This window comes from Clostridium sp. 'deep sea' (assembly GCF_014931565.1).
In the GTDB taxonomy this organism is placed as follows: domain Bacteria; phylum Bacillota; class UBA994; order PWPR01; family PWPR01.
Genome location: NZ_CP063353.1, coordinates 461,370 through 1,384,115, shown reverse-complemented (window position 1 = coordinate 1,384,115; position 922,746 = coordinate 461,370). Strand labels below are relative to the sequence as shown.

Annotated in this window: 843 protein-coding genes, 17 tRNA genes, 8 pseudogenes, 2 riboswitches and 4 other annotated features (1 of these 874 cut by a window edge); of the genes and pseudogenes, 675 read left to right on the top strand and 193 right to left on the bottom strand. The window is 32.1% G+C overall.

Going from position 1 to position 922,746, the window contains the following annotated elements:
- Window positions 1-369: 369 nt before the first annotated feature.
- The 3 genes from IMX26_RS06485 to IMX26_RS06475 are packed head-to-tail and all read left to right on the top strand — an operon-like array spanning window position 370 to window position 4,433.
- The gene (locus tag IMX26_RS06485) at window positions 370-834 is read left to right on the top strand and encodes a MarR family transcriptional regulator (RefSeq protein ID WP_195160862.1); all 465 of its coding nucleotides are present in this window, start codon (window positions 370-372) and stop codon (window positions 832-834) included.
- A gap of 58 nt (window positions 835-892) precedes the next feature.
- Window positions 893-2,650, top strand: coding sequence for an ABC transporter ATP-binding protein (locus IMX26_RS06480; protein WP_195160861.1), 1,758 nt, complete (start codon window positions 893-895; stop codon window positions 2,648-2,650).
- A 1-nt stretch (window position 2,651) separates the two neighbouring features.
- Window positions 2,652-4,433 (top strand): ABC transporter ATP-binding protein, encoded by a 1,782-nt coding sequence (locus IMX26_RS06475; RefSeq protein WP_195160860.1) that lies wholly within the window; start codon window positions 2,652-2,654, stop codon window positions 4,431-4,433.
- A 230-nt stretch (window positions 4,434-4,663) separates the two neighbouring features.
- Here IMX26_RS06475 and yhbY read toward each other — a convergent pair whose 3' ends face one another.
- Window positions 4,664-4,960, bottom strand: coding sequence for a ribosome assembly RNA-binding protein YhbY (gene yhbY, locus IMX26_RS06470; RefSeq protein ID WP_195160859.1), 297 nt, complete (start codon window positions 4,958-4,960; stop codon window positions 4,664-4,666).
- A 486-nt stretch (window positions 4,961-5,446) separates the two neighbouring features.
- Between yhbY and IMX26_RS06465 the strand changes: the two genes are divergently transcribed.
- The 7 genes from IMX26_RS06465 to IMX26_RS06435 all read left to right on the top strand — a co-directional run bounded on the left by IMX26_RS06465 (window position 5,447) and on the right by IMX26_RS06435 (window position 12,470).
- On the top strand, window positions 5,447-6,046 hold the full coding sequence (locus tag IMX26_RS06465) for an RNA polymerase sigma factor (RefSeq protein WP_195160858.1): 600 nt from the start codon (window positions 5,447-5,449) through the stop codon (window positions 6,044-6,046).
- A 13-nt stretch (window positions 6,047-6,059) separates the two neighbouring features.
- Window positions 6,060-6,908 (top strand): zf-HC2 domain-containing protein, encoded by an 849-nt coding sequence (locus tag IMX26_RS06460; protein ID WP_195160857.1) that lies wholly within the window; start codon window positions 6,060-6,062, stop codon window positions 6,906-6,908.
- Between the two features lie 21 nt (window positions 6,909-6,929).
- Window positions 6,930-7,664: an SIMPL domain-containing protein gene (locus IMX26_RS06455; RefSeq protein WP_195160856.1), complete on the top strand. Its 735-nt coding sequence runs from the start codon at window positions 6,930-6,932 to the stop codon at window positions 7,662-7,664.
- A gap of 211 nt (window positions 7,665-7,875) precedes the next feature.
- Window positions 7,876-10,476 carry a DNA polymerase I gene (gene polA, locus IMX26_RS06450; RefSeq protein WP_195160855.1) on the top strand — a complete coding sequence of 867 codons (2,601 nt, stop codon included), beginning with the start codon at window positions 7,876-7,878 and terminating at the stop codon, window positions 10,474-10,476.
- Window positions 10,455-11,291 (top strand): DNA-formamidopyrimidine glycosylase, encoded by an 837-nt coding sequence (gene mutM / locus IMX26_RS06445; RefSeq protein ID WP_195160854.1) that lies wholly within the window; start codon window positions 10,455-10,457, stop codon window positions 11,289-11,291. Before polA ends, mutM begins: the two co-directional genes overlap by 22 nt.
- Before the next feature lie 10 nt (window positions 11,292-11,301).
- Window positions 11,302-11,904, top strand: coding sequence for a dephospho-CoA kinase (gene coaE, locus IMX26_RS06440; protein WP_195160853.1), 603 nt, complete (start codon window positions 11,302-11,304; stop codon window positions 11,902-11,904).
- On the top strand, window positions 11,901-12,470 hold the full coding sequence (locus IMX26_RS06435; protein ID WP_195160852.1) for a lytic transglycosylase domain-containing protein: 570 nt from the start codon (window positions 11,901-11,903) through the stop codon (window positions 12,468-12,470). The genes coaE and IMX26_RS06435 overlap by 4 nt, the downstream gene beginning before the upstream one ends.
- 83 nt (window positions 12,471-12,553) lie before the next feature.
- On the opposite strand, the gene IMX26_RS06430 is transcribed toward IMX26_RS06435, so the two are convergent.
- Window positions 12,554-13,099, bottom strand: a complete 546-nt coding sequence (locus tag IMX26_RS06430; RefSeq protein ID WP_195160851.1) for a GNAT family N-acetyltransferase — start codon at window positions 13,097-13,099, stop codon at window positions 12,554-12,556.
- 159 nt (window positions 13,100-13,258) lie between these two features.
- On the opposite strand from IMX26_RS06430, the gene IMX26_RS06425 reads away from it, so the two are divergent.
- The 8 genes from IMX26_RS06425 (at window position 13,259) to IMX26_RS06390 (ending at window position 20,403) form a co-directional block, all read left to right on the top strand.
- Window positions 13,259-13,345: transfer RNA gene (locus IMX26_RS06425), tRNA-Leu, on the top strand.
- A gap of 162 nt (window positions 13,346-13,507) precedes the next feature.
- On the top strand, window positions 13,508-13,981 hold the full coding sequence (locus IMX26_RS06420) for an RNA polymerase sigma factor (RefSeq protein ID WP_195160850.1): 474 nt from the start codon (window positions 13,508-13,510) through the stop codon (window positions 13,979-13,981).
- A gap of 5 nt (window positions 13,982-13,986) precedes the next feature.
- A complete protein-coding gene (locus IMX26_RS06415) occupies window positions 13,987-15,237 on the top strand; it encodes a hypothetical protein (RefSeq protein ID WP_195160849.1) in 1,251 nt (416 codons plus the stop codon).
- A 165-nt stretch (window positions 15,238-15,402) separates the two neighbouring features.
- A riboswitch (cobalamin riboswitch) is annotated at window positions 15,403-15,581 on the top strand.
- A gap of 113 nt (window positions 15,582-15,694) precedes the next feature.
- Window positions 15,695-16,786: an ABC transporter substrate-binding protein gene (locus IMX26_RS06410; protein WP_195160848.1), complete on the top strand. Its 1,092-nt coding sequence runs from the start codon at window positions 15,695-15,697 to the stop codon at window positions 16,784-16,786.
- A gap of 184 nt (window positions 16,787-16,970) precedes the next feature.
- The gene (locus tag IMX26_RS06405; RefSeq protein WP_195160847.1) at window positions 16,971-17,978 is read left to right on the top strand and encodes a class I SAM-dependent methyltransferase; all 1,008 of its coding nucleotides are present in this window, start codon (window positions 16,971-16,973) and stop codon (window positions 17,976-17,978) included.
- Window positions 17,975-18,994: an iron ABC transporter permease gene (locus tag IMX26_RS06400; protein WP_195160846.1), complete on the top strand. Its 1,020-nt coding sequence runs from the start codon at window positions 17,975-17,977 to the stop codon at window positions 18,992-18,994. The genes IMX26_RS06405 and IMX26_RS06400 overlap by 4 nt, the downstream gene beginning before the upstream one ends.
- Complete coding sequence (locus IMX26_RS06395; protein ID WP_195160845.1) at window positions 18,991-19,770, top strand: ABC transporter ATP-binding protein; 780 nt, start codon at window positions 18,991-18,993, stop codon at window positions 19,768-19,770. Before IMX26_RS06400 ends, IMX26_RS06395 begins: the two co-directional genes overlap by 4 nt.
- A gap of 396 nt (window positions 19,771-20,166) precedes the next feature.
- Entirely contained in the window at window positions 20,167-20,403 is a 237-nt protein-coding gene (locus IMX26_RS06390; RefSeq protein ID WP_195160844.1) for a hypothetical protein, read from the top strand.
- A gap of 794 nt (window positions 20,404-21,197) precedes the next feature.
- Here the strand turns inward: IMX26_RS06390 and IMX26_RS06385 are convergent.
- From IMX26_RS06385 to IMX26_RS06375, 3 genes are all read right to left on the bottom strand, one after another.
- Window positions 21,198-21,536 (bottom strand): YddF family protein, encoded by a 339-nt coding sequence (locus IMX26_RS06385; RefSeq protein WP_195160843.1) that lies wholly within the window; start codon window positions 21,534-21,536, stop codon window positions 21,198-21,200.
- A 54-nt stretch (window positions 21,537-21,590) separates the two neighbouring features.
- Complete coding sequence (locus IMX26_RS06380; protein ID WP_195160842.1) at window positions 21,591-21,959, bottom strand: MazG nucleotide pyrophosphohydrolase domain-containing protein; 369 nt, start codon at window positions 21,957-21,959, stop codon at window positions 21,591-21,593.
- 195 nt (window positions 21,960-22,154) lie between these two features.
- Window positions 22,155-23,261 (bottom strand): hypothetical protein, encoded by a 1,107-nt coding sequence (locus IMX26_RS06375; protein WP_195160841.1) that lies wholly within the window; start codon window positions 23,259-23,261, stop codon window positions 22,155-22,157.
- Window positions 23,262-23,838: 577 nt separating this feature from the next.
- On the opposite strand from IMX26_RS06375, the gene IMX26_RS06370 reads away from it, so the two are divergent.
- The 8 genes from IMX26_RS06370 (at window position 23,839) to IMX26_RS06335 (ending at window position 30,381) form a co-directional block, all read left to right on the top strand.
- Window positions 23,839-25,473 carry a hypothetical protein gene (locus IMX26_RS06370; protein ID WP_195160840.1) on the top strand — a complete coding sequence of 545 codons (1,635 nt, stop codon included), beginning with the start codon at window positions 23,839-23,841 and terminating at the stop codon, window positions 25,471-25,473.
- 166 nt (window positions 25,474-25,639) lie between these two features.
- A complete protein-coding gene (locus IMX26_RS06365) occupies window positions 25,640-26,002 on the top strand; it encodes a GntR family transcriptional regulator (protein ID WP_195160839.1) in 363 nt (120 codons plus the stop codon).
- 1 nt (window position 26,003) lies between these two features.
- Entirely contained in the window at window positions 26,004-26,147 is a 144-nt protein-coding gene (locus IMX26_RS06360) for a hypothetical protein (RefSeq protein ID WP_195160838.1), read from the top strand.
- A gap of 1 nt (window position 26,148) precedes the next feature.
- On the top strand, window positions 26,149-27,009 hold the full coding sequence (locus tag IMX26_RS06355) for an ABC transporter ATP-binding protein (protein WP_195160837.1): 861 nt from the start codon (window positions 26,149-26,151) through the stop codon (window positions 27,007-27,009).
- Between the two features lie 2 nt (window positions 27,010-27,011).
- A complete protein-coding gene (locus IMX26_RS06350) occupies window positions 27,012-27,737 on the top strand; it encodes a hypothetical protein (protein WP_195160836.1) in 726 nt (241 codons plus the stop codon).
- A gap of 457 nt (window positions 27,738-28,194) precedes the next feature.
- Entirely contained in the window at window positions 28,195-28,536 is a 342-nt protein-coding gene (locus IMX26_RS06345) for a hypothetical protein (protein WP_195160835.1), read from the top strand.
- A 146-nt stretch (window positions 28,537-28,682) separates the two neighbouring features.
- Complete coding sequence (locus IMX26_RS06340; protein WP_195160834.1) at window positions 28,683-29,519, top strand: GNAT family N-acetyltransferase; 837 nt, start codon at window positions 28,683-28,685, stop codon at window positions 29,517-29,519.
- 4 nt (window positions 29,520-29,523) lie between these two features.
- On the top strand, window positions 29,524-30,381 hold the full coding sequence (locus IMX26_RS06335) for a DUF5700 domain-containing putative Zn-dependent protease (protein ID WP_195160833.1): 858 nt from the start codon (window positions 29,524-29,526) through the stop codon (window positions 30,379-30,381).
- Window positions 30,382-30,443: 62 nt separating this feature from the next.
- Here the strand turns inward: IMX26_RS06335 and trpB are convergent, their stop codons facing one another.
- The gene (gene trpB, locus IMX26_RS06330) at window positions 30,444-31,616 is read right to left on the bottom strand and encodes a tryptophan synthase subunit beta (RefSeq protein WP_195160832.1); all 1,173 of its coding nucleotides are present in this window, start codon (window positions 31,614-31,616) and stop codon (window positions 30,444-30,446) included.
- Window positions 31,617-31,748: 132 nt separating this feature from the next.
- Window positions 31,749-31,990: a binding site (T-box leader), on the bottom strand.
- 338 nt (window positions 31,991-32,328) lie between these two features.
- On the opposite strand from trpB, the gene IMX26_RS06325 reads away from it, so the two are divergent.
- The 19 genes from IMX26_RS06325 (at window position 32,329) to IMX26_RS06235 (ending at window position 62,787) form a co-directional block, all read left to right on the top strand.
- Entirely contained in the window at window positions 32,329-33,195 is an 867-nt protein-coding gene (locus IMX26_RS06325; RefSeq protein ID WP_195160831.1) for a DUF6385 domain-containing protein, read from the top strand.
- 32 nt (window positions 33,196-33,227) lie between these two features.
- Window positions 33,228-36,746, top strand: a complete 3,519-nt coding sequence (locus IMX26_RS06320; protein ID WP_195160830.1) for a DUF6385 domain-containing protein — start codon at window positions 33,228-33,230, stop codon at window positions 36,744-36,746.
- Window positions 36,747-36,805: 59 nt separating this feature from the next.
- Window positions 36,806-38,698: a glycosyltransferase family 2 protein gene (locus tag IMX26_RS06315; protein ID WP_195160829.1), complete on the top strand. Its 1,893-nt coding sequence runs from the start codon at window positions 36,806-36,808 to the stop codon at window positions 38,696-38,698.
- Window positions 38,691-40,664, top strand: a complete 1,974-nt coding sequence (locus IMX26_RS06310) for a glycosyltransferase (RefSeq protein WP_195160828.1) — start codon at window positions 38,691-38,693, stop codon at window positions 40,662-40,664. The genes IMX26_RS06315 and IMX26_RS06310 overlap by 8 nt, the downstream gene beginning before the upstream one ends.
- The gene (locus IMX26_RS06305) at window positions 40,665-41,750 is read left to right on the top strand and encodes a DegT/DnrJ/EryC1/StrS family aminotransferase (protein WP_195160827.1); all 1,086 of its coding nucleotides are present in this window, start codon (window positions 40,665-40,667) and stop codon (window positions 41,748-41,750) included. It abuts the gene before it with no gap.
- Window positions 41,751-41,756: 6 nt separating this feature from the next.
- Window positions 41,757-43,178 carry a Gfo/Idh/MocA family oxidoreductase gene (locus tag IMX26_RS06300; RefSeq protein WP_195160826.1) on the top strand — a complete coding sequence of 474 codons (1,422 nt, stop codon included), beginning with the start codon at window positions 41,757-41,759 and terminating at the stop codon, window positions 43,176-43,178.
- 10 nt (window positions 43,179-43,188) lie between these two features.
- Window positions 43,189-44,115 carry a radical SAM/SPASM domain-containing protein gene (locus IMX26_RS06295; protein WP_195160825.1) on the top strand — a complete coding sequence of 309 codons (927 nt, stop codon included), beginning with the start codon at window positions 43,189-43,191 and terminating at the stop codon, window positions 44,113-44,115.
- A 575-nt stretch (window positions 44,116-44,690) separates the two neighbouring features.
- Window positions 44,691-46,115, top strand: a complete 1,425-nt coding sequence (locus tag IMX26_RS06290) for a radical SAM protein (RefSeq protein WP_195160824.1) — start codon at window positions 44,691-44,693, stop codon at window positions 46,113-46,115.
- A gap of 421 nt (window positions 46,116-46,536) precedes the next feature.
- The gene (locus IMX26_RS06285) at window positions 46,537-48,222 is read left to right on the top strand and encodes an ABC transporter ATP-binding protein (protein ID WP_195160823.1); all 1,686 of its coding nucleotides are present in this window, start codon (window positions 46,537-46,539) and stop codon (window positions 48,220-48,222) included.
- Window positions 48,223-48,224: 2 nt separating this feature from the next.
- Window positions 48,225-48,674 (top strand): ABC transporter ATP-binding protein, encoded by a 450-nt coding sequence (locus tag IMX26_RS06280; RefSeq protein ID WP_195160822.1) that lies wholly within the window; start codon window positions 48,225-48,227, stop codon window positions 48,672-48,674.
- A gap of 20 nt (window positions 48,675-48,694) precedes the next feature.
- Complete coding sequence (locus tag IMX26_RS06275; protein ID WP_195160821.1) at window positions 48,695-49,963, top strand: ABC transporter ATP-binding protein; 1,269 nt, start codon at window positions 48,695-48,697, stop codon at window positions 49,961-49,963.
- Between the two features lie 621 nt (window positions 49,964-50,584).
- Window positions 50,585-52,591, top strand: coding sequence for a S9 family peptidase (locus IMX26_RS06270; protein ID WP_195160820.1), 2,007 nt, complete (start codon window positions 50,585-50,587; stop codon window positions 52,589-52,591).
- A 119-nt stretch (window positions 52,592-52,710) separates the two neighbouring features.
- On the top strand, window positions 52,711-53,562 hold the full coding sequence (locus tag IMX26_RS06265) for an AraC family transcriptional regulator (RefSeq protein ID WP_195160819.1): 852 nt from the start codon (window positions 52,711-52,713) through the stop codon (window positions 53,560-53,562).
- A 30-nt stretch (window positions 53,563-53,592) separates the two neighbouring features.
- Complete coding sequence (locus IMX26_RS06260) at window positions 53,593-54,069, top strand: hypothetical protein (protein WP_195160818.1); 477 nt, start codon at window positions 53,593-53,595, stop codon at window positions 54,067-54,069.
- A gap of 244 nt (window positions 54,070-54,313) precedes the next feature.
- Window positions 54,314-56,350, top strand: coding sequence for a S9 family peptidase (locus tag IMX26_RS06255; protein WP_195160817.1), 2,037 nt, complete (start codon window positions 54,314-54,316; stop codon window positions 56,348-56,350).
- Window positions 56,351-56,691: 341 nt separating this feature from the next.
- On the top strand, window positions 56,692-58,749 hold the full coding sequence (locus IMX26_RS06250) for a S9 family peptidase (protein ID WP_195160816.1): 2,058 nt from the start codon (window positions 56,692-56,694) through the stop codon (window positions 58,747-58,749).
- 733 nt (window positions 58,750-59,482) lie between these two features.
- A complete protein-coding gene (locus IMX26_RS06245; protein WP_195160815.1) occupies window positions 59,483-60,382 on the top strand; it encodes an AraC family transcriptional regulator in 900 nt (299 codons plus the stop codon).
- 47 nt (window positions 60,383-60,429) lie between these two features.
- On the top strand, window positions 60,430-61,455 hold the full coding sequence (locus IMX26_RS06240; protein WP_195160814.1) for a C45 family peptidase: 1,026 nt from the start codon (window positions 60,430-60,432) through the stop codon (window positions 61,453-61,455).
- Window positions 61,456-62,217: 762 nt separating this feature from the next.
- Complete coding sequence (locus IMX26_RS06235; protein ID WP_195160813.1) at window positions 62,218-62,787, top strand: hypothetical protein; 570 nt, start codon at window positions 62,218-62,220, stop codon at window positions 62,785-62,787.
- 417 nt (window positions 62,788-63,204) lie between these two features.
- Here the strand turns inward: IMX26_RS06235 and IMX26_RS06230 are convergent, their stop codons facing one another.
- On the bottom strand, window positions 63,205-63,915 hold the full coding sequence (locus tag IMX26_RS06230; RefSeq protein WP_195160812.1) for an NAD(P)H-dependent oxidoreductase: 711 nt from the start codon (window positions 63,913-63,915) through the stop codon (window positions 63,205-63,207).
- Between the two features lie 208 nt (window positions 63,916-64,123).
- Between IMX26_RS06230 and IMX26_RS06225 the strand changes: the two genes are divergently transcribed.
- The 33 genes from IMX26_RS06225 (at window position 64,124) to IMX26_RS06075 (ending at window position 104,404) form a co-directional block, all read left to right on the top strand.
- Window positions 64,124-64,903, top strand: a complete 780-nt coding sequence (locus IMX26_RS06225; RefSeq protein WP_195160811.1) for a single-stranded DNA-binding protein — start codon at window positions 64,124-64,126, stop codon at window positions 64,901-64,903.
- Window positions 64,904-64,968: 65 nt separating this feature from the next.
- Window positions 64,969-65,139 carry a 4Fe-4S binding protein gene (locus tag IMX26_RS06220; RefSeq protein WP_195160810.1) on the top strand — a complete coding sequence of 57 codons (171 nt, stop codon included), beginning with the start codon at window positions 64,969-64,971 and terminating at the stop codon, window positions 65,137-65,139.
- 319 nt (window positions 65,140-65,458) lie between these two features.
- Window positions 65,459-65,971: a copper amine oxidase N-terminal domain-containing protein gene (locus tag IMX26_RS06215; protein ID WP_195160809.1), complete on the top strand. Its 513-nt coding sequence runs from the start codon at window positions 65,459-65,461 to the stop codon at window positions 65,969-65,971.
- 125 nt (window positions 65,972-66,096) lie between these two features.
- Entirely contained in the window at window positions 66,097-67,716 is a 1,620-nt protein-coding gene (locus IMX26_RS06210; RefSeq protein WP_195160808.1) for an N-acetylmuramoyl-L-alanine amidase, read from the top strand.
- 294 nt (window positions 67,717-68,010) lie between these two features.
- Window positions 68,011-70,365: an N-acetylmuramoyl-L-alanine amidase gene (locus tag IMX26_RS06205; RefSeq protein ID WP_195160807.1), complete on the top strand. Its 2,355-nt coding sequence runs from the start codon at window positions 68,011-68,013 to the stop codon at window positions 70,363-70,365.
- Between the two features lie 70 nt (window positions 70,366-70,435).
- The gene (locus IMX26_RS06200; RefSeq protein WP_243259315.1) at window positions 70,436-70,897 is read left to right on the top strand and encodes a MarR family transcriptional regulator; all 462 of its coding nucleotides are present in this window, start codon (window positions 70,436-70,438) and stop codon (window positions 70,895-70,897) included.
- Window positions 70,898-71,003: 106 nt separating this feature from the next.
- Window positions 71,004-72,008 carry a nucleoid-associated protein gene (locus IMX26_RS06195; protein WP_195160806.1) on the top strand — a complete coding sequence of 335 codons (1,005 nt, stop codon included), beginning with the start codon at window positions 71,004-71,006 and terminating at the stop codon, window positions 72,006-72,008.
- Between the two features lie 287 nt (window positions 72,009-72,295).
- The gene (locus IMX26_RS06190) at window positions 72,296-72,856 is read left to right on the top strand and encodes a GerMN domain-containing protein (RefSeq protein ID WP_195160805.1); all 561 of its coding nucleotides are present in this window, start codon (window positions 72,296-72,298) and stop codon (window positions 72,854-72,856) included.
- A gap of 430 nt (window positions 72,857-73,286) precedes the next feature.
- Window positions 73,287-73,994: a ribonuclease PH gene (rph, locus tag IMX26_RS06185; RefSeq protein WP_195161356.1), complete on the top strand. Its 708-nt coding sequence runs from the start codon at window positions 73,287-73,289 to the stop codon at window positions 73,992-73,994.
- A 7-nt stretch (window positions 73,995-74,001) separates the two neighbouring features.
- Window positions 74,002-74,598: an XTP/dITP diphosphatase gene (locus tag IMX26_RS06180; RefSeq protein ID WP_195160804.1), complete on the top strand. Its 597-nt coding sequence runs from the start codon at window positions 74,002-74,004 to the stop codon at window positions 74,596-74,598.
- Window positions 74,599-74,647: 49 nt separating this feature from the next.
- Window positions 74,648-74,724, top strand: a tRNA-Arg gene (locus tag IMX26_RS06175).
- A 20-nt stretch (window positions 74,725-74,744) separates the two neighbouring features.
- Window positions 74,745-74,821, top strand: a tRNA-His gene (locus IMX26_RS06170).
- 13 nt (window positions 74,822-74,834) lie between these two features.
- A tRNA-Gln gene (locus IMX26_RS06165) sits at window positions 74,835-74,910 on the top strand.
- A 4-nt stretch (window positions 74,911-74,914) separates the two neighbouring features.
- A tRNA-Gly gene (locus tag IMX26_RS06160) sits at window positions 74,915-74,989 on the top strand.
- Window positions 74,990-75,112: 123 nt separating this feature from the next.
- Window positions 75,113-76,426, top strand: coding sequence for a trigger factor (gene tig, locus IMX26_RS06155; protein ID WP_195160803.1), 1,314 nt, complete (start codon window positions 75,113-75,115; stop codon window positions 76,424-76,426).
- An 84-nt stretch (window positions 76,427-76,510) separates the two neighbouring features.
- Window positions 76,511-77,095, top strand: coding sequence for an ATP-dependent Clp endopeptidase proteolytic subunit ClpP (gene clpP, locus IMX26_RS06150; protein WP_195160802.1), 585 nt, complete (start codon window positions 76,511-76,513; stop codon window positions 77,093-77,095).
- Window positions 77,096-77,116: 21 nt separating this feature from the next.
- Window positions 77,117-78,370: an ATP-dependent Clp protease ATP-binding subunit ClpX gene (gene clpX, locus IMX26_RS06145; protein WP_195160801.1), complete on the top strand. Its 1,254-nt coding sequence runs from the start codon at window positions 77,117-77,119 to the stop codon at window positions 78,368-78,370.
- Between the two features lie 319 nt (window positions 78,371-78,689).
- A complete protein-coding gene (locus IMX26_RS06140) occupies window positions 78,690-79,115 on the top strand; it encodes a MarR family winged helix-turn-helix transcriptional regulator (RefSeq protein WP_195160800.1) in 426 nt (141 codons plus the stop codon).
- Window positions 79,116-79,553: 438 nt separating this feature from the next.
- Entirely contained in the window at window positions 79,554-86,081 is a 6,528-nt protein-coding gene (locus IMX26_RS06135) for a LamG-like jellyroll fold domain-containing protein (protein ID WP_195160799.1), read from the top strand.
- 244 nt (window positions 86,082-86,325) lie between these two features.
- Window positions 86,326-87,984, top strand: a complete 1,659-nt coding sequence (lonB, locus tag IMX26_RS06130; RefSeq protein WP_195160798.1) for an ATP-dependent protease LonB — start codon at window positions 86,326-86,328, stop codon at window positions 87,982-87,984.
- A 276-nt stretch (window positions 87,985-88,260) separates the two neighbouring features.
- Window positions 88,261-90,570 carry an endopeptidase La gene (gene lon, locus IMX26_RS06125; protein ID WP_195160797.1) on the top strand — a complete coding sequence of 770 codons (2,310 nt, stop codon included), beginning with the start codon at window positions 88,261-88,263 and terminating at the stop codon, window positions 90,568-90,570.
- Between the two features lie 2 nt (window positions 90,571-90,572).
- Complete coding sequence (yihA, locus tag IMX26_RS06120) at window positions 90,573-91,154, top strand: ribosome biogenesis GTP-binding protein YihA/YsxC (protein WP_195160796.1); 582 nt, start codon at window positions 90,573-90,575, stop codon at window positions 91,152-91,154.
- A 62-nt stretch (window positions 91,155-91,216) separates the two neighbouring features.
- Window positions 91,217-92,617, top strand: a complete 1,401-nt coding sequence (locus tag IMX26_RS06115; protein WP_195160795.1) for an oxaloacetate decarboxylase subunit alpha — start codon at window positions 91,217-91,219, stop codon at window positions 92,615-92,617.
- Window positions 92,618-92,904: 287 nt separating this feature from the next.
- Window positions 92,905-94,221 (top strand): hypothetical protein, encoded by a 1,317-nt coding sequence (locus IMX26_RS06110; protein ID WP_195160794.1) that lies wholly within the window; start codon window positions 92,905-92,907, stop codon window positions 94,219-94,221.
- Between the two features lie 129 nt (window positions 94,222-94,350).
- Window positions 94,351-94,561 (top strand) — a binding site (T-box leader).
- 219 nt (window positions 94,562-94,780) lie between these two features.
- Window positions 94,781-97,432 carry a valine--tRNA ligase gene (locus IMX26_RS06105; RefSeq protein ID WP_195160793.1) on the top strand — a complete coding sequence of 884 codons (2,652 nt, stop codon included), beginning with the start codon at window positions 94,781-94,783 and terminating at the stop codon, window positions 97,430-97,432.
- A gap of 12 nt (window positions 97,433-97,444) precedes the next feature.
- On the top strand, window positions 97,445-98,740 hold the full coding sequence (locus IMX26_RS06100) for a folylpolyglutamate synthase/dihydrofolate synthase family protein (RefSeq protein WP_195160792.1): 1,296 nt from the start codon (window positions 97,445-97,447) through the stop codon (window positions 98,738-98,740).
- A gap of 160 nt (window positions 98,741-98,900) precedes the next feature.
- The gene (locus IMX26_RS18285; RefSeq protein WP_347707883.1) at window positions 98,901-99,242 is read left to right on the top strand and encodes a transposase; all 342 of its coding nucleotides are present in this window, start codon (window positions 98,901-98,903) and stop codon (window positions 99,240-99,242) included.
- Complete coding sequence (locus IMX26_RS18280) at window positions 99,239-100,057, top strand: hypothetical protein (protein WP_347707898.1); 819 nt, start codon at window positions 99,239-99,241, stop codon at window positions 100,055-100,057. The genes IMX26_RS18285 and IMX26_RS18280 overlap by 4 nt, the downstream gene beginning before the upstream one ends.
- Before the next feature lie 56 nt (window positions 100,058-100,113).
- Window positions 100,114-100,647 (top strand): transposase, encoded by a 534-nt coding sequence (locus IMX26_RS18275; protein WP_347707897.1) that lies wholly within the window; start codon window positions 100,114-100,116, stop codon window positions 100,645-100,647.
- 421 nt (window positions 100,648-101,068) lie between these two features.
- Complete coding sequence (locus IMX26_RS06090; protein ID WP_195160791.1) at window positions 101,069-101,977, top strand: ABC transporter ATP-binding protein; 909 nt, start codon at window positions 101,069-101,071, stop codon at window positions 101,975-101,977.
- A 3-nt stretch (window positions 101,978-101,980) separates the two neighbouring features.
- Window positions 101,981-102,724, top strand: a complete 744-nt coding sequence (locus tag IMX26_RS06085; RefSeq protein WP_195160790.1) for an ABC transporter permease — start codon at window positions 101,981-101,983, stop codon at window positions 102,722-102,724.
- A 448-nt stretch (window positions 102,725-103,172) separates the two neighbouring features.
- Complete coding sequence (locus tag IMX26_RS06080; RefSeq protein ID WP_195160789.1) at window positions 103,173-103,529, top strand: hypothetical protein; 357 nt, start codon at window positions 103,173-103,175, stop codon at window positions 103,527-103,529.
- Window positions 103,530-103,714: 185 nt separating this feature from the next.
- A complete protein-coding gene (locus tag IMX26_RS06075) occupies window positions 103,715-104,404 on the top strand; it encodes a hypothetical protein (RefSeq protein WP_195160788.1) in 690 nt (229 codons plus the stop codon).
- 46 nt (window positions 104,405-104,450) lie between these two features.
- On the opposite strand, the gene IMX26_RS06070 is transcribed toward IMX26_RS06075, so the two are convergent.
- From IMX26_RS06070 to IMX26_RS06060, 3 genes are read right to left on the bottom strand one after another with little or no spacing between them, the layout of a single operon-like run.
- Window positions 104,451-106,424, bottom strand: a complete 1,974-nt coding sequence (locus IMX26_RS06070) for an ABC transporter permease (protein WP_195160787.1) — start codon at window positions 106,422-106,424, stop codon at window positions 104,451-104,453.
- Window positions 106,414-107,184 (bottom strand): ABC transporter ATP-binding protein, encoded by a 771-nt coding sequence (locus IMX26_RS06065; protein ID WP_195160786.1) that lies wholly within the window; start codon window positions 107,182-107,184, stop codon window positions 106,414-106,416. Before IMX26_RS06065 ends, IMX26_RS06070 begins: the two co-directional genes overlap by 11 nt.
- Entirely contained in the window at window positions 107,177-108,163 is a 987-nt protein-coding gene (locus IMX26_RS06060; protein ID WP_195160785.1) for a radical SAM/SPASM domain-containing protein, read from the bottom strand. The genes IMX26_RS06065 and IMX26_RS06060 overlap by 8 nt, the downstream gene beginning before the upstream one ends.
- Before the next feature lie 200 nt (window positions 108,164-108,363).
- Here IMX26_RS06060 and IMX26_RS06055 point away from each other — a divergent pair, with 200 nt between their 5' ends.
- A complete protein-coding gene (locus tag IMX26_RS06055) occupies window positions 108,364-109,227 on the top strand; it encodes an AraC family transcriptional regulator (protein WP_195160784.1) in 864 nt (287 codons plus the stop codon).
- A 193-nt stretch (window positions 109,228-109,420) separates the two neighbouring features.
- On the opposite strand, the gene IMX26_RS06050 is transcribed toward IMX26_RS06055, so the two are convergent.
- Complete coding sequence (locus IMX26_RS06050; RefSeq protein WP_195160783.1) at window positions 109,421-110,419, bottom strand: sensor histidine kinase; 999 nt, start codon at window positions 110,417-110,419, stop codon at window positions 109,421-109,423.
- Complete coding sequence (locus IMX26_RS06045; RefSeq protein ID WP_195160782.1) at window positions 110,416-111,084, bottom strand: response regulator transcription factor; 669 nt, start codon at window positions 111,082-111,084, stop codon at window positions 110,416-110,418. Before IMX26_RS06045 ends, IMX26_RS06050 begins: the two co-directional genes overlap by 4 nt.
- A 289-nt stretch (window positions 111,085-111,373) precedes the next feature.
- Here IMX26_RS06045 and IMX26_RS06040 point away from each other — a divergent pair, with 289 nt between their 5' ends.
- Genes IMX26_RS06040 through IMX26_RS05995 form a run of 10 tightly spaced genes read left to right on the top strand, consistent with a single transcriptional unit; the run spans window position 111,374 to window position 119,645 of the window.
- Window positions 111,374-111,721, top strand: coding sequence for a DRTGG domain-containing protein (locus tag IMX26_RS06040; protein WP_195160781.1), 348 nt, complete (start codon window positions 111,374-111,376; stop codon window positions 111,719-111,721).
- Between the two features lie 23 nt (window positions 111,722-111,744).
- Complete coding sequence (locus tag IMX26_RS06035; protein WP_195160780.1) at window positions 111,745-112,170, top strand: ATP-binding protein; 426 nt, start codon at window positions 111,745-111,747, stop codon at window positions 112,168-112,170.
- Between the two features lie 2 nt (window positions 112,171-112,172).
- Window positions 112,173-113,534, top strand: a complete 1,362-nt coding sequence (locus tag IMX26_RS06030) for a [Fe-Fe] hydrogenase large subunit C-terminal domain-containing protein (RefSeq protein WP_195160779.1) — start codon at window positions 112,173-112,175, stop codon at window positions 113,532-113,534.
- Window positions 113,521-113,856, top strand: a complete 336-nt coding sequence (locus tag IMX26_RS06025) for a DRTGG domain-containing protein (protein ID WP_195160778.1) — start codon at window positions 113,521-113,523, stop codon at window positions 113,854-113,856. Before IMX26_RS06030 ends, IMX26_RS06025 begins: the two co-directional genes overlap by 14 nt.
- On the top strand, window positions 113,856-114,608 hold the full coding sequence (locus IMX26_RS06020) for a PHP domain-containing protein (protein WP_195160777.1): 753 nt from the start codon (window positions 113,856-113,858) through the stop codon (window positions 114,606-114,608). The genes IMX26_RS06025 and IMX26_RS06020 overlap by 1 nt, the downstream gene beginning before the upstream one ends.
- A gap of 47 nt (window positions 114,609-114,655) precedes the next feature.
- Entirely contained in the window at window positions 114,656-115,126 is a 471-nt protein-coding gene (nuoE, locus tag IMX26_RS06015) for an NADH-quinone oxidoreductase subunit NuoE (protein WP_195160776.1), read from the top strand.
- A gap of 3 nt (window positions 115,127-115,129) precedes the next feature.
- Entirely contained in the window at window positions 115,130-115,687 is a 558-nt protein-coding gene (locus tag IMX26_RS06010) for an ATP-binding protein (RefSeq protein ID WP_195160775.1), read from the top strand.
- Window positions 115,687-116,064, top strand: coding sequence for a (2Fe-2S) ferredoxin domain-containing protein (locus tag IMX26_RS06005; protein WP_195160774.1), 378 nt, complete (start codon window positions 115,687-115,689; stop codon window positions 116,062-116,064). The genes IMX26_RS06010 and IMX26_RS06005 overlap by 1 nt, the downstream gene beginning before the upstream one ends.
- A gap of 28 nt (window positions 116,065-116,092) precedes the next feature.
- Window positions 116,093-117,892 carry an NADH-quinone oxidoreductase subunit NuoF gene (gene nuoF / locus IMX26_RS06000; RefSeq protein ID WP_195160773.1) on the top strand — a complete coding sequence of 600 codons (1,800 nt, stop codon included), beginning with the start codon at window positions 116,093-116,095 and terminating at the stop codon, window positions 117,890-117,892.
- A 28-nt stretch (window positions 117,893-117,920) separates the two neighbouring features.
- Complete coding sequence (locus IMX26_RS05995; protein WP_195160772.1) at window positions 117,921-119,645, top strand: NADH-dependent [FeFe] hydrogenase, group A6; 1,725 nt, start codon at window positions 117,921-117,923, stop codon at window positions 119,643-119,645.
- A 654-nt stretch (window positions 119,646-120,299) separates the two neighbouring features.
- On the opposite strand, the gene IMX26_RS05990 is transcribed toward IMX26_RS05995, so the two are convergent.
- Entirely contained in the window at window positions 120,300-121,553 is a 1,254-nt protein-coding gene (locus IMX26_RS05990) for an IS4 family transposase (RefSeq protein WP_279324895.1), read from the bottom strand.
- Window positions 121,554-121,965: 412 nt separating this feature from the next.
- On the opposite strand from IMX26_RS05990, the gene IMX26_RS05985 reads away from it, so the two are divergent.
- The 15 genes and pseudogenes from IMX26_RS05985 (at window position 121,966) to IMX26_RS05925 (ending at window position 135,758) form a co-directional block, all read left to right on the top strand.
- Entirely contained in the window at window positions 121,966-122,151 is a 186-nt protein-coding gene (locus IMX26_RS05985) for a hypothetical protein (RefSeq protein ID WP_195160770.1), read from the top strand.
- A 254-nt stretch (window positions 122,152-122,405) separates the two neighbouring features.
- Window positions 122,406-123,857: a class I SAM-dependent DNA methyltransferase gene (locus IMX26_RS05980; RefSeq protein WP_195160769.1), complete on the top strand. Its 1,452-nt coding sequence runs from the start codon at window positions 122,406-122,408 to the stop codon at window positions 123,855-123,857.
- 2 nt (window positions 123,858-123,859) lie between these two features.
- Window positions 123,860-125,026, top strand: coding sequence for a restriction endonuclease subunit S (locus IMX26_RS05975; RefSeq protein WP_195160768.1), 1,167 nt, complete (start codon window positions 123,860-123,862; stop codon window positions 125,024-125,026).
- A complete protein-coding gene (locus IMX26_RS05970; RefSeq protein WP_195160767.1) occupies window positions 125,013-125,678 on the top strand; it encodes a DUF6602 domain-containing protein in 666 nt (221 codons plus the stop codon). The genes IMX26_RS05975 and IMX26_RS05970 overlap by 14 nt, the downstream gene beginning before the upstream one ends.
- Window positions 125,679-125,882: 204 nt before the next feature.
- Complete coding sequence (locus IMX26_RS05965; RefSeq protein WP_195160766.1) at window positions 125,883-126,740, top strand: DNA-binding protein; 858 nt, start codon at window positions 125,883-125,885, stop codon at window positions 126,738-126,740.
- Window positions 126,715-126,882, top strand: a complete 168-nt coding sequence (locus IMX26_RS05960; protein WP_195160765.1) for a hypothetical protein — start codon at window positions 126,715-126,717, stop codon at window positions 126,880-126,882. Before IMX26_RS05965 ends, IMX26_RS05960 begins: the two co-directional genes overlap by 26 nt.
- Before the next feature lie 12 nt (window positions 126,883-126,894).
- Complete coding sequence (locus IMX26_RS18270) at window positions 126,895-128,226, top strand: DEAD/DEAH box helicase family protein (RefSeq protein ID WP_347707896.1); 1,332 nt, start codon at window positions 126,895-126,897, stop codon at window positions 128,224-128,226.
- Window positions 128,181-128,468 (top strand): annotated as a pseudogene (locus tag IMX26_RS18265) (DEAD/DEAH box helicase family protein); the annotation flags it as partial. The gene IMX26_RS18270 and the pseudogene IMX26_RS18265, both read left to right, overlap by 46 nt.
- Before the next feature lie 213 nt (window positions 128,469-128,681).
- The gene (locus IMX26_RS18260; RefSeq protein WP_243259348.1) at window positions 128,682-130,217 is read left to right on the top strand and encodes a type I restriction-modification enzyme R subunit C-terminal domain-containing protein; all 1,536 of its coding nucleotides are present in this window, start codon (window positions 128,682-128,684) and stop codon (window positions 130,215-130,217) included.
- Window positions 130,218-130,361: 144 nt separating this feature from the next.
- Window positions 130,362-131,090: a Fic family protein gene (locus IMX26_RS05950; RefSeq protein ID WP_195160764.1), complete on the top strand. Its 729-nt coding sequence runs from the start codon at window positions 130,362-130,364 to the stop codon at window positions 131,088-131,090.
- A 189-nt stretch (window positions 131,091-131,279) separates the two neighbouring features.
- Window positions 131,280-131,459: a ribbon-helix-helix protein, CopG family gene (locus IMX26_RS05945; protein WP_195160763.1), complete on the top strand. Its 180-nt coding sequence runs from the start codon at window positions 131,280-131,282 to the stop codon at window positions 131,457-131,459.
- A gap of 148 nt (window positions 131,460-131,607) precedes the next feature.
- Window positions 131,608-131,898 (top strand): hypothetical protein, encoded by a 291-nt coding sequence (locus IMX26_RS05940; RefSeq protein ID WP_195160762.1) that lies wholly within the window; start codon window positions 131,608-131,610, stop codon window positions 131,896-131,898.
- A gap of 136 nt (window positions 131,899-132,034) precedes the next feature.
- Complete coding sequence (locus IMX26_RS05935) at window positions 132,035-134,380, top strand: leucine-rich repeat domain-containing protein (protein WP_195160761.1); 2,346 nt, start codon at window positions 132,035-132,037, stop codon at window positions 134,378-134,380.
- A 202-nt stretch (window positions 134,381-134,582) separates the two neighbouring features.
- Complete coding sequence (locus IMX26_RS05930) at window positions 134,583-134,939, top strand: MerR family transcriptional regulator (protein ID WP_195160760.1); 357 nt, start codon at window positions 134,583-134,585, stop codon at window positions 134,937-134,939.
- A 36-nt stretch (window positions 134,940-134,975) separates the two neighbouring features.
- Window positions 134,976-135,758, top strand: coding sequence for an alpha/beta hydrolase (locus tag IMX26_RS05925; RefSeq protein ID WP_195160759.1), 783 nt, complete (start codon window positions 134,976-134,978; stop codon window positions 135,756-135,758).
- Between the two features lie 129 nt (window positions 135,759-135,887).
- Here the strand turns inward: IMX26_RS05925 and IMX26_RS05920 are convergent, their stop codons facing one another.
- A complete protein-coding gene (locus tag IMX26_RS05920) occupies window positions 135,888-136,643 on the bottom strand; it encodes a CPBP family intramembrane glutamic endopeptidase (protein ID WP_195160758.1) in 756 nt (251 codons plus the stop codon).
- Between the two features lie 308 nt (window positions 136,644-136,951).
- Here IMX26_RS05920 and IMX26_RS05915 point away from each other — a divergent pair, with 308 nt between their 5' ends.
- On the top strand, window positions 136,952-137,422 hold the full coding sequence (locus IMX26_RS05915) for a hypothetical protein (protein ID WP_195160757.1): 471 nt from the start codon (window positions 136,952-136,954) through the stop codon (window positions 137,420-137,422).
- Window positions 137,423-137,617: 195 nt separating this feature from the next.
- Here the strand turns inward: IMX26_RS05915 and IMX26_RS05910 are convergent, their stop codons facing one another.
- The 3 genes from IMX26_RS05910 to IMX26_RS05900 all read right to left on the bottom strand — a co-directional run bounded on the left by IMX26_RS05910 (window position 137,618) and on the right by IMX26_RS05900 (window position 140,989).
- Window positions 137,618-138,988 (bottom strand): hypothetical protein, encoded by a 1,371-nt coding sequence (locus IMX26_RS05910; protein ID WP_195160756.1) that lies wholly within the window; start codon window positions 138,986-138,988, stop codon window positions 137,618-137,620.
- Window positions 138,989-139,250: 262 nt separating this feature from the next.
- Window positions 139,251-139,868: a TetR/AcrR family transcriptional regulator gene (locus tag IMX26_RS05905; protein WP_195160755.1), complete on the bottom strand. Its 618-nt coding sequence runs from the start codon at window positions 139,866-139,868 to the stop codon at window positions 139,251-139,253.
- Between the two features lie 83 nt (window positions 139,869-139,951).
- Window positions 139,952-140,989 carry an alcohol dehydrogenase catalytic domain-containing protein gene (locus tag IMX26_RS05900; protein WP_195160754.1) on the bottom strand — a complete coding sequence of 346 codons (1,038 nt, stop codon included), beginning with the start codon at window positions 140,987-140,989 and terminating at the stop codon, window positions 139,952-139,954.
- A gap of 300 nt (window positions 140,990-141,289) precedes the next feature.
- On the opposite strand from IMX26_RS05900, the gene IMX26_RS05895 reads away from it, so the two are divergent.
- The 26 genes from IMX26_RS05895 to IMX26_RS05770 all read left to right on the top strand — a co-directional run bounded on the left by IMX26_RS05895 (window position 141,290) and on the right by IMX26_RS05770 (window position 165,434).
- Complete coding sequence (locus IMX26_RS05895; protein ID WP_195160753.1) at window positions 141,290-141,892, top strand: Maf family protein; 603 nt, start codon at window positions 141,290-141,292, stop codon at window positions 141,890-141,892.
- Complete coding sequence (gene radC, locus IMX26_RS05890; protein WP_195160752.1) at window positions 141,874-142,590, top strand: DNA repair protein RadC; 717 nt, start codon at window positions 141,874-141,876, stop codon at window positions 142,588-142,590. The genes IMX26_RS05895 and radC overlap by 19 nt, the downstream gene beginning before the upstream one ends.
- A gap of 31 nt (window positions 142,591-142,621) precedes the next feature.
- Window positions 142,622-143,641 (top strand): rod shape-determining protein, encoded by a 1,020-nt coding sequence (locus tag IMX26_RS05885; protein WP_195160751.1) that lies wholly within the window; start codon window positions 142,622-142,624, stop codon window positions 143,639-143,641.
- Window positions 143,642-143,656: 15 nt separating this feature from the next.
- On the top strand, window positions 143,657-144,604 hold the full coding sequence (gene mreC / locus IMX26_RS05880; RefSeq protein ID WP_195160750.1) for a rod shape-determining protein MreC: 948 nt from the start codon (window positions 143,657-143,659) through the stop codon (window positions 144,602-144,604).
- A 2-nt stretch (window positions 144,605-144,606) separates the two neighbouring features.
- Entirely contained in the window at window positions 144,607-145,095 is a 489-nt protein-coding gene (gene mreD, locus IMX26_RS05875; protein ID WP_195160749.1) for a rod shape-determining protein MreD, read from the top strand.
- A complete protein-coding gene (locus IMX26_RS05870; protein WP_195160748.1) occupies window positions 145,082-147,169 on the top strand; it encodes a penicillin-binding transpeptidase domain-containing protein in 2,088 nt (695 codons plus the stop codon). The genes mreD and IMX26_RS05870 overlap by 14 nt, the downstream gene beginning before the upstream one ends.
- 39 nt (window positions 147,170-147,208) lie before the next feature.
- Window positions 147,209-147,850, top strand: coding sequence for a septum site-determining protein MinC (locus IMX26_RS05865; RefSeq protein ID WP_195160747.1), 642 nt, complete (start codon window positions 147,209-147,211; stop codon window positions 147,848-147,850).
- A gap of 23 nt (window positions 147,851-147,873) precedes the next feature.
- Window positions 147,874-148,671, top strand: a complete 798-nt coding sequence (minD, locus tag IMX26_RS05860; RefSeq protein ID WP_195160746.1) for a septum site-determining protein MinD — start codon at window positions 147,874-147,876, stop codon at window positions 148,669-148,671.
- A 31-nt stretch (window positions 148,672-148,702) separates the two neighbouring features.
- A complete protein-coding gene (gene minE / locus IMX26_RS05855) occupies window positions 148,703-148,942 on the top strand; it encodes a cell division topological specificity factor MinE (RefSeq protein ID WP_207729327.1) in 240 nt (79 codons plus the stop codon).
- 5 nt (window positions 148,943-148,947) lie between these two features.
- Window positions 148,948-150,099, top strand: coding sequence for a rod shape-determining protein RodA (gene rodA / locus IMX26_RS05850; RefSeq protein ID WP_195160744.1), 1,152 nt, complete (start codon window positions 148,948-148,950; stop codon window positions 150,097-150,099).
- Between the two features lie 614 nt (window positions 150,100-150,713).
- Entirely contained in the window at window positions 150,714-151,376 is a 663-nt protein-coding gene (locus IMX26_RS05845) for a M23 family metallopeptidase (protein WP_195160743.1), read from the top strand.
- A gap of 1 nt (window position 151,377) precedes the next feature.
- Complete coding sequence (locus IMX26_RS05840; protein ID WP_195160742.1) at window positions 151,378-152,244, top strand: site-2 protease family protein; 867 nt, start codon at window positions 151,378-151,380, stop codon at window positions 152,242-152,244.
- A 383-nt stretch (window positions 152,245-152,627) separates the two neighbouring features.
- Window positions 152,628-154,469 (top strand): TIGR03960 family B12-binding radical SAM protein, encoded by a 1,842-nt coding sequence (locus tag IMX26_RS05835; RefSeq protein WP_195160741.1) that lies wholly within the window; start codon window positions 152,628-152,630, stop codon window positions 154,467-154,469.
- A gap of 1 nt (window position 154,470) precedes the next feature.
- Window positions 154,471-155,151 carry a TIGR03936 family radical SAM-associated protein gene (locus tag IMX26_RS05830; protein WP_195160740.1) on the top strand — a complete coding sequence of 227 codons (681 nt, stop codon included), beginning with the start codon at window positions 154,471-154,473 and terminating at the stop codon, window positions 155,149-155,151.
- A 13-nt stretch (window positions 155,152-155,164) separates the two neighbouring features.
- On the top strand, window positions 155,165-156,856 hold the full coding sequence (locus IMX26_RS05825; RefSeq protein ID WP_195160739.1) for an Rne/Rng family ribonuclease: 1,692 nt from the start codon (window positions 155,165-155,167) through the stop codon (window positions 156,854-156,856).
- Between the two features lie 132 nt (window positions 156,857-156,988).
- Window positions 156,989-157,300 (top strand): 50S ribosomal protein L21, encoded by a 312-nt coding sequence (gene rplU, locus IMX26_RS05820; protein WP_195160738.1) that lies wholly within the window; start codon window positions 156,989-156,991, stop codon window positions 157,298-157,300.
- Window positions 157,301-157,304: 4 nt separating this feature from the next.
- A complete protein-coding gene (locus tag IMX26_RS05815; protein ID WP_195160737.1) occupies window positions 157,305-157,691 on the top strand; it encodes a ribosomal-processing cysteine protease Prp in 387 nt (128 codons plus the stop codon).
- Window positions 157,657-157,950 (top strand): 50S ribosomal protein L27, encoded by a 294-nt coding sequence (gene rpmA / locus IMX26_RS05810; RefSeq protein ID WP_195160736.1) that lies wholly within the window; start codon window positions 157,657-157,659, stop codon window positions 157,948-157,950. Before IMX26_RS05815 ends, rpmA begins: the two co-directional genes overlap by 35 nt.
- A 200-nt stretch (window positions 157,951-158,150) precedes the next feature.
- Complete coding sequence (locus tag IMX26_RS05805; protein ID WP_195160735.1) at window positions 158,151-158,678, top strand: hypothetical protein; 528 nt, start codon at window positions 158,151-158,153, stop codon at window positions 158,676-158,678.
- 24 nt (window positions 158,679-158,702) lie between these two features.
- The gene (gene obgE, locus IMX26_RS05800; RefSeq protein ID WP_195160734.1) at window positions 158,703-159,998 is read left to right on the top strand and encodes a GTPase ObgE; all 1,296 of its coding nucleotides are present in this window, start codon (window positions 158,703-158,705) and stop codon (window positions 159,996-159,998) included.
- Window positions 159,999-160,011: 13 nt separating this feature from the next.
- Window positions 160,012-160,620 (top strand): nicotinate-nucleotide adenylyltransferase, encoded by a 609-nt coding sequence (gene nadD / locus IMX26_RS05795; RefSeq protein WP_195160733.1) that lies wholly within the window; start codon window positions 160,012-160,014, stop codon window positions 160,618-160,620.
- 17 nt (window positions 160,621-160,637) lie between these two features.
- Window positions 160,638-161,228 (top strand): bis(5'-nucleosyl)-tetraphosphatase (symmetrical) YqeK, encoded by a 591-nt coding sequence (gene yqeK / locus IMX26_RS05790; RefSeq protein WP_195160732.1) that lies wholly within the window; start codon window positions 160,638-160,640, stop codon window positions 161,226-161,228.
- A gap of 1 nt (window position 161,229) precedes the next feature.
- On the top strand, window positions 161,230-162,471 hold the full coding sequence (locus IMX26_RS05785; protein WP_195160731.1) for an LCP family protein: 1,242 nt from the start codon (window positions 161,230-161,232) through the stop codon (window positions 162,469-162,471).
- A gap of 148 nt (window positions 162,472-162,619) precedes the next feature.
- Window positions 162,620-163,849 (top strand): LCP family protein, encoded by a 1,230-nt coding sequence (locus tag IMX26_RS05780; RefSeq protein ID WP_195160730.1) that lies wholly within the window; start codon window positions 162,620-162,622, stop codon window positions 163,847-163,849.
- 373 nt (window positions 163,850-164,222) lie between these two features.
- Window positions 164,223-164,567: a ribosome silencing factor gene (gene rsfS, locus IMX26_RS05775; protein WP_207729326.1), complete on the top strand. Its 345-nt coding sequence runs from the start codon at window positions 164,223-164,225 to the stop codon at window positions 164,565-164,567.
- 48 nt (window positions 164,568-164,615) lie between these two features.
- On the top strand, window positions 164,616-165,434 hold the full coding sequence (locus IMX26_RS05770; protein ID WP_195160729.1) for a class I SAM-dependent methyltransferase: 819 nt from the start codon (window positions 164,616-164,618) through the stop codon (window positions 165,432-165,434).
- 215 nt (window positions 165,435-165,649) lie between these two features.
- Here IMX26_RS05770 and IMX26_RS05765 read toward each other — a convergent pair whose 3' ends face one another.
- Window positions 165,650-165,835: a hypothetical protein gene (locus tag IMX26_RS05765; protein WP_195160728.1), complete on the bottom strand. Its 186-nt coding sequence runs from the start codon at window positions 165,833-165,835 to the stop codon at window positions 165,650-165,652.
- A gap of 183 nt (window positions 165,836-166,018) precedes the next feature.
- Between IMX26_RS05765 and IMX26_RS05760 the strand changes: the two genes are divergently transcribed.
- Window positions 166,019-166,555, top strand: coding sequence for a flavodoxin family protein (locus IMX26_RS05760; RefSeq protein ID WP_195160727.1), 537 nt, complete (start codon window positions 166,019-166,021; stop codon window positions 166,553-166,555).
- A gap of 199 nt (window positions 166,556-166,754) precedes the next feature.
- Here IMX26_RS05760 and IMX26_RS05755 read toward each other — a convergent pair whose 3' ends face one another.
- Both IMX26_RS05755 and IMX26_RS05750 read right to left on the bottom strand, forming a co-directional pair.
- The gene (locus tag IMX26_RS05755) at window positions 166,755-168,149 is read right to left on the bottom strand and encodes an MATE family efflux transporter (RefSeq protein WP_195160726.1); all 1,395 of its coding nucleotides are present in this window, start codon (window positions 168,147-168,149) and stop codon (window positions 166,755-166,757) included.
- Window positions 168,150-168,187: 38 nt separating this feature from the next.
- On the bottom strand, window positions 168,188-168,850 hold the full coding sequence (locus tag IMX26_RS05750; RefSeq protein WP_195160725.1) for a TetR/AcrR family transcriptional regulator: 663 nt from the start codon (window positions 168,848-168,850) through the stop codon (window positions 168,188-168,190).
- A gap of 615 nt (window positions 168,851-169,465) precedes the next feature.
- Here IMX26_RS05750 and IMX26_RS05745 point away from each other — a divergent pair.
- Window positions 169,466-170,548 (top strand): pentapeptide repeat-containing protein, encoded by a 1,083-nt coding sequence (locus IMX26_RS05745; protein ID WP_195160724.1) that lies wholly within the window; start codon window positions 169,466-169,468, stop codon window positions 170,546-170,548.
- Between the two features lie 196 nt (window positions 170,549-170,744).
- Here IMX26_RS05745 and IMX26_RS05740 read toward each other — a convergent pair whose 3' ends face one another.
- From IMX26_RS05740 to IMX26_RS05725, 4 genes are all read right to left on the bottom strand, one after another.
- On the bottom strand, window positions 170,745-171,152 hold the full coding sequence (locus IMX26_RS05740) for an IS3 family transposase (RefSeq protein WP_195158755.1): 408 nt from the start codon (window positions 171,150-171,152) through the stop codon (window positions 170,745-170,747).
- An 8-nt stretch (window positions 171,153-171,160) separates the two neighbouring features.
- Window positions 171,161-171,718, bottom strand: coding sequence for an IS3 family transposase (locus IMX26_RS05735; RefSeq protein ID WP_195160723.1), 558 nt, complete (start codon window positions 171,716-171,718; stop codon window positions 171,161-171,163).
- A gap of 45 nt (window positions 171,719-171,763) precedes the next feature.
- On the bottom strand, window positions 171,764-172,318 hold the full coding sequence (locus tag IMX26_RS05730; protein ID WP_195160722.1) for a transposase: 555 nt from the start codon (window positions 172,316-172,318) through the stop codon (window positions 171,764-171,766).
- A gap of 448 nt (window positions 172,319-172,766) precedes the next feature.
- Window positions 172,767-172,842: transfer RNA gene (locus IMX26_RS05725), tRNA-Ala, on the bottom strand.
- 326 nt (window positions 172,843-173,168) lie between these two features.
- On the opposite strand from IMX26_RS05725, the gene IMX26_RS05720 reads away from it, so the two are divergent.
- From IMX26_RS05720 to IMX26_RS05710, 3 genes are all read left to right on the top strand, one after another.
- Window positions 173,169-174,344, top strand: a complete 1,176-nt coding sequence (locus IMX26_RS05720) for a cation:proton antiporter (protein ID WP_195160721.1) — start codon at window positions 173,169-173,171, stop codon at window positions 174,342-174,344.
- Window positions 174,345-174,364: 20 nt separating this feature from the next.
- Entirely contained in the window at window positions 174,365-174,718 is a 354-nt protein-coding gene (locus tag IMX26_RS05715; protein ID WP_195160720.1) for a hypothetical protein, read from the top strand.
- 360 nt (window positions 174,719-175,078) lie between these two features.
- Window positions 175,079-175,723, top strand: a complete 645-nt coding sequence (locus tag IMX26_RS05710) for a DUF998 domain-containing protein (RefSeq protein WP_195160719.1) — start codon at window positions 175,079-175,081, stop codon at window positions 175,721-175,723.
- 302 nt (window positions 175,724-176,025) lie between these two features.
- Here the strand turns inward: IMX26_RS05710 and IMX26_RS05705 are convergent, their stop codons facing one another.
- Complete coding sequence (locus IMX26_RS05705; protein ID WP_195160718.1) at window positions 176,026-176,172, bottom strand: hypothetical protein; 147 nt, start codon at window positions 176,170-176,172, stop codon at window positions 176,026-176,028.
- On the opposite strand from IMX26_RS05705, the gene IMX26_RS05700 reads away from it, so the two are divergent.
- The 3 genes from IMX26_RS05700 to gltS all read left to right on the top strand — a co-directional run bounded on the left by IMX26_RS05700 (window position 176,144) and on the right by gltS (window position 179,425).
- On the top strand, window positions 176,144-177,202 hold the full coding sequence (locus IMX26_RS05700; RefSeq protein WP_195160717.1) for an ATP-binding protein: 1,059 nt from the start codon (window positions 176,144-176,146) through the stop codon (window positions 177,200-177,202). The genes IMX26_RS05705 and IMX26_RS05700 overlap by 29 nt on opposite strands.
- Window positions 177,202-178,086 carry a DNA-binding domain-containing protein gene (locus IMX26_RS05695; protein ID WP_195160716.1) on the top strand — a complete coding sequence of 295 codons (885 nt, stop codon included), beginning with the start codon at window positions 177,202-177,204 and terminating at the stop codon, window positions 178,084-178,086. The genes IMX26_RS05700 and IMX26_RS05695 overlap by 1 nt, the downstream gene beginning before the upstream one ends.
- A gap of 151 nt (window positions 178,087-178,237) precedes the next feature.
- Complete coding sequence (gene gltS / locus IMX26_RS05690; RefSeq protein WP_195160715.1) at window positions 178,238-179,425, top strand: sodium/glutamate symporter; 1,188 nt, start codon at window positions 178,238-178,240, stop codon at window positions 179,423-179,425.
- An 84-nt stretch (window positions 179,426-179,509) separates the two neighbouring features.
- On the opposite strand, the gene IMX26_RS05685 is transcribed toward gltS, so the two are convergent.
- The gene (locus IMX26_RS05685) at window positions 179,510-180,658 is read right to left on the bottom strand and encodes a GNAT family N-acetyltransferase (protein WP_195160714.1); all 1,149 of its coding nucleotides are present in this window, start codon (window positions 180,656-180,658) and stop codon (window positions 179,510-179,512) included.
- 503 nt (window positions 180,659-181,161) lie between these two features.
- On the opposite strand from IMX26_RS05685, the gene IMX26_RS05680 reads away from it, so the two are divergent.
- The 10 genes from IMX26_RS05680 to IMX26_RS05635 all read left to right on the top strand — a co-directional run bounded on the left by IMX26_RS05680 (window position 181,162) and on the right by IMX26_RS05635 (window position 192,761).
- Window positions 181,162-181,479 (top strand): hypothetical protein, encoded by a 318-nt coding sequence (locus IMX26_RS05680; protein WP_195160713.1) that lies wholly within the window; start codon window positions 181,162-181,164, stop codon window positions 181,477-181,479.
- Between the two features lie 424 nt (window positions 181,480-181,903).
- Window positions 181,904-182,830, top strand: coding sequence for an ABC transporter permease (locus tag IMX26_RS05675; RefSeq protein ID WP_195160712.1), 927 nt, complete (start codon window positions 181,904-181,906; stop codon window positions 182,828-182,830).
- Window positions 182,831-182,832: 2 nt separating this feature from the next.
- On the top strand, window positions 182,833-183,648 hold the full coding sequence (locus tag IMX26_RS05670; RefSeq protein ID WP_243259314.1) for an ABC transporter permease subunit: 816 nt from the start codon (window positions 182,833-182,835) through the stop codon (window positions 183,646-183,648).
- 1 nt (window position 183,649) lies between these two features.
- The gene (locus tag IMX26_RS05665; protein ID WP_195160711.1) at window positions 183,650-184,429 is read left to right on the top strand and encodes an ABC transporter ATP-binding protein; all 780 of its coding nucleotides are present in this window, start codon (window positions 183,650-183,652) and stop codon (window positions 184,427-184,429) included.
- Window positions 184,430-185,188: a dipeptide/oligopeptide/nickel ABC transporter ATP-binding protein gene (locus tag IMX26_RS05660; protein ID WP_195160710.1), complete on the top strand. Its 759-nt coding sequence runs from the start codon at window positions 184,430-184,432 to the stop codon at window positions 185,186-185,188.
- A 67-nt stretch (window positions 185,189-185,255) separates the two neighbouring features.
- Entirely contained in the window at window positions 185,256-186,881 is a 1,626-nt protein-coding gene (locus tag IMX26_RS05655; RefSeq protein WP_195160709.1) for an ABC transporter substrate-binding protein, read from the top strand.
- Window positions 186,882-186,920: 39 nt separating this feature from the next.
- A complete protein-coding gene (locus tag IMX26_RS05650) occupies window positions 186,921-188,645 on the top strand; it encodes an ABC transporter ATP-binding protein (protein ID WP_195160708.1) in 1,725 nt (574 codons plus the stop codon).
- A 1-nt stretch (window position 188,646) separates the two neighbouring features.
- A complete protein-coding gene (locus IMX26_RS05645; RefSeq protein ID WP_195160707.1) occupies window positions 188,647-190,371 on the top strand; it encodes an ABC transporter ATP-binding protein in 1,725 nt (574 codons plus the stop codon).
- Between the two features lie 11 nt (window positions 190,372-190,382).
- Window positions 190,383-191,759 carry an MATE family efflux transporter gene (locus IMX26_RS05640; RefSeq protein ID WP_195160706.1) on the top strand — a complete coding sequence of 459 codons (1,377 nt, stop codon included), beginning with the start codon at window positions 190,383-190,385 and terminating at the stop codon, window positions 191,757-191,759.
- 21 nt (window positions 191,760-191,780) lie between these two features.
- A complete protein-coding gene (locus IMX26_RS05635; protein WP_195160705.1) occupies window positions 191,781-192,761 on the top strand; it encodes an AraC family transcriptional regulator in 981 nt (326 codons plus the stop codon).
- Between the two features lie 111 nt (window positions 192,762-192,872).
- Here the strand turns inward: IMX26_RS05635 and IMX26_RS05630 are convergent, their stop codons facing one another.
- Window positions 192,873-193,229, bottom strand: coding sequence for a helix-turn-helix transcriptional regulator (locus IMX26_RS05630; protein WP_195160704.1), 357 nt, complete (start codon window positions 193,227-193,229; stop codon window positions 192,873-192,875).
- Window positions 193,230-193,564: 335 nt separating this feature from the next.
- On the bottom strand, window positions 193,565-193,936 hold the full coding sequence (locus tag IMX26_RS05625) for a helix-turn-helix transcriptional regulator (RefSeq protein ID WP_195160703.1): 372 nt from the start codon (window positions 193,934-193,936) through the stop codon (window positions 193,565-193,567).
- Window positions 193,937-194,280: 344 nt separating this feature from the next.
- Here IMX26_RS05625 and IMX26_RS05620 point away from each other — a divergent pair, with 344 nt between their 5' ends.
- From IMX26_RS05620 to IMX26_RS05600, 5 genes are all read left to right on the top strand, one after another.
- Window positions 194,281-194,475 (top strand): helix-turn-helix domain-containing protein, encoded by a 195-nt coding sequence (locus IMX26_RS05620; RefSeq protein ID WP_195160702.1) that lies wholly within the window; start codon window positions 194,281-194,283, stop codon window positions 194,473-194,475.
- Window positions 194,476-194,536: 61 nt separating this feature from the next.
- Window positions 194,537-194,953 carry a hypothetical protein gene (locus IMX26_RS05615; RefSeq protein ID WP_195160701.1) on the top strand — a complete coding sequence of 139 codons (417 nt, stop codon included), beginning with the start codon at window positions 194,537-194,539 and terminating at the stop codon, window positions 194,951-194,953.
- A 526-nt stretch (window positions 194,954-195,479) separates the two neighbouring features.
- The gene (locus IMX26_RS05610) at window positions 195,480-195,797 is read left to right on the top strand and encodes a hypothetical protein (protein WP_195160700.1); all 318 of its coding nucleotides are present in this window, start codon (window positions 195,480-195,482) and stop codon (window positions 195,795-195,797) included.
- Between the two features lie 165 nt (window positions 195,798-195,962).
- Window positions 195,963-196,466, top strand: coding sequence for a hypothetical protein (locus tag IMX26_RS05605; RefSeq protein ID WP_195160699.1), 504 nt, complete (start codon window positions 195,963-195,965; stop codon window positions 196,464-196,466).
- A 59-nt stretch (window positions 196,467-196,525) separates the two neighbouring features.
- Window positions 196,526-197,206, top strand: coding sequence for a hypothetical protein (locus IMX26_RS05600; protein WP_195160698.1), 681 nt, complete (start codon window positions 196,526-196,528; stop codon window positions 197,204-197,206).
- On the opposite strand, the gene IMX26_RS05595 is transcribed toward IMX26_RS05600, so the two are convergent.
- Both IMX26_RS05595 and IMX26_RS05590 read right to left on the bottom strand, forming a co-directional pair.
- The gene (locus IMX26_RS05595) at window positions 197,150-198,418 is read right to left on the bottom strand and encodes an IS256 family transposase (RefSeq protein ID WP_195160697.1); all 1,269 of its coding nucleotides are present in this window, start codon (window positions 198,416-198,418) and stop codon (window positions 197,150-197,152) included. The two genes, IMX26_RS05600 and IMX26_RS05595, sit on opposite strands and share 57 nt — an antisense overlap.
- A 213-nt stretch (window positions 198,419-198,631) precedes the next feature.
- Window positions 198,632-199,180 (bottom strand): hypothetical protein, encoded by a 549-nt coding sequence (locus IMX26_RS05590; RefSeq protein ID WP_195160696.1) that lies wholly within the window; start codon window positions 199,178-199,180, stop codon window positions 198,632-198,634.
- A 558-nt stretch (window positions 199,181-199,738) separates the two neighbouring features.
- Between IMX26_RS05590 and IMX26_RS05585 the strand changes: the two genes are divergently transcribed.
- From IMX26_RS05585 to IMX26_RS05545, 10 genes are all read left to right on the top strand, one after another.
- Window positions 199,739-200,407, top strand: coding sequence for an ImmA/IrrE family metallo-endopeptidase (locus tag IMX26_RS05585; RefSeq protein WP_195160695.1), 669 nt, complete (start codon window positions 199,739-199,741; stop codon window positions 200,405-200,407).
- The gene (locus IMX26_RS05580; protein ID WP_195160694.1) at window positions 200,400-200,879 is read left to right on the top strand and encodes a hypothetical protein; all 480 of its coding nucleotides are present in this window, start codon (window positions 200,400-200,402) and stop codon (window positions 200,877-200,879) included. The genes IMX26_RS05585 and IMX26_RS05580 overlap by 8 nt, the downstream gene beginning before the upstream one ends.
- Before the next feature lie 314 nt (window positions 200,880-201,193).
- Window positions 201,194-202,255, top strand: coding sequence for a Rho termination factor N-terminal domain-containing protein (locus tag IMX26_RS05575; RefSeq protein WP_195160693.1), 1,062 nt, complete (start codon window positions 201,194-201,196; stop codon window positions 202,253-202,255).
- Window positions 202,256-202,685: 430 nt separating this feature from the next.
- Complete coding sequence (locus IMX26_RS05570) at window positions 202,686-203,750, top strand: SEC-C metal-binding domain-containing protein (protein WP_195160692.1); 1,065 nt, start codon at window positions 202,686-202,688, stop codon at window positions 203,748-203,750.
- A 417-nt stretch (window positions 203,751-204,167) separates the two neighbouring features.
- Window positions 204,168-204,377 (top strand): hypothetical protein, encoded by a 210-nt coding sequence (locus IMX26_RS17695; protein WP_207729325.1) that lies wholly within the window; start codon window positions 204,168-204,170, stop codon window positions 204,375-204,377.
- 37 nt (window positions 204,378-204,414) lie between these two features.
- Window positions 204,415-205,203: a hypothetical protein gene (locus tag IMX26_RS05565; RefSeq protein ID WP_195160691.1), complete on the top strand. Its 789-nt coding sequence runs from the start codon at window positions 204,415-204,417 to the stop codon at window positions 205,201-205,203.
- A gap of 66 nt (window positions 205,204-205,269) precedes the next feature.
- A complete protein-coding gene (locus IMX26_RS05560; RefSeq protein WP_243259347.1) occupies window positions 205,270-205,545 on the top strand; it encodes a YciI family protein in 276 nt (91 codons plus the stop codon).
- A 176-nt stretch (window positions 205,546-205,721) separates the two neighbouring features.
- Window positions 205,722-205,922 carry a hypothetical protein gene (locus tag IMX26_RS05555; RefSeq protein WP_195160689.1) on the top strand — a complete coding sequence of 67 codons (201 nt, stop codon included), beginning with the start codon at window positions 205,722-205,724 and terminating at the stop codon, window positions 205,920-205,922.
- A 78-nt stretch (window positions 205,923-206,000) separates the two neighbouring features.
- Window positions 206,001-206,213, top strand: a complete 213-nt coding sequence (locus IMX26_RS05550; protein ID WP_195160688.1) for a hypothetical protein — start codon at window positions 206,001-206,003, stop codon at window positions 206,211-206,213.
- Window positions 206,214-206,222: 9 nt separating this feature from the next.
- Window positions 206,223-206,972 (top strand): hypothetical protein, encoded by a 750-nt coding sequence (locus IMX26_RS05545; RefSeq protein WP_195160687.1) that lies wholly within the window; start codon window positions 206,223-206,225, stop codon window positions 206,970-206,972.
- Window positions 206,973-207,066: 94 nt separating this feature from the next.
- On the opposite strand, the gene IMX26_RS05540 is transcribed toward IMX26_RS05545, so the two are convergent.
- Window positions 207,067-207,636, bottom strand: coding sequence for a hypothetical protein (locus IMX26_RS05540; protein ID WP_195160686.1), 570 nt, complete (start codon window positions 207,634-207,636; stop codon window positions 207,067-207,069).
- Between the two features lie 207 nt (window positions 207,637-207,843).
- On the opposite strand from IMX26_RS05540, the gene IMX26_RS05535 reads away from it, so the two are divergent.
- Window positions 207,844-209,169: an amino acid permease gene (locus IMX26_RS05535; protein ID WP_195160685.1), complete on the top strand. Its 1,326-nt coding sequence runs from the start codon at window positions 207,844-207,846 to the stop codon at window positions 209,167-209,169.
- Between the two features lie 314 nt (window positions 209,170-209,483).
- Here IMX26_RS05535 and IMX26_RS05530 read toward each other — a convergent pair whose 3' ends face one another.
- The gene (locus tag IMX26_RS05530; RefSeq protein WP_195160684.1) at window positions 209,484-210,035 is read right to left on the bottom strand and encodes a uracil-DNA glycosylase; all 552 of its coding nucleotides are present in this window, start codon (window positions 210,033-210,035) and stop codon (window positions 209,484-209,486) included.
- A 352-nt stretch (window positions 210,036-210,387) separates the two neighbouring features.
- Between IMX26_RS05530 and IMX26_RS05525 the strand changes: the two genes are divergently transcribed.
- A complete protein-coding gene (locus IMX26_RS05525; protein WP_195160683.1) occupies window positions 210,388-210,846 on the top strand; it encodes a hypothetical protein in 459 nt (152 codons plus the stop codon).
- 46 nt (window positions 210,847-210,892) lie between these two features.
- Here IMX26_RS05525 and IMX26_RS05520 read toward each other — a convergent pair whose 3' ends face one another.
- Window positions 210,893-211,273 (bottom strand): helix-turn-helix transcriptional regulator, encoded by a 381-nt coding sequence (locus tag IMX26_RS05520; protein WP_195160682.1) that lies wholly within the window; start codon window positions 211,271-211,273, stop codon window positions 210,893-210,895.
- Window positions 211,274-211,566: 293 nt separating this feature from the next.
- On the opposite strand from IMX26_RS05520, the gene IMX26_RS05515 reads away from it, so the two are divergent.
- The gene (locus IMX26_RS05515) at window positions 211,567-211,782 is read left to right on the top strand and encodes a hypothetical protein (RefSeq protein ID WP_207729324.1); all 216 of its coding nucleotides are present in this window, start codon (window positions 211,567-211,569) and stop codon (window positions 211,780-211,782) included.
- Between the two features lie 263 nt (window positions 211,783-212,045).
- Here the strand turns inward: IMX26_RS05515 and IMX26_RS05510 are convergent, their stop codons facing one another.
- Window positions 212,046-213,425, bottom strand: coding sequence for a tryptophanase (locus IMX26_RS05510; RefSeq protein ID WP_195160680.1), 1,380 nt, complete (start codon window positions 213,423-213,425; stop codon window positions 212,046-212,048).
- 130 nt (window positions 213,426-213,555) lie between these two features.
- On the opposite strand from IMX26_RS05510, the gene IMX26_RS05505 reads away from it, so the two are divergent.
- The 8 genes from IMX26_RS05505 to IMX26_RS05470 all read left to right on the top strand — a co-directional run bounded on the left by IMX26_RS05505 (window position 213,556) and on the right by IMX26_RS05470 (window position 222,115).
- The gene (locus IMX26_RS05505) at window positions 213,556-214,878 is read left to right on the top strand and encodes an HTH domain-containing protein (RefSeq protein ID WP_195160679.1); all 1,323 of its coding nucleotides are present in this window, start codon (window positions 213,556-213,558) and stop codon (window positions 214,876-214,878) included.
- 224 nt (window positions 214,879-215,102) lie between these two features.
- Entirely contained in the window at window positions 215,103-215,666 is a 564-nt protein-coding gene (locus tag IMX26_RS05500) for a PadR family transcriptional regulator (RefSeq protein WP_195160678.1), read from the top strand.
- A 25-nt stretch (window positions 215,667-215,691) separates the two neighbouring features.
- A complete protein-coding gene (locus IMX26_RS05495; protein ID WP_195160677.1) occupies window positions 215,692-216,582 on the top strand; it encodes a CPBP family intramembrane glutamic endopeptidase in 891 nt (296 codons plus the stop codon).
- A gap of 165 nt (window positions 216,583-216,747) precedes the next feature.
- Complete coding sequence (locus IMX26_RS05490; RefSeq protein WP_195160676.1) at window positions 216,748-217,977, top strand: aminopeptidase; 1,230 nt, start codon at window positions 216,748-216,750, stop codon at window positions 217,975-217,977.
- A gap of 317 nt (window positions 217,978-218,294) precedes the next feature.
- A complete protein-coding gene (locus IMX26_RS05485; protein WP_195160675.1) occupies window positions 218,295-219,365 on the top strand; it encodes a membrane dipeptidase in 1,071 nt (356 codons plus the stop codon).
- A 15-nt stretch (window positions 219,366-219,380) separates the two neighbouring features.
- Window positions 219,381-220,265, top strand: coding sequence for a nitroreductase family protein (locus IMX26_RS05480; RefSeq protein ID WP_195160674.1), 885 nt, complete (start codon window positions 219,381-219,383; stop codon window positions 220,263-220,265).
- 92 nt (window positions 220,266-220,357) lie between these two features.
- Window positions 220,358-220,822 (top strand): ribonuclease H, encoded by a 465-nt coding sequence (locus tag IMX26_RS05475; RefSeq protein ID WP_195160673.1) that lies wholly within the window; start codon window positions 220,358-220,360, stop codon window positions 220,820-220,822.
- 354 nt (window positions 220,823-221,176) lie between these two features.
- Complete coding sequence (locus tag IMX26_RS05470; protein ID WP_195160672.1) at window positions 221,177-222,115, top strand: type II secretion system protein; 939 nt, start codon at window positions 221,177-221,179, stop codon at window positions 222,113-222,115.
- Window positions 222,116-222,278: 163 nt separating this feature from the next.
- Here the strand turns inward: IMX26_RS05470 and IMX26_RS18255 are convergent.
- Window positions 222,279-223,615 (bottom strand): annotated as a pseudogene (locus IMX26_RS18255) (amino acid permease).
- Between the two features lie 114 nt (window positions 223,616-223,729).
- Window positions 223,730-223,907: riboswitch (Lysine riboswitch) on the bottom strand.
- A gap of 285 nt (window positions 223,908-224,192) precedes the next feature.
- Here IMX26_RS18255 and IMX26_RS05455 point away from each other — a divergent pair.
- The 6 genes from IMX26_RS05455 (at window position 224,193) to IMX26_RS05430 (ending at window position 231,388) form a co-directional block, all read left to right on the top strand.
- Entirely contained in the window at window positions 224,193-225,824 is a 1,632-nt protein-coding gene (locus tag IMX26_RS05455; protein WP_195160670.1) for a spore germination protein, read from the top strand.
- Between the two features lie 11 nt (window positions 225,825-225,835).
- Window positions 225,836-226,927 carry an endospore germination permease gene (locus IMX26_RS05450; RefSeq protein ID WP_195160669.1) on the top strand — a complete coding sequence of 364 codons (1,092 nt, stop codon included), beginning with the start codon at window positions 225,836-225,838 and terminating at the stop codon, window positions 226,925-226,927.
- A gap of 11 nt (window positions 226,928-226,938) precedes the next feature.
- Window positions 226,939-228,138, top strand: coding sequence for a Ger(x)C family spore germination protein (locus IMX26_RS05445; RefSeq protein WP_195160668.1), 1,200 nt, complete (start codon window positions 226,939-226,941; stop codon window positions 228,136-228,138).
- A 186-nt stretch (window positions 228,139-228,324) separates the two neighbouring features.
- A complete protein-coding gene (locus IMX26_RS05440) occupies window positions 228,325-228,966 on the top strand; it encodes a hemolysin III family protein (protein ID WP_195160667.1) in 642 nt (213 codons plus the stop codon).
- A 139-nt stretch (window positions 228,967-229,105) separates the two neighbouring features.
- Entirely contained in the window at window positions 229,106-230,116 is a 1,011-nt protein-coding gene (gene splB / locus IMX26_RS05435; RefSeq protein ID WP_195160666.1) for a spore photoproduct lyase, read from the top strand.
- Window positions 230,117-230,323: 207 nt separating this feature from the next.
- The gene (locus IMX26_RS05430; RefSeq protein WP_195160665.1) at window positions 230,324-231,388 is read left to right on the top strand and encodes a reductive dehalogenase domain-containing protein; all 1,065 of its coding nucleotides are present in this window, start codon (window positions 230,324-230,326) and stop codon (window positions 231,386-231,388) included.
- A gap of 1,508 nt (window positions 231,389-232,896) precedes the next feature.
- On the opposite strand, the gene IMX26_RS05425 is transcribed toward IMX26_RS05430, so the two are convergent.
- The gene (locus IMX26_RS05425; RefSeq protein WP_195160664.1) at window positions 232,897-233,199 is read right to left on the bottom strand and encodes a hypothetical protein; all 303 of its coding nucleotides are present in this window, start codon (window positions 233,197-233,199) and stop codon (window positions 232,897-232,899) included.
- A 117-nt stretch (window positions 233,200-233,316) separates the two neighbouring features.
- Here IMX26_RS05425 and IMX26_RS05420 point away from each other — a divergent pair, with 117 nt between their 5' ends.
- Window positions 233,317-233,721 (top strand): CBS domain-containing protein, encoded by a 405-nt coding sequence (locus IMX26_RS05420; protein ID WP_195160663.1) that lies wholly within the window; start codon window positions 233,317-233,319, stop codon window positions 233,719-233,721.
- A 186-nt stretch (window positions 233,722-233,907) separates the two neighbouring features.
- Here the strand turns inward: IMX26_RS05420 and IMX26_RS05415 are convergent, their stop codons facing one another.
- Window positions 233,908-236,697: a UPF0182 family protein gene (locus tag IMX26_RS05415; protein ID WP_195160662.1), complete on the bottom strand. Its 2,790-nt coding sequence runs from the start codon at window positions 236,695-236,697 to the stop codon at window positions 233,908-233,910.
- A gap of 401 nt (window positions 236,698-237,098) precedes the next feature.
- On the opposite strand from IMX26_RS05415, the gene IMX26_RS05410 reads away from it, so the two are divergent.
- The 8 genes from IMX26_RS05410 (at window position 237,099) to IMX26_RS05375 (ending at window position 247,324) form a co-directional block, all read left to right on the top strand.
- Complete coding sequence (locus tag IMX26_RS05410) at window positions 237,099-237,770, top strand: HD domain-containing protein (protein WP_195160661.1); 672 nt, start codon at window positions 237,099-237,101, stop codon at window positions 237,768-237,770.
- A 102-nt stretch (window positions 237,771-237,872) separates the two neighbouring features.
- A complete protein-coding gene (gene secD, locus IMX26_RS05405; RefSeq protein ID WP_195160660.1) occupies window positions 237,873-239,123 on the top strand; it encodes a protein translocase subunit SecD in 1,251 nt (416 codons plus the stop codon).
- Complete coding sequence (gene secF, locus IMX26_RS05400) at window positions 239,123-239,983, top strand: protein translocase subunit SecF (RefSeq protein WP_195160659.1); 861 nt, start codon at window positions 239,123-239,125, stop codon at window positions 239,981-239,983. Before secD ends, secF begins: the two co-directional genes overlap by 1 nt.
- Window positions 239,984-241,155: 1,172 nt before the next feature.
- Window positions 241,156-242,295 carry a PucR family transcriptional regulator gene (locus IMX26_RS05395; protein ID WP_195160658.1) on the top strand — a complete coding sequence of 380 codons (1,140 nt, stop codon included), beginning with the start codon at window positions 241,156-241,158 and terminating at the stop codon, window positions 242,293-242,295.
- Between the two features lie 100 nt (window positions 242,296-242,395).
- The gene (locus IMX26_RS05390) at window positions 242,396-243,289 is read left to right on the top strand and encodes a DMT family transporter (RefSeq protein ID WP_195160657.1); all 894 of its coding nucleotides are present in this window, start codon (window positions 242,396-242,398) and stop codon (window positions 243,287-243,289) included.
- A 333-nt stretch (window positions 243,290-243,622) separates the two neighbouring features.
- Entirely contained in the window at window positions 243,623-244,420 is a 798-nt protein-coding gene (locus IMX26_RS05385; RefSeq protein ID WP_195160656.1) for a DUF2785 domain-containing protein, read from the top strand.
- A 194-nt stretch (window positions 244,421-244,614) separates the two neighbouring features.
- A complete protein-coding gene (locus IMX26_RS05380) occupies window positions 244,615-245,763 on the top strand; it encodes a PucR family transcriptional regulator (RefSeq protein ID WP_195160655.1) in 1,149 nt (382 codons plus the stop codon).
- A gap of 370 nt (window positions 245,764-246,133) precedes the next feature.
- Window positions 246,134-247,324 (top strand): ornithine--oxo-acid transaminase, encoded by a 1,191-nt coding sequence (locus IMX26_RS05375; RefSeq protein WP_195160654.1) that lies wholly within the window; start codon window positions 246,134-246,136, stop codon window positions 247,322-247,324.
- A gap of 115 nt (window positions 247,325-247,439) precedes the next feature.
- On the opposite strand, the gene IMX26_RS05370 is transcribed toward IMX26_RS05375, so the two are convergent.
- Both IMX26_RS05370 and IMX26_RS05365 read right to left on the bottom strand, forming a co-directional pair.
- A complete protein-coding gene (locus IMX26_RS05370; RefSeq protein WP_195160653.1) occupies window positions 247,440-248,039 on the bottom strand; it encodes a TetR/AcrR family transcriptional regulator in 600 nt (199 codons plus the stop codon).
- Between the two features lie 198 nt (window positions 248,040-248,237).
- Window positions 248,238-249,365, bottom strand: a complete 1,128-nt coding sequence (locus tag IMX26_RS05365) for a threonine synthase (RefSeq protein WP_195160652.1) — start codon at window positions 249,363-249,365, stop codon at window positions 248,238-248,240.
- 179 nt (window positions 249,366-249,544) lie between these two features.
- Here IMX26_RS05365 and IMX26_RS05360 point away from each other — a divergent pair, with 179 nt between their 5' ends.
- From IMX26_RS05360 to IMX26_RS05335, 6 genes are all read left to right on the top strand, one after another.
- The gene (locus IMX26_RS05360) at window positions 249,545-250,819 is read left to right on the top strand and encodes an MFS transporter (RefSeq protein ID WP_195160651.1); all 1,275 of its coding nucleotides are present in this window, start codon (window positions 249,545-249,547) and stop codon (window positions 250,817-250,819) included.
- Window positions 250,809-252,149: a hypothetical protein gene (locus IMX26_RS05355; protein WP_195160650.1), complete on the top strand. Its 1,341-nt coding sequence runs from the start codon at window positions 250,809-250,811 to the stop codon at window positions 252,147-252,149. The genes IMX26_RS05360 and IMX26_RS05355 overlap by 11 nt, the downstream gene beginning before the upstream one ends.
- A 14-nt stretch (window positions 252,150-252,163) precedes the next feature.
- Window positions 252,164-253,492 carry a hypothetical protein gene (locus IMX26_RS05350; protein WP_195160649.1) on the top strand — a complete coding sequence of 443 codons (1,329 nt, stop codon included), beginning with the start codon at window positions 252,164-252,166 and terminating at the stop codon, window positions 253,490-253,492.
- Between the two features lie 63 nt (window positions 253,493-253,555).
- Window positions 253,556-254,740, top strand: a complete 1,185-nt coding sequence (locus IMX26_RS05345; protein ID WP_195161352.1) for a flavodoxin domain-containing protein — start codon at window positions 253,556-253,558, stop codon at window positions 254,738-254,740.
- Window positions 254,740-254,952: a hypothetical protein gene (locus IMX26_RS05340; protein ID WP_195160648.1), complete on the top strand. Its 213-nt coding sequence runs from the start codon at window positions 254,740-254,742 to the stop codon at window positions 254,950-254,952. The genes IMX26_RS05345 and IMX26_RS05340 overlap by 1 nt, the downstream gene beginning before the upstream one ends.
- 190 nt (window positions 254,953-255,142) lie before the next feature.
- A complete protein-coding gene (locus tag IMX26_RS05335) occupies window positions 255,143-256,069 on the top strand; it encodes a DUF4300 family protein (RefSeq protein ID WP_195160647.1) in 927 nt (308 codons plus the stop codon).
- A gap of 237 nt (window positions 256,070-256,306) precedes the next feature.
- Here IMX26_RS05335 and IMX26_RS05330 read toward each other — a convergent pair whose 3' ends face one another.
- The 3 genes from IMX26_RS05330 to IMX26_RS05320 form a co-directional block, all read right to left on the bottom strand.
- Complete coding sequence (locus tag IMX26_RS05330; protein WP_195160646.1) at window positions 256,307-257,503, bottom strand: pyridoxal phosphate-dependent aminotransferase; 1,197 nt, start codon at window positions 257,501-257,503, stop codon at window positions 256,307-256,309.
- Window positions 257,504-257,574: 71 nt separating this feature from the next.
- Complete coding sequence (locus IMX26_RS05325) at window positions 257,575-258,159, bottom strand: flavodoxin family protein (RefSeq protein ID WP_195160645.1); 585 nt, start codon at window positions 258,157-258,159, stop codon at window positions 257,575-257,577.
- Between the two features lie 10 nt (window positions 258,160-258,169).
- Complete coding sequence (locus IMX26_RS05320; protein WP_195160644.1) at window positions 258,170-258,619, bottom strand: DMT family transporter; 450 nt, start codon at window positions 258,617-258,619, stop codon at window positions 258,170-258,172.
- Between the two features lie 172 nt (window positions 258,620-258,791).
- Here IMX26_RS05320 and nth point away from each other — a divergent pair, with 172 nt between their 5' ends.
- Complete coding sequence (nth, locus tag IMX26_RS05315) at window positions 258,792-259,424, top strand: endonuclease III (RefSeq protein WP_195160643.1); 633 nt, start codon at window positions 258,792-258,794, stop codon at window positions 259,422-259,424.
- Between the two features lie 27 nt (window positions 259,425-259,451).
- The gene (locus IMX26_RS05310; protein WP_195160642.1) at window positions 259,452-260,819 is read left to right on the top strand and encodes an MATE family efflux transporter; all 1,368 of its coding nucleotides are present in this window, start codon (window positions 259,452-259,454) and stop codon (window positions 260,817-260,819) included.
- A 287-nt stretch (window positions 260,820-261,106) separates the two neighbouring features.
- Here IMX26_RS05310 and IMX26_RS18250 read toward each other — a convergent pair whose 3' ends face one another.
- Window positions 261,107-261,622: an alpha/beta-type small acid-soluble spore protein gene (locus IMX26_RS18250; protein ID WP_195160641.1), complete on the bottom strand. Its 516-nt coding sequence runs from the start codon at window positions 261,620-261,622 to the stop codon at window positions 261,107-261,109.
- 300 nt (window positions 261,623-261,922) lie between these two features.
- Between IMX26_RS18250 and IMX26_RS05300 the strand changes: the two genes are divergently transcribed.
- Window positions 261,923-262,903: an AIR synthase family protein gene (locus IMX26_RS05300; protein WP_195160640.1), complete on the top strand. Its 981-nt coding sequence runs from the start codon at window positions 261,923-261,925 to the stop codon at window positions 262,901-262,903.
- A gap of 162 nt (window positions 262,904-263,065) precedes the next feature.
- On the opposite strand, the gene IMX26_RS05295 is transcribed toward IMX26_RS05300, so the two are convergent.
- Window positions 263,066-263,245 (bottom strand): small, acid-soluble spore protein, alpha/beta type, encoded by a 180-nt coding sequence (locus IMX26_RS05295; RefSeq protein ID WP_195160639.1) that lies wholly within the window; start codon window positions 263,243-263,245, stop codon window positions 263,066-263,068.
- A gap of 120 nt (window positions 263,246-263,365) precedes the next feature.
- Here IMX26_RS05295 and hslO point away from each other — a divergent pair, with 120 nt between their 5' ends.
- The 30 genes from hslO to IMX26_RS05145 all read left to right on the top strand — a co-directional run bounded on the left by hslO (window position 263,366) and on the right by IMX26_RS05145 (window position 291,454).
- Window positions 263,366-264,244, top strand: coding sequence for an Hsp33 family molecular chaperone HslO (hslO, locus tag IMX26_RS05290; RefSeq protein WP_195160638.1), 879 nt, complete (start codon window positions 263,366-263,368; stop codon window positions 264,242-264,244).
- Between the two features lie 13 nt (window positions 264,245-264,257).
- Window positions 264,258-265,097, top strand: a complete 840-nt coding sequence (locus IMX26_RS05285; protein WP_195160637.1) for a fumarate hydratase — start codon at window positions 264,258-264,260, stop codon at window positions 265,095-265,097.
- 9 nt (window positions 265,098-265,106) lie between these two features.
- The gene (locus IMX26_RS05280; RefSeq protein ID WP_195160636.1) at window positions 265,107-265,625 is read left to right on the top strand and encodes a FumA C-terminus/TtdB family hydratase beta subunit; all 519 of its coding nucleotides are present in this window, start codon (window positions 265,107-265,109) and stop codon (window positions 265,623-265,625) included.
- A 209-nt stretch (window positions 265,626-265,834) separates the two neighbouring features.
- Window positions 265,835-266,266 (top strand): division/cell wall cluster transcriptional repressor MraZ, encoded by a 432-nt coding sequence (gene mraZ, locus IMX26_RS05275; protein WP_195161351.1) that lies wholly within the window; start codon window positions 265,835-265,837, stop codon window positions 266,264-266,266.
- An 11-nt stretch (window positions 266,267-266,277) separates the two neighbouring features.
- A complete protein-coding gene (gene rsmH / locus IMX26_RS05270; protein WP_195160635.1) occupies window positions 266,278-267,198 on the top strand; it encodes a 16S rRNA (cytosine(1402)-N(4))-methyltransferase RsmH in 921 nt (306 codons plus the stop codon).
- A 30-nt stretch (window positions 267,199-267,228) separates the two neighbouring features.
- A complete protein-coding gene (locus IMX26_RS05265; protein WP_207729323.1) occupies window positions 267,229-267,573 on the top strand; it encodes a hypothetical protein in 345 nt (114 codons plus the stop codon).
- Window positions 267,574-267,588: 15 nt separating this feature from the next.
- Window positions 267,589-269,679, top strand: coding sequence for a penicillin-binding transpeptidase domain-containing protein (locus IMX26_RS05260; RefSeq protein ID WP_195160633.1), 2,091 nt, complete (start codon window positions 267,589-267,591; stop codon window positions 269,677-269,679).
- 17 nt (window positions 269,680-269,696) lie between these two features.
- The gene (locus tag IMX26_RS05255; protein ID WP_195160632.1) at window positions 269,697-271,181 is read left to right on the top strand and encodes a UDP-N-acetylmuramoyl-L-alanyl-D-glutamate--2,6-diaminopimelate ligase; all 1,485 of its coding nucleotides are present in this window, start codon (window positions 269,697-269,699) and stop codon (window positions 271,179-271,181) included.
- A complete protein-coding gene (gene murF, locus IMX26_RS05250; protein WP_195160631.1) occupies window positions 271,154-272,524 on the top strand; it encodes a UDP-N-acetylmuramoyl-tripeptide--D-alanyl-D-alanine ligase in 1,371 nt (456 codons plus the stop codon). Before IMX26_RS05255 ends, murF begins: the two co-directional genes overlap by 28 nt.
- A gap of 2 nt (window positions 272,525-272,526) precedes the next feature.
- The gene (gene mraY, locus IMX26_RS05245; RefSeq protein WP_195160630.1) at window positions 272,527-273,504 is read left to right on the top strand and encodes a phospho-N-acetylmuramoyl-pentapeptide-transferase; all 978 of its coding nucleotides are present in this window, start codon (window positions 272,527-272,529) and stop codon (window positions 273,502-273,504) included.
- Window positions 273,505-273,526: 22 nt separating this feature from the next.
- Window positions 273,527-274,627: a putative lipid II flippase FtsW gene (ftsW, locus tag IMX26_RS05240; protein ID WP_195160629.1), complete on the top strand. Its 1,101-nt coding sequence runs from the start codon at window positions 273,527-273,529 to the stop codon at window positions 274,625-274,627.
- A 61-nt stretch (window positions 274,628-274,688) separates the two neighbouring features.
- Window positions 274,689-275,939, top strand: coding sequence for a UDP-N-acetylglucosamine 1-carboxyvinyltransferase (gene murA, locus IMX26_RS05235; protein WP_195160628.1), 1,251 nt, complete (start codon window positions 274,689-274,691; stop codon window positions 275,937-275,939).
- A gap of 12 nt (window positions 275,940-275,951) precedes the next feature.
- Window positions 275,952-276,674: an FtsQ-type POTRA domain-containing protein gene (locus IMX26_RS05230; RefSeq protein ID WP_195160627.1), complete on the top strand. Its 723-nt coding sequence runs from the start codon at window positions 275,952-275,954 to the stop codon at window positions 276,672-276,674.
- Window positions 276,675-276,779: 105 nt separating this feature from the next.
- Window positions 276,780-278,003, top strand: a complete 1,224-nt coding sequence (gene ftsA, locus IMX26_RS05225) for a cell division protein FtsA (RefSeq protein ID WP_195160626.1) — start codon at window positions 276,780-276,782, stop codon at window positions 278,001-278,003.
- Window positions 278,004-278,031: 28 nt separating this feature from the next.
- Window positions 278,032-279,228 carry a cell division protein FtsZ gene (gene ftsZ, locus IMX26_RS05220; protein ID WP_207729341.1) on the top strand — a complete coding sequence of 399 codons (1,197 nt, stop codon included), beginning with the start codon at window positions 278,032-278,034 and terminating at the stop codon, window positions 279,226-279,228.
- A gap of 126 nt (window positions 279,229-279,354) precedes the next feature.
- A complete protein-coding gene (locus IMX26_RS05215; protein ID WP_195160624.1) occupies window positions 279,355-280,299 on the top strand; it encodes an alpha/beta fold hydrolase in 945 nt (314 codons plus the stop codon).
- Between the two features lie 118 nt (window positions 280,300-280,417).
- Entirely contained in the window at window positions 280,418-281,326 is a 909-nt protein-coding gene (locus IMX26_RS05210; RefSeq protein ID WP_195160623.1) for a sigma-E processing peptidase SpoIIGA, read from the top strand.
- Window positions 281,327-281,330: 4 nt separating this feature from the next.
- Window positions 281,331-282,065, top strand: a complete 735-nt coding sequence (gene sigE, locus IMX26_RS05205) for an RNA polymerase sporulation sigma factor SigE (protein WP_195160622.1) — start codon at window positions 281,331-281,333, stop codon at window positions 282,063-282,065.
- 358 nt (window positions 282,066-282,423) lie between these two features.
- Complete coding sequence (gene sigG, locus IMX26_RS05200) at window positions 282,424-283,203, top strand: RNA polymerase sporulation sigma factor SigG (RefSeq protein ID WP_195160621.1); 780 nt, start codon at window positions 282,424-282,426, stop codon at window positions 283,201-283,203.
- Between the two features lie 7 nt (window positions 283,204-283,210).
- Window positions 283,211-283,816: a stage II sporulation protein R gene (locus IMX26_RS05195; protein WP_195160620.1), complete on the top strand. Its 606-nt coding sequence runs from the start codon at window positions 283,211-283,213 to the stop codon at window positions 283,814-283,816.
- Window positions 283,817-284,011: 195 nt separating this feature from the next.
- Entirely contained in the window at window positions 284,012-284,875 is an 864-nt protein-coding gene (locus tag IMX26_RS05190) for a hypothetical protein (protein WP_195160619.1), read from the top strand.
- 171 nt (window positions 284,876-285,046) lie between these two features.
- Complete coding sequence (locus IMX26_RS05185; protein ID WP_195160618.1) at window positions 285,047-285,283, top strand: YlmC/YmxH family sporulation protein; 237 nt, start codon at window positions 285,047-285,049, stop codon at window positions 285,281-285,283.
- Window positions 285,284-285,353: 70 nt separating this feature from the next.
- Entirely contained in the window at window positions 285,354-285,824 is a 471-nt protein-coding gene (nrdR, locus tag IMX26_RS05180; protein WP_195160617.1) for a transcriptional regulator NrdR, read from the top strand.
- A gap of 79 nt (window positions 285,825-285,903) precedes the next feature.
- Entirely contained in the window at window positions 285,904-287,145 is a 1,242-nt protein-coding gene (locus IMX26_RS05175) for an HlyD family efflux transporter periplasmic adaptor subunit (protein WP_195160616.1), read from the top strand.
- A gap of 4 nt (window positions 287,146-287,149) precedes the next feature.
- Window positions 287,150-287,839 carry a YggS family pyridoxal phosphate-dependent enzyme gene (locus IMX26_RS05170; protein ID WP_195160615.1) on the top strand — a complete coding sequence of 230 codons (690 nt, stop codon included), beginning with the start codon at window positions 287,150-287,152 and terminating at the stop codon, window positions 287,837-287,839.
- Between the two features lies 1 nt (window position 287,840).
- A complete protein-coding gene (locus IMX26_RS05165) occupies window positions 287,841-288,104 on the top strand; it encodes a YggT family protein (RefSeq protein ID WP_195160614.1) in 264 nt (87 codons plus the stop codon).
- Between the two features lie 14 nt (window positions 288,105-288,118).
- Entirely contained in the window at window positions 288,119-288,559 is a 441-nt protein-coding gene (gene lspA, locus IMX26_RS05160; RefSeq protein ID WP_195160613.1) for a signal peptidase II, read from the top strand.
- Window positions 288,560-289,522, top strand: coding sequence for an RluA family pseudouridine synthase (locus IMX26_RS05155; RefSeq protein ID WP_195160612.1), 963 nt, complete (start codon window positions 288,560-288,562; stop codon window positions 289,520-289,522).
- 143 nt (window positions 289,523-289,665) lie between these two features.
- Window positions 289,666-290,199 (top strand): bifunctional pyr operon transcriptional regulator/uracil phosphoribosyltransferase PyrR, encoded by a 534-nt coding sequence (pyrR, locus tag IMX26_RS05150; RefSeq protein WP_195160611.1) that lies wholly within the window; start codon window positions 289,666-289,668, stop codon window positions 290,197-290,199.
- Window positions 290,200-290,218: 19 nt separating this feature from the next.
- Window positions 290,219-291,454 carry a solute carrier family 23 protein gene (locus tag IMX26_RS05145; protein ID WP_195160610.1) on the top strand — a complete coding sequence of 412 codons (1,236 nt, stop codon included), beginning with the start codon at window positions 290,219-290,221 and terminating at the stop codon, window positions 291,452-291,454.
- Window positions 291,455-291,618: 164 nt separating this feature from the next.
- On the opposite strand, the gene IMX26_RS05140 is transcribed toward IMX26_RS05145, so the two are convergent.
- Both IMX26_RS05140 and IMX26_RS05135 read right to left on the bottom strand, forming a co-directional pair.
- Window positions 291,619-292,272, bottom strand: a complete 654-nt coding sequence (locus IMX26_RS05140; protein ID WP_195160609.1) for a DUF6033 family protein — start codon at window positions 292,270-292,272, stop codon at window positions 291,619-291,621.
- 187 nt (window positions 292,273-292,459) lie between these two features.
- Complete coding sequence (locus IMX26_RS05135) at window positions 292,460-294,154, bottom strand: NFACT RNA binding domain-containing protein (protein WP_195160608.1); 1,695 nt, start codon at window positions 294,152-294,154, stop codon at window positions 292,460-292,462.
- Between the two features lie 483 nt (window positions 294,155-294,637).
- Here IMX26_RS05135 and IMX26_RS05130 point away from each other — a divergent pair, with 483 nt between their 5' ends.
- The 14 genes from IMX26_RS05130 to rpe all read left to right on the top strand — a co-directional run bounded on the left by IMX26_RS05130 (window position 294,638) and on the right by rpe (window position 307,268).
- Window positions 294,638-295,519, top strand: a complete 882-nt coding sequence (locus tag IMX26_RS05130; protein ID WP_195160607.1) for a YicC/YloC family endoribonuclease — start codon at window positions 294,638-294,640, stop codon at window positions 295,517-295,519.
- Window positions 295,520-295,541: 22 nt separating this feature from the next.
- Window positions 295,542-296,141, top strand: a complete 600-nt coding sequence (gmk, locus tag IMX26_RS05125; protein WP_195160606.1) for a guanylate kinase — start codon at window positions 295,542-295,544, stop codon at window positions 296,139-296,141.
- Window positions 296,131-296,460, top strand: a complete 330-nt coding sequence (gene rpoZ, locus IMX26_RS05120) for a DNA-directed RNA polymerase subunit omega (RefSeq protein ID WP_207729322.1) — start codon at window positions 296,131-296,133, stop codon at window positions 296,458-296,460. Before gmk ends, rpoZ begins: the two co-directional genes overlap by 11 nt.
- 104 nt (window positions 296,461-296,564) lie before the next feature.
- Window positions 296,565-296,888 carry a hypothetical protein gene (locus IMX26_RS05115; protein ID WP_243259346.1) on the top strand — a complete coding sequence of 108 codons (324 nt, stop codon included), beginning with the start codon at window positions 296,565-296,567 and terminating at the stop codon, window positions 296,886-296,888.
- A gap of 41 nt (window positions 296,889-296,929) precedes the next feature.
- Window positions 296,930-298,810 carry a primosomal protein N' gene (gene priA / locus IMX26_RS05110; RefSeq protein ID WP_195160603.1) on the top strand — a complete coding sequence of 627 codons (1,881 nt, stop codon included), beginning with the start codon at window positions 296,930-296,932 and terminating at the stop codon, window positions 298,808-298,810.
- 11 nt (window positions 298,811-298,821) lie between these two features.
- On the top strand, window positions 298,822-299,316 hold the full coding sequence (gene def / locus IMX26_RS05105; protein WP_195160602.1) for a peptide deformylase: 495 nt from the start codon (window positions 298,822-298,824) through the stop codon (window positions 299,314-299,316).
- A complete protein-coding gene (fmt, locus tag IMX26_RS05100) occupies window positions 299,316-300,254 on the top strand; it encodes a methionyl-tRNA formyltransferase (protein ID WP_195160601.1) in 939 nt (312 codons plus the stop codon). Before def ends, fmt begins: the two co-directional genes overlap by 1 nt.
- Window positions 300,255-300,257: 3 nt before the next feature.
- Window positions 300,258-300,941: a zinc metallopeptidase gene (locus IMX26_RS05095; RefSeq protein WP_195160600.1), complete on the top strand. Its 684-nt coding sequence runs from the start codon at window positions 300,258-300,260 to the stop codon at window positions 300,939-300,941.
- Window positions 300,938-302,233, top strand: coding sequence for a 16S rRNA (cytosine(967)-C(5))-methyltransferase RsmB (rsmB, locus tag IMX26_RS05090; RefSeq protein ID WP_195160599.1), 1,296 nt, complete (start codon window positions 300,938-300,940; stop codon window positions 302,231-302,233). The genes IMX26_RS05095 and rsmB overlap by 4 nt, the downstream gene beginning before the upstream one ends.
- A 21-nt stretch (window positions 302,234-302,254) precedes the next feature.
- Window positions 302,255-303,292 (top strand): 23S rRNA (adenine(2503)-C(2))-methyltransferase RlmN, encoded by a 1,038-nt coding sequence (gene rlmN / locus IMX26_RS05085; RefSeq protein ID WP_195160598.1) that lies wholly within the window; start codon window positions 302,255-302,257, stop codon window positions 303,290-303,292.
- A gap of 7 nt (window positions 303,293-303,299) precedes the next feature.
- Complete coding sequence (locus tag IMX26_RS05080) at window positions 303,300-304,043, top strand: Stp1/IreP family PP2C-type Ser/Thr phosphatase (protein ID WP_195160597.1); 744 nt, start codon at window positions 303,300-303,302, stop codon at window positions 304,041-304,043.
- A gap of 5 nt (window positions 304,044-304,048) precedes the next feature.
- A complete protein-coding gene (pknB, locus tag IMX26_RS05075) occupies window positions 304,049-305,698 on the top strand; it encodes a Stk1 family PASTA domain-containing Ser/Thr kinase (RefSeq protein WP_195160596.1) in 1,650 nt (549 codons plus the stop codon).
- A 2-nt stretch (window positions 305,699-305,700) separates the two neighbouring features.
- Window positions 305,701-306,591: a ribosome small subunit-dependent GTPase A gene (gene rsgA / locus IMX26_RS05070; RefSeq protein ID WP_195160595.1), complete on the top strand. Its 891-nt coding sequence runs from the start codon at window positions 305,701-305,703 to the stop codon at window positions 306,589-306,591.
- Window positions 306,588-307,268, top strand: coding sequence for a ribulose-phosphate 3-epimerase (gene rpe, locus IMX26_RS05065; RefSeq protein ID WP_195160594.1), 681 nt, complete (start codon window positions 306,588-306,590; stop codon window positions 307,266-307,268). The genes rsgA and rpe overlap by 4 nt, the downstream gene beginning before the upstream one ends.
- Window positions 307,269-308,013: 745 nt before the next feature.
- Here rpe and rpmB read toward each other — a convergent pair.
- A complete protein-coding gene (gene rpmB / locus IMX26_RS05060) occupies window positions 308,014-308,205 on the bottom strand; it encodes a 50S ribosomal protein L28 (protein ID WP_195160593.1) in 192 nt (63 codons plus the stop codon).
- 136 nt (window positions 308,206-308,341) lie between these two features.
- Between rpmB and IMX26_RS05055 the strand changes: the two genes are divergently transcribed.
- From IMX26_RS05055 to coaD, 6 genes are all read left to right on the top strand, one after another.
- Window positions 308,342-308,701: an Asp23/Gls24 family envelope stress response protein gene (locus tag IMX26_RS05055; protein WP_207729321.1), complete on the top strand. Its 360-nt coding sequence runs from the start codon at window positions 308,342-308,344 to the stop codon at window positions 308,699-308,701.
- Between the two features lie 15 nt (window positions 308,702-308,716).
- Window positions 308,717-310,342 carry a DAK2 domain-containing protein gene (locus IMX26_RS05050; RefSeq protein ID WP_195160592.1) on the top strand — a complete coding sequence of 542 codons (1,626 nt, stop codon included), beginning with the start codon at window positions 308,717-308,719 and terminating at the stop codon, window positions 310,340-310,342.
- Window positions 310,343-310,493: 151 nt separating this feature from the next.
- Window positions 310,494-310,721 (top strand): alpha/beta-type small acid-soluble spore protein, encoded by a 228-nt coding sequence (locus IMX26_RS05045; protein WP_195160591.1) that lies wholly within the window; start codon window positions 310,494-310,496, stop codon window positions 310,719-310,721.
- 417 nt (window positions 310,722-311,138) lie between these two features.
- Window positions 311,139-311,540, top strand: coding sequence for a hypothetical protein (locus IMX26_RS05040; RefSeq protein WP_195160590.1), 402 nt, complete (start codon window positions 311,139-311,141; stop codon window positions 311,538-311,540).
- Window positions 311,541-311,608: 68 nt separating this feature from the next.
- Window positions 311,609-312,154 carry a 16S rRNA (guanine(966)-N(2))-methyltransferase RsmD gene (gene rsmD, locus IMX26_RS05035; RefSeq protein WP_195160589.1) on the top strand — a complete coding sequence of 182 codons (546 nt, stop codon included), beginning with the start codon at window positions 311,609-311,611 and terminating at the stop codon, window positions 312,152-312,154.
- The gene (coaD, locus tag IMX26_RS05030; RefSeq protein ID WP_195160588.1) at window positions 312,151-312,633 is read left to right on the top strand and encodes a pantetheine-phosphate adenylyltransferase; all 483 of its coding nucleotides are present in this window, start codon (window positions 312,151-312,153) and stop codon (window positions 312,631-312,633) included. Before rsmD ends, coaD begins: the two co-directional genes overlap by 4 nt.
- A gap of 451 nt (window positions 312,634-313,084) precedes the next feature.
- Here the strand turns inward: coaD and IMX26_RS18080 are convergent, their stop codons facing one another.
- The 4 genes from IMX26_RS18080 to ylbJ form a co-directional block, all read right to left on the bottom strand.
- Window positions 313,085-313,207, bottom strand: coding sequence for a hypothetical protein (locus tag IMX26_RS18080; protein WP_279324888.1), 123 nt, complete (start codon window positions 313,205-313,207; stop codon window positions 313,085-313,087).
- Entirely contained in the window at window positions 313,204-314,217 is a 1,014-nt protein-coding gene (locus IMX26_RS05025) for a DNA alkylation repair protein (RefSeq protein WP_195160587.1), read from the bottom strand. The genes IMX26_RS18080 and IMX26_RS05025 overlap by 4 nt, the downstream gene beginning before the upstream one ends.
- A gap of 71 nt (window positions 314,218-314,288) precedes the next feature.
- Window positions 314,289-314,903, bottom strand: a complete 615-nt coding sequence (locus IMX26_RS05020) for a hypothetical protein (RefSeq protein ID WP_195160586.1) — start codon at window positions 314,901-314,903, stop codon at window positions 314,289-314,291.
- A 164-nt stretch (window positions 314,904-315,067) separates the two neighbouring features.
- Window positions 315,068-316,285, bottom strand: a complete 1,218-nt coding sequence (gene ylbJ / locus IMX26_RS05015; protein ID WP_195160585.1) for a sporulation integral membrane protein YlbJ — start codon at window positions 316,283-316,285, stop codon at window positions 315,068-315,070.
- Between the two features lie 318 nt (window positions 316,286-316,603).
- Here ylbJ and IMX26_RS05010 point away from each other — a divergent pair, with 318 nt between their 5' ends.
- Window positions 316,604-317,734, top strand: coding sequence for a hypothetical protein (locus IMX26_RS05010; protein ID WP_195160584.1), 1,131 nt, complete (start codon window positions 316,604-316,606; stop codon window positions 317,732-317,734).
- Window positions 317,735-317,828: 94 nt separating this feature from the next.
- Window positions 317,829-318,332, top strand: coding sequence for a GNAT family N-acetyltransferase (locus IMX26_RS05005; RefSeq protein WP_195160583.1), 504 nt, complete (start codon window positions 317,829-317,831; stop codon window positions 318,330-318,332).
- 45 nt (window positions 318,333-318,377) lie between these two features.
- Here the strand turns inward: IMX26_RS05005 and IMX26_RS05000 are convergent, their stop codons facing one another.
- The 3 genes from IMX26_RS05000 to IMX26_RS04990 all read right to left on the bottom strand — a co-directional run bounded on the left by IMX26_RS05000 (window position 318,378) and on the right by IMX26_RS04990 (window position 321,048).
- Window positions 318,378-318,698 (bottom strand): transcriptional regulator, encoded by a 321-nt coding sequence (locus IMX26_RS05000; RefSeq protein WP_195160582.1) that lies wholly within the window; start codon window positions 318,696-318,698, stop codon window positions 318,378-318,380.
- Between the two features lie 193 nt (window positions 318,699-318,891).
- Complete coding sequence (locus IMX26_RS04995) at window positions 318,892-319,386, bottom strand: arsinothricin resistance N-acetyltransferase ArsN1 family A (RefSeq protein ID WP_195160581.1); 495 nt, start codon at window positions 319,384-319,386, stop codon at window positions 318,892-318,894.
- Window positions 319,387-319,779: 393 nt separating this feature from the next.
- The gene (locus IMX26_RS04990) at window positions 319,780-321,048 is read right to left on the bottom strand and encodes a S41 family peptidase (RefSeq protein WP_195160580.1); all 1,269 of its coding nucleotides are present in this window, start codon (window positions 321,046-321,048) and stop codon (window positions 319,780-319,782) included.
- Window positions 321,049-321,391: 343 nt separating this feature from the next.
- On the opposite strand from IMX26_RS04990, the gene IMX26_RS04985 reads away from it, so the two are divergent.
- Entirely contained in the window at window positions 321,392-322,540 is a 1,149-nt protein-coding gene (locus IMX26_RS04985) for a methyltransferase domain-containing protein (protein WP_195160579.1), read from the top strand.
- A 27-nt stretch (window positions 322,541-322,567) separates the two neighbouring features.
- On the opposite strand, the pseudogene IMX26_RS04980 reads toward IMX26_RS04985, so the two are convergent.
- A pseudogene (locus IMX26_RS04980) lies at window positions 322,568-322,710 on the bottom strand (helix-turn-helix domain-containing protein).
- Between the two features lie 308 nt (window positions 322,711-323,018).
- Here IMX26_RS04980 and IMX26_RS04975 point away from each other — a divergent pair.
- The 11 genes from IMX26_RS04975 to IMX26_RS04925 all read left to right on the top strand — a co-directional run bounded on the left by IMX26_RS04975 (window position 323,019) and on the right by IMX26_RS04925 (window position 336,924).
- The gene (locus tag IMX26_RS04975; RefSeq protein ID WP_195160578.1) at window positions 323,019-323,990 is read left to right on the top strand and encodes an AraC family transcriptional regulator; all 972 of its coding nucleotides are present in this window, start codon (window positions 323,019-323,021) and stop codon (window positions 323,988-323,990) included.
- Between the two features lie 200 nt (window positions 323,991-324,190).
- Window positions 324,191-325,132: an ABC transporter permease gene (locus IMX26_RS04970; RefSeq protein ID WP_195160577.1), complete on the top strand. Its 942-nt coding sequence runs from the start codon at window positions 324,191-324,193 to the stop codon at window positions 325,130-325,132.
- Window positions 325,132-325,950: an ABC transporter permease subunit gene (locus IMX26_RS04965; RefSeq protein WP_195160576.1), complete on the top strand. Its 819-nt coding sequence runs from the start codon at window positions 325,132-325,134 to the stop codon at window positions 325,948-325,950. The genes IMX26_RS04970 and IMX26_RS04965 overlap by 1 nt, the downstream gene beginning before the upstream one ends.
- Window positions 325,951-326,007: 57 nt before the next feature.
- Complete coding sequence (locus IMX26_RS04960; protein ID WP_195161349.1) at window positions 326,008-326,760, top strand: ABC transporter ATP-binding protein; 753 nt, start codon at window positions 326,008-326,010, stop codon at window positions 326,758-326,760.
- Window positions 326,735-327,520: a dipeptide/oligopeptide/nickel ABC transporter ATP-binding protein gene (locus IMX26_RS04955; RefSeq protein ID WP_195160575.1), complete on the top strand. Its 786-nt coding sequence runs from the start codon at window positions 326,735-326,737 to the stop codon at window positions 327,518-327,520. The genes IMX26_RS04960 and IMX26_RS04955 overlap by 26 nt, the downstream gene beginning before the upstream one ends.
- Before the next feature lie 23 nt (window positions 327,521-327,543).
- Window positions 327,544-329,169: an ABC transporter substrate-binding protein gene (locus IMX26_RS04950; protein ID WP_195160574.1), complete on the top strand. Its 1,626-nt coding sequence runs from the start codon at window positions 327,544-327,546 to the stop codon at window positions 329,167-329,169.
- A 70-nt stretch (window positions 329,170-329,239) separates the two neighbouring features.
- Window positions 329,240-330,607 (top strand): MATE family efflux transporter, encoded by a 1,368-nt coding sequence (locus IMX26_RS04945; protein ID WP_195160573.1) that lies wholly within the window; start codon window positions 329,240-329,242, stop codon window positions 330,605-330,607.
- A 19-nt stretch (window positions 330,608-330,626) separates the two neighbouring features.
- Window positions 330,627-331,625 carry an AraC family transcriptional regulator gene (locus IMX26_RS04940; protein ID WP_195160572.1) on the top strand — a complete coding sequence of 333 codons (999 nt, stop codon included), beginning with the start codon at window positions 330,627-330,629 and terminating at the stop codon, window positions 331,623-331,625.
- A gap of 205 nt (window positions 331,626-331,830) precedes the next feature.
- The gene (locus tag IMX26_RS04935) at window positions 331,831-333,426 is read left to right on the top strand and encodes an ABC transporter substrate-binding protein (protein WP_195160571.1); all 1,596 of its coding nucleotides are present in this window, start codon (window positions 331,831-331,833) and stop codon (window positions 333,424-333,426) included.
- A gap of 12 nt (window positions 333,427-333,438) precedes the next feature.
- Window positions 333,439-335,187 carry an ABC transporter ATP-binding protein gene (locus IMX26_RS04930; RefSeq protein WP_195160570.1) on the top strand — a complete coding sequence of 583 codons (1,749 nt, stop codon included), beginning with the start codon at window positions 333,439-333,441 and terminating at the stop codon, window positions 335,185-335,187.
- Window positions 335,188-336,924: an ABC transporter ATP-binding protein gene (locus IMX26_RS04925; RefSeq protein WP_195160569.1), complete on the top strand. Its 1,737-nt coding sequence runs from the start codon at window positions 335,188-335,190 to the stop codon at window positions 336,922-336,924.
- Between the two features lie 129 nt (window positions 336,925-337,053).
- Here IMX26_RS04925 and IMX26_RS04920 read toward each other — a convergent pair whose 3' ends face one another.
- A complete protein-coding gene (locus tag IMX26_RS04920; protein WP_195160568.1) occupies window positions 337,054-338,157 on the bottom strand; it encodes a radical SAM protein in 1,104 nt (367 codons plus the stop codon).
- Window positions 338,158-338,364: 207 nt separating this feature from the next.
- On the opposite strand from IMX26_RS04920, the gene IMX26_RS04915 reads away from it, so the two are divergent.
- The 7 genes from IMX26_RS04915 to scfA all read left to right on the top strand — a co-directional run bounded on the left by IMX26_RS04915 (window position 338,365) and on the right by scfA (window position 345,324).
- Complete coding sequence (locus IMX26_RS04915) at window positions 338,365-339,375, top strand: hypothetical protein (RefSeq protein ID WP_195160567.1); 1,011 nt, start codon at window positions 338,365-338,367, stop codon at window positions 339,373-339,375.
- 308 nt (window positions 339,376-339,683) lie between these two features.
- Complete coding sequence (locus IMX26_RS04910) at window positions 339,684-341,012, top strand: trypsin-like peptidase domain-containing protein (RefSeq protein WP_195160566.1); 1,329 nt, start codon at window positions 339,684-339,686, stop codon at window positions 341,010-341,012.
- A 2-nt stretch (window positions 341,013-341,014) separates the two neighbouring features.
- On the top strand, window positions 341,015-342,352 hold the full coding sequence (locus tag IMX26_RS04905) for a trypsin-like peptidase domain-containing protein (RefSeq protein ID WP_195160565.1): 1,338 nt from the start codon (window positions 341,015-341,017) through the stop codon (window positions 342,350-342,352).
- Window positions 342,353-342,722: 370 nt separating this feature from the next.
- Window positions 342,723-343,484: a nucleotide-binding protein gene (locus IMX26_RS04900; protein WP_195160564.1), complete on the top strand. Its 762-nt coding sequence runs from the start codon at window positions 342,723-342,725 to the stop codon at window positions 343,482-343,484.
- A gap of 394 nt (window positions 343,485-343,878) precedes the next feature.
- A complete protein-coding gene (locus tag IMX26_RS04895) occupies window positions 343,879-344,622 on the top strand; it encodes a hypothetical protein (RefSeq protein ID WP_195160563.1) in 744 nt (247 codons plus the stop codon).
- 136 nt (window positions 344,623-344,758) lie between these two features.
- The gene (locus tag IMX26_RS04890; RefSeq protein WP_195160562.1) at window positions 344,759-345,001 is read left to right on the top strand and encodes a hypothetical protein; all 243 of its coding nucleotides are present in this window, start codon (window positions 344,759-344,761) and stop codon (window positions 344,999-345,001) included.
- A 188-nt stretch (window positions 345,002-345,189) separates the two neighbouring features.
- On the top strand, window positions 345,190-345,324 hold the full coding sequence (gene scfA, locus IMX26_RS04885) for a six-cysteine ranthipeptide SCIFF (RefSeq protein ID WP_195161348.1): 135 nt from the start codon (window positions 345,190-345,192) through the stop codon (window positions 345,322-345,324).
- Window positions 345,325-345,753: 429 nt separating this feature from the next.
- Here the strand turns inward: scfA and IMX26_RS04880 are convergent, their stop codons facing one another.
- Together IMX26_RS04880 and IMX26_RS04875 are read right to left on the bottom strand one after the other, a co-directional pair.
- The gene (locus IMX26_RS04880; RefSeq protein WP_195160561.1) at window positions 345,754-346,695 is read right to left on the bottom strand and encodes an AraC family transcriptional regulator; all 942 of its coding nucleotides are present in this window, start codon (window positions 346,693-346,695) and stop codon (window positions 345,754-345,756) included.
- A gap of 167 nt (window positions 346,696-346,862) precedes the next feature.
- Window positions 346,863-347,324, bottom strand: coding sequence for an NUDIX domain-containing protein (locus tag IMX26_RS04875; protein WP_195160560.1), 462 nt, complete (start codon window positions 347,322-347,324; stop codon window positions 346,863-346,865).
- A 339-nt stretch (window positions 347,325-347,663) separates the two neighbouring features.
- On the opposite strand from IMX26_RS04875, the gene scfB reads away from it, so the two are divergent.
- The 15 genes from scfB (at window position 347,664) to aspS (IMX26_RS04800) (ending at window position 365,249) form a co-directional block, all read left to right on the top strand.
- Window positions 347,664-349,019, top strand: coding sequence for a thioether cross-link-forming SCIFF peptide maturase (scfB, locus tag IMX26_RS04870; protein WP_195160559.1), 1,356 nt, complete (start codon window positions 347,664-347,666; stop codon window positions 349,017-349,019).
- Window positions 349,020-349,436, top strand: a complete 417-nt coding sequence (locus tag IMX26_RS04865) for a GIY-YIG nuclease family protein (protein WP_195160558.1) — start codon at window positions 349,020-349,022, stop codon at window positions 349,434-349,436.
- Window positions 349,437-349,438: 2 nt separating this feature from the next.
- The gene (locus tag IMX26_RS04860; protein WP_195160557.1) at window positions 349,439-349,864 is read left to right on the top strand and encodes an SMI1/KNR4 family protein; all 426 of its coding nucleotides are present in this window, start codon (window positions 349,439-349,441) and stop codon (window positions 349,862-349,864) included.
- 108 nt (window positions 349,865-349,972) lie between these two features.
- On the top strand, window positions 349,973-350,761 hold the full coding sequence (locus IMX26_RS04855) for a TIGR02206 family membrane protein (protein ID WP_195160556.1): 789 nt from the start codon (window positions 349,973-349,975) through the stop codon (window positions 350,759-350,761).
- 168 nt (window positions 350,762-350,929) lie between these two features.
- Window positions 350,930-352,030, top strand: a complete 1,101-nt coding sequence (locus IMX26_RS04850) for a hypothetical protein (RefSeq protein WP_195160555.1) — start codon at window positions 350,930-350,932, stop codon at window positions 352,028-352,030.
- A gap of 220 nt (window positions 352,031-352,250) precedes the next feature.
- Window positions 352,251-353,759 (top strand): histidine ammonia-lyase, encoded by a 1,509-nt coding sequence (gene hutH, locus IMX26_RS04845; RefSeq protein WP_195160554.1) that lies wholly within the window; start codon window positions 352,251-352,253, stop codon window positions 353,757-353,759.
- Window positions 353,759-355,738 carry a urocanate hydratase gene (locus IMX26_RS04840; RefSeq protein ID WP_195160553.1) on the top strand — a complete coding sequence of 660 codons (1,980 nt, stop codon included), beginning with the start codon at window positions 353,759-353,761 and terminating at the stop codon, window positions 355,736-355,738. The genes hutH and IMX26_RS04840 overlap by 1 nt, the downstream gene beginning before the upstream one ends.
- 435 nt (window positions 355,739-356,173) lie before the next feature.
- Window positions 356,174-357,076, top strand: a complete 903-nt coding sequence (ftcD, locus tag IMX26_RS04835; RefSeq protein ID WP_195160552.1) for a glutamate formimidoyltransferase — start codon at window positions 356,174-356,176, stop codon at window positions 357,074-357,076.
- Window positions 357,077-357,078: 2 nt separating this feature from the next.
- Window positions 357,079-358,341 (top strand): imidazolonepropionase, encoded by a 1,263-nt coding sequence (hutI, locus tag IMX26_RS04830; protein ID WP_195160551.1) that lies wholly within the window; start codon window positions 357,079-357,081, stop codon window positions 358,339-358,341.
- Window positions 358,331-358,963 carry a cyclodeaminase/cyclohydrolase family protein gene (locus tag IMX26_RS04825; protein ID WP_195160550.1) on the top strand — a complete coding sequence of 211 codons (633 nt, stop codon included), beginning with the start codon at window positions 358,331-358,333 and terminating at the stop codon, window positions 358,961-358,963. The genes hutI and IMX26_RS04825 overlap by 11 nt, the downstream gene beginning before the upstream one ends.
- Window positions 358,964-359,163: 200 nt before the next feature.
- The gene (locus IMX26_RS04820; RefSeq protein ID WP_195160549.1) at window positions 359,164-360,963 is read left to right on the top strand and encodes a glutamate mutase L; all 1,800 of its coding nucleotides are present in this window, start codon (window positions 359,164-359,166) and stop codon (window positions 360,961-360,963) included.
- Window positions 360,963-362,264 (top strand): hypothetical protein, encoded by a 1,302-nt coding sequence (locus IMX26_RS04815; RefSeq protein ID WP_195160548.1) that lies wholly within the window; start codon window positions 360,963-360,965, stop codon window positions 362,262-362,264. The genes IMX26_RS04820 and IMX26_RS04815 overlap by 1 nt, the downstream gene beginning before the upstream one ends.
- Window positions 362,264-363,262, top strand: a complete 999-nt coding sequence (locus IMX26_RS04810; protein WP_195160547.1) for a hypothetical protein — start codon at window positions 362,264-362,266, stop codon at window positions 363,260-363,262. The genes IMX26_RS04815 and IMX26_RS04810 overlap by 1 nt, the downstream gene beginning before the upstream one ends.
- Window positions 363,263-363,271: 9 nt before the next feature.
- Window positions 363,272-363,415, top strand: a complete 144-nt coding sequence (locus IMX26_RS04805; protein ID WP_195160546.1) for a hypothetical protein — start codon at window positions 363,272-363,274, stop codon at window positions 363,413-363,415.
- 550 nt (window positions 363,416-363,965) lie between these two features.
- Window positions 363,966-365,249 carry an aspartate--tRNA(Asn) ligase gene (gene aspS, locus IMX26_RS04800; RefSeq protein WP_279324887.1) on the top strand — a complete coding sequence of 428 codons (1,284 nt, stop codon included), beginning with the start codon at window positions 363,966-363,968 and terminating at the stop codon, window positions 365,247-365,249.
- Between the two features lie 441 nt (window positions 365,250-365,690).
- Here aspS (IMX26_RS04800) and proC read toward each other — a convergent pair whose 3' ends face one another.
- Window positions 365,691-366,497, bottom strand: coding sequence for a pyrroline-5-carboxylate reductase (gene proC, locus IMX26_RS04795; RefSeq protein ID WP_195160545.1), 807 nt, complete (start codon window positions 366,495-366,497; stop codon window positions 365,691-365,693).
- A 66-nt stretch (window positions 366,498-366,563) separates the two neighbouring features.
- Window positions 366,564-366,735, bottom strand: a binding site (T-box leader).
- 554 nt (window positions 366,736-367,289) lie between these two features.
- On the opposite strand from proC, the gene IMX26_RS04790 reads away from it, so the two are divergent.
- The gene (locus tag IMX26_RS04790) at window positions 367,290-368,228 is read left to right on the top strand and encodes a DMT family transporter (RefSeq protein WP_195160544.1); all 939 of its coding nucleotides are present in this window, start codon (window positions 367,290-367,292) and stop codon (window positions 368,226-368,228) included.
- Between the two features lie 416 nt (window positions 368,229-368,644).
- Here IMX26_RS04790 and vanT read toward each other — a convergent pair whose 3' ends face one another.
- From vanT to IMX26_RS04750, 8 genes and pseudogenes are all read right to left on the bottom strand, one after another.
- On the bottom strand, window positions 368,645-370,027 hold the full coding sequence (gene vanT / locus IMX26_RS04785; RefSeq protein ID WP_207729320.1) for a serine racemase VanT catalytic subunit: 1,383 nt from the start codon (window positions 370,025-370,027) through the stop codon (window positions 368,645-368,647).
- Window positions 370,028-370,060: 33 nt separating this feature from the next.
- Entirely contained in the window at window positions 370,061-370,750 is a 690-nt protein-coding gene (locus IMX26_RS04780) for an acyltransferase (RefSeq protein ID WP_195160543.1), read from the bottom strand.
- The gene (locus tag IMX26_RS04775) at window positions 370,741-371,493 is read right to left on the bottom strand and encodes a D-alanyl-D-alanine carboxypeptidase family protein (RefSeq protein WP_195160542.1); all 753 of its coding nucleotides are present in this window, start codon (window positions 371,491-371,493) and stop codon (window positions 370,741-370,743) included. Before IMX26_RS04775 ends, IMX26_RS04780 begins: the two co-directional genes overlap by 10 nt.
- Window positions 371,490-372,539: a D-alanine--D-serine ligase VanG gene (gene vanG, locus IMX26_RS04770; RefSeq protein ID WP_195160541.1), complete on the bottom strand. Its 1,050-nt coding sequence runs from the start codon at window positions 372,537-372,539 to the stop codon at window positions 371,490-371,492. Before vanG ends, IMX26_RS04775 begins: the two co-directional genes overlap by 4 nt.
- A gap of 115 nt (window positions 372,540-372,654) precedes the next feature.
- Window positions 372,655-373,356, bottom strand: a pseudogene (locus tag IMX26_RS04765) (HAMP domain-containing sensor histidine kinase); the annotation flags it as partial.
- A 406-nt stretch (window positions 373,357-373,762) separates the two neighbouring features.
- On the bottom strand, window positions 373,763-374,479 hold the full coding sequence (vanR, locus tag IMX26_RS04760; protein ID WP_195160540.1) for a VanR-ABDEGLN family response regulator transcription factor: 717 nt from the start codon (window positions 374,477-374,479) through the stop codon (window positions 373,763-373,765).
- Window positions 374,480-374,504: 25 nt separating this feature from the next.
- Window positions 374,505-375,278 carry a YdcF family protein gene (locus tag IMX26_RS04755; protein ID WP_195160539.1) on the bottom strand — a complete coding sequence of 258 codons (774 nt, stop codon included), beginning with the start codon at window positions 375,276-375,278 and terminating at the stop codon, window positions 374,505-374,507.
- Window positions 375,279-375,318: 40 nt separating this feature from the next.
- A complete protein-coding gene (locus tag IMX26_RS04750; protein ID WP_195160538.1) occupies window positions 375,319-375,924 on the bottom strand; it encodes a LysE family transporter in 606 nt (201 codons plus the stop codon).
- Window positions 375,925-376,220: 296 nt separating this feature from the next.
- Here IMX26_RS04750 and IMX26_RS04745 point away from each other — a divergent pair, with 296 nt between their 5' ends.
- Together IMX26_RS04745 and IMX26_RS04740 are read left to right on the top strand one after the other, a co-directional pair.
- On the top strand, window positions 376,221-377,360 hold the full coding sequence (locus IMX26_RS04745; RefSeq protein ID WP_195160537.1) for an aminotransferase class V-fold PLP-dependent enzyme: 1,140 nt from the start codon (window positions 376,221-376,223) through the stop codon (window positions 377,358-377,360).
- Window positions 377,361-377,767: 407 nt separating this feature from the next.
- Window positions 377,768-380,425 carry a S41 family peptidase gene (locus tag IMX26_RS04740; RefSeq protein WP_195160536.1) on the top strand — a complete coding sequence of 886 codons (2,658 nt, stop codon included), beginning with the start codon at window positions 377,768-377,770 and terminating at the stop codon, window positions 380,423-380,425.
- A gap of 148 nt (window positions 380,426-380,573) precedes the next feature.
- Here IMX26_RS04740 and IMX26_RS04735 read toward each other — a convergent pair whose 3' ends face one another.
- Together IMX26_RS04735 and IMX26_RS04730 are read right to left on the bottom strand one after the other, a co-directional pair.
- A complete protein-coding gene (locus tag IMX26_RS04735) occupies window positions 380,574-381,152 on the bottom strand; it encodes a helix-turn-helix domain-containing protein (protein ID WP_195160535.1) in 579 nt (192 codons plus the stop codon).
- Window positions 381,153-381,187: 35 nt separating this feature from the next.
- Entirely contained in the window at window positions 381,188-382,468 is a 1,281-nt protein-coding gene (locus tag IMX26_RS04730) for an MFS transporter (RefSeq protein WP_195160534.1), read from the bottom strand.
- Window positions 382,469-382,836: 368 nt separating this feature from the next.
- On the opposite strand from IMX26_RS04730, the gene IMX26_RS04725 reads away from it, so the two are divergent.
- The 3 genes from IMX26_RS04725 (at window position 382,837) to IMX26_RS04715 (ending at window position 386,621) form a co-directional block, all read left to right on the top strand.
- A complete protein-coding gene (locus tag IMX26_RS04725; RefSeq protein ID WP_243259313.1) occupies window positions 382,837-384,030 on the top strand; it encodes a S8 family serine peptidase in 1,194 nt (397 codons plus the stop codon).
- A 96-nt stretch (window positions 384,031-384,126) separates the two neighbouring features.
- The gene (locus tag IMX26_RS04720; RefSeq protein WP_195160533.1) at window positions 384,127-385,323 is read left to right on the top strand and encodes a S8 family serine peptidase; all 1,197 of its coding nucleotides are present in this window, start codon (window positions 384,127-384,129) and stop codon (window positions 385,321-385,323) included.
- A 95-nt stretch (window positions 385,324-385,418) separates the two neighbouring features.
- Window positions 385,419-386,621 carry a S8 family serine peptidase gene (locus IMX26_RS04715; RefSeq protein WP_195160532.1) on the top strand — a complete coding sequence of 401 codons (1,203 nt, stop codon included), beginning with the start codon at window positions 385,419-385,421 and terminating at the stop codon, window positions 386,619-386,621.
- 226 nt (window positions 386,622-386,847) lie between these two features.
- Here the strand turns inward: IMX26_RS04715 and IMX26_RS04710 are convergent, their stop codons facing one another.
- The 10 genes from IMX26_RS04710 to IMX26_RS04665 all read right to left on the bottom strand — a co-directional run bounded on the left by IMX26_RS04710 (window position 386,848) and on the right by IMX26_RS04665 (window position 399,324).
- Window positions 386,848-387,990 carry an amidohydrolase gene (locus tag IMX26_RS04710; protein WP_195160531.1) on the bottom strand — a complete coding sequence of 381 codons (1,143 nt, stop codon included), beginning with the start codon at window positions 387,988-387,990 and terminating at the stop codon, window positions 386,848-386,850.
- Window positions 387,990-389,144, bottom strand: coding sequence for an amidohydrolase (locus IMX26_RS04705; RefSeq protein WP_195160530.1), 1,155 nt, complete (start codon window positions 389,142-389,144; stop codon window positions 387,990-387,992). The genes IMX26_RS04710 and IMX26_RS04705 overlap by 1 nt, the downstream gene beginning before the upstream one ends.
- Window positions 389,145-389,291: 147 nt before the next feature.
- Window positions 389,292-390,851 (bottom strand): hypothetical protein, encoded by a 1,560-nt coding sequence (locus IMX26_RS04700; protein WP_195160529.1) that lies wholly within the window; start codon window positions 390,849-390,851, stop codon window positions 389,292-389,294.
- A 138-nt stretch (window positions 390,852-390,989) separates the two neighbouring features.
- Window positions 390,990-392,510 carry a M3 family metallopeptidase gene (locus tag IMX26_RS04695; RefSeq protein ID WP_195160528.1) on the bottom strand — a complete coding sequence of 507 codons (1,521 nt, stop codon included), beginning with the start codon at window positions 392,508-392,510 and terminating at the stop codon, window positions 390,990-390,992.
- Window positions 392,511-392,574: 64 nt separating this feature from the next.
- Entirely contained in the window at window positions 392,575-393,777 is a 1,203-nt protein-coding gene (locus IMX26_RS04690) for a MalY/PatB family protein (protein WP_195160527.1), read from the bottom strand.
- A 363-nt stretch (window positions 393,778-394,140) separates the two neighbouring features.
- Window positions 394,141-394,830, bottom strand: a complete 690-nt coding sequence (locus IMX26_RS04685) for a TrkA family potassium uptake protein (protein ID WP_195160526.1) — start codon at window positions 394,828-394,830, stop codon at window positions 394,141-394,143.
- Between the two features lie 259 nt (window positions 394,831-395,089).
- Complete coding sequence (locus IMX26_RS04680; RefSeq protein ID WP_195160525.1) at window positions 395,090-395,419, bottom strand: hypothetical protein; 330 nt, start codon at window positions 395,417-395,419, stop codon at window positions 395,090-395,092.
- Window positions 395,420-395,789: 370 nt separating this feature from the next.
- Window positions 395,790-396,959 carry an amidohydrolase gene (locus IMX26_RS04675; protein WP_195160524.1) on the bottom strand — a complete coding sequence of 390 codons (1,170 nt, stop codon included), beginning with the start codon at window positions 396,957-396,959 and terminating at the stop codon, window positions 395,790-395,792.
- Between the two features lie 20 nt (window positions 396,960-396,979).
- The gene (locus tag IMX26_RS04670; protein ID WP_195160523.1) at window positions 396,980-398,146 is read right to left on the bottom strand and encodes an amidohydrolase; all 1,167 of its coding nucleotides are present in this window, start codon (window positions 398,144-398,146) and stop codon (window positions 396,980-396,982) included.
- Between the two features lie 14 nt (window positions 398,147-398,160).
- Complete coding sequence (locus tag IMX26_RS04665) at window positions 398,161-399,324, bottom strand: amidohydrolase (protein WP_195160522.1); 1,164 nt, start codon at window positions 399,322-399,324, stop codon at window positions 398,161-398,163.
- Between the two features lie 148 nt (window positions 399,325-399,472).
- Here IMX26_RS04665 and IMX26_RS04660 point away from each other — a divergent pair, with 148 nt between their 5' ends.
- From IMX26_RS04660 to IMX26_RS04615, 10 genes are all read left to right on the top strand, one after another.
- A complete protein-coding gene (locus IMX26_RS04660) occupies window positions 399,473-400,327 on the top strand; it encodes a PHP domain-containing protein (protein ID WP_195160521.1) in 855 nt (284 codons plus the stop codon).
- 26 nt (window positions 400,328-400,353) lie between these two features.
- A complete protein-coding gene (locus IMX26_RS04655) occupies window positions 400,354-400,602 on the top strand; it encodes a hypothetical protein (protein ID WP_195160520.1) in 249 nt (82 codons plus the stop codon).
- Window positions 400,603-400,920: 318 nt separating this feature from the next.
- Window positions 400,921-402,201, top strand: a complete 1,281-nt coding sequence (locus IMX26_RS04650; protein ID WP_195160519.1) for a M24 family metallopeptidase — start codon at window positions 400,921-400,923, stop codon at window positions 402,199-402,201.
- Window positions 402,202-402,214: 13 nt separating this feature from the next.
- Window positions 402,215-403,465 carry a GNAT family N-acetyltransferase gene (locus IMX26_RS04645; RefSeq protein WP_195160518.1) on the top strand — a complete coding sequence of 417 codons (1,251 nt, stop codon included), beginning with the start codon at window positions 402,215-402,217 and terminating at the stop codon, window positions 403,463-403,465.
- Between the two features lie 130 nt (window positions 403,466-403,595).
- Window positions 403,596-404,405 carry a hypothetical protein gene (locus IMX26_RS04640; RefSeq protein WP_195160517.1) on the top strand — a complete coding sequence of 270 codons (810 nt, stop codon included), beginning with the start codon at window positions 403,596-403,598 and terminating at the stop codon, window positions 404,403-404,405.
- 73 nt (window positions 404,406-404,478) lie between these two features.
- Window positions 404,479-405,027, top strand: a complete 549-nt coding sequence (locus IMX26_RS04635; RefSeq protein ID WP_195160516.1) for a GNAT family protein — start codon at window positions 404,479-404,481, stop codon at window positions 405,025-405,027.
- 150 nt (window positions 405,028-405,177) lie between these two features.
- Window positions 405,178-406,014: a GNAT family N-acetyltransferase gene (locus tag IMX26_RS04630; RefSeq protein ID WP_207729319.1), complete on the top strand. Its 837-nt coding sequence runs from the start codon at window positions 405,178-405,180 to the stop codon at window positions 406,012-406,014.
- Window positions 406,015-406,030: 16 nt separating this feature from the next.
- The gene (locus tag IMX26_RS04625) at window positions 406,031-406,498 is read left to right on the top strand and encodes an NADH-ubiquinone oxidoreductase-F iron-sulfur binding region domain-containing protein (RefSeq protein WP_195160514.1); all 468 of its coding nucleotides are present in this window, start codon (window positions 406,031-406,033) and stop codon (window positions 406,496-406,498) included.
- A 117-nt stretch (window positions 406,499-406,615) separates the two neighbouring features.
- Window positions 406,616-407,137 (top strand): hypothetical protein, encoded by a 522-nt coding sequence (locus IMX26_RS04620; RefSeq protein ID WP_195160513.1) that lies wholly within the window; start codon window positions 406,616-406,618, stop codon window positions 407,135-407,137.
- A gap of 155 nt (window positions 407,138-407,292) precedes the next feature.
- Entirely contained in the window at window positions 407,293-407,682 is a 390-nt protein-coding gene (locus IMX26_RS04615; protein WP_195160512.1) for a VOC family protein, read from the top strand.
- A gap of 233 nt (window positions 407,683-407,915) precedes the next feature.
- Here the strand turns inward: IMX26_RS04615 and IMX26_RS04610 are convergent, their stop codons facing one another.
- A complete protein-coding gene (locus tag IMX26_RS04610) occupies window positions 407,916-409,022 on the bottom strand; it encodes a lysylphosphatidylglycerol synthase transmembrane domain-containing protein (protein WP_195160511.1) in 1,107 nt (368 codons plus the stop codon).
- Between the two features lie 15 nt (window positions 409,023-409,037).
- Window positions 409,038-410,120 (bottom strand): glycosyltransferase, encoded by a 1,083-nt coding sequence (locus IMX26_RS04605; protein WP_195160510.1) that lies wholly within the window; start codon window positions 410,118-410,120, stop codon window positions 409,038-409,040.
- A gap of 200 nt (window positions 410,121-410,320) precedes the next feature.
- Here IMX26_RS04605 and IMX26_RS04600 point away from each other — a divergent pair, with 200 nt between their 5' ends.
- Window positions 410,321-411,904, top strand: a complete 1,584-nt coding sequence (locus tag IMX26_RS04600) for an amidase family protein (protein WP_195160509.1) — start codon at window positions 410,321-410,323, stop codon at window positions 411,902-411,904.
- Window positions 411,905-412,045: 141 nt separating this feature from the next.
- On the opposite strand, the gene IMX26_RS04595 is transcribed toward IMX26_RS04600, so the two are convergent.
- Window positions 412,046-412,756, bottom strand: coding sequence for a YjjG family noncanonical pyrimidine nucleotidase (locus tag IMX26_RS04595; protein WP_195160508.1), 711 nt, complete (start codon window positions 412,754-412,756; stop codon window positions 412,046-412,048).
- Window positions 412,757-412,876: 120 nt separating this feature from the next.
- Here IMX26_RS04595 and IMX26_RS04590 point away from each other — a divergent pair, with 120 nt between their 5' ends.
- The 11 genes from IMX26_RS04590 to IMX26_RS04540 all read left to right on the top strand — a co-directional run bounded on the left by IMX26_RS04590 (window position 412,877) and on the right by IMX26_RS04540 (window position 426,815).
- Window positions 412,877-414,829 (top strand): S9 family peptidase, encoded by a 1,953-nt coding sequence (locus IMX26_RS04590; RefSeq protein ID WP_195160507.1) that lies wholly within the window; start codon window positions 412,877-412,879, stop codon window positions 414,827-414,829.
- A 341-nt stretch (window positions 414,830-415,170) separates the two neighbouring features.
- Entirely contained in the window at window positions 415,171-415,566 is a 396-nt protein-coding gene (locus IMX26_RS04585) for an NUDIX hydrolase (RefSeq protein WP_195160506.1), read from the top strand.
- Between the two features lie 543 nt (window positions 415,567-416,109).
- Complete coding sequence (locus IMX26_RS04580; protein ID WP_195160505.1) at window positions 416,110-416,775, top strand: GntR family transcriptional regulator; 666 nt, start codon at window positions 416,110-416,112, stop codon at window positions 416,773-416,775.
- 559 nt (window positions 416,776-417,334) lie between these two features.
- On the top strand, window positions 417,335-418,990 hold the full coding sequence (locus IMX26_RS04575) for a peptide ABC transporter substrate-binding protein (protein ID WP_195160504.1): 1,656 nt from the start codon (window positions 417,335-417,337) through the stop codon (window positions 418,988-418,990).
- Between the two features lie 80 nt (window positions 418,991-419,070).
- Window positions 419,071-420,009, top strand: coding sequence for an ABC transporter permease (locus IMX26_RS04570; RefSeq protein WP_195160503.1), 939 nt, complete (start codon window positions 419,071-419,073; stop codon window positions 420,007-420,009).
- 6 nt (window positions 420,010-420,015) lie between these two features.
- Window positions 420,016-420,945, top strand: a complete 930-nt coding sequence (locus tag IMX26_RS04565) for an ABC transporter permease (protein ID WP_195160502.1) — start codon at window positions 420,016-420,018, stop codon at window positions 420,943-420,945.
- Between the two features lie 8 nt (window positions 420,946-420,953).
- Window positions 420,954-421,967 carry an ABC transporter ATP-binding protein gene (locus IMX26_RS04560; RefSeq protein WP_195160501.1) on the top strand — a complete coding sequence of 338 codons (1,014 nt, stop codon included), beginning with the start codon at window positions 420,954-420,956 and terminating at the stop codon, window positions 421,965-421,967.
- A 1-nt stretch (window position 421,968) separates the two neighbouring features.
- Window positions 421,969-422,934 carry an oligopeptide/dipeptide ABC transporter ATP-binding protein gene (locus IMX26_RS04555; RefSeq protein ID WP_195160500.1) on the top strand — a complete coding sequence of 322 codons (966 nt, stop codon included), beginning with the start codon at window positions 421,969-421,971 and terminating at the stop codon, window positions 422,932-422,934.
- A gap of 36 nt (window positions 422,935-422,970) precedes the next feature.
- A complete protein-coding gene (locus IMX26_RS04550) occupies window positions 422,971-424,080 on the top strand; it encodes a serine hydrolase domain-containing protein (RefSeq protein ID WP_195160499.1) in 1,110 nt (369 codons plus the stop codon).
- 30 nt (window positions 424,081-424,110) lie between these two features.
- On the top strand, window positions 424,111-425,490 hold the full coding sequence (locus IMX26_RS04545) for a TldD/PmbA family protein (RefSeq protein WP_195160498.1): 1,380 nt from the start codon (window positions 424,111-424,113) through the stop codon (window positions 425,488-425,490).
- Entirely contained in the window at window positions 425,490-426,815 is a 1,326-nt protein-coding gene (locus tag IMX26_RS04540; protein ID WP_195160497.1) for a metallopeptidase TldD-related protein, read from the top strand. The genes IMX26_RS04545 and IMX26_RS04540 overlap by 1 nt, the downstream gene beginning before the upstream one ends.
- Before the next feature lie 171 nt (window positions 426,816-426,986).
- On the opposite strand, the gene IMX26_RS04535 is transcribed toward IMX26_RS04540, so the two are convergent.
- The 3 genes from IMX26_RS04535 to IMX26_RS04525 form a co-directional block, all read right to left on the bottom strand.
- Window positions 426,987-428,153, bottom strand: coding sequence for a GNAT family N-acetyltransferase (locus tag IMX26_RS04535; RefSeq protein ID WP_195160496.1), 1,167 nt, complete (start codon window positions 428,151-428,153; stop codon window positions 426,987-426,989).
- 2 nt (window positions 428,154-428,155) lie between these two features.
- Entirely contained in the window at window positions 428,156-429,028 is an 873-nt protein-coding gene (locus IMX26_RS04530) for a phosphatidylglycerol lysyltransferase domain-containing protein (protein WP_279324893.1), read from the bottom strand.
- A gap of 731 nt (window positions 429,029-429,759) precedes the next feature.
- Window positions 429,760-431,445: a M14 family metallopeptidase gene (locus IMX26_RS04525; RefSeq protein ID WP_195160494.1), complete on the bottom strand. Its 1,686-nt coding sequence runs from the start codon at window positions 431,443-431,445 to the stop codon at window positions 429,760-429,762.
- Between the two features lie 192 nt (window positions 431,446-431,637).
- Between IMX26_RS04525 and IMX26_RS04520 the strand changes: the two genes are divergently transcribed.
- Window positions 431,638-432,663, top strand: a complete 1,026-nt coding sequence (locus IMX26_RS04520; RefSeq protein WP_195160493.1) for a PDZ domain-containing protein — start codon at window positions 431,638-431,640, stop codon at window positions 432,661-432,663.
- Here IMX26_RS04520 and IMX26_RS04515 read toward each other — a convergent pair.
- Complete coding sequence (locus tag IMX26_RS04515) at window positions 432,616-433,827, bottom strand: nucleotidyltransferase (RefSeq protein WP_195160492.1); 1,212 nt, start codon at window positions 433,825-433,827, stop codon at window positions 432,616-432,618. The two genes, IMX26_RS04520 and IMX26_RS04515, sit on opposite strands and share 48 nt — an antisense overlap.
- 111 nt (window positions 433,828-433,938) lie before the next feature.
- Here IMX26_RS04515 and IMX26_RS04510 point away from each other — a divergent pair, with 111 nt between their 5' ends.
- From IMX26_RS04510 to IMX26_RS04310, 41 genes are all read left to right on the top strand, one after another.
- Complete coding sequence (locus tag IMX26_RS04510) at window positions 433,939-435,138, top strand: acetate kinase (protein ID WP_195160491.1); 1,200 nt, start codon at window positions 433,939-433,941, stop codon at window positions 435,136-435,138.
- Between the two features lie 54 nt (window positions 435,139-435,192).
- On the top strand, window positions 435,193-435,702 hold the full coding sequence (locus IMX26_RS04505; RefSeq protein WP_195160490.1) for a DUF177 domain-containing protein: 510 nt from the start codon (window positions 435,193-435,195) through the stop codon (window positions 435,700-435,702).
- 2 nt (window positions 435,703-435,704) lie between these two features.
- A complete protein-coding gene (gene rpmF / locus IMX26_RS04500) occupies window positions 435,705-435,884 on the top strand; it encodes a 50S ribosomal protein L32 (protein WP_195160489.1) in 180 nt (59 codons plus the stop codon).
- 137 nt (window positions 435,885-436,021) lie between these two features.
- A complete protein-coding gene (gene plsX / locus IMX26_RS04495) occupies window positions 436,022-437,032 on the top strand; it encodes a phosphate acyltransferase PlsX (RefSeq protein WP_195160488.1) in 1,011 nt (336 codons plus the stop codon).
- 9 nt (window positions 437,033-437,041) lie between these two features.
- Window positions 437,042-437,281, top strand: a complete 240-nt coding sequence (acpP, locus tag IMX26_RS04490) for an acyl carrier protein (protein ID WP_195160487.1) — start codon at window positions 437,042-437,044, stop codon at window positions 437,279-437,281.
- Window positions 437,281-437,994 (top strand): ribonuclease III, encoded by a 714-nt coding sequence (gene rnc, locus IMX26_RS04485; protein ID WP_195160486.1) that lies wholly within the window; start codon window positions 437,281-437,283, stop codon window positions 437,992-437,994. The genes acpP and rnc overlap by 1 nt, the downstream gene beginning before the upstream one ends.
- Window positions 437,995-438,133: 139 nt before the next feature.
- The gene (smc, locus tag IMX26_RS04480; RefSeq protein ID WP_195160485.1) at window positions 438,134-441,670 is read left to right on the top strand and encodes a chromosome segregation protein SMC; all 3,537 of its coding nucleotides are present in this window, start codon (window positions 438,134-438,136) and stop codon (window positions 441,668-441,670) included.
- A 16-nt stretch (window positions 441,671-441,686) separates the two neighbouring features.
- Window positions 441,687-442,604, top strand: a complete 918-nt coding sequence (ftsY, locus tag IMX26_RS04475) for a signal recognition particle-docking protein FtsY (protein ID WP_195160484.1) — start codon at window positions 441,687-441,689, stop codon at window positions 442,602-442,604.
- A gap of 940 nt (window positions 442,605-443,544) precedes the next feature.
- Window positions 443,545-443,865 (top strand): putative DNA-binding protein, encoded by a 321-nt coding sequence (locus tag IMX26_RS04470; RefSeq protein WP_195160483.1) that lies wholly within the window; start codon window positions 443,545-443,547, stop codon window positions 443,863-443,865.
- Between the two features lie 11 nt (window positions 443,866-443,876).
- Window positions 443,877-445,217, top strand: coding sequence for a signal recognition particle protein (ffh, locus tag IMX26_RS04465; RefSeq protein ID WP_195161343.1), 1,341 nt, complete (start codon window positions 443,877-443,879; stop codon window positions 445,215-445,217).
- A gap of 15 nt (window positions 445,218-445,232) precedes the next feature.
- Window positions 445,233-445,487 carry a 30S ribosomal protein S16 gene (gene rpsP / locus IMX26_RS04460; RefSeq protein WP_195160482.1) on the top strand — a complete coding sequence of 85 codons (255 nt, stop codon included), beginning with the start codon at window positions 445,233-445,235 and terminating at the stop codon, window positions 445,485-445,487.
- A gap of 2 nt (window positions 445,488-445,489) precedes the next feature.
- Window positions 445,490-445,726 carry a KH domain-containing protein gene (locus tag IMX26_RS04455; RefSeq protein WP_195160481.1) on the top strand — a complete coding sequence of 79 codons (237 nt, stop codon included), beginning with the start codon at window positions 445,490-445,492 and terminating at the stop codon, window positions 445,724-445,726.
- 8 nt (window positions 445,727-445,734) lie between these two features.
- Entirely contained in the window at window positions 445,735-446,166 is a 432-nt protein-coding gene (locus IMX26_RS04450; RefSeq protein ID WP_195160480.1) for a YlqD family protein, read from the top strand.
- Complete coding sequence (rimM, locus tag IMX26_RS04445) at window positions 446,159-446,677, top strand: ribosome maturation factor RimM (RefSeq protein WP_195160479.1); 519 nt, start codon at window positions 446,159-446,161, stop codon at window positions 446,675-446,677. The genes IMX26_RS04450 and rimM overlap by 8 nt, the downstream gene beginning before the upstream one ends.
- 2 nt (window positions 446,678-446,679) lie before the next feature.
- Window positions 446,680-447,366 (top strand): tRNA (guanosine(37)-N1)-methyltransferase TrmD, encoded by a 687-nt coding sequence (gene trmD, locus IMX26_RS04440; RefSeq protein WP_195160478.1) that lies wholly within the window; start codon window positions 446,680-446,682, stop codon window positions 447,364-447,366.
- 27 nt (window positions 447,367-447,393) lie between these two features.
- Window positions 447,394-447,735, top strand: coding sequence for a 50S ribosomal protein L19 (rplS, locus tag IMX26_RS04435; protein WP_195160477.1), 342 nt, complete (start codon window positions 447,394-447,396; stop codon window positions 447,733-447,735).
- 296 nt (window positions 447,736-448,031) lie between these two features.
- Entirely contained in the window at window positions 448,032-448,559 is a 528-nt protein-coding gene (lepB, locus tag IMX26_RS04430; protein WP_195160476.1) for a signal peptidase I, read from the top strand.
- Between the two features lie 3 nt (window positions 448,560-448,562).
- The gene (gene ylqF / locus IMX26_RS04425) at window positions 448,563-449,396 is read left to right on the top strand and encodes a ribosome biogenesis GTPase YlqF (protein WP_195160475.1); all 834 of its coding nucleotides are present in this window, start codon (window positions 448,563-448,565) and stop codon (window positions 449,394-449,396) included.
- Window positions 449,386-450,174: a ribonuclease HII gene (locus tag IMX26_RS04420; protein ID WP_195160474.1), complete on the top strand. Its 789-nt coding sequence runs from the start codon at window positions 449,386-449,388 to the stop codon at window positions 450,172-450,174. Before ylqF ends, IMX26_RS04420 begins: the two co-directional genes overlap by 11 nt.
- Complete coding sequence (locus IMX26_RS04415) at window positions 450,164-450,535, top strand: YraN family protein (protein ID WP_195160473.1); 372 nt, start codon at window positions 450,164-450,166, stop codon at window positions 450,533-450,535. Before IMX26_RS04420 ends, IMX26_RS04415 begins: the two co-directional genes overlap by 11 nt.
- An 11-nt stretch (window positions 450,536-450,546) precedes the next feature.
- Window positions 450,547-451,866: an electron transport complex subunit RsxC gene (gene rsxC, locus IMX26_RS04410; protein WP_195160472.1), complete on the top strand. Its 1,320-nt coding sequence runs from the start codon at window positions 450,547-450,549 to the stop codon at window positions 451,864-451,866.
- Between the two features lie 14 nt (window positions 451,867-451,880).
- On the top strand, window positions 451,881-452,804 hold the full coding sequence (locus tag IMX26_RS04405; protein WP_195160471.1) for an RnfABCDGE type electron transport complex subunit D: 924 nt from the start codon (window positions 451,881-451,883) through the stop codon (window positions 452,802-452,804).
- Window positions 452,797-453,351, top strand: a complete 555-nt coding sequence (locus IMX26_RS04400) for an FMN-binding protein (RefSeq protein ID WP_195160470.1) — start codon at window positions 452,797-452,799, stop codon at window positions 453,349-453,351. Before IMX26_RS04405 ends, IMX26_RS04400 begins: the two co-directional genes overlap by 8 nt.
- Complete coding sequence (locus tag IMX26_RS04395; RefSeq protein ID WP_195160469.1) at window positions 453,351-453,959, top strand: electron transport complex subunit E; 609 nt, start codon at window positions 453,351-453,353, stop codon at window positions 453,957-453,959. The genes IMX26_RS04400 and IMX26_RS04395 overlap by 1 nt, the downstream gene beginning before the upstream one ends.
- Entirely contained in the window at window positions 453,959-454,534 is a 576-nt protein-coding gene (locus IMX26_RS04390; RefSeq protein WP_279324892.1) for an electron transport complex protein RnfA, read from the top strand. The genes IMX26_RS04395 and IMX26_RS04390 overlap by 1 nt, the downstream gene beginning before the upstream one ends.
- An 18-nt stretch (window positions 454,535-454,552) precedes the next feature.
- The gene (locus tag IMX26_RS04385) at window positions 454,553-455,383 is read left to right on the top strand and encodes an RnfABCDGE type electron transport complex subunit B (RefSeq protein ID WP_195160467.1); all 831 of its coding nucleotides are present in this window, start codon (window positions 454,553-454,555) and stop codon (window positions 455,381-455,383) included.
- 1,060 nt (window positions 455,384-456,443) lie between these two features.
- On the top strand, window positions 456,444-458,147 hold the full coding sequence (locus IMX26_RS04380; RefSeq protein WP_195160466.1) for a S8 family serine peptidase: 1,704 nt from the start codon (window positions 456,444-456,446) through the stop codon (window positions 458,145-458,147).
- Window positions 458,148-458,461: 314 nt separating this feature from the next.
- Window positions 458,462-459,481, top strand: a complete 1,020-nt coding sequence (locus IMX26_RS04375; protein ID WP_195160465.1) for an FAD:protein FMN transferase — start codon at window positions 458,462-458,464, stop codon at window positions 459,479-459,481.
- Window positions 459,468-459,842, top strand: a complete 375-nt coding sequence (locus tag IMX26_RS04370; protein ID WP_195160464.1) for a NusG domain II-containing protein — start codon at window positions 459,468-459,470, stop codon at window positions 459,840-459,842. The genes IMX26_RS04375 and IMX26_RS04370 overlap by 14 nt, the downstream gene beginning before the upstream one ends.
- Before the next feature lie 10 nt (window positions 459,843-459,852).
- The gene (locus tag IMX26_RS04365) at window positions 459,853-460,389 is read left to right on the top strand and encodes a Gx transporter family protein (protein ID WP_195160463.1); all 537 of its coding nucleotides are present in this window, start codon (window positions 459,853-459,855) and stop codon (window positions 460,387-460,389) included.
- Window positions 460,390-460,416: 27 nt separating this feature from the next.
- A complete protein-coding gene (locus IMX26_RS04360) occupies window positions 460,417-461,352 on the top strand; it encodes a site-specific DNA-methyltransferase (protein ID WP_195160462.1) in 936 nt (311 codons plus the stop codon).
- 18 nt (window positions 461,353-461,370) lie between these two features.
- Window positions 461,371-462,885 (top strand): YifB family Mg chelatase-like AAA ATPase, encoded by a 1,515-nt coding sequence (locus IMX26_RS04355; protein WP_195160461.1) that lies wholly within the window; start codon window positions 461,371-461,373, stop codon window positions 462,883-462,885.
- Window positions 462,886-463,142: 257 nt separating this feature from the next.
- Window positions 463,143-463,805, top strand: a complete 663-nt coding sequence (locus tag IMX26_RS04350) for a response regulator transcription factor (protein WP_347707892.1) — start codon at window positions 463,143-463,145, stop codon at window positions 463,803-463,805.
- Window positions 463,802-465,271: a HAMP domain-containing sensor histidine kinase gene (locus IMX26_RS17795; RefSeq protein WP_243259312.1), complete on the top strand. Its 1,470-nt coding sequence runs from the start codon at window positions 463,802-463,804 to the stop codon at window positions 465,269-465,271. Before IMX26_RS04350 ends, IMX26_RS17795 begins: the two co-directional genes overlap by 4 nt.
- Window positions 465,272-465,357: 86 nt before the next feature.
- Complete coding sequence (locus IMX26_RS04340) at window positions 465,358-466,089, top strand: ATP-binding cassette domain-containing protein (protein WP_195160460.1); 732 nt, start codon at window positions 465,358-465,360, stop codon at window positions 466,087-466,089.
- The gene (locus tag IMX26_RS04335) at window positions 466,086-468,290 is read left to right on the top strand and encodes a M1 family aminopeptidase (protein WP_195160459.1); all 2,205 of its coding nucleotides are present in this window, start codon (window positions 466,086-466,088) and stop codon (window positions 468,288-468,290) included. The genes IMX26_RS04340 and IMX26_RS04335 overlap by 4 nt, the downstream gene beginning before the upstream one ends.
- Window positions 468,283-469,011: a hypothetical protein gene (locus tag IMX26_RS04330; RefSeq protein ID WP_195160458.1), complete on the top strand. Its 729-nt coding sequence runs from the start codon at window positions 468,283-468,285 to the stop codon at window positions 469,009-469,011. The genes IMX26_RS04335 and IMX26_RS04330 overlap by 8 nt, the downstream gene beginning before the upstream one ends.
- Before the next feature lie 359 nt (window positions 469,012-469,370).
- Entirely contained in the window at window positions 469,371-469,547 is a 177-nt protein-coding gene (locus tag IMX26_RS04325; RefSeq protein ID WP_195160457.1) for a hypothetical protein, read from the top strand.
- A 113-nt stretch (window positions 469,548-469,660) separates the two neighbouring features.
- A complete protein-coding gene (locus IMX26_RS04320) occupies window positions 469,661-470,497 on the top strand; it encodes a helix-turn-helix domain-containing protein (protein WP_195160456.1) in 837 nt (278 codons plus the stop codon).
- Window positions 470,498-470,969: 472 nt separating this feature from the next.
- The gene (locus tag IMX26_RS04315; RefSeq protein ID WP_195160455.1) at window positions 470,970-472,289 is read left to right on the top strand and encodes a PP2C family serine/threonine-protein phosphatase; all 1,320 of its coding nucleotides are present in this window, start codon (window positions 470,970-470,972) and stop codon (window positions 472,287-472,289) included.
- Window positions 472,290-472,291: 2 nt separating this feature from the next.
- Complete coding sequence (locus IMX26_RS04310; protein WP_195160454.1) at window positions 472,292-473,494, top strand: hypothetical protein; 1,203 nt, start codon at window positions 472,292-472,294, stop codon at window positions 473,492-473,494.
- 149 nt (window positions 473,495-473,643) lie between these two features.
- On the opposite strand, the gene IMX26_RS04305 is transcribed toward IMX26_RS04310, so the two are convergent.
- Entirely contained in the window at window positions 473,644-474,804 is a 1,161-nt protein-coding gene (locus IMX26_RS04305; protein WP_195160453.1) for a M1 family aminopeptidase, read from the bottom strand.
- 246 nt (window positions 474,805-475,050) lie between these two features.
- Here IMX26_RS04305 and IMX26_RS04300 point away from each other — a divergent pair, with 246 nt between their 5' ends.
- From IMX26_RS04300 to IMX26_RS04280, 5 genes are all read left to right on the top strand, one after another.
- Window positions 475,051-475,485: a DUF3788 domain-containing protein gene (locus IMX26_RS04300; RefSeq protein ID WP_195160452.1), complete on the top strand. Its 435-nt coding sequence runs from the start codon at window positions 475,051-475,053 to the stop codon at window positions 475,483-475,485.
- 158 nt (window positions 475,486-475,643) lie between these two features.
- Window positions 475,644-475,991, top strand: a complete 348-nt coding sequence (locus IMX26_RS04295) for a PadR family transcriptional regulator (RefSeq protein WP_195160451.1) — start codon at window positions 475,644-475,646, stop codon at window positions 475,989-475,991.
- Window positions 475,992-475,993: 2 nt separating this feature from the next.
- Complete coding sequence (locus IMX26_RS04290; protein ID WP_195160450.1) at window positions 475,994-476,665, top strand: permease prefix domain 1-containing protein; 672 nt, start codon at window positions 475,994-475,996, stop codon at window positions 476,663-476,665.
- Window positions 476,655-477,218: a DUF4825 domain-containing protein gene (locus IMX26_RS04285; RefSeq protein ID WP_195160449.1), complete on the top strand. Its 564-nt coding sequence runs from the start codon at window positions 476,655-476,657 to the stop codon at window positions 477,216-477,218. Before IMX26_RS04290 ends, IMX26_RS04285 begins: the two co-directional genes overlap by 11 nt.
- Window positions 477,219-477,220: 2 nt before the next feature.
- Window positions 477,221-477,460, top strand: coding sequence for a hypothetical protein (locus IMX26_RS04280; RefSeq protein WP_195161452.1), 240 nt, complete (start codon window positions 477,221-477,223; stop codon window positions 477,458-477,460).
- Window positions 477,461-477,542: 82 nt separating this feature from the next.
- Here IMX26_RS04280 and IMX26_RS04275 read toward each other — a convergent pair whose 3' ends face one another.
- Window positions 477,543-478,586: a M42 family metallopeptidase gene (locus tag IMX26_RS04275; RefSeq protein ID WP_195160448.1), complete on the bottom strand. Its 1,044-nt coding sequence runs from the start codon at window positions 478,584-478,586 to the stop codon at window positions 477,543-477,545.
- 88 nt (window positions 478,587-478,674) lie between these two features.
- Between IMX26_RS04275 and dprA the strand changes: the two genes are divergently transcribed.
- The 35 genes and pseudogenes from dprA to IMX26_RS04100 all read left to right on the top strand — a co-directional run.
- Window positions 478,675-479,763: a DNA-processing protein DprA gene (gene dprA, locus IMX26_RS04270; RefSeq protein ID WP_207729318.1), complete on the top strand. Its 1,089-nt coding sequence runs from the start codon at window positions 478,675-478,677 to the stop codon at window positions 479,761-479,763.
- 44 nt (window positions 479,764-479,807) lie between these two features.
- Window positions 479,808-481,888, top strand: a pseudogene (gene topA / locus IMX26_RS04265) (type I DNA topoisomerase).
- Entirely contained in the window at window positions 481,881-483,179 is a 1,299-nt protein-coding gene (gene trmFO, locus IMX26_RS04260; RefSeq protein WP_195160446.1) for a methylenetetrahydrofolate--tRNA-(uracil(54)-C(5))-methyltransferase (FADH(2)-oxidizing) TrmFO, read from the top strand. The pseudogene topA and the gene trmFO overlap by 8 nt, the downstream one beginning before the upstream one ends.
- A 155-nt stretch (window positions 483,180-483,334) precedes the next feature.
- Window positions 483,335-483,883, top strand: a complete 549-nt coding sequence (gene hslV, locus IMX26_RS04255) for an ATP-dependent protease subunit HslV (protein ID WP_195160445.1) — start codon at window positions 483,335-483,337, stop codon at window positions 483,881-483,883.
- On the top strand, window positions 483,876-485,267 hold the full coding sequence (gene hslU, locus IMX26_RS04250; RefSeq protein ID WP_195160444.1) for an ATP-dependent protease ATPase subunit HslU: 1,392 nt from the start codon (window positions 483,876-483,878) through the stop codon (window positions 485,265-485,267). Before hslV ends, hslU begins: the two co-directional genes overlap by 8 nt.
- 10 nt (window positions 485,268-485,277) lie before the next feature.
- The gene (locus IMX26_RS04245; protein ID WP_195160443.1) at window positions 485,278-486,048 is read left to right on the top strand and encodes a GTP-sensing pleiotropic transcriptional regulator CodY; all 771 of its coding nucleotides are present in this window, start codon (window positions 485,278-485,280) and stop codon (window positions 486,046-486,048) included.
- A gap of 553 nt (window positions 486,049-486,601) precedes the next feature.
- A complete protein-coding gene (gene rpsB, locus IMX26_RS04240) occupies window positions 486,602-487,336 on the top strand; it encodes a 30S ribosomal protein S2 (protein WP_195160442.1) in 735 nt (244 codons plus the stop codon).
- A 34-nt stretch (window positions 487,337-487,370) separates the two neighbouring features.
- Window positions 487,371-488,021 carry a translation elongation factor Ts gene (tsf, locus tag IMX26_RS04235; RefSeq protein WP_279324886.1) on the top strand — a complete coding sequence of 217 codons (651 nt, stop codon included), beginning with the start codon at window positions 487,371-487,373 and terminating at the stop codon, window positions 488,019-488,021.
- An 87-nt stretch (window positions 488,022-488,108) separates the two neighbouring features.
- The gene (gene pyrH, locus IMX26_RS04230; protein ID WP_195160440.1) at window positions 488,109-488,831 is read left to right on the top strand and encodes a UMP kinase; all 723 of its coding nucleotides are present in this window, start codon (window positions 488,109-488,111) and stop codon (window positions 488,829-488,831) included.
- 4 nt (window positions 488,832-488,835) lie between these two features.
- Window positions 488,836-489,393: a ribosome recycling factor gene (gene frr, locus IMX26_RS04225; RefSeq protein ID WP_195160439.1), complete on the top strand. Its 558-nt coding sequence runs from the start codon at window positions 488,836-488,838 to the stop codon at window positions 489,391-489,393.
- Between the two features lie 396 nt (window positions 489,394-489,789).
- Window positions 489,790-490,485 (top strand): polyprenyl diphosphate synthase, encoded by a 696-nt coding sequence (gene uppS, locus IMX26_RS04220; RefSeq protein ID WP_195160438.1) that lies wholly within the window; start codon window positions 489,790-489,792, stop codon window positions 490,483-490,485.
- Window positions 490,482-491,258 carry a phosphatidate cytidylyltransferase gene (locus IMX26_RS04215; protein ID WP_195160437.1) on the top strand — a complete coding sequence of 259 codons (777 nt, stop codon included), beginning with the start codon at window positions 490,482-490,484 and terminating at the stop codon, window positions 491,256-491,258. The genes uppS and IMX26_RS04215 overlap by 4 nt, the downstream gene beginning before the upstream one ends.
- A gap of 8 nt (window positions 491,259-491,266) precedes the next feature.
- Entirely contained in the window at window positions 491,267-492,409 is a 1,143-nt protein-coding gene (dxr, locus tag IMX26_RS04210; protein WP_195160436.1) for a 1-deoxy-D-xylulose-5-phosphate reductoisomerase, read from the top strand.
- Between the two features lie 14 nt (window positions 492,410-492,423).
- Complete coding sequence (rseP, locus tag IMX26_RS04205; protein ID WP_195160435.1) at window positions 492,424-493,440, top strand: RIP metalloprotease RseP; 1,017 nt, start codon at window positions 492,424-492,426, stop codon at window positions 493,438-493,440.
- Between the two features lie 15 nt (window positions 493,441-493,455).
- Window positions 493,456-494,520: a flavodoxin-dependent (E)-4-hydroxy-3-methylbut-2-enyl-diphosphate synthase gene (gene ispG, locus IMX26_RS04200; RefSeq protein WP_207729317.1), complete on the top strand. Its 1,065-nt coding sequence runs from the start codon at window positions 493,456-493,458 to the stop codon at window positions 494,518-494,520.
- Between the two features lie 286 nt (window positions 494,521-494,806).
- Window positions 494,807-495,271 (top strand): ribosome maturation factor RimP, encoded by a 465-nt coding sequence (locus IMX26_RS04195; protein WP_195160434.1) that lies wholly within the window; start codon window positions 494,807-494,809, stop codon window positions 495,269-495,271.
- A gap of 12 nt (window positions 495,272-495,283) precedes the next feature.
- The gene (nusA, locus tag IMX26_RS04190; protein WP_195160433.1) at window positions 495,284-496,345 is read left to right on the top strand and encodes a transcription termination factor NusA; all 1,062 of its coding nucleotides are present in this window, start codon (window positions 495,284-495,286) and stop codon (window positions 496,343-496,345) included.
- 4 nt (window positions 496,346-496,349) lie between these two features.
- Window positions 496,350-496,622, top strand: coding sequence for a YlxR family protein (locus tag IMX26_RS04185; protein WP_195160432.1), 273 nt, complete (start codon window positions 496,350-496,352; stop codon window positions 496,620-496,622).
- Window positions 496,603-496,944, top strand: coding sequence for a ribosomal L7Ae/L30e/S12e/Gadd45 family protein (locus IMX26_RS04180; protein ID WP_195160431.1), 342 nt, complete (start codon window positions 496,603-496,605; stop codon window positions 496,942-496,944). The genes IMX26_RS04185 and IMX26_RS04180 overlap by 20 nt, the downstream gene beginning before the upstream one ends.
- The gene (gene infB, locus IMX26_RS04175; protein ID WP_195160430.1) at window positions 496,931-499,273 is read left to right on the top strand and encodes a translation initiation factor IF-2; all 2,343 of its coding nucleotides are present in this window, start codon (window positions 496,931-496,933) and stop codon (window positions 499,271-499,273) included. Before IMX26_RS04180 ends, infB begins: the two co-directional genes overlap by 14 nt.
- Window positions 499,274-499,275: 2 nt before the next feature.
- Entirely contained in the window at window positions 499,276-499,545 is a 270-nt protein-coding gene (locus IMX26_RS04170; protein ID WP_195160429.1) for a DUF503 domain-containing protein, read from the top strand.
- Between the two features lie 15 nt (window positions 499,546-499,560).
- On the top strand, window positions 499,561-499,911 hold the full coding sequence (rbfA, locus tag IMX26_RS04165) for a 30S ribosome-binding factor RbfA (protein WP_195160428.1): 351 nt from the start codon (window positions 499,561-499,563) through the stop codon (window positions 499,909-499,911).
- Window positions 499,901-500,881, top strand: a complete 981-nt coding sequence (locus IMX26_RS04160; protein ID WP_195160427.1) for a bifunctional oligoribonuclease/PAP phosphatase NrnA — start codon at window positions 499,901-499,903, stop codon at window positions 500,879-500,881. Before rbfA ends, IMX26_RS04160 begins: the two co-directional genes overlap by 11 nt.
- On the top strand, window positions 500,881-501,735 hold the full coding sequence (gene truB / locus IMX26_RS04155) for a tRNA pseudouridine(55) synthase TruB (RefSeq protein ID WP_195160426.1): 855 nt from the start codon (window positions 500,881-500,883) through the stop codon (window positions 501,733-501,735). The genes IMX26_RS04160 and truB overlap by 1 nt, the downstream gene beginning before the upstream one ends.
- A 24-nt stretch (window positions 501,736-501,759) precedes the next feature.
- A complete protein-coding gene (locus IMX26_RS04150) occupies window positions 501,760-502,665 on the top strand; it encodes a bifunctional riboflavin kinase/FAD synthetase (RefSeq protein ID WP_195160425.1) in 906 nt (301 codons plus the stop codon).
- 502 nt (window positions 502,666-503,167) lie between these two features.
- Window positions 503,168-503,437: a 30S ribosomal protein S15 gene (rpsO, locus tag IMX26_RS04145; RefSeq protein ID WP_195160424.1), complete on the top strand. Its 270-nt coding sequence runs from the start codon at window positions 503,168-503,170 to the stop codon at window positions 503,435-503,437.
- 75 nt (window positions 503,438-503,512) lie between these two features.
- Window positions 503,513-505,615: a polyribonucleotide nucleotidyltransferase gene (locus IMX26_RS04140; protein ID WP_195160423.1), complete on the top strand. Its 2,103-nt coding sequence runs from the start codon at window positions 503,513-503,515 to the stop codon at window positions 505,613-505,615.
- A gap of 222 nt (window positions 505,616-505,837) precedes the next feature.
- A complete protein-coding gene (locus tag IMX26_RS04135) occupies window positions 505,838-506,848 on the top strand; it encodes a polysaccharide deacetylase family protein (RefSeq protein ID WP_195160422.1) in 1,011 nt (336 codons plus the stop codon).
- A complete protein-coding gene (locus tag IMX26_RS04130; protein WP_195160421.1) occupies window positions 506,839-507,075 on the top strand; it encodes a YlmC/YmxH family sporulation protein in 237 nt (78 codons plus the stop codon). Before IMX26_RS04135 ends, IMX26_RS04130 begins: the two co-directional genes overlap by 10 nt.
- A 152-nt stretch (window positions 507,076-507,227) precedes the next feature.
- Complete coding sequence (locus tag IMX26_RS04125; protein WP_195158753.1) at window positions 507,228-507,938, top strand: helix-turn-helix domain-containing protein; 711 nt, start codon at window positions 507,228-507,230, stop codon at window positions 507,936-507,938.
- Window positions 507,877-508,779, top strand: a complete 903-nt coding sequence (locus IMX26_RS04120) for an IS3 family transposase (protein ID WP_195160420.1) — start codon at window positions 507,877-507,879, stop codon at window positions 508,777-508,779. Before IMX26_RS04125 ends, IMX26_RS04120 begins: the two co-directional genes overlap by 62 nt.
- Window positions 508,780-508,851: 72 nt before the next feature.
- On the top strand, window positions 508,852-510,075 hold the full coding sequence (locus IMX26_RS04115; protein WP_195159639.1) for an IS256 family transposase: 1,224 nt from the start codon (window positions 508,852-508,854) through the stop codon (window positions 510,073-510,075).
- A 74-nt stretch (window positions 510,076-510,149) separates the two neighbouring features.
- Entirely contained in the window at window positions 510,150-510,290 is a 141-nt protein-coding gene (locus IMX26_RS04110; protein WP_195159638.1) for a hypothetical protein, read from the top strand.
- 784 nt (window positions 510,291-511,074) lie between these two features.
- Window positions 511,075-511,245 carry a hypothetical protein gene (locus tag IMX26_RS04105; protein WP_195160419.1) on the top strand — a complete coding sequence of 57 codons (171 nt, stop codon included), beginning with the start codon at window positions 511,075-511,077 and terminating at the stop codon, window positions 511,243-511,245.
- A gap of 247 nt (window positions 511,246-511,492) precedes the next feature.
- Window positions 511,493-512,380 (top strand): annotated as a pseudogene (locus IMX26_RS04100) (IS4 family transposase); the annotation flags it as partial.
- A 369-nt stretch (window positions 512,381-512,749) separates the two neighbouring features.
- Here the strand turns inward: IMX26_RS04100 and IMX26_RS04095 are convergent.
- On the bottom strand, window positions 512,750-513,235 hold the full coding sequence (locus IMX26_RS04095; protein ID WP_195160417.1) for a hypothetical protein: 486 nt from the start codon (window positions 513,233-513,235) through the stop codon (window positions 512,750-512,752).
- Between the two features lie 359 nt (window positions 513,236-513,594).
- Here IMX26_RS04095 and IMX26_RS04090 point away from each other — a divergent pair.
- The 8 genes from IMX26_RS04090 to IMX26_RS04055 all read left to right on the top strand — a co-directional run bounded on the left by IMX26_RS04090 (window position 513,595) and on the right by IMX26_RS04055 (window position 521,732).
- Window positions 513,595-513,671 (top strand) — tRNA-Pro (locus IMX26_RS04090).
- A 475-nt stretch (window positions 513,672-514,146) separates the two neighbouring features.
- Complete coding sequence (locus IMX26_RS04085) at window positions 514,147-515,787, top strand: restriction endonuclease (RefSeq protein WP_195160416.1); 1,641 nt, start codon at window positions 514,147-514,149, stop codon at window positions 515,785-515,787.
- A gap of 236 nt (window positions 515,788-516,023) precedes the next feature.
- A complete protein-coding gene (locus IMX26_RS04080; protein ID WP_195160415.1) occupies window positions 516,024-516,785 on the top strand; it encodes a class I SAM-dependent methyltransferase in 762 nt (253 codons plus the stop codon).
- A gap of 553 nt (window positions 516,786-517,338) precedes the next feature.
- Window positions 517,339-517,818, top strand: coding sequence for a hypothetical protein (locus IMX26_RS04075; RefSeq protein WP_195160414.1), 480 nt, complete (start codon window positions 517,339-517,341; stop codon window positions 517,816-517,818).
- Complete coding sequence (locus IMX26_RS04070; RefSeq protein ID WP_195160413.1) at window positions 517,811-518,266, top strand: hypothetical protein; 456 nt, start codon at window positions 517,811-517,813, stop codon at window positions 518,264-518,266. The genes IMX26_RS04075 and IMX26_RS04070 overlap by 8 nt, the downstream gene beginning before the upstream one ends.
- On the top strand, window positions 518,259-518,831 hold the full coding sequence (locus IMX26_RS04065; RefSeq protein ID WP_195160412.1) for a hypothetical protein: 573 nt from the start codon (window positions 518,259-518,261) through the stop codon (window positions 518,829-518,831). The genes IMX26_RS04070 and IMX26_RS04065 overlap by 8 nt, the downstream gene beginning before the upstream one ends.
- Before the next feature lie 82 nt (window positions 518,832-518,913).
- Window positions 518,914-519,777: a 4-hydroxy-tetrahydrodipicolinate synthase gene (dapA, locus tag IMX26_RS04060; RefSeq protein WP_195160411.1), complete on the top strand. Its 864-nt coding sequence runs from the start codon at window positions 518,914-518,916 to the stop codon at window positions 519,775-519,777.
- A 167-nt stretch (window positions 519,778-519,944) separates the two neighbouring features.
- Window positions 519,945-521,732 carry a MutS family DNA mismatch repair protein gene (locus tag IMX26_RS04055; RefSeq protein WP_195160410.1) on the top strand — a complete coding sequence of 596 codons (1,788 nt, stop codon included), beginning with the start codon at window positions 519,945-519,947 and terminating at the stop codon, window positions 521,730-521,732.
- Window positions 521,733-521,859: 127 nt separating this feature from the next.
- On the opposite strand, the gene IMX26_RS04050 is transcribed toward IMX26_RS04055, so the two are convergent.
- Together IMX26_RS04050 and IMX26_RS04045 are read right to left on the bottom strand one after the other, a co-directional pair.
- The gene (locus tag IMX26_RS04050; RefSeq protein ID WP_195160409.1) at window positions 521,860-522,168 is read right to left on the bottom strand and encodes a zinc-ribbon domain containing protein; all 309 of its coding nucleotides are present in this window, start codon (window positions 522,166-522,168) and stop codon (window positions 521,860-521,862) included.
- 264 nt (window positions 522,169-522,432) lie between these two features.
- Window positions 522,433-523,182, bottom strand: a complete 750-nt coding sequence (locus tag IMX26_RS04045) for a phosphatase (protein WP_195160408.1) — start codon at window positions 523,180-523,182, stop codon at window positions 522,433-522,435.
- A gap of 216 nt (window positions 523,183-523,398) precedes the next feature.
- Here IMX26_RS04045 and IMX26_RS04040 point away from each other — a divergent pair.
- The 6 genes from IMX26_RS04040 (at window position 523,399) to IMX26_RS04015 (ending at window position 531,129) form a co-directional block, all read left to right on the top strand.
- Window positions 523,399-523,475, top strand: a tRNA-Pro gene (locus IMX26_RS04040).
- Window positions 523,476-523,495: 20 nt separating this feature from the next.
- Window positions 523,496-523,571, top strand: a tRNA-Thr gene (locus tag IMX26_RS04035).
- A gap of 249 nt (window positions 523,572-523,820) precedes the next feature.
- Complete coding sequence (locus IMX26_RS04030; RefSeq protein ID WP_195160407.1) at window positions 523,821-524,279, top strand: MarR family transcriptional regulator; 459 nt, start codon at window positions 523,821-523,823, stop codon at window positions 524,277-524,279.
- A gap of 8 nt (window positions 524,280-524,287) precedes the next feature.
- On the top strand, window positions 524,288-526,039 hold the full coding sequence (locus IMX26_RS04025; protein ID WP_195160406.1) for an ABC transporter ATP-binding protein: 1,752 nt from the start codon (window positions 524,288-524,290) through the stop codon (window positions 526,037-526,039).
- A gap of 162 nt (window positions 526,040-526,201) precedes the next feature.
- The gene (locus tag IMX26_RS04020) at window positions 526,202-526,999 is read left to right on the top strand and encodes a transposase (RefSeq protein WP_195160405.1); all 798 of its coding nucleotides are present in this window, start codon (window positions 526,202-526,204) and stop codon (window positions 526,997-526,999) included.
- Window positions 527,000-527,109: 110 nt separating this feature from the next.
- Window positions 527,110-531,129: an AAA domain-containing protein gene (locus IMX26_RS04015; protein ID WP_195160404.1), complete on the top strand. Its 4,020-nt coding sequence runs from the start codon at window positions 527,110-527,112 to the stop codon at window positions 531,127-531,129.
- A 47-nt stretch (window positions 531,130-531,176) separates the two neighbouring features.
- On the opposite strand, the gene IMX26_RS04010 is transcribed toward IMX26_RS04015, so the two are convergent.
- From IMX26_RS04010 to IMX26_RS04000, 4 genes are all read right to left on the bottom strand, one after another.
- The gene (locus tag IMX26_RS04010; RefSeq protein ID WP_195160403.1) at window positions 531,177-532,064 is read right to left on the bottom strand and encodes a CHAP domain-containing protein; all 888 of its coding nucleotides are present in this window, start codon (window positions 532,062-532,064) and stop codon (window positions 531,177-531,179) included.
- Between the two features lie 159 nt (window positions 532,065-532,223).
- Window positions 532,224-532,562 (bottom strand): hypothetical protein, encoded by a 339-nt coding sequence (locus tag IMX26_RS17790; RefSeq protein ID WP_243259311.1) that lies wholly within the window; start codon window positions 532,560-532,562, stop codon window positions 532,224-532,226.
- 9 nt (window positions 532,563-532,571) lie between these two features.
- Window positions 532,572-533,558 (bottom strand): PLP-dependent aminotransferase family protein, encoded by a 987-nt coding sequence (locus IMX26_RS04005; protein WP_243259310.1) that lies wholly within the window; start codon window positions 533,556-533,558, stop codon window positions 532,572-532,574.
- 468 nt (window positions 533,559-534,026) lie between these two features.
- Complete coding sequence (locus IMX26_RS04000; RefSeq protein ID WP_195160402.1) at window positions 534,027-535,427, bottom strand: PLP-dependent aminotransferase family protein; 1,401 nt, start codon at window positions 535,425-535,427, stop codon at window positions 534,027-534,029.
- A gap of 234 nt (window positions 535,428-535,661) precedes the next feature.
- Here IMX26_RS04000 and IMX26_RS03995 point away from each other — a divergent pair, with 234 nt between their 5' ends.
- The 6 genes from IMX26_RS03995 to IMX26_RS03970 all read left to right on the top strand — a co-directional run bounded on the left by IMX26_RS03995 (window position 535,662) and on the right by IMX26_RS03970 (window position 541,225).
- A complete protein-coding gene (locus IMX26_RS03995) occupies window positions 535,662-536,201 on the top strand; it encodes an ECF transporter S component (protein WP_195160401.1) in 540 nt (179 codons plus the stop codon).
- Window positions 536,202-536,216: 15 nt separating this feature from the next.
- Window positions 536,217-537,041, top strand: coding sequence for a carbon-nitrogen hydrolase family protein (locus IMX26_RS03990; RefSeq protein ID WP_195160400.1), 825 nt, complete (start codon window positions 536,217-536,219; stop codon window positions 537,039-537,041).
- A 176-nt stretch (window positions 537,042-537,217) separates the two neighbouring features.
- Window positions 537,218-537,850 (top strand): MgtC/SapB family protein, encoded by a 633-nt coding sequence (locus tag IMX26_RS03985; protein ID WP_195160399.1) that lies wholly within the window; start codon window positions 537,218-537,220, stop codon window positions 537,848-537,850.
- A 28-nt stretch (window positions 537,851-537,878) separates the two neighbouring features.
- Entirely contained in the window at window positions 537,879-539,012 is a 1,134-nt protein-coding gene (locus IMX26_RS03980) for an alanine--glyoxylate aminotransferase family protein (RefSeq protein WP_243259309.1), read from the top strand.
- 229 nt (window positions 539,013-539,241) lie between these two features.
- Window positions 539,242-539,643: a TIGR04086 family membrane protein gene (locus tag IMX26_RS03975; protein ID WP_195160398.1), complete on the top strand. Its 402-nt coding sequence runs from the start codon at window positions 539,242-539,244 to the stop codon at window positions 539,641-539,643.
- A 61-nt stretch (window positions 539,644-539,704) separates the two neighbouring features.
- Entirely contained in the window at window positions 539,705-541,225 is a 1,521-nt protein-coding gene (locus IMX26_RS03970) for a carboxypeptidase M32 (RefSeq protein WP_195160397.1), read from the top strand.
- A gap of 234 nt (window positions 541,226-541,459) precedes the next feature.
- On the opposite strand, the gene IMX26_RS03965 is transcribed toward IMX26_RS03970, so the two are convergent.
- On the bottom strand, window positions 541,460-541,675 hold the full coding sequence (locus tag IMX26_RS03965) for a hypothetical protein (RefSeq protein WP_195160396.1): 216 nt from the start codon (window positions 541,673-541,675) through the stop codon (window positions 541,460-541,462).
- A gap of 62 nt (window positions 541,676-541,737) precedes the next feature.
- Window positions 541,738-542,931 (bottom strand): DHHA1 domain-containing protein, encoded by a 1,194-nt coding sequence (locus IMX26_RS03960; RefSeq protein WP_195160395.1) that lies wholly within the window; start codon window positions 542,929-542,931, stop codon window positions 541,738-541,740.
- Between the two features lie 215 nt (window positions 542,932-543,146).
- Here IMX26_RS03960 and IMX26_RS03955 point away from each other — a divergent pair, with 215 nt between their 5' ends.
- Together IMX26_RS03955 and IMX26_RS03950 are read left to right on the top strand one after the other, a co-directional pair.
- The gene (locus tag IMX26_RS03955) at window positions 543,147-544,310 is read left to right on the top strand and encodes an amidohydrolase (protein WP_195160394.1); all 1,164 of its coding nucleotides are present in this window, start codon (window positions 543,147-543,149) and stop codon (window positions 544,308-544,310) included.
- 3 nt (window positions 544,311-544,313) lie between these two features.
- A complete protein-coding gene (locus tag IMX26_RS03950; RefSeq protein WP_195160393.1) occupies window positions 544,314-545,198 on the top strand; it encodes a succinylglutamate desuccinylase/aspartoacylase family protein in 885 nt (294 codons plus the stop codon).
- A 351-nt stretch (window positions 545,199-545,549) separates the two neighbouring features.
- Here IMX26_RS03950 and IMX26_RS03945 read toward each other — a convergent pair whose 3' ends face one another.
- Window positions 545,550-545,717 (bottom strand): SDR family oxidoreductase, encoded by a 168-nt coding sequence (locus IMX26_RS03945; RefSeq protein WP_207729316.1) that lies wholly within the window; start codon window positions 545,715-545,717, stop codon window positions 545,550-545,552.
- Window positions 545,718-545,780: 63 nt separating this feature from the next.
- Between IMX26_RS03945 and IMX26_RS03940 the strand changes: the two genes are divergently transcribed.
- The 10 genes and pseudogenes from IMX26_RS03940 to IMX26_RS03895 all read left to right on the top strand — a co-directional run bounded on the left by IMX26_RS03940 (window position 545,781) and on the right by IMX26_RS03895 (window position 556,582).
- Entirely contained in the window at window positions 545,781-545,945 is a 165-nt protein-coding gene (locus IMX26_RS03940; protein WP_195160391.1) for a hypothetical protein, read from the top strand.
- A 23-nt stretch (window positions 545,946-545,968) separates the two neighbouring features.
- A complete protein-coding gene (locus tag IMX26_RS18075) occupies window positions 545,969-546,487 on the top strand; it encodes a LuxR C-terminal-related transcriptional regulator (protein WP_279324885.1) in 519 nt (172 codons plus the stop codon).
- A gap of 171 nt (window positions 546,488-546,658) precedes the next feature.
- Window positions 546,659-547,681: a glycoside hydrolase family 25 protein gene (locus tag IMX26_RS03930; protein WP_195160390.1), complete on the top strand. Its 1,023-nt coding sequence runs from the start codon at window positions 546,659-546,661 to the stop codon at window positions 547,679-547,681.
- A 251-nt stretch (window positions 547,682-547,932) separates the two neighbouring features.
- A complete protein-coding gene (locus tag IMX26_RS03925; RefSeq protein ID WP_195160389.1) occupies window positions 547,933-549,924 on the top strand; it encodes a S9 family peptidase in 1,992 nt (663 codons plus the stop codon).
- Window positions 549,925-551,015: 1,091 nt separating this feature from the next.
- Window positions 551,016-551,195: pseudogene (locus IMX26_RS17780) on the top strand (spore coat protein); the annotation flags it as partial.
- 225 nt (window positions 551,196-551,420) lie between these two features.
- Window positions 551,421-551,921 carry a GAF domain-containing protein gene (locus IMX26_RS03915; RefSeq protein WP_195160388.1) on the top strand — a complete coding sequence of 167 codons (501 nt, stop codon included), beginning with the start codon at window positions 551,421-551,423 and terminating at the stop codon, window positions 551,919-551,921.
- Between the two features lie 149 nt (window positions 551,922-552,070).
- Entirely contained in the window at window positions 552,071-553,588 is a 1,518-nt protein-coding gene (locus tag IMX26_RS03910; RefSeq protein WP_195160387.1) for a spore germination protein, read from the top strand.
- A complete protein-coding gene (locus IMX26_RS03905; RefSeq protein ID WP_195160386.1) occupies window positions 553,575-554,660 on the top strand; it encodes a GerAB/ArcD/ProY family transporter in 1,086 nt (361 codons plus the stop codon). Before IMX26_RS03910 ends, IMX26_RS03905 begins: the two co-directional genes overlap by 14 nt.
- Complete coding sequence (locus tag IMX26_RS03900) at window positions 554,642-555,757, top strand: Ger(x)C family spore germination protein (RefSeq protein ID WP_195161337.1); 1,116 nt, start codon at window positions 554,642-554,644, stop codon at window positions 555,755-555,757. The genes IMX26_RS03905 and IMX26_RS03900 overlap by 19 nt, the downstream gene beginning before the upstream one ends.
- A gap of 87 nt (window positions 555,758-555,844) precedes the next feature.
- Window positions 555,845-556,582 (top strand): hypothetical protein, encoded by a 738-nt coding sequence (locus IMX26_RS03895; RefSeq protein ID WP_195160385.1) that lies wholly within the window; start codon window positions 555,845-555,847, stop codon window positions 556,580-556,582.
- A 72-nt stretch (window positions 556,583-556,654) separates the two neighbouring features.
- Here IMX26_RS03895 and IMX26_RS03890 read toward each other — a convergent pair whose 3' ends face one another.
- A complete protein-coding gene (locus IMX26_RS03890; protein ID WP_195160384.1) occupies window positions 556,655-558,274 on the bottom strand; it encodes a DUF885 domain-containing protein in 1,620 nt (539 codons plus the stop codon).
- A gap of 104 nt (window positions 558,275-558,378) precedes the next feature.
- On the opposite strand from IMX26_RS03890, the gene IMX26_RS03885 reads away from it, so the two are divergent.
- Window positions 558,379-559,080, top strand: a complete 702-nt coding sequence (locus IMX26_RS03885; protein WP_195160383.1) for a YhfC family glutamic-type intramembrane protease — start codon at window positions 558,379-558,381, stop codon at window positions 559,078-559,080.
- A 52-nt stretch (window positions 559,081-559,132) separates the two neighbouring features.
- Here IMX26_RS03885 and IMX26_RS03880 read toward each other — a convergent pair whose 3' ends face one another.
- Window positions 559,133-560,416 (bottom strand): MFS transporter, encoded by a 1,284-nt coding sequence (locus IMX26_RS03880; RefSeq protein ID WP_207729315.1) that lies wholly within the window; start codon window positions 560,414-560,416, stop codon window positions 559,133-559,135.
- Between the two features lie 211 nt (window positions 560,417-560,627).
- Here IMX26_RS03880 and IMX26_RS03875 point away from each other — a divergent pair, with 211 nt between their 5' ends.
- The 5 genes from IMX26_RS03875 to IMX26_RS03855 all read left to right on the top strand — a co-directional run bounded on the left by IMX26_RS03875 (window position 560,628) and on the right by IMX26_RS03855 (window position 568,128).
- Complete coding sequence (locus IMX26_RS03875; RefSeq protein ID WP_195160382.1) at window positions 560,628-562,022, top strand: MATE family efflux transporter; 1,395 nt, start codon at window positions 560,628-560,630, stop codon at window positions 562,020-562,022.
- Between the two features lie 10 nt (window positions 562,023-562,032).
- Window positions 562,033-562,845, top strand: coding sequence for a GNAT family N-acetyltransferase (locus tag IMX26_RS03870; RefSeq protein WP_195160381.1), 813 nt, complete (start codon window positions 562,033-562,035; stop codon window positions 562,843-562,845).
- A 231-nt stretch (window positions 562,846-563,076) separates the two neighbouring features.
- Window positions 563,077-565,479, top strand: a complete 2,403-nt coding sequence (locus IMX26_RS03865; protein ID WP_195160380.1) for a UvrD-helicase domain-containing protein — start codon at window positions 563,077-563,079, stop codon at window positions 565,477-565,479.
- A complete protein-coding gene (ligA, locus tag IMX26_RS03860) occupies window positions 565,472-567,481 on the top strand; it encodes an NAD-dependent DNA ligase LigA (protein ID WP_207729314.1) in 2,010 nt (669 codons plus the stop codon). The genes IMX26_RS03865 and ligA overlap by 8 nt, the downstream gene beginning before the upstream one ends.
- Window positions 567,478-568,128, top strand: a complete 651-nt coding sequence (locus IMX26_RS03855) for a hypothetical protein (RefSeq protein WP_195160379.1) — start codon at window positions 567,478-567,480, stop codon at window positions 568,126-568,128. The genes ligA and IMX26_RS03855 overlap by 4 nt, the downstream gene beginning before the upstream one ends.
- Window positions 568,129-568,248: 120 nt before the next feature.
- Here IMX26_RS03855 and IMX26_RS03850 read toward each other — a convergent pair whose 3' ends face one another.
- Window positions 568,249-570,393: a Tex family protein gene (locus IMX26_RS03850; protein ID WP_195160378.1), complete on the bottom strand. Its 2,145-nt coding sequence runs from the start codon at window positions 570,391-570,393 to the stop codon at window positions 568,249-568,251.
- A gap of 126 nt (window positions 570,394-570,519) precedes the next feature.
- On the opposite strand from IMX26_RS03850, the gene IMX26_RS03845 reads away from it, so the two are divergent.
- The 3 genes from IMX26_RS03845 (at window position 570,520) to IMX26_RS03835 (ending at window position 573,489) form a co-directional block, all read left to right on the top strand.
- Window positions 570,520-570,984, top strand: coding sequence for a GNAT family N-acetyltransferase (locus IMX26_RS03845; RefSeq protein WP_195160377.1), 465 nt, complete (start codon window positions 570,520-570,522; stop codon window positions 570,982-570,984).
- A 13-nt stretch (window positions 570,985-570,997) separates the two neighbouring features.
- Window positions 570,998-571,522, top strand: a complete 525-nt coding sequence (locus IMX26_RS03840) for a hypothetical protein (protein WP_195160376.1) — start codon at window positions 570,998-571,000, stop codon at window positions 571,520-571,522.
- A 173-nt stretch (window positions 571,523-571,695) separates the two neighbouring features.
- Window positions 571,696-573,489, top strand: a complete 1,794-nt coding sequence (locus tag IMX26_RS03835) for a DNA polymerase (protein ID WP_195160375.1) — start codon at window positions 571,696-571,698, stop codon at window positions 573,487-573,489.
- Window positions 573,490-574,232: 743 nt separating this feature from the next.
- Here the strand turns inward: IMX26_RS03835 and IMX26_RS03830 are convergent.
- Window positions 574,233-575,060, bottom strand: coding sequence for a hypothetical protein (locus tag IMX26_RS03830; RefSeq protein WP_195160374.1), 828 nt, complete (start codon window positions 575,058-575,060; stop codon window positions 574,233-574,235).
- 113 nt (window positions 575,061-575,173) lie between these two features.
- Here IMX26_RS03830 and thpR point away from each other — a divergent pair, with 113 nt between their 5' ends.
- From thpR to IMX26_RS03805, 5 genes are all read left to right on the top strand, one after another.
- A complete protein-coding gene (gene thpR / locus IMX26_RS03825; RefSeq protein ID WP_195160373.1) occupies window positions 575,174-575,710 on the top strand; it encodes an RNA 2',3'-cyclic phosphodiesterase in 537 nt (178 codons plus the stop codon).
- 97 nt (window positions 575,711-575,807) lie between these two features.
- On the top strand, window positions 575,808-576,524 hold the full coding sequence (locus IMX26_RS03820; RefSeq protein ID WP_195160372.1) for a hypothetical protein: 717 nt from the start codon (window positions 575,808-575,810) through the stop codon (window positions 576,522-576,524).
- 346 nt (window positions 576,525-576,870) lie between these two features.
- Window positions 576,871-577,578, top strand: coding sequence for a FadR/GntR family transcriptional regulator (locus IMX26_RS03815; RefSeq protein WP_195160371.1), 708 nt, complete (start codon window positions 576,871-576,873; stop codon window positions 577,576-577,578).
- 117 nt (window positions 577,579-577,695) lie between these two features.
- Window positions 577,696-578,970: an L-serine ammonia-lyase, iron-sulfur-dependent, subunit alpha gene (locus tag IMX26_RS03810; protein WP_195160370.1), complete on the top strand. Its 1,275-nt coding sequence runs from the start codon at window positions 577,696-577,698 to the stop codon at window positions 578,968-578,970.
- Window positions 578,971-579,019: 49 nt separating this feature from the next.
- Window positions 579,020-580,369 (top strand): M20/M25/M40 family metallo-hydrolase, encoded by a 1,350-nt coding sequence (locus IMX26_RS03805; RefSeq protein ID WP_195160369.1) that lies wholly within the window; start codon window positions 579,020-579,022, stop codon window positions 580,367-580,369.
- Window positions 580,370-580,494: 125 nt separating this feature from the next.
- On the opposite strand, the gene IMX26_RS03800 is transcribed toward IMX26_RS03805, so the two are convergent.
- Together IMX26_RS03800 and IMX26_RS03795 are read right to left on the bottom strand one after the other, a co-directional pair.
- Complete coding sequence (locus IMX26_RS03800; protein WP_195160368.1) at window positions 580,495-581,460, bottom strand: hypothetical protein; 966 nt, start codon at window positions 581,458-581,460, stop codon at window positions 580,495-580,497.
- 249 nt (window positions 581,461-581,709) lie between these two features.
- On the bottom strand, window positions 581,710-582,681 hold the full coding sequence (locus tag IMX26_RS03795; protein ID WP_195160367.1) for a hypothetical protein: 972 nt from the start codon (window positions 582,679-582,681) through the stop codon (window positions 581,710-581,712).
- A gap of 397 nt (window positions 582,682-583,078) precedes the next feature.
- Between IMX26_RS03795 and IMX26_RS03790 the strand changes: the two genes are divergently transcribed.
- Both IMX26_RS03790 and IMX26_RS03785 read left to right on the top strand, forming a co-directional pair.
- Window positions 583,079-583,957 carry a dihydrodipicolinate synthase family protein gene (locus IMX26_RS03790; RefSeq protein WP_195160366.1) on the top strand — a complete coding sequence of 293 codons (879 nt, stop codon included), beginning with the start codon at window positions 583,079-583,081 and terminating at the stop codon, window positions 583,955-583,957.
- A 12-nt stretch (window positions 583,958-583,969) separates the two neighbouring features.
- A complete protein-coding gene (locus IMX26_RS03785; RefSeq protein ID WP_195160365.1) occupies window positions 583,970-585,121 on the top strand; it encodes an alanine--glyoxylate aminotransferase family protein in 1,152 nt (383 codons plus the stop codon).
- Between the two features lie 234 nt (window positions 585,122-585,355).
- Here IMX26_RS03785 and IMX26_RS03780 read toward each other — a convergent pair whose 3' ends face one another.
- The gene (locus IMX26_RS03780) at window positions 585,356-586,561 is read right to left on the bottom strand and encodes a CAP-associated domain-containing protein (protein ID WP_195160364.1); all 1,206 of its coding nucleotides are present in this window, start codon (window positions 586,559-586,561) and stop codon (window positions 585,356-585,358) included.
- A gap of 306 nt (window positions 586,562-586,867) precedes the next feature.
- Between IMX26_RS03780 and IMX26_RS03775 the strand changes: the two genes are divergently transcribed.
- The 11 genes from IMX26_RS03775 to IMX26_RS03725 all read left to right on the top strand — a co-directional run bounded on the left by IMX26_RS03775 (window position 586,868) and on the right by IMX26_RS03725 (window position 600,409).
- Window positions 586,868-587,665 (top strand): GNAT family N-acetyltransferase, encoded by a 798-nt coding sequence (locus tag IMX26_RS03775; RefSeq protein WP_195160363.1) that lies wholly within the window; start codon window positions 586,868-586,870, stop codon window positions 587,663-587,665.
- A gap of 41 nt (window positions 587,666-587,706) precedes the next feature.
- Window positions 587,707-588,579, top strand: coding sequence for a GNAT family N-acetyltransferase (locus IMX26_RS03770; RefSeq protein ID WP_195160362.1), 873 nt, complete (start codon window positions 587,707-587,709; stop codon window positions 588,577-588,579).
- 98 nt (window positions 588,580-588,677) lie between these two features.
- Window positions 588,678-590,396 carry a M3 family oligoendopeptidase gene (locus IMX26_RS03765; RefSeq protein ID WP_195160361.1) on the top strand — a complete coding sequence of 573 codons (1,719 nt, stop codon included), beginning with the start codon at window positions 588,678-588,680 and terminating at the stop codon, window positions 590,394-590,396.
- Window positions 590,397-590,591: 195 nt separating this feature from the next.
- The gene (gene cysS / locus IMX26_RS03760; protein ID WP_195160360.1) at window positions 590,592-591,983 is read left to right on the top strand and encodes a cysteine--tRNA ligase; all 1,392 of its coding nucleotides are present in this window, start codon (window positions 590,592-590,594) and stop codon (window positions 591,981-591,983) included.
- 29 nt (window positions 591,984-592,012) lie between these two features.
- Window positions 592,013-593,752, top strand: coding sequence for a proline--tRNA ligase (locus IMX26_RS03755; protein WP_195160359.1), 1,740 nt, complete (start codon window positions 592,013-592,015; stop codon window positions 593,750-593,752).
- Window positions 593,753-593,847: 95 nt separating this feature from the next.
- Window positions 593,848-594,216, top strand: a complete 369-nt coding sequence (locus tag IMX26_RS03750; protein ID WP_195160358.1) for a hypothetical protein — start codon at window positions 593,848-593,850, stop codon at window positions 594,214-594,216.
- A 418-nt stretch (window positions 594,217-594,634) separates the two neighbouring features.
- Entirely contained in the window at window positions 594,635-595,969 is a 1,335-nt protein-coding gene (locus IMX26_RS03745; protein ID WP_195160357.1) for a CapA family protein, read from the top strand.
- A 259-nt stretch (window positions 595,970-596,228) separates the two neighbouring features.
- Window positions 596,229-596,972 carry a SagB/ThcOx family dehydrogenase gene (locus IMX26_RS03740; protein WP_195160356.1) on the top strand — a complete coding sequence of 248 codons (744 nt, stop codon included), beginning with the start codon at window positions 596,229-596,231 and terminating at the stop codon, window positions 596,970-596,972.
- 3 nt (window positions 596,973-596,975) lie between these two features.
- Window positions 596,976-597,863, top strand: coding sequence for a nitroreductase family protein (locus IMX26_RS03735; RefSeq protein ID WP_195160355.1), 888 nt, complete (start codon window positions 596,976-596,978; stop codon window positions 597,861-597,863).
- Between the two features lie 4 nt (window positions 597,864-597,867).
- Window positions 597,868-599,091, top strand: coding sequence for an NAD(P)/FAD-dependent oxidoreductase (locus IMX26_RS03730; protein WP_195160354.1), 1,224 nt, complete (start codon window positions 597,868-597,870; stop codon window positions 599,089-599,091).
- 16 nt (window positions 599,092-599,107) lie between these two features.
- Window positions 599,108-600,409, top strand: a complete 1,302-nt coding sequence (locus tag IMX26_RS03725; RefSeq protein WP_195160353.1) for an amidohydrolase — start codon at window positions 599,108-599,110, stop codon at window positions 600,407-600,409.
- Between the two features lie 396 nt (window positions 600,410-600,805).
- On the opposite strand, the gene IMX26_RS03720 is transcribed toward IMX26_RS03725, so the two are convergent.
- A complete protein-coding gene (locus IMX26_RS03720; protein ID WP_195160352.1) occupies window positions 600,806-601,978 on the bottom strand; it encodes an amidohydrolase in 1,173 nt (390 codons plus the stop codon).
- Window positions 601,979-602,278: 300 nt separating this feature from the next.
- On the opposite strand from IMX26_RS03720, the gene IMX26_RS03715 reads away from it, so the two are divergent.
- Together IMX26_RS03715 and IMX26_RS03710 are read left to right on the top strand one after the other, a co-directional pair.
- The gene (locus IMX26_RS03715) at window positions 602,279-603,556 is read left to right on the top strand and encodes an adenylosuccinate synthase (protein WP_195160351.1); all 1,278 of its coding nucleotides are present in this window, start codon (window positions 602,279-602,281) and stop codon (window positions 603,554-603,556) included.
- 526 nt (window positions 603,557-604,082) lie between these two features.
- On the top strand, window positions 604,083-604,691 hold the full coding sequence (locus IMX26_RS03710; RefSeq protein WP_195160350.1) for a hypothetical protein: 609 nt from the start codon (window positions 604,083-604,085) through the stop codon (window positions 604,689-604,691).
- A gap of 83 nt (window positions 604,692-604,774) precedes the next feature.
- Here IMX26_RS03710 and IMX26_RS18070 read toward each other — a convergent pair whose 3' ends face one another.
- The 3 genes from IMX26_RS18070 to IMX26_RS03700 all read right to left on the bottom strand — a co-directional run bounded on the left by IMX26_RS18070 (window position 604,775) and on the right by IMX26_RS03700 (window position 606,928).
- A complete protein-coding gene (locus IMX26_RS18070; protein ID WP_279324884.1) occupies window positions 604,775-604,906 on the bottom strand; it encodes a hypothetical protein in 132 nt (43 codons plus the stop codon).
- Between the two features lie 355 nt (window positions 604,907-605,261).
- The gene (locus tag IMX26_RS03705) at window positions 605,262-606,140 is read right to left on the bottom strand and encodes a DUF4392 domain-containing protein (protein WP_195160349.1); all 879 of its coding nucleotides are present in this window, start codon (window positions 606,138-606,140) and stop codon (window positions 605,262-605,264) included.
- Window positions 606,141-606,151: 11 nt separating this feature from the next.
- Window positions 606,152-606,928 carry a putative hydro-lyase gene (locus IMX26_RS03700; RefSeq protein WP_243259308.1) on the bottom strand — a complete coding sequence of 259 codons (777 nt, stop codon included), beginning with the start codon at window positions 606,926-606,928 and terminating at the stop codon, window positions 606,152-606,154.
- A 165-nt stretch (window positions 606,929-607,093) separates the two neighbouring features.
- Here IMX26_RS03700 and IMX26_RS03695 point away from each other — a divergent pair, with 165 nt between their 5' ends.
- Window positions 607,094-607,744 carry a YetF domain-containing protein gene (locus IMX26_RS03695; protein WP_195160347.1) on the top strand — a complete coding sequence of 217 codons (651 nt, stop codon included), beginning with the start codon at window positions 607,094-607,096 and terminating at the stop codon, window positions 607,742-607,744.
- Window positions 607,745-607,764: 20 nt separating this feature from the next.
- Window positions 607,765-608,145, top strand: a complete 381-nt coding sequence (locus IMX26_RS03690; RefSeq protein WP_195160346.1) for a DUF4363 family protein — start codon at window positions 607,765-607,767, stop codon at window positions 608,143-608,145.
- A gap of 740 nt (window positions 608,146-608,885) precedes the next feature.
- Here the strand turns inward: IMX26_RS03690 and IMX26_RS03685 are convergent.
- On the bottom strand, window positions 608,886-610,460 hold the full coding sequence (locus IMX26_RS03685; RefSeq protein ID WP_195160345.1) for a D-aminoacylase: 1,575 nt from the start codon (window positions 610,458-610,460) through the stop codon (window positions 608,886-608,888).
- Window positions 610,461-610,596: 136 nt separating this feature from the next.
- On the opposite strand from IMX26_RS03685, the gene IMX26_RS03680 reads away from it, so the two are divergent.
- The 6 genes from IMX26_RS03680 (at window position 610,597) to IMX26_RS03655 (ending at window position 617,111) form a co-directional block, all read left to right on the top strand.
- Window positions 610,597-611,214, top strand: coding sequence for a methyltransferase (locus IMX26_RS03680; RefSeq protein WP_195160344.1), 618 nt, complete (start codon window positions 610,597-610,599; stop codon window positions 611,212-611,214).
- A gap of 79 nt (window positions 611,215-611,293) precedes the next feature.
- Complete coding sequence (locus tag IMX26_RS03675) at window positions 611,294-612,253, top strand: RHS repeat-associated core domain-containing protein (protein ID WP_195160343.1); 960 nt, start codon at window positions 611,294-611,296, stop codon at window positions 612,251-612,253.
- Between the two features lie 15 nt (window positions 612,254-612,268).
- Window positions 612,269-612,799, top strand: a complete 531-nt coding sequence (locus IMX26_RS03670; RefSeq protein ID WP_195160342.1) for a hypothetical protein — start codon at window positions 612,269-612,271, stop codon at window positions 612,797-612,799.
- Between the two features lie 523 nt (window positions 612,800-613,322).
- Window positions 613,323-615,113, top strand: coding sequence for an RHS repeat-associated core domain-containing protein (locus IMX26_RS03665; protein ID WP_195160341.1), 1,791 nt, complete (start codon window positions 613,323-613,325; stop codon window positions 615,111-615,113).
- Between the two features lie 31 nt (window positions 615,114-615,144).
- Window positions 615,145-615,543 (top strand): phosphoribosylaminoimidazole synthetase, encoded by a 399-nt coding sequence (locus IMX26_RS03660; protein WP_195160340.1) that lies wholly within the window; start codon window positions 615,145-615,147, stop codon window positions 615,541-615,543.
- A gap of 728 nt (window positions 615,544-616,271) precedes the next feature.
- Window positions 616,272-617,111, top strand: coding sequence for a hypothetical protein (locus tag IMX26_RS03655; RefSeq protein ID WP_195160339.1), 840 nt, complete (start codon window positions 616,272-616,274; stop codon window positions 617,109-617,111).
- Window positions 617,112-617,151: 40 nt separating this feature from the next.
- Here the strand turns inward: IMX26_RS03655 and IMX26_RS03650 are convergent, their stop codons facing one another.
- On the bottom strand, window positions 617,152-617,361 hold the full coding sequence (locus tag IMX26_RS03650; protein WP_195160338.1) for a helix-turn-helix transcriptional regulator: 210 nt from the start codon (window positions 617,359-617,361) through the stop codon (window positions 617,152-617,154).
- Window positions 617,362-617,545: 184 nt separating this feature from the next.
- Between IMX26_RS03650 and IMX26_RS03645 the strand changes: the two genes are divergently transcribed.
- The 6 genes from IMX26_RS03645 (at window position 617,546) to IMX26_RS03620 (ending at window position 621,705) form a co-directional block, all read left to right on the top strand.
- Entirely contained in the window at window positions 617,546-618,325 is a 780-nt protein-coding gene (locus IMX26_RS03645) for a recombinase family protein (RefSeq protein ID WP_195160337.1), read from the top strand.
- 133 nt (window positions 618,326-618,458) lie between these two features.
- Entirely contained in the window at window positions 618,459-619,709 is a 1,251-nt protein-coding gene (locus IMX26_RS03640; protein WP_195160336.1) for an IS110 family transposase, read from the top strand.
- Window positions 619,710-619,898: 189 nt separating this feature from the next.
- Window positions 619,899-620,153 (top strand): hypothetical protein, encoded by a 255-nt coding sequence (locus tag IMX26_RS03635; protein ID WP_195160335.1) that lies wholly within the window; start codon window positions 619,899-619,901, stop codon window positions 620,151-620,153.
- Between the two features lie 13 nt (window positions 620,154-620,166).
- Window positions 620,167-620,397, top strand: a complete 231-nt coding sequence (locus IMX26_RS03630) for a hypothetical protein (RefSeq protein ID WP_195160334.1) — start codon at window positions 620,167-620,169, stop codon at window positions 620,395-620,397.
- Window positions 620,398-620,641: 244 nt separating this feature from the next.
- Window positions 620,642-620,791, top strand: a complete 150-nt coding sequence (locus IMX26_RS03625; RefSeq protein WP_195160333.1) for a hypothetical protein — start codon at window positions 620,642-620,644, stop codon at window positions 620,789-620,791.
- Window positions 620,792-621,165: 374 nt separating this feature from the next.
- The gene (locus IMX26_RS03620; protein ID WP_195160332.1) at window positions 621,166-621,705 is read left to right on the top strand and encodes a hypothetical protein; all 540 of its coding nucleotides are present in this window, start codon (window positions 621,166-621,168) and stop codon (window positions 621,703-621,705) included.
- Window positions 621,706-621,839: 134 nt separating this feature from the next.
- Here the strand turns inward: IMX26_RS03620 and trpS are convergent, their stop codons facing one another.
- Window positions 621,840-622,844 (bottom strand): tryptophan--tRNA ligase, encoded by a 1,005-nt coding sequence (gene trpS / locus IMX26_RS03615; protein ID WP_195160331.1) that lies wholly within the window; start codon window positions 622,842-622,844, stop codon window positions 621,840-621,842.
- A 35-nt stretch (window positions 622,845-622,879) separates the two neighbouring features.
- Window positions 622,880-623,077 (bottom strand) — a binding site (T-box leader).
- Between the two features lie 103 nt (window positions 623,078-623,180).
- Between trpS and IMX26_RS03610 the strand changes: the two genes are divergently transcribed.
- The 36 genes from IMX26_RS03610 (at window position 623,181) to IMX26_RS03430 (ending at window position 672,963) form a co-directional block, all read left to right on the top strand.
- Window positions 623,181-624,059 carry a diacylglycerol kinase family protein gene (locus IMX26_RS03610; RefSeq protein WP_195160330.1) on the top strand — a complete coding sequence of 293 codons (879 nt, stop codon included), beginning with the start codon at window positions 623,181-623,183 and terminating at the stop codon, window positions 624,057-624,059.
- Window positions 624,060-624,179: 120 nt separating this feature from the next.
- Window positions 624,180-625,817 carry a M14 family metallopeptidase gene (locus tag IMX26_RS03605; protein WP_195160329.1) on the top strand — a complete coding sequence of 546 codons (1,638 nt, stop codon included), beginning with the start codon at window positions 624,180-624,182 and terminating at the stop codon, window positions 625,815-625,817.
- Between the two features lie 11 nt (window positions 625,818-625,828).
- A complete protein-coding gene (locus IMX26_RS03600; protein ID WP_195160328.1) occupies window positions 625,829-627,463 on the top strand; it encodes a M14 family metallopeptidase in 1,635 nt (544 codons plus the stop codon).
- 377 nt (window positions 627,464-627,840) lie between these two features.
- Window positions 627,841-628,236, top strand: coding sequence for a type II secretion system protein (locus IMX26_RS03595; protein WP_195160327.1), 396 nt, complete (start codon window positions 627,841-627,843; stop codon window positions 628,234-628,236).
- Window positions 628,229-628,738, top strand: a complete 510-nt coding sequence (locus tag IMX26_RS03590) for a prepilin-type N-terminal cleavage/methylation domain-containing protein (RefSeq protein ID WP_195160326.1) — start codon at window positions 628,229-628,231, stop codon at window positions 628,736-628,738. The genes IMX26_RS03595 and IMX26_RS03590 overlap by 8 nt, the downstream gene beginning before the upstream one ends.
- Before the next feature lie 13 nt (window positions 628,739-628,751).
- Window positions 628,752-629,201 (top strand): hypothetical protein, encoded by a 450-nt coding sequence (locus IMX26_RS03585; protein WP_195160325.1) that lies wholly within the window; start codon window positions 628,752-628,754, stop codon window positions 629,199-629,201.
- A gap of 17 nt (window positions 629,202-629,218) precedes the next feature.
- Window positions 629,219-630,340 (top strand): pilus assembly protein PilM, encoded by a 1,122-nt coding sequence (pilM, locus tag IMX26_RS03580; RefSeq protein ID WP_195160324.1) that lies wholly within the window; start codon window positions 629,219-629,221, stop codon window positions 630,338-630,340.
- Window position 630,341: 1 nt separating this feature from the next.
- Window positions 630,342-630,977: a hypothetical protein gene (locus tag IMX26_RS03575; RefSeq protein WP_195160323.1), complete on the top strand. Its 636-nt coding sequence runs from the start codon at window positions 630,342-630,344 to the stop codon at window positions 630,975-630,977.
- A gap of 20 nt (window positions 630,978-630,997) precedes the next feature.
- The gene (locus tag IMX26_RS03570) at window positions 630,998-631,636 is read left to right on the top strand and encodes a hypothetical protein (protein WP_195160322.1); all 639 of its coding nucleotides are present in this window, start codon (window positions 630,998-631,000) and stop codon (window positions 631,634-631,636) included.
- Window positions 631,633-632,103 carry a hypothetical protein gene (locus tag IMX26_RS03565; protein ID WP_195160321.1) on the top strand — a complete coding sequence of 157 codons (471 nt, stop codon included), beginning with the start codon at window positions 631,633-631,635 and terminating at the stop codon, window positions 632,101-632,103. Before IMX26_RS03570 ends, IMX26_RS03565 begins: the two co-directional genes overlap by 4 nt.
- Window positions 632,104-632,167: 64 nt before the next feature.
- Complete coding sequence (gene aroA / locus IMX26_RS03560; RefSeq protein WP_195160320.1) at window positions 632,168-633,487, top strand: 3-phosphoshikimate 1-carboxyvinyltransferase; 1,320 nt, start codon at window positions 632,168-632,170, stop codon at window positions 633,485-633,487.
- A 1-nt stretch (window position 633,488) separates the two neighbouring features.
- The gene (locus IMX26_RS03555; RefSeq protein WP_195160319.1) at window positions 633,489-633,971 is read left to right on the top strand and encodes a hypothetical protein; all 483 of its coding nucleotides are present in this window, start codon (window positions 633,489-633,491) and stop codon (window positions 633,969-633,971) included.
- A 288-nt stretch (window positions 633,972-634,259) separates the two neighbouring features.
- Complete coding sequence (locus tag IMX26_RS03550) at window positions 634,260-634,760, top strand: shikimate kinase (protein WP_195160318.1); 501 nt, start codon at window positions 634,260-634,262, stop codon at window positions 634,758-634,760.
- The gene (gene aroB, locus IMX26_RS03545; protein WP_195160317.1) at window positions 634,735-635,796 is read left to right on the top strand and encodes a 3-dehydroquinate synthase; all 1,062 of its coding nucleotides are present in this window, start codon (window positions 634,735-634,737) and stop codon (window positions 635,794-635,796) included. The genes IMX26_RS03550 and aroB overlap by 26 nt, the downstream gene beginning before the upstream one ends.
- On the top strand, window positions 635,789-636,247 hold the full coding sequence (gene aroQ, locus IMX26_RS03540) for a type II 3-dehydroquinate dehydratase (RefSeq protein WP_195160316.1): 459 nt from the start codon (window positions 635,789-635,791) through the stop codon (window positions 636,245-636,247). Before aroB ends, aroQ begins: the two co-directional genes overlap by 8 nt.
- An 11-nt stretch (window positions 636,248-636,258) precedes the next feature.
- Window positions 636,259-637,326, top strand: a complete 1,068-nt coding sequence (locus IMX26_RS03535; RefSeq protein WP_195161334.1) for a Xaa-Pro peptidase family protein — start codon at window positions 636,259-636,261, stop codon at window positions 637,324-637,326.
- A gap of 16 nt (window positions 637,327-637,342) precedes the next feature.
- Window positions 637,343-637,900 (top strand): elongation factor P, encoded by a 558-nt coding sequence (efp, locus tag IMX26_RS03530; RefSeq protein WP_195160315.1) that lies wholly within the window; start codon window positions 637,343-637,345, stop codon window positions 637,898-637,900.
- 9 nt (window positions 637,901-637,909) lie between these two features.
- Entirely contained in the window at window positions 637,910-638,431 is a 522-nt protein-coding gene (cobO, locus tag IMX26_RS03525; RefSeq protein ID WP_195160314.1) for a cob(I)yrinic acid a,c-diamide adenosyltransferase, read from the top strand.
- Window positions 638,432-638,442: 11 nt separating this feature from the next.
- Window positions 638,443-639,525, top strand: a complete 1,083-nt coding sequence (locus tag IMX26_RS03520) for a M42 family metallopeptidase (protein ID WP_195160313.1) — start codon at window positions 638,443-638,445, stop codon at window positions 639,523-639,525.
- Window positions 639,526-640,258: 733 nt separating this feature from the next.
- The gene (locus IMX26_RS03515) at window positions 640,259-649,246 is read left to right on the top strand and encodes an Ig-like domain-containing protein (RefSeq protein ID WP_195160312.1); all 8,988 of its coding nucleotides are present in this window, start codon (window positions 640,259-640,261) and stop codon (window positions 649,244-649,246) included.
- 124 nt (window positions 649,247-649,370) lie between these two features.
- A complete protein-coding gene (locus IMX26_RS03510) occupies window positions 649,371-652,679 on the top strand; it encodes a fibronectin type III domain-containing protein (RefSeq protein WP_195160311.1) in 3,309 nt (1,102 codons plus the stop codon).
- 12 nt (window positions 652,680-652,691) lie between these two features.
- Window positions 652,692-653,591 carry a hypothetical protein gene (locus tag IMX26_RS03505; protein WP_195160310.1) on the top strand — a complete coding sequence of 300 codons (900 nt, stop codon included), beginning with the start codon at window positions 652,692-652,694 and terminating at the stop codon, window positions 653,589-653,591.
- Between the two features lie 2 nt (window positions 653,592-653,593).
- Window positions 653,594-654,352, top strand: a complete 759-nt coding sequence (locus IMX26_RS03500; protein ID WP_195160309.1) for an OST-HTH/LOTUS domain-containing protein — start codon at window positions 653,594-653,596, stop codon at window positions 654,350-654,352.
- Between the two features lie 31 nt (window positions 654,353-654,383).
- A complete protein-coding gene (locus IMX26_RS03495) occupies window positions 654,384-664,010 on the top strand; it encodes an RHS repeat-associated core domain-containing protein (RefSeq protein ID WP_195160308.1) in 9,627 nt (3,208 codons plus the stop codon).
- An 11-nt stretch (window positions 664,011-664,021) separates the two neighbouring features.
- Window positions 664,022-664,312 carry a hypothetical protein gene (locus tag IMX26_RS03490; protein WP_195160307.1) on the top strand — a complete coding sequence of 97 codons (291 nt, stop codon included), beginning with the start codon at window positions 664,022-664,024 and terminating at the stop codon, window positions 664,310-664,312.
- A gap of 72 nt (window positions 664,313-664,384) precedes the next feature.
- Window positions 664,385-666,913: an RHS repeat-associated core domain-containing protein gene (locus IMX26_RS03485; RefSeq protein ID WP_195160306.1), complete on the top strand. Its 2,529-nt coding sequence runs from the start codon at window positions 664,385-664,387 to the stop codon at window positions 666,911-666,913.
- Between the two features lie 12 nt (window positions 666,914-666,925).
- On the top strand, window positions 666,926-667,105 hold the full coding sequence (locus tag IMX26_RS03480; RefSeq protein WP_195160305.1) for a hypothetical protein: 180 nt from the start codon (window positions 666,926-666,928) through the stop codon (window positions 667,103-667,105).
- 16 nt (window positions 667,106-667,121) lie between these two features.
- Window positions 667,122-667,301: a hypothetical protein gene (locus tag IMX26_RS03475; RefSeq protein ID WP_195160304.1), complete on the top strand. Its 180-nt coding sequence runs from the start codon at window positions 667,122-667,124 to the stop codon at window positions 667,299-667,301.
- An 89-nt stretch (window positions 667,302-667,390) separates the two neighbouring features.
- Complete coding sequence (locus IMX26_RS03470) at window positions 667,391-667,528, top strand: hypothetical protein (RefSeq protein WP_195160303.1); 138 nt, start codon at window positions 667,391-667,393, stop codon at window positions 667,526-667,528.
- A 425-nt stretch (window positions 667,529-667,953) separates the two neighbouring features.
- On the top strand, window positions 667,954-669,147 hold the full coding sequence (locus IMX26_RS03465) for a PQQ-binding-like beta-propeller repeat protein (protein ID WP_195160302.1): 1,194 nt from the start codon (window positions 667,954-667,956) through the stop codon (window positions 669,145-669,147).
- Window positions 669,148-669,397: 250 nt separating this feature from the next.
- On the top strand, window positions 669,398-669,847 hold the full coding sequence (locus tag IMX26_RS03460; protein WP_195160301.1) for a hypothetical protein: 450 nt from the start codon (window positions 669,398-669,400) through the stop codon (window positions 669,845-669,847).
- Between the two features lie 965 nt (window positions 669,848-670,812).
- On the top strand, window positions 670,813-671,301 hold the full coding sequence (locus IMX26_RS03450; protein ID WP_195160300.1) for a hypothetical protein: 489 nt from the start codon (window positions 670,813-670,815) through the stop codon (window positions 671,299-671,301).
- 21 nt (window positions 671,302-671,322) lie between these two features.
- Window positions 671,323-671,604 carry a hypothetical protein gene (locus tag IMX26_RS03445; RefSeq protein ID WP_195160299.1) on the top strand — a complete coding sequence of 94 codons (282 nt, stop codon included), beginning with the start codon at window positions 671,323-671,325 and terminating at the stop codon, window positions 671,602-671,604.
- Between the two features lie 183 nt (window positions 671,605-671,787).
- On the top strand, window positions 671,788-672,045 hold the full coding sequence (locus tag IMX26_RS03440; RefSeq protein ID WP_195160298.1) for a hypothetical protein: 258 nt from the start codon (window positions 671,788-671,790) through the stop codon (window positions 672,043-672,045).
- Between the two features lie 156 nt (window positions 672,046-672,201).
- The gene (locus tag IMX26_RS03435; protein ID WP_195160297.1) at window positions 672,202-672,438 is read left to right on the top strand and encodes an HNH endonuclease; all 237 of its coding nucleotides are present in this window, start codon (window positions 672,202-672,204) and stop codon (window positions 672,436-672,438) included.
- Window positions 672,439-672,456: 18 nt separating this feature from the next.
- Entirely contained in the window at window positions 672,457-672,963 is a 507-nt protein-coding gene (locus tag IMX26_RS03430) for a hypothetical protein (RefSeq protein WP_195160296.1), read from the top strand.
- Window positions 672,964-673,018: 55 nt separating this feature from the next.
- Here IMX26_RS03430 and IMX26_RS03425 read toward each other — a convergent pair whose 3' ends face one another.
- A complete protein-coding gene (locus IMX26_RS03425) occupies window positions 673,019-673,342 on the bottom strand; it encodes a transposase (protein ID WP_195160295.1) in 324 nt (107 codons plus the stop codon).
- A gap of 497 nt (window positions 673,343-673,839) precedes the next feature.
- On the opposite strand from IMX26_RS03425, the gene IMX26_RS03420 reads away from it, so the two are divergent.
- Both IMX26_RS03420 and proS read left to right on the top strand, forming a co-directional pair.
- Entirely contained in the window at window positions 673,840-675,084 is a 1,245-nt protein-coding gene (locus IMX26_RS03420) for an IS256 family transposase (RefSeq protein ID WP_195161332.1), read from the top strand.
- Between the two features lie 619 nt (window positions 675,085-675,703).
- Complete coding sequence (gene proS / locus IMX26_RS03415) at window positions 675,704-677,149, top strand: proline--tRNA ligase (protein ID WP_195160294.1); 1,446 nt, start codon at window positions 675,704-675,706, stop codon at window positions 677,147-677,149.
- Window positions 677,150-677,193: 44 nt separating this feature from the next.
- On the opposite strand, the gene IMX26_RS18065 is transcribed toward proS, so the two are convergent.
- The 3 genes from IMX26_RS18065 to IMX26_RS03400 form a co-directional block, all read right to left on the bottom strand.
- Window positions 677,194-677,319: an ATP-binding protein gene (locus tag IMX26_RS18065; RefSeq protein WP_195161331.1), complete on the bottom strand. Its 126-nt coding sequence runs from the start codon at window positions 677,317-677,319 to the stop codon at window positions 677,194-677,196.
- Between the two features lie 189 nt (window positions 677,320-677,508).
- Window positions 677,509-677,994: an aromatic acid exporter family protein gene (locus IMX26_RS03405; RefSeq protein ID WP_195160293.1), complete on the bottom strand. Its 486-nt coding sequence runs from the start codon at window positions 677,992-677,994 to the stop codon at window positions 677,509-677,511.
- Between the two features lie 395 nt (window positions 677,995-678,389).
- A complete protein-coding gene (locus IMX26_RS03400) occupies window positions 678,390-679,358 on the bottom strand; it encodes an AraC family transcriptional regulator (RefSeq protein WP_195160292.1) in 969 nt (322 codons plus the stop codon).
- Window positions 679,359-679,506: 148 nt separating this feature from the next.
- Here IMX26_RS03400 and IMX26_RS03395 point away from each other — a divergent pair, with 148 nt between their 5' ends.
- From IMX26_RS03395 to IMX26_RS02970, 86 genes are all read left to right on the top strand, one after another.
- Window positions 679,507-680,115, top strand: a complete 609-nt coding sequence (locus tag IMX26_RS03395) for an MptD family putative ECF transporter S component (RefSeq protein ID WP_195160291.1) — start codon at window positions 679,507-679,509, stop codon at window positions 680,113-680,115.
- Window positions 680,112-680,831: an energy-coupling factor transporter transmembrane component T gene (locus IMX26_RS03390; protein ID WP_195160290.1), complete on the top strand. Its 720-nt coding sequence runs from the start codon at window positions 680,112-680,114 to the stop codon at window positions 680,829-680,831. Before IMX26_RS03395 ends, IMX26_RS03390 begins: the two co-directional genes overlap by 4 nt.
- Window positions 680,832-680,833: 2 nt before the next feature.
- A complete protein-coding gene (locus tag IMX26_RS03385) occupies window positions 680,834-682,297 on the top strand; it encodes an ABC transporter ATP-binding protein (RefSeq protein WP_195160289.1) in 1,464 nt (487 codons plus the stop codon).
- Window position 682,298: 1 nt separating this feature from the next.
- On the top strand, window positions 682,299-684,074 hold the full coding sequence (locus tag IMX26_RS03380; protein WP_347707891.1) for an ABC transporter ATP-binding protein: 1,776 nt from the start codon (window positions 682,299-682,301) through the stop codon (window positions 684,072-684,074).
- An 8-nt stretch (window positions 684,075-684,082) separates the two neighbouring features.
- Window positions 684,083-685,765: an ABC transporter ATP-binding protein gene (locus IMX26_RS03375; RefSeq protein WP_195161330.1), complete on the top strand. Its 1,683-nt coding sequence runs from the start codon at window positions 684,083-684,085 to the stop codon at window positions 685,763-685,765.
- Window positions 685,766-686,187: 422 nt separating this feature from the next.
- Window positions 686,188-686,808 carry a TetR/AcrR family transcriptional regulator gene (locus IMX26_RS03370; protein ID WP_195160287.1) on the top strand — a complete coding sequence of 207 codons (621 nt, stop codon included), beginning with the start codon at window positions 686,188-686,190 and terminating at the stop codon, window positions 686,806-686,808.
- Window positions 686,789-687,559 carry an alpha/beta hydrolase gene (locus tag IMX26_RS03365; RefSeq protein ID WP_195160286.1) on the top strand — a complete coding sequence of 257 codons (771 nt, stop codon included), beginning with the start codon at window positions 686,789-686,791 and terminating at the stop codon, window positions 687,557-687,559. The genes IMX26_RS03370 and IMX26_RS03365 overlap by 20 nt, the downstream gene beginning before the upstream one ends.
- An 87-nt stretch (window positions 687,560-687,646) precedes the next feature.
- Window positions 687,647-688,687: a TatD family hydrolase gene (locus IMX26_RS03360; protein ID WP_195160285.1), complete on the top strand. Its 1,041-nt coding sequence runs from the start codon at window positions 687,647-687,649 to the stop codon at window positions 688,685-688,687.
- Between the two features lie 128 nt (window positions 688,688-688,815).
- Entirely contained in the window at window positions 688,816-689,553 is a 738-nt protein-coding gene (locus tag IMX26_RS03355; RefSeq protein WP_195160284.1) for an ABC transporter ATP-binding protein, read from the top strand.
- Window positions 689,554-689,612: 59 nt separating this feature from the next.
- Window positions 689,613-691,523 (top strand): FtsX-like permease family protein, encoded by a 1,911-nt coding sequence (locus IMX26_RS03350; RefSeq protein WP_195160283.1) that lies wholly within the window; start codon window positions 689,613-689,615, stop codon window positions 691,521-691,523.
- 101 nt (window positions 691,524-691,624) lie between these two features.
- Window positions 691,625-692,332, top strand: a complete 708-nt coding sequence (locus tag IMX26_RS03345) for a hypothetical protein (protein WP_195160282.1) — start codon at window positions 691,625-691,627, stop codon at window positions 692,330-692,332.
- A gap of 13 nt (window positions 692,333-692,345) precedes the next feature.
- On the top strand, window positions 692,346-692,894 hold the full coding sequence (locus IMX26_RS03340; RefSeq protein ID WP_195160281.1) for a hypothetical protein: 549 nt from the start codon (window positions 692,346-692,348) through the stop codon (window positions 692,892-692,894).
- 71 nt (window positions 692,895-692,965) lie between these two features.
- Window positions 692,966-693,427: a hypothetical protein gene (locus IMX26_RS03335; protein WP_195160280.1), complete on the top strand. Its 462-nt coding sequence runs from the start codon at window positions 692,966-692,968 to the stop codon at window positions 693,425-693,427.
- Between the two features lie 8 nt (window positions 693,428-693,435).
- The gene (locus IMX26_RS03330) at window positions 693,436-693,963 is read left to right on the top strand and encodes a hypothetical protein (protein WP_195160279.1); all 528 of its coding nucleotides are present in this window, start codon (window positions 693,436-693,438) and stop codon (window positions 693,961-693,963) included.
- Between the two features lie 147 nt (window positions 693,964-694,110).
- Window positions 694,111-694,503: an Imm50 family immunity protein gene (locus IMX26_RS03325; RefSeq protein WP_195160278.1), complete on the top strand. Its 393-nt coding sequence runs from the start codon at window positions 694,111-694,113 to the stop codon at window positions 694,501-694,503.
- Between the two features lie 45 nt (window positions 694,504-694,548).
- A complete protein-coding gene (locus IMX26_RS03320; RefSeq protein WP_195160277.1) occupies window positions 694,549-695,121 on the top strand; it encodes a hypothetical protein in 573 nt (190 codons plus the stop codon).
- A gap of 112 nt (window positions 695,122-695,233) precedes the next feature.
- Window positions 695,234-695,803, top strand: coding sequence for a hypothetical protein (locus IMX26_RS03315; RefSeq protein WP_195160276.1), 570 nt, complete (start codon window positions 695,234-695,236; stop codon window positions 695,801-695,803).
- Between the two features lie 11 nt (window positions 695,804-695,814).
- Window positions 695,815-696,189 carry a DUF2809 domain-containing protein gene (locus tag IMX26_RS03310; RefSeq protein WP_195160275.1) on the top strand — a complete coding sequence of 125 codons (375 nt, stop codon included), beginning with the start codon at window positions 695,815-695,817 and terminating at the stop codon, window positions 696,187-696,189.
- A gap of 77 nt (window positions 696,190-696,266) precedes the next feature.
- Window positions 696,267-696,830 (top strand): PadR family transcriptional regulator, encoded by a 564-nt coding sequence (locus IMX26_RS03305; protein WP_279324883.1) that lies wholly within the window; start codon window positions 696,267-696,269, stop codon window positions 696,828-696,830.
- A complete protein-coding gene (locus IMX26_RS03300) occupies window positions 696,820-697,560 on the top strand; it encodes a CPBP family glutamic-type intramembrane protease (protein ID WP_195160273.1) in 741 nt (246 codons plus the stop codon). The genes IMX26_RS03305 and IMX26_RS03300 overlap by 11 nt, the downstream gene beginning before the upstream one ends.
- Before the next feature lie 211 nt (window positions 697,561-697,771).
- Entirely contained in the window at window positions 697,772-698,761 is a 990-nt protein-coding gene (gene spoIIIAA / locus IMX26_RS03295) for a stage III sporulation protein AA (RefSeq protein ID WP_195160272.1), read from the top strand.
- On the top strand, window positions 698,691-699,134 hold the full coding sequence (locus IMX26_RS03290; RefSeq protein ID WP_195160271.1) for a stage III sporulation protein AB: 444 nt from the start codon (window positions 698,691-698,693) through the stop codon (window positions 699,132-699,134). Before spoIIIAA ends, IMX26_RS03290 begins: the two co-directional genes overlap by 71 nt.
- 88 nt (window positions 699,135-699,222) lie before the next feature.
- Window positions 699,223-699,417 carry a stage III sporulation protein AC gene (gene spoIIIAC / locus IMX26_RS03285; RefSeq protein ID WP_195160270.1) on the top strand — a complete coding sequence of 65 codons (195 nt, stop codon included), beginning with the start codon at window positions 699,223-699,225 and terminating at the stop codon, window positions 699,415-699,417.
- Window positions 699,418-699,429: 12 nt separating this feature from the next.
- Window positions 699,430-699,819: a stage III sporulation protein AD gene (spoIIIAD, locus tag IMX26_RS03280; RefSeq protein ID WP_195160269.1), complete on the top strand. Its 390-nt coding sequence runs from the start codon at window positions 699,430-699,432 to the stop codon at window positions 699,817-699,819.
- Window positions 699,820-699,831: 12 nt separating this feature from the next.
- Complete coding sequence (gene spoIIIAE, locus IMX26_RS03275; RefSeq protein ID WP_195160268.1) at window positions 699,832-700,995, top strand: stage III sporulation protein AE; 1,164 nt, start codon at window positions 699,832-699,834, stop codon at window positions 700,993-700,995.
- A gap of 13 nt (window positions 700,996-701,008) precedes the next feature.
- Window positions 701,009-701,578 (top strand): stage III sporulation protein AF, encoded by a 570-nt coding sequence (locus IMX26_RS03270; RefSeq protein ID WP_195160267.1) that lies wholly within the window; start codon window positions 701,009-701,011, stop codon window positions 701,576-701,578.
- Window positions 701,579-701,580: 2 nt separating this feature from the next.
- Window positions 701,581-702,174: a hypothetical protein gene (locus IMX26_RS03265; protein ID WP_195160266.1), complete on the top strand. Its 594-nt coding sequence runs from the start codon at window positions 701,581-701,583 to the stop codon at window positions 702,172-702,174.
- A gap of 1 nt (window position 702,175) precedes the next feature.
- Window positions 702,176-702,709: a SpoIIIAH-like family protein gene (locus tag IMX26_RS03260; protein WP_195160265.1), complete on the top strand. Its 534-nt coding sequence runs from the start codon at window positions 702,176-702,178 to the stop codon at window positions 702,707-702,709.
- 142 nt (window positions 702,710-702,851) lie between these two features.
- On the top strand, window positions 702,852-703,229 hold the full coding sequence (locus IMX26_RS03255) for an Asp23/Gls24 family envelope stress response protein (RefSeq protein WP_195160264.1): 378 nt from the start codon (window positions 702,852-702,854) through the stop codon (window positions 703,227-703,229).
- A 278-nt stretch (window positions 703,230-703,507) separates the two neighbouring features.
- On the top strand, window positions 703,508-703,912 hold the full coding sequence (nusB, locus tag IMX26_RS03250) for a transcription antitermination factor NusB (protein ID WP_195160263.1): 405 nt from the start codon (window positions 703,508-703,510) through the stop codon (window positions 703,910-703,912).
- A complete protein-coding gene (locus IMX26_RS03245; protein WP_195161329.1) occupies window positions 703,912-704,853 on the top strand; it encodes an O-sialoglycoprotein endopeptidase in 942 nt (313 codons plus the stop codon). The genes nusB and IMX26_RS03245 overlap by 1 nt, the downstream gene beginning before the upstream one ends.
- Window positions 704,850-705,704, top strand: a complete 855-nt coding sequence (gene folD, locus IMX26_RS03240) for a bifunctional methylenetetrahydrofolate dehydrogenase/methenyltetrahydrofolate cyclohydrolase FolD (protein ID WP_207729339.1) — start codon at window positions 704,850-704,852, stop codon at window positions 705,702-705,704. The genes IMX26_RS03245 and folD overlap by 4 nt, the downstream gene beginning before the upstream one ends.
- Window positions 705,691-706,920 (top strand): exodeoxyribonuclease VII large subunit, encoded by a 1,230-nt coding sequence (xseA, locus tag IMX26_RS03235; RefSeq protein WP_195160261.1) that lies wholly within the window; start codon window positions 705,691-705,693, stop codon window positions 706,918-706,920. Before folD ends, xseA begins: the two co-directional genes overlap by 14 nt.
- Window positions 706,904-707,128, top strand: a complete 225-nt coding sequence (xseB, locus tag IMX26_RS03230; RefSeq protein ID WP_195160260.1) for an exodeoxyribonuclease VII small subunit — start codon at window positions 706,904-706,906, stop codon at window positions 707,126-707,128. Before xseA ends, xseB begins: the two co-directional genes overlap by 17 nt.
- On the top strand, window positions 707,128-708,024 hold the full coding sequence (locus tag IMX26_RS03225) for a polyprenyl synthetase family protein (protein WP_195160259.1): 897 nt from the start codon (window positions 707,128-707,130) through the stop codon (window positions 708,022-708,024). The genes xseB and IMX26_RS03225 overlap by 1 nt, the downstream gene beginning before the upstream one ends.
- 13 nt (window positions 708,025-708,037) lie before the next feature.
- A complete protein-coding gene (gene dxs, locus IMX26_RS03220; protein ID WP_195160258.1) occupies window positions 708,038-709,912 on the top strand; it encodes a 1-deoxy-D-xylulose-5-phosphate synthase in 1,875 nt (624 codons plus the stop codon).
- A complete protein-coding gene (locus IMX26_RS03215) occupies window positions 709,913-710,698 on the top strand; it encodes a TlyA family RNA methyltransferase (protein ID WP_195160257.1) in 786 nt (261 codons plus the stop codon).
- Window positions 710,699-710,818: 120 nt separating this feature from the next.
- Window positions 710,819-711,361, top strand: coding sequence for a hypothetical protein (locus tag IMX26_RS03210; RefSeq protein WP_195160256.1), 543 nt, complete (start codon window positions 710,819-710,821; stop codon window positions 711,359-711,361).
- On the top strand, window positions 711,361-712,182 hold the full coding sequence (locus IMX26_RS03205) for an NAD(+)/NADH kinase (RefSeq protein WP_195160255.1): 822 nt from the start codon (window positions 711,361-711,363) through the stop codon (window positions 712,180-712,182). Before IMX26_RS03210 ends, IMX26_RS03205 begins: the two co-directional genes overlap by 1 nt.
- Window positions 712,183-713,856, top strand: a complete 1,674-nt coding sequence (gene recN / locus IMX26_RS03200) for a DNA repair protein RecN (protein WP_195160254.1) — start codon at window positions 712,183-712,185, stop codon at window positions 713,854-713,856.
- 266 nt (window positions 713,857-714,122) lie between these two features.
- Window positions 714,123-715,469, top strand: a complete 1,347-nt coding sequence (spoIVB, locus tag IMX26_RS03195) for a SpoIVB peptidase (RefSeq protein WP_195160253.1) — start codon at window positions 714,123-714,125, stop codon at window positions 715,467-715,469.
- Between the two features lie 86 nt (window positions 715,470-715,555).
- The gene (gene spo0A, locus IMX26_RS03190) at window positions 715,556-716,302 is read left to right on the top strand and encodes a sporulation transcription factor Spo0A (RefSeq protein ID WP_195160252.1); all 747 of its coding nucleotides are present in this window, start codon (window positions 715,556-715,558) and stop codon (window positions 716,300-716,302) included.
- 471 nt (window positions 716,303-716,773) lie between these two features.
- The gene (gene buk, locus IMX26_RS03185) at window positions 716,774-717,847 is read left to right on the top strand and encodes a butyrate kinase (RefSeq protein ID WP_207729313.1); all 1,074 of its coding nucleotides are present in this window, start codon (window positions 716,774-716,776) and stop codon (window positions 717,845-717,847) included.
- Window positions 717,848-717,858: 11 nt separating this feature from the next.
- Window positions 717,859-718,758 carry a phosphate butyryltransferase gene (locus tag IMX26_RS03180; RefSeq protein ID WP_195160251.1) on the top strand — a complete coding sequence of 300 codons (900 nt, stop codon included), beginning with the start codon at window positions 717,859-717,861 and terminating at the stop codon, window positions 718,756-718,758.
- Between the two features lie 12 nt (window positions 718,759-718,770).
- Window positions 718,771-719,835 (top strand): butyrate kinase, encoded by a 1,065-nt coding sequence (buk, locus tag IMX26_RS03175; protein WP_195160250.1) that lies wholly within the window; start codon window positions 718,771-718,773, stop codon window positions 719,833-719,835.
- On the top strand, window positions 719,825-720,523 hold the full coding sequence (locus tag IMX26_RS03170; RefSeq protein ID WP_195160249.1) for a hypothetical protein: 699 nt from the start codon (window positions 719,825-719,827) through the stop codon (window positions 720,521-720,523). The genes buk (IMX26_RS03175) and IMX26_RS03170 overlap by 11 nt, the downstream gene beginning before the upstream one ends.
- Window positions 720,524-720,534: 11 nt before the next feature.
- Entirely contained in the window at window positions 720,535-720,768 is a 234-nt protein-coding gene (locus IMX26_RS03165) for a ferredoxin family protein (RefSeq protein WP_195160248.1), read from the top strand.
- The gene (locus IMX26_RS03160; protein ID WP_195161327.1) at window positions 720,769-721,833 is read left to right on the top strand and encodes a 3-methyl-2-oxobutanoate dehydrogenase subunit VorB; all 1,065 of its coding nucleotides are present in this window, start codon (window positions 720,769-720,771) and stop codon (window positions 721,831-721,833) included.
- A complete protein-coding gene (locus tag IMX26_RS03155; protein ID WP_195160247.1) occupies window positions 721,833-722,579 on the top strand; it encodes a thiamine pyrophosphate-dependent enzyme in 747 nt (248 codons plus the stop codon). Before IMX26_RS03160 ends, IMX26_RS03155 begins: the two co-directional genes overlap by 1 nt.
- 1 nt (window position 722,580) lies before the next feature.
- Window positions 722,581-723,117 (top strand): 2-oxoacid:acceptor oxidoreductase family protein, encoded by a 537-nt coding sequence (locus IMX26_RS03150; RefSeq protein WP_195160246.1) that lies wholly within the window; start codon window positions 722,581-722,583, stop codon window positions 723,115-723,117.
- A 578-nt stretch (window positions 723,118-723,695) separates the two neighbouring features.
- Window positions 723,696-724,313 carry a stage II sporulation protein M gene (locus tag IMX26_RS03145; RefSeq protein WP_195160245.1) on the top strand — a complete coding sequence of 206 codons (618 nt, stop codon included), beginning with the start codon at window positions 723,696-723,698 and terminating at the stop codon, window positions 724,311-724,313.
- A 10-nt stretch (window positions 724,314-724,323) separates the two neighbouring features.
- On the top strand, window positions 724,324-726,069 hold the full coding sequence (pyk, locus tag IMX26_RS03140; protein WP_195160244.1) for a pyruvate kinase: 1,746 nt from the start codon (window positions 724,324-724,326) through the stop codon (window positions 726,067-726,069).
- 40 nt (window positions 726,070-726,109) lie between these two features.
- Window positions 726,110-727,153: a D-alanine--D-alanine ligase family protein gene (locus IMX26_RS03135; protein ID WP_195160243.1), complete on the top strand. Its 1,044-nt coding sequence runs from the start codon at window positions 726,110-726,112 to the stop codon at window positions 727,151-727,153.
- 12 nt (window positions 727,154-727,165) lie between these two features.
- Window positions 727,166-728,320 carry a phosphopentomutase gene (locus IMX26_RS03130; RefSeq protein ID WP_195160242.1) on the top strand — a complete coding sequence of 385 codons (1,155 nt, stop codon included), beginning with the start codon at window positions 727,166-727,168 and terminating at the stop codon, window positions 728,318-728,320.
- Entirely contained in the window at window positions 728,321-729,625 is a 1,305-nt protein-coding gene (locus IMX26_RS03125) for a thymidine phosphorylase (RefSeq protein ID WP_195160241.1), read from the top strand.
- Between the two features lie 98 nt (window positions 729,626-729,723).
- Window positions 729,724-730,944, top strand: a complete 1,221-nt coding sequence (locus tag IMX26_RS03120; RefSeq protein WP_195160240.1) for a D-alanyl-D-alanine carboxypeptidase family protein — start codon at window positions 729,724-729,726, stop codon at window positions 730,942-730,944.
- A 99-nt stretch (window positions 730,945-731,043) separates the two neighbouring features.
- Window positions 731,044-731,379, top strand: a complete 336-nt coding sequence (spoIIAA, locus tag IMX26_RS03115; RefSeq protein WP_195160239.1) for an anti-sigma F factor antagonist — start codon at window positions 731,044-731,046, stop codon at window positions 731,377-731,379.
- Between the two features lie 14 nt (window positions 731,380-731,393).
- Entirely contained in the window at window positions 731,394-731,831 is a 438-nt protein-coding gene (spoIIAB, locus tag IMX26_RS03110; protein WP_195160238.1) for an anti-sigma F factor, read from the top strand.
- 11 nt (window positions 731,832-731,842) lie between these two features.
- Complete coding sequence (gene sigF / locus IMX26_RS03105; RefSeq protein ID WP_195160237.1) at window positions 731,843-732,607, top strand: RNA polymerase sporulation sigma factor SigF; 765 nt, start codon at window positions 731,843-731,845, stop codon at window positions 732,605-732,607.
- A gap of 464 nt (window positions 732,608-733,071) precedes the next feature.
- Window positions 733,072-733,515, top strand: a complete 444-nt coding sequence (gene spoVAC / locus IMX26_RS03100; protein ID WP_195160236.1) for a stage V sporulation protein AC — start codon at window positions 733,072-733,074, stop codon at window positions 733,513-733,515.
- A gap of 2 nt (window positions 733,516-733,517) precedes the next feature.
- A complete protein-coding gene (gene spoVAD, locus IMX26_RS03095; RefSeq protein WP_195160235.1) occupies window positions 733,518-734,534 on the top strand; it encodes a stage V sporulation protein AD in 1,017 nt (338 codons plus the stop codon).
- On the top strand, window positions 734,531-734,884 hold the full coding sequence (spoVAE, locus tag IMX26_RS03090; protein ID WP_195160234.1) for a stage V sporulation protein AE: 354 nt from the start codon (window positions 734,531-734,533) through the stop codon (window positions 734,882-734,884). The genes spoVAD and spoVAE overlap by 4 nt, the downstream gene beginning before the upstream one ends.
- Window positions 734,885-735,220: 336 nt before the next feature.
- On the top strand, window positions 735,221-735,859 hold the full coding sequence (locus tag IMX26_RS03085; protein WP_195160233.1) for a site-2 protease family protein: 639 nt from the start codon (window positions 735,221-735,223) through the stop codon (window positions 735,857-735,859).
- A 10-nt stretch (window positions 735,860-735,869) separates the two neighbouring features.
- The gene (locus tag IMX26_RS03080; protein WP_195160232.1) at window positions 735,870-736,595 is read left to right on the top strand and encodes a segregation/condensation protein A; all 726 of its coding nucleotides are present in this window, start codon (window positions 735,870-735,872) and stop codon (window positions 736,593-736,595) included.
- Complete coding sequence (gene scpB, locus IMX26_RS03075) at window positions 736,585-737,103, top strand: SMC-Scp complex subunit ScpB (protein ID WP_195160231.1); 519 nt, start codon at window positions 736,585-736,587, stop codon at window positions 737,101-737,103. Before IMX26_RS03080 ends, scpB begins: the two co-directional genes overlap by 11 nt.
- Before the next feature lie 77 nt (window positions 737,104-737,180).
- Window positions 737,181-737,636, top strand: a complete 456-nt coding sequence (locus IMX26_RS03070; RefSeq protein WP_195160230.1) for a RidA family protein — start codon at window positions 737,181-737,183, stop codon at window positions 737,634-737,636.
- A gap of 261 nt (window positions 737,637-737,897) precedes the next feature.
- On the top strand, window positions 737,898-738,833 hold the full coding sequence (locus IMX26_RS03065; RefSeq protein ID WP_195160229.1) for a calcium/sodium antiporter: 936 nt from the start codon (window positions 737,898-737,900) through the stop codon (window positions 738,831-738,833).
- Between the two features lie 16 nt (window positions 738,834-738,849).
- Window positions 738,850-739,563 carry a pseudouridine synthase gene (locus IMX26_RS03060; RefSeq protein WP_195160228.1) on the top strand — a complete coding sequence of 238 codons (714 nt, stop codon included), beginning with the start codon at window positions 738,850-738,852 and terminating at the stop codon, window positions 739,561-739,563.
- A 1,120-nt stretch (window positions 739,564-740,683) separates the two neighbouring features.
- Window positions 740,684-741,361 (top strand): spore cortex-lytic enzyme, encoded by a 678-nt coding sequence (gene sleB, locus IMX26_RS03055; protein ID WP_195160227.1) that lies wholly within the window; start codon window positions 740,684-740,686, stop codon window positions 741,359-741,361.
- Between the two features lie 13 nt (window positions 741,362-741,374).
- Window positions 741,375-742,700, top strand: a complete 1,326-nt coding sequence (locus IMX26_RS03050; RefSeq protein ID WP_195160226.1) for a PepSY1/2 domain-containing protein — start codon at window positions 741,375-741,377, stop codon at window positions 742,698-742,700.
- Between the two features lie 453 nt (window positions 742,701-743,153).
- Window positions 743,154-743,516: a chorismate mutase gene (gene aroH / locus IMX26_RS03045; RefSeq protein WP_195160225.1), complete on the top strand. Its 363-nt coding sequence runs from the start codon at window positions 743,154-743,156 to the stop codon at window positions 743,514-743,516.
- 137 nt (window positions 743,517-743,653) lie between these two features.
- Window positions 743,654-744,328: a (d)CMP kinase gene (gene cmk, locus IMX26_RS03040; protein ID WP_195160224.1), complete on the top strand. Its 675-nt coding sequence runs from the start codon at window positions 743,654-743,656 to the stop codon at window positions 744,326-744,328.
- 1 nt (window position 744,329) lies between these two features.
- The gene (locus IMX26_RS03035; RefSeq protein WP_195160223.1) at window positions 744,330-744,902 is read left to right on the top strand and encodes a lysophospholipid acyltransferase family protein; all 573 of its coding nucleotides are present in this window, start codon (window positions 744,330-744,332) and stop codon (window positions 744,900-744,902) included.
- Window positions 744,903-744,910: 8 nt separating this feature from the next.
- On the top strand, window positions 744,911-747,052 hold the full coding sequence (locus tag IMX26_RS03030; protein ID WP_195160222.1) for a bifunctional 4-hydroxy-3-methylbut-2-enyl diphosphate reductase/30S ribosomal protein S1: 2,142 nt from the start codon (window positions 744,911-744,913) through the stop codon (window positions 747,050-747,052).
- Window positions 747,053-747,098: 46 nt separating this feature from the next.
- The gene (gene fni / locus IMX26_RS03025) at window positions 747,099-748,148 is read left to right on the top strand and encodes a type 2 isopentenyl-diphosphate Delta-isomerase (protein WP_195160221.1); all 1,050 of its coding nucleotides are present in this window, start codon (window positions 747,099-747,101) and stop codon (window positions 748,146-748,148) included.
- Between the two features lie 66 nt (window positions 748,149-748,214).
- A complete protein-coding gene (locus IMX26_RS03020) occupies window positions 748,215-748,904 on the top strand; it encodes a DUF1614 domain-containing protein (RefSeq protein ID WP_195161326.1) in 690 nt (229 codons plus the stop codon).
- A complete protein-coding gene (spoIIP, locus tag IMX26_RS03015) occupies window positions 748,888-749,949 on the top strand; it encodes a stage II sporulation protein P (RefSeq protein ID WP_195160220.1) in 1,062 nt (353 codons plus the stop codon). The genes IMX26_RS03020 and spoIIP overlap by 17 nt, the downstream gene beginning before the upstream one ends.
- Window positions 749,950-750,125: 176 nt before the next feature.
- A complete protein-coding gene (locus IMX26_RS03010; RefSeq protein ID WP_195161325.1) occupies window positions 750,126-751,448 on the top strand; it encodes a DUF512 domain-containing protein in 1,323 nt (440 codons plus the stop codon).
- Window positions 751,449-752,774, top strand: coding sequence for a ribosome biogenesis GTPase Der (gene der, locus IMX26_RS03005; RefSeq protein ID WP_195160219.1), 1,326 nt, complete (start codon window positions 751,449-751,451; stop codon window positions 752,772-752,774).
- Window positions 752,774-753,784, top strand: a complete 1,011-nt coding sequence (locus tag IMX26_RS03000) for an NAD(P)H-dependent glycerol-3-phosphate dehydrogenase (protein ID WP_195160218.1) — start codon at window positions 752,774-752,776, stop codon at window positions 753,782-753,784. The genes der and IMX26_RS03000 overlap by 1 nt, the downstream gene beginning before the upstream one ends.
- Window positions 753,785-753,959: 175 nt before the next feature.
- The gene (gene spoIVA / locus IMX26_RS02995; RefSeq protein WP_195160217.1) at window positions 753,960-755,432 is read left to right on the top strand and encodes a stage IV sporulation protein A; all 1,473 of its coding nucleotides are present in this window, start codon (window positions 753,960-753,962) and stop codon (window positions 755,430-755,432) included.
- Window positions 755,433-755,672: 240 nt separating this feature from the next.
- The gene (locus tag IMX26_RS17770) at window positions 755,673-756,527 is read left to right on the top strand and encodes a dipicolinate synthase subunit DpsA (protein ID WP_347707908.1); all 855 of its coding nucleotides are present in this window, start codon (window positions 755,673-755,675) and stop codon (window positions 756,525-756,527) included.
- Entirely contained in the window at window positions 756,528-757,100 is a 573-nt protein-coding gene (locus tag IMX26_RS02985; protein ID WP_243259305.1) for a dipicolinate synthase subunit B, read from the top strand. It abuts the gene before it with no gap.
- An 11-nt stretch (window positions 757,101-757,111) separates the two neighbouring features.
- Entirely contained in the window at window positions 757,112-758,326 is a 1,215-nt protein-coding gene (gene dapG / locus IMX26_RS02980) for an aspartate kinase (protein WP_195160215.1), read from the top strand.
- Window positions 758,327-758,482: 156 nt separating this feature from the next.
- The gene (locus IMX26_RS02975) at window positions 758,483-759,169 is read left to right on the top strand and encodes an ATP-dependent Clp protease proteolytic subunit (protein WP_195160214.1); all 687 of its coding nucleotides are present in this window, start codon (window positions 758,483-758,485) and stop codon (window positions 759,167-759,169) included.
- Entirely contained in the window at window positions 759,169-759,390 is a 222-nt protein-coding gene (locus IMX26_RS02970; protein ID WP_195160213.1) for a YlzJ-like family protein, read from the top strand. The genes IMX26_RS02975 and IMX26_RS02970 overlap by 1 nt, the downstream gene beginning before the upstream one ends.
- An 80-nt stretch (window positions 759,391-759,470) precedes the next feature.
- Here the strand turns inward: IMX26_RS02970 and IMX26_RS02965 are convergent, their stop codons facing one another.
- Window positions 759,471-759,818, bottom strand: coding sequence for a hypothetical protein (locus IMX26_RS02965; protein WP_195160212.1), 348 nt, complete (start codon window positions 759,816-759,818; stop codon window positions 759,471-759,473).
- Window positions 759,819-760,346: 528 nt separating this feature from the next.
- On the opposite strand from IMX26_RS02965, the gene IMX26_RS02960 reads away from it, so the two are divergent.
- The 24 genes from IMX26_RS02960 (at window position 760,347) to IMX26_RS18060 (ending at window position 781,335) form a co-directional block, all read left to right on the top strand.
- Window positions 760,347-760,916, top strand: coding sequence for an undecaprenyl-diphosphate phosphatase (locus tag IMX26_RS02960; RefSeq protein ID WP_195160211.1), 570 nt, complete (start codon window positions 760,347-760,349; stop codon window positions 760,914-760,916).
- Window positions 760,917-760,930: 14 nt separating this feature from the next.
- A complete protein-coding gene (locus tag IMX26_RS02955; protein ID WP_195160210.1) occupies window positions 760,931-761,158 on the top strand; it encodes an undecaprenyl-diphosphate phosphatase in 228 nt (75 codons plus the stop codon).
- Between the two features lie 136 nt (window positions 761,159-761,294).
- Window positions 761,295-763,505, top strand: coding sequence for a DNA translocase FtsK (locus IMX26_RS02950; RefSeq protein ID WP_243259304.1), 2,211 nt, complete (start codon window positions 761,295-761,297; stop codon window positions 763,503-763,505).
- An 11-nt stretch (window positions 763,506-763,516) separates the two neighbouring features.
- Complete coding sequence (locus IMX26_RS02945) at window positions 763,517-763,924, top strand: helix-turn-helix domain-containing protein (protein WP_195160209.1); 408 nt, start codon at window positions 763,517-763,519, stop codon at window positions 763,922-763,924.
- 19 nt (window positions 763,925-763,943) lie between these two features.
- Window positions 763,944-764,987 carry a magnesium transporter CorA family protein gene (locus IMX26_RS02940; RefSeq protein ID WP_195160208.1) on the top strand — a complete coding sequence of 348 codons (1,044 nt, stop codon included), beginning with the start codon at window positions 763,944-763,946 and terminating at the stop codon, window positions 764,985-764,987.
- Window positions 764,968-766,326 carry a 30S ribosomal protein S12 methylthiotransferase RimO gene (gene rimO / locus IMX26_RS02935; RefSeq protein WP_195160207.1) on the top strand — a complete coding sequence of 453 codons (1,359 nt, stop codon included), beginning with the start codon at window positions 764,968-764,970 and terminating at the stop codon, window positions 766,324-766,326. Before IMX26_RS02940 ends, rimO begins: the two co-directional genes overlap by 20 nt.
- Window positions 766,319-766,846, top strand: coding sequence for a CDP-diacylglycerol--glycerol-3-phosphate 3-phosphatidyltransferase (pgsA, locus tag IMX26_RS02930; RefSeq protein WP_243259338.1), 528 nt, complete (start codon window positions 766,319-766,321; stop codon window positions 766,844-766,846). Before rimO ends, pgsA begins: the two co-directional genes overlap by 8 nt.
- A gap of 291 nt (window positions 766,847-767,137) precedes the next feature.
- Window positions 767,138-768,109 carry a GntR family transcriptional regulator gene (locus IMX26_RS02925; protein ID WP_195160205.1) on the top strand — a complete coding sequence of 324 codons (972 nt, stop codon included), beginning with the start codon at window positions 767,138-767,140 and terminating at the stop codon, window positions 768,107-768,109.
- Complete coding sequence (locus tag IMX26_RS02920; protein ID WP_195160204.1) at window positions 768,106-768,312, top strand: 4Fe-4S binding protein; 207 nt, start codon at window positions 768,106-768,108, stop codon at window positions 768,310-768,312. The genes IMX26_RS02925 and IMX26_RS02920 overlap by 4 nt, the downstream gene beginning before the upstream one ends.
- Window positions 768,312-769,454 carry a 2-oxoacid:acceptor oxidoreductase subunit alpha gene (locus tag IMX26_RS02915; RefSeq protein ID WP_195160203.1) on the top strand — a complete coding sequence of 381 codons (1,143 nt, stop codon included), beginning with the start codon at window positions 768,312-768,314 and terminating at the stop codon, window positions 769,452-769,454. Before IMX26_RS02920 ends, IMX26_RS02915 begins: the two co-directional genes overlap by 1 nt.
- The gene (locus IMX26_RS02910) at window positions 769,447-770,268 is read left to right on the top strand and encodes a 2-oxoacid:ferredoxin oxidoreductase subunit beta (protein WP_195160202.1); all 822 of its coding nucleotides are present in this window, start codon (window positions 769,447-769,449) and stop codon (window positions 770,266-770,268) included. The genes IMX26_RS02915 and IMX26_RS02910 overlap by 8 nt, the downstream gene beginning before the upstream one ends.
- A gap of 1 nt (window position 770,269) precedes the next feature.
- Window positions 770,270-770,797, top strand: coding sequence for a 2-oxoacid:acceptor oxidoreductase family protein (locus tag IMX26_RS02905; RefSeq protein ID WP_195160201.1), 528 nt, complete (start codon window positions 770,270-770,272; stop codon window positions 770,795-770,797).
- A 248-nt stretch (window positions 770,798-771,045) separates the two neighbouring features.
- Window positions 771,046-772,722 (top strand): methylmalonyl-CoA mutase family protein, encoded by a 1,677-nt coding sequence (locus IMX26_RS02900; protein WP_195160200.1) that lies wholly within the window; start codon window positions 771,046-771,048, stop codon window positions 772,720-772,722.
- A gap of 12 nt (window positions 772,723-772,734) precedes the next feature.
- Complete coding sequence (locus tag IMX26_RS02895) at window positions 772,735-773,139, top strand: cobalamin B12-binding domain-containing protein (RefSeq protein ID WP_195160199.1); 405 nt, start codon at window positions 772,735-772,737, stop codon at window positions 773,137-773,139.
- Window positions 773,126-774,112, top strand: a complete 987-nt coding sequence (meaB, locus tag IMX26_RS02890; RefSeq protein ID WP_195160198.1) for a methylmalonyl Co-A mutase-associated GTPase MeaB — start codon at window positions 773,126-773,128, stop codon at window positions 774,110-774,112. Before IMX26_RS02895 ends, meaB begins: the two co-directional genes overlap by 14 nt.
- A gap of 280 nt (window positions 774,113-774,392) precedes the next feature.
- Complete coding sequence (gene mce, locus IMX26_RS02885) at window positions 774,393-774,800, top strand: methylmalonyl-CoA epimerase (RefSeq protein WP_195160197.1); 408 nt, start codon at window positions 774,393-774,395, stop codon at window positions 774,798-774,800.
- A 21-nt stretch (window positions 774,801-774,821) separates the two neighbouring features.
- Window positions 774,822-776,366: a carboxyl transferase domain-containing protein gene (locus IMX26_RS02880; protein WP_207729311.1), complete on the top strand. Its 1,545-nt coding sequence runs from the start codon at window positions 774,822-774,824 to the stop codon at window positions 776,364-776,366.
- A 14-nt stretch (window positions 776,367-776,380) separates the two neighbouring features.
- A complete protein-coding gene (locus IMX26_RS02875; protein WP_195160196.1) occupies window positions 776,381-776,725 on the top strand; it encodes an OadG family protein in 345 nt (114 codons plus the stop codon).
- Window positions 776,726-776,746: 21 nt separating this feature from the next.
- Window positions 776,747-777,148, top strand: coding sequence for a biotin/lipoyl-containing protein (locus tag IMX26_RS02870; protein ID WP_195160195.1), 402 nt, complete (start codon window positions 776,747-776,749; stop codon window positions 777,146-777,148).
- 28 nt (window positions 777,149-777,176) lie between these two features.
- Window positions 777,177-778,310: a sodium ion-translocating decarboxylase subunit beta gene (locus IMX26_RS02865; RefSeq protein WP_347707890.1), complete on the top strand. Its 1,134-nt coding sequence runs from the start codon at window positions 777,177-777,179 to the stop codon at window positions 778,308-778,310.
- 18 nt (window positions 778,311-778,328) lie between these two features.
- On the top strand, window positions 778,329-778,901 hold the full coding sequence (locus IMX26_RS02860) for a phosphate propanoyltransferase (RefSeq protein WP_195160194.1): 573 nt from the start codon (window positions 778,329-778,331) through the stop codon (window positions 778,899-778,901).
- A 139-nt stretch (window positions 778,902-779,040) separates the two neighbouring features.
- Window positions 779,041-779,880, top strand: a complete 840-nt coding sequence (locus tag IMX26_RS02855) for a GyrI-like domain-containing protein (RefSeq protein ID WP_195160193.1) — start codon at window positions 779,041-779,043, stop codon at window positions 779,878-779,880.
- A gap of 452 nt (window positions 779,881-780,332) precedes the next feature.
- Window positions 780,333-781,073, top strand: coding sequence for an aminoglycoside phosphotransferase family protein (locus IMX26_RS02850; protein ID WP_195160192.1), 741 nt, complete (start codon window positions 780,333-780,335; stop codon window positions 781,071-781,073).
- Window positions 781,074-781,209: 136 nt separating this feature from the next.
- Window positions 781,210-781,335, top strand: a complete 126-nt coding sequence (locus tag IMX26_RS18060; protein WP_279324882.1) for a hypothetical protein — start codon at window positions 781,210-781,212, stop codon at window positions 781,333-781,335.
- 185 nt (window positions 781,336-781,520) lie between these two features.
- Here the strand turns inward: IMX26_RS18060 and IMX26_RS02845 are convergent, their stop codons facing one another.
- The gene (locus tag IMX26_RS02845) at window positions 781,521-782,372 is read right to left on the bottom strand and encodes a YitT family protein (protein ID WP_195160191.1); all 852 of its coding nucleotides are present in this window, start codon (window positions 782,370-782,372) and stop codon (window positions 781,521-781,523) included.
- Between the two features lie 90 nt (window positions 782,373-782,462).
- Between IMX26_RS02845 and IMX26_RS02840 the strand changes: the two genes are divergently transcribed.
- The 16 genes from IMX26_RS02840 (at window position 782,463) to IMX26_RS02765 (ending at window position 803,821) form a co-directional block, all read left to right on the top strand.
- Entirely contained in the window at window positions 782,463-783,536 is a 1,074-nt protein-coding gene (locus tag IMX26_RS02840) for a P1 family peptidase (protein ID WP_195160190.1), read from the top strand.
- A gap of 21 nt (window positions 783,537-783,557) precedes the next feature.
- Window positions 783,558-784,877, top strand: coding sequence for a tRNA (N6-isopentenyl adenosine(37)-C2)-methylthiotransferase MiaB (gene miaB, locus IMX26_RS02835; RefSeq protein WP_195160189.1), 1,320 nt, complete (start codon window positions 783,558-783,560; stop codon window positions 784,875-784,877).
- A gap of 17 nt (window positions 784,878-784,894) precedes the next feature.
- On the top strand, window positions 784,895-787,477 hold the full coding sequence (mutS, locus tag IMX26_RS02830; RefSeq protein WP_195160188.1) for a DNA mismatch repair protein MutS: 2,583 nt from the start codon (window positions 784,895-784,897) through the stop codon (window positions 787,475-787,477).
- Window positions 787,464-789,311 carry a DNA mismatch repair endonuclease MutL gene (mutL, locus tag IMX26_RS02825; protein ID WP_195160187.1) on the top strand — a complete coding sequence of 616 codons (1,848 nt, stop codon included), beginning with the start codon at window positions 787,464-787,466 and terminating at the stop codon, window positions 789,309-789,311. The genes mutS and mutL overlap by 14 nt, the downstream gene beginning before the upstream one ends.
- Window positions 789,312-789,319: 8 nt before the next feature.
- Window positions 789,320-790,249, top strand: a complete 930-nt coding sequence (miaA, locus tag IMX26_RS02820) for a tRNA (adenosine(37)-N6)-dimethylallyltransferase MiaA (protein ID WP_207729310.1) — start codon at window positions 789,320-789,322, stop codon at window positions 790,247-790,249.
- A 38-nt stretch (window positions 790,250-790,287) separates the two neighbouring features.
- On the top strand, window positions 790,288-790,542 hold the full coding sequence (gene hfq, locus IMX26_RS02815; RefSeq protein ID WP_195160185.1) for an RNA chaperone Hfq: 255 nt from the start codon (window positions 790,288-790,290) through the stop codon (window positions 790,540-790,542).
- A gap of 652 nt (window positions 790,543-791,194) precedes the next feature.
- The gene (locus IMX26_RS02810) at window positions 791,195-792,385 is read left to right on the top strand and encodes an AAA family ATPase (protein ID WP_195160184.1); all 1,191 of its coding nucleotides are present in this window, start codon (window positions 791,195-791,197) and stop codon (window positions 792,383-792,385) included.
- 11 nt (window positions 792,386-792,396) lie between these two features.
- Window positions 792,397-792,999 (top strand): GTPase, encoded by a 603-nt coding sequence (locus IMX26_RS02805; RefSeq protein ID WP_195160183.1) that lies wholly within the window; start codon window positions 792,397-792,399, stop codon window positions 792,997-792,999.
- A 201-nt stretch (window positions 793,000-793,200) separates the two neighbouring features.
- Window positions 793,201-793,767 carry a hypothetical protein gene (locus tag IMX26_RS02800; protein WP_195160182.1) on the top strand — a complete coding sequence of 189 codons (567 nt, stop codon included), beginning with the start codon at window positions 793,201-793,203 and terminating at the stop codon, window positions 793,765-793,767.
- A 71-nt stretch (window positions 793,768-793,838) separates the two neighbouring features.
- Entirely contained in the window at window positions 793,839-794,678 is an 840-nt protein-coding gene (locus IMX26_RS02795) for an AraC family transcriptional regulator (RefSeq protein WP_195160181.1), read from the top strand.
- Window positions 794,679-794,753: 75 nt separating this feature from the next.
- Window positions 794,754-796,088, top strand: coding sequence for an MATE family efflux transporter (locus IMX26_RS02790; RefSeq protein ID WP_195160180.1), 1,335 nt, complete (start codon window positions 794,754-794,756; stop codon window positions 796,086-796,088).
- Between the two features lie 970 nt (window positions 796,089-797,058).
- Window positions 797,059-797,991 (top strand): AraC family transcriptional regulator, encoded by a 933-nt coding sequence (locus IMX26_RS02785; protein WP_195160179.1) that lies wholly within the window; start codon window positions 797,059-797,061, stop codon window positions 797,989-797,991.
- A 32-nt stretch (window positions 797,992-798,023) separates the two neighbouring features.
- Entirely contained in the window at window positions 798,024-800,384 is a 2,361-nt protein-coding gene (locus IMX26_RS02780; protein WP_195160178.1) for an excinuclease ABC subunit UvrA, read from the top strand.
- Window positions 800,377-801,381 (top strand): serine hydrolase, encoded by a 1,005-nt coding sequence (locus IMX26_RS02775; protein ID WP_195160177.1) that lies wholly within the window; start codon window positions 800,377-800,379, stop codon window positions 801,379-801,381. Before IMX26_RS02780 ends, IMX26_RS02775 begins: the two co-directional genes overlap by 8 nt.
- 323 nt (window positions 801,382-801,704) lie before the next feature.
- Entirely contained in the window at window positions 801,705-802,304 is a 600-nt protein-coding gene (locus IMX26_RS02770; protein WP_195160176.1) for a hypothetical protein, read from the top strand.
- Window positions 802,305-802,537: 233 nt separating this feature from the next.
- Window positions 802,538-803,821, top strand: a complete 1,284-nt coding sequence (locus tag IMX26_RS02765; protein WP_195160175.1) for a methionine gamma-lyase family protein — start codon at window positions 802,538-802,540, stop codon at window positions 803,819-803,821.
- Window positions 803,822-803,992: 171 nt separating this feature from the next.
- Here the strand turns inward: IMX26_RS02765 and IMX26_RS02760 are convergent, their stop codons facing one another.
- Window positions 803,993-804,367, bottom strand: a complete 375-nt coding sequence (locus IMX26_RS02760; protein ID WP_195160174.1) for a hypothetical protein — start codon at window positions 804,365-804,367, stop codon at window positions 803,993-803,995.
- Window positions 804,368-804,714: 347 nt separating this feature from the next.
- The gene (gene lexA, locus IMX26_RS02755) at window positions 804,715-805,326 is read right to left on the bottom strand and encodes a transcriptional repressor LexA (RefSeq protein ID WP_195160173.1); all 612 of its coding nucleotides are present in this window, start codon (window positions 805,324-805,326) and stop codon (window positions 804,715-804,717) included.
- Window positions 805,327-805,412: 86 nt separating this feature from the next.
- On the opposite strand from lexA, the gene trmL reads away from it, so the two are divergent.
- From trmL to IMX26_RS02730, 5 genes are all read left to right on the top strand, one after another.
- Entirely contained in the window at window positions 805,413-805,865 is a 453-nt protein-coding gene (gene trmL / locus IMX26_RS02750; RefSeq protein ID WP_195160172.1) for a tRNA (uridine(34)/cytosine(34)/5-carboxymethylaminomethyluridine(34)-2'-O)-methyltransferase TrmL, read from the top strand.
- 610 nt (window positions 805,866-806,475) lie between these two features.
- A complete protein-coding gene (locus IMX26_RS02745) occupies window positions 806,476-808,563 on the top strand; it encodes a class I SAM-dependent DNA methyltransferase (protein ID WP_195160171.1) in 2,088 nt (695 codons plus the stop codon).
- Window positions 808,563-809,915 carry a restriction endonuclease subunit S gene (locus tag IMX26_RS02740; RefSeq protein WP_207729309.1) on the top strand — a complete coding sequence of 451 codons (1,353 nt, stop codon included), beginning with the start codon at window positions 808,563-808,565 and terminating at the stop codon, window positions 809,913-809,915. Before IMX26_RS02745 ends, IMX26_RS02740 begins: the two co-directional genes overlap by 1 nt.
- Window positions 809,912-812,890 (top strand): type I restriction endonuclease, encoded by a 2,979-nt coding sequence (locus tag IMX26_RS02735; protein WP_195160170.1) that lies wholly within the window; start codon window positions 809,912-809,914, stop codon window positions 812,888-812,890. The genes IMX26_RS02740 and IMX26_RS02735 overlap by 4 nt, the downstream gene beginning before the upstream one ends.
- Window positions 812,891-812,905: 15 nt before the next feature.
- On the top strand, window positions 812,906-813,832 hold the full coding sequence (locus IMX26_RS02730) for a DUF5655 domain-containing protein (RefSeq protein WP_195160169.1): 927 nt from the start codon (window positions 812,906-812,908) through the stop codon (window positions 813,830-813,832).
- Window positions 813,833-814,039: 207 nt separating this feature from the next.
- On the opposite strand, the gene ilvE is transcribed toward IMX26_RS02730, so the two are convergent.
- Complete coding sequence (gene ilvE, locus IMX26_RS02725) at window positions 814,040-814,915, bottom strand: branched-chain-amino-acid transaminase (protein WP_195160168.1); 876 nt, start codon at window positions 814,913-814,915, stop codon at window positions 814,040-814,042.
- Between the two features lie 201 nt (window positions 814,916-815,116).
- Here ilvE and IMX26_RS02720 point away from each other — a divergent pair, with 201 nt between their 5' ends.
- The 13 genes from IMX26_RS02720 to IMX26_RS02660 all read left to right on the top strand — a co-directional run bounded on the left by IMX26_RS02720 (window position 815,117) and on the right by IMX26_RS02660 (window position 828,720).
- Window positions 815,117-816,076, top strand: a complete 960-nt coding sequence (locus IMX26_RS02720) for an NAD(P)-dependent oxidoreductase (protein ID WP_195160167.1) — start codon at window positions 815,117-815,119, stop codon at window positions 816,074-816,076.
- Window positions 816,077-816,104: 28 nt separating this feature from the next.
- Window positions 816,105-816,794 carry a response regulator transcription factor gene (locus IMX26_RS02715; RefSeq protein ID WP_195160166.1) on the top strand — a complete coding sequence of 230 codons (690 nt, stop codon included), beginning with the start codon at window positions 816,105-816,107 and terminating at the stop codon, window positions 816,792-816,794.
- A 6-nt stretch (window positions 816,795-816,800) separates the two neighbouring features.
- Window positions 816,801-818,573: an ATP-binding protein gene (locus IMX26_RS02710; RefSeq protein ID WP_195160165.1), complete on the top strand. Its 1,773-nt coding sequence runs from the start codon at window positions 816,801-816,803 to the stop codon at window positions 818,571-818,573.
- 113 nt (window positions 818,574-818,686) lie between these two features.
- Window positions 818,687-820,270, top strand: a complete 1,584-nt coding sequence (locus tag IMX26_RS02705; RefSeq protein ID WP_195160164.1) for a phosphate ABC transporter substrate-binding protein — start codon at window positions 818,687-818,689, stop codon at window positions 820,268-820,270.
- Between the two features lie 132 nt (window positions 820,271-820,402).
- On the top strand, window positions 820,403-821,272 hold the full coding sequence (gene pstC / locus IMX26_RS02700; protein WP_195160163.1) for a phosphate ABC transporter permease subunit PstC: 870 nt from the start codon (window positions 820,403-820,405) through the stop codon (window positions 821,270-821,272).
- Window positions 821,265-822,083 (top strand): phosphate ABC transporter permease PstA, encoded by an 819-nt coding sequence (pstA, locus tag IMX26_RS02695; RefSeq protein ID WP_195160162.1) that lies wholly within the window; start codon window positions 821,265-821,267, stop codon window positions 822,081-822,083. Before pstC ends, pstA begins: the two co-directional genes overlap by 8 nt.
- Window positions 822,084-822,085: 2 nt before the next feature.
- Window positions 822,086-822,844 (top strand): phosphate ABC transporter ATP-binding protein PstB, encoded by a 759-nt coding sequence (gene pstB, locus IMX26_RS02690; RefSeq protein WP_243259303.1) that lies wholly within the window; start codon window positions 822,086-822,088, stop codon window positions 822,842-822,844.
- 15 nt (window positions 822,845-822,859) lie between these two features.
- Window positions 822,860-823,516, top strand: a complete 657-nt coding sequence (gene phoU, locus IMX26_RS02685) for a phosphate signaling complex protein PhoU (RefSeq protein ID WP_195160161.1) — start codon at window positions 822,860-822,862, stop codon at window positions 823,514-823,516.
- Between the two features lie 562 nt (window positions 823,517-824,078).
- Complete coding sequence (locus IMX26_RS02680; protein ID WP_195160160.1) at window positions 824,079-824,519, top strand: NfeD family protein; 441 nt, start codon at window positions 824,079-824,081, stop codon at window positions 824,517-824,519.
- Window positions 824,520-824,608: 89 nt separating this feature from the next.
- Complete coding sequence (locus tag IMX26_RS02675; RefSeq protein WP_243259302.1) at window positions 824,609-825,613, top strand: SPFH domain-containing protein; 1,005 nt, start codon at window positions 824,609-824,611, stop codon at window positions 825,611-825,613.
- A 174-nt stretch (window positions 825,614-825,787) separates the two neighbouring features.
- On the top strand, window positions 825,788-826,519 hold the full coding sequence (locus IMX26_RS02670) for an AAA family ATPase (protein WP_195160159.1): 732 nt from the start codon (window positions 825,788-825,790) through the stop codon (window positions 826,517-826,519).
- Between the two features lie 18 nt (window positions 826,520-826,537).
- A complete protein-coding gene (locus tag IMX26_RS02665) occupies window positions 826,538-827,260 on the top strand; it encodes a hypothetical protein (protein WP_195160158.1) in 723 nt (240 codons plus the stop codon).
- 572 nt (window positions 827,261-827,832) lie between these two features.
- Window positions 827,833-828,720, top strand: coding sequence for a tyrosine-type recombinase/integrase (locus IMX26_RS02660; RefSeq protein ID WP_195160157.1), 888 nt, complete (start codon window positions 827,833-827,835; stop codon window positions 828,718-828,720).
- Window positions 828,721-829,008: 288 nt separating this feature from the next.
- Here the strand turns inward: IMX26_RS02660 and IMX26_RS02655 are convergent, their stop codons facing one another.
- From IMX26_RS02655 to IMX26_RS02650, 3 genes are all read right to left on the bottom strand, one after another.
- The gene (locus IMX26_RS02655) at window positions 829,009-830,316 is read right to left on the bottom strand and encodes a radical SAM protein (RefSeq protein ID WP_195160156.1); all 1,308 of its coding nucleotides are present in this window, start codon (window positions 830,314-830,316) and stop codon (window positions 829,009-829,011) included.
- An 86-nt stretch (window positions 830,317-830,402) separates the two neighbouring features.
- Complete coding sequence (locus tag IMX26_RS18055; protein ID WP_279324881.1) at window positions 830,403-830,534, bottom strand: hypothetical protein; 132 nt, start codon at window positions 830,532-830,534, stop codon at window positions 830,403-830,405.
- A 194-nt stretch (window positions 830,535-830,728) separates the two neighbouring features.
- Window positions 830,729-832,066, bottom strand: a complete 1,338-nt coding sequence (locus tag IMX26_RS02650) for a radical SAM protein (protein WP_195160155.1) — start codon at window positions 832,064-832,066, stop codon at window positions 830,729-830,731.
- 567 nt (window positions 832,067-832,633) lie between these two features.
- Here IMX26_RS02650 and IMX26_RS02645 point away from each other — a divergent pair.
- Window positions 832,634-833,362: an ATP-binding protein gene (locus IMX26_RS02645; protein WP_195160154.1), complete on the top strand. Its 729-nt coding sequence runs from the start codon at window positions 832,634-832,636 to the stop codon at window positions 833,360-833,362.
- An 80-nt stretch (window positions 833,363-833,442) separates the two neighbouring features.
- Here the strand turns inward: IMX26_RS02645 and IMX26_RS02640 are convergent, their stop codons facing one another.
- The 5 genes from IMX26_RS02640 to pfkA form a co-directional block, all read right to left on the bottom strand.
- The gene (locus IMX26_RS02640; RefSeq protein WP_195160153.1) at window positions 833,443-835,110 is read right to left on the bottom strand and encodes an ABC transporter ATP-binding protein; all 1,668 of its coding nucleotides are present in this window, start codon (window positions 835,108-835,110) and stop codon (window positions 833,443-833,445) included.
- A 154-nt stretch (window positions 835,111-835,264) separates the two neighbouring features.
- Complete coding sequence (locus IMX26_RS02635; protein ID WP_195160152.1) at window positions 835,265-836,554, bottom strand: radical SAM protein; 1,290 nt, start codon at window positions 836,552-836,554, stop codon at window positions 835,265-835,267.
- A 536-nt stretch (window positions 836,555-837,090) separates the two neighbouring features.
- Complete coding sequence (locus tag IMX26_RS02630) at window positions 837,091-838,059, bottom strand: hypothetical protein (RefSeq protein ID WP_195160151.1); 969 nt, start codon at window positions 838,057-838,059, stop codon at window positions 837,091-837,093.
- 18 nt (window positions 838,060-838,077) lie between these two features.
- Window positions 838,078-839,160: a hypothetical protein gene (locus IMX26_RS02625; protein WP_195160150.1), complete on the bottom strand. Its 1,083-nt coding sequence runs from the start codon at window positions 839,158-839,160 to the stop codon at window positions 838,078-838,080.
- A 242-nt stretch (window positions 839,161-839,402) separates the two neighbouring features.
- Window positions 839,403-840,371 (bottom strand): 6-phosphofructokinase, encoded by a 969-nt coding sequence (pfkA, locus tag IMX26_RS02620; RefSeq protein WP_243259301.1) that lies wholly within the window; start codon window positions 840,369-840,371, stop codon window positions 839,403-839,405.
- 72 nt (window positions 840,372-840,443) lie between these two features.
- Between pfkA and IMX26_RS02615 the strand changes: the two genes are divergently transcribed.
- Window positions 840,444-840,519: transfer RNA gene (locus tag IMX26_RS02615), tRNA-Trp, on the top strand.
- A 53-nt stretch (window positions 840,520-840,572) separates the two neighbouring features.
- On the opposite strand, the gene IMX26_RS02610 is transcribed toward IMX26_RS02615, so the two are convergent.
- From IMX26_RS02610 to sigH, 9 genes and pseudogenes are all read right to left on the bottom strand, one after another.
- Window positions 840,573-841,721, bottom strand: a complete 1,149-nt coding sequence (locus IMX26_RS02610; RefSeq protein WP_195160149.1) for a glycerate kinase — start codon at window positions 841,719-841,721, stop codon at window positions 840,573-840,575.
- Window positions 841,714-842,919 (bottom strand): S41 family peptidase, encoded by a 1,206-nt coding sequence (locus IMX26_RS02605; RefSeq protein WP_195160148.1) that lies wholly within the window; start codon window positions 842,917-842,919, stop codon window positions 841,714-841,716. Before IMX26_RS02605 ends, IMX26_RS02610 begins: the two co-directional genes overlap by 8 nt.
- A 14-nt stretch (window positions 842,920-842,933) precedes the next feature.
- Window positions 842,934-844,073 (bottom strand): beta-aspartyl-peptidase, encoded by a 1,140-nt coding sequence (iadA, locus tag IMX26_RS02600; RefSeq protein ID WP_195160147.1) that lies wholly within the window; start codon window positions 844,071-844,073, stop codon window positions 842,934-842,936.
- A gap of 173 nt (window positions 844,074-844,246) precedes the next feature.
- Window positions 844,247-845,116, bottom strand: coding sequence for a DUF4438 domain-containing protein (locus tag IMX26_RS02595; RefSeq protein WP_195160146.1), 870 nt, complete (start codon window positions 845,114-845,116; stop codon window positions 844,247-844,249).
- A 63-nt stretch (window positions 845,117-845,179) separates the two neighbouring features.
- Window positions 845,180-847,288, bottom strand: a complete 2,109-nt coding sequence (locus IMX26_RS02590) for a sugar-binding domain-containing protein (RefSeq protein ID WP_195160145.1) — start codon at window positions 847,286-847,288, stop codon at window positions 845,180-845,182.
- A 3-nt stretch (window positions 847,289-847,291) separates the two neighbouring features.
- On the bottom strand, window positions 847,292-848,719 hold the full coding sequence (locus IMX26_RS02585; RefSeq protein ID WP_195160144.1) for a Na+/H+ antiporter NhaC family protein: 1,428 nt from the start codon (window positions 848,717-848,719) through the stop codon (window positions 847,292-847,294).
- Window positions 848,655-849,464 (bottom strand): hypothetical protein, encoded by an 810-nt coding sequence (locus IMX26_RS02580; protein ID WP_195160143.1) that lies wholly within the window; start codon window positions 849,462-849,464, stop codon window positions 848,655-848,657. Before IMX26_RS02580 ends, IMX26_RS02585 begins: the two co-directional genes overlap by 65 nt.
- 10 nt (window positions 849,465-849,474) lie before the next feature.
- Window positions 849,475-850,092, bottom strand: coding sequence for a histidine phosphatase family protein (locus IMX26_RS02575; protein WP_195160142.1), 618 nt, complete (start codon window positions 850,090-850,092; stop codon window positions 849,475-849,477).
- Window positions 850,093-850,252: 160 nt separating this feature from the next.
- Window positions 850,253-850,924 (bottom strand): annotated as a pseudogene (sigH, locus tag IMX26_RS02570) (RNA polymerase sporulation sigma factor SigH).
- Window positions 850,925-851,112: 188 nt separating this feature from the next.
- On the opposite strand from sigH, the gene IMX26_RS02565 reads away from it, so the two are divergent.
- From IMX26_RS02565 to IMX26_RS02535, 7 genes are all read left to right on the top strand, one after another.
- A tRNA-Pro gene (locus IMX26_RS02565) sits at window positions 851,113-851,189 on the top strand.
- A gap of 11 nt (window positions 851,190-851,200) precedes the next feature.
- Window positions 851,201-851,275 (top strand) — tRNA-Glu (locus IMX26_RS02560).
- 3 nt (window positions 851,276-851,278) lie between these two features.
- Window positions 851,279-851,353: transfer RNA gene (locus IMX26_RS02555), tRNA-Ile, on the top strand.
- Between the two features lie 15 nt (window positions 851,354-851,368).
- Window positions 851,369-851,444: transfer RNA gene (locus tag IMX26_RS02550), tRNA-Thr, on the top strand.
- A 3-nt stretch (window positions 851,445-851,447) separates the two neighbouring features.
- Window positions 851,448-851,532 (top strand) — tRNA-Tyr (locus tag IMX26_RS02545).
- A 9-nt stretch (window positions 851,533-851,541) separates the two neighbouring features.
- Window positions 851,542-851,617: transfer RNA gene (locus IMX26_RS02540), tRNA-Gln, on the top strand.
- A gap of 8 nt (window positions 851,618-851,625) precedes the next feature.
- Window positions 851,626-851,710: transfer RNA gene (locus tag IMX26_RS02535), tRNA-Leu, on the top strand.
- A gap of 354 nt (window positions 851,711-852,064) precedes the next feature.
- Here the strand turns inward: IMX26_RS02535 and IMX26_RS02530 are convergent.
- Window positions 852,065-853,444, bottom strand: a complete 1,380-nt coding sequence (locus IMX26_RS02530) for a HAMP domain-containing sensor histidine kinase (protein ID WP_195160141.1) — start codon at window positions 853,442-853,444, stop codon at window positions 852,065-852,067.
- Window positions 853,445-853,459: 15 nt separating this feature from the next.
- Window positions 853,460-854,158, bottom strand: a complete 699-nt coding sequence (locus IMX26_RS02525; RefSeq protein WP_195160140.1) for a response regulator transcription factor — start codon at window positions 854,156-854,158, stop codon at window positions 853,460-853,462.
- 149 nt (window positions 854,159-854,307) lie between these two features.
- On the opposite strand from IMX26_RS02525, the gene IMX26_RS02520 reads away from it, so the two are divergent.
- Entirely contained in the window at window positions 854,308-855,756 is a 1,449-nt protein-coding gene (locus IMX26_RS02520) for an isoform II (RefSeq protein WP_195160139.1), read from the top strand.
- Window positions 855,757-855,853: 97 nt separating this feature from the next.
- On the opposite strand, the gene rny is transcribed toward IMX26_RS02520, so the two are convergent.
- The 3 genes from rny to IMX26_RS02500 form a co-directional block, all read right to left on the bottom strand.
- Window positions 855,854-857,395, bottom strand: coding sequence for a ribonuclease Y (gene rny / locus IMX26_RS02515; RefSeq protein WP_195160138.1), 1,542 nt, complete (start codon window positions 857,393-857,395; stop codon window positions 855,854-855,856).
- 486 nt (window positions 857,396-857,881) lie between these two features.
- A complete protein-coding gene (gene recA / locus IMX26_RS02505) occupies window positions 857,882-858,898 on the bottom strand; it encodes a recombinase RecA (protein WP_195160137.1) in 1,017 nt (338 codons plus the stop codon).
- A 182-nt stretch (window positions 858,899-859,080) separates the two neighbouring features.
- The gene (locus IMX26_RS02500) at window positions 859,081-859,851 is read right to left on the bottom strand and encodes a glycosyltransferase family 2 protein (protein WP_195160136.1); all 771 of its coding nucleotides are present in this window, start codon (window positions 859,849-859,851) and stop codon (window positions 859,081-859,083) included.
- Between the two features lie 75 nt (window positions 859,852-859,926).
- On the opposite strand from IMX26_RS02500, the gene IMX26_RS02495 reads away from it, so the two are divergent.
- From IMX26_RS02495 to IMX26_RS02480, 4 genes are read left to right on the top strand one after another with little or no spacing between them, the layout of a single operon-like run.
- A complete protein-coding gene (locus IMX26_RS02495) occupies window positions 859,927-861,219 on the top strand; it encodes a nucleotide sugar dehydrogenase (RefSeq protein ID WP_195160135.1) in 1,293 nt (430 codons plus the stop codon).
- Window positions 861,216-862,169: a glycosyltransferase gene (locus tag IMX26_RS02490; protein WP_195160134.1), complete on the top strand. Its 954-nt coding sequence runs from the start codon at window positions 861,216-861,218 to the stop codon at window positions 862,167-862,169. The genes IMX26_RS02495 and IMX26_RS02490 overlap by 4 nt, the downstream gene beginning before the upstream one ends.
- A complete protein-coding gene (locus tag IMX26_RS02485) occupies window positions 862,162-862,935 on the top strand; it encodes a hypothetical protein (RefSeq protein WP_195160133.1) in 774 nt (257 codons plus the stop codon). Before IMX26_RS02490 ends, IMX26_RS02485 begins: the two co-directional genes overlap by 8 nt.
- Window positions 862,936-862,953: 18 nt before the next feature.
- On the top strand, window positions 862,954-863,808 hold the full coding sequence (locus IMX26_RS02480; protein WP_195160132.1) for a GT-D fold domain-containing glycosyltransferase: 855 nt from the start codon (window positions 862,954-862,956) through the stop codon (window positions 863,806-863,808).
- A 79-nt stretch (window positions 863,809-863,887) separates the two neighbouring features.
- Here IMX26_RS02480 and IMX26_RS02475 read toward each other — a convergent pair whose 3' ends face one another.
- The 10 genes from IMX26_RS02475 to IMX26_RS02430 form a co-directional block, all read right to left on the bottom strand.
- The gene (locus IMX26_RS02475) at window positions 863,888-864,133 is read right to left on the bottom strand and encodes a hypothetical protein (protein WP_195160131.1); all 246 of its coding nucleotides are present in this window, start codon (window positions 864,131-864,133) and stop codon (window positions 863,888-863,890) included.
- A 141-nt stretch (window positions 864,134-864,274) separates the two neighbouring features.
- Complete coding sequence (locus IMX26_RS02470) at window positions 864,275-864,655, bottom strand: hypothetical protein (RefSeq protein WP_195160130.1); 381 nt, start codon at window positions 864,653-864,655, stop codon at window positions 864,275-864,277.
- Between the two features lie 224 nt (window positions 864,656-864,879).
- On the bottom strand, window positions 864,880-865,995 hold the full coding sequence (tgt, locus tag IMX26_RS02465; RefSeq protein ID WP_243259300.1) for a tRNA guanosine(34) transglycosylase Tgt: 1,116 nt from the start codon (window positions 865,993-865,995) through the stop codon (window positions 864,880-864,882).
- A 14-nt stretch (window positions 865,996-866,009) separates the two neighbouring features.
- Window positions 866,010-867,047, bottom strand: coding sequence for a tRNA preQ1(34) S-adenosylmethionine ribosyltransferase-isomerase QueA (queA, locus tag IMX26_RS02460; protein WP_195160128.1), 1,038 nt, complete (start codon window positions 867,045-867,047; stop codon window positions 866,010-866,012).
- Between the two features lie 17 nt (window positions 867,048-867,064).
- A complete protein-coding gene (locus tag IMX26_RS02455) occupies window positions 867,065-867,604 on the bottom strand; it encodes an epoxyqueuosine reductase QueH (RefSeq protein WP_195160127.1) in 540 nt (179 codons plus the stop codon).
- A 1-nt stretch (window position 867,605) separates the two neighbouring features.
- Window positions 867,606-868,649 (bottom strand): Holliday junction branch migration DNA helicase RuvB, encoded by a 1,044-nt coding sequence (gene ruvB / locus IMX26_RS02450; RefSeq protein ID WP_195160126.1) that lies wholly within the window; start codon window positions 868,647-868,649, stop codon window positions 867,606-867,608.
- An 11-nt stretch (window positions 868,650-868,660) separates the two neighbouring features.
- Entirely contained in the window at window positions 868,661-869,266 is a 606-nt protein-coding gene (gene ruvA, locus IMX26_RS02445; RefSeq protein ID WP_195160125.1) for a Holliday junction branch migration protein RuvA, read from the bottom strand.
- A 2-nt stretch (window positions 869,267-869,268) separates the two neighbouring features.
- Window positions 869,269-869,763, bottom strand: a complete 495-nt coding sequence (gene ruvC, locus IMX26_RS02440; RefSeq protein WP_195160124.1) for a crossover junction endodeoxyribonuclease RuvC — start codon at window positions 869,761-869,763, stop codon at window positions 869,269-869,271.
- Window positions 869,764-869,941: 178 nt separating this feature from the next.
- Window positions 869,942-870,160, bottom strand: coding sequence for a hypothetical protein (locus IMX26_RS02435; protein WP_195160123.1), 219 nt, complete (start codon window positions 870,158-870,160; stop codon window positions 869,942-869,944).
- Window positions 870,161-870,216: 56 nt separating this feature from the next.
- Complete coding sequence (locus IMX26_RS02430) at window positions 870,217-870,720, bottom strand: YqeG family HAD IIIA-type phosphatase (RefSeq protein WP_195160122.1); 504 nt, start codon at window positions 870,718-870,720, stop codon at window positions 870,217-870,219.
- A gap of 95 nt (window positions 870,721-870,815) precedes the next feature.
- On the opposite strand from IMX26_RS02430, the gene sigK reads away from it, so the two are divergent.
- Complete coding sequence (gene sigK, locus IMX26_RS02425) at window positions 870,816-871,538, top strand: RNA polymerase sporulation sigma factor SigK (protein ID WP_195160121.1); 723 nt, start codon at window positions 870,816-870,818, stop codon at window positions 871,536-871,538.
- A gap of 58 nt (window positions 871,539-871,596) precedes the next feature.
- On the opposite strand, the gene udk is transcribed toward sigK, so the two are convergent.
- The 27 genes from udk to IMX26_RS02290 form a co-directional block, all read right to left on the bottom strand.
- Window positions 871,597-872,220, bottom strand: a complete 624-nt coding sequence (udk, locus tag IMX26_RS02420; protein WP_195160120.1) for a uridine kinase — start codon at window positions 872,218-872,220, stop codon at window positions 871,597-871,599.
- Complete coding sequence (locus IMX26_RS02415; protein ID WP_195160119.1) at window positions 872,217-873,449, bottom strand: U32 family peptidase; 1,233 nt, start codon at window positions 873,447-873,449, stop codon at window positions 872,217-872,219. Before IMX26_RS02415 ends, udk begins: the two co-directional genes overlap by 4 nt.
- An 8-nt stretch (window positions 873,450-873,457) precedes the next feature.
- Entirely contained in the window at window positions 873,458-874,498 is a 1,041-nt protein-coding gene (gene mltG / locus IMX26_RS02410; protein ID WP_195160118.1) for an endolytic transglycosylase MltG, read from the bottom strand.
- A gap of 79 nt (window positions 874,499-874,577) precedes the next feature.
- Window positions 874,578-874,877 (bottom strand): DUF1292 domain-containing protein, encoded by a 300-nt coding sequence (locus IMX26_RS02405; RefSeq protein WP_195160117.1) that lies wholly within the window; start codon window positions 874,875-874,877, stop codon window positions 874,578-874,580.
- A 64-nt stretch (window positions 874,878-874,941) separates the two neighbouring features.
- Entirely contained in the window at window positions 874,942-875,355 is a 414-nt protein-coding gene (ruvX, locus tag IMX26_RS02400) for a Holliday junction resolvase RuvX (protein WP_195160116.1), read from the bottom strand.
- A gap of 51 nt (window positions 875,356-875,406) precedes the next feature.
- The gene (locus IMX26_RS02395; RefSeq protein WP_195160115.1) at window positions 875,407-876,354 is read right to left on the bottom strand and encodes an aldo/keto reductase; all 948 of its coding nucleotides are present in this window, start codon (window positions 876,352-876,354) and stop codon (window positions 875,407-875,409) included.
- Between the two features lie 78 nt (window positions 876,355-876,432).
- Window positions 876,433-876,699, bottom strand: a complete 267-nt coding sequence (locus tag IMX26_RS02390) for an IreB family regulatory phosphoprotein (protein ID WP_195160114.1) — start codon at window positions 876,697-876,699, stop codon at window positions 876,433-876,435.
- A gap of 168 nt (window positions 876,700-876,867) precedes the next feature.
- On the bottom strand, window positions 876,868-879,468 hold the full coding sequence (gene alaS / locus IMX26_RS02385; RefSeq protein WP_195160113.1) for an alanine--tRNA ligase: 2,601 nt from the start codon (window positions 879,466-879,468) through the stop codon (window positions 876,868-876,870).
- Window positions 879,465-880,541 (bottom strand): AI-2E family transporter, encoded by a 1,077-nt coding sequence (locus IMX26_RS02380; protein WP_195160112.1) that lies wholly within the window; start codon window positions 880,539-880,541, stop codon window positions 879,465-879,467. Before IMX26_RS02380 ends, alaS begins: the two co-directional genes overlap by 4 nt.
- Before the next feature lie 223 nt (window positions 880,542-880,764).
- The gene (locus IMX26_RS02375) at window positions 880,765-880,977 is read right to left on the bottom strand and encodes a hypothetical protein (RefSeq protein WP_195160111.1); all 213 of its coding nucleotides are present in this window, start codon (window positions 880,975-880,977) and stop codon (window positions 880,765-880,767) included.
- Window positions 880,940-881,458, bottom strand: a complete 519-nt coding sequence (locus tag IMX26_RS02370; RefSeq protein WP_195160110.1) for a PRC-barrel domain-containing protein — start codon at window positions 881,456-881,458, stop codon at window positions 880,940-880,942. Before IMX26_RS02370 ends, IMX26_RS02375 begins: the two co-directional genes overlap by 38 nt.
- Window positions 881,459-881,830: 372 nt before the next feature.
- Window positions 881,831-882,883: a tRNA 2-thiouridine(34) synthase MnmA gene (gene mnmA, locus IMX26_RS02365; protein WP_195160109.1), complete on the bottom strand. Its 1,053-nt coding sequence runs from the start codon at window positions 882,881-882,883 to the stop codon at window positions 881,831-881,833.
- Complete coding sequence (locus IMX26_RS02360) at window positions 882,865-883,500, bottom strand: YigZ family protein (protein WP_195160108.1); 636 nt, start codon at window positions 883,498-883,500, stop codon at window positions 882,865-882,867. Before IMX26_RS02360 ends, mnmA begins: the two co-directional genes overlap by 19 nt.
- Window positions 883,497-884,837, bottom strand: coding sequence for a replication-associated recombination protein A (locus IMX26_RS02355; RefSeq protein ID WP_195160107.1), 1,341 nt, complete (start codon window positions 884,835-884,837; stop codon window positions 883,497-883,499). Before IMX26_RS02355 ends, IMX26_RS02360 begins: the two co-directional genes overlap by 4 nt.
- On the bottom strand, window positions 884,837-885,877 hold the full coding sequence (gene ltaE / locus IMX26_RS02350) for a low-specificity L-threonine aldolase (protein WP_195160106.1): 1,041 nt from the start codon (window positions 885,875-885,877) through the stop codon (window positions 884,837-884,839). Before ltaE ends, IMX26_RS02355 begins: the two co-directional genes overlap by 1 nt.
- A complete protein-coding gene (locus tag IMX26_RS02345; RefSeq protein WP_195160105.1) occupies window positions 885,877-886,311 on the bottom strand; it encodes a SoxR reducing system RseC family protein in 435 nt (144 codons plus the stop codon). The genes ltaE and IMX26_RS02345 overlap by 1 nt, the downstream gene beginning before the upstream one ends.
- A gap of 9 nt (window positions 886,312-886,320) precedes the next feature.
- The gene (gene aspS / locus IMX26_RS02340; protein WP_243259299.1) at window positions 886,321-888,081 is read right to left on the bottom strand and encodes an aspartate--tRNA ligase; all 1,761 of its coding nucleotides are present in this window, start codon (window positions 888,079-888,081) and stop codon (window positions 886,321-886,323) included.
- Window positions 888,082-888,085: 4 nt separating this feature from the next.
- Window positions 888,086-889,249: a coproporphyrinogen dehydrogenase HemZ gene (hemZ, locus tag IMX26_RS02335; protein ID WP_195160103.1), complete on the bottom strand. Its 1,164-nt coding sequence runs from the start codon at window positions 889,247-889,249 to the stop codon at window positions 888,086-888,088.
- Window positions 889,225-889,869 carry an MBL fold metallo-hydrolase gene (locus IMX26_RS02330; RefSeq protein WP_195160102.1) on the bottom strand — a complete coding sequence of 215 codons (645 nt, stop codon included), beginning with the start codon at window positions 889,867-889,869 and terminating at the stop codon, window positions 889,225-889,227. Before IMX26_RS02330 ends, hemZ begins: the two co-directional genes overlap by 25 nt.
- Before the next feature lie 23 nt (window positions 889,870-889,892).
- Complete coding sequence (dtd, locus tag IMX26_RS02325) at window positions 889,893-890,333, bottom strand: D-aminoacyl-tRNA deacylase (protein WP_195160101.1); 441 nt, start codon at window positions 890,331-890,333, stop codon at window positions 889,893-889,895.
- Between the two features lie 11 nt (window positions 890,334-890,344).
- Entirely contained in the window at window positions 890,345-892,489 is a 2,145-nt protein-coding gene (locus IMX26_RS02320) for a bifunctional (p)ppGpp synthetase/guanosine-3',5'-bis(diphosphate) 3'-pyrophosphohydrolase (RefSeq protein ID WP_195160100.1), read from the bottom strand.
- A gap of 11 nt (window positions 892,490-892,500) precedes the next feature.
- On the bottom strand, window positions 892,501-893,022 hold the full coding sequence (locus tag IMX26_RS02315) for an adenine phosphoribosyltransferase (RefSeq protein WP_195160099.1): 522 nt from the start codon (window positions 893,020-893,022) through the stop codon (window positions 892,501-892,503).
- Window positions 893,022-895,412, bottom strand: a complete 2,391-nt coding sequence (gene recJ, locus IMX26_RS02310) for a single-stranded-DNA-specific exonuclease RecJ (protein ID WP_195160098.1) — start codon at window positions 895,410-895,412, stop codon at window positions 893,022-893,024. Before recJ ends, IMX26_RS02315 begins: the two co-directional genes overlap by 1 nt.
- Window positions 895,413-895,542: 130 nt before the next feature.
- Complete coding sequence (locus IMX26_RS02305; RefSeq protein ID WP_195160097.1) at window positions 895,543-897,204, bottom strand: VWA domain-containing protein; 1,662 nt, start codon at window positions 897,202-897,204, stop codon at window positions 895,543-895,545.
- Window positions 897,205-897,206: 2 nt separating this feature from the next.
- On the bottom strand, window positions 897,207-898,505 hold the full coding sequence (locus IMX26_RS02300; RefSeq protein WP_195160096.1) for a magnesium chelatase: 1,299 nt from the start codon (window positions 898,503-898,505) through the stop codon (window positions 897,207-897,209).
- Window positions 898,506-898,801: 296 nt separating this feature from the next.
- Window positions 898,802-899,419: a DUF1847 domain-containing protein gene (locus IMX26_RS02295; protein WP_195160095.1), complete on the bottom strand. Its 618-nt coding sequence runs from the start codon at window positions 899,417-899,419 to the stop codon at window positions 898,802-898,804.
- Window positions 899,420-899,631: 212 nt separating this feature from the next.
- Window positions 899,632-899,907, bottom strand: coding sequence for a hypothetical protein (locus IMX26_RS02290; RefSeq protein ID WP_195160094.1), 276 nt, complete (start codon window positions 899,905-899,907; stop codon window positions 899,632-899,634).
- A 322-nt stretch (window positions 899,908-900,229) separates the two neighbouring features.
- On the opposite strand from IMX26_RS02290, the gene IMX26_RS02285 reads away from it, so the two are divergent.
- From IMX26_RS02285 to IMX26_RS02255, 7 genes are read left to right on the top strand one after another with little or no spacing between them, the layout of a single operon-like run.
- Window positions 900,230-901,156, top strand: coding sequence for an aspartate carbamoyltransferase catalytic subunit (locus IMX26_RS02285; RefSeq protein ID WP_195160093.1), 927 nt, complete (start codon window positions 900,230-900,232; stop codon window positions 901,154-901,156).
- Window positions 901,156-902,451: a dihydroorotase gene (locus tag IMX26_RS02280; RefSeq protein ID WP_195160092.1), complete on the top strand. Its 1,296-nt coding sequence runs from the start codon at window positions 901,156-901,158 to the stop codon at window positions 902,449-902,451. Before IMX26_RS02285 ends, IMX26_RS02280 begins: the two co-directional genes overlap by 1 nt.
- On the top strand, window positions 902,444-903,214 hold the full coding sequence (locus tag IMX26_RS02275) for a dihydroorotate dehydrogenase electron transfer subunit (protein ID WP_195160091.1): 771 nt from the start codon (window positions 902,444-902,446) through the stop codon (window positions 903,212-903,214). The genes IMX26_RS02280 and IMX26_RS02275 overlap by 8 nt, the downstream gene beginning before the upstream one ends.
- Window positions 903,204-904,124 (top strand): dihydroorotate dehydrogenase, encoded by a 921-nt coding sequence (locus IMX26_RS02270; RefSeq protein WP_195160090.1) that lies wholly within the window; start codon window positions 903,204-903,206, stop codon window positions 904,122-904,124. The genes IMX26_RS02275 and IMX26_RS02270 overlap by 11 nt, the downstream gene beginning before the upstream one ends.
- A gap of 4 nt (window positions 904,125-904,128) precedes the next feature.
- A complete protein-coding gene (gene pyrF / locus IMX26_RS02265) occupies window positions 904,129-904,860 on the top strand; it encodes an orotidine-5'-phosphate decarboxylase (protein WP_195160089.1) in 732 nt (243 codons plus the stop codon).
- Window positions 904,861-904,902: 42 nt separating this feature from the next.
- Window positions 904,903-905,478, top strand: coding sequence for an orotate phosphoribosyltransferase (pyrE, locus tag IMX26_RS02260; protein ID WP_195160088.1), 576 nt, complete (start codon window positions 904,903-904,905; stop codon window positions 905,476-905,478).
- A gap of 56 nt (window positions 905,479-905,534) precedes the next feature.
- The gene (locus tag IMX26_RS02255) at window positions 905,535-906,476 is read left to right on the top strand and encodes an alpha/beta fold hydrolase (protein ID WP_195160087.1); all 942 of its coding nucleotides are present in this window, start codon (window positions 905,535-905,537) and stop codon (window positions 906,474-906,476) included.
- Window positions 906,477-906,606: 130 nt separating this feature from the next.
- Here the strand turns inward: IMX26_RS02255 and IMX26_RS02250 are convergent, their stop codons facing one another.
- From IMX26_RS02250 to IMX26_RS02215, 8 genes are all read right to left on the bottom strand, one after another.
- Window positions 906,607-907,320 (bottom strand): phosphatase PAP2 family protein, encoded by a 714-nt coding sequence (locus tag IMX26_RS02250; RefSeq protein ID WP_195160086.1) that lies wholly within the window; start codon window positions 907,318-907,320, stop codon window positions 906,607-906,609.
- Between the two features lie 540 nt (window positions 907,321-907,860).
- Entirely contained in the window at window positions 907,861-909,078 is a 1,218-nt protein-coding gene (locus IMX26_RS02245) for a type II secretion system F family protein (RefSeq protein WP_195160085.1), read from the bottom strand.
- A gap of 47 nt (window positions 909,079-909,125) precedes the next feature.
- Window positions 909,126-910,808, bottom strand: coding sequence for a GspE/PulE family protein (locus IMX26_RS02240; protein WP_195160084.1), 1,683 nt, complete (start codon window positions 910,806-910,808; stop codon window positions 909,126-909,128).
- A 374-nt stretch (window positions 910,809-911,182) separates the two neighbouring features.
- Entirely contained in the window at window positions 911,183-911,779 is a 597-nt protein-coding gene (locus IMX26_RS02235) for a BofC C-terminal domain-containing protein (RefSeq protein WP_195160083.1), read from the bottom strand.
- A gap of 85 nt (window positions 911,780-911,864) precedes the next feature.
- A complete protein-coding gene (locus tag IMX26_RS02230; RefSeq protein ID WP_195160082.1) occupies window positions 911,865-912,590 on the bottom strand; it encodes a YebC/PmpR family DNA-binding transcriptional regulator in 726 nt (241 codons plus the stop codon).
- Window positions 912,590-913,318, bottom strand: coding sequence for an NAD(+) synthase (gene nadE, locus IMX26_RS02225; RefSeq protein ID WP_195160081.1), 729 nt, complete (start codon window positions 913,316-913,318; stop codon window positions 912,590-912,592). Before nadE ends, IMX26_RS02230 begins: the two co-directional genes overlap by 1 nt.
- A gap of 10 nt (window positions 913,319-913,328) precedes the next feature.
- Complete coding sequence (gene ychF, locus IMX26_RS02220) at window positions 913,329-914,420, bottom strand: redox-regulated ATPase YchF (RefSeq protein ID WP_195160080.1); 1,092 nt, start codon at window positions 914,418-914,420, stop codon at window positions 913,329-913,331.
- A 55-nt stretch (window positions 914,421-914,475) separates the two neighbouring features.
- Complete coding sequence (locus IMX26_RS02215) at window positions 914,476-914,805, bottom strand: YlbF family regulator (RefSeq protein WP_195160079.1); 330 nt, start codon at window positions 914,803-914,805, stop codon at window positions 914,476-914,478.
- Between the two features lie 268 nt (window positions 914,806-915,073).
- Here IMX26_RS02215 and IMX26_RS02210 point away from each other — a divergent pair, with 268 nt between their 5' ends.
- Complete coding sequence (locus IMX26_RS02210) at window positions 915,074-916,735, top strand: M14 family metallopeptidase (protein ID WP_195160078.1); 1,662 nt, start codon at window positions 915,074-915,076, stop codon at window positions 916,733-916,735.
- A gap of 79 nt (window positions 916,736-916,814) precedes the next feature.
- Here IMX26_RS02210 and IMX26_RS02205 read toward each other — a convergent pair whose 3' ends face one another.
- The 5 genes from IMX26_RS02205 to IMX26_RS02185 form a co-directional block, all read right to left on the bottom strand.
- Entirely contained in the window at window positions 916,815-918,092 is a 1,278-nt protein-coding gene (locus IMX26_RS02205; protein WP_195160077.1) for a pitrilysin family protein, read from the bottom strand.
- Between the two features lies 1 nt (window position 918,093).
- Window positions 918,094-919,371 (bottom strand): pitrilysin family protein, encoded by a 1,278-nt coding sequence (locus tag IMX26_RS02200; RefSeq protein WP_195160076.1) that lies wholly within the window; start codon window positions 919,369-919,371, stop codon window positions 918,094-918,096.
- A gap of 102 nt (window positions 919,372-919,473) precedes the next feature.
- Window positions 919,474-920,661, bottom strand: a complete 1,188-nt coding sequence (locus IMX26_RS02195; RefSeq protein ID WP_195160075.1) for a glycine C-acetyltransferase — start codon at window positions 920,659-920,661, stop codon at window positions 919,474-919,476.
- 131 nt (window positions 920,662-920,792) lie between these two features.
- Window positions 920,793-921,821, bottom strand: a complete 1,029-nt coding sequence (locus IMX26_RS02190; protein ID WP_195160074.1) for an aspartate-semialdehyde dehydrogenase — start codon at window positions 921,819-921,821, stop codon at window positions 920,793-920,795.
- A gap of 80 nt (window positions 921,822-921,901) precedes the next feature.
- Window positions 921,902-922,746: the 3' portion of an aldo/keto reductase gene (locus tag IMX26_RS02185; RefSeq protein ID WP_195160073.1), read on the bottom strand. 172 nt of this gene lie beyond the right edge of the window; the window shows 845 of its 1,017 coding nt (coding positions 173-1,017); its start codon lies beyond the right edge, outside the window — the gene reads right to left on this strand; it ends in the stop codon at window positions 921,902-921,904.

Below are 922,746 nucleotides of genomic sequence, written 5' to 3'. Positions count from 1 at the left end.
GAGATTTGCTTAACAGCAAATCTTTTTTTTTGGTGAGGACTCGTTCTTTGAACATCGTGGGGTGGGAATATGACATGTCATATTCGGGATGGGTTTGAGCTTTTGCTCTGCACGGTTTGGGCTCACCTTTGGTTCGCGGGTTATATGCTCACTTTAATACTACTCACGTAAGCTAAGCGATGTCTGTCTACCATTTGCAAAGCAAATCCACCCCACGAGCTTTAGTGAGTCCACCCCGTATTCCTAGAGGATACCCACCACGCAAGTTCCAAAGGAACAAGCCCACCCCTGTGCGAAGCATACTCTATTGACATAGTTTTCCACTAACAGTAAAATAGTAGACGACTAAGTTATTTAAGGAGTGATGGTATGGGGTTTAATTTAAATGAGGCACCTACAAGTTTAGATGAGCTGTTTGTTTACGTTGTTCATTTATACCGATATAGATCTACAACATTGTTAAGAGAGCTAGGTTTACATCATGGTCAGCCTCGTATTTTAGCTTTATTGTGGGATAATGATGGTTTAAAGCAAAAAGAAATAGCCGAAGCACTACATTTTCAGCCAGCTACCATTACTCGCATGATTCAGCGAATGGAAAAGGCAGGTTTTGTTTTTCGTAAACAAGATACAGCTGATTTAAGGGTTACACGAATTTATTTAACCGACTGTGGTAGAGATGTTAAAGAGGAAATTGAAGTGCGTGTAAAGCAGTTAGAAAATGAAACATTTGCAGACTTTAGTGATGTTGAAATTGCTTTAATAAAAAGGTTTTTTAAACAAATGTATAATAACTTAGTTGATTTTTATGAAGAGGACTGTAATAACTGTTAAAGACTGTAGAGATAAATACAACATAAAAAGATATAAATAATATGGAGAGGTTAATAATATGAAAACAATTAAAAGGGTGCTAATGTATTTTCGCCCTTACTTAGGCATGTTTATATTATCAGTTATATCTTTAACATTATTAACTTTATTGGGTTTAATGAGACCAAAACTAACCCAAATATTCATAGATAAAGTTGTGTATGGTAAAGATGCTAGCTTAATTCCTAAAATTGCAACTGCCCTAATTTTTATTGCAGTGTTTAGGGGAATTTTTAGATATGTTCAAGGGGTTTTGTCCGAAAAGGTAGCTATGAATTCTATAGCAGACATTAGAAAAGACCTTTTTAATCATCTAATGGGGTTACCCTACGAGTATTATGATAAAGCCAGAACTGGAGAGCTCATGTCCCGAATAAGCGGTGATGTAAGATCTGTAAAACACCTTTTAGGTGAAGGTTTATTAGAATTTTATGATGCTATATTAACATTTGTAGTTGTTTTTTTTCTATTACTGAGATTAAACTGGCAACTTACATTAGTTTCTTTGGCATCTATGCCCTTTTTATTTTTAACAACCACTAGTTTTGCCTCCAAAATAAGACCTGCGTATACTAAAATAAGAGAACAAATGGCAGATATGTCTACTACAATTCAAGAGAATGTAACAGGAGTAAGAGTAGTTAAAGCCTTTAATAATCAGGAAATAGAAAAAACGAAATTTGATAAAGATAATAAAGGAAACTTTATAAAAAGACTATTTGCAGTAAATATAAGAGCAAAATACATACCTATTATCCATTTTTTTGGTGGTTTAAGTACAGTTGTAATAATTTGGTATGGTGGTTATCAGGTTATTATAGACAATCTAACTCCAGGCGAGTTAGTGCAATGTTATTCATACATATTTTCATTAATTTGGCCTATAAGAAGGTTAGCTTTATTAATAAACTTTTTCGAAAGAGCAGATGCAGCTGCGCAACGTGTTTTTGAAATTTTAGATGTAAGCCCAAACATTATAAATAGTCATAATGCTCACAATTTAAAAGCTGTTAAAGAGAGTATTTCTTTTAACAATGTTAGCTTTAGTTATGATGAAAACTATGTATTAAGTAACATAAACATTCACGTTAATGCTGGCCAAACTATTGGTATCTTAGGTGAAACTGGTAGCGGAAAGTCCTCTTTAGTTAGCTTAATTTGCCGATTTTATGATGTAAATGAGGGTTCAATTACTATTGATGGCATTAATGTAAAAGAATTAAATATCAACAGCTTACGTCAGCAAATAGGCATTGTAAATCAAGATATATTTTTGTTTTCGGCTTCAATTAAAGAAAATATTGCTTTTGGCAACTGTAATGCAAGTGATGAAGACATTGTAGAGGCAGCAAAAATTGCTCAAGCGCATGACTTTATAATGGCAATGGAAAATGGCTATGATACCTTAGTAGGAGAGCGTGGAATAGGTTTATCGGGTGGACAAAAACAACGCATTGCAATAGCCCGTTCTTTGGTTCGTAAGCCAAATATTTTAATACTTGATGACGCTACATCAAGTGTAGATATGGAAACAGAGTTTGCCATTCAACGTGATATAGCTAAGGTATTACATAACAAAACAACATTTATAATAGCCCACAGAATATCATCTATTAAAGATGCAGATATGATTTATGTGTTTAAACAGGGTGAAATTATTGAGCAAGGTACTCATAATGATTTACTTACTGAAAATGGTTATTACAACTCAATTTTTAGAGACCAGTTTAAAGAGCGAGAAATATTAGCCAACTTTATAAAAGAGGGGGCAGAGTAAGATGAGAGATTTTGATAAAAGAGATGTTTATAAACAAGAGTTTGATTTAGATAATTTTAAACGCCTTGTTAAATACCTAAAACCATTTATAAAATATCTCATAATAACCCTTGTTATTATGGTGGGGGTTTCTTTAGTGGAGATGTCTGGACCTATCTTAATAAAAGAGGTAATAGACAAGGCTTTACCTCAAAAAAATCTTCAATACTTAAATATGTTGGGCATCACATTTTTAGCTTTAAGAGTGCTCTTAGCTGTAGGCGCTCACTTTAGAACCAAGCTACTTAATAAAACGGGTCAATCAGTTATTTATAATATTCGTCAAGAGTTATTTAATCATATTCAGAAGTTATCATTAAGATTTTATGATAGCAGACCAGCTGGAAAACTAATGACTCGATTAACATCTGATGTTGAAAACCTAAATGAGCTTTTAACATCTGGCATAGTTCAGTTTATAAATGATATTATAACGCTCGCGATGATTATGGGTATAATGTTATACATGCATTGGCAACTGGCTTTGTATACTTTTGTAATACTACCACTGCTCTTTTATATTGGCTTTAAACTACGAAGCCATGTTAGAGATAATTGGCGAGTTGCCCGCAGCAAAAGATCTAGTATGAATGCTTTTTTACAAGAATCAATAAGTGGTATGAGGACTATACAGGCTTTTACTCAAGAAGATAGTAGTTCTTCATCTTTTGATGAAGTTAATAACGATTATACCTCTGCTCAAATTAAGGCCACCAGAACAAGCCTTTTATTAAGACCTGCGGTAGAGATTTGTAGTGCTATTGGTTCTTGTATTATTTATATAGCAGGTGCAACATTTATTTTTAAAGCAGATATATCACCAGGGGTTTTGGTAGCATTTATTTCTTATGTAAAATGGTTTTGGGAACCTATTAGAAATTTAAGTAATTTTTATAATGTTTTATTAGTTGCTATGGCTTCAGCTGAGAGAGTATTTTCCATACTTGACCAAGAACCTGAAATTAAAAATAAAATAACAGCACAAAATATGCCAAAAATAAAAGGTGATGTTGAATTTAAAAATGTTAAGTTTGGTTACGATGCTAATATTGAGGTCTTAAAGGGGGTTAGTTTTAAGGTAAAACAGGGACAAACGATAGCCCTAGTTGGAGCTACGGGTGCAGGAAAAAGCACCATAATTAATTTAATCCCAAGGTTTTATGATATTTTAGATGGCAGTATTTTAATAGATGGGTTAGACATAAAAAATGTAACAATGAACTCCCTGAGATATCAAATGAGTATTGTATTACAAGATCCCTTGATTTTTTCAGGCACAATAAAAGATAATATTGCATATGGAAAGCCTAATGCTACCGAGGAAGAGATAATTGAGGCCGCAAAATTAGCCAATGCCCATGAATTTATTATAGAATTTGATAAAGGATATGAAACTGAGGTGCATGAACGAGGGTCTCGTTTAAGTGTTGGACAACGACAGTTAGTTAGTTTTGCTAGAGCGATTCTGGCTGATCCCCGTATAATTATTTTAGATGAGGCAACCTCGAGTATTGATACTAAAACTGAGAAGTTAATACAGGATGCCATACAAAAAGTACTAATAGGCAGAACATCGTTTGTTATAGCTCACAGATTATCTACTATTAGAAATGCAGATTTAATTATGGTTATTGAAAATGGTTTAATAGCAGAGTCAGGAACCCATGAGTCATTAATGAGTAAAAAAGGCATGTATTATGATTTAAACCTAGTTCAGTATAAAAGCTTAGAGAAAGCAATATAAGTTAAGTAAAATAAAAAAGCAGAATTAGTAGCAATTAATTTTGCTTTTTTTTATTGTATTTGTGGTAAAATAAAGAGTAATTAAAGTATTACATAAATATAAGCTATTTTGACCTTGAAAAAAACATATAAGCTACTCTATTAGTTGAATATTACACACTTTAAGAAGAAAAAGTAACAATAAACAAACAATCCAAAATCATATAGATTATGGATTGTTAATAATAAACATTACTTACTAGGCAAGTTGATTATTGGATCTTCATTATTTCTTCTAAAAATAACAAACTTTCTACCAATTACTTGAGCTATTTCAGCGTTTACAGAATTGGCTAATTCAAGTGCAATTTCTTTAGTATCAGCTTCAATATTTTGTTGAACTGAACACTTCATTAATTCGTTTTTAGTTAAATAATCATCGGCTTGTTTAATTAGATTGTCATTAATAAAGTTTTTTCCAATATATAATTTAGGCTCTAAATGATGAGCTAATGAGCGTAAATAAGCTCGTTGTTTACTTGTTAACATTAAAAATCTCCTTTTTATAATGCGACGATAATACGACAATTGTAACATGTTTAAGACCAAAATGACAATACTTTGATAATGACCAGATATGCTACATTGATATATGAAGTAGTTTATACCTAAATAATGCAACATATTATAGCTTTATTGTTATAAAATAACATTATTAAGATTAATTTTCGTAATGAATTTATAAGCTTAATAAAAATTAAGGTTAGCAGAGTAAAAAAGAGTATTAAAAAATTAAACTATGCTAATAAAATGGCAAAAATTATTATATAATAGAGATTGATTACAAATTAACGACTGTGTTATGATTTTTAACTAGTTTGAATAAGTACTTATATTAATTTTAGTATTTAAAAATAGATTTAATAGGCTATATTCTACCACCAGCAAACTTATATTATATATTTTAATAAAACTTTACGATAATTTAAACAATATTAACCTTTATGTTAGAGATGGTAGAAGGGGGAGGGTAGCATGCAAGAAGATAGTTTTTTAATTAAGCAAGTATTAAATGGAGACAATGAAGCTTACGATATTTTAATGAAACGATACGAAAAAAAAGTTTTTAATTTATCTTTACGCATTTTAGGAAATTATGAGGATGCAGCAGATGCAACTCAAGAGGCATTTATTAGGGCCTATAAATCATTAAAAACCTTTAGAAATGATTCAAAATTTAGTACATGGGTATGTAGAATAGTTACTAATGTAAGCTATGATTTTTTGAGAAAAAGGAAAAAAGTAACTATCGTTTCAATACATACTGATAATGATGATAATAGAAGAGATATTGACATTCCAGATACCGATGTTAGTAGCAACCCAGCTGATTCAGTTACAAGAGATGAGTTGAGAAAAGCTATTGTAGAGGCAATTGCTTCACTAGAACCAGCTCACAGAGATATAATAGTTTTAAGAGACATAAAAGGTTTTAGTTACAAAGAAATTGGAGACCAATTAAATATAGCTGAAGGCACAGTAAAGTCCCGATTAAATCGCGCGAGAATCAAAGTTTCAAAAATTCTTAAAAATAGTGGGGAACTTTTGCCACCCCTATTGCGTCAGACCAAGTAAAGGAGGGATAGAGATGACTTGTGATAAAGTACAAGAATTACTTACATCATATTTAGATAAAGAACTCAGTGAAGAAGAGTATAATCAAGTCTCTATTCACCTTGCGCAGTGTTCAGAGTGTAGTTCATTACTGCATTATATTCAAGAAGTACAAATAACATTCAACGATATCCCAGAAGTGGATCCGCCTGAGAGAATACGTAAGAATGTTATGCAGTCAATTGTCAAAAGTGAAACTACTAAGGCTAAGCAGATTGGTTGGCAGTGGAAGCGTGCTGTTGCAGCACTTATCTTGTTTACAGTTTCAATAGCCACGGGTTTACAGCCGTTATTTGCAGCAAATAATACCTCTGACGCAGCACCTATGAACTTTATTGAAAGTGTAAATAATAATGAACCGAGTACGTTTTCTATTTTAAGTGATGCAAAAAGTGAGCCACCAACCACTTACACTATAATAGATGAGAGTGGTCCAAAAGTGGACTCTAACAATGGTGGTGATATTAACAGTAAAGCAGTTAATCCAGCCAAAGATAGAGAAATTAAGCAACAATCAGAACTTACAGCCCCAAGGAATCAAGATATAGAAAAAGCTATTAATGAAGATATGCTTCCTAAAGACAACGGAGACAACAGATTAAAGAGTTCAAAAGCTATTTTTACACCATCAAAAGAAATTATAAAAACTAAAACTAACTATAATGGTGTGGATACAGCAAAAATCTGTTCAAGCTCAGCTAATACAAAAGAAATAGTGAATAATTGGTATGAAAAAATACCAAAAGACAGGATAGCAATTTCTGTTAGTGGGATTATGTTTTCTTTAATTTTGCTTTGGTACTCGCGCCCAAAAAAAGCTTAAACTATTTGGAGGTCTACAATAATGAAAAAAACTAGTGTTTTAATTGCTACAATCGCTATGTGTGCAGTATTAGTAACTGTTTTTAGTTTTAATACACCAACTACTTCAGCTGCTGAAAATAGATACGAACGTCAAGTATCAGTTACTGGTGAAGCTGAGTTAAAAATAGAGCCTAACTTAGCAATTTTATCTGTTGCTGTTGAAACAGAGAATAAATCTGCTCAGTTAGCATCATCTAAAAATGCCTTAGCAATGAATAAGGTTATAAAAGCTTTAAAAGATGCTGGTATTGATGAAGATACAATTTCAACAAACGGATATGGTTTATATCCAATTAGCCATTGGGAAGATAACAAACGCGTAAACGATGGATATAGAGTAACAAACAATATAAAATTTGAAACAAAAGATATTAAAGATGTAGGCAACTTACTTGATATAGCTGTAAAAGCTGGTGCTACTAGAGTTAGCTCTCCTAGATTTACAGTTGCTGACCAAGATGAAATTAAAATGCAACTTTTAGAGATGGCAGTAAAAAATGCTACTGAAAAAGCTGATGTATTAGTAAAAGCAGCTGGTGCTACACGCGGTGTGGTCATTTCAATTAATGAAAATAGTATTGGTGGTAACTGGTATAGAACTGTTGACTATAATGTAGAAATGGTAAAAAGCGTTGCCAATGATGTATCTACTCCAATAGAGGCTGGCGATGTAGAATTAACAGCTAGAGTATCTGTATCTTTTGCTATTCAGTAAGAGCACATGCTATAATTAAAGTTACCAAACGGTAGCTTAAAAGTCGAGTGTAATAAGATTATAATCAGCAATAGTTAATTGTAATGCTACTTATATATTATATTTTAATCGACACTGGTATTTATTGATTTTGTCAATTTCTTAAAGCTGCCTGTTAAGGTGGCTTTTTTGATATTTAAAACTTTTCCTAAGAAGATGGGGGTAAATATATATGAAAAAATTAGTATTAATTGATGGACACAGCTTAGCATTTAGAGCCTTTTATGCTTTGCCTTTATCTATGCAAACAGCATCTGGCATATTTACAAATGCAAGCTATGGATTTACAAGTATGCTCAAAAAAATATATAAAGATATACAGCCAGATTATATTATTGTAGCTTTTGATAAAAGTAAAACAACGTTTAGAAACGAAATTTTTGCAGATTACAAAGGAACACGTGGCAAAATGCCAGATGAGTTACATGAGCAAATTGAATACATTGAGCAATTACTAGATGCCCATAACATTAAACAAATTAAACTAGAGGGTTATGAAGCAGACGATATAATTGGTACTATTTCGAAGGTGGCTGAGCAAAAAGGAGATATTCAAACAATTATTATTACTGGTGATCGAGATTTATACCAGTTGGTAGACAAAAACACAGCTGTATACTATACCAAAAAAGGCATAAGCGATATTGACGAAATGAACCTTAATGCTATTAAAACTAAATATGGTATAACGCCTCAGCAGTTAATAGATGTAAAGGCGTTAATGGGAGATAAGTCAGATAACATACCAGGGGTACCTGGTGTGGGTGAAAAAACTGCTTTAAAACTAATAACTGAATATCACAACATAGAAGAGGTTTACAACAATATAGATAAAGTTAAAGGCAAGGCATTACCTAAAAAACTAGCCGATAATAAAGAGTTGGCCTTTATGAGTTATAAATTAGCTAAAATTGACAGAAAAGCTCCTGTGGATTTTGAATGGTTAGACATTGAGGTGAACGAAGTTAATACAAATGAACTTTATAAATTATATACAAAACTAGAGTTTAATAAATTTCTGCAAGACTTAAACCAAAATGAGCAACTTAATGAAAAAATAGAAGACTTAAAAGAGTTGCAAGTTATAATTGTTAATAAAGAAAATGAAATTGAGCTCTTAAATAATATAAATTGTTTAAGCTTTTTTCTAAACCCTGATACCGACCAACTTTATGTAATTGATAACAATAAATTATACCAGTTCAATACTGATATTTGGCAGTCAAAACAGTGGGTTGATGTGTTAACTAATGTAAATATTAAAAAAGTCACCCATGGATTAAAGCAAGCTGTACATTATTTTAATAAAGTAAATATTGAAATTAAGGGTATTATTTTTGATACAGAGTTAGCTGGCTACGTACTTGACCCAACCTCTGCCAAATACAGTTTACCACTCTTAATTTCAAAGTACTTACCAGAGAAAAATATAAGTATTCAGGCATTAAACCAATCGCTATTACAAGCAGTAAGTTATATACCTGACTTGTACATGGTAATGAGTAAAAAAATTGAAGAATTATTTTTAAACGAGCTATACTGTGAGGTGGAGTTACCTTTAGCAACTGTTTTAGCTCAAGTAGAAGAGAATGGAATTTCAGTAGACAGTAATGTATTAAAAGATATGGCTACCGAACTTAATATACGCATAAATCAGCTAACAACCAAAATATATGATTTAGCTGGAGAAGAGTTTAATATTAACTCACCCAAACAATTGGGATTAATATTATTTGATAAACTAGGCTTACCCGTTATTAAAAAAACAAAAACTGGGTACTCTACCTCACAAGAGGTGCTTGAAACATTAGCTTTAGAGCATGAGCTACCAGCTTTAATAATCCATTATCGTCAATTAGCTAAGTTAAAATCAACTTATGTAGATGGTTTAATTACCTTAATTACTGAACAAGGAAAAATTCATACTACCTTTAATCAAACTGTTACAGCAACAGGTAGATTAAGCAGTACAGAACCAAATCTTCAAAATATTCCTATAAGATTAGAAGAAGGTCGTAGAATAAGAAGAGCTTTTGTTCCAAGCACTGATTATGATTTTTTATTAGCAGCCGATTACTCTCAAATTGAGCTAAGAATACTTGCCCATATGTCAGGAGACCCTATTTTAACGGATTCCTTTACTAAGAATGAGGATATTCATACTCGTACTGCATCCGAAGTATTTAATGTAACTACAGATAAAGTAGATAGAGAAATGCGTGCTAGAGCTAAGGCAGTAAATTTTGGCATTGTATATGGTATGAGCGACTATGGTTTGGCAAGAGATATTAAGGTATCACGTAAAGAAGCTGCAGTGTATATAAATAACTATTTCGAAAGATATAAAGCAGTAAGAGCTTATTTAGATCAAACAGTAGTAGATGCAAAAAGCAATGGCTATGTAGAAACCATTTTAAACAGAAGAAGGTATTTACCTAATATTAATAGTCGTAATTATCATCAGCGATCGTTTGCTGAGCGTATTGCAACAAATACTCCTATTCAAGGTAGTGCTGCTGACTTAATAAAACTAGCTATGGTTAGGTTACAGCACGCATTATTAAAAGGCAAATATAAAAGTAGAATGTTACTACAAGTACATGATGAATTAATATTAGAGGTTACAAAAGAAGAGTTACCGGAGATAGCAGATCTTTTAGAAAAAACTATGAAAAATGCAATGCAGTTAAGTGTGCCAATTAAAGTAGATGTTAAGGTTGGCGTTAATTGGTATCAAATGGAGGAATATAAATGCCAGAATTACCAGAAGTAGAAACGATCAGAAGATCATTATTGCCTTTATTAAAAGGTAAAAAAATAAAATCAGCAAAACTCACTCATGCTAAATTACTAAAAAATGCAGAGGCACATCTTTTTAGTGAATTATTACAAGATAGAATATTTGAGTCAATTAATCGCCGTGGAAAATATTTAATGTTTCACCTCGATAAAGATTTAAGGCTATTAGTACACCTACGCATGACTGGTCAACTAAGATTTGAAGACCCCGAAACAGAGCTTAAAAAGCATAATCATTTTATTATAGATTTAGACAATGGTAAACAACTTAGATTTGTAGACGTAAGAAAGTTTGGCATGCTTTACATTGGAGATGAAGATGAAGTAAGCAAAAGCTCAGGTTGGCATCGACTTGGCCCAGAACCTTTAGCTGAGCAGTTTACATTTGAGTGCTTTAATGAAATCCTCAATAAACAAAGAAAACGAAATATTAAAGCTCTTTTACTCGATCAACACATGATAGCAGGATTAGGTAACATTTATACTGATGAAGCCTTATTTAGAGCCAGTATACACCCCTTAAGTACAGCAGGTAAAATACCAGAGCAAAAAAGAAGAGCTTTGCATCAATCCATCAAAGATGTATTAAATGATGGAATAGAGCATAGAGGAACAACTCTAAATGACTATGTTGATGGGTTTGGCAAAACAGGTAGTTTTCAATTTTTGTTACAAGTGTATGGTCGAAAAAATGAACTATGTTTAACCTGTGGACATCCTATAGATAGAATAAAAGTCGCGGGCAGAAGTACTCATTTTTGTGAGATATGTCAAGAGAGATATAACTAGAGGAAAAGCAATGATTAAAATAGGTTTAACTGGTGGAATAGCAACTGGTAAATCAACAGTTGTAAATTTTCTCAAGCAAAAAAAAATAGCAATAATTGATTGTGATATACTAGCAAAACAAGCCGTAGCTTTAAACAAACCAGCTTACTACCAAGTAGTAGCTTATTTTGGTACAGATATTTTACAACAAAATAAAGAAATAAATAGAGGCAAATTAGGAAGTATTGTATTTAATGACAAACAAAAAAGAAAAGCGTTAGAGCAAATTATTCATAAACAGGTACTTAGAGACGTAAATGAGCTACTTCTATCATATAATAGTGAACAGATAGTAGTTATAGACATACCTTTATTGTTTGAGGCTAAGCTTGAGTACTTGGTTGACGAAATATGGGTAGTGTATTGCGCTTTTGATCAGCAGTTAACAAGGCTTATGCAGCGTAATAATTATAGCAAGGCTGAGGCAAAAGCAAGAATTAACGCTCAAATGCCCATAGACTTTAAAAAACAGCATGCAGACATAGTATTAGATAATAGTAGTACTATTTCAAAATTGCTTTTACAGGTTGAAATTAGACTTAATGAATTAACTAAAAATGGAGAAAAATCTTGATAAAAACTTTTTACTCAAAAATTAGAATAGCATTAGCATTGATAATACTGCTTGTAATAATAGCAGTATTAGTTACATCACAATTTTTTTGGAAAGTTCTATACCCTATACCGTATAAAGATATTATTTGGCAGCATGCAACAGAGACTGGACTTGATCCATATTTTATTGCCTCTATAATAAGAACAGAGAGTAATTTTGTACCTAGAGCATTATCTAAAAGTGGAGCGATAGGGCTTATGCAACTAATGCCTAATACCGCTAAATGGGTGGCAGATAAAGTAGAATTAAAAATAGCAAAAAACGAAGATTTATATGATCCAAATACTAATATAAAACTAGGAACTTTCTATATAAAACATCTCTTAAACAAATATAATAACAATACTGCAATGGCTTTGGCTGCTTATAATTCAGGTATGGGTAGGGTGAAAGAGTGGATCAATGAAGGAATTTGGAATGGTTCTATATCAACAGCCAATGAAATACCGTATGATGAAACCCGCCACTTTGTAAGAAAAGTATTAAGGTCTTACGAAGTTTACACTAGTTTGTATGGGCGTTAAAATTATTTAAAGAGTTTTATATAAAAACAAAAAGGAGCAGTCAATAAATTATAAAATAATTATTGGTATGCTCCCGTTATTTTTTATAGCGTTTTTTCTAATTGAATATCTAAAGGTTCTTTTTTTAATATTTTTTTGTTTATTTCAGTAGCATATACACAGCCATGTCTTTTATAAAATTTTTGACTTTTTACTGATGGATGTGCCCCTATATATAGTTTGTTTGCTCCCATAAATTTTGCTTTAACACAGCATAAATTAAATAACTCAGAGCCTATTCCATATCCTCGTAAATCCTTAGTGGTATGCAGGAAGCTTAACTCTATATAAGTATTCTTTTCACCAAAAAAAACACCCTCAACCGCTGCAAATCCTGCTAAAGTATTGTTGCTGTACGCCCCAATAACAAAGCCACCATGTTCAATACATTTTTTTAACTCTCTAACTATTTTTGATTTTTTTTTATTATCCCAATCATCGGTAAAGCTTATGTCATTAATTATATGAATATCATTAGTTTTATACCAAGCCCTAGTGGTTACTTGAAACCGATCAAAATTTTTTAATAAATCGCTAGTTAGATCTGCCATAGCTAGCTCTCTACATTCAAATACAATCTCATTTTCCATAAAATCACCTTATTTTTAATCATTTATATCATAATTATACTCCTAATTATAAGATATTACTAACAATATCTTAAATCATTAAGTTCACTTTATTTAATATTAATATTTTCATTGAAAAATTTTGAAAAGCGTAATATAATTATTTACATAAATTTATATGCCGAAGTGGTGAAATTGGCAGACACGCTGTGTTCAGGGCGCAGTGAGCGTAGGCTCGTGTGGGTTCGAGTCCCATCTTCGGCACCACAAAGATAATCCGAATCATTTACCAATGTATATTGCTGGTGAGTGATTCGGATTTTATAATTATGTAGATAAAATACGTATTAAATTATATATAAAAAAATGAACCAAATGCGGGTTTAGATTGTATTGTTAGTGAAAGACTTTCAAATACATATAAAGGAGATGACGAAAATAGATTTGTCATGTAATGAAATTATAGAGAATTATTCAGATATGGTTTACCGGATAGCCATATCTCAAGTTGGAAATAAAAATGATGCTGACGATATATACCAAGAAGTGTTTTTACAGCTTATTCGTCATATCAGCTCATTAAAAAGTGAGAAACATGTGAAGTATTGGCTAATAAGAACAACAATAAATAAATGTAAAAATCACCTTAGCTCGTTTTGGAGAAATAACATAACTGAAACTGATTTAAACAGTTTTACTAATAATAATACTGAGGTTGATGATGTTTATTATTTGGTATTAGCCCTAAAACCTAAGTTTAAAAGTGTTGTATACCTGCATTATTATGAGGGATATAAAATTGATGAAATTGCTTTAATACTAAAATCAAGACCTGGAACAATTAAATCTAGATTATATAAAGCAAGAAATATCTTGAAAAAACAAATTGCAAAAGGAGATTAATAACTATGAATTTTGAAAAATATAATAAACTAATATCAAAAATTACAGCACCAGAAGAGCTGAAGAAAAAAACACTTATTCTCATGAATAAGGAAAAAAAACACCATGTAAAACCTGTTTTTATGAAACTTAAATATGCCTCAATTATAACCTGTATACTTGTATTATCAATAACTACCGCAGTTTTTGCTGCAAGTATTTTTTCACCACTCGATGGTGATGAGTTAAGGTTAAGTAGCGAATATAAAGGTAATGGAATTATTACTGTAAATATAGATAATCTTTCTGAAAAAACGCTAGCTTTAGAGAAAAATCTTAAATTAATGCTTTATAGTACTGGTAAAGAGGTAGAACGAGATTATGATGGTAAAATATTAGTGACTAATACTAAAGTAGATCCTAAATCATCTACAAAAATGAAAATTGATATTTCTAATGTCTATAATATAGAGAAACTTGAACAACCCCTAACAGATGATGCCTACTATTTAATCCTTACCAATAATAGATTTATTTTTGGTCATGATTGGCAATGCACTGTGAAATTTTCTAAAACAATTGTCAGTGACAAAAATCATCCTGGACCAATGGTGGTTGATAGCGACATAATAAAAAATATTAATAAAGAACTGCAATATTATTTTGAGAGTAATGAGGTAGAAACACCTGAGTTAGAGATAACTAAAGAGTATGTAAACACTTACGAAAAAATCTTTAAAAACATTGAAAAGCCCATAGTATCATCTTCAAGTGGTAAGTTATATTTACAAGAAGAGGATGATGTTATTTTTGATAAAAATCTTTCACAAGATGAACAAAAAGAACTTATTGGAATGAATTATTTCTGTAGGGATGCAGGTAGAAAATTGATAGCAACAATGGAGGAATCTGCGTTGGTTGTGTCAGCGATGGTTCCTCAAAAAAAATATCCAGGCAGCTATAGTGCTTTACCCTTGTTATATATTATGACATATGATAAAGAAGATATTTCTTCTAATGATGACTATGTATTTATCTATGGAAATCTATATACATTTAATGAACTTGAAGATTTAAAAGTATATGAAGACAAATTATCCATCTGTTATGACATAAGTTCGTTAATTTACACTGACTTAGATGAGTATATTGAGTCATATGTGCAAGCAACACCTACAGCTAGTTATAACGACGAGATTGATGAAACAGTAAAAAATATTTATAATTATTTTAAAGATAACATGAGTAATTTATTTAAATACCATGAGAGTAATTAGTTAATTAAAATTAGTGTGGCTTATGCTGCACTATTTTTTTATTTACGTATAGGGTAAAAAGTAATAATACTATTATCGAATATGTTAAATTATTATGATTTGTAGTTAAAAATTACCAAAAAAGTACATGATAGTACTTGAATATTGAGAGTAATTGCCATATACTAACTTTGGCATAGAAAAGGTGCTCGTAATTGAGGTAATAGGGAAAATAGTGTAAATCTATTGCAGCCCCCGCTACTGTAAGCAGCAATGAAATCTTGTAACCACTGGAGTAATCTGGGAAGGAAAGAGAGTAAATTAAGCTGTAAGTCAGGAAACCTGCCTTTTCTTATTTCAATAAAAACTTCGGTGGGAGGTTCATTTATTAACGGTGTTATTAAATGTACACGTTTTTACTCTTGCCTCTTGGGCAGGAGTTTTTTTATTTCCTCAAAACAAATTTAAGGAGAGAAAAATGAAAAGAAAACTCTTAATAGTAATGATTATTGCTCTTATTTCTTGTATGGCATTGGCGGGTTGTAATAAAGTAGCCCATGAAAAAGGAGCTAGTGTACCAGAGCACAACAATACTAGAACAATCACTGATTTATCAGGGCAAGAAGTAGTATTGCCTGCTGCCAGTGAACTTAATAAAGTTATTATAATAGCTCCACCATTGTTAGCAACGTATGCAAATGTTGTTAAAGATACCGAAAAACTCGTTGGTGTACATCCCCGCTGTATAAGCGATGCAAATCAAGAACTGCTAAAACTTGTTGTTCCTAATTATAAATCAATAAATACAAGTTTTTTAAAGGGCTTTACTTCAAATGCAGAAGAGATATTAAAAATGGCTCCAGATGTAATACTTGTTTATGGGGATTTTCAGAAAAAAGGCTTAGAAAATATTGATATTCCGATAGTAGACTTTTTTATAAAAAATCCCAAAAATGAGGATTGGTCAGTTCAAATAGATAGCCTAATGAGAGAAGTTTTTGAAATTACAGAGCAAAATACATTACAAAAAGAATGGGATAAGGCAAATGAAATAGTTAATGAGGCCTTAAAAAATATCAAAGATGAAGATAAAAAATTAGCAATAATGGTACGAAGCAATAGTGAAGAAATGTTTACTGTAAGAGGTGGAAACTATTATGGTGACGATTGGCTAGTAAAAACAGGTCTTATAAACGCTGCCAAAGATTTAAAAGAAGATGGTGCTCAAATTTCTATGGAGCAATTATATGAATGGAATCCAGAGGTAGTTTATGATTTTCTTGGTGCTGATGCAGATAAGTATTTAGCAAACGAAATCAAAGGACAAGATTGGGATAGTGTAAAAGCATATGAAAATAAGCAAATATACCATATGCCAGAAGGAATGTTTAATTGGGGATCTCCTAATGTTGATTCACCACTCACTTTAATATGGATGACTATGAAGAACTATCCTGATTTGATTGAAGAAGAGTTTTTTAATAATTATATGAAACAGTATTATAAAAGGCAGTACAATATTGATTTAACAGATGAGTTGATGAAGTCAATACTTAATCCTCAAAAATAGCAATAAATACTAAAAGTATATCTATAGTAAGATGTAAAAACCTATATAAACAGGCAGGTAAATGTATTGCTGCTTCCCTGCTTGTTTATAAAATATTATTTGAATAGATAATTAATTTATCTTTACTATTAATAATTGATATAAATATATATATATTTTAAAGATTAAATAAGGAGATATGATATTGAAAAGTGCAATTAAAATGCCACAATATAGTGCTGAGATGTTTTTACGCAAATCATACGAACTACTTGAAACAGAATTAATGTATGCTAGTATTGACTTGGATATATATAAATATTTAAAATCGCCCATTTCTTTAGATAAGCTAGAATTACAAACGGGATATCACAAAAGAAACCTAGAATTAATGCTTAACGCATTAACTTCAATGAATTTTTTAATAAAGAAGGATGGTAAATATTCGAGTACGCCAGAAACCAATTATTATCTTAACTCTAATAGTGAAATGTTTTTAGGAGATCATATTTTATACTGGAGAGATATGACCAATCTCGGAGACCTTGTCTCTTTAGTAAAACATGGTCCAAAAGAGAAAAAGTTTAATGATGATAATGGCTCTGATTTTTTTGATTTTAGATCTATGGGACAAGGTGCAAGAAACACCATGTACTTAGGCAGAGTACAAAACTTTATCTCAATTATAAAGCGATTGTTTAAGGTAAATGATGAATTTAGTGTTTTTGATATGGGCGGTGGCTCAGGATTACTGTCTATTGAAATAGCCAGAAATTTTCCAAACTCAAAAGCGGTTATTTTTGATCAACCCCAAGTAATTGAATTAACAACTGAAATTATTAAAGAGTATAAAATGGAAGATAGAGTAAAAACTCAATCAGGCAATTTTGTTAAAGATTCTTTTAACAGTAAATATAATTTAATCATAGCTTCTGGAGTATTAGATTTTGTTGGTGATATAGATGTAATGATAAAAAAACTTAAAGATAGCCTTACAGATGATGGATATATTTTTATTAGCACTCATGGCATTAATGAAGAATTTACCGGACCTAAAACTTACATTTTAGGTTGGTTAGCTAGTCATTTAAACGGTCTTAATATTTTAAAACCAGATTCAACAGTTAAAAAAGCAATAAAAAATGCAAAATTAGAGATTGTTCTTAAAGATGAAAGCGGCTTACGTTATGTGGTAAGGAAAAAAAGAGAATGATTGTTAGAGAAGAAAAAAGAGCATTAACTATAATTTTTATAAGTATCATATTATTAGTTTTGGTAAGTTTTATTTCTCTTTTTTTAGGCAGATATTCACTTTCACCTTTGCAAGTTATTAAAATAATTAATGAGAAAATGACAGGGGTAATTACAAATAAAACAGCCTATAAAGTTGTTTGGGATATAAGACTACCAAGAGTATTTTTGAATATTTTAGTAGGTGCAGGACTAGCAGCCTCTGGGGCTGCTTTTCAAGGCATATTTCAAAATAGATTGGTGAGCCCTGATATTTTAGGTGTTAGTAATGGAGCTGGATTTGGCGTAGCACTAGCTATGCTTTTGGGCTCTACATTACCCTTTGGGGTAGCTCCTATGGCTTTTGTGGGAGGTATTGTTAGTGTATTAATCACATACTCAATATCAAAAATAAAAAAGGACCAATCAACTTTGGCGTTAGTGTTATCGGGAATAGTTGTAGCCTCTTTTTTCAGCGCCCTAATTTCATTAATAAAACTAGTTGCTGATACAGAATCAGTATTGCCTTCAATTACCTATTGGCTGATGGGTAGTTTTGCAAATGTTGGTTATGATAAAGTAGTTTTTGCTTTATTATTTATAGGTATTGGATTATTGGTGTTAGTATTAATGCGCTGGAAAATCAATGTTTTATCAATGGGAGATGAAGAGGCCTATACCTTAGGTATAAATCCACAAAAAAATAGAATTATTATTATTATTGCCTGTACAATTATTAGTGCTACCTGTGTAACTGTATCAGGCATAATAGGATGGATAGGAATGATAATGCCAAATATCTGTAGAGAATGTGTTACTGCAAATAATAAACACCTGTTACCAGCTTCTATTGTGTTGGGTTCCTTATTTATGGTTACTGTAGATTTAATTGCTCGTTGTGCTACAGCAGCTGAGATACCTATAGGTATATTAACTGCAATTATTGGTGCTCCAATCTTTGTATTTGTCTTTTTCAAAAGGGAAGGAGAAAAAATATGAGATTGTCTGTAAACAATGGTTGTTTTAGCTATATAAAAAATAAACCAATATTACAAAATCTATCTTTAACTTTACAAGAGGGAAAACTTTTATGTGTTTTGGGTGAAAATGGAGTTGGAAAAACAACTTTTCTAAACTGTCTAACAGGAGTACTAAAATGGAAATCGGGGTATGTGTCGATAAACGGCAAAAAAATTGAAGGTATCTCAAAAGAGAAAGATATAGCTTATGTACCTCAAGCACATGCCGTAAAATTCCCCTATACTGCACTTGATATGGTCTGCATGGGTAGAACAAAACATATGGGTTTTTTTGCAACACCTTCAAAAACAGATAAAGAAATAGCATTGCAAAGTATTAATAATATGGGAATTACGCATCTTGCAGCAAGACAGTGTTCTAAAATGAGTGGTGGTCAACTTCAATTGGTTTATATTGCTAGAGCTTTGGCAGGGGATCCCAAGTTAATAATATTAGATGAGCCTGAAGCACATCTGGATTTTAAAAATCAAGAGCTTATTATCCAAAGAATAAGAAAACTGGTAGATGATAAAAAAATATCATGCATTATGAACACCCACAGTCCTGTACATGCCTTAAAAGTATCGGACAATACTTTGCTGCTTGGTCGTAATTGTATATATGACTACGGAAAAACAGGTGATGTTCTTACAGAAAAAAACATTAATAGGTTTTTTAATGTAAAAACAAAAATTGTTGATCTAGACCCTTTAGGAATTAAAACTAAGGCTTTTGTATTATTATCAGATAAGTAAAAGAGAAAATAGATTTTATTGTACGCATAAACTGAAGTGAATAACTAACTGTATAATAAACAAAGAAAACGTGAGTTGTTCAAGTACAATGAGTAGTTCACGTTTTCTCTGCTATTGCTACTATACTATTACCTTATAACAATAATTAACAAATAGACACTCACAAAATAAGATATCTAGCCATAATTAAAGTTGTGCGAGTATAAGGCATTGCACTTAGCAAAATGGATGTTTTCTGCTAATACAAATATAGAGCTATTTATCTGAAACAAATAAAAATAATTGTAATAGGGTAATATTATATATTTTTTAAAATTTTGATTGCTAATATGGTATGATTAAAAAGTGATAGACTGGTTTTTAGAAAGTAGAAAATTAAAGAGATAGAGGTTAACTATGATTAAGTTTTTAAACAAACCAATTATAAAAAAAAGTAATGTAACTTATATGCGAATAATTATTGCAATTGTTTTGACACTAATTGTTACAAACTTACTATATCCAAATATATATAAAGAGAATAGTATTTTAATGGTGTTGCAACTTATTGTTACAGTCATTTTAGCTTCAATTTTAACTGCCCTTCTTCAAATTTTAAAAAAACACCTAATAAATAAAAAGCTCAATAAATAAAAGCAAAGGGGCTGTTGCATTAGCAGGGATAAAAAGAAGCTAATGTAGCAGTTTTATTTATAAAAAATATATGTTATGTTTTAGAAACCAACAAGTCACAAAGTGAAAAGCAATATGTTATACGTAATGAAATGAAGAATAATATATGATATTTCTTACTCCTCAGCACCTTCATCTGTAGTCTTTTATATGTTTACTGTTGAGTTAGTTCGACAGCCCTCACTTTAAATTTCTGAAATCATCCCTAAGAAACACTATTGGACCCAATTAAGTTAATTATTCAGACCATACTGTAATTGTCCGACAAATACCAGATACCATATTACAAATATTAACTGTAAATATGGGTTTGGGGTGTTTACAATAAAGCAATTTATCAACATCTAAACATAAATATTAAATTATATTGTTAAACTTAACTTAAAGAGATAGTTTTACTTTGTTAATAATTTAGCATTATAATTAGTATTTTTGCTATAAAAGAGAGAAAATTTATTTTACCTAAAGACATACGCTAAAATAGAGAATTTAACTAAATAATATAATAACAAAGTTTTTTAAACATTGACCATTTCACACAGCAACTAATCAAATTGGTCAAAAATACCAATATATTTTTACAATAAAAGTCTAAGCAAAATAAGTAAAAATATTACATTTAAAATTCTTTAGTTTAGTATAACTTAGGGCTTCTTAGTAGCTGTTTTTAGCTATTATAAGTTAAAAGCCCTAGCTTTAAAATAAAAGAGAGTTAACCTAAAACTAATAGATTTAACTCTCTTATCTTAATATTACTATTTTAATCTTTTCATTATCTTAAAATTAAAACCTATATCCTCAATTTCTTTTCTGTTTAAAATAATTCCCTCTGGTGGACGTTGCTTTAACTTAAAAACGATAGCCACTTGACCAATCTGTTGTTTATATTGAATTCTATTCATTTTTATATCTTTATTAAACACATCTGCCATAAGCTCTGCAGTAGCTAAATGACCAATAGCAGATTCAAATCCATTGTGGTTTAGATATTTTTTAGCTTCAGTTATGCTTATATCCTCAATTGAGTATAAGCCATTTGTAGTAGCAACTGTACCATTAAATAGTGCTACTGGATACTCACTTTTATAGCTCATAAATATGTCTCCTTATAAAAGAGTCTTTACTTTATATACCCTAAATTAAGTTTGCTATGCATTACCAGCTAAAAAGTCCTCATAGTTTTTTTTGTAATCTCTTTTTAAGTTATTATTATGTTTTTTTGTGTATACTCTAGCTAATTCTTCTGCACTAATATTAAATCTGTTTAAAGTATCATTATAATACATTAGTATATCAGCTAACTCTTCTATTAAATGCTCTCTAATTTGTCCATTAGCCATAACATCATGTAGGGACTTTTTCTTTACAATGGCAATAACTTCTCCTATTTCTTCAACCATATAAAGTATAAAGTTTTTAGCATATTCTGGCTCCATTGGAGACCATTCATCTTTATGAAGATTCCACAGTTCTTTCGACATACTTAATGTATCTGAAAAACATAAATCTTTAGGCATAATATTCTCACTTTCTATTTTGTTACTTTAATAAATTATAATTAAACAATTAAATTAAAACAACATTCCTGTTAAACCTAAATTTATGTTAAGAGATGAATTTGCTAGAAATAAGCGTTAACACACAACGTATTTACAAAATATTTTTTATTACGCATACAACGCGAAGTTATTTCACCACAGCCTAAGTTTAGCTTACAAAAACTTATCAGCTATTTTCACCGTAATAGTATTACTGCTTTTTACATCTGTTTTAAACTCATATATAGTTTTTTTACTTGTACATTTGGCAGATATTAACTCAAGCTTTTTCTTGCCATTATATATTTTTAATACGTTATCTACAGAATCACAAATGCTTAATAATGATCCATCTATTATTATTCTGGTGGTGATATTACCAATTCTAAATTCTTTTACTTTAAATAGCTTGCCATTTATATCTATTGCTTTATCTACTTTAATTACATGAGATATACCGTTATAACCTTTTTTTAAATCGTAAGCAAAGCTTATATTACATTTTGCAATGTCTATACTTGCACTATAGTAGTAAAAGAAATAGTTATTTAGGTTATTTATTTTAATAGTAGATAAATCATAAATACATTTATATTTATTACTATTATTAATTCTATTGTACTCTATTAAACAAGGTTTGCTGCTTTTTGCAGACATTATACCCAACAAAGGTTTAAGATTATTACTTAATGATATTAACATATTGTAATTAAACTCATTTTTACTGGGAGTTACGGTAAATTCGTAACTTAACATACCTGAATTTAAATCACAGCTATTAATATCTACTGCTATACAAGCGTTTTCTGTTATAGGCATTTTATAGTTATTGTTAATTTCTGTAATTGGTTTAGCTGATTTAATTAGAGCTTTTCTATTTCTTCTTACTTCTGTAAGGTTAATAGTGCAATTAGATAATTCAAGTGGTTCTTTAATATCTATTACACTTAGAGTATATATTGTGTTATTGATTTTAATCTCTTTGCATAAGTTCTCACTATTATTACCTACAATTATATCTTCTTTGTTTAGCAAGTTTAATGAAAAACGCAAGTTTTCAACACAGGTGTTTTCACTAATGTTTTCAACAGCTGAAAGCAAATATACTGAGTTTATATCTGAGCAAACTGCTAAAAAAGTAATATTTAACTCTTCTATAAGATGCTGGTCATTGATTAAAGTATAGTTGTTTTCTGTAAAGCAATTATTTAAAAAATCACAATTAAGATCATTAAGAATCGAGATTAAACTTAATTCACTATGTTGACTAACGATGTTCATTTTGCAAGCACTCCAACATAAATTTTTAGTAAAAAAAATGCCTTAGCATAACTTAACATAATTAAGACTAAGTCATTGTTTACAACTCAACAGTCTGCTTTTACCTTTATAAAAAAACACAACGTTAATATTCTACTTCTATTATTAAGATTGTCAAGTTTCAGCTTATTTATTTATGGTAAAAGGTGCAAAATAATTTAAAACAGAGCTAAGTTTTGCCAACGTTACTAATTTACATTCTAATTACTATTAGAAAGTATAAATTATTATTATCATTATAAATTTGCAGGAGAGATGTATAATGAAAAAAGCATAACAATAATATTGTAGCAGCTGTATTTATTGGAGATACAAGTATTGGTTTTAAAATAAAGGCATTAATTGATAAAAAAATTGAAGTAAAAGATAATATAAATTACCAGCAGTTAATTCAGTTTATAAGCGAATATAAATAAGTAATAACACGAATCATGTCATTTAAGCGGTCCTTTACCAGATGTTAGTAGAGGACTTTTTTTTATTTTAGACAAGTAGTAATAAAGGACTAAAAATTACAGCTAAATGGGGTTATAATCATATGAAAATAAAACAGGTAATAATGTTATTATTTTTAGTTACAATTTTATTATGCTGTTGTGGTGTGAAAAGTAAAACACATGTTAAAGTGACTAACATTTTATCAGTACAAGAAATAAGTAATCTACAGCAAACACTAGAAAGTGAACTATTAACTGAAACAATAAAGTTTTCGAGTAATGATTTTTATCTTAAAATGGATTTCTCTAAAGATCTTACTTTGCATCAAGTTAAAGAGGTAGTAAATTTAAATACAAGATTAAAATACTTAATATATAATCCTAAACAACTTAAAAAGAGCAAACAATGGTATGTAAAACCGATAAACTGGCAGGTTAATGATAAAGCTTTAGTTACACTTAACTCGTTAAACAACAAGAGTAGTTTTTGGATTACTAAAGTTAATGAAGTTTACATAATGAACAAAATAATAATTTCTCCTTTGAATCGTTATGAAAAAATACATAATAATGATAATCAGCATGTATTTTTACTAAACGACTCTAAAATAAGGTATGTTTTTAGTAAAGCAATGCATAAAAGCTCTGTAACAGCTTTAATTAGTAAAGCAGTGATAAAGAGTAATTATGCTGTAAGTTGTGAGTGGGAGAGTGCAACTAGCTTAGTAATTCAGTTTTTAAAACAAACAGAAGATGAAGTAACACCTATAAAGTTAAATTTAACAGGGGCAAAAGATCTTGATGGCACCTATTTAATAGATAACGAGGGTTTAGTATTAAAGCTTGTAAAAGGAAATTCTTTGGCTAAGTATAATGAAGAGAGTGATATGGTTCATTCGGTGTCTGGTAACCTAAATATTGATCAAGCTTTAGTTTCATATCAAGGAGATAAATTAATCTATACCGATGTTTTAGCACAATTACAAAAGGACAATAAGATGATGAACATATCCTTAAACCTGTTAAACAGCGAAGATTACCAAGTAATAATGCAAAATAATAAGTACAGCTTGTTAAAATCGCAAAGCAATTTAATTTGCTCTGCTTCCCAGTATTTTTTTTATAAAGACACTATTTATAATAAAAAAGGTGAGATAATATCTTGTTATGAGGAGGATATTTTGGCTGCTGATTTTTCAAGTGATGAAAAAAACATTGTTTTTATTTTTGATAAAAATAACTGTACGTACGTAAAGGTATATGATATTTTAAGCAAAAGCCAAAAATACGAATTTCAACTTAAAACAAACTATTTAAAAGAACATAAACCTAAAATATTTTTTTTAGATAACGAAAATATCTTATTTGAAGAAGATCAAAAATTAATTAAGCTAAATATTATTAATAATAGTAAAAAAACAGTGCTCTATGGAAGTTTTTTAGACTTTAACTTTAATAATTTATTATCGCCAACTAAAACCTATTTATTATATAAAAATTTATATAATAAAGAATGTATATTTTCATTTTTAAAAAACAAGAATGTATATAGTTTTAAAAAAAAGGTAAAGGCAGTTAGTTGGTTAGCTACAAATGAGAGAGTTGCTTTTAGTAATAAGATAAATGAGAGTATTAAGGTACTTAATATTAATACAAAAAAAATAAAGCAGCTTTCAGTAAACGGATTACCCGTAGGCTGGGATAAAGAAGGGAACCTTTTAATTGTAACTGAATAACAATATTAATTATAATAATATCTAAAAGCAGATACCCTGTTTACCAAACAGCTTTATCTGTTTTTTAATTTTAAATAAATAAATTGAAATAGTGTTGACAATTATTTAGCTATGTTATATAGTTAGTTACACAAGTAGTTAACCGTTTAACAGAGGAGGCGGTAAGATGCTAATAAATTTTGAAAGTGATAAGCCTATTTATATGCAGTTAGCTGAGGGATTAGAAGATGCAATTTTATCTGGTATATATACTGAAGAGAATAAAATACCGTCTACAACAGAGATATCAGTTAGGTATAAGATTAACCCAGCAACAGCTTTAAAAGGTGTAAATATGTTGGTTAATAATGATATTGTATATAAAAAGCGGGGAATAGGCATGTTTGTTAGGCAAGGGGCAACAAAAAAAATTAGAGATAAAAGAAAGGTAATCTTTTTTGAGAATTATGTGAAATCATTACTACATGAGGCCAAGAAAATTGGTGTTACTAAAAAAGAAATAATACAAATGCTGGAAAGGGCAGAGTAACATGAGCATTGTAGAGTTAAATGTTTCAAAAACATATAAGAAGATTACTTTTTTTGAGAGTTATGTTAAACCATTGTTACAAGAAGCAGGAAAAATTGGTGTATCTAAAAAAGAAATAATTCAAATGGTAGAAAGGGCTGAGTAATATGAGCTTTATAGAATTTAAAAATGTTACCAAAACATATAAAAATGTAGTTGCGCTTAATAATATAAATCTTAAATTAGAGAAAGGCAAGATATACGGTTTGTTAGGTCGAAATGGAGCTGGCAAAACAACACTCTTAAATATTTTAACTAATAAAATATTTTGCAATAGTGGAGATGTATTATTAGAGGGAGAATCAGTAGTAGAAAATGATAAAGCTCAAGGCAGAATTTATTGTATGGTTGAGCAATGTTATTACCCAGAAGGAAGCAAAATTAAAAGCTTATTTGAATGGAGCAAAGCTTTTTATCCTAAGTTTGATAACAATTATGCTTTAGAGTTAGCACATAAATTTAATCTTAACATAAATAAAAAAGTTAAAGAGTTATCTACTGGTTATTCTTCAATATATAAAATCATTATTTCTTTGGCTTGTAATGCAGACATTATAATTTTAGATGAACCTGTTTTAGGGTTAGATGCAAACCATCGAGATTTATTTTATAAAGAGTTAATAAATAAGTACTCAAAAGATATGCAAACAATTATATTGTCTACTCATTTAGTTCAGGAGGCTGCCAACATAATAGAGGAAGTTATAATAATTGATGAGGGCAAAGTAATGTTAACCGATACAGTGGAGAATCTCTTATCACAAGGCTTTACTATAACAGGTCCAGCTCAGCAGGTAGATAGTTTTACAAAGAATTTAAATACTTTAGGTGAAGATGTACTAGGTGGATTAAAATCTGTGTATGTACTAGAGAATATCTCTAAAGAATCTATTCCCCAGGGTTTAGAATTATCTAAAATTGATTTGCAAAAATTATTTGTGCACTTAACAAATAAGGATGGTGAATAACAATGAAAATAAAAACATATATAAAGTATCAGGTTGCTGATAGTAGAAACTCTATTTCAATATATTACTTAATAATCTTTACCGTTTTAGTTCTTGCGTTTTTATCTAAAGCTTTAAATTTTGGTGGAATACAAGTAAACGGTTTGGAATTATCTACAGCAATATTTATGTTTGTTGGAGGTATTGCAACGTTTAAAGATGGATTTAAATTTGGTTTAGTTAATGGATTAACTCGTAAAACTATCTTTACTGGTTTGGTATTAGCAGTGTTTCCAATAGCGGCGATTATGGCTTTTGTTGATAGCATAATTAGAGTAGTGGGTAGCTTAATCTCTGGTTATGAGTCTATTTTTAGCTCAATGTATCTTAGTAGATATACAGGAAATTCTTTATTATCATATTTAGAAGGGTTTTTATGGATGGTATTTTTATACGCCTTAATAAACCTATTGGGTATGCTTATATCTATGATATATTATAGGAGTAACAAAAGGCTTAAACAGCTTATTTCATTTGGTGTTCCATTACTATTTTTAATTTCAATACCTATTCTTGATAAATCAGTACCTGGTGGAGTTATAAACAGAATTTATAAAGCTTTTGCTATATTTTTTGGCAAATACAATACTAGTAATCCACTATTATTTGTTTTTTGGAGTTCTATAGCGATTATTGTTATAGCATTGTTTCAATATTTGCTGATACGAAAAGCCACTGTAAAAAAATAATTATAAATAATATTAACAAAGGGGCAAGCTTTTTTAAGCTTGTCCTTTAAGTATTTTAAAGTTAAGTAAAATCGTTATATTTTCTAATATTATTATTTTCTAAAGTTATTATAGGCTAAATTGTTCAGTATGGAGAAAAGTGCAAAAAACTTGTCGTATACAATATATTTTATTGCCGATTAGCTAAAAAAAACGACCAGTTTTTAAATAATTAAAAAAAATAACTTTTTTTGTAGTAATATAAATAAAAGAGTAGATGATTAATTTTTGATAATAATATATCTAAAAAGTGCATGATTATACATAAATACTTTTAAATATAAGGTGGTGTTGTTATATATGACTTTATAAAATAGATTTACTACATCAAGATATTAACTTACAAAAATAGTAGGTATAAGATATTAAATATTACAAGTGCATATAAGTATAAGTATTTTTTTTGGAGGTGGCTTAAATGTATAAAAAAGTCTTTCTCTATATGTCTATGGTCTTTATTATAATGTATGGCTTTGTGCAAGATAGGTATGATTATTTTATTTTTGGATTTATAACTCTATCATGGATAGCCATAGACCTTGAATTAATAGAAAGAATGGACTCATTTTTTATGTTGAAAGTGAGAAGCAATGCATCGAGGTTAATCTTAGCATTTCTTTTATTAATAGCAGTTTTGGGTGTATTTAACATACCTCAAATGTTTAATGTAACTCTTCAAAGTATGGGTTTGGTGTTGTATGGATTATCTATAACTATATATGTATCATCTGTGCTTTGTTTTTATATAACATATAAATAACCTCAATCAAACTGAGCTAGTAAATTGCTTAATTTACTAGCTCAGTTTGTATTATTAAAAAGTAAATACGCTAAAAACAAAGTTTAAAGCAGGATACTAAAGTTTTATCTTTAATTTTATAGTAATTAAATATTAGGAGCGTATTTATGAAAATTAATGTAAGACCAGCTACAGAAAAAGATAAACAGCAAGCTATATATGTAGAAAGTAAAGCTACACCTAATTTAAGGTATGTAGAGCGGATGTGGACTGATTTTACTAGTAATTTAAAAGAGCCATTATATGTTGCTGAAATAAATGGTAAAATTGTTGGCATAGGAAAATTTACAGTGTTACCAGATAACTCAGCTTGGCTTGAAACCTTGAGGGTGGATAAAGATTATCAAGGTTTAGGTGTAGGAAAGGCAATTTATAACCAATACTTACATCAAGCTCAAATACTTAAGGTAAATGCAATAAGGATGTATACAGGGGTAAATAATGCTGCTAGTGCAGGTCTAGCTAAAATTAATGGTTTTACTTTGGCAGGAGAATTTGCTGGGGCAGATTACGTACTTACAGGCACAGAAATTAATAATAATGTATTTTTTCAAAAGGCAAATTATCAAAAAACAGTTGAGCTACTTAGTCCACTTGAAAAAAAGTGGAATAGTTTTATGATTTTAAACAGAACATTTTATAAAATGAATAAGGACCTATACAGATATTTAAGTAAGATGGGTTTTGTTTATTTTAATAATTCGGATTTGCTTGTAGTGGGAGCTAGATTTATGCCCGAACGAGCCTTGCAGTTTGCTTTATATGAAGGCAATGCAACTAATTGTTTTAACTTTGCAGTAAATAAAGCTAAAGAGACAGGTGTTAATAAAATCAATATTATGTTACCGCCCAATCTTAATAAAGAGCTAAATGAGTTACACAGATACGGGTTTATGCCGATAAGCAGTAACTGTATTGTAATGGAAAGGGTTTTAAATAGGTAAAATAATGAAATTTGATTTTTCTTATGTAGACATTGTTTTAAAGGCGGCCGCCAATGAAGGTGATATCAATGAAATAACCAGTACAATTGCTTATGATACTATTCAAAAACATGTTAAAATGACTGGTTCTAAATTTAATGTAAACATGCTTATAGATGCCCTTAATGGTGCCACTAACGCTGGCTATGGCTTACGTAATTTAAGCCAAAACTTAAACGATATAAAAAAAATTGTAGCTCAATTAAAAACAAAAACTAATGAGTGGCAAACAATAATCAGCAAAGAAGTTACCAATATATTTAAAAATTGTAATTTATCACAAACAATAATTTGCCCAGTAATTGGTTACGACATAGGCATAGGTATAGATAATGTTGTTTGTATTAATTTAAACGTTGCTATCTGTAAAGATATTAAAGAGATTTTTTCGATAGCCATTCATGAAACTGCCCATACTGTTTCTGAACAGTTAGAAAAGTACTTTGATTTCACTAGTAAAAATAGCTTTTTACAAACTATAAGCTATTTAATACAGTATGAAGGAATAGGTATTTTTTCTGCATATAATTATAGAACAGTAAATGATTTACCCTACTATGGATATCCAGCGCTTGAAGATTATATAATTTCGGATATAAAGTATGAGAATTTAAAAAATTTATATAATACATTAACTGAAATGAACAACAACAGTTTGGTAAGTCTTGAGGAAATGAAAAACAAGACGTATTCGGGAAAACGGTTAACCCATAGATTGGGTTACGAAATTGTATTTAGAGCTTATAAACAGCATGGTATACAAGAGGTTAGAAGTATAGCACAAATGAGTAACGATGAGTTTAAAAGTAAATACTTATTATAAATCTTTATTTATTATCAATAAATAAACAATATAAAGGAGAGCAATTTTGCTCTCCTGATGTTTTATTTTAACTGAATTATTTGATTAATGTCTTTATCTCCTCTACCAGATAAATTTACAACTATAATATCATCTGCGTTTAAAGTAGGGGCTAGTTTGCAGGCATAACTTACTGCATGAGAACTTTCAAGTGCAGGAATTATGCCCTCTGTTTTACTTAGTAAATAAAATGCATTTAATGCTTCAGTGTCTGTAATAGATACATAAGTTGCCCTATTGCAATCTTTATAAAAACAATGCTCTGGGCCAACACCTGGGTAGTCTAGTCCAGCAGCAATAGAGTGTCCTACAGAGTTTTCTCCATTACTATCTTTAAGGGTATAACATTTAAAGCCATGTATAATACCAACTTCACCTTTACTTAAGGAGGCAGAGTGTAATTTTGTATTAAGACCTTTGCCGGCTGGTTCAACTCCAACTAAATTAACATTATTTTCATTGTTAAATGCATGAAAAATTCCTATGGCATTACTACCCCCACCCACACAAGCAATAACATAATTAGGTAATTTATTTTCTATAGCTATAATCTGCTGTTTACACTCAAATCCAATAACACTTTGGAATTCCCTTACTATTTGGGGGTATGGATGAGGTCCAACAGCAGATCCAATTAAATAGTAAGTAGCTTTACTATTATTTGCGAAGTCAGCTAAGGCAGCATCCACAGCTTCTTTTAAAGTTGCCTTACCAGATTTTACAGCAACTACATTGGCACCTAACAGCTTCATTTTAAACACATTAAGTGATTGACGTTTTACATCTGTTTCTCCCATATAAATAGTGCAATCAATATCAAACATAGCACATACTGTAGCAGTAGCAACTCCATGTTGTCCAGCGCCGGTTTCGGCTATAATTCTTTTTTTACCCATTCTTTTTGCCAGCAAAACCTGACCAATTGCATTGTTAATTTTGTGAGAACCAGTGTGATTTAAATCCTCTCTTTTTAAATAAATTTTTGCACCACCCAATCTTTTAGATAAGTTTTCTGCAAAGTATAAAGGACTTTTTCTTCCAATATAATGTTTATAGTAGTATTGAAGTTCATTAATAAAATTTACATCTTTAATACACCTGTTAAAGGCAGATTCAACCTCAAGTAAACATTTTTTTAAATTATCATCTACATACATGCCACCAAAATCACCATAATAACCAATATTTTTTTTCATTTTATATCCTCCTATATAAAGACTTATTTATCAGCTGAGCAACTTTTCACCAGTGGTACAACATAATAAGCCCCCCTTTATAGAATAAATTAGCTATTTATATACAAAAAAGCCCTCTGTATAACAAAGTATACAGAGGGCGTATATACGCGGTGCCACCTCTAATTTGAGATATTAATCTCCTTATATTCAAGTACAGGAAAATTAAAAATCCGATACCCTATCTCTATAACGGGAGAAACCCGTGTTGCTTACTAAAATTCAGCTTCAACTCATGAGTCCATTCACTAAAAAAATTATTATCAAACTCCCACCCTTGTTTGACTCTCTGTTAATAATTGTTAATAGTTACTAATCTCAATCAACGATTTAATCAATATATTAAACGGTAGTATACATTACAAATTATAAATAGTCAAATGGAAAAGAGTAGAACAAGCTATGATTGTATTACATATAATATAAAGATTTATAAACAAGCTATATAAGTAAATATAATAAGCAAAATAACCTTTTATAAACTTAAATTTTTTATAAAATTATTTATCTTATAAATAGTTCTAAGATTATTCGCTTATTGTTGTTATTATACAAGCTTTTTTCACAAAAAGCTTGTTAAATTTATGTAACACTTAATTACTATGTTCATATTTTATAGTAAGGCTTGTATTGATTTTACTTGCCTTAGATAATTCTGAAAGGAGAGATTAATTTGACTATTAAATATGTTGTGCCAATAGATACTTTTGCAATTAACAACTTAGATCCTGCAGATTGCCAGCAGAATTCTAGCACAATTCAATTGGGACGTAAAATACTTCAAATTTCTCAAGGTATTTTACTATTTGACATTGACCCATTTTTAACAATAGCTGATATCAGTTCTGCAATATTGAGTATGCAGGTTCATTCCCATGATTCAGGAATAACAAAAACATTTGGTATTTATAAAATAATTGAAAATTGGATACCAACACCAACGTGTCCTGGTAGTCCACCTAATTTTGATGCAGCACCGTTTGCTGTTTTTGATGTAGGTCCAGGAATAGTAGATATTGATGTAAATATTAAAGCACTACTTGAGGAATGGATTGTAGATCCTCAACGTAATTTTGGTTTGTTAATTAAAGCAGTAGATGAATCAATATTTTCAACTGCAATCAAAATCTACGGTATTGGTTATAGCAATAGTACCCGTTGGCCATCAATATTACTAGATTTTGAGTATGAACCAATAGAAATTACTGGATCTTTAGAGCCCGTTACGGAGTTTAAAGCAGACCCACCAGTAATAACAGGTGATGTTTATGCGTTTTCTACACCGCGACAGTTTTCTAAAGCTTTCTTCTCAACATTCTTTATAAAAAATGATGGGCCAGAAGATGCTGTAATAAAACTGCAAATAAGTAGTGATGATATAACCTATGTTGATGATGGATTGGAAGTTACTGTTGCAACTGGTGAAGAGGTAACTTTAATACCACAAATATTTGGCAACTATATAAGAGTTGCTTACAAATCAGCTACTATAGGACTTCCTACAATTTTAACAATTAATTATATTGCTAAATTACAGTAAGTTAAGTATGTAGTAAAAAGGAGGGTATATAAATGCCAAATTATAATGTATTTCAAAACTGGCCTAAACAACTTTTGACCAGAATATATGGTTTAGACGGCGCAACTGATGTAGCTGTAAAGGTTGATTCAGATGGTGCAGTTTTTGTTACAACAACAGATATAGATATAAGAGATTTAACCGCAACCTCAGATAGTGTACAAATCTATGGCTCTAATGGCGGAACCTTAACAGCGATAGAGACTGATGCCACAGGTGCACTAAAGATAGCAGGTACAGTAAGCGCTACTATGATCTCAACAGACATAGATATAAGAGACTTAACAGCAACCTCAGATAGCGTACAAATCTACGGCTCTAACGGTGGAACATTAACCGCAGTAGAGACAGATGCTAACGGTGCTGTGAATGTAGTAGGAACAGTAAGTGCTTCTATTACCTCAACAGATATAGATATAAGAGATTTAACTGCAACATCAGATAGCGTACAAATCTACGGCTCTAACGGCGGAACATTAACCGCTGTAGAGACAGATGCTAACGGTGCTGTGAATGTAGTGGGAACAGTAAGTGCTACAGTGACCGCAACAGATTTAGATATAAGAGACTTAACTGCAACTTCAGATAGTGTTCAGATCTATGGATCTAACGGTGGAACATTAACCGCAGTAGAGACAGATGCTAACGGTGCTGTGAATGTAGTGGGAACAGTAAGTGCTACAGTGACCGCAACAGATTTAGATATTAGGGATTTAACTGCAACATCAGATAACGTACAAATCTATGGATCTAACGGTGGAACATTAACAGCAGTAGAAACAGATGCTAACGGTGCTGTGAATGTAGTGGGAACAGTAAGTGCTTCTATTACCTCAACAGATATAGATATAAGAGACTTAACAGCAACCTCAGATAGCGTACAAATCTACGGCTCTAACGGTGGAACATTAACCGCAGTAGAGACAGATGCTAACGGTGCTGTGAATGTAGTAGGAACAGTAAGTGCTTCTATTACCTCAACAGATATAGATATAAGAGATTTAACTGCAACATCAGATAGCGTACAAATCTACGGCTCTAACGGCGGAACATTAACCGCTGTAGAGACAGATGCTAACGGTGCTGTGAATGTAGTGGGAACAGTAAGTGCTACAGTGACCGCAACAGATTTAGATATAAGAGACTTAACTGCAACTTCAGATAGTGTTCAGATCTATGGATCTAACGGTGGAACATTAACCGCAGTAGAGACAGATGCTAACGGTGCTGTGAATGTAGTGGGAACAGTAAGTGCTACAGTGACCGCAACAGATTTAGATATTAGGGATTTAACTGCAACATCAGATAACGTACAAATCTATGGATCTAACGGTGGAACATTAACAGCAGTAGAAACAGATGCTAACGGCGCTGTGAATGTAGTGGGAACAGTAAGTGCTTCTATTACCTCAACAGATATAGATATAAGAGACTTAACCGCAACATCAGATAACGTACAAATCTATGGTTCAAATGGAGGAACATTAACAGCAGTAGAAACAGATGCTAACGGTGCTGTGAATGTAGTAGGAACAGTAAGTGCTTCTATAACCTCAACAGATATAGATATAAGAGACTTAACCGCAACATCAGATAACGTACAAATCTATGGTTCAAATGGAGGAACATTAACAGCAGTAGAAACAGATGCTAACGGTGCTGTGAATGTAGTAGGAACAGTAAGTGCTACAGTGACCGCAACAGACCTAGACATTAGAGACTTAACAGCAACCTCAGATAGCGTACAAATCTACGGCTCTAACGGCGGAACATTAACCGCTGTAGAGACAGATGCTAACGGTGCTGTGAATGTAGTAGGAACAGTAAGTGCTACAGTGACCGCAACAGACCTAGACATTAGAGACTTAACAGCAACCTCAGATAGCGTACAAATCTACGGCTCTAACGGCGGAACATTAACCGCTGTAGAGACAGATGCTAACGGCGCTGTGAATGTAGTAGGAACAGTAAGTGCTACAGTGACCGCAACAGACCTAGACATTAGAGACTTAACAGCAACCTCAGATAACGTACAAATCTACGGCTCTAACGGCGGAACATTAACCGCTGTAGAGACAGATGCTAACGGTGCTGTGAATGTAGTAGGAACAGTAAGTGCTACAGTGACCGCAACAGACCTAGACATTAGAGACTTAACAGCAACCTCAGATAGCGTACAAATCTACGGCTCTAACGGCGGAACATTAACCGCTGTAGAGACAGATGCTAACGGCGCTGTGAATGTAGTGGGAACAGTAAGTGCTACAGTGACCGCAACAGACCTAGACATTAGAGACTTAACAGCAACCTCAGATAGCGTACAAATCTACGGCTCTAACGGCGGAACATTAACCGCAGTTGAAACAGATGCTAACGGTGCGGTAAATGTAGTAGGAACAGTAAGTGCTTCTATTACCTCAACAGATATAGATATAAGAGATTTAACTGCAACATCAGATAACGTACAAATCTATGGATCTAACGGTGGAACATTAACCGCAGTTGAAACAGATGCTAATGGTGCGGTAAATGTAGTAGGAACAGTAAGTGCTACAGTGACCGCAACAGATTTAGATATTAGGGATTTAACTGCAACATCAGATAACGTACAAATCTATGGATCTAACGGTGGAACATTAACAGCCGTAGAGACAGATGCTAACGGTGCTGTGAATGTAGTGGGAACAGTAAGTGCTACAGTGACCGCAACAGATTTAGATATTAGAGATTTAACCGCAACATCAGATAACGTACAAATCTATGGATCTAACGGTGGAACATTAACCGCAGTAGAGACAGATGCTAATGGTGCTGTGAATGTAGTGGGAACAGTAAGTGCTACAGTGACCGCAACAGATTTAGACATTAGAGATTTAACTGCAATTTCAGATAGTGTTCAGATCTATGGTTCAAATGGAGGAACATTAACAGCAGTAGAAACAGATGCTAACGGTGCTGTGAATGTAGTAGGAACAGTAAGTGCTACAGTGACCGCAACAGACCTAGACATTAGAGATTTAACTGCAACTTCAGATAGTGTTCAGATCTATGGTTCAAATGGAGGAACATTAACCGCAGTAGAGACAGATGCTAACGGTGCTGTGAATGTAGTAGGAACAGTAAGCTCATCTATAACCTCAACAGATATAGATATAAGAGACTTAACAGCTAATTCTGATAGTGTAACTATCTTTAGAGATTTTACAACAGCAACTGAAACAGTAACATCAGCCACGCTCTTTGCTGGTTCAACTGCTAGAGATGTATCAGAACGACAAATATATTCTTTCTGGATTGAGAACTCAGGATTATCAAACTCAGCAGATATACGTTTAGAATTAAGCCCTGATAATATTAGTTGGATTACTGATGCTGCTACAATTACGCTGGCTTCAACACAAGCAACAATACTATCTTCAACAACATTTTTACAGTATGCTCGTATTGCATACGCCAGTACAACAGCAGGATCAGATACTAATCTAGAAATTATTTGGCAAGCTAGAACTTAATTCAAAATATAAAAAATTAATGGGAGTGGGTTTCTCACTCCCTTAAGTTGGTGAAATATATGAGCATTAGCCTATGTATGATTGTTAAAAATGAAGAGCTTAATTTACCCAGCAATCTTCAGCAAGCTACAAAATATGTAGATGAAATAGTAATAATTGATACAGGCTCATCTGATAATACTATTGCTATTGCTAAAAAATATGGAGCTATTGTTAAAGAAATTAGTTGGAAGAATGATTTTGCTAAAGCGCGAAATGAAGCAATAAAACATGCAAGTAAAGATTGGATTTTAGTACTAGACGCTGATGAAATACTTTATGCTAAAGAAGGTTTAAAACTAAAAGATTTTTTAAAGCAAGAATATGTAAAAAAAATAGATGGCTTTATTGTAACTGTATGTAACTATATTGAGCCTAATAATACAGTTTCTGCCGAAAAAAATAAAAGCTTAAGGCTGTTTCGCAACAATAATATTATCAAATATGAGGGAAAGGTACATGAGCAAGTTAAAGGATATTCAAAAATCAGTGAAATTCCATTAATTATCTATCACTCTGGCTATCTTAAAACAGAGATTATACGAAAAAATAAGCAAAAAAGAAATAGAGAGTTATTGCAAAACTCCCTAGTCAAGGATCCCAATAATCTTTACTACAAATATCATTTAGCTATTAATAGTTATTCAGATACTAAGTATCAAGAAGCAATAGATCTTTTAGAGAGCATTATACCATTTTTTGGGGGCAATGAATCTTATGCTCCAAGAGCCTATAAATGTCTCATCATTTCTTATAAACAGTTAAAAAATTTTAATAAGATGGTAAATATAGCTAATACTGCACTTAAACAGTGGCCAGATTATACTGACCTACATTATCTAAAAGCTGTTGCACTCTATAACATTGGAAACTATGGGCAAGCACTAAGTGAGTTAACTAAATGTTTAGAATTAGGAGAGGCTGTAGTTTATGATAGCCATAGCGGAGTTGGGTCTACTAAACCTCTTTTGTTAATGGCAAATATTTATTATGAGCTGGGAAACATAAATAGTGCAATAGAAAAGTTAGATAAACTTGTAAAGATATTACCAGATAGCCCAAGTGTATATGCTTACTATTGTGATTTGTTAATGAAATCTAATAAGAATGAGTTAGTAAAAAAACTTTTGCTTAACTATTGTAATAAGTATAGGCAGCTAGTTGATGACCTTATTAATGAGCTATATTTAAAAAAATTATATAGCCTTATTGATTATTTAATCAACAATATTAAAGAGATTAGTTATAAGTCAGCCTTAAAGTACTCCTTGGCTTGTGTGCATTTAAAAAATTATGATACTGCAGTCAAAAACTTTAGGATTTTGCTAAACAAAGTTAGCGAGGTCGAAAAACGTAAACTAACAATTAATATTTTTTTGTGTTTGTGGAGTTTAGGTAGAATTGACGAAGCTAAAAGCTTTATAAATGATTTATTAAATAAAGAAACCAATGATTCAAATATTCAGGTATTTTTAATGTTTGCAAACTCGTTAATTTTGAATGATAAACAGGAGCTGAAAAAAAATAATTTATCAGAGAAGCAAATTAAAGAAGCAGTATTATTACTTGTTAGAGAGTTAGAGCCCTATCAAAACAATAAAATAATGAATTATCTTAAAGTAAGATTCTTTACTGATAATTTACAGGCCAGCGATTTAATAGAGATTTTTGATGAAAGGCCAATACCAGATTGTTTTGTAGACATTTATCTAAAAGATACTAACTTATCATTGCTTTTTAAATATAAAAGATTTATGAGTTTATCAAATAGATCAGAGACTTTATATAATTTCTTAATAGCAGAGGGCTGTGGTTTATTGAGTAGCGGAGCAACTTTAGTAAAAGTTTATTCTAAACTTTCTTTATGCTATCAAATAAAAGCTAATAAAGTTAGGAGAAATTATCTTGAATAAACCTTCAGTAGCACTATGTATGATTGTAAAAAATGAAGAAGATTATTTAGCTGAATGTTTAAACAGTGTAAAGAACTATGTAGATGAAGTAGTTATTGTTGATACAGGATCAACTGATAAAACAATAGAAATAGCAAAGCACTATAAAGTTAAGTTAATTGAGTCTATTTGGCAAGGCAACTTTAGTAAAGCACGTAATTTGGCCATAAATAATGCTAAATGCGACTGGATATTAATTCTTGATGCAGATGAAAGATTAGAACAAGTAGCCATAAAAAAATGGCAAGCTTTATTAAATAATAATTATGTAGATGGTTACAATTTTAAAGTTATAGATTATTTGGGTGACAAACAGGGTCAATCTTATGTTAGTGGAACAAGTTTAAGATTATTTAGAAATAAACCTCAGTATCGTTACCAAAGAAGAATACATGAGCAAATTGAAAAAAGTATTATAACTAATAGTAAAAAAACTACGCCATGTGTATTTTCAGAAGTAATAATATATCACTATGGCTATTTAGCGGAGACCATAAAAAAGAAAAATAAAACAGAGAGAAATATATCTTTGTTACAAGCAGAGGTAGAACTTAATGGTGACGCTTATAGCCACTATAATTTAGGAGCTGAATATTTAAGAATTGCCGACTATCAAAAGGCTGTTACTAACTTTAATATGTGTTTGCAATCACCTAATTATAAATTGGGTTATATGGCAGAGTGTCATAAAAAAATGGCCTTATCGTTATATTTAATGGGTACCTATAAACAATCACTTTTATTTTTACAAGATTCGATTAAGATATATCCTGATTATACAGATTTATACTTCTTAGCATCTGAGGTACTTTACACCTTAGGTGAGTTTGAGCTTGCTTCTAACTATTTAAAAAAATGTTTGCAATTAGGGGATGTATATAAACATACCTACACATCATTAAAAGGAGTAGGTTCATTTAGAGCTTTTTATAGACTTGGTTTAATCGCAGAAGAGCAAAATAAAACCGAGTTAGCCTTAGGATATTATCACGATTCATTAAAGATAAATCCATCTTTCATTTATGTTATTAAAGCACTTATAAACTTAGTAGCTAATACTGTTCCAGAAGCTGAGTTTGTTAATAAACTGCTTGTCTATATAAACTTTATGAATGAAGTAGATAAGTATAATATTGCTTTTTTAGCTTGTACTCAAATAGGATATTATACCGAAGCTCTTAAAATGTTTAACTATGCAACTAAAGCTGGTCTTGTTCTTAACGGAAAAATTGCCTTAAACGTTTCACTAGCTTCTTTATTAGCACGTGATTATAGTACAGTTCAACAATATCTAAATATTGCTCTCAAATCTAATAATGCAGATACATTAATGATAATTAGAATTATGTTAGTTTTAGGTTTTTTTAAGCAAGATCAAAACATGATTAAAAACATTATAACTTTGCAAAATAAAAGTGTAAAAGAGTATATAGAGTTATACAGAGCCCTAAATGAACTATTTTTCAATAATGTAAATACCGAGATAGATTTAACAGATAACTATATAGCAGAATGTCTTGAAATATTTAATATGTTTATTTGCTCAAATCAAATAGCTTATCTTAAACTTCTTCTGCCTATATTTTCAAGTCTAAGGAATATGGATGTTTGGGTTAAACTCAGTAGATTTTATATAAATAATAAGCAGTATAAACTTGCTGTTCTGGAGCTACTAGACTGCCACAAACGTGGACATAAAACTGCTGAATCATTTTATTTACTCGGGTTAGCATATAGCAGTTTAGGGTTATTACATGAAGCCATGTGTAATACTCAGCAGTCTATAAAGCTTTGTCGCGATTTAAAGACTATAAAGTTGTTAAGTGAAATATACAATAAAATGTCTGATGCTGTACTTTTTGAAGGGTTAAAAAGATTTCCAGAGTCACAAGAATTACACAACAAAATCAGCGGGAGGAGACTTTAATTGATACCAATTGCAAAACCATTAATAGGTGATAATGAAAAAAAAGCAGTTTTAGAAGTATTAGAGTCGGGTATGTTAGCACATGGTAAAAAAGCTAAGGAGCTTGAAAAGAAATTTGCCGAATTTATTGGTAGCAAACATGCTGTATTAACAACATCTGGCACAACAGCCTTACAACTTATGTTATTAGCAGGTGGTATAAAACCAGGAGATAAAATAATAACAACAGCGTTTACTTTTTCAGCTACAGCAGACACAATAGCAATGTGTGGTGCAGTTCCAGTATTTGTAGATATAGATGAAAATAGCTTCAATATAAGTCCCGAGGCAATAGAACATGCTTTAATAACCGTAAAAAACATTAAAGCAATAGTTGTAGTTCATTTATATGGATTACCAGCAAACATGAACGAAATAATGGAGATTGCCCAAAAATATAATGTACAGGTTTATGAAGATGCTGCTCAGGCACATGGAGCCAGTATTAATGGCACTAAAGTTGGTAGTATTGGTTTAGCTGGTGCTTTTAGCTTTTATCCTACTAAAAACATGACTTGTGGTGGAGGTGGCATTATTACCACCAATGATAGTAATTTAGCAAATCAGGCTGCTTTACTTGCTAATCACGGCCAAACAGGACCATATAAACACAATATATTAGGTTTTAATTATAGAAGTAATGATATACAGGCAGCTATCGGTATTGTTCAACTAAAAAATTTACCAAGTTTTAATAGAGATCGACAACTTAATGCTTCTTATTATTCTGGTAATATCAAAAATCCCTTAATAACACTTCCTACAACTAAGAAAAAATGTCGCCATGTATATAATCTTTATACAATAAAATGTAATCAAAGAGATAAGCTTCTTAGCTTTTTACAAGCTCGAGGAATAGGTGCTAAGATTTATTACCCAACATTATTACAAAATCAAAATAGTATACAGAGTTATGGCTATATTGACTGTGGTTGCAAAGTGGCAAACATAGTAAGTAATCAAGTTTTATCTTTACCCGTTCACCCATCATTAACAACCCAAGAATTAAAGCATATAGTTGATACGGTGAATGATTTTAAGGGGTGATTGTAAATGAAAAGTTATTTTGCCCACCCAACGGCTATTATTGACGAACCCTCTGAAATTGGAGAAGGAACAAAAATATGGCACTATAGTCATGTGCGAGAGGGATGCGTAGTTGGCAAGAACTGCAATATAGGGCAAAACTGTTATATAGATAATGGAGTAATTATAGGAGATAATGTAAAAATTCAAAATGGAGTTTCTGTTTATAAAGGAGTAGTTATTGAGGACAATGTATTTATTGGTCCAAATGCAACATTTACAAATGATAAACACCCTAGTGCGGTAGGTAAATGGCATATTACTGAAACCTTAGTGTGCCAAGGTGCTTCTATTGGAGCAAATGCTACTATAGTATGCGGGGTATGTATTGGTGAAAAAGCATTAATAGGAGCTGGAGCAGTGGTTTGCAAAAATGTTATTGCTAATACTGTTGTTGTAGGAAACCCAGCAAGGGTTCTTAAAACTGAAAATAAAGCTGTCATTAACAAGCTCAAAATAGGTGTTATTGGTGCAGGAAAAATGGGGCAGTTTCACATATTAAAAGCAGTCTCTAATAAAGAGATAGAGTTAATTGGCTTTTATGATGTAAATGAAAAAACAGTTTCAACAGTGCAAAAAAAACACCCAAATATTAAGTATTTTAGTACCACAAAAGAGCTTTTAAAGGCAGTAGATGCTGTAATAATAGCCTCACCTAGCCCATATCATTATGAACATGCTACAGAAGCTTTGTTAAGTGATGTACATGTACTATGCGAAAAGCCTTTAACCACAGACTATGAAACTAGCAAAAGAATTATTGAAATAGCCAAAAAACGCAATTTAATACTACAGCCTGGGCAAGTAGAAAGATACAATCCATCATATAAAGCACTAAAGCAACAATTACCTCAAACTAATATTATTTCTATTGAAACAGCTAGAACAGGGGGATACTCTAACAAACATTCTAAAACATCTATTGTATACGATTTATTAGTACATGATATTGATTTAATATCTTACTTGTTACAAGAGGATTTTACTGTGCAAAGTGTTTGGGGTAAAACAATTCACTCTCAAAAAACAGATATTGTTTATGTTACCCTAAAAAGTGAAAGGGGAATTTTAGTTAGCTTGTTAGCATCAAGAGTAACTGAACAAAGAAACAGAGTATGTAAAATACATGCTGTTGGCCAGTTTGTTGAGGCTGACTTCATGAATAAAACTATAATTACAACACTACCATGTGAAAATAATGAACTAAATAAAGATCAATACTTTAAACTCGAACAGCAAACAAAAACCTGGGTAGCAGGTAAAGATCAACTGCAAAATCAACTAGAAAGCTTTGTTAATGCAGTTACAGCAAAAAAACTATTAATATCGTATAAAGAGATGGATATTGTTGCTAGAGTATTAAGTGAAATAGAAAAAAAGCTAAATTAGGGGTGAAAATGTGGTAATAGAGTCCCTAGAAAAAAGACCCCAAACTGTTCAATTCGAGACCCACTCTTATTGTAATGCTAGCTGTGAGTTTTGCTGTCATTCAATAATGACAAGAGAAAAAGGTAAAATGAGCAATGAGCTTATTGAAAATATTCTCAAACAATGTAATGAAGTGAATACGTTAATACCATTTTTAATGGGTGAACCATTTATGGATAAACGTATTATTAACATTATAAAAAAATGTAAAGAGCTGCAACCTCAAAGCTCTGTAATATTGCATAGCAATATGAGTTTATGTACAAATGAACACATTAAAGAGATTTTAGATAATAATTTAGTAGACGAAATTCATATTAGCTTTTATGGTATTAACGAGCAACAATATAAACAGCTACAAGGGCTAGATTACTACCAGGTGGTTGAGAGAATAATTCATTTTGTTAATGAGCGTAATAAACGTGGTTTAACTAAACCTTTAATTGTATGCGATTATATTTTGATGCATGAACTTATGCCTCTTTTACAACAGTTTGAAAAGTTTTGGAGAGTAATAGTTGATGATGTAAGAACTGTTTCTTATGATGATTGGCACGGCAATCAGCCCGATAGAGGAAATGAATATCATCCGATAAGATTACAAAGAATACCTTGTTATAAGCTATGGCAAATCTTAAATGTACATTGGAATGGAGAAGTTCCTTTATGCTGTATGGATTACAACGCAAACATTGTTTTGGGAGATTTAACAAAACAAAGTTTGCAAGAGGTTTGGCAAGGTGAAAAATTAAAGCAAATAAGAGAAATTCATATAAATCAAGAATACAGTAAACTGCCAATGTGTAAACATTGTAATTCTTGGAAATGTAATAACCCAAGCTGGTGGAACGCTATGTGGACTATTATCTATAGCGATTCAGTAGATGAATCATTGTAATGGAAATTAATTGAATTAAGGCGAAGCTTGTCTTCGCCTAATACAAGTACCTTAACATCACCCATAATAGTAAGTCTTCAAATCGTAAATTTGGTAACATAAAAGTGTAAAAAGCATATTTTAGTGTAAGATATTGAAAATATAATTACATACCATAAATAAAGAGGGCTATACATGATAAGAAAACTATGGGTTGTATTTTGTTATTTTAAACTAAACGTGAAGCGCTTAAATATAAAGAATTAAGAAACTTTTATAGATTTACAAGTTATTAAAATATTAATAGCTAAGAGACGAGCCTAAAGCTAGTCTCTTTTAATTTTAAATAAAAATTGCCAGCTATTTAAATAATATTAGTAAATAAAAGGAATTAAATAGAAATAAACCTTTACAACTTTAAATTATTGTAGTAATGTAAAATATAGTTAAATAATATTATAACTAGACTATATTGACAAATTTTTAATGCTATTTTTCTTATAAGGTTAACAAATTATAGATTGATTTTAAGTAATATATATTTTTTATATTGCTTTAAAATATTTTTACTAAGTTTTATAAGGGGGTTATAAAGCGTGTACGATGTTAAAAAATTTAGAATACTTTTGCCAGAAATCACTTTTGATTTTTGCTATTTCAAAACTCAATTTGGAGATTATGTTTTATATCAGCCGTCAACACAGAGCATGTATGCTGTAGAAGATGATTTTATTAATTATGTTGAAGAAAATAACACTATAGATTTATCGGTAGCTGCTCCCACGAATATGGAAGAAAAAATTGCTAAATATTTTAATGAAATATGTGATGATGTTAAGAAAAGGATGAATGAGAGTTTTGAAGATAGCAAAAAGCCTGATAATTACTTTAGGCAAGTAGTCATTAACGTTTCTCATGATTGCAATTTAAGATGTAAGTATTGTTATGCATCGCAAGGGTCATATGGTAGAGATATAGCGCTGTTAAGCAAGCATGTAGCTAGTCAAATATTAGAATTTTTTAAAGGCAAAAACCTTAGTAGTATATTATTTTTTGGTGGAGAGCCATTACTTAACACAGATATGATTACATATTTAGCTGAAGGTTTTATTGCTCAGCAAAAAACAACACCAAACTTTTCGGTAATAACAAATGGCACAATTGTTAATGATCATATTATTAATATTCTTAAAAAGTATGACATGCAAATTACAGTTAGCATTGATGGACCTAAAAATATTCACGATAAAATGAGGCCCTTTGAAGATGGATGTGGCTCTTATGACTTAGTGAAAAGTAATATTAGCAAGTTACGTAAACATATTAAAGACACTAATATTTCTATAGAAACAGTTTATACTAAACACCACCTGCAAGCTGGTTATAACATGAAACAGTTAAGAAAATATATTATAAATGATTTAGATTTAAACGGCAAAAATATGGTGTTATGTCATAGTTGTATGGGAGAAGATATGTCTATGTCATTTGAGCTCAAAGAAGAATTAAAGAATGTAAATGAGTTATTTAATAGTTTTTATGAAGACATATTATTAGAAAAATCCCCTGTTATGGACTGGGAATGGGTAGATTCGTTGTTTAGGTTAGGTAAAAAACAGGTGTATGATGCTTTATGTCCATTAGGTGAAGGAGTAATATGTATTACCCCTGATGGTGACATTTACCCATGCCATAATTTAGCTATGATAAATGAATTAAAAATTGGTAACGTTTTTAATAATAATCTTGATGAGACAATTCAAAAGGCAAAAGAAAAAGTTAGTATTGCATATAAAGAGAATAGCCCACAATGTCAAGAGTGTTGGTTTGTAGATGAATGCAAAGGATGTCCAGCTAAAATATATTTAGTAGAAAAAAATATTAACAAAATTCCAGACTGGTTTTGCAAAACAAGAATAGATTTTTTCAAGCAAAAAGCTGGTTGGATTGTTAAGTTAGTTAAGGAAAACAACTTCGAACTATTTAAAGAAAATTTATCAAAGGTAGGACAGCCACTTTAACTTATTTCGTATCTTTATAGGCATTAGCCTAAAGATAAAAATTATACGAAAGGGGGGTAAAACATGATTAATTTAACTGATAAAGTTAGAGGACTAGCTCTTCAAGAAATTTCTAAACCTGGTGACGGATCTTGTAACGAAGGATGCTGCAATAAATAAAACTTTGGTCAATTTATATTTAGTTTATAGCAGTAAATTATTAAGTTTGTAAAAGATTTTATAAACTAGATAATCATTAAATAAACCAGCTATATTGCTTTTAAATTATGTAATGGTTTATCTTGATTATCTAGTTTGTATTTTTTAACTAATAATATTGTATACACTAGATGTTACAATTGTATTTTGATATACTAAATATATACTTATATTTACAATATTTATACTATTCATATCTAATTAAAATATTAGGGGCTACAATATGAGCAAAGAAATAAGTTTGTTTGGGTTTATTAAGAAATTATTAAACAAAAAATTATTATTGATAGGTATCTTTTTTGCGATATTTTCAACTTTTGCAAAAGTTATGCAAACCATTTTTATGGGTAAAACTATGGACTATGCCTTTGCTCAAAATAGAGCTAACTTTAGTAATTCCTTATTTACTTTAATGTCAATAATGATTTCATTAGCAGTTATGCGCTATATTCGTGAAAAAAGCATGGGCTACTTTACTGAAAGAAATATGCATAATCTGCGTACAACAGCAACCCAAAATATTCTAAAAGCAGATTATGCAAGTGTTACTGTGTCAAGCTCTGGTGATTATTTAACAAAGTTAAGCAGTGATTTAGAGCAAATTGAATCATTAATACATATAACTTTAATTAACATATTTTTAAATCCAATAAGAGCTATTATTGCTTTAACTTATATGATTATTAGTAACTGGCAATTAACGCTGGTTTCTTTAATAACTATACCTTTTTTTTACTTTTTAGCGATAAAACTAACAGATATTATTGGAAAACGTAGCTTAAGCATGCAAAAGCAATTATCACTTATTAATAATGAAGCCCAAGAAATAGTATTAGGTGTAGAAACAATTCATAGTTATAATCTACAACAACAGTTTTCTAATAGTATTTCAAAGAAAATTAAAAAAACAATAATATATGGTAAATCAATTTTATTAAACAGAGTAATATTAAATATACTAGGTAATATGATAGGAATAATGCCATATGCTATTAGTTTAGTGTTTGGTGGTTATTTTGTTATTAAAGGTGATTTAAGTATTGGACAATTAACTGCATTTACATTTTTAATTGATGATATTCGTTGGCCAATAAGTGGCATACCAACTCTTTTAGGAAACATTAAACGTGGTATGGTTTCTGTAAAAAGAGTTTATAGCATTATAGTTTTAAAGCAAGAAAAGCAACTACCCAAGGTAGAGTTAGTTAAGTGCAACCCTGTTATTTGCTTTAATAATGTTTCTTTTAAGTATAAATCTGCCCCAGATCAGACCTTGCAAAATATTAGTTTTATAGTACAGGCAGGTGAAAAGCTAGCTTTAGTTGGTAGCAGTGGTTCAGGAAAAAGCACAATTATAAAGCTATTACTTGGGTTATATCCAAATTATACAGGTAGTATTTGTGTATATGGTAAAGAAATTCGAGAATGGAATAAACATCAACTAAGAGAACAGCTTGGCTTGGTTTTTCAAGAGTCTTATTTGTTTCCCCAATCTATAGCTAATAACATAGCTGATGGCAATAAAAATGCTACTCAACAAGATATAAGAATAGCTGCGCAACAAGCGCAAGCAAATGAGTTTATAGAAGATAATGAGAACGGATATGAAACAATTGTAAAGGAATCAGCAAGTAATTTTTCAGGGGGTCAAAATCAACGTATAGCAGTTGCTCGCACTATCATTAAAAATGCTCCAATTTGGCTTCTTGATGAACCCACCTCAGCCTTAGATCTACATACTGCCTCTAAACTTTGGCAAACAATAACAGATAACACAAAAGATAAAACCTGTTTGATAGTTACCCATAAACAAGAGTCTTTAGCTTTAGCGAATAGAGTAATAGCTATTTTAGATGGAAAATTAATTGACTATCCTAAATATCTTATTTTACAACAAGGAGGTAACTAAGAGTGAAGAAATATTTGCATGTTTTAAATTCTATTCATAATAAGAAAAAGTACTACTTTTTTATTATCCTAGGTTGTTTATCTTGGATGGCTTTAGAATTTGTATTTACATCTATGATTGGTAGCAGTTATAAGTCGATGTTAGCGGGCAATTTTCGAGATTTAATATTTACTGTAGTTATATTGTTTTCTATTATGCAATTATTAAATGTATTGCAAAATATTTTTGATTACTTATACGGTATACTAAGTTTAAAATCAGTAGCAATTTTACGACAAAAGTTAGTTCAAACAGTTTTGCAGGAAGACTATAAGTTTGTAGATAGAATTGATTCAGGAAAAATAGTAACTCTGTTAAATAGTGATATGGAGCATATTGAAGCTTACTATAGAATAACAATACCTAGTTTTGTTTCCAGTATTTTCCTTTTTTTAGGGGGCTTATATGGCTAACCTATGTAAGCCGGCAGTTAATGATTACCTGTGTTTTCATTAGCATATTAGGTGCATTAGGTAACAAGCATTTATCTAGTAGTTTTAAAACACTAAGTAAAAAAAGACAGGCACAAATTGAAAAACTAGTACTAAAAGTAAGCTCAATTATAAATGGTTTAGTGGTACTAAAAAGCTTTAATTTAGAGCACAAATATGCAAACTGCTATACTAAAGAAAGCCAAGTATTAGAGCAAAATAATATAAAAAGAGTTAATGTTGAGGCAGTATTAGGCACCTTTAATCAATTAATTAGTATGATAGTAATTCTGTCTGTGATAATGCTGGGTAGTTATCTGGTATTACTTGGTTTAAATACAATACCCGAAGTATTAATTGCCAATCAATTAAGAAGACATGTTTCTTCTTTATTTCAAAGATTACCTTATTATTTAAAGCAGTCTGAACAAGCATGTGTATCCTTAACGAGAATCCAAAAACAAATTAAAGAAATAGCAAATATTAAACCTAAAATTAAACTAGATAGGGAACCTATTATTAAAGAGTACCACACCTTACCAGCAATAGAATTTAACAATGTTACATACTCTTATCATGAAAATATACCAATATTAAATAAAGTATCAGTACAAATTCCTAAAGCAAAGTATACAGCTATTGTAGGACACAGCGGTAGTGGTAAAAGCACTTTATTAAAACTTATTGTTGGAATATGCTTTCCAGAGCAAGGTAGTATAAACATTAATGGAACAGGAGTTAATGAGCTAAATCTATCACAAATTAGAAACTCGTTAGCCTATGTGCCTCAAAATGCTTATTTGTTTACTAGTTCAGTAATGGATAATATTAAAATTGGCAATTTACAAGCTACTAACAAAGAAGTTAGCCAGTCGGCAAAATTAGCTCAAGCACATGACTTTATTTTGCAATTAAATAATAAATATGAAACCGTAATCGGTGAAAAAGGTATTGAGTTATCGGGTGGGCAAAAACAAAGAGTAGCATTAGCTAGAGCCTTGGTGCGTCAAGCACCTGTTATTTTACTTGATGAACCAACATCAGCGTTAGATAACCATACTAGTGAACTGGTTTTTAATACCCTAAAACAACAGCTAAGCACACTAGTAATAGCAACTCATGATATAGACTTAGCATTAAAAGCAGATTATATAATAACATTAGAGAATGGCATAGTAATGGAACAAGGTACTCCAGATCAATTGTTATTTAAAAATGGAGTATTCTGTAGTTTATATAATCAAAAATATAATAATAGAGTAATATTATAAAATAACAGTAAATAACTTAATATATGTTATGTATTGTAATATAAATTAAAATATTACTTTAGATAAACCAAGCAAAACACAAAATATTTTTAAAAAAAAGTTTTGTAGTTGTAAATATTTTAGTTTATTTAAATAGATAATTTATGTTAAATTTAATTTACAAATATTTAAATAAAAGCAGTGGTTTATTTGTCACTTTCTTTACAAACTCTTAACAATTAGGCAGTTTTTAATCTATATAATGAAAAAGAATTTAAGAATAAATATCTATAAATTAGCAATGCATCCCCTTTTACATTCTCATTTTGTATTGCAGTAGATATTGTGAGTTTAATTATATTACTTATTGAACTCATTCCTGAATTAAACTCCATCCTTTGGGCAGCTAAAAAGCTGCCTAGCTTTTTTTTAAAAGCAAAAACTAATATAAGGTTTGTTTTTGGTTTTAAACTCTAAAAATCCTATATAAATCTGGAGATATATTATAAAGTATAGTTTTTAATAAGCCTATTATATACCCTAAATTTACAGTAAAACTCAATAAATAATAATTAATTTGGAAGGATATAACAATGAATTGTAGAAATATTAATTTATTATAAATTTTGAGGAGGGCTTAATGTGAACAAACGACCGTTTAATGTAAATGACTTTATGCAGTTTAACTTTGTATATGATCCCCAAATTGCGCCAAATTCAAAAAAAATATTATATGTTAAAAGTAGTATGGAAGAAAAAAAATACCTTTCTAATATTTGTTTATATGATATCGCTTCCAATAACAATTGTCAGTTTACCTACGGAAACTCAGATTCAAATCCTAGATGGTCACCAAATGGTGACAAAATTGCCTTCAACTCAAGCCGTAAAGATCGTAAAAAAATATATGTGATGACTGTCAATGGTGGAGAAGCAGAGCCAGTTGTAGACTTTAGATATGGTGTTGGCGAACCCGTATGGTCACCATGTGGCACAAAAATAGCGTTTTTAGCAGAGATGTATGAAAAACAAACAGTTGATGATTTATTAAAGTGTGCCGAAGATGAAAATGATAAAAAAATTAAAGATCAAAAAGAAATATCTCAAAGAGTTACTAAGCTACTTTATAAATATAATGGTTTGCCTCAAGCTGGTTTAATAGACAATAAGGTGCAGCATATCTTTATACTAGATTTAAAAACATACAAAATAGAACAGCTAACAAGTGGTAGTTATAGCATAAATGAATTTACATGGTCACCTAATAGCCAAAATATAGCGTTTAGCTGCAATATGGCTGAAGATATAGGTTATAATATTATGGATTCAGATCTTTATATAATTGATCTAAAAAGCAAAGAGCAAAAAAGATTAACCAAGTGTAAAGGATTAGTTGCTAGTCCTACTTTTAGTACCGATGGCAAAAAAATAGCCTTTTATGGTCACGAATTACAACACCATACAGCTACTAACATTAGTATTTATATAGTAGATATCAATAGCCTTAATAAAACAGATATTTTAGCAGATTTTGATTACAATGTTGGTTCAATGCATATTGCGGATATGACCTTAAAAACCTCAATTCCTGCTCCTATCTATAGCAAATGTGGTACATATATATATTTCACTTACTCTAAACATGGCAATACCCAGTTAGCAAAGTGTAATATTAAGTCAGCTGAAATAACAACAATAACTAAACAAAACATTCAAATTAATGGCTACAGCATAAATGCAGAGCATAATAAGGCCGTTATTCAGTTTGCCAATAGTACTACTGCCGGAGATATAGCAATACTAGATTTGCAAAACAACAAGTTTGAGCAAATTACTATGGTAAATAAAGATTTATTAAATGAGTGTTATGTAGCTGAGCCAGAAGAAATATGGTTTAAAGGCAAAGATAATTGGGATATTCAAGGTTGGCTATTAAAGCCTTATAACTTTAATGAAAGTGAAAAGTATCCCCTAGTGTTAGAGGTACATGGTGGACCCCATGTAATGTATGCCCCATTATTCTTTTTTGAGTTTCAATTATTAGCCTCAGCTGGTTATTGTGTACTGTTTACTAACCCCAGAGGAAGCAATGGTTATGGTCAAGAATTTACCTGTGCTAATTTCAACGATTTTGGTGGAGGAGATTATGGCGACTTAATGAAAGTAATAGATGAGGTTGAAAAACTTTCATATGTAGATAACAAACGACTAGGGGTAACAGGTGGTAGCTTTGGTGGCTTTATGACTGCTTGGATTATAGGTCATAGCAATAGATTTAAAGCAGCGGTTGCTCAGCGAGGTGTATATAACTGGCTTAGCTTTAGCGGTATGAGTGATTGTGGCTGCTATTTTAGTGAGGCTGAGTTTGGTTACCTACCATGGCATAACTTTGATAAACTATGGGATATGTCTCCTCTTAAATATGTAGAAAATATAAAGACACCTTTATTAATCATCCATGCAGAGTCAGATATTAGGTCGTGTATGGAACAGGCTGATCAATTATATACATTTTTAAAGAGATTAAAACAAAAAGTAGAATTACTACGTTTCCCTAATGAAAATCATGACCTCTCTAGGTCTGGTCAACCAAAGCGTAGAGTAGAACGTTTACAAGCTATTGTTGACTGGTTTAACAAGTATCTATAATACAATAGATTATAATAATAATACGATTGTGTCGTATGTAGTGTTGCTCGTTAATTAAGGCATAAAAAGAGAGGACAAGCTATTACAAAGCAATTAAAATAACAAAGGAGTTAGTAGTTATGGAATGGATTGATAGACTAAATAAAGCAATTAACTATATTGAAGAACACATCACAGAGAAAATTCATTACGAACAGCTTGCTAAAATAGCTTGTTGCTCTACTTATCATTTTCAGAGAATGTTTTCTTATATGGCGAATATACCACTCTCTGAGTACATACGTCGTAGGCGTATGTCACTAGCAGCAGTTGAGTTACAGAATGGTAATAAGAAAATTATTGATGTAGCATTAAAATTCGGTTATACTTCACCTACAGCATTTAATAGGGCTTTCCAAAAAATTCATGGGGTAGCTCCATCACTTGTTAAAGAGTCAGTTATTGCTTTAAAAGCCTATCCACCTATTAGCTTCAAAATAACCATTAAGGGAGCTTGTGGAATGAATTACAGAATTGAAAAAAAAGAAGCCTTTCGTATAATTGGAGTAGTAGAACCCTTACACAAAGAAATAGAAAAGAACTATGAACTTGTGCCTCAAATGTGGCAAAAGGCAGCTATGCAAGGAACCATAGCAAAACTGGCTAAAATGATGAACAGTCAACCAGCAGGTTTATTAGGGGTGAGTGCTTGTAATGATGAGCAGGAATGGAAATACTTTATTGCTGTGGCTAGTGACCATGCCATAGACAACACCTTATCAGAATATATTGTTCCAGCCGCAACTTGGGCCATATTCTCCGGTGGTGGAGCGAAGCAATCTATCAATGAATTAGAGCAACGTATAGTTACCGAATGGTTGCCTAGCTCTGGCTATGAGTATGCTAATGCTCCAGATATTGAAGTATACCTTAATGATGATCCCCAAAATGCTAAGTACGAAGTGTGGATACCTGTAGTGCAAAAACCCTAAAGTTTATGTCAATAAGAAAGAGTGAAGAAAGTGAGTGCACAATTTAACGAGTTTTTAAACACGGTTGACAGTCGTTATCAATTATTTGTTACTAAAATAAATGATTTACTTATGTTAAATAAATGTAAATGTAATATAAAGCCTGCTAAAAATGGCTTTTTAGTTTCTTACCTTTTAAATAAAAAAACAGTAGCCTCTTTTGTAGCTAGAAAGTCGGGTATGAAACTACGCATTTATCCTAAGAGTATTGTAAAACATGAAGATTTTCTTAATAGCTTACCAGCTAAAATGAAAAAAGAAATAAAAAAAGCCTCTGTATGCAAACGATTAATAGACCCTGAGGCCTGTAATCCAAAGTGTGTAATGGGATACGATTTTATGATGGATAATGAGCATTTTCAAAAATGCCGTTACATGGCATTTACATTTACTTTAAGTGAAGAAAGTAACCCATATATTATAACGTTTTTAGAGCAAGTTATTAGTTCAATCACAGTACAAGATTAAGTAAAGAAATTATTAGGTTGATTAATTAAAAAAAATACAATTTGCAGTGGCGGACTTTGTTGTCCGCCACTGTGTTTTTATAAATATACCAATACCAGTAGCTATTAATTCCATATTTTTATAATTAATCTTTATTTTATTGCACATGCTACAAAAGGATATAAATTTTGTTTAGGTAATGGAAGGGTTAACGTGCTGGGTAGAGAAGTATACATAGTGAAAAATATAAGCAGGAGGGATTTAAATGAAAAAGCGTCAATTTAAAGTTGAGGACTTTATGAAATTTAAGTTTGCATATGATCCACAACTATCTCCAGATGGAAGCAAAATATTATATGTTTTAAGTACAACAGAAGATGAAAAGTATCTTCCTAATGTTTGGATTTACGACATTGCCAATAAAACAAATAGACAATTTACTTTTAGCAATGTAGATGAACGTCCAAAATGGTCACCATGTGGCAGCCAAATTGCCTTTATCTCTAAAAGAAACGGTAAAAAACAACTATTTGTTATGCCAGCTTTTGGTGGAGAGGCTCGTCCTTTAGTGGAGCTTCGTTATGGAGTTAATGACCCAGTATGGTCACCATGTGGTAAAAAGATTGCCTTTACAGCTAACATGTTTGAAGGGCAAACCCTTACAGAACTAAAAAACTTAGCTGAAGACGATAGAGATAAAAATGAAAAGAAACAACACAAAGTTGTTCGCCAAATAGATAAATTAAAGTTTAAGCTTAATGGTTTACCAGGAGTAGGTTTATTAGGCACAAAAGTTAAACACATTTTTGTAGCAGATGTAGCTACAGGAGAAATTGAGCAAGTTACAAGTGGTCAGTATAGTGAAAATACCCCAGTATGGGCTCCTAATAGTAAATCATTAGTATTTCAAAGTCATCGCTGTGAAGATGCTGACTATACTATAAGAGTACAGGATTTATGGCAGATTTGTTTACAAGATAAAAAAATTACTAAGCTAACAAATACCGATGGTCAATACCGCTTGCCTGTATTTAATGCAGATGGTCGTTACTTAGCATTTTATGGTCATAAACTTGAGTTCGAAAGCGCTACTAATAGCCGTTTATTTGTAAGAGACAACAATAACGGAGAAATTAGAGAGCTTACAGCTAATTTTGATAATAACCTAGGTATTAATCATGGCTCTGATATGAAACTTGGAGCTCCGTTTACAGGTGCAGTATGGAGTAAGTGTGGTCAGTTTTTATATGTGACCTCAAGTATTCATGGCAGTACCCATATTCACAAAGTAGACTTTGCTAGTGGAGATGTAACTCAATTAACTAGTGGTAGTATGCAAATTACTGGCTATAGTTTTAACCTTAAAACCAATAAAGCGGCTGTGGTTTACTCTAATGCGTTACAGCCAGGAGATATTGCTTTAGTAGATTTAACAACAGGTGAACTGGAACGACTAACTAAAGTTAATGATGAAATATTAAATGAGTGTTATATTGCAGAGCCAGAAGAGTTTTGGTACCGTGGTGTAGATAACTGGGAAATACAGGGTTGGATTTTAAAGCCTTATGGTTTTAAAGAAGGCGTTAAGTATCCATTTGTATTAGAGGTACATGGTGGCCCACATAGCTTATATGCCCCTAGCTTCTTTTACGAGTTTCAGCTTTTAGCTGCTGCTGGTTATGTAGTAATGTTTACTAACCCCCGTGGTAGTCAAGGTTATGGACAAAAATTTGCTGATGCCGTTCGTGGAGACTACGGTGGAAACGACTACGGTGATTTAATGAAGGCTGTAGACTACGCTGAAACCCTACCTTATGTAGATAAAGACAGAATGGGTGTAACTGGTGGAAGTTACGGTGGCTTTATGACTAACTGGATTATTGGTCATACCAATAGATTTAAAGCAGCAGTTACCCAGCGTTCTATTAGTAACTGGCTAAGCTTCTTTGGTGTTAGTGATATTGGCTATTTCTTTGGAGAGAGTGAAATTGGTTGCACACCTTGGGGTAATGTAACAAAAATGTGGGATAGCTCTCCACTTAAATATGTAGAAAAAGTAAATACACCTTTATTAATGATTCATGGTGAAGAAGATATTCGTTGCCCAATCGAGCAAGCTGACCAGTTTTATGTATACCTAAAGGCCTTAAAACGTAAGGTATCTTTCTTAAGATTCCCACAAGAAAATCACGAATTATCTCGCTCAGGTCAACCAAACCGACGTATTGCCCGCCTAAAAGCAATTGTAGATTGGTTTAATGACCATATAGAAAGAAATAAATCAGAATACAACAATTTTTAACACTTTTTTGTAGTGAAACGAAAAAAATAGTGTACATTAAAAAGTAAAATTACAATATCGTAACGAAGTGTAGAAAATATTGTACCGAAAAAAAAGAAGCAAGAAATATGATTTTTGACATTTTTTTGTAGTGAAACGAAAAAAATAGTGTACATTAAAAAGAAAAATTACAATTTCGTAACGAAGTGTAGAAAATATTGTACCTCTAAAAAAAGAAGTTAGATAACAATTTTTCGTAACGCAGTGTAGAAAATATTGTACTGAATAAATTAATACTATATCATCAAAACATAGTATGAAAGCATCACTAATTGTAGTGGAGGGCTTTATGTCCTCCATATATGTTTAGTAAACTGGCAGGCACAATACCTGCCACTGCAATGTACCATATAGATAGAGAGGAATATAAAATGACAAAACGTAGAGTAGTAGTAGAAGACATTTGTAAAATAAAATACGTTAGTGACCCTCGTTTTTCAGCTTGTGGTAAATTATTAGCCTATACACTTACCGAAGCAGATGTAGAAAACAACGGTTATGAGAGTTCTATATATGTTGTTGATGAACATAAAAATACCACAAGAGTAACCTATAGTGCTAAGAAAAAAGGCAATTTAGTTAAAGATACATCTCCACGCTGGTCTCCAGATAGTAAATACCTAGCATTTACATCTAACCGTAATGGCAAAAAACAAATCTTTGTTATGCCCCAAAGTGGAGAGGCTCGCCCTGTAGCTGAAATGGGTGGCTCAAGCATTACTTGGTCTGCTGATAGCAAAAAAATTGCTTTTGTAGCAAAAGACCCAGCCGAAAAACAAGAGCGTAAAAATCCAGACAAAATGCATTTTACCAAGCTTCGTTATAAATTTAACGGACAAGGTTACTTTTTAGATAATCGTGTTAGCTACCTTTGGATTGCAGATGTAGAAACTGGTGAAGTTAAAAAAGTTACAAACACTAAATTTAATGACTCTATGCCAACATGGTCTCCATGTGGTAAGTTTTTAGCATTTGTTTCAACTCGGCATGAAGATGAAACAAATTTATGGTCAGATATCTTTGTAGTAAACATTGAATCTGGCGATACCACCAAAATTACCAGCAATAATGGTCCTGCAAGCATGCCAGCTTGGTCTCCTTGTGGTGAATATATTTCTTTTGTTGGTCATAACAAAGGTGAAAAACACTCAGCTAACCAAAACATTATGGTAGTACCTGCTAAAGGTGGCGAGGCTAAAAACCTAAGCCTAAACTACGACCGTTCAATTAACGCAGGTCCTGGTTCAGATGTCCGTTATGGTGCAGGCAATAACACCCCAATGTGGGCAAAAGATGGCAGTGGTTTGTACTTTAGAACAGGTGACCAGGGCTTAAGCAAAATCTGTTTTGTTAACCTAAAGGGTGAAGTAACTGAAATAGTTACCGAAAAACAAGGCTTTACTCATTTTGATGTAAATGAAAACAATGGTCAGGTTAAAATAGCTTTTAACGCTGAAAACCCAAATCATCCAGGTGAAATATATGTTTACGCTAATGGTAAACAATCAAAAATGACTGGTCATAATGATACATTAATGGCTGAATTAGAGCTAACATATCCAGAGAACTTTACCTATAACAGTGCTAAAGATTGGGATATTGAGGGCTGGATTATGAAGCCTGTTGGTTATAAAGAGGGTGAAAAATTCCCAGTAGTAGTTCAAATTCATGGCGGACCTGCTTCTGCATATGGCTGGACCTTCTACCACGAGTTCCATTTATTATGTGCTATGGGTTATGGTATTGTATATACAAACCCACGTGGAAGCCGTACCTATGGTGAAGACTTTACTCATGGCGTAATTGGCGACTGGGGCGGACATGACTATGATGACGTTATGAACGCTGTTGAATATGTAACAGCTAATTATGAGTGGGTAGATAGCGAGCGCATAGGTGTTACCGGTGGTAGTTACGGTGGTTACTTATGTAACTGGATTGCCACCCAAACAGATCGCTTTAAGGCTATTGTATCATTACGTAGTATTAGTAATATTTATACAAAATACGGTGTAAGTGATATTGGCTGGTATGGTAACCGCAGAGGTATGGATGGAGCAGACTTATGGGATGGTCAAGAAAAAGGTATTGGTGAAGACTTTATTATGTCTCGCTCAGCTATTCGCTTTGCCGATAAAGCTACAACACCTATTCTACTAATTCACAGCGAAGAAGACTACCGTTGCCCATTCGAGCAAGCCGAGCAGTTTTATGTAGCTCTAAAACGTTTAGGCAAAGCCCCTGTAGAATTATTAGTATTTAAACGTGAGAACCACGAGCTCTCTCGCTCAGGTCGCCCCTGGAACCGTTTTGACCGTTTGCGTGGCATAACTGATTGGTTTGAGAGATATTTGAAGTAAAAATAATTTAATATAAATGTTAAGAAGCTGTCATATTAGCAGAATTAAAAAATGCTAATGTGGCAGCTTTTTTACTGCAAAAAAACTGTGTAATAGTATTTGAATAGTAGAGATTATTTACACCCTTGTGTTATTAATAATAAATTATACCTACAGTTACTACGCCTACTTCGTAGTGGCTGGTCTTGTGCCAGCCAAAAGTTTTGCTAAAACTACCAAGTTATCTTTCCCTAGAGGAAGAAGCGGCATTTAAAAAGAATGGAGTCAAATTGCTTGCTAGATAATTTTGAAGTTTATGATTAGCTTATTGAAAAATGTTTATACACTTATGGTAACATAGATGTAATATTAGAGTTGCTTGCAAAATCACATTATCCAATTAGTATGCAATATGCTTATAATGATGAAAATTTTTGGATGACGGTTGTATAGGCACCTAAGAACCAAGATAATTGATTATCTCATAAAAAATGGTAGTGGACATGACGGATTTAGTGAACTATAAAGATTTATGGGTTTTTAGATAATAAAGAAATTTACATAAGTGCTTTTCATACAATAGAATTATTGCTATATTAAAAAATTACTATAAGAACTTAACATTGTAATATACTTAAATATTATCCACATATAGACATGTATTTAGTCAATTAACTAGGTTTATAGTGGGACAAAAATGCCTATCTTTATAAGGATTTTTAGTTTTGTAAGATTTAAAATAAAGGATGATTAGATGAATTATATCGACATTATACTTAGAGCAATTGATTATATTGAAGATCACATATTTCAAGAAAATTTATATGAGAAAGTATTCCAACATGTTAAGGTTTCTAAATATCATTTCCATCGAATATTTTTGGCAGGAACCCATGAAACGATAGCAAATTATATTAAAAAACGGAGGTTTACTATAATAGCCGATCGATTACGTCAAACAGATGATAAGGTGATTGAAGTGGCATATGATTGTCAATATACGAGTCATGAAGGATTTACAAGAGCTTTCAAAAACTATTTTTCTATATCACCAAGTCGATACCGTGTAAGTAGTAAAGAGAATCCCTTCTTAAAAATAAATAGAATTAATAGAGAATTTTTAGAATTTACTCATAGTGGATTGAACCTTATACCTATTGTTAAAATATGTGAAGAATTAACCCTAGTGGGTAAAAGAGCAACTACAAATCTAAAGAATATTCAACTAGATAAAGTCTGGAATGAATTTCTGACTGATTGCACAAAGAATGATATAAGGGTAAGTGGACAATATGCATATACAATATGGCTAGAGTCGGAACAAGAGGCTAGAACAGTTGATGAACAGCATAACTATAATTTATTTGTTGGATTTCCAAAAGCGTGTACTAATGTAAGAGGAAATAATCTTGAAACTTTAGATATTGATAAAGGTTTATATGCAATTTTTAGCTTTAAAGATGATTTTAGCCATATATATCGAATATATAGCTATATATACTTTGTATGGTTAGAGAAATCGGGATATAGACTTGGTGATGGTTATGTTATTGAGACATATAGTAAGGATTTTTCTATTACTAATCATACAGGGGAGATGTCTATATTGATACCAATAAAAAAGAGCAATGATTATCAAGAATTTAATAGGTAGGAGTGTTAATATTTACTTATAAATAAACCTATTGAGGAGCTGATAATATGTATAAACCAAGATTTAAGGGATCGCATTATGACATGGGATTTCAATATGGTTTCATGCTAAAAAAAAATGGAGTTGATTTATCACCTTTACTAAAGTTTGATAAAAAGAAGCTAAATTTAGGACAGGAATGTTTAAAGATATGTAAAGAAATTTATCCAGAGATTATTGATGAGATTAAAGGCATGGCTGATGGACTTGAACTACAATTTTTAGCATTTGGAACATTTTTGATAACAGTAGGTGCGTTCTCTTTTGATGTGGGTTGTTCCACTTTTTGTTATAAAGAGAATGGTTCTGTTTACTTTGTAAGAAACCATGATATGTTCGTGCAATTAAAGAAAACTACTGAAAGTGCTGTATATAGACCTAAAAGGGGATACTATTTTTTGGGTCAAGGGGATAGCTTTATTGGTAAAGAAGATGGAATAAATGAGTATGGACTAGCTGTGGGCATAACCTTTGTTGCTCCTAAGACAATTAAACCAGGTTTGAACTTTTTGATGATTGTGCGTATGGTTCTTGAAAAATGCAAGGACGTCAAAGAAGCAATAGCTTTACTTAATAAGATTCCCACACTTACTAGCCAATGTATTGTTCTAGCAGACCCATCTGGTGAACTAGCTGTAGTAGAGATGTGTCCAGAAAAAATGACTGTAAGAAGACCTAGTGATGGGCAAAAGTTTATAGTTGCAACAAATCATTTTAATGATCGGGATATGATAAAATATGATAATAGACCAGCAGAAAATTGGTATAGAACAAAAGAACGTTATGAGACCGTGATAAAGAATCTTAGTGATGCAGAAAATCTTAATAGCGCATTAGGTATAGAAATTGCTTCAGGCAAAAAGGGATTCCTCTGTCAGTATGATAAAAAAACGAATTTTGATACACTTTGGTCAGTTCTCTATGATTTAAAAAATCTAGATATCTACCGAGCAGAGGGTAACCCAAGAAGAGCAAAATTTAAAAAAGATACGAGACTTGCATGGGCATTAAGTAAAAAAGCTAAGAAAAAATAAAAATAACGAAGAGATTGGATGTTCTTGAGTTCATCTTAAGGATAGCCTGCATAGTGCTATCTCTATTAGTTTGCTTCGGTTTAACACCAATGTTCAACAAAGCAGCAGCAAACAAAGTAAAAGTAGTAAGGGTAACAAAGGACATTACCATAGGATATGAAATAATATCAAATATGCTAGAAACCGTTGTCAGTAACTCTAAGAACCTTTGCCAGCGGACTATTAGGCCAAACTAAAAAAAAGTATCTGAACAACAAGCAAGCAATAATGCTTGCAGACCTTGAAGTCAATGGGAAAATACATCTAGCCTTTGTATTTTGTGAAAATTGCGAGAATACAAAGGCTTTTTTAATGGAGTAAAGATGAGATTATTAAAGAGTAGAAGATGAAAGTGTCAATGCGAAGTAGCAAATGAAATACAAGAAAACCAGTCGGAGGTGAAGACATTTGAGTAAGATTATTTCTATATGGGGTAGCCCTAACAGTGGTAAACAGCTCTATCTATAAAATTAGCAAAACAACTATTAAAAAATAGTAATGTCATTATATTTATCTACAGCTATTCTAGGATGCAAAGATGCTGGATATAGAATTGCATTTATAAGGCAAAATAATAACTATATTTGTAAAATAAATATTATTCAATAGCTCATAAGCAGTGAATTTGTCATTAAATGTACTGAAAATACACTTGCAATAGAGTTTTTATAGTAATTGTTATGATAAAATAATATCTATATAATAATAATTAAGGAGAAAAAAATGATTTACTATGGCAGATTAAAAAAAGAGTTTGAAGCCATCGCTAAGAAAAAAAGTAATATAGTTGATGGACAAGAAGTCAACTATCAAGGTCAATACAAGTTTAGTGTTAGTAATATAGCAAGTTCAAGGTACAAAAAAAGTTTAAATATTGTAATTATAATTTTAACAATATGTGTTTTATTCGCATTATTAGCTTATTTTAATAATCCTCAAGAGAATAATCCTTTTTTAATATGGTCTGTAATAATAATGTTTGGTTTAATAGATTTATTGTTAATATTTAGTGGCCAAAAAATTAAAAAGCGAATGGCTGAAAGTTATTTTAAATATAACAATGGCTATTTTGAGTATTGTAATGGTCGCAAAACATATAATTTTACAGGCAAAGATCTTGAGAGAATAGATTTTTATACAGTAGGCAGAACATCTCAATGGCAATTATATATTACCCTTAGTAACTATCAAAATAACGGCAGGTTTTTATTCAATATTTTAATGTACAATAAGCCTAAGATAATTTTTGCCTTGTTATTAGGAGCCCAAAGAAATACTCATGTACTGTTTTAGTGAGAGTTATTAACGTAAAATATACGCAAAAAAAAGGCAGCCACATTAGCAGAAAAAAAAGAAGCTAATGTGGTAGCCTATTTACAGCAAAAATAACTGTGTTCATTATTGTAAATGATTAATGATTTTAATAAAAATATATTTATATAATAAATAATTTATTATTATAATTATAATGTAAAGTTTCATTTTTAAATCACTAATTGTGTAGATCCAGATACCTCTTCGTGTTCTTTGTGCCCTTAGTGGTTAAAAAAAATTTTTAATTAATTAGAAAGTATGATTTTTAAAGCTTAATGTCAGCAATATAGATATAATATTAAGCTTAAGGTAAATATTTAATATTTGTAGAAACCACTAAGTAAACGCAACAGACCCTTTAATTATATAATTTAAAGCAGAAATCCTTGTATTATTTTAAAACGGGTTTTTACCGTTTAACCAACCTTTTTCCTGCCAGTATTGTTTATCTAAGTTATTCTCATCATATGAACTAATTAAATTTTTAATAAACTTATAAACAATAAATCTTTTAACTGGTCCTCTTAGTTTAAATCTTTTTTTGGTATCTTTATGAAAATATACTGCCTTTAGTTTTATAGTTCGCTCAAACCTAAGTCGTTTAACGTTTTTTATAGCATCCCAGTTAATGGCGTGCATATTAAACCTTAAACTATCTATTTTTTTTATGCCCCAGTAAGAGAGGCTAGCTGAAATTGTTTTTACAACCCCTTTAGTGCCTGAGCCAGCTGTTGTAGAGATTATCATAGCAGTTTTATTAAACATTTCTGGCATAGGTCGATGTACTATAAATAAATAGCCTAAATGATCAAGTAAGGCTTTCATTTGAGCTGTTGCACTTAAAACATAAACGGGTGAGGTAAATATTAATCCATCTGCTTCTTTCATGGCTTTAACAATTGGCTCAATATACTGGAAATGAGGGCATTTATCTTCACCTTTTAAAAAACAATTATAACAGCCTAAACAAAAATTAGGCATATCCTGAGGTAAAAAAAATTCTGTATAAGTATTATTTTCAAAGGTATCTAGCTCTTGTTTAAAAAGATTAGTTACATGATACGTATTGCCTTTGCGTGGACTACCATGTATTACACAATATTTCATTTAAGAAACCCCCGTAATATTCAATAGTAAAACTATAATAACATATAAATGTACCTATAATATAAATCTAACCGAATTTTAATATTTTATGTACAGTTAATTGTCAGGATTAATAAATAAAGAGCTTGTTCTATGGGATAATTTTCGCTCAACTCCAATATACATTTAAAAAGTGAAATGTATGATACATGGTTTGAGGAGGATATTGATGAAAGTAAGTATTTATGATCGAGGGTTTAATGTGCCTATTATAGTTAAAAATGAGCGAAGTTTAACACACAATAATATTGCAGAACTATCTGGGCAATTAATAAGTGATGTTGTAGAAAACCATGAATGTTATGATATAAAATACTACAAATTTTTTGTTAGAACCTTAGGGAAAACCCCTTATACATTACCAGTTATTATCAGCCACTATTTAAGACATAAAAGTGAAGTTATGTCGGGCTTTAAGTTGCAAAAAGGAGCCTGCGTATCTATTAGTAATGGAGCTTGGCGATCTTATAATGAACAAGAAAATGGTAGAACTCGTTTGGCTCAATCATTGTTTGTGAAAAAAATGATTATACACGAAGATTGTTCTCTGTGTATGTTTATGAATAAAGTAATTTTAGATGGTTATATTTGTAGGGGAGGCCATCCAAATAATCCTCACTCAGTTTTTGTAAGAAAAACACCCCATACAGGCAGAAAAATTGTAGATGTATTAATTGCTGTAAACAGACCCAGAGGCACTGTTAATCATAAAGGATTTACACCCACAAAAACAGACTATTTACCATTGCTTTTTTGGGATGAGTTATCCGAAGAAGCCTGTAAACTACAAATAGGAGACCGTATACAAGTAGAAGCCATAATGCAGAGCCGTAACTATGAAAAGATTTGTGGTTATAATGCAGATAATTTACCTATATATTGTCAGCATATTGCCTATGAATTATCTACAACAAGGTTTGACCTCATTGATGAGATACTAAACAGCTAAAAATACTTGCAAGTTGTGTAAATGACAAGTATACTATGTTTAGATTCAATAAAGGAGGTTCTGCAATGACCCACAAAATTAATACTGATTGCATTTCTTGTGGTGCATGTCAACCTGAATGTCCGGTTGATGCCATATCTGAGGGTAGTAATAAGTTTGAAATCGACCCAGAGAAATGTATTGATTGCGGCGCTTGCGCTGGCGTATGTCCAGTTGAAGCTATTAAACCTGAATAAGCTTACATTTTAAGGAGTCTCCATGGGAGACTCCTTTTTAATAACTGTAAGTTTTAACAGCTATATGTTTTAGTAACTTATTTAATTAGTATAATTAACCTAAGTCTAGATAAATTTTTTAAAGCATATTTTGAACATTTTAGAGAGTTAGTAAGTCTAATTATTCATTAGAAACAATTTATGCTTTAATTTAATATTAATAAAGTAAATATATTCCTAAATTAAGTGAGCTTAACTCTAACTCTTTTTAGTATATTTATGTATAATTAATAGAGATAAATAATTAATCTTCAACAATATACTCAATGGAGGACGAGAGATGAAACATAATAAAAGAGTTTGGGTATTAGTTTTAGTAACATCTTTAATTATTAATTTGTTTAATGTAGCGCTAGCAAATACGGATATTAGTTTATACATAAATGGAGAAAAGATTAACAAATACACACCAATTATGATCAACAATACTTCACTTGCTCCTGCACGTATTTTACAAGAATATTTAGGATTAGATATTAAATGGAGTGAAGCGTATAGAACTGTAACTATAACAAAAGATTTAACTGAAATAGTTTTAACAATAGACAAAAAAACAGTTTTTAAAAATGGACAAGCCTTTAACTTTACGGTAGCTCCTCAAATTATAAATAACATTACTTATATACCAATAAAAATTTTACGTGAATTATTAAACTATGAAGTTCAGTGGAATGGTAAAACTAATAGCATAAACATTAGTTCACCTTCAGCAAAGGTTAATGAAATTATAGTTGCCCGAGTAGAAGATCATAAACAAGCAAAAATAATACTAAGACTGAAAAAATTCCCGTAACAAGTGAATATTTCACGCAGGTTCGTGTTATTCAAGCAAAACCTAACCTTACTCAAATAGTACTTGACTGTACAGTCAAAGAATCAAACATAGTTATAAAAGAGATATCAGGCTACTTAGCAATTATGTTAGAAGAGAAGATAGTGGATACAAAGCCAACTCCAGAAGAGCCACCTAAGCCAGATGAACCAAAGCCTAATAATAATGTAGATAAAAGTAGGTTGCAAATAAGTGTGCCTAATTTAAAAGATTACAAATTAAAAAGCCTGTTTCAAGAACCTCAAGCCCCAGTGTATGGAGTTATTAGCTCTGCCCGAGTTAACCTACGTACTGAGCCCAGCACCGCAGACTCAAAAACAGTTAGGGTAACTGTTGATGGAGGAACAAAACTACAAGTCATAGGACAGTCTTTTGGTTGGTATAACGTTATATACAAAAATGAAGAATTATGGGTTGCCGACTGGCTTTTAAGCCTTGACCTAAAAATGAAACGAAATAACGTAAATGTTCGGCAAGGACCAGGAACAACTTATGCAGTTGTAGATATGGTAATGCGTGACGAGCATTTTAAGGTTTTAGAACGCAAACCAGATTGGGTTAAGGTAAAAACCAAAAATGGCAAAGAGGGATTTATTGCTGAGTGGCTTGTGGCTATAAATGATAGACTGATTGAGGTAGAGAATGATTCTCAGGATGTAGCTAAAGAGCTAACCTTTTCCCTAAAAAATACTAACATAAATGAGGTAAGCTTTAGCGATAGAACTAATATTATTAAAAGTGTAACTAAAAAAGCAGTTGGTAATGATGTTGAAGTAAAAATAAATATGGCTGAAGCAATTGCTTACAATATAAGTGAAAATAATGAAGGTTTAGAGATTGAGTTTGGGGCAGCTTTAACTGACTTACAGGTCAGTGAGAATGAGGGAAGAGTTACTCTTAATTTAAGTTTTGATAAACCTACTAAGTTTACAGTTTTTCAAAATTTATTAGAAAAAAAACTAGTACTAGATTTTCCTAATAGCATAGCTGTTAAAGAGCAAACTAAGCAGCTAAATAATAAAATTGCATCAGCAGTTAAGCTAAATAACAAGCCAGATAGTGCTGTACTAGAAGTGTCGCTAAATAACCTTGGAAGTTACAAAGTTAATACAGCTGGTTTTAGTAAAAATGTGCAGCTGGTATTACTAAACTCTAGTTTAAGTGGTAAAGTAATAGCTCTTGATGCAGGACATGGTGGTAGCAGACCAGGTGCTTATAGAGGTGGTATTTATGAAAAAGAGATTACCTTACCAGTTGCTTTAAAGGTGCAAAAAATTCTAACAGATAAAGGTATAACTGTGTTTATGACTAGGGTGAATGATAAAACAGTTTTATTAGATGAACGAGTAGATCTTGTAAATGGCTGTAAGGCAGATTTAGCTGTTAGTATTCATGTTAACGACACTAGATATGGCACAGGAAAAGCCTCTGGAGTAGAGACATGGTACTATCCTAAACCAGAGAATGAGAGACTAGCTCAGTGTTTACAAACTGGTCTTTTATCTGCCACAGGTTTTAGAAATAGAGGCATTAAACCCTCTACTAGATTAAGAGTAACAAAAAATTGGAAAATGCCCTCAGCCTTAATGGAAATTGGTTTTATGGATAATGACTATGAGCGTAATCAGCTTTTAAACGACAAAGTTCAACAAAAAATTGCTGAAAATATTGTGTTTTCAATTGAGAACTTTTTAAGAAATGAATAAACTAATTATAACTTAATATGATTAGGGCTTATATAATAAATCTTATTAATATAAGCCCTTTAATCATTTTTATAACGAAAACTAGTCTAAACCACATCGCATAATGTATATAAAGCCTAGCAAAATGAAAAATTTCCTATAAAGAGTACTGTTAAATTTCAATTAAATGCACCCATTTATGCTGTAATTATGTATAATAAAAATAGTATGATTTTAGCTTAAGTTAATTAAAATTTTTATTTATTATTTTTTAGTTTAATTATAGATTAATGATATACTCACGGAGGACGAAAGATGAACCACTACAAAAGAGTTTGGGCATTAGTTTTAATAGCGGCATTGATTTTAAATATGTTTAATATTGCATTTGCAGTTAATGATATTAGTTTGTACATAGATGGCGAAAAATTGGGCAATGAATTTAAGCCAGTGCTTGTTAATAATAAGTCTATAGCACCCATACGTATAATTACTGAAAAATTAGGTTCTCAAATAAAGTGGAACGGAGAAAATAGAACAGTAACTATATTTAATGGCTCAAGTAAAATAGTATTAACAATAGATAAGAATACTGTTACCAGAGATAGCCAAACATTTACTCTCGATGTAGCTCCTCAAATTATTAATAACCGAACCTATGTACCGTTAAGATTTGTGAGCGAAATTTTAGGTTATGAAGTAAAATGGACAGGAAGTGCAAGACGTATTGATATTAATTCACCATCATCAAGTATAACTGAGGTTATAGCAGCTAGAGCTGAAGATAAACAAGCTATATTAGTGAAGATTGATGGAGAATACAGCTATAATACATTTAGCTTATCTGACCCTAATAGACAGGTAATAGACTTTAATGGGGCAAAATTGAATGCAGGAACTAAAACAATTTCAGTAACTAGTGATTATTACACCCAGGCACGCACTAGTCAGTTAAGCTATAATCCGTTGGTTTCACGCATAGTTTTAGACTGTACAACTAAAGAGTCGAAACTGGAAATAAAACCAGTAACTGGTGGTTATTTGGCAATCTTTTTATTGCCCAGTGATGGTAGCCCAGTGGAGCCAACAGAGCCAACAGACCCTATAGATCCAAGCGAGCCAGACCCGCCTATTACTGTGGAAAAGAGTAAAATTCAAATAAACGCTGCAAACTTAGTAGACTACAAGTTAGAAAGCTTATTTGAGGAGCCTCATAAGCCAGTATTTGGGGTTATCAGCTCAGCAAAAGTAAACTTACGTACCGAACCAAGTACAGCAGATTCAAATACAATTAGAGCAACAGTAGATGGTGGCACTAAACTACAAGTAGTTGGTCAAACCATTGGTTGGTATAATGTAATGTATAAGAATGAAAAGTTATGGGTTGCTGACTGGTTATTAACTTTAGACTTAGAAATGTTGCGAAATAACGTTAATGTAAGAACTGGCCCTGGAACTACGTTTCCTGTTATAGATACCGTTCTACGAGGAGAGCCTTTAAAGGTTTTAGAGCGTAAGCCAGATTGGGTAAAGGTACAAACTCAAAATGGTAAAGAAGGATTTATAGCAGAATGGTTAGTTGGCATAAATAATAGATTAGTAGAGGGAGATCACGATTCTCAAGATGTGGCCAAGGAGCTTACTTTTACCCTCAACAACATGAATATCAATAATATTAGCTTTGGTGAAAAGCCAAGTATGATTTCTAGTATTACTAAAGCTACAGTAGGAAGTGATGTAGAAGTTAAAATCGTGTTGGCCGAGCCAATCTCGTATAGTGTAATAAAAAATAATGAAGGTTTACAAGTTGAGTTAGGCTCTGCTTTAACGGATATGAAAATTACTGAAGCGGATGGAAGATTAACAATTGATTTATCATTTGATAAACCAGCCAACTTTACAGTTTTTCAAAACTTGTTAGATGATAACTTGTTATTAGACTTTCCGTATAGTAAAGCAGTTAAAGAAGAAACAAAAGAAATAAATAGTAAAATTGCTAAAACGATTAAGTTAAGTAATACTGCTGAGAGCTCTCAATTACTTGTTAACTTAAGCAATTTAGGTACGTACAAAGTTAATACAACTGGTTTTAGTAAAAATATTCAGTTAGTGTTATTGAGTTCATCACTAAGTGGAAAAGTTATTGCCCTTGATCCAGGACATGGAGGATCTGATTCGGGAGCTGCTAGAGCAGGTGTATTAGAAAAAACACTAAACTTAGAGGTAGCTAAAAAGGTAAGAGATATATTAGTTAGTAAAGGCGTTACTGTTGTGATGACTAGAGAAAATAACGATACTAGGGTATCATTAGAGGAACGTGTTGAGTATGTAAATAGTTTAAATGTAGATATTGCCATAAGTATTCACGCTAATTCTGTAGATGTAGGACAAGGTTCAGGTGTTGAAACCTATTACTACTCTAAACAAGAGAGTGAAAGATTGGCTCGTTGTCTTCAAGATGGTTTGGTTACAGCAACAGGATTTAGAAGTAGAGGGATCATTCCAAAAGGTTTCTATGTAATAAAACATTGGAAAATGCCTTCGGCTTTAATTGAAATGGGCTTTATATCAAACCCCACAGAAAGACAGTTCTTAAATAGTACAAATGGACAAAATGCCATTGCAGAGAACATTGTATCAGCAATTGAGAGGTTTTTTATGTATAAATAACCACTTATCCTTGACTGTTAATTCATGCTTTGCTAAATTTAAACAAGATAGTTATGCGGAGGTTTTAGGTTTGGATAATACTAATAAGATTAATACTCTACAAGTTGAAGAATTAGAGCGAGTCTTGAGAAAAGTAAGCTCTATTATCAAAAGACGAGGTAGAGACATTTTAACAGACTTTAAAATCACTCCACCCCAATTTAGTGCTCTATTAGTTTTACGAAAAAATGGAGAAATGACAATTGGTGAGTTGGGTGAACAGATGTACTTAGCATGTAGTACAGCAACTGATTTAGTTGATAGAATGGAACGAAACGAACTGGTAACTCGAGCACGAGATACAAAAGATAGAAGGGTTATTAGAATTAAGGTACTTGAAAAAGGTAATCAAGTGTTTAAAGAAGTGATGTCTTCGAGAATTAATTACTTAAATGGTGTTTTACAAAAAGTAAACATAGATGACTGTACTGAAATGATTAAATACATGTCGATGTTACTTACTCTAATGAAAGAAGACAGTCATACAAATTAAAACCATTAAACTGTTGGACTATAATCCAACAGTTTAATTTTTGTTTATGGTGAATTATGAGGTAGCAATTTGTTTTTGCAGGTTGTTTAATTAAGGAGGGAAAAACATGATTAAAATAAAAAACGCAGTTTTACACATTTTTGACTTCAGCTCAGATCTCTTTATATATTCACAAGAGGAGTTAGATATTCAGGATAATAAAACATTTGAGTTTGTGAGCAAACATATTGAAAAATCTTCTATAGATACTTCACTAATGACAGGATCCTTTAATACAGATAGTGACTTAAAACAGGAGGTTTTAGCTTATAATAACAGTGAGGTTAATTTTTTAACTTTTGCTAAGCAATTAGCAGAAAGAATTTATAAAGCAATTGCCCAGTCGGATACAGATAAATCACTAGATATAATAATCTGTGACTATGAAGATGAGTTTAATAATAACTATATAGCAATATTGGAGTGTAATAATGCGGTAGCCTATACTCACTATGTTTCTCAAGAAGAAGATACAGTTAAAAATGAAATAATAAATCACTATGCAATACTACCAAATACAAGTCAAAAACTTAATTCTTATGTGCAAATTAATAAAAAAACGAATGACATAAAGTTTTTTGATAAAAAAAGATATGTTAATGGGAAAAATATTTACCTTTATCCTAATCTTGTTTTACAAGCAAGTTACCAAATTTCTAGCAAAGATGCAGTAAAAATAGTAAAAAAATTAGTAAATAAGGTAGCAGATAATCATGGCAGTAATAGTGCTATAGCAGTCTCTAAAGCAAAAACCTATATTTTAGAAAATGCCGAAACACATGATGAAGTTCGCCCTGTAGATATTGGTAATGAGGTATTTAAAGACTGCTCATCGATGAGAGAAGAATTTACCAATGAAGTTCAAAAAGCAGGTGTGCCAGTTGCTGTTGCTATAGATAAGCAGTTTGCTGAAAAAACAGCTAAAAGTCATAAAATTAAAACCGACACAGGCATTGAATTGTCGGTACCAGCAGATTACTTTAATAATAGTGACTTTATTGAGTTTATTAATAACCCCGATGGTACTATTTCGATTGAGCTGAAGAATATTAATAAAATACAAAATAAGTAAACAAGTGAGGCTTTGCCTCACTTGTTGTTTAAATTAAGAAAATCTATGTAGGGAACGTCATTGCATACATCCCGATTTTTGGCCTTGCGCTAACTCTCCTAAAAACTTCAAAAACAAGCAATAGTAACTCAAAAATACCACCCCTAACCCCAACATGATAATTGCCAAACGTTTACAAAACTTTTTGTAATGTTTTACCCAAACTCTGCGTATACATTAATAATAAGGTCTTTCGAGAGGGGGAAATCATTATTTTTAATAAAAAAGTACTGCTGCTATTTCTATTAATGTTTGTGATTCTTAGTGGATGTCAGTTTTCATTACCATGGCTAAATGATAATAAAAACCCAGATAACGAAGTTGCCGAATATCAACCTAGTAATGAGGGTAATGAGGGTACGGCTGCACCTTCTCAAAACAACAATATTCCTGGAATAGAATTACGACCAACAGTATTGTATTTAGCTGATGAAAATAATCAAGGAATAGTTGAATTAAAAACCGAAATTCCTAAGGTTGTTGGTATAGCAAAGTCTGCGATTAGTCATTTAGTAAATGACGTTGCAAATACTCACTTAATAACTGATTCCGAAATGAAGCTTCCTTTACCATCTAATACTAGGGTTATAGGAGCTACTGTTAAAGAAGATGGTTTATGTAAAATTGATTTTTCAAAAGAGTTATTAAACTGTACAGATAAAAACCATGAGCAAGTAGCTGTAGATTCAATAGTATATACCTTAACTGAATTCGAAACTATAACTAGTGTTCAATTCATGATTGAGGGTGAAATAAAAGCGACCATGACACATGGTACAGATATTAGTCAGCCTTTAAAAAGAAAGTAATAAATAAACTTGTTAAGAACTGATTTATCAGTTCTTTTTTTATAACTAAAATTAGGATTTAGGTAAATAAAATAATGATTTTTGAGTAAAAATAATATCGGCAGTACTCAATGTAGCTTGTAAATAAATCTGTACTGTAGGTATAACTGATATATCTATACTGCAAGGTCTGTATACAAGTGAATACAACAAGATTAAAGAAATTGGCTACTTGCATTTTATGCCCAATGTGTTTATAATATCATTGTTTTATTGTAAGTAAGTAAAATTTAATGAACAATTAATGTACTTGGCGGTCAATTGACTTGCCTTTTTTAAACTGTGACTGTAGAATAAATTGAGTGATTTGCTACAGCAAAACTAAGGTTTCTACCAAAAATCGTTATCTTAAAAGCTTAAATAACAAAATTTAGGGAAATGAGTGAGTCAATTGCGCCATGATGGAAGACAAAAAAATCAACTTCGAGAAATAGCAATTAATACAGATTTTTTGAGCAATGTTCCTAGTGTACTAATAAGTATGGGCAATACAAGAGTTCTATGTGCTGCTACTGTGGTGGAATCTGTGCCTCCTTTTTTAGTAGGATCAGGTAAAGGTTGGCTTACAGCAGAATATTCAATGCTCCCTGCCGCTACACCTTCAAGAAATAGGCGTGAGAGATTCAAAATTAGTGGTAGAACTCAAGAAATCCAAAGATTAATAGGTAGATCATTGCGTGCAATAATAGATCTACATAAACTAGGAGAAAGAACTATTACAATAGATTGCGATGTTATTGAGGCAGATGGTGGCACAAGAACAGCATCAATAACAGGTGGTTATATAGCATTAGCTTTAGCAATACAAAAGTTTATGAAAAATGGTATACTAAAAGCGAACCCTTTAAAAGGTAAATGTGCTGCTATAAGTGTAGGTATTGTTAATGGCAAACCAATTTTAGATTTATGCTATCGAGAAGATGTTAAAGCAGATGTGGACATGAACGTAGTAATGATGGATAACAATAAGTTTATTGAGATTCAAGGAACAGGTGAAGAGTCTGTATTTTCATATAACCAATTACAGGAAATGTTATCGCTGGCCCAAAAGGGTATCAATGAGCTTTTTGAAAATCAAGAAAAAACTTTAACTAAGTAGGGACATTATGAATAAAATAGTTTTAGCAACAACTAACAAAGGCAAAATAAAAGAACTACAAAGTTTACTGTCATCTCTAAATCTCCAAATCATTTCCATAGATGATTTAGACAAAACACTAGAGGTAATAGAAGATCAAGATACCTTTGCTGGAAACGCATTAAAAAAAGCAACCGCTTATATGGAGTATACAGGGTTACCTGCAATAGCTGACGACTCAGGTTTATGTGTAGACTATTTAAACGGTGAGCCAGGGGTTTATTCAGCTCGCTTTGCTGGAGAAAATTCTACAGATCAAGATAACAACAATAAACTACTAATATTACTAGACGATGTACCAGTTAATAGTAGAACTGCTCATTTTACCTCAGCTATAGCTCTTGTAATGCCCAACGGGGAAAAACATGTAGTAGAAGGCGAATGTAAGGGAATAATAACAAGAGAATCTGTTGGTGATAATGGTTTTGGCTATGATCCTTTATTCTTTGTGCCGGAAGCCAATAAAACATTTGCTCAAATGGATGACGATCAAAAGAACAAAGTGAGTCATAGAGGAAAAGCATTTACAAAACTTTATGATTTAATGTCAACTATTTGGCAATAAAATGCTTGACGTGATCGCATAATTGCGATATAATGCCTTTTGTCAGCAAGCGCCTGTAGCTCAGCTGGATAGAGCAACGGACTTCTAATCCGTAGGTCACAGGTTCGAATCCTGTCAGGCGTGCCACATGACACTTTCTTTATATGGTGGATGTAGCTCAGTCGGTTAGAGCGCTAGGTTGTGGCCCTAGAGGCCGTGGGTTCAATTCCCATCATTCACCCCATAAAACAATAAGTTGGGGCTTGGCCAAGTGGTTAAGGCACCGGACTTTGACTCCGGCATTCATAGGTTCAAATCCTATAGCCCCAGCCATTATGCGGAAGTAGCTCAGTGGTAGAGCATCGCCTTGCCAAGGCGAGGGTCGCGAGTTCGAATCTCGTCTTCCGCTCCATTTTAAGGCACCAGTTTGTTGGCAGGTGTCTTTTTATCATGTATAATACATTTATTGTATTCAAAATCACAAAAATCTTGCAGCTGTAAATTTTTTAATGCAAGCATATTTGGAGGCCAAAAGATGAACGTTACAAGTACCAAAGTTGAAACCAATGTTATAGAACTAAAAGTTGAAGTTTCGGCTGAAAGAGTAGATAAAGCTTTAGTAAAAGCTTATAAAAAGGTGTCACGTGACATTACATTACCAGGTTTTCGTAAGGGAAAAGCTCCTAGACGTTTATTAGAGTCACGTTTTGGTGTAGAGATATTTTATGATGACGCTATTGACTTCTTATTAAATGAAACATATCCAGAGGCTGTTAAAGAGAGTGGAATTAATCCAGTTGACCAGCCAGAGATAACAGAAGCCAATATTGAGCAAGGAAAACCTTTTACTTATACAGCAAAAGTTGTAGTTAAACCAGAAGTTGTCTTAGGGCAATATACTGGTATAGAAGCTTCAAAAGAAGTAGAAGTTGTAACAGAGGAAAAAGTTGAAGATGAACTTAAAACAATGCGTGAAAAACATTCTCGTTTAGAGAGCGTTGAAGATGCTGCTTTAGATGGAGATAGTGTTGTAATAGATTATGAAGGATTTGTTGACGGAGAAGCTTTTGCTGGTGGTGCTGCTGAAAACTATATGTTAGAACTAGGTTCAAATAGTTTTATACCTGGTTATGAAGAACAATTAGTTGGTAGTAAAGCAGGAGATGATGTAGAAGTTAAAGTTACATTCCCAGATCCTTACCAAAGCGAAGAATTGGCTGGTAAAGAGGCAATTTTTAAGGTTCATGTTCATGAAGTTAAACGTAAAATTGTACCAGAATTAAATACTGACTTTGTTTTAGAAGTAAGTGAATTTGAGACTGTTGAAGATTTACGTGTAGATACCATGAAAAAAATGGAAGAAAATGCCAAATACCAAGCAGACATGAAATTCCGTAATGAAGTATTAGCTAAAGTAGTAGATGCATCTGAAGTAGAAATTCCTGAGCCTATGATTGAGCAGGAGATAGATGCAATTATTAATGAAAGTACTCGTAATTTACAAAATTATGGTATCTCTGTAGAGCAGTACATGCAAATGATTGGCAAAACTATGGAAGATTATCGACAAGAAATGCGCAGTGAAGCAGAGCGCAGAGTTAAAACAGATTTAGTTTTAGAAAAAATTGTCAATACAGAGAATATAGATCTTAATGAAGATGAGTTTGAGTCTCGAATTGAAGATATGGCAAAAGCTTATAATCAAAAGGTTAAGGATATTAAAAAAATGTTTAAAGCTCAACCAAATTCTATGCAGCAATTACAGGACGGTTGGAAAAAAGATCGTGCAATAGAATTAATTACTGAAAAAGCAGTTGTAATTGAGGCTGAGCAAGGGAACAATGAGTAAGAGCAAAAAAAATTAGCTAATATTTAAAAGTTGCAGGAGTTATTAACGGTAATATCATATTATTAAGTATGGGAGGTTGAATTAATGAACTTAGTTCCAATGGTAGTAGAGCAAACTAATCGCGGTGAAAGAAGCTATGATATCTATTCACGACTACTTAAAGAACGTATTGTTTTTTTAGGTAGCCCCATTGATGATAATGTTGCAAACACTATAATTGCTCAGCTTTTATTTCTAGAGAGTGAAAGCCCAGATAAAGACATTCATCTTTACATAAATAGCCCTGGAGGTGTAGTTAACGCAGGATTAGCTATTTATGATACTATGCAACATATAAAAGCCGATGTATCAACAATTTGTGTTGGTTTAGCAGCCAGTATGGCATCTGTTTTATTAGCTGGTGGTGCTGATGGTAAAAGATTTATTTTGCCAAATGCTGAGGTTATGATTCATCAGCCACATGGTGGTGCACAGGGTCAGGCTTCTGATATTGAAATTAGCGCCCGTCAAATATTAAAAACACGTGAGCGTCTTAATAAAATATTAGCTCATCATACTGGTACTGATATAAAAAAGGTTGCCCGTGATGTTGATAGAGATTATTGGCTAACTGCTGAGGATGCAGTTTCATATGGAATAGTCGATAAAATTATGGGAAGAAAGAATTAAAGGCTAGAAGGTAGGTGTACAATGTTCAAATTTGATGATAAGGGACTTGTTAAATGCTCCTTCTGCGGTAAGACCCAAGATAAAGTTCGTAAAATTGTTGCTGGTCCAGGTGTTTACATTTGTGACGAGTGCATAGAGCTTTGTATGGCTATTATTGAAGAAGAAGTTGAGCAAAGCCAAAATCTAGAACTCAAGAATGTACCTAGACCAGTTGAAATAAAAAAACATCTGGACGAATACATTATAGGTCAGGATAGGGCTAAAAAGACACTTGCTGTAGCTGTTTATAATCACTATAAACGAATTAACTCAGCTGTAGAAAAAGACGATGTAGAACTTGGTAAAAGTAACATTGTTTTAATAGGACCGACTGGTGTTGGTAAGACATTTTTAGCTCAAACGTTGGCAAAGTTTTTAAATGTACCTTTTGCTATTGCAGATGCAACATCCTTAACTGAGGCTGGTTATGTAGGTGAAGATGTAGAGAATATTCTATTGAAACTTATTCAGTCTGCAGATTACGATGTAGAGCGTGCAGAGAGAGGTATTATATATATCGATGAGATAGATAAAATTGCCCGTAAATCTGATAATCCATCTATAACAAGAGATGTATCAGGTGAAGGTGTACAGCAAGCTTTACTTAAAATTCTTGAAGGTACAGTGGCTAGTGTTCCACCCCAAGGTGGAAGAAAACACCCCCATCAAGAGTTTATTCAGATTGATACAACAAATGTACTATTTATTTGTGGTGGAGCATTTGGTGGTCTTGATGATGTTATTAAAAAGCGTATCAACAAAAAGTCAATGGGTTTTGGTGCAGATATTCAGAGCAAAGAGGAAAAACAAATTGGTGAAATTCTTAAAGAAGTAGTTCCACAAGATTTACTTCGATATGGATTAATACCAGAGTTTGCTGGTCGTGTACCGGTTATAGCTACCCTTGATGCTTTAGATGAAGAGGCTTTAATGCAGATTTTAGATGAACCTAAAAACTCATTAACCAAGCAGTATCAAAAACTATTATCTTTTGATAATGTAGAGCTTGAGTTTACAGAAGAGGCATTACGTTCGGTAGCTAAAAAAGCCATTAAGCTAGAAACTGGTGCACGTGGATTAAGATCTGTATTAGAAAAACTAATGTTAGAGCTTATGTATGAGTTGCCTTCTAAAGATGATATCTCAAAATGTATTATTACTGATGGCGTAATTAATGATGACGAAGAACCAATTATAGTTCGATCATCTAAAGATAAAAAGAATCATAGTGCTTAAATAAAACCGACTCGTATGAGTCGGTTTTTTGCTCATCAATTTATGTCACCAAATAATTGAATTTTTTAAACTTATTTTGTTGGCTATATTCTTGATAAAAATAAAAAATGTTTAAACCTTACCTAAACATAACAAGGAACTGACCTTAGTTTGGTAATTTGCAGTTTTATATATAACATTTTTAATAAATGTTACATTTAGAGTTTAAAATATATTAGGATAAAGTTTCAAAACTAATATTATACCTTTACTATTGATATTAGAAAATGAAAAAGATAATATAATTATTAGATAAGTATATCATTTAAGGGGTGTAAAAATGAAAGACTACAAAGAACTATTAGATTTAATTTTATATAAGTTTTTAAATAAGACAATAGAAAACCTTTATTTCAATATTACTATCCCAATCTCTATTTCAATGCTTTATTATATGGATAAAATATATTTATTTAAAAAAATAACCCCCTCGCAATTAGCTGATGAAGTGAAAGTTTCTCGCCCTGCTTCAACAAAGATGGTTAAAAAGCTGTTAAAACTTGGCTATATTGAAAAAAATACCTCTGAGATAAAGGGAAATACTTATACCGTTTCCCTAACAAAAGAAGGGCATGAAATTTATAAAATAAGTAATAAAATAAATGAAGAGTTTATTGACCTATTATATAAGCATTTAGAGCTTGATAAAATCAATGATTTAACACTTAAACTAAATGGCTTGCTTGATGAATATAATTCCCTATAATAAGCTTTTTATGGTAACCAAATTGGATGATATAATAGTAAAAATTATTTATATAAATCATTAACAAACACATGCCTAGGTATTGTGTTTGTTTTTTAGTAAATAGCTAAGTTTGCTAAATCTAGGCATAATAACCTAACAACTCTGCTTTCATTAATATATTTAGTAATAAAACTGCCACTTGTCTATTGAAAAATATGTCGTATAAATATATTATAGATAGTGAGTTAACTATGGTTAACTTACTATAGCGAAAGGTAATATGAATGATAGCTTTTAATAACAAAATTATATTACATAGATTAAATATATTTTTAATCAAAATAACCGCCTTAAAATTAGCTGATGAAATGGTAGTATCTCCATCTTCTAAGAAGATGAGGGAAGACTTTAACATGAAATAGCTTTAGCAAAAAAACAAAGCTTAGGAGTGGAGTTATGATTTTACTCAAAAATGGTGTTAGTAGGGGTGTAGTTGTATCTTTAATATTGATTCTTATTAGTTCAATATTTTTTGCAGTTGAAGCAAGTGACTCAGAATTATTAGTAGATGTAGCAGCTAGTATTAATTACAACTATGGCGGTGGAGAACAGGTTATAGATGCAAACCTAAGTGTTCAAGCTAGTGATCCAGCGAGTAACTTATGTGGAGCAAAAGTATATATATCTGGCAACTTCAATAAACATGAAGATTCATTGACATTTAATAATATTACTGGGCTTACTGCTACGTATAATAGCAATAATGGGGTATTAGAGGTAACTGGTATTGCTGATGTAGCTACATATCAAGATTTTTTAAGGGGAATAAAACTAAACACTACAGCTACAACAGGTACAAAAAAAATTGAATATATTGTAAACAGATTACAGGATGGAAAAGAGTTTAACTTAATGTACTTTAACGGCCATTTCTACGAGTTTGTTAATGCTACAAACATTTCGTGGAGTGATGCTAGAGATGCTGCAAGTCAAAGATCAATTTGTGGTATTAATGGATATTTAGCAGTAATTACTTCACAAGAAGAAAATGAGTTTGTTGCTAGTAAATGTGAAGCTAATGGCTGGCTAGGAGCTGAAGACAATAATCAAGAAGGCGAATGGAAGTGGGTTACTAGCCCAATTACAAGTGAAAATACTCAGTTTTGGAGTGGATTAGGCTCAAAAGTAGGAGGAATTACAGTAAATAATATGTACAATAACTGGAATGCTGGAGTTGAGCCTAATAACCATGGTAATAATGAAGATTATCTTCATATGCATTCAGGATATTGGGATGGCATCTTTCATGAAGAAATGAAGGGTACATGGAATGATTTTCCACATCAGCAAATAGGCAATATGGGTGGTTATATAGTTGAATATGGCGATAGTTTTTTAAATATTATTGATGTTGATTGGATTGATTCAGTAGATGTAAATATTACTGGCTATCCTAATCCACCTATAATAACATATAGCAATAGTCATAAAATACTTAAGTTTGATGGAGATGATTACATAGATATTGGTTCTATGACCTTAAGTAATTCATTTACCATAGAGATGTGGACCAAATGGAGTGCCAGAGATAATTGGAGGAGATTCTTTGATTTTGGTATTGGCACTGAAAATAATAATATTCTAGCTTCAGTTAGTGGTAATACTACTAAAAATTTATTTCAAATACGCAAAGATAATGAAATAAAAGATATAACCACAACACAATTTATTCCAGACAATGAATGGATACATACTGCATTCATATATGATGACAATACAAAAAAAATGTTAATTTATTGGAATGGCCAATTGATGATTGAAGGGGAAGGTCATATAAAACCAAATATTGAACGTACTACAAACTATCTAGGTAGAAGTAACTGGAGCACAGATTCATTATTTAATGGATATATGAAAGATGTTAGAGTTTGGAACTATGCCAAAAGTGCCAAACAGATAGTTAATGAGATGCATAATAACCTTACAGGTGCAGAACAAGGATTATTGGCTTACTATCCCTTAAATGAAGAAAGTGGAAATACTGCTAATAACCTAGTATGTAATAGTTCTGCAGGCTTTAGTTCAACAGCAAGTATTAGTGGATGTGCTAGTTGGCAGGATTATAATAAAGCTGATTTTCCAGTTAGTACTTTAAAAAATACCCCAATAAGTATAGATATAGATATTTTTGATTGTGATACTAATATGGAAAACATCCAAGTGGCTGTTACATCAGATAATGAGAGTTTAATATCTAATAAAAATATACTAGTAAGTGGAACTGGTTCAGCAAAAAAAATAGCTCTTACACCCAATACAGATGAAGTGGGATCAGCTAATATAACAATTGAAGTACAAGATGATGTTAATACTGTAACTGAGATATTTAGATTTAATGTTTTTGGTGATCAAGATGGAGTTGTAAGTTTAAGTAGTAATACATTTAGTGTAAATGAAAATAACTCAATTAATGTAATAGTGAATAAAACAGGTGGAATGAATAAAACAACAAAAGTTATCTGTGAGGTAGCTGGAATTACAGCAGATAGTGATGACTTTAGTGTTACTGGTAATGAACTAATATTTAATGTAGGAGAATCAACAAAGAATTTCATTGTAAATATTAACGATGATAGTATTATTGAATGTAATGAAACCATTTCTATTAACCTAAAAAATATCTATGGTGGTGCGGTATGTGGCATAAAATCAGCTACACTTACAATAGTTGATGATGAGATAGATAATGGTCCACCTGTAGTTTTAAAATCTACCCCAGAGCTTCTTTATACAAAAAAAGAAGACTTTAGTGATAGAGATGGATTACTAATATCTGAGATAGTTAAGGATAGAATTGACTATCCAAATGGCACTAAAGGTGTTGCAATTACCTCTGTAAATAATAACGGATTAGTTCAATATTTAAAAGACGGATACTGGTATTCTATTACTGATGTTAGTGAAAACAATGCGTTTTTATTACCAGATAACGTTAAGCTTATTTTCATACCTAATGATAATTGGAATGGTGATGCTTATCTTAAAATGCGGGGCTGGGACCTTAGAAGTGGAACAGCATTTAAAAAAGCAGATACAACAATTAATGGGATAAATACAGGATTTAGCGTAAATGAACTTCAATTGTATGCTGAAATAACCCCAGTTAATGATGCACCTCTCTTAAATGATTTATCTCAAACAAAGTTATTATATTTTGATGGAAATAAGTTCAATGAAGACGGTGAGGATTATGCTCAAATAGATGCAATAATTATGCCTGATTCATTTACAATTGAAATTTCCTCAAAATGGCTTGCCCATCAAAATTGGAGTAGACTTTTTGACTTTGGTAATGGTGAACCCGGACTGAATATTTGGGCAGGAATGGAAGGTCTTAATAAAAGGTTAATATTCGAATCATATATTGATTCGAATAATAGTAAAGTAGTATCAGAAATTATGCCTTTAAATGAATGGACTAGGACAGCTTTTGTATATAATCATTTAAAAAATACTGGTTATATTTACGTTAATGGTGTTTTAAAACAAAGTGGTGCATTAGCAATAAAACTAAATGAAGTGCGAAACAATAATTACTTTGGTAAAAGTAATTGGGCAGTTGATGATTTATTTAAAGGGTATTTAAAAGATATTAGAATTTGGGATAGAGCACTAAATGAAAAACAGATTAATGAAAACTTAAATAAAGAGCTGAGTGGAAATGAGTTAGGCTTAATTGCTTATTATAAAGTTGATGAAGGAGTTGCTAATAAATTATTTAACAGCGTTAGTGCAAGTAGCTTTAGCAATGCAACAGTCCATGGTGCTAATTGGGTTAAGTCTAGTGGTATTAATACTTCAATCAGTACACTTAAAAATACTCCTGTTGAATTTAAAGTTAAGGTTGAAGATGTAGATACACCTTTAAATAATCTAATGCTGTCTGCAATATCCAATGATGAGAGCTTAATAGCGAATAGTAATATAAGCTGTACCTTAACAGGAGATAATGGCACCCTGATATTAAATCCAAACAACAATAAAACTGGCAGCTGTACTATTTGTGTTAAAGTGAGCGATGGAGAAATTGAACATACTGAAAAACTTATATTAACAGTATATGATAATGAAAATGGTGTTATTGGCTTTGTTTCAAGTGATTACACGATTAATGAAAATGTAAACGAACTACCTATCCCTATAGAAAGAACTGTAGGTAACAATGGAGTTGTAACTGTTAATTATTCTGTTACAGGTGGTAGTGCAGTAGTTGGCTCAGATTACGAAGCTTTAACTGGTTCTATAAACTTTACTGATGGAGAATCTGGAGCAAAAAACATAGTATTAAAACTAATAAATGATAATATTCATGAAAAAAATGAAACAGTAAAAATAAAGCTCAGTCAAGCTACAGGTGGAGCAACATTGTTACTAGATGAAACTACTGTAACAATACAGGATGATGATTCCGTAAATAACACACCAGTAGCCAATAATCAAACAGTAACTATAACTAAGAATACAACCTATAATGGTACACTAACAGGAATTGATGCCGATAACGATAGTTTAACCTTTATAAAGGTAAGTGACCCAACTAACGGAGTTGTAACAGTAAATAGCGATGGAGGATTTATTTACACTGCAAATGCAAATTATATAGGTGCAGATAGCTTTAAATTTAAGGTTAATGATAGTAACGAAGATTCAGCAGATGCTACTGTAATTATTACTGTAAATGATACAGCGCCACCCGTAAACAATGGAATTATCTCACTTAAGCAAGCAACTTACAAAGTAACGGAGGGTACAGCTTATATAGAGGTGCAGATAACTCGTACAGTTGGTAGTGATGGAGCAGTAAGTGTAGATTATACAACTGTAGATGAAAGTGCCATAGCAGGCACAGATTACACAACTAAGAGTGGCACAATCAGCTTTAGTAATGGAGATAGTGCTGAGAAAATAATAACTATCCCAATCACTAATGATAGTGTGGTTGAGGGTAGTCAGGTATTTAAATTGCAAATTTGTAACGCAACAGGCGGAGCAAGTATAGGCACAAGTGAAACCCTGATAACTATTATAGATAATGATACCTTGCCTGATGATGACGATGAAGACGAGATAAAGCCAAAAGTAAAAGGCAGTGTTAGAGACAATAGTACTGGTAAAGTTAAAAAAGGTACTAAAGTAATTATCTCCAAAGATTTTGATGGGGATGGAATTGTAGATTATTCCTATGAAACGACCACTGATGAAAATGGAAATTATGAAATGAATGTACCTAATGCGAATGAGCATTATAATATAACAATAATTGAAATTATTGAGATAGATGGTAAAATATTAGAAATACCATTTACTCAACAGGTTAATGTAGGTAAAATATCTAAAGAAAATAGTGAGGTATATGCTAATAAAACCGCTGCTGGGATAGTTTATGCTCCTAAGAGCAGTAATGGAGCTAGTATTTTAGAGCATAATGAGCTTAGCCTGATTGTTACTGATGACTCAGGCAATATTATCAATGGTAGCCTCAATCGCAATACAGGTATCTTTATAGCCGATCAACTGGAAGAAGGTAAAAATTATAAGTTTAGTGTTGTATATCAATTGCCTAATGGACAACAAGTTAACTTAGGTAATACTACTATCTCTCCTAATAATGATGGTGAGATTTGCATCGGTCAAATACTGATTGATCCATTTGTCATAATTACTGATAGTGTTACTGAAGAGGTTATTACAGGTGTTTATGTTAAGCTTTATTATGCAGATACAAATAGAAATTCTGCCAAAGGAAATATTGCAGGAGCTTTAGTGAATTTATATAAGGTAGATGACTTGCCACCAGCAAATAATAAAAACCCACAGTTCTCTAATAGTGAAGGTAAATATGCCTTTATGGTATTTCCAGAGGCAGATTATTATATTGAGGCATTTAAAGAAGGATATGTACCCTTTACTAGCGATGTAATATCAGTAGAACAAGATTTAGTAGAATACAACTTTAGTATGGTAAAAAAAGACCTAGACTTTACTAAGAACTTTTATAGTAAAATAACTATAAATGATAATAGCTCTAATAATAATGAGGTTAAAGGTACAGTGCAGTATCAAAATAACTCAACACAAACCTATCAAGATGTAGTTATCACAGTACCAATACCAGATGGTATGGAGGTAGTTGAAGTTATTGAGGGAGAAGTTGTTGATGGTCAACTGGTTTGGAAAATTGGTAATGTTGAACCAAATGAGTCTGGTAATGTTCACTTCAAAATTAAATATAATGGCCAAAATGACTATAAAATAATAAAACTAATATCTGTAATTAGCAGTGAGAATAATGGAAAAGTAGTTAATACTAATGGAGCTGGACAGCCTTTTATAGCGTTCTCAAGTGATTATCTTTTTCTTACCCAAAGCTACTTGATGGGTTATGAAGATAAAACAGTTCGGCCAGATCAATACATAACTAGAGCAGAGATGATCTCATTATTTGCCAGGCTACTAGGTAGTGAGGTTAGAACAAGTAAAGAAAATTACTATACTGATGTTACACCAGAGAACTGGTATTACAATAATATTGTAATAGCTTATGAAAACGGTTTACTAGAGATTTATAATGATGATCTTTTACAACCCCAGAGCAATGTAACAAAAGCAGAGCTAGCCTTTGTTATTGCAAAATTCTTGGGTTTAAAAAAGCAGAACTCAAACGAGCAATATTTTACAGATATTAAGGGGCATATTGCTGAGCAATACATAAATCAGCTTTATAGACTTAATATATTTATCAATGGAAGTACATTGTTTAACCCACATAAAGCTATAACAAGAGCAGAAGCAATTGTAGAAATAAATAGAATGCTTCATAGAACACCTATCACAGATTGTGATAGTTCGTTTATAGATATAACAAAAGAACATTGGGCCTTTGGAGATATTGAAGCAGCAGCAAGAAGCCTAGCATTACGCTAGGCTTTTTGTAGTTTACGAACCTTCTTATATAGCTTTCTACTTCACCAGCTAAAGCGAATGGTTAACTTTATATGTATAAACACATTCATGTTAATAGATTCATTATTTTTCTAGAAAAATTAAATTTTTCATTATAACCTACTGCTATATAGGAAATAATAAAACAGGTATCCTAACTCTCCTAAAAGAGTTATTTTAGTTTTTAGGGTTTTATAGGGTATTTACTAATTGCGGGGGTGCAGGAATGAACGGTTATACTGGTGTTATTACAATCTTAAATTTTTTATTTGCAGCTATTATAGGTATTTACTTTTTGCGATTATTATTAACTCAAAACAATTCTCAACAGGCAATAGTTAAAGAATCACGTTCAGAGCTAGAAAAACTAAGACAAAAAAGAGCTATAAAACTAAGTGAGCCTTTGTCAGAAAAAACACGGCCTAAAAGTTTTGATGAAATAATAGGACAAGAGGATGCTATTAGAATGTTAAGGGCTGCCTTATGTGGTCCTAATCCACAGCATATATTAATATATGGACCTCCTGGAGTAGGTAAAACTGCTGCTGCCCGTTTAGTACTTGAAGAAGCCAAAAGAAATATTGTTTCACCTTTTAGAGCTAATGCTGTATTTATAGAACTAGATGCAGCAACCGCAAGGTTTGATGAGAGAGGTATAGCAGATCCTTTAATAGGCTCTGTGCATGACCCAATTTATCAAGGCGCAGGTTCTATGGGGGTTGCTGGTATACCGCAGCCTAAACCCGGAGCGGTAAGTAAAGCCCATGGTGGGATTTTATTTATTGATGAAATTGGCGAATTACATAATATTCAAATAAATAAACTACTAAAAGTTTTAGAGGATAGAAAAGTTTTATTAGAAAGTGCATATTATAGTAAAGAAAACAGTAAAATACCCGAACATATACATAGTATTTTTCAAAAGGGCCTACCCGCTGATTTTAGGCTTATAGGGGCAACAACTAGGTCTCCTAATGAAATAATACCTGCGATACGTTCAAGATGCCTGGAAATATATTTTAGACCTTTAACTGCTTCAGATATCATGGTTATAGCTAAAAATGCTAGCCAAAGAATATCCATGGAACTTAATCAAAAAGCCTTATCTACAATTGGCAGATATGCTCAAAATGGTCGTGAGGCAGTAAACTTGGTTCAAATTGCTGCAGGCTTAGCAATGGTTGAAAAGCGTAAAGAAATAAAATCAAGTGACGTAGACTGGTTAATAAACTGTAGTAGATTACAACCACGCCACTCATTACAAATTGCAGATAATCCTCAGGTTGGTTTAGCGTATGGTATGGCTGTTTTTAATAATCATACGGGTGCATTAATTGAGGTAGAGGCTGTGGTTAAAGCTGTAGCAAGTGGTAAAGGCTCTATTAGAGTAAGCGGTATTGTTAGTGAAGAAGAGTTTGGTGGAAATGGGCATAAAGTAAAAAGAAGAAGTATGGCGCATGACTCAGTAGAAAACGCTTTAACTATGTTAGCAAAAGAGTATGATATTGCTATAGATTCATATGATATACATATTAACTTTGCTGGTGGAGCACCCGTTGATGGTCCCTCAGCAGGTATAACTATATCTAGTGCTCTATATAGTGCCTTTACTGGAATTCCAATAGCCAATAACGTAGTTATGACAGGTGAGGTATCATTAAGGGCGCAAATAAAGCCTATTGGTGGAGTCATTGATAAATTAAGAGCTGCTTCACGAAATAATGAGGTAGATATCGCCATAATCCCTCAAGAGAACTGGCAAGATGCATTTTGTGACTATCCCGGCGTAAAAGTTATACCTGTAAGCAGTTTTAGTGAAGTTTTACCACACATATTAATAGATGTAGAGCGAGTTAAATATACTACAGAAGCTGTAGGGCAGTAATTTAAAACTAAAAACAATAATAACTTTTGTTATTTTGCTAACGAGTGAATGTTTGAATTGCAAGCTAAACATTTTACTAATGTGATATTTCGCGTTGCAGTAGCCAGTATTTAAACGTATACCTAAGGTATACACATTACGCGAAAGCACACCACGTAATCAACTTGTTAATTACAAACCACACGAAGCTACAAGCGAATACACTAAGGGGCTGTCGCTTTAGCGTTCATTTTGCTAATGCGTGAGCCCTATTATTATATTTTCGGAGGTGCCTCAATGTCAAAAAGGAATATTCCTGTTATACCATTGAGAGGAACAGCTGTTTTTCCATATACTATGATAACCCTCGATGTAGGGCGTAAATCATCGCTTATTGCGATTGAAAAGAGTGTTAATAACGATGATTTAGTGTGTTTAGTACAGCAAGTTAACGCTTCGCAAGAATATCCACAAGCCGAAGACTTGTATGAGATTGGTGTTGTTGCAGCAATAAGACAAATAATTAAAGTGCCAGGAGGGTTAGCAAGAGTACTTGTAGAGGGTATGGAAAGAGTTGTTGTAATTTCATTTAAAGCAAGCAATCCCTACCTACAGGCAGAGGTAGCAGACTTTAACACAGTTGATGAAGCTAATGATAATATACTCATTGTTTTAAGGGCAGTTAAAGAGGCATTTGTCAAGTTTTTATCATTAAATCATAACATCCAATTTGAGGATATTACAGCATTAACAGATATCGACAGTGCTGAACAATTAGGTGATTTAATAGGTGGTAATATGCCATTTTCAGTAGAAAAAAAACAAGAACTCTTAGAGACAAAATCACTCTACAATCGCTTAGAAAAACTTTTAGCATACTTACATGAAGAAATTGCTCTTTTAAAAATAGACCAAAATATTCAAAAACAGGTACAGGAAAAGCTAGAAGATACTCAGCGTGAGTACTATTTGCGAGAGCAATTAAGAACCATAAAAACAGAGCTCGGTTTAAGAGAAAAGAGTACCCCCGAGTTTGCTAAGTACACCAATAAACTCAGTGATTTTGATTTAAATAAAGACGTAGAAGAAAAACTTTTACAAGAAATAGAGCGTTTAAGTAAGGCACCTAAAGGTTCACCAGAGCGCTCAATAATTGAGAACTACTTAAACCTATGTTTAAGCCTACCTTGGAATAACCTAGATAATGAGGATATGGAAATTGCTGAGGCTGAAAGAATTTTAAATGAAGACCATTATGGTTTAAAAAAAGTTAAAGAACGAATAATAGAGTATATGGCAGTTTTAAAGTTAACTAATAACTTAAAAGGGCCTATTTTATGTTTTGTGGGACCACCTGGCGTTGGTAAAACTTCCTTAGCCAAGTCTATAGCAAGGGCTTTAGGAAGAAAGTTTATTAGCAGTTCTTTGGGTGGAATAAAAGATGAAGCTGCTATTCGAGGACATAGACGTACTTATGTTGGCGCAATGCCTGGAAGAGTGATAAAATCATTAAAACGCGTTAAAACAAGAAATCCTTTATTTTTATTCGATGAAATAGATAAAATGAGTAGCGACTATAGGGGTGACCCATCTTCTGCAATGTTAGAGGTACTAGACCCCGAGCAAAACTATCAGTTTACAGATCACTACCTAGATTTGCCGTTTGATTTAAGTAAAGTAATATTTGTAACAACAGCTAATACAACACATAATATACCTAAACCATTACTAGATAGAATGGAGTTAATAACCTTACCAGGATATACTGAAGAAGAAAAAGCCGAAATAGCATTACTACACCTGTTCCCTAAACAGTTAATAGCTCATGGCTTAAAGAAAACACAGCTAAAAATAGATGATAAGGCGATAAAAGTAATTATTAATGAGTACACTCGTGAAGCAGGAGTTAGGGAATTAGAGCGAAAAATTGCCTCTATATGTCGTAAGGTTGCTAAAAAAATAGTTGCTAAAGAACGCACGCGCTTTACAATATCACAAAAAAATGTTAGAGATTTATTAGGCAAACCTATTTTTAGAGTAGACTTATTATCTGATGGCAATCAAGTTGGAATTGCAACTGCTTTAGCCTATACAGAGGTTGGTGGTGAAACAATGCCTGTAGAGGTTGTTATCTCTAGTGGTGAGGGTAAACTGAAGTTAACAGGTAAACTAGGTAATGTAATGAAAGAATCAGCTCAAACTGCCTTAAGCTATTTACATTCACAGGCAGGAAAGTACCTAATTCCAGATGAGGTATTTAGCAAAAACGATATTCATGTTCATGTACCACAGGGGGCAGTTCCTAAAGATGGCCCTTCAGCTGGCATAACCATTGCAGTTGCATTATTATCTGCACTAGTTAAAAAACCTGTGCAAAATAGATTTGGATTTACTGGTGAAATAACACTTAGTGGCAGGGTGTTGCCAATAGGGGGGTTAAAGGAAAAATTACTAGCAGCTAAGCGCGTTGGGGTAAAAACTGTTATAATACCAAAGGCGAATGTAAATGATTTAATTGACATACCAAAGTCAGTTGAGAGGGCCTTAAAAATAATTGCAGTAGAAAATGTAGATCAAGTATTAAAAGTAGCGTTAAAAGGTGATTAAAAATGAAAATAAAACAATCGGAGTTTATAAAATCGGCTCCTACATTAGAACATTGTCCAACTACGGGTTTTGCGGAATTTGCTTTTGCAGGTCGTTCTAATGTAGGTAAATCTTCACTACTTAACTATTTAGTTAACAAAAAAAAACTAGCAAGAACTAGCTCATCACCCGGTAGAACCCAGACCTTTAATTATTACTTAATTAATAATTCTTTTTACTTTGTAGACTTGCCAGGTTATGGCTATGCTAAGGTTAGTATAGACATGCGTAAAAAATGGCGCCATGAAATGGAACGTTATATGGAAAATCGTGACCAACTTAAAGGTGTAATTCAGGTTACAGATATCAGACATGATGCCACAGCCTTAGATAAAGAAATGGCTAATTATCTACAACATTTAAATATTCCGTGGCTTTTAGTAATAACTAAAGCAGATAAAATTGGTAAAACAAAGCAAAAACAACAAGCTCTGAAAATTGCTAGAGAATTAGGAATGAAAGACCCTAACAGAATGTTTGTTATTTCAAGTGAAAAAAAATTTGGTGGAGATTCATTGATAAATGAGTTGGCAAATTTGATTTAATAGGGTACAATAGAAATACTGTATACAATAAACTATATATCAAAGAGGCGGGAAGTGAAGTAATGGATAAAAGATTAAAAATAACCGATACCACTTTGCGAGATGGCCATCAGTCATTATGGGCTACAAGAATGAAAACTGAGGATATGTTACCTATTCTCGAAAAGATGGATTCAGTTGGCTTTTACTCAATGGAAGTTTGGGGCGGCGCAACATTTGACTCTTGTTTAAGGTATTTAAATGAAGATCCATGGGATCGCCTTGATGAAATTCGCAAACGTGTTAAAAATACTAAGTTACAGATGTTGTTAAGAGGTCAAAATATCTTAGGATATAAACATTATCCTGATGATATTTTACAGAAATTTGTTGAAAAAACTGTTGAACATGGCATAGATATTTTACGTATTTTTGATGCTTTAAATGATGTACGTAATATGCAAAAAGCTATCGAATTTACTAAAAAAGCTGGCGGTATTGCTGAGGGTACAGTTGTATATACAATAAGCCCAGTACATGATATAAAACACTACATTAAAACAGCCAAAGAATTAGTTCAAATTGGTTGCGATCAAATTTGTCTTAAGGATATGGCAGGTATTTTAAAGCCATATTTAGCTCGTGATTTAATCAAACAAATGAAAAAGGAACTCAACGTACCTATTCATCTTCATACTCATATGACAAGTGGTATGGGTAATATGATGTACATGCAAGCAATTGAATCTGGTGTAGATATTATAGACCTAGCATTTGCTCCTCTAGCTATGGGAACATCACAGCCTGCTACTGGACCTATGGTTGCTACTCTACAGGGTACACCTTATGATACAGGTTTAGATTCAGAGTTATTGTCTGAAATAGCTGAGTATTTCGAAGGCATTAAAAAGAAATACCCCGAGTCTAAATTAGTGGACAAGTCTGTAGATATTAATGTATTAAAGTATCAGGTACCTGGTGGAATGTTATCTAACTTTAGAAAACAGTTAGAGGGTCAATTAGACAAAATACCTGCTGTATTAGCAGAGGTTCCACGTGTTCGTAAAGACTTAGGTTATCCACCATTGGTTACACCATCAAGTCAAATGGTAGGTGCGCAATCAGTTATGAATGTTTTAGCTGGTGAGAGATATAAAATGGTTACTAATGAGGTTAAAAATTATCTCAAAGGTTACTATGGAAGACCACCAGGAACAATTGACGAAGAATTTCGTAGAAGCATAATTGGTGATGCTGAGGTTATTACCTGTAGACCTGCTGAAACACTAAAGCCTGGTTATGAAGATGCTAAAAAAGCCATTGCTGAATATATGGAGAAAGACGAAGACGTATTGTCTTACGCTGCTTTCCCACAGGTTGCAGAAAAATATTTAAAACTCCGCCAAACAAAAAAGTATAAAGTAGACTATGAGACTTTAAATGAACATGAAGAAGCCGGAGATAAAGGCGTTCACCCAATTTAAACTAATATAACATATTAAATATAAAAATATATTAGGAAAAAATTATATTACGAGTTATAATAACTAATAGTATATGTTACTTCTTAGTATTAAAAAAAAGTAGAAGCGAACATTTTATGTGTTCGCTTCATTTTGTTAACAGAGTTAACAAAATGATAGCCTGTTGATAGTGTTTGTTATTAAGGTGTGCAACATACACAGGTAATAAAAGAAAGGGCATTTTATCAACAGTATATCTAGAGCATATTACATGTTCATTATATATTTAGTAAACAGGAGGATATTGTATGGTTAAGGGCATTGTGCTTTCAGTATTAGCAGTGGCGGTTGTTATCTTTTTCATTACAAAATTTGTTAAGAAATTTAAACTAACAAAAAAATACATAACAACTTTGTTTCAAAAGGTCTTTCCTAAAATAGCTTTTAATGATGAAAGTATTATTATAGAAAGCTTTGAACCTCAACAAATGAAGACTGAAAATTACATCAATGATAAATATTATTACCAAATCAATGCTAAAGATAACAGTGGTAAACAGTACCTTTTTGAGGGATGTATATATGATCCATCTGCTGACTACGCTGAAGAGCAATTCGAAGCAGAGCAAAAAAAATCTCGCCCAAAAGATGAGTCAATGAACTCAACTGGTGCTGGATTAGCTACATCTACTCATTCAGCTGGGATAGAAATGGCGCAAGGAATGCTTAGAGATCAAGCAAAACTTGAAAAAGAGGGAAGAGTAATTGAGGTTAGAACCAAAAAGTTTGCTATAGATGTTGAAATAACTAAAAAGATTAATGAATACAGTAATATTGTACCTAAAATATATTTTTTTGATGAAAAGAAAAATTTTGTATTAACTGAATTTTGTGGTTTAACATTGCTCAAAGATGTGTTGGTAAACATAGAGGATACTCAAAAATTAGATTTAATAAAAACAATTACAATTCAATTAGCCCATGCCCATAATGCATTTAAAAATGTTTCATTATTGGTACCATCACGTAGAGCAATGCAAGCAGAAGATTTTCGTAAAATGTTACATTCTGGTTTAAAACAGCTTGTTAAGGCTAAGCTATTATCAGAGGCTCAAATAAATGACTTATTAAACGAATACTATAGTACAGCAGTTTGGTTAGGAGACAACTTTGAACGTAATATTAGATTTAAATCATTAACTCCTTATGAAATGTTTGTAAATGACAATAATCCAGTAATTAGAAATTGGAGCGACTATGATACTAGCTCAGATATGACTAATTTAATAGATTTACTAAAAGACCCCATAGTTGATTTATCTATAGAGCAAGAAGAAGAGTTTGTGAAACTATATAGACAAACCCGTTTTGGTGATAAAAACTATGAGCAAATAATAAAGCAGTATCACTTAAATAGTTGTCATATCTTAACCGTTCAACTATGTTATATGATTTTATATATAAAAAGTAAACTGCAATCAAATGTAGATACAGATGTATTAGTAAACTGGGATCAAGAACATTTTGATAGACTATTTAGCAATGCACTAAATACTTGGTCTTTATATGAAGAGAGTAGAGATTATGCAGCTAAACTAAAAGAAGTATTTGATAGTATTGCTTAGCTTGCTTAAAATTATATGCAGTAGCCTTAAACAATGAGCTAAAGATAATTAAGTCAAGAAAGTGAAGTTGAGATTTAAGCTTTAAATACATTGACATTAACGCAAATTTTATGATATATTACAAAAAAATCATAACCTAAGATTGGGAAGAGTAATTAGAATAAGCAAGTAGAGATAATGGGTCCTAGGCTGAAAACCTGTTTTTGAAAGATCTAATGAACGTAGCCCATGAGGTGTTGTTGCGAACTTAAGTAGTAACAACCGGTAATTCCGTTATAATTATAAAGTGTTGCTAGATAGCAAAATTAAGGTGGTACCGCGGAGCTCTTTCGTCCTTTATTAAAGATGAAAGGGTTTTTTTTATTGTAGTGGATTAAGCAGTTGACAGAGCAATGGACGTAGTAGATGTAGCTATTGTAGTGGAGGGCTTCATGTCCTCCAATAGGGAGTTGAGTTACAAGCAACCGTAACTTTAAACCCAATCGCTATAACCATTGTTAAAACAAGGTTAGAACCATTGCTAAATCTATGTATAAACAATCGTAATAGGAGGATTATTATGTCACAACAAATACCAAAGAATTATAATCATACAGACACCGAAAAAAAATGGTATAAATTATGGGAAGAAAAGGGCTATTTTAAACCAGTAAAAAGAGACCCTTCTAAGGGTAAGTTTTCAATAATGATGCCTCCCCCTAATGTAACAGGTCAATTGCATATAGGTCATGCTTTAGACATGACTTTACAAGATATATTAGTTCGTTATAAACGCCAACAAGGTTACGAAGCATGTTGGATTCCTGGTACAGATCATGCGGGAATTGCCACCCAACGTAAGGTACGAGATGCCCTACGTAAAGAGGGAATAGACATGCAGGACCTAGGTAGGGAGAAGTTTATAGAGAGAGTATGGCAATGGAAAGATAAATACGGTAGTACAATTACAAATCAATTACGTGCTTTAGGTAGCTCTTGTGATTGGGATCGAGAATCCTTTACTATGGATGAAAGGTGCTCTAAGGCCGTTAAAGAAGCCTTTGTAAGCCTTTATGAAAAGGGTTTAATATATAAAGGTAGTTATATAATTAACTGGTGTCCAGAGTGTGGTACAACACTTTCCGACATAGAAGTAGAACACCACGAGAGTGCTGGTAAACTATATCATGTAGCTTACCCTTTAGCTGAGGGTGAGGGAGAGATTATTATAGCGACTACCAGACCCGAAACAATACTAGGTGATGTTGCGGTAGCAGTGCATCCGGATGATGAGCGTTACAAACATTTAGTTGGCAAACATTGTATTCTACCAATTGCCAACCGTAAAATACCAATTGTTGCTGACTACTATGTAGAAAAAGAGTTTGGTTCTGGTGCTGTTAAAATAACACCTGCACATGACCCAAATGACTTTGCTATTGGGCAACGACATAACTTACCAGAAATAAATATAATGAATGAAGACGCTACCATCAATGAAAATGGAGCTCCTTACACTGGTATGAGCCGATACGATTGTCGTAAAGCGTTAATTAGAGACTTAGAGGGAATTGGTTTACTACGAAACATAGAAGACCACCAACATAACGTTGGCCACTGTACCCGCTGTGAAACTACAGTTGAGCCACTAATTAAAAATCAGTGGTTTGTAAAAATGAAACCTTTAGCTGAAAGAGCCATTGAGGCTGCCCGTAAAAAAGACGTAAAATTTGTACCTGATAGATTTGAAAAAATATATTTACAGTGGTTAGAAAAAATTAGAGACTGGTGTATTAGTCGTCAATTATGGTGGGGACATCAAATTCCTGCATGGTATTGTACCTGTGGTGAAATAATAGTAAGCAAAGAGACTCCAAGCACTTGCCCTAAATGTGGTGGTAAAAACCTAATACAAGATGAAGATGTGTTAGACACATGGTTTAGTTCAGCATTATGGCCATTCTCTACCCAAGGCTGGCCTGACCTAAAGCCAGAACAACTAGATTTTTATCCTACTTCTACTTTAGTAACTGGTTACGATATAATCTTCTTTTGGGTTGTGAGAATGATAACTATGGGTTTAGAGTGTACAGATCAAGTGCCATTCGATACTGTTTTATTACATGGTTTAGTTCGAGATAGCCAGGGTCGAAAAATGAGTAAAAGTTTAGGCAATGGGGTAGACCCACTAGAGGCTATTGCTGATTTTGGAGCAGATGTATTACGCTTTACCCTAGTAACTGGCAATACTCCGGGTAACGATATGCGTTTTCATATGGAAAGACTAGAGTCTAACCGCAACTTTACCAACAAAATGTGGAATGCTGCTCGTTTTGTACAGCTTAACTTAGCTGAATTTAAATGGAGTGATATAAACTTAACAGAAAACTTGTCTTTGGCAGATAAGTGGATATTAAGTAGATTTAGTACCCTTATAACAGAAATTAATAGAGTTGTTAATCGTTATGAATTTGGTGAAGCAGCACGTATGTTATATGACTTTTTGTGGAGTGAATACTGCGATTGGTATATTGAAATGGCTAAACCTCGCTTATATAGTGATAATGAAGCAGATAAGTTAACTACACGTTCAGTGTTAATAACTGTGCTTAGTGGTACTTTACAGCTTCTACATCCATTTATGCCATTTATCACAGAAGAACTTTGGCAGTCATTGCCTCACAAAGGTGAGTCGATTGTAATTACTGCACTACCAGAAGCAAACTATTACAACGAAGACACTGAAAAAGTAATGGCGGTATTAATGGACGCAGTTCGTTCAATTAGAAACATTCGTCAAGAATCAGATGTTAAACCTAGTCAAAGAATAAAAGCCATAATAATGGCAGATAACATAGAGACTCAGCAGATGTTTATTAAAAATGAAATATATCTAAAGACTCTAGCTGGTTTAGGTGAGCTTGAGGTTAAACTGTTGCAAAAAGATCAAGCACCTACTGAAGAGGCGTTAACAGCTATCGTAAGTGGGGCAACAATTTACTTGCCACTAGCAGGGTTAATAGACTTAGCTAAAGAGACTGAACGTTTACAGAAGGAGTTAAAACGATTACAAGGTGAGGTTAAAAGGGCTAACGGCAAAATAAATAATGAAAAATTTGTTAGTAAAGCTCCAGCCCATATTGTTGATGCTGAACGCCAAAAACTAGAGGATTACAAAGCACAGCTTCAGGCAGTAAAAGATAGAATTGCTAGTTTAGCAAAATTAAAATAGTGAGGGTTATAATTGAATTATCAACAAGCAATAGATTATATACATGGAATAGAGAGATTTGGAAGTAAACCAGGTTTAGCAAGAACTAAAGAGCTTTTAAAGCATCTTGGTTCTCCCGAAAAATCATTGAAGTTTGTTCATGTAGCAGGTACTAATGGTAAAGGATCAACCTCTGCTTTTATTACTGGCATGTTACAAGAAGCTGGTTATAGAGTAGGTTTATATATATCTCCATTTTTAGAGAGATTTAATGAACGTATTCAAATAAACCGTTGTGAAATACCCAACAATGAGTTAGCTATATTAGTAACGCAAATTAAATTAATCTGCGAAGAGATAAGTAAAACACCAGTTGGTCATCCAACTCAGTTCGAAATAACAACAGCACTTGCTTTAAAGTATTATGCTGAGCAAAAGGTTGATATTGTAGTGCTTGAGGTTGGCTTAGGTGGTAGGTTTGATGCTACCAATGTAATACCAGCTCCAGAAGTAGCGGTAATAACCACAATTGGTTTTGATCATCAGGCAATACTTGGTGATACTCTTGCCAAAATAGCTTATGAAAAGGCTGGGATAATTAAAAAGAATAGCATAGTTATTACAGGTGTAAAGGATAACGAATCGCTAGCTGTAATTACTAAAAGAGTAAACGAAGAAGAGGCAACATTGTATGCCATTAATAAAAACTTTGCCAGTAAAAATAGAGAGTTTAAGTTGCAAAGTCAGCAGTTTACTTACGAAAGCCTAAATAGTGACTTATATGATATTAGTATTTCACTAAACGGTATTCATCAAGTAGATAATGCCTGTGTGGCAATTGCTGCTGTAGAGGTACTTCAAAGCAAGGGGTATAAAATATCTTGGCAGGCTATAACTGAGGGCATAAAAAAAGTGAAATGGCCAGGTAGAATGGAAGTAGTAGCTAAAAAACCAACTATAATACTAGATGGTGCCCATAATACCCATGGTACAAAAGCCTTAGCAAAATCTATGAGGGAGCTAAAGCAAAATAAAAGAATTATAACTGTAATAGGTATCTTAAAAGATAAAGACTTTGCTGAAATGATAGAGCATATTGCTGATTTAACAGACTATGCTATTATTACAGCTCCAGATTATTACAGAGCATTAAATATAAATGTTTTAGCAGAAGAGGCTAAGAAACTAATAAAAAATGTTAGAGCAATTGTACCTGTAACAAAGGCAATTGAGCAAGCTAAAAAAATAGCTAATGAAGACGACATAATATTAGTGACAGGCTCCTTATACACTATAGGTGAGGCTCGTTCATTTTTAACTAAAGAGTAAATCTTACTAAATATATGTTATCTTAAGGGGTTGTCGGGAAATACAATCCTAAAAAGCAACAATACTCGAAAGAGTAGAGTTGCTTATTTTAATATGAAAAGAAAAAAGATGGTCAAAAAAGACCATCTCGTTCCCGCTACATTGTATAATGTAACTACACATGAAACAAGAATATTATAATCAATTTTTCAAAAAAGGACAACTAAAAATAAACTTCAAACTATCAGAAATAGGATTGCCAGCCAATGACCCAGTCTATACCTTAATAAAAATATTGGAGGAATTAAACTATACTAGCCTGTTAGCTAGATATAAAAATAGAGGAAGAAAAGGCTATAATCCAATAATGATGTATGCAGTTATGGTGTATGCGAACATGCAAGGAGTAAGTTCGGTAGATAAAATAGTAGAATTATGTGAACGAGATATAGTATATATATCGCTAACTAAGGGGAGACTCCAAAGCGAGATGCTTTTTATCAGTTCTTCAATAATAAATTGACAGTTGAAATATTAGAAGACTTACATTATCAATTTATAAGAACATTGCAAAAAGAAAACTATGTTACTCTAAAGCAATTGTATATAGATGGAACTAAAATAGAGGCAAATGCTAATCGTTATACATTTGTTTGGCGAGGTAGTATTAACTATCACTTAGCAGGGCTATTAGATAACATAGATAACTTATATACAAGATATAACATCTTTATTAAAAATGGTGGCTATGACCAAAAATACAAATTGGCAGATACCATTATGTTTAGTATTCAGGGAATAGACAAAGTAAAAAAAATAATTGCCCAAAATCGTAAACGCAAGAATAAAGGGCAAAAGAAAAGATCAAATAACACTATCATAGAAATTGACAATACCTCACCGATCAAGCTATTAAAATTACAAGCTAATCTTATAAAAATAGCTAAGGGAGAAGGAATTACCTTCACAAGTGGTAAAGGTAAACCAAAAAATGAGCTTCAAAAGCTATATGAGCAACTAGAAACCTATAGTAAGCAATTACTAAAATACAAAACACATTTTAAGATTATGGGAACTGACCGTAATAGCTACTCTAAAACAGATATTGAAGCAACCTTTATGAGAATGAAAGATGACCACATGAAAAATGGGCAATTAAAACCAGCATATAATGTTCAGATAGCTGTAGAAAATTACTTTATTATTCATAGTTACATCAGTAATGACCGAACAGACTATAATACCCTTATCCCATTACTTAATAAACATAAAACACATTTTGGATATTATCCAGATGGGACAACTACAGATAGTGGCTATTGTAGTGAAAAAACCTAATTTACTTACATGAACGTAAAATACAAAGTTTTATAAAACTACAAGAACATGAGAAGATGAAAACAAGAGCCTATTTTCAAAATATCGGAAAACACTATAACATGAAAAAAGTAGATTGTGAAAAACCTTATTATATTTGTCATAATAACCGCAAGCTTTTACATAGTCATAGTGAAAAACATAAAGAAAATGGATACACAAAAACCTTTGAGGTTTATGCCTGTGATGATTGTAATGGCTGTCATCTCAAACCACAGTGTTTATATAAATATAATGAAGAAAAACATGCTCATAAAAATAAAATTATGAAAGTTAATGAACTATGGGAGACCTTAAAAAAGAACTCATATACTAATATACAAAGTGAGAAAGGTATCTTAAATAGACAAATACGCTCAATCCAAACGGAAGGTCACTTTGGAGATATAAAAGGCAATCAGAAATTTAGACGCTTTAATTACCGCTCTTCAGAAAAAGTGTATAAACAGTTTCTATTATATGTTTTCTCTAGAAATATTAATAAATACCATCGTTTTCAAAATGGTAAATTACATAAATATGAAGGTAAAACAGTAGGTAATGTTGCTTAATTGAAAAAGCTTCTCTTTAGCCACTGTACCTTTATTTGTTATACCCAAAATTCAATATTAGACCATAAAATAAGAAACCTACTAGGTCATGTACACTGTTCTTTAGTGTTATACCTAGCAGGTTTTTATTACTTCTTGTTTTTAGGGGCTAAAATTCCTATTTCACGACAACCCCTTTGTTTATTTAAGACAATAACTAGCTTGCTATAATATTTAATTTAGGTACTAATTTTAATATAATAAAAGGAAGATTATTAACATAAATTAAAGGGTTTCGCCATAATAAATAAGAAGTAAACCTAAAGTATTACTTAATTAAACCCCCAATAATACATAATCAAGTACTGGTATGTTCAAAAACTAGAGCTGTAATGTTAAGCTTTTTCTAGATTTTATACTTTAGAAGTAGGAGGCAAGTATTATGAGTATTATAAAAGTTGAAAACCTAACTAAAACATATGGACAACTCAAAGCTGTAGATGATATATCTTTTAACATAAAAAAAGGAGAAATATTTGGTGTGTTAGGGCCAAATGGGGCAGGCAAAACTACAACGCTCGAATGTATTGTAGGTCTTAAAGATGTAACAGCAGGTAAAATAAAAGTATTATCATTCGACCCTAAAAAGGACAGACATACCTTATTTAAGGAAATAGGAGTACAGTTACAAGAAACAAGTTATCAAGATAAAATAAAAGTATATGAACTATGTGAGTTGTTTGAGAACTTTTATGATGAGCCATACTCTTATGTTGAGTTACTAAAACGCTTTGATTTATTGGATAAACGCAAGTCATATATAAACAAACTATCGGGCGGGCAAAAACAAAAACTCTCAATAATATTAGCACTTATCTCTAATCCTAAAATAATATTTTTAGATGAATTAACAACGGGGTTAGACCCAGCAGCTCGTAGAGATATGTGGAGGTACTTAAAAGACCTCAAAGATGAAGGTAGAACCATAATAATGACCACCCATTACATGGAAGAGGCAGAGTATTTATGTGATCGCTTAGCTATAATGTATGAGGGGAAAATTAAAGCTATTGGCACAGTAGCTGAAGTTATTGCTAGCTCCAACATAGATATTGAAATAACCTTTACCACCACCGATGAAGTTGAACAAGCCTTAGAACATAAACTAAGTAATGCCTGTATAGAACAACACAATGGTTTTGTTAAAATAACTACCCAAAAAGAAGAGACCATAAAAGCTTTAATAAGAGTTTTAGTAGAGCTAGGAATAGACTATAACAAACTAAACATAAAACGACCAAATCTAGAGAATAGCTTTATTAAAATGACTGGGAAGAGAATGGGGGAATAACAAATGTCTAATTTTATAAAAGTCACAAAAATCGAGTTTAAATTATATTTTAGAGAGTTTATGAATGTATTCTTTGCAATTGTCTTTCCAATTATGATGTTATTAATATTTGGATCTATCTATGGTAATGACCCCTCAACATTTTTTGATGGACATGGGGCAGTAGATGTATTGGTTCCATCTTATATTTGTATGATTATTGCCGTAAATGGCTTAATGAGCTTACCCTTAGTAATAGCAGATTATCGCAATAAAAAAATACTAAAAAGATTTAAAGCAACCCCGCTAAACCCAAGAGACATTCTACTATCTCAATATGTAGTAATGTTTGTAATGACAATAATAGGAACAATATTTATGATATTATTCGGTAAAATAGTTTTTAATCTACATTTTTTAGGTAGCCTGTTGCCAACATTGATAGCCTTTGTTTTAATATCAGTAAGCATGTTTTCGATAGGCTTGTTAATAGCAGGAGTTTCACCCAATAGTAAAGCAGCAAATATTATCGCTTATATAATCTATTTTCCGATGTTATTTTTATCTGGAGCTACGCTTCCTTTAGAAATGATGCCAGCTGGTGTGCTAAGAGTGTCAAATGTATTACCTCTAACCTACGCCGTAAAATTACTGCAAGGTGTATGGCTAGGAGAAAGCTTAGGCTCACATTTAGCTAATATAGCAATATTAGGATCAGTGTTTGTGCTGTTAACCGGGTTAGCAATAGCCCTCTTTAAATGGGAGTAATTTTAGCGAGAATCAACGCTCTCGAAATTTTGCAGAATTTTTTAAGGTAAGATATTTTGTAAGCAAAAATCTTTGTTGTACGAAAAAAATAAGCAGAGGGAGTACCACATGTACACCCTCTGCTTATTTTTATCTAGTGCCTTGATAGTGAACATTTTCGAAAACGTTATTGCAACAATTCTTAATCCTTAAATCGTAATTAACAGAAACGCTTGACCAGTAGGGGAGGGGTTCTCCCTCCTAAAAGCAACACCTATCACTCTCATATACAAAATACCAACCCCAAAACATAGTAACAACATAGGTGCATTATAAACTCATGGTCAAATAAATAACCCTCTGTTCCTAATTAAATCGTTTAACTATAAACAACTCTGGGTATATATCCATATAACATTAGTGCCATAAATAGAATTTTAATATAATAAATTAATCTAGGAGAAATACAATGCGTAAATTAATAATAGCAGTTATCTTGTTAATAACCTTGGCCTTAGGCATATTTTTATATCTAAACGAACCAAAAAATACTGAACTAAACTCTATTAAGCCACTAAAATATACAAAGCAACAAACTGAGTTGCTTGAGACTTTAAATCTTAAAGACAAAGTGAAAGTTTTTAAATTTAATTATGATAAAAGCGTTGAGGTGGTTAATGTTTCTGTAAGCCTCTATTGCAAAGGTTCTTTAGTTCACGAGAATAACGGTTTAACTTACATATACGACGATAATATTACTGATGTTAACAATCAACTAAAAAATGGGGAGATAGTGTTAAATTATAGTACAGATAAAAGGATATAGTAATAATATTATAGAACAATGTTCGCAAGATTTATCTTATTTAAAAGAACTGAACTGGGCTATTGTCACAAAAGTAAGAGTAAAATAATAAAACATATTGTAGTAAACTTATTCCTTTTTAGTTACTTTACAATATAATTTGCTTATCATAAAATTACTACTACAATTATTAAAGAGGTATTATTATGTCTAGTAATTCAATAGAATATAAACCTAGCAAATTCATAAAATTATTAAATAGAATTAAATACGCCGCTAAAATTAAAAAAAATAGCCTTAAGCTATTTTGTATTAATGGCTATCAAAACATAAACATAAATGATATTAGATTTATTAAATTAGTAAAATCTAATACTAAAAAAAATGCTTATGCTTTTTGTATTGTCTTAAAAAATGAACAACTTTATTACTTTGTTAATACCCTATTTAATAAAAAGACCTTTGTAAAATTCATTAACAGACTATTAAAATTAAACACTAATATAGAAATAGATATTAGTATTAAAGATATTCTAGCTGGTAAAGAAAAACTAGAGTTAGGATTTAAATTTAAAATAGATAAAACAAAAACTATTTCTGAAATTGACAAAGAGTTTTCTAAAAAACACCCGGTTTTAGACTTAGTAATAGCTTTAACAGGATTATTATTTTTAATACTAGGTGTATTTGTGGGTGGTGCTATAGGTATTGAAACATCAACCTTAGCGAACCCTATCTTAAAACCATTATTTTACGCTGTAGGATTTGGTAGCTTGGCGTTTCCGTTCACAAATATAGTTGCAGCTTATTTTGGTGCTTATTTAGGGCATAAAGTAACCTATTACCCTTTGTTATTTTCATTAGTCACATTAGCCATTGGAATTTTTTGTCCATAATAAAAAGTAAGGTTAATTCATATCAACCTTACTTTAGAGTGTTTAATTATGATAAGTTCAAGATCATACGACAGCTACAGTAGGTTAGCATTATAAACAAAACGTAAATAGCTAAAATAACACCAAAAGTTGTTAAGAAAGCTACAGATACGGAAAACGAACCAGCTATCCCAAACCAGGTGGCTATAACCTTCATAGCTACAATAAAATTAGGTATAGCTATAGCTAGTGGTATTAAAAAATAGAAGCAAATTTGTTTTAGTAGCGACATTTTAAGAGCCATGTTCGAAACTCCCAAATGACTTAAAATACTGTAGTTTTTTCGGCTCTCTATGGAATCTGTCATTTGGTGTAGTGATAAAATACTTAAGCCAATCACCATTAAAATCATACCTAAAAACAAACTAGCTACAATTTTATAGGTAGCATTTTTTAATTTATATTCCATTTGCTCAGACTGAGATGACATAGTAAAACCACCAGTTTTGCTAAACATATAATCTCTAAATTCTTTAACATCCTTAATACTTAAATCTGTATTAGTATTTATAATAAAAGACTTTAAAACTTTAGGTTGCTTATTTGGCACAAAATTATCTGGCACAATAAGGTTTATATTACTACCTGTAACATAAAAAGCATCACTAATTTTATAATCATAAACACGATTTATACTAGTATTAACAATTGTATTATTTAAGTTTAAACTTTTATGTTTTTTAAAGTAACTTTTAACTGCGTTATAAAAAGTACTACTGCTATTAATAGCTACCTCATTATTTTTTAGTACTATGTTTTTTTTACCAATGATATCTAAAATTTTATTATAATCACTTAGCTTAATATAACTAAGATTTGATTTTAAGTCGTATTTATCTATATCTCTAATAATTAAAAAATTATCCACAACTTCATTCTGCTGAATATCAGTTACATAAACTTTAAATTCTAAGGCATTTTTCACCTCATAACCTTTGTTATTAAAATACGGTAAAAAATCACCAATCTTTTGGTCTGTTGTTAGAGAACTTACAGAGATAGAGTAGGGAGCTTCAGCCAGTAAGCTTTCATTAAGCCAGCTTTTATATGAAAAACCCATGCCAACAGCTACTAGTGTTATAGACATTATTAAAGCTATAGTGCCAATTACCAAACTATTATTAACAATATTATCAGTCATTTTTTTAAAGGTAAAAATATTTATATTTTTATAAACCATGTTTTTATTACGGTCTGCAATAAAAGATAAAATATATGTTCCGCTAGCAATAAAAGCAACAAAACCTATAGCTAAAAAATAAACAGAGTTTAAGATAAAAGATTGACCAAAGTCTATACCATAGTTAATAAAGGTATTGTAGCTATATAGCATAACACAAACACTAAGAATAAAAACAATAACAGATATTACAAAGATTGCTTTGTGAGTTTTTTGAATCTTTTTTTGTTTGCCAAAAGAGTTTAGCAAATTTACAACCTTAAGTCGAACAATTCTAAAATAATTCAATAATGCAGAACCAATAAAAATACAAATAAATACCTTAGCAGTATTAATAATAGAGCTAGATTCTAAAACAAAGGGACTAGCAATGTGATTTAAACCTAACATTTTAACTATTAACAAACCAATTAAAGTAGTTAAAGAAATGCCAAAGGCTACCCCTATAAATATTGCAATTACACCAATAAATATAGCTTCTAAAAATAACATAATGTTAATTTTTATAGGGCTAATTCCAATAGTCATATATACTCCTAGTTCTTTACCACGTCTTTTCAATAAAAAATTATTGGCATAAAACACAAATCCTGTTACAACAGCAATTAAAACAAGATTTACCCTGCCTAACAGACTAATGATTTCTTTAACTGCTTCAGGAGACAGGCTCTGAATAAATGGCTGATAAGAAATTGAAGCAAATACATAGTATAAAGATATAACAAATACTAAGGTTAAAAAGTAAACCATATAATCCTTAAAGCTTCTTATGGCATTTCGGAAGCTTAGCTTAAACATCATAATCATTATACCCCTCAAGCACCGCAACAACCTCTAATATGTTATCAAAAAACTGCCTTCTGGTAGTGTTGCCTTTACAGAGCTCATTAAAAATCTTACCGTCTTTTAAAAACAAAACCTTTTTACAGTAGCTTGCTGCATGGGCATCGTGGGTTACTAATAAAATAGTTGCCTGTAGTTGTTTGTTAATATTTCGTAAAGCACTTAATAAATTTTGCGAAGATTTTGAATCTAAGGCACCTGTAGGTTCATCAGCAAAAATAATATTAGGAGAGTTTACAATGGCTCTTGCTGCCGCAGCTCTTTGTTTTTGTCCACCCGAAACTTGATGAGGGTATTTATTTAATTGATTCTCTATTCCTAATAAACTAGCTACTTCTTGCACTCTCTGTAATATTGTATTTTTGTCCACTTTATTAATAGCTAACGCAAGTGAAATATTTTCACCCAAAGTTAAGTTATCTAACAAATTAAAGTCCTGAAAAATAAATCCCAATTGCTCTCTGCGAAACTTAGCTAGCTTACCACTGCATAGCTTAGTTATATCTTTACTTTCAATAACAATTTTTCCGTTTGTTACAGTGTCAATAGTAGATAAAACATTAAGTAAGGTAGTTTTACCGCTGCCAGAGGCACCCATAATGCCTATAAAATCACCTTTAGTTATATTTAGATTAATGCCATCAATAGCTTTAGTCATATTGCCTCTGTTGCCGTAGTATTTTTTAATGTCTTCTGCTTTTAAAACTAAATCACTCATTTATATCACCTACTTCACCAGTTTTAAAAAGCTTTTTAAGATAATTTTTGGGTAGTGGGTTACTGCCCACAACGTTAGGTACTATTGTATCGCAATTAGCACACAGACTTACATTTTGCCTGCCGCCTGACATTGCACTTCTTATTTTAGCAAATTTTTCATTGTTCCAAACATTAATAACACTAGTTTGGGTGAGGTCCCCTAGGGTCATTTGACCTAGTGAGTCATTACAGCATAAACTTACCTTACCATCGGGACGCACTACCATTTGCTGAAAAGGATACATACAGCATGAAGATACTTTTCTTGAAGTTATTTCTCTGTTTTCAGTGCTACCAGCTCTGTTACACAATAATTCATTTTGTTTTCTTAATAGTATTATTACCCTATTGCTATATTTTCTACTTTTAATTAAATTATAAATATCGTTAACTGGTTTAATAAGCTGTAGGTTGTCGTTATAATTGTCTATAATTAAAAAATCTAAATACTTCATTAAACTAATAAATTTCTCCCTAGTTAATAATGTGCCATTTGTGTACAAATAGTGAGTGGCATTAGGTAACCTCTTTGTAGCTAGTTCTAAAAAATTATAAATTCTCTTATCAAGTAAGGGCTCATTATTAGAATACAAGGCAATTTCGCCAGTATAGTTTATCAAAGCTAATTGCTCAATAATACTACTGAATAAACTCTCCTCCATTAGCCTAAAGGGGCGGGGGTCTACCATAGCATTAACATTACAAAATGAGCACTTGCCATTACAGCGGTTAATAGTTTCAATTTCAATATTCCTAAAAATGGGAAACTGCTTTTTACATAAATATTGCTTGCTCTTTTTTCTACTAGCCTTTTTATAAACAGTATCTATTATAGCCATACTAGATGGCATAACATATCTATTAGTAAAGTTTGGAAATTTTTTTTCTAAAATCCCTTTAACCTTACCTGCAAAAGATTTATATGGATTAACAATCATAATTAACTACTCCTTTTTTTAATCTTGAGTTAATCATAAAACTTTGCCAGCTTATTAAACATTGATTAAGCTTACTGTTTTATATGTAGACTTACAGTTTTGTAAGGATACAATATATACAATGTTAGGTTACTATTATTAACAAGAATGATGAAGAAAACAAAAGCAGATTTTGATAGTATGGAATTGGAGGTATTCAGATGAAAACTAATTATGACAGAGTTCTATATATTGTTGACTTAATTGAAGAAGATTTAAGCAGAAACTATTCTATGGAAATGTTAGCAAAAGAAATAGGTTACTCAAAATATCATATGCATAAGATGTTTACTAACATAGTTGGTATGCCACTATATCAATACATCAAAAAAAGAAGACTAAGTGAAGCTGCTAAAAAACTATTATGTACAGACCATAGTATTATAGACATAGCATTAAACTCAGGCTATGAATCACAACAAGCGTTTACCGATGCCTTTAAAAAAACATTTCATACAAGTCCTAAAATATTTAGGTTTAAGATTAAAAAGTTTTCATTGACTGCTAAATATCAAAAATCTTGTAGCTTAAAGGGTGAAAGTATTATGGATGTTAGACTAGAAGACTGTGGTGAAATAACATTAGTTGGTTATAGCTCATGTATTCTAAAGGGGTTATTTGTTATACCTAGACTGTGGAAAAAATTACACAAATCAAAAAATAAAATAAGTAATCGGGTTTCTAGGGCATGGCTATTTGCTTTTAACGATTACGAAAACGCTGAGCAAAAAGAAGATAAAGGCTTAAGCTTTGATTATTATGCTTGTATTGAAGTTGAAGATAAAAATAGAGTTAAAGAAAATATGGTAGTAAAAGAATTACCAAAAAGTCGTTATGTTGTATTTTCTATAAGAGCTAAACCACAAGATTCAATTGAGTTAACTATAGACTATATCTATAAAGAATGGTTTCCTTCTTCAACATATCAACTTAATCATCAGGCAAAATATGATTTTGTAAAGTATGGTGAAGAAGTTAATGAGCAGGGTATAGCAGATATTGAGGTGTGGGTGCCTATTTTGTAGCCTCATAAAGTGCAGTATGTTTAGACGGGTTTATGCTAAAAAACAGCCACCAAAAACTTTTGGCTTACTTTATAGTGTTACAATTAAGGTTTATGGCAATACCTACAGTTAATTAAAATTTTTCTAGGTGAGGTAGTGTATAAAAGTTAAACCGCAAGCCCACGGCTTGCGGTTTTTATATCAGTATTCTAACTTAAAACTGATTAAACTCCGAAAACACCATTTTAAACTCCGTAATTCCATTTTTAGAGTTCACTGTAATATCATGACCTAGTTTCTGACATAAATTCTTAACTAGGTACAAACCCATTCCTGTGCTGCGTTGATTTTTGCGTCCGTTTTTACCTATAAATCCTTTATTAAAAACATATTTAATATCCTCTAAAGGAATAGTATCACCATTATTAGTAATAGATAAAACTAGGGGATTGTCCTGTTTGGATACCTTTATTGCTATTTTTTTATTTTGGTGTTCACTATACTTAACAGCATTAGTGAGTAATTGAGCTAATATAAAAGCCAGCCATTTACTATCACTTAAAACATAAGCCTCCTGTAAATTAATACTAAGATTAACATTACTACTTATAAACAGTCTTTTATGCTTTTTTAAGGCTGATTTAACTTCATCAGCAATATTGATACGTTTAATAATGTAGTCCTTTTCAACATATTCACTTTTTGCATAAAACAAAACCTGCTCCACATAGTATTCAATATTGTCTAATTCCTCTAAAATACTCTCATCTATCTCATCTTGGGTATTATCGGTTATTAAATTAATGGTGGCAATAGGTAGTTTTATTTCGTGAACCCACTGTTCAATATACTCTTTATAGCTCTGCTCTTTTATCCTCAACTTCGAAATATCATTATTGTAAGTATCAATGTTTTGCCTTAAAACTTGTTCAAATAAATAAGTCTCTAGGTTATATGCTGTAGGAATAAAATCTGAAATATAGCCTTCATCTAGGCTATTAATATTTTCAGTTAGCTCTTTAAAATAACTATTAGCCTTTAAATATTCATAAATATGCAATATCAAAAAACAAAATAGAATTGTAACAGATATGCCTACGGTATTATTGGCACTTACTTTAGCTGCTGTTAAAAACAAATTAAGTACAAATACACCTACTATACTTAAAGCTAACTTCCACCTTTTCCAGTATAAATACTCTTTTAATCTCATTTTATATAATAACCTAGTCCGCGTTTTGTTAAAATGCAATTATTTAGTCCGAGCTCGGTTAGCTTTTTTCTCAGCCTATTAATATTTACAGTTAAAGTATTATCATCAACAAATAAATCCGAGTCCCAAAGTTTTTCAATTATCCTATTTCTACTAACTATACTGCCAGCATTAAGAATTAAAGTATGTAAAATTCTAAGCTCATTTTTAGTTAGGTCTACTTTTTTGTCTTTGTAAACAAGGGTAGAAGCAGCAATATTAAGGCTTATGTTATGGTGTTTAACTATTTCTTGTAATTTATTAGATCCATAGCTTCTTTTTAATACAGCATTTATTCTGGCAAGTAAAACCTCACTATTATAAGGCTTAGTAATAAAATCATCGCCACCAATTGTAATAGCCATTGCTTCATCCATATTACTATTTCTGCTTGTTAAAAAAATAATTGGTATACTTGAAAAATGCCTAATTTCTCTGCAAAAATGAAAACCATCAAAGTATGGTAGATTAATATCAAGCAATATTAAATGGGGTTTTTCAGTTTTTACAAAGGCTATAATATTTTCATAATCAGTGGCAACAATTGCTTTGTAACTATATCTATGTAAAAGCTTTGCTAATTCTAAAGCTAGCTTTTTATTATCTTCTATAATTAATATTTTCATTTATTACTCCTATAAAGTTTATTATTAATAACTTCACCTATTTATTATAGTATAACCAATCACCAAATCAAATTGTATTGGCATATATCAGTCGCATAAACAATAATATTGAATACATTATTTAGTATGGTGTGTATTTGAGATAGTACAATTGCTTAGAATTGACAAATTTAATTTGTAATAATTCGTGAAAAAAAGGATTTTATATGTTATTATATCTTAGTGTAATATATAAAATTATAAAAGTTTGAATAATTAAAATAATCCAAAGAGTTCTGGAGGGGTAGCTATGATATTAGTCCAGATAATTGAAGAGGTACAGGCTCAGATTATATGCGGTAATCATTTAATTAATCGTGAAATAGATGTGACATGTGCTGCTGATTTAATGAGTGATGTTTTAGCATGCGATATAGAACCTAATACTCTTTTAGTAACTAGTTTAGCAAATAGCCAAGTTATTCGAACTGCAGAAATGGTAGAATTGTCTGCAATTATTTTTGTAAGAGGCAAAAAACCTAATCAACAAATGGTAGAGATGGCAGAAGACTTTGGTGTGCCCTTACTATGCACAAAAGAAAATATGTTTAATACCTGCGGTAAGCTTTATAAATTAGGCTTAAACGGTTGCTGGTAATTAAATGAGGTAGGAGGAGAATTATGAAAATTACTTTTCCTGTCGCCAGTGATGACTTTGTACAAGCTGGTGAGGCTTCAAGTAAGATAAAAAGAGTTTTAAAACAAATAGGAATACCTTCACATATAATTCGCAAGGTAGCTATTGCTACTTACGAGTCAGAAATGAATATTGTTATTCACGCGTATGAAGGTGAGTTAACTTTATGTGTTAACGCTGATGAAATTAAAGTTGTAGCGGAGGATAAAGGGCCTGGAATTGCTGACTTAGATTTAGCTATGCAAGAGGGTTTTTCTACCGCAAGTGAAGAAGTGCGCCGTCAAGGTTTCGGTGCTGGAATGGGACTTCCAAACATCAAGAAAAGCTGCGGAGAATTACATATCAATACAAAAGTTGGTACGGGAACAACTGTTTCGATGCACTTTAACCTTACTGAAAGTGAGGGTTAGCTATGGGTGAGTATTTCCATTCTGTTCGTTTAGATAAGGATAAATGTAAAGGTTGCACCAATTGTATAAAAAGGTGTCCAACAGAAGCTATACGTGTTAGAGATGGAAAAGCACACATAATTGAAGAGAGATGTATTGATTGTGGAGAGTGCATTAGAGTCTGTCCTGAGCACGCTAAATTTGCTATAACCGATACCTTTAAAATGTTATGTGATTTTAAATACAGGCTTGCAATTCCTGCACCTTCGTTATTTGGTCAGTTTGCTGGAAAACTAAGTGATATTGAGATTATTGCAACCCTCAAAATGTTAGGTTTTGATGATGTAGTTGAGGTAGCATTGGGGGCAGATTTTGTTTCTATGGCTTATCGCAAATATTTTGAACAACCAGATGTCCTACGCCCTGCTATAAGCTCAGCATGTCCGGCATTAGTACGACTTATTCAAGTAAGATTTCCTACATTATTACCCCATATTATTCCAATCGAGTCGCCAATGGAGGTAGCAGCGTATATTGCTAAACAAGAACTCCTTAAGAAAAAAAATATAAACCCAAAAGACGTTGGTGTATTTTTTATTAGTCCATGTCCAGCAAAAGTTACTGCTGTAAGACAACCTGTGGCAAATGCCACAAATGTTGACGGAATAATATCTTTTTCTGAAATATATGGTCTTATTATTCGAAATTATAGTAAACTACGTCATTTCCCAGAACTTCTTAAAACATCACATCCAAGAGCCTCTAGCGGAGGTTTACGCTGGGCTAGACCTGGTGGAGAGTCTATAGGTTTTCATGACAAAATTTCACATGTACAAGTGCAAGGCATAGACCATATTATAAAAGTTTTAGAGCAAGTTGAAATGGGCAAATTACGAAAAGTAGATTTTTTAGAGCTACAAGCATGTCCTGGAGGCTGTTTGGGAGGGCCCCTAACTGTAGAGAATCCCTTTGTGGCTCGTGTATATATAAATCAAATGGCAAATAATAGAACAAACACACCTGAGATAGATGAAGCCTGGTACCAAGAACTAAATGAAGCAGGAGTACTGCATTTTAGTAACGATATAAAAGCTCGTCAAATAATGAAATTAGATGATGATATTCATAAAGCACTAAAAAAAGTAGAAGATGTTGAAAGAATAACAGATAGTTTGCCAGGGTTAGATTGTGGTGCCTGTGGTTCTCCTACTTGTAGAGCACTAGCTGAGGATATAGTACAGGGTTTAGCAACTAGAACTTATTGTACTATTGAGTTAAGGAACGATGTAAGAAAATTAGCCGAGCGTATGTTAGATTTTGCTGAAAATTTACCTCCAACTATGGAGGAGAACTCAAATGAGGAGGACAACAATGAAACTAAGTAAAATAGTTGCAGAGTTAAAGCTGGAATCATTGACTACTTTTAATAGTGAAGCAGAAGTAAGTGGAGCTTATTCTTCGGACTTATTAAGTGATGTAATTGCTAATGCTGAAGAAAACGAAATTTGGGTTACTTTACAAGGGCATGAAAATATTGTTGCAGTAGCTATCTTAAAAGATTTAGCTGCAGTTATTGTAACTGGTGATTATATGCCAAACGAAACAACAATTACTAAAGCACAAGAAAAAGAAGTTGCACTTTTTTCATCTAAACTAACAAGTTATCAGGTATGCGGTAAGCTATACCAGCTATTACAGCAAAGATAATGAGTGAAGAGAGTTATATTGCTGTTGACTTACACATTCATACTGCCTTATCACCGTGTGCAAGTGCTGAATTAACTCCTTTAAATGTAGTTAAACATGCTAAAAAGAGCGGCTTAAATGCAATTGCAATAACTGATCACAATAGCTCATTAAATGTTTTAGCTGCCATAGAAGCCGGAAAAAAGTATAATTTAACTGTTATACCTGGCATGGAAGTAGAAACAATTGAAGGGGTGCATGTTTTAACCCTTTTTGAAAACATGAATTTACTCAGCCAATTTAATAAAATTATAGAAGCTTTATTGCCCAACATTTCTAATAACACTGAGGTGTTTGGTTACCAAACAATATTCTCAAAAAATAATAGAGTAATGGGCGAGTACCCAAAATTACTAGCACAATCAGCCCAAATAACACTTGAAAAAGTAGTTAATATAGTGTTATCGTTAGGGGGTGTGCCAATTCCTTCACATATATATAGAAAGGCTAATGGCATAATATCGGTTTTAGGATTTATTCCCCCAAATTTGTGTGTAAGTACATTAGAGGTACATAAAGCTAATTACAATTTAGCAAATATTGAAGAATCATTAATTTCACATTATAATATTGTTGTAAACTCTGATGCACATTGCATACAGGATTTATATACTGAACCTTTTACAGCCTTAAAGGTTACAGATTGTAGCCCTAAATGTATATTAAGCAAACTCAAAAGTAAGCAAAATTTTGATGAGGTGGTAGTAGTCTAAAAATCGTTTAGCGAGAACACAATCATTTAAACAAGGAGGTTTGAATAATGTCTAAACTATCAGCAGATCATGTAAAACAGATAGACAAGATTATTGAAGAGTTTAAGGATCAAAAGGGTTCTTTAATTCCTGTTTTACAAAAAGTACAGAACATTTTTGGTTATTTGCCAGAAGAGGCCCAAAAACATGTTGCCTATGGACTTAATGTTCCTGTAGCAGATGTTTACGGTGTAATTACTTTCTACTCATTATTTCATACTGAGCCAACTGGCAAGTACATTATTGAGTTATGCATGGGTACTGCCTGTTATGTAAAAGGTGCAGTAGATGTTCAGCATGAAATTGAGAACTTATTGAGTATTAAAGTTAACGAAACAACAGAAGATGGTAAGTTCACATTGCGCTTTAGTCGCTGTGTAGGAGCTTGCAGCTTAGCACCATTCATGACAATTGGGGAAGATGTTTATGGTCGTGTTAAGCAAGAAGATGTTCAACGCATATTATCTAAATATTTTTAATGTATGATGCGTGAACTCTCTTTACACATTTTAGATATCGCCGAAAACTCATTAAGAGCTAATTCAAGTTTAATTGAAATACTAGTAGAGGAAGATTTAATTAATAATAAATTAATTGTAAAAGTTACTGATAATGGCTGTGGTATGAGTGAAGAATACGCCAGAAAAGTACTTGATCCTTTTACAACAGAGAGAACTACTAGATCAGTTGGACTTGGTTTGCCCATGTTTGCAGCAACAGCCAAGCGCTGTGCGGGTCATTTAGTGCTAAAATCGGAACCCAATTTGGGAACTGAAATCATAGTTGACATGGAGAGAGATAACATTGATCGACCTCCATTAGGGGATATGGCTGACACCATAGTCACGTTATTATGTTATGGTAGTGGATTTGATATTAAATATACTCGTGTTATTGGTAGCAACACTTTTGTATTTAACTCAAAAGACATTAAAACTGAATTAGATGGTGTGTCTATAACGACACCTTCAGTTTTAAATTGGATACGTGACTACATCCTTGAAAACGAAGAACAACTAAAACAGAAAGGAGCTTTTTAATGAAATCTATCGCTGATCTAAAAAAAATTCGTGACAAAGCTCGTCACAATATTTCTTTAAGAGAATCTGGCGAACGCACCCAAGTTCGTGTTTATATGGGTACCTGTGGTATAGCTGCTGGAGCACGTAAAGTTATGACTGCAATACTCGATGAATTAGGAAAAAATGATATTAGTGATGTAGAAGTATTACAAAAAGGTTGTATTGGCCTTTGTGAGCATGAGCCATTAGTTGAGGTAGAAATTAAAGGTGAAGGCTCAGTAATGTATGGACATATTGATGAAGAAAAAGCCCGTCGTATTGTTAACAAGCATGTTATTAACAATGTTGTACTTGACGAATGGGTCGTTAACTGCGGTTGCAGTATTGGTAAGTGATGCATTATAGGAACTGGAGGGGAGAATAATGCAATTATACCGAGCTCATGTACTCGTTTGTGGGGGTACAGGTTGTGTAACTTCTGGCTGTCAAGATGTTAAAGCAGAACTTGAAAAGCAGATTGATAACTACGACCTAGCTAATGAAATAAATGTAATAGTTACTGGATGTGTTGGTACCTGTGATATAGGTCCTATTATTATGGTTTACCCTGAGGCAATCTTCTATCAAAAAGTTCAAGTTGAAGATGTTGCTGAAATTGTTGAAGAACATCTATTAAAAGGTCGTCCTGTTAATCGTTTAATGTATCAGGATAAAACCTCTGAAATAGCTAATTTTATTGAAAAATATTATGATATAGAATTTTTTAACCGTCAAACACGTGTTGTATTAAGAAACACTGGTATTATTGATCCAACAATAATTGATGAGTATATTGCTCGTGACGGTTACCAAGCAGCAGCTAAGGCTTTAACAGAAATGAAGGCTATAGATGTTGTTGAAGAAGTAAAAAAATCAGGTTTACGTGGACGTGGTGGTGGAGGATTCCCTACTGGTCTAAAACTTGAGTTAGGACATAAATCTCCTGGCGACGAAAAGTACATGATTTGTAATGCTGATGAAGGAGATCCAGGTGCATTTATGGATCGTAGCCTTTTAGAGGGTGATCCTCATGCCGTTATTGAAGGTATGATTTTAGCTGGTTATGCTATTGGAGCAAGCCAGGGTTATGTATATGTTCGTGCTGAGTATCCCTTAGCTGTTGAGCGTTTAACTCACGCTATTAAACAAGCTAAAGAGTATGGTTTATTAGGAAAAGATATCTTTGGATCTGGTTTTGATTTTGAATTAGACTTACGCGTAGGTGCTGGTGCATTTGTATGTGGTGAAGAAACTGCTTTAATGCATTCAATAGAAGGTTTACGTGGCGAGCCTACTCCAAAACCACCATTCCCAACAGATGCTGGTGTATTTGGTAAACCAACTGCTATTAACAATGTAGAATCAATAGCTAACCTACCTCAAATTGTATTAAAGGGTTCTGATTGGTTTAATAAATTTGGAGTAGAAAAGAATAAAGGAACTAAAGTATTTGCAGTAGCTGGTAACATTGTAAATACAGGTTTAGTAGAAGTAGAATTAGGAACAACTTTACGTACAGTTATCTTTGATATTTGTGGTGGTGTTCCTAATGGTAAGAAATTTAAAGCTGTTCAAATTGGTGGACCTGCTGGTGGATGTATTCCAGCCGAATATCTTGATACACCAATTACCTATGACAGTTTAATTAGTTTAGGAGCCATGATGGGTTCTGGTGGGCTAATTGTAATGGATGAAGATACTTGTATGGTAGACCTAGCCCGTTTCTTCCTTGACTTTACTCAAGAAGAGAGCTGTGGTAAGTGTACACCTTGTCGTATAGGTACAAAACGTATGCTTGAAATCCTTGAGAGAATAACAGAAGGTCATGGCCAACCTGGTGATATCGAAAAGTTAGAAGAGTTAGCACTTGCTATTAAAGATTCAGCTTTTTGTGGCTTAGGTAAGGCTGCACCAAACCCAGTGTTAAGTACATTAAGATTCTTCCGTGATGAATATGAAAACCATATTTATAATAAAAAGTGTACAGCTGGTATTTGTAAAGGATTATTAAACGTAGAAATCGATCAAGACAAATGCCGTAGTTGTGGTATCTGTGCTCGTATTTGCCCAGTTAATGCTATTACTGGCGAAAGAGGCGTGCCATACTCTGTTGATAACGAAAAATGTACACGTTGCGGTTTATGTATTGAAAGCTGCCCATTTGATGCAATTAGCAAGCATTAATTGGAACTTTGAAGCGGAGGTGTAAAGAATGCAAAACGTAACCTTAACCATTGATGGTCGACAAGTTACTGTACCTGCTGGCACTACTGTTCTTGAGGCAGCTAAACAGTTAGGTATAGATATTCCAACACTTTGTTATCTTCCGAAGATAAACGAAATTGGTGCTTGCCGAGTATGTGTTGTAGAAATAGAAGGCGCTCGCAATTTAGAGCCATCTTGTATATATAAAGTTAGAGAAGGTATGGTAGTTAAAACCAACTCACCTAGAGCTAGAGCAGCTCGCAAAATAAACACCGAGTTAATTTTATCTGACCATGCTCATGATTGTTTAGTATGTGATCGCAATAATAATTGTGAATTGCAATCTTTAGCCGCTCGTTTAGGTATTAGAGAATACCGATTTGAGGGTGCTAAAAATAATATTCCTATAGATAATTCAAGTGAATCAATTTTCCGTGATCCAAGCAAATGCATTAACTGCCGTAGATGTATTGCAGTTTGTGCTCAAATTCAAGGTGTACATGCACTTGGAGCTGCTGATCGTGGTTTTGAATCTGCAATTGTTCCTGCACAACATAAACCTTTAGCTGATATTAGTTGTGTAAATTGTGGTCAATGTACCTTAGTATGTCCTACTGGTGCTTTAACAGAAGTTAACCATGTTACCAGAGTATCTCGTGCTTTAGCTAATCCTAACAAACATGTAGTTGTACAAACTGCTCCAGCTACCCGTGTAGCTTTAGGTGAAGAGTTTGGTTTCGAGCCAGGTGCAAATGTAAAAGGTAGAATGGTTGCTGCTTTACGTCAGTTAGGATTTGATGCTGTATTTGATACAGACTTTACTGCTGACTTAACAATTATGGAAGAAGGAACTGAGTTAATCGATCGTTTAACAAACGGTGGAGTATTACCAATGATTACATCTTGTAGTCCTGGTTGGATTAAGTTTATTGAGCATAACTTCCCAACTATGCTTCCTAACTTATCTACTTGCAAATCACCACAACAAATGTTTGGTGCATTAGCTAAAACTTATTATCCAGAATCACAAGGTATTGATCCAAAAGAAATTTACTCAGTATCTATTATGCCATGTACTGCTAAAAAGTTTGAAATCACTCGTCCAGGTATGGATAGTAGCGGATATCAAGACGTTGATGCAGTATTAACAACTAGAGAATTAGCTAAATTAATTAAATCTGCAGGTATAGATTTAGCAACCTTAGCTGATGAAGAGTATGATGCTCCATTAGGAATCTCTACAGGTGCTGGACTTATCTTTGGTGCAACTGGTGGTGTTATGGAAGCTGCTTTACGTACAGCTTACGAAATCATTACTGGCGAAACCTTAGCTAAATTAGACTTCGAGATGCTTCGTGGTGTAGAAGGCGTTAAGAGAGCATCAATTCAAATTGGTGACTTAACAGTTAATGTAGCTGTTGCTCACAGCTTAGCAAAAGCTCGCGAGTTAATGGAAAAAATTCAGAGTGGCGAAATCGATGATCTTCACTTTATAGAAATTATGGCTTGCCCAGGTGGATGTATTGGTGGAGGCGGACAACCTCGCTCTAAAGATCCAGATGTAATAGAAAAGAGAATCGCAGGTATTTACACTGGTGATAAAGAAATGAAACTACGTAAATCTCACGAGAACCCAGCAGTTCAAGAGCTTTATGAAAAGTGGTTAGGTAAACCTAACGGACATAAGTCTCACGAGTTGTTGCATACTCATTATGTTGAGAGAGAAAGATAGTATTAATAAAACTGTCACACGAATGTGTGGCAGTTTTTTGTTTGGGGTTAAATTTCTTTCCACGGTTGCTCCCATAATTAATTGTAATAACTGATGTTTTAGGTATGATATTTTGTTACCAAAAATCATGCCTAGCTCTGCGTTGCATAGAAAAATCATTAATCTAGGCTAAATTCTGTGAGCCACGTAATGCATGACTGGTAGTTGGTTATAGTTTTTGAAACTGAAACAACAACAATATTAGGATAAGACTACAACTGTAGTGAACGACCTCTGTGTCGTTCAATTGCTGGGCATTACAAATACTTATAGTACAATCTCAACCCAAAAGCGTATCAACAGCCTGTAACAAGGGGCATTTCTTAACTCAATATTTTAAAATAAATTTACAGCATAAACTTTCTCTTACTTTGCACCGTGGTGGGAGCCTACCTAATACTAAGTCAAACAACCAACACCCCTGTAGTTCCACGCATAAAGAATACGTTACGATAACAACGTAGGGGAGAGGTTATCTCAATGTCATTAAGTTTGTAAAAAGGTTAGGTAAAGATGCGAAAAGAATAATGAATGATAGTGTCGATTAAATAATTAAAGGTATGCTAATGAGACAGATTTAAAATCTGTCTAAAATATTTTGACCATTTACAATAATTAAGCTATCCTATAAATGAAACTTATAAAAGATTTTTTCTTAACATTACGAGAAAACTTGCGGTCTAAACGTATTGGTTGAACATATCTTTTTATAAGTGTTTCAACATCAGGTGGATTCTCATCTTTCCAAGAGAAAAAGCGCTTGCAAATGTATATAGCTTGAGTAAAATTGATTTGATAATAGTGTTTATTGCTAAGCTTCTGTTTTATTATTGTGTGGAGAGTAATGATAGCACAGAAATTATACATAGTAAGTCTAGCAAAAATTTCTTGGATGATGGAATCCATCTTTTTAGCATGGAAAGCAGTTAATCCAATAGAATATTTTAGTTCACGAAAAGAAGTTTCAATACCCCAACGCATATGATAAAGCATTTTAATCTTAGACTTGGGAAACTCATCGGTCGGAAGATTGGTAATGAAACTATGATACACATCTTTTTCAATTTGCACTCGAACAACCCTAAAGGAAAAAGGATAGAAGTGACATTTATCTTCATCAAAGTAGCTAAAGCTAGAGGTGTGATGTATATATTTATATAGCTTTGAATTGGCTCTAACTTTTGATAATTTTCTAGTTAGTATTAAATTAAACTCAACGTCAAATTCATCAGAAGATGGTAATTTTAAGCCCTTGAGTATGCCATTACTTGTAGGACCTTTGACTCTGGCAAGGTATTTCCACCCTTTTCTATCCATATGGGCGATATTATTATAACTTTCTAATCCACGATCAACGATGCATAAGACCCTTTTTATTTGTGAGCGGTCAATCATGCTAATTAAAGCCTTATGCTCATCATATATACCAATAGGTTGTATAATTGCATCTAAATACATCTTATTTTTAAGATCATACATAGTATTAAGATGCAACAAATTATAGCCTCTAGAAGTTACTTTTGTCTGACAATATGTTAAAGGATTTTTTGGGTTATGATGAATATGCAAATCTGAGCCATCGAAGGCCAATAAACGATATCCATCATAGGTTTTTAAGTTATTGAAAGATTGTGTAAATACATTAAAAATATGTTCCAAAGCTTTTGGTAATACCTTATTACGTTGTTGAACAAAGGCAGAAGAAGTGGGAGTATTAGTGTTAAAGGAATAGTAGTTTAATAACTCTGAATTTAAATTACTTCCCCCCATAGATATTAGCAGGTTTAATACTGTTTCAAAAGAAATCTTTCTTTTACGAGTAAAATCCGATTTAGGATTTCTGACATACTGGTCTTTATTTAGTGACATTCCATTAATAATTGATGTTAGTTTGCTCTTAATAAAACAAGGGTAGTTAGACATAGGGCGCCTCCTTAAAAATATTTCATCTAAAGGGCTGCGCCACATTTTTTGAACTATTTGTCAAGGATTCTTGCAAAAAAAAAGAAGTTTTTATTAAAACCTCTCTCATAATCTATTAGTATTTTAATTTATTTCTTAACTTAATGACATTGGAGGTTATCTCTCCCGCAATACTACTATCAAAGCTGGTTATAATTCTAGAACTGACAATTATGTTATGAGTTTATGAGAACGCTGGGGACGGGATAATCGTTCGGAAAACGAACAAAATCACCCGTCCCCAGCGTTCGCCTCATTAAATATAATAAACGTAATAACTAATACCTTTGGCTGTTATAGTGGTAAAGTTCTCGAAGCAATGACTCATAGTGAAAGATCGTGGCAAATAACTAGAGTGGGTCTTAATGATAGTGAACCATCTAATAGAATTATTGAAAAAACATTAATAAAAGAATACTATAATAAAATATATGAAAAATATAATATGATAAATGAGACTGATATAAAAGATTATTGTGTGGATTTGTTTCAAAAAGTTTGTTAGTGTGTGATTATACTGCAATGGGAGAGGTTCTCTCTCCCAAAAAATCTCCTCTTTAAGCTACTTACTTCCCTTATCGCATATACCATTTCACATCGCAACCCAGTTCAACACATACAACCTAAAATCTAATAAAATCCTATAAAAAAATGTAAAATTACCTACTTAAAATATGTTAAAATAATAAAGTATTAATTAATTGTTTTCTTTATAATTTATATAAATATATATACTTAAAAACAACGGGAGGAAACAGCATGATTACTGGGGAGTTAAGAAGCAAAGTAGATAAAATTTGGGAGATATTCTGGACAGGGGGCATAACTAATCCTCTTTCAGTTATTGAGCAATTTACATATTTATTATTCATTAAAGGACTCGATGATAAACAGACTGACCTCGAAAAAAATGCAGAAATATTAGGCATTAAACCTCAAAAAATCTTTAATAATAAGCAACAAGATATTCGTTGGAGCAATTTTAAACAGCTAAGTGCTATTGCTATGTACGATGTGGTATCTCGCAAGGCATTTCCATTTATTAAAAACATGCACGGAGATAAAGACTCTGCCTTTACTAAGTACATGGATGACGCTATTTTTATGATACCTACCCCTCAATTATTAGAAAAAATAATTACCAATATCGATAACCTACCGTTAAAGGGTGGTGACACTAAGGGTGATTTATATGAGTATTTACTCTCTAAGGTTGCTTCATCGGGCACTAATGGGCAGTTTCGTACGCCTCGTCACATCATAAAAATGATGGTAAAGCTAATGAAACCCACTGTATCCGATTTAATAATTGACCCAGCTGCCGGTTCAGCAGGTTTTTTAGTAGCAGCAGGTGAGTATTTACAAAACCATAATGAAGATTTATTTAACGTAAATGAGCTAAAACAGCACTACCACAATACCATGTTTTATGGCTACGATATGGATCGAACCATGTTACGTATTGGTGCCATGAATATGATGTTACATGGAGTAGATAAACCCAATATAGAATACAAAGATTCCTTATCGGAACAAAACAAAGATAACGAAAAATACACTTTAGTACTAGCCAACCCTCCATTTAAAGGTTCACTCGATTACGATAGTGTATCAGCAGATTTACTAAAAGTAACTAAAACTAAAAAAACCGAGCTATTATTCTTAGCTTTATTTTTGCGTTCCTTAAAAATTGGCGGTCGCTGTGCTTCAATAGTGCCCGATGGTGTTTTATTTGGTAGCTCAAAAGCCCATAAATCAATTCGTAAAGAGATAATCGAAAACCATCATTTACATGCTATTATCTCAATGCCAAGTGGTGTATTTAAGCCCTATGCAGGGGTATCTACAGCCATAATGATTTTTACCAAAACAGGGGTAGGTGGTACAGATAAAGTCTGGTTTTACGATATGCAGGCAGATGGTTTTTCACTCGATGATAAACGCCAACCTACCGAGCAAAATGATATACCCGATATTATTGCTAGGTATCACAACTTAAAAGACGAAGAGAACAGGGAGTGTACCGAGCAGTCTTTCCTAGTTAATAAAAAAGAAATTGTAGATAATGACTACGACTTATCTATTAACCGATATAAAGAAATAGTTTATGAAGAAGTAGAGTATGAAAAGCCAAAAGTAATAATTGAAAAAATAAAAAAACTTGAAAAACAAATCCTTGAGGGTTTAGATGAACTTGAGAGGATGGTGTAGTAATGAAATGTGTAAAGTTAAAAGATATTGCAGAATTAATAATGGGTCAATCTCCACCATCTTCAACATATAATAAAGCTAGTAAAGGGTATAGATTTCTACAGGGAAAAGCTGATTTTGGTAAAGTAAATCCAAAAGCTAGGACATACTGTAGTTCTCCAAAAAAATTATCGATTAAGAATGACCTATTGATATCTGTGAGGGCACCAGTAGGTGATGTTAACATATCAGATCAAGAATATTGTATAGGTAGAGGTCTAGCAGCCATACGATGCGAAGATGAAAAGCTATATTTCAAATATTTATTTTATTTTCTATTAAAAAATAAGGATAAAATAATAAGCTTAGGTACTGGAAGCACATTTAAGTCTATTAATAAGTCGATATTGAGTGATATAAAAATCCCACTACCACCACTACCAACCCAAAAGAAAATTGTTGAAGTTTTAGATAAAGCCCAAAGCCTAATCGATGCCCGAAAAGAGCAAATAAGGCTACTCGATGAGCTAACTCAATCAATCTTCTATGATATGTTTGGTGACCCTGTGACTAATCCTAAGGGGTGGGAGATTAGAAAACTAAGTGATGTAACAAATAGAATTACTGATGGAGTTCATCAAAAGCCCAACTACACACAGGATGGTATACCATTTATATCTGTTAAAAATATTAGTAATGGAACTCTTGTTTTTGATGATTGTAAATATATCTCAATTAATTCACATACAAAGTATACATCTAGATGTAAGCCAGAAAGAGGTGATATTTTATATACCAAAGTAGGAGCAAGATATGGAGTTCCTGCAATAGTAGATAACAATATAGAGTTTAGTATATATGTTAGTGTTGCATTATTAAAGCCAAAAAAAGAGTATTTAAATAGTGTTTTTCTCAAAGAAATGATGAAAACTCCCTATGTATTTAGGCAAGCTATAAAATCAATTAAGGGAATTGGGGTTCCAGATTTACATTTAAAAGAAATTAAAAACTTTAATGTTATTGTACCTGCAATGGCAGTTCAAGATAATTATGAAATACAGGTAAGAAGAATACATCTACTAAAAGAGCAAGTGCAAAAATCTCTAACAGAATGTAGAAATTACTATAACTGCATACTCAAGAAAGCTTTTAGTGGTGATTATTTGTGGTTAGAAAATGAAATTTTTTGATAAATACAACGATTATATTGAAAGATTATTACTTGTTCAATATAATGCATCTGAAATAATAAATCATAAATTAACTAGAGGCGAAATAAGAGAAGAGTTTTTAAAAGATCAAGTTATCAAAAGATTCAAGGCTCTTGATTTTAGAAAGGGTGTAATTATTGATGACGATAAAGGCTATCAATCAAGCCAATTAGATATAATCGTTACTAAAGAAAATGCTCCAAATGAAGTTTTTGGCTCTCACTCAATTGTTGATATTAAATATGCTGAAATTGTCTTAGAAGTAAAAAGCTGTGCAGATACATGCGACCTAAAGAAGCTTAATCAAATTGCAAATGAGATGAAAAAGTTAAATAATAGTTTCGGTTTAAAAGTAGGTTTGTTCTGTTATAGCTATAAAATTCAAAAGAGGAATATGTTAAAAAAGTTTGGCTATAGGTATGATGACTATTTAGATTCATATATTTTAGATAAATCATTACCACAACATTATCCTAATATAGATTTTGTTTTAGCTTTAGATGTTAAAAAGATAGATAGATACAGTAATAATGATTTTTTCATTATAAAGGACATACCAAGTGATAAATTCATTTTATTTGAAGATGAGCCTGTTTCTAAGCATTTTTTTAATATGTTTAAAAATATTTAGCATTAAACAACAGGAGAAAAAACATGAAGAACAACTTCACATTCCTAAAAAAAGAAGATAAATATATTTCATTCACCAATGCCTGTATTGAAAGCAGAAAAGAGTTTGGTTCTATCATATAGTTATATGAGATGATGTTATCTTTATTTAAACCGTGAACTAATAATTTATTAAATAAATATATAAAGGAAGAGAGGTGTAAACATGAATAAAAACCTAACTAACTCTCAACTAGATAGGCAAAATATTTTAAATAATGAAATTGCCCTAACTGAAATACGAAAGTCAGCCAGTATAAAAGGTGTTATTTTTGAACAGGAGCTTACTTTTACAAAAGAGATGGTAGCAGATTTTTTTGAGGTAGATATAAGAACAATAGAAAGATATATCTCAAAAAATTCTGATGAATTAAATAGCAATGGATATCAATTATTAAAGGGTAAGAGACTTAAACTGTTTTTAGTTGAGTTGAAAAAATTTTTTGGTAGCGACATCAATGTCGGTACCAAAACTACTGTATTAGCAGTACTTAATTTTAAGTGTTTTTTAAACATAGGAATGCTCTTAGTAGAAAGCGATAACTCCAGAGTTTTACGTAAGATGATATTAGATATTGTCATAGATACAATTAACCAAAAAACTGGTGGAGCTACAAAGTATATAAATCAAAGAGACCGAAGTTTCTTGGGAGCATTTTTACAAGAAGAAAACTATAGAAGAGAATTTACTGATGTTTTAAGAGATTATGTAGATATGGATAAATTTAAGTACGCACGTTATACCGATAAAATTTATCAGAGCATTTTTAAAGAAAAGGCTAAAGAATACCGAGCTATTTTAAACCTAAAGAGTAAAGATAGAGTGAGAGATACGTTTTATTCAGAAATTTTAGATTTAGTTGCTTCATACGAATGTGGCTTAGCTGAGCTACTCAAAACTGAATCAGAAAAGCTCAACAGAAAACTTAATAACTGGGAAGTAGATAAGATTTTTAAGAATTTTGAAGAGTTGCCTCATTGGAAACCTTTAATTACGAGTGGTAGAAACAAAATTTATACATAAGTTAGAGAATATTAGTTATCATGTAGCTGCTGGAAAGATAAATAAGAAACTTTTACATAAAATAATGACATCAATTTTTAATGGAGACTATGACCATAATGACGAATTAGCCCTGGAAATATATAATGCTATAAAAGATTAGGAGTTAAAACATATGCACAACAACTTCACCTTCCTAAAAAAAGAAGAAAAATATAATTCATTCACCAATGCCTGTATTGAAGCAGAAAAGAGTATGGTTGTGTCGTATGCTACTACAGCCATACTTACTAGGCGTGCTTTGGAGCTAACTATAAAATGGGTTTATAGTTTCGATGAAGATTTAATTGTACCTTATCAAGATAATTTAGCTACTTTAATCCATGACCATACCTTTAAAAATATTATAGATATTAACTTATTTCCTAAGTTAAGGTATATTCAACAGCTTGGCAATAAAGCTGTTCATTCAGCGTCTCCTATAAATAAAGAGCAGGCTGTTTTGGCTTTGCATAATTTATATGAGTTTGTATCGTGGATAGATTACTGTTACTCTACTGAGTTACATAATATTGATTTTAATGAAAATCTCTTAGCTAATAATGAGCAAGAAAAGAAAACTCGTAAAGAGCTACAGGATTTATACGAGCGACTAGGCTCTAAAGACCGTAAACTCGAAGAAGTAATTAAAGAGAATGAAGAGCTTCGTAAGCTAAATGCAGAAAAACGAGTTAAGAATAAACAGAGTAGAGCATTTGAGGTTAAAGAGATTTCGGAGTTTAAAACTCGTAAGCTATACATAGATTTAGAGCTCGAGCTTAATAACTGGGTAAGAGGAGATAATTGTCTTGAAGAAGTAGAAGTAACAGGCATGCCTAATAGCTCTGGTGTAGGTTTTGTTGACTATGTACTTTATGCTGATAATGGCAAACCACTGGCTTTAGTAGAGGCTAAAAAAACAAGTGTCAGCCCCCGTATAGGTCAGGTACAGGCTTTAAGATATGCCGATTGTTTAGAGCAACAGTATGGTGTAAGACCAATTATTTTTTACACTAATGGTTTTGAGTATTATTTATGGGATGATAATAATTACCCCGAGCGTAAAGTATCGGGCATTTACACCAAAGAAGAGCTTGAATGGCTGTTATATAAAAGAACTAATAAACAGCCACTGCATAACCCTACTATAAAAGACCATATTACCGACCGACCCTATCAAAAGATGGCTATTAATGCTGTATGTGAAACATTTATGGACAAAAGCCGAAAGGCATTGTTAGTAATGGCAACTGGCTCTGGCAAAACACGTACTGCTATATCATTGGTTGATGTTTTAATTAGCAGAGGCTGGGTAAAAAATATTTTATTTTTAGCTGATAGAACCGCTTTAGTAAAACAGGCAAAAAGAATTTTAAAAACCTATTACCAAACTTATCTCTTTGCAATTTACTCGATAGTAAAGATAGTCCTGAGAGTAGAATGGTGTTTTCGACTTACCCAACCATGATGAATGCTATAGATAATATCAAAAATAAACACAATGAAAAGCTCTTTACCAGTGGGCATTTCGATTTAATTATTATAGATGAAAGTCACCGAAGTATCTATAAAAAGTATCAGGCTATTTTTAACTACTTTGATGCTATGTTACTTGGTTTAACAGCTACCCCCAAAAGCGATATCGATAAAAACACCTATGAGGTATTTGAGCTTGAGAACAATGTGCCAACCTTTGCCTATGAGCTTAGTGAGGCGATTGAAGATAAATACCTTGTGCCTTATCATACCTATGAGGTTAAAACCAAGTTTTTAGAAGAGGGTATACACTACGATGATTTATCACCCGAAGAACAAGAAGAGTTCGAGAATACCTTTGATGAGGGTGTAACTGACATAAGTAGCGAGGCTTTAAACGAGTTTTTATTTAATAAAGATACAATAGATAAAGTAATTCAAAACCTAATGAACCATGGTATTAAAGTAGAGGGTGGAGATAAAATTGGTAAAACAATCATTTTTGCCAAAAATAAGCGCCATGCTGAGTTTATAATAGATAGGTTTAATATTCTTTACCCTAAATATAAAGGTCAGTTAGCTAAACCTGTTTACACAGGAATTAAGTACGTAGAAAGCACTATGAGTGACTTTGAGGTAAAAGAAAAACTACCTCAAATTGCAGTATCGGTAGATATGCTCGATACAGGTATTGATATACCCGAGGTTGTTAACCTTGTATTCTTTAAAAAAATTCGCTCTAAAACAAAGTTTTGGCAAATGGTTGGTAGAGGTACACGGCTTTGCCTTGATCTTTTTGGAGTAGGTTTGCATAAAGAAGGCTTTAGAATCTTCGATTACTGTGGTAACTTCGAGTTTTTTAGAGCCAATAAAAACGGCAAAGAAGTTAAAATTAGTAAAACCCTAACTGAAAAGCTGTTTAATGTAAAGCTTAATATAGTTAAAGAACTACAGCACTTAAACTATCAAAACGATTATTATATTAGCTATAGTAATGAGCTAATAACAGGTCTAAGTCAAGCAATAAAAGTTATAGATGAATCAAAATTTTATGCCCGATTAAAAATCGAGTATATCCATAAATACAATAAAAAAGAGTCACTTTACACTCTGCAAGATAGCCAAGTAAAAGAGCTAGAGGATCATGTTGCACCCTTAGTTCCACCTATTCAAGGTGATGAAATGGCAAAGAGATTCGATTATCTAATGTACACCATTGAGTATGCCGACCTTAAAGGTTTAAACTACTCAATGCCAAAACAAAAGGTAATTATAACAGCAGAAAACCTAGCTAAAAAAGGTAGGGTTGAGCAAATACAGGCTCACGCAGAGCTAATAAAAGCCGTTCAAACTGAAGAGTTTTGGCAAAATGCTACTGTAAAAGAATACGAGCAAGTAAGAGAGGCATTTCGTGATTTAATAAAAACAATAGAGAAAGAGAAAAAAAATATTTACTACACTAATTTTCAAGATGAAATAATAGAGATAAAAGATGGTGAAGCAATATACACTGTTAACGAAATGCAAAGCTACCGAAAAAAAGTTAACCAATACCTTAAACAACATAGTGAAGATTTAGCTGTATATAAACTACGTAACAATAAAGAGTTACAGCAAAAAGACTTAAAACATCTTGAAACATTGCTCTGGCAAGAGCTAGGTACTAAAGAAGACTACCAAAGAGAGTATGGCGATGAGCCACTGCTGAAAATGGTTAGTAGAATAGTAGGACTAGAACCTCAAACAGCCAATGAAATATTCTCAGAATTTTTAACAGATGAAAACCTAAATGTTAAGCAAATGGAGTTTGTAAAGCTAATAGTAAATTATATTATTAAAAACGGTAGTATCGAAAAAGAAATAATTAACGAACACCCATTTAACAAACGAGGTAACATAGTTAATTTATTTACTGGCAAATTAGATGTTGCCAGAGAAATAATTAAAGTTGTTGATAAGCTAAATGAAAGGTTGATTGTTTAGATTAGGTTAACTCAATATAAATATGAGTGTGATCATGGTATAAAAGTTTGAGCATATACTTTAGTATGTTAGCGTTGTTAATTCTTGGTTTAATATGATACACTACAAATGGAGTATATAAATCTAGGGTAAGGTGGTGTAAGTATGTTTGATAAAGCTTCAAAAATGAAAGAAGAATTAGACTCTTTAAGACCACTTCCTTCTTATACAGTTCAGAGCATAAGAGATAAGCTAATGTTAGATTGGACCTATAATTCAAATGCTATAGAAGGAAACACCCTAACGTTAATTGAAACTAAAGTAGTATTAGAAGGAATAACTATAGGTGGAAAAAGATTAAGAGAACACCTTGAAGTTATAAATCATCAAGATGCTATACTTTATGTAGAAGAAATTGTGAGCAATAAAGAAGAGCTAACAGAGTTGCAGATAAAAAATATTCATCGTTTGGTTTTAAAAGGAATAGATGATGAGAACGCTGGGCGATATAGAAAGCAAAATGTTATCATTTCCGGAGCAAAACATATACCGCCAAATCAGTTCATTTTAATTGATGAAATGCATAAATTTATAGGGTGGTACAGATCACAAGACGCCGGAAATATGCACCCTATTGAGAGGGCAGCAAAAGTGCATGGTGAATTTGTTAAGATTCATCCGTTTAGCCATGGAAATGGTCGTACAGCAAGGCTATTATTAAACTTAGAATTAATGAAGAGCGGTTATCCTCCTATAGTTATTAAGAATGATGAAAGAGTTAATTACTATGAATCATTAGATAAAGCACATACATTGGGTGATTATACTGATTTTATAGTTATGGTTGAACAAGAAGTAGAGAATAGTTTAAGAATATATTTAAATTTAATGTAATAGAAGACCTTAAAGCGTTAAGACATGGCATTAAAAAGCTTGAAGAATATTTATAACTCAAAATACCTCGTAAACTAGGTATTTTTTTTATTACAATTATAGAAAATCTAACACTTATATATTGATTTTTGTAATGACAAATATTATAATAATATATGTAATGGCATAAATAAGAGAGGTGAAGCTTAAATGCCGAAAAAAGTTGGTCGTCCACCTGTTGAAAATCCTAAAAATATTAAGCTGCAAATAAGAGTAAGTCAAGATACTATGAATACACTTGATGAATGTGCTGAAAAGCTTAATAGCACTCGTTCTGATATTGTTCGTAAGGGAATAGAAAGAATTGCGAGTGAGTTAAAGGTGAAGTAAACAGTGGAGACTAAAAAATTTTATGAAAAGAAGCGGCCTTCTCCAAACAAGAAAACAAACCGCCTCTTCATAACCACCACTATCTTAAACAGTGGTAAATTTATTATACCTTGTTCAAGATAGTAAAACAATAAAGAGAGGTTTTACCATGAACAATTTTACATATGATTTTAAAAATTTTACAGCTTTAATGGTTCAAAAGGTATATCAAGAGTTAAAGAAACAAAATCGGGAAACTCTAGAATTAGAGAACTACTTAACTGTTTATGAACATAAGTTTAATGAAGTTATTGAGAGCCTAAACGATCATGACAGAGCTTTTACAGATAACTATATAGAAAAAAAGCTCTTAGTTGAAGTAAACCAAAATGAAGATATTTACCTACAGGGCTATAAAGACTGTATTGCATTATTAAAAGAAATAGGTGTGTTAAATTAAGTAATAATTTTGTGAGAAAGGCAAGTGCAAAAGTACTTGTCTGCTCCTAATATTAAGCTAAAGTATATTATAAACGAGCCGTTTAAATAGTTAGTTAAATATTAAACAAGATAACTAAAAAAAGGGAGATAATTTTATGATAAAAGCTAATAAATTTAAAACACTAATAATTTTAATTGTTATGTTTTTAGTGGCTGGCTGTAACAATAGTGATAACAACCTAAAAAAGCTAGCAGATATTAATGATATTATTGATAGTAATATGTTTTATGAGAATGATGAATATGCTTTTGATAAACCTAGTAATACAATTTTATACTATAATGCAGAAAAAACAGAAATTTTAGTACCTAGTGTTATAGATGGGGTAGCTGTTTTAAAAACAGGAGAGCGATCTTTTTTTGATAGAACTTTTATTAAAAGTGTCAGCTTTAAGGAAGGTATAACAACTATTGGTAGAGAAACTTTTTTAGGAGATTCATCACTAGCAACTGTAATTCTGCCTAATAGTTTAGTAAGTATAGAGAACTATGCATTTGCTTGTTGTACATCACTAAAAACAATTGATATACCTAAAAATGTGAGCAATATTAATCTTGATGCATTTATAGATTGTAAAAATCTTCAGTCAATAGCAGTTGACTCTCAAAATACTTATTATACTTCAATAGATGGCATTCTTTTTAATGATGATATAACCACACTAATAAAATATCCACCTGCTAAAAAATTAAAAAAGTATGTTATACCAAAAAGCGTTAATAAAATAGAGGAAGATGCTTTTTCACAATGTACTCAATTACAAGAGGTAGTTGTTCCAGATACTGTTACAGAAATAGGTAGAGCAGCATTTAGTGATGCAACATCAATCACCAGTATTTCTTTACCAGAGGGTTTGCAAATAATTGAAAATTCAAGTTTTTATAATTGTATTTCTCTAGTTAATATAAATATACCTAGTACAGTAACTACAATTAAAGACCAAGCTTTTGAGTATTGTGAGTCTTTAACAAGTATTACATTACCTAAGGGTTTAACTAAAATTACAAGACAGTTATTTAGTAATTGCAAATCATTAAAAAAAATAATAATACCAAATGCAGTTACTGAAATAGGTGAAGATGCTTTTAGTTACTGTAGCTATCTTGAGAACATAGAAATTCCAGATGGTTTACAGAAGATTGAGCGTGGAAGTTTTATAAATTGTGAAAAGTTAAAAAGCATTTACTTACCTAATAGTATTAACTATGTAGGAGGAGCAGTCTTTAATGGTTGTAGCTCACTTACTAGCATAGTTTTACCTAGTAACTTAACAGAACTTTATAATTATTTGTTCGAAGATTGTATAAACCTTACATCAGTACAGTTACCTAAAAGCTTAACAACTATTGGTGAGTATGTATTTTATAAATGTTCTTCTTTAACAAATATTACAATACCTAATGAAGTAACACATATTAAACAATCTGCTTTTACAGGTTGTAAAAATCTTATAAATATATTTATTCCTAAAAATGTTGAACGTATAGAAGATTATGTATTTAAAGGTTGTTTAATGCTCGAAAGCATAGATGTAGACAAAAATAATAAACACTATAGCTCAAGTGATGGGGTATTGCTAAATAAAGATGCAACAGTATTGATGAAATATCCACCAAATAAAGCAGATGAAATTTATAATGTAGGTGACCATGTAAAACACTTAAATTCTTACTCATTTAATGATTGTAAGAATTTAAAAGAGATATTTATAGCTGCAAATGTTAGCAAAATATACGATAATGTATTTGAAAACAGCAAAAGTTTATTTAAGATAACTGTTGATAACAATAATGAAAACTATGAATCAGATTATGGTGTTTTATTTACTAAGAATAAAGCTGATTTAATAAAGTATCCCGAGGGTAAAGAAGATAAAAGCTATAATATTCCTCAACAAACCAAAACAATTTTAGAATATGGTTTTAAGAATAGTTTATTTATTGAAAATATTATTTTAGCAGATAATATTAAAGTAATAAACAAAGATACTTTTGAGAACTGTAGAGCATTAAAGAGTATGGTATTTCCTCAAGAACTACAAGAAATTGGTGAGCATGCTTTTATGAATTGTATTAGTTTAAAAGAATTAAAGCTACCAGAATCAATAAAAGTAATTAATACAGGCTCTTTTGAAAACTGTTTTGGCTTAGTAAATGTTGAGTTAAAAGCAGTTAAGAAAATAGGTTATGATGCATTTAAATCATGTGTTTTGTTAGAGACCATAAAAATACCAGCTAGCTTAACTGATATTTTACAACAAGCATTTGCTGACTGTGTTAACTTAAAGCAGGCAATATTTTTAGGAGACGCACCAAACGGAATAACATATAACATTTTTGAAAACTGTGATGCAGATTTTACAATATGCTATTCACACAATACAACAGGCTGGGATAATGAATATATAAAATATAAAACTAAACTGTTAAAAATACAGTAATTACGAACGCTGGGGACGGGTACATTTGTTCGTTTTCCGAACAAAATCACCCGTCCCCAGCGTTCGCAAATTTTTTTAAATGATTACTTTTAGGGTTGTGTTTGTAAAGAGCTATTTAGATATCACATTATAGTAAAAAAATAATAATTATTTGACCTCAACCATGGTTTAGGTATTATCATTTATTTGGGAGGTATTAATAATGAAAATTGGAGACATAGCAAAAAGAGCTGGGCTAACTATTTCTGCATTAAGATACTATGAAAAGCAAAATTTAATTAGAAACGTTCATAGAAATAAACAGGGTTTAAGGGATTATACTGAAGACGACTATAAGTGGATTAAGTTTTTAGTAGCTATGAAAAATGCCAGACTTTCATTAGCAGAAATTAGCCAATACGCTGATTTATATTACTCTCAAAATGAAGACTTTAAGTTACGCTTAGCTGTTACAAAAAAATGCCGTGCAAAACTAATAGCAGATTTTAATGAATTACAGCAGGCTATTAAGTTTTTAGATAAAAAAATAACTTTTTATGAACATAAATTACAGAACTAAAGTAAGATTCGTTAAATAATAAAGGAGGACAGTAAAATGAACCTAAGAAAATATGGAACTGCTCCCTATAAAGTAGCTGTAGTTCATGGTGGGCCAGGTGGGGCAGGATCTATGAAGCCTGTTGCCTTAGAATTAAGCAAGTATTTTGGGGTATTAGAGCCTTTACAAACAGCTATGTCTGTAGAGGGTCAAATAACAGAATTAATGCAAGTACTAGAAGAAAACTGTAAAGAGCCTATTACTCTTATTGGCCACTCTTGGGGTGCAATGCTAATTTATATGTTTGCAGCTAAACATAAACATTTAGTAAAGAAAATTATTATGGTAAGTAGTGGAGCTGTTGAGGAAAAGTATTATCCAGATCTATGCCAAAATAGAGAAGATCGTTTAACAGAGGCGGAGCGAGAAGAGCTTAGTTGTTTAAAAAAGAAATTTAGTAATCCAACTAGTAATAAAAACATGAATGAAATCTTTGCTCGGTTTGGTAAACTAATGGGCAAACTCGATACTTATGATTCTGTAGAAACAGAAAAAAATACTAGCATGATCAGTTATGAAATATTTAATAAAGTTTGGCCACAGGCTCATGCTATGCGCAAAAGTGGAGAAATGGCAAAAATGGGCAAGCAAATAAATTGCCCTGTGATAGCTATTCATGGAGATTATGATTCACACCCAATAGAAGGAATACGTGATTCACTAAAAAATATAGTTAAAGATTTTACCTTTTATGAATTAAAAAAATGTGGTCATACACCTTGGGTTGAGAGATGGGCCAAAGAGCAATTCTATAAAATTATATTATCTTGTATAAATTAACACTTGCATAATTAAAGTTTGTCTCTAATAACTAAAACTATAGCTAGGCAGCGACTTTTGGTTGTTTTGTGGTGGACTTAAAGTAAAAATGGGTAGGTAGCATGAAAACCTACCCCTAAACGTAGTCTATTAAGCTGCATATACTGCAACAATAAAGCTAATTACTGAAAATATATTACTTAAGCTATGAAAAACAATTGAAATATAAATGTTTTTCTTTTTCCATGCTAAATAAGCCGCAGGCAAAAACACCACAATTCTAAATATGTTATTAAACGGAAGCCAAAAATGGTACAAGGAAAATAGTACTGTTATAATGATTGGTGCATACTTACCGTATCTGCTTATTTTTGATGTGAGGTAACCTCTAAAAAACATCTCTTCAATAACTGGTCCAATAAAACCATTAAAAATAAAATATACAATACAGGTTATAAGCACTATACTATTTGAGTATTGTTTTAAATATTCTATATTGCTCCAGTGAAAGTATGTTGGAATAACACGCGTAAGTTGACTTGAAATTGGTGAAAATAATGTGTTTTCTAGGGGAGCTATTATTGCGGACATAATACCAGCAAAAGCAAATAGTAACGACCCATATAACAATATAATCCACCACCGTAGTTTTTGGTGATTAGTAAAGGCACTTTTTAAGCCATACTTTCCATATTCTTTTTTACTTGCTCGTAATATAATCCATAACTGGATTGGCATTAGTATACACATGGCTAAAATGCAAAACATTAAAAGTGATGGTATCGTTTTGTTTAAATAACCTGCTAAAATATAGAGTAGTGTTAAGATTGATGTTGGTAAAAAAACAAGAAGAAGTACCTTTAATAGGCTTAGATTACTATGTATTTTTTTACTTAATGCATTCATGTGTTACCTCCAGCTGTAATATATTAAACTAAAAAATAGGCATGTAAAATTAAATATAATAAAAATCTTAAAGATGACAGAGCGAGATTATGTATAGCTAATAAATTTCATGTAATGATTACTAATATTATCATATTATTTATTTTATGTACATTTAATATGTTGATTAACGAACGCTGGGGACGGGTGCATTCGTTCGTTTTCCGAACAAAATCACCCGTCCCCAGCGTTCGTAAGCACTGCTTAAGGGCTATCCATTATAAAGATGATGTTTTATATTGTTGATAAGATTTATGAGAGGTGAAAGAATGCAATTGTCTAGAAGAGGAAAAAAACTTTTATTTAATTCTATAGTTATTATATCTCTAATTTTATTAACTGTTATCCATATATGCCAAAAAGAAAATGAAAAAAAACTTCTAAGTATTTATGAGTTTTTTGTAAACACTGATAAAATTGAATCTATTGTTGTATATAATCATATTAATAATGAAGAAATTGTATATAATAATAAAGATGAAATACAGTATATAATCAATACATATAAGCATGATAATGTAGTTTTCTCTAATACTAGGCAGATTATGAAACGCAAAACAGAGATGATGTATAGTGTGAAAATATTCTTATCTGATGCATGGATAGAAGAGATGACTGTTTATTCTGTAGATAAGAAAATTTATTATGGTGATATGAAAGCATCATTTAATCTAAATGGTAAAAACTATATACTGCTTTTTAGAGGTAAAGTTTGTTCTATTGAAGTGAGTAAAGAGTAGTGAATTGTTATTTAACGAACGCTGGGGACGGGTGTATTCGTTCGTTTTCCGAACAAAATCACCCGTCCCCAGCGTTCGTCATATAGGTAATAGGATTAGTATAGGCAGAGTTATCTTAACCAACTACAAGTTAGGGTATAAAATTATAAAGTTAATTGTGTGAGCTTAGTGAGTAAACTCACATTATTTAAAAACCTATAATATAAATATTGCAACAATAGTAGTAACCAGTAATCCAATTACAACCGGTATAAAATTTCGTTTAGCCAACTCTATAGGAGAAACTCGGCAAATGGCAGCAGCAGGAATTAAACCCCAAGGAACAATTGTTCCTCCCCCAACCCATATGGCAGAAATTTGACCTAAAGCAGCTAATACAGATGCCTTAACATGGATAGCCTCAGCAAATACTTTGGCTAAACCTCCAGCAAGTGAAATGCCTGAGAATCCTGAGCCATCTAAGCCTGTAATAGCACCAACAGTACTCTGTAGCGAGCAAGCAATAATCTTATTCATAGGTATAGCTTGAGATAAAGCAATTCCTATATCAGATAAAATTCCATGAGAAGTGGCTGGTAAAAAAGATGCTCCAATTGTAGCACTAAATGGACCTAACTGACCTAAGTAAAAAAAAGCGGCAATAGGTATTATTGGGCTAAATATTTCTATGCCAAACTTAAAACCACTTTGCAAAAATTGAGTTACTTTTTCAAGTGATTTTTGTTTAAAGTTTATAAATGAAATAATAACTAACAGTAATACAGCTGTTCCGCCTATTAAGGCCGTTGCTTCTCCACCTTTAAGATTAAAAGCATACATACAAACAATGTCTGTTAAAAATGCAAAAGGTACTAAAAATGCTGATATTACGGTCTGTTTATTGCTTTTAATGTTTTTATTAAGCTTAACCTGTTGTGTAGCCTGTAGTTTACCTTTTTTCATGTCTCTGTTTAACATAAAAAAAGCAATAGCAATAGACACAATTGCCATTACCCAGTACAAAATCATGCCATCTACCATTATATCAAAAACGCTTACCCCAGCAGCGGCAGCAGTAATAGTAGGGGCTCCTTGGATAACAAAGTCAGAGGATAAAGCCAAACCATGGCCAAACAAGTTAATAGCCATAGCTACTCCAATTGCCGGTAATCCAGCTTTTAAGGCTATTGGTAAAAATATAGCACCAACTAGTGCGGTAGCAGGAGATGGCCAAAAAAACCAAGATAAAATTAGCATTACAAAACCAACAGCAAAAAATGCACTTGTTCTATTTTTAATTACTTTTATAAAGGGAGATACCATAACTTGGGTTGCATTTATTTCTTCAAGAGCTTTAGATAAAGCAACAATGAGTGAGATTACTAAAATAATAGTTATGAGCTCTTTAGTAGCAACCAAAAATGAAGTGAAAATGGCTGCAATAGAGAAAATAATGTTACCACTAGCACATAAGCTAATGAAAAAAATGCCTAATATACATGGTATTAAGGTGTCTCTTTTTAAAGCCATAGTTACTAAAGTTATTACAATAAAAGCTATGTAAATGAAATGAACACTCGTTAACATTTTAAACCTCCTTCCTCTTAATTTTTATAGTATGTAAATTACGCTTAATTTGTGAGCTTTGAAATAGCTAAAAAAATACAAATAATTTATTTACTTTGTTGTATTAGCTAATACTAATTAAATTATGTTTATGGAAAGAGATTCTTGAGTATGGTTAATTATTATAAATTACATAAAAGTAAAAAAAATACATATATAATTAAATGAAAAAACTAGGCAGTATTAAATATACCCCTAGTTAAAGATTATATATGTAGTAATTTTATTTACTAATTATAGACTCGAATAATAAGGTAGTCATTTGCTTAACTTGTTTTTCAATAAATTCGTCACTAAAAACATCTGTATTTAATGATTTAAAAAAGGTATTTTGAGTAATAATAGGTAACCAAGCCATGGCCATAGCATCAAGCCACACTATAAAGGTATCTAAATCTGGCCTTATAATTCCAACTTCCTGAGCTTTTACTAAATATTGATGACTCCAGGATACTGTACCTGGAACATATTCATAAATCCAATCATGAGGGTTTTTAGACATGGATTCGCGCACAAGTATTTTAGCTAAGTTGGGATTTTTGTAGGTGTAAAAAATGTGTCTAAATAACAAATCTTTTAATATTGGTATACTAACTTCATCATCGTAATTCAAAGTTTCAACAAATCGTTGTTCATCTGCTATTAATGCTTGCACTGCACTTTTGTACAATAATTCTTTATTTTTAAAAAAATAAGATGGTGTTGTACGCGATAAACCGCTATGTTCGCCGATTTCGGTTAAGGTAGTAGCCTTAAACCCCTTTTCAGCAAATAAATTTTGGGCTGCTTCTATAATTTTTTTTATAGAAACCTCTGCATTTCGCTTCTTCTCTATAGTCATTATGTTCCCCTTTACACAAATTAACAATCTACTATATGTATTATAGCAGATTGTTAATCATGTTATAGGTATATATAGACATTTTAAGGTTTTATTATAATCTTAACAACCTCATCAGGATTATTCATAAACATATCTAGGGCTTTTTCAATCTCTGTAAGCTTCATTGTATGAGTAATAAGGGGCGTTAAATCAAGTTTACCTTCAATAACTTTATTTAATAATGTTTCTATAATGGTTAAGTTACCAAGACCCATAGCAAAGGTAATATTCTTAAAGAAGTGTTTAGGATCAATCGCTACTGGCTTTGCTGGTATACCAACCATATATAGATTACCATTAATACCTAAACACTCTAACCCTTGGTTTATTGTAACCTCTAGGCCTACAGCATCAATTACTAAATCAGCTCCAAAATTATTGGTGTATTCAGCTATTTTGGCCAAAACATTGTCTTCTCCAACAACAACGCCATGTGTAGCGCCCATTTCAAACGCTTTTTTTAACCTATTTTTTGATTTTTCAACAGCAATTATGGTTTTAGGATTGTGCAACTTTGTTGTAGCTATTGCAGATAAACCTACTGGTCCGCAACCAAAAACAACAACATTATCTGTGTTTTTTACCCCAAAATGAACGGCCGCTGAGTAACCTGTTGCAGCAATATCTGATACAAAAATAGCCTGTTCGTCAGTAATATTAGCTGGTAGCTTTAACAAACAGTTGTCTGCATGTGGAACACTCATATATTCAGCATGTGTACCATCGAGGCCACCCATAGCCTCTCCACTGCCATGTATACCGCCATTTAAACAATGAGCAACGTTGCCTCTTTTACAATTTATACACTCACCACAATAAGGGGCAGGGGGACCAGTAACTCTATCACCAATCTTAAACTTTTTAACCTCTGAACCAACTTCTTCTATAACACCAACATACTCATGGCCTAATACAAAGCCTGGTTTAGTAGGTATAACACCCTCAATTATATGTACATCACTACCGCAAATAGTTGTTGAGGTAATTTTAACTAATACATCCTTTTCGCTTTTTAGAACAGGCTTTTCAACATCTTTAAGTACAGCTTTATGAACTGCCTCTTGGTATAGTGCTTTCATTTTTTTTCTCCTTTTTTGAATCTATCTCGTAATATATTTTAACTAGCTGAATGTTTATTTAGTTAATTCTAACAAATTAAATTTATAAAATCAATAGTTTTTTTTGACTCAATATAGCTAAGGTTTAAGAGCATAATAATTATCTCTTAATATAATTTGGAATTTTACCAAAATTTAACTATTATTAAATTTAAATAAATTTAATATTCATACAAAAATTACTGTTTTATTTGTTGAATTATTGGTAAAATAAATAGTAGATTGTACATTATTTTATTTCTGAGCTTAGGTGGATTTAATATGAAAAAAATATATTTAGCTTCAGCGTCACCACGAAGATTACAACTATTAAAACAAATAGGTATCGAACCAGAGGTTGTGGTTGCAGATTTTAATGAAAATATGGGTGGTAAATTAACGCCGAAGCAAATTGTTATAGATAACGCTGTAGGTAAAGCAAAAGCAGCATCACAGAATATATCTACTAAGAATTCGCTTATTATTGCAGCTGATACAATTGTGGTTTATCAAAATAGAATATTAGGTAAACCTACTTGTAGAAAAAATGCTTATGAAACTTTAAAAGTGTTAAGTGGTAAACAGCATTCTGTTTTAACGGGGGTGTGTGTTATAGATAAAAGTACATCACAGCACCTAGCAGCTGCTGTTGAAACTTTAGTTGAAATGAGAGAGATAAATCACAATGAAATAGAGGCTTATTTAAATACTGATGAGCCATACGATAAAGCTGGTGCATATGGCATACAGTGTTTAGCGGGTGTTTTTGTTAAAAGTATAACTGGGTCATATAGTAATGTTGTTGGATTACCAGTTGAGACTGTTGGGGAGATGTTAAAAAAATTTAATTTCGAGGTATTTTCACAATGGCATCAAAAGAAATAGCACAAAATATGCATTATACAATTAAAGACATGGTGCCTGATGAAAGACCACGAGAACGTATGGTTAAGTTAGGTGAACAGTATTTAAAAGACTCTGAGTTAATTGCCCTAGTACTAACTGCTGGGTCAAGACACAATAATGAGCGTGTAACTGCTTTAGATTTAGCTAATCATATATTAGCAAAATATAGTTTATCTGATCTTATAAATGTTACAGTGCCTGAACTTTTAGAAATACATGGTGTAGGTGTAGCTAAAGCTACTCGTTTAAAAGCAGCTTTAGAGATTTCTCGCCGAATTGCAATCAAAACAGAAGCAGACCAATATGCAATAACAAGTCCTGAATCAGCAGCAAATTTTTTGATACCACGTTTGAGGTACAGAGCTAAAGAGTACTTTTTAGCAGTTTTATTAGACTCAAAAAATAAGGTTATAAAATGTTGTGAGGTTCATGTTGGAACAGTAAATGCCTCGTTAGTACATCCTCGAGAGGTGTTTAGAGAGGCTATTCGTCATAGCGCTGTATCCTGTATTTTGGCACACAATCACCCTAGTGGAGATACCACTCCAAGCGGTGAAGATTTAGGTATTACAAGAAGATTAGTACAAGTTGGCGAAATAATAGGAATAAACATAATAGATCATTTAATAATTGGGCATAACTCCTTTTTAAGTTTTAAAAGGGAGGGCATACTATAGTATATCAGTCACAGAAAGGAGCCCAACCATAATGAGTTTTTTAAACAGTTTTTCGAAAGATATTAGTATAGATTTAGGAACTGCCAATACTCTAGTGTATGTACATGGTAAGGGTATTGTCTTACAAGAGCCTTCAGTTATAGCAATAAGAAAAAACACCGGAGAGATAATGGCTGTAGGAAACGATGCCAAAAAAATGATTGGTAGAACTCCTGGTAACATAACAGCAATAAGACCTTTGGTAGATGGTGTAATAGCAGACTTTGATGTTACCCAAAAAATGATTGCTGACTTTATAAAAAAAGTTTATAAAAATAGAGGATTTGTAAAACCACGAGTAGTGGTGTGTGTACCATGTGGAATCACAGAGGTAGAAGAGCGTGCCGTGAAAGAGGCTGTTGTTCAAGCCGGTGCACGAGAGGCCTTAACAATAGAAGAACCTATGGCTGCAGCAATTGGAGCTAATTTGCCAGTTATGGAAGCAGAAGGTAATTTGGTAATAGATATAGGCGGTGGAACAACTGAGGTTGCCTTAATATCACTTGGAGGCATTGTTAAGTTTCGTTCTGTACGTGTTGGCGGAGATAAGATGGACGAAGCCATAATTAGTTATATTAAACGTAACTTTAACTTAGCCATAGGTGCCAGAACTGCAGAAAATATTAAGATAAGTATTGGTTCAGCAATACCCGTAGAAAACGAAGAGAATATTGAAATGAATGTAAGGGGTAGAGATTTACTTACAGGATTACCTAAAACAATACAGGTCACTTCAAAAGATATTAGAGAAGCCCTTGACTGGTGTATAGAGTCAATAATTGATGCTGTAAAATTTACTCTTGAACGTACCCCACCTGAATTAGCCGCGGATTTAATGGATAGAGGTTTACTACTAAGTGGTGGTGGATCATTACTAAAAGGTTTAGACATACGCATAAGTGAGACTACTCATATGCCTGTGTTTTTAGCCGAAAACCCTTTAACTGCAGTAGCTATTGGAGCTGGTAAATATTTAGATTATGTTTCAAAGGGTAAAAAATCTGAAAAATAAAATTTGGAGTATACTATGTGGGAGAAGTGGAAAAAACATATAACAATTATTATTAGTATTTCTATACTTTTGGTGTTAATGGTGCTTACTATAGGCAGTAATTATCACAGAGGTATAGCTAGTGTTGCCGATAGAGCTTTTTATCCTATTCAAGTGATATTTAAAAGCATTAGTAACTTTGGAACTAAAACTATGCAAAATATTAAAGACTTTAAAAATGTTCAAAATCAGCGAGATGAATTGCTTTTTGAAATAGCACAGTTAAAGAAGTTTCAGAGCGAAAATCAAGAGCTTAAAAGGGAAAACAAAAGCCTGTTAGAGGCCTTAAATTATAAGCAAAAAAATACAGAGTTAACTATGGCCTTCTCTCGCGTAGTTATGCGTGATCCCTCAGATTGGTATAAAGGTGTAACCGTAGATATAGGAAGCTCCTCAGGCATAACTAAAGGTATGACTGTAGTTTCTATACAAGATAAACAAATTGGATTAGTAGGTATTGTAGAAGAGGTGTATAAGTACACCTCTAAAGTACATTTATTAGTTGACCCAGCTAAAAACATTGCGGCTGCCGCACATGTGTCCAATAAAGTTTTACCAACTAAAATAGCTGATAAGCCAAATCCTTCTATGGTAACAGATGAAGAAGCAGTGCCAGATGTACCAAAAGAAGAGCCCATATTGTGGTACCAAGGAGTAATTGAAGGTAGTACAAAAAACCCAGGTATGATGGAGATGATTTATCTTACTCACGAGGCTCAAATTGAGCTTGGCTCTACGGTAGTGACTACAGGCTTAGGAGGCTATTACATACCAGATATACCAGTAGGTGTGGTTAAAGAACTAAAAAAGGATGCCTACGGATTGCTTCAGAGGGCTATTATTAAACCCCATATAGATTTAGGCAGATTACAAGAAGTTATCATAATTACCAACCCTAAACCCCAAAAAGTAGTAGGACAATAGTAATGAAGCAAAGATATTATGTATTAATAGGCTTTTTTATTGCCGTAGTTCAAACCTATTTGGGTCAGCTTTTTGAAATTAATGGAGTTGTCCCAGACTTAGTTTTAGTTTACATAGTATGTTTAGCACTACAACAAGGAAATAAGCCGGCCTTAATAACAGGTTTAGTTGTAGGATTAATGTACGACATACTTTTTGCCGATTACATTGGTTTATATAGTATATTTTATGTAACTGTAGGTTATGTAATTGGTTATTTTAGACATAATTTTTTTTATTCAAACGTGCAAATAGCACTAGTATTTACAATTGTATCAACTACACTTAAATATTTATTTATAAAAATTTTTCAAATATTTATAAGTGTTAATTTTAATATGATAAATATAAAAGTTATATTTTTTACAATTTTATATAATGTTTTAATTTGTATTCTTATTCATTTTGTTTTAACTAAAGTAAAGATGTGGTCAGAAGATGAAAGAAAATAATATAGAAAAACAAAGATGGAGAGTTTTAATCCTCATAATTTTTTTTGTAGGCGCCTATTTAATTGGGGGCCTTATTTGGCTTCAACTAATTAATGGTAAAGCGAATGCAGATAAAGCTAGAAATAGGAGTGTTCGTCAATTAACTATACCTGCAAGTCGTGGGGTAATATATGATGCCAAGGGCGAAGTAATAGTTAATAGTAAAAGTGGATATGTAATTTCTATGACCTATGTAAACGCCGAAGAAAACCTAAAATCAATTGAGCAAATAGCTAAAATACTATTGCCTCAAAAAATAACTGAGGAATTCGAAAAACAATACAAGGAAGATCCAGCAAGCAATATTAATAAGGAACAAAGCTTAAGTGCTTATAAACTAGCTAATGAGCAACGCCTTTTACAAGAGTTAATAGACACTATGGTTGAAATAGCCGAGGCTCGTAGATTATTTAGACAATTTGAGCCAATTAGGCTAGCACCCATTAATCGTAAAACAGTTAATCATATTTCGCTTGAAATAGTTGCCTCAATTGAGGGTATGCGTGCAGATCTACCTAATATTATGGTAGAGGTATACCCTGAACGACAGTATAAATTAGGCAACTATGGCTTTCATATTTTAGGAGGCATAAATGAAATAGATAGAGTTGGTAGAGAGGGTTTAGAAAAATCCTATGATGAGTATTTAAAGGGTAAAGATGGCAAGCGTTTAGTAGAGGTAAATAGATACAACAGGCCAACCAATGAACTTGAGGTAATTCCTCCTGAGCAAGGAGATAATTTACATTTAACCTTAGATAAAGATCTGCAAAAGGTTGCCGAAGATGCTTTGCTAGATGCTATGCAAGAAACCCGTGATCGTATACTAAGAGAGGCTAAATATAAACGTTACTCCACTGCCGAAAAAGATTTGCCTTATTCGGGAGCAGTTGTAGTTATGGATGTGAATACCGGAGCAATTAAGGCTATAGCTTCTTTTCCACAGGTAGATAGAGATAACTATGCAGATATTTGGAATGAGGACGACCCCTTCGTTAAAAGATTTAAGCCAGGTACAAACAGAGCTACTGGTGCTTCAAGGCCACCTGGATCAATCTTAAAACCTTTAATCGGTATAGCTGGAATTGAAACGGGAGTTATCGATGAAAATACCACTATATACTGTAATGCTGTTTATCGAGGTTTATATAATAACTGGCGTGGTTCAAGACTTTTTTGCTGGGATAAATCTGGTCATGGAGGGCCTATTGACTTAACTGCTGGACTAAAAAACTCATGCAATCTCTACTTCTACCCACTGGGTGAAAAGTTAGGAATAGAGAATATTGGAACATATTATAGTAAATTTGGTTTTGGAGTATCACCTGAGTTTACAGATTTAACATATAAAACAGTCAATAGTGATGGTGAGGAGAGTATAGCTAATGCTACTAGTTTAAGCAAAGGCTTAGTAGTAGATTTAGAGAAGTTTATAGATATTCATAAAAGCAAACCTACTGGAGGGCAACTTGCTCAGGCTGGAATTGGCCAAGGTGACTATCGAGTAACACCTTTGCAAATTGCCACTTATACATCTATGTTGGCAAATGGTACGTTGCAAGAAGATGGAACCTACACAGTATTTAGAAATAAACCATACATTGTTGATAAAGTTACAAATACTAACGGTGAAATAATTTACCAAGCAGAACCTGAAGTATTAGACAAACAAACAATAGAAAAAAAAGCCCTAGATTTAGTTAGAGAGGGTATGCGTAAAGTAACCCAAGAAAAGGGTGGTGCTGATGGACATACAGGATCTGGTTTTTGGGCATTTCATAAATATGATTATAGGCTAGGTTATAAGCAGATATTGCCATTTGAAGTTGCTGGAAAAACAGGAACAGCCCAAGATTATGGTTGGGAAAACCACGGTTGGTTTATCTCATATGCTCCCTATGAAAAACCAGAGATTGCGGTAGTTGTTTTAATGGAGCAGGGTTTATCTGGAGGTAGAACAGTTGCCCCTGTAGCCCGCCAAATTTATGAGGAATACTTTAAAGAAGAGATTGCAGCATATATTGCATCAAAATAAAATTAAGAACAATGTATATTAAATGGAAGGTGAGTAAATTTGGCAACACAGGCTTTAACTATTAAAGGTGGAAAATGCGGAATTATAATCTTAATTAACGCTACATTTACATTTAATGAAATTTTACAAGACTTAGAGAAGAAATTTATTCAAAATACTAAGTTTTTTAAGGGTGCAGCTATAAAGTTAGAGAGCAATACACTCGAAATAATAAATGAAGGGCAGTTTAAAATCATAGCTAGTGCAATGGCTAATAACACATCAATAGCAAGTATTAACAATTATCAACAGTACCTTAATAGTGTACCAAAATTAACTAATGAAGTAAAAGAAAAATATATAGTACTGCCAACTCAATTTCACATGGGAAACATACGCTCTGGGCAATACCTAAAACATAAAGGTAATGTAGTGGTAATGGGTGATTTAAATAGTGGTGCTCAAGTTGAAGCAGACGGTAATATTTGTGTTATGGGTGTAATTAGGGGTACAGTTCATGCTGGGATTAATGGAGATAAGGAGACTTTTATTAGCTGTAAAAAGTTTGATGCCCCACAAGCTCAAATACGCATAGCTGACTTAATTGTAAGGGCAGAAAAAGAAAGCAATATTAAAAATACGGCAGGATTAGAGATTGCCCGCATAGAAGATGATAATATAGTAGTACTGACTAAAGAATAAAGGTAACGCTGAGGGGGATAACCATGGGACAAATAATTACCATTACTTCGGGTAAAGGAGGAGTTGGTAAAACAACAACCACTGCGAATTTAGGTGCTGGATTGGCTCAAATGGGTAAATCAGTAGTATTAATAGATGCAGATATAGGATTAAGAAACCTAGACGTAGTATTAGGGCTTGAGAATAGAATAGTATTTGACATAGTTGATTATGTAGAAGGCAAATGCAAGCTACGATCAGCCTTAATTAGAGATAAACGCTTTGAGGGATTATACCTCTTGCCAGCGGCCCAAACAAGAGAAAAGGATGCGGTGTCTCCACAGCAAATGATAGATCTTTGTGAGGAACTTAAAAAAGACCATGATTATGTAATAATTGATTGCCCCGCTGGCATAGAGCAAGGATTTAAAAATGCTGTAGCTGGTGCAAATAAAGTACTAATTGTTACTACTCCAGAGGTATCAGCTGTACGTGATGCTGACCGGGTTATTGGTTTAGTTGAGTCTAAAGGAATTAATGATGTTGGTTTAATTCTTAATCGTGTAAGACCAGAGCTTATTGAACAGGGAAATATGTTATCTGTAGAAGATGTTTGTGATATCTTGGCAATAAAGCTTGTGGGAGTAATACCTAATGATGATTATATAGTAATATCTACAAACCGTGGCGAACCTGTAATAAATGAAAAAGATTCGCTAGCAGGACAAGCAATGAGCAACATTACCAGAAGAGTGTTAGGAGAAAACGTACCTTTCCTTAGTCTAAAAATAAAACCTAAGGGGTTCTTTGCCTCAATCCGAGAGCTTTTCGGTGGTAAGTAGAATGGGGGCTAGGTAAATGCTGTTTAATTTCATGAAAAGTAATCAGAAAAGCAGTAGTAACTTGGCTAAAGCTAGGTTGCGTAATATTTTAATAACTGATCGACTAAAGGTTTCGCCAGAAATTGCTGATCAAATTAAGGTTAAAATACTAGAATCTTTAAATCAGTATGTTGAGATTGACGATGAAGGAGTTATTTTAGAACTTAATAATAATTCTGGTACAGTAACGTTATCTACTACAGTGCCTATAAAACAATTGAAAAAAAGGTAAAAAAAGTGTTTGATTTTGAAAAAAGATTATTAAAAAATGTAGACTGGGGAATTGTTGTAATATTTATTATATTAACAATAGTAGGGCTCTTGGCTATATCAGCAACTACATCTGGAGGACAAGGTTTACAATTCACCTCCTCTGTTAAAAGACAAGTTATGTGGATTGCTATAAGCCTAGTAGCTCTAATTGTTATCTTATGTATTGACTATCATTTTTTCAATAACGCCGCTTATCTTATATATGCTGTAACAATATTAGTGTTAATAGCTGTATTTGTGATTGGGGTTAGCAGAAATGGTGCTCGTAGATGGATAATAATAGCTGGTATTCAAATACAGCCCTCGGAATTTGCCAAAATAGCCATTGTATTAAGCTTAGCGAGACTTTTGTCTCAAAAAAGAGATAGACTGCATGATATAGTAGGTTTAGGTATGTTTTTAGGGTTTGCATTAGTGCCAATAGTACTTATATTAAAAGAACCAGATTTAGGTACAAGCTTGGTGGTATTGTTTATTGTAGCTGTTATGTTTTTTGTAGCAGGCTTGCCTTGGAAGTATATAACTATAGCAGGTATAGGTAGCGTAGTAGCTGCCCCAATAGCCTGGATATTTATGAGAGACTATCAGAAAAATAGAATACTAACGTTTTTGAATCCCGAAAGAGATAAATTTGGCTCAGCCTATAATGTTATTCAATCCCGAATTGCCATAGGCTCAGGCAACTGGCAACGCCTAACAGAAACAGGAACCTATGTATACAATGTAACAGGAAAGGGTTTGTTTTCTCCTGATAGTATGACAGGATTAAAATTTATACCTTTTCAATATACAGACTTTATTTTCTCTGCCTTAGGTGAGGGGTTTGGATTTTTAGGTTCAGCCTTAATAGTAATTCTATTTTTAACACTAGTATATAAATCTGTTAAAATAGCAATGAAGGCTAAAGACCTATATGGTGCTTTAGTGGTATCTGGTTTATCAGCAATGTTTTTATTTCACATACTAGAGAATATCGGTATGAACCTAGGTTTAATGCCTGTAACAGGTCTTCCTCTACCGTTTATAAGTTTAGGAGGTTCCTCATTTTTAGCCAATACCATTGCGTTAGGCATAATATTGAATATAGGTATGAGACATAAAAAAATTCAATTTTAGCGTTAGCTAAAATTGTTTTTTTTGTAGTACAATACCAACCTTCTGTTGTTGGGAAGGTATTACATGCGTTCTGATGGATCATTACGCTAGTTCATAAAAAGACTCTTCTTAAAAACTCCCTTACAGCACTTTTTTGGTACATAACTAAACGCCAACCATCAAAGAAACTTTGGATATATATCTAAAATTATTCCTGTAACTTATAGTGATTGTGCACATGTAGGGGATGCATTTTATGCATCCCGGTGTGGCATTACGTAGTTACCATAACAACTACAACATTAACTGACAATCTCTTAGGTAAATTCTGAACAGGGGTCAGGCCTCTTGCTTATGTCAAATCTACCTATGTAAATTGATTTGTAAATATTAACTAAGTCAAGGTAGAGTAAAAGAGGCCAGACCCCACCGTAAGCATAGCCTGATGTTTTTAGGTTTACTTCTCAGCAAACTCCTAATTTAAAGACATAACTTAGATACAAGCATAATATATATAATCAAGGACTAGTTAAGAGCTATTAAGTCAGCTGTTTACTGGTTTTAGGTTGTTAAATATATTTTGAATTAGGTTTATTTTAAACCTAACTGCATACAGTTAAGTAGGGGGTGAAATTGTGTATCAAAGAAAAAAGCCAAAGTATTACGAAAAGTATAAATCATACCGGGGAAGGCAAAACAATAAAGGCCATAATACACTCAATTTTAAGCTAAGCCATAAGCTTATAGCCTGTTCTTTAATACTATTATTAGTTATTTTACCTGTTATTTTAAAAGATACTTGGGTTGGCAAAAACAAAGCTTTTTTAGAGAAAGTATTTTTAACCCATATCACATTCGATGATGTTAAAGAAGTAGCCGGCAAAATATTTACAAAATCCGAAATTACTCCAGTGGTTTCGGGTGAAGATAACTATACCCTAGACACCTTACCAGCAATTAGTTTGCCAGTTATTGGGCAGTTAGCAGAGGAAACAACAGCAGATAAGGGTGTAATTATAACAGCCCCCGAAGGTTACCCAGTTGTAGCAGTGCTGGAAGGCAAGGTTTTAGCAGTTAGACAGGCTAATCAAAGCATGGAGGTTGAAATCGATCACGGCAAAGGTCTTACAACTATTTATACATATTTACAAGCGGTTGCAATCAAGCCTAATGAAGAGATACAACAGGGAACTATAATAGGTTATACTGGTAAATTTAACAATACAAGTGGCGTTAGTTTTACAATAAGACTTAATGGTAAAGTTATAGATACTAAAAATATACTAGCGGGGAAATAACATGACATTAGGCCAATTGGCGGGGGTAAAAATAAAAATAAGCCCTCTTTTTTTTATTTTACTAACGTTTGCTGCAGTTAATGCTCAATTAATGGCTATTTCGATTTTTTTTGTATTGGTTTTAGCCCATGAAATAGGGCACATAATAATGGCATTATACCTTAAACTAAACGTGTATGAGATTAATTTGCTACCCTTGGGGGGCAGAGTACGTATAGCTAGTGGTAATGAAATAGAGCCTAATAAAGAAATTAAACTTGCAATGGCAGGACCCATTGTCAACATATTAATGTTAGCATTTGCTATTCTAGGCAACAGTATTATTCCTTTACATTGGCAATCTGTGACCCAAATATTTGTTAAGGGCAATGTCCTTTTAGTACTATTTAATCTACTACCTATATTACCCCTAGACGGTGGCAGAGTTTACAGAGCTATGTTAGTAAAAAGCCGCGGTTACATTAACGCTACTAAATATATTTTGTTAATAAGTATAGTAATAATAGTGATTTTAATAATAGGTTCAGTAATTGGCATAATATTTAAATTGGTAAACATAACCCTATTAATTATGGGATTATTTTTGTTGCTAAACTTTTTTTTAGAGTACAGAACCTACCGCCTGCAATTTATTAAACACTATCTTATAAAAGAAAACCCAGTACAAAAAAAAGTATGGAATACCAATACCCTAACCGCCTCAGAGAATACAGTAGCTAAAAAAGTTATTAATCAATTTATACCCGGTAAATTTAATATAGTGGTGCTAATAGGCTTTAGTGGTAACGTAGTAGGAAGATTATCCGAAACCCAAATAATGCGAGCGGTTCGTAAGTTTGGACCAACTGTTCGGTTAAAAGATATATAGGGGTGGACTCGCCTACAGCATCGTGGGGTGGGTATTTGATAAATCAAATACGGGGTGGACTCGGCTGACGCCTGCGTGGGGTGGGTTTTGACAAGTCAAAACGGAGTGGGCTCACTTCGTTCGCGGTATAGATTTGCTACGCAAATAGGAGTTATACGTTTTGCTTCGCTTACGTGATTTACCACGAAGCCAAAGGCGAGTATACCCCATAACCCGCAGGGTTATCAACTCCATGTAGAGCGAAGCTCAAATCCACCCCGCAACCTAAAGGGTTGCCCACCCCTGATTGCCTAGTAGGCAATCACCACCCCATTTTCACAGAAAATCCCCGACTATCTTTTCCCCTTACGATAAGGTATAATTAATATCTGGGGTGAAAATAGATGATTTATAGAGATAAAATAGAGAAATTATTACCTTTTGTGCAACGTCCTGCACGTTATATAGGAAACGAAGTAAATAGTGTGCATAAAGATTTTAATAAAGTTGATACCACCATGGCATTGGCTTTTCCAGATATATATGATATAGCCATGTCCCACCCTGGCTTTCAAATTTTATATAATATAGTTAACAGCCAAGATAATGCTTTGGCAGCAAGGGTATTTGAGCCTTATGTTGATATGGAAAAGTTAATGAAAGAGAACAATATACCGTTATTTACATTAGAAGAGCATAGGGCTGTAAATGAGTATGACTTTTTAGGTTTTACTTTGCAGTATGAGCTTAGCTATTCTGGTGTTTTAAATATGATTAAGCTTGCTAATATACCGCTTTTAAGCAAAGACCGTTGTGTGAAAGATCCTTTTGTTATTACCGGAGGACCATGTGCTTACAATCCAGAGCCTATAGCTGATTTTTTAGATATAGTGGTATTAGGTGAAGGTGAAGAGGTTTTAGTTGAGATTTTGAACGCTCACAGTGAGTGGAAAAAGCAAGGGGCTAGCCGTGTAGAGTTTCTACAGACTATTGCCTCTTTTAAGGGTGTTTATATACCAGCATTTTATGAGTTTAGCTATCACAATGATGGCACCATAAAAGAAGTAAAGGTTTTAAATAAAGCTGCTCCTGAGGTTGTTGAGAAAAGAATAATAAGCGATATGGACAAGATTGCTTATCCTTTAAAGCCAATTGTTCCTTTTATTGAGGTACCCCATGAGCGAGTAGTACTAGAATTATTTAGAGGCTGTTTGCGTGGCTGTAGGTTTTGTCAAGCTGGCTTTGTATATAGACCTGTTCGGGAACGCAGTGTAGAAACACTTAAACAGCAAGTAAAACAGCTAATAAAAAACACAGGATATGATGAGGTATCATTAATGTCACTAAGCAGTAGTGACTACACATGCATACACGAATTAATAAAGGATCTTAATGAAATATTAATACCCGAAAAAGTGAGTATATCTTTGCCATCCTTACGGGTAGATAATTACGATATAGAGCTAGCTAAAGAGGTGCAAAGAGTACGGCGTAGTGGGTTAACTTTAGCACCCGAGGCAGGTACTCAACGATTACGTGATGTAATAAATAAGCAGGTAACAGAAAACGATCTCTACACTACTGTTGCTAAGGCAATTGAAGCAGGATGGAAGAGAGCAAAACTTTACTTTATGATTGGTTTGCCGACGGAACAAGAAGAAGACCTTAATGGTATATATAATATGGCGTTAAATACTGCTAAGTTAGGTAAACATGGCCCTATTAATGTTACCGTAAGTGCAGCAGGTTTTGTACCAAAACCTTACACCCCATTTCAATGGGTGGCCCAAAATACTGTAGAGCAGTTACAAGAAAAACAGCAACATATTTTAAGCTCATTTAAGCGTCACCGTTATATTAAGTTTAATTATCATGATGCCATTACCAGCTTTTTAGAGGCTGTGTTAGCTCGTGGTGATCGCCGTGTTGGTAAGGTTATTGCTACTGCTATCAACAATGGTGCTAAACTAGATAGCTGGGATGAACATTTTGATTGGAACATTTGGCTTAATGCATTTAATGAATGTAATGTGGATCCAGCGTTTTATGCAAATAGAGAACGTGAATTTAGTGAGATTTTACCATGGGATCACCTAAGTTGTGGTGTAAATAAAGAACATCTGTGGAGTGAGTATCAACAGGCCTTAAAGGCTACAGTTACTCCAGATTGTCGTCACGATGTTTGTACTGACTGTGGGGTTTGCCCAAACTTAAAAACAAGTGTTATGTTAACAAAAGGAGAATAACATGCGGTACTGGATAAGATTTACCAAAGAGAATTTACAGCAATTTATTTCACACCGTGATATGTTAAAAGTTATGACTCGAACCACAAAAAGGGCAGACGTTCCAGTTGGTTATTCCCAAGGTTTTAATCCACATGCGTTGATATCTTTTTCTTCTCCATTAGAGTTAGGGGTAGCCAGTAAATCAGAGTATATGGATATACATTTAACAGAAGATTTAACTGAAAGCGAATTAATAAAAGCTTTTCAAACTCATTTACCACCAGGCTTTAATGTTATTAGCTGTAACAAGGTAATTAAAAAAGTGCCTAAATTAATGGCCTGGCTGGAGCGTGGCATTTACCAAATACAGTCATCTTGCTTTAATGAAGGGTTATTATTGCAAATTATTGGCGATATTAATAAGCAGGATGAAATTATTATTACCAAACGTAGTAAAAGAACTACTAAGCAAATTAATGCTAAAGACCTATTTAGTGACCTTAACCTTATAGATGATAATACTCTACAAGTTAGTTTGCAAACAGGTCAAAAAGGAAACCTAAAAGTAAGCCAGTTTATTGAAGTTATGGAGCTAGCTTCAAATATAAAGCTTGCAGATAGTAAAGCAATTAGAGTTGAACTTTTAGGTGACTATAATGGTGAGTTAATTTCACCAGAACAATTATTAAAAATTTTGTAAAGGAGGGATGTTATTGGGAAATGAAATAGTAGTAAATGTTAATGCTCGGGAAATAAGGCTAGCCTTAATGGAGAACGGCAATCTTCAAGAAATATATGTTGAAAAGCCTGAGCAGCAGCGAATAGCAGGTAACATTTATAAAGGTAAAGTAATAAATGTTTTACCTGGAATGCAAGCAGCATTTATAGATATAGGGCTTGAAAAAAATGCCTACTTATATGTATCAAACGCATTACCCATAGAAACTGTGCTGACCGGAAATGGAAAACGAAAAAAGAAAAGAAAAAGAATAAATGAGATTTTACACCCAAATCAAAGTGTTATAGTTCAAATAACTAAAGAGCCAATTGGCACTAAGGGTGCACGAATTACCTCCAAAATATCTTTACCCGGACGCTACATGGTATTAACTCCAATGGATAGTCACATAGGTATATCTCATAGAGTTGATGGTGAAAAAGAGCGTAAACGGCTTCGTAAATTGGCAAATGAAGTCTGTCAAAATGGGGAAGGATTAATTGTTAGAACTGCTGCAAATGGGGTAAGCAATAGAGAATTAAAACGGGACTATAGATTTTTAAAACTATTATGGGAAAGTATTAAAGAAAAATCTCGCAAATTAAAGGCCCCAGCATTACTACATCACGACGCAGATTTAATTTTTAGATCTGTAAGAGACTTTTTTGGCATTGATATAGATCAGTTTATAATTGATGATAGCAAGGTTTATAAAAGGGTATTATCTATAGCAAGTGATTTAGCTCCAGATTGTATAGACAGAGTTTTTCATTACACTCAAAAAAGAGATATTTTTGATACATTTGGCGTAGAAACAGAAATAAACAAAGCCTTAAAAAGAAAAGTTTGGCTAAAATGTGGCGGATATTTAATTATAGATAGAACAGAAGCCATGACCGTAATTGATGTTAATACTGGCAAATTTGTTGGTAAAAAGAATTTAGCTGATACTATTCTTAAAACAAATCTCGAAGCAGCTACAGAGATAGCACGCCAATTACGTTTAAGAGATATTGGCGGAATAATAATAATTGACTTTATAGATATGGAAACAGAAGTAAATCAAATGAAGGTTTTAACAGCTCTTGATGAGGCAATTATCGATGATAGAGCTCAGCCTACGGTACTGGGCATAACCAGTTTAGGCTTGGTTGAAATGACACGTAAAAAAGTTAGCTCTGGTTTAAGTGAAATAATGCAAAAAAACTGTCCTTATTGCGAAGGTTCAGGAAGGGTTATTTCAGAAGAAGCTATGTGCAGCTATTTAGAAAACGAAATAAAAAAATACTTTTCATCATATAGTACTGAAGCTATATTAATAGAAGTTAACCCTTTAGTTGCCGCCGTTTTAATAGGTTCTGGGGGTTCTAACCTAAATAGACTGGAAAAAGAATGTAGAGGCACAATTTTTATAAGAGGTGCGGAAAACAGACACGTTAGTGACTGGACTATTATCAGTGCTGGTACTTCTGAAAATGTGCAAATGCAAGCTTTGCCAGTTAGTGAAGGTGATCGTTTATCTGTATTTATAGAGGAACAACATCAAAATAATCCATCTATGGGTATAGCACGTGTGAATGGCTATGTGCTTCAAGTACCAGAGGGTGGAAACTTTGTAGGCAAAAGAGTACGTTTAGAGGTTGTAAAAACTAATAGAACCTATGGAATTTCACAAATTGTTCATTAACCCTTGAAATAATATGCAAAAACTGCTATTATATTTATTCGAGGTGCTTCGTCAAAACCGCACGTAACAGGTTCCATAAATGTCGTAACGACTACCTGCATATCGGCGAGTCTCAGACAGGGAGGTGCAGGAATGTACGCAATTATAGAAGCAGGCGGAAGACAACATCGTGTAGCAGTTGGTGATAAGATTAAAGTTGAATTATTAGCAGCTGAAGCTGGTAGCCAAGTTAGTTTTGATAAAGTGTTAATGGTTAACAATGGTTCAGATCTAAAAGTTGGTCATCCTTTTGTTGAAGGAGCTACAGTAAACGCTAATGTTGTAGAACACGGCAAGAATAAAAAGGTTGTTATCTTAAGATATCGTCCTAAAAAAGATTCACGTCGTAAACAAGGTCACCGTCAGCCATATACATTGATTGAAATTACATCAATAGAAGGTTAGTTAAATGATTAGAGCAGTTTTCTGGCAAAATCCACAGAAGCACATCTTTAAGTTCAGTGTTAATGGGCACTCGGGTTTAAGTGAAGCTGGTAGCGATATAGTATGTGCTGCCGCATCAGCAATGGCTTTGAGTACAGTTAACGGTTTAACTGAAGTTATAGGAATTCCAGTTGATTGCATCATAGAAGATGGTGATATGTTAATTGAATTACCAATCAATATATCAAGTGAAAACAAAAAACTGACGCAAGTTTTATTAAAAACACTACATTTGGGTTTCAAAGCTTTACATGATGAATACCCTGATAACATAAAATTAAAATTAATAACCTTATCCAATTCGGGAGGTGAACACGATGCTAAGAATGAACATACAACTATTCGCACATAAAAAAGGTGTAGGTAGTTCTCGTAACGGTCGAGATAGTGAAGCAAAACGTTTAGGCGTTAAAAGACACGATGGTCAATTTGTTCAAGCAGGTACTATTTTAGTGCGCCAAAGAGGCACTAAAATTCACCCTGGTAAAAATGTTGGTCGTGGCGGAGATGATACATTATTCGCATTAATGGATGGTGTAGTTGCTTATCAACATATGGGTAAAAGACGCAAAAAAGTTTGCATTCAACCTTTAGAGCAAATTGCTGACTAAATTTAATCACAAAAGACTTGCTTAAATGCAAGTCTTTTTTTGTATAACACTAAGAAAAATGGTTTTATTAAGCTATTTTAATATTATTTGCACATGAATTTTCGTTAATGGCTTTACAATTGTCTTACAATTATATTATATTTGCTTAACCCCTGTTTTCATTATAAAATAAGTTATGTATGATATATAGGAGGTACTTTATGAGTAGTTACGAATATAGTTCTGAATTAGAACGTGAAGTTAATAAATGTTGGCGCTCTTTAGGTCATGAGTATATAAACTATTTGCACGATATTTCATTAAGAATTCAGCTTGGTAAAAATCCAAACGAAATAATTTCCTATATCGAAGAATTATCATCTAGTTTAAAGCATGTAAGAAGATTAGCCAGCACGTTTAGTATTATTTATAACCTTAAAGTACAATCTATGTTTTTAAGACTTATTTCAGCAGGGTTTAGAATGTCCTATAATGACGAGAATAGTAAAGAAGATTTTTTACCTAAAAATATTGATAGAGTAGAAGAAATTGTAGAGTTACTGATTGAAAACAGTACCTTAATAGCTTGTGATGATAAATTTATAGATTTAGAGCAAGGAGAAAATGGCACATTAAAACTCTGTTTTCTTTATGCTCCTAAAGATTCACTACTTAATATATTCAAGAATCAAAATAACATTATTATTAACGAAGATGAGGTTTCTCAGCAAATTACATTAATAATATAACAGGATTGAAAGGAGCTATGCCCAATGTTTTATGATAAAGCAAAAATATATGTAGCAGGCGGTGCAGGGGGCAATGGCATTGTAGCATATCGACGAGAAAAATATGTACCACTAGGTGGCCCTGCAGGGGGTAACGGTGGTAATGGTGGAAGTGTAATCCTTGAAGTAGATAAAGGATTACGTACACTTATAGATTTAAGATATCAAAGAAAGTATGTAGCTGATCGTGGTAAACACGGTGAGGGCTCTAAAAAACACGGTAAAAATGGTTTAGATATTACTGTAAAAGTTCCACCCGGAACAGTTGTATATGACGATGATAGTAATACCATGTTAGCAGACTTACTTATTGAAGGACAAAAATTCATTGCTGCCAATGGTGGCAGAGGGGGTAGGGGTAATGCTAGCTTTGTTACCTCGGTTCACAGAGCCCCTGCACTTTCGGAGAATGGTTTGCCTGGAGAAGAGCGAACCCTTCGTTTAGAGATGAAGCTTTTAGCTGATGTTGGTTTAGTAGGCTACCCTAATGTTGGAAAATCTACCCTACTATCAACTGTATCAGCAGCTAAGCCTAAAATAGCAGGGTATCATTTTACAACCCTAAAGCCTAAGCTCGGAACCATATATTTAGAGCAGGGTCAAAGCTTTGTAATGGCAGATATTCCTGGCTTAATAAAAGGGGCAGCACAAGGCCAAGGTTTAGGCCATGAATTTTTACGACATGTAGAGCGAACAAAGCTTTTTATTCATGTAATAGATGTATCTGGTTATGAAGGTAGAGATCCTATAGAGGATTTTCAAGCTATCAATAAAGAACTAAAAGAGTACGATAAAAGCCTTTCTCTAAGGCCTCAAATTATAGCTCTAAACAAATTTGATTTAATAAATGAACAAGAACTAGTACAAGATGTTATTGACTATTTTACAGAGCAGGGTTATAAAGTGTTTTTAATATCGGCAGTAACTGGTAAAGGTGTACCAGCATTAATGCGTGAGGCCTATATTCAGTTAAAGGAAATAGAGGAAAACAACCCAAGTGACAGTGAAGAGGATATTCCACTAATAATTACTGTACCAGTGAAAGAAGAAGAACCTTTTACCGTTAAGATAGAAGAGGAAGTATTTGTAGTAAGTGGACCAACAGCTAAACGATTAGCCGCTATTACAGACTTTGAAAACAGAGTAGCGGTTCAAAGATTTCAAAGATTACTAAAGAAAACAGGAATCATAAAAGCCTTAAAAGATGCAGGTATACAAGAAGGAGATTCCGTAAAATTTGAGAATCTCTTATTCGATTATTATGACGATGATGGAGAGTAAAGGAAGTACCATTATGAAGTCAAAAACAAAAATAGGTATTTTCGGAGGAACCTTTGACCCAATTCACAACGGGCATTTATATATAGCAGAAAATGCTAGGTTAAAACATAAATTATCTAAAGTGATATTTATGCCTTCTGCTATCCCCCCCCATAAACAAACAAAACACATTTCTGAGGCTAGTCATAGATTAGAAATGTGTAATTTAGCTACCCAAGAAAATGAATATTTTGAGGTCTCAGACCTTGAAATTAAACGTAAAGGTTTATCTTACACAGTAGAAACACTAAAGCAATTAAAGGATTTGTATGGAGAGGATTTTCAAATTTACTTTATTTGTGGGGCAGATATGTTAGCGGATATGCCTAATTGGTATAAGGCAAGTGATTTGCTTGCTAATAACAACTTTATTGCGGTAGCCAGACCTAGTTACAGCTTAAAAGAAATCGTTAAGAATAGTACTTTATTACAGAAAAATATTGCCAATTTATCTTTAATAAATTTAATGCCTATTAAAATTTCTTCTACTGGTATAAGAAATAACATTAAAGATGGTAAGAGTATAAAGTACTTATTACCAAATAAAGTAGAAATATATATAGAAAAAAATAACCTCTATTAAAATATTAGGTGATGTTAATGAATATTAAAGAAATAACAAAATTAATGGAACAAAATTTGTCTGCACAACGTTTTAAACATAGCATTGCAGTTGCAAATACAGCCGTAAAATTGGCAACGATTTATAATGTAAATACAAAAAGTGCAGAAATTGCTGGGCTTTTGCATGACTGTGCTAAGAATCTTAAAAATGAAGAATTGTTGCTTAAAGCAGAAAAATTTGATATTATAATAAATGATATATGGCGAATAGAGCCTCAATTACTGCATGGGCCTGTTGGGGCTCATTTAGCTTTAGAATATTATCCTGAGCTAAATAAAAATATTATAAATGCCATATATTATCACACAACAGGTAGAGAAAATATGAGTAAGCTCGAAAAAATTATATATATTGCCGATATTATAGAGCCCAGTAGAAGTTTTTATGGAGTAACAGAGTTAAGGAATTTGGTAGGAGAGCCTCTTAACAGCTTAACAGTTAAGGTAATGGATAGTGTATTAAAGTACTTGATAAATAATAATCTTATTATTGATACCCACACAATAAAAGCCCGTAACCAAATATATACTAAAATAAAGAAACAAGTGGGGAAGATGGAGAGATAAAATGAATAATGAGCGTAGTAAAAGCCGTAAACCCAAAAAACGCTGGAGAAGAATATTACTAATAATATTATTATCAGTAATATTGGCTGTAAGTTATACAGGATACCGCGCTTGGGCCTTTTTACAGGGGCTAAATGATGGCTTAGACTTAGAACTTATAGATAAACCAGCAGATAATGAAACCATAAATCTATTAATAATGGGTGTAGATCATTTACCTGGCAGGTCAGATACCTTAATTTTTGTAAGCTATAACCCTAATACAGAAAAAGTGTTAGCAATGTCGATACCTCGTGATACAAAAACATTTGTACCAGGATATTGGAAAAGCAGTGGTAAACCATATGGCTTACAAAAAATTAATGCAGCGCACTCTTTTGGGGGAATACCCCTAGCGGTTGATACAGTTAAAAGATTTTTAGGGGTAGATATCCACTATTATGCTCGTTTAGACTATTCTGCATTGCATAAGCTAGTTGATGCAGTTGGTGGGGTACCAGTAGATATAAAATTTAGAATGAAATATGATGACAATGCTGGTAATTTGCATATTGATTTTAAGCCTGGAAAAGTTACCCTTGACGGTCAAAAGGCCGAAGAGTTTTTAAGGTGGCGTAAAAATACTGATGGAACAGGTGATGGATTAGGTGATTTGGGAAGAGTTCAGCGTCAACAAGAATTCTTGAAATCTGCCTTAAACCAGTTTTTAAAAGTAAGTAACCTAATGAATTTAGGAAAAATGGAAGAAATAGTATCAGATAGCATAGATACAAATATGACTGCATCATTTATGATAAAAATGTTAAAAGATGTTGTATGGGGTTTTGACTTTGATAATGATTTAACCTTTACAACAGTTCCTGGTGAATTTTCGGAAGGCGGAGCCTCATATTGGATTGTAAACGATGAAAACAGAGCTAAGTTAGGCACCATGTTACAAAATCATTTGGCTCCAGATATAAAAGAAACAGTGAATGTAAGAGTACTTAATGGTACTTCTAAAACCGGTTTAGCTAGTAAGGTTGCTGAGAATTTAAACAAATACCCTCATGTTAAAGCTACAGCTGGTGATTATAAAACTAAAGATGTAACAGTAACTGAGGTTATAAGTTATACAGAAGATACCATTGCAAAATATGTAGCTGGTATGGTAGATGGTGAATATAACATTTACCGTGGTACAGATGAAAATACCACTGATGATATTGTAATTATTATTGGTGAAGACTTTAAAACCAAATAAACTAAAGGCTCTCCAAAAACTAGGGAGAGCCTTTGTTAAATAATTGTAGATAGTACTTACAACTAAAAAGGTGGAATTTTGACGCAATAACATTTTAAGTATAAAATAGTTAGCATAAATAAAAAAAGTACATAAGTGGAGAGAATAAATGAGTTCCCAAATAATAAATACAAAACAGCCTAAAAAACTGTGGCTAAAGATTCTGTTTGTAGTTTTACTAATACTTGCAGTGTCTGCGGGTTATGCAGGATACCGAGTATGGTCATTTTTAAATAAATTAAATAATTCAGACTTTAGCATTATTGAAAAACCAGTAGACAATGAAAACATAAATGCTTTAATTATTGGTATAGATAAATTTGGGTCAAGAGCAGATACCAATATATTTGCTAGCTATAATCCAACAACTGGTAAGGTTTTAGTAATGTTTATTCCAAGAGATACACAGGCTTTTATACCAGGCCATTTTAAATATACAGGCAAACCCTATGGAATAAACAAAATAAATGCTGCCCATGCCTATAGAGGTTTACCATTAGCTATTGAAACAGTAGAACGTTTATTAAACACCAATATTCATTATTATGCTAGAATTAACTATACAGTATTGCATAAACTAGTTGATGCTATTGGTGGAGTACCTATTAAGATAGAGAGATACATGGATTGGGATGATAAGGTAGGGAACCTTCATATTCATTTTACCCCGGGAGATTATGTGCTTAATGGACAGCAATCTGAAGAGTACTTAAGATGGCGCAAAAATAATGACCATACCTGTGATCCACTGGGGGATATAGGTAGAATACAGCGGCAAAAAAAATACATGAATTCTGCTATAAATCAAGCCTTAAAACTCAATACTATCTTAAACATAGGGCAAATAGAGGATATCTTAGCAGAGGGTGTAACTACCAATATGACAGCATCGTTTATGTTTAAAATGTTTACAGAAGTTGTCATGGGGTTTGATCTAGAAAATGATATAAATATTATTACCCTGCCAGGCGAAACTGTAGGTAATAATTATGAAGTATCGGAGCAGAACAGAGCAGAACTTGATACAATATTGCAGAAACACTATGCTCCAGATATAACTAAAACACTTAACATAAGGGTGCTTAATGGTACTACTGTAAATAATTTAGCTACTGATGTTGCAAAAAAATTGAATAACTATCCTAATATAAGTGCAACAGCAGGAGATAATGCTCAAAAGAATATTGCAGTAAGCCAAGTCATTAGCTATACCGAAGATAACATAGCTAAATATATAGCATCTTTAGTAAACGCAGAATATAATATATATAGTGGTAAAGAGGAAAGCGTAACAGATGATATTGTAATAGTTTTAGGAAAAGATTATATAAAAAAATAAACTGTGTTTGGCAGTTTATTTTTTATATTAAGTAATAAAGTGCTATTATAAAAAAGGTCAGTTTTTATTAGCTGTCTATTTTAAATGAATGGTTGCTTTTTACGTGTTTATTATTAAAATATTGTCACACAATACAGGCTAACATAATATAATAGAATACTACAATAAAAATAAACAACTCTTAATTTGCTACAATTTAAATTCCTAAACTACTCACTTTACTATTTAAAAAAGCCAGAGAATAAAGTAAAATGTTAAAAAGCTAGCCTAAATAAGCTGTTTAATAAGAAAAATGCAAAAATAACTGCTTTGAACTGGATAGAACACAAAAATAAAGCTACAATAATAATAACAGATAATAGGAGGCTAAATTTTGCAAATTAAAGAGAGAGCATTAAAAGCTATTGAATACGCACAAGAAAAAAAAGCAAATAGACCTGTACTAATGGATTTACGTAAACTAACTGCCATGACGGACTATTTTGTAATTTTAAGTGCAACAAATACTAAACAAGTAGAGGCGATAGCGGAGCATATATCTAAGTCGTTTAAAGATAATGATGAGTTATTGGCTACTACCATAGAGAGAGATAAAGAATGTAATTGGATTCTTCTTGATTACGCTGATTTCATTGTTCATGTATTTAATGATAAAGCAAGAGATTATTATGATTTAGAAAGACTTTGGTCAGATGCAGAAATAACTGAGGTGTTATAAATGACTACAACCGCTTACCAACATTTAGCGGTATGCTACGACACACTTATGAATGTTGACTATAATAATTGGAGTAGCTACCTTATAGAGCTGATTAATAAAAACCCAAAGGGCATTAAATTACTGGATGCAGGCTGTGGTACAGGCACTATAAGCAATTTAATGGCTAAGCAAGGGTTTACAGTTACAGGTGTAGATTCATCTACTGCAATGCTAAATATGGCATGGAAACATGTAAAACCCCAACTTCAATTTGTACATCAAAACATTCAGCAATTAAATTTGTCACGGGAGTATGATGTAATAATTAGTACATGTGACGTATTTAATTACATAACAACTGAAAAAGAGTTATTAAAAACACTAACTAGAATTTACGATCATTTAGATTATGATGGAGTGTTTTTATTCGACATAAGCAGTTATAATAAACTAAAAAATTTCCTAGGAAATAATAATTTTTCGGATATAACCAATGATGTAGGTTATATTTGGGATAATTTTTTTGATGATGAGTCTAATATATTAAATATGCAAATAACTTTTTTTATGCCATATGAAGAAACAGGTTTGTACTATCGTTGTGATGAAGAGCATTATCAGCGAGCATGGTCTATAACCGAAATAGTAGCAGCTTTAGTGGAGACAGGGTTTAAAAGCATAAAAGCATATGATGCTTTTACGTTTGATCCACCAACAGAAAGCAGTGATAGAATTCAATTCGTTGCTTATAAAAAGGATCAAAAAGATATTAAATATTTACCTGCTGATATAAATAAAGAGCAAAGCTTAAAGCAGGTATTACAGCTACCAAACATTACTACGGTAGAGCAGTTAATAGAGGAACTTAAAAAGGCAACTAAATAAAAACTAAAAAAGGGCAATCGGTGAATTTTTTAAACCGATTGCCCATTTGTTATTTATATAGTTTAAAACTTTTAAAGTGTTGCTTAAGTATCCATAACGGAATTATACGTATGTGACTACCTACAGCATAATTTTTTAACTAACGTTTTGTTAAAAATCGTAGTAAACGTGTTTCCGTGCCGTTCAACTTATTTGTTGTTTTGTTTTGAAGTTTACTAAACAACCAACAAGTAAAAATCATTTACAAAAATAGCTGTTTGAGGTATATTAAAATGAGGAATTGATTTAAGCGATACTACAGTTAAAGGTGATATTAATTGCCTAAAATCATTAAAAAGTTTACGTTTTTTATGGCTAAACAATACTGAAGTATCTGGTAATATTACAAATGAATTAGACATGATAGATTTAATGATTTTGCAAATAAAAAATACTAAAATAATCGGGCAGCTTACTTTAAGTGATGGAACAGTAGCTAAAGCCAAATAAGAGATTGTTTAGCCTCTTATTTTTTAAAATTATATTATGAGTTTGATTATTTGTTATAATATAAACGTAAAAAGATAAATAGAGGTGTAGCATTAATGAAAGTAATAGCATTTGCTGGTAGCCCACGTATAAATGGTAACTCAGATTTATTATTAAATGAATGCCTTAAAGCAGCTCGTGAAAAGGGTGCAGAGGTAGAAAAAATCTATTTAGACCTAAAAGTAATCTCTCCTTGTAAAGCCTGTGACTTTTGCCGCAGCAATGGCCATAAATGTATCATAAATGATGATATGCAGCTAATCTACCGTAAACTACAAGAAGCAGATGTGTGGATTATAGCAACCCCTATTTATTGGTGGGGACCATCAGCCCAATTAAAACTAATGGTTGATCGTTGGTATAGCTTTTATAAAGCCATGGATTGTAGTAATAAAAAAGTAGCTTTACTAATAACCATGGGTGATACTAAAATGAAAGTCGCTCAACCTACTATAGATATGTTCGATATGGCATTTACTGCTTTAGGAATAAAACAGCTTAAACCACTAGTGATTAGCGCCCATAAAAAGGGTGAAATACTGCAAAATAAAGAAGCCTTAAAACAGGCTTATGAAATTGGTTTAAGTTTTTAATTTGCTAAGTGGTAAATTTTTATATTTCAAATTCACTCTCAGTTAATTTCAAACAACGGGGCGGTTTGGAAATCGCCCCCTACTCTCATAATATATTCTTTTATTTTTCACTATAATATTTATTTATCTCCCATTTTTGGAGATTGGTGTTTATGTATTATCAAATTATAGTCTTTTGGGTTGTGATCATATAATAAACTTAACTACTTGCAGCCAAACTAGAAACATTATGTTCAATTGTATTTCTCCATTTACCACTTCTATAATAATATAAGGTAACTAATCCCTCACCAATTGCATATACAATGAAGCTTGCTGCTATATAGGTAAATGGTAAATGTAATACTCGAGACACCAAGTATAGGAAGGGAACCTGAATTAACCATTGACCAACTATGCCACCTATAAAGAATGGTAGCGTATAACCTGTACCAATAAACAGAGTAGCTATACCTTGAGAAAAACCCAAGATTGGCAGGCATAGAAAAGCAATTCTAAAGGCTGGAATACCAATTGCTAATACCTCAATCTCATTAGAGAATAGTCCCATTATTTGTGGTGCGAATACAAAACCAAGTGCACTCACAACTATCATAATGCCTCCACCTAGCTTTCCAGCAATAAGTGCAGTTTTCTCAGCACGTTCAATTTTTCCACAACCTACGTTTTGCCCAACCACTGCGCCTCCACCCTGCACAAGACCATTACTTGGCATAACCATAAGACCCATAATTCTACCCAAAATACCGAATGCTGCTACAGCCATAGTCCCATATAAAGTTACGAATCCTAGAATAATAACATTAGCCATATTTCTAAGTAAATTTGCTAAAGCCTGCGGACCACCAATACGAGTAATTTTCATTGCTACAGTCCAATCAATTTTAAAGAGGTCACTTATACGCAGGCTAAGCTTACTCTTAGGACCGAAGAGAATCCAAAAGCCAATCAAGAATGATACAGTTGTGGAGATTACTGTTGCCAGTGCAGCACCAAATATACCGAGACCTAACCCTTTTATTCCTAAAATGGGTATTCTACTAAAAATAAAAATGGGGTCTAATACTATATTTAATACCGAAGCGAGTATTGCTATATACATAGGGCTCTTAGAGTCTCCACTACATCTTAGTGCTGTGCTAACAGTATAAGATGAAAACATAATAGGTAAGAAAATAGTTCTAATGCGTCCGTACTCTAGTGCTCCATTTAGCATATTTACGTCTTTTGTAAAGAGACTAATAGTGGGTTTTAAAATTAGGTAGAGTAATAGTGCTCCAACAAGTCCAACTATTAGCTTAAATGCAAAAGTGTTGGCAACTGCCTTGCGAGACTTCTCTAGATCAGCAGAACCAAAACTTTGAGCCAAAACAGGAACTGAACCATTACCTATGATACTATTTAGAACAGAAATTAGCCCTAGAATAGTACAAAACACCGTTACAGAGGCCACTGCAGTTGCAGATATTCTACCAATCCACATCATGTCTACAATGTCATATAGTGTATTGGTGAACAAGCCAAGCATTGCAGGTAAAGCCATGAATAACAGATTATTTATTACGCTTCCTTTTGTTAAATCACGCTTACGCATACACCCTTCCTCCTAATGAATTAATTAATTTATATCTCTTAATCATGTTCCTCATCTTTTGTACTTATTATGTTCTTAGCACCTAAGTACAACATATCAAGGTTTTTCTTATATAGAGAATGTACATCTGTAATACCGTACATATGAGCTGATAATACTGTTCCAAATAGTACAGAGTTTAACATGATGGCTGTCTCTGCAGGGTTAGTTCTAGGATCTAGTTCACCATCAGTAATTGCTTCTGAAATGTGTTTTCTAAAGATTTCATCTAACCCAAGAATCCTTATATCGAACACATACTGTTTATTTGGGTACATTAGAGCCTTTTCGGCATCGCTCAGCTTATTATAATTCTCATATGCTCCATTAGCCAAAAATCTCATTATAGTCAGTATTAGCACTTTAGGAGTCTCTACGACTTCTTCAAAAAAACACAAAAGTGCATGTTTACCTCTTTTAGGATTAATAAACAGGTTCACAGCAAGTTTAAAACACCATACTGTTACATAATATCCTAATAAATCCTCCTTTTTTGGAAAATAGCTGTAAAAAGTAACCCTAGATACAGCTGCACGTTCACATATGTCACTGACTTTTAGCTCCTCAAATGAGCAATCCTCAAGTAGTAACAACATACTGTCTAACACATTCAACTTAATTCGAGCTTTGTTTTTTTGTCTTAATGAAATTTCTTTACACATGTAAATATATTAACACTTGTAAATAATTATTGCAAGTCTTGTTAAGTAAGAAATTAAGAATAGGCTGAGTTGATGTAATTAAAAAGTATTGTAGGGCTTACATGAGTATTTATTGAATTTCTTGGCTTGTAATGAAGTTTACATAGCAATATGTAAGAGATATTATGTAATATATTGACATTAAATATACTCTCATATAAAGTGTATTTAATAGGATATTTATTAAAATTGTTTATTATTAATAGTATTAAGAATTTGTAAGAAAAAAGCACGCTTTTCATAGTAATAGTACAAATAACAGAAGAGTTCTACATAATGTTTAATAAAAAAAGTACTAAATTTCAATGTATACTTTTTGTAATTAAATCTTTAAGTCATGGTCAGTTTTGTGATGTACACTAGTTTATGATTTATTCAAGCTTAAGGTTTACTCCATTCTATGACGAATAAAATTATAGTAAATGCCATTGATACAGGAGGATTGTTTAATAGAATAGATGGATTACATACAGATGGATAAATTAAGTATCTCATTTAACAAAGATTTCTGTTGTACTTTTAAAATTATGTAATAGAAATTAGTTTAGCAATTTAAATATAGGGTTGGTGTATATAGTGAAGAATCAGAAGAACTTTAAAGTGTTCAGAGAAGGTAAAGTTAAATGGAATAAATGGAGAACTGAGAATCCAGCAATAAAACCTAATTTGAGAAACTACAATTTCTATAATGAAAAGGAACACATTGAGAAATATGAAATGTTTCATTTAGAAGGATACAATTTTGATGAGACCAATTTTAGTGAAGCAACTATGAGAGATGGAACATTTCTTGATTGTACATTTGGATATGCATCAATGAACTTTATTGATGTATGTTATGCAAATTTTATAAACTGTAAGTTTAAAAATGTAAGAATGAGGGTATCCAAATTAGGCTCAACTACATTTGAGAACTGTTCTTTTGAATCAGTTGATTTTTCATATTGCTCTGCAAAAGAGACAAAATTTCTCAACTGTAAATTAGTGAATTGTAACATGAGTTATATTAATTTTGTAAAAACTGACTTTAGTAATTCTAGTTTATTAAACTGTAGAGTATATGGCATATCTTCATGGGATTTGGTGCTAAAGAATACAATCCAGAGAGACTTAATAATAACTGATAATGAGGATGAAAACCCTATCACAGTTGATAACATTGAAATGGCTCAATTCTTATATTTAATTATTAATAATGCAAATTTAAGGTTTGTACTTGAGACTTTAACAACAAAGACAGTCTTAATTTTGGGACGTTTCACACAAAAGAGAATAACTATTCTTCGTAAGATAAAAAGCGAATTAAGAAAGTATAATTATGTACCAATATTATATGATTTTAATGGTCCAAGTACAATTGATATAACTGAAACAGTGCAAGTTTTAGCAAGTATGTCTAAATACATTATTGCAGATTTAACAGATGCTAAAAGTATAGGACATGAGTTAAAGACAATAGTTCCAAATAATCCATCAGTAATTGTACAACCGTTAATCCTAGAGGGAGAGAGAGAATACTCAATGTTTGAGCATTTTACAAAATTTCCATGGGTTCTTGGAATTAAAAAATATAAAGATGAATCAATAATAAAGGTAATCGAAATTGCTGTGGAAGATTGTAATAGAAAACGACAAGAACTCCAAACTGAATATAGTTAAATAGCTTATTATTGAAATAAAGAATATTTACAAAAATTGTAGTAAAGTAACTAATAAAAGTAAGCTAAAAAGAAATTAATCTACTTAAACTCATTCTGCTGAACCTCGAGAATGCTCCCTCTCTGCGTTGTACGCTTAATTTTATATTTAGGTATACTGCTTGAACTGACCCATTGAAAGTAGACAATAAATAAAATCAAATAGGTGCTTGTCTTCTAAACTCTAAAGGAGCTAAGCACCTTAGCTTTTTTTGAAACCTTTTCTCATTGTAAAACTTAATATAGCTAATAATCTTAGATTTTAACTCTTCTAATGAATTAAACTTTTTACCATAGAACATCTCTGTTTTAAGTATGCCAAAGAAGCATTCCATTGGACCATTGTCAATACACTTACCAACACGTGACATACTTTGAATCATCTCAGAATCCTTAATTCTTTTCTTAAAAAGACTTGTAGTGTATTGAAAACCTCTATCGCTATGAAATATTGGTTTAGCATTAGGATATTTTTTTATCGCATTATCAAACATGCTAAACACTAGTTGGTTATTATTCCTAAAGGATAACTTATATTCAATAATGCTATTATCATATAGATCCATTATAGGACTCAAAAGAGTTTACGACTGTCATTAGGAATACTAAACTCTGTTACATCAGTGAGCCATTTTTCATTTGGTTTTTCTGCTTTAAAATTCCTAGCTAACACATTATCCTTAGTGTAATTGGGTTCAACTATTTTGCGACTTACTTTCTTCAACCTAATTCTAGCTTTGATGCCTAGAAATTTCATTAAGCGATGAATATATCCCTTTGAATAAGACTTATGGTTAAGCCTATTTATAAACATGGTCATTCTTCTATAGCCCAGAATACCGTCAAAGGTTGAATGGTACTCTTTTATTAAAGTACATACTAATTCATCGTTCTTTTCTTTTATAGATTTTTCTCTATTCCTATGTTTGTAATATGCACTTCGTGAGATTCCTAAGACATTACAGATTATGCTTACTTTATAACCCTTTTCACTGTAATATTTTACTGTTTTGTAACTAGATTCATTTCTTACTTTTGAGAGAGTATATTTTTTTGAAACTCCTCTTTTTTTTGAGTACTTCAATCTCAAATTCTCGTCTTTTTCTAAGCTCTCTCTCCATTTTAAGCTCAAGCTTTAATCTCTCTACCTCACTTAGTTTAGATAAATCTATGTCTTCTAATTTTTTTGGACCACGCTTCTGATGTCTAAGTCCATCTGCACCATTTTTAAATAAGACTGAGTCCAATTGTATATATTATGGTAGGCATTATTAAACTTCTTTGTAGCCTCTTTATAGTTCATTCCATTCTCAATAACCCACTTAACTATTTCTAACCGTTCATCAAAGGTAGTTTTATGAGATTTCATGGTACAGATTTCTCCTTTAGTCTTATAATTTCTTAAATCTATACCATTATAATACTTACTGATCCACTTAGAAATAGTTGTAGATGTTATATCGTATTTTGCACTTAAATCCTGCAGCCCATATTCTCCTGTTTGATATTCTTTAATTACTGATTCTTTGAATCCTTTTGTATACTGTCTATTCTTTTCTTTAGGATCGAATGCTTTTTCTCCATGAATCTTATACGTCAAACACCACTGTCTTAGCATCATATGGTTACAACCATACTCCTTGGCTACCCCTCTGTATCCCATGTTTCCTTCAATGTATTTTTTACATGCTGCTATTTTTTCTTCTTTACTATATTTATATTTTCTTGTCATTTTATAAACCTCCCATTGTAGTCTTGTAATTTTAATTAATTACGTGTCTACTTTGGGAGGATCAGTTCAGCTCGTATTACCAAAATATAAAATTAAGCTAGCGCCGCAGGAAACATTCTCGAACTTCAGCTTTATCGAGGTCAATCGGTCTATTGTAAATAAAAAAGTCCTAAGTAACTTTCGTTGTACTTAGAACCTTTATCTATGGTGGAGATGGTAAACGGAATCGAACCGTTGACCTCTGATGATTTCCGAGAATGACCTCACTCTTCGTTATACGCCATATTTTAGAATTAGGTATACTGTTGTATTGCCTAATTCTAAAATATGACTAGTGCCTTGATTGAGGAACATTCTCGAAAATCATCTATTTTAACCGAGGTCAATCGGTTCTATTATAAATAAAAAAGTCCTAAGTAATTTTCGTTGTACTTAGAACCTTTATCTATGGTGGAGATAAACGGGATCGAACCGTTGACCTCTTGACTGCCAGTCAAGCGCTCTCCCAGCTGAGCTATACCCCCATATTATGTTGTTTTTTTGTAACGCAAAATGAATTATAACACTCTCATAATAATTATGTCAATAGGATTTAAACAGTTTAAAATTTTAATGGATAAGGATAGATTAAATCATTGTATTACTTATAAGTAGTCCTAAAATTAATTTTATAATTAGGCAATAAAATCCAAGTAACTTAGAGGAGATTAATTATCAATTGTAGAATATAGCAGATTGTAATTATTATATATAATTTTATAAAGCATATCATACTTCAAAAAATAAGTATATTTATGACATGAATGTATATGCTTAGTGTAATATGTCTATTAAGAGAGAAGGCTGACTTATGTTTTACATCGGGCTCTTAATTGTGGCTGGAATGTTGGGAGGGAAACTGGCAAGAGTGCTTAAGGCACCATCGGTTACGGGGTATTTGCTGGCTGGTATTCTTGTAGGACCTGCGGTATTAAATATTGTTAATCAGTCCGTATTAGGTAATATGGCTGTTGTTAGTGAAATGGCGTTAGCATTAATAGCTTTCACCATAGGATCAGAGTTTAATTTTAAAAGGTTAAAAACACTGGGTAAAAATATTTTTATAATTACAGTAACCCAAGCATTATTAACCTTTGCTTTTGTATTTAGTATCTGCTTTTTTTTATTTAGTAAGAGCTTAGCTTTTAGTTTATTACTGGGTGCAATTTCATGTGCTACAGCACCTGCAGCAACAATAATGGTAATAAAACAGTATAAAGCAGATGGGCCACTAGTAAGAACTTTGCTGCCAGTGGTAGCCATAGATGATGCAATTTGTATTATTGTTTTTGGCATTTCATTGTCTTTATCTAAAACCTCAGTTAGTAATGAAGTTTTATCTGTAAGTCATATGATATGGCAACCATTTATTGAGATTTCTGCATCGTTATTACTTGGCTTAATTGCAGGGTTTATATTTACAATTAGTCACAAATACTTTAGGAGTGATGAAGAGACCTTAATTGCCATATTAGGTTTAGTTATAATGACTTCTGGCATTGCAATTATCTTTAATTTATCTGCCTTATTAGCTTGTATGATGATTGGAGCAACTGTTGCTAACTTACTAGGAGATAGAAAACGCATATTTCATTTAGCAAACTGTTTTTGCCCACCGCTCTACTTATTATTTTTTACGGTAGCAGGAGCAACACTACATCTTAGAGAATTATCACATATAGGTTATTTAGGTATTGCTTATCTTGTTGCCAGAACTCTTGGCAAAGTTTTAGGAGCAGCTCTAGGGGCTAAATCTACAGCAGCGCCAAAAACCATTGTAAAATACTTAGGTTTAGGCTTATTGCCTCAAGCAGGTGTAGCTATAGGACTAGGGACTTTAGCTAATAGTGCATTTCCAAATATAGGATCACAGTTGATGACAATAGTATTAGGTGGGGTTGTTTTTTTTGAAATAATTGGTCCATTTTGTGCCAAGTATGCTATTACCAAAGCCGGAGAAGTTAATCAGCAAAGTTCGTCTTATTAAAACAAATTGGGGGTCATATTATGAAGTTGTTGGTATTAATACTGAATAAGACATCATACTTAGAAGACGTACTCCATAAATTTAATTCAATTGGTATTAAAGGTGCAACAGTACTTGATAGTATGGGGGTAGGGCGTACTATGGCTTATCATCATTCAACCGCTAGTTTTGCATTAATGCACTCCTTGCGTAGGGTGATAGATGGAGGTCGACCCTATAACAAAACTATACTATCTGTAATAGATGATAGCTTAGTAGAGCCAGCATTTAAAGGTGCTGAAGATATTTTAGGAGATTTACATCAACCAGGCATGGGTATTATGTTTACTATACCTATTGATAATGTTGCTGGATTACCAAAAACTTATTATTAGTGATAGTGTAACTATATTTTTTATAAAGTGCTAAAGTTCTAAACGCCTATTGGGTATTTAGAACTTTTTTATGTTAGTTTTGGTGTTATTTTATGTAAGTGATTTAATAAATAGTTTTATATTTTTTTATGGGTTTTATAAAAAAATAGATAAGCTAACTTCCTTAAATCATTGCAAATATGTTATACTTGACTTGTGAAAGTTAATATTAATAAAATTAATTTTTTTACAAATACTTATTTAATAATTAATATATATAATTAAATATAATTATTTGTTATTGAATATTGTGTAATAATAGCTGTCTCAAGGTATATTAAATTAGTATGGAGTAATGGGACATCAAGAAGGAGAAAGTTTATGAATTTATGGGGCTCTAAATTGAGTTGGATATTGTTAACAATAGCAATAGTTGGAGATTTTGTGGCAGCATATGCTTTAGCTTTGTTTTATCCTAGCTATAGTCATAGCAAACAAGTTATGAGCGTTTTAGGAAACCCTAAAAGTCCAGTAGCATTTTTTTATAATCTTTGGTTAATTATTTTAGGTATATTAATATGTTTTTCAGCAGTAAACTTCTATATTGTTTATTCAGGAGTTTCAAAAGCATATGCTTGTGCAGGAGCTATAATATTATTAATGTTTGGAATAGGTGCAGGAATATTAGCTGGATTATTTAGTGTAAATGAAGTTAAAGAGATAGAAACAGTGGCTTCAAAAATTCATGGAATAGGTGCAGGCTTAGGTTTTATGGCTTTAACCTTTATTCCTTTAGTAGTTGGGGCAGTATTCTTTAAAGAAGGCAATAGTTTATTTGGAATAATTTCAGTTGTTTTCTTTTTACTAAGTGTAGTACTTTTTGTATTATTTATTATGTCTGAAAGAGAGACCTTTCAGAACTCTATAATTGGTTTAAGTGGATTGTGGCAACGGTTATTATTGGCAAGTATGTATATGCCCTTATTATTGTTAGCCTTAAAACAAGCTTTAAAATATCGAACATAAACCTATAGTTATATAAAACCTTTGTAGTTTTAGCTATCTTGGTGGTTTATAAAGAACACACATTAATAATAGATTTATTAACATATTTCATAGAATATTTTGCTCAGCATGAGTGAAATCTATCAATTAAAAGTTCTCAATATAATAAATTTTTATTGCCAGCTTGCCCCCTAGCTAATTGCAATTTATAATAGTTATTAACCTACTTTAATTAGAACATACTAGCTATAGGGGGTTATTAAAATTAAAAAAAGATATTTACTAGTAACTATTGCTGTTACGTTATTAAGTGAACTATATTTTTATCCTTTTGCTAGCCCTTTAAGGTTTTCGGCAGGAGTAGTTGCCTTAGGCTTTTTTATTTTACTAGTAGATGATTTTTCAATACCTGTTGTTACGGTTTTATGTGGAATTTCGGTATTGGCTTTTAGAAGTATTGTTGCAGTCACCTTTAAATCTTATGGATTCATAGCAGCAATTCAGCTAAACTACCCAGCTATGTTGTACTACTTGGTTTATGGAATAATCGCCTATTTAATTAATTTTCGCAAGCATAAAGATAATTTTTTAGCAACTCTTACTCTTTTAACCTTTGTAGATTCTATAAGCAATATTATTGAGGCTTTAATAAGAAATAATCTTACTGTACCACATATTAAGGTTATTTTAGTAGTTGGCTTTGCTCGTAGTTTTTTTGCTTACATATTATACTGGTTTTATCGTAAACAGGCTATTTATGTTCAAGCAGTGGAGCATCAAAAACGTTATACTCAGCTTAATAAGCTCGTTTCGGATATTCAGGCAGAAATGTTTTACTTAAAAAAATCTATGAATGATATAGAGCAGGTAATGAGTAAAAGTTATAATTTATATGAAAACACTAAGAGTAAGCCAAAACTCAAAGAATTAACTCTCGATATCTCCAGAGAGGTCCATGAAATTAAAAAAGACTATTACCGAGTAATAAAAGGATTTGAAAGCTTTTTAAATAACTTTGAAAAAGATGATAGCATGAAAATCTCGGATATTTTTACAATAATAAAAGATAACACCCTAAGATATATTAAAGAAAACAAGTTAAATATTAAGTTAACCTTTTTTAGTGAAAGTGATATGACTTTATCAACCTATTACTCTTTATTTTCTATACTTAATAATTTAATAATTAATAGCATTCAATCCTGTAAAGAAAATGATAGTATAAACGTTTATCAATATGTAATAAAAGATATTGTTTATTTTCAGGTTACAGACACTGGTGAGGGCATAGATAACGATATCTTACCGTATATTATTAATCCTGGTTTTACAACAAAATTTGATAGTGTTACAGGCAAAGCCTCTACTGGTATTGGATTGTCGCATGTTAAAAATATCTTGGATGAGTTGCAAGGCGAAATGAACATTGAATCTGAGCTTAATAAAGGTACTAGTGTAACAATTAAAATACCCAAAAAGTTAATAACAGGTGATAAATAATGGCAAATAAAAAATTTTTAATTGTAGACGATGATATAAACATATGCAAAATGCTTGCCTATTTAATAAAAAAGAATAGCTTAGGAAGGGTAGTTGAGGAGCTGCACTCAGGACAATATGCTGTTGATGAAATACTATTATTTAACCCCGATATAGTTTTAATAGATCTACTATTGCCTTATAAAGATGGAATAGAAATAATAAACCTAGCCAGAGGTAGAGGCTTTAAAGGTAAGTTCATTATGATATCTCAGGTAGAGGATGAAAAGATGATATCTAAGGCTTACGAAAGTGGCATAATATTTTTTATTAACAAACCAATTAACAATATTGAGGCTTTTAATGTTATTAAAGGCGTCTGTAAAAACATAGATTTAGAGCAATCTGTTGCCTTAATTAAAAATGCAGTATTAGATATTAAAGTTTCTAGTGATGTAATTCCATCACTAGAAGAGAGTTTAAATACTCAAATTACTAAAATATTTAAAGACCTTGGTATTACAGGTGAAACGGGTAGTAATGAGCTTAAAAAGCTGTTGTTTAAAATCATTAAATTAAAGAAAATTTCACCAAATCAAAAGTACCAATTACAAAGTCTCTATGAGAGCATTGCTGAGGAGGCTAGTTTTAATAACAATATCAATATAAGTAAACGTTCTATAGAAAAACGGATACGTAGAGTTATTCAAAAGGCCTTGAGAAACCTAGCTGCTCATGGTTATGATGACTACTATAGCCTTAAATTTACAGAGTATAGTTCACTTTTATTTAATTATAAACAGGTAAAACAAGAAATAAGATATATTGATAATCCTAATCTCGAGCATGGCAAAATATCTATTAAAAAGTTTTTAGAAGGCTTTATAGCTAAGCTAAAATATTAATAAATAAAAAATAATATAAAAAACACCTTGGTTATTAAAAAATTTAAATAATAACTGGGTGTTTTTGTCGTAACATGGGGGATATTGTCGTACGTCCATATAATAAAAGAGAGTTTATTTACTTGAAATATTATTATATGGGGGGATATTTATGGTATTAAACTTAGATATTGTGCAAACGCTTGCACTTGCTGTTGTAGTTTTACTTATTGGTATGGGTATTAAAAAGAGAGTTAAATTTCTTGAAAACTTTTGCATACCAGCACCGGTAATTGGTGGAATTTTATTTGCAATTTTTATACTTATCGCAAAGCAAACAGATTTTTTAGTAATTAATATGGATATGACTTTAAAAAATGTATTTATGAATGCCTTTTTTACTACAGTAGGTTTTACAGCTAGTTTTAAACTACTAAAAAAAGGAGGAGTACAGGTTATAGTATTTTTAGTAATTGCAGTAGTTTTAGTAGCCTTGCAAAATGTAGTGGGGGTAGGTTTAGCTAAGGTATTTAATATTAACCCACTTATTGGTTTAAGTACTGGTTCGGTGCCTATGACTGGTGGACACGGAACATCGGGTTCGTTTGCTCCGTTGTTTGAGCAAGCGGGTGCTGTTGGAGCTACGACTGTGGCTTTGGCATCTGCAACATTTGGATTAATTATAGGGTCGATGATAGGTGGACCATTGGGTAAAAGACTAATCGAAAAAAATAATTTACAACAAGATCAACAATATGTTAAAAAACAAGTCACAGAAGAATTTAAGAGTAAAACCTTAGATAGCAAGTCTTTTATGTTAGCGACATGTCAAATAGTTATTGCTATGGGCATAGGTACAATAGTATCTTATCTGCTCGAAAAAACAGGCATGAAGTTTCCATCATATCTTGGCTCGATGTTTGTAGCAGCAATTTTGAGAAATATTTCAGATTTTACAAAAAAATTAAATGTACTTAATAAAGAAATAGATATTATTGGTCATACCTCATTGTTTTTGTTTTTAGCAATGGCTTTAATGGGTTTAAAGTTATGGCAATTAGCAGACTTAGCTGTTCCTCTAATTGTAATGTTACTGGCTCAAGCATTATTAATGGGGCTATTTGCTTACTTTGTAACCTTTAATATTATGGGTAAAGACTACGACGCTGCTGTTATGGCCTGTGGACACTGTGGATTTGGTATGGGTGCTACTCCTAATGCCATGGCAAACATGAATGCTCTTTCTGGCAAATATGGGATATCTCAAAAGGCATTCTTTGTAATACCGTTAATCGGTAGCTTATTTATAGACTTTTTTAACTCAGGAACTATTTTAATATTTATGAATTTCTTTAAATAGTGTAATACTGTAACTCTAAAAACTACTCTCTAAAAGTAAAACACTACCTCTTAAGGTAGTGTTTTACTTTTACAAAATTATATACTAATTATATTCATTAAGAAGTTTAGTTAACTCTTTGTGATTATTAAGTACTTTAAACGATTTTTCTTTAATAAACATATTTTTAGATAAACCCATTTTAAATGATAGTTTTAATTTACTTACTGATGCCTCAATATTACCAAGCTGGGCATAAACTCGTGCTGCATTGAAGTAAAACCAAAATTTATTTTTACTGTTACAAATCTGAGATATATGTACTTCTTCTTTATTTAAGGCCATTAATTCAAATGCTTTTTCATATAATAAAGATGCCTGTAAATAATTTTGTTTACAATAATAACTATATGCATGAACTAAGTAATTATCAAAACGATTATACCAACCAAATATAACACTGTAATTCTTTGCCAACCTAAAACCAACTTTTTCGGCTGTTTTTTGAGAGCCTATATTAGATTCTAAACAGCGCCACCCGATATAGTTTATGCCAATAGATAAGCAATATTTCACACAGGCCAAAAGTGTTTTAGTAGCAAATCCTTTTTGTCTATAATCTTTATCGGTTTCAATTCCAATTTCACATTTGTTTTTAATAACGAAATCAGCTAGACACCAACTTACTATACAATTATCATTAATAATACAAAAACCAAAACCATTTAGCAAAAAGTCTTGTTGATTTAACCATGTCTCTGATAACCATGTATTAATTTTATTTATATTTTTTAAATCTGCTTGCTTTAATAATTCAGCATCAATTTTCTTTAAAATATAGCCACTAGGTAATTCAATATTTAAATCAGTTTTCATTTTATTATATACATAATATCTCCAATTAATTTTGTTAACATGATGTTTTTTTAGTATATTTTCTAATAATTCTGACCATGCATTCAGGTCGCCATAATGTATATAAAAGTCTAAACAATTGCTTTTACGCATAGTAGGAGATATAGAATTTAACAAATGATTAGAAAAATCATTGTTGAAACTTGAGTTATTTGTTTTTCCGGCTATATAAAAATTATGATAGTTGTTAAAAATGCAGGCTGTTTGGGGATTTAGTTCATTATCAACAAATATTTGGCCACATTTTTTTTTAATAATTGATGCTATTTCTAAACTAAAGTTTATTTTGAATAGTTTCGCTACTTTATAGTAATCATTACTTTTTAATTCAATAAACATTATATAATTTTTCACCTTTCAAAATTAGTAGGTGGAAATTGTATTTTGTTTAAACAAGAACCACCTTTTTGATTCTAAATGTTTTTTTCATTATCTAAACAGCTCCTTTCAAAAAGTTACTTTTTAAACCTTTATTGTTTATTTTGATGATATTAAGTATATATAAGACTTTTAAAGATTATTCTATACGTTTAAATTAAACCTCTAAAATCTAGTAAAAGTATTCATATACACCCCAATATTTTACTAAATAATACTAATAATATCAACTTTTAATAATTAATAATAAGTAAAATAGTCTCTTATTATTAATTATAAACTTACTGCTACGGCAAAATATATTTAACTCTAAACGCACCTGTTTCTTTTATGTGTAGTTAAATAGATTTATAGTAAGTTAAACCACCAACCTATTATTATTAAATATAAGCGGTTTAATCAGAGTATACATATTTCTACATAACTACCTAGCTTACCAAAATATACTCGTTGACTACAAACGTATGTTCGCATACAATGAAATAGATATTAGTATACTATTAATGGGGGTGGTTATTGTGAAGGTTTGTGCTATGCCTGTAAAAGTCTTGGCTCACTATAGCAAAGATGGTGTTCCTAAGCCCTTACGTTTTTTAGTGCAGAATAATGAGCAAGAAGAGATTGTTATAAAAAACATAAAAGTAAATAGTATAGAAGAAATTAAAATTAGGGGAGAACGGGTCTATAAATATGTATGTCAAAGCATTATTAGAAATCAGCTAAAGCTTTTTGAAATGCGTTTTTATGTTAATCAGTGTGTGTGGCATTTGTTTAAAATATAATAACTTAACTTTATTAAGTAGTAGATAAAATTACTCTCCTATATGTCAGCAAGTCCGTTTAACTACTACTTATATCAAATTATTGATATTGTAAGTTATGCTTAGTTTAAAATTAATATTTACACCTAAAAAGATAATTCACTTGTATTTATATCTCAAGCTAACAATCAGTTTTATTTTTAGCTTAGTTAATTAAATACAGTGACTTTTTTATTTTAAAAATTGTCTCAAATCATATCACTATATTTTATTTTTATATCACAATATTGTTGATATTTTTTTTATTATACTTAAAAAACTCTATTATAATAACAAAAAAAGATAGGATGATTGTAAATATTGCTGTATTGATAATAGTTATCAACAAATATATACTAGCAGTCGAACAATGATAAAGATAAAGACATTGGGAGAGCACTAAATAATGATTAAAAAAATTGTAAGTTTACTAACGCTAATTATTGGGGTTACTATAATTACTTTTGTGTTACTTAGCTTAACAGAAGCAGACCCTGCAGAGGTATATGCTCGCAGAATTTATATAAATCCAACTCAAGAAGAGATTAATAGTATTAGGCTGGAGCTTGGTTATGATCAACCACTTTATCAACAATACTTTAACTATTTAGTTAAGCTAGGTAAAGGCGATTTAGGTAAATCTTTGGTAACTAATAATAGGGTAATTAAAGATATATGTTTAACGCTTAAAGAAACCTTAAAACTAATAGGTTGTAGTTGTGTTTGGATTATTACTTTAACAATATTTTTAGCCTGCCTGGCAGTTAAGTTTAGAAATAGATTTGTAGATCATCTTGTAAGATTATTTGTTATTTTGGGTATATCAGTGCCAAGTTTTTGGTTGGGTTTTATCTTTTTATATGTATTTGCAGTAAATCTTAAAATATTTAATGTTATGGATTTTGGAACCTTAAAAGGACTTATTTTACCATCACTAACTTTAGCTATACCAACAACAGCAACATTAGTTAGGCTCTTAAGGAGCAATATGTTAAGTGAAATTAATAAAGATTACTTTATTTTTGCTAGGGCAAGTGGAAAATCGGAGAGCAAAATAATATTTAGTAGTGTGTTAAAAAACTCTTTGCCACCTGTTATAACTCTCTTTTTTCAAAACATTGGTTTAATGATAGGTGGTAGTGCTATTGTAGAAAGCGTTTTTTCTTGGCCTGGGCTAGGTATGTATTTACTTAATGCCATTATGCAATTAGATTTACCAGCAATCTCAGGTTGTGTATTGATTATTTCTTTAATATTTATTGCTTGTAATAGCTTGGCTAGTATTATAAATAAACTTCTTATGCCAAAACTTAGCATGCAAGGGGTTAAATAATTATGAGAAATATTCTTAAGAATAAACAGGGTTTAATTGGTTTAGTAATGATATTAACAGTAATAATAGTGGCAGTTTTGGCACCCTATATAGCACCTAATAATCCTAATGAGGTTGATATAAGTCACAAATTTTTAGAGGGCAATGATAAATTTCCATTAGGAACAGATCAATTAGGTAGATGTATAATTTCAAGATTAATGTATGGGGCAAGGTTTTCACTATTTATAGCACTTACAGTTTTAATAATTTTAATAATAATTAGCGTTACTTTAGGAATAACAACTGCTTACTTTGGAGGCATAGTAGATTATATTTTTCAAAGCATTTGTAATATATTTATTTGTTTTCCACCACTAGTAGTGGTATTAGCTTTATCAGGTTTTTTAGGCAGCAGTATCAAAAGCCTAATAATCTCCTTTGTTTTATCTATGTGGGTGTGGTTTGTAAAGGTGATTAGAAGCTATGTTTTAATAGAAAAAAATAAAGATTATATTATCTCCTCTAGGCTAGCTGGTTGCAGTGATAAACAAATTATCTTTAATCACATTTTACCTAATATAGCCCCATCATTAGTTGTTTATTTTAGCACCAGTATTGGAGCATTAATTTTAATGTTATCGGGCTACGCCTTTTTAGGAGTTGGTTTAGACACAAATACACCCGAGTGGGGTTCTATGCTAAGTAATGGCAAAACATACTTATATGCAAGTAAAGCATTAATAGTTTATCCGGGTTTATGTATTTTATATACAGCAACAGGTTTTAACTTATTAGGAGAAGCCTTAAAAGATATTTTTGCACCGAGAGGTAACTAAAATGAAACTATTACAAGTAAAAAACTTAACAATAAGTTTGCAAAATAAAAGAATAATAGTTAATAACATTTCATTTGAGGTTAATTCTGGAGATGTTGTAGGCATTATTGGTCAAAGTGGAAGTGGTAAAAGTATTTTAACTATGGGTATTTTAGGTTTATTAAATAAAAATGAATTTACGGTAACTGGCAGTGTGTTTTACAAGGGTGAAGATATTACTGCATTATCACCTCAAAAAAGGTCACTTTTATTGGGTAAAGAGATGTCTTTAATCACTCAAAACCCTATGACAGCCTTTGACCCTTCAACTAAAATATTAAAGCAATTGTCATCAATAATACGCTCAAATTACCCTTATTCAAAGCAAGATATTAAGGACAAGTGTATAAAGCAACTAGAAAATTTGGGGTTAATAAATGCCACTAAAATTATGGAGAGTTATCCTTATGAACTTAGTGGAGGCATGTTGCAGCGAGTTATGATTGCCTTAATTACTTTGCTTGAAAGTAGGCTAATTATAGCAGATGAAATTACTACTGCTATTGATGCTGAAAATAAAAATGTGGCTCTAAATCTTCTAAAGTCTCTAAATGCACAAGGAGTAAGCCTAATATTTATAAGCCACGATTTTCAGGCACTAAAACAAATTGCGAACAAAGTAATTGTTTTAGAGCAAGGTGTATTAGTAGAGAGTGGTAGCTTGAAAAAAATTATGTTTAATCCTCAAAAGCAATACACTAAAAGACTGTTAAGAGCCAGTATTTTAAACGGGGAGAGTTAAATGATTAAGATAAAAAAGCTTACAAAAAACTATTATGTTAATGGTGAAAAATTCACAGCAGTAAATAATGTAGATTTTATCCTACAAAAAAATAAAATTTACTCTTTAGTAGGGGAAAGTGGTAGCGGTAAAAGCACATTAGCCAGAATGATTAGCTTAATTGAAAAACCGAGTAGTGGCGATATCCTTTATAAAAATAAGAGTATTATTGGTCTTACAAAAAAACAAATTCTAAAAAAAAGAAAAGATATTCAGTTAGTGTTACAAGATGGTAAAAGTGCTCTTGATCCTTGTAAAAGTGTAAAACAATTAATAATGGAGCCCTTAAAAAATATTATTAATATAACTAATGCCAACAGTTACAACTATGTAACTAAGCTAATGAATCAGGTAGAACTGCCGTTAACTTATTTAACTAAAAAACCCTATCAACTAAGTGGAGGTGAGCAAAAAAGAGTAAACATTGCTAGAGCAATAGGGGTAAGCCCTCAGCTAATTATTTTTGATGAAGCTTTGGGTAGCCAAGATGTAATAGTAAGAAAAAGGCTTTTAGATTTATTAAAAAACATTCAACAAGAGGCTAAATGTACCTTTTTATTTATTACTCATGACCTTGATGTAGCTTTATATATTTCAGAAAGAATTGTTTTTATGAAGAATGGAATTATTGTTGAAGATGCAAGTGTTAATGACGACAACGAGTTTAAACATAGTTATAGTAAAAAGCTTATTGCTCAGCAATATTGCCAAAGCTGTTAAGAAAAAAACTAAAGCTGGTAAGGTTCATTTTTAAACTACAGGAAGATAAAAGACTAAGGAGATTAAAATGAAAAGCAATAAAACAAAGTTATTGGTATTGTTTTTGATAAGTATTTTATTAGTAAGTGGTTGCCAAAATAGTAGCCAATATAGTAATAATCCAAGCAGTAAAAAAGTTATAAGACTTTGTGAGAGTTGGAATTTTGAAAGTGGTTTTCATAGTGTTTTTGCACCAAATATAAGCAAAAATTTTGGCTTATATCGATTTTTACCGAACTTTTATGAAGCCCTAGTTAAATATGAAAACGGTGTAATTGTGCCAAGTTTAGCTGAAAAATGGCTTATCTCAGAGGATGGAAAAAGCTATACTTTTACCTTGAAAAAAAATGTTAAATTTAGCGATGGTAGTGACTTAACTTCTGCAGCTGTTAAAAAATCGGTGGAAAATGTACCTAAATTATTAGGGCGTTATAATGGCTCATATGGACTAACTAGTACTTTGCTTAGCGATATTGAAACACCAGATGATTATACCGTAATTATTAATTTAAAAACTCCCTATTATGGAGCATTACATGATTTTGCAACACTTAATACCTTTGGAATAATGAGCTTAGCTGCCTATAACGAAGACGGTAGTTTAAATGACAATAGCAAACAAGCGACATATGGAACTGGTCCTTATATGTATCAGGGAGAAAAAGCTAACTTAACTTATACCTTTGTTCGAAATCCTTATTATAGTGGAGAAAAACCAGAAGTCGATAAATTTATAGTTAAAGTTATTGAAAATAATGATGCTAAATTACTAGCCTTAAAAAACAATGAAATAGATATCATCGTGGGTTCAACTAATATATTGTATGATAGCTTTAAAAGTCTAGAAAATAGTGAGCAGATTAAAGGTGAAGTAGCAGAGCGCAGTAATGTAACAAGGCTATTAGGTATAAATGCTGCTAAAGATGCTTTTAATGATAAAAATGTAAGAATTGCTATAGCACATGCTCTAGATAAAAAATCTATTTGTAATAATCTGTTTTACAATATTGAATCAGTAGCTAATTCAGTATTAAGCCAGCACTTACCTTATTGTAATGTAGATTTGCAGCCTTATGAGTTTAATATAGAAAAAGCTAAAGAAATACTTAATAACAATGGTTGGATTATAAATAGTAATGGCATTTTAGAAAAAGATGGTCAAACCTTAGAGGGAGATCTTTTATATTTTGGTGGCATAGCAGATTTAGATAGCTTAGCAATTAAAATTGCCACTGATTTAGCGCAAATAGGAATAAAAATTACAGCAAAACGTATGGAGGGTCATAGCCACTATAGTGCTATAGCCAATGGTGAGTATGATTTAGCATTGCAAGAAACCTATGGATTACCTTATGATCCGTATTTATTTATAAGTATTTTAGGTAGCCAGCCTATTAGGGACAACTTTATGGCCCAGGGACTTGCAGGTGTTAAAGAAGCAAATAAATTAATTGCTGATTTAAACTGCATGATTGAAGATAATAACATTCAAAATCAGTTTAAAATAATCTTAAATGAATTGCATAATACAGCTTCTTTGCTACCTATTACAAATAAAAAAGAGCTTGTTTTGTTCTCAACAGCAAAAATAGCTAAATATGAGTTTTACAGTTTACCTATGTCTATAAATGTAGCCTCAATAAAGCTCAATTAAGTATATTATTTGGAGTAGATTTGAGAGAGAAGGATAGAGATGAAAAATAAAAAACTTTTTAAACTTATTAAAGATACTGGTAGATTTAAAATTATATTAGGAATATTATTAACAATTTTAAACTCAGCATTATCCTATATTCCTTATTTTGCAGTTTATAAAGTCATTGTTCAGTTAATGAACAAAACGCTAACATATCAGCAACTAATGATGTGGGCAAGTATTACTTTAATTACTGTTGTATTTAGAACACTAAGTATTACAATGGCAAGTTTTTTAACCCATACAGTTGCCTTTAATGCCATGCATAGGTTGAGATTACAGGTAATTGAGCATATGAGTAAGCTTAACTTAGGTTTTTTTAATAATAAAAATAAGGGTAGCCTAAAAACTACCCTTTTTGATGATATTGGTAGGCTCGAGAATTTTATTGCCCATAATATTATTCAATTAACTCAGGCTTTGGTAGTTCCTATTGGTTTAATTATTGTTTTATTTGTAATGCAACCTATTTTAACAATATGTGTATTGATTCCAGGCATTTTAGGTGTAGTTTTGCCTATGCGCAAAATGAAAAAATACCCCCAATTAACAAACCAGTTTACAAAATCAATTGAAGAACTAAATGCCTCAAGCAATGAAATGGTTAATTGCATAAAAACCTTAAAAATGTTTAACATAACGGCTACTAAATTTAAGCGATATACATCTGCTGTAAAAACATATGTTAATACACTAATTACAATGGCAAAAATGTCTTGTAAGCCCATTGCTATTACTGTAGTTGTCTTAGATTCATCTTTGCTTTTTACTATTCCAATTGGAGGATTGCTCTACTTAAATGGACAAATTGAAGCCGCTACCTTATTATTGTTTGGGCTTTTATCTATGTGTTTATATAGTAATTTGCAAAGCCTTATGACTATTAGAATGGGTATGATGGAGCTAAATAGTGGACTGGCTAACATAGATGAAATATTGGCTCTAAAACCTATAGTTAGTGGCAATAAAACTGTTAGTAAAAATGAGGTTGAAGTACTAGAGTTTAAAAAACTTTGCTTTAAGTATGATGAAGATGAGGTTCTTAATAATATTAATCTTATTTGTAAACCCAATACGGTTACAGCTTTTGTGGGGGCCTCTGGAGCAGGTAAAACTACTGCAGCCCAACTCATAGGAAAATACTGGGTAGCTACTAAGGGAGCCATTAAAATTAACGGCATTAATATAAATGAACTTAAAGAAGAGTCTTTAATGGATTTAACATCCTTTGTATTTCAAGAGCAATTTATGTTGCAGGCTTCAATCTACGAAAATATAACAATGGGTTGTTCATACAGTAAACAGCTAGTTATAAAGGCGGCTAAAGAGGCCCAAATACATGACTTTATAGTAAGCTTACCTGATGGTTATCAAACTAAGGTAACAGGAATAAAGCTATCGGGCGGACAAATGCAAAGAATTTCAATAGCTAGAGCTATTTTAAAAGACTCTGCAATTGTTGTATTAGATGAAGCTACCTCTTTTTCGGATATTGAAAACGAGCGAAAAATACAATTAGCACTGCAAAATTTACTAAAAAATAAAATTGTAATAATGATAGCACATAGATTAAATACCATTCAAAATGCTGATAACATTGTTGTTTTTGATAAAGGAAAAATAGTTGAACACGGAAAACATAGCGAACTATTATCTAAAAATGCAGTATACCACAGTATGTGGCAAATCTTTATAAGTTCATATCGAGAGGGGGTAGAATAATATGCTTAAGAACTTAAAAATTTTAATCCAAAATAGCTATAAAGATTTATATAAACCCATAATATTAACATCTCTTGATGCTATAGGTTCTATGGCAGTATATTATATTCTTTTTCTTTTTATAATGGATTTATATAATCAAACTTTAACAGCTAAGAGTTTAGCAATTTATTCAGTAGTTTGTTTTATTAGCATAATATTTAGAGTTGTTATTTATCGAGTTGGCTATTTATCTTGTTTTACTATTGGCTTTCAAATAGCAGAAGAGGTGCGAGCTGAAATAGGTGAACAGATAACTAAACTCAATTTAGGCTATTTTAATAAAAATAGTAGAGGTTATTTGTTAAGTACCTTAACCAATGATTTAGCAAGTTTTGAAGGTGTGTTATCACATGCATTGCCTTTTTGCATTAAAACTCTAGTAGTAAGTGTCTTAATTCTACTAGGTATGCTGTTTATTAGTTTAAAACTAGCCATAATACAAATTGTTGTAATCTGTTTTGCTTTACCAATTTTAAAATGGAGCGGTAAACAAGTAACATCTTGTAGTAATAATAAACGATTAGCTATGAATAATATGGTAAGTACGGTTATGGAGTATTTGTCAGGAATTAAGGTATTTAAATCTCATAATTTAATTGGAAAACAGTTTTCTAGGCTTTTAGACTCTATGGAGAGTGAAAGAAAAACAAGTATAAAGGCTGAAAAAAAATTGGCTTTTCCTAATTCTATGTACAAAATAGTAGTTAGCTTTTGTACCCCCTTGGTGTTAGCAGCGGGAGGTTTTTTACTATATCAACAGAGTATAGATGCTGAGCAATTTATAGCAGTTTTAATAATGAGTTTAGCTTTAACAACCTTGCTAATGGCATTTGAAGGTTACTACTTAATGTTACAGCAATTAAAGCTAGCTGTTAAAAACTTAAATAGTGTTAAAGAGTTAAAAGCTTTGCCCTTTACACAGAGTACTTTTAGTCCCACTAATTATAATATTAGTTTCCAAAATGTATCTTTTAGTTATGAAAAAAATAAGCAGGTTTTACATAACGTAAGTTTTAAGGCACCACAAGGCAGTAAAACTGCTTTAATAGGACCTTCGGGATCTGGAAAAACAACTATAGTAAACCTGATTGCTAGGTTCTGGGATGTTAACAGAGGTCAGATTAAGATTGGTGAAATCAACATTAAGCAAGTCAATCCAAATGAGGTATTAAAATATATTAGTGAGGTGTTCCAAGATAATATTTTGTTGAATGATTCAATCTACAACAATATAAAAATTGGCAGAGCTAATGCCTCAAAAAATGAGGTAATAGAGGCCGCAAAGATAGCATATGCTCATGACTTTATAATACAGCTACCTGATGGTTATGACACGGTAATATCTGAATTAGGAGCCTCTTTATCAGGGGGAGAGAGGCAACGTATAGCCATAGCTAGAGCTATATTAAAAGATGCCCCTATCCTATTACTTGACGAATCGACTGCTTCTTTAGATCCAGATAATGAGCAGAATATAAACTCAGCATTAGATTTACTAATGAAAAACAAAACAGTATTTGTAATAGCCCATAGATTAAGCACTATAAAAAATGCAGATAATATCATTGTTTTAAACGATGGTGTTATAGCAGAAATGGGTAATCATAATAATCTAATTAATAAACAAGGTTATTATTATAAAATGATAAAACAACAAGAACAAGCTTTAGCTTGGCAGGTATAGAGGGCCTAAAAATGAACAAACAAAATGAAAAAATTATGCTCATAAAACAGGGCAATGTAACAAAATCACTTTTTAAACTTGGTATTCCTATGATAATAACTATGTTAGTTACAGCATTATATAATGTTGTAGATACCTATTTTGTATCTAGTTTAGGATTACAACAATCGGGAGCAGTTTCGGTAGCATTCCCTTTAAGCCTTTATTTTTCTGGTTTAGGATTAACCTTTGGAGTGGGAGCTGGTTCATATATATCCAGACTTTTAGGCTCTAAACAGCATAAAAAGGCTAATCAAGTTGGTGCCACAGCTTTTTACACTGTAATAATATTATCAGCACTAATGGCGATAGTATCATTGCTGAACTTAAAAGGCATATTAAAATTTATGGGTGCAACTAGTACTATCATGCCTTATTCATTGCAGTATGCTAAAGTATTTGTTATTAGCACTTTATTTAGTGCTATTAATATTGCTATTGGTAATATTGCTATAGCTCAAGGGGCTAGTAATATAACTCTAAAAGCCATGATTAGTGGAGCAGTTTTAAATATGATTTTAGACCCCTTGCTAATATATGGATTACATATGGGCATTCAAGGAGCAGCTATAGCTACCCTAATATCTCAAATTGTAACCTTAATAATTTACCTAACATTCTTTTTTTTAGCTCAAAACTATCTAGATTTAGGGCTTAAAATGTTTAAACCTCAAGTTAGCATATATGCTCAAATAATTAAAATTGGTTTATCGATGTTATTGTTACAGGTACTTGCTGGTGTTTCTATGAGCTTAATCATTCAAAAAGCAAGTATTTATGGTGATGCTGCTGTTGCCGCATTAGGAATAGTTTTAAGAGTAGTAACTCTTGGTACCAATGTGGTATTTGGATTTATGAAGGGATATCAGCCTATAGTTGGCTATAATTATGGTGCCAAGAACTATCAGCGCATCATAGATACAACTAAAGTTGCTATTAAGTGGTCTACGGTTTATTGTATGTTATGGACAATTATAGTTATGATATTCTCTGAGCAGATAATAGGCTTATTAATTAATGACTCAGAGGTAATTAAAATTGGAGCAAGGGCCTTAAAAGTTAATAGTTTAATGTTTGTAAGCTTTGGTTTTCAGTTTACCTATGCAACCCTATATTTATCTATTGGTAAGGCTTTAGCAGGAGGGTTTTTAAACATTGGTAGGCAAGGTTTTATCTTAATTCCTGTTATCTTAATAATGTCTAACATGTACAAGCTTAATGGAGTAATATTTGCCCAATCAGTAACAGATGTTATACTTACTTTAATAACAGTTTATTTTGCAGCTAAAATAAATAGAATATTAAAAAGCAAACAAGATGATATAAAAACAAGCAGTGTAAGCTGTTAATAACATAAAAGGGATAATAAGATGATTTATGACACAGTATATCAATACTACTTAAACTCAATAGAGGATATGAATTTTATACTAGTGCCTGAGCTATCTCATCCCAATGATTATTACTATAAAGTAGCAGAAAAGTATGGCAAGGGTAGTATGAGGTTTATTGTTTGTGAAAATAAATTCTTAATTATTATTGCAGACTATACTCCTTATATTGACTTTGAAAAAACATCAATTATTAATGAAAACTATCTGGAAATGTGCCAGTTTAGTACCGCTTCAAGTTCATTTAAACTAGGAAAAACCAAAACACGCAAAGTAAATACTGGTATATTTTCATACATTAATAATAGCAAAAAAATAATAGTATATTGCAAAAAAGATCAACCCGTAAAATTTACTAAAATTATAGTTACTGAAGACTATTATAAACACTACTTATCAAATAGCTTTAGCACCGAGGTTAATGAAGTAAAAAAAATAATTAAATACCTAGCTATGAGTCCCAATATTCCAGAGTTAAGCTTTGCATTTCAGCAGATTGAAAGCTGTAGTGCGGTGGGTAAATTTCTATTTATTTACTTAGAAGGAAAGGTTATGGAGGTATTGGGTTTAGCAGCAGAGAGCTATAACAAAACATTAGCAAGTACCCAAAATGTTAAGTTAAATAAAAAAGATATTAATGCTTTAAAACGAGTAATTAAATATCTTAAAGACAACTACGCAGCATATCCATCTATATCAAAGTTAGCTAAGGTTGCAAATATGAGTGAGACTAGATTTCAATTGGCTTTTAAACAACAATATAAAACTACACTTTACGAATATTTTAAAAACTTGCGAATGAATTATGCTCTACAATTATTAAATGAAACCAATTATAGTATAAAAGAAATTGCTTTAAAAGTTGGTTATCGTAATTCGGGACACTTTGCAGGTATATTTAAAAAAAGGTATGGCATAACACCTAAGCGGTATAGAGATACACAACAGAGGTTATTGTAATGTTTTAATTTGTAATAAAATAGATACTGTTAACATAACAAGAGAGCAGCAACTAGTGTTGTTCTCTTGTTATATAATTATCAACTTATTTTTATAGGTATTATTTTAGGTCTATTCTTTTAGTTTTTGTAAAGCAGGAATAATACTCTCAACTGCCTTGGGATCAATATTATTATCTTGGAGCTTTTTGGCTAGCTGTAAGTATTGTTCTTTTATATCTATGTAATAATAATTTTTTTGCTCATCTCGCACATAAAAATTTTTAGGCAAATTAGATAAACCTAATAAATAGTCAGTAGTTACATTAAAATAGTTAGCCATTTTAATAACTAGCCCTAAATCTGGCTGTCTTATTCCGGTTTCATAACGAGAAATATTACCCTTATAAAATAACAGCTTTTCAGCTAAGTATTTTTGGGTTATATTACGTTCTTTACGTAGGCTTTTTAACCTATCTCCTTTAAACATAAACTCAACTCCTTAGCTATATTTTATTATCCATTATGGAGAATCGCAACAGTTTCTCCAAAAAGGATATGATAAATTTGAAAAATATTTACAATCTCCTTTATGGATATTTAATGCAAAATTAATAGGATATACTAACTAAATATTAATATATTATTGTTAATAATCTAATTAAAAGCTGGCTTAAGGTATATAGTGTTTGTAGCTAAAAAATTAATAATCTTATGTATAAATATAGTGAGGTATAAATTATCTATGAGAGGGCAAAATATGGAGCTAATAAGGATAATTAAAACAAAAATCTCTATTAATTAATAGAGATGATCTAAAAAAAATTAGCTTTGTTTTATTAATGCTGGTATTATAGTTTCAATAGCTTTAGGGTCAATTTTCTCATCTTGTAGTTTTTTTGCTAATAACAAATACTCTTCACTAATATCGTTTAAATTAATACTATATTCATTATTTTTATCATTAATATAAAACTCATTTACAGAACAGTTTTTAATGTTAGTTAATCCTAGTAAATAATCGGTAGTTACCTTAAAAAAATCAGCAATTTTAATTAACAAATCTAAATCTGGCTCTCTAATGCCTGTTTCGTAGCGTGATATATTGCCTTTAGAAATTTTTAATATTTTAGCTAAGTCTTTTTGAGTTATGCTAATATTTTTACGTAAATTTCTTAGTCGGTCTCCTTTAAACATATTCTCACTCCTTAGCTTAATTCTATTATCCACAATGGAGAATTGCAAATTAATCTCCAAAAAGGTTATAAAATAACCTTAGCGGAGTTAGAGAGTATCCAAACTGGCATTTGTTATAGTATAGAGGTATAATAGTAAGAGTTATACCTGTAGTTTATTAAAAAAATTAAACAGCTAATATTTTATTAAAAATTATATCATTTTTCATTAACTAAGCTTTTTATTTTATGGATAATAATAAAAATATCTCCAAAAAGGTTATAAAATTTAAAAAATATCTTGACAGTCTCCCTCATGGCTATTATTATGTATATAAGCACAAAAATTGAAAGTAGTGGGGTGAAATGTTTCATAAATTAAGGAATTTACGTAAATTACATAATGTAGAGGTAAGCCAACTAGCAAAGCTCATAGGAGTAAAAACCATTGGAGCATACTATAAAAAAGAGGCTGGTGAAAGAGGTTTTACGCTAGTAGAGGCAAAAGCAATTGCAGACTACTTTAATACATCTATTGAGGATATTTTTTTTAAACTTTAAACCTCCATGAGGGAGATGTGAAAGTATATAATGCAAAAAAAGTATAGTAAAGGAGATTAAATTGACAAAAAGCAATAACAAAATATTTATAACAGGGCAGTTAAATAACTTTACATACCAAGAGGCAGAAAATATAATAAGCAAATCTAACAACACATTTGTAAAAGATATAAATAAAGCTAATATAGTTGTTGTAGGGCATAATTTTAATGAACAGATTATAATGCAAGTACAAGATTTATTCCAAAAGCAACAAGCTCCATTATTGGTTGCGGAGGATTTTTTAGACAGCTTGTGTGCAAATGTAAAGTTAAATGTAAATCTAGCAGAGCATAAAACTACAGAATCTACAGTAGATTTAAGAATACAAAAATTACTGAGCTTAAGTCACACTACCTTATTGCAAACTTTACATATTTTAAATGTTATTAAGGCAGAAATAGCTGCAAATAAACTAATAGATGAGGTTCTTACTTAAAATTGTTTTATATACATAATTCTGTAGATAGTCGAGTTCTCATTAAAAAACTTAAAAATATAGATATCCCTAAAAATAAAGTTTATAGCCAAATATGTAAGCTTAAATGTAGCAATAAATCAGCAAGCTGTTTAATCTGTGGTGTAAATAAAGACTTATATCGATTAACCATTTCGAAATTAGGAGGGGAATCTACATTTTTTATGATACTTTGTAATGAGTGTGCTCAAGAAATAGCACATAGCATATTAGCTATTAGAAATACTACATAAGTTCTTATACAAGGCCAGCCTATATAGGGGTTCGCTCAAATTATAATCTCAAAAACAGCGAGGTAAGATTACATTTTGAGCGAATCTCTTTTTTTATTAAAAAAGTTTTATAACAGTAGATTAAAACGTATTTAATGATTTATGTAAAAATATAATTATTAAATTTAAACTAAACTTTAATTTATTTTAAGAAAATTTATGGAGGAATTAAAGCATAATAAATCGAATAAAATAGTTGCGAAAGGAGCTATTTTATGTATGCACATAAACATGAAATTTATAATAGTATGGTGTTTTATGGGCCTGGAAATAAAATAATGCATTATAAAGGAAAAACATTTGTAAATATTCATCGTAAAGAAAAAACAGGGACTGGATACCATAAGTTAATTATAAAAGATGTTGAGGATGACTTTTTTAAGTATTCACAGCCTCATATAGTAAGAATAGAAGCTGTTAGTTTATCTACTGGTCAGTTAAATATTATTTTTCCGCATTATATAAAGTATGAGAATCCTTATGTAGCAATATTAACCTCTAACATAAACATAAAAAAAGATGATGTAATCTAGCAGTAAATTAATATTTCTATTTAAAAGTCATAATTACAAGGGTAATTGTAGTGACTTTTTTTATTTTTTATAGCACATAGCAGGTAAATTTAACAGTTTAGTTGTAGTAGGTGTGAAATATGTTGTATTATGTATAAAAATATCACAGATTTTGTGGGGTAGATTATGAAGTTCAAAAAAATAGTATTGATTATTTTGTGTTTTATATTTATAATTTTTTTGCTTATTAATAAACCTATTTATAACATAACAAGTAAATATATATCTGAGGATCAAAATCATAAAAATTGCTTAAGAATAGAAAACCTAAATGAAGCAATTAAAAGCAATGCACAATTAGCTTTAAACTATGCAGGTTATTTAATTGATGATAAAGGAATATTACATGTTTATATGGTGGGCGAAAACAATTGTCAGCAACTAAAGAAAATCTTAGATAATGAACAAATTAAATGTTATAGTGTAAAGTTTACATACAAACAACTACAAAATACTCTTTATACTCTTAGTAACAATTTAACAAGGTATAATATAAAAAAAGCACAGTTAAATATTGCTAAAAATACAGTAGAGGTGTATTTAGCAATAAACAACAAGCAAGTAAAAGAAGATATTCTTAAACTGTTAACAGACTCTGCAGTGACCTTTTATAATGCAAAAGGTTATTAAGCAATTAAGCAAAAAATTAAGTGTAAACACAAATTAAATTTTTAAAAATGGGTGTAATTATGAATAAAAAACTAAAAAAACTAATGTTAATAATAATAGTTGTAGCAGTAGCCATATTTACTTATATGATTAAAATGGATCTTAAACAACAGGCAAAAGCTAAAAAATACAGTATAGCTTACCATAAAAGCTTATCTCGTGAAGATCAATTACGATCTATTTTAAAAAATAATGCCGATTTAGCTGAGCATTATGGTGGTTCTTACATAGATAAAGACAATAATCTGAATGTGAATATAGTTGGTGAAGAAAATCTACAAAAACTTATTAAGTTATTAGATAATGAAAATATAATATGCCATAATGTAAAATTTTCCTACAACGAGTTAATAAAATCTATTGAGCTACTTAAAGATAATTTAGAAAATTACAACATAAAATTTATTGGGTTTAATAGCAAAGAAAATTGTTTAGATATCTATTTAACTGAGTTAAATGATGTCTATAAAGAAAAGATAAATAACCTTGTAAATAAAGATATGATTAAATACTATAAAAATAATGATAATTTTAAGTTATATGTAGATGCATTAAGAGAATATAGTGAAAATGTATTACCTAAAACAAAATCAGAGGGCTTGTCAAGTTTTTTGTGTAAATATTTATTAAATTTATCTGGCGAATTAGAGGTATATCTCAATTCGCCTTTTGAAATCTTCAACCATCATAAATTCATTTAGTATTTTTTCCCAATTAGCAATTGGTCTATTATTCCATTTGTTTTTAATATCTTGAATACGTAGATATATAAGTTTGATGACTGCCTGATCATTCGGAAATGCCCCTTTATTTTTAGTAACCTTTCTAAATGAGGAGTGTATCGATTCTATGGCATTAGTAGTATAAATCACCTTTCTAATATATTTCGAAAACTGGAAGAGCTGCTCAACATGTATCCAATTGCGCTCCCACACACTTATTGCTCCATTATACCTAGACCACTTTTCCTTAAACTTATCAAATTGTGCTACTGAAGCTTGTAAACTTACAGCATTATATATTGTTTTCAGATCTTTAGTATATTCTTTAAAATCTTTACTTGGTACAAACTTGAGTGAATTACGAATTAAGTGTACCAAGCAACGCTGCACTAGTGTTTGTGGGTAAACATTCTTTACGCCATCTTCTAGTCCAGTTAAACCGTCCATAGATATTATAAATATATCTTCTACACCACGTTCTTTTATCTCTTGAAAGATATTTAACCAATAATGTGCACTTTCACTTTCTTCACCTATCCATACACCTAAAATATCCTTCTTACCACTTAAATCGTATCCTAGAATGGTATATAAAGCTCTTTTAGATGTTTTAATGCCATCTTTAACTTTAAGATACATACAATCTACAAATACAAATGGATAGCAAGGGTTAAGGTCTCTATTTTGCCATTCTATTACTCGATCCATTATTTTATCAGTAATATTACTAATTGTATCGTGCGACATTGTAACCCCATACATATCATTTATTGTATCTGAGATATCTCGTGTACTTGTTCCCTTTGCATACATATTAATAATTTTCTGCTCAATTTGAGAAATATCTTTCTTCCCTTTAGGAACTATCTCAGGCTCAAATGTGGCATCTCTATCTCTAGGTACATTAATATCAAATTCTCCATAAGATGATTTTAAGCTTTTTTTGTGCACTCCATTCCTTCTGTTGCTATTTTCCTTTTCCTCATGAGAGTATCTGTCATATCCCAAATGTTCATTCATTTCTTCTTCTAGCATATCTTCCATAATTGGACCAAGTAAGTCTTTTAGTGCGTTTGCTACATCATCCGTTGTCTTAGGTTTATATAATTGGATTAGTTGCTTTGCAAATTCTATTTTTTGGGGATCTCTTTTTTTCGTGCCATAATGTTCTCTCCTCTTGTCTAGTTGCATTATAAAAAATAGACTGTGTTATTACAAGTGAGAATCGGCGCCTCTTATCTCTACTTATAATTTACACAATCTATTTTACACTGCCAAATCAGACTAAACTGACTTAATAGCCGCTCTTTAAAAGAGCGGCTATTATTTATCTTTATTTCTACAATTATTTATAAAATTTTTTAAGTGCATTTAAAAGTTATCTAATTTTTAGTAGGCTGTTTGTTAAACTCTAAAGCTAGCTACAGTTTCTTTTACTTTGTTTTCTCTCATTAATCTCTCATTTACTAATTGACCTATATTTTTATCTAGCCAGTTATTAAATAAACTAACTTCAGTGTTGATTTTGTTAACATAGTTATTTAACAATGAAATTGTATCTCTAAATCTTTTTGCATTGCTCTCGTGAGTATCATTAATATTAGCAGTAAAAGTTAGTCGGATAGTATCTTTTCTTAATATACCTTGTATAGGTTTCATGTCATTGAACTCGGGTGCAAATAAATGAAACAAATCTTTGTTACCTGAAACAGGAATGTCTGCAAAAACAACAATAATATCTGGATTGTTTGAGCCAGTGGTGTATTCCTTAGTGATGTTTTGTGTGTTGATCTTAAGGGGAGAGATTTTGTATTTACTAGTGGTATCGCTTGAGTATGTTATTGCATCAATATTGGGTACAACTTTTTCGCGTTTAATAGTATTTACTATTTGCGATTTTTTTTGGTCAAAATACTCATCTAAATGGTCGCCAGAAAATAAATTAAAATTCATATTTGTGCTCTCCTTTATAATAATTTGTGAAGTAAAATAAATAATGATACTAACAATATAAAAATAACATATATAAGACTAATTTGTGCATTTTTTTAAAAACTGGACAAAAATAAGCGCTAATCGGTATTATTTGACGAAATGATTGTGAATATAGCATTATTTAGAGTTAAATTTTAAACAAAGGGTCTTGAATTTTGGGTTTTAAATTAAAAGTCATATGAACATAAATACGCCATAGCATAAGTTAAGTTTTAAGCAAGTTACTAATAGATTAAGTAACATGTATCTTAAAGATACATATCATTAATTGGGGTAGTGCAGTATTTATATATAAAACAGTTATTACTTATTTACTAAAAGAAATCAATACTAATTATTTATAGCTTTGGCTAACTAAGTTGCTTAGTACCATACATAAAACCCTAATATCGATGTTTTTATGTGTAACATACCTATGCTTTTTTTAATAAAATATACTGTCAAGGTACGAATTATTATTGTGACAACACAATATATTATTAAAGAAGTATGAAATAATTTAATGAGGGGGTTAGTATGAGCGCAAAGGCTGTAAACAGTAATGATAAATGTTTTAAGTCCTCCAAGGTTGTACCCAGTACTCAGATAACGACAGATATAAAAAGTCAAAATTATAGTCCGCGAAGTCGATTAGAAATAGAAAAAATGGTCAAAAAGATTCGTGATCAATATAATATTAGCAATGAATACCCTTTACAAGTGGTTAAGTTCGCTAATAAACTAGGGTTTAGAGTATTTACAGCTGAGTTTAATGACCCAAATATCTATGGAGCAATATCCATAAAAGAAAACCAAAAAATAATTTACGTTAATATTAAAGATAGTTTAATAGCCCAACGTTATATTGTTGCACACGAGTTAGCTCACTATTTTTTGCATATGCAAGCTGAAAATGATAATAAAGATAAAATAAATGAAATTATAGATATGTATTATAGCTTAGAATACAACGATTATGAAGCTGAAGCAGATATGTTTGCTGAGGCTTTACTAATGGATAAGGATAAAATAACCACAAAATACAAAGATATTAGCAAAAGTCAAGAATTTAAACTCAATAAAAAGATCTATAGTAAAAGTATCTATAAACAATCTTTATTATTAAAGTTATCACAATACTTTGGGGTAGGAACAAAAAAAATAGGCTCTCGATTAAATACTTTAGGGCTCCTGGATAATGCCTAAGTTTATTAGAGAAGAAGACTGTTGTTCAGGTGGAATAGAGACACTAACAAAACACAAGGAAGAAGTAAAAAGCACTGCCCAAAGTGTTTTAGAGGGTAAACAAACTATAGCAGGTCTTTTAACTCCAGAGTCAGTAAATTTAGCTTTTCAAAAAGCTTTAGAGGAGTCAGCTAAGGAGCTTAATCTAAAAAGAATAATTGCTAATTTTACAATGGCAATACTCTTTTTTGAGTTAGCATTTTTTGGCTTTGTATTGATTAAATTTGGACTTAAACAATTAGTGTTTTCCGATGAAATAGTGAAGGTATATATTGTAAGCATAGTGGGTCAAATAATAACAACATTTTATGTAATGGTTAAATTTTTATTTGACCCCAACAGACCAAGTACTATGAAAATTGTAGATACCATGGTAAAGGCTAATATTGAAGAAGTAAATAATTCAACTAAGGACTCTAATAGCTTATTATAATTTTAGGTTTACTGTTTAAGCTATTTAGCATACTTAGTTCATACAGTAACTTTAATTAAAGTAACTAGGGGTTGGTTTTTAGTCCAACCCTATTACGTTTTAAAATTAATACATACTAACACAGAAATTCTTTATATACTTTTACCAAGTAAATATGATTTAAACTACTTATTAGTTAAATCTGTTATCGGTTCACCTAAAATACAACTAATATGTTATTTTAAGAGCACTTTTTCAGCCATCTTAGAGTATTTAATAGACAAGATTAACATTTTACTTTATTATAGGTATATCAATTTTATGGAGATAGAGTTATGAATGAAAATTGTAATGTGAAAATTATTAACGTAAACCTAAGTGAAATTTTAACAAATCTAAAGCTGAGTGAGCTAAAATCATTAGCCCAATCACATAAGCTAAAAAACAGAAGTAAAATGAAAAAACAAGAATTAATTACTGCCCTAGAAGTTCAACTTAAAAATCCTAACATACTTAGTTCCTTAAATGAACAAGCTAGTGAGCAAAATCTAGTAACATTTAGTGAGCTTTTAGTTAGTGAAGTTTGCCAAAATACGGTTGATTTTTGGCAAAATAAAGGTTATTTATTTTATCAAGATAAAAGCTTAATTGTTCCGGCAGACTTAGCTTTAGATCAAAACGAAATAGTAAGTGATAAAGCCCTTAATAGCCTTGTTAAAGACTATTGCCTCGCTGCAATAAACTTATATGGAATAGTCTCTATTAAAAAGTTTATTGAAATATACAATAGTCAAAACGATAATAAGTTAACTAAAGAAGATTTTGTAGCAATTTTTAATAGCCAAGAAATCGAGTATATTAAGCTAACAGATAACTATATTGTTGCCGAATACATATTAGTAAGTGATAACCTTAGTATAGAGCAGGTATTAGAAACTCAAGGTGATAAACCTTATTACATACCAGCTCAAGATTTATACCTTAAATATGCAGACGACTTTTACTACGATGATAGCCCTCATTTAGAAGAACTAAGAAATTATATTGTTAAAAACTATACAAATGACGAAGAAGTAGTAACTAGTTTAGTGAATGATATTCAAGGATTAATCAGTGTTAAAGCTAGTTTAGATGTAATTTTAGAATCATTCTATAAATATAAAATCCAGTTTAAATCAGCTAAACAACTTAAAAAAATTGTGCCTTATATTACTAATGTGCAAAACAATACTAGGATATATACCAACAGAGGTTTTAGTGATAATGAATTAAGAATTATGAGAGGTCAAAAACCTCAAAATATCAATACCAAACCAATTAAAAGCAAAAAAATAGGTAGAAATGAACCTTGCCCCTGCGGTAGTGGTAAAAAGTATAAAAAGTGCTGCGGACGATAGAGCTTGCCTTTGAATGTCGTGTAGTGGGTAATTGCTGTTGGCAATTACGTAGTGCTGCTTGCTTTAACTGCGCGGTTTGAGATAACTCCGTAATGGGATATCGGGGAATATTGTTGGTTAGTTAATGTAACGATTTTATTCCACTGCGTTCCATAAAACGTATTACCGGTGTAGTTGTTTACCATACTGTGTGTAAAAAAATAATTACACTATTAAAGAAACGAGGGGTTGACCCTATTTAAATCGCATTTAATAAAGTCTATTTCATAATAATAAATGTTTAAGTTAGTTTGTAGAGGTCGGTTTCCATGTCGACCTTGTTTTATTTACAATGTATAAATTACTATGACTGGAAGTATAAATACTTCAGCTCTTTACATTAAGCCTAATATTATATATTATTTAATTATTAAGTATGGAGAATATTATTATGACAAAAAAAATTGAAGTTAAGACTCTTCAACATGACAATCTTATAATTGCTCTTAAACAACAGAGTGTTAAAGAGTTACGTAAAATGGCAAAAGTACTTAGAATTCCTAAAAGAAGCTATATGAATAAAATTGATTTAATTATTTCAATTATTTTAATATGGACTGAAAGGTACTTAGAGAGTTTAATAGAGGTAGAGCAAACAGAAATACTAAGTCTAGAAGAATTATTAGAGGTATCTAAAACATCTGAATCAATTTGTGAGCATTCATTTAATTTTTGGTTAGATAGAGGTCTTATTTTAAACATAGACTCTAACTATGTAATTCCAATAGAAATGTTAGATACATTTAAAGAGGTACTTTTAGATCAAGTTATCTCAGATTATTTTTTTGCTGCAGTAAATTTATATGGTGTTATTCCATTGGAGAAATTAGCCTATATTATAAACACTCAAAACGACTGTTCACTAAATAGAGAAGATTTAGTAAATGTTTATCATCAAAATCCCGAAGAATTCGTAGATTTATATATTGAAGATAATCATTTATTCTCTGCATATGTTAATGATTTGTATGGAGATTATAAAAATCTCCTGAAAGCTCAAGCAGATAAACCTTATTATATTCCCGAAAAAGAAGAATTCTTACAATACACAACATCTGACTATATTAGTAATGCAAAATTTCTTACTGAATTAGAAAATTTCTTTAAAAAAAATAAGCTTATAAGGAATGAAGAGAGTTTAAAGGAATTAATTAATGATGTAAAAATAATTTCTTCTACTGAAGGTACGTTATCAGAGATAATGAAATATATTGATGATTATGGAGTAGTATTTAATAGTGAAAAACAATTTGATAAAACTGTACGTATGGTTGTAAGAGTTGTTAATAATTCAAGAATTTGTAGTAACAGAGGACATACACCTAATGAAACACGTAATTTGGCTTTAAATCAAACAGGAGCACCCTTTAGTGGAATCAAAAGCAAAAAAATTGGCAGAAATGAACCCTGCCCCTGTGGTAGTGGTAAAAAGTATAAAAAGTGCTGCGGAAGATAGTGCTGGCCTTTAGACATTGCGTGGTGGGTAATTGCTGTTGGCAATTACGTAGTGCTGCTTGCTTTAGCTACGCGGTTTGAGATAGCTCTCTGCAATGGGCTATCGGGGAATATTGTTAGTTAGTTAATGTAACGATTTTATTCCACTGCGTTCCATAACGTATTACTGGCGAGATTGTTTGCGTAACTTGTTTATTCATAGAATAATTTAGCTATTTTAAGAGATGAGGGGTTGGTTTAGCCAACCCTTTAGAATACTTAATTAAGTTTTAACTCAATTATTTTATTTGAAACATTATCTATAAATTTTAAAACCATACTTTTTGGGAAAACAAGTTTATGTTGAGATTCAAATCCATCGTATATGTTGCCAATAAGTGAAAAAGTATGTGAATAAGTTGTGGATATTTGCAAAACTATGTTAATAACTTTATTTAAGAGCAGACAATACTTAGGTAAAGCATCTGTAGATGCGCGTCTTAAAGACTATATAGTATCGTGTTCACAACGTAGTGTCAATAAGTCACTAAGGTTTGTAAAGAAAATTATTTTATGTGCTACATTAAAGAAAATTATTTTTTACACTTTTAAAAAAGGTTTTAGCTATGTTACCACTAATTTATTATAAAGGTGATTTAAGCACTTTATATACATGGGGTGGTAACATGTTATTTTACAAAAAAGAAAAATTGTGTAACAGTAAAATATATTATAAAGATAAAAACATAAAAACCTTAAATCTAGTAAAACAGAGTTTTAAGAATGTAACAAGAGAACTGAAAATAAGCTATAATTTAGTTCCTCCGCAAAATCTTAAAATTTTTATAATGAATAGTTGGCAAGGATTTGTTTATGTGTCTACGCCCTTGTTTTTATGGCCTTTTGTGGGTTTTCATTTAATGTTACTGAATCGCAAAATGAAAAAGTTGTGGCCAGCTATAGGTGGTTGGAGTAAAAGCTATAATGATAAATATATAATAGGTATTAAAGACCTTACACTTATGAAGCATAAAAATAATTATTATTCTAAAGATAAAGAGAGTGCCATTTTTTACAAAAAAAATGGCGATAACGAGGTTATAACCCACTTAGTAATCCATGAACTAATTACCCATTCTTTAAACAAGTACCAATATCCTCAATGGTTAATAGAAGGCCTAACCTTAAATACTTTAGAAACTATTCTAAACATACAAAAAGTAAAACATAGTACCCTAGAGACTTTAAAAAATTATAATGAGCAAAGTTTACAAACTGAGCCATTATCAAATTATATTATAGGCTATTGGTTTGTAAAATACCTAAACGAAAGCAATAGCCAGCATATTAAAGAGCAATTAGCTGGTGATAGCTTATCTATTAATGGTATGCTGAACTATTTATCTTTTGCTGGGTTTAAAGCAAAGGTTTTAGAAAAATATGATAATTATAGGCTTGGTTATGAAATATTTTAAGACAAAAAGGTCTTATTATATAACTGTAATAAAAAAAATACAATAAAGGGATGAGTAGTATTGAAAATGGGAAAAAAATACTTTGTGAGAACTGATTATAAAGTAGAAGGCAAAAAAGTAACTAGTGAAGATTTTAATGATCATCTTAACTACCTTAAAAATATAGCAGAACAAACTGAGTTTTACGGAGGTGGTTTTATAAATAACCCTGGTGGCATGATAATTTTTATTGCCAAAGATTTATTAGAGGCAAAAAAAGTTGCCGAAGGTGACCCTCTAATAGTACGAGGTTTGTATAAATATGAATTAGTAGAGTGGGAGATTGTATTATCTTCTCACTAAAAGTAAGAGAATTGAAAGGAGTTGTTACTCAAATTCTGAGAGACAGCTCCTTTTTGTAACAATAATATCTAAAAATATGATATATTATTAGTGTAAAAAACCAAACAATACTATAATTACATAAAATTCATATAAATCTTCTCAAACTAGCATGTAAAAAAAGGGGTGTAGATTAATTGAGCGGAATAACCATATTGCTAATAAGAGCAGCTTGTTACTTATTAGTATCTATAATACTGTGGGAGATGTTACCTAAAGAAGTAAAAAATAAAACCTACTCCGAAATGAGTTTTATGATGTTTATAGGCTTAATTATATTTATAAACATCTTTGGTTTGTTATTATCTAATTATATTATTAGGTTGTTAAGTAATTAAATAGATATTAATTGGTTATTAAAGGGATTTTAGTTTTTATATAGAAATTAATAATTAAAATTTTATGGAGGTATTAATATGTTAACACCTTTACTAAAGTCAATAAAGAATGATATTTCTAATAAAGCTAATCCGTTAAAGGTAGAAATTGCATTGCTTAAAGAGTTATGTTTAATCGAAGAAAATTTAGTATTATCTAGTGAAGATTTATGTTCTCTTAATGCTCAAAAAGTTGTTGCAAAAAGAACCCTTGCTGCACCAATTAAGAGATGTCCTTGTTGTGGGAAGTAGGGTGAACCTATGAGCTATTTTAAGGTTTACGAAAACCCTAATGAAAAGTATGATATTATATTTAGTTTAAATGAAAATAAAGAAATTCCAGAGGTTTATTCAGATTTAATAAAAGAAGTTCAGCTAATAAATTCAGTTATAAACAAAGTTTATGAAAGAAATGAAGCCAATAAAAATAGGTATTTTAAAAGACTACTAAGAACAGCACAAGCGGGTGCTGTTGGTGAATTTGCTAAGCCTGAACTAGCTGTAATATCTTTAGAGGGATTAAAAAAAGAGATTTTAGAAAGAGAAGGAGGAAACATAAAAAATAATTATATGATTAAGTTAGGATTAAATGCCTTAGCTTTATCCATTGTATTCTTAATTTTGGCTTTTATTTTTTCTAATACCAATAAAAATTTGTTAGCATACTGTTTTGTTTGGATTGGAGCAATGGTTGGAACTTGGATGTCTTTTGCAATTAGAAAAATGGAATTAAAATTTGAAGACTTATTTAGCTTAGAAAATGATAAAATGAGCCCCCTAATTCGTTTAATATTCACTAGTATAACCGCAACATTTGTATTGCTATTAATGAAGAATGGAGTAATAAATATATCATCAGGAAGTTTTAGTGCTAATTCGCCTAATAGCAATGAGTTTGCCTTTATCATTGGTGCCTTTTCAGGATTAGCTGAGAAAAAACTAGCTACAGATTTATATAATAAATCTGTTAGTGTGTTAAGTATAAAGAATAGCGGTAAAGATGTATTATGATTAAAGCAAATTATTGTTATAGATTATAATAAAACAAAAACACAAAGAAGTAATATAAACTCCTTGTGTTTTTTTGGTCTTATTATTACTATACTTACTGTACATCATAACCTAATCCCAAGCTATCTAAGGCCTTTTGCACAGTTACAACATACTCGTATCTTTCCTTAATTAATAATGGTACCTCTGTATCTAACCATTTATTAAAGATGTGTACCTGTTTATTTACTTCATAAATATAACTATTAATTTGCTTAATTATCGTTTGTAAGCCTTTTCGGTATTTTTCTTTGTCTAGTGATATATTTAAGCTTAAGGTAATAATTATGTGGTTATCCGCAATTTGAGCTGCTGGAGCATTGTTGGTTGGTGTCTCCTCAGTAATACAAGTGAATAGTAATGAATCACCCACATAGGGAATTTTAAGCCTAACTGGTATATAGGGGCTTGTGCCCTTAAAGTCATCTGCTTTAGATATAAGTTTTATGTGGCTCTCTTGCAATAGCAAGGGAGCTATTTTTTTTGAGTGAACAAACTCTGCAGCAAGGCTGTAATAATCATTAAAATTTGAGATTCTCATAGCTTTTATAGAGTTGAGAATATCTTGTTTTCTCCTTACCAAGTACTCTTTAAAATTAATTTCGTTAAATAGTTGATTTGTCATTATTAGCTCCTAAATTGATTAATGTAATTATATTTAATAATATCATAATATTTAGGTCATTTCTTATAAATATATCATAAATAACTAAAAATAATTCTTTAATCTGTTAAAGAAATTTAATAAAAAAGGTTGCAATTCGAAACATCGATGATATAATATACAGAATTATTAATATTTATGCATTGAAATATAGGTGGAGTGAGAGACATGAATAAGAAGTATGGGATATGGACAGCTATAGCAATGGTTGTTGGTATTGTAATTGGTTCTGGAGTTTTCTTTAAAGCCGATAATGTTTTAATTGCAGCTGGTGGTAGTGTTAAGGTAGCATTATTAGCGTGGTTAGTTGGTGCAGTATCAATGATTTTTGGTGCTCTAGTATTTGCGGAATGTTCTAATAGATTTGAGAAATCTAATGGTATTGTTGATTATGCTGAAAGTATGGTTTCTAAAAAATTTGCTTACTTAGTAGGCTGGTTTAATTCTATTCTTTACTACCCTGCTTTAGCTGCTGTGTTAGCCTGGGTTTCAGCTAATTATACAGCTGTGTTGGTTGGAAAAAAAGGTAATTTTGTATGGATTTTAGCTGCTATTTATATGATGGCAGCATTTTTACTAAATTATTTGTCACCAATACTATCTGGCAAGTTTCAAATAGGGGCTACTACTGTTAAAATTATACCTTTAATTTTAATAGCTGTAGTAGGTATAATTATGGGCTTAAAGAATGGAGTTATGTTAAATAACTTTGCAAGTACTACTAAAGCTTTAGCTGGTGGTAATGGTTTTGCGGCTGCAGTATTGGCAACTGCATTTGCTTATGAAGGCTGGATTATTGCTACAACTATCAACCAAGAAATTAAAGACTCTAAACGTACTTTACCTAAGGCTTTAACTTTTGGCACAATAGCAATTGTAGTTATTTATGTATCTTACTTTTTAGGAATAGTAGGGGTAATACCTGCTGATACTATTTTAAGCGAAGGTGATACTGCAATTAATGCAGCAGCAAATGTTGTATTTGGCAGTTTTGGAGCTACACTCTTAACAGCATTTATTGTTGTTTCTTGTTTAGGTACTCTTAATGGTTTAGTTTTAGGTGGTTCTCGTTCTTTTTACTCGTTATCTATTAGAGGACAAGGCATTAAACCTGAACTGTTCTCTAAAATTGCTAAAAAAACCAATGTACCAACCTATTCATCTATAGCTAATATAGTATTAGTAGCTTTTTACTTATTGGTTTGGTATTTTAATTTTGCTAAGCTATTTCCTAAAGCTGTGTTTGTAGATATTTCGGAGTTGCCAATTGCTACAATTTACGGTTTATACATTTTTATTTATATCGCTTATATGGCAAAAATGAAAGACTTATCTTTTATTAAGCGTTTCATTATTCCTATCTTTGCTTTAATTGGAGCAGCAATTGTAGTATATGGCGGTTTATCTAAACCCTCAGTACTGATAGATGTAGGCATATCCCTTATAGTATTTTTATCTGGCTTATTGTTTTATAAAAAGCAAGCTGTTAATTAAAAGATAGTCGGAGACTGAAAAATCAGAACTCCGACTTTCTTAATACTTATTTTATAACAGACAAGGTGAGCCACTACATATGTTAAGCCCCACGTCAGCACACTGATACTAATTTTAAGAATAGCGTTTAATAAAACCCGCGCTAGCACACACCGTATGCCTAAGTTTATTTATGGAGTTATATGAAAAATAATCAAAAAAGTATCTCAAATAAAGAGGCATACCCACCACGCGAGTGTAACGAGCTCACCACGTTGTAAAATATTAATAAAAATTTTTACAACTCACCACGCTGAGAGCTAAATGCTCTGAGCTTAAAGGCTATCATACTTTTTTTTAATCTCTTTAAAATCTTCCCAAGTAGGTCTTTTTTTATGAGGGTCTCTTAGCAATGCAGACGGGTGGTAAACGGCTGTTAAGTAGTATCCCTTACGTTCTACCCATTTGCCATGTTGTTGAGTTATTTTAAAGCTTGGGTTAATTATTGTTTGTGCTGCAACTCTACCTAAACATACAATAATTTTAGGCTTTATTAAATAAACCTGATTACGTAAGTAGTTAATGCACATATTTTTTTCCTCTTTTAAGGGATCTCTATTATTAGGAGGTCGGCATTTTAATATGTTAGCAATATATACATCTTGTCGGCTTAAATCTACTGCCTTTAGTATTTTATCTAATAGTTGGCCTGATCTTCCTACAAAAGGTATGCCCTGTAAATCTTCTTGTTCTCCTGGTGCTTCTCCAATAAACATTAGCTTGGCATTTTCATTGCCTTCTCCAAAAACTAGATTTTTTCTGCTATTTGCTAGTTTACATTTTGTACAAGAACTACAAACCTGTTTTAGTTCATTCCATTGCAACATAATTGTTTCTCCTTAATTAATTATCTGCTTATATTATACACCCAATTAAAATTTTATTACAATTATAACAATAGCATTAAGCTTTTTTATACATAGGTATAATCTAAACTTTTATCTAAAATGAATAAAGTTATTATGCTAAAAATATAAATATTTACAATTTATGTTTACATATGTTATAAAATTATATAAAATGATACTTAATTGCTTTGAAGAGTATTTAAAAAGATTATAATGTAAATGTTAGTATAACTTCTAAAGTTTCTATTCTTTATAAACAGAGTAATTATGATTATAGAATAGGTAGTTTTTGATAAATAGAATAGTGTTCAAAGCTAAAATGGAGGGTTATATGAATAATTTAAAATATTTTAAGATGCCAGAGGACAAAGTTGTTGTTATCATAACTGTTGTAACCGCTGTTTTTAGTGTATTGGTGACAGGAGATTTGTGGCAATATGATACCGCATTAAAGCTGATTGCTATTTCCTTCTTAATGCTTAATATTGTTGCTATGGGAGTAATAACAATAATTTATGTATTGCTTTACACAAACATAGATTTTAATTATATTGCACCTCATTTTGATATTAAAATGGTTGACATAAAAATAAAAAACTACTTTGCTATACCAATAGCTATAGCATTTTCAGCAATAGTTATTAGTTGTTTTATTTTTAAAGATTATAATACCAGTAATGTTATTGTTGCAATGTTTGTAACTTGTATTGCATATGTTATAACATCTACATATAGAGTTGTTAAACTTTATACAAAATTACATGATTATCAAAAAAAACATGTAGACTAAAAAGGGCTCGCAATACGACCCCTATTTGCTATGTAAATATGTATTTTTATCTATGATTCTTTTTTATTATGCCAGCTATAGTTCTTATATCATCAGGATCTATATTCATTTCTTGCAGTTCATAAGCTAATTTTAAATAGTTAGCAGAAACTTTATCAGTATCAATATCATAACAACATTTTTTATCCTTGTAATGGTTTGTTAGTTCATTAATGCTTTGACTAGCAGTTTTTTTTAATGCAGTTTTTTCAAGTAAATAATCTATAGAAACATCATAAAAAGTTGCTAATTTTATTAACATGGTGTTATCCGGGTTTCTTTTACCTAACTCATATCTATTGTAAGCTTGCCTAGATATACCCAATATATTAGCAACTTCTTTTTGGCTTAATTTTATACTCATTCTTAATTCTCTTAGTCTCTTCAATCAAAAACACCTCATTTAAAAAATTGTACTGTACCCTAGTATCTCAATCAACATTAAGCACCGAAACGGGGCGATTAATAAATATTCGTTAAATTACCTATGTCGTATAGTATTGACAGCACCATAAAGGTGCTATACAATTAATTTCAGAAATGTATATAATTTAGTGTTTAATTTGGTTTTATTTTTAAGAATAAACAAGCTATTATTTTTAACTAAATGATAGCTATTATAAGAAAACAAGTAATAGATAGCTGTTTATTATTTGCAATATTCAGAGTTGAGGTGGCATGTTGTTAAAAGAGTTAAAAGAGGCTAAGTCAGTTGAAGAAGCTAATAAGCTTTTAAGTTCTGGAGAGTGGGTATGTATAAGCCAACATGTAATAAATGATAATATTACGTATATTTTTGGTAAATATGATTTCTCAAGTTTAAGTAAAATAGAAAACATGAATAATAGAGGTAAAAAGTATAAAGTAGTTACCGATTTACCACGTAAACATATTTAAGAAGTAGAGTTGTGGTATTAGTCAATCTTTATTTTTAAAATATTAGTAGAGAGTAATTAAAAATTATTTTTATCTACAATAATAATAACAAAAACTACAGTAAATTTATGACAAAATAGAGTAAATTATGAATATGTAAAGCATATTTTGGTGAGATAATAATTATGTTAAGTTATTTTAGTTTAATTATACTTACTAAAACTAGTAAAAAAATATACACCAAATAAAAAACACCCCTATTTAGCAAAAGGGGTGTTTTGGTATTATTCAACTGGTTTAAGTTTAGAAGTAAAGTGGCGTAGTATTTTTGGTTGCCACACTATTTCATAACCTTTTACTTTATTAGCTCTTTTTTTAATTGACTTTAATGCCTCAGCAACTACATCAAAGTGAGCTTGTGTATATACTCTGCGAGGAATAGCCAAGCGAGTAAATTCCATTTCTGATTGTAATTGTTCACCTGTATCTGGATCAACACCTAATAAATACGAACCAATGTCGCAAGAGCGAATACCTGCTTCAAGGTATAACTCACAAGCTAAAGCATGACCTGGAAATTGGTAATATGGAATATGAGGTAACAATTCTTTAGCATCTAAAAATACGGCATGACCACCAACTGGGTATTGAAATGGTACCTTATATTCTTGTAAACATGCGCCTAAGTATTCAACTTGACCAATACGGTATTTTAAGAAGTCATACTCAATACCTTCTTTTAAACCAATAGCTAGGGCTTCTAAATCTCTACCTGCTAAACCACCATAGGTTACAAATCCCTCGTATGGTATAGTTAAACCTTTTACTGCATTAAATAATTCTTCATCATCTTTAACTGCAATTAAACCACCCATGTTAACAATAGCATCTTTTTTGGCACTCATTGTTAAAGCATCTGCATAGCTATATACTTCACGTACAATATCAATAATCTCTTTATCTGCATAGCCTTCTTCACGCTCTTTTATAAAGTAAGCGTTTTCAGCGTAACGAGCTGAGTCTACAACAACTTTTAAACCATATTTGTTGGCAACTTCTCTTACTTCACGCATATTAGCAACAGATACAGGCTGACCTCCAGCACTATTATTGGTGATAGTCATAATAATGCATGCAATGTTCTCTTTTTTATGTTCAATAATAAACTGTTCCATTTTTTCTACATCCATATTTCCTTTAAATGGAGCATAATTAATAGTATCCTTGGCTTCTTTAACCACCAAATCAACAGCCCTACCACCAGCTAACTCAACGTGAGCTCTAGTTGTATCAAAGTGCATATTAGATAAAACATATTGACCTTTTTTTATCAAAAGAGGTAATAATACTTTCTCAGCGGCTCTACCTTGATGTACAGGTTGCACATACTGGTAACCAAAAATTTCTTGTACAGTTTTTTCTACTCTAAAGTAGCCACGGGCTCCAGCATATGATTCATCACCACGCATTATTCCAGCCCACTGAGAGTCACTCATAGCACCTGTTCCACTATCTGTCATTAAATCTATATAAATATCATCAGATTTAATTGCAAATAAGTTATAGTTTGCTTGTTTAAGTATTTCTTCACGTTCTTCACGGGTAGTCATTTTAATAGGTTCAACCATTTTAATTTTAAAAGGTTCAGCAACGTATTTTTTCATAATTACCTCCTAATATTTAACTTAGTAATTTAATACTAGCATTAAGACATTTGTCTGTATATTGTCTTTAATTTGTCTTTAATTAAGGTTATACTAATATATAGATACCTAAATACATGAGGTGAAGTATATGAAACTTGGTTTAGTTGGTCATAATAAAAGCATTCAAAAAATAAAAAACGTTATTGATAAATTCTTTAGTAATATAGATACCATAGATATAGATTTTGTAGACGTAGATCAAATACCTTCGCTAGTAGCTTATTTAAAATCGTTAGAGCGTAATTTAGATGGCATTATGTTTACCGGTAATATACCTTACGAATACATGAATAAAGCTATGATATCTAAAATTCCTTGGAGTTATATTGAAAGAAAGCATAGTCAGTTAACCAGAGCATTGTTAAAAGCTAGCTATGTTTACGGTTACGATATTTTAAATGTTAGCATAGATTCCTATGATACTAAGTTAGTAAATTCTGTTTACCACGACATTGGCATTCTAAATAATTTGAGCCATGTTTATAGTCTAGAGAGTATAGAAATTGACTCAGATTTACTCAATAGATTAAAGTCTTTTCATGTAGAAAACTATGTTCTTAACAATGTTACATTTTGTATGACAGCTATAACGAGTATTTATGAATTCTTAGTAGATAAAAAAATACCATGTATTTTAATAGAAGCTACAGATAGTTTAATAAAGGAAACTGTACAAACCATAATCTATAAACATAAAACAAAAATAAGCCAAGAACGTCATATTGTTGCACTGTCTGTTGAAATAGATAATGAAAATGAGTTTTCAATAATTAATGAAAATGAGTATCAGGTTATGTTAAATAAAATGAAGGTAACAGCAGAAATTTATAAATTTGCTCAAAAAATTCAAGCTGCTGTTGTAGAGTTAGGGTTTAAGGGTTATTTATTATTTAGTACCAAGAATATATTAGAAAATGAAACTAATGAACTTAAAAATATTGATTTATTAAAAGATGTAGGAAAAAATACTAACTATACTATTAGTTTAGGCATAGGTTATGGAGTAACAGCTCGAGAGGCTAAGTATAATGCTAATTTGGGTATGATTAGAGCGTTTAAAACTGGAGGCAATAAAGCTTATGTAGTTGAAAATGGTAAGTACATAGGGCCTATATATTATGAAAAAAATACAAACAAGCAGCATCAATTAATAGACAGTAAGTATAGTAAAATAGCTGACTTAACTGGCTTAAGTATCAATAGAATTTTTAGTTTATGCTGTATAATAGAGCAGCAAAAAAAAGATTACTTTACATCGAGTGAATTGGCCGATTATTTAAACCTATCGATTCGATCAGTAAATAGAATAATAAATAAATTAGAAGAAAAAAATTACGCAAAAATAATAGGAAAAAGAGTGGTCTCCAAATCAGGAAGACCAAGCAGGATTATTAAGTTGGTTTTAAAGTAAAGTATAAAGATGGTTAAAATGTTTACTTATAAAGCTTAAGTAAAAATATATCTCTCTAAAAAAGAGGTGTATTTTTTTATTTTAAGGCTCTGTGGTTAATTATTTAATAAATCTTAGGTTAATAATTATCAAGTAAGTACTTGATTATTTATATCAAACTGATATAATACCTTATATATCAGTTTGATATAAATAATCTTGTAGCGTAAAGGGTGGGTGATTAAATGGCTAGAGCTAGGAAAACTCAATATGCCATATTAGGACTACTAAATGTTAAACCAATGACGGGGTACGATATTAAGAAATATATTGAGCAGAGCATAGGTTACTTTTGGAGTGAAAACTATGGTTCGATTTATCCTACTTTAAAAAAACTATGTGAAGATGGCTTAATAACAAAAAAGGAAGTCAATAATGTATCTACGCCAAATAGTAAAATATATACAATTACAAAACAAGGTCATAATACATTTATAAATTGGCTAAAAAAGAAAGTAGATAATGAGAAAATAAGAGATGAGCTTTCTCTAAAACTGTTTTTTGGCAGTAATTTATCTATAGAAGAGAATATGAGTAGGATTTTAGTAGAAAAAAAAGAAAAAGAAAACCTGTTAAAAAGCTTAGAACAAATTGAATCTGTCATAAATGAATTAATGGTAAATAATCAAAACAAATCTCAGCAATTGAGTTATCAGTTGATGACTGTTTTAAGAGGAAAGCTTGAGATTAACGCAAACATAGAATGGTGTACACATTGTTTAAGAATATTAAAAGACATAAAAAAATAAAATAATGAACAGAGGAGATTTGGTTATGGAGAAGCTTAAAAACAGAGATAAAATATTCTTAACTATTACTTGGATTTTTACAATAGTAATCTCAGAACTACCGGTTATTATCCTAAAAGAAGTGTTTAAGGTGAAAGAAGTATTATGGTTTAATAAAGTAGTTTTAGTTGTATCTATAATTATGTTAATTGCTTGTTTAGTATGCAGTAAGCTAAAAGCACTCTTTTCTTACTGTATGTTTATAGTGTTATTAAAAGCACTTATTTTGTTTGAAAAAAGTTTTTTCTTTAATCTATTTAGTGATAGTAATAATTTTATTAATAAATATGCTTATATGATTTTACCTCGTTTAGCAATTGCGGCTGTAATTATCTTGTTTTTATTTATAATTAAGAAAGATAGGCATAAATTTTTCTTATGTAAAGGTGATATTAATGCAACTGCACTACCAGCAAAATTTGTAGTAGATAAACCAACTCCTTGGAAAAAAGTAGGAACAACTATGTCGGTGTACATATGTGGCATAACCCTTATCTTTTTACTCTTATCCGGCATACCGTCTATCAACGAAATTGCAAATGTAATTCCATTATTGCCGTATGTAATTATTTTTGCAGTTATTAATTCTTTCAGTGAAAATATTATCTATAGAATATCATTTTTAGCAACCCTAAAAGATTTTTTAGGTAATAAACAGGCCTTATATTTAACAACATTTGTTTTTGCCATGGGACATTACTATGGTGCTCCTTACGGAGTTTCAGGGGTGTTAATGGCAGGATTCCTAGGGTGGTTTTTGAGTAAGAGCATTCTTGAAACTAAAGGTATGTTTTGGTCATGGACTATTCATTTCTTGCAAGATTTTTTAATTATGACTTTTATAGCACTTGGCTCAGTAGTCCTTGGAGGGGCATAGAACAAAGGTACTTTACATTAATTTAGATGCTTAGTATTTATTTTATAGATACAATAGTGATATAATAGCACTAATATTATTATTCCTTTATCGGAATTATTTGTATTTAGTGAGGTTACTAAACTATAAGACGCTTTAACAAAAATATGGTTGAGGAGAATTTTAATGAATCAAAAAGTTATTCACAATTATGCTAAGCTTATTGTTGATTTTGCAGTTAAAGTAGATAAGGGTCATACAGTAGTGATTGACAGCCCTGTACAATGTGTAGATTTTGCTAGAGAAATAACCAAATTAGCTTATGAAAATGGAGCTAGGGAGGTTGAAGTAAGATATAGCGATGGAAAAAATGCTAGGATGCGACTAGATAATATGGACTTAGAGGTATTAAAAGATATTCCTCAGTGGAAAATTAATTCTCGAGAATACTATGCTAATAAACAAGCTACTTTTATAAATATTGCTTATGTAGATCCAGACTTGTATAAAGGTTCTGACTCTAAAAAAATGGGTGAAGCTCAAAAAGCAAGCAGTATCGCTTTTAAAAACTATATGGAAATTTTTATGCAAGGACATAATCCGTGGGTTGTAGTAGCATATCCTTCATTATCTTGGGCTAAAAAGGTTTTTCCAAATTTACCAGAAGATAAAGCCCTAGAAGAGCTGTGGAACAAAGTTCTTAAGGCAATTCGCTTAGACCAACAAAACCCCGTAGCCGCTTGGCAAGAACACAAAGAAAATATAGATAAAAGAAAAGAATTTTTAAATGAAAAGAAATTTATAGAGTTTAAATATACTAATAGTTTAGGTACAGACCTAACAGTTGGTATGCCAGAAGGTCATATTTGGGAAGGTGTAACCAGCAAAACCCCTGCAGGATTAGAGTATTTGCCAAATATACCTACAGAAGAGATATTTAGTTTACCACACAAATACAAAGTTAATGGTACCTTAGTAAGTTCAATGCCATTAAACCGTGGCGGACAACTAGTTGAAGATTTTAGATTTGAGTTTAAAGATGGTAAGGTAGTAGATTACTCTGCAAAATCAGGCAAACAGGTTTTAGATAATATTTTTGCGATTGACGAAGGTGCAAAATACTTAGGTGAGATTGCCTTGGTTTCCTATAACTCTCCAATTTCAGAAATGGGTGTTATGTTTTATAGTACCCTTTTTGATGAAAATGCTAGTTGTCACTTTGCCTTAGGTAGAGCTTATCCTTCTTGCATAAAAGATGGTGTTAAGTTAACTGCAGAAGAAAAAGAAGCAAAAGGTGTAAACCATTCCTTAACTCATGTAGATTTTATGGTAGGGACAAAAGACCTTAGCATTATTGGTGTTGACAAAGATGGTAAAGAGATAGATATCTTTAAAAATGGGCACTGGACATTTTAGTGATAACAGTTAAATATTAATAATAATAAAGCTTGCTCAAAATAGATAATCAAAATCTATTTTAAGTGGGCTTTTTTGTATAAATAAAATCAATTATTAACTTCTTAAGTAATCTTAAAAAATTAATTGCATTACTATTTAAACAAAAACTTTCATTTTACTTGTTAATATATTTTTTATGTGATAGTTTAAAATTAATTAGATAGTAAAAAATTACTAAATAGGGGGTTTTACCAATAGAGAATTTTCAATTTAATTTAAGCTTAGAGCATGAAAAAAGGGCAAAAAAAGTTCATAATGAGGCTGTAATAGTTGACATGTTATTTCAAGGACCAATTGGTACTTATGCAATTCCTCAAACGTTAAGCGACGAGTTAGCTAAAATTGTTAATGCAAAATACCCTCATGATGAAGTAGCACAAATACGGGAGGCAGCTAGCTTAATACATAAGTGGTCATTAAATGGTAGTATGACAAAGCTTTATTTTGATTGCTGGTATGAAAGTGGGATTACTGCTGGCAACAGACAACTGGCAGTAGATAGTTTAGAGAGCATTTTACATTCTATGTGTAATGTTCAAGTTCAGTTCGATAATTTTGACTGGTTAATAAAAGCTAAAACTGTTAATGACATCATTAAAGCAAAAAAAGAGAATAAAAAAGCAGGAATTGTTACTTGCCAAAGCACCATTGGCTTTGGTAAAAATCTTAATTTATTAGATACTGTTTATGACTTTGGCTTACGAGTTGTTCAATTAACCTATAATAATCAAAACTTAGTTGGCTCTGGTTGTATGGAGCCACACGCTGGTGGCATTTCAGTTTTTGGTCAAAAATTTATTAAAAAATTAAACGAGTTAGGCATAGTAGTTGACACAGGCCATTGTAATAAACAAACCACTTTAGATGCCTGTAAATACTCGAACGCACCTGTTATAGCTAGCCATACAGCTGTAGAAAAAGTATATAAACATAACAGAGCTAAAAGTGATGATGAAATAAAAGCAATAGCCGATACGGGAGGAGTTATTGGTGTATTTGCTGTTCCGTGGTTTATAGCAGAAGACCCTCAAAATACAAGTCTAAACGATTTTATAAATCACCTCGAATATATTATTAATTTAGTTGGGGTAGACCACGTAGCAATAGGTACAGATTGGCCAATGCCCCAAACTACGTGGATGGCTACAAAGTTTAAAAAACATATTACTCATACCATAGGCTTTGCAAAAGGAGATGGACCATCTACTGAATATGTAAAAGGATTTAAGGATTATAGGCAGTTTAAAAATATAACTAGAGGCTTAGTAGCAAAAGGATATAGTGATACCAATATTAAAAAAATCCTAGGTGAAAACTGGTTAAGAGTATTTAAAGAAGTATGGTAATAAGGAGGAGTAAAAATGTATAATGAAACTAATGAGACTTTAAATTTACTGTATGAACGTGGCAGTGTGAGAGCATTTACAGACAAGCCAGTAAGTAATGAAGTATTGAAACAAATATTGCTTACTGCTAAACATGCTGCTTCTGGTGGAAATCTCCAACCAGTTAGTATAATTGTTATTACAGATAAAGCAAAAAAAGAAGAGCTAGCTAAACTACCATATTTTAAATTTGCTACTAAAGTTCCTGTACTTATGCTCTTTTGCCTTGATTTATATAGAACTAAACGCTGGGCTGAGTTAGAGCATATGGCTTATACTGCTCATAAAAGCTTTAGACATTTCTGGATAGCTTTTCAAGATGTTATGTGTCACATGCAATCTGTATGTACAGCAGCAGACTCAGTTGGCTTGGGCAGTTGTATTTACGGCACCGTGTTAGAGTGTTTTTATGAGTTAAAAGAATTATTTAATTTACCTAATCAAGTAATGCCAATTAACCTTGTAAGTTTTGGTTATCCTAAACAAAAGCCCAGCATTAAACACAAATTAGAGCTAGATATGTTATGCCATATGAACGAGTATGAATATAAATCAGATAAAGATTTCTTAAATAAGATATATCAAAAGTTTGATAAGGACTTAGAGCTTAAACAGGAGTATTTATCTGAAATACACCGTGTTTGTAATAATGTAGAGGGCAAACAGTTTGCTGATGAAGCTGTTAGTTATTTAAAGCAACGAGGTAGTATTCCTCAAGTATGTAGATATTATGGTTATAAAAAATATAATGCAGATATTATGGCAAATCACAATTTACATTACACTCAAGTATTAAAGAATTTTGGCTTTGATATACTTGAGAAACATGATTTCTCAGGTAAATCAGCACCTAACTCTTAATAATTAATAAGTCAATTATTATAACTAGTTAAGCAATTATTTTTAAGATATAATGTAATTAGAAATAATTATTAATGAAAATGAGGCATATTATGAATAAAATAGAGGCCTATTGTGATGGTGGCTGTAGAAATAATCAGGCTAACAGTAATGTTGGTGGTTGGGGAGTATTATTGCAGTATCAAGGGCACGTAAAAGAATTGCGTGGTGGTGCTGTAAATACAACTAATAATATTATGGAGCTAACATCGTGTATTAAGGCTTTAGAGGCAATTAAAAAAAAATCAATACCCGTAAGTATTTTTTCTGATAGTGCCTATGTAGTTAATGCCTTTAAGCAAGGCTGGATAACTAATTGGAAAAAAAATGGTTGGATTAATTCTAAAAAAGAGCCCGTAAAAAATAAAGAATATTGGTTTAAACTACTTGAGTTAATAGAAAAATTTGAGAGAGTAGAGTTTATTAAAGTTAAGGGTCATTCTACAAATGTTGGTAATAATAGAGCAGATGAATTAGCCAATATTGCCATGGATGAGGTTCTAACCAATAATAATTAAAACTTAAAATAATAGCAATAATTGTAGTGGCAGGCCTTGGTGTCTGCCTTAATTATTGGTAAAAAAGTTTCAACTCTACAAAGGTACAGTAATAAATTAGATAATCTTTTAGTTTAAAATAATCTAAATACCGATATTTTTAACCAGCTACATTTTAAACTGTAAATATTTAAATTAGCAAAGTGTTTAGAATATAAAGTGATTTTTTATTATGTTTATTAAGATTATATAAAATATTTAATAAAGAAAAAAATATTTTAAAAAGTGTTGTAATTATAAATAAAATTATTATAATTCTAGTAGATACTTTTTTAATTTCATAATTGTAATTATTTACTTAGGGGATAATGTAGCATGAAAAAAGATAAAGGATTTACCTTGTGTGAGTTAATAGCTGTACTTGCTATCTTAACAGTAGTGGTTAGTATAGTAGCACCTAAAATATTTAAGACTATTAGTAACAATAAAAGGATTGTATGTCTATTAAATCGAGATCAAATAGTAAAAAATTATAGATTGCAAAAGATTTTAACACCAAATCTTAGCTTTGAAACCTATTATAAAAATATAAATGACTATTTTACAAAAGAAGTTAGTTGTCCACATGGATATGATTTTACATTTTCAGATAATAAACTTATATGTCCTGTGCATGGTGCTGTTTATTTAAGTGTAACTAACGAAGAATATATTTACTACAATTTTTTTGATAGCAGTTTTAATCAATCACTCATTGAGAATATAATATTTCATGAGTTAGATGACTGGGATTTTACACATCATAATGGAAATGTTTTTTATACTAATAATTCAGTAGGTCAGAATAGATTTTTTTTAGAAAATAGCTTAGAGAGCTATAAAATAACTAGCAATGTTATTTTAAGTGGTGAAAATGGTTATGGAATATTTTTTGATTCGGTAACAGATAATGATGCTAAAGATGACGGCTATATTTTTCAGTTTGACTATGGTTATGATAATGGTATGTTTATTTTTAGAAAAAGAACAAATGGACATGAACACGCTCCCTTTATAAAAATAGATCCCCTTGATGTTTATGAGAGTTTTGATGAAAATAGTTATTGGAACACGGAGCATAAAGTTGAAGTTGAGGTTTTAAAAATTAGCGATACCGAAAAAAGGGTTAAGGTATATATAGATAACAAGGAAATAACCGAAAATAAAGTTGTAGTAATAAATACCCTAAACAGTAATGTAAAATACTTTGGTTTTAGAACATGGGGAAGTAGTAGAGTGTATATAAGGGATATACGTATTGACAGACTATATTAAAAGAAATTAAAAAGTGATCGGCTAAATGCGACCACTTTTTGCTATAGTAAGGTCCATAAACCTGATGTTAAAAAAAAAGGGTCGTGGAGGGCTATTGTACACTTTTAGGAGGTACTTTGAAAAGGAAATATCCACAACCCTAAAAATCAAAGACACTTGTTCGTTAATCTGCAATCTTAAACTCTACGTTTGTAACACACTCACTCTTACGTTGAAACCACAAATACACTGGTATGCCTAACACTGGCACAACTAAACCCAATAATGAAGATTTAAAATCGTTTATTAGGGTGTTTAGTAACAGTGCTACATTAATCATAAGTACTAATATTGGAACTAGAGGATATCCCCAAACTTTATAGGGGCGTTTTAAATTAGGTTGTTTCCTTCTTAAAATAAATAGTCCTGCAATAACCATAGTCGAAAATACCATGCCTGTAAAAATAACTAAGGTTGTTAATTGCGAAAAAGTTCCACTTAAAATTAAAACTATTGATAAAACTGCTGAAATAATTAATGAGGTTACTGGTGTACCAAATTTAGGGTGTATGGTGGCTAGTTGTTTAAAAAATAAGCCATCTCGTGACATAGCATAATACGAACGAGGAAAAGCCAAAACACAGCCATTGGTTGAGCCTAAAATAGATATTAAAGCTCCCCCTGTAATAACGATACCCCCAATACCACCAAATAGAGTTTTTGCTGCATCGCTGCTGGCGTATTAGAATTTATAATACTAGCTACAGGCAATACCCTTAGTAAGGCAATATTAAATAACGCATATAAAAGAGTAACACCACCTATCCCAATAACCATAGATAGTGGTAAATTACGCTCTGGATTTTTAATTTCTTCTGCTATGGTAGTAACGTTTGCCCAACCATCAAATGCCCATAAAGCAGCAATTAAAGCCAGACCAAAAGCACTTGCAGTTGACCCTAAAGAGCCTTGAGGTAAAAGTGGACTAAACTCAGCCGAGGTACCAAACATTAAACCAAAAGCAATTATGGCTACAATAGGAATTACCTTGGCAACTGTAAATACTTTTTGAACCCAGGCACCTTGTTTAACACCAATTATATTTATAGCAGTTAAAAAAATTACAGCAAAAATACTTAATAATTTAACACCTAAAGCAGATATATTTAAAAAGAAATTAGCATAGCTTGCAAAGGCTACTGCTAAAGCAGCTATAGAGCCTGGACCACCAACTAAAAATCCTGTCCACGTACTTAAAAATCCCCATATGGGTCCAAAGGCTTCTTTTAAATAAACATAACTTCCTCCACACTTAGGCATTGCAGCACCTAGCTCAGCATAACAAAGACCAGAAACAAGAGAAATAATACCAGCAACAAGCCATACCATTAACGCCATACCAGGAGCTCCAGCTCTATTAAAAACAAAAGTTGGAATAAAAAATATTCCTGAACCTATCATAATTCCTATAATAATAGTTATTGCATCAAATAAACCTAATTCTCTGCGTAATTTATTCATAGCTACCTCCAAATGATTTTGTTTTAAAAATGGAAACAAAAAAGACGTATAACAAGAGATACACTTGTTATACGTCTACAAAAAACCTTTGTAAAGACTGTCACAGTCAATCTCCCCCTCAATAGCGCTCCGTAACTAAAAAAATAATTACGACAGTGTTAAGTCTCTTAAACTTAACCCCAGTAAACAAACTTTGGCAGCTTTTTTACTTCGGCAAAAGACCCTTTTTTATTACCTCAACGATGCCTTTCTAAGTAATAATACTAATGACTTTTGCTCCTCTAGACGGGATAGCGCGATATTTAATTTAAACATACTGTAATTTAGTTAAGGTACTACTTAACTCTAATATTTTCAGTACATTGAAAGCTAATTTAGCATATATTCTTTAATGTGTCAACATAAATCAGTGAAATGAAACTACATAAAAGATTGTAGGAGATTAACAAAATAATATATTTTAATAGATTTTCTTACTTAATGCTTTATTAAAATTGCTGTAATAATAATATTTTGATCTATATTTGGAAACCTTATTATAGATACATATTAAAATTAGAATTAGGAGAAATTACCCATGTTAAAGTGGATTAAAAATAAATATAAACAGCAAATAGAGAGTATGCCAAGTCATGATAAATCAAAAACTGACCCAAGATTAGAGCGGCAAATTGCTAAAAGCTTATTTGTTAATCAAAAACGACTAGAACATATTTTAGGTGATAGTGATGACATTATTTATAGAAATTTAACCATTAACATAGATCAGCCGATAGCTGCAATGTTAATTTACATTAGGGGACTCATAAAAAAAGATACTATTAATGAAAACATCTTAAAACCACTAATGTATGAATATACTCAAAGCACAGATGATAAATTGTCTAATTCAAATGAGGAGAGTATTTTTGAATTTTTACAAAATAATATGTTGACTGTAGGCTGCCTTACTCCTGTAACTACTTATCAAGATATATTAAGCTCAATATTTAGTGGTAATACAGTATTGATAATTAACGGAGAACATGAAGCAATTTCTATGTATAGTAAAGGCTGGGATAAAAGAGGTGTTACTGAACCCCAAAACGACATTAGTATAAGGGGTTCACACGAGGGGTTTACTGAGAGTATAAGAACAAATACCGCCATGATTAGGCGTAGAATAAAAAACCATAATTTACGATTTGAATCATTTACCTTAGGTAGGTACTCAAAAACTAAAGTCTGTTTAGCATATATCAAGGGAATTGCTAACGAAGAAATAATTAATGAGGCACGCAAAAGAATTAACAAGATAGATATAGATGGAATATTAGAGTCTGGATACATAGAGCAGTATATTAATGACTCATCTTTTTCAATTTTCCCAACATTAGGTCATACTGAAAAACCAGATATTGTGTCATCTAAACTGCTAGAGGGTAGAATTGCAATTGTAACAGATAGTACCCCTACTGTTTTAACAGCCCCTTTTTTATTTGCAGAGGTTTTTCAGAGCCCTGGAGACTATTACTCCAATTTTATAGTTAGTAGTGTTTTTAGAATAATAAGATGGATCACTTATTTTTTAGCTGTGGCATTACCTGGTTTTTATGTTGCTGCTCAAGCCTTTCATTACGAAATGATACCTACCAAGTTAATGTTTACAATTGCTGCAGCACAAGAGGGTGTACCTTTTTCAGGTGTTATAGAAATATTATTGATGAGCACTTTTTTTGTAATTTTGAGAGAGGCAGGTATAAGGATGCCTCGCTCTATTGGTACAGCAACTAGTATTGTAGGAGCATTGGTGTTAGGAGATGCTGCAATTACAGCAGGACTAGTAGGAGCTCCTGCAGTAATGGTTACAGCAGTTTCAGGTTTATCTACCTTTGTAGTACCAATCTTGGCAGGTCCAATAACCATATTAAGGGTTTTTTTCATTCTGCTAGGGGGCTGTGCTGGTATATATGGGATAAGCTTAGGACTAATATTTTTACTTGCCCATATGTCAGCACTAACCTCATTTGGCATACCTTATATGGCTCCTATAGCTCCTTTTAACTTAAAAGATCAGCGTGATGAATTACTTAAAGCACCAATTTGGGCTGACCTAGAGCGACCAAATGAGTTTGCTGAAAATAATATTGTTAAACAAAATCCAAAATCTGCCTTAAAACCTTTGAGTGATGGTGAATTTATTATTGAAAATGAAGATGATAAATCTTAAGGAGGTATGTTATGGATAAAAGAATAAAACTTGAGTGTCGTCAGGTGGTTTATATACTTCTAATAGTAATATATTCAACAGCTGAATTTATCCTATCTAAAGACTCCTTTGAGAGTGCAAAACATGATAACTGGATGATTTCTATAATTTTAGGTATTTTTGGAGTAATTGTTGGGTATATCATAGTAAAATTGGCCTTAAAATTTAAAGATAAAACAATTGTAGAATATAGTAAAGAGATAGTTGGGAATAAAATAGGAACTATTATTGGTTTATTGTACTGTGTATTCTTTCTTCAACTTACTAGTATTATTATAGGTGAGTTTGTAGAGCTTTTAGCAGGTCCCTTTTATCCAAGTACTCCACTATGGTTTTTTGCTATTACCATTGTTATGGTAGCTAGTTATGTAGCTTATAAAGGTTTAGGTATTATAGGCAGGGTAGCTGATGTTATTATGCCCCTATATTTAATCGCAATTGTTATATTTCCATTGCTTAATATACCAAATATGGATTTATCTAATATTAAACCAGTTTTAGCTAAAGGCATAATGCCTGTAATTGAGGGCAGTAAAATAGGTACAATTTGGTATGGAGAGTTATCAGTTTTATTAATCATTTTTCCATTTTTAAAAAAACCTAAAAACGGATATAAAATAACCATTATAACAATAATTTCAATATCTCTGATCCTAACTATTTCAGCAATTACCTTAGTAGCTGTATTTGGAGATGAAATAGAATCTTTAACCAATCCTTATTTAGAACTAGTTAGGTATATAAAGATCTCAAACTCATTTGAAAGACCAGAGTCATTTTTGCTTTTTATTTGGACAAGTAGTTTAGTAATAAAAATAGCTGTGTTTTTCTATTGTGCTGTCACCTGTTTATCACAAGTGTTTAAAGTAAAAGAAAAGATAAATGTAGTAATTCCTACTGCAGCATTTTTAGTTATTTTGTCATTGATAACAATGCGTAGTTCGGCATTTTTACATTTTCTTATTGCAGAAATTTTGTTTATTCCTTACTTTATTATGCAGTGTGTTATTCCATTAATTTTACTAATAATTACTAAAATTAAAAAAGTTGGTGAAACATCATAAAAATAGCTAAATTGTTGATTATACTTATATTGTTATTTTTTTTATCAGGATGTTGGGATAGCCAAGAGTTGTCCCAAAGGGCTCTTGTTGAAGGCATAGGGGTAGATATAGAGGGTGATAAGTTTAAGGTTACTTGTCAAATAGTTCCTTCTGAGGCTGCTAAAGCTGTACTAGGAGGTACCACGGGTGGGGATCCTAACTTAATTTGGGATATTACAACTAAAGGAAAAACAGTTGCAGATGCTTTGTTAGAAACAAAAGTAATAACTGGACGAGACCCTTCTTTTTCCCATACACGAGTATTAATGTTTAGTAAAAATGCAGCAGAAAGAGGCATAAGAGAGGCTTTAGATTATTTTAAACGTAATGAAGAGATAAGAAGACGAGCTTGGATAATAATAGCAGATGATAAAATTGAGGACATTTTAAAAACCCAAAATAAACTTAATGTAATACCATCAACAGGCATATCTGTAATTATGGAAACATCCTCAGCCCATACAGATGTAGCTGCTATAGATTTACATTGTTTTAGTAAAAAAGCTGCTTGCTCTTCAAGCTGTGCGTTTGCTCCATTAGTAAGTTTAAGAGAAACTATTGGTAGAAGTGATGAAGAAGAAGTAAAATCAGGTAGTTCAAAAAAAGATAGTGGTGGATACTCAGAAGAGAGTAGCAAGTTGGTTGATTTTCATGAAACAGCAATTTTTGATGATTTTAAAATGATTGGTGTTTTAAATAAAAAAGAAACTAGAGGTTTACTATTACTTCAAAATAGAATAAAAGTAACAGCAGTAGACATACCAAGTCCTCGTAACCCTAGCTTGTTGTTAAATGTAAATGTAAGCACTATCAAAACATCGATAAAACCACAACTAAACAATGGTAATCTTATAATAGATATAAAAGTAAAATCAAGGGGTTATATTAATGAAAAACATGATTTTAATTTAGATATATCTAAACCAGAGATTATGAGTAAAATAGGCAAACAACTTGATAAAACATTAAAAGAAGAATTAACTATGGCCCTAAAAAAAGCGCAATCAGTTAAGGCAGATATATTTGATTTTGGTGACTTTATATATAAAAAGCACCCTAAACATTGGGAATTAATTAAGGATAATTGGCCGCAAGAATTCCAAAATATCGATTTTAAAATTGAGGTAAATTCTCAAATAAATTGGACCGGTAGAATAGACAACAAAGATTAGTTTATGTTGTAAATATAATAATTATCGTAATATAAAAGAAATAGACTTGATATCTTACATTACTTAGAGTTTATTTAACTATAATTGCTAGCTATATCTTTTAGTAGTATAATATATTAAACAATATTTATAGCACATATGATTGTGTTTTATATATGGCATAATAAAAAATAATGAGGTGATTATGTGAAAAAACTGAGAGATCCTGTAAGCTCAATAACTCATATGATTGGAGCAATTGCTGCTATTCCAGGACTAGTATTTTTAATACTTTATGCCTTAAAGTATGGTACAACAGTTCATTTAGTTAGCTATATTGTTTTTGGGATTAGCTTAATATTGCTTTATTCAGCGAGTGCTACTTATCACGGTGTAACGGTTAAGGATTCAATTATTAAGGTTTTTAGAAAAATTGATCACATGATGATTTTTGTATTAATAGCTGGAACATACACACCTATATGTTTGGTTGCTTTAAAAGGCACCTTAGGTTACGCCTTACTTATCACAATCTGGGCATTAGCAATTATAGGTATTGTACTAAAAGCCTTATGGATGAATATGCCCCGCTGGGTGTGTTCAGTGATTTATATTGCTATGGGTTGGTTTGCATTAGTTGCCATAGTACAGTTAGTATCTAACTTATCAACAGTAGCATTAATACTACTTTTAGCTGGTGGACTTTGTTATACTATAGGTGGAATAATATATGGTACCAAGTTTACTTTTATCAACTTCAAACACTTTGGTTTTCATGAGTTATTTCATATTTTTGTAATGTTTGGTAGTGCATTGCATTACTTCATGGTTATTAAGTTAATTAAATAAATTTATATAAAACTGAATATAACTTAAGATTAAATAAGCTGTCTACTATAGACAGTTTATTTTTTTAAATAGCCGAGAATTGTATAACATTTATATTTAGTGGATAAACCAAACATAAGTATAAGAAATGAGGTGCTTTATGTTTAAACCTAAATATGTGTACATAGAAAAAGATGCATTAGACTACTCGCTTGGCAAGAAAATACATGAATACTTTAAAAACACAAATAGTGAAATAATATTACTGAAAGGTAATAGAGTAACTGGTTTACCTACCGATTCAATGCAAAATAGGCATCAACATGGAAAAAATAGCTTAGTAGTGGCAGTTAGGAAATCCTTAAAATTTCAAACCTGTAAACCTTCAGCTCACTATCAGTTGCCTTTAGTTACCGGTTGTATGGGTAACTGTGAATACTGTTATTTGCAGACTAGGTTTAGTAAATCTCCTTTTACAAAACTTTATGTTAACATACCAGAAATATTAGCTAAGGCTGAAGACTATATCAAGGAACGAGAGGATATTACAATCTTTGAGGGAGCAGCAGTTTCTGATCCTGTTCCTGTAGAGCCTTACACGGGAGCTTTAGCTAAAAGCATCGAATTTTTTGCTAACAATAAAAAAGCTAGATTTACCTTTGTTACTAAATACAATAGTGTTGATTCACTCTTAAAGCTTAACCATAATAACCATACCACAATAAGGTTTAGTCTTAATATAGATAGTGTTATAAAAAAATTTGAACACCGTACGCCTAACCTTAGGCTTAGGTTAGAAGCAGCCCATAAAATAGCCAAATCTGGCTATGCTTTAGGTTTTATTATTGCCCCAGTTATGTTAGAAGGAAACTGGCAAGATGACTATTTAGGGCTGTTAAATAATATAAATAATCAGTTTAAAAACATTAAAAAGCCTATTGTTATAGAGGTGATATCTCATAGGTTTACAGCTAAAGCCAAAGAGACTATTTTAAGCCTGCACCCCAATAGTGAGTTGCCAATGAGTGAAGAAGACCGTAAGTTTAAGTTTGGACAGTTTGGTTATGGTAAATATATTTATCCTAAAGAAAAAATGCAGGAAATGAAACAATTTTTTGAAAACCATATTAAAAACATGGGAGATAAGTGGAGAATAAAATATATTATTTAGCAATGGGTGTTTTTTAACACGGGGTAGACTCATCTTCGATTTCGTGGGGTGGGTAGTTGATAAATCAACTACGGTGTGGGTAACCCTGCGTGTTACGGTTTGGGCTGGTGCGGGGTTTAAAAAATAAAAGCTAGTAGAGCCACTTGACAGATTGTTTCGAGTAACTTAATGTTTTAGATATAAACAAATCTTGGGAGGGTACTAAAAATGAGTAGAGACGAACGAGATACAATTTTTGCCCGTATGGCTTGGTCCAAAAATTCAGAGGCTTATAAAGATTATTATTCTAAAAATCCTAGTTTAAAAGATGAGGACGATGAGCTAAGGGCTTTACCCCCAATTTGTGGAGAGGGAACAGCTACCTATGACCCTATAAATGCGCCAATAGCTGATGCTGTTTTTCAGTTTTTAGGTGATATTAGGCATTTAGCTAGCGGTGCAGCTAATACTCAAAAAACAGTAGTAGATAGCAAACTAATAACCAAACGCCTTAAGGGATTAGCAAAAAAATATGGAGCATTGTCGGTTGGTATTATTTCTATGAAACCTGAGTATTATTATAGCTTTCGTGGCAGATGGTCAGAAAACTATGGTGATGTGGTTGATGAGAAAGATAAACCATACGGAATAGTATTTACAGTAGAAATGGACAAAGACATGATTAATCGTGGCCCCCAACTAGCTGAGGTGATTGAAACATCACATGGCTATGTAAAAGCAGCAATAATAGGCATGGTTTTAGCCTATTATATAAGAGCTTTAGGTTATGAAGCCCGTAATCATATGGACTCCAACTATCTTTTAGGTGTAAAAAGTCCAGCCGAACTAGCAGGATTAGGTGAAATAGGGCGTAGTGGCTTACTAATTACCCCTGAGAACGGTTCTGCGGTACGAATAGGTGTTGTTACTACATCACTGCCTTTAGAAGTAGACAAACCCCAAAATTTTGGTATAAAAGAATTCTGCGAAATCTGCAATAGGTGTGCTCGTAACTGTCCAGCACAGGCCATAAGCAGAGAACACAGTAGACAAACAGAGCAAGGAGCAAAATGGGACTTTAGTCAAACCTCGTGTTACAGACTTTGGCGACATGTTGGTACAGACTGTGGAATATGTATAAGTAGTTGCCCATTTGTAAACGGTTTAAAAGTAGATAAGGTGAAAGAGTCTGTTGGTGATGAGGATAAAATGAAGGCATTGCTAAAAGAATATGAGCAACAGTTTGGGGTGCAGCGGCCGTATATTAAAACCCCACCCGAATGGCTCCTTTAAAATCTCGAGAGAATGCACACTAACTGCGTTGTACGAAATTTAAAAATCACACGTATACTAAAGTATTACGTGTGCCTTTTAAATTTCTAGCGTCTTGATCTTGAAACATTTCTGAAATCCTAAGATTATTAAGGTAAATAACTTGTAGGGTACGCATTGCATGCGTACCGCTGTTTGGCATTACGTTAACTTTGTTATCTAAATATATTACGTGTGCCTTTTAAATTTCTAGCGCCTTGATCTTGAAACATTTTTGAAATCCTAAGATTATTAAGGTAAATAACTTGTAGGGTACGCATTGTATGCGTACCGCTGTTTGGCATTACGTTAACTTTGTTATCTAAATATATTACGTGTGCCTTTTAAATTTCTAGTGCCTTGATCTTGAAACATTTTTGAAATCCTAAGACTATTAAGGTAAATAACTTGTAGGGTACGCATTGCATGCGTACCGCTGTTTGGCATTACGTTAACTTTAATATCAAAATATAGTATGTGTGTCTTTTAAATTTCTAGCGCCTTGGTATTGAGACATTCTCGAGATTTTAAAAAGTAAGTGTATAAATGCCCAATCTCTGCGTTGTTCAACAAATCTCTAACCTCAGCATACTATATGTATAGCTTCGCCTAGAGATTTGTTGGCGCCTTGATCTTGAAACATTTCTGAAACCCTAAGATTATTAAGGTAAATAACTTGTAGGGTACGCATTGCATGCGTACCGCTGTTTGGCATTACGTTAACTTTAATATCAAAATATAGTATGTGTGCCTTTTAAATTTCTAGCGCCTTGATCTCGAAACATTTCTGAAATCCTAAGATTATTAAGGTAAATAACTTGTAGGGTACGCATTGCATGCGTACCGCTGTTTGGCATTACGTTAACTTTGTTATCTAAATATATTACGTGTGCCTTTTAAATTTCTAGCGCCTTGATCTTGAAACATTTCTGAAATCCTAAGATGATTAAGGTAAATAACTTGTAGGGTACGCATTGCATGCGTACCGCTGTTGCATTACGTTAACTTTATAGTACGTGTGCCTTTTAATTTAGCATGACGTTTGCCAAACAACTGTTTTGAAACGTTTCTCAATGCCTTATGTTTTAATTATAACAGGGGTCAGACCTCTTGCTTATTAAGATATATAGCCTTTTTAAATACAGAAAAACTAAACAAGTTAATCTAAGCTTATGTAAAAGAGGTCAGACCCCACCATGAGGATAGCCAGACGTTTGGGGGAGTTTTTTATAATAGGTTTCCTAGTAACCAAAACAGGCGAACAATCGCATTTTTTATATAGGTTTTCTTAATACAAAAAGGACGCCAATTGAGCGCCCTTACATTTCATGTTTGTCTATGCTTTAAAGTAAATCGAAAAAATACAGTTTGAATTAACCAATAACATGATGAATTCCGCGACAGCCCAAACCGTATGCCGTTAGGCATACCCACTCCGCAGTAATGAATTTACAGCTCACCCCATGAAGTCTAAGGGACCAGTCCAAAATTCATTTATTCTTTTCATCTTCATCAACAAATTCGCCCTCAGCATCAATGTCATATTTTTTACGGTTTTTAAATATATCAAATATATTGTTGTTTTTTTTAACACCTGCTTCTTTATTAGCTATATTTACAAATATCTTACTCCCTATCCAAATTACTACTAAATCGTCGAATGGTAAAAATGGTAATAGGTCAGGAGCCAAGGTATATGTTCCAACTAATAGCAGGTATATTAATTTTGTTGTAAATTTAACACTTTTATTACGTAATAGATTCCAAACCTGTGCAAATAATCTAACAATCATAGTATCACCTAAGGATATTATAACACTATTTAGCTGATAAAATCTAAATTTACCTCTTAACAATTCATCAAATGCCTTTTATAATAGAATTGTAAATAGAAAAAAGGAGTTACCATATTGAATATCGCATTTTTTCTCAAGCCAAAGAGTGAAACTATTTACATTTCAACTGAATCGTCTGTAAGACAAACGCTTGAAAAAATGGAGCATCATAGTTATACAGCAGTACCTATAATTGATGAAGGCGGAAAATACGTTGGTACTATAACAGAAGGAGATTTATTATGGTACCTAAAACAAAAAGACTTTCCCGATTTATTTATGTTAGAAGATGCTTCAATAATGGCAGTTGTAAGAAGAGTACAGAACAAATCAGTTCCTGTGCACGCAGAGATAGAAGAGTTACTTGAGTTAGCAACTAATCAAAACTTTGTACCTGTGGTTGATGACCAGGGTACATATATAGGTATAGTAACAAGAAAAACAATATTACAATTCTTCTATGAAAAGTTTAAAAAGTAATTTACTCACAACAAATTAAAAACGAAGAAGCTGTATTTTAGTAAGTTATTGCTAAAATACAGCTTTTTTTATTTGTTAGATTATCATGCCTTATTTTAATAAACCTAAAATATATTAATAATTTAGCTATTAAACTTTTAACTGAAACAAAAAAAGGGGTTACCCCCTTTTTAGTTTTATTAATTTTTATTCCGTAGGTTGATCTGGAGTATCTGGTAAAACAGGTGCAGTTGGGGCAATTTCGTTAGCTTTGCTTTCTAATTGTGCCAATACCTTACTTAGTTCTTCTAAGTGCTTACCATATTCAGCCCAATTACCTGCTTGAGAGGCACTATTCATTTTTGCGTAGAGCTGTTTTGCATATGTTGCTAGCTCTTTAATGGTGTCATAACCCTCAATTGGTGGTTCAGGAATATCGGGTTTTTTGCCTTCCCCAAATATTCTAAGTAATGCTTCATCTAAGGTTTTTTCCATAACCAATACATCACCATAAGCTACAACTATTCGTTTAAGCTCTGGCAAACCCTGAGCGCTAGCTTTAAGATAAATAGGTTCAACATAAAGTAAAGATTGTTCTATTGGTATAACCAACATATTACCTCTTATTACCCCCGAGCCTTGCTGTGACCAAAGAGTTAATTGCTGAGATATTTCAGTATCTTGGTCAATACGATTCTCTATGTTTAGAGTACCATTTATAAACTCTTGTCGGGGTAACTGATAGAGAACTAACTCTCCATAATGCTCATTATCCATACGTGCTGCCATAAGTGCAACTAAGTTATTGCGTTCAGCTGGAGTAAAAGGAAGCATTAAAATAAATTCTTCTTTATCTTCGTCTGGCAAACGCATTAACAAGTAGGTAGGATCAACTTGAACCTGACCACTCTGTGAATAAACCTCGTTGGCTACTTTCCAGGCATCATCTTTATAAAAGAAGGTATTAACATCAGTCATATGATAATGCAGTAACATTTGAGACTGCACCTTAAATAAAGTTTCCGGATACCTAACATGTTGTTTAAGTCCAGCTGGCATATTACTTATATCTGTAAATAAGCCAGGGAATATTTTATTATATGTTTCAACTAATGGATCTTTGTTTTTATACATATAAAAATTGGTTGTTCCATTATAGGCATCTATAACAACTTTAACTGAGTTATTAATATAGTTTAAACCATCTTGATATGGTTGTGAATATGGATAATACTTAGTATAAGTATAAGCATCTATCATCCAGTATAGCTTTTTATCATTAATAACTAGATAAGGATCAGAATCATAAAGTAAAAATGGAGCAATTTTTGAAACTCTATCCTTAATATTACGGTTTATTAAAAGTTTACTTTCACTATTAATGTCTTGATTGAGAACAAGTTTAAGAGTATTAAGTCTTGCACTATATAGTAGTTTATTTAAGAAATTAAGCTTAATACCATCACTGCCGGTATAGTAAGTTGTTATAGGACCGTCAGCACTAGTAAAATCAATTTCAGGTGTGTCCGTATTTGTAATAATGTAATGATCTGTTTGCTCACCAAAATAAATATCGGGTTGTTCAATTTCAATGTCTTCCGAGTAAGACTTTGGTGGTATCTGGTGTACCATAAATGTTGGCAAACCTTGAGCAGAAGCCTCATTTACAGGTGAAACAACAGCACCTTGTCCATGGGTATATTTTAAGTGAGTATTAATCCATGTTTTTGCTGAACCCTCAAGCTTTTCAATATTAAGCTCACGAGGACTAAGCATTAACTGACGTAACTCCCCATTAATCATATAGCGATCTATATCTACATCAAGAAAGTCGTAGTAAGGACGAATCGCTTCAATCTGATTATAGGTATCAATTAATGGTCTAAGGTCGTGTAAACGAATATTGTCAATAGTATTTAGATTATTGTCTAAGTCCTTTTTAGTTAAGTTTGTGGTAGCAGGAAAATACTTTTCAGCCATATTAGATAAACCATAAGCCTGTCGAGTAAAGGTTATATTGTTTTCAATATAAGGTGACTCTTTTTCGAGTTCGTTTGGTTTAACCACAAAAGATTGTATTATAGATGGATATATACTACCTACAATGGTACTAAAGGCAATTAAAACTACGGGTACAATAACAAGTAAACGTACACGTTTAAGTTTAATATTAGCTAAAAATATAACTGCACCAATAATTGCCATGAAAATAAGTAAAAAATAAATTGGCCTAGAAGCATATAAGTCTGTATAACTTGCACCAAAGGCAACCCCTCGAGGAGAATACATTAACTGATCTGCACTAAGTTTGTAACCAAGTCCTTTTAATAAAAGTGCAAATGCGCCAATAATAGATAAATGGCTTATAGCACTATTAAAAGTACGCTCTGAGCCAGGGTGTGATTGAAACTTTTGAAAAAGGCCTACAAAGTAGTAGATTGCAGCCACACCGATAGCAGCAATAAATGAGATACTTACAAGTGTTTTATTTATTGTTAAAAAGAAAGGCAATTTAAATATGTAGTATCCAATATCGGTTCCAAAGATTGGATCTGCTATTCCAAATGGTGTCGCATTTAAAAACTGGGCAAATTGCATCCAGCTTTGACTACCAGATATACCTGCTGCAATGCCAAAGAAAAGTGATGCTAACAAGATAATGATTTTGGCATATTTTCCTTTAACAAATTCTGTTATATAATCTGCAGTTGTAAGTCTTTTTTTAAGAAACTCAATGTTATCTTCTGAAAAATCGTTATGTGATGGTGTTTTGGCTAAGAGTTTTCTTGCTATCGACAAATTTATGTAGATAATAATAAAGACTATTAGGCCAATAGTAGCCCCAGATAACACTTTTAAGAACAGAGTTCTGGTAAAAATGCTACCGAAGTTGATTGAATGAAACCATACCCAATCAGTATATAAGGCTAAAAATTGAAACAGCACAGCGATTATAATGAAAACTGTCGCAATTATTGCTATTAATCGTTTTCGCATTGCCATTTACCTCCAATATAAATGTATTATAATTATACCACAGTAGCTAACATATAAAACATGAAGCCTGTAATAATTTATTTTAAGTAAATATAATGTAGGCTTTTTTTTAAGAATGCAAATCAAATAAGTTAAAAATAACTTATTTAAATTACCTACTAAAGTACTTTAGAGTATTTTTAATTTTTTAATGTAAGATTTAAAAGAGCATGGTATAATGTTAAATGCTGTAATTTTTTAATATCGATATTAATTAAAAGTTAGATATTTAGGAACATTTTGTGGTTATTAGAGACTATAGTAAACGGGTATTAATGATAATATAGGTAAGTGTTTAATAACTAATATAGTTTAAATAAGCTAATTTTAAATTAGTTAAATCATATATTGGAGGTTTAAAGTTGAATCAATATGTATTAGAAGACATAAAAAACCTTGATCAAGTAAAGGTTTACTTAGAAAAAGGAAATGAGTTTTTGGGTGTAAAAGGCTATACCGATCATGGTTTACGCCATGCTGGTGTTGTTAGTAAAATTGCCTATAATATTTTGCACGAGCTAAAGTACCCTAAACGAACCTGTGAACTGGCAGAAATAGCAGGTTACTTACATGATATTGGTAACTTTGTTAGTAGAGATGAACATGGACAAACAGGAGCTATTATAGCTATGAGAATCCTTGAGGATTTAAAAATGCCTTACGATGAAGTAGCCACAATTGTATCAGCTATCGGCAACCATGAAGAAACAAATGGCCAAATTATAAGTGAAGTATCTGCCGCTTTAATTTTAGCTGATAAATCAGATGTACATCGTTCACGAGTACGTAATAGAGATAAGTCGACATTTGATATTCATGATAGGGTAAACTTTGCATCTCAAAAGTCCGCATTAATAGTAAAAAATGATAAAGACGGAAACCACATTGTTTTAGATATTAATATAGACACGTCAATATCACAGGTAATGGAATACTTTGAGATTTTTTTAACCCGTATGGTAATGTGTAGAAGGGCTGCTGAGTTTCTAAATGCAAGGTTTAATTTAGTTATAAACAAATACCAGCTATTATAAGTTTGTTATAAGTATGTGATAAGTAGTAATCATTCATTGACACCATAAAATGGGTCAGGTTATAATGTTAAGGATGTGTATGTACGGAGAGGAGAAGATGAAATGCGCTCATCTAAAAGCATAATAGCTCTAATTTTGCTAATTGTCATAATTGGCGGTGCAGGAGCTTATGTTTATTATGAAATTTTTAACAAAGATGCATTAGCTTTGGGACTCGACCTAGAAGGTGGAGTATACGTGTTGTTAGAGGCCGATGTAGCAGATGGTGTTACAGTGACCAAAGATGATTTAGAAAAAGCTAAGGCTATCATACAAAACCGTGTTGATCAACTGGGTACCAAAGAGCCTGAGATAACAATTGAGGGTGGTAATAGAATTCGTATTGCAATACCTGGAGTACAAGATCAAGAACAGGTTTTAGATTTAGTAGGAAAAACTGCTTTGCTTGAGTTTAAATCGGCCAAAGTAGTTGATGGACAAGTTGAATATACTCAAATTGTTTCTGGTAAAGATTTAAAAGAGGCTGTAGTTAAGTTTGACCAATACGGCAAACCTTATGTAGCTTTAACTTTTAATGATGAAGCTGGTGCAAAAATGAAAGAGTTTACAGGCAAAAATGTAGGAGAACTACTCTACATTACTCTTGATGATGTTGCTATTTCAACACCTCGAATAGAACAAGAGGTTGGTAAAGATGCTAGTATTTCTGGCTCGTTTACAGATGAGCAAGCTGGTAAGTTAGCACTATTACTTCGCTCTGGTTCATTGCCTATTCCATTAGTAGCTCGTGAAACGCGCGCGATAGGTCCAAAATTAGGACAAGACTCCTTGAGTACAAGTATGAAAGCTGGAATTATTGGTGCTATTTTAGTTCTATGTTTTATGATATTTTTCTATAGAGCTTTTGGTTTAGTAGCAGATATTGCTTTAGCAAGTTATATGACAATAGTTATGGCAGGTTTAATAGTAACTAATTCTACTATCACCCTACCAGGTTTAGCAGGTTTAATACTTGGTATAGGTATGGCAGTAGATGCAAATATAATTATATTTGAAAGAGTAAAGGACGAGATTAGAAACGGTCACTCAATTCGCTCTGGTATTGAAACTGGTTTTTCTCGGGCTATAGTTACAATTTTAGACTCAAATATTACCACACTTATAGCCGCAGCAGTTTTATACTGGTTTGGTAGTGGTCCAATTAGAGGTTTTGCAGTTACTTTAACAATGAGTATCTTAGGAAGTATGATAACAGCTGTGTTTATAACCAGATGGTTATTAAGGCTTTCAGTTAATAGCGGACTCATTAAAACTAAAAAAGCAATTGGTGGAGTAAAGGAGGCAGTTAAATAATGAAACTACAAATTATTAAAAATCGTAAAAAGTTTTATTTGCTTTCTGCCATTATTTTAATTATTGGTATTGGATCACTATTTGTAAGAGGTCTAAACCTAGGTATAGACTTTACAAGTGGTACAATTTTAGAGATTGATTTAAAACAAGATGTACCAACAGGTGATGTAAGAGCAATAGTTAATGAAATGGATTTAACTCAAGAGCCTGTTGTTAGAAAACTTGGTGAGTCTAATGTAGTTCAAATAAAGACCGAAACTTTATCTGATGATCACCGTCAATCTTTATTAACTAAACTAAGAGAGACTTATCCTGAGTCTACTTTAGAAAAAGCGGATTTAGTTGATCCTATTTTTGGTAAGGAATTGGCACGTCAGGCCTTTTTCGCTTTATTAATTGCCAACTTTTTAATGGTAATTTATATTACTTGGCGTTTTGAATTTAAGTTTGCAATTGCAGCTATTTTAGCTTTATTACATGATGTTATTGTGGTATTAACAGTATTTTCAATTGCACAAATTGAACTTAATAGTAGTTTTGTTGCTGCTATTCTTTTAATTGTTGGTTACTCAATAAATGATACTATTGTAATATTTGACCGTATCAGAGAAAACTTAAAACGTCGTAAACGTGGTGAGCCAATTGAAGAAACAGTTAATTATAGCTTACAACAAACAATGAGACGCTCAATCAACACCTCAATAACAACACTATTAGCAGTTGGTTCATTATTGTTCTTAGGTGGAGCAACATTAAGACCATTCGCTTTAGCGTTATTTGTGGGTATTATTAGCGGAACATATTCTTCTATTTTCTTTGCCAGTCCTATATGGGTTGACTGGAAAAAAAGATCAGCCTAGTGCTTCATAAATGCACAAGCTCGTCGTTGCCTAAAAATTTCTGAGTTCAGCATACTGCATGTATAGCTTCACCCAAAAATTTTTATGCACCTTGATCTTGAAACATTTCTGAATCCCTAGATCTAATCTTTAAGTTAATAGTTATAAAGGCACTTCCATGTTGGGAGTGCTTTTTTGATAATAAAATATGGCGTTGCTCAAAAAAATACTAACCTCAGCATACGACATGTATAGCTTCGCCTAGTATTTTTGTGGCACCTTGATTGCAAAACATTTCTGAAATTCTAAACTAGATTTCACAGATTAGGTTTTAAGAGCACTTCTTTAGGGAGTGCTTTTTAGTCAACTTCCGTAAATGTTTTATGAAAATTTCTGAGTTCAGCATACTGCATGTATAGCTTCACCCAAAAATTTTTATGCACCTTGATCTTGAAACATTTCTGAATCCCTAGATCTAATCTTTAAGTTAATAGTTATAAAGGCACTTCCATGTTGGGAGTGCTTTTTTGATAATAAAATATGGCGTTGCTCAAAAAAATACTAACCTCCAGCATACGACATGTATAGCTTCGCCTAGTATTTTTGTGGCACCTTGATTGCAAAACATTTCTGAAATTCTAAACTAGATTTCGCAGATTAGGTTTTAAGAGCACTTCTTTAGGGGAGTGCTTTTTAGTCAAATTCCGTAAATGTTTTATGAAAATTTCTGAGTTCAGCATACTGCATGTATAGCTTCACCCAAAAATTTTTATGCGCCTTGATCTTGAAACATTTCTGAATCCCTAGATCTAATCTTTAAGTTAATAGTTATAAAGGCACTTCCATGTTGGGAGTGCTTTTTTGATAATAAAATATGGCGTTGCTCAAAAAAATACTAACCTCAGCATACCTTATGTATAGTTTTGCATAGTAGTATTTTTTAGCGCTTTGATTGTAAAACATTCTGCGTACAGAATTGAAGCTAGATTAAGAAATAGCATAAATCTTCCTAAACATAATATGGCTAACATATTTTGGGAAGATTTTTGTGTATAACGCTGAGATAGTAGTGTTTTTTGTTATGCAAATTATCATACAATAACACCATCAATTATACTATAATTATTGAAGCAACACTTGATAGAAAGTAAAACCATCTATCAATATGCTACAATACATACGAGGTGATTAATATGCAAATTACAATAAATGAAATGCTCAATTTACCAACGTTTAGTAGTTTTAAACTAGTGGCTGGCAAAGAGGGTTTACATAATTATGTTAAAAAGGTTGGTATTATTGATCACGAGACCCAAGATATGATTATTAACAGTTTTGAGGTAAATGAGTTTGTATTAAGTACCTTCTTAGGTATTAAAGAAAATCCCGAGCAGTTACTTATTTATGTGCAAGAGTTAATTAAGGCTAGAGTAAGTGGTCTTGCAATTAAAGATATCTTTTTTAGGCAGTTGCCTCAAAATATTATAAACTATGCAAATAAACATGCTTTTCCAATTTTTATTTACAGTAAGGTTTATTACGAAGACATAATAATGAGTGTTTTAAATGCTAATAAGGAAAAACAATGCATTATATCATTGCAACATAAACTAAACGATATAAAGTGCGGAAAGTTAAAAAAAAATGATATTAAGCAGCAGGCACTATCTATAAATAAAGGATTTAAAAATAATCACTATGTAGCGTTTTGTAAACCACATAAAAATCTCTCATTAACAGGTCAAGCAGTATCAACTTCACTAGTTAAATATCATAATACTCACTCTATTATTCCATATAAAGAGGGAGTACTGGCTATATTTACTGCAAACAGAGCTTTTAAAGTAGAGTATCTTATAAATTCATTAGCTAACATAGGAATAACAACTAACAGCTACGTAATAGGTGTTAGTAACAATTACAGCCAATTATATGATTTAACTAAATCTATAAATGAAAGTTTATATGCCTGTGAGTATGCATTTAAATTTAACTTAGAAATAATCTCCTATAATGATTTAGGTATAAATAGAGCATTGTTACCTTTGCAAAATAATGAATGGCTTACCAGTTATGCCAAAAAAGTTATTACCCCGTTACTAACATATGACTTGCAAAATGATTTTACACTACTTAAAACAGCTATCTGTTATGTGAAAAATAACGGAGACATAAAATTAACAGCTAAAGAGTTAATTCAACACAGTAATACTGTAAGATACCGTATTAATAAAATAAAGCAACTAATAACATGTGAAGCTGGGGTAAACGACTTTTACTTAGAGCTTAGTTTAGCTATAAGTACCTATCTATTAAAACCTTTTTCTTTATAAAAATTACAAAATACTTTAATGCTTTTTTATATTTTTACAATGCTTTTTTCTCTTCAATAGGTTAAGATAGGTAAGGCAATGAATGAGAGGAGTGCAGTTGATGACTAAAAAAATAAAAGCAGATTTAGCATTATTTATAGTAACTATGGGGTGGGGAGCATCGTTTTTTTTAACAAAGAGTTCTCTAGCTCATTTAAATACTTTTAACTTCTTAGCTATAAGATTTTTTGTTGCATTTATAATTTCTTCTTTGATATTTATAAAACAAATGTTATGCATAGATAAAGCTACTCTAAAATATGGTTTATTAATAGGCCTAGTATTATATGCTACATTTGCCTTGCAGACTTTGGGTTTAAACTATACTACAGCCTCAAAATCAGCATTTATTACAGGGATTAATGTAATGTTGGTTCCTTTACTCTCTACTATTTTATTAAAAAAAGCTCCTAATAAAAAAACAATATTAAGTGTTATTATTGCTTTTATAGGATTAGGATTGTTAACAATAAATAAAAATATCCAGGGAATAAACATTGGTGATTTTTATACCTTTATTTGTGCTATTGCCTGTGCATTTCATATTTTACTAACTGGTAAATATACTAAAAAAACTAATTCTATAGCTTTTGCTGTGGTGCAAATAGGGGTATGCGCGGTATTAAGCCTAATAACCTCTTTAGTATATGAACAGCCTGTACTACCAACTGACTTTAATATTTGGAGAAATATATTTATACTTAGTGTGGTATGTACTTCGGGTGCTTATATTGTGCAAAGTGTTGCTCAAAGGTATACTAGCGCAACACATACAGCTTTAATATATACTACTGAGCCAGTGTTTGCTGCTGTGTTTGCTTATATATTTTTACATGAAGTATTGAGCATAAAAGGTTATGTTGGTGCTTTGTTAATAGTTAGTGGAATGTTATTTACCGAAATAAATTTTAAAAAAATTTTTAATAATAAAAAAAATGTTAGCGTAGCTGATTAATTAAAACTTAATTGCAAGTTAAGTATATCACTTGTTAACTATAGTTAAATAACTTTAAAGCATTTTATAAAAATAAAAAAATGGGCTGCCTCATTAGCAAAAAAAGAGCTAATGTAGCAGCTTTTTTGCATATCACTAAGTTGGTAAACGAGTATCTAGTTTGACTAGTTAATTAATATATTTTAATAAGATATGCTTAATTACATCTTTTTTTACTCAATGAACTCAAATAATGCTAATTATTATGTAATTATCTTGTGTAATATCCTAAGATTATCTTAAAATAAGCTATAATTAAGTTAGTTTACATAAAAAAGAATTAAGGAGTAAATTATGAACCGACAGGAACTGAAGACTTTATTATTAAAAATGAAAAAAACAAATTTTGAAATTCCTAAATCAGTTGATGCAAACGATTTAACTAACAATATGGTTAAATGTATTGGTGATATTGATCCAGTGTTTAGAGATGAGTTAATTCTCTCGTGTTTATGGACACTTATAGAGAGAGATGATGTTTCAATAAAACAGCAAAACGTTATTTTAAAAGATTTATTATCTAATGAACATCTTTTTTTAGGGCTAGGTGAGATTGAGCATGATACGGTATTTAACCGTACATTTTCAAATCTCATAATAGGTGTTTTAGTAGCAAAGCTAGAAAACATAAATTATACTTTAATTGTAGATAGAGTACTAGATTATGGACATAAAGAGTTAGATTTAAGGGGTTATGTAGAATGTAAAGGATGGGCTCACTCTACAGCTCATTTAGCCGACGTTTTAGTAAGTCTGGCAGCTCATAATAAAGCAACAGCCCAAAGCCTAAAAATGATGCTTGAACTTATTCACAAAAAAACAACGGATAATTCTTTTACTTATATTTATGGTGAAGATGAGCGTATGGCAAGAGCAACAGAAGTTATATTTAATAACAAGAATTTAAAAGAACATGAAATAGCAAGTTATATTAAAAAGTTTAAGAAAATAGAAGGTGAATACCTAGATTGTTGCCAAGGTAATTTTAATGCTAAAAATTACTTAAGAAGTTTATATTTTAGACTACGTAAGATAAATTATGATCCCCAGATAGTTAAGGTTATTTACTTAGTATTAACAGAAGAATTCTAAAACTTTATTGAGAAAAATAATAATTAAATAATACTTTATTTAATTATTGCCAGTATGTATTTAGTGTACAGCAAGTCTAATAAAGCTATTTGGCTGTTTTTATTTATATTGTTAAATTAAGACTACAATTATCATGAATTTTGAGTTAAGATATGAATAGTCTGTTTTGTAGCAAGGTAAGGAGGTGTATAGATATGTCTGTTATGATTAAGGATATTCTTCAGCTAGAGGTGTTTAAAAATCATAAATTATTAGCCGGTAAAGATGGTTTAACTAATTTAGTAGATAAAGTAGGAATAATAGACCATGAGACTGAGGATATGATAATTGGTAGTTATGAGAAAGGTGAGTTTGTAATAAGTACCTTTTTTATTATTAAAAATAATGCAAGCAAATTATTTGACTATGTACGAAATCTTGTACAAGCTAATACGAGTGGTTTAGCCATAAAAGATATTTATTTTAGTAATATACCTCAAAATGTAATTGATTTTGCTGACGAAAATAATTTTCCAATATTTATTTTTCAGGAAGTATTCTACGAAGATATTATAACTAGTATAGTCAATGCCATAAAAGACAAACAATGTATTGAAACAGTAAGTCTAAAAATAGACAATATTTTAACTGGTAATTTGAATACAACTGCAATAAAAAAATTAGCCTTAAAAATTAATAGAAATTTCGCAGAAAAACACGCAGTGGTTTTTTGCAAAGCAAAAAATACTAATAAAGCACTTAGCATTTGGCAGTTCTTACAAAAGTTTAAACCATTTAATAGGTATAATTCAATAATTCCTTATAATAATGGTTATTTAATTATATATACATTTCAACAATTAAAAGAGGCAGATTATGAAACTATTATTATTAATAGATTAAGTGACATAGGATTTAATTGTAAAGATTATAATATAGGAGTTAGTAGCCTTTATTACAAACTAGATCAATTGTATCTTTCCATTAATGAAAGCATGTTTGCATATACCCATACCTTAACTACTGATAATAATATTTCTTATTTTTATAGAATAGGAACAAGTAAAATTTTAATACCTGTGCTAGATAACTTGTGGGTTAAAAAATACCTAAATGAAATGATAACTCCTTTACTAGAATATGATAAACATAATGATGTTAACTTAGTTAAAACAGCCCTAATCTATGTTGAAAATAATGGAGACATTAAATTAACTGCCCAGCGTATGTTTCAACATACAAATACAATTAGGTACCGTATAAATAAAATAAAAAAGGTTTTAGATGAAAATAATTATGTTCAAGATTTTTATCATGAGTTGAGCATTGCCGTAAAACTCTATAAACTATTTTCATTGAAATAAAAATATAAATATATGTAGTTTATATTATAATAGTATAGAGCTAAAAAATGATTTAAATATAGCTTACATACTGAGTTAATTACCTGTAATTGTTACAATTAATATACTCTTTTTTTTTAACATATTACAATACTTAATTATGAAGTTTTAAGCTAAAATAATAATAGATATTATGTTATGAGAGTGTTTAGATTTTTGCATAGAAACTAAGACTTTATCTTAACACAATAATTATGTTTTAACTGTTCTATGTTAATATCTAAACAGCTAGTATAATTAATTTATTTGCTTTTTGCTTACAAATTGGTTACGCTATTATTTGATTTTAAGTAATTTTCTTATAACATAAAATAATGCGGAGGTAAATTATATGTCTAATTCACAACAAGTTATTGATCTGGCTAATAAATTTGGAGCCAAAAACTATAAACCGCTTAATATAGTTATTTCTAAGGCAGAGGGTATTTGGGTAGAAGATCCAGAGGGTAACAAGTATATGGATATGCTGAGTGCTTATTCAGCAGTTAATCAAGGCCATCGTCATCCTAAAATTATAGAGGCGTTACTAGAGCAAGCTCAAAGAGTAACTTTAACTTCTAGGGCTTTTCATAACGATAAATTAGGTTCTTTTTATGAAAAGGTTGTTAAGGTTACTGGTAAAGACTTAGTTTTACCAATGAATACTGGTGCTGAAGCAGTAGAAACCGCTATAAAAGCTGCTCGCAGATGGGGTTATTTTGTAAAAGGAATAGCTGATAATCAAGCTGAAATTATAGCTTGTACAGGTAACTTTCACGGGCGTACAATGGCTGCAGTATCATTGTCCTCTGAGCCAGCTTATAAACGTGGTTTTGGTCCTATGTTGCCAGGCATTAAGTTAGTGCCCTATGGTGATGCTGAAGCATTAGCCGCAGCTATTACACCAAATACAGCTGCATTTTTATTTGAGCCTATTCAGGGTGAAGCTGGAATAAATATTCCTGCACAGGGTTATGTGGCAAAAGTAAGAGAAATTTGTAGCAAAAATAATGTTTTAATGATTGCTGATGAAATTCAAACTGGTTTAGGTAGAACTGGTAGAATGTTTGCCTGTGATTGGGAGAATGTTGTTCCAGATATTTATATTATTGGTAAGGCACTAAGTGGCGGTATTTTACCGGCTTCATGTGTTGCTGCCAATAAAGAAATTTTGGAAGTTTTTGAACCAGGCTCTCATGGCTCTACCTTTGGTGGTAATCCACTAGCTTGTGCTGTATCAATAGCAGCAATAGATGTACTACTTAATGAAAAATTAGCTGAAAGATCTAATGAATTAGGTAGCTATTTGCTTAATAAGTTAAAAGAAATTAAGAGCGATAAAATAACTCACTTGCGTGGTAGAGGATTATTTATTGGTATTGAGTTAAATCAATCTGCCAGACCCTATTGTGAGCAACTAAAAGAGTTAGGTTTATTATGTAAAGAAACCCATGATAACGTGATAAGATTAGCCCCTCCACTTATTATTAATAAAGAAGAGTTAGACTGGGCTATTGATAGAATTAAAAAGGTACTAGAGTAATATAATAGATAAATTCTCTTATTACCTTTAATAACTGCTATTATAAACTTAGTAGCATTAACAGAGTTATCTTGAATAACAAAAGAGCATTTGATATAACTAAACAAATGCTCTTTTATGCTTCTTTTTTAAGAATACCATGCAAAAACACGTCTATGTAAAAGTTGTTTTTTATTTCTGTCTTTACCTCTTCATCAGTGATATTATTCTCTCTAAAGTACATTATCATGTTAAACATAGAGGTTACATAATGATAAAAAACTAGTTCAACATCCACAAAATCTTTTAGCTTACCTTTATTTTTATATTCTTGTAGCTCTATATAAATAGAGTGATTTAGCTTTCTGCTAAACTTTCCAAAGTAAAATTTCATCATAACTTCAATAGGTGCATTGTACCAAGTATTGTCAAAAGCTAACTCTTTAGGTGAAAGAATCTTTTCTAAAATTAAATCATCTTTTTCAGTAAAAATAGTTCCATGCAGTTCTTTAAACTTCATGAATACCTTTTCTTCTATAGCTATTATTAAGTATAAATACATGTCATCTTTATCTTCAAAGTATTGATAAAAACTGCCGATAGAGATATTGGCATTTTTAGCAATAGCCCTTATTGTTATATCCTTATAATCATTATTAATAAACAAATCATATGTATTATTAATAATTAAGTTTCTTTTAAAATAGGGCAGATTAAAAAACGTTTGCTTTGGCAATTATAAACACCTCATCTTACGCCAACTATTATTCTCTTTATTTATAATGAAATATAATACTAGTTAGTATGACTTTATAATATTTATTAATATATCTATTTACTATCAAATATTATAGCAAATAAAAAGAATAAATACAAAATATTGTAAATACAGCTATTAACTTTACTAAATATTTTATTTTAAAAATGAGTTAAATTATTTTTTGCTTTGTAGTTTTAATATTTTATCAGTAGCTTTTAATCCATTTCCAGTGAGTTCTACAACTATTGAATCGTTTTTCTTAAAATAACCCTGTGCATTAAGCTTTTTAAGGGCAGCAGGAGCAGTTGCGCTTGTAGGTTCAATTAATATTCCTTGTTTAGCAAGTTCTAAAAGTGCCTGCCATACCTCAGAATCACTTACTGTAACAAAACAGCCATTTGTATTAACTACAGCTTCAAGTATGTCTCTATCTTTGAGTGGCTCTGCACTGCTAATACCTTCAGCAATTGTCTCTTTTTTTATAATGCTTACACGTTTATGTTTGCCTTGTTGCCATGCCAATGCTAGGGGAGCACAGTTTTCAGTTTGTACAGCCACTATTTTAGGTCTTTTTGATGCCAAACCTGCGTTTAGTAATTCATTTATAGCAATATAGGCAGAAGTAATTAAACTACCATTGCCACAAGGAGCAACAATAATATCTGGTAACTGCCTATTCAGTTGCTCCCATATTTCGTACACATATGTTTTTACACCATGTTCAAAGAATGGGCTCCAATTATGGCTAGCATAAAAGCTCTTTTCTCCTGCTGCAACAGCACTGTTTCTAGTATCTTCTCTAGTGCCAGCTACCTTAACTAAATTTGCTCCATACATTTCAATTTGCGCTGCTTTGCCTTGTGAGGTGTAGTCTGGAATATATACATCACATTTTATGTTCGCTTTACTACAATAGGCAGCCACACTGGAACCAGCATTTCCCGAGGAGTCTTCAACTACAAAATCTAAATTCCATTGTTTTAGTTGACTCACCATAGTAGCTACACCTCGGTCTTTGTAAGAACCTGTAGGTAAGAGATAGTCGAGTTTCATAAAATAATCTCTATTATCGAAACAAACTTTACTTAGAGGGGTAATGCCTTCGCCAATGCTAATATTATGACTTATAAAAGGCATAACATTCTTGTAACGCCAAAATCCCACTTCACTATTATTAATTAAAGATTGCTTCAATCCATTGGCATTTATATCAATGAGCTTTAAATAATTTCCACAATCACATCTCCAAATGGCTTTTTCCAAAGAATAGTCTTTTTTACAACAAAAACAGTGTAATTTCATAGTTTTTACCTCCACATACAATTCTCTTTTTTCACTTTTATGAAAAATTTACTAGCTAATGAATAATACGGAATATGTTACTTAAAAATATTACGACAAACGAAACTTTTGTGTATAAAAGGTATTTACCTTACTGTCATAGATAAGTATAATATATTACGTTGCCGGAGGTAAGAGCTATGAAAATAATTAGAGAATATTTGTATCAATGGAAGTCGTTTAACAAAAATATTAGATCATTTTTGATATTTGACTTATGCAATCAGTTATCTATTTCAGTTTATGTTCTATACTTTCCAAGATATCTATTGGAGTTAGGGCATCAAGAGGATTTATATGGTTCTTTGATGGGAACGGCTACTATTATGACTGCTATTTTTGCTATTTTTGCTGGAATTATATCAGATAGAATTGGTAGAAGAAATAGCTTAATAGCTGGTATTGGTGTTTCTAAAATTACCTTTATAACCAGAGCCTTTATAGTTTTTATTCCTGTTTTATATGGATCACATGTAATACATGGAATTTTTATTGCTTTATATATGTCAACTGTTAGCCCATTTATATATGAGAATGCAACACCAGAAAATCGAATTCATGCTTATAGTATAAGAGGCATTTTTATGCGAGTTTCCAATATCTTTGGTAATCTGTTAGGAGGCTTACTGCCACTTGCAATTTTACAATTTGCTCCCAATATAAGCACTATTGTAGTATATAGAATTATATTTACTTTTTCATTGGTAATTGCTTTATTTGGATTTTTACAATTATTTGCTATGAAACCCTCTGAGGCTGAATCTCAATTATCGAAAAAAGAGAAAAAAGGATTTATTGCGGAGATTAAATCTTTACCTAAAGATGACTTGGCTTTTATTTTTAAATTTGTTTTAGTACGAGGTTCAATAATGTTTGGGGCAGGTATGTTTTTACCATTTATGAACACATTCTTTTTAAAAAGATTTGGGGCAGGGCCAGAAACCACTGGCTTAATATTTTCAATATCAAATTTTGCTGTAATACTTGGTATTACATTAGCACCTAGTATTTGTGACAAATTAGGTATGGAGAAGGCAATTGTAATAACCAGAATCTTCTCTTTCCCGATGTTTATTATAATGGGTTTTGTGCCCTCATTATGGGCAGTTGCTATTGCCTATATGGCACGAAATACCTTTCAACAAATGTCTGGTCCACTACAAGATACTTTTATAATGAGTGGCCTAAATAAACAAACTAGAGCTACGGCAAATGGTATATTAAATGCCGCTGGTAATGGAGCAAGGTCAATAGCTATGTTCGTTGCTGGTTATATTATTGTTACAGTAGGATACTCGTATTTATTTGTTATTGCGTTAGTTTTCTATATTATTTCAACCATCTTCTTCTATAAATTTTTCATATATGACCCTAAGAGAAAAAAAAGGATGGGAGTGGCAGGTAGTGAGCTCTAAGAATTTTAATAGTAATATTGTCAGTTATAGCGAGTTAATTGCCTTTTTCTTACCTATCGCTTTAAGTTTAATGATAATGATGTCTACCCACTCTGTAGTTAGTTCTGCCTTAGCACGTACTACTGATGCGGCTATAGCAATAGCTTCTTATTCTGTTGCAAAGTCAGTATCTAATATGTTTCAATCACCCTGTATAACCCTAAGACGGCTTTGTGTTGCTAGATTTAAAAGTAAAGAATCATTTGATAAGGTATTAAAGCTAACTGGTATTACTTTAATAATATCTTTAATAGCTATGGGCGTTATTGTTTTTACTCCTCTAAGTAAATTTGTTTTTTTAAAGCTAATTGGTGTAAGTGAAGAGTTATTACCACACACCATAAGAGCTATGACAATACTTTTTTTTATGCCTTTATTAGCAGCTGTTCGCTCTATTTATCAAGGGGTAATCACAGTATGCCGTAAAACCTATCTACTTACTATCGCAACCGCAGTTAGAGCAGTTGTTATGTTTTCACTAGCTGCTATTATTACTAATACTCAGTTTATTACCGGTAGTATTATAGGCTCTGTATTAATGATATCAGGTATACTCACAGAGGCAGTGTTTGCTTTTATTTTTGGTAAAAAATATCTTAAACAGTTGCCGCAAACAAGCCCCGACAAAGATGAACTAGATTTTGGTGGTTTGTGGCTGTTTTTTATACCCTTAGTTGTAGCTCAGTTTGCCATGACCTGGGGCCAGCCTTCTGTAAATGCTGGATTAGCACGTGCAGTTAACCCCGAGGTATCTTTAGCGGCTTATCAGGTGGGCAGGAGTTTTGCCTGGATTTTTATAGGCATGTTTGGTAGGGTTCATCAGTTAATTTTAGTATTTGCTAAAAATAAAGAGAGCTGGCTTAAGGTAAGAAGGTTTGCTTTAGTTTTAGGTATTTCCCAAGCAATAATTTTAATGATTATAGCTGTAACACCAATCGGCGAGTGGATATTAACAAATATTATTGGTGTAGATCAAGAGCTAATGGTGATGTCTATGAGTACAATTTTCTCTTTAAGTTTTGTACCCTTCATTTTATCTCAAACCGAAATCTATGCAGGTTTACTAATTAAAAATAATAAAACACCGGTAATAACTCTAGGCAAATTTTGCAATGTTGCTACACTTATTACCACAGTTTTTATTCTTCAATCTATGGTTCCTAACATGGGTGCTGCCATTGGTGGATGGGCATCAGTAGTGGGTTATGCTGTAGAGCTAATAATCCTATTTGGTTTCTCACGAAATGTTGAAAAGCAGTTTATTTCAGATCCCAAAAAACAAGTTGTTTAAACGGAGGAAGTTTTATGGTAAATGATACTACACTACAAAAGTCTCAAGTAAAATCACAAGTAAGTTATGGTCAGTTAATTGCCTTTTTTTTACCACTAGCTTTAAGCGCTATGTTAATGATGTCTTCTCACTCTATTATAAGCTCAGCAATGGCAAGAACAGCAGAGGCTGAAATTGCCATTGCGGCTTTTGCAGTAGCAAGTAGTATTTCAATGATGTTTGAATCACCTTGTTACCATGTTAGAAGAATGGCTACGGCATTATTTGATGACCAAACTTCTCTTAAAAGTATTTTTGTGGTTGGTGCTGGTGTTATAGCCACAAGTATTAGCATCATGGCAGTAATTGCGTTTACTGGTTTAGGAAAAATTGTTTTCATCAATATGGTGGGTATTAACCCCGAGCTTTTTCCCGAGGTTATAAAGGCATTTAAACTGTTTATGCTTTTGCCACTAATCTCTGGTATTAGAGGATATTTTCAGGGAATGTTGATTGTACGTAAAAAGACTTTTTGGCTAACAATTAATGTGTCAATACGATTAGTTGTTATGATTTTACTAACTAACTTATTGTTAGGTATAGAGTCTTTATCGGGTGGAATGGTTGGCTCTATTTTACTGGTATGTGGAATAGGTACAGAGGCTTTACTTGCCTTGATAACGGCTTTGTTTTACAAAAAAGATTTTCCAAATAAACCTACCCGTGATTGTTCAATTACTATAAGAGATGCCTTAATTTTTTATATACCTTTAATAGGTGCAATATTTGTGCAAACTTTTTCAAGACCTGGTATCAATGCTGGCTTAGCAAGAGTATCAAACCCTGAGGCGGCATTAGCAAGCTATCAGGTAGCACACAGTTTTGCCATGATTTTCATAGTTTTACTATATAGTGTTCACCAAATTGTTTTAGTATTTGTCAAAGATAAAAAAAGTCTTAAAAAGGTTGCTTTATTTTCTTCATTGTTGAGTATAGTAATGGCCTTTATACTGTTTTTGTGTGGGGTAACCCCTTTAGGAAAATGGGCCTTACACTCAATAATTGGGGTAGAGCAGTCTATGGCAATTATGGCAGCAAGGGTTGTAGGTTGGTACTCAATAATGCCATTAGTATTATGCGGAGTAGAGATATTTACTGGTTTATTGATGTTAAATAAGCGTACTCCTACTATCACAGTCGCAAAAATCGGTAGTATTATTGGAATTGTAGGAACTGCAACTGTTTTAAGTATGATTGCTCCAAATTTTGGCGGAAGCATTGGTGCTTTAGCTATGACTTCTGGGGCATTTATAGAATTGTTAATAGTATTTTTCCGCAGCAGGAGCCTAATTAGTTTATTTTAAGTTGCTTTAAAGCCTTAATTATAGGGTATAATATAGATGAAGTATATATTCAACGGAGGATAAATTATGTTCCAAATAAAAGATGAACTATATTGGGTTGGTATAAAAGATTGGGGACTAAAATCTTTTCACGGTAATCACTTTTTAACACCAAGAGGTGCAACCTATAATAGTTATTTAATAAAAGATGAGAAAATTGCCTTAGTAGATGCAGTTTTTGAGCCATTTGCAGATGAGTTTGTAGAAAAATTAGAGCGTGAAGTTGGTCTCGAAAACATTGATTATATTGTTTGTAATCATTCAGAAACAGACCACAGTGGTTCCTTATATCGGTTAATGGAGCGCATACCTGATACCCCTATTTATTGTACAGCAAAGGGTGTAAATATAATTAAAGCACAGCACCACAAAGACTGGGATTTTGTTACTGTTAAAACAGGGGACACCTTAAATTTGGGTAAAAATACACTTACGTTTATAGAAGCACCTATGTTGCACTGGCCAGATACAATGATGACCTACATTAGCGGTGTTAATGTGTTGTTATCTAACGATGCCTTTGGCCAGCACTATGCTACATCTGAGTTCTTTAATGATGAGGTAGATCAGTGTGCATTGTATGATGAAACTCTCAAATACTATGCCAATATATTAACCCCATTTGGTAGGTTAATTCCTCCTAAAATTAAGCAACTCTTAGACTTAAACGTACCAATAGATATGATTGCTCCAAGCCATGGTTTAATTTGGAGAGATAATCCTATGCAAATTGTTGACCAGTACTTGGAATGGGCAAAGGGTTATAACGATGGCAGCGTATTGATATTATTTGATACTATGTGGGGCAATACTGAAAAAATGGCCCAAGCGATCGCGGAAGGTGTAGCAAAAACTGGGCTATCTTATAAAGTGGTAGCCGCAGATAAACTCCCCCATAGTGATATAGTTACAGAGGCATTTAAAGCTAAAGGTATTTTGATGGGTAGCTCTACCATAAATAATACCATGCTTGGTGAAATAATTTCTCTAATTAATGAGTTTAAGGGCATGCGTTTTACAGGCAAACACGCTGCTGCATTTGGTAGCTACGGCTGGAGTGGAGAAGCTCCAAAGTTAGCAGACCAAATGCTTAAAGATGCTAAATTTAAGGTAGATTTTGAGCCTTTGAAAGTGTTATTTACTCCAAATGAAGAGCAATTAGAGCAGTGTCGTAAGTTTGGTTATGACTTTGCTATGAGTATAAAATAGTGATTAAAGCGATAAAAAAATTTAACAAGCTGGTTAGAGTAGGGGTTTTAATATTTGTAGCAATTAAATTGTTGATCAAATTTGTAGATTATAATACTTTAAAGCATGGTCTTACATGTGGCTTAAAACAAAAATTTGAGTTATTAGGATTAACAAGTAACAAGGTTAACTGTGTTAAGCATGAAATTGAGTCTAAACAGTTTGAAAAATAGCTTAATTTTTTTGGTGGTGTATGCCAAAAATAATAAATAAACTTTAGGAGGAAAAAATTCCTCCTATTTTTTTTGCGTTAAGCTTAAGAGTAAAGGTCTATGGTATACTAGGTATGGAAAATAATTTCCTGTATTTGTAACATGTGTGCAGGATGAGTGAATTTTACATTTTATTTAGGGAGACATTTGCATGAAGAAACTCGTTACATTACTAATGGTAGTTTTAACAATATCCACATTTACTAGTTGTAGTTTGAAAAAAGATACTGTAACTTCTGGTGCAGACGATAAACTTGTATATTCAAATTTAATTGATGAAGAATCAAAGGTTATGTTAGGCAGTGTTTTGAAAAAAGCAGAAATTGACCAAAATCATATTGATGGCGCATTAAGCTTGATTAACGATTACAATAAACATATGACCGTATTCAATGAAGCTGATAAAGACTACATGGAGGAAAGTGATCTTTTTGCATTTCAAAGCGGCTTTACAACCACGGAGGACAGTTATATCAATTATGGAGATTACTATTTCCAGATGAAAAAATGGTATAACGGTCGTGACTATAATGATGCCTATTGTCGTACGCTGGCATTCTTGTTGATGCAGGACGCAATACAGGTAGAGTCTCCCCTTAAAAAGGAGCATTGGGGTGTTTCGAATGAAGATGATTTTTTATATGGTGACTATGCCACATTAACAGACTATGAATTGGTTGACATTAAGGAGGACAAATATCCTGCATATTTCACTCTGTTTCACCCTGTGTTTGACACAGACAAAAAGGAAGGTTTTGTAAAGCAAATACAGGATCAATGGAAAAAATTTGCAGTGTCCTTTGATAACAGTGCTGCTTCTCTTATTACCATTTGGTCTGTAATTGAAAAAGAGAGTGGTGTGAAGATTGAGCACTCCCACGTAGGTGTTTTAATTGAGAATGATGATGGATTGTTATTTATTGAAAAAACAAATCCATTGGCACCTTATCAGATGACAAAGTTTTCAACCACAGAACAGCTAAAGCAATATTTGGTTGATACGTCAACTGCCTGTTATGAAAAATATGATTTGCCTGTTCCAGAGATGATTGTACTTAGAAACGACAATGAAATATAATGTGCTAAAGAAAGCGAATGGATAATTTGATTATGGTCAGGCCATTTATCGCAACTTAGTTAGATGGTAACGAGATAAACTTTATAGAATGGAAAAATCCCCAATCACTTTTTATAGTGATTGGGGATTGTCTGCATCACAGAGTTGCTTAAGATAATAAACTCTCAACCGATTCAGCCTTGAATTTACTTGTTATCTGTAGCTTCCCTATGAAGATCATTCTTTTATAGTACTTTTTTATACATTAAATGTTTCTTTATAGACCCTAATTCCTTCGGCTAAAATATCCATTGCTTTTACTAAATCTGCATTATTTAGTACATAAGCAATGCGTACTTCATCTTTGCCACTGCCTTTGGTTCCATAAAAACCAGTAGCAGGAGCAACCATAGTTGTCTTCCCATCTACATTAAAGTCTGTTAACATCCACTTTGCAAATTTTTCACAATCATCTATTGGTAGTTTTGCAATGCAGTAAAATGCGCCTTTTGGCTGTTTACAAATTACTCCATCAACTTTATTTATTTTATCTAGTACAGTATCTCTGCGTGAGCGATATTCTGTTAGGATTTCTTCGTAATAGCTATGTGGAACGTTTAAAGCACCTATAGCACCAATTTGCTCCAAAGTAGGTGGGCATAAACGAGCCTGTGCATACTTCATAGCAGCATCTAAAACCTCTTTATTTTTTGTAACAAAACAACCAATTCTGGCACCGCAAGCACTATAACGTTTAGAAATACTATCTGCAATTATAGTAATTTGCTCAGCCTCTGGTATGCTTAATAAACTTGTAAATTCTCCCTCATAAACAAACTCACGGTAAACTTCATCTGCTATAAGCATTAGATTGTGCTTTTTAGCAATTTTAATTAACATGTTAAGTTCATCTTTTGTGTAAACAACGCCAGTTGGATTTCCGGGGTTACTAAAAAGAATAGCCTTTGTTCTAGGTGTAATACCTTTTTCTATTTCTTGTATTGTTGGTAAGTGGAATCCATTTTCTGCGTAAGTTGTAATAGGTTTAACATTGACTTGGGTTAGGTTACCAAAGCCATTATAGTTTGCGTAGTAAGGTTCAGGAATTAATACTTCGTCATCTGGGTTACAGATAACTAACATAGCAAACATTAACGCTTCACTACCACCAGTTGTTACTATCATTTCTGCGGGTGAAACGTTTACCGAGAATTTAGCGTAGTACTCAGATAACTTTTCTCTAAATTCTAATAAACCATTAGATGGACCATAAGCTAACACTTTGTTTTCAACTTTTTTAATGTTGTCCCACATTAAAGAAGGCGTTACTATATCCGGTTGACCAATGTTTAAATGATACACTTTTGTGCCTTTGGATTTAGCTTCATTAGCAAAAGGAATTAGTTTACGAATCGGTGATGCTGGGATACTTATAGCTCTTTTAGAAATTTTCATTTATTATCCTCCCCTAAACAAGTATCGACCCTCTAATTTTAGTCGTGTTGGTCTAATGTGTCAATTAATTACTACATTATTTTACTAATAATTTTGAACATTTGCTCACTTTTGTTTACTAGATTTAGTTGTTCAGTATTATTTTTGTTAAGAGCAAGATTATCTGTATTATATATTATTATTTCATCAGTATATTTTGCATTAATTGCTTTAAAATACATATTTATTACAGCTCTAGCCCCTAAATTTGCATTACTTGCTAAATCTGATCCAGCAGTGGCAATAAATACAGCAAATCGCTTTTTATTTTTATCAATAATAGATTTGTTGAGTTTGTATTTACTTGACCAAATAGCTTGGGTACGGTCTATAACTGCTTTAAGTTGGGAGCTTACAGATAAAAAATAGATAGGAGTAGCTACTATTACAATATCTGCAATATCATAATCATGGTATAACTCTGTAATATCATCTTTAAAAATACACTCACCAGTTTTGTAGCAACTTTTACAATCTATACATCCGCTATAATTTAAATTTCGTAGGTCATAATGCTTAATATTAGCTTTGTTCTTAAACACTTTTAAATATGTTTTTACGGCAACATCGGTATGCCCATTTGTTGCTGAACTAGCATTAATTACTATAATATTCATGAAAATCTCCTTAAGATGGTTTAATGGTTAAATATGTTCCTAACCCAAGAAATATGATACCAAGTATTTTCCATAAAGTTAAGGGGCATTTATCTATTCCAAACCATCCAAAAGAATCAATTAAAACAGCAGTTGTAATTTGTCCACCAATTATAGCCGTAGTTGCCGAAACCATGCCGCTCTTACTAATTGAGCTTGCCACAAGATATATTATTGCAACCGAAATAATGCCTCCTAAATAGGCATATTTGGGAGCCTCAAACACATGTTTTAAACCGTCCCAACTATTTTTGAAAAAAAACAAGAGAGGAATTATAGTAATTAAACCAATAACGTGTACTACTAAAGTAGCTCCTAATAAGCCAGCAGTTTTACTCAATGTTGAGTTCATTGAACCCTGAAATGCCATCAGCCCACCTGCAATGGCAGCAATAATAATTGCATAGATTAATTGTCCCATAAAAATACTCCTTTAGTATGTAGTAAAAAAGTTCTTCTTATGTTAGTATGGTGTGCAGTGAACAAGATTATTAGTATAAAGCTTTCATAATGTAACAATTTAAAAGAGAGCTTTTTTTGTTTACTTAAATTTAAATAAATATTATGTAAAAGGAATTATTGGGAGGGAGAATATGATAACAGAGAATCAAAAAAAGATTTTGCAAAAACTAGAGCAAAAGTATGGATCTCCTGGCACTGAACTTAATTATAATACACCCCTAGAACTCTTAATTGCCACCATATTGTCTGCACAGTGTACCGATGTAAGGGTTAATAAAACCACAGAAATTTTATTTAAAAAATATAAAAACGTTTATGAGTATGCAAACGCCATTGTAGATGAACTATCGCAGATTATTAAGCCCTGTGGTTTATATAAAAATAAAACTAAATTTATTATAAATAGTTGTAAAACAATTATAGAAAACTTTGCTGGTGAGGTGCCAAAAACACGCAACGAGTTACAGACTCTGCCTGGTGTAGGACGTAAAACAGCAAATGTTGTTATTGCTAATGCCTTTAATCAAGACGCGATAGCGGTTGATACACACGTATTTAGAGTGTCTAAACGATTAGGACTTGCTATCAGCGAGCAGGTTCTTAAGGTAGAGCAAGAGCTAATGCAGGTGATTCCCAAACAAAAATGGTCGGATGCTCATCATTGGTTAATTTATCATGGTAGAGAAACATGTAAAGCTCGTAAACCTCTTTGTAAAGAATGTTTACTAGTAGAGTTATGTCCATATACAGATAAGCAAATTTAACAACTTTCATAATGCGGAGGATACATCATGAAAGACATAAAACAGAATGAGGCCATTAGTCAACAGCAACTTCGTAAAAATATTTTCAGCATGATTTGGCCTGCTACTATGGAATCAGTTTTACAGATGATGGTTGGTATTGTTGCAACTGCAATGGTAGGCAGATTAGGCGCAACTGCTATTGGGGCAGTAGGTTTAGGTAGCAGAATAGGTGGCATTGTATGGGTTATATTTTCTGCAATAGGTACTGGTGCTACTGTGTTTGTAGCAAGATCAATAGGTGCTAAAGACTACAACATGGCTAAAAAAATTGCCCTACAAGCATTGATAATTGGAGTATTTTTAGTATTAACATTTACCATTCTTATTTTTGTGTTTGCACGCCCAATTTTAGAGTGGTTTGGTACGGATGGTGATTTACTAAATGTAGCATTGCGGTTCTTAAAGCTAAACGTTTGGGGTATGCCGTTTATGGCAATTATGCAAATAGTTGGCGCCTCTTTAAGGGGTGCAGGAAATACCAGAACTCCTATGTTAATAGCTTTTATTATGAATATAATTAATATAGTAGTAAGTTATTGCTTTATATTTGGTAACTTTGGTTTCCCCGAAATTGGCGTGAATGGTGCTGCAATAGGTGCCATAGTAGCTCAAGCTACTGGTGCTGTAATTGCCATATATGTATTGTACAGACCAAATGCAGTAATTTCTTTGAGACATTTAAAAAAATATGAGATTTCCTTTTTTGATATAAAAAGAATTTTAAACATTGGAGTACCAGTAGCTGCTCAATCACTTTTTTGGCAGTTTGCTACAATAATTATAATGAGATGGATTGTTAAATTTGGAACAATCTCTTTGGCAGCACATCAACTTGGATTAACAGCAGAATCACTATCATTTATGCCCGGCGTTGGCTTTAGTATTGCTGCTACAGCCTTTGTGGGCCAAAGCTTGGGCAATAAAGATATTAAGTTAGCAGAACGTTATGTAAAAGAACTGCGTAGATGGTGTTTAATAATGGTGACTATAACTGCCTCATGTTTATTCTTTTTGCCAAAACTTATACTAGGCTTATTTACAGATGAAATTGCCGTAATAGAACTAGCAAAATACTATTTAATGATGATGGCATTAATACAGTTTCCTCAACAGGTAGCGGATGTAATGATAGGAGCCTTAAGAGGTGCTGGTATGACCAAACGCCCTATGTTATATGCTGGTTTAGGCTTATGGCTAATAAGAGTACCTTTCTCTTACCTTTTTGGAGTAGTATTGGGCTATGGAGTTATAGGGGTATGGTCTGCTATGTTAATAGATATAGTTACAAGATTTTTCTTAAACTTACATTTGTTTAATAAAGGAACTTGGAAGAATGCGGAGTTAATTAAGTAGGTCGATTTGTTACATAAATCAACGAGGTGGACTTGCCTTTGGCTTAGTGGGGTGGGTTTGCATTCTGCTCACGGGGTTATATGCTCGCTATGGCATCGCTTTATCACGTTAGCGAAGCGCTACGTATAGTATACCGTTTGCATAGCAAACTCACCCCATGCAGAGCGAAGCTCAAATCCACCCCATATTTCACAAGGTGAAATATCCACCCCGCGAGTTTTTAAAAAACGAGCCAACCCCAAAAAAATACCCTGCTCTTGCGAGCAGGGTATTTTTAAGAAGATATATTAGTAAGAGCTTCCGTTTCCAGAGCTACCTGATGTTGAATTTTGACTACCGCTTGTTGTTGAGCCCTTCATTTGGCTTTGCTGGCCTTGTTGAGTTTGTTGACCTTGTTGACCAGTTGTATTTGTGTTTGATCCGTATTGGGTTCCATAAATGCCATATGTTCCAGATGTTTGACTTGCTGTATTTGTATAAGTATTTTGCATAGTTGAGCCAGTTGTATTCATTGCTGAACTAGTTGAATTCATTGATGATGAACCAGTTGTATTCATAGAGCTATTTCCCATAGTAGTGGCTCCACCAGCCATTTGTTGCTGAGCCATGGCTATCATTCTACGAACCATGCTTCCACCAACTGAACCACATTCTCTCGATGTTAAGTTACCCCAATAGTCTTCACCCATACTATTATTAACAGGTAAACCTAATTCCCCAGCTATCTCATACTTAAAATTATCCATAGCTTGATGTGCTTGTGGTACAATATGTTTTCTTTTATTCCAACTTCCTTTTGCCATTAACAAATACCTCCTTTTATGTTTACTTATATTTTGAGAATAATTAGAATTAATATCCTATAAAAAATACGGATAATCGAGAAATCAAAGGGTGTAATTGTATTATTTAGCAATTAACTAAAATGATATACCAACTTTTCAACTAAAAAAAGGTTTTGGATTAGTTTAGCTGGATGTATTAAAAGCTTTTAAACACTTTTATAAAGCATAAAAAACATTGCTATTAACAAAATAGTTGTTATAATAAGATACGAAAACTTTATATAAAAAAAGCTTCTTAGTTTTTATGAGGAGGGTATTATGGAGATAGGAAAATTGCCTCCAGAATTATTGGAGCAGCTTATACTAAATAAATTAACAAATAGAAGAGAAGAAGTTCTTGTACGATCTTCTACTGGTCAAGATAGCACAATATTAACTACTAATAATAAGCCAATAGTATTATCTACTGACCCAATTACAGGTGAGGTTGCTAACATAGGGTGGTTTGCAATTCACGTTGCCTGTAACGATGTAGCTGCTAATGGTGCAGAACCAGTTGGAGTATTGCTTACCTTGTTGTTACCAAAGGGTTGCAACAATAAAACAATAGCTACTATCATGAATGATGCCAGCCAAGCAGCCAGTGAACTTAATATAGATATTTTGGGTGGTCATACAGAGCTTACTGATGCAGTTAATCGCCCAGTTATTTCAACTACAGCACTTGGTATACCGCTAACTGAAACGCTAGTTATATCTGCTAAAGTTACAGGTGATTTAGATATAGTTTTAACTAAAGGTGCTGGTATAGAAGGCACAGCAATATTAGCAAATTCAGGGCTTAAAGAACTGAATGATATAGATGGAAAATTATTACAAAAAGCAAAAAATCATTTTAAAAACTTAAGTGTAGTACCAGAGAGCAGAATTGCTGTTGAAATTGGAGTTATTGCTATGCATGATGTTACAGAAGGTGGAGTATTAGGTGCATTATATGAGGTCGCTCAAGCTGGAAAATGTGGCTTTATAATAGACTATAACAAGATACCAGTGCTTCCAGAAACTAAAGCCTTATGTGATGTATTTAACCTAGATGTATTGAGGTTAATTTCTAGTGGCTCTATGTTAATTTTTACTAAATATGGTGATAAACTAGTGAAAAAACTTAATGAAAATAATATTTTTGCTGCTATTATAGGTAAAACTACAGACAAGCAAGAGTATTTAATAGATATAGATGACAAAAAACAGGTGGTTGAACCACCCGAAAGCGATGAAATTTGGAAGGTCAAATTATAACTCGTAGGGAACGTGCCTCCGTGCCGTTCCAGTGTGGGGAATAACTAAAAATATAGCCTAAACAAATACGGAAAAATACGAAGATTTCCTACAAGGTATATATGTGCGTATTGCCTTAATTAAAATAAATAAAAGGGACAATATTAATATTGCCCCCTACAATCACTTATTTCGTTCAGCCAGTGTTCTTTCGGCACGTTGTAGTGCTAATTTAACTAAATTACCACAGTCGCGTGATGATACAGCGCCCCATCCTTGTTTGCTGACAGTTTCAGCTACACCAAGCTCTTCTGCTAACTCGTATTTAAGCTTGTCAGACATTATTGAGCGGCGACGACTCATATGAACCAACTCCTGTATTGAATTTTTAAAGTGATTGCAGAAGTATTTTATGTTATTTATGAGAAACTTAAACTTATATAATTATCCTTAATAACATTAATTTTAAAGGAGAGTAATTTTATGAAAGATTATTTAGTAAGAGCAATGGCCTATAACAATATGGTACGAGCTGTTGCTATAAACTTAACAAATACAGTTAAAGAGGCACAGAAAAGGCATCAAAGCAATCCTACAGCATCAGCTGCTATGGGTCGCCTAATGGTTGCTTCAGCAGTGATGAGTAGTACTTTAAAAGACAATCAAAAGCTGTCAATACAAGTAAAAGGTAATGGTCCTTTAGGAACTATAAGTGCTGATTGTGACTATAACGGAAATGTGCGTGGACATGTTAAAAATCCACATGTAATAATTCCACCTAAGTCACCCGAAAAATTAAATGTTGCTGGTGGTGTAGGTAAGATAGGAATGTTACACGTTACCAAAGATTTAGGCTTTGGAGATCCATATAGTGGCTCTTGTGAGCTATTATCTGGTGAAATAGCCGATGACATAGCTAAATATTTTGTAGTGTCCGAGCAAATCCCCACTATTTTTGCTGCTGGGGTTTTAGTTGGTAAAGAAGGAACTGTATTACAAGCAGGTGGTTATTTAATTCAATTGTTACCTGGAGCAACTGAGGATATCATAGATTCGTTAGAGTCTACAATAGGTAAAGCTAAGCCAGTTTCTACTTTATTAAAAGAGGGAAATAGTCCCGAGACAATACTGGAATATTTGCTAGCTGAGCATGAATTAAAGATACTAAAAGGTAAAAATGAGTTTAGGTTTAAATGTTTTTGTAGTAAAGACTATTTAAAAGCTGTTTTAACAACGCTAGGTAAAGAGGATTTAGAGTCACTGCTAGATAAAAATGAAACCGAAGTAAAATGCCAGTTCTGTAATGAGTCTTACATTTTTTTAAAAGAAGATATTCAAGAATTAGTTAATAAATTAAATTAATATGGAGATAACTATGAGACAAATTGATGTTAATTTGGTAGGAGAAAACATAAAATCATTACTGATAGAGGCAAATACTGTTCTGCCTCAGCAGGTATTAGCTAAGCTTAATCAAGCTAGTGTTACAGAAAATAATGATATTGCAAAATTTATGCTTAGTCAAATAATTGAAAACGCTGAAATAGCTAAACAAAAATCATGGCCACTTTGTCAAGACACTGGTATGGCTGTAATTTTTATAGATATTGGCCAAGAGGTAAACTTAATTAATGGTGATATTAATGATATCATTAATACAAAAGTAGCTGAGGCCTATGAACAAGGTAAATTTAGAAACTCAGTTGCGTCACCTATAACAAGAATTAATACCAATAATAATACCCCTGCTATCATCCATTACAATATTGTACCTGGAGACAAAGTTCAGGTTTATGTGGCGCCAAAAGGTTTTGGTAGTGAAAATATGAGTAGATTATATATGCTTAATCCAACAGCAGGTGAAGAGGGAATAATAGAGAGTGTTGTAGATGCGGTTAAAATTGCAGGAGGAAAACCATGTCCACCAATTGTTATAGGAGTTGGTATAGGTGGCACAGTAGAAAAAGCAGCGCTAATTGCCAAGCGATGTTTACTAAGGCCATTAGGAGACCCTGCTAAAGATCCTAAAATTGCTGCTTTAGAGCAGCAAATTTTAACAGAAGTAAATAAGTTAAATATTGGTGTTCAAGGTGTAGGAGGAAACACAACTGCCCTTGCTGTGCATGTAGCAACATTTCCTACCCATATTGCTGGTTTGCCAGTGGCTATAAATATTCAGTGTCATGCTGCTCGCCATGCAAAAGCAGTTATCTAAGGAGATAAAATGAAAATAAAATTACCACTTACAATAGAAAAGGTTAAAGAGCTGAAAGTAGGTCAGTTGGTTTACTTAACAGGAACTGTTTTAACGGGTAGAGATGCGGCACATAAAAGATTGGTTGGCTCTATTAATAACAAAGAGCAGCTTCCCATAGATTTAAAAAACCAAACTATCTATTATGTGGGACCCTGTCCAGCACCCAATGATCACATAATTGGAGCCGCGGGACCAACTACATCAGCCCGTATGGATAAATTTACAATACCTTTATTACAACAAGGTCTTATTGCTATGATAGGTAAAGGTCCTAGATCAAAAGATATAAAGAATGCTGTCAAACAATACGGTTGTGTGTACTTTATTGCATGTGGAGGAGCTGGTGCCCTTTTGGCTCGAAAAATAGAAGATATTGAGGTTTTAGCTTACCATGATTTAGGCACAGAATCTGTGAAACAGCTTACTGTTAAAGATTTTCCAGTTATTGTAGCTATAGATAGTAATGGCGATAGTCTGTTTGTATAAAAAAAATCTTTTATTGTGTCGAGATTAATCTAATTATGTTAATACGAACACGTGTTTCTTTGTAAAAATGTGTCATTATAAATGGCGCATTTTTTTTGTATTTACATTAATTTTAAGCAATAAAAGCATTGATTATTTGAAATTATAGTGGTAAAGTGGTGGAAAGTGGTGGAAAGTGGTGTAATTGTGGAGGAGGAGGTTGGTTCGGCATGTTTATGGGTGAATATCAGCATACTATAGACAGTAAAGGTCGTGTCATTATTCCTGCACGTTTTCGCGAACAATTAGGAGAGAGATTCGTTATCGCTTTGTGGCTAGATAAATGTTTGATGATGGTGTCACAAGATGAGTGGCAACGTATCTGTCTTAACTTACAACAACTTTCGTCTACCAAAAAAGATAGTAGAGCTTTTACTCGTATGTTATTCTCGAGTGCTAGTGAGTGCGAGTGTGATAAACAGGGTAGGGTGTTAATAACAAGTAAACTACGATCATACGCCATACTTGAGAAAAACGTTAGTTTTATTGGAGTATCAAATAGAGTTGAAATTTGGTCATCTGAAATCTGGCAGGGTTATAGCGAACAAGCAGAAGCTGATTTTGTGAACAGTGCAGAAAAACTGGGTGACATAGTATTTTAGGTGGTGAGTTTATGTCAGAACATATCAGTGTATTGCTGTATGAGTCAATTGAAAAACTTAATATAAAGGCAGATGGCATTTATGTTGATGCAACACTAGGTCGAGGCGGACATAGTAAGCTAATATTAGAGAAATTATCTACAGATGGTAGATTAATTTGTTTCGATCAGGATCAAGCGGCCATAGATATAGCAGAAGAATTATGGCATGAAGACCCTAGAGTTACGGTAGTTCACAGTAATTTTGCTAATTTAGAGCAAGAACTTTTATTAATAGGTGTATCAAAAATTGATGGAATATTATTTGATTTAGGGGTTTCTTCACCCCAATTAGACCAAGCTGAAAGAGGTTTTAGCTACCTGCACAGTGGTGTGTTAGATATGCGCATGGATCAACGTCAAAAACTCACAGCTTATGATGTTGTAAATTCATACCCCGAAAAAGATATTAGAGACTGTTTATATAAGTATGGCGAAGAAAAAAAAGCAGCCAAAATAGCCAAACTAATATGTATAACACGCGAACAACAGCCTATCGAAACAACCTATCAATTAGCTGAATTAATTAAAAGAGCTTTTTCACCTAAAGAAAGACAAGCTGGGCATCCCGCAAGACGTAGTTTTCAGGCTTTAAGAATATTAGTAAATCATGAGTTAGAAGTGCTTGAACAGGTTTTACCTCAGGCTATTAACTTATTAAAGAAGAATGGCGTAATTTGTGTGATAACATTTCATTCTTTGGAAGATAGAATTGTTAAAAATATATTTAAGAACTTTAGTGGTAAATGCACTTGTCCTCCTGGATTACCTATATGTACTTGTGGTAATACAGCAACTATTGAGGTTAAAAAACCACTAATTCCCAAAAATAACGAAGTAAATGCAAATTTAAGAGCAAGAAGTGCTCGATTAAGATATGCAAGAAAATTATAAGAGTTCTACGATTAAGGAGAGGTGAATAAATTGGTAGTAGTTAAGAATCCAGCAATGAAAAGATACGCAACTAGTGCACCAGGATTAGCAGTTAAAGAACAGAGTAAGGTATCAGTCAAAAGTAAAACACTATTTATTTCGGGTATTATAGCTATTATATTATTTATTTTTTTAATACAAACAACCCAAATATACTTAACTCAAAACCGTATATTCCGACTTGAGAAACAGCTAAGCCTTGTTAAAGAAGATAATAGTTCTATACAACTTAAGGTTTCCGAGTTAAAGAGTCCAGATCGTATTATACCTATGGCAAAGTCATATGGCTTAATAGTTCCCGAGGAGGATCAATTTATAGCGGTTCATTATCAATAAAGATGGAGGATTGTTATGTCTAGCGGTATGACCAGTAGTAAACATCGAAAAAGAATTTTATTTTTAATGGTAGTATTTTTACTTTTAACAATAGTTATGATAAGTAGACTTGCCTATTGGCAAATATATAAAAGTAGTTGGTTAGAGGAGAGGGCATCAAGTCAATGGGTCTTAAGTGTTCCTGTAAGCCCTCGTAGAGGCAACATTATAGATGCAAAACAGCGAACACTGGCAATGAATAAAAACGCAGATACTATTGCCGCTATTCCTAAACAAATAGTTAATGCACAAGCAGCAGCTAAGGTATTAGCCCCTATTTTAAGCATAGATGAAGAGACACTTTATTCAAAGTTATCTGTTAATAAGTCTCAAATATATTTAAAAAGATTAGTGGACCCTGAGGTCTCTGCTAAAGTAAGAGAGCAGAACCTACAGGGTATAATCATAGTTAAAGAGAGTAAACGCTTTTACCCTAACGTAAGCTTGGCCTCACATGTGCTAGGCTTTTCTGGTATAGATAAAGGTTGGTCAGGTTTAGAACTAAAGTACGACGAATTACTACAAGGTAATAAGGGTGCCATGCGATTTGGTACGGATGATGAAGGTCAAAAGACCAATGGTGTTGAATATATTCGTCCGGAAGATGGAAACACCATAGAGCTTACTATTGATATAGCAATACAAAGCATAATGGAGCTGGCGTTAGAAAAGACCTATGCTACGCATAATGCCGATGGAGTTATGGCTATAGCTATGGATGTAAAAACAGGTGGTATTTTAGCAATGGCAGGAAAACCAGATTTTGACCCTAATAGTTATGGTGAATATGATGAAAAACTATGGCGTAACCCTGTTGTTTCAGATGTTTTTGAGCCGGGTTCTACGTTTAAAATTATAACTATGGCTGCAGCTTTAGAAGAGGGCATTGTAAGTAAAAATGATCGCTTTTATGACCCCGGATATATAAAGGTGTCAGGTGTTACACTACACTGCTGGAAAAGTGGAGGTCATGGATCTCAAAATTATGAAGAGATTATTCAAAACTCTTGCAATCCAGGCTTTGTGCTGTTGGGGCAAAGGCTAGGGGCAGAGCGGTTACACAAGTATATAACTGATTTTGGTTTTACCCAAAAAACGAAAGTAGATCTACCGGGTGAGGGTTCTGGTATTATGTTTGAGCTTGAAAAAATGGGACCAGTTGAACTGGCAACAACAGCCTTTGGTCAGGGGCCAGCTGTTACTCCTTTACAGCAGATTAGGGCTATATCAGCAATTGCCAATAAAGGCTTAATGACCACTCCTCATGTTGTAAATAAAGTTATAGATAAAGACAATAATGTAATATATGAGTTTAAAGATGAAAATAAAACACAGGTAGTTAGTACAAATACAGCAGAGGAAGTCTGTAGATTACTTGAATCAGTGGTAGTAAAAGGTACTGGAAAACTTGCTTTTATAGAGGGTTATAGAATTGGTGGTAAAACAGGTACAGCTCAGGTAGCTAAGCCTGGTGGAGGATATTATAGCGATAATTTTGTTGCATCTTTCATTGGCATGGCTCCTGCAGATGATCCTCAAATAGCACTTTTTGTTGCCATAAGAAACCCTAAGGGTTCAAGTCACCAAGGCGGTAGAATTGCTGCTCCTTTATTTGGTGAAATGATGAGGGATATTTTAAGGTATATGGATGTGCCAACCCAGTTAACAACCGAAAAACCAAGCTTTGATAACTATGTAGCTGTGCCCGATTTATTAGGGCTAACAGCCGAAAAAGCAGCTGCACAGCTATGGGCAAAGGGTTTCATTACTGAGCGAGATGGCATTGCCAATGGCGTTGTAGTGTCTCAAACACCAGCCCCAGGGGTTAAGCTAGAGATTGGTCAAAAGGTTGTTATAAAAACAACTAGCCAGTCTGGTAATTCGGAGAGTTTTGATGTTACTGTACCCGATGTAAAGGGATTAAGCCTTAAACAAGCTAGTATGAAACTTGGAGAAGCAGGCTTAAGAATAGAGATAGATGGCTCAGGAGTAGCGGTCTCCCAAGACCCAAAACCAGGCGAAGTAGTTAGGAAGTTGAGTATAGTTACGGTTAAGTTTAAAAAGTAAAGAAAGGGATAAATATTATGAAGAGTCTAGAGATATTATTAGGGGCTTTAAATAAGTACGAATTGCATAATATCAAGCCAAGTATCTTAATAAATAAAATTGAAGTAGACTCACGCAAGATAGAAAAAGGCGATATTTTTGTTTGTATAAAAGGTCAAAAAGTTGATGGGCATAATTTTGCCACAAATGCAATAAATAATGGAGCGGTTGTTATAGTAACTGAAAAGTTCATAAATACAAACGTAGCTCAAATAGTAGTGCCATGTACCAAAACAGCTATCTCCAATTTAGCAGCAGCTTATTATGATTATCCAAGCAAAAAGTTAAAGGTAATTGGAGTGACTGGTACAAATGGTAAATCTTCTACTACCTTTATAGTAAGACATATATTTAATTATTTAGGAAAAAAATGTGGCTTAGTAGGTACAGTAGAGGTAGATGACGGTGAAACAGTAAAACAAGCAAAATTAACTACTCCACAACCCCTTGAGTTACAGCGTTATTTTTATGACATGGTTAATAATAATTGTGAGTTTGTGGTAATGGAAGTATCTTCACATGCACTAGATTTACACCGAGTAGATAATGTTGAGTTTAACATAGCTGGTTTTACTAACTTAACTCAAGACCATTTAGATTACCATGAAACAATGCAAGCGTATCGTGATGTGAAAGCACGGTTGTTTGAAAAGGCTTTAGAGGCTGTTATTGTAAATGCAGACGATAAAGAGGGCGAATATATGGCATCTAGGGCTAAATCACCTGCTGTTTACTATAGTTGTAATAGATTTATAAGTAAAGGGATATTTATTACTGACGTGAAACTAGGTGGTAAAGGAACTGAATTTATTTTGCATTGTAAGGGTAAAGAGTACCCAGTTAAAACAAAATTAGTGGGTAAATTTAATATCTACAACATCCTATTATCATTTGCCATAGCTAATCATTTTGCTATGGATCCACAACAAATAATACAGGCAATTGAAACCTTTTCTGCTATACCTGGACGATTTGAGTCTATAGAGAGTAAAGGTATAACAGTAATTATTGACTTTGCACATTCGCCTGATGGTTTAGCTAATGTGCTGAAAACTTCTAGGTCTATGTGTAAAAATAAATTGATAATAGTTTTTGGTTGTGGAGGAGATAGAGACAAAACAAAACGACCAATTATGGGTGAGATGGCTGCAGAATATGCAGATAACATAATTGTTACATCAGATAACCCTAGAACTGAAGACCCTAAGCAAATAATAGAAGATATTTGTTTAGGTATAAGGAAGCATAATACAGAATTTATGGTAGAAGTTAACAGAGATAAAGCCATTGAATATGCAATTAATAAAGCCCAAAAAGGTGATATAATTTTAATAGCAGGCAAAGGACATGAAACTTATCAAATTATTGGCGATAAAGTTTTACCTTTTGATGATAAGCTTGTGGCAGAACAAAAGCTTAGAGAGGTGAATGAAAAGTGCGAAAGTGGAGCGCTAAAAGAATAGCACATATTGTTAATGGAGAAGTACAAGGCAATGAAGATGCCATAGTAGAGAGAGTTATTCTCGATTCTCGAAAATCACAAACAGGTGATTTATTTGTTCCTCTTTGTGGAGAAAACTTTGATGGACATAGGTTTCTTAATAACGCTTTTGAAAATGGAGCCTCTGTAGCTTTTTCTAAACCAAAAATGGAAATCAGCAATTTAGGAACTACAATAATAGTAGATAATCCATTATTAGCATTGCAACAGCTTGGTACAGCAGCCTTAAACGAGGTTAAGCCACAGGTAGTTGCCGTTACGGGTAGTACAGGAAAAACAAGTACCAAAGAGATGATTTACGCGATTTTATCTCAGAGATTCAATACCTTTAAAACTAAAGGTAATTTAAATAGCGAACAAGGATTACCTATGGCTCTTTACTCCCTACAAGAGCAAGATGAAATTGCTGTTTTAGAAATGGGAATGAGAGGCAGAGGGCAAATTACTGAATTGGTAAACATTGCTAAGCCAGATATTGCTGTAATCACTAACATTGGAACAGTTCATTTAGAGCTATTGGGAAGCCAAGAGAACCTAGCCTTAGCTAAAGGAGAAATTCTTGAAGGAATCAACAAAAATGGCTTAGCAGTTCTTAATGGTGATGATAAATGGTGTAGATGGTTGAGTGAAAATCACACTGGTAAAATGGTGTTTTATGGTTTATCAGAAAAATGCGATATAAGAGCCGTAAATTTACAAATAGACAGTTTAGGTAGGTACAGCTATAATATACATTCTGGTAGTAGTGAAGTAACTATAAAACTTCCTATCCCTGGTAAACACCATGTATATAACTCACTAGCAGCAATTGCCATTGCTTTACATTTAGGAATGAGTTGGGATGAAATAATAGCTGGTGTGAGCAGTTATAAAACTATTAGTGGAAGACAGCTAACTAAAGTATGTGCAGGAGTAACAGTTATTGATGATAGTTATAACTCAAACCCACAATCTATAAGAGCTGGTTTAGAGTTATTAAAACTACACCCAACAACAGGTAAAAGAATAGCTGTTTTAGGTGATATGAGAGAGCTGGGAGATCAAGCTATTCAATCCCATTTATTTGTAGGAGAACAGCTTTTTCAGTATAAAGTTGATATTTTAATATGCAATGGTGCTTTAGGTGCATATATTGGACAAGGGGCACAAAAATATACTGATATTAAAATATATTATACTGATAACAACCAACAAGCTGTAAAACAATTAAAAAACATAACACAAGCAGGCGATGTGGTCTTAATAAAAGGATCTCGTGGACTGCAAATGGAACACATAGTAAGTGATTTTTGTAAAGGACTATAATAATGATAAGAGAGTTTTTGTTATATGGAGGAGCAGCATTATTAATAGCTTTAATAACTGGTCCATTTATTATTAAGGCATTAAAGCGATTAAAAGCTGGAGCAACAATCCAAGAAGAGTTATCAAAAGAACACCAAGTAAAGGTGGGCACTCCTTTAATGGGAGGCATAATCTTTGTGATACCCGTGACTGTAATGAGTTTAATTTTATGGTATAAAGGTTTAATTGACTGGAGGTCAGTTTTAGCCTTTTTAGTGTTCTTTTTAGGCTATGGTTTTATAGGTTTTATGGATGATTATTTAAAGGTGGTCAAGAAACATTCAGACGGCCTTAATATAAAGCAAAAGCTAGTTGGTCAATGTGCTATCTTTTTAGTATATTTACTAATATTTTATGGCCAACAAATTGATACTAGTTTAGCTATACCATTTACCCATTGGAAACTATCAATTGGTTATGCTTATATACCATTTTTACTATTATTTGTAGTAGGATTTTCTAATGCTGTTAACTTTACAGATGGCATGGATGGATTATTATCTGGTTGTATGATAGCCTCATGTTGGAGTTATGTGTTTATTAGTATCATTGCTGGAAATACTGGTTTGGCAATTATAGCGGCTATTATTATTGGTAGTTTATTAGGCTACTTACGTTATAATTACCACCCCGCAAGAGTATTTATGGGTGATACAGGTTCACTGGCTTTAGGTGGTGCATTAACTGCATTAGCAATATTAACAAAAACAGAATTATTACTAGTTGTAGTAGGTGCAGTTTATGTAATTGAAATGTTGTCTGTTGTAATGCAAATATCTTATTTTAAGATTACAAAAGGTAAACGAATATTTAAAATGGCACCTATCCATCATCACTTTAGCTTATTAAAGTGGGAAGAGCTGAAAGTGGTTTGGTCTTTTTGGCTGGCTAGTGCTTTATTTGGATTATTGGGACTATTAGGATATATTAATACGATTTAAGCTAACGTAAAGGAGACTGAAAATGAAACAATCAAAACAGACTCCAGATAAAACAATAATTATAATAACCATGGTGTTAGTTATTTTTGGCGTAATAATGGTGTATAGCTCGAGCTCATTTTTTGCAGACATAACCTATGGAGATCAATTTCATTTCTTTAAAAGGCAATTGGTTTGGGCTATTTTAGGCTTTGTGGCAATGAATATTACTATGCGTATTAAGTACTGGAAATATAAAGAGTTAGTTCCGCTTATTGCAACAGTTTGTTTTGCTACTTTAATTCTGGTACTAATACCAGGTATAGGAATTGATGTAAAGGGATCTAGACGTTGGATTAACCTTGGAGTTACTCGCATGCAGCCCAGTGAATTAGCCAAGATTTGTTTAGTAATACTTTTAGCTTGGCTACTTGAACGTAAGGGTAAAAAAATAGTAGATTTTAAAAAGGGTGTATTGCCAGCTTTAGTTATTATTGGCTTAATCTGCGGGTTAATTTTAATTGAGCCAGATTTAGGAACAGCGGCTGTAATTGGTTTTACAGGTGTTGGTATGTTGTTTATTGCTGGATTAAAGTGGTCTCATTTATTTGGGTTATTTATAGCTGGGGTTATGGGAATTGGTGTAGCAATTATTGCAGCTCCTTATAGAATGAGACGATTCATTACGTTTTTAAACCCTTGGGAGGACCCATCTGGAGCGGGTTATCAAATAATACAGGCCTTATATGCCTTGGGGCCAGGTGGTTTAATTGGGTTAGGATTAGGAAATAGTCGTCAAAAACTACTATTTTTACCAGAGAGACACACCGATTTTATTTTTAGTATTATTGGCGAAGAGCTGGGTTTTTTAGCAACGTCGCTGGTTGTTATTGCATTTATTATTTTAGCAATAAGAGGGTTTAGAATAGCAATGCGAGCTCCAGATACCTTTGGCATGTTATTAGCATCTGGCATTACTCTAATGATTGTAATTCAAGCAACACTTAATATTATGGTAGTAACTGCCTTAATACCTGTTACTGGAATGACCTTGCCTTTAATAAGTAGTGGTGGAGCCTCATTGTTTATTACCATGGCATCGTTAGGAATTTTACTCAACATTTCAAGATATATTCGTGTGTAGATTCACACCTCTAATTACTAGTGCATAAAATATAGAGCACATGATAAGCGGGGGTGTAGCCATGGAGCGTTTCTTTGTTGCCGGGGGTTACCCGATAAGGGGGGCACTGCATATAGACGGCGCAAAAAATGCAATACTGCCTATTTTAGGGGCTAGTTTGTTAGTTAATGGACCTGTAATATTACACAAGGTACCTGAGTTATCCGATGTACATACTATGTGTAATATACTTCGATCTCTTGGAGTAGAAATAATTGCGGATAATAAAAGTTATATATTAGATACTAGTAGTTTGCATAGCCATGCTGTACCAGATAACTTGATGAGTGAAATGAGATCATCAATTTTCTTAATGGGTGCATTGCTTGGCTGTTGTGGTGCTGCAAAAGTATCGTATCCAGGAGGCTGCAACATAGGATCTCGTCCTATTGATTTGCATTTAATGGGGCTAAGGGCTTTAGGTGCTGAAATTGAAGAAAAACACGGGTATATAGAAGCCCGTGCAGCTAGGCTAGTTGGAACAGAAATATTTCTTGATTTTCCGAGCGTAGGAGCAACGGAGAATATAATGCTGGCAGCTGTAAAGGCTCAGGGAGAGACAGTAATACATAATGCCGCTAAAGAGCCCGAGATAGTTGATCTGCAAAAATTCCTAAACGCTGCTGGCGCACAGGTAAAAGGTGCTGGTACTGATACACTAATAATAGAGGGTGTTAAATCCCTACATCAGGTTGAACATAATGTTGTATCTGACCGTATAGCTACAGGAACTTTTATGTTGGCAGCTGCTATTACAGCAGGTGAGATTGACTTGATTGACACAAACCCATCACATTTAATACCGTTGTTGTTTAAAGGTAAACAGATGGGGCTGAACATAAAATATGGAAATGATTTCATTTCCGTTAAAGCTCCTAAGCGATTAAAACAGGCAAGCCAGATACGTACTTCACCGTACCCAGGGTTTCCAACTGACTTGCAATCACCAATGATGGTAGCAATGACTCAGGCGTATGGTACTGGTATTGTGATAGAAGGAATCTTCGATGGAAGATATAACCATGTTAATGAGTTAAACAAAATGGGCGCAAACATTAAAGTAAATAGAAGAACTGCCGTTATAAGTGGTAAAACCCTTTTAAGTAGTACTCTAGTAAAAGCAACAGACTTAAGAGCAGGGGCAGCCCTAATATTAGCAGGGCTGGTCGCAGATGGCACAACAATAGTGGATGATATACATCATATTGACAGAGGGTACAGTTCGATTGAAAAACAACTTAGTTCTTTAGGTGCGCATATCGAAAGAAAATAAGGGGAACTAAAGATGAAAGTCTCTTATAGGGAAAAATCAAAAATTAAACTATGGATGGTAATATCAGTATTACTAGTTGTATTTGTATTTCAAATAATTTTTACACCGCTTTTTTTTAAGGTGAAACACGTAAACATAAGTGGACAAGCATATTTGACAAAAAACGAAATTTTACAAATTTCTCAAATTGAGTTAGGGAAACCTCTAGTTACTTTATCAACATCTAAAGCTGTAAAAAACTTATTAGCAAATTCGTGGATAAAAGATGTTAAAGTAGAAAAAGCATGGCCAAATGAAGTTAATATATCAGTAACAGAGAGAGTACCAAGTCTTGCAATACCCTATAAAAACCAGTTTTTAATGATTAGTAAAGATGGTTATGTTATTGAAATAAAGAACGATTATTCAACAGTAAACCTACCAATCTTGAATGGGTATGTTGTAGACGAAATTGAAGTTAATCAACAAGTAATGAGTAAAGAGCAGTGGGAACTTGTTGACAAGATATATACTAACTTACCAAACAATGTATTGAGTATTTTATCAGAGATTTATTGGTACCGTGATTTAGTAGAGCTATTTACAGACGATGGACTTAAAATTAGCTTAGGTGACATAAAAGACTTTGATTATGTTAGACTTAAAATGTTACCAGAAATCTTAAAGAATATTTCAAAAGAGGACAAAGGTTATTTAGATTTGAGTGGAATTTATGCAGTTTTCAGAAAATTGTAACTAAAATATTGATTTAGATTATTTTCAAGAAGGAAAATATAATATTTTAGTTGAAATTTATAGACAGTATTACCAGAAGAGGTATTGCTATCAGGAGGGACTTGGATGAGCAGAAGAGAAATTATTGCCGGCCTAGATATAGGAACATCTGAGGTCAAGGTTGTAATTGGAGAGTTTGACTCAGAAAATGAGAGGGTAAATATAATTGGGTATTCCCAAGTAGCTAGCTCAGGAATTGATAAAAGCGATATTATTGATATAGATGATGTTGCTCACTCTATTAGAGAAGCTACTGAGTATGCTGAAAGAATGGCAGGCGTAGAAGTTGAAGGTTTTTATGCTGGTTTGCCAGTTCAGCACGTAACCCTTATTTATAATAGCGGAGCTGTTGCCGTAAGTGGTAACGAAAGAATTGTTCAAGAAGAAGATGTTGAACGAGTTTTACATGCCGCAAAGGTAGTGGCTATACCACCCGAGAATAAAATAATTGATATTATTCCTTGTCAATTTAAAATCGATAACAAAACAGGTGTACAGCGACCAGTTGGTATGGCTGGTGTTAGACTTGAAGTAGATGCCTTGCTTATTTCATTAAACCGCAGTGTTGAGCAAAATATTACACGCTGTATTGAAGAGGCTGGCTATGAACTATTTCAATTTGTCTTAAATCCGCTTGCATGCTCTTATCAAGTGTTAAGAGAAGATGAAAAAGAGGTTGGAGTTATCCTTTTAGATATTGGTGGTGGAACTACTGAGTTAAGCTATTTCAATAAAGGAGTTTTACTCGATACTGTGAGTATTCCGATTGGTGGAAACTTAATTACTCAGGATTTAGCTAATGTACTTAAAATCCCTCAGCGCCAAGCCGAGGCCTTAAAAATAAGATTTGGCGACTTAATGAGTGAGGAAGATCAAGATATTGATTTAGAACTTGAAACAGGTTCGCTAGGTTTTGACGGACAAGAAACACTAAGTTCTAAGTTAGTTAGAGATGTAATTAGTTATCGATTAGCAGAAATATTTGACATGGTAATCGATGAGATAATAAGAATGGGATTCAAAGAGCCACCTCCAGCAGGTATTAAAGTTTTAGGTGGAGTAACAAAAATGCCAGGGTTTACAGATTTTGCAGCTGAGTGTTTATACACTAAGGTTCGGGCAGCAAACAGTGGTAGAGATGACTTAACTTATATTATTGCAAAAGGTATTATTAACTACGTTCATCAATACAGCTATGGCTATATTGAGTACGATGATAGAGATAGGTCGAGCTCACGTAAAAGAACAGGCTTTATAAGCTGGCTTAAAGAATTTTTTGAAGCGGAATAGCAGTTGAGGAGGCGTAATATTGTTAGAAATGGATTTCAGTACAAGTGGAGTAGCTTGTATAAAAGTAATTGGTGTTGGTGGCGGTGGCGGTAATGCCGTTAATCGTATGATAGAATCTGGTGTTAGGAATGTAGAATTTATTGCAGTAAACACTGATTCACAGGCACTGTTGGCAAACAAAGCTCCTCTTAAGCTGCAGATAGGTGAAAAGCTTACAAGAGGTTTAGGTGCAGGCGCCAGACCAGAGGTTGGTGAGGAAGCTGCAAAGGAAAGCATTGATTCTATAAAAAAAGAGCTTGCAGGCGCCGATATGGTGTTTATAACAGCAGGAATGGGTGGAGGCACTGGTACAGGTGCAGCCCCAGTAATTGCAGCAGCAGCAAAAGAAATTGGAGCTTTAACTGTAGCAGTAGTAACCAAACCTTTTACTTTTGAAGGCAGACAGAGAATGAAACTAGCAGAGAGTGGTATTGAAAAGTTAAAGGATGCTGTAGACACTATCATCACTATTCCTAATAATAGACTACTCGACTTTGTTGGACCTGGTGCATCATTTTTAGAGGCATTTAAAAATGCCGATGATGTATTACATAAAGGTGTGCAAGGTATTTCTGATTTAATTGCTGTGCCAGGATTAATAAACCTTGACTTTGCAGATGTAAAGACAATTATGCAAGGTAAAGGCACTGCTATGATGGGTATTGGTCAGTGTAGTGGAGATGGCAGAGCTAGTGACGCTGCCAAGAGAGCTATTTCTAGTCCAATTTTAGAAATCTCCATAGATGGAGCTACAGATGTGCTTGTTAGTATTACTGGTAGTGCAGATCTTACATTGTTTGAAATAAATGACGCCATGGAAATTATTTATACTTCAGTTGACCCAAATGCAAATGTAATTTTTGGGGCAACAATTGACGATAATCTTGGTGATGAGGTTCGCATAACTGCTATTGCAACTGGATTTGATTTTTCAAGTTCTGCTAAAAAAGGATCTAGCAATAATAGTAGTAGCAGTAGTAGAAGTAATAAAAGCCCTTGGTCTGTAAAACCATATCCTCAAGCAGAGGAAAAAGATCGTGAGGTTGCAGCATCATACACCAAAAAAAGTAATCATAGTGGGGATATAAACATACCTACGTATAACCGTAGAGAATTGAGCAATATGCGTAGAAACCCATATGAAAACAATTCTAAACGAAACGATAACATGGATAACCAAAATTAACATAACCCTACTCAATTGAGTAGGGTTTTTTAGTTCTATTAATTTATAGCAATTTTTACCAATATTATTTGTTTTAATGATATAATTTATTTATAGTTAAAACACTTAAAAAAATGGGGGATTACAGTGAATCAAGATAAAAAGATTATTGGTTTTGAAAACTATATTAAAATTGGTGGAGTTAATCAGTATATACAGGCTAAAGGTTGTTATGATAACGAGATACTTTTTTACCTACATGGTGGACCAGCAATTCCAGCAAGCCCTGTAGCAGATATTTTTCAAAAGCAATTGCAAAAGCACTTTATAGTAGTTAACTGGGATCAAAGAGGCTGTGGAAACTCATATAGTAAAAACATTAAAGAAGAAAACTTTACCATTCAGCAATTATTACAAGATGCAAATGAAGTTATTAATTACGTTTTAAGCAAGTTTAATAAGCAAAAAATATTTTTAGTTGCTCAATCATTTGGTAGTGTATTAGGGCTTAAATTAGCTAAGCTTTATCCTCAAAAAATATATGCTTATATTAGTACTAGTCAAGTTGTTAATATAATGAAAAACGAAGCAGTAACATATCAAAAATCGCTTAGTGAGGCCTTAAAACAAAACAATAAAGAGGCCATAGCGGAGTTAACATCAATAGGTGAACCACCATATAAAAATATGATTAATGATATAAGTGTACAACGAAAATGGCTTCATAAATTTGGTTTCATTGAGCGTAAACATTGTATACTTGAAACCATATCTCAAAATACACCACCGGAGTTGTTTCAAAACATTATAAAATCAGCTGAGTTAGTCGGAAAACAAATTTTTAAGGATTTAATAACCCAAAATATTAATTTTACAAAAGAAATAAAGAGCCTAGATGTTCCTGTAATATTTTGTGTTGGGAAATACGATTATGCTACTCCTGGATGTATAACTAAAGAATTTTATCAACAACTTAAGGCACCACAAAAGCAACTCATATACTTCAATGAATCAGCTCATTTTCCAGATTATGATGAACCTCGTAAATTTGCTAATATCTTAATTAAATTATTAAATAATCTAAAATGCTAATTTGCTATTCTGTTAGCACCTTATATAATTTACAATAAAAAAACTCATATCATAGCCATGTTAAGACAAATATTGCATAACAAACATTATATACTTAAATAAAAAGGTGGGAGACTCGTTGTGGCTTTATGTTGATATTTTTTTAATACAAAATATTGTCTTTAATATTGTTGCCATTTATTTTGCATTACATATAACAGGGGTTAAGCGAGTTTTTTGGAGAATATTATTAGCTAGTTTCATAGGTGCAGTATATGCCATTATTGTTGTGATTACAAATGTTAATTTAGCTAGCAATATACTATCAAAAATTATAGTAGTTCTAATTATGCTTAAAATAGCAGTTCCAACAAAAAACCTACCACTTTATTTTCAATCTGTAATTGGATTTTTTATAGTCACAGCAGTTGTTGCGGGTTTAATAAGCTTTATTAGCCCTAATGTTACTCAACGCTTTATTGTTAATGATTATTTTGTTGTTACCAATAGATCTCAATGGACTCTATTTTTTTTATGGCCTTTTTTATTATTATTAAAGTGGGTTTATAAGAACTATATAACATTTAAAGAATGGTACAGCAATACTTTAATAGCAGTTGAGATTAGATTAAACTGCCAAAATATAGTACTAAATACAGTTTTGGATACAGGAAATCAACTGAGCGGTATGTTTAGTAAAACACCTGTAATTGTGGTAAATAGAAATTCTGTGTTAGCACAAGGTGGTAACATAATTTATGATATTGCTAATAAAATTCAAAATGGAGAAAGCTTAAGTTTTGAAGAAGAGAAGATATGGAAAAAATGTGGTAAAATCATACCATTTCAAGTAGTAGGTAGTGATGTAAGTATATTGCCAGCATTTAAGCCAGAGCAAATAAGCTATAAATATAAAAAAAATACCTACCTAGGAAGTAAGGCGTTAATCGCACTAGCACCTAATAAATTCTTTAATAATCCAGATATTCAGGGCTTAATGCATCCTGTTATTTATAAATCAATTATTACTGAATCAAGAGAGGGATAACTAAATGAATCTATTAAAATGGTTACAAAAACAAATTAAAAACATTAAATACCAGCTTACAACTTATTTAGCTAAATATTTTCCTAGGTTTATTGGCTATATTAGTGGCGCAGAAACACTTCCTCCTCCACTTACTTTAGAAGAAGAAAAAGAACTACTAGATCGGTTAGAGCAGGGAGATAAATCTGTAAAAAGAACTTTAATTGAGCGAAACCTAAGGCTGGTAGTATATATAGCTCGTAAATTTGATAATACAGGTATCCCTATTGATGATTTGGTTTCCATTGGTTCTATAGGACTAATAAAAGCTGTTAATACATTTGATGTAAAAAAACGGATTAAATTAGCTACCTATGCTTCACGTTGTATAGAAAATGAAATACTAATGTTATTACGACGTAATAATAAACGTCGTTTTGAAATATCACTAGATGAGCCCCTTAATGTTGATTGGGATGGTAATGAATTACTGCTTTCCGATGTACTAGTTGGCACTGAGGGAGATTTAGTTTATAAAAATCTTGAGAATGAAGTTGATTTAAGGCTTTTAGAACAAGCATTAACCTCACTTAAACAACGAGAGAGGGTAATAATTGAATTGCGATATGGTATAAATCGTATTAATTGTGCCACCCAAAAAGAAGTAGCAGACCAGCTTGGCATATCTCAGTCTTATGTATCACGATTAGAAAAGCGTATTATAAAACGCTTAAAACAAGAAATGGAAAAGATAAGTTAGTAATAACTAAGTATTAAGGTAGCCATAAGGTTGCTTTTTTATTCCCTTTAGGGGAGGCTAATAAATAATGTCAGTTAATTAACTGTAAATATAATATTGGCTATTAAAGATACCAAATGTAATATATTGGTATTGAATTTATTCTTCTTGTTTTTATAATTTAGAGTCTCGCTAAATAGTTACTAAAAGCATTGTAGTACCAATATAAATTAATAAGTATAAAAATTGTAAATTGAAAATTTGCAAAAATAAACATCACATATTTAGAAAGCAACCGAAAAGGTTGCTTTTTTTTTGGTATATCTCTAAATATTTACGCCAATACTTATAACAATTGTTGAGAGAGAGAGGATTGCCAATGCAACTTAATAAAGTTGAAATTACTAGTGTAAACACATCAGAACTGCCTGTTCTACGCAATAAAGAAATGAAAAAATTATTCGTAGACCTCCAAAATGGTAAAGAAGAAAACCGCGAGAGACTAGTAACATGCAACTTGAGACTCGTATTAAGCGTTATACAGAGATTTGGCAATAGAGGAGAAAACCCAGATGACTTGTTTCAAGTTGGATGTATCGGGTTAATCAAAGCAATTGACAATTTTGACTTATCACAAAACGTAAGGTTTTCTACTTATGCTGTACCAATGATTATTGGTGAAATTCGGAGATATCTTCGCGACAACAACGTTATTAGAGTTAGTAGATCTTTAAGAGATATAGCCTATAAGGCTTTGCAAATTAGAGACAAGCTTGTAACCAAAAATCGACGAGAACCAACTATAGATGAAATCTCCGAGGTATTAGAAGTCCCAGCTGAGCAAATAAACCTAGCACTAGATGCTATTCAAGAGCCTGTATCATTATTTGATCCCATTTATCAGGATGGGGGAGATCCTATCTTTATAATGGATCAAATAGGAGACGAAAAATCCAAAGATGTAACATGGATAGAAGGAATAGCAATTAGAGAAGCATTACAAAAACTAAACGATAGAGAAAAAAAGATTCTAAAAATGCGCTTTTTCTCTGGAAAAACCCAAATGGAGGTTGCCAAAGAGATAGGTATTAGTCAGGCTCAGGTGTCACGGCTTGAAAAAAATGCCTTAAATAGAATGAAAAAATTTATAAGCGTGTGAGGAGATTATGAAAAAGAAGTATTTTAAGTATTTAGCATATATTGTTGTAATTGCTATAGTTATAACATTATCTTTTGAACGTATAACAAACAATAGTAAATATAATGATATTATAAGGTTACATATCATATCTAGTGATTTAAGTAATGAAGCGAAAACAACCAAACTCTTAGTTAGAGATGAAGTGTTAAACTGGCTTAAAGAGCAAAAAATAAATTTACTATCACCAACCGAGGCAGCAACATTTATTTCAACAAAACTTAACCAAATTAAAGAAGTTGCTAACGATACCTTAAAGGCATTAGGATTAAGTCAAAATGTATCAATTCAATTTGGTAAAACCAATCTTCCTGCTAAAATGTATTTGGAAAAAGGGTTTATTTTACCTAGTGGACTATATAATTCGCTTAATGTCCGAATAGGAGACGCAAAGGGACAAAATTGGTGGTGTGTAGCTTATCCCACCCAGTGTTTAAACGAAAATACAGTATTAAAAATAAATGATAGTAAAAAAATAGTTTTTAAACTAAAAATCTTAGAGTGGTTAAAACAACAAGACTTAAATGCATATGAAGTATGTAAAAATGCTTTAATGTTTTACCAATTGCCATAAAGCAAAATGAGGGCTAATTATAGCTCTCATTTTTATTATAAAAGACTAACTAAGACATTAATATTTAAATAAGTAAGTCTTTATTGTAACAGTAAAATACCTTATACTAGTTTTAAAGACAATAGTGCCTAAATTTTAAGTAAGCAGTCTAAAATTAAGCACTAATACTAAAAGATAACTATGAGGTAATTAAATATGAAGAAAAGCATTATTATTTTATCAATTTTAATTATACTACTTACCATAATAACAACTTCCTTTGGTTTATTTTACACCGATGAAGGCAAATCATTTTACGTAGAAAATGTTAATGGAGATACTGTTAAAATTTTTGGCAATGGTATTTATGCTAATGAGAGTTATTTTAAAGCTGCAATAGATAAAGGAACAGATGCTATAATGTTACTTATTGTATTACCTCTGTTTACTCTTACAGTTTTACTATCCAAGAAGAATTCACTTAAAATAAAACTTCTTCATTTGGGTTTATTATCATGTATCCTTTATTATTCGGCATCAATCTCCTTTGCTGTAGCATACAATAGATTGTTTATTGTTTATTTACTGCTTTTTTCTGCAAGTTTATTTACATTTATAATTGAGATAAATAATATTGACCTAAAAAGAATGCAAGATAGTATTATATTAAATATACCCCATAAAAGTGTAATAATATTTTTAATGTTGGCTGGTTTATCTGTATTTGTATGGTTAATTGAAATAATTGGATCCTTAAAAACTGGTAATCCACCAGGTGTAATAGGCATAAATACCACTGAACCAACGTTTATATTAGACATTGGAATCATAGCTCCATGTGCATTTTATACGGCATTTTTAGTTTACAAAAAGAAACCAGTTGGTTATTTATTTGCAACAACGTTATTAACCTTAAATGCAATAGTGGGGTTAATTGTTATTTCCCAATCAATATTTCAACACTCATATGGAATATTAATTAGCTTAGAAGAGTTTATTCCATATGTAATGGTTTTTGTAGTTATGAGTTTAGCTGCCATAGTTATAAATACTAAAATAATTAAAAGTATTAAGAATTAACTCATGAATCTTTAATTTATATTAAATGAGTTAGCAACTCTCTACTACTCCTAACTAGTGTTTAATAATTGCATGTAAACAACTATAGCAGTATTGTCATAGCCTCTTCACTATCCGAATATTAATTATTAAGAATTAATAATGAGCTTAATGAATGGGATGTGTTTAACATTGAAATTATCTTCTTTAAGATCACAAGTTGTTATTGATATACAAAGTGGTGAACGCTTAGGTAATGTTATAGATTTAGATGTTGATTTTAGTACTGGTTTTATAACTGGTTTAGTAGTGGGTACTGACAATTCTTTTATGTCATTTTTTGCTAAAGATGACGAAAGGGTAGTGCCTTGGAATAGCATTATTAAGATCGGAAAAGACGCAGTACTTATTAATAGAGAGCAACACTAATACAAACCATGGACAATACCCATTAAAAACTTTATAATATTTAATAAAGAGTATGAAATGAGGAAGTTTTATGCGTTGTCCATTTTGTTTGTGTGAAGAAACAAAAGTAATAGATAGCAGAACAACAGAAGATAAACAATCTGTACGTAGAAGAAGAGAGTGTTTAGACTGTACAAAAAGGTTTACTACATATGAGAGAATTTATGAACTTCCAATCATGATAATAAAAAGTGATGGACGTAGAGAGGCCTTTAACAGAAACAAAATTGTTCATGGATTAATTAAAGCCTGTGAAAAACGCCCAATTTCTGTTTCAAAAATAGAAGAAATAGCTACAAAAATAGAGCAAAATTTACGTAATATAATGTCTGAAGAAATTCCTTCGGATCTTGTTGGTGAGGCTGTAATGGACGAGCTTCGAACTGTAGATGAAATTGCTTATGTTAGATTTGCTAGTGTATATCGTAAATTTGCAGATTTGGAACGTTTTAAAGAAGAGTTAGACCAATTACTGAGGAAAAAAAAAGATAACAACGAATAAAATAATTATCCTACCTTTTATATTTTTGGTGGGATTTTAAATTATGCATTATTATATTACTAAAAAAAGAGGAAATAATATGAGGAGATCCACTAAAACAGTTTCATATAGACCCCGTAGACCAGTTTCAAGAAGAAAAAAAAAGAAAAAGAAAATAAAAATAAAATTAATAGCATTTATTGTTGTATTAATCTTGGCTATAGTATTAATATTTTCTGCAGTTAAATCTTTATTTAGTAATTCTTTAATAACCCTAAATAAAATAACTTGGGGTAGTGAGTTAACCGTAGACTGTGCTTTTGTTTATAACAGCCATATAATAACTAGTACTAATGATGGTATTCTCCATTTAGTTGCTGAAGAATCACAAAACGTAACAAGTGGACAAGCAATTGCTAATGTAGTTAACGAAGAAAAAGAAGCAGAGCTTAAGCAAAAAATAGATGATCTTAATAATAAGCTTAAAGACTATGACTCTTCAAAATATACAACAACAACTGAAGTTACAGATGTAGAGACAATGCATAACACTGTGAGAAGCTTAATAAAAAGCTATAGATATTACCGTAGCTATAAAAGTACTGCTGGTACGACTAAAATTATGGACGAGATTCAAAAGGTTATGAATAGCTTTTACAAAGATAAAAATCAAACTGATAGTGAAAAGCAAAAATATTTAGAGCTAAAAGAAGAGCTTAACATTGCTCAAACCGATTACGACCACCTAAAAGATGAATTAATTGCCAAGAGTTCTGGTATTGTTAGTTATACACTAGATAATCTTGAAGAAAAGTTCGCTACCGATAGTTTTCCTTTAAGCGATCATGAATGGTTTTTACAAAAACAAAGTTTTAGTACAGCAAAGGATGGTGACACTGTAGTTAAAGAACAAAAAATAGCTAAAGTTATAGCCAATGATAAGTGGTTCATAATTGCTAGAGTGCCCCAAAAAGAATGTGAGAATTTTCTAAATGCTAATAACTTTACAGTTAAAGTAAATGAAGAAAATACTCAAGTAGTATTTCTTAACTCTGTGGCTGAGAAAAAGTATGTTTATTTTTATTTTCAAGTAAATGAAAAGCCTACTATTACAACTAGATATAACCAAGTTTTATTAGCAACAGAGCAAGTGGAGGGTATGGAAATACCCAAAAATGCACTCGAAAAAATAGATGATAAGACCTATGTATATCAAAAAAATGGTAAAGTATATGAAAAGGTAGAGGTTGAAATACTTAAGGAACTTACAGATAAAATACTAATTAAGAGCCTAAAAGATGGTATAAAAATCCTAAAAGATACATCTTATGTAAGGAGGTAATTAGGTGCGTACAAATGTTTTGCAAGTTAGGGAAAAAATAGAGAAAGCTGCGAGAGCTAGTGGTAGAAACCCTAATGATATAACCTTAATTGCTGTATCTAAAACCAGGGCCATTGCTGATATTCAAAGAGCTATAGATTGTGGTATTTTAGATTTTGGTGAAAATAAAGTACAAGAGCTACAGCAAAAAGTGCCCGAGTTACCTAACGTAAATTGGCATATGATTGGTAGTTTGCAAACAAATAAAGTAAAATATATTGTCGATAAAATTAGTTTGTTGCATAGTTTAGATCGGTTATCCTTAGCAAAAGAAGTAGATAAACGTGCTAAACAAAAAAATATAATAGTAAAATCATTAATACAAGTAAATGTAAGTGGTGAGTTAAGCAAACATGGACTAAATCCCACAGAAGTGCTAGATTTTTGTGATATAATCAGTGATTATAGCAACATAAAAGTACTTGGTTTAATGACAATAGCTCCTCAAACTAATAACCCAAGTGAAGTAAGGGAGGTTTTTAGAGCATTAAGAGAGCTTAGAGATTCGCTTTTTAATAAAGTACCTAAATCCATATCTCTTAAAGACTTATCTATGGGTATGAGTGGTGATTATGAGCAGGCTATTATGGAGGGTGCAACGTATGTAAGAGTTGGTACAAAAATTTTTGGAGACAGAATTTATAAGGAGAGGTAAAATGTTAAAAAATATTTTAAGCTTAATACTAGATTTATACTCAGTATTACTTTTGATTCGAATTTTATTTTCGTTTGCCACAATTAATGTTGCAAACGTAAGGCAAAACAATTTTATAATGACTATTAAAAAACTAACTGATCCACCACTAAAGCCGTTTCAGCGTATGATTGGTCCAGTACAGGTGGGTTCTATGTATTTAGATTTTGCACCATTAATTGTTTTGTTGATTATTAACTTATTACAAAACTATTTTATAAAATAGTATTAGGAGACACCATGGTTTATATAATAGCAATAATAGTATGGGGCTTAGACAGGTTAACTAAGTTTTTAATTGTAACAAACTTTAGTCTACGTGAATCAAGATCTGTACTTGGAAATTTAATATCTTTTACCTATGTACATAATGAGGGTGCTGCCTTTAGCATTTTACAGGGTAAAAGAATATTTTTTATCTTAACAACAATAATTTTAATAGCAATAATACTATATATGTACTACACCGTACTGCCCAAAACCCTTATAACAACCATAATTATTGGTACAGTATTAGGTGGAGCACTGGGCAATTTTTATGACCGTTTACGTTTTGGTTATGTTATAGACTTTATTGATTTTCACTTTTTCCCAATCTTTAATGTTGCTGATATAGCTGTAGTATGTGGTACGTTATTATTGGCTTGGCAGCTATGGATAATACCAGAAGGTGGAAAATAAATGTCGCAGAATACAATAAAACTGGTAGTAACAGCAGACCAAAATAAAACAAGGCTTGATACTTTTATAGCTAGTAATAGTGAGTTGAGTCGTTCGCGAGTACAACAGCTTATCAACGAGCAGTGTATTTTAGTAAATGAAAAATTAGTAAATAAGGCAAGCTTAAAGTTAAAAGAGAGTCAGTTGGTACTAATAAAAATACCAGAGGCAGTTGAAATGACTATAGACGCAGAGGATTTAAATCTCAAAGTGGTATATGAAGATAAGGATGTAATTGTTATTAATAAACCTAGTAACATGGTTGTACATCCTGCCCCAGGTCATTATGCAGGAACATTAGTAAATGGCCTGTTGTTTCACTGCAACGATTTATCAGGAATTAACGGGGTTATGCGACCAGGAATTGTTCATAGATTAGATAAGGATACTACAGGCTTAATTATAGTTGCTAAAAATGATTTTGCCCACGCCTCTTTAAGTGCCCAACTAAAACATAGGTTAGTATCAAGAACCTATTGGGCATTGGTACATGGGCATATTACACAAAGAAGAGGTATCATTAAAACATATATTGGTCGTAAACCAAACAATCGCATAAAAATGGCTGTTTTGAGAGATAAGGGTAAAGAGGCTATAACTAGATTTAAAGTAATAAAAGAGTTTAGTAAGTACTCTTTAGTAAAGCTAAAACTAGAAACAGGAAGAACTCACCAAATAAGAGTTCATATGAATTATATTGGACATCATATTGTAGGTGATGAGCTTTACGGATTATTAAAAGATAAAAGTTTTTTTACTGATGGACAGTGGCTTCATGCAGCCAAGTTAAAATTTATTCATCCCAGAAGTCAAAAAGAAATAGAAGTTAGTTGTTTGCCACCTCAAAATCGAGTTGACTTATTAAATCAACTAAGTGCAGAAGATAGTATTGACATAGATGTTGAAAGTCTGATAAAATCTTGATGACCATCCTTTAATTTTGTCCTGTGAGGCAGAAAGGGTAGCGCAGTAAGATAAACGAAAGTTCTTAGACTGCCCTTTTTAGGGGCAGTCTATTTGTTTATATGTATTGAGTCTATAGTTAAATTATAGGAGGCAAATTTATAATGAATATTAAAACTCAAATTATGGACGAGCGAGCAATGCAACGTGCCTTAGTGAGAATTTCTCATGAGATTATTGAGCGCAATAAAGGCGTAGATAGTATTGCTATTGTAGGTATTCGTCGTAGAGGTGTTACCTTAGCTCAAAGAATAGCTGCCAACATAAAAAGAATTGAAGGTGTACAAGTACCCGTAGGAGACCTAGATATAACCCTGTATCGTGATGACCTAAGTAGCGATAAGGAGCAAGCTCAAGTTAACGGAACAGCCGTAAACTTTATTATTGAAAACAAAACTATAGTATTAGTGGATGATGTACTATATACAGGTAGAACAATAAGAGCTGCCCTCGATGCCTTAATTGATATTGGCAGACCTAAATCTATTCAATTAGCTGTCTTAGTAGATAGAGGTCACCGAGAGCTTCCTATAAGAGCTGATTATGTTGGCAAGAATGTACCAACATCAAGTCATGAAATAATATCAGTTCAAGTTCAGGAATATGATGATTGCGAGCAGGTTGTTATCCTAAAATAATTTGTATAGGAGAAAAACCATGAGAGAGAAAGTTAGTATTGGTCGTTTACTGCCTTTAGGGTTACAGCATGTTTTTGCTATGTTTGGGGCAACAGTTTTTGTTCCTTTAACAACTGGATTAAACCCTTCTGTTGCGTTATTTACCTCTGCAATAGGAACATTGCTATTTCACCTAATAACAGGTGGGAAAGTGCCTGCTTATTTAGGTTCATCGTTTGCTTTTATTGCTCCTATTATGGCTGCTAAATCAGAGTATGGTATATCAGCTGCCTTAGGAGGCTGTATAGCAGCAGGTATAATTTATATAATTGTTGGTTACATCATAAAAGTTGTGGGTACAGAGGTCATTCATAAGCTTGTTCCGCCAGTAGTGATTGGACCAATGATAATGGTAATTGGCTTAAAATTAGCAGGAACTGCTAAAATATTTTCTGAGGTTCATTATTTAACAGCTTTCTTCACCTTAGCAGTAGTTATTATTGTCAGTATGTATGCTAAAGGTATAGTTAAAGTTTTGCCCGTATTAATTGGTATAGTAGCTGGTTATATATTTGCTTATATTATGTATAGAACAGGTGTTGCGCCTCAACTATTTGATTTTAAGGATTTAGCAGCGGCATCATGGGCACCTGCATTGCCCGAGTTTGTTTCCCCAACTTTTAATATAAATGCAATTCTAATTGTTGCTCCCGTAGCGTTAGTAACAATGATAGAGCACTTGGGTGATATGATGGCCATAAGTAGAACAGTAGATCATGATTTTATTGAAGATCCAGGTATTCACAGAACTCTTTGGGGAGACGGAATAGCAACAGCTTTTGCTGGACTTATAGGGGGTCCCCCAAACACTACTTATGGTGAAAATGTTGGGGTTTTAGCTCTAACTAAAATATATAACCCAATTGTAGTAGAAGCAGCTGCTATAATAGTATTAATATTAAGTTTGTTGCCTAAGTTTGGTGAATTTATTAGAACAATTCCTAAACCTGTTATGGGTGGCATAATGATTATGGTATTTGGTATGATTGCTAGCGTAGGATTAAGAACCTTAATAGAAAAACAAGTTGACCTAATGAAAACCAGAAACCTAATCATTGTATCAGTAGTATTAGTTATTGGTTTAAGTGAGATAAAAGTTTTGAGTTTAGATGGTATGGGATTAGCAGCTTTAGTAGGAATATTATTAAACCTAGTATTACCAAAAGAAGATAAAGATAAGAAAACAAAAAGTGGTTTAGATTACGTGGCTGACTAAATTAATTATAACAAAACAGATTTAATATAGATTTATTTAGCTTTATAAAGCTCCCAATAGGTAGATAAGTGCTACTATAGCTGTCTACCTAAGGGAGCTTATTATCTATATTAATTTAAGTGAAACCTACATTAACAGATAGTTTTCTTACAAGTTGGTAAATATTAATGGAGGTTCTTATAAAGTTGCTCTATATTTACTGCACCAGTAACAATATTATATTTCACAAGTTCATTAATTTTTCTATAAGTATTTTCACTTATAGTTTTATTAAGATTGGAAAAATCATGTAGACTATTATGTAAAGCTAATGGTTGATTTAATAGTTTGGCACGTTCATCTTTTTCTTTTTGCTCTTTTTCAATTTGTTTTTCTAGACGCTCCTTTTCTTCGGGAGTGTAATCACCTATACACCAGTGAGTCACAGTTCCATCTTCGTGTACAATAGTTCCGGTAGCTATTAACCTACGGCCATGTGCTGCTAAAAAACGTTTGCCTGCAGGTATAGAATCCTGATGTAGTTTTATACAATCAGTAATATATTTTTTTAGTTTGTCATTATTAACCATATCTTCAAGTACATTTTTAGCTATTGTAACATTACAATTTGAGTTATTAGCAATATAATTTTCAACCGCCTTTTTATTGTTAGCAATTGATTGAATATTAATTTTTCCAAACTGTTTTTCGAGACTGGCTAAGAGCTGTTGACTTTGAATATCATGAATTTCTGTCTTAAAAGAGCTAGTATTTTTTTTAGTACTAGTTGAGTTATAATTTACTATTTTACTATTATTGTTTAATAAAATCTTTTGCATTTTTATCTCCTTGAATTAAAAAGTTCAGAAAGCCATATAATCTATTATACACAATAATGATTTCATTGTAGGTTAAGATTTACAAAAAAATAATAATTTTTACACATTATTAAGGAAATTATTTATCATAAACTAAAAACATTCACCTTAAGGTGAATGTTTTTAGATATAAGCTCACTAACAAAGATTACTTTACAACTTCTTCTGGTATTAGTTTTTCATTTGGGGTTACATACAATGTTCGCTGATGTGTATATAATACCTGGCCAGGATGCGCACCACGTTGTTTGAACACCCTTTTTACAGTAGTATAGTCTACAGGTACATTGGCAGAGGATTTTGCTTTACTAAAAAATGCAGCCAAGTTGGCGGCTAGTAACAAAGTGTTTTCGCTTACCTCAGCGCCTTTGCTTCTTATCACTACATGTGAACCTGGGATATCTTTGGTGTGGAACCAAATATCTTCTTTATGAGCTTTTTTTAAAGATAGGTGGTCGTTTTGACGATTGTTTCTACCTACCTCAATTATAAATCCATCAGCACTAAGATATTGGCGTGGTTGACTTACTTTAACCTCTTGTTTTTTAGGTTTTTTACCCTTTTTTTGCTTGGGTGGCTCTATATAACCCTCTTCAATAAGTTCTAGCTTAATCTGCTCTAAATCAGTCAAAACTAAAGAGGTATTGATAAGAGTAATAATGCTCTCTAAATAATCTATTTCTAACCTGTTTTTAGTTACTCTACTAGTTAAGTTTTCTTTTGTTCTTATTGCCTTTTCATATTTTTTATATAAACTAGTTAGATTTTTATTGGGAGATTTATGGGGATCTAACTTAATAATTATTGGTTTAAGTTCAGGATCAAAATAATCGATAACCTCAACCCTTTCTAGACCCCCTTTAATTTGATATAGATTAGCTTTAATTAGGTCAGCAGTGTGTTTATATTTTTCTGCCTTTTCAGCCCCTTTAAGATCCTTGAGTTGCTTCTCTAAAGTACGTTTGTTTTTGCTGAGACTTTTATTACATACTTTAAGTAGATCTTGTTTATAGCTATTAAATTGTTTGGTTGTAGTTTTAATATAATAAAACTCATCCATGGCATTATTCATATTACTATAGCTCTCAAAATCACTTGCTAAATGAGTATAAGGTAAAACACCACACCACATTTTACCTAGCTTGCTTTTAGTAATACTAGGCTCATAATTCTTTTCAGCAATAATATCCTTAATAAAAGCAATAGCTTCATAGTAATCATTATATCTATGTGCTAATTCCCTAGCGATTAGGGGGCTTATTCCTGTAAAGCTATCTACAAGTGAACTAGCAAAATTACTACTGCTAAGTTCTACCATATCATTGAGAATAGACTTTTTAGTTGTTGGAGGTTTAGTGTAACTAAATCCAGGTAATATTTGACGAACTCTACTCACACCAAAAGGTACCCTTTTTACAGCATCAATAATTTTATGGGTTTCGGCATTGGCTAAAATTAAATTACTATGTTTACCCATTAGTTCGCAAATTAAAACCTTTTCAACAGGATTGCCAAGCTCATCTCTACTACTAATAAATATCTTAACAACTCGCTCTAAACCGGGCTGTTCAATTTTAGTAATTTTTCCACTATCTATATGTTTGCGAAGCAACATGCAAAAAAGTGGTGCCTGCTTAGGATTTTCATAACTATGTTTTGTTAAATTAATTCTATAATTTTCAGCATTGCTATTTATAAGTAATTTATAATTATTTTTGTTATTATAGATGTTTAAAATTATCTCATCTTTTTTTGGTTGCTGTGACTTTTGAACTTTACCACCAACTAAAGCTGTTTGAAGCTCATCAACAATAGCGCGTAAGGTTAAACCATCCATAGCCATTTTCTCATCTCCCGTCTGTGTATAACTAACATTATATAGCAGGTGGGTTTGCTGCGCAAACGTAGTGGGCTCGCTATTCGCGTCGCGGGGTGGACTCGCCTTTGGCATCGTGGGGTGGGTATTTCACCTTGTGAAATACGGGGTGGGTTTCATTTCATTTTGCGGAGTGGGATACCTGCGGTATCTGATGTCTACGTTACGCTCGCTAACGTGATAATGCGCTGCTTCTAAGCGAGCATTATTTTCCGTGAGCGAAGCGAAACCCATCCCAATAGCCAAAGGCTATTCCACCCCGTATTTGAATTCTCAAATACCCACCCCGCGATATCCAAAGGGTGAGCCCACCCCCGTTTGTAAAGCAAACATTTGGTCAATAATGACTAATGTCTTTAAGTTTTATTGCAATTGTGTCATAATGGCTAGTAAATAACTTAAAATAAGTGTTATAATACTGGACAAATATAATTATTAGGGAGTTATGATATGTTACAGAGTATGACCGGTTACGGTAATAGTACGGTTGAAATAGGAAATAGGAATTATACAATTGAATTAAAGGGTGTAAATCATCGTTATTTAGATATAAAGATAAGGCTTCCGCGTGAGTATTTTCAGTTGGAGGAAGTTATCCGTAAAGAGATTTCTAAGGATATTTCTAGAGGTCGGGTAGATGTATATATTCATTATGATAAAAATGTAGATGAAGACAAAGAAATAATTGTAGATAAAAACCTAGCAAAAGTTTATTATGAACAGTTAACTGCTTTAGTAAAAGAATTTAAAATGAAAGATAGTCCTTCAATTGAGTTTATTGCCAGCAGGCCAGATGTTGTCATTATGAAAGAGCCAGAGCAAGATATGGAAGAGGTAACTAAGATTTTGCTTAAAGCCGTAAATGAGGCCTCTTCTAAGTTTAAAAGTATGCGTATAGTTGAGGCAAAAGCTTTATCAAAAACAATGATAAATCAATTAAATGAGCTGGAGAGTTATCGTCAACTTGTTGCTAAAAGATCTCCAGAGGTTGTTAAAGAATACAAAGATAAACTGCAGGATCGTATAAAACAATTGTTAGATAAAAATGTTGAAATAAATCAAGATAGACTATGTAATGAAGTTGTATATTTTGCAGATAGATCTAGCATAGATGAAGAAGTCGTTAGGTTAAAAAGTCATGTTAATCAGTTTAAAAGCATAATTGAAAAGGGTGGACCCGTTGGTCGTAAACTGGATTTTTTAGTACAAGAAATGAATAGAGAAGTTAACACTACTGGAGCGAAATCATCAGATTTAGAGATTAGTAGCTCGGTTGTTGAAATGAAGTCTATTATTGAAAAAATAAGAGAACAAGTGCAGAATATAGAATAAACATAGAATTATGGAGGTCAAAATGTCTGAGGGGATATTATTGGTTCTTTGTGGACCATCGGGAGTAGGTAAAGGAACAATTAAAACTACACTCCTAAATAACTTTGAGAACCTCAAAGAATCTATTTCAATAACATCAAGAAAATCACGAGTTGGAGAAGTAGAGGGAGAGCAGTATTACTTTACAACCGCAGAAAAATTTAATCAGCTTATTGAGAATGAGGAACTATTAGAGTGGGCTATGGTACATGATAATTATTATGGTACTCCTAAAAAGCCAATTGAAGAGGCTTTAAATAAGGGATATGATGTTTTACTCGAAATAGATGTTCAAGGTGCCCTGCAAATAAAAGAGAATTTTGAACGTGCTGTGTTAGTCTTTTTGTTACCTCCTAGCATGCAAGAACTCGAAAAAAGACTAAGAGAACGAGGAACAGAGAGTGAAGAGCAAATAAAAAGACGATTAATAACAGCAGAATGGGAACTAACTATGGTCAAAAGCTTTGATTATGTTATAATAAATACAGTTTTAGAATCTGCTATACAAGATGTAGAATCTATATTAAGGGCAGTTAAATTGCAAAACAAAGATGATAAGGGAGTGTGTTCTATTGCTCATTAAACCATCAATAGACAATTTATTGGAAAAAGTAGAGAATAAATACGCGTTAGTAATTTTGGCTTCTCAAAGAGGAAGACAAATAAGACTTAAAGAAAACGATAAAAAGAATGATGAAAAATTTGGGTCAAAAAACGCTATAAATAAATTAAAAGAGGTTTCTGTGGCTTTAAAAGAAATTGATGAAGATTTAGTAGAAAGCTACTACAAGAATAACGAAGAGCAAATAGAAGATATTCTTAACGATAAAATTAATGAAGAAATCGCTATGTTATATCAATCTGATTTACCTCAAACAGAAAAAACAGAGCAACCAGAGTAGATTTTTTAACTAGCATAAACAGCATATAATGGCGAGCAAACGTCTCTACGTTTGGTCGCCTTAAGTTTGTATTCCGTTTAGCTATTAAGGGAGGGTAATTGAATGTGAACATTGCTGAGATTGTCGTAGATGTTATACATAGCGACGTAGACCGTATATTTGATTATAAAATCCCTAATAATCTAAACAATATCCAAATAGGTATGGAGGTATTAGTGCCTTTTGGAGGTAGAATGATAACAGGTTTTATTGTAGGATTAAAAAGTACAAGCCTAATTCAAAAAAATAAACTGCGCAATATTAAAGCAGTTTTACATGAAGGAACAGTATTAATTAATGAGGATCTAGTTGATTTAGCTAAGAAAATGGCTAATTATTATATGGTTCCATTGGCAATGGCTCTTGAGTGTATTGTGCCTGGGGGCTAAGGGGTTTAGGTAAACAAGTAAGTATTCGTAGAATAAAGGTTGTGCGTTTAACTCCTAATTATCAAGACCATTTGCATGAGGTGCTAGCCAGGTCAAAAAAGCAGCTTCAGATTATAAATGAGCTGAAAAAAGCAACAAAACAGGAGTATCATTTAATAGCATTAAAAAATAAACTAGCCATTAAATCAAATGCCTCAATAAACGCTTTAATAGATAAAAAAATATTAGTTAAAAGTGAGATTGAGGTGTATAGGAGTCCTTTAATTAAAGAACATATTAACATGGAGTATAATACTCTAAAGCTAAATCGAGCTCAGAAAAATGCGGTATTAAAAATATTTCGAAGCATAACCCAAAATGAATTTAAACCATATCTATTACATGGAGTGACTGGTAGTGGTAAAACAGAGGTTTATTTAAGATCGATACAGCATTGTTTAAACCTAGGCAAACAAGCTATATTATTAGTACCAGAAATAACCCTTACTCCTCAAACTATCGAACGCCTTACCATTAGATTTGGAAGTGATATAGCTGTTTTACATAGCTCATTATCTAAAGGAGAGCGTTATGATGAGTGGCGTAGAATCGCTACAGGCAAAGCGACTGTAGTTGTTGGTGCTAGGAGTGCAGTATTTGCTCCATTAGCAAAGTTAGGTGTTATAATAATTGATGAAGAACACGAATCAACTTATAAACAGCAGGATAATTTAAGGTATGATGCTAGGCAAATAGCTCTTTGGAGAGCTAAAAAGCATAGTGCTGCAGTTATATATGGTAGTGCAACACCTGCGATAACGAGCTATTACAAAGCACAAAAGGAAATTTATGAACTCTTAGAAATGCCGGAGAGAATCACGAAAAATAAACTACCTCAGGTTAATATAGTTGATATGCGAACTGAAATTAAGCAGGGTAATAGATCAATATTAAGTAGGGTTCTGCAAAAACAGCTATTAGCTACCATTGATAAGGGTGAAAAAGCCTTAATATTACTTAACAGAAGGGGATATTCCAGCTTTTTACGGTGTAGTGAATGCGGTGATATACCTATCTGTGAAAACTGTGATATCACACTTACTTATCATTCATATGATAATAAACTAAAATGCCATTACTGTGATACCCAAATACCCGCAAGTAGGGTATGTAGCAAGTGTAAACAAAGTAGTATGAAATTAGTTGGAACAGGAACTCAAAAAGTAGAAAAACTTTTAGAAAAAATACTGCCAGAAACTGATATAATAAGAATGGATTCAGATACAACAAGACAAAAGAACTCCCATTTTTATTTATTAGAGAAATTTAAAAAGTCTAAATCGGCGGTTTTGGTCGGTACTCAAATGATAGCTAAGGGTTTAGATATAAAAGAAATTACCCTTGTTGGAGTAATAGATGCTGATATAGCCCTTAATTTACCAGACTATCGTGCAGATGAACGAACATTTCAACTGCTAACCCAAGTTGCAGGACGTTCTGGTAGAGGTGAAATTGAAGGTAAAGTTATTATTCAAACTTTTTCACCAAAGCATTTTAGTATAACAGAGGCTTGTAAACATAACTATAAGGGATTTTATGAGCAAGAAATTAAATTTAGATCCAAGTTTATGTATCCACCGTTTAAACAGCTTATAAGAATAATTTGTGTGCACGAAGAGCAGCGTATAGCTAGGCGAGGTTTAGTATTTATTTATAAACAGCTTGCTACTGAAAATAGTAGTTATACAGTATTAAATCCAACCCCTGCACCATTAAACAAAATAAACAATAAATATAGATGGCATTTAATAATTAAATATGACTCTAAAGTGAAGCTGCATGAAAGCATTAAAAATGCAGTGGCAGAGCTACGTAAAAGAAGCTCTAAAATAGAAAAACCTTTAAGAGTTATTATAGATATAAATCCAGAGAATATATTATAAGGAGTGTTATTATGGCTTACCGTGAAATAAGAACAAGAAAAGATCCAATTTTAAGACAAATAGCAAAACCAGTTACCAATTACGGAAAATGGTTAAAAAAGTTACTTGATGATATGGAAGAAACAATGTTGTTGTCTGATGGAGCTGGTTTAGCAGCGCCTCAGGTTGGTATTAGTAAAAGAATAATTACAGTTTTGGCTGAAGAGGGTGTCTTGAGACTTGTTAATCCAGTTATTGTTGAAGCAGAGGGCGAAAAGTATGATTTAGAGGGCTGTTTAAGCGTTCCTGAGTTTATAGGTAAAGTTAAAAGAGCAGAGAGAGTAGTTGTTAAAGCCAATGATGAAAATGGTAATGAAATAACTGTTAAGGGTGATGGATTAATAGCAGTAGCTCTTCAGCATGAAACAGATCACTTAGACGGCATACTATTTATAGACAAAGCCAAAGAAATTTACAATAATGACCCTGTTCCATCAGTTGAACCAATGGAATTTGAGGAAATGTAATGAAAATTATATTTATGGGTACCCCAGATTTTGCTGTCCCTTGTTTACAAGAAATAGCCCAAGATCATGAGGTTGTTGCTGTAATAACGCAGCCAGATAAAGCCCAAGGCAGGGGTAGAAAAATAATAGCTACTCCAGTAAAAACATGTGCATTAGAGTTAGGATTAACTATTAATCAACCTCAAAATATTAATGATATAAATTTTGTTGAGTATTTAAAAAACCTAAATGCCGATATTATGATAGTGGTGGCATATGGGCAAATACTAAAGAAAAGGGTGCTTAACATCACAGAATATGGGGTAATAAATGTACATGCTTCACTGCTACCAAAATGGAGAGGGGGCGCTCCTATACATCGCTCCTTATTAAGTGGTGATAGTAAAACAGGAATATCTATAATGAAGGTAGAACGAAAGCTTGATAGTGGACCTGTATATAGCCAGGCTGAGGTTAAAATAACTGAGGACATGAATGTGGGCATACTTCACGATATTTTGGCTCAAAAGGGTGCTAAAATGTTAGCTGAAGTATTAAAAAGCATTCAAACCCTTCAACCTGTTACTCAAAACCACCAAGAATCAACCTATGCTAAGCTTATTGTTAAAGAAGATCGCATAATTAATTTTAATGATGATGTAAATACTATTTTTAATCAGGTAAGGGGTTTAAATCCTTGGCCAATAGCTTATACCTATTATAAAGGAAAGCAGGTTCAGGTATGGCAGTGCCAAAAAATAAACTCAAATAAGTTAAACACCCAAAAAAATGGGCAAATAGTAGATATAGCCTCAAACGGTCCCGTTGTAAAATGTTTAAATGGGGCAATTGTATTAACCAAATTAAAGCCCGCAGGCAAAAAACTAATGACTGGGAGCGAGTTTTGTAGAGGTTATAGATGTGTAGTAGCAGATTATTTCGGAGAAAGTGAGGAATAAAATATGCCTTTTTATAGTTCATATTTTGTATATATACTGCCTGCAATGATATTGGCAATGTTCGCTCAAGCCCGTATAAGGTCAGCATATGAAAACTATTCTAAAATTAGATCAATGTCAGGTATGACTGGAGCAGAGGTTGCTCAAAAAATAATGTGGAATGCTGGTATTACAAACGTAAAAGTTGAAATGAGTAAAGGAAGACTTTCCGATCACTATGACCCTAGGGCCGATGTTGTAAGACTATCTCCCCAAGTCTATAGTGGTAGCTCAATTGCTTCTTATGGTATAGCAGCCCATGAGGTTGGTCACGTGTTACAACACCATAAGGGATATGCCCCAATAAAGCTAAGAAATGGCATTTTGCCTGTAGTTCAAATAAGTTCAACTGCTGCAATGCCCCTATTTATTGCTGGATTTTTTTTTAGGACTGGATTTTTACTTAATTTAGGTATAATATTATTTAGTGCTGTTGTAGTATTTCACTTAGTAACTTTACCTGTGGAGTTTAATGCTAGCAGCAGAGCCATAGCAATACTAGAAGGAGAAGGATATTTACACTCAGAAGAGATGTATGGCGTGAAAAAAGTATTAAGAGCAGCTGCGTTAACTTATGTAGCATCTGCAATTATGGCAATCGCCCAACTCTTAAGATTGTTAGCAATGTCCTCAAATCGTAGAAGATGATAAAAAAAATTAACGTTAGAGATATAGTACTAGATGTGCTGTTGCAACATGAGCAACGGCACATCTTTGTGAATTTAACCCTAAAAAATGACCAGAAGTTTAATAGCCTAAAAGCCATAGACAAAGGCTTTGGCTATAGATTAATTTACGGAGTAATTCAAAATAAAAGCCTGCTAGATTATCAAATAAACAATTATCTCAAAAACGATAGTCAAAAAGTTAAGCCTGTAGTTCGTAGTATATTAAGAATTGCAGCGTATCAAATAATATTTATGGACAAAGTTCCAGCTCGTGCAGCCTGTAATGAGGCTGTTGAGCAGACCCGGAGAAGAGGTTTACCGAGGCTTGCAAGTTTTGTAAATGCTATAGTACGTAAGCTCAGTAAACTAACCTACGAAACGGTTAACCTACCAGAAAGAAGCAAAGATGTAGAGAAATATTTATCAGTTAAATACTCTCACCCTATTTGGATAGTAAAAAAATGGATAAACGACTGGGGCTTAATTACTACTGAAAAAATGTTAGCCGCTAATAATAATGTTTCTCCTATGTCTATTCGTATTAATCCTACAAAAACAAACATAGATGACGTAATTAACAATTATAAAGATAAAAATATTGAGGTAAGTAAAGGTGAAATAGAACCAAACTTAGCCTTAAAGGTTACAGGCGGTAAAGATATATCTAGTTCTGAACTATTTAAAAATGGATTAATAACTATTCAAGATGAGGGTGCAGTACATGCTGTTACTCAAATGCAACTTGAAGATAATATAAGAGTACTAGATATGTGTAGTGCGCCCGGTGGCAAAACAGCTCTTATTAGTAATTTAATGAATAACACTGGTGAAGTGGTTGCTGTAGACATATTTAAACACCGCTTAAAGCTACTAAAGGAAACCTGTGACCGTCTAGGAGTAACAAATGTAACAACCCATTTAAGTGATGCTACAAAACTTAAATACAGAGATATTGGAACCTTTGACAGAATTTTATTAGATGCTCCTTGTACGGGGCTTGGTACTTTAAGAACAAAACCAGAGATACGTTGGTATAGGGAAAAAAGAGATATTTACACTGCTGCTAGGTTACAGGAACAATTGTTATTCACAGCAGTCTCATTAATAAAGCCAAATGGTATAATTGTATATAGTACGTGTTCAATTGAGAAAGAAGAAACGTCGCATATAACCAGAAAATGTGCTAAACTTAATTTAATAAGTGAAAAACACTTATTGCCACATAAATATTCAACTGAAGGTTTCTACGTAGCAGTTTTACAGAAAAAATAGTAGTAATTAAGGGTGAAAACTTTGAGTAAAAACATGCTTGATTATAGTCAAGATCAGCTAAAAAAAATACTTATAAATTTAGAGCAACCCCAGTTTAGGGCTAAACAAATAAGAGAGTGGTTGGTAAAAAAATATTGCAGTGATTTTTCTAAAATGTTAAATTTACCTCAAAAGCTTAGAGAGCAACTCTCAAGGGATTATGTGGAATATCCTCTTAAAATTAAAACAGTTCAGCGTTCAAGTGATAATAACACTATAAAATTTACAGCCCAAACAGTAGACAATGAGTTTATTGAAGTAGTGTTGTTAAAATATAGCTACGGATACAGCGTTTGTTTATCAACTCAAATTGGGTGTGCAATGGGTTGTGCCTTTTGTGCTTCAACCAAAGGGGGATTGGTGCGTAATTGTACTAGTACCGAAATCTTAGCTCAGCTCTTATTAGCTGAGCAAATAGTTATGGAACGTGTTGGCAGAATTGTGCTGATGGGTATGGGGGAGCCTCTTCATAACTACAAAGAGGTATTAAAATTTTTAAACATCTGTAAAGACCAACAATGGGGTCCGGGTATTGGTTTAAGACATGTAACCATATCTACTTGTGGTATTGTTTCTAAAATACGAGAATTAGCAGATCAAAAGCTACCGGTTACTTTAGCTTTATCACTACATGCCCCAAATGATGAAATAAGAAAAAAAATAATACCAACAGCTCATAAATATAGTATAAAAGAAATAATTTCTGCTTGTAGATACTATTTTGAGCAAACAGATCGAAGGGTTAGTTGTGAGTACACCCTAATTAAAGGTATAAATGATTCTATTACATGTGCTAATAAATTAGTAGGACTACTAAAAAACGAGCATATGCATATAAATTTAATTCCATATAATACTGTTGACTTCTTAAACTGGCAAGCACCAACTGCTAAACATGTTAACGATTTTGCTAATGTGCTTAAAAAAGCAAATTTAACGGTTACTACTAGAAGGCGTTTGGGTAGTGATATTGATGCAGCTTGTGGTCAGTTGAGAAGACGTGAGCAGAGAGTGAGGTGATTATGTTATGGCGTTACAAATACATAAATTAACGGATACTGGCTTGGTTAGAGAAAATAATGAAGACAGTATTAAAACATTTAGTTTTGCCTATCAAGATAGATCAATACTATGTTTAGCCGTTGCCGATGGAGTGGGTGGACATCAAGCTGGCGATGTAGCTAGTAGTTTAGCAGTTTCAATGCTAGAGAAAAAGCTAACCAATAGTAATTCTAATATGCCCCTAGAACAAATATTGACAGAGGCAATTGTAGATATAAATTCCTCTGTTTATAAACAGTCTCTAGCAAATAAAAACTATGGTGGTATGGGTACAACTCTTACTGTTACTTTAATTGATGGCAAACAGCTTTTAGTTGGACATGTAGGTGATAGCAGGGCGTATCTTGTAAGTAAAAATCAGTTAAAATGTATTACCAGTGACCATTCGTTAGTAGGAGAAATGGTTAAAAACGGACAAATTAGCAGAGAAGAAGCACGGAAACACCCTCGGAGAAATATAATTTTGCAGGCTATTGGGCTTGATGAAACAGTTGAAGTAGATATTTATAAAGAACATTTTGAAGAGCTAGATAGTATACTTCTATGTACAGATGGCTTAAGTGATTTAGTGAGTGAAATAGAACTTTTAGATATCTTTAATAAAAAAGAGTGCCAAAATGAAGTGCTCACTACACTAAGAAATCTGGCTGTAGCACGAGGAGCACATGATAATTTCAGTATTATTACTGCACATTGGGCTAAGGAGTGAAAACTATGATTGGTAAATTATTAAATAATAGATATCTGATAGAGGAAAAAATCGGCTGTGGTGGTATGGCAACAGTTTATAAAGCTAAAGATCAACTATTAGAAAGAGATGTAGCTGTAAAGGTATTAAACCAAGCAGATTTACAAGATGAAGACTCTATTAGAAAATTTAGAAGAGAAGCCCGAGCCGCAGGCAGCTTATCTCATTATAATATAGTTGGGGTATATGATGTTGGAGAACAAGACAACATCCATTATATGGTTATGGAGCTTGTAGAGGGTCAAACCCTTAAAGAGTATATAAAAGAGCGAGGATCTTTAGGTATAAGTGAAACAGTTTCTATTGCGATGCAAATATGTGATGCCTTAAACCATGCTCATATGAACGGAGTTATTCATCGAGATATTAAACCACAGAATATCATAATAACTCAGGATCGTAATATAAAAGTTGCAGATTTTGGCATTGCAAGGGCAGTGAGCTCAGATACCCTTACTCATAGCAAAGATATATTTGGCTCAGTACGTTATTTTTCACCTGAGCAAGCTAGTGGTGAGGTAGCAGGTGTAAAATCAGATATGTATAGCTTAGGTATAGTAATGTATGAAATGTTAAGTGGCAAACTACCTTTTAACGGAGATACCCCAATTGCATGGGCTATGAAACATATAAATGATGACCCTGTTGAATTAGTTAATGTAGATCACAATGTACCTAAAGTTTTATCAGATATTGTTAATAAAACAATGCAAAAAGATCCCGACTATAGATTCGAAGATATTTCAGAGCTAAAAGAAGCTTTAATTAAATTTAAGGAAGGGTTACCGGTAAAGATAGAAATGGTAAAGAAGAAACAACCAACTGTTAGCAAGAAAAAAGCTAAACAGGTTAAAAAAACGCCTAAGAAAAAGAGTGGTAAAAAAAGTAATACCAAAGCAATTGTTATAAGTGTTATATTACTTGCCTTAGTTGCTGGTACTTATTTTGGCTATGTTTGGATAAAGGACTTTTTAGAAGTGCCAGAGGTTGCGGTACCAAATGTTGTGGGAGATCACTTACAGATAGCTAAAGCAAAGATTTTAGAGCAAGGCTTAGAAATTGACATTTCAGCAACCCGTAAAGATCCAGAAATAGCAGCAAATCATGTGATTATTCAAAGCCCAGTGAGTGGCACCAAGGTTAAAAAAGGTAGAGTTATTGAGCTGATTATAAGTGATGGCCCCCAGTTTGATGAAGTACCTAGTGTTGAAGGAATGACAAAAAATGACGCCGATGTAGCCTTATCTAATGCTGGTTATGAGGTTGGCGATGTGTATGAAGATTATAGTGACACTGTAGAAGTGGGTATCGTAATTAAGCAGGGAGTAAAAGCAGGTACAGAATTAATTTTAGGTACTAAAATTGATTTAGTTGTAAGTAAAGGTGTAAAGGCTACCAAAGGACCTATGCCAAAGTTAGTAGGAATGACAAATCAATCTGCTATGGAAGCCATTATTAATAACCAGTTTACAATAGGTGAAATATCTGAAGAAAACTCTGATAAACCAGCAGGAATTGTGTTGTCACAAGATTACCCAGAAGGCACAGAATTAGAATTTGGTACAGTTATTAATTTCACAATAAGTAATGGTAGAAAACCAGTTAGTACACCATAATAATGAAAGGTAAGTGTTTAATGACCAATGGTAGAATAATAAACTCAATTGCAGGAACCTATACTGTATTAATAGATAATAACACTATAGTGTGTAAGCCAAGGGGGAGACTGCGTTTAAAAGGAAGTTCACCAGTAACAGGTGACTTGGTCGAAATAACAATTGAGTCAGATGGTTCGGGGGTTATTGAACGAATATTACCACGCACTAATTTGTTAATTAGGCCAACCATTGCTAATACGGATCAAATAATAGTAGTGGTTGCCCCAAATCCAAAACCTAACTTTCTGCTTATAGATAAAATACTTACAGCAGCAGAAAACCATGAGTTAAAGTGTATAGTTGTTGTAAACAAAACAGATTTAGCTGATGATGCAAAAGAGTATTTAAGATATTACAAAAACACTAAATACCCAACTTTTGCAGTATCAGTGCATAATAGTGAAGGCTTAAATGAGCTAGAAGAAGTGTGTAAAGGTCATATAAGTGTATTAGCAGGTCAATCGGGTGTTGGTAAATCATCAATTATAAATTACTTTTGTCCTAACCTAAATTTAATCACTCAAGAAATAAATAGCAAAAAGGGTTTTGGCAGGCATACAACAAGAACAGTAAGTCTATTAACTCTACCCGGGGGGGGTTTATTAGCAGATACCCCAGGGTTTAATAGATTTGATATGAGTGATATAGCTAGTAATAGATTAGCAGCTCATTTTCCAGAAATGATAGATTTTTTAGGACAATGCAAGTATAAAGGTTGTTTGCATGAAAAAGAACCTGGCTGTGCTGTGAAACAAGCCTTACAAGATGAGATAATACATCCACAACGCTACAATAATTACCTTACAATACTTGCTGAGCTTAAAGAAAATGAAAAGGGGAAGTACTCATGACTTTAATATCACCATCTTTATTGGCTGCAAACTTTGCAGATTTAAAGAGCGACCTAACTAAAATAGAAGAACACGCTGATTGGTTGCATCTTGATATAATGGATGGCTGTTTTGTGCCAAATATAAGCTATGGATTACCAGTGGTAAAGGCTGTAAAGAAAATTACAAAGTTACCATTAGATGCCCACTTAATGATTCAAAACCCCGATATCTATCTTCAAGAATTTGCAAACGCAGGGGTAGATTTAATAACAGTACATGCAGAGGTTTGTAATCATTTACACAGAACAGTAAGCCAAATAAAAAAGTTAGGTTGTAAGGCAGGAGTAGCACTAAATCCTCATACTGACCCTAGCTGTTTAAACTACTTGCTAGATGATTTAGATATGGTTTTAGTAATGAGTGTTAATCCTGGGTTTGGAGGGCAAACATTTATTGAAAGCTCAATTAATAAAATTAAAGCTATAAAAAAAATGATAGATATTAATAATGCCTCTAATAAGCCCATAATTGCTGTTGACGGAGGAATAAATCAAAATAACATAGCAAAAGTTGCAAAAGCTGGTGTGGACTATTTTGTAGCTGGTTCAGCAGTTTTTAAAGCTAAAAATCCTGCCCAAGCCATAATTGAGTTAAAGGATAAATGCAATAACACAAGAAGTACAATTAGCATATAGATTTAGCCTAAGTTCAAACATAATTAAAAATAAGAACGCAATAATGGCGTTCTTATTTTTATCTAAACAGTAATTAGGTTTCCTTATTACACAATGAAGATAATTTTAGTAGTTATTTAGATAGATAACGGAATATTTTAGATTATTATAAACAAAATTTCTTTATAGGTTTATCATATTAGTTTACATGGTATAATAATAATATAAAAAAATAATAGAGACCACGGCCTCTATTATTTAGTCAGTATGTAAATGTTGGTAATACGTTAGCTGGTTGTTAAACTCTTAATGCTAAACTACTTATTAGGCTTATAAAAGATTCTAACAATTTTACTAAGTATTGAAGGTAATTTTATGGCTACAATACGCATAATCATACTCCTTTAATATCTAATTAACACAAGTCCACAGAATATCAAAATTATGCCGATGAGAAAAAACCAGGCCCACGCTGGCACGTTAAAGAATATTAAACAACCGCCAACTACAACCATGACAATACCTAAAAATGTAGGAGGCCTATAGCGGTAATTCCATTTAAAATCAAAAAATTTGAACGTAATTACACCTCCTAAATATGTACTGCTGTATTATATGAAGTAGGAGATTGTCTTGTGTAAATTATTTAGGAAAATTATGTAGCAATTTTTTGCTAACGAATAAGTTCTGTTTTTAGGCTGCTTTGATTTTAAAAATTTAAAATTAAAAAGAGCGCTAAACGCTCTTGTTTAAAGACTATATTTAATTATATAGCACGTGTAACCTTACCAGATTTAATACACTTTGTGCAAACATTCTTGCGAACTCTGCTACCATTTTCAACAACACGAATGTTTTGAATGTTAGCATTCCAAACTCTTCTGGTGTGTCGATTAGAATGGCTCACATTATTACCAGTAGTAGGACCTTTACCACATATATCACAACGTCTGGACATGTAAAATGTACCTCCTTTTTTGAGTCAAAGTTAATCTTTATAATGAACGCACACCATTATACATTAAAAGCTATTGTTTTGCAACGTTAAATAGTATAATATAGTACATACGTACCTATATTTAGGGGGTAATAATGTGTCAAAAATAATTGTACAAAATGATTTGGGAAATATTGTAGTTAGTGACGAAGTAATAGCACAACTTAGTGGCAATGCTGCGGTTGAAAGCTATGGTATTGTAGGCATGTGTTCACGCAGTAAACTAAAAGACAGCATAGTAGAGCTGTTAGGAAGTGATAACATCTCTAGAGGAGTAGAAGTACACTCACAAGGTGATGCAGTAGATATTGACTTATACGTAATTGTTGCGTATGGTATTAGAGTATCTGAAGTTGCTCATAACATAATGAGTAAAGTTAAATACATCATCGAAAGCATAGTTGGAATTGAAGTTAATAGTGTCAATATCAACGTTGAAGGTGTTCGTGATAAGTAGCGGGGAGTGGAAACTATGATTGACTTAAAAAGAGTGGACTGTACCCAATTTATTAATATGTGGGTTACAGCATGCCAAAACTTAAAAGATAACATCGAAATTGTTAATAGCTTGAATGTATTTCCTGTACCAGATGGAGATACTGGAACAAACATGTACTTAACCTTACAGTCAGCTGTAGGTTATATGAGCCATGAAGATAAGAAGCTGGGTGATGTTGCCATGAAGGTTTCAAAAGGATCTTTAATGGGTGCTAGAGGAAACTCAGGCGTAATTTTATCTCAAATATTACGTGGTATTGGCGAGTCACTAGCAAATAATCATGAAATGGATGCAGATGCTTTAGCAGCAGCACTTAATAATGGTGTTAAAACTGCTTATAAAGCTGTTATGCGTCCGGTAGAAGGTACTATACTTACTGTTATAAAAGACGCTGCTAAACAAGCAGATATTTCAGCAGCAGAAAACAAGAATGTTATAGCCGTACTAGAAGCAGTAATTAATGCTGCTACAGAATCCTTAAAAAGAACACCAGATTTACTACCAGTACTTAAAAAAGCAGGTGTAGTAGATGCTGGAGGTAAAGGATTGCTAGTTATTTTAGAAGGCTGGTACCAAGCCTTAACAGGAACTACCATAGATATTTCTGATGTACTAGATAAGCCAGCTCAACCTGTTCAAATTAGCTGGGAAAGCGATGAAGAGAGCAGTTTTGGTTATTGCACAGAGTTTTTTATTAAAACTAATGAGAATAACGTACCTGCATTAATTGCTAGATTTGAAAAATATGGTGACTCTTTAGTTGTAGTTGGTAGTGATGATATAGTTAAAATTCATATACATACTATGCATCCTGGTACAATACTAGAGATTGCTTTGCGTTACGGTGCTTTAACAAAAATTAAAATTGAAAATATGACAGAGCAACACACTCATATTTTAGTTAAAGAAGAAGAAATTGAAGCAGTAAAACATCCTAAAAAGAATGTTGCTGTAATTGCTGTTAGTGTTGGTGAAGGTTTATCTGAGATCTTTACAAGTATGGGCGTTGATCACATTATACATGGTGGTCAAACAATGAACCCTAGTACAGAAGATTTAGTTAAAGCAATAGAGTCACTTAATGCACATAATGTAATTGTTTTACCAAATAATTCCAATATAATTTTAACAGCAATGCAAACAAAAGATATAGTAGATTGTAATGTTTTTGTTGTACCAAGTAAATCTATACCACAAGGATTTGCTTCACTAATGGCCTATGATCAAGATACTACTGATGTTGAATTAACAACTGAAAATATGATTGATAATATGCAGTATGTAGACAGTGGTGAAGTTACTTATGCCACCAGAGAATTTGAAGCAGAGTGTGGCGAAATAACAAAAGGTGATATTATTGGTATTACAAATGGTAACATAATAGCTGTAAACAATAGTCCAAGATCAGTGCTATTTCAAATGTTAACAGCTATGGTTACTGATGATTCAGAAGTAATATCTATTTTTACGGGGGAAGATATAGCCTCAGAAGAAATAGAAACATTAACAGATGATATTAGTTCTAAATACCCAGATATAGAAGTAGAAGTGCATTTTGGTGGTCAGCCATTGTACTACTATTTTTTATCAGTTGAATAATTGAAAAATTAACCTAATTAACATAAATATATAAACTGTGGAATACTGCTAATAATATAGGTAACTGTCTTTTATACTTGGTTTAATTACCAGCATAAGCACCCCAAAATCGTCTAATAATAATGACACCAAACAAAAGGAGGTGCTTAGTATGGCAAAAGGAAGTAATAGTCATGTAGTACCTGGCGCATACAAAGCAATGGAACAATTCAAGTATGAGATCGCTAATGAATTAGGTATTCAAGGTGGTATCCAAAACGGTTATTGGGGTAATTTATCATCTCGCGATTGTGGTTCTGTAGGCGGAGAAATGGTTCGTAGAATGATTGAAATCGCTGAACAACAATTGTCTGGAACAAAAGGTGGAAGCACTTACTAAGAATTAAATAATACATGATCAGTACAAGGACGAGCGAAAGCTCGTCCTTATAATATTTAAAGATGAATTAAAATTCCAACAATAAATTGTAGATTGATACTTTTAATCTATAGCCAGTCCTTTTTTTTAAATAAAATAATTTTTATTTAAAAAAAAGAACTGGCGCTATGTATTAACCATTCGCCAGTTAAATTGGGAGAGGAGAAACCGGAGGAAGAGTAATGGGGAAAATTATTAACGTAATACTAATATGTACAAAAGCAAACTGTTTTATACCCTATAACAGGTACAGATAGTTACATTCAAAGTAAAATAATAACCAGCTAACAAAACATATTGATGTAATTAGCTGATTGTGATAGTATTCTCATATATTGTAATTATGAAAGATAAGGTAATAACATGGTAATGATATTTATGTGTATAGGTTGGTTTTTTAGAAAAATTTTTATGAACTTTATTGACTATGGTGAGCATGGAGCTTTTCCCCTTGTAGGCTCAAAAAAACTTGAACATTATCAAGAGAATAAAGAAAATTTAATAGGAGCTTCTCTGCTAGTGGTTAGCACATACAATTTTCATGATTTAAGTTTAATAGAAAAACAACTTTTAGCTACTATAATTATAATTGTGTTTTCAATATTAATAATTTTAATTAATATTAAAGTATATAAAAACTCTAATAAAGATAAAAAAGCAATAATTTTTAAAGACACGTGTTTATATATAGCTTTATTTACATTTGCGGTACTGATTGTAGTGCAGAGTATGATTACAAGTTTAAACAATGTGCATTTACTGAATGTTATGGTACAATAAATTTTAAATAAAAAACTAATACTATCATGGCAATAGTTTTTTACTAAATAAGTAAGTGAGTGAACAGCATGAGAATAATTGGTGGCAAAGCCAAAGGGCATGGCTTAGCTATGGTAAAAAGTAAAGGAACAAGACCAACTTCGGATAGAGTTAAAGAATCTATGTTTAATATCTTACATAATGATTTAACTGGCTTTAAAGTTCTAGATTTATTTGCAGGTGTTGGTAATATTGGTTTAGAGTCCTTAAGCCGAGGAGCAGCGAGTGTAACTTTTGTAGACATGAGTCAAGAATGTATTAAAATTATAAAACGAAATTTAGAACATACTAAACTTAATAATGGAAAGATAAAAATAATTAAAAGTGACTTCAAAAAGGTACTTAAAAATAGTACAGAGCAATATGATTTTATCTTTTTAGATCCACCCTATGCTACAAATTATGCAGGTATTGCACTGGAGCTAATTCGGAGTTATAATTTATTGGCAAACGAAGGTATAGTGGTTGTAGAACACGATAAACACACTACCTTTAATAACTGGGAACCATATAGACAAAAAAAATATGGTCAAACATATTTATCTTTTTTTTGCAATGAAGGAGAACAAAAATGAGAATCGCAGTGTATCCTGGAAGCTTCGACCCATTAACTAATGGACATTTAGATGTAATAATAAGAGCTTCTAAACAATTCGATAAACTTATTGTATCGGTTGTAAGAAACCCATCAAAAAACCCTCTATTTAGTGAGGAAGAGCGTGCTGAAATAATTGAACATGCTACGAAAGATTTACCTAATGTAGAAGTAGATTATTTTGATGGTTTATTAACAGATTATGTTGAGAGTAAAGGTGCTAATACCATAATAAAAGGTTTACGTGCCATGGCAGATTTTGAGTATGAGTTTCAAATGGCTTTAATGAATCGACAGCTAAATCCGGACATAGAAACCATGTTTTTAATGACTCATAGTAAGTATGCCTATTTAAGTTCAAGTATGGTTAAAGAGGTATTTATGCTTGGTGGAGACATATCCGAATTAGTTATTCCATATGTTAAAAATAAACTAAAAGAGAAGTTCCAAAATGCCTAATAAAAGTTTTGTTAGAAATTAAAAATGTATAACAAAGCGAAATGTGAAAAGATATCTAAATACTCAAGATACTGATAGAGGTTCAGAAGTATTTAAGCTTATTGATAAAATTTTATTTTCTTACCATAGTTGGTGGTATAATATGGACTATCTATGAGAATAAAGATTTCACTTTGTTATTGTTTTTCATAAATACAATAGTTAATGTTACTGTTAACACTTATATAGTTAAAAATAAAGTTGAATTATAATTATAATAAAAACTATCTTAGTGATGTATAGCATATGTCACTAAGATAGTGTAATAATTGAGTAAAATTGCAAAATAGTTAACAATAAAAAGCCTGTATAAGTTTTAAAAATAAATGTAGTGACTGTGTTTTTGTGCCATTTAATATTTATAATTAACAACACATACTTGTTATAAAACTAAATTTCATAACCTATATCATTAAATCAGTTGACCTTTTTCATCAGTCATACCATTAATACAAAACTCACCATTACAATAACCTTTACCATTTATCTGTATTTCTATTTTATAAACCCCTGCATATAGCCTTTTAGTAGTCATTTTTTTAAACAAATGCCTTTTACTAATTTTAAGTGTTTCATTGTGTTTAAGATTTGCATTTTAATTTTAAAAACCTTTTGAGAGCTTTTGGTAGTTGGTGTAGGGTAGGTGATTTTATAATCAATAATTAAGTTTTCGTTATTATTAGCCTTAATATCAAACTTAAACTCTAAATAATCTCCTAGTTTTAAGTTAGTATTATTAATTTTTATAGGGCTGACCTCTATATGAGCGTTAGGTGAATAACCCAAAAACTTAAGTGTATTTAAATGACCTTTTTTAACACACGTTCTTAAAGAATGATTAATAATATACTGCATTTCTTTATCATTTTGTTTACCAGAGTTTTGCCACCTTTTTAAAGTCTGTAACACAAAATCTGGGTCTAGTTTACTTATATCATTTAAATGATTGGCTACCGAGCGGGTTACATAACGTTTGTTGTCATAAAATAAGTTATCTAGCACTGTAGCACCCTTTTTATAATCAAAATTAATGGCCATTGCCCAAGGTAATTTAGGTCTTAAACCTTCGCTAGCTAATCTACGTTGGTGATAACTATCACTTAAAGACCATTGTTTCATGCTATTAAATGCTGTATCAGGAAACTCATTTATAAATCTACGTATGGCAAACTCACTCGAAAAATACGGAGTGAATTCACCCAAAGCATGTAGTGATTTTTTTAAGTGTTGCTTAGTGCAGCCATTAACTCTAACATAATTAGTATAAGCTGAATAAGTAAAGTTAGTTGCTTCAGTAATATGGTTTAAAGAGTTTAATAAGATAGTAAGGGCTTCATTATAATCACTGGGTAAATATCGCTCTAAGGCCTCACGCATATAAATCATACGATCCTTCAATTCTCTACTACTAAACCCTTGTAAACATTCCACTAAAAACTGTTTTCCTTGAAAGCTTGGGTACACACTAGTAATGCTATCTATAACTAAACCTACAGTTCTTTCATTAAAATAATTGTCTTTAAGTAAAACCTGTTTCTCTGCCATAAGAAGTACCTCATCATAAATTGCTTTGTATTTAGTATATATTACAAAGTAAAACAAAACAAGTGTTTGTACTAGGAATGGTCAGAAATATACATTACCATTAAAGCGAAAAGTAACAGGCCAAAATATATAATAATTGTATCTTGATTACGCTCTATAAAACTTGCTCTATGTTTTCGATAAATATTATAAATATTGCTACTAATTTTTAATGAAACACTACGGTTAATTAAAAATGCACTTGTTAAAACTAAGCAATTATAAATAGCTAAAAAAAGAAAAATAGATAACTGATCTGGTATTCCTAAAATAAAGAACTTTAAGATAATAGCGATACAAATAACTGAGTTTAAAACAGTAAAGAGGGTTCTAAATCTTTTATTATTATGTTTTAAAATTGTTTCAATTTTTGTATATGCTTGTCTTGCATCTTCACTATTCTCATTGCAAGTTAAAATAAGCCTGCCTTTTAATAACTCTAAGTCAATATTTATTTGTAATGATGAAATTTTAAATTTTCTTATGTAGTCTATGTTACTTGATTTAAAATCCTGTAGAGATTTTAGGGGCGCTTCGTTAACTGATATAGAAACATTTCCATAAGATTCTAGTATTTTATAGATAGTTTCTATGCTGTGGTAATATAAATCACAGTAAAATACTTTTTGATTTTTATCTATTTTCATTGTTTTCTCCCCAAATAAACTTTAGATTTAAATATACCATAAATAAAGTCTTTAAATTATCTATTTTATTAATATTTGTAAATTATGCTATAAATAAAAAGCCGAATATTGAAAAGCGTAATCAAAAAAGGTTTCCTCATAAGAGAAAACCTAATATTTTATTCTTAATCTAGCTTTTTTTTGAGAATATAGCTAATAGGTATTCTAAATAGCTGAGTAATAAACCCAATTACCAACAAAGCAAAACACATTATAGACCAAACCTTAACCCCAAATATTAAGGTGTTACCCACGCTAAAGTTTGCTGGTAGTTTAAAGAACCCTGCACCTGTTTCCATAATGGGGTTTCGTAGTAACAAAAACCAAGTAAATATACCAGCTAAAAATGCCTGCCATATTCTTGCTATTATATAGGGTTTTATATTAATATCTGTATCATGAATAATTGCCGCCACCTGAGCATGAACGCTAAAACCACTCCAGGCAACAATAACACCAGTAATAATTAACTGTTGAGTGATTGGAGCAATTGCCGTACTACATAGCTTAGTTCCCAAAGATATTTCAAAAATACCACTTGCAGTTGCTTGAGATAAATTAGTAGATATTCCAAAGGTGGCTAGCATAGTGCTTAACACGTGTTTTATCGGATTTAACATGCCTGAAACAGTGGCAATTTTAATAATTACAGAAAAAAATATCATAAAGCCACCAATCATAAGCAGAGAGTTAACAGAACCCTTTACAGCATCTCCTAGTAACTCACCAATTGGTCTGCCATCTTTAGCTCTGGCTTTAGTTAATGACTGCACGGCTCTTGTTAAAAAGAACTTATTAGTATTTGCTTTACGTTGTGTTTTTGGGGCCTTGGGTTTATAAAAACGCATAGTAAAACCAACAGCTAAAGCCGAGCAATAATGAGTCAAAGCAATTAAAGCACCCAGCTTTACATCATGAAAAAAACCCACTGCAACAGCCCCAAACATGAATAAGGGGTCAGCTGTATTTGCCATACTTATCAATCTCTCTGCCTCTGTTTTATTAATAATGTTTTTACGCCTTAATTTTGCTGTTAAAATAGCACCAATAGGGTAACCAGAGGCTAAACCCATTGCTAATACAAAAGAGCCTTCACCAGGTACATTAAAGAGAGGACGCATTAAAGGCTCTAATAAGCTTCCCATAAAGTTTACTACTCCCAAACCCATTAATAGCTCTGAACCAATAAAAAAAGGCAGCAAAGCAGGAAAAACAACATTCCACCAAATAGCAAGCCCGTCTTGGGCTGCCTCAAAGGCAGATTCAGGGAACAAAATCATTGAAATTGTTAGTGTAATACCTGCAAGAGCTAGGAGATAAGTATTAAACTTAGATCGTTTCATGTAATCTTCAATCCTTTCCCAAGACGGTCATGCTATATCTATACGTAAGTTATAGAGTGAAAAATGACTAAAAAAAGAAAATAAATGACGTCTAGAAGTAAATTATAAAAATTTCAAAAATTAAAGAAGCCTCACGAACATTAGTACTAAGAGTATTAATGGGCTTCTTTTATGAATATTCTTTCTTGGTAGCTTTTATGACGTATAACGGTGTTCTAAATAAGTTGGTATATACAAAAAAGTATATAAATGGTATAGTGCAAAAGATAGAGGAGATAAATTTAGTATTTATCTAGTATTTTTTTGGGAGGGATATATGTGAAAAGATCATTATTTATTATTTCATTAATTCTAGTAATATTTTCTGTTTTAGGATTAAAGAATTATCGAATAAAAGATGATGACATGGTATTTTATGAAAGCCATATAGTTAAAAAGATATGTGTTCAGAATTGTAATTTTTCCAAAAAATCATATAATAAATACTCATTAATAACAGTACCTATAGAAGAAGACTTAGGAGACTTTATTTTAAATGGAGAACATTTATATTATTTCACCCATAAAGCTATAGCAATGAGTAATGATTTAGAATCTTCTTCTTTAGTAAGATATACGTTTGCAAATAATAAAACAGAAAAAATATTAAGTATTAATAAAGATAGACCTTTTTATATAAATGAATTGGTTTCAACAAGAGATAATTTAGTTTGTCAAGTTCTTTATCATAATGATAAAAGAGAATTTGTAAAGTTGGATATAGCTAAAAACTGTTTAACATCATTATATTCACCTTCTCATATAAATATTGCACCTTCGTTTTCACTAGATGCTTATGATAACTATTTAACATGGTATGAAGGAAAAGCTGTTAATGACAAAGAGGTTTGGAATTATAAAATATACAGCCTTAGTACTGATTCAATTAAAACAATAAAAAATGTATCAGTAAGTTCACCATACATGAATCCTAATATAAGAGACGGTAACATAGTTTATTTATTTAAAGAAAAAGAAAAATTTAAAGTATTAAAATACAACCTTAGAAATGACCAAACAATGACCATTTATATGCCTAAAGAAATAAAAAATATTCAAAATATCTGTGCTAATGACCATTATATAGCCTGGCATGATAAATTTCATGATTGTAATATTCATGTGTATGATATAAAGAAGAAAAAGCTAAATAAATTATCAATTAAACCTTTTCTATTTTCAATGGATCTAGTGAATAATCACTTAATTGTTAATGACGATAAAGATTTAGGTTTATTAGCAGTAAATTTAAAAAACTATGAGATAAAAAGAGTTGGCGATAAAGATTTAAATGAGGGAAACTTTGTCATGGGAGAAGTATGTGATAATAAATATATATCACTTTACACAAAATATGATGAAAATGAAATACCAGTTATGCAGGGATTTTTTGTGACTGAGTTTAAATAGGCAATACTGGTCTAAAATAACTGTCTCTTAATTTCTTTACATTGTTTGTTTATAAAAGTAGTATTAAAGCAGGAAGATAAGGAGGCGAGACTTAATGGAGTTTTCTTTAAAAAAGCTTAGTGCTAATGATGGCATTAAGATATACAACATGCTTCAAGACATAGCAAAAAACGAAAATGGTTTTATGAACACCATTAATGGTGTTTCTTATGATGTATATAAGAACTGGTTAATAAAAAAAGAACAAGAAGCATTATTAACAGAGTTAAAAAAGGGTTGGAAAGTACCATCAACTATATACTGGCTTTATATAAATGATATACCTGTTGGCATGGGTAAGTTACGTCATTTTTTAACCCCTAAACTCGAAGAAGAGGGCGGGCATATTGGTTATGCCATAAGAAAAAGCGAGCGTAATAAAGGTTATGGAACCGTTTTACTTAAACATTTGCTTAAAGAAGCTAAAAACATGAATATAGAGAAAGTACTAATTACTGTACAAAACCATAACAAACATTCTATTAAAATAGGGTTAAACAACAACGGCAAAATAGTAAAACAAAATGATATAAGAACCTATATTAGTATAGAAAGTTAACTAAAAAAACGCTCATAAACTCAATGAGTGTTTTTTGTATTTTAATTATGTAACTATTTTGAGCAATTTTAACATACATTTGCGGTAAATTTCATACTCATATCTACCACTAGGGGTAATACCAATAATAGTACGAGGAATTTTATTTACATAATCCTTATTTACTCTTACATAATTAGCTAGCTCTAGCTTAGCAATATGTGATGACATATTTCCTTTAGTTAAACCAGTTTCCTGCAATAAATAATTAAACTCAGCATTTTCAACTACATAAAGAATAGTCATAATTTTTAACCGAGCAGGCTCATTTATAATTTTATTAATATTAACATTTAATTTGCTAAAAAACTGATAATTTTTATCCATGATAATCTCCACAATTTAGTTTTGTAAGCAAACAAGTTTGCAGTACAGACCATAATTATTATATAGAAAATAAAAAAAAGAATCAAGATTAGTTCAGTAGTAAGGTGAGGGTTAATTTATAATGAGTACATTATATCGTAATTCATCGACTCATTTTTTGGTATAAAAAAGCTCGTTACAAACGAGCTATATGCTAAATTAACTTTTCCATGATAGTAACATCAACCCACTTGCCATCTAATTTACCTTGTTTTTCATAAGTTCCTACTTTTCTAAAACCAATAGCTTGGTATAATCCCTGTGCAAGCTCATTAAATTCAAAGGTACTTAATACAATTTTATGAAAATCATAAGCACGAGCTATGTCAATTATTCTATTTAATAAAATTTTACCTAAACCTTTACCTCTCATGGTGCGTTCAACATATACAGATAAGTCTGCTACACCATCATAACATTTTCTAGGATTAAAAATATTTAATGATGCCCATCCAACTACGGTATTATTTTCTGCAGTTACAACAATAACCTTGTGCTGTTCCTTTTTATTACGAAACCATTTTTTCATTTCTTCTGTAGTTCTATGGTGTGTTTCAAGCGTAGCTATTCGGTCATCAATGCCTTGATTATAAATAGTTTTAATTGCATGTATATCTTCACGTGTTGCTAATCGGGTTGTGTATCTCATTCTCAATCTCCTATTTTTGGCTATTGGTGAAGCAGTATTTTTATAACAACAAAATGTATATGTTTGTAATCAACAGTTATTTAATTACTGTTATTTTAATAGAATTTATTATTAAAATACCTACAAAATACAATTATACTCTGTCTGTAGTTTTAAGTATAAATATGAAACACACTTATTGCAATATTTCTAATAATTATTTTTAGTAAAGATAATGTTGTTATCATGATATAAAGTGAAAGCACTATTTGTGTATCATTTTACAAATGTTATGTTTCACGTATGAGAACTACATTATATATAGGGTTAAGTCTCCATAATTATTTGCTATTTATGTAGCCGACTCTATAATGTAAATAGTAATATACTTATTCAGCGGTTATCCTAAACCAATTAACTTTTTTTTATTAGTTGTTCGCAAACAGTAAGGGCGTCTTCTCCTTGTTTAATTAAGTAATCGGGAGATGTTCCAAACTCTTCATTACATGAGCCATCACTATTTAAGCCGTATAAAGCACTATAGGTAACTAAAACATGTGATTTTGGCATTTTAATAAGAACAGGGTCCATTAACCCTCCATCACCATTGGTTACTTCACCCACTAAAGTTGCAAATCCTGTATTTTTACAAAACATAACAAAGTTCTCTGAGGCAGAATAGTTTTTGGAGCTAGTTAAAACCCATATTTTACCTTTAAATGTATTTTTATTAGGCCTTGCCTCAACTGTTGAGGTTGTTTTAATGAAGTGAGTCATTTCTTTAACATCATCTTTATTTAACTCTGACATATTAGGTAGTTCACTAATTGGCTTAATTTTATCTGTGGTAAATCTGGTTTCTATAAATGGCTTTATAGTATCATTCATTTTAACTAAGGCATATCTATTAAAGGATAATTGCTTACTTATGTTTGGAGCTACTATTAACCGTTCCCAGTATAAATCACTACCCCCAGAATTATCTCTAATATCTATTATTAAATTATCATAGTCAACTATATCTTTATAAAATAATTCTAGTTTTTCACGGTCTAGTTTCTCATTAACAGATAAAAAACTATTAATTTTTAAATAGGCAGTTTTAGTCTCATTAGTATAGCCTATTGTAAGGTTTTCACGTTCTTGATTATTGTTACTTTTAGGTTTGTTTTCATTACTAGTGTATTTTTTCTTTAAATTTTTTGTGGTTCTAAATCTTTTTGAGTTTATGTCAAACATGCTATAGCTTTTAACAACATCATTGTCATAAAAGGTATTAATCCAAGGCTTCATAATCTTACTTAGCTCAGGATCATTTTTTGCTATTTGGTAGGCAGGTTTATATATTTTTTCGTGATATATTGGAGCAATAATAGCTAAATGACCAGTACCGCCAAAGTCTCTAATAGCATTTGTAAGATTTTTAAGGTAATCTATATCTGATTTACTTTTGATAACTTCAGTTTTGTTAAACTCATAAACCTCTTTAATATTTATTCCAGATCTTTCTGCAAAGCTCATAAAAGGGTAACTTTCGTTTAACTCATTCCATAAATACTCAAACTCTATAGCTTTGTCATCTTTAGTTAAGCCAATATAAGTGTTAGATGATGACTGTAAATAAAGTAAACCTCCGGCTACAAGGGTTACTACTAATGCTATAATTATTAATATTCTTTTCATGTTCTACCTCTCTAAATTGATTTAATCTATTCTAACATATACTTTTCTAATGCAATAGAAAGAATTAAAACCATTGCTATTTGTTGTTATAATGTATATAGCTATGTAAGATCTATTCTACATAAAAATTAATAAATTTTAGGGCAGTTATATAAGTAATATAATAAAGATACCTAAACTAAATAAGTGTAAAATAAAAGGTTAGACAAAGATTTTTAGTTCACATTAGTGGTACTCTTACAAAACTCAAGGTGAATTTTTAAGGGTGTTTTGCCTGTAACAATAAAACTCAACTAGCAGGTGAGTTAATTAAAAAAAGAAGTTATAGCTTAAAATGTTATTTATGTCTACAATAAAAACAGCAGATAAAGGAGTAGAATATATGAGTGATATAGAACTAGCTATAGCCAAACTACGTAAACAGAAAAACATAACTCAAGCTCAACTAGCAGAGCATTTAGGGGTTAGTTTTCAGGCAGTAAGTAAGTGGGAAAACGGTATGACTATGCCTGATATTACACTGTTACCTCACATTGCTAACTACTTTGAGGTATCAGTAGATCAGTTGCTTGGTCTACACCCCTTAAGCAACAACAAATATATTAGCCGTGATACCAACAAGGCAATACACTGGAATAATAAGCTGAAATATTTGCAACAAACAAGAGCCTTAATGTGGAACGATGATTATTTTGAGTTTTTAGTAACTAAAGTATGGCAATTAAACACACCTCTTAACGTAGTAGATTTTGGCTGTGGTTATGGCTTTTTAGCCGAAAAACTAATGCCTATACTACCTAAAGGAAGTACCTATACTGGTATAGATATAAGTGAGCAATTAATAAAGGTTGCAAAAAAACACTTTAGTAATAAATCCTACAAAACTAAGTTCATTCACAGCGATTTAAATCATTATAAATCCAAATTTAGATATGATTTAGCCATTTGTCAGGCAGTGTTACGACACCAGCCAAATGCCAAACAAATACTCCATAAAATGATTAATAGTGTAGTTAAGGGTGGTAGAGTTGTAACGATAGAAATAAACAGAAAACTCGAAGAGCTTGGTTTATACATTAATAATAATAGTTATGAAAAGAATGATTATTTAAATATAATGCAAAAAATATGGAACTATGAGTTAAATAATGATTATCGAGATTATTCAATAGGGTTTAAAATACCATTTTACATGCATGAGTTGGGATTAAAAAAAATAGATACAAGAGTAAATGATAAAGTTAACTTATTTAATAATGAAAATTTAAATTCTATAGAGATATTTACTGAGTCTTATGGTTGGCATAAAAAGATTAATAGTGAGCAAAAAAGTAAGTTAATAAAAATGCTTATGAGCAGAGGACTAACTAGGGCGGATATAGATAACTATATAACATACAATGATAAAAAAATAAACTATTTGAGAACTAACAATATACAGGTAGCTAGAGCAATGTGTTTATTAATTAGTACAGGCATTAAACCCAATTAATGAAAACTAGGGTAATAACCCTAGTTTTCAGTTTTTGCTAAACTCAAATAACTCTTCTACAGTAACCTTAAATACCTTAGCTATGTCCATAGCCAATTTAAGATAGGGGTTATACTTAGTGTTTTCTAAATTGCCAATGGTTTCACGATGTACCCCACCAGTCTGGCCAAGTCTCTTTGTTTTAAATTATGTTTTGCAAGATATACTTATAGTTTTGTTTTTAGTTCCATATTTACTCCAAAATTTGTTTTTCTTTATAATCTAAATATTTTAAGTTAATTGTAAAGGTTAAAATGAAAGCTACTGTAATAGCTGAAGTAACTTCTAACTGAGAAAGGTTGTTTGTATGAACAGAGATACTAGAGGTTGTGAAAAACGACCAATGTTAGTTTGTATTATGTAATAATGATAATCATTATTGAAAAATACTATAAAGAAGCTTATAATAGTATTAACTACACTTGTAGGAGTTGTTAAAATGCCTAGTATAATAAAAGACTCTTTTTACATTAATAAAATTGCAGAACTAGTTTTTGAAAATGAACACTATCAAACTTATAAAATATTGCCTCAATATGGTAGAGGTATTTTTACTATTCATAAAATAATACCTGGTTTAAACCTTGCTTATAATAATTTTTTTTTGAAAAACAAACTCGTTAATCAAGCAAAAGACTATCAGTGGTTTTCAGATTCTTTGCTTAAAATAAACTATTGTATAAAAGGAAAAATGTTTGCCTATAACAAGGCCGGTAGGGTGTGTATTTCTAATGGTGGTACCTCATCCTATTATTACGGAACAGAGAATATTTATGCTGTAGATCATTTTGAAAAGCATTATGAGAGCATCACTATTTTTGGGTACATGTCACAAATAATAAATACATTTACAGCTATTTTTAATATAAAAGAACAGGTTTTTATCGATTTCATTAATGAAATCAATGTGGGTAAGGAGTTTATGGTAATTAAAAGTAACTCTATTGTTATGAAATTAGTTAACGAAATTTATGAGTGTTGTAACAAAAATAACCCAGAAAATATCAAGCTTAAAACTATAGAGTTACTTTTTTACGAAATTAAAAATATTCAACGTAACAAAAATACAGTTGAGCAGTACTATAATAGAACTACTATAGACAAGGTTATGGGTATAGAGCAGTATTTAATAAACAATGTAGATAAAAAAATCACAGTAAACGATTTATGTAAAAAATTTAATATCACTTTAGATACCTTAAAGCGCTGTTTTAAACAAATGTATAATCAAAGTATTTATGCATATTTAAAAATGAAAAGAATGACTAAAGGTAAAGAATTACTTGAGCATAGTAACTTAAGTATAACCGAAATAGCCTTAAACTGTGGTTATAGTAATCACCATAGTTTTGGGAAAGCATTTAAACAAACCTATAAGATTCCCCCAAGAGAAATACGTAAAAAGGCATAGCTTTTTGCGTATTTTATTTTTTTATTAGGTATTTTTACTTAATGATTACTATTAAAATAAGCTTTTACTTAGCTACCGAATAACTTAATCACAAAATGGAACCCTATTGCACTTTTTGAGAACGAATATCAATTAGAAATATGCTAGTATTAAATAGTTAGGTGTGACTAACACTATGTATATGTACGGAGGATTAAGAGGTGTCAATATATATAAAGAAACGACTCCTTGGCTTAATAGTTGTGCTAATAGGAGTAACAATATTAACATTTATCTTTTCTAATATTTCTGAGGTTGATCCAGCTGAGGCCTATGCTATACGTAATATTTTAAATCCAACTGAAAGTCAAATAGCAGAAATACGTGAAGAAATGGGACTTAACTTACCAATTTATAAACAATACTTTAACTGGGTTTCACAGTGTTTAAAAGGCAATTTAGGGGTATCTTTAATAACTAAAAATGCAGTATCCAAAGACATAGCAGCTAAACTTCCTGCAACCTTAAAAATTGTGTTTATGGCGTTTGTTTGGATACTTGTGTTAACAATACCCGTTAGTATATTAGCTGCTGTTCATAAAAATAGCATATTCGACTTAATATCAAAGGCTTTTACCATTATAGGAATATCTGTTCCTAACTATTGGTTGGGGTTTATTTTTTTAATGACTTTTGCTGTTACTATACCATTATTTAAAATTGTAGACTATGGTAATTTCAAAAGTCTTATTCTTCCATCATTGACCCTAGCCATACCAATAGCTTCATCTTCTATTAGGCTATTTAGAGCAACTATTTTAGCTAATATAAATAAGGACTATGTAACATATGCCAAAGCACGAGGTGTTTCAAGGCAAAAAATAATTTGGAACCACATAGTAAAAAATTCTCTTCCACCTATGATAACAGTTTTTTGTCAGTATTTTGGCTATATGATTGCAGGCAGTGCAATCGTTGAAAGTGTATTTTCTTGGCCAGGTATAGGCACTCATTTAGTTAATGCCATTATGGGTAGGGATTTACCCACAATTAACGGATGTGTATTAGTTATAGCTGTTATATTTACTTTACTGAATCTTTTCGCTGATCTACTAAATATTACACTTAATCCAAAAATGATTAATGAGCAGGGAGATATTTAATGTTTACTAAAGTTCTTAAAAATAAACAAGCTGTTTTAGGCTTATTGATGATAATAACAGTTTTAATAATAGCTATTTTTGCTCCTTTAATAGCAGTTAATGATCCATTAGATATACAACCAGAACTTAAGTTTAAAAAAAGTCAGTCTCAGTTTCCATTGGGAACAGACCAACTAGGAAGATGTGTTTTCTCACGATTAGTTTATGGTGCTAGATACTCATTAGGTATAGCTATTCCAACCATTATAATAGTAGCTTGTTTAAGCTTAGTGTTAGCTACTTTTTCGGCTTATTATGGGGGTTTTATTGATAGGGTATTTTCTATAATTTCTGATATTTTTATGTCTTTTCCTCCTTTGCTTGTGGTTTTATCTTTAGTAGGTTCTTTAGGTCAAGGTGTTAAAAATATTGTAATTGCAGTAGTTTTTTCTATGTGGGTATGGTATGCAAAGGTGGTAAGAAGTTATGTGATTTTAGAAAAAAATAAGGGTTACGTAACTGCTGCTATAGTATCGGGTTGCAGTGATTTACAGGTGATAGTTAAGCATATTATTCCTAATATATTGCCATCACTAATTGTTTATTATAGTACCGGTATTGCTGGCATGATATTAATGGTTTCGGGGTTTTCATATTTAGGTCTAGGACTTGAAGCAGGAGTGCCAGAGTGGGGTGCAATGCTTAGCAAGGGAAAGTCTTATCTATATTCTTATCATAAATTAATACTGTATCCTGGATTATTTATCTTATTTACAGCAGGTGGTTTTAATATATTTGGTGAGGCCTTTAGAGATATAGTTTCACCTAAGGAGAGTTAACATGAACAATATTTTAGCTGTAAAAAACTTAAATGTAAGTTTAAAAAGCAAAAAAAAATAGTAAAAAACATTAGCTTTGCAGTTGAAAAAGGCAAAGTATTAGCTATTATTGGTGAAAGTGGTAGTGGCAAAACTCTTACCTGTAAAGCAATAATGCAAATACTGAATAAAAAAACCTTTTTAGTTACGGGTGGTATTCTTTTTAACAATATCAATTTACTGAACATCAGCCATAAGCAGCAACAGCAAATTATTGGTAAAGACATATCCATGATAATGCAAAACCCTATGACAGCTTTTGACCCTATGATGAAAATAGGTGCTCATATTATTGAAACACTGAAGGCGCATAGCAATTTAAATAAAAAACAAGCGTATAGCCTAGGTGTAGCTAGTCTAAACAAAATGAATTTACCAAGAGTGCAGGAATTAATGAATAGCTACCCCCATCAGTTAAGTGGAGGTATGTTGCAGAGGGTTATGATTGCCATTTCTTTAATGTTAAAACCCAGTATCATTATTGCAGATGAGGCAACAACAGCTCTAGATGTTAAGAATCAATCAATTATTCTTGAGGAGTTCAAAAAAATACGCAATGACGGAGTTGGATTAATTATAGTAACTCACGATTTTGGGGTAGTAGCTAAAATAGCTGATGAAGTAATTGTAATGAAAAATGGTGAAATCATTGAAAGTGGCTCCGTTTATAGAATATTTCATCATGCCCAAAATAACTATACAAAAGAACTATTAAAAGCCAGATTTTTAGTAGATGAGGTGGACAATGCATATTGTAAAGAATCTATCTAAACACTATACAACTAAAAATATTAAAGGAAAAAAAACACAAGTAATATCTGTGAAAAATATATCTTTTACTATTGAGGATAATCAAAGTTATTCCTTAGTGGGTGAAAGTGGTAGTGGAAAAAGTACTTTGGCACGTTTGATAACTGGAATTGAAAAACCTACAAGAGGTGAAATACTTTTAAACAATGAAAATATAGCAGATATGAGCAAAAAAAACATGCGTAAGTTTAGGTCTCAATTTCAATTAGTTATGCAAGATGGTCAAGGATCTTTAAACCCAAGAATGAAAGTGTATGACATAATTGCTGAGCCCTTAAAAAATTTTTTAAAACTATCAAAAACTCAAGAGCAACAAAGAATAAACCAGCTTTTAAAACAAGTTGAGTTGCCTATAGAATTTGCTAACCGATATCCCCATGAACTTAGTGGAGGACAGCAAAAACGAGTTTGTATTGCAAGGGCCATAAGTATTAAACCACAGTTAATAGTTTTTGATGAGGTTGTAAGTGGTTTAGATACCACAATAAAAAAGAAAATTTTAGATTTATTAATAAATTTAAGGCAACAAACATCATGTTCCTATTTGTTTATAACCCATGATATTGATGTTGCTATATATATGTCTAAAAATATTTTAGTGATGAAAGACGGTGAAGTTGTTGAGTATATAAAAAATATAAAGTCTTTTGCAGATTTTAAACACGAATACTCAAAAATGCTTATTCAATTTTTACCACCTAAAACACCAGAAATACGGTAATAAATTATGAAAGGAAATGTAAAATGTTAAAAAAAATATTAATAATTATAAATATAGCTGTATTAGTAATGGCATTAGTAACCGGCTGCTCAAGTAATGCTGTAACAAAAGATATAACAGAGGTAAATGAAATAACTATTTGTGAAAGTTGGGATTTTGAAAACGGGTTTAGTTCTGTTATTACACCTAGTAACAACAGCAACTATGGTATAAATTATTATTTATGTAATTTTTACGAGACATTAGTTAATTATGAAAATGGAAAAATAGTACCTGGACTCGCAGAATCTTGGTTGGTTTCTGACGATGGTCTTGTCTATACATTTAACTTAAAACAAGGTATTAAGTTTTCAGATGGAGCTGATTTTAATGCTGAGGTTGTTAAAAAAAACCTAGAAATGATTCCTAAACTATCTGGTATTTATGTAACATCATTTGCGAGTGTACCAACACTTATAAAGGATATTAAGGTAGCTAATAATTATAAAATAGAAGTTCATTTAACTACCCCATATTATGGTACACTTCAGGATTTTACAAAGCTTAATCCCTTTGGAATAATGTCACCTAATGCATTTACTGAAGATGATGAGTTATCTGACAAAATTATAGCAACCACCTTAGGTACTGGTCCATATATGTTCGACAGTAAGCTTGATACAGGTAACTATGTTTTTGTTTACAACCCAAATTACCATGGACAAAAGCCTGATATAGAAAAGTTTTACGTTAAAGTTATTCCAGATAATGAGGCTAAGGCTTTAGCATTACGTAATGGAGAAATAGATTTAATTTTTGGATCGAGTAAAATATCTTACGATGGATTTAAGGAGTTTACAGATAACAAAGATTTTAATACTAAAGTTTCTGATACTAGCATCAAATCTAGATTTTTATGTTTTAACTTAAATCAAGATCCTTTTAATGATAAAAATATAAGATTAGCAGTTAATCATGCAATTAACAAACAAAGTATTATTGATAACCTTTTATACGGGCTAGAAAAAAAATCAGATAGCTTTTTTAATAAAAAACTACCATACTGTAATGTAAATATAACACCCTATGAACATGATTTTGATAAAGCTAACCAGCTATTAACAGAGGCTGGTTGGATTGACCAAAATGGTGATGGAATACGTGAAAAAAATGGTAAAAAACTTATTGCAGAGTTTTTGTATCCAAGTGGTAAGGGTAATGTAGAGCAATTAGTTTTAACTTTTGCCTCAGTTTTTAAAAAAATAGGTATAGATATTAAACTAACAGGCTTAGACTTTATGGCTTGGTATGCAAAGTTGCAAGAAGGGGCTTATTCAATTGCCTATAAAGAGACTTATGATATACCTTTTGATCCTTATACAACTATAACTAATATGAATTCATCCATAATGGTAGATAATGCAATAATTCAAGCCTTAAGCCATTTGCCAAATGGAAATGACCGTATTATAGAGCTTAATTCCTTAACAGATGAAGATGTTATTCAAGAAAAATATAACTATCTTCTTAATGAAATTCACAAAAATGTTACCTTTGTACCTATTTCACATATGAATGAACTAGTTGTTTTTAATTCAAACAAGATATTAGATTATGAGTTTTTTGGTCAGCCATCTATTGTTAATTTAGCAGGTGTAAAGACTAAATAACTTAGCTATTAATAAAAGATATTTGGTAAATAATTAAAGTTGCAGATTACTAAAAATAGAGGGTGATATAATGAACAGCAATCGTAAAAATTTATTAGAAATGAATATGAGTAAACTATTTGTAAAGCTTGCTGTACCAGGCATAATAGGTATGTTAGCTGTTGGTTTATATAATATGGTTGATGCAATATTTGTAGGCCAATTTGTGGGAGCTGATGGTGTAGGTGCAATAACTATGGGATACAATATTGTATTGTTAAATCAAGCTATTTTATCGTTATTTGCAACTGGCGCTATGTCTTTATTATCGAGAGCTATGGGTGAAAAGGATCAAAAAACAATAGATAAATTGTTTGGCAATGTACTAATTAGTGTTGCGGTTTTATCCGTAATTTTAACTTTTTTTGTGTATGTTTTTGCTAGTCCATTATTACAGTTTCTTGGTGCTAAGGGTGAAATATTGGAATTAGGCATAAAATATATTCGAATTATTTCCTTAGGATTTTTATTTAGTAGTGTAGGACCAGCCTTAAACATGTTAATAAGAGGTGAGGGTAAAATGAAGTCAGCTATGACTATCATTTGTGTTGGAACAGTATTAAATATTGTACTTGACCCAATCTTTATTAAAGTACTAGGCTTTGGTATAGAGGGAGCTGCTATAGCAACTGTAATAAGTCAATTTGTTTATTTGATTGGTGATTTTATATACTTTAAATCAGGAAAAAGCATTATTAATCTTACCAAAAAAAGTTTTAAAATTTCGTTTGAGTTAATGCCAAAAATACTCTCTGTAGGGGTTTCAGGTATGCTAATGCAAATAATGAGTGCTTTGCAATTAGCAGTTTTACTAAAATCATTTTCACATTATGGTGGTAATAGTAGTGTTATAATTATGGGTGCTGCCTATCGTATTATGATGTTTGCATTTATACCAATGTGGGGTATTAGTCAGGGTTTACAGCCCGTATTAGGTGCTAACTATGGTGCGAAAAAATTTGATAGAGTTAAAAAGGCGTACGGCTCATTTACTAAAATAGCATCAATCATGGCTAGTATTGTTTGGCTCTGCTTTATGTTATTTCCTAAAACCATACTTAGTTGGTTTATTACAGATAAAGCTATGGTGTTATCTGGTATAACTAATTTTAGAATTTTTTTGGGAGTCTTTTTACTGTATGGATTTTTTGTTACCACAATTACCCTATTCCAAGCTTTAGGTCGGGGTGGTAAAGCAGCGTTTATGGTAATGGGAAGACAAATTATATTCTTTATCCCAACTGCTTTAATTTTACCAATATTTATTAAAGAGTTAGGTGTATGGTTAGCATTGCCACTAGCAGATATAGTAACCATAACTATTGCTATTATTATGGTTATAGGAGAGTTTAAAACCCTAAAAACGCTTAATACTAATAATGTAAATTTAATGGCGTAAAAGTTATGGGAGCCTAAAAATGAACACTCTCCAAAGTGATATTGCCTTTATGAGTAAATTGAAGCTACAAAATGTAATAACATCGGATATCACCTGCTTTAATATTCTTCCTAATTATGGATCAGGCAGGTTACAAATAACTAAAATTATACCAGGTTTGTTTTTAGTATATAATGATTTTAGAGTTAATAACAGAGTGTTATCTAGTGATACTCCAAAAACTAAAAAAACTTATATTAAAATAGACTACTGTTTAAATGGTTATTATAAATTTGAGCTTAACAATGAACTTGTAGGCATGGTAAAAAAAGGTAATAGTATTTTTTATACTGGAGTAAACAATTTTACAGAGGTGCAATACAGTGACGAGGTCTATAATAGTTTTTGCTTAATGTGTTATTTAAATGATTTAGATAGTAGCATTAGTAATATATTAGGGATTACTCTAGATGAGGTTTGGCAGTTTTATTATAATTTAGATGCAAGAAAAGATTACTTAATAATAAATACAAACTTGCAAAATTTAAAAATACTTAATTTTCTTGGAGAACTAAAAAAAAATGGTTTAGTAAATAATTTAGGATTGTTAAAGCTACGAGCACTAGAGTTATTTTTGTTTGAGATATACAATTATAAAAGCTATAATAATGCACCAGATAGATATTACCAAAAAACAACTATTAAAAAAATGGGGTTGATAAAAGATTTTATAGAGCAGAATATAACAGATCACTATAAAATTGAAGACTTAGCACATAGGTTTTGTTTAAGTAAAACAAAGCTAAAAGAGTGTTTTAAACATGTATATGGGGTAGGCCCATATTCGTACTTAAAAAATTATCGTATGAAGATAGCCAAAGACCTGCTAGAAAATAGCGATTTTAATATACTGGAAATAGCAAATAGAGTAGGGTATACTTCACCCAGTAAATTTGGAGTTGCGTTTAAAAATACGTATGAGGTAAATCCTTTAAAATATAGAAAAGCATTAAATCACAATATAAGAACTCAAGATTAAATTGAGTTCTTATTTTTTACTTATTAATAGTTAAAAGGCTAAACGGTATATATTTATGTACTTTTAGGGGAGAAAATAGAAGCCTAATATTGCAAAATTATAAGATAGTAGCATTCTTTGAATAGAATGCTACTTTTAATTTAGGCATTAAATGATAATGATAATTGTTATTATTAATGTAAATAAATTTGGTAAAGGGGTAAAAATGAGTAAAAAATTTTTAACAGTATTGCTTATTGTAGTATTAAGTATTTCAATTATTGGCTGTAACAATACTAAAGCTACTACCACAGTAGCTAAAGAGATAAACATCTGTGAGAGCTGGGGTTTTGATACAGGCTTTTCAACTGTAGTAGTGGGTGAGTCTTTGGGTATATTTTATTACCTAAGTAACTTTTATGATACCTTAGTTATTTATGAAGATGGCAAAATAAAACCAGGGTTAGCAAAAAGCTGGGAAATACAAGGAAATGACATAACCTTTAAGCTAAGAGATAATGTAAAATTTTCGGATGGAGAAGAGTTTAATGCTAATGTTGTTAAACTAAATTTTGAAAATATTCCTAAGTTATTAGGTGAAAGATACTTAGGTGCTTATGGTAAAGTTTTAACCTTACTTAAAGAAGTTGAGGTAGTTGATAATTTAACTGTAAAACTTAGGTTTACAAAGCCTTATTACGGACTATTATACGATTTAACAATGTTGCGTCCTATGGCTATGATGTCACCTAATGCCTTTACTAAAGAGGGATGTTCTCCTAAGTTATTAAGCTCAACCATGGGAACTGGTCCATATATGTTACAAAGTTTTGAAGAAAATATCTCCTATACCTTTGTAAAGAATCCATACTATTGGGGTGAACAACCCGACGTTGAGAAATTTACAATTAAGGTTATCCCCGATAACGAAGCTAAAGCTTTAGCACTGCGTTTAGGTGAGGTCGACATAATTATTGGCGACGATAAAACCTCTTACAATAGCTTTGTTGATTTTAGAGAACAACCTAATTTTGAAACAAAAATATCTAACGCAGATATAAAAACTAGATACTTTATTTTAAATTCAGAAACTGAATATTTTAGAGATATTAGGGTTCGACAGGCTGTATCTTTAGCAATAGATAAAAGTAAAATATGTACTTATATATTAAATAATATAGAAGAACAAACAGACAACTTTCTTAGTAAAAAACTACCTTACTGCAATGTAGATTTAGAGCCTAAAAAGCTTAATATTAATCTGGCAAAAAAACTCTTAACAGAGGCTAATTGGGTGGATAAAGATGGCGATGGTATACGAGAGCAAAATGGTAAAAAACTAGCCATAAAAATAGTACACCGTAGTGGTATGGGTGCAGAAGAAGATATGGTTTTAGCTGTAGCAAATAGCTTACATGAAATTGGATTTGAAGTAAAAACAGAGGGTTTAGAGATGTTAACTTGGTATACCTCTTTAGCAAAAGGTAATTTCGATATTGGCTATAATGAAACCTATGGTTTTCCGTATGACCCATATACAACAATAAATAATTTAGGTAGTAACAGTGCAGATCCAGCTACCATGAGAATTATGGCTTCAAGTAAAAATATAGATAATATGCTAAAAGAACTACTTAGTTGCACAAATAAAGACAGAATTACTGAAATATATAACATTGTACTTAAAGATATATATGATAATTATACCTCAGTACCTATTTCATTTATGAAACAGTTAGCAATCTACAATGATAAGATTAGTGACTATGTTTTTTTTGGGCAACCTTTTTATATTGATATTGCAGGTGTAAAGCTAAAATAAGGAGGTTGAGCTGTGCAAGAAATTAAAAAAGTATTTTCTTATGCTAAAGAGCATAAACGTAAAATTTATTACGCAATTATACTCGCTACTTTAAGTGTTTTAATTGGTATTATGCCTTATTATTTTGTTTACCGAATGGTAATAGAGTTTTTGCAACCTCAGCTAGTTACTAGTAGTTTTATATTACAAAATGTGCTACTAATTTTTGGCTGCTTTTTACTAAAGTCATTGCTATTTTTTAATGCAATGCGTTTTTCTCACCATGCTGCTTTTGATACTTTGTTAGGAATGCGAAGCAATATGGCAGAAAAACTGATAAAAATGCCTATGGGAGAAATAAGTAAAAAGGGCTCAGGTGAATATAAACAGATATTTGTGGATTTAATTGAAGATACGGAATCTATTATAGCGCACTTAATTCCAGAGGGAATCTCAAATACGGTAGTACCTATAGCTGTAGTAATTTTTTTGTTTGCAGTTAGCTGGAGAATGGCTTTATTAACTTTAGCTGTAATTCCAATTGCTTTAATATTCTTTAAAATTATGATGAGAGGAAGACTAAAAAAACTCCAGGGATTTTTAGCATCTTCTCAAAAAATGAATAATAATATTGTTGAGTTTATTGGAGGCATGGAGGTTATTAAAATATTTAACCAAACGACCTCTTCGTTTAAGAAATACACCAGTTCAGTACAGGATTATAAAGACTTTACTCTTGGTTGGTCGAGAGATTCTTGGCCATCTTTAACAGCCTTTTATGTTATTTTACCTTGTACTGTATTGCTTTCCTTACCTTTAGGAGCCTTATTTATTTTACAAGGCACCTTAAGCATTCAGGCTTATATTCTTTGTATGTTGTTATCTTTAAGCTTAGGAACACCACTTTTGAGATTAACAGAGTTTGGTACTAATTTTCAGTTAGTCACCCAAAAAAGTCGTATTATAGATGAAATCTTAACTAAAAAAGAGCTACTAACAACCACTAATCCTATTAAGCCTAATAACTACAATGTTAAGTTTAGCAACGTAAGCTTTGCCTATGATCAACAAGAAGTTATTAAAGGTATATCATTTGAGGCTAAAGAAAATACGGTCACAGCCCTAGTAGGCAAATCTGGTAGTGGTAAATCAACATTAGCAAAGCTATTAGTTAGATTTTGGGATGTTAAAGATGGGGAGATAAGTATTGGTTCAGTAAGTATTAAAGATATGTCTTTTAAAATGCTAATGGATTGTGTTAGTTATGTATCACAAGACATTCATCTTTTTAACACCTCTATTATAGAGAATATTAGAATGGGTAAACCAAGTGCTAGTGATGCAGAAGTAGTAAAAGTTGCTAAGCTAGCTGAGTGCCATAACTTTATTATGCAAATGGAGCAGGGATATAACAGTAATATTGGTGATAGTGGAGCAAAGCTTTCAGGTGGACAGCGCCAGCGTATTTCTATTGCTAGAGCATTATTAAAGGACTCTCCCATAATAGTACTAGATGAAGCAACAGCCTTTACTGACCCTGAAAATGAAGACAAAATACAGCGTGCCTTAAATGGCTTAATAAATGGTAAAACACTAATAGTTATTGCTCATAAGTTATCTACTATTGTAGAAGCAGATAATATAATTTTAGTAAATGAAGGCACAATAGCTAAACAGGGTACTCATAAAGAACTACTTAAAGACTCAGAGCTTTATCAATTAATGTGGAGTTCTCATTGCGAGTCACTTAACTGGGATATAAGAGTTAAGGAGGAGGCATAAATGATAGGTATAATAAAAAGGTTATTAAGACTTGCAGATAACTTTGCAGCACGAATTAAAGCTTCCTTGATTTTTGGCTTTTTTGAAGGCATATTTATTAATTTTACTATTTTTGCAATGCTATTAGTGCTTTCAAGGGCTATAAACAATGATCTAACCTTGCGCACAGTGAAGATAAGTGCTGTACTTGTTGCAATAGGATTACTGGGTCAATATGTATTTAAGAGACTTATTTACAAATATCAAGACGAAACTGGCTATATGATATTTGAGCGTGAAAGACTTAAAATTGGTGATCATTTAAAAAGATTGCCTATGGGATATTTTAGTGAAGGAAACCTAGGTAATCTTACTGCAGTAGTGACCTCAGATATAACATTTGTTGAAATGTTTGCTATGAACTCTATCTATAAAGTGGCTAATGGCTTTATATCAATTATTATCGGAAGTATATTTTTATTTTTTTTAGACTATCGAATTGCCTTAATCTCTTTAACTGTGTATGTTTTGGCAATGATTTTATTAAGCTATATTCAAAAGATTGGTAAAAAACAGTCTTTTAAAAAGCAAAAAATTCAAGCAAAGCTAAGCGGAGCTGTATTAGAGTATATTCAGGGTATATCTGTAATAAAGGCCTTTAATATGACTGGTGGTAAAAGTAAGGATTTACTAAATTCATTTAAATTAACAAGAGATCATTCAATTGAGTTTGAAGAAAGTTTTATTCCACCAAATTTCTTGTATGATATGTGTTTTTACATTGGTATAACGTTAACTGTTTATTTTTCTTCTGAATTTTGGTTAAGTGGAACGTTAAGCTTAAACGTATTATTAATGCTTTTAGTCTTTATTTTTGAGTTTTACATGCCAACAAAAGCACTGGGTATACTTACAGCCAAGATGAGGGTGATGGACGCTGCTCTTGATAGATATGAGGCTGTAAAGCAGGTTAAAATTATAGATGAAAATTCCCAAAATATTGAGTTAAATAACTATGAAGTAGAGTTTAGTAATGTAACCTTTGCCTATGATTCTAAGGATGTTTTGCATGATATTAATTTTAAAATACCACAACAAAGCATGACAGCCTTAGTAGGCCCATCGGGTTGTGGTAAAACAACAATAGCCAATTTAATAGCTCGTTTTTGGGATGTACAATGTGGTGAAATTAAAGTCGGTGGAGTTAATGTTAAAGAAATTTCCTGTGATAGCTTACTAAAAAATATTAGTATGGTATTTCAAAAGGTATACTTATTTAACGATACAATACTAAACAATATAAAGTTTGGTAAACCTAACGCTAGCATGCAAGAGGTTATTGATGTTTGCAAAAAAGCAAGGTGTTATGACTTTATAATGCAGCTAGAACATGGCTATGACACAATGGTAGGAGAGAGTGGTTCTAACTTATCGGGAGGAGAAAAGCAACGAATTTCTATAGCCCGTGCTATGCTTAAGGATGCTCCTATAATATTATTAGATGAAGCCACTGCGAGTGTAGATCCAGATAACGAAAAACATATTCAAATGGCTATTAATGAATTAGTAAAAGATAAAACTTTAATTGTGATAGCTCATAGGTTGTCTACCATTAAGGCAGCAGACCAAATTATAGTACTTAATAATGGTAGAATAATTGAAAAAGGCATACATCAAGAGCTACTACAAAACAAAGGTCAATATTATGATTTTTGGCTTAGAAGACAACAAGCAAGTAGCTGGAAAGTAAAAAAATAAGTTAGTGGTGGCTTACCACTAATAACTAAGTTACCCAAGTTAGGAGAGTCTATTTAATATATTAGGTAGTAAAATACGCAAAAAGACATAGTCTAATTGCGTATTTTGTACTTATCTTGATAATAAATATTATCTACTTTTAAATAAAATTCTCTCAATCAACTCTTTATTCTCAAATAAAGAGCAACCACCATTATGTTCCTCTAATAGGGCATGGGTATCACGTATATTTGCTAACATTCTTGAGTTTAGGGCCTCTTTAAGACTAACATTCTTTAAATTAATATCGGAGTAGGGAGCAAATGGACAAGCCTCTACGTCGCCCATTGCATTAAGGTGCATAAATCCTCTACCAGCTGCTAAACAACCGCCAAAATCTGCTTCATCTCCCGGAAAAGCAATAAAAATAGCATTAAACTTTTCTCGTAAATAATTAAGCCTATTATTTAAATTTATTCGCTGACTTTCATTGATAACTAAGTTTTCAGTTGTTGGGTCAAATGGTATATACTCTATATACATAAATACTCTACAGCCTTTATTAATAAACTGCTGAATATATTCTTCACTTAAAACTTTAATATAGTTTTCAGTAGTAAGAGTTAATGATATACCATAAAAAATTCTTTTCTTTTTTAATAAGTCTAAATTAGCAATTACTACTTCATAAACACCCTTACCTCTCCTATTATTGGTAAGAGTTTTATCTCCCTCAATACTTACAATAGGCACAATATTTCTACTTAAGGCAAAGTAATTAACCCACTCATCATTAATTAGTAAGCCATTAGTGAACATCGGAAAAATTATTTCTGGATAGTTAATACAGTCTTTTAATAACTGCTTTTTTAGTAAAGGTTCACCACCAGCCAATAAAATAAATGATATTCCTAAATCTCTAGCTTGCACAAAAATATTACTCCAGTCATTAGCGGTTAATTCAATACCACTTGCTGTAGGTTTCTGTTGGTCATAACAGCCTTTACACTTTAAGTTACAGCTTTTTGTAATAGAGGCAATTAAAAAGGGTGGTACATGTATGTTTTGCTCTTCATAATAGTTGCGTTTTTTTTCACTATTCTTTTGTTTTAAGGTGATTTTAATAATATTTTTGACTGATGAAAAATCTGCTAAAGCTATTTTAGTAAATTCTTTTATTAAAATACTTATATTATTATTAAGCTTTTTGGTCAGCTCTTTGTTTTCTACTGCAGGTATTAAAGTTTCTTTCATAAATAAGTTCTCCTAGTAAGCTATAATATTAGCTTTAATATAGTTATTACCTATTTTATTTTAATACAATATCTTTAAGTAATGGTTAATGTTTGGTAAGAATGTGTGGTTTATAACTCTTATACCCATAATAAATTTATTTTTAATAAATATAACAGTACATAATTATGCTATTATATACACATAAAAATAAATATGGAGAGTTTTATGAAAAAGATAATAAGAATAGTGAGCTTTTGTTTACTTATAATTATAATGTATTCATATAAAGAAGTAGCTAATTATGAACCAGCGCAATTAAATTTAATGGCAAATATTACAGAATACCATACAGCAACAAGTAATGAGTTTGAAGTAGAAATAAACTTTAGATGGAACAAAACTCCTTTAAACAGTACGGATGATTTTATAGTTGTTTTTTTTGAAGATGACCCTTTTCTTAATATTAACAAGTCACAAATACTCTGTGAATATTTTAATGACTATAGTAAAGTTAGAACAACAGTACCCTTAAACGAAAACGGCGAAGCAAAAATTCCACACACTTATACAAAAAACAATAGAATATACTACTTATATAGTGGTAAAGGAAAGTTATATTTTAATAACTTACATAGAGATGAATTAAATATTAGAGTTAGGTATTTACACAATACGTTTAGTAAAAGTAAACAATTTCACAGCAGTAGATATTTATTAGATCCAGTACATCTACCAGTTTTAGCTGAGGTAGATTTAAATAATATCTATTTTGATAAGCCATATAACCCAAAGGATTTTTCTACTCCTAAACGTGTTGTAGTTTATGATGAAGTACCTTGGTATTACACAGTTCTAAACTTTATAAAAAACAAGCTTATATTAATTAACATTTTAGTTTTAGCTTGTATTGCTCCTGTGGTTGATCAAATATTAATAGGCTATAAAAATAATGAATTTGTTAATGATATTATATTGGTACTAACAATACTAATTTTATTAGCAATGTTATTTACTATTACAGTAATTTTATTTAATAATGTGCCAATAAACTATGGACTATTAAATGTTATTATTAGTTCTTTAAATATTACTATTATATTAGGTACAATCTTCTTAATTATATTTTTGCCTTTAGTTATAAAAAAGCATAGCTTACATAGTCGTTTATGTAGACTATATACTTCAGTAATAGCAATAGCTTTATATGCTGTACTTTACAAAAGCATGTTGAGCTAAAAAGAAGCAATGAACTAAAATTTTAAGTTAAAGAAAACTTTAAGGTTACTTTGATTCTTATAATTATTTTTTAGTTAATTTATATAATGATAAATTTGTTTAATTAACAACAAATTATCTAAATAGTAATAGCTATTAGTGCTCATAAAAAGCACTATATTAGAAATTAACGTAAGTATTTATGTAATAATATGTTAATTGTGGAATTATATAAGTTGGTGTATCAAATTACATTTGTTATTATAGTAATAATTTGTATAGAATAAATTGTAAGTATTACATATTTGTTTATAAAGAAATGAGGAAAAATGAAAAAGATACTTGTAGTAATAACAATGTTATTAACAATGTTCTCTGGAGTAGCTTATGCTGAAGGTAATGGTAATTTTGGTGGATTACCAACTGTAAATGTAAACATCGATGGTGAGCAATACGCTGGAGATATACCTGCTATAAAGTTTAGAGATAGTACAATGGTGCCAGCTGAGTATTTTGCTGAGTATATGGCAGCTTCTGTAGAGTGGAATAGAGACAATAATAGCATACATATAAGTACTGAAGATGAAGATAAATTTAAAATCTTTGAGCCACTCAAAGACAAAAAACAACTAACTACAGTACAGTTATCTGAATTAACAAAATACACCGTATTAATAGAGTGTTTTGATGGTGAAGGTGAATTTATATCAAGAGGTTCTGGAATTATTATTGGTGATGGTACAATTGTAACTAATTATCATGTATTAAAAGACGCCTATACGTTTCAAATTACAGATAATGATGAAAATATAATTGAATTTAAGGATTGCCAAATATTAGGATGGAGTTTTTATTGGGACTTAGCCCTTATAAAGATTCCTAATGCTAAAGAGGGTTTAACTATAGCAACTTCAAAAACAAAGTTAGGTGAAGATGTAATAACTATAGGATGTCCCTTAGGTTTAAACTCTGTATCTACAGGTATTATTAGTGGTTACCCTGAAGTTGACGGTCAATCATATATTCAAACCAGTGCCCCAATTTCTCCAGGCAGTTCAGGCGGAGCACTTTTAAATACCTACGGAGAAATTATAGGAATAACAAGTGCCTCAATGGTTATGGGACAAAACATAAACCTAGCAATTCCAAGTGATAAATTGCTTAAATACTTAAATAGAGAGCGTAATAATCCATCAAGAGTATTATCTTATGAGAATGAAGACGGTAGTACTTATTTTGGAGAGGTCGATATTTATGGATACCCTCATGGTAAAGGTAAGTTAACATACCCTAACGGAGAATTTATGGAAGGAACATTTCAACACGGAGATATAAATGGTAATGTATCTATTAATCTGAATGAAAATACATCCTATGTAGGATATATGAAAAATGATAAACAAGATGGTTATGGTATTATAATCGCCAAAGATGAAGGCTTATTATCTGGCAACATAACGGAGACAGGATTTCAAGGTGTGGTTTTAGCTGTCTCTGAGGAAATACCATTTGCCTATGGCACGATGAAAGATGGCAAAAAAAATGGCATATTTTTTGAAATTTATTCTCCAAGGGAGATGTATATTGTTGAGTACAAAATGGGTAAAGAAATATTCAGAAAGCAAATAGATTATCTTGAACTTGGAAAAGAGGATTAAAAATGAAAAAGTTCTTAAGTATTTTATGTTTAGCAGTATTATTAACAGCCAATATAGCTTATGCTGAATCAAATAAAACCATAGATGGCTACTCTACTGGTAGTCTATATATAAATAACCAAGAGTATAAAGGTGAAGTGCCTGTAATTATAGTAGAGAACACACCCATGATACCAATAAAATCACTAAAAGAATTTGGTGATGTCAGCATATCTTGGGATAACGAAAGCCAATCGGTTTTAGTAAAAAAATATAGCAAAAAACCAATAACTATTAACCAAATAGTTAAAGAAAAGCAGGAACTTTCTAAAGAGGAACTATGGAAAGTAGCAGCTAAAACAATAGTAGTTAATTCCTTTGATCATAAGGGTCAGTTCTTAACAAAAAGTACTGCAATAAAAATTACTAATAAGATAATACTTACCAGTTACCTAACCCTACATGATGCATTTACATTTAATATAGAAGATAAAAATAAAGCAATACAAGATTTTGAAAATTTAGATCTTAAAAGGGTAGATAAAGAACTTGATTTTGCACTTATTAATGTGCCAGAGTATACTGATACAATTGCTTTATCAAATATTGAGGTAACTAAAAGTGATGTATTATATCTTTTAGGTAGCCCGCTTAGTGAGACACCCGCTGTAAAAGAAGTGAAAGTAACTGATATAGTGGAGCTAAATGAAAAATCTTATTTAAAAATAAACTATAAGCTCTCTAAAGAACATTTAGGCAGTGCAATTATTGATAAATATGGAGAGCTTGTAGGTATGGTAGTAGAACAACTTATAGATGGTGAAAAAATCTATTTAATTAGTACTAGTAAAAATATTAAAGATTATCTAACTAAAGTACAAAATACGACAGATGATGTAATAGCTATTGTTTATGAAAGTGGTGCAACCTATGTTGGTGAAATAAATGAACTAGGTGAGAGGCATGGTTATGGCAAAATAATCTATTGCGATGGTGGAGCATATAAAGGTATCTTTAGATATAATCAAGAAGAAGGTTTAGGTGAAATATATTATGACTCTGGAAATACTTATGTAGGTTTATTTAAAGACAGAATACCCTATGGTTATGGTATTTACACCTGGGCTAATGGAGATCGCTACAAAGGTTTGTTTGAGAAGGGGAAATTTAGCGGTATAGGTTGTTTTGAAAAAAAAGATGGATCAATACAATATGGAACAATGAAAAAAGATTCAAAAAATGGTGTTTTTATAGAAGTAGATAAAATGGGTAGAGTTTATTACGTGATTTATAGAAATGATAAAGAGGTTAGTAAAAAATTTGTAAAAGTAACTCAGGCCTATAAAAAAACTAAAAAATAAATATAACCTATAAAATAGGCTATTAAGTGGCCTATTTTTGCTTTAAACAAAATAAAACATATAATTAGGTATTTAGTGTAGTAACAATATTGAACTTAATAGTTATTATATAAACACATTTTATTTTAGGTAAGCTTGTCACATAACCTTATTATCTTAATAAAATATTAGTAGAAAAGCTATTATGCAAATTATAAAATGATTATAATATTTTAAGTATAATTACTTTTTGATACTCGCCATTTTTCGTAAAATTTAGCTTAAAACTTGACAAACCAAAACTCGTAAAACTATAAATAAACTTTTAACGTGAAAAATATTAGCTCATTTAGCTGTTGATTAAAAAAGTTTATTAAAGGGGATTGGATAAATGAATTATAGTGTTATATTAAATAATTTAAAGCAAAGCGTAATAACAGAACTTAAGTATAAAGATGAGTTGAAAAAAAATGAGATTATTAAAAAGCTAGAACTTTATATTAATAAAATCTTTGGTAAAAATAGCGAGTATTTAGTTATCCTTAGTGAAATACAGTTTGGTTGCTGGAATACGTGTAATGAAGATTTACAACGTTACTCTTGGCAAAAAGCAACTAATAAACTGTGTAATCTCATAACAATAATACTTGAAGATTTATCTTTAACTACAGATGATATTAAGTGTTATAAAAAAAAACTAGCGAATGATAAAGTATTTATCATTCATGGTCACGACGGAGAGTTAAAACAAGAAGTAGCTAGATTTATAGAAAAATTAGGGCTAAAAGCAGTGATTCTTCATGAACAAATAAAAACAGGTGAAACAATAATGGAAAGAATAGAGGGTTACTCAAATATAGGCTTTGCGATAGCTTTACTGAGCCCAGATGACAAAGTTCTTTCAAGCAACCTAAGTGGTAAAAGCAGCGAAACCTATCGTGCTAGACAAAATGTAATATTTGAGATGGGTTTTTTTATTGGCAGAATAGGTCGTAACAGAGTTTTTACAATTGTTAAAGGAGAAAACCTAGAGATACTTTCCGATTTTGGAGGGGTAGTATACTATAGCTACGATAACGACTGCTGGAAGTTAAGCTTAATTAAGGCTTTAAACAATGTAGAATATAAAGTTGATGCTAATAGTCTTCTTTAGTGAGTAAGAATAAATAAGTATAAAATCAGAGATAAATAGCTAACTTATCTCTGATTTTAATTTAAAATGGTAATTTTAAATTAAAAACTAAAATAATTGTTTGTAACTATGAAGATTGTGGTAAAACAAAATGTAATAATTCTTAGCTATATACATTTTAAATTTAATCTACATTAAAGGTAATTTAAATAAAATATTTATAAAAAGAACATAAAATTTATAATCTTATATAGAAATTTAGTTTATTGTAGAGTATAATTTTCATAAGGAATTATAATTACATAAATAAATACAAAATTACATAATACACCTATATATAAATATTGTTTTCAGTATCACTAAATTTGCTTTCATTTGAATTTTTATAAAAGTATAAGTATAAGAGGTGGTAGGTATGAGACCTGAGAACGGAAGTGCTATTGGAAGGCTTGTAGATGAATTATCTTGGGCTAATAATGGCATGAGAGATTTTGGAGGAGGTGGTTTTGGCTACGATAATGTACTAACAACAGAAGTACTACAAGCTCTTGACTATTTACCAAGAGAGAATTATCTTGGTAAAATTTTTTGTAGTGCACATGGTAACGAACTAACAAAAAAGTCTTTATGTAAAGATGCAGAACAACTGAACTTAACAATTTTACCGGGAAATTACTATTTAAAACCTAATCCCAAAACACATGAGGAAGGTTTTGCGGTGCAACCAGATGCAATTTTAGAATCGAATAAACATTTTATAATAGTTGAAGCGAAAAGACCTAAAAGAGGATCATTTCACATTAAACAACTAGCTCGAGATTTTGTTTTGCTCACTAAAAATAGTAGTATTAAAAAGCCAGCACTATTTCTTATATTAGGTGAAAAACCACCAATAATTCTTAATAGAGCCGGTAAATTCCCAATAGAAGAAGCAATTCAAATTTACTTAAAAGATGCTATTAAAGAAGCTGGAGAGTACCCATATTATTACGAAGAAGCATTAAGGAAAATTGAACCCATAGTATTGTGGACTACTTGGGCTGAAATAAACACCATAGCACAAGAACAACTTGCCCATGAATTACAGCAATCATCAATGTACAATTGTATTGAAAGATTAGTAAATTCTATATCATATTCTATTAACACATATATATAGGCAATTATTTTGGAGTATACATATTATATTTATAACCAATAAATGAGTAATACATTAAAGTATTATTCTTTTTTTGTTTAAAACCAAAAAGAAATGGGTAAATACTTATGTATATTAAAAAATGGAGACAAATAAAATGAATATAATATTTAACATACTAAATTGGTTAGTTTCGCCCCAACGTAAAGGTTACCCACTAACTAAACCAATTTATACAATACTACAAATACCTTTATTTTTACTAATACTAAATTTAATAAAAAAACATCCAATACAACTAAAAGAAGTAATCTTTTTTAGCTGTGTTAGTGTTGTTTTAATGATAATTTATGCCATAGCCAATTGGGACGATCAACGAAAAAACAAGTATAAAAGCTAAAGAATAGCTAATTAACAATTTATGAATGATTATCATTAATAGTGGTTACAGCTGTATATGGAACGCATTGCATGGGTTTCGCTTTTCATTTTGCTTCGTTAGATGATTATCTATCTTCTTTTAACATATTGCCCCATACCAAAAAATATACTATAATAAATACAGCAATTTGGAGAGGAGTACATACAATGAAACATTTTAAAACAATTAATAAGCCAACATTAGCTACTTATAAAAAAGCTTGTAAAGAGTGCAAAACTAGCTGTCAGTCTGCCTGTAAGACTAGTTGTACTGTCAGTAGCCAAAACTGCGAAAGTAAGTAAAATTCCTATATTGCTCTGCTCTCATTATATAATGATTTTTAAGGTAGGAGACTTTGTCAATCAAAACTCCTTTTGTACGAAAATTTTTAATTTAGCATACTCGTTCGAATAGCTTCAGTGAAAATTTTCTAGCGCCTTGACAGCAAGCGATCACTAAATTTTACCCTAAAAATGTAACGCTTCTTTAATTTCGTTACTATTACAAACATAAAATGCATACTAAAGGTATGCTTTTTTATTATGGGTTTTGGCTAGTTGAGATTGCGAAACTGAGAAAGAATAAACCATGCGCTATACGGGTGTGGAAGCAAAGTTATACAAAAGAATAGAGCTTTATCCCTAAGTGTAGAAGGAAAAAAGATGCAGTTAAAATAAATAGAATAATCTGTGGATAGCAAAAAAGTCACCAACTGGCGACTTTATTAAGTATTACTTCTTTTTCACAAGAGCTATAATATCCATCTCTGGTGGGTTTTTAATTATTTCATCTGGTGCTGTTAAAACCTGTTGTGGTAAGGGGTGGTCTTTTAGACAACGGTAGTCATAATGTTCTGCAGCAAAGGTGCTTATCATTTCGTAATTACTATTGGGTAGCCATGTTTGTAAAAAGTAATTAAAAGCCTTGTCAAGAGCATCGTTAGTTAGATTATGAAAAGTTTCTGCTGAAAACGTACAAACAGCATATAATCCTGCTGGTATAGTATATTGATATAAATCATGGTGACTCTCGGTTAACTGCTCAACCTGAGCAGCGGCTAAATAGTTAAATTTTCCTTTGTTTTTAGATGGAAAAGAAATACCAAATTGTACACCTGGTCTTATATTTGATATGCTGTTTTTAACAGTAAAGAATTTGTTCCAAGCTACACCTGGATTATCTTGACCAGCAGGTGCCATTGAACACTCTTGTATAACACCAGCTATTTTAATCTCTTCTGTTATTTCTTTAATACTCATCTCTAACACAATTCCAGCTGCTATTAAAGGAACTGCTATATCTGCAATACGATACTTTAGTGATAAATCTGGTTTATAAAAGTGAGCAAGAGGTATATTACTTTTTCTGTACTGAGTAGGTGTCATTTCGTAGATAGATTTAAAGGCCCTTATAAAAGTCTCTAAACTATTAAAGCCATAACTAAAGGCAATGTCAGTAATCTTTTCACCATTCTTAATGTTCTCGGCTGCCTTTGCCACACGCCTTAACTTTACATATTCCATAACAGTTACTCCCACAAGCTTATAGAATAGTCGTTGAAAATAAAATTTTGATAACATTGCTTTCTCAGATAACTTATCAATGTTTAGTTCTGTATGTAGGTGTTTCTCAATGTATTCAATTATGTTTTGCATATCTATGTGACTGTTCATATGTATCTCCTCATTTTCATATTTTATAGTTTTATAGTAGCATTGCAACTTTTAAATTTCTTGATGGAAAATGCTTTTTAAGTCATTTTTTGCTCTCTATTATGTAAAATGAAAATATGAACAGCTAAAAGGAACTTACAATAGTATTTTTTTGGTGGTATTTTATTTTATAATCTACTCACAATATGCTCAATTTCTGTAAACCCATTGAGTAATTTTGTTTTGAAAAAAGTAGGATATAGATGAGTGTTAGGTAAATCATTAAGAGCAATCCAGTGAAGGCTTTCTTTTTTGTTACCATTATAAAAAGTAATGTTACTATTTTGTTTCATTAAATAATAAAAAGCTATTTCATGTAGTGGTATTTGTTTAGTTGGATGGTTATATAGGTATTCATGTACAAATGCTAGTTTCTCTATCTCAAAAATTTCATTAGTTTCTTCGTAGGTTTCTCTAATTACTGCTTGCTCTGTGGTTTCATTAAGCTTTACCTTACCTCCAACAGAGTAGTAACCGTTTATATCTACATGCTTTATCATCAGTAATCTGCCCTTGTTGATAATAATTGCACCCACTCTAAAAGTAAAATTACCTAGTTCATTATTATATGTTATGTCATTGTTTTGCAAATCAAACACCTCCTAGTATACGTAATTTTAATATATCATTTTTAGTTAGCATATTGCTATAAGTGTATAGTAAGCTTTAATAATACACACAATCTAGCCTAAAAAAAGTTTTATAATCACATAAGTAATTATATAAAAGGCTACACAATATAAGTTGGTGTTAAACATACCCGCTTATTATAATTAAAACTCTATATTAAATGGTTGTACATAAAACATAGAGATGTTATTATAAGTTGTTATATAATGCTTAGGTTTTAAGCATATAAAAGCAAAATTCAAGCTTATAATTAAGATATACAGAATGGTAAATAACTAATAGAGGGGATTTTTATAACTATGCAAGTTCATGTTTTTAACCTTAAAGACGAATATTTTGTACTAGACGTAGGCAGTGGGGTTTTGCATCAAATAGATAAGTTAGCTGCTGAAGTGATTAAAGGCATACAAGAAAATAAGCCAAATACTCAAATTATAAATGAGTTAAATCAGTTTAATAGTGAAGATGTACTAGATGTTATTAATGAAGTTAACTCTTTACGCGAAAATAATTTGTTATTTTCTAAAGATGCTTTATCTGAGTATCATCCAGAGCTAAGCGATACGGTTGTAAAAGCTTTATGTTTACACATTGCTCATGATTGCAATATGAGATGTAAATATTGCTTTGCTGAAACAGGAGAATATAAAGTTGGTAAACGAGAGTTTATGAGCTTTGAGGTTGGTAAAAATGCTGTTGATTTATTGGTTCGCCAGTCATTTTCACGCACTAATTTAGAGATTGATTTTTTTGGTGGAGAACCATTAATGTCCTTTGAAATTATTAAACAAGTCTTTGAGTATGCTCAAGAGCAAGCCAAATTATTCAATAAAAATATTCGTTATACCATAACTACAAATGGTATTTTATTAAATGATAATGTAATAGACTTTGTTAATGAAAATAATATTCAGCTTATTATGAGCCATGATGGACGTAAAGAGGTACATGATAAAATGCGACCATTAATAGGTGGCAAATCCTCATATGATTTAGTAACCAAAAAGTTTAAAAATGCTTTAGAGAAAGGTGTTAAAGATTATCATGCAAGGGGTACCTTTACAACCTATAACACCGATTTTACCACCGATGTAAAACACTTATTAGATATTGGTTTTAAATATATCTCCTTTGAGCCAGTAGTTACAGATCCTGCTGATGATTATGCCTTAGGATTTGATAAATTACAGCAAATTAAAAATGAATATGAAAAGTTAGCCGAATTCTATTATGAGCAATATAAAAAAGGCAAGCCTTTTACCTTTTTTCATTACGAAGTAGATTTAAACCAAGGCCCTTGTTTGGCTAAAAGGTTAACTGGCTGTGGTGCTGGTTTTGATTATATGGCAATAGCTCCTAATGGAGACATTTATCCGTGTCATCAGTTTGTAGGTTTACCTGAATTTAAAGTGGGTACAGTTTTTGAAAAGAAATTAAATAAAGAGATTTCACAACAGTTTTTAGATGCACATATTTTTAATAAGCCAGAGTGTAAAGAGTGTTGGGCAAGGTACTACTGTAGCGGTGGATGTCATGCAGATGCCTTTTACAGAAATAATGATCTGTATAAACCCGTTAAGTTTAGTTGTGAGCTAACAAAAAAAAGGTTAGAGTGTGCTTTAGCAATTAAAGCTTTAATTGCGAGTAATAAATAAATGAAAGATAGTGGTTTATATCAGCTTTTATTATATTTGCCCGAGAATAAAAGAATAATAGTAGGTAGTAAGGGCGTTTTTAATTTTAATACCGGCTACTATATTTATACTGGTAGTGCTAAACGTAATTTAAATGCCCGTGTAAGTAGGCATATAAAACATAAAAAGAAATTACGATGGCATATTGATTATTTAACTAGCAGAGCTTTATGTATCGCTCATAGGTGTTATTTAACACCAAGCTTTAGTGAGTGCGAGTTGCATAATGCTACTTTAAAATTACGCAATGCTAGTATGCCAGTTAAGGGATTTGGGGCAAGTGATTGTCGATGTTATAGCCACTTAACATATTTTAGATTACGTGACGATGCGTGGCAAATTTTCAACCTAGATTTTACAGTGAAAAAAGGAGTTTAAAGATGTGGAAAGAAGTTATTTCTGCTTTAGAAAGCGATAGTAAATATATTAAGTTTGGTGAACCAGCAACACAAAATGAGTTGGCTGAAATTAGTAAAACCCTAAAGGTAGATTTGCCAAAGGATTTAACAGAAATGCTACAGGAGATCAATGGAGATGGTGACTTTTTATTATCTGCTACTGAAATCTTAGAGGCTAATTTAAACTTAAGAGAGGTATATCAAGACTACTTTATGACACTTGATTGTTTACTATTTGTAGCACGTAATGGTGCTGGAGATTTTTACGGCTATCCTATTTTTGCTAATGGTGAATTAGATCCAGATAAAATTTATTACTGGAGTCATGAAACAGATGACAGAATATGGGTAGCAGATAGTTTGGCAGATTTAGTAAAAGGTTGGTATCAAGAAACGCTAGCTTATTAGTAAATAAATAGCAGGGTGTATGAAAGATATAAAAATTAAAACTTAAATTTAAAAGTTAATTTAAATACACCCTTTAGATAAAAAGATATAAAGAACAGGGGGAAAATAATGAGCAGAGTTGGCTTTGCTGGTGAAGATTTTTTTGAGAAATTTTGGTTATCTACAGATAGAAGTGCAGTATTTAAATTGTTTTCTACAGAGCATTTAATAGGTTTAGCAATTATATTTTCAATTATAATTTTGTTGGTATTATTTAATGATTTTTTTACTAAACACCGTAAAGGCATAGCTAATTTTTTGGCTTTTATTATGTTTAGTCATAGTTTTTTAGTGCAGTTTTGGTACTATGAACGAGGTCAGTATACTTTAAAAGAATCATTGCCTTTGTACTTATGTAGAATAGCTATGATTTTATGTGTTGTTATGTTAATAGCAAAAAAATATAAAGTATTTGAAGTAGTTTATTTTTGGACTATGAGTGGAGCCTTAATAGGGCTGTTCAATTGTGATATTGGAGGATATGCTTTTCCTCACTGGATGTATTTTCAGTTCTTTATAGGGCATGGAGGTATGTTAATATCTACTGTATTTATGATGACTGCCTTTAAGTATAAACCCTGTGGAAGTTCATTAAAAAAGACCTATATTTACAGTTTTGTATATTTGGTATTTACAGTGATAATTAATATTTTAGTAAAAGGCAATTATTCTTATTTAATGGCCAAACCCCAAGGTAAAACTATTTTGGATATATTTCCTAAATACCCTTACTACATACCTTTAATGCTGTTAGCTATGTTTGTAATTTACTATTTGCTGTACTTTCCGTTTAAAGTATTAGAGTTAAGAAAACCGAAACCCCTTAGGTTTGAGTCACGCACTTTATTTAGAGATTAAGGTATTTCTCAGGAAATAATATAAAAAATAAAGGTTTAAATGATTTTAACCTTTATTTTTTTTGCTTAATTCTATAGAGTGCATTAGTAAATTAATAATATACAAGTAAGTAGTAGACATGTTAAAATTAACTAAAAGATTATTTAAAATTAACATGAAGCAGGGAGAGTGATTATTATCAATAAGTTAGTTATTAGAGTGGTTGTTTGTGCATTAATGTTTACATTACTAAGTGGCTGTTCATCTATGTATGCTAAGCAGGCTCTCAAGCATAATAATACGGAGTTAATAGATAAATACATAAGGTATATAGATAATTACTTAACTAATGAAAACGAGTTTGTGTTTAATAATGCTAGTGAGCTTAATGTTGAAACTCTTTATGAATTTATTCATTTTATAGACTATAAAGATAAGCTTAATATTGTTAAATATGACGATGGCAAGTATTACTTAACCCAACATGGAGCTAAGTGGCTGTTAGAAAGGTATTTTAAGACTTATAGATTTAATGAAAAAGACATGATATCTTACGATCACGCTCAAAAGGTGTTTATAGGTCCTAAACGTAAATATGATTTTATAAAAAAAGAGCTTGAGTGTATTTATTTAAGTAATAAGCAAGTTACAGGTGGTAATTTAATTTTAGTTGCAGACTACTATGACCCTTTTGATATTAATAAGCTTAATAAACTTTATAGCAAAACCTACACTATAAAACTAACAAAAGAAGCTTATAAATATATCTCTGTTACTAAAACATTAAATGAAAACTTGCAACAAAGTATAAAGCAAAAAGATGAATCATTTTATATCAATTACTATATTAAACCTTTTGTTAATGCTGGCTTGGCCAAATATTCCTGGAATAAAGCAGAGCAAATAGATGCAAATGATTTACTTGCCTATGCTAGCATACCTTTTTTAAATGCCAACATAAACTATGATGATTATTTAAAAGAAGATAATTTTTTACATATACCAGCAGAGCTAATTGAAAAACAACTTAATAAAAAATTTGATTTACCAGAGAATTTTTTAAAGCTTACCAACGCCTATAATGCCTTAGAAAATTGTTTTGTGGGTAACTTTACGATAGATACCAGTTATAATCCAGTAATAGAGCTAAGAGATTTTACTCTAGCAGGTGAAAATATGCAAATTGTATTTACTGTAAAAGAAACTAGTGGTAATAACTCAAAAAATGTTACATTAAATATAGTAGAGCATGATAAAGGTTTTAAATATATTTCGTGTGAGATGAAGTAAAGCAGTATTTAATTTTATTAAATAAATAAATTTTTATAAGCAAAAAAAAGGATTTCAAAAAGTAAAATAGAATAAAGTTAATAACAAATTTTAGGTGTGATTATATGTTAAGGTTTAAACATAAACATAATCATAATAATGTTATTTTAATTGCTAACAATAAAGGCAAGGGATAATTCCCTTGCCTTTTATACTTTAGCAGAGTAAAGGAGATGTAGAGATGGGAAAGGTATTAATTAATGGTAATGACCTTACTATTGCCGACGTAGTTAATGTAGCCAGAAATAATTATCAAGTAGAGTTAACTGCTGAAGCTATTAAAGGCATTAACAGAGCGCGTAAGTTAGTAGATTTGTATTTAGAGGAAGAGCGGGTAATGTATGGTATTACCACTGGCTTTGGTAAGTTTAGTGATGTGGTAATTAATAAGGATCAAGTAGGAGATTTACAGCATAATTTAATCACTAGTCATGCCTGTGCAGTTGGTAAACCCTTACCTACAGAGGTTGTAAGAGCAATAATGCTTTTAAGAGCCAATGCATTATCTAAGGGTAATTCAGGTATAAGATTAAGTACAGTAGAATTATTAGTTAATTTATTAAATGCAGGTGTGCATCCTCAAGTACCAGAGCAGGGTTCTTTAGGGGCAAGTGGAGATTTAGCACCTTTAGCTCATATTGTATTACCAATGTTAGGCTTAGGCAAAGCCGAATATCAAGGTGAAGTTTTAGACGGTGCTGAGGCCTTAAAAAAAGCTGGCTTTAAACCAATTTCACTACATGCTAAAGAGGGTTTAGCTTTAATAAATGGTACTCAAGCTATGACTGCTATTGGCACCCTATTAATAGCAGATGCTGAAAAATTAATAAATACAGCAACTAGTGCTGCTGCTTTAACTGTTGAAGCTTTAAGAGGAATACCTTTTGCTTATGACGAAAAGGTACATGAGGTTCGTCAACAGCCAGGTCAATTAATTGTGGCAAAGCAGCTTTTAGATTTGCTAAAAAATAGTAAGATGGTAACAGAGCAGGGTGAAATAAGGGTACAAGATGCCTATTCATTACGTTGCACACCTCAGGTACATGGTGCTTCTTATGATGCCATTCAGTATGTAAAAAGCGTAGTCAGTCGTGAAATAAATGCGGCAACAGATAATCCATTAATTTTTCCAGAGCAGGATCAAGTTATTTCTGCTGGTAATTTTCATGGCCAACCAATAGCTATAGTTATGGACTTTTTAAAGATTGCCTTAGCTGAGCTGGCTAATATTTCCGAGCGTAGAATTGAGAGATTAGTTAATCCTCAATTAAGTGGTGGTTTACCAGCATTTTTAACAGCTCAAGGTGGATTAAACTCAGGTTTAATGATTGCCCAGTATACAGCTGCTTCACTTGTTAGTGAAAACAAAGTACTGGCACACCCAGCGTCTGTAGATTCTATTCCTTCTTCTGCTAACCAAGAAGATCACGTTAGTATGGGCACAACTGCAGCTCGCCAAGCGAGACAAATTTATCATAACGTTTGTTATGTAGTGGCTATTGAGTTAATTTCTGCTGCTCAAGCCCTAGAGTTTTATGACGATGTACAGCTTGGTAAAGGAACCGAGGTTATATATAAAACTATAAGAGATGTTGTTGAACCTATTGTTAAAGATAGAGTTATGAATGTTGACTTTGAGAACCTAGCTAAAGAAATTCGTGAGTGGAAATTTAACAGGGAGGTAGAATAATGTTAAACAATTTTGTAAGCGAAAGTATGACAGTAAAACTTGATAGTATCTTTAAGCAGCTACCAGCGTATCCTGAATTTTTAAAAGACAAACGTAGAGCCCCTAAACGTGAGTTTACCCTTAATGAAAGAGAAACAGAGTTGGCCTTACGTAATGCTCTTCGTTATGTGCCAGAAGAGTGGCATGAGGTAATGGCTCCTGAATTTTTAGAGGAGTTATTAACCCGAGGAAGAATTTATGGCTATCGTTTTCGTCCTCACGGTGGTTTAAAAGGTAAGCCAATTAATGAATACAAAGGAAATTGTCTAGATGCCAAGGCATTTCAAGTAATGATAGACAATAATCTTGATTTTGATATTGCTTTATACCCTTATGAGCTGGTCACTTATGGTGAAACAGGACAGGTATGCCAAAACTGGATGCAGTACCAACTAATTAAGAGATACTTAGAGTTAATGACAAATGAGCAAACTTTGGTAGTAGCCTCTGGGCATCCTGTAGGATTGTTTAAATCACATGCAGGAGCTCCACGTGTTATTATTACCAACGCTTTAATGATAGGCATGTATGATAACCATGAAGACTGGCATAGAGCTATGCAACTTGGTGTTGCAAACTATGGTCAAATGACAGCTGGTGGTTGGATGTATATTGGTCCACAGGGTATTGTACACGGTACTTATAGTACTTTACTTAATGCAGGCCGCTCTAAGTTAGGTATTGCTGCCGACAAAGACCTTAAAGGCAATAAAGGTTGGGTAGATTGCATTATCGATGCTGAGGTAGACTATAGTCGTATTGTTACCCGTCATGAACAAGGTTGGGCAGTATGCATTATCGATAACCCTGCAGAGGCATTTAAACAAGCCAAACAAAGGATGAATAAAGGTGAGGCTTTTGCGATAGCTTTTTATGGTAATGTAGTAGATTTACTAAAGTATGCGGTTGATAATAACATTAAAATAGATTTATTATCCGACCAAACCTCTTGCCATGCAGTATATGAGGGTGGGTATTGCCCACAAGGTATTAGCTTTGAGCAGCGTACTAGTTTACTAGAAAATAACAAAGCCGAGTTTAAAAAACTAGTAGATAATACTCTACAAAGCCATTACCAAGTTATTAAGTCTTTAGTAGAGCAAGGAACATATTTCTTTGACTATGGTAATTCATTCTTAAAGGCTGTTTACGATACTGGTATTAAAGAAATAGCTAAAAATGGTTACGATACAACAGAAGGATTTATTTTCCCATCATATGTAGAGGATATAATGGGACCAGAGTTATTTGACTATGGTTATGGACCATTTCGTTGGGTATGTTTAAGTGGTAAACACGAGGATTTAATTAAAACAGATAAAGCTGCCATGGATTGTATTGATCCTAACCGTAGATTCCAAGATAGAGATAACTGGGCTTGGATACGTGATGCAGAAAAAAATCAATTAGTAGTTGGTACTCAGGCTCGTATTTTATACCAAGACGCCTATGGCAGAATGAATATTGCTCTTAAATTTAATGAAATGGTTCGTAAAGGTGAAGTAGGAGCTATTATGCTTGGTAGAGATCACCATGATACTGGTGGAACAGACTCTCCATTTAGAGAAACCTCTAACATAAAAGATGGAAGTAACATTATGGCTGATATGGCTACTCACTGCTTTGCTGGTAATGCTGCTCGTGGTATGAGCTTAATTGCTTTGCACAATGGTGGAGGAGTAGGAATTGGTAAATCTATTAATGGTGGTTTTGGTTTAGTACTAGATGGCAGTGAAAGAATAGATGAAATAATTAAGTCAGCCATGTTATGGGATGTAATGGGTGGTGTAGCTCGCAGAGGCTGGGCTCGCAACAAAAACGCCATGCAAACAGCTGCTGATTATAACAATGTTTGTAAGGGTACAGATCATATTACTTTGCCTTACATTGCCAATGATGATTTAATTAAGGCAACAATGAGTAAAATGATGAAGAGCTAAAAGACCCGGTAGTGCACTCGATTTTATCATCGTGTGGTGTATATTTCACAGGTGACTTACCTACGTTTACGCGTTATGCATATTGTAAGGTGGTTTCCGTAGTGAACAACCTCTGTGTTGTTCATAAGTTTTAAGCAAAGATAGCAGTATTAAAAGCAAAAGCTCAAATAACTACTAATTATCACCTTTGTGTCTAGTGTGTTCTTGGTGGTTATGCAAAAAAGAGCTTCAAAAAGCTTTAAACTAAATTTTTAAACCTAAACCTATAGGAATAATTAATAAAACCACAAGGTGTTAACAGTACTTTGTGGTTAACGAAAATATCACTAATTAAAACGAATAAATTAGGCAAAGCATTTAATACTTATGTCTCTGTGTGGATGACAAACTAATAAATGCTTTGCTACAAACGAAAAACGTATAAGGAGAACAATTATGTCAGCAAAAATTGTAGAGTGCGTACCGAATTTTAGTGAGGGACGTCGACCCGAAATTATAGAACAAGTTGTAGATCAAGTAAGAGAAACTGCTGGTGCAATCTTATTAGATTATTCTTCTGATGCCGACCATAACCGTACAGTTGTAACCTATATTGGTACTCCTGAGGCCTGTGCTGAGGCTGCTTTTAAGCTTACTGCTAAGGCAGCTGAACTTATTGATATGAATGTACACGAGGGTGGACATCCACGTATGGGTGCCACAGATGTTGTTCCATTTATTCCTATCTCGGGTGTAAAATTAAAAGACTGCATTGAAATCGCCAATGAGGTTGGTGAGCGTATTGCTAAAGAGCTAAACATACCTATCTATTTATATGAAAGAGCAGCAAAAACTGATAAAAGAAAAAATTTATCTGTAGTACGTAAAGGCGAATACGAAGGATTTAAAAATAAAATTAATGATCCTGAGTGGGCTCCTGATTTTGGTGAGTCTAAATTACATCCTACAGCTGGTGCTACTGTAGTTGGTGCTCGTCCAGCTTTGGTTGCTTTTAATGTTAACCTCGATACTAGTGATGTTGAAATTGCTAATAAAATAGCCAAAAAAGTACGTGAAAGCAATGGTGGTTTAAAAAATGTTAAAGGCATGGGAGTAATGCTTGAAGACCGTAACATTGCTCAGGTTAGTATGAACATGACTAACTACAAAAAAACTGCCCTATATCGTTCTTTTGAAATGATTAAAATGGAAGCTAAGCGTTATGGTGTTAATGTTGTTGGCAGTGAAATTGTTGGTTTAGTGCCAATGGACGCTTTAATTGATTGTGCTGGATATTATCTACAACTAGAGGGTTTCTCTAAGAAAAATCAAATTTTAGAGCGTAGATTACAGGGTTAATTATGGCTTTTGTATATAAGGCAATAATAAATGCCAATTTAGTTACTGCTATTGATATAGGTGTACCACTAGCTGGTGAACAGCAAGGCAGTGTAATGACTATTAATAATACTGCCCTATTAATAAAAGATGGTTATATTGAAGACATTGATGTAGATATAAATAATTTGCCGGCTGTTACAGAAGTAATAGATGCCAAAGGCTGTTTATTAACACCAGGTTTTGTTGATCCTCATACTCATTTAGTGCACGGTGGTTCACGCGAGCACGAAATAGAGTTAAAGCTTAAAGGTGCCTCCTATATGGAGATCCACAAAGCTGGTGGTGGCATAAATAGTACCGTACAAGCTACTCGTAAAGCAAGCAAAGATCAGTTAGTTAACAAGGCAACAAAAGACCTTAACCATATGTTATCTTTAGGTGTTACAGCAGTTGATAGTAAGAGCGGCTATGGTTTAGCTCTTAATGAAGAGTTAAAACAACTAGAGGTAGCGCACGAATTAGCTCGGATTCATCCTATGGACTTAGCGCATACTTTTATGGGTGCTCACTCTGTGCCACCAGAGTATAAAGCAAACAGAGAGGCATATATTGAACACATTATTAATGATATGATTCCAGCTGTTGCTAAAAGTGGTTTAGCGCAGTTTTGTGATGTGTTCTGTGAAAAAGGTGTATTTGAAGTGCCTGAAAGTGAAAAAATATTAGTAGCCGCTAAAAAGCATGGTTTTAAATTAAAAATGCATGCAGATGAAATTGTATCTATTGGTGGGGCAGAGTTAGCTGCTAAGCTACAAGTAACCTCGGCTGATCACTTAATGGCTATTTCGGATAAAGGCATAGAAGATATGGCAAAAAGTAAAACAATTGCAGTTATTTTGCCAGGTACATCATTTTATTTACGTAAAGACTATGCTCCTGCTCGTAAAATGATAACACAGGGGGTTCCCGTAGCAGTTGCTACAGATTTTAATCCTGGTAGCTGTCCTAGTGATAATATGCAGTTTGTTTTTAACTTAGCATACTTATACTTACGAATGACCCCGGCAGAAATTTTAAACGCTTGTACTTTAAACTCTGCTTATGCCATAAATATGGCGGATAAATTGGGTAGCTTAGAGAAGGGTAAACAGGCAGATTTTATTATATGGGATACCGATAATTTAGATTATTTAGCCTATAGATTTGGAAAAAATCATGCCAAACAGGTTTATAAAAAAGGTGTGAAAGTTGCAGAGGAAGGAAGAGTTATTTATGACAACTAAATTAGTAAACTTAACAGTAAAAGGTTTTTGTGAGGAGTTAGCCTCATCATCTCCAGCTCCGGGTGGTGGAAGTGCCTCTGCAGTGGCTGGTGCTTTAGGTGCAGCATTAGCATCAATGGTAGGCAATTTAACAGTAGGCAAAAAGAAGTATGCCGAAGTAGAGCTAGATATGAAGGTTTTAAGAGAAAAAGCAAACTTATTAAAAGACCGTTATTTACAACTTATTGATGAAGATACCGAGGCCTTTAATGAAGTTATGGCTGCATTTAAAATGCCCAAAGCAACACAAGAGGAAAAATCAGTCCGCCGAAAGGCGATTCAAGAGGGCACTAAAAAAGCAACTGCTACACCCTTTGAAATGGCTAAAATAAGTGTTGACGTCCTAAAGTTATGTAAAGAAGCTGCCTTAAAAGGCAATAAAAATGCCCTAAGCGATGCTGGTGTTGGTGCAGGAATGGCAGAAGCAGCATTTAGAGGTGCTGTTTATAATGTAAAAATTAACTTAGGTTCATTAAAAGATGAAGAGTTTGTTGCTAAAATGGAGAACGATTTAACTAACTTAAAAACTGAAGTAAGTGAGTTAAGCCAACAAATTTATAAGGCCATGGATGAGTCTTTATAGAGATTTAACAATAAAAAATATAAATCTACAATTGCCAATTAGCTATTATGGTGATTGTAGATTTTTTTAACTATTAAAAAATGTATTTAATATTTCTACTAATAAATTAATAACAATTGGCTAGCCTAAATAATATAATGATTTTAATTTTATTTTGTTGTAAAATAGTAATACTAAATAAAAAAACTGAGGTGTTTATTATGTCGTCATTTTTAATCACTGATGTTGGCAGTACAACTACTAAAGCTATTTTAATAGAAAAAAAAGGTGATGGATACCGCTTAGTAAGTAGAGCTGAGTCACCAACAACAGTTGAAGAGCCTTTTGAAGATGTTACCATTGGCGTGAAAAGCGCTATTGCAAAATTAGGAAAAATTATAGATAGAGATATTAAATCCAATAGTGACCCTAAAGTAACAGCAGAAGGAATAGAGTATTATACCTCAAGCAGTGCAGGGGGAGGATTACAGGTGCTAGTTATTGGCTTATACAGTAAGGTTACTGGTGCTAGCGCAAGTAGAGCTGCCCTTGGTGCTGGAGCTATTTTATTAGATGTAATTTCAGCCGATGATGAAAGACCTATTTATGAAATTATCGAATCTGTTCGTAATAGTAGACCAGATATGATATTACTAACAGGTGGAATAGATGGAGGAAGTGTTGAGTTTGCCCTAGAGTTTGCAGACATAATCAATGCCTCTAATCCTAAACCTCGTTTTGGTAAAGATATAAAGCTGCCAGTAATTTTTGCTGGTAATAAAGATGCTACCGATTTAGTAAAAGATACATTAGCAGATGATTTTGACTTGCATATTGTTCCTAATTTAAGGCCAACCCTAAGTACAGAAAATTTAGCCCCAGCCAGAGATGAAATACATGAGTTGTTTTTAAGTCATGTAATGCAACAAGCACCCGGATACAGTAAATTAAGTGCTGCAACGTCGGCTAAAATTTTACCAACGCCTAAAGCAGTGGGTGCCATAATGACTATTTTAGCAGAGCGTCAAAATTTAAATATTTTAGGTATGGATATAGGTGGAGCAACAACAGATGTTTTCTCTGTGTTAAACAATGAGTTCTACCGTACTGTAAGTGCCAATATGGGTATGTCTTATAGTATTGGCAATGTGTTAGAGAATGCTGGAATAAGTAATGTAAAGCGGTGGTTACCATTTGTAATTAGCGATGAAGAGCTTAGCGATATGATAGCTACAAAAATGTTATACCCTACAACGCTACCAGTATCATTAAAAGAATTAATGGTAGAACAGGCTGTGGCACGTGAGGCATTGAGAATATCTATTAATCACCATGAGCAGCTAATAACTGCTTTGCCAGAAGAACAGTCAGTAATGGATAATTTCTTTAAATCTCAAGAGGCTCGCATAGCAAGTACCAAAGAAGATAAAAGCCTACTTAACATGAATAGTGTTGGTTTAGTAATAGGTAGTGGTGGAGTGTTATCTCATGCCCCTCGTAGAGTTCAAGCTGCCTTAATGATAATGGATTCAAGTGAGTTAAAAGGTGTAACTAATCTTGCAGTAGATAGTATATTTATGATGCCTCATTTAGGGGTGTTATCGCAACACTACCCAGATATTGCTTTAAACGTTTTAATTAAAGACTGCTTTATTCCTTTAGGCACAGTTGTTACTGGTTATGGTGAAAGCGAAAAACATGAAATGGCATTACAGATTAGTGGAACTATAGGTTCAAAAAAAGTAAAGGACACTATAAATGCTGGTGAGCTTAAATTTTATGAATTAGGTGAAAATGAACTAGCTAAGCTTAATTTAGTGCCAGCTAAGTCTATAGATATAGGTGAAGGAACAGGTAAGAGTAAATCAATAAATGTTGCTGGAGGAAAAGCTGGCTTTATTGTTGATATGCGAAAAGCAGTTGTAAACCATGAAGTAACCATTAGTGATATTAGCAAGTGGTTAATAGATAGTGGTTCATTTACTCAGCAAGAAATAGAATTGGTTAGGAGGGGTAATTAATGAAAAAAGTGTTATTGCATAAAGAAAGATCATTACCTTATCCTGGTAAAATTACTGTTAAACTTGGTCAAGAGGTTTGTAATAATGATATTATTGCTGTATTAGACTATGTTCCCGGTAATGTAGTAAAAGTACCTGTGGCTAAGATTTTGTCATTGCCTAAAGAAAAGCTAGAGCAAATTACTGTTGTTAAAGTAGGTGACCATGTTGAAGAAGGTCAAGTTTTAGCTATTAATAATGTATTTTATCAACCCTTTGTTTGTAAATCTCCTAAAAAGGGAGTAGTTGGCATTATTTCAAGGCATATGGGTCAAATGTATATAAGAGATTATATTCCGCTAGATAATAATATTAAAGACGATGTTGTGTTCGATTTAAATGAGCTTTTTCCTGATGTAAAAAAAGATATACTTCAGCGAAAAATTATAGTAAGGCCTGGCAAAAAGGTAAGCCCTAATCAACTTTTAGCCCAGATTTCTCTTAAAAAAACTGTAATATGTAATGTTTACGGACAAGTTATGTCAACTGATAATAATAAAATTGTTATTTCTGCTTACAAAATTAATAGCCAACTTAGGGCCTATATACCCGGAAAAATAACTAATATTCTAGGAAGAGATTCTATTAAGGTTGCAGGAGAGGTTTATCAGTTACAGGGAGTATATGGTTTAGGTGGCGAAAGGCAAGGTCATTTAAGAGTTGTAAAAGGAGTATTAAAGTCCCAACACATTTTAGCTACTGATACAGACAAAATTATTTTTGCTCCAGATGGTATAGAATTGCAGGCTTTACAACAAGCTAACTCAATTGGAGTACAGGCAGTTATTACATCATATATGCCATTTTTACAGGTGAAAAAATATGCTGGAATAGACTTTGTTCCTGGAATAACTGGGGGAGAAAACATTACCACAGCATTGTTATTAGTAAATGGATTTGTTAATCAGTCTATCGAAAAAGACATAGTAGATTTTATTAGTAACTATAATAATGAATGGGTATCAATGATTGGTACTACTCATATAAGAGCAGGTGCTTTAAGACCTGAATTAATTCTACCAATAAAAAAAGAATTTAGCTATAATGTAGATGAGTTTGAGGGTCCTGTTACAGAAGGTAGCTTTGTAGAGATTAAAAGAACAGGTAAACTACACGGTAAAAAGGGTGTAGTTAAGTCTATCTTAGCTAAACCTGTATTACTGCCTTCTTTAATAAAGGTATTAGTTGCTGAGGTTGAGGTGAATGGAGAAATTTATGTAGTTCCACTAACCAATTTACAAACAGTTGGGAGGTTAAGCTAATGCAGAATATGAGATTATTTTATAGAAGTCTTAACGCTCAAAGAGCTATTACCCAGTTTAATGGCTTTTTGCCTAGTGTAATTGACCACCAGGTAGCAATAGAGTTGTGTAATTTACAGTCTGGTCAACCAGTAGATAATGAGATTTTACAAAAGCTTATTAAGCATAATATAGTTGTAAAAAAGAATAACGGCTATTATTCAAAAATTGCTATGTTAAGCTGTAATTTAAGTAAGGAAATTGAGCTTAATATAAAACAAGAGTTAAAAGATATAGATTTTTCAGGCAGCAAAATAGTAGCCAGTATGGCTAAAAAGCTTGAAGCTGATTGGCAACACATAGGTCATGCAACAATAACTCAGTTGGTATTAGGAATTATGTGGTTTAATATGAACCTAAAGCTAGGCAATGAGGCTAATAATAGCGTAGCTATATTATTGCCAGATATGGACCTAAACCATATATTTTATAATGAAATATACCCGTTATTTGGCAATAGCTCGGTTGTGTATTGGCAGAGTGAGTTACTATGTCATCCAGATATTGTTTATGATATACTAAATAATATAAACGTAGTTAAAAGCATGCGCTCTTTAGATGATAACTATGAATTTATTCCTATTGGCAATGGTTTAGTTTTATTAGCTAAACTAAAAATGTATAAAAATAAAAAAGGTAATGCAGGAATGACTACAACCCATGTTTCATTACCTGAGGTTAATAAATATCATGTGAATAAAATTAAGTCTGAATTAAAGAAATTTGCAGAGCTATTTTACAGTATTTATCCTAAACTAGCCAGCATTTCAAACAAACTTTATAAAAATCGTAAAGATAGCCAAGTTGAAATTAGTGAATTTAGCTTTAACCAAATGGTTTACTTAGTTTTTAGCTATTGTGTAGTAGAGAATTGGTTAAAATCTGGAAATTTACCTCAGTATGTACCAGTTAAAGACAAAAAGAAGAAGCAAAACTCACCTACATTTAGTTTACAATAGGGGGATACTATGAAAATTTTTGATAAAATTAAAAAAGCAATAAGTGGTCAGCCTGTTAGTGGAGTTGTGTTAATTTCTGATGTAGAAGAAGTGCAAGAAATGTTAGAGGAAATTGTTGATGAGGTCATCGCGGAAGAAGAGAAAGAAAGTTAAATGATGTAAAATTAATTTTTATTGTAACATATATTATATAGGCTAGTTGTTAATGACAGTTAATTATATATAGTAGTTTGATTAAAAGTAATTAACGTATAGCAAAAATACTAAACTATTAACAGCTATTGACAAAGCTTTTATCATAATTTAAAATAATTATATTTATAAAAGCAATGATACAAAAAAATTATTGTTTTGTTTAACAGAGAGCCAGAATATGCTGAAAACTGGTATTCTAAAACAATAAGGGACAATTGTGGAGCTGTTTGTTAAAAACAAATCGGGTTAATCTACGTTATAAGATTAGTGAGTCGTGTAATAATTCCTTACCTAAAATATATCAGTTAAATTGCTGATAATGTTTGCTGTTTAGGCGCTAAAATTTTAGCAGCTTTATGCAGTATAACTATACGCAGGAAATTGATAAAATTTTAGTGACAAAGAGAGCGATCTTTTTTAGGAATTTTAACGAAAACTAGGGTGGCACCGCGAAATGCATCTCTTCGTCCTTAGGAGGGAGATGTAATATATTTTGGAGGTGTCTTTTTTGTTATTACGAAAAGAAATTAAGAACTTAGAATGTTGTATTGGTAAAACTGTAAAGCTTATGGGTTTTGTAAAGCGTATACGCAAAGTAGGTAGTAAGCTTATGTTTATTGTGCTAAGTGACTATAGTGGAACTGTGCAGTTGGTAGTTAGCAATAATCTACCTAAAAGTCTAACACAAGAGAGCTCAATAGAGGTATTGGGTCAAGTAGTAGAAGGTAAGTATGACCTTGAAATTCATGTAGAGCAGTTAAATATCTTGTCTTTAGCAAGCAGTGAGCTACCATTTGAAGTAAACTGTGCTGATATACAGGCTAATCTAGCTAAAATTTTAAACTATAGAGCATTCAGTTTACGAAATGAGCATATAGCAGCTATTTTTAAGGTGCAAAGTACTATTACAGCTGGCTTTAGCGAGTATTTAATAAGTAAGGGTTTCACAAGTATTAAGTCGCCTAAGCTTGTTGCTGGTGCTACAGAAACTGGGGCATCTGTTTTTAGTATGAACTATTTTGGTAAAACTGCTTGTTTAGCACAAAGCCCTCAGTTTTATAAACAAATGATGGTAGGTTCAGGTTTAGAAAGAGTTTTTGAAGTAGGACCTGTGTTTAGAGCAGAGTCGCATAATACCTCACGACATATTAATGAATATACTAGCCTAGACCTTGAAATAGGCTTTATAACAAGTATTAAGCAGTTAATGAGTTTAGAACAAGAGTTATTAAATTACATTGTAAACAAACTAAATAAAGAACGAGAATATGAGTTAAAGTTATTAAGTGTTTACCCCCTAAGGTTAGGTGAAATACCAAATTTAACGCTAAGTGAAGCAAGAAAAATACTGAAAAAAGAATATAATTATGAAATTATGGCCATAGATATAGACCCCAAAGGTGAAAAATTAATCTGTAACTATGTTAAAGAAAAATACAATAGCAATGCCATATTTTTAACAGAGTACCCCACAGAGGCACGACCATTTTATACAATGCCCCATAATGCAAATAATACACTAACCCAAAGCTTCGACTTAATTTATAATGGGGTAGAGATAACCACTGGGGGTTTAAGAATTCATAACTATGAGCAGTTATTAAAAAGTGCAACTAAAGCAGGACTAAATGCAACTGAAATAGAACATTATTTAACAATGTTTAACTTAGGAATGCCACCTCATGGTGGATTTGCTATCGGCTTAGAGCGCTTAACAGCTCAGTTATTAGGTATTGAAAATATTAAACAGGCCACCTTATTTCCTAGAGATCAACAACGGTTAGTGCCTTAGTGGGGTCTGAGATTGACCACTCTATGTGTTGTGCTAGTTTTTTCAAGCAAACGCATACCAATTTTATTACCTTTGCCTGCTTAATATTTTAGTACCTTGGCAATAAACAATCTCAAAACTCTTCATGCTCTTACTCGTATTGATTAAGGGATTATGAAGTTAAAGTCTTTATAGCAATATTTAGTCATTGTTCAGTTTAGTATATGATTAATTAAGTATTATTAAAAAAAATATATAAGAATATACAGACATTTGACTTTTGTTGTTAAATCAATTCATTTATACAGTACTTAAGGCTAATCAAAAATCTGATAGTGAGTAAGAATTAACTATATCAACTTTATATATATCATTCAATAACAATGAATCTTTTTTAAAATATGTGGTAAAAATGAGCTATCTTAAAAATGATAGCTCATTTTTAGGTTAACAGAATATATTTTAATCACAGGCCATTTTTTGAGTTTTTTTAGTGCAAATATTCATTGCCTCAATTATGGAGCCTCTAAAGCCGCTTTTTTCTAGTGAATATACAGCCTCTATTGTAGTGCCAGCAGGAGAGCAGACCATATCCTTTAATTCTCCTGGGTGTTTATGCGCCTCTAAAACCATTTGGGCGGCACCTAGTACGGCTTGAGCAGCATATTTATAGGCCTTTTTTCTGCCCATGCCTTGTAGTACTGCTCCGTCTGCTAAGGCCTCTATAAACATATAAACAAAGGCGGGGCTACTACTGCTAACTGCAGGTATCATGTTCATTAGGCTTTCATCTATAATGTCTACCTCTCCTAAGCTACAAAATATGTTTAAAACAGCTATTTTCTCTTCTTCAGTAACGTTTTCATTAGTTGTAACTGCTATCATACCTTGACCAACAGATACAGGCATATTAGGCATTACTCTTAAAATTTTAAGCGCAATATCACTATAGTTTTCAATCTGGTTAATGGTTATGCCAGCACCAAGTGAGACTATTATTTGTTCTTTGTTTAAATAGCTTTTAATTTCAGTTAATACAGTGTTATAAATATTAGGTTTTACAGCTAAAACAATAATATCGCATTGTTTAGCTATTTCTGTATTACAGGGTAATTGATTTACTGAAAATTCATTGATTAAATCAGCAGTTTTTTTACCATCGGTATCGTAAACATATAACTCACTATTTTGCATGTCATTTTGGCTTAAGCCTTTTATTATGGCTTTTGCCATATTACCAGCTCCTATAAAACCTATTGATTTGTTCATTATGTTCATCCTTATCTTTTATTATTTAATTAAAGTTGTTTAAAAACAAAAAACTCACATCCCACAACAAGGGACGAGAGTTAACCCGCGGTACCACCCTAATTAGCCATTAAAGGCTCACTTAGTTATGTTATATAGCGTAAGAGTAGGTTCAATAGGCTAGTTGGTAAGAATTTCAGCATTTTCTTACTCTCTGTACAACATTACGTTATTTACTATTCTCTATCATTGCTTGTGTATATGAATTTTTATAGATTATATCTCCATTAGTAAGGTATGTCAATTGAAATATTATTACAATATATGTTAAATATCTTTATAAAGCACACTTATAACATGTATTTTCATTACTTTGCTTATTCGTTTAACTGCTTTAGCTGGTTCTTATTTTAAGTATAGATCTTTTATTTTTTTGCATACGATATTAAGTTAATAGGACGTGATTTGCTTTGTTGCAATTATATCAGCTAATGAAGAATTACTAATTCATTTAATATCTGTAGAGCCTAATAAAAATGTAAAAGGTATTTTATTTAATAAAAATGGTAAGTAGTATCAGGTAATTATTTAGTTTATAAAAATATATTTAAAAACTATTGCTTTACATAAGTATTAACAGGTATAGTATATTAGCGTGAGGATGAGTAGAGAGAGCAGTCTCTTATCGTATATAAATAGAATTCATCTGCAAGGTAATCTTCAAAAACTACTATTTATAATTAAGATATAGATTATAATTCAAGCAGTAGTTTAAAGAGATACAATTAAAGATAAAGAATAGGGGACAGGGTTATGAGGAATAGAGTGAACATTTTGCCGTATGTAGCTGGAGTAGCTTATGCTACAATTTTTGGTTTTTCATTTTTAGCTACAAAAAATGCCTTAGATCACATTGATCCGTTTCATTTTTTGGGTTTAAGGTATATGTTAGCAACATTAGCTTTAACGGTATTAATTTTAACAAGAATTGTTAAGGTTAATTTTAAAGGAAAAAACATTAGGTTAGCAATATATTTAGGTATTTTAGAGCCTTTTCTTTATATGATTTGTGAAACGTTTAGTATAAAAATGATATCCTCATCTCAGGTAGGAATGATGATAGCTGTTATTCCAATTTTCGTTACTATTTTTAGTGCGATATTTTTAAAAGAGTATGTTACTCCCAAACAATTATTTTTTATTATTTTATCGGTGGCTGGGGTTATTTTTATTGTTATGATGCAAAGTGGATTTAGCGGTGACGGTAATATATGGGGTTATGTGGTAGCTATGGGCGCTGTAATAGCTGCTGCAGGTTATACAGTATACTCTCGTAAGTTATCTACCCAGTTTACACCCTTTGAACTAACCTATGTAATAGTTGCTGTTGCAGCTGTTAATTTTAGTATTATTGGCTTTTTAAGATATAAACATGTGGGGGCATATACTAACTATTTTGCTCCTTTAAAAGATATGAGTATCTTAATACCTTTATTGTATTTGGCTGTATTCTCTTCTGTCATTGCCTTTGCGTTAATGAATTTTACGTTATCTAAAATAACTGCAACTCAAACTGCCGTGTTTTCTAACTTGGTTACTGTAGTTTCAATTATTGCAGGGGTTACCTTTAGACACGAAGCCTTTGAATGGTATCACTTTATTGGTGGAGCCATGATTTTATTAGGGGTATGGGGTGTAAATAGGTATCTAAAACAGCAAATTAGTGAAAAAAGCACTAGCTTATCACAATAATATTGCTTAATGTTTGTTACATTCTTACTGTAAAATACGAAAAGATCGCTTGAGTATTAAGCGATCTTTTCTGCTGCTGTTTTATTGGGTGCTGTTGTATATATAGAACAATCGTATTATAAGAATTATTGTGTAAGAAAATATCTTACCTTAAAAAAACAAATAATATAATTTATTGTTAACTTCTTGCAGTTTTGTAGATAAGGGTTAGGGTTAAGGTTAAGATAAATGCAAATAAAACTTTCAGCTTCTTGCTAATAATAAACGCCCTCTTTCCTTGTTGTCTTTTTGTTATTTTGGTTGCTGTCTATATTTATATTTTACTACAAATGATTCAGTTAGTTATTATTATTTAGTTAATTAAGTTTTAAGAAATTCAAAAACAAATCATACAATTTTCTTACAAAAGCTATTAGTTAGACGTAAATCCTGTTTAAACGTTCCCCTAGTCTGCTATATAATTCATTTGTTATAATATTTGCGCTAGTAGCTAATTGTAAAGCGCTTATTTCCTTATTTATATCTACCCCCAGTATAGTAACTATGTCTCCTTGGTTTACATTATTTATATTTGATATATCAACAGTCATTTGATCCATGCAAATTAGCCCAATAATTGGGGCTTTTTGATCTTTAACAAGCACGTAGGCATTGTTAAGATTGCGTGGTATGCCATCAGCATATCCTATAGTTAAGGTGGCTATTGTGCTATCCTTTATAGGTATATGTTTTCTGCCATAACCTATAGGTTGATGAGCTGGTATTTTTTTTATTGCAGAAATACGGGCTTTAACTGATAATAATGGTTTTAGATTTAACTCTATTTTAACTTCATCTTTTACTTGGCTTTTACTACCATATAAAAAAATACCTACTCTAGCGTAATCACATTTTAGTTCAGGATAGTTAACAACCCCATAACTACTTTGAATATGGTGTTTAGGAATTTTTAAGCCAAGTGATTTTAGTTTTTGAAGTACCTGATAAAAATTTTCTATTTGGAATTCACTGTACTTGATATTATAAACAGACAAACTGTCTGCCACGCATAAGTGGGTGTAAATTCCTTCTACTATTATATTCGGCAATTTAAGCATATTTTCAATAGTTTTTATGTGTTTATAATCTTCTCCTAATCTATGCATGCCAGTATCTAGTTTAAGATGAGTTCTAATGTTATTGTTAAAACTGTTAAGTTGCTTAGCGTAATTATAATCTACAGCTGTTTGAATTAAGTTATATTTATTAAGCTTATATAAGTCATTAATACTAGTATAGCCGAGTATTAATATGTCTCCCTTAATACGCGCTTTTCGTAGCTCTATTGCTTCATTAATAGAGGCTACAGCATAGCTGTTACATCCTAATTTTTGTAGTGTTTTGGCAACCTTTATTGACCCATGTCCATAAGCATTGGCTTTTACCACAGCCATGAATTCACATGAGTTGGGTAAGATATTTTTTATTTCTTGATAATTATGCTGTAGATTTTTAAGGTTTATTTCAGCCCAAGCCCTGCTTTTTAGGTTTTGAGGTTGTTTATCTTCTGTAATTTTGCAAAAAATATAAGAGATAAAAATAGATAAAATTGTTACTAAAACAAAAAAAACTAAGTTATTATCAACTAAATATTCATTGTTAATTATTTTTGCAAAAGCCCTTATTAATACAATAACTAGAGGATGTATTAGGTAAATAATTAGGGACATTCTTCTTAATATTTTTGGTATTGTGATGTGTACTGTTAAAATAAGCTGGTACAAAAAGAATTGTTGTATTAAAGCAAAACATACTATCATGTAATGGTAGAGTTAATTGTGCAGAATTAGCCCTCAACTATAGAGTTTAAAGGATAATGTTAAACCCAACTTACATGTTTTTTTAACATGTTTATTTTTTTTACTTAAAGTTACGCCCATAAAAATAAAAAGTGGAGCAAATAAAATACCATTACGTGTATAATTAAATACTATAAATACCCTAGTAAATATTGCATGTAAAAAGTATGAATTTTGCATTAGTATAGAGTAGCTATCTCCAAGCAAAGCAAAAAAATATAAGATTGTAACTACTATGAATGTTTTATAATAACTATATTTTTTAAGTAGATAATGCACTATACAGATACCAGTCATAAGAGCTGGCATAAACCACAAATGATATAATGTGCCATTTAAAAGAATATCTTTTACTATTTTTAGTAACAAATTATTATGATAAAAATAGCCCATATAAACATTTATAGGCAGGTAAAGTATTATTGCTAATACATATACTTTGCCTATTTTTATTAAATGTCTTTTGATATTAAAATCTTTAACAGAGGTTTTTTGATACATAAAATAACCTGTAGTCATAAAGAAGAATGGTACTGCAACTCTGGCAATGATTCTTGTTAATAATAAATTAGCATAACCACTAATGTTTAACAATGGAGATGTGTGTACGGCAATTACTAGTATGGCTGCTATTAAGCGAAAGCAGTCTATGCCACCGTAACTGTATTTGTTTTCTAAGTCCATTGTGTATATATAATCCCATCTGTGTTGGTTCCTGAGATTTGAAAAGGTTTATCTAGTACATTAAGAAACATTGCAGAGTCATATATTTTAATAAAACTTATTTCAATTTTATTTTGTTTATTTGTATAAACAAAAGGATTCCTAACGTTATACTGCATAATAAAGTCTAAGTACTCTTCAAGTGTAAAACCATTTTCGTACATAATTTTAGAGTGCGGAAAACCTACATATCTAAAATGCCAAGGCTCAGCAGCAATACCTGTTATATGCTCTTTGTTACTGGGATATCGCTCTATAAATCCATACTCAGCCGCCTCTACTCTAAATTGCTGACAAAAACCAGTATAAGGGAAGTTAGGACAAATAAAATCTATATTATTACTGTTTTTTGCTACATCTATTGCCAAGCCAGTTTGATGTTCACTACAGTTTGGTTTAGCTACATACTTGTTTGTAAATTCAGCGCCATTTTCGGATAAACAATCATTTAATATTTTAATTTGCTCATATAAAGATCTGTAACCACTAATAGGTATAATTTTATTAACACCATTACAAGCATGCAGCAATTTTAGTAATTGTTGGCTGGCCTGTGTTGTAAGTGATATATTTTCTATTATGCTATGCAAGGGCATTAAATCGTGCACAATACTGTAATATTGATCATTAATAGGGTTATTAGCATTTACAAGAATAAGGTTGCCTAAGAATATATTCTTTTGGGTTAGTTGAATTGTTTTCATTGTTGTAATGCCAAATCTATTAAGTTATCAATTATTTCAGTAAAACCCAAACCAATGCCCTTTAGCATATTAGGAAACCTACTATGAGTGGTAAATCCAGGAATAGTGTTTATTTCATTAAATACTATTTCTCCAGTAGGTGTAACAAACATATCTACTCTAGCAAATCCTTTACATTGTAATGCCTTATAGAGTTTTAAAGCTGTGTTTTTAACTTTATTAGTAATATTTTTATTTAGTCTTGCTGGTAAATGAATTTTAGAAGTTTGCAAGCTATATTTTTCTGTATAATTAAAGAATCCTTTACTTAACTCTATTTCATCAACCTCACCAATAGTTAATTTATCATTACCAAAAATGGCACAACCTACTTCAAATCCTTTTATAAACTCTTCAATCACAATTTTTTTGTCGTGTATTGAGGCTGTTTTAATGGCTAAAGATAATTCTTTTTCATTATCGACTTTAGTAATCCCGAATGAAGAACCAGCTTTAGCGGGTTTAACAATAAGAGGGTATTCTAAAGATTTTATTTTGTGGATTACTTCCACTATTGAAGTGTTTTTATTAATGACAATATAGTTTGGTATTTTAACACCAGCAACTTTAGCAATTATGTGAGCTAAATCTTTATCCATGCATAGAGCAGAGGAGAGTGTATCACAACCCACATAAGGTATGCCACTAAGTTCAAGTAAGCCCTGCAAAGTACCGTCTTCACCAAATTTGCCATGTAAAATAGGAAATACAACATCTACCTTATGTCGAATAACGGCTTTACTATTTAATTCAATTATTTCAGAAGATCCGCGGTTTGGAGATATAAGCGCAGGAACACAATCTATAGGATTATACCAACTATCATTTAAGATATTTGCAATGTTACCATTATATTTATACCAATTACCATATTTAGTAATGCCAATAAGTAATGTTTCATATTTTTCTTGATTAATATTTTGAATTACTGCTGAAGCAGACTGTAATGAAACAGAGTATTCGCTTGAGTGACCTCCAAAGATTACTGCTATTCTCTTTTTTTTCATTTTTTACACCTTACCTTTTTAAAAAAAGCCTTATTTATCTTAGTAAACTAATTGTACTAAGATAAATAAGGCTTTTTATTTGTTTTAAATATATATAAGCTATATATTTTCTATACTAATTCTTAAGATTTTCTGATGTGTATAAAGGTAAATATATTTCAAATTCAATAACTTCGTTTTCACTTGTGGCCTTTATAGTTCCGTTATGAAGCTCTACTATTTGTTTAGCAATAGCTAAACCTAAACCAGAACCACCTGTGTGAGAGCCACGAGAAGAATCTAAACGGTAAAACTGCTCAAAAATATGTCTAAGTTTATGCTGTGGTATTGAGTCTCCACTATTTGCAAACTTTACTATTACACCGTCTTCGTTTTCAATAGCTATAATTTGTATTTCACTATTTTTAAAACTATAATTTATAGCATTTCGTATTAAATTGTCAAAAACTCGCTCTAATTTACCTACATCACCTTTAATAAAAAGTTCATCCGGCACGTCAACTTTACAGGTAAGATTTTTATCTGCAAACAATGGGTTAAACTCGTAGGCAATCTGCTGTAGCATAAATGCCAAGTTAAAGGTTGTTGTTTCTAGTGATAAACCCATTAAGTTAAAGCGTGTTATATCAAAAAACTCGTTTATTAAAATCTCTAACCGAGCAGCTTTATCGGTGGCAATTTCTAAATACTTTTGTTTTAAGCTTGGTGATATATTTTCTTCATCCCGTAATAGTGTTAAATAACCTAACACCGATGTTAATGGTGTTTTTAAGTCATGTGCTAAGTATACCACCAAATCATTTTTACGCTGTTCAGCCTCTTTAGCAAGTTTTTGGTTTTGGCTTCTATCATATTTAATTTCATTTAGCCTTAGTTCGATATCCTCTAAATCATCTGGTAATTTTATAGGGTTAGAATCATCAGTAAATACTTTATCTATAGCTAAGGTCATTGTATCTACATAAGAAATTGTTTTTCTTACATAATAAGAAATAATTATTAATAAACAAAATATCCAGGAGACTATAAAGAAAAAAAGTCTATTATTATCTAGTAGTTTACCTATTATATAAAATATAGAGTTAGTATTATACCATACAATAAGATCATGTCCTAAAATAAAAAAAGCTAAAAAAATACCACCTAAAACAAAAGTCATTATGGCTATTGATACTAATAATTTTAGGTAAATTTTTATATATATTTTTGATTTATTTTTGAACCTACTGCTCACTTTCAATTTTGTAACCTACTCCCCATACAGTTTTTATGAATTTTGGCTTACGAGGTTTCTCGTGCATTTTCTCTCTTAATCTCCCAATGTGTGCCATAACAGTATTGTTATTATCTAAAAACTTTTCGCCCCAAACGGCCTCAAATAATGCCTCTGATGAAACTACTTTACCTTTATTTTCACAAAGATACCATAGTATAGAAAACTCAATAGGAGTAAGTGATAATACCTCACCAAATAAAGAGCAGGTATGTTTATCTTTGTTTATTATTAGCCCTGCAAAATCGTATTCATTTTGATTTGTACTTGCCGATATTGCTGTTGATTTAAACATATTATAACGTTTATATCTTCGTAATTGGGCTTTCACTCTAGCTATCATTTCTAGGGGGTTAAAGGGTTTAGTTATATAGTCATCAGCACCAATTGTTAAGCCAGTAATTTTATCAATATCTTCTACCTTGGCAGTTAACATAATAACGGGGTAGTGATGGTTTTCACGTATTTTTTGGCAAATAGAAAAACCACTTATATCAGGAAGCATAACATCTAAAACTGCTAAGTCTAGTCTATTATTCTTTATACATTGCAGAGCATCAGCACCATTATAATATTTGAATATTTTATAACCCTCGTTTTTTAAATAAAGTTCTACTAAATCTGCTATCTCTTTTTCGTCGTCAACAACTAAAATATTAATACTCACTTTTAATTCACCTCAGTTTTAAGATTTATTTATCTAGTAAAAATGATTTAATAAACGCAATAGATTCTCTTAAATAACTGCTTATATAGCTTTGCCAATAAGTTGAGCAGGGAATACCTACAGGATCAAAATTATTACGGCTTGCCAACATTTTTGATCTAAACATATGGTAGTCATTGGTAACAATGCATATTGTCTTTTTTTCAGTATTATCTATTTTGTCGATTATTTCTCTTGTGAACTTAATGTTCTCAAAAGTACTTGTAGATTTATCTTCCATAATAATTCTTTTTTCATTTATTCCTTTAGCTTCTAAGTACCTTTTCATAGCTAGGGCTTCTGTGATATCTTCTCCAGGGCCTTGACCACCAGAAACTATTACCTTTGTATTAGGATACTGAGTTAAATAGTCATAACCTTTATCTAATCGTAATTTAAGAGGTAAACTAATTTTTTCTCCACGAACCCTGGCACCTAAAATTAGTAAATACTCTGTATCAACATAGCTTTTGGCTATTCCATTATATACCATAGGTACTAAAAGAGCAGAATAACAGATAGTACCTATTATTATTATAACAAATATAAACTTTCTAACCTTACAGTATTTGGGTGTTAATAATGCCTTTTTGCGGACTGAAGGAAGTATAACTAAAAAAACTCCAAGTGTTCCCTGCATGAAAACTCCAATGTTTTCGACATCAAATAAGTATAAGGCAAAGAAGTTAATTATAAAGATAATACCTACAATAAAAAAAGAAAAGTCTAATATTTTATGCTCTCTGGGTTGTGTATTCATGTTTTTCTCCTGTAAATTCAAATTCTATGATATGCTCTAATTAAATTATAAATTTTAAAAATAATCTAATACTAAATAACACTAAAATTAATGCACATATTTTATTTAATAATAATTGAAAATTTGGGGTGAATGACTTTTTTGTTAAGGTAACTATAATTGTAATAGTAGTAAACCACATAATTGAGGCACTAGAAAACCCCAATATAAAAAACCAATCTCCATTTAAAGGTAGTGATGACCGAATACCTCCAAATAATATGGTTCCATCTATTATAGCCTGAGGATTAAACCAAGTAACAGCAAAACAGGTGGCTAATATTGAAGTTACTTTTAAAGGTAATTTTTTTGTAGTTTTAAAACTCTCAATATCTTTATTCCACAAACTAAAGGCAATATATAACATAACAAATAACCCGCCTATAATCAAAGGTAACTGAATGCGAGGAAATTTCAATAATAGATTACCTACCCCAAAATAGCAGGCAAACGCCAATGATATATCATTTAAAATTATAAAAAAAGTTGTAAAAAAAGTTTGTTTTTTTAGCCCTTGCAAGGCGCTTTGAATAACATATAAATTTTGCATACCAATTGGTGCAACATAAGCTAATCCTAATAATAAACCCTGAATATAAATTTTCATAAAAACCTCACTATAATGTTTGGATTATAGCAAATATTTACTTATCTATAAAGTCTTATTATTATTTTTAACTAAAATCTAAAATAATTATATCGTTTTGCTTAAGGCAAATTTATATTAAATTATTGTTAAAAAACATACAAAATACCTTTTAAACAATTACATAATAGTAACACTGTTGTAACAGAGGTAGAAAAAAAGGTAAAATAATTATAGTATCGAAATAATAAAGCAGTTATATTGATTTATTACATTCAGATAGCCAAATTATGAGTAAAGCTAGGTTAGGTGATTAAATGTTTACACTAAATAATGTAAGAGAAATGACACCGGTTGCTAAAGATAACATATACTTAGAGACCCCTGCCCGTGGATTAGTTCCAAGGTATGTAAGCCAACAAGCTATAAATGCAATATTGGGATGGCAAAACTTTACAGAAGGTATCGAAAACAAATATCTAAAACCAGAAGTAATCAATAAATTAGCTCAATTACTACAGGTGAGTAGTGATGAAATAATTTTATCTACTTGTACTTCTCATGGTTTTAACTTACTTGCCAATTCAATACAATGGAAGGGTACAGAAAACATTGTGATGCCAGCTTGTGAGCATCCTAGTAATTATTACCCTTGGATGCATTTACGTAGGTATGGAGTAGAGGTTAGAACTGTACCATGTAAAAATGGAATAACATATGCTGATGACTTAATAAAATATGTAGATGATAATACTAAAATTATCGCAGTATCCTTAGTTAGTTTTTATCCAGGTGCATACTTAGAGGTTGAAAAATACGCTGAAATAGCAAAAAAGCATAATGCTCTTTTAGTAGTAGATGCAATTCAAGCAATTGGATTTAGACCAGTAAACCCTAAAAAACTAGGTATTTCTGCATTAGCATCTGCTGCTTATAAGGGTTTAATGTCACCTTACGGTAGTGGATTTTTGTATATAGATAAAAAAGTTTTAGAAGATTTAATTCCAATAGAAATAAATAAGAGAAATGTTATTGCTCCAAAGGCTAAAACTCGTCAAGGAGATGCAGATTATTATTATAAAACAGGAGCAGCTAAGATGATGGCTATGCCAACTCATTTGGCTGGTTTAGCATCAATGAATGGTGCTCTAGATATTTTACTTGAGATAGGTGTAGATAATATCTATAAACATATACATCAGTTAGCTAAAGCGTTAAACCAAAAGCTCAAAGTATTGGGTATTAAAACAGCATTGAGTGATCAAAATCCTTTATTTAGTCATATTGTTTGTGCTAATAGAGAAGACGGAGATGATTTGGTACGTTTTGCACGCAAACAGAAGTTGTTTTTAAGTAATAGAAGAGAAGGTATAAGACTAGGGCTACATTTATACAATAATATGGATGATATTGATAATGCTACTTTAATAATTGGAGATTATTTGAAACAAATTTAATATACATGTATATAAAATAAAAAAAATGGTAATAATGGATAACGTGAGGGTGAGTTGTGGGGAGTTACCTTCATTAGTGGTTCAGAAACTTTTTAGGCTGAGCCACTTTTGTCTTTTAAAGCCATTTATTAATTTCTAAATAGGTACATGTTTAAAAGCAGATATAACAGGTAGTGAGCTAATTTATTTCTCCTGTTTAAATAGAATAATATCTTTGATTGTGATAGAATTTAATAAGAGCGTTATTTTATTATCATTATTTTGATAATAGACAGTTAGTGCATAGTATTTGTAGGGAATAATAGTAATATATAGATTATTGTAGGGATGATTTTTTTTAACCTATACAATAACCGAAGTGTGAAAAAAACATTACTTGCACGCTGACTTAAACAGGAGGATTTTTAATGAAGAAGGTAAAGCTAATATTGGTTTTAGTAGTTTCATTATGTGTAGTTGCTACTATGTTTGCAATGTCTACTAAAGCTACTATTAAAAGTAGAGATGAAATACCATATATTTTAAAAACGAGCGATATGGAGAGAGATTTGTGTTGCTTAACCGAGAAAATTGAAAAGTATCATCCAATTTTTGCTGTTAATAAAGAAATGCCAAAATCATATGTAAACTCATTAAGTGTTGCAAAACAAGAAATAAAGCAACCTAAAACAAAACAGTCTTTTTTCTTTATTTTAAATAAAGTGGCTGCTTCACTTGGTGACGCCCATACTCGTCTTGCTTTTCCTGATAATGAAGATATGGGTATTAATTTACCAATTGTATGGCTCAAAGATGGAGTTTTTGCATGCAATAAAACTCAAGAGTTTGAGATCGGTGACCAAATAACTGGAATTGGTGGCAAATCAATGAGTGAAATCTTTGATTATGCTAAGTCTGTTTTTTCTTATGAAAATAGTTACTATCTTGAAGCATTGTGTGAAAGGCACATAAATAAAGAGTATTTTTTAAGTAATTTTGATTTAATAAATACTGATAGGGTTCATATTGAGTTTTTAAGAAATGGTGAAGTTAAACAATGTGAGCTAAAAATTGAAAAAATGAATTTAAGAAATGATGATAAAAATGAAATTACTTGGAATGTTAGTGTAGATAAAAATATGGGTTATTTTAAGTATAATAGTTGTAAATTCGATGATAACTACAAAAAGCAACTAAATAGTTTTTTTACTGATGTTGCTAATAAAGAAGTGAAAAATATCGTTTTTGATTTAAGAGAAAATGGTGGTGGTAGTGTAGCTACTACAACTCATATGTTCGAATATTTAAGGGGTGTTAAGAGGTATGCTTGGTATGGATATATATCAGTAAAGCATGATCCATATAAGGTACATGATTGTAATAGCTTTCTTATGGATACTAAGGAAAATATAGCTGAAAGTTTAAAGTTTAATGGAAAAATTTACATATTAATATCAAATAATACTTTTAGTGCTAGTAATACTGGAGCTTTTATGGCTAAGGACAATGGTTTTGCAATTTTAGTTGGAGAGCCATCTGGAAATAAGCCTACTAGCTACACAGCGATAAAAAAAATTAACTTGCCTGTTACTGATTATTTGCTGAAAGTCTCTACTGGTTTTGTAAAACGTATAGATGAAACTAAAAATGAAGATATTGCATTGTATCCAGATTATGAAGTGTACACTACAGTAGAGGATTTAAAACAAGGTAGAGATCCTCAAATGGAGAAGGTTTATGAATTAATTAATACAAAAGAAAAGTCAAGAGGAGTTATTATGAAAAATATAATATCTAAGTCGGTAACACTAGTGTTGTTATCGATGCTACTTTTAACAGCCTGTACCACGGAAACTGTTGTAGTTCCAGAGGGCTATTTATCACCAAAGCAAATGAACAAAGATGTTAATTTTGTTGTTAAAAACGTAAAAAAATATCACCCTTTATTTAAAAAAGAAGTACCCGAGTGTTTCGTTAATGCTTTAGCTAAAGCTGAAGAGGATATAAAACAGCCAAAAACAAAAGAGCAATTTTATTATATAGTAAATAGTATTGTCACTCCTTTAAACGATGGACATACTGCAATTTATTATAGAGATGAAAATAGGGAAAAAATTAACTTACCATTAAAATGGCTTCACGATGGTTTATATTTATATAAGGATTCAAACCAATTTAAATTAGGTGACGAGATTACAAAAATTGGTGGAAAAACTACAGCAGAACTATTTGATTATTTAAAGTCAATAATTTCAAGTGAAAACGACTACTATGTAAAGCACTTGGGTCAATACTATATAAGATATAAACATGTATTAAATCATTTTAAGCTAATTAATGATAAAAATGAGGTTGAGGTTGAATATTTAAGAGATGGTAAGCTTAGTACCTGCTATTTAACTTTTGAAAAAATAAAAAGCAGTAGTGCTACTTTAAATAAAGATTGGATATCTTGGAATATCGATGAAGAGCATAATCTTGGTTATATAAAAATTAATAATAGTATATATGATGATCATTTTATATCTGAAATAACTAAATTCTTTACTGAGGTTGCTAACAAAAAGGTTAAGAATGTTGTTTATGATTTAAGACTTTGTGGAGGTGGAAGCTGGTTTGGTATGAAACATGCAATAGGCTTTCTCAAAGGTGTCCATAAATATATGGAATTTGGTTATATAACAAAATACAATCATAAAGATCCATATGAGACAGAGTTATATAAAAAGGTAGATGAAAAAATTAAGTTTGATGGCAATACATATATGTTAATATCAAAAGTAAACTTTAGTGCTAGTAATATTTCTGCTTTTATTTGGCAAGATAATAAGTTAGCTACCTTAATAGGAGAACCAACTGGAAATAAGCCAGACAGTTATACTCAAAATGAATTCTTTAATTTGCCTGTTTCTGAATTTGGTTTTATAGTTCCTAATATTTATACTCTAAGACCTGATCGTTCAAAAAAAGACGATGTAGCTGTATTTCCTGATATTGAAGTATACACCACAGTAGAAGATTTAAAACAAGGTAGAGATCCTCAAATGGAAAAGGTGTATGAGTTAATAAAAGAAAGCGGTAATTAGGGCACAGCGTTACACTCAGTTATTTTTGAATAGATCTTTTAAAAAATTATAAACATATAAATTATTCTTTTTGAATTAAAAAAAATGGTTATTAATAAGTATTAAAAAAAAGGTAGCTAATATAGCTGCCTTTTTTTTATAGTAGTAATTATTGGTCTTCTGTAATAGATATAGTAGAGGTATTGTTTCTAAACTTATTTCCTATTATGCTAAAAAAAACAGGGTGTTTTTTGATATTGGCTTTATCTCTTTTTGTGTTGTGGCTGTCTATAAAACTTTCAACCATAACCGTAAATTCTTCAAGCTCATCATCAGTTAAATACAGATTTTGATAACAAATACGTACATATTTATCTTTTATAATGTCAAATATTTTCTTTTTATAAGTATCCATTACATTTTCAACCATCTGCTGAGCTTCACTTAAAAATAATTCAGGGTCGTTATCGTCTTTTTTTTTGGTTTCATAAGACTTTGCTGTTGGTAAATAGTATTTTGCAATTATACCCTTAATTTCTTCGGTATGATGAAGTTTTAAGATATTAACTTTTTCAAGTTTTTTTACATGGTAATGAATTTTTGAAGGAACCTCATTCATTTCATCTGCAATTTGTTTAACAGTAGCTGGTTTGCCTAAATTGTAATAAGTTCGTAAAATATCTAATCTAAAAGGATCTACAAAAGCCCGAATTTCTTCTACTGTTGTTAAGGATTGTACTTCTTTCATCAACTCACCTCCATGTACACTATTATATAGCTGTTTTACTCTTTAGTAAAATTTTTATTTAGCATTAAAAATACTGCAGCTATAAGGATAAGGTAACTCATTATTCTAAAATACTGAGGTATCGGTATAAAATCTGCCACAACACCAGAGATACTTGCTGATAATGGACCTGCGCTTAGGGTTATGAGGCTTGCTACGGAACTAACTCTACCTAGCAGTTCTTTAGGAGTTTTTTCAGCAAATAAGGCAGATACCGGACTACTCAATAAAGGTATAGATAAACCAAATGGTATGCCCAAAGCAAAAACATAAATTATAGGATTCATAAATGACATATTGGCTAACATAGGAAATCCAAACATTGCATAAACTGCCCCAAGTATTAATACTCCTAAAATTGTTAAGGTACTCTTTTTAAATTTAGAACCAATTTGCGCTATTATTATACCACCCAAAAAGGTGCCAATTAAAAAAGCAATAGATATATAGCTTAAACCCTCAGGTCCCATACCTAATATATCTTGTAAATAAGGTACTCTTAAAACATTAAAGGGCATAATACTAAAATTAATTAAAGCAAATAAGAATAGTACAGTTAAAATAATTTTATTACTAAATACAAACTTTAATCCTCCTTTAATTTCTCTGATATAGTCATTAAATTTAAGGTCTATTTTTTTATTTTTATTTTTTTCATTATATTTAATAAAACAAATAAATAAGGCTGAAACAAAAAAGGTTAAGGCATCAATTGCTATAGCGCCGGATATTCCAATGGTTGCAATAAAAAAAGCTACTGAGGCTACCCCTACTAATTGAGCTAAAGATGATGCTGACTGAGTAATAGATTCTGCTGTTAAAAAGAGCTCTTTAGGTAGTAAAAAAGGCCTGAGAGCTTTTTTGGCAGGATTAGAAAATGCCTCAAAAGTAGAGATTAAAAATGTGGTAACAAATAAATGCCAAGGCTGTAACAGCTTAAAATAATATAAAATAGCTACTAGAGTAACCATAACTCCTCGGCCAATATCGCTAATTATTATCATTTTCTTTTTAGAATAATTGTCGGCAATAACTCCTGTAAAAGGTGTAAATAATAAGCTAGGAATAAAGTTTACTGCTAGTATAACTCCTAACATGGTTTTAGAGCCTGTAAGTTGGTAAACCATGTAGCTAAAAGCGAGAGAATCTAAAGAGTCTCCAAAGCGAGAGATAGTGGTTGCTACTAAAACAGCCAAATACGACTTATAGGGTAATAGATCTCTTATGCCAATTTTTTTTGACTGTTGATTAGTGGGTTGTACAGTTGATGTGCTCATGTTTTCCTCCGTTTTATAAAAATTTTAACATTAAAATAATTTTATCGATAAAATAATTCTAATAGCAATACTATCCTTTGTCAATATTTTTTACAAATAGATATTAAATATATTTATAATAATTTTATTTAAATAGAAGGATTAATACGATGATGATAGAATATTATTATGCAAATTAATAATTGAGGGTGATATGAAGGTTAATTTATAAACGTTGTAGTTGATGTATGTTACTTAAATTTTTGTGGTATTTAATTATTAATAATAGTTTATAGATTTCTTATAAGGAAAAAATAAGGTAGTAAGCTATTAAAAATCTATTTAGGATAAAAAATTACATTATGATAAACTAAAGGAGGATAAATTAGTTGAAAAAATTTTTATGTTGTTTATTAGCTTTAATCTTTGTAATTACAGGCTGTAAAGCTTCAGAGTTAGATTCAGAAGAATTATACGATACTATTTTAAAGAATAATAATATTGGTATTATGAAAGAACCACCTGCAGCAGACTATTCTAGGTTTCATCCTGGCATATTAAAAGAGTTGCCAAGCCCTAATCAAAATATGGAAGTAGATTTAAGAAGTAGTAATTTAACTATGTTAGATTTAACAAACAATCTAAATGATTTACTTTACTCTAGTTTTGATAGTAATACTAAATGGCCAGCTAAAATGCCAGCAGAGTTTGATCCAGAAGCTGTAATGGAATTAGGAAAAAACCCAGGTTTAAATGTAAAAAAGCTACATAAAGATGGGTTTACGGGAAAGGGAGTTGGCTTAGCAATAATAGATCAAGCTTTATTAGTTGATCATGTTGAGTATAAAGACCAACTAAAAATGTATGAAGAAGTTCATTGTAGTGATAAAATGGCACAAATGCACGGCCCTGCTGTAGCATCTATTGCTGTTGGTAAAACAGTTGGAGTTGCACCAGAAGCAGACCTTTATTATATTGCAGAAACACATGGGGTATATAAAAAATCAGGTCAATTTGAGTATAATCTTACTTGGTTGGCACAATCAATAGATCGAATTGTTGAAGTTAATAAATTGTTACCTAAAGATAAAAAGATTAGAGTTATTTCTATTTCATTAGGTATAAATAGTAAAACAAAGGGTTATGAACAAGTAATGAAGTCAATTGCTAGCGCAGAACAAGAAGGTATTTATACTGTATATGTGGGATCTGATAATTTTTGGGGGCTTGGTCGTGAACCACTTCTTAGTGCAGATGAGATTACATCATATACTAAGGGATTGACTTGGAGGTATAATGCCCCAGATAATATGCTTTTGATTCCTATGGATTCTAGGTGTACGGCAAGCCCTACGGGAGATACTGATTATGTTTTTTATCGTGATGGTGGTATGAGTTGGTCAGTGCCTTATATTGCTGGATTATACGCCGTGGCTTGTCAAGTAAACCCTAATATTACACCTGAATTGTTTTGGCAAGAAGCTTTAAAAACAAGTGATGCTTTACTTGACAATGAAGAAGTTAAGATTGGTAAAATTGTAAATCCAGTTAAGTTGATTGAAAATATCAGTAAATTAAAATAGACGGTAACATATACATTTAAAATAATTTTAATAAGAAGGTGCTATTTATTATTAATACATTATAAGTCATTTATTAAATAAAAGGAGAGTAGTTTAATGAAAAAAGTTTTATGTTGTTTATTAGCTTTAATGTTTGTAATGACTGGCTGTAAAGCTTCAGAGTCAGATTCAGAAGAATTGTACAATACTATTTTAAAGAATAATAATATTGGTATTGTAAAAGAACCACCTGCAGCAGACTATTCTTTTATTAATCCTGGTATATTAACAGAATTACCAAAACCTAAACAATATTTAGGAATAGATCTTAGAAGCAGTGATTTAACGAGGTTAGATTTAAGGAGTAGTTTAGATGACTTACTATATTCTACTTTTGATAGTAAAACTAAATGGCCATTTAAAATGCCAGCAGAGTTTAATTCAGAAGCTGTAATGGAATTAGGAAAAAACCCAGGTTTAAATGTGAAAAAACTACATAAAGATGGGTTTACGGGAAAGGGAGTTGGCTTAGCAATAATAGATCAAGCTTTATTAGTTGATCATATTGAGTATAAAGACCAACTAAAAATGTATGTAGAATTTCATTGTAGGGATAACGAGGCACAAATGCACGGTCCTGGGGTAGCATCTATTGCTGTTGGCAAAACAGTTGGAGTTGCACCAGATGCAGACCTTTATTATATTGCTGAAACACATTCGTCCTATAATGAATCAGGTCAACTTGAAAATGATTTTTATTATCGAGCACAAGCAATAGACCGAATTGTTGAAGTAAATAAATTACTACCTAAAGATAGAAAGATTAGAGTTATTTCTATTTCAGTAGGTTTCAATAGTAAAGAGAAGGGTTATGAAGAAGTAATGAAGTCAATTGCGAATGCAGAACAGGAAGGTATTTATACTGTATATGTAGGATCTGATGATTTTTGGGGGCTTGGTCGTGAGCCACTTCTTAGTGCAGATGAGATTACATCATATACTAAGGGAGTAGCTTGGAGGAATTGTGATGCCCCAGATAATATTCTTTTAATTCCTATGGATTCTAGGTGTACGGCAAGCCCTACGGGAGATACTGATTATGTTTTTTATCGTAGTGGTGGTATGAGTTGGTCAGTGCCTTATGTCGCTGGATTATATGCTGTGGCTTGTCAAGCTAATCCTAATATTACACCTGAATTGTTTTGGCAAGAAGCTTTAAAAACGAGTGATACTTTACTTGATAATGAAGAAATTGAGATTGGTAAAATTGTAAATCCAGTTAAGTTGATTGAGAATATCAGTAAATTACAATAAAAGTAAAAATGCATAAGAAATAGTTTGAATAGTAAGGTGCTATTTATTATTAATACATTATAAGTCATTTTTAAATTAAAAGGAGAGTAGGTTAAATGAAAAAATTTTTATGTTGTTTATTGGCTTTAATGTTTGTAATGACTGGCTGTAAAGACTCAGCGTCTTCAAAAAAGTTATACGATACTATTTTAGAGAATAATAATATTGGTATTGTGAGAGAACCATCTGCAGCAGACTATTCTTTGATGAATCCTGGTATATTAACAGAATTACCATGTCCTAAACAAGATATGGGAATAGAGCTTAGAAGCAGTGATTTAACAATGTTAGATTTAAGGAATAGCTTAGATGATTTATTTCACTCTACTTTTGATAGTAAAACTAAATGGCCAGTCAAGTTGCCAGCAGAGTTTGATCCAAAAGCAGTTATGGAACTAGGAAAAAACCCAGGTTTAAATGTAAAAAAGCTACACGAAATTGGGATTACAGGAAAGGGCGTTGGCATAGCAATAATAGATAGTTGCTTGTTAGTTAATCATATTGAGTATAAAGACCAGCTAAAAATGTATGAAGAGATTCAGTGTAGAGATATAGAGGCAGAAATGCACGGCCCCGCTGTGGCATCTATTGCAGTTGGTGAAACTGTTGGAGTAGCACCAGAAGCAGATCTTTATTATATTGCATGTAAATTTGGTGAAAGAATTGAAAACAACCAATTTGAACATAATCTTACTTGGGTGGCTCAATCAATAGATCGAATTGTTGAAGTTAATAAATTGTTGCCTAAAGATAAAAAAATTAGAGTAATTTCTATTTCGTTAGGTATAAATAGTAAAATGAAGGGTTATCAACAAGTTGTGAAGTCAATTGCTGATGCTAAACATGAAAAAATTTATACTGTACATGTGGAATCTAATAAATTTTTAGGGCTTGGTCGTGAACCACTTCTTAGTGCAGATGAAATTGCCTCATATACTAAGGCCGAACATTGGAAGCATGATGAATTTTCTAAAAATACTCTTTGGATTCCAATGGACTCCCGTTGCACAGCAAGCCCAACTGGAGATAAAGATTATGTTTTTTATTCTAAGGGAGGTTTAAGTTGGTCAGTTCCTTATGTTGCTGGATTATACGCCTTGGCTTGTCAAGTTAAGCCTGATATTATACCTGAATTGTTTTGGCTAGAAGCTTTTGAAACAAGTGATTCTCTGTTAAACAAGGAGGGTGTTTTAACTGCTAAGATTGTAAACCCCGGTAAGTTGATTGATAATGTAAGTAAATTACAATTGGGGAAGTAATACATAAGATAGTAGTTTAAATTATAAGGTGCTATTCATGATTAACTACATTTTATTATAAGTAACATCTTAATTTTAAAGGAAGATAAGTTAGTTGAAAAAATTTTTATGTTGTTAACTTCAACAATTCTGAATAAAAAGAGAGAGGCAATCTCAAATTGAGAAGCCTCTCTTAAAATTAATAGCACTAGTTTAAACAATTTACTGTTAACAATACAAAACTAATTTATTGCTCAAAGACTATTTTACCATCACAATAAGTAAACCTAATTTTACTATAGATAGAATATGGATCTGCATCCCAAATTGTGAAGTCAGCATCTTTACCTGACTCTAAACTACCAACTCTATCAGCCACTCCAATATTTTCAGCAGCCCATAGGGTATAGGCTTTTAAAGCACCTTCTTTTGTCATTCCTTCAGCATGTGCTAATGCTACTGACATCGATACATATTGAATAGGGAAGAAGGGGTGATCAGAGATTAAAGAGAATTTTACTCCTGCTTTTTCCAGTACCCCAGCAGTAGCAAATGAAACACTTTGGGTCTCTATTTTTGCTCTATTCCAAAAAGATGGACCTAGATTAATAACAATATCTTTTGTTGCCAAGTAATCAGCAATAATTGCACTATCGGTGCCATGTTCAATTTGAATTTTAATATCAAACTCTTCACCAATTCTTATAGCTGTAACAATGTCATCAGCTCTATGGGCATGAACTCTTAAAGGAACTTCTTTATTTAAAAGAGCTACTAAAGGCTCTAATTTTAGGTCTATAGCAATATCCTCAGTATATCGTTTAATTTGGTACTCTTGAGCATCAAATAAAGCTTTACGTATAGCAGCAGCTGTACCCATACGGGTTGAAGGAAAAACCTTTTTCTCAGTTCCATAGAATCTCTTAGGGTTTTCACCTAAGGCTGCTTTTACACCGTTAAATTCACTTAAAACCATTTGATCAATTCTGGTACCACCTGTTTTTAACACACACATTTGGCCACCAATGGCATTTCCAGATCCTGGAGTAATTTCTACTGTTGTTACTCCACCCATGCGAGCATCAGCAAAGCTACTGTGAAATGGGTTAATTGCATCAAAGGCTCTAACATGAGGGGTTACTGGGTTGGTTCCTTCGTTACCATCGTAACTTGCAGCACCTTCGCCTTCACCCCAAATTCCTACATGAGTATGGCTATCTACAAAGCCAGGTAAAATAAAAGCTCCTTTGCAGTCAACAACTTCACAATTCTCAGGCAAGTCAATATTTTTACCTACAGCTTTAATTTTATTATTATCTATAAGCAAGGTACCGTTTTCAATTTTAGGGCTAGAGGCTGGATAGATAGTTGCATTAATAAAAGCCTTCATTATTTTACCTCCTCACGTGTGTAAACAATTTTGCCATTTATAACTGTATATAAACAATGGGTAAGAGGCTCAAATGGATCACCACTCCAAATAGCTATGTCGGCATCTTTATTAAGCTCAAGGCTACCAACTCTATCTTCTATTCCTATAACCTTTGCAGGGTTTATGGTTACAGCTTTCCAGGCTTCATCTTTGGCTAATCCCTCACGAGTTGCTAAGCCAGCTGCTAACCTATAGTAGTGCTGTGGAATTATATTATGGTCTGTTATTAAAGTTACTTTACCACCAGCAGCAACAATTACCGCAGGTGTTTTAGGGGAAATATCCTTTGTTTCTACCTTAGCACGTTGCCAAATAGATGGACCAACATTAGCCCAAATATCACTCTCTGCAATTACATCGGCTACTTTATGACCCTCTGTGCAGTGCTCTAGGGTTACATTTATCTTAAACTCTTTGCCTATTCTAATGGCTGTTAAAATATCATCAGCTCTATGGCAATGAACTCTTAAAGGAATCTCTTTACGGATTACCATTGCTAAGGCATCCATTTCATAGTTAAAATCTTGTTTTTCTTCATTCATTAACTTTTCATTATATAAACTAGCTTTATGCAGGGTTTCTCGTAATAGAGCTGCTGAACCCATTCTGGTAGAGGGCATTTTGCCTTTTGTTCCATAAAAGCGTTTTGGATTTTCTCCTAAGGCAGATTTCATACCAGTAGGGGCTTTAATAACCATTTCATCAACAACCTTACCAGCTGTTTTCATGGCTATCATTAATCCACCAATAACATTACCAGAGCCAGGTAGTGTTTGCACGCTAGTTACCCCACCTCTACGAGCATCCCAAAAGCCAATATCCATAGGGTTAACTGCATCAATTATTCTCATACCAGGAGTTATAGGGTTAGTCATTTCATTAATATCATAACCTTCCCAACCTAAGCCTTCTTCCCAAGCACCAACATGACTATGGGCATCAACTAATCCGGGTGTTACTATTAAATTACTGGCATCAATTACAGTAGCATCTTTAGGAATATCTATGTTTTGTCCTATGGCTACAATTTTTTTGTTTTCACATAAAATTGTACAGTTTTTTATGTCACCATTAGTTATGGTTTTTACATAACCGTTTTTTATTGCTAACAAAATCTCATCCTCCTTTGCATATTGTATACCTCTATGTATTCTAGCTTATTATGCTCAATCCTTTTTACTTTATTTGCTTATTGTAAAAAAATAAGAGACAGCCCTTGCCTTTAAGGTAGGGTATCTCTTATTTAATAGTTATTAAGTTTAATGTTTTACAATTGTTAGTTCATCACGATCACTTACTGTGTCAATAGTAACACTAACTTCTTTATACTCAGTACCACTAGTGTAAATTTTTCCTTCTATACTTACATAAGCCATATCACTTGTATAAGGCGCTCTTATTGATAAATTGACATTGCTTAATTCTTTATAATAATGTGATGTACCAGGGTCATCTAGGTAGTCTTTGTAGAATATAGTAACATCATGAAGTGTACCAATAACAGCACAATTAACACTAGCATTTTGGTTCTCTAAAAAATATACTTTTTGATAATCGAGTTTATCGGCATTGATAGTAGTAAACTCTGGTATTAATACGCACCTATATTGAGAATAATCTATCTCTGTTTCATTAATAGTTTCATTTTTAAAACCCTCTAAAGTTGGGATTTCCACTTTTTTTATTGATGATTCATTTGTTATTTTTAAATCCAGTATTTCAACACTTTCTCCGCCTTCTGATTCATAATAAACTGAAACTTTTGGGTCTTTTATATGAGCATAAACCTCAATGGTTTTGCCTTGTTCTAGGTGTTTAAAATGGGCTAGGTTAAAATACTTTTTTAATACTTCTGTTTCGTTTAGTATACAAGCACCTCTAGGTCTATCATAGGTGGTATGATAATTAGCATAATCAGAGCCAAAGGTAATAGCTTTATCAATAATTGGTTCTTTTACAGCAAAATAATAACCTTCATATCCCTCAGCTTCATAGGTGAGAGATGCATTGACCCATTTATCACCACTAAGAGTAAAGCTGGTACTACGTTTAGGATCATGATATATATCTGTAATCGTAAACTCCTCAACTTTATCTCCATTTTTAAAATCTGTTAGCAGTACAGATGAGTCATTAGGATTATTATCATCAATATCAAAGTTTTCTCCATTCTCAGACTCTATGTATTTAAGATTTTCTTGGTCAAAGCTATAACTCATGTTAATTCTTTTTATTAGTGTTTTATTGTTGTTACTAATATCTTCTTCATACTGCTCATAAGAGTATTCAAGCTGTTTGTAGCCATCTGCTAACTTTAGTTGACCAACACCATTCCAAGTTAGGGGTAAGGTAGAGGCTTGATCTTTGGTGATAAAAGAGTGTAAAAAGGTAATGTTATTGTCATTTAAATAGTTGATTTCACAGCTAACTTCATTATATCCATTAGAGATGTTTTCTCCATTTATAACTATAAAGTTGTTAAGTACGGTAATATCATTGATTTTATGTATTTCATTTTTTTTTGCTGTAAGTTGTATGTAACCGTTTTCTGTTGCCAAAACATATATTAGCTCTCCATACCACTCTTTAGTATTATAAATAACATCCATAGTTCCGTCTTTGTTTAGGTCTACATAAAAAGGAATGTATTCTTTAAACGTTTTTTCAGTTAAATCTGAAAAATTTTGCTTTAAGTATGTGTAAACTAAAGACTCATCTTTAACATCTGCTGTAGTATTATTAGCAGTATTTTTGGCATTATTACATCCAGTAACCAGTATAAGAACTAAACTTAATAAAATAATCAACTTTTTTTTCATGGCCAGTACCTCTTTCCCTCTGCTCATTATTTACAAGCGTAATCTTATACATTATATTACATAAGTAGTCAATGTTCAATAGCTAATATAATATAAAAAAACTATCTCTAAAAAAGATAGTTTTTTTGGTTATTATAATTAAATATTTGTTAAATCAGCAATAATAGCATCTGCATTTAAATTTTTGTTGGTTCCTTTTTTAACTTTTTCTAACCATGGCACTAATGCACCTTGTTCAATATAGTTTTTAACTACATAATCAAAAGCCTCTTTAGCTGTTGTTAATGAACCAATATGTTCGTTTAAATGGTGATGTATTTGGCTAGCTATAAAGTCTGCAATAACGTAGTTTTGCCAGTATACAGGGTAGCTTACATACCAACCATTTGAAGCCCAGCGTGGGGTAGGGTCATAAGTACAATGTAATATATTAGCCTCAGTTTTTGCCATTAACTCATTCATATCTTGATCTAAATCCTTATATGCTTCGTATTCAAATAAACAATAAGCTGTTCTTTGGCGAATATAATGGTATTTAGGACCAATACTACTTCTTAGCGCTTGTTTAGCTATATCATCACTTAGGTTATGAAACTTTTTTAGCCACTCAAGGTCATGGGTTATATAACCAAATACTTCGGCCATACCTTCGTTATAAATTGATGATTCTCTGTTTAGAATATAGGCATCAACAGTTTTTAAAGCACCATGTAAGGCATGTCCTAGCTCATGAAAATGGGTGCCATAATAAGTGAAGCCATCATCTGGGTTAGCTAAAATTTTAATATTATTTCTACTTAAGCCCATAGTAAGACCATTATAAGGTATATCAATAAATACCGGTTCAATTCCATAGTCACTCATACTAAAACCCATGTGATTGCACCATTCTTCTAAAGAGGTGTTTAACTTGTCTTTAGGAAAATACTGCTTTGGTACACCACCTTGTTGCTCTAATATATATTGAATATCCCAAGGATCAATAGTGTTTATACCTAATTTTTGTGCCCCTTCTTCAATTAAATCCTCATAATAGCTTTGGGTAGCTTCAGTTAACTCTTTTAATAAGTCTTCAACACGTTGGCGAGTGAGCATCCCGTTCTTTTCTAGTCTTAAATCTACATAAGTATTATACCCTAATTGCTTAGCGGCCTCATTACGTAAGCTAAATAGCCTTAGCATATCATCTGCTACTAAATTATTTAGTTCTGTATGTGATCTCCAAGCCTCTTCACGTTCTTTTTTGTTAGGATTAGCTCTAATTATTGATCTAATCTCACCCAAAGAAAGCCTTTTATCTCCAACTTTATAACCATGGCTCATTACTGTGTAAGCAATTTGTTGTTGTAATTCTACAATCTCTGGCTTAGCCTCAACTCGTGCTAATAATAATGTATCCGACCATACATCTACTCTGCGTGCTAAAGTAGGATCTTTTACATGCCCTTGCCATTTGGCAATATGGCTGTGTAAATCGGGGTCTAACATTAGCTCAGATCGCTCCTTAGATAATTCAATTATTTCAGGATTATTTTTTTTATCAATGAATCTTTTAAAATTAAGTTCACCTAAACGATTGCCTAGCTTCTCCAGTTTTTTTTCTGTTTCATTTAAATAGATTTGTAAATCATGTTCTGTTTTTATAAAACTAGATGCCACGTTAATAACCTCCTTAATTTTTACTATTGTAGGATTATAAGGTACTAAAGCCTTCAGGTAGTTTTTATTTACGCCACTTTGTTATAGCGTTATCTAAACGTTTTAAACACTCTTTAACTGTATCTAAAGTGCAACCTAAGTTAAAGCGCTGAAAAGTTTCTCCACCAGGACCAAATACAAATCCAAAGTCTGTTGCAACTTTAACCTCTTTAACCATAAATTCAGCTAGCTGTTTTTCATCCATACCTAATTTAACCATATCTACCCATACTAGATAAGTTCCTTCTGGCTCTATGACAGTTAATTCTGGAATGTTCTTGTTGATATAGTTTGTAAAGTATTCAAGATTACTTTCTAAATGATTATTTAACTCATTAATGTAATTATCACCATATTTATAAGCGGCTTTAAGAGCCTCCATGCCTAATAAGTTTGGTGTTCCGTAACCAGCCTCTTGTGTAAGCATAAAACGCTGTCTTAACTCATCATTAGCTATGATACAAACAGAGGATTTCAGACCTGCTACATTAAAGGTTTTGCTTGGAGCAATAAAGGTAATGCTATTTTGCTCAAAATCTTTAGAGAGGGCAGGGAACATAGTATGTTTATTGCCATTTAATAATAAATCACTATGAATATCATCGGAAATTACTATGGCATTATTCTTTAAACAAATATTACCAAATTTGAGTAATTCTTCTCTGGTCCATACTCTTCCTACAGGATTATGAGGGTTACATAAAATTGCTGTACGAATTCTAGGGATATTACCTCCAAAACCTGCTGTTGTTTTAAACAAATTTTCTAAATGGTCAAAATCCATGTAATATTTATTATCTTTACGTTTTAATTGATTTTCAGCAACAGTACAACCGTTGGCTAAAGCAACCTTTTTAAATGGGTAGTATACAGGTGTTTGAATTAATACTTGGTCTCCAATATTAGTAATAGTTCTTACTGCAATATGACAGCCTGTAACTATTCCAGGAGTAAAGAGAATCCACTCTTTTTTTACATCCCAATCGTATAAGTCTTTCATACGTTTAATGACAACTTCATACACTTCTGCATCTGGACGAGAGTAGCCAAATATAGGGTGTTCAATTCTCTTTTTTAGTGCATCAATAACTTCATGGGGTACTCGTAAATCAGTGTCAGCAACCCACATAGGTAATAGGTCTTTTTCACCGAAGTAGGTTTCTGCCATATCCCACTTTGCACAGCTTGTTCCATAACGGCTAATATGCTCATTAAAATCGTATCTCATTTCTTTTCCTCCGTAATAAATAGTTATGCACAAAGTTATATTCTTTGCTTATATAGTATTACCTGCAATTAATCTAAAAATATGTGAGATTCAATTTTTTTGAGAGAGCTTCTTAATTTTAATAGCAAATTTGCTACAATTTAATTTATAAAAAGTAAGATATAGTTAATTATATATTTGCTTATAGACGTTTAGTAAAGCACAACTTTAAATGTTTTGTTAGGAGGTTTTAATCGAAGTTAAATATAAGCGTTTGAAATGAATTTTTGAAGATAAGATAAGATTTTAAGATGCAATTTAGTAGTTATTAGTACAGTAAAGGACCATTATAAAAAGATAATAGTCCTTTATTTTTAATTATTATTAATTTTTCTCTCTTATATACTTCGTTAAATTTTCGAGAGAAGGGGTATCACCAATTACATACAGATGGTCGTGTTCTTTAAATTTAAAACTGCCGCCTGGAGCAATTATTCGTTCCCCATTTCTACCTACAGCAACAATTGTTGCTTTATAGTTATTACGAAACTGAGAATTTTTAATTTCAATACCAACTAAATCTGGTGGTATAACTATTTCTACCATTGAGAAATCAGGAGCTAACTCTAAAAAATCCATAATAGTAGAGGCATTTAAGTTATGGGCTAAGCGAATAGCCATGTCACGCTCTGGAAAAACAATATTAGAAGCACCCATCATAGTTAAAATTTCAGCATGTAAACCATGTAGAGCTCTGCCAATTATTCTTTCAGCCCCAAGTTTTTTCAACTTAAAGGTTGTTAAAATATTAGGCTCTAAGGAGCCTATCGCTACTATGGCAGCATCAAAGTTTTTGAGGTCTAAACCCCTTAACACTAACTCGTCAGTTGCATCAGCTACAAATGCGTGGGTAACACCAGCAGCAGCTTGATTTACAACTGCTTCATCTAAGTCTACTGCCACAACCTCGTGACCTAACTCACTTAATCTATTAGCCAAAGTTAAACCAAAGCGACCTAAACCAAATATAGCAAATTGTTTTATAGTTCTTTTATCATTTTTTCTTGCACACATTTTTATCACCTAATTTACGAAATATAAATATATAATATCAGATTTTTACCTTTATGAATAGTGTACACGTTATTTGTAACACTAAATACTTATGCCCATACTTTATATAGTGTCTAACTTAGTTGTTATTACAATAAATATTGTGTTAATCTCCTTAAGCTGGTGAGCAAAAGTAACCAAACCTACTTAAAATGAACATTGCAACATTGCTACCACCTATAGTTTAACACCTATTGATTGACATTTATATAGATAAAGTTTAATTTACTATTCTTAATATTAGCTTGCCTAAAAAAAATAATAGTGCTATCACAATGCCACTAAAACCAAGCATAATAATAATTTGTTTAGTTTCGTAGCTTTTATAGTTTTTTGCATTGAGCCAGTATTTATCACCACTTTTATTTATTACCTTTGCCTTTAAATAGCTATTAAATTGAGGCTCTAAATAATGATAAGTTTTAAACTCAAAACCCAGTGTTTTGAGTGAAACAGCATTTTCCTCACTTAAAGCTTGGTGGTTTTTAAATGTGGTATAAATATAGTTTCTTACTGCACTTACACCAGTGTTATTTTGTTTATTTGTCATATAAAATTCTCCTATACTACAATAATTATATAGATAATAAGACCAATAATAAACATGTTGTTTATAAATAGTTTATACCCTCCAAAATACAAGAATAAACACTTATTTAAATACATAGGAGTGGACTCGCCTTTGGCTTCGTGGGGTGGAAATTTGCTTTAGCAAATTTGGGTTGGGTTCGCGTTGCTCACGGTTTTATCTGCTCGCTTCGCAAAGCATAGAATATGTGTTTTTAAATCCGCGCTAGCCCACTCCATGAGCAAAGCGAGTCCAACCCGTAATTCATACATTGAATTACCCACCCCGCGATGTCAAAGACGAGCCCAAACCAAAAAAAACAGCTCGCATTGTCGCGAGCTGTTTTTTAAAATTATCTTGTAAACACTTCTTCACCATTAACAAAGACTTTTTGGGCTTTAGATGTAATATCGAATGGGTGACCACTATAAATCACTAAGTCAGCATCCTTACCTTTTTCTATGCTTCCTACAACATCATCAACGCCTAATATTTCAGCAGCATTAATGGTTATAGCTTTTAAGGCTTCCATTTCATCCATACCAGCTTCATTAGCTAAGCTTGCCATCATGGGTAGAGAGTCTAGTGGAACAACAGGTGAATCTGTTGTTATAGCAACTTTAATACCTGCTTTAGCTAAAATGCCAGGGGTATTAAATGTTTTTTCTTGTAATTCAAATTTTGATCTATGGCCAAAACTTGGTCCTACTATACAAACTACATTTTCTTCTGCTAACTCTTCAGCAATTAAATGACCCTCGGTAGCATGATCTAGGGTATAACGTACGTTGAATTCATTAGCAATTCTAATTGCTGTAAACATATCATCTGCACGGTGTGCATGAACTTTTAAAGGAATTTCACGTTTAATTACAGGCAATAAAGCCTCACAATTAGCATCATAAGCAGGGTACTTACTATAATCATCACCCGCAGCCTCAATTTTTTCGAGGTATTGTTTTGTTTTTGCTAAAGCCTCACGCATAATAGCTGCTGTCCCCATGCGGGTAGTAGGCATTCTTTTTTTGGCATTATAAACGCGTTTTGGATTTTCACCAAAGGCGCATTTCATAGCAACTGGGTCACGATAAACCATGTCATCAACACGTTTTCCATGGGTTTTAATAACCATAAATGTACCACCAATTACATTACCGCTACCTGGTCCAGTTGCTGCAGAGGTTACACCGGCCTCTAAAGCCTCTTTAACAGTAACATCCATTGGATTCATACCATCTACTGCTCTTACTTGGGCTGTTACTGGGTTTGTCATTTCGTTTACATCATTTCCCTCAAAACCAATGCCACTCTCCATCATTCCTAAGTGGCAGTGAGCTTCAACAAAGCCAGGTAATAATAATTGACCTTTAGCATCAATTTTTACACAAGTACAGGTGTTTTCACAATTAAAGGTACTCATTTCACCTACATCTAAAATTTTACCGTCTTCTATAGTTACATAACCGTTCTCTATTACAGGACCAGCCATGGTATAAACTTTTGCATTATAAATACAAATCATAATTGTTCTCCTTTGTTTTATTATTCAGCAGAGTATACTTCGTTACCATTAATAAATACTTTCCAAGAGCTGCCTGATGTCTCAAATGGATGTCCATTATAAATTACAATATCTGCATCTTTTCCTGCCTCAATACTGCCAATACGGTCAGCTAAACCAATTATTTCAGCAGGGTAAATAGTGATTGCTTTTAAAGCCTCCATTTCATCTAAACCAGCTTTAACAGCTAGGCCAGCCATTAGTGGTAAATAATGAAGTGGGGTAACACTTGAGTCTGTTGTAATAGCTATTTTAATTCCAGCTTTGTTTAAAATTCCAGGAGTAGCAAAGCCTTTATTTTTAAGCTCAAATTTACCACGATGTCCAAAGCTAGGGCCAACTATACATGGCAAGCCGGCCTTTACTAGGTCATCAACTATTAAACTACCATCTGTTGTATGATCTATGGTAGCCAAAACATCAAACTCTTTGGCAATTCTAATAATAGTATATATATCATCAGCTCTATGGGCATGAGCTTTTAAAGGAATTTCTTTTTTTAAAACAGGAATTAATGCTTCAGATTTCATATCAAAAGCTGGTAATTTACTACAGTCATCACCAGCAGCCTCTTTTTTAGCCATATACTGTTTAGCTTTATTTAAGGCATTACGTAGTACAGCTGCTGTACCCATACGAGTAGAAGGCATTTTCTTTTTAGCATCATAAACACGCTTTGGATTTTCGCCAAAGGCACATTTCATAGCTAAAGGAGCCTTAACAATCATATTATCTATTCTGTTACCAAATGTTTTAATAGCGCAAAACTGACCACCAATAACATTGGCACTACCAGGTCCAGAAGCCGCTGTAGTTACTCCTGCCATACGAGCTTCTTCAAAGGTGATGTCCATAGGGTTAATAGCATCAATAGCTCTTAAATGAGGAGTGCAAGGGTCAGTTGCCTCGTTAGTGTCTCTGCCTTCAAAACCAATAGCACTTTCAGTCATGCCTAAATGACAGTGGGATTCAACAAATCCAGGAAATACATTGCGACCTTCAGCATCAATAGTTCTTTCAACAGAGCCTTGATAATTACCAGTAGCTACTTCCTTTATTTTGTTATTTTCAAGTAAAATATATCCATTGTCTATAACATTTTGTTTTTCTGAACTTGTATAGATTTTGGCATTTTTAATTAGAATCATGGTTTAATATCTCCTTATTTTTTATATACAACTTTACCATTAATAATGGTCATATAAACTTTACTGTTGGTATTAAAAGGTTTGTTATTAAAGATAACTAAATCCGCATCTTTACCAACTTCTAAACTACCAACTCGGTCTTCAATGCCAACAGCCTCTGCAGCATTTATTGTAATAGCTTTTAAAGCTTGATCTTCATTTAAACCATGCTCTACTGCAATACCGGCCATAAGTGGCAAGCGAGCCAGTGGAATTACTGGAGCGTCTGTAGTAATAGCGATTTTTATACCAGCTTTATGTAAAATTGCTGGGGTATCAAAGGTTAAATTTTGCAACTCAAATTTTGATTTATGGCCAAAGCTTGGTCCAACAATGCAATATACATTTTCTTTAGCCAACTCATCTGCTATTAAATGACCTTCAGTAGCATGCTCTAAAGTAATTTTTAAATTAAACTCTTTAGCAATACGTAGGGCTGTAAACATATCATCAGCACGGTGGGCATGGGCTTTAAGAGGAATCTCTCGCTTTAGTACAGGAATTAATGCCTCTAATTTTGCATCATACTTAGGCTTTTTAGAAGCCTCTTTAGCATTCTCTAACTTATACAAATATTGTTTAGCTTTAAAAAGAGTTTCTCTAAACAAGCCAGCTGTAGCCATGCGTGTAGAGGGAGTTTTGCCTTGTGTGCCATAAAATCTTTTTGGGTTTTCACCAAAAGCACATTTCATAGCAACTGGGTCTTTAATAACTAATTCATCAGCTCTTTTTGCTGGGAATGTTTTTATTGCCACAAATGTGCCGCCAATAACGTTAGCACTACCTGGGCCTGCAGCCACAGCAGTAACACCCGCATTTCGAGCCTCTTCAAATGTTATATCAAAAGGATTAATTGCATCTAAACCACGCATATGTGGTGTTATAGGATGAGTTGCTTCGTTTCCATCCGAACCCTCAAAACCAATTGAGCTTTCCCATAAAGATAAATGAGAGTGGGCATCAATAAAACCAGGGGTGATTATTTTACCTTCAGCATTAATTACCTCAGTACAAGCTGTTTCATTAATAGTGATATTTTCACCAATTTCTTTAATCTTTCCATTTTCAATTACTATTGAGCCGTTTTCTATAACAGGACCTGCAACTGTATAGATACGTGCATTTTTAATTAGTAACATTAATAGACCTCCTTTATCTATTTAGTATAGAATTTAACTTCAACGCTAAAAAGCGTTTTCCTGCTTAGGTAGTCGAAATGTTTTTATTAAAGGTTTATGCTATTATAAATAAAAGACACAATTTTTATACCTAGAAATGAGGAGTGTTATGGAATTATGTACTGATCTTCATATTCATACAACTGAGTCGGATGGCACTGCAACTCCTACAGAGGTTGTTATAGAGTCAAAAAAAGCAGGGTTAAAGGCTATAGCAATAACAGATCATGATTGTGTAAATGGTGTTACAGAGGCTTTAATTGCTGCAAAAGAACATAATATAGAGTTAATCTCAGGTATTGAATTTTCAACTTTATATAATGAGCAAGAGTTACATATATTAGGTTATTATATTGATGTAGCTAATAAAAATCTTAGGCAAGAGGCAAACTACATTGCAGAGGCACGTAGAGTAAGGGCTGAAAAAATAGTAAAAAAACTAAATAGTTTAGGAATCAATATTTGTTTTGATAGAGTAAAATCTATTGCATCGGGTGAGGTAATTGGTAGGCCACATATTGCCCAAGCTATGATAGAAAAAAAATATATTGATACTATTCAGCAAGCCTTTTCTAAAATGTATATTGATAAAGGTGGAAGAGCCTATGTTGATCGTTACAAATTAGCTCCAGAGTCAGCAATTAAACTTATTCATAATGCTGGCGGTCTTGCAATAGTAGCTCACCCTGGACTATGTTACCAAAGCAAAGGTTTAGTTGCAGAGAATATTCATGATCTTATAAAGTTAGGATTAGATGGTATTGAGGTTTTCCATAGTGCACATAATAAAGAACAGCAAGAGTACTATAAAAGCCTTGCACTTAAAAATTCGCTACTGATTACAGGAGGTTCCGATTACCACGGTAAAACTAAGAAAGAGGGTTCGGAAATTGGCAGTGTTTGTTTGCCTTACAAATATGTTAAAGACATGAAACACAAGGTAATGATGTATAAATTGAAATAACATTTGCTGAAAAAAGGAGTGATTATATGTTTGGTGCTGTAATGTGTATTTTAGTTAAAAATAGAACAAAAGATGCCCCTCAATTACAATCAATTCTTACAAACCATGGTTGTATTATTAAAACTAGAGTAGGAATGCATGAGGTAGCTAACTGTGCTGAAGATGGCTTAATAATGTTACATCTAAGTGGTAAAAAAGAAGCAATTGATGATTTAGAAAAATCTATAAATTCTTTATCAGAGATTAGAGCCCGAACAATGTTGTTAGATTACTAAGAATGTGGTAATAATTGGGGAAATGCTAATTTAGTAATTTCCTCATTTTATTTTTAAATATTATTAAAGTATAGCTGTTTATTTGTAATAATAATTCAGGTAAAATTTAAAATATTCCACTCTTTATTAGGTTAAAAATAAGTAATTGGCACAAGAAGAGTATAAACATGTTATTATTAACAATAACTATATAACTGTCAGTATATATTATTATATTCCTGTAGCAAAAAAAACAAATATATATTCAAAATTAAACACCACATTAACAGGATAAATATGAGTTTTTGTTGAATAAGTTGTAGAAGGAGGGATGATATTTTGACAAGTGAAATAAAGAGTTTACGAGAACAAGCCAATAAACATAATGAATGGCTAAAGCAAAAAATTAAAAATGTTTTGCCTCAGTTAATGAAAGAACAGAATGTAGATACATGGTTAATTATATCTAGAGAATATAACGATGATCCAGCATTAAAAAGTTTGTTGCCCTTGCCTATGGTAAATGGTGATGAAGGATTAATAATGCCAACTACAAAAGGTTTTATGTTTTTAGTATTTCATTTAAACAAGGAAAACAAGTTATCTGCTGTAATGATTGGTGGACCAAGCTTTACAACGATAGAGCCATACAAAAATGGAGATTACAAAGGCTGTAACGAATGGCAGAGCTTAGTTAAATATTTAAGTAAAAAAAATATCCATAGATTAGCACTAAATTATTCACAACATTTCTCCCATACCGATTCGCTTAAGTTAACAGAATATAATCTCTTAAAAAAACATCTACCCAAAAGTACTTTTAATAAAATAGTGAGCTCAGAACAGTTGTGTTTGCGCTGGTTAGAGTATAGAAACAAAAATGAAATAGAGATTTATCCGGAGCTAGTTAAAATATCTCATAATATTATTGCCGACTGCTTTTCAGCTAAGGTTGTTAAGCCAGGATTCACAAGTGCAGAAGATATCTCTTGGCACATGCGTCAAAGCATTAATGATTTAGGACTAAGTGCTTGGTTTATGCCTATGGTTAGCTTTATAAGAGAAGGTTATGAGTTCAAAAGTTATAAAGGTGTTGTTAATAAAGGTGATATTTTACATTGTGATATGGGTATTCGTTATTATGGATTATTAGCTGATACTCAGCAGCTAGGCTATATTTTAAAAGATAGCGAAAGTAAACCTCCTTTAGGTTTATTAAAAGGTATGCAGCTTGCAAATCAACTTCAAAATATTCATATGAGTTGCTTTAAAGAAGGCAAGACTGGCAATGAAATATTAGCAGATATTCATAATCAAATGATGAAAAACAACATCAACGGTAAAGTATGGACTCATCCTATTGGTTATCATGGTCACGGTGCAGGGCCACTAATAGGTACATATATTAATCAGCAAAATGTTGCCTATAGAGGTGATATTAGCTTAAAAGCAAATACTTGTTATGCCATGGAATTATGTATTTTTTATGAGGTCCCAGAGTGGAATAACCAACAGGTGTCTTTTAACTTAGAGGAGACTATTGGGTTTATAAGTTTAGGCTGTGGTAAAAGTGAAGCTGTGTATTTTAGTAATAAGCAAACTGAGTATTATTTAATTTAGGGGGGAGTAAAATATGAGAGAGATAAAACCAATAATTTGCGCTGTGGACATGAAAGAATTTGCCAGGATTTCATTTTATGCGTATCCTGGTATGAGTTCAAGCTATGATAAACTACTTGAGAGACTTCAAGAAATAAATAGTAAAGACAAAAATTCCATGTTTTATGTTGTAAAAGATGAGCAAAAAGCTGTTGGTGGAATGCGATTAATTGATTATAAAATGAACTACCGAAACGAGTTCATTAATGTTTGTGGTGTTGGTGTTGTTGCAGTAGATTTAGCCCATAAAAAAATGGGAATTGCCAAGGATTTAATAAAATTCTATTTAAACAAGTGTCGTAACGACAAACAACCTATAGCAATTTTATATCCTTTTAGACCTGATTTTTATTACAATATGGGTTTTGGTTATGGAACACCTTATTTAACATATTCATTTAAACCCCATAGCTTAACAAATACTAAAGATAGAACTGGTTGGTGTTATTTAGCTAAAGAAGATATGCCTTTAATTGCTGATTGTTATAAACGGGTCGCTCAAAAACAACACGGTTTTTGTTTAAGAAGCTCATTTGAGTTAGAGAGATATAAAAAGCGTTTTGAGGGTAATGGAGTTACTATTGGCTACAAAGAAAACGGTAGAGTAGCAGGTTATTTGTATTTTACTAGCAAAAAAAGCTCTGACACCAACTTCTTAACAAACTATATTAAAATTCATGAGTTTGTGTATACTACTCCTAAAGCAATGCAGGCTCTGTGCAATTTTTTATATATTCAATCCGACCAGTATGACCGTATAGAGTATGAAACTCAGCAACACGATTTTCATTATGCTTTAAGTGATGTCCGTTATACAGATCAAGATATATCACCGCGTATTGCTCATAAAGCATATATTGGTGGTTTAGGAATGATGTATAGAATAGTAGATGTAAAAATGTGGTTTGAGCTACTTGCAGCTAAGTATATATTTAATTGTGCAGATATGAGTTTAGCCATCACAGTAGAAGACTCATTTATGCCTACTAATAATGGCACCTATTACCTCAACATCACCAATAAAAAATTAAAACTAGTAGATAAGGCAGATAATCAAATCGCTTTAACAGTTAATATTGCAGAACTATCTTCTTTAATGATGGGAAGTGTCCGTTTTGAGAATCTCTATAGAGTTGGTAAAGCAAGATGTAAAGAGCAAAATGTTGAAATCTTAAGTGATTTCTTTAACATACCTAGTGCCCCTCAGTGTTTAACTTCGTTTTAAGTAATGCTTAGTTAAAAAATACAAGCTGAAGCTCAAAGTTAACAGAGCTTTAGCTTTTTATTTATTGCTTTATACAAACATATGTTTGTTATATTGTGATATAATTAAGTTATAGTAAGGAGGTTTTTTTATGGTTCAAGATTTACATAAAAGCAAAAAATTAATTTACTACTATTATGGAGCCCAGTGTTACGGATATAAATATATGGCATGTGAAGCAGAAAAGGCTGCTAAAGTACTTAACTATCAATATGAAAAAATTGACATTAGTATAGAAAATGCTTCAATTAATACGCCACTTTATTTTCCTGGAAATATTGTTGTTGATGATTTGGTAATTACTTATCCAGGTAGTGCTAAAGAAATAGTACAAGCAATAAGACATAAAGGTGTTATTGCAGGACAGTTAGAATACAATCAACTGAAACGTGAGTCAGCACATTACTTTAAACCTCTATTAGGGTGTTTAAAAGCTTGCTCAAAAATATGTTTAAAAAAACAAGCAAATGATGTATCTGAAAAATATAACTGGATTAACAAGCAGGCAAAATATACTAACGAAAAAGCTGGTCTTGTAGCTTTTTACAACAATAAACCAGTAGCGGCTGTTGAGTTTGTAAGAGAAGATAGAGTTCCTTACTCTATACCTAATCATAGAAAGCAATTTTTATTTATAACCTGTTTATATAATGATTACTACACCAACAAAGATTTTAGAGATTCTTTATTAACGGAGTTAAAAAACGTTGTAATAAAAGATAAATTAGCTGGTATATCTGTTATATGCGGCAAAGATACGCCTTATCCAAATGGTCCAGTCCAAATCTTATTAGATAATGGTTTTGTTGTAAATAAAAAGCTAGATAGAGTATTACTAAAAAATAAATGGGAGCAAATATTTTATATGCAATGGTTTAATAAGGCACTCTATAGTATTTAGGTTTTAATCTATGATAAAATAAGAGAGGTTGCTGATTGATATTGGTAACCTTATTATTTTATGGGGAGAAATTATGATTAATATTACAACAGATAGACTCATAATAAGAGATCACATAGTAGATGACTTAAAGGATCTACATAAACTTATTTCGGACAATGAAGTAATGTATTTTTTGCCAGAGACTAAAACAACAAGCCTAGCTGAGTCTAAAAAAAACTTAACAACTGCAATTGAAGAAATCAATAAAGCAAATAGAACTAAGTTCTTTTTTGCCATAATAAACAAAAAAAATAACTCTTATATTGGTGAAATCGGGGTAACTAAAACTGCTGAATGTAGTGAAGGTAATATAATGAATTTAGGTTACTTTATTATAAAAGATTATTGGGGCCGAGGTATAATTCCCGAGGCTTCTAAGGCCGTTATAAGCTATGCTTTTGATTTTTTGGGTACAGTAAAAATAGAGACTGGTTGTGCTAAGCTTAATAATAAATCCGAGAGAGTTATGAATAAAATAGGTTTAATTAAAGAAGCTGAACTTAAACAGCACTCAGTTATAAATAATAAGTTTTACGACAGGGTTGAGTACAGAGTATTAAAAGAAGAATGGAATAATTAAAAAAAGGAGTATTATATTATAAAAATAAAAGAGTTTAAACCAAAACATTTAATTGAAGCAGCAGAAATTTTTATTGAAAACTATAAAATAAGCAATAGTGTTTATCAAGTATTGCCTCAAAAGTATTGTAATAAGCAAATAATTAAAAAGATGTTAAGTGATTTAGTTAGTAAAAATCCCTGCTACGTAGCAATAGAAAAAGATAAGGTTATAGGATATATTAGTGGTATATCTAATATTAAAGAGCTAAAGGCTAGCTTAACAGGTGTATATGTGCCAGAATGGGCACACAGCGTAAAAGTAAATGTAGATAGAGAAAAAGTTTATAATGCACTATACAAAACTATTGCAAAAGAATGGGTAAGGTTAGGAAATTTCACTCATATAATTAGTTTCTATGGAAATGAGCATAAATTACATAATTTATTTGTAGAATTTGGCTTTGGAATGTTAACCATAGATGGAATTAAGCAGGTAAATAAAAATAATGATATTATTAGTGTAGATAATTTGATGATTAGAGAAATGTGCGAACAAGATATTTACGAAGTTGGGCTATTACATAATGAACTAATCAATCATTTATTAAGTTCACCTATTTATTTGTATCTTAATAATCCTAAACTCTCAAGTGATGAGCTTAAAAACAAGTTTATGAGTAAAAACATTAAAACATTTGTAGCATTAAAAAATAAAGAAATCATATCTGCAATAAGGGTAATGCTCAATAATGGGCCTGGATGTAAAACAGTTATTGACAAAGGAACATTAGGAATTAATTTTGCTTATACAAAAAATAAATATAGGGGCTGTGGTGTTACCCCATGTTTATTAAGGGAGGTCTTAAAATGGGGCAGTAAACATGATATGATTAGATGTGTAGTAGATTTTGAGTCCCAAAATAGACCAGCAACAAAATTTTGGCTAAAACACTTTAAACCTGTATGTAAAACTTTTATGAGAAAAGTGGATGATAGAGTTCAATAAGTTAGGAGATATTTAAATGCAAGATAAATGGCTAGATATTACCCTTAATAAACTAGACAAAGCATGTAGCAAACAAAATGATAAAACACTTTTAAAATTTAAAACAAAGTCATTCCGTAAAGTTATAAAAAGAGTTGCCCAATTTTCGGAGCAATCTTGTAAAAAATGTACTGCCTGTAGAGCCGGTATTTATGACTGTATAGAAATAATAAGTAAGTATAAAGGTGATCGTAAAGAATTTAAGCATTATAATACCATAATAAAAAACATTGTAATTCATTTAAAAAAAGTACATGGCTTAATCGAAGAAGGATATTATATGGTAATGTTTTTCCCTTTGGGCATGTGTTTAGGTGTAATTGTTAATGTACTTTATCCAGACAGAGTGGGATATACCTTAGCATTAGCAGTTGGTACGGGCTTCGGTTTATCTATAGGCACATTATTAGATCAAGTAGCTAAAAAGAAAGGCCGTGTAATTTAACTATATAGTTAATACATACCTGCAACAAATAAGTAATTTGTTGATATAAATTGGTTTGAATATTTAATTACTAATTTTTAATTGGGTAAATATATTTTAAGTAGAGTGGTGACGTTTATGAGTTTAAGTTTACTGAGTTTAGTTTACTTTGGTTATATTATTATAAAAAAACTAATTAATAGAGTTTTTGTTACCACTATAATATTCCAGTATATGTTTTTATCATTTTTGATTTACATAGCAGCTATTTTTTATTTTGATACAGATTTATTGGTAGTTTTAGGTGGGGGAGTTTTGTTCTTATTTATTGCAAGGGCAATACGTAGTATCTTTAGAAGCAGGTATCTTATAGTAAATACTTCTTATGAGGAGCTAGTAAAGATAATTGAAGGCTTTGGAATAAAGTGTAAAGGTGCTATTTGTAGTTTTAATAATGGTAATCAGTTTAGAATAAGACGTAACTTTGAAGGAATAATAGTAGATTTTTTTGAGTACTCCGCTGACAATAGAGTTAATAGAGATAATCTTTTTAATGCTATTAGGCAGAGTAGGGTAGTTAGAAGTAAATCATGGTACGTAGATATGGCTTTAAGCTTAACAATTTGCGTTTTCATTATTATATATTTATTTACAAGGTAGGAGTTTACTATGGTTAGCTTAAGAGTTATTACGGAAAGAAGCCAGCTAGTTGAAAATTTATTGAGTTATTGTATATTCAATATGAAAAATAGTAAATAAGTGATACATAAAATTACAAGTTATGTCAAAAAAAATATATTGGAGGTGAAATTTATATGAAATTAGGAGCAATGGGTTTTTTTGTAAAAAATTTGGACGTTATGGTTAAATTCTATAGAGATATTATGAATATGAAGCTAAACATTGATATGGAAGGTTTTGCTGGATTTGTAACAGAAGATGGTTTTTTCTTTAACTTATGCACAAGAAGTGAACGAGTAAACATTTCGTCAATACCAATTTCATATCCAAAAGGATTAAATGGTAGTATGCAGATATCTTTTAATGTTCAAAAATATGAAGATGTAGACAAAGAATATGAACGGTTAGTAAAAGCAGGTGCAACACCTGTTAGTAAACCTATTAGTATGCCATATGGTTTGCGAGAGGCTTATGTTGCTGATCCTGAAGGTAATTTAGTTGAAATAGTTGCATCTAAAGAGTAATTTTAGTCATTTTTATAATGTCATAAGTAAAAAATTTTATGTTACATAAGAAAAGAATTAGGTGATGGCAGTTTAACTGCCATCTTTCGTTTAACTGATCTCATATTTAAGAGCTCAAATATTATAATTATATATATTTAGGTAATATTAATTGTCTTAATCTATAAAGAAGCTATATACAAGTTATGCATTATAGCTTCTATTAATTTATCTAACATGCGGGGTCAATTAGTTTAAGAGGCATCTCTATTAGTTTTTTTTTGTACTGGTTTAAGATTTATTGCTTTACTTCTTTTTAACTGCTTACGACTTATACATACATGGGTAATTAGAGTGACAAAACAGCTAATTATTAAAAATGAATAAAAGCTGATTCCTCTGCTAACTAACATAGCTGAGGTAAGCTGTTGTTCTGGGAAAAAAGCTTTATATAATAGCAAAAAACTACCTTCAGCAATACCCACTGCACCCGGTAGTGGTATTGTTGAAATAGATGTTCTCAAGATTGCTTGCAGAGAAATAATGCTAAATATTGAATAGCTGTTTAAGCTAAAAGCTTTATAAACAAAATAAGGCACACTGTATAGAGAAACTACTTGAATAAAAGTAACTGCTGCTACCTGTATTAAAAGTTTAGGTTTTTTAAATATATATTTAGCATTAATAGCAAACTCATTTACTTGTGTTTTAATTTTTAACTGCCATTTTTTTTTGTCTTTAATAAAATTTAGCTTATAGAGAAGATTTGTAATGCTAAAAAATAGCTTTGTAACTTTATCCTTGTAAAAGATAGACATTAACAGAATTACTACTGTAAGAATATGCACTGTTATGCCTATGATAAACAAAATCCAAATTTTATTTATGTGTTGCATAACATTAAAATAATTAAATATTAGTATAAATGCACACAATAATAAAAGCACAATTTTATAGATTACTAGATTTGTTACCATAGCTAAAGAGGATTTTGTGATTTTTATGCCATCTTTTTTCATGTAATAAACCTGCATAGGCTGTCCTCCAGATGAAGATGGGGTAATAGCACAAAAATAAAATCCAATAAAAGCATATTTTAAGGCTTGAATAAAGCCAATTTTTGTATTTAAAGAGGCTAAAATAATAAGTAAATTGATAGCCTCACTACAGATATAAATAAAAACTGCCAATAAGCCTAGTGATATAAAAAAAGGATTCATTTCTTTTATGGTGTTCAGTAAGTTAAATAAGTTTTCATTTTTTAATAATATATAAAAGGTGCAGCCTAGTAGTATTATAAAAAATAAAGAACTTAATACAAGCTTTTTTTTACTATAGCTGTTAACTGTTGTTTTATTCATGTTTTTATTCCTTACTTAAATTGATTCTTTTAAATTATTGAGTAAACATGGTATCTGTTCAATACTAAATTGATTTTTAACTCTTTTTAAGTTATTTTTATAGTACTTAAGCTTAAGGTTAGACTTAAGTGTTTTTATAACAATATTAATTAAATCATCTTTAGAACTCCAAACTACTTTTCCAATTCCTTCGTTTTCAATGAAAAAAGCATTATGTTTTTCTTGATTTAAATAAGGTTTTAAACATATTATAGGTAGCTCTGAATGGATAGCCTCAAACATAGATACGCCACCTGGCTTTGTAACAATTAAATCAGCGTATTTCATGTATTCAGCAACCTTATTAGTATAGCCTATTATATTTAGATTGGGATATCTACCCTTCATTTCACTATATAACTCTTCATTATTGCCTAAAATAATTGTAGTTTTTACATCTAAGTTATTATTAAGTTTTCTATAAAAATCATTAGCTTTTGGAATTAGGCCTAAACCTCCACCCATAATAAGCAAGTTATTATTAACAGCTTTCTCTGTTACTTTAGTATTGTTAATAAAATTTTGGGTAACAGGTATGCCTGTAACGAATATATTTTCACAGTTAAAACCCTTTGATACTAAAGCATTTTTAATTTGGAATGTTGGAGCAAAGTAATAATCTGTGTAAGTATTGTACCACTCATTGTGTTTGCTTATATCTGTAATACAAGTAATAAGTGGTATATTTTTATTTACTCTTCTTTTGTATACAGAGGCACATATAGTACAAAGTGGAAGGGTAGAAATGATAATATCTGGCTGTTTTTCATTTATTAATTCACTTATTTTAAGTAGTATATAATTCTCTAAAAAAACATTTCCATTAAAATTAAAGTTTTTTGTTAACTTATGATAAATATTATAATAACCTTTGCAATGTTTAACTAAAAAATTAAAGCTATTGTAAATAGTTTTATATGATTTTGGGGCTATTAATTTAATTATATCTTGTATGTAAACTTTACTATGGGGATATGTTTTAAAAATTTTCTGTTTTATAGCCTTTGAAACAGAGTTATGGCCCATGCCAAAGCTACCAGATAAAATAAGTACATTCATGTTTAATCCTCCTAACTCTACTGACTTGACTACTAAAAGGTTACTCTATAAAGATTAAAAATTAGCTAAATAATTGTTAAGCTTTTTAGAATAAATTCTTAAGATTTTATGTATATCTGAAAATTTCAATAAATGCAAGTTATTGCTTGTGGGATTAATGTGGTTATGATAATGTTTTATTAAGTGAGGAGGTGTCTTGCATGAGCATACAAGACAGATATAAGAGTTACATACAATTACAAATAAAAAAACAATATGATAACATGCAAAAAACAACCTGTAGAAGGAAATTAAATACTGGTCATTTAACACAGCAATTACAGACGATGAGTAATGAAAGATATTTAGAGCTCCATAGTTTAATAATAGAAGCGGATATTAAGAGCTTACATAAACATATTTTTGAGCATGCGTTTTCTATAAAAGAACTGGTGATATTTTACTTAAAAAGAATATTACAATTCAATGCAGCAATAAACTCTGTTTTAGAGCTTAATCCAGATGTTATAGAAATTGCAGAAACTATGGATTTAAAATTAGCTAAAGGGGACTTCAAAGGCAAGTTGTTTGGCATACCTGTATTATTAAAAGACAATATTGGTACAGGAGATAAGCTCCATAATACCGCAGGGGCAAAGGCCTTAGAGTATTCTCAATGTGATGATGATGCCTATATTGTTAAAAGGTTAAGAGAATCTGGAGCAATTATTTTAGGTAAGACTAATTTAACAGAATGGGCAAACTGTATGAGTAGTAATCCAGCTAATGGCTATTCAGCCTTGGGTGGTCAAACTAAAAATGCCTATGGCAAATATGATGTAGGTGGTTCAAGTGCAGGCTCAGCTGTTGCCACATCGTTATGCTTAGCTGCCTTTTCAATTGGTACTGAAACAGAGGGCTCTATTCTTTATCCTGCAAATCAAAATGCAATAGTAGGCTTTAAACTAAGCACTGGTCTTTGGAGCAAAAACCGAATAATCCCAATTTCAAGTAGAATGGATACAGCTGGTCCTATGACTCGAACCGTATACGATGCAGCTATAGTAATAGGAGAGTTAGTAGGAGTAGATGTTAATGATAGTGACACCTTATTAGTTAAACATTCTTCAAAAGATTTTACCCAGTATTTAGTTAAAGATGGTTTAAAAGGCATAAAAATAGGTTTAGTAATTAATGAAAATCTTTATAATTTACGATATGGTGATAAGGAAATACTAAATAGAGTGGTTAGTGAGTTAACTATGTTAGGCGCTATAGTTAAACTAGTTACATTGCCATCAGATATTAAAGTACCAGAGTATTTTAACTTTTTAATGCATGATTTTAAACACGGTGTTAATAAGTATCTAAAGGAAAACACCAGAGAAAACAGTGATTTAACACTTAGTAAAATTATTGATTATAATAACATTGATTTAGCTAATCGAGCTGTATATGGACAAGATGTTTTAGAGAGTGCCAATAAAGCAGAGTTTAGTAACTCTAATATGGAAACACTAGCTAAGCAAGTGCAAAATAATAGCAGGGCTATATTAGATAAATGTTTGGCTGAAAATAACGTAGATATGTTACTTAGTTTATCTGTAGCTTTAAGTAGCTATTATGCTACTGCAGGTTATCCTGCGATAACTGTACCAGCAGGCTTTAGAGATAATGGCGAACCAGTGGGTATAACTTTAGTAGCTAAACTATTTAATGAGGATCTTTTGTTAAAGGCTGCTTATTCCTATGAGCAAGGCACAAAACATAGAACTAAACCATGTGTTAATAAGTTACAAGTATAATATTTTTATATTAATTCAAAGGTAATAATTAATAGTATTTTAATAAATAGCTAATAAGCTTATTCAAAATCCTTTAAGAGTTATTTGTAATATTTTAATTAAACTGCTACAGAGAGTGTTTTAAACTCAAGTAGCAGTTTATTAATACCTAAAGATTGATTTAAGCTCAACTAGTGACTTAATTACGTAATTTGGTTGAATTTGAAAACCAGAATAATCAAAATTATGTAAATCAAGATAAATAGCATCTAATCCGGCATTTTTAGCACCTAACACATCACCTTCATAATTATCACCAACATAAATGAATTCATGAGGTTTGCCTTTTAGCTTTTCTACTGCATGTAAAAAAATACCTGTGTCTGGTTTAGGTTTGCCATATATTTCAGAGCAAATAACTGAGTCAAAAAAATGCTCTATTTTACATGATTCAAGACGAGATAAGCCATTAGCAAAACCATTTGTTATTAATCCTATTTTATACTTTTGCTTTAAATACTCTAAAACGCTTAGGGCATGAGGCATTAAAATTTGACCTCTGTACAGCAGTTTCAAAAATAAATTAGCTATTTCTATTTGTTGTTTGTTACTAAGTTTTACTCCCATTTCTTTTGCTGTGAGAGTAAAACGGTCTTTATTAATATTTTTGGAGTCACGCAGACCTTTACGGTATTCACTCCATAAATTCACATTTATAATATGATATATCTTTAAAAAATCATTATAAGATTTTGATTTAAGATTGCCAATTTTACTAATTTGACTCCACACACCTTTTAGTGCTACTTGAGAATTTGCCTGAAAATCCCATACAGTATCATCTAAGTCGAATATAATACCTTTATATTTCATATTAAATCCTCACTCTCTTTAATAATGCTATAACAAAACAAATATATTTTATTCTTAGGCAGGTTAAAATAATTTATTAACGAATATTTATATACATTCATTATAACAGGAGGTGCAACAATGATAAACAAGCCTTTTACCAGTAACGATCTCTTTGCTATGAGTTTCACAGGTAACCCAAAATTATCTCCTGATGGAAGCAAAGCATTATACGAAGTTACTGAGGTATCAGAAAAAAGTAATACTTACTTAACTAATATTTGGCTTTGGAATGGTGAAAGAAACATACCTTTTACAACAGGCAGTGGAGATCATAAAACAAAGAACCTGAATGCAAAATGGTCACCTAATGGTGAATCAATAGCCTTTGTATCAAACAGAAGTGATAATAATCAAATTTGGATTAATAACGCTAATAATGGTGAATCATTTAAGGTAACTAATACCCCCGTTGGTGTAAGTGACTATTGTTGGACACCAGATAGCAGTGGTATTTACTATTTGGCCAAAGAACGTAAAAAAGAAAGCAAGTTTAATGAAAATGCTACAGTTACTCATATAACAAAGCTTCGTTATAAGTTTAATGGCAAGGGATTATTAGATAATATTCCAGAGCAATTATACTACGTAGATATTGCAACTTTACAAGTAAAACAACTTAGCTTTGATAAACTAGGAGCAGCTGCTCCAGTTGTGTCACCAGATAATAAGTATTTAGCCTTTAGCTTAAACCGCAATGAGGATGAGTTAGATTTAAAAACAGATATTTATGTGCTAAATATAGCTGAAGGAACTATTGAAAGAGTAACACCTCATAATGGCAGATATAGTGCTCCAATATTTATGCCAAACGGAGATATTTTATGCACAGGAATAGAAAAATACCCTTATCCAGGTGGTTATAATAAAATATGGCAGATTAATATTGCTACTAAAAGCATTAAACAAATAGGTAAAAACTACAATCAATACATTGGTAAGAGCGTAGGCAGTGACATTGCTTCTGAGCGTGGAAATTCTGGTTTAACTGTTTCTAAAGATGGCCAGTATGTGTATTTTGTAATAACTGAAAAAGGAAACTGCTTTTTAGAGCGAATAAACCTGCAAACAGAAGAATCTGAGCGTGTAATTGGTGATGGGTCTGTAGTAGTTAGCTCTTATGATGTCTCAGGTGACAAAATTATTGCCAACTTAGCTGATCCTGAATCACCATGTGATATTTGGTATGGCGATTCAACTGAGTTAGAGCGAATTACCTATTTAAACGAAGAATTATTTAAAGATAAATATATAGCATTACCAGAGCAAATACTTTTTGAAAGCCCTGAGGGTGTAACCTTAGAAGGATGGATATTAAAGCCAATAGATTTTAAAGAGGGTGAAAAACACCCATTAGTTATGCAAATTCATGGAGGTCCACATAGTTCATACGGAAATATTTTTTTCCATGAGTTTCAGATACTAGCTGGTAATGGTTATGCTGTATTTTACGCTAACCCCAGAGGTAGCTTAGGATATAGTGAAGACTTTAGTAGAGCTATAATTGGTGATTGGTGTGGTTGTGATACTAGAGATCTTGAGTTTATGGCCAGAGAGGTTAGTAAATTAAATTGGGTGGATGAAAAACATATGGCAGTTACTGGTGGTAGCCAAGGTGGATACTTTACTAACTGGTTAATAAGCCACTGTGATTTATTCTCTGCAGCGGTTACCCAACGCTCAATGAGTAATTTATATACCAAATATGGTATAGCTGATAACGGCTGGAATGGTGATCGTTATGGTATGGGTGGAGCAGATTTATGGGATAAAGAAGACTTTGTATTAGAGCGTTCACCTATTAGATATGCACCTAATGTAAATACCCCTTTATTAATAATACACAGTGATAAAGACTATCGTTGCCCACTAGAGCAAGCTGAACAGTGGTATGTAGCACTAAAGCGATTAGGCAATATAACAGAGATGCTAATTTTTCATGATGAACACCATGGTTTATCGAGAGTAGGTAAACCTGCCAATAGGATTGTGAGACTGGATGCTATAGTGGATTGGTTTGGTAAGTATTGTTAGGTTTGTGATTGCTTTCAATCCATTGACGCTTCCATAATTAAACCTAGCTCTGCGTCATACGTAAAAATAGTCAAAAACATATACTGGGCTCGTATTATGTTTTTAACGATTTTTACTATTCCTTAATCTAGGCTCAATTCTGTAAGCCACGGCATAATGGGGCATTGAGTTGGTTATCTATTGCTTTTTACGGTTGTTTAATAAAAAAAAGCTAGCATTTAAGGTTCTGCGGATTAAAGTAAGTTAAAACACAAACAATCAAACAATTAAACATGATAGCTTAGGGTACGCATTCCATGTGTACCCCTGTTTGACTCTAATAAAATGTTGAGGAGAAAACAATGTGGCAATTTTCAGCAGCAGTCTGTATAAATGATCAAAACGAAATACTAATGGTTTTGCAGCAGGGTTATGAAAATAAAGATAAAAAGTGGTCAGTTCCATCAGGCCGAAAAAAGCCTAATGAAAGCTTTAAGGAATGTTGTATAAGAGAAACCTACGAAGAAACTGGCTACTTAGTAAAGGTCGAAAAACAACTATTCCAAAAAGACATAATAGCCTTTAATAAACCTGCTCCAGTAAAATATTATAAGGTGAGAATAGTAGGAGGAGAAGCCACTATTCAAGACCCCGATCACTTAATTTACGATATTAAGTGGATTACAAAAAAGCAACTTAAAACCCTAAAACTATCATTTCCAGAAGATAGAGAAACCTTGCTTAAAATCATGGGGTAATATATGTAGTTTGTTTTAAATCCGCGCGAAGCCCACGAAACGAAGTGAAGTCCAAACCGTATTTTTGTTTTAAGCAGCGAAGCGAATTAAAGCATAAAATACCTACCCCATAAATCTTATACAACAAGATTCACCCATGCCAAAAAAGGACCATTGGTCCTTTTTTTTATACATTTTCATTAATATAATCATTGCTCTTATAAAACAAACCACAAAAATATTAAAATCATTTCATAAAAACATTAGATTATGCATAGCTACAAAAAATTTAAAATAGCTCTAGGTGAGGGTTAATAGTTTAATAATAACCTAGGTTATTTATAACTAGTTTTAAAAAAATCTTTATATGATGTACTACTTTAAGCAGCTACTTTACTGAATAAATTAAATACAAAAAACAATAAATTGTTGACAATATACAAAAGTAGTTTTATTATTGACTTAGAAATGAAATAAACTATCTCAATATTGAATTATTTTTTTTGTTTGATTCTTAATTAATGATATTATTTTTAGTAGATTAGTAATATTGGGGGATAACATATGTTTAAAACAATAAGAGAAGAAGTAGTACTAGTTATTAGAGATAAAATCCTAAAAGGAGAAATCAAACAAGGAGAACGAATAAAGGAAGCAGATTTATCTAAAGAATTAGGAGTAAGTAGAGGCCCCATAAGAGAAGCATTTAGACAATTAGAGCAAGAAGGGCTTATTTCATATTCATCACGTAAAGGTTGTACAGTTAAGATTATATCTGCTAAAGATTCAGTGGAACTATATATTTTAAGAGCTACACTTGAGAACTTATCTGTAAAGTTGTGTAATGGAAAGTTTAAAGAAACAACTATTAACAAGATGGATGCTATTGTAAAGGAAATGGAAAAATATACAAAAGTAGAAGACTTGGTAAACATTATAGAATGTGATCAGCAGTTTCATGAGTTAATTATTCATGAATCACAAATGAAAAAACTATATGAAATGTGGAGTACCTTAAATAGTGCTAATGCAATTATATTTTATGCTTTATATCATACAAGATATTCTCCAAGTGATAAATTATCTGGTAATCATAATATTCTAGTTAACGCTATAAAAGAAAGTAATTGTGAAGAAATTTGCAAATGTATTCAAGAGCATTATCTCATTGTTTCAGAAAACTTATATAAAACCGAAAATGTCGAAATAAATTTTGATATTAAACTTTAGCCATAGTTTATAAGAGTACTTAGTTTTAAAAATTGATTTAATCAAACCTAATAGAAGGGTTACTAGTTTATTAAGTGATTAATCTCTATTAGGCTAGATTGACTAGTGTAAATATTTAATTTGCACTCAATTAAGACACTAGAGATGATGGTGCAATAATTCTATTATTAATAAATTTTGCACCGTTAGAGTAGTGACTTACTTACATACTGTTTTCTTTATTAATTAAAATTGAATAAAACTATGTAGACAATAATTTCAATAAAATAATTAAATATTAATTTTTTGCACAGTACATTAAGGCTACCTTGCTTAAAGTTAGTAGTTTTTCTTTATTACAGTAAATTAGCAATAAATAATAACATAATATACTAATTATACTATTGCAGTACGCGTTTTTATTATCTCTTTAATAATGAATTAATAAATAATTAAAAAATTTTTACTACTATATTTCTACATTAATTTAATAAAAAAACTTAAGAAATGGAGGTTAAAAGAAATATAGCTGAGTAATGTGTTTTTAAAATTAGGAATCTATATAATTATGGAGGTTAAAATGAAGATAAAACAAGCAATAGCAATGTTACTGGTAGTAGTTGTATGTTTTAGTTTTACAGCATGTAAAAAAGAAGAAGCAGGTAACATAAACACTGAACAATATTTAAATAATTATTTATCAGCAGATCCAAATTCATTAGATGTTTCTTTACGCTCCGATACGTATTCATCAAGTATTGTGACAAATGTAATGGAAGGTCTTGTGCGTCTTGTTGATAGAGAAGGCGAGTATTTTATGGCTCCTGGTGATGCTCAATCCTGGGAATCCAGTAAAGATGGTACAGTTTGGACATTCCATTTAGGAGATAATAAATGGTCCGATGGTCAGCCTGTAACAGCAGAACAGTATGTATATTCATTAAAACGAAGTGCTAATCCCAAAACTGGTTGTCCAAACAGTTGGTTTTTGACACCAATTTTAAACTACAATCAAATTAGTAAAGGTGAAATGGATATATCTGAATTGGGAGTTAAAGCTATTGATGCAAAAACTTTAGAAATAACTCTTGCTAATACTACACCTGCCTTTTTAGAAATGTGTAATGCCACTATTTATTATCCTCAGAGAGAAGATAAAGTAAAAGAGTGGGGTGAAAAGTATGGTACAGAAGCTAAGTATACTATATATAATGGACCCTTTGTTTTAGATAGTTGGGTACATAACAGTTCACTAGTGTTAAAAAAGAATCCTAATTACTGGGATGTTGACTCTGTAAAACTAGATACTGTGAATATTAGCATTGTATCTGATATAACAACAGTTATTAATAGTTATAAAAGTGGTACTTTAGATTATGTTAATGTTAATACCAAAGAATGGCTAGATGAGTTTAAAAAAGATGAGAACTCTAAATATGAGCATAATACAACTCAAAGACTTGTTTTTAATTTTTATAACACTAAAAATGATTTGTTTAAAAATGAAAAGATAAGAAGAGCTTTTAATTTATGTATTGATCATGAAGATATCAATGAAATGTGTTTTGGAGGTTTAAGAGTACCAACCTATGGCTGGGTTGTTCCTACAATTTCTGTGGGAGAGAGAAATTTCCGAGAGGCTGCAGGTGATTCATTAAAAGAGATGAAAGCAGAATTAACTGCTTTAGGAAAAACACCTAAAGACTTATTAATTGAGGGTATGAAAGAGCTTGGTCTTGGTGATGATGCCTCAAAATTAGATTTAACATTATCATTAGCAGGAACAAATGATTGGTATAGAACATATGGAGAATACCTACAGCAAGTATACAGTACAGAATTAGGAGTAGAGCTTAAAATTGATTTTGCTGATTGGGGCATATTCAGTGAAAATGTTAAAAAGGGAAATTATCAATTAGCTTTTATGAGTTGGGGTGCTTACTACAATGACCCTTATGATGTATTAAGTATTTTTTATTCAGAGTGGGATCAAGTTGGAACTGGTTGGAGTAATAGTGAATATGATGCTTTAATCAATAAGGGTGCAATAGAAATGAATGAAGAGACAAGACTTCAGTATTATATGGATGCTGAGAAAATTTTAATGAATGATAACGTTGTATGCCCATTGGCTACCAATACAACACACATTTTTTATAGGAATTATGTGTATGGATATTCAACATTAGGATTTGCTAGCCAGGGATATAAATATATGTATACAGAAGGAAGATAGAAAAATAAAAACCAATAAATGGGTAACTTTTGTTACCCATTTATAGTATCTGTTACTGTTTGTTGAAAGGAAGAATAAAAGTGAAAAAGTATATCTTAAAAAGATGTATATATATGGTGTTTACACTGTTTATAATTGTAACTATAACATTTTTCTTAATGAGAAGTATACCTGGAGATCCACTTGCTTCTATGGCGCAAGCCTTGCCAGAGCAAACTAGAGCAAATTTTTATGCTAAATATGGTTTGGATCAGCCATTAATTAGTCAGTATTTTTCATACATGAAAGGCTTATTGCGTCTTGATTTAGGCGAAAGTGTTGTTTATGCAGGCAGATCTATTAGTGAAACTATTGCCAGTACTTCACCTGTATCGGGACTAGTGGGGGGCATAGCATTAATTATTGGTGTAACAATTGGGGTTGCTCTTGGGATAATAGCTGCTTTATACAAAAATAAATGGCCTGATTATATTGTTATGTTTATAGCTATTTTGGGCGTTACAATTCCAGTTTTTGTATTGGCTTCATTGATGCAATATGTGTTTGCGGTAAAGTTAGGCTGGCTTCCTCCTTCGGGCTGGGGTAAACCTAAGTATTTAGTATTACCTATCTTAGTACTCTGTTTTGGCCCTATTGCAACCTATGCTAGATATATAAAATCTAGTATGCTTGATACACTTGAGCAAGATTATGTACTTACAGCAAGAGCAAAAGGTTTGTCTGAAAGTAAGGTAATTATTAGACATGTTTTAAGAAACTCCATGTTACCAGCTGTTACTATGTTTGCTGGTAGTGTTGTCGGAATCTTTACCGGTTCATTTGTAACAGAAAAAATGTTTTCTATTCCTGGAATAGGTTTTTACTATATAAGTTCAATTAATAATAATGATTATACTATGATTCTTGGTACTACTATTTTTTATGCTGCTTTATTTGTATTAATGCAATTAATAGTTGATTTAGTATATGTATTGATAGATCCAAGAATTAGGATATCAAATGATAGTGTTACGGAGTAAAAAATTATGCAAACTAAAAAAAATATAGACCCATCTTCTTTTGAAATTATTGGAATATCAGATAATCATGGAGATACAATCTCTCGTCCACGAGTAGGTTATTTTAAAGATGCATGGAGGCGATTTAAAGAAAATAAGGTAGCATTAGTCTCTATGGTTATATTGCTTATTATTATAACAATGGTAATAATTGGACCTTATTTAAGTGGTTATAATTATGAAGAAGTAAACAAACTTGAAAGAAAGCAATCACCAAGTGCAAAACATTGGTTTGGAACAGATAAACTAGGTCGTGATTTATTTGCAAGAGTTTGTGTAGGTGGACGTGTATCAATAATTATTGGACTTGCAGGTGCTTTTATATCTTCGGTAATTGGTTGTATATATGGTGGAATCGCAGCTTATTTTGGTGGTAAAGTTGATACCATAATGATGAGAATAGTGGAAGTAATCATTAGTATACCATACTTAATAGTGGTTATTTTAATGTCTATTTTATTTAATAGTAAAAGTTTAGGTACTTTGATTTTAGCCATGACAATAACAGGCTGGTGTGGTATGGCAAGAATGGTACGGGCTCAAATGTTACAAATTAAAAGTGAAGACTATATTCTTGCTGCGCAAGCAATGGGAGTTAGCCCTTTAAAAATCGTTATGAAACATATGATACCCAACACTATTAGTGTTGTAATAGTATCTATTACTTTTAGAATACCGGGGTATATTTTTTCTGAGGCATTTTTAAGCTATATAGGGCTTGGAATACAACCCCCTGGAACTAGTTGGGGTGCATTAGCCTCATCTGCTCAAGGAGTATTTACGCACTATCCGTATCAACTCTTTTTTCCAGCGTTTATGATTGCTTTAACAATGTTATCCTTCACTCTTATGGGTGATGGTTTACGTGATGCACTTGATCCACGTTTACGAAAGTAGGTATTTTTATGAATAAAATCTTAGAAGTTAAAGACCTTAGAATTTCTTTTAACACTTATGCAGGTGAAATAAGAGCAGTAAGAGGAGTTGGCTTTGATTTAAAAAAACGTGAGACACTTGCTTTTGTGGGTGAATCGGGATGCGGAAAAACAGTGACAGCAAAGTCAATTATGAGGTTACTAAAAGAATCTGTAGCTGAAATAAAAGATGGTTCCAAAATACTCTATAATGGTGAAAATGTGTTGGAGATGAATAAAAAAAGACTGCAAGAGTATAGAGGTAATGAAGTTAGTATGATTTTTCAAGACCCAATGAGTTCGCTTAATCCTACAATGACTTGTGGAAAGCAAGTTATGGAGAGTTTAATACTTCACAGGAATTTAAATAAGGATGAGGCCAGAAAAGAAGCTCTCAAGATGTTTCATTTAGTACGTATTCCCGATGCTGAAAAAAGACTGGATTCTTATCCTCATCAGCTATCAGGAGGTATGCGCCAAAGAGTTATGATAGCTATAGCGTTAGCCTGTAATCCAAGTGTTTTAATAGCTGATGAACCAACTACTGCACTTGATGTTACAATTCAAGCTCAAATTATGGATTTATTAAGTGAGTTAAAAGAAGAGCTTAATATGTCAATTATTCTAGTATCTCATGACTTAGGAGTAGTAGCTAATTTTGCTGACAAAATTCAAGTTATGTATGCAGGACAAGTTGTTGAGCGAGGCAATGCCAAAGAAATATTTTACAATCCAAAACATCCATATACTTGGGCATTATTAAGTTCAATTCCTAAATTGGCTAAAAGTAGACAAGAGCTATATGCTTTAAAAGGAACACCGCCTGATTTAATATTACCTTTAAATCATTGTCCTTTTGCAGATAGATGTCAATACTGTATGAAAATTTGTCGTGAGCAAATGCCAATAGAAACCGTATTAACAGATAACCATAGATTATCATGTTGGTTAATGCATCCCTCTGCTCCTAATGTAGAACCTTTATATAAAAAGGAGAATATTTAACATGAGTGATAATATTTTAGAGGTTCAAAACCTTTGTAAGTATTTTAATGTAGGTAAAAATACTACCTTAAAAGCCGTTGATGATGTTAGTTTTGTAATAAAAAAAGGAGAGACTCTAGGGTTAGTTGGTGAGTCTGGATGTGGTAAAACAACATGTGGTAGAACTGTATTAAAACTATACGAGCAAACTGCTGGTCAGGTAACCTTTAATGGAGAAGATATAAGTAAATTTAATAAAAACGAAACGCTATCTTTTAAAAAAAATGCACAGATGATTTTTCAAGACCCTTATTCATCTCTTAATCCTAGAATGACAATTTTTGAGATTATTGCAGAGGGGCTTAATGTACATTTTAAATTATCAAAAAAAGAAAAAAGTAAAAAAGTAGATGAGATACTATACTCTGTAGGACTCACTAAAAGCTTTGGCAATCGCTTTGCCCATGAACTTTCTGGGGGGCAATGTCAACGCATAGGAATAGCTCGTGCATTAATAGTAGAACCAAAATTAATTGTTTGTGATGAGCCAATTTCAGCTTTAGATGTGTCTATACAAGCACAGATTGTTAACCTACTGATTAAGTTGCAAAAAGAACGAGATTTAACCTATTTATTTATTTCTCATGATCTATCAATGGTTAGACATATATCACACAGGATTGGAGTAATGTATCTAGGCAGTTTGGTTGAACTTTGTGATAGCGAAAAATTATTTGAACACACTTTACATCCTTATACTCAAATACTTTTGTCAGCTATACCTGATGCAGAGCCTGATCCTGCAAAACAAAGAAAACGTTTAATAATTGAAGGAGAAGTGCCAAGTCCTATAAATCCACCTAAAGCATGTAAGTTTTCAACTAGGTGTAGTTTTGCAACTGATATATGTAGAAAAGAACGTCCGGCTCTTAAAGAGGTTGAAAAAAATCATTTTGTTGCATGTCATCATTATAAACAGTTTTTATAAATGGTATAAACAAGTAATTAAAAATGGAGAATATTTATGAGAGTTTTAAACAAAACCATATTATTAACTTTAATAGTTATATGTGTATTAGGATTATGTGTTGGATGTAGTGACGAAAGTGAATTAGGTAAACTAAAAGATAAAGAGATTCTTAAAGCTATTAATAGTACTTGTGATAAATACTTTAATGAAAAAGAGTTTGTAGGAATGTCAGTCGCAATAATTAAGGATGGTAATGTTGCTTACTTGAATTATGGCAAGACTAGCGTAGATGTAGAAAAGGTAACAAAAAATACTATCTATGAAATAGCCTCCTTATCTAAACCTTTTGCAGGTTCATTATTAGCTTTTGAGTCTTTACAAGGAAAAGTTTCATTAGATGATTCAGTAAACAAGTATGCAGATTATCTAAAATCATATGAGTATAAGGACTCAGTTATGACGCTAAAACATTTAGCAACCCATTCATCTGGGTTACCTAGAATGCCTAGAAATTGGAGTTCAGGGCCAAATCCATATAAGAACTATACTAAAGAAAAATTAATAACATTTCTATCAAAAAATACATTGCATCGCAAACCTGGAACTTTATACGAGTATTCTAACCTTGGTTTTGGATTATTGGGGTGCATTTTGGAGGATGTTGAAGGTTGCACATATGAAGATTTGCTGAAAAAGAATATTTTTGATCCACTAAATATGAAAAGTACAGCAATCTATTTAAGCGAGCAATTACAAGCTCGAAAAGCTTTGCCATATTTAACTGGTAGTACAAAGGGATACGAGTGGGATTTTGATGCGCTGAAAGCATGCGCAGGTATAAAAAGTAGTACACGTGACTTAGCGCGCTTTATTGCAGCAAATCTTGGACAAATTGAGTGTGATGAAGAATTACAGAAGGCTTTTGATTTAGCAAAAGAAGTTCATTTTAGTGGTAAACAAACCATTGGTCTTGGATGGCGTTTAGCTAAAGTAAAAAACAAAACAATTCATGAACACGATGGTTTGGCTAGTGGTTATACCAGTTACTATGCCCTAGACATAGAGAATGGATTTGGTGTTGTGGTTCTATGTAATAGTGCTGATGGAGTTATTGACTTAGGTACTTCTTTAATGGAAATGCTTATGTCTGAATATGGCAAATAGCAAATCAGTTAGTAATTTTGGAGAATACAAATGATAAATCAAAACATAATAAATAAGATTTTACAAACTGCACTATCTTATGGAGGAGATTTTGCAGAAGTCTTTGTAGAAGATAAATTTAACACAGTTATAACAGTTAACAATAATATTGTTGAGAATGGTCTAGTAGCCAAAGATTATGGAATTGGAATTAGAGTTTTTTTTAACGATAAGTTTGTATATACCTATACAAGTGACGATTCGGAAAATAACCTTATAGAAATAACCAAAAATATTTGTAAAGTATTTAATAAAACTAGCATAAACCCAATGTCGCCACTATCAAATCTTAAAGCTTGTAAAATAGATGCAGAGAAATACTTTAGCAAAATTTCATATAAACAAAAGCTAAATGTTATAAATCAAGCTATATCTGCTGGATTGTCATCAAATAATGCAGTAAAGAGAATGATTGTAAGATATCTGGATCAAGAGCAGCATGTATTGATTGCTAATACAGAGGGTGTTTATAAAGAAGATAACAGACTAAAAACAAGGCTTTTTATTAATGCTTATGCTGAAAAAAATAACATAATTAATAAAAGCTATATGGGGCCAGGAGCCTCAATGGGTTTTGAGTTTTATGATACATTAGATATTGAGTGGTTTGCAAGAGAAGCAGCACGTTCAGCTTTAACCATAGCTGGTGCTAATTATTGCAAAGCTGGACAGATGAGTGTGGTAGTAGATAATGGTTTTTGTGGTCTGATGTTTCATGAGGCCTGTGGCCATAGTTTAGAAGCAAGTAGTGTAGCAAGAGGTAATTCTGAATTTTCAGGCAGACTATCCCAAAAGGTAGCCTCAGATGTTGTAACACTTATTGATGATGGCAGTATAGATAAAGCTTGGGGTTCATTAAATATTGATGACGAGGGAATGAAAACGAAAAAAAATGTATTAATAAAAAATGGTATTTTACAAGGATACATGATTGATAAACTCAATAGTAGAATAATGAACATGCAGCCTACTGGTTCTGCAAGAAGAGAATCATACAAATTTGCCCCTACTTCACGAATGACAAATACTTATATAGAGGCAGGTAAACACTCAAAAGATCAGATTATTTCTAATACTGATAAAGGATTATTTGTTAAATCAATAGATGCTGGTTCAGTTAACCCAGTTACTGGGGAGTTTAATTTTTCTGTATTAGAGTCATATTTAATTGAAAATGGAAAAATTACAACTCCTGTAAAGGGAGCTACATTAATTGGTAAGGGTGGGGAAATACTGAAGCTTGTTGATATGGTAGGAGATAATTTATGTATTGGTCAAGGATATTGTTTTGCGTCCAGTGGAGCATTATTTATTGGTGCAGGTCAACCTACAGTTAGAATCTCAAATATGACAGTAGGGGGAATGAGATAATGGTAAGTGAGTATTTTATTAGAAAAATAATAAAACGATGTAATACAGAGAATATCACTGATGTGGAGGTCTATTATCACAGTTCGCAGTCTGCTTCTATAAATGTTTTAGATGGTGAAGTCCAAAAATATGAGTTAGCTAATAATGAAGGCATAAATATTAGAGGTAATTATCAGGATAGATATAGTGAGACCTATATCGAGCAATTTCATGACAAAGCTATTACAGAGGCTATAAAAAACATTAAAAGTACTGCAGTGTTTAATAATAAAAAGGCTAAAAAAAGCTATTTGCAACAGCAAAATATTAATGATAGAAATATTAAGATTAGTGATACAAATATTGATTTAGTTATTCAAAAATTAAAAGAAACTCAAGACAAAGCCTACACTCTAAATGCAAAGATAAGCTCTGTACCTGTATGCTCATACTATGAGAACAAAGTTTCAATTGTAATCTTTAATGAAAAAGGTATAGAGTTAAAGAATGAATACAAGTATACAGTTGGATCTATAACTGTGGTAGCTAGTGAGTTAGATAATAAAAAGAGTGGATGTGCTAAGTCAATAAAAGAAGATTTTACTGATATTGATTATGATGCATTATTAGAAGATGCTATATATGAGGCAACAAGTATGTTAAGTGCTTCACCAATAAAAACAGGTAAATATAAAGTAATATTAAAGAATAGTGTTGTGGCTGATATCTTTTCATGTTTTTTAGATGTCTTTAAAATTGATTCAATAGAAAAGGGCAGTAGTAATTTAAAAGGTCAAGAAAATAAAAAAATAGCTGTGACAGAATTGAATTTATTTGAAGATCCAGATAGTGGGATATTTAAAAGAACATTTGATGATGAGGGAACAGAAACATTTAAGAAATATTTAATACACAATGGTGAGTTAAAAAATATTTTAACCAATGCATCACATAAACCTAAAAGACTAACAGGAAATGCTTTTAGAAACTCATATAAAAGTAATATAGCTATCTCAGCACTTAATTGCTATATTGAAAAAGGCAGTAAAACTACTGAAGAGATTATTTTAAGTATTGATAATGGAGTAATGATTACTAACATTGATGGACTGCATGCAGGCATAAATACTGTTACAGGAGATTTTTCGTTGATTTCAAATGGTTACTATATAAAGAATGGAAAATTAGTTCAGGCTATTAATCAAGTAACAACTAGCGGAAATTTCTATGATTTGCTATATAATATTTTAGATATCTCCTGTGATGTTAAATCCTCAATTATTAACGGAAGTTATTTTGAATCTCCTTCATTGCTTATTCAAAACTTAATGATTGGTGGTCTATAACTCTAGCTATTAATTAAAAATAATTAACAATTTGTAGAGCTGTTAAATCTCAAAAAATCAAAATAAAAACACTTTAAGTGCAAGAAAATACCTTGCACTTAAAGTGTTTATAAAAAAAACAGTAGTTAAAATGATGTTTAATTGTAATGTTTTCTAATTTGGCTATTGTATTTATACATATTCATTTAAATAATTATTACTTTTATTAAATAATCCAGTAAAATTCATAAAAGCAACCTCATCAAAAACTGTAATTAAACCCATTTCCCGAGAAATAATTGCTGATAAATATCCACAGCTAACTTGAGTTAGAGTTTCAATACCCATTTCTAGTTGAGGTTTATTAGTTGTTTGTAATGTAGTAAGCTGATTATTCTTAAGTTTTAGTAAATAACAGTTATTGTTTTCTGCAAGGTAATTATCAATTACCTTTATTGTTATTTCACATTTTTTTGCATTAGGTAAATTAAAATTTAAAAATTTTGCTACATTAATAATTCTGCCCATAATAAATGGAAAAATATTAATCTCGGTATGTTTGTTAATAGGTGTTATCTGCTTTAAAAAATCATTACTACATGTAATAATTTCTGCTGTGTCAGCCTGCATACTATGTTGATAAACAAAATTTAAAATGCCATGCAAAGTATTTAAATTTAAGTAACATAACTCTCTTATATAAAATGTATTTTCTTCAATTAAATAAGTAAAATAACCTGTATATTCGGTTAGGTCATTATCTTTTATTAAAAAAAGATTAATATTTTCACTAGCTAACTCCTTAATGAGCTCCTTAAAAAATTCTTCATCTCTCAGTAGCTTTATAAAAGTATTTCTATATTTCCTATTATAGATTTCCATTAAAATTCTGCTGTCTTCATGGCTAGCTTTTTTATAACTAACATTAATATGTTGTTTTTTACAGTTAGCAGTTTGGTAGTTAAAGCAAAGTTGTTCACAGATATAAGCAAACTGATATTTCAAATACAAACGAGAGTCAATTGCCATCATTAAAGCAAAGCTCTGACCTTTACTCTTAATAGCTTGCAGAGCAGCAGGTAATATTCTTTTCATTAATCCTATGCCCCGTTTATCTGGAAGGGTCGAAATACCTACAATATAGCTTGTATTTATAGTTTTATTTGCAACATGTAATTGGTATTGATTCATCTGTAATGAGGTAATAATTCTACTGTTCTCTTCAATTACTAAAGTGTTTTCAGGAATATACCTATTTTTAAAGTAGTAGTTAACGAACTGTTCACTATCATCAAAACAATACTGCCATAACTCTTTTATTTCTAAAAGGTCACTATTGTTAGCTAGTCTTAAATTCATCATTAATCACCTGTAATTTCGCTTATAATATACTTAGATACTAAATGTATTGGGTGATAAGAGAGTTTGGCTTTTCTCAACCCTTCTACCCCAACATCGTCTTCTCGATTAACATATTTTACATTAGGAAAGTTTTCGTTTAAAAAGACTTTATTTAGTACCTGATACAAACCTCTTATATGAGGGTTAGCTTTTTCGACATGTATTTGGGCCGTATCTTCGTTGAGAATACTTCCAATAGAAAATGCCTCAAGAACATTATCTATATAAATACCCCCAATTTTATAATTAAGTTTTTGATAGTTCTCTAAGAGGTTTTCAATGCCATCTTCTAAAGAATGACTTTTAAAATAAGAGTGTTTACCTGCTTCAGTTGTAGTTTTATCAAATTGCCATAGCTGTATTAGTTTACGACAATTTTCAAAATCTGCTTCTGTTAAGGCTCTATACTCGAAACGTTTCTCAAATGTTCTATAAAATTTATTTACATGATTACGTTTTTTTACGTATTTTCTACCTTTTAATGTTCTTAACTCTTCAGCATCATATACGTAATCAAAAAGATTGCGAACAGGCTCCTTGATAAACTGATTAGGAAATGTTTTAAGTAAGTAATTGGCATATTCTTCAGACGAATAGGCAATTATTAAAGGTATATTTTTGCTTTTAAAACACTCAATAAGTTTCTTAGAGCTCTCAAACCAGTTTTCTTGTTGGGTAACTGGCATAAACATATGTTTATATTGCTCACTAAACAAGTACAGTGTTTGATCATCTGTTATATATGAATATTTTTCTACAGGATCCCATAACATGAGTGTATTAAAATTATATTCACAAAGCTCATAATTGGCTTTATTTAAGTATTTTTCTATAATATTTCTATTATCTAAGTTGAGTTTTTTAAAAATAATAAAACCTCCCTGAAGTAACTAACTCTTTTATCTTATTACAAAAAAACACTATTTGTCAAAACAAACGTACGTGTTTGTAAAAGAGATTTTAACTAAATTTTAAATTGGTGAACATATGACCAGATCGGGTGTGGGTAGTTGACATTATTATAATTTAGATGTAACGATTTTATTCCACGATGTTCCATAAAACGTACTGTCAACTACGTGGAGGACTCGCCTAAAGGCATTGTGGAGTGGGTTTTGACTAGTCAAAACGGAGTGGGTTTGCTATGCAAACGGTGATTATACATATCGCTCTGCTCATGTGATTTAGCAGTACGATAGCAAGTATCTTTCCGTGTGAATATTGTAGTTTAAAATTGAGCAAAAAACATAATAAAAGAAATTTTAAGTAATTATTATAATAAAGTAACTTTTTATTTATCAATCACTAATTTTTAGCTATAGGTAAATGGTCTGTTAAGTTCAAATGATGAGTCCATTATATCTGACGAAGTGACCCAGTTATGCTGAGGAATTATTTTCTGACTCTTTTTGGGCTTTCAGCTACGGAAGTATCCGCGAAGTCCACCCCGTATCCCCTAGGGATACCCACCCCACGAAGCCGATAGGCGAGTCCACCCCATAACCCGCGGGTTATCCACACCAAAACAGAGGGCTAGCTTATAAGCTAACCCCCATTATAATTACTATTCAATTACAACTTCTTTTTCCTTAATTCCACCACGCTCTGAAACCACAGTAATTCTAACTTTCTTTTCACATTCGTCAGTGAACTTAACCAGCCATTTTAGGCGTTTAGCACAATGGGCAGGTTTGCCAAAGTAATAAGACCTTTTTTGCTGACCAGCAGAAAAACCTTGTAGATAACCAATGTTTGTTTGTAAGGTCCCACTTAGTAGTTTCGCTGTATCAGTCAGAGAAATTCTAACTAAATCTTCTCGAACAGCCTTTTGCTTTTGAGCTTGCTCACTAATACTAGTACCCATATAACCGTGATTAGAAACTAAAGCTTCTATTTCATATACATTGTTTTCTATTTTGGTAACTTCAGTTTCATCAATATGAACCTGCGGTAGTGATAAAGCATAAGACAATGAAAACTGGGTCATTTTATAACACTCTTGCTCTAGGAACTTTAGTGGTGGATTTTGACGACAGTCTTTAATTTTCCAGCCACCAACTTCAACTTTACCAAGTTGGGGGTGATCTACAGTGTGCCAGTTAATAAAGCCTTTGCCCATAAGTTCTTTATCATTCCACTGTAATAGCTTTAACTCGAGTTGTTGCTCTTCTTCTTTGCTCATTTTTTTCATGAACTTCTTTTTGAGTTCTGGAGCTGCTCGGCCAACAGCATCCCATAATTCTGGAGTAAAGGCGTATAGCCCTTTAGCCTCAAAGCACCAATCATCAAGTACTCCTGACCAAATATCTCCATAACAACAGATTACAGGGTAGCCAGTTACTTGGGTACCTATATCACCTAATACCTCATACATTGCTAGGTCAGACTTGGCAAAATTTTTATCTGCTATGGTACTATGGGGTCTAAATAAAACGCCCCCTGTTGTGTGATAAAGCAAAACTCCTGCAATATTATTATGTCTATCAATAAACTCAACTTGATTACGTGTTTCGGGCTCAGATAATGGAAATGGTCCTGACCCAGGTGTATGAGGGCTATAACCAGCTGGGAAGTTACGGTTTAAATCAAGCCCATACTTAGTGTCTATACTCTCAAAAGGATATTTAACTTCATTAGCTAACTCACCTTTATCATTCTTTAATACCCCTTCTGTATACACATGATAAAATGGACCATTAAAATCAAAAGGTGATCTTTTTATCATCATGCGATTATCTTGATGGCTTATTTTCCATGCTCCATGTTTGTCATCTCTTATTCGCATTAATAGTATTCTGCCATCTCCATTAATATCCTCTGCATGTAAACCAGCAGGGTCTTCATCTTTTCTATAAGTGGGATATGGTCTTACACTACTACGCAATTTAGTAGCAGTAGTTAAGTACAGCTCAGCTCCATCAGGATTTATTCTGGGTAATATATAAAATGTTTTTGTATCAAGTAGAGTTTTTATCTTTTCTTCACTTGAGGTTAATAATGTATTTATTAAATGTAAAGCAGCCATAGAGCCTGTAACTTCACCAGCATGAATATTACCATCTATATACATAGCAGGTTTAGTTTCTGGGGCACCAGTTTCAATATTGGTAATAGTCATAGCCCATACATTTCTACCTTCATAGCTTTTGCCTATACTATTTAAAGAGGCGTACTGGGGATATGTTTTAGCCCATGTTTGCAACAGATTAGTTATCTCATCATAAAGTAAGTATTTTTCAAAATTCAACATTTCTATCCCTCCTAAAATGCTAATTCTAGATATTAATACTTAATCCTGCTTAACCCTAACTAAATTAAAAGGGTGAGGGCTTTTATTGGTATTTGGCTTGTTAGTTTTTGAAATTGATGTATAATATGACATACTAACTCCATAAATTTAAAGACATAAACTTTTAGAATAAGTTTATCAGGAGGGACATTCATGAAAAAAAGAAGTTGGATTAAATATTTAATTATTATAGCGGTTGTTTTGGTAATTGCATGGTACCCAACTGGCTACTACTGTATGTTTCCAGGTGAAGCGCTTAATTTAAATGAGGTTATTACTGGTGGAAAATATGAGCCTGAAACATCGTTTCATATGACTACTGTGACAATGGTTAGAGCCAATTTGCCAATATTGATTTATGGCAAATTAAATTCTAGTGCTAGGGTATTGCCCGAAAAAAGTGTGATACCACAAGGTTGGGATGTTGAGGAGTATAATCAGTATAATAGATACCAAATGCAAAATAGCCATAATAACGCTAAACAGGCATCAGCTAATTGGCTTAATGTTCCTTATTCTATACAAGAGGGGCATGTTAAGGCAATAAGGGTTATCGAAAACTCTCCTGCAAACAATGTTTTGCAGTCACAGGACATTATACTCTCAATAAATGGGGTGAGTTTTAATAGTGTTAGTAAAGCCATTGAAACACTTACAACACATAAACCTAATGATAAGGTTTCTATGATAATTGAAAGAAACAGTGAGCAAAAGGAGCTTGAAATAGTTTTAGGGAAACATCCCGATGATGAATCTCGAGCATTTTTAGGGGTTACCCTTATTAATGAAGACCGTAAAATAGATTTTACTGGTGACAATAAAATTACAATTGAAACAGGTAATATCTCTGGTCCGTCAGCAGGATTAATGATGACTATGGAGATTATTAACAAAATGATTGAGACGGATATAACAAGTGGTAAACAGATTGCAGGTACTGGTACCATAGATGGATCTGGTAAGGTTGGTAAAATTGGTGGCATTAATCAAAAGCTTATTGCTGCACATAAAAAAGGTATAGAGATTTTCTTTGTTCCAAAGGATAATGTAGAGGAAATCACTTTACCTGAGAGTAAATATGAGGGCATGGCTTTAGTTACCGTAGAAACCTTACAAGACGCCTTAGATTATTTAATGAACAACGAACGGGTAGCTCATATCCTGCCTATTGTGGCTTAAATTACTTTTTAGCATTAAATTATATAAATCAGTAGCCCTTAAATCAAGGCTCCAAAGCTGTTTGCTAAACCTAGTGTTTGGCAAGTAATGAGCGGGTCGTTGAATTACATCACAAGAGAGACGAGAGCGCCATTTTTTTATAATGGTGCTTTTTGCTTTTTTCATTCCTAATATACGTAAATAAGGCAGTTTCTCTACGGCTAATGCTTCATTATAAATATCCTTTGTTATATTTAAAAGTAGCCTAATCAAAACTCTTTTTATGCGTGAGCTTTGATATCTTTTTGAGGTGCAGGCTTCTATAAAATCATTTATGTTAGAGTGTTTACGGGCATTATTTATTAGTAACTCTGGCATACCAGTTTCAATCTCTGGATAACTACAGAAATCATTTATCTCAGCACGTCTTAGTAAAGCTAGCAGTACATCACTGTAATTATGCAAACTAATGGCAGGCTGTTCTGTACTAAAGCTACGGGTTAGTATGTCAAAAGAAAAACTGGGCATTAGTGGTTTTACTAGCTCTAAATTAGGCAATACTTTTCTTATAGCAGTAGCACTTGCTAAGCTGCTATTAACATTTGTGCTATTGTAGTTTTCACCTATTCTTTGTACCAAGTAAGGTTTAATGTCGCTATTCAGTTTTAACAGTGCTTTTAAATAATTTACAGCTAAAATGTTGTTAGAGCCCAATAGGATATCTGTTGCTTTTGGTATTAGCGATATAATAGCACTAGTATGTGCTTTAGCAAAAGCCAGCCCTTGTGCTAAATTTTTATGAAGTAATTGTTTATATTCGCTAGGTTCATTAATAGACATTTGGGCAATGTTATGTAAGGTAGTTAAATCAGTGTTTTCAGCTCCACAAACAAAGCAGTTTGCTTTAGCAGTTTTAAGGGTTAAAACAGATCCATAGGCAAACCCATAGGCACTGCTGCATGAATATACGGTAGGTAGCTCAATAACAAGGTCTGCACCAGCCTCTAAGGCCATTTTTGTTCTTGCCCATTTGTTTATAACTGCTGGTTCACCTCGTTGAACAAATGAACCGCTCATTACAACAATAATTAGGTCCGCAGAGGTTAATTCTTGGGTTTTTTGCAAATGATATAAGTGCCCATTATGAAATGGGTTATATTCAGCTATTATACCTGCTATATACATGTTGACTCACCTTCATAGATTCGTTATACTTATTCTGTTGTAATCATGGCATAAAACTTTATTAATTACAAACATAAGTTAGGTAATTACATACACTAAGGGGGAAAAGTTGTGAAGATATTAGTTATAAATTGCGGTAGCTCATCGCTCAAATACCAAGTATTCAATATGGATCAAGAGCAAGCTTTGGCTGCTGGTAATGTAGAGAAAATAGGTAGTGAAGGTTCTTTTATTAAATATAAGTCTCATACAGGATATAAATCTCAAACTGAGCATGAAATTAAAGACCATAGTGATGCTATTAAATTAGTATTTGAGGTATTAACAGATAAAGAAAATGGTGTTATTGCAGATGTATCAGAAATAGATGCTGTAGGACACAGAGTAGTTCATGCAGGTGAGAAATATGCAAGTTCAGTATTAATTACTGACGAAGTTAAAAAAGCATTACGTGAGTGTATTGAGTTAGCACCACTTCACAATCCACCAAATATCACTGGTATTGAAGCCTGTGAAAAGTTAATGCCAAACGCTAAACATATTGGTGTATTCGATACAGCATTCCATCAAACTATGCCAGAAATGACTTATTTATACGGTGTTCCATATGAGTATTACGAAAAGTATGGTGTTCGTCGTTATGGTTTCCACGGAACATCTCATAAATATGTTACTCAACGTGCCGCTGCGATGTTAGGTAAAGATATTAAAGATGTTAACATTATTACTTGTCATTTAGGCAATGGTGCAAGTGTTACAGCAGTTAAAAATGGTCAATCTTATGACACAAGCATGGGCTTTACTCCATTAGAGGGTTTAATCATGGGTACTCGCTGTGGTGACATGGATCCAGCTATTGTTCCGTTTTTAATGGACAAAGAAGGATTAAATACAGATGAAATCAATAAAGTGATTAACAAAAAATCAGGGGTTTTAGGCGTATCTGGTGTAAGTAATGACTTTAGGGTTCTAGAAGAGGCTGCAAATGAAGGTAATGAAAAAGCAAAAGTTGCGCTAGATATGTTTGCATATCGTGTACGTAAGTATGTAGGATCTTATGCTGCAGCAATTAATGGAGCAGAAGCTATTGTATTTACAGCAGGTATCGGTGAAAATAGTGCAACTATTCGTAAAATGGTTTGTGATGGTTTAACATATTTAGGTGTGGACATTGACCCTCAACTTAATGGTAAAAGAGGCGAAGAGTTAGACATTAGTACAGCAACTGCTAAAGTAAAAGTTTTAGTTATTCCTACTAATGAAGAGCTAATGATTGCTCGTGATACTAAAGAAATAATTGAAAACTTATAGACTTTTCCTTGACGATATAAGAATTAGTAAGTATAATAGCCGGAGTGTGATATTGTGACAACAATTGTAAGTTTACGACTTGAATCAGGTCAGTCCGAAACACATAATATGCATATTGTGTTAGCTGAGGATGGAGTAAAAGCTAAAGCTGATACAATTGTACATGTAGCATTAGAAGAGTTTGGTATTATGATTAGCGTATCTATTGATGCAGATATAGAGTTGGTTTGCTCAAGATGTGTTGAAACTTATACTAAAAACTTAAAACTTGAGCATAGTATTATTCTATCTCAATCTGAAAAAGGTTGGGAGATGGATGATGATACTTTAGCGATGGGCGTTGTCAATTTAGCAGAGAATAACATTGACATAAAAGAACTTGTAAGACAGCTATTAGTTGAAAGCCAAGATATGCGTCCCCTATGCTCAGAAGAATGTAAAGGTTTGTGCCCAGTGTGTGGTATTAATCTTAACAATGGAAGTTGCAATTGTGATGATAAATTTCAAGATCCACGCTGGTCGAAATTAAGAAATATAAGCTTTACAAGTAAAGGGGAGGTGTAGAAATGGCTGTACCTAAGCAGAGGAAATCACGTGCTAACAGTCGCATGGGACGTTCTCATTGGAAATTAAATGCAAAACAATTAGCTGAGTGCCCAGAGTGCCACGAGGCAAAATTACCTCATAGAATTTGCCCATCATGTGGTTACTACAAAGGCAAACAAGTTAAAGAGGTTAAAGAATAAACAGATATAGTATTTTATACTACTTATTTGTACCCAAAAAAAATATATCAAAAACCGACTGCAAAGCAGTCGGTTTTTTGATAAAATAAGTAAGTAAAATTGAAAGCTAGCTTTAAGCTTAGCAAAGGGGAGATATTATGGTCCGTATTGCTATAGATTGCATGGGTGGTGACGGTGGTCCCCAAACAATGATAAAGGGAGCTCTGCAAGGAAATATTCACCTTAAAGATACCCATTTAATTTTTGTAGGGCCCAAAGATCAACTGAACTCTATTATAAGTAATACAGAAAAACAGAATCAACTTACATACGAAGTAGTTGATGCTCAAGATGTTATTACCAATGAAGACTCGCCAGGTTTAGCTGTACGTAGAAAAAAAGATTCATCTTTAGTAAAAGCTGCAAATTTAGTTAAAACTAAAGAAGCTGACGCTTTTATTACTACTGGCAGTACTGGGGCCTATTTGTCGGCTGGGTTATTAATTGTTGGTAGAATAAAAGGCATAAGAAGACCAGCTTTAGCTGCTGTTTTACCAAATCTAGAGGGTGGTGGTAAAGGCTCACTATTTTTAGACTGTGGTGCTAATATGGATGCTACTGCAAACGATTTGGTAAATTATGCAACTATGGGTGATGTGTATGTAAAACGTATGTTAAAAAAACCTAATCCAACAGTAGCTTTATTAAATGTTGGAACAGAAGATAAAAAGGGTAATGAAGTAATTAAAAAAGCCTTTTTAGAACTTAAAGACACAAAATTAAACTTTATTGGTAATATTGAAGCACGTGATATGATTAACTGCCCTGCAGACATAGTTGTTTGTGACGGGTTTGCAGGAAATGTCGCATTAAAGACTTTTGAGGGTGCTGCTAAATCATTATTAAAAGAATTAAAAGGTATTTTAACTACTGGTTTAGTAAATAAATTATGTGGAGCAGTTTTAAAGCCTTCTTTATTGCGATTGAAGGAGAAGTTAGATTACAATAAGCAGGGTGGAGGATTTCTACTAGGCTTAAAAGGCTTATGTATTAAATGTCATGGTAGCTCTACTCCAGATGCTATTCAAGTTGCAGTAGAACAGGTTTACCATTCTATAAATAACGACATAATAAATAAAATTACAGCAGAACTAAAAAGTAATATTTAGGAGACAATTATGACAGAAAAAATATTTAGTAAACTACAGAGTATTTTAGTTGAAAATTTATCAGTGTCAACCGAAGAAGTAAATATAGATGCTAACTTTAGAAATGACTTAGGTGCAGATTCACTAGATTTAGTAGAAATCATTATGGCAGTAGAAACAGAATTTGATGTAGAGATTAATGATGAAGAGATTATGAAAATTGAAACAGTAAGAAATGCTGTAGATATTTTAAGTTCTAAGATAAAATAATGAATAGAAGTAAACAGCTAACAAAACTTGTTGAAAATAACTTAGGTATTAAGTTTAACAACACCCAGCTGTTACAAGAGGCCTTAACCCACAAATCGTATGCATTTGAACATGATTTAGACTTTAGTTATGAAAGATTAGAGTTTTTGGGAGATGCAGTATTAGAACTAGTTATAAGTGAAGAACTATATAAAAGATATCACAGTTTTACAGAGGGACAATTAACTCGGTTAAGAGCAAATATCGTTCGTCAAAAAAGCCTTGTGAAAATTGCACGTCAATTAAACCTTAGCACTCTTGTTTTATTGGGTAAGGGTGAAAAGTTAGCTGGTGGAGAAGAACGTAAATCTTTACTAGCAGATATTTTAGAGGCTATTATAGGAGCTCTATATTTAGACCAAGGCTTTATAACTGCTAAATCTTTTATATTAAAAAACTTTGTTGATGCTATTGAGGTAACCAATAAAGGGATGTTAGATGATTATAAAACACGGCTACAAGAGCTACTGCAAAGTAAATCTACTAGTGTGAAGATTGCCTATAAATTGCTAAGTAGTGAGGGGCCAGATCATAACAAAAAATTTACTGTTGGTTTATATATTAATGGCATTTTTAAAACTAGTGGTGAAGGCAAAAGTAAAAAGGCAGCTGAGCAGCAGGCAGCTGGGGTAATGTTAAATAGAATTAAGTCTGGTGAAGAAATTGGTTTATAATTAACAATTAGGTAATGGGAGCTATCGAGAAGATTTACAAGCAAAAGAATTTATAATGCTAAAGTGAATTTTGCCGATAGCTTTAAACCTTACTGTTTATCAGATTGTGGCTAGAGAATTGCATGGGTGGGGAGATTAGATGTATTTATCAAAATGCATTATAAATGGATTTAAGTCATTCGCAGACAAAACGGAAATAGATTTTAGTAAAGGTCTTTCAGCTATTGTTGGGCCCAATGGAAGTGGTAAAAGTAATATTTACGAGTCAATAATGTGGGTACTAGGCGAGCAGAGAGCTAAGAGTTTACGTAGTAATAAAATGGAAGATGTAATATTTGCAGGTTCATCAGCACGATCTGAAGTTGGTATGGCTGAAGTAGAGCTAGTTATTGCTGATCCAGAGTGTGAATTAATGGGTATTGCAGAGGTAAGAATTACTCGTAGATTATTTAGAAATGGTCAGAGTGAATATTACATAAATGGCAAGCCTTGTCGTTTAAAAGATATCGCAAAAATTCTTGCTAATACTGGTATTGGTAAGAACTCATATTCTTTTATAGGTCAAGGTAAAATTGAGGAAATCCTCAAATCTCGTCCCCATGAGTTAAGGTTATTATTTGAAGAAGCCGCAGGTATAGCCCACTATAAAGAGCAAAAGTTTTCAACTCAAGCTCAGCTTAATAAAACACAAGATAGTATTCAGAGAATAGATGATTTAATTGATGAATTGCAGATTGATGTTGAAAACCTAAGGGTAAGAGCTGAAAAAGCAATAAAACATCAAGACTTAACAAGTGAATTAAGTGAGGTTAGTAAAGAGTTAATAATTAGCGAATTTAATATTTCTTTTAATAAGCTTAATAATATAAAGCAAAAACTAAAAACTCTAAAATATGATTTATCTACTAATGAAATTGAACAAGAAAGTTTAAATAATATACTGTTATTAGGTGAAACTAAATTAACTGAATTAAGCGAAGTGAAAAACGAATACGAAAAAGATATTATTAGATTAGATAATACCGTTGAAAACTACAAAAATAAACTTGCAGAGTTATCTGAAAACCTTTCCGAAATTAACAACTCATTCGATAATAAAAGCAATGAGAAAACCGAACTAACTCAAACACAAAGCAGTACTGCTGCTCAAATAGAAAACACTAAGCGCGATATTAAGGTGCTTAGTTATAGTTTAAATAATAATAATCAGCAGGTAGTAGATTTAACAGAGCAAATTAAGCTTTTAAAAGAGCAAATAACTGAATTAGATATAATTAGTCTTGAGCAAGAAAAAAGTAGTTCTGAGCAAAAAATAGGCTCTTTGTTGCAAAAAGCAGATAATATTAGTGAAAGAATAAACTTAGAAAATGAGCAACTTAACACTAACTTGGTACGCTACGATGAACTTGTAAATAAATACAAAATTGATTCAAATTTATTAAATGAGTTAAAAGAAAAACTTAATCACAGTAAAGATACTTATGCTAAAAGTAGTAAGCAGGATTTAGAATTAACAAAAATAATTAAGCAAAACCAACAGCAGCTTAATGAACTTTCACAAAGGTTAGTTAATTTAAGAGAGCAAAAAAGAAACTTGTTTTCGGAGTTAACTCTAAATCAAAAACTTAAGAGTGAATATACTGGCTATTATGCTGGTGTAAAATCAGTTTTACTGGCAAAAAAGAATAACCCTAGTAACTACCAAGGTTTAGTTGGGGTAGTAGCGGAGTTAATTAATGTGCCCGAAAATTTACAAGTAGCAATTAGTGCTGTGTTAGGTGGACAATCTCAATACTTGGTAAGTGAGACTGCCCGTGATGCAACTAAAGCTATCAACATGCTTAAAGAAAAACGGGCCGGTAAAGCAACGTTTTTACCCCTAGACCGAGTTGTTCCTCGTATTAACACTATACCTAATCCAGTTCAAAATAATCCCAACTTTATGGGACGAGCAATTGACTTAATTGATTATGAAAATAAGGCAGAAATAGCCATTAAATATCTCTTAAATAATGTACTAGTGTTTAATTCTGTAGAGTCAGCATTGCAGGCTTCTAAGCTTAAACTAACCCAGTTTTTAATAGTAACAACATCGGGAGAAGTTTTTTCAGGAAAGGGTTTAATTTCTGGAGGCCGTAATAAAAAAGATCATAATGCAGAACTAATTGCTAGAAATAAAAAAATAGCTAAACTGCAAGCAGGTTTACAGCAAAACCAACAGCAGTTAGCTAACTGTGAAAATAGTGGTATGGCTTTAAAAAATCAGCTTAAAAAGCAAGTTACAGAGCTAGAGAACTTAAAAAAGCAACTCATAGAGCTTAGTAAAAGTATAACCCACCTCGAGAAACAAGAGTTTTTTACTCAGACTTTAATCAATAAAATGAATGAAGAAATGGTGTCATTAAAAAACAAAGAAGCCAAGCTTGGTGAGAGCATAAGATTGCTAAATTTAGAACTTATTAGTACGAATGATTTAATTAAAAGTAGTAGTGGCAACCTACAAGCAAGCAATGATGAACTAAGCAAAGCTAGAGCGTTAATGCTTGAATATAACCAAAAACAAAGTAAAGAAGCTGAGCTTAGGGCAGAAATAAGATTGCTTGAGAATAAAATATATAACTCTAAGGAAAACATTAAAACCTTAGAGCAAAACAAAGAAACTATCGATAAACAACTTAGTAAACTAACTGTAGAGCTTAATGCACAGCAACAAAAAATAAATGAAATTCAAGAAACCTATAATCATAACCTATTTGAGTTTGATGAGTGGCAGCAAAAGCTCTTTACCAAAACCGAGAACCTAAAAGAAGTTACTAGTAATTTTATTAAGGCATCAGAACAACAAGTAACCAATGGAGACAAGCTCAAAACTTTACAAATAAATAAAGAGCAAATTAATAGAAGTTTGCAAAGGTATGATCGTAGGTTAGTAGAGCAAGAAACAATTCACAAATTTATTGAGGCAGAACTATATCAAGCTAACATTAATAAAGATGAGTGTTTAGTAGATAACAATATTACCACAAAAATTGTTGAGCAGCTTAAACTCAAAGTGAACAAATTAAAAAATATGATTAATAATTTAGGTGACGTTGACTATGGCGCAATAGCTGATTTAAAAAGAAGAGAAGAGCGGATTTCATTCTTAAATCAGCAAAAAAGTGATTTAGAAGACTCTAAACAAAAGTTAGCTGAGGTTATTAACGAAGTTGATAAAATTTGTTATGATAAGCTAGCCGAAACCATTGAGGTAGTAAGAGCTAATTTTAAAGAGATTTATATTGAGCTATTCCAAGGGGGATATGCCGATATTTATTGGGATAATGAAGAGGATATATTTAGTAGTGGTATAATCTTAAAGGTATCACCACCAGGTAAAAAAGTTCAAAATATGGATCAACTGTCTGGTGGAGAGAAGTCATTAACAGCAATAGCATTACTTATGTCATTTACAAAAATGAAAACCTCCTCGTTCTGCATATTTGATGAGGTTGATGCTGCTCTTGATGAAACCAATAATATAAGACTTGCAAGCTACTGGCAAACTATATCTAAAACAACACAGGTTTTAGCAGTAACTCACTCACGCCATACTATGGTACATGCAGATAACTTATATGGTGTTGTAATGCAAGAAAAAGGTGTGTCAAAAATTATAAGTGTAACACTCGATTAAAGAAAGGGATTTACAAATGGGACTTTTTGATTCGTTAAAAAAGGGTTTAACCAAAGCGCGTAGTAATTTCACAACCAAAATACTAAAAACCTTTATGCAACATAAATTTGTTACTGAGGAGCTGTATGAAGAGCTCGAAGAGGCTCTAATTACTGCCGATGTAAGTGCAGAATTAGCTATGGATATATTAGATAAGCTCAAAGATAAAGCAATTGAAAAACGAATTACTGATACCTTAGAGCTATATGAGTTATTACAAGAAGAAATGTCGGAGCTTATTCCTCAGTCTTCGCCATTACAAATAAATCAAAAGAAGATGAACATAGTTTTAGTTGTAGGGGTTAATGGAGTAGGAAAAACAACCTCAATCGGCAAAATTAGTGGCAAGCTGGTCCAAGAAGGTAAAAAAGTTATGTTAGTAGCAGCGGATACCTTTAGAGCAGCTGCGGCAGACCAATTAAGTATATGGGCAGAGCGAAGCGGTAGCTTAATTGTAAGACACGGCGAAGGGGGAGACCCTGCTGCAGTAATATATGATGCTATCCACTCAGCCCGAGCAAAAGACATAGATGTACTTTTAGTAGACACAGCTGGACGTCTACACAATAAAAAGAACCTCATGAATGAATTGTCTAAAATTCATAAGGTACTTAATAGAGAAGTACCAGGTGCTCCACATGAAACTTTATTAGTTATTGATGCTACGACCGGTCAAAATGGACTAATGCAGGCTGAGGCATTTAATGAGGCAGCAAATATAAGTGGATTAGTACTAACAAAAATGGATGGCACCGCAAAAGGTGGTATTATCTTTAATATCTCTAAAGAGTACAATATACCAGTTAAATATGTATGTATAGGTGAAAAAATAGAAGATATGATTCCGTTTGATCGTGAAGAATTTATTAGAGCTCTCTTCAGCAAAGAAGAATAGGGGCCTACTTTTCTTTCCACGGAGGCTTCCATAATCACATCTATCTCTTCGTTGCACAAAAAAATCTTCACCAAGATATATTAGTCATATTATCTTGGCAAAGATTTTTTTTTACGCCTTGATGTAGAAGCAATTCTGTAAGCCACGGCTTAATGAGGTGTTCATTTAGCTAGACTCTAGGACTCGGTGTGCTTCGCACATCGTGGAGTGGGTATGTGCTTTGCATATGGTTGGTATACGTTGCGCTATGTTTACAGGTTGTAAAAATGATACTCAAAATCGTTACCTTAATAAACCTGTCTAGTTAGTAACAGAATTGTAGGGTCGGGGTTATCCCGACTGCTGCTGTTGTTAAGCTCGATTTATAAACCTGCAATTATCGTAATAACGATAACTAACCTTTATATTCTTGGTGTCTTCGTGGTTTTGAAAGTTATTTCATTCCTCCTTTTTTTAATGCGCTGCGCAAGCGAGCATGAATCCCGTGAGCTATACGTTTTACGGAACGAAGTGGAGTAAAATCGTTACCTTAAACTCAATAATATTAAGCGAACCCCGTAACTGCTTAGGCAGTTACCCACCCCACGAGCCTTTAGGCGAGTCCACCCCATATTCTGTTCCACAGAATATCCACCCCAAAATTGAATAAATAGCTCCATGAAGAGCTATTTGTAAACAATTTTCCTATGTCAAGTAAATATACATTGACATTTGATAATGTTTTTGAGAAGTAGTTGCTCTCTACGTTGTACGGATATTTATTTACTCCAACGTACGCCTGTACTATTTCCATAAATAAATATCCTAGCGCCTTGACAGCAACTATTCTCAAAAGCTTTCAAATTGCTGATAAATCAACAATTTAAAATGTCAAGTGAAAATACTTGACATTTGATTTTTTACTGTTAAAATATATAGTTGTGCAAGGAGGCAAATAAAAATGCTTGAACGTCTTACAGAATTGAACTTATTACTTGATTTCTATAATTCGTTGCTTACTTCAAAGCAAAAGTTTGCTCTTGAAATGCATTATTCTGAGGATTTATCTTTAGGAGAAATCGCTGAGAATCTTAATATTAGCAGGCAAGCCGTTCACGACCTTATACGGCGTGGAGAAAAATTACTTAAAGAATATGAGAATAAATTAGGCTTAGTGCAAAAATATTTAAAACGCCAAAAAATAGTTAAAGAGATAAAGCAATTAATCAGCAATAAAAATAACGAACATATATGTACTCTACTTAATCAAATTGTAGATTAGGAGGTGAAATGATGGCATTTGAAGGTCTGGCTGCAAAGTTACAAGATACATTTAAAAAATTACGCGGAAAAGGCAAACTTACTGAAAAAGATGTTAAAGAAGCTTTACGAGAAGTTAGAATGGCTTTATTACAAGCCGATGTTAACTACAAAATAGTTAAGAATTTTATTAAAAACATTCAGGAAGTTGCTGTAGGTGAAGGGGTCTTAAAGAGTATAACCCCAGGTCAGCAAGTTATTAAAATTGTACACGATGAATTAGTAAAACTACTTGGTTCTAAAGTTAGTAAATTAGAACTTAATGGACCAAAACCTCATGTCATTATGATGGCTGGTTTACAGGGTGCTGGTAAAACAACACACAGTGGAAAACTGGCTGCTCATTTACGCAAAAATGGTAGAAATCCCATGTTAGTAGCTTGTGACGTTTATCGTCCTGCTGCCATTGAGCAGCTAAGGGTTGTAGGCAAACAAATTGATATACCTGTTTTTGGTAAGGATAATGAAAAATCAGTAGTTAAAATAGCTAAAGAGGCTCGTGAATATGCCATTGAGCAGGCTCACGATATTATAATTGTAGATACCGCAGGGCGTCTGCATGTTGATGAAAACATGATGACGGAGCTGCAAGACTTAAAAAAGCTATTAAACCCCGATGAAGTATTATTGGTAGTAGATTCAATGACTGGTCAGGATGCTGTTACTGTAGCAGACACCTTTAATAAAGAGATAGGTATTACAGGTGTAATGATGACTAAGCTCGATGGAGATACCCGTGGTGGTGCGGCGTTATCTATACGTGAGGTAACAGGTTGTCCAATTAAGTTTGCTGGTATGGGGGAAAAGATGAACACCCTAGAGGTTTTTTACCCAGAACGTATGGCCTCAAGAATTTTAGGAATGGGTGATGTCTTAACCCTTATAGAAAAGGCTCAAAATTCATTTGATATTGAAGAAATGCAGAAAATGGAAGAGCGCATTAGAAAAGAACAGTTTACTTTCGATGATTTTTTAATTCAGCTCAAACAAATGAAAAATATGGGTCCACTTGATCAAATGATTGGTATGATACCAGGAATGAGCAAGGTTAAACAACTAAAGAATTTACAGGTTGACGAAAAAGATTTAAAACACATTGAGGCAATTGTAACATCAATGACTTCTGAAGAGAGAGTCAAACCTGAAATTATTAATGGCAGTAGACGTAAGCGTATAGCCAAAGGAAGCGGAACATCTGTTCCCGAAGTTAATCGCTTACTAAAACAGTTTTCCCAAACTCGCCGCATGCTTAAGCAAGTTAATCAACTTGGGCGCGGTGGGAAAAACAATAAATTTAAATTTCCATTTATGTAGGAAGGAGGTGTCGTGATGGCAACAAGAATTAGACTAAAGAGAATGGGTGCAAAGAAAGCTCCTTTTTATAGAATCGTAGTAGCTGATTCAAGAGCACCTCGCGATGGTCGTTTTATTGAAGAGATTGGTTTCTATAACCCAACACGTGAGCCTGTAGAGTTAAATGTTAAAGTTGAGAGAGCACAACATTGGTTGAGTACAGGTGCACAGCCTTCTCAAACAGTAAGAACTTTATTGAAAAACGCTGGTGTATATGGCGAGGAGGCTTAGTAATGAAAGGTATAGTAGAATTAATTGCTAAAGCTTTAGTTGATAATCCTGATGAAGTTAAAATTGAAGAAAAAAAAGACGACCGTGGTCTGTTAGTTGAACTTCGTGTTTTAGAAGAAGACATGGGGAGAGTAATTGGCAAACAGGGTCGTACAGCTAAGGCTATTAGAACAATAGTTAAAGCTGCTGGCTTAAAACAAGGTAAACATGTCTGGGTTGACATAGACATGAAAAACTAGGATTAAACATGCAACTTAATTCGATCACTGTAATTACCAATACTGCTGTTAAAGCTGTTGTTACAGATAAACTTAAAGAAGTTACCCATAAAACATTTGTTAAAAAGCTGAAAGAGCTTGAGCATCAAAAAGAGCAAGTAATGTTTCAAAAACAAATGTTTACTAAAAAGTTAGAAGCTGATCAAAATCAGTTAAATACTTATTTAGTAAAGATAAATAAAGTTGAAGCAGAGCTTAATGCAAAAATTTCTCAATATAATGAACGCATACAGCAAATATTTAAATGGGTTAATGGGCAAGAGATTTTACAATCACAAGTTCAAACTTTAGTAAATATACAAGAAGGTGAAGTTTTTAATAAAGCTGTTTCTAAAGAGATAATTATTAAAGACGGAGTAGTAGTTGAAATTCGTAGTTCTGGAGGATTAAATATTGAGTAGTAAGTATGTTAATATCGCAAAAATTACATCGACTCATGGGTTAAATGGAGACATGCGTATTTTTCCGGTAATCAGTCCGCCACAGCTCTTAAATCAATTAGACCATATGTATATAAAAGATAACAATGGTGAAATGGTTAAGATTAGTATAGAAAAAGTGAGACCTTATAAAAAGTCAATATGGCTACTTAAAATAAAAGAATGGCAAACAATTGAACAAGTAGAATTGTTTAAAGGTCATAGTCTCTTTTTACCAAAAGAAGAGTTGCCAAAACTTCCCCAAAATAGCTATTATATTGGTGACCTTTTAGGTAGCCAAGTAATTAGTGAAAATGGAGAGCCAGTTGGTGAATTAATAGATGTTCTTGAACGTGGTAGCAGTGATTTATATGTTATAAAAACAGACAGTAAAGAGCTACTTTTACCAGTTGTTAAAGAGTTTGTGCTAAGTGTTAATATCGATGATAAAATCATCACTGTAAACATCCCTGAGGGTCTTTGGGACTTGTAGGTATGAAAATTACGGTATTAACTCTTTTTCCAGAGATTATTAATGAGCCACTTAAACACAGTATTATTGCCAAGGCTTTAGATAAAGATATTTTTAAGATAGAAATTATCAATATCCGTGACTTTGCAACAGATAAACATCGTACTGCAGATGATTATCCTTATGGGGGTGGTGCTGGAATGGTTATGAAGCCAGACCCTATATTTAAAGCTTTTGATTATGTTAAAGAAAGAAATGAGTCTTTTAAAACTATTTTTATGACACCTCAAGGAAATGTTTTAACCCAAAAAAAAGTTAAAACACTGGCCACCCAAGAAAACATTGTAATTTTGTGCGGTCATTATGAGGGAGTAGATGAAAGAGTTAGACAAACACTTGTTGATGAAGAAATATCAATAGGTGATTATGTTTTAACCGGTGGAGAATTACCTGCATTGGTGTTAATAGACGCAGTAGCAAGGTACTTACCAGGGGTACTGGGTAACGCAGATAGCTTAGTTGAGGAGTCTTTCTCACAAAATAGCTTAGATTACCCTCAGTATACAAGACCTAGTGAGTATCGTGGAATGAAAGTTCCGGAGGTGCTTCTTTCTGGTCATCATCAAAATATTGCAAAGTGGCGAACAGAACAAGCTAAAATTAGAACAAAATCAAGACGTCCTGATTTATTAGGATTTAGTAACCTTTAAAAACTATAACAGAAAGGGTGAAAAAAAATGGATTTAATTCGCTCTATTGAACAGGCACAATTAAAGAAGGATATTCCTTCATTTAAACCTGGCGATACAGTAAGAGTTTTTGTAAAAGTAGTAGAGGGAAATCGTGAAAGGCTACAGGCTTTTGAAGGCATAGTTATTCAGCGCGTAGGCGGTGGAGTTCGCGAAACATTTACAGTACGTCGTGTTTCATACGGCATTGGTACTGAGCGTGTATTCCCATTACATTCTCCTCGTATTGACAGAATTGAAGTTATTAGACGCGGTCGTGTTAGAAGATCAAAATTATTCTATTTACGTGAGCGTACTGGTAAAGCAGCTAGAATTAGAGAGCTTAAGTAATTAATTAGCTTTGTTATTTAATCTTAAGCAAACACTAAAGATAGTATATAAGGAGTTCGCTCAGCATTATAGGAAATATTGAGCGGCTCCTTTAATAATTTAATAAGTCTGTAAAGTATAACAAATTAGTAAAAATCTATATTTTAACTTTGCTGAGGAAAAAGAATAGGATTAAGAAGCTTGCGATAAAAAATTATAGCTAGCTTCATTACTGCATTTTACTAATTTTATATGCTTTTTAGACTGGATAGTTTATAATCTTGAGGGTAGTATTAAATAAAGGATAGGTTAAACATATGAAAGCGAAGGCAAAGATAAAAGAATGGATTTTTATAATTGCAGTTGCAATTGTATTGTCATTTTTAGTAAGAAATTATATTTTTGAAATATTTATTGTTGAAGGAAAATCGATGGAGCCAACCTTATTAAGCAAAGAAAGAATTTTAGTTACTAAGTTTAATAAGGATATAACTGATTATAGTCGTGGAGATATTGTTGTTTTAGACTTTAAACAAGATTACGGTAAAGATATAGTAAAACGCATAATTGCCATAGAAGGAGATACTGTTGAAGTTAGGGATTCACAAGTAAGAGTTAATGGTAAAATAATACAAGAAGGCTATATAAGTGAAAATACACAGGGTAGATATGATGAAGTTACTGTTCCTAAAGGCAATGTTTTTGTTTTAGGAGATAATAGAAATCATAGCCTAGATAGTAGAGATTCACGTATAGGTTTTGTTGATTTAGCAAGAATAAAAGGTAAGGCAAGATATATAATTTGGCCTGTAACTAATTGGAGATCCTTAAAATTTAGGGGGTAAAATATGAGCGTACAATGGTATCCGGGTCATATGACCAAAGCTAAAAGACAAATACAAAAACTAATAAACAACGTTGATGCAGTACTTGAACTAAGAGATGCTCGTATACCAATATCTAGCTCAAACCCTGATATAGCAGATATTCTTGGTGGAAAGCCTAGAATTATTGTATTAAATAAAATAGATTTAGCTGACAATGAGATTAATAAAGAGTGGTTAGAGTATTTTGAAAAACAAGGTATATTATCTCTACTAATAAATTGTGGTAAAGGGCAAGTTTCTAATAAAACAAAAAATCGTATTCAGCAATATGCTAGTAAGTTTGTACGAAAAAGCAAAATTACCGGAAAACCAATGCGTGTACCAAGATTACTGGTAGTAGGTATACCTAACGTTGGTAAGTCTTCTCTTATTAATGCTTTAGCAGGTAGAAAGGCAGTAAGAATTGGAGCAAAACCGGGTTTAACTAGAGGACAGCAACTAATTAATATCAGCGGCAAATTTCAAATTTTAGATACCCCTGGCGTATTGTGGCCCAAAATAAATGATCAAGTTGCTGGCATAAAACTAGCTGCAACAGGTGCTATCAGTGATGTGGGTTTTGCACTAGACGATTTAGTGTTATATGTATATAACTTTTTACATTCTCAAGGAAAAGTAAACTTAGAGTTACAGGATTATCTACATGAGTATGCTACAAAAAGAGGTTATTTAATGAGTGGTAATAAATTAGATATTGAGAGAGCCAAAAAAAATATAACAGTGGAGTTTAAAAGCGGAAAATATGGCAGGTATTCACTAGAAACTCCCCCTACTATAAATCAAAATGAACAATAGAGAGTCTGTTAAATTAATATCTATCAAGCTTAAAGAATCTCGTAATAATAAGCAAAAACACCAAGAGCTAATAAAAATCTATAGTAAAGATGAGAGAAAAGGTGTTATGCAGTTTGTAGCTAGAGAAAATAAATACCTAGAGAAACAAACTAAGTTATATATAAGAGCAGAAAAAATGTTAGAGATAGAGAGATACTATCTAAATCAAGGATTACAGTATATTGCTGGAGTAGATGAGGCAGGTAGAGGACCATTAGCAGGTCCAGTTGTGGCAGCTGCAGTAATTCTGCCACTTGAGTACGAGCACAATTATTTACTTAATGATTCAAAAAAAATAAACGAGAGTACTCGTAATTTTTTATATAATTCTATAATATACAACGCTGTAGATGTGCAGGTTGCTTTTGTAACACCAACAGAAATAGATGAAATAAATATCTTAAATGCATCGCTATTAGCTATGGCTAATTCAGTTATAAAGCTAAAACCTAAAGCTCAATTAGTACTTGTTGATGGTCATAAAAAAATACCATCGCTTAAAACACCACAACGTGTTATAATCAAGGGCGATGCAAAGGTAAGAGCAATTGCAGCTGCATCAATTATAGCTAAAGTTTATAGAGACAAGTTAATGGATAGAATGGCTTTATTTTATCCACATTACAACTTTAAAACTCATAAAGGTTATCCAACAGAGTTGCATAGGCAAAAAATAAGTGAATTTGGACATTCTCCAATACACAGAAAGACTTTTAAGTGGAGTAAAGATGAGTTATAACATAGTTTTGGGTGCCAGAGGAGAAAAGCTAGCCTGTAAATATTTAAAACATAAAGGCTATAAAATTATTGAAACTAATTTTCGATGTAAATTAGGTGAAATAGATATTATTGCAGAGCATAGAGATACTTTAGTTTTTGTAGAGGTAAAAACTCGTACTGGGGACAAGTATGGATTGCCTCAAGAAGCAATTACAAATCACAAAAAGCTAAAAATAAAAAGAACCGCACAATTCTATATGGCTTCTAAACATATAGATATGCAACTTTTTTTATTTAGGTTTGATTGCATTGCCTTAGTCTTAAAAAAAGGCAGTAATCGACCTGAGTATTTCCGCCATATAAAAAATATATATTTATAGGAGGTAAAACGGTGTCATCAGTAACTTTTAAGGGGGGTATACATCCTCCAGAATTCAAGGAGTTTACAGAACATCTTGAAATAAAGGACATGCCATTGCCAAACACAGTGTTTATTCCTTTATCTCAACATATTGGTGCTCCTGCTAAACCTTTAGTAAAAGTTGGGGATCATGTTTTAACTGGGCAAAAAATAGGTGAGTTGGGTGGTTTTGTATCATCTTCAGTTCACGCTTCTCTATCAGGTAAGGTTAAAAAGATATCTGAGAGAGATGTAGTAAATGGCAACACTGCTGTCTGTATCGAAATTGAAAGTGATGGAGAAGACCAGTGGATTGACAGTAGTAAACTTAACAGAAATTTGGAGGACCTAACATCAGCAGAAATTATTGATGTAATTAAAGAAGCTGGTATTGTAGGTTTAGGTGGTGCTGGATTTCCTAGTTATGTAAAATTACTTCCTCCAGATGATGTTAAGATTGATTCTGTTATTTTAAATGGAGCAGAATGTGAACCTTTTTTAACCTGCGATCATCGTTTAATGGTTGAAGAGAGTCAAAAAGTTGTAGATGGTTTAAGAGCATTAATGAAAGCTGTTAATGTTGAAAATGGCTATATTGCTATTGAAGAGAATAAGCCTGATGCCATAAAAGAAATGACAAAAGTTTGTGAAAAATACACTAATATTAAAGTGGTTACTTTAGTAACCAAGTACCCACAAGGTGGCGAAAAACAAATTATTACTGCTGTATTAGGTAGAAAAGTTCCATCTGGAAAACTGCCTATGCATATTGGCGTTATTGTAAATAATATTCATACAGCTGTTGCAGTTGATGAAGCAGTAAAAACAGGAAAACCTATAATAGATAGGGTAATGACAGTTAGTGGTAAAGGTGCAAATAAACCTGCGAATTTAAGGGTAAGAATTGGCACTTTAATGACTGAGGTTATTGAGTTTACCGGTGGCTTATCTGAAGACACAGGTAAAATTGTAGCCAGTGCTCCAATGACTGGTTTTGCTCAATATCATTTAGATTTTCCAACAGAAAAACGCGTTAGTGGTTTGGTTGCTTTTTTAGAGTCAGAGGTAGATTTATTACCCGAGAGCCCTTGTATTCGTTGTGGTCGCTGTGTTGATGTTTGTCCTATTAATTTAGAGCCAACTAGGCTAGATAGATTATCTAGACTGAAGAAATATGATGAGGCAGCGAAAAACAATGTACTAGACTGTATTTCATGCAGTGCATGTACCTATATATGCCCATCAAGAAGGCACTTAGTTCAATCGATTAACTTAGCAAAAAATGAAGTTAGAGCAAACATGCGTAAGTAGGGAGGCAGTTTAGAATGAAATTAGTAGTAACACATAGTCCACATATTAAAACATCTGAAACTACTAAACGGATTATGACAGATGTATTAATAGCCTTAATTCCTGTTACTGTCTCTGCTGTTTTTAACTTTGGTGTAAGGGCAATTTTGCTAATGCTTGTTTCGGTTTTAACAGCAATGGTAACAGAGAGTTTATTGCGAAACTACAAAAAGGGTATAGGATATGCCTTAAACCCTATTAACTTATATAGTGATGGTAGTGCTGCTGTGACTGGATTAATTTTTGCGCATATCTTAACCCCATTGTTACCTTTATGGATGGCTGCCATAGGAACATTTTTAGCTATTTTTATTGGTAAATATGTGTTTGGTGGTTTGGGTCAAAATTGCTTTAATCCAGCACTAGTAGGAAGAGCTGCCTTGTTAATGGCGTTTCCAGCTTTTATGTCAAAAGAATGGATTTTACCTGTAGATAAAGTTGTAGGGGCTACCCCACTAGTAACAGGTGAAGGCGATTATTTAATGTTGTTTTTAGGTAGAGTTGGGGGCTGTATTGGAGAGACATCAGTAATAGCTATATTACTTGGTGGACTATATCTATTATACCGTGGTCATATAACATGGCATACTCCAGTGGCTTTTTTAGGAAGTACAGCTATACTCTCATATATATTTGGTGTTGATCCGTTATTCGCTGTTTTAGCGGGTGGCGTAGCTTATGGAGCTATTTTTATGGCTACAGACATGGTTACTACACCAATGACTCGCAGGGGGCAATTTATATTTGGGTTAGGCTGTGGCTTAGTTACAGTTGTAATAAGAATATTTGGTGGTCTGCCAGAAGGTGTAATGTATTCAATTTTAATTATGAATGCTTTTACACCATTAATTGATAAAATTGTAAAACCTCGTTTGTTTGGGGGTGGCGTTAATGCCTAAGTCACTAAAGTTAATAGTAGTTCTAACAACTATTTGTGTTATTTCAGCTGCATCATTATCTTATGTTTATAATAATATTGCAGGACCAATAATTGATGAAAGAGCGAAAGAAGCTGCCCTTAAAATACTAAATGAAAATTTAGCTGGTGCAGATGACTACAAGTTTATTAAAGATGAAAGCACTGGAAAAACAAAATACTATGCTGCTGTTAAAAATGGCAAAGCCTTCGGTTATGCTATTCCTACAAGTGGCGCAGGATTTGCAGATGCCATTAAGCTTATGGTAGTTACAGATGGTGCTGGAGTTATCTCTAAAGTGATAGTTTTAGGTCATGTTGAAACCCCTGGTTACGGTGATAAAATAGATACTCAACCGGAGTTTTTACAGCAATTTGTGAACATGAGTTTAGCTAAAGATGAATTTGTTATAAACAAAACTATTGATAAAATTGCTGGTGCAACATATACCTCTAAAGGAGCAGTTAAAGGTGTAGAAAAAGCATCTATATTCTATAAAGACAATATAGCGAATGGAGGGAATAAATAATGAAGTCGTTTATTGAAGATCTTCGTTTCGGTATTTTTGCAGGTAACCCTGTTTTCGTGATGCTTTTAGGTATGTGCCCTACTTTAGGTGTAACAACAAAGGCTGTTAATGCTATAGGTATGGGGTTAGCTACCACATTTGTGTTACTTGGTTCTAACTTAGTAGTTTCGTTACTGCGTAAAGTTATTCCTGGTGAAATTAGAATACCGGCATTTATAGTAATTATTGCTACATTCGTAACCTTGGTAGATTTACTAATGTTATCTTATTTACCAGATTTACATGCTGTTTTAGGTATCTTTATTCCCCTAATTGTAGTTAACTGTTTAATTTTACAAAGAGCTGAGGCTTTGGCTTCTAAAAACTCTCCTGGCAAGGCGCTTACAGATGCCTTTGGTATGGGTATTGGATTTACAATTGCTTTAACTCTATTAGCTTGTATAAGAGAGTTTTTAGGTAGTGGAACACTATTTAATATGGTAATAATTAAAAACTATATTCCGTTTAGCATAATGAAAGAATCAACTGGCGGTTTTATTACACTGGGTTTATTACTAGCTTTATTCAGATATTTGAGTATGCGTAAGCAAGGAGGGAAAAAAGCATGATAAAATCAATTTTAATTATAGTTGCAAGTGCTGCAATCGTTAATAACTTTGTCTTTAAACAGGTGCTTGGTATTTGTCCTTTCTTAGGTATTTCTGATAAAGTTGAAACCTCATTAGGAATGGGTGCCGCTGTAACCTTTGTAATGGCTATGGCATCTGCTGTAACATGGGCTTTGCAAAAGTTTGTGTTAAATAGATTTGGTTTGCAATATTTACAAACAATTATGTTTATATTAGTTATTGCAACTTTGGTACAGTTAGTTGAAATGTTTATTAAAAAGAGTAGCCCAACATTGTATCAAGCATTGGGTGTATTTTTGCCATTAATTACAACAAACTGTGCTGTATTAGGTGTTGCTTTAATAAATATTAAAAGTGAATACACTTTGATAGAGTCAGTATTTAACGGTGTTGGAGCCGCTCTAGGATTTACTTTAGCTATTGTATTATTAGCTGGTATAAGAGAGCGCCTCGATGAAAGTGATGTTTCACCTGTATACAAGGGCTTGCCTATCGCCTTAGTAGTAGCTGGTATTTTAGCTATGGCCTTTAGCGGTTTTCAAGGCGTATTATAGAAAGGTGAGGTGTTAGATATGACTGAAGCTATAATTGGATTAGGTGCATTAGGAGTATTGTTTGGTGCCTTGCTTGCTTATGCCTCTAAGGTACTTGCTATTGAAGTAGATGAAAGAGAAGAGGCTATTTTAAACATACTACCAGGAGCAAACTGTGGTGGTTGTGGTTATCCTGGTTGTGGAGGATACGCTGCAGCTGTTGCTAAAGGCGAAGCTGGAGTAGACTCTTGTCCAGTAGGTGGTATGGGCTTAGCTAACCAAATTGGCGTTATTATGGGTCTAGAAGCTGAAAGCGGAGTTAAAAGAATTGCTGTTGTTAAGTGTAGAGGTGATAAAAATATTGCCCCAGCACGTTTTAGATATGAAGGCATAAAAACTTGTCAGGCCGCTAATGATGTAGGAAATGGATTTAAAGGTTGTACCTATGGTTGTTTGGGGCTTGGTGATTGTATGGCAGCTTGTCCATTTGATGCAATTGAAATGGGAGAAAATAATCTTCCAATTATTAATGCAGAAAAATGCGTTAGCTGTGGTAAATGTGTAATTGCTTGTCCGCGTAATATAATAGAACTTATACCCGAAGATAAAAAAGTTCATGTATTATGTAATTCCTATGCAAAGGGTGCTACAGTTCGTAAGGTTTGTCAAGAGGGATGTATTGCATGCCGAATATGTATGAAAAATTGTCCTGTAGATGCCATTGTTATAGAAAACAATATTGCAGTTATTGATTACGATAAATGTATAAACTGTGGTATTTGTGCTAGCAAATGTCCAATGAATACAATAGAGAATACTAAAAAGAAAAAGCCAAAAGCTGAGATTAAGACTGAGGCAAAGGCCCAATAAATAAAATTAGCTGTCGCACAAAAGTGCGACAGCTTTTTAATAAATTAAAAAATCGCAATTAATAAATTATAATAAAACCTTAACGTGATTACGAACCTTGTGTTCGACTGCAATAATATCTTAAATAATCTTAAAAAAAAGAGAATACCAGCATCGCCTCTGCTATTGGGATCTTTATAAAGTCACTCAAATCTACAACAACAGTTGCATACATAAAAGCAGTATGAGGTTACACCATTTCATCAAAGTATTCTTACGTAGGGACGAACCTCATGTTCGCCAGGCTTCACCTACAAAGTAATATTGAGATGAACACATAAAGTATATTTAACTAAAATTAAAACATAATTAAATGTAAATAAATGACATTTAAATACATAATTAAACTTTAAATACAAAATTATTGACAAATTACAAAAATAATAGTACAATAATATATAATCAGCTAATAATAAAGTTATATATTGATTATATGTTCATTATAAACACAAAGTAATTTTACCTTAAATAATTAGTTATAATATCTAATAATTAATTGACCTACATACAATATCTTCATTCTTTAAACCTAATATTTTATCTCACTCAAAAAGCATTTCAGCAGTTGTTTAGAGCTAACTTTAATAAAACAATGAATATATTATATTTATTGCTTATATACATATTTACTATTAATAGGCAACTAAATTGTAAAATAATGTAAAATATATAAAAAATAAACTTTAAATACAAAAAATTATTGACAAGCCAATTTATAAAATGTAAAATAAAGTTAAATAAACATATCACTACAACATATTTTATATATTTTTATAATAGTAAAAATAAGTTATTAATCTCTTCAGTAAAAACAATCAAAAATTACTTCTGAACTCTCACATTAATAAGCTCATACACACAAAAACAACTTAACAATCTCCTATAGATATGGTACGAATTTAAACGTTATTTACAGTTATAGAGGTTTAACTGTTAATAAAAAAGACTTTGGAGGTGATTCCAATGTACAAGTACCCAGAGTAGCTATCAACCTGATGTATAAAATTTAGGAGGTTAAAAGATGAAAAAACAATTATTAAATAAGAGATTGTTGTTTGTTGTTTTAAGTGTTGCATTAATAACAATGTTGTCGTTAACAGCTTTTGCAAATGTGGATAAAGTTAAAAAAGCTCAATCTATGGTTTCACAAGCTGAGTTACCAAAAATGTATGATACTAATGGGGACAAAGTGTTTGAAAACCTACAAGTTCAAATGGATCTAGCTAAAGAAGGAGTTAAAATTCCTGTAATGGTTATGTTCAACAAACAGGTTAATACTAAGTCAGAATTAAATACGTTTATGCAAGGCTATGAAGTAAAATATCAGTTTCAAAATATTCCAGCAGCTGTAATGGAATTAACTAAAACTGAAATTGAAGTACTAGCTAAAATGGATTTTATTTCTCACATAGAATATGATCAGCCTGTACATATTTGTATGGAAACAGCTAACCAATGGTATGGTGCTACCAAGGCTCGTACAGACTTTGGTGTTAATGGTGATAAAGATGGTAATCTTACATCATACACTAAAAATGACGTAGTTATCGCAATTATAGATACTGGTATAGACGGTACCCATGTAGACCTAGATGGCGGAAAGATTATTGGTTGGAAAGACTATGTAAATAATCAAACAACTCCATACGATGACCATTATCATGGAACACATGTAGCTGGTATAGCTGCAGGTTCAGGTGATGGAAATTCTCAATACGTAGGTGTAGCTAAAGGTGCTGCTTTAGTTGGATTAAAGGTTCTTGATAGTAATGGATCTGGTTCAATGAGTAATGTTGCAGCTTCTGTAGACTGGTGTGTTACTAACAAAAGTACATACGGAATTGATGTAATTAATATGAGTCTAGGAACAAGTGGTAGTTCTGATGGAACTGATATAACATCTGTGGCTTGTAATAACGCTGTAGATGCAGGAATTTCAGTAGTAGTAGCAGCTGGAAACTCTGGTCCTAATAAAAAAACAATTGGATCACCAGGTGCAGCTGCAAAGGTTATTACAGTTGCTAGTATGTATGATGTAGGTGAAAATGGTTATGTATTAGCTAAATATTCTAGTAGAGGTCCTACAGCAGATGAAAGAATGAAGCCTGATATTGCTGCTCCAGGTACCAATATTACTGCTGCTAATGCTAATACAACTAATGGTTACAGAACTATATCTGGAACAAGTATGGCGTCTCCATTTACAGCTGGTACTGTAGCACTTATGTTGGATGCTAATCCATCATTAACCCCAGCTCAAGTAAAAACTACTCTTGCTAACACTGCCCTTGATTGGGGTACCACTGGTCAAGACGTTGATTTTGGTCATGGCAGACTAGATGCTTATGAAGCAATTAAAGATGCTGGTAACTATACAGGAACAAATATTGTTGTACCTAATCACTTTGTGAAACATGAGGATTTAGCTGCTACTGGCAAAACAGATGTTTGGAGCTTTAATGTTACTAATACTAGTTATCCTATAGCTATTTCTATGATAACTAAAAACTTTACTAGTAGTATTGACTTCGATATCAATCTAATAGATCCAAGTGGTACTAGAGTTACATATTCTTGGTACGGTGGACGCCAAGAAACAATTAGATTCGCACCAACTGTAACTGGTACATACAAATTAGAGGTAGATTCTTATAGAGGTTCAGGATCTTATTTCTTTGATATAAGTGCTGGTACTTCAAGTGTTACATTAACTCAAGACGAGTAATTTATTGGTAAAAAAAAGGAATAACAAAGTTATTCCAAATTAGCTGTTTTTATTAATGTATGTATAAAACTAAGCAATATACATTATAAAACAAAATCCCCTATATGTTAAGAGTCATTTTTATTGATTTTTATTTTTTTCAATATTAATGACGAACAACAAAACATAATATTTAGTGCATATGTGCTAAATATTATGTTTTTTTAAATATTATTTAATTACATGTATCAATAAGTTGTCAGAGGTACCCTACTTGTTATAAAATTATAAAAACTATAAACAATAACTTACCTATTTTGCAAAGGGGCTAAAATATGAAAAAAACCTATTTAATTGTTATTTTGCTTTTTATTTTATGCGGCTGTAGTATTGGTAAGCCCCAAACTCAAAATAAACAATTTTTTGCTATGAATACTATAATTGATGTAACTGTGTTCACTAAAGATAAACACGTACTAAATGATATTCAACAAAAAATTATTGAAATTGAGAAACTGATGAGTGTTAATATTACTACTAGTGACGTTAACAAGATTAATAGCAATGCTGGTATTAAACCTATAGTAGTTAATGAGTTAACTTATGAAGTAATAAAAACAGCTCTTAAATATCAAGAACTATCAAATAACTCGTTCCAAATAACCATTTATCCATTGGTGAAGTTATGGAATATCAGTTCAGATACAGAAACCATACCTACACAAGATCAAATAGCTGAAGTTAGGCAATACAGTAATACCAAGTATTTACAAATAAACGATGAGCAAAAAACTATTTATTTAACAAATAAAAATGCTGGTATAGACTTAGGAGCAATTGCTAAAGGATATGCCGCAGATAAAATTATAGATATCCTTAATGATAAGGGCATTGAACATGCTTTAATTAGCCTAGGAGGGGGAATTCAAGCTATAGGCGGCAAACAAAACAATGAGCCTTGGGTTTTAGGTCTTGAAAATCCTATTGAGGCAGATAAAGGCTATTTTGCAACCTGTGAGATTTATAGTGGTGCCTTAGTGACCTCGGGTGACTATCAGAGATTTAAAGTAGTTGATGGTGTAAAATATCATCATATTATAGACAGTGAAACAGGTTATCCAGTAAATAACAAATTGGCATCAGTTAGTATTTTTGCAAATAGCTCTATAAATGCCGATGCTATATCTACCGCCACATATGCTTTAGGCCTTAAAGAAGGCTATAGTTTTATAAATAAATTAGAGAATGTTGAGGCAATGTTTGTTACCCATGATAAACAGGTATATATTACAGAAGGTTTAAAAGATAAAATTAATATAGTTGATAAGGGGTTTATTATTAATGAAATTAGGTGACAAAGTTCTTATCGGTATAATAATATTAGCTATATTTAGTTACTTTATTTATAACTATTTTGCTAATACTACCAGTGATGAATTAATTATTATAATTAAGCAAAATGGTGAGGTAATTAAACAATTTAAAATAACAGACACTATGGAGTATCAGGAAACATTTAAGTGGCAAGGGCATAGCAATACCATAAAAATAAAAAATAATACGGTCAGAATAATAGCTGCTGATTGCAAAGACAAACTCTGTATTAATCAAGGTGAAATTAGTAGACAAGGAGAGAGTATTGTTTGTTTGCCAAATAGGTTTGTTGTAGAGATTAAGTCAGCTAAAGATTTAGGAGTAGATTATATTATAAAATGAGGTTAAGTTTATGGGTAAAACCAAAAAAATATCTTTAATAGCAGTATATTTAGCGTTAGCAATTGCTTTAGGTTTTATAGAAAGGTTAATTACTTTACCAACCACAATACCAGGTGTTAAGCTAGGTTTGTCTAATATAATTACAATAATATCAATTTTTACTCTTCCATTTTTACAAGTTATATTTTTGGTTGTTTTAAGAGTACTAATTACAAGCTTTTTATTTACAGGATTTAGTGCTATTTGGTTTAGTTTAGCAGGTGCTTTAACAAGCATGCTAATCATGATAATTTTAATATTTTTGGCAAATAAGATTTTTAGCTTAGCATCAATAAGTGTAATTGGAGCTATTAGTCACAATATTGGGCAGCTTATGGTGGCTTCAATTGTAGTTAATACAACTGGTATTTTTTATTACTTACCAGTACTTTTAGTTTCAGCTATTGTAACAGGATATCTTGTAGGGATAACCTCTAAGAGGGTCTTAATATTCCTATTAAAAAGAGGGTATATAAGGTATATAAGCGAATTAAAAGCATTAATGTAGAATCGACAAATATATGGAGTGTGAGGAATGACCAAGCAAAATAGTAGAAACAAAACAATAACACTTGAAGAGAAAGAGATTAAAAAGTTAAAAAAGAACCTTTTGTACTTAAAAAGAAAAAGAGATTTGACCAAAATTACTAATAAAATAATTAATCAAGATTTACTACAAGCTAGCAAATATTTACCCAAGAAAAGCGTAGACTTAATGGTGTTGGATCCGCCATATAACCTAACTAAAAAGTTTAACTCAAGTGTTTTTCATTCTAGGTCATACAGTGAGTATCAGCAGGTCTTTGAAAATTGGTTAAAAACATTAATGCCTTTATTAAAAGATACAGCTTCAGTATACATATGTAGTGAGTGGAATACCTCAATACCAATATTCGAAATAGCAAATAAATACTTAAAAATTCAAAATAGAATAGTTTGGCAACGTGAAAAGGGTAGAGGAGCAAAACGTAATTGGAAAAACAATAGTGAAGATATTTGGTTTTGTACTGTATCCGATGACTACTATTTTGATGTGGATGCTGTAAAGGTGCGTAAAAAAGTTATAGCACCATATCGTAATAATGAGGGTAAACCAAAAGATTGGAAACAAGAAGGTAGTGACCGTTACCGAATGACCTTCCCATCAAATATTTGGACTGACTTAACGGTTCCTTTTTGGTCTATGAAAGAAAATACGCCTCACCCAACCCAAAAACCCGAAAAGATGTTAGCTAAAATTATCCTTGCGAGTAGCAAAGAGGGCGATATAGTGTTAGACCCGTTTTTAGGTTCAGGCACAACAGCTGTAGTTGCAAAAAAATTAAATAGGAATTACATAGGCATAGAATTAGATGAGTACTTTTCATGTTTAGCTCTTGAGCGACTAAATAGAGCAGATAAAGATAAAAGAATACAAGGTTATACAGATGGCCAATTTTGGGAGAGAAATACCTTTGCTTACCAAAAGTAAGTATATAGGAGGAAGAGAATGTTAGCTATAGTAAATGGATGTACGGTTTTGGGTATTGATGGCTTTACAGTAAAAGTAGAGGTAGATGTAGCGAATGGACTACCCGGTTTTGATATAGTTGGACTACCTGATACCGCTGTAAAAGAGGCCCGAGAAAGAGTAAAATCTGCCATAAAAAACTCTGGATTTAATTTTCCAGATAATAAAATAACAGTAAATTTAGCACCTGCAGATATTAAAAAAGAAGGACCATTATTTGATTTGCCCATTGCCATAGGGATACTGGTTGCAACCTCCCAATGTCCTTTAGAAGGTTTAAAACAAAGTATGATAATAGGTGAGTTATCTTTAAATGGAGAAGTGCGAGCTATTAAAGGAATGTTATCTGCGGCAATAGCCTCACATAAACAAAAGTTTAAATACCTTTATGCTCCCATAAAGTCAGCTCCAGAGGCTGCTTTAATTCGAGATTTAAAAGTTTATCCAGTTGAAAATTTACGACATTTAGTGGAATTTTTACATAACAAAGTAGTAATTGAGCCTGTAATTCCTAACGAAAATATGGAACAAAGCAATTTAGCGGGGGTAGATTTTAGTAATATTCAGGGGCAAAAACATGTTAAAAGAGCCCTTGAAATTGCTGCTGCTGGGGGGCATAATATTTTAATGATAGGTCCGCCTGGTTCAGGTAAAACATTGCTAGCCAGATCCATGCCAGGAATATTGCCCCAAATGAGCTTTGATGAAGCCCTAGAAGTAACCAGAATACATAGTGTAACTGAGTATAGTAGCCTCGATAATGGCCTAGTACGAACTAGACCTTTTAGAGCACCGCATCATTCTATCTCTTTTGCTGGATTAATAGGGGGAGGCCATGTTCCTAGACCCGGTGAGGTAAGTATGGCTCACCACGGGGTGTTATTTTTAGACGAACTACCAGAGTTCTCTAGGCATACCCTAGAGCATTTAAGGCAACCCCTAGAAGACGGTTTTGTTACAATAAGTAGAGCTCGGTACTCTTGTATTTTTCCGGCTCAATTTATGTTAGTTGCATCTATGAACCCTTGTCCATGTGGTTATTATGGAGACAATGAAAAAGAGTGTACTTGTAGTGCCTCCCAAATAAGAAAGTATTTACAGAAGCTTTCGGGTCCATTGCTTGATAGAATAGATATACATATTAATGTTCCTAGGGTTACTTATCAACAGCTCACAGCCAAAGCAAAATCCGAAAATAGCTCTACAATAAGAGAGCGAGTAGAAGCGGCAAGGGCTATTCAATTAAAGCGGTTTAATAGCAAAAAAATATACTGTAATAGTGCCATGAATAGAACATTAGTAAAGAATCACTGTAAACTGAGTAATTTAGCTCAGACCCTATTACAACAGGCATTTGAAAAACTAAAGTTTAGTGCAAGAGCCTATGATAGAATCCTTAAGGTTGCTAGAACAATTGCCGACTTAGATAACTCAGATCAAATTACAGAGAAGCATATAGGTGAGGCTATTCAGTATCGTCAGGGAGTACTTTAAGATATTTCTTAATTGATGAGTTGTTTCTTTCTACCAATACAGCACGATTAAGCAAAGCCTCTCAAAACTCATTTTGAGAGGCTTAAACTTTTAGTTGCAGCAAAAAAAATGAAAAAATGATGATTTACTTAGTAGCAATACTAAAAAAAACATATTGATGAGGAGGTAAAAAAACGTTTTTTTACATATTTCATAACTCCTACATATGTTTGTGATAATATCTATATGCGTTATTATTTTGAAAAGGAGACCTCCTGATGAAGCTTCTTGTTGTTGAAGATGATTTAGATACAAGTGAAGGAATATGTGAATATTTCAGAGAAAGTGGTTATGAGGTTACCCCTGCATATGACGGTGAGAAGGCCTTAAAAATGGCAGGAAAAGATGTCTATGACCTGATTTTGTTGGATGTGATGCTTCCAAAGCTAACAGGACTTGCAGTACTGTATGAACTGAGAAAAACAAGTAACGTGCCAGTAATCATGCTTACCGCCATAGGAGATGAATATACTCAAATCACAAGCTTTGACGGAATGGCTGACGATTATGTTACCAAGCCGTTTTCCATTGTGTTGCTCGAAAAGCGGGTAGAGGCTCTGTTACGGAGGAGAAGGTCAAGCGACATGCCGTATATATGGAGGCACAAAGATGTTATTGTGAATTTCGACGGTTACACTGCCCAAGGTAAAAGCGGAGCTATAGAGATCACTCCAAAAGAAATTAAGATTCTACGTTTACTGGTAGAGCGCAAAGGAAAGGTACTTTCAAGAAAGAGTATTCTAAACGAGCTTTGGGGGGAAGATCGACCGGTTTTTGACAGGACTGTGGATTCCCATATTAAGAATTTACGTAAAAAGCTTGGACTTGACTGTATTGTTACTGTAACAGGTGTAGGCTACAAGTTGGAGGATGAAAGATGAAGATATTTACCAAGACTTTCTTCTATACACTGGCTCTTTTGGTGCTGGTTGCACTTATAGCCAATGGGTTGATCTATACCCTTATGCCCGGTGCTTACATAAAGCAAAAACAACATGAACTTACTGAGCGGGCAGATGAATTGATCAAGCAGTTGAAAGCTTCGGATTGCGAGGATATTGTAAGCCTAATGAAGAGTTTTGCCCTTGCTTCGCAGTCAAACATCGAGATAACAGTTGGTGACCACCGATACTTTCTGTACATGTGGGACGATAAGTCGAAGTTGAAAGACACTGTTTATAAATCCTTCATCATTAATGATGTAGACGAGTTAAACCCAAACAGAACAAATAGCGACTCTATCAACGCACAAATTGGAATAGCCAGTGCTTACGTAATGACTGATAACAATGTCTCGGGGGAGCATAGTACCAAATCAGTCTCCTCTCAGACAATAAAAACTGAGCACAATTTTATAATTGCGGGCGAAGAAGGTGAGCTGACGGCTTCAATGGCTCTTGCACCCGTTGACGAAGCTGTGAGTGTCATTGTTTCTTTGCTTCCCTTATCCTTATTAATTTGTATCATTGTAGCCATCGTATTTTCACTGCTTTATGCTCGTGCAATCACGCGACCAATTAAAGCTATCTCTGAAGAGACACGCCGCATGACGGCGCTAGATCACAATGCCAAATGCAGTGTGCGCACAAAAGATGAGATTGGTGCTCTGGCCTCCAATGTCAACAATCTTTACATAAATCTCTTGAATACTATAAATTCTTTAGAAACAGAACTGGAAAAAACCGGTGCTGCAGAACGGGCAAAAACCAATTTCTTGAGAGCTGCCTCTCATGAGCTAAAAACGCCGGTCACCGCTTTGAGCATTATTTTGGACAACATAATACTGGGTGTTGGCAAGTATAAAAACCACGAGAAATGGCTTCCAAAATGCAGGGAGCTTGTAGACAGTCTTTCGAATATGCTTCGGGAAATCTTGTCTACCTCACGCCTTGAGGATGTGACGGAAGAGCACGTTAACCAAAGCATAAAGAGCGTTTGCATGGGCATCATTGAGCCATATATCATGATTGCCCGTGCCAAGGGTTTGTTTTTATACATCGATTGGAGTGCCTCGTTTACTGTTACAGCCCCTCCAAAATTACTTGGTAAAGCGCTCTCGAATATACTTTCAAATGCTGTCAGGTATACTAATCCGGGCGGAAGGCTAGCGGTCTACTGCAGAGACCGAAGCCTTTTTGTGGAAAATGAGTGTGAACCGATTCCCCAGAATCAAACAGGTCGGCTGTATGAACCGTTTTTCAGACCGGATGAATCTAGAAGTCGTGAAACAGGTGGGAATGGGCTAGGTCTGTACATAACGGATACTGTTTTACGTCTGCTCGGGTTGCATTACCTCTTTGAACCGATGATATCTCCAGAGGGCATGCGTTTTACCATAAACTTTTAAATTACACATCCACTACACATGTCTTCCATAATCACTCCATTCGCTGGTGTTAAAGTATTTATAGATCAAAGAATGGAGGAATTTAATTGAAAATTGAATTGAACAACATCAGCAAGATTTATAAGGGTGGAAAGACTGCTCTTAAAAATGTTAACCTTACGTTTGCAAGTCCCAGTTTGGTTGGTCTAGTAGGGCCGAACGGAGCCGGAAAAAGTACATTGATGAAGCTGCTTACCACCAATCTTCTACAAAGTTCAGGAGAGATTTTCCTTGATGGCCTTCTTCTTGGCAAACAGGAAAATAAGCTTAAATCAAGCCTTGGCTACCTGCCACAGGAGTTTGGTTTATTTGAAGACCTAACGGTCGTCCAGTTTCTAGACTATATGGCGGCACTCAAAAATTTTGACACAAAGACAGCAAAGGCAGAAATCGACAGGGTTATTACTCTTACCAATATGCAGGACAAGTGCAGGGCAAAGATCCGGACCTTGTCAGGTGGACAAAAACAGAGGGTAGGCATAGCCCAGTCACTACTAGGTGACCCAAAGCTACTGATTTTTGACGAACCTACTGTTGGCCTCGACCCTGCCGAACGCGTTGCTTTTCGCAACCTCTTTGCAGCTGCCGCCAAAAGCAGGCTGGTCATCCTATCAACACATATCATTGAAGACGTTCAATCGGCATGCGATCAGCTTATTGTGTTAAACAAAGGCGAATTACTCTATTTAGGGACACCAGAAGAACTAATGACAGCAAGAAGAGCTTTCTCTCTGGAATCGGCATATATGGCGTTACTTAACGGGAGGGAATGTGCATGAAACCTTTTTTAATTTTTTTTCGGGAAGTGAAACGGATCTTTCGTGAGCGCTTTACCTTACTATTTATAGCCCTCACAACAGCAGGGGTCGTGTGGTACTGCCTGAATTCCAGCGGTTTCACTGCCTCGGATGCTTTTATTCTTAATCCGTCCAAAAATAGTGCAAAATTAGGCGCACTACTCTTTACGTTGCTGACACTAATACAGCTTCACAGAGACTATAAGAATAAAACTGACAGCATAGTCTTTACATACACAAACCCAATTTTTTACCAAATACGGCGCACCCTAGCGCTTATCTGCGTCGCTGTTGTCACAGCACTTATTGTATCAGTATTTGTACTACCTTATGCGCTTATTAAGGCAGGAGCATATTTTCAAGCGGATGTCTTTGCCGCTTCATGGTATCTGATTTTTCTGGGATCACTGGTGCTTTCCGTCTTGCTGTCATCAGGAATGTATATGCTCTTTAAACGGGTGTCGGTAGCTTTTATCGCCATGGTTGCCCTAATCATGCTTTCAATAAAGCTTGAATATCAGTATAACTTTGACCCCAGTTACCTGATTTTTTGGGTTCAGACAAAAACTAGATTATTTTCCGATTTAATAAGCAACCAGTTTCAGATTGATTTAATCTTATATAACCGCCTTTTCTGTATGCTGACGGCTATGGGCGTGTGGTTTCTGGGGCTGTGTTCTCTCAGGCGGTATGGCCTGGGGCTTATCGGCTCCTTTGTTAGCAATGCACGGTGTGTTTGGTTGCCTGGTTTTTTGATAATCACAGTTGCTTTTTCGGGAGTAAGCTATGCGGCAGAGCCGATATTCGATAAGAGTATTCCCAGAGACATGAAACCAGTATATGATTCTGGAACTGGCATCAGCGTAGTATTTTCAAGCAACGATGAGGATGAAAAAACAAATACAGATCTACTGCAGTTTAAAAGGTATGCTGAAGTAGAGATCGATACCGACAAACGTAGGGTATCTGGAAAAGTAAAATATACCCTTCAAAACCTCACTAGTGAGGAACAGATCCTCCCCGTACTTGTCAATCCTGGCTATAGGATTGAGGATGTGCTGGTAAACGGTCAGCCAGTTGATGCCAATCGTGGTGATATTGAAGAATGTAACCACGCAACATGGTATATCAACCTTCCTTCCGATACGAAAATTGTACTGGAATTAAGTTACTGTGGCAGACCTAAGAATAACGGTTCCTTAAAACGAGTTGATACTGGTATCTGTAGTGAATATGTTGATCTCCCTAGCTTGGGCGTATGCCCAAAAGTAGACACGGAGGTTTCAGAGAATTGTATTTACTCAGGTATTATAACCCTGGATGAGTACCTTACGCCGGTATTTTATAATGGAAAAGCCAAAAAATTTGGTACAGAAAACGGAAAAATACAGTGGAATTATACAAGAGGCGGTTTTATGGCAGCAGAGTACTGCACCAGAACCTTTGAAGCGGGCGGTCTTGAGATAGATTTTGTCTACTTTAAAAAACATGATAAAGATATAGCCGACATGGACGCCGTCAATGTCATGAAAGCAGCTATCAATTATTTTACTGAAGTCTACGGGGCATTGACCTATCAAAATAATCTAATTATGCTGGAGCTACCAGCCAGTTCTTCAGGTGGATTCGCAATGGGTAATATAAGTGCGATGGATGAAACCTGTTTTTACATGGCGGGATATCTTCCAAATGAGTCAGACAATCCCCACTACCAAGGTGGTATTGAGACTATTGTACATGAAATAGCCCATCAGTGGTGGGGACTTGCTACCTATCCCATGCATGACGGGGAGTCCTACTGGTCTGCAGAGGGAGTAACCTGCTACAGCACCTACCGTTTCATGGAACATTACTTCGGAGAAGATTATGCTAAGAAAAATTTTGTAGATATATGGAAAAAAAGCTGGAATAAATATAAAAAAGCCTTTTGTGTACAGAATCCCGAATACTTGGAGAAGCTTTCAAACAAAGACGCGTCAAGTATTAAGTGTACCCTAAATAATATCGGGTTATATGATATTATGCCGCTCCAGTTGTTGAAGGCGGAAGAAGCCCTTGGTGGTACGAAGGCTCTTCAGTATAAATTGTCACAGCTCTACCAGGCGTATTTAAATAACACTATCACTTATGAAGACTTTTTGTCCTTAACTGGACTAAGTAGGGAGGAATTAGACATTGCGTAAAAAAACGATATTTTATTATGAATTAAAGCGACTTGTTTGTTCATGGTCTTACCTGCTGCTACTAGCAGTGGTGCTCTTCTACTGTCAAAGGTTACTACATAGTGCTGTTATTTTTGGAACGATGTTTACCGCACCGTTTTCCCAATGGACATTTTGTAATTACATATCCTCTGTGATGTCTTTACTACTTATCCTGTTGCTGGCCCTGTGTGCCCAGCAGTTTACGCCGTCGGAGAGGGGGGCGATGTCCATAATTAATGCCACGCCCATGCCTGTCCGGATGTTTAAGGTGATCCGTTACAGTGCGATTGCTTGTGCTTTTATGATGGTAGCAGTTTTACCAATAATAATTTGCTTCGCATTTTACTGGTTTACCTTTGACTATACCGCTTTTGGTAGCTTGATCGTTTCGGCCTTGACGTTGCTCTTGCCGTCCACTATCCTGGTATTTGGTATCGCTATGTTGCTGGGTAACAAAAAAACAGTACTGCTACATATTATGCTGATTGTAGTACTGATAATTGGTGTTTTTGGGGTATCGCTTCCAGCTCATATCGATATTATAGGAAGTTCAGTAACTCAGCCGCTTTATGCTGGTACGTATGATTTCTCGTTTACCTTAGCCTTTGTAGTCGCACGAATTGCTTTTTCCTTAGCTGGAATCGCTTGCATTATTATGTCGCTGTGGTTACCTGACAAGAGAAAAACACGGTGTTGTTAGCTTGTCACTAAATAGGAATAAACTTATATCCCTCCAAACTTTCGGGTTTGGAGGTTTTTTAGTGGCCTGCATGGGTATAGTCTCTAGGGTTGTATGTGGTGTTAACCAAGAGGTGAGCTTCAATGGTAAGTTCTCTTTGTGTATTTAATTTAGTAAAAATATAAAGCAAACAATATCAATAACACTGAGAGTACTTTTTTGCCATTGTAACAGCTAATTTTCTGATTAGTTTATGCGATTTTTTACTCAACTATTTTACAAAAGTAGCAAGATTAACAGTTAATAACCTAAGACAAAAACTAAAAAAAATGCTACAATAATAGACCAGAGAAACTGTCAAGAAGTTTAAATACTGTAAAATGAATAACCTTGCCCAAAATCTTTTACAAGAAGCCTTTGAGAAGCTAAAATTTAGTGCCAGAGCCTATGATAGAATTTTAAAAGTTGCTAGAACAATAGCAGATTTAGAAAAAGAAGATCAAATTACAGAGAAGCATATAGGTGAGGCTATTCAGTATCGTGAGGGAGTACTTTAACCCTTTTATTTGCTAATGAAATTAATACACATATCACCTGTGCTTAATTATGCAGTATATGCACAGCAGCCATATATTTAAGCTAGTACAATTGATGTAAAGGAGGTGGAGTTGTGGAGTGGATTACAAAAATGAAAGTAGCTATCAATTATATTGAGAATAATATTTTAGATAATATTAACTTATCTGAGCTCTCTAAAATACTATGTTGTTCAGAGTACGAGTTTCAACGCTTTTTCTCTTTTATTATTGGTATATCTTTGTATGAGTATATTATGAAAAGGAGACTGTCTTTAGCAGGCTATGATGTGCAAAATAGTAATGAAAAGATTATTGACATAGCTACAAAATATTGTTATAAATCACATTCATCATTTACACGTGCGTTTAAAGAATTTCATGGTGTAACACCGTCATACGTAAGAAACAGTGAAAAGATAAAACTGAATGTATATCCACACTTCACCTTTTTATTATCATTTGGAGGATTGAATACAATGGAACATCGCATTATTGAATTACCTGCAACTAAAATGGCTAGATCAGGAGATAAGGATATTTGGGAGTTTGGAAAGTGGTGGCCTACTATTGCTGCTCAAGAAAAAGGTTTGTTGTTTCCTAAGGACTTTTGGTGGAACAACGAAAAAACTGGACGTCCAGAATGGCTATATGCAATTCCAGAAGGTTTAACAGATACAAATGGTTATGAAGTGTTTGATTTTCCTGGAGGTTTATATGCTGTAACTACAACCTATGATGAAGATGAAGAGAAAACTAAAGCATATCATTCGTTAAAGAAATGGATTGAACAAAGTGATTGCTTTGAACTAGCCAATGAAAATAATGATCCTACCTACCATAATCGCTATGGAATGGGTCATGTTTCATCACCAAAAGGATTCATAAGGCATCAATTTACTATCTTTATTCCAATTATTAATAAGATGTAAAAGTGTTATATATTATAGTTATCTCTTTATTTTAATTGAACATTAGCTATCCAGTAGCCTCTCAAATTAATATTTGAGAGGCTTAATTCTATAGTTATACTGAGTCTTGATAATTAGCAAAAACATAAATTAAAGATATCAATATTACTAAATATTTTTAGTTAATGTAAACATTTTACTTTGATAATATGGTATAAGATTTTTTACGCTATTATACTAAAAAAATCACATATCAACATTTAACAACCCAAGACAAAAACCAAAAAAAATGCTACAATAAAAGACCAGAGAGAAACTACTTGAGATATTCAATTAATGCGTTTTTATAAACCAATTATGATATGAGAGCGCTATGAATAGTACCATAATAGAAAAATATTATAGAACTGAATAGTTTAAGCCCCAACCCTATAGTAGAATTCTTGGGGTTAAATATTATAGAGGCTATTCAGTATCTGAGGGAGTACTTTAGATGCATCAAAAGCAAAAAAAATACCTATTAATATTTATAATTTTAATTTTAAGCTTACCAATATTTGATTATAGTAGTCCATCTTTATTTCAGTTTATTGTAAAGAATATAACAAATGCATTTTATGTAACTTTATTTATCTTTTCAATATCTGTCTACTATGCTCGAAATAAGAAGGCTTACTTTGCATTAGCAATAACTTGTATTGCTGGTTATGCAACTATATTAGTTTTTGACCATAATGGACAAGTTGTTTATGGACTATTGGGGGCAGCATTAATGCAGGTTATTATTTGGCCATTTTATTATTTTACAACATATAAATATCATAGTTATGATTTAAGAGCACTATCAATTATAGGGGTAGGATTTCATGGATTATCAATTATTTCATATTTAATATCTAAAGGATTTTATGAGCAATATGGTTTGTATTTTGATTTGTATTATTTTATTTCTTTAACCTATGTTTTGTATATAGCTAACTGGAATAGGCTTGTTCAAAGACTGCAAAAAGAATTAGTAGAGGTCAGAGAAATAAAAGAGAAACGTGAGGTAGAGTTAGAACATCAGTTACAAATAGCTCGCCAAGTACAAGCTCGTACTTTACCAAAAGGAAACGAAATAAAAGATGTTAATATTGCTTTAAGATACGAGCCACTATGGCAGGTTGGAGGAGATTTTTGCAGTATTATATTACCTGGTACAACATTCTTTGAAAAACAGCTTAGAGAATCACGAGAACTCAGTCATTGTGGTTTGTTGGTGGGAGATGTAATAGGTAAAGGCCCTGCAGCTGCTTTAATAATGAGTGACATAATAGCGAGTACTCAAATGATGGGTTACGGAAGAATAAAACCCTCTGAAACACTGCAAAAGCTAAATGAAAGGTTGTATGTAAAAGAGGGTACCAATTTACCTTATTTAGCAACAGCATGTTATTTAGCCATAGATATAGATTTAAAAGAATTTACAGTTGCGAGTGCAGGTCATGAACCACCATTAATGTATCGAGTTGAAACAGGTGAATTAGAAATAATAAAAACACATGGAGTAATGTTAGGGGTAGATATAGACGTAGGTGAATATGAAGAAAAAAAGATAAAATATAAAAAAGGAGATAAACTTATACTCTACACAGATGGTTTGGTTGATATGATGCCATCAAGTATTAGTATGAAGAATTTAATTAAGCAGTTTGGTAATTTATCTGCTAACGAAATGATGAGTAGCTTATCACCTTATTTACCAAATAAGGAGAATGTTACAGAACATTATGATGACTACTTAATTATAATACTTGAATTTGAAGGAGAATAATGATGATAATCCGTTTTAATACACTTTTATCTAAAATCCATAATAGTGACTCTATTAATAAAGCTCTACATGATTTTAATTGTAGCCTAGAAGCTGAGGCTCATAAAAGAGGAATTAAATTTGTTGGAGAAGAGTATAAGGGTCCAATAGACTTAGAGGTTTGGTATGTAAAATCAGGTGGGGTAGAGAACTATTTTGAAGAAAAGTTTGATAGTAGTAATAAACACTATATCTTACTAACAACAGATAAACACAATTCCTTACCAGCATCATTAGAGATACACTCGTTTATTACTCAACAAGGATGTACAGCTGAAATACTACACGGTTCACCGAGTAAAATTGTTGAGAGAATATCTAAGATAGCTAAAGTTAAAAAGACTATAAAAGAGTTAAAGAATACTCGTATTGGTGTTATTGGTAAACCTAGTGATTGGCTAATAGCCTCTGATGTAAATTACATAAGTATTAAAGAGCAATTGGGTATAGAGCTTATTGATATTAATCTTGATGAATTTTATAGCATTTGGAAAGATATTGACGAAGGTTTTGTAAGAACAGAATACAGTTCGCACCAAGCAATACTAAACTATAACCAGCAGGAAGTTTCTCGAGCCAATACGGCCTATAAAGTACTAAAAATATTAATCAATAAATATAATTTGCAAGCCTTAACTATAAGATGTTTTGACTTAGTTGAAAAGGATTACGGTACGGGTTGTTTAGCTTTATCATTCTTAAATTCTGAGAATATTATCTCAGGATGTGAAGGAGATATTACTGGTGTAATCTCTATGGTAATACTTAATAAGTTATCTGGTCAGCCTGTATTTATGGCTAACCCATCTAGAATTAATCAAGAGAGCAATGAGGTGCTAATGGCTCATTGTACGTTGCCATGGAATATGGCAACAGATATTAAACTAGATACTCATTTTGAAACTGGTCAGGGTATTGGGGTAAAGGGTGAAATCCCTATAGGTGATGCTACCGTTTTTAGAATGAGTAATGCCGCAGAAAATTATTTTGTATCATCAGCTCAAATATTAGCAAATAATAATGATGAAAGCTTGTGCCGTACTCAAATTACCATGAAACTGAATGAAAGTGTAAACTATTTTTTAAACCACCCATATGGAAATCATCATTTAATTTGTAATGGTGATTATACCGATTTAGTTAATCTCTTTTTTGAATTAAAATAGCTGTTAACTTATAAATTATATATACCATAAAATATCTTAGGCAGATTTTATATCTGCCTTTTATAGATTTTTTATTAATTTACACTACTTTAGTAAAACAGTAAGAGTAAGTAAAAAAATAAAGCAAAGTAGTTAGTTAATGACCCCTTTTATTTAATGCCAGATGTTATGAAACTGGCAACCTTATTGTTATAGTAATTAAGTTTTTTAATTAAGTTATCAGTAGTTTTAGTTGGTAATTTAATTAAAATATTAAATACATCTTTAATAACATCAATACCAAATTGTTTTCGTAAATTATGTAATAAAAGTGTACCTTTATATCTTATTTTTGCACCCTCTTTACTATGTCGATTAGAACCTTTTATTGCTGCACAATCTTTTGTTATTTCAATATAATTATCAATCTTAAAATTATAGTATTTTTTCCCATATTTCTGTTCAATATAAAGTAAAGATATATATTCTGCAAAACTTTCATTAAGCCAATCTTCCCAACTATTTGTATTTGCACCAGTAAACCATAAATGAGAGACTTCATGTAGTAAAAACATATCAAATTTCCATTCATTATTTTGATAATTATCTTCAGGAGAGACAATTAAATTTCTACGGCAATAACCTCCACCATTAGTTCTTGGCACTACAGCAATATCAAGAATTGCATCACTGATAGAGCTCTTAAGAGTATTATTACAATAATTTAGTACCTCGCCAATCATATTTTTTGATAACATTAAAATATTGCTGTTTTTAGCTGCAACAATATTTACTGTGCAAAATTTAGTATTAACTGTTTTAATAATAGGGTTGTTATATCCTATTATATAGCTATCAAAATCATTAATAGCTATATTCCATACATCATTTTTTTTGTTACCTTTTATAATAAAATAATCTTGTAATCCTTTTACTGTAATTGTAGTTTTTGATTGATTAAAATCTTTAATTACTGGATACCATGGAGAATACAAATTAAGTTCAATAAAGCTATTACTTATTCTGTTTAAGTCATACTCAGTTAGAGAAATATGACCTTCAAAGTCAAATTCAACAGTATTTAGGCTTTTATTAATAAGATTAGGGTTAATATTTAAAGTTAAAGTTTTACCTTCTGGCATATAAGAAATAGTTGAATTGCTATATTGCCAGGTTACAGCAATATTGTTCACAAGTAGCTTTTTTATTGTAATATTTTTATGTATTATAAAGCTATCCATATCAATAATATGTTTACAGTGTAATATCTTCATATTGGCGGTATAGGATTTTTTTTGGACATTAAAATTTACATTAATAAGGGTTTCCATGTTTTCTCCTCTTCATTAATATTAAAATAATTAATTAATATATTGTAATAATTAAAATATAACCTTAATAATATCAAGTGTCAAGGTATGCTAAAGAGTATATAGTAATCTTGTATTTTTGATAATATATCAAATAATAGCTAATCATTTTAGGTTATAGATATCTTAAATTAAAGAATAAAAAATACATTGCTATAATTATCCAGTAAATATATAATGTTGATATAATGATTTGGAGGAGAAAAAATGTATGAAAGATTTTATAACAAAAATGAAAAACCAACATTAGAAAAAATTCTTGAAACAATAGGGGAATGTAAAGCAGTGCTTTTTAATGAACTGTTATCCTTTTTAAATGATTTTTATGACCTATCAACTGATATTAAATACCCTTTTGGAAATAAATATGGTTGGGGTATAAAATGTAGCCATAAAACTAAGCATTTATGTTATATATTTCCTGAAAAACATTCTTTTACTATAACTATCCAAATAGGCACAAATGAGGTTGAGAAACTGCAAAATGTTTTTGCAACGTTTTTACCTAAAACCCAAGAATTATGGCAAAATCGCTACCCTTGTGGTAGTGGTGGTTGGCTTCATTATAGAGTTTTTACTCATAATGAATTACAAGATGTTAAAAAGCTAATAACAATAAAGAAAAATCCACCCAAAAAGTAAAATTAACTTGAGGTTTAATCAAAGAGGAAAGTAAATACAATAGACTACAAAGAGCGATATTATCGCTTTTTTTTTAACCCATAATACTAAATTACATATATTACTTTGACACACATAGTAATATATGATACAATGCAATTGCTAAAGGAGTTGATTTAGTGAAAGAAAGCATTATTAATAGTAATTTAATAAGAGGCAATATTGACACTATTATACTAAGGGTTTTAATTACAGCAGATAGTTATGGTTATCAAATAATTAAAACTATTTATAATGATAGTGAAAAAATTTATCAGCTAAAAGAACCTTCTTTATATACCAGCTTACGTAGGCTAGAAAAACAAAGGTATATTAAATCATACTGGGGTAATGAAAGCCAAGGCGGAAGAAGAAAATATTATAGCATTACTGCTAGTGGTAAGCTTGCCTATCATAATAACCTAAGTGAATGGAAGCAGGCCCAAAAGTTAATAAATAAATTAATTGAGAGTCAAAAGGAGGGCTAGTATTGAATAATTTGCATAGAGAAGTAAATAAATTATTTAAACATTATCCCCATACCCCAAAAGTTATGGAGTTTAAAGAAGAGTTGTTTTCTAATTTACAAGAAAAAGTGCAAGACTTAATAAAAGAGGGTTATTCACAGCAACAAGCTATTAAAATTGCCATTGAAGATGTTAAAGATTTTACAATAGATGGAGTAATAACAGTTAATAAAATGCAGTATAAAACTGAGCTAGCACAACTAGCTTTTATTTATAGCTTAATTGGCTTAATATTAAGCATACCTTTAATGTTATATAGCTTTGGTAGAGTATTTAATTTTTGCACCTTAATCATAACATTAGGTTTAGGTATAAGATATGTAGGATTTAAATCAAGCGCTAAGGTGATTGATGATGAAATTGTTGTAGATATAAATAAAATAAAAAGCATGAAAAAACTTATTTGGATACTTTGGGGCACTTTGTTTACTGTTATTATTATAACAGCAACAGCAGTACAGTTTGGTAGTAATGTATGGTTTGGAACTGCAATAAAAGTAGATGGACCCTATGCTTTAGGAGAATTGTTGTCTAGGTATTATATGCCTCTAATTACGATACTAATTCCTTTTTACTTTAATCACACTACTAATTTTATACTCAATTATAAAGGAGATGAGCTAAATGAGTTCTAAAAATAAAGTTATCATAGTACTGGTTTCAATAGCCTTAATAGCAACTTTAATTATGCAGTTTATTGTACTACCCCGTATTGAACAGAACAAAAAAGAGTATCTTAAAAGTCAGCAGGATCCAATGAAACATAGCCTAAAGAGCATTCTAAAGTATCAAAATAAGTATATGGGCAACGCTTCAAATATATCTCAGCTATATAACAACTTGCCACTAAGTACTATTAGTAATAGTCTTAAGCTTAACAGTAATGAGTTAACTGCCGAGGTTTATTATAAGGAAAATACAGGGGCTATAGATAAAACTCTCTTAAAACAAGCTCTTATATATAATGCTACTGCTAGCTTTGCGTTAATAGATAACTTACAAAAAGTTAATTATGTTTTTACGGGCAATACTTATTCTATTACCAGAGAAATAGTAGAGTTTTGGTATGATACTGATAATTTAAATTCATTATTAACAGAAGAGAAATGGAAAAACGAAGTTCAAAAAGATCTTAATGATAATGATATTGTAGGAACTATGTTTTTAGATTTTACAGAGGGAGAGTAGCTATGTCAGCCATAGTAGCAGCAGTATTGTTTTGGGTTGTATTAGGATTTGGAGTTTTTTTTATAGTGCCAAAGCTAAAGAATAATTTTTCAGGAATAAAAGTTATCTTAATTGGAATAAGCATAATCTTAGTGGGTGGAATTATTGCAGTTGATACACGTTCTGATCTTGGAGGATATGAGTATTTAGTAGTTTTTTTAGGTTTAATAATAGCTGCTATAGGTTTTGGTAAAAAAGACTAGTTAAGCATTTTTACTTTAAAACATAGGGGCGTATAAATACGCCCCTTTTAGTTGTTAACAAATAAAATATTAAATTAGCAATTTATTTACTAACTAAGTAATGAAACAATAATTTTGCTGTATTTACTACTCCATCAGTATGGGTTCTTTCCATTGAATGTGAAGCATGAACACCAGGTCCAATTAAGGCATGTTTAATATTTGCACCAGCTCTTAAAGCTGCACTAGCGTCTGACCCATAAAATGGAAAAATATCTACGCAGTAATCAACACCATTATCTTTGGCAATGTTCTGAAGCTTTTTACGAAGCTCATAATCATAAGGTCCACTAGAGTCTTTGGCACAGATAGAAACCTCATACTCACTACCGTTTAGGTCTTCTCCAACACATCCCATGTCAATTGCTAAAAACTCAACAGTTTTTTGTGGTGTACCATAACTAGCACCATGGCCAACCTCTTCATAGTTGGTGATAAACATATTTAAGGTGTATGGTAATTTAATATTGTTTTCAACAATATACTTAGCAACGCCCAGTATAGTAGCAACATTTACTTTGTCATCTAAATGGCGAGACTTAATAAAGCCAGATTCAGTAACAACACAGCGTGGGTCAAAGCAAACAAAGTTACCAGCGTTAATGCCAAGTTTTTTAACATCATCGGCATTTTTAACTTTTTCGTCTAAACGAACCTCCATAGTATGTTCTTCACGTTTTTCGGTACGACCTGCACGTGAAACATGGGTGCTTGGTTTGTGGAACAGAATTGTTCCTGTATATTTTTTTCCTTCATCAGTAATTATTGTACAGTATTCACCTTCTATAGCATTCCACATGTAACCACCAACAGGTGTTAAACGCAAAGTCCCACCAGCTTTAATTGATCTTACCATAGCGCCTAAAGTATCTACATGGCCAGAAATGGTGCGTTGCTGCTCATCATTTTCACCTTTAATTGTAGCTATTAAGCCACCCTTATTTGTAAGATAAGAGTCAATACCTAAAGTCTTAAATTCGTTTTTTACTAATTCAATAGCATCCTTGGTGTAGCCAGATGCACTAGGTGTATTTAATAACTTTTGCATAAAGTTAATAGTATAAGTGGGGTTAAATTCAAATTTCATATAATAATCTCCTTTACTAAATTCTGTCTGTATTTTATTATAAGCTTGTATTTAAAACAAGAATATTTTGAAAAAAAGGAAAACTACTATGAGTAATGTAGAAAAATATGCACTATGGGGGTTATCATCTATAGGTATTTTAACACCCAGAAGAATCCATACATTAATAGCTAGGTATGGATCAGCATCTGAGCTTTGGCAAACACCAGTTAAAGAATGGAATATTCCTAGAATGAGCAATATAGTAAAGTCAGCAATTTCAAAAGCTCAGCAAGAGTTCGACCCTGTTTCTTTTGAGAATAACTTACAAAAAAAAGCAATAAAAATAATAACCATAGAAGACCAAGGTTATCCTAAAAGACTAAGTCACTTGCATGACCCTCCATTAGCTTTATATGTAAAAGGAGAGCTTAAAATAGATGAACAAGATTGCTATTTAGGAGTTGTGGGCAGTAGAAGTCGAAAACTATACGGTCAAAGAGTTATAAAAGACCTACTGCCTAGTTTAATTCGTCAAGGGCTTACAATAGTAAGTGGAATGGCTTATGGCATTGATTCTGATTCACACCAATGTGCAATAGACAATAATGGCTATACAATTGCGGTAATTGGATCGGGACTAGATGATAAGTTTATATCAGGTAATTTTTCATTAGTAGACAAAATTCTTAAGAATGGGGCGTTGATTAGTGAGTATCCACCAAATTTTGAAGCAAGAAAATGGACATTTCCAGCAAGAAACCGTATTATAGCAGGTGTGAGTGATGCTGTATTAGTAGTTGAAGCTGGTAAAAAAAGTGGATCATTAATAACTGCGGACTTTGCAAGCCAGCTTGGTAAAGAAGTTTTAGCTGTTCCAGGCAGTATTTTGAGCACAACTAGCATAGGAACTAATACCTTAATAAAAAATGGAGCAAAGCCGATATTAGCTAGTGAAGATATAGCTGAAGAATTTTTAACACTTAGTGTTGAAATAAATAAAAAAACTAAGCCAAAACTAAACAATGAATTAGAGAAAAAAATATATAGCTTACTAAATAGTGAACCAATATCAGTTGATGAAATTGTTTTAAAGCTTGATGAAAAAGCTTCAAATATTCAATCTACTTTAACAATACTATCAATACGTGGAATTATAGAAGAATCGGCTGGTAGACTTTTCTCAATTAAAAAATAATGTATAATAGTTTAGGTGTACGCTAAAAAGCGGGAGGAATAAACGTGGCGAAAACATTAGTAATTGTAGAATCACCTACAAAGGCAAGAACAATAAAAAGTATATTGAGTAGCAGTAAATATATTATTAAGGCATCAAAGGGTCATATTCGTGACTTACCTAAAAGTAAAATTGGTGTTGATATAGAAAACAATTTTGAACCAAACTATATAACTATTAGAGGTAAAGGCGACGTTATTTCGGGTTTAAGAGAGTCTGTGAAAAAAGCAGATAACGTAATTTTAGCAACTGACCCAGACCGAGAGGGAGAAGCTATATCTTGGCATTTAGCAGAGTTACTAAAGCTAAATAAAGAAGAGCCATTAAGAGTTGAGTTTCATGAGATAACAACAGAAGCTATCAAAAAGGCGTTTAAAAATCCTCGTCATATAGATATAAACTTAGTTAATGCACAACAAGCACGCAGAATACTGGATAGAATTGTAGGATATAAACTTAGTCCATTATTATGGAAAAAAGTTATGAGAGGACTAAGTGCAGGTAGAGTACAGTCGGTTGCAGTTAAGCTTATTGTAGACCGTGAAAAAGAGCGTGACGCGTTCAAATCAGAAGAATACTGGACTCTTGAGGCAAAGTTTGCAGACTGTTTGAATAAAGAGTTTTTAGCTTCTTTAACCAAAATTAATGGTAAAAAGTTTGATAAATTATCTGGAACAGATGTTAAAGAAGTGATTACAAATATTAAAGGTGAAAAAGGCACAGTTGTAGGTATTTCTGAGTCAGAACGAAAACGTAATCCACTACCACCTTTTATAACAAGTACTTTACAGCAAGATGCAGCTCGAAGATTTAAGTTTTCCGCACGCAAAACTATGTCTGTTGCGCAACAGCTATACGAAGGTATTAAGATCGGCAAAAACAGTACTGGTTTAATTACCTATATGAGAACTGACTCTGTGCAGTTAAGTAATGAGGCAATGCAAAGTGCAGAGAGCTTTATTAAAACAGAGTATGGTGACAATTATTTTCAAAAGAGAGTATTTAAAAGCAAAAAGAATGCTCAGGCAGCTCATGAAGCAATTAGACCTACAAATATTAGTTTAACTCCAGAGTCAATTAAAGATAATTTAACTGCAGATCAACTAAAGGTATATGCCCTTATTTGGAATAGATTTGTTTCTTCTCAAATGACTCCAGCCATATATGCTCTAAAAAACTCAGAAATAGCTATCAAAGACTATTTATTTAAGGTTACTGGTTCTAAACTTATTTTTAATGGCTTTTTAAAGGTTTACGGTGATGATAAATTAAGGGATGATAATAAAGAATTTCCTGAGTTAAAAAAGGATGCTAAGCTACCCCTAATAGATACGCTGGGTAAACAACATTTTACGGAACCACCAGCCCGATTCACTGAGGCTTCATTAATAAAAGAATTAGAAGAACAAGGTATAGGTAGACCAAGTACTTATGCTCCTATATTGGATACAATAATGAAACGAAGATATGTAGAAAAGGAAAAAGGTAAACTATTGCCCACAGCTTTAGCTAAAGGGGTTAATGGTTTGCTAGAGAATTACTTCACCTCAATTATGAATATTGAGTTTACAGTAAACATGGAAGAAGATCTCGATAAAGTAGCCAGTGGTAAAATAGATTGGCATAAAGCCATTAGCGATTTCTATGCTACGTTTGAAGAGCAACTTGAAGTTGCTGAAGAAAAAGCCGAGAGAATTAAAATTGAAAGAAAAGTTGAAATAACAGATATAGAGTGCGAAAAATGTGGCAAACCTATGGTAATAAGAGAGGGTAGATATGGAAAGTTTTTAGCATGTTCAGGTTTCCCAGAATGCAAAAATACTCAACCTATTCTTGACAAAGTAGGTGTTAAATGCTCAAAGTGTAATGGTGATTTAGTAAAAAGAAGAGTAAAAAAGGCAGGGTTTTTTACGGATGTAGTAATTATCCAGAGTGCAAATTTGTTTCATGGGATAAACCTATTGATAAGTTATGTCCAGAGTGTAAAGCTAACTTAGTTGAAAAGACTAAAAAAGATGGCACAACATTGATTAAATGCAGCAGTGATACTTGTAGTTATCAGGAGGTTATTGAAAAAAATGAATAAGCTTGTACATGTTATAGGAGCTGGCTTAGCGGGTTCTGAGGCAGCTTGGCAGTTAGCTAGTAGAGGAATAGCAGTTAACCTATATGAGATGCGTCCTCAAAAAAACACCCCTGCTCATAAAACAGCTGACTTTGCAGAGTTGGTATGTAGTAATTCTTTAAGGGCTAAAGGTTTATCAAATGCTGTTGGTCTACTAAAAGAAGAGCTTAGATTACAAAACTCACTCATAATGGAAGCAGCAGATAAGTTCAGTTTGCCTGCTGGAGGAGCATTAGCTGTCGATAGAAAGGGTTTCGCGAAGTATATTACCAATAAAATTAAAGAACATGATTTAATAACTGTCATTAATCAAGAAATTAAACATATAAATACAGATGAACTTTGTATTGTTGCGGCTGGACCGTTATGTTCTGATGACCTCGCAGAAGATATATCAAAACTTATTAAGGAAGAACATTTACACTTTTTTGATGCCGCAGCACCCATAGTCAATAAAGAGTCTATTAATTTTAATGTAGCTTTTTGGGGTTCTCGATATGACAAGGGGGGTAAGGACTATATAAATTGCCCAATGAATAAAGATCAGTATGAAGAATTTTATAAGGAACTCATTAATGCTGAGGTGCAACCCTTACACGAGTTTGAGGATAAAAGCTATTTTGAAGGGTGTATGCCAGTGGAAGTAATGGCAAGCAGAGGTGAGCAAACACTTTTATTTGGTCCGCTAAAACCAGTTGGATTAACTGATTTGAATGGTGAACAGCCACATGCTGTTGTACAGCTAAGGCAAGATAATATTGAAGGTACATTGTATAATATGGTTGGCTTTCAAACTCGTTTGAAATGGCCAGAGCAAAAAAGAGTTTTTAGAAAAATACCTGGTTTAGAAAGTGCGGAATTTGAACGTTTAGGAGTTATGCATCGCAACACCTTTGTTAACTCCCCCAAAACACTTTTACCAACAGGTCAATTAAAGCATTATAAGAATGTATTAATAGCTGGTCAACTGTCTGGTGTTGAGGGATATGTTGAATCTACAGCAAGTGGTTTGATTTGTGGTATTAATGCAGCCAAAATAGCAATGGGTAATGAACCAATTATTTGGCCAGCAGAAACAGCTCACGGATCACTTATGAACTATATTACGACTGCCCCCACTAAGGGCTTTCAACCAATGAATATTACATTTGGCATAATACCTCCTTTAGGAAGAAAAGTTCGTAAGCGTAGAGAACGTAAAGAAGCTGTAAGCTCTAGAGCCTTAGAAATACTAAAAGAATTTTTAGAATAATATAAAATATTAGTAACAACCTAAAATAGTTAAAGTAATACCAAAAATTTAAGGTAGTAAAATATTTAGATAATCGTATTTTATTTATTTTACCTCAAGATTATTTGAAGAATCTAAAATATTTTGATATATTAATTCTGAGCGGGAGTGGTTATATGTACAGAGGCACTACAATTGTTGCAGTAAAAAAAGACAAAGAAATTGCAATCGCAGGTGATGGACAAGTAACTTTTGGCGAAAAAACTGTTATTAAACATACAGCCAGAAAGGTTCGACGTATTTACGATGATAGAGTAATAGTTGGTTTTGCTGGTGCTGTAGCTGATGCCTTCGCCTTAGAAGAGAGATTTGAGGCAACTCTTAATAAGTTTTCAGGTAACTTAATAAGGGCTTCAGTTGAACTAGCAAAGGAATGGAGAACTGACCGTGCTTTAAGGCAGCTAGAGGCTTTACTTTTGGTGGCAGATAAAGACTGTTTACTATTAATCTCAGGAAATGGAGATGTTATAGAGCCAGAGGATGGAGTTATGGCAATAGGATCAGGAGGTAACTATGCTTTATCAGCAGCTAGAGCTTTATATAGACATACAGAGTTAAATGCAGCAGAGATTGCAAAAGCAGCATTAAAAATTGCAGCTGAAATTTGTGTTTATACAAATGATAGTATTATTTGTGAAACTGTAGGAGGTAAATGTAATGAATAATTTAACCCCTAAACAAATAGTGGCAAAGCTTGATGAATATATTGTTGGTCAGCATGAAGCCAAAAAAGCTGTTGCAATCGCTTTAAGAAATAGATATAGACGTAAATTATTAATGCCTGATTTGCAAGAAGAAATAATGCCTAAAAATATTATTATGATAGGGCCTACTGGTGTAGGAAAAACTGAGATAGCGCGTAGGTTAGCTAAGCTAGTGGAGGCCCCTCTAATTAAGGTTGAAGCAACTAAGTTCACAGAGGTTGGCTATGTAGGTAGAGATGCAGAATCTATGATTCGAGAGCTTTTAGAGATATGTATAAGAATGGAAAAAACTAAAAGAATGAAAAATGCTGAAATTGAAGCTGAGAAATTAGCAAATGAGCGAATTTTAGAAGTTTTAGTTGATCCTCAGCCTAAACAACAAAATAGCAACCCATTAGGCATGATATTCTCTAACAGCTTTGGCAGTACCTCACAAACCCAATCAATAGAAACAGAAGAGCAAAAAAAGAGAAGAGAGAGTTTACGTGAACGACTATTAAGTGGTGAACTTGAAAATATGGTAATTGAAATTGAAGTAACAGAAAAATCATCTTCAATTCAATTTATTGGTGGTGGCTCTGGTCTAGAAGAAATGGGCGTTAATATGGGCGATATATTTGGTAATTTATTACCTAGCAAAAAGAAAAATAGAAGGGTAACAGTTGCTGAAGCTCGTCGCGTATTTGTCCAAGAAGAATCAGAGAATTTAGTAGATATGGATGATGTAATTAAAGTATCAATTGAAAAAACGGAGCAAAGTGGTATTGTATTTTTAGATGAAATCGACAAAATAGCTGTAAAATCTGGTGGTGGACGTGGTCCTGATGTATCAAGAGAAGGCGTTCAGCGCGATATTTTACCTATAGTTGAGGGAACAACTGTAAATACTAAGTATGGACCAGTAAAAACAGATTATATTCTGTTTATAGCTGCTGGTGCTTTTCACATAGCAAGTCCATCCGACTTAATACCAGAATTGCAAGGTCGTTTTCCAATAAGAGTAGAGCTACAGAGTTTAAGTACAGACGATATGAAGCGCGTACTTATTGAGCCAAAACACTCGTTAATAAAACAGTACATAGCTTTGCTTGGCACAGAGCATATACAAGTAGTTTTTACTGACGAGGCAATATCGGAGATAGCAAAAATAGCTTGTCAAGTTAATAATACAAGTGAAGATATCGGTGCAAGAAGATTACACACGATTATGGAGAGATTATTAGAACATATATCATACAATGCAACAGAGCTTGATGATAATAAAATAGTTATCGATTCAAAATACGTATATGATCAACTTGGCTCAATTATGGATAATGACAATCTTCATAAATATATAATTTAAGGAGACAATAATGGGGCTTCTAGAACGAGTTCAAATGATAACTAGTTATTTAAGAGATAATACGGGGAAGGTCAAGTTATCTGAACTAACATCTATTTTAACAGGATTAACTAATGCTAATATTATAGCTGTTAATGATGACAACGAGGTCTTAGCCAAAGCTTACTTAAATGACTTACAAGGTGAAATATTAGAGAAAACAGTTAAAAACAACATTTTTAGTTTTGGGCAAAGCTACTTTACTAACGCAACACCAAACGTTGTTATTAAAGATTTGTCACAAGAAGAATGTTTATTGGGTACAGAAGATGACTGTGCTTATGACAATATAAGTGTAATGACTATTCCTTTACTAAATAAAAAAAGACATATTATTAAAATTGTTGCAATAAAATTCAACGATAAATATGATGATGTTGATCATATTTTTGGAGAAATAATTTGTAGTTTGCTTACAATGGAACGAGTATATCGAGAGGTAGAGTTTAAACAAAAAGAATATCGTAAAAATGTTATGGTAGAAATTGCTTTAGATGCTTTATCGTATTCGGAAATTGAGGCAGCAAAAAGTATCTTCCAAGAACTTGGCAACACAGAAGGATTTTTAGTTGCTAGCAAGGTTGCTGATAAAGTGGGTATAACACGTTCAGTAATTGTTAATGCTCTAAGAAAACTCGAGAGTGCCGGCGTAATTGAATCACGCTCTTTAGGAATGAAAGGCACATATATTAAAGTATTAAACGAAAGATTATTAGATCAACTTAATATTTCTTTAGAATAAGTGCATTGTATAAAAGACTTTAAGTGATAACAACCACTCACAATAAACAAAAGAGTTGCCGTTTGGCAACTCTTTTGTTTTGGGGTGGGTAACTGCTAGGCAGTTACGGTTTGGGTATTTGACTAGTCAAATACGGGGAGGACTCGCCTATCGGCTTCGTGGGGTGGGTTTTGACAATTCAAAACGGAGTGGGCTCACTTCGCTCGCGGATTGAGTTTGCTTTCAGCAAAAGGTGTGATACGTAGCTCTTCATTGACGTGATATAGCGATGCTTTAGCGAGCATAACTTTCCGTGAGCCAAAGGCGAACCCACCCCATATTTCACAAGGTGAAAAATCCACCCCACGAGGTTTGCTAAAAACGAGTTTACCCCGGAGTTGCTTGCAACTACCCAAACCTCTTGCATATAAAGCCCCCGTATGGTATACTTGTTCGGGTATAAATTACACACGTCATGTGATAGTTTTACAGGTGCTTATAGCTTAATTATAAAGTTTATAAGTCGTAAAACTAAGTGATCAGGCGGAGGTTCAAACCTAGGAGGAAATAATATATGTCAGTTGTTGCAATGAAACAGTTACTCGAATCTGGTGTTCACTTTGGTCACCAAACACGTCGTTGGAACCCAAAAATGGCTCCATACATTTTTACAGAGCGTAATGGTATTTACATCATTGATTTACAAAAAACAGTTCGCAAAATTGAAGAATCTTATGATTTTATAAGAGATATCGCTGCCGCTGGTGGATCAGTATTGTTTGTAGGAACTAAAAAGCAAGCATCTGAGAGCATAGCAGAAGAAGCAGTTCGTTGTGGTATGCCTTATGTTAATAAAAGATGGTTAGGTGGAACTTTAACTAACTTCCAAACAATCAATAAGCGAATTAAAAGATTATTATTGCTCGAAGAAATGGAAGTAGACGGTAGTTTCGATGTATTACTTAAAAAAGAAGTAGTTGCATTAAGAAAAGAAAAAGATCGTTTAGAGAAGTTTTTAGGCGGAATTAAACAAATGAAAAAAATGCCTAGTGCTTTATTTATTGTTGATCCTCGCAAAGAGAAGATTGCTGTTGCAGAGGCTAAAAAACTAAATATTCCTATTGTTTCTGTGGTTGATACAAACTGTGACCCAGATCTTATAGATTATGTTATTCCTGGTAATGATGATGCAATCAGAGCTGTTAAGTTGCTGTCATCGGTTATTGCTGACGCTATTTTAGAAGGCAACCAAGGAGCTGTTGCTGAGTTAGCAGAAGAAGCTGCAGAAGAAGTAAAAGAGAATAACTAGTCTTTAACCAATAAAGGATATGGAGGTATTTAATGTGATTACTACTGATATGATTAAAGAAGTGAGAGTTCGTTCAGGTGCTGGTGTTTTAGATTGCCGTAATGCCTTAAAAGAAAACAATGGTGATGTTGATAAGGCTATTGATCATTTAAGGAAAAAAGGACTTGCATCTGCTTCAAAAAAAGCAGGTCGTTTAGCATCAGAAGGTCTTGTTAGTTCATATATTCACGGAAATGGTAAAGTTGGCGTTTTAGTTGAAATTAACTGTGAAACAGACTTTGTAGCTAAAACTGATAACTTTAAGGCTCTAGCTAGAGATATTGCAATGCAAATCGCAGCTTCAAAGCCAGAATATGTTTGCAGAGAAGAAGTTCCTGCTGAGCTTATTCAAAAAGAAAAAGATATTTTAATGGCTCAAATCGAAAACGAAGGTAAAAAGAAACCTGCTAATATCGTTGAAAAGATTGTAGAAGGCCGTATTAATAAATTCTTTAAGAGTGTTTGTTTATTAGAGCAACCATTCATCAAAGATGATGAAAAAACTGTAGAGCAATTATTAAAAGAAAGTATAGCTACTACAGGTGAAAACATTAAAATTCGTCGATTTGTACGTTTTGAAATGGGCGAAGGTTTAGCAAAAAAAGCAAATGACTTCGCTGATGAAGTTGCTCAAATGGTAAAATAAAAAAACGGAACACGTAAGTGTTCCTTTTTTTCAGCAAGCAGGAATTATTTTATCGTTGTCGAATGACATATGGCAGGAGGTACAATAATGGGTAAGCCAGTATACAAGAGAATTGTGTTAAAATTAAGCGGTGAAGCTTTAGCCGGTAAAAGTAATGGTGGTATTGACCATACAGTAGTTGCCGATATAGCAAACCAAGTTAAAGAAGTAGTAGAATTAGGAGTTGAAGTTGCCGTTGTAGTGGGTGCTGGAAACATATGGAGAGGTGCTACAGGTAGTGCCCGTGGTATGGATAGAGCAACAGCAGATTATATGGGAATGTTAGCTACATGTATTAATTCATTGGCATTACAAGACGCATTTGAAAACGTTGGAGTTCAAACTAGAGTGCAAACTGCAATAGAAATGCGTGAAATAGCAGAACCATATATTAGAAGACGTGCAATTCGACATTTAGAAAAAGGCAGAGTTGTTATATTTGCTGCAGGAACAGGCAATCCTTACTTTACAACAGATACTACAGCCTCATTACGAGCTGCAGAAATTGAAGCAGATGCTATTTTATTAGCAAAAGGTAAAGTAGATGGAGTATATGACTCTGATCCATTATTAAACCCAGAGGCTGTATTATTTACTGAATTAACCTATATTGAAGTGTTAAGACGGGGTTTAGGGGTTATGGATTCTACTGCAACATCACTATGTATGGATAATAACATACCTATTATTGTCTTTGGTTTAATGGAATCTGGAAATATTAAAAAAGTACTTCTGGGTGATAAGATTGGAACAGTAATTAAGGGGGACTAAATTAATGATAAAAGAAGTTTTAGCAGATTGCGAAAGTAGGATGCAAAAAACGATTAAAGTCTTTGAAGGAGATTTAAAATCTGTACGTGCAGGCAGAGCTACACCATCTCTACTAGATAAAATTACAGTTGAATACTATGGTAGTAGTGTTCCTATTAAACAAGTAGGTAATGTAACAGCCCCAGAGCCAAGGCTCTTAGTTATTCAACCATGGGATAAAACAGTTATTCCTTTAGTTGAAAAAGCTATTTTGCAATCAGATTTAGGTCTAAACCCAAATAATGATGGCACAGTAATAAGACTAAATATTCCTCAGTTAACATCTGAAAGAAGACAAAAACTTCTTAAGGTTATCAGAAAAATGGCTGAAGAATGTAAAATTGCAGTAAGAAATATTCGCAGAGATGCTAATGATGAAGTTAAAATGCTTGAGAATGAAAAAGAGATTACTGAAGATGATTCTCGTCGTGGTCTTGAGCAAGTTCAGGATTTAACAAATAAGTATGTTAAAGAGACGGATGTTGTCTTAAAGAAAAAGGAAGAAGAATTATTAGAAGTCTAAAAAAGTATGATGACTATCTTGCTAGGCCTTTTAGCGATTTAAAAGTTATACTTGATAAAGAAAGTATACCTTATAAACTCTTAAATTATCAGCCAGATCGATGCAGATTTGAGCTTAGTAATAATTTAAGAGTTCTTAAAATAATCTTAAAAGATGACGTTTTAGAAATACTAGTAAACCCTGAACAACAACCATACATAGAATAATGGTTGAATATTGAAAGTATTGCTTAAGTACCCCCTTCTTCTAAAATGTAAGGGGGTATCAAAATTAAATATAGTATTTTGGATATTTTATAAAGTGTTTTATAATACTTGTATAATGATTTATTAAATATGACTTTTAGGCGTTATAGCTTTATAATAAGGTATATTTTGATATAGGGAGAATTGAACTATGAATATCCCCAAGCACATTGCAATGGTTATGGATGGTAACGGAAGGTGGGCAGTTAAACGAGGTAAACCTCGTACTTATGGTCATCAAGTTGGTGGTGAACACATATTTAAAATAGCAGAAAAGTGTCATGAGTTAGGTGTAAAATATATTACATTATATGCCTTTTCAACAGAGAACTGGAGTAGACCAACAGCTGAGGTGCACTTTATTACAAGAGAACTGCCATTTTTAATATACAACAAGTTTAAATCAAGACTAAAGAGCAATAATATGAAATTTCTACTTTCTGGAAGGCTAGAGGGTATACCTAAAAAATCTCTTGAGCTATTTCGAGAACTAGAGCAAACATCAAAAGATAACGAAGGACTTACTATTGTATTTGCCTTTAATTATGGAGGTAGAGCTGAAATTATTGATGTTTGTAAAAATCTATTAGATATCAATATAAAAAGCTCAGAATTAACCGAAGATATATTTAGAAGTAATCTCTATTTACCTAACGTGCCAGATGTAGACTTAGTAATTAGAGCAGGAAATGAGCACCGAATATCCAACTTTTTACTTTGGCAAATAGCCTATGCTGAATTATATATGTCTGAAAAACTTTGGCCAGATTTTACAGCAAAAGATTTAACAAAAGCCATAGAGTTTTATAGTAATAGAAATAGAAAGTTTGGAAAGATATCAGTATGAAAAAAAGAATTATGAGTGCTATTGTTGCTGTTCCAATATTACTTTATATAGTTTTAAAAGGCGGTATTATATTCGACATAGCTTGGTTTTTAGTATTGTCTATTTTGCTTTTTGAGTTAAATAGAATGGTAGCAGGTAAATTAGACATAATATTATACTTGCCATCTTTGCTTTACTTAGTAACTTCTTACGCCAATTACTATTATAATTGGGGTAATGCAAATCTTATTGCGTCCTTTTTTATAATAATAATGCTGATAATAAACATTATAGTAGTTAGAAAACATAATTTAAGTAAAATTAGTTTAGCTATTATAGGTTCTTTATATATTATATTTTTAGGTATGTACTTATTTATGTTAGCAGACATAAGTCAGGCACTACTAATAATTAGTTTTATAACCGCTTGGGCCTATGATTCTTGTGCCTATTTTACAGGAGTAAAATGGGGGCGTAGACGGCCATGGCCAGAGTTAAGTCCTAAAAAATCAATTGAAGGGGTAATGGGTGGTGCGGTAGGAACAGTATTAGTTGTATTATTATTTGCCTCTATCAATAATTGGAACTTAGTTAATATGGCAATATACGCTTTGTTTGCAGTGTTTTTAGCTCAATGCGGAGATCTGATTGAGTCATCTATTAAAAGATTTTGCAGTGTTAAAGATTCAGGTAAGATATTGCCTGGACATGGAGGGTTTTTAGATAGGTTTGATAGTGTTTTACCAATATTACCATTAACCTATTTAATATTTGTTGTATTAAAGCTTCAGTGAGGATTAACATGAAAAAGAGAATTGCAATATTAGGAAGTACGGGATCTGTAGGAACCCAAACTGTTAAGATAATAAAAGAGTATCAAGATGATTTTGAACTCTGTGGTATAAGTGCTAGGAGTAACTTTAACTTATTAAGCCAACAGGCAAACGAGTTTAAGCCTGTAATTGTAGCAATTTCTAAAAAGGAATTTGCTGAAAAACTAGAGTTAAACTACAACTGTAAGAAGATATATGGCGATAGCCATATAAAAGAGTTTATAAGTAGTTGTGACTGTGATATATTTGTAAATGCTATTAGTGGAATTAATGGACTCGAAGCATCATATCAAGTTTTAAGTTTAGGTAAAGATTTAGCTTTAGCAAATAAAGAATCTATTGTAAGCGCTGGACCACTGCTAATGGAATTGGCAAAAAAAACAGGCAGTAAAATTCTGCCGCTAGATAGTGAACATTCAGCTATATGGCAGTGTTTACAAGGAGAAAAGTATAATAGTGTAAGTAAAATAATTTTAACAGCATCTGGTGGGCCGTTTTTTAACTTTAGTAAAAATCAGCTTTCAAAAATAACACCAGCACAAGCCCTTAAACACCCTACGTGGAATATGGGAAACAAAATATCTATTGATTCAGCTACCTTAATGAATAAAGGTTTAGAGGTGATTGAGGCTTCAGTATTATTTAATATGCCTCTTAATAAGATTGATGTTTTAGTGCATCCTCAAAGCATAATTCATTCTTTAGTAGAGTATGATGATGGTGCCCTTATTGCTCAGTTGGGTATTACTGATATGGGGCAACCTATTCAGTATGCCTTATTTAATAAAAGTCGGGTAAAAACCACTAGGCCATGTTTAAGCTTAGCAGACATTCAAAAATTAACATTTTTTGAGCCGGATTTAGAGTTGTTTAAGTGTTTGGGTTTAGCGTATCAAGCCTTAAAGATGGGTGAAGCTATGCCAGCTGTGTTAAATGCTGCCAATCAGGTTGCAGTAAATAAATTTTTAGCAAAAGAAATAACATTTTTACAAATACCTGAACTAATATCGATAGTAATGTCGAAACAATATAATACTAAAATTAATAGTGTAGAAGATGTACTTTATGTTCAGAGTATGGCAATAAAGACAGCGCTTAGTATTACGCTGTAGTTTGGAGGTTTATAGTGGTTACTACTGTAATTATAACTATATTAATTTTAGGTGTCATGATTCTTTTTCACGAATTAGGACACTTTATGGCTGCTAAAGCGGCAGATGTACATGTGTATGAATTTGCACTGGGTATGGGTCCAAAGCTTTTTTCATTTAAAAAAGGTGAAACGGAGTATACATTAAGGGCTATACCTATGGGTGGATTTGTGCGTATGGCTGGTGAAGATCCAGAAGAAGATGATGATCCTAGAGGTCTTAATAAAAAAAGTTACTTAGCAAGAATTATTATTTCTGTAGCTGGAGCTTTTATGAATTTTGTACTAGCTGTTTTAATTTATACAATTGTAGTTTTTGCTCAAGGAACTCCAGATGGCACAGCATATATAGGAGAGGTACTGCCAGACTCCCCTGCTGCAGAGGTAGGATTGCAGGCTGGAGATAAGCTAACTTCTATAGAAGGTGTTTCTATTAATAGCTGGGAAGATTTAACCAAAGAAATTAAACAAAGACCCGATCAAAACCTAGTAATAAAGATTGAACGTGGAACCGAAATAATTGAATACACCTTAAAAACTAAAATAGATGAGTTAAGTGAAGAAGGCTATATTGGTATTGCTCCAAGATTTAAAAGGGCATCATTTATGTACGCTATAGTTACTGGTTTTAAACAAACTATATTGCTATTTAAATTAATATTTACAGCTTTGCTTGCAATAATTACTGGAAAAGCTGGTGCCCAAGGGGCTGGGCCACTTGGTATAGCTCAAATGGTTGGGCAGGTTTCACAAACTGGTTTGGTAAATACCTTGTCGTTTACAGCTATGTTGAGTATTAATGTAGGGATTTTTAACCTACTTCCAATACCGCCTCTTGATGGCAGTAGAATACTGCTCATTGTAATAGAAGCCATTAGAGGAAAGCCAATGGATCCTAAAAAGGAAAATCTTATTTTCTTTATTGGATTTGCATTGCTTATAATTTTTGCTGTATTTGTAACATACCAAGATATATTAAGGTTAGGGAATTAGCTATAGGAGAAAAAAATGTATAAACAAATGTATAAACTGCCAAGAGAGGTAACCATAGGCTCAGTAAAAATCGGTGGCAATAATAACATAGCTATTCAATCTATGACCAATACAAAAACAACTGATGTGGAGGCTACTGTAAAGCAAATTAAACAGCTTTATACAGCCGGAGCTGATTTAGTTAGGGTAGCTATTCTCGATAAAAAAGCACTTGAGGCTTTTAAACAGATTAGAGAGCAAATTACCAAGCCATTAATAGCAGATATCCATTTCGATTATCGCTTAGCTGTTAGTGCATTTGAGGCAGGAGCGGAGAAAGTAAGGATAAACCCTGGTAATATTGGTGATTGGAGCAAGGTGCTTAAGGTTGTTGATGTAGCAAAAGAACACAATGCCTGTATTAGAGTTGGTGTTAATAGCGGTTCGCTTGATAAAAAGCTATTGCAAAAATACGGCTCTCCTACAAGTGAAGCCTTAGCCCAGTCTGCTCTTGAGTACGATAAAAAATTGCTAGACTATGGTTTCAGTAACTTTGTTATGGCTATAAAGTCTTCTAACGTTAAACGTAATATCGAGGCAAATCGCATCTTTGCTAAAGAGAGTGATACCCCTTTGCACTTGGGTGTAACTGAAGCAGGCACACCAGATATCGGCAATATCAAGTCTGCCATTGGAATTGGCTCACTTTTATGTGATGGCATCGGCTCAACCTTTAGGGTAACTCTAACTGCCGATCCAGTAGTAGAAATAGGAACTGCCTTAAATATCTTAAAGTCAACCGGTTTACGTAAAACAGGTCTCGAAATAATTTCTTGCCCCACCTGTGGTAGAACTCAATCTGACTTAATAAGTATAGTAAATGAGGTAAAAGCCAAAACTAAACATATTACAACACCACTAACCATAGCTATCATGGGCTGTGTTGTAAATGGCCCAGGTGAGGCAAGGGAAGTAGATTTAGGCTTGGCATTAGGAAAAGGAAAAGCTGCGTTATTTAAACATGGTAAAGTAGTGAAAACAATCTTAGAGCAAGACTATGTAACATGTTTACTACAAGAAATTGAAGACTTATGTAAGTAATATTTTGCTAATAGCAAAATAATTATAAAAATAAGATATTTGTAGTTTCATAGTTTTTAACAAAGCTAATATACTATCACAATTAATATACTACTTGCATAGCAAGTGATTATTTGATAATATATTGCTAGTTGATTATAGGTTCTTAGAAAGAGTGGGTGGTGCCCACTCTTTTACTATTATTATGCATTTAGAGTAAGAACTACAATTATATAAATATAAAAACAAACATTAAAAACTGTAGCTTGATGAATCAAAATACATATTTTTTTAAGGTGGGTTAACTGTGAAAAAGAAAGAAGTCAAAGATTTATTAATTGCTGAAGCAGATATTTTAGCACAAAAATATGGCTTACAATTGTTTGATGTAAACATTGAGACTAAAGGTGGAAGTATGATATTGAGTGTAAAGCTTACTAGTGATAATGGTGTAAGCCTTGACGACTGTCATAAAGTGCATGTTGAACTAAGCAAATATTTAGACGAAGTTGACCCAATAGAAGATAGCTATTTTTTAGAGGTTAGTTCACCTGGTTTAGATGCTAGTTTAAAATCAGAGTTAGCAATATCTAAAAGCATCGGCAAAGAAGTATTTGTTAAAACATTTGTAGCTACAGATAATTGGCCAAAAACTCTAGTAGGAATTTTAAAATCATATGACGAAAAAGAAGTAGAGATACAAAACGAAGATCAAACATACAAGATTGAAAGAAAAATGATATCAACAATAAGATTACATTTTAGCTTTTAGGAGGATTATAAATTGAACAGGGAGTTTATAAAAGCAATTAAAGATCTGGGTTTAGAAAAAGGAATTGATCAAGAAATACTGTATGATGCAGTGGAAACAGCTCTTAAAACTAGCTATAAAAATCAGCTTGGCAGTACAGCAGATATTAAAGTAGTAATTAACAGATTAACTGGTGATGTAAAGGTATATAGATTATACGAGGTAGTGGAAGAAGTGAACCATAAGAGCACTGAACTACTACTAGAAGATGCCATTATATTTAATCGTAAGGCAAAAACTGGTGAGATAGTAGAGGTTGAGATTACAACTAAAGAGTTTGGTCGTAAAGCAGCTCAAAATGCTAAACAAATGGTAGTACAGCGTATAAGAGAGGCCGAACGAAATGTAGTTTATGACAGATATATTGATAAAACAGATGACATAATTACAGCTTTATTGCATAGAAGTGATGGTAAAAATTTTTATGTTGACCTAAATAATACTGAGGCAATACTTCCACCTACAGAGCAAGTAGCTGGAGAGACTTATCAGGTTGGAGAGAGAATAAAAGTATATGTGACTGAGGTTCGTAAAACAAGTAAAGGTCCACAAATTGTAGTATCACGTACTCACCCTGGATTAATTAAGCGATTATTTGAGCTTGAAGTTCCAGAAATATATAATGGTACAGTAGAAATAAAATCAATAGCCCGTGAAGCAGGTAGTAGAACAAAAATTGCTGTACATGCAGCAGATAAAAATGTTGATCCAGTTGGTGCTTGTGTAGGACCAAAGGGTACCAGAGTACAGTCAATAGTAGCTGAAATTAATGGCGAAAAAATAGATATAGTCGAGTGGAGTGATGACCCAAGAGTTTATGTAAAAAATGCACTTTGCCCTTCTAAGGTATTAGATGTTGGGGTAGAAAGTGAAGATGAGCATAAAGTAAAGGCTGTTGTACCAGACCATCAATTATCATTAGCAATTGGTAGAGAAGGCCAAAATGCTAGATTAGCAGCCAGATTAACATCTTGGAAGATTGATATAAAGAGTGCAAGTCAAGCAGGCTTTGAAACAGAGAACGATTTGGGGTGATAGCTTGAAAAAAAGAAAAATACCAAAACGTATGTGTATAGCATGCCGAGAAATGAAAGAAAAAAAACAGTTATTAAGAGTTGTAAAAACACCTGAAGGAGATGTAAAGGTTGATACAACAGGTAAAGTAAATGGCAGAGGCTCGTACTTATGCAAAAATAGTGAATGCATAAATCAAGCTATAAAAAAGAAGCAAATTAGTAGAGCGCTGGAAGTTAATATACCTGCAGATGTATATGAAGAACTAAAAAAGCTAGGTGAGCAGAATCAAGGATAAGTACTATAGCTTTTTAGGTATTATAAAGAAAACTGGTAAAATAATTGCAGGATATGACACAGTAAAAGATAACTTTAATAAAGCAAAGCTCATAATTTTAGCAGAAGATGCCTCAGATAAAATGAAGCAAAAAATGCTAAGAAGGTGTAAAGAACATAATAAAGAGTTAGTTTGTTATGGGGTTAGCAAACAGTATGGTAGAGCATTGGGAATTAAAGATTCAGTGATACTAGCCATTATAGATAAGAACTTTAGTGAAGTTTTAAAGAGTAAGTTTGGTTTTGAAGTATTAATCGGAGGTGAAAAGTTTGGAAAAAGTTAGAGTGTATGAGATTGCTAAGGAGCTTAATATTTCCAGTAAAAAATTAGTTTTGGCTTTAAAACAAGTTGGTATTGAAGTGAGTAGTCACATGAGCACTTTAGAGCCTGAGGTATCAAATCAAATCAGAGCAATGTTAGTAGGTAGTAAAAGCATTGCTGTTAGTGATAATAAAGCAGCAAATACAAAACAAACTAATGAAGGAAATAATCATTCACCGCAAAAACATAATAAAACCCCAAAGATTGAAAACAATAAAAATAATAATGAATTAAATAAAAATAAACAACAACAGCAGGAAAAAATAAATAAAAATAAACAACAAAACAAAACAGAAGAGGAAGAGAAGAAAATTAAAGAGAAAAGCATTAAAAGATTAAAGCAGGATGATGTCATCTACGAAGATATTCCAAACGATTTACAAAGTGATTATACAATCATTAAACACAGTAAAAGCGTTGAGGAAGTATGGGAAGAGGAAATTGCCAAAGAAAAATTTGTTTCTACGGGTAAAAGAAAGAAAAAATCTCGTAAAAAACAAAAAAAAGGTAAAAGAGAGCAGCAACAAACTATCACTAAAAGCATAGAAATTCCACCATTAATTACTGTAGGAGAATTAGCAAAGTTAACTAAAGTTAGTCCTACACAAATAATATCTAATCTAATGCAATTAGGTATGATGGCTTCGCTTAATCAAACCATTGAATCAGATATAGCTATATTAGTTGGCGAAGAAATGGGATTTAAAATTGTTTTACAGCAAGATAAAACTGACTTTACAATTGATATTGAGGATGACCCTGTAACAATGACAGAGCGTCCACCAATTGTAACAGTAATGGGTCACGTAGATCATGGTAAAACTTCTTTACTCGATAGAGTTAGAAACTCAAGAGTTTTAGAGACTGAATCTGGTGGAATTACTCAGCACATTGGTGCTTATCAAACAGAAATAAATAATAAAAAAATAACATTTTTAGATACTCCTGGTCATGCAGCTTTTACAGCAATGCGTGCTAGGGGTGCTCAAGTAACTGATATTGTTATACTTGTTGTAGCAGCAGATGATGGAATAATGCCACAAACAATAGAGGCTATAAATCACTCTAAAGCAGCAAAAGTGCCAATTATTGTTGCTATTAATAAATGTGATAAAGTTGATGCTAACCCAGATAGAATAAAACAAGAACTAACTAAGTATGAATTAGTACCTGAGGATTGGGGTGGAAACACAATATGTGTTAATATCTCTGCCTTAACAGGAGAAGGTATACCAGACCTACTTGAGTCTGTACTATTAGTTGCTGAAATGTCTGAGTTTAAAGCAAACGAAGATCGGCTAGCCAGAGGCACAGTAATTGAGTCACGTATTGAAAAAGGGCAAGGTAGAGTTGCAACAGTTATTGTTCAAGCAGGAACACTTCATAGAGGTGATGCTTTTGTTGTAGGTAATTTCTATGGTAAGGTAAAGACCTTGTTAAATGACAAAGGTAAACGCATTGAAGAAGCTGGGCCATCATCTCCTATATTAGTTTCTGGTTTGGATGGACTGCCAGAGCCAGGTGATATCTTTGTAGGCTTTAACACAGAAAAAGAAGCCCACAGTATAGCTGAAGTTAGGTCAGAATCTGCTAGACGTGAAGAGCTAAAACTAAAAAATAGTAAACGTATGTCATTTGAAGAGTTATTTGCAAAAATGAAAGACGATAACGAGACACATACCTTAAATGTAATTGTAAAAGGTGATGTACAAGGTTCTGTAGAAGCACTTAAATCTTCAATTATTAAATTAAATGAAAAAGACACTAGATTTAAGTTTGAAGTAATACACTCTGGTGTAGGTGCAGTTAATGAATCAGATATAATGTTAGCTTCTGCATCACAAGCCTTTATATTTGGCTTTAATGTAAATGCGGCTACTGAAGCGCGCAAATTTGCAGATGAAAAACAAGTTGAAATAAGATTCTACTCTATTATTTACAACCTACTTGAAGACCTAGAGCAATTAGGTAAAGGTATGTTAGAGCCAGAATACGAAGAAATAGTAGTAGGTAGTGCCACTGTGAGGGCAACATTTAAAGTACCTAAAATTGGTTTAATAGCTGGTTGTTATGTAACAGATGGTGTAATAAAACGTAACGCTATTGCAAAGTTATTTAGACAAGGTGTTAAAATATATGAAGGTAATATTTCATCTCTAAAGCGCTTTAAAGATGATGCCAAAGAAGTAGCTACAGGTTACGAATGTGGTATTGGCTTAGAGAATTACAATGACGTTAAAGAACAAGACGTTATTGAAGTATATGAAATGAAAGAAATGCCAGTTGTTTAATAATGATAAAAGCAGTTAGCTTAAAGCTTTATTTAGGAGAATGTTCTTCACTTAAAGCTAAGCGTAGAATAATTCAAAGCTTAATAGAAAAAAGCAAAAAATATAACGTATCTATTGCTGAAACTGGTGAGTTAGATACTTGGAATTTATCTGAGATTACCTTTGCAGTTGTCAGCAATAGTGAAAGTTATAATCAAAATATAGTAGATAAAATAATAAATCTATTTGACAATGATTTTCGATTATCTATTGTGGAGATAATTTTACAATAGTAAGGAGGATTAAATGTGTCTGGATATCGTATAAATCAACAACAAGCACGTGTTAAACTTGTATTAAGCCATTTAATTCAAAATGAGGTTAAAGACCCTCGTTTAGGATTTGTATCAGTAACAGATGTACGCTTAACAAAAGATTTAGCTCAGTGTAAAGTGTTTATTAGTGTTTTTGGGTCAAATGACAAAGTAGAAGAATCATTAAAGGCTTTAAAATCTGCTCGTGGTTATTTAAGAAAAGAGATGAGTAAAAGGGCTAATTTACGTAGGGCTCCCGAATTGATTTTTGAGCATGATGATTCACTAAACTACGGCTCACATATAAATAAATTGCTTAAAGAGGTAGAAGAAGATGTCAAGTAAAGGCATCTTCAGAAGTTTTTTAAATACCTATAAATCGTTTATAATTACAGCACATGCTAATCCTGATCCAGATGCATTGGGCTCTGCTGTGGCAGTATATAGGTATTTAGAACTCCTAGGTAAAAAAGCATTACTTGTTCTCGATGCCAAAATACCTGCTAATTTGAAATTTTTGTTAAATGACATAGATATAACTAGCTATTTATCTTTTGCTAATAATAATAAGCATTTTGAAGCTACAATCGCCTTGGATTGTAGTAATAAAGCAAGAACATATACTGCTGAAGATCATATCATCTGGTCTATGCCTGTAATGAATATTGATCATCATCCAGACAACACCATGTTTGGAGACATTAATATAGTTAATAAACAAGCATCAGCCACAGGTGAAATACTTTTTGATCTATTTTATGAAAATGAACAAAGCCTAAATCATAATATTGCCCAGGCAATTTATGTTGCTTTAATTGGTGACACTGGTGGCTTTAGGTACGGTAACACCTCAGCTAAGGTGCTCAATATAGCTGCTAAACTGCTCGACTATCAACTTGATGTTGCTTTTTTGAACATGCAGGTTTTAGAAAAGCAAAGTAGAAAGGCCTTTAACCTAATTAGTGATTGTTTATCTACAGTAGAGTTTTATGATAATGTAGCAACAATGTATGTTCCTTATAATATGTTACAAAAACATAACATTGATGCTAGTCAATTACCAGAGTTAGTTAACTATATTCGCTCTATTGAAGCTGTAGAAATAGCCATTCTCTTTTTAGAAGTTGAAAAAGACTTTACTAAGATTAGCTTTAGAAGTCAACCCCATATAGATATTAGCAAGGTTGCAAAAATATTTAATGGTGGAGGGCACAAAAACGCAGCGGGTTGTAAACTAGCTGGTAATTTGGATAAAACAATTAAAACAGTGATTAAGGCTGTAAAAAACTATTTAAATAGAACTGAGGCAAAGTAATGGATGGCATACTTTCAATAATAAAGCCTTCTGGAATAAGCTCACATGATGTTGTTAACTGGGCACGGCGTGTTTACAATACCCGCAAAATAGGACATGCAGGTACTTTAGACCCTGGGGCTGCGGGAATTTTAGTATTAGCGATAGGTAAAGCAACTCGTTTAATACCTTATATACAGGGTAAAGTTAAAACCTATAGAGCAGAACTGAGTTTAGGATTTACAACAGATAGCCTAGACCTTTTTAGCCCTATAAGCCTTAAAAAGCAAATTGCTATTCTAACAGATAATGAATGGCAAAATATCTTATCTTCATTTGTGGGCGAAACAGAACAGATTCCACCAATGACCTCAGCAATTAAAATCAATGGTAAGGCGTTATATAAATTAGCAAGAGAGGGTAAAACAGTTGAAAGACCAAGTCGTAAAATTACCATATACTCTTGCAAATTAATTAGTTATAATAGAATAACACAAAAACTTCTGTTTGATGTTTCCTGTTCTGCTGGTACTTATATTAGAACATTATGTGCAGATATAGCTTTAAAAGCAGGTACAGTCGGTTGTATGTCATACCTATTACGAACAGCAGTAGGTAAATTTAACCTCAATAATAGTAGAATAATGACAAACGAGCAAACAGAGTTACTGCCTTTATTATATGCCGTAGCAGACTGGCCTTATGAGGTATGTAATGAGGAAACCTTACAGAATATAAAAACAGGGAAAGTTATAACCTTAAAAACTAATAACAATACACAGCACATAGCTTTTTTAAATGAACAAAAAGAGCTTGTAGCGTTAGGTAAAAGAGTTTTAAGTACTAAGTATCATCCTTTTAGAGTATTTATATAGAATTTAGTTTTGGTGGTGTAGAGAATGAAAATCATCACAAAGTGGGAAGAGTTAGAATTAGTAAAAGAGCCTATTACCCTTATAATAGGTAATTTCGATGGTGTACATTTAGGACACCAACAGTTAATAAAAACTGCAAAACAAATAAGTGTTAACAATGAACAAACTGTATTGTTAACTTTTAACCCGCATCCAGTGGAGTTCTTTTCAAAAAAAACATTTAGTAGGCTAACCTTAAACAGTGAGCTAAAAAACATCCTTAAAGACCTTAACTTGAGTTATTGGTTTAACTTGAATTTTAATGAAGATGTAGCTAATATGAGTCCAGCTGATTTTGTGAAAACTATTAGTAAACATTGTAATCTTCAAAATATAGTTGTAGGCTTTAACTTTAAATTTGGTAAAGGCAAACAGGGTAGTGTAAACTTATTAGCTAGTTTAGAGGAAAAATACAATTACACTTTACATGTAGTGGATGCTGTTCAATTTAGTAGTAGCAATAAAAATATAAGTAGTACCCTAATAAAAAACATGTTGCTAAGAGGTGATTTAGCATTAGCAACAGAGGCCTTAGGAAGATATTATAGCTTAACAGGTAAAGTGATACATGGTAAAAAGGTTGGTAGAAAGTTAGGTTTTCCTACAGCTAATTTAAAGGTAGCTAATGAAAAACTAATACCAGCAAACGGAGTGTACGCAGGTTTAGTGAATAAAAAAAGCCTAGCAGCCATAAGTATAGGGATTAACCCCTCTTTTAAGAATCGCGAGAGATCTATAGAGGTTTTTATATTGGAACATAATGGTGATTTATATGATCAAGAGTTAAAAATAGAGCTAACCGAATACTTAAGACCTCAAATAAAATTTGATGACAAGAATGAGTTAATACAACAGATACAGCATGATATTAATAGGATTGTAGGAGAGTAGTTTTAACCAAAACTATCGAAAATCCTGTGGCGAAGGGGTTCTCCCTCTTGATTTTGACAGAATACTTGATTTGCAAATGCAAACTTTATACCCTACAGGGGGGTTTATAAACAAAGAGGAGCAAAAAAAATGAAAACACTGTCTGTTATTCCACATGTGGGGATTGATCCACTGAGATTGGGTATGTTTCCAAATCAAATTTTTGTTGAAAATGTATCGATATCTCTACTTTGAAATAATAGCCGTTAAGTAGCGAGTTCAATTGTGGTGATTACAAATTGCAACAACCTTAGTAGTCGTCTTGCTCTGTGACATATTCATAAATAACTACAACCCAAAACATAAAAACACAATATATTTACAATGTTTTTTATGCAGGTTTTGTTTACAAATGGTAAAGTTAATGGTACAATAAATCTCGTGACCAAAATCTAGGCTACACGACTATACTCCAACGTTAGCGTGGATTTTAGGCAAATCATATAAACAGGAGGATTTTAAAATGGCTTTAACAAATGAACGAAAAAATGAAATCATTGCGGAATATCGCACACATGAAAGTGATACTGGTTCTCCAGAAGTTCAAGTTGCAATTTTATCAACACAAATAAAAGAGCTAACAGAACATTTGCGCGCACATCACAATGATAAACATTCTCGTAGAGGAATGTACAAAATGATTGGTCAACGTCGTCGTTTATTAAACTATTTACGTAAAAAAGATGTTGAACGTTATCGTAGCTTGATTAAAAGACTAGGTATACGTCGATAATAATAAAGCGGGGAAAACCCCGCTTTTTGCATACAAAAGTAAGAAAGGGTACAATGTGTATTAGGAGGGATAAGATTGAGAAAAGAATTTGTAACAAATTTAAGTGGTAGAAGACTATGTGTGGAAATTGGAGAAGTAGCTAAACAAGCAAACGGAGCTGCTTTAGTAAGATTCGATGATACAGTTGTACTAATAACAGCTACCTCATCTAATGAACCACGCGAAGGAATTGACTTTTTCCCTTTAACAGTTGATTTAGAAGAACGTTTATATGCAATAGGTAAAATTCCTGGCGGGTGGTTAAGAAGAGAAGGTCGTCCAAGTGAGCAATCAATACTTAATTCAAGGATCATTGATAGAAGTATTAGACCATTATTTCCAAAAGATTATAGAAACGATGTTCAAATAGTAGGAACTATTCTTTCTGTAGATCAAGATAATACTCCAGAGGTAGTAACTCTAATTGGTACTTCAATTGCCTTAGGTATTTCGGATATACCATTTAAAGAGATTGTTGGTGCAGTTATTATTGGTAGAGTAAATGGCGACTACATAATTAACCCAACTATTGCTCAAGATGAAGCAAGTGATTTGCACGTATTTGTAGCAGCTACTAAAGATTCAGTTTTAATGGTTGAAACAAATGCTGAAGAAGTGAGTGAAGAAGATATAGTTACAGCTATTAAGATTGCTCATGAGCAAATTGTTGAAATTATTGAGTTCCAAGAAAAAATCATTAATGAGATTGGTACTATTAAAAAAGAATTCATTGCTCCAACTATTGATGAAGCTTTAGTAGCTAGAGTTAATGAATTAGCAACAGATAAGCTGGATACTGCTTTACGTAATGTAGACAAGCTTACTCGACAGAACGCTGTAGATGCTGTTAAAACAGAAATTAAAGAAGCTTTAGCAGAAGAGTTTCCAGAAATGGAGAAAACAATCTCTAAGTTATTGGGTAAGTTAAACAAAAAGCTAATAAGATCGATGATTATTAATGAAGGTCGCCGAGTAGATGGTAGAACTATAACAGAGATTCGCCCACTAAGTACTCGCATTAGCATGTTACCTCGTACCCATGGTAGTGGACTATTTACCCGTGGACAAACCCAGGTATTATCTGTTACAACCTTAGGTACTGTAGGTGACAGTCAAAAGCTAGATGATATTGGTGCAGTTGAGAAAAAACGCTATATGCATCACTATAACTTCCCACCTTATAGTACAGGTGAAGCAAGACCAATGCGTGGACCTAAACGTCGTGAAATTGGTCATGGTGCTTTAGCAGAAAAAGCAATAGTTCCAGTATTACCAACAGAAGAGGAGTTTCCATACTCTATTCGAGTTGTGTCAGAGGTATTAGAATCTAATGGCTCTAGTTCTATGGCAAGTGTTTGTGGTAGCTCATTATCATTAATGGATGCTGGTGTACCAATTAAAAGACCAGTAGCTGGTATTGCTTTAGGATTAGTTCAAGAAGATGATAAACATGTAATTTTATCAGATATTCAAGGACTAGAAGACTTTAATGGTGATATGGACTTTAAAGTGGCAGGTACTGAAAACGGAATTACTGCTATTCAGTTAGACATTAAAATTACGGGTTTAAGTTTAGATAAATTCGCAGAAGCTCTTGAACGTGCTCGTTTAGGTAGACTTCATATATTAGGTGTTATGAATAAGGAAATCAGTGAACCAAAATCAGACTTATCTAAGTACGCACCAAGAATGTTTGTAACAAATATTCCTGTTGATAAAATAAAAGTACTTATAGGATCTGGTGGAAAAACAATCAACAAAATCATTGATGAAACAGGGGTTCAAATTGATATCCAAGAAGACGGTACAGTATACGTATCTGCTGAATCAACTGAGGCTGGTCATAGCGCATTAGAGTTAATTTCTCAAATCACAAAAGATGTAGAAGTTGGCGAGATCTATGATGGTAAAGTTAATCGTATTGAAAAATATGGTGCATTTATTGAACTACTACCTGGTAAAGATGGTTTACTTCATATCTCTGAAATGGATGTTAAACGCGTTAATAAAACCGAAGATATTGTATCTTTAGGTGATATTATTCAAGTTAAAGTAATTAACATTGATGATAGTGGTAAAATTAAATTATCTCGCAAACAGCTTTTATTAGAGCAGCAAAAAAAAGAAAGCAACGAGTAAAACTGATGACAAGTCTCGCTATTCGAGCTACAACAAAGCTCGATAGCGAACAGTTTCACCAGTATCATAAAATAAACAAGCAGACTGACTCATAAATATGAGTGCAGTCTTATGTTTTTTTAAAGCCAAAAAATAATACTTTTAGCTATTACAATAATAAATCCCAAAACTAAAACATAAATATGTATAAGAAAACTTAAACCAAAAAAATGAGGGATAGCTATGAGTAAAAAACTACTAATATTCTCCTTTATAATAACGCTGTTGCTAACAACTATTATATTTAGCTGGTGGCAAACAGCTAAAATACTATTTAATAGAGTAGAGGCGGAGGTTTTTATTGAAAACATAAATGTTGAAAAATGCACTAGGCCACAGTTAGAGCAAATAGTTGCAGAATTGGCTAAGGCTCACGAAACAAAGGCTGTGGATGCTGTTTACAATAAAAAAGAAAACACCATTGTACCCGAAATATGTGGTAGTACTGTTGATCAAATAAAAACCATAAACAACGCTTTAAAAGCAAAAAAAGGAGAAAAACTAAAGTTAGTAAAAATCTATACAAATCCAAAAATCACCTTAAAAAATTATCCTAAAGCAATAGTTCGCCAAGGAAATCCTCAAAAAAAACAAGTAACTCTTATGATAAACGTAGATTGGGGTATACCCGATCCTCTTAGCTATTTTTTATCAGTACTAAAAAGCTTTAATGTAACTACAACCTTTTGCGTAACAGGAAGAATAATAGATAAGTTTCCTGAAACAGTTGCGCAAATAGTGCTTGAGGGTCACGAGATTGCCTCACACGGCTATTACCATCACGGTAGCACTCATAACTATCACAGCATGACAAAACAAGAATTTATAGAGGATTTTACCAAAACTCAAAGTGCCTTAAAAAAAGCAGTAGATACAAAAATGATATACTATAGTCCGCCTTCTGGTATCATAAACGATAATATCCTAGATGCCGCCCTAGAGCTGAATTATAGAACAGTACTTTGGACCCACGGTTTAGATACCGTAGATTGGCGTGAACCCCCTAGTGAAAAAATAGTAAAAAAAATAACTAAAAATGCAGTAAACGGGGGAATTGTCCTAATGCACCCCAAACAGTGTACGTTAGATGCCTTACCACAGCTTTTAGAATGGTTTAAAAATAACAACTACGAGGTTGTTCCATTAAGAGAGTTATTATCACCATACAATAAAGAGGTGAAAACATGCGACTAAGTGAAATGAAAAACAAAGAAATAATAAACCTAAATGATGGCTCAAGAATAGGAATCCTAGGAGAAATGGACGTATCATTTAACCAAAAAACAGGAAAAGTAATTGCCCTAGAAATAAGCAAAGGCTCAACCCTAGGGCTACGCGACCCCTCAACGTATATAGTTCCTTGGAGTGCAATAAAAACATTTGGGGTTGATATGATATTGATAGAAATGGAGAGTACTTAGGATATCTTTTTTTCCACGGTCGCTTCCATAATCAAGCTTAGCTATGCGTTATACATAAAAAACCTGCAAACCATATACTAGTTTGAACTGATCCTCCCAAAGTAGACACGTAATTAATTAAAATTACAAGACTACAATGGGAGGTTTATAAAATGACAAGAAAATATAAATATAGTAAAGAAGAAAAAATAGCAGCATGTAAAAAATACATTGAAGGGAACATGGGATACAGAGGGGTAGCCAAGGAGTATGGTTGTAACCATATGATGCTAAGACAGTGGTGTTTGACGTATAAGATTCATGGAGAAAAAGCATTCGATCCTAAAGAAAAGAATAGACAGTATACAAAAGGATTCAAAGAATCAGTAATTAAAGAATATCAAACAGGAGAATATGGGCTGCAGGATTTAAGTGCAAAATACGATATAACATCTACAACTATTTCTAAGTGGATCAGTAAGTATTATAATGGTATAGATTTAAGAAATTATAAGACTAAAGGAGAAATCTGTACCATGAAATCTCATAAAACAACCTTTGATGAACGGTTAGAAATAGTTAAGTGGGTTATTGAGAATGGAATGAACTATAAAGAGGCTACAAAGAAGTTTAATAATGCCTACCATAATATATACAATTGGACTCAGTCTTATTTAAAAAATGGTGCAGATGGACTTAGACATCAGAAGCGTGGTCCAAAAAAATTAGAAGACATAGATTTATCTAAACTAAGTGAGGTAGAGAGATTAAAGCTTGAGCTTAAAATGGAGAGAGAGCTTAGAAAAAGACGAGAATTTGAGATTGAAGTACTCAAAAAAAAGAGGAGTTTCAAAAAAATATACTCTCTCAAAAGTAAGAAATGAATCTAGTTACAAAACAGTAAAATATTACAGTGAAAAGGGTTATAAAGTAAGCATAATCTGTAATGTCTTAGGAATCTCACGAAGTGCATATTACAAACATAGGAATAGAGAAAAATCTATAAAAGAAAAGAACGATGAATTAGTATGTACTTTAATAAAAGAGTACCATTCAACCTTTGACGGTATTCTGGGCTATAGAAGAATGACCATGTTTATAAATAGGCTTAACCATAAGTCTTATTCAAAGGGATATATTCATCGCTTAATGAAATTTCTAGGCATCAAAGCTAGAATTAGGTTGAAGAAAGTAAGTCGCAAAATAGTTGAACCCAATTACACTAAGGATAATGTGTTAGCTAGGAATTTTAAAGCAGAAAAACCAAATGAAAAATGGCTCACTGATGTAACAGAGTTTAGTATTCCTAATGACAGTCGTAAACTCTTTTTGAGTCCTATAATGGATCTATATGATAATAGCATTATTGAATATAAGTTATCCTTTAGGAATAATAACCAACTAGTGTTTAGCATGTTTGATAATGCGATAAAAAAATATCCTAATGCTAAACCAATATTTCATAGCGATAGAGGTTTTCAATACACTACAAGTCTTTTTAAGAAAAGAATTAAGGATTCTGAGATGATTCAAAGTATGTCACGTGTTGGTAAGTGTATTGACAATGGTCCAATGGAATGCTTCTTTGGCATACTTAAAACAGAGATGTTCTATGGTAAAAAGTTTAATTCATTAGAAGAGTTAAAATCTAAGATTATTAGCTATATTAAGTTTTACAATGAGAAAAGGTTTCAAAAAAAGCTAAGGTGCTTAGCGGGTATGTAAAAAATTTTGTGTCTAAAGAAACTCTAATCTGGCAATACTTAGCAAAGAGAAGCCAGAAAAGGAGTTTTTTTAATGAAAACAGCACGTCAGCAATTGCTAAGAGAGATAATTAGTGAAGGTAAACTACAAACATCAGAAGATGTGCATAACTATTTAAGAGACCTATTCAAAGATACCCTACAGGAAATGCTTGAAGTAGAGTTAGAGACAAGCTTAGGATATGAAAAAAGAGAGCGTAAGGATAAACAAACAAAGAACAAACGTAATGGCTATACCTCAAAAAAAGTAAAAACAAAATATGGGGAACTAGCAATTGAAGTACCTAGGGATCGAGATGGAGAATTTGAACCTAAGGTAGTACCTAAGCATAAACGAGATATTTCAGGTATAGAAGAAAATGTAATATCACTATATGCTAGAGGTATGTCAACAAGAGATATACATGACCAACTAAAAGACATATATGGTATAAAATTATCAGCAGAAATGGTTAGTAAAATAACAGATAAAATTATTCCTAAAATAAATGAATGGCAAAATAGACCTTTAGACGACATCTATCCATTTGTATTTATGGATGCAATTCACTATAAAGTGAGAGAAGATGGTCAAATTAAGAGTAAAGCAGCTTATGTAGTATTAGGAGTAACAATTGATGGTAAAAAAGACATATTAGGTATCTGGATAGGTGAAAATGAATCTTCAAAGTTCTGGCTAACAATACTTAATTCACTCAAGAACCGAGGAGTCAAAGATGTGCTAATATTTAGTATAGACGGGTTAAAAGGTCTAAAAGAAGCCATACAAGCCTCATATCCAAACGCTGAAGTACAAAGATGTATTATACATCAGTTAAGATACACCTTTAAATTTGTTAATTATAAGGATAGAAAAGAGTTTGCTAGAGATTTCAAACAAGTATATAGAGCAGTCAATGAAGAAGTTGCTTTTGAAACTCTTACTGAGCTAGGTGAAAAGTGGAGCAAGAAATACCCATACGCTATAACTAGTTGGGAGTCAAATTGGGATATACTATCTCCATTTTTCAAGTTTCCTTTAGCAATTAGAAGAATTATGTATACTACCAATATTATTGAGGGTGTTCATAGACAGTTTAGAAAAGTAACTAAAACTAAGTCAGTCTTTCCAACTAATAAATCACTTGAAAAAATGCTTTATTTGGCTAGTCAAAATATTATGGAAAAATGGACTACCAGATATAGGGATTGGGATAATGTCCTTAATCAGCTGATGATTTTCTATGGCGAAAGGCTTGCTGCTTTTGCTTTAAGATGAGCTTATGTCGCTTACTAAAGAATATCTTAAAAGTTACTTAGAGGTCATTTTATCTTTATCCTAAGTATATTGAAGTGAAGTTACTATTTGACCTTGGTTCTCATGCAATTGTTGATGACCAGATTTATGAGTACACAGAACAGGATATTGTTATGCATATGAGAATAACTATAGATAAGTATTTATATAATAATTCAAAAAATATTACATTCTAGCATAAATTAAATTGCCAAAATCATTTATTTTTATACATAAAATCTTTGATTTTGGCAATTCTATATTTAAATTAGTTTCTTCTTTGTTTTTGTTGTCAGATTTTAAGCAAACTTATTTAGACACAGAAATATTTACAGTCTCTGCTTAGCTCCTTTAGAGTTTAGAAGACAAGCACCTATTTGATTTTATTTATTGTCTACTTTCAATGGGTCAGTTCAGTTCGTATTATGATTTGCAGGTTTTTTACTATGCCTTTATCTAAACTCAATTCTGAAAGCCACGTAATGCCTAACGTTCAGTTGGTTAAGGTAGTTTTTTTCTACGGATGCTTCCATAATAGCTTTATCTCTACGTTTACAAAATAAAACTGTTCAAAGGCATACAACTTGGATTACCTTTATCACAGTTTTTTTCATGCCTTGATATAAAGCAATTCTGAAAGCCACGTAATGCCTAACGTTCAGATGGTTATTAACGTTTTTTTTACGGAGACTTCCATAATCATTTACTGCTATTAGAATTTTTTCTATTCCTTGAGCTGACATAATTCTGAAAGCCACGTCATAATGGCACGGTCAGTTGGTTATTTTAATTACCTCTATTATGCTTTGCTGTAGGGAATGTGCCTCTGCAATGTCATTAAGTTAAGAAATAAATTAAAATACTAATAGATTATGAGAGAGGTTTTAATAAAAACTTCTTTTTTTTTGCAAGAATCCTTGACAAATAGTTCAAAAAATGTGGCGCAGCCCTTTAGATGAAATATTTTTAAGGAGGCGCCCTATGTCTAACTACCCTTGTTTTATTAAGAGCAAACTAACATCAATTATTAATGGAATGTCACTAAATAAAGACCAGTATGTCAGAAATCCTAAATCGGATTTTACTCGTAAAAGAAAGATTTCTTTTGAAACAGTATTAAACCTGCTAATATCTATGGGGGAAGTAATTTAAATTCAGAGTTATTAAACTACTATTCCTTTAACACTAATACTCCCACTTCTTCTGCCTTTGTTCAACAACGTAATAAGGTATTACCAAAAGCTTTGGAACATATTTTTAATGTATTTACACAATCTTTCAATAACTTAAAAACCTATGATGGATATCGTTTATTGGCCTTCGATGGCTCAGATTTGCATATTCATCATAACCCAAAAACCCTTTAACATATTGTCAGACAAAAGTAACTTCTAGAGGCTATAATTTGTTGCATCTTAATACTATGTATGATCTTAAAAATAAGATGTATTTAGATGCAATTATACAACCTATTGGTATATATGATGAGCATAAGGCTTTAATTAGCATGATTGACCGCTCACAAATAAAAAGGGTCTTATGCATCGTTGATCGTGGCTTAGAAAGTTATAATAATATCGCCCATATGGATAGAAAAGGGTGGAAATACCTTGCCAGAGTCAAAGGTCCTACAAGTAATGGCATACTCAAGGGCTTAAAATTACCATCTTCTGATGAATTTGACGTTGAGTTTAATTTAATACTAACTAGAAAATTATCAAAAGTTAGAGCCAATTCAAAGCTATATAAATATATACATCACACCTCTAGCTTTAGCTACTTTGATGAAGATAAATGTCACTTCTATCCTTTTTCCTTTAGGGTTGTTCGAGTGCAAATTGAAAAAGATGTGTATCATAGTTTCATTACCAATCTTCCGACCGATGAGTTTCCCAAGTCTAAGATTAAAATGCTTTATCATATGCGTTGGGGTATTGAAACTTCTTTTCGTGAACTAAAATATTCTATTGGATTAACTGCTTTCCATGCTAAAAAGATGGATTCCATCTTCCAAGAAATTTTTGCTAGACTTACTATGTATAATTTCTGTGCTATCATTACTCTCCACACAATAATAAAACAGAAGCTTAGCAATAAACACTATTATCAAATCAATTTTACTCAAGCTATATACATTTGCAAGCGCTTTTTCTCTTGGAAAGATGAGAATCCACCTGATGTTGAAACACTTATAAAAAGATATGTTCAACCAATACGTTTAGACCGCAAGTTTTCTCGTAATGTTAAGAAAAAATCTTTTATAAGTTTCATTTATAGGATAGCTTAATTATTGTAAATGGTCAAAATATTTTAGACAGATTTTAAATCTGTCTCATTAGCATACCTTTAATTATTTAATCGACACTATCATTCATTATTCTTTTCGCATCTTTACCTAACCTTTTTACAAACTTAATGACATTGTGTGCCTCTGTGCCATTCCCAATCTCTTATTTAGAGCAACAGTAAATTAGAAGGGGTTCTCCCTCCTGAATGAGCCAAGCACACTTCATTTGCCAAAGGCAAGCTTCATACCCCCACATACACACCTATTATAGGAAAAACTACAACAAGGGTCAGTTTTAAAACTACAAATTTAATGATAATTTTGAAACTGACCCTTAGCTATCAACATATGGACTTTTAGAGCCATACTTTACTTCTCGGACTGAGAGTCTATTACCTTAAAAATTCTATCATAGAATTCATCTCCGAATAATACGTATGCTCTTTTGTCTTCAGCTAAATAATATTTTCCATTATGCTGGTACTTTTTTTTAATAATAGCGAGTGTATCAATATCAGATGGCGAACAATAAGGTACTTCAGTAAAGGAACTAATATATAGCTTTCGTATGTTTCCCTTCTTCATTTTAAAAAAGAGTTCATACTCTTTATGTAATTTTATATCACATAGTATTTCAGATTTTCTAAAAACACATAAACTACCAATAATTGGTTCATTAATATTAAAACTATTATTTGATATTGTATCTACTATTTCAATTTCATTTACGTCAATATTCAATTTAGCATAATCTATCAAATAACGGCTACGATTAAATAATAAAATACTTAATATACTTAGAATAATAATTATGCTGTAAATAATATATTTTGTACCTTTTTTTATTTTAAACATTAAGTAAGACCCTTCTGTTAATTGTTTACATTATAGTAGTTATAAAATGCTTTATCCATAATAGCGTTATTATTAATAAAAATCAGAATATACTTCTCCAATTATTATAGTAGATTAAATATTATACAATATTTATATACACTCTTGATTTAATATTTGTTTTCTATTTAAATATAGGCTAATTTTTATATTAAAATATATTATATAAATTAGTGTAAAATATGTCAAATAAGTTTATTATTATATATATACTTATGGAACATATGTAACAAAGTTATTAATATACAACCTCCAAAAACTATAAATTCATATTGAAAAACCTACCATTCTGTGTTATCATACCTATACAAAATTAATAACGGGATGTGGCGCAGCTTGGTAGCGCGTTTGACTGGGGGTCAAAAGGTCGTAGGTTCAAATCCTGTCATCCCGACCAAAAAAACAAGTAATCAAATTTTGATTACTTGTTTTTTTAATGTGCTTTAGCACGCTTCATATACCATAGGTATACTTCATGTTACAAAGTAACACTTCATGCCGAAGGCACTTCATTTTGTAAAGCAATACCCTATAGTATTTAGAGTTAATTACCAATAATGTACAATAAGAATAAGCAAGTATAAGGATTTTTATTTAATAACTGTTCAAATATTTAATAACAAGAGAGAATTGTAATTAATACTATTTTATAGCTTGTATTTCTATTTTATTTTTGATAGTAGGAAAAAAGTAAAAACGATTGAGGATACTAGTATTACAATTGAGGATATACCTCAAAAAGTAATGTAGAATATTCGTGAATTTTTGTTAAAAAAGAGTAATATGGTAGTATGGAAGATTTTAAAGATGGTATGATATAGATATTAATAAAACCATATAAAATTTTCAATAATTATAAGGAGGTACTTATTTTGAGTAATTTTATTAGAGTTGAAAACTCAAAAGAATTTTATAAGAATAACTCAATTAAAGCCTATAAATCTTTAATCCACCATACTGAATTAGATAAAACATTAGAAGTTAGACACAGAGATTATAAAATATATATTCAAAAATTTAATAAAGCAGTTGAACAACTAAATAATGAGTGGTTTGTTGAAGTAAAAAATTATAAAAATAAAACATTTTATGAAAACGCAAAAATTGTACATACACTAATAAGTAATGAAAAGCCCTTTTATTACAATCTATTTGCTGTAAAAAAAATAATATGCGAAATAGGGCATACTCCAAAAAAACCAAACTATTTTATTTTACCTAAACTCCTACAAAAGCCATTAAAAAGTAATCAAAAGTATATATTTGAAGCAAAATGGCATCATAAATTATTAGGAGTCTCAAAAGAAAGACAAAAAAAATTAGATAAATTGTTTGAAGAAGATACACAAAGATATAATGAAAAATTAAATTATTATAAAGAAATTTCCGAAGCAAATAATGAAATTAATAGAAGTTATATAGAGATACTTGAGTCATATATAAAGAGTCGAAAATTGCTAGCAAAGAAATATGACAAAATACACTCAAAGTATATAGAGCAACACTCAAAAGAGGCTATCAAAGATTACTTTATGTTAACACTTAACAATTCATCTACTTTAAATAAATTGTTTAATAAAATCGAATTTGATATAGATATTGATACTGACGATAAGGTAGCTATTGTAAGTTTTGAATTTCCTCAAGAAAATACCTTTCCTATAGAAAGGGAATATAAGTATATTAAAACTAAGAAAGAAATACGTAAGGTATGTTTTAAAGATAAAGAATTATACTCAATGATTAAAGACATATACTACAGCTTGTATATTGCAATTGCTCTTGAAATTTTACGCATAGATACACAGTTTTATATTAAAGATTTGGTCCTAAATGGTTATTATAATGGAGTTGATAAAAGAAAAGGAACAAAATTTAATGTTTGCATTATGACTTCAAAAATTAGGATAAGCGAATTTAAGGAAATAAACTTTGAGTATATTAATCCTAGAGAGACTTTTAAACACTTTTCAGGAAAAGGAATACCTGATATTAATAACATAACTAGAGTTGAACCATTACGATTTACTAATAAATCCCAATTTAAATTAATTGATTCAGATCCTATTCTCGCTCATTTATCTGCAGATACAAATCTTGCAGCAATGGACTGGAGAGATTTTGAAGTACTAATAAGAGATGTTTTTGAGCTTGAATTTAAAGAGCAAAATATTGAAATTAATAATACACAGTGCTCAAATGATGGAGGAGTTGATGTTGTAGCATTTAATAGTAATCCATACTCAGGTGGAACAATACTACTTCAAGCTAAAAGGTACACAAATATAGTAACACCTGAACCAGTACGTGCTCTTAAAGGATCAATGGACGATCATAATGCAATAAGAGGTATATTGATAACTACTTCTAAATTTGGAGAAAGTTCAAGGGAATATGCCTCTAAACACAATATTACTTTGATTGATGGAAATAAACTATTAGACTTGTTACATAAACATGGATATAGTTATCACATAGACCTTAAGCAAGCTAAATTACTTAATGCTAAGTAAACAGATAATTCAAATATCCTTATGAAAGCAATAAGCAAACATGTATTTAACACAAATAATTCTGTGTGCAACACCTATTTAAAATAATGAATTTCACTTGTATATAAATTATGTAATACTATATAGAAAAAGTAATAAATGGTTTAATTTAAACAGAGACAACGCCATAAAGTACTGTGAGAAATTACGGTAGAGTTTAACCGACTTCTAAAAGATAGAAAAGTGAGGAAAAGACTATGAAATGGCATAAATACGAAAATCAAAAAAGATATAATGATATGATTAAAAAAGGCTTAACTAACAGATATGAAGCACATGGTGGAGACTCATTTATAGTTCAGTATACTAACAATGATTTTATACATAACCTTTTCGAAAAAGTAAATAATGTATCGCCTGCAAATGTACTTGTTATAGGAACAGGCACAGGAGCAGATGCTTGTATTCTAGATAATATGGGATATAACGTAACTGCAATAGATATTATAGATGAAGCGATTAATCAAGCAAAAGCTAATGCCAAAAGCATTAACTGTAACGCTAAATTTATGCAAGATGATATTCTAAAACCAAAACATAAATACAAGAAGTATGATATTATTTTTTCAAGTTCTTGTTTACAGAGTATTGTAACTGATAAAGATAGAGCTGCCTATTATGACTTTGTAATAAAACACTTAAAGGAAAAGGGAAAACACATAATAACATCAGCTGGATATTCACCAAACAAAAACTATACAAATGATATAAGAGATAACGATACTGGTATAGTCTATTCACCAGTACCTGAGAATGTAGAACTCGCTGATATGAAAATAATAGATGGTAAACCCTATGCACCTAGTCGAAGGCATTATACTATGGTTCAGTTTCATGAAGAGTTGTTGCGGTATGGGTTTGAGGTTGAGTTTGATGGTAGTGAGGGGGTTGATGAGTGGGGGAGTTTAGTAGTTATTTGTTTGATTAATAGGTGGTTATTTCCACGGACGCTTTCATAATTGCTCCAGCTCTGCGTCTTACGCAAAAATCATCAAAATCATATATTAGTTTAAATTATGATTTTGATGATTTTTGTTATTCCTTAATCTGAAACAATTCTGTAAGCCACGGAATAATGAAGCGTTTAGTTGGTTATTCTTATTAGAATGTCATATGATATTCAAAAATTAAGAGAGATACCTTTAGGTGGCTCTTTTTTTTGTTTTAAAGGCAGGAATTGGAATGACAGTGTGTAATAGATATGTTATGAAAATATTAGAAAGGGGATAGTATCCTGTAATAGGAAAATTACAAAAATGTATATGAATCTTCTAAAGATAATTATACATGAAGATTTAACTAAAACGGTAAAAAATTTAATCAACTTTAATACCTATATGTAAGATAAGTTAAGTTTAATGTTTTTTTATACAATATTTATGTAGAGTAATCAACATACCTGATTTAAAAAAATTATAAAGATAAAAGGCATTAAAGTAGAATCTAGTCAATATAAAGTGAATGCTTAAATAAGAATTTGTTAACAAAAAATATGTGGAAATGGACTTTAGTATGAATAAAAAAATATATACTTTCATAGGAATAGTATTATCTTCAATAATACTATATCTTATAGTAAGTTATTTAAATTTTGAAGATAAATTTGTAGTGATTTCTACTTATTTAAGTTTATTAATTTCAATTGTAGTTTTGTTTAATAGTATAAGTATTAAAGAGTATACTATTAAACAGAAGAAAATAGATTTATTAAACTCCAATAAAAAAATCAAGTCAATAAAAGTTAAACTAGCTGCAATAAATGATTTACTTGGTGAGGGCAGTAAAGTTTACAAAGAAAAAGATATACTCAAAACCCAGATAAATAGTTGTATGGGGAGTTTAAACAATTTTAAAAAATTGTTTAATAAAGAAGCAAAAAATGCTATGCAAAATTTATGTTCAGATGATTTATACAGCAATGGTGATAGTTCAAAAATATGTTATTATATAGGCTTAATCTTAGCTGAAATTGAGGTGATTTGCAATGGATAAAAGCTTAATACTAGAATTAATTGATGCTATAAAAGTTAAAACAGTAGATAAAAAAATCAAATGGAAAACTATATCAACTAACTTGGATATATATTCTTCATCAAATAGAAAACTTCGAAATTATATTATAGAAAATAGTGATTATGGTAATCTATACAATAATAAAAAGGATATAGATCTTGATCTTGATAAATCATACTTTGCTGCATACAAAGATGGATATATCTATTTATTTAGTTGCAAATCTTATGAATATGGAGATTTTGTTTCTCTAGTTTTACAAAGTGAAGATAGTGATGATCTTCACCAAATAAATGAGATTGATATAAATAATGACTATAATTATGATATTTTGGTTAAACTTTCTGCACTTATGATATGTATATCACATGAAGTCAAAAATATAGAAAATTATGTAAATACAATTATAAATTCTTCTGATGAGTAATAGAATAGAAATTGATAGAGTTTATTGTTTACTGAAATCGAAGTATATAAAGCGACATCATTTAAAAAAAAGAACCAAAAAAATTAATGAAGCTGCAGATAACTATAATATTGACCCAAGTATACTTATGTCTTTGTATATTATCGAAACTTATTATAGACCATTTTATGCACGTATCTTTGAGTATATTATTCTATTTTTAGAGTGGATATTTTGTAATATATTAAACAAACCTATAAGAAATTACACTATAGGCCCTTTTCAATTAGGTATATCTAAAATATTGTTTTTTGGGAATATAAAAAAATGTGACATACATATAAGTAGTATAGATAGCCTATCATTATTTCAAGTATTTAAAATTTACAAATATTGTATACTTGAAAATAACCTAGATTTATGCTGTAAGAACATATCAATCATTCAACATAATAATAAGAGAAAATGGAGTAATAGTATAAGTAATGTAGGAAGAATAGGACAGATATATAACGGTAAAATTAGTTACGGAATTCTGCTTATGAAGTTAAGTAGTTTTATAAAAGAATATAATTTAATTCTATAGGTATTTTGCATATGCTACTATATGTGATCAGATTTTCACCCCAAGAATAAACTATACCATAAGCCAAAACAGGAGGTATAACATGAAGCTACAAGGCGTTTTTGTCCCATTAGTGACACCTTTTTTAAATGATAAAGTAGATTTTGTTTCGTACCAAAAAATGATTGACTACTACATAAATAAAGGCATAAGTGGTTTAGTTCCATTGGGGACTACGGGTGAGAGCCCTACTATTAGTGAGTATGAGTATGAAGAAATTATTGTTAACACAATGCAGTATAACAATAATCGTGTTCCTGTTTATGTAGGTATTGGTGGTAATAATACTTATAAGGTTATTAAACAAGTAGCTTTAGCTGAAAAGTATAAATTAAACGGTATTTTATCTGTTTGTCCTTATTATAATAGACCCAGCCAGGAAGGAATATATCAGCACTTTTTAAAGGTTTCCGAGTCTACCGATAGCAATATTATTGTATATAATATTCCTTATAGAACTGGTAAAAATATTGAGAATGAAACTATATATAAACTAGCAGAATTAAAGAACATAGTAGCACTTAAAGACTCTTGTGGAGACATAAAACAAACAACACAATTATTATTAAGTCCACCTAAAGATTTTTCGATTTTGACAGGTGAAGATGCTTTATTTTATACCACGCTTAATCTTGGTGGTGATGGAGGTATATTAGCTTCTTCACACATGAAAACTGAAGTATTTATACAAGTTTTTAACGCTATTAAAGATAACAATCATCAGCTAGCACTTAAAAAGTGGAAATCGATTGCTAATTTTATACCATTATTATTTGGTGAGCCTAACCCAGCACCTATTAAATACTGTTTAAATAAAATGGGTGTTATAGAGTCGAGTGAAGTAAGATTACCATTAACTGAAATATCAAATGAATTAAAGAGTAAACTAGAGCAAACGATAATATAAATAATACCAATAAAGCACCTCAAGAGGTGGCAAAAATAATTAAATCTAAATTTAACCTATAGCAACCCTGCTATTCATTATTATGTGAGTAGCAGTTTTTATTTAAGTATCTATTATAAAACAGTTATGATAAAATATAACCATAATAAAACTGCAAGGAGCAAACTATGCACCCCACAAATAAATATAAAAAAAGAATTGAAAAGTATGAAACTTTATTAAAAAAACTCAACCAAAACATAAGCTTATTAAGTCGTTTAAGATTACTAACTATTATAGCCTTAATAGCTACAGCAGCAATAACTACTGAATATAAAATGTATGATATAGCTTGGTTAACTACTGCTGGCTTTATACTAGTTTTTGCTTTTTTTGTGTTTAGACATAAAAAACTAAGAGATAGCCATAAATATCTTACTAATCTTAACGAGATAAGTAAACAGTCAATAATGAGAATTAATGGCGAGTGGACAAGCTTTAAGAATAACGGAGAAGGGTACCTTAATGAAGAACATAATTACTCTTATGACTTAGATTTATTTGGAGTTGGCTCTCTTTTTCAGCTTATAAATACTGCCAACACCTATATAGGTAAAGCTAAGCTGGCTAGTATGTTAACGAAGTATAACTTTAATAAAGAAACAATTATTAAAAAACAGCAAGCAATAAAAGAGCTGGCCTCTAAAAAATGGTGGCGTCAAAGGCTACAAGTTGAGGGTAAAATGTTTACTGAAGAGAATGTAGATACCGATTATTTAACAAACTGGGCAAATTCAAAACAAAGCTTATACACAAAACCAAGTGTTATTATTACCCTTAAGACATTACCTATTGTTACAGCAGTTACTTTAGTGTTGGCGTATTTTAGTATATGCCCAAGCTTTATTCCAGCTATTTTAGTGTCATTACAGTTTGTATTATTGATAGTTAGCATAACTAAGCGTAATAAAGAATTTACATTAATATATAAGTATCAAAAAAGCATAAAGGCGTACAGACATATATTAACCCAAATAGATAAGTGTAAATTTAAATCAAGTTACTTAAAAGAGTTAAAGGCAAAGTTAAGTAATAATAAAAATATTTCAGCTCCAAATCAGCTTAAAAAGTTGGAGCGTTTAGTTACTAGAATAGGCAACAGAAATAACCAAGCCTTTTTTCCTATTAATGGCTTAACTCTATGGGATTACCAGTGTTTAATACAGCTAGAGAAGTTTAAAAGTGAGAGTGGCTCTATGCTTAAAGATTGGTTAGTTACTATAGGTGAAATAGAGGCCTTATGTAGCTTTGCAAACATTGCTTATGAGTTTCCACAATGGCAATTCCCTGAAATAACAGATCAAGACTCAGTAATTGAGGCTAAAAATATTGCACACCCCTTATTAACCAATAAGCAGGTAGCTAATGATATTACTATGCAAAGTCCTAATGCTATATTGTTAATTACAGGATCTAATATGTCGGGTAAGAGCACCTTTTTACGTACTATAGGTATTAACTTAGTGCTGGCTTATGCTGGTGCTCCAGTGTGTGCTAGTTATTTAAAGTGTTCTGTCTTTAATATTAATACCTGTATGAGAATAAGTGATAATTTAAACAAGGGATTGTCTTCTTTTTATGCTGAGTTACTAAGAATAAAAGAGATAGTTGAGGAAACTAAAAAAGATAAACAAGTGTTCTTTTTGCTAGATGAAATATTTAAAGGAACTAATTCTTATGATAGGCATATTGGGGCAAAACGTTTAATAAAAAAACTTAAAGAGAGTGGGGCAGTGGGCTTAGTTTCTACTCACGACCTTGAGCTCGGTGATCTTCAAGAAAACCAGGTAATAAAAAATTATCATTTTCAAGAGTATTATGAGAATGATGAAATAAAATTTGATTATAAGCTCAAAAATGGAATCTCTAAAACCAGAAATGCCCTTCAATTAATGAAAATAATAGGCATAGATTAATTACAAACAGTTAACATAAAGTGTGTAAGCTTATATTATTATTTTATTCTTAATAATATAAAACCAAGATATCTTTATATAGAAATCTTGGTTTTATGTTTTTATAAACTATATTAAGACAGTATTATTACCACTGGCTTCTTTTCTTTGATTGAAAACAGTCATTACAATATACAGGTTTATCTCCAGAAGGTTTAAAAGGTACTTGAGTTTCTTTTCCACACTCAGAACAAGTTGCAGGATACATTTGGCGTTGACCACCATGACGTCCGCGGTTATTGCTCCCTCGAGATTGTCTTTTTCTTGCAGCACGACACTCAGGACATCTGCCTGGTTCGTTTGTAAAACCTTTTTCGGCATAGAACTCTTGTTCAGAAGCAGTAAACTCAAAATCTTTGCCACAGTCACGACAGGTGATAGTTTTGTCTTTATACATATTGTATCCTCCAAATTTAACAGACCATAAGGTCAAATTTGCTACAAGTATAACAAGCTTAGCAATATGAGGTAAAAGCAACTATTTATTCAATTATTATTATATCAAAAGTATTGTAAACTGCAAACAAATAAGTGATACGATTCATTTATTTTTATTAAAAACAGTTTTTTTTTGCTTACTTTATAGTTCTAACTTTAATAATACATAATACCTTATACAAGTTAGTTAAAACCAGTAAAGTTAATAGGCAATTTTATTACATTAATTAGTAGGAAATATCTTTTGTTTAGGAACCTGCCCGTTAGCTTTACGCGATAAATATTGATTTATAGAACTAACAGAGGTATTTAAGACATTTTTTTTAGTAAGTCCAACATTTTTAATAACCTCTAAGGCATTAACAAAGTTACCCACGTCTAAAAAAATATGAGCATCGCTGCCTACTGATATCATAGCATTATGTTTTTTTACCATTTTAGCTATTTCACAACAGTTTTTTTCACTGCCTCGTCGAGATACCGAAAAGGAGCTATTATTTATTTCAATAAAAACCTGTAACTCTTTAGCTGCTATTACAACTTGTTCTATGTGAATTTTATAATCGGGATTACCAGGGTGAACAATAATATCTACATAAGGATGTTTCATGGCATTAATCATTGCTCTAGTGTTTTCTTCAATACTGCCACCTGGATAACAATAATTATGAAAGCCAGCTAAAACTATGTCTAACTTTTTTAAATAGCGCTCAGGCATATCTATATTACCATCATGATCAATTATGTTACTTTCTACACCCTTTAATACCTGTACTCCAAACATTTGCTTAGGTATAACTGCAGAATTGCCAAAGTGATATAAATGAGGACCTCCAGGCATACTTGGACCATGATCAGTGATGGCAATAAGCTCTAATCCTTTATCGGCAGCTCCCTGTACCATTTCTTTAACAGTGCTGTAAGCATGACCACTAGCAACAGTATGACAATGTAAATCGGCTACTAACTTCATATGTTACCTCCTTACAATATTTATCTACTATTCTTAGTATAACTATAATGATTTAAGATTAAAATAGTCGATTAAAATATTTACATTCTTTTAACATAGGTATTGAAGTATAGGTTTAACGGGTAACAAACACAAGTTTATTATAAAAAAATAAATTAATTTTAAAAAAACTATTGACCAACACCTATATGTGATATATAATAATTCTCGCTGGTACGGGGTATAGCGCAGCTTGGTAGCGCGCCTGCCTTGGGAGCAGGAGGCCCCAGGTTCAAATCCTGGTGCCCCGACCAAAAGAAATTTCACTTAATAGGCCAATGTAGCTCAATTGGAAGAGCAGCCGACTTGTAATCGGCAGGTTGCGGGTTCGAGTCCCATCATTGGCTCCATAAAAACTACTACGTAATGTAGTAGTTTTTTTACTCTCCATATTAATCAAAAAATCCCTACTGCTTACTTACTAATTTAAATTACTTGCTAATGGTTATTTTAATAAAGATAACAAGTAAATGTTTGTTATGAATTTAGTACAAAATATTGACATAAAATAAAAAATATAATAATATATCGTATGAACGATATTGTTTCTAGTCTATATAATCGTATGAGCGATAAAAGTTTTAAAGGAGGTTAAATAATTGAGTAAGCTTGATAGCTCATCAAGAATAATCCAATTACTAGATGAAATTCATCATGAGATGTACCACAAAAAAAAATATAAAGACGTTGCAACACAGTTTAACATGTCTAAAGAGCAAGTATGGATATTGTGGAAACTGCGAAGAGCTAAAAAAAGGCATAAAAAAGAGTATAGTGTAGGGCAACTAGCAAAAATGTGTAATGTTGCTCAAAATACTATGTCGGAGAGAATTACTCGTTTAGCAGAAAGAGGTTTTGTTACAAGAATTCAAAACCCAAATGATAGAAGAAAATATATTGTAGAGTTAAATAAATCGGGTGAGGACTTATTAAATTATATAGATGAAGAACATAAAAGATTGTTTGCATTAGAGATAGAAGAGAGTTTAAGTACTGAAAAAAGAGAGATGCTAACAAACTTACTAAGTGAGCTTGTTAGTAATATTAGGGAGGAGTAATTCATAATATGCTTCTAAAACGTTTTATTAGTTATTATAAAAATCATATGCCTTTATTTATTTTTGATATGTTAGCGGCATTAATAATTGCTTTGGTAGACTTAACTTTTCCAGAGTTTACTAGGTATGCCTTAGACAATGTTATTCCAGCAAAAGATACTAACAAACTATTTACTTTAGCAGCAATAATGATAGCATTATATTTATTAAGGGCAGTTTGCAACTACATAGTAAATTATTGGGGGCACGTTGTAGGTACACGTATGGAGTATGATATGCGTAAAGATATATTTGGTCATATTCAAACGTTATCCTTTAGCTATTTTGATAAAATACGTACTGGTAAAATAATGTCTAGGATAGTTAATGATTTAAGAAACATAACAGAATTAGCACATCATGGACCCGAGGACTTGTTCTTATCTATAATTACATTAGTAGGATCTTTTATATTAATGATAAGAAAAGACATTAGATTAACACTAATAGTATTTGCATTTGTACCTATCATGTTGTTATATGGTATAAGTAAACGTAAAAAAATGTCTAAAGCATTTAGACAGGTTGCTGTTGAAATTGCTGATGTAAACGCCCGTTTAGAGAGCAGTATATCAGGAATTAGAGTTGTTCAGTCTTACACAAATGAAGAACACGAAATGAATAAATTTGATGAAGGTAATGTAAAGTTTAAAAATGCCCGTGGTAAATCGTTTAAGGCTATGGGTGAAATGATTAGTGGAATTACCTTTATGTCAAACTTTTTAAAGGTTGTAGTTATAGCAGTTGGTGGCTATTTTTATGCCAAAGATCAAATGTCGGCAGGTGTACTGGTTTCATTTTTACTTTACATCAATCTATTTTTCCAACCAGTAAGAAGGCTTATGTCATTTACCCAACAACTTGAGCAAGGTATGGCTGGTTTTTCTAGATTTGTTGATGTACTAGAGATAGAGCCAGAAATCAAAAATAACATCAATAGCGTAGATTTAGTTGACGTTAAAGGTGATATATATTTAGATAATATATCCTTTGCCTATAACGATGAAGAAGAAAACAAAAACGTATTAACAAATATAAATCTTCATGTTAAAAAGGGTAGTACAACAGCATTAGTAGGGCCATCTGGGGGCGGTAAAACAACCATATGTCACCTAATACCTAGGTTTTATGATGTTACAGGTGGTGCCATAAAACTAGATGGCATTAATATAAAAGATATTAATTTAAGGTCTTTAAGGCAACATATAGGTATAGTACAGCAAGACGTATTTTTGTTTGCTGATACAATAGCTGAAAACATTGCCTATGGTAAGCCAGATGCAACTCAAGAACAAATAATTGATGCTGCAAAAAGAGCTAAAATACATGAATTTATAATGACATTAGAAAATGGCTATGATACCTATGTAGGTGAACGTGGAGTAAAACTCTCGGGTGGACAAAAACAAAGAATCTCAATTGCCAGAGTATTTTTAAAAAACCCAGAAGTACTTATTTTAGATGAAGCTACAAGCGCTCTAGATAACGAAACAGAAATAGCCATACAGCAATCTTTAGAGGAATTATCTAAAGGAAGAACAACAATTGTAATTGCTCATAGATTATCTACGATAAGAAACGCAGATCAAATAGCTGTTATAGACTCATCTGGCCACGTAGCTGAAATAGGTACTCATGAAATCCTTCTTGAGAGAAAAGGACAGTATGCAAACTTATATAAAGTTCAATTTAGTGTATTAAATGGAGCTGCTGGTCAGTAGCTCTAGAGAACGCAGTTAAAAATAAAAGTGAAACAGGCAGGTAGCTACAAAGCTAGCTGTCTGTTATTTTATCAAGTAGTTGCAATATGCACCATAAAAGAATATAATTATCACATGGGGACGGTTCTCTTTGTGCTAAATTCAAGTTTTGGAGGTGCTCTAATGCCAAGATGTGCACGTAAAGTAAGCTCTACTGACTTTTATCATTTAATGATAAGAGGAATTAATAAAGAGGCAGTTTTTAATACAGATCAGCACAAATATGTTTTACTTAAATACATAAATGAACAAGTAGAATTAAATTATATAGGGTTATTAGCTTGGTGCATTATGGGCAACCACGCTCATTTAGTAGTTAAAGCTGAGTTAAGTAATATCTCTAGATTTATTAAAATTGTTCTTCTTAAATATGCTAAATACTATAATAATGCAAATGATAGAGTAGGACCTGTATTTGGAGATAGATTTAGAAGTGAGGTTATACAGGATGATAATTCACTTAAACAAGTTGTTAGATATGTTCACAGAAATCCTACTAAAGCCTGTCTTGTAGAGAAAATAGAAGAATATAAGTTTAGTAGCTATTTTGAATTTATTTATAAAGAGAAATATATAAGTAAATCTTTAAAAGAATTTTACATGGATTATTTTAGAAACAACAAAAAAAGATATATTAACTTTCATCAAGAAGAAGAGATTGCAGATTATTTTATAGATACAAAAGAACAAATTGCTAAAAATATACAAGAATTGTTTTGGCAGACTTTAAATGATTTTAATCGAGAACATAATGTAGATATCTTAAATGAGTATAAAACTAATAAGTGTTTGTTTAATGAACTAATATATATTTTATATGAGCAAACGGGATACTCGTATAGCAAAATTGCTAAACTATTAGGTATGAGTGTAGCTAAGGTTAGATATGCGCTAAAAAAGTATAGTGAAACTATTTTTTAGCATAAGGAGAACCGTCCCTATGTGCTAAAACTTATTTACTGAACACTATTAAAATTATATAATTAATTAAGAGATAAAATAGATATAGCCAGTGTTATATGGGGGAAAGTATGGAGAGTTTATTAAAAAAATATCAGTCCAGAATTATTAATATAAGTAAAAGAAACAGGAGTTTAGTTTTAAATAAAATTTATAAAAAACGGGCTTTTGATCTTGTTGACTTAGATAATATTTATTTACATAAAGCAACTGAAATTTTTGAGGCTTTGGTGTTTAATAAAAAGAGTGGTATAGAAATTTTACCATCTGCTCAAAGTTTCAGTAAAAAGTATTATAGGTACATAAAAAAAATTGAAAATGAGCTGAATAATGTACCTGAGTTTAATTATGATACTGTAAAAAGGGTTGTAGAAGAGTATTTTTTTGATATTTCTTATGTTTTACAAGATGCTTATGCTAATATTAATGAGCTGATTTTAGATTTAAGAGATCAAATTGTTTTTAAAACAGAGTTAATAGAGCAATATGACTATGCTTTGCAAACTCTTTTTTATGAGGTTGATTTTGAGCGTAAAGAAACTGGTATTCATAATTTAAAGTTAGCAGTAAATTTTGTAGAAGGTAAGTTTAATCCAAAAGATAGTTTTTGTAGGGCTCCACTCGGTTATATTTCTGTTTCTATTAATAAAAAGAATAAAAGATGGTTTATACATACACTTGATGAAAGTAATATTGTTGCCAATGATGTCTTTTTGTTTTCTGCCCGCTTAAATAATAATCTTGATAATAAAGAGGATAATATTTTTGAGCTAAAAAGTAGACAAGCTGTTATTAGTGAGTTAATTGAGTACTATAAAATTAATGATATAGATATTTTAAATTTTGATAAGATTAAGTTGAAAAAACTTAATAATTATACAGCAAAGGACTATAAAAAATATCAAGAAGGTGAGCTATTTTATAAGGGATACTTTGTTATTGGACAGTTTCCTACAGCAAACGCTATTTACCATGATTATAATGATTTATTAGAGTTATGTGAGCAAGGAGAACTAGCTAATAATTCTCTGCAAATTTTGCTTGGTGATAAAGAGGCAAATATGCCACAAAACGGAGATTCAGATTCATTGATTTCATCTGAGTTTGTAGATAAAAAGTATTATTATATTAATAGGTTAGATTATTCTCAAGAGCTGACTCTTAAAAAATGTAATGACTATGGTAGCTTAGTGGTGTTTGGACCACCTGGTACTGGCAAGTCTCAAACAATCACAAATATTGTTGCTGATTGTATGGCAAAGGGAAAAAAGGTATTAGTGGTATCTCAAAAAAAGGCTGCTCTCGATGTTATTTATAATAGGTTAAGCAGTATACAGGATAAAATATGTTTAATTCATGACAGTCACAATGATAGATCACAGTTCTACAAAAAAACTACTGCCACCCTAGAGCGTTTTGAGGCAAGATATCCTAAAGACTTTCATTACAAAAATAAACGAGAGCATTATTGTGATGAAAATGAAGAACGACTAAGAAATAAGTTGTTTAGTACCTCAAAAAGTATAGATGAAACTGTTAATGATATTAGCAGTATAAATAAATTTTTGTTTACCTCAAAATACTCAGGTTTTACAGGTAAAGAAATGTATGCCAATGCTTTTTCAAACTTTGATTTGGATAATAATAAAAAAGAGTTATTTAATAACTTTTTACTATTAATAGAGAGCATACCAGCTGAGTGTTTTTCTAAAGCAAATATTGGTGAGTTACACAATGAGTTAAATGCAGATAATTATATGCAAACTAAATATGAGTTAGAGAGTTTGTTACAGCAACATACATTAGTTAATAATTTAAACAAAAAATCTGTGCCTCGTTTAGTGCAAAGTAAAATCATGATTTTTAATAAAATTAATGATTTATTAGGCCAATATAGTAGTTTAATTGCAAGTAATAATGAGTGTAAAATAGTTTCTGGCTTTATCAATACTAATAATATTTATGATGATTTGAACACTAGTTTAAATGATAATATAAAACAATATCTTGCAAAACAATACCCCCAGTTGTTGCAGCCTGTAGCTACTGGTGCAAATAAATTTTTCAGGTCTATTTTTGCAGGAAAAAAACTTAAACAAGAGCAGCAGGACAGACACAGTCAGTACCAAACTATATTTAACAGCTTTATGAAAGCTAAAGATCAATTATTAGGTTGTTTAAATCAATTAAAACACTACGTGACTGATGTATTGCAGCTCTTTACAACTGAATTTGGCAATAATTTATTAGGCAAATTAGTGTTTAGCAAGATTAGTATTAAAGCAGATAATTTGCAGTTAGCAGTTAATCAATTACCTAACTATAATAAGTATATCTATAAGTTAAATAGCTTAAGTAACTATGCTAAGGGTATTGTTACTGCTTGTTATCAAAAGCTCAATGATTTTAATAAGTCAGTTATGGTTATTAAAAATTTAAAAAGATTAATGACAACTTTTGTACTTGAGAGTTTACAACATACAGATTTTTTTACACAAATTAATAGTCATATTGAAAAATATAATAGTTACTTAGGTGATGTAAATACAAAAATAACCGAAAAACACTTATATTCACAATACTATATTAATGTGTATTGGAATAATGTGTTTTTAAAAACTGCTCACGATTATGACTATCGAGAGTTTAGAAGGTTAGCAGCATTAAAGCGTAGAGTAAGACCTTTACGAGTTTATTTTAGTGAATTTAAAGAGCTAGTTATTTCTTTGTATCCTTGTATGTTAATGGGTCCAAAAACTGTTTCGGAGGTGCTGCCATTAGCTGCACATTTATTTGATACAATTATTTTTGATGAGGCATCTCAAATGTTTATTGAAGATGCTATACCCACAATTTTTAGAGGTGAACATGTTGTTATTGCAGGTGATGATAAACAGTTAAAGCCAACAATGACCTTTAGAAAAAAATATGATGACGAAAATACAACACTTAGTAAAGAGTTTGCAGCGGCAAGTGAAGAGGAGAGTTTGCTCGATTTAGCTAAGCATAAATTTATTCCATCTCAGCTTCAGTTTCATTACCGCTCTCGTTATTCTCAGTTAATTAACTTTTCTAATCATGCGTTTTATGAAGGAAACCTACAAATATCACCAAATAGGATAGAGGATTATAATAACCCACCAATAGAGCGTATAAAAGTAGAAAATGGTTTATGGAAAGATCGTGAAAATATTGAAGAAGCCAAAGTAGTTGTTAATAAAGTTAAGCAAATTCTTATATCTAGAAAAAATCAGGAAACAATAGGTATTATTACTTTTAATATTACTCAACGTAACTGCATACTCGATTTATTAAGTATTGAGGCAAATAAAAACGATAATTTTGAGCAACTTTTTAATGAAGAGATTATTCGTAAAAAAGGCGACGAAGATGTTAGTTTATTTGTAAAGAATATTGAGAATGTACAAGGTGATGAGCGAGATATAATTATTTTTAGTACTGGTTATGCTAAAGATACTAATGGCAAATTCCGTCATCAGTTTGGTGATTTATCTAAAGATAGTGGTGAAAATCGCTTAAATGTTGCTATAACCCGTGCAAAACAAAAGGTATATATTATTACCTCTTTTGAGCCAGAGCAGCTTAATATTGATAATAGTAAAAACTTAGGACCAAAGCGATTTAAACAATATTTACAGTATGCCAAGTTGGTTTCACTAGGTAAATATAAGCTTGCTGAAGAATATCTTAAAGTAACTTTCTCTAGAGAACATAATACAGATGAATTGCATTTTGATAGCCCTTTTGAGGAAGAGGTTTATGATGAGCTACTTAAGTTGGGCTATAATGTAAAATCTCAGGTAGGGGTAAATGGATACCGAATAGATTTAGCTATTTATGATGCAAATATTGCTAGTTATATATTAGGAATAGAGTGTGATGGGGTATCATTTCATGGCACCATCAATGCCCGTCAGCGGGACATACATCGCCAAAAATTCTTAGAGTCACGTGGCTGGTGTATCCATAGAATATGGTCAAATCGCTGGTGGTATAATCGTGAAGAAGAGCTTAAAAAAGTTGTAGAGGCAGTTAATAATTGTTATGCTAATAAATCTATAGAGGAATAAAGATAACATGGTTAAAGAGGGGTTGCTTGCTAAAGCTACCCCCAGAGTTACAATAAAATATATCCTTGAAGTTTTTTACCTAAGTGGTTTTTAAATTCATCTACAGTTTTAACTTTTAGTATACCATCTGTTGAGTCCACAATACTGTTATTATTAGCATTTGCTTCTGTAAAATAAACCAAGTTATTTTCAACTTCTTCAACAAAAACTACATGACCATAGTTTCCACCCTTAAAACAGGCAATAGAATTTTTCACTGGTGCAGCAGACTCAAGAAGTTTACGGCTAAATCCTTTTGTACTATTTTCAAACCAGTTATGGGCATTATTTGGATATTTAAGCATTAATCTTTTTTTGCATTTTTCTTTTGCTCTACCCCAGCAGTACCAAGTACATTGACCTCTTAGAGAGGCCCTTCTATAAAAACTCCCTGATCCATAACAGGATTCATTGCTAAAGTCAGCCAACTTAGTTCCAACAAGTGGTATTAAATCACTTTTTGCATCATAATCTATGGCTTTATTATGAATAAACCCTCTTTTTTTTAGATTGTTTTTAATTGTGTATTCTACAAAAGTATAGTCTCCCAAGGTTACATTGTAAACAGTTAGTGGCTCATACTCAAAAACAGTGCCAGCTATAGCATATATATTTGGAATTGGACCCAAGTAACTTGTTACCCTATCTTTAGATAGTTTTACCTCTGCTAAAAGAGGTACTGATATTATTTTACCAATAATATAACTTACAAATAAGTCCTGAACATATCCTCTTTTTTTTTGGTTTATATCATAAAATTCTATATAAAGCCATTCATCTTCTCTCCATAAAATTCTTATTTTTTCTTTAGCCTTTAGTGTACCTAGTTTTGGATAATAAATAGGGTTTGGGCCATAGTACACTATGTTTTCAAAAACAGAAATGCCAATTGCCATCTTAACAACCCCTTGAGTTATTTTTATTACAACTTGTCTCTTATTTATAATATGCAAAAATTGGACAAACGGTTGTATATAACTAAAAAAGTATTCAACATAGCTGTTAATGAAATCAAAAAGGCTTAATGCAATTTTACATTAAGCCTATAATTATAGTTATTTAAAGTTATTATGAATAGTAGATATTACAATAGGTACTCCTTTAGATATCATAGCTTTATTAGCCCTACTAACACTTAGTGCAAAGTGATTATTTTGCTGATGACTAGCTAAAAATGATTTACGAGTATCTAACATTATAATATCTTGCTTTTTTAGTGAGTCAATAATTTTATTATAATAGATATCTCTTTTTACAAACAAGCTTAAAAAATAGCCACTTTTAGGTCGAGTATATTCAATAAAGCTGGTGTTTAAATTATCTAGTGTTTGCAGTAAAAAGCTTAGTCGTTTTGAATACAAGCCTTTCATGCTAGATTTATGTTTTTCAAACATACCATATTTTTAAAATATTTCTAAAGCTCCTTGAGCAAGTATGGGACTATTACGATCTGTCCACCGCTTAAATTCCAAAAAATTATCAGTAAGAACTTTAGGTAAAATTGTAGCTGAAACTCTTAAACCTGGCAGTAAAATCTTGGAAAAGCTTTTTAAATAGATAACTTTTTCTGAAATATCATAGTAATATAAAGGCATAGATCTACTGTTTCTTTCAAAATCTAGCATAATATCATCTTCAACTATGTAAACATTATATTTATTAGCTAGCTCTATAATTTTTTCTTTTTCTTTTTTAGTGTACGAGGTGCCTGTTAAGGTGTGGTTGCGTGCCATTGTAAAAAAGAACTTCACATTGCTATTTTTAAAGTGGTTTTCAAGATTTTTTAAGTTAATTCCATTATGGTCACGAGTAATTCCAATAGCTTTAACATTGTTAAGTTCAAGCGATTTTATTACCCCGTAATAGCTAGGTTGCTCTAATAAAACATTTGTTTTGTTATTAGGAAAAGGCATTCTAACTAAAATATCTATGGCTTGCTGTGAGCCTGTAGTAATATAAATATTTTCTTCTTTAGTGTAAATATCACTCTTTTTAAATGTATCATTAATAGCGGCTATTAAAGTATGTAGACCTTTAGGGTTACTATAAGAAAACAAGCTCTCTTTGTAAATGTTAATTGCTTGATTTAAACAATGTTGAAAATCTCGATAATGAAATGTAGTTAATCCGGGAAATCCCGAAGAAAAATCAATAATATCGGTTTTCTCTTCTTTAGAGGTTGAATTGCTTAATAAATAGTAGCCACTTTGTGGTTTAGCGTAAATTATATGATTAATTTCAAGCTCTTTGTAGGCTCTTAAAACAGTACCTACACTACAGTTAAACTTATTAGCCAAGGATCTAACTGCAGGTAGTCTTTTACCTACTGTTAGTTCACCATTTATAATTTGATTTTTAATATGTTTTATTATTTCTTTGTACTTATTCATGGTATCTCCTTTTGTACTAATACAGTGCTGAAAATAGCATATTGATGTTTCTTGTTACCTAATTTACACTAGGCATGCAGATTAATTAGTGTTTATTGTTTCCATTACTATATTAGGCGTATTAAGTTGCTTTACTTATAACTTAGTTTAAACAGTATTAATTATCTTATTTATGCAAAGCCAATAAATGATACTATAATTATAGTTTTACACAAATTATATTCTTTAATTAACATAATATAGATATATTTAAAATTAAAACAATGTGTCAATATAATATTGTAAGTTAATATTACACAAATATAAAGACCAAATGCAATATAAATTCTAATTTTTATGCCAGATTTAATCTCCATAGAAAGTTATGCACAATTACTAGCTACGAGAGAAAGACCTTTCATTCTTTGAAAGGTCTTAAATTTATTGTAAATATATAAAACAATGATTATTTTAGCATATTATTTTAGTTTAAATAATTATATTTTCACTGCATTTAAAATTATCTAATATGTTTTTAATGATTATTAAGCCACATTTTAACTGATGAATAGTTTTAGGCCCACTAATTGAAATACGAACAGAATTTTCACTATGCAACTTATCTACCGAAAATCTATCTAGGCTAAACACCTGAACACCTTTTTTAAAACACTCTAATTCAAAGTTTCTTCCTCCTAGGCCTTGTGGTAATTTTAAATATCTAAAAAACGAAAAATCATTAGGTAGTATTTCATAATCTTTTAAAATTTCATCTACAAGCTTATTTCGTTTTACTATAGCTATCCTCTTAGCTTTAATTATTTCGTCATAAAACTTAAAGCGTATCATTTGAGATATTATTTCAGCATTAATTGGTGAAGCCATCCATGTTAAGTTATTGATACCGGCTATCAGTTTTTTGGTGTATAAATTAGCACAAACCAAATAAGATATTCTAAAACTAGGGTTTATTGATTTAGAAAAGCTAGCTATATAAAAACTATTATTCGGTGCAAAAAAACTAATGGGTTTAAAAAGATTCTCACTAGCAAATGCATAGTAGCTATCTTCAATAAGTAGTAAGTTATAGTTTATAACAATTTCAGCAATAATTTTACGCTGATGTTCTGTTAAAGATATAGATGTTGGGTTGTGGCAATCTGGTATTAAATAAATACCTTTTACGTTCTCTTTTTCACAAATCTCTTTAAGCTGTATGGTGTTAATACCATTTTCATTAATTTCAACTGGTACAAGTACAATACCTAGCAGTGTAGCCAATGACTTAAAGCCAGTATAGGTGTATTGATCTACAACAATTTTATCTCCCTTATTAAAAAGAGTGGTTAATATTACAGATAAAGCATTTTGAGTTCCTGCTGTAATAATCACATTACTGTTATCAGCTTTTATATTGAATTTTTGCAACCATTTAACAGCAATATAGCGGTGTTTCGCAGATCCCTCTGGTGGAACATACCTTAATACATCATTGTAGTTTATATTATTTTGAATTTGTCTCAAACATGATTCAATAAGGGGGTTAACCTCATACAAAGGTAAGACCAGACCCATTTCAATTATATTAGATTCATGTTCTTTTAACAAATACCTAGGAATACCTGCATCTGCACTTACAAAAGTGCCTTTACCAGTTACTCCTAAAATTAAACCCTTAGCTTCACATAGCCTAAACGCTCTAGTAACAGTGCTGTGGTTAACATTTAAAAAATTAGCTAGTACGCGTTGCGAAGGCAGTCTAAAACCAGATTTTAATTTTCCACTTAAAATATCGTCTTCAAGTAATTGAGCTATCTCTTTGGTCACTGATCTAGTATTATTTTTTAACTTAGGGTACCACGTTATTTCGTTGCCATATTCATCTATCATACTATAACCTCTTTATTATAGTTTTGCTTTGTAAAGGTATATTTTACAGGCTAGTTGTAACAGTTATAAAAGCACAGCATAATATTGTATTGCATACAATTACAATATTGATTTCATTATGGTGTAATGCTATATTACAATTGTATCATTAATATATTGTATGGTAAACAAACTCTGTTTTAATGTTACTTGTTAAACTATAAAAATAAACTAGAATAGGTTGAGGAGAGTATTATGGTGAGCAAAACACACAATAAAATATTAGAAATGGTTATAACTAGTACACTTATTGCCGTAGTTATTATTAGTACACGTTTAGGTGTTAATTTTACTGGCTCACCAGGAGGATATTCTCACTTTGGCAATATTCCCTTAATTGCAGTGGCAATACTTTTAGGGAGAAGAAAAGGTGCCATAGTTGGTGGGTTAGGCATGGCTATTTTTGATTTGTTTTCAGAATTTGCAGCGTGGGCACCATATACTTTTATTATAAGGTTTGCAATGGGTTATACTATAGGATATTTCTCTTGGATAAACGGAAAACAAGGCAAATCTATAACCCTAAACAGCATAGGAATATTTTTTGGTGCAATTATTATGATGGGTGGCTACTTTTTAGCAGAGTATTTTATTTACGGTAACTGGGTAGGACCTATTCAAGCTATACCTGGTAATATACTTCAGTTAGCAGTGGGGATATTTGGTGGTGTTCCATTGGCTGCTGCCTTAAGAAAAAATAAGCTTATCAGACGCTATTTAAATATAACAGAATAAAAGTGGTGAGGTAATATGAAAGTGAAAATTGGCATATGCCAAATGAATGTTGTAGATAATAAAAACACTAACCTCAATAATGCAAAAAAGTTAATTATTAAGGCAGTAAAATTAGGTGCTAAAATAGTATGTTTGCCAGAAATGTTTAACTGTTTATATGAAAATAATAGCTTTATAAATAACGCAGAAGAGCAAGGTGGTAAAACGTATCAGTATTTAAGCAATACTGCGAAAGAGTTGGCAGTTTATTTAGTTGGAGGTTCCATTTCTGAAAAATGTGACAACCACCTCTACAATACAAGCTATGTGTTTAATCCAAAGGGAGAGCTTATAGCTAAACATCGTAAGGTACATCTTTTTGATATTGAGGTAAAAGATAAAATACACTTTAAGGAATCGGATACATTTACAGCAGGTAATAAATTTACTATTTTTAATACGGAGTATGGCACCTTTGGTTTAGCCATTTGTTTTGATATAAGATTTGTTGAGCAGTTTAGAGTTATGGCATTGCAAGGTGCAAAAGCAATATTTGTACCAGGTGCATTTAATATGACTACCGGACCAGCTCATTGGCATTTATCCTTTAGGGCTAGAGCTGTAGATAATCAGTTATATATGATTGGCTGTGCCCCTGCACGTAATACTAAAAGTACGTATGTATCGTTTGGTAATTCCTTAGTTACTAATCCTTGGGGAGAGGTAGAAGTAGCTTTAGATGAAAAACAGAATGTAGTAGTCACGGAAATTGATTTTAGCAACGTTGATGAAATACGTAAACAACTACCTATACTTAAAAATAGGCGTACCGATTTATATGACATTAAAATACACAGTTAAAAATATAAAACAAGCCTTAATTAGATAAGCTAGTTTTAATTATGTGATAAAATTTTATTACTATTATATCGATTACAATAATTATGTAAAAATTTACATCACTACAATAGTAATATATACTTAGAGAATATTAATAAGCTATTAGAGATACTATATCACATAAAAGAGGTGGAGTAATGGAGGAGCTAATTATAAAGCTTGTTGTTGCAGTATTACTTGGTGGAATTATTGGATGGGAGCGTGAGCATACAGCTCGACCAGCTGGTTTACGTACCCATATTTTAGTTTGTGTTGGTTCAGCCTTAATGACAATTCTCTCTATGGAGGCTTTTTCAGGAGCAGACCCTAGTCGAGTTGCTGCCCAAATTGTTAGTGGTATTGGTTTTTTAGGTGCAGGAACAATTATGAGAGAAGGGTTATCGGTTAAAGGATTAACTACGGCTGCCAGCTTGTGGGCTACTGCGGGTATTGGTATGGCTGTAGGAACAGGTTATTTTTCGGCAGCAATTATTACAACAGTATTAGTGTTTTTAACTTTAACAGCAATGCTTTTAAGAGAAAAAGGTGTAATTAGTTCTACATATCGTAAAAAAGTAATTATAGAAGGAAGAAATAAACCTGGTTTATTAGGGCAAGTAGGCACAATATTAGGTGAATACGATATAGATATTGACTCAGTGCAGCTAAAAACAGAAGATAATGATATCTTTATTGAGCTCACTGTTAGGTTGCCTGGTAAGGCAGATATTGGGGCTGTAGTAGAAACACTACGCAAAGTGGACGTAGTAAGGAGTATTGAAATAGAATAAAAATCCATAACAGATAAGGGGAATTACAGTGAAAAACTTAATAATGACACCAGGGCCAACCTATGTACATGAAGATGTAAGAAAGGCAATGGCTAAGCCAATAACAAATCCAGATATTGATTTAAGTTTTTACGAATTTTATAAAGCAACAACTAGTCAACTTCAAAAGCTATTAAAAACCCAAAACGATGTTTTAATTTTAAGTGGCGAAGGTATTTTAGGTTTAGAGGCAGCGTGTGCTTCTTTAATAGAGGCTGGCGACAGAGTACTCTGTATAGATAATGGAATCTTTGGTAATGGATTTGGAGATTTTGCAAAAATATATGGTGCGAAAGTTGTGTATTATAAGAGTGATTATGAAAAGGGTTTAGATGCCCAAAAGCTAAAAGAGTTTTTAAATAATGACCATAATTTTAAACTGGCTACCTTTGTACATTGTGAAACACCATCTGGCATAACTAATAATATTAAAGATATATCTTTATTGCTGAAAGACCACAATATTTTAACAGTAGTAGACTCAGTAGCAGCAATTGGAGGAGAAGAACTCCAAACCGATAAATGGCATATAGATGTAATATTGGGTGGCTCTCAAAAGTGTTTATCGGCACCTCCTGGTTTAACATTTTTAGCTGTAAGTAATGAATCATGGCATGTCATGCAAAATCGTAAACAGGATATAACATCATTTTATGCCAACTTATTGATTTGGAAAGATTGGTATGAAAAAAAATGGTTCCCATATACCCAGCCTATAAGTGAAATTTATGCTTTAAGAGAAGCTTGTGAAAGGTTATTGGCAGATAATTATTTAGAAAGACACTATCTTATAGCAGATGCTGTACGAAAAAGTCTACAAAAATGTGGTTTGCAACTTTATGCTAAAAATAGTTTTTCTAATACAGTTACTGCAGTAATGCTACCTCAAGAGATTTCATTTACTGAGTTATACAACGATATGTTAAATAATTATAAGATAATGATTGGAGGAGCCTTTGGCTACCTAAAAGATAAAATATTTAGAATAGGCCATATGGGAGAAAACTGTTATGAAGAAAAACTCTATTTAACTCTTAAAGCCCTAAATAATAGCCTAAAAAAACATAATGTTGTTCTAAATGGTCAGTTACACTTAGAGTTTGTTAAGAACATAAATAGTTAATAACTATTTTACTGCAGTTAGGCAAGCTATAATTAAATAAATAATTAATGCGATAGTTGATTTTAAAGGTCATTATCGCATTTTGTATTCAAAAGAATAAGTAAATATAATAATTGCTTTATTGTTATAGATGGTTTTTTAAATAAAGTAAGCTTATTGGGTAACTTTACTTCTTAGTGCTATGTTTATTGAATAATAATTAATATACAAGTATTAAGGAGGATTATTGATGGTAAAAATAGCGAAACTAAAGAAAAAGATGAAGCAGTCTGCAGCTAAACCAAAAGCACCCTGGAAAATAATATTATTGGGATCAATTAAAGCACTATTTATAACCTTACTTATATTGTTGCTACTATCATTTTTAATAACTTACTCAAGATTGCCTGAAAAGATTGTTCCAATGTTTACAACAGTATTAAGTATTGTAGCAGTATTATTAGCAAGTAAAAGAGTGTGTAAAAAAATAGGTAAAAAAGGCTGGATAAATGGAGCATTAACAGGCTTAAGCTATATGTTTATGATGGCTATATTAGGAACAGTATTTACAGCGATGTCACCTCTTACCTTTTTTATTTCATACTGGCCTCTTTTAGTTAGTGGAGTGGTAGGTGGAATTTGGGGAGTTTAACACTCATAAAAGGAAAATAAAGGGTTAAACTCGAATAGATAAAGATGAGAGGGGTGTATTAATGAGTAAAACAGTTAAGGAAAATATCACTGAGTTAAAAAACTACTGGGCTGAAATAGATGACTTAAAATCTATTAGTATGGTTTTGTATTGGGATAAACAAACAAAAATGCCTAGCAGTGGTTCTGTAGCACGTGGCGAGCATTTAAGCACAATTAATAGTTTAATGCATAAAAAAATCACCTCACCTGTGTTAGCAAAAATATTGCATGACCTCGAAAAACATGAGAGTGAGTTAGATTATCACTCAGATGAAGCTGGTATGTTAAGAGCCGCCAGAAGAGAGTTTGAAGAGGCAACTAAATTGCCTGAAAGCTTGGTTAAAGAAAAAGCAGTAACATCCTCGGAGGTATATCTAGCTTGGTTGAAAGCCCGTGAGGAAAATAACTTTAAAATGTTTATTCCACAGCTTAAAAAGAGTGTAGATTTAGCAAAAAGAACTGCTGAGGCATTAGGTTACACAGAACATCCACTAGATGCATTAATAAATCAAAATGAGCCAGGTTTCAAAACTGCGGAACTAGATGTTCTTTTTAAGGAGATAAAAGAGTTTTTAGTTCCCTTAGTGCAAAAGATAAACCAAAATGAACATTTGGTTAGTGATAAAGTTTTACAACAATACTATAAACCTGATTTACAATGGAAACTAGGTAAAGCAGCAGTTAGAGCTATTAACTTTAAACTTGATGAAGGCAGGTGTGATACATCTGTACATCCGTTTTCTATTTATTTTTCACCAAATGATGTACGTATTACGTCTCGTGTTAATGAAAACGATTTTAGACCCTGTTTCTTTGGATTTTTACATGAAGCGGGGCATGGTCAGTATATGCAAGGCTTGCCTTTAGAATATCGCAGAACACCATTAATGGGAGGCATATCTGCGGGTATTCATGAGTCATCATCAAGATTATGGGAAAACATTGTTGGTAGGTCATGGTTCTTTACTAAGAATTTTTATTCTGTTATTAAAGCCTTTTTCCCATTACAAACCCAAGGAGTATCTGCAAAAGATTGGTACAAAGCAGTAAATAAGGTAAAAGCAAGCTACATAAGAGTTGAGGCAGATGAAGTAACCTATAATCTTCATATAATGTTAAGATTCGAAATCGAAAAGGGTATTATGGAAGGAAAGTATAGGGTAGAAGACTTAGAAGATATTTGGAATGAAAAATTTAAACAGTACTTAGGTGTAATTCCTCCTAATTCAAAACTCGGAATATTACAGGATATTCACTGGACTAACAACTTTGGTGGGGGTTTCCAAGGTTATACAATAGGTAATTTAGCTTCCTCACAACTATATGCCCAAGCTCTAAAAGATCAACCCCAAATGTTAAAGGAGTTTGAGTATGGTGATTACAGTAGTCTGTTAGAGTGGACTAGACATAACCTTCATTACTATGGTTTAAAATATACTCCACAAGAGATACTACAGAAGTCAACAGGTGATAAATTAAATACTAAAGCATATTTTGAATATTTAAGTAATAAATACAGTGATATTTATCAGTTAAAATAGTGCAATTACCTTGTTAATAAAAATAGAGTAGGTATGGCATTAACTTACTAACAAGCTACCCCTATAAAAAGAGGTAGCTTTGTTTTATTAGTTTAAGTTAAAATAATAATTTTTGTTATCTATCATAAATATTAATGAATAAACCTAGAAATTTTATTTATTTATCTTATGGAAATATTCACATCACAATTTAACTCAAAAGTATAAGTTGTGTTAAATTTATTGAATATAAAGTTAACTAATTAATGCTGTAATTGCTAAAACTGCAATTGTTAGGAAAAAAGTAAAAACCAAAGTAATAAGTATTTGAGCTAATCTAGTTAAAGCCTTATTACGGTGTTTGTATTTTAGTTCTGCTGCAATTGGTAAAGCAAAACAAAATGATAAAAAACAAACTAACATTAATAATCCATATGTTAACAAAAAGTTCTTTAAGTTTTCAATCATCATAAAAATACCCCCATTTAACGCCTACTTAAAAAATATGCATTATTATATGGAGGTATGATTAATTACTTAGTAAATTCGCTAATTAATTCATTAATAATACATTTAGCGTCTTGATAGTTATTACAGCCACCTTGGGCGGCTGTTTTACTTCCGCCACCTCTACCATTATATTTGTTTAAAGTATTTTTAAATACCTTGCCAACACTAAAATTAGTATTATTAAAATACACTGCAATTCTGGGTTTATTATCTTGTAAACTAGCCATCAAAATTAATGAGTTAGGGGCTGATTTAGATAAAATATTTTGTAATTTTTTTAGTTCATTAGCAGTTAATTCTTCACTAAGGTATTTTATAACATTAATATTATTAATGTTTTCACTATTTTTAATTAGATCTAATGCTTGATAAGTCAGTAATTTTTCTTTTAGGGCATTTATTTCTTTATTTTTATTTTTTTCTTGCTTATAGGTCTTTTCAATAGATTCATATAAATTGCTTTCATTTGCAGAGGTTAGTTCAATTAAATAACTTACTAGGTCATTTTTAAAACGATAGTTTTTTAATGCCCTGTTACCGCTTACAATGTATAGCCTGATATCACTTCGTATTTTCTCAGTTTTAAGTATTTTGAATAGTCCTACCTCACCAGTTCTTTGAGGGTGAGTGCCACAACAGGGGCTTTGATCAAAACCTTCTATTTCTACTATTCTAATGTCCTCATTTACTGGTGGCTGTTTTCTAAGTGTAAGCTGCTTCAGTTTTTTAGCATCCGCAAAAAAGCAATTTATATTGAGATTTTGGTAAATAATATTATTAACTTCGTCTTCAATTTTTATTAATTGCTCTTTTGTGAGGTTATTATTAAGTCTTAAGTCTACAGTAGTATAACTATCGCTTAAGTGAAAACCCACTGTTTGAGCTCCATATAAATGGTAAGCAACTCCTGACATAATATGTTGGCCTCCATGTTGCTGCATATGATCAAACCTACGAAGCCAGTCTACCTCGCAATTAACAACTGTAGCTGAAATATCACTATTAACTAAATGCCAAATTTCATTGTCTTTTTCTTGTACATCAATTATTTTTATACTATTAATCGTGCCAAGGTCACAAGGCTGACCGCCACCCTCGGGATAAAAAATAGTTTTGTCAAGTGTAATCCAACAACCCTCAGGGGTTATCTTCTTTGCTGTAACGTTAGCTGTAGTATGTGTTTGATAGGGATGTGTATAAAATAATTTTTCTGTCATTTTTACTCCTCCACTTTTACCTAAGTACTATAATATAACATTTTTTAATAAAAACAAAATATCATATCTATTTAGCAAAAAGTTATGATAAAATGAAGATATTCTATAAGCAAATAATTAAAAATCATTGTTAATACATGAATTGTTATATTAGTTTACTTATAGTTATATTTGTAAATGGTAGCATATAAAGAGCGTAAAGGGGAGAAAAGATAATGTTAGCAATTGTGAATGGAAAATTATTAACTATTACAAATGGCATAATTGAAAACGGCACTTTAATTTTAGAAGATGGTAAAATTAAAGAGGTAGGAGATAATTCTCTTAGTGTTCCTAGTAATGCAAAAATAATAGATGCAAAAGGTAATTGGGTAACTCCTGGTTTTATTGATGCCCATGCTCATATTGGCATATTTGGTGAGCCATATATACCAGCAACAGCAGATGGAAACGAAAAAACTGGGCCTATTCAAGCTGAAATTAGGGGAATAGACTCCTTAAATCCTAACGATATTGCATTCCCACAGGTTTTGCAGGCAGGAGTAACTACTGTTTACACAGGACCAGGAAGCTCAAATATTATTGGTGGAACTGGATTTGCCATGAAAACTGTAGGAAATACCGTATACGATATGGTTATTCCTGGTACAGAGGCTATGAAATTTGCTTTAGGCGAAAATCCAAAACGTAACTATAAAGAGCGTAAACAGTTACCATCTACACGTATGGGCAATGCTGCTTGTTTACGTATGGCATTTATTAAAGCTCAAAACTATATGAATAAAATTGAGCAAGCTAAAAAAGATAACAAACCCTTGCCTGAGCGTGATTTGAGTCTGGAGGCAATAGCTAAGGTGCTTAAAAGAGAGTTAAAGGCGCGTATTCATTGCCATAGGGCAGATGATATTGTAACAGCTATAAGAATTGCTGAGGAGTTTAAAATAGATTTTACTTTGGAGCATTGTACAGAGGGTTATCATGTGGCTGATCTTATTGCTAAAAAGCAAATTCCATGTGTTATTGGTCCACTATTAATGGGTCCTGCTAAACAGGAGTTATGGGATGTTAGAATGACTACTCCAGCAGTTATGCATAAAGCCGGTGTTAAAATTGCTATAATGGTTGATGCATCATCAACAACTAAATACTTGCCAATTCAAACAGGTTTAGCTGTAAGATATGGACTACCAGAAGAAGAGGCATTTAAAGCAATTACAATTAATGCAGCTGAAATTATTGGCTTGCAGGATAAACTTGGTAGCTTAGATAAAGGCAAAGAAGCAGATGTAGTTATTTGGGATGGCCATCCACTAAGTAATTTTACCAGCACTAAAAAGGTAATTGTTGCAGGTAAAGTAGTTTTCTCAAGAGATAATTAGTAGGTGTTAACAGTGAGAAAATATCACTTAAATATTAAAGATTGTGTTAACTCTAATTTGGATGTTACTGTGTTTGGTGAAGGAAAGCCCGAGGTAGTTATTACTGGAGGTATTCATGGTGGTGAAACAACAGGTATTTATGCTGCTAGAGAGATTATTAAGTATTTAGAGAAAAATAATTTACTTAATGGCAGTGTTAAGATAATTAGCTTGTGTAACCCAACAGCATTTAGAAGACTAGAAAGAACTTCACCTTACGATAATTTAGATTTAAACCGTATTTTTCCTGGATCAAAACAAGGCACAATTACACAGAGAGTAGCTAACGCTATTTGGAATGAAACACAAACTGCAGATTATATTGTAGACTTACATTGCTGTGGCATTCATGGCTCTAGCTACACTTTAGCAGTATGGCAAGAGCATGAAAAAGCAAAAGAATTAGCGGCTATGTTAAATATACCAATTATTGTTCAGTCCGGAGGGGCTAGGGGTCAGCTATTTGTGGAAACCTGTGAAACTGGTCGGCCTGCTGTAATAATTGAACTGCCAGGCGGAGGACAAGGTGGCGTTATAGATCAAACCGCCGGTATGCAGGCGTACCAAGCATTGCTTAATATGTTGAGAGGTTTAAAAATGCTTAGTGGAGAATACCAAAAGCCAAACCCAATTTGGTGTAATAAGCTAATTCCTTATAGAGCTGATAATGAGGGTTTATTTATCCCACATGTTATTAGTGGCGAGGTTGTAAAAGAGGGGCAAGTATTAGCTACCCTCAATGGTAAAAAAATATTAGCTCCAGCAAAAGCTACTGTAACAGGAATACGAGCAATGAGTTATGTTTTTATTGGTTCTTATTTAGGAAATTTAGCTCCACATATTATGTAAAACATTGGTAAAAATAATGCATTAATATGTTAATATTTTTAGTTGCAAAGATAATACCGGTGTGTTATATTAGCTTTATATTCTTTTAGAATAAATATGAAGGTAAAATACCTGTCATTATATTTAGATATCCATAAGAAAGGCGGATACAGATGGCACGTAGTAATGATTTTGCAAAAATCATGTCAATATCCTTGCTAATTGCAGGTATTATAATTACAGTAAAAATAGTAACATCAATTTTAATATAAAAAGACATCTATTAAGATGTCTTTTTTTCTTTAATTAGTTATTTAATGTAGTTTTGTTATTTTGCACAAACACTCATCATTAATCGATCCATGCCTGATTCTAGTATATAACCTCCATTAACAGGAAAATTGCGCCAGCAATAAAGCTAGATTCTTCTTTACATAAAAATGTTACTAAGTTTGCTACATCGCTAGTTTTACCTACCCTACGAATGGGGGTTTCAGTAGCAAATTGATTTTCCATTATAGCTAAAGATGATTTGGTCATAGCACAGATTTTTTTGCTTACCCTCATAATTTAACTAAAGACATACTTACTATTTCGGATTTAATGAGTTATAAAGACTATGAAAATATTGAGTATTATAATAATATTTTTAAAAAAGACGATTTATATTATCAAGTTGCCATACCTTTAAAGTCTAAAACTAAGCTTTCAGGTGGAATAGGTATTTTTAGAGAAAAAAATATGGAAAATTTTCTGAAAAAAAATTGATATTAAACTATATAAGTAAAATTGTGAGTTCTGATTTAAATAATGTTTTACTGCGTAATGATTTAGTTCTAGAAAACGATTTTTTAAAAAATATATTATTTAATCTACAGATAGCATATATCACACTAGATAACTCTTTTAAAATTAAAAATTATAGTAAAGCAACTATAACTATTTGTAATAAAATATTCAAAAAGAAAACTAATGAAGAAAATTTACAAAGCCTTATAAGCTATATAAAACCCTATGTTAATAACATAAGTTTAAATAATAATAATAATATTAAAATTAATCTACAAGACTATATTGTAAATGTTAAAGCAATGTTTAATTTTGATGATAATAAACCCATAGAGATATATTTTAATGTGTTTATTACTGAAAATAATATTTGTAATAGCAATAGAATTAGTCAATTAAAAGAAAAATATAGGTTAACTAATAGAGAAGAGGAGGTTTTAGAACTACTAATAAACGGCTTAACCAATAAGCAAGTTGCTAAGCAGTTATTTATTAGCGAACATACGGTAAAACACATGTAGAAAAACTATATAAAAAGCTTAATATAAAAAAAAGAAATCAGCTAATAAACATAAATTAATATTTATTGTTAAATTAACAGTATTTAGAAATATGAAGAATTGATGCGATTAGTAGAATAAAATATTGTTGTATTATAGAATATTATTAAAGTAATAAAAAAGAGGTACAACATGGGCATCTATAGAAAGGCTTTATTGAGCTGTGTTATAATTTTAGCTTGTTTTATATTAGTTTTTGCAACTATTCATGCAGTAAGTAATAAGCATGAATATGATGTTAAGATACAAAAAGGCAGTATATTAGTGGATAATGTTAAGGTAAAACTTAGAGTAAAAGAAGAGGCTATAAAAATAGTAGCTAAAAAAACTGAGACCCTACAACAACTTAAGGTGCCAGATACAATATCAAAAAGTAATCAACCAACTCCAACTTCAAAACCACAAACTCCAATAAATCCTGTAAAGCCAATTGTTAAGGTAGAAAAACTTAATAGAATAATTTCAGATAGAGGTAATTTTCAACGCATAATTGATAATACAAGCTCTGAAGAAATTTTAGGTATAGATATATCTCATCACCAAAGTGATAGAGGAGAAATTGAGTGGAAAAAGGTAGCAGAGAGCAAGGTAGGGTTTGCGTTTATTAAGGTTAGTGAAGGTAATACCTATAAAGATCCTTATGCAAAAAGGCATTTTGAAGGTGCAAGAGAACAAGGAATTTCAGCCGGTGGTTATCACTATGCCAGACCACAACTACCAATCGCTGAAGATGCAAAAGCTGAAGTAGCACACTTTATTAACAGACTAAAATTATCGAGTAATGACTATGGTGATTTACCTGCAGTACTTGATTTAGAAGATCCATTATACCCTGGTACAAATGGATTAAATACTGAAGACTTATTAAATTGGGCTACAATATTTTGTGAGGAATTTGAAAAATACACAGGTCATAAAATAATAGTTTATACTGGTAACTGGTTTATTAATAGTTGGAATAACTTTAATAGTCCTAATAATGTTTTACTAAAGTATCCAGTATGGATAGCAGACTATTATGCAAATAGAGTGCCAAGTGGTGGCTGGAGCTCCTGGTTTGTTTGGCAGTTTAGTGATAAAGGCAGTATAGATGGCATTACTGGTAATGTAGATTTAAATATATCATCTAAAAAACTGCTAACTTACTGTAAGTAGGTTTTAGCTAATAAGCTGATTTATATTAAAGAAGTGCTAAAGGTAAATAGCTAGTGGATAGGTTTTTAGAAATAATGCAAAAAGAGTGTGTAAACGCTCTTTTTTAGTTTTAAAACTATTCTACAAAATGTATAGGTACATATAAGTAATAGTGTAGTTATTATAATAGTAAATATCTACCAATAAGTTAGTGGATAAGAGTATTTCTATAAATGATTAAAATAAGCATTATTAAACGTAGGAGGTTTATTATGAAAAAGAAGTTAAAAGCGCAAAATTTTTATTGTTTTAAATCGTTAGCAGAACCTCAGTTAAGTCCTAATAAACAAAGCTTTATCTATTTACAGCGTAAAGTAGCTGCGGATAAACAGCGTTATACAACGGCAATATTTTTAAAATCAAAAAATAATATTAACAGTACACAGCTTACAGAGTTTAAAATGAATGCTTTAAATGCTCGGTTTTCTTTATGTAGCAAGTACATATCATTTACCTATAATGATAAAAAAGAAAATTATATATCAATATATAATATACTAGCTAAATCATACAATAACTTTAAAACAAGTCTCTTTATTAGTAATGCTCCTATATGGAGTAATAACAGTGATAGCTTAGTATTTACAGCAATTGATAAAGGTCATGAAACACTCAATAGCTATCAAGGTGCACCATGTTTAACAGAAAGCAATTTGCTTAATAAGAATATTAATGTGGTAACTGATATAGACTATAAGAATGATGGTATTGGTTATAATACCTCTGCTAAAAATAAAATTTATCTAGCAAAGCTCAAAAATAACGAAATTAAGGATTTAAAAGAAATAACTCTCGGCAATTTTAACTATTATAATCCTATATTTTCAAAAAATAATAACTATGTATATGCTGTTAAACAGGTTAAGGATAAGGACAATTTATTTTTAGAGTACTTGCTAGTAAAAATAAATTTAAAAACAAAAGAAGAACACGTATTAGTTAAAAATACGGGATTAATGTCTCAACTGCAATTATCTCCTGATAGTTTAGAGATATCTTTTGTTGCAATAAGCAGTGACGAGCAATACTACAATAGCAGACTATATATGTGTAGTATAAACGAGCAAAATGCTACACTAGATCAACTTACAGATTTAACTAAAGGTTTGGATCGTAATATTGGTGAACTGCCAGCTAGCGAAATAAGATTTTATTCAAAAACCCTTAAATATAAGTGGCTTAGTAATGGTAACGCATTTACAATTTTATTTGCAAATAAAGGAGCAAGTGTATTAGCTGAAATCAATAAAGTTACTAATCAAGTGAAAATTTTGTACTATAATAACAATCAAAGTATAAGTGCTTTTAGTAGAGTAGACAACGATATTTTATTACTTTTAGGTGATTCTGAAAAACCCGAGTGTATTTATGAGTATAAAAATAATGACCTTATCGAATTAATAAATGCAAATGAGTGGCTTAATGACTATAACATTGGTAAAACGACAAAGTTTATTTATAGTGGAGCAGATGATGAGCAAATTGATGGCTGGTATGTAGTTCCCAGGTATTATACTCAAAAAATGATGCCTACCATACTATTAATACATGGTGGTCCTCAAGGAATGTATGGAAGTGCTTTTATGTTTTTAGCGCAATTATATGTTGCTAATGGCTTTGCAGTTATTTTTACTAATCCCAGAGGTAGCTTATCTTATGGCTTAGATTTTGCTCAAAAGGTTTTAAATGATTGGGCAAATAATGATTATATAGACATTATGAAAGGTGTACAATACTTAATTAATATAGGTATTGCAGATGCCAAAAAACTAGGTGTGACTGGTTTAAGCTATGGTGGCTATATGACAAATATGATAACTACTAAAACAAACAGATTTAAAGCAGCAGTATCGGGAGCTAGTGTTACTAATTTGCACAGTATGTATGGAACATGTGATAAAGGTCATAATTTTTTAGAGCATCAATTAAATGCTAACCCATGGAGTAATGGCTTAAAGTTGCTGTATTATTCACCTTTAAACTATGTAGATAAAATAAATACTCCTATTTTATTATTACATGGTGAAAGCGATTTAAGGTGTCCAATCGCGCAAAGTGAGCAACTGTTTGTAGCTTTAAAACGTCAAAACAAAAAAACAGTATTTGTAAGGTATAAAAACCAGTATCATCTTTTTACTAACCCAAGCTTGGTAGTTGATTACTTTTTAAGATCAGTAGCTTGGATGAAAGAATATATTATTTAATGTATAAACATAATTTACCATAAAAACCAATGGTAATTTTGGATAAAGGCCTACCAATATAGAAAAACTATATATGTAATTTGGGAGGTGTTATGTTGAACAACAGTAGTCAATCAAATGGTATAGGATTAACTTCAAAAGTTCAAACGTTACTGCAAGATCAACTAGAGCACGAGAAGTTATGTGTAGATAAATACACAGAGTATGCTGCTAAAGCAAAAGATCCACAATTATCTCAATTATTAACTGAAATAGGTAATTGTGAACAACAACACTACAATACTATTCAAACTATGTTAAATGGTACAATCCCTAATGTAGGCAATAGTGGTTCAAGTGGAAGTAATTCAGGTATGAATAGCTCAACTAATAGTAGTAGTTCTAACAGTACTATGGGTACAGGAAGTACTATGAGTGCAGCTAACTATACCAATAGTACATCAGGAAGTGGCATTAACTCTTCAACAAGCTCTAAGTCAACTGGTACTACAAGCTACACAAATAGCGCATCATCAAAAACCACAGGTGGATCAACAACTAGTAAAACAAGTGGTTCGTCATCAATGACAAGTGGTAGCAAAAATAGCAATAACAATAACAAATCTACTACTAACAACAAAAGTAAGTCACAGCAATATAATTATCCACCACAATCTACTTTATCTGCTAGTACTAAGGATTTCAACGAGAAACAGTCAGCAACAGCTCAAAATCCTGTAATGTCAGCTGATAGTATATTTAGTGGTTATACAGGTGGCGGTGGTTTAGGTAGCTATGTAAATCAAAATGATGGTAACAGTATGATGAGAAGTTATGAAAATACCATTGACGCTGAAGACCTAGTAGTGGGTAGCGGTGGTATCTCATATGGCTCTTATGGAGCAACAGCAGGAGGTCCATCTACAAGTAATTCCACTTCATCAATGACATCGTCAAGTGGTTCTTACAGTTCTGGTTCTCAAACTACAAATAACTCAACAAGCAATGCAATAGGTACAACCTCAAGTAGTAATACAACAGGAACATCATCAAGTTCAACTTCGGGCACTACTTCTGGTGGTATGAGTAACTCAAATGGTGTAACAGACTGCGATAAAAAAATGTGTCAGGACTTATTAATGACTGAAAAACACATTTCTAAGAACTACGACACTACAATTTTTGAATGCCCAGATAAACAAATGAGAAGTGTACTAAATCACATTCAAAAAGAAGAACAAGAACACGGCGAAAAACTATATAACTATATGCATCAAAAAGGCTGGTATTAGAGTATAGACCAGTAAAAATCTCCCTTAGGGGAGATTTTTTTTGTTAAGAAATAATTATTGTGCAAAAACAGTGTGCAAGGTTATTAAAAAGTATGTTTAATACACAAATAAAAATAATAAAAAAATAAATAGGTAGTAATATTTGTTAAAAAAATTGTTACTGCCTATATGTTTTTAGTTGTTAAAACTATATAATATTATTAGAACCAGTAAAGGAGTGAAAATATGGAACAGATTAAAAAGGTCAAAACTAAAAGCAAAAATGAGTTATATAATAATATCAATAATATCTTAAAAGGTATGATTGAGAATGAATCAGATTGGTTAGCAAGTTTAAGTAATGCTGCAGCATTATTAGGCATGATGTTAAACGAAATAAATTGGGCTGGATTATATTTATATAAGAACAGTGAATTAATATTAGGTCCATTTTGGGGAAAACCAGCCTGTACTCATATCAAGATTGGAGATGGGGTATGTGGAACCGCTGCTAATAATAGGAAGACTTTAATAGTAAAAAATGTATTAGAGTTTGAAGACCATATTGCCTGTGATGTAGATACTTTATCTGAGATAGTTGTGCCTATCATTAAAGATGGTGAACTAAAGGGTGTTTTAGATATTGATAGTCCAATCTTGGAACGATTTAATGAAGAAGATTTAATTGGTTTAGAGAACTTTGTAAGTTTACTAGTGAAATATGTTGATTGGTCTGCAATTGTTTAGTTAAAATTTAATTTAATATATTGAAAACTCGTTATTTTTAATAGCGAGTTTTTTATTATAATAATAAACTTTCCTTTATAATGTATAAACCAAAATACTAAGGTAAAACTAAAATCTAAAGCAAGGCTTAATAAGTTAGGAGAGAAAGTATGCATGCCAAATTTTTAACGAACAATATAAGTGAAAATATAGAACTAATAAAAGCAGCTTTTCCTGTTAATTATAGCTTTGTAATAAGAAATATTATCCTAAAAGGAAACATAAAATGTGCTCTATTGTATATGAGTAATATTTCCAACAAAGAGACAATTGAGGCAAGAATAATAGATCCTTTATTATTTCAATTCGATAATGAAATAAACTTAGATGGCTGTGTAGTAGATTTTATAGCTCAAAGGTATATCTCTATTAGTGACACAAGTATCTCAAATGACATAAATATGATTTTAAGTAGAATTCAGTCTGGAGACACAGTTGTATTTATAAATAATGAAAATAAGGCAATTATTTGCAGTACCTCAAAGAGTAATTTAAAAAATGTTTCAGAAATAAAAATCGAAGAGACTCTACGAGGTGAAAAAAGTGCTTTTGTAGATGTTCTTAATTCGAATATTGGTCTAATACAAGAAAAATTAAAAAATAAACAACTAAAGGTAGATAAATACACATTAGGAGAAAATAATAATGCTGAAACAGCTTTAGTATATATTGAGAACCTCATAGATGAAAATATCTTGAAGCAATTAAAGAAAAAATTATCAGATATTAAATGCCCCTATATCCCAGATACAGGGTACTTAGCAAAGTATATTGATGAAAGTAAATTTAGTATCTTCCCTCAGTCTAAAACATCTGAAAAACCAGATAAAGTAATTTCAGATTTATTACAAGGTAAAGCAGCCATCTTTGTTAATGGTTGTGCTTATGCTGTAATTTTGCCTGTTGTATTTATAGAATTTTTTCAAGCCTTTGAAGACTATTCAAATAGAATAATTTTGGCTAACTTTGATAGATTCTTAAGACTTTTATCAGTTATAGTTGTAGTTTCTCTTGCTCCAATTTATTTAGTACTACTAAAATATAATGTGGAACTTTTACCATTAAATTTTATAAAAGTAATTATTGTATCTCGAAAAGATATCCCATTGCCTCCCTTCATGGAAATAATGCTAATGGAAATCATAATAGAGTTTTTAAGAGAGGGAGGATTACGATTACCCTCAATTGTAGGGCAAACATTAAGTATAGTAGGCGGTATAATTTTAGGCCAAGCTGCGATTCAAGCAAGTGTAGTAAGTCCTGCTACTCTTATAGTTGTAACTGTTGGAGCAATTGCAACATTTGTTATACCAAACTACGAAATGAGCATTTCAATAAGGCTAATAAGATTTTTTTTACTTGTTATTGCAGAAATGTTAGGTTTTTATGGTGTTATTATTGGTCTGTTTTTTATTATAGCTCACTTAGTAAATTTAGAGAGTTTAGGAGTACCTTATTTTGCGCCTTTTACCCCCATGTATGTTAAAGACCTCAGGGACAGCATAGTAAGAATGCCTATAAATGAAATACAAAGTACTACAGAAACATTTACTAACAGTGCTAATAGTAGTAATGGTGACAAAAGTAGTAAAAGTGATGAAGGAAGTAAAAGTGATGAGCAAAAATGAAATTACTCATAATCAGTATATGTACATAATATTTAGTTCTATGTTAGGAGTAGGTGTATTGTCACTAGCCTCTAACTTATGTAAGTATGGAAAACAAACTGGTTGGTTAACAATTATTATTGCATTTTTATATCCAACTGCTATAATTTGCTTTTCCTCATATATTCATAAAAAAACAAAAACAAATTTTTATACTATGTGTAGTAATATCTACGGAAAGTTCTTAACCGTAGTTTTTGCCTTAATATTTTTTTTATTTATTCTAACAATTTATGTGGGCGTTTTATCTGGATTTACAAATGTGCTAAAAATAACTATAGCAGATGCAATAAGTCCATTTTTAATAATACTGCCTGCTCTTATATTGACATCTTTTGTGGCAATGAACGGGGTATATATGATTGCTAGAATTTGTGAGTTTTACTTCTTTGTAACAATTCCTTTGTTATTTATTCCCCTTTTTATTCTTCCAAAAGGTACAATGCTTAATATAATGCCGTTAAAAATGTCTATAGAGCAAATGATTAAAACTATACCTGAAAGTTTGTATGCCTTTACTGGCTGTGAAATCAGTTACTTTATAATAAATAAAGTATCTAATAAGGAAAAAAGCTTTAGGTCGGGAATAATTGCTGTTTTAAGTATTACTTTTGTATATTTGTTTACTACTTTTGTAGCTACCTATTATTTTGGGTGGCAGGTTGCTTCAAAACTAGAATACCCGTTATTATACATGATGCGAGATGTAAACTTACCAATAGTCTCTAACTTTTTAGCTATTGTTATATTTTTATGGAGTGCTATTATTCTACGTATTTTAGTTGTACACAGTTATATTTGTACTTCTATAATTACCAAAGTTACAAAGCTTAAACAAAACTATGCTAGCTGGTGTTTTTCTATTATTGCCTTTGTTTGTATTTTATTTTTTATACCAGAGTTTAATCGAAAAACTATGTTAGACACTGTAATCCCTTATTTTGTATTGTTTTCACTAGTGTGGGGAAGTATCACAGCGATTATTGTAAAAATAAAGTATAGGGGGAATAAAGAATTAAAAGAAAAACCCTAGTATTTATTCTTTTATTTTGCTTAGTTATACTTGGTGGTTGCCATGGCCGAGCGGCAATTGAAGACTTAGCTGTAGTATTTGGTTTTGGTTATGATATAGATAAAATTGCTAGCCCTCAACCTGAGTATATAAGTGTAATTGAATTTATCTCTATACAGTCTGAAGAAGAGCCTGGTTCAGATTTTTATGTGGGTAAAGGAAATACACTTTATCAGTCAATTGAAAACTATAAGGTAAAACAAGGTAAACCATTTGGTTATGGCTCAGAGTTAATTTATTTAATTAGTGAGGACAGAGCTAAGTTTGGCATAGATGATATTATTTTAGATTTATTCAGAAGCTTTAACGTTAATATTCATGCCTCAGTAGCAGTAGTAAAAGGTAGTTGTGAAGAATATTTTAACTTAAAATCAAAAACTGAAAGTGCCTCAGAATTATTATCTAATTTAATTCAGTATGCCAGTGATGAGTATTTTTACTCAAGCAACAACACAGTTAATGATCTTATATTTAAGCATTTTCAGCAAGGTAGACAAATTTGTTTACCCTATATAGAAATAATTAACGAGATACCTGAATTGAGTGGTATAGCAGTATTTAATGAAGATAAGATGATAAAAAAACTTGACATTGAAGAAACTAAGTTAATAAATATATTAAGTACAACGGGTAGTAAGGGTATAGTTTCTATTGAGTCAAATGATGCTCATGATTACCTTGAGATAGAAGCTAAAAGTAAACGTAAAGTTAAAGTAACTAAAGCAGACAACAAGCTTAACTATGATATCCAAATTAAAGTTGTAGGAACACTAGTTATGGATACACTCCTACAAGAAGAGCTAGATAAAGAGCAAGTTAGTAAGATAGAAAAAATTCTTGCTGCAGATTTACAAAAAGATTTAGAGCAAGAAATAATTAAGGTGCAAAAGATACATAAGCAGGATTTGTTAGATGTTTCTAAATATGCTATAGCAAAATATGGAGCAGATAGTAAACTAGATAGTACAACTAACTTTATAAATTCGCAAATAACAGTAGACGTTAAGGTGAAAATAGAGTCGATTGGTAGAATATATGGTAATACTAAAACAAAGTAAACTACGGTTTTAAATAAATAAAGGTAATAATTTATTTACCCAGAATTAAACCTTATAAAGAAAAAATATAAAAATAAGGTGGTTACTATGTTAAAAAAAACATTGTGTATTTTAAGCAGCTTAATATTAATACTTTTTTTATGCTCATGTCAAAAACAGCAGACCAAAGCTATAGAGTGGAAAGATTTTAACACTGTACAAGGAGAACTGGGGGAGTATATTTATAGTATTTATAATATAAGTGATAATAAAAAAATAGGTACTTCAACCATGACAGTTAAAAATAATACAGATACAATAGATTTTTATGCTACAGAGGATTTAAAAGTAATAGATGAAAACAATAATTCCTTTAACATTGTGCAAGATATAAAAGTAACAACTAATGAAAAATATGAGCCAATTACTAGTGAGTTAACTTTAGATAATAATGGGTCAGTAGTGAGTTTAAAAGCAAACTATGATTACGAAGAAAATAAAGTAAACATAGAGGCAAAAGTGAGTAATGAAGACAAAAAGGCATCAGCAAAAATAGTTAAGCCAGTAATAGATAATAACCAACTACTGCAAATAATTAGGTTTATGCCATTACAGGTTGGTTATGAACAACTAATAAATAATATGGTAGTATCCTCAGCCACAAGTTCACCATGCAAAGTAGTAGTTACAAGTGAAGATAACCTTATGGTTAATGATAAGGAAATTAAGTGTTATAAAGTTGAGCTCAGATTTACAGGCATAATACAACAATGCTGGTATTCAATTGACGATTTAGAGCTAGTTAAATACCAGAACAATAAGGTTTATTATATGATTGATAAATAGAAGATATAAAATATTTATGTAAGATACTAGTACTATAAAAGGATAAACCCTATTATAGTACTATATCTGGTATTACTTTAGTAACTCTAATCTAACTAATTTAGGTGGTATTGCCCCTAGTTGTAGTAGCTCATTGTGAAACTCTTTTAAACAATAGCTTTCACCTTTTAGTTCTTTGTAGTCTTTTGCTATCTCTAGTAACTCGAGTTTTCCCATTAAATAGCTCATTGGTCGTAGTGGGTTTTTAATATATCTGCTTACTTCAGCAACCGCATTCATTTTCTCAAGATGAGCTTCATTTATAAGCAAATCAACAGCTTCATTAAAACTCATACGCTCTGAGTGTAAGCTAGCATCAATAATTATCCGTGAAGCTCTCCAGAGCTGATCTTTTAATCTAGATAATCTGGTTTTAGGATGACTAATATAACCCAGGTTTTCTAGTAATTCTTCGCAATAAAATGCCCATCCTTCACAAAATAAATTATTATGCATTATTTTACGGATGTTTTCGGGTAAATTGTGTTGAGTAGATATTTGCAAATGGTGACCAGGATAACCCTCATGTAAAACAAATACTGGAATTTTATAAAACATGTGTTCTCGTAGCTTTTGCTCTTTTTTATCAGTGCTCCACTCTGGTTCAACTGGAGTAACCCAAAATCTACCGCTTTGAAACTTGTCAAAAACTGCAGGTCCACTATATCCTGCATAAGGGAATAAACTGCGCATATGTAAAGGGGTATTTATTAATATTAGTTCTTCATTCTTAGGAAAATCTGCAATATTGTTAGAAACAACAAATTGTTTTACTTTTTGAGACTCCTGCTTATACACCTCAAGTATTTCGTGTTCAGCAGGATGATAATTCTTCATGTCGTTTATAATCTCTTGCCATGTTAAGTTTGGGTTTATTTCTTGTGCTAAACTAGTCATTTGCTGTTTAGTTTCATTTAATAATTGTTTGCCTTTTTTAATTAGGCTTTCTGCTGTGTAATCCATAAGGTAGTCTTGTTGTAACATATTATTAAAGTTCTCTTCGCCAATAGCGAATTTACCTTTAGAAATTGGTAATATTGACTCTAGCCAAGTAACATGTTTTGTGAATTGTTTGATTGTGTTATTTAATACAAACTTAAATTTAGTTGATATAGTGCCATTTTGGGCAGTTATTATTTCGGGTACAGTAACTGTCAAAAATTTAATACCGTGTTTACACTGAGCAATTGCTTGATTAGTGTATTGAACTGGTGGATTTTTAACTAAATCTCTACCACTTTCAAGCATACTTTGGGTAAGTTTAAGCCGACACTCTAAGGCATTTAGCCTATCTTGAATAGGGGCATATTCTCTACTAAGCATTACATAAATTATGCTTATAAGTTGACTTGAAACAAAGCCAGGATCTTTTTCATAATATTTAATTACTGTTAGTTGTCTTAATTGTTGACGGATAGTTATGTCAACTAAATGCCAGTTCACTTGCTCATGGGTAGAGAGTTCTTGTTTTTTGATAGCAAACAACTTATTTTGAAAATCCTTTAAATCATTAACTTGTTTTTTGAAAGACTTTGCTGTATATGTAGGTACTTTAGTTTGGTTATAGTATTTACCTCGTTGGGTTGCAATAAAAGGATTAGTTTCATGTTGCCATTCAATTAATTTATCAGCTAGGCTATTCACCAAAGACATATAAACACCTCCAATATAGTACAATATCTTTCTACATAAGATGTTTTATTCCTGCTAGTTTAGATTATTTGCTTCATCACTATTTACTGTAAGGAGTTGATTTTTTGAAACAGTGGTTGTTAATATATTCAGCTATATTTATCTTAATAGCTGTAGTGTTTTTATTGATTTTAGGTAAACTAAAATTTAAAAACATAAGTTGGTGGATCTTTGTGGCATGGGGAGTAGCTTCATTTGAACTTACATTAATACTACAACCCCCTTTGCAAAGATGGTGGGCACAAACATTTAGCTCATTGGTTAATAACCAAGCTGCTACTTGTTTATTATTGTTATTGCCATTAGCATTAATCTCTGGATTTGTTCAAGAAATATTAAAGGCTGTACCTTTTATTTCAAGAAAATTTTTATGGGTAAATCAATTGTTAAATGATAAAAATGATTGGTTAAATTATTCTTTAGCCATTGGTTTTGGCTTTGCTATATGGGAGGCAATAAGGCTAGTTGCCTACCCTATATCTTATTTAACAACATTAATGTGGTTGCCAATTATTGAACGAGTAATGGCAATAATGTTTCATGTTGCCTCTACCACTTGTTTTGTTTATGGTGTGAAAAATAAAAAGAGCATAAAGTTTTACTTACTTGTGTCTATAACTCATGGTTTAATTAACTACCCTGTTTTTTTGAGTACTGCAGGTTATATATCACATAATATGATTTATTATTTAGGTTTTACGATAGCAATTTTATTTTATATATTTACATATAGGTTATGGAAGAAGAGATATGTTTTAAATATTTAATTACAATATCAATATTCTGTTAATAAAAAAACCACCATTGGTGGTTTTTTTATTATTGGGCTAATTCGCGGGCTTTTTCGACATCAACCCGAGATAAAACTATAAATCCTAATATAAAGAATACAATTAAAGATATAATACCATTACGACTTGATCCTGTAGCTTGACCTACAATTGCAAATACTAAAGGTCCTATTACCGCAGCAAACTTACTAGATATACCTAAGAAGCTAAAGAACTCTGCAGATTTATCTTTGGGCACCATAGATGCATAAAGAGATCTACTTAATGCTTGGGCTCCACCTTGAACAGTTCCTACTAAAACAGCTAAAACATAAAAATCTAATGATGTCTTTAAAAAATAACCATAACAAACTATAAAAGTATAAATAATAAGAGTAACATAAATTGCTTTTTTAATATTAATTTTTTTAGCAATAAAGTTAAATAGTAAAGAGAATGGAAATGCAACAAATTGAGTTAATAATAAAGCGCCAATTAAGGCATTTGCACCTATCCCTATTTCACTACCATAAATAGTAGCCATTCTCATTATTGTACCAATTCCATCATTATAGAGCCAAAAAGCAATAATAAATTTAAACAACTCTTTGTACTTACGAGCGTCTTTAAATGTTGCTTTAAGTCTACTAAAGCCAACAGATAAAGGCGGAAAATTTTTCTTAGTTTTATCATGCGGTTCTTTAACATATTTAAAGAGAGGTAATGAAAAGATAAACCACCAAACACCTACAGACACAAAAGCCAGTCGAGATGCCCACATGCTGTTAGCTATACCTAGTTTCTGTGGAAACAAAATCATTACAAGGTTAATAACTAATAACAATCCTCCTCCAAGGTATCCTAAGGCAAAGCCCCATGATGATACCGAATCCATCTCATGAGGTTTGGCAACATTAATAATTAAACTATCATAAAAAACATTACCACATGAAAAACCGATATTTCCAACTATAAATAAAATGGAACATAGTAAATAATCACCTGTTCCTACTAATACTAATAGTATAGTTGCCATACAGCCTAAGTAAGAAAAAACTCTTAGAAAACTTTTTTTAGATTTTATGTGGTCTGAAATTGCTCCCATTAAAGGGGTGGATATTGCAACAATTAACATTGCAATTGAGGTTGTATAACCCCAATAAGAAGTTCTTACGGTGTGATTCAGGTTTGCAGCAGCTACATCTGCATAATAAACAGGCAATACAGCAGCCATAATGGTCGTGGCAAAAGCCGAATTAGCCCAATCGTACATTACCCAGCCAAAAATATCTTTTCTGCTGAGCATTGTTGAAAATATACCCTTTTTTGACATTATGTTCCTCCTACAAAACAACATATATATACAGATTAATTGTAACAAAATTATTACCAAAATAACATAAACATTTATTAAGAATATTTCATAAAAAATTTACTAGCTATTAAAAACACTTCATAATTGCTCTTTTACTTGACAATATTTAAATAATAAGATAAGTTTTATAAAGAAACTTCTATAAGCGAAATATATGGGAGCGGTAGGTATGAATGATAATAATGATTCAAAAACTTATGATATTGAAGCAAAACCTAAGAAAGTTAAACTAAGAGACTCTAAACTTACTAAAACAGTTTGGTTATTGGCTTGGCCCGTAATAGTGGAAATGATGTTACTTACTTTTGTTGGCATTGTAGATATGGCTATGGTAGGTAGGCTAGGACCATCATCAATAGCAGCAGTTGGTTTAGGTACACAAATTGTTATGATAGCAACCAGTGCATTTGCTGCAATTAGAACAGGAACAACGGCCTTAGTTGCCAGACATATTGGTGCAAAAGATGAAGATGGAGCAAATGTAATAGCGCGTCAATCAGTAACAATGACCATTATTTTAACAGTTACTACCTTTGTAATTTTCTACATATTTGCAGAGGGTTCTTTAAAGCTACTAGGTGCTAAACCAGATGTAGTTGCTGTAGGTATAGGTTATATAAGGTGGAGATCATTTGGTTTAGTATTTAGTTTAATTACAATGATTTTTACCAGTATGTTAAGGGGTTGTGGCGATACAAAAACACCCATGTATGTAAATATAGTAATTAATATTTTAAATCCAATATTCAATTACATTTTTATTTTTGGTAATTTTGGAGCCCCTAAAATGGGGGTGGCTGGTGCCGCTTTAGGTACGGTATTATCTCAAGTAGTTGGTTGTATTTTAATTATTAAAGTAGTTATGAAAGGTGATAAACAAATAAAGCTGACCTTAAATGATGATTATAGATTAAAAAAGACCCCTGTAAAAAGAATTTTAAATATTGGTATTCCTGCTATGGTAGAGGCTATATTTATGAGATTTGCCCAAATAGTTTTTACGATGATACTTACTAGTATTGGTACAGCTACTTATGCTGCCCACCAAATAGCTATAAGAGCAGAGTCATTATCTTTTATGCCAGGCTGGGGTTTTGGGGTTGCCGCTACAACTTTAATAGGTCAAAACTTAGGAGCTAAAGAACCAGAGTTGGCTGAAGAGAGTGGTTATGTAGCTCGCAATATGGCAATCTTAGTATCAAGCTTAATGGGTATTCTGTTTTTCATTTTTCCTGTTCAATTTGTGAAGTTTTTTACTGATGACCAGGAGGTAATTAAACAGGCAGCTAAGGCATTACGATTAGTAGCAATAGCACAGCCTGCAATGGCAATAAACTTAGTTATAGCTGGTGGACTAAGAGGAGCAGGAGATACAAAATGGGTTACTATAATAACTGCTAGTAGTGTGTGGCTAGTAAGGTTATCTATTGCTGCAGTAGGCGTATTTTACTTTAAGCTTGGGTTAATAGGTGCTTGGTTAGGAATGGTATCTGATTTATTTATAAGAGCCATTATGTTTAGCATAAGGTATGCTAGAGGTAAGTGGAAATTGCTTAAAGTTTAAGGTGTTTAAAATGAAGATTAATTTACAACAAGTGAGTAAAAACAAATACGTAGCTAAGGATGTTGAAAATAACATTATTGGCGAGGGTTATATAATTGAATCTATGGCATCAAAGATATATAAACAAGACCGTGTAAATTATTTTCTAAAAGCAAAGGCAGATAACCTATGCAATAAGAAAGAGATTGTTAAACAGTTAATTAAATTAGCTGAAAAACATAAAGCAAAAAATCACCCTAAGCTTAAAGCTAGAATATATAGTTGTTTATTAGTAGAACAAAAGAATGAAATTGAGTTTTATAATAGTATTGAAGAGTTTGACAGCCATGAGCAAATGTTAGTTTTAAATGCAGAGTTACAGGAGATTAAAGAATTAATAGCTTTACCTAAAGGTTATAGTGCGAGAGTTAATAGTTTAAACACAGACACTGAGATAAATAGTTTTATTAAGCAGCATGCAAAAGTGTTTACTAGTCTGACATATAGCCTTGCCAAAATAAAAGAACTACAAGAGCTTGAAGGTTTTAGAAATATAGCAATATATTATAAGAATGTTTTAGTTGCTAATATCCTACTAAATTATGAGTATGAAGAGGATTATAAATACGGGGTTATAGAGGATATTTTTGTTTTACAAGAATACCGTAAACAAGGATTAGCAGACTATTTAATTTCAAAATGTTTTAGTTATTTTAAGAATAACAGTATAAATGAAGTAAGGCTCGAGGTTTGGAGTGAAAATAATAGAGCCAATAATCTTTATAAAAAACATGGATTTAATAAGTTTAAGATTACAGAAGTTTCAATTGGATTTAATTTATAGGAGCACGATCAAAAACATATATAGAACCAATTAATCGTTAGGCTAGTTCATTTGTATTTCATTTTTGCAAATGTGATAGCCTCATTTTATTTTCTAATTAAATTATAGCTTAATCTTATCAATCAAATACACAAACACATGTACTTATGTTATTATTAATGTTCTAAGATTAATTATAAACTATGTCTTTATGGTACAATTTAAGTATACTAGGTCGTGGAGGATAAAATAGTGAATTTAGAGGCTTTAAATCCAAAACAACGTGAAGCGGCTTTACATATAAATGGCCCTTTACTAATACTGGCAGGTGCTGGTAGTGGCAAAACAAGAACCCTAACTTATAGAGTAGCAAATTTAATTAAAAACGGTGTATCTCCGTATAGTATTTTGGTTATGACCTTTACAAATAAAGCTGCCAAAGAAATGAAATTCAGAATAAATGAACTGGTGGGAGAGCGATATCCTTTTATGTGGGTAGGAACTTTTCATAGTATTTGTTTAAGAATTTTACAAAAAGAAGCTATTCATTTAGGCTATAAGTTACCATTTACAATTTATAGCAGTAGTAATCAAAATACCTTAATAAAACAATGTTTAGCAGAGCTTAATTACGACAAAAAAAAGTATGAGCCTAAAGCTTTATTAGCTGCAATAAGCAAGGCAAAAAATAAAACCCAAAAGCCTAGTGAATATAACACTCAATATGGAACAAATTTCACAAAAGTTGCTGGTGAAATTTATGAGCTATATCAGCGTAAACTTAAAGAAAATAATGCAATGGATTTTGGCGATTTAATAATGAATGTTGTACTGCTGTTTAAGCAGTATCCTAAAGTACTAGAGCAATACCAAGACAGATTTCCGTATTTACTAGTGGATGAATATCAGGATACCAATAATGCACAATACCAGCTTATTAAAATGTTATCTAAGCGGAGTCGTAATCTTTGTGTTGTTGGTGATGATGACCAAAGTATATATGGATGGCGTGGTGCTGACTTAGCAAATATTCTTGAATTTGAAAAAGATTATCCCGAGGCTTTAACTATAAGGTTAGAGCAAAACTATAGATCAACAGGTCATATTTTAAATGCGGCAAACTCAGTTATAAAAAACAATAGTTATCGAAAACACAAAAAGCTTTGGACAGATAAAGGTGAGGGTGAAACGATTAAACTTTACCAAGCAGATAATGCTGAAGACGAAGCCTATTTTGTTTTACGTAACATTAAAGAGATTCATGATAATGAGAATTTAAATTGGAATGACTTTGCCATACTTTATCGAACACATGCGCAATCTCGAGCTTTAGAGGATATTTTTATATATCACAATGTGCCATATCAAATTTATGGTGGCTTAAGGTTCTACGATCGCAAAGAAATTCAAGACATTTTAGCATATGCTAACTTAATTAGCAATGTTGACGACGATACTAGATTTACTAGGATTATAAATACTCCAAAAAGAGGTATAGGTAAAAAGAGTGTTGAGTACTTAGCTAATTTTGCTAAAGAAAAAAATATAAGCCTGTATAAAGCTGCTTTACGAATAGATGAAATTATGGACTTTACTGCTAAAACAAGATTAAAGTTTAAGTCTTTTATAACCATAATTTCAGAGTTACAGCAATTTAGTAATCAACATAACGTAGCAGAAATAATTAAAGAGATTAATATTAAAAGTGGTTACCAACGTGATTTAAATGCCCTTAAACTAAAAAATCCTGTGGATGCTGAAACAAGAATAGAGAATATAGATGAGTTAGAAAATGTTGGGGCAAAATTTATGAAACTTAACCCCAACGCAAACCTTCAAGATTTTCTAGATAGCATTGCCTTAGAGTCAGATGTAGATAATTATGAAGAAGCTGAAGAAAATGTAACACTAATGACTCTTCATGCTGCAAAGGGACTAGAGTTTAAGGTAGTATTTTTAATTGGATTAGAGGATGGGCTATTTCCACATAGTAGAGCCTTATTTGAAGAAGATGAAATGGAAGAAGAACGTAGATTATGTTATGTAGGTGTAACAAGAGCACAAGAAAAGCTCTTTTTAACCCATGCCCTATCACGATATCAGTATGGTGAAACTAAATATAATGTTGCTTCAAGATTTTTACGTGAAATACCAGATGAATCAATTGAAAAGCTAAATAATCCTAATGACGATATGCAAAGACCGAATAGTAAACAAGGTAATTACCTTAGCTTTAATTCAAAGAACACAGGTTTTACAAAAAGTAATACTAATTTACATGTTGGTGATAAAGTTGAGCATAAACACTTTGGGGTTGGTTTGGTTACCGACATTGGAGAATCCTTAATAACAATAAACTTTAATAGTTGTGGCGAAAAGAGCCTGCATAAGGGCTTTGTAAACCTTAAAAAGGTTACATCTAAAAAATCTGTCAATACTACAAAACAAACAGTTATTTTTAAGCCAAAAATGGATAGTCGATCTTCAAATAGTTTAGATTTTAAACTTGGTGAAGCTGTTGAACATAAAAAGTTTGGTATAGGTTTAATTGAAAACATTGAAGGTGATTTTATTACTATCCTATTTACAAAAGTAGGTAGAAAAAAACTTTCATTAACATTTGCTAGTTTAAAAAAGGTGGATAAAGGTGAGTAAAATTATTGAGGTAAAACAAAAACTTAAAAAAATAAAAGAAACAATTAACCGACACGCTTATAACTACTATGTTTTAGATAATCCAACAATAAGTGATGGGGCATATGATAGTTTAATAAATGAATTAAAGCAGTTAGAGTCTTTGTATCCCGAGCTAGTTACTACAGACTCTCCAACCCAAAGAGTGGGAGATAGTCCAGCCTTAGGATTTAGTAAAATAAAGCATGATGTGCCAATGCTTAGCCTAGATAATGTATTTAATGAAGAGGGCATTAAAAGTTTTTACAGAAAGGCTGAAGAGTTAGCGGGAGAGCAAAACCCCCAAATTGTTGTAGAACCTAAAATAGATGGTTTAGCTATAAGCATAAAATATGAGAATGGTGTTTTAGTTCAGGCAGCAACTAGAGGCAATGGTGTGGTAGGTGAGGACGTAACAGCAAATATAAAAACTATTAAATCAATACCTTTATTATTACAAAGACCCCTAACAATTGAGGTAAGGGGAGAGGTATTTATGCCCTGGCAATCGTTTAATGAAATAAATAAAAAAAGAGAAGCTAACGATGAAAAGTTGTTAGCAAATCCACGCAATGCCGCAGCAGGAACAATAAGACAATTAGATCCCCGAATTGTAGCTAATAGAAACCTAGATGCTTTTTTTTACGAGATAGCAAGCTTAAATGAAAAAATGCCAGCAAGTCAATATGAGATATTGCAGTTATTAAAAAACTCTGGTTTAAAGGTAAACAATAAGATAAAACTCTGTAGTGATGTGGAAGAAATATTTGAGGTAATAAGTGAGTGGGAAAAAGAACGTTTTAATTTAGGATATCTTATTGATGGATTGGTACTTAAAGTGAATAATAAAGATTTACATGAAAAAATAGGGTATACATCTCATCATCCACGTTGGGCAACAGCTTTTAAGTTTCCAGCTGAAGAGGCTGTAACTAAATTACTAAATATAGAGATAAATGTAGGCAGAACAGGAGTATTAACACCAACAGCTATTTTAGAACCTGTTCAAATTTCTGGTACTACAGTAAGCAGAGCAACTTTGCATAATGATGATTATATAAAACTTAAAGATATCCGCATAGGTGATCAAGTAATTGTGCATAAAGCAGGAGAGATTATCCCTAAAATAGAGGCTGCCTTAGTAGAAATGAGAGATGGTACAGAGCAGGTTTATGAGTTTCCAAATCAATGTCCATTTTGTAAACATGAGGTAGTTAAAAGCAATGAAGAGGTAGCTATTCGCTGTGTGAACTTACATTGCCCTTCACGTATTAGAGAGCAGTTAATTCACTTTGTATCAAAATCTGCTATGGATATTGTGGGTTTAGGAGCCTCTCAAGTAACAACATTAATAAGAAAAGGCTTAATAAAATCTCCAGCAGATATTTACAGATTAAAGCGAGAGGATTTAATAGATTTAGATCGTTTTGGAGAAAAATCTGTTAGCAACTTACTTAAAGCAATAGAGCAAAGCAAACAAAACTCACTAGAAAAGCTGCTTATGGCTTTGGGCATAAGACACGTAGGAGCAAGAATATCTAGTGATTTAGCTAAACACTTTAAAACACTACAAAACTTAAAAGAGGCTTCGGTAGAAAAATTATTAGAGATAAATGATATTGGCGAAAGAGTTGCTGATTCAATTAGTTTATATTTTAAAGATGAAGGAAATCTTGAACTTCTTAGTGAACTACAGAGTGTGGGTGTTAATACCAAATATATTGGTGAGGAACTAGCTAACAAGGAGCAGTTATTAACTGGTAAACAATTTGTTTTAACAGGAAAACTTATAAAATACTCTCGTAATGAGGCAAAAGCAATAATTGAAAAACTAGGTGGAGTTGTTAACAGTGCTGTAAGTAAAAACACAAGTTTTTTATTGGCTGGAGAAAAAGCTGGTTCTAAACTAAAAAAAGCACAATCTTTAGGTATTAAAATAATAAGTGAAGATGAATTTCAAGAATTAATAGGTGATAACAAATGAATTTACAAGAAAAATGGAACCAGGTAATTAATAAACGAGAACGTAAAAAAGAATTAGAAAAATTACTAACTAGTTTAAAAGAAGATATTACTTTTGCAGAACTTAACAAGGTAAAAGAAGACGAACATGCAGAATCACGTGTAGATGTTTTACTAAAAGACCTTAGTGAAATAGAGAGTGAGCTTAACTCTTTAGACAATATTGAAGATGAGTACCAAGCAGTATTAAAAGAGCGCATTGAGTTTATATGTGCAAATGATAATGAAGCAAAACAGTTTATAATGGGTGTAGAAAAAGCTATAGCTGGTTTAGAAACAGAGTTAGCGGAGTTAAATAAAAAAGCTTCTTTACTTAGTAACTTAAAGAAAAAAGCCGAGATAACCCTAAAGCAAGTGAAAACTGAAGGTTTAAAACTTTGTTACGCTAAAGAGTTAATAAATGAATGTAACAGAGTGTTAAAAGATGCCTTTAATGTTAAATCTGCAAGTACAAAAATGCCTGAGGTAAATGAGCTGTATTTATGGAAGTTGTATCAAACTATTGATGAACTAGATATTGATCTTAAAGAAAAAATACAAACCCTAATTCCTCAAATAATTGAATTAAACATGCGCAGAGAAGAGCATTTAGATAATTATGATGGCTAACTAAATTTAAGTTATGTAATCCAATACAATTATTGCAGTAATGAGGGCTTATAGCCCTCATTTTTTATGTAAAAAAGGCTGGCACAAGACCAGCCATAGGTTACAAACTATTCACAAAACTTACAACTTCATGCTCAATGAAATTCGTTTACGCTTTAAATCTAAATCTATTATTTTAACCTTAACTATGTCTCCCACCTTTACTATATCGCTTGGGTGGCGAACATAAGAGTGACTTAATTGACTAATATGAATCAAACCATCTTGTTTAACTCCAATGTCTACAAAGGCTCCAAAATCAATAACATTACGAACTGTGCCGGTCATAATCATACCTTCACGCAACATTTCCATAGAAATAACATCAGTACTAAAGATTGGTTTTGGTAACTCATCGCGTGGATCATGACCAGGTTTTCTGAGGTCATCTATAATATCTTTAATAGTAGGTATGCCTGCATCTAAGGTTTTAGCAAGTTCTACAGTGTTAGTATCTTTAAGAAGCTCTTGTAAGTCTACAGATTTTTTTTCTAATTGTTTTTTTCCTATACCTAGTTCACTTAAAAGAGAGTAGGTTAATTTATAAGACTCAGGGTGAATTCCTGTGTTATCTAAATACTCATTGCTACCTCTAATACGTAAAAATCCTGCGCATTGCTCAAAGGTTTTTTTACCTAATTTAGCAACCTTATTAAGCTCTTTACGAGAAGTAAATACCCCATTTTCATCTCTATATGCAACTATATTTGTAGCTATAGTTTTATTTATACCTGAAATATAGCTTAGTAGTGAGGCAGAGGCAGTATTTAAATCAATACCAACTTGGTTTACACAAGAGGTAACTGTTTGCTCTAAAGCCTTAGATAAATTCTTTTGATTTACATCATGTTGATACATACCAACGCCAATAGACTTAGGGTCAATTTTAACTAACTCAGCAAGTGGATCTAATATTCTTCGGGCGATAGATACAGAACCCCTCATTGCAACATCAAGCTCTGGAAATTCTTTACGTGCCAAAGGAGATGCTGAATACACTGAAGCACCTGCTTCATCTACTATTACATATGATGTTTCTTTTAGCTCTGTAGAGGTTAATTCAGCCACTAATTTTTCGGTTTCTCTACTTGCTGTACCGTTACCTATTACAATAAGTGTTACCTCAAACTCTTTAACGTACTTTTTAATAGAGTCTTGTGACTGTTGCCACCTATTTTGTGGTTGATGAGGATAAATTGTATCAAATTTAAGTAACTTACCTGTATTATCAATTACACAAAGTTTACATCCTGTTCTATAGGCTGGGTCTAAACCCATAATAGTGATTCCTTTAACAGGAGGCTGCATTAATAATTGTCTTAAATTAGTTTGAAACGATAAAGTAGCTTGTTTTTCAGCTAACTCTGTTAACTGACGACTAATTTCTCGTTCAATAGCTGGAGCTAAGTATTTTTTATAGGACATCGCAATAACTTCTTGTAAATATACCTTAATTGGCTCGTAATTTGTTTTAATAATATCTCTCTCGAGTCTCTTTAAAATAGATTCTGTAGGCGCTGCTATTTTTGACTTAATAATCTTTTCTTTTACGCCTCTATTAATAGCTAAAATACGATGAGGCGGTAAATCAGATATGCTTTGTTCAAAGTCTGTGTACATATCATAAACACCAGCATCTATTTTCTTTGGTATATTTGTAACTAGAGAGCCATAACCTCTGGTTAGTGATCTAACAACTTGTCTATATACAGCTGTTTCATTGATTATTTCACCAATTATATTAGTGGCACCCTCTAAAGCTTGTTCAGCTGATTCAATTTCATGCTCAGCATTTATGTACTGTGTGGCCAATGTTAGTGGTGCAGTATTAGTCTCTTGACTCCAAATAGTTATAGCTAATGGCTCTAAGCCTTTTTCTTTAGCAATTGTAGCTAAAGTTCTTCGTTTTTCTTTATAAGGTAAATATAAATCCTCAAGCATTTGAAGAGTATCAGCTTTAGTAAGTTTCTCCTTTAATTCTGGAGTTAACTTTCCTCTCTCCTCAATAATTCTTAAAATTTCTTCACGTCTTTTGTTAAGTTGGCGTAAGTACTGTAAATCTTCCTGAATACTAAAGATTTGCTCGTCTGTTAATCCTCCAGTTGCCTCTTTTCGATAACGAGCTATGAATGGTACTGTATTGCCTGAGTCGAGCAACTCTATAGTTTTCTCAACCTGTTGCTCTTTAACTTGGTGTTTGCCAGCAATAAATTTAATAATATTCATGTCTCAACTCCATTACTTGTTTTACATTAGTATTTTATCATATCTAGCAAACTTGTACAGTTTATTCCTAAATAGATGGCTTTTGTTCTTAATTATGTGCTAATATATGGGGGGAGGAAAAGGTATATGAATATTGAATTTAAACGTTATACTTCAGGTGATTTTAAGTCAGTAAAAAATCTTATAGAAGAAGTATTAGCCGAGCATAATTTTAAGATATCCGTTGGCGGATTACAAAAAGATTTAGAGCTCTTAAATAGTGGAAGTAGTTATGATAATGAAAAATCATCTTTTTGGGTAGCTGTAGATAATAAAAATGTAATTGGTACTGTAGCTATAAGAAACAAAGACAATAATATAGCTGAATTAAAACGACTTTATGTACACAAAGACTACAGAGGTTTAGGTATAGGTAAAAAACTATACATGTTAGCTGAGAGCTTTGCAAAAGATAAAGGATACCAATATTTGTGGCTGGATTCTTCTAGAAGATTTAAAGATGCTGCTAAATTATATAAAAAAAATGGATTTAAACTTTTAGCAGAGTTAGATAACGATTGGGAAGATAATATTTATCAAAAACAACTTTAAAGAGGTGCGTAATATGAAGGCAAATGTAACACTTGATTTAAATGTGTTAGAGAGTATGATTTATTTTTGGGAAGCCAGTAAAGATGGTGAAAAAGTAGGCGAGCAGTATATAATGACCATAGCTGAAGACGCCAACATGAAATCAGTATATACAGAAGATTTTAATGATGAGTCAGTAAGAAGAGCATTAAGCGCTATCTCTAATCGAGAAATCTTTGATGGTTCTAAAATTGAACGTAAGTTTTGGAATAACAATATGTGGATGATGGACGATTTAGATTTTATGCGTGAAATGATAAAACCAGTTAAAACTCTAAATATTTCTAGCTTAATTGAAAATATTGATAGTAATGTTGAAGAGCTAGAAGTAGTTGTATTACCTCTACACACTGAGACTCATTATATTGTGGATAATAAATTAATATTAAACTTCTTTAGCATAAGATTAGATTTTATGGATTACAGTATTGTTACCTTTGATAACATGCCACTAGCAGACTTTATTCAAAAAGCATTACAAGAGGTAGCATCAAAATAAAATTACAGGAAACTTGGCGTGCTTTTTGCACGCCTTTTGATAATATAAACTTAATAGAAAAAATAAAATGAAGCCTAACTAAATATATGGTAATATTTAATTAGATATTTAGATTGACTTCTTTTTGTTACGTAAAACTATAAAATTATTTTCTGCTATAAGGGGGTACTATAATGGACAAATCAATTAATATTACCGAAACTGGGCAACTTGGCTTTGCTGATATTAATATTGTAAGTAAAATAGATTTGCCACCCTATAAATGCCCAAATTACAAACTGTTAAGAACTGAACAGGAAGTAAAACAAGTATTGCCCAGTTTGTTAACAACTAAAGCCATTGGGTTAGATATAGAAACAAGTGGCTTAGACCCCCATAGTGATAGCATTAGACTCATTCAATTGGCTGCTGATAGTATGCCTGTATATATAATAGATGTAGAACATGTACCTAACATAGCAATTTTAACGGAGCTATTTGCTGCCAAAAAACCTGTTAAAATAATTCATAATGCAGTGTTTGAGCTGAAATTTTTAAGTGAAAAATATCATATTCCTTTTGGTACAATCTTTGATACCATGTTGGCCAGTAAACTTGTTTACAATGGTTATGGTTACCGACACAACTTGGCAGCAGTTACTGAAAGAGAGTTAGGCTGTTATTTAAGTAAGACAATGCAAACCAGTAACTGGAGCTCTGATTTATTAAGCTCACTTCAACTAGATTATGCTGCAAAAGATGCTGCAGTTTTATTGGATCTTAGGCAAAAGCTAATAAAAAAAATAGTAGAGCAAAAGCTAGTTTATGTTGCTGATTTAGAGTTTAAATGCACTAAAGCCATGGCATCTATGATGTATAATGGTATAAAAGTTGATAAACTAGCATTAAAGCAAAAATATAGTGATTTGTTAAATGAAAAACAGCAAATTAAGTTACAAATTAAAAATTTTTTTGGAGAAATAAATCTACAGTCACCACAACAAATAGAAAAAGCTCTCTCCAAAAAGGGAATACAAGTTACCAGTACTCGAGAGGCTGCCTTAAAAGAATATGCTTTAAAGTATCCCGAAATTGAACTTTTGCAACGTCATAAAAGCATAGTAAGAATAATTAGTAGTGCGTTAAGGCCTTTACAAGAGCGAACTAATCTTGTAACAGGTAGGGTGCATGCCAACTTTTCTCAAATAGGTGCCTCAAGCGGGCGAATGAGCTGTGGAGGACCTAATGTACAAAACATACCCCGAGGTGACTTTAGAAAAATAATAGTAGCGCCACCCCATAAAAAACTAATTATTGCCGATTACAGCCAAGTAGAGTTGCGGATCATTAGTGAGATAAGTCAAGATCAACAAATGATTAAGGCATTTGTGGAAGGTAAAGATATTCATAGAATTACGGCCTCAATAGTATCTAATAAACAAGAAAAAGATGTCACAAAAATAGATCGCCAAAAGGCAAAAGCTGTAAACTTTGGTTTGGTATTTGGCATGGGTTCACGAGGTTTGGTGAAGTATGCTAAATCAAGTTATGGTGTAGACATGAACCTTGCAGAAGCCGAGTATATAAGGGCATCTTTTTTTAAAACCTATAAAGGTATAGCAAGTTGGCATAAAAAAGTAGCTAATAATGGCGATAATATGCAGTACAACGAAACACTAAGTGGCAGAAAAAGATACTATAAAACAGATCAAAGATTTGTATCTGAGCTATACAATACGCCAGTTCAAGGCACCGGTGCCGATATTTTAAAAATGGCATTAATAAGATTGTTTGATAGGTTAAAAGGTACCTCTGGTAAACTCACTAATTGTGTACACGATGAAATAGTAGTTGAATGCAACGAGAATGATGCGAATATATTAGCAAAGATTGTAAGACAAGAGATGGTGGCTGCTGGTGAGGTGTATATTAAGAGTGTACCGATTGAGGTGGAGGTGTTAGTAGCACAAGACTGGTCCGAAAAATAATTCCACAATTAATCGCTCTCGGCGTTGCCACAAATTTTCGCAAGCAAATGCATACTACTCGTATTACATTCGCCTGCAAAAATTTGGTCGCCTTGACAGCAATCAATTCTGAAATTATTTTAAGCTCGAGTTCCACAATTGGTTGCTCTCGGCGTTGCAGTAAATTTTGTGACCAAACATATACTATTCGTATTATGTTCGTCCACAAAATTTACTGCGCCTTGACAGCGAGCAATTCTGAAACTCTCACAAGTTTAAGGTCAATAAGTTCTCGGTGTTGCCACAAATTTTCGCAAGCAAATGCATACTACTCGTATTACATTCGCCTGCAAAAATTTGGTCGCCTTGACAGCAATCAATTCTGAAATTATTTTAAGCTCGAGTTCCACAATTGGTTGCTCTCGGTGTTACAGTAAATTTTGTGACAGAACATAAACTACTCGTATTATGTTCGTCCACAAAATTTACTGCGCCTTGACAGCGAGCAATTATGAAACTCTCACAAGTTTAAGGTCAATATAGTCTCAGCGTTGCCACAAAATTTCGCAAGTAAACCCTAATGTGGGTAGGGGAAGATTTATTTGGTCAAAATTGTTTGTCAGTAGGGAATCACCTCTGTGTGATTCCGTTGTGGAGATTTAGATAACGTATGTAAATTAATGTTTAACGAAAATGCTCTATATAGCAAAAAAGGACAGCCAGCAAATAAAAAAATTATTCCCAACTATCCCTTTAGTAATTGATTAATGAGGATCAATAACTCCACTCATGCGTATTACTTCAATACCTTTATCTTCTAACACTTTTAAGAAAGCGTTAATTCCAACTGAGTCACTGCTCATGTGGCCAGCAACTAATACGTTGCCAATATTTTGCTCTTTAACAGCTTTAATATCTTCTTCAGGAATATGCATAGCTACTATAGTGCCAACTCCTGCTTCAAAATAAGCCTTTAATACATCTGGACCACCACCAGTACCACCAGCCATTGTAACAAATGGTCTGCCACTGTAGTTTTCTTTACTGCCTACACGTACCACAGGTTTATTTAAATCTCTTTGGTATTCTGGCATTTCATTTAAGGCATGTATTAGGTCAGAGATTTTACAGTTATTATTTTTAGCATAAACTTTGTCCATAACTTCTTGAACAATGTTTTCGGCTAAAATATCTGCGGGTGTGTGAATACTAAGTAAAGGCATACCTAATAATTTAGCTGCAGAATGTACTGTATCATAGTTACGTACATGGGTACCTCTTTCAACTTTTCCTCTTTTTTTGGCTAAAGCCTTTTCAGCTTTATTAATAGGAACACCTGCTTTAACCATACGATCTATTTGAGAGTCCATCACTTCTGTAAAGTTAGCTCGTGCTGTTCCGCCAACAGGGTGATGACCAATAACACAGTCTACCCCTAACTCTTTTGCTAAAAGAAGCTCTGCCGTGCCCATATCTACTCCAACGAGAACCTTTTTAATATTTTCACCAGGTACCAATATAGCTGAATCTGCTGGAATTTCGGTTAAACCTGCAAGTTCTAATGCAATATCCATAATTTCTTTGGTATTCATAGATATCCTCCTTATTCTAAATAGGTTATAATTCAATACATGCTATATTATACCTTTAATAAGCTTAAAATTTAAGCACTAAAAGTAAAATAACATTATGAAAGGAAATGATTATGAGAACATTTATTGCTCTTGATTTATCAAAGGGTGCGAAAAGGGAGATAGAGTTAAATCATCAAGTTATTAAAAATAATTGTAGTCGACATAGAATAACTAATACTGCAAACTTACATATTACCCTTAAGTTTTTGGGTGAAATTAGCAGTGATAAGCTTGTACAAATAAAGAAAATTATGGATAATGTAGGCAGTAGCAATGCAATATTTAACTTATGTCTCTCAACATGGGGTTCTTTTAAATCTACAAAAGGTAATATTATTTGGGTAGGATTAGCAGGTGATTTAGTAAAACTTAATGCTTTAGCAAAACAATGCCATAATAGTTTATCTGAAATAGTTAATGATAAAAAAGACTTTAACTTTAAGCCGCATATCACTTTAGTACGAGACGCCATCATTAATAAAGAGTTAAAAGAATGGCCTAATTTAAATAAAGTACAGTTTACAGTAAAGCATCTTAATCTATATGAATCAGTGTTTAAAAACCGAAAGGTTAGTTATGTAAGTAGATATAAAGTTGATTTAGTTTAAAGTGATTAAATGCTATTACATAAACTAAAAATACTGGTATTAAGGTAAGAATTTATCACTATGTGCTTGGATATACTAATTATAGGTGGTGATAAATTTGATTAATAAAAATAAAGCAATTATAGTTATTTTAGTGTTAGCAGTAGCTTTAGTTGGCTGTAATAACAGTGCTCCAACAGAACCTACGCCAACTGATACAAATACGGTAGAGATTAATTATAAATTTAATGAGAATGATGAAGGCTGGAAGGGCGAGTTTGCTAATGTACCAGTTGTTACAGTTGGTACTGAGTATAACTTAAAATTTGCTCATGAAGATATTCCTGTACCAGGTCAAGAGAGCAAAGGTCTAATGTTACAGGGCAAAAATATAAACAATATGATTTTTTTGTATACCTATGTAAAGTTAAATGATCAGGATAAACTAATAAAAAATACCAATTATAAAGTGGATTTATCACTAGTATTAGCCAGTAATGTACCTAGTAAAAATAGTGAGGCAGTAGATAATGTGTTTGTTAAAGCAGGGGTAGTTATGGATATGCCTAAGTTAAATGCTGAAAATGAGCTTAACAAACTAAATTTAGACATAGGACAAAAAGGAGTAGATAGCAAAGACTTTAAAACACTAGGTAATATAGGTAAATTAAATAGTGATGATGAATCATATCAATATAAAATGTTAGAATCTAGTTTTGATGTAACTACAACAGATAAAACTGATTTATATTTATTAGTGGGTATTGAGATAAACACTAAAATTGAAATAAAGGCCTATATAGATGATGTAAAAATTAAACTAACAAAGAAATAAATTAGCAAAAAAAATAAATAATAATATTAAATACGTTTTAAAATACTTAGTATACTGTTTAACGTTATGTTATTTCAGTAATTGCTTTATTGCTAATGGTTAAGTTTAGCATACTAGTAGGAGTGTATTTTTGTATAATAAAAAAAACTAGCTAGTTCAATAGGTAGTTTTTTTTGATATACATATAAAGTGTTATTGGGCTTTTGAGCTGATAAGCAAATTTATAATATAACTATTGACATAAAGTTTTATAGTGATAAAATTTCAAATGTAGGATAATCATATATTACTATAGGTATTAAAAATATCTATTTTTATAAGAATAAAAAACATAGGATGGTAAAATTTGAAAAAGATAAAAAGAGTATCATTAAGTGAACAGGTTATAGATGAAATTTTAAATCTGTTGAGAAGTGGTGATTATAAAAAGGGTGATAAGTTACCTTCAGAAGCAGAAATATCACGTTTGCTCGGTGTAGGGCGCAATAGTGTTAGGGAAGCTACCAAATCATTAGAGCTTGCAGGCATTATTGAATCAACGGCTGGAAAAGGCACATTTCTTACAGTAAAAGTTGCAGAAGTTATAATGAATAAAAATATTATGCTAGAGGCTATTCAAAGTGTTTCAATTAAAGAGCTCATGGAAGTACGAACTATTTTAGAGGTTGAAATAGCAGGGTTTGCAGCAGCAAGGGCTTCTGATGAAGCCTTAAATAGTTTTAAAGAAAAATGGATAAAGTTAGAAAGTGCTTTAGTGAATAAAAAAGATACGGTTAACCCAGGTATAAATTTTCATCACGAGATTTTAAAACTAAGTGGTAATGTTTTATTAGAAAATATGATGAAGTCTATATTTAAAGAATTAAAAGCTGTGAGAACGTTTTTACTTAATAATCAAGAATTCTATTGGAAAGATTACTGGCAACAAGAGCAAAAAGAACATAAACAAATATATGAGGCTATTATTAATCATGATGTTGAGTCAGCAAAACAAAGCATGCGAGATCATTTGCAAGAAGTTCAAAGGCAATTAAAAAAACAATTAAACTATTGAGCTAGAGATTTAAGGCAATGTATATAGCCAAGAGGTTAATTTAAAGAACTTAAACCAGAGCAATCAGTATCAAATGTTAGATGTTAATAAAATATTATAGGATTGGAGATTTTGAAAATGGAGATATTAGATATATTAAAAAAGGAAGTAAAACCTGCCTTAGGATGTACGGGTCCAATATCTGTTGCTTTTGCCACAAGCGCAGCTAAAGATATTGTGGGTGGAACACCTAAAAAAATAAGAGTCATTATGGATAAAGATACCTATAAAAACTCAATTGCGGTTGTTACTCCAGGTACGGTTTTTAGAGGCGTTTTAGAGCCAGCAGTTTTAGGTGCTTTTTATGGACAATCCAAATTAGGTTTAGAAGTCTTGAAGAATATGAAAAACCCAGACGAAGACTTTGTAAGAGCATTTGCGCAGGAGCATGCCAACATCGAAATAAAGTGGGACTATAAAGGTATGGGGGTGTATATTGAAGTTTATATAGAAACTGAAAATGGCAAAGGCCATGTTATTGTTGCAAAGGCGCATGATTATGTGGTGTTAGCAGAAAAAAATGGTAAAGTTGTACATAAAGAAGAGGGTTATGATATTAATGATTTAAGTTTTGAGAGCCAAGAACCTATAAGGCAGTTTGGTATTAAAGACTTTTATGAGTTTTCTAAAAATGTTGACATAGAAAAGATATTCTTTTTAAGAGAGGCATTAGAGTTAAATCAAAAGTTATCTGATGCAGGTTTGAAAGAAAAGATGGGTGCTAGGTTTGGATTGGCTTTTGATAAGCTTAATGGAAATGGTACATATTTAAAAGCAAAAATGCTAGCAGCAGCAGCCTCAGATGCTCGAATGTCAGGAAAAAATCTATCTGCTATGAGTTGTGCTAAAAGTGGCAATGTGGGAATTACTGCATCGCTTCCTTTAAGAGTGGTAGCAGAAGATTATCACAAGAGTGAGCAAGAACTATTACGAGCTGTTAGTTTAAGTTATCTTTTAACTATCTATATTAAAAGCCATATCGGTAGATTATCAGCAATGTGTGCCTGTGCCATGGCAGCTGGTGTAGGTGTAGCTGCTGGCACCTCTTTCTTAATTGATAATGACTATAACAAGATTGAAATGTCCATTAATAATGTGTTAGGAAGTATTGGTGGGGTGTTATGCGATGGTGCTAAATTTGGCTGTGCGTTAAAATTGTCATCAGCTGTAGGTATTGCGCTTGAATCTGCTTGGTTAGCAAGTATGAAAACAAGTATACCTAAAGGAGATGGTATTGTTTGTGATAGTGCAGATGAAACAATTGCTATGCTTGGTAGAATTGCAAGTAAAGGAATGCTGGAAACAGATGTTACAATGTGCAGAGAGATTATTACTAGAGAGAACAACCGTTAATAACCTTTAGTTTATATAAAAGATAAATTGCATAAGAGAGGTATTTAAAATGGAGAAAGTTTATCAATATATCGAAGAACATCAACAAGAGTATCTTCAATTACTTATAGATTTTTGTAATCAACCCAGTGTATCCACTAAGAACATTGGTATGAAGGACATGGCAGAATTAGTTAAGAAGACATTAAGCTCATTAGGAACAGAAATTGAGCACCTCGAAACCTCTGGCTATCCGATTATTTATGGTGAAATCAAGCAAGGCAAAGAAAGAACATTAACATTTTATAATCACTACGATGTTCAACCAGTAGATCCATTAGATGAATGGGAAACCGATCCATTTGAATCAACCATTAAAGATGGAAAGTTTTTTGCTAGAGGTAGTGCAGACAACAAGGGGAGCATGCTGTCAAGAATTTGTGCTGTACATGCTTATCAACAGATTTATGGAGAATTGCCTTTAAATATTAAATTTATTATTGAGGGTGAAGAAGAAGTTGGTAGCCCTCACCTAAAAGAATTTCATGATAAATACCCCGATAAACTTAAGACCGATGGCTTAATTTGGGAGGGTGGCAGTAAAAATATTGATGGACCTTTACAGGTAGGGTTAGGTGTGAAAGGCATGTGTTATGTTGAGCTGCGTGCCAAAGTAGCCAAACATGATTTACATTCTTTAAATGCAGCTATAGTAGAAAATCCTGCCTGGAGACTAGTGCAAGCTTTAAGCACCCTTAAAAATAATCATGATGAAATATTAATTGATGGATTTTACGATTCTATTAGAAAACCAACCGCTGAAGATATGGATTTCTTAAAGAATATGATATATGAAGAAGATGTTATGAAAGAAAGCATGGGTATTAAGCATTTTATTAATAACTTAACTGGTATTGAGTTAAAGAAAAAGTTGTTATATGAGCCAACCTGTAATATTTGTGGCATAGAATCTGGATACATAGAGGAGGGCTCAAAAACTGTATTACCTTCATCAGCAAAAGTGAAAATGGACTTGCGTTTAGTTTATAATCAAAAGCCAGATGAAATTGTAGCGCTTCTTCGCAAACATTTAGATAAACGTGGATTTAATGATATTGAAGTTGTTTATATGTCGGGTAAAGAGCCATATTGGACCGATGCAAATAGTTTACTAGCTAAAACAGTTATTGAGAATGTAGAACGGGTTTACAATATGCCTCCTGTAATTTATCGCAATATTGCTGGCACTACATCTATCAGTGATTTATGTCAAAGTACCAATATTCCAGCCGTTTTATATGGCGTTTATCACGATGAATCTCAAATACATGCACCTAATGAGAATATATTTATAAAAGACTTTATTGATGGCATTAAGTTAACTGCCACCGTAATTCACGAGTTTGCAAAAGCCAAATAACAACACAATTAATACAAAATGGTGTTTAATGAGGTAAGCTGCTTTAGATGGATTATATGTAAAAATAAAGTAAGCAAAAAGGGTAGAGTATAAACTCTACCCTTTTATAATTTAAAAATATATATTTAAACTCCTGTAAAACGCTTTACAAACTCTATAAAATATTCATCAAAATTTATATTATTACTTTTAGGGTTATTTAACAAGTAGTTAAAAAAGTGAGGAGATAACACATGGGAGCCTTCATCATGTTTTTCAAAATATTCATATGGTTCTTTTTCAATATTTAACATATAACAAACATAAACACCTAATGCTTCAACAATATTTTCTTCAATAAAGTCATCAAGGGTGTAGTATCCTGAGTTTGGGTTTTGGTTTTTAAATGCCTCAACTATTAAATCGTTTTTAGCTAATATATCTACATAATCCTTTACATGTTCATAGTTATAGGGTGGGTGGAACATTTCATGGGCTGCAATGCTTATAGTTGATTCTTTTTTATAAGAATAATCTGATATAAAACTAGGTCCACAGAGTTTAATTCCATGTGGTCTAGCAAAACTACACAAATATACTGTGCAAATATCTTCTTTAAACTCAACAAAGCTAGATATTAATTCTCCTAAATCAAAGTTAAGTAAATAACTATTTAGTTCTGTTTTTTTGGCTTTAATTAAAGGTAATCTATTTGTGAGCCAATATTCTTTAAAATTTACTCGCTCTAGATCTTTTATAATTGGTAAAGTGGCTTTTATAAATGTGTAGTTATCTTGCCATTCATTAGCGTCATAGTAGATATGTTTTCTAAAACTGCTTTTCATCTCCTGCTCATTGTTGATAAGCTCTTCTAAGTCTCTCTTATTAAAATCTTTCATTGAAGATATATAAAGAGTGACAAGAGGAGAAATCGTAGTTTTTCCACACATTTCCATACCTTTTGTAAACAGGGTTTTGCTTTTTTTGTCTAGTAGTGGATAAAAAATATCATACTCTTTTTTATAGTATTTTAAATAATATTCGTTGCCAGTTAAGCAATTTAAAAAGCAAATTTTATCAAAATTATAACTTGTTTTAATTTCAAATTTCATTTATGTTCTCCCATATTATCTATTTTATAACAAAATAATTATAGATAATATAAAATATAAAGTCAAATAAGGAGAATATATGAAAAATTATTAATATATAAAGTTAATTATAATAAATATAAAATAGGAAAATAATAGCAACACAAGATGATACCTATATACCAAAAAAGGATAATCAGCAAAATTAAAATATCTTCTACAGACTATCCCTTTTAGTTATGTTTACTTAGCAAATATGTATTTAAAACTCTAACTTAGTTTTTGTTTATACTCTTTTACAAATTCAGAGAAGTAGACTTCAAAATCCTGTTCTTTAGTTTTAGGGTTATCTAATAAATATTGAAAAAAATCAGGTGAAATAACATGTGAACCTTCATCATGCTCTTTAAAATATGTAAATGGCTCAGTCTCAACGCCTAGTTTATAACAAACAAAAATACCTAAAGCTTCTACAATATTTTCTTCAATAAAATCCTCAATTGGGCTATATCTTGAATTGGGATTTTGGTTGTTATAAGCTTTTTTTACATTTTCTAAATTTGACAATATTTTAACCTCTTTTGATACATTATTTATATTGTATGGGGGATGAAACATTTCATGTACAGAAATCGATAAAGTTGTTTTATTTGTATATGAATAATCAGAGATAAAGGATGGACCACATAGTTTAATTCCGTGTGGTCGGGTGTAACTACAGAGATATAAACTACAATCTTCATCCTTAATGTTTGTTAAATCACCTAGCATATCACCAATATTATATTCACTTAGGTATAAGTTTAGTTCGTTTATTTTATTCATTATTAATGGTAGTCTGTTGTTTTTCCAATGATTTTTAAAGCCTAAGCTTTCTAGCTCACTAATAATAGGAATAACTTGTTTAAATATAGGGTATTCTAGGTTCCATTTCTCCTCGTTATAGTAAACGTACTTACTATAACTATTTTTCATTTCTTCTTCGTTGCTAAGTAGTTCAACAACATTTCGGTCATTAAAATCTAACATGGCTGAAATGGCAGAAGTCAAACTAGTAGAAAGTAATGTGTTGCCATGTTGCTTTACAACTTGCTTTATTGCATTTTTAGCTTTAGTACTTAGTTTAGGATAGAATTTGTTATAGTCTTCACTATGGTGTTTTAAATAAAATGGGTCCGAAGTTAGGGAATTGAAAAAACATAATACATCTAAATTATAACTGGGTAATACCTTAAATTTCATTATTTATTCTCCTCAATAGATATTTTAATATTATCAAAGTATTAGTTTGATAATGTTATTATATATTATAATATATACAAAGTAAACAATTAATTAAATTAATATTATCAATAATTATTGTAATGAATAGTAATAAAAGAATAAAACATTAATAAATGCTGTTAACATAGTTAAAGATAAACTGACTAATTAAGTGGTGGATGGTTTATGGCTGAAGTTAGGTCAAATGTTTGTTTTGGCAGTGCAAAGCTTAATTACCTAAATGTTAGTAGCAAATAAAATCTATGGTAATGAGACTCGGAGAATTATTTAGTTTATCGTAATTTATTTTAAAAAAGAGAAGGAGTTTATTACTATAACGAGAAGTAAATGAAACGTACTAAAAGGAGTTGATAATGTGATTAGAGGTATATATGCACCTATTCCAACACCATTTAAAAATGATTTAATTGATTATGAATCATTAAAGAGTAACTTAGCTTTATGGGCTAAAACACCTCTTACAGGTTTAGTTGTGTTAGGATCTAATGGTGAATTTGCATATCTTTCATACGAGGAAAAAGTTGAGTTAATAAGATTTGTTCGTAATAATCTGCCAGCTGAAAAACACGTTATTGCAGGTACAGGCTGTGAATCAACAATAGAAACCATAAAACTTACAAATAAAGCAGCTGAACTAGGATGTTTGGCAGGTTTAATACTTACACCTCATTACTATAAAGCTGCCATGAGTAATAAAGCTCTCTATAATTATTATAAAGAGGTAGCAGATGCAAGTAATATGCCTATAATGTTATATAATATGCCCCGTAATGCAGGTATTAATATGAGTAGTGACTTAGTTTTATCTTTGGCTAATCATGCAAACATTGTTGGTATAAAAGATAGTTCAGGAAATATTGTGCAAATAGCTGAGGTTTGTGCAAAAGCACCAGGAGATTTTGCTGTATTTGCAGGATCGGGTAGCTTTTTATTGCCAGCTTTAGCTGTAGGTGCAGTTGGTGGTACATTAGCTGTTGCTAATATAATGCCAAGTGAATGTGTAGAATTACTAAATAAATTAAAAAGTGGAGATTTAAAGGGTGCTAAGGAACTTCAATATTTATTGTTAGCACCAAATAAAGCTGTAACAGCTAAATATGGAATAGCAGGCTTAAAAACTGCCCTAGATTTAATTGGTTACAAAGGTGGAGAAGTTCGCAAGCCCATGTTGTCAGTTAGCAATGAAGTAATAAAAGATATAAGAAATATATTGATCGAAGCAAAAGCATTATAAAGGAGAAAAAAAATGAATAATGAGCTATTATTAATACCAGGTCCAACACCAGTGCTGCCAGAAATATTAGAGATTATGTCCAAAACTACCGTAAGTCACGTAGATCCTAGAATGGTACAGTCGTATAAAAATTCTTTAAAATTCACTAGGGATTTATTCTCATGTGATGGTGAGGTTTTTGTCATTGCTGGTTCTGGAACACTTATGATGGAAATGGCTTTGGTCAATACTGTGGCTGCTAACGAAAATATCTTAGTGTTAAGTCAGGGTTATTTTGGAGATCGCTTTTTACAATTAGCAGCTAGTTTTAATATTAATGCCGACGTTATAGCTGCTAATTGGGGAGAAAGAGTCAGTGTAGAGCTAGTTAAAGAGCAGTTAAAAGCAAAAAAATATAAAGCAGTTACAATTACTCATGTAGATACTTCAACTGGAGTTGAGGCAGATTTAGAGACTTTAGTTCCAATTATAAAAGAGAGTGGTGCGTTAGCAATACTAGATGGAGTTTGTGCTACGGCTGGTATAGAAGAAAACATGAGTAAAGATTACGGTAATGGAGCTAAAATTGATGTAGTTTTAACAGGTAGTCAAAAAGCTATAGGTGTACCGCCAGGGCTTGGAATTATTGCATTTTCGAGTGAGGCCTTAAAAGTAAGAGAAAAATTAGGAAATATCAATGCTTACTATGCCGATATTAAACGCTGGATACCTATTATGCATGACCCAACTAAATACTATGCTACCCCGTCAGTAAATATGGTATGGGCATATGAAAAAGCAATGGAAATAATATTTAACGAGGGCTTACAGGCACGTTATGAACGTCATCGTAAATTTGGTAGGGCTGTTAGGGCTGCCTTAAAAACCTTTGATATGCATGCTGTAGCTTGTGAAGAGTGTGCGGCTGCTACAATGTCTTGTATTAAATATCCCCAAGGAATAGTAGATGCAGATTTTAGAAAAGCTTGTTATGCAAACGGCTTGGTTTTAGCAGGTGGTTTAGGTGAGTTTAAAGGTAAGGCATTTAGAATAGGCCACATGGGCAACACTACTACAGATCAATTAATTAGGGCATTTGAGATAATTGCTAATAATTTAACTAAATTAGGTCATGAAGTAGATGCCACAATAGCCATACAAAAATTTAAAGATGTATTAAATTAATTACTAAAAAAATTGTACAACAACTATCAATATATTTTTACCTTTTAACATAACAAGCCTAATTTTGTATTAAACAAAATTAGGCTTGTATAATAATAGATTAAGTTAAAGGTAAACCTAAATTATATTATATGAAAAAACTAAGCATTATGAAAACTAAAGTTAAGAACCCTAAGTATTTCACAGATAATATACACAGTGAGCATTACACGACTGTATCAGCTACCTTATTGTTTAGTTATAGGGTGTGTAAAAATTTTGAGTATAGTAGGCTTGATTTCTACTAGTATTAAAATGTACTCCTGTGCCTAGTCTGGAATAGTTACCTAATAAGTTTTTTCGATGTCCCTCAGAATTCATTAACCCATGGTTGGCAAAAATTGCATTTCGTTGACCATAAGCAATGTTTTCAGCGGCTCTTGAGTATTTAATGCCTTGATCCTTCATTCTATCAAAGGGGCTTTGTCCATTTAAATTAGTATGACTAAAGTAATTGTTTGTAGACATGTCATAACTGTGAAGGTATGCTGATTTATTAACTTTGTCATCTGTAGTAAAGGCCTTTAATCCCATACGTATTCTAAAGGTATTTGAGGTATCAAAGAGCTGTTTCTCCATAGCATCGGCCCAAGCTTTAGTATCAATGTTATTATAATTACCATAAAACATATCTCTAAATGGAATAGATTTACTCCAAATCATAACACCAGTTACAGTGTAACTATTATGTTTATCATAAAAAACATAAATATATTTATTGTTGTCAAAGCTATAAACTACGTTTTCACTGTTGCTAGATAAATTATAACGGTAGTTTCCCTCTGTAATGGAGTTTAGGCTATTGCCAAATGTTTTTTCCACTGTTGACTTTGGGGTTCCAATTTTAACTTTGTTATTTAGTTGCCAACTGCCGATATTACTGTAAACAGCAACTACTTTATTGTCTTTAACACCAACTTGTACATATTTATTATAATCTTTATTGTATATATACCATGTAAAACCATAAGCAGAAGGATCTTTTCTATTGGGTGATCCTAAAGAACTTACTAGCTCTTGAGCTGTCATACCAATTTCAGCACCATTTATAGCTGAACTGCTAACAACTGGCTCAGTAGGTTTTGTTGGCTCAGGGTCATTAGGTTCTGGCTCTGGAGGTTCTGTAGGTGTTATATTTTTATCTGTAATATATACTGTTTTAGTATTATTATCATAGTCTACTTGTTTACCTAAAATTTCAGAAACTTCTCGTAAAGGTATATAGGTTGTTCCGTTGTATATAAAGTTATCCGATTGAGTTTTTTCACCGTTAACTTGAATACTTACATTATTAAAGTATACTGAAATGGATTTAGATACACTATCAGCTGCACCTGGTATTGCTAATAACATCATACCAATGATTATACCAATACCTACCGCTCTAAAAAATTTTCGCATTTATTACACTCCCAATTCTTGATGTTTTTAATCCAGCAAGTATTCATTTTATTTAAAAATGATACTGCTAGTATGTATATATTAAAATATTGTTTTAAATATTTCTATAAAAACGTTATAACTTAATAGAATTGTAAAGTTGTGGTATTTTACTTATAGTAGTAAACCCTAATTAGGTTTATGCTAATGAAAGGGCTATTGTCGAACTATGACGCAAATGCTATAATTATATTAATAGTAAAATCGTGGAATTATTGTCTACGATTATTTTATTTAACGTACAGCAAGATATGGAGTTGAGTACTAGTGCAATTAATAGCTAAAAAAGATTATAATAAGGTTAAGCCGCTATTTAAAAATATTAAACATAGTATACCTATTGTGTTTTCTTTATTAGAAGGTAACTCAAAGGGTGTGATTTATGTAGACAATATTAATAAACCCCAAACTGCCTTTATATATTTAACAGACTGTTTTTGTTATATAGTTGGAAATCACCTTAACACAAAGTTTAACGAACAGTTGAAAGACTTTATACATAATACTTATTTACCACATCTTAATAACAATGAGTTAATTATATTTACTTTTAATAAAGCATGGGATTTACAACTTAGTTGTGTTTTAAGTGATTTAAAATCTATTAAAATTAAGAGAGTAGTTTATGATTTTGATGTTTCGTTATTTAGTAAGTCAACAATAGATTGTCAGCTACCAAGTGATTTTTGCGTTAAAAAATATAATGGTGATAATATAAAAAATCTAAAGCTTCCAGTGTTAAGTTCATGGCTATCAACGGAGAAGTTTTTACAAAATGGTCTTGCAGTATTTATATCTTATAAAACCGAAATTATAGCATATTGTTATTCAGTTTATGCAGGCAATAATAATGTTGAAATAGATATTTTTACAAAGGAGCAACATAGGGGAAAAGGTTACGCTACCTATTTAGCTAAATACTTTATTAATGAATGTTTGAAAAAAGGATTAAGACCAAACTGGTCATGTTGGCCTGAAAAAAAATCGTCTATGAAAATTGCAGTAAAACTTGGTTTTACTAATAAACAAGAGCTACCTGTACACTTATGGGCTAGTGATTTGTAGTTTTTAGTTTTTATAAAGATTAAAGGGTAGGTGAGAATTGAATGCATTATAGAATCTGTAATAAGTATACCGTAACTGAGGCTGACCCCCAAGAATTTGCAACGTACTATGTTATTTATGGACATGGCAATAAAAATATTTGGTTTCCTACTAAAGTAGAAAATGCAATTGAGGTATTTTCTAAAATTAAAAAACACTACTTTATTAGTTATGATGGTACTCGAGTGGGTGGCTTTATAAAGAAAAAAAATTGGTTTGGTTTTGTGTTTTTAATTCCACCTTTCAATAAAGAAATAAGTGTTGTTAAAGGAATAGTTGAGCTTATTAAAGAAACAGCAAAAAGCAGTACAATTACTGTCTCTGGTATTTATCCAGCCAGTTATCACAATTATCAACGACTCGGTTTTCAAAGAACCGAAACAGAGCGAATTATGATTAAACCAACATCTCAATACTATATTAAATGGTCTAATGATTTAATAATTGAAGCACCTAACGAAAGTAATAGGGATCAATTAACTAAGCTATATTATGAGGTTTATAAAAACAGTCCAGTTAAGTGTATAGCAGACCAGCAATTAAATTTTTACGATGATTTACTTAAAGAACATGTGAAAATTGTAGAACCTAAGTATTCTACAGTATTACGAGATAAAAACACAAATGATATTATAGCATGTTGTCTAGTATTTATTTGGCAGAATCTACCTTATATCGCTGATTTAGTTGTTAAAGAAGATTACCAGCAAAAAGGGCTTGGTAGCATGATGATTAAAAAAGCCTTAAACAATGCCTATGGCAAATATTTAGCAATTAGACTAGCTGTAAAAGCAGGAAATAGAGCTGAAGGACTTTATTATAAGTTAGGGTTCACTAGTGGTATTGAAAGCAGTGAGTTTGTTTTAAACATATAGTACGCAGTTTACCAAGAGTTGAATAAAATATTTATATAATATATTAAAATATATGTTATATTCATAATTAACATTTAAAAGATAAAGGGGTAATAAAAATGACAATAACCAATGAAAAAATAAATAAAAAGGAACGCAAATTTTACTCAAGTAATTTAAAAGCAGATTCAGTAGAATTGGTAACAAAAGAGCTAGAACTTTTAAACGAAGTTACGATAAACTCAAAACAAGACCTAGAGACTTTTATACATAAAGTAAGTGAGTTTGTGTTTATTATATACGAAACATATGCTTGGAAATATATTAAGATGACTTGTAATGCAGATAAACCTGAGAATGCAAAAGCGTTTAATGATTTTTTTGCCAATATAATGACAAAGTTACAAGCTTATAGCTTTAAGTTTAATAAAAAGATTTATGAAAGTGCATATAAAAGTGAGTTGCCTACTGAAGAATATGCTCACCTTATGAAAATAGTAGCAAATGAAATTGAACTATTTAGAGAAGAGAATATTCCTTTAAACGTTAAAGAAAATGAGTTAGCTAATAAATATGGAGAAATGTTTTCTAAGCTCACAGTAAACTTTGATGGAGAAGATAAAACTCTTATTCAAATGCGTCAATACCAAAAGAGTAATGATCGCAAGGTTAGAGAAAAAGCCTGGCGTTTGGTTGCAGAACGTATTATGAAAGAATCCGATGAGTTTAATGAATTATTTGATGAATTAAAAAAGTTACGTATTCAAATTACCAAAAACGTTGGTTTCGAAAACTACAGAGATTATATGCATCAAGAAAAGGGTCGCTTTGATTACACTCCACAAGATATTATAGAATTTCACAAATCAGTAGAACAAGTTGTAGTTCCTTTTTTAAAAGAGCTAAGTGAGGATCGTAAAGAAAAGCTTAAAGTTAACTCTTTAAGACCGTGGGATGTTAGTGTAGATTTAGATGGTAAAATTCTAAAACCCTTTAGCAGTGAAAATGAATTTGTAGATAAAGCAGTAAAAATACTTAGTAAAGTTAAACCTGAGTTTGGTAAAAACTTAAATATGATGAAGAACTCAGGATTTTTAGATTTAGAAAATAGAAAAGGTAAAGCCCCTGGTGGTTATAATTTTCCTTTAGCAGAATATGGTGCTGCCTTTATTTTTATGAATGCTATTGGTTTGCAAAGTGATGTATCAACACTGTTGCATGAATCTGGTCACGCAATGCACTCTTTTGCAACAGCTGATATGAAAATTGCTCAGTATGGTAATACTCCAAGTGAAATAGCAGAATTAGCTTCGATGTCGATGGAGTTGTTAACTCTAGATTATTTAGATGAATATTATGATAATAAAGAAGACTTAATTAAAGCTAAAAAAGAGCAACTAGAAGGTACTCTTAAATTTTTACCATGGTGCATGATTGTGGATGCCTTCCAACAGTGGATTTACACTGAACCAAATCATACAGCAGCAGAACGTACACAGTATTTTAAATCATTAATGGATAGGTTTAATGTTGGTATAGATTGGAGTGGTTTGTTATCCGAAAAGGGATCTCAATGGCTTCGTCAGTTACACATATTTGAAGTTCCCTTTTATTATATTGAGTATGGTATAAGTCAGCTTGGCGCAATAGCTGTGTATAAGAATTATAAAGAGAATGGTAAAGTAGCCATAAAGCAATACGAAGATTTTTTGAAACTAGGTTATTCAAAATCTGTAAAAGAGCTGTACAAGGCGGCAGGAATTAAGTTTGATTTTTCAGTAGATTACATTAAGGGAATTGTTGAATTTATAAAAGAAGAATTAGCTTTACTTAAATAAAATTAAAAGATTAAGGGGCTTACACATGTAAGCCCCTTAATACATTCACAAAGCTAAAAAGTACATATCCTTTATTTAACTCTATTAAAATTGGTTATGACTAACTAAATGACTATTTTTACTTGTTTTCTATTGTTATAGCAAGTAAAATAGTAGGTATTATTAAATGATGATAAAAATAAGAAGGTGAAGTTAATGGATATTTATTTTAGTAATACTTTAACTCGTAAAAAAGATAAATTTACTCCGCTAAAGGCTGGCAAGGTAGGTATTTATACATGTGGACCAACCGTATATGGTAGAGCTCATATTGGCAATTTAAGAGCCTATCTTTTTGCTGATTCTTTATGTAGAGTTTTACGATTTAATAACTATAAAGTAAAACAAGTAATGAACATCACTGATGTTGGACACTTGGTGTCGGATGCAGATGATGGTGAAGATAAAATGGCTGTAGCTGCTAGAGAACAGCAAAAATCACCTTTAGAGATTGCTAAAATATATACAGATTTGTTTGTTTCAGATTGTAATAAATTAAACATAACACCTCCTACTCTAAAAATTAAAGCAACAGACTGCATAAATGATATGATAAATTATGTAGAAGTTTTAGTAGATAAGGGCTATGCATATGAAATTACCGATGGGGTATATTTTGATATAAGTAAATTTGCTAACTATGGATGCCTTAGCGGATTAGACCTTAATAATCAGCAGGCGGGTGCTCGTATAGAAGTTAATCAAGAAAAAATAAGCCCTTGTGATTTTGCAGTATGGAAACAAGCCCCACCAGAGCATATTATGCAATGGCCGAGCCCGTGGGGAATGGGTTATCCGGGCTGGCATATAGAGTGTTCTACAATCTCAAATAAATATTTAGGTGAAAAATTTGATATTCATACAGGTGGTATAGATCATATTCCAATCCACCACGAGAATGAAATAGCGCAAAGTTATGGCTTTAGTGGTAAAATACCAGCAAATGTATGGATGCATTCGGAGTTTATTCAAATAGATAAAGGTAAAATGTCTAAGAGTTTAGGAAATACCTATAGCTTAGATGATTTAATTGAAAAGGGTTTTGAGCCGGCAGCATATCGGTATATGTGTTTTAATGCCCATTATAGTAAACAATTAAATTTTACTTGGGATGGAATTAAAGCTGCCCAAACAGCTATGAATAGACTACGTATGTCAATAAATAAATTGAGTGGTTTAAAAAATGTTATGAGTGATGAAATAGCGCAAAAATATTTAACAGAGTTTAATGAGGCTATTAATGATGACCTAAATATGCCTAAGGCTATGGCAATTTTATGGGATATAGCGCGAGGAAATGCTGGTGGTGAAAATGCTATTAGACTTATAAGCAAGTTCGAAACAGTATTGGCTTTGGATTTATTTAATTACGAAGAAGAAAAACAGTATCTTGATTTAAATGAGAATCAGCAAAAGCTTATTAAAGAAAGAGCTGCGGCTCGTAAAAGTAAAAACTGGGCTCGTGCTGATGAAATACGAGACTTGTTTACTGCGCAAGGAATTGAATTAGTAGACACTAAAGATGGTGTAAAAGCACTTAAGAAATAAGTGTAGTGTTTAAATAGTGGGGGATTACAATGATTAAAAAGTATAAAGCAAAACATATGTCGCAAATGTTAATTAAAACGTTACGAGATGCACCAGCTGATGCTGAATTAGCTAGTCATGCTCTCTTGGTAAGAGCTGGAATGATGAAGCAGTTAGCTTCAGGAATTTATAGTTACATGCCAATGTTATATAGAACTTTACGTAAGGTAGAGCAAATTTTGCGTGAGGAAATGGATAATATTAATGGTCAAGAATTAAATATGCCAGTAACTCATTCGGCTGATTTATGGAAAGAAAGCGGTAGGTATCAAGCCAATATATCTGAAATGCTTAAGTTTAAAGATAGAAATAACCGTGATATGGTGCTCGCAATGACCCATGAAGAGGTAGTTACTGATATTGTTCGTAGCATGGTTGATAGTTATAAACAATTGCCTTTTATGTTATATCACATTCAAACAAAATTTAGAGATGAGCCAAGGGCTCGTGGCGGATTAATTAGGGTACGTGAGTTTGTAATGAAGGATGCTTACAGCTTTCATACAAATAAAGCAGATTTAGACCAATATTATGAGCAAGTAGCACAAGCATACTTTAATATTTATAACAGGTCTGGTTTAGATGATGTTGTAAAGGTTGCTGGTGACTCGGGTATGATGGGCGGAAATGAGTCACATGAGTATATGTATGTTACAGAAAGTGGTGAAGACCGCTTAGTAATTTGTCGTAACTGTGGTTATGCTGCCAATATGGAAGTAGCTACCCAAGAAAAACAGCTAGTTAATGCTAATGATGAGTTAGCAGAAATGCAAGAAGTGCACACTCCTAAGGCTAAAGAAATAGCTCAAGTAGCAGAGTTTTTAGGTGTTAATGCTAACCAAACACTAAAAACTTTAATTTATAAAATTGAAGATGAAATTGTATTAATAGCATTAAGAGGCGATATGCATCTTAATGATAAAAAACTGGCCTTTGTATTAAAAACAGATAAGTTTAGACCAGCAAAATTAAATGAAGTGGAAGAGGCTGGTTTAATAGCAGGATTTGTTTCACCTGTTGGCATTAAAGGCTTTAAAGTAATTGCTGATGATGTATTGGTAAAAGAAATGAATTTAGTAGCAGGAGCAAACAAAGTAGATTATCACCTTAAAAATGTAAACCTAGGTAGAGACTTTACTGCAGACATTATTGCAGATATTGTAGAAGTTAAAGAAGGGGCTCGGTGTCCTGAGTGTGGCAAAATAGTAGAACACTCTAGGGGAGTTGAAGTTGGTAATATATTTAAACTTGGAACAAAGTACACTGAGGCATTTAATGCTACATTTGCTGAAGCAGATGGCAATAAATTACCAATAATAATGGGTTGTTATGGCATTGGTGTTGGCAGATTAGTTGCTAGTGTTGTTGAAGAGTTCCATGATGATAATGGTATAATGTGGCCAGTCAATATAGCTCCTTATCATGTGGTAGTAGTGCCAATTGGTAAAGAGGGTGACGAAGCGTTCACAATAGCTGAAAACTTAGCTAATGACTTAGCAGACGCTGGAATTGAGACCTTATTTGACGACAGAAAGTTGCGTAATGGTGTTAAGTTTAAAGACATAGACTTAATTGGCATACCACTACGTATTGTTATAGGTAAAAAAAGCCTAGCTAATAATGAAGTTGAGGTAAAGTGGCGTAAGAGTGAAGACAAAACCATGATAGCAGTCGATAAGATAAAAGATTGGGTTATAGATGAATTAAAGTTTGATGTAACATTGGCTTAGTAAATATTCAATGTACACATAATCTAAAAGTTTACTGGAGAGCTTTATGTTCTCCAGTATTTTAATAAAATGAAAATTTTGTGGAGAAAAGTTAAATGAAAATACTTAGAAAATGTAATAAATATGTAGGAGTGTTTTTTTTAATAGTAACGTTTGGATTACCCTTAATGTTAAATACAGATATGACTGATTTATTTCCAACACATTTTATATACTTTTATGTAATATTAGCTTTAGTTACTGGAGCAATGTTTATAGTAACTATTGTATTTGAGATAAAATCACTGCAAGGTTCAAAAATTAATCTATTAAAAGTTATAGCTAAAAATACGTCTATTTCTTTTGTGGCCTTTATTGTTATGGACTTAGTAGTGAGGGGTCATGTTCGGTTTATATATTCTATTATTTCGGCATTAATTACAGGTACCTGTATTGCAGTTTATATAAATGGGAAAGAATACTAACATTTAGCAATATAGGTAATATCATTTTTTAATTGAGGTAAATTGTAAAATGAAGTGCGACATAAAAAGAGAAATAAAAAGCTCATATATAGATAACTCAAATAATACTTAGGCATCTATAATATAAGTATTTTAAATTGCTGAATAATTCTTATAAAAGTGTTTTGTCACATATCAAAATCAAAATAGAACAAACTAGTAGAGTGTTAATAAACATAAAAAAACTGGAGAGCTTAAAGCTATCCAGTTTTTTTATAGAAAAATAATAAAATAATAAGGAAAAATTACTAATATATCTCTAATATGATATTTACATTTGTTTAATTATAAATTACCATATTTACAGAAAATGAGTACAGTAGGATAAATAGTCATCTATGTCATTTACTTATTAAAAAATAAAGGTACAGGTAGGCTTATGAAAAAAACATCATTAGTAGCTATATTTATTTTATTAGTTTTTTTACTTATTATTATATCGTTTGATTTTTGGCAAAAGTCAGAGATTGCAGTAATTTCATATCAACCAATAAGTGATAGTATTGCTGTAAATGATAAGCTTGTTTTGCAGTTTAACACTGACGTAAATCCCAATAATGTTCTTCAAAAAATACATATTGAACCTATTTTAGAGTATGATTGGAACTATGATAAAGAAAATGAAAGACTTATTTTAAAACCAAAAAAGGGCCTAGAATATAATACCACTTATACAGTAACTTTAAATAAAGGAATAAAAAATGGTATTAAAAAGGCTAGCTCTCAAAATACAACATGGAGTTTTACTACTAAAAAACGTATGCCTATAAAAATAACACTTTTGGGGGATATTTTGTTATATCAACTCGAAGCAGAATTAGCCAAGGGTAATCCTGAGTATGCTTATAGTAAGTTAAATAAAGAAATTATAAATCCTAATAATTATATTATTGGTAATTTAGAAAACCCAATCTCCGCTAGAGGTACTGAAATGAAACAAAAAAACTATAGGTTTCGTGCTAAGCCTGATACGGTGAAGATTTTAACTACAGGTAATATTAAGGCTGTATCTTTAGCAAATAATCATGCCTTAGACTATGGACCACAAGCTTTACTAGATACGGTTAATATTTGTGAAAATGCAGGTATTACTTGTTTTGGACATAAACATAATCAAATTAATAACGACAGTAAACATGTTATAGTAGAATATAAAAACTATAAAATAGGTTTACTATCATATGTAGATATAAACACAATACCAACAGTATATAAGGATTTGTGGCAAGGTAAGAATAATAACATAGCAGTTAATTATATAAGTGATAACATTATTGATGATGTAAAGGCTGTAAAAAAAGAGTGTGATATTTTGATAGTTGCCTTACATTGGGGCATAGAGAGGAGTAAACAAGCAAGCAACAAACAAGTAGAATTAGCCCATAAATTAATTGAAAATGGAGTAGACATTATTACAGGGCACCATCCTCATTCAATTCAAGGAATAGAGAAATATAAAAATGGTATTATTTGTTACAGCTTAGGTAATTTTATATTTCCGCCATACAATCGTAGAAGAACTTTTGTTCCAGTTATTGAAATATCTAAAGATGGAATTTTAAACACCACAATCTATCCGTTAAAGCCCATAAATGGAGTGCCATGTTCAATGAACGAGCAACAAACAAGTATGTTTTATAATGAAATAAAGAAACTAAGTTCCACATTTAATACGGAATTTATTCTTAAAAAAGAGATTATTACTATTAAATAAATTTTTAAATGCTGACAAAGGCTACTTCTAATGTCAGTATTTTTTTATCTAATAAATCAATAAACATCTTTATTTTATGCTTTTTTTAATGCTTTCACTATTCCAAAGAAGTATTACCTTATGTTTTCTTATTTAGATAGTAGTTAAAATACTTCGATATATGAAATATTTTATTATAAAAATTATAGTTTAGCTGAAAATTAAGCAGGAGATTAAGCATAAATGGTTAAATATACTGTATACAAGGAGGTTGTTTAATATGAAAAATCAAGGTAAGAATTTTGTAGAGAATACCAAATACCGATATTTAGACGAGTCTGATCAAAACAAAGGTTTACCTCAGCCACCATTAGTATTACCTATGGATGATGAATCACATTTAGTGTTTGAGTTGCCATCACCCCAAGAACTTAAAATAGCCAAAGTAGATTTAACTGAAGCTATAAATAATAGAGTTAGTGTAAGATTATACAAACAAGAAGCACTTAGCTTAGAGGAATTATCTTACTTATTATGGGTTACTCAAGGCATTAAAGAAGTTACTAAAAGACCAGCTACTTTAAGAACAGTGCCTTCAGCAGGGTGTAGACACCCCTTCGAAACCTATTTATTAATTAACAATGTAACTAGTTTACAACAGGGTTTATATAGGTATTTACCATTAAATCATACTTTAGAACTTGTAAATAGCGATGTTGATATGGCAGATAAAATAACAGCAGCCTGTGTTGGTCAAGCTATGGTTAAAAATTCTGCCGTAACATTTATATGGACAGCTGTACAATACCGTACGTATTGGCGTTATGGAGAGCGTGGATATCGTTATTTTTATTTAGATGCAGGACATGTATGCCAAAACCTCTATTTAGCTTGTGAAGCTATAAATAGTGGATGTTGTGCTATTGCTGCTTACAAAGATGATGAACTAGATTCACTACTAGGATTAGATGGAGAGCAGCAGTTTGCTGTTTATGTAGCGACTGTTGGAAAAAAGAAGGTGTAAAGTATGATTAATGAGCATACTAAGCAGGCACTAAATGCCTTAAAAAACAGATACAGCTGTAGACAGTTTAGTAATAAAGTTATAGAAGATAATGTTTTAAATGAAATATTAGACGTAGGTGTAAGAGCCGCTAGCGGTGGTAATTTACAGCCTGTTAGTGTGATAATGGTTCGAGATAAAGAGCGAAAACACAAAATAAGAGAGTTGTGTGGACAGGGTTTTATAGAAGATGCTGATACCTTGTTAGTATATATTCTTGATTACCATAGACTTCATTCATGGGCAGAATTGCAAAATGCTCCGTTTGGGAAACAAAATTCCTTTGTAGATTTTATTATCACTATGGAAGATGTAATGTGTGTTGCTCAAAGTGTAGAATGTGCTGCAACCTTATTAGGTGTAGATAGTATTTATATTGGAACAGTTAACTATAACTACGAGGCCTTAAAAGAGCTACTTAACTTACCAGCCCTTACAATTCCGGTAGTAATGAGTTGTTTGGGTTATGCAAAAGAGGGAAAAAAGGGTCATTTACAAGGTCATTTACGTAAAAAATTAAGTAAAGAGGTTATAATACACAATGAAAGCTATCACTCAATGAGTGAAGAAGAAATTCAAGAGGAAATGGTTAATAAAAAATACCAAAATTGGTTACAGAAAATGACGGGAGAGGTTTTAGAAAAATATAAAGCTGAGTTATATGAAATAAGCAAAGAAGTACATGATGAAGAGTATGCAGATACCGTTGTTAACAGAATTGAACAACAACAGGGTATAAATAGAGCTCAGTATAGATTAGGACATCACTACAACCCTATAAAGCTCAGAGCCCATAATAAGCGTGTTTTTGAATACTATAAAAAGCAAGGATTTAATTTTTGGACGGAATGATTAAATGAAAACTGATGTTGTTGTAATAGGAGCTGGTCCCTCTGGTATGATGGCTGCAATTACTGCTGCAGAACAGGGTAAGAGGGTAGTATTATTAGAAAAAAACAGTAGAGCAGGAAAAAAGCTATTATTAACTGGCAATGGTAGATGTAATGTTTGTAATGCAGTAGAGAATAGTGAAGTTATTAAAGCGTTTTATAAAAAAGGAAAATTTTTATACAAAGCATTACATCACTTTTCTAGCACAAATCTTATGAACTGGTTGCAAAAAAATGGTTTAAGTTTAATACAAGAGGCTAACAATAGGGTTTTCCCAAAGTCTCAACACTCTATTGATGTTTTAAATGTTTTTTTAGACAATCTTAATAAAAACAAAGTAGCTATAATATATAGCTGTGAAGTGAAAAACATTATCACTAATAGTAATAAAGTAATAGGTGTATTAACAAATAAAGAAACAATTAACTGCTCTGCAGTTATTGTAGCTACTGGTGGTAAATCTTATGTAAATACAGGCAGTGATGGAGCAGGCTATAAGTTTGCAGAGCAAACAGGTCATAAAATTATTAATATTAAGCCTGGACTTACAGGACTAAACTCGCTAAGTTCAAATATCCATGTACTAAAGGGTTTAAGCCTCAGTAATGTTTTAGTAAAAGTTTATGTTAAAAACAAGTTAGTTGCTAGTGAGCAAGGAGATTTCATCTTTACCCATTATGGGGTAAGTGGTCCTGCAATTATTAATTTAAGTAGGTTTGTGGCAATAAATGAAAAAAAAGAAGTTCACTTGTTGATTGACCTATTGCCTACTACAACAAATGAAGACTTATGTGCTAAATTAAATAAAATGCTTAGTAATAATAATAAAAAACTGTTAAAAAATATTTTAACTAGTCTAGTATCTGAAAGATTTATGTACTATTTACTTAGCAGTTGTGAAATTGATGGTAATAAACAGGCCAGTCATGTTAAGAAAAAAGAAATAAATCAAATAATTCACAAATTAAAACAGTTTAAAATAGCCATAAAGTCATGTAGAGGTTTTGATGAAGCGATGATAACTGTTGGGGGTGTGCACTTAAAGCAAATTAATCCTAGTACAATGCAGTCTAACCTATGTAAAGGTTTATATTTTGTAGGTGAAGTGTTAGACTTAGATGGTAAAACAGGTGGTTTTAATTTACAAGCTGCATTTGCAACAGGATATGTTGCAGGTTTAAACGCTTAAAGAAGGGGAGATAAAAATGAAAAATAAGATTGAGGCAATTGTTAAAAGAATTGAAAACAGGGTAGTTGAATGGCGCAGAGATATTCATAAACATGCAGAATCTGCATGGACCGAGTTTAGAACAACAACAATTATAGCAAAACATTTAACAGATTTAGGTTATGAAGTTCATTTAGGTAAAGAAATACTTAAGGCAGAAGATAGAATGGGTCTACCTTCTGAAAAAGAACTTGAAATGCATTACGAAAGAGCAAAACAACAGGGTGCAATCGAGCAGTTTTTACCTCAAACAAAGGGTGGTTTTACTGGTGTTGTAGGAATTTTACGTTGTGGTGAAGGCCCTACCGTAGGTATGCGTTTTGATATTGACGCTGTAGACATGAAAGAAACAGATGCAGAAAACCATCGGCCAGTTATTGAGGGTTTTGCTTCAGTAAATGATAAAGCTATGCACTCTTGTGGTCACGACGGACATGCTTCAATTGGTATGGGTGTTGCGGTAGTCTTAGCTGAGTTAAAAGACTCTTTAAAAGGTACAGTAAAACTAGTGTTTCAACCAGCAGAAGAGGGTGTTAGAGGTGCTAAAGCTATGGTGAATGCTGGAGTAGTTGATGATGTTGATTACATGTTAGCTAGCCATTTAGGAAGCGGTACACCTACTGGTAATTTAGCCTGTGGTAGAGGAAACTTTTTAGCCACAGATAAATTCGATGTATTCTTTAAGGGTGCACCTGCTCATGCTGGTGGAGCTCCCCAAAAAGGTGATAATGCTTTATTAGCAGCAGCTACAGCTGTAGTTAACCTTTATGCAATTCCACGTAATAGCGGTGGAGCTACTCGCATTAATATTGGTAGATTTAACGCTGGTTCTGGTAGAAATGTTATAGCCCCATCGGCTCACTTGGCAGTTGAAACCCGTGGCCAAACAACCGAGTTAAGTCAATATATGTATAACTATGCTATAAGAGTTTTAGAGAACGCTGCAGCTATGCATGGCTGTACTATAGAAGTTAAAGCCATGGGTGGTGCACAAAGTGGACAAAGTGATGAAAAATTAGCAAATAGAGTAATGAAAGTTGCTCAAAGAACTGATTTATTTTCTAATATTTCAGCCTTACCAGGAAAAGGTGGCGGAAGCGAAGACTTTACCTATATGATGTCACGTGTACAACAAAATGGTGGCATGGCAACATTTATGGGTATAGGTGCTGATTTAGGTGGCTGGGCACACCATACAGCAGATTTTGATTTTGATGAGTCAGCTTTACCAAAAGCAATAAGTATTTTTTCATTAATGGCATTTGATATATTGAAATAAGGTTGGACTCGCTTTTATTTTTATTTTGAGGTAATGATTTTATTACGCTTCAGTCCATAAAACATATTGCATCGTGTTGTGGGTTTTGACAAGTCAAAACGGGGTGGACTAGCCCCTTTAGGGCTTCGTGGCGATGGTGTTCTTTGAACACGGTTTGGGTTTGCTTAGCAAACGGAATTTTACGTTTCGTTTCACTTACGTGATATGCGATGCGGTTTTTAGCGAGCATATTACCGTGAGCAAAGCGAACCACCCCATATCCCAAAGGGATATCCACTCCGTGAAACGCAAAGCGTGAGCCCACCCCCGTATTTTGCTGTAATCAAAATACCCAAACCGCAATGCGAAACAAGTCTATAAATAATAAAAATACGACTCGTAAGAGTCGTATTTTTATTATTTATTAGCTTCAAAAACGATATTTAACATCATTTCCATACCTGTTTTTAAGGCTTCTTCTTTTACAAAGAATTTAGGATTATGACCTGGGTATGGCTCACCATCTGGCTTAGCTCCAATATTATAAAAAGCGCCAGGTACTTCCATAGCAAAGAAAGAGAAATCTTCTCCGCCCATAGACGGTGTACTATTAATAATAGTGTTTTCTTCACCAACAACATTTAAAGCAACTGCTTTAACAATATCAGCAGCATTATCGTCATTAGGTGTAGAAGAGTAGCCATATTGATAATCTACGGTTGCAGTTGCACCCATAGCATCACAAATACCTTTAGTCACTGATTTAATACGATCTTCTAATAACTCGCGTACTTCAGGGGTAAGGCTACGACAAGTTATTTGCAATTTAGCAGTTTCTGAAATAATATTGTTAACAGTTCCAGAATGAATACTACCAACTGAAATAACACCATTTTCTAGTGGAGCAACGTTTCTACTTACAATAGTTTGCAGAGCAACTACAACGTGTGAGGCCACTACTACTGCATCTACTGTACCTTGTGGATAAGCGCCGTGTCCACCCTTACCTTTAATGGTAATATTGCATCTATCAGAATTAGCTGAGCTATATTTATAGTTAACTTTTACTTTTCCAACTTCATCACGGGTTGTTACATGTAAACCAAACACCATATCTACATCTGGATTTTTTAGAGCACCAGCTTCAATCATAGGTTTAGCTCCACCTGGAGGGCATTCCTCGGCAGGCTGAAAAAGAAACTTAACAGTACCAGGAACGTCTTCTTTATGTTGACCTAAGATACTGGCAACACCCATTAAAATTGCAGTATGCATATCGTGTCCACAAGCATGCATAACTCCATCAACCTGGGATTTGCCTTCCCATTCAACCTCTTCGTTAAGGGGTAGGGCGTCCATGTCTGCTCGTAAAGCAATTGTTTTACCTGGTTTTCCGCCTCGTAATATACCTATTACTGCTGTTGAATTAGCCTGCTTTTCTACTTCTATACCAGCATCAACTAAAACCTTTTCAGCTAATGCAGAGGTTTTAAACTCTTTAAAAGCTATCTCAGGATTCATGTGAATTTGACGACGTAATTCTTTTACCTTTGGATATAATTCATTTACATCATTTTTAATGTTAAACATATAATCACACTCCTTATTTGTAATACATTTATTTATTCTAAGTAACATTAAAATATCCTTCAATTATCGAAATAAAATTTAATTTATTTATACATAATATTTTATACAATGTATATGCAAATTTCATAAAAAACGAATTATAAATATGCTATATAATAATAATGTTCGTGATTTACTAATTATATTTAATTAAAAAGCCAAAAAAATGTAAAATCTAAAAATAATATTTGCATTGAAACGAATGATGTAGTAGTATTGTTTTGTAATTAAGTTCTTTCATTTAAATGGGAGGTGCTGCTCATGCCAGCAGTTGTAGTACTTGGAACACAATGGGGAGACGAAGGAAAAGGGAAGATAACGGATTTTTTAGCAAAAAATTCAGATATCATTGCGAGATACCAAGGAGGAAATAATGCAGGACATACTATTGTTATTGGCAATAAAAGACATGCATTAAGACTTATTCCTTCTGGCATATTTAATAGTAATAAAATATGTGTGATGGGTAACGGAATGGTGATAGACCCCCGTGTATTAAAAGAAGAAATAGAGTATCTTCATAATGAAGGATATTCAACAGATAACTTAAAAATTAGCAATAGAGCTCATGTAATATTGCCCTATCATAATGTGCTAGATGAGTTGCAAGAAAAAGCAAGAGGTAGCAGAGCAATAGGAACAACTAAAAAGGGTATTGGACCTGCTTATACCGATAAAGCAATACGTTCAGGTATAAGAGTATGTGACTTAATTGAGCCAGATACATTTGCCCAAAAATTAGAGCAACAAGTAATAGAAAAAAATCTGTGGATTACTAAAGTTTACAATGGAACCCCTGTAGATTATAATGAAATACTTACAGAATACCTAGAATTAGCAGAATTAATGAGACCGTTTGTTGTAGATACATCGGCTCTTTTAAACGATAGCTTATGTGAAAATCAAAATATTTTATTTGAGGGTGCACAAGGAACAATGCTCGACTATGATCATGGCACTTATCCTTTTGTTACATCATCTAATCCAATTGGTTTTTGTGTTGGATCAGGTGTTGGTCCTACCCATATAAAAGAGGTAATTGGTGTAGTTAAAGCCTATACATCTCGAGTAGGTGAGGGAGTATTTCCTACTGAGCTAAATGATAACACTGGAGACAGAATAAGAGAAATAGGTAGAGAATATGGTACAGTAACAGGTAGACCACGCAGAGTGGGTTGGTTTGATGCTGTTGTAGTAAAACATTCATGCAGGGTTGCAGGTGTAACTGGATTAACTGTTAACTCACTCGATGTTCTATCTGGTTTACCAGAAGTTAAAGTTTGTATTGGTTACAAATATAATGGTGAGATTATTAATGAGTACCCTGCAAGTGAAAAAATATTATTAGCAAGTGAGCCAGTATTTGAAACCTTAGCAGGTTGGGATGAAGACATTACAGGCGTAAAGAGATACAATGATTTGCCAGATAATGTTAAGAAATACTTAAGCTTTATTGAGAAAAAAGTAGGCACAGAAATAAAAATGTTTTCAGTAGGTCCAGAGAGACAACAAACTGTTATTCTTAAAAAAGTATGGTAATGTTAAGACTCTAAAAGTTAACATTTCACGCTATTAAAAAACCTATACTCTAACAAGAGTGTAGGTTTTTTGGCTTTTAATAGCTAGCTGTCTGTAATGTACCTAATTCTTTAACGTAAAAGTGAAAGAAAGGGAAATTATTTTATGATACCTGAAATTATGTAAATTAATTATTATTCATATTAATAGGGATAAAGTGGATCTCCATCACCGCCGCCACCACTTAATGCATAACATGGTGTGTAACCTTCACAGCAAGGAGTAACAACGTTGTTAGGAAGAACTAAAAATTTCATAATATACCTCCAGTAAATTTTACATACTAATAGTGATAATTATAACATTAATGTAGTAAATTGCAATAAAAAATTCAATAAATATATTTATAACTAAAAAAAGGTATAAAATATAAATTAATAGAAACTATAATAGCAAAAACTAGTGGTGTCAATCTTAAAATAAGTTATTTACATTAAAACTAAACATAATTTTTGATTAGCTCTCATAAAAATATAATGGTGATAATATGAAATTAAGATTTTTAAAAGATTTATCTAAAACAACAAAGGTCGCTTTTTGGTTTTCAAGTATTATATTTGTAGTAGTTATTCTTAATTTGCTTTACGCATATTTGCTACATGTACCAAAGTTAGCTGGCGTAGTACCAGCCTCCTCAGCCAAATTTATTGAAACCTTAAATAGTGAAGGAGAAAGTGTTGAATTACTTATTGCAACTGTAAATACACATATAGAAGATATAGATAGATACATAAGTAATTTAAAAGCCAGTGGAAATATTTTTCACAGTACTACCTTAGGTGTGTTTATTGTAGATAAGAAAATGGCAGATTATATCTTTTCACACCAGCAGTTCAGTGATAAAACTATTGCTGTAAATGCTAATGAAGATATTGCAACTTTAAGAGTCGGTAATATTATTAAACACGATATTACAACAGCTAATAATATGTTTAAAGATGCCTTAGTATCACGTAACCCAATACGATGGCGAAGAATGATTCAAGCTAAACTTTTATTACAAGAAGTGAAGGGTATCTTGAGCAATAATGTAGGGGAGCAGGTTTACGGAAGAAGTTTAACTTATAAAATATTAAAAGAAACACAAATAAAATGAGTGAGGTAGCTATTGCTAACCTCACTCATTTTAGTTACATTGTTTGTTAATTGTGTTCGTTATAATATCTCTATGTAAACTGATTACTGTGGATGTTCTTCTGAACCACGTCTAGGACAGCCACCACCTAAATTTGTGCACAGTTGGGTACAGGGGGGATCATAAATATTACAAGACATTGTTACAATACTGTTTGGATTAACTAAAAAAATCATAATGTACCTCCCATAAATAATTGAGAATATTGATTATAAATATAATCATATCCCTAAATACATATTACCATAACTATATGGAAAATTGTAGAAAAATATAATAATATAAAAGTTTAAATTAATAAAATGGATAATTATTATAAATAAATTAATAAATACCAATTATATATTAAAGATATTACTTCATATTAGTTATTACAAAACACAGCAATAAGGTATTTAAAAGGGGGGTGTATTTATATAAGAAAACATAAGAATTTTAATTATAAATAGGCTGTTATATTAGCATTTTTTGATTCTGCTAATGTGACAGCCTTAATAATATTAACATTATTTACTTGTAAAAAAATTCTTGTTACTTTGCAGAAGCAACTTCCATATATGCAGTTGCTGTATCAGTAAGTGATTGCAAAATCCCAGTCTCCCACTTTTGCTCTAAACCATCAACAGTAGGTTCCTGTTTGCCACTTATTCCATCAACAGCTCCAGCTTCAGCAATTGCATTAAGCAGTAAAACTAACTCACTTTTAGTGGGTAACAAAATTGTATTGGCAAATGACGATAATAAAGCAACTATAGCATAAGCAGCCCAGTTGCTAACACCAGCACATATGCATAAATTTGCTGAGGTAGTAGAGCCAATAAGGTTGCCTGCCTTTACGTAACGAGAAATTGCTCGTGCCATACTTCCCATGCCCATTTCGTTACCACCATCACCAATTCCAATAGTTACAATTCCTTCACTTGTCGCATTTTTAAAAGCTGGATCTAAAATTGCATGATATTCGCTAATAGATAAACCTCTGTGATTATAATAGTTTCCATTAACAGACTGGCCAGGTCTTTCAATTGAAATAAAGTGAGTAGTTTCTTTATTTACTAAGCAGCTTAAACTAGGCGTTGTCTGTGGTTCTAAACACTTTAGGGTAATATTAAAATTTAAGCTTTTAGCGCCTTGTATCATGATATCTTTAGAGTGATTATCTACTACTACAGTTACCTTTTTTCCTATGTTCTCTAGAGCTTTTGCTAAGATAATTGCTCCAGGAGGTCCATCTGTTTCTATAGTATTTGATCCTAGTATATAAAACCCAGTTGTTAATAAAATATGTTTAGCATTATATAAGGACTTTACTGTATTATATAAATCTCCTTTATGAGCCCAGTTACGGAGTTTTCTATTACCTGGATCTTGAAAAATAATATTTTCAAGCTTTTGGGCTAGTTCTTTCATGTTATTCTCCTTTATTTTAACTCTGATTCCTTAACATCGCTAACAAACATATACCCTGGTGCATGAGTAATCATGATTGGCGGTTTACTAGTTATTGCAGCCAATTGGGGAGTTACTCCACATGCCCAAAACACAGGCATTTCACCAGCTTTTATAGTTACAGTAGAGCCAAAATCGGGTTTGTTTATATCCTTAATGCCAATTATGCTAGGGTCACCTAAGTGAATAGGGCTACCATGTACATGAGGAAACTGGCTTGTTATTTCAACTGCTTTAATAACATCAAGCGCCTTAAATGGACGCATACTAACTACTGTAGGGCTGGGTTTAAATTTTCCAGCAGGTTTACATAACTTGTTAGTTATATACATAGGTACATTTACGTTTTCAGTAATATTTCTTATTTCTAATGAGGCATTAATTAAAGCTTGTTCAAAAGAAAAACTACAGCCAATTAGAAAGAAAACAAAATTATCTTGCCAAATATTATCAATGTCATAAACTTCGTTAGTTAACTGACCGTGTTTATAGATACGGTATTTAGGTATATCTTTTCTTATGTCAGCATTCTTGGCTAATTTAGTTGTAAAGGGTGAGCCAGCATCGCCAACCTCAAGCACAGGGCAGGGTTTTGGATTTCTTTGAGCAAACAAAAGAAAATCCCAAGCCCAATCTTTTTCTAAAATAACTAAGTTTGCTTGTACATATCCTGGAGCTTGTCCAGAAGTAGACAGTTTAAAACAACCATTGCGTACAGATTCTCGTAATTGTTTACCTGTTTTGAACATAGTATTCATTCCCCTTTAAAAATTACGCTTTAATTTTATACTGGTATAAGCTGCGTAGCAAGTGTTTATTATAAAATTTATTATTTATATAAGGTTTATGTTAGCAAAGTAAATAAAAAATGAATAAATGTGCAAACTAAAAAAAACTTTGTCAGGAGAAGTAAAGTGCTAATATCAGGAATTAGAGCAGTTATATTATACATTGCAATGATAAGCGTTATGCGTTTAATGGGTAAATCTGTAATTGGCCAACTAGAGCCTTTTGAGTTTGTTTTAGTTATCCTAATAGCTGACCTTATTTCTGTACCTATGGGCGACATATCAGTACCTTTGTATTCAGGTATTTTGCCTTTATTTACTTTAATGTTTGTTCAAATATTATTTTCATTTTTTGCTATGAAATTTCAAAGATTTAGAGCCATGATATCAGGAGAACCAAGTGTGATAATCAATAACGGAAGGTTCGAGGAAGATGAGATTAGAAGAAATAGAGTTAGCATAGATGATATTATTGAGCAAATAAGAATGCAAGGACACGCCAATTTATCAGAAATTGCCTATGCTATTATGGAGGTCTCTGGTAACATAAGTGTTATTTTACGAAACCCAGCACCTACTAATAAGCCCCAAAAGGTATTGCCTGCAGTATTAATTAATGATGGCTATTTAATAAGGAAAAAATTAGCTAGACTGAAAATTGAAGAGAAGGAAATAGATGAGGCGTTAAAGGCCGAAAATATAAATAGTTATAAAGATTGTTTAATTATGTATAGAGAGACTGACGGTACATACTTTATTCAGGCTACAGCAAATTAAATACGTTAGGATGATATTTAGTGAAATCTCTGTATATTGGTTTAGTGTTAATAATAATAGTCTACGGCTTAGGTATTTATATGTCTCATATTTTAAATACTTACTTAAATGAAGCATATGACATAGTAATTGAAATTGAAAACGCAACAGACGCTGAAGATTGGACTACTGTAAAACAGAAAATTGCTGAGTTAACTGCTATGTGGCCAGACAAACATACAAGATTAGCATACTTTATAGACCATGATGAGCTAGATAAAATTGAAATTGCCATAGCTAAAATTGATGGGGAAAATATTTTAAACGATAAATACTTGCTATTTCCTGAGCTTGTTAGTTTAAGGAAAATACTTGAACAGGTAAGGGGTAAATATGAATTTAGATTGAGCAATATTGTATAAATAATGTTACTAGAGATAAATCACCAGCGTGAACACAATCAAAATTGAACTGGTAGGGAATCACCTCAGTGTGATTCCGTATAAGTTATAAGAAAAATATCTTCAATTTCATTAAAGTATAAGGCAATAATAAACAATTGAACAACACAGAGGTTGTTCACTACGGTGTATACAATTAAAAATTGAACTGGTAGGGAATCACCTCAGTGTGATTCCGTATAAGTTATAAGAAAAATATCTTCAATTTCATTAAAGTATAAGGCAATAATAAACAATTGAACAACACAGAGGTTGTTCACTACGGTGAATCCAATTAAAAATTGAACTTGTAGGGAATCACCTCAGTGTGATTCCGTTGTAAGTTATAAGAAAATTATTTTCAATTTCATTAAAGTATAAGGCAATAATAAACAATTGAACAACACAGAGGTTGTTCACTACGGTGTATACAATCAAAAGTGAACTGGTAGGGAATCACCTCAGTGTGATTCCATTGTAAGTTATAAGAAAAATATCTTCAATTTCATTAAAGTATAGGCAATAATAAACAATTGAACAACACAGAATTGTTCACTACGGTGAATCCAATTAAAAGTGAACTGGTAGGGAATCACCTCAGTGTGATTCCGTAGTGGATGATTAGGTAAAGACTATTACACAGTAAAATGTAAACGCCCTATATAGCAAAAAAAGAATAGCCAGTAAACATAAATTCATTTACCAACTATCCTTTCATTATTTTACTTTCTTCTTAATACTTTCCCAGGAAATACTTCATGCTGAACATCTTTGTCTAATACAAGTTGACCATTTACAATAACAGCATCTATTCCAGTTGGAAACTGATGTGGATCTTTAAAGGTAGCTGTATCCATAATGTTTTCTGGGTTAAATATAGTTACATCTGCATAAAAACCCTCTTTTAATAGGCCTCGGTCACTTAAGTTAAAACGAGTTGCAGGTAGCCCTGTCATTTTAAATACAGCATTTTCTATAGGTAAAACATTATTCTGCAAACTATATCTTCCTAAAACTCTAGCAAAAGTACCATAACTACGAGGGTGTGGTTTTCCTGTAGATAAGATACCTTTAGTTGCCATACAGCAGGCATCTGAACCTATCATAACTAGGGGATGTTTCATTACATGTTCTACGTCTTCTTCACACATTGAAAAACGTACCATTCCTGTGTTAAAGTCTTCATCTAATAGTAAATCTAAACATGCATTTACTGGGTCACAGTCCATAATCTCACTAATTTCAGTTAAATTAAGACCCTCATATTTTTTATTATGCTCGTTTGTGCAACTCGATACCATTACCCAATCACACCTTGGTATTCCTGTGGTGGGTTGAGACATCTGCTTATAAATCTTTGCCCTTATTTCGGGATTTTCTAATCGCTCACGTAGTTCACTAATACCACCATCATGAGCCCATTGTGGAACAAGGGTTTTTAAGCTAGTACTAGAGGCTATATAAGGGTATTGATCAAGTGTTACATCTATGCCTTCGGCACGCGCGTTCTCTATTATTTTAAAGCCATCTTTAACCAGCCCCCAATTAATCTCATCACAGGCTTTGTAGTGCGAGATATGAATTGGTATATTAGCGGCTCTGCCAATAGCAATTGCCTCTTCAATAGACTCTAGCAACTTACTTTTTTCATTACGCATGTGGGTTGCATAAATGGCATTATATTTGTTTAAAGTATGTCCGAGTGCTATTAACTCGTCTGTCTCACTATAACAGCCAGGGGGGTAAATTAAGCCAGTAGTCATACCATGCGCACCCTCTTTTAATGATTGGGCTAACATATCTTGCATTTCGCGTAACTGCTCTGTAGTTGGGGCACATTTATCTTCACCAACCACCTGTTTTCTAATATTTCCATGTCCTACTAAAGGTATAATATTAACTGCAATTTTATTTTCTTCAAGAGCCTCTAAATACTCAGCAAAACTAGTAAAAGTTAATCCTACATTTTTTAAATTAAAACCAAAAAAATCCCTATGATCATCAGACCTTGGAGCAGCTGATACTCCACACTGCCCAATAACCTCGGTGGTAACACCCATTCTAATTTTGCTTTCAGCCTTGGGGTTAATGAACAAAGGAAAATCTGAGTGTGAATGGGAATCTATAAAGCCAGGACATACAAAGCGATTTTTTGCATCAATAATAGTAGTAGCATTTTCACTAATATACTTGGCAATTTTAACAACTTTTTTATCCTTTATGGCAACGTCTGCATAAAACCAGGGCGAACCTGTTCCATCAATAACTTTTCCATTTTTAATTAAAATATCGTACATAATAACGTCCTTTCATTAGTATGAACCTGAATTATCATAGGGTAATTCTGTTTTAAATATATTTATCCTTCAAAAAGTTGACATTTATTTTAAGAGTTTTTATTATAGTTCTAGTTATTCTATACAAGAACATGAAATGAGTGATAACGTGAGTGAACACTATTTTACTGAAAATCCGCAAAGTGAACATGATATTCAAACAATAACTTACAATATACCAAACACTAACGAAACACTAACTCTCAATACAGACTCAGGTGTATTTTCAAGAGATAGAGTAGATTTTGGTAGCAATCTGTTAATAAAAACCTGCGTACCAAAAGCAAATAGTAAGGTGTTAGATATTGGCTGTGGTTATGGAGTAATAGGTATTAGCCTAGCTAAAAGAGATAATAGTTTAAACATATTAATGGCAGATGTAAACAATAGGGCGGTTAAGCTCGCTAATGAAAACGCTCAAATAAACAAAGTAAAAGCGCAAGCTATTCAGTCGGATAGCTTTACAAATATAAGCGAAAATTTCGATTATATTCTTATCAATCCTCCCATAAGGGCTGGCAAAAAAGTAATTAATGCAATTTTAACTGAAACCTATACTCACTTAAGTAATATGGGCGAGCTATATATAGTAGTAAGAAAACGACAGGGAGGACCATCAATGCAAACCTTCTGTCAAGAACTTTTTGGTAACTGTGAAAAGGTTAATAAAAGTGGTGGTTATTGGATTTTGAAGTCGGTAAAGACTGACAACTAGAAACATCTATGGCAGTTCATTAATAGCCAGAGAAGACAACCAAGATAAAGCCTATTACTCATATAATGGTCATGGTGATGTGGTTGGACTATATGTAAATACTGTACAAAGAGCCGAGTACAGCTATAATCCATTTGGTATAATAAAAGAAGAAAAATACTATGACAGTAATGGAAATGAAGTAAATAAATCACTAATAAACACACCCTATAGGTACAACAGTTATAGATATGATGAAGAAACAGGAAACTATTACTTAAACGCTAGGTACTATAACCCATCAATTGGAAGATTTATTAGTGAAGATAGCTGTAGAGGAAAAACTGAATTTGTAATGAGCTTAAATCTCTATACTTATTGCATTAATAACCCAGTTAAGTATATTGATCCATCAGGTAATGTTCCAATTTTGCCACTATTATTTTATCTATACTGTGAAGCTGTACTAACATCTCCAGATGTCCATATGGATATGCAACTAATAGCTGATGATATAGCTAGAGGTAGTTATGGTGAAGCTGCTTTGGATAGTCTGGGCTTTGTGATACCAGGAGTAACTGGCTTAGGTAGAGTAGCAAAAAGTAAAATTGTCCCTAAAGCTCTATCTAAGGCAGATGATGCAATAAAGTTTTTTACTAAGGGCCCTGGCGATGAAGCAGTTGAGACAGCTGGTAAGGTAGCTGGTGATGTTGTTGAGGTGACAAATAAATTTAATTGGAGTTCTATTAAAGCTACACAAGAAGTGATAGAAGGAACCAATGTGCCAAGGTCATTTGTGATAAAAGACTTAATGGTTAATGGAAAAGAAGTATGGGTTGGAGGTAATGCTACCAAGCATATGGGGGAGTTTATAAACTCAGCCAATAAAGCTGGTGGTGGGCTACTATCGGAAAATCAAATAATGGAAAGCTTCATGAATGCCGCAAAATTAGCATCTGAGCAAATGTTAAAGCATGGTGATAATAGGCTGTTTGTAGGTGGATGGGAAATTGGTATTAATGGAGAAACAGGTGTGATTTATCATGCATTAATGAAATAATTAGGAGGAATATAAATGAACTTTCACTTTCTATTCAAGAAGACTTATGATTACGAAACTCGTATAATTAAGCAAGTTGATAAAGTTAGTGATAACTTGACTTTATTCAATATTGCTTTAGATAGCGATTCACTAAATTTGGATTCACGACCTATTCATAAGAGATATGAGTTTGGTGACTTTCCACCTTTAGACATATCATTTGATTCTGAAACGGGGATGCTTAAGGAGTTTACAATATTTATTAGAAAGGCTGAAGTATCAAATATTGAGAGTTCAATAAGTACTGATTTAGTTAGTTTGTCAGGATATCCTTGCTTTGAATTTTTTAACTTAGAAAAGCATGAGTACTATTATGATGAAGAGTGTCAAATTGAGATTTCAATTCATAAATCTGCTTTGCAAATAAATCTGCTTACTGAGAAAATTGAAAAAGTAGTACAAATAAATGAATCGCTAAGTCTTTTTCTTAATGTTGGTGATGAGTTTGTTGGGTTTTTATGTAGCAATCTTACGGAACAGGATCTTATAGACTTACGTAACTAGTATATACCAAGGGAATCTAGCTATAGAATGTATTAATAAAGTGGTGGAATTGACATAATGTGTTCTTCCATCACTTTTTTATGGGCGAGAGATATGACTATTATGATATTAATCAAACGATTTATGAGCTAGGATTTAAGTAACAGTTACACCTTTGAGTCTAGATGGAACATACATGTACATTACTTTTAGATTAACACATGAGACAAAATTCAAGCACTATTGACTTTGAATAGAGACCTACCCAGTTATCTCGAAAGATTTACGATATTTGAAATCTATAGACTGGTCTGTTTTACCAGAGAGAAATCAAAAGATACTGAGGAAGGTTTGATAATCGATAGAGAAAGTTTACAACAACTTCTTTATGACCTTAGTCAAAACAGTATCATCTCCTTAATCGTCTTCAACACCTCCCGCAATCTGGCGTTTAAATATGTTTTAAGTGTTGACTGCTCGAGGTTTAAAAGCATAGAGATTAGCTGAAAATATTTACATACCGAATGGTACCTTATAGCCAAAATTGATAGAAACAAATCAACTCAATTTAAGGACGTCGATATGCAGGGGAAAAAGTGATACAACAACTACAGAATACACCTTTGATACTGTCAACAATAGAATAAAGCGAATAGTTAGCAAAGAAGATAAAGAATTAATAACAGAATACGATTATGACAATCAAAATAGGATTAAAAAAGAAAAAACCAAAGACTCTACTGGAAACATCAAAAGCACAGTATATAAATACGATTATAATGGAAATATAATCTTCCAAAGTGATGAAGTACTTGAACTAATTACTCCAGAACTAGTAGATGCCTCTTTTGCCATGTTTATAATTGGACAAGGCAGTAGTAAAGAGCTAGAGTATGGCATAAGGCTATACCATTATGATAGTTTGAACAGACTAGTTGAGGCAACAGCTAATGGAGATAAAACAACCTATCTCTATGATGGAATGGATAGACGTGTTAAAAAAACCGTTAACGGAGCCTATACTAACTACCTATATAATGGTGATAAAATAATACTAGAAAAGGCTGGCAATAAAACAACAACTAGAAATATCTATGGTAGTTCATTAATAGCCAGAGAAGACAACCAAGATAAAGCCTATTACTCATATAATGGTCATGGTGACGTAGTTGGACTATTTGTAAATACAGTACAAAGAGCCGAGTACAAATATAATCCATTTGGTATCATAAAAGAAGAAAAATACTACGATAGTGATGGAACTGAAGTAAATAAATCACTAATAAACACACCCTATAGGTATAACAGTTATAGATATGATGAAGAAACAGGAAACTATTTCTTAAAATCAAGATACTATAACCCATCAATTGGAAGGTTTATTAGCGAGGACAGTTATAGGGGCAATATAGAGTTCGTAATGAGCTTAAACCTCTATACCTACTGTTGTAACGAACCAATAATGTATATCGACCCAACAGGCCATTTTATGGAACATGATTCCAGTGATATGGCTGATGATCTTGATCTTGGAGGTTCATCTAGTGTAAGAATAGGTAACACTACGAATGATGGTTCAGTTACAGCAGAAGAAGTAGTTGAGCAGGTTGTTAAAGAGGCTGAAAAGAAGTCTACTACAACAATTGAAGATAAAGCAGAACTAAAAATAAGTACGCAAGAAAGAATAGATCACGGAGTTTCTGGCGGAATGCGAATCGGTATCGGCACAACTGCAATGATAGCTGCATTCACAGTTATTACAGGAGGCACTGGAGGTATCATCGTAATGCTAGCTGCTGGTGCAACAATGGTAGCTGGAGCTACAACTACAACTATTGGTGTCGCTGAAGTTGAAGAAGGTATAACAGGTGGTCATAACTTTGTTAGGGATGAGATACTACAAGGTAATGAAGAGCTATATAATAATGTAGATCAAGGTGCTATGCTTGTTGCTACTGCTGGAACAGTTTATTGTAATGGCGTTAATTATAATAACAATTTGAAGGAGACTCTCGGGGTTGAGGGGACGGGTAAGCTTGATGACCTAATAAGTGCTAAATCACTTGGTAAAGGTTCAACAGGTAGAACTGTTGCCAATTCACTGGACGAGCAATTAGCTATGAAAGAAGTTTTATCTAACCCATTAGATGGTGCCGAACATCTAAGAAAGTTCAAAATGGGAGACACAAGATGGTCAGGCAATGATGGGTGGCAAAAAATGCAAAGAATCATCCAGACATCGGATGGAACAAAGATTAACATTCACTATAATTATAATAAATTAACAGGTGCATTTGATGACTTCAAGTTTAAGCAAACTATATTACCGAAGTAATGCACTGTAAATAGAAAATGAGGGATTTGAAATGAAGATAAAATGTAAAGAAGTAGAGGGGTATCAATTCTCAAGAAAAGATGTTAGAGAAGGAATCACAAACAGGGTCACACATAGAGCTATAACCCAAGAAAAGAGTTATATAGTATATGGAATGGCAATATGTCAAGAAGGACTGGACTACCTGATTTATGATGATTATGAAATGCCAATGTGGTACTCAGCAGATTTATTTGAAATAGAAGATTCCTCACTCCCAAATTATTGGCATCATAGTTTTTGGGGATATGAAGAGTTTGGGATTACAGCAGTATGGGGGTATCCTGAACTTGCTAATTCTCAAAAACATTTTGATGGATTATCTGAACAAAATGAGGAAGATGTTGCGTTGTTCAAAAAACGCAAAAAAGATATTGATGAGGCAATTTAAGTTTTAATAAGTAAAGAGTAATTTTGAATTAGCGGTGGAGAGATAAGTCTTTCCATCGCGTCTCTTTTGGGCGGGGTACCCAGTGCCTAGCGAAACCAATACCACAATTACTATATAGGTTACCCCCACCAGCTCTACGTGATATTTTACTGAATATCCTTGTACGCACAATGATATTGCTGATTAAAGGTACTATAAACCACAAAAAATAAAATAATGAAAATCATTGATATTCCCAGTTGCCACCGTGTATCTGGGATTTTTCTTTACCTATTATTATCTAGTCTATTCGATGTTCTAAGCAGGCGGGGCAGAACCATGATGAACACACAAGATAGAACCACTATTAGTAGGAGTGCCACTTATCATAGTGCTTTATTCTCTAACATCCCCACCCTTAAAGCCAACCATGCTTTACACAAGAAACCTCAGATACCATCGTCAATCTAAAAAACTTCTTAGACTCACTCTCTCCCAGCCTATTGAAATAACTTAGTTTCAATAGGTTATTCAGAAAAATGAGCAAAAAAATAAAAATATTTAGGTACTACCTCGCAACAAAACCATTCCCTACCACGGCATAGAAGGTGTAAGCGATAAGAAACCTGAAATTGACGGATTCTCTTTAATAGTTAAGAGCCAAATTCCTCAAATTTTCAAAGGTTTCAGCGTAAAGCGTCCAGCCAGCCCTGCTTTAGCGGGGCGGGAGACTATACGAGGTGGGTAGCATGGAAGTCAGTGTATCAGTAGATAAGATAATCATAGCGTATATAGGTATCAGTCTGGAACTCTTTAATACCTATATAGCCAAGAAACTGTGTGACTTCTATCATACAAGAGTGAAGCCCAATGACAGCAAAGCGTTCCACTATACAGTATATCTTCCTGAGAACGATGGGCATTATCTGCATCTATCATACAAGCTACTGAGTGAACCAAAGTCTTTACGGTATACTCTGTGGGCGGAGACCCACCCAGATAGCATGGAAACCTTTATGCAAGTATTTGAGGTACTAAGCCAGAACGCTAGAGAAATCCACTTTGTAAAGTGTGATGTGGCATTTGATATCCCCCACCATAAGAGTAATATTCTACTGGTTCATAGGAAGGGTAAAGCCTCAAATGATAATAGGAATACAACCTATTTCGGTAAGAAAAGTGAAAGACGCAAACATGGGTATTGCCGTTTTTATGATAAGAGACTGCAACTTGAAGAAAAGAAGAACATTATCATAGATGGGGAACTATCTCGTATTGAAGTGGTTTACCGCCCAGAAGCACGTGACCGCTTTAGTATGAGTGATTTGCTGGATACCCCACCAGCCTTTATAAATAGCCGTTATCAGTGTCATATCCTCACGGATATAGACCAACTGCCCCATAAGAAAAGGACTCTTGTACAGGCTCTTATGAGCCGTGAAAAACGGTACAAGGATATCAGCTATTACATGAGGGGAGAACTAAGGAAAGCCCTTGATAGTACACAGCTACGGGTGGACTTTGACACGATAGCCGCTGAACAGTGGAAAGCAGTCATAAATCCATATGTAAGCCTTGCTTGTGGTTAGCATTTGAGCCAAAAGAAAAAAGATGCCCTGAAAGACATCTTTAGTCATCATCCTCCATCACGATAAGCTCATGCAGGTCAATTTCAAGTGCTTTACAGACTTGTTCCAGTGTATCGAAGTACACAGCATTGACCCCTTTAGAGCATAGATGACTGATGGTGTTAGGGCGGGTGTCCATAATACGTGCTAGTTCACGCTGAGACATTCCACGCTCTTCAAGTATTTCTTTAAGTCGGAGTCTTATAGGCATAAGTCCCTCCTTTCGTATAACGCAATACAGATATTTAATCTGTAACGGTGCTACGATAATTATATTCGATATTCTACTTGAATGCAACGGATATCCGATATATAATGGTAGTACCTAAATGTAACGCTAAGACGATATAACGTTACACAAATTAGAATTGTTGTAACGGAGGGGGCGAAAAACGATGAAAAAGGTCTTTGGATATATCCGAGTTTCCACCCAGAACCAAGTAAGAGAGGGCTATAGTCTCTCATATCAGAGGGAGGAAATCATAAAATACTGCAAAGCTAACAACCTTGAGTTGATTCAGATATATGAGGATGCTGGTATCAGTGGGGCGAAGGTTGATGAGGACGGTATGACTGTAGATAGAGAAGGGCTACAAGAGCTTTTATGTGACCTGTCACAGTCAGACGTAACTTCTTTAGTCGTTCTTAACACCTCCCGCATCTGGCGTTCAGATATGGTAAAGGTACTCATACAGCGAGAACTGAAAAAACATAAGGTAGACATAGATTCCATTGAACAGCCCAGTTATAGTATTTACGCCCATGACCCCAATGATTTTCTGGTCAATGGCATGCTGGAACTGTTAGACCAATATCAAAGATTAGAAATTGCATTAAAGTTAGGCAGAGGTCGCAACAAAAAGGCAATGCAGGGCGGCTATGCTGGTGGGGGTGTCATTTTCGGATACACCACCAAGAGAGGTAGCAAGACTATTAAGGTCAATGAGACTCAAGCTGAGACAGTCAGACGAGTCTTTGAGATAAAGAAGAATCATCCTGCATGGAGCTTGTCACGTATAGCGGACAGACTCAATGCAGAGGGCTATAAAACAGCCCAAGATAAGAGTTTTACAAAGGTACAAGTCAAACGTATTCTGGACAAAAAAGCCTTTTATAGCGGCATATACAGCTACAATGGTATAGAAGCTAAAGGCGTTCATAAAGCTATCATATAGCAGAAAGAAGATGGATAAGCTGTCGTCCCTGTGCGGGTCTTTAGAAGTTTTAGAGACTAACGCTTGAGTTGAGGTTGCTGGCATTTTCTTTCTAACAGGTAGCCTTCCAGTCCAAAGAAAGGAGTCATGTCAAATGCAAGATAACTACAGATTAAAGCACATGTTTGTGGGGGTAGACCTTCACAAGGCAACACACACAGCAGTCATGGTCAACTGTTGGGGAGATAAAATCGAGGAAATCACTATCGAGAACCGACCAGCAGACTTTGAAAAACTACTAAAGTTCGCTAAAAAGCATACGCCCAAAGGTATGACCCCTGTCTTTGGTTTGGAAGATGTGGGCGGACATGGCAGGTCACTAGCTGTTTACCTACTGGAAAAGAATCAGATAGTCAAGGAAGTCAATGCTTCATTGGCACATGACAGAAGAAAGAGTAACCCCATGTATCGTAAAAATGACAGTTGGGATGCCCAGTGTGTAGCGGATGTTTTAAAGGACAAAATGCTAGAGCTTCCAGATGCCAACCCACAAGATATCTACTGGACGATAAGTCAGTTGGTCAATAGAAGGGATGCTATAGTAAAGGCTCAGACTGCCCTCAAAAACCAGCTTCACGGTCAGCTAGAGCATAACTACCCCAGCTATAAAAAGTTCTTCTCAGACATTACAGGCAAATCAGCTTTAGCCCTTTGGGAAGGGTATCCGTCACCTAAGTCACTGGTGGGGGTAGAAGTTGAAGAACTGGCACAGTATCTAAGAGAAGCAAGCCGTAACGCATGTTCGACCAAGAAAGCAAAAGCCATACTGGAACTGGTTAAGGCAGATGGTGACACTACTAGAGATTATCAGGAAACAAGAGATTTTCTGATTCAGAGCCATGTGAGAGATATCCGCTTTAAACTAGAAGAACTGAGACTGATAGAAGCAGAACTGGCAAAACTCATGGCAACGCTGGAATATCAACTAGAGACCATGCCGGGCATTAGTACAGTGACAGCTTCACAGCTAGTATCACAAATTGGTGATATCAAACGCTTCTCTAACCATAACAAGCTGGCAAGATATGCGGGTATTGCTCCTGTGAATTTTAGTTCGGCGGGCAAGGGGAAAGACAGTAAGTCTAAGCTGGGCAACAGAGAGCTTCACGGCATTTTTTATAATATAGCTAAAGGGCAGATACAGATATCTAAAGGCAGTGGAAAAAAGAGAAATGAAATCTTTAGAGAGTATTATGAGCGTAAGATGGCGGAGGGCAAAACCTCTGGTCAAGCTATGGTCTGTGTTATGAGAAGGCTAGTCAACATCATATATGGCATGATGAAGAATAAGACAGCATATAGGCATCCAGTTATAAGTGAACCTATTCCAGCAAAAGCGGCATAGTGATATAATGGTGGTAACTGTAAAAAGTTACCGCTTTTCTTTTTAGTAGATTTTAAGATTACAGTTTAGGGGACGAGTAAAGCTAAGAATCTGTGGGGTAAATGGAGTGACTATGATAAAGTAACTATTGAGGGTCGTCAGTATGCTAAAATTGGAGATAAATACTACACTCGCCATGCAGTAGATAGAATGCAACCAAGTGGGATGAGATATACAGCTAAAGCGTCTGCAGATGGAGGAAAAGTAGGTGCATCACGTATAATTGATGTAGAGTCAGTAGATTACGGACGAAGCATTTCTCCTAACTATGTAGAAGATGCAATAACAAATGGTAAGCTAATAGATACACAAGTAGTAAATGGTGTTGAAAGGCAAATATGGCAATCAGGAACTGTAGAAGTAGTTACAGAGGGAGATATAATAATTACGATAATGACAAAATAATTGGAGGAATACAATGGAAGAACTTAAAATAGCCTGTACCAAATTTTTAAATAAGCAATATGGTGTAGAAGAACTGTCACGAACATTTGCGTGGATAGCAGTACCCACAGAGATTCAAGAATTAGTCTCTGATGCAGAAAGTAGGCTGGAACGCATTAGATTCTGTATTTCAGATGATAAACAGTATGAGGAAGGGTTAAAAATTGTGGAAGAAATATTGGCGAAGGTAAGTGAGTTAGAATAAAAGGTTTTGTATAAAGACTAACTACATAATTTACAGAGACTAACTACAAAACAATAATTAACCAAGGTGATGGAGAGACAATCAAGTCTTTTCATCACCTTTTAGTATTTTTAGGGACAAAATACTCACTGCATAAACTAAATACTGTAGTGAGTACAAAGAAAACTAAATCAAAAGGAATAGACCAGCATGTGAGAAATCTTGTTCTGGTCTTTCTTTTTGCCCATAAGGAAGGAGAATAAAAATGATTGAGATACTAAATGAATTTGAGAGACACCTCATAAGAGATGGTAAAAGACATAAGACCGTAGATAACTATGTTGGTGATGAACATCTAAGCAATTATACATCTCTCCAACTACACAACTGTTCGCATAACTACAGACTATTTTAGTGAGGTGATAATTGAAGGGCCAATACTTTAATTATAGATGGCTTTATTATACTTCAAAGTTTACAAATAACATAGAACTTGATAGTCGTAGTATTAATGATTATTATAAAATAAATATGATGTCGTTGAGGATGTTGAAAAGTGAGTATTTAAGGTAGTACAGCTGGTAAGATTATTCCCTTACTCACGACAAGGATTAAGTGGTAACAAAGATTAACCTAAATAGATATTTCAATAGACTAAGAATGCATACCTAAAATCCACATCACTAAGCTAATAGGGCAGGCTTTTTTTACTTTAAACCAAAAAATTAATTCTAAAATGATAAGGAGGTGAATAGACTATTCTGAATAAATGTTTAAAGGATGATAATAATGAAAAACATAGTAACATCAATTTACCAAAGCCAACAAAGGTCTATTGAAAGCATTTTAACCAGTAAAGCCTCAATTGTACAAAATAACAGAGGGTCATTGTTGCAAATACCAGGTATTTTATGTGATAAAAAAAATAACAATTGCCAAATGTATAAACTAAATTTTATGCCCAAAGCTAGCTTTGCTCGTACAACAACCTGTAGTGCTTTACAACTCCTAACCGATGTTCCTTATAGCTATAAAGGTGGGGAGCAGTTAATAACTTCGTTACTATGGACTAGTTCATTTAAAGATCACTTTATAGATGCTTTTGTTACTATAGTTTATAAAGAAAACGATTTGTTTACACTAAACAAAACCACTAATGCTTCGTTATTAATACCTGTACATAAAAAAGTTGAGCAATTTGATGTAGAGTTAACTTTGTTTAATTTTGGAGTATTACATGCCTATGCTAATGCTATAACAGATTTGTTAACTCAGCCTAATTTAGAACTTTGGGATGAGAGGTTTGCGGGGGTTATAACAATTAAGTAGCAAACGATTGTAGGCAATAATGATTTCTATATTATCTTAGTTAAATAAAATAAACAAAATATTAATAAAACACACGCTAAACTTGAAGGGTGTGTTTTATTAATAAATAGAAATATAACATTGTTAGTACAGTTTTATTGCACTAATCCTATAGCCTTTTGATATCTTGTTAAAGTTTGCTTTGCAACCTTACTAGCATTTTCAGCCCCTTGCTTTAAATACTTCATTAAATCACTGCTTTCTCTTAATGCATAAAAGCGTTTTTGAATGGGCTCTAGTAAGGCAATTACAGATTCAGCTGTGCTAATTTTTAACCTGCCATAACCTTCATCAGCTAACTCTTCCACAATTTGCTCTATACTTTTACCAGAGCAAATTGACTGAATTTCTAATAAATTGCTTACTCCTGCTTTATTTTCAGGGTCATAGCTAATTATATTATCTGAATCAGTTTTAGCCTTTTTAAACTTCTTTATGATAACATCAGGGCTATCTAGCAATAATATTTTAGCGGCCTCTATTGGGTCAGATTTACTCATTTTTTTAGTTGGCTCACGTAGAGACATTATTTTTCCACCGACTTTAGGTATAACAGGTTCAGGAACAACAAAAACTCCCTCTTGAATAATGTTATTAGCTCTAATGGCAATATTACGAGCTAGTTCCACGTGTTGTTTTTGGTCTTGACCTACCGGTACAATATCGGTATCGTAAAGTAAAATATCCGCAGCCATTAAAGCTGGGTAGGTAAATAAACCCGCAGTAACTGAGTTATTGCCTTTTTTCTTGTTTTCTATTTGTTGCTTTTTATCTTTAAATTGAGTCATTCTACTTAACTCTCCGTAGTAGCTCAAACACTGCAATAACCAAGCTAATTCGCTGTGTTCAGTTACATGAGACTGAATAAATAAATTAGCTTTATTAGGATCTACGCCAGCAGCTAAAAAAATAGCAGCTGCATCTAGTGTTCCTTTATGGAGCAACGAGGGCTCAGGCATTACTGTAAGGGCATGTAAATCAACTATGCAATAATAACAATCATGTTCGTTTTGGATATCTACAAATCTTTTAAGTGCTCCTAAATAGTTACCAAGTGTAAGATTACCAGTTGGTTGAATTCCAGAAAAAACTCTTTTCATAATATTACCTCCTTTAAAATAAAAAACTACCCAAATATCGGAACGGTTATACCCGCGTTGCCACCCGATTTTTGAGTACTACTTATAACTCAACTGCTCATATTAATAACGGTTTTACCGAGTCAACTTTTAATTGACTTACTCACAGGTCCAATTCACTTTGAGTTACTGTCTTTTCACCACTAACAGCTCGCTTTATATACTCAGCTACTTATCCTGATCATTGTATTAGTATATTAATTTATCTTATTTTGCCACAAAAAATATATTTAATCAAGAGCAGGAATTTAAAGTGTTTCATTGAATTAACACAAGACGACATTTGGGAGATAGAATATGAAATTTGTTATAGTAAACATGAATGCCGGTAGAGGGCGTTGTAAAGAGATTATGCCTAAAATAAAGCAGTACTATAAAAATAAAAATGAACAGCATATCATTGTTACAACAGAATACCCAGGGCATGCAACAGAATTAGCTGCTGATGCAGTAAAAAAAGGGGTCACTCATATAATTTCAGTTGGTGGTGATGGTACTCTTTTAGAGGTTATTCAGGATATATATGAAGAAGATGTTATAATAGGCGCTATTCCTGGTGGTACGGGAAATGACTTTGTCAGATCTTTAGGTTTTTCATTAGATATAGACGAATTTTTAGAGCAATTCGATAAAGCAGTAGAAAAGCCAGTTGATTTATGTATAGGAAGAGATATGGCATTTTTAACTCTAAGTGCTGTAGGTTTTGTTACAGATGTTTTAGTGCATGTAGAGAATAGTCGGAAAAGTTTTTTAAAAGGGTCTTTGGCTTTTGCAAACGCTGTATTCCAATCAATTAGAAAACTAAAAGCAAAAGAGTTAGAGCTCTATATTGATGGAAAATGGATAACGCGAAAAGCCGTTTTAGTAGGAGTAGTAAATGGACCATTTACTGGTGGAGGAATGAGGTTTGTTCCAGACGCAAAAATAGATGATGGCTTTTTTGATGTATTTATGGTTAAAGATATTGGCAAAATTGAACTTTTAAGAGTATTTCCAAAGGTTTATAAAGGAACCCATACTGATCACCCCGCTGTAGAGATTATAAGATGCAAAGAGGTGAAAATTAAAAGCAAAGAACCACTAACCATAAATTACGATGGAACAGTTGCTGGACAAACCCCTATGGATATTAAAATAGCAGAGCATAAATTACGAGTTTTAGCACCATTAAAGTAAAATAGTATAAGAGCATAAGTAGGTTAGCAAAACATAATAGCTAACCTTTTATTGCAATTATAAATACTTCGATTATAGTATTTTATGTTATGCTAAATAAATAAATAAGGAGGTTATTTAGTGAAAGAGTTAAATTATAGCTCAAACAAGTATTACAAGTACAATGAAATTATGTTACTGTTGCAGATGTGGCAAAATAAGTTTCCAAATGAATTTAGTTACGAAGTTATTGGTAAGAGTTATGAAAAGCGAGATATTTTTGCAGTAACAATTACAGCAAAAACAAATCAACAAGCCTGTGAGAAACCAGCCTATTATATTGATGCTAATCATCATGCTGGTGAGGTAACAGGAAGCTCAGTGGCACTATACACTATAAATTACCTACTTAATAATTACCAAAAAGATGAACGAGTATCAAGGCTACTTGAAAAGTACACATTTTATATTATTCCTCGTATTGCTGTAGATGGTTCAGAGCAATATTTAACAACGGCTCAGCTTTTAAGAAGCAGTGTTAAAGAATATAGTCCACGTGCTAATAAGGGAACAATTCTAAAAGACATGAACAACGATGGCTTAATTCTACAAATGCGCTTTAAGGCAAGCGATGGTTTGTATAAAAAAAGTGAAAAAGATGATAGGGTTATGATTCGTAGAGAGCCAGATGATATTTATGGAGAGTTTTATCATGTGCTACCTGAGGGTGAAATAGAAGACTACGATGGAGTTGAGTTAAGGAAAGTAAGGTCAAAAAATGCCTTAGACTTTAACAGGAACTATCCAATGAACTGGAAACCAGAGCATATTCAAGCTGGTGCAGGAGATTACCCTTTAAGTGAGCCCGAAACAAGATCTGTAGCTGATTTTATTTTAAATCACAAAAATATTGCTGGAATAATGTCTTATCATACAACTGGTGGCATGATATTAAGGCCATTTTGTACAGTACAAGACAAAAAAATGAATAAAGAAGATTTACAGGCATTTGAGATTATTGGAGATATAGGTGAACGATTAACAAGCTACCCATGTTGGTCAATATTTGAAAAATTCACCTTTAATAAAGATAATCCTTCTGTAGGTAGTTTTATGGATTTCACTTATGATTATTTAGGAATTACTACCTTTGCTACCGAGCTGTGGAATTTAAGAGCAAGGGCAGGCCTAGAGCCCTTTAGTCCAGAAAAATACAAAAAGCAGACAGCAAAAGAATTCGAGAAAGAGCAGTTGGCTTTACTAAAATATAGTGACGAAAAACATAATGGAGAATTATTTGTTGATTGGCAAGATTTTACACACCCTCAATTAGGGTTAGTTGAAATAGGAGGATTAAGGCCAAAGTTTGCGAGACAAAATCCACCAATAAGCTTGTTAACAGAAGAATGTCATAAAAATATGTTATTCACATTGTCTCATGCTGAGTCTATTGCAAGACTAGTTATAATAAATAGCCAAGTTATAAAAATTAGCGAAAACGTGTTTAAGGTAATAGTTGACTTTGCTAACGCGGGTTATTTGCCAACTAGTGGTAGTAAATTGGCTAGCAAAAATAATATTGCCAATAAAGTAGAGGCAATTCTTAGCGATAATGTAGACGTTGTAAAAGGTAAAAGAAAATGTGAGTTTAAACCGCTAAATGGCTTTAGTAAAAAGCGAGCTGAGTGGTTAATAAATTCAAAAGCAGGAACTGAAATAACTGTAACTATAAAGTCTCAAAGGGCTGGCGTTGTAACTAAAAAAATAGAACTAAAATAGGAGGTTTAGCAATGACAAAACTAGTATTTGATCCATCAAAGTATTATAAATATGATGAAATGGTAACCTTACTCAATCAATGGCACGAGCAGTATCCTAATTTAACTAAACTGTACTCTATAGGCAAAACCTATGAGCAACGTGAGATGTATATGTTAGAAATCACCAATAAAGCAACCGGTGAAGGTGATAATAAACCAGGTTACTATATTGATGGTAACTTCCATGCAGGTGAAGTTACAGGCTGTGCAGTTGCTATGTATACAATTAATCACATGCTTAATAACTACGGTAAAGAGCAAGATATGACTTATATTATAGATAATTTTGTAACATATATTTTACCTAGAGTAAGCTGTGATGGTGCTGAGATGTATTTAACTACGGCAATGATGTTAAGAAGTAGTACTAGACCATATCCGTTTAATGATAAAAAGCCTGGTTTGCACATAGAAGACCTAAATGGCGATGGTTATATAACTCAAATGAGAATTAAAGACCCTAATGGTTCATGGAAAATTAGTACTAAAGATGAACGTTTAATGATACCCCGTAAGCCCGATGATATAGTTGGAGATTTTTATAATCTATATAATGAGGGGTTAATTGAAAAGTTTGATGGTATAGAAATAAAACAAGCTACCTATTACGGCTTAGATATTAATCGCAATAGCCCTGTAAACTGGAAACCTGAGTTTGACCAAAAGGGTGCAGGACCCTATCCATTTAGTGAGCCAGAAACCAGAAATGTAGGAGAATTTATTTTAGCTCATAAAAACATTGCTGGCTTAATGTCTTACCACACCACATCTGGTGTTCATTTAAGACCAAGTGCTCAAGTACCAGATAGCAAAATGAACAAACAAGATGTTAAAATGTTTAATGATATAGGTGAAAGAGGTAAAGAATTTAGTGGTTACCCTCATGTAAACACTGTTGAGGGATTTGTGTCTTCGGCTCAAACTGGTATATTTATGGACTGGGCCTATGAAGTTGAGGGAATCTTATCTTGGTCAACTGAACTTTGGAACTTATTACAACGTGCAGGGGTAGAAATAAAAAGCTTTAGAGAGTATTTTAAAAATAGTGCTAAAAAGTTTATTGAAGAAGACGCCCTAAAAGTAATGCAGTGGAATGATAAAGAACTAAATGGGGAGGCATTTGTGCCATGGACTAAGTTTAATCATTCACAACTGGGTGAGGTTGAAATAGGTGGTTATAAAATGAAGTATTTCCGCCAAAACCCTCCTTGTAAGTTTTTAGAGCAAGAGTGTGACAAGAACATGAAATTTACTTTTGTGCATGTAAAGGCTTTACCTTTATTAGCTATTAGTAAAGTTGAGGCTACCTGTGTAAGTGATAATGTGTATAAAATAACAGCAGTAATAGAGAATAAAGGATATCAACCTACATCTGGTACCGGCATTGCCCAAAAAATGACTAAAATAGCAACTGTAAAAGCCAAATTAGAGTTACCAAAAGCTGCTTCTTTAGCTGGTGGAAAAAATGAATTAGATCTTGGTCATATGGATGGCTGGAGCAAGAAAAAAGCTGAATGGGTTGTATGTGCCAAAAAAGGCGATAAGATAATTGTATGTGCCAACTCAGATAGAGCAGGAAAAACAACGGTTGAAATTATGCTTTAACTTATCAAGTTAATTTGCTCTAATTGTATAAGATAACTATTATATTATTAAAACTGTAGATAGTCAGGAATTGAGTTTTTCAATTCTTGACTGTTTTTTGTTCTCTAGGATACCATCAAACACCTTATCCATGTATCCACAACGGAATCACTTCGTGATGATTATTACTTTGCTGTTAACTTAAACCATGAAATGCATTAACTTGCTATTTAAAAATGATTTTTTTATTTACCAACTGAGCCTATTGCTTTTTACTAATTTATTACCTATATTTAACATTTGCAAACTACAAAGCATAGAAAAAAAAGCATATCTATAAACTTAAATTTTTGTTATAATTATATGTATTAATAATTAATTATAAGGATAAAACTATTATGATTATAAGAAAAAAACTAAGTAATAAGGCTTATACATATATAGAATTATTAGGTGTTCTTGCAATTGTAATATTGGTAGTAACTCCATTATTATATATGATTAATAGTGTGTATGATAAATCCTTAAAATCGCATGCCCTAACTCAAGCCAATAATGTTATAGCTAGTATTATGGATAGAGCAACATTTGATGTAAAACATAATGGATATTTGGCTACCAGATTAGGTGAAATTAAAGAACAAGAATATACATACTATAATATCCCTCAGGGATATTTAGTTAGCTTAAACATATCTCAAAATAATAATCACTCAAACTTGTTTGAGATAAATATAGAATTAACCTTTAAAGATATAAATATTGAGTCTAAATCGTTGGTGTTATATGAATAAAAAGGGATTTACATATGTAGAAATGTTGGCGGTGCTTGCTATTTTGGTATTAGTAGTAACCTTAGTTAATGATAACTTTGTGTCGGGCTTAAAAACTTGGGTCACGGGTACAAAATTAACTGAAATTAAGCAATTTTTACGTTACGATATGCAAACATTATGTAATAATATAAGATTTGCTGTAGAGGTTAATTACCAAGAAAATGGCGTTACAAATGCAGTTATTGATGAAGTTAAGCTAACTAACTCACCAAATACCTATATAGAAGTAATCTTAGCTAGTGGTTATACTGCAAGATACTCTATTACATCAAGCAATGAACTATTACTCAATAATAATTCGCTAGCAGAACCTTTTACTGAAATAACTATTAGACGAGTTAATATTTTTAGCTACGGATCATTATATGAAATAACTATGAAAACAAGTAAACTTAATTATGAAAATATTCCTTCACTAAATTTAAAACAATTGGTGTTTGCACCCAATATTAAATCTTAAAGGGGGAGTATAAATGATAAAAAGAAATAAAGGCAGCATAATGATATGGGTAATAGTTGTGTTATTTACTATATCTTTATTATTAACTGCTTATGCCAAAATAGTATTTAACGATTATAATATTTCTTTAAGCATTTTTAGACAACATAGAGCATTACAAAACACTTATTCGGGCTTAGAAGTCGCAAAAGATTATTTTACAGTAAATGCTAATCAATTGTTAAATTATTATTTTACGTTTAATGAAAGTGAGTCAATAGAATTATACCCAGTTGGTGAATTGATTTCTTATACGAGTTTATTAAGTAACTATAATATAGATAAAATCTACTTAATTAAAAATAACAATGGAGAATTATTTATTTGCTGTAAAGCCCATTTTGCTAAAGCTACTGAGGAACTTAAACTAAAGGTAACTTACATTAATAATAATATATTTGGATATATAGAACAGATTAAATAGTATAAGTAGGGGAAAACATGAAACTTAAAAGACTAATAAAACAAATTAGTTTTAACAAGAAAAAAAGAGCAAAAAAGCAAAAGTTAGAACGAGTGGTAGCTATAGATATTGGAACCTTTGCTTTAAAATTGGTTGAAGTACAATTAAAACCAAAAACTATAGTAAAAAAACTGGTGTATTATCCGTGGCAAATTCAGTTTCCCCAAAAAGATGTTACTGAGATAATCTGTAGTGCAAACTTTCATAGAGAGATAATTGGTATTTTAGAATCTAATAATATTAAGTGTAAAAACATATTAGTTTTAGCTGCTAACAATAAGCTAGTTATGAGGCCAATGAGGTTTCCTCCTAATCTTAGTGATTCTGAAATTAAACAGCTTTTAAAATTACAGGTTGAAGAACATATTCCTTATAAACAAAACGAAGTGTATTATGATTACAGTGTAATGAGAAACAAAGATGAAACTCTAATTCACTTATATGCCTCTGAGAAAAACTATATTAATGAACTCATAAGTATTTTTAAAGGGCTAAAGAGAAGCATTAAATGTATTAATGTATCACCAATTGTTATGTATAACATTGCAAACAATAGTCGTGACCTACAGTTAAAAGAATTAGAGATCATTGTAACAGTTAATTTAGGAGCAAATTTAACTGAGCTATGTGTTTTTAAAAAAAATGAGCTTTTATTATATAGAACAATTCCCATAGCTGGTAATAAATTTACCAATGCCTTTGCTACTGATGAAACTACAGTTATGAATAAAGCTGAATACAGTAAGTGTGAAATAGGTTTGAGTAAAGCTATGCAAATGCAATCTGTTTTAGCAGTTCAAAATGAGTTATTTGATCAGCTTTGGAAATCAATACAGTATGTAATAGCTCGTAATAAACATTATAGTCTTAAAAAAGTATATTTAACTGGTGGTTCTGCAAACCTAAAAGGTTTAGTAGATAAATTTAGAAGATATATTGAAATTAAATATCAAGAGCCAGGTGAAACTAGGGTATTTGATGTTCAATTACTTAATCCATTTAATACAGTAGCTGTTGATGAAAATATTAATATTAAAGAGTTTAGCGGAATAACTTCTAGTTTTGCCTCTGTATTAGGACTAATTTGTGGAGATTTTTAGAATGAATAACATAAATTTATTGCCATCTAAATACAAAAATAAAAATATGTTTAAAAACATTGTGTATGTTTTAGTTGTTTTATTTTTAATAATAACTGGTATATTATTTAGCTTAATATATCAAGAGGGTCTTAAGCAGGAGTTACTTAATAGCAATTTAGCTATTATTAAAAATGAAATAAACTCTTTAAATGATTTAGTGGTACTAGCTGAAAGATTGCAAAAAATAAAAAAAGATACAAGTAGTTTAAAAAGTGCTTATCAACAAGGTAAGCTTTATGAGAGCAAAATACTTAACATTGTTGAAACAGTAATGCCTCAAAATATGAAGGTAAAAGCAATAAATATTAATAATGATGGTCAAGTTGAAATGTTAGGATGCATTGCTACTAGTTATGAAATGGTAGTTGAACTTCTTAAAAATATAAAAGACGTATCATTAATTCAAAACCTAAAAATATCATCCATTGTTAAGTCTAAAACAGCAGAGAGTGTTGAGGTAAAAGATTCTTTTCCTAAAAGAGGCTCAGAATATATTTCTATTGGAGATATCACAACAACTGATTTTTTTAAAGATAATTATGCTTTTTCAATTACTTTTTTAGTTAGAGTTGAAGCCCAACAGGTTACAAAGTAAGCAATGAAAGGTAATTAATAATGAAAATAAAGCTTAACAAATATATAGTATTAATACTTATTATTTTAGTTACCAGTGTTGCTCTAATTAGTGTTTATTTAAAGGTGTATTTACTTCTAAAAGATAAAAACAATGATTTAAATAAACAAATTCAAAATAGTACAGCTTACTTAGCTCAGCTAAGAACAATTGAAGGTAGTAAAAATCAATTTGAGGCAGAGTTGCATGAATACAAAAAATTAATGGAAAGATACCATTTGTATTATGAAGAGTATGGTACTTATACTAAGTTAATTGAGTTGTTTACAGATATTGAAAGGCGTTTGAGCTCAGAGATACTGAGCATATCAAAGGGTGAAAATGACATTAAATTAATTATGAATATTAAATATAGCTCTTTAAAAGATTTACTTACTGAGCTTGAAAGCATAGAGTTTTTTTATAAATGTAATAACCTAAAAATGAGCAAAACAGATACAACAGAATTTTCACTATCAGAGATTAATAATATACAAGAAAATAATTCAATTAATGATTTAACTGTTGAGATATCAGCAGTATTTTCAAAAGATTTAAACTACAGTATAGTATCAATAGACAGTGAAATAGAGCAACTTTTACTTGATTTAGGTTTTAAAGATGCTGTGGTATCACCATGAGAAATAAGGGATTTACTTTTTTTGAGTTGTTATTGGTTTTAGGATTAATAATAATAGTATCATCTATTGTCACAATTAACTCAGCTTGGTTAGTAAGCGAGAAAAACACTAGTGTAATTGCCAAACAATTGCAGTCTCACCTTAATTATATACAGCAAAAAGCAATAGCTGAAAATAAAACGTGGGTTATTGAGTTTATTCATACTAATGAAAAAGATGAGTATCACATTTACCCTGATGGGCAACAGCATAATCCAGTAGAGATTATTGTTATTACAAATAAACTGGTATTTTGGGGAAATAATAATGGTGAATATCTACCTCCAAACACGATAAAGTTCAACTATTTAGGTGCTCCACTAGCAGAAAAACTAGTTTTTGCTTTATGTAATAAAGATAATAAACAACTCTATTTATCAATAACACCTGTAACCGGTAGAGTGAAAATAACCAAAACAATCAACTAGCTAACCTGTTAGTTATTATATAAGAGCTTTCACCGTTTTTCTTTGTTTATAAAGGAGTATTAAAATGCAAGTTAAGTTTAAAGGTCAACAACTTTTAGTCAACAAAATAATATTTGTATCGCCAGATAAATCTATAACACACAGAGCAATAATATTAGGCAGTATAGCTAATGGGGTGAGCTTTGTACATAACTATTTAAACTCACAAGACTGTTTAGCAACCCTACAAGTTATGAGACAATTAGGCGTTGTTGTTGAGAAAACAGCCACAACATTAACTATTAATGGAAAAGGTTTAAATAGTTTAACTGAGCCTAATGATGTATTAAACAGTAAAAATTCGGGAACCACCATGCGTTTAGTATCAGGAATACTGGCAGCCCAACAATTTATGTCTGTTATAACAGGAGATTTTTCGTTAAATAATCGACCAATGAACAGAATTATTAGGCCATTAAATGAGATGGGTGCTAGAGTTCATGGTAAAGATAAAAATAAAAAGGCACCCCTATGTATTTTACCAACAAAAGGCTTAAAGGCAGGGGAGTTTAGTCCTAGTGTGGCTAGTGCACAAGTGAAATCATGTTTATTATTAGCAGGACTATATGCTAATGGTACAACAAAAATAAATGAAAAGGCCATTACCAGAAACCATACTGAAAACATGTTAAGAGCTATGGGTGCAACACTAAGTATTAGTGGAAAAACTATTAGTTTAAAAGGAAAACAAGAACTTAAGGCCATAAATATTAGTGTGCCAGGAGATTTTTCAACGGCCTCTTATTTTATAGCATTAGCATTATGCTCTAATAATTCTGAACTAACTATCAAAAACGTAGGCATAAATGATACTAGAATTGGTTTACTAAATGTATTGATACGAATGGGTGCTAAAATAGAAGTTTTTAATGAACATCTTAGTAATAATGAAAAAATTGCTGATCTTAAAATTTATAGCAGTAAATTACAACCTATAACAGTATTAAATACAGAAATAGCTACTTTAATTGATGAGGTTCCTTTATTAGCTGTTATAGCTTCACATATAGAAGGTATAACAGTAATAAAAGCAGTAGAGGAGTTAAAGAACAAAGAGAGTAATAGATTAATAGCTATTATAACTGAACTAAGTAAAATAGGAGTAAATATATATACAGAAAACAATGACCTTTATATAAATGGTAACGAATCATTAATAAATCAAAATAATATGTATACTTTTGAACATTACCATGACCACAGAATTGCAATGAGTATGGCTATATGTGCCTTAACTCATAGGCTTAAGGCACATATTAATAATGCTGAAATAGTGAATATATCCAGCCCAAGTTTTTGGCAGGCTTTACGTGATTTAGCTAGTATAACTATGGAGGTATATTAATATGAAAATACAAACCGCTACTTCTATGCCAAATATTTATGTTTTATTTGGGTATCCTATAAACTTTACCTTATCACCTATTATTCATAATGCCATATTTAGTAAAAGCAATGAAAACTGCATTTACTTTGCTCAACCAATAAAGGCAAATAAAATTAAGAGTGCTTTGCAGTCTATGAAGGACTTTAATTGGAAAGGTGCTAATGTAACTATACCCTATAAACAAAGTGTAATAGAGTTTTTAGATGTAATAGATGTTAGTGCAAAAAATATAGGTGCAGTTAATACTATTGTAAATGATAATAATAAATTAATCGGCTATAATACAGATTTTTTAGGATTTAAACATACCATACCTCAAGAATTAAACAAAGAAAAACCAATTATTTGTTTGGGTGCTGGCGGAGCCGCTTTGGCTATAGTAAGTGCCTTAGTGAATAATTTTAACCAAAATGTAAGTATAGAACAGAAACATTTTATTTAATAATGTTACTGAGCAGCATTTAAATAATAAAGAGCTTATTATAAACTGTACCCCAGTAGATTTTCCTTTACCTGAGCTAAACTACAATAACATATTAAAAAATGTTAATTGTGTATATGATTTAAGATATGGAATTAAAAATAATAAGTTTATACAGTTAGCAAAAAACAATGGCTCAAAATATATTTTTGATGGGTTACAAATGTTAATTTGGCAGGCTTTATATGCCCAAAAAATTTGGAAAGGTAGTTTGCCTAGTTATAATATAGTAGAAGAGGTCTTAAAAGAATGGCTATAGCACTTATTGGCTTTATGGGTAGTGGAAAAACTACAATAGCACAAGCTCTTGCTAGTGAATTGGGATATCAGTATATAGATACAGATAAAGAGATAGTTAAAAATCATGGAGAGATAACAAAAATATTTAATCAACATGGTGAAGAGTATTTTAGAGACCTAGAATCACAACAACTATACAGTATTAACTATCATAATAATATTGTTTTAGCTACTGGTGGAGGTATAGTGATAAAAGATTGTAATATGCAGTATTTAAAACAGAAGTTTAAAATTGTATGGCTTAAAGTAACATTAAATGATATTATTAAGCGGTTAAAAAATGACAAAACACGGCCATTATTTAATAGCAATGTACAGCAATTAAAAGAATTATTTAATAATCGTGAAATACTCTATGAGTTATATGCCGATTATATTGTAGAAAATAATGAACTAAGCAAAACAATAAGTATGGTGAAAAACTATGTGTGTAATACACTATCAAAATAATTGTTTAAACGATTTAGCAAATGTATTAAAAAACTATATTACAGAAAAACAAAGCATTTACATATTAAGTGATAATAATGTTAGTGCCTTGTATTTAAGTAAAATACTTAAAACACTTAAAAAGAGCTATAAAAGAGTTTATGTTTTTACTATTAAAGCTGGTGAACAAAGCAAAAGCCTAACTCAGTTTGAGGCTTTTACACGTTATTTAATTACCCATAATGCTCAGAGAAACTCAATAATAATTAATTTAGGTGGTGGAGTGGTAAGTGATTTAGGTGGTTTTGTGGCAGCGAGTTATATGCGTGGTATCAATTATATTAATATACCAACTACAATATTAGCCCAAATCGATGCATCTATAGGTGGTAAAACTGCAATTAATTTTCACAACACAAAAAATATAGTGGGGGCTTTTCACAAACCTCTGGCTGTTATTATAGATACTAGTTTTATTCAAACTTTACCTCAAAAAGAGCAACTTAGTGGCTGGGGTGAGCTTTTTAAGTACTTTGTGCTTACAGGCGATTTTGGAATTTCAGGGTCTATGCCTAAGATTAACTCTGATGATTATATAACAATAACACAACACTGTATTAATTATAAACAAAAGTTAGTTAAAGAGGACCTACATGATAAAGGTTTAAGACAAATACTTAACCTAGGCCACACAGCTGGACATGGCTTAGAAATCACTTATAAATTACCTCATGGAATAGCAGTAGCTGTTGGCATACTAGTGGCCACCGAAATATCCCGTAGTTTAAACCTTTGTACTAAAGAATTAAAACAAAATATATACTCGGTTTATAATAATATTTTTAGTAACATTCATTTGCCTGTAGCGGGTGAAATAAATAAACTATTTAATATAATTAAAAGCGATAAAAAGAAAACCAGCCATAATAGTTTAAACTTTATTTTACCAATTGCTTTAGGCAAGGTTATAATTAAAGAAGTTAAAGATGATATTTGGCAAAAACAAGTAGAACTTATGGTAAATAAATTACAGCCTAAGGAGATTAGTAATGAATAAAATACTAATAATAAATGGTCCAAATTTAAACCTACTAGGTAAAAGAGAACCACAAATATATGGCAGCTTAACATGGCATGATATCATGCAAAGTTTAAATGAGTTTGCCAATCAATATGATATAGAACTGGTAGATAAACAGTCTAACCATGAGGGTGTTATTATAGATGAACTACAAAATGCTGTAAAAGAGTTTAAATGTGTAATACTAAATGCAGGAGCATTTACTCACTACAGCTACGCTATTAGAGATGCTATAGCTATGATTAATATACCTGTAATAGAGGTGCATATGAGTAACATTCATGCTCGAGAAGAGTTTAGGCAAAAATCAGTAATAGCCCCTGTTTGTTATGGTCAAGTAGCTGGATTTAAGTCTCAAAGCTATTTATTAGCACTACAAGCAGGAATCAGTTTAATAAAGTCTAATAATAATAAAATGGGGGTGTAAATTTGAATAATATAGGAAATCGTATTAACAAACTACGTGATTTAATGAAAACACAAAATTTACAGTCAGTATTAGTTGTAAAGCCAGAAAATCGTTATTATATGAGCGGCTTTACTGGATCTAATGGATTTTTAGTTATTACCCAAAAATCTGCTAAGTTAATTACTGATTTTAGATATACAGAGCAAGCCACTGCTCAATGTCCAAATTACGAAGTAGTATTATATAAAAGAACAGATTTACATGAAATTATAAATCAGGCATTAGCAGATGAATCTTTAACTCAGCTAGGATTCGATAAAACATTTACTACATATGCAAGCTATTTAGCATATAAAGAAAAAATTGAGGCAGAGATAGTGCCTTATGAAAAGATAATTGAGAATATAAGACTAATTAAAGATGAAACTGAAATAAGAAATATGCAACAGGCTCAAACTATAGCAGAAGATGCCTTTAGCAAAGTGTTAAAAATGATTAAGTCCGGTATAACAGAGCTAGATGTAGCAGTAGAGCTCGAGTACAACATGAAAAAGCTGGGTGCAGAAAAAATATCATTTGCAACTATTGCTGCTTCTGGTAAACGATCTTCTTTACCACATGGTAGAGCTTCTCAAAAAGTAATAGAGCATGGTGATTTCATAACTTTTGATTTTGGGGCATACTACAATGGATATTGTAGTGATATGACTAGAACTATAGTTGTAGGAGAAGCAAGTGACAAACAACGTGAGATTTATGGTATAGTATTAAAGGCTCAATTAGCAGCTTTAAAAATGTGTAAACCAGGAGTTAATGGTAAAGACGTTGATAAAGTTGCCAGAGATATAATTACCCAAGCTGGCTATGGTGAAAACTTTGGTCATGGTTTAGGTCATGGAGTAGGAAAAATGGTACATGAAGGACCATCTCTAAGCCCACTTAGCCAAGACATTTTGCAACCAGGTCATGTTGTAACAGTAGAACCTGGTATTTATATTCCGGGCTGGGGTGGTGTTCGCATAGAGGATATGGTAATAATAACCGAAGACGGACACTTTAATTTTAACAAATTAAGCAAAGAACTAATCATCATTTAACTTAGGAGGACAACGTATGATTTCAACAAGTGATTTTAAAACTGGTTTAACAATTAGATTAGATAACTATGCTTATCAAATTATTGATTTTCAACATGTTAAACCCGGTAAAGGTGCTGCATTTGTAAGGGCTAAAATTAAAAATGTTAAAACAGGACAGGTTATAGAGAAAACATTTAGAGCTGGTGAAAAAATGCCTAAAGCTCATATTGAAAGAAAAAGAATGGAATATCTTTATAACGATGGGGATTTCTATAACTTTATGGATTCAGAAACATTTGAGCAAATCTCAATTAGCAAAGAAAACCTTGAGTCAGCTATTCCATACATGAAAGAAAACACGGAAATTCAAATTAAATTCTATGAAGGCGAAGTTATTGGTGTTGATTTACCATTAACAGTAGATTTAGAAATTATTGATACAGCCCCAGATGCTCGTGGAGATACAGCGAGTGGTGGTGGAAAGCCCGCAGTCTTAGAGACTGGTGCAGCAATTAATGTTCCTTTCTTTGTAAAAATTGGTGATGTTGTTAGAGTAAATACTAGTACTGGTGAGTATCAAACTCGCGTATAGGTGTTTAAAATGAGTAAAGGACTAGTGTTAGTTTATACTGGCAACGGCAAGGGTAAAACTACAGCTTCTTTAGGCCTTGGCTTTAGAGCTGCTGGTCAGGGTTTTAACGTATTCATGATTCAGTTTATGAAGGGACAAGGTAAAACAGGAGAGCTTAATTCAGTAGAGAAGTTTAACAACTTTACTATTGAGCAGGCTGGCAGACCTAACTTTGTTAACCAAGTTGCTCCCGACCCTATGGATGTAAATGCTGCTCGTGAAGGCTTTAAAAGAGCAACTGAAAAAGCTATGAGCGGCGAAATTGATGTATTAATTATGGATGAGATTAACGTTGCCATGAACTATGACTTAGTAGACATAGAGGATGTATTGCATTTCCTTAAAACCAAACCAGAGAAATTACATATTGTAATGACTGGCAGAGGTTTCCCTGAAGAATTGATAGACTATGTAGATATGGTAAGTGAAGTTAAAGAGATAAAACACCACTATAATAATGGTGTTCCAGCTACTAAAGGAATAGAATTTTAGGGAGATAAATAATGATTAAAAAAAATCTACTTGAAAAATTGCAAATTTTACAGAAGTTGAACGCAATATCTGGTCAAGAACAACCTGTTGTTAAGTTGCTAAAAGATGAAGTGAAGCCACTTGTAGATGATTTGAGAGTAGATAACCTGGGTAATCTAATTGCTGTTAAAAAAGGTTTAAGTACTGGGCCTTCATTAATGATAGCTGCCCATACCGATGAAATAGGATTAATAGTAAAAAGCATAGATAACTTAGGATTTATTCGTTTTAATAAAATTGGCGGCATGATAGATGCCTTAATGCCAGGACGTAAAGTAACTGTAAATGGTAACTTAGGTATTATTGGTGTTAAAGCTGGTCATGTTCAATTGCCAGAGGAAAAAAACAAAGTAGTAAGCTATAAAAAAATGTACATTGATGTTGGTGCTAACTCAAAACAAGAGGTTTTAGATATGGGCATTAACGTTGGTGATCCTATAACTCAAAAAAGCCAAATAGACTTTTTTGCCAATACCGATAAACTCTGTGGCAAGGCTTTAGATAACCGTTTAGGCTGTGCTATTTTATGGCAAATGTTAGAGGACTTAAAAGATGATCAACTAGCGGGTGATTTTTACGCCGTATTCTCTTCTCAAGAAGAGGTTGGTTTAAGAGGCGCTAAGGTTGCTACCTTTGGCATTAATCCAGATATAGCAATTGCTTTAGATACCGTACCAGCAGGGGATACTCCCGAGATAAATACCGAGGTCGAGTTAAATATTTACCTAGGTAAAGGGCCTGTAATACCCCTAACCAGTGGTGGTGGAGTAAGAGGTAATCTCTTACATCCAGGCATGAAAAAAATGCTTTTAGACACAGCTAAAGCACATAACTTGCCTGTACAAGCAGCCTTATTTTTAGGAGGAACTTCTGATATATCCTCAATGCATCTCGAGCGAGATGGAATACTAGCTGGGGCAGTAACAATCCCTCGCAGGTACTCTCATTCACCAGTAGAAATGATGGATATTAACGATGCAATTAATGGATATAAGCTGTTAATGGCAGTAGCTAGAGAGTTAGATAAACATGGAGATATAGGTTTTTTAGATTAGATGGTTAATACAGAACCACCCGAAAAGCGGGTGGTTTTTCTATAAGTAAAGCTGTATTACCTTTATTACTTTTAACTTTGTTTTTGTTTTGAATGTGTTTTTTAATGTTTCCAGATTGAAGTCCTACTGTATTTGATAAGTTCTCTCTTTCTATTACAAACTAAATGGTAGTAACTTGCTTTATCATTTCTAATATAACATGAATAGCTACTTTGTGTTTATTAATAAGTAAGAGATGTTCTTCTATTATTCCTATTCATTAATGTAACATTATTTAAACTATTTCTTAGGTTTTTTTCAAAAATACATAATTTTCATATTAGCATATTATTCAACTCATAAATAATTACTTGACCATTTTCTATTTAAAGAAATGGTTATTTTTTGATACTACACAAACTAGCAACCATAAAGAAGTGTATTATCAAAAAACTAAAAATAACACCCATCAATATAGATAAATATCAATAATAACATAAATAATACAATTGGCATAATAAAAGTATGTATATTAAAAATAAAGTTAAATGTAATATAATGAATAAATTCATTTTTATTTTAAAATTTAACATAAACACAACGACAAGGTAATAAAATAACAATGTAAATATAAATTAATTTAGAATAATTTTATAAAAAAAGAGAACCTTTACATTTTAAGTAATATAGATATAATGTTAGTTATTGTTAAACAAAAATTTAAGTATATAAAATTAACATTAAGGAGATAGGTATGGGCTGGTTAAAAAGCAGTAAACTAACAAAAGCTTTTTTGATTGTTACATTAGTTGTACAGATGATAACCTTAGCATACGCAAATGCTGATATTCAAACTTATGAGAGTAGTTTGAGTATTCCTCAAGGAATTGTTATTAATGCTAATCAAAAAAGTATTACTATTGAATGGCAGGCTGTAGAGAATGCTACAAGTTATGAAATATTTTTAGATGGAGAAATAATAAATAATGGAGACGAGTGTAGCTTTAATATTAATTTATTAGAGAATTTAGATAAAAAGCAACTTATTCTAAAAGTAAGGGCTCAAAATGATATTAATATAAGTGAGTGGACAGATGAACAACATATAGTTGTCTCAGATTATATAAAAATAGCAGAAAAAACAGATGAGATAGATGAAATAATAAATGAAGAAATAGAACAGGATGAAGATAATTTAGAAAGTGAAATAGAAAATACTGAGGAAAATAATCAAGAAGAAGACATCAAGAATGAACAAGAAATTGATAGTAATGTTAACGAAAACAATGAGGTAGTAGAAAAAAATAATGTAACACCGGCAAGTATTAGTGAGTTGAGTCAACCACAAAATTTACAAGTAATAAACCAAGAAGATGGTCTAAAAATAACATGGCAAGCAGTGGAGAATGCCCAATTATATGTGCTTACAATTAATGGAGCAGAGTATGAAACCACAGAGCCACAATACATATATAGCACAAATAAAGAATCTAATTACACAGTCACAGTAAAAGCAGTAGCAGGAGAATTAGAAAGTGAATTGAGTGATGAAGTTTCATATGTTACTAAACAACTAAGTAAGCCACAAAATTTACATGTAGAAGATCAAGATGATAGTTTAAAAATAACATGGCAAGCAGTGGAGAATGCCCAATCATATATGCTTACAATTAATGGAGCAGACTATGAAACAACTGAACCACAATACATATATAACTCAAATAATGAATCAAGTTACACAATCACAGTAAAAGCAGTAGCAGGGGAATTAGAAAGTGAATTGAGTGATGAAGTTTCATATGTTACTAAACAACTAAGTAAGCCACAAAATTTACAAGTAGAAAATCAAGAAGAGAGTTTAAAAATAACATGGCAAGCAGTGGTGAATGCCCAATCATATGTGCTTACAATTAATGGAGCAGAGTATGAAACCACAGAGCCACAATACATATATAGCACAAATAACGAATCGAATTACACAATCACAGTAAAAGCAGTAGCAGGAGAATTAGTAAGTGAATTGAGTGATGAGTTTAGTTATGTTACTAAGCAATTAAGCAAACCACAAAATTTACAAGTAGAAGATCAAGAAGGTAGTTTAAAAATAACGTGGCAAGCAGTGGAGGATGCTCAATCATATCTGCTTACAATTAATGGAGAAGAGTATGAAACCACAGAGCCACAATATATATATACCAAAAATAACGAATCTAATTACACAGTCACAGTAAAAGCAGTAGCAGGAGAATTAGAAAGTGAATTGAGTGATGAAGTTTCATATGTTACTAAACAACTAAGTAAGCCACAAAATTTACAAGTAGAAAATCAAGAAGATAGTTTAAAAATAACATGGCAAGCAGTGGTGAATGCCCAATCATATGTGCTTAGAATTAATGGAGCAGAGTATGAAACCACAGAGCCACAATACATATATAACTCAAATAATGAATCGAATTACACAATCACAGTAAAAGCAGTAGTAGGAGAATTAGAAAGTGATTTAAGTGATGAAGTTTCATATGTTACTAAACAACTAAGTAAGCCACAAAATTTACAAGTAGAAAATCAAGAAGATAGTTTAAAAATAACATGGCAAGCAGTGGTGAATGCCCAATCATATGTGCTTACAATTAATGGAGCAGAGTATGAAACCACAGAGCCACAATACATATATAACTCAAATAATGAATCGAATTACACAATCACAGTAAAAGCAGTAGCAGGAGAATTAGAAAGTGATTTAAGTGATGAACTTGTATATACACCTAAACAGAAAACCTTATATGAAGGAGAAGGTACTGCGGATAATCCTTACATTGTAGATAGTGTTGAAAAACTAACTGGAATTAGAAATGAACTTAGTGCTTGTTATCTCTTGGTTAGAGATATTGATTTGCATAGTATTACAAATTGGCAAGCAATTGGTTCACTAGAAAAGCCTTTTACAGGTCAATTTAAAGGTAATTATTTTAAAATTACAAACCTAAGTATTAATAGTGAACAAGATAATCAAGGCTTTTTTGGTTGTGTAGCTGAAAATGCTGTTATTAAAAATCTAGACATAGAAGTTAGCAGTAATAATATTCATGGAAATGACAGAGTAGGTGCTCTAGTAGGTTTTGTAAATCTTAATGAGGGGAAAATAGAAAATTGTAATGTAATTGGCAATGGTTTAGTTAGTGGTAATAACTATGTAGGTGCTTTATTTGGAGAGGTTAATAACACTAATGCCAATGCCTATATTGCTAATTGTTATGTAAGTGTTAAGGTAAATGCTAATCAATATGTGGGAGGATTAGCTGGTAGCTTTAAAAATGGTAGGATTAAGAATTGTGTAAGTACCTCAAGTGTAAGCGGAAGTGATTATGTTGGTGGATTACTAGGAGCATTTTTCCCTACTGACTCTATTCTAAGTGATATCTCTTATAACATTGTATTAGGAAGTTTAAATATTACAAATAGTCAAAGCCAAAATATCGGTTCACTAATAGGTTATGTTGAGGATAGTAGTAATTCTAAAAAAGCAATACGCTCTAACTATAGTACTATAGGTGTTCCGAGAAATTTAGCTAATGATGTACCGAGCTTTGATTATGGTAATAGCAGTATAAGTAATTTAGATATCTTTAACTGGGATTTTAGTTTAAAAGATTTTTTTAATAATTATAGTATTGAGATAGATCCATATTTAGCCCAACTATTGGGACTCGGTGATTCTAGTTTAGCTGAAATGATGGCTGGGGGTAGTGGAACGGTTAATGATCCCTACTTAATAAGCACCCCTAAACAATTGGCAAATATTAAATTTGATTTAAACGCTAACTATAAGTTATTAAATGATATAAATATGATTGATTACGGAGTATGGAAACCACTTGGATCATTATTGTCTCCTTTTACAGGCTCTCTTAATGGTAACCATTATACAATTAAAAACTTCACAGTTAAGAATGTTATGGCTATTCGGGCTGGCTTATTTTCATCTTTAGGTACAGGATGTAAAATAAAAGATTTAAGAATTGAGCTAAGTAATGAAGGTGTAAATGGCTTAAACGAGGTAGGAGCCTTAGCTGGTGCTATAACTGCTTCTACAGCTACAATAAGAAATGTATCAATTATAGGTGGCTCTATTACAGGAATTAGCGATGTTGGGGGGCTATTTGGTAAAGCTGAGTTTAATAATAGTGAAAATTGCTTAATAGAAAACTGTTATAGTACCGCAACTATTAACTCTAATTACGATTTAAAGCTATACAACATTGGAGGCTTAATAGGTAGCCTAAAGAATGGTACTGTTAGCAAGTGTTATGCCAATAGTACCGTACAAGGTAAAAGATGTGTAGGAGGGCTTATAGGTACGGCTTCAAGTACTTACAATAATTCTTTTACTGTTATAAACTGTTTTGCAACAGGTGATTTGTTAGCTGCCGATTCATTTTTTGGTGCTTATGCTGGAGGACTAATTGGTAAAGTAAATAGTAAAAATAGCTCAAAAATTCAAAACTCATACGCATCTGTAAGTATTAATAGCTCTAAAAAACAAGCTAATGGTTTAGTAGGTTGTATAGAAAAAAACAACTTATCTGTTTTAGATAGTTATTTTAATTCAACCATTAACTCAAATTTTGAGACAAATTCCTATAACAAAGGGCTAACAGAAACAGAAATGATGGAGATTAATTCTTATAGTAATTGGAGCATGAGTGAAAATAATAATGCAGATACTGTTTGGCTTATTAACCAAAATAACTCTTTGCCATGGCTAAGCACTATGGTAAATCCATATAATTCTGTTGGCGACATACCTGTTACTGGTATAAATATTATTAATAAAAATATTACTCTGCAATTAAAACAAGGTACTGAAGTTTATGAATATTTAAATGTTGAAATAGTACCTCACAATGCCTCAAATAAGCAGCTAAAATATATATCAAGTGACTCAAGTGTGGTTACCGTAGATGAAAATGGAAAAGTAGTGGCAGTATCATTAGGAACAGCTACCATAACAGCTACTTCTAACGATGGTACTTTTAAAGACACCTGTCAGGTAACAATACTTAAAGACTCTTCCATGTACGCTGGTGAAGGTACTAAAGAGAATCCTTATCTTATAGATTCTGTAGAAAAACTGATAAGGGTTAAAGATAACCTTCAGGCTAGTTATAAAGTAATAAATGATCTCGATTTAAGCGGCTATAAATGGTTAGCTTTAGGAGACGTGAAGGAACCATTTACAGGAACCTTTAATGGTGGAAATTTTACTATCTCAAATTTAACTATTAATAGTTTGCGCAACAATCAAGGTCTTTTTGGTTGTATTGCAGACAATGCAGAGGTAATAAATACTAAAATTTCAATAAGTGAAACAGGTGTAAAAGCTTTAGATAGAGTTGGAGCTTTAGCAGGTTATGTTTCATTAAATCAAGGTAGTATTAATAACTGTTGTGTTACAGGAAAAGGTAAGATTAGAGGTAGCTCTTATGTAGGGGGACTGATTGGGCAGATAAACAATAAAAGTCAAAATGCTACAATCTCTAATTGTTATGCAGAGATAAATGTAAATGCGATATTAAACCATGCAGGTGGTTTTACAGGTAGTTTTAATAACGGTGTAATAAAAAATTCATATAGTAATGGTTTTGTTGAGGCTTATGACTATGTTGGGGGCTTTATTGGTTCTAGCTTTGTTAAAGGTAGTATTGAAAGTACCATATATAACATATCTGTTTATGGTAGTGTTAATGCTCGCAATTTGTTAGCTAGCACCTTTATAGGAACTGTAGTTGGCTATATTGATGAAGTAGATAACGCAAAGTTTAATATAACAAAAGCTATTTGTGCAGTTCAATTACCTAATGAAGATTACAATTATTTAAAATCAGGTTTAGTATGTGGTAATAGCAATTCAGAAAAATACATAAATATGCAAGATTTATATATAGATGGTATTGTAGCAGGTGTTGAAGCACAAAACAGTGTAGAGGTACAAGTTTCTAAACTAACCATAGAAATGGTAAAACAAGAGAACTTAAAAGGGTTAGACTTCGAAAATACTTGGGCTATAGATGAAGGTTTGTCATATCCATATTTGCAGAGCTTAAAAAAGCCAAATGTTAAGCCAAATATAAATAACATTATGGCAGGAGGATTAGGCACTTTGCAAGACCCCTATCTTATTAGTAATGCTAAACATCTATCTAATATAAGGTACAGCTTGAAGGCAAACTATGCCTTACAAAAAGATATTGATTTGCCGGATAATCACTGGTGGGCAATCGCAACCCAAAATGCCCCATTTACAGGTAGTTTAAATGGAAATAATTATACAGTTAGTAACCTTTCAATCTCTGCAAACTTTAATAGTAATATAGGACTATTTGCAGCATTGGGAGATAATTGTAATATTTATAATTTAAAAATTAACATAGGTGGTAACGGTGTCACAGGACTAAATCAAGTTGGTGGATTAGCGGGTTATGTAAAAGCAGCTAATGCTAAGATAATAAATGTTTCAATTTCGGGTGGAAATATTGCTGGACTTGACAATGTTGGAGGGTTATTTGGTTATGTTAACTTTACTAATAATAATTGCCTTATAAAAAACTGTTTCAATAAAGCAAATATTAACTTCAACAAAATCTTTTTAGGCAGTAGGGTTGGTGGCTTAATTGGCTATTTAAAAAATGGCAAAATTGAAAACTGTTATGCCTCGGGTATTGTAAGGGCGAGTAATCAAGTCGGTGGACTTATAGGTAAAGTAACAGCCTCTAGTGGCTCAAGTTTTGCTATTAAAAATTCTTTTGCAGTTGGCGAGGTAGTTGCTTTTAACTTTATGTTTAAAGACTATGCTGGAGGTTTTATTGGCATGGTTTGTAATGAAAGTTCAAGTGATTGTAGCATAAGTAATTCTTATGCTTCCAGTGATGTTATTTATGCTAACAATGAAGCAAATGGTTTTATTGGTTATGTAGATAGAGCGATAAATGTTGATGATTGTTATTTTAATACCGATATCAATAAGCATTTTTATGAGAACAAGTATAATAAGCCAATAAGTGCTGAAAATCTTAAACAGCTAAGTACATTTAATAATTGGGATATAGCTGAAAACCATAGTTATGCTCATACTTGGAATATTATAAGTGGCTTTACCTACCCCTGGTTAAGTAGCCTAGATAAACCTAGTTGGTTAGGTAGTAGTGAATATATTATGGTTAAATCTGTAAGCTTTAACTGTGATTCATATACCTTAAAACTACAAGACGGACAAACTGTTAAGCAACAACTTGAGCTGAATATTAATCCTAACGATGCAACTAATAAATTAGTAGAATATACCAGTTCGAATGAACAGGTAGCAACTGTAGATAAACATGGCAACATAACTGCTGTAGGATTAGGTGAGGCCATAATAACTGTTAAAACAGCAGATGGTGACTTTACAGATACTTGTAGTGTAATTGTAATAAATAGTGATATACCACAAATACCTCAGGGTGTAAAAGCAATTAATAAACACAATAGTATAGAACTTAATTGGAACCTAGTACTAGGTGCAACAAGTTATGAAATTAAAATAAATGATAATTTGGTTGAAGTAGACGACTCAAAATATATTTTTAACAATCCACAGCTAAATAATAAGTATTCATTTAAAGTTAGAGCGATAAATGAATGTGGTACAAGTGAATGGAGTGAACCAATAACAAAGGTTTTTGCTGAAGTTGTTGAATTAACACCACCTCAAAATATTGTATTAACACCGTATAGAACAAAAATACAATTAGCTTGGTGTGCTGTAGAAAATGCCACAATGTATGAAGTAGAGAACTATGGTACGGTTGTTTATTGTGGTTGTAATACTGATTTTGTAATGAATGATTTAACCCCAAATACCCAGTATGCTTTTAAAATTAGAGCAAAAAATGAGGACACAGAGAGTTTTTGGAGTAATGTTTATGCCCAAAAAACATTAACAGATATTCCTAAAAATATTAATGTAACAGCAACGGATAATCAACTAAAAATAAACTGGGATACTGTTTCAGGTGCTTCAGCATATGATCTTGAAGTAGATGGTGTAATACAAGAAGTAATTGCAAATGAGTTTGTACATAACTCAGTGACTCCAGGCTCAGTGCATAGCTATAGAGTAAGGTCAAAAAGTAATTTAGGAGCAAGCGATTGGAGCAGTCTTATTTCAAACAGTGCAATGTTATCAAAACCAACTAACTTTAAAGCTACTGCTAAAGCAAACTATATAAACTTAAGCTGGGATAAGGTAGCAGAAGCAACTCAGTACGAAATAGAAATTGATGGAGAAATAATTAAAACAGCTGAACTAACTTATAAACATGAAAATTTGGTTGCAAACAGTGTTCATAGTTACTGTGTAAGGGCTGTAAATATAAACTGCACTGGTATATGGAGTGATAAAATCCACACTACTGCCTTAGTGCAAGGAGAACTTGTGTTAGAAGCATTTAGAACAACAAACTATATACAGGTATCATGGAATAAATTAACTGGCGCTACTCACTACGAAATAGAAGTAGATGGACAAGTTATTAATGTGGGTGATAGTGACTACTATGACCATAAACACTTAGCAGCAAACACCTCACATACATATCGAGTTAGGGCCTGCAATGCAGGTGGAAGTACAGCTTGGAGTGGTTACTTAACAGCTAAAACTAAGAGAGATATAAATCTTGTTCTTAGTTCTAAAGCAACAAGTACTACAGTAGACTTAAGCTGGAGCGAAGTAAATGGGGCAAGTTACAAAGTACTAATAGATGGTAAGTGGAAATCTGTAGGTACAAAAACCTCCTATACAGATAAAAACTTAGAGCCAAATAACCTTTATATATATAGAGTTAAAGCCATAGTAAATGGCGACAGTACTACCGAAACAATTAAACAATTTACAATGGTAGATATCCCTAAGAATATTGTAAATAAACCTACAGTTAATGAAATATTAATTAGTTTTAACCCTGTAGAAGATGCCTTAGGATATGAAATTGAAGTAGATGGAAACATTATAAATATTAATAATGAAGTAAAGTATAAACATGAAAGATTATTACCTAATACTTGGCATGAGTATAGAGTAAGGGCTTACAACAGTAGAGGAAAAGGTGACTGGTCGGAGCTTATAAAGGTTATGACAGTACCAAGTATAGATGTTAATTTAGTGTTCACTGAAGTAACTACCAGTTCAATATCCCTAGAATGGGATAAAAAAGAAGAGATAAAAGCCTTTGATATTGAGGTAGATGGTAAAATTTTTGAGAATCTTACCGAAGCTAAGTATTTACATGAAGGGCTAGATTCAAATACTATTCATCAGTATAGAGTAAGAGTGAAAAATGAAACTGCTATTAGTGAGTGGACTGAAATATACGAAAAGGCAACTATTCCTGAACTTACCCTTAATGTAGGTGAAGGCAAACAAATTAACTTTGTAATGGTTATACCTTATTTAAAAGATACAAATGAACGTAAAATAACATTTACCTATGATGTAAAAGAGATTGAAATAGTTGATTTATGTGCCATAACACCAGAGATTGAAACAGAGGTTGGAGATATTAAGGGCACAAATCTTAGTGTTGTTTCATACAAGCCGGGTGAAATAGTGTTTTTAGCAAAAAATGTTACTAAAACATTAGTAAATAGTATTAAGTTATTAGCTAATAGTAGTAATGATAGCAAAGTAACTTATTGTGTAGAGTAAATATATAATAGTTTCCATAATATTTAGAGAGGATAAAGAATAGAACTACAGCCTTAAAAGCTTAACATAGTTAATAAGGCTGGATGTTCTTATCTTTCATTGTAAAGTTATTAGGAGAAATTAAATGAAAAACATAAAAAAAATAATAGGCTTCTTTTTAATTGCTTTTTTATTAATTAGTACTATCCAACTACAGCCAGCTTATGCAAAAAGTCGTATAGAAATAGTATTTATTATCGACCAATCAGGAAGTATGGGTGATGATATTAATAATGTTAAACGTAATATTGGTAATTTTGTAGATTTAATGGTAGCTCAAGGTATTGATTATAGACTGGGCTTAATAACTTATGAGACACATTGCAAAAAATATAATTTAACTAGTAGTGTAAATACATTTAGAAACAATTTAAGTAATGTTAATACATTTGGTGGCACAGAGAATGGCCTAGATGCAATAATGACAGCAATTAATAGCTATACCTTTTATGAGAATGCAGCCAAATATTTTATTATCATTGGAGACGAGCCTATAACTAGTAGACATGGCTATAGTCACAAATCAGTTAGTAATATCTTAAATAATAAAGATATAACTTTAACAGGTATAGGACATAGTACTTTTAATTATTTAGTAAATGCAACAGATGGTTTAAAACTAGATTTAGGTGGATCATTCTCAAATCAACTAACAACAATTTTTGAAGACATACAGAAAATACCGATAATTGACATTCTTAAACCACTAAATAACCAATGGGTACCAGGAACAAAAGGTTTTAATCCCAGAATTAAAGTAACTGACCCCGATAGTGATACATTAACAATTAAGTGCTTTATAGATAATGCTACAACACCTCATTATGAGGTAGATGTGCCTAATACTAAAACTGCAATTGTTGTAGATATCCAGCAAATTGATTTAGCACAACTCAGCGAAGGTAACCATAAATTAAAGTTTACAGTTTATGACCAATGCGATACAGTGCAAGATATTGTGAATTTTAAAATAGATAAAACAGGACCCCAAATTAATATTAGCCAAACAAATACTACTGAAAATAGCATAAACTTAACCATGACAGCCCAAGATAATGGCTCTGGTTTGGCAGCTAAACCCTATAAAATAAATATAGATGATAACGCAGCAGTATTTACAAATAACAATCAAGCCACAAAAACTAACTTACTGCCCAACACAGGCTATAACGTGGTGTTAGAGGCGATAGATAATGCCTCTAATATTAGCACCTTACAGAAAACAATATATACAGCAGCAGAAAAACCAGTTTTAGATATTGATACAGTTAGCAAAGATACTTTAAGTATAGTTGTTAAAGATAATAATCCATCTGTTACAGAGTACCTTGTTAAAGTTAATAATCAGTATTTAGCTAATGATGGTAGCTTAACAAACAATGAATCGTGGATTACCTTTATCAATAAGAGCAAAACCATAAAAGGATTGCAGCAAAATAAAGCCTATACTATTGTTGCCAAAGCAAAAAACCATAATGGTGAAATAACACCATTAAGTAGGGCTATAAACATAACAACATTAGCTGAACCACCAGCTTTTACAGACCACGAAAAAACTCAAGAGAGCATTACATTGTATTGGAATAAAATAACTGGGGCTCAATTTTATGAAATTAAAGATGCTAATGGTATTACAAACATTAACCCAAATAATAACACACATACTTTTAGTGGTCTTGAGGCAAACACACCCTATAGCTTTTGGATAAGAACAGTTAACTCAAGTGGAGCAGGCAATTGGAGTGAGGTTATAAATATCTCAACATTACCATACCCACCAACTAAGGTCGAGAACATAACAGTAACTGACTATAGTCAAACTAGTATGCAGTTAACTTGGAGCTCTGCCACTAGGGCAACATATTATGAGGTTAAAATAGATGAACAAGAGCCTATTGTTTGTAATGATACAAGTATAACTATAAACGACTTAGTTCCAGAAACAGAGTATCAGGTTACTGTAAGAGCTATAAACATAGGAGGTAAAGGTGAATACAGTGATGTTTTAATTCAATCAACATTACCTAATCCACCAGCAGTACCTCAAAACTTAACTACCCAAATAACCAAAAATAGTGTTTTCCTTACTTGGACACCAGTAGAAAAAGCAGAAGGATATTATATAAAAATAGATGGTAGTACTAAAATTGATGTTGGCACAGAAACATCTTACCTGCATGAGGGTTTAGAACCCATTAGTGGACACAGTTATCAGGTAAAAGCTACTAGAGCAAACGGAAAAGTAGAGGGAGACTGGAGTGAGCAAGTAGATGTAACTACTCATCCCGAAAAACCCATTGCTCCCAAAAACATATTAACAACATCAGATACAGAGTCCATTACTGTAACGTGGTATGATGTACCTTATGCCGAAAAATACTATGTATGTATTGATGATAATGTTATCAAAGAAATAAAAGGAACAATGTTTATTCATAAAAATATAAAGCCAGATGAAGAACATAGCTACAAACTACAGGCCGAAAATATAACTGGCAAAAGTGAGTGGTCGAATCCAGTTAGCAGTAGAACGCTGCCTGTAGAAGATGAAAACGAAACAATTTCTTTAACAAATGTAATGGCTGTGGTAACAAATGACTCTATAAATATATCTTGGGATACAGTTGCCTATAAAGCTGAATACGAAATAGAGGTAGATGGAGTTTTACAAGACATAGGAACAGATACCTCATTTGAGCATTTAGCACTAACTCAAAATGAATATCATACCTATAAAATAAGGGTTAAGTCACTTAATAATAGCTCTAAATGGTGTGGTGTACTTTCATTGTCAACATTACCTGATCCACCAGAAACACCAAAAAACGTAGAGGCAATAGCTACTTATAATAGTATAGAGCTTAAATGGGATAAAGTTAATAGTGCAGAAGCTTATGAAATTGAAATCGATGGTAATTCAATTATAGCTACTGAGCTAAATAAATATATACATACTCCTTTAGAACCAGGAACATCACATATTTACCGAGTAAGGTCTAAGGGACAAGCTGGTATCACAGCTTGGAGCAGTGCTGTCATAATAAGCACCGAGAATCCTAATTACCTAATAAATTGTGAACAAGGTGAAACATTTGAGCTGTCTATTATTGTAGATAATGTACAAGACTTTGGTGATATAACATTTAATATGGAGTACGATACTGCAGAGCTTGAAATTGTAGATTTATGTGGTTTTACACCTCAAAAAGATACAGAATCAGGCCCAATTAAAAATACTAACTTAATTGTAACTAAACAAGATTCACAAGTGTCCATAAAAGTAAATAAAAATATAATTCCGGGTAAATCATGGTCTGGTGAAATAACTACAATAGTATTTAAACCAAAAATAACAGGACAGGCCACCATAAACTTAAATATAAAAGAGAAGTAAGAGGAGAAAATAATGGCTAAAGAAAAACGAAGTATTTTACCTAAAATTTTAGCTTTAATTATTGTTTTTACAATGGTCTTTTCTGCTGTAGCTATGTCTTTAGGTACTAAACATAGCTTAACTAAACGCAAGCTTACAGAAGAAGATATAAAAATAGCAGCAGAAATAGCTAATATGACAGGTGCAGATATAGAAGACATTAAAAAATTAAGAGAATATGGTCAAGATTTTAATACAATTCTCAAAACTTTTAAAGGTGACGAACAAGCTGAAAGTTTATTGTATGCTAATAAAAACTATTTGGCTATGGGGTTTAAACAAGATGAAATCTCTGAGGTAAAGTTATTAGTTAACAGAGCAGTATATCAGCTCGAAGAATTAACCTCGGACTTGGATAATACAATAATACCTGAGCCAAATCCTGTTGTAGATATTTTTAATAAAGAAGAAGACCTAACGCCTTTTAAAGAATTACTAAGTGAATTTAAAATAGATAGTGCCATAGAACTAATCTTAAAGCTTAAACAAGATTTTAACAACATAGAAGAAGCCTTAAATGAATACCTGTATTCATTACAGCTTAATATAGATTTAAAACTATACTTAAAAGATAAAGAAAAATATCAAGAGCAAAAAAGCGAAAAACAACTATTATTTGTAGGCAAAGAGCGCATTACTTTAGCTTTAATTGAGGAAAAATTATTAATAAAACTACAAGAGCAAAACGAAAAGCAGTTTAGTAATGCAACAGAAAAAGAAAATATTAATAGTGATAAACAAACAGAAAATAATAATCCTGAGGTACCACTTGTTACTGTGCCTACACCAAATAGTGTGAAACCTCTAAATCCAAAAGATGAATTAAATAAAGAGATATCAACAATTAACCCCATGAATGAGAAAGGCAGATAAACATGAACAAAAAAATAAAATTTATAACTAGTGTATTGTTACTTTGCATAGCGATGCAAGGGGTTGTATATGCATTACCTTCGGATAACATTGTAAACTTAGTAAAAGAAAAAACTACAATTGAGAAAAAAAGCATAGACTTAAAAACTTTTATAGCTACTTACAGTATTCAAGATAAATTTGTTACTGAAATTAATAGATTAATAGAAGAGGGTTATCAACTTTGCAATATTCAAATTGTTTATAGCTTTTTAAACGATAAATATGGCAAAATGGCTAGCCTAGAGCAATTACTTAAAAGCCATAAAGAAGAGTCATCATGGTCAAAGATTTTTCAAGAATACACAAAAAATAATCCTGAATTTACTCCAAGAACATTCGACTTTAAAAAGCTACACCAATTAATGAGTAGTTCACTTATAACTACAGATGACATAATGATTGCTGACAGAATATCATTTGTAACAGAAGAAGATTTTTTTACTATACTAATGAGAAAAGTTGAAGGGGAGAGTTTTAAAACAATTAATGAAGAGTATGAAATCCTAAATAGTCAAGAGACTCTACTCAAAATTCAAATAACAAATGAGCAAATAGCTTATTACATAAAAAAGTATAGTATTAATCAAGACCAAGTTATTGAGGCATTTGTGTTAGCTAATAAGTTTAATGTAAAACCTTTAGAAGTAATAAAAATGATTTGTAATGGAGATACCCACGAGAAAATATACGCTAATATCTTACAAAAACTATATAACTAAATACATTAACATAGCATTAGGGGAGAAAAAGATGATTAAATTAAAGAAAATATCATTTGGACTAATAGTCCTTTTAATGATATTAACAATAAATACTACATTTGCTAAAGCAGAATCACCACAAGAGTCACTTGAGGGTTATTTAAACAATTTAGTAGGCCCTAGTAAACTGTATAATACTAGTTTATCACCTGTATTTTTAAGAAACAACTATACAGATGAATACATTAACCCCAGAAGTGGAGATTTAACTATTACTCAAACAGACTATTATTTACCCGGTAGAAATGGCTTAGATGTAGAAATAAAAAGAATTTATAAAAGTGGAACATCTAACGTTCAAAACATGAATGTTAAGTATGTTAATGGTGCTTGGGTAGACTATGTTGAGTATGATGCTAAAACAGTTTCTTTTTATGAAAAACGTTATAACTTAGGTATAGGTACCAGATTTTCTTTTCCGACAATGGAAATAAAAGAAACGAATCAAGGTTATAAACACATGTATCTACATACCGAGGCTGGCGATGTATATAGCCTTAATCCAGTTTTAAGAGATGCAGTACTTACTTATGTGCCAGCTGCTCAAACAGTTAAAGATGTATACTTACGTGAATCTACCCATTTTAATAATGGACAGAGTGATGGTATATCTAAATATGTAATGACAAATAAAGCCGGCAAAAATACCTACTTTGCTAAAGATGGGAGAATATTAGGTATTGTAGATAGATACGGTAATACAATTCAGTTTAAATATACTACCCTAACTTACAAAGTAGATAATACTAAAATTACCAAAAGACTAATTTCAGAAATAATTGATACAGTTGGTCGCAAAATTAAAATTGAGTATTCAGATGATGCAAACTATAAGGTAGGGGCTAAAGAAAACCCTACTTATAATCTGCACAATAGCTATACCGCTTATCAAAATCCAAATAACATTGACTCTGGTAATTTAAAAAATAAATTTAAAGTTACAATTACTTTACCTAATAATAAACATATTATTTACCATAAATCAGCGGTATTAGTGAGTAATAGCAAACATGTAATAAGAACAAGGTTACAAAGCGTAATAGATATGGATAATCAACCAAAATACCATTTTTGGTATGAGCAACCCGATTTAGGCTTTACCTTTACCAATGCTAATAACTATTCAGCCTACAATAAGTATGAAAACCTAGTACAAATAGATTACTGTAAACAGAACAGAATTAAAAGATATACCTACAACTCTTATACAAAAGAGCTTAGTCAGGGTAGTATGCAGTACCGTAAAATATATAGAGCAGAAGAGTTAATAAAAAAAGATTTTAACTATAATAACACTGACTTTTTAAATAGCTTTATTACAGAGGTTAAAGATAAAACTCAGTATAGCTATAATAATGAGCCAGACGGTTATGGTACAGAAGGATACAATAATAATGACTATACTTACTTAAAAGATAGCTTTAAATATTCTACAGAAGTAAAAGATATTAATGGTAGTACAAATACCTATACTTATGATGGGCTTCATCAGCTAATAAACTCTGTAAAAGAGGGAGACAATCACAAACAAGTTGCCACCTCTGAGTATGATGAAATGAAGCTGGTTAAGAAAAAGCAAAATACCATTTACAACAAAAAAAATGGCGTTATAACTGGTGAGCCAGCAAATAAAGTAGAGAATTATAGATACGATACTTATGGTAACTTACTTAACTACACAGGTCCATTAGCAGATAGAGATGAGCAGGGTTATCCAGTAGATGATAAACATACAATTACTTACGCTTATGACTATAAAAAATATCATGTATTAAAATTAAAAACATTTAATCAAAACGAAAATAGTATTTGCCAAACAGTTTTTAACATTGATTCAAACGGTAATATAATATCTAAAAAACAAATTAATAACACAAATAATAATAAAAATATAGTCACTGAGTACCAGTATGATACTTACGGTAATTTAGTAAATAGCACTGTTAAAAACACAACTGAAAATAGTATCAAAAAATATGTTTACTCAACAGACATAAATGGTGTAGACCATAAAGGAGCTTATTTAACAAAAGAAATTGCCACTGTTAATGGCGCTGAAATAGAGAAAAACTTTGCCTATAACTTTAAAACAGGAAACCTAATTAAAGAGATAGATGGCAATGGTAACTATACAGCTTATGAATATGATGATGTAGAAAGGCTTATTAAAACAAAACAAACAAATAACACACAATTACAATATAATTATATAGATAATAAAACTGAAAATAGAAAAATTGAAGTAATCAATGAAAAAGGTGTTAAAGCTTTAGCAGAATATGATACCTTGGGTTGTAGAGTTAAATATAGCATTAATAAAAACAATAATTGGATTGTTACCAATACAATAGAATACGATGCCAAAGGCAATAAAATTAAAGAAACAGATAGCAATAAAAATAGTGTTGCTTTTACATATGATAGTGCCTATAGGCTTGTAAAAAAATCATTCTATGATAAAGAGAATGGATCTGTGCCAAAAGAGAGTGTGAGTTTAAGTTATACCATAAACCCAGGCTCAAATACAAAGCTTTTATTAACTTTAACAGACGATAAAGGTTATAAAAAACAAATGCACTATGATATAGCTAACAGACTAATAAAGTATAGTGTCACCCAAGATAAAATAAATTTTCATAATAACATTTTTAGTTATGACTACACAGGAAAACAACTAACTTCAGTAGACCCCAAGGGTAATGCTCATAAAAAAGAGTATGATGATTTGGGGAGACTAAAGGCAGTTAGTGACCCCTTAAATAACAGAGTACAATATAACTATGATAGCCTAAACAATGTAACTGAAATTATAGAACCCGCAGATAAAATAACCAAAAATATCTATGACACTTTAGGAAGATTAATAGAAAGCAGGGTATTTAAAAAGGGCGAAAGTAACTATATATACAATAAATATAGCTATGATAATAATGACAACACCCTTAAACACTTAAAAGGTGAAGTGAAAAATGATATCAATACTATAACAACAGATATAACTTTTGTTTACGATAAAATGAATAACATAACTGATCAATACCAAAAAGTAGATGAAGAGCGACAAGCACATATAAATTACAAATATGATAAAGTAGGTAATTTAATAGAGAAGATAACCTATATAACAGCCGATGAAAAGAGCTATATTAAAGAAAACTCAGTTTATGATTATGCAAACAGGGTAATAGAAAACAGTACTAGCTATCAAGCAAAACAAGACGATAGTACTATTAGTGAGCAAGGTCGCACATTAGTAAAGTATAGTTATGATGAAGAAGGTAATATGCTCTCTAAAATTGAATACAATGGAGAAGATAACCAAACGTCAAGCTTTAGTTATGATTACCGCAACAGAGTGTTAAACAAGTTAGAGACCATTAATGAAAGCTTAAACAAAAAAACTAAATATACTTATGACCAAGTAGGAAACCTAAAATCAGAAAGCGTATTTGTTAATGGCAAAGAACATAAAACTAGCTATAGCTACGATGGTTTGGGCAATATAGTTACAAAAACAGATGCCTTAAACAATAACACAGGCTATTTGTATGATTGTAATAACAATCTTATAAAACAAATTGATGCCAGATATGCGCAGCAAAATAAAAATACAGCTCCAGGACTTATTTATGTATATGATAGTCTTAACAGATTAATAAGAACAGAAACCTTTAGCAATAATCAAACAAAGGTACTAACTTTTAAAGCTTACGATGCTAGAGGCAATATTATTAAAGAAGGATCTGGAGAGGGATACAACTCTTTAGCTGTTCAAAACTCAGTAGGTAATTACTATGAGTATGATGTACATGACAGACCCATTACTTATATTTCAGCACAAACAGTTAAAGACAATGGTTATAATGGCTTTTTCACCAAAAAATATGAGTACGATGCCAATGACAATGTTATTAAAGAAATAGATGGCAATGGCAATGTAACTGAGTATTCATACTACATGAATAATCAAGTAAAACAAAAAACATTTCCAGACCATAAAAGCATTAGTTATGTTTATGACTTATTAGGAATGTTTTATATAGCAGAAACAGATAGGGCTAACCGAAAAATAAAAACCTATAAAAACCTATTTGGTAAACCCTATAAAATTATTCACCCAGATGGATTAGAGGAAAACTTTATTTATGATAATAAAGGTAACTTACTAGAAAGCATAGATAGAGAAGGAAACTCTAAATATTTTAAATATGATAAAGCCTCTAACCTTATAGAGAGCCTAGAATACATTGCTGAAGACAATACCTATATACAATATAAACTAACTAAATTCAGCTATAACGAGTTAGGTAATATGTTAACAACTGAAACCTTTGAAGTAACTGAAAATAAAACTAAAAGCAGTCGTGTAGAGAAAAGCATGGGTGATAAAGTAAGCTATACTTATAACGAAAACAATCAATTAGTAGCTACTGAAGGGCCTAATGATAAACAAACCATAATAGGTTATGATGCTGCTGGTAATGTAAACATTAAAAAAGTAAAAGTAAATAACACAGATTATGACATAGAAAAATATAGCTATGATGTAGTGGGTAACTTAATTGAAAGTAGCGTGTTGCTAAATACTTGCGATATAGAGTCTAAGCTATTAGCTAATTCCGAGTTTGATAACGACTACCCAGCATTAATAAAAGCAACAACAAAATATAGCTATTATAGCACCGGATCAGTAAAAACAACTATAGATGCTAATGGAAATAAACAAAGTTATAGCTACGACCTAGATAATCGTTTAGTAGCCAAAACAGATGCCTTAAAGAACATAACAAGCTATAAATATGACTTAAATGGCAATATAATCGAAGAGCGAAATGCCCAAAACATTTCTACTTTCTTTGAGTACGATAATTTAAATAGACTTATTCGTACCAAACAGCCTTTTGGCAAAGGTGACCATGTAATAACAAGATATGTTTATGATACTTTAGGTAATATTATCAAAGAAATAGCACCAAACCAATATAATGCAGCTAAAGATAACGAAGCAGAAATACATGAACTAAAAGGGCTAACCTATAGCTATGACATAATGAATCGCAAAACGCAGGTAATAAACCCCGAGGGTGAAATACTGCAAAAAATAGAATATAGCCCAAATGGTAATGTGCAAAAAACAATCGATGGTTTAAGATTAGAGGCCAACGAAGGAACAGTGTATGAATATGATGCCTTAGGTAGGGTAGTTAAAGAAAGCGATGTATTTGGTAATAGTAAACACTATAGCTATGATGTTTTAGGAAATATTACTAAACAAACTGACCAAAAAGGAAATATTACTAGATTTGAGTATAATCCAGATAAAACCGTATCACGAGTAACCTATGTCGATGGCGCACAGGTCTTATACGTATACGATAAAAAAGGCCGTATAATAACTCAAACTGACCAAAGAGGTAATGCTACTTTATTTGAGTATAATAAACTTGGTAAAATAAAAAAAGTTACAAATCCCTTAGGTGACAGTAAAACAATAAAAAGTGACTTGATAGGTAACCAAGTAGTACTAACAGATGAAGCAGGGGCGAAAACCTATATTAGCTATGATGCCTTAAACCGAGTAGTGGAAAAGAAAATACCAATCGAAAAACAAGGCAGTACATTATATAGCTTAGAAAAATACAGCTACGATAACCTTAGTAGAGTAACCAAAAAAACTCTAACTGGTACTAAAAACATAAACAATAAACGTGAAACCTATTATGCTTACTTAGATAACAATAAACTAGAATCAGTAACCTATAATAGTGGAGCAAATATCAACTATAGCTATGATAAAAACAGCAATATCATAAAAACAATAAGCCTACGTGAAGAAGGTCAATACAACATTGAAAAATTTGTTTATGATAGCTCAAACAGACTTATATCTAATATAAAACTAGTAGATAAAATAGCTATAAAAAGTGAGAATAATATAAGTTCTTTAACAGATAATGAGTATCCAGCAAAAGTTCAGCTAAAAACAAGCTATGAATATGACATCTTAGGCAACAAAACAAAAGAAGTAGCACCCAAGGGGCAGCTATACTCAAAAGAAGATATTAGAAGAAAAGAATATACCACAGCATATTCTTATGATAAAGCCAATAGACCTAAAAAAGTAGTAATGTTTTACAATGGTGAACAGGCCACTATAGAATATTACTACGATGAAAATGGCAATAAAATAAAAGAAAAAGACCCTAAAGGTAATATAGCAACATATAGTTATGATGAACTAAATCGAGTTAAAAAAATAACTGACCCACGGGGCAGTAGCTTAACATATGACTATGACCTAGCAGGTAACAAAATAAAAGAAACCAACAACCTAGGCAATAGTATGCAGTATGACTATGATGAGCTAAATAGAGTAACAAAAACAATCGACCCTTATAACAAAGTAATTAAACAAAATAGTTACGATAAAAAGGGTAGAATAAAAACCATTACAGATGCTAAAGGCAATACTATTAGCTACCAATACAACCTAGCTAACCAAGTAACAGCAATAACCGATGCCGAAGGCAATACCATAACAATGCAGTACAACCAATATGGTGAAAAAACAAAACAAACAAATGGTTTAGCAGAGTCAACAAGATATGAGTACGATAATATTGGTAGACTAATAAAAGTAATAGATGCTTTAGGTGTAACAACAAGCTATGGCTATAACAAAGTTAATAACAAAACTTTTAAACGTAATGGCAAAGGAAAAATAACCAGCTATAACTATGGAGACTTTGGTTTGTTACTAACAGTAATTAATCCAGAGCAAAAAACTATAAAATATAGTTATGATATACATCTAAATATCTCACAGCAAATAGATAAAAAGGGTAATCATCATAACTACAAATACAATAGTCGTAATAAACTAACAGAAAAAACAGTAACTGAAACTAACGACAGCATAACCTATGACTATGATATCTTAGGCAACAGAACCAAAATGCAAGACGAAAGTGGTACTAGTGAGTATAGCTACAATGAAATAAACAAACTATTACAAGTAACAAAAAATGGTGAGCTTGAAATAAGCTACAGCTACGATAAACTTGGTAATATAGCTAGCGTTACAGATACAAAGAACAATGTAACAGAATACAGCTATGACAAAGCCAACAGGATGAAAACAGTAAAGCGAGCTGGTTTAACAACAACCTATAGTTACGATGTGAATGGTAACAGAGAATCCATAGAATACCCTGGAGGAGTAAAAGAAGAATATAGCTACAACAAAAACAACCAAATAACTAGCCTAGCTAACAAAAAAGGCTTTAACACAATATCTAGCTATAACTATACCTATGACCAAGCAGGCCGACAAGAAACAAAAACAGACAGTTATGGCACAACAACCTATAGCTACGATACCGCAGGCAGAATAAAACAAGTAGAAGCCCCAGGTTATACAACAAGCTATGGCTACGATAAAGCAGGTAACAGACAAAATAGTGAGCAAATATATAAAACACAGCAACCAACTAAATATATAATTAAAAGTACCGAAGAAGAAGTTAAATACCTTAAAAAAACAAGCAACTACAGCTATTCATCAGCAAACCTACTACTACAACATGTAGAAAAAATGTATGATGAAGAGGGTAACGAGTTATTACGTAAAACAGTAAACTACCTCTATGACAATAACGGTAATCAGCTAAGCCAATACACTAGCTACGAACACCCCCATACAATTGTTTTAAGACAAATGACCAAAGGTAGTGTAGTAAACAAAGAGTCAACTGAAATAGATAAACTTATTGAAAGAACCAAAAACACTTTTGATGGTTTTAACAGACTCAAAAAAGTAGAGCGAATTGCCAATGGCGACCGCCATATAGTAACGTACACATATAACGGTGATGGATTACGTACCCAAAAAACAAGTAGTAGCCTAAGTAAACTAAACATTAAAAAAACAACCAACTACTACTATGATCGTCAGCATGTCATATTAGAAACCGATGAAAACGGTAATGAAAGTACAAGTTATGTAAGAGGAATTAACTATATTTCAAGCAAAAACAGCACAAATATTACCTATTTCCTATACAACGGTCATGGTGATGTAGTACAAACTGTTAGTAAAAATGGACAAGTTATTAACCAATACAATTACGATATATTTGGTAACTTAACACTTACCATTGAAACCGAAACAAATAACATAAAATACTCAGGTGAGTTTTATGATTATGAAACAGGACTTTATTATTTACGTGCTAGATACTACAACCCATATATAGGTAGATTCATAAGTGAAGATAGCTATTGGGGTGAGGATGTAAATCCTCTAAGTTTAAATCTATATACCTATTGTGAGAATGACCCAATAAACTATATTGACCCTAGTGGGCATTTAGCTATAACAGTAGGTGAAAGAGAAGTAGGGAATGCTAAGTATACTGGAAAAAGTACTACAGGTAATTTACGAGATGTAATTGAAGGTCTAGGTGGAAAAGTTGACTACGATGGCAAGACCAATACTGTTACAACAAGAATAGGCACAAAAACAGTTACTTATGATCTAAATAAAGTTAAAAACGGTGGCACTGCCAAAGCAGACGATGGAACAGAATTCTTTAGAACTACAGATGGAAGAGTACAAGTAAGAATTCGTGAAACTGCCCAAAATGCAGGGGCTGAAGTTCACTATAATAAAAAAGATGATTCAGTTTATGTACCTAAAAAAGGTGGTAGTAAACCAAGTAAACCTGTTTTTAGTGATAAGGAGATACTAGATAAGTACAATGTAGGAAATGAATACTCAAAAGAGTTCCAGAAAAAGGTTATTGAACATCATAATAAAACAGGCGAGTCTCCTGAAACCTTATTTAAGAATATAGCTAATCCTGAAGTACAAGATCAAACGGTATTAACAAAGGAAGACCATATGTCTGTATTAGCACTTAAACAGAGTTATCTTACAAATATAAAAAATAAAGATACAGATAAGGCATATGCTAGTTTACGAGCTATTGATACAATAAGGCAGAAAGAAGAATACAAAGGTAAATATGATTTCAGTGATGATGATGGTAATTGTATAAGTACTTATACTTACCATAATAAGAAGATAGAGTCTAAAATATCTATTAGTTTTGATCTTGATCCATCTAAAAGTGCTGCATTAATTGGTTCAGGTCTTACAGCATTAAGCGTAGCTCCATTATATAATATATTGGCATATTTATTATCTGTTGGAGCTAGAGACGAATTATCAGAACCTAATATTGATTTTACAGCATCAAATGCAGTTGATGGAGCATTGTTAGGGTTGTCACATATTAAATTCATAAAAGACAATATATCTGAATATACTCCTCACTTTTTTACTGGATTAGGGATAATTAAAAGTATTTATGATACTGTAGGAGATGTAAAAAAATGGAATGGATTTAAAGATATGTCTATAAGCATAGAAAAAGATGGGATATACGATACTCAAAGATTCAGATTTGATCCTTTAGGCAAATTATTTAGTAAAACAGATATTTCTGTTTATGACTATGGAATACCACCAGCACCCATTAGTGCTGGAAGTGATCTTATTAATCCAAATATTATGTTAGCTACTGGAGAAAATATTTATTTTAACAATAAGTAGAGGAGATTTATATGAAAAAATTGTTTAAATGCCCTGTATGTGAGAATAGTACTATTACATTTAAAGATAAGTTCAAAACTAACTATAGACTGAGAACTACTATCATTTGTAAGAAATGTGGTAGTGAATTAATAGAATCTAATTTGGCAGGAGTCGGAATTCTTATACATTGCTTGTTATGTATGACAGTGTTTTTTTTAGGTATGAAGCTATATATAGCTATAATACTTTATGTAATAACATTTTTACCAGCAATATATATTAATAAGTATTATGTACCTTTAATTAAATATAGAAAATAAGGACTTGTAGTTATACAAGAAACAATATTATTACAAATATTAAGAAATAGTAGAGACCAGCATGGCAAATTTGTGCAGGTCTTTTCTTTTAGTTGCTATAACTATACCTATGACCAAGCAGGCAGACAAAAAAACAAAACAGACAGTTATGGTACAACTACTTATAGCTACGATGCCGCAGGCAGAATAAAACAAGTAGAGGCTCCAGGCTATACAACAAGCTATGGCTACGATAAAGCAGGTAACAGACAAAATAGTGAGCAAATATATAAAACACAGCAACCAACTAAATATATAATTAAAAGTACCGAAGAAGAAGTTAAATACCTTAAAAAAACAAGCAACTACAGCTATTCATCAGCAAACCTACTACTACAACATGTAGAAAAAATGTATGATGAAGAGGGTAACGAGTTATTACGTAAAACAGTAAACTACCTCTATGACAATAACGGTAATCAGCTAAGCCAATACACTAGCTACGAACACCCCCATACAATTGTTTTAAGACAAATGACCAAAGGTAGTGTAGTAAACAAAGAGTCAACTGAAATAGATAAACTTATTGAAAGAACCAAAAACACTTTTGATGGTTTTAACAGACTCAAAAAAGTAGAGCGAATTGCCAATGGCGACCGCCATATAGTAACGTACACATATAACGGTGATGGATTACGTACCCAAAAAACAAGTAGTAGCCTAAGTAAACTAAACATTAAAAAAACAACCAACTACTACTATGATCGTCAGCATGTCATATTAGAAACCGATGAAAACGGTAATGAAAGTACAAGTTATGTAAGAGGAATTAACTATATTTCAAGCAAAAACAGCACAAATATTACCTATTTCCTATACAACGGTCATGGTGATGTAGTACAAACTGTTAGTAAAAATGGACAAGTTATTAACCAATACAATTACGATATATTTGGTAACTTAACACTTACCATTGAAACCGAAACAAATAACATAAAATACTCAGGTGAGTTTTATGATTATGAAACAGGACTTTATTATTTACGTGCTAGATACTACAACCCATATATAGGTAGATTCATAAGTGAAGATAGCTATTGGGGTGAGGATGTTAATCCATTAAGCCTTAACCTATATACCTATTGTGAAAATGACCCAATAAACTATATTGACCCTAGTGGGCATATAAAAGTAAAATCTGGTGATAGAGAAGTAGGAAATGCGAAAGTAGAAAATGGAGTATCTACTGGTAACCTAAGAGATGTAATAGAGGGTTTAGGTGGAAAAGTTGACTACGATGGAAGAACAAATACTGTTACAACCAAAATAAAAGGCAAAACTGTTACTTATGATCTCAATAAGATTAAAAATGGTGGTACTGCTAAAGCAGACGATGGAACAGAATTCTTTAGAACTATAGATGGAAGAGTACAAGTAAGAATTCGTGAAACTGCCCAAAATGCTGGGGCTGAAGTTCACTATAATAAAAAAGATGATTCAGTTTATGTACCTAAAAAAGGTGGTAGTAGTAGAAGAACTAGTAGTTCAGGTAGTTCGTCACATTCAAGTAGTCATGGATCATCATCATATACGGGTAGTCATTCAAAAACTAACAATGCTGTAGTTAAAGAAACAAATAGAATACTACAAAGGCAAGAAAAACCAGCTTACGATGCATCAGTTCAGGATATGCAGCGCAGACTGAATGAGTTAGGATATACAGATAATAATGGTAATGCATTATCTGAAAATGGATTATTTGATGAAACTACAGAGTATGCAGTAAATGCATTTAAAAATACAAACAAATTATGGAACCATAATCAGTATGCTGGTAAAGTGGGTAATACAACTCGTAATTTGCTGTACTCAAATAAAGCTGTTAAGAATGATATTAATAATACAGGTTCAAAGATAATAATCAAACTTGATGAAAAACAACTCCTTGAGGAGATGAAAAAAGCAGGGCTATATAAAGATCCAACATTAGAGTTTATTAAAAATATGGAGTTCTCTGAAGAAGCAAGAGAGAAAGATGCAGCAGTAAAGGCTATAATGGAACACTGGGATAATAATATCCCTGTGTATCAGCAAAAGGGATATGATTTTACAGACAAAGTAGTTGGAATTGAGATAAATGGTACAATTGTATTAGGAAACTATCGTTTTGATGCGGGAATTGGTCTATATATAGAACTAGACTTTCTTGATGTTTATGGTAGAGACAGAAAAATTGGAGAGTCTGTTGCAGTTGGTATACATTATGACAATGGAGTTACCATAAGTAGTTCAGGTAAACTTGTAAGTTTAGGAGGCGGTATTGGAGGAACCTTTGTATCTCAAGCTAAGAATGTTGAGGATTTGAATGGTATATCTAGTAAGACTACAGGCTATTTTTCTACGGGTACTAGTAGCTATGAGTTTAGCAGATCTTATGACAAGCGTAATCCAGAAAATGGACCTATAGCTAATAGTTTTGCTTTTAAGGGTGGACTTATCCCAGCTGAGTTTAGTGCAAGCGTGCAAAATTCTTACTATCATGTAAGTAGTGTTGATAATCTAGTGAAAAATGGTGAAGAGAATATTAGACATTATGGTGGTAGTGATATTAATAATGAATAAAGGAGCGTTTATATGAGTAATGAAGATAAAAAATTCTTTTTATTTATAATACCTGCCAGTTTATTGGGATTTATACTTGATGATAAAGTTTTCTCATTATATAAGCCATATGATAAAATTTTATTTATTGCTTACATTATTGTGGTAGGTATAATATTATTTAAGTATATTATAAGAAAAAATCCATGGTAATTGGAGGAAATAGATAATGTTCAAAAAAATAATAAGCATAGTAGTTGCAATCACTATAATGGTATATTTTTACCTATCTTCATCAGGAAAAATAAATCCAGAACAGTCAACCTCTTTTATTAATTATGCTGCTATTGGATTTACAGCTTTAACATTAATAGCACATGTAATTGATAAGAAAATTTCTAAGAAATAAAGTGTAAAAGACTAACATAAAAATATTGTGTTGGTCTTTTTTATCTTTCAATATTTATTAAATAACAGCAGTATAAACCGAAAAATAAAATGAGTTACCAAACAGACCATATAACAGAATTCTTTAGAACTACAGATGGAAGAGTACAAGTAAGAATTCGTGAGACTGCTCAAAATGCAGGGGCTGAAGTTCACTATAATAAAAAAGATGAATGGTTTTTCATGTAGTAAGCCTTAAAACTTTAGGTACACATAATAATGACAATTTCGGTAATAAATATTCTAGTAATAACGGATACTACAATTTAAATTAGGGAGGAAAACAATGAAAAACAATGATAAATTTTTTCACTATATGATACCTATGGGTGTTAGTCTTTTTTTATCTTTCAATATTTATTAAATAACAGTAATATAAACCGAAAAATAAAATGAGTTAGCAAACAGACCATATAATAGAATTATTTAGAAACAAAGATGGGTAAGAATACGAGAGACACAGAAATATTGGGGCTAATGTTAACTATAATAGTGTTTTACATTCCGTTATTGTTAAAAATGATAGTAGTAGTTTATTGATAATAAAGACTTAGATAATAAAATAGTAAGCAAAAACAGCAATAATAAAAGTGATTATGGCAATGAGGTGAACTATGAGTAAAATGAATCGCAATAAATTGATGATAGGGGGCTTTATAGTATTAACAGCTATTATTGTAGTAGTAATAATAGCTGTTACAAGTACCATGAAGCAAGACACTTTTAAAAATGTAATTAATCTTAATGAGATAAGTAATGTAAAAGTTAATGGAAATGTAAATAAAAAGTGGCTAATAACTAAAGAAGGTGTATTATATTGTGCTACTACAAAGGAAATAAACATAATTGATATTAATACTAAAAAAACGTTAAAGACAATAGGGTTACAGAATAAAATCAGTAACTTTAATGTAGTAAATAACAATGAGTATGTATACTTTGTAATAAATGATAATGAATTAGTAAAAATATATTTCAAAACATTAGAGCATAATTTGTTTGAATATGAAAGAGATTCTTTAATTAATCAAAATGTATTTTTATATAAAGACAAATTAGTTATGACAGGATATAAAATGTATCTTAAAGTTTTAGATTTAACTAAAAACGAAATAACATCAAATAAAGTAGATTTTTTCAGAGTTTCTAAAATCTATAACGATATATTATATTGCTGGGGAGAAGGAAATAGCATATATGCCTATGATATAAAAACGTTGAAATTAACTTGGAAATATGTTGAATCAACTAGTAGAACTAGCCCAGGAATTGGCTTTGGAAATAATAGTGTCTACTTTAATAATACTTATACTACACATATTCTTAATTCAAAAACAGGTAAGAAAATAAAGAGCTATAATCTACATGCCCAAGATATAGATTTAGTAGATGACAAAATGTTTACTGTAATATGGGGAGAAAGTATGTCAAGGGTAAGCCAGAATAATGGTGAAAAAATATGGACGAAAGCCATAAATAGATATGGATATTTTATTGATAATGACTATTTAATCGCTAATGACTATGATGATTATAGATTGAGACAGTTTGATATTAATAGTGGAGAATTAATATGGGAGAAAGCTTTTATTAATAGACTAATAGATAGCTTTAATAGGTATAAAAACTACTATGTTGGTAAAACATTTAGAGGTGGTATTCATGTTATAAACTCAGAAACAGGTCAAGAATTATGGCGTTATAAAACATATACTAGTGATGATGTTTCAAACTATCAGATATATCAAGACAAACTAATAATAACTGATGGTACTGATGAAATAAAGATTTTTCAGTTACCAGAATAAAAAGGTTATGTTGTGCAAAAGGCTAACATTGTTAAAATGTTAGTCTTTTATATTGTAATATTACACCTAAAAATATAATTAAAAGTACCGAAGAAGAAGTTAAATACCTAAAAAAACAAGCAACTACGGCTATTCATAAAAGGGTAACGAGGTATTACGTAAAACAGTAAACTACCTCTATGACAATAACGGTAATCAGCTAAGCCAATACACCAGCTACGAACACCCCCATACAATTGTTTTAAGACAAATGACCAAGGGTAGTGTAGTAAACAAAGAGTCAACTGAAATAGATAATCTTATTGAAAGAACCAAAAACACTTTTGATGGTTTTAACAGACTCAAAAAAGTAGAGCGAATTGCCAAGGGCGACCGCCATATAGTAACGTACACATATAACGGTGATGGATTACGTACTCAAAAAACAAGTAGTAGTCTAAGTAAACTAAACATTAAAAAAACAACCAACTACTACTATGATCGTCAGCATGTCATACTAGAAACCGATGAAAACGGTAATAAGAGTACAAGTTATGTAAGAGGAATTAACTATATTTCACGCAAAAACAGCACAAATATTACCTATTTCCTATACAACGGTCATGGTGATGTAGTACAAACTGTAAGTAAAGATGGACAAGTTATTAACCAATATAATTATGACATATTTGGTAACTTAACTTTAACCATTGAAACCTAAACAAATAACATAAAATACTCAGGTGAGTTTTATGATTATGAAACAGGACTTTATTACTTACGTGCTAGATACTACAACCCTTATATAGGTAGATTCATAAGTGAAGATAGCTATTGGGGTGAGGATGTTAATCCATTAAGCCTTAACTTATATACCTATTGTGAAAATGACCCAATTAACTATATTGACCCTAGTAGGCATTTAGCTATAACAGTAGGTGAAAGAGAAGTAGGGAATGCTAAGTATACTGGAAAAAGTACTACAGGTAATTTACGAGATGTAATTGAAGGTCTAGGTGGAAAAGTTGACTACGATGGCAAGACCAATACTGTTACAACAAGAATTGGCACAAAAACAGTTACTTATGATCTAAATAAAGTTAAAAATGGTGGTACTGCAAAAGCAGACGATGGAACAGAATTCTTTAGAACTACAGATGGAAGAGTACAAGTAAGAATTCGTGAGACTACCCAAAATGCTGGAGCTGAAGTTCACTATAATAAAAAAGATGATACAGTTTATGTACCTAAAAAAGGTGGTAGTAAACAAAGTAAATCTGTTCTTAGTGATAAGGAGATATTAGATAAGTACAATGTAGGAAATGAATACTCAAAAGAGTTCCAGAAAAAGGTTATTGAACATCATAATAAAACAGGAGAGTCTCCTGAAACCTTATTTAAGAATATAGCTAATCCTGAAGTACAAGGATCAAACGGTATTAACAAAGGAAGACCATATGTCTGTATTAGCATAAACAGAGTTATCTTACAAATATAAAAAATAAAGATACAGATAAGGCATATGCTAGATTACGAGCTATTGATACAATAAGGCAGAAAGAAGAATACAAAGGTAAATATGATTTCAGTGATGATGATGGTAATTGTGTAAGTACGTATACTTACCATAATAAGAAGATAGAGTCTAAAATATCTATTAGTAAAAATATAAAGCCATCTACGGGTATGGCATTGGTTGGAGCATTTATTACAATATTTAGTTCAGCTCCCCCTCCATATAATATCTTGGGCTATATGTTGTCAGTTGGGGTGAAAGATGATTTAGCTGAACCAAATACTGATTTTTCAGTATCTAATGCAATAGATGGTGCGCTCTTGGGTTTATCTCAGATTAAATTTAAAGACAAAAATTTTACAAAGGTTTTTACTAGAAAATTTTCAAGATTAGGGTTCATTAAAAGTACTTATGAATCTATTAGTAGATCTAAAGAGTTAGTCGATTATGAAGATATGGCTATAACCATAGAAAAAGACGGTATATATGATACACAAAGATATAGATTTGATCCTACAGGAAAGTTATTTAGTAAGACAGATATATCAGTTTATAGTTTAGGTATACCACCTAATCCTATAAGTAGAGGTCAAGATGTTCCTATACCTGATATTACGTTAGCTACGGGTGAAAAGTATTATTTTAATAATAAAAATTAGAGGAGGTTTTATATAAATAAAATGTTTAAATGCCCTGTATGTGGTAAGAACACTATATCATTTAGTGATAAGTTTAAGACTGATTACAAAGTTAAAACAACAATAACATGTAGAAATTGTAATAGTGAACTAATAGAATCAAGTTTGGGTATGATACAAGTAATTATTGATGGATTGGTAGGTTTAGGTATATTTTTAAGCAACATGAATATTCTTATAAAAATTATGTTATTTGGTATAAGCTTTATAATAATTTTGCTTATTGGAACATATGTCACTCCTATAGTTAAATACAAAAAATGATATTATTTATGTCTGAATATGGATTTAAATAATAGCTAAAAGTTAAAAATTTTTAAGACCATATTACAAGAATATTGATCTTTAAATATAAATTTAGATTAAAAGTTTAAATGAATTTTGTAATGAGGTGTTATTAAGTCTAAACCCAGTTACAGATGTAGTAAGTGATATATATTACATTGCTTGAGGGGTGTTAAGGATGATACTGAGAAAGTAGTAATGGGTGTATGGATGTTGGTTACACCTGGCTTAGCAGAAACTGGAATAAAGTATTACTCAGGTAAAATAAAACAATTTTTAGAATCACCTGCTGGTAAAGACCTAATTAAAAAGGGTGAAAACTTAGTAGATGGCATAAAGAAATTCCTAAAAGAAGAAACAGGGTCAATAAAGCTTGGTAAAGAAGTAGTAGATGAAACAGTTGAAAAATTGAGGCAATAACTAAGCACATAGTTGATGATGCTGGTAACGTTGTTGAGGAGACGAGTAATGGTCTCGATGGTGTGAGAATTATCAACAAGAAATATGCTGATGATGTCTTCGAGTTATCTGGTGACCTTGCGAAGAAGTATCCCGATGGTGTAAAGTTTAATAGTGATGGATTCCCTGATTTTAGCCCTTACAAAGACAATAAAAGTTGATGTAATGCAAGGTGATGCATATTATGATTTCATTAAAGCAAATCAAGCGGCTGGATATAAGTCAACACCAAAAGGATATACGTGGCATCATGTTGAAGATGGAACTACAATGATGTTAGTACCAACAGACTTGCATAAAACCGTTAGACATACTGGCGGGGCATCATTAATAAGAAAAGGTATAAGACCTTAGAAAGGATGGGGAAATTATATGATACCAAATATAGTTCATAGAGATATCTTTTGGGAAGGAAAGCTTCTCCTAGATAATTGGAATGACTTTTATAGAGAAGAAATACAGTTAACGTTAAATATTGGTGGCGACAGCATTATTGATGAAGTTACAGAAATTCATGAGTTAGGCTATAGTTATCTGATTTCTGAGCAAAAAGAAATACTAGAGATTATTTTAAATGCTGTATTTGAGCAGTATTCATCATGGCAGGATGAGTATGATTATGACGAGGATGAGAAGGTTACTTTTATGCCTGATATCTCGAATGCCACAGATTTAAAACCTTTAATATATCCAGAGAAAGTATTGATCATGGATGTCGAAGTTGAAAAGATGCCATACATTGGAGTTCAATTTAGATGTAAATGGGACGAAGAACATGGTCTTGGCATAATGCTGTATAAAGATAGAGTTGTAGAAGTTGGTGGTGCAGATACAGCTTTCATGACGTGGATAGCAGAAGAAGATAAAGAAAAAATGTAATAACAAGAGAGCTGACAGATTATTCAATAGTTTGTCAGCTTTTCTAGGATATCCGTCAAATAGTGTGGGTCAGAAAATAATAGAGTAATTGCAAGGCTGTTTTACTGAAAAGTAAGGCAGCCTTAAATATTAGAATAAAGCATTTTTTGAGTAATAAAAATTCTAGTTTTGAACCAAAAGAAACTTTTGTGCCAAAAGCAATGCGTTTAATAACCTTAATTTTACCAATTAAACCTTCTAATTTACCATTTGAAAGAGGATGAGCAAAAGAGTTTTTAATAAAGGATAGGTACCTTTTATAAGAATTAATAGATGTAATCAAATATTTAGAGATATTATCATCAAGATTACTTATATAGTATTCACATCTCAATATCATTGGTAGAGATTGCATAATGTAAGTTATGATACAAATAGTAATTAGCTTTAAGCTCCTTAGACTTATCTAAATAAAGGGAGTGTAAGATAAAGTGTGTAAATCAGAATTAAATCTGATATCACACTTTTTTTTAGTAAAGACTACAAAGCATTTACTTCTAAGTATATGGAGCAGCTAGTTTAAAGACTGCTGAGGCTGAATTTGAGAAGTTTAAACAAGCTTGGAGTAGCTGACGGGTGGTCCTGATTACAATAATTACTCAATTCTATTTTACAATTTACAATAAGCAACATTTCACAGTTAAACATTTTTACGCTACAGTGAAAACGGTGTTATGAATCAAATTTATTTAACTATAAAAAAATTAAAGACTGAGCTTTGTTTCGGGAGTGTAAGATAAAGTGTGTAAATCAGAATTAAATCTGATGGCACACTTTTTTTTTATCTGCTAAGTGTGCTACACTCATGAAAGGATACAAAGGATGGTAAAAAAAATAATGGCATCAAGAAAACAAAGAAACAGAAAGTCAAATGCAATTGTAGAAGCAATCATGAAAGAGTATGCACCTAAAACTCAAGAAGATATCCAAGAAGCTATTAAGGATGTATTTGCTCCAATATTTGAATCAATGCTGCAAGGAGAAATGGATAGTCATCTAGGATATAAATCGAATGAGAGAAGTAGTAAAGATATTAAAAATCGCAGGAATGGCTATGGTAAGAAGAATGTAAAAACAACTCATGGAGAAATATCTATTGAAGTTCCACGTGACAGAGAATCAAGCTTCGACCCACAAATTATTCCTAAGCGAACAAGAGACGTCAGTGGTATTGAAGATAAAGTACTAGCTATGTATGCAAGAGGTATGAGTCAGCGTGATATTTCCGCAACAATCAATGATATTTATGGTTTCGAAATATCTCACGAAAAAATCTCTACAATTACGGATCGTGTCTTAGAAGAAGTTTCAGAATGGCAGAATAGACCGTTAAAGAAATTTTATACATTCTTGTTCGTTGATTGTATGTATGTCTCTGTTAAAAAAGAATATGAAACTAAGAGTTATGCTGTTTATACAATTCTTGGATATGATGTAGATGGTAAAAAAGGCCTGTTAGGATTGTGGCTCAACGAAACAGAGAGTAAGCATGTTTGGATGCAAATATTCGATGAAATTAAAACGAGAGGAGTTAAAGACATATTATTTATTTCTATGGATGGTGTATCGGGATTAGAAGCTGGAGCTAAGGCGATCTTTAAAGATGTTGTAGTACAACGATGTATTGTTCATTTAATCAGAAATTCTATTAAATATGTCCCAAGTAAAGACTACAAAGCATTTACTGCTCATTTGAAGAAAGTATATGGAGCAGCCAGTTTAAAGACTGCTGAGGCTGAATTTGAGAAGTTTAAACAAGCTTGGAGTAGCTACCCAGGTGCTGTTGATGTATGGATTCGAAACTGGAGTCATGTGGAACAATTATTTAATTACGGTGGTGCAGTAAGAAAAGTTATGTACACTACCAATGCAGTTGAAAGTATAAATGCAAGTTTTAGAAAGGTAACAAAGAAAGGTTCATTTCCAAGTGAAAATGCATTGTTAAAAGTCCTATACCTTAGGGTTACTGAGCTCTATAAAAAATGGAATGATCGACCGGTAAATAATTGGGCAATGGTTAGAAATCAACTGTCTATAAATGAAAATATGCAAGCACGAATAATGAAATACGAACGCAGATAGAAGAAACACCATTGAGTTTGATAAGCTTGTTCTTAAGATTTTCGTAGATGGATAAAAGATTAATAGTTTAACATCAATGGCATTACCAGGAATAAACTACTATATTATTTATAATATACTATTTAATTAATCTTAAAAAATTGGATCAATAAATTATACTTATAAAAAATCAGTGGTCAAATAAATGATCACTGATCCAAAATTAAATAAATTTACACACTTTATTTGACAAACCCGCTGTTTCTGACATAAATAGAAGTAATCTAAATATAGTTTTTGCACTATACAAAGGAGCCTTGCTTCGCGTTTCTTTTTTATATTTTTTTAGATAAAATCACAACCCATAATATGTAACAATTGCTTATATAATAATAAGTATGTATAAATACAGGTGACTATCTGGAGCATATTCTTTTTATGCAACACTAGTAACTTATTTACATCTTCTTATGCAACGCTAGTATATCTTTTTTATTTTATATGATTATATGCAATGCAAGTAAATTATAACAAATTAATTAATTATAAAATTAGCAGGAAATAATTAATATTTATCGAATTGATATTCACAATTAAGCTTTTAGTGAATGATTTAGTTATTATAGACAGGAGAATGAAAATGACTACATCTAGTAAAAAATTTGTAAACGAAATAACCGATAGGGAGAAAAATTTTGCCCAATGGTATACTGATGTGATAAGAAAAACAAAATTAGTAGATTATTCACCAGTAAAAGGGTTCATGGTTATAAGACCTTATGGATATGAGATATGGGAGGGGATACAGCTCTATGTTAATGAAAAATTAAAAAAGACGGGGCATAAGAACTGTTATTTTCCACTGCTAATTCCAGAGAGTTTGCTGAATAAAGAAAAAGAACACGTAAATGGCTTTTCACCTGAGGTAGCTTGGGTAACTCATGGTGGAGATAATGAGTTAAGTGAAAGGTTGTGTATAAGACCAACATCTGAAGCTATCGTATGTTCAATGTACGCTAAATGGCTCTCTTCTTACAGGGATTTACCATATCTCTATAATCAATGGTGCTCAGTAGTGAGATGGGAGAAGACCACGAGACCATTTCTAAGAACATCAGAATTCTTATGGCAAGAAGGGCATACTTTACATCAAACAGAGGAAGAAGCCTGTGAAGAAGCTTTACTTATTTTAGATATTTACAAAAAAATGGCAGCGGATCTCTTAGCTATACCCATGGTAGTTGGTGAAAAATCTGAGAGAGAAAAATTTGCTGGAGCTAAATCTACATATACAATGGAAGCCCTAATGTATGACGGAAAAGCATTACAGTCTGGAACTACACATCATTTAGCTCAGAACTTTTCCAACGCATTTAATATAACTTATCAAGCTAAGAGTGGTGAACTTAAAAATCCTTATCAAACTTCTTGGGGGATTTCCACAAGATTAATCGGAGCTTTAATAATGGTGCACGGTGATAACAGAGGTCTTGTTTTACCGCCTAAAGTAGCTCCAATTCAAGTAGTTATAGTACCTATTGCCCAGAAAAAACCCAAAGTCTTAACAAAGGCTACCTATGTTTATAATAAGATTAAAGAAAAAGGTAATAGAGTAAAACTTGATAGCGATATCAATACATCTTCTGGCTGGAAGTTTAATGAATATGAAATGAAAGGTATTCCATTAAGAGTTGAAGTTGGTCCAAGAGATATTGAAAAAAATGTCGTACAAGTAGTTAGAAGAGACAATTTAGAAAAAATAACTGTTTCAATAGATAGTATTGAAGACAGAATACCATTACTATTACAAGAAGTACAGGAATCAATGTTTAATAAGGCTCAAGATAATCTACATCATAAAACATTTACATTTAATAACTATCAAGATTTTAAAAGCAAAATAGATAGTTCTGGTGGATTTGGCAAAGGCATGTGGTGTGGAGACAAATCTTGTGAAGAGAAAATTAAAGAAAATACCAGCGCTACAATACGCTGTATTCCTTTTGAACAAGAAGATTTAGGTAAATATTGTCATTTTTGTGGCAAAAAAGCAAAATGTATGGTTTACTTAGCTAAGTCATATTAGTTTTATATTACTTATATTAGCTAGTGATTTAAGCATTAATTATTTCATTTATAAGCAAGGAAAATGGCAAGATGAGTCTTGCCAACTCCCAAAGATCTAAAGAACAAAATATTCTCAGTTTCCTCAATAAACCTTAGAGTCGCTAGATCATAGATCTGTTTTTTGTTTATAGATGGTTGAAATTAAAAGTTAAAATCAGATAACTCTTTCTCAAAAGGAAAAGCTGAAACTCTTATTTGGATTCTAGAAGCACGTTTATTTCGAAAGGCTAACTCGCTATTTCTAGCTCATTTTTAAGAATATTAATAATATCAGAAATCTAATGTACTTTTAGAAAATTATTTACAATATCTTTTTCATTAATCAGTTTTACTACGTTTAAATATCTTTGAAAAATTTATCTTTTCAATCCTAAAATATTTATTTACTAATATTGAAACAATTATCCCAATAATAGTATCTATTACTCTAAGAACTGCATATTCAAATGCTGTAACATTTTTTAGGTTTACCATAATTGCGATTAATACTATACATGATATCACTACAGATCCTTTTTTATCTAACAAATTACAAATGTATATTACTAAAACAATTCCCAAAGCACATATTGCTGGGGTATTGCCAAATAATACTGATAACAAATATCCAACTATACCACCTACTATAGTTCCTATTACTCTATTTTTGCCTATAATAAATGAGTTTTCAACTGAATTTTGCATACATATTACTGCTGCTATACACGCATAAAAGGGATATGGTTGTTTTAAAATATCACATAAAATTATACAAATAAAAACTGAGATTGCTGTCTTTAGATTTCTAGCACCTATTTTTAACATTAGATATTTATCCTATCATTTAATTTTTATTATTCTATTATAATTATTTTTGTTTACTATTTCAAAGTATTTAGTGATAATTTTTTTATATTTAATAAATACTTAAAAGTATAAATTGTAAAACTACTATTATTTAAAACAAAGTAAATTATTTAAATGGTAAAAATTTTGAGTAAGAAAAATAGTATATCTTTATTTAGGTAATTTTCTTTGGCAGTTTTATTGGAGAACTAGATGAAATAGGTCAGCATATAAAAGTAAACACTTTTTGCAAGGCATGCAAGCGGTGTTTTTTCTTTTAAATATTCATTATAAAAATTTTGATTTTTCGCCTCATTTTCAATCTCCATTTATTATAAATAAATAGAGTGTTTACTGCTTATTTTTACTTGCTGTTATTTCTTGCCTGCGATTTTTTTAAACTCACCAGGAAGAATACCTTTTGCTTTTCTAAAAAGATCCGCAAAGCGTCCAGCGTTGCGGTAACCAACTGCGTCTGCTACCTGACAAATAGACAAGTTTGTATATGTTAAAAGATGTTCAGCCTGACCGATACGGCAGTTCTGGATATACTCGGTTATGGTACAGTTATTGTATGCTTTGAAGCAGCTTTTTAATTTAGTTGTTCCCATACGCGCTATTTTAGCTAGTAGCTCAAGCGATAGTTTATCTGCATAATGATTGTTTATATAAGCACAAACGCTTTTAATCATCTCTTTGTCTTGTTTCGATATCTTAATTTTTTTTACAGAATTCAGCTTCATATGCCTCTCAAATACTAGTGAAAGAGCTTCTGCCGCCTTTGCTTCAAAAAAAAGCTCTGCAGAAATACCTTTTCCTCTATAGTTTTTTACTTGATTTAATAGCAATACCATTTCGTGAAAATCCGAAGTCTCATCAATACACCTAAAAGCATCCTGAGGGCTTTGATACTGATTACTGTAATTTGCCTTTAGGTATTTTTCATAATACTCTGGTTCATATTCAATGCCGATTGATTTAATTGGTATTTTTTTATGTATTAGTGCGTTGAATGGTTTGTATCCTCCCAGAAAGCTTTTAACTACATTACAGTTCAACCTTTTGTATGGGTTGAGTTCTTCACCTAAAACAGACTCATAATAGGTGGTACTAAGGCATTCAGGCACACTCATATCAATCAAAGAATCCTTGTGCATGTAAAAATCATGTATTTTTATATTAAAGTGCTTTCCTGAATCAAAAATCCAAAAATAACCTTTTCCGATGGAGCTATGTAGTTTCCAGCATTTACCATTGTTTGGAAGCTGACTTGGAGTGTCGCAGGGGATAAATTTTTCTTTTGTAAGTTTTGGCTCGTAATATTCGTAAACAATTCCTTTCATTAGCTCCTCCAATATACAAATTAGACGTTTATTTATCACAAATAGACGATAAATGTGTGAAGTAATTGTAACATATTTATTTTTGTAATACAATGCTTTTGCTAGTTCACGATAACTAAAATATAGATTGTAGAGAGGAGTAATTATTATGCAAACAATCAATAATCAAAGCAAAAAGCTTACTGTTAGAGACCTTGTAACAACAGGCATTTTTAGTGCAGTATTCTTTGTATTTACAATGATCGGAGGAATGTTTTTTGTACCGAATCCTGTACTAACATTTGTTATGCCATGTGCAGTAGCACTTCTTACTGGGCCTGCATATCTTTTGCTTGTAGCAAAGGTGCCTAAACACGGTCCAATTATTATACTTGGGGTACTCATGGGCTTTTTAACATTTTTAACAGGTATGTATTGGATGTGGAGTATTTTCTATATAGTATTGAGTGTTATTGCTAATTTTATTGCAGGCACTAAAAGTTTTAAGAGCATGAAACTCAATATTTTAAGCTTTTTGGTGTTTTCTATGAACCCCATGGGATCCTATATGATGCTTTGGATTAACAAGAAAAATTACTTTAAGTATATGGTCAGCAAGGGAGCTGAGCAGGTATATGTTAACACAATGGGTACAGCCGCCCAGGGATGGATGTTACCTGCTATGATTATTTCAATTATTATTGCAGGACTTATTAGTGCTTTTATTGGAAAAGCAATGTTAAAAAAACACTTTGAGAAAGCAGGAATGACAGCATGAGTTTTTTTCAGTTAAAAACTGATAAAAAGAGGATAGGTCTTATTAAACTTAATTCTCGTACACTGCTTTTTTTGCTTTTAATTGTAAATATAGCAGTGTTTCTGATGCCATCGGTGATAGGTGAAATTATGCTGATGGCAATGATTATTACCCTTGCTTTGCTTTGTGGTGTTTTTGGCTTTTCACTTAAGTTAGGAGCTATTTACTTTCTCCTACTTGGGTTGGATTATTTAATAACAATATGTTTAGGTGATACTTATTTAATATACATAGCCTTAACATTTCGCTTTATGCGAAAAGTGTTTCCTGCTGCAATGATTAGTGCAATTCTTATTATGACAACAAGTGTTGGGGAGTTTATGGCATGCCTTACAAAAATGAAAGTACCAAAATCCATTATGATTCCGCTCACTGTTTTGCTTAGATATTTTCCAGCGGTAGCAGAGGATCGTCAGGCAATTAAAAAGGCAATGGCATTGCGGGGACTTAATGGCTGTTTTACTAAACACCCTATAAGAAGTGTGGAATGTTTGTATGTTCCACTAATGATGTCGGCGTCACGACGTGCTGATGAGCTTTCAAGCGCGGCAGTAACGAGAGGAATAGAAAATCCCAAGCCACGAACAAGTATTGAAGACGTACGTTTTCATTTTGTAGACTTGTTTTGTACACTTTTTGCAACCTGTTTTGTTATGTTTTGCGTTTGGGGGATTTAGTTATGATTGAAATAAGTAATTTGTCGTTCAGATATAAAAACTCCAAGGAGATTAATCTTAAAAAGATTAACCTGCAAATTAAAAGTGGGGAATGTGTTTTACTTTCGGGTAGAAGTGGTTGTGGCAAAACAAGTATTTTACGACTAATCAATGGGTTAATTCCTCATTTTTTTGAGGGAGAAATTGAGGGTACTGATACAGTAAATAATATGAATATAATGGAAACACAAATGTATAAGATTGCAGAAATGATTGGCACTGTGTATCAAAATCCTCGTTCTCAATTTTTCAACATCGATACAGACGGTGAAATTGCCTTTGGCATTGAAAACCTGAGTTATCCACGGAAAGAGTTAATTCGCAGAATGAATACTGCTATTGCTCAAACTGGTGTGGAAAGTCTTATGGGAAAAAGTATTTATGAACTTTCTGGTGGTGAAAAGCAAAAAATTGCTTTTGCTTCAATTTACGCAATGGAAACTCAAATAATATTACTTGACGAGCCATCAGCAAACCTTGATGCAGAAGCAACTCAAAGTTTACGAAAGCGGATTACAGAGTTGAAAGAAGCAGGTAAAACTGTAATTATTACAGAACACCGTCTTTATTACCTTAATGGTATTGTTGATAGAGTAATTTATATGAACAGAGGAAAAATTACAGCTGATATGCCGTCTAATCAGTTTTTTACAATGAATGAAAGCAAACGGCTTGAAATGGGGCTTAGAACCGTGGATATTTCTACAGTTTTTCCAGAAAACAAACCATATTTTAAAAAGCCGATATTGCAAATAAGTAATGTTTCTGCGGGATACAAAAAAAGTGCTGTTATCAAGAATATATCTTTCACGGCGTGTGCTGGAGAGGTTATAGCAATTGTGGGAAGTAATGGAGCAGGTAAATCTACACTAGCAGAGACTCTCTGTGGATTAAATAAAGTACTTAGTGGAGATTTTCGCTACAAAGGAGAACTCATATCTACAAAGCAACGTATAACTTTAGGTTATATGGTTTTTCAGGATGTAGACTATCAGCTTTTTGCAGATAGTGTAAAGAACGAGTGTCTTTATGGTCTTAATAGTATAAAAGAAAAAGATGCAGAAGAAATGCTCCAAAGTTTGTACCTTACAGATTTTACAGAAAAACACCCTGCAACGCTTTCTTGTGGGCAGAAACAAAGACTTGCAGTGGCTGTAGCAATGCTGTGCAACAAAGAATTACTTATATTCGATGAGCCAACAAGTGGGCTTGATCTTGAAAGCATGATTAAGGTAACGGAGCTAATAAAAATGTTACCTAAATCAGGCAGAATGATTTTAATAGTCACACACGATTATGAGTTTATCTGCCGTGTTTGCAACCGAGTACTTGTAATGAATGGCGGACAACTGATAGACGATTTCACTATCAACGTTAAAAATAATACTAAGTTAAATAATATATTTGTGAAAAGGGAGGATGAGTAAATTGAGTAAAGAAAAGAAGGGATTAGCCTTGCTTTTACAATGGGCAGGAAGAGATAGGTATTATTTATATACTTCAATTGCATGTGCTCTAATTACGAGCCTCTTGTCAATTATACCTTATTATTGTTTTTATAAAATAATCGATGCAGTATATTTAAAAATTTGTACCAAAGAACTTATTATAAAGTATGTGGTCTTAATTATCACAAGCCTTGTTGTAAGGTATCTACTTTCTGCGTTATCGGGTATTCTTTCACATAAAGGTGCATATCACACGTTATTTAAAGTGCGTTGCAGAGTGACAGAGCATATGGCAAAGATGCCTCTAGGCAGTCTAAATGAACGTAGCACCGGAGAAATAAAAACAATTATGAACGAAAACATAGAAAAATTAGAACTATTTTTGGCTCACAATATGCCAGAGCTTGTCATGTATATGACTGGTCCAATCGTAATGTTTATTTATCTTTGTACCATAAATATTCCTCTTGCGCTTATCAGCCTTATACCACTTCCGCTCGCACTAAGTGTTATGATGGTTATGTTTGCACGGAACTCAAAGCTAATGGAAAGAGCAAATAAATCAACTGCTGCTCTAAACAATGCAATTATTGAGTATATTAGGGGTATGCGATTAATTAAAGCTTACAATATGGGATCAAAGTCTTTTAAAAAGTATTCCTATGCAATTGATTCATTTCATTCACTGTGGCTAGAAATGTCAAGAAAACTTGGGCCGATGTATGCCTCATATACTGTTGTTCTCGAAAGCGCATTGTTGCTCCTTGTTCCGCTTGGAGGTTACTGGTTTATGAAGGGATCAATATCAGCAAGTGTTTTATTGTTATTTGCTTTTGTTGGAACTCAGTATCTTACAGATATCCGTCCTCTGCAGGAATTAGGTTCAAACCTTGCATATGTAATGAATGCTGTAACACAAGTTAAAAAAATTCTCGATACACCAGTTTATGAAGGGGGATGTGATTTTCCCGAGAACCATTATATTGAGCTACATAATGTTATGTTCTCCTATAATAAAGAAAAAGAAGTACTAAAAAACTGTAATATCCAGATACAACATGGTGAAAAAATAGCTTTTGTAGGAGAATCTGGAGCGGGTAAAACAACGGTTGTACAGCTTATTTCTCGTTTTTATGATGTAACAAGTGGTGAAATCCTGATTGGTGAAAAAAATGTTAAGGAAATTGACTATGAAAAACTGCTTAACAATGTATCAATCGTATTTCAAAAGAGTTTTCTTACTCGTGGAAGTGTGTTTGAGAATATTGCAATGGGAAACAGCTCAGCAACAATAGATAGTGTTCGTAATGCTGCAAAAGAAGCCCAGATTGATGATTTTATTATGGGATTACCTAACGGCTATGAAACACTTGTGGGCAGTTATGGAACACGATTTTCTGGTGGTCAAAAACAAAGAATCTGTATTGCGAGAGCAATATTGAAAAATGCTCCAATTCTAATTCTCGACGAAGCAACAAGTGCTGCTGATCCAGAGAATCAGGTCGATATTGATAAAGCAATAGAGAACTTGTGTAAAGAAAAAACAGTTATAGTAGTTGCACATCGTCTTGGTATTGTACAGAGCTGTGATAGGATTGCCGTTGTTGAAAACGGTACAATTAGTAGAGTAGGAACATGGGAAGATATGCTTAAAAACAATACTTATTTTTCAAAAGCATGGAAGGATTACAATGAAGCAAGAGATATTTGTTATGTTTTGAAAGAGGGTGCTGTGCAATGCAAAATAGTAAGTTAATTTTTGCAATGAACAGAAAGTTGAAGAAATCTATTGTTATTATAGTTTTTGAAGGACTACTAGGCGGATGTAATTTTATTGTGTTACATCAAGTACTTCAGCTTGTATTTGGGAATGGAGTTACCTTAAATAAACTAATGACGCTAACTGGGATTGTGGCATTAATACTTACATTACGAATTATACTTTATTCTTTTGGATTTATAGGAAGTCAAATTGGTGGAGCTGATGTAAGTCGTAATATTAGAATTGCACTAGGTGATAAGTTAAAAAATATACCACTAGGGCTTTTTACTAAAAGACATACTGGTTTTTATATTAATGTAGCAACTAGTGGGGTTAGTAATTATGAGAAGATGTTAACTCATAAAACTGCTGATATTATAAAGTATATTGTTCTTGTAATAATGGTTGCTTTATTTGCTTGCACAATTTATCTGCCAGTAGGCATTACATTAATGATATCATCAATTCTCTTGATTCCAACAATAATTTTTACTGCACGTATAGTAAAATTTTATGGAAATAAAAAAAATAGTGCCAATTCAGAGAGTATTAGTAGTATTGCAGAGTATATTAGCGGAATACAGACACTTCGTGCCTATGGTATGAGTGGCAAAAAAAATAAAACAGTTACAGATGCAATGAAAGATTACTCAAATATTAGCTATCTTTACGAACGGTCTGTTATACCCATTGGCTCAATTTACATGACACTAAACTGGTTGGCATTTCCAGTTTCAGTATTTTTAGCTGGAGATATGTGGGTTAACAATGCACTGCCAGTACCAGACCTTATTTTACTGCTGATGTTTCCATTGTTTATATGTAAAATTAATATTGCATTATTTATTGATCTTTTGGCTTATAAAGATTTGACCATTTCAAAGAACAACATTACAAAAATCATTAATGAGCAAGAAGAAAATATTAGTAATGAAGAGTTTACCCCAAAAAGCACAGAAATTGAGTTTAACAATGTAGATTTTTCATATATTGAGGGAGAACCGGTTTTGCAAAATACCAGTTTTATTATTCCAGAACACAGCCTAACCGCTATTGTGGGTGACTCAGGCTCAGGTAAATCTACAATACTGAACTTAATTTCAAAATACTATCTGCCTCAAAAAGGATGTATTAAAATTGGTGGTTACGATATTGAAAAGGTGCCATCAGAAAAGGTTTTTTCCTATATATCTACTGTTGATCAAGATGTATTTCTATTCAATGATACTATACGAAATAATATCCGCTATGCTCGACCTAGTGCAACAAATGAAGAGGTTGAGCATGCTTGTTGTCTTGCTAACTGTGATAGTTTTATTTGTAAAATGAAGAACGGTTATGATACTGAAACTGGCGAAAACGGTAATCAACTTTCGGGTGGGGAGCGACAACGTATCTCAGTGGCTCGCGCAATTCTTAAAAATAGCCCTATTGTACTTCTCGACGAAGCAACTGCATCTCTAGATATTGAAAATGAACTTCTTGTAAAGCAAGCAGTTACAAATTTATTGAATGCTGATAGAACTGTAATTATGATAGCACATACTTTGTCTATTGTTAAAAACGCTGATAAAATTCTTGTTTTAGATGAAGGCAGAATTGCAGAAAGTGGAAACCACAGAGAGCTTATCAATCTTGGAGGTAAATATGCCGCTATGTGGAAAGCGTCGAAGATGCTTATATAAAGATAACATATTATAAGGTTAAAACATAATAAATTATTTTAATCAAAATCAGTAGCCTACTGCTACTGATTTTGTATTTTACTTATCTATAAGTAAGTTTGTAAATTTAATTTAGATTAATTTAAACCTTTTAGTTTTATGTTTTAATAACGAATACATTTACATGCAATTCCATTTTATAAGGCTCACAATAATAAGTAGTTAAGTGTGTTATAAATGATCAATTAACTTAAGTGTTTAACTTTATAATAAAGGATATTGTTGTTTACATAAGATAGTTATTATTAGTTTTATCGTTTAACTATAACAATTTAAGGTAATGTTGTTTTAATGATGTGGTCTATAATTTTAAAAAAGTTATTTAGCCCGTCTTTACAAAATCGGTCAGCCAAAATAGAATTGAATAAAGAGGAGGTAGTATTATGAATAATAGTTTTTATACACTGCCTAAAGAAAAACAACTAAATTTATTTTACGCTGGATGTAAGGTATTTGCTAATAATACCTATAAAAAGGCATCTATGTCTAAGGTTGCTGATGAAGCAAGAATATCTAAATCATTATTGTTTTACTACTTTAAAAATAAAAAAGAATACTATTTTTATGTATTAAACGAGGTTGCGAAACATTGGAATGAGAGACTGTTATCTGCAATTAAAGAGATTAATAGCAATGATTTATTTGAGATGGTTACAGCTATAATTAAGGTAAAACAATCTTATGTTAAAGATTTACAGCTTTATTATACTTTAATTAAAAGAATTTACTATGAAAAAGATGAAAGCCTTAAAGACGACTTAGAAAAAATAAAGGTAATCTTAAATAAACCCTATGAAGATTTGTTTAAACGAATAGATAAAAGTAAGTTTAAAGATGAAACTGAAATTAATAACTGCGTAAAAATACTGCTCTATTTCGCTCAAGGTCAGTTATTTAATACAGAAATAGACTGTATTGATGAACAGTTTTTAATAAAAGAGCTGGAGACAATAGTTAATTCTCTTAAGCGTAACTATTATAAGGATGAGTATCTTGCAATTTAAAGAGTTTGGAGATAGGCATAATAAAAAGGCTCTGCTAATTCATGGAGGTTATGTTACATGGAGAACATTACAGATTCAAACAGAGTTATTAGCTAAAGAATACTATGTTATAGTACCTTTACTTAATGGTCATAACCTTAATGATAATTCACAGCTCCTATCAATAGAGCAAGAAGCTGAACAAATAATTAAATACCTTAATAACAAAAACATTAGTAAAGTAGAGATTCTATATGGTGCATCATTAGGGGCAGATATTGCTTTAGAGATACTAAGCCAAAGTTTCGACCTTGTTAAATATGCAGTAATTGAATCGGGTTCATTAGGGATTAATAGAGTTACGGCATATTTTCTAACTAAAGCAACAGTAAAGACAATGTATTATGGGGTAAGGGGTAACCGATTTTATAGACTAATTTTAAACAGATTTTTAGCAAATTTAGGAATGCCCAAAGAGTTGTATAAAAATACAAAAGATTTACTAAGCCATATGACAAAACTAACTTTAAACAATGTTCAGAGCTTAGTTTGTAATTATAGCTTAAAAGATAATATTAAATACACTACTGCTAAAATATTAGTAATTTATAGTACAAAGGAAAAATATTTAGTTAAACCTTATAACGATATGAAAAAGCTTGTAGCTAACATGAAAATCTTATGTTTGCAAAACTATTCACATGGTGAGTTATGCATTGGCAATCCAAATAAAGTTGTACAAATAATAAAAAGGTTTGTAGAAAGCATTTAATATAAGATTGACATATTATACATGTTATTAGTAAAAATATGAGTATTTATGCTTATGGATTAATTTTTATAAAAGGAGCTAATTACAATGTTAAGTAAACAAGAATGGGTCAAACAGCAAAAGTACTTAAAACTTAATGATGATGATGAGTTTGTTATTGACTACACAGATGACGTAGCAATAATTGACTTTCATACTCATATGTCTAATGTATTACCTTTAAAAGTTAATAATCCAAATAATACAGGGCGAAAAATAAGCTATCCAACACTACCCGCTATAGATAAATTAGATTTAAATGTGCCTTACTGGCATAAAGTTGACCCACATAAAAAACATAAAAGTTTACTCTCAATGATAAAGTTCTCCTATAATGGCTATAAAATATTCCAGAAAATGATTATGTGTGGTACCTACGATAACTGTTTAAAATCACAGCAAGATAATAAGATAAAAATGAATATAGTTTTACCTATTAGTTCACAAAAGAATGACCGGTCACTCGAGGCGCTTAAGTTAGCTAAGCAATATCCTACAAAATTTATAGCTTTTTGTTCTGTACATCCTTATGATTATAATCTTAAGGAAAAAATATTAAAATACAAAAAATTAGGAGCTAAAGGTCTAAAACTGAAGATATCCGATATGGAATTAAAGTATAATTATGAGCCACTTATTAAACTATTTAAAATATGTTACGAAGAAGACTTACCTGTTATTTTACACACTGGTTCTTTAACCTATTTAAAGCAAAAAAACTGCTCTAAGCTTATGTGGAAACTGTTTCAATCTTCTAGGGTTAGTATTTTTGGGGAGCTACTAAAAAAGATGCCCCAAGATTTTAAGTTTATATTTGGTCATAGTGGTATACAAGATTATAAACAAGTTGCAGAATATCTTAAGATATTTCCTGCTTCATATGCAGAGCTATCTTGCCAATCGGCAGATAGCATTAAATACTTAATCAATGAAGTAGGAGATAAAAGGTTATTGTTTGGCTCTGATTGGCCAGCTTTACCTCAAGCATTTACCCTCTCAAGAGTATTACTTGCTACCGAAAAGGATTATAATGCACGAGAAAATATTTTAATAAATAACGCATGTAATCTTCTTAATATTCCAAGATAAAAATATTAATACTATGATAAAGGACTGTACTAAATTAAGTATTAGTCCTTTTGTTGTGTTTTATTGATTACTAAAATGGTATAATAAATTTTACATAGGCTAGATAAATATGGGTTAGGAATAGAAATATGAAGATATTAGAGATACATAATGTAACAAAAAAGTATAGCAGAAATAAGCCCTGCATATTAAATAATGTTAATTTAACACTAAAAGATGGGGAGTTTGTAGCAATTATGGGTCCATCAGGTAGTGGTAAAACTACCTTGTTAAATATAGCATCAGGCATAGATAAGTGTAACTCTGGTGATGTATACCTACTAAATAATAATATTTGTAAAATGAAAAAAAACGAACTGTCTTTATTAAGAAGAAGAAATATAGGCATGGTTTTTCAAGATTTTAACTTATTAAGTAGTTTAACACTAAAAGAAAATATATTAGTTCCCTTAATTTTAGATAAAAAAATTGATATTATTGAGAGCAATAAAGTTGAGGAGTTGGCTAATTTATTAGGCATAACAGATATCTTAAATAGTTATCCTTATGAAATTTCTGGTGGTCAACAACAACGTGCAGCTATTTGTCGTGCTATTATAAACACGCCTAAGATATTATTTGCAGATGAACCAACCGGAAATCTTGATTCAAAATCATCAATGAATGTAATGTCTTCCTTTGATTTGGTTCGCAAGGATAGTAACGCAAGCATACTAATGGTAACTCATGATGCATATACCGCTAGTTATTCTGATAGAGTCGTGTTTTTTAAAGATGGCTTAACTGTGCAGCAAATAGTAAAGCAAAAAAACAGCTCCAATTTTTATAATGAAATAATTGATATTATTCAAAATATTAATAATTAATACTACAAGATTCATAAGGTAAGAAAGGAAAACATGAATTTTATCATGTAAAACATAAAATGACTTTAGGTTCAATTACATTAAAAATGTTTAAAACTGATGCAAAAAAATATAAGCTATTTATTTTATGTAATTTATGCGCTATTGCAATTCTGTATAGTTTTACTTCTATCTATGTAAATAAACAGTTTATGAATTCTTCTATAGTAAACCCCATGATATCAAGTAATATATATGCGCCAACTATGTTAGTTTTTTTCTTTACTGGCATATTTATTACTTATTCACAAAGTGTATTTATAAAATCTAGACAAAAAGACTATGGAATTTTATTGTCTATAGGAATGACTGAAAATGAGGTTTTAAAAAGTGTATTATTAGAGAACATAACTATGATTTTACTAGCTTTAGGTAGTGGTTTGATATTAGGTACAGGTTTGTCACTATTGTTTTTTAGTTTTATTAAATATCTATTGGGATTTAGTGTTATTAATATCACTATTTCTATAGTATCATATAAAATAATAATTATTTATGTTTTGTCAGTATTTATATTTTCAATAATACTTAATGTTATTTTTATGTGCAAAAGAACCATTTTAGATAAAATAAAATACACTGAAAAGGCTGAAAAATCTAGTTGTAATAGTATTATCTTAGCAGTTTTGGGGTTATTATTTACGGTGGCTTCCATTGTAATAATGATTGTTTTGTATCAAAAAGACAGTAACTATTGGTTTTTAAGTTTATTAACATGTGTGTTAGGTTCAGTACTTATATTTTATAATGGTGAGGCCATAATTAAAAAATTTCAAAAGAAGAATAATAAAAAATACCTAAAAAACATTTTTTTATTTTCTGATTTAAAATATTATTATGGTAAAAATAAAAAGATATATTTAACTACTACTTGGTTATTTTTTGTTATCTTATTTTTGTTCTCATTTAGTTTATATTCATATCCTAGTTTAACAAGTAACGCAATTACTTATCACCCATATCATATGACTTATGCTGGTATAGATAATGATATGCAGGCTTTAGCAAAAAATGAAATCGAGAACATTGCTTTACACTATGGCAATAAAATAACTGCTTATGATAGTGTTAAATTTATGAGAAATAATACCTTTACTATATTTGATGTTAATGATATAAACACAATTTTCAACGAGAGTTATTGCATTGATTCTAATACCTGTTTATTTGTTTTTCCATATGATATTAATGATGGTTATGATCACAACACCAATCAATCAATGTCTACATTAAGAATTAAAACTAACACTACTAAAAAAGAATTTAATATAACAAATACAATTGTTAAACCATTTTTTGGTCATGTTAACTGCATATCTAGTTACATTATATTAGTTAACAGCGAAGACTATAATTGGATTAGTAAAAATGGTGTAGATTATTATATTAAAGGAAGGTTGCAATTATATAATTTTGAATACTGGCGTAACTCCCAAAATATCATAAATGATGTATGGAATAAGCTACTAATTAAAAATAATATCAATGAAGATGATAATTTCTTTAAAATAAGTTCGTTAATAAATGCATACAAGATTGCTTTAAAAAGCTCCAACTTTTTATTATTTATTGTGATTTATGTTTGTTTGTTAATATATTTATCAACAGTTATAATGATTTATTTTAAGGTAGAAATGGAATATGAGGATGATAAAAAGAAATACTTTAGTTTATATAGGCTAGGTATAACAAATAAAGAAATTAATAAGATGGTATCTCAAAAAATAAAAACTATTTTTTCAATATCCTTTATTTATGCAATAATTATCAATATTGGGTATAGCTATTTAATGAGCAGTTTAAGAAGTTTGTTTTATGCTCTCTTAACAACATTAGCTTTTGCTTCAATCCATTTTATAGTTTATAGACTTTGTATAAACAATTATTATAAAAGATTAGAGATAGATTTAGGTTACAAAAATAATTATTAATTAAGCACAAGTAGGGTAAATTAATGTAAACATTACTGATAGTTTAATAAAATAAAGGGGTATGAATAATTAAGTAGCAATTTTAATATAAGGAGAGTTATATGTTAAGTGCTGGTAAGAAAAAGTTTGGAATCAAAAGTATTTTAGTTATTTTATTATTAGTGATTATTGTGTTTTATTTTACTGAATTTTTTACCAGAGGAGTGTTTTTTAAAAATATATTTTTAAAAAAGCAGGTGTACAATAATCAAAGTTATTACCGAGGAAATAGTGATGAAGGTCACATTGAGATTATTGTAAATGGTTTATTAAACAGTGGCAAAGAAGTTGAGCTGGACTATAAGTTTGAAAATCAATCTCAAGAAAAGTACATAGTTGAATTTAAAGATGCAAATAACTGGGAAAAAGGAGTTGCAAAAGTTTTAGATTCTAAGAGAGACGTTTTATTTGAAGGATCCTATAGTAGAGATCGTAGAGTATTATATGATAGAGATGGTATGCCTGTTTTTAGCTACAAGACAGGCAATAATCAATCATACTATAAAATATCTTTATATAATATAGTTAAAATGGCGAGTTATCACAATGATACTTACAGAGGTGATTTTAGCTTTTTAACTGGAGCATTATTAGTCTCATTATTACTTTTTATTGAAATTAAGTATCCTCAGTTTTTATTTAATTTGCGTCATTCTCGCTTTGTAAAAAATGCAGAGCCAAGTAGTTATTATAGAGAAAGTCAGGTATTTAGTAATATTGTTTTAGCAATAGCAGCTACTGTAATGTATTTTTTAGCATTGAATTATTAAGGAGAGATGAATAGTGAAAAATTTTTTAGTAAAATTAATTGCTTTAATTAGCTTAATTAGTGGAGGATCAGCTCTTGTAAAATTTGTTAAATATTTATATACGTGCAATATAGCTTCATTACTTAATAATTCCAATGAAATTATTATGGCAATAGCATTTATGGTGTATGTATTATTAGTCATTGGTGGGCTAATGATTTTAGCCAATAAAAAAATTGGATTTATCATGGTAATCACTGCATATCTCTTTCAAGTACCATATATCTATACTAAAGAACTTTTATATGATTTAACTGCAGGCTTTAGTTCATGGATATATGTCGTAAATTCATCATTAGTGGAATTTAAAAATATATACGGATCATATTTTACTTATAATACAAGCATTAATGCATATGAAGACATAGTAGGATTTAATATTTTTGCCATTGTTGTTATTATAATTTTATTTGCAGGACTTAAATCAACAAAAATCAAAACGTTTGTTGATAAAAAACGGAACTATAAAGATAAGAATGATCGTAAACAGGTTATTTATGGTAGTCGTGAATTTATAAAATAAATGTTAATGCAATGAAAAAATAATATTCATTGCATTTTTTGTAATGAAATAGTTTAAATAAAAGGTGTATTATGAAAGATATATTAACTAAAGAACATATTATTAAATACGGAGTTAAATATGATTTGCTTTATATTGAGCATAGTAGTAATAGAGTATTAAGTAAACCACCTGATGAAGGTGGAGTAGCCTTTACGGGCTTAGTTTATGATTTAAATGATAGTGATGATATTAGCTTTTATAGCTATTTTGAAAATGGACTACAACACGGTTTACATGTAAAATTTTATGATAACGGAAGCTTAGCATTAATAGAAACACGTAAATTTGGATTACTAACAGGAGTTAAACAAGTTCGTTATAAAAATGGTAAAGTTAAGTCTATTGGTGAATATAAATATAGTATATGTTTACATGAAATGTTGTGGGATCAACGTGGAATATTATTAAAGCAAAAACTTGAACCAACAGAACCAGAGTTACTTGTAATTAAAAAAGCGTATCTATATTTTAAAAAAATTGGGAGGGAATAATTATAAAGTTGAGAATAAAGTTGATTGCCTTATTAAGTTTTTTGGGTGGAATTTTAGGTTTGAAGTATTGGCATACTGTGGTTTTTAAAATTGGAATCATATGTTTGTTAAATCCAATGTCTATTGCTATTGTAACATTTGTGTTTACTGTGTATTTATTGAGTTTAATGGGTGGCATTTTACTTTTTAAAAATAAAAGATTAGGTTATGTTTTTGTAATGGTTTCATATGTTTGCCAAATTCCTGTTATAATAACTAGTGCTCTTAATTATCACATAACATCTGGAGCTAAGCTTTGGCTAACTTTTATTCATATGCCTTTTTTAACAAAGATAGATATGCATTTTAAGTTGGGCAGTAAATTTGCTTTTAGTTTTTATAATGCATTTGAGGGTTATATTATTGGTGTTAATGTTTTAGCAATAATAATTGTGAGTTACTTAATTAAGAATTTTAGCATCATAAAAACAGCTAACAATTATGGTAATGAAAGTGTAGTTAAAAGAGCTTACAGTAGCAGGGAATTTATAAAATAGCAGACTATAAACATAATAGTCATAGAGGATTAGATAGGCCTCTTTTTTTTGTGTAAAATTAATAGTATGTTCATATAAAATTGTAAGAACATGAGTTATAATTATAAGTACTACTTTATTAGTAGTTAATTTAAATGGAGGTTTAGTATGTGGTATAAAAATTTAGAAAAATATTATTTAATAAAAAGTATATATAGTGAAGTGCCTAAATTAAGCAATGTAAATATTCATGAAATAAAAGTTTATGAAAATGGTAAAAGGGCCTCCATTACATTTGATATGCCCGAGTTTGCAGAGTATCCGCCGACCAGTTGGATACGAGAGGGTTATAACGCAACAAAAGTTACCTGTGAATTTCTTAATGTTAGTGAGTTTAAGTTTTGCTCAAATAATGAAGAAAACATAGTTGGTAATATTGTATTTGAAAAAAACCAATCTGTTAAATTAATAATTAGCGGAAATATCAATGGAATTATAAAGTCAGAAATTGGATTGATTAAAGAGGTAGAAGGGTATATAAATAAAGAACTATTTATTTAGAAAAATAGATAAATATATATTGTATGAAAGAGAGGATTAATAACGATGAAGAAATGGGCAGTAATTATTTTATTTGCTGTAATGTTAATTAATGTAGGTTGTAGTAAAACAGAAAAATACTCAGAACAGCAAAAGGTAGCTCAGAGCTTTATAAGTGCTGTTAAAGAAACTAACATAAAGGATTTTAAAAAGTTAATAAATATTGAGTTAGTAGTTATTCGTAATTTTATCTCAGGCAATGAAGAGCGAGGCAAAGATATTAGATTTACATATCAAAAACAAGATATTCCATTAAACTTAGAATTCAAAGTAGAAAATGAGTTACCAGTTAATCTAAAGAAAATGTTTGAAAATATAGCTGACTTTAGAGTTATTAAACCTAAAGATCTAGATAAAAGTTTTTTTGATAATAATTCACTAATAGCTTCAAACGACACTAGAACTATTTATAATGAAATCAAAGATCATGTAAAAGATTTAAAAGATAATGAATCATGTCTATTAATTTTAAACGATAGTGAGTTTATTTTTTTTGAATCATTAAATAATGGGAGTTTTGCTGTGTTTAATAAAGGCAATGAAACCTTTAATTTGGCTGCAATTATTGATTTGAGATAGCATTGTAGTTTTGTAGATTTAATAAAATAGTAATTAGACTTAGTTAGTAAAAATAGTTATGTTGTTTGTTTAAATGTATTAGTTAATAATATAATAGTTTAAGGAGTTCAAAATGATAATTACTACTGTATTAGCTATATTGTTTTTTATTGTTGGCATATCTAATGCAATGGCAGCAGACATGTTTGGCTTTTATTCTTGTTTATTTGTTGCTTTTGTGTTAGTTGCTTTAGTTTTTTACATAAATAATGAAAAAAAGAAAATAAAGAGCTTTATAGAATGGGTTACAAGCAATAAATACTATATAGAGCAAGGTGTTGCTGAGTATAATGGAAATCAAATTAATTTAAACACAAAAATTTCTTCTTATGTGTTCTGTGTTTCAGCATTGTTCTTTACGCAAGTTATGCGTTCACGAATAGTTATTAAAGGAACCTTTGAAGCAGTTATAATGAAAATAGTTAATATTTTGCTTACCATATTATTTGGATTGTGGGCATTTCCTAGAGGACCCATTTATGTAGTTATTCTAACTATTAAAAATATATCTGGTGGTACTAAAATGACTATAAAAGATTTAATAGAGCAAATTGAAGATGATGATCATGAAATTGAGTTTACTAGTACAGCAGAATACCAAAAAATTAAAGAGCAACGATATCGAGATAGTATGAATTATTAGAGGAGCTAAAGGTGAGATTTAATAAAAAGTATTTTGCATTTTTTCTAGTTTTATTTTTAACCGAACTTTTTATCGCACTATATATTAAAGATAACTTTATAAGACCATATGTTGGAGATGTTTTAGTTATTTTATTAATGTATAGCTTTGTAAGATGTTTTGTTAAAAGCTTTCAATGCCTGCCTATCTTACTATTTGTAGTTGCATTTTTAGTTGAAATAAGCCAGTATTTTAATTTTATTGCATATTTGGGATTGCAAAATTGTAGAATAGCAAACATTATTTTAGGACTAACCTTTGATGTAAAAGATATCTTTTGTTACTTTATAGGAATGTTGTTATGTATGGCTCTTCAAAAATTTACTAAAAACTATCAAAATATTTAAAATAAAATCAATAAAAAACTATAAAAAAGTTTTTTATTGATTTTATTTTAATATTAATATACAATGTTGTATATTAAATGTTGTATAAGGAAGGGATTAAGTTGGAGCTCGTTATATTAGGTGTTTTAATGGAGAAACCGATGTATGGTTATAACATAAAAAAGGTCTTAGAAGAGAGAATGGGACATTTTACAGACTATAAATTTGGGTCCATTTATTTTGCTTTAAATAAACTATGTAAAAATGGCTTTATTAATCAAAAATCTATTGAGGTTAAAGGTAATAGACCACAAAGAAAATTATATGAAATTACTGATTCGGGTAAGAGCCGTTTTGTAGATTTAATTTACCGGAGATTACAAGAGCAAAAAAGGCCGTTTTATGCAATTGATGAGGCTGTATTTTTCTCTAATTTTGTAGATAAAACTGACTATAAAAAATATATAATGAAGCGTATTACACATACTGAAAATGCCATAAAGTATTTAGAGAGTCATATTAAAGAAATAGCTGAAAAAGCTAATCAATATCATGCCAAAATTATTATATTACATTCGCTTGAACATCTTAGAGCTGAAAATAAGTGGCTATTGAGTTTAAAGCAGTATATTGAAAACGGAGATATAAGTTATGCTAAATAGTATGCTAAAATTTAAATCCAATAAGGAAAGTAAGATTGCATTCCTTGCTGGTTTGGTTGCTATAGCTTTATCTCTTTTGTTAAAAAATGGCTTTATTAACAAACAGCCTTTTTTATTTATTATAATAAGAGATTGGTTAATGATTTTTATACTAGGTATTTGTTTTGTTATTAATAGAATCAGCAATAATAATACATTTGCTGAGTTTGGAATTAGCTCTAAACATCTTTTTAAAAATATTACAATAAATATTGTCTTAGCTATTTTACTCTTTTTTGTAATGTATATTAAATTAGATAGTCCAATAATTAACATATCTATTGAGAGTATTTCTACTATAGTTTATATAATGTTAGCTGGCGTTTTTGAGGCTCTATTTTATTATTCTTATCAGCGAGTTGTATTTGCAAAATGTTTTGGAAAAATACCAGCTATTATAATGGTATCACTATTTTATTCTTTACATCATGTTGGTTTTCAGCCTGAGTTTATTAAACTGTTTTTTGTTGGTCTACTCTATGCAATAGTTGTAAGTCTTACAAATAACATATTTTCAATATACCCATTCTATTGGGGGGTTGGTGCTACATTTGATGTATTATTACAATCTAAGGTGGTTACAACTGTTCAATATCCTTTTTTGAGGTCAATAATATTGCTTTTATTAATATTCGTATATTCAATATACAAATACAAAGAGAAGCAAAAAACTATAAAACATTGTTTATAATTAAAAAACTGAGATCTTTTGAGTCTCAGTTTTTTTATACCCTAAAAGAGACTTATATTTCCCAATTATTTTCCTAAATAAATTAAAAAATGTGGTTATATTTTGATACAAGCCTTAATAGATATGTATAAATAAAGGTAAGGAAAAAGCGTAGCCTATACCTTATTACTATAGAAAAAAACAGTAATAAAGATAAGTTGAGATGATTAAAATGATAAGACATATACCAGCAGAGATTCTAAATATACTACCAAAAGAGTGGATTAATACCTTAAAAGGTGTTGTGTTTAAGTGTTATGAAATACGACTAAGGGTAGGACAACCAGTTTCTTTAAAGGGTGAAACAGCCTACAAAGAAATGAAAAGAATAATAGTGACAAAAGAGTCAATTAATATAATTGTTCAAAATATCTGCCAGTCATCGTACTATGCATATCAAAATGAATTAAAGCTTGGTTATTTCACTATTCAAGGTGGACATCGCATTGGCTTAGCTGGTCAAGTAATTATTGATAAGGGTGAAGTTAATAGAATTAAGAACTATAGCAGTTTAAATATAAGAATAGCAAGAGAAATAAAGGGTGTAGCAAAAGCAATTATTGATAAATGTTATCTGCAAAATGAAAATATTTTGGTAAGTACATTAATAATCGCACCCCCTGGAGGAGGCAAAACAACACTGTTAAGAGATTTAGCTCGCATCAGTAGCAATGGCATTAAAGAATTAAAAATTAAACCTCATCAGGTATCAATCATTGATGAACGAAGTGAAATAGCAAGTTGCTATTTAGGAGAACCTCAGCTAGACATTGGTTTAAACTCGGATGTTTTAGATTCATGCCCTAAAACAGTGGGTGCCATGATGATGTTACGCTCTATGGGGCCCCAGATACTTGTTGTAGATGAATTAGGTAGCACAGGAGATGTTGAGATAGTTGAAGAGTGTTTAAATGCTGGAGTAGTTTTATTTGCAACAGCTCATGCTAGTTCCATCAAACAACTCAAAAAAAGACCAACTCTTAAAAGAATACTAGATAGAAAGCTGTTTAAACGAATTGTTTTGGTTAAAAATCAAGGGCAGGTTAATGGTATTTATGATGAAAATGGTGATGAAATAGGAGGAATCAAAAATGATTTTATTTGCCAAGATTCTGTTAGCTATCTTAGTAGAATACGCAGTGGTGATGTTATGCAGAACTAAAGTAAAATTTTATCGAAATAGACCCAAAACACTTCAGCAAATAACCTATTCACTTCAAAATATCAGCAATGAAATGGTTTTTTCTAACGAGTTACTGCCTTCAATAGTACACAAAATGGCACGTGAAACAATATATCCAGTAAAACACTTGTGGCAGGGTGTTAGTAAAGAAATTCTATTAGGTAATGCCTTTGAACAGTCTTTTGAGAGAGAGTTAATAAATAATCAAAAATTGCTTTCATTATCTAATGAAGATATAGATTGTTTAAGGCTTTTAGCAAGTCAGTTAGGGCAATCTAATTTAGATAATCAGCTAAAAATATTAAATATAACCCAAAATAAAATAGTAGAAAACGAAAAAAATCAAATTTAGAAAAAAAACAACAAGTTAAGCTCTGGAACATGTTAGGTATTCTTGGTGGTTTAACAATAGTAATTTTACTTTGGTAAGGAGTAAACACATGCAAATAACATTACTTTTTCAAATTGCAGTAATCGGAATAATTACATCTGTACTTAACACAATTCTTAAACAAGCTGGTAAAGATGAGTTTGGTCAGGCTATTACTTTAATTGGGGTAACTATTATTATGGCAAGAGTTTTAGTTGAAATTGGCAATTTATTTCAAACAATTAAAACTATGTTTCAATTTTAATGGGCGAGTATTATGGACTTAATATCTGTTATTGCAGTATGTATATGTGCAGTTCTTTTGTCTATTGTTCTTAAACAGTATAAACCAGAGTATGCATTTCTATTAAGCTTAACAACCGGAGTAATAGTTTTAATTGTAATAGTAAGTAAGCTTACAGTTGTTATTGATGCTTTTTACTCTGTAACAGCAAGAGCTGATACTGAGCTTTTACACCTAGATGTAATTCTGAAAATAATAGCATTAGGTTTAATTGCAGAGTTTGCCGTTAAATTATGTAATGATGCTGGTGAGTCTGCTATTGCTGGCCAAATTGAATTAAGCGCTAAAGTTATTATTTTAGTTTTGGCTGTACCTTTAATAATTATGGTGCTAGATACAGTACTTGAACTGGTACCAAAGTAAATGGTGATGACTATGAAGAATAAAATTTTCACCTTATTTTTGTTTGTAATTGTATTAATAAATATAAACATAGTTTATGCAGAAGAGGACTTTAATGCAGAAGATGTGATTAGAAGTCAGTTTGAAAAAATTGATTTTTCTGACATAAATGTTGAGATGCAAAAAATCAATGAAAAATATAAGTTGCCAGAGCTTAGCCCTCAAAGTATTTGGGAGATGTTTAAAGGGGGTAATGAGGCTTCTTTCAATAGTGTTATAGAGACTATTAAGAATTACTTCTTTAAAGAAATTAAACAACAATTGCTAGTTTTTACTCGTATTTTCATACTTACTCTGTTAGCTGTGTTAATAATAAAAATTCAAGAGGCTTTTAATAGTAAGGTTTCTGATATCGTTTTTAAAATTATTTATCTAACACTAATGGCTTTTATCATTCAAAGCCTATCTATAGGTTTGAAAACAGCAGCTGATGCTATTAACTATATGATTAACTTTATGTTAGTTTTATGGCCGGTATTGATAACCCTAATGGTTAGCTTAGGACATGTTGTAAGCTCCACTTTGTTTGATCCTTTATTAGTTGGAGGCAGTCAGTTTGTCAGCCAAGCTATTAACTTTACAGTTTTACCACTGTTTTTTACTTCTGGAATTCTACAAGTTGTAGACTACCTAAGTGAAGAAATAAGCATCTCAAAGTTAGCGAAGCTAGTTAGAAATTTTGGAGCGTTTATTTTAGGTATCTGTTTTACTGTTTTTTCCGGAATAACTATCTTAAGAGGAACTGCGGGAAGTGTAGCTGATGGTGTAGCTTTAAGAACAGGAAAGTTCTTAACAAAGGGTTTTTTGCCTGTTATAGGTTCTATGCTATCTGATGCTTTTGATACAATTCTTGGTTGTACTTTAGTTGTAAAAAATGCCGTTGGTATATTTGGACTGTTAACATTATTTTTTATTTGCACATTGCCAGCTTTAAAGCTAATAGTAATGATTTTTATGTATAAAATTGCCGGAGCATTTTTACAGCCAATAGATAATAATCGGATATCACCTTTAATGTTTTCAGTTTCGGGAGTTTTAACTTATATAATGGCTGCAATTTTAGCAGTTGGAGTAATGCTGTTTATTACTTTAACAATAATTTTAATATCCGGTAATGCCACTGTAATGTTTAGATAAAGGAGACATAAGAATGCTGAGTTTTATTGAGTCATGGCTAAGTAACCTAATTGTAGTTATTTTTTTAATAACCATGGTCAAGTTAATTATGCCTTCAGGTAAAATAAAAAGCTACATTAGATTTGTTTTAAGCTTAGTTGTAATGCTGTTAATTGTTCAGCCTGTGGTAGAGGCCGTTAAGGGTTCAGATTTTTTAGTAAACTCTTGGATGCAACATCAAAAGAACTTTGAGTTTCAAGAAAATAGAGTTTATGCTATGTCACAAACCCTAAACAATAATGAAGATGCTGTAAATTTATATAAACAAAAAATAATAGAGCGACTTGAAAATGACTTAAGTATTTTAACTAATAATACTGTTACGGTAACTAATTTAGTCATAAATGAAGATAGTAATAGTAAAGAGTTTGGTTATATTCAAAATGTAAGTATTAAAGTTATGCAGAGTTCTAGTGAAGACACCGCTGAAGTAATGGCTGTAAATGAGAATACTAATACAATGCATAGTGAAATAAAAAAGTGGTTAACAACAAACTTTGGAAAAGAAGTGAATCTTAAAATCTCGCTAGAGAGTGAGGGGTAAATATGCTAGGTGGTTTTAAAGAGGAATTAACTAAAATAATCAAAGATAATAAAGTGATATTTTCATTATTGTTAGTAGCTGTTGTAGCATTAGTTGCAATTAAAATGATAACACCATCATCTGAGCCAGTTAAAGCTCCTTTAGTTATAAATGAAGAAATAACACCTACAATGTCTACAGTAAAAGGTACTGTTTGGAGAGAGATGGAGCAGCAACTAGAAAAGGATTTATCTAAGTTTTTAAGTGATATAAAAAACTGCGGTAGAGTACAAGTAATGATTAGAATAAGCAAAGATGAGTCTAAAATTAGGGCAATAGATGAAGATAAAACAGAAAAAACTATAGAAGAAATTGATTCTACTGGCATTACAAGAACTACTAAAGAAGTAAGAATTATTCAAAAAACAGTTCAAGAGAGCTCAAGTAGTGGTTATAAAACAGTTTTTTTAGAGGTTGAGTCTCCAGAAATTGAGGGAGTAATAGTAATAGCTTCGGGAGCTACTAACCTTAAAGTTAAGGCAATGTTAATAGAAGCTATTTGCACTTATTTTAATATTCCTGCTTACAAAATATCAGTTATGCCTGGAGGTAAATAAAATGTATATCAGAAAAAAAGAACTTATCTTTTACATTGTTGTATTAATTGTTGTAATTGTAGCTGCCCATTTTATTATGATAATGAATAGAACAAAGGTTTTAGAGAGAGAAAAACAGGCTGCTGTAAGTAAAGCTTTGCGCGATTATCAGGTAAATAATCCAGTTATAGAGGCTACAGCACCAACAGAAAATTCAGATGACTTTTTTGTTAATTATCGAATAGAAAGAAATAGTGTAAGGTCAAAACATATTGATATACTTAAGGACTTATTAGATAATGAAGATAGCACAGTAAAGCAAAAAGCCCAATCAGATTTGCAAAAGTTATTAAACTTAGGAGAGTTAGAGAATCAGGTAGAAAATTTATTGAAGGTTAGAGGTTTAAGTGATGTTGTTTTATTTGTAAGTGGAAATGAAGTATCGGTTATAGTATTAGCAAATGAGTTTGACCAAACCAAAGCTAGTCAAATACTAGATACTGTTTCAAGAATGCTGAAAATTAAATACAGTAATATTAATATTGTTCAAAAGTAATAATAAACATAAGTAATATAAAAGGCTATTTGTAATTATTAAATAAAATTCAAGTAATGTTAAAATAAATTTCAATAGCCTTTGTTGCGCACTAATTTTTATATATGATATAATTAATGAGTCGTATAAGGAGGCGTTTTACGTGAACGAAAAACAACAAATTGGAAATATAAGAATAGCTGATGATGTAGTAACTGTAATTGCAAAAATAGCAGCTGCCGAAATTGATGGAGTTTCTGGATTAACTGCAAGCTTTGCAGGTGGCATTAGAGATATGATGAGTGGCAAAGGTCATTCAAAGGGCGTAAAAGCACAAATCAATGATAATGTTGTTGATGTAGATGTTCATGTTAATGTAAAATATGGTGTACATATTCCTGAGGCTGCAAAAAAAGTGCAATCCAATATTAAGCGCTCTATTGAAACAATGACAGGATTATCTGTTCAAACAGTTAATGTATTTGTTCAAGGTATAGCATTTACATCATCAAAATCAGATAAAAATAATTTAACCGAATAATATCAATTATTACCTCAGTTAATTTATTAAGTATATGGTGGGTATTTTAATTTATTTAATAAAGTATCTGCTACCTAAACAAGTAAAACTGGGCGGGTAAATGTTGCACTTTAGGTGTGCGTTTGTTCGTCCATATTTATGTGTGCAAATAATAATGTATACTAATAACAAAAGATTTGGTATAGTAATAAAAGTTTCAATAATAAAGAGATTGTTAATAATAAACAATGAAAGCAACATTCTAAATATCTTTTATTTAGAATAATTGAGGTGTTATAATGGGCAGAAGGCAAGCACGTGAGGGCGCACTGCAAATGCTGTACGCGTGGGATATTGGCAATAATCAGTATGAATTAACAGTAGAAACCATTAAAGAGTTAATGGATTTAAATGAAAAAGATAATGAATTTATGATGATTTTAGTAAATGAGGTCATTGATAATACAGCAGTGTATGATAAAGCTATTGCTCGATGTTTAAAAGGCTGGGAGCTTAATCGCTTAAGTTATTTAGATAGAAATATTTTAAGAATTGCTTTGGTTGAAATGGTGAAACAAGGCACACCAAAACAGGTGGTGGCCAACGAGGCGGTGGAGATTGCCAAATCGTATAGTGAAGATAAATCTTTTAAATACATTAATGGAGTATTGGGTAATAGCGAATTACTAAAGGATTTTGAGTGATGTTTTTAGGTATAGATACAAGTGCTTACACCACATCATTAGCCATTGTACAAAGTAATGATCATAATGAAGTAAAACTAGACCTAAGAAAAGTTTTAGATGTTAAGTTAGGAAAAAGAGGATTACGGCAATCTGAGGCTGTTTTTCAGCATGTTAAAAACCTGAATGAACTAGCCAATGATTATCGTGCATATCCTTTAAAAGCAGTTGCAGTTTCTGTAAAACCTAAACCACATTTAAACTCTTATATGCCAGTTTTTAAAGTAGGACAAACTGTTGCTAACCTAATGGCGAAAAGCCTCAATATACCTTTATATGAGTTTTCACATCAAGAGGGACATATTGCAGCTGGGTTATGGTCTACTAAAGGCTTAAATAATAAATCAAAAATATTAGTAATTCATATCTCTGGTGGCACTAGTGATATATTAGAGGTAAGTGGAGCTGTTAATAACATGAAGATAACAGATTTAGGCTGTTCAACTGATTTACATGCTGGCCAATTTGTTGATAGAGTAGGTGTAATGTTAGGAGCAGAGTTTCCGGCTGGTAAAACTATGGATTTATGGTCAAAACAAAGTAGCAACTTTGATGAAAGATTACCATCTCATGTAAACAAGTATAATATGAGCTTTTCGGGGCCAGAGTCTGCTGCAAAGAGATTGTTTGATAATGGGGTAAGTAAAGAAAGCTTAAGTAAAATGGTATTTATGTCTATTTCACGGACACTAGAAAAAGTTATAAGGTACGCTTATAGCAAAACAAAGTATAATAAAGTTTTAATTGTTGGTGGGGTTGCAGCTAATTCATTTATCAGAAATGATTTGGTAAAAAGAATGCCCTATAATATTTGCTTTTGTAACACTAGTTATAGTAGTGATAATGCTGTTGGAACAGCACTTTTAGCATTAAAAAAATACGAAAAGCAGGAGGAAGTATAATGGCTACATTAATTGATGGAAAAGGTATAGCAAAAACCATAGAGAATGAGTTAAAACAGCAGGTTGTAGAACTAAAAGAACAAGGTATAATGCCAGGCTTAGCTGTTGTTTTAGTAGGTGAGGATCCAGCCTCTAAAACCTATGTAAGATCAAAAGAGAGAGCCTGTAAGAGAATAGGTATTTACTCTAAAAAAGTTAAGTATGATACTGATATTACTCAAGAAGAGCTTTTAAAAACTATTTATGAACTAAATAATGATGATTCTATTCATGGTATCTTAGTTCAATTGCCCTTACCTGCACACATCGATAGTGAAGCAGTGATTAATGCCATAGACTATAAAAAAGATGTAGATGGATTTCACCCTATAAATATCGGAAAAATGTTTTTAAACGAAGATAGTTATTGGTCTTGTACTCCACACGGAGTAATAGAGTTACTTGACAGATCAAATATTGAGATAGCTGGTAAAGATGCAGTCATTGTAGGAGCTAGTAACATAGTTGGAAAACCTATGGCAACCATGTTACTAAACAGAGAGGCTACTGCTACTGTATGTCATATTAAAACAAAAGACTTAGCTTTTCATACAAAACAAGCTGATATTTTAGTAGTGGCTGTAGGTAAACCAAATTTAATTACAGCTGATATGGTAAAAGACGGCGTAGCTGTTATTGATGTAGGCATTAATAGACTTGATGATGGAAGATTAGTTGGTGACGTAGATTTTGAAGCGGTTTCTAAAAAGGCTTCAGCTATTACTCCAGTTCCTGGTGGTGTTGGTCCTATGACAATCATTATGTTAATGAAAAACACTATTAAGTCAGCTATTAATCATGCAAAGGCGTAATAGAGTATACACAGTAACCGAAGTAAATAAGTTATTAAAGCAATTTATAGAAGAACAAAACATATTCAACTTTATGTTGATTTCTGGTGAGATAGTAAATTTTAAAAGACATACATCAGGACATCTTTACTTTTCTTTAAAGGATAACAGCGACAGAGTAAAGTGTGTAATGTTTAATAGACAAAGCAGAATGTTAACTTTCCGACCTAAAGACGGTATGCAAGTACTGGTTCAAGGTCGGCTTTCTGTATATCCAAAAAGTGGAGAGTATCAAATTTATGTAGATAGCTTACATCCTATGGGGGTAGGTGATTTGCATTTTAGGTTCTTAGAACTTAAGGAAAAACTTGAAACACTAGGTTACTTTAATAAAGAATTTAAAAGAAATATCGTTAAAATACCTAAAAAGATTGGCGTTGTAACTTCTGCTACAGGGGCAGCAGTTCACGATATAATTAGAACTATAAAGAATAAATATCCACCAGTACAAATAATTTTAGCACCTGCTAAAGTCCAGGGTATGGACTCTGCAGCTGAAATTGTAAAAGCAATTAAACTACTAAATGAAGTTACTGATATAGATACTATTATAGTTGGCAGAGGCGGTGGAGCAACAGAGGAGCTTTGGTCTTTTAACGAAGAGTGTGTCATTAAGGCAATAAGAGAATCTGCAATACCAGTAGTTTCGGCCGTTGGGCACGAAATTGATACAACACTTGCAGACCTAGCCGCTGATAAAACAGCAGCTACCCCAACAGCCGCTGGAGAATTAGTAGTTCCAGATATTTTTGAGTTACAAAGAGATTGTGACTATTTGTTAGATAAACTTGTAAATAGTTATATGCATAGTTTAAATAAAAAACGTAGTAATTTAAGCTTAATATCTAAAAAATTATTATTGGCTCAACCAACTAATAAAATTACTCAAAAGAAAGAAAAAATTAAGTTTTTATATAAGAATTTGCAGCTACAGTTTGCACTTAAATATAATCAAAAAGTAACTAAACTTGAGTATTTAAAAAAACGCCTATATGAGCTTAAACCTCAATTAAAATTAGCAAAAGGATATACACTGGTTTATAATATAAAAGGTGAAGTAATAAAATCAGTTGCAGATGTTAAACAAGATGAAAATATAAAGGTAGTATTTAATGACGGCAGTATAAAAGCCCAAGTTTTAGATAAAGAGGTTAATAAAAATGAGCAAAACAGATAACCTAACTTTAGAAAATGCAATGAGTAAAGTAGAAGAAATAGTAAAATTATTAGAAAATGAAGAGCTAACTTTACCAATACTCATGGAGAAATTTAATGAAGGAGTAGAGCTTGTTAATTTCTGCCAAAAAGAACTAGATAAAGCTGAAGAAAAAGTACAAATAATTAAAAAGAAAGAAAACGCAATAGTTTTTGAGGAATTTAAATAATGAGCTTTAATCTTAAGCAATATTTAAAAACTAACAAAGAGTTAATAGATATTGAACTAAACAGATACTTACCAAATCTTAACGAGAAACCAAGTAAATTGCATGAGGCAATGAGGTATAGTGTATTAAGTAATGGTAAACGAATTAGACCTATCTTAATGTTAGAGACCTATAAAGCATTTGCAGGAACTAAAAATGTTTATCCTGCAGCTTTATCATTAGAGTTAGTTCATTGTTTTTCACTTATACATGATGACTTGCCAACTTTAGATAATGATGATTTTAGGAGAGGTATTCCTACCTGTCATAAAAAATTTGGTAATGCCATGGCTTTATTGGCTGGCGATGCCTTGTTAGCACATAGCTTTTACCTTATTTCTACTGAACAAAGTAAATATACACATAGCGATAAAATTGTGAAATTAATACAAGAGTTATCAACTGGGGCTTCAACTTATGGAATTACTGGTGGTCAGGTTTACGATATAATGGCTGAAAAAGGTTTAATAGAACATAATGAAGAGAACTTAAAGTATATTCATAAATATAAAACTGGTTCCTTAATTAAAGCAGCTATTAGAATGGGAGCAATTTTGGCTGATGCAAGTGAACAAGAGTTGATAAAAGTAAGCAAAGCTGCTGAAAATGTAGGATTAGCATTTCAAATTAAAGATGATGTACTAGACGTAGTTGGAGATCAACAAACTCTTGGTAAAACCATAGGTAGAGATAAAGAATTAGGTAAACTAACCTATGTATCAATATTTGGCATGGAAAATGCTATAAGTAAGTACCAAGAGTTATTAAAGGAAGCTTTGCAGCTAATCAGCTTTTTAGGAGCAAAAGCAGAAACAATTAATAACCTATTTAGTTTTATTGTAAATAGACAGTATTGAGAGAGTGAGATTTATGTCATTATTATCTTCTATAAAAGAACCCCAAGACTTAAAAAAATATACTACTAAAGAGCTTTACTTTGTAGCCGAAGATATCAGAAAAATAATTATTGAAACTGTAGCTGTTAATGGTGGACATTTAGCCTCTAATTTTGGTGTAGTTGAGCTTACTTTAGCATTACACAGTGTGTTTAATAGTCCTACAGACAAAATAATATGGGATGTAGGCCATCAGGCTTACGCTCACAAACTATTAACAGGTAGACAGCAACAGTTTTCTACCATTAGAACATATCAGGGATTAAGCGGTTATCCTGTAATAACTGAAAATAAACACGATATTTTTGGGGCAGGACATAGCACTACATCTTTATCTGCTGCTTTAGGATTTGCTATAGAGAGAGATCTTAATAACAGAGATGAACATATAGTTGCTGTTATTGGTGATGGTTCACTAACTGGAGGCATGGCCTGGGAGGCTCTTAATAATATAGGCCACTTACAAAAAAAAGTTATTATTATTATTAATGATAATCAAATGTCTATATCTCCTAATACAGGGGCTATACCTCGTTATTTAAATGGCTTAAGAACTCATCCTAAATACGAAAAACTAAAAAGAAATACTGAATCGTTTTTACAGAAAATACCTTTAGTGGGTAAAGGCGTTTCTAATACTATTGAAAGAGTAAAAAATAGCTTAAAATATTTTATGTTAAATGGCGTTATTTTTGAAGAATTAGGCTTAACCTATATAGGTCCAATAGATGGACATAATATTGAGGAAATGAAAATAGCCCTTGATCAGGCTGCTAGCTCAGAGGTTCCAGTAATAGTACATTGCGTTACTAAAAAAGGTAATGGTTATGCCCCTGCAATGCAGTACCCTGATAAATATCATGGGGTATCTCCTTTTAATATAGAAACAGGTCAGCCACTCAAATTAAAAAAGAAAAAAACGTTTAGTAAAGCCTTTGGTGATAGTATTGTTAGGCTAGCTAAAAATAATAATAAAATTACAGCCATCACAGCTGCAATGAGTTCGGGAGTAGGACTTGATAAGTTTGCTAAACAGTATCCAAAAAGATTTTTTGACGTTGCTATTGCAGAACAACATGCTGTTACGCTAGCTGCGGGCATGGCCGCAGCTGGGCTAAGACCAATTGTAGCCATATATTCAACCTTTATGCAAAGAGCGTATGATCAAATAATACATGATGTTGCATTGCAAAAATTACCAGTAGTATTTGCTTTAGATAGAGCAGGTTTAGTAGGAGCCGATGGAGCAACACACCACGGTGCTTTTGATTTATCTTTCTTAAAAACAGTACCAAGTTTAACTGTAATGGCAGCAAGTAATGGTATAGAGTTGGATGAAATGTTAGAGTTTGCAGTTAATCAACAGAGTCCTGTTGCAATTAGATACCCAAGAGGAGATAGTGAGCTGTATAATAAGCCTAAAGACTCACAGCTACTTCAGCTAGGTAAAGCAGAAATAATTTGTGAGGGTGAAGATGTTGTAATTTGGGCCGTAGGTAATATGGTTGCAACTGCTTTTGAGTGTGTTACATGTTTAAAAGAAAAGGGTATAAGTGCAACGGTGATTAATAGTAGATTTATTAAGCCATTTGACGAACAACTCTTAATAAAGCTTTGTAATAATAACAAACTCTTAGTTTCACTGGAGGATAATGTTCTTAACGGAGGTATGGCAGAAACAATTGCTTTACTGTTAACACAAAACAACATAAACATTAATTATGTGGCATTGGGTATTCCTAACAGATTTATTTCTCATGGTAACGTAACACTATTAAAAAAAGAGCTGGGATTAGATAAAGAGTCTGTGTGTAACACAATTATAAAGGAATTAAAAATTGGTGATTAAATGCGATTAGATAACTATTTAGTAGCTAAAGGGCTTGCTGAAAGTAGGTCTAAGGCTCAGTACTATATAAAATCTGGGGTCATAAAGGTAAATGATTTTGTGGTTAAAAAAAACAGCCATAAAGTTAGTGTTAGTGATGAAGTTATTGTAATTAGTAACCCCTGTATTTATGTAAGCAAAGGTGGTTTAAAGTTAGAGCATGCTATAAAGGAGTTTAAACTAGATTTCACGAATAAAGAAGTGCTAGATATAGGAGCATCTACAGGTGGCTTTACAGACTGTGCTTTAAAACATGGAGCAAAAAAAGTTTATGCCGTAGATGTAGGGCATGATCAACTACACAAAAGTTTATGCAATAATGTTAATATTATTAACTATGAGGGTATTAACCTTAAAGATCTCACTAGAGATATGTTTGAGAAAATAGATATAGCAATAGCAGATGTATCGTTTATATCTTTGGTCCATGTTTTTAAAATTTTAACAAAGCTATTAGCTAGCAATAGTCCATTTATTGCCCTAATAAAGCCCCAATTTGAAGCAGGTAAACGAAGGGCAAATAAAGGTGTGATAAAACATGCCAAAGAGCATATTAGAATACTTCAAAATGTAATTAATGAGGCTGGATTTTTAGGTTTTAAGCTAATAAACCTAACCTCATCACCAAATAAAGGTCAGTCTGGAAATATAGAGTTTTTAGCGCATTTTATTTATAATAAAGAAGAATGTTTTAACAGTATTGATGTAAAAGAAATAGTAAGCTGCGCACATAAACTGCATAAATAATAGAACACTATTTAGTTATAAAGGTATAAAAAGAGATTTTTGTCAGCAAATAAAATAAGTATTTAGGTAAAAAAACTCTAGTAATTAAGCTGCTAAAACAGCAATAAAGTGAGTGATAAAATGTTATTAACTGTGCAAGATTTAGCAATAATGGCTTTAATTATTACTATCATAATTGTGGTCATTTTATATAAGCTACTCTATAACAAAAATAATAATATAGTAATTGATAGTGAAAGTAAAAAGAAAACTAAGAACTCAAGAATAATTAGGTATCTTGAGGAACACGATTTTACGTTTATAAACAACATAGATGAATTACATTTAAACTTTTGGGTTGACGATAAAGAGGCGCATATTATTTCAGGTAGAAATATTGCGTTACTAAAAAAAGACCATAAGAAATATCTATTAAAAATTAAAACAGCAAATATGGAAGGTAAGAGATATAATTCACCAGATATAAGAACCCCTATTTTAGAGATACAAAGTAGTATGGATGTAGATGGTGTTGTGTTATTTGATAAAGACAAGGATAAGTATCAAGTTTATACTTTTAAAAGAGCTACAAAACTTAAATACTTGTATCTTTTATTGTTCTTTATGACTATTATGATAGTAGTTATGTTTGTCATTATTTTAAAAAAGAGTGGAGTATTATAATGAAAAATATTGCTATATTACCCAACAATAAGAAGCAAAATATCCTGAATGTTGCTAAACAAATATCAATGTGGCTCGAAAAACATAATATAAATTCCTATATTAATCCTAATAACAACTACCACAATATAGATTTAGCTATAGTGTTAGGAGGAGATGGAACACTATTACATTTTGCTCGTAAAAAACAATTTAGTGATATTCCCATATTAGGGGTAAACTTTGGTAGATTGGGTTTTATGAGTGAGGTTGAAGCAAAAGACTTATGGCGGTCTTTAAAACTTATTATAAAAAACCAATATCAGATAGATAAACGTATGACTTTAAACATAGAAGTAATAAGAAACAATGAAACAGTATTTGACTCGCATGTTTTAAACGAGGCTGTGGTAGCTAAAGGAATATTATCTCGCATGAGTAGAATAGAGGTACAAGTAGATGGTGCATGGGTAGATACATATCCAGCAGATGGACTAATTGTAGCTACACCAACCGGATCTACTGCCTATTCGTTATCGGCAGGTGGCCCTTTAGTAAATCCCAATATGGAGTTAATGTTAATTACCCCCATTGCAGCTCATGCACTTTATGCAAGACCATTAGTTATACCGCCAGAGTCTGAGTTGCAAATAATTACCCACGGAGATGAATTAATATATTTAACAGTTGATGGTCAGGAAAATTTTAATATTAAACAAAATGATATAGTAATAATAAAAAAGTCGCCCACTTATGTAAATTTAGTAAGAATAAAACCTTTAAATTTTTATAACGTTATGAGAAAAAAATTAAGAAGAACAGAGGCTCAAGGAGGATACTAAATGTTAATTGGTTTAAGTTTAAAAAATTTCGCCCTTGTAGAGAATGCAAATATCGACTTTTTTAATAACTTAAATATTTTAACCGGAGAAACTGGTGCTGGTAAATCAATATTGATTGATGCCGTCGGCTTAGCGCTTGGTGGCAGAAGTTCAGTTACTTTTATAAGATCAGGGGCTAATAAGTGCAAAATTACAGCCACTTTTAAAATTGAAAACATTAAAGCTTTAGAAGAAAAGCTTGAGTTATTTGGTATAGATTATGAAGATAATATTTTAATAGTAGATAGAGAGATATCTCGAAATGGTAGAAATAAAAACTTAATAAATGGTATACCTGTTACTTTAAACATGTTAAAGCAAATAGGAAATTACTTAATTAATATTTATGGCCAACATGAACACACTAAGCTATTACAGGAACAGTATCAGCGTTTATTAATAGACACTTGGGGTTTCGATAAGATCTCTAAAATAAAAAATGATATAAGTAAAATACTACAAAAAATAGCTGTTGAGAACAATAAATTACAAGAGTTTGGAGCAGATGATACAATTGTTGCACGAGAGTTAGATATCCTTAGATATCAATATGAAGAAATAGAGAATGCTAATTTAGAGATAAATGAAGATATCGACTTGGAGAGAGAAAGCACCTTACTAAGAAGTGTAGAAAAAATAAACAGTGTTTTAGGTGAAGTAGAGAGTGTTTTTTTTAATGACAGTTCTCAGATATCATTGATAGATAATATAGGAAATTGTGCCTCAAAATTAGCCCAGTTTTCAAGTATTGATGACTCTATAAAAAATATATATGAAATGATAAGTTCAATCTATTACAATACCCAAGAGCTAAGTGGAGAAATAAGTTCCTACCTTAATCAACTAGATTTTAACCCACAACGACTAGATTTTATTGAAGAGCGCTTAAATGATATAAATAATCTTAAAAGAAAATATGGCGATAGTATAAACAAAATATTAGAGTATGCAACTAAAGTTGATGACAAAATTTATAAGTTAGAAAACAGTACAGAAGAACGAAATATAATAATAAAAAATATACATAAATTGAAAACAGACTATTTTGTGTTAGCAAAAAAGTTATCTAATGTTAGAACACGTGTGGCAAATGACTTTTGCAAAAAAATACAAAAAGATATAAGCGATTTAGGTATGCAATATGCAAAAATAGCCTGCCAAGTTAACTATAATGATAACCTTATAACAAAAGAAGGTAGTGATCAGGTAAAACTTTTATTTTCTGCTAATAAAGGAGAGCCTTTAAATGAATTGAGTGAGGTTATATCTGGTGGTGAGCTGTCACGTTTAATGTTGGTAATAAAGGCTCTTATAACAAATGAAAACGATGTTTCAGCTATTATTTTTGATGAAATCGATGTAGGTATTGGAGGACAAGTGGCAAAGGCTGTTGCAGATAAACTTTATGACTTAGCAAATAATTTACAAGTTTTATGTGTTACACATTTACCGGTAATTGCGGCTAAAGGTAATCATCATTTTAAAATTGAAAAAAACATAAAAAATAACAGAACTATAACTAAAATTGAAAAAATAGAAGATAAAGCTAGGGTAATTGAGATTATGAGAATGTTAGGATCAGATGAAACAGATAAAGTAACAAGAGAACATGCGTTTAAACTATTAAACAATTAAAAGGTTCAAAAAATAACTTGTTAAACAATGTAGAGATACAATTTAGCTATTTAAACTAGTTTGAGCAATCAAACTAAGTTAAAATATTCAATAAATATTTTGGCAAGCTACCAGTAATTAAAGTAGCTTGTCATTTTTAATTTTTAAACCTTTAATTTATGAAATGAAGCATACATTTCCAAGTGCTAATAACACATATTAAACAACATAAAGGGTTAATTTATTAGAACAAGACGAAAGAATACTTAACGTAAGGAGTTCTAATAATGACAACCAAAAAAGCAAATATCAAAAAAATTTGTGGATGGATTTTAGCTTTAACACTAATATTTATTTGTCAAACACAGCCTGTGAAAACAATTTTAACTCTGCCAAGCCATGTAAACATTATTGATGGTAATCCACATTATTTACCTTTTGCGTATCCTAATATTTTAAACATTGGTTTAACTTCAAAAGATATAGTAAATGTAGCAACCTTTGATGAAAAAGAAATTAACAATAAAATAAAAAGTGGATTTAGCTTTGAACCAATAACAACTGGTGAGGCTAAGTTGCAAGTTAAGTTATTAGGTATTATTCCCATACAAACAATAAATATTAACGTTTTACCTCAACTAAACTTTATTGCTGGTGGTCATACATTAGGTGTATATTTGCATACAGATGGTATTCTTGTAACAGGTTTAATGAAAATGAATAATGGAGGTAGCAGTATTTCACCAGCAGAAAAAGCTGGAATAAGAACTGGTGATTATATCTTAAAAGTAAATGGTTATGAGATAATTAATTTTGAAGATTTAGAAGTCATTATTAATAGAGAAGCAATAAAGAATACTCTGTTAACATTAACTATTAGAAAAAATGAGAGTGTTCAAACAGTAAATGTTAAAGCAATAAAGTCTAAGATAGACGGCAAATACAAAATTGGGGTATACGGAAAAAATAGCATATCTGGTATTGGTGTATTAACATATATTGATCCTGTAACTAAAACATTTGGTGCTTTAGGACACCCTGTTTCCGATCCTGATAGCAATTCAAATTTTAAGTTTAGAGCAGGTAGCATAACCAGGGCTTCTGTTACATCAATAGAAAAATCTTTGCCAGGTATACCTGGACAAAAAAATGCTGTAGCAGTAAATAGACATAACTTAGCTGGCAGCATTAATAAAAATGGTCAATATGGTATTTATGGTGATATTTTAGATAATGCCTTTTTAACAGAAAAAACCTACCCTGTTGCTTTAAGCAGTTCAATTCAAGAAGGTAAAGCAACAATTTTAACAGTTATAGATGACATGAAAATTGAAGAATTTGAAATAAAAATTGTGAGAACAACTAGAAATTATAGTGGAGATACTAGAGGAATGGTAATAGAAATCACAGACAAAAGACTATTAGAATATACAGGTGGTATTGTACAAGGTATGTCAGGAAGTCCAATTATTCAAAATGGAAATATAATTGGTGCTGTAACCCATGTATTTTTAAATAATCCTAAAAGAGGATATGGCTGCTATATAGAGAATATGGTATATGAATCTGAGCTTTTAAATATTCAACTGCGACAGATATCGACAAATATATGGCAAAAAAGGCGTAGTCGGTAGAACACGCAGTTATTTTATCAAATTATGGGAAGGGAAATTTTTGCCTCTGAAGAAAAAGTAACTTAGATATATTGAGAGGTGATAGCATGATCCGTGTGGCAGTTGTTGATGACAACGAAAAATTTTGCGCAATGATGTGTGACTATATGAAGTCACAAAATGACTTTGAAGTTGTTGGCGTGGGGCATAATGGACTCGAAGCTTTGGAGATAATAAAAGGTAAAAATCCAGATGTTATAGTTCTAGATATTATTATGCCTCACTTAGATGGTATCGGTGTTTTAGAGAAGTTGCGCAAAGACTCATCATGTAAAACTCGAGTTATTATGTTAACAGCATTTGGACAAGAGCAGATGACAAAAAGAATAGCTGATTTAGGAGCAGCTTACTATATTCTTAAACCATTTAATCTTGATGTATTAGCTAGTAGAATACGACAAATGTATAGCGGAATCACTAGTACAGGTACACCGCTAAGAGGTGAAGGTGGTATTAAAGCGGAAATTTCTAGTTATTTACATATGTTTGGTATACCAGCTAATATAAAAGGATACTTGTATTTACGTGATTCAATAAGAATGGTTATAGATGACACATCTTTGTTAGGTGGTATAACTAAGGTTCTGTATCCTGAAATAGCTATAATGCATAATACAACAGCTAGTAGAGTTGAAAGAGCCATTAGGCACGCTATAGAAGTAGCGTGGAGAAGAGGTAATGTTGACTCATTAAATGAGTTTTTTGGTTACTCTATAGATAGTGATAGAGGTAAACCTACAAACTCAGAATTTATTGCTTTAGTAGCAGATAATATAAGACTTAAGTATGTGTAGCAATTATTTTTTTATTTTATTTTTTATTACGTTATAAAAGTCATATTTCAGAGGGAAAATTTTTATTAGTAATGTACATAAAGGTAGAATACCTAAAAGGCTAAGCCTAGTGGGTATTTTATTTTTAAAAACATAAACTATAATATAAAAAAATTAGAATTAAAATGTACTATTTATATAGAGCAAATATAATATTTTATGTATAATTTATAACTAATTACATGTATTATGAAAACTCATTATCATTTAAAAAAAAATTGTTATGTAACAGTTGGTGTTATAACATTACAGCTTGTTCACTTATTACATAAAATAATATTGCAACCTTTTTTTATTAAATATATAATTGATATATCAACAAAATATCAGGTAACTTTTAATAAATATATGAATATGTAATGCCTGTTATCTAAAATAATTTTAAAATGAAAAGCGTTTAAAAACACTTTTTAACGAAAGGAGATATGTTTTTTGTTAATATTAACTATTAATCCTGGTTCAACGTCTACAAAAGTTGCATTATTTGATAATTCAAAAGAACTTCTTAGAGAAGTATTACGATATAGCAATGAGCAAATAGAGCAATATAATTGCATAACTGATCAGCTAAGCTTTAGAATTGAATCTATTTATGAGTTTATTAAGCAAAATAATGTTGACACAAGTAAAATAGAGGCTGTAGTTGGTAGGGGTGGTTTGTTAAATCCTATGCCAAGTGGAACCTATAACATTAATGACTTAATGAAAGAACATTTGAAAATTGGGGTTCAAGGTGAACATGCCTCTAACTTAGGTGGCTTAATGGCAAGTAGTTTAGCAGAGCAGTGGCAAACAAAGGCCTATATTGTAGATCCTGTAGCTGTTGATGAAATGATAGATGAGGCACGTATCTCTGGAATCCCACAGTTAAAAAGAAAGTGTTTATCTCATGCCTTAAATATAAAAGCTGTAAGCCATAGATTCGCAAATGATGTGAACGCAAAGCTTGCAAACATTAACTTAGTAATTGCCCATTTAGGTGGAGGCATATCAGTTGTTCCTTTAAAACAAGGAAAAATAATAGATGTTAATAATGCTAATGATATGGGACCTTTTTCACCTGAAAGAGCTGGCACAGTTCCTGCTGGAGATTTAGTTAAACTCTGTTTTAGTGGAGAATATAATAATGCTAAAGAAATAACAAAAGAGTTAAACAAAAAGTCGGGCTTAATTGGTTACTTAGGTACAAATGATTTACGTGAAGTTGAAAAAATGATTAAAAATGGTAATGAGAACGCCAACAAAGTTTGGCACTCTATGTGTTATCAAATTGTAAAAGAAATTGGTAGAATGTTAACAGTTTTACATGGAGAAGCAAAAGCCATAATACTAACAGGTGGACTAGCTTATTCAAAGCAGTTAACAAATGAAATAGCAGAATACTTAAATAGTTTTGCTATACCAATACGGATATATCCGGGAGAAGATGAATTAATAGCCTTAGCTGAGGGCGCTTATAGAGTATTAAGCGGTCAAGAGCAAGCTAAAGAATATACTTTTAAATAAGGAGGTTTAAAATGATTAAAAATTTTAATGAACTAAGAGACGCTGCTGTAAAGTGTGAGCAAAAAAGAATTGCTGTAGCCGTGGCAGCAGATATTGATGTTTTAATGGCTGTTAAAGAAGCCAAAGAGTTGGGTATTGCAGAGTTCACATTAGTTGGTGATAAATTAAAAATACAACAAATTGCCAAGCAGTTGAACTTTGATTTAAACGATATAAGTATAATACATGAAACAGACGAGAAAAAAGCCTCATTAATAGCTGTAAAAGAGGTTAGCCAAAATAGAGCCCAGTTGGTAATGAAAGGTTTAGTTAGTACATCTGTAATTTTAAAAGCAGTATTAAACAAAGAGTTTGGATTACGTACAGGTAAACTATTAAGTCATATAGCAATTTTAGAGGCTCAAAGATTTAATAAATTAGTATTAATGACAGATGGTGGAATGAATATTACACCAGACATTAAACAAAAAGTTGAGTTAATAAATAACTCGGTAGTTGTTGCTCAAAAGGTGTTAAATATAGAGACACCAAAGGTAGCGCCTATATGTGCAGTAGAAAAAGTTAATCCTGCTATGCCTGCTACTATTGATGCAGCAATGTTAAAGTCGATGAATGATAGAGGTCAAATTAAAAACTGTATAGTAGATGGTCCCATTAATTTAAATGGAGCGATTTCTAAAGAAGCAGCGCAACATATAGGATTAAAGAGCCCAGTTGCTGGTGATGCAGATATACTTTTAGTGCCTTATATTGAGGTTGGAAATGTACTATATAAGAGCATGGTTTACTTTGCTGGTGCAAGATGTGCTGGTCTTGTAGTTGGAGCAAAAACTCCTATAATTTTAACTTCACGTGCTGACAGCCATGATGCAAAAGTTAACTCGATTGCCGCTGCAGTACTAATGGCGTAAGGAGGAGCAAAATTGTTAATACTAGCAATTAATCCAGGTTCAACATCAACTAAGTTTAGTGTTTATAATGGTGAAAATGAAATTTTAGAAGAAGTTTTAAGACATTCATCAGAAGAGATATCAAAGTATTCTAATATTATAGAGCAATTAGAGTTTAGAAAAAAAGTAATCTTAGATTCATTAAAAGAAAATAAAATTAACTTAAATAACTTATCAGCTATTGTTGGTAGAGGTGGTTTATTGCGACCTTTAACAGGTGGAACATACGAAGTAAATGATAATATGTTAACTGACTTAAAATCTGGTAAGTATGGCGAACATGCCTCCAACTTAGGAGCCATAATCGCTTATGAAATAGCTAAAGAGTACAATATTCCATCATATATTGTAGACCCAGTAGTTGTAGATGAAATGACTGATATTGCACGCTTAAGTGGTCATCCTAAGCTAGTTAGAAAGAGTATTTTTCATGCCTTAAATCAAAAAGCAGTTGCCCGTAAAGTCGCAAAAGAAATGGGTAAAAAATATGAAGAGCTTAATATGATTGTTGTACACTTAGGTGGAGGTATATCGGTTGGGCTACATCAAAATGGCAGGGTTGTTGATGTAAATAATGCCCTTGATGGTGATGGACCATTTACCCCAGAGCGTGCTGGTAGTTTGCCTGCTGGTGGTTTAGCAAAGCTTTGTTTTTCTGGTGAGTATAACCTGGGCCAAGTAAAAAAACTGCTAAAGGGTAAGGGTGGCTTAGTTGCTTATTTAGATAGCAATGATGGTCGTGAAGTTTGTAAACGTATAAATGAAGGTGATGAAAAAGCCTTGTTAGTTTATAAAGCGATGGCTTACCAAATTGCTAAAGAAATTGGTGGTTTAGCGGCAGGTTGTAAGGGAGAAACTGATGCAATAGTTATTACCGGCGGTTTAGCCTATGATAAAGAATACCTAATGCCATGGGTTACAAAAGCAGTGGAGTTTATAGCACCCGTTAAAATTGTACCAGGCGAAATGGAAATGGAAGCATTAGCATTAGGAGCCCTTAGGGTATTAAATAAAGAGGAAGATGTTAATGTTTACTAAATATGATTTATCTAACAACCTAGCTAAAGCAACAATTTTTTGTGGTGGTTATGGTAGTGGTAAATCTGAGATAGCAGTTAATTATGCAATTGCTATGAAACAGCTAAAAGATAAAGTAGCAATTGCAGATTTAGATATAGTTAACCCCTACTTTAGATCAAGAGAGGCTAAAGAGTTTCTTGAAAAACAAAATGTTGAGGTAGTTATTCCTAAAGGAAAGCTAAATACCGCAGATTTACCAGCTTTACCAGCTGATATATATAGGATACTGAAAAATCCAGAAATCTATGCTATTATAGATGTTGGTGGAGACGATGTAGGGGCAAGAGTAATGGGGAGATTTTCAGATAGAATTCCTGAAGATACCAAGATGTTTCTAGTGGTTAATCCAGCAAGACCATTTCAAAGTAGCGGTGAAAAAATTAAGATTTTAGCTGAAGGAATTATGAAAACTTCTAAGGTTAAAATAAATGGCATTATTAACAATACTAACTTACTTTATGAAACATCTAATGAGCATATAGAAGAATGTTTTAGTATTGTGGAAGATGCTGCTAAACTAATGCAAGTGCCAATAGTATTTACAGCGATTGATAAGAACAGAGTAAAGGATAATGTTTATCCAAATATTGATACTAAGTTCTTTTCATTAGATTTGCAATTATCACCAGAATGGCGTAAGAAGTAAGGAGGTTCATTATGGCAAAAACATTTTCTTATCCAGTATTTCAAGAAGATAGATGTAAGGGTTGTGCGTTGTGTACACAGGTATGTCCTAAAGACATCGTAAAGATGAGCGATAGGATTAACAAAAAAGGTTATTTTGTTGCAACAGTAACAGATAAATCTAAATGTATTGGCTGTTCTTTTTGTGCAAAAATGTGTCCAGATGTAGTAATTGAAATTCACCGTGAAGTGAAAGAGGAGGAATAAATTGTGGCTAAGAAGTTAATGAAAGGTAATGAAGCTATTGGTGAAGCCGCAATTAAGGCTGGATGTAAACACTTTTTTGGCTATCCTATAACACCACAAAATGAAATACCTGAATATATGTCTCGCAGATTACCACAAGTAGATGGGGTATTTGTACAAGCTGAAAGTGAAGTATCAGCAATAAATATGGTATATGGTGCAGCAGGCGCAGGAATTAGAGTAATGACATCATCCTCAAGTCCTGGAATCAGCTTAAAACAAGAGGGAATTTCTTATATAGCTGGTGCTAAATTACCATGTGTAATTGTTAACATAGTTCGTGGTGGCCCTGGTTTAGGTGGTATACAGCCTGCTCAGTCAGACTACTTTCAAGCTACTAAAGGTGGAGGACATGGCGACTATCGTTTAATTGTTTTAGCTCCTGCTACTGTACAAGAAATGGTTGACTTAATTCAAGATGCTTTTGATTTAGCAGATATATACCGTAATCCAGTTATGGTTATTGGTGATGGTATGTTGGGTCAAATGATGGAGCCTGTTGAGTTTAAAGAGCGCGCTAAAATAAACTTGCCAGAAAAAGACTGGGCTACTACAGGTATGCGTGGTCGTAGAGAAAAGAACATTGTTAATTCATTGTTCTTAGATCCCCAAGATTGTGAAGATCATAACATTGAGTTATTTAATAAATATAAAGAAATTGAAAACAAAGAAGTTAGATGTGAAACATATAATTGCGAAAATGCTGAATTAATTTTAGTAGCTTATGGAACAACAGCTCGCATAGTTAAGAGCGTTATTGAAATGGCTAAAGAAGAAGGAATTAATTTAGGTATTATTCGCCCAATTACATTATGGCCTTTCCCAAAAGAAGTATTTAACCAGTATGTTGATAAAACAAAGGCTTTCTTATCTGTAGAAATGAGTACTGGTCAAATGGTAGAAGATGTAATGTTAGCTGTTAATGGTAGAAAACCTGTGTTCTTCTATGGTAGAACAGGTGGTATGATTCCTACACCAGAAGGAATATTAGGAAAAGTACGAGAAATTTTAGGAGGGCTTAAATAATGACTGTTGTATTTAAAAAACCAGAATCTTTATCTTCAAACGTAACACATTATTGCCCTGGCTGTACTCATGGTATTATTCACAGATTAGTTGCAGAGGCAATAGATGAACTAGGCTTACAAGATAAAGCCGTTGGCATTGCACCTGTAGGCTGTTCTGTATTAGCTTATAACTATTTTAATTGTGATATGCAACAGGCCTCTCATGGTAGAGCTCCAGCTGTTGCCACAGGAATTAAAAGAGCTGTACCAGATAGTATTGTATTTTCTTACCAAGGCGATGGAGATTTAGCTTCTATTGGTACTGCTGAAATAATTCACGCAGCTGCACGTGGTGAAAACATAACAGTAATTTTTGTTAACAATGCTATTTATGGTATGACTGGTGGACAAATGGCTCCAACAACCTTACCAGGACAAAAAACAACAACATCTCCATATGGAAGACAAATTGAAACCGCTGGTTTTCCATTAAAGGTTAGTGAAATGTTAGGAACAATGAATGGTCCTGCGTATATAGAAAGAACATCAGTACACAATGTAAAAGAAATTAATAAAACCAAAAAAGCAATTAAAAAGGCTTTCCAAAACCAAGTTGAAGGCAAAGGCTTTAGCCTTGTTGAGGTATTATCAACATGCCCAACAAACTGGGGAAAGACTCCTATAGACTCACTTAAGTGGTTAGAAGAAAATCTATTACCATATTATCCTTTAGGTGTTTATAAAAATATTGAGGAGGATAAATAATATGAATCATAAAGTAATTATGGCTGGTTTTGGTGGTCAAGGCGTAATGCTAATGGGTCAATTATTGGCTTACTCAGCTATGCTAGAAGACAAAAACGTATCATGGTTACCATCTTATGGTCCTGAAATGCGTGGTGGTACAGCAAACTGTATGGTTATAGTATCAGATCAAGCAGTTGCTTCGCCTTTAGTAACATCTGCTTCTGCGCTAGTAGCAATGAATTTACCATCATTAACAAAATTCGAAAGCTCAGTTAAACCAGGCGGATTAATCATTTATAATAGCTCCTTAATAGATGAAAAACCAAGCCGCGACGACGTTACCGTATTAGCTATTAATTGTAATGACTTAGCAAAAGAATTAGGTAACCCTCGTGTTGCAAATATTATTGCTTTAGGAGCATTAGTAGAGTATAGCAAGGCTTGTAAACACGACTCTGTACTAGAATCATTAAAGAAAGCTTTACCAGAAAGACATCATCATCTATTACCATTAAATGAAAAAGCCTTGGCAAAAGGTGCTTCACTTATAAAATAAAATAAAATACGCCACCCTTCAGGGGGTGGCTATTTTATTTTGGGGTGGGTTCGCCCGTTGGGCTTCACGGGGTGGTTAATTTGCTTTGCAAATTAAGGAGGGGACTCGCCTTTGGCATCGTGGAGTGGGTGTTCCTTATAGGAACACGGGATAGGTTTTGACAGGTCAAAACGTATTTTCTTCACTTCGTTCACTGGTTTGGATTTAAATAGTGTAGTCTGATATTCGATAAATATTATAGAGTATCCATTATGGATACATATACTATGACATAATTTAATTTTTTGTTGTATTTATAGTAATAATAATGACTCCATTTAGGATGCCTATACTCCACCCAAAGAAGATATGTTTAGTCAACAATCACGTAAGCAAAGCGTAACGTATAGCTACCATATGCAAAGCATATCCACCCCGCAACCCAAAGGGTTGTCTACCCCACGCTGGCGTCAGCCAAGTCCACCCCGTGTTCCTAACAGGAACACCCACCCCATGTTTTATAAAATAAAACATCTAAACGAATAACTTGGACTACCTTTGCATAAAAATTATCGAAGTGCAAAAGGAGGCTGTAACGGATGGAGAAGCTTTATAAATATCATATTAAAACTAATAAAAAACTATATATTTTTTTATTAGTTACTTTTTTTATAGGCCTAATAGCTGGTTCATTGTCCGCTACTTATTTAAATAGTGCTCACAGTAGTGAGTTGGCTAATTCTATGTTGCACTATATTAATACAATACAGCAGGGTAAGTATGAAGTGAATTCTGGATCTATTAATTTAAGCAATATTTACTTAGGTGTTATTATGGCAATTAGTGGACTTTTTTCAATAGGAATATTAATTATTTTCTTTGCAATGGGGGCAAAAGGCTTTTTACTGGGTTTTACAATTAACTATGCTTTAATGAACTTGGGTGGCAGAGGTTGGTTATTGGTTATATTTAGCTTAATACCACCTACTATAATTGTAATTCCAACACTTCTTTTCCAAGCAGTTGTGGCTGGTCGTGTTATAATACAAAGACATAGTGGAACGCTAATTAATAAGCGCAGTTTTGGAAAGAATAAAATTTACAAAGAATATACAATTTTAAGCCTTTGTGCTTTGGCTTTATTGCTTTTTTCTGGTATAGTTGAGGTATATATTAGCCCATTATTATTGCAGTTTTTCTTAAATATTTTCTATTGAGGTGAAGCAAATGCGGAAAACAAAAATAATTTGTACTTTAGGACCAGCAACCGACTCCCAAGATATACTTATTAATTTAATAGCTAATGGAATGGATGTAGCTCGCTTTAACTTTAGTCATGGTACACATGAGGAACAGTTAAAAAGACTTACCCTCTTACGATCAGTTGCTAGCAATAATAAAACTAGAGTTGCTACCATGCTAGATACAAAGGGTCCTGAAATTAGGTTAGGTTTGTTTAAGAATGGCAAACAAGAGCTTAAAACTGGTAAAAAAGTTACATTAACAACCCAAGACTTTGAAGGCACAAGTGAAAAATCGCATGTTAACTATATAGACTTACCGAACTATGTTAACGTAGATGATACTATATTTTTAGATGATGGCAACATAACTTTAAAAGTTATAAATAAAAATGAAACAGAGATAGAGTGTTACATAGTTGATGGTGGAGTAGTAAGTAATAGAAAAAAAGTTAGTATACCAGATGCTGTTTTAGGATTGCCAGCTGTTACAGATAAAGACATTTTAGATATTAAGTTTGCTATTAAACATCACTACGATTATATAGCAGCTTCATTTGTTAGGTCTGCAAATCATGTAATTGAAATTAGAAAAATACTAGAAGAGTATCATTCTAGTATTAAAATTATTGCTAAGATTGAGAACCGTGAGGGTTTGAATAATATTCAAGAAATAATTAAGGTTTCGGATGGTATTATGGTTGCTCGTGGTGATTTAGGAGTAGAAATACCAGCAGAAGAGGTTCCTTTAAGACAAAAAGAAATGATAAAGCTTTGTCGTAAAGCTGGTAAACCAGTAATTATTGCTACCCAAATGCTCGATTCCATGATTAGAAATCCGAGACCTACACGAGCTGAAGCAAGTGATGTGGCTAATGCTATTTTTGAGGGCACAGATGCAATTATGTTATCTGGCGAAACAGCGGCTGGTCAATACCCAGTTGAGGCTGTTAAAATGATGAGAAAAATCTCTGAAACAACAGAGCATGGAATACATTACCCGTTACCTTTTGTAAAAGATGAATCTAATAAAACAGGTATAACAGATGCCATTGGTCAAACAGTATGTGAAATGGCACAAATGTTAGGTGTTAAAGCAATTATTACACCAACTCAGTCGGGATATACAGCTAGAATGATAGCAAAGTATAGACCTGCTGCTGACATTATTGCAGTAACACCAGTGTCTCAAATTGAGGGTGAACTTAACTTAATTTGGGGTGTTAATGCATTGGCTTCTGCTCCACTTGAGAACACAGACGATGTTCTAGAGGAATCTATAGCTGTGGCATTACGTAATAAACTTATTGATGAAGGAGATTTAGTTATTATTACTGCTGGTGTGCCAGCGGCAATGCCAGGAGGAACAAATTTGATTAAAATTCATACAGTAGGAAAGGTGCTAACACAGGGTGTTGGTATTGGCAAACAATCTATAACAGCCAAAGCTGTAGTTATAAGAGATAGGAATGATTTAGCAAGAGTTAATCCAGATAACATTATTGTTTGTGTTCATACCGATGCTTCTTATGTGCCAATTATGGCAAGAGCTGCGGGTATTGTAACTGAAATAGGTGGTTTAACATCACATGCAGCAATTGTTGGATTAAACTTTGGTAAACCAGTAGTAGTTAATGCTAAAGATATAATGAAGCTTGTTAAAGATGGCGAGCTTATAACTATTGATTGTGAGAGAGGATTAATTTACTCGGGAAGAGCAACTATCTTATAAAAAAATACATTATAAAAACATACATCCGAGGTGTACAGAAATGAATAAACAAAAAGTACTTATTATGTTTGGTGGTAAATCAGAAGAGCATGAGGTATCGGTTAGTTCAGCATATTCTATCTTAAATGCTATAGATAAAACTAAATATATTCCTGCAACTATAGGAATAACAAAAAAAGGGGACTTCGTTGCAAACGTAGACCCCGGTTTGCTTATTAATAACCGAGATGAGGTAAACATCAACTCTAAAACATGGCAAAATACTCAGGATATTTGGGTTGGAGATAACTGGTTTAATATGATAAATGAGTGTGATATAATTTTTCCAATATTACACGGACCAGGTGGAGAAGATGGTACAATTCAGGGTTTGTTTGATACCCTAAATAAAAAATATGTTGGTAGTGGCGTTACTGGTTCTGCTATCTGTATGGATAAATCAATTACCAAAGATGTTTTGGTTCAAGCAGGTATTCCTGTAATACCCTATATTTATTTTGATAAACAAGAGTATGAGCAGAATTCAAATCAATACCTAACAGAGTGTGAGCAGTTTCCTTATCCGTTATTTGTTAAACCAACCTGCTTAGGTTCTAGTGTAGGTATTAGCAAAGTAAAAAACAAACAGCAGTTGCAAAAGGCCATAAAACTTGCATTTCAATTTGGTAATAGAGTTATAGTTGAACAAGGCATTATTGGTAGAGAAATTGAATGCAGTGTATTAGGCAACTATAACCCTAAAGCTAGTTTACCTGGTGAAATAATAGCCAATGCAGATTTTTATGACTATGATACAAAGTATATTAATGATAATGCTGAGTATGAAATACCAGCAAATTTAACTGCGCAAACAGTTGAGCAAATAAAAAAGATTAGTGTTGAATCTTTTAAAGTATTGCAGTGTTTAGGATTGGCAAGAGTAGATTTTTTTGTTGAAGAAGACACTAATAGGGTATTGTTAAATGAAATAAACACCTTGCCTGGTTTTACTCCCATTAGTATGTATCCAAAGCTATGGCTACAAATGGGTTTATCTTATACAGATTTAATTACTGAGCTACTAAAACTAGCATTAGAGAAATAAGGTGAAGGAAAAATGTTTAAAAGAGTATTTTTAGTAATATTAGATAGTGTAGGTTTAAGAGCTTCTGATGATGCTGCTTTGTTTGGTGATGAGGGAGCTTCTACTTTGGGTCATATCTATGAAACTACAGGCATAAGATTGCCTAATTTGGAGAGCCTCGGTTTAGGTAAACTACTAGGTTTAAACACGGAAGTTAATAAAAAAGCTGCCTATGCTGAAATGGTTCCGGAGAGTGCTGGTAAGGATACCATAGCAGGTCATTGGGAAATGATGGGCATAAATATAGAAGAACCATTACCAACATATCCAAATGGTTTTCCAGCAGACTTGATTAATAAATTTGAATCTAAAATTGGTAGAGGTATTTTAGGAAATAAGCCTGCCTCTGGAACAGTTATAATTAAAGAGTTAGGTGAAGAACACCTTAAAACTGGTAAACCAATTGTATATACTTCTGCAGATAGCGTTATGCAGATTGCTGCTCATGAAGAAATAATACCTGTTAATGAGCTATATAAAATGTGTGAAATAGCTAGAGAATTATTAACTGGAAAACATACAGTAGGTAGAGTGATAGCGCGTCCTTTTATCGGTGAAAATTCTAATTTTACCAGAACTAAAAACAGAAAGGACTATGCCTTAAGTCCTCCTAAAGCAACAGTTTTAGATAAATTAGTAAAAGAAAATATTGGGGTTTATGCTATTGGAAAAATAGAGGACATATTTGCAGGTAAAGGTATTAGCTTTAGTGTTCATACAGCAGATAATAATGATGGCATGAAGCAAATCTTAAAAGTCGCTAACGAAGAAATGAAACAGGGATTTTTGTTTGCGAATTTAGTAGATTTTGACTCAAAATATGGGCATAGAAGAGATGTTAAGGGTTATGCCAATGCTTTAATTGAGTTTGATGCTTGGTTGCCTAAATTTATTAAGCAATTAGATAATGATGACTTGTTATTAATAACTGCCGATCATGGCAACGACCCAACATATAAAGGAACTGACCATACTAGAGAAAATACACCTTTATTAGTTTATGGTGTACCTATACAGCAAAATATGGGCAGAGTTCACTTTGCTGATGTAGGTGCAACTATTATGAAAAACTTTAATTTAGATCCTATTAAAGGAGAGCCTCTTCCTATTTTTAAGGAGAGTATGTAAATGAACGTAGTTAATATTATTATAAAAAAAAAGAATGGCCAAGAGCTAAGTGATCAAGAAATTAACTACTTGGTTAAGGGCTATAATAATGGAGATATTCCAGACTATCAAATGTCGGCATTTTTAATGGCTGTTTGTTTTAAGGGTATGACTAAACAAGAGACAGCTAGCTTAACCTCTGCCATGATTAACACTGGAGAGGTCCTAAATATTACAGATGAATTTAAATATACTGTAGATAAACACTCAACTGGTGGAGTTGGCGATACAACATCCTTAATTGTTGGTCCTATTGTAGCAGCAGCTGGTTGTACAGTAGCTAAAATGAGTGGAAGAGGTTTAGGTCATACAGGTGGTACCTTAGATAAGTTAGAAAGTTTTCCAGGTTTTTCGATTGAAGTATCTAAAGAACAATTTATTAAACAATTACATGAAAGTAACATTGCAATTATAGGGCAAACAGCTGAATTAGCACCTGTAGATAAAAAAATGTATGCCCTTAGAGATGTTACTGCAACAGTTGATTCAATTCCGCTTATAGCTAGTTCTATAATGAGCAAAAAGATTGCCTCTGGTGCTCCTAAAATTGTTTTAGATGTAAAAGTAGGATCTGGAGCTTTTATGAAGGACCTAGTTCAAGCTAAACAACTAGCTTTAACCATGGTTAATATCGGTAAATCACTTAATAGAGAAGTTGTAGCAGTTATTAGCCAAATGCAACACCCTTTAGGTGTTGCTGTAGGTAATATTTTAGAAATAAAAGAAGCCATAGACTTTTTAAACGGTAAATATGCCAGTGACTTATACCAGCTATGTATAGAGTTGAGTATGCAAATACTGTTATTAGCTGGTAAATGCCAAACAAAACAAGAGGCTTTGGCTATTGTGAAACAAGTAATAGACTCAAAACAAGCACTGCATAAACTAGCTGAAATGGTAAAACTACAGGGTGGAGATGCAAGCTATGTATATGACCCTAGTAGGTTTAAAAAAGCCCCTTATATAGCACAAGTTAGGGCACCAAAAGATGGTTATCTTTGCAATATAGATGCCTTAAAAATTGGCAAAATTGCTATGGATTTAGGCGCTGGTAGACTAACAAAAAAAGATAAAATTGATTTAACTGCTGGGGTTAAATTAAACAAACAAGTAGGAGATTACATTAATAAAGGTGATGTACTAGCTTACTTACATACCAGTAAAGAGCATAAGCTTGCACCTTGTAGCGAAATGTTTATGGAAGCAATAAAATTAACAAATGAAAAAGTAGAGCCAATTAAAGCAATACTTGATGTTGTTTGTTAGTTTAGCAAACAATTTACGAGCGTAAAGTTACTAAAAAACAAATAATAAACCTCCCTTTAGGAAAGGCTAAATAATAGCAATTAAGGGAGGTGTTTTTTTTGAGAAAAATACTTATTATTTTTGTAGCAATTTTAATACTTATAATGCCAATCTATGTTTCGGCATATAGTGGCCCCGTTCTTCCTCAAAATAGCACTGAATTTGTCGGTAGTATGGATGCTAAAAGTGCGGTACTATTTGATATGAAAACAGGAAGCATTCTCTATGATAAAGACGGTGAAGAAAAAAGGCCAATAGCTAGTGTAACTAAAGTTATGACGATTTTGCTTATTGCTGAGGCAATTGAACAAGAAATTATCTCATACGATGATGTCTTAACAACAAGTCGAACTGCTTACAAAGCAGGGCAAGAGGGTACAAGTATTTTTTTAGAGGTTGGTGAAGAGGCTACAGTACGAGAGCTATTTGCTGCTGTGGTTATAGCATCTGCTAATGATGCAGCTAATGTTTTAGCTGAGGCCATATCTGGCACAGTTGAGTTGTTTGTGGCTAAAATGAATACTAGAGCTATAGAGCTTGGAATGAAAAATACTTCATTTTTAGACCCATGTGGTTTAAATGATAAAGCCTATAGTACTGCCTATGATATAGCATTAATGTCACGTGAATTAATTAATAGTCACTATGATAAAATAGCAGAGTATTTAAATACCTATTTAGCTTATTTTAAAGATGATAGTAATGATAGAGCAGAAATGCTTAATACCAACCGTAAATTTATGCGTGGATACTCTTATGCTACTGGCTTAAAGACCGGATGGACAACGTTAGCTGGTTTTTGCTTAACTGCAACAGCACAAAAAGAAGATATGCACTTAAATGCAGTTGTTTTGGGCTGTAAAAACAGCAGCAGTCGTTATCAGGATGTTAAAAACCTCTTAAACTATGGTTTTGCCCAGTATAAGATGAACTTGGTTTATCAAGCTAATGCAATCGTAAAAGATATGAAAGTTTTAAAAGGTAACAAAGTAAACGTTAACGTAATAACTGAAAAACCAATTGCTGTTTTGTTAAATCAGAGTCAAAGTTCTAAAGATATAGAAGTAATAATTAATCTCCCAGATAGCCTAATAGCTCCTTTAAAAGTAGGTCAAAAAGTAGGCTCTGTTGTTGTTAAAAGAAATGGAATTGAGGTAGTTAATCAGCCTGTAATTTGTAGCGAAAATATTAAAAAAGCTAGCTTCTTGGATATCTGGAAACGAATCTTTAATAAGTGGATTTTACACATTAAAAAACAAGAAGCTATATTGCGACAATAAATGCACTTAATAATAAGTGCATTTTTTTTTGACTCTAAAAAATAAAGGAAAATCTTACCTTAGAATAGAAAAAGCAAGTAAATAGGAGGAGGCGTTTTTATGCACTTAAAATTTAAGCAAAAACAAAACACTCTAATAGTAAGCTTAATTGGTGAACTAGATCATCATGCGGCTAATAGTATTCGGGTTAAAATTGATGAGGAAATGAAAAAAAGTTACATAAATAACTTCATATTAGATTGTAAAGGACTAAAGTTTATGGATAGCTCAGGTATTGGTATGATAATAGGTCGGTACAAAAAAATAAAATCTCTACATGGTAGATTTTATGCAACTAACCTAAATCCACAAGTAAAACGAATTTTTAATGTATCTGGGCTAAATAGAATAATTGATACTTATTCAGATAATAAAACGGCTCTTAAACACATGTAGGGGGGACAAAACCAATGATTATTAATAAAATGACTTTAACAGTGCCTGCTTTATCAATAAATGAGGCATTTGCTAGATCTGTTGTATCGGCTTTTATACTACCAGTTGACCCTACTATTCAGGAATTAGCTGATGTAAAAACAGCCGTTTCTGAGGCTGTTACAAATGCCGTAATTCATGGATATGGGGATAACAATGGGCTCATCACAATTAGAGCTCAGTTAACTAACGATGCAGTATTTCAAATAGAAATAGAAGATAAAGGTAAAGGAATAAGTGATATACCTCAAGCATTAACTCCATTATATACCTCCGCTCCTCATCTTGAAAGATCTGGAATGGGCTTTACTATTATGGAGCAATTTACTGATAATTTAGTAGTGGATTCTAAGCCAGGAGAAGGCACAAAAGTAAGAATGGTAAAAAAGTTTAATGCCCGTAATATTAAGTAGAGGGTAGTAATATGAACTATAATAGCCCTACAGATAGTAGTGAATATGCTCTACTAAGTGATAGTGAAGTAAAATTCTTGCTTGCTGAATCACATAAAGGTGATAAAAATGCCAGAGATAGACTAGTAAAATGTAATTTAAAATTAGTACATTCAATAGTTAATAGATTTAGTAACAGAGGATATGAACTAGAAGACTTATTTCAATTTGGTGTTATAGGCTTAGTAAAGGCTATAGATAAATTTGATTTATCTTATGATGTAAAATTCTCAACATATGCTGTTCCTTTAATAATTGGTGAGATAAAAAGATTTTTAAGAGATGATTCTATTATTAAAGTCAGTAGATCACTAAAAAGAACAGCATACTTAGCTAAAAGAACAAGAGAAAAATTAAGAAATAAACTAGGTAGAGAAATTAAAATTAGTGAAATAGCAAAAGAAATAGATATATGTGAAGAGGATATTATTATTGCCCTTGATGCCGTAAAAGAGGTTGGTTCATTATACGAAGAAGTATATAGAGACGATAGCCATGCCCTAACAGTATTAGATCAATTAAAGGACGATAAAACATCAGAACAAGAATGGGTGGATAAACTAAACCTAAAAGAAGCCCTAGAAAAACTAAACTCACGCGAAAGATTAATAATATTTTTACGCTATTTTCAAGATAAAACCCAAGCTGAAATTGCCGCAGTAATAGGTGTATCACAAGTTCAGGTCTCAAGGCTGGAGAAAAAGACGTTGCAGAAAATTAAATCATTTATGGGTTAAAAAATCGCTCGATGAGCGATTTTTTGGTTTGGGCTTGTTATTTTATATCGCTATGCTTTATAAAATAACTTCGCGGGGTGGGTGTTCCTAGAGGGAACACGGTTTGGGTAACCCTTTGGGTTACGGAGTGGATATGCTTCGCATATGGTGGTATACGTTGCGCTTTGCTTACGTGATTTTAAGATATCCTAAATGGAGAAATTGATTGAGTGTATCGAAAAGAAAGTTGCTGTGAGTTGAAATATTTTCCGCGCCAGCCCACCCCGCGAACTATATGTTTTATGGAGCAAAGTGGAATAAAACATTTACCTTAAAATTTTAAAAAAGTGAGCCCAAGCCGTTTTGTCTTGACAAAACCCACCCCGCGAAGCCCTAAGGCGAGCCCAAATCATTTGCAAAGCAAATAAAATAAATGCATTAATTCCCTAATTTTTAAGCACAATAACTAAGAAAGGAGAGTTTTTATGAATCAAAAAAATAATGAAAAGAAATTTCAGAAAAAAGTGAAAGAAAAATCTCCCAAAATACCAGTTATTAGAAATTCCATTGTAGCGTTTATTGTGGGTGGTGGTATTTGTGTTATTGGTCAATTTATTAAGGAGTTTTACATACAATTAGGATTTGACCCAGAGAAAGCTGGTGACCCTACCACGGCGACAATTATTTTAATAGCAGCAGTTTTAACTGGCTTAGGGGTTTTTGATAAAATTGCACAGTTTTGTGGGGCTGGTACTGCTGTTCCGGTAACGGGATTTGCTAACTCAATGGTATCTGCTGCGCTAGAGTTTAGAAGTGAAGGTTTAGTTTTAGGAGTTGGCTGTAAAATGTTTAGCTTAGCGGGTACAGTTATTGTATATGGTACTGTAACTGCCTTTTTTGCTGGCATAATTCATGCCTTGTTTATGTAGTTATGGGTAGGTATGTAAAGCTAAAAACCCCAATAGCTATTATAAATGGGGCTACTGTTGCTGGACCTTTTGAGGGCAATGGACCTTTAGCAGAGTATATTGATGTTATTTACGACGACAACTCTCTTGGAGAGCCAAGCTGGGAAAAAGCCGAAAGAATGATGATGGAATCGGCTGCAAATAATGTATTGATAAAAAGCAATGTAAAACCTGAGAGTGTAGATTTGTTTTTTGCTGGGGATTTACTTAACCAAATAATTACATCTACATTTACAGCAAGAACCTTACAAATACCCTTTATAGGTCTATATGGTGCATGTTCAACCTTTGTACAAGGATTAGTTACAGCCTCTTTAATATTGCAAAACCAAGATTTAAACATGGCACTTACAGCAACCTCAAGCCATAACTCAACATCAGAGAGGCAGTTTAGATATCCAACTGAGTATGGAGTGCAACTTCCACCAACAGCACAGTATACCGTATCTGGTTCTGGGGCCACCTTGGTATCTAATAAATATAATGACGGTGAGATTTATATAACAGCGGTAACCGTAGGCAATATTGTAGACTTAGGTATTAAAAATCCCTATGAAATGGGTGCAGCTATGGCACCTGCTGCAAAAGAAACAATTAAAACACACTTGCAGAACGATGAAAGTGGCATAGAATCTTATGATGGAATATTCACAGGTGATTTAGGTAAAATAGGCAAAGCCTTAGTAAACGATATGCTAAAAGAAGATGGTATTAATATAGAGAGCATATATAATGACTGTGGCACAATGATATTTGATTTTGAAAAACAAGATGTAAATAGTGGTGGTAGTGGTTGTGCTTGTTCAGCTATTGTTACTTTAGGATATATTTTAAACCAGTTTAAAGATAAAGTTTTTAATAAAGTTTTAATAGTATCTACAGGATCATTGCATAGCCCAACATCTTATCAACAAAAAGAAACAATACCTGGTATAGCACATGCCATTTGTATAGAGAGAATAAGGGGGTTAACAAGATGAATATATTCTTGGCTGCTTTTTTAGTTGGTGGAGCTATATGTTTGTTTGGTCAGTTATTAATTGATTTAACCCCGTTAACGCCAGCACATGTATTAACGGTATTGGTTGTATTAGGAGGCATATTTGGAGCTATTGGTTTATATGAGCCTTTAGTAAAGTTTGCTGGTGCTGGTGCAACAGTTCCTATTACTAGTTTTGGCTACTCTTTAGTTAAGGGAGCCATAGCTGAGGCAGAAGCAAATGGTCTTATTGGTGCTTTAACAGGGGTATTTAAGCTAACTAGTGCTGGTATTACAGCTGCTATCATCTTTGCCTTTTTAGTAGCTTTAATATTTAAACCAAAAGGTTAATTATATAAATGCAATAATATGTAACTAAAATTATATTAGGAGCAGTTAGAAATTGAACTTCTTTTCAATTTACTGACTGCTTTTGTTGTTATATAGTGAAAACCTTATTTAGCACTATTTAAACTATAGATTACTTACAACTGTAATGAATGTTCTTCTGTGCTATACACAGCCATTTTGTATTACAGTTAAATTGTGTTAGTTACATATTATTGAATAATTCGACACTATCTTATTACCAGAGCTGAATTTAGTGTTTTTTATAAAGGTGTTTACATTGTCATATAATAATGTTTATAATAAACCCTAGGAATTTTTAAATACTTATAAATAGAGGTGACTTCTTTGAACATATTAAACAGATTAATGGACCCCAATTTAATTTTTTTAATACCCGCAATTTTAATAGGTTTAACAGTGCACGAATTTTCTCATGCATATGTATCATATAGGTTAGGAGACCCTACTCCTAAGTATCAAAATAGATTAACTTTAAACCCTATAGATCATATTGATCCTATTGGTTTAATATCATTAATTTTATTTAGATTTGGGTGGGGCAAACCAGTACAGATTAATCCCAGGAATTATAAAAACCCTCGGGTTGGAGAAATTTTAGTAAGTATAGCTGGACCAGCATCTAACTTATTAATGGTTATTGTTTTTTCTTTTATACTAAAATTCACCGCTAATATTGCTTTTCAGTATACTTGGTATTATAAGTTGATGATAAAAATTATTCAGCTTAATGCTGTACTATGTGTATTTAATTTATTGCCATTGCCACCATTAGATGGCTCTAAAATTTTACTAAACCTATTGCCACTAAAAAATAAGTATACCCTATATCAGCAATTGCAAAGATATTCTATGCCTATTTTTTTATTATTAGTTTTTAGTGATATATTGGGCACTATCTTAACTCCGTTAATAAATTTAGTACTTCAATTACACTACTTTATTTTAATGCTGTAATGGTGATGCTATGGATTTTACAATTGCAACTAACAATTTTGATGGTCCTTTAGATTTATTATTACACTTAGTGCAAAAGAAAAAGCTAGACATTACTTTAATATCTATAGCTAAAATAGTAGATGACTATATAAGTTATATAAATGAAAATGAATTTCTTGATTTAGCTCAAGCTACTGCTTTTTTAGATATTGCAACTATATTACTTAAAATTAAAGTTAGATCTATTTTTCCTCGAGATAAAGTAGAAGCAGATACAGATGATTCGAATGATTTAATGATTAAGCTTATTGATAAACACTATTATTCGGTACTTGCTGATATGATGGTAAAGTGGGAAGATGATGACAGTGGTTATTTTAAAAAAGGTAAAGTAGACTATGACTATAAAGGTGAAGTAAATACAACAGAATATTTAGATGACGTAACTTTACTTAATTTAGCCATTACGTTTGAAGCAATACTAAGTAAATTTAATGAAAAAGATCCAGAGATAAAGCTGGAATCTTATACTTTAACGGTATCTGACCAAATTAATTGGCTAAAAAGTATGTGTCGTAAAAAAACATGGCAACTTAAAGAGCTGTTTTACCAGCTAGACGATAAATTTAGTGTTGTAGTAACTTTTTTAGCTCTATTAGAATGTATAAAAGACCATAATGTTATAGTTGTATATGAGTCGCCTAGTTCTTGCTTAGTTATGATTAATAAGGAGGAAACACTTTGTGAAGAATAAGACAGAATTCCTAGCAAATGCCTTAGAAGCAGTGCTTTTTGCTAGCGATGAGCCCCTTGAGATTAGTCAGTTAGCCAGCTGTATGGAATTAGAATTAGAAACAATAAACGAATTGTTAGAAATTCTTACTAAAAGGCATGAAGATATGGGGGGTTTAGAGCTAAAGCAAATTGGCAACGGCTTTATTCTAGTAGCCAAATCACTTTATAACGATTACATAAAGCGTATTAAGCCCTTCCGTAGCAATAAATTATCTCGTGCTGCCATGGAAACATTGGCAATTGTGGCTTTTAAACAACCTATTACTAAAATAGAAATTGCTAATTTACGTGGAGTTAAATGTGATAGTGTGATGTCTATGTTAATAGAAAAAGGACTAGTTATTGCTGTTGGTCGTAAAGAAACAATTGGTAGACCTATTGTATATGGCACAACTGATACATTTATACAGTATTTTGGTTTATCTAGTATAGATGACCTGCCAAAACCTGAAAATTTAAAACTTTAACTATAAATTAGGTGACGGACAGAGTAAAAAAGGGTATAATATCCCTGTTTAAGAGTATCTGAAAGGGGTTAAAAAATATGAAAATTGAACAAAAGTTAAAAGATATGGGCATTGAGCTGACAGCTCCAGGAAAACCAGTGGCTGCCTATGTGCCAGGAGTAAGAACAGGAAACCTAATCTTTGTTTCAGGTCAAATACCAAAAAAAGATGGACAAATCATTAAGGGTAGAGTTGGCGAAAGTATTAGCATAGAAGACGCTTATGAGGCTGCTAAACTTTGCTGTATTAGTTGTTTAGCTGTAGTTAAATCAATGATTGGTGACCTAGATAAAGTTAAACAAATTGTTAAAGTTACAGGCTTTGTAAACAGTGTACCCGAAAGTGGCGACCAGCCAAAGGTGGTAAACGGAGCCAGTGAATTACTTAAAGAGGTTTTTGGAGAAAAAGGAAATCATGCTAGAGCCGCTATAGGACACAGTGGATTGCCACTAAATGTTCCTGTAGAGGTAGAAATGATTGTTGAAGTAGAATAAAAAAATTAAGACTCTCCGTAAAGGAGAGTCTTTTGAGTTAGTAATTATTCAATCTTATTTGTATATTAACTAAGTTCTATCCATAAATAATAATATAAATTGTTCTACTATTTTTAAGTATAAAATATAAATATAGAATTAAATTAGAAAAATTCAGTTAATCCTAATCAATCATTATTTTAGGAGTTAACTGTTATAAATATAACATAGCTTAAAATACTAAGATGTTTTTGCGTATTTAGCATAGCGGAGGGTAATATTATGGTTCCATGGTGGAGTTTTGTAGGTTTAATAATTGGTTTAGTGATGATAATAAAGGGTGCAGATATATTTACCGATGCAGCGGTGTGGATTGCCAAAAAAACTGGGCTTCCTAAAGTTATTATTGGTGTTACTATTGTAAGTTTAGCAACTACTTTGCCAGAATTCGCCGTATCTGTGTTTGCCTCTTATTCTGGTCATGCCTCAATGGCTGTTGGAAATGCAGTAGGTTCATGTATATGTAATATTGGTTTAATTTTAGGCTTGGTATTAATTATAAAGCAATTTAAGGTTGAAAGATCGGGCTTTGTAACAAGAGGCATATTTATGATTATTGTGGGTGTAGTTTTTTTTGCTTTATCTTACGACCTAACTGTTAGTAGAATGAATGGCTTTGTTTTATTTGGATTTTTAGCTTTATTTATTGTTGTTATATACCGTGAGTTAAAAAATATGAAGATAGTTGAGAAAAAAGAAGAAAAAGTTGAGGGAACATGGGGCCCCAAACTACTGATTTTTTTAGTTGGCTCAATCATAGTGGTTATTGGAAGTAGATTGGTAGTTAATTCGGGTGTTACAATTGCTCATTTCTTTAATGTTCCTGAAATAGTTATATCAATTACCCTAATTGCCTTAGGCACATCATTGCCAGAGCTTGTTACTGCTTTAACAGCAACATTTAAGGGGCATCAGGATTTATCTCTTGGAAATATTATTGGTGCGGATATATTGAACCTTACTTGGGTTATAGGTGGTGCATCTATGGCTAATCCTTTAACTATGACAAAGGATAACTTGTATACAGACATACCTGTAATGTTAGGTTTTATGGTATTGCTTTTCATTTTTGGTTTAACAAAAAAACGTTTAGGACGCCTGGAGGGTGTAGTGCTTTTTGCATCCTATATAGCGTTTATGGCTTTTACAATATTTTAATAAAGTTGGTTGGTAAATGAAAGAGATTAGACTGCAAAAATTTATGGCACTGTGTGGAGTAGCATCACGCAGAGCTAGTGAAAAACTAATAGCTGAGGGTCGGGTTAAAGTTAATGGAATCATAGTTGCTGAAATGGGTGTAAAAATAGACCCTGAAAAAGATATTATTTTAGTAAATAATAAAAAAATTAGGTTAGAACAAAAAAAAGTCTATTTACTTTTAAATAAACCCCTAGGTGTAATTACTAGTGTTTCAGATGATTTACATAGAACAACCGTTGTAGACCTTGTTAATATACCTGAGCGCATTTATCCGGTAGGGCGACTAGATTATAATACAACAGGTGCTATTATTTTAACTAATGATGGAGATGTTGCCTATAAACTAACTCATCCTTCAAGAGGTGTTTGGAAAAAATACCTTGTTGATATTGAGGGTTACATTAGTGATGAGCAAATTAGTAAGTTAAAAAAAGGAGTAGTTTTGGAGGAAGGTAAAACAGCTCCTGCTAGATTAAAACTTATTTTTAGAACCAAACAAAAAAGCAAAGTTGAATTGAGTATACATGAAGGCAAAAACCGCCAAATTCGTAGAATGTTTGAGACCCTGAATCGCAAAATTTTAAAGCTAAAAAGACTTGAAGTGGGGTCTATTAAATTAGGTGATTTACGTGAGGGTGAATGGCGGTATTTAAGTGATAAAGAAGTTAGTAGTATTGCAGAGCAATAGGTTTGGGCTCGTCCTGCGGACTTTGCGGGGTGGGCAGTAACCTTGTTACTGTGGTGGGGGTAACCCTGTGGGTTACGGTTTGGGCTGGCGCGGGATTAAAGAAAGGCTTTTGGATTAAATATAATTGTTATTTTTCGATTTACTATAACGAATTTGTACGGGCGTCTTTTATTGTTAACTGCGTAGGGGATGACCTTGTGTCATCCTGTGTTTGGTATAACGTTAAATTCCTAAAAAAACTCCATATCCAAATCTGGTTTGGGCTCGTCCTGCGGACTTCGCGGGGTGGGTAGTAACTTTGTTACTGCGGTGGGGATAACCCTGTGGGTTATGGTTTGGGCTGGCGCGGGATTAAAGAAAGGCTTTTGGATTAATATAATTGTTATTTTTCGATTTACTATAACGAATTTGTACGGACGCCAATTGGGCGTCTTTTATTGTTAACTGCGTAGGGGATGACCTTGTGTCATCCTGTGTTTGGTATAACGTTAAATTCCTAAAAAAACTCCAAACCCAAATCTGGTTTGGGCTCGTCCTGCGGACTTCGCGGGGTGGGTAGTAACTTTGTTACTGCGGTGGGGATAACCCTGTGGGTTATGGTTTGGGCTGGCGCGGGATTTAAGAAGGTTTTTGGATTAATATAATTGTTATTTTTCGATTTACTATAACGAATTTGTACGAACGCCAATTGGGCGTCTTTTATTGTTAACTGCGTAGGGGATGACCTTGTGTCATCCTGTGTTTGGTATAACGTTAAATTTCTAAAAAAACTCCAAACCCAAATCTGGTTTGGGCTCGTCCTGCGGACTTCGCGGGGTGGGTAGTAACTTTGTTACTGCGGTGGGGATAACCCTGTGGGTTATGGTTTGGGCTGGCGCGGGATTAAAGAAAGGCTTTTGCATTAATATAATTGTTATTTTTCGATTTACTATAACGAATTTGTACGGACGCCTTTTAGGCGTCTTTTAACGCGGCTATCCACTCCATTCAGAGCAAAGCTCAAATCCACCCCATTCATACTTTAGGTATGTTTTTTTATTTTGTTGTAATTCATCTTTTTTTAATTTATATGGATAAAAATGCTTTCACCAATAAAAACTAATAGCGAGGTGAAAGTAGAATGAATAAAAAATCAATTATTGTTATTTTAATTATTATTATGTCATCAGTTTTCTTAGCTGATGCTGCCCTTGGAGAAAAGAATTTATATTGGGGTTCAAAGGGTAGTGATGTTACAGAACTACAAAGAAAATTAAAAAACTGGGGTTATTATAAAGGTACTGTTGATGGTGTATATGGCGCTGATACATTTAATGCAGTTAAGTTTTTTCAGCGTCGCAATGGTTTAACAGAAGATGGTATTGTGGGCCCTGCAGTTTTTGAAAAGCTGGGTGTTAGTGTTGTTAGTAGTAACCAAAATTTAGCTAATGCTGGCAGTCAGGTTACAAATAATGATGTAGGTCTGCTTGCTAAAGCCATTTATGGAGAGGCAAGAGGTGAGCCATATATTGGTCAGGTAGCAATTGCCGCAGTAATTCTCAATAGAGTCGAGTCATCTGCTTTCCCCAATACAGTATCAGGGGTAATTTTTGAGCCCTTAGCGTTTACAGCAGTTAGTGATGGTCAGTTTTACATGACTCCAGATCAGCAATCATTTAAAGCAGCAAGAGATGCCTTAAATGGTTGGGATCCTACTAGTGGTTGTTTATACTACTTTAATCCTGTTACGGCTACATCATCGTGGATATGGACAAGACCACATGTTATGACAATTGGAAAACATAGGTTTTTAAAGTAGTGGGGGTAAAAAAATGAAAAAATACAGATGGCTTATAGCCTTAGTAATTCTTAACGTAATTGTCTTTGGTGTTGGTGGATATTTTTATATTCAAAATAATAACTCTTTAAGCTACTTAAAAACACGTACAGAGAGTATGTATCAACAGTCTTTTCATAGTTTAGTAAGCCATATAAAAACCATTGAAGATAACTTAGCCAAAAGTCTTGTTGCCAAAGATTTAATAAACCAACAAGAGATAATGTCTACCTTAACTAGGCAAGTATATACTTCTCAGGAGGAGTTAGGCAAACTGCCTTTAATACTGGTTGATTTAATTAGTACTGAAACAACGCTTCAAAAAATAGGGGATTTTGCTTGGCAGGTTAACACCAAAAACCTTGAGCAAGAAAACAGCCTCTCGGATGCTGAATGGAAAACGTTAGTTGACTTAAAAAAGTGCACTAGTGACATTCTAAAAAATCTGCAGAGTGTACAAAGCAATATTATAGAAAACAATTTAAGCTGGGTAGATATTGAATTAATGTACAATAAAAACGAAGTAGCGGATAATACAGTAATTGATGGACTACATTTGGTAGATAAAGATGTTAAAGCCTATAGTGAAACGCAGGCAGGGATAATGCCCCATGTTAAGGAGCCCAAAATATACTACGTGAGCAACGGTGTTATTGATGAGACTAAAGCTAAGCAGAAGGCAGCAGAGTATCTTAGAAAGCTAAATTTAGAGGTAGGAGAGCCGATTCAAGTAACAATTAGTGAAGGAGATATTCCATGTTATGTAGTTTTCTTTAATAATGGTGTTAATCAATATACCTGTGCTGTAACAAGAGCAGAGGGTAGGCTTGTTTGGTTAATGGGTGATAGCATTTTAAAAGGTCGTCCTATAAATGATGAAGAGTCAATAGCACTTGTTAAGCAGTATTTAACAAAAATAGAGTTTGGTTCAACTGCTGTAGTCGGTCATAATGCTAATGAAAATGCCATGATGATAATGTTAGCAGGATTAAAAGACGATATACTTTTATACCCTGAAATTGTTAGATTTAATGTGAATCTTAACAGTGGTATAATAGCTGGTATTGATTTTACAGAATACATTAAATTTCATCATGAGAGAAATATAACAGACGATATATTAACTCAACAACAGGTATATGATTATCTGCCTAAAAACTCTGTAATAAATAATGTACGTAAGGCAATTATTTTTAACCAGCAGGGACTTGAGGTGCTAACATATGAGGCGGCAGTATCTTTAGCTGGTGAAAATTATTTAATTTATATTAATGCTACTAATGGCAATGAGGAAAATATTATTCGGTTGGAGAGTAAGTGATGATTTAGTAATTAAAATTACTGGAGTGGGCTCGTCCTGTGGACTTCGCGGGGTGGGTAGTTGACAAGTCAACTACGGTGTGGCAATGCCTGTTGGCATTGGGTTTGGGCTGGCGCGGGATTAAAGATAGTTTTAAGTATCGTATAAAAGTATCTATTTCGACCAGTTTGATGAGTGGTGATATTATTATACCTTTATTCTGGCATGAAACTGGAGTGGGCTCGTCCTGTGGACTTCGCGGGGTGGGTAGTTGACAAGTCAACTACGGTGTGGCAATGCCTGTTGGCATTGAGTTTGGGCTGGCGCGGGATTAAAGATAGATTAGTCCTAAGCTCACGATGCTTCAAGGAGATTCTTTTACCATAGTTACTTTAGTAACTTCCGAATACATAAAACTTATGCTTGAGCCTATTCAATATTAATATTATAATTAAGTTGTTTGGGGTGAGAGAGATGAAAACATTTGCCATACGTGGGGCAACTACTGCGGTAGCTAATAGTGAGCAAGCTATTTTAATTGCCACAAAAGAGATGATTACAGAGTTAATCAATACAAATGGCATTAATAATGAAGACTTAATTAGCATGTTTTTTACTACTACTAGAGATCTAAACGCAGCTTTTCCAGCACGGGCAGTACGAGAGTTGGGGATTACAAATGTGGCTTTAATGTGTGCCCATGAAATGAATGTGGTAGGATCCTTACCTAAATGTATACGAGTAATGGTTCATGTTAACAAACAAAATGATTTTATACCTAACTATGTATATTTAGGAGAGGCTAAAACGCTACGACCAGATCTTTTTAGTGAATAAGAATGTTAATTTTAACCTATAGTAAACATAAATGAATAGAACTATAAAATAAAATAATTTTGTGAGAGAATTAGTTGAATAATATTCTGTTATTTCGTTGATAAACAGACTATTAATCGCTAAACGGGAGTGAGAATGTGAGAAAGCTTGCTATTACTATTGATGGCCCTGCAGGGGCTGGTAAAAGTACAATAGCTAAACTTGTTGCTAATAAACTAAACTATACATTAATTGATACTGGGGCTATGTATCGCTCAGTAACCTGTGCAGCTATACTATATGAGGTTGATGTTAATGATAGTTATAGACTCTTAAAACTTGCAACTCAATTAGAGCCAAGGTTTATAAACAGTAGTATACATTATTATATTAATGGTCTATACATAACACCATTTATTAGGGATTTAGCTGTAAGTGGCAGTGTATCCGAGGTATCAACCCATGAGTCAGTGCGCAATGCTATGGTAAATCTGCAAAGAAAAATAGCTAATAACAGTCCAAATGGCTCTGTAATGGAAGGTAGAGATGCTGGTAGTACAGTTTTACCAAACGCAAATATCAAAATATATTTAACAGCAAGTGTAGATACTAGAGCCTTAAGAAGGTTTAATCAATTACAAAAGCAAGGTTTAACTGTTCCTATAGAGGAAATAAAAAGAGATATTGAAAAGAGAGATAAAATAGATAGTGAACGAGAGATATCACCTCTAACTATACCTAAAAACGCTCAAATTATAGACTCTTCTAACATGAGTATTAATGAAGTTGTTGAACAAATTCTTAAAGCTGTTAAGGTAGAAATGGAGAACTAATATGGTATATAAATTAGGAGTGTTTGTGTCTCGGCCTTTTTTACATCTATACAATAAAATAAATGTTCATAATTTACCAAAACCGTTTCCCCAAGGTAAACTTGTGATAAGTGGTAATCATACTTGTTGGATAGACCCATTTTGGTTATCTTCGGTAGTGCCACGCCATGTAAAATACTTAGCAAAAGAGGAGCTTTTTAAAAATCCATTGCTAAAAGCATTATTTCTAAAAGCTGGTGCATTTCCAGTTAAAAGGGGAACAGCAGACCGCAAAGCTATTAAGTTTATGATTGATACCCTTAATAACGATGGTGTAATTGGCATATTCCCAGAGGGCACTCGCAATAAAGAGGGTGTTGGAGAAGCACATAATGGTGCAGCTTATGTTGCACTCAAAACAGGTAGCTCAGTACTTCCGGTTACTATCAATATAAGTGAACATAAGTTTAGAAGTGAGGTTGATATTACCTTTCATGATTTAATAAAAGTTGAGTCAGAGAAAAAGATTGCTAAAGAAAAATTAAACGATTTAACTCAAAATATTATGAAGGTAATAGCAAGTCGCTTAAACTAGGTGTTAAAATGGGTAAAATAATATTAGCGAAACATGCAGGATTTTGTATGGGAGTTAGAGAAGCTATAAAGTTAGCAGAAAGCATATTGGATTCTGGTAATGTAACAGTAGATGGTGCTTTAGTTCATAACGAGGATGTTATGAGTGATTTAATGTCTAAAGGTTTAGCATTGTGGGATGGTAAAGCTAAAGTTAGTAATGGCAAAATCCTTATCAAAGCACATGGCGCTCCAATTGATAAAATTAAGAACATGATAGGTGACAACTGTGACATTTTTGATGCTACATGCCCTCATGTTAAAAGAATTCATAAAATTGCTGAAGAAGCTGTACAGAAAAATGCTCTATTAATTATTTATGGTGATTTTAAACATCCTGAAGTAAAAGGCATTGTTAGTAGAGCAGGTAGCAAGTGTATTGTTACTAAAGATGTAAATGATTTAGCAGATATTTTAGGCTCGAATGAGTTTTTGTATGTAGTTGCTCAAACTACTTCAAATAACCTTAAATGGACAAAATTTACATCTAAAATCAAAAAAAAGCACGCTAAACTAAATATTTTTCAAACTATTTGCCCTGCAACAGCAATTAGACAGCGTGCAAGTGTTGACTTGGCTCGTCAAGTTGATATAATGCTAATTGTGGGTGGATATCACAGTTCTAACACCAGAAGATTATACGAGCTGTGTAGCCAAACTGGTGTAAGTGCTTATCATATAGCTAATGCTAATGATATTGATTCAAGCTGGTTTAAAAGTAAGGATCTTATTATAGGTGTTACTGCGGGAGCATCAACGCCGGAATGGGTTATCAAGGAGGTCATTGTGCGAATGGAGAAGAATCTCGAAAAAGAAGCTATGGTAACTGAGGAGACAATGGAAACTGCTGAAGCAGCTGTTGTTGAGAATAAAGAAGTTGCCGAGAACGACGTAGTAGAAGAAAAAGTATCAGAAGTTGAGCAGGAAGCTGCACAACCATCTAACATGGAAGAAATTCTAAGCAACGATGTTGCACCTATTAAACGTAATAGTGTTGTAACTGGTAAAGTTGTTAAAGTTAATGATGATGAAGTGTTAGTTGATATTGGTTACAAATCAGAAGGAATTATTAAACTTCGCGAACTAACAAACGACACATCTCTAACTCCAGCTGATGTAGTTAAAGAAGGTGATGATGTAGAGGTATATGTAGTACGAGTTAGCGACGATAATGGTAATCCTGTATTATCTCTAAAGCGTGCTCAAGCTATTACTGCCTGGAATACAGTACGCGAAGCTTTTGAAAATAAAGAAATTGTTTCTGGTAAAGTACTAGAGGCAGTTAAAGGCGGCTTACTTGTTGATATCTTTGGAATGAGAGCTTTCTTACCTGCTTCATTAGTAGACAGAAGCTATGTTCCTGAGTTAGAAGTTTTTGTTGGACAAGAAATTTCAGCAAAAATTATCGAGATTGACAGACATAAGCGTCGTGTTGTATTATCTCGTCAAATTGTTCTCGAAGATCAATTTAAGAAAGAACAAGAAAAAACTTGGGATGAATTACAAGTAGGTCAAGTTCTTGAAGGTACAGTTCAAAGAATTACTAACTTTGGCGTATTCGTTGATATTGGAGCCGTAGACGGATTAGTTCATATCTCTGAGTTATCTTGGGGTCGTGTTGAGCATCCATCTGAGGTTGTTAAAGAAGGCGACAGCGTAAAGGTTAAAGTATTAGGCGTTGATCGTGAAAACGAGCGAGTTTCTTTAAGTGTTCGTCAAGTATTACCTGATCCTTGGACAACTGTAGAAGAAAACTACAAGTCTGGTGATGTTAAAGAAGGTAAAGTTGTTCGTACAGTTAGCTTTGGTGCATTTGTTGAGTTAGAGCCTGGAGTTGAAGGTTTAGTTCACATTTCTCAATTAGCTTGGAACCATGTAGAGAAAGCTGAGGATGTTGTTAATCCTGGCGATACTGTTACAGTTAAAGTTTTAAGTGTTAGCAAAGAAGAAAAGCGTATTAGTTTAAGCGTTAAAGAAACAACAGAGCGTCCAGCACGCAAAGAGAGACCAAAAAGAGAGCCAAGACGTTCAGTAGAACATACAGAGGCCTCTAGTGTTACATTAGGTGACATGTTTGGTGACTTATTATCAAAAGCTAAAAAAAGAAGCTAATATATTAGTTTATATAGCATAGATAAAATACAAGGGAGTGTTTTAAATGCGAGGCGAAAGAAAGCTTGAGCATGTTAATCACTCTCTTTTGTTATTTAAACAAAAACAGAGTAGTGATGAACATAAAAATATTAGATTTATACCCCAAGAGCTGCCAGAAAAAGATTTATCTGAGATTAGTTTAAATACAAAAATTGCTGGTATTGAGTTAAGGAACTATCTTTTCTTAAATGCTTCTACAGGCGGAACCCAAAATACAACAGAAATGTTAAATAATTTAGCAAAAATTGCAAGTGACCATGAGTTGGCTTTTGCGGTTGGTTCTCAAACAGCAATGATAGCGGAAAATACAGATAATTATTATAAAGCAATTCGTAAAAACAACCCTAAACTCAAAATAATAGCCAATGTGCCAGCACATTTAAGTACAGAAAATGTAAAACGATGTGTAGAAGTATTAGAGGCAGATTTATTACAAGTGCACTTAAACCTAGCACAGGAAGCAGTGATGCCCGAGGGAGATAAGAACTTTGTTGGTTACCTTAAAAACATAAATAATTATGTACAAGCCTTAAATGTGCCTGTAATAATTAAAGGTGTTGGTTATGGCATCTCTAAAGAAACGCTTAAAAAAATTATGGATATAGCCTTTCATGCTGTGGATATAGCTGGTAATAATGGAGTTAACTTTGTTGCTGTTGAAAATAGTAGAAGAAGAAATAGCATAAAAGACCTTGATAATTGGGGTTTAAGTACCTTTGAGTCATTACTTGAGACTAAAGATTTTTTAAATAACAAAAGAGATATTCTTGCAAGCGGTGGTGTTTATTCAGCAGTACAAGCTGTTAAATGTTTAGCTATTGGAGCGAAAGCTATAGGTATAATAACACCTATTTTAAACTATTTAGAGCAAAAAAAATATAAAGAGATTAATCAATTTATAATAAACTATTTAGAAAATACTAAAGTAATAATGAGAATGTTAGCGTGTAAAAATATTAATCAGTTAAGCGGCATTCCATTGCTTATTACTGGTAGATTATATGAATATAGCCAATTAAGGAATATAGATATTAAAAAATATGCTAATAGGTAAGGATAATTAATCTATGTCAGGCAAAAATATAGAAAAGGTTAAAAGGAGTGTGATTTTTTGGCTGGCATGCCTATTGGCTTAATTGCACTTGTTGTATTATCTATATTAATATTCTTTGGTATAGGACAACGAGCTTTAGATAGACTGTATCTAAATGATAAAATGGCATTATTAGTTATTGCCCTCATGTTTGTTGGTACATTTATACCTAATATACCCATAACCGCTGGAATAGCTGTCAACATTGGCGGAGCTCTTATTCCCTTATTACTTGGTATTTATATTTTATATAGAATAGATACAACAAAAGAAAGATGGCGAGCTTTAATAGCGATTGTAGTTACTTCTTTAGCAGTTTATTTAGCAAGTAGATATTTACCTGCAGAAACTGAAACTATGATAATAGAACCAAATTACTTATATGCACTAATTGCTGGTGTAGTTGCTTATATTACTGGTAGAAGTAGAAGAAGTGCCTTTGTAGCAGGTGTGTTTTCTATCATAATAAATGATATAATATACGCTTTTGAAATATATCGACAAGGTCTTGAATCTAAAGTGGTATTGGGTGGAGCTGGTGTATTTGATGCAACTGTTTTAGCGGGTATCTTAGGTGTTTTACTAGCAGAACTTATAGGTGAAACACGAGAGCGTATGAGAGTTAATAAAGAGCATAAAATTGAAAAGGCACATTCAGCTAGTACTCTTGCTTCTCTTGATAATGTGAAGGAGGATGAAAATGAAGAGACTAACTAGTTTATTTATGATTTTGCTTCTTTTATTTACTCCATTAGTTGCATTAGCAACCAGTGATAATGTTTCAGAAAACTACTATATAGTTTACGATAATGAAAACCGAGAGATTTTTGCTAGAGGTAGTAAGGTATATGTAGGTGATATGTACCAATCGAGTGAAGATTTTTTATATAAAATTGTAAGAGTTGATGAAGCCCAAATGAAAGCATGGGCTGAGTTTGTAAGTAAGGTTGAGTTTGGCGATACAACAAAAAACTCTTCAAATGATACTGTGTTCTCAAATAACAAAGACTTTACTGTTGGTATTTATCAAACACATACGGATGAAAGTTATATACCTGGTGATGGTACAGAAAGTAGTAAGTCTAAGGGTGGAATTGTAGATGTAGGTAAGTCTTTAGCCTCTGAGTTAGAAAAGAATGGTTTTAAGGTTATTTTTTCAGAAGATAGCCATGTTCCCCATGACTCAGGTGCTTATCAACGTTCCAGAAGAACCGCTATGGAGATGATAAAAAAAGGAGCAGATGTAGTTGTTGATGTACATCGAGATGCTATCCCTGCCAAGTATTATAAGGCAAACATAAATGGTAAAGAGGTATCAAAAGTAAGGTTTGTGGTGGGTAGACAAAACCCTAATCAACAGGCGAATAAACAGTTTGCTCAAAAGCTTAAGCAAATAGCCGATAAAAAATACCCTGGCTTAGTAAAGGATATTTACTTTGCCAGAGGTGGATATAATCAGGATTTAGGTCCTAGAGTAATTTTAGTAGAGATTGGCTCACATAAAATAAGTAAAAAGGATGCTACTGAGGGAGCCTCACTTTTTGCTGGTGTATTATCTGATTATTTAGGTGGAGGTAATGCCGTAGGTAATGCTGGCTCAACAAGCTCTATCATGTATTTAGTAATTGGAGCAATTGTAGTATTTGGTATTTTTTTGTTTATTAACTATGGTTCTTGGGGTAGCTTTAAAAAGAATGTTATAGATGAAACTAAAAAACGCTATGCTTCAGCACTAGCTAAGTATCGAAAAAAGGATAAGTAAGTTAAGGCATTTAGTTACTGAGTTAACTAAATGCTTACCAGTAAATGAAGAATCTATGTTTGAAGAATTGCTTTAATTGTAAGTTCTTCTTTATAGATTCTTTTTTCTATGATATTATTTAATACGCTTGTTTATAAAAAGTATATTATAATTACTTTGAGGTGAAGGTGAAAATTATGGCTTATGCGTTGATAGATAGTATAAAAGAAAATAGTATTGCAAAAGAGTTGGGTTTAAAGCAAGGAGATAAGTTAGTTACCATTAATGGTCAAGAGGTTGGTGATATTCTTGACTATATGATACATATAGCTGATGACTATCTTGAATTACTAGTTTTACATGAAGATAATACAGAAACTGAATTTGCAATAGAAAAAGATTTTGATGAAGACTTAGGCATAGTTTTTACTCCTCCAACTATTACGCCTATTACAAAATGCCATAATAATTGTAAGTTTTGTTTTGTTTCACAAATGCCTAAAGGTATGCGTGAAACTCTATATATAAAAGATGATGATTATAGACTGTCTTTTTTATCGGGCAGTTATATGACTGGTACAAATTTAAAACAAACAGATATTGAACGTATCAAGAGACTAAATTTAAGCCCTTTATATATTTCTGTTCATCAAACTAGAGATAGAAATAGTTTAATACGGTATAAAAAAGATTTTGATATATTAAGTTTTTTACGGGATTTTAAAGAAAGTGGTATTTGTTTTCATGCTCAAATAGTATTGTGTCCTGGACTTAATGATGGTCAAGTTCTAAAACAAACCTTAGATGATTTAAACACGTTAATGCCTAACTTGTTGTCATTAGCAGTTGTTCCAGTAGGATTAACAAAGTTTAGAGAAAATTTGTTTGACCTAAGACCCTTAACTAAAAATGAAGCAAGGGATATAATAGATTTATGTAATGGTTATGGAGATAAACATAAAGCGGATTATGGCAAAAGAGTTATCTATTTATCTGATGAAATTTACTTAAAAGCCCAAAAACAAGTGCCTAAGGCAGGTTATTATGAAGATTATTCGCAGTTAGAGAATGGAATAGGCATGATTAGACTATTAATTGACCAATTTAATGATTCATTTAAAGAAAACTATGTTAAAATATGTGGGTTAGAGTTTAAAAGAAAAATTACAATAGCAACAGGTAAATTAGCATTTAGCTATATAAATGATTTGTTAAATGAGATTAAAAAAATAAATAGTACATTTAAGTATGAAGTATTACAGGTTGAGAACGAGTTTTTTGGTCCATTGATTACAGTGGCAGGATTAATAGTTGGACAAGATTTGATTACTACCTTAAAAAAAGCAGATGTAAACTCAGCAATAATAATACCTAAAAATATGCTACAGTATAACTCTACCAAGTTTTTAGATGATATCACTATATCAGATATAGAAAAAAAATTGAAAATGTGCATTTCCCCTGTAGAGGTAAGTGGAAAGGCATTATTAGATGTAATAATGGAAAAAGGTGTGATGTAAATGTTACCGGTAGTTGCATTAGTTGGTCGACCGAACGTAGGAAAATCAACATTGTTTAATAGGTTTGTTGGTTATCGAAAAGCAATAGTAGAAGATACACCAGGTGTAACAAGAGACCGCTTATATGCTGATTGTGAATGGCAAAATAAGCAGTTTACGGTTATTGATACTGGAGGAATAAATTTTAGTGATGATGATCCATTTGTAGTAGATATAAGGTATCAAGTGGACATTGCAGCCCAAGAAGCTGATGTAATTGTATTTGTAGTAGATGGTAGAGAGGGCATAAATCCCTTAGATCAAGAGATAGCTGGGTACCTAAGAGGTAAAGATAGACCAGTTATTATTGCTTGTAATAAAATAGATACAGTAAATTTAAACGATGAAATGTATGAGTTTTATAACTTAGGTTATGAAGTTATTTTACCAATCTCAGCTTCTAATGGACAAGGAACTGGTGATTTATTAGATTCTATAGTAGATAACTTTCCTTTTGAGGTTAAAGAAAATGACTTAGAAGATAACCTTAAAGTAGCGATAGTTGGCAAACCAAATGTAGGTAAGTCTTCTTTAACTAATAAGCTTTTAGGTGAAGAAAGAACTATTGTAAGTAATATCCCTGGAACTACTAGAGATTCTATAGACTCTAAATTTAAATATAATAAAAGAGATATTGTTTTAATAGATACTGCTGGTTTAAGAAGAAAAGGAAAAATTAAAGAGGATATTGAACGCTTTAGCGTTAGCAGAACACTAAGTGCAGTGGATCGCTGTGATATAGCTTTAATCTTAATAGATGCCGTTGAAGGAATCTCTGAGCAAGACAAAAAAATTGCTGGCTATGCTTACGAAAAAGGTAGAGGTTGCATTATTGTAGTTAACAAATGGGATTTACCAGAAAAAGATGAACATACTCTTGAGCAATTCAAGAAAAAAGTTTATAGTGAAATTCCATTTTTAAAATTTGCTCCTATGGTATTTATATCTGCAAAAACTGGGCAAAGATTACATGCTTTATTAGAATTAATAGAATTTGTATCAGAACAACAGAATATTCGTATACCTACAGGAACATTAAATACAGTAATAGAAGAAGCAACTTTTATGACACCGCCACCAAGCAGTAAAGGCAAGCAATTACGTATTTTATATTGTACTCAAACGGGTGTTAAACCACCTATGTTTGTGCTGTTTGTTAATAATAAAAAACTCATGCATTTTTCATATCAACGTCATTTAGAGAATGTTATAAGAGAAATTTATGGCTTTGTAGGAACACCTATTAAGTGGAAAATTAATGAACGTTCAAGGAGTGGAGATAAGTAATGTTTAAAAATGTTGCAGTTATTGGTGCTGGAGGATGGGGAACCGCATTAAGTGTAGTATTAGCTGATAATTTTAGTAAAGTAACTCTCTGGGCAAGAGAAAAAGAGGTTATGCAGTCTATAAACAATGAACATGTTAATAAGACTTTTTTACCTAATGTAACTTTGGCTAAAAATATTTTTGCAGTTAATGATATTTTTGAGGCAGTAAATAATAAAGATTTAGTTGTATTTGCTGTTCCATCTGCTTATGTAAGCCAAACCTTACAGCTAGTTAAAAATAATATATCAAAAGAAGCAGTAATTATAAATGTTGGCAAAGGCTTTGATCCAACAACTAAAAAAAGACTGAGTGTAATTATCAAAGAAAATTTACCTAATAATAAATTTGCAGTTTTATCAGGACCAAATCATGCAGAAGAAACTGGTAAAAAAATTCCTTCTGCAACTGTTATTGCTGCCGAAGAAAAAGAAACAGCAGAATTATTACAAGATGCTTTTATGACATCTTATTTTAGAGTATATACTAGCTCAGATATAGTTGGTGTTGAACTAGGTGGTGCTCTTAAAAATATCATTGCTTTAGCAACTGGGATACTTGATGGCTTAAGTTATGGGGATAACACAAGAGCAGCTTTAATGACTAGGGGTATCTCTGAAATAACTAGATTAGGAAAAGCTATGGGAGCAACATCAATGACTTTTGCGGGCCTGTCGGGGATAGGAGATTTAATTGTAACATGCACATCAATGCATAGTAGAAATAGAAGGTGTGGTATAGCCCTAGGTAAAGGTGTATCTTTAAAAGAATACTTAAGTCAAACAAAAATGGAAGTAGAGGGTGTAGGAGCTTGTAGATCAGCTTATCATTTAGCCCAAAAACATAATGTTAGAATGCCAATTACATCTACACTGTATAGAATACTCTATGAAGGTTTATCTGGTAAAGATGCTGTAAAAGAGCTAATGACAGGTGATAAAAGGCATGAAATAGAAGACATAGCATTTTAATAATGTAATCTTTAAATAAATAGATAGCAAGATAATTACAAAAATAACAAGAAATCCGGTGAAAACCGGATTTTTTTTTATACAAGCCGAATTATCGTAGGACAATTTGCATATTAGTTAACAGGCTCAATAATAATATGATTTAATTAGTAAGATTCAGGGAGGGGACGTATTAATGGATCAGCTGTATAAAGATTTAATTCAACGCACAGGCGGTGATATTTACTTAGGAGTTGTAGGCCCTGTTAGAACAGGCAAGTCTACATTTATTAAAAAATTTATGGAGCTCTTTGTTATTCCTGAAATTAAAGATGACTTAGAGCTTGAAAGAGCTACAGATCAATTACCACAGAGTGGTACAGGAAAAATGGTAATGACTACTGAGCCTAAATTCATTCCAGAAGATGCGATTGAGATTGATCTAACAGACAATACTAGTATGAGGGTTAGGTTAGTAGATTGCGTTGGATACATGATAAATGGAGCCCAGGGTTACGAAGATGAAGAGGGGCCACGTATGGTTATGACACCCTGGTTTGAAGAACCTGTTCCATTTGCTGAGGCTGCTGAAATTGGTACTGAAAAAGTAATGCGTGAGCACTCAACTATTGGGGTAGTAATAACAACAGATGGTAGTATAGTTGACATTGAACGTGAAAACTATATTGCTGCCGAAGAAAAAATTATTAACGAAATGCAACGCATTCAAAAGCCTTTTGTGGTAATCTTAAACACCCAAAATCCTAACTCCGAAGAAACAGAAGTACTTCAACAAGAACTAGCTGAAAAATATGCAGTATCAATAATTCCTGTTGATGTTAGTAATATGGGTAACGAAGAAATGTATAAAATACTTCAAGAGGTGCTTTATGAGTTCCCATTACAAGAAATTAACATCACCATGCCAGATTGGCTAGAAAAATTGCCAAAAAAACATTGGCTATCTAAAAAAATACACGAACATGTGAGTACATCTAGTTATGGTGCTAATACAGTAAGAGATATTTTAAGTCTTACAGAGAAGCTGCTATCTATAGACTATATCTCCGAAGTTATTTTAGAGAAATTACAACTAGGTGAAGGTATAGCAGATATTAAAATTGTAATGCCTCAAGAGCTCTTTATGCAAATATTAAAAGAAATAACTGGTTTAGACTTAACAACAATTGATGATTTAATTCCTCATTTATATGGTTATGTAGAAGCTAAGAATGAATATGACATGATAAAAGAAGCGCTTATGTCAGCCAGAAAAATGGGATATGGTGTTGTGCCTCCAAAAATGTTAGAAATGATTTTAGAAGAACCTGAGATTATAAGGCAAGGTAATAGGTTTGGGGTAAGGCTAAAAGCTAGTGCTCCCTCATATCATATTGTTAAAGTAGATGTAGAATCTGAGGTAGCTCCTATAATCGGTTCTGAACGACAGAGTGAGGAGCTAATTAAATACTTACTAGATGAGTTTGAAGCAAGCCCAGAGCGTCTTTGGGAATCTAATATATTTGGTAAATCACTACAAACACTTGTTGAAGAAGGTATTCAGAAAAAGCTCTTTAATATGCCGGAAAATGCTCGTGACAAATTAAGAGAAGCACTAGAAAAGATAATTAATGAAGGAAATGGTGGACTAATAGCTATTATCCTTTAGTCTATGTAATAATACTTATCAAGCTTCCACTTAGTGGTGGCTTTTTATTTTATAATTTATGAAGTAACGATTTGCTTTGGCAGATCGTTAAATTTTTTAAATAGAAATTTAGATTAATGGTGAAAGCAATTTTTATCTGTACTATTACTTAGATATTTAACTTTTTATGATATGTCAGTACCTATATTTTAACTGAGGCATAACATATAGTATGAGAAATTAGAGAAAGGTGGGTTAGTTATTAGTAAAAACATTAGTGTTATTTATGATGATGAAAGATACAAATATTTAGTTTATGAACTATCCAAATTAGATTATAAGGTTTACGTATTAAATGCACCCGTACTTAAAACATATGCAAATATTAAGCTGATAAATAATCCAGAAGAAATGCCTGCAAATATGCAAGCAATTATTCTGCCTGTTAGGGGTTTAGAAAGCGATTATTCAGCAATATCAAAATGGAATAAAAAGGCTTGCTATTTTGGTAAACAGTTTTTTACAAACCTACAAAAAGGCTCAAAAATAATAGGAGTTGTGCAAAAAAACAAAATTGAAATAAGTGATATTATTTTATTAAACAACGATGATAATTTTGCACTAAAAAATGCCTTACTAACAGCAGAGGGTTCACTTTATGCCTTAATGCAATTAAGTAAAAAAGCTGTAAGAGATACTAATAGTTATGTTTTAGGTTATGGAAAATGTGGTAAAGCATTAGCTCGTTTGTTAAAAGCAGTTGATATAAATACTACAGTTGTTGCAAGAAGAGAGGTGTCCAGATCAGAGGCTTGGAGAGATGGTTTTAGAGGCATAGGCTATAGTCAGTTTGTACAAGAAATAAAAAAAGCAGATTCAATATTTAACACTGTACCAGCATATATATTGTGTGAATGTGTATTGCGTAAAATGAGTCAAAATACAGTTATAATAGATATTGCTTCTAGTCCAGGTGGTACAGATTTTGAAGTAGCTGAACAGTTGGGTATAAAAGCTGTGTTAAAACCCGGTATTCCTGGAAAATATTCACCCTCATCTGCTGGAGAAATAATGGCAAATTGCATTAATAAAAAATTAATAGAGGGAGGAGTATAAGTGATTATTGGATTTGCTTTAACAGGTTCTTTTTGTACTTTTCATAAAACAATGCCTGTTTTAAGTAAGCTAAAAGATAAAGGTTATGATATAATACCGATAATGAGTAGTAATGTTTATACAATAAATACGAGATTTGGAGAGGCTCAATATTGGAAAGATGAAGTAGAGCGGATAACGGGTAATAAGATACTATATACGCTGCCAGATGTTGAACCAATTGGTCCAAAAAATCTTTTAGATATGATAGTTGTAGCACCATGTACAGGAAATACCTTAGCAAAGCTTGCAAATGGTATTAGTGATACTTCGGTAACAATGGCCTGTAAATCTCAATGGAGAAACCAAAAGCCTGTAGTATTAGCGATTTCAACTAATGATGGATTAGGAATAAATATGCAAAATATTGCCAAACTAATGGTAAATAAAAATGTATATTTTGTGCCATTTGGTCAAGATAATCCCACTGCAAAACCAAAATCTTTGGTTTCTGATATGACTTTAGTTCCAGATGCAATAAATGCTGCACTTAAATATCAACAATTACAACCAGTAATTATAACATACAGATAAGGATGCTTAATATGAGAATACTAGTGCAAAAATATGGAGGTACTTCTGTTGCCACAGAAGAAGCAAGACAATTGCTTGCCGACAGTGTCAAAAATGCAGAAAAAAAAGACTATAAACTGGTTATTGTAGTGTCTGCTATGGGTAGACTTGGGCAGCCGTATGCAACCGATACTTTACTTAGCTTAATAGATAATAAAAAAGAAGTAGTACCGAGCAGAGAAAAAGATCTACTAATGTCTTGTGGAGAAATTATATCTGCAGTAGTAGTTGCTGCTAAAATTCAGCAAGAGGGTTTAAAAGCTAAGGTATTAACAGGTTTTCAGGCTGGTATAAAAACTACATCTAACTTTAATAATGCCAGAATAATAAATATTGATACAAAAAGAATAATAGCGGCTCTTGAAAATAATAAAGTAGTAATTGTTGCTGGTTTTCAAGGTATGGATAAAAATAATGACATTACTACACTTGGAAGAGGCGGTAGTGATACTACAGCCATAGCTTTAGGTATTGCATTAGAGGCAGAAAGGGTTGAAATTTATACTGATGTAACAGGAGTTATGACAGCAGATCCAAGAGTTGCTCCTGAAGCATACGTAATGAATAAAATATCTTACCAAGAGTTATTTCAAATGACCAGTAAAGGAGCAAAAGTTGTGCACCCACGTGCTGTAGAATTAGCTATGGAACATCACATACCACTGCTGGTAGCTACTGCCAATAATGCTGAACAGGGCACCTTAATAATTGATAGTGAGAGCGAAAGAACTTATGAAAATAAAGTTGGCAGAGTAATAACTGCTATTGCGCATATGAAGGGATTAGTGCAGTTCAATATTAAAAACTTAGGTGCAAATCAATCAAAAAAATTATATGAATCACTGGCAGACGCTGGAGTAAGTTTAGATTTAATTAATATTGGCACTATTGGACATCATTTTGTTACAAATAAAAGCAGTTATAAAAAAGCTATATATGTTATGGATAAATTAAACCTTGAGTATCAGGTTACTAATAATGTTAGTAAGGTTTCATGTATTGGTGCGGGTATGCATAATCAGCCAGGTGTTTTATCACAAATAGTAAGCACCTTAGTAGAAAATGAAATTGAAATACTGCAAACAAGTGATTCGCATATGACAATAACCTGTTTAGTAAAAGAAGCAGATACTAATGAAGCAGTAAGATTATTACACCAAAAATTCTGTACAAGTAACTATAATTAACCTATTAACTAATACTATTATTTTAAATAATGTTAGGTTTAAGCTATTTATGTTAAATAATAAACTTTTATACAAAGGAAATGACACTGTCATTTCCTTTTAATGTATATCTCCTGCAAAAAGATAAATACTATACTAGAAAGTGCAGGTGTTATTATGAATAATCAGAATCCTAATCAAAACCAAAATCAAAATGAAAATTTACAAACACTAAATCAAATGGGGCAAACCAAAGTTGTTGAGGATAACAGTAATATACATATAATAACTATTATAGGACAAGTTGAGGGTCATGTGGTTTTACCACCGCAAAATAAAACAACTAAGTATGAACATATTTTACCTCAGCTAGTTGCTATAGAACAGAACCCAAATATAAAAGGTATTTTAGTTTTAATAAATACTGTAGGGGGCGATGTTGAAGCAGGGTTGGCTATTGCAGAAGTTATTTCGAGCATGTCTACACCAACTGTCACCATAGTGTTAGGTGGAGGTCACTCAATTGGTATACCTATTGCTGTAGCAGGTGATTATAGCTTTATTGTAACAACAGCTACTATGACCGTACATCCTGTAAGGTTAAATGGCATGGTAATAACTGTACCTCAAACCTATGATCATTTAAATAAAATGCAGGAGCGCATTGTTAGATTTGTTGTAGAAAACTCTAATATTTCCGACGAGAATTACCGAAAATTAATGTTTAACACAGGGGAGCTTTCTACAGATATTGGAACTGTATTAGTTGGAGAAGAGGCTGTTAAAGATGGTTTAATAGATGCTATAGGTGGAGTTAGTCATGCTATTACAAAATTAAGAGAAATAATGAATGGTGCAAGTTAATGCTTTACACCATAATCCCTATAGGGGATGTTTTAAGAGATATTGAAAAAGAGAAAATAAAGCCCTATGATGAACTAACTATTAATGGTGTTTCTTGCTATGTGGAAAAAATAACCGATTTTGAATACAAAATTATTCGAGTTCATAGTTCTAATCCTAGTGATTATTTAAATAATAGCCTGCAACCAGGTAGTATTATTAACTTAAAAAACAATCTCTAAATAAATAATATTTAAACATTATAATGACTTAAAACAACTGGAGCTATTTTATGATAGCTCCAGTTTGTTAAATCTTTATATTAAAAATATGGTACAAATGGTGGTGGAGGATCTATTGATGGAGGACTTTCACCCGGACAACGATATACATACCTCTGATAATTAGTTTGTTCAGCTCTTCTACAAGCATCACATTTTTGATAACGAATTATATCCACTAAAAAATACTTGTCATAGTGATCAAATCCTAAGCGACAACTTCTTAAACCAAGATACTCAACAGCTACATTTCGAGTGTAGGTTTGATACTTTCCACTTGCACCACACCATGGGCAGTGTCCTGGCTTGGCAGTAACAAGCTGAGAAAGAGACAACATAAAACCACAGATAAGTAATACAATAAACATTTTTTTAAGCAGTTTATTCACTAGTTTTCCTCCTATATTATTTTAATTAAAACACTTAGTATTCATGCATTTATACTCTTTAGAAATATTATCATTCATGTTCAAAATTTGGTGGAGGATCAACTTGTGGTTCGCTATCTGTAGGACAACAGTAGCAATATGTATCATAAGACGTAGCACGATATCCACCACATTTATAGCAATACATAGAGAGTTCTGTTTAGATAATATAATTTATCCATATGAGGGTGCCCAAGTCTGCATGGTTATTCACCTCCTTTTGATAATCTTGTTTAATTTTATCACATTAAAAAGGCGTAACTTGACAAATAAAGTCGAAATAAAGTAATTTAAAGCAATTAAGGTAAATTTTGTTTATTGATGTTAAACATTATTATAATTATTTTAATTTGGCTTTTACATTTTAGTAATAAGCTAATAATTGACTAAGCATTCTTGAGTTAATCTTTCGAAAAATAGAGGTTTTATTACATATTTTTAACTTAATATTATGATATAATAAAAGTTGTTGCAAAGGAGGATGTGTGGATGTGGATTAAAGCATTAATACTCGGAATTATTCAAGGGTTTGCAGAGTTTTTGCCCATTAGTAGCTCTGGTCATTTAGTATTAGCCAGTGAAATATTACAAATTAATGCTCCTGGTAACGTAATGGAAGTAATGCTTCATTTAGGAACATTAGGGTCTGTGTTTGTTTGTTTCTGGGATAAAATTAAAATGCTAATCATTGACTTCTTTAGTCTTTTTATAAGAAAAAGAAGCAGAGTCCGTAGTGAAGCAGCAAATTATAAGAATTTATCTCTGTATTTAATCTTAGCATCAATTCCAGCAGTTGTAACAGGACTATTTTTAGATAGTTATTTTCAAGAGTTATTTGATAAAGTCATTTATACTGGGGTAGCATTATTGTTTACAGCAGGTGTATTATGGTTTGCTGATTATTACTCAAAAGGCAGGAAAAAACTAAATAAAATAAAAGCAAAGGATGCATTCATAATTGGTTTATGGCAGAGTATAGCGGTTTTCCCCGGCATATCAAGGGCGGGAATGACTATATTTGGTGGTTTAAAAAGAGGATTAAAAAAGAATCTGCTGTAGAATGGTCCTTTTTAATGTCAATACCTGTGATTGCAGGAGCTACTATTTTAAAGATACCTGCTTTATTTACAACAACTGGACTTGATATAAAGAGTATAATAATAGGTACTATTGCTTCATTTTTAGCTGGAATTGTAGCTATTAAATTTTTATTAGCATTTATTAAACAGCGAGGATGGAAAGCATTTTCTGTGTACTGTGCTGTTGTTGGTATAATTATTATATTAACTACCATATTTTAAACTTAATACACTTAGCTAGCTAGCTAAGTGTATTAAAATAATCATTATAAAGTATTATTTATAGTTTACTAATTTATTATATTTTAGGTATTATATATATATAGGGTTTACATAAGAAAAAAACGAGGTGAGTTAAGTGCCAAAAATAGAGAAGGCTCCAAAAGGTAATAAATTTAAATACGAGATAATAGGAATATCAACTATCTTTGTGGCCATTTTTATAGCATTTATTTTATTGAATAGTAATAACTCAGGTTTTATTGGTATGTTTTTATATAGGGTAATAGCAAATGTTTTTGGTGCTAATGGCTCATGGTTTTTAGTATTTATAGTAGCAAGCTTAGGGGTAAGTATAATTACTAGAAATACTGTAGAGTTTAGTTTTAAATTTCAATTATGTTCAATTTTTTTATTAGTTACAATTTTAAGTATAGTTCATTTGTTTTGTATACCTAACCTTAATGATGCATTCTCGCTTGGAATGAAAAGCACAGGTGGTGGAATTATTGGGGGACTGAGTTTATTTATTTTATATAAGGCAATAGGTTATTATGGCACAATTATTGCTTTAACTGCTTTTTTACTGATAAATATTTTAATTATAACAAAGGTTAGTTTTGTAGGTTTTGTTAAAAAAGCATATGCTTTTGTTAAAGAGCAAATCAGTAATATAAAACAAAGCAAAAAGCCTCAAAAAATAAAAAAAAGTAGTGAAAAAGATTCCTTTATTATTGAAGGAAGAACAAGTACAACTGCTAGTGATAAACGCAAAAAAAAGAAAGAAATAAAAGAAACTAAAATAACTAAATCTAGTACAGCTGAAAATAAAGCTGTAGATAATTCTCAATCTGTTTCTGATCAGGAAGAGCCACAAGTGGTTATGCAACTTGCAATACCTGATATAGAGTATAATACACCTTCGCTTGATTTATTGGAGGATTTTGAAGATTTAACAGAGAACAATCAGCATAGTATTAGAGAACAGGCTTCAAAAATAGAAGAAACTCTCAAAAACTTTAAGATTGAATCTAGGGTAACACGAGTTTCAGTAGGTCCAACAATAACTAGATATGAACTGCAAATAGCTGCTGGAGTTAAAGTAAGTAGAGTGTCTTCTTTAGAGGATGATATAGCATTAAGTTTAGCGGTAGCTAACATAAGAATAGAAGCCCCTATCCCAGGCAAGGCTGCTATCGGAATTGAGGTTCCTAATACCTCTAATAGTGTTGTATTTTTAAAGCAAGTTTTAACAAGTGAAGAATATCAAGCTAAAAGTGGAAATGTTGTTGTAGGTTTAGGTTTAGATATATCGGGTAGGCCTATTATTGCTGATATATGTAAAACTCCACATATGCTGATAGCTGGGGCAACAGGCTCAGGAAAATCGGTATGTATTAATGTAATTATTAATAGCATTTTATTTAGGTATGCTCCTACTGATGTGAAATTTGTTATGATTGATCCAAAGCGAGTTGAGTTAAGCTGCTATAATGGACTACCACATCTTCTTACACCAGTTGTTACAGACCCGAAAAAGGCATCGTCAGCTTTATTTTGGGTAGTGCAGGAGATGGACAAGCGTTATGAAAAGTTAGCAAAACGTGGAGCAAGAGATATTAATAGGTATAACGAAATTATTGCTAAGGATATTGTTGTTAATCCAGAGCAAGATAGTGAGAAGTTACCGTTTATTATTGTTATTATAGATGAGTTAGCTGACTTAATGATGGTTGCCTCAAAAGATGTAGAAGATGCAATTTGTAGAATTGCTCAAATGGGACGAGCTGCGGGTATTCACTTAGTAATTGGTACTCAAAGACCATCGGTGGATGTAATAACTGGGCTTATTAAAGCAAATATACCTGCTAGAATTGCATTTGCTGTTTCCTCGGCAATAGATAGTAGAACTATATTAGATATGTCAGGGGCAGAAAAGCTATTGGGTAAAGGTGATATGTTATATGCAGAACCAGGAAAAAGCAAGCCAATTAGAGTTCAAGGAGCATATATTTCAGAGCAAGAGGTTGCTGACGTAGTAAAGTCAATTACAAATCAAACTAGTGCTCAATATGTTAAAGAAGACTTTGAAGAAAAAACAAAAAATACAGGTGCAATTGATAGTGATGTGGATGAGTATTTTAATGATGCAGTTAAGTTAATTGTGGATAATAATTCAGCCTCTATATCCATGATTCAACGAAGATTTAGAGTTGGTTATGCAAGAGCAGCTAGAATAATTGATCAATTAGAGCAGGCTGGTATTGTAGGTGGGTACGAAGGAAGTAAACCACGTAAGGTATTTGCAGACACTGAAATAGTAAGCAAAATATTAAATAATAAAGAGTAGGGGGAATAAAATTGTCTGAAGTTGGTATTTATTTAAAAAGTAGAAGAGAAGAGTTAAATATAAGCTACGAAGAACTATATGAAAGCACCAAAATAAGAATACTTTATTTAAAAGCTATAGAAGAAGGAAATTTTGAGAGTTTACCTGGTGAGGTTTATTTAAGGGGATTTTTAAGGACAATTTCTCGTGAATTAAAGGTAGATTATGACCATGTATTAGCTTTATATGAAAGTGAAACTAAAAAATCAAGTGCTGAAGGCGATATTGAAGAAGTTACTCAAAAAAATATTAAACCAAATGATGGAAAAAAAAGTGGTAAAAGTGCAATTGTTTGGGTAGTATTTGGCATAATAATAGTGGGCTGTATAATAGCAGCATTTATGCTATCTCAAAAAACACCAGCTTCTTTGCTTTTTTAGGTTGCTTGGAGGGGTTTAGTTGATTCGTGTTACATTATGTAAAGATGAACAAGTAGTTGCTCAAAATGTTAATTGGGAAGAGTATATGGAAAAATATCGATTTCAACCAGGATTAATTTGGATTGATATGGATCAACCTAATGAAGAAGAATGGGAAAAATTGTGTCAATACTTTGACCTAGATAACTTAACCATTCTAACAAGCAAACACTATACTGAATATCCTGTTATTGATGAATATGAAGAGTATATATTTATCGCTACTCATTTTTATGAGTTAAACCATGTAAATCTTAGTAGCATAAAAAAAGAACTAGATATTTTTATTGGTAAGGGATACTTAATAACTGTACATAGAGGTGAAATATCTCTTATTAATAGAATAAGAGAAACTATGGCTACTATTATACCATACGTAAAAAATGACCATTCTATGATGGCAATTTATATTCTACAAGAACATTTAGGTGCTTTTAATCAAGTTGTTGACCTTTTAGAAAATAGAGTTGAAGGTATAGAAAAAGTAATACTTAAGGAAAGTAACGAAGAAGTACTAGATGATTTAATAAATTTTAGAAGCTATTGTAATGAGCTTAAAAGAAGTATAAGACCAATTTGTGACCAATACCATCATTTTGCTGTTTTAAATAGTTCTAAGCTTAGTTTAAGAGCTACTCGTTCATTAAAAATACTTGAAGATAGGTCTTTTGCTATTAGAGAAAATATTGATATTATTAGAGACTCCATTAGTAGTTTACAGGATTCTTACATGACAGTGGTTTCTAATAGAATGAATGAATTATCTTTTAAAATGAATGAGGTTATACATCAATTAACGTTAGTATCTACAATTTTTTTACCTTTAACATTTATAACAGGTTGGTATGGTATGAACTTTAAACATATGCCAGAATTGAACTTTAAGTATGGATACCCTATAATCATAGTTGTTACAATTGCCATATCTATCATTCTCAATAAAATTTTTAAGGTTAGAGGATGGTATTTTAGGCAAAAAAACAAATTATTTAAAAAGGGTAAAAATGAAAAAAACAATAAATAACAAAGTGAAAATTCATATTGTAAAATTAGGTTGCGATAAAAACGATGTAGATGCAGAAATTATGGGTGGTTTATTATTAAAAAGTAATTTTGATATAACTACTAAAGCAGAGGAAGCTGATGTTATAATTATAAATACTTGTGGCTTTATTAACTCAGCAAAACAAGAATCGATTGACTATATTTTAGATGCAATTGAGTATAAAAAAAATGGTAGCTGCCACAAGGTAATTGTATCGGGCTGTTTAGCTCAAAGATATGCTAATGAGCTGGCAAAGGAACTAACTGAAGTAGATGCCTTTGTAGGTGTAGGGGATATCGATAAAATATCTAACATTATAAAAGATGTTCAAAATAATAAAAATGATAAAATATATTGCAGTGATCCACAACTAAGTGACAGATTTGCGGAGCGTATAGTGAGTCAAGGCGATGTTACAGCTTATGTAAAGATTGCTGAAGGCTGTGATAGTTTTTGCTCCTACTGTGTTATTCCTATGCTTAGAGGTCGTTATCAAAGTAGAACTGTGGAGAGTATTCTAAATGAAGTGAAAAAATTAGCGCAATCTGGTATTAAGGAAATAAACCTGGTTGCTCAAAATACTACGGCATATGGGGTAGATTTATGGGGTGAACCTAAATTAGTAGATTTATTAAAACGACTTTTAGAGATTAAAGAGATAAGGTGGTTTAGACTGCTTTATTGTTACCAAGACAATATAACAAATGAGCTATTAGACTTAATTTCTAGTGAAGAAAGAATTGCTTCATATTTAGATATACCAATTCAACATTCTCACCCTCAAGTTTTGAAGAATATGAATCGCAATGCCATAAATAAAGTTAATGTTGATTGGTTTTGTGACTTGCAAAGAAGAGTTCCAAATATTACATTAAGAACTACAGTCATGGTCGGTTTTCCGGGAGAAACTGATGAGCAGTTCAATCACTTAGTGAACTTTATTAATGAAGTGAAGTTTAATCATTTGGGTGTGTTTTGTTTTTCTGCCGAAGAGGGCACAAGAGCATATAGCATGAAAAATCAGGTTGATACTCAAACAAGTTTAGACAGATATAATACTATTAAAGATGAACAATTATATATAGCGCTTAATAAAAAACGGGAACTACTAAAAAAACAGCTTCCAATTTTACTGCTTGAGCAAGATGGAGATTTGTGGCTTGGTAGAGGAGAAGGGGATGCCCCAGAAATAGATAATATATGTTATGTTGCTAATGTTGTTAATGCGAAAAAAGGCGATGTAATAATTGTAGAGATAGATGAAATAGACTTTGATTATCTAAAAGGGAGAATGTTGCATATTGAAAAACGTGCCTAATATTATAACATTTGTTCGCATATTAACCCTGCCGTTTTTGGTCAATTTTTTAATGGACGGTTCGCAGTCTGCTAATAAAATTGCCTTAATTATTTTTTTAGTAGCGTCTTTAACAGATTTTTTAGATGGTTTTATAGCTAGAAGGTTTAATTTAGTATCTAATTTAGGTAAACTACTCGATCCTTTAGCGGATAAACTACTGGTAGTAAGTGTATTAGTTACTATGATAGCCACTGGTGAGGTGTCACCTATTGTTGTATTATTGATATTAACAAGAGAGTTTGCTGTTACGGGTTTAAGAGCCATTGTTGCTAGTGAAGGGGTAGTTATTGCAGCAAGTAAATACGGTAAAATTAAAACTGTTACTCAAATAGTTGCAATCACAATCTTGATTTTAGCTAGGATAATGACATCTGGAATTTGGTTTACAGTAGGAACCTCAATGTTATATATTGCCACTCTAGCAACTGTATTATCTGGCATTGATTACTTTTACAATGCAAGACATGTTTTTAAATAAAGATAAGGTTTAGGTATAGCTTAGCTATTAACCTAAGCCTTTTTTTATATGTTGAAATTTACTAAGCAATAACTTGTATTTACAGATTATTTAATAAAAGTAAAATGGTGTGTAAGTTAAGAATTACTAAAACCTAGGCTATAATTATCATGAAATTTTAGTAGCAAAAAGTCTAAATTAATCACAGTGTTAAAGTTTAAAAAAAAGGTGTTCTTTTTTAGATTTCTGTAGTATAATATATCGGAGCAATGGATTAGTCCATTACTCCATAACTGGGAAGGGAAGTGCTGCATGTCAATTGAAATTAATAGAAAATCTGGCGTTCCGTTATATATACAAATAAAACAGTATATATGTGCACAAATTAATAATCATAATTGGCACCCTGGTTACAAGTTGCCTCCAGAGCGTGATTTTGCGAAAATGCTTGGGGTTAGTCGTAATACTGTAAGCATGGCTTACAAGGAGTTAGAAGATGAAAACCGACTAATTTCAAGGCAGGGTAAAGGAACGTTTGTTGTTGAGGAAACTTTATCTAATCAAAAAAAGATGCTTTCTAAGTTAATGGATGATGCTATTGAAGAAGCAATTCAACAAGGATATAGTAATGAAGATATTCTCTCAATGGTTTCACAAATCATTAATAAAAAAAGTGAAGAATTACGTAAAGTAAATATATTGTTTATAGAATGTAACAATGAACAAGTTGATTTCTTTGCAAAAGAGTTATCAAGTGAATCTGGTATTTATGTAGAACCTCTTGTTATTTCTGAAATAAAAGATAGACAACAGTTCTTAAAGTACATTAAAAAATTCGACCTAATTGTTACAACATATTTTCACTACGATCAAGTTAAATCTTTAGTAGGGACTTATGAGATAGGTGTTTTGGCAATATCTTTGGCACCACAATTAGAAACAATGATTAGAATTGCGCAGTTAAAGAAAGATGAGTGTTTAGGATTAATCTGTATTACTGATATATTTGCAGAAATGGTACATCAACTTATTATATCAGCAGGTATTAAAGTAAAAGTTTTTAACTATACCGTAACAAAAGATATTGATGAACTTAGAAAATTTATTACTTCATGTAACTTTATCTTAACCTCCCCTGGTCGTAAAAAAGAGGTTATGGCATTGGCCAACGAAGATACTGAAGTAATTGAATTTGTTTACAGACCTGATGTAGGATCTGTAAATACCTTAAAAAAAGCAGTGCTAAACTTTAAAAGAAGGTCTAGTAAGGAGCGAGTAAAATGAGTAGGAAGAAGGCTGTTATAACCATTAACTACGATTGGTGCAAGAGATGCGGTATTTGTTCAACTTTTTGCCCCAAAAATGTTTTCGAAACCGATAATAGTGGAAAGCCTAGTGTTAAGGACGCAGATGCCTGCATCTTATGTAGAATGTGTGAAAAGAGATGTCCTGACTTGGCTATCAATGTTGAAGAGGTGAATGAGTAATGGCAGAAAAAAACATTAAATTATTACAAGGAAATGAGGCCTGTGTACAAGGTGCTTTAGCTGCAGGTCTTAAGTTTTTTGCAGGGTATCCAATAACACCATCAACAGAACTTGCTGAATTGTGTGCCTTAAATTTACCTAAAATTGGTGGTAAATTTGTTCAAATGGAAGATGAAATCGCTGGTATGGCTGCTACTATTGGTGGTTCTTTAGCTGGCTTAAAATCAATGACAGCAACAAGTGGACCAGGTTATTCATTAAAACAAGAAAACTTAGGATTTGCTATCATGGCTGAAGTTCCATGTGTAATTGTTAATGTAATGAGGGGTGGCCCTTCTACAGGTCTACCAACAGCAACAGCTCAAGGTGATGTTATGCAGGCACGTTGGGGAACACATGGTGATCATCCAATTATTGCTTTAGCGCCTTACTCTGTACCAGATGCTTATCATACTACAATAAGAGCTTTTAATTTAGCTGAAAAATATAGTACACCAGTTGTAGTATTACTTGATGAAGTAATTGGACACATGAGAGAAGCTATTGAAATTCCTGAAACAGTTGAAGGAATCATTGAAAGAAAAAATCCAGAAGTTGCACCCGAGGAGTATTTACCATATAAAGCGGATGCAGATAAAGCCCCTAATTTAGCAAGGTTTGGCTCTGGTTACCCATATCATGTAACTGGTTTAGCTCACGATTTCACTGGGTTTCCAACTACTGATATAAATAAAGTTCAGTACTTAATGGATAGATTAAGAGATAAAATTGAGTTACACAAAGATGACATCGTAGAGGTTGAAGAAATTGAAATGGCTGATGCTGATGTTATGATTGTTGCCTATGGTTCTGTATCACGAGTAGCTGCAAATGCTATGAGATCTGCTAGAGCTGAAGGTAAAAAGGTTGGTTTGTTAAGACTAAAAACTATTTGGCCATTTGCCGATAAGTATATTGAAAAATATGCAGATCAAGTTAAAGCTGTTATAGTTCCAGAGCAAAACCAAGGTCAACTTGTTTATGAAGTTGAGAGATTAATGAACGGTAAAGCTCCTGTATTTGCTGAAAACAGATACGATGGAGAATTAATGAAACCTGTTCAAATCCTTAACTGCATTAAGGAGGTTTATAAAAATGCTTAATGATTTAAAGAAATATTTACGCGAGGATAAGCTAAAGCATATTTTATGTCCAGGTTGTGGTCATGGTACAATAATGAACGCTTTAGTACACGCTATTGATAAATTACAATTAGACCCTGTAAAAACTGTGATTGTTTCTGGTATTGGATGTTCTTCAAGAATTCCTGGTTACCTAAACTTTAATACACTACACACAACACACGGTAGAGCTATTGCTTTTGCTACAGGTATTAAATTAGCTAACCCTGAGCTTAAAGTAATTGTTATTACAGGTGACGGTGATGGATCTGCAATTGGTGGTAATCACTTAATTCATGCTTGTCGTCGAAATATTGATATTACAACTATAATTTTTAATAACAATATTTATGGTATGACAAATGGACAGTATTCTCCAATGACTCCAGTTGGTAGTTATGCAAGTACAGCTCCATACGGAAACATAGACAGAAACTTTGATCTTTGTGAATTAGCAAAAGGTGCTGGTGCTACCTTTGTAGCTCGTGGAACATCTTACCATGTAAATATGTTAACAGACCTTATTGTTAAAGCTGTAGAAAATGATGGATTTAGTGTTGTTGAAGCTATGTCTCATTGCCCAACATACTATGGCCGTAAAAATAAACTTAAAACTCCTGTAATTATGATGGAGCAGCATAAGAAAAATGCTTTAAATGTAACAGCTTTTAAAAAATTACCAGCTGAAAAAACAGAGGGTAAATATCCTATAGGTGTTTTACATTATGAGCCAGCTTCTGAATATACAAAAGAGTATAATAAGGTAATTGAGCTTGCACAGAAGGGAGCTAAATAACATGTCAGTACAAATTAGACTTAGTGGTTCTGGTGGTCAAGGAATGCTTTTAGCAGGAATTATCTTAGCTGAAGCAGGAATTATGTCTGGTAAAAATGCTGTACAAAGTCAGTCTTATGGACCAGAAGCACGTGGTGGAGCCAGTAAAGCTGAGGTTATTATTAGCGAAGAAAGTATCGATTATCCTAAAGTAACTCAACCAGATGTTATGTTAGCTTTAACTCAAGAAGCTTATGAAAAATATGCTAAAGATATGGCTGATGATGGTGTATTGGTAATAGATGAGTGTATTGAACTTTCTGGTAATGATAAGTGTAAGGTTATTAGTGCCCCAATACTTCTTACTGCTAGAGATACTCTCGGAAGAATTATTGTAGCCAATATGGTAGCTTTAGGCGCCTTAGTTAAAGCTAGTAATGTTATTACTTTTGATAGTTTAGAAGAGGCCGTGTTACGTAGAGTTCCTAAAGGAACAGAGGAATTAAATAAGAAAGCAATTAAAGCTGGTTATGAATTAGTAACTGCATAAAATATGCTAAAAATAAATCAATAAAGTAACAAAAAACTTTTGACAAATGGGTACTGTATACAGTATGCTACTTGTATACAGTATTCAAAATAATTTATAACAGAAGGTTTAGCATATGAATAAGTTAAATAACTTAAATAATCTGTAAAAGATATCCTAGCCCTCCCTATTTATAGTGTAGGGAGGGCAAATGCTGTTATAATAATATAGAAGAAACATTTATCTCTTTAAATACAAGGAGTGTTATTATGTGCGATGAAAATAAGAAACTGATTCAGGAAGCTAAAGAACAATGGACAGCGGGTCCCTTAAACAAGATGTTGTCAAGAGGTCCTGAGCGAAGAGAACAGTTTACAACTAGTTCTGACTTTCCAGTAGATAATATCTACACACCATTAGATGCTGAAGAGTCAAAATATTTAAGTGAGCTAGGCATGCCTGGTTCTTATCCATTTACACGTGGTGTTTATTCTACTATGTATCGTGGTCGTTTTTGGACAATGCGACAGTACGCTGGAATGGCAGATGCAGCTGAGTCGAACAAAAGATACAAGTACTTATTAGAGCAGGGTCAAACTGGCTTAAGTGTAGCCTTTGATTTACCTACCCAAATCGGTTATGATTCAGATCATTCTCTAGCAGAGGGTGAAGTTGGTAAAGTAGGGGTAGCTATTGATTCATTAGCAGATATGGAAACTTTATTTGATGGTATTCCTTTAGATAAAGTAAGTACTTCAATGACTATAAATGCGCCTGCATCTGTATTATTAGCTATGTATATATGTGTAGCTGAAAAACAGGGCGTTGGTCTTGATAAAATTGCCGGAACAATTCAAAACGATATTTTAAAAGAATATATTGCTCGTGGAACATATATTTACCCACCAAAACAATCTATGCGTTTAATTACTAATATATTTGAGTATTGCTCTCAGAATGTTCCTCGTTGGAACACTATTAGTATTAGTGGTTACCATATTCGTGAAGCTGGCTCATCAGCAGCTCAAGAAGTAGCATTTACAATAGCCGATGCTATTGCCTACGTAGAGGCTGCTTTAGAAGCTGGTTTAGAAGTAGATAAATTTGCTTCAAGATTATCTTTCTTCTTTAACTCTCATTTAAACTTTATTGAAGAAATTGCTAAGTTTAGAGCAGCAAGACGATTATGGGCTAAATTAATGAAAGATAGATTCCATGCTAAAAAAGATAAGTCTATGATGTTACGTTTCCACACCCAAACAGGTGGATCAACATTAACAGCTCAGCAACCAGATAACAACATCATTAGAGTTACCTTACAAGCTTTGGCAGCAGTTTTAGGTGGAACACAATCTTTACACACAAACTCAAAAGATGAAGCTTTAGCATTACCTACAGAAGAATCGGTACGTATTGCTTTAAGAACACAGCAAATTATTGCTTATGAAAGTGGTGTTGCTGATACACCAGATCCATTAGGTGGTTCTTATTATCTTGAGGCATTAACTAAACAAATTGAAGATAAAGCTATGGAATACATTACTAAAATTGATGAAATGGGTGGAGCTGTAAAAGCAATTGAATTAGGTTATATTCAACAAGAAATTGCTGACAGTGCTTATAATTATCAAATGGGTGTTGAGGCTGATGAAAATGTTATTGTTGGTGTTAACAAATTTACAGTAAAAGAAGCCCCCCCAGAGAACTTATTAAAGATTAGTGATGAAGTTCAAGTTCGTCAGATTAATAGACTCCATAATCTAAAAACTAAACGTAACAATGATCTTGTTACATCAAGGTTAGAAGATTTAAGAAAAGCTGCAGAGGGTACAGATAACTTAATGCCTTATATAATAAGTGCTGTTAAAGAATATGCTACCCTAGGCGAAATATGTGGTGTATTACGTGAAGTATTTGGCGAATACAGACCTGCAGAAATTTTATAAGGGGTAATTTAAATGGCAGAAAAGAAAATAAGAGTACTAATCGCTAAACCTGGTCTAGATGGTCACGATAGAGGCGCTAAAGTAGTAGCTCGTTCTTTACGTGATGCTGGTATGGAAGTTGTTTATACAGGGTTAAGACAAACACCAGAGCAGATTGTTGAAGCTGCTATTCAAGAGGACGTAGATTTTATAGGTTTATCTTGTTTATCTGGTGCGCATAATCACTTGTTCCCTAAAGTAATTGAGATTTTAGAGCAAAAAAATGCTTCTGATATAAAAGTTTTTGGTGGTGGAGTTATTCCACAGTCAGATATACCTTTCTTAAAAGAGAGTGGCATTGTAGAGATATTTGGCCCAGGAACACCTACAGAAGTAACTGTAAAATTCATTAACCAATTGTACAATGAAACAAAGTAATTATGAGAAAATAATTGCTGAAGTGCTTGCTGGTAATAAAAGATATATAGCTAGAGCTATTAGCTATATTGAAAATGAAGACCCAGATGCAAGCAAGATTTTAGAGGGGTTATACCCCAAGTGTGGAAACGCACAGGTCATAGGCATTACCGGTCCTCCTGGGGCTGGTAAAAGTACTATGGTTGGTGCATTAGTACGTACTATGCGAAAAATGAATAAAAAATGTGGTTTAATTTTAGTTGATCCAAGTAGCCCCTTTACTGGAGGAGCTATTTTAGGTGATAGGATAAGAATGCCTGAGTTAACAACAGATGAGGGTGTTTACATTAGATCTATGGGTACTAGAGGTAGCTTAGGTGGTTTAACTGCTGCTACTAGAGACACAATAAAGGTATTAGATGCCGCTGGTTATGATTTAATAATTATTGAGACGGTTGGCATTGGGCAAGCAGAAACAGATATAGTAAAAACTGCCGATACAGTTATTGTAGTATCTGTACCTGGGTTAGGAGACCACATTCAAACTCTAAAAGCTGGTGTTATGGAAATAGCTGATATATTTGTTGTAAATAAAGCTGATACTAATGGTGCGTTGAGAACGGTTCGTGAACTAAAACTCATGATTGAACTTAGTAACTATAAGGTTGATGAAAGACCACCAGTAATACCTGTTAGTGCTCTCAATAACGAGGGGATTGATAAACTAGCAGATAGCATTTTAGAGTTGTATGAAAAAGCATTAAAATCTGGAAAGCACGAAGCAAGAAGAAAAGAACAATTAGAGAATGAATTGAATGAGATTATTAAAAATGAATTAATTAAACAGATTAATAATCAAATGAGCAGTAATGAACTAGATGAAAGCATTAACAAAATTTATAATCATCAAACTACACCACACGAAACTGCACAAATAATTTTAAAGTCTTTAATAAAGCGTTCTGCCGAAGACAAAACGCTTCAGGAAACCTAGCAACAATAAAGCGTTCTGCCGAAGACAAAACGCTTCAGTAAACCTAGCAACAATAACGCGTTCTGTCGAAGACAAAACGCTACAATAAACAAGCAACAATAAAGCGTTCTGCTGAAAGCAAAACGCTACAATAAACAAACAGCAGTAACGCGTTCTGCTGAAAGCAAAACGCTACAATAAACAAGCAACAATAAAGCGTTCTGCCGAAAGCTGTACGCAATATTAGAGATTTATAATAAACAATGTGCATTATTAGACTTACCAACAAAATTCAAAGGAGATGAATGATTTGCTAGAAAAAATTGATCATCTAGGAGTAGCTGTAAAGAGTATTGAAAGTGCCTTAAAGTTCTACCGTGATACCTTAGGTATAGAGCCAACAGGCATTGAAGAAGTACCATCTCAAAAGGTAAAGGTTGCTTTTTTACCTGTAGGTGAAAGTAATATTGAATTATTAGAATCTACAACTGTTGATGGACCTATTGCACGTCACATTGAAAAACGTGGTGAAGGTATTGCTCACCTAGCATTTAGAGTGAATGATATTGAAAGTGTTATAGCATCTTTAAAAGAAAAAGGTGTGCGCTTACTTAGCGATACAGCACAACCTGGTGCTCACGGAGCAAAAATCGTATTCATACATCCTAAATCTGCTAACGGCATTTTAATTGAACTTTGTGAAAGATAAGGCTAAGGAGGATATATATTTATGGAGAATCTTATCCAACAGCTTAATGAAAAACGCCAACAGGTAATTATGGGTGGCGGAGAGAAAAGAATAGAAAAACAACATGCTAAATCAAAGATGACTGCACGCGAACGTTTAAATGTTCTTTTAGACGAAGGTAGCTTTGTTGAAATAGGAATGTTTGTAAAACATCGCTGCAATGACTTTGGTATGGACAAAGTAGACTCACCTGGTGAGGGTGTTGTTACTGGATATGGTACTATTCATGGTCGTTTAGTTTATGTGTTTGCCCAAGATTTTACAGTAATTGCTGGTACTTTAGGTGAAATGCATGCTAAAAAAATCTGCCGAGTTATGGATTTAGCTATTAAAAATGGCGCTCCATTAATTGGTATAAATGACTCTGGTGGAGCAAGAATACAAGAGGGTGTAGATGCCTTAAATGGTTATGGTGAGATTTTCTTCCGTAATACCATGGCATCAGGAGTTATTCCTCAAATTTCTGTTATTCTTGGGCCTTGTGCTGGTGGTGCTGTTTATTCACCTGCATTAACAGATTTTATTTTTATGTCAAAAACAACAAGTCAAATGTTTATTACTGGACCACAAGTTATAAAAGCTGTAACTGGTGAAGAAGTAAGTGCAGATGCGCTTGGTGGTGGTATGGTTCATAACCAAACTAGTGGTGTTTCTCATTTTTTAGGTGAAGATGAAGAAGATACTTTATTAAAAGTTCGTCAATTAGTTGACTATTTACCACTTAATAATTTAGATGAAACTCCATTTGAGCAATCAAGTGATGGCATTGATAGAGTTAATGAATCATTATTAGATATTGTACCTCTTAACCCTAACAAAGGTTATGATGTTCGTGATGTAATTGCTGAAATATCTGATGATGGTGTTTTTATGGAAGTGCAAGAGCATTTTGCTCGTAATATAGTAGTAGGATTTGCTCGCTTAAACGGAAGCACAATTGGTATTGTTGCTAATAACCCCGTATTTATGGCTGGTTGTTTAGATATTAATGCTTCTGATAAAGGATCTCGATTTATAAGGTTCTGCGATGCTTTTAATATACCTTTAGTGACTTTAATTGATGTACCTGGTTATTTACCTGGCGTAAGTCAAGAGTATGGTGGAGTTATTCGTCATGGTGCTAAGCTTTTATATGCATATTCAGAAGCTAATGTTCCTAAAATTTCTTTAATTCTACGTAAAGCATATGGTGGTGCTTATTTAGCTATGTGTAGTAAATCTTTAGGAGCAGACATTAGTTATGCTTGGCCAAACGCAGAAATAGCAGTAATGGGACCAGATGGGGCTGCTAATATCATATTTAGAAAAGATATTGCTAACTCAGATGATCCACCTACAAAACGTCAAGAAAAAATTGCTGAGTATAGAGATAAATTTGCAAATCCTTATGTTGCAGCTTCACGTGGTTTAATTGATGATGTAATTGACCCACGTCAAACCAGAATTAGCTTAATAAATGCTTTAGCTTCTTGTGCTACAAAGCGCGAAAACAGATACCGCAAAAAGCATGGTAATATTCCTCTATAAAGGAGCTTTTAAGTATGGATAATTTAGGTTTTGGTTTTTTAATATTAGCAGTTGGTATGACAGTAGTATTAGCTACACTTATAGTACTAGCATTTGTAATGTATTTAATGAAATTATTCTTGTACAAAGAAAAAAAGGCTGAACCAGTTACAAAGCCTGTAGCTATTGAAGAAACAGTGGTAGAAGATAATGTAGATAATGGTGCTTTAGTAGCTGCTATAAGTACAGCAATAGCTGTTTACTTAGGTAAACCACCTGTAAGCTTTAACGTAATATCAATAAATCGTGTACAAAAGTCTAACTGGCGAGAAGTTGGCAAACAAGAATTATTGCAAGCTAATATTACAAATAAAATGTAATGTGCAAAGGAGAATATTATAGTGCGTAAATTTAATATTACAGTAAACGGCGAAGTTTACGAAGTTGAAGTAGAAGAGCTAGGAAATGATGGAGCTGTTGCTCCAGTACAAAGCAGACCTGCAGCTAAACCAGCTCCAGCTCCTGCAAGAAAACCTGCTGCGAAAGCTGCACCAAAACAAGCTAAAAAAGTAACTACAGTAAGCGCAGGTGCAGCATCAGTTACTGCTCCTATGCCTGGAGTAGTTTTAGATGTAAAAGTGTCAGAAGGACAATCAGTTAAGAAAAATGATGTTATTATGATTTTAGAAGCAATGAAAATGGAGAATGAAGTTATGGCACCGCAGGATGGCGTTATTGAAAGTGTTGCTGTTAGTAAAGGCAGTAACGTTAATGCTGGTGACATCATGATTGTAATAAAATAGATAAAGATGCATCATTGGGGGGATACTGTTGCTTGGTGAAACATTTATAAAATTCTTGTCGGACACAGGATTTGCTAACATTTCTGTTCAGCAATTAATTATGTTAGGTGTTGCATGTTTTTTAATATACCTAGCAATTGTTAAAGAATTTGAACCACTATTGTTATTACCAATTAGTTTTGGTATGTTATTAGCTAACTTACCGCTAACAGGTATTTTTGCTGCTGAACACGGTAAAGAGGTTGGTGGACTGTTTTATTACCTATATAAAGGTGTAAAACTAGGTATATATCCACCATTAATCTTTATGGGTGTTGGAGCTTTAACAGACTTTGGACCATTAATTGCTAATCCTAAAACATTTCTTTTAGGTGCTGCTGCTCAAATTGGCATTTTTGTAACATTGATTGGTGCTTTGTTAATAGGATTCGATCCTAAAGTTGCTGCTGCTATTGCTATGATAGGTGGAGCTGACGGTCCTACAGTAATATTCTTAGCTTCTAAATTAGCTCAAGACTATATTGGACCTTTAGCAGTAGCTGCGTACTCGTATATGGCGTTAGTGCCAATTATTCAGCCGCCAATTATGAGAGCTTTAACTACAAAAGAAGAACGCCAAATTGTTATGAAACAGTTAAGACCTGTTTCTAAAAAAGAAAAGGTGTTGTTCCCTATAATTGTAACAATTATATGTGGTTTATTGCTACCTAAAGCTGTTCCATTATTAGGTATGTTAATGTTTGGTAACTTAATGAAAGAGAGTGGAGTTACAGGTAGACTGGTTGATACTGCTTCTAATCAACTAATGAATATTATTATGATTTTCTTAGGTTTAACTGTTGGTGCTACGGCTAATGCTGGGGTATTTTTAAAGTTGCAAACACTTGAAATAATAGCATTGGGATTAATAGCATTCTGTATGGGTACTGCTGGTGGTGTATTACTAGGAAGACTTATGTGTAAAATTACCAAGGGTGAAATTAACCCATTAATTGGTGCTGCTGGTGTATCAGCTGTTCCAATGGCTGCTAGGGTTGCTCAAAAAGTAGGTCGAGAAGAGAATCCACAGAATTACTTATTAATGCATGCAATGGGACCAAACGTTGCGGGTGTTATAGGTTCTGCTGTAGCTGCGGGTATTTTATTATCGATATTAGGATAAAGATAGAGGAGAATACACATGAAGGATATCGTTATTGGTGTTTCAAATCGCCACTTACACGTTAGCCAAGCTGATTTAGAAGCTTTATTTGGACCTGGTTATGAGTTAACTAATAAAAAAGATTTAAAACAACCTGGTCAGTATGCCTGTGAGGAATGTGTTGAAATTTGTGGCCCTAAAGGATGTTTTCCTAAGGTTAGAATTTTAGGTCCTGTAAGACCTGTAACACAAGTGGAAATTTCCTTAACAGATAGCTTTAAGTTAGGCGTTAAAGCTCCTGTTCGCAATTCGGGTGACTTAGCAGGCACCCCGGGAGTAACCTTAAAAGGTCCTTATGGTTCTGTAGAGTTGAAGAATGGTGTGATTGTTGCTGCAAGGCACATTCATATGCATACAGAAGATGCTATTGCTTATGGCCTTAAAGATAATGACATTGTTAATATTCAAACTGTAGATAATCAGAGAAGTGTAGTATTCAACAATGTATTAGTTAGAGTAAAAGATAGTTTTGCTATGGAAATGCATGTTGATATAGATGAAGCTAATGCTGCTATGCTTAAAAATGGTGATGTAGTTAAATTAGCTAAATAAAAACTAGTTATAAAGAGAAAGCTTGCCCGTTACGGGTAAGCTTTTTTTTGTGAATTATACAACACTACTTTTTGGGGCAGTAAATATCGTACCTCATTAAAAATTTTCTGATAACTTTATAGGGGAAAGGGGTGTTATTATGGATTTGATTCAACGAATGAATACAGCGATAGAGTATGTAGAGGATAACCTAGAGGGTGTAATTAATTACCAGCAAATTGCGAAAAAGGCTTTAAGCTCTGAATACCATTTTTCGCGTCTGTTCTCAGCCTTAACAAGTATTAATATTTCGGAATACATAAGGCGAAGGCGGCTTACTAAAGCTGCTTTCGATTTACAACATACTAATCTTCGTGTGTTAGATATAGCAATTAAATATGGCTATAGCTCTGCAGATTCGTTCACAAGAGCCTTTTATAAAGCTCATGGTGTAAATCCTTCATTAGCAAGAAACAAAGGAATAAAGCTAAAGGCATATCCTAAAATATCCTTTCAAATAACTATAAAAGGGGTAACAGAAATGCTATACAAGATTGAAAAACTACCAAATCAAAAAATAATAGGCAAGTCCTTTAAGGTGATAACAAAGGATGCATTTCAAACAATACCAAAGCTTTGGCAACAGGCACATGAAAATGGCTTAGTAGATGAGTTAATTAGTATAGGTTTACAAAGCGAGAAAAATGATGGATTAATTAATCTTCTTGGTGTTTGTGGCAAGATAGCGAGTATTACAGATGAAGAATTTAATTATTTTATAGGTATTAGGTACAATGGTAAAGTTAACTACGACTTAGAGAACCTTATCCTACCTGCGAATAAATGGGCAGTATTTTCAAATGTACCTGAAGCATGGCAGAGAGTATATAGTGAATGGCTACCATATTCTCAATATAATTTAGCAAACTGCCCGTGTGTAGAATGTTATTATCCACCTAATCATGAAATAGATAGTGAGCTGTGGATACCTGTGTTATAAAGATGTTGTTACAGAGCAAAAAATATGCATAAACTTTTATTTACTTCATAAGTATAAAAGCAGGTAATTAAAAAGAGGGTGATAAAAATATATTTTTTAGTTAATTGTAAAAATGCAGTGCCTTATTGTATGTTTAATTGTCCAGATTTTATGCCCCCCAAAAAACCGAAAGATCCAGATGAATCAGAATAAGAACTTCAACCTTTTAAAATTGGCAGTAAATTAGTACTTATTTGAGCTAATTTATTGCCTATTTTATGTATTACCTATGGTATGTTTATGATATTGAGAGTTAAGCAAAATAGTAAAAAACTTAAAATAAAGAAATCTACACGTGGACATGATCAAATTAAATTTTTTGGTTAATATATAACTGATTTATGTTATATTTAGTATAGCATTACATAACTTCATTATATTTTAAGTAAATCATAAAATTTAAGGAGAAAAAGATGAATGACCTAAAAGTAATTGGAGTAGGAAATACAGCTACTGTGTATGAATGGCAAGATAATAAGGTGTTAAAACTTTTTGTTGAAGGTTATCCCCAAGAATCAGTTAAAAAAGAATTTCTTAACTCTAGTGTTATAAATAATATGCAATTTAACAAACCTAAATCCTATGAAATAATTAACTATAACGGCCGATATGGCATAGTTTATGACAAAGTAAAGGGCATTTCATTATTAGAGCAAGTTTTTAAAACAGGTGATATAAAAAGTTGTGCTAAGTATATGGCAGATTTACATAAATTAATACTAACGAATAAAATTAATAATAATAAGATTTTGTGTTACAAAGAATTTTTAAATAATAATATAAAACACTCCACCCTAAAACCACAGGAAAAAGAAAATGTTATGCAATTAATAGCTGAACTGCCTAGTGGTAATTCACTTTGTCATGGTGATTTTCACCCCGGTAATATTTTAATTAATGATGCACGAGCTATTGTAATTGATTTTATGAATATTTGTTATGGACATTATTTGTACGATGTTGCAAGAACAGTTTTTTTAGTACAATACACACCTGTTCCAGTATATGTAGAAAATAAAGAACAGTTTATAAAGATACAAAATGAACTGCCAGATTTATATTTGGCAAAAATGAATATAAAGAGAGCAGAAATAGCTGATTTTTTAGAAGTAATACGTTTTACTCGTAAAGGGGAGTGCCCCAATGAGCAGTAAGCCATAAGTAAAATAATCATTTCAATAATATGGATTATATTCCTATAATATACTATACAAATAATAACAACTACTGTAGTATGATAATAGGTGTATAAATAACTATATACCTAAATATCCTATATGGAGGTGTATTATGAAATACTTAATCAACTCTAGCAAAAAAGTGTGTGGATTTTGGGATTGTGGTGATTTGCTTCCACCCAAGTTTTTAGGGGTATGTGATATTAGATGTTGGGTTTTTTTCCCTGGTAACGACTAAAAAACCGTGTCTGTTTGCTCTTAATTAGATAATAAGATGGGATTAAACTTCAAAACAAATAGATTAAACAAGTTCTACATTTTTATGTGGAACTTTTCTTATGCCAATTAGTTTTACAGTAAATATAGAATGGGATTCGAACTAGCAACAGTTCAAATCCCATTTTTTAGAATTAATTAACGAGTTTACTCTTCAATTTCCGCAGGCATTTTTTGAAAGCCTTCACCTAATACTTGATGCACTTGAGCTACAATAACAAAAGCATCTTTATCAATATCTTTTATTACTGCTTTTAACTTAGATAGTTCATTTCTGCGTACTATCACTATTGCTGTCAGCTTTTCAGAGCCAGTGTACCCACCTTTAGTATAAAAGTAGGTTACTCCTCTACCTAGTTTTTGAAATATGCCCGCTGTTATATCTTCTATATTATTACTGATAATAGTAACCTGCTTGGTATAAGATATGCCTTCTTGAACAATGTCTATAACCTTGGCAGTTAAATATAAACCTATTAAAGCATACATAGCATACTCAGCATTAAATACTATTGCTGCACCACCTACTACAAATAAATCTATGGACATTAGGGCTTGCCCTATTGAAATAGGTGTATACTTGGTTAAGATTCTTGCTAGTAAATCTGTTCCCCCCGTAGAGCCACGTGATCTAAATACTATACCAATACCAGCACCAGTTATAATTCCACCATAGAGTGTAGCAAGTAAAGGGTCAGTAGTTAAAGCAGGTATTCCCTCAAGGTAAAAAACAAAGCCAGAGGTGGCAATACTACCCACTACCGAGTTTATAGCAAAACGCCAGTTTACTAACAGACCACTTAAAATAAGCAATGGAATATTAATACTTAGCAAAATTATACCCGGTGACCACTCAAAAAGATGATATAATAGAGTTGCTATACCGCTAGCACCGCCCGAAGCGATTTTATTTGGTACTAGTAACGAACTAACACCAATGGCAGTTATTAAACTACCGACAAGAATTCCAAAGAAATTTGCAATTTTTTTTAGCAACAATTTAAACACATCCTTTATAATATATATTATTGTAAATTAAGCAACGATTTGTTTAATAAATCGTGCAATACAAAATACGGAGGTAACAACATGAACACACGTAAAAGAGCTAGAGAATATGGCATTAATATTGGTACAATGAAACCTGGTAAGTACAACGCAATTACCGATGTTCCAGGTATTAGAGTTGGACATGTTACTATTAATAATAATACTAACGGATGCGCCCGAACTGGTGTTACTGCCATCATACCACATAATGATATCTATAATCATAAGTGTGCTGCTGCTATCCATGTACAAAATGGCTATGGAAAAGCCATGGGTCTAGCCCAAGTTGAAGAGCTAGGGGTAATTGAAACTCCAATAATGTTAACAAATACATTAAACATTGGCAAGGTGGCTGATGGATTAATTTCTTATATGGTTGAAAATAATGAGGGGCTTCGTTCTGTTAACCCTTTTGTTGCTGAATGTAATGATGGTAAACTAAACGAAATAGAGAAAAGATTTGTTAATCAAGAGCATGTTCTTGAGGCCTTAAACATTGCCAAAACAGGAGAAGTTGATGAGGGCTGTGTTGGTGGAGGTACTGGTATGGTAGCCTTTGGTTATAAAGGCGGTATTGGTACAGCATCACGTTTGCTTGAGGCAGAGGGCAAAGAGTATCATGTTGGTGCTTTAGTTCAGGCAAATTTTGGAAAACGTGAGCATTTAACTATAGATGGTATACCTGTTGGTAGAATTATAGATAAAGATAGTAAGGAGTTAGATGGCAGTGGTTCAATTGTAATACTTGTTGCAACCGATGCCCCATTCGATAGTAGACAATTAAAAAGAATTGCTCGTAGAGGTGCAATGGGGCTCGCCAGAACTGGTTCTATAGCTACTCATGGTAGTGGAGATTTTATTATTGCCTTGTCGAATACTAGAACCTATGATAAAACTTTAAAAGGTGAAGCTTTAGTAAATACTATGGTTGGTGATGGTGCTACCATGAGCAAGTTTTTTGCTGCTACAGTTGAGGCTGTAGAAGAAGCTATTATCAATGCTGTATTTAAGGCTGTTGATACCTTAGGTAGAGATGAGTGTTTTATTGAGGCATTACCAATTGAAAAAGCACTAAAAATAATTACTGATTATAAGTATCAGTTTACAAAATAATTCCCTGAGAGGACAGTTACAATGAACGAAAAATACTACCACATAATTACTTATGGCTGTCAAATGAATGAAGCAGATAGTGAAACTTTAGCAGGAATTTTGTATAAAAAAGGTTATATTCACACAGATAACTTAGAGTATGCAGATGTAATATTATTGGTAACCTGTGCTGTAAGAGAACATGCTGAGCAACGTATTTATGGCAAAATGGGTGACCTTATGCAACTAAAACAGCTGAAACCTTCTTTAATTATTGGTATAGGTGGGTGTATGCCTCAACAAATACAGGTTGCCAAAAAACTAAAGAGTAATTTTCCCAAACTTGATTTAATTTTTGGCACCCATAATTTACACGAATTTGCAGATCTTTTTGACAAGGCTTTGCTTAAAAATGAAAAAATATTCGAGATTCATGATATAGATGGTTTAGTTGTTGAAAACCTACCTAAAAACCGAAAATATAAACATAAAGCCAGCATTAATATAACTTATGGCTGTAATAACTTTTGTACCTATTGCATTGTGCCGCATGTAAGAGGTAGAGAGCGTAGCAGAAAACAAGAGGATATTGTAAATGAAGTTAAAGGTTTAGTAGCTAATGGTTATAAAGAGGTAACATTATTGGGTCAAAATGTAAACTCCTATGGAAACGACCTTAGTAGCAATATTTCTTTCGAAACACTATTAGAACAGTTAGCAAATATTAAGGGTCTGTTAAGAATTAGGTTTATGACACCACACCCTAAGGATATGAGTGATAAACTAATAGAGATAGTTAAAAAATATGATAATATTTGTAATCATATACATTTGCCTATGCAGTCTGGAAGTACAAACGTGCTTAAGGCTATGAACCGCAAGTATACAAAAGAGCAGTATTTAGAGCTGGCTTTAAAGGTAAGAAAAGAAATCCCAAATTGTACAATTACTACAGATATAATAGTAGGTTTTCCGGGTGAAACCGAGCAAGACTTTTTAGATACCCTAGATGTAGTAAATGCTGTTAAGTTTGATGCTGCTTTTACCTTTGCTTATTCTAAACGAGAAGGAACCCCTGCCGCTAAGTATGAAAACCAAGTGCCAGAAGCAGTTAAAAAAGAGAGATTACACACGCTAATTAAAAAAGTTCAAAGCTTAATGTTAACTAGCAATGAATCTTACTTTGGTAAAGAGCTAGATGTAATGATTGAAGGCTCTAGTAAAAGAAATGATAACGTATTAAGTGCCAGAACAGATACCTATAAACTAGTTCATTTAGTAGGGGACTATAAAACAGGTGATATTGTAAGAGTAAAAATAAACAAAGTAAGCAACTTCACCCTCTGGGCAGAAGCGTTATAAACTAATGGAGGATAACTATGACTCAATATACGCCTATGTTAAGGCAGTATTTAGAGATCAAAAGTAGATATAAAGATTGTATTTTATTTTTTAGATTAGGCGATTTTTATGAAATGTTTTTTGATGATGCTAAATATGCATCAGATGCTTTAAATATTGTATTAACAGCACGCGATGGTGGTAAAGGTAAAAAAATACCAATGTGTGGAGTACCTTATCACTCAGCTAATAATTATATTCAAAAACTTATTTCCTGTGGTAAAAGGGTTGCTATTTGTGAGCAAGTAGAAGATGCAAAACAAGCAAAGGGCTTAGTAAAAAGAGATGTTGTTAATATAATAACACCTGGCACTTTAGCAGATGGGGACTATTTAGACCCAGATCAAAATAACTTTTTAATGTCTATTTTTCATGACTATGAAGGATATGGTTTTAGTATAGTAGATGTATCAACTGGCTACTTTAGGTGTGGTCAGTTTACAGATGGTAATTTACTAGAGTTATTGTCTGACGAGTTTTTAAAATTTAGTCCAGCGGAGTTGGTTACTAATTTTGAGTTAAACAGAATTAAACAAATTGATGTAGTAGTTAACACCAATAATATTCCAATTAACTATGTAAGTGAGAGCAATAAAAATTTAATAAATAGTATTATTAGTAGGATTTCTTTTGTAAATTGTGACCATTTAAACCTAGGTAAAGAGGCCTCATACCTATTACTACAATACATTAATAAAACGCAAAAAAGTTTATTAACTCGTATAACTAATATTGAACCAGTGGTTAGCTCTGAGTATATGAAAATAGATAATATAACTAAGCGTAATTTGGAGCTAACAGAAACAATGAGAGATAACAAAAAAAGGGGTTCGTTATTTTGGTTATTAGATAATGCTGTAACCCCCATGGGTAGTAGATATGTAAGGGAACTTATCCTTAACCCTTTAATGAATGTAGATAGAATTAACAAACGTTTAGAGGTTGTGGAAGAGCTTACAAACGATACCCCATTATTTACAAACATAAGAGACATACTAAAAAACATTTTAGACATAGAACGTATTGTTGGAAAACTAGCTTTAGGTAATGCAAATGGTAAAGACGTTAGGTCTTTAATTATATCGTTACAACAAGCAGAGCAGTTATACCCGTTACGCAAAAGCTGTAGGTCTAGTCTTTTAAGTGAGTTGCTTAGTTCACTAAACGAGCTAAGTGATTTAACTAAATACTTAGATAAAGCAATTATGCAAGATCCACCAACATCTGTAAAAGATGGGGGCATAATTGAGACTGGCTATAACGATGAAATAGACCGACTTAAAGATATAAAAGATAATGGTCAGCAGTGGATAGCTAAATTAGAGGCCAATGAGCGTCAGCAGACTGGAATTAAGTCTTTAAAAATAGGTTTTAATAAAGTTTTTGGTTATTACCTAGAGATAACTAAAAGCAATTTGCATTTAACCCCTGAACACTATATTAGAAAACAAACCCTCTCTAATGCAGAGAGATATATAACTCCAGAGTTAAAGCAAAAAGAAGAAGATATTTTAACCGCAGAAGAAAAGCTTAATAAGCTTGAGTTTGAGGTATTTAGTAATATCATAAAAGAAATACTTCAGCATGTTTATGCCCTACAAAGAATAGCCCAATCAATTGCAACTATTGATTCATTAAGTTCCTTTGCTCAGGTAGCAATTAAGTACGATTTTGTAAGGCCCTGTGTTAACTATGAAAATAACATAAAGATAGTAAACGGGCGCCACCCAGTGATTGAACAGGTAGTAGAAATAGGTAGCTTTATACCTAATACCGTATCTATAGCAGATAATGATATTTTTCATATTATAACTGGACCCAATATGTCGGGTAAATCTACCTATATGAGGCAAGTAGCATTAATAATATTAATGGCTCAAATTGGCTCTTTTGTGCCGGCTTCACAAGCAACAATAGGCATCGTAGATAGATTATTTACTAGAGTTGGAGCCTCCGATGATATTTTTTCGGGTCACAGTACCTTTATGGTTGAAATGAAAGAGGTAGCTAATATATGTAAAAATGCCACAAAAAAGAGCTTTGTTATCTTAGATGAAATAGGCAGAGGTACAAGTACTTATGACGGTATGAGTATTGCTAGGGCAGTATCAGAATTTTTAGTAACAGTTGGTTGTAGGGTGTTATTTGCTACCCATTACCATGAACTTGTTGATCTTGCAGATTTATATCAGGAAATAAATAATTACTCTGTTGCTGTTCATGAAGATGGTCAAGATATTGTGTTTTTACACAAAATAATCCCTGGCCCAAGTAATAGAAGCTACGGAATACATGTTTGTAGATTAGCTGGTATACCTAAAGAAGTTATTAGTTCAGCTAGTAAATACCTTGAGTTACTTGAGAGTGGTAAAAATGAAGTGGCAGCTACAAGTGAGGTTCAAATGAGTATTCCTTTGAGGTTTGAATCACAAAAAAACTCTAAAGTTGAAGACGAAATTATGGCAATTAATGCAGAACACTTAACACCTTTTAACGCCCTAACATATATAGTTAAATGGCAAAGCGAAATTATAAGAGAGAAAAACAATGACAAAAATTAAGATATTACCAAATAACTTAATAAACCAGATTGCTGCTGGTGAGGTTATAGAACGACCAGCATCTGTACTAAAAGAGCTAATGGAAAACTCTATTGACGCTGAAGCTACCCGTATAGAGATAGCTATACACGATGGAGGTTTAACAGAAATAGAGGTTATCGATAATGGACTGGGAATAGCCTATGAAGATATGAAAACAGCTTTTATTAGGCATGCCACAAGCAAAATTAAACAAGAAGAAGATCTCTATAATTTAACAAGCTTAGGTTTTAGAGGTGAGGCGTTGCCAAGCATTGCCTCAGTTAGTAAAGTAACTATTAAATCAAGAACTAAAGATAGTGCAGAAGGACATCTTATGGTTTTTGAAGGTGGCGAGTTTTTAAAGCACCAAGTGGTAGCGTGCAAAATAGGAACAACTATAAAGGTAGAAAAACTCTTTTATAATACCCCAGCACGCCTTAAATTTATGAGCTCAGCAAGGGCGGAGGCTCAGCGTATTTCTGCTCTATTTAAACAGGTAGCTTTGTCTCATCCTAATGTTGCTTTTAAGTACTTTAGAAACGGTAAAGAAATTGTATATACCAATGGTAATGGCGATTTAAGAAACAGTATTACTGCTTTATTTGATGTTAAACTAGTTAACAATTTACTTGAACTAAGCTTTACCCGTAATGGTTATTATGTGCAAGGATATATATCTGAGCCTAAGTATAGCCAGCACAATAGAAGAAACCAATATTTTTTTATTAATAAAAGAATAATAGGAGATAACAATATTAGGCATGCACTTGAGGCAGCTTATGGTAATATGTTACCACCAAGAACATATCCATCAGCTTTTCTAGACATAACAATACCTACTACCGATGTAGATGTAAATGTGCACCCTACTAAGAGTGAAGTTAGGTTTGCCAATAAAGGGGATGTACATGCCTTAATAACCGCTGCTGTACGGGAAGCGTTGGCTAAGAGCATTAAACTAACAAATAGTGAAGTTGCTGCAGTAAACGATGAGCCTACAACTAGTGTTTTAGAACAAACAGTAACACCACAACAGCAGTTTACCCAAATGAACATGATAAATGAAAGCAATATATTTGAGAGCTATGTAAGTGATAAGAAAAATGAGTTTGAGATAGCTGAAAGTTCTGCGAATAAGCAGTTTGCTTCAGCTAGACCAAACTTAGTAACTAGTGGTTTAGCAAATACTAATTATAATGAGTACCAAGCAGTTACTCACTTAAAAACAGTGAACATACCAGAAGAACTCAGTCAGTTTATGTTATTAGGACAGGTTCATAATAGTTTTATTGTAATTCAAAATAAAGAAGGAATGGCTGTAATAGATCAACATGCAGCACATGAGAGAATTATTGTAGAGCGGCTACGGCAAAAGAACAATCAACACCATATTCAATATTTTGCTGTGCCACTAACAATATCTTTCTCTAAACTAACTTTTAATCTTATAAAAGACTATATAGACGATATTAAAAAAATAGGCATTATAATTGAACCTTTTGGAACTAACAGTTTTTTAATAAGAGGTATACCAGACTTTTTAGCGGGTAGATTGTCTATAGAAGAGTTGAAAGAGGTTATTTCCGAGGTATTTAGTAATGAATTGAACATAAATAAATGGTATGATAATATACTTATTCGTCTTTCATGTAAATCAGCAATTAAAATTCACCAAGCCTTAACCAGAGCAGAAATGCTCAGCCTTATTAAGGACTTAGCAAATACCCCTAACTGGCGTTTTTGCCCCCACGGTAGACCAATTATATGGAAAATTAGTTTTAATGACTTAGAGCGTAAATTTAACAGAGTATGAGGCATAAAATGAATAAAGTTATAGTAATAATAGGACCTACAGCTGTGGGTAAAACCAGTTTAAGCATAGAGCTTGCTAAACAATTAAACGGAGAAATAATTTCTGCCGATTCTATGCAGGTTTTTAAACACTTAAATATAGGAACAGCAAAAGCCTCACTTAAAGAACGAGATGGTATAGTTCACCATATGTTAGATATAGTTGAACCAACAGATTCTTTTAGTGTGGCTGAGTATCAAAGAATAGCCTATGAAAAAATAGAAAATATCCATGACAGAGGCAAAACACCCATAATTGTAGGGGGAACTGGTCTCTATATTAATGCTTTAGTATATGGTTATAACTTTAAAGATAAAAAAATAGACCCTCTTTTAAGAGAAAATCTCAATATAGCTGCAGATAAATACGGTAATGAAATGTTACTAAAAGAGCTTGCCTATTATCAGCCAGAGGCAGCTAAAAGGCTTGCTGTAAATGATAGAAAAAGAATCATAAGAGCACTTGAGGTATATCTACAAACAGGTGATAGAATAAACACAGGTCAAGAAAATAAAATAAATAGTAAATACCAATTTTTTGTTTTTGGATTACATATGGATAGAGATTTGTTAGTAGACCGTATTAATAGAAGAGTTGACATTATGATGAACGAAGGCTTAATTGAAGAAGTTAGGCAGCTATATGCTAATAATCTTTTAGGACCAGTGGCAGTTCAAGCCTTAGGTTATAAAGAAGTAATAGACTATTTTAAAGGCAAAACCAGCTACCACGAAATGGTAAATGTAATTAAGCTTGAAACCCGAAAATACGCTAAAAGACAAAGAACTTGGTTTAGAAGAAACAAAGAAATAACCTGGCTAGAGGTGCACGAAAATAGTCAGGTGTCGAATTTAGTCGACAAGATAATAAAGCAATTAGCAGGAATTTTGATATTATAGTAGAATTTACAAGCAGATAGATAAAGGGGGCATACACCTTGAGTAAAGTTGGCGGAAACTTACAAGATACATTTTTAAACTATGTTAGAAAAGAAAACATCGCAACAACCATTTTCTTAACAAACGGCTATCAAATAAGAGGCCTAGTAAAATCATTCGATAATTTTACAGTTTTGTTAGATGTAGAAGGCAAACAGCAAATGGTATATAAACATGCTGTTTCAACAATTATTCCAAGTAGATACGTAAAATTATACGAACCTGATGAAGATGAGGGAGAAACCGATTTTTAAGAACTAACGCAAAAAAAGTTGCTATTTATAGCAACTTTTTTTTGTTGATGTGGTTATTTGCTTGGCAAATGAGTAAGTTAGGCAGGTCTTAATTATGTTTGCTAATTAGTACAATTTCAAGTAAACTCATATTAACAGCCTAGAGAGTAGAGGTTATCATATGAAAAAAGATTATTACGCTAATGAAATAGAAAAATTAAATAAAACCACAAAAGTGATAGATTATCTAACACTATTAAGAGAAGAAAGTTTACTTACTGAGGTATTTACTCCGTAAAAGTAAAACTAAAATCGGGTAAGTATCAAAAAGAAGAGTTAATTGATATTGTTGTAAATAAGTAAAACAAACCTCGTAGTGGCGAACCTTGTGTTCGCCATTTTTTAATAATGCACCTAACGCTTTGTATAAAGGTGTTTGATTTAACATAGAGTTTATCGAAAATCTATTTCGCAAAGTCTTTGGATTGCTATTGTTTGCGTAAGCAACGATTGCAAATGCCAGTTTTTAATATGGGACACATCATTCGGGTTATAGCTCCCACCACGGTGCCAAATATAGAAGTATGTTCAAGATGTAAATTTACTTAAGGAATATCGTCAAGAAATGTCCCTCCCGTAAGCTAAAATAACCACCACAACGTATCATTATGCCGTGGCTTATGAGAATGTTCCTAGATTAAGGCGTAGTAAAAACATCTATAAAAATAATATGATTATATATATTTTTATAGATGTTTTTACGTACAACGCAGAGATAGATCATTCTCATAAGCGTCCGTGGAAAAAAGCAATACCCCTATCACTCACAAAAACAAGCATACCAGCATACAATAACTATTGTCACTATAGCATTAGATTGTGGGTGGAATATATGAATAGTTATGTACCAAAAGACTTTAATGAAAAGTATGAAAATATTTATAATGAAGTAACTACTGGCAATATAACCAGCCTAAATGCCTTTAGACATTGGCAAGCTCAAGATAATAACTTTATTAGACCAGTGAAAAAAGAAAATAAAGATAACGAGATTGATTTTCCTTCACTTGAGAGCCTAATGGTAGAAATGAATAGCTTAGTTGGGCTAACAGATATCAGAAAACTAATAAAAGAATTATATGCTTGTGTTTTGGCCAATAATTATCGAAAAACTTATGGTTATAGATGTGAAGATATGGTTTTACATATGGTATTTAAGGGTAATCCGGGTACAGGAAAAACATCTGTAGCAAGAATACTAGCTCAGGTTTTAGCTCAACTAAAAATCTTAAAACAAGGACATATGATTGAGGTAGAAAGAGCTGATTTAGTAGGCGAATATATTGGTCATACCGCCAATAAAACCAGAGAAGTAATAAAAAAGGCCATGGGTGGCGTATTATTTATAGATGAGGCTTACTCACTTGGCAGGGGTGGAGAAAAAGACTTTGGTAAAGAGGCTATAGATACCCTAGTAAAGGCAATGGAGGATCATAAAAATAAGTTTGTAGTAATACTTGCTGGTTACAGGGTAGAGATGGAATCTTTTATGAGACTTAATCCTGGATTAAGTTCAAGATTTCCGCTTCAAGTAGACTATAAAGACTATGAAGTAGCCGAACTAATGAAAATAGCAACAATTATGTATCAAGAAAGAGACTACAAATTAAGTGAGGATGCTATAAGATACCTAACTGTAAAACTAGAGGCTAAAAAACTAATGGCATCAAAAAACTTTGGTAATGCTCGATACATAAGAAACTTAGTTGAAAAATCTATTAGAAGTCAGGCCTTACGGCTTTTAGAGCAAAAAAAGTATACAGAGCGTTCCGTAATAACAATAGAATCAAGTGACCTACAATAAAGGAGCTATTTATGATTAAATGTTTATTTACAGGTCAAGTAAACTCCGGTAAGTCATCGTTAATAATGTCCTTAGCAAAATACAATAGCAATAAACAGGTTTTAGTTTCACACGCTGGTAGTGAAGAAAACCATAATGTAGCCTACCTAGAGCAAGAGAAAGTTTCCCATAAAGCCTATACTACTGATAATATAACACACTATATATTTTTATTAGGATGTAAAGGCAAATACTATAAATACGACATGATAGATTCGGTAGGATTAATAGATGATGCGTATGATAAGCCAGAGCTTCGTGACTCATTATGGCAGCTTTTTTATCAACTATCTAAATGCGATATTTTAGTACATACCATTAATGCCTATCAGTTTAATAATAATTACGGCTTAAATATGTTAGATATTGAAAAAGAAATAATAGAGTATCAACGCAAAAAAAATAATAAAAGCATAATATGTGCTACCTTTGCTGATAAAAAGAGTGCCAAAAAGGGAGTAAAGCTAATCCGAAAAGCATACCCGCAAATACCTGTAATAGCATTGTCTAATGATAATGGTTTGGGGGTAAAGAGGTTAAATAGTTTATTAACGGAGTACTCTTATAATTACTAAATTAGTTCATAGTAAATTAAAGCTTTTAATAGAATATATTGTACTTTATATAAATATGAAAACAAGAATGTTTCTTATAAACAGAATATGTTGCTACATATATAACAATCATTATAATACTTAACTTATTCATTATATACACATGTATAAAACACATTTGTTATAATATGATGGTATAGTATTTTGTAGGAGGAACTAAATTTGAGAAACAAAACAACTATTATTTTGTTAGGAATATTTGTACTAATTTTAACTATTATGCTATTTTCAAGTACTATAGCAAGTAATGATGTGCTAACTTTAGCTAAAAGCAATAAATTTTTAAAAATTACTAAAACAGAAGATATACCAGAATTGATTATTAAAAAGATTCATTCAATGGATAAAGAAGGTGAGCTAAAGCGAGGGATTTGGTGCTTTTCTCATAGCACCTATTTTAATACTGATGTTAGCTATATCTTAATATGTGGTGGTAAAACGTATGGTAATGGTTATGACGTTGATATTATCAATCAAAATAAATCCTATATTGATCAATTAGGTGGGTTTAGTGATGTTACTAATCGTAGGAGACAAATGATATACTACATATTTGAAATAAATGAGAAGTCTCCAGATGGTAATTTTGAATATTGTAAAGGTATTAGTAATAATTTTGTTTTATTTAAATCAGAGAAACTTGTTTCAGTTGAAGGTGAACATGTTGAATATGCCTATAATCAACATGGGAATAAAATATGGTCTGGTGGCTGGAACTCTACGGAATAATTACTACTTATTTGACAAATAATTTTATTACATATACCATCTTTTATAACGTATAAAAGGTGGTATTTAGTTTGCTAAATGATATTATTATTAAGGCTATAAATTATATTTTAGAAAACTTGGCAGAGGATTTAACGGTTGAACAGATTGCAGAGCATTGTCATTTTTCTAAGTATTATTTTAACCGTTTATTTAAATCAGTAGTTGGTGAAAGTGTATATGCCTTTATAAAAAGGTTACGCATAGAAAAAAGCGCGTTACAAATTATAGTAGAACATAATAAAACTATAACTGAAATTGGTAACCGTTTTGGGTATAGCTCATCAAATTTTAGTACAGCATTTAAACAGCGTTATGGTAAATCACCGCTTGAGTTTAAAAGAAATCGACAGAGTAATGCAATAAGACATAATAAAAATTACTATGTGGACCTCTCAAAAGTAAGTTATGATTACTATAATGAAAAGGTAAAACTAGTTAATCTAAAAGATCAACAAGTAATCTTTCAAAGGTTTATAGGGGATTATCATAATTTAGGTTATTATTGGTCGAGATTTTGCGAGAAACATCAAACGTATATTGAGAATACTAGTGTTTATTATGAAATATCATATGACGACCCTATATTAACAGATCCGGAACGATGTTTTACGGATTTAGCAATAAGTACTACTAAACCAATAGCTAAAGATTGTTTAACAACAATAATAGAGGGTGGTAAGTATGTATCTTACACTTACACTGGTCCTAATACTAATATATTTGAGACCTTTCAAGGTTTATTAGGCATATGGCTACCCGATTCAGTTTATTTACCAGATCTTAAAAACCGAAAAGTTGTAGCAAAATACATTATAGCTGATGTGAAAAATAATTTTTTCTCTATGGATATTTACATTCCGGTAGTTTAAGCACTAATTCAGAAGTATTAATTTATAAACTCCTTTATACTCTTGATTGAAATCATAAGAGTGAAAGGAGTTTTTATGAATACAACAGCAATAAAAAACAACACTATAGGTTTTATATTTAGGTTTTCTATTCCAGCAATTATTGCCATGGTGTTAACCTCATGTGTTACTATAGTTGACGGTTATTTTGTATCAACCATTATTAATAAAGAGGCATTAGCAGCTATAAATTTAGGGCTACCAATTCTATATGTTTTTTTAGCAGTCGGCATAATGATAGGAGTAGGTGGTAGTTCAATAGCAGGCAGAAAACTAGGCGAACAGCAAAAAAATAAGAGCATAAATGTCTTTAATCAAACCTTAGTTACTGCATTTGTTGTATTACTGCTTTTAAGCGTCATTTTTATTGTGGCTCTAAAACCAATTTTAAGTATAACTAAGCTTAATAGTTTTACTGAAAAAACAATGTTGCAGTATTATAAAATTATGTTATGGATTTATCCCTTTATGCTGCTAAATGTTATATTCGGTATGTTTTTACGAACCGAGTCTAAACATAGCTTATTTATGTTAAATACCATAGTAACAACTGTTATAAATATAGTTTTAGATTATGTTTTTATGGTGGTATTAAAGCTGGGAGTTAGTGGAGCTGCTTATTCATCGGCCATAGCTGTATTAGCTGGTACTTTGTTAATGGTAACTTACTTTTTAAATCCCAAAACAATGTTTAAGTTTGGTAAATATCAGTTTAATAAGGCTGACCTAATACAAACTTTTACTAATGGTAGTTCGGAGTTTATAGGGCAAATTGCATTTTCAATCACCATGTTCTTTTTAAATCTAGTAATCTTGAAAAGGATTGGCTTAGATGGTATAGCGGCAATGACCATTATAGGTTATTCTCGTTATATATATGAAATGATAGTTACGGGATTTGGTCAAGGCATTTCGCCTATGATAAGCTATCACTTTGGAGCACAAGAAAATGAACTCTGTGACAAGGTAAGAAGTTATACCAGTAAAATTGTATTAGTTTTAGGTTTTTTGTTTTTTGGTTTAGTTATATTTGCCGGAAAATACTACGCCATGATTTTCACAAAAGATACTGGTTTAATCAACTTAGTTATGAATGGTTTTAAGCTGTTTGCTTTTTCATTTATTTTAACAGGTTACAATATGATTAGTTCATTTTTCTTTACATCTATTGGATTCGCTAAACAGTCAGCTCTAATTTCGTCAATGCGTGGATTAATTTTATTATCAATCAATATTTTCTTACTACCATTGCTTTTTGGGCAAAATGGCATTTGGTTAATAGCCTCAGTAACCGAACTTGGTACATTTGTAATTGCTTATATGCTCTTATGCAAATATAAACAAAGAGATACCGAAAGAGCAGTAGTTTAGCAAAAGGAGTTAAACCCCAGTAATTATGTGCAGTAACTTTTACCGTAGTGGAGGGCTTAATGTCCTCCTTCTTTGATAGTAGATTTACTTTGAGAAATAAAAGATTAAAAGATTTTTTAAACCACAAAGAGCACCAAGAACACGAAGAAAAGAGTAAAGAGTAAATGTTAACAACTATCGCAATGTAGGGGTTGATTCCATATCAACCCGCAATATAGCAATCGTTTATCAAACACTTTAAAGCATATTTGTAAAGTAAAACTCATTTTAATAATAATTGTTCTACAACTTTGTACTTCTATTGTACTGGCAGAGCAGTCACTACAAAGCAGTAATGTTTAACGTAGTGGAGGGCTTAATGTCCTCCTGTTTAAAGAGTAGATTTACTTTAAAAATAATAAGAATAAAAGATTTTTTTTACCAACAAGAACACTAAGAATGAGTTATAGTAATTTCTATAACTACAGGTTTATAAATATAACTTTTCGTTGATTGAAAGATTTAGGCTGGCACAAGACCAGCCACTACAAAGTAGGCATGGTAACTGTAAGTATCATTTATGCAATAATTATCATTGTATAGTAAAAGAGTGGTTAAGCTATAAGTAAGATTTTTAAATCACTAATTGAGATAATCCTGCAACCTCTTCGTGCCCTTTGTGCCTATACCATAACTGTGCAGTTACCGTATTTTGCAACATGGATTGACTATAGATGAAGGTGCTGATGCGTAAGGATTACTTCTGCATTACCATCTTCTTTTCTCTTTGCGCACTTTGTGATGCGAATATAACATTAACAATTTACTGCAAGTTTAATTTTTAAATGATAGCTTTCATAATATACATTTTTAAACCACAAATCATATCTGTTATGGTACTATTCATTTACTTGGTAAATGTAGTTTGCATCTAATTTTAGTTAATGATATCTTTTCTTATATGTAATACTTTTTAGGTAGGAGTGATAACATGAACCAAAAATATAAAGAACAAGTTTACAATGAATACATATTTAGAATAAATAAAGTTCAGGACTATATTGAAGCTAACTTAAATGGAGATTTATCATTAAACACACTTGCAGCTATTTCTGGCTTTTCAAAATATCACTTTTGTAGAATTTTTAGAGGCATAATTAAAGAAACCATATTAAGCTATATTAATAGAATACGTTTAGAGAGAGCTATGAGCTTTATTAGGCATAACCCAGCAATGAGTATTACAGATATAGCCATGATGTTTGGTTATTCTGATTCGGCTGTATTTGCTCGCTCTTTTAAAAAGCACTATTCCGTAAGTGCTTCTGAGATAAGAAAAAATTATGTAAAAGACATAATAGAGAGCAAGAATGGCAAAGCCAATATAAAATTAGCAGGCTACAATAAAGGGGTGTGCAGTAATAAACACACACAAATAAAAGGCAGTATTGAGGTTAAAAATATTAAAGAAATAAAGGCAATATATTTAAGACATTTAGGATGTTATGAAGAATTAGTTAGTAAATTCCCGAAGATGTTAGGTGAACTTTTAGACTTTGCGAAATCTAGTAATCTTGTTACGAGAGAATTAAAGCCCTTTGCTATTTACCATGATAATCCCGAATTTACTAAAAAACATAACCTTAAAACTAGTGTTTGTTTAGTAGTAAATGCTACAGCAAAAGTTGAAGGTAAAATAGGTTTTTTAACAATACCTAGTGGTAAATATGCAATTGGACACTTTGAGCTCAAAAACCCTATTGATTATAGTAAAGCGTGGGACTATTTATACGGTGAGTGGTTACCCAAAAGTGGTTTTCAGCCAAACAATGGTTATAATTTTGAGATGTATATGAATAACCCTAACAATCATGCCCAAAATCTACACTTCACAGATATCTATTTGCCAATTAAAGCCATGTAACCTCAATTAAAGCCTACATTAAGAGGTGGACTATGAAAAACATAAAAATAACAGGTGCATGTATTCATAATCTAAAGAATCTAAACGTTTTGATACCAAAAAATAAAATAGTTGTTATAACAGGAGTAAGTGGGTCAGGTAAATCAAGTCTTGCCTTTGATATAGTTTTTGAAGAAGGGCGTAAACAATACCTACAGTCTTTAGGAGTATTTGCAGAATTAAATGCTGAAGAAAAATATGAGAGTATAGCAGGCTTAGGACCAACAATAGCAGTACAGCAAAATATAATTCGCCAAAGTAATCCTCGCTCTACCGTAGGTACAAAAACAAGTTTGCTGAAAATGTTAGCACTATTGTATTCACTTGAGGGTACAACGCTATGTTCTGTTTGTGATACAGTTCTTTTAAATGAAAAATGCCCTAACTGTGGTAATAAAGAAGAACATTTACCTACCAGCTACTTTTTATATAATAATTCCGATGGCATGTGTCTTAAGTGCTCTGGCAAAGGCTTTTACTATGAAATAGACTTGCAAAAGCTCATACCAAACCAAAAAACAACCCTAAAAGAGGTATTTGAAATAGTAAATCCATCACCTGGGTTTAAAAAACTATTCTACAAAAAATATAAGGAATATTTAAACACAGCCTTTTACTCAATTCCTGATGAGGTTAAAATAGATATTTTATATGGCAAATATGTAAGCAATAATAGTCAACACAGAAGCTATTGTTTGCACAGAATTTTTGAAGCACGTTACCTAAAATATGAAGATAATTCAGGTGGATTATATAACAAGGTAAAATGTACAGATTGCGATGGCTACCGTATTGGTAAAGAGGCTCAAAGGGTATTGTTAAATGGTAAACATATTGGGCAACTTTGTAACATGACGCTTAAAGAGCTACAGCAATTTGTGATAGAGTTAGCAGAAAAAATAAAAACAACTTTAGCAGCAAATTTACTACAAGATATTCAATTAAAACTAAATAGTTTATGTAGCTCTCATTTAGGCCATTTAAGCCTCTACCGAGAGGTAGCTAGTTTAAGTGGTGGTGAGCTACAACGACTCTTTTTATACACCCATTTACACAGTAAAATGGAGTCATTAATATATGTACTCGATGAACCAACTGCTGGCTTACATGAGTCAGAAAAAATTCATATTTTAGAGTCGTTAAAAAGGTTAAAAGACTTAGGAAATACGGTAATAATAGTAGAACACGATAAAAACACCATTGAAATAGCAGATTATATCATAGATATAGGGCCTAAAGCTGGAGTAGAGGGTGGTTTTATAGTTTATGAAGGTAATTATCAGGGGCTATTAGCATGTAAGGAATCAATTACTGGGCAGTATCTCGCTGGTAAAATCAAAATGCCCAAACGACAACTTAAAAGAATTATGAAAACCAATAATAACATTACAATAAAGAATGCAAATAGCAATAACCTTAAAAATATTTCTGTAAACATTCCTTTAAATGCTTTAGTTGGTATAGCTGGAGTATCGGGTAGTGGAAAAAGCTCTTTAATATCCAATACCTTAATAACTGGCTTAAAAAGTCATTTTAATAAAAACACTAAGTATCACAATAACCTAAGTGGTTTAGAAAATATCTCTGGTTATATTGAGGTAGCTCAAATGCCCATAGGCAGAAATAAAAACTCTAATGTGGTGTCATATATAGGTTTATGGGAGAAAATTCGCAAAATCTTTGCTGAGCAAAAATCAGCTCGTGAACAACAGTTATCAGCGGGGCATTTTTCCTTTAACTCTAAAGGTGCTTGCCCAGAGTGTGGTGGTACTGGTCAAGAAAAACTATGGCTTGGTGGTAACTTTTTTATTTACAATGTGTGTAAAGAATGTAATGGTAAAAGATATAATGAAACAGCTTTAGCTGTTACCTATCATAACAAAAACATTGTAGATATCTTAAATATGACTGTAGCAGAGGCAGTCACCTTTTTTAAAGATAATCAGTATATTAATAATACTTTAAAAATACTAAATAGTATTGGAATGGGCTATATTAAGCTAGGTCAACCAACACCTACTCTTAGCGGTGGTGAAGCACAAAGAATTAAACTGGCTAAAGAAATAGGTAAAAAGAGAAAAGGCAATATCCTTTATGTGTTAGATGAACCAACTGTAGGACTTAGCCTATATGATAGCTCAAAGTTAATTAAGTTACTCGACGAACTAGTAGCTAAAGGTAACTCAGTAATTGTAATAGAACATGATCCAAATGTATTATCGGTGTGTGATTGGTTAATTGAGCTTGGCCCTAAAGGTGGTGCAGAAGGTGGATTAATTATAGCTGAAGGTTCACCAGCTGACCTAAAAATTAGTAAAACTTCAGTTACTGGGAGGTTTTTAGATAATGAGTAAAGCTAAGTTTGAGTTTATTCATAAAGAGTTAAATGAAGTAGACATGCAAAATTTGATACCTAAGTTTGAGCAAACTATTAATGCTCAATACAAAAGCATAAATGGCTTAATGATTATGCGTAAAGGCTTTGTGGTTTACGAAAAATACTTTAATGGTTATAAACAAAATGATAACCATATCATTGCCTCTGTAACGAAAAGCTTCACCTCAGCTTTAATTGGCATTGCCATAGATAAAGGTTTAATAAAAAGTGTTAATGAAAAGGTAGTAGACTTTTTTCCTAATTATCCAACTGATTTTAGAGATATTGTAAAACGCTCTATTACTATAAAACAACTTTTAACAATGACTGCTCCCGTACCGTGGAAGTATGATCCATTAGATAGGTTAAGGCGACAAAAAGATTGGGCTAAGTATGTCCTTGATCAATATAGTGGTAATCAGGCAATAGGGAGGTTTAAGTATAATACTGCAGGTACTCATTTATTGTCTGCTATTATCACAAAAGCCACAGGCATGTGTGCCCGCGAGTTTGCCAATAAACATTTGTTTACAGCAATTGGTATAGAGCCAATTGCAGATCATAAACAAGTAGGTTTTAGCCTTAATGATGTCTTTAGCAATAAAAATTCTGGCTGGATCAAAGACCCTCAAGGTCATAATACGGGTGGCTGGGGTTTAAACCTAAGCGTTAGAGATATGGCTCGCTTTGGCTTGTTGTATTTAAACAACGGTAAATGGCTTAATAAGCAAGTAATCTCTAAAAGCTGGATTAAAGAATCTACTGCAATGAATGAGAATAAGTACGGTTATTTATGGTGGTTAATAGATGAAGATAATATTAAAGGATACATGGCAGCAGGCTCAGGTGGCAACCATATCTTCTGTATTCCAGATAAAGATTTAGTAGTTGTAATAGCCTCAAAGATTACTATGAAGTCAAAGGATAGGTTGCCTTTGTTGGTTGACTGTGTTTTACCAGCTGTGCTGTCATAATTAAGTTTAGCAAGGCGTTATACACTAAAAAACTCAAAAAGATATATTAGCAATATTATCTGTATGAGTTTTTTAATTTATGCGTATTTTTTAATGTAAGATATTTTGCACGCAAAAATCAATGCTATGCCTTTATCTAAACTCAATTCTATGAGCCTAGGTTGGGCGATACTCTACTTTATTAAGAAATATTTTAATAGTTTCTAAATCAAATCATGTTAAAATTCATTGAACATTTGTAACTGTTTTAGTAATATATAAGTTAATATCTATTATTTAGCTGTATAGTAATATAATCTGTTTTATCTTGGAGATGATATAATATGATTTCAAAAAAAACTTTAGTATATACTTCACTATTTATAGTTTGTGCATTAGTAATATTTTTTGCATTGCCTTTTAACAAAACTAAGCCAGTGATAAAACCATACATCATTGAAAACAAAAACATTAATACAAGTTACAGTTACGAAAATGCAAATTATAATTTGAAGGAATATACTATACAAAATTTAAGCGATAGCTATGAGGTTAAGGTTATTTTTGAGCTTTATGAAGATGGACATTTAAAAAAAGTACTTGAAAAATCTAAAAAGTGTATTTATGAGAATAGTAATCTTGATGTCGATATTGGTCTTCATGTAATTACACAGCAAAAAGATAACGGTAAGATTAACATGATATTTGCTCTGAAAAATGATACCTATGTAGGCTATACTTCTATGGAGGATTTAAATTTTAATATTAATGAATACTCTATAGAGACAAAAACTAATTTTAGTCCAAAAGTTGATGAGGAATATACTATTTTATCGTATTTAGTTAATTTAAAAGAGAACTGCAAAGAGCCAGAAAAAATAGAGAATTATAAATATGCCTATTTCCTTAAGCTAAATTATACTAAAATAAATAGTACTAATTAATAATTTCACAATAATCTCTAGTGTTATATTACGATTGCCAAGCAATCACACCACGTTATTTTAAGTGCAACGAAAAAATAACACAAACCGAGAGCGTAGCAAACACAAAACGAATACCTTTAGGTATTCACACCCCAAAAAATTAAAGCAGACTTGCTCCCTAAAGAGCAAGTCTGCTTATAATTTTTGATAAGATATGCTACAATACAATAAGTAAAATTTGGAGGAAAACAATGAGTTTTTTAGCCTTAAAAGAGATATTAAATGTAAATAATCAACTTTTAACTCTTGCAGATAATGCCTTATTAAGCTGCGAGCAAAGCTTTAAAGAGATACGTGAAACAGCAAGGTATAATCAAGCAAGGGTATTAAAATCTTTTCAGGAGCACGGTGTTACAGACATGCATCTACAGGGTAGCACTGGTTATGGCTATAGTGATTTAGGCAGAGATACTCTTGATGAGATATATGCAGAAGTGTTTTATAGCGAGTCAGCAGTAGTAAGAGGTCAGTTTGTTTCTGGTACCCATGCTATCTCGGCAGCTATGCAGGGTTTGTTATTAGCTGGAGACGAGCTAATCTTTGCTGGAGGTTATCCCTACGATACTTTACATAAAGTAGTGGGGTGGACTAGTGACTCTAAACACTCTCTATTAAATAAAGGTGTTAAAGTAAAGGTTATTAATACCACTAAAAGTGGTGATTTAGATACAACTAGTATTGTAAATAACATTACAGCTAAAACTAAAATGGTACATTTTCAACGTTCGCGTGGATATACCACCCGTAGAGCATGGAGTTGTGCTGAGGTAGAGCCTGTATTTAAAGCAATTAAAAAAGTAAACCCTAATATAATTATTTTTGTAGATAACTGCTATGGAGAGTTTGTTGAAAAGCTTGAGCCTACCTCAGTAGGAGCAGACGTGATGGCTGGCTCTTTAATAAAAAACCCTGGTGGTGGTTTAGCACTATGGGGTGGTTATATAGTAGGTAAAGAGCAATTTATAAATGATATTATGGACTACTGTGTAGCACCAGGGTTAGGCAGAGATATGGGTGGAACCCAAAATATTATAAGAAGCTTTTATCACGGCTTATTTTTAGCTCCCCATGTAGTGGGTCAAGCCTTAATGGGGGCGGTTTTTGCTGCCAATATTTTCGAAAAACTAAACCTAACTGTTGATCCTAAAGCAAATGAGCAAAGATACGATATCATTCAGTCAGTAAACATGAAAAATAAAGAGCAATTAATTGCCTTTTGTGAGGGCATTCAAAAGGGTTCACCAGTTGACTCTATGGCTAATCCTATACCAGGAATGTTACCAGGTTATGATCACGAAGTTATAATGGCAGCCGGTACATTTATACAGGGTGCTTCAATAGAATTTTCAGCCGACGCTCCCGTAATTGAGCCTTATACAGTATACATGCAGGGTGGACAAATGTTAGAGCATATAGAGTTAGGCATAATAACTGCACTAAATCACATGATAAAAAAGGGTGTTCTTGAAGTTTAATTATAAGTAACAATAAAAGTATTTAAAGTTTGTAGTGAACGACCTCTGTGTCGTTCATATGTGGAAATTAAGGTAAAGTGGTTTATTTACATTAGTCTGTTAACAAAATGTCGGGTATTATTAGCTGATGATGAAGACCGAACTGGTCTTATTAGTACAGCAATTTGAATTTCAACTTGCAACATTTGATTTTGAACCTCTATGTTTAAAATAATAAGGTACTATCGTTATTGATTGCACAATATAATATGTAACAATTGTAATAACAATAGTTTTCAAATAACTAAAATGTTCTGGTGCTTTAATAAAACAGAATGATAAACTTAAGATAAAGGCAATTAGAGTCATAATCAATTGATTTTTTTGGATATCTACTAATAAATCTGGTTTTATTTTTGGTTTTAATAAGAGCTCTGCTATAAGAAACATAGAACCAGCTAATATAAGAATTAATGGATACCGATAAGCTTTTGTAATTGAAAAGGTGAAAATAGGAATTGAAATTAATACGGTTACTATATATGATAAAAATAAAGGTTTTTTCACAAGCCAGCACTCCTAATATTTATTATATACATCTATATTACCATAATAAGTTATAATAGTAATCGTTTACTTAAATAGTATCAAGTCATTTAGTAAAGTTATCATATTTAAACATACACCGATACAATTGTATCTTTACGGAGGTTATCCCTACGATACTTTACATAAAGTAGTGGGGTGGACTAGAATTAAAAGTTAAAATAGTATGTAGAGTTTGTAGTGAACGACCTCTGTGTCGTTCATATGTGGAAATTAAGGTAAAGTGGTTTATTTACAATAAGCAATGTGTAATATAAAAAATCACATCCCCAAAAGGCTGTGATTTTAGTGATTTTTATTAAAGCAAATTACATCTGCCTAAATAAACCTATAACTTTACCAAGAATTGAAACGTTTTTAGCAATAATGGGTGGATATGCTGGGTTTTCGGGTTGAAGCCTAACATGGTCGCTTTCTTTGTAAAAGGTTTTTACTGTAGCTTCATCATCAAGCATAGCAACAACTATGTCTCCGTTTTCAGCAATTTTTTGCTGACGTACAATTACAAAGTCGCCATCGTTAATGCCTCGCTCAATCATACTTTCGCCGGATATTTGCAGCATAAACATAGTATCACTTTTCACCATATAAGTGGGTAGTGGAAAATACTCTTCTATGTTTTCTTGAGCTAGAATTGGCATACCAGCAGTTACTCTACCTACTAACGGTATTTTGGCTATGCCTGAGTTAAGTAATTGCACATTTTCATCTAAAATTTCAATTGCTCTTGGCTTGGCAGGGTCGCGCCTTATGTAGCCTTTTTCTTCAAGCCGAACCAAATGATTATAAACAGTAGCGCTAGATTTTAAGCCAACTTTGGCACAAATCTCTCGAACTGATGGCGGATAACCATTGTCCTGACTTGCTTCACATATGTAGTTATAAATTTGTTCTTGTCTCTTGGTTAAAGATTTTTTCATACCTATCCCTGCTTTGCTCTTTTTTTGTTATTATATCAGTGAAAATATTAAGTTGTCAAAACAATTGTTTGCTAGGAGAGATAAAAATGTTTAATATTGTTTTAGTAGAACCTGTAATACCCCCCAACACTGGCAATATTGCCCGTACGTGCGCAATAACTGGCTCTAAACTGCACTTAGTTAAGCCCCTAGGGTTTTCTATTTCGGATAAACATTTAAAGCGTGCAGGGCTAGATTATTGGTCGAGTGTTGATGTAACCGTACACGAAAGTCTCGAGGAATTTTTAGTGTATATGGGAGATGCAGATTTTTATTTGGCAACAACTAAAAGTACTAACCTATATACAGATTTTAAATATAAACCTAATGATTATATATTGTTTGGCTGCGAAACCAAGGGTTTACCAGAGCCACTGCTTCATAAACACGCCGAGAGATGTATTACCTTACCCATGAAGGGCAATTTAAGGTCGCTAAACTTATCTAATGCAGCAGCAATTGTAGTGTATGAGGCATGGAGACAAAATGGGTTTGAATAAAAACCTTTTTTTCATAAGAAAAATAAGGTACCTTAAAAAAGAATAGTAAAACAAGCTTTTTTTGTAGTGAAAACATTTAAATAATAATGAATTTTGAATACGGTGAAATAACTCCCTAATAAAACAACTCACTTCGTCAGATACTATGGATTCATTATAAAGCTCCGTCAGACCGCACTGAAACGCCGTCCATGGCTAAGCAGTGCTTTCGTAACGTCCTGTTACTCATTCTGACTCCGCATTATAATTCATCTCATAGTATATTTTTCCTTGTTCAACTGTTTTTTTATGGAGAAATTCCACCTCACGTAATTGTAATAATCAAGTCTCAGCCCATTATCAAAGTATGATCCCGTAGTGAATGACCTCTGTGTCATTCATTTGTGGTTAATTAAGGAAACGTAAATTACCATAAGTAAATATCATAGGGGCAAATTCTATATTTGCCTTTTTAAAATGTTTATTTAAATAATTAACGTCTTTTTTATTACTATATCTGGAATAAATATGCCATATAAGTTAAAATCAATTTAGTGTTAAAAATTAATAATTATATATAAAAATATAATAAACTATATATTATAGTTTATTAGCTGAGGAGAATCATATCATGCAAAACTTCAATGATAAGGTGAATTTTATATGGAAGATTGCAGAATTACTACGTGGGCCATATAAACCAGAAAAATATAGAGATGTTATGTTGCCTATGGCAGTTATAAGACGCTTCGATTGTTTACTTAAAGATACAAAAAAAACTGTAATAGAAAAAGCTAAAACAACTGATATTGAACCTATCTTAAATAAAACAGCCGGTTTCAATTTCTCAAATAAATCTAGTTTTATTAATTTTAATAGTTTATTAAATGATTCATCAAATATAAAAGCAAATTTCGAAAACTATCTACAAGGATTTTCTTCAAATGTAAGAGAAATAATTGAGAATTTTGACTTTGCAAAACAGATAAAAAAATTAGATGAAAATAATTTACTATATTTAATTATTAAAGAATTTAGTACTGTAGATTTTCACCCAGAGGTAGTTAGCAATACTGAAATGGGTTACATATTCGAGGAATTAATTAGACGTTTTTCTGAGAATGCCGAAGCAGGTGACCATTATACTCCACGTGAAGTTATAAAGCTAATGGTTAATTTAATATTTAATGGAATGGAAGATGAGTTATCTACACCTGGTAGTATATTTACTGTGGGAGATTTTGCTTGTGGAACTGGTGGTATGCTTTCAGTTGCATCTAAGTATATTAAAAAGTTAAATCCAAATGCTCAAGTAGAGGTTTTTGGTCAGGAGATTAATCCCGAATCTTATGCTATATGTAAGTCGGATATTTTAATAAAAGGGCAACAAGCCAAAAATATAGTTTTAGGCAACTCCTTTACCCAAGATGGACATTCAAGGCTTAAAGTGCGTTTTGCATTAATGAACCCTCCTTTTGGGGTAGATTGGAAAAAAGATAAACATAAAATTGTTAATAAAGAAGGATACAGTTTAGATAACAGATTTATTGCAGGTACACCACGAACTTCTGATGGTTCACTGCTATTTTTACAGCACATGGTTTCAAAAATGATGCACGATGAAAAAGGCTCTCGTATGGCCATAATTTTTAATGGTTCTCCATTGTTTACAGGTGATGCAGGCTCTGGTGAATCGGAAATACGTCGTTGGTTAATTGAAAATGATTTGCTAGAAGGTATTATTGCTTTACCAACTGATTTATTTTATAACACAGGTATTGCTACCTATATTTGGGTGTTAACCAATCGTAAAAACAATAATATTTTAAACGGACCAGTTCGTAAAGGAAAAATACAATTAGTTGATGCTACTAAGTTTTATCATAAAATGCGTAAGTCTTTAGGTAGTAAGCGTAATGAAATAAGTGAAAAAGATATAGCTGAAATCACTCGCATTTACGGAGAGTTTAAAGAGGGTGAATATTGTAAAATATTCGATAATAAAGAGTTTGGTTATGTAAAAATAACAATAGAACGCCCCTTAAAACTTAACTTTAAAATTAGTGAAGAGCGAATTGAAAATATATATGCTGAGTCAGTTTTTGCAAAACTGTATGATGAAGATAAACTAGCAGAATTACAGCTTAAAAAGAATAAACAGCTAATTAAGAAAAAAGAACTATTTGAACTTGAAAAACAAACTAAAGGTAAAGAGCTACAAGCAAACATTATTAGTACATTGCAACAGCATATTGGTGATAAACTGTATAAAAATAGAACCAACTTTAAAAAGGTGCTTAATGATATTTTAAAAGACCTTAAGCTTAGTAATTCTTTAACAAAAGCAGTATTAATGGGTTTAGCAGAGCGAGATGAAACCGCTGATTATTGTTATAAGAGTAAAGTAAAAGAGGCTGACACTACACTACGAGATACCGAAACTATACCTTTGTCTCTAGCTAGTTTAGGTCACAGTTACGATACCTCACGCCAAATTAAACGTGAACAGCAAAATATTTTAAACTATGTTGAACGTGAGGTTAAACCACATGTTAAAGAGTTTTGGATAGACCATAAAAAAACTAAAATTGGTTATGAAATACCTTTTACCCGCTATTTTTATAAATACGAAAAGCTAAGACCATTTGCGGAAATTATGCAAGAGATTGCAGAATTAGAGCAAAAAATTCAAACAGAGATAAAGAAGGTGCTTGGTTAATGTATGAGATAAAGTATCGTAAAGATGATGAAATGGTTGATAGTGGTGTTGAGTGGTTACAAGCCATACCAAAAGAATGGATTACTAGAAGAATTCAACAATATTTTAGTGTTAGAAAAGACAAGGTATGTGATAAAGATTATATACCACTATCCGTAACTAAAAGTGGTATTATGAAGCAGCTTGAGAACGTAGCAAAGACGAATAATGGAAGCAATAGAAAAAAAGTACTCACTGGTGATTTTGTTATCAATAGTCGAGCAGATAGAAAAGGTTCTTGTGGAGTATCTCCATATGATGGTTCTGTATCATTAATATGCCATGTTTTAGCACCAAAACATAACATTTGTCCTTTTTATGCGCATTATTTGTTCAGAAATTATTATTTTTCTGAAGAGTTTTTTAGATGGGGTACAGGAATAGTAGACGACTTATGGTCGACAAATATAGAAAGGATGAAAAAGATTAATGTACCTATACCATATTTTTTTGAACAACAAAAAATATCCAACTTCCTAGACATAAAAACCGCTCAATTTGATTCAATCATAGTAAAAAAAGAGCTTTTAATAAAAAAGCTAGAGGAAGCTAAAAAAAGCCTTATAGCAGAAGTAGTAACAGGCAAGGTTAAAATAGTTGATGGTAAATTTGTAAAAAGAAAATCAGAAGAGATGAAGGAAAGTAAGACAATATATGGGATTATTCCAATCAGGTGGATTACATCAAGACTTAAATTTATTTCAACTATCAAAGCAAGAATTGGATGGAAAGGTTTAAAAGCAAGTGAGTACGTAGACAAAGGTTACTTTTTTTTGTCAACTCCTAATATAAAAAATAGAAATATAGATTTTGAAAATGTTAATTATATAAGTAAGAAAAGATATATAGAATCGCCACATATAAAGTTAAAAAAAGGAGATATTTTATTAACAAAAGATGGAAGTACATTAGGAACTGTTAACATTATTAGAGACCTAAAGTCCGAAGGCACAGTTAATAGTTCTATTGCTATTATTAGGAGTAAACATGAAATCAATTCACTTTACGTATACTACCTTATATTATCAAACTACACCCAAAACAATATAAGTATAGTAAAAGATGGTATGGGAGTACCTCACCTTTTCCAAAAAGATATTAAAGAATTTGATGTTATTATCCCTTCAGATGTTGAAATGAGTAAAATTGTTGAATTTCTAGATTGTAGTACTCTAGAAATAGAATGTATAGTTAATAAAATAAAAAATCAAATCCAAAAACTTAAACAAGCTAAACAAAGCCTAATCTCGGAAGCAGTAACAGGTAAAATAGATTTAAGAGACTGGCAAATTGTGAAAGGAGAATCAATATGATAAGTAATATAACTCCTGAAAACCTTAAAGAAAGACCTTTTCAAACTATTATTAAAGAGTATTTACTTAATAGTGGTTATAGTGAGTCTTTTAATAAAGATTACGATAAGTTATTTGCCATAGATAAAAAATGTTTATTCTCCTTTTTAGAAACTACTCAGCCAAAAGAGCTAAAAAGACTCAAAGAAATTTACAAAGATAATTACCATAGCAAAGTTATTAATAATATCCACCGTGAGTTAAAAACTCGTGGTGTTATTGATGTTTTAAAACATGGGCTTAAAGATTTTGGGGTTAAGCTAAAGTTAGTATATTTTAAACCTCCAACCAATCTTAACCCTAATCAATTTACGCTTTACCAACAAAACATTCTCTCTATAACTGAAGAACTAAATTATATAGACAAGAAACGCATTGACTTAGTAATATTCTTAAACGGAATACCAATAATCACAATGGAGCTTAAAAACTCGTTTACAGGGCAGAGTTATAAAAATGCAATTACTCAATATAAAACAGATCGCAGTAATAAAGAGCAACTATTTAAGTTTAAAGAGAGAACTATTGTAAATTTTGCTGTTGATACAAATGAAGTATATATGACAACTAAGCTTAGTGGTCAGCAAACCTATTTTTTACCTTTTAACAAAGGAATAGGTGATGGAGCTGGTAATCCACAAGTTGAAGGCAAGTTAAACACCCATTATTTATGGGAAGAAGTACTGCAAAAAGACTCTATTTTAGAGATTTTACATAAGTTTGTTTACATAGATAAAAAAGAAAAGACCTTAAATAATGGTGATAAAATAATGACTGAAAAAGTTATTTTTCCGAGGTATCATCAGCTTAATGTGGTACGTAATATTATAAAGCATGTTAAAGAGTATGGTTCAGGACAAAAATATTTAATACAACATTCAGCTGGCTCTGGTAAAACTAACTCTATAACATGGCTAAGTCATCGTTTAGCCTCTTTACATAATGATAATAATGACATTATTTTTAATGGAGTTATTGTAGTAACCGATAGAAGGGTGTTAGATAAACAATTACAAGATTCAATCTATCAGCTAGAACATAAATTAGGTGTAGTTGCTAAAATAGATAAAGACTCTAATCAGCTTGTTACAGAGCTTGAAAAAGGCACAAAAATTATTATCAGTACCATTCAAAAATTCCCTCATATTCTTAAAAAATTAGAAGGAACTAAAGGTAAAAAGTATGCAATTGTAATTGATGAAGCTCATTCATCAACATCTGGTAAAAACATTATTGCTTTAAAAGAATCTTTAACGCTTGAGCAAGCTACTAAGTTAGCTAGTAAAGAAGAACAAGAGCATAAAGATAAAGAGGATTTAATTAATGAGCAACTAGAGAGATTTGTAGATAATTCGCATGTGAGTTTCTTTGGCTTTACGGCAACCCCTAAAAGTACTACTTTAAGGTTATTTGGTAACCGAAGAGAAGATGGTAAATATTATCCGTTTCATAGCTATAGTATGAAACAAGCTATTGAAGAGGGCTTTATACTTGATGTGTTACAAAACTACATGACCTATAGTATGTACTATAATGTTATAAAGAAAATAGATACTGACCCCGCTTTTGATAAAGCTAAAGCTACTAGGTCTATTGTTCGATATGTAAGTTTACACCCCCATAATATATCTCAAAAAACTGAAATCATGATAGAGCATTTTCGCAATTCAATTATGCCTAAAATCGGTGGTCAGGCAAAAGCAATGTTAGTAACATCTTCAAGACTTCATGCGGTGAGATATAAATTAGCATTTGACGATTACCTAAAAAGAAAAAAATATACTGATGTAAAAACTTTGGCTGCATTTTCGGGTACAGTTAAAGATGATGAAATAGACTATACTGAATCAAACATGAATAATGGTATAGCAGATAGTAAGCTACCAGAGCATTTTGATGAAAAGGATATTAAAATTTTAATAGTTGCCAATAAATATCAAACTGGATTCGACCAACCCAAGTTACATACCATGTATGTAGATAAAAAGTTGGCTGGTGTAAAGGCAGTGCAAACACTCTCTCGGTTAAACCGAACCTATGCTGGTAAAGAAGATACCTTTGTTTTAGACTTTGTTAATGAGCCAGAAGATATTAAACAATCTTTTTTGCCATTTTACAAGGTTTCAACATTAAATAATGACATAGATCCAAACGAAATCTATACTTTAGAGCATGAAATTTACAGTAAACAAGTAATTGATAAAAAAGATGTAGTTCTATTTACTGATTTTACATTCCAAGATAAACATACAGTAAAAGAAAAAGCAATTATGAATAACTGCGTTGATTATGCTATTGAGAGACTGAAAGATTTCAATAAAGAGCAAAAACTAGAGTTTCGTAACTTATTAAAACAATTTGTTAGCTTTTATAATTTAATTATTCAAATTGCACCTATAGTAGATGCAGATTTACATAGGCTAAGTATTTATGCTCGTTATGTAATAAAAAAGATAGATATCGAAAGCCCTGGTAATGTAGATATTACAGATAAAGTAGTTTTACAATATTATAAACTTAAAAAGAAAACAGAAGGTAAAATTAGCTTACAAAGTGATGATGACAATGGTTTAGAAATTCAAGTTGGTAATATTGGCATGGTTGCTGAGCCAGAGGCAGATTTGCTTAGTAATATCATTAAAAAGTTAAATGAACGGTATGGTACTGATTTTAGTAATTCAGCGAAGCTATCAATCGGTCAGATAAAAAGTAATCTATTATCTAATGAAGATTTAGAACTTAAGTCGAAAGTAAATACTTATGATTTATTTAAGCTAGCTTTTGAAAAGAGTTTTATGGATGGCGTTGTTGAAGAGTATGATAAAAATCAATCTTTTTATGGACGGGTATTAAAAGATAAAGAATTTAGAGGAACCTTAATGGATTTATTAATGTTTGAAGTTTATGATGCCTTTAAGAAAAAACATAGTGCCTAATTAAAAGGAGAACACATGGGAGAACTGAGTTTATTTAAAATTAATAATACTAATGCCAAAAAACTAGTGCCTAAATTTGTAGCTCTTGAAAAATCACTACAACATTTTATTGAAGATAATATGAGTGAATTTTTTGCTATTGAGTTTTTAGCATCTGAATACACTACAGGAAAAGTACACGGTGGTAGAATTGATTCTTTAGGTATTGATGAAAATAATGCCCCCGTTATATTGGAGTATAAAAGGACTAGTAATGAAAATGTTATTAATCAGGGTTTGTTTTATTTAGACTGGTTGCTTGACCATAAAGCAGAGTTTGAGTTATTAGTGCAAAGAAAAATAGGAAAAGAAGTATCTGAGAAAATAGACTGGAGCGGTGCAAGATTACTGTGTATTGCTGGAGATTTTAATAAGTATGATACATATGCAGTAAAGCAAATTAATAGAAATATTGAGTTAATTCGATACCGCAAGTATGAGGACTTAATACTCTTTGAATTAGTTAATGCAACACAGGCTAATAATAAAATTAGCTCTAGTAAAAAAAGTACATCACATAAAGTAAAATATAAAGATAAAACATTTGCAGAGCAGATGGAATGTTTAAATAATTCAATGAGTGATAGACTTGATTGTATTCGTGAGTTTATCCTTAACTTAGGTGATGATGTACAGGAAAAAGAGACTAAACTATATTTGGCATTTAAAAAGATTAAGAACTTTGCATGTGTAACACTATCACCAGGAGAGAACTTAATTTACTTGTATTTAAAACTAAATCCAGATGATTATTTAACTGATTTAAATAATTATAATGAATTACTACGTGATGTAAGACATATTGGACATTGGAGTACAGGTGATTTTGAAGTAAAACTTAAAAATAATGATGATTTTGAAATGTCAAAAAAGTACATTGAGAAGAGTTATGAGGTAAATTAAATTGACAGTCGAATATTGAATTTGCTCTCTACAAAGTAGATGGCTAGCCCAATGACTTAAAGATATAATATTAAACGAAAATTTGTCATAGCACATTCGAAAATACAAGATCTCATATTATTTTTAAAATAACTTTATTTCCGCGCCAGCACACCACAAAATAAGAGATCGCCTTACGGCGATCTCATTTATTTTACAGAATAATTATTATAATTTAGTACCATGATTAGCAACAAAATCTCTATATGTAGCATTAAGCTTTTTAGTAACACTACCAGGAGTTCCGTCGCCAATAACTCTTCCATCAATTTCAACTACAGGAATTACTTCTGCACCACTACCAGTTAAGAAACACTCATCAGCTACAAATAGGTCATAACGAGTAAGTACATCTTCTTTAACCTCATAACCTTGTTCACGAGCTAATTTTATAATTGTATCGCGAGTAATACCTGCTAAAATTCCTAAGTATTTTGGTGGGGTGATGATTACGTTATTTTTAAGGATAAATACGTTATCTGCAGTAGCCTCTGTTACATATCCTACAGAGTTAAGCATAATACCTTCGCCAGCACCGGCTAAGTTAGCTTCAATTTTACCCATAATATTATTTAAGTAGTTTAAACTCTTAACACTTGCATTAAACATGTTAACGCCATTTCTTTGAGTTGCAACTGTTACAACTTTTAAGCCCTTTTCGTATTTCTCGGCTGGATATAAAGCAATTTCATCACAAATGATAATAATGCTAGGCTTTTCACTTTTTCTTGGGTCTATTCCTAGGTTTCCTACACCACGTGTAATAACTGTTCTTATGTAAGCGTTTTGGTAACCACTTTTACGAGCAGTTTCTACGTGAATTTTAATCATTTCTTCACGATCCATACCAATGTCTAACAGAATTGCTTTGGCTGAATCATATAGTCTATCAATATGTTCCTCTAGTTTAAAAATTCTACCGTTATAGATTCTGATACCCTCAAAAATACCATCGCCATATAAAAGACCGTGATCATAAACTGATACTTTAGCCTCGTCTTTATTATAGAATTTACCATCAAGATAAATCACAGTTTGTGGCATAATAATAACCTCCTATATTTGTATATTTTACCGACTCTTTAATTCTATCATATAATTTTAGTTTTCAAAAGATACAGAAGTACTAGTTTTATATTGTACTAGCATTAGATTTTGCAATTGTATTAGCACAACTTGGAGTGAAACTTAGGTTTATTATTGCGCATAAAAAATAAAAGTGTTACTTTAATAAGGGGTGAGTTTATGTTTAAATTTGTGGCAACAGCACTACCAGATTTACCTGTAGCTGAAGATAGAATTTTAAAAACCACAGGCAATGAAGCTGAGTTACATATCATACCGTTGCCTTTTGAGAGCCTGCAAGATAAAACTAAAGAAAACTGGTTTAATACCTTAATTGAAGCCGATGCTATTTTAGTGCGCTCTGGTATTATAGACAAATACTTAATAGATCAATTAAAAAACTGCAAGGTAATTAGTTTGCATGGGGTTGGGGTAGATCAAGTTGATGTTAAATATTGTTATGAAAAAGGTATTAAAGTTACAAATGTGCCTGCTGGTAATGCTACTGCGGTAGCTGAGCTAACAATAGCGCTTATGTTAGACTCTTTAAGAAAAATTAGCTATGCAAATAAACAAATTAGCAGTAAAAATTGGGACTCAGCTAAATCTATTGGTAATGAGCTAGGTAACCAAAAGGTAGGCCTAATTGGTTTTGGAAACATTGGTTATAAAGTAGCACAGCTATGCAGGTGTTTTGGTTGTGAGATTAAGTATTTTGATAAATCAGCAAACAACACAGAGTTTGAGTTTTGCGATTTAAACAGCTTATTAGAATGGTCTAATATTATCTCTATCCATGTACCTTTAAACAACAATACCAGATCACTTATAGGTTATAAGGAACTGATAAAACTTGGTAACAATGGCATACTAATTAATGTAGCTAGAGGAGCTATAGTTAATGAGGAAGATCTAAAACGAATTTTAAGAGAAAATAAACTAAAATGGTTATGCTGTGATGTTTTTTGGGAAGAACCGCCTAACTTTAATAATGAAATATTTAATTATAATAATGTGACGTTTACACCCCATATAGGTGGCTCAACTTATGAATGTTTAGAAAACATAGCGTTAAGAGCAACTAAAGATATGTTAAGAGTTTGTAAAGAACAAGAGCCAGTTCATTTAGTTAAGGTATAATTATCCTAACTATTGAAAGGAGAAAATCATGAAAAATAAAATTTTAATTTGTGATGACGAACCTTCTATAAGACAATTGTTAAAATACAACCTTGTAAAAAGCAATTATGCAGTTTCGGAAGCTGTTAGTGCTGAAGAGGCTTTATTAAAGATAGATAAAGAGCATTTTGATTTACTAATCTTAGATATTATGTTGCCAGATATGGATGGACTAGAGCTATGTGGTATTATCCAGCAAAAATATGCTACCCCAATTATTTTTTTAAGTGCTAAAGACTCAGAAGTGGATAAAATAGTAGGTTTAGAATTGGGTGGAGATGATTATTTAAGTAAGCCATTTAGTGTAAGAGAGTTATTGGCAAGAGTAAAAGCTGTACTTAGAAGAGTTGAAACAAAACCCAAAAGTCGCATGAGACACTATAACTCTTTAGTAATAGGCCAGGTAGTAATTGATATAGATGGTAGAAGAGTATTAAAAAACAATAAAGAAATTACACTTACATCTTTAGAGTACGAGCTACTAGTTTTTTTGGCTAAAAATAAGGGCAAAGCATTACATCGTCATGAAATTATGGATAACGTGTGGGGTACTACTTTTGTAGGAGATACCCGTATTATTGATGTTCACGTAAGTCATTTAAGAGATAAATTAAACCTTGAAAAAGATATGGATGGTTATATTGAAACTGTACGAGGTATAGGATACAGATTAAGGTAATTGAGTATGGATAGATATTCTTTAAGAAAACAAGTTATTATTGTAACAACTGTAATTATAATAGCAATTGTTTTTTTGTATACCACTATTATCAGTAGTAACTTTAAAGACTATCATATTGAAAATCAAAAGTCTAAAATGAACAGCCAATGTAGGCTAATAGCTGATATTCTGCTTAGCAATAAAAATGATGTGGATTTAGAGACCTATACTGATGAAAAGATAAACTATTTATCATCAGTGACAAATGCCCGAATAACATTGGTAGATCACACTGGTTTAGTTATAGCCGATTCCGAGGTGCCTAATGTTAGGGCTTTAGATAACCATATTACTCGTAAAGAAATCAACGATGCAATATTAAAAGGTACTGGTGAGGCTTTAAGACATAGTAATACCTTAAAAACAGATATGTTATATTATGCATTTAAAGTAGCAACTCAAAATAATAAGATTTATTTTATAAGATTAGCAGTACCCTTAAGTGAAATAGACCAGCTATTAAATCAACAGATGATTAGTATTGTTTTAGTAACTTTAGTAGGGGTAATATTGCTTATTCTTTTAAACTCTATTTTGATTAAGCGATTAGTTAATCCTTTAGAATCTGTTAATGATGCCTTTAGTTTACTTGCAAAAGGAAAAACTGGTTTAGTACTTAATATAAAGCCCTCTAATATTGAGACAAAACAGCTAATCAAAGCCTTTAATAATATGTCGCTACAAATTAAAGAGAATATTGATAACATAGAAAACAGAGAGATGGAACTTACTACTTTAATTACATCTATGGCTAATGGATTATTATATATAAATGAAAAAGGCTACACTAAAATTATTAATCCTGCAGCACGTAAATTATTATCTTATACTGGTACATCAAATGCCGAATATGTAACAGTAATAAGAAATACTAAACTTATAAATATTGTTGAACAAGCTCTTGCAGATAAACAAGCTAGCCATAATGAAATAATGTTGCAGTTAAAAACAGGTAGTCATATAATTCAGCTTATGACTGTTCCATTATACACTCATAACAATACAGATTTTAGAGGAATAATGTTACTAATGCATGATATTACAGCAATAAGACACATTGAGCAAACTAGAAAAGATTTAATTGCTAATGTATCACATGATTTAAGAACACCAATAACCTCAATTGCTGGTTTTGTTGAAACAATTTTGCATATGGATGAAGACGATGAAAATATAAAAGAGTTTTTATCAATAATATATAAAGAAACAGAGCGGCTTAAAAAGCTAATTGATGACTTGTTAGAATTAGCTAAGCTAGAGGCAGGTCAGCTAAATATAACACTTAGTGAGGTAAGTATAGAACAAGTTATTACTAATGTTTTAACTAGATATAGTTCTAGAGCAAAACAAAAGAATATTATAATTGATAATAAAGTTAAAAACACTAGCTCTATTAAAGCTGATTTTTTTAGAGTAGAGCAAATACTCGATAACGTTATAAGCAATGCTTTAAAATATACCCCTAATAATGGAGTAATAACTATCTCTACTAGCTATGATAAAGACTATTTAAGTTTAAAAGTACTTGATTCTGGTTATGGCATTGATAGCAGTAAGTTAAATAGAATAACAGAGCAATTTTACCGAACAGACCGGGGTAGAACACGAGACAGTGGTGGACATGGTTTGGGCTTGGCCATTGTTAAAAACCTGATTGAAGCTCAAAATGGCGAGTTAATTATTAATAGTGAATTAGGCCACGGAACGGAAGTTATCTTAAAGTTTATGTTGTTATAGTAAATAAGTATCTTTACAATGTCTTAACTTTTAATTAACACTATCTACATCAAAGTAGATAGTGTTTTTGTTACTTTAAAGCTGTACTTAAAAAGTATCTAGGAGGAATCACATTGAAAAGAATTTTTAACTTGGTTTTAATAATTGTAAGTATTTTAGTAATTTTTGCTGGTTGCACAAATAATGCAGCAACACCGGCTAATGAAAATCCACCTAATAATAATGAGTTAAGCGGAACATTAACTACCGCTGGGTCAACGTCTGTTCAGCCATTTTCGGACTTATTAAAAGAGGCATTTGAAAAACACCATGCTAATGTCACTGTTAATGTACAGGGTGGCGGTTCATCTGCTGGAGGTACAGCTGCTATAAGTGGTGCTGCAGGCATTGGTGCTTTGTCTCGTGAGCTAAAGAGTAAAGAGCTGAACAGTGGCCTTAAGCCTATTGTTATTGCTAAAGATGGCATAGCCATTGTTACCCATGAGTCTAACAGTGTAAACGATTTAACAATAGCACAAATAGCTAGTATTTTTACTGGTGAAGTGAAAAGCTGGAAAGATCTTGGCGGAGCAGATAAGCCCATTAATGCAATTAATCGTGAAGCCAGCTCTGGAACAAGAGGGGCTTTTAAGGACATTGTATTAGGTAAAGAAAATGATTTTGAATCTACCTTAGTAACCCAAGGCTCTACTGGCGCTGTTAAAGCTGCTGTTAAAGCCGACCCCAATGCCATTGGTTATATATCCTTAGCTTCCATAGATTCAACTGTTAAAGCAGTTAAGGTTAATGGGATAGAGGCAACTATAGAAAATATTGTAAGTGGTTCATATCCTGTATCGCGCCCCTTTAATTATGCTACAAATGGTACCCCCAAGGGTTTAGCTAAAGAGTTTATTGATTTTGCTTTATCTCAAGAGGGTCAATTTTTAGCTGAAACACTTGGCCTTATTCCGGTTAATAAAGTTACTGGAACGTTAACCATTGCTGGTTCTACATCAGTTCAGCCTTTGTCGGACTTACTAAAAGAAAAATTTGAAAAAATTCACCCCAATATTACTGTTAATGTACAGGGAGGTGGCTCGTCAGCTGGTGGTACAGCAGCCTTAAGTGGTGCAGCTGATATTGGTGCTTTATCACGTGAAATGAAAGGCAAAGAGCTAGAAGACGGATTAGTACCTGTAGTCATTGCAAAAGATGGAATTGCAATAGTGGTTCATAAAAATAATAGCATTAAACAATTAACTATAGAGCAAATCTCCGGGATATTTACAGGTGAAATAAAAAATTGGAATGAACTTGGTGGGGCAGATAAACCTATTAATGCAATTAATCGTGAAGCCAGCTCCGGAACAAGGGGGGCTTTTAAGGACATTGTATTAGGTAAAGAAAATGACTTTGATTCATCTTTAGTAACTCAAGGCTCTACGGGGGCTGTTAAAGCCGCTGTGCAAAATGATGAAAATGCTATTGGTTATATATCTTTAGGTTCTCTAGATAAAAATGTAAAGGCTGTTATAGTTGAAAATGCAGAGGCTACGGTTGCCAATATCTTAAAAGAGACTTACCCAGTAGCTCGTCCTTTTAACTATGCCACAAAAGGTAATGCCAAAGGCCTTGCTAAGTGGTTTATAGAGTTTACATTGAGTGATAAGGGGCAAGAATTGTGTGAAAAAGCCAAAGTAATTGCAGTTAAATAATAATTATCTTAAATTTAATTACCTTATAAATGGCAGTTAAAGTAATTACTTTAACTGCCTAACACTAATTAACGAAATGCTAATTATAAAGACCATATTAAATAAAAGATTTTACTATAGGGGAGTTTCCTCATGAATAAGAAAGAAAAGTTTATAAAAATAATATTATTGGCATGTGCCTCTTTGTCGGCAATTGCCGTAGTAGCTATAACCGTTTCTATTGTCGCAGCAGGGTGGAGAATATTTACAGAGTATGGTGTAGTAAAGTTCTTGTTTGGAACCCAGTGGTCACCAGATTCAGATATTATAAAGCTGGGTATCTTAAAAATGATTGTGGGTACGGGGGCAGTAACAATATGCGCCTTAATAATTGGAGGACCAATTGCCGTATTAAGTGCAATTTATCTGGCTGAGATTAGCCCTAAGAGGTTAGCTACTATTTTTCAGTGCTTTGTTGATCTTTTAGCAGGTATTCCTTCTGTTATATATGGCTTTTGGGGACTGGTAGTATTAGTTCCTGCAATAAGAAAGTATTTAGGTAGTCAACAGGGATATAGCGTTTTGGCAGGAGGAATAGTTTTAGCAATAATGATACTTCCAACTGTTGTAAGAATATCTACTGATGCTTTAAGGGCAGTTCCTAAGGAATTTAGAGATGGATCATATGCTTTAGGTGCAGATAAATGGTATACCATTTTTAAGGTTGTGATGCCAGCAGCATCTCCTGGTATAATTACAGCTCTCATACTAGGCTTTGGAAGAGCTATTGGTGAAACAATGGCAGTTTTAATGGTTACAGGTAATGCCAAGGTTTTTCCAACCTCATTGTTAGAACCTGTTAGAACTATAACGGGAAATATAGCCCTTGAAATTGGTTACTCATGGGGTTTACACCGTCAGGCATTGTTTGCCTGTGGGGCAGTACTAATGATGATTATTATTTTTGTTAATATAGTGATTAACAAAATTATGAAAAAGGTAGCTGGTGTTTACTATGAATAAAATAAAAATATGGGATGTAATAACTTGGGTTTGTATTCTTTTAGTTATGGCGACACTCTTTTTAGTAATTGCACATGTATTAAAAAGTGGATTAGAATACGTTAACTATAAATTTATAAGTGAAAAAGCAATAGATGCGGGCAGAAGTGGTGGCATAAGCAATGTTATTATGGCAACTGTTTATTTAACATTAACATCTTTATTAATAGCAGTACCTATCAGTATTGCAGCGGCAATTTATCTACAGGAGTATGCTACTAAAGGACGTTTATTGAGACTTTTAGTAAGTGGTATTGAAACCCTTGCAGGGGTACCCTCTATAGTATTTGGTTTATTCGGTTTTAATGTGTTTGTTACCCTATTTGGATGGTCATGGAGCTTATTATCAGGCTCTGCTACCTTGGCATTAATGGCCTTACCAATATTAACACGTACCATTATGGAGTCTATAAGAGCAGTGCCAAATTCATACAGAGATGCAAGTTTAGCTTTAGGCGCTAGTAAGTGGACAACAATAGTTAAAGTAGTTGTTCCAGCTGCCTTATCTGGCATTATAACGGGTGTAATTTTAGCTATGGGAAGAATTATAGGAGAAACAGCAGCGGTGTTTTTAACGTTTGGTTCAACCCTAAATTCAGTATCGGCTATCTTTGACTCAGGAAGAACAATGCCAGTACATGTATATATCTTATCTTCTGAAAGTGTATCTATTGAAAATGCTTATGCTACGGCAACTGTTTTACTAATTATAATAGTAGCACTTAATGGTTTTGCTTATCTATTTCAAAGCTTAGCGAAAAGAAGAGGTTAATTATGAATAAAACACAAATTAAAATAAGAGATTTAAACTTTTACTATGGAGAGTTTCAAGCATTACAAAACATAAATGCAGATATTGAATCAAAAACTGTTACCGCTTTAATTGGCCCTTCGGGCTGTGGTAAATCAACATTTTTAAGATGTATAAACAGAATGAATGATACCAAAGAGAATAGTAGGGTACAGGGTTTAATAGAAGTAAATGGCATTGACATATACAAAGATTCTTTAGATGTAACTAAGCTGCGTAAACAAATTGGCATGGTATTTCAAAAACCAAATCCATTTCCTATGAGTATTTATGATAATGTAGCTTATGGACCTAGAGTGCATGGTATAAAAAGTAAAAGCAAGTTGAATGAATTTGTTCAATTAAGCCTACAGCAAGCCCATTTATGGGATGAAGTTAAAGATAGATTATATAAAAACGCAATTGGATTATCTGGTGGCCAGCAACAAAGGTTAGTGATAGCCCGTAGTTTAGCTGTTGAACCTCAAATACTATTAATGGATGAACCAACTTCTGCACTAGACCCAATTGCAACAGCAAAATTAGAAGATTTAATTCAAAAATTAGCAAAGAATTACACTGTTATTATAGTTACCCATAATATGCAGCAGGCTGCTAGAGTATCTTCTAAAACTGCATTTTTCCTTAATGGTTATATGGTTGAAATGAACAATACCAGTAAAATATTTACTTCACCCCAAGATCAACGAACTGAAGACTATATTACAGGTAGATTTGGTTAGAAAGGTGGTTATAAAATGACAAGAGATGTTTTTCACGAAAAACTTAAGCAGTTATTTCTAAGGCTTTTAAAAATGGGAACATTAGTAGAGGAAACTATTCAGCAATCTGTTAATGCTTTAGCTAGTTTAGATATAGATTTAGCCCAAAAAATAATAGCCAATGATGATAATATAGATAATTTAGAAACACAGTTAGAGCAAGAATGTTTAACACTACTGGCAACCCAACAACCATTAGCAAAAGATTTAAGGTTAATTGGAGCCACACTAAAAGTCATTACCGACTTAGAGAGAATAGCTGATCATGCTGTAGATATTAGTAGGGTAACTATTAATTTAAAAGGGCAAAAATTAGTAAAGCCACTTATTGACATTCCGCGTATGGCTGGTATGGCTATAGAAATGTTACATGATTCACTAACTGCTTTAATTGAGGAAGATGTAGATTTAGCCAAAAAAATTGGCAAAAAAGATGATTTTATAGATGATTTAAATAAACAAATTTTTAGAGAGTTATTGCTTTTAATGATGAGTAATCCTACAATTATAGAACAAGCAACTCAGCTTCAGCTCGTGTCACTTTATTTAGAAAGAATAGGGGATCATGCTACTAACATAGCAGAATGGGTATATTATATTAGTACCGGAGAAAAACCACCCTCAAAGTGGTAATATAGGATATAATTTAAAGAAAGCACTGAGCACTTGATGTTAATCTAAAAGACTATGCAGTGAATCTTAAAATAGAAAATAACACAAGTGCTCAGACAGGACAGCTATTATATATGTTATTTTTCATAAATGAAAAATAACTTTTTTTATGTAGTTAAGAAATTACGAAATTATTCAAATGTCTTCTTTAATGCACATCTAATATAACATCCTATTATTATTATGTCAATATAATAAATAAAAAATATTAAAACCTTATCTAACTATATATATTGACTTGAATACCTTTGAGTGTTAGCATGAGTGTTGATAATCTATAAATTAGTAAGTGGGATATATTAATCAATATTTTCATTATTATACTAGATGTTGAGATTACTATAAAAAGACATATCGCAAAACATTAAAAAGAAAATCAATTTTTTTGTAAAAAATGCTTTATAATATGTTTTAGATTGTTTAATAAGGGGTATATAATCATCGTATGAGTAATTAATGATAACAAAGACCGTATTGGTTATTTGTGCGCATTATATATAATCTACTTAAGGAGTGATATAATATGCCTTTTGAGCCATGGCTATTTTGGTTAGTTTTAGCAATTGTAATGCTTGTGGGTGAATTTATAACCGTTGGATTCTTTTTAATAACTATAGCAGCTGGCTCTATTTTAGCAATGTTAGTAGCGCTAGTAACTCCAATTATTTGGATTCAAGTAGCGGCTTTCTTATTATCTTCAGTGTTATTTTTCTTTACACTAAAACCATTTATGCAAGGGTTATTTCCTGTTCAAACAGAGGCCCATACAGCCGTAAATCGAGTAATTGGCAAAAATGCCTTAGTAATTATTGATATTGATAACATGCATAGCAAGGGTCAAGTTAAAGTAGACGGAGATATTTGGAGTGCTCGTAGCTTAAATGGCGAAGTTATTAATAAAAATGCTATTGTTGTTATTAGAAGAGTTGAAGGAGTAAAGGTTATTGTAGAGCTTTTACAATAACTTAATGTGTAGTGTAATTTTAGCGTCTACTTTTATATAAACATGGTAAACGTTGAATAACATATAATTAATCAAAAGGGGAGTTATACGTGTTAGGTTTTATAGCTGCAAATGGTCTTATAGGTTCAATTGTTGGTGTGATTTTTGTTTTAGTGATTTTAAGTATTTTAGGCGGAAGTATTAAAATAGTTCGCCAATCAGAAGAAGGCATAGTTGAAAGACTTGGTAAGTTTCATAAAAATATGGGTAGTGGACTTAACTTTTTAGTTCCATTTATTGATAGAATGAGAGCTAGGTTAGATATGCGTGAGAAGGTTATTGACTTTCCACCCCAGCCTGTAATTACCAAAGATAATGTAACAATGCAAATTGATACAGTTGTATATTTTCAAATTACAGATTCAGTAAAGTATATTTATGAAATTTCTAACCCAATTTCTGCTATTGAGAATTTAACTGCTACAACATTACGTAATATTATTGGTGAACTTGACTTAGATGAAACACTAACATCTCGTGACATTGTTAATACAAAGTTACGTGCAATCTTAGATGAAGCTACCGATAAATGGGGTATTAAAGTTAATAGAGTTGAACTTAAAAACATTATGCCTCCTCGTGATATTCAAGAAGCTATGGAAAAACAGATGCGTGCTGAACGTGAACGTCGTGAAACTATTTTACGTGCTGAAGGTGAACGCGAGTCTTCTATTCAAAGAGCTGAAGGTCAAAAACGAGCTGCTATCTTAAAAGCAGAAGGTCAAAGAGAGCAACAAATATTACATGCTCAAGCCGAAAGAGAAAAGCGTATTCTTGAGGCATCTGGTCAAGCTGAAGCTATTATAAAGGTTAAAGAAGCGCAAGCAAAAGCTATTAAATTAATTAATGAAGCTAATCCTAGCAAAGAGTACCTAGCTTTAGAATCATTTAAGTCTATGGTTGCATTAGGTGAAGGTAAAGCAACAAAAATATTTATGCCTAGTGAACTAGCAAGTGTTTACAGCTATGTAGCTGGGTTGGGTGAAGTCTTAAAAAAAGATAACTCAAAGGCAAGCGTAGTTGAACAGTTAGTTGAAAATTTAGAAGAGAAATAAACAAATCTATAAAGAGGAGCCAAAAATTTGGTTCCTCTTTTTTAATAAACATTACTAAAAACAATAATATAACACATACTCCTAAATAAAACAAAAAAGAATATGTGTTATATTATTGTTTATTTTCTCTTTTTGACTTAAAATTAAAAAGGAAGGTAATTACTCGGTGATTTTATGGATAACATATTTTTAAAAGGCATAGAACTAAAGAAAGAAATAATACGTGATTATAGTACATATCCATTTAGCTTATCTGCAGTTAAGAATTTAAATTATTTAAATACTAATAATTCAGTGACATTTATTATAGGCGATAATGGATCAGGAAAGTCTACTTTATTAGAGGCTATTGCTATAGTGTGTGGTTTTAATGCTGAAGGAGGATCTAAAAATTTTAGATTTTCTACCTTTAGTAGTCATTCGAATCTACATAAATATTTGCGCTTAGTAAAGAGTACCAATTTTGCTAAGGATGGGTATTTTTTTAGAGCGGAGAGCTTTTACAATTTGGCTACAGAAATAGAGCGAGTAGATACTGATTTATTAGCTGCATATGGAGGTAAATCATTACACTCACAGTCTCATGGAGAGAGTTTCTTGGCATTAATGCATAATAGATTATTCGGTAATGGTATATATATATTTGATGAGCCGGAATCTGCCTTATCTCCAACAGGCCAAATGGCTTTACTGCGTATTATTCACAAGTTAGTTAAAAAGAACTCCCAACTCATTATAGCAACTCATTCACCAATTATTATGGCTTACCCCAATGCAACCTTATATGAAATTGACGAAGAAGGAATTTATGAAAAAAGCTACCAGGATACCGAACACTATAATATAACTAGGTATTTTTTAAATAACCCAAAAAGAATGCTTAAAGAGTTAGAAATCACTAATTAATAAGATAGGGGAGATACAATGAGAATTGATAGCAATAACCCCAATATAATATTAGAGTTTAAACAAGCTAATTCTCATAAAACCAGTGTAGTAAATAAACCACTTCAACAAATGGATTATGATAACAATATAAAAAGTTTTGATAGCCATAATAAAAACAGTTTTTACACTTATTATAGTAATTATGGTTATGAACTTAATGAAGCATTTTTTAATGATGCAAGTCTAAGTATAGCAAATTTTACAGAAAGATATTTTTTAATTAAAGATAGACTCTTAAACAGTACTAGCTCAAACAAAGATACTCAATTATCAGCCCTAGAAAAGGCTTATGATAACTCAATCTCAAATAAGGCCACGGCTTTAGCTAATCACCTAAAAACAATTGGTTTTTCGCATTCCAACAGAGTTTATAACGAATACAAAAAACTGCACAATAAAGTAGACTCAAGAACTATAGCTAATTTTCATAGCAGAATAATTAACATGTTTAAAAGTGCAAAATTACATAAACTAGAATATAAAGACTTAACAAATCTACCAGAGAGTAGAGACTCTATTAAATATGCAGATCTTTCAAAGATTAGTAACATAGTAAAAGACATTAACAATTATATAAGCAAACGTCATTACGGACTTAAGAATGAAACCCTTCTTAAAAACTCACTTATTAAAAAAATTAACGACTACGATTTTGGTGATTACCTCAATAGTGTTTTTAGATATGTTATTGATAAGTAATAAAATCAATATAATCTTTCTCTTTCCTTTTTTATCATTTTACGAAGTAAATTCATTTTCTCTTTTACTTGTTTTAATCTTGAGCAATGAAACTCATTTACTGGCGAGTAAATTACATAAAATCATTAAATCAGGTGTACGAGCTTCAAATTTAGCGTTTATAGCTGTTTAAGCCTATTAATAATATAATTACAGTCGTTTTAATATTAAATGATTTTTGAGTGTAATTTTAAATGCATTTTTTTAAATGAAAAGCTGATAATTAGTCATATCTATTATATAAGGTAATTATCTAACAATAAGATATATACAGATAGATATTGTTATTTACTTCAATATTGACATAATACAAATGCTAAGTTTATTTAAGTTATATAATCAGATATAAACTATTTGTACTAATATAATATTAATTATGTAATTTATAGTGCTTTAATTGCTATATTATATTATCATTACCAATATTAATCTCTAAATGATTATAAATTCACTGATTTTATTGCTTTTTAGGCTGTTTTGAGGTATAATTTACTTCGTAAAATATTTATTTTACGAAGTAAGGGGGTTTTACTGTGAAAATAAGTGACTTAAGCGATGAATATATAGCCTACCTGGAGTCAGTACTTAATTATTCACCACTAACAATTAAAAACTACATCTCGGATTTAAGTATCTTTAATGATTATATGCACGATGAGCTAAATGTAAATTCCATTAAAGACATAACGGATATACATATTATTAAATTTGTTGGATTTACTAAAAAAATACTAAATAATTCTCCATATGCAACTGCTAGAAAATTAAGGTGTTTAAAGGCATATTTTAGGTATGCACTAGAGAGACATTATTTGGATAAATCACCAGCTGAGCGCATAAGAGAACCAAAAATCGAAAAGCGTTTGCCTATCTATTTAACTCTCGAAGAGTCTCAAATATTGTTAAGGGTTATTGGTGGTAAATTTAAAGAACGAGACTATGCCATGACTATGATTTTTATTTTTTGTGGTTTACGTGTTAGTGAGCTTGCAAATATTAATTTGGAGAATATAAATCTTCATGATGGCTTTATAAACGTTATAGGTAAAGGTAATAAAGAGCGTTTAGTTCCTATAAATGAGTTAGTAATAGCTGCTATTAAGCAGTACCTTACAGTACGACCAGCAGTATCAACTACTGCCCTATTTCTATCAGTAAGAAAAACTCGAATCTCCGTAAGGGCGATTCAATTAATTATAAAAAAATATGCCGAATTAAGTGGTGTGTCAAAAAAAATATCGCCTCATAAGTTAAGACATACCTGTGCTACTTTATTATATAATGAAGGTTCTTTACTAGAGCTTAAAGAGTTTTTAGGACATAATTCTGTTGTCACTACACAGATATATGCTCATACTAATGCAGATCAAATTAAAAAACTAGCAGCCAGTAATCCTCTTATTGATAAATTGAGAAAATAAGTATTGAATACTCTTTATATCATATCAAATAAACAACCTATATTTGATTTGTGTCCGTTAAATATTTATAAAATAGTAATATAAGGAAATACAACTTGTTATATACATGGTAATTAAGTAAATAACATATAGCATGATTGCCAAAATATTGCTGTAATTATATGTTATAAAGCAGCAATATCAATTTATATTAATAAATAATCACTTATAAGTTTTTATAAGTGATTATTTCTATATTTACTATATTTATGGCTATAATAAATATTTCCTATTTAAAAAAGATAGAAGTTAATTTTTAGCTTCGGCTGATCTGGCACATTCAACAAGATACTGCTCTAAATTATACATATACTCTGAACAAGAATGTTTGTTGTTTTTAATACGTATATTAGGACAGCCTCCCATACATATTGGCAAGAGCTTGCACTTACTACAAGTTGGGTCGTCTGGTGCTATATAAGTTAAGTATTTGTTAAATAATACTTTATTATATTTTTCTGTCGTTTTTTTACCATTAATATGTCCTACAGCATATTCCTTAATGCCTATATCATTCCAACATTTATATAACAAACCATCCGGTGCTATCACAAAAGAACTAATGCAATCTGCTCCACAGGAGTTAGCATAAAGCCTTGGATATCTGTGAGTAATATTTTCATTAAACCCTCGTTTTATTAGTTTCATTTCATTAACAAAATTGAGCTTTGAAGATCCTTTTCTAGTAAAACACTTACTATGTTCGTAACAGTCATTTATGGTATCTACAAATCCTAAGTAAACCCCTACTCTTCCTTTAAGATTATGTTGCTCTAAAATATCTAATAGTTCATCTGTTTTATGGGCATTCTCTTTATCTGTATTAATTCTAATAGTTATAGCTAATATATCAGCACAATCTTTAACATTATTAATGATAGTGTTAAAGGTTTCTGATCCATCAGCAAGTGGTCTACGAGAATTATGAATGTCTTCAGTTCCATCTAGCGTAACCTGGGCAGAGCTAACATTAAGCTCTTTAAGCTTAATGGCTGTTGTTTTGGTGAGATTATATCCATTTGTTATAATAACTGACGAATAGCGTACATTATTATCCTTACATAGGCTTTTAATTTTAGTACTTAATGTCTCTATAACATCTAATGCTAATAACGGCTCTCCCCCGTACCATGTTACAGATAAGTAGTTTAAACTATTTGCTTGATTCTTAATAAAGTTATAGACTTGATCTTGCGTTTCTTTAGTCATAAAAGTATTGTGTAAGCTATTTTTTTCATAACAGTATATACACCTAAAGTTACAATCTAAAGTAGGAGCTATAGTTAATCCCAAACCATTTGTGTTAAATCTGGCAGATAAAAGCTTTAACTTTATTAAATCAAGTTCATCTATATCTTTAGCTATTACAAAACCGCCTTTTTTTAAGTTTTCTTGTAGTTCTAAATCTGTTATATTTGCTAAGTTACTATTATCTTTAAGGAATTGTAAATTATCATTTTCTATAAATGCTAATGCATTAGTTCTCGAATTATATATAAGGGTTTCACTACTGTTTTCAGATAGAGTGTAAAAAAAATTATACTTAGATAACTTCATAATATCCTCCTTTAACTAATTCTACTTAACTGTTAAAGGGTCCATTACAAAAATGGACCCTTTAGTGTGAGATTAACTAGTTTCACTTACATAGCCTTTAGTAAAGGTCTACATACTTTAGGAACACACAAAAAGGCTTTGTCATCACAGTATAAATACTCACAATACCTTGTACACTCTGTATCAGCGTTTTCACTTGCATTAAAGATAAATCTCATTTTAACACCCCCTTTGAGTTTGTTTCTCTTAAAATTAATTTTAAGACTTGAATCACTTTTTTAGTGACTCAAAAATGCTATTTCCAATATCATTCTTTATAAATATTTTTTTTGGTTATATAATATTTAATATTAAAAAACAACTACAGAGCCAAGTGTAGTTGTTTTTATATAGTAAAACTTAATAATGTAACTTATGACTTGGTGGCTGCTGCTTCATTAATTTCGGATTCTCTTTTTTTAATAATATATTTGGCAGTATCTTTTAAATATTCTTCGAGACTATACTTATATTCACTACATTTTTTGTCATTTTTGCTTATTTTATGGTAAGGGCAACCTCCCATACAAATAGGCAGTAACTTACACTCAGAACAGACTTCGTCATCAACAGGCATATGTAACATATATTTGTTATATAAAGCTAAGTTAAATTCTTCATCAGTGTCTAAAATACTATCTACAACAGCATCTCTATCTCCTATTTCGTTATAACACTTATAAATATATCCTTTGGGACCCACTACAAAGGCCCCATCATTATCAGCTCCACAATAATTAGCATATAAACGTGGGTATTTATATTCAGAACTCTGAACAAATCCTTTTTCAACTAATTTTTTCTCAGCACTATAGTTTAACTTAGAAAATCCCTCACGAGATAAACATTTATCGTCTGCATAACACTCATTAATGCTATCTACAAAACCTAAATATACATGAACTCTCTTATGTAGATTATAGCTAATTAAGGTATCTAGTAATGCGTCTAATTTATCAATATTAGACTTATCTGTATTAACACGTACAGATATCTTCATAATATCAGCAGTATCATTAATATTTTGAATAATTGTATCAAATGTTTCTCTTCCATTAACCAAAGGTCTTCTTTTATTATGTATTTCTTCTGTGCCATCTAGCGTAATTTGTGCGTGTTCAACTTTAAGGTCTTTTAATTTTTGAGCTACTTCTTTAGTAAAACTATAGCCATTTGTTATAATACCGGCATTATAATGAACATTATTTTCTTCACACATTTTAATGATTTCTTTACTTAAGTATTCTATAGTATCTAATGCAAGTAACGGCTCTCCTCCATACCAAGTGATACCTAAATTAGATATTATTTCTATACGCTTTTTAATAAACTCTAACATAGCTTGAATAACTTCTTCTGTCATGTAAGAGCTATTTAAATTCTCTTTTTCATAACAATAGATACATTTAAAATTACATGCCAAAGTAGGTGCTATAGTTAAACCTAAACTATCATTATTGAATCTTGCTTTTAACATTTTAATTTTAATTAAATCAAGCTCATTTACATTTGAATCAAGTAGAAATCCACCATGTAACAGATTTTTTCTTAATTCTTTGTCTTCTACAACAATATTATCTGATTCACCACTTAAATACTTAAAATTATCATTCTCAATAAGTGCCAAGGCGTTAGTTCTAGAGTTATAAATAAGAGTTTCTTCAGTATTTTCATTTAATTTATAATGAAAATTGTATTTAGATAGTTTCATTTTTACCTCCACTTAATTTAATAGTGTTGTTTAACATATTTATTTAATAATAGTAAAATGGTTATTATTACTATTATTAGTATAAATATATCATACACTATGATCAAAATTATGTCGATATATGTGGTTATTTATCAATATTTAGTAATATTCATATTTCTTTAATAATTTGTTAAATGAAGTTCTCTATAAATAAAAAAAAAAAGCATTTATACTTTACTTATAAGTTTTTAGTTGCAAAAAAAAAACCTTGTTTACTTAAACAAGGTCGGTTTAAATATTGTCTGTAACTATTTTACTGAGTATTAGGTAACTCTAGTTAACAAATTCACAAAATCTTGCATATGGATCGCAACAGTATTGTCTCTCTTTTGCTTTTTTTGTGTTTACTAAAAATAACATAAAATACACCTCCTAATCACCATTTTGTCTATTTTTATTATACCAATTTATGGTATACAACTGTGTCGATTTTTGTATAATACTTATGATTTATATGGTCTGGATTTTTTTTATAGATAACCTCGATTTAGTGTTATAATGATAAAAAAGTTTTAAGGACGAACTATGAGTAAAAAACTAAGCAAAGATTTATTGATTAAAGTAAAAAGAGCCATTGGTGACTTCAATATGATAAAAGATGGTGATAAACTAGCTGTAGCAGTGTCGGGAGGAAAAGATAGCCTTACCTGTTTGTATGCTCTAAAAGAGTTACAAGCTATTTTGCCAATTAAGTATAATTTACATGCAATTATTATCGATTTAGGTTGGTCTACTAAACAGGCAGATTGGAGCAATATTATAGAGTTTTGCAAAACTAATAATATTGTGTTACACATTGAAAAAACAGATATTGCAAAAATTGTTTTTGATCATCGTCAAGAAAGTAATCCTTGCTCTTTATGTTCACGTATGAGAAATGGTGCTTTAATGAATGTTGCTAGTAGAGAAGGTTTTAATGTTATGGCACTTGGTCATCACCTTGATGATGCAGTTGAAACTCTTTTGATGAGCATGTTTTTTTCCGGCAAAATTGATTGTTTTTACCCATCTGCTTATTTAGATAGACAGAAAATTACAATGGTTCGACCACTTGTGTATATAAGAGAAAATGTAACTTTAACATTATCTAAGAACTTGAATTTACCAGTAACAAGCCAAAAATTTTGCCCTGCTGACGGTTTTACAAAACGTCAGTATATTAAAAATCTTTTATTACAACAAGCTGAATATGATTCACATATTCCTTTAAGAATTTTTGCTGCTTTAAAGTCTTTTTGGAATAAGAGATACTAATAAATTATTGGTATTGTTATTATCAAGGTCACTTAAGCTAGCTTACGTGACCTATTATTTAATAATAATCATTAAAGAAATCATTGGGCTAATGATAGTCTTTTTTCTTTAAGCTTGTTTAAATCTATAATTTCATCAGAAATATCAATTATCTCTAAATTATGAGTGATGATAATAATAATTTTATTATGCTTTATTTCTTGAAGATAGTTCTTTAATAGTAATATGCTAGTGCTATCTAAAGCTGATATAGGTTCATCTAACAATAATACACTAGCTTCTTTTATGAATGTTCTTATTAATGATAACTTTTGTTTTTCTCCACCTGAAATATTTTTTGAGCGTTCTTCTAATTCTAAATCTAAACCTTGTCCATGTTTGTTTATAAAACTATCTATACTTAGTATAGAACATATTTTAGTGATAAATTCGCTATCAACATTATCCAAACCAAAGGTAATATTGCTTAATATACTGCCCTTAAATAACATTGGCTCTTGCTCAGTTACTCCAAAGAAGTTTTTTCTAATTTCGTATAAGTCAAGATCTTTAATATTCTTATTGTTATAAGTAATATTTCCTTTATAGTCATCGATATAAAGACCTAGAATTAAACTAAATAAAGTACTTTTTCCTGTTCCATTATCACCAAGTATAGTGTACACTTTACCCTTTTCAAAAGTATAATTAAAATTACTTATTATTTCACTTTCATTATCATAATTAAAGCTCGCATTTTTAATTTCTATAGTATCTATATGTTCTAAAGACTCAACTCCATTATGCTCTTTTTGCTTATTAAGAAGCTCTAATAAACGATTATAAGACACCAAGGTATCTTGATAACTAACACCAAATCCTAAAAATGTCTGTACCGCCCCTAATATCTTAACAAAATAGCTATTAATCATAGTAAAGTCACCTATGGTTATTTTACTATTTATAACCTGGATACCACCTATTAAGAACACTATTACCTTACCTGTATTGCTACCAATTGATCCTAATCCTGAAAAAGCATACGTTAATTTATGGTGTCTTATTAAATTTTCATAGAATAAATGATAGCTTCTTTTTAATTTATTTCCCAGTATACTAAACCATGAATTTGTTTTAATCAGTTTAATATTAAACAACTGCTCATTCATGTCTGAAAAAAACTTATTACCAGATTCTTTCATAAGTTTATTGGTGCTATATAGCTTTTTTCTAAAGTAAATATAATTAACGATAAAAAACGGTATTACTGCTAATAAAACAAAGGTTATTTGTAGGCTTACCCTAAAAAGAATAATAACTGACCCTATAAAATAGAATACTTGAAAAACTGTATTTACACATTTTTCTAATGCAAATGAGGCTAAAATATTAGCATCAGAATTTATTCTCTGGTTTAAATATACTGAATCATAACCATTTAATTCTTTTAAAGGCAACTTTTTAATATGATCAATAACGTCATAGTTAATATCAAATGAAATATTAGCACCTAGCTTAATTAAAGTTATCCTTTTTATAAAGTTTAAAACAATATCAAAAAATAATAATAAACACATATATACAGAAAACCTTATTATAGTATTAACTGAGGTTAATTTATTTAGCAAGTCTATGTATTTACCACCTAACGTGGGTATTAGCATAGCTACAAAAAAGCTAAAAACATTAAGTGATACTAAAAATGCAAATTTCCATTTATGCTTTTTAATATACGGATAAATATACTTTATAATTTCTATATTAAACACCTTCTCTGTAATTTAATCTTTAGGCTAGTTAAAAATAAATATAAATTAATATATGCTTCCTAAGCAGAGATATTATAATCCATTATACCATTTACTGGACTCTACTATTGTCGATATATGTATATTTAACATGCTTGTTGTTCTTTTTGTCTACTTAGATAAAGTCTTGTGCGTACTGCTTTAAGTAGTTCTCAAGGTTATACTTATATTCTGAGCAGCTACTTTTTTTACTATTAATTTTAGTGTGTGGACACCCGCCCATACATATGGGAAGTAGATTACATTTACTGCACACAGGGTCTTCAGTAGGCATATTTAACATGTAGGCATTGTATAAAGAAATATTATATTTATTACTTGAATTATAAAAAACACTATCAACAGCTTTATTACGGATTCCAATATCATTTACACACTTATATAAAAGACCTGTTGGTCCAACTACATAATGAGCAATATGGTCAGCTCCACAATAATTATTTACTAGCTCAGGGTAAACTTTTTTAGTATTCATAAAGTTTTTGGCTCTAATTTTCTTGTTTGTTTCATAGTTAAGTTTAAAAAATTTATTTGAAGAAAGACATTTAGCTGGTGAATAACAGTTATTAGCATCGTCAACAAAACCTAAGTAAACTTGTATTTTACTCTGTAATTTGTTTTTAACTAATATATCTAATACCTCATCAAATTGCTCAATGTTCTTTTTATCTACATTTATTCTAATGGCGACTGTAAGTATGTCACATACATTCTTAATATTTTCTAGTATTTTCTCAAAGGTTGGTCCTCCATTTTTAAGTGGCCGACGAAGATTATGGGTATCTTTAGGACCATCAATTGTTATTTGAACCTTATTAATAGCAAAATTTTTTAGTTTTTGGGCAATTTCTGCTGTTAAACTATAGCCATTGGTAACTATACTAGCTGAATACTCTATATGTCGCTCTCTACAAATTTTAATTATTTTATTACTAAGATTTTCAATAATATCCATTGCTAGTAAAGGCTCTCCTCCATACCAGGATATTTTAAATTTCTCTAAACCTCTTAATCTATTCTGTATAAAATTCATTAATTGATTTTGGGTTTTTAAAGACATATAAGTGTTGATTTGATTATTTTTTTCATAGCAGTAAATACATTCGAAGTCACAGTCTAATGTAGGTGCTATAGTTAAGCTAAAACCTCTTTTATCAAAACGAGATTCTAATAGCTTTAACTTTAGTAAATCGAGTTCGTTTACACTATTTTCAACTACAAAGCCACCTAATAATAAATTATTAAGTAGTTCTTGATCCTCTATTATTACATTTTTATTTGCTTTATCTTTTATATAAGTAAAATTTTCTTCTTCAATTACGGCCAGTGAGTTAGTAGCAGTATTATAAATTAAAATATCTTGATTGGGCAATGGATAATAAAAATTAAACTTCGAAACTTTCATTTTAACCCCCATATTAATTCTATTCAATTTATGAGTTTACTTATATTTAGAAAAAATAACTCGTCCTATTTTTAACGAGTTATAGTACTTATATTAAGTAAATGTATTTTTATTTACACTACTAATTAATTAAACCATTCTGTTAGGCCAACGACATGGACAAAATGTTGGGCACCAAGGCTCATAATCTTTGTTAACTGGTTTAGGCTTAACAATAAATTTCATGTTTACACCTCCTTTACTATATTATAACTCTATATGCTATAAATTGTAAATTAATTTACTTATTTTTTTAGTATTTTAATTAAATTATTATCATTTATTTTGTATAACAATATGTTTATTTAATGATCAATAAAAGAGCCTTAAAATCATTTTTTTAAACATCTATGCTGTTAACAAGTTAAAAAAAATAATCCCAAACATACTGTTTCTAATTCTTAGAAAAAAGTAATGGGATTATTTTTAGAGTTACTTACATTATATGAAGGTTATAAAGTTATAAATGAATAAACCACTGATTTTAAGTTGATATATTAAAAAATACTCTTATAATTTTCACTAAATATATTAATTACAGGTTTTAAATTACTTATAACTTTAGTCTTAGTCCATTGCTGAAAAATAGAATAACACCATACATAGTATCCAGCTTGGATTATATCGCAGTTACTCAAATACTTAGCATTGTAAAATATATCACTCTTATTATCTAAAATGATTTTCTTAATATCAGGTAGGTACTTATTACCGATACGAGTAAGGCATTGTAGCTCTTTCTTAATGGATTTAATCTCTCTATAATTTATATCTTGAATAGTTATTTTAATTGATGGTACTAAACTACCATTTAAGCGAATAGGTTTAGCTAGTCTTAACTCTATAAACGGTTCTTCCATTCCTCCATTAGGTATAATAAACCCTTTATTATCTAACGTACGTATCATTTTTATAGTATACTTGTTTGTAAATAATTTAGAGATAACATTACTATTTTGCTGCAGATTATTATTCCAATATAATAATAGTTTATTATGATTTATACTTATTACATCGTTAGTTAATATATTGCAATTATCTGGATTATTTATAATAATTAAACTACCACCAGATTCATTTTTATTATTTAATGCATATATTCTTTGCCACAAGTTAAGTAATACTATGTGGCATAAAATTCCATGAATAGAAACATCAGTATTGCTTGCTAATTCATTAATAATATATTTTGATTCTTTTGAAACGGTCGTAGCTATATCTTTAAATAAATTATTTAAATTTGAAGTATTTTCGGGATTTAAAATAGGTATAGTTGAGTAAAATTTGTCATTAACATTCTTTATCCACTTAGTTATATTTAACTCCATAACATCAATGTTATTTAATTTATTGACATTTATGATTTTATTTATGATGCTTTTTCTATTTTTAATAGGTAATATATTTTTGTACTTATCATAAAATTCTTTTTTATTTTCTATATAAGTTATTACACTATTGGTCATAATTATTTAACTCCTAACCTAATCTTTAAAGATAAGAACTTCTGGTCGTATAGCTCCTGCTCTTATGTGAGTAGTACCATTAAGTGCAATATTGTTACCTTCAAACTTGCTTAATAAGTCAAATATTGTTCTCTTTATTAAACTATGACCAAAGCCATTAATCAAAATTAATCCTGTTGCTACATCTTCTGCGCCTGTTATGCTAGGTATAAAATTACTACCCACATAATTTCTTATTATTGATAAATCACTGCTAGACCCTATTATAGCAGTAACATTAGTTTCGGCTGCTTTTAAGATAGCCGATTTACTTATATAGCCTCTAGTTAATATTATTTTTCCATTATCTGATGGTAAAATATCGTCTGATGTTAATATTTTTTTATTAGTGACTTTTAGAACACCACACTTTTCTCCCCCAATACCATAATTACCAGTAATTCTAATTACCTTAGACCTTATTGTTACTGAATAATTTTCATCAATACATATAACTTCTCCTGATAAATAAGATTTTAAATATTTGCTTATTTGTGTATTTTTAATTTTAATTATATTATCATTTATGTCTGTTACAGTTCCAAACATATTAGTTGTTATACTGTTCAAACACATATTATTATTTTTATGTATAATACTAGCTATTATTTGTCCTGGGGAAACAGCCTGACCTACTTTTATTGAGATAGATTTCTCTGCGATTTTAGGCGATACCCCTAAAATTTGCTCAACATTATGTACTTCATACTTATCTGAATTAAATTTAGTTAATTTTCTTAAATATAATATTCCTAAATATTTTGATACCATACCTATAATACCATTGTCTGAACTCACAACAATTTGATCTTTAAACCATTGAGTATTAAATGCTAAAATTTCTCCTAACTTAACTAGGTCTCCTTTTTTTACAGTCAAAACGCTATTTATTTTTTCTGGTTTTATTGCTAGTTGTTTTGATATATTAATTTTTTTAACCATACCAGGATAGTAGTTCATTTCACCAATTATATCAGTACAATTAACCTTTTGACCTTTACTAACAAAAAGTGTCCCCATATAAGGAAGCTTCCGTTTTCGCTCAATATAATTAAAACTCATTGACTACCTCCGTATAACGTGCTTCTACCCTTGTAGACAACTCAGCTCTAGCTACTAACTACTATTTATTCTTTACTGGTATTAATAGTGTTGTTGTTGTAGTTCTGCCTATATCTATTGTAATAAGTATTTTCATATAATATAGTTCTATGGAGATATTATGTTTTACATAATATCAAGATAAAGGGTAAAAATATCCTTACCCTTTATCTTGATATTGTTTATAATTCATTCTTGAATCTTTACTTAGATAAAATATTCTGAATTGCCTTATACATTTTCATGTCAACTTGAGTATAAGTTTTTACTTCCTGTAAAGCTGTATACTTTATTTCGCTCTTGTCTACCCCAACCATAACACCATTGTTACCCTTAACTAAGGCATTTACAGCTTCATAGCCCAACCGTGTACCAAGATTTCTATCACTCACTGTAGGTGAGCCACCTCTTTGTACATGACCTAGCACTGTTATTCTTACCTCCATGCCTGTTTCTTTAATAATGTTTTCAGCAACATTATTTGCTTTGGCAGCACCTTCGGACACAATAATTATATGGCTTTTTTTACCTTTATTATAGCCACGTTTTATTCTATCACTTATCTCTGTAAAGCTACACTCGACTTCTGGTATAATTACCGATTCAGCACCTGCAGAAATAGCGGCTTCTATAGCTAGATAACCAGAGCTATTACCCATTACTTCTATAACAAAAATTCGCTCATGACTTAAGGCTGTGTCTCTCAGCTTATCAACAGCACTAATAATGGTGTTTAAACAAGTATCTACACCCAAACTAATTTCTGTTCCCCAAATATCGTTATCTATTGTTGCAGGTATGCCTACAGCTTTTATATTGTGGCGCTCTAAAGCAGCCGCGCCATGCATAGAGCCATCTCCACCTATAACTACCAAAGCATCAATGCCTTCATCTTTAAGGTTTTTAGCTGCTATTTCCTGACCCTGTGGGGTCTTAAACTCTTGGCTCCGAGCTGTAAATAATACTGTTCCACCTCGTTGAATTATGTTACCAACGTCCCTAGGCTTTAAGCCAACAAAGTCTTTTTCTATTGCACCTTTATAACCTCGTTTAATGCCAATAACCTCTATATTATAAAAGGCTGCAGTTCTTACTACTGCTCTTATTGCGGCATTCATACCTGGAGCATCTCCTCCACTTGTTAATACTGCAATCTTTTTAATGTGCTTCATAAACTTATCAACTCCTCAAACTTTATCTTGACAGAATTAAAGAAAATCTGCTATTATATATAAGTCGTTCGAAGGGGTGTGGCTCAATTGGTAGAGTAGTGGTCTCCAAAACCATTGGTTGCGGGTTCGAGTCCTGCCGCCCCTGCCAAAGCGATTAAATCTTGGTTTACAACCGAGGTTTTTTTTATTTTATAGGTTATTTTACTTAGCCCTTACCCCTAAAGTATAACCATTTATAAATAATTTAACTGCATTTAAGGCACTATCTTGAAGCCAATTAGCGGCATTATTAAATGAGCTTTGTAATTTGCATGGATAAGGTACAATGGAGAATAAACTTACATTTTTATAGCTTGATTTTATATTTCTGTACCCACCTGCTAAGACTATAGTTGGTATCATGTGTTTAGAAGCCAGCTCTACGATAGCCCCAGGCCCTTTCCCATAAAAAGATTGCTCATCAAATCTGCCTTCTCCTGTAATAACCAAATCAAAATTAGCTATCTTTTGCGGTACTTTACATAACTCTAAAACATAATCAGCACCAGACTTAATTTTTACATTGAGTAAAGTGCTTAATAATGCTGGTATACCACCAGCTGCCCCATCACCACTATTTTTTCCAAACTCTATACCTTGTTTTTTATAGTAATTAACAAATACTGTACTTAACAGTTCGCATTCATTTACTAATTGCTCACTGTAGGCCCCTTTTTGTGGTGCAAATACTTTTGCCGCACCATACTCACCACAAAGCTTATTATTAACATCACATAATAAGGTAAAATTTGCCCTCTGAGCATTAATACTTAGTTCACTAGTATTAATATGGTGTAAATGCAACATGTCTCTTGCAGTATGTAATTCTTGAGAATTACTGTTATAAAACTTCACTCCTAATGCTCTCATAATGCCTGTCCCAAGATCATGGGTTGCACTACCACCCAAACCAAGGTAAATATCTGTACAACCTTTTTGTAAGGCATATTTTATTAATAACCCAGTACCGTAAGTTGTTTTTTTTAATATATCAATCTTTTTATTAGTTAAATGAATACCAGATGCCTGTGCCATTTCAATATAAGCTTTGTTATTATCTATAATAATAGGTGCCTTGATTGTTTTATTAATTGGGTTTTGAGTATTTACATACTGAACTTGTTTTTTTAAGATATATGACCATGCTTCAAGGCTACCGGTTCCTCCATCAACCAATGGAACTTGGTGGATATTAAAGTTATAATCTTTTAAGGTGTTTTTTACAATATTATTGCCCTCTAAAGCCGATAAACAGCCCTTAAAGCTGTTCATCGAAATTAGAATATTTAATTTTTCTCCAGAACTACTCATTGTCTTCTATCCAGTTAACTGCATACTCTAAGATTAAATCTTTTTCTGTATCTAAAGCTGCTTTTTTATAAACATCTTCTGGAATTTCAACATTTGGTTTAATACCAATTTTATCTATATAAGTACCATTTGGAGTTAAATAGGTATGAGTAGTAACCCATAAAACAGCTCCATTTAGTGGATAACCTGTTTGAACAGAGGCTTTTCCATAACTATTTTTACCAATGGATATTCCACGATTATTATCCATTATAGTACCTGTTATAACTTCAGAAGCTGAAGCTGATCCTTTGTTAATTAAAACATAAACAGGCATATCATACTTTGCTTTTGCTTGGGTAAGATTAGTTTCTTTAACACCTTCGCGGTCAATTGTTTCGAAAACAACCTTGTTTTTATTTAAAAATAGGTCAGCGACCCCTATACAGGCATCTTTGTCTCCACCAGGATTACCTCTTAAGTCTAAAATTAAAGACTTGGCACCTTTAGCAATCATTTTATCTATAGCGTTTTCCAACTGCTCTACAGAGTGGCTATTAAAGATATATAGATTCACATGGGCTATATCTTTGTTTTCACCAACTAATTCATAAGCTACAACAGGAGGCTCAATTTTGGCTCTTGTTATAGTTACATCATATGGAGCACTTTTGTCTGCTGGAATTATGGTTAAGGTTACATCCTCACCAATAGGACCTCTAACTTCATTGCCAATTTTATCTAAACTCCACCCATCTACAGACTGACCATTTACTTTTGCGATTATGTCTCCAGTTTTTAAACCCGCTTTATCGGCGGGTGTTCCTTTATAAGGAGCAACAACAGAATATACTCCGTTTTCGGCATTTACTACTAAACCTATACCAGCATAGTCTCCTCTTCCTTGAGTTCTACTGCTTGCCTCATACTCTTCAGCTGTTTGGTATCTAGTTAAGCCATTATCTATTCCACTTAACATACCTTTTATAGCATTTACATTCATGTCTTCTTTGCTAACATCATCTCTTACATGTGTAGCTAATACATACTCATAGATATAGGCTAGTTTTCGTACATCGAGGCTTGTTTTATTAACAATATCTTCATTAATACCACCAATATATGCTCTTTTATTATACTGGTAGCCGGTAAAGAAACCCCCTACAAAAACTAAAGCAATAAGTAAAACAACTATTAGCGTATTTCTTTTAGAATACATTCTATCTTCAACCTTTATTCAAAAGTACCAAATTTAATTGGCTTGCCGTTTTCAACCATTTGGGTTCCACGGGCGAATACTTTTATTATATCAAACTTATCGTTCATTAATAAAATATCTGCATCACTACCAACCTTTAAAACACCTTTTTTGTCATTTAAATTTAAATTATTGGCAACATTAGTACTTACAAAGTGTAAAGCATCTGTTATATCAACATTATATTCAGTAATTAATGTTTTCCAAACAGTATGAACAGTTTTCATATCTGCTGCTTTCAGCCCAATTAAGTTACCTTTGTCATCGAATTTTGGTAAACTTCCATTGCCATCTGAGCTTAATGTTATGCCTTTAATATTTGCACCATTTTCAAGCAAGTAGTTTACATGTTGGGCAGCCTTTGCACCAGCTGTTATATCTATTTTTCCACCTAACTTAATTAGCTCTAATCCCTGTTCAACTAAATGCTGTGTTCTACCCATATGGGTTGGTAAAAACTGAGTAACAGGTATATCGGTTTCCTCTAACATTTTAAATATATAATCAATTCCTGCTTTTTCACTACCAACATGAAAGTGAACAATACCAGGCTTTCCTCCTAACATGCCACCAACTCTAGTTTCTGCTGCTAATTTTTTAATTTCATGATAACTAGGTTGTGATGAGCGATGATCGGATATAGCTATTTCACCAACACCAATTACTTTTTTAATTAGAATTAAATCTTCTTTCACACTATTTGTGATGGTAGTAGTAGGTACCTCATAAGATCCAGTATAAATAAATGTAGTTATTCCCTCTTCCTCTAAAGCTTGTGCTTTGGCTAATAACGAACTCATATGTCTTGTTATGCCATCTGTGCCTAAACATCCAACTACGGTAGTTACACCAGCTGTAGTAATTTTGCTTAGCATTAATTCTGGGGTACGGGTTTTAGGTCCGCCCTCACCGCCGCCACCAATCATATGCACATGTCCATCCATAAAACCTGGTACAGCTATTAATCCACTACCATCAATTATTTGTTTATTCTCAAAACAATCGATATTAATTTCATCACTAATTTGAGCAATTCTTTTATCACATACTAAGATATCTTTTACACCCAAATACTCAGGAGAATACACTTTTACTTTTTTTATTAGTTTTATCAATTTAATAACTCCTTCATCTTTCACCTATAAATTATATTTGCATTTTTCTATACTTTTTAACTGCTAATCTACTTAATATTGCATAATAAGACTGTGAAATTAACACAGTCTTATTTTAGGATTACAGCTATTTATGTGCAGACTTTAATATAAACAACAAAAGCTGTTGTTTATTATTTAGTTACGCCTAAATAGTTAGCAATATTGGCATTTTCACACTTAACACCTCTAATGCGAGTAGTTTTACTAGTCATAAGAGTTGTAACGCCTGGTCCATGGCCAGCTAACACACAATCACTATGTACAACTACCCCAATTGTTACTGCTCCGTTTAAATAACCACGTCCATGAGTTGTATCACAGTCTCTTAATAATACTATGTCACCAAAACGTAGTTTATTTAAGCCACAACTAACGTATGTCTCTGGATCTGCAGTCATTATATCATAGTCTCCACGATATGCATTAGATGAACCAATACCAGAACCCATTAAATAGGCTGGAACCTCAGTTGCAACAGGCACCTCTAAAACTCCATCCTCAGCCACTTTAACACCCATTTTATCAAATAAATCTGGATCAAGATTCATGACGTGAATGTCTTCAAAACCTTCAATCTCTAAACCAGTACCAAAGCTTTTCACAAGTATTTTGTCACCAATTGTCAACTTCTCTAGTGTTTCTTCTGGAAAATAAACTAAAACATGCTCTATACCACCATGTTTACCTGTAACATAACCTAAATCACCTTTGGCATCTCCAGAAACAACCTTGGCAACATTACCTACGCAAGATAAAACATTTAACCCACCATTAGCATTTTCATCTTTTAATTTCATTGAAACACCAGGTTCTACATGATCTGCCATAAATCCAGTACAGATATCACCTATTTTTTTATTATATGTTATACCACCTGTGCCTGGTAAAACCATAGTTTTGCCATTTCTTGTGTTTATACGATAGGGATTTCTACCTTTACCAGGATGTGAAATCTCACCTTGGACACTAACCATTACAAGTTTATCACGATTAATTTTCATTTAATTTCCCCCATAATATTTTTATCAATTACAAGTTCGTCACTTGGCTATTAAATCCTGCACCTACTGTTTTATTTTTAACTGATATCTATTTGTTAATATCTCTTGTGTTTGAAGCTCTAACTCTAAATATACCTGATATGTTCCTTCGGTTAGGGCTGCTGTAACTTCTTTTTGAATTGTAGTGGCAGTTAAACTATCGTCTCCTAACATATCTACAATCTTTCTGTTCTCAGCTATAGTTTCACTTTCACTACTAACAATTTTCCATCTTAAAATAGTTGAAGGAAATCTGTTATGGGTATCATTTACAACATACACATTAAGCTTAATTATGTCGCCATCTGTATAAAAATCATCAGGCCAGTCCATCAGCACACAGATTGGTTGCAAGGCAGTTTTGGTAGAAGTATAGCCTTGTTTAGTCCTACGGTAAACATCTACTATACTATCAGAAACAGTTAAACTATTGTCTGCAAAAAAATACATAAAACAACCACCATAGGGTCTATACTTATATCTCCTACATAGTTCATGATAATATCTTAGTAAGTTTGCCTGAAAATTTTGTGTCGCCATATAAAATGTAGGTGCAGTATCAAAACCCTCAAGTGGCAGATTAGACTCAATTCTATTTTCATATATTTGATTGTTGTTTTGATAAGTAATCCAGCTAATTTTTTTTACACTATTGATATCATTTACTAAATCAATCATGGTAGCTATTTCCGGAAAAGCTGGAAAACCATAATTAGATATTAGTTTAAGTTTACCCTTAGTCATTGACATTCTTTCTTTAGCTAAATGGTATTTTTCAAGCTTGGCTGTTTTGGTAATTTTAGAATATAGCATTTTACTAAAACTAAAAAACCTAGTATTCTCAACTACTACTCGATTTTGATCTAGCTTTTTAAGAGTTTTACCTATTTTCTTAACTTTACTTAATCCTAAAAGTTTGCGTGAATTGCTAAGTAAATATCTAGTATCGGATTTTGAAGGTTTTCCCCAAATAATTAAAGAAGGATTATGATGTAATGTATTATGAATATAGACAGTCCTTCTTAATAAGTAGTTTTGAGTTTTAGCGTTATTACAATAATTATATGGTATATCCTGCCAAAGCATTAAGCCATTCTCATTACATATATCATAAAGCTCTTGTGTTGGTACGTGCTGAAAAAGCCTAATTGTATTAATGCCAGCGTCTAAAATTAGCTGAATATCATTCTCAAGACTCTCTCGTGTAATATTTTCACTATGGTAACTTGTTGGCATATAAACTATCCCTCTTAAAAATTGTCTTTTTTGATTGATAAAAATACTGCCATTCTTTTCATAAATATCCCGAAAACCAATTACCATATTATTACGGTCTTTAACATTTTCTTCATGTATAACTTGAATATATAGCTTATATAAATTAGGTTCACCTTGCTCCCAAGGATACCAAAGTTCTGGATTATGAATACTAAAGCTCAGCTTTAAGTAACCACTCCCTTTTTTTAGGGATTTTTTTATACTACCCTTTATATCTTTACCATCAAAATTTAAAGGTATCATATTCCAGTCAAAATTAACATCACATTCAGACCTGCTGTACATATTAACCCTTAGGGTAACCTCAACTCTATTTAACTCCTTAAACTCATAAGAGATACTCATATCATTTATATGAATATCATCAATAATTTTAAGATTAATATCACCGCCAATACCTCCTGGCGACACCGAATCATTGTTGAACTCCCACTCACTATAAACACCTAACATTTCGTACTTATTAAGGCTGGATTTAGCTGGCCAAGAGACCTTTATAAAAACAAAATTATCCTGATCATTTAAATATTTTGATATTGTTGTATGAAACTTAACAAAGTAATCACTAAAAGCTGTTACATACTTTCCGTTAATCCAAATTTCAGCATCATTAAAAACCCTATTTAGTTCTAATAACACATGCTGTTCTTCGGTGTATGTAGGGGTAGTGAATTTTTTAAAATAATAAACAATATTTTCATCATCACTAAAATTGTTTTGTGTTTGCCAGGTTCCAGGGACCTTTATATCGAACCAATCATTTGCTATATTTGGTTTATTATAAAAATCGCGAGGCAAAGGACCCTGCTTGGATGGCCAAGCTTTCCATAGTCCATTTAGTTTAGTGTTTTTCACTTGCTAAATCACCTTTCTTTTTTTTAACTGTAATGCTAAAAAATATAAAACAACTACAATTGGTAATGTCAAACTAAAAATACTGTGTTTAAAATAGCTAACAGTACTTACACCTAAAACACTAGTTAAAAACAAGCCATTAATATTCCAAGGTATAAGTGGAGGTATAACTCCAGCACTTGCCATAACCATAACACTTCCCCAGGATTTATCTACTTTACTTTTGTCATAACTGTTATATACAAGCTTAATCAACAGCATCATTGCAAGTGTTTGACTACCAGCGATTAGTGATAAAAAAAATCCCGCAAATAAAGTAAATAATAATAAAGTTACTGGATTATTAACTAAATATGGCATAGCAGAAGACATAACAGTTTCTAATACACCTAGTTTCTCTAATAAACCAGCGAGACCTAAAGACATTAACAATAAAGTACTAATAGACATCATTTTTATAATGCCACCATTTTGCACTAAAGCATTTATAATAGTATGTGAATCAACTACAGGTGGTCCACTATAGATTGTTGTTAAAATAGTTTTTAAGGGCACAGACTGTAAAAACAAAGCAGATAACATACTTAGCCCTGCTCCAATAGCTAATACCGGAATAATCTTCATTCCTCTCCATGATAAAAAAATTACTACCAGTGGAATTAGTAAGAGAGCGATGCTAACAAAATATTGACTTTTAATGGCAATTAATACCTGTGAAATTGAGCCACTTGTTGCCATAATATTACTACCACTGTTATACCATATGTTGTATATAATACTTAATATAAATGCTATCAAAACAGGCACCCTAATTTTACTTATATACTTTGAGTAGCTAACATTCATTAGAGACGCTGTTAAATTTGTACTGCCAGCTAGGGGTGACAAAATTTCACCACAAAACAGTGCACCCACTATTGTTGCTGCCAAGACCTCTTTGTTAACACCCATTGCCGTACCAATACTCATCATAGCCAAACCTATTGTACTAGCAGTACCCCAAGAGGTACCTATAGACATCGCAACTAGTGCTGTAAAAATAGGGGCAAAAATAAAAAAGGTTTTAGGACTTAAAAACTTTACTCCATAGTAAATCATACTTGGCACAATACCACCAATTATAAACTGTCCAATAACAACTCCTATTAAAGGCATTAACAATAATAAAAATAAAGAATCTCTAATGCCGCTGAACATCATTTCCTGAAGTTCCAGCCAAGAATATTTATATACCAAACCAAAAACACAGGTAATTACTAATGCCATAAATATAGCTGAATGCATTGGTATATCATAAATAACACAGGATACAATGCAAGCTAAAACTAACAAGATTAATACAATAGCTCCTAATTTAGTGATTTTTTTATTTAATTGCTTTAATCTTTTCGCACTTGTTACCACACTCTCCACAGCTTCTTTTGCTTCCATGTATGTTTGGCTCTCCCTTTATCTGTTTAATGAGCATAAAACATTTTTTTATCTCTTTCTCTTTACCTCTAGCTAAAAAAGTAACTGAACCTCTGCAATCATTTACACCACCAGAGGATATTACTATGATATCAATATCAAAAAGAGTTTTTAAGGCTGAAATCTCTGTAAAAATTATAGCATCACTTATAACAAATAGACCACATTTCATACCTAAACTATAGTCTACTGCATTTTTGCCCATGTATTTTGCAGCCTCTTTAACTGAAGGAATAAGTTTTTCGTGCCCAGTAGCAATAATAAGTTTAGCCCCCTCTGCTACAATAGTTCCGTAGGCTTTACCTATTGTTCCTGATTTATCTCCTGCAATTAATATCCCTACATTTCCGTCATTATCAAAACAATTGGCACCTTTTATTAATACATCATTACTGGTAAAGTATTCTAATGCATCGGTATATGTAATATCTTGAACTTTTCCATTTTTAATTACAGCTGAGGGCCTTCTTGTTGCACTACTGGTTACACATATAACACCTTGAGTGGTAATTCCAGCTGTATTTTGACTTTTATCCATAATATTTACACCAGTTAACTCTTCATAAACATAGGCATTTGTAGTCCCACCAGCAACTATTATGCAGTGATCTTTAAGTGCCTTTTTTATTAAGCCATATTCATGCAATCCTTTAGCTATTAGTCGCTTACTTTCAGGAACTGTTAAGGTAAAAGTAAAAGTCTTCATTTTTAATCCTTTATAATAACTCTTGGGTTAAATGTTGTTGGCAGTTTGCTTTAAGCAATTTTCTATGTTTATCTGTAAACAACCACTCATGAAAACCAGTATCTCCAGTAATAATTTTTATATCAGTATCGTTTGGAAGATGTAAAATAGCTCTATTTAAGTTTGCTACAGTACCTCCATGAGCAACCAAACAAACTGTTTTATTTTCCCCATTATTTTTTTCAAAAAACTCATGCCAAAATTTCTCAATCCTGCATTTAAAATCTAAAGAAGACTCTCCTCCTGGTAAGTTTTTATATATTTCTAAACCATCTTTAGGTAAGGGATAAAGCCTCTCAGCATCTTCGTATTTTAAACCAGCAAGGTGTCCGTTGTTTATTTCCATAAGGGCATTTTCTTTAATTAACTGCAAATCACATTTTGTAGCGATAGCTAAAGCTGTGCTATAGGCTCTTTTTAAAGGACTACAATAGATTTCAGTTATATTATAGTGTTTACTTAAATATTCAGCTAATTTTCCTACCTGTTGTTCTCCTCTTTCTGTTAATGAAAAATCTGCTCTACCTTCATGTCTTTTCTCTATATCTGCAACAGATTCACCATGACGAATTAAAAGTAGTCTTAACATTAACATCTCTCCTTAACATTCTTTATATATTAACAACTTCTATTATACATTTTTATGTTAAAGTAAACCATGTTTTACTTAAAGATTCTTAGTATATATTAAAAGGGCTAGCCCTATAGGTTTAAATCTATAGGCTAGCCCTTTTGTTTATAATATTAATTTAGGCAGTTAAATACAAGTTAATTTTTCTTTTTATTCTGCATAAAGCATTGTCTACAGCTTTAGTAGAGGTTTTTAAGATATTAGCGATTTCTCTATAAGATGATTTATTAATATATAAATCAAACACTTTAAACTCAAAGTCGCTTAGTATAAATCAAACACTATTAAACTCAAAGTCGCTTAGTATTCTATTCATTGTTTGCATAATACCATCAAGCTCATCTTTGTTGGCCACCAGTACCTCTGGGTTATATTTATTGTTACTTTCAATAACATCTATCCAAGTACGGTCGGTATCATCTACACTATAAACGGGTTTATGTAAAGAAATATAATAGTTTAGAGGTAAGTGTTTTTGCCTGTTAGCAGTTTTTATAGCTGTTATTATTTGGCGTGTTATACAAATCTCTGCAAATGCTCGAAAAGGAATTTGCTTTTTTGGTAAATAATCTCTAATGGCTTTATATAAACCAATTAATCCCTCTTGAACAAGGTCTTCATAATCTCCTCCCATAATAAAATAGGGTTGAGCTTTTAATTTAACTAATGACTTGTACTTCTTCAGCAAAAATTCGTTTGACTCTTCACAGCCATTTTGTGCTTTTAATATTAATTCATTGTCTTCTAAATTATTATCAATACTAGAATATTTTTTTATACTAACTGCCAATTTAATACCCCCGCTAAATCTTTCTTATAAATTTATATTACTATTAATAAGATATAACAGCAATTTATAACTATCGTTACATTTCGACAAATTAGCGTATTTCGTGTTTTTTTAGGTCGAAAAAAATATTTTTGTAAAAATAGTTGACATACTTCAAAATCCTGTTGTATAATTACTCTCGCTGGCAACGGGGTATAGCGCAGCTTGGTAGCGCGCCTGCCTTGGGAGCAGGAGGCCCCAGGTTCAAATCCTGGTGCCCCGACCAGTACCTTATATGGCCCCATAGTGAAGCGGTTAACACAACAGCCTTTCACGCTGTAGACACGGGTTCGAATCCCGTTGGGGTCACCACAAGGGCCCATAGCTCAAGGGTAGAGCATTCGGCTCATAACCGAACGGTTCCTGGTTCGAATCCATGTGGGCCCACCATAAAAGTTAATATATGCCAATGTAGCTCAATTGGAAGAGCAGCCGACTTGTAATCGGCAGGTTGCGGGTTCGAGTCCCATCATTGGCTCCATAAGGAGAGATGCCCGAGTGGCTAAAGGGGGCGGACTGTAAATCCGTTAGCGAAGCTTACACTGGTTCGAATCCAGTTCTCTCCACCATATTAACTTTGGGGCTTGGCCAAGTGGTTAAGGCACCGGACTTTGACTCCGGCATTCATAGGTTCAAATCCTATAGCCCCAGCCATACAATATGCGAGTGTGGCGAAATTGGCAGACGCGCTAGACTTAGGATCTAGTGCCGCAAGGCGTGGGGGTTCGAGTCCCTTCACTCGCACCATACATAAAAAACAACCGTAAATTACGGTTGTTTTTTTATTATTATACATTACCCCTCTCCCCTGTTCTTAATACGCGATAGCGTACTTCATTTGCCAACAGGCAAACTTCATGTGCAAAGCACTCTTCATTAGCGTAACGACTTCGTAGCATACAGCCCCTACGAATGTAAACCTCAATTATTAACTTAAAATTTGGTATTAACATTAGCTACAAAGCTCACAAATGCCTTTATAAGCCATTTTGTCAGCTTGAACTATTAATTGCTCGTGAAATATATTTTAGCGTGTTAAAATGCAGTTTTGGTCTTTGTTTTTATAAACAGAGTAAATAAAACCTAGCATTACTTTGTTTATTAATTATTGTTTTCATCAACTGGTATTCTCATTGTAATTTTTGTACCTTTTCCTTCTTCAGCTTCAATGGTTAAGTTACCTTTAAATGTCTCAATAATGCTTTTTACAATCACAAGTCCTAGACCATTTGTTTGGCTCACCCAAGCATTAAAATAATCATAGCTATGAATCCTATCAATTTTATCTTGTGACATACCTGTTCCGGTATCTGAAACTATTATGGAAGCATATAATGCCCCTTCAATACTTGTAGCTATGATTGTTACTGTAATTTTGCAGTCCTCTTTATTGTGTTTCACACTATTTGTTATTAAGTTAACTAATGCCCTTAACAATAGGGATTCATCTATTAAAGCTGTTAGATACTCATCTTCAATAACTAAGGTTATGTTACTTTTTTTTAGAACACCACTATTTATACAATCTGCAACAGCTTTTCTGATAATACTACTTAGCTTTACCTGTGACAGTTTTAATGGCATTATCTCATATTGTAAAGAGCTAGCTAGGTTTAAACCTGTAATCAAGTTACGTATACGTACAGCATTTTCTTTAATAATCCTGGCCTGTGACTGCATTTCTTGCGTTGAATCAGCGTCTTCTTCTATTAACGCTGAGTACCCTAAAATCATCGACAATGGTGTTCTTAAATCATGTGAGATTCCTGTTAACCAGTTTGAAACAGCGGTATTACGAAGCCTAATTTTATTATTCTTGTCACGTATCATTTCGGAAGTATGGTTTATATTTTGGGCTAGGTCTGTAAAAATTCCTTTTTCCTCTAAATGAACTTGCTGTTCTGTAGTTAAAGCAGAAATACCCTGTATAATATCGCTTAAAGGCTTTGTTAGCTTTCTACTCAAAAGAATTGACAATACTATGGTGATAATTAAGTTAATAAACATCAGAACTACCAAAGTAACCGGTAAATTATTTATGGTATTAGTTGGAAAAAACCAATTATATTTTGTTATTGAATTTTTAGGGTAACCTAGTAATACAATATTATTATCACTTTTCCAAACATACACTGGATAATCATTTAAATAGCTTTTAGATAGCTTTGCAATATCAAGTAGAGAATAAAAATTGTATATATCGTTAGGCTGATTATAATAGTCAATCACATGTCCTTTAGAATCAATCAACTGAACCCAAAGATTGTTATTGAAAATCATTTTTTTTGTTTTAGCTGTTAATTGTTTATGTTGTTTAAACTCTTCTGCAATTATTTTTACAGTATTTTTAGGTACCTTTGCTATAGGACTATATCTCACAACACATATAAAGAATCCATAATTCAATATAAGCATAATAAATACAATAATAACAATGCTTATAAGATGTTTTATTATAATCTTAAGTGATTTATTATCCATATAATTTTTCCTATTCTACACCACTAACTTATAGCCAAGCCCCCTTACAGTAACTAGAGAAACAGGCTTAGATGGAATTTCTTCAATTTTTTCACGTATATGACGAATATGTACCATTAGTGTGTTTTCATAGCCATAAGAGTTATCATCCCATGCAGCTTGACATAAGCTATCTAAGGTAATAATGCTATTTAAATTTTCATACAACATAGATAATATTGCATGCTCTTTGGCAGTAAGTTGAATTGTTTCATTGCCCTTTATTACTTCAGCTTTATTCAAATTAATAATGCAGGCTGGCAGATTTATTATTGCTTGTTTTTTTTCTATACCATGTGAATAGGTTCGTTTCAAAATAGCTTTAATTCTTAAAGCAAGCTCACGAGGCATAAACGGTTTAACAATGTAGTCATCGGCTCCAAGACCTAGTCCTAAAACCCGATCATCTGCTTCACCCCTTGCTGTAAGAAACAGTACCGGTATATCTCGAAATCTTTTTATTTCATTTATAAATGAAAAACCATCACCATCTGGAAGCATTATATCAAGTACAACAATATCAGGGTTTTTATTTGTTATAATAGACCTTGCTTCTGCAACAGTTAAAGCAGAAAATATCTGATTAAAGCCATCTTTTCTTAGAATTGTTTCAAGTAACTTAATTATTTGTGGCTCATCATCTATTAAAAGAATGCTTTTATTTAAATGACTCACTTTACTTCCCCCTCTTCTTTTCCGATTATATCATATTTATCTCTCCTAATACTTAAGGCTCTCTTAAGGTAGAATACAGGCAGTCACAAGAATGTTTTGCTAATATATTGTAAATAAAATATATTATATTGTTCTGAAAGGAAGATTTTATGAGAGTATTAGAAATCATTTTTGTTGCCTTAGTTCTTGTGTCGTATTTAAAACTGTTTATATATAAAAGTAATAAAAAAAAGAATATTATATTTCTTTTAGTTACAACTATGGTAGCTATACTTAGCATTATGTTTGAAGGGTATCGTGTACACATTGTTCCAGCTATAATGCTGACAGTGCTCATTTTAGCATGCAAAATAGTTAAATTATTTTTACCAAACCTTAAGTCTCATAGAACTATAAAGCTTGTTACACTGATACTATTATTGCCTATAACTATATTCTCTGTTGCTTTACCTTTTTTGTTTCCTGTTGTTAACCTTCCAAAACCAAAGGGAGCTTACTATGTAGGTACTAAGTATCTGTCTTTTACTGATTGCTCACGTCAAGAGCAATTTTCATCTTTAGATGAAAATCGAACTATACCTGTTCAAGTTTGGTATCCTACAGAAGATACTAAAAACAAAAAACGTGTTAACTGGATTAGCAGTGAGGCTATGAACTTTTTCTCTAAATATAGAGGTTTGCCAAATATTTTTAATCATTTTTCATTAGTTAAAACCCATAGTTATCTTAACGCAGGTATTTCCAATAAAGCAAAAAGCTATCCAGTTATACTTTTTTCTTGTGGAGGGGCAATGTTTAATGGGCAAAATACTATTCAAATGCAGGAGCTAGCAAGTGAAGGATATATCGTGTTTGCAGTAAGTCACCCTTATGAGGATTTTGCATGCCTATATCCTAACGGAAAAATAATTCCATATAGTCAGAAACAGGCTGCAGAATTAAGCTCTGATTATAAAAATGCGATAAATATAGCCAAAGATACAGTTACAAACAAAGAAAGTCCTGAATATGTAAAAACACTTATTAGAAACGCTGAGGTAAATAATAAAAGTGTTAAAATATGGAGCAAAGATATGCAGTTTATTATTAACAAGATAAACGATATGAATAGTGGTATAACAGATAGTATTTTTTTTGGAAAACTAGATATGTCGAACATAGGAGCTTTTGGGCACTCCTTTGGTGGTGCTGCTGTAGGACAGCTTTGTTTAGATGATAAAAGAGTAAAAACCTTTATTAATATGGATGGCTCGCCTTTTGGAGATGCTCTAAATAATGATATACTGCAACCATTTATGATTTTAACCACCGAAAAGTATGGAGAATATATTCGTTATGGATATTCAGAAAAAGAAAATAATTATTTATTTGTGCAAATTAAAAATACAGAACATATGAATTTTTGTGATGTAAATTCTCTTCTGCCTGTTTTAGGTAAATTAACAGGATTTTTAGGAAGCATAAATTGTAAGCAGCAAGTAGAGATAATGAATGATTATATTGTTAATTTTTTTAATAAGAATTTAAAGAATAAAACATCACCATTACTTGATTATCCGTCAACTTTATATCCCGAAGTAAAAATAACCAACTATTAAAGTTTAAATATTACATAATAAAAAAGCCACCCCTAAAAAGGTGGCATGTTTTATTAAATAAACTGCTTAATTGCTGTTTTAAACTTAATAGTTTGTTTTATTTAGCGTACTCTACTGCCCGTGTTTCTCTTATTACGGTTACCTTTATTTGACCAGGATATTCTAGTCCTTCTTCAATCTTTTTGGCTACTTCTCTAGCTACAATTATTGATTCGTTATCACCAATTACATTGGGCTTAACCATAATTCTAATCTCACGACCAGCCTGTATAGCAAAACTCTTATCTACTCCATCAATTGATGTTGCTATATCTTCTAATCCTTGTAATCTCTTAATATAATTCTCTAGAGATTCTCTTCTAGCACCTGGTCTGGCGGCTGAAATTGCGTCTGCAGCCTGTACTAACACGTCTTCGATATTAGTAAGCTCTATATCACCGTGATGTGATGCAGCGGCATGAATAACCTTTTTATGCTCACCATATTTTTTAAGAACATCAGCACCAATAGACGCATGTGGCCCCTCTATTTCATGATCAAGGGCTTTACCTATATCATGCAATAAACCTGCTCTTTTAGCTAATCTAACATCTAAATTAAGTTCAGCAGCCATTAATCCACATAAATGAGCTACCTCTAATGAGTGATTTAACACATTTTGACCATAACTTGTTCTAAACTTAAGCCTACCTAATAATCTCACTAACTCTGGATGCATACTATGAATACCAGCATCAAAAATTGCTTTTTCTCCCTCTTCTCTTATTAAAGAGGCAACATCCTTTTTAGCTCTGGTAACCATCTCTTCAATTCTTGCTGGATGGATTCTACCATCGGAAACTAATCGTTCTAAAGCTAAACGGGCAATTTCTCTTCTAACTGGATCAAAAGCAGATAATACTACAGCCTCTGGAGTATCATCTATAATTAAATCAACACCAGTTAGAGTCTCAAAGGTTCTAATATTACGGCCTTCTCTACCTATAATTCTGCCCTTCATTTCATCATTAGGAAGCTCTACTACAGATACGGTGGTTTCAGTAACATGGTCAGCAGCACATCTTTGTATAGCTGTTGTAATAATTTCACGAGCACGTTTTTCCGCCTCTAGTTTTGCTTTAGACTCCGAATCTCTAATAAAATGAGCAGCCTCATATCTAACTTCGGCTTTTATTTTATCTAACAAAATATTTCTGGCTTCGTCAGTAGACATGCGGGCAATACGCTCCAACTCATGAAGCTGTTTTTCACGCATAACTTCAGCTTCTTCTAGTTGATTTTTTAGTTTGTCATTTTTACGAGCTATTTGCTCTTCTTTTTTCTCTAATGACTGTGCTTTTTTTTCTTGTACTTCATCTTTTAGAATTAGTCTTTGCTCTAACTTAAAAAGCTCTGACTTACGACTCTTTGTTTCACGATCAAACTCTGTCCTTAATGCATGTATCTCTTCTTTAGACATTACCATTGCTTCACGGAGTCTAGCTTCAGCTTCTCTGTTAGCTTCCTCAATAATTCGGTTAGCAGCATTTTCAGCTGTTGATATTCTTGCTTCAGCAATATATTTTCTTACTAAAAAACCTATAATCAAACCGCCAAAAAGACTACCGGCAATGTATATATATATCATATATTCTTGCATTTCTTATACCCTTTCAATATTTAATCATCATTGCAAGATCAATCCGGTAAACATTGCTTTATGATAGAATCAGAAAATCCTCTATTAAATAAAAATCTATATAACTTATCGGGTTTCATATTCAAATTATGTTTTCCGTAATCCTTGATTGCACTCTTGCAACAATGTAATAATTGTTCATTTTCAATACTATTTAGAGCTATATTAATTATTTCTAGTTCATACCCTTTTGTATAAAGACTATTTTTAATCTTATATGGGCCCCAATGTTTATGCTCTAATTTAAAATAAATTAAATTTTCGACAGCCCTAGCCTCATCTAAATATTTCATTTCAGCTAAATAATCAATAATTTGATTTATTGTTTTTTTGAATATCCTCTTTTTTGTAGCTTCTCAAATATCCGCCTTCTTGAGTAGTCACGCTTACTCAGTATGTTCAAGCAATACTTCAATGCTTTTGAATATTCCTGATTAGAACTGCACATTACTTAGAATCCGTAACTTCACTGTCCTCTTTTTCTAAGCCAAAATGCACCCTTACTTTCTTTTCTAACATAGCTGCAAATTCCGGGTTCTCTTTTAGGTAATTCTTAGTGTTTTCGCGTCCTTGCCCTAATCGCTCACTTTCATACGAATACCATGAACCCGCTTTGTTAACCAAACCTATCTCTACAGCTTTGTCTAAAATACTTCCATTAAGCGAAATTCCTTCACCATACATAATGTCAAATTCAGCCAATCTAAATGGTGGAGCAACTTTATTTTTAACTATTTTTATTCTGGTTCTATTTCCAATAACATCTGTACCATTTTTTATTTGACTAGACCTTCTAACTTCTAAACGCACTGAAGAATAGAATTTTAAGGCTCTTCCGCCAGTAGTTGTTTCTGGATTACCAAACATTACGCCAACTTTTTCACGAATTTGGTTAATAAAGATTACTACTGTTTTAGATTTATTAATAACACCAGTTAATTTTCTCATTGCTTGAGACATTAATCTAGCGTGTAAACCAACATGAGAATCTCCCATATCTCCTTCTAATTCAGCTCTTGGTACAAGTGCAGCTACTGAGTCAATAACAATCATATCAATAGCATTACTTCTAACTAAAGTCTCGGTAATTTCAAGAGCTTGCTCTCCAGAATCAGGTTGAGATACTAATAAATTATCTACATCCACTCCAAGTCTCTGGGCATAAACAGGATCTAGAGCATGTTCTGCATCAATAAACGCTACCATTCCACCATTTTGTTGCGCACTAGCTAACATATGTAAGGCAACGGTAGTTTTTCCTGATGACTCTGGTCCATACAGCTCTATAATTCGTCCACGTGGAACTCCTCCAACACCCAAAGCAACATCAATATCTATACAGCCAGTAGGAATAACGTTTATATTAAGCAATTTTGTATTATCGCCTAACTTCATTATACTACCTTTGCCAAATTGTTTTTCAATTTGGCGTAAAGCCATATCTAAAGCTTTCTGCTTTTCCATTATGTGCCTCCGTTTTATTAAAATTAATATAGCAATTTTAAAATATATTTTTACTCCTTGATGATATCAAAAATATGGCCTTAAAACAAGTTTAGACTTATCAAGCTTAATCTAGACAGCAAAATTTTAAAGATATCTTTAAAAAAAAAGAACCACCATAATAGTGATTCTTTATTCAATGTTTATTGATTTATAAAATATACTTTATTATGTCTATCATCAAAGGTTACTGTAACTTCATCTCCCCATCTTGAAATGTAATATTCTACCAGTTTTTTCATGGTACCAAACCAGTTTTTTCTATTTATTTTAGTAATGTTATTATGATGTCTACGTATATTGTATCCTGTATAACCTATATTTACAACTTTGTATTTTTCCATAATACGCAGTATCACATCTACATCCTCATATAATCGACCATCTCCCCAAGGCTCTATCTGCCACCCACCACATTCTCTTAATACTGATGCTTTATAAAACCGTGGTCCAAGGGCAATCATTTTGCTTAGAAAGTGATATTTATCTTTTATCTCAGGTCCTTTTAAGACTCTTTTATAAATAGCTGTATCGTTTGTGTCTTTGTATACATTTCTGTGTCCATAGATCATTCCTACATCAGCTGGCTGGTTATTCATTACATTTATTAAGGTGTTTAAACAATTTGGCTCAAGCCAATCATCTGCGTCTAACTCCAAAACATATCTCCCTTTACACTGCTTTAAACCAAAATCCATAGCCTTTGCTTTGCCTTCGTTTAGTAATTTGCGGTAAACTATTATTCTTTTATCTTTAAAACTTGAGGCTATCTCTGGTGTGAAATCAGTACTACCATCATCTAGTATTATTAACTCCCAGTTTTTTTCAGTTTGATTTAAAACACTTGTAGTCGCAATGGCAATATATTTTTCTGAGTTATAGGCTGACATTAATATACTACAAGTTATACTCATTTTTCTCCCCTAATTCATTAATTTATTGAGACATATATTGTACAAGTTGCATAAGTTGTATTGTAGGTGTTACTAATGAAAACTAAAAATAATAATAAAGTTATAACTGTTGTTGGTTTAGGATATGTTGGACTTCCTTTACTTGTTCTTATTGCAAGCAAAGGATTTAATGTTATTGGTTATGATATTAGTAAAAAAAGAATAGAAGATATTCATAATAGAAACTCTTTTTCTTTTGACTATGATAAAAAATCCTTAGAGAAATATATTGAGCAGGGTAGCTTAAGGCTCACAGACTCTAGTGAGTGTTTGGCTATTTCTGATGTGATTATTGTGTGTGTACCAACAATGATTGATGATAATAAAAATCCTGTCACTACACATTTACTAAGTGCTACAACAGCTATTAGAAATAAACTAACAAAAAATACAACTATTATCTATGAAAGCAGTACCTATCCTGGATGTACCAGAGACTTAGTTAGTCTTTTAGAACAATCTGGGCTAAGTGCAGGTATAGATTTTTTTGTAGGGTTTTCACCAGAACGAATTGACCCTAGTAATAAAAAGTATTTTCTCAAAAACATTCCAAAGGTAGTCAGTGGTTTAACAACAAACTGTGTTATAAGTATTTCTGAACTATATATAAATATATTTGATAATATTCATCCTGTAAGCTCTTTAGAAACAGCTGAATTTACGAAGCTTTTTGAAAACACTTTTAGATATATAAATATTGCTTATGTTAATGAAATGGCATTAGCAGCCGAGAAATTAGGACTCAATATTTGGGAGATTATTAACGCTGCCGCTACCAAACCCTTTGGTTATTTAGCTTTTTATCCTGGTCCTGGAGTAGGAGGCTCATGCATACCAGTTAATCCTTGGTATATGCAGCATACTCTACGTAAAATTAACCAAGAGAGTAGCCTTATAAATGTTTCAAAATCTGTTAATGAAAACATGCCAAAACATATCGTAAATTTGGTAATAAACAATAAGCTAATTAGTAGAGATGAGTTAAGGGTTCTAATACTTGGTGTTTCTTATAAAAAAAATGTAGCTGATAGCAGGCTATCTCCAAGTTTAGATATCGCCAGTTCATTGCATAAACAAAATATTGAGTTTAAGTTATTTGATCCTTATATTAGGGAGGTAAATATAAACAATAAACAAATGCAGGTTTATCAAAGCGATTTGAAAAACTGGATTGATTGGTCAAATATAATAATTATCTTAACTAACCACGACAACTTTAATTATAGTTATCTGCTTAAAAGTGAAAAAGCTATAATTGATGCAAGAGGGGTGCTAGAGAGTTATAATAATCATTTTATTTCTACTTTAGGGAAAGGAGAGTTAAAATGAGGAAACGTGGCTTTTCAAGAAGATCCAAACAAAGACAAAAAAACAATTTAGAGGTATCAGATAATTTTCCTATATTAAGTAAAAATAAAGACTCTGAGTTTATAAAGTCTGTGTATCAAAAAGGAAAAATTGCAGGAATGAGAAGTATTTTACCGAGCGATTTAACCTATTATGCCAAAAAAAATCAGTACCCTCCTACTGTACAGGTTGACACTACTATTCATGCCTTTATTGCAGCTAAAAATGAAGAGGCTACGATTGTAAATGTAATTGAAAATGCCTTTAAAGCTGGTGTTCACAAGGTTATTGTTGTTGCCAATGGCTGTACAGATAATACCGCACTTTTAGCTTTAAACTGTGGGGCTGAGGTCATTGAATTTAAATATGCCCTTGGTTATGATGTTGGTCGTTCTATTGGTCTTAAACATGCCCCTGGTGATATTAATATTGTACTAGATGCTGATTTTGTATTACAGCCAGAGGATTTAAAGCCTTTTATTTATGCTGTTGCAAATGGTGTTGATATTGCCTTAAATGATTTAAACCCACTGTACTCAAAATATGCGAAGCTTGATAAAATTAGTATCTTAAAGTATACGCTAAACTTAATTATAGATAGAAGCTATTTAGGCATAAATTCGTTAACTGCTGTACCCCATGCTCTTAGTCGTAAAGCGGTTAATATACTAACAGCAAAGTCATTTGCTATACCACCTAAAGCATTAGTTAAAGCAGCATTAAATGACTTAAATATTCAAGCTATTTCTACTGTAGATGTATTTAAACCCAATATTATAAGACCACAAATTCACCAAAATAATGGGATTGACTTAGCTGAAGAGCTAATAATTGGTGACCACTTAGAGGCAATTAACTACTACCTTTTTAAAACTAATTGGCGAGGTGGTAGAACAGATTTAGGCAGAAAAAGGGAGCTAGTTAATGAGTAAAAACTCAGATTTTGATAATGGCTTTGATCGGGGTTTTAATGTTGGTTATGATTTAGGTTACGAAAGAGGGCTTTTTGAGTGTGAAAAATTACAAAAAGATAATTTAAGTACTCTACTCTTCAATTCTCAGTTATCTAAAGAGCTTTTTTCTAATTTAATATTAACAATCAATAAACAACACTTTATAGAGCTATTTAACAAATTTACGAAAGATATATCTATAATTCCACTGAATTACAAAGCTATTTTTAATAGAATCGTTGAGTCATTTAATGCCAAAAAAACCTTTAGTATATTGTCTACTAATGATTTTTTTAGTGATATAAATCGTAACAATGACTATAAAGGAATGATAAGCACCTTACGAAAAACAGATGTTATACTAATGCCAAGTTTAATACAATCGGATTTAATGTTTAGTTTAAATAGTTTTCTTTATAATAATAACATTTTTACAGATATTGGTTTGCAAACAGTACCTAAAAATCTTATTAATTCTAAGTTTATTTGGAGGTTAAATGATTTAAGTGAGTTTTATATCTATGATGAAAATGCCAGTCATATTATTAGCTATTTTACTGAAAATAGAGTAATATGCAGGAATGCTAAAAATCATGATTGCCAAAATAAAATTTGTTTATTAGGTATAATACCTCATAAATGGAGTACGCTTGAGACTTTACAGCAAAGCAATAATATAGTTATAGATATACAAGAAATAAGAACCCAGCTTGTTAATAAGATATTGCCTATTGGCCTTAACTAATTATAAGAAGGTATGATTATGAAAACTAAGTATGATAAAGGATATGATAAAGGTCATGATATAGGATATAAGAATGGCTTTGACGAAGGTTTTGTTTGGGGAAAAAGAAGCATTATTCCCGAAAGCTTTGGTCAAGGCTTTAGTTATGCTTGGTCCTTCAATGACAAACAAAAGAAAAATATTGCTAACTATTTAGCAAAATTGAAAGAACAAATTCAACCAGATAGTGCCGTTGCTAAAGATATTGGTGAAGCTCTTAAAAATAAGACTGGTTTATCAATAATACGTGTTGGTGATGGTGAACTAATGGTTATGGCCCAACAAACAATTCCAACCAAACTAGTTAAGCTACGTGGCCACATGTTATGGAAACACTTAAATAAAATTCCTGATTACAGTGCCAAAGACTTAGTGTTAGATGCCATGTATAAGGCAGACTGGGTTGGCATGCCTTTTGGCAGGGGTTTTCCTGATTGTGATTTTATTTTAGGTCAAATAATGCTGAATAAACCCCCTTTAAAAGCAAAATTAACTCACTCTGTTATAAACTACAGATTAGCTAAACAAAACTATTTAAAAGATTTACTAATTGATAAAAAAATAATTACAATTGGTAACACTGCTCTTGAGTTAAAAGCTATTTTAAACAGTAAAGGCTATAATTGTATTGCGGGTATATCTCCAGTAAAAAAACTATACGATTTAGATAGAATTTTTTCGATAGTCGCAGACTATGATTTTGATATTGCTCTTGTAGCAGCTGGTGTTGCGGCTATTCCAATATGCGTAAAAATAGCTACATCTTTAGATAAAGTTGCACTAGATTTTGGACATATGAGTGATGAGCTAATAGCTAATATAGATGCCATGTAACTAGTTATTTTAATATTATGAATTACAAACAGAGCTATCAACTAATATTAGTGGATAGCTCATAATTATATATCATAAATTACTCAGTTGTTATGGGGATTTGGCTGTCATCTATTATAAGAGGGTCTGTTATAGGTGCTTCTGGATCTCCTAGGTAATATGGTCTCGTTTTTTGGACTGTTTTACGATAACACTTACTATACATTGTAAAATAATATTTGCCTATATGTTTATAAACTCTGCCTTTAGAAACGCAATAAGCATAACGACGTCTTCTACGTCTTTTACGCCTTCTACGAGGTAAAAAATAGCAGTAACGACTCATTTTCATCCTCCTATATTTTCTTTCTGTACATTATATGTACAAGCACAGTATTTGTCCCAATAAACTAGTGATGATTTATAAATAATTTTTTTAGTGTTAAATCTGTTATAAGTACTATCGAAAACTGCTTATATTACCCTTCTACTTTATCTTGCCTAACAAAATATCCTTTAAGGTAAAAATCCCTTCTTTTGCTACTTGTCTAAAGCCTCTCATTGCCAGGTTAAATATGCCAGTTCTTTTAAGATTGTAAAATCCATTTTTATTATTTCTACCCCTATTTCTATTATTATCATGGGCAAAATCGTTATAATCTTGATTATAACCATTATAATTTCTATAAGACTTTGTTTTATTCGCTATATGCTTTTTATTATAAAATTCTTGCGTTTTGTTTTCATCAAAAACATCGTATTCTGTTGTATACTTTGGGTTGTAGGATTTATAGCTATTGGTTCTACCTCTTTTAGTTCTAGCTCTACTATTTTTACTGTTTGTTCCTGCCCTTGCTCTTTTCTTCATAATAGCCTCCATATTTTACTAATTAAAATCTGCTAAAGCAAATCGTTACCTAATAAAATTATATTAAATAAAAAAACGGCAGTACCTAGTATTTGTACGCCGTTAATCCGATTACAGGGTTGCTCAATCGCAATCTTTCTTATTATTATATGTTATTGACACTATAATGGGACAATAGTACTGCTATTAGCAAATTATGATAAACTATAATGTATACATGCTATTTACTTCTTTAAATATGTTTCATAAAATTTATCTCGTAATTCTAGCAATGAATCTTGCTCAATTGCAGTTCTTATATCCTTCATTAAATTTAACAGATAGTATAAATTGTGATAAGACAACAGCTTTGCTCCTAATATTTCTTTAGCCTTAAATAAGTGGCGTAGATATGCTTTGCTGTAGTTTCTACAGGTGTAACAGTTACAGTTTTTATCAAGTGGAGAAAAGTCTCTTGTATATTGGGCTTGTTTAATAACAACAGGGCCAGTACTAGTCATAGCTTTGCCATGGCGCGCAATACGGGTCGGCAAAACACAATCAAACATATCAACGCCACGTATAACACCCTCTATTAAACAATCGGGTGACCCCACTCCCATTAAGTAGCGGGGTTTTTGCTTAGGCATCTCTGGAACTGTCTCTTCTAACATTTCATACATGATAGGTTTAGGTTCTCCAACGCTTAAACCTCCAATACCATAGCCAGGAAAATCTAAATCACTTAAAAACTTGGCACTGTCTTTTCTTAAGTCTTTAAAAAACGCGCCTTGCACTATTCCAAAAAGGGCCTGATCATGGGTACGCTTATGGGCTTTTAGACTTCTTACTGCCCATCTATGAGTTCTATTCATAGCTTGTTTAGCGTAAAAATGGTCACAAGGATAAGGGGCACATTCATCAAAAGCCATCATAATATCCGAGCCTAATTGATTCTGCACTCTAATTGAGTCCTCTGGCTGTAAATAATGATACGAGCCATCTATATGAGATTGAAATTTAACACCGTCTTCAGTAATTTTATTTAATGCACCCAAACTAAATACCTGAAATCCACCACTATCAGTTAGGATTGGTCTATTCCAGTTCATAAATTTATGAAGTCCGCCAGCCTCTTCAACTATGTCACTACCTGGCCTCAGATATAAGTGATAGGTGTTGCTTAAAATAATTTCTGCACCCATTCTTTTTAGCTCATCTGGGTCGAGTGTCTTAACTGTTGCTTGGGTACCTACCGGCATAAACACAGGGGTTTGTATTTTGCCATGGCTTGTTTCCAGCAGTCCTGTCCTAGCCCTTGTTTTTGCACTCTCTGTTTTTACTGTAAATTTTAAACTCACTCTATTTTCCTCCATTAAACAATCAGCATGGCATCGCCAAAACTAAAAAATCTATAGCGTTCTTTAACTGCTTCATTGTAGGCATCTAGTATTTTTTCTCTTCCAACTAAGGCACTTACTAACATTAATAAAGTAGATTTTGGTAAATGAAAATTGGTAACTAGTGCATCTATGGTTTTAAACTTATAGCCAGGATAAATAAATATATCTGTGAAACCACTCGACTGTTTAAACACACCATCTTTTATTGTCATTGACTCTAAAGATCTAACTGATGTTGTACCAACAGCTATTATTCTTTTATTGCTTTTTTTTGTTTCATTTAATAGCCTTACTGTTTCTTTAGGAATAGAAAAATATTCACTATGCATATGGTGATCGGTTATGCTCTCTGTTTGTACAGGTCTAAATGTACCTAGCCCAACATGTAAAGTAACCTGTGCTATTTTTACCCCTTTGTTTTCTATTTCTTTTAATAAACTAGGGGTAAAGTGTAAGCCAGCCGTAGGTGCTGCTGCTGAGCCCCGCTCTTTGGCATAAACTGTTTGATACCTATTGGCATCTTCTAATCGTTCTTTTATATACGGTGGTAAAGGCATCTCGCCAATATTGTCTATTAATGAATCAAAATCTATATTGGATTGATTATCAAAGTGCAAATACCTTCTACCTTCGGGGTGTTCTTCGGTTATTGTAGCAATAAGCTCCCCCTCACCAAACTCTATTACAGCACCTGTTTTAAGCCTTCTGGCAGGTCTAACGAGTGCCTCCCAAACATTATCTTTAACTGGGCTTAAAAGTAATACCTCTACTTTTCCCCCACTCTCTTTTTTTCTGCCATATAACCTTGCTGGAATCACTTTGGTATCATTAATTACTAATAAATCACCTTTATTTAAGTAATCAATTACATTGCTAAAGCTTTTATGGTTTGTTTCACCTGTTGTTTTATTAACCACCAAAAGCCTCGAGGTATCTCTGGGATATACTGGTGTTTGAGCAATTAATTCTTCAGGTAAATTATAATCATAATCTTTTAGTAGCCTAGACATATTTTCTCATCCTTTAATTATACCTTCTTTTGGTTTTTATATCTTTCTTCTTCGCTGTAAATGCATCCACAGTATTGCTGTCTATAGAGGTTAAGCTCTTTTGAGAGCTCTACGCTTTGTTTAAACCCTTTTCTAAAATCTCTATACATAAACTCAATACCGATCTGTGCTTGAATAGCTTTACCAACCTCAATAATGCTCTCATGATTTTGAAATGGGCTGATCAATAGGGTTGTCGTAAATGCTTCAAAGCCACCTTTTTTTGCTAGCTTTGCAGTCTGCAACAGACGCATATTATAACATATAAAACAACGATTAGCCTCCCTAAAAGCCACATTTCGCACAAACTCAGTTAAACCATAATTGCTATTACCTATCAGCTGTAATCCTACTTTTTCGGCAAAATCATAGGCACTTTCTTTCCTTTTTCTATACTCAACTAAAGGGTGGATATTAGGGTTATAAAAATAACCGTAAACATTATGCCCCTCTTCTTTTAATGTTTTATAACAATAGGTGGCACAAGGTCCACAGCACATATGCAATAGAGTTTTCATTTTATTTCTCCCATAATGATTGTTGAATTTTTTTATCTTCAGTAATATGCTCTAAACCAAAATACTTATAAGCAAAATGGGTAACCATTCTACCCCTTGGAGTTCGTTTTAAAAACCCCTGTTGCATTAAATAGGGCTCATAAACATCTCCGATAGTTTCTGGGGCTTCACTTATTGAGGCGGCCATGGTGTCTAAACCAACGGGCCCTCCCCCAAATTTATCTATTATCATTAGCAATAGTTTTCTATCAACAGCGTCTAAGCCATATTGATCAACATCTAACATATTCAAACCATCTAAGGCTATTTTATAGGTAATAACTCCATCTCCAATTACTTGGGCATAATCTCTAACTCTTTTTAAAAGCCTATTTGCTATCCGAGGAGTTCCCCGAGAGCGTTTGGCTATTTCTGCAGCCCCTTCGTGATCGATCTCTATATCAAGGATTTGTGCTGACCGCACAATTATGGTCTGTAAATCTGGCATTTCATAATACTGAAGTCTGCTTATTACTCCAAATCTATCTCGTAAAGGCGAAGAAAGTTTTCCTGCTCGTGTTGTTGCTCCTATGAGCGTAAAGGTAGGTAAGTCTAGCCTAATAGACCTGGCACTTGGTCCTTTACCTACAACGATATCTAGGGCATAATCCTCCATTGCTGAATATAGTATTTCCTCAACCGAGCGATTTAATCTATGCACCTCATCAATAAACAATACATCTCTCTCATCTAAATTGGTTAAAATAGCAGCCAAATCTCCGGGCCTTTCGATGGCAGGACCCGATGTAGAGCGTAGATTGGCACCTAGCTCATTAGCAATGATATGAGCTAAGGTAGTTTTACCTAACCCCGGGGGCCCATATAATAAAACGTGATCAAGCGATTCACTACGGGCTTTAGCAGCAGATATAAATATTTTAAGATTTTCTTTTACTTTTTTTTGTCCTATATATTCATGAAAATGTCGAGGACGTAGGTTTGTTTCAAACTGCTTGTCCTCAACTTTTGGCTCTGACGAAATTATTCTGCCTTCTGCTTCTATCATTTTTACACCCCTTACATTGTCGCTAAGCTACGTAAACACAGCTTTAATAGCTGTTCAACTGTATAATCTGGCTTGGCTTTAGATTGCGTTTTAGCAACCCTATTGGCTACTGAGGCATCATAACCTAAAGCAATAAGTGCCTCAATCACTTCACCCAAAGCACTATTCGGCTTGCTTGTTACTTCATTTAGTGAAACAGCCTCCATTTCTGTTGTTATATCCATTTTACTTAGTTTTTCTTTAAGATCTAAAATAATTCTTTTGGCTGTTTTTTTACCTATACCAGGCAATTTAGTTAAAGCCTTTTCATCGTCATACATAACTGCTACATAAAAATCCTTGGCACTTATATGATTAAGAATGTTTAAAGCTACTTTAGGACCAATTCCATTTACTGTAATTAGCTGTTCAAAGAGCCTTAAATCCTCCTGATTAACAAAGCCATAAAGGGTCATTTCTGTCTCTCTTACATTCAGATATGTAAAAAGTTGAATATTTTCATTTTTATTAAAGCCCGACACATTGGTTGTAAATACTTTATAACCAACACCATTTACATCTACCACAGCATAATCAGGTGTTTTATAAGCTAATTTGCCTTTTAAATACGCATACATTGTTATTTTCCTTTCATAAGTGCATTGAGTCTTCTTGATCTTATATGTGTTAGGGCAATAGCACAGGCATCTGCCACATCATCAGGCTTAGGAGCTTCTGGCAGTTTAAATTCTGATTTTACCATATACTGAATCTGTTTTTTATCTGCTCTACCATAACCAACTAAAGACTGTTTTACTTGTAAGGGTGTATACTCAAAAATTTCTATGGCATTATTCGCTAATGCTAGTGATACTACACCTCTTGACTCCCCAACCTTTAAAGCATTTGTGACATTTCTATTAAAAAAAAGTTTTTCTATAGCAGCTACATCTGGTTTATATTTATCAATAATAGTATTGATATCTTCGTATATTATTTTTAATCTTTTTGAATGTATAGTGGTACTCTTTGTTCTAATACATCCATATATAATTGGCACTACTCCGTTTATTGTCTCCTCAATAACAGCAAATCCTGTTATTGCTATTCCCGGATCGAGTCCTAGTATTTTCACTGAGTTAGCCCCCACTGCTTCTAGATTTAAAAAATAAAAGTGTTATAACAGAAGTCTATTATAACACTTTTTATAATTATAAATGCAATATTTATAGCTATTGTTTACCTTATAAATACAAACATTATAATAGATAATACTATTATAATGCATAGGTGCGTATTTAGTATAGCTAATTTTAAGCAGTTTGCTTTTGGTTATTGAGCATAAAATAAAAAACTAAATTTAACTTACTGCCTTCTCTCTTTATGTTAATGTCGTATAGCTGATACGATTGTAGTTTTTGATCAGCTTTAACTTTACTGACTAGGCTTCTGATTAGGCGTAAGAAATCTTTTGGTTTTTCATTAAATTTATGCTCCCAACAGCATTGTTTTCTTACACAAATAATTGACAATTTACATCACCCAATAATATTATTAACAAACAATTACCAAAATATACATGTATAGTTTATTGAGGAATATTAGGAGTATTCTGTTCACTTCGTAGTGGTTTTTCAATTAATCGCATAAACTTAGTTATAAATAATTCCTTTTGACTTAATGGAGTTACTAATGCCACACTAATTTTTTGCAGGTTTGCACCCAAAACATCTGTGAATATTTGGTCTCCAACCATTAATACCTCACTCTTTTTTAGCCCTAAAGTTTTTATTCCATTTTTATAACCCTTGCTTAACGGTTTTTTAGCTAAACCAAATCCCTCAATATCTAATTCTTTGCAAAAACTGCTAACACGTTCTTGTTTAGCATTAGATAATATAATTAGTTTTAGGTTGTGTTTTTTAACCTCTGCAACCCATTCCTTTAACTTTTCAGGTACAATATCACAGTCCCATGGAGCTAAGGTATTATCAAGGTCAGCCATAATAGCTCTATAACCTTGGTCATAGAGTTCTTGTAGGTCGAAATTAAAAACAGTGTCTATATAAATAGTTGGTCTTAATAATTTCATTTTTTATCCTCCAATTTAAGTTATTTTGATACTGTACAGGCACGTGGCAAGCCCCTTTTACATAAGGATAATACATATTGAAAGGGGGCACCTCTATGATACATTGGCTTCTTCTACTTTTAGAGTCTATTGGTAATCCTTTATTATTAGTATCCTACGTTTCTAGCGCATCATTCCCCCAACCTTTATCCTCTGAAGAAGAAAAACACTACTTACAGAAATTTGCTGAAGGTGACCTTGAAGCTAGGTCGGTATTAATTACTCACAATCTTAGGTTAGTAGCTCATGTTGTGAAGAAATATGAAAACAAACATGATGATACTGATGACTTAATATCTTTGGGTACTATCGGTTTAATTAAAGCGGTAGAAACTTTTAAGTTCGGTAAAGGCACCAGACTCGCAACCTATGCAGCAAGATGTATAGAGAATGAAATCTTAATGCACTTACGATCTACTCGCCACAATAGACGCGATATTTATTTGCGTGAACCTATTGGCATAGACAAAGAAGGCAATGAGATAACCTTAATGGACATCTTACCCGATAATGAACAACGTGACATAAGTGATACTGTTACTATAAACATTGAGTCAAATCGTTTAGTTAAACTCTTACCTCAACTATCTAAACGAGAGCAAAGTGTTTTAATTTTAAGATACGGCTTGTTTAATAACCGAAAATATACTCAAAAAGAAATTGCTAAACATATGAATATTAGTCGATCATATGTTTCACGAATAGAAAAAAAAGCTATTCAAAGACTACGAACAATAATGCAAATTCCTTTTGAAAATATAGAAGATCTTCAAACATAAAATGGTTATTCTCTTAGAATAAATGTAGCTTATAGTTTATATATACATACCTAAAATACTATAAATGATTACGACATATTAGCTCTAATTTACTGTTTAAGATATCAATAGCTACCTGATTCTCTCCGCCTTCAGGTATTATTATATCAGCATATCGCTTAGTTGGCTCTGTAAATGCATGGTGCATTGGTTTAACAGAACCCAAATATTGAATAATTACGGAATCTAAAGTGCGTCCCCTTTCACGTATATCACGTTTTAATCTACGCAATACTCTAACATCATCATCTGTATCAACAAACACTTTAATATCCATTAACTCTCTTATTCTAGGGTCCTCAAGCACTAAAATACCCTCTAGAACCACTATAGGATGTGGTTCTATGGTTTCAGTAAAGGTTTCTCTTAAATGAGTACTAAAATTATATACGGGCTTCTCAATAGGTTTACCATTGAGCAAGTCCGTTAATTGTTCAAATAATAAATCGTTATCGAATGCCTTGGGATGATCATAGTTGAGTAAACAACGTTCCTCATAACTCATATGACTGCTATCTTTATAATAAGAGTCCTGTTCAATAATCACCAAATTAGATCCCTGAACATTTTGCAAAGCCTTTGAAATTGATGTTTTTCCAGAGCCACTGCCTCCAGTAATGCCTATTAATACTGAATGCTTCATTTAATTTCCCTCCGCATAATGCCCCAACTCTCAACTGGTTGCTCTATTGGTATCCAAACCTTTTGACGTGCATGTGGTGCTCGCTCTAAACTAACACCAGTTTCGTCATCTATTATTGAGTTTATTGATATATTTACATTATTGCTTTTAGGGTTCATTATCTCAGCGGTATCCCCTACAGCAAAAGAATTTCTTTGTTCAATTAAGGCCATTTTTTTATCTTTATCATATCCTAATACTTTGCCTAAAAATTCGTAGTTCCTGATATAGCCAGACGACTCATAGTGTTGGCTTTGAGAATCTGCATTAGGTGCCTCATTGTAATAACCAGTAAAATAGGGGCGATGACTTGGTTTATTTAACTCTGACCTAATTTGCTCATCTATCACAAAGTTATTAGGATCTTTATAGTAGTTATCAATAGCCTGTCTATAGGCCTTTGTTATAGTTGCTACATAATGAATACTTTTCATTCTGCCTTCTATTTTTAAGGAATCCACACCTATATTAATTAACTCAGGCAGTAAGTCTATTGCACACATATCTTTAGAGTTAAAAATATACGTACCACGCTCATCTTCTACTACCGGAAAGTATTGATTAGGCCTATTCTCTTCTACTAAGTTAAATTTCCAGCGACATACTTGGGCACATTTTCCCCTGTTTGCATCTCTGCCAGTGAGGTAATTACTTAACAAACATCTGCCACTATAAGACATACACATTGCGCCATGAATAAAGACCTCAAAGCCTGCTTCAGGTACTTTTTTAATCATTTCGGACACCTCAATAAGGGTTAACTCACGGGCTAAGATAATTCTGTTTATGCCCTGAGATGCCCAAAACTTTGCACTGCTCCAGTTTGTGTTACTGGCTTGAGTACTGAGGTGAATCTCCATATTGGGAACTGTTTCTTTAATGATTCTTAAGATACCTGGGTCAGCCACAATCAAAGCATCTACCCCAAGGTTTTGCAGATTTAATAAATACTCAGGTAAGCTGTTTAAGTCTTCATTATGAGCAATTATATTCACAGTAATATAAACCTTAGCTGCTCTCTCATGGGCAAATGCTATAGCCTCTATCATTTCCTCTTGCGTAAAGTTACCTGCAGAAGCTCTTAAGCCAAAACTTGTACCGCCCATGTAGACTGCATCTGCCCCATATGTGATAGCAGCTTTAAGCTTTTCGAGGTTACCTGCAGGTGCTAATAATTCAACCTTTTTCATTTTCATCCCTACTTATATTTTTTTATAGCTTTTAAGTGTTCATCAAAGGTTTTGCTAAAATAGTGTTTTCCTCCGCCTATAGCATTAAAATAGTAATAGCCAGATTCTTTTGGCTCAAGCACAGCCTTAAAAGAGGCGATGCCTACTGATGAAATTGGCCCTGGGGGTAAACCTGGATGCATATAGGTATTATATATTGAATCTGTTTTTGTATCTTCTGTTGTTAAGACCTCTCTATGAACTGGTAACACGTATTGAACTGTAGCACAGCTCTGTAATGCCTGTCCTATTTTTAGTCTATTATAGAATACTCCAGCAATAGTTGCTCTTTCTTCATCCAAAACGGCTTCTTTTTCTACTACGGCTGCTAAAGACACCAACTCATGAAGAGTATATGATTCTTTTAGGTCTGAATCAGCATATTTTGTAGCTATCAATGAATCAAACCTAGCTGCCATTTTATTTATAACAGCTTGTGGTGTAGTTACAGTTCTAAAATCATAGGTGTCTGGAAAGAGGTATCCTTCATACTTCCATAACAGCCCTTCCGGAATTTGTTTAGCCCATTCATAGGATAACTCAATTTCTTGTGCTTTTTTATAAAAATCATCGGCCTTAAAAAGTCCTTTTTCTTCAAAAAGAACACCCATTTGTTTTATGTTATAACCCTCGGGAATAGTGATTCTTATATCATCATACTGCTCTACCTCACCGTTAACCATTTTCTTGATTGCTCTCCATATTGGAGTTCCCGGTTTAAAAGAATACACGCCTGCTTTCAGTTTTGGAGCACTTCCCGTAAGCCGTACTTGCAACTTAAAGAAAAATACCGAATCTATAACACCTTCATCTTTAAGTATTTCAGCGATATGTGTTGGAGAACTACCTGGAGTAACTTCTACTAAAACAACATCATTTATACTCCGTTTTATAAGCAAGGCAATACTTCTAACTGAGGTAAATAACACCAATAAGCTGATAATAATTGTTAGAACTAAAATATATTTATTTTTTCTGAATATGCTTAACTTACTTTTTTTGACACTCATTATCTCACTCCACATCTATCTAAAAAATATGTGTCAAACAAATTATTTGACACATATTTTTTTAGTAACTATTAGTCTTTTATTGATTGCTATCTTGCTCTAGCTCAAGACTCTCTTCTTCGGACTCAAGCTCATCAATGATATCTTCCCAAGCCTCTACAACAGAGTTCCATTCTGCATCATCTTCTATATCCATAAGAACTTCTTCTTCATTCTCTTTTACAATTTTCATAATAACTGCTTCATCATCTTCGTCAGCTATTGGAAATAAAAAAGCGTATTTGTTCTCTTTTAACTCAAAGATTTCAATGATTTCAAACTCTACTTCTGCGCCATCTTCATCTATTAAAACTACAATTTCTTCTTCACGAAAAGACATAGGTAAATTTACCTCCTTAGTAAACTGATATTATTTTAATTGCTTCCTTAAATCTCGTCAAGTTTTAGCGGTTTTTAAAATCTAAATAATTTTGCAAAATAAGCTGTGCTGCTAATTTATCTATCACTTTTTTTCGCTTTTTTCTACTAACATCGGCACTTATTAAAACATTTTCGGCACCAACTGTTGTTAGGCGCTCATCATGCATTATAATTTCGGCTTTTGTTCTACGAGCTAACTTATCTGCAAACTCTCGGCAAAGTTTTGCCCTTTCACCCTCTGTGCCATTCATATTCTTTGGTAAACCTACAATTACTTTACTAACTTCGTGTTTGTTTGCTAGGGCAGCAATGTATTGTACATCTTTTTTAGCCCCTACACAATTATACACTTCAAGAGGTGTAGCTACCATGCCCATTGGATCACTAAGGGCAACCCCTATTCGTTTATCTCCAACGTCTACTCCTAAATGTCTCATTAACTTCATCCTTTATGCTCAAAATAAATTAAATAGCTTTTATCTTTGATTCTAGATAATTTTAATACAAAACTCTTCGCATACCTGCGAACAATAACCGCATAAGTAACATTTAGTAGTATCTACTACTGCTTTATTATCAACTAACGTTAAAGCCTGTTGCTGACACCTTCTTATGCAATTACCACACCCTGTACACCAGGAGGCAATATGTAATTTACGCTGTTGTTTTGTAAGCTCTGCTAAAAGCTCTTTATTATACTGATTATTGCATAAATAGTCTACAGCAAAGTCTAATTCATGTTTGTTTTGCAAACCTATTGCCATTGAGTCAACTAGACTAAGTTCTTTAACATAGTTAAAGGCTTTTACTATATCACGGTGTAAATTACCTCCACCCAGTGGCTTCATTCCGTATACAGCCTTGTTCATATCTTTTAATTTTTTTATGGCGTTTAACATTTCAGGCATAGTTCCATCAACAATACCTAATCCATGATAGTTTGTGATTGTTTGCACAATATCAATCATGGGATGTTCACATGCAGCTAAAACTCCAGCAATATAATGAGTAGATATGCCTATTGCTCTTATTTTGCCTTGCTCTTTTAATTTAGTTAATTCAATTAAAGCTTCGGCATGCCCCTTTAAAGTAAGATGCGATTCCTGCTCGTGTAAACAATAAATATCAATATAGTCTCTATTTAACTCTCTTAAGGCTTTCTCAACACTTTCTCGAGCAGCCTTTGCTTCATAAGCATAAGTTTTAGAGCAAATAACAATATCATTGCTAATTCCATTAATACCAGCTTTTATTTTATCATAGTTATTATAATATTCAGAAGTGTCAATAAAGTTAATGCCTTTTTCATAAGCCTGTTTAATTAACTGCTCGCTTTTTATTAGACTTAGATTTTTCTGTAATGGGCTTAGTGTTAAACTACCAAAACACAACTGAGAAACCTTTATTCCAGTTTTACCAAGTTCATTGTATTTCATAATTATATCCTTAGGTTAACAAAATCAAACTATTTTACTGTCAACCAAAGGGGGGCGCATAGAGCGACCCCCTTCCTTTTATTTTTTTATGGCATTATTTTTTAAGTAACTGTTTAGTAATATCTCTAGTATTTCATCTCTCTCATACTTGGTGATTGAGATTCTAGCATCTTGATAACTTGTAATGTAAGCTGGGTCACCAGATAAAAGATAGCCAACAATTTGACTAACTGGATTGTAACCTTTATAGTCTAGTGAATCATAAACCTTTGCTAACATATTATTAATTTTTTTACTTTTATCGTTATCAAACTTAAATCTTACGGTACTATCAAAATCACTCATAATAGACCTCCTCTTTTTGACGATTTAATTGAATAAGTCATTACCTATAAGTTTACAACTTATTCATTAATATCGTTTTATAAAATGTAACTTTATCTATTTATTCAATTTATTTTGCTTATTATCCTGCCTAAAAATTATTACATTTCTTTTAAATTAACTGTACTACTATTGAAGTTGTTCTTTTATTAATTCTAAGGCTTTACTTAGAGCCTGTGGTATGGCCTCAGGTTTTTTACCTCCGGCTTGAGCCATTTGGGGCTTTCCACCACCACCGCCACCACAAATCTTAGCGATTTCTTTAATAATTTTACCAGCATGTACGCCCTGCTTAACTGGTTGCTCAGCTACCATTGCAGTTAAAAACACTTTATTATCTACGCTTGAACCTAATACCAATACACTATTTGGTGCTTTTGCTTTTAATGAATCGCCCAGTTGACGTAAGGCATTCATATCTAAATTTTCAACTTGTTTTGTTAAAACAGTAAAACCGTTAATATCTACACTATCATTTAGTAAATTGCCTGTTGAGGAAGCAAACAGTTTTTGCTGTAGGTCATTATTTTTTTTATTAAGATTACTTATTTCTGATTGTAATTCTTCAATTTTATTTAAAAGGTTTTTAGGGGTTACTTTTAAAAACGAAGTAGTTTCATTAACTGCTTGTAGCCTTTCACTAATATATTCATAGGCTGCCTTAGAAGCAACTGCCTCAATTCTACGTATCCCAGAGCCTATACTACCCTCTGAAATAATAATAAAAGTACCTGCTTCAGCAGTAGACTTAAGGTGTGTTCCACCACATAATTCTTTGCTGTAATCTGCAATAGAAACTACTCTAACACTATCACCATATTTTTCTCCAAATAAAGCAGTAGCTCCGTCCTTTACAGCATTCTCTAAACTCATTTCTTCGGTGATAACTGGCTTACCCTTAAATATTTCTTGATTCACTTCATCTTGAATAGCCTTAATTTGCTCATCGGTTACAGACTCAAAATGCGTAAAATCAAAACGTAGTCTATCGGCTGATACCAAAGAGCCAGCCTGATTAACGTGACTACCTAAAATATTCTTTAAGGCTCTATGCAATAAATGAGTGCAGGTATGATGGGCTTTAATTGCTTGCCTATACTCTGTATTTAAAACAGCCTTAACTATGCTATTAACGGTTACTTCGCCACCACTATAAACTCCATAATGTACAATTTTGTTACCTGGTAGTTTTTTAACATCAACTACACTAATAGTAAAGTCATCTGCTATTACTTCACCTTTATCTGCCTTTTGACCACCAGATTCAGCATAAAACGGAGTGTCTTTTAGTAAAAACTCTATATTATACTTAGCTTTTTTGCTATCTACTAGGCTAAAAGCTACTAACTCTGTCTCTACACTAAGCTTATTGTAACCAACAAAACTTCCACCTTCAGCTACATCTTCGAACTTCTTATCGGCAATTACATTACCAACCTGTCCTTTACGAGCGTTACGAGCTCGCTCCTGTTGTTTTTTCATGGCTTTGCTAAACCCTTGAGTATCAACAGTACAGTTATTCTCTTGGGCAATTTCAGAAGTAAGCTCTAATGGAAATCCATAAGTATCATAAAGTTTAAAGGCATTATCACCACTAATTTGAGTTTTATTTTGTGTTTTTAGTTGAGATATAATAGAGATAATTAGCTTTTCACCGTCTTCAAGTGTTCGTAAAAATCTCTCTTCTTCACTTAATATTATTCTTTGAGCCAGCTCTTGTTTTTCTGGCAAGTAATCGTAATGATCCTTCATGGTATTAATAACAGTACCTACCAAAAGGTGTAAAAATGGCTTAGTCATATTTAGGTTTTTACCATAACGAATAGCCCTTCTAATAATTCTTCGTATTACATAACCACGACCCTCATTAGAAGGAAGCGCACCATCAGCAATTGCAAATACTGCTGTACGGATATGATCAGCAATTACACGCATAGCTACCTTGTTGTTTTCATTATATTTTTGGGTAGAAATCTCTTCTACTTTTTTGATAATATCCATAAAAATATCAATTTCATAATTAGAGTCAGCTTCTTGAACAAGTGAAGCTAATCTCTCTAAGCTCATGCCTGTATCAATATTTTTGAATGGTAAATCAGTTAAGCTACCATCAAGTTCTCGGTTATATTGAGTAAATACTAAATTCCAAATCTCTAGATACCTATCACATTCGCAACCTGGTTGACAATTTTTTGAACCGCATCCGTATTTTTCACCACGATCATAATGTATTTCTGAATTAGGGCCACAGGGTCCAGGACCAATTTCCCAAAAATTTTCTTCATCACGATATATTCTTTCTTTAGGCAATCCCACTTTTTTATTCCAAATATTAAATGCCTCATCGTCCTTAGGATTAATAGTTACGTACAATTTGCTTTCATCTAAGTGTAAAATCTCTGTTAGAAACTCCCAAGACCAAGAAATAGCTTCATCTTTAAAATAATCACCTATAGAGAAATTTCCTAACATCTCAAACATAGTATGATGTCTATCTGTTTTTCCTACGTTATCTATATCATTTGTTCTCAAAGACTTTTGACTATTTGCCATTCTAGGTGATGGTGGAACAGCCTGCTTTGAATAGTATTTTTTTAATGGTGCCATACCACAGTTAATCCATAATAATGTTTTATCATTGTTGGGGATTAATGAGTGTGAAGGCAAAATATAATGATTTTTGCTCTTAAAAAAGTCTAAAAAGGCTTTTCTTAACTCAGCGGTTTTCATAGTAATTCCTCCTCTGATATGTATCTAATTTTTCTCCCCCCAAAATATTCAAGTACTGCTTTAATGATTCCAGCTAAAGGCACAGCTAAAATTAAGCCCAAAATACCCCCTACTTTGCCACCAACTATCAACGCTATCAATATCCAAGCGGGTGATAAACCCACTCGGTCACCAAATATTTTTGGAGAAATAATATTACTCTCTATCTGCTGAGTTAAAGTATACAATAAAATAACTTTAAATACCATGCTTGAATCTTGTGAAAATGCTGTAGCTACAGCTGGTAGTAGTCCTATTATAGGACCAAAGTAAGGTATTAAATTCGTAAAACCACTAAATAAGGCTAAAAATAATTTTTGCTCTAAACCAATAAATATCAGTCCTAGATAAATTAACACTACAATAATAGAACATATTATTATTTGACCTTTAATCCAACCAAAAAAAATAGTGTTGAGTCTTCGTTTTAAGTAGCTAATTTTAGCTGTTTTGCTTCTTGGTAAATTTATTTTTATAGCTTTTTTGAGTTTCTCAAAATCCTTTAAAATAAAGAAGATAAGGATAGGTACATATATGATTATAGTTAGTTTTTTTAAAAGATTTTCAAAATCCGAAGTAAGCTTAATAAAAATATCCCATACTAGTGTTTGCCAGTATTCGGTAGCCTTTTGTAAAATTGTATGCGATAAATTACTGTACTCTGGTGATATTTTCGATGCTAATTGATTTATTTTATCTATAGCAACTTGAAATTCTTGCATTTGATGAGGCAAACCGGTAACCATACGTGTTAAGTCATTAATTAGAACAGGCAAAGTAATAAATAATACTAATAATATTGTTACAATTGTTAAAGAAAAAACAATAATAACAGCATTATTTCTATTACCCACTCTGTGCTCAAGTCTTTTTACCGGTTGGTTCAGCAAATAAGCACATATAAAACTAAACAATAAAGGATATAAAACTCCATTTATCGTTTGAGAATTATAATGCCACCATAATAAAGTCACTACCCCTAAAATAAAACTAAGAATAGCTAATATCCACTTTTGACTAGAAATTTTAATCATCTTTTTACTCAATTCTATTTTTATCAAGTTTTACTGGAACAGTTTTAACTAAGTTAATAGTTTAATCATACTTAAATTCCACACAGTCCACACCGTGAGCAAAGCGAACCCACACCGTGCTACACAACGTGTAGCATCCAAACCATGAGTGCAAATACATTTTAAGTAATAATAAGATACCTTTGCACGAATCCACACCGAAGGGGTCGCTTAGCGACCCCTTCTATGAGTTGGTTACTGCTACTTGGAATAAATACTTTGCCTCAGATAATGTTCTTAATTCTAAGGTACCATCTTCAAGTACTGCATATACATGATAGTCTTCTTTGGATACATTAATTTCATTAAAACAATCCGAACAGTAAAACTGTTTATTGGCAACTCTACCAACTGCTTTACTACCACATATCGGACAAGTCGTTAAGCAAGCTTTCATCTTTTACTCCCTTTTGTAAAATACAATTAGATTTACTTAGAGAGAAGCTGTTTGGGAGTTCTATTCGTTTTCTACCATAAATTAAATCAGAAATAATACCACCACTAATATCTAACGCTACTAATATCCCACTATTTTCATCAATAACTAAATCATCTATTATACCTAATTCATCACCAGCCCTACTGATTAATCTTTGATTATTAAATCCCTGTTCTGCCATTGCTTGATAAACATCAGGAATCGAGCTAGGTTTATATAAGGCATTATTTGAGGTAATAGTTACAGTATCGTTACCAATATTAATAATGTTTTCAGGCGTAATAACCAGTTTGGAGTTTATTAAAGCAACTTTTTCTATTAACAAACCTATTAATCTACGCTGAGACACACTATATATAACATCTATAACACTACCAATTTTTTGACCAGTATCTAATGCAATAACTGGCAAATTAAGAATATCTTTAATTCTCTTCATTTTGTTTCATTCCGTTTTTGAATAGTATAACCGTGCCCCTTTGCTTTAATACTCAGAATAATAATATTTTAGTAACACTTGTAAAAATCAGCTAAATTTCAATTTTATAATTGAATGTTTATTCTTCACTATTTATTTTAATCAATTTCGTTATGACCAGCTTTACTATTTTTATAGTTTATTAAATGCAATTTTTATATAAAATAAAAAGGAATATATCATTAATAAAATAATGTTATATCCCTATGGTTACTCAATAATCTATTGTCATTTACTTCCGCGCTAGCCCAAACCGTAACCCTAGAGGGTTACCCACACCATATTTCACAAGGTGAAATATCCACCCCGCGAAGCCATAGGCAAGCCCAACCCTTACTCAATCACTCCGCCACCTATTAATCTTTTACCACTATAAAAAACGGCAGACTGACCAGGGGTAATAGCTCTTTGGGGTTCATTAAATTCTATTACTACTTTTTTTGCAATAAATTTAATAATTTTAGCTGGTTCTGGCTTACTTCGGTAGCGAATTTTTACTAGAATTTCATTATTTAATGGGTGTTCACCAGCTAACCAGTTAACATTATTTACAGAGAGCTTAGTTTTAAATAAATTTTCATTTTTACCAATGGTAACTGAATGGTTTTTTGAGTTAATTTTCGTTACATAGGCAGGATGCCCTAATGCTACTCCTAAACCTTTGCGTTGACCTATAGTATAATTTTGAATACCATTATGTCTACCAATTTTGTTACCCTTTGTATCTAATAAATCACCAGCAATGCCTGTTTTATTAGTATTTTCTTGCCAGTATTTTTTGTAATCGTTATCATCTATAAAACATATTTCTTGACTTTCACCTTTACTGGCAATTGGTAAGTTCCAGTTAAAAGCCAGTTCTCTTACTTTAGTTTTAGAATAATCCCCTAAAGGAAACATGGTGTGCTGTAAAATCTGCTGATTTAAGTTATACATCATATAAGTTTGGTCTTTACTTTCATCATCTGCTCTATATACTTCATGTTGTTTGCTTTCATTATTATATTTTTGTATTACATAATGTCCTGTTGCTATTTTATTGTAGCCTAACACTTTAGCATGATTTAACAAAGCACCAAATTTAATATATTTATTGCAGGTTACACATGGATTAGGTGTTCTTCCGTTTTCGTATTCAGTTAAAAATTGTTTAATAACTGTTTCATAAAATTCTTTGCGTAAGTTAATTACATGGTGTTCTATGCCTAAAAAATTAGCCACAAGTTTGGCATCTTTTACTGTCTTTTTTTCTTTTTCACTATTGGCAGAGTTAGATATCACCATTGTTATTCCACAAATATCATAACCTTGTTCTTTTAGCATATATGCTACTACTGAGCTATCTACTCCACCACTCATTGCAACAGCTATTTTATCTCTTGCCATACAAATTCTCCTAAACTAATTTCTGCTACACCTCTAGTTAAGTCTCTTATTAACGTTTTAAACTTGTCAATATCTTGGGGCTTTAACAATGCTATAATTTTTACATTGGCATCATAAACAATATTTTTAATAGAGCCTTTTAATTTTTCAACATGATGAATTACATCACCCAACTGATTATACTCTACTGGCTTAACCTCCACTATTTGAAAAGCTTCATTTTCAATAATCTTTGTTTCAGAAATAGTTTTAGAAGCCGTTCTTCCATAGGCTCGTATTAAACCACCAACTCCTTGATTAACACCACCATAATAGCGAGTAATAACAACAGCTATATTAGTTAAATCATTACCCTCGATTGCTTTAGATACAGGGGGACCAGATGAATTAGCAGGTTCGCCATCATCACTATACCTAAGTATAGTATTTTCATTAATTCCAATTTTATAAGCCCAAACATGATGCGTTGCATCGGGATATAAATCTCTTATTTTTTGAATAAACTTGTTTGCTTCTTCAACCGTTGTTGCTGGTGAAGCACTGCCATAAAAACGGCATAAGCCCACTTTATTTTTAAAGTGGACTTCAGTTTTAATTGTTTTAAACGTATTTATCATTTTTGCTCCCCCTGATTAGTACGAGTCCATAACTTTATTAATCTCTCAAGCATTTTCCTTTCGTGCCCATTTGAACTTGGGTAATAGTATCTATCATTCTTAACACTGTCAGGTAAATACTGTTGAACTACAAAATTATCTTTATAGTTATGAGGGTAAATATAACCCTTTCCATGACCGAGTTTGGCAGCACTTTTATAGCTAGCATCCTTTAAACTATTTGGTATACCACTAAACTCTTTTTCTCGTACAGCTTGTTGGGCATCTTTTATGGCCTTGTAACTACTGTTGCTTTTTGGAGCACAAGCAATATAACTAACAGCTTGAGCTAGTATTATTCTACCCTCTGGAAATCCAACAAAATTGCACGCTTGAGCAGCATTATTAGCTATTATTAATGCCATAGGGTCGGCATTGCCAACATCCTCTGAAGCACAAATTATTATTCTACGTGCTATAAACCTAATGTCTTCTCCAGCTTCTATCATGCGAGCTAAGTAATACAGGGCAGCATCAGGATCACTACCCCTCATAGATTTAATAAATGCAGAAACTGTATCATAGTGGGCATCATGATTTTTATCATAATATATTGCTTTTTGTTGAATAGATTCAACAGCAATGTCAAGAGTGATGTTTATAACTCCTTGTTCATCTTCTTGTGTTGTTAATACTGCTAATTCTACTGCATTTAAGGCAGTTCTAGCATCACCATTACAAACCCTAATAATATGATTAAAAGCCTCTTCAGTAATTTTTATTTTTAAATTACCTAAGCCATTAATTTTGTCGGTTAAAGCATTGGTTATTATTTGAGATATAGCTTCATTTGATAGAGTCTCTAATTTAAATATACGTGATCTAGATAATAGCGGGGCATTAACCTCAAAAAAGGGGTTCTCAGTTGTTGCACCTATTAGGGTTATTATACCCTTTTCAACACTAGGTAATAAGGCATCCTGCTGGGATCTATTAAAGCGATGAATTTCATCTATAAATAAAATAGTTCTTCTAGCAGACAAAGCTAAAAGCTCTTTTGCATTAGCTATAATTCTTCTTATATCTTTAACGCCATCCATAACAGCATTAATCTGCTCAAAATTACGCTCTGTAGTGTTAGCAATAATTCTTGCTAAGGTAGTTTTACCTGTACCAGGTGGCCCATAAAATATCATGGACGTTAATCTATCTGCTTTAATGGCTCTATTAAGCAAACACCCTTCTCCAATTATATGATTCTGCCCTACAAACTCGTTAAGAGACTTAGGACGCATTCTGGAGGCAAGAGGTGCATTAGATTTTAACTGTTCAATTATATTTCTATCAAATATATTCATTATAACTCATTCATGACCTGTTTAATTAAGTGTGCTGCTTTTACACAGTCTTGTTCAGTTACATCTAAATGAGTAACTAATCTTATTTTGTTATTGCCCATGTCGTTAAACAAGACACCTTTGTCTTTTAATTTTTGACATAATGTTGCCGCCAAAATTAGTTTTTTATCAACATCACAAAAGACTATATTTGAGTGAACATCAGATAAGTTTACATTTAATCCTTTTATTTCGCTCACTTCTTTAGCGAGTAATAAAGCATTATCATGGTCTTGCTTAAGCCTGTTTATATTATTCTCTAAGGCATATATGCCTGCTGCGGCTACAATGCCCGCTTGTCGCATACCGCCACCCACCATTTTACGATAACGACGAGCCTTAGCAATAAACTCTTTTGAACCAAGCAGTAATCCGCCTATAGGTGCTCCTAAACCCTTAGATAAACAAAGCTGTACACTATCGTATGGCTTTACAAACTCACTTATATCACAGTTTAAAGATGTTGCACCATTAAAGGCTCTTGCACCGTCTAGGTGTAATTTTAAGTTGTGTTTGTCAGCTATTTTTTTTACTTGTAGCTGTTGCTCTAAACTTATTACTGTTCCACCGGCTAGGTTATGGGTATTTTCAATACAAATTAATTTTGTCTCTGGAAAATGAACATTCTCTGTTCTTATATTTTTTTCAATTTTTTGAGGGTCAATAAAACCCTTAACACCTTCAATACAACGTGGATTAAGTCCTGCTAAGCCAGCAATTCCACCAACCTCAAACAAGTAAATATGAGAGTTTGCTTCTAAAATAACCTCATTACTACGATTGCAATGGCTTAAAAGCGCCAACAAGTTACCTTGAGTTCCACTAGTTACAAATAATGCTGCTTCTTTTTTCAACATCTCTGCTCCCAGAGCCTCCAGCCTGTTTACAGTAGGGTCATCACGGTAAACATCATCACCTACCTCTGCTCTATACATAGCCAATCGCATTTCTTCAGTAGGTTTTGTTACTGTATCACTTCTTAAATCAATAAAGTTCCTCATTAAAAAACCCCCTCAACGTTTTCTTTATCTACAATGCTAATAGCAACGACCTGATACTTGTTTTTGCTCTTTCTAAATCTCTCTAAAAAGAATCTATTAAAGGCAAAGCTTCCCAATAAACCAATAAGTCCTATTCCAAAGGTCTGCAACTGCGTAAGCTCTAACGCGCTACCAATTAGTAGCCCTGTTAACAAAGCTACTAAGGGTATACCATAGGCAATTAAAGCAGCATTTGCTATTGTTCCTTTTGGCATTACTAACTCTACATATTGACCTTCTTTGGCATTTGCTTTATTTAACGCAGTAACTATTTGAGTTTTTGACTCTGCTTTACCTATAGCACAACCACCACAGTTACTACAAGCAGAATGCCTTAACAGTTGTACAGAAACTAAATCATTTTTTACCTCTGTAACTAAACCTTGTCGTTGCATTTTTTTATCCTACTTTTCTAATTTTTTTATATACAGCTCTTCCAACTGTTTACTATCCACAAATCCTGGAGCACCTGACATTAACGATGATGCACTAGTTGTTTTTGGGAATGCAATTACATCTCTAATATTAGTAAGATGTAACATTTCCATTACTAATCTATCTAATCCAAAAGCAATACCACCATGTGGTGGGGTGCCATATTTTAAAGCCTCAATAAAAAAGCCAAATTTTTCTTCAGCGTCTTGCTCAGAAAAACCTAATGCTGAGAACATTTTCTTTTGCACATCTTGATTAAAAATTCTAATGCTTCCTCCACCAATTTCAACACCATTTAACACCATGTCGTAGGCTTTGGCTCTAGCTTCTCCGGGTGAAGAAACTAACAAATCTACATCTTCGTCTTTAGGCATAGTAAACGGATGATGCGATGCTACATAACGCTTAGCCTCGTCATCGTATTCAAAAAGTGGAAAATCAACTACCCACAAAAACTCCCATTTTGCTTGATCAATTAGCTCTAAATCTTCAGCTAGTTTTAAACGCAATGCCCCTAATGATTTTGATACGGTATTATAATCTGCAGCAATAATAAATACTATATCTCCAACTTTAGCATTGGCTTGTTTTGCTAAGTCTGCTATTTCTGTATCTGTTAAAAACTTTGAAATAGAGGACTTAATGCCATCCTCATTATATGCTACCCAAATTAAACCCATAGCACCATATTTTTTTACATATTTTGTATAATTATCGTATTGTTTTCTACTGAATTTGGTTTGAGGTACAGTAATGCTCTTAATTACTCCTCCGTTTTTCAAAGTGGTTGAGAACACCTTGAACTCACTATTGTTAAATACTGATTCAATATCAGTTATTTCTAAATCAAAGCGAGTATCTGGTTTGTCGCTACCATATTTATTCATAGCAGTTTCATAACTCATTATAGGAAATGATTGCTCTGGCAAGTCTATGTTTAGCACATCTTTAAATACCCTTTTCACCATTCCTTCTGCCATTGCTCTTACATCTTGCTCATCTACAAAAGACATTTCTATATCAACTTGAGTAAATTCAGGCTGTCTATCTGCTCTTAAGTCCTCATCCCTAAAACAACGAGCAATTTGAAAATATCTATCATAACCACCAACCATTAATAGTTGTTTGAATATCTGTGGTGACTGGGGTAAGGCATAGAATGTTCCTTTATTTACTCTGCTCGGTACTAAATAATCTCTGGCACCCTCTGGTGTTGATTTAGTTAAAATAGGGGTTTCAATCTCCATAAACTGATTATTATCTAAATAATCTCTAATACTTTTGGCTATTTTATGTCTCATCATGAGAGATTTTTGAAGCTCTGGTCTTCTTAAATCCAAATAACGGTATTTTAAACGTAAACTCTCTTCTGCATTAACATCATCTTTAATATAAAATGGGGGTGTTTCAGCATTATTAAGTACTGACAAATCATTAACAATAATTTCTATGTCACCAGTCTTCATATGTTCATTAACTTGTCCATCTGGTCTTTTTTGAACTAAACCTTTAACAGAAATAACATACTCAGATCTTATGCTATCTACTTCACTGGATTTATCAGTTAATTGGTTAGGGTCTACATTTAATTGAACAATACCCGTTCTATCTCTTAATGTTATAAAAAGAAGTCCACCTAAATTTCTTCTTTTTTGAACCCAGCCATTTAAAACTACAATCTCACCACTATTATTGACATTAAGATTTCCACACATATGTGTTCTTTTCATAAGCTTACTTACACTCATAATTTTTAAACCACCTTATTTTTTTATCTATTATTGAGTTGATGTTATTAATATAATTTACTGCATTTTTGGGCGTTGATAGCCTTGTAAACTTTTTATCTTTATCTAAAACCTTGGTAACGGCACCTGCCCCGCAGGCATAAATAGAACATAATTCACTAATCATTACCATGTTATAAATACACTCGTAGCCTTTTATGCTGTAACCTATATTAGCATGTCCACCTACAGTATTTTTTTGTCTGTATAAATAATATGGTATATAAAAATCTGTTAAGTTTTTTGTTGTAATTTGGTTCATCTCTAGTAAAAGTTGTTCATTTAATTCAGCAAAATTGTTTTTCACAGTCATAAATGAAGACCTTTTTCTTGCCAGGTTATGCACTGTAATATTATGTGGTTTAAATGCTTTAATTTTCGTTAAAGTATCTACTACATCAGCTATATTTTCAGCTGGCAAACCTAGTATCATATCCATATTTAAAATGAAATCATAACTTTTAGCTATCTCTACAGCATTATATACTTGTTCTATAGTGTGATTTCTATTCACTTTTTTAAGGGTTTTAATATTCATTGTTTGGGGATTAATACTGACTCTTGAAACCCCATATTGTTTTAATAATTGAAATTTTTCATTTGTTACTGTGTCAGCTCTGCCTGCCTCTACAGTAAACTCCACAACCTTTGATAACTCATATTTATTTAATAAACTCAAGATACTTTGTAAACTATTATAATCAAAAACAGTAGGAGTACCACCACCTATATAAACTATAGCAATAATTTTACCACTATCTTTAAGGTAAGTTAGTACTTGATCTAACTCTAGTAGTAAACACTCTAAGTATTGCTTTTGTAAATCCTTAGATTTGCTGTTTTCAATGGTTATGAAAGAACAATAGGTACATCTGCTAGGACAAAAAGGAATATTAATATATAGAGCCACGTTATTAACATTTTTCAATATGTTAGCTGTAACTTTTTGTTCTGTATTAGCAACACTAATTAATAAGTCTGCTGTACTTGAAAAGAGCCCGTGTTTTTCGATTAATATATCTTTAATAGTCTCATCACTGTTTTGTATTTTATAATAATTCACAAGTTTTACGGGTCTTACACCTCTTAATTTTCCCCACTCTTTTGACAATATGGATTATTCTCCTTTTCAAAACCTATTGTTGTTGTTTTACTATGCCCTGGGTAAACAAAGGTATCATTAGGTAATTTCATGAGTTTTTGTAGCGAGTTTAGTATTTTAGGTAAATCGCCACCTGGTAAATCTACTCGTCCAATAGATCTTCTAAACAGGGTGTCTCCACTAAATAAAAGACTCTCTGACTCACAGTACAAAGATATGCCTCCTTCTGTGTGTCCGGGAGTTTCAATAACTGTTAGCTCTATCTCTCCAATTTTAATTTTATCGCTGTCTTTTAGTAGTATTGTAGCACTTGGTTGATCTTTATCCATACCTAGATATTGAGCTAAGAGCTCATCTGTATCCTGTAACATAATGGCATCTTTTTCACCAATAGCTATATCACAATTATATCTATTAGAGATTATTTTATTGCCTGCAATATGATCACTGTGCCCATGAGTATTAATAATCATTTCTATCTTAAAATCTAAATCAATGTTATCAATTGCTGACAATAATACCTTAATACCATCAGCAGGATCTATAATAGCTGCTTTTAAGCTATCTTCACAAATAATAAGGTATGTGTTGGTAGCTAATTTTCCATTGGGTATTGCTTTCACTAACATAGACTCACATCCTTTATCTCATTTTATAAACTATCTATAATTAAAGTAACTGGTCCATCATTGATTAAATCAATCTGCATATTAGCGCCAAATACTCCATTTTTCACTGTAGCTACGTGTTCTTTAGCTTTTGCAATAAATTTTTTATATAAATCATTGGCTATATCAGGTTTCGCTGCATAACTGTAGCTGGGTCGTCTACCTCTTCTACAATCACCATATAGGGTAAATTGTGAAACAATTAGCAGCTCTCCGTTTGTATCTAACAATGACAAATTCATTTTACCATTATCGTCAGAAAAAACGCGTAAATTGACAATTTTCTCTACTAACCAAGCTATTTGATCTTCACTATCTTCTTGATTAACAGCAAGCAAAACTAATAAACCATTGTTAATATTTGAATAAAGCTCATTTTTTATAGTAACACTAGCTTTACTTACACGTTGTATTACAGCCCTCATAATATCACCTATTACACCCTTCTTACTTCATGTACATCGTGAATACTTTTTATTCTGCTCATCAATTTTTGCAACATCTTTAAGTTAAGTACATCTAGTGTTACATATACTATTCCACGTCTTGAATGTAGTGTAGAAATATTGATATCTAAGCTAGATATTACTCCTAAGATATCAAAAATAACACCAGGTCTATCCGATGACATTATTTGTAAAGGTACTGGATACGTGCTATTTTGATCATCATTCCACATTACATCTATAAATCTATCCGTTTCATCACTTTTAGCTAATATATTACTACAATCCACCCTGTGAATGGTAACACCTTTACCTCTTGTTATATAGCCAATAACTTGATCTCCGGGTATAGGATTACAACATCTTGCAAGTTTTAAAAGAGCATTGTTAATACCTTGAATCTCAATTCCTTTGGTAGGTATAGTTGGCTGCTGCTCGTTTTCAATAATTTTCTCTAACACATTTTCGGGTTCGTATTTCTCTCTATAATAGTCTATAAATCTATTTGCAACTCCATAAGGAGAATGGCTTCCATAACCAATAGCCGCCAACAAGTCATCAAAAGAATTATAGTTAAAGTCATCTAATACATAAGAAACAAAATCGTATTCCTTATTATTTAATACATCTTTTACCTCTATGCCTGCTTTTTTTATCTCAGTAATTAACAGGTCTTGTCCTTGGATAATATTCTCTTCTCGTTGCTCTCTTTTAAACCATTGTCTTATTCGAGAACGAGCTGAAGAAGTTTTTACAATATTAAGCCAGTCTCTACTTGGCCCATGTACGCTTTTAGAGGTTAAAATTTGTACTATATCTCCAGTTTGCAATTGATAATCAAGTGAGACTATAGCTCCATTTATTTTGGCCCCTATGCATCTATTACCTACCTCTGTGTGGATTCTATAAGCGAAATCTATAGGAACAGCACCAGATGGCAAGTCAACTACATCACCCTTTGGCGTAAAGACAAATACTTGGTCTGAAAATAAATCTACTTTAAGGCTATCTACAAACTCTTCAACGTCTTTAAGCTCTTGCTGGAACTCAATAACTTGCCTTAACCAAGCTAACTTAGATTCAAAACTTGCGTTTTCACTAGCGCCTTCTTTGTACTTCCAGTGTGCCGCAATACCATACTCTGCTGTGTGATGCATGTCTACTGTTCTTATTTGAATCTCTACAGGTTCTTTGCGTAAACCAATTACTGTTGTATGTAAAGATTGATACATGTTTGGTTTAGGCATAGCAATGTAGTCTTTGAATCTGCCAGGAAGTGGTGTCCACATGGTATGAACAACTCCTAAGGCACCGTAACAGTCCTTTACACTATCTACAATAATTCTAACAGCAGTTAAATCATATATTTCATCAAATGACTTATTTTTATCTACCATTTTTTTATAGATGCCAAAAAAGTGTTTGGGCCTACCCTTTATCTCCGCTTTTATATTCACTTCTGATAATTTGTGTTCTAAGGTATTTATAATGTCGGTAACAAAGCCCTCTCGCTCTGATCTCTTTTTATCAATTAGAGCTCTTATTTCTTGATATCTTTCTGGACGTATATATCTTAGAGACTGATCCTCTAGTTCAGATTTTAGAGAATTCATTCCTAATCTGTTCGCTAAAGGGGCATATATTTCTAGTGTTTCTTGAGCAACTCTTTTTTGTTTCTCCATAGATGTACTATTTAGTGTTCTTATATTATGCAATCTGTCTGCAAGCTTAATAATAACAACTCTAATATCACTAGACATTGCTAAAAACATTTTATGAAGATTATGAGCCTGCTGCTCTGTTCTAGTTTTGCCCTCCATACTAGTTAATTTAGTTACTCCATCTACTAAGAGAGCTATTCTTGCTCCAAAAATCTTTTTTATTTCATTAACAGAAGTAGCAGAGTCCTCTACAACATCATGTAGTAACCCTGCAACTATAGTTTCGAAGTCCATTTCTAAATAGTCAGCCAACAAAATAGCAACAGCAAGCGGATGACTTATATAAGGCTCACCACTCTCACGAAACTGATCTTTATGGGCATTTAATGCTACATCGTAGGCCTTATAAAGTGTTTCCTGTTGAATATCTGTTAGCTCAAATTTTAATTTTTCGGTTAAAGCAGTTAAGTCCACAATACTCCTCCTTAATACTTTATGAGGGATTTTATAGTATAAGGAGCAAGTAAATTCCTACCATTTAAAAACTCAAGCTCAATTATAAATCCTACTCCAACAATATCTCCACCAAGTTCTTCTACTAACTTAACAGATGCTGCTGCAGTACCTCCTGTTGCTAGTAAGTCATCTACAATTAATACTTTTTGACCAGGTTTTATAGCATCTATATGCATCTGCAAACTATTTGAACCATACTCTAAATCATAATTAATCGTTGTTGTTTTAGCTGGCAATTTACCAGGTTTGCGAACAGGGACAAAACCAGCACCTAAAGCATAAGCTAAAGGAGCACCCACAATAAAGCCTCGAGCTTCAGGCCCTACTACTACATCAATGTTATCATTTTTATATTCATTAGCTAGCATATCAATAACAGTTTTATAGGCATCTTTATGCTGTAATACTGTAGTTATATCCATGAAGTTTATGCCTTCTTTAGGAAAATCCATTACTTCTCTAACTAATTCTTTTATTTGACTAATATTCATTATTTAGTCCCCCTCATATATATTTTTTCAAAAATATTAATTGGTGATAATAATAATTTATGTTCCTCTCTTGCTGATTCAATTAATTTTAAGTAGTAATTGTAAGCCTGAGAGTTACTTAAATCTCGTTTTTTTATTATGTTTTTGAACTTATATTTTACCATATAATTATCAAATATTGACCAAGATAAAAACCCTAATTCAGCAAAAATTTTAAGCATTGTTAGTTTTGCAACACTTCTACCCTTAGTGTCTTTATCTTCGTTTATATTTAGCTCAAATTGCAGCTCCTTATTATCCTTTAACATCCTATAAAAAGTAGCAAATGTATTTCTATTTATCGCTAAGGAACTTAAACTATTTAACTGTTCTAAAGAATCGTTATTATTATACACTAAATGAAAACAAATATCTTCTTTTATATTAACTTTATATAGCTTATTTGTGTGTATAGGAAGATCATAAATAACAACATGTTTACAATCAGTATCATGTAAGCTTTTCACTTGATTAAAGCTACCATTATTATAATATAAGATAACTTCTCTACCGACTGGTCTAATGTCATTTTTTATATAACTAGTGTACTTGCCATAGTTATAGCCATAAAATACTATGGCAAAACTACTTAAATTATCTTGTAGATTATTTAAGTAATCATCTTTATTTTTAGTATTTCTTTTGTTTATAAAGCTCTTAATTTTATTAAATCTAATGTCTTTGCCAATTAAATTTATAACAGGTTTATTTCGCCAATAGCTTTTCTCTAACTTTCCTACAATATCAACAATATCTCCCACCTTAATATTTAAATCATTACGCTGCCAAAAAAGACAATCAATGCTTCTATTAAACTGTTTAATAACTAACTTGGTATGTTTATTTTGGGCTAACATGTTTACAGTAACTACCTCACAACCCATTAATAAAAAAGTAGGTGTTTTATTACCTATGCCAAATGGTTTTAAGCTATTAACCTCTGTAATATTTTCAATACTTGTTTCAGGTAGGTCTATTATGGTGTCAATATCTAGTTTAGGTATTAAATCTTCTGCTGTACAATTAGTTTTTACGTAATCACTCAATAGCTGGTGTAAAGGCTGGAAATTTTCGTATTTCAGCTTTGCACCTACAGCCATAGCATGCCCCCCAAAACTAATAAAATATTCCTTAAACTTGGTTAGCAATTGCTGCATATGCAATCCTGAAATACTGCGACCACTTCCCTTTATAAATTCATTTTCTTTACTAAATAATAAAACAGGTCTGTAATACCTTTCTACTAATCGAGAAGCAACAATACCTAAAACACCATGGTGCCAATCTTCTTTATATAACATTATAAAATTACAGTGTTTATCAATATTGTTTTCAATCATTTCAATGGCTTCAAATTCTATTCTTTTTTCAATATTTTTCCTTTTTTCATTTTGATTATCAAGCAATATTGCTAATTCCTGAGCTTTAACTTTGGTATTAGATAATAAAAGCTCTAGGGAATCTTTAGCTGATCCTACTCTACCCCCCGCATTAAGCCTTGGCGCAATCCGATAGCTTATATGGCTACTAACAATTTCCTTATTTTTTATATCACTAACTTTTATTAATTCACCTAAACCAATTAAACTCGGTTTTTTATTTAATTGATTTAAACCAACACTAACAATTGTTCTATTTTCATCAACTAATGGAACAATATCCGCAATGGTTCCTATGGCAACTACATCAATATATTTAAGTATTTTCTCTCGAGCTACACTTTTATTATATAAAGACGTTAACAATGCCTCACAGGTTTTAAATATAACACCTACACCTGCTAACTTATCGTTTGGATATACATTGTCTACTCTTTTAGGATTAACAACAGCTATTGCCTGGGGTAATTGCTCTATTGGTAGATGGTGGTCTGTAATTATTACATCTAAACCATTACTCATAGCAAATTCTGTTTCATTAATGCTTGTAATACCACAATCAACTGTAATTAGTAAGTCATAATTGTTAACCAACTGTGATACTGCCTTTATATTTACACCATATCCCTCACTCATACGATCAGGTATATAGTAATCAATTTCTGTTCCCAAATCAGCTAAAACATTTTTTAGGGTGGTTATTGAGGTTATACCATCTACATCATAATCTCCATATACAATTATCTTTTCTTTCTTTTCAATTGCTTGTTTTAATCTATCAACTGCTTTATACATATCTGGTAACAAAAAAGGGTCATGTAAAAAGCCCATTTGGGGTTTAAAATATTCGTTTAGATCCTGTTTTATTTCTCTATTGTTGTATATTTGCAAAGCCAAAGAATAAAACTCATTATATAGTTCTGTGTTTTTATCTTTTAACTTCCAAATATGTTTACTTGCTTTATAGCTCATTATCTCTCTCCAATTGTTTATCTTTATATTCTATTATAACTACAAATGTATGGTAATTGGTATATTTTTTTTCTAAACACAAAAGGAGCCCTTTAAAAAGGAACCCCTTTATGAATAATTAATTATTGATTTAACTTATTCTACTAATAGCATTAATTTTTTCGTATTCTCTACGGAATATTTGTAATAAAACATCCTCACTTAAGTCTTTAGTAATAAATAGTTTGCCACCGCCAGCTTTAGCTATTCTTTTCATGATACTTTGATTTGGTTTTACACCAACACAAGTAAATTTAATATTATCACTTAAGAGCTTAATTGCCTCCATTTCTGCCTCAGTAACAGGATCTCCACCATAACGAGAAACAGTTGGTACTCCATCACTTATTAAAACTACTTCAGTCTTATAAAATTTATTGCTTTTAATGTAATCATAGGCTAGTTCAATACCTTCAGCTAATGGTGTTAAACCAAAAGGGTTTAAGGACTTTACGGTGTTTAACAGTTGTTGTCTATTGCGAGTAAACCCGCACTGTAATTTTGTGTTATTCTCCTGAATACTTATCACAGCCACTTTATCTCTTGACCACGATAAGAGCTTATCTATTAAAGCACAAGCTGCTTTAATTCTTACTCCTTTCATACTGTCGCTATAATCAAACAAAAATAGAAAATTACGATAAGATTGTTTTGGTTTTTGATAATAACTTAAATCACTCATTTTAAAGTTTAGTTTACCTAGCTTTTTGGTTTCATTATAGTTTCTTATTAATGCATTTTTTATAGTTTGGGTTACTGCTATTGATCCTTTATTAAAGAGCTGATTAATATTTTTAGACCGATAAGAACTTGTATACTGGTTTGAATTGTTTATAAATGTATAGCTACTGTATTGTTTTACATTTTTTTGTTTATTATTAAATATTTTTTTTACTCCAGTCATTTTACTAGTTGTATTAGAGCCTTTAGTTTTATTTTTCTGAAACTTTTTGTTAATAATATCATCTAAATAAACTTCAGAAGAATCAAACATTAATGAAAACTCAGTTCCATTGCCAGACAAGAACTCCCAGTCAGCTGTTAGTAAACCATCTTTAGTAAAAGAGTCTAAGATAGTTTGACAGTCTACTCCTTCAATAACATCCATTTTAGATTTTATTTCTTTGTGCAATAAGGAGTCTGTAGAAGACTCAAATTCCTCATTAAGCTGTTTGAAACTTTGCTGATTTTCAAATAAAATATTTTCAATGGCTATTAATTTAAGGTTTTGCTGCTTAATTACTTGCTCTGTTGAGTTTACTAAATACAATATTAAATCATAGTTATTGGGGTGTAGTAAAAGTGTTATGTGACAGTGATTTAAATGATTTCTTCTAACTTTTTTATTTTTTCCATATCTGCCACTGCCAGATAACCTCCCACCACCTGTTGCTGTTTGGATATCAATATAGTCCTCCATTTTTGAACCATAATATCCATAATTTATTTTTTTATGTTTTATTTTTTGGTAGTATTCAATACTATGTAGTAATTGTTTGGCTAATGCTTTATGGGAAACATGACCTATTTGATGAAAAATATCTATATGGATGACCTCACCTTTATTAGGACGTTTATAAAAAAACTGACCGGCATCAGCCTTTTTATTTATGTACACTATTCCATTAAATGGGCTATCTATTGTATGAACACAAGAACTCACTACAGCTGTTTCACCAACCCTTAAAGCATTACAGTTTTTTATTGATTTAATAAGCACTTCATGCTCTCTTTTAGTTACTGAAGCTAACATATTTACTTCTCACCTGTCTTTTTTATTCTTTGGCCAACAGGTATTGAGCTTATTTCTCTGGCTTCGTTTAAAATGTTTTCTTCATAGTGAGATAGCTCATTCTCGGGGTTTTCTACTTTATCTGTTGCTGAGCTGTTAGAGCCATTAAAAAACAAATCACTTAACCAAGAACCCCATGTTTTTTGATCTGGTTTACTATTGTTTAACTTTTGTTCTGGGTCTTCATTAACATTACTCAAAGATTTACCCACTTTATTTCCCCTTTGATTCTCAGTTTCATTAATAGATGTATTTGCTTTTCCTTGTAAGTCAAAAACAATTCTTTCCACTAAATCTTGATCTAATCTATGCCTAAAACACATTATAAAGCTATCAATAAGATCTTTATTTTCTACCCTAATGTTACCTCGATAAAGGGTATGCATTTTACTGGCCATATACCATGATTTTATTGATCTTAAGCTCTCTAAATCATACCTTAGGAAAATAGAAGCCATTTTTCTAAGTAATATTTGATCAAACTCTAGCTTATCATTTTTGCTAAGTAGCTGTTTATATTTATCTTTTACATGTGGATGAAAACTTGGTTTACTATTGATAATTATCGACATTAAATCTTCTATATTAGAGGGTCTCTCTACATGAATATTTAAGTCAAAACGATCTGATAACTGTTTACGTATACTCTTTAAAGGGCCAGGGTCTTCGTCTGGATTACTTGCCGCCCATATAGATATTGTGATTGGCAGTACAACTTTAGGCAATCCTTCTTCTTCTATTTGCAAGGTACCAGGCTTTGTGCCCATAACATCTAATAAAACATCTGTTAGTTCTGGTGATGTATCTGCTAGTCTATTTATTTCGTCTATAAAAACAATCCCTCTATTCGCTCTAGCAATTGTACCTGGTAAAAGAGCTACACTTGGGTCCTTTGAACTTGTCAATTGTTTTAAATCAATACTACCTACTACAGTACCTAATTTTGCAGAATGAGAAATCTCTAATAATGGCATTTGAATAAATTCTGTCTCCAGCAAACTGAGTTCCCTATCACTCATGGAGCGATGTTTTGGGCAAATAGGGTTTTTAGGATCACAGTTAAACTCACAGCCCTTTATTCTTTCAATATAGGGTAGATATCGTTTTATAGATCTTAACGCTGATGTTTTACCTGTTCCTCGTAAACCATAAGCATGAATATTTAATGATTGTTTTAATAATAGGGACATGATAGACATATCCATAGCTGTAAATAATTCTTTATTTCCTGTGTGTTTCACCATTTCACAATTTAAATTCACTATATTACTCCTCCTGCATTTTCTATGTTATATCTTTCCACAGAAGGACAAATAAAATTTAACAATATTTAAAAAAGTACAGTTTTTTTTATATGTTTTAAAAGTACTATAGCTATTTTTATTAAATACAATTAAAGTGCTTTTTATTTTGTAGTTTATTATAATTAATATAGAAAAGGGGCAGTTGGATAAAAAGACTAAGCTTTTACTATGAAGCAAAAAAGACAGCAAGCAAATAGCAAAAATCCATTTTTTGACTGTCTCTTATAGATTTATATAAATCATTATTTATTTATTTATTTAAGCAATTTATTCTTATAATACCAATTTGAGCAATAAACTGCAGCTAAAGGATTGTGCCCTAAAACTCTATCTTTTACAGCTAACACTGTTGTAGGTGCCTCACTGTACTTAAAAAATAAGCTATCATGACCAACACATAGTCCTAATACAATATTAAAATCTGTTTTATGTTTATTTAGTAAAAACGCTTGTCCAATAGGATTACACATAGACTCGTGTTTACTTGGTTCAAACTGATACTGCTCCGGAATATCCATATCAGTTTTATCAACTGCACCAGTACAACAAACTACCGATATTACCTCAAAACCATGGTGTTTAAAATAATCTGCTACAATCTTTGCTTCTGAACCTAAACCTTGGCAAAAAGCTAAACCTAGTTTTTCATAATTATTTTTTTTGGAAAATTCCTTGATTTCTTGTAAGCGAGTCCATTCTCCATAGCCAGTTTTTTCAACATAAGCAGCTGTTTTAAAAATTTTATTATTCTCTTCCTTTCTATATTCTTCTTTTACTTCTTCCATCCAATTGTTGTTATTAGGACAGTTTGCTGGATAACTATTATCACCAGTTGAGCAAGGTTTATCTTTACACCAAGCGCAATATACCATTATAATTCCCCCTTACTATTATGGTTATATAACTATAATCTATAACTATATTCTTGTTAACAAAGATAAATCCTTTTATTGGTATAGCTAATTATGCTAAAGATATTGTTTCATAAAATAAACTGCCAGTATTTGAGTACTGGCAGCTGTAAATAATGATTAATATTGGTTCTGTATTAATTAAACATGACCGTTAGACTGCCCCTCATCTATTAAAATCTAGCTTGAAAGTATAATTGCTGTACATACTGTTCTAGTTCCTCACGTGAAACAAACAGGTTAGTAACCTTTGGCAAATGCTCATAAATTTTATTTATAACCCATTCAAATTTTTCCTTACCACTACCTGACTCAAAATCTTTTTCTGCTAAAAGCATCAGTTTATACGCTAGCTCTCTTAACTCTACATATATTATTGTTTTTCTATTATTTAAATTAATAACTATACCTATAATTAAAGCTACTAAACACAAATATTGTAAAGGCATTATAACCACTTTCTCCTTCTACCAACTCTATTTTTAATTTATTTCATAATATAACTCTTTACATTTTATTCTTGTTTTCCATTTTGGTTAATTGCTCTTGACAAGTTAGTCATGATTTGGTAGGCTGATTTTGGTTACAAGATATTTGTAGCTTTATTTCACAAAATCACAATTTAATAGACTGTGACACACCTTTAAAGGACGGTCCCGTGAGGCCGGTAAGGAGTTATGATTTTTTGGTACAATTTTTTACCTTCCTACCGGTAGTAGGAAGGTTTTTTTATACCTTATCACTCCCTGTCACATCAGAAAGGAGCTTATAATGAAATCATCGCAGTCGTTATCTGACCTGATTTCCATTAAAGACTTATCTCTAAGTCAACTAACTAGCCTTTTAGAAAAAACCAAAGAGTATAAGCAATTTATTAAAGGTACAACTCGTTACTCTACAGAGTTACAAGGAAAAACAATAGGTCTACTCTTTTATGAACCAAGTACTCGCACAAAATGTTCTTTTCAACTAGCCTGTGACTATTTAGGTGCACATCATTTAAGCATTTCTAAATCTGGCAGCTCTTTTGTTAAAGGAGAAAGCCTTAAAGATACTGCGTGGAACCTACATGCTATGGGTGTTGATTTAGTAGTTATGCGTCATCCAGTTTCTGGGGCTGCAAACTATTTAAGTTCTAAACTTACAATTCCAGTTGTTAATGCAGGAGATGGTATGCATGCACATCCAACTCAGGCCCTATTAGATATTTTCACAATGCAAGAGTATTGTGGCACTCTTAAAAATAAAACAGTAACTATAGTTGGTGACATTAGACACAGTAGAGTTGCCCGTAGTAATATTCATGCCTTAAATATGTTAGGTGCAAATGTTCGTTTAGTAGCACCAAAAACGTTTTTACCAAAAGGAATTGCTAAATTGGGAGTACAGGTTTTTACAGATATAAGAGAAGCAGTAGAGAATACTGATATTCTTATGGCTTTAAGAATCCAAAAAGAGCGACAACTGGCTGGCTATATTCCTAGCTTAGGAGAATATGCAAAATACTTTGGTGTTAATAACAAGAACATTACAAATATCGATGATTATATTATCATGCACCCTGGTCCTATAAATAGAGGGGTAGAAATTTCTTCTCAATTTGCAGACAGCTCTTTATCAGTTATCCTAAAACAGGTACCAAATGGAGTAGCAGTAAGAATGGCTATTTTATCTACTTTATTAGGAGGTATAAAATAATGAACAGTTACTTAATAAAAAATGGAACGGTAATAAATCCAATTAACAATAACGCAATTCAAGCTGATGTTTTAGTTAAAAATGGTAGAATTGCATTAATAGATAAAAATATCATAAGCTCTGAGCCCGTAATTGATGCCAGCAATTGTATAGTTACCCCAGGCTTTGTTGAAATACATGCTCATTTTAGAGAGCCAGGTTACGAAGGTAAAGAAACCTTAGATACAGGCTGTGAAGCTGCTTTAAGGGGCGGATATACAACTGTATGTGTAATGCCAAATACTAACCCTGCTTTAGATAAAGATTACTTAGTTAAGTATGTAAAGCTTAGAGCTAAAGAAATTAATAAAATCAATTTAGAAGTGATTGGTGCTGTAAGTAAGGGTCTAGCTGGTGTAGAAATGGCTGAACTACTAAAAATGAAAGATAGTGGAGCAGTTGCTTTCTCTGACGATGGTAAGCCTATTATGAATGCAGCCTTAATGTTAAATGCTTTAGAATACAGTACAATGATAGATTGTCCTATTGTGGTACACGAAGAAGACTTAACCTTAAGTAAGAACGGGGTAATGAATGAAAGTGATGTATCAACAGAATTAGGATTAGCTGGTATTTCACACCTTGCCGAAGAAATTATGATAGCTAGAGATATAATCTTAGCTGAGGCAACTGGAGCTAAACTCCATATCGCCCATGTAAGCACTAAAAAATCTGTTGACCTAGTAAGAGATGCCAAAGCAAAAGGTGTAAAAGTTACCTGTGAGGTTTCGCCACATCATTTAACACTCACTGACAAACTGCTAAAAACTAGGTTATTTGATACAAACCTTAAAATGAGTCCCCCACTTCGTACTGACGATGATGTTAAGGCTTGTTTAGAGGGTATATTAGATGGAACAATTGACGCAATAGCAACAGACCATGCTCCTCATAAATACGACGAAAAGGATGTTGAGTTTAATTACGCTCCCAATGGCATAACAGGCTTAGAAACTGCTTTTCCGGTGCTCTACACCCATTTAGTTAAAACCAATAAACTTGATTTAGTAACACTAATAAACAAACTAACTAGTAGTCCAGCAAAGGTATTCAGCCTGCCTAATGGAACCTTAAATATTAACTCTAGTGCAGATATCTCAATTATCAATTTAAACTCAGAGTTTGAACTTACTGAAAACTCTCTTGCTACAAAAGGCAAAAATACCCCTTGGCTTAATGAAAAGCTATTCGGAGAAGTACAGTATGTACTTAAAGATGGAGAAGTGAAATACAAGAAAGGAGAAAAAAATGACTAAAAAAATATATAAGCTACCTATTATTTCAAATACCAAGATATGTGATGATATTTATTTAATAACCCTTAAAAGTAAAGAGCTTAGTTTGGTACTAGAGCCTGGTCAGTTTCTACACGTTCAATGTGGAGAATCTAATTTTCAGATTTTACGAAGGCCCATAAGTATATTTGACTGCGACAAGAATAATGAAGCCATTAAAATGCTCTACAAAGTTGTGGGAAAAGGAACTACAAGCTTAACACAATATAAACAAGGTAATACTTTAGACGTTATAGCACCACTAGGCAATAGCTTTGATTTAAGCTGCAAAAACCCTTTAATAGTTGGGGGAGGAATTGGGGTTGCCCCCCTAAAGTATTTAATTAGAGAGCTTAACGTTAAGGGAATAAAACCAACTGTAGTTTTAGGCTATAGTAATGCCGATCAGGCTAAAATGAGTGAGCTGTTTACAGATGTAGATTGTAGGCTCTTTAATTGCACCATTGACGGCACAGCTGGCTTTAAAGGCAATTGCTGTGAATATGCCAAACAATTATTAAAAGACTATAGCTTTGATGTTATTTATGCCTGTGGACCAAATATTATGCTTGCTAACTTACCCAAAAGTTCTTGTAGAACCTTTGTATCACTAGAGGCGTACATGGCTTGTGGGGTGGGTGCCTGTTTAGGCTGCGCTGTTAAAAAAACCGAGGGTGGATATTTTCACGTTTGCAAAGATGGTCCGGTATTTAATATTAAAGAGGTGAATATAAATGAGCAATAAATTAGCTACCTCCTTATTTGGTATAGATTTTGATAACCCAATCTTTTCAGCCTCAGGTACCTTTGGTTATGGCAGAGATTATTATGATTTTATTACTCCACAGCAAATCGGAGCTGTAGTTACAAAAGGTACTTCTTTAGTTGAGTGGCATGGTAACCCAGGTACACGTGTTTTTGAAACCCCTGCTGGTATGTTAAACTCCATTGGCTTACAGAACCCTGGTATAGATTATTTTATAAAAAAAGACTTACCTTGGTTAGCAGAGCAAAATGCCAAAGTAATTCTTAATGTAGCAGGAAAAACTGCTGAAGAATACCTAAAGATTGTTGAAATGTGCCAAAGTCAAGAGCACATTCATGCCCTAGAAATAAATATATCTTGCCCTAATGTAAAACATGGTGGAATGGCCTTTGGAACAAACGCTGATGTGGCCTTTGAGCTCTTAAAAAAGTTAAAAAGTGTCTCTCACAAACCCTTAATTGCTAAGCTATCCCCTAACGTAACAGATGTAGTTAAAATAGCTAAAGCAGTTGAGAGCGCTGGCACTGATGCTATTTCTATGATTAATACCTTAACGGGTATGGCAATAGATATTAATACCCAAAAACCTGTATTAGGCAATGTAATTGGCGGTTTATCTGGTCCTGCCATAAGACCAGTGGCCATAAGAATGGTTTGGCAGGTTAGCCAGGCAGTAAATATACCTATTATTGGTATAGGCGGAATTATGAATAGTCGAGATGCAATTGAGTTCTTTTTAGCTGGTGCCTCTGCTGTACAGGTTGGTACAGCTATGTTTGTAAACCCCCTAGCCCCACTTGAAATAATGGAAGGCATTAAAAAGTACCTAGATAAAAACAATTATGAAAGTATTAAAGATATTATAGGTTTAGCATGGAAGGAGAATTAAAATAATGAGTATTAAAGAACGATTAATTGTTGCTTTAGATGTTAATAACAAAGAAGAGGCATTTAAACTAGTTGACGAATTATATGATGTTGTTGGCTACTTTAAGATTGGTATGCAACTATACTACTCGTGTGGAAATGAACTAGTAACAGCTATTTTAGAGCGCGGTGGTAAGGTCTTTTTAGACCTTAAACTACATGATATACCAAATACGGTTTACCAAGCTTCACGGGTTATAGCTGGCTTAGGTGTATCTATGACTAACTTCCATGCTGGCGGTGGTAGCGAAATGATAACAAAGGCTGTAGAGGGCTTAAAGACTGTATCTACCCCACCTCTTGCATTAGCTGTAACAGTTTTAACATCACTTGATGAAACCAATTTAAGTGAATTGGGCATTAATAACAATGTAGCTACTACGGTTATGAATTGGGCTGAACTCGCCAAAGAAAATGGCTGTAACGGCGTTGTATGTTCACCAAAGGAAATAGAGTTAGTTAAAAGAAGCTGTGGTAAAGACTTTATTACTGTAACCCCTGGAATTAGACCCGCATGGTCTGTGAAAAATGATCAAAAGCGAATAACCACCCCCTATGATGCCATGTTACAGGGTGGAGATTATATTGTGATTGGTAGACCAATTCGCTCTGCTGAAAATCCTCGTGAAGCAGCGTTAAAGATAGTAGCGGAAATGCAAGAAGGCTACCAAGCTTACCTAAAAAAAACAAATTTATAAGCCTCAATTCAACACTATAAGTTAAAAGTAAAGGAGATTATCATGACAAGTCAAGAAATTAAAAGCCTATTTGAAGAACTAGGTGTAGTATTAAATGGACACTTTTTATTAACATCAGGCAAACACAGCCCTACCTTTTTACAGTGTTCTCAGTTATTTCAATATCCTGAACATACAGCAAAAGTTGCTAAGGTTTTAGCAGATAAATTTAAAGATACTAAGGCTGAAGTTATTATTGGTCCAGCCATGGGTGGTGTTATTTTATCTTACGAAGTAGCTCGACATTTAGGATTAAAATCAATGTATGCCGAAAAAGATGGTAACGGTGGTATGGTTTTTAAAAGAGGGTTTAAGCTTGCTCCAGGTACTAAAGTTTTAATTGTGGAAGACGCTGTTTCTACTGGTGGATCTGTAAAAAAAGTTATTGCAGCCTGTGATAATGTTGGCTTAGATATTGTTGGCATTGGGGTTCTAGTAGATAGAAGTGCTGGAAAAGTTAAACTACACAAAAACCAACAAGCGCTACTAAGTATGGAAGTTCCAGCATATGAAAGCAATGCTTGTCCTTTATGTGAGAAAAATTTGTCGTTAACTCATCCTAAAGACCTAAGCATGTAAGCAGGAATTACCCTATGGGTAATCGAATCTCTCTTGTAGGACTGGAGGTTATTTAAATGGATGAAATGATTCAAAAAATGCGAGAAAAAAATGCTTTCGCATTTCAAGCACTGGCCAAAACTATGGATGATGTTCTATGGCACCAATTCTTAGGACATAAAGCAAAAATAGATAAATGGAGAATAATTGGTCCTACACCTGCAAATACAACGGCTCAATCAGCCCAAAATAAAGGAAATCCGTTTGTATTATGGACATATACTTTTGTTCCTAAAGAATTAATTGAAGGTAAAAAGTACCCTTTAATGGTGTTTGTACATGGTGGTGTACATGCCAATTTATCTACTAGTCAATACCACATTATTGAAGAGTTACTTGACCAAGGATATGTTGTTGTTGCACCCGAATATCGTGGTAGCACCGGCTATGGTGAACAGTACTATTCTTTAATAGATTATGGTGGACTAGAAACAGAAGATACCTATGCGGCTAGAAACTGGGCAGTAGAAAAATTTGATTTTATAGATAGTGAACGAGTAGGTATCATGGGCTGGAGTCATGGTGGTCTTCATACCCTCTTTAATATCTTTAATCACCCAAATGACTATAAAGTTGCCTATGCGGGTGTGCCTGTAAGCGACCTTGTTGCCAGAATGGGATATAAAGGTGAAAACTATCATAAATTATATTCTGCAAGTTACCATATAGGAAGGTCTGCTGTTGATGACCCTTGGGAGTATCGTCGCAGATCACCTGCATGGAATGCTCATAAATTAGAAACTCCGTTATTAATACAAACAACAACTAGTGATGAAGATGTAAATGTTTTAGAGGTTGAACACTTAATTAAATCTTTAAAGGCTGAAGGAAAAGATTTTAAATATGAAATCTATGATAATGCTCCTGGTGGACATCAATTTGATAGAATAGATACCATTGATGCCTGTAAAGCTAGGCAAAAGGCCTATGATTTTATGGCGGATTACTTACTAAAGTAATTAACTATACCATAATTTAAAATTTTGTTTTATTAATAAGCAAAAAAAGGAATTGTTTTTACAATTCCTTTTTTAGTACATTAAATTTAAGGTTATACTTTGCTTAAATCTCACTAATCTTAAAATTTTATTAATCAAAGTTCATTTCTGTAACCACTTGATGTGGTTCACCCTTTATATAGTTAAAGAATACACCTAAATCTCTGAACACATTTGGTTGCTTTTCAAAAAGCTGTGTAGCTGTGGCTGTAATTTGCTTTACGTATTGACTTACCTTTTCACTGTATAAAAAAGCATTTAAAATTACGCCTAAAACGATTCCAGCAAATACGTCTATGATAGAATGTTGTTTTATCATTACTGTTGAAGCAATTATTAAAATCATTAAAATAAACGATATTGTTTTTATATACTTGTTATCCTTAAATTTCTTACTTTTACGTAATACAAAATGAATAGCCATTGCATTTAAGGTATGCATACTAGGTGCTGAGTTAATAGGTTTGTCTGCTTCATATATTCCTTTAATGATACGAGAGTATATATCATTTCCAGTTATCTCTGGTCTTAAATTCTGTCCATTAGGAAACACGGCAAAAATAATGAAACAAATAGTCATGCCAACAAATAAAAATAAACATAGTTTGGTATATGATTCAATATCTGTAAAAGCAAATATTACTAATGGTATAACTATATAAGCATACCAAATTATATATGGTATAACCATTTCTTTAACAAAAGGTATTATATCATCAAGCATTGGAAAGTACATAAATGTTCTTTCTGTAACAATGCCATTAAATAGTGAATATAACACACCTAGTAAAATATAATAGCTCATATAAAATAAGTGTTTATACTTATACCAGAGGTACTTTCTGCTTTTAATTATGTTTTCCATCTATTATTCCCCATCAATTTTAGTAGCCAAAACAAACATCTTTCTCTTTCTACTGTATATGTTTGATAAATAACTATATTATTATTCAACTAATTACCTACAACTATTATAGTTAAATTATTAAACTTGTAAAGAGTTTTTTAATATTGATTCTTATCATTTATATGAATTATAAAGCATAAAGATTAAGATTTGATTAATAAAATGTGACTAAAGTCTTACAATCAACTAAAATGTTTTATTAACCCCTAGCTTAAAGTTTATCTTTACTATAATACAAGATATCTAGCCAATAATCCTTTCCATCTTTTGTTAATTACTAATTGATAGTTTATTATTAATTAGTATTCAAGTACATCTAGTTTATATAAATACTTATTATTAGACTTGTACTTATACATTCTTGTTCCTATAATTAATTTAATTTAATAATAAGGTAATAATCTCTTTGTATAAAGCTATCTTTTTTAAGGTTTAAACCTAGCCCACCATATTATACATATTAAACATTGGTACAATAATTGCTATCAATATGCCACCAACTAAAAAAGCTAGAATTAAACTTATAAATGGCTCTAACATTTTCGTTAAACGCTCACTCATGTTTTTTACATCGGCTTCATACATATCTGCTGCCTTGGCTAACATTTCATCTATAGAGCCTGATTCCTCTCCTATTCTTAACATATTTACTATTAATGGTGGGTAATACTTACTCTCAGCAAAAGCAAGTGTTATTCTTTGCCCTCTACTAGCATTTTGTCTTGCCTTGTGAATAACCTCCCCAAGAATTGAATTATTAATACTACGTTCTACTAAAGTTAACGCAGAGATAACATCAAAACCATGGTGTTGTAAGGTAGAAAAAACTCTGCAAAATCGTGCTAAACTACTTAGCTTAGTTACTTGACCAAATACAGGTAATTTTAGTTTTAGTTTATCAAAAAATCTTTTACCCGACTTGCGTTTACTCCAAAAAATAATTACTGCTACTGTTGTTACTAGTGACAAAATTATTAAAAGAGAATTATTTATCATAAAATCGCTTACTTTTATTAAGGTTTGAGTAACTTTGGGTAACTCACCATCCACAGCATCATAGGCAGTTATAAATGCTGGTACCATACGAGTCATTAAGAGCCATATAACAGCTATTGCCATACTTAAAACTATAATTGGATAATACATTGCTGTACGTAATTTTTGATGCAACTGATACTCTTGTGAATAAAAATGCACAATTTGCTCAAGGGCTTGCTCCATTACTCCAGCCTCTTCACCAACCCTAAACATATTAACCATTAATTCAGGAAAATACTTAGGATACTTTTGCATTGCATCTGCTATTTTTACTCCTTGGTTAATTTCATCTAGTACTTTCATTTGTACTTTTTTAAATGGTTTATTTGCTGTTTGTTGTGATAGAGTTAAAACTATATATGATATGGGAATACCTGCTGAATACATTGCTGAAAACTGATTTGCCCATATTGCTATTTCACGAGCACTAACTGGCTTACCTATTACTATATCTGTTTTTAAACTAGGCAAAGTATTTCTTTTTGTTTGTTTTATCTTTGTAACAAAGAGTCCTTTTTCTCTTAATAATATTAAAGCTGTTTTGGAATCAGTGGCTTTAACAATACCCTTATCAACATCTCCTAGGTTATTTCTTGCTCTATATCTAAAGGTTGGCATTATATCTCATCCTCTAACTGTTTAACTTACTTTCATAATTATTACATTTAACTCATAAAATCTTTAAAATAAGAAACACCCATTAGTTCTTCTACGGTGGTTATGCCAGATAATACCTTAATAATAGCATCGTCTCTTAGTGTTTGCATAGCTAAATTACTGACCGCATAATCTTTTATTACACTTGCTGGCTGATGATCCATAACCATTTTAGCAATTGTCTCATTTATTATTAACAATTCAAATATGCCAATTCGTCCTCGATAACCAGTGTTATGGCAATGTGAGCAGCCATCTCCAGCTTTAAACAATAATATCTCTGATTTATTTTGGATATAGTTATCTATATTAAGGGTTGACCACAAGCTATCATTTTTATTTATAAAGTATTCTTTTCTGCACCGAGAACATACTCTTCTTACTAATCTCTGAGCTACAATACCTGCTATAGAAGAAGCAATTAAAAACTCAGCAACTCCCATATCCATTAGTCTGGTAAGTGTACTTGCTGCATCATTAGTGTGAATAGTACTCAATACTAAGTGACCTGTTAATGCTGCCCTTATTGATACCTCCGCTGTCTCTTTATCTCTTATCTCACCTACCATTATTATGTTGGGATCTTGTCTTAAAATTGACCTTAAAACTGTTGAATAGGTTAAGCCAATTTTTTTATTAATAGAAATTTGATTAATACCATTAAGGCGGTATTCAGTAGGGTCTTCTATAGATATAATATTTTTATGGGGGCTATTTAAGACATCTAAACAGCTATATAAAGAGGTAGTTTTTCCACTACCAGTTGGACCTGTTACTAAAATCATTCCGTAAGGCAAGGAGAGTAAGTTTTGTAGTTTTTTAAGAGTTGTTAACTGCATTCCTATGTTATCTACTTTATATCTGTTTTGAGTATTATCATGAATTCTTATTACTATTTTTTCACCACGAATAGTGGGAATAGTTGAAACACGAAAATCAATTTCTCTACCACCAATAAATTGTCTAAACGCTCCATCTTGGGGTAATCTGCGTTCTGAAATATCTAAATTAGCCATAATCTTAATTCTAGCAACAATAGAATTATGTAAGTCCATACTCATTTCTCTAAGCATTTGAAGTAAACCATCAATTCTATATCTTATTATCAAAAGATAATCGCTTGGTTCAATATGAATATCACTTGCACTATCCTCTACAGACTGCTGAATAATAGCATTCACCATACGTATTAAAGGAGCATCATCATCTGAGATATCCACAAAATCAGATATATTAAGACTATTATTATTAAATCCTTCTGGAGTTAAATAAAGCCATTCTATAGCACGTTCTATATCTCTTTTTGTTACAATAATAAGCTTTATATTCCTTTTTGTAGCAAACTTAATATCATCTAATGCTAACACATCAGTAGGATCAGCTGTTGCCAAGGTTATTTCATTATCATTAACCGAAACAGGAACAAATTTATGTCTTTCGACTAGGGCTTGATTAACCATGTTAACGGCCTCTGGTTCAAAGGATAAATTTGCAACTTGTTCAAAAGGTATCTTAAACTGATCACTCAGTGTTAAAGCTATATCCTCCTCGGTAACATAACCGCACTCAATTAAAGTCTCTCCAACCCTTAAGTTTAATTGATGCTGTTTTGATAAAGCATCTTGTAATTGCTCTTTTGAAATAAGACCTCTATCTAATAATAAATCACCTAAACGAACCTGACGGTTCATATTTTCACCCTCTTAAAACTAACTATTTATATAATTATAAGATTTTTAGCGAAATTTGTCGATAATTTTAGAATAATTTTAATAAAATAGCCATGCAATCTAGCTACTCTTACAATTAATATTAAGAGCCAACTTAGTAATAAAAGCAAATAAATTAACGGTTAGATAATAATTATTCATAAGTAACTGATTGAAAGAGGAAATTGCTCAATAAAAATTACAATTCACACTATAAACTTTAAATAAATCTGCTTCCCGCGTTAGTCACTACACGAACAAAGTGAGTGCATAACAATATCCTACAACGCGAAATCGTACTTAGAAAGCATACTACGTTAAAACAAACAGTTCGCAAAATTGCAAACTGTTTGTTTTTAACTATTAAGTCCTTCAAGAATTGTATTTATTTCTACATTAGAATTAGAAATTGTAATACCTTTTGCTAAACTATTTTGGACCTCTTGTGTTAGGGTATCTACTTTTATATCAGTCATTTGTTTTACTTCAGCATTTTCACGTGCTTTTCCGTAATAAATTGCCACATAGCCATCTTTTATGCCAAAAAAAACAAAGTTATTACAATCATTACATCTTCCCTTTTTAAAGTATTTAAGTATAACTTTATCACTTGAAAATTCCTCTACAACATATACAGGAAATAATGCTTCAAGTTGAGCTTTTGTGAATGCTATAAGCCCATTGTTACCTTGTGGTCTTTCATACGTTATTTCATGACCACAGATATCATAAACCTCATGATAATATACTTTTGTATGGGACATTATTTTTTCTTCTTCTATTAACTCAGAAGACTTTATTTGTTTATCTCCATCACTTCTTTCACTAAAGAATCTATCTGGAGTATCAAAACTTGCTCTATAGTTCGTAAAAAATATAAAGGTTGCCATCATCACAAAAAAACAAATAAATATAATGCCTTTAAATACCTGAAGAGTTTTATCTTTTTTCATACTGCCCAAAATCCTTTCATAAAGAATTCATTAGCAGTATGACCTAAACTACTATCTTTATACCCTTTATTCTTAAAGAGTATATTTAAAATTCTGCATTAAAATACACTTTTTGGACATCATCATGGTCTTCAAGCAAATCAATTAAAGTCTCAAAGTTTTCTATATGCTGTTCGGCTAATTCGGTAAAATTCTCTGGCACAAATTCAACTCCAGATTCATCCCCTACTATATTATTATTAGCAAGCTTATCAACAACACTCACATAGTCTTCTGGTGATGTATATATTATAAATTCATCATCAGCAGTAATTAAATCATCTCCACCAGCCTCTAAAACTTGCTCTAGTAAGTAATCTTCTTCTAATGGCTGTTTTTCACGGTCTATTCTAATTACACCTTTGCGATTAAACATCCAAGCAACACAACCATTTTGTCCTAAACTTCCACCATACTTACTAAAGTAATAACGAACATCAGCGGCTGTTCTATTACGATTATCTGTTGCTATTTCCACTAAAACTGCTACTCCACCAGGTCCATAACCTTCGTAGGTGAATTCTTCATAAATTGTACCATCATCGTTTCCTAAACCTTTATCAACAGCCCTTTTAATATTGTCTTTAGGCATATTATTTTGTCTGGCCAAATCTAAAGCCATACGTAATCGTACATTAGTTTCTGAATCAGAACCACCCGACCTAGTTGCAATAAATATCTCTTTACTGATTTTTGTAAAGATTTTTGCTCTTTTAGAATCTTGCCTTGCTTTTCTATGTTTTCTATTTGCCCACTTTGAATGACCTGCCATTATTTTTGCTCCTCTACTTCAATAATTGGTGGTAGGTTAACTTTATGTCTACTTACTTTATGTAAGTGTTCTATCCTCTTTTTTGAATCTTGAGGTACATCTTTACCCTGTAAATAATGCTCTAAAATCTTATACGAGAAACCCATTTCTTGTTCATCTGTTTGGTTTTGCCAAAGACCAGCTGAAGGTGGTTTCTCAATAACAGCATTAGGTATATTTAAGTCTCTAGCCATCTGCCAAACCTCTTCTTTAGATAAATGAGCAATAGGCATTAAATCTGCTCCCCCATCTCCCCATTTAGTAAAATAGCCAACATATCTTTCGTCTCTATTACCTGTACCAATTACTAAACGGTTTTGCATGTTAGCATAAAAATACAAAGTAGTCATTCTTAAACGAGGTTTTATATTAGCTAGTGCCATCCTTTTAGCCTCACTAGTTAGGCTAGCCTCTAAGTCTTTAGTTAAATTATTAAAATGCTTACTTAAGTCAAACGTCATTATATCTAAATTTAGTGCTTCTGCAACAAGCTTTGCATCCTTTTCATCTTGCTCACTAGAATTACATGGTAATATTATTCCTAATGTATTGGGGCAAGCTAGTTTACATAAACCTGCAACTACAGCGGAATCTATCCCCCCACTTAAGCCTAATACAAAACCATTTGTTTTAGCATTATCATTATGCTTTTTTAGCCAGTTTACAATGTAATCTATGCTCTTTTTCATTTTTTATCTCCTATACATTAAATCTTACACTAATAATATCTCCATCATTAACAATATAGTTACGACCCTCAAGTCTCCAAAGACCTTTCTCTTTTGCAAAAGCAATGGAGCCGCAATCTACAAAATCTTGATAAGCAACTGTTTCTGCTCTAATAAAGCCTCTCTCTAAATCAGAATGGATTTTACCTGCGGCTTGTGCAGCGTTTAAACCATTTGTTATGGTCCATGCTCTACACTCATCTTTACCTACGGTAAAAAAACTAATTAGGTTTAATAATCCGTAAACAGTTCTTGCTAGGGTAAAAACACCCGACTCTAATATATTTAGGTCTTGCATAAACTCAATTTGATCATCTTTATCTAAAGCAGATATCTCAACCTCAATTTTGGCCGATAAAACAACTAAAGGCATATTGCGTTCTTTTGCAAAACTTTCTAACTCTTTTTTACCAGGATAGCTGTCCTCTAGCAGTTGCTCTTCATCTACATTAACAACCAATATCATGGGTTTGTCTGTTAAAAAAGTGTAGTTTTGCATAAGCTCTACTTCATCTTTATTTAATTCTATTTGATAATAGGGTTTACCTTCTTCAAGCTCAGCAGCAAGTTTTTTTAGTACTAATAATTCGCTCTTTTGCTCATTTGTTATTTTTTTTCCTTTAGAAATCCGTTCAATTCTTTTCTCTACAAACTCCAAGTCAGCAAATAACAATTCCATATCAATTGTTTCTACATCTCTCATTGGGTTTATACTGTTATCTGAATGAGGTATATCTGAATCACTAAAGGCTCTAATTACATGAATTAAAGCATCTGTTTGCCTAATATCTTCAATAAAGCTATTGCCAACTCCAGCACCACTGCTTGATCCCTTTACTAAACCAGCTACATCTACTACTTGTAACTCTGCGTAAACAGTGTTCTTAGGTTCAAAAATTGACGATAAATACTCTAAACGTTTATCTGGAATATGAGCTATTCCTATATTTGTTGATGTTTTTCCAGTAAAAAAAGCTGATGTTTCAGCTTCATTTTTAGTTAATAAATTATATACTGTTGTTTTACCTGTCATAGGTAAGCCAACAATACCGCATGATAACATGTAAATCCTCCTTAAGTGTTTATCTTATAATATTTATTATGATTATGACAATAAGTTACTGTACACTCATAGCCTCAAACAAGATTTTTTGAACGTCTTCTAAAATAACTCCAAATTTATTTTCAGCATCAATAAGTTTTTTCACATCATTATTCATTAAAATAATCTCAAATTGTTTTTGTAATGTTGATTTATCTTCATCGCTTATTTGCTGACCAGCCATTTGCATTTGCTGTAATTGCATTTGTTTTGTACGGAATTCAATGTACATTTTTTCAGCATTTTTATCATTTTGAAGAACAGCCTTTGCTGCTTGAATCTCTTTCCATTCTCCGCTATCCTTTATGGCATCAGCGAGTTCATAAGCTTTATCATATATATTCATTGTAGTACCTCCTAATATTGACTATTCAATTATATCATTTTATAGGTTAAAATATTTATTGTAAATAAAAATTTTATTATGAAACGCTTTATCTATAAAAGTTAAGCTTATATTAGAAATATTTTTAATAGCTTATGTTACTAAATACCTTGTTTTTATAGATTTGATTTTAGTTTAATAGTTTAGAATGTTTATTTCAAAAAGAGGAAAAAGCATTGTTAACCCGAAGTTTAAGTACCGTAATAAATAAAAGTTGGGGAGTGGAATTATGAGTAACACTAAAATAAGTTTTGACCACTACTATAAGTATGATGAGTTAACTAAATATTTACATAGCATATCTGCTGAATACCCTAATTTAATCACCCTAGAGTCTGTAGGCCAGTCTTATGAAGGACGAGAGATTTGGGCATTAGCAATAACTAATAAAGATTCTGGTTGTGCTAACAATAAACCAGCAATTTATATTGATGGTAATATTCACGCTGGTGAAGTTACAGGTTCAATGGTATGTTTAAAGTTAATAGATTATTTAGTAAACAATTTTAATACAAATGAGCAAATAACTTATACTTTAAATAGTAAAACATTTTATGTTTTACCACGTGTTAACCCAGATGGAGCTGAACTATACCTTACTACAGCCACCAAACTACGTAGTAGTACCCGTATTTACCCTGATAATACCTATACAGAGCTACCTGGTTTACACCCACAAGATATTAACAATGATAATAAAATATTGGTAATGAGAGTTCAAGATAACAAACGTGGAGAATGGAAAAAATCTAATAAAGATTCTCGCATTATGTTGCCACGAAGACCTGGTGAACATAATGGCGAGTTCTTTCATCTTTACCCCGAGGGACTAATTAAGGACTATGATAATACTAGTTTTGATATTAATAGATCACCTTACGGTTTGGATTTAAATCGTAATTTTCCATCTAACTTTAAGAGTGAGTTTATACCTGGAGGTCCTTACCCTGCTAGTGAGCCTGAAGTAAAAGCAATAGTCGACTTTATAGTTAATCATAAAAATATCGGATTGTTAAATTGTTTTCATACCTCTGGGGGTTTTGTATTTAGAAATCCTTATACTTATGAAGATAACGAAATGGATGCAGAAGATTTAAAAGCAACTAAAGAAATAGCTAGAGAGTATTTTCATATTGCTGGTTATAAAGATATAAAGTCTAATAACTTCTCTACGTTAACTGAGTGGGCCTATGAGCATTTAGGTATTATTGGTTATACAACCGAACTATGGAACCGTTTAGAGCGAGCTGGCACAACCTCTGAAGAGTATTTTAATGCCAAAACTCCAGAAGAAGTTGAAAACATTTATCTAAAACTCTTAAAGTGGAATGATACTGAATTATGCAGAAAAGGTTTTATTGATTGGAAAAAGTTTAATCATCCTCAATTAGGAGATATAGAAATTGGTGGGTGGGACTTTAAGTATGCTGTGCAAAACCCTCCTATTCATTTATTAGAACAGGAATGTTATAACGGTGCCTTATGGGCCATTAGTCAGTTAGCTAGTATGCCAGATTGTAAAATATCAAATTCTGAGCTAGTTAAAATTGATAAGGACGTCTACAAAATAACTATCTATTGTGAAAACTATGGCTATTTGCCTAGCTATATTACCAATAAAGGTAAAAATATAAAGGCCGTTGAAGAAGATAAACTTTTTATTACAGGAGATAATTTTGAATTAATAAGTGGAGATTATGAAACTAACATTGGCTTTATTGAAGGCTATATGAATGGTCAGAGCAAGGGTTATTTTGCAGTAGGCAAACCCGCAAAAAGCTCTATTAAACATGATTTTATAGTGAAAGCTACTAATAATACTGCTTCAGTAATAATTAAGCTCAAGAGCCAACGTGGAGGCTGTGACAGTGTTGAAATCTTTTTGCCTTAAATAATTAAAGGATATCGCAAATGCGATATCCTTTTGATTTATTAAGTATTAAGTATCAAAGACTTTCTATTTTTTAAAACTAATTGGGCTCAACCACAGAAAAAGCATGATATTTTTTGTTATAACATTGCTGTAATCTTTCATTAATTTCTTCAAGTGTAAGAGCATTTAATGTTTCGTTATACTGATAAAAATCAATGCCTTTTATTAAATAAGATACATATCTATTAGCTATCATACTCAAGTTATCATAACTTATAGTGTGTAAACCAGCAAACATTCTTCTGGCTCTCTCAAATGCATCTCTAGATATTCCTTGCTGTTTAGCTCTATCAAATCCAGCCAATAATTCTTGATGTAATTTTTGTGGATCTGGAGTTGGACCTCCATAAATTTCATAAGAATAAGTTGCTGTTCCTGTATGACCTACTGAAAAATCATCTGTTACTAATCCTTTTTCGTATAAGTCATTAAATAAAGGTGAACTTTTACCTATTACTAAATGATTAACTAGATTAGTTAGCATTTCTCGTTTAAATCTTGCTTTGGGGTCTATTAACGGCTTCTCTTTATAACCAACCGCCATTAATGGCGATGCTATAGGCATTTTAATCTTATCAAAGCTACAATTAACTGCTACTGGTTCCTCAGGGAAAAATCTTTCTATTTTTTTAAGCTGTTTAAAATCTTTTTTGCTTTGGTTATTAGCTACTTCTTTTATGACTTTATTTACATCCACGTCACCAGCTATATATAATACCATATTTGATGGGTTATAGAATGTATGATAACAGGTATATAACATCTCTTTTGTTATTTTATTAATGGATTCTACTGTACCAGCTATATCTATTCTAATAGGGTGATTTTTATACAAGCACTCTAATAAGTTCCTCTGTAATATCCACCCAGATTGATCATCATACATTTTTATTTCTTGCTCTATTATGCCCTGCTCTTTAGCTACATTTTCATCTGTAAAATAAGGGTTTTGAACAAAATCTAGCAGCCTTTCTAATGCTTTGTAAAAGTTTTTTGTACCAGAAAATAGATAAGCAGTCATATTGTAATTAGTATAAGCGTTAACCGAAACTCCCATATTAGAGTAGTCATTAAATACATTACCAGTTGGTTCTTCAAACATTTTGTGTTCTAAAAAATGGGCTATACCATTAGGAACCTTGTGTCTTTTGCCATCTAAACCTATAAAATCATTATCATTAGAGCCATAACGAGTAGCAAATATGGCATACTTACTATGATAATCTTTTTTGGGATGAATGAATACCTCTAAACCATTGGCTAATGTAGTTTTTGTAATATCTTCATTTAGTTTATTTTTAATTATATTTTGCATTTTAATTAGCCTCCTTTGTAGAGGTTAGGAAATAAATGGTGTCAATTGCAGTCTGTCTAGCTACCCTAATTACATCATCTTTGGTAACTCTCGAGATTTGCTTTTCCATTTGCTCTGTACTGTAAGAACAACCCGTTAACAGACCAACTAAATAGTAATCAATATTACCACCGGAATAGTCTTGTAATGCCCATAAACTATTTACTAAAGCTGTTCTAGCCCTATCAAGTTCAGTATCACTTATGCTTCCTTTAACCATATCAGCTAATTGCTCTTTAATAATTTTTTTAGTTTGCTCAAATTTACTTGGTTCAATTCCTGCCTCTATAAATAACATTTGTTTATTACGAACGGTTTGGGAGCTAGCATAATAAGCCAAACTGTGTTTTTCTCTAACGGCAGTAAAAAGTTTACTATGTGAGCCACCTCCCAATATATTATTAAACATTAATAATGCTGGCAGTAATTCATGACAAGGATCAACTTTAGTCCTTAAACTCATCACCAGCTTTCCCTGATTGACATTATCCTCTTCAATAACTAACTTTTCTTGTTTAGGAAGTTTCTCATTTTTTATATATGGTTTAATTTCACTGGTCTTTTTATTCCATATGAGGTTTTTGTCTATTGTTTTTATCATATTTTCTTCATCAATATCGCCAACTACAAAAATTTGAACATTAGAGTTAATAATAATATCTTTATAAAACTTATAAAGGCTTTCACTATTAATACTGTCTAAATCATTTAAAACTCCATACGAAGGTATAGAAAAAGGCTCTCCCTCACATGAAATTTCTATACATCTTTTTAGTGCCCAATCTTCTTTATCGTTATAGACCGATTCAATCTCTTGCTTTAAAATATTTTTTTCTTGGTTTACATATTCATCACAAAAGCTACCATTCTCTAGATAAGGATTTAATAATATCTCTTTAAATAATTTTAAGCCATCTGTATAAATATCTATTTCATTATTTAAGTACTTTTGGCATGGCATATGTAAAGCAAATTCTAACATGTGTTTTTCACCTATTTTACGAGCCCTACCCTTTAGTCTTGATCCATATATTCTTTCAAGCTCTTGTTCTATATCTCTTGTTGTTTTAAAATTTGCTGTACCTCTTTGCAGTACTTTTGCCAAAAGTGCGGTCATCGTTGCCATTTTATCTAGCTCACGTATTATGTATACTTTAATAGTCACAGTTTTAAACTTTTTAATAACAGATGTATTTATCACACAGCCATTATTATAATCTACATTTTTAAATATACTCATTTTTTCACCCTTATAATAATAAAGACTGTTGAGAATGTTTTACCTAAGCAAAACATTCTCTGCAGCCTATTTTGTTTTATTTATTTTTAGCTTGCCCAGAGATTATTTAATTAACCCCATTTTTCGACCAACCAAAGCAAATTTATCAACTGCAAAATCTAAATCTTCTTTTGTGTGAGCAGCTGAAATCATTACTCTAATTCTTGCTTTACCTTTTGCAACTGTTGGGAATCCAATAGAGGTCGCAAAAATGCCCTCTTCAAATAATTCTTTACTCATTTTACTAGCCTCTGACGCCGCACCAATCATTACAGGTGTAATAGGTGTATGACTATGTCCTGTATCAAATCCTAACTCCTGCATTTTCTGCTTAAAGTAATCTCCATTACTCCATAATCTATTAACTAATTCATCACTTTCCATTAAAATTTCAAATGATTTAATTGTTGCAGCTACATCTGGAGGAGTAGTGGCTGAACTAAATAAAAATGGACGACCACGCTGTTTAATATAATCAATCAATTCTTTGCTTCCAGCTACACAACCACCAACTGTTCCAATAGCTTTAGAGAATGTACCAACCTCTACGTCTACTCTACCATGGAGATTAAAGTGATCAACAATACCTCTACCACCTTTGCCTAAAACACCCTCACCATGAGCATCGTCAACCATAACGGCTGCATTATACTTTTCGGCTAACTCTACTATTCCTGGTAAATTAGCTACATCACCATCCATACTAAATACACCATCAGTGATAATTAGTGTTCTACCAGGGCGTTCCTCTTTTAAACATCTCTCTAAATCAGCCATATCACTATGTTTATAGATTTTTTTATTTTTGCAACCAGATAAACGAACACCATCAATAATACTAGCATGGTTTAACTCGTCACTAATAATAGTATCATTTTTGCCAGCTAATAAAGGAATTACTGTTGTATTAGCCTGAAAACCAGACTGCAATGTGATTACTGCCTCTGCATTTTTAAATTTAGCAATTAAGGCCTCTAGTTGTCCATGTAAATCCATAGTACCAGCAATTGAACGTACAGCACCTGGTCCAACACCATAACTATCAATTGCTTCTTTTGCTGCATCTCTAATACGCTCATCATTAGCTAATCCTAAGTAATTATTTGAGCACATATTAAGTACTTTTTTACCTTCTATTTGTAGCCATGCACCCTGTGGGCTTCCCAAGCTACGAATATTACTATTGTATAATCCTTGTTCTTTTAAATCAGCCAATGTGTTCTTAAAATGTTGCTGATACGTATTGTTCATTTTTACGCCTCCAATAAATTTTTATTTTTATCTTAACCACAAAAATAAATCCAAAGAGTTATAAATCTCATGTTGCTAAATTAAGTTCATTAAAGAACTTTAGAAATTTAACAACACATCTATTATAACAATTATTCTTGTTCAATCAATAGCTTAGCTATTTGTAATGCATTTGTTGCAGCACCTTTGCGTAATTGATTACCAACTACCCAAATGTTTAAACCACCCAAAACTGTTTTATCTTCTCTTATTCTTCCTACAAAGACCTCATCTCTATCGTAGTAATCGAGTGGCATGGGATAAATTTGATTAGCTGGATCATCACAAACCTCAACACCCTCAGCTTCATTCAGTACTCTTATAACCTCATCTCTAGTAACGTTTCTCTCAAACTGAATATTAACAGATTCTGAGTGACACCAAAAAACAGGTACTCTTACACAGGTTCCAGTTATACCAATACTATTATCACCTAAGATTTTATGGCTCTCTTTAACCATTTTCCATTCTTCTTTTGTATAATAATCTTCAGCAAATACATCAACCTGTGGTAGTACATTAAATGCCATTTGATAGTGTTTTTCAGCACTAGCTGTTGGTAAAATCTCTGCCTCAGGAATTGATCCCTCAACATATCCCCTTACCTGTTGCTCTAGTTCAGAAACAGCAGGGTTTCCTGCTCCAGAAACAGCCTGATATGTTGAATATATTATTCTCTTTATAGGGCTTATGTTAAGTAAAGGTTTAACAGCTAATAACATTATTATTGTTGAGCAATTTGGATTAGCAATAATTCCTTTATGATTTTTAACAGCTTCAGGATTAACCTCTGGTACTACAAGTGGCACATTTGGATCTAGCCTAAAGTAAGAGCTATTATCAATAACAACTGCCCCAGCTTCTACTGCATGTTTAGCATATTTTTTACTAATAGAACCTCCAGCACAGAAGAATGCAATATCTATACCATGAAAACTGTCCTCTGTGGTTTCTTCTACTATTAAGTTATCACCACAAAATTCAATTCTTCTGCCAGCTGATCTTGAAGATGCCAATAAGGTTAAGTCACCAATTGGGAAATCCTCTTTAGTAAACAATCTAAGAAGTGTTCTACCAACTGCTCCAGTCGCACCTACAATGGCAATATTATACTTTTTCAAATTTACCAACCTTTCAGATCTTATGATCTTCGATTATATTGTTTCTTAAAATATTTTATGTCAGGATTTAATCACTGCTACTATGATTTACTACTGCTAAAATGACTTGCTACTTCTTTTAACATGTCTCTAATTGGTAGTTGATAAGGACATTTGGTTTCACATAAACCACAATCAATACAATCAGCTGCAGTAACATCTAAGCTTCTGTACCTTTCAGTTGCCCATTCCTGTAAGTTATACCTAGAATAATAACCGTCTAGAATAAACATTGCAGGTATTTTTATACCCTGAGGACATGGTAAACAATACTCACATCTTCTACAGAATTTATCTCCTAATTGTTTAGCTACCTCTTGCAATTTAGTTTTTTCTGTTTTGGTCAAAGGTTTATAGCTATTACCTACAGAGGAGTTTTCGATTATTTCCTCAATTTTTTGCATGCCAGGTATTACTGTTGTTACATTATATTCAAGTATATACCTCAATGCCAAATCACCAGAGTCTAAAGAGCCCCCAGCCATTGGTTTCATTATTATTGTAGCTATATTCTTTTTATATGCAAGCTCTAATACTTCTAAGAAGTGGTCTTCAACTGCGTTAAAAGGAACCTGCAATGTTGCAAACTTACCTGATTCTACCGCCTTTCTGGCCAAATCTACTTTATGGCTAGTAAAACCAATGTATTTAATTAAGCCTTGTTGCTGTGCTTTAAGAGCCGCTTCATATGCACCATTATCACCCATAACTTGCTCGTAAGCTTGCTCAGAGCTAACATTATGAAATTGATATAAATCAATACAATTGACTCTTAAATTCTCTAAACTCTGTTTTAACTCTTCAGTATACCCCTTTGCATCTCTTGCCATAGACTTAGAGGCAATAATGAAGTCCCCCTTTACCTGCTCTAAGGCATAGCCAATTT

Bases quoted from the DNA above. Each gene is read 5' to 3' on its own strand.
- IMX26_RS02230 (WP_195160082.1), bottom strand. From the start codon at position 912,590: ATGGCAGGTCATTCAAAGTGGGCAAATAGAAAACATAGAAAAGCAAGG.
- IMX26_RS04860 (WP_195160557.1), top strand. From the start codon at position 349,439: ATGTGGAAAGAAGTTATTTCTGCTTTAGAAAGCGATAGTAAATATATT.
- IMX26_RS02880 (WP_207729311.1), top strand. From the start codon at position 774,822: ATGGAGAATCTTATCCAACAGCTTAATGAAAAACGCCAACAGGTAATT.
- IMX26_RS03130 (WP_195160242.1), top strand. From the start codon at position 727,166: ATGTTTAAAAGAGTATTTTTAGTAATATTAGATAGTGTAGGTTTAAGA.
- IMX26_RS05665 (WP_195160711.1), top strand. From the start codon at position 183,650: ATGAAACTATTACAAGTAAAAAACTTAACAATAAGTTTGCAAAATAAA.
- IMX26_RS03050 (WP_195160226.1), top strand. From the start codon at position 741,375: ATGAAAAAATACAGATGGCTTATAGCCTTAGTAATTCTTAACGTAATT.
- IMX26_RS06010 (WP_195160775.1), top strand. From the start codon at position 115,130: ATGATGCGTGAACTCTCTTTACACATTTTAGATATCGCCGAAAACTCA.
- IMX26_RS06060 (WP_195160785.1), bottom strand. From the start codon at position 108,163: ATGATTGTTAATCCATATAAATCTTTTGCAGGTAAGGTTAAAGGGATT.
- IMX26_RS02390 (WP_195160114.1), bottom strand. From the start codon at position 876,699: ATGAGTGATTTTGATAGTACCGTAAGATTTAAGTTTGATAACGATAAA.
- rimO (WP_195160207.1), top strand. From the start codon at position 764,968: ATGAAAAAAACAATAAATAACAAAGTGAAAATTCATATTGTAAAATTA.
- IMX26_RS03810 (WP_195160370.1), top strand. From the start codon at position 577,696: ATGGAGATATTAGATATATTAAAAAAGGAAGTAAAACCTGCCTTAGGA.
- IMX26_RS06230 (WP_195160812.1), bottom strand. From the start codon at position 63,915: ATGAAATATTGTGTAATACATGGTAGTCCACGCAAAGGCAATACGTAT.
- IMX26_RS03135 (WP_195160243.1), top strand. From the start codon at position 726,110: ATGAATAAACAAAAAGTACTTATTATGTTTGGTGGTAAATCAGAAGAG.
- ruvA (WP_195160125.1), bottom strand. From the start codon at position 869,266: ATGTATGCGTATTTAAAAGGCAAATTAGCTTATAAAACACCTGATTAT.
- rpmF (WP_195160489.1), top strand. From the start codon at position 435,705: ATGGCTGTACCTAAGCAGAGGAAATCACGTGCTAACAGTCGCATGGGA.
- IMX26_RS05330 (WP_195160646.1), bottom strand. From the start codon at position 257,503: ATGAAAATTTCTAAAAGAGCTATAAGTATCCCAGCATCACCGATTCGT.
- IMX26_RS03795 (WP_195160367.1), bottom strand. From the start codon at position 582,681: ATGAAATTTAAGGTATTACCCAGTTATAATTTAGATGTATTATGTTTT.
- IMX26_RS06455 (WP_195160856.1), top strand. From the start codon at position 6,930: ATGAAAAAAACTAGTGTTTTAATTGCTACAATCGCTATGTGTGCAGTA.
- IMX26_RS02405 (WP_195160117.1), bottom strand. From the start codon at position 874,877: ATGTCTTTTCGTGAAGAAGAAATTGTAGTTTTAATAGATGAAGATGGC.
- IMX26_RS03630 (WP_195160334.1), top strand. From the start codon at position 620,167: ATGGAAGAACTTAAAATAGCCTGTACCAAATTTTTAAATAAGCAATAT.
- IMX26_RS02895 (WP_195160199.1), top strand. From the start codon at position 772,735: ATGGCAGAAAAGAAAATAAGAGTACTAATCGCTAAACCTGGTCTAGAT.
- IMX26_RS03745 (WP_195160357.1), top strand. From the start codon at position 594,635: ATGAAAAAAACATCATTAGTAGCTATATTTATTTTATTAGTTTTTTTA.
- IMX26_RS05285 (WP_195160637.1), top strand. From the start codon at position 264,258: ATGAGACAAATTGATGTTAATTTGGTAGGAGAAAACATAAAATCATTA.
- nadE (WP_195160081.1), bottom strand. From the start codon at position 913,318: ATGAAAAAGAGCATAGATTACATTGTAAACTGGCTAAAAAAGCATAAT.
- IMX26_RS02520 (WP_195160139.1), top strand. From the start codon at position 854,308: ATGAGAGTATTAGAAATCATTTTTGTTGCCTTAGTTCTTGTGTCGTAT.
- IMX26_RS02925 (WP_195160205.1), top strand. From the start codon at position 767,138: ATGTCAATTGAAATTAATAGAAAATCTGGCGTTCCGTTATATATACAA.
- IMX26_RS02850 (WP_195160192.1), top strand. From the start codon at position 780,333: ATGAATGACCTAAAAGTAATTGGAGTAGGAAATACAGCTACTGTGTAT.
- yhbY (WP_195160859.1), bottom strand. From the start codon at position 4,960: ATGTTAACAAGTAAACAACGAGCTTATTTACGCTCATTAGCTCATCAT.
- IMX26_RS02670 (WP_195160159.1), top strand. From the start codon at position 825,788: ATGGATAACATATTTTTAAAAGGCATAGAACTAAAGAAAGAAATAATA.
- IMX26_RS05325 (WP_195160645.1), bottom strand. From the start codon at position 258,159: ATGAATATTATAGTAATTAATGCTAGTTCAGCAACAAATGGGCATACC.
- IMX26_RS05535 (WP_195160685.1), top strand. From the start codon at position 207,844: ATGAATAAGAAGTATGGGATATGGACAGCTATAGCAATGGTTGTTGGT.
- IMX26_RS05970 (WP_195160767.1), top strand. From the start codon at position 125,013: ATGAAATTTTTTGATAAATACAACGATTATATTGAAAGATTATTACTT.
- IMX26_RS04790 (WP_195160544.1), top strand. From the start codon at position 367,290: ATGAGGAATAGAGTGAACATTTTGCCGTATGTAGCTGGAGTAGCTTAT.
- IMX26_RS05980 (WP_195160769.1), top strand. From the start codon at position 122,406: ATGATTACTGGGGAGTTAAGAAGCAAAGTAGATAAAATTTGGGAGATA.
- clpP (WP_195160802.1), top strand. From the start codon at position 76,511: ATGAACTTAGTTCCAATGGTAGTAGAGCAAACTAATCGCGGTGAAAGA.
- IMX26_RS04755 (WP_195160539.1), bottom strand. From the start codon at position 375,278: ATGAATACACAACCCAGAGAGCATAAAATATTAGACTTTTCTTTTTTT.
- IMX26_RS03805 (WP_195160369.1), top strand. From the start codon at position 579,020: ATGGAGAAAGTTTATCAATATATCGAAGAACATCAACAAGAGTATCTT.
- hutH (WP_195160554.1), top strand. From the start codon at position 352,251: ATGGGAAAGGTATTAATTAATGGTAATGACCTTACTATTGCCGACGTA.
- IMX26_RS03060 (WP_195160228.1), top strand. From the start codon at position 738,850: ATGAAAGAGATTAGACTGCAAAAATTTATGGCACTGTGTGGAGTAGCA.
- IMX26_RS06210 (WP_195160808.1), top strand. From the start codon at position 66,097: ATGTTAGAAGAGAAGATAGTGGATACAAAGCCAACTCCAGAAGAGCCA.
- IMX26_RS06195 (WP_195160806.1), top strand. From the start codon at position 71,004: ATGATTAAAATAAAAAACGCAGTTTTACACATTTTTGACTTCAGCTCA.
- dapA (WP_195160411.1), top strand. From the start codon at position 518,914: ATGAAGCTACAAGGCGTTTTTGTCCCATTAGTGACACCTTTTTTAAAT.
- IMX26_RS05770 (WP_195160729.1), top strand. From the start codon at position 164,616: ATGAATGTTGACTATAATAATTGGAGTAGCTACCTTATAGAGCTGATT.
- IMX26_RS03165 (WP_195160248.1), top strand. From the start codon at position 720,535: ATGGCAAAAACATTTTCTTATCCAGTATTTCAAGAAGATAGATGTAAG.
- IMX26_RS06410 (WP_195160848.1), top strand. From the start codon at position 15,695: ATGAAAAGAAAACTCTTAATAGTAATGATTATTGCTCTTATTTCTTGT.
- IMX26_RS05510 (WP_195160680.1), bottom strand. From the start codon at position 213,425: ATGAAAAAATACGTTGCTGAACCTTTTAAAATTAAAATGGTTGAACCT.
- IMX26_RS05145 (WP_195160610.1), top strand. From the start codon at position 290,219: ATGAGAGAGAAAGTTAGTATTGGTCGTTTACTGCCTTTAGGGTTACAG.
- IMX26_RS03840 (WP_195160376.1), top strand. From the start codon at position 570,998: ATGAAGGCAAATGTAACACTTGATTTAAATGTGTTAGAGAGTATGATT.
- IMX26_RS04905 (WP_195160565.1), top strand. From the start codon at position 341,015: ATGAAAAAGTTCTTAAGTATTTTATGTTTAGCAGTATTATTAACAGCC.
- IMX26_RS03290 (WP_195160271.1), top strand. From the start codon at position 698,691: ATGATTTTATTTGCCAAGATTCTGTTAGCTATCTTAGTAGAATACGCA.
- IMX26_RS02355 (WP_195160107.1), bottom strand. From the start codon at position 884,837: ATGAATATATTTGATAGAAATATAATTGAACAGTTAAAATCTAATGCA.
- alaS (WP_195160113.1), bottom strand. From the start codon at position 879,468: ATGAAAACCGCTGAGTTAAGAAAAGCCTTTTTAGACTTTTTTAAGAGC.
- IMX26_RS05260 (WP_195160633.1), top strand. From the start codon at position 267,589: ATGTCTAGCGGTATGACCAGTAGTAAACATCGAAAAAGAATTTTATTT.
- IMX26_RS03065 (WP_195160229.1), top strand. From the start codon at position 737,898: ATGGTTCCATGGTGGAGTTTTGTAGGTTTAATAATTGGTTTAGTGATG.
- IMX26_RS02240 (WP_195160084.1), bottom strand. From the start codon at position 910,808: ATGAACCGTCAGGTTCGTTTAGGTGATTTATTATTAGATAGAGGTCTT.
- IMX26_RS03945 (WP_207729316.1), bottom strand. From the start codon at position 545,717: ATGACCAAATCATCTTTAGCTATAATGGAAAATCAATTTGCTACTGAA.
- splB (WP_195160666.1), top strand. From the start codon at position 229,106: ATGTTTAAACCTAAATATGTGTACATAGAAAAAGATGCATTAGACTAC.
- IMX26_RS05785 (WP_195160731.1), top strand. From the start codon at position 161,230: ATGAATAATGAGCGTAGTAAAAGCCGTAAACCCAAAAAACGCTGGAGA.
- IMX26_RS05540 (WP_195160686.1), bottom strand. From the start codon at position 207,636: ATGACAAATCAACTATTTAACGAAATTAATTTTAAAGAGTACTTGGTA.
- IMX26_RS04600 (WP_195160509.1), top strand. From the start codon at position 410,321: ATGAGCATACAAGACAGATATAAGAGTTACATACAATTACAAATAAAA.
- IMX26_RS06085 (WP_195160790.1), top strand. From the start codon at position 101,981: ATGTCTAATTTTATAAAAGTCACAAAAATCGAGTTTAAATTATATTTT.
- IMX26_RS02855 (WP_195160193.1), top strand. From the start codon at position 779,041: ATGGATTTGATTCAACGAATGAATACAGCGATAGAGTATGTAGAGGAT.
- IMX26_RS05490 (WP_195160676.1), top strand. From the start codon at position 216,748: ATGAATCAAAAAGTTATTCACAATTATGCTAAGCTTATTGTTGATTTT.
- IMX26_RS04565 (WP_195160502.1), top strand. From the start codon at position 420,016: ATGCAAACTAAAAAAAATATAGACCCATCTTCTTTTGAAATTATTGGA.
- IMX26_RS04665 (WP_195160522.1), bottom strand. From the start codon at position 399,324: ATGTTACTAATTAAAAATGCACGTATCTATACAGTTGCAGGTCCTGTT.
- IMX26_RS04245 (WP_195160443.1), top strand. From the start codon at position 485,278: ATGGGGCTTCTAGAACGAGTTCAAATGATAACTAGTTATTTAAGAGAT.
- miaB (WP_195160189.1), top strand. From the start codon at position 783,558: ATGAACGAAAAATACTACCACATAATTACTTATGGCTGTCAAATGAAT.
- IMX26_RS18270 (WP_347707896.1), top strand. From the start codon at position 126,895: ATGCACAACAACTTCACCTTCCTAAAAAAAGAAGAAAAATATAATTCA.
- IMX26_RS02345 (WP_195160105.1), bottom strand. From the start codon at position 886,311: ATGCAACGACAAGGTTTAGTTACAGAGGTAAAAAATGATTTAGTTTCT.
- IMX26_RS03995 (WP_195160401.1), top strand. From the start codon at position 535,662: ATGGTGAGCAAAACACACAATAAAATATTAGAAATGGTTATAACTAGT.
- IMX26_RS02955 (WP_195160210.1), top strand. From the start codon at position 760,931: ATGTCAATACCTGTGATTGCAGGAGCTACTATTTTAAAGATACCTGCT.
- IMX26_RS05190 (WP_195160619.1), top strand. From the start codon at position 284,012: ATGAAGAAAAGCATTATTATTTTATCAATTTTAATTATACTACTTACC.
- spoIIIAD (WP_195160269.1), top strand. From the start codon at position 699,430: ATGGACTTAATATCTGTTATTGCAGTATGTATATGTGCAGTTCTTTTG.
- IMX26_RS02790 (WP_195160180.1), top strand. From the start codon at position 794,754: ATGAATACAACAGCAATAAAAAACAACACTATAGGTTTTATATTTAGG.
- IMX26_RS02580 (WP_195160143.1), bottom strand. From the start codon at position 849,464: ATGAAGACTTTTACTTTTACCTTAACAGTTCCTGAAAGTAAGCGACTA.
- IMX26_RS04825 (WP_195160550.1), top strand. From the start codon at position 358,331: ATGACAACTAAATTAGTAAACTTAACAGTAAAAGGTTTTTGTGAGGAG.
- IMX26_RS05525 (WP_195160683.1), top strand. From the start codon at position 210,388: ATGAATAATTTAAAATATTTTAAGATGCCAGAGGACAAAGTTGTTGTT.
- IMX26_RS03405 (WP_195160293.1), bottom strand. From the start codon at position 677,994: ATGTTAAAAATAGGTGCTAGAAATCTAAAGACAGCAATCTCAGTTTTT.
- IMX26_RS03215 (WP_195160257.1), top strand. From the start codon at position 709,913: ATGCGATTAGATAACTATTTAGTAGCTAAAGGGCTTGCTGAAAGTAGG.
- recJ (WP_195160098.1), bottom strand. From the start codon at position 895,412: ATGAGCTATAAAGCAAGTAAACATATTTGGAAGTTAAAAGATAAAAAC.
- IMX26_RS02210 (WP_195160078.1), top strand. From the start codon at position 915,074: ATGAGTAACACTAAAATAAGTTTTGACCACTACTATAAGTATGATGAG.
- IMX26_RS05590 (WP_195160696.1), bottom strand. From the start codon at position 199,180: ATGAATTTTAATTTATTTTCTGGCGACCATTTAGATGAGTATTTTGAC.
- IMX26_RS03850 (WP_195160378.1), bottom strand. From the start codon at position 570,393: ATGAATATTATTAAATTTATTGCTGGCAAACACCAAGTTAAAGAGCAA.
- fmt (WP_195160601.1), top strand. From the start codon at position 299,316: ATGAAAATTATATTTATGGGTACCCCAGATTTTGCTGTCCCTTGTTTA.
- IMX26_RS03585 (WP_195160325.1), top strand. From the start codon at position 628,752: ATGATAAAAAGAAATAAAGGCAGCATAATGATATGGGTAATAGTTGTG.
- IMX26_RS04995 (WP_195160581.1), bottom strand. From the start codon at position 319,386: ATGAGATACACAACCCGATTAGCAACACGTGAAGATATACATGCAATT.
- smc (WP_195160485.1), top strand. From the start codon at position 438,134: ATGTATTTATCAAAATGCATTATAAATGGATTTAAGTCATTCGCAGAC.
- IMX26_RS03145 (WP_195160245.1), top strand. From the start codon at position 723,696: ATGGAGAAGCTTTATAAATATCATATTAAAACTAATAAAAAACTATAT.
- recN (WP_195160254.1), top strand. From the start codon at position 712,183: ATGTTAATTGGTTTAAGTTTAAAAAATTTCGCCCTTGTAGAGAATGCA.
- IMX26_RS06315 (WP_195160829.1), top strand. From the start codon at position 36,806: ATGAGCATTAGCCTATGTATGATTGTTAAAAATGAAGAGCTTAATTTA.
- IMX26_RS18060 (WP_279324882.1), top strand. From the start codon at position 781,210: ATGAAATACTTAATCAACTCTAGCAAAAAAGTGTGTGGATTTTGGGAT.
- IMX26_RS04400 (WP_195160470.1), top strand. From the start codon at position 452,797: ATGCCTAAGTCACTAAAGTTAATAGTAGTTCTAACAACTATTTGTGTT.
- IMX26_RS02910 (WP_195160202.1), top strand. From the start codon at position 769,447: ATGCTTAATGATTTAAAGAAATATTTACGCGAGGATAAGCTAAAGCAT.
- IMX26_RS04745 (WP_195160537.1), top strand. From the start codon at position 376,221: ATGTTTACACTAAATAATGTAAGAGAAATGACACCGGTTGCTAAAGAT.
- IMX26_RS03620 (WP_195160332.1), top strand. From the start codon at position 621,166: ATGAAAAACATAGTAACATCAATTTACCAAAGCCAACAAAGGTCTATT.
- IMX26_RS05425 (WP_195160664.1), bottom strand. From the start codon at position 233,199: ATGATTGTTAGATTATTTGCACAGGTTTGGAATCTATTACGTAATAAA.
- meaB (WP_195160198.1), top strand. From the start codon at position 773,126: ATGAAACAAAGTAATTATGAGAAAATAATTGCTGAAGTGCTTGCTGGT.
- IMX26_RS04605 (WP_195160510.1), bottom strand. From the start codon at position 410,120: ATGAATGTACTTATTTTATCTGGTAGCTTTGGCATGGGCCATAACTCT.
- IMX26_RS05915 (WP_195160757.1), top strand. From the start codon at position 136,952: ATGCAATTGTCTAGAAGAGGAAAAAAACTTTTATTTAATTCTATAGTT.
- IMX26_RS03180 (WP_195160251.1), top strand. From the start codon at position 717,859: ATGATTAAAAATTTTAATGAACTAAGAGACGCTGCTGTAAAGTGTGAG.
- IMX26_RS06105 (WP_195160793.1), top strand. From the start codon at position 94,781: ATGTCACAACAAATACCAAAGAATTATAATCATACAGACACCGAAAAA.
- IMX26_RS02415 (WP_195160119.1), bottom strand. From the start codon at position 873,449: ATGAAAAAGGTTGAATTATTAGCACCTGCAGGTAACCTCGAAAAGCTT.
- IMX26_RS02775 (WP_195160177.1), top strand. From the start codon at position 800,377: ATGAGTAAAGCTAAGTTTGAGTTTATTCATAAAGAGTTAAATGAAGTA.
- IMX26_RS04750 (WP_195160538.1), bottom strand. From the start codon at position 375,924: ATGAAAATTTATATTCAGGGTTTATTATTAGGATTAGCTTATGTTGCA.
- dprA (WP_207729318.1), top strand. From the start codon at position 478,675: ATGAGTAATGTAGAAAAATATGCACTATGGGGGTTATCATCTATAGGT.
- IMX26_RS06385 (WP_195160843.1), bottom strand. From the start codon at position 21,536: ATGAGCTATAAAAGTGAGTATCCAGTAGCACTATTTAATGGTACAGTT.
- IMX26_RS02860 (WP_195160194.1), top strand. From the start codon at position 778,329: ATGAAGGATATCGTTATTGGTGTTTCAAATCGCCACTTACACGTTAGC.
- IMX26_RS04300 (WP_195160452.1), top strand. From the start codon at position 475,051: ATGTATGAAAGATTTTATAACAAAAATGAAAAACCAACATTAGAAAAA.
- IMX26_RS03670 (WP_195160342.1), top strand. From the start codon at position 612,269: ATGAACTTTCACTTTCTATTCAAGAAGACTTATGATTACGAAACTCGT.
- clpX (WP_195160801.1), top strand. From the start codon at position 77,117: ATGTTCAAATTTGATGATAAGGGACTTGTTAAATGCTCCTTCTGCGGT.
- IMX26_RS18275 (WP_347707897.1), top strand. From the start codon at position 100,114: ATGAAAACAAGAGCCTATTTTCAAAATATCGGAAAACACTATAACATG.
- spoIVB (WP_195160253.1), top strand. From the start codon at position 714,123: ATGACAACCAAAAAAGCAAATATCAAAAAAATTTGTGGATGGATTTTA.
- IMX26_RS03425 (WP_195160295.1), bottom strand. From the start codon at position 673,342: ATGATATTGAGATGTGAATACTATATAAGTAATCTTGATGATAATATC.
- ilvE (WP_195160168.1), bottom strand. From the start codon at position 814,915: ATGCCACAAACTGTGATTTATCTTGATGGTAAATTCTATAATAAAGAC.
- IMX26_RS05140 (WP_195160609.1), bottom strand. From the start codon at position 292,272: ATGCAAAAGATTTTATTAAACAATAATAGTAAAATAGTAAATTATAAC.
- IMX26_RS06135 (WP_195160799.1), top strand. From the start codon at position 79,554: ATGATTTTACTCAAAAATGGTGTTAGTAGGGGTGTAGTTGTATCTTTA.
- IMX26_RS04820 (WP_195160549.1), top strand. From the start codon at position 359,164: ATGTCGTCATTTTTAATCACTGATGTTGGCAGTACAACTACTAAAGCT.
- IMX26_RS03660 (WP_195160340.1), top strand. From the start codon at position 615,145: ATGAAGATAAAATGTAAAGAAGTAGAGGGGTATCAATTCTCAAGAAAA.
- IMX26_RS03260 (WP_195160265.1), top strand. From the start codon at position 702,176: ATGTATATCAGAAAAAAAGAACTTATCTTTTACATTGTTGTATTAATT.
- IMX26_RS03705 (WP_195160349.1), bottom strand. From the start codon at position 606,140: ATGAAAGAACTAGCCCAAAAGCTTGAAAATATTATTTTTCAAGATCCA.
- IMX26_RS03720 (WP_195160352.1), bottom strand. From the start codon at position 601,978: ATGTTTAACATTAAAAATGATGTAAATGAATTATATCCAAAGGTAAAA.
- IMX26_RS02455 (WP_195160127.1), bottom strand. From the start codon at position 867,604: ATGAAAACTCTATTGCATATGTGCTGTGGACCTTGTGCCACCTATTGT.
- IMX26_RS04680 (WP_195160525.1), bottom strand. From the start codon at position 395,419: ATGACAAATAAACAAAATAACACTGGTGTAAGTGCAGTAAGAAACTAT.
- IMX26_RS04610 (WP_195160511.1), bottom strand. From the start codon at position 409,022: ATGAATAAAACAACAGTTAACAGCTATAGTAAAAAAAAGCTTGTATTA.
- IMX26_RS03985 (WP_195160399.1), top strand. From the start codon at position 537,218: ATGGAGGAGCTAATTATAAAGCTTGTTGTTGCAGTATTACTTGGTGGA.
- IMX26_RS02635 (WP_195160152.1), bottom strand. From the start codon at position 836,554: ATGAAAGTTTCGAAGTTTAATTTTTATTATCCATTGCCCAATCAAGAT.
- gltS (WP_195160715.1), top strand. From the start codon at position 178,238: ATGGTATTAAACTTAGATATTGTGCAAACGCTTGCACTTGCTGTTGTA.
- IMX26_RS04975 (WP_195160578.1), top strand. From the start codon at position 323,019: ATGCCTAGTATAATAAAAGACTCTTTTTACATTAATAAAATTGCAGAA.
- IMX26_RS06275 (WP_195160821.1), top strand. From the start codon at position 48,695: ATGATTACCTGTGTTTTCATTAGCATATTAGGTGCATTAGGTAACAAG.
- IMX26_RS03475 (WP_195160304.1), top strand. From the start codon at position 667,122: ATGTTCAAAAAAATAATAAGCATAGTAGTTGCAATCACTATAATGGTA.
- IMX26_RS04550 (WP_195160499.1), top strand. From the start codon at position 422,971: ATGAGAGTTTTAAACAAAACCATATTATTAACTTTAATAGTTATATGT.
- IMX26_RS03645 (WP_195160337.1), top strand. From the start codon at position 617,546: ATGAAAAAGGTCTTTGGATATATCCGAGTTTCCACCCAGAACCAAGTA.
- IMX26_RS04865 (WP_195160558.1), top strand. From the start codon at position 349,020: ATGAAAGATAGTGGTTTATATCAGCTTTTATTATATTTGCCCGAGAAT.
- IMX26_RS03395 (WP_195160291.1), top strand. From the start codon at position 679,507: ATGCAAACAATCAATAATCAAAGCAAAAAGCTTACTGTTAGAGACCTT.
- IMX26_RS04315 (WP_195160455.1), top strand. From the start codon at position 470,970: ATGCATCAAAAGCAAAAAAAATACCTATTAATATTTATAATTTTAATT.
- IMX26_RS02680 (WP_195160160.1), top strand. From the start codon at position 824,079: ATGCCTTTTGAGCCATGGCTATTTTGGTTAGTTTTAGCAATTGTAATG.
- IMX26_RS06420 (WP_195160850.1), top strand. From the start codon at position 13,508: ATGACGAAAATAGATTTGTCATGTAATGAAATTATAGAGAATTATTCA.
- IMX26_RS04455 (WP_195160481.1), top strand. From the start codon at position 445,490: ATGAAAGGTATAGTAGAATTAATTGCTAAAGCTTTAGTTGATAATCCT.
- IMX26_RS05655 (WP_195160709.1), top strand. From the start codon at position 185,256: ATGAAAAGCAATAAAACAAAGTTATTGGTATTGTTTTTGATAAGTATT.
- IMX26_RS05610 (WP_195160700.1), top strand. From the start codon at position 195,480: ATGTATGCACATAAACATGAAATTTATAATAGTATGGTGTTTTATGGG.
- IMX26_RS05600 (WP_195160698.1), top strand. From the start codon at position 196,526: ATGAATAAAAAACTAAAAAAACTAATGTTAATAATAATAGTTGTAGCA.
- spoIIP (WP_195160220.1), top strand. From the start codon at position 748,888: ATGAAGAGACTAACTAGTTTATTTATGATTTTGCTTCTTTTATTTACT.
- IMX26_RS04020 (WP_195160405.1), top strand. From the start codon at position 526,202: ATGCCAAGATGTGCACGTAAAGTAAGCTCTACTGACTTTTATCATTTA.
- scfA (WP_195161348.1), top strand. From the start codon at position 345,190: ATGAAACATTTTAAAACAATTAATAAGCCAACATTAGCTACTTATAAA.
- IMX26_RS04700 (WP_195160529.1), bottom strand. From the start codon at position 390,851: ATGAAAAAAAAGTTGATTATTTTATTAAGTTTAGTTCTTATACTGGTT.
- IMX26_RS05900 (WP_195160754.1), bottom strand. From the start codon at position 140,989: ATGAAAGCACTATACCAAGAGGCAGTTCATAAAGCTGTACTTAAAGAT.
- sigF (WP_195160237.1), top strand. From the start codon at position 731,843: ATGAACTATAATAGCCCTACAGATAGTAGTGAATATGCTCTACTAAGT.
- mutS (WP_195160188.1), top strand. From the start codon at position 784,895: ATGACTCAATATACGCCTATGTTAAGGCAGTATTTAGAGATCAAAAGT.
- IMX26_RS02785 (WP_195160179.1), top strand. From the start codon at position 797,059: ATGAACCAAAAATATAAAGAACAAGTTTACAATGAATACATATTTAGA.
- IMX26_RS04840 (WP_195160553.1), top strand. From the start codon at position 353,759: ATGTTAAACAATTTTGTAAGCGAAAGTATGACAGTAAAACTTGATAGT.
- IMX26_RS05300 (WP_195160640.1), top strand. From the start codon at position 261,923: ATGGAGATAGGAAAATTGCCTCCAGAATTATTGGAGCAGCTTATACTA.
- IMX26_RS05390 (WP_195160657.1), top strand. From the start codon at position 242,396: ATGACTAAAAAAATAAAAGCAGATTTAGCATTATTTATAGTAACTATG.
- IMX26_RS05320 (WP_195160644.1), bottom strand. From the start codon at position 258,619: ATGGGACAATTAATCTATGCAATTATTATTGCTGCCATTGCAGGTGGG.
- truB (WP_195160426.1), top strand. From the start codon at position 500,881: ATGGATGGCATACTTTCAATAATAAAGCCTTCTGGAATAAGCTCACAT.
- IMX26_RS02780 (WP_195160178.1), top strand. From the start codon at position 798,024: ATGAAAAACATAAAAATAACAGGTGCATGTATTCATAATCTAAAGAAT.
- IMX26_RS05050 (WP_195160592.1), top strand. From the start codon at position 308,717: ATGATTGACTTAAAAAGAGTGGACTGTACCCAATTTATTAATATGTGG.
- IMX26_RS05350 (WP_195160649.1), top strand. From the start codon at position 252,164: ATGGTAAATGATACTACACTACAAAAGTCTCAAGTAAAATCACAAGTA.
- IMX26_RS02770 (WP_195160176.1), top strand. From the start codon at position 801,705: ATGATTTCAAAAAAAACTTTAGTATATACTTCACTATTTATAGTTTGT.
- rpsO (WP_195160424.1), top strand. From the start codon at position 503,168: ATGGCTTTAACAAATGAACGAAAAAATGAAATCATTGCGGAATATCGC.
- IMX26_RS03205 (WP_195160255.1), top strand. From the start codon at position 711,361: ATGAAAAATATTGCTATATTACCCAACAATAAGAAGCAAAATATCCTG.
- IMX26_RS02575 (WP_195160142.1), bottom strand. From the start codon at position 850,092: ATGTTAAGACTACTTTTAATTCGTCATGGTGAATCTGTTGCAGATATA.
- ylbJ (WP_195160585.1), bottom strand. From the start codon at position 316,285: ATGAAACGATCTAAGTTTAATACTTATCTCCTAGCTCTTGCAGGTATT.
- phoU (WP_195160161.1), top strand. From the start codon at position 822,860: ATGACAAGAGATGTTTTTCACGAAAAACTTAAGCAGTTATTTCTAAGG.
- IMX26_RS18070 (WP_279324884.1), bottom strand. From the start codon at position 604,906: ATGATTTTTTTAGTTAATCCAAACAGTATTGTAACAATGTCTTGTAAT.
- IMX26_RS05930 (WP_195160760.1), top strand. From the start codon at position 134,583: ATGAAAATTGGAGACATAGCAAAAAGAGCTGGGCTAACTATTTCTGCA.
- mltG (WP_195160118.1), bottom strand. From the start codon at position 874,498: ATGAGTGTCAAAAAAAGTAAGTTAAGCATATTCAGAAAAAATAAATAT.
- IMX26_RS06380 (WP_195160842.1), bottom strand. From the start codon at position 21,959: ATGCCTAAAGATTTATGTTTTTCAGATACATTAAGTATGTCGAAAGAA.
- IMX26_RS03375 (WP_195161330.1), top strand. From the start codon at position 684,083: ATGAACAGAAAGTTGAAGAAATCTATTGTTATTATAGTTTTTGAAGGA.
- trmD (WP_195160478.1), top strand. From the start codon at position 446,680: ATGAAAATTACGGTATTAACTCTTTTTCCAGAGATTATTAATGAGCCA.
- IMX26_RS05760 (WP_195160727.1), top strand. From the start codon at position 166,019: ATGAAAGTAATAGCATTTGCTGGTAGCCCACGTATAAATGGTAACTCA.
- IMX26_RS04595 (WP_195160508.1), bottom strand. From the start codon at position 412,756: ATGAAATATAAAGGTATTATATTCGACTTAGATGATACTGTATGGGAT.
- IMX26_RS04670 (WP_195160523.1), bottom strand. From the start codon at position 398,146: ATGATTCTAATTAAAAATGCCAAAATCTATACAAGTTCAGAAAAACAA.
- IMX26_RS02655 (WP_195160156.1), bottom strand. From the start codon at position 830,316: ATGAAGTTATCTAAGTATAATTTTTTTTACACTCTATCTGAAAACAGT.
- IMX26_RS05385 (WP_195160656.1), top strand. From the start codon at position 243,623: ATGAACCGACAGGAACTGAAGACTTTATTATTAAAAATGAAAAAAACA.
- rplS (WP_195160477.1), top strand. From the start codon at position 447,394: ATGGATTTAATTCGCTCTATTGAACAGGCACAATTAAAGAAGGATATT.
- IMX26_RS04910 (WP_195160566.1), top strand. From the start codon at position 339,684: ATGAAAAAGATACTTGTAGTAATAACAATGTTATTAACAATGTTCTCT.
- IMX26_RS03390 (WP_195160290.1), top strand. From the start codon at position 680,112: ATGAGTTTTTTTCAGTTAAAAACTGATAAAAAGAGGATAGGTCTTATT.
- yihA (WP_195160796.1), top strand. From the start codon at position 90,573: ATGAAAATAAAACAATCGGAGTTTATAAAATCGGCTCCTACATTAGAA.
- IMX26_RS03355 (WP_195160284.1), top strand. From the start codon at position 688,816: ATGAAGATATTAGAGATACATAATGTAACAAAAAAGTATAGCAGAAAT.
- IMX26_RS02840 (WP_195160190.1), top strand. From the start codon at position 782,463: ATGAACACACGTAAAAGAGCTAGAGAATATGGCATTAATATTGGTACA.
- IMX26_RS05195 (WP_195160620.1), top strand. From the start codon at position 283,211: ATGAAAAAGAAGTATTTTAAGTATTTAGCATATATTGTTGTAATTGCT.
- IMX26_RS06090 (WP_195160791.1), top strand. From the start codon at position 101,069: ATGAGTATTATAAAAGTTGAAAACCTAACTAAAACATATGGACAACTC.
- IMX26_RS04305 (WP_195160453.1), bottom strand. From the start codon at position 474,804: ATGGAAACCCTTATTAATGTAAATTTTAATGTCCAAAAAAAATCCTAT.
- IMX26_RS03565 (WP_195160321.1), top strand. From the start codon at position 631,633: ATGAGAAATAAGGGATTTACTTTTTTTGAGTTGTTATTGGTTTTAGGA.
- IMX26_RS02735 (WP_195160170.1), top strand. From the start codon at position 809,912: ATGATAAGTAATATAACTCCTGAAAACCTTAAAGAAAGACCTTTTCAA.
- IMX26_RS06335 (WP_195160833.1), top strand. From the start codon at position 29,524: ATGAAATTTGATTTTTCTTATGTAGACATTGTTTTAAAGGCGGCCGCC.
- IMX26_RS02270 (WP_195160090.1), top strand. From the start codon at position 903,204: ATGAGCAATAAATTAGCTACCTCCTTATTTGGTATAGATTTTGATAAC.
- IMX26_RS02720 (WP_195160167.1), top strand. From the start codon at position 815,117: ATGTTTAAATTTGTGGCAACAGCACTACCAGATTTACCTGTAGCTGAA.
- IMX26_RS04000 (WP_195160402.1), bottom strand. From the start codon at position 535,427: ATGATAGATGAATATGGCAACGAAATAACGTGGTACCCTAAGTTAAAA.
- IMX26_RS02280 (WP_195160092.1), top strand. From the start codon at position 901,156: ATGAACAGTTACTTAATAAAAAATGGAACGGTAATAAATCCAATTAAC.
- IMX26_RS06285 (WP_195160823.1), top strand. From the start codon at position 46,537: ATGAGCAAAGAAATAAGTTTGTTTGGGTTTATTAAGAAATTATTAAAC.
- IMX26_RS02205 (WP_195160077.1), bottom strand. From the start codon at position 918,092: ATGCAAAATATAATTAAAAATAAACTAAATGAAGATATTACAAAAACT.
- IMX26_RS04105 (WP_195160419.1), top strand. From the start codon at position 511,075: ATGTCTAACTACCCTTGTTTTATTAAGAGCAAACTAACATCAATTATT.
- IMX26_RS04280 (WP_195161452.1), top strand. From the start codon at position 477,221: ATGTCAGCCATAGTAGCAGCAGTATTGTTTTGGGTTGTATTAGGATTT.
- rplU (WP_195160738.1), top strand. From the start codon at position 156,989: ATGTACGCAATTATAGAAGCAGGCGGAAGACAACATCGTGTAGCAGTT.
- rnc (WP_195160486.1), top strand. From the start codon at position 437,281: ATGAATAGAAGTAAACAGCTAACAAAACTTGTTGAAAATAACTTAGGT.
- IMX26_RS03150 (WP_195160246.1), top strand. From the start codon at position 722,581: ATGAATCATAAAGTAATTATGGCTGGTTTTGGTGGTCAAGGCGTAATG.
- IMX26_RS03020 (WP_195161326.1), top strand. From the start codon at position 748,215: ATGCCTATTGGCTTAATTGCACTTGTTGTATTATCTATATTAATATTC.
- IMX26_RS05680 (WP_195160713.1), top strand. From the start codon at position 181,162: ATGTTCGCATACAATGAAATAGATATTAGTATACTATTAATGGGGGTG.
- IMX26_RS02740 (WP_207729309.1), top strand. From the start codon at position 808,563: ATGTATGAGATAAAGTATCGTAAAGATGATGAAATGGTTGATAGTGGT.
- dtd (WP_195160101.1), bottom strand. From the start codon at position 890,333: ATGAGGGCTGTAATACAACGTGTAAGTAAAGCTAGTGTTACTATAAAA.
- IMX26_RS05660 (WP_195160710.1), top strand. From the start codon at position 184,430: ATGATTAAGATAAAAAAGCTTACAAAAAACTATTATGTTAATGGTGAA.
- IMX26_RS06430 (WP_195160851.1), bottom strand. From the start codon at position 13,099: ATGGAAAATGAGATTGTATTTGAATGTAGAGAGCTAGCTATGGCAGAT.
- IMX26_RS05895 (WP_195160753.1), top strand. From the start codon at position 141,290: ATGAAAAAAATATATTTAGCTTCAGCGTCACCACGAAGATTACAACTA.
- IMX26_RS03970 (WP_195160397.1), top strand. From the start codon at position 539,705: ATGAGTAAAACAGTTAAGGAAAATATCACTGAGTTAAAAAACTACTGG.
- IMX26_RS05950 (WP_195160764.1), top strand. From the start codon at position 130,362: ATGTTTGATAAAGCTTCAAAAATGAAAGAAGAATTAGACTCTTTAAGA.
- IMX26_RS06340 (WP_195160834.1), top strand. From the start codon at position 28,683: ATGAAAATTAATGTAAGACCAGCTACAGAAAAAGATAAACAGCAAGCT.
- minD (WP_195160746.1), top strand. From the start codon at position 147,874: ATGGGACAAATAATTACCATTACTTCGGGTAAAGGAGGAGTTGGTAAA.
- IMX26_RS03245 (WP_195161329.1), top strand. From the start codon at position 703,912: ATGTTTTTAGGTATAGATACAAGTGCTTACACCACATCATTAGCCATT.
- IMX26_RS04360 (WP_195160462.1), top strand. From the start codon at position 460,417: ATGACCAAGCAAAATAGTAGAAACAAAACAATAACACTTGAAGAGAAA.
- IMX26_RS05230 (WP_195160627.1), top strand. From the start codon at position 275,952: ATGAAAGTCTCTTATAGGGAAAAATCAAAAATTAAACTATGGATGGTA.
- IMX26_RS05630 (WP_195160704.1), bottom strand. From the start codon at position 193,229: ATGTTTAAAGGAGATAGGTTAAAAAGCCTACGTAAAGAACGTAATATA.
- proC (WP_195160545.1), bottom strand. From the start codon at position 366,497: ATGAACAAATCAATAGGTTTTATAGGAGCTGGTAATATGGCAAAAGCC.
- IMX26_RS04735 (WP_195160535.1), bottom strand. From the start codon at position 381,152: ATGAAAGAAGTACAATCCTTAACAACAGTAGAAGAAATTCGGGCTTTT.
- nuoF (WP_195160773.1), top strand. From the start codon at position 116,093: ATGCAATTATACCGAGCTCATGTACTCGTTTGTGGGGGTACAGGTTGT.
- IMX26_RS02530 (WP_195160141.1), bottom strand. From the start codon at position 853,444: ATGGATAATAAATCACTTAAGATTATAATAAAACATCTTATAAGCATT.
- IMX26_RS05720 (WP_195160721.1), top strand. From the start codon at position 173,169: ATGTTTTACATCGGGCTCTTAATTGTGGCTGGAATGTTGGGAGGGAAA.
- IMX26_RS04645 (WP_195160518.1), top strand. From the start codon at position 402,215: ATGAGAGAGATAAAACCAATAATTTGCGCTGTGGACATGAAAGAATTT.
- murA (WP_195160628.1), top strand. From the start codon at position 274,689: ATGGAGCGTTTCTTTGTTGCCGGGGGTTACCCGATAAGGGGGGCACTG.
- IMX26_RS04990 (WP_195160580.1), bottom strand. From the start codon at position 321,048: ATGAAAAGAATATTAATAATTATAGCATTAGTAGTAACCCTTGTAGCC.
- IMX26_RS04385 (WP_195160467.1), top strand. From the start codon at position 454,553: ATGACTGAAGCTATAATTGGATTAGGTGCATTAGGAGTATTGTTTGGT.
- IMX26_RS06205 (WP_195160807.1), top strand. From the start codon at position 68,011: ATGAACCACTACAAAAGAGTTTGGGCATTAGTTTTAATAGCGGCATTG.
- hslU (WP_195160444.1), top strand. From the start codon at position 483,876: ATGAATAATTTAACCCCTAAACAAATAGTGGCAAAGCTTGATGAATAT.
- nusB (WP_195160263.1), top strand. From the start codon at position 703,508: ATGGGCAGAAGGCAAGCACGTGAGGGCGCACTGCAAATGCTGTACGCG.
- IMX26_RS04450 (WP_195160480.1), top strand. From the start codon at position 445,735: ATGCAACTTAATTCGATCACTGTAATTACCAATACTGCTGTTAAAGCT.
- IMX26_RS03515 (WP_195160312.1), top strand. From the start codon at position 640,259: ATGGGCTGGTTAAAAAGCAGTAAACTAACAAAAGCTTTTTTGATTGTT.
- IMX26_RS03625 (WP_195160333.1), top strand. From the start codon at position 620,642: ATGATTGAGATACTAAATGAATTTGAGAGACACCTCATAAGAGATGGT.
- IMX26_RS06345 (WP_195160835.1), top strand. From the start codon at position 28,195: ATGTATAAAAAAGTCTTTCTCTATATGTCTATGGTCTTTATTATAATG.
- def (WP_195160602.1), top strand. From the start codon at position 298,822: ATGGCTTACCGTGAAATAAGAACAAGAAAAGATCCAATTTTAAGACAA.
- IMX26_RS05550 (WP_195160688.1), top strand. From the start codon at position 206,001: ATGTTAACACCTTTACTAAAGTCAATAAAGAATGATATTTCTAATAAA.
- aspS (WP_243259299.1), bottom strand. From the start codon at position 888,081: ATGAAAAGAACACATATGTGTGGAAATCTTAATGTCAATAATAGTGGT.
- IMX26_RS03155 (WP_195160247.1), top strand. From the start codon at position 721,833: ATGACTGTTGTATTTAAAAAACCAGAATCTTTATCTTCAAACGTAACA.
- IMX26_RS03635 (WP_195160335.1), top strand. From the start codon at position 619,899: ATGCAACCAAGTGGGATGAGATATACAGCTAAAGCGTCTGCAGATGGA.
- sigG (WP_195160621.1), top strand. From the start codon at position 282,424: ATGCAACTTAATAAAGTTGAAATTACTAGTGTAAACACATCAGAACTG.
- IMX26_RS05475 (WP_195160673.1), top strand. From the start codon at position 220,358: ATGAATAAAATAGAGGCCTATTGTGATGGTGGCTGTAGAAATAATCAG.
- der (WP_195160219.1), top strand. From the start codon at position 751,449: ATGTTACCGGTAGTTGCATTAGTTGGTCGACCGAACGTAGGAAAATCA.
- IMX26_RS04470 (WP_195160483.1), top strand. From the start codon at position 443,545: ATGCTTGAACGTCTTACAGAATTGAACTTATTACTTGATTTCTATAAT.
- IMX26_RS04515 (WP_195160492.1), bottom strand. From the start codon at position 433,827: ATGTATATAGCAGGTATAATAGCTGAATATAACCCATTTCATAATGGG.
- IMX26_RS03400 (WP_195160292.1), bottom strand. From the start codon at position 679,358: ATGAAAGGAATTGTTTACGAATATTACGAGCCAAAACTTACAAAAGAA.
- IMX26_RS04370 (WP_195160464.1), top strand. From the start codon at position 459,468: ATGAAATTAGGTGACAAAGTTCTTATCGGTATAATAATATTAGCTATA.
- IMX26_RS04805 (WP_195160546.1), top strand. From the start codon at position 363,272: ATGAAAATTTTTGATAAAATTAAAAAAGCAATAAGTGGTCAGCCTGTT.
- pfkA (WP_243259301.1), bottom strand. From the start codon at position 840,371: ATGAAGCACATTAAAAAGATTGCAGTATTAACAAGTGGAGGAGATGCT.
- spoIIIAE (WP_195160268.1), top strand. From the start codon at position 699,832: ATGAAGAATAAAATTTTCACCTTATTTTTGTTTGTAATTGTATTAATA.
- IMX26_RS05650 (WP_195160708.1), top strand. From the start codon at position 186,921: ATGAAAAATAAAAAACTTTTTAAACTTATTAAAGATACTGGTAGATTT.
- IMX26_RS02650 (WP_195160155.1), bottom strand. From the start codon at position 832,066: ATGAAACTATCTAAATACAATTTTCATTATAAATTAAATGAAAATACT.
- IMX26_RS03880 (WP_207729315.1), bottom strand. From the start codon at position 560,416: ATGTCAAAAAAGGGTATATTTTCAACAATGCTCAGCAGAAAAGATATT.
- xseB (WP_195160260.1), top strand. From the start codon at position 706,904: ATGAGCAAAACAGATAACCTAACTTTAGAAAATGCAATGAGTAAAGTA.
- IMX26_RS03725 (WP_195160353.1), top strand. From the start codon at position 599,108: ATGAAAAATAAGATTGAGGCAATTGTTAAAAGAATTGAAAACAGGGTA.
- rpsB (WP_195160442.1), top strand. From the start codon at position 486,602: ATGTCAGTTGTTGCAATGAAACAGTTACTCGAATCTGGTGTTCACTTT.
- ftsW (WP_195160629.1), top strand. From the start codon at position 273,527: ATGAAACAATCAAAACAGACTCCAGATAAAACAATAATTATAATAACC.
- rsmD (WP_195160589.1), top strand. From the start codon at position 311,609: ATGAGAATAATTGGTGGCAAAGCCAAAGGGCATGGCTTAGCTATGGTA.
- IMX26_RS05505 (WP_195160679.1), top strand. From the start codon at position 213,556: ATGAAACTTGGTTTAGTTGGTCATAATAAAAGCATTCAAAAAATAAAA.
- secD (WP_195160660.1), top strand. From the start codon at position 237,873: ATGCGCTCATCTAAAAGCATAATAGCTCTAATTTTGCTAATTGTCATA.
- IMX26_RS05295 (WP_195160639.1), bottom strand. From the start codon at position 263,245: ATGAGTCGTCGCCGCTCAATAATGTCTGACAAGCTTAAATACGAGTTA.
- IMX26_RS03370 (WP_195160287.1), top strand. From the start codon at position 686,188: ATGAATAATAGTTTTTATACACTGCCTAAAGAAAAACAACTAAATTTA.
- IMX26_RS05310 (WP_195160642.1), top strand. From the start codon at position 259,452: ATGAAAGACATAAAACAGAATGAGGCCATTAGTCAACAGCAACTTCGT.
- IMX26_RS03035 (WP_195160223.1), top strand. From the start codon at position 744,330: ATGGTATATAAATTAGGAGTGTTTGTGTCTCGGCCTTTTTTACATCTA.
- IMX26_RS06350 (WP_195160836.1), top strand. From the start codon at position 27,012: ATGAAAATAAAAACATATATAAAGTATCAGGTTGCTGATAGTAGAAAC.
- IMX26_RS05155 (WP_195160612.1), top strand. From the start codon at position 288,560: ATGTCGCAGAATACAATAAAACTGGTAGTAACAGCAGACCAAAATAAA.
- IMX26_RS06240 (WP_195160814.1), top strand. From the start codon at position 60,430: ATGTATAAACCAAGATTTAAGGGATCGCATTATGACATGGGATTTCAA.
- IMX26_RS02745 (WP_195160171.1), top strand. From the start codon at position 806,476: ATGCAAAACTTCAATGATAAGGTGAATTTTATATGGAAGATTGCAGAA.
- ychF (WP_195160080.1), bottom strand. From the start codon at position 914,420: ATGTTATCATGCGGTATTGTTGGCTTACCTATGACAGGTAAAACAACA.
- IMX26_RS06255 (WP_195160817.1), top strand. From the start codon at position 54,314: ATGAAAAAGCGTCAATTTAAAGTTGAGGACTTTATGAAATTTAAGTTT.
- IMX26_RS04985 (WP_195160579.1), top strand. From the start codon at position 321,392: ATGTCTACAATAAAAACAGCAGATAAAGGAGTAGAATATATGAGTGAT.
- IMX26_RS02215 (WP_195160079.1), bottom strand. From the start codon at position 914,805: ATGAATATATATGATAAAGCTTATGAACTCGCTGATGCCATAAAGGAT.
- IMX26_RS05280 (WP_195160636.1), top strand. From the start codon at position 265,107: ATGAAAATAAAATTACCACTTACAATAGAAAAGGTTAAAGAGCTGAAA.
- IMX26_RS05135 (WP_195160608.1), bottom strand. From the start codon at position 294,154: ATGGCTATGGATGGTTTAACCTTACGCGCTATTGTTGATGAGCTTCAA.
- IMX26_RS03480 (WP_195160305.1), top strand. From the start codon at position 666,926: ATGAGTAATGAAGATAAAAAATTCTTTTTATTTATAATACCTGCCAGT.
- IMX26_RS06245 (WP_195160815.1), top strand. From the start codon at position 59,483: ATGAATTATATCGACATTATACTTAGAGCAATTGATTATATTGAAGAT.
- IMX26_RS03495 (WP_195160308.1), top strand. From the start codon at position 654,384: ATGATTAAATTAAAGAAAATATCATTTGGACTAATAGTCCTTTTAATG.
- IMX26_RS05815 (WP_195160737.1), top strand. From the start codon at position 157,305: ATGATTAGAGCAGTTTTCTGGCAAAATCCACAGAAGCACATCTTTAAG.
- IMX26_RS03750 (WP_195160358.1), top strand. From the start codon at position 593,848: ATGAAAATACTTAGAAAATGTAATAAATATGTAGGAGTGTTTTTTTTA.
- IMX26_RS05005 (WP_195160583.1), top strand. From the start codon at position 317,829: ATGGAGTTTTCTTTAAAAAAGCTTAGTGCTAATGATGGCATTAAGATA.
- IMX26_RS05040 (WP_195160590.1), top strand. From the start codon at position 311,139: ATGTGTATAGGTTGGTTTTTTAGAAAAATTTTTATGAACTTTATTGAC.
- vanT (WP_207729320.1), bottom strand. From the start codon at position 370,027: ATGATAGTATGTTTTGCTTTAATACAACAATTCTTTTTGTACCAGCTT.
- IMX26_RS03450 (WP_195160300.1), top strand. From the start codon at position 670,813: ATGGCATTGGTTGGAGCATTTATTACAATATTTAGTTCAGCTCCCCCT.
- IMX26_RS05935 (WP_195160761.1), top strand. From the start codon at position 132,035: ATGATAAAAGCTAATAAATTTAAAACACTAATAATTTTAATTGTTATG.
- ylqF (WP_195160475.1), top strand. From the start codon at position 448,563: ATGAGCGTACAATGGTATCCGGGTCATATGACCAAAGCTAAAAGACAA.
- IMX26_RS04070 (WP_195160413.1), top strand. From the start codon at position 517,811: ATGGATAAAAGCTTAATACTAGAATTAATTGATGCTATAAAAGTTAAA.
- polA (WP_195160855.1), top strand. From the start codon at position 7,876: ATGAAAAAATTAGTATTAATTGATGGACACAGCTTAGCATTTAGAGCC.
- IMX26_RS05020 (WP_195160586.1), bottom strand. From the start codon at position 314,903: ATGAAAATAGATAAAAATCAAAAAGTATTTTACTGTGATTTATATTAC.
- IMX26_RS03895 (WP_195160385.1), top strand. From the start codon at position 555,845: ATGTTAAAAAAAACATTGTGTATTTTAAGCAGCTTAATATTAATACTT.
- secF (WP_195160659.1), top strand. From the start codon at position 239,123: ATGAAACTACAAATTATTAAAAATCGTAAAAAGTTTTATTTGCTTTCT.
- IMX26_RS04815 (WP_195160548.1), top strand. From the start codon at position 360,963: ATGAAAAAAGTGTTATTGCATAAAGAAAGATCATTACCTTATCCTGGT.
- IMX26_RS03845 (WP_195160377.1), top strand. From the start codon at position 570,520: ATGAATATTGAATTTAAACGTTATACTTCAGGTGATTTTAAGTCAGTA.
- trpS (WP_195160331.1), bottom strand. From the start codon at position 622,844: ATGAAAAGAGTTTTTTCTGGAATTCAACCAACTGGTAATCTTACACTT.
- IMX26_RS03505 (WP_195160310.1), top strand. From the start codon at position 652,692: ATGGCTAAAGAAAAACGAAGTATTTTACCTAAAATTTTAGCTTTAATT.
- IMX26_RS03770 (WP_195160362.1), top strand. From the start codon at position 587,707: ATGCATTATAGAATCTGTAATAAGTATACCGTAACTGAGGCTGACCCC.
- IMX26_RS02875 (WP_195160196.1), top strand. From the start codon at position 776,381: ATGGATAATTTAGGTTTTGGTTTTTTAATATTAGCAGTTGGTATGACA.
- IMX26_RS05995 (WP_195160772.1), top strand. From the start codon at position 117,921: ATGCAAAACGTAACCTTAACCATTGATGGTCGACAAGTTACTGTACCT.
- lexA (WP_195160173.1), bottom strand. From the start codon at position 805,326: ATGAAAAAATCTTTAACCAAGAGACAAGAACAAATTTATAACTACATA.
- IMX26_RS03365 (WP_195160286.1), top strand. From the start codon at position 686,789: ATGAGTATCTTGCAATTTAAAGAGTTTGGAGATAGGCATAATAAAAAG.
- IMX26_RS03990 (WP_195160400.1), top strand. From the start codon at position 536,217: ATGAAAGTGAAAATTGGCATATGCCAAATGAATGTTGTAGATAATAAA.
- ftsA (WP_195160626.1), top strand. From the start codon at position 276,780: ATGAGCAGAAGAGAAATTATTGCCGGCCTAGATATAGGAACATCTGAG.
- rny (WP_195160138.1), bottom strand. From the start codon at position 857,395: ATGCAAGAATATATGATATATATATACATTGCCGGTAGTCTTTTTGGC.
- IMX26_RS03300 (WP_195160273.1), top strand. From the start codon at position 696,820: ATGCTAAATAGTATGCTAAAATTTAAATCCAATAAGGAAAGTAAGATT.
- IMX26_RS06400 (WP_195160846.1), top strand. From the start codon at position 17,975: ATGATTGTTAGAGAAGAAAAAAGAGCATTAACTATAATTTTTATAAGT.
- IMX26_RS05480 (WP_195160674.1), top strand. From the start codon at position 219,381: ATGTATAATGAAACTAATGAGACTTTAAATTTACTGTATGAACGTGGC.
- ispG (WP_207729317.1), top strand. From the start codon at position 493,456: ATGTATAAACAAATGTATAAACTGCCAAGAGAGGTAACCATAGGCTCA.
- IMX26_RS04125 (WP_195158753.1), top strand. From the start codon at position 507,228: ATGACAAGAAAATATAAATATAGTAAAGAAGAAAAAATAGCAGCATGT.
- IMX26_RS03080 (WP_195160232.1), top strand. From the start codon at position 735,870: ATGGATTTTACAATTGCAACTAACAATTTTGATGGTCCTTTAGATTTA.
- IMX26_RS04005 (WP_243259310.1), bottom strand. From the start codon at position 533,558: ATGAATAAGTACAAAGAAATAATAAAACATATTAAAAATCAAATTATA.
- ftsZ (WP_207729341.1), top strand. From the start codon at position 278,032: ATGGATTTCAGTACAAGTGGAGTAGCTTGTATAAAAGTAATTGGTGTT.
- IMX26_RS02500 (WP_195160136.1), bottom strand. From the start codon at position 859,851: ATGAGTATAACTTGTAGTATATTAATGTCAGCCTATAACTCAGAAAAA.
- IMX26_RS04720 (WP_195160533.1), top strand. From the start codon at position 384,127: ATGAAAAAAGTTTTATGTTGTTTATTAGCTTTAATGTTTGTAATGACT.
- IMX26_RS03490 (WP_195160307.1), top strand. From the start codon at position 664,022: ATGAAAAAATTGTTTAAATGCCCTGTATGTGAGAATAGTACTATTACA.
- aroQ (WP_195160316.1), top strand. From the start codon at position 635,789: ATGAATAAAATACTAATAATAAATGGTCCAAATTTAAACCTACTAGGT.
- IMX26_RS03940 (WP_195160391.1), top strand. From the start codon at position 545,781: ATGAGTTATAAAGACTATGAAAATATTGAGTATTATAATAATATTTTT.
- spoVAC (WP_195160236.1), top strand. From the start codon at position 733,072: ATGAATCAAAAAAATAATGAAAAGAAATTTCAGAAAAAAGTGAAAGAA.
- IMX26_RS02585 (WP_195160144.1), bottom strand. From the start codon at position 848,719: ATGGAAGCAAAAGAAGCTGTGGAGAGTGTGGTAACAAGTGCGAAAAGA.
- IMX26_RS04405 (WP_195160471.1), top strand. From the start codon at position 451,881: ATGAAATTAGTAGTAACACATAGTCCACATATTAAAACATCTGAAACT.
- IMX26_RS03435 (WP_195160297.1), top strand. From the start codon at position 672,202: ATGGATTCCCTGATTTTAGCCCTTACAAAGACAATAAAAGTTGATGTA.
- IMX26_RS05765 (WP_195160728.1), bottom strand. From the start codon at position 165,835: ATGTCTAATTCATTTGTAATATTACCAGATACTTCAGTATTGTTTAGC.
- spoVAE (WP_195160234.1), top strand. From the start codon at position 734,531: ATGAATATATTCTTGGCTGCTTTTTTAGTTGGTGGAGCTATATGTTTG.
- IMX26_RS02730 (WP_195160169.1), top strand. From the start codon at position 812,906: ATGGGAGAACTGAGTTTATTTAAAATTAATAATACTAATGCCAAAAAA.
- IMX26_RS06460 (WP_195160857.1), top strand. From the start codon at position 6,060: ATGACTTGTGATAAAGTACAAGAATTACTTACATCATATTTAGATAAA.
- vanG (WP_195160541.1), bottom strand. From the start codon at position 372,539: ATGAAAAAAAAGAGAATAGCAGTAATCTTTGGAGGTCACTCAAGCGAA.
- fni (WP_195160221.1), top strand. From the start codon at position 747,099: ATGCGAGGCGAAAGAAAGCTTGAGCATGTTAATCACTCTCTTTTGTTA.
- IMX26_RS06030 (WP_195160779.1), top strand. From the start codon at position 112,173: ATGGGTGAGTATTTCCATTCTGTTCGTTTAGATAAGGATAAATGTAAA.
- IMX26_RS18285 (WP_347707883.1), top strand. From the start codon at position 98,901: ATGAAACAAGAATATTATAATCAATTTTTCAAAAAAGGACAACTAAAA.
- IMX26_RS05530 (WP_195160684.1), bottom strand. From the start codon at position 210,035: ATGTTGCAATGGAATGAACTAAAACAGGTTTGTAGTTCTTGTACAAAA.
- IMX26_RS02905 (WP_195160201.1), top strand. From the start codon at position 770,270: ATGTCAGTACAAATTAGACTTAGTGGTTCTGGTGGTCAAGGAATGCTT.
- IMX26_RS03345 (WP_195160282.1), top strand. From the start codon at position 691,625: ATGTTAAGTGCTGGTAAGAAAAAGTTTGGAATCAAAAGTATTTTAGTT.
- IMX26_RS04925 (WP_195160569.1), top strand. From the start codon at position 335,188: ATGATAGGTATAATAAAAAGGTTATTAAGACTTGCAGATAACTTTGCA.
- nth (WP_195160643.1), top strand. From the start codon at position 258,792: ATGATAACAGAGAATCAAAAAAAGATTTTGCAAAAACTAGAGCAAAAG.
- IMX26_RS03975 (WP_195160398.1), top strand. From the start codon at position 539,242: ATGGTAAAAATAGCGAAACTAAAGAAAAAGATGAAGCAGTCTGCAGCT.
- IMX26_RS03685 (WP_195160345.1), bottom strand. From the start codon at position 610,460: ATGTACGATATTTTAATTAAAAATGGAAAAGTTATTGATGGAACAGGT.
- lonB (WP_195160798.1), top strand. From the start codon at position 86,326: ATGAACGGTTATACTGGTGTTATTACAATCTTAAATTTTTTATTTGCA.
- IMX26_RS04025 (WP_195160406.1), top strand. From the start codon at position 524,288: ATGCTTCTAAAACGTTTTATTAGTTATTATAAAAATCATATGCCTTTA.
- IMX26_RS04380 (WP_195160466.1), top strand. From the start codon at position 456,444: ATGAAAAAACAATTATTAAATAAGAGATTGTTGTTTGTTGTTTTAAGT.
- mreD (WP_195160749.1), top strand. From the start codon at position 144,607: ATGAAGCAAAGATATTATGTATTAATAGGCTTTTTTATTGCCGTAGTT.
- dxr (WP_195160436.1), top strand. From the start codon at position 491,267: ATGAAAAAGAGAATTGCAATATTAGGAAGTACGGGATCTGTAGGAACC.
- IMX26_RS03890 (WP_195160384.1), bottom strand. From the start codon at position 558,274: ATGTCTTTGGTGAATAGCCTAGCTGATAAATTAATTGAATGGCAACAT.
- IMX26_RS04945 (WP_195160573.1), top strand. From the start codon at position 329,240: ATGAACAGCAATCGTAAAAATTTATTAGAAATGAATATGAGTAAACTA.
- IMX26_RS06140 (WP_195160800.1), top strand. From the start codon at position 78,690: ATGAAAGACTACAAAGAACTATTAGATTTAATTTTATATAAGTTTTTA.
- IMX26_RS03700 (WP_243259308.1), bottom strand. From the start codon at position 606,928: ATGTTCAAAACAGGTAAACAATTACGAGAATCTGTACGCAATGGTTGT.
- IMX26_RS03510 (WP_195160311.1), top strand. From the start codon at position 649,371: ATGAAAAACATAAAAAAAATAATAGGCTTCTTTTTAATTGCTTTTTTA.
- IMX26_RS02495 (WP_195160135.1), top strand. From the start codon at position 859,927: ATGAAAACTAAAAATAATAATAAAGTTATAACTGTTGTTGGTTTAGGA.
- IMX26_RS18055 (WP_279324881.1), bottom strand. From the start codon at position 830,534: ATGAGATTTATCTTTAATGCAAGTGAAAACGCTGATACAGAGTGTACA.
- IMX26_RS04580 (WP_195160505.1), top strand. From the start codon at position 416,110: ATGTTTAAAACAATAAGAGAAGAAGTAGTACTAGTTATTAGAGATAAA.
- IMX26_RS05495 (WP_195160677.1), top strand. From the start codon at position 215,692: ATGGAGAAGCTTAAAAACAGAGATAAAATATTCTTAACTATTACTTGG.
- pstA (WP_195160162.1), top strand. From the start codon at position 821,265: ATGAATAAAATAAAAATATGGGATGTAATAACTTGGGTTTGTATTCTT.
- IMX26_RS02275 (WP_195160091.1), top strand. From the start codon at position 902,444: ATGACTAAAAAAATATATAAGCTACCTATTATTTCAAATACCAAGATA.
- IMX26_RS04545 (WP_195160498.1), top strand. From the start codon at position 424,111: ATGATAAATCAAAACATAATAAATAAGATTTTACAAACTGCACTATCT.
- IMX26_RS02900 (WP_195160200.1), top strand. From the start codon at position 771,046: ATGTGCGATGAAAATAAGAAACTGATTCAGGAAGCTAAAGAACAATGG.
- IMX26_RS05500 (WP_195160678.1), top strand. From the start codon at position 215,103: ATGGCTAGAGCTAGGAAAACTCAATATGCCATATTAGGACTACTAAAT.
- IMX26_RS03955 (WP_195160394.1), top strand. From the start codon at position 543,147: ATGTTAGCAATTGTGAATGGAAAATTATTAACTATTACAAATGGCATA.
- IMX26_RS05580 (WP_195160694.1), top strand. From the start codon at position 200,400: ATGCCTAAGTTTATTAGAGAAGAAGACTGTTGTTCAGGTGGAATAGAG.
- IMX26_RS06225 (WP_195160811.1), top strand. From the start codon at position 64,124: ATGAAAGTAAGTATTTATGATCGAGGGTTTAATGTGCCTATTATAGTT.
- mce (WP_195160197.1), top strand. From the start codon at position 774,393: ATGAATGATTTGCTAGAAAAAATTGATCATCTAGGAGTAGCTGTAAAG.
- IMX26_RS03320 (WP_195160277.1), top strand. From the start codon at position 694,549: ATGAAGAAATGGGCAGTAATTATTTTATTTGCTGTAATGTTAATTAAT.
- pyrR (WP_195160611.1), top strand. From the start codon at position 289,666: ATGAATATTAAAACTCAAATTATGGACGAGCGAGCAATGCAACGTGCC.
- IMX26_RS04170 (WP_195160429.1), top strand. From the start codon at position 499,276: ATGATAAAAGCAGTTAGCTTAAAGCTTTATTTAGGAGAATGTTCTTCA.
- IMX26_RS03755 (WP_195160359.1), top strand. From the start codon at position 592,013: ATGATTAAAAAGTATAAAGCAAAACATATGTCGCAAATGTTAATTAAA.
- IMX26_RS03010 (WP_195161325.1), top strand. From the start codon at position 750,126: ATGGCTTATGCGTTGATAGATAGTATAAAAGAAAATAGTATTGCAAAA.
- IMX26_RS02255 (WP_195160087.1), top strand. From the start codon at position 905,535: ATGGATGAAATGATTCAAAAAATGCGAGAAAAAAATGCTTTCGCATTT.
- sigK (WP_195160121.1), top strand. From the start codon at position 870,816: ATGATACATTGGCTTCTTCTACTTTTAGAGTCTATTGGTAATCCTTTA.
- mnmA (WP_195160109.1), bottom strand. From the start codon at position 882,883: ATGGCAAGAGATAAAATAGCTGTTGCAATGAGTGGTGGAGTAGATAGC.
- IMX26_RS04535 (WP_195160496.1), bottom strand. From the start codon at position 428,153: ATGAATTTAAGACTAGCTAACAATAGTGACCTTTTAGAAATAAAAGAG.
- miaA (WP_207729310.1), top strand. From the start codon at position 789,320: ATGAATAAAGTTATAGTAATAATAGGACCTACAGCTGTGGGTAAAACC.
- IMX26_RS04095 (WP_195160417.1), bottom strand. From the start codon at position 513,235: ATGTTTAAAATAAAAAAAGGTACAAAATATATTATTTACAGCATAATT.
- frr (WP_195160439.1), top strand. From the start codon at position 488,836: ATGATAAAAGAAGTTTTAGCAGATTGCGAAAGTAGGATGCAAAAAACG.
- pyrF (WP_195160089.1), top strand. From the start codon at position 904,129: ATGAGTATTAAAGAACGATTAATTGTTGCTTTAGATGTTAATAACAAA.
- IMX26_RS06035 (WP_195160780.1), top strand. From the start codon at position 111,745: ATGAAAATTACTTTTCCTGTCGCCAGTGATGACTTTGTACAAGCTGGT.
- IMX26_RS04780 (WP_195160543.1), bottom strand. From the start codon at position 370,750: ATGGACTTAGAAAACAAATACAGTTACGGTGGCATAGACTGCTTTCGC.
- IMX26_RS04115 (WP_195159639.1), top strand. From the start codon at position 508,852: ATGAAAACAGCACGTCAGCAATTGCTAAGAGAGATAATTAGTGAAGGT.
- IMX26_RS03170 (WP_195160249.1), top strand. From the start codon at position 719,825: ATGTTTACTAAATATGATTTATCTAACAACCTAGCTAAAGCAACAATT.
- IMX26_RS03460 (WP_195160301.1), top strand. From the start codon at position 669,398: ATGACCAAGGGTAGTGTAGTAAACAAAGAGTCAACTGAAATAGATAAT.
- IMX26_RS02605 (WP_195160148.1), bottom strand. From the start codon at position 842,919: ATGTATTCTAAAAGAAATACGCTAATAGTTGTTTTACTTATTGCTTTA.
- IMX26_RS04520 (WP_195160493.1), top strand. From the start codon at position 431,638: ATGAAAAAAAGAAGTTGGATTAAATATTTAATTATTATAGCGGTTGTT.
- trmL (WP_195160172.1), top strand. From the start codon at position 805,413: ATGTTTAATATTGTTTTAGTAGAACCTGTAATACCCCCCAACACTGGC.
- mraY (WP_195160630.1), top strand. From the start codon at position 272,527: ATGATAAGAGAGTTTTTGTTATATGGAGGAGCAGCATTATTAATAGCT.
- IMX26_RS05685 (WP_195160714.1), bottom strand. From the start codon at position 180,658: ATGTTTATTGAATTAAAAAGTAATGATTACTATAAAGTAGCGAAACTA.
- IMX26_RS05595 (WP_195160697.1), bottom strand. From the start codon at position 198,418: ATGCAACTAGACAAGAGGAGAGAACATTATGGCACGAAAAAAAGAGAT.
- IMX26_RS05545 (WP_195160687.1), top strand. From the start codon at position 206,223: ATGAGCTATTTTAAGGTTTACGAAAACCCTAATGAAAAGTATGATATT.
- IMX26_RS06070 (WP_195160787.1), bottom strand. From the start codon at position 106,424: ATGATGTTTAAGCTAAGCTTCCGAAATGCCATAAGAAGCTTTAAGGAT.
- IMX26_RS04675 (WP_195160524.1), bottom strand. From the start codon at position 396,959: ATGATTTGTATTTATAATGCAAAAGTTTATACCATGGCTGGTCCTGTA.
- IMX26_RS04955 (WP_195160575.1), top strand. From the start codon at position 326,735: ATGCATATTGTAAAGAATCTATCTAAACACTATACAACTAAAAATATT.
- IMX26_RS06180 (WP_195160804.1), top strand. From the start codon at position 74,002: ATGAATAAAATAGTTTTAGCAACAACTAACAAAGGCAAAATAAAAGAA.
- IMX26_RS05885 (WP_195160751.1), top strand. From the start codon at position 142,622: ATGAGTTTTTTAAACAGTTTTTCGAAAGATATTAGTATAGATTTAGGA.
- IMX26_RS03870 (WP_195160381.1), top strand. From the start codon at position 562,033: ATGAAGATTAATTTACAACAAGTGAGTAAAAACAAATACGTAGCTAAG.
- ftsY (WP_195160484.1), top strand. From the start codon at position 441,687: ATGGGACTTTTTGATTCGTTAAAAAAGGGTTTAACCAAAGCGCGTAGT.
- spoIVA (WP_195160217.1), top strand. From the start codon at position 753,960: ATGGATCAGCTGTATAAAGATTTAATTCAACGCACAGGCGGTGATATT.
- IMX26_RS06235 (WP_195160813.1), top strand. From the start codon at position 62,218: ATGATTTACTATGGCAGATTAAAAAAAGAGTTTGAAGCCATCGCTAAG.
- uppS (WP_195160438.1), top strand. From the start codon at position 489,790: ATGAATATCCCCAAGCACATTGCAATGGTTATGGATGGTAACGGAAGG.
- IMX26_RS05925 (WP_195160759.1), top strand. From the start codon at position 134,976: ATGAACCTAAGAAAATATGGAACTGCTCCCTATAAAGTAGCTGTAGTT.
- scfB (WP_195160559.1), top strand. From the start codon at position 347,664: ATGCAAGTTCATGTTTTTAACCTTAAAGACGAATATTTTGTACTAGAC.
- IMX26_RS05905 (WP_195160755.1), bottom strand. From the start codon at position 139,868: ATGACTATAGAGAAGAAGCGAAATGCAGAGGTTTCTATAAAAAAAATT.
- IMX26_RS03360 (WP_195160285.1), top strand. From the start codon at position 687,647: ATGTTAAGTAAACAAGAATGGGTCAAACAGCAAAAGTACTTAAAACTT.
- hslV (WP_195160445.1), top strand. From the start codon at position 483,335: ATGTACAGAGGCACTACAATTGTTGCAGTAAAAAAAGACAAAGAAATT.
- IMX26_RS03875 (WP_195160382.1), top strand. From the start codon at position 560,628: ATGAATGATAATAATGATTCAAAAACTTATGATATTGAAGCAAAACCT.
- IMX26_RS04415 (WP_195160473.1), top strand. From the start codon at position 450,164: ATGAGTTATAACATAGTTTTGGGTGCCAGAGGAGAAAAGCTAGCCTGT.
- IMX26_RS05365 (WP_195160652.1), bottom strand. From the start codon at position 249,365: ATGAAATTACACTGTTTTTGTTGTAAAAAAGACTATTCTTTGGAAAAA.
- minE (WP_207729327.1), top strand. From the start codon at position 148,703: ATGAAAAGTAATCAGAAAAGCAGTAGTAACTTGGCTAAAGCTAGGTTG.
- rpsP (WP_195160482.1), top strand. From the start codon at position 445,233: ATGGCAACAAGAATTAGACTAAAGAGAATGGGTGCAAAGAAAGCTCCT.
- IMX26_RS05740 (WP_195158755.1), bottom strand. From the start codon at position 171,152: ATGGATCTATATGATAATAGCATTATTGAATATAAGTTATCCTTTAGG.
- proS (WP_195160294.1), top strand. From the start codon at position 675,704: ATGACTACATCTAGTAAAAAATTTGTAAACGAAATAACCGATAGGGAG.
- IMX26_RS17695 (WP_207729325.1), top strand. From the start codon at position 204,168: ATGTTAATAACTTTATTTAAGAGCAGACAATACTTAGGTAAAGCATCT.
- IMX26_RS05375 (WP_195160654.1), top strand. From the start codon at position 246,134: ATGTCTAATTCACAACAAGTTATTGATCTGGCTAATAAATTTGGAGCC.
- IMX26_RS02295 (WP_195160095.1), bottom strand. From the start codon at position 899,419: ATGGTATATTGCGCTTGGTGTAAAGATAAACCTTGCTCAACTGGTGAT.
- IMX26_RS04965 (WP_195160576.1), top strand. From the start codon at position 325,132: ATGTTTACTAAAGTTCTTAAAAATAAACAAGCTGTTTTAGGCTTATTG.
- IMX26_RS02370 (WP_195160110.1), bottom strand. From the start codon at position 881,458: ATGAAGAGAATTAAAGATATTCTTAATTTGCCAGTTATTGCATTAGAT.
- xseA (WP_195160261.1), top strand. From the start codon at position 705,691: ATGCAAAGGCGTAATAGAGTATACACAGTAACCGAAGTAAATAAGTTA.
- IMX26_RS03570 (WP_195160322.1), top strand. From the start codon at position 630,998: ATGAAAATAAAGCTTAACAAATATATAGTATTAATACTTATTATTTTA.
- IMX26_RS04655 (WP_195160520.1), top strand. From the start codon at position 400,354: ATGTTTGGTGCTGTAATGTGTATTTTAGTTAAAAATAGAACAAAAGAT.
- IMX26_RS02250 (WP_195160086.1), bottom strand. From the start codon at position 907,320: ATGAGCTATTATATTTTACTAGGTGTGTTATATTCACTATTTAATGGC.
- IMX26_RS02805 (WP_195160183.1), top strand. From the start codon at position 792,397: ATGATTAAATGTTTATTTACAGGTCAAGTAAACTCCGGTAAGTCATCG.
- IMX26_RS04055 (WP_195160410.1), top strand. From the start codon at position 519,945: ATGCACCCCACAAATAAATATAAAAAAAGAATTGAAAAGTATGAAACT.
- dapG (WP_195160215.1), top strand. From the start codon at position 757,112: ATGAGAATACTAGTGCAAAAATATGGAGGTACTTCTGTTGCCACAGAA.
- spoIIAB (WP_195160238.1), top strand. From the start codon at position 731,394: ATGATTATTAATAAAATGACTTTAACAGTGCCTGCTTTATCAATAAAT.
- IMX26_RS17795 (WP_243259312.1), top strand. From the start codon at position 463,802: ATGAAGATATTTACCAAGACTTTCTTCTATACACTGGCTCTTTTGGTG.
- plsX (WP_195160488.1), top strand. From the start codon at position 436,022: ATGGTCCGTATTGCTATAGATTGCATGGGTGGTGACGGTGGTCCCCAA.
- pknB (WP_195160596.1), top strand. From the start codon at position 304,049: ATGATTGGTAAATTATTAAATAATAGATATCTGATAGAGGAAAAAATC.
- IMX26_RS05165 (WP_195160614.1), top strand. From the start codon at position 287,841: ATGTTAAAAAATATTTTAAGCTTAATACTAGATTTATACTCAGTATTA.
- udk (WP_195160120.1), bottom strand. From the start codon at position 872,220: ATGAAGCATTCAGTATTAATAGGCATTACTGGAGGCAGTGGCTCTGGA.
- IMX26_RS06080 (WP_195160789.1), top strand. From the start codon at position 103,173: ATGCGTAAATTAATAATAGCAGTTATCTTGTTAATAACCTTGGCCTTA.
- IMX26_RS05175 (WP_195160616.1), top strand. From the start codon at position 285,904: ATGAGGAGATCCACTAAAACAGTTTCATATAGACCCCGTAGACCAGTT.
- IMX26_RS04615 (WP_195160512.1), top strand. From the start codon at position 407,293: ATGAAATTAGGAGCAATGGGTTTTTTTGTAAAAAATTTGGACGTTATG.
- IMX26_RS06020 (WP_195160777.1), top strand. From the start codon at position 113,856: ATGAGTGAAGAGAGTTATATTGCTGTTGACTTACACATTCATACTGCC.
- IMX26_RS03270 (WP_195160267.1), top strand. From the start codon at position 701,009: ATGCTGAGTTTTATTGAGTCATGGCTAAGTAACCTAATTGTAGTTATT.
- trmFO (WP_195160446.1), top strand. From the start codon at position 481,881: ATGAATAAGCTTGTACATGTTATAGGAGCTGGCTTAGCGGGTTCTGAG.
- nuoE (WP_195160776.1), top strand. From the start codon at position 114,656: ATGTCTAAACTATCAGCAGATCATGTAAAACAGATAGACAAGATTATT.
- IMX26_RS06115 (WP_195160795.1), top strand. From the start codon at position 91,217: ATGGATAAAAGATTAAAAATAACCGATACCACTTTGCGAGATGGCCAT.
- IMX26_RS05835 (WP_195160741.1), top strand. From the start codon at position 152,628: ATGATTTATAGAGATAAAATAGAGAAATTATTACCTTTTGTGCAACGT.
- IMX26_RS04915 (WP_195160567.1), top strand. From the start codon at position 338,365: ATGAAAAAGATAATAAGAATAGTGAGCTTTTGTTTACTTATAATTATA.
- IMX26_RS02625 (WP_195160150.1), bottom strand. From the start codon at position 839,160: ATGAGTTTTAATTATATTGAGCGAAAACGGAAGCTTCCTTATATGGGG.
- IMX26_RS02235 (WP_195160083.1), bottom strand. From the start codon at position 911,779: ATGAAAAAAGATAAAACTCTTCAGGTATTTAAAGGCATTATATTTATT.
- IMX26_RS05570 (WP_195160692.1), top strand. From the start codon at position 202,686: ATGACAAAAAAAATTGAAGTTAAGACTCTTCAACATGACAATCTTATA.
- IMX26_RS05985 (WP_195160770.1), top strand. From the start codon at position 121,966: ATGACTCATAGTGAAAGATCGTGGCAAATAACTAGAGTGGGTCTTAAT.
- IMX26_RS02290 (WP_195160094.1), bottom strand. From the start codon at position 899,907: ATGCCTTTACAATATTTGTGTTTAGTAGCTTTAATTATAGGTATAGTT.
- IMX26_RS06395 (WP_195160845.1), top strand. From the start codon at position 18,991: ATGAGATTGTCTGTAAACAATGGTTGTTTTAGCTATATAAAAAATAAA.
- mreC (WP_195160750.1), top strand. From the start codon at position 143,657: ATGTGGGAGAAGTGGAAAAAACATATAACAATTATTATTAGTATTTCT.
- IMX26_RS02245 (WP_195160085.1), bottom strand. From the start codon at position 909,078: ATGCCAACCTTTAGATATAGAGCAAGAAATAACCTAGGAGATGTTGAT.
- IMX26_RS06190 (WP_195160805.1), top strand. From the start codon at position 72,296: ATGTTTGTGATTCTTAGTGGATGTCAGTTTTCATTACCATGGCTAAAT.
- aroA (WP_195160320.1), top strand. From the start codon at position 632,168: ATGCAAGTTAAGTTTAAAGGTCAACAACTTTTAGTCAACAAAATAATA.
- rpe (WP_195160594.1), top strand. From the start codon at position 306,588: ATGACTTTAATATCACCATCTTTATTGGCTGCAAACTTTGCAGATTTA.
- sigE (WP_195160622.1), top strand. From the start codon at position 281,331: ATGAATCTATTAAAATGGTTACAAAAACAAATTAAAAACATTAAATAC.
- IMX26_RS04130 (WP_195160421.1), top strand. From the start codon at position 506,839: ATGCGACTAAGTGAAATGAAAAACAAAGAAATAATAAACCTAAATGAT.
- IMX26_RS06360 (WP_195160838.1), top strand. From the start codon at position 26,004: ATGAGCATTGTAGAGTTAAATGTTTCAAAAACATATAAGAAGATTACT.
- IMX26_RS04050 (WP_195160409.1), bottom strand. From the start codon at position 522,168: ATGTATAAAGACAAAACTATCACCTGTCGTGACTGTGGCAAAGATTTT.
- IMX26_RS02195 (WP_195160075.1), bottom strand. From the start codon at position 920,661: ATGAACAATACGTATCAGCAACATTTTAAGAACACATTGGCTGATTTA.
- IMX26_RS06485 (WP_195160862.1), top strand. From the start codon at position 370: ATGGGGTTTAATTTAAATGAGGCACCTACAAGTTTAGATGAGCTGTTT.
- hutI (WP_195160551.1), top strand. From the start codon at position 357,079: ATGGCTTTTGTATATAAGGCAATAATAAATGCCAATTTAGTTACTGCT.
- IMX26_RS05645 (WP_195160707.1), top strand. From the start codon at position 188,647: ATGCTTAAGAACTTAAAAATTTTAATCCAAAATAGCTATAAAGATTTA.
- IMX26_RS06265 (WP_195160819.1), top strand. From the start codon at position 52,711: ATGGAATGGATTGATAGACTAAATAAAGCAATTAACTATATTGAAGAA.
- IMX26_RS04575 (WP_195160504.1), top strand. From the start codon at position 417,335: ATGAAGATAAAACAAGCAATAGCAATGTTACTGGTAGTAGTTGTATGT.
- IMX26_RS06370 (WP_195160840.1), top strand. From the start codon at position 23,839: ATGAAAATAAAACAGGTAATAATGTTATTATTTTTAGTTACAATTTTA.
- radC (WP_195160752.1), top strand. From the start codon at position 141,874: ATGGCATCAAAAGAAATAGCACAAAATATGCATTATACAATTAAAGAC.
- IMX26_RS03905 (WP_195160386.1), top strand. From the start codon at position 553,575: ATGAGCAAAAATGAAATTACTCATAATCAGTATATGTACATAATATTT.
- coaE (WP_195160853.1), top strand. From the start codon at position 11,302: ATGATTAAAATAGGTTTAACTGGTGGAATAGCAACTGGTAAATCAACA.
- IMX26_RS06045 (WP_195160782.1), bottom strand. From the start codon at position 111,084: ATGAAAATATTAATTATAGAAGATAATAAAAAGCTAGCTTTAGAATTA.
- IMX26_RS04065 (WP_195160412.1), top strand. From the start codon at position 518,259: ATGAGTAATAGAATAGAAATTGATAGAGTTTATTGTTTACTGAAATCG.
- IMX26_RS05455 (WP_195160670.1), top strand. From the start codon at position 224,193: ATGTTAAAGTGGATTAAAAATAAATATAAACAGCAAATAGAGAGTATG.
- IMX26_RS05000 (WP_195160582.1), bottom strand. From the start codon at position 318,698: ATGGATAAAAATTATCAGTTTTTTAGCAAATTAAATGTTAATATTAAT.
- ftcD (WP_195160552.1), top strand. From the start codon at position 356,174: ATGTCAGCAAAAATTGTAGAGTGCGTACCGAATTTTAGTGAGGGACGT.
- IMX26_RS06040 (WP_195160781.1), top strand. From the start codon at position 111,374: ATGATATTAGTCCAGATAATTGAAGAGGTACAGGCTCAGATTATATGC.
- IMX26_RS02480 (WP_195160132.1), top strand. From the start codon at position 862,954: ATGAAAACTAAGTATGATAAAGGATATGATAAAGGTCATGATATAGGA.
- IMX26_RS04075 (WP_195160414.1), top strand. From the start codon at position 517,339: ATGAATAAAAAAATATATACTTTCATAGGAATAGTATTATCTTCAATA.
- IMX26_RS04890 (WP_195160562.1), top strand. From the start codon at position 344,759: ATGAATATAATATTTAACATACTAAATTGGTTAGTTTCGCCCCAACGT.
- IMX26_RS04160 (WP_195160427.1), top strand. From the start codon at position 499,901: ATGTCAAGTAAAGGCATCTTCAGAAGTTTTTTAAATACCTATAAATCG.
- IMX26_RS03385 (WP_195160289.1), top strand. From the start codon at position 680,834: ATGATTGAAATAAGTAATTTGTCGTTCAGATATAAAAACTCCAAGGAG.
- IMX26_RS04350 (WP_347707892.1), top strand. From the start codon at position 463,143: ATGAAGCTTCTTGTTGTTGAAGATGATTTAGATACAAGTGAAGGAATA.
- IMX26_RS02360 (WP_195160108.1), bottom strand. From the start codon at position 883,500: ATGATAAATACGTTTAAAACAATTAAAACTGAAGTCCACTTTAAAAAT.
- nrdR (WP_195160617.1), top strand. From the start codon at position 285,354: ATGCGTTGTCCATTTTGTTTGTGTGAAGAAACAAAAGTAATAGATAGC.
- IMX26_RS03765 (WP_195160361.1), top strand. From the start codon at position 588,678: ATGACAATAACCAATGAAAAAATAAATAAAAAGGAACGCAAATTTTAC.
- tig (WP_195160803.1), top strand. From the start codon at position 75,113: ATGAACGTTACAAGTACCAAAGTTGAAACCAATGTTATAGAACTAAAA.
- IMX26_RS04335 (WP_195160459.1), top strand. From the start codon at position 466,086: ATGAAACCTTTTTTAATTTTTTTTCGGGAAGTGAAACGGATCTTTCGT.
- thpR (WP_195160373.1), top strand. From the start codon at position 575,174: ATGAGAACATTTATTGCTCTTGATTTATCAAAGGGTGCGAAAAGGGAG.
- IMX26_RS04560 (WP_195160501.1), top strand. From the start codon at position 420,954: ATGAATAAAATCTTAGAAGTTAAAGACCTTAGAATTTCTTTTAACACT.
- IMX26_RS02920 (WP_195160204.1), top strand. From the start codon at position 768,106: ATGAGTAGGAAGAAGGCTGTTATAACCATTAACTACGATTGGTGCAAG.
- IMX26_RS04540 (WP_195160497.1), top strand. From the start codon at position 425,490: ATGGTAAGTGAGTATTTTATTAGAAAAATAATAAAACGATGTAATACA.
- IMX26_RS04685 (WP_195160526.1), bottom strand. From the start codon at position 394,830: ATGTGTGCAAGAAAAAATGATAAAAGAACTATAAAACAATTTGCTATA.
- IMX26_RS02715 (WP_195160166.1), top strand. From the start codon at position 816,105: ATGAAAAATAAAATTTTAATTTGTGATGACGAACCTTCTATAAGACAA.
- nadD (WP_195160733.1), top strand. From the start codon at position 160,012: ATGAAGTCAAAAACAAAAATAGGTATTTTCGGAGGAACCTTTGACCCA.
- IMX26_RS04590 (WP_195160507.1), top strand. From the start codon at position 412,877: ATGATAAACAAGCCTTTTACCAGTAACGATCTCTTTGCTATGAGTTTC.
- IMX26_RS06300 (WP_195160826.1), top strand. From the start codon at position 41,757: ATGAAAAGTTATTTTGCCCACCCAACGGCTATTATTGACGAACCCTCT.
- IMX26_RS03650 (WP_195160338.1), bottom strand. From the start codon at position 617,361: ATGCCTATAAGACTCCGACTTAAAGAAATACTTGAAGAGCGTGGAATG.
- IMX26_RS03590 (WP_195160326.1), top strand. From the start codon at position 628,229: ATGAATAAAAAGGGATTTACATATGTAGAAATGTTGGCGGTGCTTGCT.
- IMX26_RS04275 (WP_195160448.1), bottom strand. From the start codon at position 478,586: ATGAAATTTGAATTTAACCCCACTTATACTATTAACTTTATGCAAAAG.
- IMX26_RS02375 (WP_195160111.1), bottom strand. From the start codon at position 880,977: ATGAAAGCTTGCTTAACGACTTGTCCGATATGTGGTAGTAAAGCAGTT.
- IMX26_RS05695 (WP_195160716.1), top strand. From the start codon at position 177,202: ATGGCAAATAAAAAATTTTTAATTGTAGACGATGATATAAACATATGC.
- IMX26_RS03915 (WP_195160388.1), top strand. From the start codon at position 551,421: ATGGAACAGATTAAAAAGGTCAAAACTAAAAGCAAAAATGAGTTATAT.
- IMX26_RS03335 (WP_195160280.1), top strand. From the start codon at position 692,966: ATGAAAGATATATTAACTAAAGAACATATTATTAAATACGGAGTTAAA.
- IMX26_RS05675 (WP_195160712.1), top strand. From the start codon at position 181,904: ATGATTAAAAAAATTGTAAGTTTACTAACGCTAATTATTGGGGTTACT.
- IMX26_RS04935 (WP_195160571.1), top strand. From the start codon at position 331,831: ATGAGTAAAAAATTTTTAACAGTATTGCTTATTGTAGTATTAAGTATT.
- IMX26_RS03730 (WP_195160354.1), top strand. From the start codon at position 597,868: ATGAAAACTGATGTTGTTGTAATAGGAGCTGGTCCCTCTGGTATGATG.
- IMX26_RS04775 (WP_195160542.1), bottom strand. From the start codon at position 371,493: ATGAAAACAATTCAACTAACCCAAAAGAATATATTCTTAGGCAACCTT.
- IMX26_RS03000 (WP_195160218.1), top strand. From the start codon at position 752,774: ATGTTTAAAAATGTTGCAGTTATTGGTGCTGGAGGATGGGGAACCGCA.
- IMX26_RS03800 (WP_195160368.1), bottom strand. From the start codon at position 581,460: ATGAAATTTGAAATTAAAACAAGTTATAATTTTGATAAAATTTGCTTT.
- IMX26_RS05360 (WP_195160651.1), top strand. From the start codon at position 249,545: ATGAAAATAATTAGAGAATATTTGTATCAATGGAAGTCGTTTAACAAA.
- ruvX (WP_195160116.1), bottom strand. From the start codon at position 875,355: ATGAGACATTTAGGAGTAGACGTTGGAGATAAACGAATAGGGGTTGCC.
- IMX26_RS05840 (WP_195160742.1), top strand. From the start codon at position 151,378: ATGACATTAGGCCAATTGGCGGGGGTAAAAATAAAAATAAGCCCTCTT.
- IMX26_RS03265 (WP_195160266.1), top strand. From the start codon at position 701,581: ATGCTAGGTGGTTTTAAAGAGGAATTAACTAAAATAATCAAAGATAAT.
- IMX26_RS04395 (WP_195160469.1), top strand. From the start codon at position 453,351: ATGAAGTCGTTTATTGAAGATCTTCGTTTCGGTATTTTTGCAGGTAAC.
- IMX26_RS04215 (WP_195160437.1), top strand. From the start codon at position 490,482: ATGAAAAAAAGAATTATGAGTGCTATTGTTGCTGTTCCAATATTACTT.
- IMX26_RS05870 (WP_195160748.1), top strand. From the start codon at position 145,082: ATGAAAGAAAATAATATAGAAAAACAAAGATGGAGAGTTTTAATCCTC.
- IMX26_RS05605 (WP_195160699.1), top strand. From the start codon at position 195,963: ATGAAGTTCAAAAAAATAGTATTGATTATTTTGTGTTTTATATTTATA.
- IMX26_RS18250 (WP_195160641.1), bottom strand. From the start codon at position 261,622: ATGGCAAAAGGAAGTTGGAATAAAAGAAAACATATTGTACCACAAGCA.
- IMX26_RS04855 (WP_195160556.1), top strand. From the start codon at position 349,973: ATGAGCAGAGTTGGCTTTGCTGGTGAAGATTTTTTTGAGAAATTTTGG.
- IMX26_RS05635 (WP_195160705.1), top strand. From the start codon at position 191,781: ATGATTTATGACACAGTATATCAATACTACTTAAACTCAATAGAGGAT.
- IMX26_RS02630 (WP_195160151.1), bottom strand. From the start codon at position 838,059: ATGACCAATAGTGTAATAACTTATATAGAAAATAAAAAAGAATTTTAT.
- IMX26_RS04940 (WP_195160572.1), top strand. From the start codon at position 330,627: ATGAACACTCTCCAAAGTGATATTGCCTTTATGAGTAAATTGAAGCTA.
- ltaE (WP_195160106.1), bottom strand. From the start codon at position 885,877: ATGAGGAACTTTATTGATTTAAGAAGTGATACAGTAACAAAACCTACT.
- IMX26_RS05575 (WP_195160693.1), top strand. From the start codon at position 201,194: ATGAATGAAAATTGTAATGTGAAAATTATTAACGTAAACCTAAGTGAA.
- IMX26_RS05715 (WP_195160720.1), top strand. From the start codon at position 174,365: ATGAAGTTGTTGGTATTAATACTGAATAAGACATCATACTTAGAAGAC.
- IMX26_RS03445 (WP_195160299.1), top strand. From the start codon at position 671,323: ATGTTTAAATGCCCTGTATGTGGTAAGAACACTATATCATTTAGTGAT.
- IMX26_RS02285 (WP_195160093.1), top strand. From the start codon at position 900,230: ATGAAATCATCGCAGTCGTTATCTGACCTGATTTCCATTAAAGACTTA.
- IMX26_RS05910 (WP_195160756.1), bottom strand. From the start codon at position 138,988: ATGTTAACGAGTGTTCATTTCATTTACATAGCTTTTATTGTAATAACT.
- IMX26_RS05565 (WP_195160691.1), top strand. From the start codon at position 204,415: ATGTTATTTTACAAAAAAGAAAAATTGTGTAACAGTAAAATATATTAT.
- IMX26_RS04015 (WP_195160404.1), top strand. From the start codon at position 527,110: ATGGAGAGTTTATTAAAAAAATATCAGTCCAGAATTATTAATATAAGT.
- mutL (WP_195160187.1), top strand. From the start codon at position 787,464: ATGACAAAAATTAAGATATTACCAAATAACTTAATAAACCAGATTGCT.
- IMX26_RS03910 (WP_195160387.1), top strand. From the start codon at position 552,071: ATGCATGCCAAATTTTTAACGAACAATATAAGTGAAAATATAGAACTA.
- lepB (WP_195160476.1), top strand. From the start codon at position 448,032: ATGAAAGCGAAGGCAAAGATAAAAGAATGGATTTTTATAATTGCAGTT.
- IMX26_RS05335 (WP_195160647.1), top strand. From the start codon at position 255,143: ATGAAGAAACTCGTTACATTACTAATGGTAGTTTTAACAATATCCACA.
- IMX26_RS04635 (WP_195160516.1), top strand. From the start codon at position 404,479: ATGATTAATATTACAACAGATAGACTCATAATAAGAGATCACATAGTA.
- IMX26_RS05990 (WP_279324895.1), bottom strand. From the start codon at position 121,553: ATGTCACTAAATAAAGACCAGTATGTCAGAAATCCTAAATCGGATTTT.
- IMX26_RS04135 (WP_195160422.1), top strand. From the start codon at position 505,838: ATGAGTAAAAAACTACTAATATTCTCCTTTATAATAACGCTGTTGCTA.
- IMX26_RS04355 (WP_195160461.1), top strand. From the start codon at position 461,371: ATGTTAGCTATAGTAAATGGATGTACGGTTTTGGGTATTGATGGCTTT.
- IMX26_RS03740 (WP_195160356.1), top strand. From the start codon at position 596,229: ATGAAAAATCAAGGTAAGAATTTTGTAGAGAATACCAAATACCGATAT.
- mutM (WP_195160854.1), top strand. From the start codon at position 10,455: ATGCCAGAATTACCAGAAGTAGAAACGATCAGAAGATCATTATTGCCT.
- IMX26_RS02485 (WP_195160133.1), top strand. From the start codon at position 862,162: ATGAGTAAAAACTCAGATTTTGATAATGGCTTTGATCGGGGTTTTAAT.
- IMX26_RS03430 (WP_195160296.1), top strand. From the start codon at position 672,457: ATGATACCAAATATAGTTCATAGAGATATCTTTTGGGAAGGAAAGCTT.
- IMX26_RS05025 (WP_195160587.1), bottom strand. From the start codon at position 314,217: ATGGCAGAGAAACAGGTTTTACTTAAAGACAATTATTTTAATGAAAGA.
- yqeK (WP_195160732.1), top strand. From the start codon at position 160,638: ATGAATATTAAAGAAATAACAAAATTAATGGAACAAAATTTGTCTGCA.
- IMX26_RS03680 (WP_195160344.1), top strand. From the start codon at position 610,597: ATGAGTGATAACGTGAGTGAACACTATTTTACTGAAAATCCGCAAAGT.
- IMX26_RS05470 (WP_195160672.1), top strand. From the start codon at position 221,177: ATGAAAAAAGATAAAGGATTTACCTTGTGTGAGTTAATAGCTGTACTT.
- IMX26_RS05560 (WP_243259347.1), top strand. From the start codon at position 205,270: ATGGGAAAAAAATACTTTGTGAGAACTGATTATAAAGTAGAAGGCAAA.
- IMX26_RS05730 (WP_195160722.1), bottom strand. From the start codon at position 172,318: ATGACAAGAAAATATAAATATAGTAAAGAAGAAAAAATAGCAGCATGT.
- IMX26_RS02645 (WP_195160154.1), top strand. From the start codon at position 832,634: ATGAGTAAAAAACTAAGCAAAGATTTATTGATTAAAGTAAAAAGAGCC.
- IMX26_RS18080 (WP_279324888.1), bottom strand. From the start codon at position 313,207: ATGACTACTAAAAGGCTATATGCAGGGGTTTATAAAATAGAAATACAG.
- IMX26_RS03640 (WP_195160336.1), top strand. From the start codon at position 618,459: ATGCAAGATAACTACAGATTAAAGCACATGTTTGTGGGGGTAGACCTT.
- IMX26_RS04325 (WP_195160457.1), top strand. From the start codon at position 469,371: ATGAATAACCTTGCCCAAAATCTTTTACAAGAAGCCTTTGAGAAGCTA.
- lon (WP_195160797.1), top strand. From the start codon at position 88,261: ATGTCAAAAAGGAATATTCCTGTTATACCATTGAGAGGAACAGCTGTT.
- IMX26_RS03715 (WP_195160351.1), top strand. From the start codon at position 602,279: ATGCCAGCAGTTGTAGTACTTGGAACACAATGGGGAGACGAAGGAAAA.
- IMX26_RS04555 (WP_195160500.1), top strand. From the start codon at position 421,969: ATGAGTGATAATATTTTAGAGGTTCAAAACCTTTGTAAGTATTTTAAT.
- spo0A (WP_195160252.1), top strand. From the start codon at position 715,556: ATGATCCGTGTGGCAGTTGTTGATGACAACGAAAAATTTTGCGCAATG.
- IMX26_RS02380 (WP_195160112.1), bottom strand. From the start codon at position 880,541: ATGATTAAAATTTCTAGTCAAAAGTGGATATTAGCTATTCTTAGTTTT.
- IMX26_RS04285 (WP_195160449.1), top strand. From the start codon at position 476,655: ATGAGTTCTAAAAATAAAGTTATCATAGTACTGGTTTCAATAGCCTTA.
- rsgA (WP_195160595.1), top strand. From the start codon at position 305,701: ATGAAAGGTAAGTGTTTAATGACCAATGGTAGAATAATAAACTCAATT.
- IMX26_RS03030 (WP_195160222.1), top strand. From the start codon at position 744,911: ATGGGTAAAATAATATTAGCGAAACATGCAGGATTTTGTATGGGAGTT.
- IMX26_RS04630 (WP_207729319.1), top strand. From the start codon at position 405,178: ATGTTAAGTGATTTAGTTAGTAAAAATCCCTGCTACGTAGCAATAGAA.
- recA (WP_195160137.1), bottom strand. From the start codon at position 858,898: ATGGAAAAGCAGAAAGCTTTAGATATGGCTTTACGCCAAATTGAAAAA.
- IMX26_RS02490 (WP_195160134.1), top strand. From the start codon at position 861,216: ATGAGGAAACGTGGCTTTTCAAGAAGATCCAAACAAAGACAAAAAAAC.
- IMX26_RS05670 (WP_243259314.1), top strand. From the start codon at position 182,833: ATGAGAAATATTCTTAAGAATAAACAGGGTTTAATTGGTTTAGTAATG.
- spoVAD (WP_195160235.1), top strand. From the start codon at position 733,518: ATGGGTAGGTATGTAAAGCTAAAAACCCCAATAGCTATTATAAATGGG.
- cobO (WP_195160314.1), top strand. From the start codon at position 637,910: ATGAGTAAAGGACTAGTGTTAGTTTATACTGGCAACGGCAAGGGTAAA.
- IMX26_RS05255 (WP_195160632.1), top strand. From the start codon at position 269,697: ATGAAGAGTCTAGAGATATTATTAGGGGCTTTAAATAAGTACGAATTG.
- IMX26_RS05620 (WP_195160702.1), top strand. From the start codon at position 194,281: ATGTTTCATAAATTAAGGAATTTACGTAAATTACATAATGTAGAGGTA.
- IMX26_RS05780 (WP_195160730.1), top strand. From the start codon at position 162,620: ATGAGTTCCCAAATAATAAATACAAAACAGCCTAAAAAACTGTGGCTA.
- trpB (WP_195160832.1), bottom strand. From the start codon at position 31,616: ATGAAAAAAAATATTGGTTATTATGGTGATTTTGGTGGCATGTATGTA.
- spoIIIAC (WP_195160270.1), top strand. From the start codon at position 699,223: ATGCAAATAACATTACTTTTTCAAATTGCAGTAATCGGAATAATTACA.
- IMX26_RS04730 (WP_195160534.1), bottom strand. From the start codon at position 382,468: ATGAGCACATCAACTGTACAACCCACTAATCAACAGTCAAAAAAAATT.
- IMX26_RS06355 (WP_195160837.1), top strand. From the start codon at position 26,149: ATGAGCTTTATAGAATTTAAAAATGTTACCAAAACATATAAAAATGTA.
- IMX26_RS03210 (WP_195160256.1), top strand. From the start codon at position 710,819: ATGTTATTAACTGTGCAAGATTTAGCAATAATGGCTTTAATTATTACT.
- IMX26_RS04620 (WP_195160513.1), top strand. From the start codon at position 406,616: ATGAGTTTAAGTTTACTGAGTTTAGTTTACTTTGGTTATATTATTATA.
- IMX26_RS04810 (WP_195160547.1), top strand. From the start codon at position 362,264: ATGCAGAATATGAGATTATTTTATAGAAGTCTTAACGCTCAAAGAGCT.
- IMX26_RS03420 (WP_195161332.1), top strand. From the start codon at position 673,840: ATGGCATCAAGAAAACAAAGAAACAGAAAGTCAAATGCAATTGTAGAA.
- IMX26_RS06375 (WP_195160841.1), bottom strand. From the start codon at position 23,261: ATGAACATCGTTAGTCAACATAGTGAATTAAGTTTAATCTCGATTCTT.
- IMX26_RS03595 (WP_195160327.1), top strand. From the start codon at position 627,841: ATGATTATAAGAAAAAAACTAAGTAATAAGGCTTATACATATATAGAA.
- IMX26_RS04375 (WP_195160465.1), top strand. From the start codon at position 458,462: ATGAAAAAAACCTATTTAATTGTTATTTTGCTTTTTATTTTATGCGGC.
- IMX26_RS05095 (WP_195160600.1), top strand. From the start codon at position 300,258: ATGCCTTTTTATAGTTCATATTTTGTATATATACTGCCTGCAATGATA.
- IMX26_RS05450 (WP_195160669.1), top strand. From the start codon at position 225,836: ATGGATAAAAGAATAAAACTTGAGTGTCGTCAGGTGGTTTATATACTT.
- IMX26_RS02610 (WP_195160149.1), bottom strand. From the start codon at position 841,721: ATGAGTAGTTCTGGAGAAAAATTAAATATTCTAATTTCGATGAACAGC.
- pilM (WP_195160324.1), top strand. From the start codon at position 629,219: ATGAAACTTAAAAGACTAATAAAACAAATTAGTTTTAACAAGAAAAAA.
- IMX26_RS03780 (WP_195160364.1), bottom strand. From the start codon at position 586,561: ATGCGAAAATTTTTTAGAGCGGTAGGTATTGGTATAATCATTGGTATG.
- IMX26_RS04365 (WP_195160463.1), top strand. From the start codon at position 459,853: ATGGGTAAAACCAAAAAAATATCTTTAATAGCAGTATATTTAGCGTTA.
- coaD (WP_195160588.1), top strand. From the start codon at position 312,151: ATGAGAATCGCAGTGTATCCTGGAAGCTTCGACCCATTAACTAATGGA.
- hslO (WP_195160638.1), top strand. From the start codon at position 263,366: ATGAAAGATTATTTAGTAAGAGCAATGGCCTATAACAATATGGTACGA.
- IMX26_RS05080 (WP_195160597.1), top strand. From the start codon at position 303,300: ATGGCGTTACAAATACATAAATTAACGGATACTGGCTTGGTTAGAGAA.
- IMX26_RS06475 (WP_195160860.1), top strand. From the start codon at position 2,652: ATGAGAGATTTTGATAAAAGAGATGTTTATAAACAAGAGTTTGATTTA.
- IMX26_RS03785 (WP_195160365.1), top strand. From the start codon at position 583,970: ATGAATAATGAGCTATTATTAATACCAGGTCCAACACCAGTGCTGCCA.
- IMX26_RS03830 (WP_195160374.1), bottom strand. From the start codon at position 575,060: ATGAATACCAAAGAAATTATGGATATTGCATTAGAACTTGCAGGTTTA.
- IMX26_RS03855 (WP_195160379.1), top strand. From the start codon at position 567,478: ATGAATTTACAAGAAAAATGGAACCAGGTAATTAATAAACGAGAACGT.
- efp (WP_195160315.1), top strand. From the start codon at position 637,343: ATGATTTCAACAAGTGATTTTAAAACTGGTTTAACAATTAGATTAGAT.
- IMX26_RS02970 (WP_195160213.1), top strand. From the start codon at position 759,169: ATGCTTTACACCATAATCCCTATAGGGGATGTTTTAAGAGATATTGAA.
- IMX26_RS05585 (WP_195160695.1), top strand. From the start codon at position 199,739: ATGAGCGCAAAGGCTGTAAACAGTAATGATAAATGTTTTAAGTCCTCC.
- IMX26_RS03710 (WP_195160350.1), top strand. From the start codon at position 604,083: ATGAAATTAAGATTTTTAAAAGATTTATCTAAAACAACAAAGGTCGCT.
- pyk (WP_195160244.1), top strand. From the start codon at position 724,324: ATGCGGAAAACAAAAATAATTTGTACTTTAGGACCAGCAACCGACTCC.
- IMX26_RS02710 (WP_195160165.1), top strand. From the start codon at position 816,801: ATGGATAGATATTCTTTAAGAAAACAAGTTATTATTGTAACAACTGTA.
- IMX26_RS03225 (WP_195160259.1), top strand. From the start codon at position 707,128: ATGAGCTTTAATCTTAAGCAATATTTAAAAACTAACAAAGAGTTAATA.
- obgE (WP_195160734.1), top strand. From the start codon at position 158,703: ATGTTTTATGATAAAGCAAAAATATATGTAGCAGGCGGTGCAGGGGGC.
- IMX26_RS06390 (WP_195160844.1), top strand. From the start codon at position 20,167: ATGATTAAGTTTTTAAACAAACCAATTATAAAAAAAAGTAATGTAACT.
- IMX26_RS06050 (WP_195160783.1), bottom strand. From the start codon at position 110,419: ATGAGATTAAAAGAGTATTTATACTGGAAAAGGTGGAAGTTAGCTTTA.
- IMX26_RS02315 (WP_195160099.1), bottom strand. From the start codon at position 893,022: ATGAATATTAGTCAAATAAAAGAATTAGTTAGAGAAGTAATGGATTTT.
- IMX26_RS03965 (WP_195160396.1), bottom strand. From the start codon at position 541,675: ATGATGATTGAAAACTTAAAGAACTTTTTGTTAACATATGGATTATTA.
- IMX26_RS03555 (WP_195160319.1), top strand. From the start codon at position 633,489: ATGAAAATACAAACCGCTACTTCTATGCCAAATATTTATGTTTTATTT.
- sleB (WP_195160227.1), top strand. From the start codon at position 740,684: ATGAATAAAAAATCAATTATTGTTATTTTAATTATTATTATGTCATCA.
- pstC (WP_195160163.1), top strand. From the start codon at position 820,403: ATGAATAAGAAAGAAAAGTTTATAAAAATAATATTATTGGCATGTGCC.
- cysS (WP_195160360.1), top strand. From the start codon at position 590,592: ATGGATATTTATTTTAGTAATACTTTAACTCGTAAAAAAGATAAATTT.
- IMX26_RS04710 (WP_195160531.1), bottom strand. From the start codon at position 387,990: ATGAAGGCTTTTATTAATGCAACTATCTATCCAGCCTCTAGCCCTAAA.
- IMX26_RS04715 (WP_195160532.1), top strand. From the start codon at position 385,419: ATGAAAAAATTTTTATGTTGTTTATTGGCTTTAATGTTTGTAATGACT.
- IMX26_RS17790 (WP_243259311.1), bottom strand. From the start codon at position 532,562: ATGTTTGAAAAACATAAATCTAGCATGAAAGGCTTGTATTCAAAACGA.
- IMX26_RS04045 (WP_195160408.1), bottom strand. From the start codon at position 523,182: ATGAAGTTAGTAGCCGATTTACATTGTCATACTGTTGCTAGTGGTCAT.
- IMX26_RS06215 (WP_195160809.1), top strand. From the start codon at position 65,459: ATGAAACATAATAAAAGAGTTTGGGTATTAGTTTTAGTAACATCTTTA.
- lspA (WP_195160613.1), top strand. From the start codon at position 288,119: ATGGTTTATATAATAGCAATAATAGTATGGGGCTTAGACAGGTTAACT.
- IMX26_RS05805 (WP_195160735.1), top strand. From the start codon at position 158,151: ATGAGTAGTTACGAATATAGTTCTGAATTAGAACGTGAAGTTAATAAA.
- IMX26_RS06005 (WP_195160774.1), top strand. From the start codon at position 115,687: ATGAAATCTATCGCTGATCTAAAAAAAATTCGTGACAAAGCTCGTCAC.
- IMX26_RS05430 (WP_195160665.1), top strand. From the start codon at position 230,324: ATGAGTAGAGACGAACGAGATACAATTTTTGCCCGTATGGCTTGGTCC.
- IMX26_RS04625 (WP_195160514.1), top strand. From the start codon at position 406,031: ATGCAAGATAAATGGCTAGATATTACCCTTAATAAACTAGACAAAGCA.
- IMX26_RS05380 (WP_195160655.1), top strand. From the start codon at position 244,615: ATGTCTGTTATGATTAAGGATATTCTTCAGCTAGAGGTGTTTAAAAAT.
- IMX26_RS05395 (WP_195160658.1), top strand. From the start codon at position 241,156: ATGCAAATTACAATAAATGAAATGCTCAATTTACCAACGTTTAGTAGT.
- IMX26_RS03520 (WP_195160313.1), top strand. From the start codon at position 638,443: ATGATTAAAAAAAATCTACTTGAAAAATTGCAAATTTTACAGAAGTTG.
- IMX26_RS05830 (WP_195160740.1), top strand. From the start codon at position 154,471: ATGCGGTACTGGATAAGATTTACCAAAGAGAATTTACAGCAATTTATT.
- mraZ (WP_195161351.1), top strand. From the start codon at position 265,835: ATGTTTATGGGTGAATATCAGCATACTATAGACAGTAAAGGTCGTGTC.
- IMX26_RS03500 (WP_195160309.1), top strand. From the start codon at position 653,594: ATGAACAAAAAAATAAAATTTATAACTAGTGTATTGTTACTTTGCATA.
- IMX26_RS04740 (WP_195160536.1), top strand. From the start codon at position 377,768: ATGAAGAAGGTAAAGCTAATATTGGTTTTAGTAGTTTCATTATGTGTA.
- IMX26_RS03350 (WP_195160283.1), top strand. From the start codon at position 689,613: ATGACTTTAGGTTCAATTACATTAAAAATGTTTAAAACTGATGCAAAA.
- IMX26_RS02430 (WP_195160122.1), bottom strand. From the start codon at position 870,720: ATGAAATTATTAAGACCAACTATTTATATAGACACTGTTTTTAATTTC.
- aroH (WP_195160225.1), top strand. From the start codon at position 743,154: ATGAAAACATTTGCCATACGTGGGGCAACTACTGCGGTAGCTAATAGT.
- IMX26_RS05920 (WP_195160758.1), bottom strand. From the start codon at position 136,643: ATGAATGCATTAAGTAAAAAAATACATAGTAATCTAAGCCTATTAAAG.
- IMX26_RS06465 (WP_195160858.1), top strand. From the start codon at position 5,447: ATGCAAGAAGATAGTTTTTTAATTAAGCAAGTATTAAATGGAGACAAT.
- IMX26_RS02200 (WP_195160076.1), bottom strand. From the start codon at position 919,371: ATGAGTATATTTAAAAATGTAGATTATAATAATGGCTGTGTGATAAAT.
- IMX26_RS06055 (WP_195160784.1), top strand. From the start codon at position 108,364: ATGAAAACTAATTATGACAGAGTTCTATATATTGTTGACTTAATTGAA.
- IMX26_RS02305 (WP_195160097.1), bottom strand. From the start codon at position 897,204: ATGTTAGCTTCAGTAACTAAAAGAGAGCATGAAGTGCTTATTAAATCA.
- IMX26_RS05485 (WP_195160675.1), top strand. From the start codon at position 218,295: ATGTTATTTCAAGGACCAATTGGTACTTATGCAATTCCTCAAACGTTA.
- IMX26_RS05625 (WP_195160703.1), bottom strand. From the start codon at position 193,936: ATGTTTAAAGGAGACCGACTAAGAAATTTACGTAAAAATATTAGCATA.
- gmk (WP_195160606.1), top strand. From the start codon at position 295,542: ATGTCTGAGGGGATATTATTGGTTCTTTGTGGACCATCGGGAGTAGGT.
- IMX26_RS04640 (WP_195160517.1), top strand. From the start codon at position 403,596: ATGGTTCAAGATTTACATAAAAGCAAAAAATTAATTTACTACTATTAT.
- IMX26_RS05965 (WP_195160766.1), top strand. From the start codon at position 125,883: ATGAATAAAAACCTAACTAACTCTCAACTAGATAGGCAAAATATTTTA.
- IMX26_RS03325 (WP_195160278.1), top strand. From the start codon at position 694,111: ATGTGGTATAAAAATTTAGAAAAATATTATTTAATAAAAAGTATATAT.
- IMX26_RS03315 (WP_195160276.1), top strand. From the start codon at position 695,234: ATGATAATTACTACTGTATTAGCTATATTGTTTTTTATTGTTGGCATA.
- queA (WP_195160128.1), bottom strand. From the start codon at position 867,047: ATGTCTAGGCTACTAAAAGATTATGATTATAATTTACCTGAAGAATTA.
- IMX26_RS06250 (WP_195160816.1), top strand. From the start codon at position 56,692: ATGTTTAGTAAACTGGCAGGCACAATACCTGCCACTGCAATGTACCAT.
- IMX26_RS05130 (WP_195160607.1), top strand. From the start codon at position 294,638: ATGTTACAGAGTATGACCGGTTACGGTAATAGTACGGTTGAAATAGGA.
- IMX26_RS06075 (WP_195160788.1), top strand. From the start codon at position 103,715: ATGTCTAGTAATTCAATAGAATATAAACCTAGCAAATTCATAAAATTA.
- IMX26_RS03655 (WP_195160339.1), top strand. From the start codon at position 616,272: ATGGAAGTCAGTGTATCAGTAGATAAGATAATCATAGCGTATATAGGT.
- IMX26_RS04690 (WP_195160527.1), bottom strand. From the start codon at position 393,777: ATGAGATACGATTTTAATGAGCATATTAGCCGTTATGGAACAAGCTGT.
- IMX26_RS05975 (WP_195160768.1), top strand. From the start codon at position 123,860: ATGAAATGTGTAAAGTTAAAAGATATTGCAGAATTAATAATGGGTCAA.
- IMX26_RS06025 (WP_195160778.1), top strand. From the start codon at position 113,521: ATGAAACTAAGTAAAATAGTTGCAGAGTTAAAGCTGGAATCATTGACT.
- spoIIIAA (WP_195160272.1), top strand. From the start codon at position 697,772: ATGATAAGACATATACCAGCAGAGATTCTAAATATACTACCAAAAGAG.
- IMX26_RS05710 (WP_195160719.1), top strand. From the start codon at position 175,079: ATGAATTTATGGGGCTCTAAATTGAGTTGGATATTGTTAACAATAGCA.
- IMX26_RS05415 (WP_195160662.1), bottom strand. From the start codon at position 236,697: ATGCGAAAACGATTAATAGCAATAATTGCGACAGTTTTCATTATAATC.
- pyrE (WP_195160088.1), top strand. From the start codon at position 904,903: ATGACAAGTCAAGAAATTAAAAGCCTATTTGAAGAACTAGGTGTAGTA.
- acpP (WP_195160487.1), top strand. From the start codon at position 437,042: ATGACAGAAAAAATATTTAGTAAACTACAGAGTATTTTAGTTGAAAAT.
- IMX26_RS05945 (WP_195160763.1), top strand. From the start codon at position 131,280: ATGCCGAAAAAAGTTGGTCGTCCACCTGTTGAAAATCCTAAAAATATT.
- IMX26_RS04525 (WP_195160494.1), bottom strand. From the start codon at position 431,445: ATGTTGAATTTTGAAAAATACTTACTTTATGATGAGATAACTAATCTG.
- IMX26_RS02765 (WP_195160175.1), top strand. From the start codon at position 802,538: ATGAGTTTTTTAGCCTTAAAAGAGATATTAAATGTAAATAATCAACTT.
- IMX26_RS03470 (WP_195160303.1), top strand. From the start codon at position 667,391: ATGAGTTACCAAACAGACCATATAACAGAATTCTTTAGAACTACAGAT.
- IMX26_RS02475 (WP_195160131.1), bottom strand. From the start codon at position 864,133: ATGAGTCGTTACTGCTATTTTTTACCTCGTAGAAGGCGTAAAAGACGT.
- IMX26_RS06065 (WP_195160786.1), bottom strand. From the start codon at position 107,184: ATGAGTGATTTAGTTTTAAAAGCAGAAGACATTAAAAAATACTACGGC.
- IMX26_RS04585 (WP_195160506.1), top strand. From the start codon at position 415,171: ATGTGGCAATTTTCAGCAGCAGTCTGTATAAATGATCAAAACGAAATA.
- IMX26_RS02395 (WP_195160115.1), bottom strand. From the start codon at position 876,354: ATGAAATACAATGAACTTGGTAAAACTGGAATAAAGGTTTCTCAGTTG.
- IMX26_RS03610 (WP_195160330.1), top strand. From the start codon at position 623,181: ATGAAATTTGTTATAGTAAACATGAATGCCGGTAGAGGGCGTTGTAAA.
- IMX26_RS02960 (WP_195160211.1), top strand. From the start codon at position 760,347: ATGTGGATTAAAGCATTAATACTCGGAATTATTCAAGGGTTTGCAGAG.
- IMX26_RS05940 (WP_195160762.1), top strand. From the start codon at position 131,608: ATGAACAATTTTACATATGATTTTAAAAATTTTACAGCTTTAATGGTT.
- IMX26_RS02595 (WP_195160146.1), bottom strand. From the start codon at position 845,116: ATGAAAATTAATCGTGATAAACTTGTAATGGTTAGTGTCCAAGGTGAG.
- IMX26_RS06320 (WP_195160830.1), top strand. From the start codon at position 33,228: ATGCCAAATTATAATGTATTTCAAAACTGGCCTAAACAACTTTTGACC.
- IMX26_RS05045 (WP_195160591.1), top strand. From the start codon at position 310,494: ATGGCAAAAGGAAGTAATAGTCATGTAGTACCTGGCGCATACAAAGCA.
- IMX26_RS05755 (WP_195160726.1), bottom strand. From the start codon at position 168,149: ATGCGTAAGCGTGATTTAACAAAAGGAAGCGTAATAAATAATCTGTTA.
- IMX26_RS02665 (WP_195160158.1), top strand. From the start codon at position 826,538: ATGAGAATTGATAGCAATAACCCCAATATAATATTAGAGTTTAAACAA.
- IMX26_RS04880 (WP_195160561.1), bottom strand. From the start codon at position 346,695: ATGAACAGTCACATAGATATGCAAAACATAATTGAATACATTGAGAAA.
- IMX26_RS03960 (WP_195160395.1), bottom strand. From the start codon at position 542,931: ATGACAGAAAAATTATTTTATACACATCCCTATCAAACACATACTACA.
- IMX26_RS04150 (WP_195160425.1), top strand. From the start codon at position 501,760: ATGAAAATCATCACAAAGTGGGAAGAGTTAGAATTAGTAAAAGAGCCT.
- dxs (WP_195160258.1), top strand. From the start codon at position 708,038: ATGTCATTATTATCTTCTATAAAAGAACCCCAAGACTTAAAAAAATAT.
- IMX26_RS04660 (WP_195160521.1), top strand. From the start codon at position 399,473: ATGGAATTATGTACTGATCTTCATATTCATACAACTGAGTCGGATGGC.
- IMX26_RS04950 (WP_195160574.1), top strand. From the start codon at position 327,544: ATGTTAAAAAAAATATTAATAATTATAAATATAGCTGTATTAGTAATG.
- ruvB (WP_195160126.1), bottom strand. From the start codon at position 868,649: ATGATAGAAGCAGAAGGCAGAATAATTTCGTCAGAGCCAAAAGTTGAG.
- IMX26_RS04920 (WP_195160568.1), bottom strand. From the start codon at position 338,157: ATGAAAGAAACTTTAATACCTGCAGTAGAAAACAAAGAGCTGACCAAA.
- IMX26_RS03925 (WP_195160389.1), top strand. From the start codon at position 547,933: ATGAAAAAGAAGTTAAAAGCGCAAAATTTTTATTGTTTTAAATCGTTA.
- IMX26_RS04895 (WP_195160563.1), top strand. From the start codon at position 343,879: ATGAGACCTGAGAACGGAAGTGCTATTGGAAGGCTTGTAGATGAATTA.
- ffh (WP_195161343.1), top strand. From the start codon at position 443,877: ATGGCATTTGAAGGTCTGGCTGCAAAGTTACAAGATACATTTAAAAAA.
- IMX26_RS03575 (WP_195160323.1), top strand. From the start codon at position 630,342: ATGAATAACATAAATTTATTGCCATCTAAATACAAAAATAAAAATATG.
- IMX26_RS04010 (WP_195160403.1), bottom strand. From the start codon at position 532,064: ATGGCAATTGGCATTTCTGTTTTTGAAAACATAGTGTACTATGGCCCA.
- IMX26_RS04310 (WP_195160454.1), top strand. From the start codon at position 472,292: ATGATAATCCGTTTTAATACACTTTTATCTAAAATCCATAATAGTGAC.
- IMX26_RS02330 (WP_195160102.1), bottom strand. From the start codon at position 889,869: ATGTTAGTGAAAGCAATACCCAATGGAAAATTAGCTACCAACACATAC.
- IMX26_RS02975 (WP_195160214.1), top strand. From the start codon at position 758,483: ATGAATAATCAGAATCCTAATCAAAACCAAAATCAAAATGAAAATTTA.
- pyrH (WP_195160440.1), top strand. From the start codon at position 488,109: ATGGGTAAGCCAGTATACAAGAGAATTGTGTTAAAATTAAGCGGTGAA.
- IMX26_RS03600 (WP_195160328.1), top strand. From the start codon at position 625,829: ATGACAAAACTAGTATTTGATCCATCAAAGTATTATAAATATGATGAA.
- pstB (WP_243259303.1), top strand. From the start codon at position 822,086: ATGAATAAAACACAAATTAAAATAAGAGATTTAAACTTTTACTATGGA.
- IMX26_RS03930 (WP_195160390.1), top strand. From the start codon at position 546,659: ATGGGCATCTATAGAAAGGCTTTATTGAGCTGTGTTATAATTTTAGCT.
- IMX26_RS02470 (WP_195160130.1), bottom strand. From the start codon at position 864,655: ATGAAGAAAAGAGCAAGGGCAGGAACAAACAGTAAAAATAGTAGAGCT.
- IMX26_RS06220 (WP_195160810.1), top strand. From the start codon at position 64,969: ATGACCCACAAAATTAATACTGATTGCATTTCTTGTGGTGCATGTCAA.
- IMX26_RS18260 (WP_243259348.1), top strand. From the start codon at position 128,682: ATGAACCATGGTATTAAAGTAGAGGGTGGAGATAAAATTGGTAAAACA.
- IMX26_RS03125 (WP_195160241.1), top strand. From the start codon at position 728,321: ATGAACGTAGTTAATATTATTATAAAAAAAAAGAATGGCCAAGAGCTA.
- IMX26_RS04900 (WP_195160564.1), top strand. From the start codon at position 342,723: ATGAATTATAGTGTTATATTAAATAATTTAAAGCAAAGCGTAATAACA.
- IMX26_RS05750 (WP_195160725.1), bottom strand. From the start codon at position 168,850: ATGTGTAAAGAAATTTCATTAAGACAAAAAAACAAAGCTCGAATTAAG.
- IMX26_RS03070 (WP_195160230.1), top strand. From the start codon at position 737,181: ATGAAAATTGAACAAAAGTTAAAAGATATGGGCATTGAGCTGACAGCT.
- spoIIAA (WP_195160239.1), top strand. From the start codon at position 731,044: ATGCACTTAAAATTTAAGCAAAAACAAAACACTCTAATAGTAAGCTTA.
- aroB (WP_195160317.1), top strand. From the start codon at position 634,735: ATGTGTGTAATACACTATCAAAATAATTGTTTAAACGATTTAGCAAAT.
- IMX26_RS03550 (WP_195160318.1), top strand. From the start codon at position 634,260: ATGGCTATAGCACTTATTGGCTTTATGGGTAGTGGAAAAACTACAATA.
- IMX26_RS05640 (WP_195160706.1), top strand. From the start codon at position 190,383: ATGAACAAACAAAATGAAAAAATTATGCTCATAAAACAGGGCAATGTA.
- IMX26_RS06480 (WP_195160861.1), top strand. From the start codon at position 893: ATGAAAACAATTAAAAGGGTGCTAATGTATTTTCGCCCTTACTTAGGC.
- IMX26_RS03735 (WP_195160355.1), top strand. From the start codon at position 596,976: ATGATTAATGAGCATACTAAGCAGGCACTAAATGCCTTAAAAAACAGA.
- IMX26_RS03305 (WP_279324883.1), top strand. From the start codon at position 696,267: ATGTTGTATAAGGAAGGGATTAAGTTGGAGCTCGTTATATTAGGTGTT.
- IMX26_RS03465 (WP_195160302.1), top strand. From the start codon at position 667,954: ATGAGTAAAATGAATCGCAATAAATTGATGATAGGGGGCTTTATAGTA.
- rpmA (WP_195160736.1), top strand. From the start codon at position 157,657: ATGCTAAGAATGAACATACAACTATTCGCACATAAAAAAGGTGTAGGT.
- rsmB (WP_195160599.1), top strand. From the start codon at position 300,938: ATGATAAAAAAAATTAACGTTAGAGATATAGTACTAGATGTGCTGTTG.
- IMX26_RS04080 (WP_195160415.1), top strand. From the start codon at position 516,024: ATGAAATGGCATAAATACGAAAATCAAAAAAGATATAATGATATGATT.
- rpmB (WP_195160593.1), bottom strand. From the start codon at position 308,205: ATGTCCAGACGTTGTGATATATGTGGTAAAGGTCCTACTACTGGTAAT.
- IMX26_RS06365 (WP_195160839.1), top strand. From the start codon at position 25,640: ATGCTAATAAATTTTGAAAGTGATAAGCCTATTTATATGCAGTTAGCT.
- IMX26_RS03835 (WP_195160375.1), top strand. From the start codon at position 571,696: ATGGACAAATCAATTAATATTACCGAAACTGGGCAACTTGGCTTTGCT.
- IMX26_RS06110 (WP_195160794.1), top strand. From the start codon at position 92,905: ATGGTTAAGGGCATTGTGCTTTCAGTATTAGCAGTGGCGGTTGTTATC.
- IMX26_RS02915 (WP_195160203.1), top strand. From the start codon at position 768,312: ATGGCAGAAAAAAACATTAAATTATTACAAGGAAATGAGGCCTGTGTA.
- IMX26_RS06415 (WP_195160849.1), top strand. From the start codon at position 13,987: ATGAATTTTGAAAAATATAATAAACTAATATCAAAAATTACAGCACCA.
- IMX26_RS04420 (WP_195160474.1), top strand. From the start codon at position 449,386: ATGAACAATAGAGAGTCTGTTAAATTAATATCTATCAAGCTTAAAGAA.
- rsmH (WP_195160635.1), top strand. From the start codon at position 266,278: ATGTCAGAACATATCAGTGTATTGCTGTATGAGTCAATTGAAAAACTT.